This is a genomic window from Micromonospora sp. WMMD980 (assembly GCF_029626035.1).
Taxonomy (GTDB): domain Bacteria; phylum Actinomycetota; class Actinomycetes; order Mycobacteriales; family Micromonosporaceae; genus Micromonospora.
Map to the genome: position 1 here is coordinate 564831 of NZ_JARUBE010000003.1, position 922746 is coordinate 1487576.

General features: G+C 73.2%; 788 protein-coding genes, 2 tRNA genes and 17 pseudogenes (2 of these 807 running past the window's edge). 464 read left to right on the plus strand and 343 right to left on the minus strand.

Annotated features, from left to right (window positions below; translation table 11 throughout):
* Nucleotides 1–1473 carry the 5' portion of a GAF domain-containing sensor histidine kinase gene (locus O7618_RS03175; protein WP_278104439.1) on the minus strand. It extends 222 nt beyond the left edge of the window, so the window shows 1473 of its 1695 coding nt (coding positions 1–1473); it begins with the start codon at nt 1471–1473; its stop codon lies beyond the left edge, outside the window.
* 14 nt (nt 1474–1487) lie between these two features.
* Entirely contained in the window at nt 1488–3296 is a 1809-nt protein-coding gene (locus O7618_RS03180; RefSeq protein ID WP_278104440.1) for a long-chain fatty acid--CoA ligase, read from the minus strand.
* 97 nt (nt 3297–3393) lie between these two features.
* Here O7618_RS03180 and O7618_RS03185 point away from each other — a divergent pair, with 97 nt between their 5' ends.
* The 6 genes from O7618_RS03185 (at nt 3394) to O7618_RS03210 (ending at nt 8996) form a co-directional block, all read left to right on the plus strand.
* Nucleotides 3394–3849 carry an SRPBCC family protein gene (locus O7618_RS03185; protein WP_278104441.1) on the plus strand — a complete coding sequence of 152 codons (456 nt, stop codon included), beginning with the start codon at nt 3394–3396 and terminating at the stop codon, nt 3847–3849.
* Between the two features lie 42 nt (nt 3850–3891).
* Nucleotides 3892–4545, plus strand: coding sequence for a hypothetical protein (locus O7618_RS03190; protein ID WP_278104442.1), 654 nt, complete (start codon nt 3892–3894; stop codon nt 4543–4545).
* 73 nt (nt 4546–4618) lie between these two features.
* A complete protein-coding gene (locus O7618_RS03195; RefSeq protein ID WP_278104443.1) occupies nt 4619–5566 on the plus strand; it encodes an ROK family glucokinase in 948 nt (315 codons plus the stop codon).
* A gap of 1 nt (nt 5567) precedes the next feature.
* Nucleotides 5568–6269 carry an endonuclease/exonuclease/phosphatase family protein gene (locus tag O7618_RS03200; RefSeq protein WP_278104444.1) on the plus strand — a complete coding sequence of 234 codons (702 nt, stop codon included), beginning with the start codon at nt 5568–5570 and terminating at the stop codon, nt 6267–6269.
* A 496-nt stretch (nt 6270–6765) separates the two neighbouring features.
* Nucleotides 6766–8172 (plus strand): NAD(P)-binding domain-containing protein, encoded by a 1407-nt coding sequence (locus O7618_RS03205; protein WP_278104445.1) that lies wholly within the window; start codon nt 6766–6768, stop codon nt 8170–8172.
* The gene (locus O7618_RS03210; RefSeq protein WP_278104446.1) at nt 8169–8996 is read left to right on the plus strand and encodes an alpha/beta fold hydrolase; all 828 of its coding nucleotides are present in this window, start codon (nt 8169–8171) and stop codon (nt 8994–8996) included. The genes O7618_RS03205 and O7618_RS03210 overlap by 4 nt, the downstream gene beginning before the upstream one ends.
* A 14-nt stretch (nt 8997–9010) precedes the next feature.
* On the opposite strand, the gene O7618_RS03215 is transcribed toward O7618_RS03210, so the two are convergent.
* A complete protein-coding gene (locus O7618_RS03215; protein WP_278104447.1) occupies nt 9011–10429 on the minus strand; it encodes a trehalose-6-phosphate synthase in 1419 nt (472 codons plus the stop codon).
* A gap of 173 nt (nt 10430–10602) precedes the next feature.
* Complete coding sequence (locus O7618_RS03220; RefSeq protein ID WP_278104448.1) at nt 10603–11442, minus strand: DUF308 domain-containing protein; 840 nt, start codon at nt 11440–11442, stop codon at nt 10603–10605.
* A 151-nt stretch (nt 11443–11593) separates the two neighbouring features.
* On the opposite strand from O7618_RS03220, the gene O7618_RS03225 reads away from it, so the two are divergent.
* Nucleotides 11594–12289, plus strand: a complete 696-nt coding sequence (locus O7618_RS03225) for a lysophospholipid acyltransferase family protein (RefSeq protein WP_278104449.1) — start codon at nt 11594–11596, stop codon at nt 12287–12289.
* A gap of 2 nt (nt 12290–12291) precedes the next feature.
* Here O7618_RS03225 and O7618_RS03230 read toward each other — a convergent pair whose 3' ends face one another.
* Entirely contained in the window at nt 12292–15759 is a 3468-nt protein-coding gene (locus tag O7618_RS03230; protein WP_278109890.1) for an adenylate/guanylate cyclase domain-containing protein, read from the minus strand.
* A gap of 139 nt (nt 15760–15898) precedes the next feature.
* Between O7618_RS03230 and O7618_RS03235 the strand changes: the two genes are divergently transcribed.
* Nucleotides 15899–16144 carry a hypothetical protein gene (locus O7618_RS03235; protein ID WP_278104450.1) on the plus strand — a complete coding sequence of 82 codons (246 nt, stop codon included), beginning with the start codon at nt 15899–15901 and terminating at the stop codon, nt 16142–16144.
* A 52-nt stretch (nt 16145–16196) separates the two neighbouring features.
* Here O7618_RS03235 and O7618_RS03240 read toward each other — a convergent pair whose 3' ends face one another.
* Together O7618_RS03240 and O7618_RS03245 are read right to left on the minus strand one after the other, a co-directional pair.
* Entirely contained in the window at nt 16197–16778 is a 582-nt protein-coding gene (locus O7618_RS03240; RefSeq protein ID WP_278104451.1) for an MFS transporter, read from the minus strand.
* Nucleotides 16742–17419 carry an MFS transporter gene (locus tag O7618_RS03245; protein ID WP_278104452.1) on the minus strand — a complete coding sequence of 226 codons (678 nt, stop codon included), beginning with the start codon at nt 17417–17419 and terminating at the stop codon, nt 16742–16744. Before O7618_RS03245 ends, O7618_RS03240 begins: the two co-directional genes overlap by 37 nt.
* Before the next feature lie 214 nt (nt 17420–17633).
* Here O7618_RS03245 and O7618_RS03250 point away from each other — a divergent pair, with 214 nt between their 5' ends.
* On the plus strand, nt 17634–17789 hold the full coding sequence (locus O7618_RS03250; RefSeq protein WP_175441244.1) for a hypothetical protein: 156 nt from the start codon (nt 17634–17636) through the stop codon (nt 17787–17789).
* Between the two features lie 114 nt (nt 17790–17903).
* Here O7618_RS03250 and O7618_RS03255 read toward each other — a convergent pair whose 3' ends face one another.
* Nucleotides 17904–18596, minus strand: a complete 693-nt coding sequence (locus O7618_RS03255; protein ID WP_091059444.1) for a Crp/Fnr family transcriptional regulator — start codon at nt 18594–18596, stop codon at nt 17904–17906.
* A 246-nt stretch (nt 18597–18842) separates the two neighbouring features.
* Here O7618_RS03255 and O7618_RS03260 point away from each other — a divergent pair, with 246 nt between their 5' ends.
* From O7618_RS03260 to O7618_RS03280, 5 genes are all read left to right on the plus strand, one after another.
* Nucleotides 18843–19340 carry a polyadenylate-specific 3'-exoribonuclease AS gene (locus O7618_RS03260; RefSeq protein ID WP_278104454.1) on the plus strand — a complete coding sequence of 166 codons (498 nt, stop codon included), beginning with the start codon at nt 18843–18845 and terminating at the stop codon, nt 19338–19340.
* 141 nt (nt 19341–19481) lie between these two features.
* Entirely contained in the window at nt 19482–19985 is a 504-nt protein-coding gene (locus O7618_RS03265; RefSeq protein ID WP_278104455.1) for a pyridoxamine 5'-phosphate oxidase family protein, read from the plus strand.
* 179 nt (nt 19986–20164) lie between these two features.
* Nucleotides 20165–21193, plus strand: coding sequence for a 6-phosphofructokinase (locus tag O7618_RS03270; RefSeq protein ID WP_278109891.1), 1029 nt, complete (start codon nt 20165–20167; stop codon nt 21191–21193).
* An 80-nt stretch (nt 21194–21273) separates the two neighbouring features.
* Nucleotides 21274–22083, plus strand: a complete 810-nt coding sequence (gene proC / locus O7618_RS03275; RefSeq protein WP_278104456.1) for a pyrroline-5-carboxylate reductase — start codon at nt 21274–21276, stop codon at nt 22081–22083.
* Between the two features lie 46 nt (nt 22084–22129).
* Entirely contained in the window at nt 22130–22480 is a 351-nt protein-coding gene (locus tag O7618_RS03280; protein ID WP_278104457.1) for a DUF2203 domain-containing protein, read from the plus strand.
* 99 nt (nt 22481–22579) lie between these two features.
* Here O7618_RS03280 and O7618_RS03285 read toward each other — a convergent pair whose 3' ends face one another.
* The gene (locus O7618_RS03285; protein WP_278104458.1) at nt 22580–23317 is read right to left on the minus strand and encodes an NADPH-dependent F420 reductase; all 738 of its coding nucleotides are present in this window, start codon (nt 23315–23317) and stop codon (nt 22580–22582) included.
* Nucleotides 23318–23452: 135 nt separating this feature from the next.
* Between O7618_RS03285 and O7618_RS03290 the strand changes: the two genes are divergently transcribed.
* Complete coding sequence (locus O7618_RS03290) at nt 23453–24256, plus strand: SGNH/GDSL hydrolase family protein (RefSeq protein WP_278104459.1); 804 nt, start codon at nt 23453–23455, stop codon at nt 24254–24256.
* Nucleotides 24257–24317: 61 nt separating this feature from the next.
* Here O7618_RS03290 and O7618_RS03295 read toward each other — a convergent pair whose 3' ends face one another.
* The gene (locus O7618_RS03295) at nt 24318–24806 is read right to left on the minus strand and encodes a glutathione peroxidase (protein WP_278104460.1); all 489 of its coding nucleotides are present in this window, start codon (nt 24804–24806) and stop codon (nt 24318–24320) included.
* A 143-nt stretch (nt 24807–24949) separates the two neighbouring features.
* On the opposite strand from O7618_RS03295, the gene O7618_RS03300 reads away from it, so the two are divergent.
* Nucleotides 24950–26590 (plus strand): glycosyl hydrolase family 18 protein, encoded by a 1641-nt coding sequence (locus tag O7618_RS03300; protein WP_278104461.1) that lies wholly within the window; start codon nt 24950–24952, stop codon nt 26588–26590.
* Between the two features lie 95 nt (nt 26591–26685).
* Here the strand turns inward: O7618_RS03300 and O7618_RS03305 are convergent, their stop codons facing one another.
* Complete coding sequence (locus O7618_RS03305) at nt 26686–27660, minus strand: helix-turn-helix domain-containing protein (RefSeq protein ID WP_278104462.1); 975 nt, start codon at nt 27658–27660, stop codon at nt 26686–26688.
* 224 nt (nt 27661–27884) lie between these two features.
* On the opposite strand from O7618_RS03305, the gene O7618_RS03310 reads away from it, so the two are divergent.
* The 3 genes from O7618_RS03310 to O7618_RS03320 all read left to right on the plus strand — a co-directional run bounded on the left by O7618_RS03310 (nt 27885) and on the right by O7618_RS03320 (nt 31068).
* Nucleotides 27885–28370 (plus strand): hypothetical protein, encoded by a 486-nt coding sequence (locus tag O7618_RS03310; RefSeq protein ID WP_278104463.1) that lies wholly within the window; start codon nt 27885–27887, stop codon nt 28368–28370.
* Nucleotides 28371–28462: 92 nt separating this feature from the next.
* On the plus strand, nt 28463–29869 hold the full coding sequence (locus O7618_RS03315; protein ID WP_278104464.1) for a 3-deoxy-7-phosphoheptulonate synthase class II: 1407 nt from the start codon (nt 28463–28465) through the stop codon (nt 29867–29869).
* A gap of 179 nt (nt 29870–30048) precedes the next feature.
* Nucleotides 30049–31068, plus strand: coding sequence for a GntG family PLP-dependent aldolase (locus O7618_RS03320; RefSeq protein ID WP_278109892.1), 1020 nt, complete (start codon nt 30049–30051; stop codon nt 31066–31068).
* A gap of 3 nt (nt 31069–31071) precedes the next feature.
* Here the strand turns inward: O7618_RS03320 and O7618_RS03325 are convergent, their stop codons facing one another.
* Nucleotides 31072–31944, minus strand: coding sequence for a deoxyribonuclease IV (locus O7618_RS03325; RefSeq protein WP_278109893.1), 873 nt, complete (start codon nt 31942–31944; stop codon nt 31072–31074).
* Between the two features lie 2 nt (nt 31945–31946).
* The gene (gene pknB / locus O7618_RS03330; protein WP_278104465.1) at nt 31947–33932 is read right to left on the minus strand and encodes a Stk1 family PASTA domain-containing Ser/Thr kinase; all 1986 of its coding nucleotides are present in this window, start codon (nt 33930–33932) and stop codon (nt 31947–31949) included.
* A gap of 144 nt (nt 33933–34076) precedes the next feature.
* Between pknB and O7618_RS03335 the strand changes: the two genes are divergently transcribed.
* A complete protein-coding gene (locus O7618_RS03335; RefSeq protein ID WP_278104466.1) occupies nt 34077–34457 on the plus strand; it encodes an Rv2175c family DNA-binding protein in 381 nt (126 codons plus the stop codon).
* A gap of 91 nt (nt 34458–34548) precedes the next feature.
* On the opposite strand, the gene O7618_RS03340 is transcribed toward O7618_RS03335, so the two are convergent.
* Nucleotides 34549–35631 (minus strand): polyprenyl synthetase family protein, encoded by a 1083-nt coding sequence (locus O7618_RS03340; RefSeq protein WP_278104467.1) that lies wholly within the window; start codon nt 35629–35631, stop codon nt 34549–34551.
* Nucleotides 35632–35640: 9 nt separating this feature from the next.
* Entirely contained in the window at nt 35641–36027 is a 387-nt protein-coding gene (locus O7618_RS03345) for a helix-turn-helix transcriptional regulator (RefSeq protein WP_278104469.1), read from the minus strand.
* A 218-nt stretch (nt 36028–36245) separates the two neighbouring features.
* Here O7618_RS03345 and metF point away from each other — a divergent pair, with 218 nt between their 5' ends.
* Together metF and O7618_RS03355 are read left to right on the plus strand one after the other, a co-directional pair.
* Nucleotides 36246–37163: a methylenetetrahydrofolate reductase [NAD(P)H] gene (gene metF, locus O7618_RS03350; RefSeq protein WP_278104470.1), complete on the plus strand. Its 918-nt coding sequence runs from the start codon at nt 36246–36248 to the stop codon at nt 37161–37163.
* A gap of 44 nt (nt 37164–37207) precedes the next feature.
* Nucleotides 37208–37897: a CDP-alcohol phosphatidyltransferase family protein gene (locus O7618_RS03355; RefSeq protein ID WP_278104471.1), complete on the plus strand. Its 690-nt coding sequence runs from the start codon at nt 37208–37210 to the stop codon at nt 37895–37897.
* A 64-nt stretch (nt 37898–37961) separates the two neighbouring features.
* On the opposite strand, the gene crtI is transcribed toward O7618_RS03355, so the two are convergent.
* The 9 genes from crtI to O7618_RS03405 form a co-directional block, all read right to left on the minus strand.
* A complete protein-coding gene (gene crtI / locus O7618_RS03360) occupies nt 37962–39449 on the minus strand; it encodes a phytoene desaturase family protein (RefSeq protein WP_278104472.1) in 1488 nt (495 codons plus the stop codon).
* A 12-nt stretch (nt 39450–39461) separates the two neighbouring features.
* A complete protein-coding gene (locus tag O7618_RS03365) occupies nt 39462–40589 on the minus strand; it encodes a glycosyltransferase family A protein (protein ID WP_278104473.1) in 1128 nt (375 codons plus the stop codon).
* Nucleotides 40586–41410, minus strand: coding sequence for a carotenoid biosynthesis protein (locus O7618_RS03370; RefSeq protein WP_278109895.1), 825 nt, complete (start codon nt 41408–41410; stop codon nt 40586–40588). The genes O7618_RS03365 and O7618_RS03370 overlap by 4 nt, the downstream gene beginning before the upstream one ends.
* Before the next feature lie 68 nt (nt 41411–41478).
* A complete protein-coding gene (locus O7618_RS03375; protein WP_278104475.1) occupies nt 41479–42042 on the minus strand; it encodes a GNAT family N-acetyltransferase in 564 nt (187 codons plus the stop codon).
* The gene (locus tag O7618_RS03380; RefSeq protein WP_278104476.1) at nt 42039–42770 is read right to left on the minus strand and encodes a monooxygenase; all 732 of its coding nucleotides are present in this window, start codon (nt 42768–42770) and stop codon (nt 42039–42041) included. The genes O7618_RS03375 and O7618_RS03380 overlap by 4 nt, the downstream gene beginning before the upstream one ends.
* Nucleotides 42767–43261: a YbaK/EbsC family protein gene (locus tag O7618_RS03385; RefSeq protein WP_278104477.1), complete on the minus strand. Its 495-nt coding sequence runs from the start codon at nt 43259–43261 to the stop codon at nt 42767–42769. The genes O7618_RS03380 and O7618_RS03385 overlap by 4 nt, the downstream gene beginning before the upstream one ends.
* Nucleotides 43262–43374: 113 nt before the next feature.
* Nucleotides 43375–44142 (minus strand): TetR/AcrR family transcriptional regulator, encoded by a 768-nt coding sequence (locus O7618_RS03390; RefSeq protein ID WP_278104478.1) that lies wholly within the window; start codon nt 44140–44142, stop codon nt 43375–43377.
* Between the two features lie 38 nt (nt 44143–44180).
* Nucleotides 44181–44987 (minus strand): FAD:protein FMN transferase, encoded by an 807-nt coding sequence (locus O7618_RS03395; protein WP_278104480.1) that lies wholly within the window; start codon nt 44985–44987, stop codon nt 44181–44183.
* Nucleotides 44984–45778 carry a ferric reductase-like transmembrane domain-containing protein gene (locus tag O7618_RS03405; protein WP_347405358.1) on the minus strand — a complete coding sequence of 265 codons (795 nt, stop codon included), beginning with the start codon at nt 45776–45778 and terminating at the stop codon, nt 44984–44986. Before O7618_RS03405 ends, O7618_RS03395 begins: the two co-directional genes overlap by 4 nt.
* A gap of 545 nt (nt 45779–46323) precedes the next feature.
* Between O7618_RS03405 and O7618_RS03410 the strand changes: the two genes are divergently transcribed.
* The 9 genes from O7618_RS03410 (at nt 46324) to O7618_RS03450 (ending at nt 57014) form a co-directional block, all read left to right on the plus strand.
* Nucleotides 46324–46830: an SAV_6107 family HEPN domain-containing protein gene (locus O7618_RS03410; protein ID WP_278104481.1), complete on the plus strand. Its 507-nt coding sequence runs from the start codon at nt 46324–46326 to the stop codon at nt 46828–46830.
* Nucleotides 46831–46972: 142 nt separating this feature from the next.
* On the plus strand, nt 46973–47725 hold the full coding sequence (locus O7618_RS03415; RefSeq protein ID WP_278104482.1) for a hypothetical protein: 753 nt from the start codon (nt 46973–46975) through the stop codon (nt 47723–47725).
* On the plus strand, nt 47722–49428 hold the full coding sequence (locus tag O7618_RS03420) for a DNA polymerase Y family protein (RefSeq protein ID WP_278104483.1): 1707 nt from the start codon (nt 47722–47724) through the stop codon (nt 49426–49428). Before O7618_RS03415 ends, O7618_RS03420 begins: the two co-directional genes overlap by 4 nt.
* Before the next feature lie 228 nt (nt 49429–49656).
* Nucleotides 49657–53007 carry an error-prone DNA polymerase gene (locus O7618_RS03425; protein ID WP_278104484.1) on the plus strand — a complete coding sequence of 1117 codons (3351 nt, stop codon included), beginning with the start codon at nt 49657–49659 and terminating at the stop codon, nt 53005–53007.
* A 96-nt stretch (nt 53008–53103) separates the two neighbouring features.
* Nucleotides 53104–53283 (plus strand): hypothetical protein, encoded by a 180-nt coding sequence (locus O7618_RS03430; protein ID WP_089157237.1) that lies wholly within the window; start codon nt 53104–53106, stop codon nt 53281–53283.
* A gap of 20 nt (nt 53284–53303) precedes the next feature.
* Nucleotides 53304–54035: a methyltransferase domain-containing protein gene (locus tag O7618_RS03435; RefSeq protein ID WP_278104485.1), complete on the plus strand. Its 732-nt coding sequence runs from the start codon at nt 53304–53306 to the stop codon at nt 54033–54035.
* Nucleotides 54032–55195 carry a nucleotide pyrophosphatase/phosphodiesterase family protein gene (locus O7618_RS03440; RefSeq protein WP_278104486.1) on the plus strand — a complete coding sequence of 388 codons (1164 nt, stop codon included), beginning with the start codon at nt 54032–54034 and terminating at the stop codon, nt 55193–55195. Before O7618_RS03435 ends, O7618_RS03440 begins: the two co-directional genes overlap by 4 nt.
* A 39-nt stretch (nt 55196–55234) precedes the next feature.
* On the plus strand, nt 55235–56497 hold the full coding sequence (locus tag O7618_RS03445; RefSeq protein ID WP_278104487.1) for a DNA polymerase IV: 1263 nt from the start codon (nt 55235–55237) through the stop codon (nt 56495–56497).
* Nucleotides 56498–56612: 115 nt separating this feature from the next.
* Complete coding sequence (locus O7618_RS03450) at nt 56613–57014, plus strand: DUF3040 domain-containing protein (RefSeq protein ID WP_181569539.1); 402 nt, start codon at nt 56613–56615, stop codon at nt 57012–57014.
* Nucleotides 57015–57253: 239 nt separating this feature from the next.
* Here O7618_RS03450 and O7618_RS03455 read toward each other — a convergent pair whose 3' ends face one another.
* From O7618_RS03455 to O7618_RS03465, 3 genes are read right to left on the minus strand one after another with little or no spacing between them, the layout of a single operon-like run.
* Nucleotides 57254–59716, minus strand: coding sequence for a DUF3488 and transglutaminase-like domain-containing protein (locus O7618_RS03455; RefSeq protein WP_278104488.1), 2463 nt, complete (start codon nt 59714–59716; stop codon nt 57254–57256).
* Nucleotides 59717–59732: 16 nt separating this feature from the next.
* Nucleotides 59733–61031, minus strand: coding sequence for a DUF58 domain-containing protein (locus O7618_RS03460; RefSeq protein WP_278104489.1), 1299 nt, complete (start codon nt 61029–61031; stop codon nt 59733–59735).
* 1 nt (nt 61032) lies between these two features.
* Nucleotides 61033–62085: a MoxR family ATPase gene (locus O7618_RS03465; protein ID WP_278104490.1), complete on the minus strand. Its 1053-nt coding sequence runs from the start codon at nt 62083–62085 to the stop codon at nt 61033–61035.
* A 351-nt stretch (nt 62086–62436) separates the two neighbouring features.
* Here O7618_RS03465 and leuS point away from each other — a divergent pair, with 351 nt between their 5' ends.
* Nucleotides 62437–65277 (plus strand): leucine--tRNA ligase, encoded by a 2841-nt coding sequence (gene leuS, locus O7618_RS03470; protein WP_278104491.1) that lies wholly within the window; start codon nt 62437–62439, stop codon nt 65275–65277.
* Between the two features lie 74 nt (nt 65278–65351).
* On the opposite strand, the pseudogene O7618_RS32165 reads toward leuS, so the two are convergent.
* The 4 genes and pseudogenes from O7618_RS32165 to O7618_RS03490 all read right to left on the minus strand — a co-directional run.
* A pseudogene (locus tag O7618_RS32165) lies at nt 65352–65843 on the minus strand (phosphotransferase); the annotation flags it as partial.
* Nucleotide 65844: 1 nt separating this feature from the next.
* Nucleotides 65845–66561: a VTT domain-containing protein gene (locus O7618_RS03480; protein ID WP_278104492.1), complete on the minus strand. Its 717-nt coding sequence runs from the start codon at nt 66559–66561 to the stop codon at nt 65845–65847.
* Nucleotides 66558–67280 carry a glutamine amidotransferase gene (locus tag O7618_RS03485; RefSeq protein ID WP_278104494.1) on the minus strand — a complete coding sequence of 241 codons (723 nt, stop codon included), beginning with the start codon at nt 67278–67280 and terminating at the stop codon, nt 66558–66560. The genes O7618_RS03480 and O7618_RS03485 overlap by 4 nt, the downstream gene beginning before the upstream one ends.
* Nucleotides 67270–68517, minus strand: coding sequence for a MurT ligase domain-containing protein (locus tag O7618_RS03490; RefSeq protein WP_278109896.1), 1248 nt, complete (start codon nt 68515–68517; stop codon nt 67270–67272). Before O7618_RS03490 ends, O7618_RS03485 begins: the two co-directional genes overlap by 11 nt.
* Before the next feature lie 356 nt (nt 68518–68873).
* Between O7618_RS03490 and mraZ the strand changes: the two genes are divergently transcribed.
* The 25 genes from mraZ to O7618_RS32170 all read left to right on the plus strand — a co-directional run bounded on the left by mraZ (nt 68874) and on the right by O7618_RS32170 (nt 95121).
* The gene (mraZ, locus tag O7618_RS03495) at nt 68874–69305 is read left to right on the plus strand and encodes a division/cell wall cluster transcriptional repressor MraZ (protein ID WP_278104495.1); all 432 of its coding nucleotides are present in this window, start codon (nt 68874–68876) and stop codon (nt 69303–69305) included.
* 205 nt (nt 69306–69510) lie between these two features.
* Entirely contained in the window at nt 69511–70569 is a 1059-nt protein-coding gene (gene rsmH, locus O7618_RS03500; RefSeq protein ID WP_347405359.1) for a 16S rRNA (cytosine(1402)-N(4))-methyltransferase RsmH, read from the plus strand.
* On the plus strand, nt 70566–71150 hold the full coding sequence (locus O7618_RS03505; RefSeq protein ID WP_278104496.1) for a hypothetical protein: 585 nt from the start codon (nt 70566–70568) through the stop codon (nt 71148–71150). Before rsmH ends, O7618_RS03505 begins: the two co-directional genes overlap by 4 nt.
* Nucleotides 71151–71153: 3 nt before the next feature.
* On the plus strand, nt 71154–73349 hold the full coding sequence (locus tag O7618_RS03510; protein WP_278104497.1) for a penicillin-binding protein 2: 2196 nt from the start codon (nt 71154–71156) through the stop codon (nt 73347–73349).
* A 52-nt stretch (nt 73350–73401) separates the two neighbouring features.
* Nucleotides 73402–74964, plus strand: a complete 1563-nt coding sequence (locus tag O7618_RS03515) for a UDP-N-acetylmuramoyl-L-alanyl-D-glutamate--2,6-diaminopimelate ligase (protein ID WP_278104498.1) — start codon at nt 73402–73404, stop codon at nt 74962–74964.
* The gene (gene murF / locus O7618_RS03520) at nt 74961–76370 is read left to right on the plus strand and encodes a UDP-N-acetylmuramoyl-tripeptide--D-alanyl-D-alanine ligase (protein WP_278104499.1); all 1410 of its coding nucleotides are present in this window, start codon (nt 74961–74963) and stop codon (nt 76368–76370) included. The genes O7618_RS03515 and murF overlap by 4 nt, the downstream gene beginning before the upstream one ends.
* Entirely contained in the window at nt 76367–77494 is a 1128-nt protein-coding gene (mraY, locus tag O7618_RS03525; RefSeq protein ID WP_278104500.1) for a phospho-N-acetylmuramoyl-pentapeptide-transferase, read from the plus strand. Before murF ends, mraY begins: the two co-directional genes overlap by 4 nt.
* Nucleotides 77495–77731: 237 nt before the next feature.
* Nucleotides 77732–79147 carry a putative peptidoglycan glycosyltransferase FtsW gene (locus O7618_RS03530; RefSeq protein ID WP_278109897.1) on the plus strand — a complete coding sequence of 472 codons (1416 nt, stop codon included), beginning with the start codon at nt 77732–77734 and terminating at the stop codon, nt 79145–79147.
* On the plus strand, nt 79147–80253 hold the full coding sequence (murG, locus tag O7618_RS03535; protein ID WP_278104501.1) for an undecaprenyldiphospho-muramoylpentapeptide beta-N-acetylglucosaminyltransferase: 1107 nt from the start codon (nt 79147–79149) through the stop codon (nt 80251–80253). The genes O7618_RS03530 and murG overlap by 1 nt, the downstream gene beginning before the upstream one ends.
* Before the next feature lie 31 nt (nt 80254–80284).
* A complete protein-coding gene (gene murC / locus O7618_RS03540; RefSeq protein ID WP_278104502.1) occupies nt 80285–81760 on the plus strand; it encodes a UDP-N-acetylmuramate--L-alanine ligase in 1476 nt (491 codons plus the stop codon).
* Nucleotides 81757–82575 (plus strand): FtsQ-type POTRA domain-containing protein, encoded by an 819-nt coding sequence (locus O7618_RS03545; RefSeq protein WP_278104503.1) that lies wholly within the window; start codon nt 81757–81759, stop codon nt 82573–82575. Before murC ends, O7618_RS03545 begins: the two co-directional genes overlap by 4 nt.
* Before the next feature lie 217 nt (nt 82576–82792).
* On the plus strand, nt 82793–83908 hold the full coding sequence (gene ftsZ, locus O7618_RS03550; protein WP_278104504.1) for a cell division protein FtsZ: 1116 nt from the start codon (nt 82793–82795) through the stop codon (nt 83906–83908).
* A 9-nt stretch (nt 83909–83917) separates the two neighbouring features.
* Nucleotides 83918–84664 carry a YggS family pyridoxal phosphate-dependent enzyme gene (locus O7618_RS03555; protein ID WP_278104505.1) on the plus strand — a complete coding sequence of 249 codons (747 nt, stop codon included), beginning with the start codon at nt 83918–83920 and terminating at the stop codon, nt 84662–84664.
* Between the two features lie 193 nt (nt 84665–84857).
* On the plus strand, nt 84858–85562 hold the full coding sequence (gene sepF, locus O7618_RS03560) for a cell division protein SepF (protein WP_278104506.1): 705 nt from the start codon (nt 84858–84860) through the stop codon (nt 85560–85562).
* Between the two features lie 29 nt (nt 85563–85591).
* Entirely contained in the window at nt 85592–85897 is a 306-nt protein-coding gene (locus O7618_RS03565; RefSeq protein WP_091059628.1) for a YggT family protein, read from the plus strand.
* Nucleotides 85898–85938: 41 nt separating this feature from the next.
* On the plus strand, nt 85939–86745 hold the full coding sequence (locus tag O7618_RS03570) for a DivIVA domain-containing protein (RefSeq protein WP_278104507.1): 807 nt from the start codon (nt 85939–85941) through the stop codon (nt 86743–86745).
* A 77-nt stretch (nt 86746–86822) separates the two neighbouring features.
* Complete coding sequence (locus O7618_RS03575) at nt 86823–87437, plus strand: hypothetical protein (protein ID WP_278104508.1); 615 nt, start codon at nt 86823–86825, stop codon at nt 87435–87437.
* A gap of 2 nt (nt 87438–87439) precedes the next feature.
* Entirely contained in the window at nt 87440–87748 is a 309-nt protein-coding gene (locus O7618_RS03580; protein ID WP_278104509.1) for a DUF167 domain-containing protein, read from the plus strand.
* A gap of 22 nt (nt 87749–87770) precedes the next feature.
* Nucleotides 87771–89276, plus strand: coding sequence for a potassium/proton antiporter (locus O7618_RS03585; protein ID WP_278104510.1), 1506 nt, complete (start codon nt 87771–87773; stop codon nt 89274–89276).
* 219 nt (nt 89277–89495) lie between these two features.
* On the plus strand, nt 89496–89915 hold the full coding sequence (locus tag O7618_RS03590; protein ID WP_091268039.1) for a TraR/DksA C4-type zinc finger protein: 420 nt from the start codon (nt 89496–89498) through the stop codon (nt 89913–89915).
* Between the two features lie 67 nt (nt 89916–89982).
* Nucleotides 89983–90588 carry a signal peptidase II gene (lspA, locus tag O7618_RS03595; RefSeq protein ID WP_278104511.1) on the plus strand — a complete coding sequence of 202 codons (606 nt, stop codon included), beginning with the start codon at nt 89983–89985 and terminating at the stop codon, nt 90586–90588.
* Entirely contained in the window at nt 90585–91529 is a 945-nt protein-coding gene (locus tag O7618_RS03600) for an RluA family pseudouridine synthase (RefSeq protein WP_278104512.1), read from the plus strand. The genes lspA and O7618_RS03600 overlap by 4 nt, the downstream gene beginning before the upstream one ends.
* Before the next feature lie 2 nt (nt 91530–91531).
* Nucleotides 91532–92386 carry a hypothetical protein gene (locus O7618_RS03605; RefSeq protein ID WP_278104513.1) on the plus strand — a complete coding sequence of 285 codons (855 nt, stop codon included), beginning with the start codon at nt 91532–91534 and terminating at the stop codon, nt 92384–92386.
* A 140-nt stretch (nt 92387–92526) separates the two neighbouring features.
* On the plus strand, nt 92527–94092 hold the full coding sequence (locus O7618_RS03610) for an ATPase (RefSeq protein WP_278104514.1): 1566 nt from the start codon (nt 92527–92529) through the stop codon (nt 94090–94092).
* Nucleotides 94093–94140: 48 nt separating this feature from the next.
* Entirely contained in the window at nt 94141–95121 is a 981-nt protein-coding gene (locus O7618_RS32170; protein WP_347405360.1) for a DUF2567 domain-containing protein, read from the plus strand.
* Here O7618_RS32170 and O7618_RS03620 read toward each other — a convergent pair.
* Nucleotides 95087–95797, minus strand: coding sequence for an LON peptidase substrate-binding domain-containing protein (locus O7618_RS03620; RefSeq protein ID WP_278104515.1), 711 nt, complete (start codon nt 95795–95797; stop codon nt 95087–95089). The genes O7618_RS32170 and O7618_RS03620 overlap by 35 nt on opposite strands.
* A gap of 107 nt (nt 95798–95904) precedes the next feature.
* Here O7618_RS03620 and hisD point away from each other — a divergent pair, with 107 nt between their 5' ends.
* The 12 genes from hisD (at nt 95905) to hisF (ending at nt 104170) form a co-directional block, all read left to right on the plus strand.
* Complete coding sequence (gene hisD / locus O7618_RS03625) at nt 95905–97227, plus strand: histidinol dehydrogenase (RefSeq protein ID WP_278104516.1); 1323 nt, start codon at nt 95905–95907, stop codon at nt 97225–97227.
* Nucleotides 97224–98297 (plus strand): histidinol-phosphate transaminase, encoded by a 1074-nt coding sequence (locus O7618_RS03630; protein WP_278104517.1) that lies wholly within the window; start codon nt 97224–97226, stop codon nt 98295–98297. Before hisD ends, O7618_RS03630 begins: the two co-directional genes overlap by 4 nt.
* On the plus strand, nt 98294–98905 hold the full coding sequence (hisB, locus tag O7618_RS03635; RefSeq protein WP_278104518.1) for an imidazoleglycerol-phosphate dehydratase HisB: 612 nt from the start codon (nt 98294–98296) through the stop codon (nt 98903–98905). The genes O7618_RS03630 and hisB overlap by 4 nt, the downstream gene beginning before the upstream one ends.
* A gap of 2 nt (nt 98906–98907) precedes the next feature.
* Nucleotides 98908–99075 (plus strand): hypothetical protein, encoded by a 168-nt coding sequence (locus O7618_RS03640; RefSeq protein ID WP_278104519.1) that lies wholly within the window; start codon nt 98908–98910, stop codon nt 99073–99075.
* Nucleotides 99075–99701 carry an imidazole glycerol phosphate synthase subunit HisH gene (hisH, locus tag O7618_RS03645; RefSeq protein WP_278104520.1) on the plus strand — a complete coding sequence of 209 codons (627 nt, stop codon included), beginning with the start codon at nt 99075–99077 and terminating at the stop codon, nt 99699–99701. Before O7618_RS03640 ends, hisH begins: the two co-directional genes overlap by 1 nt.
* Nucleotides 99694–100014, plus strand: coding sequence for a hypothetical protein (locus tag O7618_RS03650; protein WP_278104521.1), 321 nt, complete (start codon nt 99694–99696; stop codon nt 100012–100014). The genes hisH and O7618_RS03650 overlap by 8 nt, the downstream gene beginning before the upstream one ends.
* 19 nt (nt 100015–100033) lie before the next feature.
* On the plus strand, nt 100034–100762 hold the full coding sequence (priA, locus tag O7618_RS03655; RefSeq protein ID WP_278104522.1) for a bifunctional 1-(5-phosphoribosyl)-5-((5-phosphoribosylamino)methylideneamino)imidazole-4-carboxamide isomerase/phosphoribosylanthranilate isomerase PriA: 729 nt from the start codon (nt 100034–100036) through the stop codon (nt 100760–100762).
* Nucleotides 100759–101226 (plus strand): Rid family hydrolase, encoded by a 468-nt coding sequence (locus tag O7618_RS03660; protein WP_278104523.1) that lies wholly within the window; start codon nt 100759–100761, stop codon nt 101224–101226. The genes priA and O7618_RS03660 overlap by 4 nt, the downstream gene beginning before the upstream one ends.
* 218 nt (nt 101227–101444) lie before the next feature.
* Nucleotides 101445–101891, plus strand: a complete 447-nt coding sequence (locus tag O7618_RS03665) for a MarR family transcriptional regulator (protein ID WP_278104525.1) — start codon at nt 101445–101447, stop codon at nt 101889–101891.
* Between the two features lie 2 nt (nt 101892–101893).
* A complete protein-coding gene (locus O7618_RS03670) occupies nt 101894–102319 on the plus strand; it encodes an organic hydroperoxide resistance protein (protein WP_278104526.1) in 426 nt (141 codons plus the stop codon).
* On the plus strand, nt 102316–103326 hold the full coding sequence (locus O7618_RS03675; RefSeq protein ID WP_278104527.1) for an NADP-dependent oxidoreductase: 1011 nt from the start codon (nt 102316–102318) through the stop codon (nt 103324–103326). Before O7618_RS03670 ends, O7618_RS03675 begins: the two co-directional genes overlap by 4 nt.
* Before the next feature lie 76 nt (nt 103327–103402).
* Nucleotides 103403–104170: an imidazole glycerol phosphate synthase subunit HisF gene (gene hisF, locus O7618_RS03680; protein ID WP_278104528.1), complete on the plus strand. Its 768-nt coding sequence runs from the start codon at nt 103403–103405 to the stop codon at nt 104168–104170.
* A 12-nt stretch (nt 104171–104182) separates the two neighbouring features.
* Here hisF and O7618_RS03685 read toward each other — a convergent pair whose 3' ends face one another.
* Complete coding sequence (locus O7618_RS03685; protein ID WP_091059702.1) at nt 104183–104644, minus strand: hypothetical protein; 462 nt, start codon at nt 104642–104644, stop codon at nt 104183–104185.
* A gap of 116 nt (nt 104645–104760) precedes the next feature.
* Entirely contained in the window at nt 104761–105393 is a 633-nt protein-coding gene (locus O7618_RS03690; RefSeq protein ID WP_278104529.1) for a hypothetical protein, read from the minus strand.
* 59 nt (nt 105394–105452) lie between these two features.
* Here O7618_RS03690 and O7618_RS03695 point away from each other — a divergent pair, with 59 nt between their 5' ends.
* Complete coding sequence (locus O7618_RS03695) at nt 105453–106904, plus strand: PLP-dependent aminotransferase family protein (protein WP_278104530.1); 1452 nt, start codon at nt 105453–105455, stop codon at nt 106902–106904.
* A gap of 104 nt (nt 106905–107008) precedes the next feature.
* Nucleotides 107009–108280 carry a low temperature requirement protein A gene (locus tag O7618_RS03700; protein WP_347405408.1) on the plus strand — a complete coding sequence of 424 codons (1272 nt, stop codon included), beginning with the start codon at nt 107009–107011 and terminating at the stop codon, nt 108278–108280.
* Between the two features lie 82 nt (nt 108281–108362).
* Here O7618_RS03700 and O7618_RS03705 read toward each other — a convergent pair whose 3' ends face one another.
* The 3 genes from O7618_RS03705 to O7618_RS03715 form a co-directional block, all read right to left on the minus strand.
* Complete coding sequence (locus O7618_RS03705) at nt 108363–110189, minus strand: long-chain fatty acid--CoA ligase (RefSeq protein ID WP_278104532.1); 1827 nt, start codon at nt 110187–110189, stop codon at nt 108363–108365.
* Nucleotides 110190–110306: 117 nt separating this feature from the next.
* A complete protein-coding gene (locus O7618_RS03710; RefSeq protein WP_278104533.1) occupies nt 110307–111329 on the minus strand; it encodes a terpene synthase in 1023 nt (340 codons plus the stop codon).
* Nucleotides 111330–111382: 53 nt separating this feature from the next.
* A complete protein-coding gene (locus O7618_RS03715) occupies nt 111383–112012 on the minus strand; it encodes a TIGR03085 family metal-binding protein (protein ID WP_278104534.1) in 630 nt (209 codons plus the stop codon).
* Between the two features lie 197 nt (nt 112013–112209).
* Here O7618_RS03715 and O7618_RS03720 point away from each other — a divergent pair, with 197 nt between their 5' ends.
* Nucleotides 112210–114060, plus strand: a complete 1851-nt coding sequence (locus O7618_RS03720; protein WP_278104535.1) for an ABC transporter ATP-binding protein — start codon at nt 112210–112212, stop codon at nt 114058–114060.
* Nucleotides 114061–114065: 5 nt separating this feature from the next.
* On the plus strand, nt 114066–115829 hold the full coding sequence (locus O7618_RS03725; RefSeq protein ID WP_278109898.1) for an ABC transporter ATP-binding protein: 1764 nt from the start codon (nt 114066–114068) through the stop codon (nt 115827–115829).
* 267 nt (nt 115830–116096) lie between these two features.
* Here O7618_RS03725 and O7618_RS03730 read toward each other — a convergent pair whose 3' ends face one another.
* The 3 genes from O7618_RS03730 to O7618_RS03740 are packed head-to-tail and all read right to left on the minus strand — an operon-like array spanning nt 116097 to nt 118224.
* Nucleotides 116097–116750 carry a TetR family transcriptional regulator gene (locus O7618_RS03730; protein ID WP_278104536.1) on the minus strand — a complete coding sequence of 218 codons (654 nt, stop codon included), beginning with the start codon at nt 116748–116750 and terminating at the stop codon, nt 116097–116099.
* Nucleotides 116747–117502 (minus strand): ABC transporter permease, encoded by a 756-nt coding sequence (locus tag O7618_RS03735; protein WP_278104537.1) that lies wholly within the window; start codon nt 117500–117502, stop codon nt 116747–116749. Before O7618_RS03735 ends, O7618_RS03730 begins: the two co-directional genes overlap by 4 nt.
* Entirely contained in the window at nt 117499–118224 is a 726-nt protein-coding gene (locus O7618_RS03740) for an ABC transporter ATP-binding protein (protein ID WP_278104538.1), read from the minus strand. The genes O7618_RS03735 and O7618_RS03740 overlap by 4 nt, the downstream gene beginning before the upstream one ends.
* Nucleotides 118225–118331: 107 nt before the next feature.
* Between O7618_RS03740 and O7618_RS03745 the strand changes: the two genes are divergently transcribed.
* The 5 genes and pseudogenes from O7618_RS03745 to O7618_RS03765 all read left to right on the plus strand — a co-directional run bounded on the left by O7618_RS03745 (nt 118332) and on the right by O7618_RS03765 (nt 122257).
* Nucleotides 118332–118721, plus strand: a complete 390-nt coding sequence (locus tag O7618_RS03745; RefSeq protein WP_278104540.1) for a MerR family transcriptional regulator — start codon at nt 118332–118334, stop codon at nt 118719–118721.
* A 163-nt stretch (nt 118722–118884) separates the two neighbouring features.
* Nucleotides 118885–119523, plus strand: a pseudogene (locus tag O7618_RS03750) (phosphoribosyl-AMP cyclohydrolase); the annotation flags it as partial.
* A gap of 180 nt (nt 119524–119703) precedes the next feature.
* A complete protein-coding gene (gene hisI / locus O7618_RS03755; protein WP_278109899.1) occupies nt 119704–120138 on the plus strand; it encodes a phosphoribosyl-AMP cyclohydrolase in 435 nt (144 codons plus the stop codon).
* A complete protein-coding gene (locus tag O7618_RS03760; RefSeq protein WP_278104541.1) occupies nt 120135–121688 on the plus strand; it encodes an anthranilate synthase component I in 1554 nt (517 codons plus the stop codon). Before hisI ends, O7618_RS03760 begins: the two co-directional genes overlap by 4 nt.
* The gene (locus O7618_RS03765; RefSeq protein WP_278104542.1) at nt 121685–122257 is read left to right on the plus strand and encodes a Trp biosynthesis-associated membrane protein; all 573 of its coding nucleotides are present in this window, start codon (nt 121685–121687) and stop codon (nt 122255–122257) included. The genes O7618_RS03760 and O7618_RS03765 overlap by 4 nt, the downstream gene beginning before the upstream one ends.
* Here O7618_RS03765 and O7618_RS03770 read toward each other — a convergent pair.
* Nucleotides 122250–122531 carry a hypothetical protein gene (locus tag O7618_RS03770; protein ID WP_278104543.1) on the minus strand — a complete coding sequence of 94 codons (282 nt, stop codon included), beginning with the start codon at nt 122529–122531 and terminating at the stop codon, nt 122250–122252. The two genes, O7618_RS03765 and O7618_RS03770, sit on opposite strands and share 8 nt — an antisense overlap.
* Before the next feature lie 442 nt (nt 122532–122973).
* Between O7618_RS03770 and trpC the strand changes: the two genes are divergently transcribed.
* The 5 genes from trpC to O7618_RS03795 all read left to right on the plus strand — a co-directional run bounded on the left by trpC (nt 122974) and on the right by O7618_RS03795 (nt 128878).
* The gene (gene trpC, locus O7618_RS03775) at nt 122974–123777 is read left to right on the plus strand and encodes an indole-3-glycerol phosphate synthase TrpC (RefSeq protein WP_278109900.1); all 804 of its coding nucleotides are present in this window, start codon (nt 122974–122976) and stop codon (nt 123775–123777) included.
* A 37-nt stretch (nt 123778–123814) separates the two neighbouring features.
* Entirely contained in the window at nt 123815–125041 is a 1227-nt protein-coding gene (gene trpB / locus O7618_RS03780; protein WP_278104544.1) for a tryptophan synthase subunit beta, read from the plus strand.
* Between the two features lie 4 nt (nt 125042–125045).
* Entirely contained in the window at nt 125046–125849 is an 804-nt protein-coding gene (gene trpA, locus O7618_RS03785; protein WP_278104545.1) for a tryptophan synthase subunit alpha, read from the plus strand.
* Between the two features lie 546 nt (nt 125850–126395).
* On the plus strand, nt 126396–127679 hold the full coding sequence (gene lgt / locus O7618_RS03790) for a prolipoprotein diacylglyceryl transferase (protein ID WP_278104546.1): 1284 nt from the start codon (nt 126396–126398) through the stop codon (nt 127677–127679).
* Between the two features lie 11 nt (nt 127680–127690).
* Complete coding sequence (locus O7618_RS03795) at nt 127691–128878, plus strand: NAD(P)/FAD-dependent oxidoreductase (protein WP_278104547.1); 1188 nt, start codon at nt 127691–127693, stop codon at nt 128876–128878.
* Between the two features lie 16 nt (nt 128879–128894).
* Here the strand turns inward: O7618_RS03795 and O7618_RS03800 are convergent, their stop codons facing one another.
* Nucleotides 128895–129737, minus strand: coding sequence for a GNAT family N-acetyltransferase (locus O7618_RS03800; protein WP_278104548.1), 843 nt, complete (start codon nt 129735–129737; stop codon nt 128895–128897).
* A 145-nt stretch (nt 129738–129882) separates the two neighbouring features.
* On the opposite strand from O7618_RS03800, the gene gltB reads away from it, so the two are divergent.
* The 3 genes from gltB to O7618_RS03815 all read left to right on the plus strand — a co-directional run bounded on the left by gltB (nt 129883) and on the right by O7618_RS03815 (nt 136714).
* Nucleotides 129883–134568, plus strand: coding sequence for a glutamate synthase large subunit (gltB, locus tag O7618_RS03805; RefSeq protein ID WP_278104549.1), 4686 nt, complete (start codon nt 129883–129885; stop codon nt 134566–134568).
* Complete coding sequence (locus O7618_RS03810; protein ID WP_278104550.1) at nt 134561–136066, plus strand: glutamate synthase subunit beta; 1506 nt, start codon at nt 134561–134563, stop codon at nt 136064–136066. Before gltB ends, O7618_RS03810 begins: the two co-directional genes overlap by 8 nt.
* A 123-nt stretch (nt 136067–136189) precedes the next feature.
* Nucleotides 136190–136714 (plus strand): hypothetical protein, encoded by a 525-nt coding sequence (locus O7618_RS03815; protein ID WP_278104551.1) that lies wholly within the window; start codon nt 136190–136192, stop codon nt 136712–136714.
* A 61-nt stretch (nt 136715–136775) separates the two neighbouring features.
* Here the strand turns inward: O7618_RS03815 and O7618_RS03820 are convergent, their stop codons facing one another.
* Nucleotides 136776–138311 carry a M1 family metallopeptidase gene (locus O7618_RS03820; RefSeq protein ID WP_278104552.1) on the minus strand — a complete coding sequence of 512 codons (1536 nt, stop codon included), beginning with the start codon at nt 138309–138311 and terminating at the stop codon, nt 136776–136778.
* A gap of 193 nt (nt 138312–138504) precedes the next feature.
* Between O7618_RS03820 and O7618_RS03825 the strand changes: the two genes are divergently transcribed.
* Complete coding sequence (locus tag O7618_RS03825) at nt 138505–139290, plus strand: SGNH/GDSL hydrolase family protein (protein ID WP_278104553.1); 786 nt, start codon at nt 138505–138507, stop codon at nt 139288–139290.
* Between the two features lie 77 nt (nt 139291–139367).
* On the opposite strand, the gene O7618_RS03830 is transcribed toward O7618_RS03825, so the two are convergent.
* Nucleotides 139368–140009, minus strand: a complete 642-nt coding sequence (locus O7618_RS03830; RefSeq protein WP_278109901.1) for an MFS transporter — start codon at nt 140007–140009, stop codon at nt 139368–139370.
* On the minus strand, nt 140010–140882 hold the full coding sequence (locus tag O7618_RS03835) for an MFS transporter (RefSeq protein WP_278104554.1): 873 nt from the start codon (nt 140880–140882) through the stop codon (nt 140010–140012). It abuts the gene before it with no gap.
* 164 nt (nt 140883–141046) lie between these two features.
* Here O7618_RS03835 and O7618_RS03840 point away from each other — a divergent pair, with 164 nt between their 5' ends.
* The 5 genes from O7618_RS03840 to O7618_RS03860 all read left to right on the plus strand — a co-directional run bounded on the left by O7618_RS03840 (nt 141047) and on the right by O7618_RS03860 (nt 146066).
* Nucleotides 141047–141619: a TetR/AcrR family transcriptional regulator gene (locus tag O7618_RS03840; protein WP_278104555.1), complete on the plus strand. Its 573-nt coding sequence runs from the start codon at nt 141047–141049 to the stop codon at nt 141617–141619.
* 115 nt (nt 141620–141734) lie between these two features.
* Entirely contained in the window at nt 141735–144407 is a 2673-nt protein-coding gene (locus O7618_RS03845; RefSeq protein WP_278104557.1) for a hypothetical protein, read from the plus strand.
* A 177-nt stretch (nt 144408–144584) separates the two neighbouring features.
* A complete protein-coding gene (locus tag O7618_RS03850) occupies nt 144585–145019 on the plus strand; it encodes a hypothetical protein (protein ID WP_278110242.1) in 435 nt (144 codons plus the stop codon).
* A 331-nt stretch (nt 145020–145350) separates the two neighbouring features.
* Nucleotides 145351–145557 (plus strand): winged helix-turn-helix domain-containing protein, encoded by a 207-nt coding sequence (locus tag O7618_RS03855; RefSeq protein ID WP_278104559.1) that lies wholly within the window; start codon nt 145351–145353, stop codon nt 145555–145557.
* Between the two features lie 89 nt (nt 145558–145646).
* The gene (locus O7618_RS03860; RefSeq protein ID WP_278104560.1) at nt 145647–146066 is read left to right on the plus strand and encodes a hypothetical protein; all 420 of its coding nucleotides are present in this window, start codon (nt 145647–145649) and stop codon (nt 146064–146066) included.
* A 107-nt stretch (nt 146067–146173) separates the two neighbouring features.
* Here the strand turns inward: O7618_RS03860 and O7618_RS03865 are convergent, their stop codons facing one another.
* Nucleotides 146174–147127 carry a DUF559 domain-containing protein gene (locus O7618_RS03865; protein WP_278104561.1) on the minus strand — a complete coding sequence of 318 codons (954 nt, stop codon included), beginning with the start codon at nt 147125–147127 and terminating at the stop codon, nt 146174–146176.
* A 160-nt stretch (nt 147128–147287) separates the two neighbouring features.
* Nucleotides 147288–148697: an alkaline phosphatase PhoX gene (locus tag O7618_RS03870; RefSeq protein ID WP_278104563.1), complete on the minus strand. Its 1410-nt coding sequence runs from the start codon at nt 148695–148697 to the stop codon at nt 147288–147290.
* 185 nt (nt 148698–148882) lie between these two features.
* Here O7618_RS03870 and O7618_RS03875 point away from each other — a divergent pair, with 185 nt between their 5' ends.
* The 3 genes from O7618_RS03875 to O7618_RS03885 all read left to right on the plus strand — a co-directional run bounded on the left by O7618_RS03875 (nt 148883) and on the right by O7618_RS03885 (nt 152584).
* The gene (locus O7618_RS03875; protein WP_278104565.1) at nt 148883–151429 is read left to right on the plus strand and encodes an FtsK/SpoIIIE domain-containing protein; all 2547 of its coding nucleotides are present in this window, start codon (nt 148883–148885) and stop codon (nt 151427–151429) included.
* A complete protein-coding gene (locus O7618_RS03880; RefSeq protein ID WP_278104567.1) occupies nt 151429–152172 on the plus strand; it encodes a hypothetical protein in 744 nt (247 codons plus the stop codon). The genes O7618_RS03875 and O7618_RS03880 overlap by 1 nt, the downstream gene beginning before the upstream one ends.
* Nucleotides 152173–152320: 148 nt before the next feature.
* Complete coding sequence (locus tag O7618_RS03885) at nt 152321–152584, plus strand: DUF6244 family protein (protein ID WP_089157165.1); 264 nt, start codon at nt 152321–152323, stop codon at nt 152582–152584.
* A 7-nt stretch (nt 152585–152591) separates the two neighbouring features.
* Here the strand turns inward: O7618_RS03885 and O7618_RS03890 are convergent, their stop codons facing one another.
* A complete protein-coding gene (locus O7618_RS03890) occupies nt 152592–153941 on the minus strand; it encodes a pentapeptide repeat-containing protein (RefSeq protein ID WP_278104568.1) in 1350 nt (449 codons plus the stop codon).
* A gap of 215 nt (nt 153942–154156) precedes the next feature.
* On the opposite strand from O7618_RS03890, the gene O7618_RS03895 reads away from it, so the two are divergent.
* The gene (locus O7618_RS03895; protein WP_278104570.1) at nt 154157–154972 is read left to right on the plus strand and encodes an alpha/beta fold hydrolase; all 816 of its coding nucleotides are present in this window, start codon (nt 154157–154159) and stop codon (nt 154970–154972) included.
* A gap of 44 nt (nt 154973–155016) precedes the next feature.
* Here O7618_RS03895 and O7618_RS03900 read toward each other — a convergent pair whose 3' ends face one another.
* The 3 genes and pseudogenes from O7618_RS03900 to O7618_RS03910 all read right to left on the minus strand — a co-directional run bounded on the left by O7618_RS03900 (nt 155017) and on the right by O7618_RS03910 (nt 159863).
* Nucleotides 155017–156609 (minus strand): GMC family oxidoreductase N-terminal domain-containing protein, encoded by a 1593-nt coding sequence (locus O7618_RS03900; protein ID WP_278104572.1) that lies wholly within the window; start codon nt 156607–156609, stop codon nt 155017–155019.
* A gap of 160 nt (nt 156610–156769) precedes the next feature.
* A pseudogene (locus tag O7618_RS03905) lies at nt 156770–157171 on the minus strand (aldo/keto reductase); the annotation flags it as partial.
* Between the two features lie 70 nt (nt 157172–157241).
* On the minus strand, nt 157242–159863 hold the full coding sequence (locus tag O7618_RS03910) for a SpoIIE family protein phosphatase (protein WP_278104573.1): 2622 nt from the start codon (nt 159861–159863) through the stop codon (nt 157242–157244).
* A gap of 213 nt (nt 159864–160076) precedes the next feature.
* Between O7618_RS03910 and O7618_RS03915 the strand changes: the two genes are divergently transcribed.
* The 6 genes from O7618_RS03915 to O7618_RS03940 all read left to right on the plus strand — a co-directional run bounded on the left by O7618_RS03915 (nt 160077) and on the right by O7618_RS03940 (nt 167591).
* Nucleotides 160077–160442 carry a YciI family protein gene (locus O7618_RS03915; protein ID WP_091060178.1) on the plus strand — a complete coding sequence of 122 codons (366 nt, stop codon included), beginning with the start codon at nt 160077–160079 and terminating at the stop codon, nt 160440–160442.
* 305 nt (nt 160443–160747) lie between these two features.
* Nucleotides 160748–162196 carry a pyruvate kinase gene (gene pyk / locus O7618_RS03920; protein WP_091059833.1) on the plus strand — a complete coding sequence of 483 codons (1449 nt, stop codon included), beginning with the start codon at nt 160748–160750 and terminating at the stop codon, nt 162194–162196.
* Nucleotides 162197–162239: 43 nt separating this feature from the next.
* Entirely contained in the window at nt 162240–163124 is an 885-nt protein-coding gene (locus O7618_RS03925; RefSeq protein ID WP_278104575.1) for an acyl-CoA thioesterase II, read from the plus strand.
* A 71-nt stretch (nt 163125–163195) separates the two neighbouring features.
* A complete protein-coding gene (locus O7618_RS03930; RefSeq protein ID WP_278104577.1) occupies nt 163196–163666 on the plus strand; it encodes an Rrf2 family transcriptional regulator in 471 nt (156 codons plus the stop codon).
* A 128-nt stretch (nt 163667–163794) separates the two neighbouring features.
* Complete coding sequence (locus O7618_RS03935) at nt 163795–164877, plus strand: sulfite exporter TauE/SafE family protein (RefSeq protein WP_278104579.1); 1083 nt, start codon at nt 163795–163797, stop codon at nt 164875–164877.
* A gap of 434 nt (nt 164878–165311) precedes the next feature.
* Nucleotides 165312–167591: a cellulose binding domain-containing protein gene (locus O7618_RS03940; RefSeq protein WP_278104581.1), complete on the plus strand. Its 2280-nt coding sequence runs from the start codon at nt 165312–165314 to the stop codon at nt 167589–167591.
* A gap of 166 nt (nt 167592–167757) precedes the next feature.
* Here the strand turns inward: O7618_RS03940 and O7618_RS03945 are convergent, their stop codons facing one another.
* Together O7618_RS03945 and O7618_RS03950 are read right to left on the minus strand one after the other, a co-directional pair.
* Entirely contained in the window at nt 167758–168768 is a 1011-nt protein-coding gene (locus O7618_RS03945) for an LLM class flavin-dependent oxidoreductase (protein WP_278104582.1), read from the minus strand.
* Between the two features lie 47 nt (nt 168769–168815).
* Nucleotides 168816–169295 carry an Lrp/AsnC family transcriptional regulator gene (locus O7618_RS03950; protein ID WP_278104584.1) on the minus strand — a complete coding sequence of 160 codons (480 nt, stop codon included), beginning with the start codon at nt 169293–169295 and terminating at the stop codon, nt 168816–168818.
* Between the two features lie 102 nt (nt 169296–169397).
* Here O7618_RS03950 and O7618_RS03955 point away from each other — a divergent pair, with 102 nt between their 5' ends.
* Nucleotides 169398–170555 (plus strand): PLP-dependent aspartate aminotransferase family protein, encoded by a 1158-nt coding sequence (locus O7618_RS03955; RefSeq protein WP_278104585.1) that lies wholly within the window; start codon nt 169398–169400, stop codon nt 170553–170555.
* A gap of 140 nt (nt 170556–170695) precedes the next feature.
* On the opposite strand, the gene O7618_RS03960 is transcribed toward O7618_RS03955, so the two are convergent.
* Together O7618_RS03960 and O7618_RS03965 are read right to left on the minus strand one after the other, a co-directional pair.
* Nucleotides 170696–171505, minus strand: a complete 810-nt coding sequence (locus O7618_RS03960) for a transcriptional regulator (protein WP_347405361.1) — start codon at nt 171503–171505, stop codon at nt 170696–170698.
* Nucleotides 171478–171555: transfer RNA gene (locus O7618_RS03965), tRNA-Leu, on the minus strand. Before O7618_RS03965 ends, O7618_RS03960 begins: the two co-directional genes overlap by 28 nt.
* A gap of 94 nt (nt 171556–171649) precedes the next feature.
* Between O7618_RS03965 and O7618_RS03970 the strand changes: the two genes are divergently transcribed.
* From O7618_RS03970 to polA, 11 genes are all read left to right on the plus strand, one after another.
* Nucleotides 171650–172273, plus strand: coding sequence for a response regulator (locus tag O7618_RS03970; protein WP_278104587.1), 624 nt, complete (start codon nt 171650–171652; stop codon nt 172271–172273).
* Between the two features lie 42 nt (nt 172274–172315).
* The gene (locus tag O7618_RS03975) at nt 172316–173500 is read left to right on the plus strand and encodes a hypothetical protein (RefSeq protein WP_278104588.1); all 1185 of its coding nucleotides are present in this window, start codon (nt 172316–172318) and stop codon (nt 173498–173500) included.
* A 258-nt stretch (nt 173501–173758) separates the two neighbouring features.
* Complete coding sequence (locus O7618_RS03980) at nt 173759–174919, plus strand: branched-chain amino acid ABC transporter substrate-binding protein (RefSeq protein ID WP_278104589.1); 1161 nt, start codon at nt 173759–173761, stop codon at nt 174917–174919.
* A 106-nt stretch (nt 174920–175025) separates the two neighbouring features.
* A complete protein-coding gene (locus O7618_RS03985; protein WP_278104591.1) occupies nt 175026–175976 on the plus strand; it encodes a branched-chain amino acid ABC transporter permease in 951 nt (316 codons plus the stop codon).
* Entirely contained in the window at nt 175973–177112 is a 1140-nt protein-coding gene (locus tag O7618_RS03990; RefSeq protein ID WP_278104593.1) for a branched-chain amino acid ABC transporter permease, read from the plus strand. The genes O7618_RS03985 and O7618_RS03990 overlap by 4 nt, the downstream gene beginning before the upstream one ends.
* Before the next feature lie 73 nt (nt 177113–177185).
* Nucleotides 177186–177950, plus strand: coding sequence for an ABC transporter ATP-binding protein (locus O7618_RS03995; protein WP_278109903.1), 765 nt, complete (start codon nt 177186–177188; stop codon nt 177948–177950).
* A complete protein-coding gene (locus O7618_RS04000; RefSeq protein ID WP_278104594.1) occupies nt 177940–178650 on the plus strand; it encodes an ABC transporter ATP-binding protein in 711 nt (236 codons plus the stop codon). The genes O7618_RS03995 and O7618_RS04000 overlap by 11 nt, the downstream gene beginning before the upstream one ends.
* A 30-nt stretch (nt 178651–178680) precedes the next feature.
* Complete coding sequence (locus O7618_RS04005) at nt 178681–179586, plus strand: ABC transporter substrate-binding protein (protein WP_278104595.1); 906 nt, start codon at nt 178681–178683, stop codon at nt 179584–179586.
* Between the two features lie 4 nt (nt 179587–179590).
* The gene (locus O7618_RS04010; RefSeq protein ID WP_278104596.1) at nt 179591–180577 is read left to right on the plus strand and encodes an amino acid ABC transporter permease; all 987 of its coding nucleotides are present in this window, start codon (nt 179591–179593) and stop codon (nt 180575–180577) included.
* Nucleotides 180574–181383 carry an amino acid ABC transporter ATP-binding protein gene (locus O7618_RS04015; protein WP_278104597.1) on the plus strand — a complete coding sequence of 270 codons (810 nt, stop codon included), beginning with the start codon at nt 180574–180576 and terminating at the stop codon, nt 181381–181383. Before O7618_RS04010 ends, O7618_RS04015 begins: the two co-directional genes overlap by 4 nt.
* Nucleotides 181384–181455: 72 nt before the next feature.
* A complete protein-coding gene (gene polA / locus O7618_RS04020; protein ID WP_278104598.1) occupies nt 181456–184155 on the plus strand; it encodes a DNA polymerase I in 2700 nt (899 codons plus the stop codon).
* A 131-nt stretch (nt 184156–184286) separates the two neighbouring features.
* On the opposite strand, the gene O7618_RS04025 is transcribed toward polA, so the two are convergent.
* The 5 genes and pseudogenes from O7618_RS04025 to O7618_RS04045 all read right to left on the minus strand — a co-directional run bounded on the left by O7618_RS04025 (nt 184287) and on the right by O7618_RS04045 (nt 186911).
* Complete coding sequence (locus O7618_RS04025) at nt 184287–184586, minus strand: CPBP family glutamic-type intramembrane protease (protein WP_278104599.1); 300 nt, start codon at nt 184584–184586, stop codon at nt 184287–184289.
* 266 nt (nt 184587–184852) lie between these two features.
* Nucleotides 184853–185197, minus strand: a pseudogene (locus O7618_RS04030) (DUF3140 domain-containing protein); the annotation flags it as partial.
* Entirely contained in the window at nt 185184–185402 is a 219-nt protein-coding gene (locus O7618_RS04035) for a DUF2945 domain-containing protein (protein WP_278104600.1), read from the minus strand. The pseudogene O7618_RS04030 and the gene O7618_RS04035, both read right to left, overlap by 14 nt.
* 46 nt (nt 185403–185448) lie before the next feature.
* Nucleotides 185449–186051 carry a Uma2 family endonuclease gene (locus O7618_RS04040; RefSeq protein ID WP_278104601.1) on the minus strand — a complete coding sequence of 201 codons (603 nt, stop codon included), beginning with the start codon at nt 186049–186051 and terminating at the stop codon, nt 185449–185451.
* A 56-nt stretch (nt 186052–186107) separates the two neighbouring features.
* On the minus strand, nt 186108–186911 hold the full coding sequence (locus O7618_RS04045; RefSeq protein ID WP_278104602.1) for a methyltransferase domain-containing protein: 804 nt from the start codon (nt 186909–186911) through the stop codon (nt 186108–186110).
* A gap of 320 nt (nt 186912–187231) precedes the next feature.
* Here O7618_RS04045 and rpsA point away from each other — a divergent pair, with 320 nt between their 5' ends.
* Together rpsA and coaE are read left to right on the plus strand one after the other, a co-directional pair.
* Nucleotides 187232–188770: a 30S ribosomal protein S1 gene (gene rpsA, locus O7618_RS04050; RefSeq protein ID WP_181569427.1), complete on the plus strand. Its 1539-nt coding sequence runs from the start codon at nt 187232–187234 to the stop codon at nt 188768–188770.
* A 162-nt stretch (nt 188771–188932) separates the two neighbouring features.
* Nucleotides 188933–190111 carry a dephospho-CoA kinase gene (gene coaE, locus O7618_RS04055; RefSeq protein WP_278104603.1) on the plus strand — a complete coding sequence of 393 codons (1179 nt, stop codon included), beginning with the start codon at nt 188933–188935 and terminating at the stop codon, nt 190109–190111.
* 8 nt (nt 190112–190119) lie between these two features.
* Here the strand turns inward: coaE and O7618_RS04060 are convergent, their stop codons facing one another.
* Nucleotides 190120–191679: a hypothetical protein gene (locus O7618_RS04060; protein WP_278104604.1), complete on the minus strand. Its 1560-nt coding sequence runs from the start codon at nt 191677–191679 to the stop codon at nt 190120–190122.
* Between the two features lie 301 nt (nt 191680–191980).
* On the opposite strand from O7618_RS04060, the gene uvrB reads away from it, so the two are divergent.
* Nucleotides 191981–194092: an excinuclease ABC subunit UvrB gene (gene uvrB, locus O7618_RS04065; RefSeq protein WP_278104605.1), complete on the plus strand. Its 2112-nt coding sequence runs from the start codon at nt 191981–191983 to the stop codon at nt 194090–194092.
* A 77-nt stretch (nt 194093–194169) separates the two neighbouring features.
* Nucleotides 194170–195069, plus strand: coding sequence for a DUF5753 domain-containing protein (locus tag O7618_RS04070; RefSeq protein WP_278104606.1), 900 nt, complete (start codon nt 194170–194172; stop codon nt 195067–195069).
* Between the two features lie 93 nt (nt 195070–195162).
* On the opposite strand, the gene O7618_RS04075 is transcribed toward O7618_RS04070, so the two are convergent.
* Nucleotides 195163–195456 carry an antibiotic biosynthesis monooxygenase gene (locus O7618_RS04075; RefSeq protein ID WP_278104607.1) on the minus strand — a complete coding sequence of 98 codons (294 nt, stop codon included), beginning with the start codon at nt 195454–195456 and terminating at the stop codon, nt 195163–195165.
* Between the two features lie 61 nt (nt 195457–195517).
* On the opposite strand from O7618_RS04075, the gene pnuC reads away from it, so the two are divergent.
* From pnuC to O7618_RS04090, 3 genes are all read left to right on the plus strand, one after another.
* Nucleotides 195518–196171 (plus strand): nicotinamide riboside transporter PnuC, encoded by a 654-nt coding sequence (gene pnuC, locus O7618_RS04080; protein ID WP_278104608.1) that lies wholly within the window; start codon nt 195518–195520, stop codon nt 196169–196171.
* Nucleotides 196168–197307: an AAA family ATPase gene (locus O7618_RS04085; protein WP_278104609.1), complete on the plus strand. Its 1140-nt coding sequence runs from the start codon at nt 196168–196170 to the stop codon at nt 197305–197307. The genes pnuC and O7618_RS04085 overlap by 4 nt, the downstream gene beginning before the upstream one ends.
* Before the next feature lie 379 nt (nt 197308–197686).
* The gene (locus O7618_RS04090) at nt 197687–198685 is read left to right on the plus strand and encodes a TerC family protein (RefSeq protein WP_278104610.1); all 999 of its coding nucleotides are present in this window, start codon (nt 197687–197689) and stop codon (nt 198683–198685) included.
* Nucleotides 198686–198728: 43 nt separating this feature from the next.
* On the opposite strand, the gene O7618_RS04095 is transcribed toward O7618_RS04090, so the two are convergent.
* Nucleotides 198729–199646 carry a C40 family peptidase gene (locus tag O7618_RS04095; protein ID WP_278104611.1) on the minus strand — a complete coding sequence of 306 codons (918 nt, stop codon included), beginning with the start codon at nt 199644–199646 and terminating at the stop codon, nt 198729–198731.
* A gap of 56 nt (nt 199647–199702) precedes the next feature.
* On the minus strand, nt 199703–200800 hold the full coding sequence (locus O7618_RS04100) for a dipeptide epimerase (RefSeq protein ID WP_278104612.1): 1098 nt from the start codon (nt 200798–200800) through the stop codon (nt 199703–199705).
* A gap of 43 nt (nt 200801–200843) precedes the next feature.
* Here O7618_RS04100 and O7618_RS04105 point away from each other — a divergent pair, with 43 nt between their 5' ends.
* Nucleotides 200844–201641 carry a tyrosine-protein phosphatase gene (locus tag O7618_RS04105; RefSeq protein WP_278104613.1) on the plus strand — a complete coding sequence of 266 codons (798 nt, stop codon included), beginning with the start codon at nt 200844–200846 and terminating at the stop codon, nt 201639–201641.
* A 4-nt stretch (nt 201642–201645) separates the two neighbouring features.
* Here the strand turns inward: O7618_RS04105 and O7618_RS04110 are convergent, their stop codons facing one another.
* Both O7618_RS04110 and typA read right to left on the minus strand, forming a co-directional pair.
* Complete coding sequence (locus tag O7618_RS04110) at nt 201646–202512, minus strand: serine hydrolase (RefSeq protein ID WP_278104614.1); 867 nt, start codon at nt 202510–202512, stop codon at nt 201646–201648.
* 391 nt (nt 202513–202903) lie between these two features.
* Nucleotides 202904–204769 carry a translational GTPase TypA gene (gene typA, locus O7618_RS04115; RefSeq protein WP_278104615.1) on the minus strand — a complete coding sequence of 622 codons (1866 nt, stop codon included), beginning with the start codon at nt 204767–204769 and terminating at the stop codon, nt 202904–202906.
* 132 nt (nt 204770–204901) lie between these two features.
* Here typA and O7618_RS04120 point away from each other — a divergent pair, with 132 nt between their 5' ends.
* Together O7618_RS04120 and O7618_RS04125 are read left to right on the plus strand one after the other, a co-directional pair.
* On the plus strand, nt 204902–206338 hold the full coding sequence (locus O7618_RS04120) for a DedA family protein (RefSeq protein ID WP_278104616.1): 1437 nt from the start codon (nt 204902–204904) through the stop codon (nt 206336–206338).
* Nucleotides 206339–206386: 48 nt separating this feature from the next.
* A complete protein-coding gene (locus O7618_RS04125) occupies nt 206387–207271 on the plus strand; it encodes a transglycosylase SLT domain-containing protein (protein WP_278104617.1) in 885 nt (294 codons plus the stop codon).
* Between the two features lie 18 nt (nt 207272–207289).
* Here O7618_RS04125 and O7618_RS04130 read toward each other — a convergent pair whose 3' ends face one another.
* Nucleotides 207290–209425: an MMPL family transporter gene (locus O7618_RS04130; protein WP_278104618.1), complete on the minus strand. Its 2136-nt coding sequence runs from the start codon at nt 209423–209425 to the stop codon at nt 207290–207292.
* Between the two features lie 133 nt (nt 209426–209558).
* On the opposite strand from O7618_RS04130, the gene O7618_RS04135 reads away from it, so the two are divergent.
* The 5 genes from O7618_RS04135 to O7618_RS04155 all read left to right on the plus strand — a co-directional run bounded on the left by O7618_RS04135 (nt 209559) and on the right by O7618_RS04155 (nt 214761).
* Nucleotides 209559–210074, plus strand: a complete 516-nt coding sequence (locus O7618_RS04135) for a MarR family transcriptional regulator (protein WP_278104620.1) — start codon at nt 209559–209561, stop codon at nt 210072–210074.
* Entirely contained in the window at nt 210071–211729 is a 1659-nt protein-coding gene (locus tag O7618_RS04140; RefSeq protein WP_278104621.1) for a CocE/NonD family hydrolase, read from the plus strand. Before O7618_RS04135 ends, O7618_RS04140 begins: the two co-directional genes overlap by 4 nt.
* Nucleotides 211730–211895: 166 nt before the next feature.
* Complete coding sequence (locus tag O7618_RS04145) at nt 211896–212804, plus strand: hypothetical protein (protein ID WP_278104622.1); 909 nt, start codon at nt 211896–211898, stop codon at nt 212802–212804.
* Between the two features lie 101 nt (nt 212805–212905).
* Nucleotides 212906–213481: a metalloregulator ArsR/SmtB family transcription factor gene (locus tag O7618_RS04150; RefSeq protein WP_278104623.1), complete on the plus strand. Its 576-nt coding sequence runs from the start codon at nt 212906–212908 to the stop codon at nt 213479–213481.
* A complete protein-coding gene (locus tag O7618_RS04155; RefSeq protein WP_278104624.1) occupies nt 213478–214761 on the plus strand; it encodes an MFS transporter in 1284 nt (427 codons plus the stop codon). The genes O7618_RS04150 and O7618_RS04155 overlap by 4 nt, the downstream gene beginning before the upstream one ends.
* 47 nt (nt 214762–214808) lie before the next feature.
* Here the strand turns inward: O7618_RS04155 and O7618_RS04160 are convergent, their stop codons facing one another.
* Nucleotides 214809–215012 (minus strand): cold-shock protein, encoded by a 204-nt coding sequence (locus tag O7618_RS04160; RefSeq protein WP_091059998.1) that lies wholly within the window; start codon nt 215010–215012, stop codon nt 214809–214811.
* Nucleotides 215013–215189: 177 nt separating this feature from the next.
* Between O7618_RS04160 and O7618_RS04165 the strand changes: the two genes are divergently transcribed.
* Both O7618_RS04165 and O7618_RS04170 read left to right on the plus strand, forming a co-directional pair.
* A complete protein-coding gene (locus O7618_RS04165) occupies nt 215190–215864 on the plus strand; it encodes a 50S ribosomal protein L11 methyltransferase (RefSeq protein WP_278104625.1) in 675 nt (224 codons plus the stop codon).
* A 90-nt stretch (nt 215865–215954) separates the two neighbouring features.
* Entirely contained in the window at nt 215955–216563 is a 609-nt protein-coding gene (locus tag O7618_RS04170) for a VTT domain-containing protein (protein WP_278104626.1), read from the plus strand.
* Between the two features lie 45 nt (nt 216564–216608).
* On the opposite strand, the gene O7618_RS04175 is transcribed toward O7618_RS04170, so the two are convergent.
* Both O7618_RS04175 and O7618_RS04180 read right to left on the minus strand, forming a co-directional pair.
* Complete coding sequence (locus O7618_RS04175; RefSeq protein ID WP_278104627.1) at nt 216609–217262, minus strand: MBL fold metallo-hydrolase; 654 nt, start codon at nt 217260–217262, stop codon at nt 216609–216611.
* An 8-nt stretch (nt 217263–217270) separates the two neighbouring features.
* Complete coding sequence (locus O7618_RS04180) at nt 217271–217987, minus strand: maleylpyruvate isomerase family mycothiol-dependent enzyme (protein ID WP_278104628.1); 717 nt, start codon at nt 217985–217987, stop codon at nt 217271–217273.
* Between the two features lie 184 nt (nt 217988–218171).
* Between O7618_RS04180 and rsgA the strand changes: the two genes are divergently transcribed.
* The 5 genes from rsgA to O7618_RS04205 all read left to right on the plus strand — a co-directional run bounded on the left by rsgA (nt 218172) and on the right by O7618_RS04205 (nt 226335).
* Nucleotides 218172–219251 carry a ribosome small subunit-dependent GTPase A gene (gene rsgA, locus O7618_RS04185; protein WP_278104629.1) on the plus strand — a complete coding sequence of 360 codons (1080 nt, stop codon included), beginning with the start codon at nt 218172–218174 and terminating at the stop codon, nt 219249–219251.
* Nucleotides 219252–219400: 149 nt separating this feature from the next.
* Entirely contained in the window at nt 219401–222343 is a 2943-nt protein-coding gene (gene uvrA / locus O7618_RS04190; RefSeq protein ID WP_278104630.1) for an excinuclease ABC subunit UvrA, read from the plus strand.
* A gap of 156 nt (nt 222344–222499) precedes the next feature.
* The gene (locus O7618_RS04195; RefSeq protein ID WP_278104631.1) at nt 222500–222985 is read left to right on the plus strand and encodes a Rieske (2Fe-2S) protein; all 486 of its coding nucleotides are present in this window, start codon (nt 222500–222502) and stop codon (nt 222983–222985) included.
* An 82-nt stretch (nt 222986–223067) separates the two neighbouring features.
* Nucleotides 223068–225005: an excinuclease ABC subunit UvrC gene (gene uvrC, locus O7618_RS04200; protein WP_278104632.1), complete on the plus strand. Its 1938-nt coding sequence runs from the start codon at nt 223068–223070 to the stop codon at nt 225003–225005.
* Between the two features lie 676 nt (nt 225006–225681).
* The gene (locus O7618_RS04205; RefSeq protein WP_278104633.1) at nt 225682–226335 is read left to right on the plus strand and encodes a C39 family peptidase; all 654 of its coding nucleotides are present in this window, start codon (nt 225682–225684) and stop codon (nt 226333–226335) included.
* Between the two features lie 133 nt (nt 226336–226468).
* On the opposite strand, the gene recQ is transcribed toward O7618_RS04205, so the two are convergent.
* A complete protein-coding gene (gene recQ, locus O7618_RS04210; protein ID WP_278104634.1) occupies nt 226469–228310 on the minus strand; it encodes a DNA helicase RecQ in 1842 nt (613 codons plus the stop codon).
* 226 nt (nt 228311–228536) lie between these two features.
* Between recQ and rapZ the strand changes: the two genes are divergently transcribed.
* The 8 genes from rapZ to O7618_RS04250 all read left to right on the plus strand — a co-directional run bounded on the left by rapZ (nt 228537) and on the right by O7618_RS04250 (nt 235629).
* Complete coding sequence (gene rapZ / locus O7618_RS04215) at nt 228537–229445, plus strand: RNase adapter RapZ (RefSeq protein WP_278109905.1); 909 nt, start codon at nt 228537–228539, stop codon at nt 229443–229445.
* Nucleotides 229442–230446 carry a uridine diphosphate-N-acetylglucosamine-binding protein YvcK gene (gene yvcK / locus O7618_RS04220; protein WP_278104635.1) on the plus strand — a complete coding sequence of 335 codons (1005 nt, stop codon included), beginning with the start codon at nt 229442–229444 and terminating at the stop codon, nt 230444–230446. The genes rapZ and yvcK overlap by 4 nt, the downstream gene beginning before the upstream one ends.
* Before the next feature lie 54 nt (nt 230447–230500).
* Nucleotides 230501–231481, plus strand: a complete 981-nt coding sequence (gene whiA / locus O7618_RS04225; RefSeq protein ID WP_018788213.1) for a DNA-binding protein WhiA — start codon at nt 230501–230503, stop codon at nt 231479–231481.
* Nucleotides 231482–231747: 266 nt separating this feature from the next.
* Nucleotides 231748–232752, plus strand: a complete 1005-nt coding sequence (gap, locus tag O7618_RS04230; protein ID WP_107162499.1) for a type I glyceraldehyde-3-phosphate dehydrogenase — start codon at nt 231748–231750, stop codon at nt 232750–232752.
* On the plus strand, nt 232749–234005 hold the full coding sequence (locus O7618_RS04235; protein WP_278104636.1) for a phosphoglycerate kinase: 1257 nt from the start codon (nt 232749–232751) through the stop codon (nt 234003–234005). The genes gap and O7618_RS04235 overlap by 4 nt, the downstream gene beginning before the upstream one ends.
* On the plus strand, nt 234006–234797 hold the full coding sequence (tpiA, locus tag O7618_RS04240) for a triose-phosphate isomerase (RefSeq protein WP_278104637.1): 792 nt from the start codon (nt 234006–234008) through the stop codon (nt 234795–234797). It abuts the gene before it with no gap.
* 95 nt (nt 234798–234892) lie between these two features.
* On the plus strand, nt 234893–235153 hold the full coding sequence (gene secG, locus O7618_RS04245) for a preprotein translocase subunit SecG (protein ID WP_181569394.1): 261 nt from the start codon (nt 234893–234895) through the stop codon (nt 235151–235153).
* A 131-nt stretch (nt 235154–235284) separates the two neighbouring features.
* A complete protein-coding gene (locus O7618_RS04250) occupies nt 235285–235629 on the plus strand; it encodes an RNA polymerase-binding protein RbpA (RefSeq protein WP_278104638.1) in 345 nt (114 codons plus the stop codon).
* 57 nt (nt 235630–235686) lie between these two features.
* On the opposite strand, the gene pgl is transcribed toward O7618_RS04250, so the two are convergent.
* The 6 genes from pgl to tkt form a co-directional block, all read right to left on the minus strand.
* Nucleotides 235687–236457 carry a 6-phosphogluconolactonase gene (gene pgl, locus O7618_RS04255; RefSeq protein WP_278104639.1) on the minus strand — a complete coding sequence of 257 codons (771 nt, stop codon included), beginning with the start codon at nt 236455–236457 and terminating at the stop codon, nt 235687–235689.
* Between the two features lie 45 nt (nt 236458–236502).
* Nucleotides 236503–237519 (minus strand): glucose-6-phosphate dehydrogenase assembly protein OpcA, encoded by a 1017-nt coding sequence (locus O7618_RS04260; protein WP_278104640.1) that lies wholly within the window; start codon nt 237517–237519, stop codon nt 236503–236505.
* The gene (gene zwf / locus O7618_RS04265) at nt 237516–239030 is read right to left on the minus strand and encodes a glucose-6-phosphate dehydrogenase (protein ID WP_278109907.1); all 1515 of its coding nucleotides are present in this window, start codon (nt 239028–239030) and stop codon (nt 237516–237518) included. Before zwf ends, O7618_RS04260 begins: the two co-directional genes overlap by 4 nt.
* Nucleotides 239031–239080: 50 nt before the next feature.
* A complete protein-coding gene (locus tag O7618_RS04270; protein ID WP_278104641.1) occupies nt 239081–240646 on the minus strand; it encodes a glucose-6-phosphate isomerase in 1566 nt (521 codons plus the stop codon).
* Nucleotides 240647–240783: 137 nt separating this feature from the next.
* Entirely contained in the window at nt 240784–241962 is a 1179-nt protein-coding gene (gene tal, locus O7618_RS04275) for a transaldolase (protein WP_278104642.1), read from the minus strand.
* A gap of 16 nt (nt 241963–241978) precedes the next feature.
* The gene (gene tkt / locus O7618_RS04280) at nt 241979–244117 is read right to left on the minus strand and encodes a transketolase (protein WP_278104643.1); all 2139 of its coding nucleotides are present in this window, start codon (nt 244115–244117) and stop codon (nt 241979–241981) included.
* Nucleotides 244118–244378: 261 nt separating this feature from the next.
* Between tkt and O7618_RS04285 the strand changes: the two genes are divergently transcribed.
* From O7618_RS04285 to O7618_RS04295, 3 genes are all read left to right on the plus strand, one after another.
* Nucleotides 244379–245338 carry a heme o synthase gene (locus tag O7618_RS04285; RefSeq protein ID WP_278104644.1) on the plus strand — a complete coding sequence of 320 codons (960 nt, stop codon included), beginning with the start codon at nt 244379–244381 and terminating at the stop codon, nt 245336–245338.
* Nucleotides 245339–245572: 234 nt separating this feature from the next.
* A complete protein-coding gene (locus O7618_RS04290; protein WP_278104645.1) occupies nt 245573–245905 on the plus strand; it encodes a hypothetical protein in 333 nt (110 codons plus the stop codon).
* Nucleotides 245906–245920: 15 nt separating this feature from the next.
* Nucleotides 245921–246838 carry a hypothetical protein gene (locus O7618_RS04295; RefSeq protein ID WP_278104646.1) on the plus strand — a complete coding sequence of 306 codons (918 nt, stop codon included), beginning with the start codon at nt 245921–245923 and terminating at the stop codon, nt 246836–246838.
* 243 nt (nt 246839–247081) lie between these two features.
* Here the strand turns inward: O7618_RS04295 and O7618_RS04300 are convergent.
* From O7618_RS04300 to O7618_RS04310, 3 genes and pseudogenes are all read right to left on the minus strand, one after another.
* Nucleotides 247082–247264 (minus strand): annotated as a pseudogene (locus O7618_RS04300) (TetR family transcriptional regulator C-terminal domain-containing protein); the annotation flags it as partial.
* Between the two features lie 22 nt (nt 247265–247286).
* Nucleotides 247287–248954, minus strand: coding sequence for a right-handed parallel beta-helix repeat-containing protein (locus O7618_RS04305; protein ID WP_278104647.1), 1668 nt, complete (start codon nt 248952–248954; stop codon nt 247287–247289).
* A 73-nt stretch (nt 248955–249027) separates the two neighbouring features.
* The gene (locus tag O7618_RS04310) at nt 249028–249981 is read right to left on the minus strand and encodes a COX15/CtaA family protein (protein ID WP_278104648.1); all 954 of its coding nucleotides are present in this window, start codon (nt 249979–249981) and stop codon (nt 249028–249030) included.
* A gap of 131 nt (nt 249982–250112) precedes the next feature.
* Between O7618_RS04310 and O7618_RS04315 the strand changes: the two genes are divergently transcribed.
* The 11 genes from O7618_RS04315 (at nt 250113) to O7618_RS04365 (ending at nt 259751) form a co-directional block, all read left to right on the plus strand.
* Nucleotides 250113–250817, plus strand: a complete 705-nt coding sequence (locus O7618_RS04315) for an HTH domain-containing protein (protein ID WP_278104649.1) — start codon at nt 250113–250115, stop codon at nt 250815–250817.
* Complete coding sequence (gene sufB / locus O7618_RS04320) at nt 250814–252244, plus strand: Fe-S cluster assembly protein SufB (RefSeq protein ID WP_278104650.1); 1431 nt, start codon at nt 250814–250816, stop codon at nt 252242–252244. Before O7618_RS04315 ends, sufB begins: the two co-directional genes overlap by 4 nt.
* Nucleotides 252245–252332: 88 nt before the next feature.
* Nucleotides 252333–253478, plus strand: coding sequence for a Fe-S cluster assembly protein SufD (sufD, locus tag O7618_RS04325; RefSeq protein WP_278104651.1), 1146 nt, complete (start codon nt 252333–252335; stop codon nt 253476–253478).
* On the plus strand, nt 253478–253804 hold the full coding sequence (locus O7618_RS04330) for a non-heme iron oxygenase ferredoxin subunit (protein ID WP_278104653.1): 327 nt from the start codon (nt 253478–253480) through the stop codon (nt 253802–253804). Before sufD ends, O7618_RS04330 begins: the two co-directional genes overlap by 1 nt.
* Nucleotides 253804–254577, plus strand: a complete 774-nt coding sequence (gene sufC / locus O7618_RS04335; RefSeq protein ID WP_181569378.1) for a Fe-S cluster assembly ATPase SufC — start codon at nt 253804–253806, stop codon at nt 254575–254577. Before O7618_RS04330 ends, sufC begins: the two co-directional genes overlap by 1 nt.
* Before the next feature lie 5 nt (nt 254578–254582).
* Nucleotides 254583–255890 (plus strand): cysteine desulfurase, encoded by a 1308-nt coding sequence (locus O7618_RS04340; RefSeq protein ID WP_278104654.1) that lies wholly within the window; start codon nt 254583–254585, stop codon nt 255888–255890.
* A 42-nt stretch (nt 255891–255932) separates the two neighbouring features.
* Nucleotides 255933–256406 carry a Fe-S cluster assembly sulfur transfer protein SufU gene (sufU, locus tag O7618_RS04345; protein ID WP_278104655.1) on the plus strand — a complete coding sequence of 158 codons (474 nt, stop codon included), beginning with the start codon at nt 255933–255935 and terminating at the stop codon, nt 256404–256406.
* 56 nt (nt 256407–256462) lie between these two features.
* On the plus strand, nt 256463–256864 hold the full coding sequence (locus O7618_RS04350) for a metal-sulfur cluster assembly factor (protein WP_269690857.1): 402 nt from the start codon (nt 256463–256465) through the stop codon (nt 256862–256864).
* 215 nt (nt 256865–257079) lie between these two features.
* A complete protein-coding gene (locus O7618_RS04355) occupies nt 257080–257712 on the plus strand; it encodes a LysE family transporter (protein WP_278104656.1) in 633 nt (210 codons plus the stop codon).
* A 17-nt stretch (nt 257713–257729) separates the two neighbouring features.
* The gene (locus O7618_RS04360) at nt 257730–258368 is read left to right on the plus strand and encodes an acVLRF1 family peptidyl-tRNA hydrolase (RefSeq protein ID WP_278104657.1); all 639 of its coding nucleotides are present in this window, start codon (nt 257730–257732) and stop codon (nt 258366–258368) included.
* A 165-nt stretch (nt 258369–258533) separates the two neighbouring features.
* Nucleotides 258534–259751, plus strand: a complete 1218-nt coding sequence (locus tag O7618_RS04365; RefSeq protein WP_278104658.1) for a hypothetical protein — start codon at nt 258534–258536, stop codon at nt 259749–259751.
* A gap of 73 nt (nt 259752–259824) precedes the next feature.
* On the opposite strand, the gene O7618_RS04370 is transcribed toward O7618_RS04365, so the two are convergent.
* On the minus strand, nt 259825–260748 hold the full coding sequence (locus tag O7618_RS04370; RefSeq protein WP_278109908.1) for a neutral zinc metallopeptidase: 924 nt from the start codon (nt 260746–260748) through the stop codon (nt 259825–259827).
* A 247-nt stretch (nt 260749–260995) separates the two neighbouring features.
* Here O7618_RS04370 and O7618_RS04375 point away from each other — a divergent pair, with 247 nt between their 5' ends.
* The 4 genes from O7618_RS04375 (at nt 260996) to O7618_RS04390 (ending at nt 265920) form a co-directional block, all read left to right on the plus strand.
* Entirely contained in the window at nt 260996–262603 is a 1608-nt protein-coding gene (locus tag O7618_RS04375) for an ABC-F family ATP-binding cassette domain-containing protein (RefSeq protein ID WP_278104660.1), read from the plus strand.
* Between the two features lie 176 nt (nt 262604–262779).
* On the plus strand, nt 262780–263007 hold the full coding sequence (locus O7618_RS04380) for a helix-turn-helix domain-containing protein (RefSeq protein WP_007072022.1): 228 nt from the start codon (nt 262780–262782) through the stop codon (nt 263005–263007).
* Between the two features lie 46 nt (nt 263008–263053).
* A complete protein-coding gene (locus tag O7618_RS04385; RefSeq protein ID WP_278104661.1) occupies nt 263054–263821 on the plus strand; it encodes an enoyl-CoA hydratase/isomerase family protein in 768 nt (255 codons plus the stop codon).
* 116 nt (nt 263822–263937) lie between these two features.
* Nucleotides 263938–265920 (plus strand): ABC transporter ATP-binding protein, encoded by a 1983-nt coding sequence (locus O7618_RS04390; protein WP_278109909.1) that lies wholly within the window; start codon nt 263938–263940, stop codon nt 265918–265920.
* Here O7618_RS04390 and mug read toward each other — a convergent pair.
* The 6 genes from mug to O7618_RS04420 all read right to left on the minus strand — a co-directional run bounded on the left by mug (nt 265917) and on the right by O7618_RS04420 (nt 270195).
* A complete protein-coding gene (gene mug / locus O7618_RS04395) occupies nt 265917–266498 on the minus strand; it encodes a G/U mismatch-specific DNA glycosylase (RefSeq protein WP_278104662.1) in 582 nt (193 codons plus the stop codon). The two genes, O7618_RS04390 and mug, sit on opposite strands and share 4 nt — an antisense overlap.
* 53 nt (nt 266499–266551) lie before the next feature.
* Entirely contained in the window at nt 266552–267313 is a 762-nt protein-coding gene (locus O7618_RS04400; protein WP_278104663.1) for an SDR family oxidoreductase, read from the minus strand.
* Nucleotides 267314–267345: 32 nt separating this feature from the next.
* The gene (locus O7618_RS04405) at nt 267346–267792 is read right to left on the minus strand and encodes a hypothetical protein (RefSeq protein ID WP_278104664.1); all 447 of its coding nucleotides are present in this window, start codon (nt 267790–267792) and stop codon (nt 267346–267348) included.
* The gene (locus O7618_RS04410) at nt 267789–268607 is read right to left on the minus strand and encodes a DUF692 domain-containing protein (RefSeq protein ID WP_278104665.1); all 819 of its coding nucleotides are present in this window, start codon (nt 268605–268607) and stop codon (nt 267789–267791) included. The genes O7618_RS04405 and O7618_RS04410 overlap by 4 nt, the downstream gene beginning before the upstream one ends.
* Nucleotides 268604–269530 carry a TIGR04222 domain-containing membrane protein gene (locus tag O7618_RS04415; protein WP_278104666.1) on the minus strand — a complete coding sequence of 309 codons (927 nt, stop codon included), beginning with the start codon at nt 269528–269530 and terminating at the stop codon, nt 268604–268606. The genes O7618_RS04410 and O7618_RS04415 overlap by 4 nt, the downstream gene beginning before the upstream one ends.
* Nucleotides 269531–269622: 92 nt before the next feature.
* Nucleotides 269623–270195, minus strand: a complete 573-nt coding sequence (locus O7618_RS04420; protein WP_181569362.1) for a TetR/AcrR family transcriptional regulator — start codon at nt 270193–270195, stop codon at nt 269623–269625.
* Between the two features lie 79 nt (nt 270196–270274).
* On the opposite strand from O7618_RS04420, the gene O7618_RS04425 reads away from it, so the two are divergent.
* From O7618_RS04425 to O7618_RS04435, 3 genes are all read left to right on the plus strand, one after another.
* On the plus strand, nt 270275–271117 hold the full coding sequence (locus O7618_RS04425) for a carbon-nitrogen hydrolase family protein (protein ID WP_278104668.1): 843 nt from the start codon (nt 270275–270277) through the stop codon (nt 271115–271117).
* A 55-nt stretch (nt 271118–271172) separates the two neighbouring features.
* Nucleotides 271173–271817, plus strand: a complete 645-nt coding sequence (locus O7618_RS04430; protein ID WP_278104669.1) for an HAD-IA family hydrolase — start codon at nt 271173–271175, stop codon at nt 271815–271817.
* Between the two features lie 163 nt (nt 271818–271980).
* A complete protein-coding gene (locus tag O7618_RS04435) occupies nt 271981–272907 on the plus strand; it encodes an RIO1 family regulatory kinase/ATPase (protein WP_278104670.1) in 927 nt (308 codons plus the stop codon).
* Nucleotides 272908–273040: 133 nt separating this feature from the next.
* Here the strand turns inward: O7618_RS04435 and O7618_RS04440 are convergent, their stop codons facing one another.
* Nucleotides 273041–273289 carry a DUF2630 family protein gene (locus O7618_RS04440; protein WP_278104671.1) on the minus strand — a complete coding sequence of 83 codons (249 nt, stop codon included), beginning with the start codon at nt 273287–273289 and terminating at the stop codon, nt 273041–273043.
* Between the two features lie 342 nt (nt 273290–273631).
* Here O7618_RS04440 and O7618_RS04445 point away from each other — a divergent pair, with 342 nt between their 5' ends.
* The 7 genes from O7618_RS04445 to O7618_RS04475 all read left to right on the plus strand — a co-directional run bounded on the left by O7618_RS04445 (nt 273632) and on the right by O7618_RS04475 (nt 281386).
* Nucleotides 273632–274969, plus strand: a complete 1338-nt coding sequence (locus tag O7618_RS04445; protein ID WP_278109910.1) for a cytochrome P450 — start codon at nt 273632–273634, stop codon at nt 274967–274969.
* Nucleotides 274966–275844 carry a terpene synthase family protein gene (locus O7618_RS04450; protein ID WP_278104672.1) on the plus strand — a complete coding sequence of 293 codons (879 nt, stop codon included), beginning with the start codon at nt 274966–274968 and terminating at the stop codon, nt 275842–275844. Before O7618_RS04445 ends, O7618_RS04450 begins: the two co-directional genes overlap by 4 nt.
* Nucleotides 275841–277391 (plus strand): prenyltransferase/squalene oxidase repeat-containing protein, encoded by a 1551-nt coding sequence (locus O7618_RS04455; RefSeq protein WP_278104673.1) that lies wholly within the window; start codon nt 275841–275843, stop codon nt 277389–277391. Before O7618_RS04450 ends, O7618_RS04455 begins: the two co-directional genes overlap by 4 nt.
* Nucleotides 277392–277471: 80 nt before the next feature.
* Nucleotides 277472–279919 (plus strand): nitrate- and nitrite sensing domain-containing protein, encoded by a 2448-nt coding sequence (locus tag O7618_RS04460; protein ID WP_278104674.1) that lies wholly within the window; start codon nt 277472–277474, stop codon nt 279917–279919.
* A 66-nt stretch (nt 279920–279985) separates the two neighbouring features.
* The gene (locus tag O7618_RS04465) at nt 279986–280411 is read left to right on the plus strand and encodes a roadblock/LC7 domain-containing protein (RefSeq protein WP_278104675.1); all 426 of its coding nucleotides are present in this window, start codon (nt 279986–279988) and stop codon (nt 280409–280411) included.
* On the plus strand, nt 280408–280797 hold the full coding sequence (locus O7618_RS04470; protein WP_278104677.1) for a DUF742 domain-containing protein: 390 nt from the start codon (nt 280408–280410) through the stop codon (nt 280795–280797). The genes O7618_RS04465 and O7618_RS04470 overlap by 4 nt, the downstream gene beginning before the upstream one ends.
* Nucleotides 280778–281386: an ATP/GTP-binding protein gene (locus O7618_RS04475; RefSeq protein ID WP_091071806.1), complete on the plus strand. Its 609-nt coding sequence runs from the start codon at nt 280778–280780 to the stop codon at nt 281384–281386. The genes O7618_RS04470 and O7618_RS04475 overlap by 20 nt, the downstream gene beginning before the upstream one ends.
* Before the next feature lie 218 nt (nt 281387–281604).
* Here the strand turns inward: O7618_RS04475 and O7618_RS04480 are convergent, their stop codons facing one another.
* The gene (locus O7618_RS04480; protein WP_278104678.1) at nt 281605–282456 is read right to left on the minus strand and encodes a LysR family transcriptional regulator; all 852 of its coding nucleotides are present in this window, start codon (nt 282454–282456) and stop codon (nt 281605–281607) included.
* 94 nt (nt 282457–282550) lie between these two features.
* Between O7618_RS04480 and O7618_RS04485 the strand changes: the two are divergent.
* Nucleotides 282551–282838: pseudogene (locus O7618_RS04485) on the plus strand (SDR family NAD(P)-dependent oxidoreductase); the annotation flags it as partial.
* Here the strand turns inward: O7618_RS04485 and O7618_RS04490 are convergent.
* Together O7618_RS04490 and O7618_RS04495 are read right to left on the minus strand one after the other, a co-directional pair.
* A complete protein-coding gene (locus tag O7618_RS04490) occupies nt 282778–283200 on the minus strand; it encodes a hypothetical protein (RefSeq protein WP_278104679.1) in 423 nt (140 codons plus the stop codon). The pseudogene O7618_RS04485 and the gene O7618_RS04490 overlap by 61 nt on opposite strands.
* A gap of 31 nt (nt 283201–283231) precedes the next feature.
* Nucleotides 283232–283702: a YfbM family protein gene (locus tag O7618_RS04495; protein ID WP_278104680.1), complete on the minus strand. Its 471-nt coding sequence runs from the start codon at nt 283700–283702 to the stop codon at nt 283232–283234.
* A 56-nt stretch (nt 283703–283758) separates the two neighbouring features.
* On the opposite strand from O7618_RS04495, the gene O7618_RS04500 reads away from it, so the two are divergent.
* Nucleotides 283759–284211 carry an SRPBCC family protein gene (locus O7618_RS04500; protein ID WP_278104681.1) on the plus strand — a complete coding sequence of 151 codons (453 nt, stop codon included), beginning with the start codon at nt 283759–283761 and terminating at the stop codon, nt 284209–284211.
* Here the strand turns inward: O7618_RS04500 and O7618_RS04505 are convergent.
* On the minus strand, nt 284165–284350 hold the full coding sequence (locus O7618_RS04505) for a DUF397 domain-containing protein (RefSeq protein ID WP_278104682.1): 186 nt from the start codon (nt 284348–284350) through the stop codon (nt 284165–284167). The two genes, O7618_RS04500 and O7618_RS04505, sit on opposite strands and share 47 nt — an antisense overlap.
* Nucleotides 284341–285108, minus strand: coding sequence for a DUF5753 domain-containing protein (locus O7618_RS04510; protein ID WP_278104683.1), 768 nt, complete (start codon nt 285106–285108; stop codon nt 284341–284343). Before O7618_RS04510 ends, O7618_RS04505 begins: the two co-directional genes overlap by 10 nt.
* A gap of 88 nt (nt 285109–285196) precedes the next feature.
* Between O7618_RS04510 and O7618_RS04515 the strand changes: the two genes are divergently transcribed.
* Nucleotides 285197–285511, plus strand: coding sequence for a hypothetical protein (locus tag O7618_RS04515; protein WP_278104684.1), 315 nt, complete (start codon nt 285197–285199; stop codon nt 285509–285511).
* A 62-nt stretch (nt 285512–285573) separates the two neighbouring features.
* Here O7618_RS04515 and O7618_RS04520 read toward each other — a convergent pair whose 3' ends face one another.
* A complete protein-coding gene (locus O7618_RS04520) occupies nt 285574–288429 on the minus strand; it encodes an aconitate hydratase (protein ID WP_278104685.1) in 2856 nt (951 codons plus the stop codon).
* 156 nt (nt 288430–288585) lie between these two features.
* Here O7618_RS04520 and O7618_RS04525 point away from each other — a divergent pair, with 156 nt between their 5' ends.
* Nucleotides 288586–288942 (plus strand): VOC family protein, encoded by a 357-nt coding sequence (locus O7618_RS04525; protein ID WP_278104686.1) that lies wholly within the window; start codon nt 288586–288588, stop codon nt 288940–288942.
* A 24-nt stretch (nt 288943–288966) separates the two neighbouring features.
* The gene (locus O7618_RS04530; protein WP_278104687.1) at nt 288967–289623 is read left to right on the plus strand and encodes a DedA family protein; all 657 of its coding nucleotides are present in this window, start codon (nt 288967–288969) and stop codon (nt 289621–289623) included.
* A 55-nt stretch (nt 289624–289678) separates the two neighbouring features.
* On the opposite strand, the gene O7618_RS04535 is transcribed toward O7618_RS04530, so the two are convergent.
* From O7618_RS04535 to O7618_RS04545, 3 genes are all read right to left on the minus strand, one after another.
* The gene (locus tag O7618_RS04535; protein ID WP_278104688.1) at nt 289679–290332 is read right to left on the minus strand and encodes a C39 family peptidase; all 654 of its coding nucleotides are present in this window, start codon (nt 290330–290332) and stop codon (nt 289679–289681) included.
* A gap of 429 nt (nt 290333–290761) precedes the next feature.
* Complete coding sequence (locus tag O7618_RS04540) at nt 290762–291535, minus strand: hypothetical protein (RefSeq protein ID WP_278104689.1); 774 nt, start codon at nt 291533–291535, stop codon at nt 290762–290764.
* A 53-nt stretch (nt 291536–291588) separates the two neighbouring features.
* Nucleotides 291589–291777, minus strand: a complete 189-nt coding sequence (locus tag O7618_RS04545) for a hypothetical protein (RefSeq protein ID WP_278104690.1) — start codon at nt 291775–291777, stop codon at nt 291589–291591.
* Between O7618_RS04545 and O7618_RS04550 the strand changes: the two genes are divergently transcribed.
* Entirely contained in the window at nt 291776–292522 is a 747-nt protein-coding gene (locus tag O7618_RS04550; protein WP_278104691.1) for a hypothetical protein, read from the plus strand. The two genes, O7618_RS04545 and O7618_RS04550, sit on opposite strands and share 2 nt — an antisense overlap.
* Nucleotides 292523–292561: 39 nt before the next feature.
* Nucleotides 292562–292951 carry a hypothetical protein gene (locus tag O7618_RS04555; RefSeq protein WP_278104692.1) on the plus strand — a complete coding sequence of 130 codons (390 nt, stop codon included), beginning with the start codon at nt 292562–292564 and terminating at the stop codon, nt 292949–292951.
* A 72-nt stretch (nt 292952–293023) separates the two neighbouring features.
* On the opposite strand, the gene O7618_RS04560 is transcribed toward O7618_RS04555, so the two are convergent.
* Entirely contained in the window at nt 293024–294532 is a 1509-nt protein-coding gene (locus O7618_RS04560; RefSeq protein WP_278104693.1) for an APC family permease, read from the minus strand.
* Between the two features lie 195 nt (nt 294533–294727).
* Between O7618_RS04560 and O7618_RS04565 the strand changes: the two genes are divergently transcribed.
* Nucleotides 294728–295381 carry a GPP34 family phosphoprotein gene (locus O7618_RS04565; RefSeq protein WP_278104694.1) on the plus strand — a complete coding sequence of 218 codons (654 nt, stop codon included), beginning with the start codon at nt 294728–294730 and terminating at the stop codon, nt 295379–295381.
* Nucleotides 295382–295430: 49 nt separating this feature from the next.
* Here O7618_RS04565 and O7618_RS04570 read toward each other — a convergent pair whose 3' ends face one another.
* The gene (locus O7618_RS04570; RefSeq protein WP_278104695.1) at nt 295431–296030 is read right to left on the minus strand and encodes a GNAT family N-acetyltransferase; all 600 of its coding nucleotides are present in this window, start codon (nt 296028–296030) and stop codon (nt 295431–295433) included.
* Nucleotides 296031–296220: 190 nt separating this feature from the next.
* Between O7618_RS04570 and O7618_RS04575 the strand changes: the two genes are divergently transcribed.
* Both O7618_RS04575 and pulA read left to right on the plus strand, forming a co-directional pair.
* Entirely contained in the window at nt 296221–296919 is a 699-nt protein-coding gene (locus O7618_RS04575) for a cellulose binding domain-containing protein (protein WP_278104696.1), read from the plus strand.
* Between the two features lie 142 nt (nt 296920–297061).
* Nucleotides 297062–302560, plus strand: a complete 5499-nt coding sequence (gene pulA, locus O7618_RS04580; RefSeq protein ID WP_278104697.1) for a pullulanase-type alpha-1,6-glucosidase — start codon at nt 297062–297064, stop codon at nt 302558–302560.
* A gap of 67 nt (nt 302561–302627) precedes the next feature.
* On the opposite strand, the gene O7618_RS04585 is transcribed toward pulA, so the two are convergent.
* The 3 genes from O7618_RS04585 to O7618_RS04595 form a co-directional block, all read right to left on the minus strand.
* Nucleotides 302628–304661, minus strand: a complete 2034-nt coding sequence (locus tag O7618_RS04585) for a hypothetical protein (protein WP_278104698.1) — start codon at nt 304659–304661, stop codon at nt 302628–302630.
* Nucleotides 304662–304937: 276 nt separating this feature from the next.
* Nucleotides 304938–306614, minus strand: coding sequence for a hypothetical protein (locus O7618_RS04590; protein WP_278104699.1), 1677 nt, complete (start codon nt 306612–306614; stop codon nt 304938–304940).
* A gap of 242 nt (nt 306615–306856) precedes the next feature.
* A complete protein-coding gene (locus tag O7618_RS04595; RefSeq protein WP_278104700.1) occupies nt 306857–308332 on the minus strand; it encodes an aminopeptidase P family protein in 1476 nt (491 codons plus the stop codon).
* Nucleotides 308333–308445: 113 nt separating this feature from the next.
* Here O7618_RS04595 and asnB point away from each other — a divergent pair, with 113 nt between their 5' ends.
* Nucleotides 308446–310407, plus strand: coding sequence for an asparagine synthase (glutamine-hydrolyzing) (asnB, locus tag O7618_RS04600; protein WP_278104701.1), 1962 nt, complete (start codon nt 308446–308448; stop codon nt 310405–310407).
* 56 nt (nt 310408–310463) lie between these two features.
* Here asnB and O7618_RS04605 read toward each other — a convergent pair whose 3' ends face one another.
* Nucleotides 310464–311603: a lytic polysaccharide monooxygenase gene (locus O7618_RS04605; protein WP_278109911.1), complete on the minus strand. Its 1140-nt coding sequence runs from the start codon at nt 311601–311603 to the stop codon at nt 310464–310466.
* A gap of 321 nt (nt 311604–311924) precedes the next feature.
* On the opposite strand from O7618_RS04605, the gene O7618_RS04610 reads away from it, so the two are divergent.
* Entirely contained in the window at nt 311925–312854 is a 930-nt protein-coding gene (locus O7618_RS04610; RefSeq protein ID WP_278104702.1) for a carbohydrate kinase, read from the plus strand.
* 80 nt (nt 312855–312934) lie between these two features.
* Here the strand turns inward: O7618_RS04610 and O7618_RS04615 are convergent, their stop codons facing one another.
* A complete protein-coding gene (locus O7618_RS04615; RefSeq protein ID WP_278109912.1) occupies nt 312935–314107 on the minus strand; it encodes a multidrug effflux MFS transporter in 1173 nt (390 codons plus the stop codon).
* A gap of 106 nt (nt 314108–314213) precedes the next feature.
* On the opposite strand from O7618_RS04615, the gene O7618_RS04620 reads away from it, so the two are divergent.
* A complete protein-coding gene (locus tag O7618_RS04620; RefSeq protein ID WP_278104703.1) occupies nt 314214–314660 on the plus strand; it encodes a MarR family transcriptional regulator in 447 nt (148 codons plus the stop codon).
* Between the two features lie 57 nt (nt 314661–314717).
* Nucleotides 314718–315620 (plus strand): aminoglycoside phosphotransferase family protein, encoded by a 903-nt coding sequence (locus O7618_RS04625; protein ID WP_278104704.1) that lies wholly within the window; start codon nt 314718–314720, stop codon nt 315618–315620.
* Nucleotides 315621–315633: 13 nt separating this feature from the next.
* Here O7618_RS04625 and O7618_RS04630 read toward each other — a convergent pair whose 3' ends face one another.
* Nucleotides 315634–316464, minus strand: a complete 831-nt coding sequence (locus tag O7618_RS04630; RefSeq protein ID WP_278104705.1) for an MBL fold metallo-hydrolase — start codon at nt 316462–316464, stop codon at nt 315634–315636.
* On the minus strand, nt 316461–316862 hold the full coding sequence (locus O7618_RS04635; RefSeq protein WP_278104706.1) for a hotdog domain-containing protein: 402 nt from the start codon (nt 316860–316862) through the stop codon (nt 316461–316463). The genes O7618_RS04630 and O7618_RS04635 overlap by 4 nt, the downstream gene beginning before the upstream one ends.
* Nucleotides 316863–316989: 127 nt before the next feature.
* On the opposite strand from O7618_RS04635, the gene O7618_RS04640 reads away from it, so the two are divergent.
* Nucleotides 316990–318048 (plus strand): phosphatase PAP2 family protein, encoded by a 1059-nt coding sequence (locus O7618_RS04640; protein WP_278104707.1) that lies wholly within the window; start codon nt 316990–316992, stop codon nt 318046–318048.
* 76 nt (nt 318049–318124) lie between these two features.
* On the opposite strand, the gene O7618_RS04645 is transcribed toward O7618_RS04640, so the two are convergent.
* From O7618_RS04645 to O7618_RS04655, 3 genes are all read right to left on the minus strand, one after another.
* On the minus strand, nt 318125–319504 hold the full coding sequence (locus O7618_RS04645; RefSeq protein ID WP_278109913.1) for a PH domain-containing protein: 1380 nt from the start codon (nt 319502–319504) through the stop codon (nt 318125–318127).
* Nucleotides 319505–319919: 415 nt separating this feature from the next.
* Complete coding sequence (locus O7618_RS04650) at nt 319920–320447, minus strand: PH domain-containing protein (RefSeq protein ID WP_278104708.1); 528 nt, start codon at nt 320445–320447, stop codon at nt 319920–319922.
* A 52-nt stretch (nt 320448–320499) separates the two neighbouring features.
* Nucleotides 320500–320727: a hypothetical protein gene (locus tag O7618_RS04655; protein WP_278104709.1), complete on the minus strand. Its 228-nt coding sequence runs from the start codon at nt 320725–320727 to the stop codon at nt 320500–320502.
* A 241-nt stretch (nt 320728–320968) separates the two neighbouring features.
* Here O7618_RS04655 and O7618_RS04660 point away from each other — a divergent pair, with 241 nt between their 5' ends.
* The 7 genes from O7618_RS04660 to O7618_RS04690 all read left to right on the plus strand — a co-directional run bounded on the left by O7618_RS04660 (nt 320969) and on the right by O7618_RS04690 (nt 328028).
* Nucleotides 320969–322072, plus strand: coding sequence for a MoxR family ATPase (locus O7618_RS04660; RefSeq protein WP_278104710.1), 1104 nt, complete (start codon nt 320969–320971; stop codon nt 322070–322072).
* Nucleotides 322051–323010, plus strand: a complete 960-nt coding sequence (locus O7618_RS04665; RefSeq protein ID WP_278104711.1) for a DUF58 domain-containing protein — start codon at nt 322051–322053, stop codon at nt 323008–323010. Before O7618_RS04660 ends, O7618_RS04665 begins: the two co-directional genes overlap by 22 nt.
* Nucleotides 323007–323957: a VWA domain-containing protein gene (locus O7618_RS04670; RefSeq protein ID WP_278104712.1), complete on the plus strand. Its 951-nt coding sequence runs from the start codon at nt 323007–323009 to the stop codon at nt 323955–323957. Before O7618_RS04665 ends, O7618_RS04670 begins: the two co-directional genes overlap by 4 nt.
* Before the next feature lie 578 nt (nt 323958–324535).
* Nucleotides 324536–325240 carry a beta-ketoacyl-ACP reductase gene (locus tag O7618_RS04675; protein ID WP_278104713.1) on the plus strand — a complete coding sequence of 235 codons (705 nt, stop codon included), beginning with the start codon at nt 324536–324538 and terminating at the stop codon, nt 325238–325240.
* Between the two features lie 22 nt (nt 325241–325262).
* Nucleotides 325263–326030, plus strand: coding sequence for an enoyl-ACP reductase FabI (gene fabI, locus O7618_RS04680; RefSeq protein ID WP_269690918.1), 768 nt, complete (start codon nt 325263–325265; stop codon nt 326028–326030).
* 156 nt (nt 326031–326186) lie between these two features.
* Complete coding sequence (locus O7618_RS04685; protein WP_278104714.1) at nt 326187–327212, plus strand: ferrochelatase; 1026 nt, start codon at nt 326187–326189, stop codon at nt 327210–327212.
* 36 nt (nt 327213–327248) lie between these two features.
* On the plus strand, nt 327249–328028 hold the full coding sequence (locus O7618_RS04690; protein WP_278104715.1) for an HAD-IIA family hydrolase: 780 nt from the start codon (nt 327249–327251) through the stop codon (nt 328026–328028).
* Between the two features lie 11 nt (nt 328029–328039).
* On the opposite strand, the gene O7618_RS04695 is transcribed toward O7618_RS04690, so the two are convergent.
* Nucleotides 328040–328834 (minus strand): hypothetical protein, encoded by a 795-nt coding sequence (locus O7618_RS04695; RefSeq protein ID WP_278104716.1) that lies wholly within the window; start codon nt 328832–328834, stop codon nt 328040–328042.
* A gap of 162 nt (nt 328835–328996) precedes the next feature.
* Between O7618_RS04695 and O7618_RS04700 the strand changes: the two genes are divergently transcribed.
* Nucleotides 328997–329809 carry a DUF3097 domain-containing protein gene (locus O7618_RS04700; protein WP_278104717.1) on the plus strand — a complete coding sequence of 271 codons (813 nt, stop codon included), beginning with the start codon at nt 328997–328999 and terminating at the stop codon, nt 329807–329809.
* Between the two features lie 175 nt (nt 329810–329984).
* Here the strand turns inward: O7618_RS04700 and O7618_RS04705 are convergent, their stop codons facing one another.
* A complete protein-coding gene (locus O7618_RS04705) occupies nt 329985–331301 on the minus strand; it encodes a serine hydrolase domain-containing protein (RefSeq protein ID WP_278104718.1) in 1317 nt (438 codons plus the stop codon).
* Between the two features lie 86 nt (nt 331302–331387).
* On the opposite strand from O7618_RS04705, the gene O7618_RS04710 reads away from it, so the two are divergent.
* The 7 genes and pseudogenes from O7618_RS04710 (at nt 331388) to O7618_RS04740 (ending at nt 340636) form a co-directional block, all read left to right on the plus strand.
* A complete protein-coding gene (locus O7618_RS04710) occupies nt 331388–331861 on the plus strand; it encodes an NfeD family protein (protein WP_278104719.1) in 474 nt (157 codons plus the stop codon).
* A 5-nt stretch (nt 331862–331866) separates the two neighbouring features.
* Complete coding sequence (locus O7618_RS04715) at nt 331867–332973, plus strand: SPFH domain-containing protein (protein ID WP_278104720.1); 1107 nt, start codon at nt 331867–331869, stop codon at nt 332971–332973.
* Nucleotides 332974–333103: 130 nt separating this feature from the next.
* On the plus strand, nt 333104–333907 hold the full coding sequence (locus O7618_RS04720) for a hypothetical protein (protein WP_278104721.1): 804 nt from the start codon (nt 333104–333106) through the stop codon (nt 333905–333907).
* A 100-nt stretch (nt 333908–334007) separates the two neighbouring features.
* Nucleotides 334008–336192 (plus strand): annotated as a pseudogene (locus tag O7618_RS04725) (transglycosylase domain-containing protein).
* Between the two features lie 305 nt (nt 336193–336497).
* Entirely contained in the window at nt 336498–337310 is an 813-nt protein-coding gene (locus O7618_RS04730) for an RNA methyltransferase (protein ID WP_278104722.1), read from the plus strand.
* Between the two features lie 27 nt (nt 337311–337337).
* Entirely contained in the window at nt 337338–338789 is a 1452-nt protein-coding gene (gene argG / locus O7618_RS04735; RefSeq protein WP_278104723.1) for an argininosuccinate synthase, read from the plus strand.
* Between the two features lie 53 nt (nt 338790–338842).
* Complete coding sequence (locus O7618_RS04740) at nt 338843–340636, plus strand: PucR family transcriptional regulator (protein ID WP_278104724.1); 1794 nt, start codon at nt 338843–338845, stop codon at nt 340634–340636.
* A gap of 77 nt (nt 340637–340713) precedes the next feature.
* Here the strand turns inward: O7618_RS04740 and O7618_RS04745 are convergent, their stop codons facing one another.
* A complete protein-coding gene (locus O7618_RS04745; RefSeq protein WP_278104725.1) occupies nt 340714–342063 on the minus strand; it encodes a hypothetical protein in 1350 nt (449 codons plus the stop codon).
* 87 nt (nt 342064–342150) lie between these two features.
* Here O7618_RS04745 and murD point away from each other — a divergent pair, with 87 nt between their 5' ends.
* A complete protein-coding gene (murD, locus tag O7618_RS04750) occupies nt 342151–343497 on the plus strand; it encodes a UDP-N-acetylmuramoyl-L-alanine--D-glutamate ligase (RefSeq protein ID WP_278104726.1) in 1347 nt (448 codons plus the stop codon).
* Between the two features lie 37 nt (nt 343498–343534).
* On the plus strand, nt 343535–343900 hold the full coding sequence (locus O7618_RS04755; RefSeq protein WP_278104727.1) for a hypothetical protein: 366 nt from the start codon (nt 343535–343537) through the stop codon (nt 343898–343900).
* Between the two features lies 1 nt (nt 343901).
* Here the strand turns inward: O7618_RS04755 and O7618_RS04760 are convergent, their stop codons facing one another.
* Complete coding sequence (locus O7618_RS04760) at nt 343902–344282, minus strand: DUF6114 domain-containing protein (protein ID WP_278109914.1); 381 nt, start codon at nt 344280–344282, stop codon at nt 343902–343904.
* Between the two features lie 87 nt (nt 344283–344369).
* Nucleotides 344370–344468 (minus strand): hypothetical protein, encoded by a 99-nt coding sequence (locus O7618_RS04765; protein ID WP_278104728.1) that lies wholly within the window; start codon nt 344466–344468, stop codon nt 344370–344372.
* A gap of 356 nt (nt 344469–344824) precedes the next feature.
* Here O7618_RS04765 and O7618_RS04770 point away from each other — a divergent pair, with 356 nt between their 5' ends.
* Together O7618_RS04770 and O7618_RS04775 are read left to right on the plus strand one after the other, a co-directional pair.
* Nucleotides 344825–346126, plus strand: a complete 1302-nt coding sequence (locus O7618_RS04770; protein WP_278104729.1) for an aminotransferase class III-fold pyridoxal phosphate-dependent enzyme — start codon at nt 344825–344827, stop codon at nt 346124–346126.
* Nucleotides 346123–347613, plus strand: a complete 1491-nt coding sequence (locus O7618_RS04775) for a CoA-acylating methylmalonate-semialdehyde dehydrogenase (RefSeq protein WP_278104730.1) — start codon at nt 346123–346125, stop codon at nt 347611–347613. The genes O7618_RS04770 and O7618_RS04775 overlap by 4 nt, the downstream gene beginning before the upstream one ends.
* Here the strand turns inward: O7618_RS04775 and O7618_RS04780 are convergent.
* Nucleotides 347585–348928, minus strand: coding sequence for an acyltransferase (locus O7618_RS04780; protein ID WP_278104731.1), 1344 nt, complete (start codon nt 348926–348928; stop codon nt 347585–347587). The two genes, O7618_RS04775 and O7618_RS04780, sit on opposite strands and share 29 nt — an antisense overlap.
* Nucleotides 348929–349073: 145 nt before the next feature.
* Between O7618_RS04780 and ngcE (O7618_RS04785) the strand changes: the two genes are divergently transcribed.
* The 4 genes from ngcE (O7618_RS04785) to O7618_RS04800 all read left to right on the plus strand — a co-directional run bounded on the left by ngcE (O7618_RS04785) (nt 349074) and on the right by O7618_RS04800 (nt 352922).
* Nucleotides 349074–350489 carry an N-acetylglucosamine/diacetylchitobiose ABC transporter substrate-binding protein gene (gene ngcE / locus O7618_RS04785; RefSeq protein WP_278104732.1) on the plus strand — a complete coding sequence of 472 codons (1416 nt, stop codon included), beginning with the start codon at nt 349074–349076 and terminating at the stop codon, nt 350487–350489.
* A gap of 7 nt (nt 350490–350496) precedes the next feature.
* A complete protein-coding gene (locus O7618_RS04790; RefSeq protein WP_278104733.1) occupies nt 350497–351408 on the plus strand; it encodes a sugar ABC transporter permease in 912 nt (303 codons plus the stop codon).
* Nucleotides 351409–351536: 128 nt separating this feature from the next.
* The gene (locus tag O7618_RS04795; RefSeq protein ID WP_269694820.1) at nt 351537–352310 is read left to right on the plus strand and encodes a carbohydrate ABC transporter permease; all 774 of its coding nucleotides are present in this window, start codon (nt 351537–351539) and stop codon (nt 352308–352310) included.
* A gap of 87 nt (nt 352311–352397) precedes the next feature.
* The gene (locus O7618_RS04800; RefSeq protein WP_278104734.1) at nt 352398–352922 is read left to right on the plus strand and encodes a hypothetical protein; all 525 of its coding nucleotides are present in this window, start codon (nt 352398–352400) and stop codon (nt 352920–352922) included.
* A gap of 575 nt (nt 352923–353497) precedes the next feature.
* Here O7618_RS04800 and O7618_RS04805 read toward each other — a convergent pair.
* Entirely contained in the window at nt 353498–354487 is a 990-nt protein-coding gene (locus O7618_RS04805) for a BadF/BadG/BcrA/BcrD ATPase family protein (RefSeq protein ID WP_278104735.1), read from the minus strand.
* A 158-nt stretch (nt 354488–354645) separates the two neighbouring features.
* Here O7618_RS04805 and O7618_RS04810 point away from each other — a divergent pair, with 158 nt between their 5' ends.
* The 9 genes from O7618_RS04810 (at nt 354646) to O7618_RS04850 (ending at nt 363480) form a co-directional block, all read left to right on the plus strand.
* On the plus strand, nt 354646–355593 hold the full coding sequence (locus O7618_RS04810; protein WP_278104736.1) for a MurR/RpiR family transcriptional regulator: 948 nt from the start codon (nt 354646–354648) through the stop codon (nt 355591–355593).
* Nucleotides 355590–356339, plus strand: a complete 750-nt coding sequence (locus tag O7618_RS04815; RefSeq protein WP_278104737.1) for an SIS domain-containing protein — start codon at nt 355590–355592, stop codon at nt 356337–356339. Before O7618_RS04810 ends, O7618_RS04815 begins: the two co-directional genes overlap by 4 nt.
* Before the next feature lie 24 nt (nt 356340–356363).
* Complete coding sequence (gene ngcE, locus O7618_RS04820; protein ID WP_278104738.1) at nt 356364–357773, plus strand: N-acetylglucosamine/diacetylchitobiose ABC transporter substrate-binding protein; 1410 nt, start codon at nt 356364–356366, stop codon at nt 357771–357773.
* Between the two features lie 22 nt (nt 357774–357795).
* Entirely contained in the window at nt 357796–358737 is a 942-nt protein-coding gene (locus O7618_RS04825) for a sugar ABC transporter permease (RefSeq protein ID WP_278104739.1), read from the plus strand.
* Between the two features lie 166 nt (nt 358738–358903).
* The gene (locus tag O7618_RS04830; protein ID WP_278109916.1) at nt 358904–359707 is read left to right on the plus strand and encodes a carbohydrate ABC transporter permease; all 804 of its coding nucleotides are present in this window, start codon (nt 358904–358906) and stop codon (nt 359705–359707) included.
* A 149-nt stretch (nt 359708–359856) separates the two neighbouring features.
* Nucleotides 359857–361518 (plus strand): bifunctional 3'-5' exonuclease/DNA polymerase, encoded by a 1662-nt coding sequence (locus O7618_RS04835; protein ID WP_278109918.1) that lies wholly within the window; start codon nt 359857–359859, stop codon nt 361516–361518.
* Between the two features lie 141 nt (nt 361519–361659).
* Nucleotides 361660–362253 carry an NTP transferase domain-containing protein gene (locus O7618_RS04840; protein WP_278104740.1) on the plus strand — a complete coding sequence of 198 codons (594 nt, stop codon included), beginning with the start codon at nt 361660–361662 and terminating at the stop codon, nt 362251–362253.
* A gap of 42 nt (nt 362254–362295) precedes the next feature.
* On the plus strand, nt 362296–362628 hold the full coding sequence (locus O7618_RS04845; RefSeq protein ID WP_278104741.1) for a TfoX/Sxy family protein: 333 nt from the start codon (nt 362296–362298) through the stop codon (nt 362626–362628).
* 129 nt (nt 362629–362757) lie between these two features.
* Nucleotides 362758–363480, plus strand: a complete 723-nt coding sequence (locus O7618_RS04850; RefSeq protein WP_278109919.1) for a VOC family protein — start codon at nt 362758–362760, stop codon at nt 363478–363480.
* 323 nt (nt 363481–363803) lie between these two features.
* Here the strand turns inward: O7618_RS04850 and O7618_RS04855 are convergent, their stop codons facing one another.
* From O7618_RS04855 to O7618_RS04870, 4 genes are all read right to left on the minus strand, one after another.
* Nucleotides 363804–364613 carry a metal-dependent hydrolase gene (locus O7618_RS04855; protein WP_278104742.1) on the minus strand — a complete coding sequence of 270 codons (810 nt, stop codon included), beginning with the start codon at nt 364611–364613 and terminating at the stop codon, nt 363804–363806.
* 138 nt (nt 364614–364751) lie between these two features.
* Complete coding sequence (locus tag O7618_RS04860) at nt 364752–367376, minus strand: serine/threonine protein kinase (protein ID WP_278104743.1); 2625 nt, start codon at nt 367374–367376, stop codon at nt 364752–364754.
* 74 nt (nt 367377–367450) lie between these two features.
* Nucleotides 367451–368776 (minus strand): glycosyltransferase family 4 protein, encoded by a 1326-nt coding sequence (locus tag O7618_RS04865; RefSeq protein ID WP_278104744.1) that lies wholly within the window; start codon nt 368774–368776, stop codon nt 367451–367453.
* A 130-nt stretch (nt 368777–368906) separates the two neighbouring features.
* The gene (locus O7618_RS04870; protein ID WP_278104745.1) at nt 368907–370850 is read right to left on the minus strand and encodes an amylo-alpha-1,6-glucosidase; all 1944 of its coding nucleotides are present in this window, start codon (nt 370848–370850) and stop codon (nt 368907–368909) included.
* Between the two features lie 42 nt (nt 370851–370892).
* On the opposite strand from O7618_RS04870, the gene O7618_RS04875 reads away from it, so the two are divergent.
* A complete protein-coding gene (locus O7618_RS04875; RefSeq protein WP_278104746.1) occupies nt 370893–373595 on the plus strand; it encodes a glucosidase in 2703 nt (900 codons plus the stop codon).
* A 51-nt stretch (nt 373596–373646) separates the two neighbouring features.
* Here the strand turns inward: O7618_RS04875 and O7618_RS04880 are convergent, their stop codons facing one another.
* Nucleotides 373647–374963 carry a hypothetical protein gene (locus tag O7618_RS04880; protein ID WP_278104747.1) on the minus strand — a complete coding sequence of 439 codons (1317 nt, stop codon included), beginning with the start codon at nt 374961–374963 and terminating at the stop codon, nt 373647–373649.
* A 119-nt stretch (nt 374964–375082) separates the two neighbouring features.
* Between O7618_RS04880 and O7618_RS04885 the strand changes: the two genes are divergently transcribed.
* The 3 genes from O7618_RS04885 to O7618_RS04895 all read left to right on the plus strand — a co-directional run bounded on the left by O7618_RS04885 (nt 375083) and on the right by O7618_RS04895 (nt 377646).
* A complete protein-coding gene (locus O7618_RS04885; RefSeq protein ID WP_278104748.1) occupies nt 375083–375781 on the plus strand; it encodes an HAD family hydrolase in 699 nt (232 codons plus the stop codon).
* A 22-nt stretch (nt 375782–375803) separates the two neighbouring features.
* On the plus strand, nt 375804–376589 hold the full coding sequence (locus O7618_RS04890; RefSeq protein ID WP_278104749.1) for a DUF4184 family protein: 786 nt from the start codon (nt 375804–375806) through the stop codon (nt 376587–376589).
* Nucleotides 376590–376959: 370 nt separating this feature from the next.
* Nucleotides 376960–377646: a hypothetical protein gene (locus O7618_RS04895; protein WP_278104750.1), complete on the plus strand. Its 687-nt coding sequence runs from the start codon at nt 376960–376962 to the stop codon at nt 377644–377646.
* A 22-nt stretch (nt 377647–377668) separates the two neighbouring features.
* On the opposite strand, the gene O7618_RS04900 is transcribed toward O7618_RS04895, so the two are convergent.
* From O7618_RS04900 to O7618_RS04910, 3 genes are all read right to left on the minus strand, one after another.
* On the minus strand, nt 377669–377944 hold the full coding sequence (locus tag O7618_RS04900) for a hypothetical protein (protein ID WP_278104751.1): 276 nt from the start codon (nt 377942–377944) through the stop codon (nt 377669–377671).
* Between the two features lie 47 nt (nt 377945–377991).
* Nucleotides 377992–378423 (minus strand): hypothetical protein, encoded by a 432-nt coding sequence (locus O7618_RS04905; RefSeq protein ID WP_278104752.1) that lies wholly within the window; start codon nt 378421–378423, stop codon nt 377992–377994.
* 215 nt (nt 378424–378638) lie between these two features.
* Complete coding sequence (locus O7618_RS04910; RefSeq protein WP_278104753.1) at nt 378639–379217, minus strand: DsbA family protein; 579 nt, start codon at nt 379215–379217, stop codon at nt 378639–378641.
* A gap of 203 nt (nt 379218–379420) precedes the next feature.
* Between O7618_RS04910 and O7618_RS04915 the strand changes: the two genes are divergently transcribed.
* Both O7618_RS04915 and O7618_RS04920 read left to right on the plus strand, forming a co-directional pair.
* On the plus strand, nt 379421–379711 hold the full coding sequence (locus O7618_RS04915; protein WP_278104754.1) for a hypothetical protein: 291 nt from the start codon (nt 379421–379423) through the stop codon (nt 379709–379711).
* On the plus strand, nt 379692–380351 hold the full coding sequence (locus O7618_RS04920; RefSeq protein ID WP_278104755.1) for a hypothetical protein: 660 nt from the start codon (nt 379692–379694) through the stop codon (nt 380349–380351). The genes O7618_RS04915 and O7618_RS04920 overlap by 20 nt, the downstream gene beginning before the upstream one ends.
* Nucleotides 380352–380409: 58 nt before the next feature.
* On the opposite strand, the gene O7618_RS04925 is transcribed toward O7618_RS04920, so the two are convergent.
* Together O7618_RS04925 and O7618_RS04930 are read right to left on the minus strand one after the other, a co-directional pair.
* The gene (locus O7618_RS04925) at nt 380410–380598 is read right to left on the minus strand and encodes a DUF397 domain-containing protein (protein WP_278104756.1); all 189 of its coding nucleotides are present in this window, start codon (nt 380596–380598) and stop codon (nt 380410–380412) included.
* The gene (locus O7618_RS04930) at nt 380589–381392 is read right to left on the minus strand and encodes a helix-turn-helix transcriptional regulator (protein WP_278104758.1); all 804 of its coding nucleotides are present in this window, start codon (nt 381390–381392) and stop codon (nt 380589–380591) included. Before O7618_RS04930 ends, O7618_RS04925 begins: the two co-directional genes overlap by 10 nt.
* A 559-nt stretch (nt 381393–381951) precedes the next feature.
* Between O7618_RS04930 and O7618_RS04935 the strand changes: the two genes are divergently transcribed.
* From O7618_RS04935 to O7618_RS04950, 4 genes are all read left to right on the plus strand, one after another.
* On the plus strand, nt 381952–382308 hold the full coding sequence (locus tag O7618_RS04935) for a hypothetical protein (protein WP_278104759.1): 357 nt from the start codon (nt 381952–381954) through the stop codon (nt 382306–382308).
* A 109-nt stretch (nt 382309–382417) separates the two neighbouring features.
* On the plus strand, nt 382418–382663 hold the full coding sequence (locus O7618_RS04940; protein WP_278104760.1) for a DUF397 domain-containing protein: 246 nt from the start codon (nt 382418–382420) through the stop codon (nt 382661–382663).
* 122 nt (nt 382664–382785) lie between these two features.
* A complete protein-coding gene (locus tag O7618_RS04945) occupies nt 382786–383091 on the plus strand; it encodes a hypothetical protein (protein WP_278104761.1) in 306 nt (101 codons plus the stop codon).
* Between the two features lie 320 nt (nt 383092–383411).
* A complete protein-coding gene (locus tag O7618_RS04950) occupies nt 383412–384074 on the plus strand; it encodes a cupin domain-containing protein (RefSeq protein WP_278104762.1) in 663 nt (220 codons plus the stop codon).
* A 40-nt stretch (nt 384075–384114) separates the two neighbouring features.
* On the opposite strand, the gene O7618_RS04955 is transcribed toward O7618_RS04950, so the two are convergent.
* A complete protein-coding gene (locus tag O7618_RS04955; protein WP_278104763.1) occupies nt 384115–384321 on the minus strand; it encodes a hypothetical protein in 207 nt (68 codons plus the stop codon).
* Entirely contained in the window at nt 384276–385352 is a 1077-nt protein-coding gene (locus O7618_RS04960; RefSeq protein ID WP_278104764.1) for a winged helix DNA-binding domain-containing protein, read from the minus strand. The genes O7618_RS04955 and O7618_RS04960 overlap by 46 nt, the downstream gene beginning before the upstream one ends.
* A gap of 299 nt (nt 385353–385651) precedes the next feature.
* Here O7618_RS04960 and wrbA point away from each other — a divergent pair, with 299 nt between their 5' ends.
* Complete coding sequence (gene wrbA / locus O7618_RS04965) at nt 385652–386269, plus strand: NAD(P)H:quinone oxidoreductase (RefSeq protein WP_278104765.1); 618 nt, start codon at nt 385652–385654, stop codon at nt 386267–386269.
* Nucleotides 386270–386342: 73 nt separating this feature from the next.
* On the opposite strand, the gene O7618_RS04970 is transcribed toward wrbA, so the two are convergent.
* Complete coding sequence (locus O7618_RS04970) at nt 386343–388262, minus strand: chorismate-binding protein (RefSeq protein WP_278104766.1); 1920 nt, start codon at nt 388260–388262, stop codon at nt 386343–386345.
* 236 nt (nt 388263–388498) lie between these two features.
* On the opposite strand from O7618_RS04970, the gene O7618_RS04975 reads away from it, so the two are divergent.
* From O7618_RS04975 to O7618_RS04985, 3 genes are all read left to right on the plus strand, one after another.
* On the plus strand, nt 388499–389881 hold the full coding sequence (locus O7618_RS04975) for an FGGY family carbohydrate kinase (protein WP_278104767.1): 1383 nt from the start codon (nt 388499–388501) through the stop codon (nt 389879–389881).
* A gap of 108 nt (nt 389882–389989) precedes the next feature.
* On the plus strand, nt 389990–392554 hold the full coding sequence (locus O7618_RS04980) for an ATP-binding protein (RefSeq protein ID WP_278104768.1): 2565 nt from the start codon (nt 389990–389992) through the stop codon (nt 392552–392554).
* A gap of 5 nt (nt 392555–392559) precedes the next feature.
* A complete protein-coding gene (locus O7618_RS04985) occupies nt 392560–392973 on the plus strand; it encodes a roadblock/LC7 domain-containing protein (protein ID WP_196806755.1) in 414 nt (137 codons plus the stop codon).
* A gap of 48 nt (nt 392974–393021) precedes the next feature.
* Here O7618_RS04985 and O7618_RS04990 read toward each other — a convergent pair whose 3' ends face one another.
* Nucleotides 393022–394548 carry a GH1 family beta-glucosidase gene (locus tag O7618_RS04990; protein ID WP_278104769.1) on the minus strand — a complete coding sequence of 509 codons (1527 nt, stop codon included), beginning with the start codon at nt 394546–394548 and terminating at the stop codon, nt 393022–393024.
* Nucleotides 394549–395393: 845 nt separating this feature from the next.
* Here O7618_RS04990 and O7618_RS04995 point away from each other — a divergent pair.
* A complete protein-coding gene (locus O7618_RS04995; protein WP_278104770.1) occupies nt 395394–398291 on the plus strand; it encodes a glycoside hydrolase family 48 protein in 2898 nt (965 codons plus the stop codon).
* 287 nt (nt 398292–398578) lie between these two features.
* Here the strand turns inward: O7618_RS04995 and O7618_RS05000 are convergent, their stop codons facing one another.
* A complete protein-coding gene (locus O7618_RS05000; protein WP_278104771.1) occupies nt 398579–399277 on the minus strand; it encodes a DUF3159 domain-containing protein in 699 nt (232 codons plus the stop codon).
* A 93-nt stretch (nt 399278–399370) separates the two neighbouring features.
* Here O7618_RS05000 and O7618_RS05005 point away from each other — a divergent pair, with 93 nt between their 5' ends.
* Nucleotides 399371–400252: a phosphatase PAP2 family protein gene (locus tag O7618_RS05005; protein WP_278104772.1), complete on the plus strand. Its 882-nt coding sequence runs from the start codon at nt 399371–399373 to the stop codon at nt 400250–400252.
* An 8-nt stretch (nt 400253–400260) separates the two neighbouring features.
* The gene (locus O7618_RS05010) at nt 400261–400932 is read left to right on the plus strand and encodes a maleylpyruvate isomerase N-terminal domain-containing protein (protein WP_278104773.1); all 672 of its coding nucleotides are present in this window, start codon (nt 400261–400263) and stop codon (nt 400930–400932) included.
* 46 nt (nt 400933–400978) lie between these two features.
* Here the strand turns inward: O7618_RS05010 and O7618_RS05015 are convergent, their stop codons facing one another.
* The 3 genes from O7618_RS05015 to O7618_RS05025 form a co-directional block, all read right to left on the minus strand.
* Nucleotides 400979–401854, minus strand: a complete 876-nt coding sequence (locus O7618_RS05015; protein WP_278104774.1) for a DUF1028 domain-containing protein — start codon at nt 401852–401854, stop codon at nt 400979–400981.
* 63 nt (nt 401855–401917) lie between these two features.
* Nucleotides 401918–402250, minus strand: coding sequence for a low temperature requirement protein A (locus O7618_RS05020; protein ID WP_278104775.1), 333 nt, complete (start codon nt 402248–402250; stop codon nt 401918–401920).
* Nucleotides 402247–403131 (minus strand): low temperature requirement protein A, encoded by an 885-nt coding sequence (locus O7618_RS05025; protein ID WP_278104776.1) that lies wholly within the window; start codon nt 403129–403131, stop codon nt 402247–402249. Before O7618_RS05025 ends, O7618_RS05020 begins: the two co-directional genes overlap by 4 nt.
* Nucleotides 403132–403275: 144 nt before the next feature.
* Here O7618_RS05025 and O7618_RS05030 point away from each other — a divergent pair, with 144 nt between their 5' ends.
* Together O7618_RS05030 and O7618_RS05035 are read left to right on the plus strand one after the other, a co-directional pair.
* Complete coding sequence (locus tag O7618_RS05030) at nt 403276–404256, plus strand: LLM class F420-dependent oxidoreductase (protein ID WP_278109920.1); 981 nt, start codon at nt 403276–403278, stop codon at nt 404254–404256.
* A 1-nt stretch (nt 404257) separates the two neighbouring features.
* Complete coding sequence (locus tag O7618_RS05035) at nt 404258–405058, plus strand: SDR family oxidoreductase (RefSeq protein WP_278104777.1); 801 nt, start codon at nt 404258–404260, stop codon at nt 405056–405058.
* A gap of 90 nt (nt 405059–405148) precedes the next feature.
* Here the strand turns inward: O7618_RS05035 and O7618_RS05040 are convergent, their stop codons facing one another.
* The 6 genes and pseudogenes from O7618_RS05040 to O7618_RS05065 form a co-directional block, all read right to left on the minus strand.
* Nucleotides 405149–407392, minus strand: coding sequence for a transglutaminase domain-containing protein (locus O7618_RS05040; protein WP_278109921.1), 2244 nt, complete (start codon nt 407390–407392; stop codon nt 405149–405151).
* 59 nt (nt 407393–407451) lie between these two features.
* Complete coding sequence (locus tag O7618_RS05045; protein WP_278104778.1) at nt 407452–408606, minus strand: DUF58 domain-containing protein; 1155 nt, start codon at nt 408604–408606, stop codon at nt 407452–407454.
* Between the two features lie 2 nt (nt 408607–408608).
* The gene (locus O7618_RS05050; RefSeq protein ID WP_181569257.1) at nt 408609–409604 is read right to left on the minus strand and encodes a MoxR family ATPase; all 996 of its coding nucleotides are present in this window, start codon (nt 409602–409604) and stop codon (nt 408609–408611) included.
* Between the two features lie 26 nt (nt 409605–409630).
* Complete coding sequence (locus tag O7618_RS05055) at nt 409631–412264, minus strand: fibronectin type III domain-containing protein (RefSeq protein WP_278104779.1); 2634 nt, start codon at nt 412262–412264, stop codon at nt 409631–409633.
* Nucleotides 412265–412408: 144 nt separating this feature from the next.
* Nucleotides 412409–413290, minus strand: coding sequence for a fibronectin type III domain-containing protein (locus tag O7618_RS05060; RefSeq protein ID WP_278109922.1), 882 nt, complete (start codon nt 413288–413290; stop codon nt 412409–412411).
* A gap of 1266 nt (nt 413291–414556) precedes the next feature.
* Nucleotides 414557–414973 (minus strand): annotated as a pseudogene (locus tag O7618_RS05065) (tetratricopeptide repeat protein); the annotation flags it as partial.
* Nucleotides 414974–415173: 200 nt separating this feature from the next.
* Here O7618_RS05065 and O7618_RS05070 point away from each other — a divergent pair.
* Nucleotides 415174–415257, plus strand: a tRNA-Leu gene (locus O7618_RS05070).
* A gap of 49 nt (nt 415258–415306) precedes the next feature.
* Here O7618_RS05070 and O7618_RS05075 read toward each other — a convergent pair.
* Together O7618_RS05075 and O7618_RS05080 are read right to left on the minus strand one after the other, a co-directional pair.
* The gene (locus tag O7618_RS05075) at nt 415307–416671 is read right to left on the minus strand and encodes a recombinase family protein (protein ID WP_278104780.1); all 1365 of its coding nucleotides are present in this window, start codon (nt 416669–416671) and stop codon (nt 415307–415309) included.
* Nucleotides 416672–416829: 158 nt separating this feature from the next.
* On the minus strand, nt 416830–418062 hold the full coding sequence (locus O7618_RS05080; protein WP_278104781.1) for an IS701 family transposase: 1233 nt from the start codon (nt 418060–418062) through the stop codon (nt 416830–416832).
* Nucleotides 418063–418380: 318 nt separating this feature from the next.
* On the opposite strand from O7618_RS05080, the gene O7618_RS05085 reads away from it, so the two are divergent.
* The 9 genes from O7618_RS05085 to O7618_RS05125 all read left to right on the plus strand — a co-directional run bounded on the left by O7618_RS05085 (nt 418381) and on the right by O7618_RS05125 (nt 424416).
* Nucleotides 418381–418890 carry a hypothetical protein gene (locus O7618_RS05085; protein WP_278104782.1) on the plus strand — a complete coding sequence of 170 codons (510 nt, stop codon included), beginning with the start codon at nt 418381–418383 and terminating at the stop codon, nt 418888–418890.
* A 26-nt stretch (nt 418891–418916) separates the two neighbouring features.
* Nucleotides 418917–419825 carry a hypothetical protein gene (locus tag O7618_RS05090; protein ID WP_278104783.1) on the plus strand — a complete coding sequence of 303 codons (909 nt, stop codon included), beginning with the start codon at nt 418917–418919 and terminating at the stop codon, nt 419823–419825.
* A 732-nt stretch (nt 419826–420557) separates the two neighbouring features.
* Entirely contained in the window at nt 420558–420671 is a 114-nt protein-coding gene (locus tag O7618_RS05095; protein ID WP_278104784.1) for a transposase, read from the plus strand.
* Nucleotides 420672–420936: 265 nt separating this feature from the next.
* The gene (locus tag O7618_RS05100; RefSeq protein ID WP_278104785.1) at nt 420937–421161 is read left to right on the plus strand and encodes a hypothetical protein; all 225 of its coding nucleotides are present in this window, start codon (nt 420937–420939) and stop codon (nt 421159–421161) included.
* Between the two features lie 32 nt (nt 421162–421193).
* The gene (locus tag O7618_RS05105) at nt 421194–422183 is read left to right on the plus strand and encodes an IS3 family transposase (protein WP_278109923.1); all 990 of its coding nucleotides are present in this window, start codon (nt 421194–421196) and stop codon (nt 422181–422183) included.
* 28 nt (nt 422184–422211) lie between these two features.
* On the plus strand, nt 422212–422436 hold the full coding sequence (locus O7618_RS05110; RefSeq protein ID WP_278104786.1) for a transposase: 225 nt from the start codon (nt 422212–422214) through the stop codon (nt 422434–422436).
* Nucleotides 422433–423323 carry an IS3 family transposase gene (locus O7618_RS05115; protein WP_278104787.1) on the plus strand — a complete coding sequence of 297 codons (891 nt, stop codon included), beginning with the start codon at nt 422433–422435 and terminating at the stop codon, nt 423321–423323. Before O7618_RS05110 ends, O7618_RS05115 begins: the two co-directional genes overlap by 4 nt.
* Before the next feature lie 78 nt (nt 423324–423401).
* A complete protein-coding gene (locus tag O7618_RS05120) occupies nt 423402–424016 on the plus strand; it encodes a hypothetical protein (RefSeq protein WP_278104788.1) in 615 nt (204 codons plus the stop codon).
* Between the two features lie 145 nt (nt 424017–424161).
* Entirely contained in the window at nt 424162–424416 is a 255-nt protein-coding gene (locus O7618_RS05125) for a hypothetical protein (protein WP_278104789.1), read from the plus strand.
* A gap of 18 nt (nt 424417–424434) precedes the next feature.
* Here the strand turns inward: O7618_RS05125 and O7618_RS05130 are convergent, their stop codons facing one another.
* The 14 genes from O7618_RS05130 to O7618_RS05195 all read right to left on the minus strand — a co-directional run bounded on the left by O7618_RS05130 (nt 424435) and on the right by O7618_RS05195 (nt 438789).
* A complete protein-coding gene (locus tag O7618_RS05130; RefSeq protein WP_278104790.1) occupies nt 424435–425013 on the minus strand; it encodes a methyltransferase domain-containing protein in 579 nt (192 codons plus the stop codon).
* Nucleotides 425014–425279: 266 nt separating this feature from the next.
* Complete coding sequence (locus tag O7618_RS05135) at nt 425280–426329, minus strand: class I SAM-dependent methyltransferase (protein ID WP_278104791.1); 1050 nt, start codon at nt 426327–426329, stop codon at nt 425280–425282.
* Nucleotides 426326–427312, minus strand: a complete 987-nt coding sequence (locus O7618_RS05140) for a hypothetical protein (RefSeq protein ID WP_278104792.1) — start codon at nt 427310–427312, stop codon at nt 426326–426328. The genes O7618_RS05135 and O7618_RS05140 overlap by 4 nt, the downstream gene beginning before the upstream one ends.
* Nucleotides 427309–428415: an endonuclease/exonuclease/phosphatase family protein gene (locus O7618_RS05145; protein WP_278104794.1), complete on the minus strand. Its 1107-nt coding sequence runs from the start codon at nt 428413–428415 to the stop codon at nt 427309–427311. Before O7618_RS05145 ends, O7618_RS05140 begins: the two co-directional genes overlap by 4 nt.
* Nucleotides 428412–429434, minus strand: coding sequence for a glycosyltransferase family 2 protein (locus tag O7618_RS05150; protein WP_278104795.1), 1023 nt, complete (start codon nt 429432–429434; stop codon nt 428412–428414). The genes O7618_RS05145 and O7618_RS05150 overlap by 4 nt, the downstream gene beginning before the upstream one ends.
* Nucleotide 429435: 1 nt before the next feature.
* Nucleotides 429436–430452, minus strand: coding sequence for a glycosyltransferase family 2 protein (locus O7618_RS05155; RefSeq protein WP_278104796.1), 1017 nt, complete (start codon nt 430450–430452; stop codon nt 429436–429438).
* On the minus strand, nt 430449–431699 hold the full coding sequence (locus tag O7618_RS05160; protein ID WP_278104797.1) for an endonuclease/exonuclease/phosphatase family protein: 1251 nt from the start codon (nt 431697–431699) through the stop codon (nt 430449–430451). The genes O7618_RS05155 and O7618_RS05160 overlap by 4 nt, the downstream gene beginning before the upstream one ends.
* Nucleotides 431696–432727 (minus strand): glycosyltransferase, encoded by a 1032-nt coding sequence (locus O7618_RS05165; RefSeq protein ID WP_278104798.1) that lies wholly within the window; start codon nt 432725–432727, stop codon nt 431696–431698. The genes O7618_RS05160 and O7618_RS05165 overlap by 4 nt, the downstream gene beginning before the upstream one ends.
* Nucleotides 432728–432787: 60 nt before the next feature.
* A complete protein-coding gene (locus O7618_RS05170; protein ID WP_278104799.1) occupies nt 432788–433750 on the minus strand; it encodes a UbiA prenyltransferase family protein in 963 nt (320 codons plus the stop codon).
* 11 nt (nt 433751–433761) lie between these two features.
* Nucleotides 433762–434805, minus strand: coding sequence for an NAD-dependent epimerase/dehydratase family protein (locus tag O7618_RS05175; protein WP_278104800.1), 1044 nt, complete (start codon nt 434803–434805; stop codon nt 433762–433764).
* Complete coding sequence (locus tag O7618_RS05180) at nt 434799–436121, minus strand: aminotransferase class III-fold pyridoxal phosphate-dependent enzyme (protein ID WP_278109925.1); 1323 nt, start codon at nt 436119–436121, stop codon at nt 434799–434801. The genes O7618_RS05175 and O7618_RS05180 overlap by 7 nt, the downstream gene beginning before the upstream one ends.
* Before the next feature lie 334 nt (nt 436122–436455).
* Nucleotides 436456–437094, minus strand: a complete 639-nt coding sequence (locus O7618_RS05185; protein WP_278104801.1) for a response regulator transcription factor — start codon at nt 437092–437094, stop codon at nt 436456–436458.
* Complete coding sequence (locus O7618_RS05190) at nt 437082–438230, minus strand: ATP-binding protein (RefSeq protein ID WP_278104802.1); 1149 nt, start codon at nt 438228–438230, stop codon at nt 437082–437084. Before O7618_RS05190 ends, O7618_RS05185 begins: the two co-directional genes overlap by 13 nt.
* Nucleotides 438231–438309: 79 nt before the next feature.
* The gene (locus tag O7618_RS05195; protein ID WP_278104803.1) at nt 438310–438789 is read right to left on the minus strand and encodes a hypothetical protein; all 480 of its coding nucleotides are present in this window, start codon (nt 438787–438789) and stop codon (nt 438310–438312) included.
* Between the two features lie 142 nt (nt 438790–438931).
* On the opposite strand from O7618_RS05195, the gene O7618_RS05200 reads away from it, so the two are divergent.
* The gene (locus tag O7618_RS05200; RefSeq protein WP_278104804.1) at nt 438932–440308 is read left to right on the plus strand and encodes a CoA transferase; all 1377 of its coding nucleotides are present in this window, start codon (nt 438932–438934) and stop codon (nt 440306–440308) included.
* 25 nt (nt 440309–440333) lie between these two features.
* Here the strand turns inward: O7618_RS05200 and O7618_RS05205 are convergent, their stop codons facing one another.
* Nucleotides 440334–440747, minus strand: a complete 414-nt coding sequence (locus O7618_RS05205) for a hypothetical protein (protein ID WP_278104806.1) — start codon at nt 440745–440747, stop codon at nt 440334–440336.
* 437 nt (nt 440748–441184) lie between these two features.
* On the opposite strand from O7618_RS05205, the gene O7618_RS05210 reads away from it, so the two are divergent.
* Nucleotides 441185–441820 carry a ChbG/HpnK family deacetylase gene (locus tag O7618_RS05210; RefSeq protein WP_278104807.1) on the plus strand — a complete coding sequence of 212 codons (636 nt, stop codon included), beginning with the start codon at nt 441185–441187 and terminating at the stop codon, nt 441818–441820.
* Between the two features lie 42 nt (nt 441821–441862).
* Here O7618_RS05210 and O7618_RS05215 read toward each other — a convergent pair whose 3' ends face one another.
* A complete protein-coding gene (locus tag O7618_RS05215; RefSeq protein WP_278104808.1) occupies nt 441863–442852 on the minus strand; it encodes a LacI family DNA-binding transcriptional regulator in 990 nt (329 codons plus the stop codon).
* Nucleotides 442853–443025: 173 nt separating this feature from the next.
* On the opposite strand from O7618_RS05215, the gene O7618_RS05220 reads away from it, so the two are divergent.
* Genes O7618_RS05220 through O7618_RS05240 form a run of 5 tightly spaced genes read left to right on the plus strand, consistent with a single transcriptional unit; the run spans nt 443026 to nt 450420 of the window.
* On the plus strand, nt 443026–443937 hold the full coding sequence (locus tag O7618_RS05220; protein WP_278104809.1) for a sugar ABC transporter permease: 912 nt from the start codon (nt 443026–443028) through the stop codon (nt 443935–443937).
* Nucleotides 443934–444833 (plus strand): carbohydrate ABC transporter permease, encoded by a 900-nt coding sequence (locus tag O7618_RS05225; RefSeq protein WP_278104810.1) that lies wholly within the window; start codon nt 443934–443936, stop codon nt 444831–444833. Before O7618_RS05220 ends, O7618_RS05225 begins: the two co-directional genes overlap by 4 nt.
* Nucleotides 444834–444869: 36 nt before the next feature.
* A complete protein-coding gene (locus tag O7618_RS05230; protein ID WP_278104811.1) occupies nt 444870–446162 on the plus strand; it encodes a sugar ABC transporter substrate-binding protein in 1293 nt (430 codons plus the stop codon).
* A gap of 23 nt (nt 446163–446185) precedes the next feature.
* Nucleotides 446186–447802, plus strand: a complete 1617-nt coding sequence (locus O7618_RS05235) for a hypothetical protein (protein ID WP_278104812.1) — start codon at nt 446186–446188, stop codon at nt 447800–447802.
* A gap of 26 nt (nt 447803–447828) precedes the next feature.
* On the plus strand, nt 447829–450420 hold the full coding sequence (locus tag O7618_RS05240; protein ID WP_278104813.1) for an ADP-ribosylglycohydrolase family protein: 2592 nt from the start codon (nt 447829–447831) through the stop codon (nt 450418–450420).
* Nucleotides 450421–450525: 105 nt separating this feature from the next.
* Here O7618_RS05240 and O7618_RS05245 read toward each other — a convergent pair whose 3' ends face one another.
* Complete coding sequence (locus O7618_RS05245; protein ID WP_278104814.1) at nt 450526–451341, minus strand: glucose 1-dehydrogenase; 816 nt, start codon at nt 451339–451341, stop codon at nt 450526–450528.
* A gap of 102 nt (nt 451342–451443) precedes the next feature.
* Between O7618_RS05245 and O7618_RS05250 the strand changes: the two genes are divergently transcribed.
* A complete protein-coding gene (locus tag O7618_RS05250; protein WP_278104815.1) occupies nt 451444–452505 on the plus strand; it encodes a transposase in 1062 nt (353 codons plus the stop codon).
* A gap of 261 nt (nt 452506–452766) precedes the next feature.
* Here O7618_RS05250 and O7618_RS05255 read toward each other — a convergent pair whose 3' ends face one another.
* Nucleotides 452767–454323 (minus strand): S8 family serine peptidase, encoded by a 1557-nt coding sequence (locus O7618_RS05255; RefSeq protein WP_278104816.1) that lies wholly within the window; start codon nt 454321–454323, stop codon nt 452767–452769.
* Nucleotides 454324–454620: 297 nt separating this feature from the next.
* A complete protein-coding gene (locus O7618_RS05260) occupies nt 454621–454809 on the minus strand; it encodes a hypothetical protein (RefSeq protein WP_278104817.1) in 189 nt (62 codons plus the stop codon).
* 155 nt (nt 454810–454964) lie between these two features.
* Between O7618_RS05260 and O7618_RS05265 the strand changes: the two genes are divergently transcribed.
* Together O7618_RS05265 and O7618_RS05270 are read left to right on the plus strand one after the other, a co-directional pair.
* Complete coding sequence (locus O7618_RS05265) at nt 454965–455609, plus strand: hypothetical protein (protein ID WP_278104818.1); 645 nt, start codon at nt 454965–454967, stop codon at nt 455607–455609.
* A 77-nt stretch (nt 455610–455686) separates the two neighbouring features.
* Entirely contained in the window at nt 455687–458389 is a 2703-nt protein-coding gene (locus O7618_RS05270; RefSeq protein WP_278104819.1) for a penicillin acylase family protein, read from the plus strand.
* A 162-nt stretch (nt 458390–458551) separates the two neighbouring features.
* Here the strand turns inward: O7618_RS05270 and O7618_RS05275 are convergent, their stop codons facing one another.
* The 4 genes from O7618_RS05275 to O7618_RS05290 are packed head-to-tail and all read right to left on the minus strand — an operon-like array spanning nt 458552 to nt 461396.
* Entirely contained in the window at nt 458552–458896 is a 345-nt protein-coding gene (locus O7618_RS05275; protein ID WP_278104820.1) for a metalloregulator ArsR/SmtB family transcription factor, read from the minus strand.
* Nucleotides 458897–458912: 16 nt separating this feature from the next.
* Nucleotides 458913–459809 carry a metal ABC transporter permease gene (locus O7618_RS05280; protein ID WP_278104821.1) on the minus strand — a complete coding sequence of 299 codons (897 nt, stop codon included), beginning with the start codon at nt 459807–459809 and terminating at the stop codon, nt 458913–458915.
* A complete protein-coding gene (locus tag O7618_RS05285) occupies nt 459802–460635 on the minus strand; it encodes an ABC transporter ATP-binding protein (protein ID WP_278104822.1) in 834 nt (277 codons plus the stop codon). The genes O7618_RS05280 and O7618_RS05285 overlap by 8 nt, the downstream gene beginning before the upstream one ends.
* Complete coding sequence (locus tag O7618_RS05290; RefSeq protein ID WP_278104823.1) at nt 460635–461396, minus strand: zinc ABC transporter substrate-binding protein; 762 nt, start codon at nt 461394–461396, stop codon at nt 460635–460637. Before O7618_RS05290 ends, O7618_RS05285 begins: the two co-directional genes overlap by 1 nt.
* A 19-nt stretch (nt 461397–461415) precedes the next feature.
* On the opposite strand from O7618_RS05290, the gene O7618_RS05295 reads away from it, so the two are divergent.
* Nucleotides 461416–461598 (plus strand): hypothetical protein, encoded by a 183-nt coding sequence (locus O7618_RS05295; RefSeq protein ID WP_278104824.1) that lies wholly within the window; start codon nt 461416–461418, stop codon nt 461596–461598.
* A 227-nt stretch (nt 461599–461825) separates the two neighbouring features.
* On the opposite strand, the gene O7618_RS05300 is transcribed toward O7618_RS05295, so the two are convergent.
* The 6 genes from O7618_RS05300 to O7618_RS05325 all read right to left on the minus strand — a co-directional run bounded on the left by O7618_RS05300 (nt 461826) and on the right by O7618_RS05325 (nt 469296).
* Nucleotides 461826–463436 (minus strand): alpha/beta hydrolase, encoded by a 1611-nt coding sequence (locus O7618_RS05300; protein ID WP_347405362.1) that lies wholly within the window; start codon nt 463434–463436, stop codon nt 461826–461828.
* 151 nt (nt 463437–463587) lie between these two features.
* Nucleotides 463588–465021, minus strand: a complete 1434-nt coding sequence (locus O7618_RS05305; RefSeq protein ID WP_278104826.1) for an ATP-binding cassette domain-containing protein — start codon at nt 465019–465021, stop codon at nt 463588–463590.
* The gene (locus O7618_RS05310; RefSeq protein ID WP_278104827.1) at nt 465018–465857 is read right to left on the minus strand and encodes an ABC transporter permease subunit; all 840 of its coding nucleotides are present in this window, start codon (nt 465855–465857) and stop codon (nt 465018–465020) included. Before O7618_RS05310 ends, O7618_RS05305 begins: the two co-directional genes overlap by 4 nt.
* Nucleotides 465854–466816, minus strand: a complete 963-nt coding sequence (locus O7618_RS05315; RefSeq protein WP_278104828.1) for an ABC transporter permease — start codon at nt 466814–466816, stop codon at nt 465854–465856. The genes O7618_RS05310 and O7618_RS05315 overlap by 4 nt, the downstream gene beginning before the upstream one ends.
* Nucleotides 466817–466819: 3 nt before the next feature.
* On the minus strand, nt 466820–468319 hold the full coding sequence (locus O7618_RS05320; protein WP_278104829.1) for an ABC transporter substrate-binding protein: 1500 nt from the start codon (nt 468317–468319) through the stop codon (nt 466820–466822).
* 251 nt (nt 468320–468570) lie between these two features.
* Nucleotides 468571–469296 carry a class I SAM-dependent methyltransferase gene (locus tag O7618_RS05325; protein WP_278104830.1) on the minus strand — a complete coding sequence of 242 codons (726 nt, stop codon included), beginning with the start codon at nt 469294–469296 and terminating at the stop codon, nt 468571–468573.
* 146 nt (nt 469297–469442) lie between these two features.
* Between O7618_RS05325 and O7618_RS05330 the strand changes: the two genes are divergently transcribed.
* On the plus strand, nt 469443–469646 hold the full coding sequence (locus tag O7618_RS05330; protein WP_278104831.1) for a ferredoxin: 204 nt from the start codon (nt 469443–469445) through the stop codon (nt 469644–469646).
* Between the two features lie 138 nt (nt 469647–469784).
* On the opposite strand, the gene O7618_RS05335 is transcribed toward O7618_RS05330, so the two are convergent.
* The 5 genes from O7618_RS05335 to O7618_RS05355 are packed head-to-tail and all read right to left on the minus strand — an operon-like array spanning nt 469785 to nt 481218.
* On the minus strand, nt 469785–471512 hold the full coding sequence (locus O7618_RS05335) for an ABC transporter ATP-binding protein (RefSeq protein WP_278104833.1): 1728 nt from the start codon (nt 471510–471512) through the stop codon (nt 469785–469787).
* A complete protein-coding gene (locus O7618_RS05340; RefSeq protein ID WP_278104834.1) occupies nt 471509–473236 on the minus strand; it encodes an ABC transporter ATP-binding protein in 1728 nt (575 codons plus the stop codon). Before O7618_RS05340 ends, O7618_RS05335 begins: the two co-directional genes overlap by 4 nt.
* The gene (locus O7618_RS05345) at nt 473233–479736 is read right to left on the minus strand and encodes a non-ribosomal peptide synthetase (RefSeq protein WP_278104835.1); all 6504 of its coding nucleotides are present in this window, start codon (nt 479734–479736) and stop codon (nt 473233–473235) included. Before O7618_RS05345 ends, O7618_RS05340 begins: the two co-directional genes overlap by 4 nt.
* On the minus strand, nt 479733–479990 hold the full coding sequence (locus O7618_RS05350; RefSeq protein WP_278104836.1) for a 4-oxalocrotonate tautomerase family protein: 258 nt from the start codon (nt 479988–479990) through the stop codon (nt 479733–479735). Before O7618_RS05350 ends, O7618_RS05345 begins: the two co-directional genes overlap by 4 nt.
* Before the next feature lie 10 nt (nt 479991–480000).
* Nucleotides 480001–481218 carry a DegT/DnrJ/EryC1/StrS family aminotransferase gene (locus O7618_RS05355; protein ID WP_278104837.1) on the minus strand — a complete coding sequence of 406 codons (1218 nt, stop codon included), beginning with the start codon at nt 481216–481218 and terminating at the stop codon, nt 480001–480003.
* 209 nt (nt 481219–481427) lie between these two features.
* On the opposite strand from O7618_RS05355, the gene O7618_RS05360 reads away from it, so the two are divergent.
* Both O7618_RS05360 and solA read left to right on the plus strand, forming a co-directional pair.
* Complete coding sequence (locus O7618_RS05360) at nt 481428–482510, plus strand: LLM class flavin-dependent oxidoreductase (RefSeq protein WP_278104838.1); 1083 nt, start codon at nt 481428–481430, stop codon at nt 482508–482510.
* Nucleotides 482491–483633 (plus strand): N-methyl-L-tryptophan oxidase, encoded by a 1143-nt coding sequence (solA, locus tag O7618_RS05365; protein WP_278104839.1) that lies wholly within the window; start codon nt 482491–482493, stop codon nt 483631–483633. The genes O7618_RS05360 and solA overlap by 20 nt, the downstream gene beginning before the upstream one ends.
* On the opposite strand, the gene O7618_RS05370 is transcribed toward solA, so the two are convergent.
* A complete protein-coding gene (locus tag O7618_RS05370) occupies nt 483611–485260 on the minus strand; it encodes an AMP-binding protein (RefSeq protein WP_278104840.1) in 1650 nt (549 codons plus the stop codon). The two genes, solA and O7618_RS05370, sit on opposite strands and share 23 nt — an antisense overlap.
* A gap of 102 nt (nt 485261–485362) precedes the next feature.
* On the opposite strand from O7618_RS05370, the gene O7618_RS05375 reads away from it, so the two are divergent.
* From O7618_RS05375 to O7618_RS05440, 14 genes are all read left to right on the plus strand, one after another.
* Complete coding sequence (locus O7618_RS05375) at nt 485363–490843, plus strand: non-ribosomal peptide synthetase (RefSeq protein ID WP_278104841.1); 5481 nt, start codon at nt 485363–485365, stop codon at nt 490841–490843.
* On the plus strand, nt 490840–491955 hold the full coding sequence (locus tag O7618_RS05380) for a saccharopine dehydrogenase NADP-binding domain-containing protein (protein ID WP_278104842.1): 1116 nt from the start codon (nt 490840–490842) through the stop codon (nt 491953–491955). Before O7618_RS05375 ends, O7618_RS05380 begins: the two co-directional genes overlap by 4 nt.
* Nucleotides 491952–493928 (plus strand): Gfo/Idh/MocA family oxidoreductase, encoded by a 1977-nt coding sequence (locus O7618_RS05385; RefSeq protein ID WP_278104843.1) that lies wholly within the window; start codon nt 491952–491954, stop codon nt 493926–493928. Before O7618_RS05380 ends, O7618_RS05385 begins: the two co-directional genes overlap by 4 nt.
* Complete coding sequence (locus O7618_RS05390; RefSeq protein WP_278104844.1) at nt 493925–495121, plus strand: cytochrome P450; 1197 nt, start codon at nt 493925–493927, stop codon at nt 495119–495121. The genes O7618_RS05385 and O7618_RS05390 overlap by 4 nt, the downstream gene beginning before the upstream one ends.
* On the plus strand, nt 495118–495906 hold the full coding sequence (locus tag O7618_RS05395; RefSeq protein ID WP_278104845.1) for an alpha/beta fold hydrolase: 789 nt from the start codon (nt 495118–495120) through the stop codon (nt 495904–495906). Before O7618_RS05390 ends, O7618_RS05395 begins: the two co-directional genes overlap by 4 nt.
* 12 nt (nt 495907–495918) lie before the next feature.
* Nucleotides 495919–496650: a class I SAM-dependent methyltransferase gene (locus O7618_RS05400; protein ID WP_278104846.1), complete on the plus strand. Its 732-nt coding sequence runs from the start codon at nt 495919–495921 to the stop codon at nt 496648–496650.
* Complete coding sequence (locus tag O7618_RS05405) at nt 496637–498133, plus strand: MFS transporter (protein WP_278104847.1); 1497 nt, start codon at nt 496637–496639, stop codon at nt 498131–498133. The genes O7618_RS05400 and O7618_RS05405 overlap by 14 nt, the downstream gene beginning before the upstream one ends.
* Nucleotides 498134–498236: 103 nt before the next feature.
* Nucleotides 498237–498764, plus strand: a complete 528-nt coding sequence (locus O7618_RS05410; protein WP_278104848.1) for a flavin reductase family protein — start codon at nt 498237–498239, stop codon at nt 498762–498764.
* A 24-nt stretch (nt 498765–498788) separates the two neighbouring features.
* Entirely contained in the window at nt 498789–499025 is a 237-nt protein-coding gene (locus tag O7618_RS05415) for a hypothetical protein (protein ID WP_278104849.1), read from the plus strand.
* A 129-nt stretch (nt 499026–499154) separates the two neighbouring features.
* Entirely contained in the window at nt 499155–499334 is a 180-nt protein-coding gene (gene rpmF / locus O7618_RS05420; RefSeq protein WP_278104851.1) for a 50S ribosomal protein L32, read from the plus strand.
* Nucleotides 499331–500563 carry a GTP-binding protein gene (locus tag O7618_RS05425; RefSeq protein ID WP_278104852.1) on the plus strand — a complete coding sequence of 411 codons (1233 nt, stop codon included), beginning with the start codon at nt 499331–499333 and terminating at the stop codon, nt 500561–500563. Before rpmF ends, O7618_RS05425 begins: the two co-directional genes overlap by 4 nt.
* Before the next feature lie 11 nt (nt 500564–500574).
* Nucleotides 500575–501300: a class I SAM-dependent methyltransferase gene (locus tag O7618_RS05430; protein ID WP_278104853.1), complete on the plus strand. Its 726-nt coding sequence runs from the start codon at nt 500575–500577 to the stop codon at nt 501298–501300.
* A complete protein-coding gene (locus tag O7618_RS05435; RefSeq protein WP_278104854.1) occupies nt 501297–501617 on the plus strand; it encodes a hypothetical protein in 321 nt (106 codons plus the stop codon). The genes O7618_RS05430 and O7618_RS05435 overlap by 4 nt, the downstream gene beginning before the upstream one ends.
* A gap of 113 nt (nt 501618–501730) precedes the next feature.
* The gene (locus O7618_RS05440) at nt 501731–502135 is read left to right on the plus strand and encodes a Fur family transcriptional regulator (protein WP_278104855.1); all 405 of its coding nucleotides are present in this window, start codon (nt 501731–501733) and stop codon (nt 502133–502135) included.
* Between the two features lie 11 nt (nt 502136–502146).
* Here the strand turns inward: O7618_RS05440 and O7618_RS05445 are convergent, their stop codons facing one another.
* The 4 genes from O7618_RS05445 to O7618_RS05460 are packed head-to-tail and all read right to left on the minus strand — an operon-like array spanning nt 502147 to nt 505021.
* Nucleotides 502147–502584, minus strand: coding sequence for a Fur family transcriptional regulator (locus tag O7618_RS05445; RefSeq protein WP_278104856.1), 438 nt, complete (start codon nt 502582–502584; stop codon nt 502147–502149).
* Nucleotides 502585–502590: 6 nt separating this feature from the next.
* On the minus strand, nt 502591–503457 hold the full coding sequence (locus tag O7618_RS05450) for a class I SAM-dependent methyltransferase (protein ID WP_278104857.1): 867 nt from the start codon (nt 503455–503457) through the stop codon (nt 502591–502593).
* On the minus strand, nt 503454–503714 hold the full coding sequence (locus tag O7618_RS05455) for a type B 50S ribosomal protein L31 (RefSeq protein WP_278104858.1): 261 nt from the start codon (nt 503712–503714) through the stop codon (nt 503454–503456). Before O7618_RS05455 ends, O7618_RS05450 begins: the two co-directional genes overlap by 4 nt.
* A complete protein-coding gene (locus O7618_RS05460) occupies nt 503711–505021 on the minus strand; it encodes a GTP-binding protein (protein WP_278104859.1) in 1311 nt (436 codons plus the stop codon). The genes O7618_RS05455 and O7618_RS05460 overlap by 4 nt, the downstream gene beginning before the upstream one ends.
* A 43-nt stretch (nt 505022–505064) precedes the next feature.
* On the opposite strand from O7618_RS05460, the gene O7618_RS05465 reads away from it, so the two are divergent.
* The 13 genes from O7618_RS05465 (at nt 505065) to O7618_RS05525 (ending at nt 516377) form a co-directional block, all read left to right on the plus strand.
* Nucleotides 505065–505553: a winged helix-turn-helix domain-containing protein gene (locus tag O7618_RS05465; protein ID WP_278104861.1), complete on the plus strand. Its 489-nt coding sequence runs from the start codon at nt 505065–505067 to the stop codon at nt 505551–505553.
* Between the two features lie 75 nt (nt 505554–505628).
* Nucleotides 505629–505865 carry a 50S ribosomal protein L28 gene (rpmB, locus tag O7618_RS05470; protein WP_216935083.1) on the plus strand — a complete coding sequence of 79 codons (237 nt, stop codon included), beginning with the start codon at nt 505629–505631 and terminating at the stop codon, nt 505863–505865.
* Nucleotides 505865–506032 carry a 50S ribosomal protein L33 gene (rpmG, locus tag O7618_RS05475; RefSeq protein ID WP_018783846.1) on the plus strand — a complete coding sequence of 56 codons (168 nt, stop codon included), beginning with the start codon at nt 505865–505867 and terminating at the stop codon, nt 506030–506032. The genes rpmB and rpmG overlap by 1 nt, the downstream gene beginning before the upstream one ends.
* Entirely contained in the window at nt 506032–506337 is a 306-nt protein-coding gene (gene rpsN / locus O7618_RS05480; RefSeq protein ID WP_278104862.1) for a 30S ribosomal protein S14, read from the plus strand. Before rpmG ends, rpsN begins: the two co-directional genes overlap by 1 nt.
* Before the next feature lie 121 nt (nt 506338–506458).
* Nucleotides 506459–507919: a choice-of-anchor M domain-containing protein gene (locus O7618_RS05485; protein WP_278104863.1), complete on the plus strand. Its 1461-nt coding sequence runs from the start codon at nt 506459–506461 to the stop codon at nt 507917–507919.
* Between the two features lie 132 nt (nt 507920–508051).
* Nucleotides 508052–509212, plus strand: a complete 1161-nt coding sequence (locus tag O7618_RS05490; protein ID WP_278104864.1) for a DUF916 domain-containing protein — start codon at nt 508052–508054, stop codon at nt 509210–509212.
* A 41-nt stretch (nt 509213–509253) separates the two neighbouring features.
* Nucleotides 509254–510804 carry a TIGR03773 family transporter-associated surface protein gene (locus O7618_RS05495; protein WP_278104865.1) on the plus strand — a complete coding sequence of 517 codons (1551 nt, stop codon included), beginning with the start codon at nt 509254–509256 and terminating at the stop codon, nt 510802–510804.
* A gap of 71 nt (nt 510805–510875) precedes the next feature.
* A complete protein-coding gene (locus tag O7618_RS05500; protein WP_278109927.1) occupies nt 510876–512396 on the plus strand; it encodes an anchored repeat ABC transporter, substrate-binding protein in 1521 nt (506 codons plus the stop codon).
* A complete protein-coding gene (locus O7618_RS05505) occupies nt 512396–513388 on the plus strand; it encodes a choice-of-anchor M domain-containing protein (RefSeq protein ID WP_278104866.1) in 993 nt (330 codons plus the stop codon). Before O7618_RS05500 ends, O7618_RS05505 begins: the two co-directional genes overlap by 1 nt.
* Nucleotides 513385–514128, plus strand: coding sequence for an anchored repeat-type ABC transporter ATP-binding subunit (locus tag O7618_RS05510; protein ID WP_278104867.1), 744 nt, complete (start codon nt 513385–513387; stop codon nt 514126–514128). Before O7618_RS05505 ends, O7618_RS05510 begins: the two co-directional genes overlap by 4 nt.
* Nucleotides 514128–515033: an anchored repeat-type ABC transporter permease subunit gene (locus O7618_RS05515; RefSeq protein ID WP_278104868.1), complete on the plus strand. Its 906-nt coding sequence runs from the start codon at nt 514128–514130 to the stop codon at nt 515031–515033. Before O7618_RS05510 ends, O7618_RS05515 begins: the two co-directional genes overlap by 1 nt.
* A 49-nt stretch (nt 515034–515082) precedes the next feature.
* Nucleotides 515083–515727 (plus strand): choice-of-anchor M domain-containing protein, encoded by a 645-nt coding sequence (locus tag O7618_RS05520; protein WP_278104869.1) that lies wholly within the window; start codon nt 515083–515085, stop codon nt 515725–515727.
* The gene (locus O7618_RS05525) at nt 515724–516377 is read left to right on the plus strand and encodes a choice-of-anchor M domain-containing protein (protein WP_278104870.1); all 654 of its coding nucleotides are present in this window, start codon (nt 515724–515726) and stop codon (nt 516375–516377) included. Before O7618_RS05520 ends, O7618_RS05525 begins: the two co-directional genes overlap by 4 nt.
* A 171-nt stretch (nt 516378–516548) precedes the next feature.
* On the opposite strand, the gene O7618_RS05530 is transcribed toward O7618_RS05525, so the two are convergent.
* From O7618_RS05530 to O7618_RS05580, 11 genes are all read right to left on the minus strand, one after another.
* Nucleotides 516549–516833 carry a metalloregulator ArsR/SmtB family transcription factor gene (locus O7618_RS05530; RefSeq protein WP_278104872.1) on the minus strand — a complete coding sequence of 95 codons (285 nt, stop codon included), beginning with the start codon at nt 516831–516833 and terminating at the stop codon, nt 516549–516551.
* A gap of 144 nt (nt 516834–516977) precedes the next feature.
* Nucleotides 516978–517700 carry a TIGR03943 family protein gene (locus O7618_RS05535; RefSeq protein ID WP_278104874.1) on the minus strand — a complete coding sequence of 241 codons (723 nt, stop codon included), beginning with the start codon at nt 517698–517700 and terminating at the stop codon, nt 516978–516980.
* Nucleotides 517697–518623, minus strand: coding sequence for a permease (locus tag O7618_RS05540; RefSeq protein ID WP_278104875.1), 927 nt, complete (start codon nt 518621–518623; stop codon nt 517697–517699). Before O7618_RS05540 ends, O7618_RS05535 begins: the two co-directional genes overlap by 4 nt.
* Nucleotides 518536–520206 (minus strand): IucA/IucC family protein, encoded by a 1671-nt coding sequence (locus O7618_RS05545; RefSeq protein ID WP_278104876.1) that lies wholly within the window; start codon nt 520204–520206, stop codon nt 518536–518538. Before O7618_RS05545 ends, O7618_RS05540 begins: the two co-directional genes overlap by 88 nt.
* Nucleotides 520203–521828 (minus strand): IucA/IucC family siderophore biosynthesis protein, encoded by a 1626-nt coding sequence (locus O7618_RS05550; RefSeq protein ID WP_278104877.1) that lies wholly within the window; start codon nt 521826–521828, stop codon nt 520203–520205. Before O7618_RS05550 ends, O7618_RS05545 begins: the two co-directional genes overlap by 4 nt.
* A complete protein-coding gene (locus O7618_RS05555) occupies nt 521828–523000 on the minus strand; it encodes a siderophore biosynthesis protein (protein WP_278104878.1) in 1173 nt (390 codons plus the stop codon). Before O7618_RS05555 ends, O7618_RS05550 begins: the two co-directional genes overlap by 1 nt.
* Before the next feature lie 424 nt (nt 523001–523424).
* The gene (locus O7618_RS05560; RefSeq protein ID WP_278104879.1) at nt 523425–524891 is read right to left on the minus strand and encodes an MATE family efflux transporter; all 1467 of its coding nucleotides are present in this window, start codon (nt 524889–524891) and stop codon (nt 523425–523427) included.
* Complete coding sequence (locus O7618_RS05565; protein WP_278104880.1) at nt 524888–525742, minus strand: siderophore-interacting protein; 855 nt, start codon at nt 525740–525742, stop codon at nt 524888–524890. Before O7618_RS05565 ends, O7618_RS05560 begins: the two co-directional genes overlap by 4 nt.
* A 184-nt stretch (nt 525743–525926) precedes the next feature.
* Nucleotides 525927–526784: a DUF2470 domain-containing protein gene (locus O7618_RS05570; RefSeq protein WP_278104881.1), complete on the minus strand. Its 858-nt coding sequence runs from the start codon at nt 526782–526784 to the stop codon at nt 525927–525929.
* A 105-nt stretch (nt 526785–526889) separates the two neighbouring features.
* Entirely contained in the window at nt 526890–527186 is a 297-nt protein-coding gene (locus O7618_RS05575) for a DUF1540 domain-containing protein (protein ID WP_026268709.1), read from the minus strand.
* A 425-nt stretch (nt 527187–527611) separates the two neighbouring features.
* On the minus strand, nt 527612–527890 hold the full coding sequence (locus tag O7618_RS05580) for an isochorismatase family protein (protein ID WP_278104882.1): 279 nt from the start codon (nt 527888–527890) through the stop codon (nt 527612–527614).
* Nucleotides 527891–527937: 47 nt separating this feature from the next.
* On the opposite strand from O7618_RS05580, the gene O7618_RS05585 reads away from it, so the two are divergent.
* The 3 genes and pseudogenes from O7618_RS05585 (at nt 527938) to O7618_RS05595 (ending at nt 530326) form a co-directional block, all read left to right on the plus strand.
* Nucleotides 527938–528393, plus strand: a complete 456-nt coding sequence (locus tag O7618_RS05585) for a helix-turn-helix domain-containing protein (protein WP_278104883.1) — start codon at nt 527938–527940, stop codon at nt 528391–528393.
* Nucleotides 528394–528598: 205 nt separating this feature from the next.
* Nucleotides 528599–528727 (plus strand): annotated as a pseudogene (locus O7618_RS05590) (sodium:proton antiporter); the annotation flags it as partial.
* A gap of 309 nt (nt 528728–529036) precedes the next feature.
* Entirely contained in the window at nt 529037–530326 is a 1290-nt protein-coding gene (locus O7618_RS05595) for an ArsB/NhaD family transporter (protein ID WP_278104884.1), read from the plus strand.
* A gap of 3 nt (nt 530327–530329) precedes the next feature.
* Here O7618_RS05595 and O7618_RS05600 read toward each other — a convergent pair whose 3' ends face one another.
* The 3 genes from O7618_RS05600 to O7618_RS05610 all read right to left on the minus strand — a co-directional run bounded on the left by O7618_RS05600 (nt 530330) and on the right by O7618_RS05610 (nt 532612).
* Complete coding sequence (locus O7618_RS05600) at nt 530330–530776, minus strand: CBS domain-containing protein (RefSeq protein WP_278104885.1); 447 nt, start codon at nt 530774–530776, stop codon at nt 530330–530332.
* Nucleotides 530777–530848: 72 nt separating this feature from the next.
* Nucleotides 530849–532132 (minus strand): Na+/H+ antiporter NhaA, encoded by a 1284-nt coding sequence (nhaA, locus tag O7618_RS05605; protein WP_278104886.1) that lies wholly within the window; start codon nt 532130–532132, stop codon nt 530849–530851.
* A 108-nt stretch (nt 532133–532240) separates the two neighbouring features.
* A complete protein-coding gene (locus O7618_RS05610) occupies nt 532241–532612 on the minus strand; it encodes a hypothetical protein (RefSeq protein ID WP_278104887.1) in 372 nt (123 codons plus the stop codon).
* A 137-nt stretch (nt 532613–532749) separates the two neighbouring features.
* Here O7618_RS05610 and O7618_RS05615 point away from each other — a divergent pair, with 137 nt between their 5' ends.
* Nucleotides 532750–533580 (plus strand): hypothetical protein, encoded by an 831-nt coding sequence (locus O7618_RS05615; protein WP_278104888.1) that lies wholly within the window; start codon nt 532750–532752, stop codon nt 533578–533580.
* A 49-nt stretch (nt 533581–533629) separates the two neighbouring features.
* On the opposite strand, the gene O7618_RS05620 is transcribed toward O7618_RS05615, so the two are convergent.
* Nucleotides 533630–534718, minus strand: coding sequence for a CapA family protein (locus O7618_RS05620; RefSeq protein WP_278104889.1), 1089 nt, complete (start codon nt 534716–534718; stop codon nt 533630–533632).
* A 53-nt stretch (nt 534719–534771) separates the two neighbouring features.
* Nucleotides 534772–535059: a DUF2277 domain-containing protein gene (locus tag O7618_RS05625; RefSeq protein WP_278104890.1), complete on the minus strand. Its 288-nt coding sequence runs from the start codon at nt 535057–535059 to the stop codon at nt 534772–534774.
* Between the two features lie 368 nt (nt 535060–535427).
* On the opposite strand from O7618_RS05625, the gene O7618_RS05630 reads away from it, so the two are divergent.
* The 6 genes from O7618_RS05630 (at nt 535428) to O7618_RS05655 (ending at nt 541981) form a co-directional block, all read left to right on the plus strand.
* Nucleotides 535428–535631, plus strand: a complete 204-nt coding sequence (locus O7618_RS05630) for a hypothetical protein (protein ID WP_278104891.1) — start codon at nt 535428–535430, stop codon at nt 535629–535631.
* A gap of 383 nt (nt 535632–536014) precedes the next feature.
* Nucleotides 536015–536731 (plus strand): hypothetical protein, encoded by a 717-nt coding sequence (locus O7618_RS05635; protein ID WP_278104892.1) that lies wholly within the window; start codon nt 536015–536017, stop codon nt 536729–536731.
* Between the two features lie 108 nt (nt 536732–536839).
* Nucleotides 536840–536962 carry a hypothetical protein gene (locus tag O7618_RS05640; RefSeq protein WP_278104893.1) on the plus strand — a complete coding sequence of 41 codons (123 nt, stop codon included), beginning with the start codon at nt 536840–536842 and terminating at the stop codon, nt 536960–536962.
* A 380-nt stretch (nt 536963–537342) separates the two neighbouring features.
* Complete coding sequence (locus O7618_RS05645) at nt 537343–538116, plus strand: hypothetical protein (RefSeq protein WP_278104894.1); 774 nt, start codon at nt 537343–537345, stop codon at nt 538114–538116.
* A 163-nt stretch (nt 538117–538279) separates the two neighbouring features.
* Complete coding sequence (locus O7618_RS05650; RefSeq protein WP_278104895.1) at nt 538280–538522, plus strand: hypothetical protein; 243 nt, start codon at nt 538280–538282, stop codon at nt 538520–538522.
* A 195-nt stretch (nt 538523–538717) separates the two neighbouring features.
* Complete coding sequence (locus O7618_RS05655; protein ID WP_278104896.1) at nt 538718–541981, plus strand: putative Ig domain-containing protein; 3264 nt, start codon at nt 538718–538720, stop codon at nt 541979–541981.
* Here the strand turns inward: O7618_RS05655 and O7618_RS05660 are convergent.
* From O7618_RS05660 to O7618_RS05670, 3 genes are all read right to left on the minus strand, one after another.
* Nucleotides 541974–542312 carry a hypothetical protein gene (locus O7618_RS05660; RefSeq protein ID WP_278104897.1) on the minus strand — a complete coding sequence of 113 codons (339 nt, stop codon included), beginning with the start codon at nt 542310–542312 and terminating at the stop codon, nt 541974–541976. The two genes, O7618_RS05655 and O7618_RS05660, sit on opposite strands and share 8 nt — an antisense overlap.
* Before the next feature lie 211 nt (nt 542313–542523).
* A complete protein-coding gene (locus tag O7618_RS05665) occupies nt 542524–543522 on the minus strand; it encodes a hypothetical protein (RefSeq protein WP_278104898.1) in 999 nt (332 codons plus the stop codon).
* 16 nt (nt 543523–543538) lie between these two features.
* On the minus strand, nt 543539–544084 hold the full coding sequence (locus O7618_RS05670) for a hypothetical protein (RefSeq protein ID WP_278104899.1): 546 nt from the start codon (nt 544082–544084) through the stop codon (nt 543539–543541).
* Nucleotides 544085–544391: 307 nt separating this feature from the next.
* On the opposite strand from O7618_RS05670, the gene O7618_RS05675 reads away from it, so the two are divergent.
* A complete protein-coding gene (locus O7618_RS05675; protein WP_278104900.1) occupies nt 544392–544805 on the plus strand; it encodes a hypothetical protein in 414 nt (137 codons plus the stop codon).
* An 81-nt stretch (nt 544806–544886) separates the two neighbouring features.
* On the opposite strand, the gene O7618_RS05680 is transcribed toward O7618_RS05675, so the two are convergent.
* Together O7618_RS05680 and O7618_RS05685 are read right to left on the minus strand one after the other, a co-directional pair.
* A complete protein-coding gene (locus O7618_RS05680; protein ID WP_278104901.1) occupies nt 544887–546230 on the minus strand; it encodes an FAD-dependent oxidoreductase in 1344 nt (447 codons plus the stop codon).
* 158 nt (nt 546231–546388) lie between these two features.
* Entirely contained in the window at nt 546389–547018 is a 630-nt protein-coding gene (locus O7618_RS05685; protein ID WP_216928008.1) for an NAD(P)H-binding protein, read from the minus strand.
* 404 nt (nt 547019–547422) lie between these two features.
* Here O7618_RS05685 and O7618_RS05690 point away from each other — a divergent pair, with 404 nt between their 5' ends.
* The 4 genes and pseudogenes from O7618_RS05690 to O7618_RS05705 all read left to right on the plus strand — a co-directional run bounded on the left by O7618_RS05690 (nt 547423) and on the right by O7618_RS05705 (nt 549129).
* Nucleotides 547423–547842, plus strand: coding sequence for a hypothetical protein (locus O7618_RS05690; protein ID WP_278104902.1), 420 nt, complete (start codon nt 547423–547425; stop codon nt 547840–547842).
* 295 nt (nt 547843–548137) lie between these two features.
* Nucleotides 548138–548254 (plus strand): annotated as a pseudogene (locus O7618_RS05695) (DUF305 domain-containing protein); the annotation flags it as partial.
* A gap of 88 nt (nt 548255–548342) precedes the next feature.
* Nucleotides 548343–548516, plus strand: a pseudogene (locus O7618_RS05700) (DUF305 domain-containing protein); the annotation flags it as partial.
* A 166-nt stretch (nt 548517–548682) separates the two neighbouring features.
* A complete protein-coding gene (locus tag O7618_RS05705) occupies nt 548683–549129 on the plus strand; it encodes a DUF305 domain-containing protein (protein WP_278104903.1) in 447 nt (148 codons plus the stop codon).
* Nucleotides 549130–549218: 89 nt separating this feature from the next.
* Here the strand turns inward: O7618_RS05705 and O7618_RS05710 are convergent, their stop codons facing one another.
* The 6 genes from O7618_RS05710 to O7618_RS05735 form a co-directional block, all read right to left on the minus strand.
* Complete coding sequence (locus O7618_RS05710; protein ID WP_278104904.1) at nt 549219–550883, minus strand: protein kinase; 1665 nt, start codon at nt 550881–550883, stop codon at nt 549219–549221.
* A gap of 87 nt (nt 550884–550970) precedes the next feature.
* A complete protein-coding gene (locus O7618_RS05715) occupies nt 550971–551690 on the minus strand; it encodes an anti-sigma factor (protein ID WP_278104905.1) in 720 nt (239 codons plus the stop codon).
* The gene (gene sigK, locus O7618_RS05720; protein WP_278104906.1) at nt 551687–552304 is read right to left on the minus strand and encodes an ECF RNA polymerase sigma factor SigK; all 618 of its coding nucleotides are present in this window, start codon (nt 552302–552304) and stop codon (nt 551687–551689) included. The genes O7618_RS05715 and sigK overlap by 4 nt, the downstream gene beginning before the upstream one ends.
* A gap of 60 nt (nt 552305–552364) precedes the next feature.
* Nucleotides 552365–553039: a class F sortase gene (locus tag O7618_RS05725; protein ID WP_278104907.1), complete on the minus strand. Its 675-nt coding sequence runs from the start codon at nt 553037–553039 to the stop codon at nt 552365–552367.
* A gap of 17 nt (nt 553040–553056) precedes the next feature.
* Nucleotides 553057–553842: a hypothetical protein gene (locus O7618_RS05730; protein WP_278104909.1), complete on the minus strand. Its 786-nt coding sequence runs from the start codon at nt 553840–553842 to the stop codon at nt 553057–553059.
* 1106 nt (nt 553843–554948) lie between these two features.
* Nucleotides 554949–555752 carry a hypothetical protein gene (locus O7618_RS05735; RefSeq protein WP_278104911.1) on the minus strand — a complete coding sequence of 268 codons (804 nt, stop codon included), beginning with the start codon at nt 555750–555752 and terminating at the stop codon, nt 554949–554951.
* Between the two features lie 271 nt (nt 555753–556023).
* On the opposite strand from O7618_RS05735, the gene O7618_RS05740 reads away from it, so the two are divergent.
* The gene (locus O7618_RS05740; RefSeq protein WP_278104912.1) at nt 556024–556269 is read left to right on the plus strand and encodes a hypothetical protein; all 246 of its coding nucleotides are present in this window, start codon (nt 556024–556026) and stop codon (nt 556267–556269) included.
* Nucleotides 556270–556939: 670 nt separating this feature from the next.
* On the opposite strand, the gene O7618_RS05745 is transcribed toward O7618_RS05740, so the two are convergent.
* The 3 genes from O7618_RS05745 to O7618_RS05755 form a co-directional block, all read right to left on the minus strand.
* Nucleotides 556940–557734, minus strand: coding sequence for an SGNH/GDSL hydrolase family protein (locus O7618_RS05745; RefSeq protein ID WP_278104913.1), 795 nt, complete (start codon nt 557732–557734; stop codon nt 556940–556942).
* 198 nt (nt 557735–557932) lie between these two features.
* A complete protein-coding gene (locus O7618_RS05750) occupies nt 557933–558094 on the minus strand; it encodes a hypothetical protein (protein WP_278104914.1) in 162 nt (53 codons plus the stop codon).
* 84 nt (nt 558095–558178) lie between these two features.
* Nucleotides 558179–558925, minus strand: a complete 747-nt coding sequence (locus O7618_RS05755) for a hypothetical protein (RefSeq protein ID WP_278104915.1) — start codon at nt 558923–558925, stop codon at nt 558179–558181.
* A 177-nt stretch (nt 558926–559102) separates the two neighbouring features.
* On the opposite strand from O7618_RS05755, the gene O7618_RS05760 reads away from it, so the two are divergent.
* A complete protein-coding gene (locus O7618_RS05760; protein WP_278104916.1) occupies nt 559103–559897 on the plus strand; it encodes a hypothetical protein in 795 nt (264 codons plus the stop codon).
* Nucleotides 559898–560048: 151 nt separating this feature from the next.
* The gene (locus O7618_RS05765; RefSeq protein ID WP_278104917.1) at nt 560049–560261 is read left to right on the plus strand and encodes a hypothetical protein; all 213 of its coding nucleotides are present in this window, start codon (nt 560049–560051) and stop codon (nt 560259–560261) included.
* Nucleotides 560262–560281: 20 nt separating this feature from the next.
* Here the strand turns inward: O7618_RS05765 and O7618_RS05770 are convergent, their stop codons facing one another.
* From O7618_RS05770 to O7618_RS05815, 10 genes are all read right to left on the minus strand, one after another.
* Complete coding sequence (locus O7618_RS05770) at nt 560282–561433, minus strand: low temperature requirement protein A (protein WP_278104918.1); 1152 nt, start codon at nt 561431–561433, stop codon at nt 560282–560284.
* A gap of 219 nt (nt 561434–561652) precedes the next feature.
* Entirely contained in the window at nt 561653–562495 is an 843-nt protein-coding gene (locus O7618_RS05775; RefSeq protein WP_278104919.1) for a PIG-L family deacetylase, read from the minus strand.
* The gene (locus tag O7618_RS05780; RefSeq protein ID WP_278104920.1) at nt 562492–563733 is read right to left on the minus strand and encodes a glycosyltransferase family 4 protein; all 1242 of its coding nucleotides are present in this window, start codon (nt 563731–563733) and stop codon (nt 562492–562494) included. The genes O7618_RS05775 and O7618_RS05780 overlap by 4 nt, the downstream gene beginning before the upstream one ends.
* Nucleotides 563730–564611 carry a sugar phosphate isomerase/epimerase family protein gene (locus O7618_RS05785; RefSeq protein WP_278104921.1) on the minus strand — a complete coding sequence of 294 codons (882 nt, stop codon included), beginning with the start codon at nt 564609–564611 and terminating at the stop codon, nt 563730–563732. The genes O7618_RS05780 and O7618_RS05785 overlap by 4 nt, the downstream gene beginning before the upstream one ends.
* Nucleotides 564608–566095 (minus strand): YcaO-like family protein, encoded by a 1488-nt coding sequence (locus tag O7618_RS05790; RefSeq protein ID WP_278104922.1) that lies wholly within the window; start codon nt 566093–566095, stop codon nt 564608–564610. Before O7618_RS05790 ends, O7618_RS05785 begins: the two co-directional genes overlap by 4 nt.
* A complete protein-coding gene (locus O7618_RS05795; protein ID WP_278104923.1) occupies nt 566092–566919 on the minus strand; it encodes an MBL fold metallo-hydrolase in 828 nt (275 codons plus the stop codon). Before O7618_RS05795 ends, O7618_RS05790 begins: the two co-directional genes overlap by 4 nt.
* A 1-nt stretch (nt 566920) precedes the next feature.
* The gene (locus O7618_RS05800; protein ID WP_278104924.1) at nt 566921–567907 is read right to left on the minus strand and encodes a Gfo/Idh/MocA family oxidoreductase; all 987 of its coding nucleotides are present in this window, start codon (nt 567905–567907) and stop codon (nt 566921–566923) included.
* Between the two features lie 2 nt (nt 567908–567909).
* Entirely contained in the window at nt 567910–569058 is a 1149-nt protein-coding gene (locus O7618_RS05805; RefSeq protein WP_278104926.1) for a class I SAM-dependent methyltransferase, read from the minus strand.
* A complete protein-coding gene (locus tag O7618_RS05810) occupies nt 569055–569981 on the minus strand; it encodes a hypothetical protein (RefSeq protein ID WP_278104927.1) in 927 nt (308 codons plus the stop codon). The genes O7618_RS05805 and O7618_RS05810 overlap by 4 nt, the downstream gene beginning before the upstream one ends.
* Complete coding sequence (locus O7618_RS05815) at nt 569978–571156, minus strand: inositol-3-phosphate synthase (RefSeq protein WP_278104929.1); 1179 nt, start codon at nt 571154–571156, stop codon at nt 569978–569980. Before O7618_RS05815 ends, O7618_RS05810 begins: the two co-directional genes overlap by 4 nt.
* A gap of 150 nt (nt 571157–571306) precedes the next feature.
* On the opposite strand from O7618_RS05815, the gene galE reads away from it, so the two are divergent.
* On the plus strand, nt 571307–572383 hold the full coding sequence (gene galE / locus O7618_RS05820) for a UDP-glucose 4-epimerase GalE (protein ID WP_278104930.1): 1077 nt from the start codon (nt 571307–571309) through the stop codon (nt 572381–572383).
* Between the two features lie 48 nt (nt 572384–572431).
* Here galE and O7618_RS05825 read toward each other — a convergent pair whose 3' ends face one another.
* Entirely contained in the window at nt 572432–573010 is a 579-nt protein-coding gene (locus O7618_RS05825; RefSeq protein WP_278104931.1) for a dihydrofolate reductase family protein, read from the minus strand.
* Nucleotides 573011–573251: 241 nt separating this feature from the next.
* Between O7618_RS05825 and O7618_RS05830 the strand changes: the two genes are divergently transcribed.
* Nucleotides 573252–574442, plus strand: coding sequence for an FUSC family protein (locus O7618_RS05830; RefSeq protein WP_278104932.1), 1191 nt, complete (start codon nt 573252–573254; stop codon nt 574440–574442).
* 82 nt (nt 574443–574524) lie between these two features.
* Here O7618_RS05830 and O7618_RS05835 read toward each other — a convergent pair whose 3' ends face one another.
* From O7618_RS05835 to O7618_RS05850, 4 genes are all read right to left on the minus strand, one after another.
* Entirely contained in the window at nt 574525–574881 is a 357-nt protein-coding gene (locus O7618_RS05835) for a hypothetical protein (protein ID WP_278104933.1), read from the minus strand.
* Nucleotides 574882–575976: 1095 nt separating this feature from the next.
* Nucleotides 575977–577221, minus strand: coding sequence for a SpoIIE family protein phosphatase (locus O7618_RS05840; RefSeq protein ID WP_278104934.1), 1245 nt, complete (start codon nt 577219–577221; stop codon nt 575977–575979).
* Between the two features lie 497 nt (nt 577222–577718).
* Nucleotides 577719–578147, minus strand: a complete 429-nt coding sequence (locus O7618_RS05845; RefSeq protein ID WP_278104935.1) for a PRC-barrel domain containing protein — start codon at nt 578145–578147, stop codon at nt 577719–577721.
* Between the two features lie 112 nt (nt 578148–578259).
* On the minus strand, nt 578260–578646 hold the full coding sequence (locus O7618_RS05850; RefSeq protein ID WP_278104936.1) for an ATP-binding protein: 387 nt from the start codon (nt 578644–578646) through the stop codon (nt 578260–578262).
* A 316-nt stretch (nt 578647–578962) separates the two neighbouring features.
* Between O7618_RS05850 and O7618_RS32175 the strand changes: the two genes are divergently transcribed.
* The 4 genes from O7618_RS32175 to O7618_RS05875 all read left to right on the plus strand — a co-directional run bounded on the left by O7618_RS32175 (nt 578963) and on the right by O7618_RS05875 (nt 581396).
* On the plus strand, nt 578963–580552 hold the full coding sequence (locus O7618_RS32175) for a YihY/virulence factor BrkB family protein (RefSeq protein ID WP_347405363.1): 1590 nt from the start codon (nt 578963–578965) through the stop codon (nt 580550–580552).
* Nucleotides 580549–580830 (plus strand): DUF3618 domain-containing protein, encoded by a 282-nt coding sequence (locus O7618_RS05865; protein WP_278104937.1) that lies wholly within the window; start codon nt 580549–580551, stop codon nt 580828–580830. Before O7618_RS32175 ends, O7618_RS05865 begins: the two co-directional genes overlap by 4 nt.
* Complete coding sequence (locus tag O7618_RS05870; protein WP_278104938.1) at nt 580827–581099, plus strand: DUF4235 domain-containing protein; 273 nt, start codon at nt 580827–580829, stop codon at nt 581097–581099. Before O7618_RS05865 ends, O7618_RS05870 begins: the two co-directional genes overlap by 4 nt.
* Nucleotides 581100–581198: 99 nt before the next feature.
* Nucleotides 581199–581396, plus strand: coding sequence for a hypothetical protein (locus O7618_RS05875; RefSeq protein WP_278104939.1), 198 nt, complete (start codon nt 581199–581201; stop codon nt 581394–581396).
* Between the two features lie 77 nt (nt 581397–581473).
* On the opposite strand, the gene O7618_RS05880 is transcribed toward O7618_RS05875, so the two are convergent.
* The 9 genes from O7618_RS05880 to O7618_RS05920 all read right to left on the minus strand — a co-directional run bounded on the left by O7618_RS05880 (nt 581474) and on the right by O7618_RS05920 (nt 588926).
* Entirely contained in the window at nt 581474–581635 is a 162-nt protein-coding gene (locus tag O7618_RS05880; RefSeq protein ID WP_278104940.1) for a hypothetical protein, read from the minus strand.
* A 253-nt stretch (nt 581636–581888) separates the two neighbouring features.
* A complete protein-coding gene (locus O7618_RS05885) occupies nt 581889–582536 on the minus strand; it encodes a TetR family transcriptional regulator (protein ID WP_216935656.1) in 648 nt (215 codons plus the stop codon).
* A 244-nt stretch (nt 582537–582780) separates the two neighbouring features.
* Complete coding sequence (locus tag O7618_RS05890; RefSeq protein ID WP_216935654.1) at nt 582781–583254, minus strand: NlpC/P60 family protein; 474 nt, start codon at nt 583252–583254, stop codon at nt 582781–582783.
* 243 nt (nt 583255–583497) lie between these two features.
* Nucleotides 583498–584046 (minus strand): hypothetical protein, encoded by a 549-nt coding sequence (locus O7618_RS05895; RefSeq protein ID WP_278104941.1) that lies wholly within the window; start codon nt 584044–584046, stop codon nt 583498–583500.
* Complete coding sequence (locus tag O7618_RS05900) at nt 583980–585569, minus strand: glycogen debranching N-terminal domain-containing protein (protein ID WP_278104942.1); 1590 nt, start codon at nt 585567–585569, stop codon at nt 583980–583982. Before O7618_RS05900 ends, O7618_RS05895 begins: the two co-directional genes overlap by 67 nt.
* Nucleotides 585570–585900: 331 nt before the next feature.
* A complete protein-coding gene (locus tag O7618_RS05905; RefSeq protein WP_278104943.1) occupies nt 585901–586866 on the minus strand; it encodes an NADP-dependent oxidoreductase in 966 nt (321 codons plus the stop codon).
* A 147-nt stretch (nt 586867–587013) separates the two neighbouring features.
* On the minus strand, nt 587014–587490 hold the full coding sequence (locus tag O7618_RS05910) for a GNAT family N-acetyltransferase (RefSeq protein WP_278109930.1): 477 nt from the start codon (nt 587488–587490) through the stop codon (nt 587014–587016).
* Nucleotides 587491–587782: 292 nt separating this feature from the next.
* On the minus strand, nt 587783–588187 hold the full coding sequence (locus O7618_RS05915; RefSeq protein ID WP_278104944.1) for a VOC family protein: 405 nt from the start codon (nt 588185–588187) through the stop codon (nt 587783–587785).
* 187 nt (nt 588188–588374) lie between these two features.
* Nucleotides 588375–588926, minus strand: a complete 552-nt coding sequence (locus tag O7618_RS05920) for a hypothetical protein (protein WP_278104945.1) — start codon at nt 588924–588926, stop codon at nt 588375–588377.
* A gap of 309 nt (nt 588927–589235) precedes the next feature.
* Here O7618_RS05920 and O7618_RS05925 point away from each other — a divergent pair, with 309 nt between their 5' ends.
* Nucleotides 589236–589769: a dihydrofolate reductase family protein gene (locus O7618_RS05925; RefSeq protein WP_278104946.1), complete on the plus strand. Its 534-nt coding sequence runs from the start codon at nt 589236–589238 to the stop codon at nt 589767–589769.
* Here O7618_RS05925 and O7618_RS05930 read toward each other — a convergent pair.
* Complete coding sequence (locus O7618_RS05930; protein ID WP_278104947.1) at nt 589754–590344, minus strand: DoxX family protein; 591 nt, start codon at nt 590342–590344, stop codon at nt 589754–589756. The two genes, O7618_RS05925 and O7618_RS05930, sit on opposite strands and share 16 nt — an antisense overlap.
* A gap of 210 nt (nt 590345–590554) precedes the next feature.
* Between O7618_RS05930 and O7618_RS05935 the strand changes: the two genes are divergently transcribed.
* Nucleotides 590555–591025 carry an SRPBCC family protein gene (locus O7618_RS05935; RefSeq protein ID WP_278104948.1) on the plus strand — a complete coding sequence of 157 codons (471 nt, stop codon included), beginning with the start codon at nt 590555–590557 and terminating at the stop codon, nt 591023–591025.
* A 97-nt stretch (nt 591026–591122) separates the two neighbouring features.
* Here O7618_RS05935 and O7618_RS05940 read toward each other — a convergent pair whose 3' ends face one another.
* Together O7618_RS05940 and O7618_RS05945 are read right to left on the minus strand one after the other, a co-directional pair.
* Nucleotides 591123–591539: a hypothetical protein gene (locus O7618_RS05940; protein ID WP_278104949.1), complete on the minus strand. Its 417-nt coding sequence runs from the start codon at nt 591537–591539 to the stop codon at nt 591123–591125.
* Between the two features lie 321 nt (nt 591540–591860).
* A complete protein-coding gene (locus tag O7618_RS05945) occupies nt 591861–592349 on the minus strand; it encodes a hypothetical protein (RefSeq protein WP_278104950.1) in 489 nt (162 codons plus the stop codon).
* Between the two features lie 410 nt (nt 592350–592759).
* Between O7618_RS05945 and O7618_RS05950 the strand changes: the two genes are divergently transcribed.
* Nucleotides 592760–594784 carry a cellulase family glycosylhydrolase gene (locus O7618_RS05950; RefSeq protein ID WP_278104951.1) on the plus strand — a complete coding sequence of 675 codons (2025 nt, stop codon included), beginning with the start codon at nt 592760–592762 and terminating at the stop codon, nt 594782–594784.
* Nucleotides 594785–594863: 79 nt separating this feature from the next.
* Here the strand turns inward: O7618_RS05950 and O7618_RS05955 are convergent, their stop codons facing one another.
* From O7618_RS05955 to O7618_RS05965, 3 genes are all read right to left on the minus strand, one after another.
* Nucleotides 594864–596402 (minus strand): ricin-type beta-trefoil lectin domain protein, encoded by a 1539-nt coding sequence (locus O7618_RS05955; protein WP_278104952.1) that lies wholly within the window; start codon nt 596400–596402, stop codon nt 594864–594866.
* A 166-nt stretch (nt 596403–596568) separates the two neighbouring features.
* Entirely contained in the window at nt 596569–597729 is a 1161-nt protein-coding gene (locus O7618_RS05960) for an RICIN domain-containing protein (RefSeq protein WP_278104953.1), read from the minus strand.
* A gap of 198 nt (nt 597730–597927) precedes the next feature.
* Nucleotides 597928–600282, minus strand: a complete 2355-nt coding sequence (locus O7618_RS05965; RefSeq protein ID WP_278104954.1) for an AbfB domain-containing protein — start codon at nt 600280–600282, stop codon at nt 597928–597930.
* 174 nt (nt 600283–600456) lie between these two features.
* Between O7618_RS05965 and O7618_RS05970 the strand changes: the two genes are divergently transcribed.
* Complete coding sequence (locus O7618_RS05970) at nt 600457–600606, plus strand: substrate-binding domain-containing protein (RefSeq protein WP_278104955.1); 150 nt, start codon at nt 600457–600459, stop codon at nt 600604–600606.
* 42 nt (nt 600607–600648) lie between these two features.
* Here the strand turns inward: O7618_RS05970 and O7618_RS05975 are convergent, their stop codons facing one another.
* Complete coding sequence (locus O7618_RS05975) at nt 600649–602307, minus strand: RICIN domain-containing protein (protein WP_278104956.1); 1659 nt, start codon at nt 602305–602307, stop codon at nt 600649–600651.
* A 185-nt stretch (nt 602308–602492) separates the two neighbouring features.
* On the opposite strand from O7618_RS05975, the gene O7618_RS05980 reads away from it, so the two are divergent.
* Nucleotides 602493–604115, plus strand: a complete 1623-nt coding sequence (locus O7618_RS05980) for an RICIN domain-containing protein (protein ID WP_278104957.1) — start codon at nt 602493–602495, stop codon at nt 604113–604115.
* A 41-nt stretch (nt 604116–604156) separates the two neighbouring features.
* Here the strand turns inward: O7618_RS05980 and O7618_RS05985 are convergent, their stop codons facing one another.
* Complete coding sequence (locus O7618_RS05985; RefSeq protein WP_278104958.1) at nt 604157–605194, minus strand: LacI family DNA-binding transcriptional regulator; 1038 nt, start codon at nt 605192–605194, stop codon at nt 604157–604159.
* 306 nt (nt 605195–605500) lie between these two features.
* Between O7618_RS05985 and O7618_RS05990 the strand changes: the two genes are divergently transcribed.
* The 6 genes from O7618_RS05990 (at nt 605501) to O7618_RS06015 (ending at nt 613982) form a co-directional block, all read left to right on the plus strand.
* Complete coding sequence (locus O7618_RS05990; RefSeq protein WP_278104959.1) at nt 605501–606763, plus strand: extracellular solute-binding protein; 1263 nt, start codon at nt 605501–605503, stop codon at nt 606761–606763.
* Between the two features lie 70 nt (nt 606764–606833).
* A complete protein-coding gene (locus O7618_RS05995; protein WP_278104961.1) occupies nt 606834–607805 on the plus strand; it encodes a sugar ABC transporter permease in 972 nt (323 codons plus the stop codon).
* 136 nt (nt 607806–607941) lie between these two features.
* Nucleotides 607942–608700 carry a carbohydrate ABC transporter permease gene (locus tag O7618_RS06000; RefSeq protein ID WP_254188902.1) on the plus strand — a complete coding sequence of 253 codons (759 nt, stop codon included), beginning with the start codon at nt 607942–607944 and terminating at the stop codon, nt 608698–608700.
* Nucleotides 608697–610334 (plus strand): glycoside hydrolase family 43 protein, encoded by a 1638-nt coding sequence (locus O7618_RS06005; RefSeq protein WP_278104962.1) that lies wholly within the window; start codon nt 608697–608699, stop codon nt 610332–610334. The genes O7618_RS06000 and O7618_RS06005 overlap by 4 nt, the downstream gene beginning before the upstream one ends.
* A gap of 395 nt (nt 610335–610729) precedes the next feature.
* Nucleotides 610730–612736: an AbfB domain-containing protein gene (locus O7618_RS06010; protein ID WP_278104963.1), complete on the plus strand. Its 2007-nt coding sequence runs from the start codon at nt 610730–610732 to the stop codon at nt 612734–612736.
* A 49-nt stretch (nt 612737–612785) separates the two neighbouring features.
* Nucleotides 612786–613982 (plus strand): RICIN domain-containing protein, encoded by a 1197-nt coding sequence (locus tag O7618_RS06015; RefSeq protein ID WP_216935602.1) that lies wholly within the window; start codon nt 612786–612788, stop codon nt 613980–613982.
* 473 nt (nt 613983–614455) lie between these two features.
* On the opposite strand, the gene O7618_RS06020 is transcribed toward O7618_RS06015, so the two are convergent.
* Nucleotides 614456–615940, minus strand: a complete 1485-nt coding sequence (locus O7618_RS06020) for a low temperature requirement protein A (protein ID WP_278104964.1) — start codon at nt 615938–615940, stop codon at nt 614456–614458.
* Between the two features lie 11 nt (nt 615941–615951).
* Between O7618_RS06020 and O7618_RS06025 the strand changes: the two genes are divergently transcribed.
* Nucleotides 615952–617025, plus strand: a complete 1074-nt coding sequence (locus O7618_RS06025; RefSeq protein WP_278104965.1) for an NAD(P)-dependent alcohol dehydrogenase — start codon at nt 615952–615954, stop codon at nt 617023–617025.
* Nucleotides 617026–617091: 66 nt separating this feature from the next.
* Here O7618_RS06025 and O7618_RS06030 read toward each other — a convergent pair whose 3' ends face one another.
* Nucleotides 617092–617967 carry a helix-turn-helix transcriptional regulator gene (locus O7618_RS06030; RefSeq protein WP_278104966.1) on the minus strand — a complete coding sequence of 292 codons (876 nt, stop codon included), beginning with the start codon at nt 617965–617967 and terminating at the stop codon, nt 617092–617094.
* Nucleotides 617968–618314: 347 nt separating this feature from the next.
* On the opposite strand from O7618_RS06030, the gene O7618_RS06035 reads away from it, so the two are divergent.
* Genes O7618_RS06035 through O7618_RS06045 form a run of 3 tightly spaced genes read left to right on the plus strand, consistent with a single transcriptional unit; the run spans nt 618315 to nt 620282 of the window.
* Nucleotides 618315–618722 (plus strand): cupin domain-containing protein, encoded by a 408-nt coding sequence (locus O7618_RS06035; protein WP_216935595.1) that lies wholly within the window; start codon nt 618315–618317, stop codon nt 618720–618722.
* Between the two features lie 23 nt (nt 618723–618745).
* Nucleotides 618746–619393 carry a carboxymuconolactone decarboxylase family protein gene (locus tag O7618_RS06040; protein ID WP_278104967.1) on the plus strand — a complete coding sequence of 216 codons (648 nt, stop codon included), beginning with the start codon at nt 618746–618748 and terminating at the stop codon, nt 619391–619393.
* A gap of 34 nt (nt 619394–619427) precedes the next feature.
* On the plus strand, nt 619428–620282 hold the full coding sequence (locus O7618_RS06045) for an aldo/keto reductase (protein ID WP_216935585.1): 855 nt from the start codon (nt 619428–619430) through the stop codon (nt 620280–620282).
* 327 nt (nt 620283–620609) lie between these two features.
* Here O7618_RS06045 and soxR read toward each other — a convergent pair whose 3' ends face one another.
* The 4 genes from soxR to O7618_RS06065 all read right to left on the minus strand — a co-directional run bounded on the left by soxR (nt 620610) and on the right by O7618_RS06065 (nt 623751).
* On the minus strand, nt 620610–621134 hold the full coding sequence (soxR, locus tag O7618_RS06050; RefSeq protein WP_216935583.1) for a redox-sensitive transcriptional activator SoxR: 525 nt from the start codon (nt 621132–621134) through the stop codon (nt 620610–620612).
* Between the two features lie 61 nt (nt 621135–621195).
* The gene (gene sodN, locus O7618_RS06055; protein WP_216935580.1) at nt 621196–621600 is read right to left on the minus strand and encodes a superoxide dismutase, Ni; all 405 of its coding nucleotides are present in this window, start codon (nt 621598–621600) and stop codon (nt 621196–621198) included.
* Nucleotides 621600–622085, minus strand: coding sequence for a flavin reductase family protein (locus tag O7618_RS06060; RefSeq protein ID WP_216935578.1), 486 nt, complete (start codon nt 622083–622085; stop codon nt 621600–621602). Before O7618_RS06060 ends, sodN begins: the two co-directional genes overlap by 1 nt.
* A gap of 157 nt (nt 622086–622242) precedes the next feature.
* On the minus strand, nt 622243–623751 hold the full coding sequence (locus tag O7618_RS06065) for an MFS transporter (protein ID WP_278104968.1): 1509 nt from the start codon (nt 623749–623751) through the stop codon (nt 622243–622245).
* Between the two features lie 192 nt (nt 623752–623943).
* On the opposite strand from O7618_RS06065, the gene O7618_RS06070 reads away from it, so the two are divergent.
* Nucleotides 623944–624585 (plus strand): TetR family transcriptional regulator, encoded by a 642-nt coding sequence (locus O7618_RS06070; RefSeq protein WP_216935576.1) that lies wholly within the window; start codon nt 623944–623946, stop codon nt 624583–624585.
* A gap of 63 nt (nt 624586–624648) precedes the next feature.
* Nucleotides 624649–625104, plus strand: a complete 456-nt coding sequence (locus O7618_RS06075) for a MarR family transcriptional regulator (RefSeq protein WP_278104969.1) — start codon at nt 624649–624651, stop codon at nt 625102–625104.
* A gap of 128 nt (nt 625105–625232) precedes the next feature.
* On the opposite strand, the gene O7618_RS06080 is transcribed toward O7618_RS06075, so the two are convergent.
* Nucleotides 625233–626564: a radical SAM protein gene (locus tag O7618_RS06080; protein WP_278104970.1), complete on the minus strand. Its 1332-nt coding sequence runs from the start codon at nt 626562–626564 to the stop codon at nt 625233–625235.
* 317 nt (nt 626565–626881) lie between these two features.
* On the opposite strand from O7618_RS06080, the gene O7618_RS06085 reads away from it, so the two are divergent.
* From O7618_RS06085 to O7618_RS06100, 4 genes are all read left to right on the plus strand, one after another.
* A complete protein-coding gene (locus O7618_RS06085; protein WP_278104971.1) occupies nt 626882–628213 on the plus strand; it encodes an FAD-dependent oxidoreductase in 1332 nt (443 codons plus the stop codon).
* 184 nt (nt 628214–628397) lie between these two features.
* A complete protein-coding gene (locus O7618_RS06090; RefSeq protein WP_278104972.1) occupies nt 628398–628640 on the plus strand; it encodes a hypothetical protein in 243 nt (80 codons plus the stop codon).
* Nucleotides 628641–628783: 143 nt separating this feature from the next.
* On the plus strand, nt 628784–629230 hold the full coding sequence (locus tag O7618_RS06095) for an acyl-CoA thioesterase (RefSeq protein WP_278104973.1): 447 nt from the start codon (nt 628784–628786) through the stop codon (nt 629228–629230).
* 3 nt (nt 629231–629233) lie between these two features.
* Nucleotides 629234–629857, plus strand: a complete 624-nt coding sequence (locus O7618_RS06100) for a LysE family translocator (protein WP_278104975.1) — start codon at nt 629234–629236, stop codon at nt 629855–629857.
* 52 nt (nt 629858–629909) lie between these two features.
* Here the strand turns inward: O7618_RS06100 and tsaD are convergent, their stop codons facing one another.
* Nucleotides 629910–630953 carry a tRNA (adenosine(37)-N6)-threonylcarbamoyltransferase complex transferase subunit TsaD gene (gene tsaD / locus O7618_RS06105; RefSeq protein ID WP_278104976.1) on the minus strand — a complete coding sequence of 348 codons (1044 nt, stop codon included), beginning with the start codon at nt 630951–630953 and terminating at the stop codon, nt 629910–629912.
* A gap of 3 nt (nt 630954–630956) precedes the next feature.
* Nucleotides 630957–631472, minus strand: a complete 516-nt coding sequence (def, locus tag O7618_RS06110; protein WP_278109931.1) for a peptide deformylase — start codon at nt 631470–631472, stop codon at nt 630957–630959.
* A gap of 81 nt (nt 631473–631553) precedes the next feature.
* On the opposite strand from def, the gene alaS reads away from it, so the two are divergent.
* Nucleotides 631554–634211, plus strand: a complete 2658-nt coding sequence (gene alaS / locus O7618_RS06115; protein WP_278104977.1) for an alanine--tRNA ligase — start codon at nt 631554–631556, stop codon at nt 634209–634211.
* Between the two features lie 6 nt (nt 634212–634217).
* Here the strand turns inward: alaS and O7618_RS06120 are convergent, their stop codons facing one another.
* Both O7618_RS06120 and O7618_RS06125 read right to left on the minus strand, forming a co-directional pair.
* Nucleotides 634218–634814 (minus strand): CGNR zinc finger domain-containing protein, encoded by a 597-nt coding sequence (locus O7618_RS06120; protein ID WP_278104978.1) that lies wholly within the window; start codon nt 634812–634814, stop codon nt 634218–634220.
* Nucleotides 634793–635251 carry a transcriptional repressor gene (locus O7618_RS06125; RefSeq protein ID WP_278104979.1) on the minus strand — a complete coding sequence of 153 codons (459 nt, stop codon included), beginning with the start codon at nt 635249–635251 and terminating at the stop codon, nt 634793–634795. The genes O7618_RS06120 and O7618_RS06125 overlap by 22 nt, the downstream gene beginning before the upstream one ends.
* A gap of 85 nt (nt 635252–635336) precedes the next feature.
* On the opposite strand from O7618_RS06125, the gene O7618_RS06130 reads away from it, so the two are divergent.
* Nucleotides 635337–635951, plus strand: coding sequence for a superoxide dismutase (locus O7618_RS06130; protein ID WP_278104980.1), 615 nt, complete (start codon nt 635337–635339; stop codon nt 635949–635951).
* A 4-nt stretch (nt 635952–635955) separates the two neighbouring features.
* Nucleotides 635956–636225 carry a superoxide dismutase gene (locus tag O7618_RS06135; RefSeq protein ID WP_278104981.1) on the plus strand — a complete coding sequence of 90 codons (270 nt, stop codon included), beginning with the start codon at nt 635956–635958 and terminating at the stop codon, nt 636223–636225.
* Nucleotides 636226–636756: 531 nt separating this feature from the next.
* Here the strand turns inward: O7618_RS06135 and O7618_RS06140 are convergent.
* Nucleotides 636757–638070, minus strand: a complete 1314-nt coding sequence (locus O7618_RS06140) for a reverse transcriptase family protein (protein ID WP_278104983.1) — start codon at nt 638068–638070, stop codon at nt 636757–636759.
* Nucleotides 638071–638355: 285 nt separating this feature from the next.
* On the opposite strand from O7618_RS06140, the gene O7618_RS06145 reads away from it, so the two are divergent.
* The 7 genes and pseudogenes from O7618_RS06145 (at nt 638356) to O7618_RS06175 (ending at nt 643956) form a co-directional block, all read left to right on the plus strand.
* Nucleotides 638356–638892, plus strand: a complete 537-nt coding sequence (locus O7618_RS06145) for an RNA polymerase sigma factor (protein ID WP_278104984.1) — start codon at nt 638356–638358, stop codon at nt 638890–638892.
* Nucleotides 638889–639674, plus strand: a complete 786-nt coding sequence (locus O7618_RS06150; RefSeq protein ID WP_278104986.1) for a zf-HC2 domain-containing protein — start codon at nt 638889–638891, stop codon at nt 639672–639674. The genes O7618_RS06145 and O7618_RS06150 overlap by 4 nt, the downstream gene beginning before the upstream one ends.
* Entirely contained in the window at nt 639671–640426 is a 756-nt protein-coding gene (locus O7618_RS06155; protein ID WP_278104987.1) for an ABC transporter ATP-binding protein, read from the plus strand. The genes O7618_RS06150 and O7618_RS06155 overlap by 4 nt, the downstream gene beginning before the upstream one ends.
* Nucleotides 640423–641460 (plus strand): annotated as a pseudogene (locus O7618_RS32180) (hypothetical protein); the annotation flags it as partial. The gene O7618_RS06155 and the pseudogene O7618_RS32180, both read left to right, overlap by 4 nt.
* 1083 nt (nt 641461–642543) lie before the next feature.
* Nucleotides 642544–643296 (plus strand): IS701 family transposase, encoded by a 753-nt coding sequence (locus tag O7618_RS06165; RefSeq protein ID WP_278104989.1) that lies wholly within the window; start codon nt 642544–642546, stop codon nt 643294–643296.
* Nucleotides 643251–643676, plus strand: a complete 426-nt coding sequence (locus O7618_RS06170; protein WP_278104990.1) for a hypothetical protein — start codon at nt 643251–643253, stop codon at nt 643674–643676. Before O7618_RS06165 ends, O7618_RS06170 begins: the two co-directional genes overlap by 46 nt.
* Nucleotides 643666–643956, plus strand: coding sequence for a hypothetical protein (locus O7618_RS06175; protein WP_278104991.1), 291 nt, complete (start codon nt 643666–643668; stop codon nt 643954–643956). Before O7618_RS06170 ends, O7618_RS06175 begins: the two co-directional genes overlap by 11 nt.
* Nucleotides 643957–644196: 240 nt before the next feature.
* Here the strand turns inward: O7618_RS06175 and O7618_RS06180 are convergent, their stop codons facing one another.
* From O7618_RS06180 to O7618_RS06195, 4 genes are all read right to left on the minus strand, one after another.
* Nucleotides 644197–644829, minus strand: coding sequence for a DUF3618 domain-containing protein (locus O7618_RS06180; protein ID WP_278104992.1), 633 nt, complete (start codon nt 644827–644829; stop codon nt 644197–644199).
* Nucleotides 644826–645266, minus strand: a complete 441-nt coding sequence (locus tag O7618_RS06185; protein WP_278104993.1) for a phage holin family protein — start codon at nt 645264–645266, stop codon at nt 644826–644828. The genes O7618_RS06180 and O7618_RS06185 overlap by 4 nt, the downstream gene beginning before the upstream one ends.
* Complete coding sequence (locus tag O7618_RS06190; protein WP_278104994.1) at nt 645263–645898, minus strand: hypothetical protein; 636 nt, start codon at nt 645896–645898, stop codon at nt 645263–645265. The genes O7618_RS06185 and O7618_RS06190 overlap by 4 nt, the downstream gene beginning before the upstream one ends.
* A 172-nt stretch (nt 645899–646070) precedes the next feature.
* Nucleotides 646071–647240 carry an ISAs1 family transposase gene (locus tag O7618_RS06195; protein WP_278104995.1) on the minus strand — a complete coding sequence of 390 codons (1170 nt, stop codon included), beginning with the start codon at nt 647238–647240 and terminating at the stop codon, nt 646071–646073.
* Nucleotides 647241–647817: 577 nt separating this feature from the next.
* Here O7618_RS06195 and O7618_RS06200 point away from each other — a divergent pair.
* Both O7618_RS06200 and O7618_RS06205 read left to right on the plus strand, forming a co-directional pair.
* Complete coding sequence (locus tag O7618_RS06200) at nt 647818–649170, plus strand: AI-2E family transporter (RefSeq protein WP_278104996.1); 1353 nt, start codon at nt 647818–647820, stop codon at nt 649168–649170.
* Nucleotides 649171–649351: 181 nt separating this feature from the next.
* Complete coding sequence (locus O7618_RS06205; protein ID WP_278104997.1) at nt 649352–650533, plus strand: PP2C family protein-serine/threonine phosphatase; 1182 nt, start codon at nt 649352–649354, stop codon at nt 650531–650533.
* Nucleotides 650534–650900: 367 nt separating this feature from the next.
* Here O7618_RS06205 and O7618_RS06210 read toward each other — a convergent pair whose 3' ends face one another.
* Both O7618_RS06210 and O7618_RS06215 read right to left on the minus strand, forming a co-directional pair.
* Complete coding sequence (locus O7618_RS06210; protein ID WP_278104998.1) at nt 650901–652382, minus strand: gluconokinase; 1482 nt, start codon at nt 652380–652382, stop codon at nt 650901–650903.
* Nucleotides 652383–652677: 295 nt separating this feature from the next.
* On the minus strand, nt 652678–653253 hold the full coding sequence (locus tag O7618_RS06215) for a DUF6328 family protein (RefSeq protein WP_278104999.1): 576 nt from the start codon (nt 653251–653253) through the stop codon (nt 652678–652680).
* Nucleotides 653254–653477: 224 nt separating this feature from the next.
* On the opposite strand from O7618_RS06215, the gene O7618_RS06220 reads away from it, so the two are divergent.
* Nucleotides 653478–654251, plus strand: coding sequence for a hypothetical protein (locus tag O7618_RS06220; protein ID WP_278105000.1), 774 nt, complete (start codon nt 653478–653480; stop codon nt 654249–654251).
* 873 nt (nt 654252–655124) lie between these two features.
* Here O7618_RS06220 and O7618_RS06225 read toward each other — a convergent pair.
* From O7618_RS06225 to O7618_RS06235, 3 genes are all read right to left on the minus strand, one after another.
* Nucleotides 655125–656771, minus strand: coding sequence for a serine/threonine-protein kinase (locus tag O7618_RS06225; RefSeq protein ID WP_278105001.1), 1647 nt, complete (start codon nt 656769–656771; stop codon nt 655125–655127).
* Nucleotides 656772–657129: 358 nt separating this feature from the next.
* The gene (locus tag O7618_RS06230; RefSeq protein ID WP_278105002.1) at nt 657130–657573 is read right to left on the minus strand and encodes a hypothetical protein; all 444 of its coding nucleotides are present in this window, start codon (nt 657571–657573) and stop codon (nt 657130–657132) included.
* Between the two features lie 274 nt (nt 657574–657847).
* Nucleotides 657848–658579, minus strand: a complete 732-nt coding sequence (locus O7618_RS06235) for a DUF2470 domain-containing protein (protein WP_278105003.1) — start codon at nt 658577–658579, stop codon at nt 657848–657850.
* 71 nt (nt 658580–658650) lie between these two features.
* On the opposite strand from O7618_RS06235, the gene rpsD reads away from it, so the two are divergent.
* Nucleotides 658651–659259: a 30S ribosomal protein S4 gene (gene rpsD / locus O7618_RS06240; RefSeq protein WP_278105004.1), complete on the plus strand. Its 609-nt coding sequence runs from the start codon at nt 658651–658653 to the stop codon at nt 659257–659259.
* A 24-nt stretch (nt 659260–659283) separates the two neighbouring features.
* On the opposite strand, the gene O7618_RS06245 is transcribed toward rpsD, so the two are convergent.
* The 11 genes from O7618_RS06245 to O7618_RS06295 form a co-directional block, all read right to left on the minus strand.
* Nucleotides 659284–660426 carry an alanine racemase gene (locus O7618_RS06245; protein WP_278105005.1) on the minus strand — a complete coding sequence of 381 codons (1143 nt, stop codon included), beginning with the start codon at nt 660424–660426 and terminating at the stop codon, nt 659284–659286.
* The gene (locus O7618_RS06250) at nt 660423–662018 is read right to left on the minus strand and encodes an IucA/IucC family protein (protein WP_278105006.1); all 1596 of its coding nucleotides are present in this window, start codon (nt 662016–662018) and stop codon (nt 660423–660425) included. The genes O7618_RS06245 and O7618_RS06250 overlap by 4 nt, the downstream gene beginning before the upstream one ends.
* Nucleotides 662015–663640: an IucA/IucC family siderophore biosynthesis protein gene (locus O7618_RS06255; RefSeq protein WP_278105007.1), complete on the minus strand. Its 1626-nt coding sequence runs from the start codon at nt 663638–663640 to the stop codon at nt 662015–662017. The genes O7618_RS06250 and O7618_RS06255 overlap by 4 nt, the downstream gene beginning before the upstream one ends.
* Nucleotides 663640–664812, minus strand: a complete 1173-nt coding sequence (locus O7618_RS06260) for a siderophore biosynthesis protein (protein ID WP_278105009.1) — start codon at nt 664810–664812, stop codon at nt 663640–663642. The genes O7618_RS06255 and O7618_RS06260 overlap by 1 nt, the downstream gene beginning before the upstream one ends.
* A gap of 61 nt (nt 664813–664873) precedes the next feature.
* Nucleotides 664874–666379, minus strand: a complete 1506-nt coding sequence (locus O7618_RS06265) for an MFS transporter (RefSeq protein ID WP_278105010.1) — start codon at nt 666377–666379, stop codon at nt 664874–664876.
* Nucleotides 666376–668160: an IucA/IucC family siderophore biosynthesis protein gene (locus tag O7618_RS06270; RefSeq protein WP_278105011.1), complete on the minus strand. Its 1785-nt coding sequence runs from the start codon at nt 668158–668160 to the stop codon at nt 666376–666378. Before O7618_RS06270 ends, O7618_RS06265 begins: the two co-directional genes overlap by 4 nt.
* Entirely contained in the window at nt 668157–668726 is a 570-nt protein-coding gene (locus O7618_RS06275; RefSeq protein WP_278105012.1) for a GNAT family N-acetyltransferase, read from the minus strand. Before O7618_RS06275 ends, O7618_RS06270 begins: the two co-directional genes overlap by 4 nt.
* A gap of 224 nt (nt 668727–668950) precedes the next feature.
* Nucleotides 668951–670219, minus strand: a complete 1269-nt coding sequence (locus tag O7618_RS06280; RefSeq protein WP_278105013.1) for a lysine N(6)-hydroxylase/L-ornithine N(5)-oxygenase family protein — start codon at nt 670217–670219, stop codon at nt 668951–668953.
* A 26-nt stretch (nt 670220–670245) separates the two neighbouring features.
* Entirely contained in the window at nt 670246–671760 is a 1515-nt protein-coding gene (locus O7618_RS06285; protein ID WP_278105014.1) for an aspartate aminotransferase family protein, read from the minus strand.
* A gap of 67 nt (nt 671761–671827) precedes the next feature.
* Entirely contained in the window at nt 671828–673069 is a 1242-nt protein-coding gene (locus O7618_RS06290; protein ID WP_278105015.1) for an MFS transporter, read from the minus strand.
* Entirely contained in the window at nt 673069–673779 is a 711-nt protein-coding gene (locus tag O7618_RS06295; protein WP_278105017.1) for a siderophore-interacting protein, read from the minus strand. Before O7618_RS06295 ends, O7618_RS06290 begins: the two co-directional genes overlap by 1 nt.
* Before the next feature lie 87 nt (nt 673780–673866).
* Between O7618_RS06295 and O7618_RS06300 the strand changes: the two are divergent.
* Together O7618_RS06300 and O7618_RS06305 are read left to right on the plus strand one after the other, a co-directional pair.
* Nucleotides 673867–675882 (plus strand): annotated as a pseudogene (locus O7618_RS06300) (penicillin acylase family protein); the annotation flags it as partial.
* Nucleotides 675883–675939: 57 nt separating this feature from the next.
* Nucleotides 675940–676503, plus strand: a complete 564-nt coding sequence (locus O7618_RS06305; RefSeq protein WP_278109932.1) for a GNAT family N-acetyltransferase — start codon at nt 675940–675942, stop codon at nt 676501–676503.
* A gap of 99 nt (nt 676504–676602) precedes the next feature.
* Here O7618_RS06305 and O7618_RS06310 read toward each other — a convergent pair whose 3' ends face one another.
* The 4 genes and pseudogenes from O7618_RS06310 to O7618_RS06330 all read right to left on the minus strand — a co-directional run bounded on the left by O7618_RS06310 (nt 676603) and on the right by O7618_RS06330 (nt 679641).
* Nucleotides 676603–676818, minus strand: a complete 216-nt coding sequence (locus O7618_RS06310) for a sigma factor-like helix-turn-helix DNA-binding protein (RefSeq protein ID WP_278105018.1) — start codon at nt 676816–676818, stop codon at nt 676603–676605.
* A gap of 96 nt (nt 676819–676914) precedes the next feature.
* Nucleotides 676915–677073 (minus strand): sigma factor, encoded by a 159-nt coding sequence (locus tag O7618_RS06315; RefSeq protein ID WP_278105019.1) that lies wholly within the window; start codon nt 677071–677073, stop codon nt 676915–676917.
* Between the two features lie 320 nt (nt 677074–677393).
* A pseudogene (locus O7618_RS32185) lies at nt 677394–678678 on the minus strand (rhodanese-like domain-containing protein); the annotation flags it as partial.
* A gap of 48 nt (nt 678679–678726) precedes the next feature.
* Entirely contained in the window at nt 678727–679641 is a 915-nt protein-coding gene (locus O7618_RS06330) for an ABC transporter ATP-binding protein (RefSeq protein WP_278105022.1), read from the minus strand.
* 82 nt (nt 679642–679723) lie between these two features.
* Here O7618_RS06330 and O7618_RS06335 point away from each other — a divergent pair, with 82 nt between their 5' ends.
* On the plus strand, nt 679724–680173 hold the full coding sequence (locus tag O7618_RS06335) for a MarR family transcriptional regulator (protein ID WP_278105023.1): 450 nt from the start codon (nt 679724–679726) through the stop codon (nt 680171–680173).
* Between the two features lie 46 nt (nt 680174–680219).
* On the opposite strand, the gene O7618_RS06340 is transcribed toward O7618_RS06335, so the two are convergent.
* From O7618_RS06340 to O7618_RS06360, 5 genes are all read right to left on the minus strand, one after another.
* The gene (locus O7618_RS06340; RefSeq protein WP_278105024.1) at nt 680220–680903 is read right to left on the minus strand and encodes a TrkA family potassium uptake protein; all 684 of its coding nucleotides are present in this window, start codon (nt 680901–680903) and stop codon (nt 680220–680222) included.
* A complete protein-coding gene (locus O7618_RS06345) occupies nt 680896–682254 on the minus strand; it encodes a potassium transporter TrkG (protein WP_278105025.1) in 1359 nt (452 codons plus the stop codon). The genes O7618_RS06340 and O7618_RS06345 overlap by 8 nt, the downstream gene beginning before the upstream one ends.
* Before the next feature lie 240 nt (nt 682255–682494).
* Entirely contained in the window at nt 682495–682881 is a 387-nt protein-coding gene (locus O7618_RS06350) for a MerR family transcriptional regulator (RefSeq protein WP_278105026.1), read from the minus strand.
* Nucleotides 682882–682946: 65 nt separating this feature from the next.
* On the minus strand, nt 682947–684437 hold the full coding sequence (locus O7618_RS06355; RefSeq protein ID WP_278105027.1) for a SulP family inorganic anion transporter: 1491 nt from the start codon (nt 684435–684437) through the stop codon (nt 682947–682949).
* 252 nt (nt 684438–684689) lie between these two features.
* On the minus strand, nt 684690–684971 hold the full coding sequence (locus O7618_RS06360; protein ID WP_278105028.1) for a hypothetical protein: 282 nt from the start codon (nt 684969–684971) through the stop codon (nt 684690–684692).
* Nucleotides 684972–684990: 19 nt separating this feature from the next.
* Here O7618_RS06360 and O7618_RS06365 point away from each other — a divergent pair, with 19 nt between their 5' ends.
* From O7618_RS06365 to O7618_RS06375, 3 genes are all read left to right on the plus strand, one after another.
* Nucleotides 684991–685668, plus strand: a complete 678-nt coding sequence (locus O7618_RS06365; RefSeq protein ID WP_278105029.1) for a hypothetical protein — start codon at nt 684991–684993, stop codon at nt 685666–685668.
* Nucleotides 685669–686064: 396 nt separating this feature from the next.
* On the plus strand, nt 686065–687393 hold the full coding sequence (gene nhaA, locus O7618_RS06370; RefSeq protein WP_278105030.1) for a Na+/H+ antiporter NhaA: 1329 nt from the start codon (nt 686065–686067) through the stop codon (nt 687391–687393).
* A 196-nt stretch (nt 687394–687589) separates the two neighbouring features.
* The gene (locus O7618_RS06375; protein ID WP_278105031.1) at nt 687590–689125 is read left to right on the plus strand and encodes a cellulose binding domain-containing protein; all 1536 of its coding nucleotides are present in this window, start codon (nt 687590–687592) and stop codon (nt 689123–689125) included.
* A 46-nt stretch (nt 689126–689171) separates the two neighbouring features.
* On the opposite strand, the gene O7618_RS06380 is transcribed toward O7618_RS06375, so the two are convergent.
* Nucleotides 689172–690467, minus strand: coding sequence for a beta-1,3-glucanase family protein (locus tag O7618_RS06380; protein ID WP_278109933.1), 1296 nt, complete (start codon nt 690465–690467; stop codon nt 689172–689174).
* A gap of 329 nt (nt 690468–690796) precedes the next feature.
* Here O7618_RS06380 and O7618_RS06385 point away from each other — a divergent pair, with 329 nt between their 5' ends.
* Nucleotides 690797–693886 (plus strand): discoidin domain-containing protein, encoded by a 3090-nt coding sequence (locus O7618_RS06385; RefSeq protein ID WP_278105032.1) that lies wholly within the window; start codon nt 690797–690799, stop codon nt 693884–693886.
* 94 nt (nt 693887–693980) lie between these two features.
* Here the strand turns inward: O7618_RS06385 and O7618_RS06390 are convergent, their stop codons facing one another.
* Nucleotides 693981–695222, minus strand: coding sequence for a DUF1501 domain-containing protein (locus O7618_RS06390; RefSeq protein WP_278105033.1), 1242 nt, complete (start codon nt 695220–695222; stop codon nt 693981–693983).
* A gap of 14 nt (nt 695223–695236) precedes the next feature.
* On the minus strand, nt 695237–696538 hold the full coding sequence (locus O7618_RS06395) for a DUF1800 domain-containing protein (protein ID WP_278105034.1): 1302 nt from the start codon (nt 696536–696538) through the stop codon (nt 695237–695239).
* A 115-nt stretch (nt 696539–696653) separates the two neighbouring features.
* Between O7618_RS06395 and O7618_RS06400 the strand changes: the two genes are divergently transcribed.
* Nucleotides 696654–697466: a M23 family metallopeptidase gene (locus tag O7618_RS06400; protein WP_278105035.1), complete on the plus strand. Its 813-nt coding sequence runs from the start codon at nt 696654–696656 to the stop codon at nt 697464–697466.
* Nucleotides 697467–697540: 74 nt separating this feature from the next.
* On the opposite strand, the gene O7618_RS06405 is transcribed toward O7618_RS06400, so the two are convergent.
* The gene (locus tag O7618_RS06405; RefSeq protein WP_278105036.1) at nt 697541–698587 is read right to left on the minus strand and encodes a hypothetical protein; all 1047 of its coding nucleotides are present in this window, start codon (nt 698585–698587) and stop codon (nt 697541–697543) included.
* 148 nt (nt 698588–698735) lie between these two features.
* Here O7618_RS06405 and O7618_RS06410 point away from each other — a divergent pair, with 148 nt between their 5' ends.
* Nucleotides 698736–699224, plus strand: a complete 489-nt coding sequence (locus O7618_RS06410; RefSeq protein WP_278105037.1) for a hypothetical protein — start codon at nt 698736–698738, stop codon at nt 699222–699224.
* 508 nt (nt 699225–699732) lie between these two features.
* The gene (locus O7618_RS06415) at nt 699733–702738 is read left to right on the plus strand and encodes a BTAD domain-containing putative transcriptional regulator (RefSeq protein WP_278105038.1); all 3006 of its coding nucleotides are present in this window, start codon (nt 699733–699735) and stop codon (nt 702736–702738) included.
* A gap of 29 nt (nt 702739–702767) precedes the next feature.
* Here O7618_RS06415 and O7618_RS06420 read toward each other — a convergent pair whose 3' ends face one another.
* Nucleotides 702768–703034: a hypothetical protein gene (locus tag O7618_RS06420; protein ID WP_278105040.1), complete on the minus strand. Its 267-nt coding sequence runs from the start codon at nt 703032–703034 to the stop codon at nt 702768–702770.
* Here O7618_RS06420 and O7618_RS06425 point away from each other — a divergent pair.
* The gene (locus tag O7618_RS06425; protein ID WP_278105041.1) at nt 703029–704510 is read left to right on the plus strand and encodes a hypothetical protein; all 1482 of its coding nucleotides are present in this window, start codon (nt 703029–703031) and stop codon (nt 704508–704510) included. The genes O7618_RS06420 and O7618_RS06425 overlap by 6 nt on opposite strands.
* Before the next feature lie 63 nt (nt 704511–704573).
* Here O7618_RS06425 and O7618_RS06430 read toward each other — a convergent pair.
* Nucleotides 704574–706994 (minus strand): annotated as a pseudogene (locus O7618_RS06430) (family 10 glycosylhydrolase).
* A 157-nt stretch (nt 706995–707151) separates the two neighbouring features.
* On the opposite strand from O7618_RS06430, the gene O7618_RS06435 reads away from it, so the two are divergent.
* The 9 genes from O7618_RS06435 to O7618_RS06475 all read left to right on the plus strand — a co-directional run bounded on the left by O7618_RS06435 (nt 707152) and on the right by O7618_RS06475 (nt 718338).
* Nucleotides 707152–708462: a sugar ABC transporter substrate-binding protein gene (locus O7618_RS06435; protein WP_278105042.1), complete on the plus strand. Its 1311-nt coding sequence runs from the start codon at nt 707152–707154 to the stop codon at nt 708460–708462.
* 70 nt (nt 708463–708532) lie between these two features.
* Entirely contained in the window at nt 708533–709417 is an 885-nt protein-coding gene (locus tag O7618_RS06440) for a sugar ABC transporter permease (protein ID WP_278105044.1), read from the plus strand.
* A 53-nt stretch (nt 709418–709470) separates the two neighbouring features.
* Entirely contained in the window at nt 709471–710367 is an 897-nt protein-coding gene (locus tag O7618_RS06445) for a carbohydrate ABC transporter permease (protein WP_347405409.1), read from the plus strand.
* Nucleotides 710364–711089 (plus strand): GntR family transcriptional regulator, encoded by a 726-nt coding sequence (locus O7618_RS06450; RefSeq protein ID WP_278105046.1) that lies wholly within the window; start codon nt 710364–710366, stop codon nt 711087–711089. The genes O7618_RS06445 and O7618_RS06450 overlap by 4 nt, the downstream gene beginning before the upstream one ends.
* Nucleotides 711086–712012 carry an ROK family protein gene (locus tag O7618_RS06455; RefSeq protein ID WP_278105047.1) on the plus strand — a complete coding sequence of 309 codons (927 nt, stop codon included), beginning with the start codon at nt 711086–711088 and terminating at the stop codon, nt 712010–712012. Before O7618_RS06450 ends, O7618_RS06455 begins: the two co-directional genes overlap by 4 nt.
* A complete protein-coding gene (locus tag O7618_RS06460; RefSeq protein ID WP_278105049.1) occupies nt 712009–713478 on the plus strand; it encodes a DUF4127 family protein in 1470 nt (489 codons plus the stop codon). Before O7618_RS06455 ends, O7618_RS06460 begins: the two co-directional genes overlap by 4 nt.
* Entirely contained in the window at nt 713475–715145 is a 1671-nt protein-coding gene (locus O7618_RS06465; RefSeq protein ID WP_278105050.1) for an FAD-dependent oxidoreductase, read from the plus strand. The genes O7618_RS06460 and O7618_RS06465 overlap by 4 nt, the downstream gene beginning before the upstream one ends.
* Nucleotides 715142–715831 (plus strand): N-acetylmannosamine-6-phosphate 2-epimerase, encoded by a 690-nt coding sequence (locus O7618_RS06470; protein ID WP_278105051.1) that lies wholly within the window; start codon nt 715142–715144, stop codon nt 715829–715831. Before O7618_RS06465 ends, O7618_RS06470 begins: the two co-directional genes overlap by 4 nt.
* Nucleotides 715828–718338, plus strand: coding sequence for a hypothetical protein (locus O7618_RS06475; RefSeq protein ID WP_278105052.1), 2511 nt, complete (start codon nt 715828–715830; stop codon nt 718336–718338). The genes O7618_RS06470 and O7618_RS06475 overlap by 4 nt, the downstream gene beginning before the upstream one ends.
* Before the next feature lie 9 nt (nt 718339–718347).
* On the opposite strand, the gene O7618_RS06480 is transcribed toward O7618_RS06475, so the two are convergent.
* The 6 genes from O7618_RS06480 to O7618_RS06505 form a co-directional block, all read right to left on the minus strand.
* Complete coding sequence (locus O7618_RS06480) at nt 718348–719010, minus strand: Type 1 glutamine amidotransferase-like domain-containing protein (RefSeq protein ID WP_278105053.1); 663 nt, start codon at nt 719008–719010, stop codon at nt 718348–718350.
* Between the two features lie 62 nt (nt 719011–719072).
* The gene (locus tag O7618_RS06485) at nt 719073–719912 is read right to left on the minus strand and encodes an SMI1/KNR4 family protein (protein WP_278105054.1); all 840 of its coding nucleotides are present in this window, start codon (nt 719910–719912) and stop codon (nt 719073–719075) included.
* A gap of 51 nt (nt 719913–719963) precedes the next feature.
* Complete coding sequence (locus O7618_RS06490; protein WP_278105055.1) at nt 719964–720503, minus strand: GNAT family protein; 540 nt, start codon at nt 720501–720503, stop codon at nt 719964–719966.
* Nucleotides 720504–720752: 249 nt separating this feature from the next.
* Nucleotides 720753–721307, minus strand: coding sequence for a hypothetical protein (locus tag O7618_RS06495; protein ID WP_278105056.1), 555 nt, complete (start codon nt 721305–721307; stop codon nt 720753–720755).
* Nucleotides 721308–721433: 126 nt separating this feature from the next.
* A complete protein-coding gene (locus O7618_RS06500) occupies nt 721434–723266 on the minus strand; it encodes a VWD domain-containing protein (protein WP_278105057.1) in 1833 nt (610 codons plus the stop codon).
* A 242-nt stretch (nt 723267–723508) separates the two neighbouring features.
* The gene (locus tag O7618_RS06505) at nt 723509–724252 is read right to left on the minus strand and encodes an alpha/beta fold hydrolase (protein WP_278105058.1); all 744 of its coding nucleotides are present in this window, start codon (nt 724250–724252) and stop codon (nt 723509–723511) included.
* Nucleotides 724253–724308: 56 nt separating this feature from the next.
* Here O7618_RS06505 and O7618_RS06510 point away from each other — a divergent pair, with 56 nt between their 5' ends.
* A complete protein-coding gene (locus O7618_RS06510; protein WP_278105059.1) occupies nt 724309–725274 on the plus strand; it encodes a YafY family protein in 966 nt (321 codons plus the stop codon).
* Nucleotides 725275–725297: 23 nt separating this feature from the next.
* Here the strand turns inward: O7618_RS06510 and O7618_RS06515 are convergent, their stop codons facing one another.
* Nucleotides 725298–726353 (minus strand): FUSC family protein, encoded by a 1056-nt coding sequence (locus O7618_RS06515; protein ID WP_278105060.1) that lies wholly within the window; start codon nt 726351–726353, stop codon nt 725298–725300.
* 478 nt (nt 726354–726831) lie between these two features.
* On the opposite strand from O7618_RS06515, the gene O7618_RS06520 reads away from it, so the two are divergent.
* Nucleotides 726832–726999, plus strand: coding sequence for a hypothetical protein (locus tag O7618_RS06520; RefSeq protein ID WP_278105061.1), 168 nt, complete (start codon nt 726832–726834; stop codon nt 726997–726999).
* A gap of 57 nt (nt 727000–727056) precedes the next feature.
* Nucleotides 727057–727605, plus strand: a complete 549-nt coding sequence (locus O7618_RS06525; RefSeq protein ID WP_278105062.1) for a hypothetical protein — start codon at nt 727057–727059, stop codon at nt 727603–727605.
* Between the two features lie 12 nt (nt 727606–727617).
* On the opposite strand, the gene O7618_RS06530 is transcribed toward O7618_RS06525, so the two are convergent.
* Together O7618_RS06530 and O7618_RS06535 are read right to left on the minus strand one after the other, a co-directional pair.
* Nucleotides 727618–728559 (minus strand): TIGR01777 family oxidoreductase, encoded by a 942-nt coding sequence (locus O7618_RS06530; protein ID WP_278105063.1) that lies wholly within the window; start codon nt 728557–728559, stop codon nt 727618–727620.
* Nucleotides 728560–728756: 197 nt separating this feature from the next.
* Complete coding sequence (locus O7618_RS06535; RefSeq protein ID WP_278105064.1) at nt 728757–730106, minus strand: right-handed parallel beta-helix repeat-containing protein; 1350 nt, start codon at nt 730104–730106, stop codon at nt 728757–728759.
* Between O7618_RS06535 and O7618_RS06540 the strand changes: the two genes are divergently transcribed.
* The 6 genes from O7618_RS06540 to O7618_RS06565 all read left to right on the plus strand — a co-directional run bounded on the left by O7618_RS06540 (nt 730096) and on the right by O7618_RS06565 (nt 735843).
* Nucleotides 730096–731127 carry a LacI family DNA-binding transcriptional regulator gene (locus tag O7618_RS06540; protein ID WP_278105065.1) on the plus strand — a complete coding sequence of 344 codons (1032 nt, stop codon included), beginning with the start codon at nt 730096–730098 and terminating at the stop codon, nt 731125–731127. The genes O7618_RS06535 and O7618_RS06540 overlap by 11 nt on opposite strands.
* Nucleotides 731128–731318: 191 nt before the next feature.
* The gene (locus tag O7618_RS06545) at nt 731319–732284 is read left to right on the plus strand and encodes a cupin domain-containing protein (RefSeq protein WP_278105066.1); all 966 of its coding nucleotides are present in this window, start codon (nt 731319–731321) and stop codon (nt 732282–732284) included.
* On the plus strand, nt 732281–733552 hold the full coding sequence (locus O7618_RS06550; RefSeq protein WP_278105067.1) for an MFS transporter: 1272 nt from the start codon (nt 732281–732283) through the stop codon (nt 733550–733552). Before O7618_RS06545 ends, O7618_RS06550 begins: the two co-directional genes overlap by 4 nt.
* A gap of 28 nt (nt 733553–733580) precedes the next feature.
* Entirely contained in the window at nt 733581–733733 is a 153-nt protein-coding gene (locus O7618_RS06555; RefSeq protein ID WP_278105068.1) for a hypothetical protein, read from the plus strand.
* Between the two features lies 1 nt (nt 733734).
* Nucleotides 733735–735141, plus strand: coding sequence for a YcaO-like family protein (locus tag O7618_RS06560; RefSeq protein WP_278105069.1), 1407 nt, complete (start codon nt 733735–733737; stop codon nt 735139–735141).
* A 141-nt stretch (nt 735142–735282) separates the two neighbouring features.
* Nucleotides 735283–735843, plus strand: coding sequence for a hypothetical protein (locus tag O7618_RS06565; protein WP_278105070.1), 561 nt, complete (start codon nt 735283–735285; stop codon nt 735841–735843).
* A 222-nt stretch (nt 735844–736065) separates the two neighbouring features.
* Here O7618_RS06565 and O7618_RS06570 read toward each other — a convergent pair whose 3' ends face one another.
* The 3 genes from O7618_RS06570 to O7618_RS06580 form a co-directional block, all read right to left on the minus strand.
* Nucleotides 736066–737583, minus strand: a complete 1518-nt coding sequence (locus O7618_RS06570) for an FAD-binding protein (protein ID WP_278105071.1) — start codon at nt 737581–737583, stop codon at nt 736066–736068.
* 100 nt (nt 737584–737683) lie between these two features.
* Nucleotides 737684–738520, minus strand: coding sequence for a shikimate dehydrogenase (locus tag O7618_RS06575; protein ID WP_278105072.1), 837 nt, complete (start codon nt 738518–738520; stop codon nt 737684–737686).
* Complete coding sequence (locus O7618_RS06580; protein WP_278105073.1) at nt 738517–741285, minus strand: LuxR family transcriptional regulator; 2769 nt, start codon at nt 741283–741285, stop codon at nt 738517–738519. The genes O7618_RS06575 and O7618_RS06580 overlap by 4 nt, the downstream gene beginning before the upstream one ends.
* Before the next feature lie 461 nt (nt 741286–741746).
* On the opposite strand from O7618_RS06580, the gene O7618_RS06585 reads away from it, so the two are divergent.
* On the plus strand, nt 741747–742583 hold the full coding sequence (locus O7618_RS06585) for an ROK family protein (RefSeq protein WP_278105074.1): 837 nt from the start codon (nt 741747–741749) through the stop codon (nt 742581–742583).
* Here the strand turns inward: O7618_RS06585 and O7618_RS06590 are convergent.
* Nucleotides 742539–743621: a 3-dehydroquinate synthase family protein gene (locus O7618_RS06590; protein ID WP_278105075.1), complete on the minus strand. Its 1083-nt coding sequence runs from the start codon at nt 743619–743621 to the stop codon at nt 742539–742541. The two genes, O7618_RS06585 and O7618_RS06590, sit on opposite strands and share 45 nt — an antisense overlap.
* A 238-nt stretch (nt 743622–743859) precedes the next feature.
* Here O7618_RS06590 and O7618_RS06595 point away from each other — a divergent pair, with 238 nt between their 5' ends.
* The 6 genes from O7618_RS06595 (at nt 743860) to O7618_RS06620 (ending at nt 762870) form a co-directional block, all read left to right on the plus strand.
* On the plus strand, nt 743860–758667 hold the full coding sequence (locus tag O7618_RS06595; RefSeq protein ID WP_278105077.1) for a type I polyketide synthase: 14808 nt from the start codon (nt 743860–743862) through the stop codon (nt 758665–758667).
* A 13-nt stretch (nt 758668–758680) separates the two neighbouring features.
* Nucleotides 758681–759604, plus strand: coding sequence for a TIGR03619 family F420-dependent LLM class oxidoreductase (locus O7618_RS06600; protein WP_278105079.1), 924 nt, complete (start codon nt 758681–758683; stop codon nt 759602–759604).
* Between the two features lie 95 nt (nt 759605–759699).
* Nucleotides 759700–760095, plus strand: coding sequence for an SRPBCC family protein (locus O7618_RS06605; protein WP_278105080.1), 396 nt, complete (start codon nt 759700–759702; stop codon nt 760093–760095).
* Nucleotides 760096–760242: 147 nt separating this feature from the next.
* On the plus strand, nt 760243–761382 hold the full coding sequence (locus O7618_RS06610) for an acyltransferase (RefSeq protein WP_347405410.1): 1140 nt from the start codon (nt 760243–760245) through the stop codon (nt 761380–761382).
* 25 nt (nt 761383–761407) lie between these two features.
* The gene (locus O7618_RS06615; protein WP_278105082.1) at nt 761408–762628 is read left to right on the plus strand and encodes a cytochrome P450; all 1221 of its coding nucleotides are present in this window, start codon (nt 761408–761410) and stop codon (nt 762626–762628) included.
* 29 nt (nt 762629–762657) lie between these two features.
* Nucleotides 762658–762870 (plus strand): ferredoxin, encoded by a 213-nt coding sequence (locus O7618_RS06620; protein WP_278105083.1) that lies wholly within the window; start codon nt 762658–762660, stop codon nt 762868–762870.
* A 72-nt stretch (nt 762871–762942) separates the two neighbouring features.
* Here O7618_RS06620 and O7618_RS06625 read toward each other — a convergent pair whose 3' ends face one another.
* Genes O7618_RS06625 through O7618_RS06640 form a run of 4 tightly spaced genes read right to left on the minus strand, consistent with a single transcriptional unit; the run spans nt 762943 to nt 773771 of the window.
* Nucleotides 762943–764529 (minus strand): bifunctional 3-(3-hydroxy-phenyl)propionate/3-hydroxycinnamic acid hydroxylase, encoded by a 1587-nt coding sequence (locus O7618_RS06625; protein ID WP_278105084.1) that lies wholly within the window; start codon nt 764527–764529, stop codon nt 762943–762945.
* On the minus strand, nt 764529–765311 hold the full coding sequence (locus O7618_RS06630; protein ID WP_278105085.1) for an arylamine N-acetyltransferase: 783 nt from the start codon (nt 765309–765311) through the stop codon (nt 764529–764531). The genes O7618_RS06625 and O7618_RS06630 overlap by 1 nt, the downstream gene beginning before the upstream one ends.
* Nucleotides 765311–768418 carry a beta-ketoacyl synthase N-terminal-like domain-containing protein gene (locus O7618_RS06635; protein ID WP_278105086.1) on the minus strand — a complete coding sequence of 1036 codons (3108 nt, stop codon included), beginning with the start codon at nt 768416–768418 and terminating at the stop codon, nt 765311–765313. The genes O7618_RS06630 and O7618_RS06635 overlap by 1 nt, the downstream gene beginning before the upstream one ends.
* Before the next feature lie 25 nt (nt 768419–768443).
* Complete coding sequence (locus tag O7618_RS06640; RefSeq protein ID WP_278105087.1) at nt 768444–773771, minus strand: type I polyketide synthase; 5328 nt, start codon at nt 773769–773771, stop codon at nt 768444–768446.
* Between the two features lie 701 nt (nt 773772–774472).
* Between O7618_RS06640 and O7618_RS06645 the strand changes: the two genes are divergently transcribed.
* Complete coding sequence (locus O7618_RS06645; RefSeq protein ID WP_278105088.1) at nt 774473–777007, plus strand: BTAD domain-containing putative transcriptional regulator; 2535 nt, start codon at nt 774473–774475, stop codon at nt 777005–777007.
* Nucleotides 777008–777057: 50 nt separating this feature from the next.
* On the opposite strand, the gene O7618_RS06650 is transcribed toward O7618_RS06645, so the two are convergent.
* From O7618_RS06650 to O7618_RS06660, 3 genes are all read right to left on the minus strand, one after another.
* Entirely contained in the window at nt 777058–777969 is a 912-nt protein-coding gene (locus tag O7618_RS06650; RefSeq protein WP_278105089.1) for an NADP-dependent oxidoreductase, read from the minus strand.
* Nucleotides 777970–778083: 114 nt separating this feature from the next.
* Entirely contained in the window at nt 778084–779274 is a 1191-nt protein-coding gene (locus O7618_RS06655) for a cytochrome P450 (protein WP_278105090.1), read from the minus strand.
* A 422-nt stretch (nt 779275–779696) separates the two neighbouring features.
* Nucleotides 779697–781166 (minus strand): DHA2 family efflux MFS transporter permease subunit, encoded by a 1470-nt coding sequence (locus tag O7618_RS06660; RefSeq protein WP_278105091.1) that lies wholly within the window; start codon nt 781164–781166, stop codon nt 779697–779699.
* An 80-nt stretch (nt 781167–781246) separates the two neighbouring features.
* On the opposite strand from O7618_RS06660, the gene O7618_RS06665 reads away from it, so the two are divergent.
* On the plus strand, nt 781247–781654 hold the full coding sequence (locus tag O7618_RS06665; protein WP_278105092.1) for a helix-turn-helix domain-containing protein: 408 nt from the start codon (nt 781247–781249) through the stop codon (nt 781652–781654).
* A gap of 128 nt (nt 781655–781782) precedes the next feature.
* On the opposite strand, the gene O7618_RS06670 is transcribed toward O7618_RS06665, so the two are convergent.
* On the minus strand, nt 781783–782217 hold the full coding sequence (locus O7618_RS06670) for a type II 3-dehydroquinate dehydratase (protein ID WP_278105093.1): 435 nt from the start codon (nt 782215–782217) through the stop codon (nt 781783–781785).
* A gap of 270 nt (nt 782218–782487) precedes the next feature.
* On the opposite strand from O7618_RS06670, the gene O7618_RS06675 reads away from it, so the two are divergent.
* The 3 genes from O7618_RS06675 to O7618_RS06685 are packed head-to-tail and all read left to right on the plus strand — an operon-like array spanning nt 782488 to nt 785458.
* On the plus strand, nt 782488–783654 hold the full coding sequence (locus tag O7618_RS06675; protein WP_278105094.1) for a DegT/DnrJ/EryC1/StrS family aminotransferase: 1167 nt from the start codon (nt 782488–782490) through the stop codon (nt 783652–783654).
* Nucleotides 783651–784790, plus strand: coding sequence for a Gfo/Idh/MocA family oxidoreductase (locus O7618_RS06680; protein ID WP_278105095.1), 1140 nt, complete (start codon nt 783651–783653; stop codon nt 784788–784790). Before O7618_RS06675 ends, O7618_RS06680 begins: the two co-directional genes overlap by 4 nt.
* 8 nt (nt 784791–784798) lie before the next feature.
* Nucleotides 784799–785458 (plus strand): HAD-IA family hydrolase, encoded by a 660-nt coding sequence (locus O7618_RS06685; protein ID WP_278105096.1) that lies wholly within the window; start codon nt 784799–784801, stop codon nt 785456–785458.
* Between the two features lie 72 nt (nt 785459–785530).
* Here the strand turns inward: O7618_RS06685 and O7618_RS06690 are convergent, their stop codons facing one another.
* Nucleotides 785531–786940, minus strand: coding sequence for a 3-deoxy-7-phosphoheptulonate synthase class II (locus O7618_RS06690; protein ID WP_278105097.1), 1410 nt, complete (start codon nt 786938–786940; stop codon nt 785531–785533).
* Between the two features lie 176 nt (nt 786941–787116).
* Here O7618_RS06690 and O7618_RS06695 point away from each other — a divergent pair, with 176 nt between their 5' ends.
* Nucleotides 787117–787920, plus strand: coding sequence for an alpha/beta fold hydrolase (locus tag O7618_RS06695; RefSeq protein WP_278109935.1), 804 nt, complete (start codon nt 787117–787119; stop codon nt 787918–787920).
* Here the strand turns inward: O7618_RS06695 and O7618_RS06700 are convergent.
* The gene (locus O7618_RS06700) at nt 787917–788669 is read right to left on the minus strand and encodes a lysophospholipid acyltransferase family protein (protein WP_278109936.1); all 753 of its coding nucleotides are present in this window, start codon (nt 788667–788669) and stop codon (nt 787917–787919) included. The two genes, O7618_RS06695 and O7618_RS06700, sit on opposite strands and share 4 nt — an antisense overlap.
* Nucleotides 788669–789262: a TetR/AcrR family transcriptional regulator gene (locus tag O7618_RS06705; RefSeq protein ID WP_278105098.1), complete on the minus strand. Its 594-nt coding sequence runs from the start codon at nt 789260–789262 to the stop codon at nt 788669–788671. The genes O7618_RS06700 and O7618_RS06705 overlap by 1 nt, the downstream gene beginning before the upstream one ends.
* A gap of 631 nt (nt 789263–789893) precedes the next feature.
* Between O7618_RS06705 and O7618_RS06710 the strand changes: the two genes are divergently transcribed.
* From O7618_RS06710 to O7618_RS06745, 8 genes are all read left to right on the plus strand, one after another.
* Nucleotides 789894–796055 carry a non-ribosomal peptide synthetase gene (locus tag O7618_RS06710; RefSeq protein ID WP_278105099.1) on the plus strand — a complete coding sequence of 2054 codons (6162 nt, stop codon included), beginning with the start codon at nt 789894–789896 and terminating at the stop codon, nt 796053–796055.
* Nucleotides 796052–803941, plus strand: coding sequence for a non-ribosomal peptide synthetase (locus O7618_RS06715; RefSeq protein WP_278105100.1), 7890 nt, complete (start codon nt 796052–796054; stop codon nt 803939–803941). The genes O7618_RS06710 and O7618_RS06715 overlap by 4 nt, the downstream gene beginning before the upstream one ends.
* A complete protein-coding gene (locus O7618_RS06720) occupies nt 803938–811143 on the plus strand; it encodes a non-ribosomal peptide synthetase (RefSeq protein ID WP_278105101.1) in 7206 nt (2401 codons plus the stop codon). The genes O7618_RS06715 and O7618_RS06720 overlap by 4 nt, the downstream gene beginning before the upstream one ends.
* Complete coding sequence (locus tag O7618_RS06725; protein WP_278105102.1) at nt 811140–812534, plus strand: cytochrome P450; 1395 nt, start codon at nt 811140–811142, stop codon at nt 812532–812534. Before O7618_RS06720 ends, O7618_RS06725 begins: the two co-directional genes overlap by 4 nt.
* 98 nt (nt 812535–812632) lie before the next feature.
* A complete protein-coding gene (locus O7618_RS06730; RefSeq protein ID WP_278105103.1) occupies nt 812633–812845 on the plus strand; it encodes an MbtH family NRPS accessory protein in 213 nt (70 codons plus the stop codon).
* Between the two features lie 101 nt (nt 812846–812946).
* Nucleotides 812947–814212, plus strand: a complete 1266-nt coding sequence (locus O7618_RS06735) for a lysine 2,3-aminomutase (protein WP_278105104.1) — start codon at nt 812947–812949, stop codon at nt 814210–814212.
* Nucleotides 814209–815522 carry an MFS transporter gene (locus O7618_RS06740; RefSeq protein ID WP_278105105.1) on the plus strand — a complete coding sequence of 438 codons (1314 nt, stop codon included), beginning with the start codon at nt 814209–814211 and terminating at the stop codon, nt 815520–815522. Before O7618_RS06735 ends, O7618_RS06740 begins: the two co-directional genes overlap by 4 nt.
* A 102-nt stretch (nt 815523–815624) precedes the next feature.
* Nucleotides 815625–816848, plus strand: coding sequence for a multidrug effflux MFS transporter (locus O7618_RS06745; RefSeq protein WP_278105106.1), 1224 nt, complete (start codon nt 815625–815627; stop codon nt 816846–816848).
* A 137-nt stretch (nt 816849–816985) separates the two neighbouring features.
* Here the strand turns inward: O7618_RS06745 and O7618_RS06750 are convergent, their stop codons facing one another.
* A complete protein-coding gene (locus tag O7618_RS06750; protein ID WP_278105107.1) occupies nt 816986–819052 on the minus strand; it encodes a glycogen debranching N-terminal domain-containing protein in 2067 nt (688 codons plus the stop codon).
* Nucleotides 819049–819405, minus strand: a complete 357-nt coding sequence (locus tag O7618_RS06755) for an SCP2 sterol-binding domain-containing protein (RefSeq protein ID WP_278105108.1) — start codon at nt 819403–819405, stop codon at nt 819049–819051. The genes O7618_RS06750 and O7618_RS06755 overlap by 4 nt, the downstream gene beginning before the upstream one ends.
* Before the next feature lie 105 nt (nt 819406–819510).
* On the opposite strand from O7618_RS06755, the gene O7618_RS06760 reads away from it, so the two are divergent.
* The 4 genes from O7618_RS06760 to O7618_RS06775 all read left to right on the plus strand — a co-directional run bounded on the left by O7618_RS06760 (nt 819511) and on the right by O7618_RS06775 (nt 821510).
* Complete coding sequence (locus O7618_RS06760) at nt 819511–819681, plus strand: hypothetical protein (protein WP_278105109.1); 171 nt, start codon at nt 819511–819513, stop codon at nt 819679–819681.
* An 82-nt stretch (nt 819682–819763) separates the two neighbouring features.
* Complete coding sequence (locus tag O7618_RS06765; protein ID WP_278105110.1) at nt 819764–820558, plus strand: acetylxylan esterase; 795 nt, start codon at nt 819764–819766, stop codon at nt 820556–820558.
* A gap of 10 nt (nt 820559–820568) precedes the next feature.
* Nucleotides 820569–821144, plus strand: coding sequence for an acyltransferase domain-containing protein (locus O7618_RS06770; RefSeq protein ID WP_278105111.1), 576 nt, complete (start codon nt 820569–820571; stop codon nt 821142–821144).
* A gap of 9 nt (nt 821145–821153) precedes the next feature.
* Nucleotides 821154–821510: a hypothetical protein gene (locus tag O7618_RS06775; RefSeq protein WP_278105112.1), complete on the plus strand. Its 357-nt coding sequence runs from the start codon at nt 821154–821156 to the stop codon at nt 821508–821510.
* A 199-nt stretch (nt 821511–821709) separates the two neighbouring features.
* Here the strand turns inward: O7618_RS06775 and O7618_RS06780 are convergent, their stop codons facing one another.
* Nucleotides 821710–822249 (minus strand): adenylate kinase, encoded by a 540-nt coding sequence (locus O7618_RS06780; protein WP_278105113.1) that lies wholly within the window; start codon nt 822247–822249, stop codon nt 821710–821712.
* Entirely contained in the window at nt 822249–822590 is a 342-nt protein-coding gene (locus tag O7618_RS06785; RefSeq protein ID WP_278105114.1) for a GlsB/YeaQ/YmgE family stress response membrane protein, read from the minus strand. The genes O7618_RS06780 and O7618_RS06785 overlap by 1 nt, the downstream gene beginning before the upstream one ends.
* A gap of 220 nt (nt 822591–822810) precedes the next feature.
* Between O7618_RS06785 and O7618_RS06790 the strand changes: the two genes are divergently transcribed.
* Nucleotides 822811–823629, plus strand: coding sequence for an endonuclease/exonuclease/phosphatase family protein (locus O7618_RS06790; RefSeq protein WP_278105115.1), 819 nt, complete (start codon nt 822811–822813; stop codon nt 823627–823629).
* A gap of 12 nt (nt 823630–823641) precedes the next feature.
* On the opposite strand, the gene O7618_RS06795 is transcribed toward O7618_RS06790, so the two are convergent.
* Together O7618_RS06795 and O7618_RS06800 are read right to left on the minus strand one after the other, a co-directional pair.
* Complete coding sequence (locus tag O7618_RS06795) at nt 823642–824001, minus strand: MmcQ/YjbR family DNA-binding protein (protein ID WP_278105116.1); 360 nt, start codon at nt 823999–824001, stop codon at nt 823642–823644.
* A gap of 30 nt (nt 824002–824031) precedes the next feature.
* Nucleotides 824032–825015, minus strand: coding sequence for an ABC transporter permease (locus O7618_RS06800; RefSeq protein ID WP_278105117.1), 984 nt, complete (start codon nt 825013–825015; stop codon nt 824032–824034).
* A 157-nt stretch (nt 825016–825172) separates the two neighbouring features.
* Between O7618_RS06800 and O7618_RS06805 the strand changes: the two genes are divergently transcribed.
* The 3 genes from O7618_RS06805 to O7618_RS06815 are packed head-to-tail and all read left to right on the plus strand — an operon-like array spanning nt 825173 to nt 827997.
* Nucleotides 825173–826441, plus strand: a complete 1269-nt coding sequence (locus O7618_RS06805; RefSeq protein ID WP_278105118.1) for a cytochrome P450 — start codon at nt 825173–825175, stop codon at nt 826439–826441.
* A 39-nt stretch (nt 826442–826480) separates the two neighbouring features.
* On the plus strand, nt 826481–826741 hold the full coding sequence (locus O7618_RS06810; protein ID WP_091055209.1) for an acyl carrier protein: 261 nt from the start codon (nt 826481–826483) through the stop codon (nt 826739–826741).
* A gap of 14 nt (nt 826742–826755) precedes the next feature.
* On the plus strand, nt 826756–827997 hold the full coding sequence (locus tag O7618_RS06815) for a beta-ketoacyl-[acyl-carrier-protein] synthase family protein (protein ID WP_278105119.1): 1242 nt from the start codon (nt 826756–826758) through the stop codon (nt 827995–827997).
* 10 nt (nt 827998–828007) lie between these two features.
* On the opposite strand, the gene O7618_RS06820 is transcribed toward O7618_RS06815, so the two are convergent.
* Both O7618_RS06820 and O7618_RS06825 read right to left on the minus strand, forming a co-directional pair.
* A complete protein-coding gene (locus tag O7618_RS06820; RefSeq protein ID WP_278105121.1) occupies nt 828008–829330 on the minus strand; it encodes a glycosyltransferase in 1323 nt (440 codons plus the stop codon).
* A gap of 2 nt (nt 829331–829332) precedes the next feature.
* A complete protein-coding gene (locus O7618_RS06825) occupies nt 829333–830289 on the minus strand; it encodes a 4'-phosphopantetheinyl transferase superfamily protein (protein WP_278105122.1) in 957 nt (318 codons plus the stop codon).
* A 65-nt stretch (nt 830290–830354) separates the two neighbouring features.
* Here O7618_RS06825 and O7618_RS06830 point away from each other — a divergent pair, with 65 nt between their 5' ends.
* Complete coding sequence (locus tag O7618_RS06830) at nt 830355–831764, plus strand: condensation domain-containing protein (RefSeq protein ID WP_278105123.1); 1410 nt, start codon at nt 830355–830357, stop codon at nt 831762–831764.
* A 15-nt stretch (nt 831765–831779) separates the two neighbouring features.
* Here O7618_RS06830 and O7618_RS06835 read toward each other — a convergent pair whose 3' ends face one another.
* Both O7618_RS06835 and O7618_RS06840 read right to left on the minus strand, forming a co-directional pair.
* Entirely contained in the window at nt 831780–832982 is a 1203-nt protein-coding gene (locus O7618_RS06835) for a cytochrome P450 (RefSeq protein WP_278105124.1), read from the minus strand.
* Between the two features lie 21 nt (nt 832983–833003).
* Entirely contained in the window at nt 833004–834203 is a 1200-nt protein-coding gene (locus O7618_RS06840) for a nucleotide disphospho-sugar-binding domain-containing protein (RefSeq protein ID WP_278105125.1), read from the minus strand.
* Between the two features lie 143 nt (nt 834204–834346).
* Between O7618_RS06840 and O7618_RS06845 the strand changes: the two genes are divergently transcribed.
* The gene (locus O7618_RS06845) at nt 834347–835519 is read left to right on the plus strand and encodes a cytochrome P450 (RefSeq protein WP_278105126.1); all 1173 of its coding nucleotides are present in this window, start codon (nt 834347–834349) and stop codon (nt 835517–835519) included.
* A gap of 6 nt (nt 835520–835525) precedes the next feature.
* Here the strand turns inward: O7618_RS06845 and O7618_RS06850 are convergent, their stop codons facing one another.
* A complete protein-coding gene (locus O7618_RS06850; RefSeq protein WP_278105127.1) occupies nt 835526–836389 on the minus strand; it encodes a TauD/TfdA family dioxygenase in 864 nt (287 codons plus the stop codon).
* 159 nt (nt 836390–836548) lie between these two features.
* On the opposite strand from O7618_RS06850, the gene O7618_RS06855 reads away from it, so the two are divergent.
* The 7 genes from O7618_RS06855 (at nt 836549) to O7618_RS06885 (ending at nt 844444) form a co-directional block, all read left to right on the plus strand.
* Nucleotides 836549–837565 carry a methyltransferase gene (locus tag O7618_RS06855; RefSeq protein WP_278105128.1) on the plus strand — a complete coding sequence of 339 codons (1017 nt, stop codon included), beginning with the start codon at nt 836549–836551 and terminating at the stop codon, nt 837563–837565.
* Between the two features lie 194 nt (nt 837566–837759).
* Complete coding sequence (locus O7618_RS06860) at nt 837760–838779, plus strand: polyprenyl synthetase family protein (RefSeq protein WP_278105129.1); 1020 nt, start codon at nt 837760–837762, stop codon at nt 838777–838779.
* Nucleotides 838776–839804 carry a UbiA family prenyltransferase gene (locus tag O7618_RS06865; RefSeq protein WP_278105130.1) on the plus strand — a complete coding sequence of 343 codons (1029 nt, stop codon included), beginning with the start codon at nt 838776–838778 and terminating at the stop codon, nt 839802–839804. Before O7618_RS06860 ends, O7618_RS06865 begins: the two co-directional genes overlap by 4 nt.
* The gene (locus tag O7618_RS06870) at nt 839801–841498 is read left to right on the plus strand and encodes a prenyltransferase/squalene oxidase repeat-containing protein (RefSeq protein ID WP_278105131.1); all 1698 of its coding nucleotides are present in this window, start codon (nt 839801–839803) and stop codon (nt 841496–841498) included. The genes O7618_RS06865 and O7618_RS06870 overlap by 4 nt, the downstream gene beginning before the upstream one ends.
* The gene (locus O7618_RS06875) at nt 841495–842763 is read left to right on the plus strand and encodes an NAD(P)/FAD-dependent oxidoreductase (RefSeq protein WP_278105132.1); all 1269 of its coding nucleotides are present in this window, start codon (nt 841495–841497) and stop codon (nt 842761–842763) included. Before O7618_RS06870 ends, O7618_RS06875 begins: the two co-directional genes overlap by 4 nt.
* Nucleotides 842760–843776 carry an aminotransferase class I/II-fold pyridoxal phosphate-dependent enzyme gene (locus O7618_RS06880; protein WP_278105133.1) on the plus strand — a complete coding sequence of 339 codons (1017 nt, stop codon included), beginning with the start codon at nt 842760–842762 and terminating at the stop codon, nt 843774–843776. The genes O7618_RS06875 and O7618_RS06880 overlap by 4 nt, the downstream gene beginning before the upstream one ends.
* Before the next feature lie 95 nt (nt 843777–843871).
* Nucleotides 843872–844444: a dihydrofolate reductase family protein gene (locus tag O7618_RS06885; RefSeq protein WP_278105134.1), complete on the plus strand. Its 573-nt coding sequence runs from the start codon at nt 843872–843874 to the stop codon at nt 844442–844444.
* Nucleotides 844445–844530: 86 nt separating this feature from the next.
* On the opposite strand, the gene O7618_RS06890 is transcribed toward O7618_RS06885, so the two are convergent.
* Complete coding sequence (locus O7618_RS06890; protein WP_278105135.1) at nt 844531–844845, minus strand: hypothetical protein; 315 nt, start codon at nt 844843–844845, stop codon at nt 844531–844533.
* A gap of 118 nt (nt 844846–844963) precedes the next feature.
* On the opposite strand from O7618_RS06890, the gene O7618_RS06895 reads away from it, so the two are divergent.
* The gene (locus O7618_RS06895; RefSeq protein ID WP_278105136.1) at nt 844964–845407 is read left to right on the plus strand and encodes an NUDIX domain-containing protein; all 444 of its coding nucleotides are present in this window, start codon (nt 844964–844966) and stop codon (nt 845405–845407) included.
* A gap of 78 nt (nt 845408–845485) precedes the next feature.
* Here O7618_RS06895 and O7618_RS06900 read toward each other — a convergent pair whose 3' ends face one another.
* From O7618_RS06900 to O7618_RS06915, 4 genes are all read right to left on the minus strand, one after another.
* Nucleotides 845486–846127, minus strand: a complete 642-nt coding sequence (locus tag O7618_RS06900; protein WP_278105137.1) for a GIY-YIG nuclease family protein — start codon at nt 846125–846127, stop codon at nt 845486–845488.
* Nucleotides 846128–846235: 108 nt separating this feature from the next.
* A complete protein-coding gene (locus O7618_RS06905) occupies nt 846236–846703 on the minus strand; it encodes an NUDIX domain-containing protein (protein WP_278105138.1) in 468 nt (155 codons plus the stop codon).
* 156 nt (nt 846704–846859) lie between these two features.
* Nucleotides 846860–847723, minus strand: a complete 864-nt coding sequence (locus tag O7618_RS06910) for a 2-hydroxy-acid oxidase (RefSeq protein ID WP_278105139.1) — start codon at nt 847721–847723, stop codon at nt 846860–846862.
* Complete coding sequence (locus O7618_RS06915; RefSeq protein WP_278105140.1) at nt 847683–848621, minus strand: 3-oxoacyl-[acyl-carrier-protein] synthase III C-terminal domain-containing protein; 939 nt, start codon at nt 848619–848621, stop codon at nt 847683–847685. The genes O7618_RS06910 and O7618_RS06915 overlap by 41 nt, the downstream gene beginning before the upstream one ends.
* Nucleotides 848622–848691: 70 nt before the next feature.
* Between O7618_RS06915 and O7618_RS06920 the strand changes: the two genes are divergently transcribed.
* The 14 genes and pseudogenes from O7618_RS06920 (at nt 848692) to O7618_RS06985 (ending at nt 863114) form a co-directional block, all read left to right on the plus strand.
* The gene (locus O7618_RS06920) at nt 848692–849867 is read left to right on the plus strand and encodes a nucleotide disphospho-sugar-binding domain-containing protein (RefSeq protein ID WP_278105141.1); all 1176 of its coding nucleotides are present in this window, start codon (nt 848692–848694) and stop codon (nt 849865–849867) included.
* Entirely contained in the window at nt 849864–850841 is a 978-nt protein-coding gene (locus O7618_RS06925; RefSeq protein ID WP_278105142.1) for an ATP-binding cassette domain-containing protein, read from the plus strand. The genes O7618_RS06920 and O7618_RS06925 overlap by 4 nt, the downstream gene beginning before the upstream one ends.
* Nucleotides 850842–850843: 2 nt before the next feature.
* Entirely contained in the window at nt 850844–851608 is a 765-nt protein-coding gene (locus O7618_RS06930) for an ABC transporter permease (RefSeq protein WP_278105143.1), read from the plus strand.
* Nucleotides 851609–851688: 80 nt separating this feature from the next.
* Entirely contained in the window at nt 851689–853332 is a 1644-nt protein-coding gene (locus O7618_RS06935) for a class I adenylate-forming enzyme family protein (RefSeq protein WP_278105144.1), read from the plus strand.
* Between the two features lie 49 nt (nt 853333–853381).
* Complete coding sequence (locus O7618_RS06940; RefSeq protein WP_278105145.1) at nt 853382–853867, plus strand: hypothetical protein; 486 nt, start codon at nt 853382–853384, stop codon at nt 853865–853867.
* Nucleotides 853868–853973: 106 nt separating this feature from the next.
* Nucleotides 853974–855830: a hypothetical protein gene (locus O7618_RS06945; protein ID WP_278105146.1), complete on the plus strand. Its 1857-nt coding sequence runs from the start codon at nt 853974–853976 to the stop codon at nt 855828–855830.
* On the plus strand, nt 855730–857136 hold the full coding sequence (locus tag O7618_RS06950) for a TraM recognition domain-containing protein (RefSeq protein WP_278105147.1): 1407 nt from the start codon (nt 855730–855732) through the stop codon (nt 857134–857136). Before O7618_RS06945 ends, O7618_RS06950 begins: the two co-directional genes overlap by 101 nt.
* Nucleotides 857137–857142: 6 nt before the next feature.
* Nucleotides 857143–858576, plus strand: coding sequence for a glycoside hydrolase family 19 protein (locus tag O7618_RS06955; RefSeq protein WP_278105148.1), 1434 nt, complete (start codon nt 857143–857145; stop codon nt 858574–858576).
* Nucleotides 858570–858872, plus strand: coding sequence for a DUF4913 domain-containing protein (locus O7618_RS06960; RefSeq protein WP_278105149.1), 303 nt, complete (start codon nt 858570–858572; stop codon nt 858870–858872). Before O7618_RS06955 ends, O7618_RS06960 begins: the two co-directional genes overlap by 7 nt.
* Before the next feature lie 95 nt (nt 858873–858967).
* Nucleotides 858968–859846, plus strand: a complete 879-nt coding sequence (locus O7618_RS06965) for an ABC transporter ATP-binding protein (RefSeq protein ID WP_278105150.1) — start codon at nt 858968–858970, stop codon at nt 859844–859846.
* The gene (locus O7618_RS06970) at nt 859843–860859 is read left to right on the plus strand and encodes an ABC transporter permease subunit (protein WP_278105151.1); all 1017 of its coding nucleotides are present in this window, start codon (nt 859843–859845) and stop codon (nt 860857–860859) included. Before O7618_RS06965 ends, O7618_RS06970 begins: the two co-directional genes overlap by 4 nt.
* Nucleotides 860860–860886: 27 nt before the next feature.
* The gene (locus tag O7618_RS06975) at nt 860887–861234 is read left to right on the plus strand and encodes a hypothetical protein (RefSeq protein WP_278105152.1); all 348 of its coding nucleotides are present in this window, start codon (nt 860887–860889) and stop codon (nt 861232–861234) included.
* Nucleotides 861235–861247: 13 nt separating this feature from the next.
* Nucleotides 861248–861892, plus strand: coding sequence for a hypothetical protein (locus tag O7618_RS06980; protein WP_278105153.1), 645 nt, complete (start codon nt 861248–861250; stop codon nt 861890–861892).
* A pseudogene (locus O7618_RS06985) lies at nt 861883–863114 on the plus strand (DUF6357 family protein). Before O7618_RS06980 ends, O7618_RS06985 begins: the two are co-directional and overlap by 10 nt.
* A 19-nt stretch (nt 863115–863133) precedes the next feature.
* On the opposite strand, the gene O7618_RS06990 reads toward O7618_RS06985, so the two are convergent.
* Both O7618_RS06990 and O7618_RS06995 read right to left on the minus strand, forming a co-directional pair.
* Nucleotides 863134–863334, minus strand: a complete 201-nt coding sequence (locus tag O7618_RS06990) for a DUF397 domain-containing protein (RefSeq protein ID WP_278105154.1) — start codon at nt 863332–863334, stop codon at nt 863134–863136.
* Complete coding sequence (locus O7618_RS06995; protein ID WP_278109937.1) at nt 863325–864122, minus strand: helix-turn-helix transcriptional regulator; 798 nt, start codon at nt 864120–864122, stop codon at nt 863325–863327. The genes O7618_RS06990 and O7618_RS06995 overlap by 10 nt, the downstream gene beginning before the upstream one ends.
* A gap of 162 nt (nt 864123–864284) precedes the next feature.
* Here O7618_RS06995 and O7618_RS07000 point away from each other — a divergent pair, with 162 nt between their 5' ends.
* Nucleotides 864285–864620, plus strand: coding sequence for a hypothetical protein (locus O7618_RS07000; protein WP_278105155.1), 336 nt, complete (start codon nt 864285–864287; stop codon nt 864618–864620).
* Between the two features lie 5 nt (nt 864621–864625).
* Here O7618_RS07000 and O7618_RS07005 read toward each other — a convergent pair whose 3' ends face one another.
* A complete protein-coding gene (locus tag O7618_RS07005) occupies nt 864626–865282 on the minus strand; it encodes a response regulator transcription factor (RefSeq protein ID WP_278105156.1) in 657 nt (218 codons plus the stop codon).
* On the minus strand, nt 865279–866421 hold the full coding sequence (locus O7618_RS07010) for a histidine kinase (RefSeq protein WP_278105157.1): 1143 nt from the start codon (nt 866419–866421) through the stop codon (nt 865279–865281). Before O7618_RS07010 ends, O7618_RS07005 begins: the two co-directional genes overlap by 4 nt.
* A gap of 79 nt (nt 866422–866500) precedes the next feature.
* On the opposite strand from O7618_RS07010, the gene O7618_RS07015 reads away from it, so the two are divergent.
* The 5 genes from O7618_RS07015 to katG all read left to right on the plus strand — a co-directional run bounded on the left by O7618_RS07015 (nt 866501) and on the right by katG (nt 872639).
* Nucleotides 866501–867478: an aldo/keto reductase gene (locus O7618_RS07015; RefSeq protein ID WP_278105158.1), complete on the plus strand. Its 978-nt coding sequence runs from the start codon at nt 866501–866503 to the stop codon at nt 867476–867478.
* Nucleotides 867479–867619: 141 nt separating this feature from the next.
* Nucleotides 867620–868408: a nucleotidyltransferase domain-containing protein gene (locus tag O7618_RS07020; protein WP_278105159.1), complete on the plus strand. Its 789-nt coding sequence runs from the start codon at nt 867620–867622 to the stop codon at nt 868406–868408.
* A 355-nt stretch (nt 868409–868763) separates the two neighbouring features.
* On the plus strand, nt 868764–869771 hold the full coding sequence (locus O7618_RS07025) for a glycoside hydrolase family 11 protein (RefSeq protein WP_278105160.1): 1008 nt from the start codon (nt 868764–868766) through the stop codon (nt 869769–869771).
* Nucleotides 869772–869890: 119 nt separating this feature from the next.
* Entirely contained in the window at nt 869891–870319 is a 429-nt protein-coding gene (locus O7618_RS07030) for a Fur family transcriptional regulator (protein WP_278105161.1), read from the plus strand.
* Nucleotides 870320–870362: 43 nt separating this feature from the next.
* Nucleotides 870363–872639 carry a catalase/peroxidase HPI gene (gene katG / locus O7618_RS07035; protein WP_278105162.1) on the plus strand — a complete coding sequence of 759 codons (2277 nt, stop codon included), beginning with the start codon at nt 870363–870365 and terminating at the stop codon, nt 872637–872639.
* 52 nt (nt 872640–872691) lie between these two features.
* On the opposite strand, the gene O7618_RS07040 is transcribed toward katG, so the two are convergent.
* On the minus strand, nt 872692–873660 hold the full coding sequence (locus O7618_RS07040) for an AraC family transcriptional regulator (RefSeq protein ID WP_278105163.1): 969 nt from the start codon (nt 873658–873660) through the stop codon (nt 872692–872694).
* 251 nt (nt 873661–873911) lie between these two features.
* On the opposite strand from O7618_RS07040, the gene O7618_RS07045 reads away from it, so the two are divergent.
* The 3 genes from O7618_RS07045 to O7618_RS07055 all read left to right on the plus strand — a co-directional run bounded on the left by O7618_RS07045 (nt 873912) and on the right by O7618_RS07055 (nt 877800).
* The gene (locus O7618_RS07045; protein ID WP_278105164.1) at nt 873912–874553 is read left to right on the plus strand and encodes a hypothetical protein; all 642 of its coding nucleotides are present in this window, start codon (nt 873912–873914) and stop codon (nt 874551–874553) included.
* Nucleotides 874554–874748: 195 nt separating this feature from the next.
* Nucleotides 874749–875435 (plus strand): hypothetical protein, encoded by a 687-nt coding sequence (locus tag O7618_RS07050; protein WP_278105165.1) that lies wholly within the window; start codon nt 874749–874751, stop codon nt 875433–875435.
* Between the two features lie 172 nt (nt 875436–875607).
* Nucleotides 875608–877800 (plus strand): carbohydrate-binding module family 20 domain-containing protein, encoded by a 2193-nt coding sequence (locus tag O7618_RS07055; RefSeq protein WP_278105166.1) that lies wholly within the window; start codon nt 875608–875610, stop codon nt 877798–877800.
* A 53-nt stretch (nt 877801–877853) separates the two neighbouring features.
* On the opposite strand, the gene O7618_RS07060 is transcribed toward O7618_RS07055, so the two are convergent.
* A complete protein-coding gene (locus O7618_RS07060) occupies nt 877854–878213 on the minus strand; it encodes an RICIN domain-containing protein (protein WP_278105167.1) in 360 nt (119 codons plus the stop codon).
* 43 nt (nt 878214–878256) lie between these two features.
* Here O7618_RS07060 and O7618_RS07065 point away from each other — a divergent pair, with 43 nt between their 5' ends.
* Nucleotides 878257–878451 carry a helix-turn-helix transcriptional regulator gene (locus O7618_RS07065; RefSeq protein WP_278105168.1) on the plus strand — a complete coding sequence of 65 codons (195 nt, stop codon included), beginning with the start codon at nt 878257–878259 and terminating at the stop codon, nt 878449–878451.
* A 330-nt stretch (nt 878452–878781) separates the two neighbouring features.
* On the opposite strand, the gene O7618_RS07070 is transcribed toward O7618_RS07065, so the two are convergent.
* Nucleotides 878782–879081, minus strand: a complete 300-nt coding sequence (locus tag O7618_RS07070; protein ID WP_278105169.1) for an STAS domain-containing protein — start codon at nt 879079–879081, stop codon at nt 878782–878784.
* Nucleotides 879078–883232 carry a SpoIIE family protein phosphatase gene (locus O7618_RS07075; protein ID WP_278105170.1) on the minus strand — a complete coding sequence of 1385 codons (4155 nt, stop codon included), beginning with the start codon at nt 883230–883232 and terminating at the stop codon, nt 879078–879080. The genes O7618_RS07070 and O7618_RS07075 overlap by 4 nt, the downstream gene beginning before the upstream one ends.
* Nucleotides 883233–883563: 331 nt before the next feature.
* Between O7618_RS07075 and rph the strand changes: the two genes are divergently transcribed.
* Nucleotides 883564–886164, plus strand: coding sequence for a rifamycin-inactivating phosphotransferase (gene rph, locus O7618_RS07080; protein ID WP_278105171.1), 2601 nt, complete (start codon nt 883564–883566; stop codon nt 886162–886164).
* 29 nt (nt 886165–886193) lie between these two features.
* On the opposite strand, the pseudogene O7618_RS07085 reads toward rph, so the two are convergent.
* Nucleotides 886194–886950, minus strand: a pseudogene (locus O7618_RS07085) (arabinofuranosidase catalytic domain-containing protein); the annotation flags it as partial.
* Between the two features lie 473 nt (nt 886951–887423).
* On the opposite strand from O7618_RS07085, the gene araB reads away from it, so the two are divergent.
* The 9 genes from araB (at nt 887424) to O7618_RS07130 (ending at nt 899555) form a co-directional block, all read left to right on the plus strand.
* A complete protein-coding gene (araB, locus tag O7618_RS07090) occupies nt 887424–889103 on the plus strand; it encodes a ribulokinase (RefSeq protein ID WP_278105172.1) in 1680 nt (559 codons plus the stop codon).
* Nucleotides 889100–889771, plus strand: a complete 672-nt coding sequence (locus O7618_RS07095) for an L-ribulose-5-phosphate 4-epimerase (protein WP_278105173.1) — start codon at nt 889100–889102, stop codon at nt 889769–889771. The genes araB and O7618_RS07095 overlap by 4 nt, the downstream gene beginning before the upstream one ends.
* Before the next feature lie 93 nt (nt 889772–889864).
* Nucleotides 889865–890863, plus strand: a complete 999-nt coding sequence (locus O7618_RS07100) for an ABC transporter substrate-binding protein (protein ID WP_278105174.1) — start codon at nt 889865–889867, stop codon at nt 890861–890863.
* A gap of 72 nt (nt 890864–890935) precedes the next feature.
* Nucleotides 890936–892477 carry a sugar ABC transporter ATP-binding protein gene (locus O7618_RS07105; protein WP_278105175.1) on the plus strand — a complete coding sequence of 514 codons (1542 nt, stop codon included), beginning with the start codon at nt 890936–890938 and terminating at the stop codon, nt 892475–892477.
* Nucleotides 892474–893544, plus strand: a complete 1071-nt coding sequence (locus O7618_RS07110; protein ID WP_278105176.1) for an ABC transporter permease — start codon at nt 892474–892476, stop codon at nt 893542–893544. Before O7618_RS07105 ends, O7618_RS07110 begins: the two co-directional genes overlap by 4 nt.
* Nucleotides 893541–894533 (plus strand): galactofuranose ABC transporter, permease protein YjfF, encoded by a 993-nt coding sequence (yjfF, locus tag O7618_RS07115; RefSeq protein ID WP_278105177.1) that lies wholly within the window; start codon nt 893541–893543, stop codon nt 894531–894533. Before O7618_RS07110 ends, yjfF begins: the two co-directional genes overlap by 4 nt.
* A gap of 26 nt (nt 894534–894559) precedes the next feature.
* On the plus strand, nt 894560–896062 hold the full coding sequence (gene araA / locus O7618_RS07120; protein WP_278105178.1) for an L-arabinose isomerase: 1503 nt from the start codon (nt 894560–894562) through the stop codon (nt 896060–896062).
* 218 nt (nt 896063–896280) lie between these two features.
* Entirely contained in the window at nt 896281–898257 is a 1977-nt protein-coding gene (locus O7618_RS07125) for an RICIN domain-containing protein (protein WP_278109938.1), read from the plus strand.
* 308 nt (nt 898258–898565) lie between these two features.
* Nucleotides 898566–899555 carry a LacI family DNA-binding transcriptional regulator gene (locus O7618_RS07130; protein ID WP_278105179.1) on the plus strand — a complete coding sequence of 330 codons (990 nt, stop codon included), beginning with the start codon at nt 898566–898568 and terminating at the stop codon, nt 899553–899555.
* Nucleotides 899556–899811: 256 nt separating this feature from the next.
* On the opposite strand, the gene O7618_RS07135 is transcribed toward O7618_RS07130, so the two are convergent.
* Nucleotides 899812–902568 (minus strand): beta-L-arabinofuranosidase domain-containing protein, encoded by a 2757-nt coding sequence (locus tag O7618_RS07135; protein WP_278105181.1) that lies wholly within the window; start codon nt 902566–902568, stop codon nt 899812–899814.
* A 72-nt stretch (nt 902569–902640) separates the two neighbouring features.
* On the minus strand, nt 902641–904119 hold the full coding sequence (locus O7618_RS07140; RefSeq protein ID WP_278105182.1) for an arabinofuranosidase catalytic domain-containing protein: 1479 nt from the start codon (nt 904117–904119) through the stop codon (nt 902641–902643).
* A gap of 203 nt (nt 904120–904322) precedes the next feature.
* Between O7618_RS07140 and O7618_RS07145 the strand changes: the two genes are divergently transcribed.
* The 8 genes from O7618_RS07145 to O7618_RS07180 all read left to right on the plus strand — a co-directional run bounded on the left by O7618_RS07145 (nt 904323) and on the right by O7618_RS07180 (nt 912913).
* Nucleotides 904323–905585 (plus strand): cyanophycinase, encoded by a 1263-nt coding sequence (locus tag O7618_RS07145; RefSeq protein WP_278105183.1) that lies wholly within the window; start codon nt 904323–904325, stop codon nt 905583–905585.
* 133 nt (nt 905586–905718) lie between these two features.
* A complete protein-coding gene (locus O7618_RS07150) occupies nt 905719–907149 on the plus strand; it encodes a pre-peptidase C-terminal domain-containing protein (RefSeq protein ID WP_278105185.1) in 1431 nt (476 codons plus the stop codon).
* Between the two features lie 60 nt (nt 907150–907209).
* Nucleotides 907210–908094, plus strand: a complete 885-nt coding sequence (locus O7618_RS07155) for a MurR/RpiR family transcriptional regulator (protein WP_278105186.1) — start codon at nt 907210–907212, stop codon at nt 908092–908094.
* Nucleotides 908095–908186: 92 nt separating this feature from the next.
* A complete protein-coding gene (locus O7618_RS07160; protein WP_278105188.1) occupies nt 908187–909128 on the plus strand; it encodes a transporter substrate-binding domain-containing protein in 942 nt (313 codons plus the stop codon).
* A 111-nt stretch (nt 909129–909239) separates the two neighbouring features.
* Nucleotides 909240–910097: an amino acid ABC transporter permease gene (locus O7618_RS07165; protein ID WP_278105189.1), complete on the plus strand. Its 858-nt coding sequence runs from the start codon at nt 909240–909242 to the stop codon at nt 910095–910097.
* A complete protein-coding gene (locus tag O7618_RS07170; RefSeq protein WP_278105190.1) occupies nt 910094–910855 on the plus strand; it encodes an amino acid ABC transporter ATP-binding protein in 762 nt (253 codons plus the stop codon). Before O7618_RS07165 ends, O7618_RS07170 begins: the two co-directional genes overlap by 4 nt.
* Nucleotides 910855–912021 carry a M20/M25/M40 family metallo-hydrolase gene (locus O7618_RS07175; protein WP_278105191.1) on the plus strand — a complete coding sequence of 389 codons (1167 nt, stop codon included), beginning with the start codon at nt 910855–910857 and terminating at the stop codon, nt 912019–912021. The genes O7618_RS07170 and O7618_RS07175 overlap by 1 nt, the downstream gene beginning before the upstream one ends.
* 46 nt (nt 912022–912067) lie before the next feature.
* Nucleotides 912068–912913 carry a DUF6671 family protein gene (locus tag O7618_RS07180; RefSeq protein WP_278105192.1) on the plus strand — a complete coding sequence of 282 codons (846 nt, stop codon included), beginning with the start codon at nt 912068–912070 and terminating at the stop codon, nt 912911–912913.
* Between the two features lie 10 nt (nt 912914–912923).
* Here O7618_RS07180 and O7618_RS07185 read toward each other — a convergent pair whose 3' ends face one another.
* Nucleotides 912924–913448 carry a carbonic anhydrase gene (locus O7618_RS07185; RefSeq protein ID WP_278105193.1) on the minus strand — a complete coding sequence of 175 codons (525 nt, stop codon included), beginning with the start codon at nt 913446–913448 and terminating at the stop codon, nt 912924–912926.
* 92 nt (nt 913449–913540) lie between these two features.
* On the opposite strand from O7618_RS07185, the gene O7618_RS07190 reads away from it, so the two are divergent.
* From O7618_RS07190 to O7618_RS07215, 6 genes are all read left to right on the plus strand, one after another.
* Nucleotides 913541–917785 carry a putative inorganic carbon transporter subunit DabA gene (locus O7618_RS07190; protein ID WP_278105194.1) on the plus strand — a complete coding sequence of 1415 codons (4245 nt, stop codon included), beginning with the start codon at nt 913541–913543 and terminating at the stop codon, nt 917783–917785.
* Complete coding sequence (locus tag O7618_RS07195) at nt 917782–918120, plus strand: DUF190 domain-containing protein (RefSeq protein WP_278105195.1); 339 nt, start codon at nt 917782–917784, stop codon at nt 918118–918120. The genes O7618_RS07190 and O7618_RS07195 overlap by 4 nt, the downstream gene beginning before the upstream one ends.
* Nucleotides 918121–918286: 166 nt before the next feature.
* Nucleotides 918287–919468, plus strand: a complete 1182-nt coding sequence (locus tag O7618_RS07200) for a sensor histidine kinase (RefSeq protein WP_278105196.1) — start codon at nt 918287–918289, stop codon at nt 919466–919468.
* Between the two features lie 110 nt (nt 919469–919578).
* A complete protein-coding gene (locus tag O7618_RS07205) occupies nt 919579–920256 on the plus strand; it encodes a response regulator transcription factor (protein WP_278109939.1) in 678 nt (225 codons plus the stop codon).
* 90 nt (nt 920257–920346) lie between these two features.
* Entirely contained in the window at nt 920347–921267 is a 921-nt protein-coding gene (locus O7618_RS07210; RefSeq protein WP_278105197.1) for an ATP-binding cassette domain-containing protein, read from the plus strand.
* Nucleotides 921264–922091, plus strand: a complete 828-nt coding sequence (locus O7618_RS07215) for an ABC transporter permease subunit (protein ID WP_278105198.1) — start codon at nt 921264–921266, stop codon at nt 922089–922091. The genes O7618_RS07210 and O7618_RS07215 overlap by 4 nt, the downstream gene beginning before the upstream one ends.
* A gap of 30 nt (nt 922092–922121) precedes the next feature.
* Here the strand turns inward: O7618_RS07215 and O7618_RS07220 are convergent, their stop codons facing one another.
* Nucleotides 922122–922746 carry the 3' portion of a response regulator transcription factor gene (locus O7618_RS07220; RefSeq protein ID WP_278105199.1) on the minus strand. Its footprint extends 11 nt past the window's final position, so the window shows 625 of its 636 coding nt (coding positions 12–636); the start codon falls outside the window, past its right edge; the stop codon is at nt 922122–922124.

Genomic DNA, 922746 nt, shown 5'->3' on the forward strand with positions numbered 1-922746 from the left:
CGGGGGATCCACCTCACAGGTGACCCAGAGGTTCGACGCGCCGGCGTGCTTACGCGCGTTGGTCACCGCCTCCTGCGCGATGCGCAGCAACTCCGCCTCGGTGGCGGCCGGCAGCCGGGCGGTCGACTCGTCCAGCGACAGGTTCACCCGCAGGCCGCCGGACGCGCCGACGGTGCGGGCGTACTCGGCGATCGCGGCGGCCAGGCCGCCGTGCCGGTCCACCTCGCTGCGCAGCTCGAACAGGCTGAGCCGCAGCTCAGTGATCACCCGGGTGACCTCCTGGCGCAGCGTGCGCAGCGAGTCGGCGGTCTCCTCGGCGTCGTCGTGCACGGTGGCCAGCGCGTTGTCGATGCCGTAACCGACCATGACCAGTTCCTGGGCCACCCCGTCGTGGATCTCCCGGGCCAGCCGCTGCCGCTCCTCGTTGGTGGCCAGCGAGCGCACCTCGTCGAAGAGCAGCGCGGCCTCCAGCCGCAGCGCCGCCGGGCCGGTCAGCGCGGTCACCCGGGACACCACCGGCGGCGGGTACGCGGCGCCGCTGTCCGCCTCGATCACCACCAGGCCGACCGTGCGCACGCCCGCGACGAGCGGCACGATCAGCGCCGACACCTCGCCGGAGTGCTGGGACCGGGCCTGCGAGCGGGCCGAGACGGTCGGCTGCTGGCTGGCCCAGGCGTCGGCGATGGCCGAGTCGGCGTCGAGCGTGGTCTCCCAGTCGACCCGGTCCGCGCCGACCTGGGCGAGCACCACCAGTCGGCCGCCGCCGCTGGCGGAGAGCACCGCGCCGCGGTCGGTCTTCGCCACCACCCGCAGCTCTTCCAGCAGGTGCTCGGAGATGCCGCCCGGGTCCAGGGTGGCGCCGGGCAACTGGCGGGCGACCGTGCGCAACTGGGTCAGCAGCCGGGTCGCCTCGGCGTACGGCTGGGGTTTGCTCTCGCCGCGGACCCGCATCACCCGCTGCAGCGTGCCGGCGGTGTAGAGGCCGAGGCCGGCCAGGATCAGCCACTGCCCGCAGACCGCCAGGTAGCCGACCTGGCCGAGCTGCGGCTCGCCGCCGACCTCGGTGAACGCGGCGCTGGCCAGCAGCGTCGCCGCCGCCACCGCGAGCAGCGCCGCGCCCTCGCGGAACCGGCGGCGGAGCGCGGTCACGGTGACCGGCACCGCGAGGTACGGCAGCACGGCGGAGGCACCCCGCCCGTCGGTGACGCCGGCGAGCTGGGCGGCGGCGGCGACCTGGCTGGCCGCCAGCCCGAGCACCACCACCTCGGCGAGCCGGCTGATCGGGGCAAGCAGTCGGTGCTGCGGGGCGAGCACGGCGGGCAGCCCGGCGAGGCCGAGCAGGGCGATCCACCAGAGCTGGGCGGGGTCGCGGGTGGCGAACAGGGTCAGGGCGGCGACCAGCGCGAGGAGGACCGCGCGGGCGCCGACCGCGAGGAGCTGCGTCTGCGGCTGTCCGGATGTGGAGGCGGGCACCTGACGGATGGTAGTCAGCGCTGGTAGATCTCCGCGATCTCCGTGGCGTACGTCTTGTGCACGACCTGTCGCTTGACCTTCAGCGACGGGGTCAGCTCGCCGGTCGCCTCGGTGAAGTCCTGCGGCAGGATCCGGAACACCTTGATCGCCTCGGCCTTGGAGACGGACAGGTTGGCCTGGTCGACCGCGGCCTGCACCTCGGCCCGCAGCGCCTCGTCGTCGCGCAGCTCGGCGGCGGTGGTGGTCTCCGGGCGGCCCTGCCCGGCGAGCCACTTCGGCAGCGCCTCCTCGTCGAGGGTGACGAGCGCCGCGATGAACGGCTGGCGGTCGCCGACGACGACGCACTGGCTGACCAGCGGGTGCGCCCGGACCTGGTCCTCCAGCACCGCCGGGGCGACGTTCTTGCCGCCGGCGGTCACGATGATCTCCTTCTTCCGGCCGGTGATGCTAAGGTAGCCGTCCTCGTCGAGCTGGCCCAGGTCGCCGGTGCGGAACCAGCCGTCGCTGGTGAGCGCCTCGGCGGTGGCCTCCTCGTTGTGCCAGTAGCCCTGGAAGACGATGTCCCCGGCGATCAGCACCTCGCCGTCGTCCTCGATCCGGACGGTGACGCCGGGAAGCGGACGGCCGACCGTGCCGATCCGGGTGCCGGTGGGCAGGTTCGCGGCGGCGGCCGGCGAGGTCTCGGTGAGGCCGTACCCCTCGCAGATGGTCACCCCGACGCCGCGGAAGAAGTGCCCCAGCCGGGCGCCGAGCGGCGCGCCGCCGGAGATGGCGTCGCGGCACCGGCCGCCCATCGCCGCACGCAGCTTGCCGTAGACCAGCTGGTCGAAGAGGGCGTGCTGGGCGCGCAGCGCCAGGCCCGGGCCGCCGGGGGTCTCCCGGGCCTCGCTCCAGGCGATGGCGACCTTCTCCGCCCGGTCGAAGATCCTGCCCTTGCCGTCCGCCTCGGCCTTCTGCCGAGAGCCGTTGTAGACCTTCTCGAAGACCCGGGGTACGGAGAGCACGAACGTCGGCTTGAAGTCCTGCAGCTCGCCGACCAGGTTGCTGGTGTCCGCGCAGTGCGCCATGGTGGCCCGGGCCTGCACCACACCGACCTGGATGAGCCGGGCGAACGCGTGTGCCAGCGGGAGGAAGAGCAGCGTGGAGGCGCTCTCGCGGAACAGGTTCGGCAGCACCGGCACCGCGTTGGCGATGTCGGCGTAGATGTTGCGGTGGGTCAGCACGCAGCCCTTCGGCCGGCCGGTGGTGCCGCTGGTGTAGATGATTGTGGCGACGTCGTCGGCCGTGAGCATCGAGCGGCGCGCCTCGACCTCGGCCGGGTCCACCGACGTGCCGGCGGCGACCAGCTCGGCCACCGCGTCCAGCTCGATCTGCCAGACCTCGCGCAGCTCGGGCAGCCGGTCCCGGACGCCGGCGACAAGTGTCGCGTGGGCGGTGCTCTCCACCACCACGGCGACCGCGCCGGAGTCGCCGAGGATCCAGGCGGCCTGCTCGGCGCTGGAGGTCTCGTAGATCGGCACGGTGACCGCGCCGGCCGCCCAGATCGCGTAGTCGAACAGGGTCCACTCGTAGCGGGTGCGGCTCATCAGCGCGACCCGGTCGCCGGGGGAGACGCCGGCCGCGACCAGGCCCCGGGCCACCGCTACCACCTCGTCGCGGAACTGCCGGCAGGTCACCTCGACCCGGGACGCCGGCCCGGCGTCGCCGGGGATCCGGACGAACTGCACGGTGTCCGGGGCGACCTCGGCGTTGTCCCAGACCGGGTCGGTCAGGTTTGCCGCGTCGCCGACGGTGACGATCGGCGGAACGGAGAACTCGCGCACCTGCACTCCCTCGTGCTCGCACCGGCGGGGGCCGGCCTGGTCGGCTCAGTCGAAACCTACCCGCCCGCCTGGCCGGGCGGCCGGGTAGCCTCCCCCCATGGCGGACTCATCCACCCAGTCGATCATCATCGGCGCGTCACCGGACCGGGTGGCGGCGGTCATCTGCGACTTCCCCCGCTACCCGGAGTGGACCGAGGCGGTGCGGCGGGCCGAGGTGGTCGAGGAGTACGAGGACGGCTACGCCAGCCAGGTCCGGTTCACGCTCGACGCGGGCGTGCTGGCCGACGAGTACGTGCTCGCCTACGAGTACGCCGAGGACATCTCCCGCATCGAGTGGCACCTGGTCGCGCCCTCGCGGATGCAGCGGTCCCAGCGCGGGTCGTACGACCTGGTGGGTAACCCGGACGGGACCACCACGGTGACCTACACGCTCGAGGTGGAGCTGTCGGTGGGGATGCTCGGCATGTTCCGCCGCAAGGCCGAGAAAATGATCATGGATGCGGCGTTGAAGCAGCTCAAGCGCCGGGTAGAAACACCCGGTGCGGCAGACTGATCCCGATCGCCGTCCCGGTCGTCACGCTTGAGGAGCCGAACCATGGGCACCACCGATCCGGGTTCGGCCCGGGAAGAGGCCGAGCGCCTCGTCGTCACGTTGCTGGCCACCGCGCGGCTCGCCGCCGCCTCGTCCCGGACGGGTGGGGGCCCGCTCGGTGGGATCCTCTCGGGTGTCCTCGGTCACAGCACGGGCGGCGCCGGCACCGGTTTCGCCACCGGCTCGCCGGAATGCTGCGTGTGTCCGCTCTGCCGCGGGATCGCGGCGTTGCGTGATCCGAGTCCGGAATTCGCCGAGCGGCTCGCCACCGGCGCCGGCGACCTCGCAGCCGGTGTGGCCAGCATGTTGCGCGCGTTCGCGCCGCCCGCGCCCGGCGCACCGGCCGGGTCGGCCCGGTCGTCGGAGCCGACCGCGCCGGGAAGTCCGGCGGGTGCCACGTCGGCCGGCTCGTCGGACCACGTGTGGCGCGAGGCGACCCGCACCGGGCATGATTCTCAGCCGGTACCCGAGCAGGACGTGTGGTCCGCCGCCACCCGGGGGGAGGGCGCGGCCGATCCGGGTGCCTCGGAACCGCCCGTCGACGCCGCCGGGCCGGACGCGCCGGCGGCGAGCCGGCCGCCGGCCGGCAGTCCAGTGGTGCCCGCCTCGCGGGCGCCCGGCGAGGCGGGCGCGGACGCACCAGGCGACGGGGCCTGACCACCGGACATCCCGGGATCGCACGGCCGGTTCGGCCGGTGCCGGGGGAGCACAGCAGAGGGGAGTGGCAGCGGTGACGCTGACCATCGGAGTCGACGTCGGTGGCACGAAGGTGGCCGGCGGTGTCGTGGACGACACCGGCGCGGTACTCGTGCAGACGCGCCGAGACACCCCCGCCGACGACGTGGCCAAGACCCGCGACGTCATCATCGAGGTGGTCACCGAGCTGTCCACCGGGCGTACCGTCGAGGCCGTCGGCATCGGCGCGGCCGGCTGGATCGACGCCTCCCGCTCCACCGTGCTCTTCGCCCCCAACCTGGCCTGGCGGGACGAGCCGTTGCGCGAGTACGTGAGCAACGCCACCGGTCTGCCGGTGATCGTGGAGAACGACGGGAACGTGGCCGCCTGGGCGGAGTTCCGTTACGGCGCGGCCCGCGACGCCGACGACTCGATGGTCATGTTCACCATCGGCACCGGCGTCGGCGGCGGCATCGTGCTCGGCGGCGAACTGGTCCGCGGCGCCAACGGCATCGCCGCCGAGCTGGGGCACATGCTCACCGTGCCGGACGGCCACCAATGCGGTTGCGGACGGCTCGGCTGCATCGAGCAGTACGCCAGTGGCAGCGCGCTGGTCCGCTTCGCCCGCGCCGCCGCCCGCCAGGAACCGCACCGGGCCACCGCCCTGCTGGAGTTGGCCGACGGCGAGGCCGAGGCGATCACCGGTCCGATGGTGACCGCCGCGGCCAAGGGCGGCGACCCGGTCTCCACCGAGGCGTTCGCCCAGGTCGGCCGCTGGCTGGGCACCAGCCTCGCCGACATGGCGCAGATCCTCGACCCGCAGGTGCTGGTGGTCGGCGGCGGCGTGATCGACGCCGGCGACCTGCTGCTCGGCCCGACCCGGCGGTCGTTCACCGACGCGCTGGCCCAGCGCAGCCGCCTGCCCGTCGCCGAGGTGCGCCCGGCCGAGCTGGGCAACACCGCCGGCGTGATCGGCGCCGCCGACCTGGCCCGGCGGATCTGACGTGCCGGGCCCGGGGGTGCCGCTGCGGGTGCTGTCGTACAACGTCCACTCGCAGCGCGACGACACGGCCGCGCTGGCCGAGGTGGTCCGGGAGGCCGCGCCGGACGTGGTGATCGTGCAGGAGGGGCCGCGCCGGTTCCGGTGGCGGCAGAAGTGCGCCACGCTCGCCGACTCGTTCGGCCTGGTGATCGCCGCCGGCGGCCTGCCGTCGCTGGGCAACCTGTTGCTGACCAGCCTGCGGGTGCGGGTCACCGACACCCGGTGCGCGCGCTACCCGCTCACCCCGGGGCGGCACCTGCGTGGCGCCGCCTACGCGCGCTGCCGGGTGGGCGGCGTCGACTTCCTGCTCGCCGGTTCGCACCTGTCCACGGACCCGGCGGAGCGGCCGGCCCAGGCGGCGGCGTTCAAGCGGGAGTTGGCCGCGTCCGCGCTGCCGGTGGTGGCCGGCGCGGACCTCAACGAGGGGCCGGACGGGCCGGCCTGGCGGACCGTGGCCGAGGGGCTGACCGACACGGCGGTCGCCGCCGACCGGGCCGACCGGCACACGTTCTCCTGCGCCGACCCGCGACGGCGCATCGACGCGCTCTTCGTCGACCCGCGGATCACCGTGGTCGACTACGACGTGGTCGACACGCCGCGGACCCGCCGGGCCAGCGACCACTTCCCGATCCTGGTCGACCTGCTGCTGCCGGCCGCCGGCTGACCGCACCCCCGGCCACCACGGCTCGCGCCGGCCGGACGGGCGGCGGCGCCGGCCGTCCCCGACGACGCGGCACGGGCGTGCGGCGCCGGCGAGCGTCGCGGGCGGCGCGGGCCACATGCGTGCGAGGCCGGAGGCGACGTCGAACGCCGTTACCCAGCGTGATTAATCGTCGGGCGGAAGGTGCCGCCCGGCGGCGCCTTTGCTCTGCAGCCATTTGCGCAGCAGCCACCCTTCGTGATTACTGCGGCGATGCGCGAACCGCCGGTCCGCACGGGATTGCCCAGCTCGCGGCCGTGCTGCGTCGATGGGTGCAGAGCAAAGGCGCGCACGAGGCACGCCCACCGCGCGGCCTCGCCCTCACGCTGGGTGAAACATCAGCGGTGACCGGGCGTCACGCCGCAGGCGAAGGCCGGTCGGGATGGCTGGACAACGGCGGGCATTCTCGGCAGGATTTCGCACCGACCGGCACGCGTGCCGCACAAAAGGAGACTTCCCGGTGCCCTCCTCCACCGATCTCGGCCGCCCCGATCCGGACGCCACGGCCGCCCCCAGCCGGGACGACCGGCCGGTCTCCGACCGGGGCGACACGGTCTGCGTCATCGGCGCCGGCGCCAGCGGGCTGACCGCGGTGAAGAACCTGCGCGAGGCCGGCTTCGGCGTCGACTGCTACGAGCGGGAGACCGGCGTCGGCGGGGCGTGGAACTGGCGGCACGACCGCAGCCCGGTGTACGCCAGCACCCACCTCATCTCGTCCCGGCCGTTCACCCAGTTCCCGGACTTCCCGATGCCCGACGACTGGTCGGACTACCCGCACCACAGCCAGTTGCTCTCCTACTTCGAGCGCTACGCCGACCACTTCGACCTGCGCCAGCACGTCTGGTTCGGCACCGAGGTGGTCCGGGTCGAGCCGGTCGAGGGCGACCGGTGGGACGTGACCACCCGCAGCACCGGCGGCTACGGCCCGGAACGCACCTCCCGGTACGCGGCCGTGGTGCTGGCCAACGGCCACAACTGGTCGCCGAAGCTGCCCCGGTACGAGGGACTGGCGGAGTTCCGCGGCGAGGTGATGCACGCCTCGTCCTACAAGGACCCGGCCCAGTTGCGTGGCAAGCGGGTGCTGGTGGTCGGCGCCGGCAACACCGGCTGCGACATCGCGGTGGAGGCGGCCCAGCAGGCGTCGCACTGCTGGCACTCCACCCGGCGCGGCTACTGGTACGCCCCGAAGTACGTCCTCGGCCGCCCGGCGGACCAGGTCAACGACACGCTGCTGGCGCTGCGGGTGCCGCTGCGGATGCGGCAGTGGCTCTACCACTGGACGCTGCGGCTGACCGTCGGCGACCTGACCCGGTTCGGCCTGCCCAAGCCCGACCACCGGGTCTACGAGACGCACCCGATCGCCAACAGCCAGCTCGTCTACTACGTCGGGCACGGCGAGATCACCCCGGTACCGGACGTCGCCCGGTTCCACGACCGCGCCGTCGAGCTGACCGACGGCCGTCGGATCGACCCGGAACTGGTCGTCTTCGCCACCGGATACCTGCCGCGCTTCGAGTTCATGCAGGGCCGGGTGCTCGGCGACGAGGACGGCTCCGGCAAGCCCCGGCTGTGGCTTAACGCGTTCAGCGCCGGTCGTCCCACGCTTGCGGTGGTCGGCCTGGTCCAGCCGGACTCCGGCATCTTCACCATCTCGCACTGGCAGAGCGTGCTCTTCACCCGGCTCCTCACGCTGCGCGCCACCGGGCCGGAGCGGGTGGCCGCGTTCGACCGCCGGGTCCGCGCCGGCCTCGGCGAGCGGTACTCGGCCAAGGTCAAGGACAGCACCCGGCACTGGTTCGAGGTCGGGCACGCCGACTACCTGCGCGCGCTGGAGAAGGCGCTGCACGAGCTGGAGGGATCCAAATGAGCACCACCGGGCGGGTGCGGGTGGTCCGGGGCTGGGAGTGGGCCCGGCCGGAGCGGCCGGTGCGCCGCGAGGTGCTGGCCGCGGTGCCCGAGCAGGAGGAGGCCAAGCCGCCGCTGCTGTTCGTGCCCGGCTTCGGGCACGGCGCGTGGGCGTTCGCCGAGCACTGGCTGGGCCACGCCGCCGGTCGCGGTTTCCCGGCGTACGCGGTGAGCCTGCGCGGGCACGGCGGCAGCGAGCCGGCGCCGGAGGCGACGCTGCGGGCGTACACCCATGACGTGGTGCAGGTGGCGGCGAGCCTGCCGCGGCAGGCGGTGCTGGTGGGGCACGGCGCCGGCGCCCGGGTGGTGGCGCACGCGCTGTCCCGCTACCCGGCGCGGGCCGCGGTGCTGGTGGCGCCGGTGCTCGGCGGCTGGGCGACGTTCGGCACGGCGTTGCGTCGCAATCCGGCCGGCACGCTGCCGGCGGTCTTCGGCGCCGGGCTGCGGCTCAACCGGCGGCAACTGTTCAGCCGGGAGCTACCCGAGGCGGACGCCCGCCGGCACGTGGCCCGGCTGGGCCGGGCCGGGCGTCGCGCGCAGTGGCAACTGCTCACCGGCCGGCGGCCGGAGCCGGCGGTGGGCCGGCCCCCGATGCTGGTGCTGGGCAGCCCGGACGACCGCGTCCTGTCGGCGACCGCGCTGACCCGGGCGGCCCGCCGGTACGCCTCGGCCCCGCTGCTCTTCCCCGGAATGGGCCACGACCTGATGCTCGACGCCCGCTGGCGGGAGCCGATCGACGCGATCCTGGACTGGCTGGACAAGGACCCGGCGCCCACCTCGGGGTGAGCGCCGGGGCCGGCTCAGCGGGCGGCGGGCCGGCGGCCGACCAGCGACCCGCTCTCCTCCAACGCGCTCAGGTAGGACGCGGCCCAGGCGTGGATGTCGTTGTGCGCCAGGTGTTCCCGCATCGCGCGCATCCGAGCCGCCACGTCCTCCGGGCCGGCCCGCAGCGCGGCGAGCAGCCCCTGCTTCAGGCCGTCCAGGTCGTGCGGGTTGACCAGGTACGCCTGCTCCATCTCGGCGGCCGCGCCGGCGAACTCGCTGAGCAGCAGCGCGCCGGTGCCGTCGACGCGGGCGGCCACGTATTCCTTGGCGACCAGGTTCATCCCGTCGCGTAGCGGGGTCACCGCCATCACGTCGGCGACCCGGTAGAGCGCGACCAGTTCGGCCCGGTCGAAGGGCTGGGTGAGGTAGTGGATGGCCGGCTCGCCGACCCGGCCGAACTCGCCGTTGATCCGGCCCACCTGGTGCTCCACCCGGTCGCGCAGGATCTGGTATTGCGCCACCCGGTCCCGGCTGGGCACCGCCACCTGCACCAGCACCGTGTCCCGGACCTTGACGTCGCCGCTGGCCAGCAGCTCGCGGTAGGCCTTGAGTCGCTGCTCGATGCCCTTGGTGTAGTCCATCCGGTCGACGCTGACGATCACCTTCTCCGGCTGGCCGAGATCCTGCCGGAGCCGGCGGGCCCGGTCGGCCACCTCGGGCCGGGCCGCGAGCGCGGACATCTCGGCGGTGTCGATGGCGACCGGGAAGGCGCCGATGCGCACCACCCGGTCGTCCACGCCGATCCGCCGGTCGGTGGCGGACAGGCCGAGCACCTTCGCGGCGAGCTGCGCGAAGTTGTGCGCGGCCTGGGCCCGCTGGAAGCCGATCAGGTCGGCGCCGAGCATCCCGCGCAGCAGCTCCGAGCGACGGGGGAGCTGCATGAACAGCTCCGGCGGCGGGAACGGCACGTGCAGGAAGAAGCCGATGCGCAGGTCGGGGCGGAGCGCGCGGAGCAGGCCGGGCACCAGTTGGAGGTGGTAGTCCTGCACCCAGACCAGGCCGCCCGGCTCGGCGGCCTCGGCGGCGGCCTCGGCGAACCGCTGGTTGACCCGCTGGTACGCCTCCCACCAGCGGCGGTGGTATTCCGGCTGCTCGACGGCGTCGTGGTAGAGCGGCCAGAGGGTGGCGTTGGCGAAGCCCTCGTAGTGGTCGCGGAAGTCCTCCGCGCTCAGCGGGACGCTGCGCATCCGGACGCCGTCCACATCGGGCAGCTCCGGCGCGGGGCCGGTGCCGCCGGCCCAGCCCACCCAGGTGGCTGGGGTGTGCCGGAGCAGTGGGTGCAGGGCGCTCACCAGGCCGCCGGGGCTGCGGCGCCACTCGAAGGCGCCGTCCGGCGCCACGCTGTCGTCGATGGGGAGGCGGTTGGCCACCACCACCAGGGGGCTCTGTCGCATCTCGGGCAATCCGCTCAGCAGGGGTACCGGCGACCGGATCATGGCGCAAACCGGACAGCCGGTGCGGGACGTGACGTTCAGCGGTATTCCTACTGACCGTAAGTTACACCCCTGTTACACGAACGACGCGGGGCGGGCGGTGTCCCGCGATCCGGGCAGGCCCCGGCCGGCGCTCAGACGACCGCGCCGTCGTCGGGGTCGTGGTCGTCCCGGTCGCCGGGGCGCAGCCGCCAGATGAGCATCACGAAGCCGGCCAGGATGCCGGTGAAGCCGAGCAGCGTCACCACCTTCGGGTCGACCAGCGACATCACGGTGGGGGACAGGAACAGCAGGAAGCCGAGCACGATGCTGAGCACGCCCAGCACCGCGTATTTCGAGAAGCGTGGCAGCGGGGGCGGCGGGGGCGGGGTGTAGTGCTCCTCGTCCGCCGCGTCGTCCGGCAGGCCGGTGCCGAACGTGTCCAGGCCGTCCAGCAGGGAGGGCTCGTCGTGCCGGTCGCGGCTCACCGAGATGCCGGAGACGTCCGCGGCGTAGGGCAGCCGGCGGACGTCGGTGGCGGTCGGCCCGGCCGGCTCCTCGGCCCGGCCGGTGGCACCGCTGCCCGGCGCGGCCGGGTCGTCGACGTCCTCGGCGGCGGGCCAGGGGTTGCCGCCGGCGGCCGGCGCGGTGTGGAACCCCGCCACGATCTTGGCCCACTCGGCCTCGATGTCCGGCTCGTCGGCGCGCGGCGGCTCGCCGCCGCCCTCGTCGGCGAGCTGGGTGAGGTAGTCGCGGGCGGTCCTCAGGTGGAACCGGTCGACGTAGAGCCGGTCGACCGGGCGGGCCGGGACCGTGGTGGTGCGCGTCACCGGATTCAGGTCGGCGGAGGGCTGGAGGTAGGCGGCGATGCCGCCGGCGGCCAGCACGTCGAGCAGGTGCTCGCCGACGCGCGGATCGACGTCGCCCGCGACCGCGTACTCGGCCGCGTCGAGCCCGTTGTCCCGCCGCCCTCGGCGGGGCCCGCCCCCTGACACCGGACACCCCCTTCACCGCGGCCTGACGTCGTGCCCTGAATCCTGACACGTCGAAGCCCCGTTCCGGGAGTGCGTTGTGGCGCGGCGTACGTGGTTCGTACCCTCATCCCGGACGATCCCCCGCGTCACCACCCGATCCGGAAGGACCTCGGTGCTGTACTGGCTGCTGAAGTACATCATCCTCGGCCCGTTGCTGCGGCTGGTCTTCCGCCCGCAGGTCGAGGGGTTGGCGCACGTGCCGGCGACCGGTCCGGTGATCCTGGCCAGCAACCACCTCTCCTTCTCGGATTCGATCTTCACCCCGCTGATCGTCAAGCGAAAAGTCACCTTCATCGCGAAAGCCGAATACTTCACCGGCAAGGGCGTGAAGGGATGGCTGACCAAACTGTTCTTCGTCGGCTCCGGCACCATCCCGGTCGACCGCTCCGGCGGCCGGGCCGCCCGGGCCGCCCTCGACACCCAGCTCGAGGTGCTGCGCGCCGGTGGCGTCGCGGGCATCTATCCGGAGGGCACCCGGTCGCCGGACGGCCGGCTCTACCGGGGCAAGACCGGGGTGGCCCGGCTCGCGCTGGCCAGCGGCGCCCCGGTGGTCCCGATGGCCATGCTCAACTCCGACGCGATCCAGCCCACCGGGCAGATCATCCCCAACCTGGGCCGGATCCGGATCCGCTTCGGCCCCCCGCTCGACTTCTCCCGCTACGCCGGCCTGGTCGGCGACCGCTTCGTCGAGCGGGCTGTCACCGACGAGATCATGTACGAGCTGATGGAACTCTCCGGCCGGGAGTACGTCGACACGTACGCCCAGAAGGTGAAGAGCGCGCCGCCGCGGCAGCCGCTACCCGCCTGAGGTCAGCCGGCCCCGGCGATCCGGAGCAGGCCGCCCGCGGCATGCCGGGCCGCGAACGCGCGTACCCGGGCCAGCGTCTCCGCCGCGGCCGCCGGATCAGCCCCGGCCAACGGAACCACCGCCAGGGCGGCGGCGATGATCTGGTCGGTCGCGTCGGTCATCCCGGCGTAGTCCGCCGCGGCGGCGGTGAACAACCGGCCGGCCCGGGCCGGGTCACCGTCACGGCGGGCCAGCGCCGCGTCCGCCGACCGGCCGGCCGCCCGCGCCCAGCGGGTGGCGCGCGGGGCGCGGCGCAGCAGGTCGCGCACCAGCACCGCCGCGTCGCCGCCGAGCAGGCCGGCGACGTGCCCGACCGCCGGCACCCACTCGGCGAACGGAATCATCCGGGTCCGCCGCCAGTCCTCGTCCAGCTCGGTCAGGAGCGCGAGCGCCTCGTCCCGGCGGCCCTGCACCGCCCGGCAGAGCGCGGCGTGCGCCACGGTGGACCGCAACACCCGGTGGAAGCCGCTGCGCCGGGCGGCGACGAGCGCCTGGTCCACCAGGTCCGGGCCGCCGGGGCCGACGCGCGGCCCGTCGCCCAGCGCCCGGATCCAGCCGGAGACGGCCACGATGTGCAGGTCCCACTCGTCGGTCGGCCGCCGGATGGACCCCTCGGCCATCCGCAGCGCCGCGGTCCAGTCACCGCTGTAGTAGGACCGGGTCCACTGGTCGCTGAAGCTCACCGTGAGACCGTGCTCGCCGGCCAGGTCCAGTGACCGTTGTTCGTCGACCAGCCGGGCCGAGCCGGCCAGGTCGCCCTCCTCCTGCAACGCCCACGCCAGGTTGTGCACCGCGCGGCGGCGGCTGGTCAGCCGCTCCACCCGGCACTCCTCGGTGACCTCGGTCAGTTCGGCGAACGCCTCCGCCACGCCGGCCTGGTAACGGGCCACCGCCAGGGTGATCCGGGCGTTGGCCCGTGCCTCCCGCAGCTCCAGCCGTTCGGCCAGCTCGGCGGCGCTGCCGGCGGCGGCGCAGGCGGGTTCGGTCTCCGCGTCGAGCATGTACGCCCGGGCCAGCTCGAGCAGCACGCCGACCTTGTCCTCGCTGTCCGGCAGCGCGGCGTGCAGCCGGATCGCCCGGTCCAGGCAGCGCAGCGTCTCCGACCGGTCCGCCCGGGCCCAGGCCGCGGTGGCCAGCAGCCGCCACGCCTTGGCCGCGCCGGGCAGGTCACCGGCGTCGGTGAGCCGCCCGGCCAGGCCGGTGAGCACCGCCGTGCCGTCGGCGACCAGGAACCCGTCCTGGTCGGCATAGAACGCCAGCTCGGCCTGGAACAGCTCGAGCGCCGGATCCGGCCCGCACTCGACGGTGAGCGCGCGTTCCACCAGCGTGGCCGCGGTGTCCAGCGCGTGCAGCTCGTACGCGCGGCGGGCGGCCCGGTGCAGCGCGGACCGGGTGGCCGCGGCGTACGGGGCCTGGTCCAGGCCCACCGTGCGGGCGATCTCGTGCGCCGCCCACCGGTGGTTGGCCACCACCTCGGCCAGGTCGTGCTGCCGGCCGTCGGCGAGCTGCTCCAGCCAGTCGGCGGCGCGCTGGTGCCGGGCCACCCGCTCGGCGCGCGGCAGCCGCTGATAGCAGACGTCGCGCACCAGCACGTGCCGGAACCGGTACTCCGGCTGCCCGGGCATGGTCGAGGTGGGCAGCTCGAAGACCAGGTCGCGCCGCTGGAGCCGGTGCAGCGCCCGTTCCACCCACTCGGCCGGCCGGCCCAGGGCCAGCGCCACCGGCGCCGCCCAGAACTGCACCCCGACCACCGAGGCGGCCTGGAGCACCGCCCGGTCGGCGGGGTCCAGCAGGTCCAGCCGGTTGGCGATGACCGCCTGGACGGTACGCGGCATCCCGGCGCCGCCGGCCGGTTCGAGGCGTACCGGGCCGGCGGCCCGCTCGACCAGGCCGCCGTCGAGCAGCATCCGGGCGTACTCCTGGGCGTAGAGCGGGTTGCCGTCGGCGAACTCGATCAGCGGCGCGCGGGCGGTGCTGGGCAGCGTGGCCTGGCCGAGCAGCAGCGAGTAGAGCGTGTCGATGTCGCCGTCGTGCATCGGCGGCACCGAGATGGACATGGCGCCGCTGATCGTGCCGGTCCACGCCGGGTGCCGCTCGCGCAGCTCCGGCCGGGCGGTGGCGACGACCAGCAGCGGCACGTTGCGGGCCGCCGCGCCGAGCTGCTCGACGAAGGAGAGCATCGCCTCGTCGGCCCAGTGCATGTCCTCGAAGACGAGCACGGTCGGGCCGGTGGCGGCCAGCGCGAGCAGGAACCGCCGCCACGCCGCCTCGGTCTCGGCCGAGGTGAGCCGCTCCCCGGGCACGCCCACCAGCGGGCCCAACGCCTCGGCCAGCCGCACCGCGTGCGGGTCGGCGAGCCGGCCCAGCCGCTCGCGCAGGCGCTCCCGGGCGGCGACCGGGTCGTCGGCGCCGGTCAGCCCGGTCCAGCGCCGCACGATGTCGGCCAGCGCGGCGTAGGTGACGTTCTCGCCGAACGGCGGGCACTGACCGGTCAGCCAGGTGACCCGCGCGCCGGGCAGGTTCGCCGCGTGCCGGGCCAGCTCGCGCAGGAGCCGGCTCTTGCCCACCCCGGCCGGGCCGAAGACGGTCAGCAACTGCGAGGTGCGCTCGGTCACCGTGCGGTGCAGCGCGCTGACCAGCAGGCCCCGCTCGTGGTCCCGGTCGACCATCGGGGTCAGCTCAGCGCCCTGGTCGTCGCGCCGGGGTCGGGCCTGCACGGCCAGCCAGATCCGGCTCACCGCCGACCGGCCGCGTAGCGTCACCGGCGGCTGGTCGGCGTACTCCATCTCGCGTCGGGTCGCCGCCCAGGTGCTCTCGTCGACCACCACGCCGCCGACCGGGGCCAGCGCCTGCAGGCGGCTCGCGGTGTTGACCACGTCGCCGGTGACGAACGCCTGGCCGCCGTCGCGCGCCGCGGCCAGGTCGACGAGCGCCTCCCCGGTGGCGATGCCGACCCGGAAGCCGAGCGGCGGGTGCGGCCCGGCCGGCTGCCGGGCCAGGCTCCGCTGCAGCTCCAGCCCGGCGCGTACGCAGCGCAGCGCGTCGTTGTCGGTGGCCACGGGCGCGCCGAACAACGCCATGACCGCGTCGCCGATGTACTTCTCCACCACACCGCCGTACTGGTGCACCAGCCGGCGCACCGTGGCGAAGTAGACCTGTTGCAGGCCGCGCGCCTGTTCCGGGTCGGCCCGCTCGGCATAGGTGGTGAAGTCGACGATGTCGATGAAGAGCACGCTGACCTGGCGGCGGTCCTCCTGCACGGCAACCGCGTGGTCGCGCAGTGGCTGGCCGCAGTTGGTGCAGAAGTTGGCGCCGGCGTCGTTGGCGTGGCCGCAGCCCGGGCAGGCGGCGGCGAGCGGCCGGCCGCACCCGCCGCAGAAGCGGTCGTCCGGCCCGGCGCTCCGCGAGCAGTGTCCACAGGTGAGGTCGATGTCCGGCTCCGTACGCGTGAGGTCACCAGTGTCCCGCGCGGCCGGGCAGTCGGGTAACCGACCCCTCGGCGGGACGTCACGGCTGTTCGGCCGGGTCTAGTCTCCTCTAGCAGACAGTCCCGTCGACAGGGAGAGTGCCGTGCACGTCCGGCTTTCCGCCCCATGGACCGATCCACGAGGGACGCTGTGGGCCTCGGGCGACACGGTCGACGTGGACGCCGTCACACTCGCCGAACTGGAGGAAAAAGGCATGGTGGAGCAGCCCACGAGCAGCGGATCGTCCGAGACCACGACCCCCACGACGACCACGCCGCCGAAGAAGACCGACCCGTCGAAGATCGGCCCCGGCCCGAGCGCGCCGCCGGCCGACACCAAGGACAACTGAGACCAGATGGAGCCGGTGGCCGCGGCCACCGGCTCCACCGTGCCCGATCGGCTCAGGCCACCGCCGCCACGGCTGTCCGCCGCCTCGTCCGTCCACCGAGGGCCCGGGTCAGCAGCGGCACCACGAGCGCCAGCGTGGCGAGGATCCCGACGCCGGACACGGCCAGCAGCCACCGGGGTCCGATCGCTCCGAGCAGGGACGCCCCGGCGAGGTACGCCAGCACCTCCGCCCCGTAGGGGGACATGTAGACCGTGCCGAAGACGACGCCGAGTCGTTCGGCCGGCACGTGCTGCTGGATGAGCGTGTCCGCCGCCACGTGGTGCCAACCCGCGCCGGCCCCGGCCAGCGCCTGCCCGACGAGCGCCACGCCGATCACCGGACTCATGCCGGTGACGAGCGTGCCGACGCCGAGCGCGAGCACCGCGCCGTAGAGCACGAACTGCATCCTGGTTCGTCCGCCGGCGCGGGCCAGCAGCATCGGGCCGAGCACCATGCCCGCGCCGTAGGCGGTGCCGAGCAGACCGATCATGACCTCGTCGGCCGCGAGCGCGGTGCGTCCGAGCGGCACCAGCGCCAGGTTGTCCAGCGCGGCGAACGTCACCAGCACCAGGAAACCGATCGAGACCGCCCGCACACCACGCCGCTGGTACGCACGACGCGCATTCCCGCGCCGAGCACCTGACGGTACGGCTCACGCGGTGGGGTCGGCGCGCCGGGCGCGGACAGCCCGCGTACGCCGCCGATCAGCAGCGCGGACGCCACGAAGGTGGCGGCGTCGACGATCAGCGTGGACGTCAGGTCGATGGTGGCCAGCATCAGCCCGCCGAGGGCCGGGCCGGCGGCGAACCCGATGTTCATGCCGACGGCCAGTTGGGCGTTGGCCGCGGGCAGCCGCTCCCGGCCTACCAGCCGGGGCAGCAGGCTCCGGCCGGCCGGGGTGAAGGCGGTGGCGGCCAGGGTGGCCGCGGTGACCGCCGCGAGCAGCACCGGCAGCGGCGGGGCCAGCAGCGCCAGGGCGAGGTAGAGCAGGGCCTGGGTCAGGTCGCAGCCGACCATCAGCCGGCGTTGGTCGAACCGGTCGGCGAGCGCACCCAGCAACGGTCCGAGGAGCCTCGGCGCGGTGGTCGCCAGCAGCAGCAGGGCCACCGCCGTGCCTCCGTATCTGTCGTAGGCGGCGATCAGCAGCGCGGTGCGGGCCAGCTGGTCGCCCAGGTAGGAGACGAGGCGGGCGGACCAGTAACGACGAAAGACGACATTGCCGCGGATCAGTGACATGCCCGTCAACTCCTCGCTGCGATCGGTCTGTCCGGCGGGGCACCGGGGCAGGGGCGCGCGGGGCAACCTTGGCAGCGGGGATCGGGGTCGGACAACGGCTCTTCAGGCAGCAATTCATGCACATATGTCTATTTTGTCCGACTCGCTCCGGCCGTAGCGTCTGTCCCGTACCGCCGCACCAGCCGCGGTGGACCGACGATCTCCGGGAGGAACGATGACCACCTCGACCAACGCCACCGCGACCGGCTGGGCCGGCCCCGGCTTCTCCGCCACCACCCCGCAGGGCTGGATCGGCCCCACCCGCGGTTGGGCCGGCCCGACCCGTGGCTGGGTCGGCCCCACGCGTGGCTGGCTCGGCCCGACGCGCTGACGGGACGCACGCAGGCGCCGACCGCCTCGGGCGGTCGGCGCCTGCGTGCGCGTGGGTGGGCCGGGGCGGGCCGGCGCGTGGTGCGCCCGCTCCCGGGTGGCGCCGGTGATGGACCTAGCGGTCGCTCATGCCGGCGCGGCGGCGCAACGCGGCCACGTCGGTGACCACGATCCGGCGACCTTCGGTACGCAGCCAGCCGCGGCTGGCGAACGAGCCGATGGCCTGGTTGACGCTCTGCCGCGACCCGCCCGCCATCTCCGCGAGCTGGCTCTGGTTGAGCTCGATGGTGATCATCGGAGCCTGGCTCTCGCCGGCCAGCCGGACCAGCGTCTTGGCCACCCGGCCGGGCAGGTCGAGGAAGACGTGGTCGGCGTTCTGCTCGGTGAGCCGGCGGATCAGCTGGCCGAGCGAGCGCATCACCGCGTCGAGGATGCGCGGGTTGGAATGCACCAACTCCATGAAGGCGGGACGGGACAGCGCCAGCGCGGCGCAGTCCTCGATGGCCTCGGCGGAGGCCGACCGGGTCGAGGCGTCCAGCAGGGAGACCTCGCCCAGCACGTCGGGCGGTCGGATCACCGACAGCACGGCCCGCTCGCCGGTCGGGGCGGTGCGGAACACCGCCACGGCGCCGCGGCGCAGCACGATCAGGGACTCACCGGGATCGTTCTCGACGAAGAGGAGCTGCCCCTTGCGGTAGGTGCGCGGCACGGCCGCGGCGATGACCCGCTGCCGCACCTCCGGCTCCAGCCCGGCGAACATCTCCACGCCCGTGAGCGCGTCACCTGGCTCCGGCAGGCGAGACTCCACGGCCAACCCCTCCCCGGTCAGAAGTCACCACTCGCACACCGGGTGAAGCTGTCAGTCCCGGTACGAGGCAGCTCAACCGGTTCGGCGCCCGACGGCGGTACACATCAGATCATGACGTCCCGGTAGCGTGCTGTACACCCCTGGAGACACTTCCGTGACCATGCCGGGCCGGCGACCGGCGCCGCGCCGACCTCGGCGGACGCCCCGGCGACGGCCCGGCGGGGGCGATGGGCGAGGATGGGGCCGATGGTCTACCGCTACTTCTACGACTGCGAATTCATCGAGGACGGCCGCACCGTCGACCTGGTGTCGATCGGCGTCGTCGACGAGTACGGCCGTGAGTTCTACGCGGTCTCCACCGAGTTCGACGACACCCGGGCCGTGCCCTGGGTGCGGCGCAACGTGCTGGACAAGCTCCCCTCGCCGGCCGACCGGGGCTGGCGCTCACGCGAGCGGATCCGCGACGACCTGCACGAGTTCCTCCTGGCACCGGTCCGCGACCGGCCGGGCGAGCAGCTCGAACTCTGGGCCTGGTACGCGGCGTACGACCACGTGGTGCTGGCCCAGCTCTGGGGCGCGATGCCGGCGCTGCCCCGGGAGATCCCCCGGTTCACCAAGGAGCTGCGCCAGCTCTGGGACGACCGGGGTCGGCCCCGGCTGCCGGAGGCCGAGTCCGGCCGGCACGACGCGCTCGTCGACGCCCGGCACAATCTGGCCCGGTGGCGAGCCATGACCACGCGCTGAGCCCATGCCCGGCCGGCACAGCATGAGCGAATGCACCGAGCGCAGCGAGGGCCGTGAGCGCATGCCCAGCCCGCACGGCAGGTTTGACCCGTTCTGCCCGGGGCATCGGAGGCGGCATCACGCCGATCCGAGGAGGGGTCCATGAGCAACGAGCCGGCCAGTGCGGCCGACGCCCGCCGCAAGGTCACCGAGCTGATCCGCGACGCCCGGATCTGCCTGCTCACCACCACCGCCGTCGACGGGCGCCTGGTCAGCCGGCCGATGGGCCTGCAGGAGGCGGACTTCGACGGCGACCTGTGGTTCTTCGCCTACGCCGACTCCGCCAAAGTCCGCCAGATCCGGGTGAACCCGCAGGTCAACGTCGGCTTCTCCGACCAGAAGCACAACGCCTGGGTCTCCGTGGCCGGCACCGCCACCGAGGAGTGGGACGCCGCCCGGGCCAAGGAGCTGTGGAACCCGCTGCTGAAGGCATGGTTCCCGGACGGCCTGGAGACGCCGGGGATCACCCTGATCAAGGTGCACGCCGGTTCCGCGGAGTACTGGGACTCCCCGGGCAGCACGGTGGTCAACCTGCTCGGCTTCGCCAAGGCGGCGGTGACCGGGAAGCCGCCGAAGTCGGGGGAGAACCAGGAGGTCGGCTACTGACCGGTAGCCGGCCCGGGGGGCGGGACGGTCCGGGGCGCGGTGCCGGCGCGCACCCGCGCCGACTACAGTTCGCTGTGACGGCCCGCCCCGGGCCGGCAACGGCGCCGATGGTCTGATCCGACACATATCCTGGGGCTTAATCCGGGCTTCACCTGATGCTTCAGGAGGATGAGCAGATCATGCGTATCGGCGTGCTCACCGGCGGCGGCGACTGCCCTGGTCTCAACGCGGTGATTCGGGCGGTGGTCCGCAAGGGCGTCGCCACCTACGGTCACGAGTTCGTGGGCTTCCGGGACGGCTGGAAGGGCCCGCTCGAGGGGCTGACCAAGCCGCTGGGCATCGCGGAGGTGCGCGGCATCCTGCCGCGCGGCGGCACCATCCTCGGTTCGTCCCGGACCAACCCGTTCAAGATCGAGAACGGCGTGCAGCGGATCAAGGAGAACCTGGCCGCGCAGGGCGTGGACGCGCTGGTCGCGATCGGCGGCGAGGACACCCTGGGCGTCGCCACCAAGCTCCACGAGCTGGGCGTCAACGTGGTCGGTGTGCCGAAGACGATCGACAACGACCTGGGCGCCACCGACTACACGTTCGGCTTCGACACCGCGGTCAACATCGCGATGGAGGCGATCGACCGGCTGCACACCACCGCCGAGAGCCACCACCGCACGCTCGTCGTCGAGGTGATGGGCCGGCACGCCGGCTGGATCGCCCTGCACGCCGGGCTCGCCGGCGGCGCCAACGTGATCCTGCTGCCGGAGCGGCAGTTCGACGTCGAGCAGGTCGCCGGCTACGTCGAGAAGCGCTTCCAGCACCAGTACGCGCCGATCGTGGTCGTCGCCGAGGGCGCCCAGCCGTTGGACGGCCAGATGGTGCTGCACAACCAGGAGCTCGACTCCTTCGGCCACGTCCGCCTCGGCGGCATCGGCCAGTGGCTGGCCGAGCAGTTGGAGGCCAAGACCGGCAAGGAGGCCCGCACCGTGGTGCTCGGGCACATCCAGCGCGGCGGCACCCCGACCGCGTTCGACCGGGTGCTCGCCACCCGGCTCGGCCTCCAGGCGATCGACGCGGTGCACGAGGGCGACTGGGGCAAGATGGTCGCCATGCAGAGCACGGACATCGTCCGCGTTCCGCTGGCCGAGGCCACCGCCGAGCTGAAGACGGTGCCGCTGGAGCGCTACGCCGAGGCCGAGGTCTTCTTCGGCAGCTGAGGTGTAAGGAGGGGCCCCTTCTTAACGCTTCGCGCATAGCAGGGGCCCCCGCTTGACAGAAGTCGGACGAGGAGGCGCGGGTGGGCGGGCACACGGTCGCGGTGATCGGCGCGGGCAAGATCGGCGAGCTGATGCTCTCCGGGCTGCTCCGCTCCGGCTGGCCGGTGGAGCGGCTGCTCGCCACCGCGCGCCGACCGGCCCGCGCGCAGGAACTGACCGATCGCTACGGCGTGCGGGTGGTGGACAACCCGACCGCGGTGGCCGAGGCCGACGTGCTGGCCGTCTCGGTGAAGCCGCAGGACGCCGCCGCCCTGCTCGACGAGATCGGCCCGAAGGTCCCGGCCGGCAAGCTGGTCATCTCGCTCTGCGCCGGCCTGCCGACCGCCTTCTTCAACCGCCGGCTGCCCGAGGGCACCCCGGTGGTGCGGGTGATGACCAACACCCCGGCCCTGGTCGACCAGGCGATGAGCGCTATCTCGCCGGGCGCGCACGCCACCGGCGCGCACCTGGCCCTGGCCGAGGAGATGTTCTCCCCGCTCGGCTCGACGGTCCGGGTGCCGGAGTCCCAGCAGGACGCGGTCACCGCGCTCTCCGGCTCCGGCCCGGCCTACTTCTACCTGCTGGTCGAGGCCATGATCGACGCCGGCATCCTGCTCGGCCTGCCGCGCCAGGTGGCGCACGAGCTGATCGTGCAGACCGCGATCGGCTCGGCGGTGATGCTGCGCGACTCCGGCGAGCACCCGGTGAAGCTGCGCGAGGCGGTCACCTCGCCGGCCGGCACCACCATGTCCGCGATCCGCGAGCTGGAGAACCACGGCGTACGCGCGGCCATGCTGGCGGCGCTGGAGGCCGCGCGCGACCGGGCTCGCGAACTCGCCGCCCAGGTGTGAGGCACCGACCCCGCCGAGCGCCGCTTCCGTGCCCCATACTGGCCCGGTGTTCACTCTCGCCCAGGCGCGACACCTGGTGGCCACCCTGCGGCCCCGCGTCGACGAGCTGATCAAGCTGCGGGCCGACCTCGCCGAGCTGCGGGTCGACCTGGCCGACCACGGCGCCAGCGCGCTCGGCGGGCTCGCCGAGGTGAAGGCGCTGGAGGCCCGCCTGCACGCCGTGGTGGAGGAGTTCCACCAGCACGACATCGAGGTCAAGGGGATCGCCCCGGTGCTGCTCGACTTTCCCGGTGAGCGGGACGGTCGGGCGGTGCTCTGGTGCTGGCTGGAGGGGGACACCGACGTCCGCTGGTACCACCGGGTGGAGTGCGGCTTCGCCGGCCGTCGCCCGGTCTGAACCGCCCGGTCCGTGCCGCTGCCGCCGGTCCGAACCGGCGGCCGACGACGAGCCCGGTGCCCGGCGGCCGATCGTGACCGACCGCCGGGCGCGCGTGGGTCAGATGTCGGCGTAGCGGCGGGCGGCGGCGAGGGCGGCGCGCAGCCGTGGCGCGTCGACGGTCGCGGGTCGTGCCCAGTCGCCGTCGGTGGCGTAGATGCCGGCGTACGCGGTGGTGTCGCGCTGGAACCGCCAGCCCTCGGCGAGCGGTCCGGCGTCGACGGCGTCGTAGCCCAGCGAGTCGAGGAACGCGGTGACCGCGGCCTTGGCCGCCGGGTCGTCACCGGCGATCGGCAGGGCGGTGCGGTCCGCCGCGCCAGCCGGGCGGCCCAGGTCGCGCAGGTGTGCGAAGTAGATGTTGTTGAAGCCCTTGACCACGCGCGACTCCGGCAGGTGCCGCTGGAGCAGTTCGCTGGTGGTGGTCGACTCGTCGTCCAGCTCCGGGAGGCTCCCGTCGCGGTCCGGGTAGTAGTTGTTGGTGTCGATAACGATCTTCCCGGCGAGCGGCGCGGCCGGCACCTCGCGGTAGGCCCGCAGCGGGATCGTGACGACCACCAGGTCGCCGGCGGCCGCCGCCTCGGCCGGGGTGGCCGCCCGGGCCCGGGGGCCCAGCTCGGTCACCAGGTCGCGGAGTGTGTCCGGGCCGCGTGAGTTGCTGAGCACCACCTCGTGGCCGGCGTCCACCGCGAGCCGGGCCACCGTGCCGCCGATGTTGCCGCTGCCGATCAGTCCCACAGTCGTCATGTCCGGTGCCAACCCCGGCGGCGCCCGTCGGCATTCCCCGGCGGAAACCTTCATTCGTACGCCATGGAACGGCATCGATTTGTATGGACAAGTCTCAATGAACGGAGACCGCCAATCGGTGATCTTCCATGTTTGGTGATCTCATTGATATCAATCTCTCACCACCACTTCCCACCCCAGGAGTGCGACGTGCGGAGATCCCGTCTTGCCACCATCGCCCTGACCCTGGCCGCCTCGGTCGGGTTCACGCTGTCACTGGCCGCCCCCGCCCAGGCGGCCCCGTCCGACCGTTACGTCGCGCTCGGCGACTCGTACGCCTCCGGCGTCGGCGCCGACAGCTACACCTCCGAGAGCGGCAACTGTCTACGCAGCACCAACGCGTACCCGGCGCTCTACAACGCCAACATCCGGCCGGCCTCGTACCGCTCGGTCGCCTGTTCCGGCGCCACCACCTCGGACGTCATCAACGGGCAGCTCTCCGCGCTCTCCTCGACCACCACGCTGGTCAGCGTCACGATCGGCGGCAACGACGTCGGCTTCGCCAACATCATGAGCACCTGCGTGCTCCAGGGGGAGACCCAGTGCGTGGCGGCCGTCAACTCGGCCATGAACGTGGCCCGCACCCAGATGCCCGGCCGGCTCGCCAACGTCTACAACGGGATCAAGAGCCGCGCCCCCTCGGCCCGTGTCGTGGTGGTCGGCTACCCGGTCTTCTACCAGCTCGGCACCGTCTGCGTCGGGCTCACCGCGACCTCGCGGGCCAAGATCAACGAGGGCATCAACCTGCTCGACGACATCACCCGGACGGCGGCCACCTCCGCCGGCTTCACGTTCGCCGACGTCCGGTCCATCTTCGTCGGTCACCAGCTGTGCAGCTACGGCACCAAGTGGCTGCACGCGTTGAACGTGCTGAATCTGACCATCTCCTACCACCCGACCGCCGCGGGGCAGTCCGGCGGCTACTACCCGGTCTTCCGGTCCGCCGCCGGCTGACCTGAGGCGCCCGGCCCGAGCGGCATGCCCCGACGCGGGGGCATGCCGCTCCGCCGTGCGCTCAGGCCGGCAGGACCTTCTCGATCGCGGCGCGCAGCTCCGGGTCCTCGGGGGTGACCTGCGGGGCGAACCGGGCGGCCACCGTGCCGTCCGGCGCGACGAGGAACTTCTCGAAGTTCCAGCGCACGTCGCCGGTGTGCCCCTCGGCGTCCGGCGTGGGCGCCAGCTCGGCGTAGAGCGGGTGGCGACCCGGCCCGTTGACGTCGACCTTCTCGGTGAGCGGGAACGTGACGCCGTAATTGACCTGGCAGAACTCCTCGATCTCCGCGGCGTCGCCCGGCTCCTGGGCGGCGAACTGGTTGCACGGCACCCCGAGCACGGTGAGCCCGCGCCCGGCGTAGGCGTCCGAGAGCGCCTGCAGGCCCGCGTACTGCGGGGTGAGGCCGCAGCGGGAGGCCACGTTGACCACCAGCAGGGCGCGGCCGCGGTAGCGGTCGAGGTCGGCCGGGCCGCCGGTGAGGGCGTCGATGGGTACGTCGAAAACGGTCATGCGACGAGGCTACGGGCCGTCGGGCGGCTCACCCCGCGCCACCCGTGAAATCGACGCATCTACATCTTGACGAACTGATGACGGCGTGAGTAGCGTCTCAGCAATCAATTTGGAAAGTTTCCTAACTATTGGGGAGACGCCGTATGAAGAGATCGCTCCGCCGGGCCCTCTGGGCCACCGGCGCCGTGGTCGCGCTCGCGGTCGCCGCGGTGCCCGTGACCACCGCGTCGGCCGCCGGCAGCGTCACCGCCACGTTCACCAAGGTGCAGGACTGGGGGACCGGTCATGAGGGACGGGTCACCGTCACCAACGGCACCGGCGCGAGCGTGAACGGCTGGCGCATCGAGTTCGACCTGCCCTCCGGCACCTCGATCAGCAGCTCCTGGGACGCCGACGTCACCCGCAGCGGCAACCACTACGTCGCGGTCAACAAGAGCTGGGCCGGCTCGCTCGCGGCGGGCGCCAGCTTCAGCTGGGGCTACAACGGCACCGGGGCGTACAAGGGGCCGCTGAACTGCACCGTCAACGGCGGCTCCTGCGCCGGCGGCGGCACCCCGCCGACGACCACCCCGCCGACGACGACGCCGCCCACCACCACGCCGCCGACGACCACGCCGCCCACCACCACGCCGCCGACGACCACGCCGCCCACCACCACGCCACCCACCGGGGGCAAGAAGGTGGTCGGCTACTTCGCCGAGTGGGGCGTCTACGGCCGCAACTACCACGTCAAGAACATCCACACCAGTGGCTCGGCCGCGAAGCTGACCCACATCCTGTACGCCTTCGGCAACACCACCGGCGGGCGGTGCAGCATCGGTGACAGCTACGCCGACTACGACAAGGCGTACACCGCGGCGGACAGCGTCGACGGCGTCGCCGACACCTGGGACCAGCCGCTGCGCGGCAGCTTCAACCAGCTGCGCAAGCTGAAGAAGATGTACCCGAACCTGAAGGTGCTCTGGTCCTTCGGCGGTTGGACCTGGTCGGCCGGCTTCACCCAGGCCGCGCAGAACCCGGCCGCGTTCGCCGACTCCTGCTACTCGCTGGTCAAGGACCCGCGGTGGGCGGACGTCTTCGACGGCATCGACATCGACTGGGAGTACCCGAACGCCTGCGGCCTCCAGTGCGACAGCAGCGGCCCGAACGCGTTCAAGAACGTGGTCTCCGCGCTGCGGACCAAGTTCGGCTCCAGCTTCCTGGTCACCGCGGCGATCACCGCCGACGGCAGCAACGGCGGCAAGATCGACGCGACCGACTACGCCGGCGCGGCGACGAACCTCAACTGGCTGATGCCGATGACGTACGACTACTTCGGCGCGTTCGCCGCCCAGGGGCCGACCGCCCCGCACTCGCCGCTCTACTCGTACACCGGCATCCCGCAGCAGGGCTTCTGGTCCGACGCGGCGATCCAGAAACTCAAGTCCAAGGGCGTGCCGGCCAACAAGCTGCTGCTCGGCATCGGCTTCTACGGCCGGGGCTGGACCGGGGTGACCCAGACCGCTCCCGGTGGCAGCGCCACCGGCGCGGCGCCGGGCACCTACGAGGCGGGCATCGAGGACTACAAGGTCCTCAAGAACACCTGCCCGGCCACGGCCACGGTCGGCGGCACGGCGTACGCCAAGTGCGGCAGCAACTGGTGGAGCTACGACACCCCGGCCACCATCGGCGGGAAGATGAGCTACGCCAACACCCAGGGCCTCGGTGGCGCGTTCTTCTGGGAGCTCTCCGGAGACACCAGCAACGGTGAGCTGATCGGCGCCATCAAGGGCGGTCTCGGCTGAGCCGAGGGCGACGCACCAACCCTCGGTGAACCGAGGGCCGACGCACCACCCACCCGGCGGGGAGGGGCCGCACCGGCCCCTCCCCGCCCGCGTGGTCACCCCCGCACGGCCCGTTCCCGGTGCTCCCCCGGGGACAGCCCGTAGGCGGCCCGGAACGCGCGGCTGAAGTGCGCCGGGTGCGCGAAACCGCACCGGGCGGCGATCTGCGCGACGCTCAGCCGCCCCAGCCCCGGATCGGCCAGTTCCCGGGCCGCCCGATCCAGCCGGCCGGTGCGGATCAGCGCGCCGACTGTCGTGCCGGTGCCCTCGAAGAGCCGGTGCAGCGACCGCACCGACAGGTGGTGCGCCGCCGCGACGGCGGCCGGGGAGAGCGCCGGATCGGTCAGGTGCCGCCGGACGAACGCCGCCACCCGGGCCCGCAGCCCGGTGACCCGGGCGTCCACGGAGAGGTCCCGCTCGACGTCCAGCGGCGCGGCGAGGACGCCGCCGATCAGGTCCAGGGCGATCCGGTCCAGGTGCCAGGCGTCGGCCGGCGCGTACTGCTCCGGGTGCGCCGCGATCCGCCGCAGGAACGCGGCGAGCAGCGCGCCCATCCCGGCGTCGGCCGGGACGGGCGCGGCGAGCAGGTCCGTCAGCCGGCGCGGGGCCAGCGGCAACGCCCGGTGCGGCACCAGGACGGTCAACGTCTCCACCGCGCCCGGCGTCGCGGCGTCCGGCCGCAGCCGGGAGCCGTGCGGCCGGACGGTGTCGACGAGGGCGAACGCGGACGGGTCGAGCGGCCCCTCGCGGCGCTGCTGGGTCACCACCCCGCGCCCGGACAGCGGCAGGACGAGCTGGTACAGGTCCGGGTCGCCACTGTCGATCATGTGCGCGGGGCGGGTGAACTCCAGCGACGGGTAACGCCAGACGCCGAGACGGAGCGTGCCGAGTTCGATCACCCGCGCCGAGGCGGTGAAGTCACCCGCGTGCGCGCTGCGGATGGTGGCCGTCGAGGACTGCCGCGCGACGAGGTCCTGCCAGAAGTCGAACCGTTCGGCCGGCGGCAGCCGGGTGGTGTCGACGGACGTCACGGTGAGGATGGCCGGTCACCTCCGCGGAAGGGCGCGGTCGGGTGCCGCCGCGCCATCCGAGACTAGTGATCGCCGAGTCGGGTCGGTGGTCGACGGGCGTGCCGGCTGGCCGGGCGGGGCGATCGCGGCGAGGATGGGGAGGCCGGCGGCCGGCGCGCGGCCAGGTGTGACAGACTCGCCGGCCCGGGCACGTCGCGATGCCCCCGAGCCGATGGGAGGGACCGATGGGTCAGCAGCACCGGAGGGTGGCGACCGCCGCCGTCCTGCTCGCGCTCCTGCCGGCCGGCCTGGCCGGCTGTGGCTCGGACGACGACGCGGGGACCGCCGCCACGCCCACCGGCCGGGCACCCGCCGAGGAGGCCGCCGCCAAGAGCCGGGAACGCGTGCAGGCATACCTGGACGCGCTGGCCGCCCGCGACGCCGCCGCCGGCCGCAGCCAGCTCTGCGCGCCCCTGCAGGCCGCCTTCGACACCACCGCCACCGGCCCGAACGGCGACTTCGCCGACCACTTCACGGTGCCGCAGGCCACCATCACCGACGTCCGCACCGGGCCACGCGGCCAGGAGGTCAGCGCCACGGTCACGGTGGCCGCGGGATCACGCAAGGCCACCCGGTCGCTGCTGTTCACGGTCACCCGCACCGGCGCGGACTGGTGCATCGCCGGCGAGGCGCCGGGCGGCAACTCCGCCCAGCCGGCCGTCACGCCCTGACCGCCGGGTCGGGTGTGGCGCCGGTCTCCCACGCACCGGAACCGTCCCCCTCGGCGTCGGGCGGGCCGGGCGGTCGCCGTACGCTTTCCGGCATGCGCCATGAGTGGCACCAGCTGAGTCACCCCGCCGTGGGCAGCCCGGGTCTGCAGACCAGCCGCCCGACCGCCGACTCCGCCGAGGACGTGGCCCTCGGCCTCGACCGCTGGCGTGAGCTGCCGCGCGCGCAGACCCCGCCCTGGGGCGACCCGGCCCAGGTCGCCCAGGTCTGCACGGTGCTGGACACGGTGCCGTCGGTGGTCGCGCCCTACGAGGTCGACCAGTTGCGGCGGCGGCTCGCCCTGGTCTGCGAGGGCAAGGCGTTCCTGCTCCAGGGCGGCGACTGCGCGGAGACCTTCGCCGACAACACCGAGAGCCACCTGCTGGCCAACGCCCGCACCCTGCTCCAGATGGCGATCGTGCTCACCTACGGCGCGTCGCTACCGGTGGTCAAGGTGGCCCGGGTCGCCGGCCAGTACACCAAGCCCCGGTCCCTGCCCACCGACGCCCGCGGCCTGCCGGCCTACCGCGGCGACATGATCAACTCGCTGGAGGCCACGCCCGAGGCGCGGGTCGCCGACCCGCAGCGCATGATCCGGGCGTACGCCAACTCGGCCGCCGCGATGAACATGCTGCGCGCCTATCTGGCCGGCGGCCTGGCCGACCTGCACGCGGTGCACGACTGGAACAAGGACTTCGTCCGGCGGTCACCGGCCGGCGAGCGCTACGAGGCGATCGCCCGGGAGATCGACCGGGCCATCGCCTTCATCCGGGCCTGCGGGATGACCGACGAGGAGGCCCTGCGGACGGTCACGCTCTACTGCTCGCACGAGGCCCTCGCGCTGGAGTACGACCGGGCGCTCACCCGCATCTCCGACCGGCGGGCGTACGGGCTGTCCGGGCACTTCCTCTGGATCGGCGAGCGGACCCGGCAGCTCGACGGGGCGCACATCGACTTCATCTCCCGGATCGCCAACCCGATCGGCGTCAAGCTCGGCCCCACCACCACGCCGGACGAGGCGATCGAGCTGTGCGAGAAGCTCAACCCGGACAATGTCCCCGGCCGGCTCACGCTGATCAGCCGGATGGGCAACCACCGGGTTCGCGACGCGCTGCCGCCCATCGTCGCCAAGGTCACCGCCGCCGGCGCGAAGGTGGTCTGGCAGTGCGATCCCATGCACGGCAACACCCACGAGTCCTCCAACGGCTACAAGACCCGGCACTTCGACCGGATCGTCGACGAGGTGCTCGGCTACTTCGAGGTGCACCGCGGCCTGGAGACCCACCCGGGCGGCCTGCACGTCGAGCTGACCGGCGAGGACGTCACCGAGTGCCTCGGCGGCGCCCAGGGCATCGAGGACCTCGACCTGCCCGACCGGTACGAGACCGCCTGCGACCCACGACTGAACACCCAGCAGTCGCTGGAGCTGGCCTTCCTGGTTGCGGAGATGCTCCGTGGCTGACGCGAGGAGTGAGCTTGCGAGCCCCGCAGTCGGCAGCCGGAGAGATAACAGTGGCTGACGCGAGGAGTGAGCTTGCGAGCCCCGCAGTCGGCAGCCGGAGAGATAACAGTGGCTGACGCGAGGAGTGAGCTTGCGAGCCCCGCAGTCGGCAGCCGAAAGGAAACACCGTGGATGAGTCGTTGATCGACCTGAGGACCGACACCGTGACCCGGCCGACGCCGGCGATGCGGGAGGCCATGGCCGCCGCCGAGGTGGGCGACGACGTCTACGCCGAGGATCCGACCGTGACCGCGCTCGAGGCCGAGGTGGCCGCCCTGTTCGGGAACGAGGCGGCGCTGTTCGCCCCGAGCGGCTCGATGGCCAACCAGCTCGCCCTGCAACTGCTCGTCCCGCCCGGCGACGAGCTGCTCTGCGACGCCGACGCGCACGTGGTCACGTACGAGGTCGGCGCCGCCGCGGCGTACTCCGGAATCTCGTCGCGGACCTGGCCGGCGGTGGGCGCGGAGCTGGACCCCGACGTGGTCGCCGGGATGATCCGGCCGGACGGCTACTTCGCGGTGCCCACCCGGGCGGTCGCGGTGGAGCAGACCCACAACCGGGGCGGCGGCGGGGTGATCCCGCTGTCCACGCTGCGCCGGCTGCGCGCGGTCACCGACGAGCACGGGCTCGCGCTGCACTGCGACGGGGCCCGGATCTGGCACGCGCACGTGGCCGACGGGGTGCCGTTGGCCGAGTACGGCGTGCTGTTCGACACGCTGTCGGTCTGCCTCTCCAAGGGGTTGGGCGCGCCGGTCGGCTCGCTGGTGGTGGGCAGCGCCGAGAAGATCGCCCGGGCCCGGTTCCTGCGCAAGCGGATGGGCGGCGGCATGCGGCAGGTGGGCATCCTCGCCGCCGCCGGCCGGTACGCGCTGGCGCACCACGTGGAGCGGCTCGCCGACGACCACGCGAAGGCCGCCCGGCTCGCCGAGGCGGTCGCCCCGCACGGCGTGCTCGCGACCGGGGTGCGGACCAACATCGTGCCGCTGGACCTGACCAAGCATCCGCTCGACGCGCACGCCCTCGCCGCCGCCACCCGGGCGGAGGGTCTGCTGATCTCGGTGCTCGGGCCGCGAACCGCCCGGCTGGTCACCCACCTGGACGTCACCGACGCCCAGATCGACCGCGCCGCGGACGTCCTGACCGCGGCGCTGCGAGCCTGACGATCAGGGGCGGAGGCGCCTGAGGGTGGCGATGTCGGCCGCGTGGCCGACGTGCTTCTCGCTGGGCGTCTCCACCAGCACCGGTACGCCCGCCGTCGCCGGGTGGCGCATCAGCTCCGCGAACGCCGGCTCGCCGATGCTGCCCTTGCCGATGTTCTCGTGCCGGTCCCGGGTGGAGCCGCACAGGTCCTTCGAGTCGTTGGCGTGCACCAGTCGTAGCCGGTCGGCGCCCACGGTGTCGACGAGCGTGTCCAGCGTGGTGGTCATGCCACCCTCGGCGGCCAGGTCGTGCCCGGCGGCCCAGGCGTGGCAGGTGTCGAAGCAGACGCCCAGCATCGGGTGCCCGTCGACCGCGTCCAGGTAGGGGCCGAGGTGCTCGACCCGGGAGGCCAACGACCGGCCGCCCCCGGCGCTCGGCTCGACAAGCAGCATCGGCCCACCGGCCGCCGCGGTCGCGTCGAGCAGCGGCAGCAACGACTTCCGCACCTGACGCAGGGCCGCCTCGGCGTGCCCGGCGTCGACCGAGCTGCCGGCGTGGAACACCACGCCCTCGGCGCCGATGGCCCGGCCCCGCCGCAGCGCGTGGGCCAGCGTCTCGGCCGACCGGGTGACCGTGGCCGGGGTGGGGGAGCCGAGGTTGACCAGCAGCGAGGCGTGGATGAAGACGGGCAGGCCCCGCTCGCCGCAGCCGTCGCGGAACAGCGCGTCCTGCGCCGGGTCGCCGGCCGGCAGCGCCCAGCCGCGCGAGTTGGCGACGTAGACCTGCACCACCTCGGAGCCGGCCGCCTCGGCGTACGGCAGCGCCGCCCGGGCGAGCCCACCGGAGGTGGGGGTGTGCGAGCCCACCCGCCTGCGGTCGTCGGCCCGGTTCCGCACGCTCACAGGCAGGTCACCGTGACCGTGGTCCCGGGCGGCACCGGGGTGTTCTCGGCCGGGTTCTGCAGCCGGGCCACACCGTTCGGGTTGAGCTGCACGTTGACCGGGAAGCCCTGGCTCTCCAGCGTCTGCTTGGCCTGCTGGCAGGGCATGTCGACCACCCGGGGGACGGCCACCTGGGGCGGACCCTTGCTGATCTCCAGCTTGACCTTGGCGCCCTTCTCCACGCCGGTGCCGTCGGCCGGGCTCTGGCCGAGGATCTCGTCCTTCGGCTTGTCGGAGTCCTTGTAGTTCTCCTCCGCGGTCAGCTCGAGCTTCGCCAGGATGCCGCGCGCCTCGTTGATGTTCTTGCCGACCAGGTTGGGCACGGTGACCGGGGCGCGACCCTTGCTGAGGATCAGCGTCACCTTCGACCCGGGCTTGACCACCGTGCCCACCTTCGGGTCGGTGGCCAGCACCACGCCGGCCGGCAGCGCGTCGTCGTAGCGGGAGGCGCCCTTGGCGGGCACCAGCTTGGCGCCGCTCAGGTCGGCCTGGGCCAGCTCGTAGTCCTTGCCGACCACGTCCGGCACCGGCAGCCGCTCCGGGCCCAGCGACAGCGTCAGGGTGATCGTGCCGCCCTTGACGATCCGGGCGGCGGACCCGGGGGCCTGCCCGAGGACCGTGTCCTTCGGCACCGTCTCGTTGTAGCGCGGGTCGGCGTAGCGCAGCGTGAAGCCGCCGCGCTGGGCCTGCGCCTCGGCCTCGGCCTTGGTCATGCTGACCAGCTGCGGCGCGACCGTGTAGCGGCCCACCCCGAACCACCAGCCGCCGAGCGCGGCCACCAGGCCCAGCACCACGGCCGCCGCGGCGACGGCCAGTCGGCCGCGCGGTGAGCCCATGACCTGGGTACGCAGGGCGGCCAGCCGGGCGCCCAACCCCTCCGGCTCGTCGGCCCGGCGCCGGTGCGGGCGCTGCCCACCGCCGCCCTCGGGCAGCCGGGCCCAGGCCGGCCGCTCGGCCGGCCGAACCGCGGCGACCACCTGGGTCGGCTGGCTCAGCACCGCCGTGTCGTCGCTGATCTGACGCAGCACGGCGGTGTGCGCGTGCGGGTTGCCCAGCTCCTCGCGGGCCGCCTGCACCTCGGTCAGCAGCGCGCCGGCGTTGGCCGGGCGGGCCGCCGGATCGCGCCGGGTCGCCCGGGCGACGAGCGCGTCGAGGACCGGCGGCAGCGCCGGGACCAGCGTCGACGGCGCCGGCACGTCGCGGTCGACGTGCTGCCAGGCGACCTCGACCGGCCGGTCGCCGTCGTAGGGCACCCGGCCGGTGAGCATCTCGAACAGCACGATGCCGGCGGAGTAGACGTCGGTGCGCGGGTCCGCGTGCCCCTGGGTGACCAGCTCCGGCGCCACGTAGGCCACGGTCGCCATGAGCTGGTTGCCGTTCTCTTCCTCGGCGCTCGCCTCGACCGCCCGGGCCAGGCCGAAGTCGGCCACCTTGACCACGCTGTCGACCAGGTTGCCGCTGCCGCCGGCGGGCGCCTCGGCGACCAGCACGTTCTCCGGCTTGACGTCGCGGTGCACGAGACCGGCGCGGTGCGCGGCGGCGATCGCGGCGAGCATCTGCTCGGCGATCGCGAGCGCCTCGTCCGGGTCGAGCCGGCGTCGTTCGGCGAGCACGTCGCGCAGCGTGCGACCGCGGACGTACTCCATCACCAGGTAGGGCAGGCCGGCGTGGATGCCCTGGTCGTAGACCGCGACCACGTTCGGGTGGGTGAGCCGGGCGATGGTCTTCGCCTCGTCGGTGAAGCGCTCGACGAAGCCGGCCATCCGGGCCCGCGCCTGCGGCGCCTGGCTCGGGTGAATGATCTTGATCGCCACGGTGCGCTCCAGGCGCTCGTCGGTGGCGGTGTAAACAGTCGCCATGCCGCCACGGGCCACGCGACCGCGAATGCGGTAGCGCCCGTCGAGCAGCGAGCCCAGCAACGTGTCGGCGACCTGTGTGTCCATCGGCAGGCAGTCTATGTGTCGGGACGGTGAAGGTTGAACAGGATGCTACCGCCGGGGTCCGACGGGAGTGGACCGGGACGCTCCGGGTACGCGTGCGGGGGGTGCCGTGCACCGTCTGGCGGCGGCACGTGGCAGGGTGGTCGGGTGACCGATTCCGTACCCGCCGAGACCGGTGCCGACCTGCCCGGACCGACCGACCCGGCCGGCTGGCTGGCCCTGCCGGACGTGGCCGAGCGCCTCGAGCTGTCGATCAGCAAGGTGCACCAGATGATCCGGGACCGGGAACTGCTCGCGGTGCGCCGCGACGGCGTCCGCCGGATCCCGGCCGAGCTGGTGGCCAACCGCAACGTGCTCAAGCACCTACCCGGCGTGCTCAACCTGCTCGCCGACGCCGGGTACGACGACGAGGAGGCGCTGCGCTGGCTCTACCGCGAGGACCCGAGCCTCCCCGGCACCCCGGCCGCCGCGCTCGCCGGCGACCTGGCCCGCGAGGTCAAGCGCCGCGCCCAGGCCGTCGCCTTCTGACCACCGAACCTCGTCGGTCATGCGGTCGGCGGCGGAAACGATCCGATCGCGCCGCCAACCTCATGATCGATCAGAGCCGGGGCGGGGTGGGTCAGTCGGCGCGGCGGGTGGCGGCGATGGCCAGGTCGACCAGCGCCTGACGCGCCTCGGTGTCCAGGTCGACGGCGCTCAGCGCGGCCAGGGCGCCCTCGGTCAGCGTGGCGATCCGGCGCTCGGTACGCGCCAACGCGCCGCTCGCGGTGATCAGCTCACGCAGCCGGGCCACCCCGTCGGCGTCCAGGCCCGCCGCGCCCAGCCCGGCCAGGAGCAACTCCCGACCGGCCGGGTCGAGCGCCTCCAGGGCCGCCGCCACCAGGTAGGTCCGCTTGCCCTCGCGCAGGTCGTCGCCGGCCGGCTTGCCGGTGCGCTCCGGGTCGCCGAACACCCCGAGCACGTCGTCGCGCAGCTGGAACGCCTCGCCCAGCGGCAGCCCGTACGCCGAGTAGGCCGCGTGCACCTCGGCGGGCGCGCCGGCCAGCGCGGCGCCCAGCAGCAGCGGACGCTCGACGGTGTACTTCGCCGACTTGTAGCGGGCCACCTTGCCGGCGCGCTCGAGCGACGTGTCGCCGGTGGCCTGGGTCAACACGTCCAGGTACTGCCCGACGGTCACCTCGGTGCGCATCTCGTCGAAGACCGGCCGGGCCCGCGCCACCGTCGCCGGGGCCAGGCCGGCGGAGTGCAGCAGCTCGTCGGACCAGACCAGGCAGAGGTCGCCCAGCAGGATCGCCGACGCGTCGCCGAACGCGTCGGCGTCACCGCCCCAGCCGGCCGCGCGGTGCCGGGCGGCGAACCGCCGGTGCACCGCGGGCTCACCCCGCCGGGTGTCCGACCGGTCCATCAGGTCGTCGTGGATCAGTGCACTGGCCTGCACGAACTCCAACGCCGCAAGGGTGGCGACAACCTGGTCGGAGTCGATCCCGCCGGCGCCGCGGTAACCCCAGTAACCGAAGGCGGGGCGCAGCCGCTTACCGCCGCCCAGCACGAACGCCTCGATCGCCTCCGCCACCGGCAGCAGGCCGTCGTCGACGGCGGCGAGCCAGGCGCGTTGGCCGGCGAGGAACTCGGTGAGCGCCTTGTCGATCCGCTGGCGCAGGCCGGCACGGTCGACGGGGGAGACGGGAGCAGCGTGGGTCACGCCCCGACGCTAGTCGGTCCCCGCCGGACGTGCCCCGTCGCCGCCCCGGCGCGCCGCCCGCACCCGGGGCGCCCGCGCCGGCCCGGAGCGGCCCGGGTGCGCCCGGGACCTGCCGGCCGGGCCCGCCGCCGCGCCGAGCCGGCGACTGCGCGCGGTGGCCTCGGCGATCAGCTCGGCCGGAACCCCGAGGACCGTCGCCAGCCACGCGGACCAGAAGTCACCGGGCAGCCGGAGTTGGCGCTCCCACCGGGACACCTCGTGCCGGGTGAGGGTGGGCACGCCGGAGGCGGCGCACAGCTCGGCGGCGAGTCGCTGCTGGCTCCAGCCACGGGCGGCCCTCAGCTCGGCCAGGAGCGGCCCCAGCAGGCGGGGGCCGGACGGCGGGGACGGGATCATCGGGACCTCCGGGCGACGGCGCGGTGGCGACGCGGACGCCCGGCCGTGGCGCACCGGCGCGTCGCCGTCGTGGCGACCCCCGCGCGGGCCCCCGGCCGGCCGCCGGCCGCCCACCGCGCTGACGTCGTTTCTACCCCCGGGGTACGACGTCGCGCCCGGCCGGCTCGCGGGCTGGGAAGGTCCTCGGCACACCGGCCCCGTCCGGTTACAGTCGGTCCGTGGCGCTCGGTCTTCCCTCGGTCCTCCCCAATCCCCAGCCGGCGATCGGGGAGCTGATCCGTGACGGCCGCCCCACCTTCTCGTTCGAGTTCTTCCCGCCGAAGACCCCGGCCGGCGAGAAACTGCTCTGGCAGGCGATCCGCGAGCTGGAGCCGCTGCTCCCGTCGTTCGTCTCGATCACCTACGGCGCGGGCGGCTCGACCCGGGACACCACGGTCGCGGTGACCGAGCGGATCGCCACCGAGACCACCCTGCTGCCGATGGCGCACCTCACCGCGGTCAACCACTCGGTCGCCGAGCTGCGGCACGTGATCGGCCGGCTGGCCTCGGTCGGGGTCCGCAACGTGCTGGCCGTGCGGGGCGACCCGCCGGGCGACCCGGGCGGCGAGTGGGTCACCCACCCCGAGGGCGTCCGCTACGCCGAGGACCTGGTCCGGCTGGTCCGCGACAGCGGCGACTTCAGCGTCGGGGTGGCCGCCTTCCCGTACAAGCACCCGCGCTCGCCCGACGTGGCCAGCGACACCGCGCACTTCGTCCGCAAGTGCCGGGCCGGGGCCGAGTTCGCGATCACCCAGATGTTCTTCGACGCCGACGACTACCTGCGGCTGCGCGACCGGGTGGCCGCCACCGGCTGCGACACCCCGATCCTGGCCGGGGTGATGCCGGTGACCCAGATCGGCACCATCGCGCGCTCGGTGCAGCTCTCCGGCGCGCCGTTCCCGCCGGCGCTGGCCGAGCGGTTCGACCGGGTCGCCGACGACCCCGCGGCGGTGCACCGGCTCGGCGTCGAGCAGGCCGGCGAGATGTGCGCCAAGCTGCTGGACGAGGGCGTGCCGGGGATCCACTTCATCACGCTCAACCGGTCCACCGCGACCCGCGAGGTCTGGCAGCGCCTGCGCGCCGACGCGCGGGTGTGACCACCCGCCACACGACACCCGGAGCGCTCTTCTACGGTTGATCCGTGGTGGGCACACAGCTGAACTGGGACCAGTACGCGACCGCGTGGGCGCGGCTGCACGGTGGGTTCGATCCCCGGAGCGCCGCGCCGGTGGTGCGCGCCTGGCTACGCTTCGCCTACCACGTGGGCTTCGTGCTGGGTCGGCTCCGGGTCGGTCCGACCGCGGTGACCGTGTTCGGGGTGCTGCTCTGCTTCTGCGTACCCCTGCTGGTGGGCCGGACCGGCGACGGACCGTTCCTGGGTTCGCTCTTCGTGCTGCTCGCCGCCGTGGCGGACAGTGTCGACGGTGCGGTGGCGGTGGCCACCGCCCGCACCACCCGGCTCGGCTACGTCTACGACTCGGTCGCCGACCGGCTCGGCGAGGTGGCCTGGCTGATCGCGTTCTGGCTGCTCGGCGCGCCCGGCGCGCTGGTCGCCGCCGCCGGCGGCCTGTCCTGGCTGCACGAGTACGTGCGCGCCCGCTCCGTGTCGGCCGGGATGCGGGAGATCGGCGCGGTGACCGTGGGGGAGCGGCCCACCCGGGTCTGTGTGGCGCTGGTCGGGCTGCTGGTCGCCGGGCTCACCGGGCTGATCGACGCCGACCTGACCGCCGGCACCGCCACCATGGCCACCACGGTGTGGGTGCTGCTCGCCGGCTTCGGCCTCGGTCAGTTGCTCTCCGCGGTCCGGCGCGCGCTCGTCGACGCCGGCTGACCGCCCGGCGGGGTGGTGAGAAGGGGCCCCTTCTCTACCGGAGGCGTTAACAAGGGGCCTCGCCTTACCAGGCGGGGCCGATGGCGTCGGCGACTATCTCCGCGGAGAGGGTCACCATCGGGAGGCCGCCGCCGGGGTGGGTGGAGCCGCCGACCAGCCAGAGCCCGGCGACCGGGCCCCGGTTGGCCGGGCGCAGCAGGCCGCCCGCGGTGCCGTAGATCGCCCCGCCCGGCGCGCCGGTGGCCGCGTCCAGGTCGGCCGGCGTGCGGATCTCCGAGAACACCAGCCGGTCCCGCACGTCCACCCCGCGCTCGGCCAGCACGTCGAGGATCCGATCCGCGTACGCCTCGGCCAGCCCCGGCCGCCGCCAGTCCACCGCGTCCACGGCGGTGCCGTGTCGCGGCGCGTTGACCAGCACGAACCACGCCTCGTGTCCGTCCGGCCGGACCGCCGGGTCGTCGGCCGCGGTGACGAACACGGTCGGGTCGGCGGCCGGGCGGGCCCGAACGCCGCGACCCGGGTCGCCGAAGACGGCGTCGAACTCGGCGTCGTAGTCGCGGGGGAGGAAGACGGTGTGGTGGGCCAGGCCGGAGTCGCCGCGCACGCCGAGCAGCAGCACGAAGCCGGCCAGGCTGCGGTCGGTCAGCGCGGCCAGCCGGCGCGGGTGCGGCAGCAGGTCCCGGTAGACGGTGAGCGCGTCGGTGTTGGCCACCACCACGTCGGCCGGGACCGGCGCGGCCGCACCGGCGACCCGGACCCCGTGCACCCGGCCGCCGGCCGCGTCGATCCGGGTGACCGCCGCGTCGGTGCGTACCACCACGCCGAGGTCCAGGCAGCGTGACAGCAGCGCGTCGGCGAGCGTGCCCAGCCCGCCGCGCAGGTACCAGCCGCCGTACGCCAGCTCGGCGTAGGGGACGGCGACCAGCGCGGCCGGCGCGCGCCGCGGGTCGGCGCCGGTGTAGGTGGCGTACCGGTCGAGCAGCATCCGCAGCCGCGGGTCGGACAGGTGCGTGCGGCCCAGCCCGCGCAGCGTGCGGCCCGGGCCGATGGCGGCCAGGTCGCCCAGCCGCCAGGCCAGCGCGGCCAGGTCGCGCGGCGAGTCCACGGTGCGGCGCAGGATGTCCCGGTGCGACGCCGCCCACACCCGCTCGGCGCGCCGCCACAGCCGCTGCCAGTCGGCGGCGGAGCGGTCACCGAACGCGGCGCCGATCCGGGCGGCGAACTCCGCCGGGTCGGCGCAGGAGTCGAGCGCGGGCCCGCCGCCGGGGAAGACGTGCCGCACGATCGGGTCCAGCGGGACCAGGTCGAGGTATTCGTCGAGCTTCGCGCCGGTGGCCTCGAACAGGTCGGAGAAGACCTGCGGCAGGGTGATCAGGCTCGGGCCGGTGTCGAAGCGCCAGGTCCCCTCCGGGGTGTGGTGCGCCCACCGGCCCAGCTTGCCGCCGATCGTGCCGGCCCGTTCCAGGACGGTGACCTCGTGCCCGGTGACCGCGAGCCGGGCGGCGGCGGCGAGCCCGCCCACGCCGGCGCCGATGACCACGATGCGCGCCATGGGGTGCTCCTCCTAGGTGACCGGGCGACCCCGCCAGGTGAGCCGGCGTCGCTTCCGCAGATGGTACGACCGGACGGTCAACCAACCGAGGACCACGACCGACACGGGGTGCGCCAGCGCGTCGGGCCAGGCCCGCCCGCCGGTGGCCCGGGCGCTGACCGTGCGGCCCGCGACGCCGGCCAGGTAGGCCAGGAACGCCACGGCGGCCACCGCCGGCGCGCCGGCCAGCAGCGCCCCGAGGGCCAGCAGTGGCGGCGCCACGTAGAGCGCGAACAGCAGCGCCAGCACGGCCGCCGCGGCGGCCGGATGCCCGAACGAGGCCCACAGCGACTTGGTGTAGCCGTCGCGCAGTTGCGGCCAGTCGTCGTACATCCGGCAGGACGCCAGCCGGGAGCCGTCGGCCAGCGCGATCCGGCCGCCGGCCCGCTTCACCGCCCGGGCCAGCTCGATGTCCTCCAGCACCCGGTCGGCCACCGCCGCGTGCCCGCCGGCCCGCAGGTAGCCCGCCCGGTCCACGACCAGGAACTGCCCGCCGGCCGCGGCCAGCGAGGGCCGCCGCGAGCGTTCCATCGCGCGCAGCGGCAGGAACGTCAGCCACAACCACTGCAACAGCGGTTGCACCAACCGGTCGGCCGCCGTCCGCACCACGATCCGGGGGTACGGCGACAGCAGCGTCGCGCCCGCCGCGCGCAGCTCGGTCACCGCCGCCGCGACGGCGTGCGGGGCGAGCACCACGTCGGCGTCGACGAACGCGAGCACGGGCGGCTGCGGATCGGCACGGGTGGCGAGCTGCCAGCACGCGTGCGGCTTGCCCAGCCAGCCGGGCGGCAGGGTGACGCCGGTGAGCAGCGTGACCCGGGGGTCGGCGCCGGCCACGGCGCGCACCACGTCGGCGGTGCCGTCGGTCGACCCGTCGTCGAGGACCACGATCCGCAGCCCGGGCACGCCGCGCTGGGCGAGCAGCGCGCGCAGGCACGGGGTGACCCGGTCGGCCTCGTCGCGCAGCGGCAGCAGCATCGCCACGCCCTCGCCGACCTCGGCCGGTCCGTCGGTGGGGCGGCGCAGCCAGGCGAGGGCGTTGACGAGCGTGTGCCCGGTGAGCGTGGCGACCGCCGCCACCAGCGCGAGCGCGGCGGTCATGCCGGCGCGTCGACCCGGGGTGCGGATTCGGCGGCGACGGTCCGCTCCCGGCGGCCCCGCCACAGCGCCACCGCCAGCGGCACCGCGGCCACCGCCATGCCGGCCGCGCCCCACACCGCGGACGCGGGCAGCCGGAGAAAGACCGCGTGCGCCAGCACGCTGGAGGCGTACGTCCAGAGGTAGAGCGCGAACATCGGGGCGTCGCGGCGGTCGACCCGGTCGACGGCCGGTCCGGCGAGCGGGCGCAGCACGACGGCGAGCAGCACGGCGAAGCCCAACCAGCCCAGGTAGTTGCTGACCGGGATGCCGGGCAGGCCGGGCAGCGCCGGGGTGGCGTCCCGCCAGGTCCAGTAGCCCTCGGCCACCATCTGCGGATCGAGGAACAGGTCCCACGCCGCCAGCCCCACCGCCGCCAGCGCGACCCGTGCAAGGCGGGGCCCCCCGTTAACGCTTCCGGTAGCGGAGGGGCCCCCTTTTGACACCTGGGTGAGTCGCACCGCGGTGAGCCACGCCGGCCAGGCCATCCAGGTCCAGGCCAGCGGGATGATCAGCGGCACGCCGGCCAGCTTCGGGCCCAGCTCGCCGGAGTAGTCGTAGCTGCCGAACGGGAACCCGGTCGCCACGCCGAGCGCCTCGACCGCGAACCCGCCGCCGGTCACCACCGCGACCAGCGCGGCCGCGACCCGGGCGCCCCGGGTGAGCAGCGCGTGGGCGACGGAGAGCAGCCAGCCGAGCACCACCGTGGCCACGGTCAGCCCGGCCCGGGTCGCGCCGCCGGTCAACGGGTAGCAGATCTGGGCGAGGACCAGCACGGTCAACAGCGCCCAGGAAAGCTGGAACGCGCCGGCCCGCGAGCGCGGGGCTCGCGGGCCCGGCTCACCCCCCGAGCTCACGGGGCTTCCGCCGGACCGGCGGCGGGCAGCGGCAGGTCCCGGCCGAGCACGCCGAACGGCCGCTCGTCACCGGGGAAGTGGAAGTGGCGCAGCACGTCGACGAAGCCGAACCGGCGGTAGAGCCGCCAGGCCCGCGACGTCCGCTCGTCCGCCTCCGGCGTGGAGAGCAGCGTGGTGTCGCCCTCGGCCACGGTGAGCAGCGCGCGGAGCTGGCGGGCGCCCACGCCGTGCCCCTGCGCGGGCGGGCGCACGTGCAGCTCGACCACCTCGAACGGGCGGGCCAGCCAGCGCCGCCGGGCCTCCGCGTCCAGCGCCCGGTGCACCTGGTCGTGCCACCACTGCCCGGTGGCGCCGAGATAGCCGTACCCGAAGCCGGCCAGGTGCCCCTCGGTGGTGAGGCTGGCGACGGCGCGGAACCCGGGCCGCCGGACGTGGGTGGCGATGTAGCCGCGCCGGGCCTCCAGCAGGTCGGCGCGGTAGCCCATCGCCTCGCCGTAGACGGCGACCACGTCGTCCAGCCGGCGGACCAGGTCGTCCGGCGTCCAGCGCACCAGCCTCATGCGTTCCCTCTCGCCGAGTCGGGGTCGCCGTCGGCGGCGACCCAGCCGAGCACCGTACGGTCGCCGACCACGTCGCCCACCGCGAACCGCGCGAACAGTTCCTCCGCGTACCAGCCCTCGGTGGGGGTACGGGTGATCGCGGCGCGGTGCTCGGGGGAACGGTACGCGAAGGCGACCAGGTCCGTCGGATCGCGCCACACGCTCACCGTGCCCTGCCAGCCCAGCGGCGCCTCGCCGACGCCGAACCGGGCGAGCAGCCCGGGCGCGGCGTGCAGCTCGGCGGCGACCGGCGGGATCGCCCGCCAGAACGTGGCCGCCCGGCGGGCCCGCAGCCGGGCCCGGGTCAGCGCCAGCACCGGCCCGGTGACCCGCCCGCCGGCCGGCGTGCCGAACGGCTCCCGGCCGGACCACTCGCCGCGGCTGGTCAGCGGTCGCAGCTCCAGCCGGGCGGCGGCGTCGGCGACCCGGGCCCAGGAGCGGGCGACCGGGGAGGAGTCGAAACCGGACGCGGCGGCGGGGGAGTCCCACACCACGAGCGCGGCCCACCGGGTCAGGTCGGCGTCGCCGGGGCCGAAGCCGGTGCCGGTCCCGGTGCCGAGCAGCTTGGCGAAGCGGACGCCGGGGAGCCGACGCAACCGGGCCGGGTGGGTCGCCATCCGGGCCAGCGCGCCGGGAACCGCGCGGCGGGGGACGCGCCACACGTGCAGCGTGACGAGGTCGGGGTTCACGCCACCTCGGCCGGGTCGCCGCCGGTGATCCGCAGCAGCTCCGGGTAGGTGGTGGGGAACACCGCCCGCGGCACGCCGCCGGCCGCCCACACCTCGTCGTACCCGTTGAGCGCGGTGTCGACCAGGGTGCGCAGCGGCCCGGGGTGGCCGAGCGGCGCGACCCCGCCGATCACCTGACCGGTGTGCCGCCTGACGAAGTCGGGGTCGGCCCGGCGCAGGTGGGCCACGCCCAGCGTGGCGGCCAGACCGGCGGTGTCCACCCGGTGCGCGCCGGAGGTGAGCACCAGCAGCGGGGCGTCGTCGGCGTCGAGGACCAGCGAGTTGGCGATGGCGCCGACGTCGACGCCGAGCGCCTCGGCGGCCGCGGCGGCGGTGTGCACCGCCGCCGGCAGCAGACGAACGGCGCTGGCGTGCCCGGAGAAGTCCCGCGCCCCGGCCGCGTCGAGCGCCCGCTGCACCGCCCGCACGTTCGGATGTGGCTCAGACTGCATGCCCGCATTCTCCCCCACCACCCCGACCGCCCCGCACCGGGCGCACCGCCCCCACCGGGCGCGTCGATCATGAAGTTGGCGGTGTCGCCTCCCGGCGTGTCGGACCGCCAATCTCATGATCGGCCGAGGGGTGGTGGGGGTGTGGGGGTGCGGGAGTGGAGCAGGGTCTGGATGCCGTCGAGGATGCGGGTGAGGCCGAAGTCCAGGGTGAGGTCGGGGGACTGGGCGGGGTCGGGGGATGGTGCGGAGGGGGCGGCCAGGGCGGCGGCGAGGGCTGGGAAGCGGGCCTCGCGGCCGTGCACCAGCGCGGCGAACGCCTCCTCCCGACCGGAGTCCGGTGGCAGGCCGGCCAGGTTGCGGGCGTGCCCCACCAGCAGCGTCGCCACGTCGAGCTGCTCGGTCGCGGTGAGCCCGGTCCCGGCGAGCGCGGCCACCACACGGTCCACCCAGGACAGCTCGTTCGGGCCGGGCAGCCGGGCCCCGACGGCCGCCGCCTGCGCCCAGGGATGCCGGCGGAACCGCTCGACCAGCCGCCGGGTCCAGTCGTCGAGCCGCGTCCGCCAGTCCGCGTCGGCCCGGGCCGCGCCCCGGTCGGCGTCCGGGCCGGGCGGCGGTGGCTCGCCCAGCGCCTCGTCCAGCATCAGGGCCACCAGCTCGGCCCGGCCCGGCACATAGCGGTAGAGCGCCATCTTGGTGACGCCCAGCGACTCGGCGACCCGCTGCATGGTCAGCCCGTCCAGCCCGTCCGCGTCGGCGACGACGATGCCGGCGCGGGCCACGGCGGCCGGGGAGAGCGTGGGACGGGGCCCGCGCCGGGGGCCGGCGGGCACGCCCCAGAGCAGCTCGAACAGCCGCTTCTTGTCGACCTCACCGGCCCGCACGGATCGCCCTCCCGCCTCGGCGGGGCCCGCGTCCGCCGTCAGGCAGACGATACGGTCACCCCGGCCCGGTGCCCGGGCCAGCCCGGGGTGACCCGGACCCGGCCGGCGGCGTCCACCAGCAGGGCCGCGTACCCGTCCAGGGTGGCCAGCCACGCCGGTGCGTCCACGCCGCCGGCGACCGCCGCGGTCGCGTACACGTCAGCCCAGAGCAGGTCCGGGCCGACCACGGTGACCGACCGGAGCGCCTCGGCGGGCCGGCCGGCGCGCGGGTCGGTGATGTGCGCGCCGCGCCGCGCGGTGCCGGAGGTGGCGACCGCGCCGCCGGCCCGCTCGACCACGTCGAGCATCCGCGCGGACCGGTCCGGATCCTCGATCCCGATCCGCCAGGGCGGCCGGCCCGGCGTGGTCCGCAGCAGCACGTCCCCGCCCGCGTTGAGGCACAGGTCGTGGTCGGCCAGGTCGGTCAGGTGCCGGGCGGCCCGCTCCACCGCCCAGCCCTTGACCAGGCCGGACGGGTCGAAGCCGGCGCCGCCCAGCGGCAGCGGCAGGCGGCGGGCGTCGAACCACCCGCCGGTCCGCTCACGGGCCGTCTCGCACAGCCCGGCCACCTCGCGCACCAGCGGGTCGGCGGTGGCCGCCGGGCCGGGCGGCGCGCCCCGCAGCCGGCCCACCACACTCTCCGGCCGCCACGTGCTGAACACCGCGTCGGCGGCGCGCAGCTCGGCGAAGACGCGTGCCACCCGGTCCTCGACCCCGGGGGTACGCACCAGCGGACCCCGCAGGTGCACGCTGACCGGCAGCCCCATCACCTGGGCCACCCAGGCCCGGCGCTCCGGCCCGCTCACCGGAGGTGCGCCGCGTCGATGGCGGACTGGAGCGACTCCCGGTAGCCGTCACTGGTGACGGTGGCCCCGGAGACGCTGTCGATCCGCGCGCTCTGCGCGGTCAACGCCTCCTGCCGCAGGATCGGCACCGCGTAGTCGTTCCGAGGTGCCAGCAGGTAGACCGTCCACCAGTAGGCGCGGGCCAGCGGCGAGGCGAGGAAGTCGGCGCCGGTCCAGAGCTGGTGCGGCAGCGCCAGCGCGACGCCCAGGTAGGCGTAGAGGTGCAGCAGGTGCCAGGACTCGTAGCGCAACCGCCGCCGGGCCGCGCGGACCGAGGTCACCACCACCAGCACCAGCAGCGCCAGCGCCGCGGTGGCGAGCAGCATTCCGGGGTACGTGACGACGAGGTCCCAGGTCTCGGCGAGCATCCCCTGGCGGGCGGTGCCGGCGTAGCCCAGGACGGTCAACAGCACGTGCGCCAGGAGCAGGTGGAACGACGTGAAGCCGGTGAGCCGGTGCCAGCGGGCGATCCGGTCCTGGCCGAAGCGGCGTTCCAGCAGCGGCACCCGGGCCATCAGCACCACCTGGATCAGCATCAGGTCGGCGCTGAGCAGGCCGGTGAGCCGGCCGAGCGAGGTGAGCCCGGTGGCCGCGCCGGCCAGCAGCTCCTGCACCCCCCGATCGGCGGTCCACAGGGCGGTGACCACCAGCAGGCTGAGCGCCGCGAGGGTGCCGGCGACGTCGGCCCACCAGGCCGGGGCGGCCGGCGGGGCCGGGCGTACGGCCCGCCGGTCGGCCACGGTGGCGGTCACCGGACGGTCTTCTCGGTACGGCAGACGTTCATGGGGTAAACCGTCTGCCGGTGAGTTCCGGTTCTCCTTTGCCGAGGCTGTGTCCCGGCTGAGAATCCGTACCGCCGGCCGGCGTGTCCCCGGCGCGTCACACATTGCGTTTTCGTCGGTGGGGGGGTGTACTGTCAGGGTAGTTAGAACGAGTGTTCGATTAGATCGCGATCGGTTTCCCCGACCGGCACGATCGGCGCACACCGTTCACCACGCTCCGGAAGCGGTGTTTCGCGGCACCGGCTTCCGGAAGGTGCGGCTCCGCGGGCCGCACCGGGCTTCGGACAGTCGCGAGTCCGAGCCCGTCAGGCAGGTCGTCGCCCGCCGCCCACGACCCCCGGGCGGCGGGCGACGGACCCGCCGGCACGCCGGCCGGGTGTGGGTGTGGGGAAGCGTCCACACCCGGCCGGCCGCCAACACTGGTGCGTCTTCCTCCGCACCGACCGCTCCGGCGACCGGGCGACGGTTCCCCGTCGCGCGAGCGCCCGCCCCGGCCACTCGCGGAGGAGAGACCCATGCCGACCAGTCCGGCCCAGGCGCCCACGGTGCCCGCGCACGTGCTGCCGCACCGCACCCCCGCCCAACTGCTCGTGGTGGCCCGCGACGGGTTGGCCGAGGCCGCCCGCACCCGCCCCGACGGCCTCCGCTACGCCGCCGCCCACCTCGCGGCGCTGCGCGCCGCCGCCGCCGTGCTCGCCGCCCGGGCCCGTCCCGCCCCCACCCGGCGCAACCGGATCACCAGCGTCTGGGTGCTGCTCGCCACCGTCGCGCCCGAGCTGGACGAGTGGGCCGCTCTCTTCGCCGCCGGCGCGAGCAAGCGGGCCGCCGCCGAGGCCGGCATCCCCCGGGTGGTCACCACCCGGGAGGCCGACGACCTGCTGCGCGCCGCCGAGCAGTTCGTGACCGTGGTGGAGACCGCGCTCGGGCTGGCACACCAACCGGCGCTCGACGGCCTGCACCGACCGCTCCGGCTCGGCGGTCCCGACGTCGCGCCGCGCCGTCCCGGGGCGGCCGCCGCCTGAGTCGTGGCGCCCGGCCGCCATCGGCGGGACCCGGGTGGCCGGGCGCCGCTCCCATCCGCACCACACGATCCACAGCAGCACACGATCCACAGCACCACCCACGGGCCGGGCCCGTGGCGGAACACGACGGGGGGTTGGTCCGATGGCGGGCCGCATGGTGGTCGGCTCCGCCGCCCTGGCCGAGCTGGTGCGTCCGGCGAGCGCGCCCGACCCGGCCGGCGGCCATCGGATGCTCCCCGTCCGGGCCGAGCTGACCGGGCTGCTGCCCCACCGGGGGCTGCGCCGCGGCAGCACCGTCGCGGTCGGCCTCGGTCAACCCCGGCACAGCGGCGCCACCTCGCTGATCCTGGCGCTGCTCGCCGAGGCGTCCCGGGCCGGCTCGTGGTGCGCCGTGGTCGGCGTACCCACCTTCGGGGCCGGCGCGGCGGCGGAGGCCGGGATCGCCCTGGACCGGCTCGCCCTGGTGCCCGACCCGGGGCCGGAGTGGCCCACCGTGGTGGCCGCGCTCATCGACGGGGTCGACGTGGTGGTCACCGCCGTGCCGACCACGGTCTCCGCCTCGATCTCCGCACGGCTGGCCGCCCGGGCCCGGCAGCGCGGCAGCGTGCTGGTCCCGTACGGCCGGTGGGACGGCGCGGACGTGACGCTCCAGGTGGTCCGCGGCGTCTGGCAGGGGCTCGGGCCGGGCCGCGGGCGGCTGCGCCGACGCGAGGTGACCGTCTCGGCCCGCGGCCGGGGCGCTGCCGCCCGACCCAAGGAGATCAAGGTATGGCTGCCCGGCGACGAGTCGACCCGGGTGATTCCCCGTGCCGCCGGGTCCGCCGTCCCGTCGCGCCGGCTGCGCGTGGTGACGCCGGTCGCCCGTCCGCTCCCCGTCGCCGGGACCGGGCGGTGAGCGGCGCCCCGCCCCGGGCGCTGCTGCTCTGGTGCCCGGACTGGCCGGTCCTCGCCGCCGAGATCGTCGACGGGGTGCCCGCCACCGACCCGGTCGTGGTGCTGCACGCCAACCGGGTGGTCGCCTGCTCCGAGCGGGCCCGGGCCGAGGGGATCAGGCGCTGGTTGCGCCGGCGGGAGGCGCAGGGCCGATGCCCCGGGCTCACCGTCGTCGAGCACGACCCCGGCCGGGACGCGCGGGCGTTCGAGCCGGTGGTGGCCGCCGTCGAGGAGGTGGTCGCCGGCATCGAGGTGATCCGGCCCGGCGCGTGCGCGACCGCCGCCCGGGGGCCGAGCCGCCACCTCGGCGGCGAGGAGGCCGCGGCCGAGCGGATCGTCGAGCACGTCGCGCAGAGCTGTGCGGTGGAGAGCCAGGTCGGCGTCGCCGACGGTGTCTTCGCGGCCGGGCTGGCCGCCCGGGAGGGACGGATCGTGCCTCCCGGCGGCACCGCGGAGTTCCTGGCCGGCCGCCCGGTCGAGGCGCTCGGCCGGCCCGCCCTGGCCGACCTGCTGCGCCGGCTCGGCATCCGCACCCTCGGCGACTTCGCCGCGCTGTCCGCCGGGGACGTGCTGGCCCGGTTCGGTTCCGACGGGGCGTTGGCGCACCGACTCGCCGCCGGGCGGGACGACCGTCCGCTCGCGGTCCGCCAGCCGCCCGCCGACCTGACCGTCACCGCCGAGCACGACGAGCCGATCGACCGGGTCGACGCCGCCGCGTTCGCCGCCCGGACGCTTGCCGAGCGCCTGCACGAGCGGCTCGCCGGGCACGGACTGGCCTGCACCCGGCTCGGCATCGAGGCGGTCACCGCGCACGGCCAGGAACTGCACCGGGTCTGGCGGCACGACGGCCTGCTCACCGCCGCGGCCATCGCCGACCGGGTCCGCTGGCAGCTCGACGGCTGGCTCTCCGGCAGCAACGGCCGGGGCGGCGCCCGCCCGGCCCGACCGACCGCCGGCATCGTCCGGCTGCGGCTGGTGCCGGACGGGGTGCTCGCCCAGGCCGGCCTGCAACCCGGCCTGTGGGGGGAGACCGGCGCGGAGCGGGACCGGGCGCACCGCGCGCTGAGCCGGGTCCAGGGCATCCTCGGGCCCGAGGCGGTGGTCACCGCCGTGCTCGGCGGCGGGCGCTCCCCGGCCGACCAGGTGCGCCTGGTCCCGTGGGGCGACGAACGGGTGCCCACCCGCCCCGGCCCGCCGCCGCTGCCGGCCCTCCCGCCGCCCGGCGCCGCGCCGCCGGTGGCGTCGGGTTCGGCTGCCGTGTCGGTTGCGCCCGCCGGTCCGGGTGGGGTGGCGAGACGAGCCGATCGCCGGATCGGCCGGGGCCGGGTGGTGGCCGAGCCGCCGTGGCCGGGACGGATCCCGCCACCGTCGCCTGCGGTGGTGCTGCCCACCCCGTTGTCGGCCGAGGTGCACGACGTGGCGGGGGAGCCGGTGGTGGTGAGCGCCCGGCTGGCGGTCAGCGCCGCGCCGGCCCGGCTGACCGTGGGCACCGGCCGACCGGCCGAGATCTCCGGATGGGCCGGTCCGTGGCCGGTGGACGAGCGCTGGTGGGCGCCGGTCGAGGCGCGTCGCCGGGCCCGGTTCCAGGTCTGCCTGGCCGACGGCGCGGCCCTGTTGCTCGCGGTCGAGGGCGGGCAGTGGCTGGTGGAGGCCATCTATGACTGAGCAGAGTGCCTCGGCGCCGCGGCGTGCCGACGTACCGCGCCGGCTTCCACCCGGCGGAGCCTACAAACTTGATGGCGTAAACGGGTCACCGCGCCGAACCGCCGCTGTCGTCGTCGCCGTCACCCTGGCCGTACCCGTGACTCATCCGTGCCATCAAGTTCGTAGGCGACTGCAGACCGGCCTTCGGCCGGTTGGCATCTCGGCGGATGCCGGGTGGGGGAGCGCAGGGTGAGCTTCCACAATCCGAGGATGCCCTGGTCGAAGCTGGAGCAGGTGCTCTCCGGGCGGGCCACGGGCGAGCGGCACCTGCACGTGGTGGACCCGCTCGCGGTCGACGCCGACGGCGGCGACTCCCCGGCCTGGAGCCGCAGGCGCCAGGAATACCAGCCGCCCGAGCTGGACCGCCCGGACGGCACGGTGCCCTACGCGGAGCTGCACGCGCACTCCAACTTCAGTTTCCTCGACGGGGCCAGCCACCCCGAGGAGTTGGCCGAGGAGGCCGCCCGGCTGGGGCTCACCGCGCTCGCCGTCACCGACCACGACGGCTTCTACGGGGTGGTGCGCTTCGCCGAGGCGGCCAGCGCGCTGCGACTGCCGACGATCTTCGGCGCGGAGCTGTCCCTCGGACTGCCCGGCCCGCAGAACGGCGAGCCCGACCCGCTCGGCCGGCACCTGCTGGTGCTCGCGCACGGCCACGAGGGATACGCCCGCCTGGCCGCCACCATCTCCCGGGCCCAGCTGCGCGGCGGGGAGAAGGGCCGCCCGGTCTACGGGGAGCTGGAGGAGATCGCCGCCGAGCTGCGCGACCACGTGCTGGTGCTCACCGGCTGCCGCAAGGGGCACGTGCCGGCCGCGCTGCTGACCGAGGGGGTCGACGTGGCGGCCCGGGAGCTGGACCGGCTCGCCGCGTTGTTCGGCGCGGAGACGGTGGCGGTGGAGCTGACCGACCACGGGCATCCGGTCGACGCCGACCGCAACGACGCGCTCGCCGAGCTGGCCGGCGCCGCCGGGCTGCCCACGGTCGCCACGAACAACGTGCACTACGCCACCCCGGGCCGGCGTCGGCTGGCCACCACGGTGGCCGCGGTCCGGGCCCGGCGCAGCCTGGACGAGATCGACGGCTGGCTGCCCGCCGCGGCCACCGCCCACCTGCGCAGCGGCGCGGAGATGGCGGCGCGGTTCGCCGCGTACCCGGGCGCGGTGGCACGGGCCGCCGAGTTCGGCGCGGAACTCGCGTTCGACCTGCACCTGGTCGCGCCGCAGTTGCCGGCGTACCCGGTGCCGGCCGGGCAGACCGAGATGAGCTGGTTGCGCCGGCTGACCATGGACGGCGCCCGGGAGCGCTACGGCCCGCCCGAGGCGCACCCGGAGGCGTACGCGCAGCTGGAGCACGAGCTGCGGATGATCGACGAGCTGGGCTTCCCCGGCTACTTCCTGGTGGTCTACGACATCGTCACGTTCTGCCGCGAGCAGGACATCTACTGCCAGGGCCGGGGGTCGGCGGCCAACTCGGCGGTCTGCTACGCGCTGCGCGTCACCAACGTGGACGCGGTGCGGCACCGGCTGCTGTTCGAACGCTTCCTCGCCCCGGAACGGGACGGGCCGCCCGACATCGACGTGGACATCGAGTCCGACCGCCGGGAGGAGGTGATCCAACACGTCTACGCCCGCTACGGCCGGGAGCACACCGCCCAGGTCGCCAACGTCATCTCCTACCGGCCGCGCTCGGCGGTGCGGGACGTGGCCAAGGCGTTCGGCTTCCCGCCCGGCCAGCAGGACGCGTGGAGCAAGCAGATCGACAGGTGGGGCTCGGTCGCCACGGTCGACGTGGCGGACATCCCGGAACAGGTGGTCGCGTACGCGAACGAGCTGCAGACGTTCCCCCGGCACCTGGGCATCCACTCCGGCGGCATGGTGATCTGCGACCGGCCGGTGATCGAGGTCTGCCCGGTGGAGTGGGGCCGGATGCCCGGCCGCAGCGTGCTCCAGTGGGACAAGGACGACTGCGCCGCCGTCGGCCTGGTCAAGTTCGACCTGCTCGGCCTGGGCATGCTGTCCGCGTTGCACTACGGCTACGACATGATCGGGATGAGCCTGGACCTGGGTGGGATGACGCTCGACGACCCCGAGGTCTACGACATGCTCTGCCGGGCCGACTCGGTCGGGGTGTTCCAGGTGGAGAGCCGGGCCCAGATGGCCACCCTGCCCCGGCTCAAGCCCCGCGAGTTCTACGACCTGGTGGTGGAGGTGGCGCTGATCCGTCCCGGCCCGATCCAGGGCGGCTCGGTGCACCCCTTCATCCGGCGCAAGAACGGCCAGGAGCCGGTGACGTACGCGCACCCGCTGATGCGCAACGCGCTGGAGAAGACGCTCGGCGTGCCGCTGTTCCAGGAGCAGCTCATGCAGCTCGCCATCGACCTGGCCGGGTTCGACGCGGCCGGCGCCGACCAGCTGCGCCGGGCGATGGGTGCGAAACGGTCGGTGGAGCGGATGGCGCGGATCGCCGACCGGCTCTACGCCGGGATGGCCGAGCGGGGCATCACCGGCGAGCTGGCCGACGACGTCTACCGCAAGCTCACCGCGTTCGCCAGCTACGGCTTCCCGGAGAGCCACGCGATGAGCTTCGCCTACCTGGTCTACGCCAGCTCGTGGCTCAAGCGCTACCACCCGGGCCCGTTCCTGGCCGCGCTGCTCAACGCCCAGCCGATGGGCTTCTACTCGCCGCAGACGCTCGCCGACGACGCCCGCCGGCACGGGGTGGAGGTGCGCCGGCCGGACATCAACGCCAGCGGCGCCAAGGCGGTGCTGGAGTCCACGCCGCAGACCCGGTGGGGCAGCGGGCCGGGGGAGCCGCCGCACGCCTGGGGGCTGGGCGGTCCGGCGGTCCGGCTCGGGCTGGGCAGCGTCCGTACCCTGGGCGAGGAGGTGGCCGAGCGGATCGAGGCGGAGCGGGCGGCGCACGGGCCGTACCGGGACATGCCGGACCTGGCCCGCCGCGTCGGTCTCACCGCCGCGCAGCTGGAGGCGCTGGCCACCGCGGACGCCTTCGCCTGCTTCGGGCTGACCCGGCGGCAGGCGCTCTGGGCCGCCGGCGCGGCGGCCCAGGACCGGCCCGGCCGGCTGCCCGGCACGGTGACCGGCGTGGACCCGCCCACCCTGCCCGGCATGGCGGCGGTGGACCGGCTGGTCGCCGACGTCTGGGCCACCGGCCTGTCCCCGGAGAGCCACCCGGCCCGGTTCATCCGGGACCGGCTCGACGCGCTCGGCGCGGTGCCGATCGCCCGGCTCGGCCAGGTGCCGCCCGGGCAGCGGATCCGGGTCGGCGGGATCGTCACCCACCGGCAGCGGCCGGCGACCGCCAGCGGGGTCACGTTCCTCAACCTGGAGGACGAGACCGGCATGCTCAACGTCACGTGTTCGCCGGGGCTGTGGCAGCGCTACCGTCGAATCGCCCGCACCAGCGGCGCGCTGGTGGTGCGGGGCCGGTTGCAGCGGCACGAGGGCGTCACGAACCTCACCGCGGACCGGTTGGACGCGATCGAGCCGCCCGTCACGCCGGCGTCCCGGGATTTCCGTTGATGGTAGTGATCCACATTACGGTTTCCGGAGGCCGGACACGGGAGACTGCCGGACGCGGGTGGGCAGTGTCGCCCACCCCGGTATGGGGGATGAACGATGACCTTTCACAGCACGTACCCCGGTGGCGTGGCCAACGCCCGACGGACCCGTCTCGGCGCCGGGTGGGCGCCGACCCACGAGATCGAGCCGCGCGAGCACCAGGTGACCGACGGCCCGGTGGCCAACGCGCAGCGGTCCCGCGCCGAGGAGGACCCGGCGGGCGGCGGCGAGTCCTGACCCTGGCTAGGCTCGGCGGCGTGGAGCAGACCCGAACCCTCACCCCCCGCACCGCCGTGATCTGGGCGGTGCTCCGGGCCGAGTTGGACCGGCGGGCCGGCGAACGGCTCTCCGTGCTCGACGTCGGCGGCGGGACCGGCGGCTTCGCCGTCCCGCTCGCCGAGGCCGGCCACCGGGTCACCGTGGTCGACGCCAGCCCCGACGCGCTCGCCGCGCTGACCCGCCGGGCCGCCGAGGCCGGGGTCGCCGATCGGGTACGCGCGACGCAGGGCGACGCCGACGCGCTCACCGGGCTGGTCGAGCCGGCCTCCGTGGACCTGGTGCTCTGCCACTCCGTGCTGGAGGTGGTCGACGCCCCGGAGCCGGTGATCGCGGCGCTGGCCGGCGCGCTGCGCCCGGGTGGCGCGGCCAGCGTGCTGGTGGCCGCGCGGGCCGCCGCCGTGCTCGGCCGGGCGATGAACGGCCAGCTCGACGCCGCCGCCGCGCTCGCCACCGACCCGTCCGGCACCGCGGGCGGCCGGGACACCCTGCGCCGCCGCTACGACGCCGAGAGTGCGACCGCGCTGCTCACCGCCGCCGGGCTCGCCGTCGAGGAGATCCACGGGGTACGCGTGCTCGCCGACCTGCTCCCCGCCGCGGTGGCAGACGGCCAGCCCGCCGCCCTGCTCGACCTGGAGCGTGCTCTGGCGGCGAAGCCCCCGTACCGCGACCTCGCCGCCCAACTGCACCTGTTCGCCCGCCGGCCGGCATGACCGCCCCGGCCCCGGGGCCGCTGGCCCGGGTCGCGCCCCGGTATGACGGCGGCAGCCTGGTCGACGTGCTGCCCAGCGCGCTGTCGCTGATCGGTGTCCCGGGCGCGGTCGACAGGCTCGACCTGACCCCCCGGCTGGCCGGGGTGCGCCGGATCGCCGTGCTGCTCGTCGACGGGCTCGGCTGGTACCAGATCCCCACCGCCGCCCGGTACGCGCCGACGGTGGCCGGGCTGGCCGCCACCACCGGCTCCCCGCTCACCGCGGGTTTCCCCTCCACCACCCCGACCAGCCTGGTCGGCCTCGGCACCGGTGTCCCGCCCGGCGCGCACGGGGTGCTCGGCTTCACCGTCCGGGTGCCCGGCACCGATCGGGTCCTCACCCACGTCGACTGGGCCGGCGACCCCGACCCGTTCCGGTGGCAGCCGGTACCCACCTGGTACGAGCGGGCCCGCGCCGCCGGGGTGGCGGTGACCGTGGTCAGCCGCCCCGAGTTCGCCGGCAGCGGCCTCACCGTGGCCGCCAACCGGGGCGGCGACTACCGGGGCGCGGCCGGGGTCGACGCGCTGGCCACCCGGATGCTGGCCGCGCTGGCCGCCGGCGCCGGGCCGGCCCTGGTCTCCGGCTACCACCCCGACCTGGACCGGCACGGGCACCTCAGCGGCGTCGACTCGGCGCCGTGGCGCTCCGCCGCCGCCGAGGTGGACACGTTGCTGGCCCGGCTGGTCGACGGGCTGCCGCCGGACGCCGCGCTGCTGGTCACCGCCGACCACGGCCAGCTCGACATCCCCGTCGCGCACCGGATCGACCTGGACGCCGATCCCCGGCTGCGGGCCGGGGTGCGGGTGGTGGCCGGCGAGCCCCGGGTCCGTTACCTGCACGTCGAGCCGGGCGCGGAAGCCGACGTGGTGGCCGCCTGGACGGCGGTGCTGGGCGGCGCGGCCGACGTGCTGACCCGGGCGGAGGCGGTGGCGGCCGGCTGGTTCGGGCCGGTGCCCGCGGCGCACCTGGCCCGGATCGGTGACGTGGTGGTGGTCTGCCGCGACACGTACGCGGTGGTCGCCACCCGGTCCGAGCCGCCGATGGTGTCGCGGCTGGTGGCGTACCACGGTGCGGACACCGCCGTGGAGATGACCGTGCCGTTGCTGGTGGTCCGGGGCTGACCGGCACGGGTGTCGGACCGGCGGGCTAGCCTGCGGGTCATGGGGCGCAGCCAGTCGTTGCCCCGGGGCGCCGGTGACCCGCGCTTCGGGCCGGACGCCGACGACACCGGCTGTTCGATCCTGCACGTCGACATGGACGCGTTCTTCGCCTCGGTGGAGGTCCGCCGCCGCCCCGAGCTGCGCGGCCGTCCGGTGGTGGTGGGCGGCGTCGGCCCGCGCGGGGTGGTCAGCTCGGCCAGCTACGAGGCCCGCCGGTTCGGGGTGCGCAGCGCGATGCCCACCGCCCGGGCCCGCGCGCTCTGCCCGGGCGCGGTCTACCTGCCGCCCGACTTCGCCGCCTACTCGGAGGCGTCCCGGGCGGTCATGGCGATCTTCCGCGACGTCACCCCGCTGGTCGAGCCGCTCTCGCTGGACGAGGCGTTCCTCGACGTGGCCGGCGCCCGGCGGCTGTTCGGGCGGCCGGCGGCCATCGCCGCGCTGATCCGCCGCCGGGTGGCCGAGGAGCAGCGGCTGACCTGCTCGGTCGGGGTGGCGTCGAGCAAGTTCGTGGCCAAGCTCGGTTCCACCCGGGCCAAGCCGGACGGCCTGCTCGTGGTGCCGGCCGACCGGGTGCTCGACTTCCTGCACCCGCTGCCGGTGTCGGCGTTGTGGGGCGTCGGGGAGCGGTCGGCGGACGCGTTGCGTCGGCTCGGCCTGCGCACCGTGCGCGACCTGGCCGAGGCGCCGCCCGGCCTGTTGCGCCGGGCGGTGGGCGAGGCGTCCGCCGCACACCTGCACGAGCTGGCCTGGGGGCGGGACCCGCGCGGGGTGTCCCCCGAGCACGTGGAGAAGTCGATCGGCGCGGAAACCACGTTCGAGACCGACGTGACCGACCCGGCTGAGATCCGGCGGGCGCTGCTCGCGCTCGCCGACAAGGCCGGCGCCCGGCTGCGCGCGGCCGGGCAGGTGGGCCGGACGGTGTCGCTGAAGGTACGGTTCGCCGACTTCCGCACGATCAGTCGTGCGCGCACCCTCCCCGTGCCGACCGACACCGCCCGGGAGATGTTCGACACGGCCTGGGCACTCTGGGGTGTTCTCGCCCCGGTCGAGCCGGTCCGCCTGGTCGGCGTCCGGATGGAGGGGCTCGCCCCGGCGCAGGAGACGCCGCGCCAGCTCACCCTGGGTGAGCCGGAGCGGGGCTGGCGGGAGGCGGAGGCCGCGGCGGACGCGGCGGCTGCCCGATTCGGGCGGTCCGTCATAGGTCCGGCCAGTCTTCTCGGCCGGCGCGAGCAGCCGCGAGTCGAAAAACCGACCCGGCCGTAGGTCGTCCCGCTTTCCGACGCGCGAGGGCCCTCGTAGACTTGCGGGTAAGCAGCCGGCTGGCTGCCACGGTCTGTCGGCCCGACCGGGCCGACCAACGTGACCGGGGAGGAGTGCCGTGCCGCTCTCGGAGCACGAGCAGCGGCTGTTCGAGCAGATCGAGCGGTCGCTTGCCGAGGACCCCAAGTTCGCCTCGGCCGTGCGCGCCAGCGACCCGCGTTTCCACGCGCGGCGTCGCGTGCTCGTCGCTGCCGGCGTGGTCGTCGCTGGTCTGGCCCTGTTGATCTACGGGGCCGTGATCAAGATTCCCGCGGTGGCCGTGGCGGGTTTCGTCGTCATGCTGGCCTCGTTGGGCTACGCGGTGCAGTCGCACCGCCGGTCCCAGTCGCCCGACCTGCACGTGGTCGGCGGCACCACAACGAGCCGGCGCCGTCCCCGTGGCCGCAGCGGCGGCCGCCGGGGCTCCTTCCTGGACCGGATGGAGGACCGCTGGCGGCAGCGCCCGGAGGGCCACCGCTGACCACGTCCCGCCCCTGACCGGGGCGGGCGGCGACAGGCTCGCGCTTCGCCGGCACCCGTCGACGAGCGCGCGGGCTCTGTCGCGCCCACCCGACCGGCCCACGCCGACCGGGCCGTCCCGCCCCGGTCCCTCCCCGCCCCCGTGTCGCAACCCGGCTGAGCTCAACCGCGTGATCAAGGCGGTGTGGGATCGGCGGAACGGTCGCTCCGGGGCGTGGACGCCGGGCGGCGGCAGTGGGGTCAGCGGGCCGGGCGGCCGGCCAACAGGCGACGTGGACTCCAGCGCAGCATCCACTGCCGGGCCTGCCCGCTGGTGGTGACCAGCCGGGCCGACCGTTCGGCCAGGGCGGTCCGCCAGCGCATCAGCACCGACGGTGGCAGCACCGCCGCCAGCAGCCGGGTCCGCCGGGTCGCCCGCGCGGCGAGCGCCCCGCGTACCGTCCGCAGCGCCGGCTGAAGCTCGGCGTCGGTGAGCGGATCACGGGCGTAGCGGGCCCGCTCCTCGGCCCGGCCCAGCAGTCGCACCCCGGTCGCCGCGCCGGCGTCCTCGACCAGCGCCTCCCGGGTCAGCCGCTCGGCGGTCGCCCGCGGAGTCTCGGTGCCGTCGACCGGGACGTGGAAGTCGACGAGCGTGTCCAGCAACTCGTCCCAGGCGGCGTGCGCGTCGGCGCGGGCCGCCTCGGCGTCCACCCCGACCACGATCTCGCGGGCCCCGCCCCGCTGACCGGGCACGGCCACCGCGGTGGCCGCCGGTGGGGTCGCCCGGACCCGGCGTCGGCGGCGCAGCGCGGAACGGCGCAGGGCCGGCACGGCGAGCAGCGCCAGCAGGGCGAGCGCCCCGGCCAGCCACCACGGCCAGACCGTGTCCCGCCGGGTCGGCCCGCTGTCGCCGACCGCCAGGCCCTGGTCGGCGTCCTTGTCGAGACGGTCCGGCTCGTTCGGGCCCGCCGACGGGTTCGCCGCGCCGGGCGCCGCGCTGCTGCCCGGCGCCGGGGAGGCGTCCTGCGGGGCGTCGGTGTCCGGGGCCCAGGTGGACCGGACCGCGCCGGGGATGCTGGCCGCCGGGGTGGCGTCGAACGGCACCCAGGACTTGCCGAAGTAGACCTCGGTCCAGGCGTGCAGGTTCTGGTTGGTCAGCACGTAGGCGTCGCCGTCGGTGTTGCTGCCGTTGGTGAACCCGACCGCCACTCGGGCCGGCACGCCGGCCGCCCGGACCAGCCAGGCCATCGCCGCGGCGTACTGCTGGCAGTAGCCGACCTTGGTGGCGAGGAAGTCGGTGATGTCCGCGCCGCTGCTGCCGTTGCGGGTGGAGAGCGCGTAGGTGAAGCCGTTGTCCACCGAGAAGTAGTCGTAGATCGCCCGGACCTTGTCGTAGTTGGTCTTGCGGCCCTCGGTCAGCCGGGCGACCAGCCGGTCGACGTCCGGGTTCGGCGGGGTGAAGGTCTGCTGGCGCATCACGGCGCTCTCCGACGGCGGAGCCGGCGCGGCGCGCAGCGCCTCCGGGCTGAACGTCGACCGCACGTACTCGAAGGAGTAGCTCTTGCCGCGCGCGTTCTCCCGGTTGGAGAAGACGACCTGCTGGTTGGGGTCGTAGCGCCAGTTGCCGTTGAGGTCCTCGATCCGCGCCGGCTCGGCGTAGACCGGCAGCAGCGGCATGTTCAGGTCCTTCGTCACCTCGACGGTGGCCCGGTAGGTGCGCTGCTCGACCCCGCGGGTGGCGCGTTCGGTCGGGTCGGCCAGGTCGCGAGTGACCTGCTGGCCGGTGGGCACCCGGGCCTGGAAGCCGCTCGACTTCAGGTCGTCCACCACGCCCAGGCGCAGGTAGAACGGGTTCGGCTCGTCGGTGGTGACCTTGACCAGGTCGAACCGTTCGCTCTGGTTGAGCTGGCCGCTGAGCGCGGCGAACAGGTCGATCCGGCCGCTGCTGCCGCCCTGGCCGGGCCGGCCGTTGCCGTCGCCGGGGCCGGCGCCGACGTTGTTCAGCAGGCCGCCCGTCATCCCGGGCACGGCCAGCGGCAGCACCACCGCCACCAGCACCCCGGCCGCGGCCAGCCGCCGCCCGGCCGCGGCCAGCGGCGACGCCTCCCAGACGTCGACGTCGCGCCCCTCGCCGGTGAACCGGCGGCCGAACCGGCGCACCCGGTCGACGTTGTCGGTGACCAGCAGCCACAGGTAGCCGGCGGCGCCCACCACGAACGGGGTGGCGGGAACGCTGTCCACGTAGACCGCCACCGGCACCGAGTAGATGGCCAGCATCGGCAGCCCGGCCAGCGCCGGCCGGCGCAGCCCGACCGCGAGCACGTCGACCACCACGGCCACCGCGCCGATGCCGAGCACGGCGAGGAAGAGCAGCGAGTCGACGTCGGGGACCTTGACGCCGTACGCGCGCATGTCCTGCAACGAGGTCTGGAGCAGGTCGCCGAAGTGGGCGAAGGTGGCCGGGGTCGGCACGAACGCGAGCAGCTCGGTGCCACCGGGGAAGACCCAGGTCAGGCCCAGCGTCAGGCCGGCCAGCATGGCCAGCAGCTGACCCCACAGCGGAGCCCGGCCCAACCGGCTCAACGCCGCCGCGCCGGCCACCACGGAGACCACGATGGCCGCCTGGACCAGCCACGTCCAGCGCTCGAAGATCGCCGACAGCGGGGCCGCCGCCAGCAGGGTCGCCGCCGCGGCGACGAAACCGATGTTGCGGTGCGGGGTCACCGAATCGTCCTTCCGGTCATCGCATGCCGCCGGCGACCGTCTCGGCCAGCGCCGCCCGCAGGGCGAAGCCCTGCGAGCCGCGGCCGGCCTGCGGCCACAGTGCCGGCAGCCGGTTGCCGTGCTCCACCCCGATGACCCGCCACCCGCTCTGCAGCAGGGCGAGGGCGGAGCTGCCGTGCGCCCGCTCCGCCTCGACCCGGGCCTTGGGCGGCAGGTTCAACCAGGTGTTGCTGTCGAGCAGGAACGCCACACAGGTGGCGCCGTTGCCACGCAGCCCGGCCAGCAGCTCCGCCTCGGCGTCGCCGAGCGTGCCGAACAACGCGATGATCAGGCCGCCGTCGGCCCGCTGGCGGACCTGCTGCACCAGCGTGGTGATCTCGCCGCGCCGGTCCAGGTGCACCTCGGCGAGATGATCGAGGAGTAGGCCCTCGCCGCCGGCCTCGGTGGCGCCGACGTCCACGCCGTTGCCGGTGACCAGGCGCAACTTGTAGCCGGCCTGGCGCAGGTGCACGGCGATGCTGGCGGCGGCCGAGACGGCCCACTCGAAGCTCGCCGTCGGCCCCTCGCCCCGGTGCCCGGCGGCGCGGGTGTCCAGCACCACCGTGGCGCGGCTCTCCCACGGCTGCTCCTCGCGGCGCACCATCAGCTCACCGGTGCGGGCGGTGGACTTCCAGTGCACCCGGCGCAGGTCGTCGCCCATCCGGTACTCCCGGGTCGCGGCGTCGTCCTCGCCGTGCACCGCGACGGAGCGGGCCCGGCTGTCGCCGCTGCCGGCGTACTCGCCCGGCAGGCGCACCGCGGGCAACGGGGTGACCTGCGGGATCACCGTGAGGTGGTCGGTGCTGGGGAACGACCGGGTCAGCTCGCACAGCCCGAACGGGTCGGTCAGCCGGATCACCAGCGGACCCACGTCGTAGCGGCCGCGCACGTCGGCGCGGACCGTGTACGCCACGGAGCTGGCCTGGTGCGCGCCGAGCCGCTCCAGCACCACCCGGGGGCGGCTGCCCAGCGCGTAGGGCAGCCGGTCCTCCAGCAGCAGGGTGCCGGTGGGCAGCCGGGACAGGTTCTGCAACCGCAGCACCACCCGGGAGCTGGCGCCGACCGGCACCCGGTGCGGCTCGAGCGTGCGGTGACAGGCCAGCTTGTAACGGCTGCGCCCGACGTAGGCGGCGGCGAGCAGCGGCAGGACGGCCAGCAGGACGGCCACCCGGAGCAGGTCCTTCTCGCCGAGGATGCCGGCGGAGATCGCGGCGGCGACCGCGGCCGCCAGGAAGGAGCGGCCGCGGGTGGTCAGCCCGCGCAGGCCGTCACGCACGTCATGGCCTCCGTGGCTCGTACGGCCCGCGGCCGTTGCCGTTGCCGGGCCGGGTGTCGTACGGGGAACGCTGCCGGTCGTGCGGCAACGGCAGGCGGTGCACCAGCTCGGCGACGATCGCGTCGGTGGTGCGCCGGGCCAGTTGCGCGTCCGCCGTCGGGATGATCCGGTGCGCCAGCACCGGCACCGCGAGCGCCTGGAGGTCGTCCGGGAGGACGTAGTCGCGGCCCTCCAGGGCGGCCACCGCGCGGGCGGTGCGCAGCAGTTGCAGGGTGGCCCGCGGGGACGCGCCGAGCCGCAGGTCGGGCGCCTCGCGGGTGGCGGTCACCAGGGCGATCGCGTACTGCTTGACGGCGTCCGCGACGTGCACCTGGCGGACGTGGCCGATCAGCCGGCGCACGGTGGCCGCGTCGGAGACCGGCCGCAGTCCGGACAGCGGGTCGGTGGCCCCGTGCCCGTCGAGCATGGCCAGCTCGGCGTTCGGGTCCGGGTAGCCCATCGCGATCCGGGCGGTGAACCGGTCCCGCTGCGCCTCGGGCAGCGGGTAGGTGCCCTCCATCTCGATCGGGTTCTGCGTCGCGATCACCATGAACGGTGTCTGGAGCTGGTAGGTCACCCCGTCGACCGTGACCTGTCGCTCCTCCATGCACTCGAGCAGCGCCGACTGGGTCTTCGGCGAGGCCCGGTTGATCTCGTCGCCGACGACCAGGTTGGCGAAGACCGCGCCCGGGCGGAACTCGAAGTCGTGGGTCTCCTGGTTGTAGACGCTGACGCCGGTGACGTCGCTGGGCAGGAGGTCGGGGGTGAACTGGATGCGGCGGACCGAGCAGTCGATGGACCGGGCCATCGCCTTGGCGAGCTTGGTCTTGCCGACGCCGGGCACGTCCTCGATGAGCAGGTGACCCTCGGCGAGCAGCACCGCCAGGGCGAGCCGGACGGTGGCCGTCTTACCCGCGATGACCTGCTCGATGTTGGTCACGACAGCCTCGCTGGCGGCGCGGAACTCGTCGTGCGGCAGCAGACCGCCCACCTCGTCCCAGGTCTGTTGTGTCACGGGCCTCCTCCTCGTCGCCGGAACGGCAGCTCTGTATAGAGCACCTGGACCCGCCGTTGGGTTCGCGACGCCGAGCCTCGTCTGCCGCACGCATCTCACTGGCCTCTCAGGCTAACCATGTTTGTCGCTATCGCCGACTCCCGCAGGTGGTCGGTCGGTTACGCCCCGAATATTCGCCGGACGGGGGATCGGGGTACACTGCCGGGCATGGCCGGAGTCTTCCTGCTTCTTACCGAGCCGTGCTGATGCGCTGAACGCGCGACAGCACGGCCGCCCCTCCTGCGCGAGGGGCTTTTTTGTGCCCGAAGCAGACCTCCATCCAACCGACACGACCCGCGCCGAGGAGACGCCATGAGTGAGGCAGCCGCACCGGCCACCGACATTCCCCCGTTCCGGTACACCGCCGCCCTGGCCGACGAGATCGAGAACCGCTGGCAGGACACGTGGGAGCGGGAGGGCACCTTCCACACGCCGAACCCGACCGGCCCACTGGCCGACCCGGGCCACCCCCGCGCCGGCGCGGAGAAGCTGTACGTGCTGGACATGTTCCCCTACCCGTCGGGCGCCGGCCTGCACGTCGGGCACCCGCTGGGCTATATCGGCACCGACTGCTACGCCCGCTACCAGCGGATGACCGGGCGCAACGTGCTGCACGCGATGGGCTTCGACGCGTTCGGCCTGCCGGCCGAGCAGTACGCGGTGCAGACCGGCACCCACCCGCGGACCACCACGGTCGCCAACATCGAGCGGTACAAGGCGCAGCTGCGCCGGCTGGGGCTGGGCCACGACGAGCGGCGCTCGGTGGCGACCATCGACACCGAGTTCTACCGCTGGACGCAGTGGATCTTCCTGCAGGTCTTCAACTCCTGGTACGACGCCGACGCGAAGCGGGCCCGGCCGGTCGCCGAGCTGATCGCCGAGTTCGAGGGTGGCAACCGCCCGACCCCGGACGGCCGACCGTGGGCCGAGCTGACCGTGGCCGAGCGTCGTCGCGTCGTCGACGACCACCGGCTGGCGTACGTCTCGGAGGCGCCGGTGAACTGGTGCCCGGGGCTGGGCACCGTGCTGGCCAACGAGGAGGTCACCGCCGACGGCCGCTCCGAGCGGGGCAACTTCCCGGTCTTCAAGCGCAACCTGAAGCAGTGGATGATGCGCATCACCGCGTACGGTGACCGGCTGCTGGACGACCTGGACACACTGGACTGGCCGGAGCCGATCAAGCTGCAGCAGCGCAACTGGATCGGCCGGTCCACCGGCGCGCACATCGACTTCCCGACCGCCGCCGCCGGGGTGCGGGTGTTCACGACCCGGCCGGACACGATCTTCGGCGCCACCTACCTGGTGCTGGCGCCCGAGCACGAGCTGGTCGACGTGCTGACGCCGGCCGCCTGGCCGGAAGGGACGAAGGACGCCTGGACCGGTGGGCACGGCAGCCCGCGCGAGGCCGTCGAGGCGTACCGCAAGGCCGCCGCGGCCAAGACGGACGTCGAGCGGCAGGCGGACAGCAGGGAGAAGACCGGCGTCTTCGTCGGCGCGTGGGCGACCAACCCGGTGACCGGCGGGCAGATCCCGATCTTCATCGCCGACTACGTGCTGGCCGGGTACGGCACTGGCGCGATCATGGCGGTGCCCGCGCAGGACGAGCGGGACTGGGACTTCGCCGAGGTCTTCGACCTGCCGATCGTGCGCACCGTGGCGCCGCCGGAGGGCTTCGACGGCAAGGCGTTCACCGGCGACGGGCCGGCGATCAACAGCGCCGCGCCGGACCGCGGCGTGGACCTGGACGGCCTGGGGGTGGCCGAGGCCAAGGCCCGGATCGTGGAGTGGCTGGAGGCGAACGGGCACGGCGCGGGCGCGGTCACCTGGCGGCTGCGCGACTGGCTGTTCTCCCGGCAGCGCTACTGGGGCGAGCCGTTCCCGATCGTGTACGACGAGAGCGGGGCGCCGATCGCGCTGCCGGAGTCGATGCTGCCGGTCGAGCTGCCCGAGGTGGACGACTTCTCGCCGAAGACGTTCGACCCGGAGGACGCGCGGAGCAACCCGGAGACCCCGCTGTCGCGGCGGCGTGACTGGGTCGAGGTCGAGCTGGACCTGGGTGACGGGCCGAAGCGCTACACCCGGGAGACGAACGTGATGCCGCAGTGGGCCGGCTCCTGCTGGTACGAGCTGCGCTACCTGGACCCGACCAACTCCGGCCGGTTCGTCGACCCGGCGAACGAGGCGTACTGGATGGGGCCGCGGCGGCCCGGCGACTGCGGTGGCACCGACCTGTACGTCGGCGGCGCCGAGCACGCCGTGCTGCACCTGCTGTACGCCCGTTTCTGGCACAAGGTGCTGTTCGACCTGGGGCACGTATCGTCGTTCGAGCCGTTCCGCAAGCTGTTCAACCAGGGCATGATCCAGGCGTACGCGTTCGTCGACCCCCGGGGCGCCTACGTGCCCGCCGAGGAGGTCGTCGAGGTCGACGGCCGCTGGTTCCACGGCGAGACCGAGGTCCGCCGCGAGTACGGCAAGATGGGCAAGTCGCTGAAGAACGTGGTCACCCCCGACGACATGTGCGCGGCCTACGGCGCCGACACCTTCCGGGTGTACGAGATGTCGATGGGTCCGCTGGAGGTGTCCCGCCCCTGGGAGACCCGGGCGGTGGTCGGCGCGTACCGGTTCCTGCAGCGGGTCTGGCGCACGGTGGTGGACGAGGGGACCGGGGAGTCGCGGGTCACCGACGCGCCGGCCGACGAGGCGACGCGGCGACTGCTGCACAAGGTGATCGACGGGGTCCGCGCCGACATGGACGGGATCCGTTTCAACACCGCGATCGCCAAGCTGATCGAGCTGACCAACGGCCTGACCCGGTTGACCGAGACGCCCCGGGAGGTGGCCGAGCCGCTGGTGCTGATGGTCGCCCCGTTCGCCCCGCACCTGGCCGAGGAGCTGTGGCGCCGGCTGGGCCACGAGACCTCGCTGGCGTACGCCGACTTCCCGGTCGCCGATCCGGCGCTGCTGGTGGCCGAGTCGGTGACCTACCCGGTACAGATCAACGGCAAGGTCCGGGGCCGGATCGAGGTGGCGGCCGACGCGCCCGAGGACGTGGTCCGCGCGGCCGCGCTGGAGGCGGTCGCCGGCTCGCTGGCCGGCAAGGAGCCGCGCAAGGTGATCGTGGTGAAGGGCCGGATGGTCTCGGTCGTCGCCTGACCTCGGGGGTCAGGGATTCGGCGGCGCCGAGGCGGGCCGGCCCGACCGCCCCAGGTCGCTTCGGGCCGGGTGACTCCGCCGCCGAGGTCGGCCCAGTGCCAGCCGGCGAACGCCACGTCCTCGACCCGGCGGCCGGGGGCGGCGAGGTCCCAGTCCAGCAGCGCCACCGGCGCCGGGCCGGCCGGCCCGATCCGGTAGACCGTGTTCTTCGGCGACAGGTCCCGGTGGCAGACCGTCTCCGCGCCGCCGGCCAGGCCGGTGCCGGCGCAGGCGTCGTGCACCGCCCGGACCAGCCCGGCGAGCCGGGTCAGCGCGGCGTCGGCGAAGAAGGCCGGGTCCTCCTGGTCGCGCCAGGGCACCAGCCCGTCGATGTGGGAGAGCACCTGCCGGCCCCGCTCGTCCGTCCCGAGGTACGCGGGCGCGAGCCCGGGCGCGGTCGCCGCCAGGTGACGCAGCAGCGCGGCGGCGAAGTCGGCGTCGGCAGGTGGCGTGCGGCGGACCGTGTCGCCGATCCGGACCACCTCGGTGACGAACCCGCCGGGCAGAATTTCTCCGGTGCCGGTCACGTCAGCTCGGACCGAGCCGACGTTGCCGCTCGGCCCGCCACCAGCGGTGGATGATCAGCACGCTGGCGATCAGGCCGAGGCTGGCCGGCGCGGCCGCGTACCAGTTGATCGAACCGGGGCTGCTCACCGCCGCGCCGATCGCGGCGTAGCCGATGGCGGTGGGGGCGGAGGCGATCACGCTGCCGGCCAGGAACGGCAGCACCCGGGCCGCGGTGGTGCCGTAGCCGTAGCTGACCAGCCCGAAACCGGCGATCGGCAGCAGCCGCACGGTGATCACCCCGAACACGCTCTGCCGGGCGAACCAACCGTCGAGCCGGGCCAACCGGCCGCGGACCCGCTCGGCCACGAAGTCACGGCCCAGCATCCGGCCGACCGCGAAGCCGAGCGCCGCCGCGAGCAGCGCCGCGCCGAGCGCGTACGCGGCGCCCTGCACCGGGCCGAAGATCGCGCCCGAGGCCAGCGTGACGAACGTCCGGGGCACCAGGGCCACCAGCAGCAGCGCGCCGCCGACCACGGCCGCGACCGGGGCGTAACCGCCGAGCGTGTCGGCGAGCCGGGGCAGGTCGGCCGCGTCCGGCCGGGGCGCCACCAGCAGCGTGACCGCGAACGCGGCGAGCAGCAGGAGCAACAGCCCGAACCGGCGCGCCGACGGCTGCCTGAGCAGCCCGACGAGCCGGCGGGTCACCGGTCGCCGCCCCGGCGGGGCGGCGCCGGTCATGCCCGGGCGGCGGCGGCCACCGCGTTGCGGCGCTCGGACCGGAGCCGGTCGGCCCAGGTGTCGTCGAGCGGGGGGAGCTGGTGGATGCCGGTGGCCCAGCGCAGCAGCAGGTCGGCCAGGTCGGGGTTGCGGGCCAGCGCCGGGCCGTGTGAATAGGTGCCGAGCAGCTTGCCCCGCCAGGCGCCCTCGGTGGCGCCGTCGTTGCCGACCCCGGCGGTCACCCGGGCCAGCGGCGACACGCCCGGGCCGAGGTTGGTGCGCCCGCCGTGGTTCTCGAACCCGCTCAGGTGCGGGATGCCCAGTCGCGGGTCGACCTCGCCGGCCAGCTCCCCGACCGCCCGGGTCGGGCCCCGGTCGGAGGAGAGGTCGAGCAGTTCCAGGCCGGCGCAGCGGGTGCCCTTGGCGAAGAACGACGTGCCGAGCAGTTGGTAGCCGGCGCAGACGCCGAACACCACCGAGCCCTGGGCCACCGCCCGGTGCAGGCCGCCGTCGGCGAGCAGGCGCTGGGCGCCCAGCGACTGCGGGCCGTCCTCGCCGCCGCCGATCAGGTAGATGTCGGCGGTGGCGGGCAGCCGCTGGTCGGAGCGGACCTCCAGCATCTCGACCGGCATGCCGCGCAACTGGGCCCGGCGGGCCAGGATCAGCGCGTTGCCCCGGTCGCCGTAGGTGGACAGCAGGTCGGGATAGACCCAGACGATGCGCAGGCTCTCAGTTGACACGGTCCAGCTCCGCTCGGATGTCCTGGAAGGCGGTGTAGTTGGCGATGACCTCCAGCCGGCCCGGCGGCACCGCCCGGACCGCCTCGTCGAACGTGCGCACGTGCCGGAAGGGCACGCCGTTGACGTCGAGCCGCACCGCCAGGTCGTACGCCCGGTCGCCGGTGATCAGCACCTGCCGGCCGGTCAGCGGGGAGAAGTCGACGTCGAACAGCCACGACGTGTCCAGCCCGTCGGGGTCGCGCGCGTTGATCGAGAGCAGGGTCGGCGCGACGTCGGCCATGTCGAACGCCTCCAGCCAGCTCGCCGGGTTCTTGGCCAGCAGCAGCCGGACGTTGCGCCCGTCCCGGTCCACCTGGGCGTAGCGGCCGGCGACCGAGGTGACCGTGCCGAGCCGGGAGACCGCGTCCACCGGCCGTACGCCGAACTCGGCGGCGACCGCCAGCGCGGTGGCCGCGTTGCCGAGGTTGACCGTGCCGGGGAGCTGGAGCTGGATCTTGTGCCAGGCGCCGGTGGGGTCGAGCACGCCGTCGTCCTCGACCGTCCACTGCGGCTCGGGGCGGCGCAGCGGGCAGCCGGTGCACCACCACTGGCCGCCGGAGCGCTGGATGGTGGAGCCGCACTCGGGGCAGACCCACGAGTCGTCGTGCCAGCGCTGGCCGGCGCTGAACCAGGTGACGTGCGGCGGCACGTGCCCCTGGGCCGGGTCGGCCGGCGGGGTGGCGGCCCAGACCACCATCGGGTCGTCGGCGTTGGCGACCACCCGCACCCTGGGGTGCCGGACCAGGGCGGCGCGCCAGAGCTGCGCCATCATGGCGACCTCCTTGGCCCGGTCGAGCTGGTCGCGGGAGAGGTTGAGCAGCGCCACCACGTGCGGCTCGGTCGCCGCCAGCACCTGGGCCAGGTAGTGCTCGTCCACCTCCAGCACGGCGTAGGGCGTGCTGCCGGCCTTGGCCAGCGCCGAGGTGTGCCCGGTGGGCATGTTGGCGCCGAAGGCGTTGGAGGCGACCCGGCCCAGCACGCCGACCGCGGCGGTGGTCAGCCGGGTGGTGGTGGTCTTGCCGTTGGTGCCGGACACCAGGGCGATGGCGCGCCCGGCCGAGAGGTGGGCGAGCAGGTCGGGGTCGATCTTGAGGCCGATCCAGCCGCCGATCACCGAGCCGTCGCCACGACCCGCGGCCCGCGACAGCGCCGCGGCGGTGCGCGACACGGAGCTGGCCACCTTTGCCCGCATGGGCATCTTCGCGTCCGTCACCCGAGCGAGGTTACCGGACCACGACCGCCGCCAGATCGCCGCCGACGGTGAACCGTTCGGCCGGGGACGGCGCGGTGGACGGTTGGCGCGCGCTCGGCCGGACGGCGGCGGTCGATGTCGGGTAGCGGACGCCCCGGCGGGGGCGTCCACCCCCTCCACTCCGCCCCACCCGCATTGACGTGCGGTTTTACGCGCGGACACGCCGCGCCGGGGCGGCGATTCTGGTTGCAGGTGGAGGGAAGTGGAGTAGAGTGGGGCGCGATGGTGAGGCCGGGAGGGCCACACCGGCCCGGGGGGTCAGCGGCGCCGCGAACGCCGCTCAGGGCGAGGGGGTTGGGCCGATGTTCCTCGGCACCCACACTCCGCGTCTGGACGACAAAGGCCGGTTGATCCTGCCGGCCAAGTTCCGGGACGAGCTGGCGGGGGGTGTCGTGATCACCAAAGGGCAGGAGCGCTGCCTCTACGTCTTCCCGATGCCCGAGTTCCAGCGCATCGCCGACCAGTTGCGCGCGCAACCGATGACCAGCAAGGCGGCCCGGGCCTACAGCCGGGTCTTCTTCGCCAGCGCACACGACGAGGTGCCGGACAAGCAGGGTCGGGTCACGATTCCCGGGCACCTGCGGTCCTACGCTGCCCTCGACCGGGAGCTGGTCGTGATCGGGGCGAGCACCCGGGTGGAGATCTGGGACAGGGTGGCCTGGGAGGCCTACCTCGCGGAGAGCGAAGACGACTTCGCCGACATCGAGGAGGGGGTGCTGCCCGGCGGTCTGTAGGGCGTGACGGCGCCCGACGTACTGCGAGATCTCCAGCCGCTTTCGAGTTCCTGGCACCCCTTCCCCGGTGCCAGGCGCACGATCCGACACGGAGGGCCGCGGCCTCCGGCGGGCGGGGAGCGGATGGGGATCTGGCGGTATGGCGAGGCGTCGTGGCGACGACGGACACGTGGACGGAAGCGGTTTTCGAGCAGTGGGGGTCGACATGGGGGAGCTACGCGGCACGCACGTGCCGGTGTTGCTCGAGCGGTGTCTCGAGCTGCTGGCCCCCGCGCTGGGCCGCCCCGGCCGGACGGTGCACGTCGACGCCACGCTCGGCCTGGCCGGGCACGCCGAGGCGGTGCTCACGGCGCACCCGGAGACGGTCCTCGTCGGTCTGGACCGGGACACCGAGGCCCTCGCCCACGCGCGGGTCCGCCTGGCGCGGTTCGCCGACCGGATCCACCTGGAGCACGCCGTCTACGACGAACTGCCCGAGGTGCTCGACCGGCTCGGTTACCCGGCGGTCGACGGCGTGCTGTTCGACCTCGGCGTCTCGTCGCTGCAACTGGACGCGCCCGACCGCGGGTTCGCCTACGCGCAGGACGCGCCGCTGGACATGCGAATGGACCAGACCCGGGGGGTGACCGCCGAGGAGGTGGTCAACACCTACGGCCATCCCGAGCTGGCCCGGCTGTTGCGGGTGTACGGCGAGGAGAAGTTCGCCGGGAAGATCGCCTCGGCGATCATCCGGGAGCGCGAGCGGGCCCGGATCACGTCGTCGGCCCGGTTGGCGGAGCTGGTCCGGGACGCGATTCCGGCGCCGGCCCGACGAACGGGCGGACACCCGGCAAAGAGAACGTTTCAGGCTTTACGGATCGAGGTAAACAGAGAACTGGCGGCGCTGGAGACGGCGCTGCCGGCCGCTCTGGACAAGCTCACCGTGGGCGGCCGCATGGTGGTCCTGTCCTACCACTCGCTGGAGGACCGGCTCACCAAGCAGGCGCTCGCCGACCGGGTCCGCAGCAAGGGCCCGGTCGACCTTCCGGTCGAACTGCCCGGGTCGGGCCCGACGTTCCGGCTGTTGAGCCGGGGTGCCGAGCTGCCCGGGGAGGCGGAGGTGGCCGCGAACCCGCGGGCCGCTTCGGTGCGGCTGCGGGCCGCGGTTCGGCTCGATCCGGAGGAGACCCGGCAGGGCGGTACCGACCGCGAACGGTACCGCCGCCGGGTGAAGGCGATGCACCAACCGGGGAACGGGACGGACGAGGAGGGGGAGGGGACATGAACGTCGAGAAGCGCGACGGCCGGGGGGCCGTCGGGCAGCGCGCACCGCGGTCGGGGGGCCGGACCACGGCGCAGCGCGCCACGCGAGACACGACGACCGCGGCCGACCGCCGGGAGGGGACCCGCGCCCGGGGGACGCGCGAGTACCCGACGGCGGGCAGCGCCGCGCTGCGTCCGGCCGAGCGGGTCCGGGCCACGACGCCCGCGGCGCCGCGGCTGCGGGTCGCTCCGCCGCCGCCGATCCGGGTGCCCCGGGCACCCTTCGTCGGGATGATCCTGGTGCTCGTGGTCGGCGGGGTGCTCGGCATCCTGGCGGTCAACACCAAGATCAACGAGAACGCGTTCCGGCTGGAGCGGCTCCAGCAGCAGCAGGCCAAGCTCGACGTCGACGAGCAGGAGCTGAAGAAGGAGATCGCTGACCAGAAGGCGCCGGGCAACCTCACCGCCAACGCCCGCAAACTGGGCCTGGTGGAGTCCGCGGACCCGGCCTACATCAGGCTGCCGGACGGGCAGACGATCGGCGTGCCGCACCCCGCGGAGGGCGCGGCGGCCGGCGCCGGCCAGCAGGGTAACGGAGGCTGAGCGGTGCCACCGAGGTCGGACGAACCGCGCCGGGACGCCACGGGCTCCCGGCGCGGCTCGTCGCGTGGCACCGACCCCCGGGAGCCGGGTGTCGGCGGGATCTCCGACGCGCGGGCGTACACCCCGCGCGGGCGGACCATCCGCGAGGGTGGCGCCGAGCAGCGGCGTACCCCACGCAGCAGCCGCTCCGGCGATCCGTTCCGGCCCGCGTTGCAGGTGCTCGACGGTGGCCGGGCCGCCCGGACCGGCCGCCGGGAGCCGCCGGCGGCGGGGGAGGGCGCCCGGGCCGGCCGCCGGAGCGCCGGCGTGGTGCGGACCGTGTCCGCGCGCCCGGTACACGAACCGTTCGACGACGAGGACGAGGTCGACCCGCCGCCACGCCGCCGGCCCGGGCCGCGCCGCCCGGCGGCCCGCCGGCCGGTCCGCAAGCCGCGCCGACCGCCCCGGCTGGGCGACCCGCGCCGGCGGCTGCGGCTCGCCACGGTGCTGGCCCTGACGCTGTTCGCCAGCATCGGCGTCCGGCTGGTCTACCTGCAGACCGCGGACAGCCCGGCGTACGCCGACGGCGGCCTGCCCAACCGGGTCAAGGTGATCGAGCTGCCGGCCCCGCGTGGCGCGATCCTCGACCGCACCGGCGAGCCGCTCGCGCACAGCGTGGAGGCACGCTACGTCTTCGCCGACCCGACCCAGGTCAAGGACCGCGACGCCACCGCCCTCGCGCTCTCCCCGCTGCTCGGCGTGCCGGCCTCGGAGCTGGCCGACAAGATGCAGCGGCGCAAGCAGCCCGGAACCACCCGCGACACCGAATTCGTCTACCTCGCCCGGGGCGTGGAGATGGGCACCGCCAAGCAGATAATGGCGCTCGACCTCGCCGGCATCGGCGTGCACCGGGACGAGCGGCGCGAGGTGCCCGGCGGCGACCTGGCCGCCAACATGATCGGCTTTGTCAGCCCGGACATGAACGGCCTGGAGGGCCTGGAGGCGAAGTACGACGACCTGCTGCGCGGCCAGGCCGGCAAGCGGACCTACGAGGCGGGGCTGGGCGACCTCGCCGCGCCCATCCCGGGCGGCTACAGCAGCACCACCCAGCCGAGACCGGGCAGCTCGTTGCAGCTCACCATCGACCGGGACCTGCAGTTCATGACGCAGCGGATCCTGGCCAGGCAGGTGGCCCAGGCCAAGGGCAGCGTCGCCGCGGCGGTGATCCTGGACGTCCCCACCGGGGAGGTGCTGGCCCAGGCCAGCCAGCCCACCTACGACGCGGCCGACCCGAGCAGGGTCAACTCGCCATCCGACCGGGACGACGCGGCCACCAGCTTCGTGGTGGACCCCGGCTCGATCCACAAGGCGATCACCTACGGCGCGGCGCTCCAGGAGGGCGTGATCACGCCGGACACCACGTTCCCGGTGGCCAACACCGTGGTCCTCGGCGGCGTGCCGTTCGAGGACACGCACCACGCGAACGGCCGTGTGATGAGCATCCCGGGCATGCTCGCCTTCTCGTCCAACATCGCGACCATCGAGATCGCCGACAAGTTGGGCAAGGACCGGTTGATCGACTACCAGAAGCGGTTCGGGCTGGGTCAGCCGACCGGCGAGGGCCTGCCCGGCGAGGCGTCCGGGCGGCTGCTCCCGGCCGACGAGTGGAGCGGGTCGTCGTACGGGTCGGTGCCGATCGGGCACAGCGTGGACGCCACGCCGTTGCAGATGGCCGCCGCGTACAACGCGATCGCCAACAACGGGACGTACGTACAGCCGCACCTGATCAAGGACACGATCGGGCCCGACGGCAAGCAGACCCCGGGCGCCGCACCGACCACCCGCTCGGTGCTCAGTCCGGCCAACGCGGCCGCCCTGCGCCGGATGCTGGAGGCGGTCACCACCGTCGACGGCCCGGACGGGCGGGCCACCGGGCTGGCCGCCGCCGTGCCGGGCTACCGGGTGGCCGGCAAGACCGGCACCGGGCTGCGCTACGACAACGGCAAGAAGCAGCCGGGCGAGGTCGGCTCGTTCATCGGGATGGCACCGGCGGAGAAGCCCCGCTACGTGGTGGCGGTGTTCGTCTGGAGCCCTGGCGGCGAGGGCGGCGCGGTCGCCGCGCCGGCGTTCCGCGAGATGATGGGCTTCACGCTGCGCCACTCCCGGGTGCCCCCGTCGCTCACCGACAAGTCCCCGAAGTTCGAGGTCTTTCCGCGCTGAGCGGGCCCGGCGGGACATCATCGGTGAGTGGCGACGAACCACCGGGGCGGCTGTGCGGTCGGAACCGGACGACCGGGTAGGGTCTGACGCCGTGTCCGGCAATCCACGTCCCACCACCGTGCTGCCCGTCCGGCTCGGTGACCTCGCCGTCCGGCTGGCCGTCCCGGCGCCGGAGGGGGCCGACGAACTGGCCGTCACCGGGGTCACCCACGCCAGCCAGGAGGTCCGCCCCGGCGACCTGTACGCGGCCCTGCCCGGCGCCCGCCGGCACGGCGCGGAGTTCGCCGGCGCCGCGGCCGCCGCCGGCGCGGTGGCCCTGCTGACCGATCCGGCCGGTGTGCCGCTGGCCGCCGGCTCGGGCCTGCCCGTGCTGGTCGTCGACGACGCCCGGGGCGTGCTCGGCGAGGTGGCCGCCACGGTCTACGGCGACCCGACCGCCCGGCTCACCGTGATCGGGGTGACCGGCACCGCCGGCAAGACCTCCACCAGCTACCTGATCGAGTCCGGGCTGCGCGCCGCCGGGCACACCACCGGCCTGATCGGCACCGTGGAGACCCGCCTCGGCGACCTGGTGGTGGACAGCGTCCGGACCACCCCGGAGGCCACCGACCTGCACGCCATGCTCGCGGTGGCCCGCGAGCGCGGGGTGGACGCGGTGGTGATGGAGGTGTCCAGCCACGCGCTCGCCATGGGCCGGGTCGGCGGCGTCCGGTTCGACGTCGGCGGCTACACCAACTTCGGCTCCGACCACCTCGACTTCCACACCGACGAGGCGGACTACTTCGCCGCCAAGGCCCGGCTCTTCGACGGGCGCTGCCGGGTCGAGGTGCTCAACCACGACGACGCGGCGCTGCGCCCGCTGCGCAAGCCCGCCACGGTGACCTACTCGGCGGCCGGCGACCCGGCCGCCACCTGGTGGGCCGACGAGATCGACGGCGAGGGCTACGCGCAGCGCTTCACCCTGCACGGCCCGGACACGCCGGCGCTGCCCACCGGGGTGGCGCTGCCCGGCCGGCACAACGTGGCCAACGCGCTGCTGGCCGTCGCCACGCTGGTGGCCGCCGGCGTCGGCCCGGTCACCGCGGCGGCCGGCGTGGCCGACTGCGGCGGCGTGCCCGGCCGGCTGGAGCTGGTCAGCGGCGACGCGCCGGTGCGCGGGGTGGTCGACTACGCGCACAAGGCGAACGCGATCGAGGCGGTGCTGACCGCGCTGCGCGGCCTGACCGACGGCCGGCTGGTCTGCGTGGTGGGCGCCGGCGGCGACCGGGACCGGGGCAAGCGCCCGGTGATGGGCGAGGTGGCCGCCCGGGGCGCGGACGTGGTGCTGGTGACCGACGACAACCCGCGGACCGAGGACCCGGCCACGATCCGGGCCGAGGTGCTGGCCGGCGCGTACGCCGCCGCCGCGCCGGCCCGCATCATCGAGGTGCCCGGCCGGCGGGCGGCGATCGAGGAGGCGGTCCGGGTGGCCGAACCGGGTGACGTGGTGGCGGTGCTGGGCAAGGGGCAGGAGCGCGGCCAGGAGATCGGTGGCGAGGTGCTGCCGTTCGACGACCGGGTGGAGTTGGCGACCGCGCTGCGCGCCCGCTTCGGCGACCTGGTGGGTCAGCGGTGATCCCGCTGACGCTGGCCGAGGTGGCCGAGGCGGTCGGCGGTCGGCTGGCCGGCGCCGACCGGGACGCCCGGGTCACCGGGACCATGGAGTTCGACTCCCGCAAGGTGGCCCCGGGCGCGCTCTTCGTGGCGTTCGCGGGCGAGCGGGTGGACGGCCACGACTACGCCGCCGGCGCGGTGGACGCCGGCGCGGTGGCCGTGCTCGGCACCCGGGAGGTGCCGGGCGTGCCGATGGTGCTCGTCGACGACGCGCTCGACGCGATGGGCCGGCTGGCCCGCGCGGTGGTCGACCGGCTGCCCGGGCTGACCGTGGTCGGCCTGACCGGCTCCTCCGGCAAGACCACCACCAAGGACCTGATCGCCCAGCTCGCGGTGCGGCTCGGCCCGACCGTGGCGCCGCCCGGCTCGTTCAACAACGAGCTGGGGCATCCGTACACCGCGTTGCAGGCCACCCCCGAGACGCGTTTCCTGGTCATGGAGAAGGGCGCCCGCGGGGTCGGGCACGTCCGCTACCTGTGCGACGTGGTGCCGCCGCGGATCTCGGTGGTGCTCAACGTCGGGGTGGCGCACATCGGCGAGTTCGGCTCGGTGGACACCATCGCGTTGGCCAAGGGGGAGTTGGTCGAGGCGCTGCCCGCCGACGGGCTGGCGGTGTTGAACGCCGACGACCCCCGGGTCGACGCGATGGCGACCCGGACCTCGGCCCGGGTGGTCCGGTACGGCGAGTCGGCGCAGGCCGACGTGCGCGCGGTCGACGTGACGCTGGACGGCCGCGGTAGGCCCTCGTACACGCTGGTGACGCCGGAGGGGAGCGCCCCGGTGCGGCTCGGGCTGACCGGGCGGCACCAGGTGTCCAACTCGCTCGCCGCCGCGGCGGTCGCCCGCGAGCTGGGCCTGCCGCTGGCCGACCTGGCGGCGGCGCTGGGCGAGCTGGGCCTGGTCTCCACCCGGCGGATGGACGTCTTCGAGCGTCCCGACGGGGTGACCGTGATCGACGACTCGTACAACGCGAACCCGGCCTCCACCGGCGTGGCGCTGCGGGCGTTGGCCAGCATGCGCGGGGAGGGGCGTACCGTCGCGGTGCTCGGCTACATGGCCGAGCTGGGCGACTTCGAGCGGGAGGGGCATCAGCAGGTCGGCCGGCTCGCGGCCGAGTTGGGAGTGGACCGGCTGCTCGTGGTGGGCGAGCCGGCGGCGTCGATCCACGAGGGCGCGACAGCGGTAGGCAACTGGGGAGGAGAGTCGGTGTTGCTCACCGATCAGGCGGCGGCCGTCGAGGTGCTGCGGAGCGAGCTGCGTCCCGGGGACGTGGTGCTGGTGAAGGGCTCGCGGTATCGGACCTGGGAGGTGGCCGACGCGCTGCGCGCGGACGCCCGGGAGGCGGCGACGGAGGGCGACATCGCATGAGGGCGGTCATCGTCGCCATCGGGGTCGCGTTCCTGATCTCGCTGTTCTGCACCCCGATCGCGATCAAGGTGTTCGCCCGGCTGAAGGCCGGCCAGCCGATCCGATCGAACCTCGGGCTGGCCAGCAACGAGGGCAAGAAGGGCACCCCGACGATGGGCGGCGTGGTCTTCATCCTGGCCACGGTCATCGCGTACGTCGCCGGGCACCTGGCCCTGACCACGCTGCCGGACGCGCAGATCGCCCAGGTCGAGCCGACCATCACGGCGCTGGTGCTGCTGGGGCTGATGGTGTTCTCCGGTGCGGTCGGCTTCATCGACGACTTCCTGAAGGTCCGCAAGCGGCACAGCGGCGGTCTCAACAAGCGGGGCAAGCTGGCCGGGCAGATCCTGGTCGGCGCCGTCTTCGGCGCGGTGGCGGTCTACTTCCCGTCGAGCATGACCGACGTGCGGGGCAACGCGACGAACACCGAGACGGTCGGCAGCACCACGCTGAGCTTCATCCGGGACATCCCGGCGCTGGAGATCGGCAAGATCGGCGCGGTGATCGTCATCATCATGGTAGTGATGGCGGCGACCAACGGCGTCAACCTCACCGACGGCCTGGACGGCCTGGCCACCGGCGCCTCGGTGATGGTCCTCGCCGCGTACGCCCTGATCGCGTTCTGGCAGTACCGGCACTGGTGCGCCGACCCGAACTACACCGAGGCGTACTGCTACACCGTGCGCGACCCGCTGGAGATCGCGCTGATCGCCGGCGCGGCGGCCGGGGCCTGCGTGGGCTTCCTCTGGTGGAACACGTCGCCGGCGCGGATCTTCATGGGCGACACCGGCGCGCTGGGGCTGGGCGGCCTGATCGCCGGCATGGCGATGTCGACCCGCACCATCCTGCTGCTGCCGATCCTGGGCGGCCTCTTCGTGATCATCACGATGTCGGTGGTCATCCAGATCATCTCGTTCCGCACCACCGGCAAGCGGGTGTTCCGGATGTCGCCGCTCCAGCACCACTTCGAGCTGGCCGGCTGGAGCGAGGTCAACATCGTGGTCCGGTTCTGGATCATCGCCGGCATCGGGGTGGCGATCGCGCTGGGGCTGTTCTACAGCGAGTTCCTCGCCGCCGTGAGCTAGGTGTAAGGAGGGGCCCCCTTTTAACAGACGTCTGTTAAAAGGGGGCCCCTCCTTCAGATCCGACACGCCGACCGGACGGTTGCGCCACGGGCGGGCGGGTCGAGCCGCCATGATGAGCGGGTGGGGGAGGGACGAGACATCCAGGTCACCAGCGACCCGCCGGCCCGTCGGGCGCCCGCGGCCACGCCACCGGGTGATCCGCCGGCCGGCGCGGACCGGTGGGACCCGGCCGGCGGGCTGGCCGCGCTGCGCGGCCTGCTGGCCCGACCGCTGGCCTCCTACTACCTGCTGCTCTCCAGCGCCGGCCTGCTGCTGCTGATCGGCCTCACCATGGTCTTCTCCGCGACCAGCGTGCGCGACTACGTGCAGGAGGACGACGCGGCGGCCTCGCTGACCAAGCAGGCCGTGTTCGCGGTGATCGGGGTGGGCGCGTTCTGGGCCTGTCAGCGGCTGCCCGCGCGCACCTTCCGGGCGGTGAGCCGCCCGGTGCTCGGCGTGGCGGTGGTGCTGCTGCTCCTGCTCAACCTGCTGGTCGCGTTGGAATCGCTGTTCGGGGTGGCGTCCATCGGGCCGTTGAAGGGCCAACTCCTCTCGCTCTCCCTCGGCCCGATCTCGCTCCAGCCGGCCGAGGTGGCCAAGTTCGCGCTGGTGCTGTGGGGCGCGCACGTGCTGGCCCGCAAGGGCGCCGCGCTGGGCTGGTGGCGGGAGCTGGCCACGCCGCTGTTCCCGGTGGTCGGCCTGCTCTTCGTGCTGGTCGGCTACAACGACCTGGGCAGCATGCTCTGCCTGCTGGCGCTGGTGGTGGGCCTGCTCTGGGCGGCCGGCGTGCGGGGCCGGGTCTTCGCCTCGCTCTCCGCGATCGGCCTGCTCGGCGTCGGCCTGCTGGTCGCGGTGGCCTCGCTCGGCGCCGGTTCGGGCTCCCGCGACGCCGACAACTACCGGCTGGGCCGGCTGACCATGTGGCTCGACCCGCCGTCGCCGCAGACCTGCTTCGACCAGCAGTTGGCGAACTGCTACCAGCTCATCCAGGCCCGCTACGCGATCGGCAACGGCGGCTGGTTCGGCGTCGGCCTGGGCCAGAGCAGCTTCAAGTACGGCTGGCTGCCCGAGGCGCACAACGACTTCATCTTCGCCATCGTCGCCGAGGAGTTGGGCGTGGTGGGCTGCGCCGTGATCCTGGTGCTCTTCGCCGTGCTCGCCTACACCGGCATGCGGATCGCCCGCCGGGTGGAGGACCCGTTCCGTCGCCTCGCCGCCGCCGGCGTGACCGCCTGGCTGGTCGGTCAGGCCGTCATCAACATCGGTGGCGTCACCGGGTTGCTGCCGCTCACCGGCGTACCGTTGCCGTTCATCTCCGACGGCGGCAGCGCCCTGGTGGTGACGCTGGCCGCGATCGGCATGCTCGCCTCCTTCGCCCGCGCCGAGCCGGACGCGGCCCGGGCCCTGCACGCCCGTCCGCCGGCCCGATGGGTCCGGCTAGTGTGGGCCCCGTTGCCGCCGCTTCCCGGCCGGCGCCGCCGACCGGCGCCGCCCCCGGCGGACCGAGGTTCCGTGCCCCGGTCCCGCCAGCGTCGGCAGGACGATCAGGCCGCGGCCCGCGGCGTCCGGTCCGACCGGACGCGCGCCGGCTCGGCGAGCGAGAGGAGACGCTGATGGGTCCGCTGCGTTCGGTGGTGCTCTGCGGAGGGGGCACGGGCGGGCACATCTACCCGCTGCTCGCCTTCGCCGACTGCCTGCGCCGACACGACCCGAGCGTCCGCATCACCTGCCTGGGCACACCGAAGGGGCTGGAGAACGAGCTGATCCCGCCGGCCGGCTACGACCTGCGGCAGATCCCGGCCTACCAGCTGCCCCGGTCGGTCAACATGAGCCTGGTGCGCACCCCGGACCGGATGTGGAAGGCGGCCCGCGCGGCGGGCAAGGTGATCGACGAGGTCCAGGCCGACGCCGTGGTCGGCTTCGGCGGGTACGTCTCGGTGCCCGGCTACCTTGCCGCGTGGCGTCGCGACCTGCCGATCGTCATCCACGAGGTGAACGTGCCGCCCGGGGTGGCCAACCGGCTCGGGATGAAGTTCACCAAGAACGTCGCGGTGGGCTTCCCGCACCAGCCGGCGCAGGCCGAGGCGCTGCGCGACGCCCGGGTGGTCGGGGTGCCGCTGCGCCGGGGCATCGCCGGCCTGGACCGCGCCGCGCTGCGCGACGCCGCCCGGGCGCACTTCGGGCTCCGTCCCGACCTGCCGGTGCTCTTCGTGGCCGGCGGCTCGCAGGGCGCCCGCTCGATCAACCTGGCCGTCTCCGGCGCCGCCAAGGAGTTGGCCCGCAACGGCGTGCAGGTGCTGCACGTGATCGGCGCCCGCAACGAACCGGTCTCGGTCCCCACCGACCTGCCCGTGCCGTACGTGACGCTGCCCTATCTGTCCGAGATGGAGCTGGGCTACGCGGCGGCCGACCTGATGCTGGGCCGGGGCGGCGCGATGACCTGCGCCGAGGTGGCCGCGATCGGCCTGCCCACGGTCTACGTGCCCTACCCGCACAGCAACCAGGAGCAGAAGCGCAACGCGCTGCCGGTGGTGGAGGCCGGCGGCGGGCTGCTGGTCGACGACGCCGAGGTGACCCCGGCCTGGGTGGAGCACACGGTGATCCCGCTCATCCGCGACCCGCAGCGGCTCTGGGCGATGAGCCACGCCGCCGCCGGCTACGGCCGTCGCGACGGCGACGTGGCCCTGCTGAACTTCGTCTACGAGGCGGTGTCCCGCTGATGCGGGACGTCGCGACGGGAAGGTACTCGGAATGAACACCGCGCAGTTCACGCCCGCCGGCACGACGACCGCGGAGGACCTGGGTCGGATCCACCTGATCGGGGTGGGTGGTGTCGGGATGGCCGGGCTGGCCCGGCTCTTCCTCACCCGTGGCCTGCCGGTCTCCGGCAGCGAGCTGCGGGAGTGGCCGTCCCTGGCCGGCCTGCGGGCGCTGGGCGGGACGATCCACTCCACCCACGAGGCGGCCAACCTGGACGGCGTGGACACGGTCGTCTACTCCAGCGCCATCCCGCAGGACCACCTGGAGCTGGTCGAGGCGCGCCGGCGGGGCCTGCGGGTGCTGCACCGCTCCGAGGCGCTCGCCGCCGCGATGACCGGTCGCCGCACGGTGGCGGTGGCCGGCACGCACGGCAAGACGTCCACCACGTCGATGGTCACCATGGTGCTCCAGCAGGCCGGCGCCGATCCGTCCTTCGTCATCGGCGGCGAGATCTCCGAGGTCGGTTCCGGCGCGCACCACGGCACCGGCGAGCACTTCGTGGTCGAGGCGGACGAGAGCGACCGCTCGTTCCTCATCTACCGGCCGTACCTGTCGATCATCACGAACGTCGAGGCGGACCACCTCAACACCTATGGCGACCTGGCCACCCTGGAGGCGGCGTTCGCCGAGTTCGCCCGGCTCACCGACCCGGCGGGCTTCGTCGTCACCTGCGCCGACGACGCGGGCGGGCGGCGGCTGGCCGAGGCGCTGCGGGCCGAGGGCCGCCGGGTCTGGACGTACGGCGAGTCCGCCGACGCGGACCTGCGGATGAGCGACGTCACCTCGTCGGCGCGGGGCGTGCGCTACCTGGCCGAGATCGAGGGCCGGTCGTTGGGCGAGATCCGGCTGCCGATCCCGGGCCGGCACATGGCGCTCAACAGCGCCGCCGCCGTGCTCGCCGCGTACCTCCTGGAGCTGCCGGTGTCGGCGGCGGAGGCGGCGCTCGGCGCGTTCCCCGGCGTGCGCCGACGGTTCGAGCGCAAGGGCGTCGCGGACGGCGTGCTGGTCTACGACGAGTACGCCTACCACCCGACGTCGATGACGCTGGCGCTGCAGACGCTGCGCGAGGTGGCCGGTGACGGCCGGCTGATCGTGGTCTTCCAGCCCTACCGGCTCTACCGGACCCGGGACCTGCAGGCGGAGATCGCCGCCGCGCTCGGCATCGCCGACGAGCTGGTGCTGCTGGAGGTCTTCGGCCCCGGTGAGCTGCGCAAGCCGGGCGAGGGGTCGGCCGCGCTGATCGAGGAGGTGCCGCTGCCGGCGGAGCGGAAGGTCTTCGTCGACGCGTGGGACGACGTGCCAACCGAGGTGGCCCGCCGGGCCCGCGCCGGCGACGTGGTGGTGACCATGGGCGCGCCGCCGATCTCGCTGATGGGTGACCAACTGTTGGACGCCCTGCTGGCCCGTTCCGGTGGGGCGGCGGCCCTGGGCGTCGGCCCGGACGGCGCGGCGACCACCGCCGGATGAGTCCCGGCCCGGCCCGCGGCCGCACCCCCGGCCAGGACGGCGGGGCGGGGCGGCGCAGTCCGGTCCGGCGCTGGCAGCTGGTGCGGGCCGGCGCGGACGCCGTGCCGCCGTCGACCCGCCGCTTCATGGCCCGGGCCCGGCAGCGGCGGATGCGGGCCGCGTTGCCCTGGGCGGTGGCCGCGGCCGTGGTCGCGGTCGCCGCGTTGGTGGCCTGGACGGTGCTCGGCACCGGCCTGTTCGGCGTCCGCGAGGTGCGGGTGGTCGGCGCGCGGCTGGTCACGCCGGTGGAGATCCGGGACGCCGCGGCGGTGCCGGACGACACGCCGCTGGCCCGGGTGGACCTGGCCGCGACCGCCCGCCGGGTCGGCACGTTGCCGCCGGTGGCCCGCGCCACCGTGGAGCGGGACTGGCCGGGGGCGCTGGTGATCCGGGTGGTCGAGCGGGTGCCGGTCGCGGCGGTGCCGCAGGGTGGGCGCTTCGCCGTCGTCGACGCCGCGGGCGTGGTCTTCCAGCGGGTGGACCGGGTGTCGGAGGGGTTGCCGCTGGTCCGGGTCGCCGCGCCGGGCCCGGACGACCCGGGCACCCGGGCCGGGCTGGCGGTGCTGGCCGCGCTCGGTGACCGGCTGCGCGCCGAGCTGGTCGCGGTGGACGTGGCCGGCCTGGCCCGGATCACGCTGCTGCTGCGCGGCGAGCGGGAGGTCTTCTGGGGCGACGCCTCGCGGAGCGCGGACAAGTCCACGGTGGCCACCGCGCTGCTGCCCCGCAGGGCCGACCGGATCGACGTCAGCGCGCCCGACGTGGTCACGTTCCGGTGACCCGTCGGTCAGCGAGCGGCAGGTGTGTCGCCGGCCGCTCGGACGGCGACACGCCGGTGCGGGTCCTTGGCTCCTGGCGCGGCGGCGCATACGTTGCCCCGAAGAGATCAGTGGTTGACATAACTCTAAGCCTCTAGTAGAGGGTGAGGGTTCTCCTCTGGTCCGGCCAAGCCGTGTGGGGTCGGCCCATGCCAATCTCGAAGGGAAAGGACCGGAGATGACACCTCCGCACAACTACCTGGCGGTCATCAAGGTCGTCGGCATCGGGGGTGGCGGCGTGAACGCCGTCAACCGGATGATCGAGGTTGGGCTCAAGGGCGTCGAGTTCATCGCGATCAACACCGACGCGCAGGCGCTGCTGATGAGCGACGCCGACGTCAAGCTGGACGTGGGCCGGGAGCTGACCCGCGGGCTGGGCGCCGGCGCGAACCCGGACGTCGGCAAGAACGCCGCCGAGGACCACCGCGACGAGATCGAGGAGGTGCTCAAGGGCGCCGACATGGTCTTCGTCACCTGCGGCGAGGGCGGCGGCACCGGCACCGGCGGCGCGCCGGTCGTGGCGAACATCGCCCGCAAGCTCGGCGCGCTCACCATCGGCGTGGTCACCCGGCCGTTCTCGTTCGAGGGCAAGCGCCGGCAGGTGCAGGCCGAGGCGGGCATCGAGGAGCTGCGCAACCAGTGCGACACCCTCATCGTGATCCCCAACGACCGGCTGCTCGCCCTCGGTGACCGCAACATCTCCATGATGGACGCCTTCCGCACCGCGGACCAGGTGCTCCTCTCCGGTGTCCAGGGCATCACCGACCTGATCACCACGCCGGGTCTGATCAACCTGGACTTCGCCGACGTGAAGAGCGTGATGAGCGGTGCCGGCAGCGCGCTGATGGGCATCGGCAGCGCCCGCGGCGAGAACCGCGCGGTCGAGGCGGCCGAGGCGGCCATCTCCAGCCCGCTGCTGGAGCAGAGCATGGACGGCGCGCGCGGCGTGCTGCTCTCCATCGCCGGTGGCTCGGACCTCGGCCTGTTCGAGATCAACGACGCGGCGCAGCTGGTCACCGACGCGGCCCACCCGGACGCCAACATCATCTTCGGTGCGGTCATCGACGACGCGCTCGGCGACGAGGTGCGGGTGACCGTGATCGCGGCCGGCTTCGACGGCGGCACGCCCGCCTACAAGGCGGTCGACCCGCCGCGCAAGAGCAACCAGAACCCGCCGGCCCAGCCGAGCGCGCCGGTGAGCCCGCCGGCCACCATGCCGGCCCCGCAGCAGCCGTCGCGCCGGGTGCTCTTCGACGACGTCGACGTGCCCGACTTCCTCAAGAACGGGTCCTGAGCCGCGCCGATGACGGACTCACCCACGGCGGTGCGACCCGAACGTCGCGCCGAGCTCGCGGCCGGCCTGGCCCGGGTGCGCGCCCGGGTCGCCGACGCCTGCGCGGCCGCCGGCCGGGACCCCGACGAGGTCACCCTGGTCGCGGTGACCAAGACCTATCCGGCCGCCGACGTGGTCGCGCTGGCCGGGCTCGGGGTCACCGACGTGGGCGAGAACCGCGACCAGGAGGCGGCGCCCAAGGCGGCGGCGGTGGCCGGCGCCGGCGCGGCCCCGCGCTGGCACTTCATCGGCCAGTTGCAGCGGAACAAGGCCCGCTCGGTCGTCCGGTACGCCGACGTGGTGCAGTCGGTGGACAGCGTCCGGCTCGCCGCCGCGCTGGACGCCGCCGCGTCCGACGTCCGGGATCGGCCGTTGGACGTGCTGGTGCAGGTCAGCATCGACGGTGACCCGGCGCGGGGTGGGGCGCTGCCGGGCATGGCCGACCCGCAGCGGGGCCTCGACCGGGTGGCCGCGGCGGTCGCCGGCACGACCGGGCTGCGGTTGGCCGGCCTGATGGCGGTGGCCCCGCTGGGCTGGGAACCGGACCGGGCGTTCGCCCGGTTGGCCGAGGTGGCGGCGCGGCTGCGGGCGGATCATCCGGGGGCGACGGCGCTGTCGGCGGGGATGAGTGGCGACCTGGAGAGCGCGATCGCTCACGGCGCGACACATGTCCGCGTCGGCAGCGCGTTGCTCGGAATGCGTCCCACGCTGGGGTAGCCTGGCCGCGACGGAAGCAAATTACATCAGTGTTGTTCAGGACGGCGTTCCCGTAGCCGGGGGCCGTGGCGGGCGGGCCGCGAACCGCGCGCCAGGGGATTGCCGATCCGGTCCGGTGGGCATGATCGTCCACTCGTGATCAAGCGACACGGCACGGGGGCGCGTGCCGCATGGCGGACGGAAGGGCGCGGGGATGGGTGCACTGCGCAAGGCGGGGGTCTGGCTCGGTCTCGTCGAGGAGGACGACGAGCGGGCGTACGAGGACGGTGGCTACGACAAGGGTGGCTACCGTGACTCGCGCTACCGGTCGAGCCGGTACGCCGAGGAGTTCGCCGACGAGGACGACGACGAGTCCGAGGAGCCGCCGGCGCCCCGGACCCGCTCCGGTGACCGGGGCCGGCTGTCCGAGCGCGCCTCGAGTCGCGCGGTCGACAGCGACCGGTCCGAGGTCGAGCGCCTGGACCGCCCGGAGCGCGCCGAGCGTTCCAGCGTGCGGTCGATCACCCGGTCCTCGACCGGCGAGACCTCCGGCGCGTTGACCTACCACACGCGGGACAATCTCGCCCTCGCGCCGCAGGCCCCGCCGCGGGAGCGGGCGGTGGCCCCGGAGGAGGAGCAGCGTTACCAGATCACCACGCTGCACCCGACCACCTACCGGGAGGCGCGGACCATCGGCGAGCACTTCCGGGACGGAGTGCCGGTGATCATCAATCTCACCGAGATGGACGAGGCGGACGCCCGCCGACTTGTCGACTTCGCGGCCGGGCTCGCGTTCGGCCTGCGCGGTACGATCGAGCGCGTGACCAACCGGGTGTTCCTGCTCTCACCGGCCAACGTCCAGGTCACCGCGGAGGACAAGGCCAAGATCGCTGAGGGCGGCTTTTTCAGTCTGAGCTAACCACGCACGACCGAGGGACGTCGCCTGCCGTGTTGTCGATCCTGTTCCAGGTGCTCTACCTGCTGCTCTACTTCTTCCTTCTTGTCCTGTTGGCCCGATTTGTTCTCGGGGCCGTGCTGGCCTACGGTCGCCGGTGGCAACCGGGGCGCGGGGCGTCGGCGGGACTGGAAGTCGTGTGGAGCGTCACTGATCCGCCCCTGCGCGCGTTGAGGCGTGTGATCCCACCACTGCGAATTGGTACCGTGAGCATCGACCTGGCCTCCCTTGTGCTCCTGGTTATCCTGTTCGTGCTGATGGAGTTCGTGTTACAGCGCCTGATCGTGGCGTTCGCCTGACCAGAGCGCTTTCGCGGCCGCAACTGACCCGAGGAGTTTCGATGCCGCTGACCCCGGCCGACGTCCACAACGTCGCCTTCAAAAAGCCGCCGATCGGCAAGCGGGGGTATGACGAGGAGGAGGTTGACGCCTTCCTGGACGAGGTCGAGCGTGAGCTGGCCCGTCTGATCGAGGAGAACAACGAGCTGCGCGCCCAGGTGGAGCGCGGCGGTCGGGGTGGCGCACCCGCCGGCTCCGGCGGCGACGCCCGTCTCGCGGCGGAGCTCAACGACGTCAAGGCCCAGCTCGACCGGGTGCAGCGGGACAAGGCGGCCGCCGAGCAGGCGGCCCGGGCGATGCAGTCCGAGCTGGAGCAGGTTCGCGCCCAGGGCGGCCCGGCAGGGGTTACCGGCGACGGCGAGCAGCAGGCGCTGCGCGTGCTCATGATGGCCCAGCGCACCGCCGACGACCACGTCTCCGACGCCCGGCGCGAGGCCGACAGCCTGCTCTCCGAGGCGCGGTCCAAGGCCGAGGAGGTCACCCGCGAGGCGCGGGCCAAGGCCGACGCCCTCGAGCGGGACGCCCGTCAGCGGCACCAGGAGGCCATGGGCGGCCTGGACGCCAAGCGCACCGCGCTGCAGAAGCACATCGAGGAGCTCAAGCAGTTCGAGCGCGAGTACCGCACCCGCCTCAAGGCATACCTGGAGAGCCAGCTGCGCGACCTCGACGGTCGTGGCCAGGGCCTCGAGGTCGAGATGAACCGCGCCGAGGGCACCCGTGCCGCCGGCGGCAGCAACGGCCTCGCCACCGCCGGCCTCGCCGGCTCCTACGGCGGCGGCCGCGGCGGCTCGCTCGAGTCCGGCCGCTGATCGACCCCGCGTCGGTGGCCGTCCCGGTGACGGCCACCGACCGCACCAGACCGACACGACGCGGCCGGGGGTGAGCTGTGATAGCCGCCAGCGTCCTGCTCATCCTCGTCGCGGTCGTGCTGCTGGTGGTCGGGCTGGCCGGTGGGTCCAGCTCGTTGCTGATCGTCTCGATCGCGGCCAGCCTGCTGTCCGCCGTCGCCTTCATCGCGTTCGCCCGCCAGGCGGCCGCGAACCGGGCCGCGGCGGGTCGGGAAGCCGGACCGCGACCCCGGACCGCACCCGCCGGCCCGTCCCCGGACGAGCCGGTGAGCCCGGTCCCGCACCACACGTCCACGGTCGGCGCCGGTGGACCCGGGTGGCGGCAACCGCCCGGGTCACCGGTGGCCGAGCCGTACGACGCGGCGGCCGCCGCCTACTCGCCGGCGCCGACCTCGCCGGCGCCGGACGGTCCGTTCGAGGGTGACCCGCCGGCCGAGTTCCTCTCCGCCGGGCAGGTGGCCCGGCTGGCCCGTCTTCCCGACGAGGTCCGGGTGGTCGACGGTCACCCGCGCTTCCACCTGGACGACTGCCCACACCTGGAGGGCCGGGTGGACGAGCCGTTGCCGGTGGCCGAGGCGATCGGACTCGGCTTCACCCCGTGTGCCCACTGCGCCGCCGCCACCACCCTGCTCGCCGACGCCCGGCCGCGCTGACCATGACGACCACGGGCCCCCCGCTCGCCGTCGCCGTGCGCGTGAAGCCCGGCGCGGCCCGGGCCCGGGTCGGCGGCCGTTTCGACGGGCCGTACGGTCCCGCGCTCGTGGTCGCCGTGCACGCGCCGGCGGTGGACGGCCGGGCCACCGAGGCGGCCCGGCGGGCGCTCGCCGACGCGCTCGGCGTCCGGCCGGCGGCGGTGTCGCTGCGGTCCGGCGCCGCCAGTCGCGACAAGCTCTTCCTGGTCGAGCGCCCGGCCGACGGGCTGCCCGAGGCGCTGCGCCGGCTGCGCGACGGCAGCGCCGGGTGACCGACCGGCGGGCCGCTCGGCGATGACCCCCGGGCTGAACCTCGCGCTGCTGGTGGGCGCGGCCGTGCTGCTGGTCGCGGTGGGCGCGGTGCGCTTCTCCACCCGGCTCGGCGTGCCCAGCCTGCTGGTCTACCTGGCGCTCGGCGTGCTCATCGGCGAGGCCGGGCTGGGCATCGACTTCGACGACGTCGAGCTGACCCGGGTGCTCGGCTTCTGCGCGCTCATCGTGATCATCGCCGAGGGCGGGCTGAGCGCGCGGTGGAGCCTGCTGCGTCCGGTGCTCGGCCTGTCGGCCGCGCTCTCCACGGTGGGCGTGGTGGTGAGCATCGCGGTCGTCGGTGCGGTGGTGCACCTGGTGCTCGGCCTGGACTGGCGGCTGGCCCTGCTCTACGGCGCGGTGCTCTCGTCCACCGACGCCGCGGCGGTCTTCGCCACCCTGCGTCGGCTGCGCCTGCCGCCGCGCCTGGTGGCCACGCTGGAGGCCGAGTCCGGGATGAACGACGCCCCGGTGGTGCTGCTGGTGCTGCTGCTGTCCCGCGCCGGCGTGGAGGCCGCCCACCCCTGGTGGTACGAGGTGCTGCTGCTCGGCTACGAGCTGGGGGCCGGCGTGGCGGTCGGAGTCGGCGCGGGGCTGGCCGGGCGGTACGCGCTGCGGCGCGCCGCGCTGCCCTCGGCGGGTCTCTACCCGATCGCGGTGGTCGGCTTCACCGTCCTGGCGTACGCGGCCGGCTCGGCGCTGCACGCCTCGGGTTTCCTCGCGGTCTACGTGGCCGGGGTGCTGCTCGGCAACTCCCGTCTCCCGCACCGCCAGGCGATCCTCGGCTTCGCCGACGGGTTGGCCTGGTTGGCCCAGATCGGCCTGTTCGTGCTGCTGGGCCTGCTCGTCTCGCCGAGCCGGCTGGACGCCGCGGTGCTGCCGGCGGTGATCACCGGGCTGGCCCTGCTGCTGCTGGCCCGGCCGCTGTCGGTGGCGGTCTCCGCGTTGCCGTTCCGCGTCCCGCTGCGCGAGCAGCTCTTCCTCTCCTGGGCCGGGCTGCGCGGCGCGGTGCCGATCGTGCTGGCCACCATCCCGCTGTCGCTGCGGGTGCCGGGCGCGGACCGGCTCTTCGACGCGGTCTTCGTGCTGGTGGTGATCTTCACGCTGCTCCAGGCCGGCACGCTCGCCCCGGCGGCCCGCCGGTTGCGGGTGACCGCGCCGGCCGAGCCGAGCGAGATCCTGCTGGAGAACGCCCCGCTGGAGCGGATGCGGGCCGACCTGCTCCAGTTGGAGGTGCCCGCCGGCTCCCGGCTGGCCGGGGTGCACGTGGACGAGCTTCGGCTGCCGGTGGGCGCCGCGGTCACGCTGGTGCTGCGGGACGGGGTCGGTTTCGTGCCCGGCCCGGACGCCCGGCTGAAGGTGGGGGACAGCCTGCTGATCGTCGCGACGGCCGGGGTGCGGGACGAGGCGGAGCGTCGGCTGCGGGCGGTGAGTCGACGGGGTCGCCTGGCCCGGTGGTTTGGGGAGTACGGCGAGGACCGCACCGGCTGATCTGCTAGCGTTCCCTTTGCCCCGATTGCTGGCAGTTCGGGGTGGAAACACGGAGCGACGGTGCGGCACGTTGTCGGACGCCTGTACGTTCCGTATTCTTGCCAACCTCCGGAGTGCGCGGCGAGGTCGCCGCGTGCCCGTTCCGTTCGCGGGGGACGCGCCGCTGCCCCCTGCCCACGTACCGTTGACCGCCGCGCCCCGCGGCTGAGGGAGCTGACGATGGCGAAGCCAGCCGACACCAGGACCGCCGGTCGCAAGCCGGTGGCGAAGGCCACCCGCAGCGCGGCGGAGACCGAGAAGATCCGGGCCGCGCTGGCGGCCCGGCGGGACGAGCTCAACGCCGAGTACGATCAGACGCTGAGCGAGATCACCGAGCTGCAGCGCGACCGGTTGACCGACTCGGCCGGGGACGACCAGGCCGACACCGGCACCAAGACCTTCGAGCGCGAGCAGGAGATCTCACTCGCCAACAGCATCAAGGAGCGGATCACGCAGGTCGAGCGCGCGCTGGAGCGGCTCGACGAGGGTGGCTACGGCTGGTGCGAGCGGTGCGGCAACCCGATCCCGGTGGAGCGGCTCGCCGCGTTCCCGTCGGCCACCCTCTGCGTGAGCTGCAAGCAGCTGGAGGAGCGGCGCTGACGTCCGTTCCCCGGCGGCCGAACGGCAGACGGTGACCGCCACCGTCGCGAGCGTCGATGGGGAGCAGATGACCGCAGCACCACCCGCCGGGTCCGGCACCACGGGGACAGCCGCCGGCGCGCCCCGCCGCAGGGCCGTCGGCCTGCTGCTCGGTGTCTCCCTCGTCTCGCTCCTGGTCGACCTGGGCACGAAGCAGCTCGCGCTCAGCGAGCTGCCCGGCCGGGAGCCGGTGTCGGTGCTCGGTGGGGCCGTCTACTTCACCCTCACCCGCAACAGCGGGGCCGCCTGGAGCATCGGCTCCGACCACACCTGGGTCTTCCCGCTGATCACGTTCGCGGTGATCGGGTGGATCGGGTGGATGGCGCTGCGACTGCGCTCGCTGCCGTGGGCGGTGTCGCTGGGCCTGGTGCTGGGCGGGGCGCTGGGCAACCTCACCGACCGGATCTTCCGGGCCCCGGGGCACTTCGTCGGCCACGTCGTCGACATGATCAGCCTGTTCGGCCCGTACGGCCAGTACTACCCGGTGTTCAACCTGGCCGACAGCTCGCTGGTCTGCGGCGTGGTGCTGGCGGTCTTCCTGGAGCTGACCGGCCGGCAGCGGGACGGCTCCCGCGCCCGCGCCGGGTCCAGCGCGGCCGACGACGCCCCGGCCGACCAGCGGGAGCGGGCATGACCGCCGCGTACGCCACCGGTGGCGACCAGCGCTCCCTGCCGGTTCCGGACGGTCTCGACGGCATGCGGCTGGACCAGGCCGTGTCCCGGCTCTTCGGGCTGTCCCGCACCGCCGCGGCGGCACTCGTGGACGCCGGCGACGCGCTCGTCGACGGGGTGGCCCGGGCCAACTCGCACAAGGTGCGCGCCGGTGCCTGGCTGGAGGTCACGCTGCCCGCGCCGGCCGCCCCGCCGACCGTGGTGCCGCAGGCCGTGCCCGGCCTCACCGTGGTCTACGCCGACGACGACATCGTGGTGGTGGACAAGCCGGTCGGCGTGGCGGCGCACCCGAGCCCCGGCTGGACCGGCCCGACCGTGATCGGCGGGCTGGCCGGCATCGGGCACCGGATCTCCACCAGCGGCGCGGCCGAGCGGCAGGGCGTGGTGCACCGGCTCGACGTGGGCACCACCGGGGTCATGGCGGTGGCCAAGAGCGAGCTGGCCTACACCGCGTTGAAGCGGGCGTTCAAGGAACGCGAGGTGGAGAAGCGCTACCACGCGGTGGTGCAGGGCCACCCGGATCCGCTGCGCGGCACCATCGACGCGCCGATCGACAGGCACCCGCACCACGACTACCGCTGGGCGGTGGTCTCCGGCGGCAAGCCGAGCGTCACCCACTACGACACGCTCGAGGCGTTCCCCTCGGCCAGCCTGCTCGACGTGCGGCTGGAGACCGGGCGGACGCACCAGATCCGGGTGCACTTCTCGACGCTGCGGCACCCCTGCGTGGGTGACCTGACCTACGGCGCCGACCCGACCCTGTCGGCCCGCCTCGGGCTGTCCCGGCAGTGGCTGCACGCCCGGTCGCTGAGCTTCCGGCACCCGCGCACCGGCGAGGAGGTCACGTTCGTCAGCGACTACCCGGACGACCTGGCCCGGGCGCTGGAGATCCTGCGCGACTGAGCGTGGGCGACGACACCGTGCCGCTGCGCCGGTCCCGTTCGGCGCGGCTGAGCTGGCTCGCGCTGGGGTGCGCGCTGCTGGTGCTGGTGGTCGCGGTGGCGCAGCGGCGGGACCGGCCGGTGGGTGACCGCACGGTCGGCGAGGTGACCCGCGTCGGGATCGCCCCCGGCGCGCCCGTGCCGGCGTACCTCGGTGCCGCCGCCGACGAGCTGGCCCGGCTCGACGTCCCGGACGGCTACGCGCTGGTCTCGTTCACGGCCTACCTGACGCCGGGCCGGGTGGCGACCACGCTGGCCGGCACGCCGGTGTCGGCGGTGGTCGCCCGGGTGCCGCTGCCGGGCCGGCAGACCGAGATCGTCCGGATCGCCGCGCTGCGCCTGCCCGACGACGTGGTCGGTGGGATGGCCGAGGTGGCCGGGCGCAAGGACCGGGAGGCCGCGGACTACCGGGCCCGCGCCGCCGCCCCGGCGGCCTCCGCCGATCCCGCGCTCCGGCGACGGTACGACACCGACGCGTCGGTCGCGGCCCGCGAGGCGGCCGGCTACCGGAGCGGGTGCGCCTGCGTCTACGCCGCCGTCGTGCGCGGCGCCCCGCAGGTCCTGCGCGCGCTCGCCGGGCGCGCCGGGGTGCGGGTGGTGGACCCGGCGCCGGAGGTGACCCGGTTGGACCGGACCGTGTTCACCCCGCCGCTGCCCGAGCAGCGTGACGTGGCCCGGCCGCCGGTCGACGGCGGGCCGGGCGCCGTCGGCGGAATGGGCGATTCGTCGGAAGCCGCACCGACAGTGAGCGCGCCTTCACCGGCCGGTCGACCACGTGTCGCCGCGTCCGGCCCGCCCAATCCCGCTCCCACCTCCTGAGACGCCCGGGTGGCCGGCCATCCGCCGGGTGCCACGGTGAGGAGAGCCACCGGGCGATGTGCGGCGCGGGGAGTGGTCCGAATAGGGTTTCGTTCGTAGCCTGTCAGGCGGAGATCGATGGGCTGGGGGAGGGCGAATCCTTGGACGGCAGCGAGACCGGCTGGGGTCGGCAGGGCGAGCCGGCACCGCGGTGGCGGGCGCTGCTCGACCGGGCCCGACTCGGCGGTCGCGGCGCGGAGCACGCCGACGCCGACCGGCGCGTCGAGGAGAGCCCGCTGCCGCCGCCCGATCCGCTGCCGCACCGCGGCGCCGGCACCGGCTGGACCGGGCGCGCCGCCGCGGTCGGCCGGGCCGCCGACGGGTCGTACGGCGCCGAACCCGGGTACCGCGCCGAGGCCACCTTCCGGGTCGATCCGGCGTTCCGCGCGGATCCCCGCTACGACGGCGAGCCGGCCTACCGGGCGGAGCCGGCGTACCGCGTCGACCCGGAGCCGGCGGCCGAGCCGTCCTGGCGCGGCGACCCCGGCTACCCGTCCGAGCCCCGGGCCGAGCCGTCCTGGCGTGCCGACCCCGGCTACCCGGCGGAGCCGGCGGGCGAGCCGTCCTGGCGTGCCGAACCCTCCCCTGTCGCGGAGCCGTCCTGGCGGGCCGAGCCGGAACCGCGCGGGCGGGCCGAGGCGCCCGTCGAGTCGCGTTACTCCCTCCTCGACGGTGGCTACCGCCCGGCGGCCCCGCCGCCGGAGTCCCGCTACGCCCTGCTGGACCGGGGGCGATACCGGCCGGAGATCCCGCCGGCGCCGGAGCAACCGGCGGTGCCCGCCCCGCGCCGTCCGGTGGAGGCCCGACCGGGCCGCATCGACGCGGTGCGGGCGCGGTGGCGTGCCGCCGAACCGGACGCCGAGCTGGAACGGGCGACCGGGGTGCTCCGCCGCGAGCTGGGCGCCCCCCGGGTGCTCGCCTTCGCCAACCCCAAGGGCGGCGTGCACAAGACCACCGCCACCGTGCTCGCCGCGGCCAGCGTGGGCAGCGTACGCGGGCGCGGGGTGCTCGCCTGGGACGACAACGAGCTGCGCGGCACCCTCGGCCTGCGCGCCGGCAGCGCCCGGCACGCGCGGACCATCCGGCACCTGGTGCAGGATCTCGCGCAGATCGAGATCCTCGAGGGCGACACGCTGCTGTCGCACCTCGACGACTACCTCCGGCACGCCTCCGACGGCTCCTACGACGTGCTGGCCGGCGAGGAGAGCCCGCGTTTCGCCCAGCGGCTCGACCAGTTCACCGTCAAGCGGGTGCTGGAGCTGCTGCGCCGCACCCACGAGGTGGTCTGCGTGGACACCGGCAACAACGTGGAGAGCCCCAACTGGCGCACCGTCATGCAGGCCGCCGACCAGCTCGTGGTGACCACCGTGCCGCGCGAGGACGCCGCCTTCAGCGCCGACTGGATGCTCGACCTGCTGCACGAGGTGGGCATGGGCGAGCTGGCCGACAACGCCGTCACGCTGATCTCCTGCCCGACCCCGGGGCGGAGTTCGCTCCAGGACGACCTGGAGCGGCACTTCGCCACCCGCACCCGGGCGGTCGCCGTGGTGCCCTACGACCCGGCGCTGGAGACCGGCTCCTCGATCGAATATCCGCAGCTCCAGGCGGAGACCCGCACCGCCTGGCTCAAGGCGGCGGCGATGATGCTGGAGCCGTTCGCGCGCTGACCGCCGACCACCGCCCCACGCGCCGCCCGGGCCTGAGAGGATCACCGGGTGAGCCCGGACACCCCTGATCCCGAGCGGAGCGCCGACCGCTCCGGCGCGGCCGACCGCCCGCCCGTCGAGGCGCCCCCGGCCGGGCCCGACGGCCCGCCCGCCGCGCCCGCGCCCCCGACGGACGGCATGACCGGCACGGACGCGTCCGCCGGTCGCCAGGGCCTGGCCGAGGGGGCGACCGGCACGGACGCGTCCGCCGGTCGCCAGGGTCCGACGGGACGGGTGTCCGGCGCCGAACCGTGGACGGTTCATCCGCCGGGCCCGCTCGCGCCGTCGCCGGGGACGACCGTCGCGCGACGCGGCTTCGGCCGGGCGGTGGCGACGACCCTCGGCGTGACGGCGCTGCTCACCGTGCTCGGTGCGCCGCTGGGGCTGCTCTGGGCGTGGCTGGCGCCGGGCACTCCGGTGCGGCAGACCCCGGACGGCGCGGTCTACGCCGTTCCGCAGCCGGAGCAGCCGATCGCGGCCGACGGCTGGTTCAGCCTCCTGGCGCTCGGCTTCGGCGTCCTCTCCGCGATCGCGCTGTGGGTGCTGCTGCGCCGCAGGCGGGGCCCGGCGGGGCTGCTCGCGGTCGCCCTGGGCGGCCTCGGTGCGGCCGTGGTGGCCTGGCAGGTGGGTCGCCGGATCGGGCTGGCCACGTTCCAGCGTCTGGTGGACACCGCGCCGCCGGGCACCGACTTCACCAAGCCCGCCGACCTGCGCGCCGGCGGTGTCGACTGGTTCGGCCCGCTGCCCCTGCCGCACGGCAACCTGCTGCTCGCGGCGTTCGGCGCGGCCGTCACGTACACGCTGCTGGCCGGCTGGTCGCGGTGGCCGTCGCTGCGCCCGGAGCCGGAGCCCGGCGGCGACTGGCCGCCCGCTCACGGCCCGGGCGGCTGGCCCGCGCCCGGCGTCGGCGGCTACGGGCCGCCGGCGCCCGAGGGTGGGCGGACGCCGCCGGGCATCAGTTCGGCGCCGGAAGACCCGCCAGCTCGCTGAGCGGCACCGGCACGGCCCGCACCTGGCGCAGCAGCGCCGTCTCCCGGTTGAGCAGGCGCAGCTCGGCGCGGAGCCGGTCGGGGGTGTCGTCGATGGCGAGCAGCCGCTGCCGGTCGGCGACGGTCAGCGCGGCGGTCGCCGCAACCAGGTGCGACAGCACGGTCGGGTCCTCCGGGAGCTGCTCGGAGATGTCCTCCTGCTCCGGCCGGATCAGGCCGAGGTAGTGCCGGAACACCGAGATCACCCGGGCCGCCAGCGTGTCGGCCACCTCGTCCGGGCCGGCGGGCTCGGGCAGCCACTGGACCTCGGCGGTGAGATAGGGCTCGGCGGCGTCGTCGATCTCGGCGATGCGGAACCGGCGCCGACCGACGGTGACGATGTCGAACCCGCCGTCGGTCAGCTCGGTGACCTGCCGCAGCTCGGCGGTGCAGCCCACCTCGTGCAGGGTGACCTCGCCGCCGGCCAGCGGGGTGCCGGGCCGCCCCGGCGGACCGGCCTGCGCCACCTCCCAGCCGGCCGCGATCGCCACCACGCCGAACTCGCGCGGCGCGCCCTCGGGGAGCCCGACCAGGTCACGCACCAGCGCCTGGTAGCGCTCCTCGAAGATGTGCAGGGGGAGGACCAGCCCGGGAAAGAGGACGGTCCCGAGCGGGAACACCGGCAGCCGTGCGCTCACGTGATCGAGCGTATCTCCCTCGCGCCCGGCCGGCGTGTCCCGGCTCACCCTCCCGCCGGGCGGGCGCGCCCGGCCGGGCCGACCGGCGGCGGCCTAGACTCGCAGGCGTGCTGACTCGGATCGACCTGCGCGGCGGGGTGCCCGACCCGCGCCGCCTGCTGCCCCGTGCCCAGCTCGACGTCTCCGTGGCGGTCGAGCGGATCCGTCCCCTCGTCGAGGCGGTCCGCGAGCATGGCTACCCGGCGATCCGCGAGGCCAGCGAGCGGTTCGACGGCGTCTCCCCGGAGCATCTGCGGGTGCCGGTCGAGGTGATCCGCGCCGCCGAGGGCGAGCTGGACCCGCAGGTCCGCGCCGCGCTGCTGGAGTCGATCACCCGGGCCCGCAAGGTGCACGCCGACCAGCGTCGCACCGACCACACCACCCGGGTGGTCGCCGGCGGCACGGTGACCGAGCGGTGGCTGCCGGTCGACCGGGTCGGTCTCTACGTCCCCGGCGGCCTGGCCATGTATCCGTCGACAGTGGTGATGAACGTGGTCCCGGCGCAGGCGGCCGGGGTGCGCTCGCTGGTGGTGGCCAGCCCGCCGCAGAAGGAGAACGGCGGCCTGCCCGACCGCCGGGTCCTGGCGGCCTGCGCGTTGCTCGGCGTCGACGAGGTGTACGCGGTCGGCGGCGCCCAGGCGGTGGCCATGCTGGCCTACGGCGCCACCGTCGACCCGGCCGGCGAGCAGCGCTGCGAGCCGGTCGACATGATCACCGGACCGGGCAACATCTGGGTCACCGCCGCGAAGCGGCTGCTGCGCGGCGTGGTCGGCATCGACGCCGAGGCCGGCCCGACCGAGATCGCGATCCTGGCCGACCACACCGCCGACCCGGCGCACGTCGCCGCCGACCTGATCAGCCAGGCCGAGCACGACCCGCTCGCGGCCAGCGTGCTGGTCACCCCGTCCACCGAGTTGGCCGACGCGGTCGACGCCGAGCTGGCCCGGCAGGCGCCGGCCGCCAAGCACGCCGAGCGGATCGGCACCGCGCTGCGCGGCGAGCAGAGCGGTGTGGTCCTCGTCGACGACCTGGAGGCCGGGCTGCGGGTGGTCGACGCGTACGCGGCCGAGCACCTGGAGATCCAGACCGAGAACCCGCGCGAGTGGGCGTTGCGGGTGCGCAACGCCGGCGCGATCTTCGTGGGCGCCTGGTCGCCGGTGTCGCTCGGCGACTACTGCGCCGGCTCCAACCACGTGCTGCCCACCGGCGGCTGCGCCCGGCACTCCTCCGGCCTGTCCGTGCAGTCCTTCCTGCGCGGCGTGCACCTGGTCGAATACACCGAGCAGGCGCTGCGCGAGGTGGCCCCGCACGTGGTCACGCTGGCCGGCGTGGAGGACCTGCCGGCGCACGGCCAGGCGGTCAGCGTCCGCTTCCCCGGAGGCGTGTCGTGACCTCGCTCGACGACCTGCCGATCCGGGACGACCTGCGGGGGCGTTCCCCGTACGGCGCGCCGCAGCTCGACGTGGCGGTGCGGCTGAACACGAACGAGAACTCCTACCCGGTGCCGGAGTCGGTGGTCGAGGCGATCGGCAAGGCCGTCGCGGCCGAGCTGCGCGACCTCAACCGCTATCCGGACCGGGACGCGGTGGCGCTCCGCGCCGACCTGGCCGGCTACCTGGGGCACGGGCTGACGGTCGACCACGTGTGGGCGGCCAACGGCTCCAACGAGATCCAGCAGCAACTGCTCCAGGCGTTCGGCGGCCCGGCGCGCACCGCGCTCGGGTTCACCCCGGCCTACTCGATGCACCCGCTGCTGGCGCTGGGCACCGGCACCGGCTGGATCCCGGGTGTCCGGGGCGCCGACTTCGGGCTCACCGCCGCCGAAGCGGTCGACCAGGTGCGCGCGCACCGGCCGGACGTGGTCTTCCTCTGCTCGCCGAACAATCCGACCGGCACCGCGCTCGACCCGTCAGTGGTCGCCGCGGTGCTGGCCGAGGCGCCCGGCATGGTGGTGGTGGACGAGGCGTACGCCGAGTTCGCCAGGCCCGGCACGGTCAGCGCGCTGGCGGTGCTGCCCGGCCACCCGCGGCTGGTGGTGACCCGCACCATGAGCAAGGCGTTCGGGTTCGCCGGCGGCCGGCTGGGCTACCTGGCCGCCGATCCGGCGGTGGTGGCGGCGGTGCAACTGGTCCGGCTGCCCTACCACCTCTCCGCGCTGACCCAGGCCGCCGCCCGGGCGGCGCTGGCCCACCGGGACGCGTTGCTCGGCACCGTCACCGCGATCATGGAGCAGCGCGACCGGATCGTCGCCGAGCTGCGCGCGCGGGGTCACCGGGTGGCCGACAGCGACGCCAACTTCGTGCTCTTCGCCGTCGGCGGCGACCAGGGCGCCGCCTGGCGTACCCTGCTCGACGCCGGCGTGCTGGTCCGCGACGTCGGCCTGCCCGGCTGGCTGCGGGTCACCGCCGGAACCCCGGCCGAGACCGACGCCTTCCTGTCCGCGATGGAGAAGCTGCCATGAACCGCACCGCCCGGATCGAGCGGGTCACCAACGAGACCAAGGTGCTTGTCGAGATCGACCTGGACGGCACCGGCGAGGCCGACATCTCCACCGGCGTCGGCTTCTACGACCACATGCTGCACCAGATCGCCCGGCACGGCGGCTTCGACCTGACCGTGCACACGGTCGGCGACCTGGAGATCGACGCGCACCACACGATGGAGGACACCGCGCTCGCGCTGGGCGCGGCGTTCGACCGGGCGCTGGGCGACAAGGCCGGCATCCGGCGGTACGGCTCGGCCACCGTCCCGATGGACGAGGTGCTGGTCCGCGCCGCGGTCGACCTGTCCGGCCGGCCGTACGTGGTGCACGACGAGCCGGCGCTGTCGCCGTACATCGGGCCGGTCTACCCGACCAGCATGACCCGGCACATCTGGGAGTCGTTCGGCCAGGCGGCCCGGGTCACGCTGCACGTCGACGTGCTGCGGGCGGCCCGTCCGGGTGGCCACCCGGACGCGCACCACGTGGTCGAGGCCCAGTTCAAGGCGGTCTCCCGCGCGCTGCGCGAGGCCACGGCGGTCGACCCGCGCAGCGCCGGCGTGGTGCCGTCCACCAAGGGGGCGCTCTAACCATGAGGGTGTTGCCGACGCTGTTGCTGATCCTGGCCGGCGTGCTGGTCGGCGGGGTGTGGTCGCTGCACAAGCAGGGCGCGCCCCGCGCCGCCGTGGTGGTCACCGGCCTGTTGGCGCTGCTGGCCACCGCCGGCGGCGTGCTGTGGCTGCTGCCGGGGGAGGGCTGATGGGCCGGCGGGTGGTGGTGCTCGACTACGGCTCGGGCAACCTGCGTTCGGCCGAGCGCGCGCTGGAGCGGGCCGGTGCCGATGTCACGGTCACCGCTGACCTGGCCGCCGCCGCGGCCGCCGACGGCCTGGTGGTGCCGGGCGTGGGCGCGTTCGCCGCGTGCATGGCCGGGATCGAGGAGTTGGGCGCCGGCCCGGTCATCGCCGAGCGGGTCGCCGCCGGTCGTCCGGTGCTCGGCATCTGCGTCGGCATGCAGGTGCTGTTCGGGCACGGCGAGGAGCACGGCGTGGTCACCAAGGGGCTCGGGCTGCTGCCCGGCGGGGTGACCCGGCTGCCCGCGCCGCGCCTGCCGCACATGGGCTGGAACACGGTGCACGCCCCGGCCGGCTCGACGCTGTTCGCCGGCCTGCCGGTCGACGCCCGGTTCTACTTCGTGCACTCCTACGGGGTCACCGACCCGGCCGCGCTGGGCGCCGCCGGCGCCGCCGTGACCACCGCGCACCACGGCGCCGACTTCGTCGCGGCGGTGGAGCGGGGCGCGTTGTCGGCCGCCCAGTTCCATCCGGAGAAGTCGGCCGACACCGGCGCGGCGTTGCTGCGCAACTGGCTCGGCACGCTTGAGTAAGGAACGGGCCCGGCGCCGCGCGGCCCGCGAGGCCGACCAGCAGCGGGAGCGGGCCGCCCGGGCTCGCCGGGTGGCGCGCCGGGAGCGGCGCCGTTCGGTGGTACGCCGGTTGACGCCGCGGCTGCGCCGGGGCCGCACCGGCCGGCTGCGCCGGCACAGCCGGGGCGAGCGGGCGGCGATCGTGCTGCTCACCGCCGTGGCGGTGGCCGGCATCTGGAACTTCGTCGACGACCTCGCGCTGCGGCTGGCGTTGGTCGTGTTGTTGCTGCTGGTCCTGCCGGCGATCGTGGTGATCGCGCTGGACCGTCGTTGAGGATGCGAGGAGACAACCGTTGAGCCTTGATCTGTTGCCCGCCGTGGACGTCGCCGACGGCCAGGCCGTCCGGCTCGTGCAGGGCACCGCCGGCAGCGAGACCGCCTACGGTGATCCGCTGGAGGCGGCGCTCGTCTGGCAGTCCGACGGCGCGGAGTGGATCCACCTGGTCGACCTGGACGCGGCGTTCGGGCGCGGCTCGAACGCCGCGCTGCTCGCCGAGGTGGTCGGCAAGCTGGACGTCAGGGTGGAGTTGTCCGGCGGGATCCGCGACGACGAGTCGCTGCGGGCGGCGCTGGGCACCGGCGCGGCCCGGGTCAACATCGGCACCGCCGCGCTGGAGGACCCGGAATGGTGCGACCGGATCTGCGCCGAGTACGGCGACCGGGTGGCGATCGGGCTGGACGTGCGCGGCCGTACCCTCTCGGCGCGGGGCTGGACCCGCGACGGCGGTGACCTCTACGACGTGCTGGCCCGCCTGGACCGTGCCGGCGCGGCGCGGTACGTGGTCACGGACATCACCAAGGACGGCACCATGCGCGGGCCCAACCTGGACCTGCTGCGCGAGGTGTGCGCCCGCACCGACGCCCCGGTGATCGCCTCCGGCGGCGTGTCCACGCTGGACGACCTGCGGGCCCTGGCGACGTTGGAGTCGGTCGGGGTGGAGGGCGTGATCGCCGGCAAGGCGCTCTACGCCGGCGCGTTCACCGTCGCGGAGGCGCTCGCCGCGCTGCGGGCCGGCGCGTGACCGCCGCGCCGGGCGCGCCGCCGGTCGGCGGCGTGGGTGAGCCGCCGGTCGGCGGCTTGGCGGGCGCGGCCGGCACGGTGGTGACCCGGCTCGGCTCGGGCGGGCCGTGGGAGGCGGTCTACGGCTACTCCCGGGTGGTCCGGGCCGGCGCGTTGGCGATCACCGCCGGATGTACCTCCACGGTGGACGGTCGGGTGGCGCACGTCGGGGACGCGGCGGCGCAGACCGCGCAGGCGATCCGGATCGGCCTGGACGCGCTCGCCGAGGTGGGCGCGGAGCCGGGCGACGTGGTGCGGACCCGGATGTACGTGACCGACCGGCTCTACGTCGACGAGGTGGGGCGGGCGCACAACGCGGTGTTCGGCCCGGTGCGTCCGGTGGCGACCATGGTGGTGGTGGCCGGTCTGGTGGACCCGGAGCACCTGGTCGAGGTCGAGTTGGAGGCGTACCTCCCGGCCGGTTGAGCCGGCGGCGCGGCCGCCTCTCCGGTGCCTGTCGAGCTGACGTCACGAACGACTCAACCGGCCTCCCGGTCGGCGCCGAGTCGTTGCTGATCTCAGCTCGACAGGCATTCTCGACGACGGGTTGTCCCGCCACACCCCGCCCGGGGAGTGACAGGTCTCTCGTCGGGGTCTGCGCGATTAAGTTGTGCACAACTTGATGGCCCGCTACGGTTCAACGTGTGACCGATGATCTGGTGCTGCGCCGGCAGGTGTGCTTCGCCCTCTACGCGGCGTCGCGCGCCCTGACCGACGTCTACCGGCCCATCCTCGACGAGCACGGCCTGACCTACCCGCAGTACCTGGTGCTGCTGGTGCTCTGGGAGCGCGGCGACGACGCTCCCACCGTCTCCGAGCTCGGCGCGCGGCTCCGGCTCGACTCCGGCACGCTCTCCCCGCTGCTCAAACGGTTGGCGGCGGCCGGGCTGGTGGTGCGTACCCGCTCGGCGGCCGACGAGCGCCGGGTCGAGGTGGGCCTCACCGACCGGGGCCGGGCGCTGCGGGAGCGGATGGACGACGTGCCGCTGCGGGTGGCCCGCGCCACCGGCCTCACCGAGGCCGAGCTGGTCGGGCTGCGCGACACGCTCACCCGGGTCACCGAGACGATCCACCGACAGAAGGAGCAGTGACCATGCAGGTCCTCTACACCGCGTCCGCCAAGGCCACCGGCGACGGCCGGGACGGCCACGTCCGCACCTCCGACGGCACCGTCGAGCTGGACCTCGCGGTGCCGAAGGAGATGGGCGGCGCCGGCGGCGCGGCCAACCCCGAGCAGCTCTTCGCCGCCGGTTACGCGGCCTGCTTCCACTCCGCGCTGCGCATCGTCGCGCGGCAGGCCAAGGCGGACGTCGCCGGCTCGGTCGTCGAGGCCGAGGTGGGTATCGGCCCGAACGGCAGCGGCGGCTACGGCCTGGCCGTGACACTCGTGGTGGACCTGCCCGCGGTCGAGCGGTCGGCCGCCGAGAAGCTGGTCGAGGCCGCCCACCAGGTCTGCCCCTACTCGAACGCGACCCGCGGCAACATCGAGGTCGCGCTGACCGTCCGGGAGGCCCTGTGAGCAGCGACAGCAGCGTGAACCGGGAGATCCATCTGGCGTCCCGCCCCGAGGGCTGGCCGACCGCCGACAACTTCCGGCTGGTCACCACCGAGGTGCCGACGCCGGGCCCGGGCCAGCTCGTGGTCCGCAACCAGTTCATGTCCGTCGACCCGTACATGCGCGGGCGGATGAACGACGTCAAGTCCTACATGCCGCCGTTCGCGCTGGACGCCCCGCTCGACGGCGGCGCGATCGGTGAGGTGGTGGCCGGCGAGGCCGAGGGCGTCAAGCCCGGCGACGTGGTCCTGCACAGCCTCGGCTGGCGCGAGTACGCGCTCGTCGACGCCAAGGCCGTGCGCAAGGTCGACCCGGGCGTCGCCCCGGTCAGCGCCTACCTCGGCGTGCTCGGCATGACCGGGCTGACCGCGTACGCGGGGCTGCTCGACGTGGCCGCGATGAAGCCGGGGGAGACCGTCTTCGTCTCCGGCGCGGCCGGCGCGGTGGGCAGCATGGTCGGGCAGATCGCGAAGCTGCGGGGCGCCGGCCGGGTGGTCGGCAGCGCCGGCTCCCCGGCGAAGGTCGAGCGGCTCCTCGCGCTCGGCTTCGACGCCGCCTTCGACTACCACGAGGGCCCGGTCCACCAGCAGCTCAAGGCCGCCGCTCCGGACGGCGTCGACGTCTACTTCGACAACGTCGGCTCGGACCACCTGGAGGCCGCGATCGGGGCGATGAACCTGCACGGCCGGGCCGCCATCTGCGGCATGATCGCCCAGTACAACTCGGCCGAGCCGCCGGCCGCCCCGCGCAACCTGGCGCTGGTGATCGGCAAGCGGCTGACCCTGCGCGGCTTCCTCGTCGGTGACCACGGCCACCTGCGCGAGCAGTTCGTCCAGGAGATGGCCGGCTGGCTGCGCGAGGGCCGGCTCTCCTACGACGAGACCGTGGTCGACGGCATCGAGGCGGCCCCGGAGGCCTTCCTCGGCCTGATGCGCGGCGAGAACCTCGGCAAGATGCTCGTCCGACTCTGACGGTCCACGCCCGGGCGGCGGTGATCGGCCTCACCGGCCGGTCGCCGCCGCCCGCGCGTTGGCTAGGCTTCCGGTCATGACGGTGGCGGTACGGGTCATCCCGTGTCTGGACGTGGACGCCGGGCGCGTGGTCAAGGGCGTCAACTTCCTCGACCTGCGCGACGCCGGCGACCCGGTGGAGCTGGCGGCGGCGTACGACCGGGCCGGTGCCGACGAGCTGACGTTCCTCGACGTGACCGCCTCGTCCAGCGACCGCGGCACCATGCTCGACGTGGTGCGGCGCACCGCCGAGTCGGTCTTCATCCCGCTCACCGTCGGCGGCGGCATCCGCCGGGTCGAGGACGTGGACACGCTGCTGCGCGCCGGCGCGGACAAGGTCGGGGTGAACACCGCGGCCATCGCCCGGCCGGAGCTGATCGCCGAGATCGCCGACCGGTTCGGCCGGCAGGTGCTGGTGCTCTCGCTGGACGTGCGCCGGGCCCTCGCCGGGGAGACGCCGAGCGGCTTCGAGGTGACCACGCACGGCGGCCGGCGCGGCGCCGGGCTGGACGCGGTCGAGTGGGCGGCTCGCGCCGCCGAGCTGGGCGCGGGCGAGATCCTGCTCAACTCGATGGACGCCGACGGCACCAAGACCGGCTTCGACCTGCCGTTGATCCAGGCGGTCCGCGAGGTGGTGGACGTGCCGGTGATCGCCAGCGGTGGCGCGGGGGCGGTGGCGCACTTCCCGCCGGCCGTCGACGCGGGAGCCGACGCGGTGCTCGCGGCCAGCGTCTTCCACTTCGGCGAGCTGACCGTCGGCGAGGTCAAGGACGCCCTGCGCGGCGCGGGTCACCCCGTGCGCTGAGCGGGCGGGCGCTCACGGCCGGCCGGAGCGACCCTCGGGGGAGCGGCGCGGCATCGGGATAGACCGGACCACGTACTCCTGGACGGCTGCCGCGTGGTCGTCCTCGGCGAGCTGCCACTCGGCCTCGCCCGGCGGGTGCCGGCGGGTGAGCACCCCCTGCACCGTGTCCACGGTGGTGCCCAGCCCGGCGCTGGGCCGGGTGCGCCAGAGCCGTTCGCCGTCCGGGGTGACCCGGAACCAGCCGTCGGAGACGCTGACCAGGCCGGCGCCGGCGAGCCGGCGGACCGCCCCCTCGACCTCGTGCCGTTCCGGAATGGCCTGGTTGAGGTGGTCGGCTGTGGAGAGGACGTCGGCGAGGCGCACCCCTTCGGGGCGGCGTGTGGCCGCCGCCCTGCGGTGCCGGCCGGCGCCGCTCGCGATGACCAATGCCACGAAGATCCAGGCGTCGCTCCAACGCCATCCGTTCTCCCCCATGCACGAATGATGCCCGCTCGCGACGGCGGAGGAAACACCCGGTTTTACCGCCGTACGTCGTCGCAGCTCAGGGCGCTCCGGGCCGGCCCGCACGGTGGCGGTGGGCCCGGCGCTGCTCACCGAGCGTAGGCGTCGGCGGGTCGGACCGGCAGCGCGAAGACCGGGATGAAGAGCTGGGCGAGCGGTCCGATGGCCAGCGCGTAGGCCACCGTGCCCACACCCACCGTGCCGCCGAGCAGCCAGCCGAGGGCGAGCACGGTTACCTCGATGACGGTCCGGACCAGCCGTACCGACCAGCGCGGGTGCCGGGCGGTGAACCCGGTCATCAGCCCGTCGCGCGGCCCGGGGCCGAGCCCCGCGCCCAGATAGAGGCCGGTGGCGGCGCCGTTGGCGACGATCCCGACGACGAGCAGCGCGGCGCGCACCGGCAGGCCCTCACCGGGCGGCAGCACGGCCAGGGTGGCGTCGACGACCAGCCCGATCACCACCACGTTGCTGACCGTGCCGAGGCCGGGGCGTTGCCGCAGCGGGATCCAGAGCAGCAGCACCACGGCGCCGACGGCGATGGTGACGGTGCCGAAGGAGAGGCCGGTCTGCCGGGCGAGCCCCTGGTGGAACACGTCCCAGGGGTCCAGGCCGAGTCCGGAGCGGATCATCAGCGCCATGCTGAGCCCGTAGAGGACCAGGCCGGCGTAGAGCTGGGTGAGGCGCCGCGCGGGCCGGTGCCGGAGATTGCCAAGCTGTGCCATGCATGCCACCCTAGGGTCCAATTGTTGGCCTCGGAGAGGCCAATCGGGGAGGAGTGGCTATGACCAGTCAGGTGCGTGGCGTCCAATTGGCGCGTCTGCTCGGTCAGTGGCACGCGCTGCCCGGCCGTCGTCGCAGTCCCGACTACGTCGCGCTCGCGGGCGCCGTCCGGGGCCTGCTCGCCGACGGCCGCCTTGCCCTCGGGGTACGCCTGCCGGCCGAGCGGGAACTGGCCGAGGCGTTGCGGATCAGCCGCACCACGGTCACCGCCGCCTACCGGGAACTGCGCGAGAGCGGCCACCTGGCCAGCCGGCGCGGCGCCGGGAGCTGGACCATGCTGCCCGGCACCCACCGGGTGGCCAGCACCGGGCTGTGGACCCCGCTCGACGACCGCGACATGATCGACCTCGGGGTCGCCGCGCTCTCCGCCCCGCCGCAGCTCGTCCCGGCCGCCCGGGCCGCCGCCGAGGACCTGCCCCGCTATCTGGGCGGCGCCGGCTACCACCCGACCGGGATCATCGAGCTGCGCGAGGCGGTGGCGCGGGGCTACACCGAGCGCGGGCTGCCCACCAGCCCCGAGCAGATCATGGTCACCAGCGGCACCCAGCACGCGCTGGACCTGGTGCTGCGGCTGGCGTTGTCACCGGGCGGTCCGGTGCTGGTGGAGTCGCCCACCTATCCCAACGCGCTCGCCGCGCTGGCGGCCCGCCGGGCCCGGATCACCACGCACGGGCTCTCCGACACCGGCTGGGACGCCGACCTGCTGCTCGGCAGCCTCCGACAGACCCGGCCCAAGCTCGCCTACGTCATCCCGGAGTTCCACAACCCGACCGGCCACCTGATGGCGGCCGACCTGCGCGAGCGGCTGGTTGGCGCGGCCCACGCGGCCGGCACCGACCTGGTGGTCGACGAGTCCTTCGTCGACCTGCCGCTGGACGGCACGCCGCTGCCGCCGCCGGTCGCGCTCTTCGACCGGCACTCCCGGGTGATCAGCATCGGCGGGATGAGCAAGCCCTACTGGGGCGGCCTGCGGATCGGCTGGGTACGCGCCTCCGCTCCCCAGGTGCAGCGGCTGGCCGCGGCCCGGGTCGGGGTGGACATGGCCAGCCCGGTGCTCGACCAGCTCGTCGCGGTGCACCTGCTCGCCGAGGCGCCGGCCATCGTCGCCGCCCGACGGGCGCAGCTCGCCGCCCAACGCGACGCGCTCGTCGCCGCGCTCGCCGAGCGGCTGCCCGACTGGCGGGTCCGGGTGCCGCGCGGCGGTGTCACGCTCTGGGCCGAGCTGGACGGCCCGATCTCCAGCGCGCTGGCCCGGGCCGCCGAGGAGGTCGGCGTACGGCTGGCGCCCGGGCCCCGGTTCGGCCTGGACGGCACGCTGGAGCGGTTCCTCCGGCTGCCCTTCACGCTGCCGGCCGCCGAGCTGGCGGAGGCGGTGGGCCGGCTCGCCGCGGTCCGCTACGACCTGGACCGGGCCGGCCGCCCGCAGTGGCGGGAGCCGAGCGTCATCGCCTGAGCCGGCCCCCGTTCAGGTGGTGATCCGAGAACCGCGCGCCGGCGGCCGGCCGAGGGCCGCAGACTGCGCAGGTGGGTAGCGGCGGCGTCCGGGGATCCTGGGCCGTGCGGCCCGGCGCGCCGGGCTCCCGGACCACCCGGCTGGAACTCTTCTACGACCTGGTGTTCGTCTTCGCGTTCCTGAGCTTCACCACGCTGGCCGCCACCGAACTCACCCCGGCCAATCTCTACCGCTTCCTGCTGGTGCTGGCGCTGCTCTGGTGGTCGTGGACCGGGTTCGCCCGGATGGGCAACGCACTGCGCGCCGACCAGGGCGTGCTGCCGCTTGTCGGCTTCGTCACCGTGGCCGCGACGTTCCTGCTGGTGCTCAGCGCGCCCGGCGCGTTCCAGGACCGTCCGGGCGGCCTGCCCGGCCCGTTGGTCTTCGCCGGCAGCTACTTCGTGATCCGGGTGGCCCAGCTCACGATCCTCGGCTGGGTGGAACGTGCCGACCCGGTCCGCCGCCGGCGGCTCCTGCTGCGCGCGCTGGTCCCGACCGTGGCCACCGCACTGCTGGTGGTGGCCGGCACCGTACCCACCCGGTTGCCGCCGGGACCGTTCGCGGTCGGGCTGCAACTGGCGCTCTGGACGTTGGCGCTGCTGGTCGAGTACGTCGTCGGACTGACGCTGGCCCGGCACTGGTGGGTGGTGGTGTCGGCGGGACACTGGGCGGAACGGCACGCGCTGATGGTGCTGGTCGCGCTCGGCGAGTCGATCATCGCGCTCGGGCTCGGCCCCAAGACCGGGCTGCCGCTGACCGGCCCGGTCACGATCGCCGCGCTGCTCGGCATCCTGATCGTGGCGGCGCTCTGGTGGGCGTACTTCGACACCCTGGCGTTCGCCCTCGAACAGGCGTTGCACCAGGCTCGGGACCGCGCGGCCCGGCTGCGACTGACGCGCGACGTCTACACCTTCCTGCACTTGCCGATGATCGTCGGGACCATCCTGTTCGCGCTCGGCCTCAAGGACCTGCTGGCCGAGGCAGCCGCCCCGGAGAACCCCAGTTGGGGCCTGCCACTCGGCGGGTTCTGGGTCACCGTCTTCTACGGCGGGATCGGCCTCTATCTGCTCAGCCTCGCCGGCTGCTGGTGGCTGGCGCTGCGGGAGGTGCACCGGCCGTTGTTGGCCACCGTGGTGGCGCTCGCCGCGGTCGCCCCGCTCGTCGCTCCGATTCCGGAGCTGATCGCGCTGGGCGTCCTGGCGGTGCTCACCGTCGCCGGCGTCGCCTGGGAGACCCGCAGCGAGAACGGCCGGCGACGCCGGGTGCGCGAGCTGGCCATCGAGGAGCAACTCGCCGCCGAGGCGGAGCAAAGCCGGTGGCGGCAGCGACACCTGTGACCGGCCGGGCACGACACCCGGCCGTCCCGCGCGGCCGTGCCCCGGGACGGTGGGGCACGGCCGGCGCGGCGGCCGGGGCGGGCTACAGCTCGGCGAGCGTGCCCTCGTACATCTTGTCGATCTCGCCGGCGAAGTTGGTCTCCACGCTGCGGCGCTTGATCTTCAGCGACGGGGTGACCTCGCCGTCGGCGATGGTGAGGTCGCGGGGGAGGATCGTCACCTTCTTGATCGTCTCCCAGCGGTTGAGCTTGGCGTTCAGCTCGGCCACGTAGCCCTCGACCATCTCCTGCGCCTCCGGCGAGGTGACGATCGTGGTGTAGTCGCTGCCCTCCAGCCGGGTGCCGGCGGCCCACGCCTGGATCGCGTCCGGGTCCAGCGTCACCAGCATCGTGCAGTAGTTGCGGGCCTGCCCGATCACCACCGCCTGCGAGGTGTACGGGCAGACCGCCTTGAACACGCCCTCGATGTGCGACGGCGCGACGTACTTGCCGCCGGACGTCTTGACCAGGTCCTTCTTCCGGTCGGTGATGCGCAGGTAGCCGTCGTCGTCGAGCGTGCCGATGTCACCGGTGCGGAAGAACCCGTCGTCGGTGAACGCCTCCGCGGTCTCCTCGGGCAGGTTGTGGTAGCCGCGCATGACCGGACGGCCGCGCACCAGGATCTCGCCGTCGGTGTCGATCCGGCACTCCAGGTCGCCCATGGCGCGACCCACGCTGCCGATCTTGAGCCCCTCGGGCGGGTTGACGAACGCGCCGGCGCTGGTCTCGGTGAGGCCGTACCCCTCGGAGATGGGCAGGTTGGCGGCGGCGAAGAAGGTGGCGATCTCCTGACTCAGCGGCGCCGCGCCGGAGACCAGGACCCGCATCCGGCCCCCGAGGCGGGCCTGGAGCTTGCTGAAGACCAGCTTCTCGGCCAGCCCGTACTTCAGGCGCAGCCCGGCCGGGACCGGCTTGCCGGCCTGCTCCAGCGCGACCCTCTCCTTGCCGACGGCGACCCCCCAGGCGAAGATCTTCGCCTTCGCGCCGCCGGCGGACTGCGCCGTGGTCACCGCCTTGTTGTAGACCTTCTCGAAGACCCGGGGCGCGCCGCACATCAGCGTCGGCCGCACCACGCCGAGCAGCTCGACCAGCTTGTCCACCCGGCCGTCGACGTAGGTGGGCAGCCCGACGTGGGTGGCGCCGCAGAGCAGCGTCTTGCCGAACGAGTGCGACAGCGGCAGCCACAGGTATTGCAGGTCGTCCACGCGCAGCAGGCCCAGCTCGGCCTGGGCCACCCCCTCCCAGCACCAGCCGCCGTGCAACAGCTCCACGCCCTTGGGGCGGCCGGTGGTGCCCGAGGTGTAGATCAGGGTGGCCAGGTGGTCCGGCCCGATGCCGGCGACCAGCCGGTCGACCAGGTCGGGCTCGGCGGCCAGCGCGGCGGCCCCGCTTTCCTCCAGTTCGGCCAGGGTGAGCTGGGGGACGCCGGCAGCCGGGTCGGGCGCGCCGTCGAGCAGCACCACGTGGGTCAGCGCCGGCAGGTCCGCGCCGGCGATCTTCGCCGCCTGGGCCGGGTTCTCCGCGAACAGCACCCGCGAGCCGGAGTCGGCCAGGATGTAGACCGCGTCCTCCGGCTCGGTGGTCGGGTAGACGGTCGTGGTGGCCCCGCCGGCGCACATCACGCCGAAGTCGGCGAGCACCCACTCCAGGCGGGTGTTGGCCAGGATCGCCACCGGATCCTCGAGGCCCACACCGAGCCCGTGCAGCCCGGCCGCGATGGCCCTGGCACGCTGCCCGACCTGCTCCCACGTCAGCCAGACCGGGCCCGAGTCGTCCTGGGCGGGGTGGGCGAACGCGTGCCGGTCGGGGGAGTCCGCCACGCGCTTGAGGAACATGTCCGGTACGGAACGGTACGGTACATCGAGAGCCATCGTGGTAGCCGCCTTCAGGGGTGGAGGGACGTGACGGGGGTCACGCCGGTCTGCGGTTACCGAAGAGTATTGCGTGCACCCGGGCAGCGGCTAGTGCTGAACGGCCGGGGTGCCGGCTCAGGCGTACCGGGCGGCGGCGCGGGACCAGTCGTAGGTGGCCCGGATCCAGTCCCGCCGGGTGGCCAGGAAAGCCCGCACCCCGTCGTCGGCGACGGCGGCCAGCACCGCGTCCCGCTCCGCGTAGGCGGCGAGCGCCGCGTTGAACCGGGCGGCCGCCGCGCGCAGCGCCGCCTCCTCGCCCTGCCCGGTCTCGCCCGCGATCGTGGTGACCAGGTTGTGCGTCGCCGGGGCGAGGCCGCGCTCCTTGTCGTAGGAGAACAGGTCGTTGCACCAGCACACCAGGTCGGTGGCGAGCGCGTCCAGCGCGGCGAGCGCCGGATCGGCCCGCCGGGCCGGACCGGGCCGCGCCGGGCTCGCCAGGTCGGTCACCGTGAAGCTGGGTCGGACGCCGCCGGTGTGCCGGCGCATCTGCACGTACTCGGCCACCCCCGGCACCCGCCGGTGCTCCCGGTTGGCCGCCTCCCAGAGCAGCGCCAGCAGGTATTCGCGGAGCTGGCTGACCAGGCGGAGCAGGAGCGCGGGGCGCTGCACGTCACGGGCCCGTCGGCACAGGTCGTGCAGGCCCACCGCGAGCGGGCCGGCGCCGGTCGGGGTGGTCGCGGCCGGGTCGCCGTGCCGATCCAGCACGGTCAGCAGCCCCGCCACGGTGGGGGCCAGCCGGGTGGGGTCGACGCCCAGGTCGTCGTCGTCGCAGGCGTCGTCCACCACGAACAGCCAGTTGATCAGGTCGGTGAGCAGGCGCAGGCCGGGCAGGGACGCCTCCGGGCAGGCCCGTCCGGCCAGCTCGGCGGCGTGCGCGCCGGCCAGTCGGCGCTGCCCGGCCGGATCGGCGACCAGGCCGAGATCGCTGACCCAGTCGGCGCTCTCCGTGGCGACCCGGTCGACCTCGGGGTGCCGCCGTGCCGGGAAGGGCGGCTCGTGCAACGCCGAGAGCGCGTAGCCGCGCATTCCTGCCCCCTGCCCGTCGTCCGTGGTGTCGACCGCGGGCAGGAGCGTACGGCAGGGTTGATCGGTATCCATCGCTGGGATTTGCGTTTTTCACCATAAGCCGGTCACGGTGTGCGTACGCTCCGTCAGAACCCCAGCTCGGCGGCGCGTAACCGGTCCGCCGCCCCGGCCGGGCCGTCCACCTGCACCCGGGACACCCGCTGCCGCCCGCTCAGGAACAGGATCAGCTCGCCCGGCGCGCCCACCAGCCGCAGCCGCTCGCCACCCCGCCCGACCCGCAGCTCGCCGTGCCCGGGCGCCTGCACCAGCACCTCGGCGGGGAACCGCCGCAGCGCCATCCGGGCCAGCAGGGCGACCCGCTTCCAGAGCATCGCCTGCTGGGCGGCCGGGAGGTCACGCGGATGCCAGCCGGGCCGGGCCCGCCGCACGTCCTCGTGGTGGATGAAGAACTCCACGGCGTTGGCCAACTCGTCGGTGAGCGGATTGCTCACCGGGCTCCACACCGGCGGGCGGCGGACCCGGTCGACCAGGTCCGCGTACGGGCCGGCGGCGACCCGGCGGCGGACCGCCTCGCCGTGACCGCGCAGCGGCGGCAGCAGGATCCCACCGGCGGCATCCGGCCGGCGCTCCCGCACCAGCAGGTGCGCCGCCAGGTCACGGGTGGTCCACCCCTCGTTGACCGTCGGCGCGTCCGGTCCGACTTCCAGCATCAGGTCGGCGAGCGCCTCGCGCTCCGACCGGGCGTACCGCGGCATGGCTTGATCGTAGGCCCGATCGGGCCGTTCGGCGCGGCACGGCCGCCCGCGGGGCGGCCGTCGACCCGCGGTCGAGGGGAACGTGACGGCGGACATATCCCGGCCGGGTCGGCGGACCTGGCGGCGAGCGGTAAGGATGGGGGAGAAAATTGCGGCTTACGGCGGGGGCGAGCGTGGCGAGCGGGACGAGTCGGGACGTGCTCGGCAGGGGGCTGCGGGTGCTCGGTCGGGCGATCCGGGAACAACCCCGGATCTTCGCGGTGGCGGTCACCGGCAGCGTGCTCTTCGGCCTCCTCGTGATCGCCAGCGCGTACGTGATCGGCGGCGTGGTCGGCGAGGTGGTGGTGCCGGCGGTCGAGCGCGGCGCGGTGGCCACCGGCGCGCTCGCGCTCGCCGCGGCGGCGCTGTTCGGGATCAGCGTGCTGCGGGTGGTCGGCATCTTCGGCCGCCGGCTCGGCGCCGGCTACATGCAGTTCCGGCTCCAGGCCGCCTACCGCCGCCGGGTCACCCGCCGGTACCTGGACCTGCCGCTGGCCTGGCACCACCGCAACTCGACCGGCACGTTGCTGTCCAACGCCAACTCCGACGTGGAGGCCGCCTGGTACCCGATCGCGCCGCTGCCGTTCGCGGTCGGCACGCTGGTGATGCTGGTCGGCGCCGTCGCGTCGCTGTTCCTCACCGACTGGGCGCTCGCCCTGGTCGGCCTCGCCGTCTTCCCCGCGCTGTTCGCGCTCAACGTGGTCTACTCCCGCCGGATGGCTCCCCGCCAGGCCCGGGCCCAGCGACTGCGCGCCGAGGTCAGCGGCATCGCGCACGAGAGCTTCGACGGCGCGCTGGTGGTCAAGACCATGGGCCGCGAGTCGCAGGAGACGGCCCGCTTCGCCGCCCGCGCCGGCGAGCTGCGCGACGCGCTGATCTCCGTCGGCCGGCTGCGCGGTGTCTTCGACCCGATGCTGGAGACGTTGCCCAGCCTCGGCACGCTCGCCGTGCTGGTGGTCGGCGCGATCCGGCTCCGCCAGGGCGCGATCAGCGTGACCGAGCTGGTCAGTGTCGCGTTCCTGTTCACCGTGCTGGCGTTCCCGGTGCGGGCCATCGGCTGGGTGCTGGCCGAGCTGCCGCGCAGCGTCGCCGGCTGGGACCGGGTCCGCCGGGTCCTCGACGCCACCGGCGAGATGCCGTACGGCGAGGTGACGTTCGACCCGGCCACCCGGACGCCGGCCCCGCTGTCGTGCCACGACGTCCACTTCTCCTACGAGCCGGCCGAGGCGCACCTGCCCGGCACCCAGGTGCTCGGCGAGGTCACCTTCACGGTGCCGGCGGGGAAGACGGTCGCCCTGGTCGGGCCGACCGGCGCCGGCAAGTCCACCATCACGTCGCTGGCCGTGCGCCTGGTCGACCCGGACCGCGGCCGGGTCACGCTCGACGGCGTCGACGTGCGTGACCTGACCGCCGCCTCGCTCGCCGCCACCGTGGCGCTGGTGGCCCAGGTGCCGTTCGTCTTCGACGACACCGTCCGCGCCAACATCACGCTCGACCGCGCCGGCATCGGCGACGACGAGGTGTGGGCGGCGCTGCGACTGGCCGAGGCGGACGGCTTCGTCGCCGCGCTGCCGGACGGGCTGGACACCATGGTCGGCGAGCGGGGCACCTCGCTCTCCGGCGGCCAACGGCAACGGCTCACGTTGGCCCGGGCGCTCGCCGGCCGGCCCCGGCTGCTGGTGCTCGACGACGCCACCAGCGCCGTCGACCCGCGGGTCGAGGCGGCCATCCTGGCCGGACTGCGGGCCCCCGCCGACGGCGGCGCGCCGGCGTCGATCCTGGTGGTGGCCTACCGCCGGGCCACCATCGCGCTCGCCGACGAGGTGATCTACGTGGAGCGCGGCCGGGTGGTCGCCCGCGGCACCCACCCCGAGCTGCTGGCCACCGTGCCCGGGTACGCCGACCTGGTCACCGCCTACGAGCAGGCCGAGCAGGAACGCGAGCAGAACCGCATGTACGACGAGGTCACCCCGATGACCTCCGGCCTGGAGATCGAGGTGGACCGGTGACTACCGTGGCCGAGGAGCGGACCGAGTCGACCTGGGGGACGCTGCGGCGGGGGCTGGCGCTCTCCCCGGAGCTGAAGACCGGGCTCGCCGGCACGGTGGCGTTGGCGCTCGTCTACATGGTCGGCCGGGTGGCCGTGCCGGTGGCGGTCCAGCGCGGCATCGACCACGGCATCGTCGGCGGTCTCGACCTGGACGTGATCTCGCTGACCGTCGCGCTCACCGCCGCCGTGCTGGTGGTCACCACCACCTGCGGCTACCTGATGATGCGCCGGCTGTTCACGGTCAGCGAGACCGCGCTGGCCGGCGTGCGCACCCGCGCGTTCCGGCACGTGCACGACCTGTCCATGCTGCACCAACAGTCCGAGCGACGGGGGTCGCTGGTCTCCCGGGTCACCAGCGACGTCGACCAGATCACCCAGTTCCTCCAGTGGGGCGGCGTGATCCTCATCGTCAACCTGGGTCAGTTGCTGGTGACCACCGCGGTGATGCTCGCGTACTCCTGGCAGTTGACGCTCGTGGTGCTCGTCGCGTTCGCGCCGGCGGTGCTGGTCATCCGGCAGCTCCAGCGCCGGCTGGCCGGCGCGTACGGGCTCGTCCGGCAGCGGACCGGCACGCTGCTCGGCGCGATCGGCGAGAGCGTGGTGGGCGCCCCGGTGATCCGGGCGTACGGGATCTCCGGGCGCACCGCCCGCCGCCTGGACGCGGCGATCGACGGGCAGCGGGTGGCGCAGCAGCGGGCGATCCGGATCAGCATCCTGGGCAGTTCGGTAGGCGAGCTGGCGGCCGGCCTGGCGCTGGCCGGCGTGGTGGTGGTCGGGGTGAGCCTGGGCGTCGACCGCACCCTGTCAGTCGGCCAGCTCACCGCTTTCCTGTTCCTGGTCACGCTCTTCATCCAGCCGGTGCAGATCGCCACCGAGGTGCTCAACGAGGCGCAGAACGCGATCGCCGGCTGGCGCCGGGTGCTCGACGTGCTGGACGTCGCCCCGGACGTGGCCGACCCCGGCCGGCAGGGCCGGGACCTGCCGGGCGGCCCGCTCGACGTCCGGTTCGCCGGGGTGACGTTCGCCTACCCGGGCGGGCCGCCGGTGCTGCACGGCGTGACCCTGGACATCCCGGCGAAGAGCCGGGTCGCGGTGGTGGGGGAGACCGGCAGCGGCAAGACCACGTTCGCCAAGCTGCTCACCCGGCTGATGGACCCGACCGAGGGCCAGGTGCTGCTCTCCGGCGTCGACCTGCGCCAGGTGCGCTTCGACTCGCTGCGTACCCGGGTGGTGATGGTGCCGCAGGACGGCTTCCTGTTCGACACCACGGTCGGGGAGAACGTCCGTTTCGCCCGTCCGGACCTGACCGACGCGCGGCTCACCGCCGCCTTCACCGAACTGGGACTGGCCGACTGGCTGGACGGGCTGCCGTCCGGGCTGGACACGCCGGTCGGGGAGCGCGGCGAGGCGCTCAGTGTCGGCGAGCGGCAGCTCGTGGCGCTGGCCCGTGCCTACGTGGCCGACCCGGACCTGCTGGTGCTCGACGAGGCGACGAGCGCGGTCGACCCGGCCACCGAGGTGCGCCTGCAACGCACGCTCGACGCGGTCACCCGGGGCCGCACGACGCTCGCCATCGCGCACCGGCTCTCCACCGCGCAGGCGGCCGACGAGGTGATCGTGGTGGACCGGGGTCGGATCGTCCAGCGTGGCCCGCACGAGGATCTGCTGCGCGACACCGACTCGGTCTACGCCCTGCTCTACGCGTCCTGGCTGGAGCAGACCCGCTGACGTGCCTACAAACGTGATGACGTGGGTGACTCACCGGCGGAGATCACCGGGCGATGCATTCGTCATCAAGTTTCTAGGCGCGTGTGCATCATCGGCTTCCGCACGCCGCGCCGCGGCTCTCTCACGCCATGGCTTCCGCGCGCCCTCACACGCCACGGCCCTTCCAGACGCCCAGGGCCCGCGTCGCACGCCCGCCTCGCGCAGCCCCGTCGCACGCCCGCGTCGTACGGCACGTCCCACGGCCGCGCCGCGCGGACCGGGCGTCGCTCATTCGGGCCGGTGCCCGTCCGGGGCGGGCAACGGGCCGGTGAGGTATCGCTGGAGGGTCGGGCCGATCGTGGCGGCCAGCGTGTCCGGTGACGCGGACGCGACCGGTTCCAGGCGGATCACGTAGCGCATCATGGCCAGGCCGGCGACCTGGGTGGCGACCAGCGCGCCCCGCAGCGGCGCCTCGGCCGGGTCCAGGTCGAGCTGGTCGAGGACCCGGCGCAGGATCTGGGTGGTCAGGAACTCACGGAGCAGGCGGGCGGTCCACTGGTTGCTCACCGCGGAGCGGAGCAGGGCCACCGCGGCGACGCCGGCCGGCGAGTCCCAGACCGCCAGGAACGTGCGGACCAGCCGCTCGCCGACCTCGTCCGCGCCGCCCGCCAGCACCCGCGGCAGCAGCTCGGCCGGGTCGACCGGGATCGCCATGGCGGCGCGGAACAGCTCCTCCTTGACGCCGAAGTAGTGGTGCACCAGCGCCGGGTCCACCCCGGCGGCGGCGGCGACCGCCCGGATCGGCGTGGCGTCGTAGCCCCGCTCGGCGAACGCCTCCCGGGCCGCGTTCAGGATCGTCTCCCGGGTGTCCGGGCTGCCGGGCCGCCGCCCGGTGCGACGCGGGCTCGCTGACCGCGCCGCACCGGTGTCGCGGCGGCTCATCCGCTGCGCCGACGCAGCGTCGCGGCGGCCAGCACCAGCGCGACCACCGCCGCCCCGGCCACGATCGCCACGTCGCGCCACATCGTGCCGGTCGCGTCGGCGTGCGCGCCGACCTCCTGGAGCGCCTCGACCGCGTACGACAGGGGCAGCACGTCGCTGATCGCCTGGAGCCAGCCGGCCATCTGGCCGCGCGGCACGAACAGCCCGCAGAGCAGCAGTTGCGGGGCGACCACCACCGGCATGAACTGCACCGCCTGGAACTCGGTGCGGGCGAACGCCGAGCAGAACAGGCCGAGCGCCACGGCCAGCACCGCGTTCACGCCGGCGATCAGCACGACCAGCCAGGGGCTGCCGGCGGTGTCCAGCCCGAACACCTGGTAGGCCACCAGCGAGGCGACCGTGGACTGGAGCACCCCGGCCAGGCCGAACGCGATGCCGTAGCCGAAGAGCAGGTCGAGCTTGCCCAGCGGCGTGGTGAGCAGCCGTTCCAGGGTGCCGGTGGTGCGCTCGCGGAGCATGGCGATGCTGGTCACCAGGAACATGATGATGAACGGGAAGAAACCCAGCATGATCAGGGCGACCCGGTCGAAGGTGCGTGGCGCGCCGGGCGGGGTGGGCTGGTCGACGTACATGAAGTAGACCAGCGTGAGCAGCACGGCCGGCACCACGACGAGCAGCGCGACGGTGCGCTTGTCGTGCCGGAGCTGCCGCAGGATCCGCCCGGTCGTGGCGGCGAGGATGCGCCCGTTCATGCGGTGGCCTCCGGCTCGGCGTCGCGGATCAGGCGCAGGAACGCCTCCTCCAGGTCGTCCACGCCGGTGGCGGCGCGGACCGCGGCCGGGGTGTCGTCGGCGACCAGGCGGCCCTCGCGGATCAGCAGCAGCCGGTCGCAGCGCGCCGCCTCGTCCATGACGTGACTGGAGACCAGCAGCGTGGTGCCGGCGGCGGCCATCGCGTGGAACCGGGCCCACAGGTCGGCCCGCAGCACCGGGTCCTGCCCGACCGTGGGCTCGTCGAGGACGACCAGTTCCGGGTCGCCGACCAGGGCGCAGGCGAGCGAGGCGCGGCTGCGCTGGCCGCCGGAGAGCGTGCCGACGAGTTGGTCGGCCGCGGCGGCCAGGCCGACGTCGGTGACCGCGCGGTCGGCGTCGGCGCGGCTGCGGCCCTGGAGCACGGCGAAGTAGCGGGCGTTCTCCCGGACCGTGAGGTCGGCGTAGACGCTCGGCGCCTGCGTGAGGTAGCCGACCCGGCGGCGCAGCCCGGTCGCGCCGGCGGGCCGGCCGAGCACGTCGACCGTGCCGCCGTCGATCGTCTGCACACCGACCACCGCGCGCATCAGCGTGGTCTTCCCACTGCCGCTGGGGCCCAGCAGACCGGTGACCGTGCCCCGGGGGACGGCGCAGCTGATGCCGTGCAGCACCCGCCGTCCACCCCGGTCGACCACCAGGTCGCGGACCGACACCGCGTCGTCCATGACCACCTCCGACAATTCGTCAACCGATGAAATAAACGCTAGATGAATTCCGGCGGCTGCGCAATGCTGTTGACTTCGAGTGGGCTCGAACTGGAAGTCTGGCCGGCGTGGACATCGGTATCCGGGAGAAGAGTCTCAGCGTGGGCGAGGCGGCGGAGCGGGTCGGCCTGACCACCTACACGCTGCGCTGGTACGAGCAGGAGGGCCTGGTCGCCCCGGTCGGGCGGGACTCCGCCGGTCGCCGGCGCTACACCGAGGCTGACGTCAACTGGCTGTTCCTGCTGACCCGGCTGAGGCGCACCGGGATGCCGGTGCGCGACATGCGCCGCTACGCCGAGCTGGCCCGGCAGGGCGACCACACGCTCGGCGCGCGCCGGGCGCTGTTCGAGGCGCACCGGGTGCGGGTGCTGGCCCGGATGGCCGACCTGGCCGAGGATCTCAAGGTGTTGGACCACAAGATCGACGCGTATCGGCGCGCCGAGGAGGAACTGGGCTGAAGCCCCCCGCAGCGGACACCCGGTCCGCCATCGGTCATTGCGCCGAAGATCGGACTTCCGGCACCATGTCGCCGTGGGTCCCGCTTCGTTGCCCGAGTCCGGATTCCTCGACGACTGGGCCGCCCGCCTCCGGCAGGCCGCGGACCGCCCGGTCGTCGGGATCATGCTGCGTGGCAGCCACGCCCGGCGGGCCGCCAGCGAGCACAGCGACGTCGACGTGGACGTGCTCGTCGCGGCCGACGACGACCGGGCCGCCTCGTCCACCCGCACCCGCCCGGCCGACCCCTTCGCCGCGCGCCGTGCCTACCTGGCCGAGTTCGACGGCCGCTTGGTGCACGTCTCGGTGGCCTCGCGGGACGTCCGCTCCTGGGTGCACCGGCTCGGCCAGCCTGCCGACTGGGCGTTCGGGCTGCCGGTCACCGCGCCGGCCCGACTGCTGTGGGCGGTGCCCGAGTGGCGTCGCCGGATCGACCTACCGGTGCTCTGCCAGCCGGCGGACGAGCCGCGCCTGGAGGAGCTGATCGCCACCCTGGGCAAGGTGGCCGGCGCCCGCTGGGCCGGCGACCCGATCGGGGTCCGGCTCGCCGCCGCCGACCTGGCCCGGCTCTGTCCGTCGGTGCTCCGACTGGCCAACCCCTCGGTCCGGGTGGTGTCCCGGCGGGCGGCCCTGACCGCCGCGCTGGACCTGCCGGTCGCCCCGCCCGGCTACCGCGCCGACATGCTGCTCTGCCTCGGGCTGCGCGCCGGCGACCCGACCCAGGTCGCCGCCGCCGCCGGCCGGCTGGTCACCGGCATCGTCCCGCTGGTCCGCCCGTACGCCGGGGAGGTCGCCGCGGTGGCCGGCGCGGACCTGGCCGAGGCGCTCGCCGACGGTCGGCTGGACCGCTACCTGGGTCAGCTCGCCCGAGCCCTGCACGCGGTGCCGCCCGTCACCCGGGACACGTCTTCGGTGCCGGCGCCGCGTGCGGGAGAATGGTCAACCGTGCCCGCCTCTGACGCGCCGGTGACCGGCGCACCCGACCGCTCCGGCGGCGCCCCGGCCCCCGGCCCGGACCGCCCCTCCCGGCTCGACCCGGCCATCGCGGCCAAGCTGCGCCGCGGCCCCGACGGCCTGGTCGCCGCCGTGGTCCGCGCGCACGACTCGGGTGAGGTGCTGATGGTCGCCTGGATGGACGACGAGGCGCTGCACCGCACGCTCACCACCGGCCGGGCCACCTACTGGTCCCGCAGCCGGGGGGAGTACTGGGTCAAGGGCGCCACCTCCGGGCACCACCAGTACGTCCGCTCGGTCGCGCTGGACTGCGACGGCGACGCGCTGCTGGTCAGCGTGGAGCAGGTCGGTGCGGCCTGCCACACCGGGCACCGCACCTGCTTCTTCACCGACCTCCCGGTCAGCTCGCCGGAGGTGACCCCGTGACCGACGGCGCCGTCACCCCGGACCGGTCCGCCTTCGCCGAGCTGGCCGACCGCTGGCGGGTCGTGCCGGTCACCCGGCGGCTGCTGGCCGACGCCGAGACCCCGGTCGGGGTCTACCGCAAGCTCGCCGGTGGTCCCGGCACGTTCCTGCTGGAGTCCGCCGAGCAGGGCGTCGGCTCGGCCGGCACGGCCTGGTCGCGTTACTCGTTCATCGGCGTCCGCAGCGCCGCCACGCTCACCGAGCGCGGCGGCGAGGCGAGCTGGACCGGCGCACCGCCGGCCGGCGTGCCTACCTCGGGCGACCCGGTCACCGTGCTCCGGGAGACCGTCGCCGCGCTCGCCGGGCCGGCCTGGGACCCGGACGGCGACCTGCCGCCCCTCACCGGCGGCCTGGTCGGCTACCTCGGCTATGACCTGGTCCGCCGCTTCGAGCGGCTGCCGGAGCTGACCGAGGACGAGCTGGACGTGCCCGAGCTGGGCATGATGCTCGCTACCGACCTGGTGGTGCTCGACCACTACGAGGGCTCGGCGATCCTGGTCGCCAACGCGGTGCTGCCGCCGCGGGACGCGCCGGGCCGGCCGGAGCGGGTGGCCGCCGCCTACCACCACGCGGTGGGGCGGCTGGACGCGATGACCACCGCGCTGTCCCGACCGATTCCGCCCATGGTCGCCACGGTCGACCGTCCCGGCGTCGGCGAGGTGACCAGCCGGACGCCCGACGGCGGCTACCCGAAGGCGGTGGAGGCGGCCAAGGAGGCGATCCGGGCCGGCGAGTGCTTCCAGATCGTGCTGAGCCAGCGCTTCGAGCGGGCCACCGACGCCGACCCGATCGACGTCTACCGGGTGCTGCGCACCACCAACCCCAGCCCGTACATGTACCTGCTGCGCTTCGACGGCTTCGACATCGTCGGCTCGTCGCCGGAGGCGCACCTCAAGGTGAGCGCCGGCCCGGACGGGCGGCGTCGCGCGCTGCTGCACCCGATCGCCGGCACCCGGCCACGGGGAGGCTCGCCCGACGCCGACTCCCGGCTCGCCGCCGAGCTGCTCGCCGACCCGAAGGAGCGCGCCGAGCACGTGATGCTCGTCGACCTGGGCCGCAACGACCTGGGCCGGGTCTGCCGGCCGGGCACGGTCACGGTCCCCGAGTTCGCCACCATCGAGCGCTACAGCCACGTCATGCACATCGTCTCGACCGTCGTCGGCGAGCTGCGCGACGACCGCACCGCGTTCGACGCGCTGGCCGCGACGTTCCCCGCCGGCACGCTCAGCGGCGCGCCCAAGGTGCGGGCCATGGAGATCATCGAGGAGCTGGAGCCGGTCCGCCGGGGCGTCTACGGCGGCACGGTCGGTTACTTCGGCTTCGGCGGCGACCTGGACATGGCGATCGCGATCCGCACCGCGCTGATCCGCGAGGGTCGGGCCTACGTGCAGGCCGGAGCCGGTGTGGTGGCCGATTCCAATCCCGCCGCCGAGGACCAGGAGACGCGGAACAAGGCCGCCGCCGTGCTCGCCGCGATCGCCGCCGCCGAGACGCTGCGGCCGGCCCGATGACCGCGCCGGTCACCGCCGCGGGCGGCCGGACCGCCGCCGGCGGCCGGCGCGAGCTGGCGTACGCGGTGCTGCTCTGCCTGGCCGGCGCGGGCCTGGCCGCCTGGGCGGTGACCCGGGCCTGGTCGGTGGAGGTGACCTCCCGCGGCGGGCTACCGCCCGGGCAGCGGTCCCGCACCGGCGCGGACCTGCTGCCGTGGGTGTCGGCGCTGGCCTACGTCGGGCTGGCTGGCGGCGGCGCGGTGCTGGCGACCCGGGGGCGGCTGCGCCGGCTGCTGGGCGTGCTGCTGACCGGCGTCGGGGTGGCCGTCGTGGTCGGCGGCGGCGTCGGGCTGACCGAGCCCGGGGTGAGCCGGCACTGGCCGGCGCTGGTGCTGGTGGGTGGCCTGGCGCTGGTGGCCGGCGGGGCGTTCACCGCGACGCGCGGCGGCGGCTGGCCGGCGATGGGGGCCCGCTACGAACGGCGGTCGGCGCCGGCGTCGGCGCCCGACGCCGACCGGCCGGCGGTCGAGCGGGGCACCCGGGACGCGTGGGACGCGCTGGACCGGGGTGAGGACCCGACGGTCAGCTGACCGGCTGCGCCTCGCGGGCGTTCCGGCGCGCCCGGGCCGCGGCCCGGGCGGCGGTCAGTTCGGCCACCAGCCGCTCCAGTTCGCGGCGCTGGGCGGCGCGGGCCCGGTCGGCGCAGACCGCCTCCCAGGCGTTGCCCCGGGCGGTACGCGTGCGGCCGTCGCCCGCCGCGGCGCGTTCCAGCGTGTGCACCACCCCGACGGCGAGCGAGGCGACGGTCCGGGAGATGGTCGTCAGCCCGAGGTTCTGGTTCTGGTTCGGCCCGTTGGCGCTCATGGTTCACCCCACCCGAGATCGTTGGCGACGGTCGGCGGCAGCCTCGAAAAGTCTGCCCTGCGACGATGCTGCCGGTGGAACGTTTCGCCGCCGTGAAGCACAGGTCAACGGTCCGGCAGCGGGCGCGACCTGGGCAGGGCCGGAGGTCCTTGAGCTTGGTCACAGCGGGGCCGGTGCCGGCCTGCGGAGCGCGCCCGGCCGTGGTGAGATAGGGCATGGGCAGCGGTCGATGCATCAGGTGGCGCTGCGTGACACCGCGTTCACCGGAAGTCGGCCATCATGCCACAGCCCATGTGGTGAGGTGCGCCATACCCCCCGGCACGTGTCGCCAGGTGGCGCCCCCTAGCATCGGCCCATGACGCCCGGAGAGGGGAGTCCGTTGGTGACTGCTGAGCATGCGCACGCGGAGGGGGACGACGCCGGAGCGGCGCCGTCCGCAGGCGTGCTCGACGAGATCCTGGCCGGCGTGCGCGAGGACGTCGCCCGGCGGCAGGAGCAGATTCCGCTGGAGCGGATCCGCGAGCTGGCCGCCGCCGCGCCGCCACCGCTCGACGCGTACGCGGCGCTGCGCCGACCCGGCGTGGCCGTGATCGCCGAGGTGAAGCGCTCGTCGCCGTCCAAGGGGCGGCTGGCCGAGATCGCCGACCCGGCGGATCTGGCCGGCGACTACGCGGCCGGTGGCGCGCGGGCGATCAGTGTGCTGACCGAGGGCCGCTGGTTCGGCGGGTCGCTGGACGACCTGGCCGCCGTGCGGGCCGCGGTGAACGTGCCGGTGCTGCGCAAGGACTTCGTCGTCTCCAGCTACCAGGTGCACGAGGCCCGCGCGCACGGCGCCGACCTGGTGCTGCTGATCGTCGCCGCGCTGGAGCAGAACGCCCTGGTCGGCCTGCTGGAGCGGATCGAGTCGCTGGGCATGACCGCGCTCGTCGAGGTGCACACCGAGGAGGAGGCGGACCGGGCCCTGGAGGCGGGCGCGCAGGTGATCGGCGTCAACGCCCGCGACCTGCGTACCCTTGAGGTCGACCGCTCGGTCTTCGAGCGGATCGCACCCGGCCTGCCGAGCAGCGTCGTCAAGATCGCCGAGTCCGGCGTGCGCGGTCCGCACGACCTGATCCGGTACGCCTCTGCCGGCGCCGACGCCGTGCTGGTGGGCGAGGGCCTGGTCACCCAGAAGAGCCCCCGCGAGGCGGTCGCCGAGCTGGTCAACGCCGGTAACCACCCGGCCACGCCCCGCCCGGTGCGCTGAGCCGCGCCGGGCCACCCGAACCGAGAGGACGCCCGCGATGAGCGCCGCACCCGCAGCCGGCCAGGTCCCCGACGCCGCCGGTCACTTCGGCCGCTTCGGCGGTCGGTTCGTCCCCGAGGCGCTGGTCGCCGCGCTGGACGAGCTGGACGCGGCCTACCGGAAGGCGATGGGCGACGACGAGTTCCTCGCCGAGTTCGAGGCCCTGCTGCGCGACTACGCCGGCACGCCCTCGGAGCTGTACGCGGCCCGCCGGCTCTCCGCCCAGGTGGGGGCGCGGATCCTGCTCAAGCGCGAGGACCTGAACCACACCGGCGCCCACAAGATCCGCAACGTGCTCGGCCAGGCGCTGCTCACCCGCCGGATGGGCAAGCGGCGGGTGATCGCGGAGACCGGTGCCGGCCAGCACGGCGTGGCCACCGCGACCGCCGCCGCCCTGTTCGACCTCGAGTGCGTCGTCTACATGGGCGAGGTGGACACCGAGCGGCAGGCGCTGAACGTGGCCCGGATGCGGATGCTCGGCGCCACCGTGGTCCCGGTGACCGCCGGTTCGCGCACGCTCAAGGACGCGATGAACGAGGCGATGCGCGACTGGGTCGCCAACGTCGAGGACACCCACTACCTGATCGGCACCGCGGCCGGGCCGCACCCGTTCCCCGAGATGGTGCGCGACTTCGTGCGCGGCATCGGCGTGGAGGCCCGCCGGCAGTGCCTGGACCTGACCGGCGCGCTGCCGGACGCGGTGGCGGCCTGTGTCGGCGGCGGCTCCAACGCGCTGGGCATCTTCCACGCCTTCGTGCCCGACGCCGACGTGCGGCTCTACGGCTTCGAGGCGGGCGGCGAGGGCGTGGCGACCGGTCGGCACGCCGCGAGCATCACCGGCGGCTCGTCGGGCGTGCTGCACGGCACCCGCACCTACGTGCTCCAGGACGCCGACGGTCAGACCATCGAGTCGCACTCGATCTCGGCCGGGTTGGACTATCCGGGCGTCGGCCCGGAGCACGCCTGGCTGCACGACGCCGGCCGGGCCACCTACCTGCCGGTCGACGACGCCGAGGCGATGGCCGCGTTCGAGCTGCTCTGCCGCACCGAGGGGATCATCCCGGCGATCGAGAGCGCGCACGCGCTGGCCGGCGCCCGGCGGATCGCCCCGGAACTCGCCGCCGAGCTGGGCCGGGAGCCGGTGATCGTGGTCAACCTCTCCGGCCGGGGCGACAAGGACGTGCACACGGCCGGGGCGTACTTCGGCATCCTCGACAAGGAGTGACAGCGTGAGCCGCATCGGGGTCGCCTTCGACAAGGCCCGGGCCGACGGGCGGGCCGTGCTGGTCGGCTGCATGCCGGCCGGCTTCCCGACCGTCGAGGGCAGCATCGCCGCGATGACCGCCATGGTCGAGGCGGGCGTCGACGTCATCGAGGTGGAGATCCCCTACTCCGACCCGGTGATGGACGGTCCGGTCATCCAGAAGGCGAGCGACATCGCGCTGGCCGGCGGCGTCCGGACCGCCGACGCGCTGCGCGTCGTCGAGGCGGTCGCCGCGACCGGCGCGTCGGTGGTCACGATGACCTACTGGAACCCGATCGAGCAGTACGGCGTCGACACGTTCGCCCGCGACATGGCCGCCGCCGGCGGCACCGGGTTGATCACGCCGGACCTGATCCCCGACGAGGCCGCCGAGTGGCTGGCCGCCTCCGACGCGCACGGGATCGACCGGACGTTCCTGGTGTCGCCGTCCTCCACCGACGCCCGGCTGCGAATGACCGCCGAGCACTGCCGCGGCTTCGTCTACGCCACCGCGATCATGGGGGTGACCGGCGCCCGCGCGCAGACCTCCGAGGCGGCGCCGATCCTGGTCTCCCGGCTGCGCGGGGTCACCGACCTGCCGGTCGGGGTCGGGCTGGGCGTGGGCACCGGAGCCCAGGCCGCCACCGTCGCCGGCTACGCCGACGCGGTGATCGTGGGCAGCGCGCTGGTGCGGTGCGTGCTCGACGCGCCGGACCAGGCCGCCGGCCTGTCGGCGCTGCGCAAGCTCAGCGCCGAACTCGCCGAGGGCGTCCGCAACCCGGCCCGCTGAGGCCGCCCCGACCTCGCGCCCGTCACCGCGCCGCTGGCTCTCCTGTCCCGTCCCGTGCCGTGCCGACGTGTCGTGACGCGGTGCGGCCTGAGTGCCGGGTGCCTACAAACTTGATGTCGCCGATGAATCGCAGCCTGTACAGGGCTCGGCGTGGCCCGGCTCGGGCTCGCCCTTCTGACTCGGGCTTGCGCTTCTGGACTCGATCTTCCCGCCCAGGTCCGCCTCCGGTCCTGGCTGGTCCGCCGACCGGTGCCGGCCGGTTTGCCCGATCCTGGCCGGGACGTCCGGCCTTCTCCTCCGACGCGTCCGCTGAGCCGGCGTTGCTGAGTCGTTCACGTCATCAACGTTGTAGGCACTCGGACGGCAGGGCCGCAGGCGCGTGCTCGGTGACGACCGAACGGCCGATCCCGGATGATCCGGTCGCCGTACGGCGACTCGCGCAGATCGTGCGGACCGACCGCTCCGCTGGACGTCGTCCCGTTCGACGGGCGCGTGAGGCGGCCCGGGGTGCCGCGCGCACGGTCCGCACCGGTACCGTGTGCACCCGTGACCCTCGCCCCGATGACCCCCCTGGCGGCCATGCCCAGCCCCAGCACCGCCGTCTGGCAACTCGGTCCGGTTCCGATCCGGGCGTACGCGCTCTGCATCATCGCCGGCATCGTGGTGGCCTGCGTGGTCACCGAATACCGGCTGCGCCGCCGGGGCGTCGCACCGGGCGCGGTGCTCGACATCGCCGTCTGGGCGGTGCCGGCGGGCATCATCGGCGCCCGGATCTACCACGTGATCACCTCGCCGGAGAAATACTTCGGCGACGGCGGCCAGCCGCTCAAGGCGTTCTTCATCTGGGAGGGCGGCCTGGGCATCTGGGGCGCGGTGGCCGGTGGCGCGGTCGGCGCCTGGATCGCCGCCCGGCAGCTCGGCATCCCGCTCACCGTGGTGGCCGACGCGTTGGCCCCGGGCATGCCCCTGGCGCAGGCCGTGGGCCGGTTGGGCAACTGGTTCAACAACGAGCTGTACGGCGGGCGCACCAGCCTGCCGTGGGGGCTCGAGGTGCACGTGATGGACCCGGACAACCCGGGTCACGCGCTGCGTGACGACGCGGGCAACCCGGTCCTGCAACCGGGGCTCTACCACCCCACGTTCCTCTACGAGTTGATCTGGAACGTCGGCGTCGCCGCGCTGGTGCTGGTCCTCGACCGCAAGCTGCGGCTGGGCCGGGGCCGGGCCTTCGCGCTCTACGTGATGGGCTACACCGCCGGGCGGTTCTGGATCGAGTTGATGCGCACCGACGAGGCCAACCACATCCTCGGCGTCCGGCTCAACGTCTGGACCGCGGCGCTCGTCTTCCTCGGCGCGCTCGCCTACTTCGTCCGGGCCCGCGGCCCGCGGGAATATCTTGTCCCGGTGGGCGAGCCGGGCGTGCCGGTGACGCCGGCCGGCGACGTGTCCCAGGTCGATCTCTCCGCGCGCGAGGGCGGCGCGGCGACCGTGGCGCCGGAGGGCTACCGGGTGGTGACCGAGGAGCAGTTCCGTGCGTACCGGAAGACCGGCGCGCTGCCCCCGGCGGAGTCGGCGGCGACCGACGGGCCCGTCTCCGACGGCACCGCGACCGACGGGCCGGCCCCCGACGGTGCCGCGACCGACGCCGTCGAACCGACCGACCGCGCCGACGCCGACCCGACCGACCGGGGCCCGACCGACCGGGCCGAGGCCGGCGACGGACCCGACCTCGCCGCGGCCGACGACCGGGCCGCGACGGGCGGCACGGACGCGGCCGGGCACGCCGGCCGGGCGGACGCCGACGGGCGCCCGGCGGACCGGGACAGCTGAGCGGGGGAGCCATGCGCAGCGCGGTGGTGGTCGGCGCCGGCCTCGGCGGGATGGCGGTGGCCGGTGCGCTGGCCCGCTCCGGGTGGCAGGTGACGCTGCTGGAGAAGGCCGACCGGGTCCGGCCGGAGGCGACCGCCGTGGTGCTCTGGCCGAACGGGGTACGCGCGCTGCGCGCCCTCGGCCTCGGTGCCGGCCTGGACGCGATCGCCACCCCGCTGCCCGACGGCGGGATCCGCCGCCCGGACGGGCAGTGGCTGGTGCAGCCCCGACCCACGCCTGCCGACCGGATGCCGGTGGTGGTGCACCGGGAGGACCTGCACGACGCGCTCATCGCCGGCCTGGGCGAGCAGGTGGAGCTGCGTACCGGGGTGAGCGTGCGGAGCGTGCGCACGACCGCCGGCGAGCGGCCCGCGGTGGGCGATGGCCGGCACCTGTTCGAGGCGGACCTGGTGGTCGCGGCCGACGGCACGGACAGCGAGATCCGGCGGCAGCTCGCCCCGGAGACCGCTGTGGTGAGTTCCGGTTGCGCCGCCTGGCGGGCGGTCATCCCCTGGTACCGCGCCCCGCAGCTACCCGACGACCAACCGCCGCACGGCGAGACGCTCGGCGCCGGTTACCGGTTCGTGGCCGCGTCGCTCGGTGAGCGGGGCACCGCCGGGGCCTCCCGGCGGGGCGGCATCTACTGGGTGGCCACCGCCGCGGGTGCGCCCCGGCCGGAGCCACCGGAGATCCAGCTCGCCCTGCTCAAGCGCTGGTTCGCGGGCTGGCCCGCGCCGATCGCCACGCTGCTGGAGGCGACCGACCCGGCCGACGTGGTGCAGCAGGAGGTCCGCGAGCTACGGCCGCTGCCCCGGTCGTACGGCTTCGCCGTCGGCTCGGGCGGCGTGGTGCTGCTCGGCGACGCCGCGCACGCCATGCCACCGCACCTCGGGCAGGGCGCCTGCCTCGCGTTCGAGGACGCGGCCACGCTCGCCGGCCTGCTCCGCGAGTCACGGCTGCCGGACGCGGTGACCGCCTACGACCGGCTGCGCCGGCCCCGCGCCGCGACGATGGTCCGGCAGACCCGCCGGATGTCGGCAGTGCTCCAGACCCGAGGGCGGCTGGCGCTGCGCGCCCGCGACGCCGCGCTCGGCACGATCAGCCCGCGGCTTCGTAGCACCGCCGCCGCGGCGGCGGCGGACTGGCAACCGCCGTCCTGACCGGGCGGCCCGGCGCTCAGATGACCGCCGCCGGCTCGGCGATGCAGGCCGTGCCCACCCGACGGAAGCCGACCCGCAGGTAGACCCGGGCGATGTCCTCGCTGCCCGCGCTCAGGAAGATCAGGTCGGTGCCGGCGGCGCGCAGTTCCCGGGCCAGCGTGGCGGTCACCGCGGTGCCGAGCCCGCGCCGCCGGGCGGACGGCAGCGTCGCCACCCCGGCGATCTCCGCCACGTCGCCGACCCGCATCGCCATGCCGCTGGCGAGCGTCCCGTCCCGCGGTGTGGCGGCGAGCACGGAGATCCGCCGCCCGTCGGCGACCCGGGCCGCCTCCTCCTCCAGCGCGTCCACGTCCAGCCGGGCGAGCGCGGCGTCGCGCTCGGCGGGCCCGGCCTCGCCGCGCGCGGTGCCGCCGTGGGCGAAGCCGACCGCGGCGACGGCCCGGCGCAGCGCGATGTCCGCGGCGAAGCCCGGGTCGCCCGGGTCCAGCACCCGCACGGGTACGTCGCTGAGCGTCGCCGGGTCGGGCAGCCGCTCCGGCTCCAACAGCATGAGCGGCGCCTCCAGCACGCTCAGCCCCGCCGAGCGGGCCACCGCCAGCATGCCCGGTTGGTGCTCGTGGACCCACTCGAACGCCTCGGGCAGGCCCAGCTCCCGCTGCCGGGCGCGGACGGCAGCGACCTCGGCCAGCGTGGGCGCGTCGGTGGCGTCGAGCCGGGGTCGGGCGTAGAACGGCCAGCCGGCGCCGTCGCGGACGAACAGCACCAGGGAGTCGAACCCCTCGGTCCGGGCCCCGTCGCGGGGCACCGCGTCGTAGAAGCGCTCCAATTGGTCGAGCGCGTCGGCTCGTACGACATCCACCGCGCGAGACTACACGTCCCAGCATCTGGAAGTGTGATCAATCTGAACTGGCCTTGCGCGGTACGCCCTAACGTAGACTCAATAAACCCCAGCGGGCCGACGTCGTCCCCACCATGTACCAACCTGAGTGACGACAGGAGGCCCGGTGGCCTTTCCGTACCCTCACAGCCCGCAGCCGGCCCCGCGGACGCCGGGTCTCTACGACCCCGCGTACGAGCACGACGCCTGCGGTGTGGCCTTCGTGGCCGACCTGCATGGGCGGCGTTCGCACCAGGTCGTCGCGAACGGCCTCGGGGCGCTGCGCCGGCTGGACCACCGGGGTGCCCGGGGCGCGGAGCACAACACCGGTGACGGCGCCGGGATCATGATCCAGGTGCCGGACGCGTTCCTGCGCGCGACTGTCGACTTCCCGCTGCCCCCGGCCGGCGAGTACGCCACCGGCCTGGTCTTCCTGCCCGACGACGACGCGGCCGAGGCCCGCGCCCGCCAGGTGGTGGACAAGTACGCGCTGGTCGAGGGCGCCGACGTGCTCGGCTGGCGGGCGGTGCCGACCGACCCGTCCGACCTGGGCGAGACCGCGCTCGCGGCGATGCCCCGGGTCCGGCAGCTCTTCGTGGCCGCGCGTCGGCTGACCGATTCCCCGGCCGGCGCGGCCGGGGACCCGCTGACCGGGCTCGACCTGGACCGGGTGGCGTTCTGCCTGCGTAAACAGGTCGAGCGGGAGACCGCCGAGCGGGGCCAGCCGGCCTACTTCCCGTCTTTGTCCGGCCGGACGATGGTGTTCAAGGGCATGCTCACGCCCGACCAGCTTCCGGCGTTCTACCCGGACCTGACCGACGAGCGGGTGGAGAGCGCCATCGCGCTGGTGCACTCGCGCTTCTCCACCAACACGTTCCCGTCCTGGCCGCTGGCGCACCCCTACCGCTTCATCGCCCACAACGGCGAGATCAACACGATCCGCGGCAACCGCAACTGGATGCAGGCCCGCGAGGCCCTCCTCCGGAGCCCGAGCATCCCGGGCAACATCCGCCGGGTCTTCCCGGTCTGCACCCCGGCGGCGTCCGACTCGGCCAACTTCGACGAGGTGCTGGAGCTGCTGCACCTGGCCGGGCGGAGCCTGCCGCACGCGGTGCTCATGATGATCCCCGAGGCGTGGGAGAACGACCCGGACATGCGCGCCGACAAGCGCGCGTTCTACCGCTTCCACGCCAGCCTGATGGAGCCGTGGGACGGTCCGGCCTCGGTCGCGTTCACCGACGGCGAGGTCGTCGGCGCCGTGCTGGACCGCAACGGCCTGCGTCCGGGCCGCTGGTGGCACACCAGCGACGGGCTGGTGGTGCTGGGCAGCGAGGCGGGCGTGCTCGACCTCGACCCGGCGACCGTGGTGGCCAAGGGGCGGCTCCAGCCGGGCCGGATGTTCCTGGTCGACACCGTCAACGGCCGGATCGTCTCCGACGACGAGATCAAGACCGAGCTGTCGGCCGCGCAGCCCTACCAGGAGTGGCTGCACGCCGGCCTGATCGAGATGGACGACCTGCCCGCGCGCGAGCACACCGTGTACACCCACGACTCGGTGCGGCGCCGGCAGCAGACGTTCGGCTACACCGAGGAGGAGCTGAAGATCCTCCTCGGCCCGATGGCCCGCAGCGGCGCGGAGCCGATCGGCTCGATGGGCACCGACACCCCGATCGCCCCGCTGTCCACCCGGCCGCGGCTGCTCTACGACTACTTCCACCAGCTCTTCGCCCAGGTCACCAACCCGCCGCTGGACGCCATCCGGGAGGAGCTGGTGACCAGCCTGGCGACCACGATCGGGCCGGAGGGCAACCTGCTCGACCCGGGCCCGGCGAGCTGCCGGCAGATCGTGCTGCCCTACCCGGTGATCGACAACGACGAGCTGGCGAAGATCCTCTCCATCGACGAGGACGGCGACCTGCCGGGCTTCAAGGCGGTCCGGGTCTCCGGCCTCTACCGGATCCGCGACGGCGGCGCCGGCGTCAAGGCCCGGCTGACCGAGATCTGCCGGCACGTCTCCGAGGCGATCGAGGACGGCGTCCGCATCCTGGTGCTCTCCGACCGGGACTCCAACGCCGATCTGGCCCCGATCCCGTCGCTGCTGCTCACCGCCGCGGTGCACCAGCACCTGGTGCGTGAGCAGACCCGCACCCAGGTGGCGCTGGTCGTGGAGTCCGGCGACTGCCGGGAGGTGCATCACGCGGCGGTGCTGATCGGCTACGGCGCGGCGGCGGTCAACCCCTACCTGGCCTTCGAGTCGGTCGAGGACATGATCGCCACCGGCGCGCTGGCCGGCGTCGATCCGGTGAAGGCGATCCGCAACTACGTCAAGGCGCTCGGCAAGGGCGTCCTGAAGATCATGTCCAAGATGGGCATCTCCACCGTGTCGTCGTACTGCGGGGCGCAGGTGTTCGAGGCGGTCGGTCTGGACACCCGCCTGGTCGACCGCTACTTCCGGGGCACGCCGAGCACGATCGGTGGCATCGGGCTGGCCGAGATCCACGCCGAGGTGGCCGCCCGGCACGCGCTGGCCTGGCCGGCGCCGGGCACCCAGGCCAGTGACCGCCTGGAGGTCGGCGGCGAATACCAGTGGCGGCGCGAGGGCGAGCTGCACCTGTTCAACCCGGAGACCGTCTTCCTGCTCCAGCACGCCACCCGCAGCCGCCAGTACGACGTCTTCCGGCAGTACACCGCCAAGGTCGACGAGCTGGCCGCGAAGGCGGGCTCGCTGCGCGGGCTGTTCACGCTGCGCACCGGCGTTCGCCCGGCCGTGCCGCTGGACGAGGTCGAGCCGGCCACCGAGATCGTCAAGCGGTTCGCCACCGGCGCCATGTCGTACGGGTCTATCTCGGCCGAGGCGCACGAGACGCTCGCGATCGCGATGAACCGCCTCGGCGGCAAGTCCAACACCGGCGAGGGCGGCGAGGACGTCGACCGGCTGCACGACCCGGCGCGTCGCTCGGCGGTCAAGCAGATCGCCAGCGGCCGGTTCGGCGTGACGAGCGAATACCTGGTCAACGCGGACGACCTCCAGATCAAGATGGCGCAGGGCGCGAAGCCCGGTGAGGGCGGCCAGCTACCCGGCAACAAGGTCTGGCCGTGGATCGCCCGGACCCGGCACGCCACCCCGGGCGTCGGCCTGATCTCCCCGCCGCCGCACCACGACATCTACTCCATCGAGGACCTGGCCCAGCTCGTGCACGACCTGAAGTGCGTCAACCCGGCCGCCCGGGTGCACGTCAAGCTGGTCAGCGAGGTGGGCGTGGGCACCGTGGCGGCCGGCGTGGCCAAGCTCAAGGCCGACGTCATCCTCATCTCGGGGCACGACGGCGGCACCGGCGCGTCCCCGCTCAACTCGCTCAAGCACGCCGGCACCCCGTGGGAGCTGGGCCTGGCCGAGGCGCAGCAGACGCTGCTGCTCAACAAGCTGCGCGACCGGGTCACCGTGCAGGTCGACGGTCAGCTCAAGACCGGCCGGGACGTGCTGGTCGCGGCGCTGCTCGGTGCCGAGGAGTTCGGCTTCGCCACCGCCCCGCTGATCGTCGAGGGCTGCGTGATGATGCGGGTCTGTCACCTGGACACCTGTCCGGTCGGCATCGCCACCCAGAACCCGGTGCTGCGCGAGCGGTTCACCGGCCGGCCCGAGTTCGTGGAGAACTTCTTCCTCTTCCTCGCCGAGGAGGTCCGCGGCTACCTGGCCGAGCTGGGCTTCCGCAGCATCGACGAGGCGATCGGGCACACCGAGCTGCTCGACGTGGCCGGCGCGATCGACCACTGGAAGGGCCACGGTCTCGACCTGGGCCGGGTCCTGCACCTGCCCGAGCTGCCCGAGGGCGCGGCCCGGCGGGGCGTCCGCGCCCAGGACCACGGCCTCGACGTCGCCCTGGACAACCGGCTCATCGAGCTGGCCGGCCCGGCCCTGCGCGACGGCGCCCCGGTGCGGGTCGAGGTGGAGGTCCGCAACGAGCACCGCAGCGTCGGCGCGATGCTCGGCGGCGAGGTGACCCGCCGGTTCGGCGGGGCCGGGCTGCCCGACGACACCGTCGAGTTCCTGTTGCACGGCACCGCCGGGCAGTCGTTCGGCGCGTTCCTGCCGCGCGGGGTCACGCTGCGCCTGCACGGTGACGCCAACGACTACGTCGGCAAGGGGCTCTCCGGTGGGCGGATCGTGGTCCGGCCGGACGCCGCCGCGCCGTTCGTCGGTGACGACGCCGAACCGGGCCGCCGCGCCGAGGACCAGATCATCGCCGGCAACACCATCCTCTACGGCGCCACCGGCGGCGAGGTGTTCCTGCGCGGGCGGGTCGGTGAGCGGTTCGCGGTGCGTAACTCCGGCGCGGTGGCCGTGGTCGAGGGGCTCGGCGACCACGGGTGCGAGTACATGACCGGTGGCACGGTGGTGGTGCTCGGCGCGACCGGACGCAACTTCGCCGCCGGCATGTCCGGCGGCACCGCGTTCGTGCACCGGCTCGACCGACGGCTGGTCAACGCGGAGCTGGTCGACCTGGCCCCGCTGCGCGAGGAGGAGCGGGTCCGGCTGCACGCGTTGGTCCAGCGGCACTTCGCGGAAACCGACTCGGCGGTCGCCGAGGCGCTGCTGAAGCGCTGGCCGGAGGCGGTGGAGGAGTTCACCGCCGTGGTACCCCGGGACTACCGCCGGGTCATGGAGATCATGCGGGCCGCCGAAGCCGCCGGCCACGACGTCGACGACGCGGTGATGAGCGCACTGGCGGCGACAGCCGCCCCGGCGGCTCAGCCTGCCGCGTCCCTGCCACCCACGCCGCGGGTGGCCGCCCAGGAGGTGGCTCGTGCCTGACCCGAACGGTTTCCTGCGCTACGACCGGCGGCTGCCCGCCCGCCGCCCGGTCCCGGTGCGGATCACGGACTGGCGGGAGGTCTACCCGCCGGCCGGGGAGGCGCTGATCCGCGAGCAGGCCACCCGGTGCATGGACTGCGGCATTCCGTTCTGCCACGACGGCTGCCCGCTGGGCAACCGCATCCCCGACTGGAACGACCTGGTCCGCACCGGCAACTGGGACGCGGCGGTGGAGTCACTGCACGCCACCAACAACTTCCCCGAGTTCACCGGCCGGCTCTGCCCGGCACCCTGCGAGGCGGCCTGCGTGCTCGGCCTGGGCGGCCAACAGCCGGTCACCATCAAGCAGGTGGAGGTGGAGATCGCCGACGCGGCGGTGGCCCGCAACGGCCTGCGGCCCCGGCCCGCGTCGACGTCGACCGGCCGCTCGGTCGCGGTGGTCGGCTCCGGCCCGGCCGGCCTGGCCGCCGCGCAGCAGCTCGCCCGCGCCGGTCACGCCGTCACCGTCTACGAACGCGACGACGTCCCCGGCGGCCTGCTCCGCTACGGCATCCCCGACTTCAAGCTGGAGAAGCACCACATCGACCGCCGGGTGGCCCAGCTCGCCGCCGAGGGGGTGCGGTTCCGCACCGGCGTGAACGTCGGCGTCGACGTGACCGCCGAGCAACTGCGCGCCGAGCACGACGCGGTGCTGCTCGCCTGCGGCGCGCTGCAGGGCCGGGACACCCACGAGACGCCGGGCCGGGCGCTGCGCGGCGTACACCAGGCGATGGCGCACCTGGTCGCGGCCAACCGGGTCGTCGCGGCGGCCGGGGACGGTCGGCCCGCTCTCGCCGTGCTGCCGGACGGCACGCCCATCGACGCGGCCGGCAAGCACGTGGTGATCATCGGCGGTGGCGACACCGCCGCCGACTGCCTCGGTGTGGCCCACCGGCAGGGCGCGGCCGGCGTGCGCCAGCTCGACCTCTATCCGCAGCCCCCGGCGGACCGGGACGCCGCCCGCGATCCGTGGCCCACCTGGCCGTGGGTGCTGCGCTCCTACCCGGCGCACGAGGAGGGCGGCGAGCGGGTCTTCGCGGTGGCGGTGCAGGAGTTCGTCGACGACGGCACCGGGCAGGTCCGGGCGGTCCGGATCGCCGAGGTGACGGTGGAGAAGGTCGACGGCCGGCGCATCGTCACCGTGCTGCCCGGTTCGGAGCGGGAGATCCCGGCCGACCTGGTGCTGCTCGCGATCGGCTTCGAGGGCACCGAGGAGCAGCCGTTGCTGGCCCAGCTCGGGGTGGCCCGCAACGGCCGCGGCGCGATCGACGCCCGCCCGGACTGGCAGGCGGCCGACGGTGTCTTCGTCGCCGGTGACATGCACCGGGGCGCCTCGCTGATCGTCTGGGCGATCGCCGAGGGGCGGGCCGCCGCCGCAGCCGTGCACACCTACCTGGGCGGCGTGGGCGAACTGCCCGCCCCGGTCGACCCGGCCCGGCAACCCCTCGCCGCGAGGTAAGGAGGGGCCCCCTCTTAACGGATTCGGTATAGGCGGGGGCCCCGCTTGACACCCGCCGGGAGGTGGGCCACGTCTCGTCCCACGGGACCCCGGCACCACGAAGATCGTCGTTACGCTGCGGGCATGGACGTCGAGGTACGCCTGCGGCGGGTGCGCCGCTGGCTCTGGGTCGTGATGGTGGGGCTGTTCCTCAGCGGGGTGACCGCGTTTCCGCTGGAGCTGGAGGTGCGCTGGCTGTCGGCGGCGCTCGATCCGCTCGCCGGCCGGCTGCCGGCGTTGGTGGGCTGGATCGACCGGGTCCACACCGGTCTGGTCACCGCCGACCGTGACTATCCGTTCCTGCTCTACGGCACCGACTGGCTGGCCTTCGCCCACCTGGTGCTCGCGGTGGCGTTCTGGGGGCCGCTGCGTGACCCGGTGCGTAACGTCTGGGTGGTCCAGGTCGGCATGATCGCCTGCGCCGGCATCGTGCCGCTGGCGTTGATCTGCGGCCCGGTTCGGGACATTCCCTGGTTCTGGACGCTCGTCGACCTGTCGTTCGCGGTCGGCGCCTTCCCGCCGCTCTGGCTCGCCTACCGGCACATCCGCGCCATCGAGGCGAGCCGGGCGTCGCCGCCCGCACCGGCGCCCGTGCCGGGATCGGCCTGACCGGCGTCGCCGCTCGGCCCTGGCCGGCCCCGCCCTCGACGGGCGGGACCGACCGGACCGGTCAGCGGTGCAGCAGGTCGTGCGCCGCGCGAATCTTCGCCCAGGAGGCCGGCCGGGCCGGGGCCGCCGAGGTACGCGCGGTGGCGCCCACCTCGGGCCGGCCGGCGGTGAACAGCCAGGTGGTGAAGACCGCGTCCAGGTCCCGGCCGGAGACCTGCTCGGCGAGCGCCTGGAACTGCGCGATGGTGCCGTTGCCGTACTGGTGCTGGGCCGTCCAGGCGCGCAGGATCCGGAAGAACGCCGGGTCGCCGACGGCCAGCCGGATCTGGTGCAGCGCCATCGCGCCCCGGTCGTAGACGGCGTCGTCGAAGACCCGGTCGGTGCCGGGGTCACCGGGGAGCACCTGCCAGAAATCGGAGTCTGCCGGATAGTAGTCGTAGGTGAAGTCGAACTGCTCCTGCGCGGTGCCCTCGTCCTGCTCCTCCGACCAGAGCCACTCGGCGTACGAGGCGAAGCCCTCGTTGAGCCAGATGTTGCGCCAGTCCGCCACCGAGACGGAGTCGCCGAACCACTGGTGGGCGTTCTCGTGCACCACCACGTACGGATTCGAGCCGCGCCGCCAGAAACCGGGCCCGTAGACCGGGCGGGTCTGGGTTTCCAGCGCGAAGCCGATGCCGTCGACCGGGCCGGCCACGCCGCCCTGGGCCTCGAACGGGTAGGGGCCGAACACCCCGCTCTCCCAGTCGACGATCTCGGCGGTGCGTTCGATGCTGGCCCGGGCGGCCGGCAGGCGCTCGCCCAGCGTGGTGCTGTACGCGTTCACCACCGGCTGCCCGTCCGGCGCGGTGTCGGTGACGATGTCGTACTGCCCGATGACGAGGAACGCCTGGTAGGTGGCGCCGGGCTTGACGCTGCGCCAGCTCCACCGGGTGCGGTTGCCCGCCTCGGGCAGCGGGTCGCGCGGCTGCACGCCGTTGCTGACCACCTCGAGGCCGGTCGGCACCGAGACGGAGATGTCCCAGGTGGCCTTGTCCTTCGGGTGGTCGTTGCTCGGATACCACCACCAGGCCGACTCGGGCTCGTTCACGGCGAGCGCGCCGTCGGCGGTGCGGGTCCAGCCGGTGTAGCCGTAGACCTTGGTCCGCGAGGGGATGCCGGCGTACTTCACCACGACGGTGAGCTGCTGGCCCTTGGGCACCGTCCGGGGCGGGGTGACCACCAGTTCGTGGTCACCGGCCCGGGCGAAGCCGGCGACCCAGCCGTTGACCCGGACCGACTCGACGTCGAGCGCGAAGTCGAGGTTGAACCGGGACAGGTCCTGGGTGGCGGCGGCCAGGATCGTCGTGGTGCCGCTGAGTCGGTCGGTGGCCGGCTCGTAGCGCAGCCGGATGTCGTAGTGGTCGACGTCGTAGCCACCGTTGCCGTAGTCGGGGAAGTAGCTGTCGCCCAGCCCGGGGCTGCCCGGCGTGGGGGTGGCCGCCGAGACGTGCGGGCGGCCCCATCCGGTCGGGGTGGCCTGGCCGGGTGCGCCGGTCACGGTGGTGACGGCGGTGGTGAGGGTCAGGGCGGCGATCGCCGCCGAGAGTGCGCGTGGCACGGGTGGGACTCCCTCCGTCGGGTGTACGCACCCGAACCTAATCGACACATGTAAACAGATGAGTCTCGGACGGCCGGGCGGAGCTATTCAATTCTTGCGAATGTTTCGATAGCATTACCCGCTAGTAACAACACCCTTCGGCCACGCGCGCGGTCAACGGGCTCCACCACCCCTGTCCCGTGGAGGTCCTGTCATGTCCCGTCGCGTCCGTACCGCCCTCGCCGCGGTGCTGGCGGCCGTCCTCGGCGCCGTGCTCCTGCCCGGCGCCGCCCGGGCGGCCACCGTCAACTACGTCGCCCTCGGCGACTCCTACTCCTCCGGCGTCGGCGCCGGGCCGTACGACCTCTCCACCTGCCTGCGCAGTCAGAAGTCGTACGCCCCGCTCTGGGCCGCGGCGCACGTGGTCACCAGTTTCCGCTTCCCGGCCTGCGGCGGCGCGGTCACCGCCGACGTGCTGAACAACCAGGTGGGGCAGCTCAGCTCCACCACCACCCTGGTCACCATCACCATCGGCGGCAACGACGCCGGCTTCGCCGACGTGATGACCAGTTGCCGCTTCGGCAGCACGTCGAGCTGCGAGAGCGCGGTGGCCGGGGCGAAGACGTTCGCCACCGCGACGCTGCCCGGCCGGCTGGACGCCACCTACACCGCGATCCGCGAGCGGGCCCCGAACGCCCGGCTCGTGGTGCTCGGCTACCCGCGCCTGTTCGAGACCGGCTTCTGCGGGCTGTTCGCCATGAGCAGCTACAAGCGGACCATCCTCAACCAGGCCGCCGACGTGCTGAACGGGGTCACCGCCGGCCGGGCCGGCGCCGCCGGGGCGACGTTCGTCGACGCGCGGCCGTACTTCACCGGGCACGGCGTGTGCGCGGCGGACCCCTGGATCCGCGACGTCAGCGGGGTGATCGAGGCCTACCACCCGAACGCCAACGGCTACCGCTACGGCTACCTGGCCGCGCTCACCGCCGCCATCGGCTGAGGTGTAAGGAGGGGCCCCCTGTTAACGCATTCTGCATAACAGGGGGCCCCTCCTAACAACCGCCGAGGCGGAGAGGGTCAGCGGCTCGCCGGCACCAGCCCGCCGACCCTCTCCGGCAGAGCGGCCGCGGCGGCGGGCGTACCGGGTGTCACCTGTGACAGCGCGGTCGGCTCGACCTCCGGCGCCGGTCCGGTGCGCCGCCCCGGCCGGGCGCGCCGTCCGGCGGGTACGGCGAGCGCGGCCAGCGCCGCGGCCAGTGAGATGCCGGTGAGCAGCAGGAAGCCGGCGGTGAAACCGGCCTCCCGGGGCAGCCCGCTCGGCTGCGGATCGGCGGTGATCACGGCGCTGGCCAGCGCCGCGCCGATCGCCCCGCCGATGGTGCGGATATTGGCGTTCATGCCGGTCGCCGCGCCGGTCTGCGAGGCCGGCACGTTGCCGACGATCAGGTTGGCCATCGAGGCGAACGCCAGCCCGATGCCGAGCCCGACCAGGCCGCCGGCGAGGCCGACCTGCCACCGGGTGTCGTGCGCCAGGGTGAGCATCGCCGCGGCGGCCACGTTGAACACCGCGCCGGTGCTCAGTTGCGCCTTCGGGCGGAACCGGGATTCCAGCCGCCCGGCCAGCAGGCCGGCGGCGAACATGCCGACGAGCATCGGCAGCATGAGCAGCCCGGCCTGGGTGATGCTGGCGCCGAAGCCGTACCCGGCGCTGGTCGGGATCTACGCGAACTGCGGCAGGAACGCGTAGACGGCGAACATCGAGGCGCCGTAGAGCAGGGCGACCAGGTTGGTGGTCCACACCGCCGGCAGGCGCATCATCCGCAGGTCGATCAGCGGGTTCGCGGTACGGGCCTCGACCGCCAGCCAGCCGGCCACCAGCACGGCGGCCACCGCCAGCAGGCCGAGCACCCGGCCGGAGGACCAGCCCCAGGCGGCGCCCTTGCTGACCGGCAGCAGCAGCGCCACCAGCCAGCCGGAGAGCAGCACGGCGCTGGCCCAGTTGATCCGGCCCGGGGTGCGTACCGGCGAGCGGGGCACGAACCGGTGCGCGGCCAGCGCGGTGAGGCCGACCACGACCAGCGGGATCCAGAACAGCCAGCGGTAGCCCAGGGTGGTCACGATCGGGCCGGCCAGCACGACGCCGAGGCCGCCGCCGACGGCCACCACCGCCGAGATCGAGGCGACCGCGGAGCTGACCCGGGCGGCCGGGAACTCGTCCCGGATGATGCCGAACGACAGCGGGAAGACGGCGCCGCCGATGCCCTGGACCACCCGGGCGGCGATGAGCACGCCGATGTTCGGCGCGACGGCGGCCAGCAGGCAGCCCAGCGCGAGCGCGGCGAGCGAGACGACGAGTGTCCGCTCCTTGCCGACCATGTCGCCGACCCGGCCGAGGATCGGCGTGAAGATCGACGCGGAGAGCAGGTAGGCGGTCAACACCCAGGTCACCGTGTTCGGCGAGGTGTGCAGGTCGTGCTGGATGGTGGGCAGCACCGGCGTGATCAGCGACTGGAGCATCGCGAAGAAGCCGGTGCCGGCCGCGAGGACGAGGAACGTCATCCGGCGCGAGCCGCGCCGGAGGGTGGCGATCATGTGGGAGAACTCCCGTTCGGTACGAGATGGTGGCCGCTCGCGCGTCGGGCGGCGATGGCGGCGCGTCGGGCCGGAACCCCCGGAGTACGCTATCCGGAGGGATGCCTCCACCAACGTAGTGGAGGGGTGCCTCCGGTTGCAAGAGGGAAGGAGTGACGCGCGTCATGCCCAGTGCCGACCAGCCGACCGAGGTCTTCGCGCGGCGCCCCAGGCGCGCCGACGCCCGGCGCAACTACGACGCCCTGGTCGCCGCCGCCCGCGAGGTGTTCGGCGAGTGCGGCGCGAGTGCGTCGCTGGAGCAGATCGCCCGCCGCGCCGGCGTGGGCATCGGCACGCTCTACCGCAACTTCCCGCGCCGGCGCGACCTGTTCGAGGCGGCCTACGTCGAGGAGGTGCGCGCGCTCAGCGCCTCCGCCGCCGACCTGGCCGACCTCGACCCGTGGGACGCGCTGGTCGGCTGGCTGCACCGGTTCGTCGCCTACGTCGCCACCAAGCGGGCGCTGGCCGAGGAGTTGGTGCACGACTCCGAGGTGTTCCGCAGTTGCCGCACCGAGATCTACGCCGCCGGCGAGCCGCTGCTGCGCCGTGCCCAGGCGGCTGGCGCCGCCCGCCCGGACGCCGACTTCGACGACGTGGTGCGCCTGATCAGTGGCCTGGCCGCCTACCAGTTCCCCGATCCGGCCCAGCGCGACCGCGTGCTGACCATCGCGCTCGACGGGCTGCGCCCACCTCGCTGAGAGGTGTTAAGCGGGGCCCCCTCCTATACCTGAGGCGTTAACAGGGGGCCCCTCCTTGCATCCTTGCGTGGGGTGTCGACAATGGTGCGACACCCGGAGTCACCCGGAGGTGACCATGCGCGAACCGGCGACCCGGCCGCGGCCCACCCGGGAGCAGCTTCCGGCCGGTGGCCTGGAACTGCTCACCCTGCTGGCCCGACTGCTGCGGCGACCCCGCCGCGGTGACCGCCGGCTCCCGCTGCTCTGGTTGCTCCGGCCGGCCGACGACGGCGCGGTGGCCGCCCTGCTGCGCCGCTTCACCGCCCGGGGCACCGGGCGTCGGGTGCCGCACGCGGTGCTGGACCTGGCCGAGCGGCCGCCCACCGACGACGTGGCGACGGTGCTGCGCGAGCTGCACCGGCAGCTCTCCCTGGAGGCGTTCGGCGCGCCCCGCCTGCGGTTCCGGCACTATCCGCTCGCCGACTGGCTGATGCACCAGACGCTCGCCGTCGACGTGGACGCCGCGGACAGCGGCCGGGCCTCGCTGGTGCGCCGGCTGCGTGACTGGCGGGGCCGGCGGGCCGGCGACGACCCGCAGGTGGGCGGCGACTCCGGGCTCGGCGCCGCGCTGCAACTGCTGCTCTGGCTGCTGCGCCGGGCGGTGCCCAGCGTTCTGTTCCGGATCGCCGTCTCCGGGCGGGTGCCGGTGGTCGGCCGGCAGTACCGCTGGTTCATGCGCCAGCAGTACCTGGCGCCCCGGCAGTCGGTGACGTTCCTCGGCTTCGCCGAGCGGCTCACCGCCGGCTGGCGCGACGGCGAGCACCCGGCCCAGGTGGAGAAGCTGCTGCTGCACGCGTTCCTGGAGGACCTGCGGCTGGCCTACCGGCGGCGGTTCTGGCGACCGGGGGACTGGCGGCGCACCGCCTATCCGGTGGTGCTGCTCGACGGCGTACGCCCGGACAACGTCGGGCACACCCTGGTCCGGATCGTCGACGAGGTCCGCAACGAGACCGGCCGCAACGACCCGCTGCTGGTGGTCGCGGTCGCCGCGGACCCGCCGCCGGAACCGGCCGCGTCGCGTCTGCTGGCGGAGGCCGAGGAAGCGTACGAGGAGTGGGCCGAGGCGCTGCCGGAACGCCGGCGGCTGCGCCGCTCCGGTGCGTGGCTGATGGTGCTGGCGGCGGAGGACGCCGCCGGCGTACCCGTGGCGGCTGCCCCGCCGGCGCTGGTGGCGCCGGACCCGCCCTGGTGGGCGCGGCGGTTCCTGCCCGCGGCGGTGGCAGTGGTGCTGCTCGCCGGGGTGGGGGTGTGGGCGCACGGGCGGTGGGCGCCGGACTGCCGGCCGTGGCCGACCGACCGGGTCAGCGTGCGCCTGGTCGGTGGCGAGTGTGTCGGCTACAGCGACACCGCCGGGCAGGTCTTCAACAGCGAGCCCGGGCAGGACCGGCTGCGCGCGGTGCAGCGGCGCATCTTCGCCCAGAACCGGGCCACCGAGGAGGTGTGGCGGCGCAGCGACCATCGCCGCCCCTACCTGACCCTGGTCTATCTGGGCAGCCTCACCGGCAACCGGACCCGCGCCGACGAGGAGTCCTACGTCTCCGAGCGGGAGGAGCTGGAGGGCATGGCGACCGCCCAGTACGCCCTGCTGAAGGAGTCGGCGGCGGCGGACGACGCGGCGCTGCTGCACATCGTGGTGGCGAACGCCGGCCGGCAGATGCGCCACGCCGCCGACGCGGTGCGGATGCTGGAGGGGCTGGCCCGCGACGACCCGAGCGTGCTCGGCGTGGTCGGGCTGGTGGACAGCCGGGCCAGCACGGCGGCGGCGTTGCGCGAACTCAACCGGGTCGGCCTGCCGGTGCTCGCGCCCACCCTGTCGGCCGACCGGATGGACGCCAACTCCAGCCTCTACCTGGCCATGTCGGCGCCCAACCGGGAGCAGGTCACCATGGTCGAGGCGTACGCCCGGCAGGTGCTGCGGGTGGGGGAGGCGCACGTCTACTGGACCACCGGCGAGGGCAGCTCGCTGACCCGGGATCTCTACGTCGCCACCCTGGTCGACGGCCTGCGGGAGCGGTTCGGCGCCCGGCTCACCCGGCTCGACGAGTGGCGCAGCGGCCGGCGGCTCACCCAGGAGTGCGGCTACTCCGGGATGCTCTTCTTCGCCGGTCGCTGGTCGGAGTTCGACGGGTTCCTGCGAGCGTTGAAGGAGTGCGGCTCGAACCCGCCCCGGCACCTGGTCGCCGACGACTCGGTGAACCGCTACATGGCCAACCCCGGGCTGCGGGCCAGCGCGCCGGGCAACCTGCCGGTCACGTACGTGTCGAAGGCGTCGCTGGCCACCTGCGCCGCGCTGCGGGCCGCGCAGGCCGCACGCGACGACGCCCGGGGCAGCTTCCTCACCTGGATCGGCGCGGACGACCTGCTCGACCCGCCGCGCTGCCGCGAGGGCGCCGGCCCGCCGGTCGGCGAGCGGGTCAGCCTCGCCTACGACGCCGCGATGATGATGGTGCGCGCGCTGGAGAGCCTGGCCGCCCGGCTGCGGCACGCCGACACCGGCCGCCGCTGGGAGCCGCGCGCGGTCAACCCGGTCGGCGTGCACGCCGAGGTGCTGCGGCAGAACGCCGCCGGCGGCTACCCGGGGGTCAGCGGCCTGATCCGGTACGCCCCGGACTCCGGCGAGCCGGTCGCCAAGCGCCTGGCCCTGCTCACCGTGGCGAAGGTGCCCGACGTGGCGGCCGCCCCGACCGAGGTCTTCCACTGCGGCACAGCGGACGCCGACCCCGACCCCGGCTGCCGCGCGGTGCGGTAGTACGCCGTCGACGCTGACACCGGGGCCTACGGCGGGACTGGTCGGGTGACCGTGGGTAACCTCGCGGGAAAGAGGTATGACTTTTCGACGGTATGCCTCCTGGTCATATTTATGACTCTGAGTCATGTCGGTTTTCGGAAGTACCTTTCGCCGCGACCATGGCGGCGTGAGACGCGTGTGTCGCGGTCGACGTGGTTCGCGGCGTCCGGCGAACAGGTGAACACACACTCGCCTTCCCCCACGGAGGCGCTGGACCGGGCGGTCGACGGCAACGTCGTCTACCTCACCCGCAGGGATCGTCGCGTCGCCGCAGTCGTGCCGGCCGACCGCACCCGGGACGACATCGAGGTGATCGTCAACGGGCTGCTGGCGGTGGTGGAGCCGATCGTCGAGAGCGACCCGGCGAACGGCGAGCGGTTGCTCCAGACCTGGATCGCCAGCGTTGAGGCGGGCGGAGACGACGAGCTGGCTCGAGCCATGATCGAGGCGTTGCAGGACGTGCTCGACGATCTGCGGGATCTGCCGGATGCAGCTGACCGCCTGGCCGCCTATCGCGCCGGCCGGGCGAGCGGCATTCCATGGGGGCAGGCCAGGCGGGAGCTTGATCTGTGACGTGGCAGGTGGAGATCGACCGCTCTCGCTTGGCGACCGCATCGCCCCTGCCGTTCAACTCGTACACCTCGATCCATGCCCAGCCGTCGAACGGCTGGCGGTCGGTGATCTCGCGAATGACGCGCACGGTGATCGGGCGACAGAACTGCACGCTCGCTGCGCGGTCGAGCCGTAGGAGGTCTCCCGTCATGATCGGATGAGCGCTCACCGTTCGTCCGGTCGCGCGCCGACGGCCTTGACCAGGCGCGCGAAGACCACATCCAGGCAGGGGTAGTCCTCGCCGCAGCCGCGCACCCAGCGGACGACCCGGCGTGGCGGGTGCGCGAAGAGGATGTCGTCGGCGTCCTCGATCGCCGAGATTCAGTCCGGTGCGCTCGCGCCGGGCGACAAGCTGCCCTCGACCTCCGAGCTGTGCCGTCAGCACGGCGTGTCGGCCATTGTGGTGCGACAAGCGATCAACGCCCTGAAGATCGAGGGCTTCCTCGAAGGGGTGGGCGGCGTCGGCGTGTTCGTCGCCGAGCGCCCCGGGTCGCGGTGACCCGGAGAATGCGAGATCTTGGAAGCGGAGGGCCCTCCTGGGGGCCGTTTCCTTCCAAGATCTGGAGCTGAGCCGCAAGGGGAGGCGGAATGACCCGTGACGGCGGGGAGTTGGACGGCTTCCACATCGGATATCTGCCACCCGGCATCGGCGATCAGGTGTCGGACTTCGCCACCGAGTGGGCGGACGTCCGCTTCGTCACCCGCGTCTGGGAGCGCCAGGTCGAGGACGGCTACCGGGTCGACCTGCGGGTGCACGTGCTCCGGGGTGAGCGGCTCGCCGACCTGGGCGCTCTCCGCGAGTTCCTGGCCGAGTACCACGAGCGCGACGCCGCCACCTGGCAGCTCGCCGACTTCACCCGTCCTGACGGCGCCGGCCTGATCGGCGACGCCGAGGCGTTCTGGCTCGCCGAGCCCGGGGTCGCGGTCGACGTGCTGGTCGATCCGGAAGCGGTAGACGCCGGTGTGCTCCGCCCGATCGCGGAGAGCGTGGTGCGCCGTCCCCGCTGACAGGGTACACCTTCCGGAGCCATCGGCCTCGGCGGGGCGGGATACGGAGATCTTGAAAGCGGATGGCCCCTATGAGGGCGGTTTGCTTCCAAGATCTTGGCTGTTCGTCATCCCGGCCAGCCGGCGGCCCGGAGGGCGGCTCGTAACTGGTCGATCACCGTTTGCGGGTCGTCGCGCAGGGCCCAGGAGGGGAACCGGAGGACGCGGTCGCCCTCGACCCAGAGTGCGTTCTGGCGGTGCATGTCCGCCCAGGCATGCGCCGGATCGAGATGCTGCCCGCCGTCCACCTCGACGTGCACCCGCCACTGGTCGAAGTAGGCGTCGAGGTAACGTCGCCGGCCCCAGGCGTCGCGCCGGACCACCTGGCGGGTCGGTTCGGGTAGGCCGGCGCGACGCACGAGGTCGAGCAGGTTCAACTCGCCCAGGGAATGCGCACCCCCGGCCGCGTCCGTGGCGGTGGACAGGATCAGTCGCCGGCGGCGGATTCGTGGCATCCGCTCCAGCACCTTGTGCAGGTCGTCGCCGCCCACCAGCCGCTGCTGGAACGCCGCCGCGACGATCGCCCGGGCCTGCGCGTCGGATGGTGCCCGCTGGGCCGCGTCGATCACTGATCGCGCAGCCGTCGTCCGGGGCGGCTGGCCGACCCGCACCACGTCGTCGTCCGGCAGGTGGGTGGTCCGGTGTGCTCGCACGCCGGTCGGCAGCGGAGCACGACGGCAGGTGGCGGGCAGGAGCAGATGGACAACGCGATCCGGAAAGCCGCGCAGGCCGCCTGCCTGGGCGGCAGTGATGCCGCCGAGCAGCGCGGTCGGGCCGGCGGCCAGCACCGCGATCCAACGGAGCTGGGCGGGACCAACAGGGCCGTTGTGTGCGACCAGAACGGCACGGTGCGCTTGGCGCCATCGGCCGGTGGCCACACGGTGCCGGATCGCCTTACGCGTGAGGTGCGCCTGTGCCTGACCGAGGCTGAGCACATCGTCCTGACGGAACAACAACCAGGTCAACTCGTCCGCGTCGTCCGACGGCAGCGCCCGCCGCATCCCCGCCCATGACTCTCCCACCCGTCCGACACTGCCCGCCCCGGTGCCGGCCGCGTGGCCCCTGTGGACAACGCACTCAGATCTTGGAAGCGGAAGGCCCCTCCGGGGGCCATTTCCTTCCAAGATCTGCGACTGAGCCGGTCGGCGGCTCCCTGACGGGAGCCGCCGACCGGTCGCCACCTCAGCGGTGCGCGTTGCTCGGCCGGCCCCACGGGCCGGTGATCGCGAACACGTACCCGGGGGTCTGGATGTTGGCGAACAGGATCTTCCCGTCCGCGCTGAACGTCGGCCCGGTGAACTCGCTGTCGTTCAGCTCGTTGCGGGCCAGCGCGTACGGCTTGCCCTGCGCGGTGACGCCGACCAGGTGCGACACGCCCTCGCCGTCCTCGGCCAGGATCACCCCGCCGTACGGGGAGACGGTGATGTTGTCCGGCCCGTCGTAGTTGCCGGTGTCCGCCTCCGGGTCGGGGTTCACCCCGAAGATGGTCTTCAGCGTGACGGTCTGCCGGCGCGGGTCGTAGAACCAGACCTGCCCGTCGTGCTCGTTGACGCTGCCGTCGGTGTGCCGGGCGTAGCTGGCCACGAAGTAGGCGCCGCCGTCGCCCCACCAGGCGCCCTCCAGCTTGCGACTGCGGGTCACCTCGCCGTCGGCGAACTGCTTGCGCACCGACACGGTCCGGGCGTCCCGGTCCGGCACCTCCACCCACTCCACCCGGTAGCGGGTGCCCGGGGTGGTGGCCTCGGACAGGTCCGCCACGTGCCCGTCGCCGCGCCGGCAGCGCATCGCCTCCAGGGTGCCGGCGGTGCCGCCGTCGGGCCGCTGGGCGAGCGCGCGCAGCGCGCCCTTGCCGGCCCGGAAGCCGGGCGGCGGCGTCCACCGGAAGTACAGGCCGTTCGGCCCGCTCGCGTCCTCGGTCAGGTAGATCGAGTGGGTGTACGGGTCGACCGCCACCGCCTCGTGGGCGTAGCGGCCGAGGAACGTCAGCGGCACCGGGTCGGCGTTGGCCGCCCGGTCGTGCGGGTCGACCTCGAAGACGTACCCGTGGTCCTTGAGGAACTGCCCGCCGGCGCGCTGCTCGGTTTCCTCGCAGGTCAGCCACGTGCCCCACGGGGTGATGCCGCCGGCGCAGTTGTTGTGCGTGCCGGCCACGCTGACGTACTCGCGCAGCCGCCGGCCGTGCTTGTCCACGTCGATGGTGGTGGTGCCGCCGCGCGCGCCCGGGTCGTAGGTGAGGCTGGCCAGCGCCGGCACCGGGTAGGGCTCGTCACCGCCGATCTCGTGGTTGTTGACCAGCACCGACCCGTGCGGGCCGCGGAAGCAGCCGGTGCCGTCGGCGTCGCTCGGGGTCGGCTGCCCCGACTCCAGCAGCGTCGCGCCCGCCTGGGCGACGACGGTGTACGAGAAGCCCGGCGGCAGGGCCAGCAGGCCGGCCGGGTCCGGCACCAGGTCGCCGTAGCCGACCGCGGGACGGCAGGCGGCCCGGGCCGCGGCGGGTCCGGCGATGGCGTCCAGGTTGCCGGCCACCACGATGCCGAGGCCGCCGGCCGCGCCACCCAGCAGCGACCGTCGGGAGAGGGGAGAGGAGGTCACGTCGTCGCCTTCCTGTGCACACGAGGTTGCACCGGTAGGCAAGCCGGATCGCGGGAACGGTGGGCGGCGGGGCCGGCCGCCGCCGGGTGAACAGTGGACGAACCTCGGGTGCCGAGCGGGCCGTGCCCCGGTCGCGCGCGTCCGTTAGGGTTCCCTCGATCGAAGACGGCGTCGGAGGGCGGACGGTGAACAGGCTCGCGGCGGCGTACCGGCAGGCGGTCGACCGGCACCGGCAGGCGCTGCGCCACTGGGAGGCGGCCCGGCGGACGCTCGGCGCCGCCGGCCCGGCCCCCGTCGGCAGCCCCGAGCTGGTCGCCCGGCTGGCCCGCCTGGGCGGCGAGTTGGCCGCCGCGGTGCCCGGCACCGCCCGCGTCGCCACCCACCCCGTTCCGGTACGCCTCGGCGAGGCGACCACCGTCGACGGCGCGTTCCCGGTGCTCGTGCCGGTGGGGGCCGGCGCCCACCTGGCGATCGACGCCGACGCCCGCGACCCGCGCGTCGGTGAGCTGCTGCGCGCGGTGGTGGTGCGGCTGCTCACCGCCGCCCCGGCCGGCGCGGTCCGGGTGGTCGGCATCGACCAGGCCGCGTTCGGCGCGGCGTTCCTGCCGCTGCGCCCGCTGCACGACGCCGGCGTGCTCGGCGCGGCGGCGACCACCGAGGCGGAGACGACCGCGCTGCTGGACGCCGCGGAGCGGCACGCGCGTACCGCCCAGCGGGCCGACCCGGAGGATCGCGAGCTGCTGGTGGTGGTCGTCGCGTCGGCGCCGCCGGCCCGGGAGCTGGCCCGGCTGGCCGCGCTCACCCACGCCGGCCCGGCCGCCGCGGTCTGCGTGCTGCTGGCCGGCTACTCGGCGGCCGGGCCGGGTGGGACGGCCGGGCGGGCCGGCGGGCAGTGGCCGGGCGGGGCGCCGCCGCTGGGGGCGACCACCCAGCTCCGGGTCACCGAGCGCTACACCCTGGTGGGTGACCCGCCCGGTCGCCCGTTCAGCGTCGACGGCAGCGGGTTGGCCGCGCCGGTGGTGCTCGACGGCGACCCGTCGCACGCCGCGGTGACGGCGCTGGCCCGCCGGCTCGCCGAGGCCGCCGACGACAGCTCGGGGGTCACGTTCGCCGACCTGCTGCCGGCGTCCCGCTGGACGGAGTCGGCCGGCGCCGGCCTGCGGACCGTGCTCGGCCGGGCCGGTCGCCGGCCGGTGACCGTCGCGTTCGACGACGCCACGCCGCACTGGCTGGTCGGCGGGCGCACCGGCGCCGGCAAGACGGTCCTGCTGCTCGACGTGCTCTACGGGCTGGCCGCCCGCTACTCCCCGGCCGAGCTGCGGCTGATGCTGCTCGACTTCAAGGAGGGCGTCAGCTTCACCGAGTTCGTGCCCACCCCGCGCGACCCGTCCTGGCTGCCGCACGCCCACGCGGTCGGCATCGAGTCCGACCGCGAGTACGGCGTGGCCGTGCTCCGGGAGCTGCGCGCCGAGCTGGTTCGCCGGGCCGACCTGCTCAAGCGCCACGGCGTCAGCCGGCTCGCCGACCTGCCGCCGAACGCCCGGCCGCCCCGGACCGTCACCGTCGTCGACGAGTTCCACGTGCTGTTCGCCGGCAACGACGCGCTGGCCCGACAGGCGGTCGACCTGATCGAGGAGCTGGCCCGCAAGGGCCGCTCGTACGGCCTGCACCTGGTGCTGGCCAGCCAGAGCACCACCGGCATCGAGGCCCTCTACGGCCGGGCCGAGGCCATCTTCGGCCAGTTCCCGTTGCGGATCGCGCTGCCCGGCGGGGACGCCGTGCTCGACCCCCGCAACGACGCGGCGCGCGGGCTGACCGTCGGCACGGCCGTGGTGAACACCGCCGCCGGCGCGCCCGGCGCCGACGTCGAGGTGCGTTTCCCGGACGCGCACGCCGCCGCGGCCGACCTCGCGGCGCTGCGCCACGAGCTGCACGCGGCCCGGCCGGCAGGAGCCCCGCCGCCCTCGGTCTTCCGGGGGCACGAGCGGCCCCGGCTCGCCGACGACCCGGCCTGGGCCGCGCTGGCGCCCGGCGCCGACCCGCCGTACGCCCTCGTCGGCCGCGTCGTGGACGTCGCCGGCAGCCCGGCCGGGTTCGCCCTCGACGCCAGCCCGGGCCGGCACCTGGCCGTGGTCGGCACCGCCGCCGCCGGGGCGGAGCTGCTCCGCTGCGCCGTGCTGTCACTGGCCCGGCAGCACGCCCCGGGCACCGCCCGGTTCCTGTTCGCGCCGCTGGCCCCGGGCACCACCGACCGTGCCGACGACCTGGCCATGACGCTCGCCGCCGCCGGCCACCCGGTTCGCCGGCTCGACGCCGGCGGGCTGCGCGCGCTCCTCGCCGAGCTGGCCGGCGACGCCGCCGATCCGGGCCGCACCTACCTGGTGGCGTTCGGCATGGACGCCGCCGCCGGCACGCTGGCCGCCACCGACCCGGGCACGTTCCGTTCCGGCCACGACGACCTGCGCGCGGTGCTGCGGCAGGGCCCGGCGCGCGGCGTGCACGTGCTCGGCTGGTGGCGCGGGCTGCGCCGGCTCGCCGACGACCTCGGCGGCAGCGGGCACCGCGACGACGTGACCGGTCTGGTCGCGTTGAACGTGCCGGCCGCCGATCTCGGCCTGCACCTGGGCGTGCACGACCTCGCCTGGACGCCGCGCGAGGGCCGGGCCCTGCTGGTCGACCGGCACGACCACCGCACCGCCCTGATCGTGCCCTTCACCGAGGGCGGGGACTGATGAGTGGCTTCGACGAGTACGCGGCGCTGATCCGGGAGCTGTCCACCCGGCAGCGCGGCGGGGAGCGGGCGATCGCCGCCGAGGCGGAGCGCCGGCGTGGTCTTCAGTCCGGTATGGACACGCTCGGGCGGCGGCTGGCCGCCCAGGGCGGGCACCTCGACCGGCTCGGCGAGGCGATCGGGACGCCGATGGCGTCCGTACCGGAGGCTCAGCCGGCCGCCCCACCCGGGCCCGGAACGGGGGACGGGGCGATCGGCGGCGGAGCCGCCGCGCCGGGGCGGTCGGGTGTCGGGGCGTATCCCGACGGGAGCGTGCCCACCGGGGACCCGGCGGCGGAGCTGGCGGTGGCGGGGCGGTTGGCCGACGAGGCGGACCGGCACGGGCAGGAGACCGAGGCGTTGGCGCGGCGACCGGTGCTGCTGCCGACCTGGTCGGCGCCGGCCCGGGCGGTGGCCGTCTACGCCGGGTGCGCGCTCGTCGGCTCGTTGTTCATGCTGATCGCGCTGGTCGGCTCACCGTTGCCGGTGTCCGGGATGGACCTGGTGGCGGCGCTGTCCTGCGCCGGCGTGCCGCTGATGTCGTTCCTGGCCGGCCAGTTCGTCCTGGCGCGCTGGGGCCGTCCGGTGCTGGCCGACGCCGAGGCCCCGGCCGGGCGCTACGTCCCGCTCGGCTTCGTGATCTGCGCCCTGGTCTCCCCGTCCCTGTTCTGCCTCTATCTGATCCTCTTCCGCCTCCTCCGCTGACGCTGACCCGCCCACCTCGTCGATCTTGCACTTACCGCCCCGGGGATGCGGCCGACGCGGCTTCTGCCGGGGCCGCAAGCGCAAGATCGCGGAGGTGGGGGCGGGGTGGGGCGGGTAGGGTGGCGTGGGTCGGGGTGGGGGAGGGAATGTGAGCGCTGCGGAGGTCATCGCCAGGCTGGCGGCGGCGGCACAGAAGCTGGACGAGGCGAAAGCCCGCACGGCCGCCGCCGCGCAGGACGCCGCCGAGGCGCGGGCGCTGGTCGCGGGCGCGCTGGAGGGGGCCACGGCCGGGCCGTTGATCGGGGTCATCGACGCCTATCGGCAGGCGCTCGCCCAGGCCGCCCAGGGCGGCGAGCCGGCCCGCCAGCACGTGCAGGAGACCATCGCGAAGGTGCAGGCGCTGGGCAACTGACCGTTCCTCACGGGTCGGTGAGGACGAGCCAGTCGTCGTCGCGGCGGGTGACGGTGACGTCCGGCGGCCAGACGTGCGTGGCGGACGCCGCCGCGCGGGCCTGGTCGACCAGCGGCCGGCGGGCCAGCTCCGCCCCGTCGAAGTGGGCCCCGGCGTGGAAGACGGCCCGGCCGAAGTTGGTGCCGCCCTCGAAGCGGGCGCCCTCGAACCAGGCCTCCGCGCCGAACTCGGTCCAGCGGAACAGCGCCAGGTCGGCGAAGCGCACCCGGCGAAAACCCGCGTACCCGGCGAAGCGGGTGTGCTCCATGGACAGTCCACCCAGGAACATTGTCTTGCGGAAGGTGGCGGCGCCGGCGAACGTGGCCCGGTCGAAGGTGCTCGGCTGCCGCAGCACGGCGGCGAACAGGGAGAACGAGCCGAAACTCGCGTCCCGGCAGGACAGCGCGCCACCGAGGTCGGCCCGGTCGAAGCTGGCCCGGCCGGTGACCCGCGCATCGTCCAGCACGATCTCGGCGTCGCCGGTGAGGCCGTCGAACACGACGTCGGCGAAGTCGGCGGTCAGCCGCAGCCGGCCGTGCGCGACCGCGCCGGCGAAGCTGGTGGTGCCGGTGCAGACCGCGCCGGTGAGGTCGAGGTCGACCAGGGTGCAGCCGGCCGCGTCGAAGCCGTCCAGCCGGGCGCCGGTGAGGTCCAGCGCGATGCCGGGCCACCAGGTCTCCTGGCCCGCCCGCAGGTGCCGGGTGAGCATCCGTTGCGCGGTGCGGCGTACCTCGCGCTCGCGCGGGTCGTCGGGGGCCGGCATCCGGAGGTACGCGCAGAGCACCGCCACCGTGGTCGGCCGCTGCCCCGGGTTGTCCTGGCCGAGCCGTTCCAGGGCGTGCAGGCCGCCGAGGCGTACCGCCGGGTTGTCGCTGCCGACCAGTTCGATGGCGCGGACGTACAGCTCGGTGAGCCGGCGCTCGACGGCGTCGTGCTCGGCGGCGGTGGACTGGCGCTCCTGCTGCCGCGCGGCGGTCTCGGCGACCGCCTCGGCGTGCGCCTGCACCCGGTCGCGGTGTGCCTGGTCGCGGGCGGCGACGGCCTCCTGGTGCCGCTGGCCGCGCTCGCTGATCCACTGTCGACGGGCGGCGAAGAGCAGCGCCAGCCCGCCGCCGGTGCCGGCGACCACGGTGAGGCCGGTGCGGATGGCGTCGACGCGCAGCGTGGCACGGGTGTCGGGCTGGACGGCCCGGTCGGCCTCGCCGAGCAGCCAGTCGAGCACCAGCCAGCCGAGCAGGCCGGCGAGCAGCAGCCCGAGCAGCGCCAGCCACCAGGGCATCACCCGGAGCGGCTTCTCCGGCGGCGGTGGGGCGGACACGGCGCCCAGCATGCCATCCGGTGCCGACCGCCGGGGGGCGCCGGCTGCCGCCGCAATTGCCGGTTCGTGCTCCTGGCGGGACAACTGGTTACCGGCGCGTAACTTTTCATTGACGTGTGTGAAATCGGACACGCATCATCGTTCCCACGATCGATCGGATCCCACCCGTCCCTCCCGGTCACCCCGGGTGCCTCCTCCCATCGGAGGTGCAGCCCATGCTGCTCCGAACGATCCTGGCCGCCACCACCATCGCCGCCACCGCCCTGCTCGTCCCGGCCGCCGCCGCGCACGCCGCCGCGCCCGCCCCCCGGCCGGACACCGTCACCACCCCCGCCAGCACCGTCACCGCCGCCGAACGGGCCGCCGCCGCGGCCGCCGACCCGGTGATCGTGGTCGGCGGGCTGATCGGCGTCTCCATCGCCTACGAGCCGATCGCCGCCCGGCTGCGCGCCGACGGCTACCGGGTCTCCATCTACCAACTGCCGAACCTCGGCTTCGGCGACATCCGCGAGTCCGCCCGCGCGCTGTCGTCCTACGTGGACCAGGTCCGCGCCGGCACCGGCGCGAGCCGGGTGGACCTGGTCACCCACTCCGAGGGCGGTCTGGTCAGCCGCTGGTACGTCAAGTTCCTCGGCGGCGCCGACAAGGTCGACCAGTACGTCAGCCTCGGCACCCCGCAGTACGGCACCTACGTCGCCAACATCATCAACTTCGTCGGGCTGGGTAGCTGCGCCGGCATCGTCGCCTGCCAGCAGATGACCATCGGGTCGAGCTTCCTGGCCGACCTGAACGCCGGCGACGACACCCCCGGCCCGGTCCGCTGGACCACGCTGCGCACCTGGCAGGACGAGCTGGTCCGGCCGGTCGACAACGCCGTGCTCGCCGACGGCGCGACGAACGTGCTGGTGCAGGCGTGGTGCCCGCTGCGGGTCGTCGGCCACCTCGGTCTGGTCCTCGACGGCACCACCTACACGGCGGTGCGGCAGACGCTGGCCGGCGCCGCGATCCGGCCGAACTGCTTCGCGGTCTGAGCCGTCCCGGGCCCGCCGTCAGGGCGGGCCCGGAACGACCGCGCTCACCCCTCGGCGCGGCCCCGGATCAGGCCGGCGGCCCGCCACGCCAGCGCCGTCACCGGGGCGCTGGTCCAGCCGGCCACCATCACCGGCAGCACCGAGGCGTCCACCACCCGCAGTGCGTTGACGCCGCGGACCCGCAGCTCCGGGTCGACCACATGGTCGTCGTCAGCGCCCATCGCGCAGGTGCCGACCGCGTGGTAGCCGCAGTAGCCGCGCGCCACCGCCGCCTCGACGATCTCCTCGTCGGTGCGCGTCGCCGCGCCGGGCACCGTCTCCGCGTGGATCCGTTTGGCGATCGGCCCGGTGGCGAAGAACTCCCGCATCCGGCGGAACAGGTCCACCGCCACCCGCCGGTCGTGCTCGGTGGCGAGATAGTTCGCCACGATCGCCGGCGGGACGCGCGGGTCGGCGTCGGTGACGGCGAGGCTGCCCTCGCTGTCCGGCCGGGTCACCGTGCCCAGGCACATCACGCCCGGCTCGCGCTCCAGCTCCAGCGCCCGGCCCGGACGGGGCGGCGCGGCCGAGAACGGGGCCATCAGCAGGTGGCCGTCCGGGCGGTCCAGGTCCGGCCGGGACTTCACGTGGGCGGCCACGTCGAGCACCGGAAGCGCCAGCGGACCGCCGCGGGTGAGCAGCCAGCGCAGCGTCGCGCGGGCCTGCCCGAGCGGGCTGCCGAGCCGGGCGTTGTGGCCGCCCGGCTCGGCGAGCCGGTACTGCAACGCGATCGACCGGTGCTCCCGCAGGCCGGCGCCCACCCGGGGGCGGTCGAGCAGCACCGGCACGCCGGCCGCGCGCAGCACGTCGGCCGGCCCGATGCCGGAGACCTGCAACAACTGCGGAGTGGCCAGCGCGCCGGCGGCGAGGATCACCTCACTGGCGGCCCGGTACTCGACCTCCCGGGCCTGGTGCGCCACCCGTACGCCGACCGCCCGGCCGCCCTCGACCAGCACCCGCAGCGCGAGCGCGCCGACCACGACGGTCAGGTTGGGCCGGCGGCGGGCCGGGTGCAGGAACGCGTCCGCGGCGCTGACCCGGCGCCCACGGTGGATGGTCGCGGTCGGATAGCCGATCCGCTCGTCGTCGTCGGCGTCCAGGTCGTCCACCGGCCGCCAGCCCAGCTCGGCGCCGGTGGCCACCATCTCCTCGGCCAGCGGGTCGGTGGCGGTGGTGACGGAGAGCCGCACCGGCCCGCCGACGCCCCGGTGCGGCCCGGGCCCCAGCGGGTGGTCCTCCAGCCGCTGGAACGCCGGCCGCACCGCCGACCAGCCCCAGCCCAGCGGCGCCAGCGCGTCCCAGTCCCGGGCCGCGCCACGGCTCCAGATCATGCCGTTGACCGAGGTCGAGCCGCCGATCATCCGGCCGCGTTGCCAGGTCTCCCGCCGGTCCGGCCCGATCGTCGCCGGGTAGTGCCAGGCGGTGCGCGGATCGTCCATCAAGCGGGAGAAAGCCTTCGGCACCCGGACGAACGGGCTGCGGTCCCAGCCGCCGGCCTCCAGCAGCAGCACCCGGGTGTCCGGATCCTCGGTCAACCGCTCGGCCAGCACGCACCCCGCCGCCCCGGCGCCGACGATGACGTAGTCGAATTCCACCACTCAGGACCCCCACTCGCGAGAATCCTTCTGACAGTAGTTTCTCGATCACGCCGCGCATAGGGGGCCGGTCAGGCCGCCTTCGACAACGCCTCGAACTCGTCGTCGGTCAGCTCCACCTCGGCCGCCGCCACGTTCTCCTCCAGGTGCCCCACCGACGACGTAGCTGGTAGAGCGGAATCGCCTCCAGGCCCAGGTGACGCAGGCTCAGCTCGCACTGCTGGCGCAGGTATTCCGGGCGCCCCACCGGCCGCCAGTCACCCGGCCCGGAGCGGGTCAACCCGGCCTTCGTGGCGATGACCAGGTCGTCCGCGTACGGGTGCAGCGCCTCCTTGATCAGCATCTCGCTGACGAACGGCCCGTACGAGTCGGCGGTGTCGACGAACGTGACCCCCAGTTCGTACGCCCGGCGCAGCACCCGCACCGCCTCGGCCGGGTCCTTCGGGTCGCCCCAGACACCGGGCCCGGTGAGCTGCATCGCCCCGTAGCCCAGGCGGTCGACCCGCAGGTCACCGCCGATCCGGTAGCTTCCCGACGCCTTGGCCGGCTGGGTGCTGGTGGCCATCACGGTCCTCCTGAGGTGGGTGGTCTTCGCCACCGGAGGACATTCCCCGAAACCCGGTGCCGAAGCCTGCTCAGCCGAGGTGCCGCAGCACCACCAGCGCCTGGTCGTCCTCGGAGCCGGCCAGGTCGTGCAGCAGCGCGTCCGCGATCGTCTCCACCGGCTCGTCGCGCACCGCGGCCAGCGACCGGTGCAGCGCCGCGACGCCCTCGTCGTACGGCCGGCCGCGCCGCTCCACCAGCCCGTCGGTGTAGGCCACCAGCACGTCCCCCGGGGAGAACGCGATCGTGGTGACCGTCATCGGCCGGTCCACCATGCCCAGCGGCAGGGCGTTCGCGGTCTGTACGGTGCGCGGCGGCCCACCGGCCGGCAGCACCACCGGGTGCGGGTGCCCGGCGCGGGCCACGTGTGCCGTGCGGGCCACCGGATCGACCACCACGACCAGGCAGGTGCCCAGGAAACCGACGCCCAGCAGCTCGGTGAGCCGGAGGAACACCTCCTGCAGCGGCACGCCCAACCGGATCAGCGTGTTCAGCATGGTGCGCAGCTGGGCCATGTCGGCGGCGGCCTCGACCTGGTGCCCCACCACGTCGCCGACCACCACCGCCAACCGGTCGCCGTCCTGCCGGACCAAGTCGTACCAGTCGCCGCCCAGGTGCAGGCCGCTCATCGCCGGCCGGTAGCGGGTGGCCACCTCCACTCCGGGCGGCGCGGTCAGCGACGAGCTGCGCAGCCGGCCGGCCAGCCGGGTCACCAGGTTGTGTTCGGCGGCGGCCAGCCGGACCCGCTCCAGCGTCTGCTCGCACAGGTCGGCGACGGTGTCCAGCAGCGCCAGGTCGGTGTCGCGCAACGGGCGCTCCCGGCGCCAGCCGAAGCCCAGCGCGGCGATCGGGCGGTGCCCGGCGCCGAACAGCGGCAGGGCCACGGTGGTCACCAGACCGTGCGCGCCGACCGGGTCGGGCAGGCCGGGAAACCGGGCGGCGAAGTCGGCGCGGTCGCGCAGCACCAGGCGTTCCCCGTCGCGCAAGGCGCGCACGATCGGCCGCGGGTCGTCGACGGCCAGGTCGCGGAACGTGGCGGACAGGGTGCCCGGCACGTCGTCGTGGTGCCAGAGCCGGACCCGGCGACCCTCGGCGCGCATGGCCAGGCCGGGTAGCTCGGCGCCGAGCGCGGTGGTGGCGGCGTCCAGGATCACCTCGATCGCCTCGGCGGTCGAGCGCGTCACGCTCAGCCGGGCCGCGAACCCGGCCATCGCCTGCGCCGAGCCGGTCAGCTCGGCCCGCTGCAACGCCTGGCTGCACAGCGCGGTCACCGCGTCGAGCAGGTTGCGCAGCGCCTCGTCGTCGGCGACCGGGTCGGCCCAGCGCACCTCCAGGGCGCCGAGCGTGCCGCCGTCGCCGTAGCGCAGCGGCAGGCAGAGACCCGTGGTCCGGCCGTCGGCGTCGGCCAGCGGCAGCACCACGTTGTCACGTACCGCCCGGGCCAGCGGGACGTCGGCGTCGACCGGCAGCGGCCCGGCCGCGACGTCCCCGGCCACGTCCAGCACCGTGCGGCCGGGCGACGCGACGGCCACCCGCAGCGCGGTCGCGTCCACCACGGCCGGGACGACAGTGGCCAGCACCTCGACGATGGCGTCCCGGCCCCGCGCCGAGCTGAGCGCCCCGGCCAACCGGGCCAGCGCCTCCGCCCGGCGCAGCGCCCGCTCCGACAGCGCCCGGAACAACCGCAGCTCGGCGCGGTCGGCGGCCCGGCGGTGCTCCGCGCGGGCGACCGCCAGGCCGGCGCCGATCTGCCCGGCCAGCAGCTCGACGAACGCCCGGTGGTCGGCGTCGACCGGACGGTGCGGGTCCAGCGCGGCGACCAGGACCCCGGCCGGCGCGGCGGCGCCGGGGTCGGGCACCGGCAGCACCGCGACCACCGGGGCGGCCGGCCGGTCGTCGGGCGGGGGCACCAGCCGGGGCGCGCCGTCCGCCAGCACCTCGGCCAGCGGCCACCCGTCGGCCGGGCCGGGCAGGGCCTCGACCCCGTCCGCGGCGACCAGCCGTGGCCCGGCCGGCGTGGCGAGGTGGAGCTGGACGAACGGCACCGGGGCGGCGCCGGCCAGCGTCTTGACCGCCCGCCGGGCCACCTCCTCGGGGTCGCCGGGCTCGGCCAGCGCCGCGCCCAGCGCGGCGAGCAGCCGCAACCGGCGTGCGCCGACCACCCGCGCGGTGGTCTCCGCGCCGACCGTGAGCACGCCCGCCGGACAGCCCGACTCGTCGGTCACCGGGCTGTGCGTGAAGGTGAACCAACGGCCCTCGCCCGCCTCCTCGGGCGCGCCCCGCACCGGCACGTCCCGGCTGTCCGTGGCGCCCTGGCCCGCGCGCACCCCGGCCAGCAGGGGGGCCAGTGCGGCCCAGTCGCCCGGCCACACCTCGGCGCCCGGGCGGCCCGGCGCGGCGTACCGGCCGGGGCCGAGCAGCCGACGGTACGCGTCGTTGGGCAGCGCGACCGACCCGTCACCCCACCACAGCACGCTCGGGGCGGGGGAGTGCAGGCAGAGCGCCAGCGCGGTGCGCAGGCTCTGCGGCCAGCCCTCGATCGGACCGAGTGGCGTGCCCGACCAGTCACGTGCGGTGACCAGCGCGCCCGCGTCCCCGCCGGTGGCGGTGACGGTGTCCGGCCACCGGACGCCGTCGGGCGGGAGGGTGCTCACCCGGGACCTCCGCGGGGCGTGGGCTCGGCAGTACCGGAAACGTACCAGCGGCCGGTGACGCCGGACGATCGTCGATCCGGTTCGGACCGGGCGGCGGACGAACGGCCCGGCGCGGCGGCAACCGGGCGGCCGGGCCGGTCACTTCCCGGGAGCGCCCCCGGCGGCCGGGACCACCGTGCGAGGCTGGGTGGGACGCCGTCGCAGGAGGTGCGCATGGGCGCGACGCCCCGGCTCGACTTCGCGCTGGACACCTACGAGTGCATCGTGCTCTATCCCGGGCCGTCCGGCCGGGCCCTGCCCGAGGAGACCGTGCAGCGGTTGCAGTCCGAGCACCTGCGGCACATGCAGGCGTTGCAGCGACGCGGCATCGTGCTGGTCGACGGCTCGGTCGACGGACCGGCCCGCGAACCCGATCCGCCGATCGGGTTCGGTCTGGCCCGGACCGGTTCGGTGGACGACGTGCGCAGCGTCATGGAGGCCGACCCGGCGGTGCAGGCCGGGCTCTACCGGGTCGAGGTGCTGACCTTCCTCTGCCCGGCCGGGTCGCTGGAGTTCCCGCTGGTCAAGACCGAGAGCTGAGGCGCCGTCGGGCGACCGACCGCGGGTGCGTGCCGGCGGTGCCACGGTCCGGCGTCGCAGCCGCCCAGCCCGTCCGGCGCCGCTTCCCCGCGCCGCCCCGGCCCCGCCCGCGGGAGCACCCCGTCGACCGGTGACGGCGGGCGGTACGATTTCCGCCGCGCGGTCGCCGATGCCCGCCACACACGACGTTCCGGTGCGGTACGCCTACCGCCCGCCCGCGCGGGTTCTTCGCGCGTCGTTGGACAACTGTTCCGCAGTCCGCAAGGGGTCGGCCGGCAGGTCGATCCGGAGGAGAGACTAGCCTGATGGGCGTGACACGCCGCGCGAAGATCGTCTGCACTCTCGGCCCCGCCACCTCGTCCCCGGAGCGCATCCGGGGGCTCGTCGAGGCCGGCATGAACGTGGCGAGGCTCAACTTCAGCCACGGCAGTCACGACGACCACGAGTCGGTCTGCCGCATGGTCCGCGAGGCGGCGGAGGCGGCCGGGCAGCCGGTCGCGGTCCTCGCCGACCTCCAGGGCCCCAAGATCCGGCTCGGCCGTTTCGCCGACGGGCCGCACGAGTGGCGCACCGGCGACTCCGTGGTGATCACCAGTGACGAGATCGTCGGCACCAAGGAGCGGGTCTCCTGCACCTACCGCAAGCTGCCGCAGGAGGTGAAGCCGGGCGACCGGCTGCTGATCGACGACGGCCGGGTGGCGGTCGAGGTCAGCGACGTCACCGGCAACGACATCCGCTGCCTGGTCACCGAGGGCGGCCCGGTCTCCAACAACAAGGGCGTCTCGCTGCCGAACGTGGCGGTCAGCGTCCCGGCCATGTCCGACAAGGACGCGGAGGACCTGCGCTTCGCCCTCGGCCTCGGCGTCGACCTGGTCGCGCTCTCCTTCGTCCGCTCGCCGGACGACATCAAGCTGGTCCACTCGATCATGGACGAGGAGGGCGTGCGCCGCCCGGTGCTCGCCAAGGTCGAGAAGCCGGAGGCGGTCGACCACCTGGAGGCGATCGTGCTCGCCTTCGACGGCGTCATGGTCGCCCGCGGCGACCTCGGCGTGGAGCTGCCGCTCGACCAGGTCCCGCTGGTGCAGAAGCGCGCCGTGCAGCTCTGCCGGGAGAACGCCAAGCCGGTCATCGTGGCCACCCAGATGCTCGACTCCATGATCGAGAACTCCCGCCCGACCCGCGCGGAGGCCTCCGACGTGGCCAACGCGGTGCTCGACGGCGCGGACGCGGTGATGCTCTCCGGCGAGACCAGCGTCGGCAAGTACCCGGTGCTCACCGTCAGCACCATGGCCAAGATCGTCACCACCACCGAGGCCGGCTCGATCGCCGTGCCCCGGCTCCAGCACGACCCGCGTACGCACGGCGGCGCGCTCACCGTCGCCGCGTCCTCGATCGCCCGTGCCATCGGCGCCAAGGCCATGGTGGCGTTCTCGCAGACCGGCGACACCGTCAAGCGCCTCAGCCGGCTGCACTGCGACCTGCCGCTGCTGGCCTTCACGCCGGTGCCGGAGGTGCGCAACCAGCTCGCGCTCTGCTGGGGCGTGGAGACGTTCCTGATGCCGTTCGTCCAGCACACCGACGACATGTTCCGCCAGGTCGACCAGGCGCTGCTGGGCCTCAACCGGGCCAACCCGGGCGACTACGTGGTGATCGTGGCCGGCAGCCCGCCCGGCACCCCCGGCTCCACCAACACGCTGCGCGTGCACCAGCTCGGTTCGCTGGTCGACGCGGCGGCGGCCCGGGCGCTTCAGTGAGCCGCTCCGGCGGCCCGGGCGACGTCGACCGGGGGGCAGCACAGTGAGTGACGCTCCGGTGGCGACCGGGCAGGCGGCGGTCGACCAGCTCCTGGAGGTGCTCGACCTCGCGCAGACCGGCGAGATGGCCTTCCGCGGGATGAGCCCGCCGGTCGGTCCGCAGCGGGTCTACGGCGGTCAGGTCGCCGGCCAGGCGTTGGTGGCCGCCGGCCGCACGGTCGACCCGGAGCGCGCGGTGCACTCGCTGCACGGCTACTTCGTGCGGCCCGGCGACCCGGCCGAGCCGATCGCATACCAGGTGGAGAACGTCCGCGACGGCCGCTCCTTCTCGGTGCGCCGCTCGGTGGCGTTGCAGCACGACAAGCCGATCTTCTTCATGTCGGCGTCGTTCCAGCGGCGGGAGGAGGGGCTGGACCACCACGCTCCGCTCCCGCCCGACGTGCCCGGCCCGGACGACGTGCCGACCATGGCGGACCGGCTCGCCCGCTATCCGGAGCGGCTCGGCATCTGGGGGCAGATCCCGCGCCCCATCGACGTCCGCTACGTCGGCGAGCCCGGCTGGGTGCGCCCCGGCGACCGCCCGGCCGAGCCGCACCAGCGGGTCTGGATGCGCATCGACGGCAAGCTGCCCGACGACCCGCTGTTGCACGCCTGCGCGCTGACGTACGCCTCCGACCTGACGCTGCTCGACTCGGTGCTGTCGGTCCACGGCGAGGTGTGGGGGCCGGGCGGCGTGGTCGGCGCGAGCCTCGACCACGCGCTCTGGTTCCACAGGTCCTTCCGGGCCGACGAGTGGTTCCTCTACGACTGCTGGAGCCCGTCCGCGTCGGGTGCCCGGGGCCTGGCCACCGGTCGGATGTTCACCACCGACGGCCGGCACATCGCCAGCGCCGTGCAGGAGGGCCTGCTGCGCCGGGTCGGCGAGTAGGCGGCCAACCGTGACCGTTCGGCCGAGGGGCGGGAGTCCGGGCGGCTGAACAGGCGACTAACCTTGCCGGCATGCGCCTATCCGCCCGGGTCGACTACGCCCTCCGCGCGGCCGCCGAGCTCGCCTCGGTCGCCGAGGGCACGACCTCCGGGCGGAGCCGGCCGGTGACCGCCGAGCAGATCGCCCGCGCGCAGGACATCCCGCCCAAGTTCCTCGAGAGCATCCTGCTCCAGTTGCGCCGGGGCGGCATCGTGCACGCCCAGCGTGGTCCCGAGGGGGGCTACTGGTTGGCCCGTCCGGCCGCCGAGATCTCCCTGGCCGATGTGATCCGGGTGATCGACGGGCCGCTCGCGCACGTGCGCGGCCAGCGGCCCGAGCAGCTCGGCTACCAGGGTGCGGCCCGCGCGTTGCAGGACGTGTGGATCGCGCTGCGGGCCAGTGAGCGGGAGATCCTGGAGCTGGTCACCATCGCCGACGTGGCTGGCGGCACGCTGCCCGGCCGGGTCAACGAGTTGGCCGCCGACCCGCGCGCCTGGACCTGACCGACGTTCCCCGCCCGACCGCCGTCCGGCGTGTCCCACCAACCGGATGGGGGACTTGACCGGGGACGGTCCCGTGCCGCATTGTCGACCAAGTTGATAGGAGATGCCGAAAAGTCTAGGGGGCGCTCGTGCGCAAGCTGCTGGTTCTCGCCCTCGTCGGGCTCCTGGCGCAACTGGTCGACGGCGCGCTCGGCATGGCGTACGGGCTGACCTCGTCGACCCTGCTGCTCGTCGCCGGGGTCGCGCCGGCCGCCGCCTCCGCCTCCGTGCACCTCGCCGAGATCGGCACCACGCTCGCCGCCGGGGTGTCGCACTGGCGCTTCGGCAACGTCGACTGGAAGGTCGTCGGCCGGATCGCGCTGCCGGGCGCGGTCGGCGCGTTCGTGGGCGCCACGTTCCTCAGCTCCATCTCCACCGAGTCGGCCGCGCCCTGGATGGCCGCCATCCTGTTCACCCTCGGCGCGTACCTGCTGATCCGCTTCTCCCGCCCGCTGCGCGCCAACCGGGCCGCCGGCCGGCTACGCAGTCGCTTCCTCGCCCCGCTCGGCCTGGTCGCCGGCTTCGTCGACGCCACCGGCGGCGGTGGCTGGGGCCCGGTCGCCACCCCGGCCCTGCTGGTCTCCGGCCGGATGGAGCCGCGCAAGGTGATCGGCTCGGTGGACACCTCCGAGTTCGTGGTGGCCGGCGCGGCGAGCGTCGGTTTCCTGATCGGTCTCGGCTCGGAGGGCTTCCTGCTGCCCACCGTGGCCGCGCTCCTGGTCGGCGGCCTGATCGCCGCGCCGATCGCGGCCTGGCTGGTCCGCATCGTGCCGGCCCAGGTGCTCGGCGCCGTCATCGGCGGCGTGATCGTGCTGACCAACGCCCGCACCCTGCTGCGCGCCGGCGAGCTGGGCGGCCCGGCGCCGGCCCTGGTCTACGCCGTGCTCGCCGCCGGCTGGGTGGCCGCCGTGACGCTGGCGGTGCGGGCCCTGCTCCGGGCGCGCCGGGCCCGCGCCACGGTCGACGCCGCCCTCGCCTCGTCCGGCGCCGCCGCGTCCGGCGCGACTGCGTCCGGCGCCGCCGTGTCCGGCGCGACTGCGTCCGGTGCCGTTCCGTCCGGCGCGGCTGTTCCGGCCGCCGCCGGCGCCACCGCTCCGGCCGCCGCCGGCGCGGCTGTTCCCTTCGCCGAGGCCGAGGAGCCCCGGCGGTTCGCCGCCGCCGTCGAGGGCTGAACTCCACCGCCGACGGGCCGCCCCGGTCCGGTCACCCGCCGCCCGGTCACGCCGCCGGTACCTACGACACGCCAGCCTGACTGCGTTTCCGTTGCTCGGCGTGTCGCGCCTCGGCGGACAACTCCTTTCGACTGGTATGCCTCACAGGCATATTTATGACTGTGAGGCATACCGCTTCTGAGCGACTTCTTTTCCCGCGTGGTTACCCACGGTGACGTCGGTGCGGCCATCCCGGCGGTCGGCGTGGCGCCCCTCGCGCTGCGCCCCGCCGGCGCTTGTGGGGTGTCCGGTGGTGCCCTACGCTGGCGGGGCGCGGAGCCTAATCATCGACGTCGATGCGTCAATGTCTCGTCGCGTCAACGCGCGTGTCTCTCTCGCCGGTCCGGGCAGGCCGGTGGCGGGCGCGTGCCTGACCTTCGCGAAAGGCAACCCCCGTGCATCCCACCACCTCACGCCGTCGGCTCGCGCTGCTCGCCGCGGCCTCGGCGGCCACCCTGACGGCCGGCGCGCTCACCGCGGTGACCGCCGAGGCGGCGGCCGCCGCCTGCCGGATCGACTACCGGATCACCAACCAGTGGGGCGGCGGCTTCGGCGCCGACGTCACCGTGACCAACCTCGGCGACCCGGTCAACGGCTGGACCCTCGGCTGGAGCTTCGCCGCCGGCCAGCAGGTCGTCCAGGCGTGGAACGCGACGGTCAGCCAGTCCGGCGCGCAGGTGAGCGCCCGCGACGCCGGCTACAACGCGACGCTCGGCACCGGCGGCACCGCCAACTTCGGCTTCAACGGCTCCTGGAACAACGCCGCCAACCCTGTGCCCTCCGCGTTCACGCTCAACGGCACCACCTGCACCGGCGCGCCGCCGACCTCGACGCCACCGACGCCCGGCCCGACCACGCCGCCGCCCACCACGCCACCACCCACCACCCCGCCACCCACCACCCCGCCACCGACCACGCCGCCGGCGGGCGCCAAGCAGATGGAGAAGCTCGACCGGGGGCTGGTCAGCGTCCGCTCCGGCAGCGGGAACCTGGTCTCCTGGCGGCTGCTCGGCACCGAGACCTCGGGCGTGTCGTTCAACCTCTACCGCGGCACCACCAAGGTCAACGGAAGTCCGATCACCGGCGCCACCACGTACCTGGACGGCGGCGCGGCCGCCGGGTCGGCGTACACCGTGCGGGCCGTGGTGAACGGCGCCGAGCAGGCGGCCTCCGCCCCGGCGCTCCAGTTCGCCAACGGCTATCTGGACGTGCCGATCCAGGCCCCGCCCGGGGGCACCACGCCGAGCGGCGAGGGCTACACCTACTCCGCCAACGACGCGAGCGTGGGCGACCTCGACGGCGACGGCCGTTACGAGTTCGTGCTCAAGTGGGACCCGTCCAACAGCAAGGACAACTCCCAGTCCGGCTACACCGGCAACGTCTACGTGGACGCGTACACCCTCACCGGCGCCCGGCTGTGGCGCATCGACCTGGGCCGCAACATCCGCGCCGGCGCCCACTACACCCAGTTCCAGGTGTACGACTACGACGGCGACGGGGACGCCGAGGTGGCCATGAAGACCGCCGACGGCACCCGCTCCGGCACCGGCCAGGTGATCGGCTCGTCCTCGGCCGACCACCGCAACTCCAGCGGTTACGTGCTCGCCGGCCCGGAGTACCTGACCATGTTCGACGGTCGCACCGGCGCGGCGCTGTCCACCGTCGACTACGACCCGCCGCGCGGCACCGTCTCATCCTGGGGCGACTCGTACGGCAACCGGGTCGACCGGTTCCTCGCCGGCACCGCCTACCTGGACGGGCAGCGCCCCTCGCTGGTCATGGCGCGCGGCTACTACACCCGCGCGGTGATCGCGGCCTGGGACTTCCGCGACGGCACGCTGCGCAGGCGCTGGACGTTCGACTCCAACGCCTCCGGCAACGGCGCCGCCGCCGGCCAGGGCAACCACCAGCTCTCCGTCGCCGACGTGGACAACGACGGCCGCCAGGAGATCGTGTACGGGGCCGCCACCATCGACGACAACGGCCGGCTGCTCTACTCCACCGGCAACGGGCACGGCGACGCGCTGCACGTCGGCGACCTCGACCCGTCCCGCGCCGGCCTGGAGGTCTTCAAGGTCGACGAGGACGGCAGCAAGCCCAGCTCGTGGATGTCCGACGCGCGTACCGGTCAGATCCTGTGGCAGACCGCGCCGAACGGCGACAACGGCCGCGGCGTCTCCGAGGACATCTGGGCCGGCAGCCCCGGCGCCGAGTCCTGGTCCTCGGCGGTCGACGGCCTGCTCAACACGCGCGGGCAGAACGTCGGCCGCAAGCCGTCCTCGGCGAACTTCCTGATCTGGTGGGACGGCGACCCGGTCCGCGAGCTGCTCGACGGCACCAAGATCGACAAGTACGGCACCGGCGGCGAGACCCGGCTGCTCACCGGCAGCAACGTCGCCTCCAACAACGGCACCAAGTCCACCCCGGCGCTGTCGGCCGACATCCTCGGCGACTGGCGCGAGGAGGTGGTGTGGCGCACCGCCGACAGCGGCGCGCTGCGCATCTACAGCACGCCCGTCACCACCGGCCTGCGCCTGCCGACCCTGATGCACGACCCGCAGTATCGGGTCGCGGTCGCCTGGCAGAACACCGCCTACAACCAGCCGCCGCACCCGGGCTTCCACCTGGGTGACGGCATGAGCACGCCGGCCGCGCCGAACATCTACCTGCGCTAGAACGCAGGCACCGGGTCGCCGGCCGCGGAATCCGCTCAGCCGGCGACCCGGTGCACCACACCGCAGCATTCCCGACCCGTCCCGACCGGGAATGCCGTACCACCACCGGGGACAAAGTTATGCGTCCCGCGCGACGCTGCGGTGACGCGGCTATGAAGAGCGTGTTTCAGCCTTCCCGGCGCAGCCCACCGGCCACCTTCTCGGCGATCAGCTCGAACGAGCGGACCCGGTCGGCCACGTCGTAGACCATCGAGGTCAGCATCAACTCGTCCGCGCCGGTGCGCTCCAGCAGCGTCCCGAGCTGTCGGGCCACCGTCTCCGGCGAACCCGTCGCCTGACCGTCGCGACGCTGCGCCACGAACTCCCGCTCCTGCTCGGAATACGGATAGGCCGCCGCCTCCTCCGGCGTGACCAGCGGCTCCGGCCGCCCCGACCGCAACTTCAGGAACGACAACCCGGCCGGCCCGGCCAGCCACTGCGCCCGCTCGTCGGTCTCCGCGCACACCGCGTTGACCGCCACCATCGCGTACGGCCGGTCCAGCCACTGCGACGGCCGGAAGTGCTGCCGGTAGAGCTGCAACGCCGGGATCGTGTTCTGCGAGCTGAAATGGTGCGCGAACGAGAACGGCAACCCGAGCAGGCCGGCGAGCTGGGCGCTGAACCCGCTCGACCCGAGCAGCCACACCTGCGGCGACTGCCCGCGCCCCGGCGTCGCGGTGATCGGGCCCGGCTCGGCGCCGCTCAAGTAGTTCATCAGGTCGGCCAGCTCGCGCGGGAAGTGCTCCGCGGACAGGCCCTCCATGGTGCGGCGCAACGCCAACGCGGTCACCTGGTCGGTGCCGGGCGCCCGGCCGATGCCCAGGTCGATCCGCCCCGGGTGCAGCGCCTCCAGGGTGCCGAACTGCTCGGCCACCACCAGCGGCGCGTGGTTGGGCAGCATCACCCCGCCCGAGCCCAACCGGATCGTGGACGTGTTCGCGGCCAGGTGGGCGAGCAGCACCGCCGGCGCCGAACTGGCGATCGCCGGCATGTTGTGGTGCTCGGCCACCCAGAACCGGCGGTAGCCCAGCTCCTCGGTGCGCCGGGCCAGCTCGGTGGTGTGCCGCAGCGCCTCGCCGGCACTGCCGGTCGCGGCCACCGGGGCAAGGTCAAGAACAGACATGGGTACGTCGATCACGCCAGGGTGCAACCGGGGACGTGCCGGAATTGTTCCCCTCGGGTGGCTCAGCCCATGCCCCGGGCCTGCTCGAAGATCAGGCTGGTCTCGGTGTGCCGCACCGCCGGATCCACCGCCAGGTGGTCGAGCACGAAGTCGCGCAGCGCGTCCCCGGACGCGGCCCGCACGTGCAGCACGTAGTCCTCCGCGCCGGCCACGTGGAACACCGACACCACCCCCGGCAGCCGCACCGACCGGGCCCGGAAGGCGTCCACCGCGGCCCGCTCGTGCGCCGTCAACCGCACCGACACCAGCGCCTGCAACGGCAGCCCCACCGCCGCCGGGTCGACGTCCGCGTGGAACCCGCGGATCGCCCCGCACTCGCGCAGCGCCCGGGTGCGCGTCAGGCACGTCGACGGCGCCACGCCCACCCGCTCCGCCAGCGCGTTGTTGGGCAGCCGCCCGTCGGCGGTCAGCTCGGTGAGGATCGCGCGGTCGACGTCGTCGAGGCCGGAGAACGGCCGCACATCGTTCGGTGCGAGAGGCATGCCGCCATCTTCTATCGAAGAAGCGTCGGAAGGAAGCGAGATTCTCAGAATCTTCTTCGCCACTATTGCCTCGTACTGCCGTCATGTTCGACGCTTCCGGGCATGACCGCCGTGGACACCGCAGCCGTGCACGCCGGGCGTGACGACCTCGCCGGCCTCGGCGTGCACGTCCCGCCCATCGACCTCTCCACCACCAACCCGCTGCCCTCGGTGACCGACGGCGGCGACGCCTACGAGACGCTCGCCACCGGCAACCCGCTCCCGGCCGGCGCCAGCGCCGTCTACCAGCGGCTCTGGAACCCCACCGTGGCCCGCTTCGAGACCGCCCTCGCCCAGCTCGAAGGCACCGCCGAGTCGGTCGCGTTCGCCAGCGGCATGGCCGCGCTCACCGCCACCCTGCTCGCCGCCACCCGCGACGGCAAGCGCCACGTCGTCGCCGTCCGTCCGCTCTACGGCGGCACCGACCACGTCCTGGCCAGCGGCCTGCTCGGCACCGAGGTCACCTGGGCCCGCGCGGAGGAGGTCGCCACCGCGATCCGCCCCGACACCGCAGTGGTCGTCGTCGAGACCCCGGCCAACCCCACCCTCGACCTGGTCGACATCGCCGCGCTCGCCACCGCCGCCGGCGACGTCCCGCTGCTGGTCGACAACACCGTCGCCACCCCCGTGCTCCAGCAGCCCGCCCGGCACGGCGCCGCGCTCGTGCTGCACAGCGCCACCAAGAGCATCGGCGGCCACGGCGACGTCCTCGCCGGCGTCGTCGCCTGCGCCCCCGACTGGGCCGCCCGGCTGCGCCAGGTGCGCGCCGTCACCGGCGCCGTCCTGCACCCGCTCGGCGCCTACCTGCTGCACCGCGGCCTGCAGACCCTGCCGCTGCGGGTCCGCGCCCAGCAGGCCGGCGCGGAGAAGCTCGCCGCCTGGCTCGCCGGCCACCCGGCCGTCGAGCGGGTCCACCACCCGTCCCGGCACGACCCGGCCGGCCTGGTCGGTCGCCAGATGTCCGGCGGCGGCAGCCTGCTCGCCTTCGAGGTACGCGGCGGCGCGGCCGCCGCGGCCACTGTCGCCGGCGCCTGCGAACTGATCACCCATGCCGTCTCGCTCGGTGGGGTCGACACGCTGATCCAGCACCCGGCCTCGCTGACGCACCGGCCGGTCGAGGGCGACGCCAAGCCGGGCGGCGCGCTGCTGCGGGTCTCGGTCGGCCTGGAGGACCCGGAGGACCTGCGCGCGGATCTGGCGCGCGCGCTCGCGTCGATCTGACGCGGGCGGTGCGGCGCGGACGCTCGCGGCGATCTGACGCGGGCGGTGCGGCACGGACGCTCCCGTCGATCTAAGGCGCGCCGGGCGTTGGCAGCGGCCGCGCCGACCGGTCGCCGTCGTGCCGCGGCCCGACGGTCCGGTCAGGACTTCGGGCCGACATGTTGATCCAGTGCGGCGACCGCCTCCCGGCGGGCCACCGACAGCGACCACGGCAGGTTCATCCGCCAGGCGATGCCGAGCAGGTCGAGCGCCCACTGGCACAGCGCCATGATGTCGGTGGAGCGGTTGGAGAACATGTAGCGGGGATAGACGTACTCCTTCCCGCGGACCACGACCCGGTTGGCGAAGCGGCAGCCGTCGGAGTGGAACAGGCCCCGCAGGAAGTGGCCCGGGTGCGCCGCGACGATGGTGCGCTGCCAGTCGGCCAGGACGATCGGGCGCTCATGTTTCTTACCCGGCCCGTGCTGGGGAAACAGGCACGGCCAGTGCTTCCCGTAGCTCTGCACATTGACGCAGCCCTGCTGCTGGACCCGCTGCACCTTCTCGGCCAGCACCGCCCGCATGGCGTCGTCGCACGCCTCGATCAGACCGGGCCAGCAGTCGCTGCAGGAGATGCGGAGCACCGGGACCCGGGCCTGGGTGACGAGGTGGCCGTCGCCGAGGTAGAGGCCGAGGAGATAGGCGTAGGCCGCCGGATCTGTCGGACCGCGGGCATCCTCGCGGCAGCGGAAACACCGCAGCGCGGTGCCCTGCTGCTTGGGCTCCGGTCGATCCTTGCACCAGTGGCGAACCGTCGGATAGGAGAGCCCCACGGTCCGCGCCACCTCGGCGACGGTCGCTCCGCCGAGGTAGAGACGTCGCGCCCGAGCGCGAATTTCGGGAGGATGCACAGGCCTATGGTCGAACGCCTGTATGACATTTTTGGTGCCCTCGGTGGGATTCGAACCCACACTGTATGGAGTTTGAATCCATTGCCTGCTGCCAGTTGGGCTACGAGGGCGTTCCGTGATTCGGCCTCGACAGCCTACCCGCTAGGCTGAAGGCGGCGACACCCGGCACGGCGGGTGCCGGGTTCGAACTGGTGGGAGTGGCTCGTGGGCGAGATGCAGACGGATGCCGAGCGCAAGCGCGTTCTGATCGCCGAGGACGAGGCGCTGATCCGGCTGGACCTGGCCGAGATGCTGGTCGAGGAGGGCTACGAGGTGGTCGGCGAGGCCGGCGACGGCGAGACCGCCGTCCGGCTCGCCGAGGAGCTCAAGCCGGATCTGGTCATCCTCGACATCAAGATGCCGATCATGGACGGGCTGGCCGCCGCCGAGCGGATCGCCGGCGCGCGCATCGCCCCCGTGATCATCCTGACCGCGTTCAGCCAGCGCGACCTGGTGGAGCGGGCCCGGGCGGCCGGCGCGATGGCCTACCTGGTGAAGCCGTTCCAGAAGAGCGACCTGGTGCCGGCGGTGGAGATCGCGCTGTCCCGCTACTCGGAGATCTCCGCGCTGGAGGCCGAGGTGGCCGGCCTGACCGACCGGCTGGAGATCCGCAAGACCGTCGAGCGGGCCAAGGGCGCGCTGATGACCACCTATGGCATGACCGAGCCGCAGGCATTCAAGTGGATCCAGCGCACCGCGATGGACCACCGGATGACCATGAAGGAGGTCGCCGAGCGGATCCTCGCCGAGACCGCCGGCGGCGAGGTGGCGGAGCAGCCCGCGTCCTGACGCCGCCCGGCGGGCGAGCGACCGATCGATAGGATCGGATCCATGCCTCTTCCGCGCCTGAGGTCGGTGGTCGCCGTGGTGGCCGGTGTCGCGGTGCTGCTCGCCGCCTGCCGGTCCGCGCCGGAGGAGCCGGCCGCGCCGGCGCCGGTACGCCCGGCCTGGCGGCCCGTCGTGCTGCCCCTGCCGCCGGGCCCCGCGGGTCGTCCGCTGCTGCGTGACGCGGCGCACTGCGCCGGGCGCTGGTACGCCGTCGGCGGGCTGGTCGACCCGGCGGGGGAGACCCGGCCGGCGGCCTGGTCCAGCGTGGACGGCACGACCTGGACGGCGCTGCCGGTGCGGGCGCAGACGTTCTACGGCCGGCAGCACGTGCTCTACGCGGTCGCGTGTCGCGACGACGGGATGGCGGCGCTCGGGGCGAAGACCGGTGGCGTGCACGGCAATCCGCGTACCGGATCCTGGGTGTGGCGTGCGGGCGGGCCGGTGCGGGAGGTGCCGGCGGCGTTCGAGCTGTTCGGCGGGCCGCGCGCGGTGAGCGCGTCGCGGCTGGCGGCCGGGCCGGGCGGCTGGTTGATCGCCGGAGCGCGCACGGACGGCGCGGCGGTGTGGACGTCGCCGGATGCCGGCGGCTTCGTGGTGCGCGAGGGGATGCCGGAGCTGGCCGGCGACGGCCGGGGCCGGACGGCGGCCTACGACGCGGTGGCGGTGGGTCCGGGCTGGCTGGTGGTGGGGTCGTTGCTGCCGGTGGGTGGCACGGCGTTGACGCCGCTGGCCTGGTCGTCGGCGGACGGCCGGTCGTGGCGGCGGGCGGCGCTGCCGGCCGACGGGGGTGGGGCGGCGGAGCGGGTGGTGCTGCGCGACGGCGCGGCGACGACGGTGGGTCCGGTCCGCGACGGCTTCGCGGTGTGGCGGTCCCCGGCCGGTGGTTCGGACGGGTGGCGGCGGGTCGGCGGGTTCGGCGCGGCCGGGCCGGGGGTGTCGTCGGTGACGGGTCTGGTGGCGGCCGGCGGGCGGTTGGTCGCGGTGACCGGGGACGGCGCGGATCGCCGACTGTGGATATCGGGTGACGGCGGCGTGTCGTGGCGGCCGGTGATCGTGCCGGCTCCGGTGCCGGCCCGCGGCGACGCGGCGCTGGCGGTGGCCGCCGATGCCACCGGGATGCTGATGGTCGGGGATGACGGAAAGACCTCCCATGCCTGGTGGGCGGCGTTGCCGGGTGTCGATGAGTAGGGGGTGGTGCTCCATTGACCCGTTACCGATGAAACCTCGGTGAAAGCCCTTCGGCGCCTTCGGTTCTTACGGGAAGCGTCGGGAATCCGCCACGGCGTGTAACGGTTCGGTCAACCCCGCTTTCCGGGTCTTACGTCACCGCTGGCCGGTGGGATAACGTCCCGGCCCAGACCGGCGACGACGGTCTGGTTCGTCCGCCCCCGCAAGGGCCAATCAGCAGCGGGTGGTTCGGACCATGGACGGAGGAGGGTTCGGGCCTTGAGGCAGAAGCTCGCACGCGTGATCGGCGGGGTCGCCATGCTGGCGCTCGTCGCCGGTGGTACCGCTTGTTCCAGCGGCAGCGACGATGAGGGTTCCGGGGGGAGCGCCTGCGGGAGCAAGATCGCTTTCTTCGGCGCGCTGACCGGTAGCTCGGCCGCGCTGGGCATCAACGAGAAGAACGGCGCCAAGCTGGCGGTCGACAAGTACAACAAGGAGAACCCGGACTGCAAAGTCGAGCTCGCCGAGCTCGACTCGCAGGGCAGCCCGGACCAGGCGCCCGGCCTGGCCCAGAAGGCGATCGACGACACCAAGATCCTCGGTGTGGTGGGTCCGGCCTACTCGGGTGAGTCGGAGGCCGCCGGTCCGCTGTTCAACGAGGCCGGTCTGGTCACCATCACCCCCTCCGCGACCAACCCGACCCTCGCCACGAAGGGTTGGAAGACCTTCTTCCGGGCGGTCGGCAACGACCTGAGCCAGGGCCCCGCCGCCGGCGTCTACATCAAGAACGTCATCAAGGCCGACCGGGTCTACGTCATCGACGACCAGTCGGCGTACGGCGCCGGTCTGGCCGACGAGGTCAAGAAGGTGCTCGGCGGCTCGGTCGTGGGCAGCGACAAGGTCCAGGGCGAGGGCAAGCAGACCGAGTTCTCCGCCGTCGTCACCAAGGTCAAGGCCGCCAACGTCAATGCGGTCTTCTACGGTGGCTACTACCAGGAGGCCGGCCTGATCCGCAAGCAGCTCACCGCTGCCGGCGTCACCGCCCCGCTGGTCGCCGGTGACGGCGTGAACGACGGCGCCTACATCACCTCCGCCGGCGCGGCGGCCGCCGAGGGCACCATCCTCACCTGCCCCTGCCAGCCGTCCACCGAGGCCCGTGGCTCCTTCGCCGCCGACTACAAGGCCCTGAACGGCGCCGACCCGGGCACCTACAGCGACACCGCGTACGACGCGGCGAACATCCTGCTGGCGGGCATCAAGGCCGGCAAGACCTCCCGCGCCGACCTGCTCGAGTTCGTCAAGGGCTACAGCGGCGAGGGCGTGGCCGCCAGCTACAAGTTCGTCGAGGGCGGCGAGCTGGACCCGGCGCAGGTCAAGGTCTGGGCGTTCAAGGTGCAGGGCGGCAAGGTCGTCCCGGACCAGGAGATCCCCAAGTCCTGATCGTCGATCGCTGCGACTGGCGATTGAGTTGTGAATCGCGGGTGCGGCCGGGAGCTGGCTCCCGGCCGCACCCCCTTTTTCTCTTCAGCGACGGAGCGTCCCTCCCTTGAACTTCGACGGACTGTTCTCCAACTTCGGGGAACTCACCACGACCGGCCTGACACAGGGTGCGATCTACGCCCTCGTCGCGCTCGGCTACACGCTTGTCTACGGCGTGCTCAGGCTCATCAACTTCGCCCACTCCGAGGTGTTCATCGCGGGCGCGTTCGCCGCGATCTGGACCTGGAACGGTTTCGGTCTCGACCAGAACTCCCAGGTCAGCGGTGTCGGCTCGATCCTGTTCTATCTGCTGGTGGCGATGATCGTGGCGGCCATCGCCTCGGCCGGCACGGCGACCGTGATCGAGCGGGTGGCGTACCGTCCGCTGCGCAAGCGCAACGCGCCGCCGCTGGCGTTCCTGATCACCGCCATCGGCGCCTCGATCGCGATCTCCGAGGCGTTCGGCGTCTACACCCGGCGCCTGCCGGAGGGCGCGCCGTCGCTGGTCAGCTCCAAGCCGCTGTTCCACGTCGCCGGGGTGCCGATCGACAGCATCCAGTTGCTCACCGTCGGCGCCGCGCTGGTGATGATGTTCGCGCTGGACCAGTTCATCAACCGCAGCCGCACCGGCCGCGGCATCCGGGCGGTGGCCCAGGACGCCAACACGGCGGCCCTGATGGGCGTCAACAAGGACCGGATCATCCTGATGGTCTTCATCGCCGGCGGCACCATGGCCGGCGTCGCGGGCCTGCTCTACGACGTCCGGATCCAGACGCTCACCTACAGCGTCGGCTTCCTGCTGGGCCTCAAGGCGTTCACCGCGGCGGTGCTCGGCGGCATCGGCAACCTGCGGGGCGCGCTGGTCGGCGGCCTGCTGCTGGGCGTCGTGGAGAACTACGCCTCGGGCCTGTTCGGCAGTCAGTGGAAGGACTTCGCCGCGTTCGCGGTGCTCGTCGTGCTGCTGATGTTCCGCCCGACCGGCCTGCTGGGCGAATCACTGGGGAGGGCACGCGCATGACGACCACCATCGACCCGCCGGAGCGGCGGGAGAGCGCGGTGGACAAGCTGCGCAACGGCCGGGCGGCGGTCGCGGACCGCTGGCACCACGCGCCGCGCTGGGTGCGCTGGGTGCTGCTGGCCGCGGTCATCGTGTTCTTCTACGCGCTGCCGAACAAGGAGTTCTACCAGTACCTCGGGCCGATCCCGACGCCCGGGGCGAACTTCACCCAGGTGCTCTTCACCGTCTCGATCTACGTGCTGCTGGCGGTCGGGCTGAACATCGTGGTCGGTTTCGCCGGCCTGCTCGACCTCGGCTACTTCGGCTTCTTCGCGGTCGGCGCCTACACCGTCGCGGTGCTCACCTCGCCGAGCAGCAACATCAAGACGCTGTGGCCGTGGCTGCTGGTGGTGCCGATCGCGATCGCGCTGACCATGGTCTCCGGCGTCATGCTGGGCACGCCGACGCTGCGCCTGCGCGGCGACTACCTGGCGCTGGTGACGCTCGGCTTCGCCGAGATGATCCGGATCGCGGCGGTCAGCTCGACGTTCCTCAAGGGGCAACGGGGCTTCAGCGAGATCCCGCACCCGCCCGGCAAGTACGCCGACGGGCGGCCGTTCTTCGGTGTGCTCGACGCCCGCCCCTACTACTGGCTGGTGCTCACGCTGATCATCCTGGTGGTGATCGGGGTGCGGAACCTGACCCACAGCCGGGTCGGCCGGGCCTGGATCTCGATCCGGGAGGACGAGGACGCGGCCCAGCTGATGGGCGTGCCCACGTTCAAGTTCAAGCTGTGGGCGTTCGCCTCCGGCGCGGCGATCGCCGGCCTGGCCGGCGCGTTGTTCGCCGGCAAGCAGAACTTCGTCAACTCGCAGAACTTCGAGCTGCTCAACTCGATCATCATCCTGGCCGCGGTCATCTTCGGCGGCTCCGGCAACATCGTCGGCGCGATCGTCGGCGGCGGCCTGGTGGCGTACATGATCGAGCGGTTCCGCGGCATCGAGCTGTTCGGCATCGAGCTGTACGAGTACCGGTTCCTCTTCTTCGGCCTGGTGCTCGTGATCATGATGATCTTCCGGCCGCAGGGCCTGATCCCGAACCGGCGACGAGCGGCGGAGTTCAAGGACCGTCGCAAGGAGGTGATCGTCGGTGAGTGACACCGAACAGACCCCGGCCGTTCCGGCCCAGGCGGCGGCGCCCGCCGTCGAGACGGTACGCGAGCGCGAGCCGCTGCTGGAGGTCGACCACGTCACGCTGCGCTTCGGCGGCGTGGTGGCCCTCAACGACGTGGACTTCACCCTCTACAAGGGCGAGATCCTCGGGCTGATCGGGCCCAACGGCGCCGGCAAGACCACCTGCTTCAACGCGATGACCGGCATCTACCAGCCCACCGAGGGGCAGATCCGGTTCCGGGGCGAGAAGATCAGCGGCAGGAAGCGCCACCAGATCACCCGGATGGGCATGGCCCGCACCTTCCAGAACATCCGGCTCTTCCCGGAGATGACCGCGCTGGAGAACGTCCAGGTCGGCGCGGACGCGCACCACAAGACCAGCGTGCTCTCCGCGTTGCTGCGCCTGCCGCGGCACTGGAAGGAGGAGCGCGAGGGTCGGGAGAAGGCCGAGCGCCTGCTGGAGTTCGTCGGCATCCTTCCCCGGATGCACGAGTTCGCCCGCAACCTGTCCTACGGCGAGCAGCGGCGCCTGGAGATCGCCCGGGCGCTCGCCACCGACCCGGTGCTGCTCTGCCTGGACGAGCCGGCCGCCGGCTTCAACCCGGCGGAGAAGGAGGAGCTGCTCCAGCTCATCCGGCAGATCCGGGACCAGGGTGTGACAGTGCTGCTGATCGAGCACGACATGCGCCTGGTGATGGGCGTGACCGACCGGATCGTGGTCCTGGAGTTCGGAAAGAAGATCGCCGAAGGGCTGCCCGCCGAGGTGCGGGACAACCCGAAGGTGGTCGCGGCGTACCTGGGGGTGCCGGACGATGCTGCTTGAGATCGAGGACGTGAGCCTGCTCTACGGGCGGATCCAGGCGCTGCACGGCATCAGCCTGACCGTGGACGAGGGCGAGATCGTGGCGCTGATCGGCGCGAACGGCGCCGGCAAGTCCACCACCATGCGGGCGATCTCCGGCATCCGGCCGATCGCCACCGGCAGCATCAGGTTCGCCGGTGAGGACATCTCCAAGCTCCGGGCCGACCTGCGGGTCCGGCGCGGGCTGTGCCAGGCGCCCGAGGGCCGGGGCATCTTCCCCGGCATGTCGGTTCTGGAGAACCTCGACATGGGCGCGTACACCCGGCGGGACAGGGCCGGCATCGCGCAGGACCTGGCGCGGGTGCTGGACCTGTTCCCCCGGCTGGCCGAGCGGCGCAAGCAGCCCGGTGGCACCCTCTCCGGCGGTGAGCAGCAGATGCTCGCGGTCGGCCGGGCGCTGATGAGCCGGCCGAAGCTGCTGCTGCTCGACGAGCCGTCGATGGGTCTCGCGCCGATGCTGATCCAGCAGATCTTCACCATCATCACGGAGATCAACCAGCAGGGCACCACCGTCCTGCTGGTGGAGCAGAACGCCCAGCAGGCCCTGGCCCGCGCGCACCGGGCGTACGTGCTGGAGACCGGCCGGATCGTCAAGAGCGGCACCGGCGCGGAGCTGCTGCACGACCCCTCGGTCAAAGAGGCCTACCTCGGCGTGGCCTGACCGACGCCCCCCTCGCAAAAGGAGTACCCCATGGTCCACCCCACCCCCGGCCGGCGGGCGGCGCTCGGCGTCGCCGGCGCGGCAGTCCTCCTGCTCTCCCTCGCCGCCTGCGGCGAGGAGGAGGGCACCGAGCAGCCCGGCGGCGGCCCCAGCGTCTCGTCGTCGGTCGACGCCGCGCTGGCCGCGAAGGTCCCGGACGCGATCAAGTCGGACGGCAAGATCGTCGTCGGCACCGACTCGACGTACGCCCCGGCGGAGTTCCTCGACTCCGACGGAAAGACCGTCATCGGCTTCGACGTGGAGCTGTTCACCGCCGTGGCGGCCAAGCTCGGCCTGAAGGCGGAGTTCGTCTCGGCGCCGTTCGGCGACATCATCACCGGCGTCAACTCGGGCAAGTACGAGGCGGGCGTCTCGTCGTTCACGATCAACGACGAGCGCAAGGGCCAGGTCAACATGGTCAGCTACTTCCAGGTCGGCACCCAGTGGGTGACCAAGAAGGGCAACCCGGCCGGCGTCTCGCTGGACAACGCCTGTGGCAAGAAGATCGCGGTGCAGAAGGACACGGTCCAGGTCGAGGACATCCAGAAGCGCTCGAAGGCCTGCACCGACGCCGGCAAGCCGGCCATCAGCATCGACCAGTTCCCGGGCCAGGACGCCGCCACCGCCGCGGTCGTCTCCGGCAAGGACGACGCGATGCTCGCCGACTACCCGGTCGGGGTGTACGCGGTGACCCAGTCGAACGACGCGCTGGAGCTGCTGGACAAGCAGTACGAGGCGGCCCCGTACGGCTACGTGGTGGCCAAGGAGCAGGCGCAGTTCGCCGAGGCGGTGCGCGACGCCACCAAGGCGCTGGTCACCGACGGCTCCTACCAGCAGGTGCTGGACAAGTGGAAGGTGGGGGACGGCGCGATCACGGATCCCGCGATCAACCCGTGACGACATGACCACCGAGGAAGCGACAACCGCGCGGGCACGGCCGGAACCGATCAAGGCCGTGCCCGTGCGGCACCCGGGACGATGGGTCGCGGTGGCGGTGCTCGCCGTGCTGACCGCGATGTTCGTCCACCTGTTGGTGACCAACGAGGCCTTCAACTGGTCCTTCATGGTCGACAAGATGTTCCGGCCGCCGATCATCGAGGGGCTGCTGCGCGGCACCGTGGTGATGACGGTCAGCGCGATGCTGATCGGCGTCACGCTCGGCGTGGTGATCGCCGTGATGCGGCTCTCCGACAACCCGATCCTGCGCGGCGTGGCCTGGCTCTACACCTGGTTCTTCCGCGCGGTGCCGCGGCTGGTGCTGCTGGCGGTCTTCGGCAACATCGGCATCCTGTGGAGCCGGGTCGAGTTCGGCGTGCCGTTCGACACCCAGCTCGGCCAGTTGTTCGGCATCGACAATCTGCAACTGCGGTTGTTCGGGTTCTCGTCCCGGGACATCCTGACCGGCTTCATGGCCGGCCTGCTCGGGCTCGCGCTCTCCGAGGCCGCGTACATGGCGGAGATCGTCCGGGCCGGCATCCAGTCGGTGGACGAGGGACAGACCGAGGCGGCCCAGGCGCTCGGGCTGAGCCGGGGCCAGTTGCTGCGCCGGGTGGTGCTGCCGCAGGCCATGCGGGTGATCATTCCGCCGACCGGAAACGAGACCATCGCCATGCTCAAGGACACGTCGTTGCTGCTCTACGTGCCGGTGAGCGTGGAGCTGTTCTTCCAGCTCGACGCCGTCGGCAAGCGGACGTTCCAGATCTTCCCGATGTACGTCGCGGCCTGCCTCTGGTACCTGTTCCTGACCAGCATCCTGCTGGTCGGGCAGTATTTCCTGGAACGCCACTTCGGCAAGGGTTACGGGACCGCGCAACGCGCCCGGGACCGGTTGCGGACGCTGGCCGCGGAGACCGGTGGGGGCGGCGGCGGAGGGGCGGGGATGGCATGACCGAGCTGATTGTTCCCACGCAGGCCGCCGCGCCGAACGCCGAGTCGGGTCTGATGGTGCGGGCCGAGCAGGTGCACAAGTCGTTCGGGCCGCTGGAGGTGCTCAAGGGCATCGACCTGGAGGTCCGCTCCGGCGAGGTGTGCTGCCTGCTCGGGCCGTCGGGCTCCGGCAAGTCGACGTTCCTGCGCTGCATCAACCACCTGGAGAAGATCGACGCCGGCCGGATCTGGGTGGACGGCGACCTGATCGGCTACCGGGAGCGCGGTGGGAAGCTGCACGAGATGCGGGACAAGGAGGTGGCCGCGCAGCGCCGGGCGATCGGCATGGTGTTCCAGCGGTTCAACCTCTTCCCGCACATGACCGTGCTGGGCAATGTCACCGAGGCGCCGGTGCTGCTGCGCCAGTCGAAGAAGGCGCAGGCCCGGGAGCGGGCCGCGGAGCTGCTGGAGCGGGTGGGGCTGGGGGACAAGCTCGGCGCGTACCCGGGTCAGCTCTCCGGCGGCCAGCAGCAGCGGGTGGCGATCGCCCGGGCGCTGGCCATGCAGCCGAAGCTGATGCTCTTCGACGAGCCGACCAGCGCGCTCGACCCGGAGCTGGTGGGCGAGGTGCTGGACACGATGAAGGACCTGGCCCGCGACGGCATGACGATGATCGTGGTGACCCACGAGATCGGCTTCGCCCGGGAGGTCGGTGACCACCTGGTCTTCATGGACGGCGGGGTGGTCGTCGAGCAGGGCGACCCGCGCGAGGTGATCGCCGCGCCGAAGCACGAGCGCACCCAGGCGTTCCTGGCCAAGGTGCTCTGACCTTGGTCTCCGGTGCGGCACGCGCCGCACCGGAGGCTGGGGATGTCGGGCGTACGGACTAGAGTCGCTGCCGTGACAGCTACGACGCCGCGCCTGCTCCTCGTCGACGGACACTCCCTGGCATACCGGGCGTTCTTCGCCCTGCCGGTGGAAAACTTCTCCACCACCACGGGGCAGCCGACCAACGCCGTCTACGGCTTCACCTCGATGCTGATCAACGTGCTGCGCGACGAGCAGCCGACGCACATCGTGGTCGCGTTCGACGTCTCCCGACGCTCCTTCCGCACCGAGAAATACTCCGAGTACAAGGCCGGTCGCAGCGAGACCCCTACCGACTTCAAGGGCCAGGTGAGCCTGGTCAAGGAGGTCCTCGCGGCGCTGCGGGTGCCGGTGGTGGAGAAGGAGGGCTACGAGGCCGACGACGTCATCGCCACGCTCGCCTGCCAGGCCCGCGACCAGGGCATGGACGTGTTGATCACCTCCGGTGACCGGGACGCGTTCCAGCTCGTCGGCGACCAGGTCACCGTGCTCTACCCGCGCAAGGGCGTCTCCGACCTGGCCCGGATGGACCCGGCCGCGGTCGAGGCGAAGTACGGCGTCACCCCCGACCGCTACCGCGACCTGGCCGCTCTGGTCGGCGAGACGAGCGACAACCTGCCCGGCGTTCCGGGGGTGGGCCCGAAGACCGCGGCCAAGTGGATCAATCTCTACGACGGGGTCGAGGGCGTGGTGGCCCGCGCCGACGAGATCAAGGGCAAGGCCGGCGACAGCCTGCGCGAGCGGCTGGCCGATGTGATCCGCAACTACGAGATCAACTGCCTGGTCACCGACCTGGAGCTGCCGCTGCGCCCGGAGGACGCCCGCTGGCAGGGCTGGGACCGGGAGGCCGTGCACCAGGTCTTCGACACGCTCCAGTTCCGCATCCTGCGCGACCGGCTCTACCAGTACCTGGAGGCCGTCGAGCCGGAGGCCGAGGCGGGCTTCGAGCTGGCCGGCGAGGTGCTGACCGAGCCGGGCGCGCTGGCCGGCTGGCTGGACACGCACGCCCCGGCGGGCGCGCCGGTCGGCCTGGCCGCCACGCTCGACACCGGCCCCAACCGCCGGCACACCGCGACCGTCACCGGGATGGCGCTGGCCACCGCCGGCGGCGCGGCCGCCTGGTTCGACCCGGCCCGGCTGGAGGCCGACGACGAGGCCGCCCTGGCCGGCTGGCTGGCCGACGCCGTGCGTCCCAAGGTGCTGCACGACAGCAAGCCGGCGGTGCTGGCGTTCGCCGCGCACGGCTGGGACCTGCAGGGCATCGCCCGCGACACGCAGATCGCCGCCTACCTGGCCCGCCCCGACCAGCGCTCCTACGACCTCACCGACCTGGCCCTGCGTTACCTGCACCGGGAGCTGCGCGTCGACGCCCCGGAGACCGGCCAGCTCACCCTGGACGGGTTCGGCGACGAGGGCGCCGCCGAGCAGAACCTGATGCTCCAGGCCCGGGCCACGCTCGACCTGGCCGACGCGATCGACGCCGAGCTGTCCCGCGACGGCGAGCAGTCCGCTCGGCTGATGGCCGAGGTGGAGCTGCCGTTGATGCGGGTGCTCGCCGCCATGGAGCGCACCGGCATCGCCGCCGACACCGACTACCTCTCCGAGCTGGAGGCGCACTTCGCCGCCGAGGTGAAGGCCGCCGCGCAGGCCGCCTACGAGGTGGTCGGCCGGGAGTTCAACCTGGGCTCGCCCAAGCAGTTGCAGGAGATCCTCTTCACCGAGCTGGGGCTGCCCAAGACCAAGCGGATCAAGACCGGCTACACCACCGACGCCGACGCCCTCCAGTGGCTCTACGCGCAGACCGAGCACCCGCTGCTGCACCACCTACTGCGCCACCGCGACGTGGCCAAGCTCAAGTCGACAGTCGACGGCCTGCTCAAGTCGGTCTCCGACGACGGCCGGATCCACACCACGTTCAACCAGACGGTGGCCGCCACCGGCCGGCTCTCGTCCACCGAGCCCAATCTGCAGAACATCCCGATCCGCACCGAGGAGGGGCGCCGGATCCGGCGCGCGTTCGTCGTCGGCGAGGGCTACGAGTGCCTGCTCACCGCCGACTACAGCCAGATCGAGATGCGCATCATGGCGCACCTCTCCGCCGACGAGGCGTTGGTCGAGGCGTTCAACTCCGGGCACGACTTCCACGCCGCGACCGCCTCCTCGGTCTTCGCCGTCGAGGTCGGCCAGGTGACGGCCGACCAGCGCCGCAAGATCAAGGCGATGAACTACGGCCTGGCCTACGGGCTGAGCGCGTTCGGCCTGTCCCAGCAGCTCGGCATCACCGCCGAGGAGGCGCGCGGGCTGATGGAGAACTACTTCGCCGGTTTCGGCGGGGTCCGCGACTACCTCCACGAGGTGGTGGCCCGGGCCCGCCAGGACGGCTACACCTCGACCATCCTGGGCCGCCGGCGCTACCTGCCCGACCTGGTCAGCGACAACCGGCAGCGCCGGGAGATGGCCGAGCGGATGGCGCTCAACGCCCCGATCCAGGGCTCGGCGGCCGACCTCATCAAGGTCGCCATGTTGCGTGTCGACGCCGCGCTGCGTGACGCGGGGCTGCGGTCCCGGATGCTGCTCCAGGTGCACGACGAGCTGGTCTTCGAGGTCGCCCCGGGGGAGCGGGAGGCGCTGGAGGCGTTGGTGCGCCGGGAGATGGGAGCGGCGCACCCGCTGTCGGTGCCGATGGAGGTGTCGGTGGGCGAGGGCCGCGACTGGAACAGCGCCGACCACTGACCACCCCACCCCGACCCGCGTCGGCGTGTCGCCCTCCGGGAAAAGGAAGCACTTTCGAGCGGTATGCCTCTGAGTCATGATTATGACTCAGAGGCATACCCCTTTCTGGGGCACCTTCCGCGGTCGGCCGACTACAGGCCGAGCAGGCCGGGCAGCGCGTTGAGCGCACCGTGCACCACCAGCGGCGGCCACATCCGGCGGTACCGGGACCACAGATAGCCGAGGAAGAGCCCGATCACGCCCTGGTTGACGGCCAGCATGGCCAAATCGAGCCCGGGCCGGCCGGCTGTGAGCGCCCGCCCCCAGCCACTGCCCGGCACCGCCAGCGGGGTGGCGTAGCTGAGCACCAGCCACACCGCCACCGGCAGCGCCGGACCCAGCGGTGGGCGGCGCCCGTCGGGGCCGGCCCGGCACGGCACCGCGGCGGCCACCGGCGGGCGGCCAGGAACACCCCGGCCGATACGCCGAGCAGCAGCACCAGCTTGAGCGCGCTGTACGCCGGCTCGCCACCGAGCAGCGGCATGAGCGCGGCGAACGCGAGCCGGCGAGCAGCAGTGGCACCGCCTCCCGCCACGGCGCGACCGGGTCCGGCCACCGGGGGTCCGGCGCGGGGATGACGGCGGGCGGTGGATACGGCGGTCGTCATCGCCGGCACGGTACCAACGCGGCGCGACCGGGCCGTCTCCGGCGAGACTCAGCCCTTGAGCGGGTCGTGGCCCCAGTTCATCAGCGACCAGCGCCACTTCGTGTCCCGGACGTCGCCCGACGGGCGCTGGGCGAGGTGCCGGTGCACGTACCCGATCACCTTGCGCATGTGCTTGTAGTCGGCGGCGGTGAGCTGGTCGCGCTTGCGGCGGAGCAGGTCCACGATCTTCCGGCCGGAGTCGTGCCCGACCGACTCGCCGCCGGGGGTGCCCGGCTTGTGCCAGCCGACGTGCTTGGACTCGTCGGTCTCCAGCCAGCGGGTCAACTCGGCCGGCTTCATGTTCACCGCGTCGGTGAACTCGCGGTAGGTCTGCTGCGGGTCCTCACTGCGGTTCATCGCGCAGCACCTCCGGTCGGTGGGCGACGTCACGCCCGGAGTCGTCGTTGGTGATCCGGTACTGCGGCTGCTCGGGCGAGGCGTTCACCGGATGCCCGCGCACGTGGGTGCGCTCGGTCAGCTTCTCCTTGACCACGCCGTGCGCCCGGCCGCTGTGGCTGGCCCAGGAGACGTGGTCGCCGGCGCGGAACTCCTTCTCGGCCATGCCGCACGGTTACCCGGCGTCGCGGCCGAGTAACGGCGACCGGAGGTCAGGGTCGGATCTCGGCGATCGGCAGCTTGAGGGTGAACGGCTCGGTCAGCTCGACCACCTCGCTGCCGTCGGCCGCCAGTTCGTACTGGCGCTCGCCGCCGGGGCCGATCCGGTCACCGAGGCGGTAGGCGTAGAGGTGTACCGGGTCCTGCTCGATCCGCCAGTAGAACGGGATGCCGGCAGCGGCGTACTCACCCGGCTTGGCGAACCGGTCGACCCGTCGGGTGCCGGGGGAGACGATCTCGACGGCCAGCACCACGTCCGCCGGTCGCAGCCGGGACCGGTCGTTCGGCAGGCCGGCGTGGTGGAGCAGCACGTCCGGCTGCCGGCTGGTGTTCGGGCTGAGCCCAACGCCGACCGCCAGGGACGGCTGGAGATGCGTCGGTGCGTGGGATCGAAGCCAGAGCCACAGCAGACTGGCGATGGTCTGGTGGCCCAGGGTGGGGGAGGGTGTCACCTGGATGACTCCGTCGACGAGTTCGACGCGGGGGGCGTCGTCCGGCAGGGTGAGCAGGTCGTCCAGCGTGTAGTCCGCACGCTGCTGCCGCATCGGGTCCGGACACCAGGGGCCAGGTGATGTCGGGACGGGCTCGGCGCTCATGCGGCGAGCGTACCGCCGGCCGACGGCACGAAGGTCGCACCGGGCGTGCGACGCGCTCAGCCGGCCGGCTTCTCCGTCACGAAGATGGCGGTGCCGGGGAAGAGCCGGCCGCGCAGCGGGCTCCACTGGCCCCAGATCCCCTCGTGCCCGGCCGGCCACTCCGGCTCCACCAGGTCGAGCAGGCGGAAGCCGGCGCCGACCAGTTCCCGGATCCGGTCGCCGAGCGTGCGGTGCTGCTCCACGTAGGTGGCCACACCGTGGGTGTCCTGCTCGACGTAGGGGGAGCGGTCGAAGTACGAGTGCACGGCGGTCAGCCCGCCCTCCCCGGGGTCGTCGAGGAAGATCCAGCGCATCGGGTGGGTGACCGAGAAGACCCACCGGCCGCCGGGGCGTAGCACCCGGGCCACCTCGCGCATCGCCGCCGCCGAGTCGTCCACGAACGGGATCGCGCCGAACGCGGTGCAGACGGTGTCGAAGGCGGCGTCGGCGAACGGCAGCGCCAGCGCGTCGGCCTGGACCAGCGGCACGCGTACCCCGGTCCGGTCGGCGGCGTCGGCGGCGTGCCGCAACATGCCGGCGGACAGGTCCAGGGCGACCGGGTGGGCGCCCTCGGCGGCGAGCCAGCGGGCGGCGGCGGCCGCGCCGGCGCCGAGTTCGAGGATCCGCCGGCCGGTGACGTCGCCGAGCAGGCGGGCGTCGGCCTCGCGCAGACCCTCGGGGCACCAGACGAAGTCGACCTCGCCGAGGAACGTGCCGTGCTCGGCCTGGTAGGCGTCGGCGTCGGTGTCCCACCAGCCGCGGTTGGCGCGGCGGATCTCGGCGGCGCCGACCCGCCGGCGGGTCACCCTGTCGTCGTCCACCCGTTCACGCTATGGCCGGCACGTGCGGACGGTGCGATCGGGTCCGGCGTGTTGCCGGTGGGACGGATGTGACGGACGAGACAGCAGTGGCCCCTTACCGCGCGAAATCTCCGCTTTCGCAGCCGATGCGCTCGCACGGACCCGGGAGGGCTTGCACGCTGTGGTAATGCAGCGGGTAGGCTAGACGATGCGCTCGCGGATCGTGTGCCTCGGCAGGGAGCAGGTGCGCGGTCACCGGAGCCACTAATGATCTTCTCGCGTCGATCGTTCGGTGTGCCCGGCGGCGGATCCGTTGGCGCGGAAGAGTCACCGCGACACCCATGCCCGCTGTGACAACCCATCCGACCGGAGCAACCGCCCACATGACGAGCAGCATCGAGGCCACCTCGAGCGCCAACAAGGTCACGCACGACGATCTCGGCTCTGAGGAAGCTTTCCTCGCCGCTATCGACGAGACCATCAAGTACTTCAACGACGGCGACATTGTCGAAGGCACCGTCGTCAAGGTCGATCGGGACGAGGTCCTGCTCGACATCGGCTACAAGACCGAGGGCGTGATCCCCTCTCGGGAGCTGTCGATCAAGCACGACGTGGACCCGGCCGAGGTGGTTTCGGTCGGCGACCACATCGAGGCCCTCGTCCTCCAGAAGGAGGACAAGGAGGGTCGGCTGATCCTCTCCAAGAAGCGGGCGCAGTACGAGCGGGCCTGGGGCACGATCGAGAAGATCAAGGACGAGGACGGCGTCGTCCGCGGCTCGGTCATCGAGGTCGTCAAGGGTGGTCTCATCCTCGACATCGGCCTGCGCGGCTTCCTGCCCGCGTCGCTGGTCGAGATGCGACGGGTGCGTGACCTGCAGCCGTACGTCGGCCGCGAGCTCGAAGCCAAGATCATCGAGCTGGACAAGAACCGCAACAACGTGGTCCTGTCCCGCCGTGCCTGGCTGGAGCAGACGCAGTCCGAGGTGCGCACCGAGTTCCTCAACAAGCTGCAGAAGGGCCAGGTCCGCAAGGGCGTTGTCTCGTCGATCGTCAACTTCGGCGCGTTCGTCGACCTGGGCGGCGTGGACGGCCTGGTGCACGTCTCCGAGCTGTCCTGGAAGCACATCGACCACCCGTCCGAGGTCGTCGAGGTGGGCCAGGAGGTCGAGGTCGAGGTCCTGGACGTCGACCTGGACCGCGAGCGGGTCTCGCTGTCGCTGAAGGCGACCCAGGAGGACCCGTGGCGTCAGTTCGCCCGCACCCACGCGATCCAGCAGATCGTGCCGGGTAAGGTCACCAAGCTGGTGCCGTTCGGCGCGTTCGTCCGGGTGGACGACGGCATCGAGGGCCTGGTCCACATCTCCGAGCTGGCCGAGCGCCACGTGGAGATCCCGGAGCAGGTCGTGCAGGTCGGCTCCGAGGTCATGGTCAAGGTCATCGACATCGACCTGGAGCGTCGCCGGATCTCGCTGTCGCTCAAGCAGGCCAACGAGGGCTTCGTCGAGGGCGAGGAGCACTTCGACCCGACCCTCTACGGCATGGCTGCCACGTACGACAACGAGGGCAACTACATCTACCCGGAGGGCTTCGACCCGGAGACGGGCGAGTGGCTCGAGGGCTACGACAAGCAGCGGGAGACCTGGGAGAACCAGTACGCCGAGGCGCGTCAGCGGTGGGAGGCCCACACCAAGCAGGTGCAGACCTCCCGCGCCGCCGACGCCGAGGCCGCCGCCAACCCGGCCCCGGCCACCAGCGCGTCGACCTCCACCTCCTCCTCGACCTCGTCGGCCCCGAGCCGTCAGGCCGAGGAGCCGGCCGGCACGCTGGCCACCGACGAGGCGCTCGCCGCGCTGCGCGAGAAGCTCGCCGGCGGCAAGTGACCGGTCGCTGACGCCGGTCCGTCCGTAGCGACGAACCAGCTCTGACGACGGGCCCCGTCCCCGCGTTCCGCACCAGCGGAGCGTCGGGGGCGGGGCCCGCGGTCGTTCCCGGGCCGGCGAGCCCGGTTTGGCGCCGGCACGGTGATCGGGTTGACTGTCCGGATGCTGAAGGTGGGGCTGACGGGTGGGATCGGGTCCGGCAAGAGCGCGGTCGCGAGCCGCCTCGCGACGCTCGGCGCGGTGGTCGTCGACTCCGACCGGATCGCCCGCGAGGTCGTCGCCCCGGGCACCGAGGGGCTGGCCGAGGTGGTCGCCGCGTTCCCCGACCGGGTCCTCGGCGCCGACGGCACGCTGGACCGGGCCGCGCTGGGCGCCCTGGTCTTCGGAGACGAGGCGGCGCGTCGCCGGCTGGAGGCGATCACCCACCCCCGGGTACGCGCGCGGGCGGCTGAGCTGGTCGCCGCCGCGCCCGCCGACGCGGTGGTGGTCAACGACGTGCCGCTGCTGGTCGAGGTGGGGCTCGCGCCGACGTACCACCTGGTGCTCGTGGTGCAGACGGCGGTGCCCACCCGGCTGGCGCGGTTGACGCGCGACCGGGGCATGGACCCGGCCGAGGCCGAACGGCGGATCGCCGCGCAGGCCGACGACGCCCGCCGCGCGGCGGTTGCGGACGTGCTGCTCAGCAACGACGGCACGCGGCCCGACCTGCACCGGGCGGTCGACGACCTCTGGCGGGATCGGCTGCTGCCCTACGAGCGCAACGTCCGGGGGCGGCACGCGGTCCGGCCCGACCGGACGACGCTCGCCGAGCCCGACCCGACCTGGCCGGCGCAGTTCGCCCGACTGGCCGCCCGGATCCGCCACGCGGTCGGCGGCGACCCCCGGGTCGACCACGTCGGCTCCACCGCCGTGCCCGGCCTGACCGCGCCGGACGTCATCGACGTCCAGCTCAGCGTGCCGTCGCTGGCGGAGGCGGACGGCCCGCTCGTCGATCGGTTGGCCGAGGCCGGCTTCCCCCGGCTGCCCGGCGAGTGGTGGGACGCGCCGCCCGGCCCGGACCGGGTGCACTGGGTGAAGCGGGTGCACGCCGGCGCCGACCCGGGGCGGCCGGTGCTCCTGCACCTGCGGGTGGCCGGCTCGGCCGGCTGGCGCCACGCGCTGCTGATGCGCGACCACCTCCGCGCCGACCCGGCCCGGCGGGCCGCCTACCTCCAGGTCAAGCGCGACCTGGTGGCCACCGCCCCGGCGAGCGCCGAGCAGGGCACGCTCACCGACCCCTGGTTCGACGAGGAGCAGTTGCGGGCCGAGGAGTGGGCCGCGCAGACCGGCTGGCGGCCCTGACCGGCAGGTCAGCGGTCCGGGCCGGCGAAGAGGTCGAGTCGGATCCACACCCCCGGCCCGGTGTGCAGCTCCAGCCGGCGCGGCAGCCCGCCCCGGTCGAGCCACCAGCGCAGGCCGCCCGGCACCTCGACGACGTCGACCGTGCGGCCGGCCGTCCGGTCCTCGCGAACCCGGACCGCCGGTTCCCCCGGCGGGTGGGCGCCGGCCCGCAGCGCCGTGGCGAGCAGGCGGTCCAACCCGTCGGCGCGCGTCGCGGGTGACGCCGCCCCGGGGTCGTCGGGGGAGGCCTGCGGGTGGGCCACCGGGCCGGTCCGGACCTCTCGCCGGGTGCGCCGGCCGGTGTCCTGGTCGGTCAGCGCGAGCGAGGCCGAGTCCGTCGCCCAGTTCAGGGTGCCGGCGCCGGCCAGGTTGGCCGAGGGGCCGAGCGGGGCGGCCACGGACACCGTCGCGGCACCCGCGGCCCGCAGCCGGGCGGGCAGCCGGGACAGCCGGTCGGCCTCGTCGTCCGTCGGTGCCCGGGGCTGGCCGGAACGGCCCCCGAGCACGTCCACCGGGTGTGGCGTGGGTCGGTCCGCGCGGATCAGATCGACAGTGGTCGCCGTGCCGTCGGGCAGCCGGCCGGCCAGCCGGTGCAGCCGGGCGTCGCGGTCCAGCCAGAGCCTCGGCAGCGGGTCTCCCGACGCGGCGGCCAGTGGGGCCCGGAGCACGTCCACCTCGACGCCCGCCAGGCTCTCCCGGCGCAGCCAGCGGCCGTCCGGAGCGGTCGGATCGACCCGATCCGCGCCGAGGCTCAGCAGCAGGTCGCGGACGGCGGTGAGGCCGCGACCGGCGGTGGGCTCGCGGAGCCGCCACCCGTCGTCCGGCGGCACCAGCGGCGGCCGCGCCGGCGTGGGCAGTGCGGTCGCGTCGGGGCGGACCAGCAGCGCCGACGCGGTGGCCTGGACGAGCCCGCGGTCGGCGCCCGCGCCCGGACCGCCGACGTCCAGGTAGACCAGCGGCCGGGCCCAGTCGACCCAGCCGAGCAGGTCGGTGCGGCTCGGGCCGGCGCCGACGGTGATCCGGACGCCGGCCCGTACGTCACGCAGGTTGGTGACCCTCAGCGCGGCCATCCGGTCCGCCTCGGCCGCGCTCAGCGGACGCGGCGCGTCGGTCGGGGCGGACGGTCGGGGCGAGCCGCCCAGCAGGCCGGTGACCAGGACGGTGGCCGAGGCGGCGGCGGCCACCACGAGCGCGGCGAGAGTGGCCCGCCGCCGGGTCGGGCGCTCCGGCGGGTCGTCCCCGTCGTCCAGCGCGGGGTCGTCGGCCGGCGGCGCGGTGGCGGCGGGCGGGCGGGCGGCGACATCGGTGCGCCGGCGGCGGCCGGTTGCGGGACGTGCCGGTGCGTTGGTGCGGCTGCGCCGATGACCCCGGCCCGGCTCGCGTGGCACCGGCTGGTCGCCGCCGCCGCGCGCGGTGAGCCGGTGCGGGCGGTCCGCGGCGCGCTGCCGACCCGGCTCCGGCGCCGGGTCGGGTGCGCCGGCGCCCGGCGCGCGATCGCGTCGCGGCCGGCGATCGGGAGAGGTCTCCACGAGTGGAGAACGCCACGGTGGGGTCGCGGGTGACGTAGGGGGCGCTCGCGGCGGCCGGTGAGCGCGTCAGCGCGACCACCGTGGGCGCGCACGCCGGTCGTCCCGGGTGCTGCGGCCCCTGGCGCCGGGGGCGGCCGGGCCCCCACGAGGGGGCGGCCACCTGCCCGGTCGGCCGCCGCGAGCGGCCTACGGTACGAGGGTAGTCCGGTGAGATGAGCCACACAATGGGAATATCGAAGCCGGTCAGGGACGGTCCGTGGTCACCGGGGAAGTGTCGGACCGCGGGCGTACCGTTGACGTCATGGCGCTCGACATTCCCCGGCTCGACGGCCGCTTCCAGGTGGTCAGTGAGTTCCAGCCGGCCGGCGACCAGCCGGCAGCCATCGACGACCTTGAGCGTCGCGTGCGGCGTGGCGACCGCAACACGGTGCTGCTCGGCGCGACCGGCACCGGCAAGAGCGCCACCACGGCGTGGCTGGTCGAGCGGTTGCAGCGACCCACCCTGGTGCTCGCGCCCAACAAGACCCTCGCCGCCCAGCTGGCCAAGGAGTTCAGCGAGCTGCTGCCGCACAACGCGGTCGAATACTTCGTCTCCTACTACGACTACTACCAGCCCGAGGCCTACATCCCGCAGACCGACACCTACATCGAGAAGGACTCCTCGATCAACGAGGAGGTCGAGCGGCTCCGGCACTCGGCGACGATGTCGCTGCTCACCCGGCGCGACGTGATCGTGGTGGCCACCGTGTCCGCGATCTACGGCCTGGGCACGCCGGAGGAATACCTCGACCGCGCGGTGCGGGCCCAGGTGGGGCAGGAGCTCGACCGCGACCAGTTGCTGCGCCGCCTGGTCGACATCCAGTACACCCGCAACGACATGGCCTTCCAGCGCGGCACCTTCCGGGTCCGCGGCGACACGCTGGAGATCATCCCGGCCTACGAGGAACTCGCGGTCCGGATCGAGCTGTTCGGCGACGAGATCGAGAAGCTCTACTACCTCAACCCGTTGACCGGTGACGTGGTCCGCGAGGTGGACAGCCTGGTGATCTTCCCGGCCACGCACTACGCGGCCGGCCCCGAACGCATGGAGCGGGCCATCCGCGACATCGAGGCCGAGCTGGCCGAGCGGCTGGCCGAGTTGGAGCGGCAGGGCAAGCTGCTGGAGGCGCAGCGGCTGCGCATGCGCACCACCTACGACATCGAGATGATGCGCCAGGTCGGTTTCTGCTCCGGCATCGAGAACTACTCGATGCACATGGACGGCCGGCTGCCCGGCAGCCCGCCGCACTGCCTGCTCGACTACTTCCCCGACGACTTCCTCACCGTGGTCGACGAGTCGCACGTGACCATCCCGCAGATCGGCGGCATGTACGAGGGCGACGCCTCCCGCAAGCGGATGCTCATCGACCACGGCTTCCGGTTGCCCAGCGCCGCCGACAACCGACCCCTGCGCTTCGACGAATACCTGGAGCGGGTGGGCCAGTCGGTCTTCCTCTCCGCCACTCCCGGCCCGTGGGAGCTGGAGCAGGCCCAGGGTGAGTTCGTCGAGCAGGTGATCCGGCCGACCGGCCTGATCGACCCCGAGGTGGTGGTGAAGCCGACCAAGGGTCAGATCGACGACCTCATGCACGAGATCAAGCTGCGCACCGAGCGCGACGAGCGGGTGCTGGTCACCACGCTGACCAAGAAGATGGCCGAGGATCTCTCCGACTATCTCCTGGAGAACGGCATCCGGGTGCGTTACCTGCACTCCGAGGTGGACACGTTGCGCCGGGTCGAGCTGCTGAGCGAGTTGCGCAAGGGCGACTACGACGTGCTGGTCGGCATCAACCTGCTCCGGGAGGGCCTCGACCTGCCCGAGGTCTCCCTGGTGGCGATCCTCGACGCCGACAAGGAGGGCTTCCTGCGCAGCGGGCGGTCGCTGATCCAGACCATCGGTCGCGCGGCCCGCAACGTCTCCGGCCAGGTCCACATGTACGCCGACAAGATCACCCCGTCGATGGCGTCGGCGATCGACGAGACCAACCGGCGCCGGGCCAAGCAGATCGCGCACAACGAGGCCCACGGGATCAGCCCCGAGCCGCTGCGCAAGAAGATCCACGACATCCTCGACGACATCTACCGCGAGGCGGAGGACACCGAGAACACCACGGTCGGCGGCGCCGCGCGGCAGCTCTCCCGGGGCAAGGCGCCGGTCAAGGAAACCCGCAGCCGGGGCGGCCGGGGCGGCGCGGCCACGCCGTCGCGCGAGGGCATGGCCCGGGCCGACCTGGCCAACCTCATCCAGGAGCTCAACGACCAGATGCTGGCCGCCGCGCGGGAACTCCAGTTCGAGCTGGCGGCGCGGATCCGCGACGAGGTCGCCGACCTCAAGAAGGAGTTGCGGGGGATGGACGCGGCGGGGGTGCGCTGACGAGTGTCTGTCGCTCTGCGCGAGCGAGGTATTGCCGTGTGTGATGGTCATGCGTACGCTCCCACCGGGAGGCGCGCATGCCGTTGTCAGCAAGTCCTGTCGTCCGGAGGGTGCGGCTCGGCGTGGAGCTGCGCCGGCTGCGCCGCCGTGAGTCGCTCACGCTCGAGCAGGTCTGCACGCGGCTCGGTTGGGCGTCCACATCGAAGCTGTCCCGCATCGAGCTGGGCCAGAGCCGGCCCGACCTGGCCGACGTCCTCGATCTGCTCGACGTCTACGAGGTGCCGCCGCACCAGCGCGACGACCTGATCGTCATCGCGCGCGACGCCGCCACCGGGCGCGGCTGGTCCAAGGCGTTGGGCGAGATGGGCGAGCGGCAGCGGGCGTTCGCGGAACTGGAGGCGGGCGCCGAACGCATCGTGGAATACCAGCCGGCGCTCGTGCCCGGCCTGCTACAGACCCCGGCGTACGCCCGGGTGCGGGTGGCGGCCGGCGCGTCGCTCGCCAGCGAGGTGGACGTGGAGGCCGACGTGCGGGCCCGGACGGTGCGCCAGGAGCTGCTGGTCCGGGCGGATCCGCCGCACTACACCGTGCTGCTCGACGAGCGGGCCTGCGAGCCGGCCGGCCTGCCGGGCGAGGTGTGGCGGGAGCAGGTGCGGCACCTGCTGGCGCTGGCCGAACGGTCGCACGTCACGATCCGGGTGCTGCCCCACGGCGCCTCGTCCGGCGACGACCTGCACCCGCTGGCGCCGTTCTCCTACTATGCCTACCGGGACCCGGACGACCCGCGCACGGTGCTGGTGGAGACGCTCACCACCGACCTGCGCCTGGTTGCCGAGGCCGACGTCGCCCGCTACGAGCAGGTGATCGAGCGGCTGCTCACCGCGGCGCTGTCGGAGGACGCCACGGTCGAGTTGCTGACCCGCCGGCTCGGCGCCCCGCCGGTGCCTCGGCAGCGTGACCCGCACGACCCGGAGTGAGGTGACCACGCGGCCACCGGGCCCGGCGCCCCCGATGCCCGCCGGGGCCGGTGACCGCGCGTCGCGCGCAGGGTACGTGCGGGGTACGACAGATCAGGCCGGCACGTCGACGAAGTGCTCGACCAGCGGCGGGCCGGCGAAGTGGGGCCCGATCAGCCCGCGCCACCGCTCGAATCGCTCGGTCTGCCGGAAGTTGGCGTCGTGCGCCTCGACCGAGTCCCACTCGACCAGGAGCACGAACCGGGTGGGCGACTCCACCCCGCGGGTCATCCGCACCGAGCGGCAGCCCTGCGCCTCGGCGAGGATCGGCCGCGCCTGCGCGTAGGCGGCGGCGAAGTCGTCCTCGTGTCCGGGTGTCACATCGATCAGCGCGACCTCAAGAACCATGCCCGAAGCCTGCCATGCCGGGGTCCACGAGTACGCTCCGGGTGCGCTCGGGGAGGACACCATGCTCGACTGGCTCACCGGCACCGCGTTCACCGTGTGGGGCGCCGGCACCACCTGGGCCGAACTGCTCGGCTTCGTCACCGGCGTGGTCAACGTCTGGCTGGTCGCCCGGCAGCACATCGCGAACTGGCCGATCGGCATCGCCAACGTGTTGCTGCTGATGCTGCTGTTCTGGACCGCCGGCCTCTACGCCGACGCCGGGCTGCAGATCGTCTACGTGGTGCTCGGAGCCTACGGGTGGTGGCACTGGCTCTTCGGCGGCGAGCGGCGCGGTCGGCTCACGGTGACCCGCACCGGGCGGCGGGAGTGGTGGGCGCTGGCCGGGGCCGGGGTGCTGCTCACCGCCGGCCTGTGGGTGTTTCTGGACCGGGCCACCGACTCCACCGTGCCGCTGGCCGACGCGGTCACCACCGCGCTGTCGCTGCTGGCCACCTACGGCCAGACCCGCAAGCTGGTGGAGAGCTGGTGGCTGTGGATCGCCGCCGACCTGATCTACATCCCGCTCTACGTGTACAAGGGTCTCTGGCTGACCGGCGGTCTCTATCTGATCTTCCTGGCTCTGTGCGTGCTCGGGCTGCGGGCCTGGCGGGCGGACCTGCGCCGGCGCGCGGCGGCCACTCCGGTGCCGCCCGGGCCGGCGCCGGTGGCGGCGTGAGCGTGACCGGTTCGGGGCGGTTCCGGCACGGCCTGGTGGTCGGCAAGTTCTATCCGCCACACGCCGGGCACCACGCGCTCGTCGAGGCCGCCGCGGCCCGGTGCGCGGCGGTGACCGTGGTGGTGGCGCCGTCCCGACGGGAGTCGATCCCGGTGGAGCTGCGGCTCGACTGGTTGCGTGAGGTCCACGCCGGCACCCCGTGGGTACGGTTCGTCGGCCGGTACGACGACCACCCGGTCGACTACGACGACCCGGCGGTCTGGGACCTGCACTGCGCGGTGTTCGCCGACGCGCTCGGCGGCGCGCCGGTGGACGCCGTGTTCTCCTCCGAGGCGTACGGCGAGGAGTTGGCCCGGCGGTTCGACGCCGTCGCGGTCGACGTGGATCCGCGGCGGCTCGCGGTGCCGGTTTCCGGCACCGCCGTGCGCGCGGACCCGGCGGCGCACTGGCGGTGGCTGAGCCCTCCGGTGCGGGCGTGGTTGGTGCGACGGGTCGTGGTGGTCGGCGCCGAGTCCACCGGCACCACCACCATGGCGCGGGCGCTCGCCGAGCACTACCGCACCGGCTGGGTGCCCGAGTTCGGCCGCGAGCTGACCGCGCGCAAACTCGCCGTGCTGCGCCGGTCCCGGCCGGACGCGACGGTCTTCGACGTCACCTGGGACCGGGACGACTTCGTCGAGGTGGTGCGCGAGCAGCAGGCCGCCGAGGACGCGGCCGCGCGGGTGAGCGGTCCGCTGCTGGTCTGCGACACCGACGCCCGGGCCACCGCGGTCTGGGAGGAGCGCTATCTCGGGTCCTCCGCCGAGGTGGTGCGCGCGTCCGCCAGGCGTCCGGCGCTCTACCTGCTCACCGGCCACGAGGGGGTGCCGTTCGCCGACGACGGCCTGCGTGACGGGGAGCACCTGCGGGCGTGGATGACCGGCCGGTTCCGCGCGGAGTTGGCCGGCAGCGGGGCGCCGGTCGTCGAGTTGCGCGGTACGCACGGGGAGCGGCTGGCCGTCGCGACCGCCGCGTGCGACGCCCTGCTCGCCGCCGGCTGGTCGTTCGCCGATCCGGTGCTCCCCGATCGGGATTCGTCGGGCGTGTCGCAGCCCGGACGGCAGTCGGGTCGGGAGCGGTATACCCCTCAGTCATAAATATGACCGGGAGGTATACCGCTTCCGACCCGACTCTCGCCCAGCCGCGCCCCGACCCAAATGCGGCTAGTCTCCTAGGACGCTCTTGTCGGACGTGACACCGGGCACGTGGCGGGACGGCGGATCGGCGCCCGGAGATGCGCCACCCCGGTGCGATGGTGAACAATGGCGGCCGAGGAGGGGAGTATTCCTTCGCGACGGAGTCGTCAGCACGGAAGAGCGCCGGCACCTCAGGTGGCTCGACCCGGGTCCGTCGGTCGGAGCCCACGGGCCCCGGCGGAAGAGACCTCCGACAGTCACCACAGTCAGCGTCGACGCACCCCGGCCCCACACCCGGCGTACGGTGTGCCCGACGCTGCGTGTCTGCCGGAGGATGGATTTGAACGTGTCCGCATTGGTGTGGGCGGTAACCCTGACCGCGATGATCGCGGTCCTGCTGGCCGACCTGTTCATCATCGGCCGCCGACCGCACGAGCCCAGCGTCCGTGAGTCCAGTCTGTGGGTCGGCTTCTACGTCGGGCTGGCGTTGCTCTTCGGGGTGGTGCTCTGGCTGACCGCCGGGCCGGGCGTGGCCGGCCAGTTCTACACCGGCTGGCTCACCGAGTACAGCCTCTCCGTCGACAACCTCTTCGTCTTCGTGATCATCATGGCCCGCTTCGGGGTGCCCCGGCAGTACCAGCAGAAGGTGCTGCTCATCGGCATTCTGCTGGCGCTCGTCATGCGCGGTGGGTTCATCGCGGCCGGCGCCGCGCTGATCTCCCAGTTCTCCTGGGTGTTCTACATCTTCGGCGCGTTCCTGATCTACACGGCGGTGAACCTGGCCCGGCAGGGCGAGCCGGACGAGGACGAGTTCAGCGAGAACGTGCTGATCCGGTGGAGCCGCAAGGCGCTGCCGCTGTCGCGTGACTTCGACGGGGCGCGGATGACCACCCGCGAGAACGGACGTCGGCTCTTCACCCCGATGTTGATCGTGATGATCGCGATCGGCACCACCGACCTCATCTTCGCGCTCGACTCGATCCCGGCGATCTTCGGCATCACCCAGGAGCCCTACCTGGTCTTCACCGCGAACGTGTTCGCGCTGATGGGGCTGCGGCAGCTCTACTTCCTGCTGGGTGGCCTGTTGGACCGGCTCATCTACCTCAGCTACGGGCTGGCCGTGGTGCTCGGCTTCATCGGGGTCAAGCTGGTGCTGGAGGCGCTCGCCGACAACAACCTGCCGTTCATCAACGGCGGCGAGCACGTGGGCTGGGCCCCGCACATCCCGATCTGGCTCTCGCTGACCATCATCCTCGGCACCCTGGCCGTGGCCACGGCGGCGAGCCTGGTCAAGTCGTCGCGGGACCGGCGTCGGGAACTGGCCGCGGCACGCCGCTGATCCGCACCGGGTGTCCGGGGCCGGGTCGCCCCGGACACCCGGATCAGACCCGGTGCGCGCCGACCAGGGTGTCGACCCGGGCCGGGGGCAGTTCCTCCTCGACCACCCGGCGGGTCAGGTAGCAGGCGTGCAGCATCCGGCGCCGGCCGCCGTGCGGCTCGGCCGAGACGATGCCGACGTGGTGGATGCGGCGGCCCGGGCGGGCGAAGAAGTAGAGGTCGCCGGGGCGCTCGTCGTCGAGCGCCAGCGGCGTCGTCGCCTCGGCCTGGTCGTCGGCGTCGCGGGGCAACGTGACGCCGTACCGCCGCCAGGCCAGGTGGACCAGTCCGGAGCAGTCGATGCCGTCGGTGGACAGGCCGCCCCAGACGTAGACCAGGTCACGCAGCCGCTCGGCGACCGCCAGCACCTCCTTGGCCGCGGGGCGTTCGGCGGGCGACGGCACGAGGTCGCCCGCCGGCGCCCAGAGCGGCTCCGTGCGGCCGGGTGCCCGCGCCGGCCGCCAGCCGTCCGTCGGCCGCCCCGCGGAGGTGAGGCGGGTGCCCAGGACCACGCCCGCCAGCGCCGGCGGACCGCCGGCGGTCCCGTGCAGCGTGGTGCGGCGGACGTCGACCAGGAGCGTGGGCGCGGCCGGCCCGGCGTCGGCGGGCGCGGCCAGGTGGGTGGCCCGCATCCAGCCCGGATAGCCACGCGGGTCCAGTTTGGCGGCGGGCTGCCCGAGCGCGACCACCCGCACCCAGCCGTCCGGCCCGGCCCCGGTGACCAGCACCGGCTCGCCGAGCAGCAACTGGGTCAGCACGCAGTCGCCGACCCGCTGGTCGTGGTCCATCCCGTCGACCCAGGCGGCGATGTCGGGGGAGTCGCGCAGGGCGGGCTCGTCGGTCGGGCGGACCGCGTCGGGGTCTGTCCACAGCGTCGCCACCGGGACCCGCACGAGGGCCCGATGGCCCGGTTGAGGCACCATCCGTACCCCTCCTCCCACGCTCCTGTGGGCGACCCTATGAAAAAAACCAACGACACTCAACCGTTGCGCTGAACCTTAGCTTCACTCACGTCGGCGATCCCGAGCCCCGGGGCGTTCGGCAGCAGCACGGTCGCGCCCTCGTACCGGATGCCCCCGGTGACCGGCGACCAGGCGAGCCACCAGGCGGCGTCCAGGTCCGAGGTGGTCGTGGTGCCGTGGGCGGCGACCAGGCTGGCGGCCGCGCCCACCCCGACCGGTCCCTCCATCATCGAGCCGACGATCGTGCCCATGCCGTGCGCGGCGGCCAGGTCGAGCAGGGTGCGGGCGGCCTGGAGGCCGCCGCACTTGGCCAGCTTCACGTTGACCATGTCGGCCGCCCGGCGGCGGATCACCTCGACCAGGTCACGCACGTCGAACACCGACTCGTCGGCGAGGATCGGCACCTCCACCCGGTCGCTGACCCAGGCCAGCCCGTCCAGGTCGCGGCGGTGCACCGGCTGCTCGACCAGCTCGACGTCGAGCCCGGCGTCGACGATGCCGCCGATCACCCGGACCGCCTCCCGCGGCGTCCAACCCTGGTTGGCGTCCAGCCGGATCCGCACGTCCGGGCCCACCGCGGCGCGCACCGAGCGGACCCGTTCGAGGTCGCTGCTGGCGTCGGTGCCGACCTTGAGCTTGAGCACGGTGAAGCCCTCGGCGCGCCGCCGGCCGGCCGCCGCGGCCAGATCGACAGCGTCGCCCGCGGCCAGCGTGACGTCCGTCGGGACGCGCAGCGCGGTGCCGCCGAGCAGCCGCACCAGCGGTATGCCGAGGCGCCGCGCGGCCAGGTCGTGCAGCGCCACGTCGACGGCCGCCTTGGCGGACTCGTTGCCGACCACCGCGCCGCGCACCTGTGCGCACCGGGCCTGGAGGTCGTCGGCGTCGCGGCCGGTCAGCAGTGGGGCGAGCAGTTCGCGCACGCACGCCTCGGCCCCGCCGATCGACGCGCCGGTGACCTGCCAGACCTGCGGGGCCTCGCCGAAACCCGAGCGTCCGTCGCTGTCGACTACCTCGACGATCAGCGTCTCCACGGTGGTGGTGCTGCGCAGCGCGGTGACGAACGGGGTGTGTAAGGGGGCCGAGAGCCGGTAGGTGCGTACCGCCGCGATCGTCATGTGGGGCACCCTATAGGCACTGACGGCGAGCAGGGGAGGGCCGATGACCGGGCGGGACTGGGAGCTGGTGGGCGCGCCGAACGCCCGTGACCTGGGTGGGTTGCCGACGACGGACGGACGGCGGGTGCGCGCCGGGCGACTCCTCCGGACCGCGGCGCTGGGCCGGCTCACCGACGACGACCTGCCGGTGCTGGGCAAACTCGGCCCGGCCTGCGTGGTGGACCTGCGCGCGGCGCAGGAGCAGGAGGTGGCCCCGCCGGACCGGCTGGTGGGCGAGCCCCGGGTCGTGCACCTGCCGGTCTACGACGCGGCCCACCCGGTGTTCACCTACGTCTCGGCGGTGTTGCAGGGCCACGACCTGGACGCCTACGCGGAGCTGGCCCGCGAGGGCATGCCGGGGGCGATGACGGCGATCTACCGCTGGTTCGTGACCGGCGAGCCGGCGCGGGCCGGGTTCGGCGCCGCGGTGCGGCTGGCCGCGGACGGCGCGAACCTGCCGTTGCTGTTCCACTGCTCGGCCGGCAAGGACCGGACCGGCTGGCTGTCGGTGGTGCTGCTGACCGCGCTGGGGGTGGCGGAGCCCGCGATCCGGGCCGACTACCTGCGGCACAACGAGCTGACGGAGAGCCTGCGCGAGGTGCTGCTGGCGGCGATGACGCGGCGGCGGCCGGACCTCGACCCGGCGGTGGCCCGGCCGCTGCTGGAGGTGCGCCCGCAGTACCTGGACGCCGCCTACGACGAGGTGCGCCGGGCGCACGGGTCGTTCGAGGTGTACCTGCGCGACGGTCTGGGGGTGACCGACGAGGTGCGGGCCGCGCTGCGGGAGCAGTTGCTGGAGTAGCGGCTCACCCGGCCAGCTCGTGCCGGGCGTCCCAGACCCGGGCGGAGACGTGCGCGATGAGCCGGCAGGCGTCGTCCTCCACCTGCTCGCCGTCCGCGCCGCCGTCGGCCAGGTCGGTGGTGGTGCAGACCACGATCTGGTACGGCGGCGCGTCGTCCGGGAACACCACGCCGGCGCCGTGGCGGACGCCGCGGACCCAGCCGTTCTTGTGCGCGACGCGGGTGCGGTCGGGCAGCCCGGCGGCCAGGTCCTCGCGGTGTTCCTGGGCGACGAGCACGTCGAGCATGGCGGCGCACCCGGCCGGCGAGGCCAGCGGGCCGGGCCGGGTGGCGCCCAGCGCCAGCTCACCGAGCAGGTTGGCGAGGTCGGCGGCGGTGACCAGGTTGTCGATGCCGGCGTCGCGGGCGGCGAAGTCCTCGATGCCGCGACCGGTGACGCTGTGCCGCGCGCCGCCCAGCTCCCAGGCCCGCGCCACGGCCGGCAGCCCGACCTGGCCGATGCAGAGGTTCGTGGCGAGGTTGCTGGATCGGATGATCATGCGTTCGGCGAGCCAGCGCAGCGGCGCGACGCCGTCCACGGCGTCCCAGACCGCCTCGTCGTTGTCGTAGTCACGGTTGTTGGTGAAGCGGGGCGCGCCGGTCAGCGCGGAGTCGAAGGAGTTGCGCACCGGCACCGGCGCGTCCAGGTCGAGCCGGCCCTCCTCGGCGGCGCGGTGCAACGCCACCAGCACGGCGACCTTCATGGTGCTCGCCGCGTAGTGGGTGGCGTCGGCCCGCCGGGTCCAGGTGGGGCGGGCGCCGGGACGTCCCACGTACGCGGAGACGGTGCCGGGCACCTGATCCAGGTGCGCGTCGAGTTCGGCCCAGGTCATGCAGGTGACCGTAGCGGATCTTCCCGGCCGGCGCGGGGCTGCGGCGGCTCCGGGCCCGGGGCTAGCGTGCGGTGATGACGACTCCCCTGTAAGACGAGATCGCCGACTGGTACGAGGAGTACGCGACGTTCGGTTCGGCGACCTACATGGACCGGGTCCGGTCGGTGCTGGCGGGCCTGCTGGGCGACGGCCCGGGGCGGTGCCTGGCACCTGCCCCTGGCCGACCTGCTCACCGCCGTCACCGCCGCCGGCCTGGTCCTCGACCGCGTGGTCGAGTCCGGCTCCGGCCCGATTCCCGACGTCCTGGCCTTCGCGGCCACCAAACCCGCGTGACCCACCCCGGAGCCCGGTCCGCCGAGGGCGGGCCGGCTCCGGGGTGGAGCGGGGTGGGTCAGCCGGCGTGCTTGCGGCGGGCGGCCATCCGGCCGCGCTGGGTCTGGTCCAGCACCACCTTGCGGATGCGCACCGCGACCGGGGTGACCTCGACGCACTCGTCCTCGCGGCAGAACTCGAGGGCCTGCTCCAGCGACAGCTTGCGCGGCGGGATCAGCTTCTCGGTCTCGTCGGAGGTCGACGCCCGCATGTTGGTGAGCTTCTTCTCCTTGGTGATGTTGACGTCCATGTCGTCGGAGCGCGAGTTCTCCCCGACGATCATGCCCTCGTACACCTCGGTGGTCGGCTCGACGAAGAGTTGGCCGCGCTCCTGCAGGTTGATCATGGCGAACGAGGTGACCGCGCCGGCCCGGTCGGCGACCAGCGAACCGTTCTGGCGGGTCCGCAGCTCGCCGAACCACGGCTCGTACGACTCGAAGACGTGGTGCAGGATGCCGGTGCCCCGGGTGTCGGTGAGGAACTCGGTGCGGAAGCCGATCAGGCCGCGCGCCGGGACCAGCCACTCCATCCGGATCCAGCCGGTGCCGTGGTTGACCAGCTGCTCCATCCGGCCCTTACGGGTGGCCAGGAGCTGGGTGATCGCCCCCAGGTACTCCTCCGGGGCGTCGATGGTCAGCCGCTCGACCGGCTCGCAGGTCTTGCCGTCGATCTCCCGGGTGACCACCTGCGGCTTGCCGACGGTCAGCTCGTAGGACTCGCGGCGCATCTGCTCGACCAGGATGGCCAGGGCCAGCTCGCCCCGACCCTGCACCTCCCAGGCGTCCGGCCGCTCGGTGGGCAGGACCCGCAGCGAGACGTTGCCGACCAGTTCCTTGTCGAGCCGGTCCTTGACCATCCGGGCGGTGACCTTGGCGCCCTTGACCCGGCCCACGAGCGGCGAGGTGTTGGTGCCGATGGTCATCGAGATGGCCGGCTCGTCCACGGTGATCAGCGGCAGCGGGATCGGGTTCTCGGCGTCGGCGAGCGTCTCACCGATCATGATCTCCGGGATGCCGGCGACGGCGATGATGTCGCCCGGCCCGGCGGACTCGGCCGGCTTGCGCTCCAGGCCCTCGGTCATCAGCAGCTCGGAGATGCGGACCCGCTGGGTGCTGCCGTCGGTGCGGCACCAGGCCACGGTCTGGCCCTTGCTGATCCTGCCCTGGCGGACCCGGCACAGCGCGAGCCGGCCGAGGAACGGCGAGGCGTCGAGGTTGGTGACGTGCGCCTGGAGCGGCGCGTCCTCCTCGAACGCCGGCGCCGGGATGGTGTCCAGCAGGGTGCGGAACAGCGGCTCCAGGTTGGTGCTGTCGTCCGGGACCGCGCCGTCAGCCGGCTGGGTCAGCGAGGCGATGCCGTCGCGGGCGCAGGCGTAGACGATCGGGAAGTCGATCTGCTCCTCGTCGGCGTCCAGGTCGAGGAAGAGCTCGTAGGTGTCGTCCACGACCTCCTTGATCCGGGCGTCCGGCCGGTCCACCTTGTTGATCACCAGGATGATCGGCATCCGGGCGCGCAGCGCCTTGCGGAGCACGAACCGGGTCTGCGGCAGGGGGCCCTCGCTGGCGTCGACCAGCAGCACCACGCCGTCGACCATGGTCAGGCCGCGCTCGACCTCACCACCGAAGTCGGCGTGGCCGGGGGTGTCGATGATGTTGATGGTGACCGGGTCGCCGTCCGCCGGCAGGTATCGCACGCCGGTGTTCTTGGCGAGGATGGTGATGCCCTTCTCCCGCTCGAGGTCCATCGAGTCCATGACCCGCTCGGTGTCCTCGCCGCGGGCGCCGTAGGCGCCGGCCTGCCGCAACATGGCGTCGACCAGGGTCGTCTTGCCGTGGTCGACGTGGGCGATGATGGCGACGTTGCGGAGGTCGGTGCGAAGCTGCATACCCTCCATACTCCTGTCTGCGGTTGCCGGGGCGCGCCTCGGGGTCACCCCCGAGATGGCCCGGATCTGTGTCGAAAGTGCTGGGCCGACCGGTGCAGCGACTGGCATGCTGGCTCCCGTGCGGGGTGCCGAATGCCTGACCTGCTGAACTGGCTGCAGGAGCTGTCGCCCCTGCTGATCTACCTGATCGCCGCGACGATCGTCGCGGGCGAGACCGCGGTGATCGTCGGGCTGCTGGTGCCGGGCGAGGCGACCCTGCTGCTGGTCGGCTTCCTAGCGTACGCGGGGACGCTACGGCTCGCCCCCACGCTGCTGGCCATGATGGCCGCCGCCGTGATCGGAGACACACTCGCCTACCGTGCCGGGCGGCGCCACGGCCCCCGGTTGCGTGCCTCCGGGCTCGGCGCCCGGATCGGGCCGCACCGGTGGCGGCGGGCCGAGGAGTTGCTGGACCGGCTGGGCGGGCGGGCCATGCTGGCGGCCCGCTGGGTCGCCTTCGCCCGCACGCTGGCGCCCCGGCTGGCCGGCGGGGCCGGGATGCCGTACCGGCGGTTCGCGCCGTGGAACCTGGCCGGGGTAGCGAGCTGGGTCGGCGGCTCGGTGCTGGCCGGCTACCTGGCCGGCGAGTCGTACGAGCGGGTGTCGAAGCTGCTGGGCCGGGCCACCGGGGCGGTGCTGGTGCTGCTGCTCTGCCTGCTCGGCGTGGTGCTTGCCGGTCGCTGGCTGGGGCGTAACCCGGATCCGGCCCGGGCGTTGGCGACGCGTGCCGGCGCGCTGCCGCCGCTGCGCTGGCTGCGGTCCCGCTACGGGGTGCTGTTCTTCCTGGTCGGCATGCGGGTCGGCCCGGTCTGGACGTTGCTGATCAACCTGGCGCTCGGGCTGGCGTTGCTGTTCGCCGTGGGGCTGGTGGTGGCCGCGGTGCTGGAGGCGGTGGTCCGGCACAGCGGGCTGGGGGTGCTCGACGGGCTGGTCGCCGACTGGTTCGCCGCCCGGCGTACCCCCGGGGTGGCCGACGCGGCGCTGACCGCGGTGTCGGCGCTGCGCGGCTGGGTGCTGATCGCCGCGGTGACCGTGGTGGCGGCGCTGGTGGCCCGGCGGCAGCGACCCTGGCGCGCGGACCTGCTCGGCGTGGTGGGCACGGTCGGCGCGGCCGTGCCGCTGGTGCTGCTGGTGGTGGTCGCCGACCTGACCGGTCCGGGCGGCCCGGACCGGTTGCGGGAGTTGTTCCCCGGCCAGAACGCGGTGGTGACGGCGAGCCTCGGCACACTGGCGTGGCTGCTGGCGCGCGGAGCGCGCTGGCCGGTCGCGGTGGCCGTCTGGACGGTCGCCGCGGCCGGGGTGGTCGCGGTCGCCGGTGCCCGGCTCTACCTGGGCTGGAGCACGGTCACCGGCACCGCCTCGTCGGTGTTGCTGGGGGTCGCCTGGACCACCGTGTTCGTGGTCGCCTGGGCGACGCGGGAGCGGGTGGCGTCGGCCGGCCCACCGACCCCGGCGGACGCCGGTCCGGACGTCGGGGCGGGGCCGCCGCGTCCCCGGGAGCGCCGGCCGGCGTCGCGGGGACCACGATGACCCGTCGATGCCTGTTAGGGTGCGCCGACGGAACCACGGGGAGGTTCGATGCGGCGAGGAGTCGGCCGGTTGGCCGCGGCTGCGGTGATGGCGCTGCTGGCGGCGGGGGCGGTGACCGGGTGCGGCGACGAGGAGCCACCGGATCGCCCGGCGGCGGCGGAACTGCCCACCGAGGCGCCGGTCGAGGAGCCCGCGGCGGCGGACCCCGTCGACGCGCCGGCCGACGCGCCGAGCGAGGAGCCGCCCGGCGTCGCAGCGATGGGTGGCCGGCCCAGTCCCACCGCGTCGGCGAGCGCGAAGCCGCGGCCGAAGCCGTCGCGCACGTCCACCGCGCCGCTGGCGCGGCCGAAGCCGCCGACCGAGACCCGGGTGCCGCCGGCGCCGAAGCCGCCGGCCAGCGGCTGCAAGCCGAGCTACAAGGGCACCAAGGCGAGTCAGAGTCAGGTGAAGAAGGCGTTGACCGACGCCGCGGCGCGCACCTACTGGCCCACCTCCGCGCCGGACATCCGCATCCCGTCGGCCCTGATGAAGGCCACCGCCTGGCAGGAGAGCGGCTGGCAGTCCAACATCTACGCCTGTGACACCGGCGTCGGGCTGATGCAGGTCATGCCGGCCACCGCGGAGTGGATGAACCAGCGGTTCGAGCGGTCGTACGACATCGACGACTATCAGGACAACGCCTATCTGGGCGGCACCTACCTGGCGTGGCTGACCAAGTACATCGGCGACATGTACTTCGAGTCGGACTACCGGCTCGACGCCTCGCTGTGCACCTCGGAGTTGAACTCGTGCCTGCTCAACGCCGTGATCTCGGCGTACAACTTCGGGCACGCCGCGGTCGCCCGGGAGGGGAAGCCGCTGGCGATCCCCAACCCGCAGTACGTCTACAACGTGCGCGAACTGATGACCGGCTGCGAGTGTCTCGCGTTCTGACCGCCCCCGGCCGACGGGTCAGTCCCGGGCGGTGACCGGCTCGGCCGGCGTGCCGGCCGGCTCGGCGGGGGTGTCCGGCTCGCGGGTGATCTTCCCGGGCCACCAGAACCGATCGCCGAGCAGGAACGCCAGCGCGGGCACCAGCACGGTGCGGACCAGCAGCGTGTCCAGCAGCACGCCGACGCAGACGATGATCCCGATCTGGGTGAGCGTGATCAGCGGCAGCACCCCCAGCACCGCGAAGACCGCCGCCAGCAGCACGCCGGCGCTGGTGATGACGCCGCCGGTGACCCGCAGTGCCGACAGCATGCCGTCGCGGGTGCCGGCCCGGCGGGCGTCCTCCCGGGCCCGGGTGACCAGGAAGATGTTGTAGTCGACGCCGAGCGCGACCAGGAACACGAAGGCCAGCAGCAGCACCCCGCTGTCCAGCGCCGGGAAGTCCAGCACGTGGTCGAAGATCAGCCAGGCCGCGCCGAGGCTGGCGAAGAACGACGCGATCACGGTCAGCACCAGCAGCAGCGGGGCCAGCAGGCCGCGTAGCAGCAGCACCAGCACGGCGCCGACGAGCAGCAGGATGATCGGCAGGATCAGTCGCAGGTCCTTGGTGTTGGCCTGGCCCGAGTCGTAGGTGGCGGCGACCGTGCCACCGACCAGTGCGCCGTCGGGTGCGTCGGCGCCGTCGACGGTGGGCGGCGCGGAGTCCGGCACGGCGGCGACCGCGTCGCGCAACGCCACCACCGCGCGGTCGGAGGCAGCGGTGCCGGGCTCGGCGGTGAGCACCACGTCGATCTGGGCGACCCGGTCGCCGGCGGTGCTCGGTCGGGCCGAGGCGACGCCGTCGACCGCGCCGGCCGCGGCGAGGACCGCGGGGGCGGCCTGCGGGTTGGTGAGCACGGCGACCGGTTGGGTGCTGCCGGCCGGGAACGCCCGCGCCAGGGTCTCGGCGCCGGCGACCGCCTCGGGACGCTCCCGGAACTGCTCGGTCTCGGAGAGTCCGGTGCGGATGCCCAGCCCGCCCAGGGCGAGGCCGGCGAGGAGCAGGGTGGCAAGCACCGCGACCGGCAGCGGCCGGCGGACGACCAGTTCGCCGAGGCGGCCCCAGAGCCGGCCCTCGCGGGCGGCGCTGCCCACCTTCGGCACGAACGGCCAGAACAGGCCCCGGCCGAAGAGCACCAGCGCGGCGGGGAGCACGAACAGCGCGGAGAGCATGGCGAAGACCACGCCGATGGCGCAGGCCACCGCGAGCGCCCGGTTGGTCTCCTGCTCGGACAGCAGCAGCGTCAGGACGCCGAGCACGACCGTGCCGCCGCTGGCCAGGATCGGCTCGGCGGTGCGCCGCAGGGCGGCCCGCATGGCGGTGAACCGGTTGTCCTCGCGGCGCAGCTCCTCGCGGTAGCGGGCGATGAGCAGCAGGGCGTAGTCGGTCGCGGCGCCGAAGACCAGCACACTGGCGATGCCGGTGACCTGGCCGCTGGGCAGATAGATGCCCAGCGCGGGCACCACGGTCTCCACCGTGCGCAGGGTGAGCTGCTCGGCGGCGGCGACCACCAGCAGCGGGACGAGCCACAGGAACGGGCTGCGGTAGGTGACGAGCAGCAGCAGCGCCACGACCGCGGCGGTGACCAGCAGCAGCGTGGTGTCGGCGCCCTGGAACACCTTGCTCAGGTCGGCGGTGAAGGCGGGTCCACCGGTGACCTCGACGGTCAGGTCGTCGGGCAGGCCGGCCACGGCGTCGCGGACCTTGACCACCTCGTCGACGACCGCCTGCTGGTCGCCGGCGGTGGACAGCGGCACGGCGACCAGCGCGACCGTGCCGTCCGGGGAGAGCTGGGCGGGGGAGACCCGCCCGCCGACGGCGAGCGCGCCGAGCCTGCCGGTGACGCCGTCGAGCGCGCTGCGGTCCGAGGCGCTGAGCGGTGCCCGGTCGTCCCGGCTCACCACCACCAGGGCGGCCTGGGTGTCGCGGGACGGGAGCTGGTCCTGGAGGCGTTCGACCTGCGTCGACTGCCACTGGACCGACAGGCCGGTGGCCGAGACCGGTTGGGGGTTGTCCGGCTTGGGTAGACCGAACACGACCGCGCCGACGACGAGGGCGGCGACCACGGTCAGCCAGGCGGCCAACCGGCCCCGGGCGACGCGGGTGAACAGCGACATCGGGAGCCTCACATGCCTTCTGCCGGTTGATTCTCGCTAGCCGAGTATCTTGATGAGCGAGATTATCCGGAGAGGCTCTATGCTGCAACCGGATCGGGCAGGGGGGTGGCGGCGAGCGGTGGCGGGGCACGGCATGTACCGGCGACGGGACGACCCGCGCGGGCGGATGGTCGCCGAGATCACCAACGACCTGCGTCGCTACTCCACGGACGCGCAGCACGTCGGGCACGCGTTCGCCGGGCTGCACGGGCTCAACCCGACCGACCTGCAGGCGCTGATCGCGGTGATGGAGGCCGAGCTGGTGGGCGACCCGATCACCCCCGGCCGCCTCGGCGACGTGCTCAACCTCTCGTCCGGGTCGGTCACCGCCCTGGTCGACCGGCTGGAGCGCGCGGGTCACATCCGGCGCGACCGGGACACCGCCGACCGGCGCAAGATCCTGCTGCACTACGCCGACCGGGGCGCCACGCTGGCGCAGAGCTTCTTCGGCCCGCTGGGCCGGCGCACCGACGAGGTGATGGACCGCTTCACCGACGACGAGCTGGCCGTGGTGCACCGGTTCATGAGGGAGATGGTGCGCAGCATGCGCACGCACCGCGACGAGGTGCGCGCCGCCCGGGGCGGCGCCGACCCGGCCGGCGACCGTTGACCGTGCGGCTGGTCACCCGGCTCGCCGCGGCGGCGCTGCGGCTGCCCGCCGCCCGCACCGGCCGGGTCACCCTCACCCGCGACGTCAAGGTGCGGGTCCGCGACGGCACCACCCTGCGCACCGACCACTACGCGCCGGACCTGCCCTGCGCCCCCTGCGTGCTGATCCGCACCCCGTACGGGCGGGGTGGGCCGATGCGGCTGCTCGGCCGGCTGGTCGCCGAGCGCGGTTTCCACGTGGTGATCCAGTCCTGCCGCGGCACGTACGGCTCCGGCGGCGAGTTCGCCCCGCTGGTGCACGAGCGCGACGACGGCCTGGACACCCTCGACTGGCTGCGCCGCCAGCCCTGGTGGACCGGCGCGTTCGGCATGTTCGGCGCCAGCTACCAGGGCTTCGTGCAGTGGGCGGTGGCCGCCGAGGCGGGCGACGAACTGCGGGCGATGGTCGCGGTGGTGACCGCCTCGGCCACCCGCGACTCGACCTACGCGGGTGAGTCCTTCGCGCTGGACACGGTGCTCACCTGGGCGGAGCTGCTCCAGGCGCAGACCGTGCCGTGGCTGGCCCGGCAGTGGGAGCTCAAGCGCGGCCAGCCCCGGCTGGTCCGCGCGCTGACCCACCTGCCGCTGGCCGAGGCGGACCGGGTCGCCACCGGCGTCACGGTGCCGTTCTTCCAGGAGTGGCTGCGCCACCACACGCCGGACGCCGACTACTGGCGGGCCCGGGTCTTCGGCGACCGGATCGCCGAGGTCCGCGCGCCGGTCGCCATGGTCAGCGGCTGGCAGGACATCTTCCTGCCGGCGCAGCTCGACGACTACGCCCGGCTGCGCGCCGCCGGCGCCCGCTCGAGGCTGACCGTCGGCCCGTGGACGCACGGCAGCCCGGGGCTGCTGGTCGAGGCGCTGCGGGAGGGGCTGGACTGGTTCGCCGAGCACCTGGCCGAGCGTGCGGCGCCGCCCCGAGCCCCGGTCCGGGTGCACGTCGGCGGCGCCGGCGGCGGCTGGCGCGACCTGCCGGACTGGCCGCCGCCGGCCGCGCCGACGCGCTGGCACCTGCAACCCGCCGGCGGCCTCACCACCGGGCCGCCGGGCGGCGGCGGGGCGGACCGGATCCGGTACGACCCGGCCGACCCGACCCCCTCGCTGGGCGGGCCGCTGCTGGTGGCCCAGCGGGCGGGCGCGGTGGACAACCGGCCGGTGGAGGCCCGCCCGGACGTGCTGACCTACACCAGCGACCCGGTACGCGAGGCGCTCGAGGTGGTCGGGCCGGTGCACGCCGAGATCCACCTGCGCAGCGAGCTGTCCTACCTGGACGTGTTCGTGCGGCTGTGCGACGTGGACCGGCGTGGTCGCTCCTGGAACGTCTGCGACGGCCTGGTCCGCGTCGAGCCGGGACGTTTCCCGGACGACGGGTCCGGCGTGCTGCGGGTGCCGGTCGCGCTCTGGCCGACGGCCCACCGGTTCGCGCCCGGGCACCGGCTGCGGCTCCAGGTCTCCGGTGGCGCCCACCCGCGCTGGGCGCGTAACCCCGGCACCGGCGAGCCGCTCGGCACTGCCGTCACGCTCCGTGCCGGATGGCGGGAGGTGCTGCACGACCACGCGCACCCGTCCGCGGTGCTGCTGCCGCTCGTAACGGCGTCGTCCACACCGGGCAGATAACCGTAAATATTGGTCCTGACCTGGGCTTTTTCCCCACCGGGAGATACGCTCCAGGTAAGTGCCCGTTGTCGTGCAGTCATCCGGTAGGGCGCGCCGCAGATCTCAGCCCATCACGTGTCGTGACTGCTGGATCCCTGCCGACTATCGATCGGAAAGGGGATCTGTCATGACGTCGGCCCCGGCAAACCTGCTGGCCGTCCGGACCCTGTTGCTCGCCTACCTCAACGTCGACAAGAACGTCGTCCGGGACGCCGACCTCGAGCCGGCGGAGGTCGGCATCGTCGGCGACCCCAGCCACCGGGGCGGCTACCACTGCGGCTCGGACCGGGTCGTCGCGAACGACTACTCGGTGGTGGAGTCCACCCGGGACCGTTCCGGGTTGACGCTCTACGCCTCCGCGCTCGACGTCGGCACGTTCTCGGTCCGCTCCGGCGGAGCCACGCACACGCTGCGGACGTTCTCCACCTGGATGGTGGCGCAGTGCGCGGCGAACGCGGCCGACACCCGGGACATCCGGGAGGTCATCTACTCCGCGGACGGCCGCACCGTGCGGCGGTGGGACCGGCTGGGCAAGCGCACCAGCGGCGACAGCAGTCACCTTTACCACACCCACATCAGCTTCTTCCGCGACTCGACCAAGGCGGGCCGGGACCAGACCCCGCTGTTCCGCCGCTATCTCACCGCGATCGGCCTGATCGCCCCCGCGAAACCGGAGACCGACATGGAACAGACCGACAAGCTCATCCGCAACACCGGCTCGTCCAGCCGTACGGTCGGTGATGTCCTCGCCGACCTGCAGAACCTGCGCAACTGGCTGATCTCGCCGGCCGGCACCACCGGACTGGTCAACCCGCCGGCGTCGAACTCGCCGTTGCAGCAGATGCTGGCGATGCTCCAGGCCTGGCCGGCGCTCGTGGCGCAGGTCAACGAGTTGTCCGGCAAGGACTTCACCGACGAGCAGCAGATCGTCACCGGCGTCCTCGCCGGGCTGCCGCCGGAGAAGATCGCCGAGGCCATCCCGCCGCAGATCGCCCGGGATGTCGCCGACGAGTTGTCCCGGCGGCTCACCGCCTGATCCCGCCCGCGCCGCGACGACTGCAGCGTCGCGGCGCCGGGTCCTCGAAGTTCAGCAAGAACTGTTGCGCAACATCTCTTGCGGATGCAAGACTCAGCCGCATGGATCAGCCGACGGTCAGACAGGTCACCGACTCGCGGGTGCTCGCCGCGCTCGCCCACCCGCTCCGCCGCCGCCTCATGGACGTGCTCAAGGTCTACGGCCCGTGCACCGTGGGCATGCTCGCCGAACGCACCGACCAGTCGCCGGCCAACGTCAGCCACCACCTGAAGGTGCTGGCCGCCGCCGACCTGCTGATCGAGGCGCCCGAGCTGGCCCGCGACCGCCGGGAGCGCTGGTGGAAGACCCGCAACCGTGGGGTGCGCTGGTCCACCACCGACTTCGACGACGACCCGTCCGCCCGGGTGGTGGCCGACGCGGCCGGCTCGCTCAACCTGGAGCGCCACGCCGAGCTGGTGCGGGCCTGGCACGCCGCACCCGAGGAGGCCCACACCGCCTGGGGTGACGGGCCGTTCAGCACCGACCACTGGTTGCACCTGACGCCGGACGAGCTGACCGAGCTCAGCCGCGAGGTGGTCGCCCTCTTCACCCGATGGGCCGACCGTGGTGCCCCCGACGACGGACGGGCCCGCGAGCCCGTCTTCGTGTTCGCCCACGGCGTTCCGGGGCGCCCGTGACCGCCCCGGCCGGCGCGCCCGCGCCGCCCACGGGCGAGCCGCGCGGCGGGTTGGTCCGGCACCGCGACTTCCGGCTGCTCTGGACCGGGCACACCGTCAGCGCCGTGGGCAGCAACATGACCACCGTGGCGTTGCCGCTGGTCGCGGTGGCGGTTCTCGACGCCGGTACGTTCCAGGTGGCGGTGCTGACCGCCGCGGCCTGGCTGCCCTGGCTGCTCGCCGGCCTGCCGGTCGGGGCCCGGGTCGACCGGGTCCGCCGCCGCCCCGTGATGATCGCCGCCGACCTGTCCGCCGCCGCGTTGTTCGCCAGCGTCCCGGTGGCCGCCCTGCTCGACCTGCTCACCGTCGGGCATCTGCTGGCCGTGGCGCTCGGCGCCGGCCTGGCCCGGGTCTTCTTCGAGACCGCCGACCAGGTCTACCTGCCCACCCTGCTGCCACCCGGGCAGGTGCCGGCGGCCAACTCCCGGCTGCACGCCACCCAGACCGCCAGCTATCTGCTCGGCCCCGGGCTGGCCGGCCTGATCGCCCAGCTCGCCGGCGCGGTGACCGCGGTGGCGCTGGACGCGGTGAGCTTCCTCGCCTCGGCGCTGTGCCTGCGCCGCATCCGGGCCGTCGAGCCCCGCCCGCCCCACCCGTCCGCGACCCCGTCGATGCGCCGGGAGGTGGCCGACGTGCTGCGCTTCGTCAGCCGGGATCCGTACCTGCGGGTGCTGACGGTCTTCGGCGCCGCCAGCAACATCGGGCTCACCGGCTACCAGGCGGTGCTCGTGGTCTTCTTGGTCCGCTCGGCGGACCTGCCGGCCGGCCTGGTCGGCCCCCTGATCGGCCTGGCCAGCCTCGGCGGCGTCATCGGGGCGGCCCTCGCCGCCCGGCTGGCCCGCCGGGTCGGCACCGCCCGCGCGCTGCTGCTCGCCGGCGCGCTCACCGGCCCGCCCGCGCTGCTGATCCCGCTCGCCGGCCCGGGCGCGCGGGCGGCCTGGCTGGTGCTCGGCGGCGTGCTGGTGAGCCTGGGCGTCGCGATCGGCAACGTGGTCAAGGGCAGCTTCCGGCAGACCTACACGCCGCATCGGCTGCTCGGCCGGGTCACCGTCAGCATGCAACTGCTCAACTACGGCACCATCCCGCTCGCCGCCCTGGCGGCCGGGGCGCTGGGCGCCGCCTGGGGACCGGCCGGCGCGATCCGGGTGATGACCGCGTGGCTGGCGTTGACGCCGCTGATCCTGCTGGTCGGACCGCTAAGACGGCGGCGTGACCTGCCGGCGGTGGCGTCTGTCGGATAGCGCGCTGCGGCGGCGGTCGGAACCCGACCGCCGCCACCGGCACATCGTCACATCGGACGAACGTTGTCCGCCTGCGGGCCCTTCTGGCCCTGCGTCACCTCGAACTCGACCTTCTGGCCCTCGTTGAGCTCGCGATACCCACCGCTCTGGATGGCCGAGTAGTGGACGAACACGTCCGGGCCTCCGCCGTCCTGCTCGATGAAGCCGAAGCCCTTTTCCGAGTTGAACCACTTGACCGTGCCGGTTGCCATGCGTCTCTCCCTGTTCAATGCGGGTGATCACCGACCCGCGGCCGGTGATCGCCCTGTACCTCCCCGACAGTAACCGCCCGGACCCGGATCCGCTGGCGGAAGTGCCGGCGTGGCTCGCGAATACTGCCGAGTCGGAAATGCCACCGACGGCCGCCGAGGCACGGCATGCTTGCCCCGATGAGCACAACTGCGGCGTTGACCGACCTGGAACGGGAGATCACGGCGCCCGGGGCAGGCCCGGACCGCCTGCGCCTGATGGCCACGCCGTTCGTGCCCGAGGTGCGGCTGCACCTGGCCGAGGACGCCATCCTGTGGTGGGCGCGGATGGAGGCCGCGGTCGGGCGGTCGCTCCCGCCGCCATACTGGGCCTCCGTCTGGGCCGGTGGGCAGGCGCTCGCCCGGCACCTGCTCGACCACCCCGACCTCGTCGCCGGCCGCCGTGTGCTCGACCTGGCCGCCGGCTCGGGACTGGTGGCCATCGCCGCCGCGCTGGGCGGCGCCGGTGAGGTGGTCGCCAACGACGTCGACCCGTACGCGCTGGCCGCGGTGACCGTCAACGCCCGGGCGAACCGGGTCCGGGTGACCGCCGACGGCGCCGACCTGCTCGACGGCGTGGCGGGCGTCGACCTGCTGGTGGCCGGCGACGCCCTCTACGACGCCGCGCTGGCCGCCCGGGTGCTGCCCTACCTGCGGCGTTGCGCCGATCGGGGCATGGAGGTGCTGGTCGGCGACCCGGACCGGGGTCATCTGCCGCCGGACGGGCTGGAACTGGTGGCCAGCTATCCGGTGCCGACCACCGAGCCCGCCGTCGACTCCCCGGTGCGTCGGGTGCAGGTGCTGCGTCCGCGCTGACTCTCGGGGATCCTCCGGATGCGGCCTGGGGGGCGTGTGGGGGATCACGCCCGATGTCCCCGGTGGCCGATCGGGCATAGCGTGCCAGGCATGACGGATCTCCTCGCCCAGTTCGGGCAGCTGCCCACCACGCTGCTGATGGGGCTGCTGGGCGTGGTGATGCTCGCCGACGCCGTACCCCTGCTCGGGGTGTTGGTGCCCGGCGACGCCGCGGTCCTCGCCGCGGTCGGCACGGGCCGGCCGGTCGGTGGGGTGGCGGCGGTCGCGGCCGTGGTCGCCGGCTGCCTGGCCGGCTGGTCGTTGAGCTTCCTCGCCGGGCGGCTCTGGGGCGGCCGGCTGCGGCGTGGCCGGCTGGGCGGCTGGATCGGCGAATCCCGCTGGGCGGCCGCGGAGACGCTGCTGCGCCGCGGCGGCGGGCGGATCGTCCTGGTGGCGCCGTTCCTGCCGGTGTTCAACGCGCTGCTGCCGCTGGCGGCCGGCGGGCTGCGGATGCCGTACCGGCGGTTCGTCGCCTGCGCGGCGCTCGGCGCCACGGCCTGGGCCGGGCTCTACGTGGCGCTCGGGCTGGCCGCGCGGACGCTGACCGGGCTGCTGCCCGGCGCCCCCGACCCGACGGTGCTCACCATGGCGGTCGGTCTGCTGCTCGCCGGCCCGGTGCTGCTCGGCACCCGGCGCCGGCTGCGCGCGGTGACCGGTTGAGCGGTCCGGGCCCGGCCGCCACGGGGGAGGCCGGGCCCGGCGCGTTCACCAGCCGCGCGCCCGCCACTGCGGCACGGCGGACCGCTCGGCGCCGATGGTGCTGTCCTTGCCGTGGCCGGGATAGAACCAGGTCTCGTCCGGCAGCCGGTCGAAGAGTTTGGCCTCGACGTCGTCGATGAGCGGGCCGAACCGTTCCGGGTCCTGGTCGGTGTTGCCCACGCCACCAGGAAAGAGTGAGTCACCGGTGAACAGGTGCGGGGTGCCGGCCGGGTCGCGGTAGAGCAGCGCGATCGAGCCCGGGGTGTGCCCGCGCAGGTGGATCACCTCCAGCGCGCAGTCGCCGACGGTGACCGTGCCGCCCTCGCGCAGCGTCTCGGTGGCGATCGGCAGGCCCTCGGCGTCGTCGGCGTGCGCCAGCGTGCGGGCGCCGGTCTTGGCGACGACCTCCTCCAGCGCCACCCAGTGGTCCATGTGGCGGTGGGTGGTGACCACGGTGGCCAGCCCGCCGTCGCCGATCAGCTCCAGCAGGCGGGGCGCCTCGTTCGCGGCGTCGATCAGCAACTGCTCGCCGGTGCCGTGGCAGCGCAGCAGGTAGGCGTTGTTGTCCATCGGGCCCACCGACAACTTGGTGACGGTGAGCCGGTCGAGCTCGCGCACGGCCGGCGGGCCGCCGGGCGTGACGTCTCCGGTGTAGGTCATGACGATGTTCAGATCCATTCTGGTGGGTTCGGCAGGGGGCCGTCGGGGTCGACGGTGAGCAACTCGCCCGGGCCCCGGCCGGTCAGCCAGGCGGCGAGTTCCGGCGCGGGGCCGGTGACCGTGGGCGCCCCCTCGGGATCGCCCACGACGATGTCGCGCCCGGCGCCGTCGACCCGCAGCACCATGGCCGGCGCCTGCGGGTTGTCGGCCAGCCCGGCCGTCACCTCGTGCAGCAGCCGGTGGGCGAACGCGGCCGGCCAGTCCGCCGGCCGGTAGCCGGTCGCCAGGTCGACGTGGTGCACCTCGACCTCGCGCAGCCGGCCCCAGACCAGCAGCGCCGCCGGCCACGGGCCGCGCCGGGCCTGCACCGTCGCGCCCCACGCCTCGGCCGGCATCGCCGCCACCGCCGCGTCGAAACGCTGGCCGCCGCGGCGCAGGTCGTCCAGCAGGTCGGCGGGGCCCCGGCCGGCGCCCGCCTCGATGTCGGCGTTACGCGCCTCGACCGAGGCGTACATCGGGATCGGCTCGCCGGTGCGCGCGGCGGTGAGCAGGTTGACGAACCCGTCGGCGTTGCGGGCCAGGTGGGTGAGCACGTGCGCGCGGGTCCAGCCCGGCAGCAGCGACGGCGCCGCGACGTCCGCGGCGGTCAGGCCGGTCACGGTACGCAGCAGCCGGTCGTTGGCCTCGGCCAGCTCGCCGGTCAACAGCAGGGGATCAGTCGTCATCGGGTTCGACAGTAGCGGGCCACGCCCCGGCGCGCCCGGGGTGGAAATCGCTTTCGGCGCGTCGGCGCGCACCCTACCGTCGGTGCCGACGACAGCGGGTCGCGGCGCCGGGAGGGAGGTGGTGGGCATGCCGGTCGCAGCGCGTGTGTTCCGCCCCGATTCCCCACCACACGATGAGGACATCATGACCCTCGACCTGACCGCCCTCGGCTGGGACGCCGACTGGGCGACCCACCTCGATCGACGCGCCGACCACCGACCCGGGCGGGTGGCCCGGGTGGACCGCGGCGTGTGCACCGTGCTGCGGCCCGAGGGTCCGGTGCGGGCTAGCCTCGGCGGCCGTGTGCTCGCCGCCGCGGCCCGCGACCTGACCGCGCTGCCCTGCGCCGGCGACTGGGTGCTGCTGGCGACCTGGCCGGACGGCCCGGTCACCGTGGAGGCGGTGCTGCCCCGGCGTGCCGCGCTGGTGCGGCGCACGGCCGGCAAGGACGCCAGCGGCCAGGTCCTGGCCGCCAACCTCGACGCCGCCGCGGTGGTCGAGCCGGTCCACCCGGCGCCGGACGCCGCCCGCATCGAGCGCCTGCTCTCCCTGGTCCACGAGTCCGGGGCCGAGCCGCTGGTGGTGCTGACCAAGGCCGACCTGGCGGCGGATCCGGCCGCGGTGGCCCGGCAGTTGACCGAGCTGGCCCCGGGGGTGCCGGTGCTGCCGGTCAGCGCCGAACGGGGCACCGGCCTGGCGCCGCTGCGCCGGCAGGTGGCTCCCGGGCGCACGCTCGGCCTGCTCGGGCCGTCCGGCGCCGGCAAGTCGAGCCTGGTCAACGCGCTGGCCGGGGCGGAGGTGATGCCCACCCAGGCGATCCGCCGGGTCGACGGCAAGGGCCGGCACACCACCACCTGGCGGGCGCTGGTGCCGGTGCCGGGCGGGGGAGCGGTGCTGGACACCCCGGGGGTACGCGCGGTCGGCCTGCTCGACGGCGCGGTCGGCCTGGACCGGGCGTTCGCCGACATCGCCGAGCTGGCGGCCGGCTGCCGCTACGCCGACTGCGCGCACGACGCCGAGCCGGGCTGCGCGGTGCGGGACGCGCTGGACCGCGGTGAGCTGCCGGCGCGCCGATGGGAGAGCTGGCGGCGGTTGCAGCGGGAGGTCGCGTACGAGAGCGGGCGGCGGGCGGCCCGGCTGGCCGCCGAGCGGCGGGGCGGCTGGCGCGGTGGGCGGCGGCGCACCGGGCGCCCGGCCACCCCGCCGGCTCCCGGCGCGTTCTGAGCTGGGGGAATGTGCGCGCCACGGAAGTTGTCACACCCCGGGGCTAGAGTTGCCGGGGCGCTTTCCTGCGCATTGCCGCTATGGGAAACCGCTCAGACAACTCGTGAAAAACAGACTTCGCCTCACATTCTTCCGGGAGCACACGCACCGTGGCCGACCGTCTGATCATCCGTGGCGCGCGCGAGCACAACCTGCGTGACGTCAGTCTCGACCTGCCCCGGGACGCCCTGATCGTCTTCACCGGGCTGTCCGGGTCGGGCAAGTCGAGCCTGGCGTTCGACACCATCTTCGCCGAGGGGCAGCGCCGCTACGTCGAGTCGCTGTCGTCGTACGCCCGGCAGTTCCTCGGCCAGATGGACAAGCCCGACGTCGACTTCATCGAGGGCCTCAGCCCCGCGGTCTCCATCGACCAGAAGTCCACCTCGCGCAACCCGCGCTCCACCGTCGGCACCATCACCGAGGTCTACGACTACCTGCGCCTGCTCTTCGCCCGCATCGGCGAGCCGCACTGCCCGATCTGCGGCGAGCGGATCTCCAAGCAGAGCCCGCAGCAGATCGTCGACCGGGTGCTCGCCATGCCCGAGGGCACCAGGTTCATGGTGCTCGCGCCGGTGGTGCGTGGCCGCAAGGGCGAATACGTCGACCTCTTCGCCGAGCTCCAGGCCAAGGGCTACGCGCGGGCCCGGGTCGACGGCGTGGTGCACCCGCTCACCGAGCCGCCGAAGCTCAAGAAGCAGGAGAAACACACCATCGAGGTGGTGATCGACCGGCTCAGCGTCAAGAAGAGCGCCAAGCAGCGGCTCACCGACTCGGTCGAGGCCGCGCTCGGCCTCTCCAGCGGCCTGGTGCTGCTCGACTTCGTCGACCTGCCGGAGGACGACCCGGCCCGGGAGCGCCGCTACTCCGAGCACCTGGCCTGCCCGAACGACCACCCGCTGGCGATCGAGGACCTGGAACCCCGGGTCTTCTCCTTCAACGCGCCCTACGGCGCCTGCCCGGAGTGCACCGGCCTCGGGACCAAGAAGGAGGTCGACCCCGAACTGGTCATCCCCGACCCGGAGCGCACCCTGCGCGAGGGCGCGGTCCAGCCCTGGGCCACCGGGCACAACCTGGAATACTTCCTGCGCCTGCTGGAGGCGCTCGGCGAGGCCGAGCACTTCGACGTCGACACGCCGTGGCGGGCGCTGCCGTCGCGGGCGCAGAAGACGATCCTGCACGGTTCGGACGACCAGGTGCACGTGCGCTACCGCAACAAGTACGGCCGCGAGCGCTCCTACTACACCGGCTTCGAGGGCGTGGTGCAGTGGATCGAGCGCCGGCACACCGACACCGAGTCGGAGTGGTCCCGCGACAAGTACGAGGGCTACATGCGGGACGTGCCCTGCGCGGCGTGCGGCGGCGCGCGGCTCAAGCCGGAGGTGCTCGCGGTCACCCTGGCCGGCAAGAGCATCGCCGAGGTCTGCAACCTCTCCGTCGGCGAGGCGGCCGACCTGCTCGCCGGCATCGAGCTGACCGACCGGCAGAAGATGATCGCCGAGCGCGTGCTCAAGGAGATCAACGCCCGGCTGAAGTTCCTGCTCGACGTCGGCCTGGACTACCTCTCCCTGGACCGGCCGGCCGGCACGCTCTCCGGCGGCGAGGCGCAGCGCATCCGGCTCGCCACCCAGATCGGCTCCGGCCTGGTCGGTGTGCTCTACGTGCTCGACGAGCCGTCGATCGGGCTGCACCAGCGCGACAACCACCGGCTGATCGAGACGCTGCTGCGGCTGCGCGGGCTGGGCAACACGCTGATCGTGGTCGAGCACGACGAGGACACCATCCGGGTGGCCGACTGGATCGTCGACATCGGCCCCGGCGCGGGCGAGCACGGCGGCAAGATCGTGCACAGCGGCTCGGTGCCGGCGCTGCTCGACAACGACGAGTCGGTCACCGGCGCCTACCTGGCCGGGCGCAAGGCCATCCCGACCCCGGCCACCCGCCGGCCGCACACGCCGGGGCGGGAGCTGGTGGTGCACGGCGCGCGCGAGCACAACCTGCGCAACCTCACCGTGAGCTTCCCGCTCGGCCAGCTCATCGCGGTCACCGGGGTCAGCGGCTCGGGCAAGTCGACGCTGGTCAACGACATCCTCTACACGGTGCTCGCCAACCAGATCAACGGCGCCCGGCTGGTGCCCGGCCGGCACACCCGGATCACCGGCCTGGAGCACGTCGACAAGGTCGTCGGCGTCGACCAGTCGCCGATCGGGCGCACCCCGCGCTCCAACCCGGCCACCTACACCGGCGTCTGGGACCACGTCCGCAAGCTCTTCGCCGAGACCACCGAGGCCAAGGTCCGGGGGTACGGTCCGGGCCGCTTCTCGTTCAACGTCAAGGGCGGGCGCTGCGAGGCGTGCTCCGGCGACGGCACCATCAAGATCGAGATGAACTTCCTGCCGGACGTCTACGTCCCGTGCGAGGTGTGCAAGGGCGCGCGCTACAACCGCGAGACGCTCGAGGTGCACTACAAGGGCCGCACCGTGGCCGAGGTGCTGGACATGCCGATCGAGGAGGCGGCCGAGTTCTTCTCCGCCATCCCGGCCATCCACCGGCACCTGAAGACGCTCGTCGACGTCGGGTTGGGCTACGTGCGGCTCGGCCAGCCCGCGCCGACGCTCTCCGGCGGTGAGGCGCAGCGCGTGAAGCTCGCCTCCGAGTTGCAGAAGCGCTCCACCGGCCGGACGGTCTACGTGCTCGACGAGCCCACCACGGGCCTGCACTTCGAGGACATCCGCAAGCTGCTGATGGTGCTGGAGGGTCTGGTCGACAAGGGCAACACGGTGATCACCATCGAGCACAACCTCGACGTGATCAAGACGGCCGACTGGCTGATCGACATGGGGCCCGAGGGTGGTCACCGGGGCGGCACGGTGCTCGCCACCGGCACCCCGGAGGAGGTCGCCGAGGTGCCGGAGAGTCACACCGGCGAGTTCCTGCGGCCGATCCTCAAGCTGGCCGGCGCGGCCAAGGGCGCCAAGGCGGCCACCACCCGGGCGGCCAAGGCCAACGGTGCCACGAAGCCGCGGACCCGCAAGGTGCCGGCCGGGGTGCGCTGACCGACGCGTACCGTCGGGCGGGCCGGTCGTCCGGCCGGCCCGCGCCGGTGCCCGTTTCGTGACGCGTCAGTATGAACCGCGCGCCACGCTGATGCGTGTACCGCAGTGTGGCCACGGATCGTGGATCGGTGGCGACAGCCGAGAGAAAGGCCGGAGATGAGTGATGATCAGGGGCTGACCGGGCCGGTCACCCAGAGCCGGCGGGCCCTGCTCGCGGGCGTCGGCGCGGTCGGCGCGGCCGTGGTGCTCGCCGGCTGCGGCGACGACGACGCGGTCCCGGGAGCGGCGCCGACCAGCGGTGGACCCGCCGGCGCGAGCGCCACCGGCGACGCCGGCGGCGGCAACCGGGACAGCAGCGGTCCGCTGGCCCGCACCACCGACATCCCGGTCGGTGGCGGCGCGGTGTACGCCAGCAAGGGCGTCGTGATCACGCAGCCGGAGGCCGGCCAGTTCAAGGCGTTCGACCCGATCTGCACGCACCAGGGGTGCCCGGTGTCGAACGTCGACGGCGGCACCATCAACTGCACCTGCCACAACAGCCGGTTCTCGATCGCCGACGGCTCGGTGAAGGCGGGCCCGGCCACCAAGCCGTTGGCGGCGAAGGAGATCAAGGTCGAGGGCGACCAGATCGCGCTGGCCTGACCGCACGCGCCGCCGCCGTCCGCCGCCCTCAGGGCGGGTGCGGCGGCGGCCGGGTGTCGGGGGTGCGGACTAGGCTTGACCCGTGGCTGACCCCTCGACCTACCGTCCCGCGACCGGCACCATTCCGGAGTCTCCAGGGGTCTACCGCTTCCGCGACGGCACCGGCCGGGTGATCTATGTCGGCAAGGCGCGCAACCTGCGCAGCCGGCTCAACTCCTACTTCGCCGACCCGGTCAACCTGCACCAGCGCACCCGGCAGATGGTCTTCACCGCCGAGTCGGTCGACTGGATCACCGTGGCCACCGAGGTGGAGGCGCTCCAGCAGGAATACACCTGGATCAAGCAGTACGACCCCCGGTTCAACGTCCGCTACCGCGACGACAAGTCCTACCCCTACCTGGCGGTCACCCTCGACGAGGAATACCCCCGCCTGCAGGTGATGCGTGGCGCGAAGCGCAAGGGCGTGCGCTACTTCGGGCCCTACTCGCACGCCTGGGCCATCCGCGAGACGCTCGACCTGCTGCTGCGCGTCTTCCCGGCGCGCACCTGCTCATCCGGGGTGTTCAAGCGCGCCGGTCAGGTCGGCCGGCCCTGCCTCCTGGGCTACATCGGCAAGTGCTCGGCGCCGTGCGTCGGCACGGTGAGCGCCGAGCGCCACCGGGAGATCGTCGACGGCTTCTGCGACTTCATGGCCGGCCGCACCGACACCATGGTCCGCCGGCTGGACAAGGACATGCGCGAGGCCAGCGAGCAGTTGGAGTTCGAGCGGGCCGCCCGGCTGCGCGACGACGTGGCCGCGCTGCGCCGGGCCATGGAGAAGCAGACCGTGGTGCTCGGCGACGGCACCGACGCCGACGTGGTGGCGTTCGCCGACGACCCGCTCGAAGCCGCGGTGCAGGTCTTCCACGTCCGCGACGGTCGGGTGCGCGGCCAGCGCGGCTGGGTGGTGGAGAAGACCGAGGAGCTGACCACCGGCGACCTCGTGCACCACTTCTGCACCCAGGTCTACGGCGGCGAGCAGGGCGAGGCCGACGTCCCCCGGGAGTTGCTCGTCCCCGAGCTGCCCGCCGACGCCGACGCGCTGGCCGACTGGCTCTCCACCCGGCGGGGCAGCCGGGTGTCGCTGCGGGTGCCGCAGCGGGGCGACAAGCGGTCGCTGCTGGAAACCGTCGAGCGCAACGCCAGGGACGCGCTGACCCGGCACAAGCTCAAGCGCGCCGGTGACCTGACGACCCGCGGCCAGGCCCTCGACGAGATCGCCGACGCGCTCGCCATGCGCACCTCGCCGCTGCGCATCGAGTGCTACGACGTCTCCCAGATCCAGGGCACCGACGTGGTCGCCAGCATGGTCGTCTTCGAGGACGGGTTGCCCCGCAAGAGCGAATACCGGCGATTCATCGTGCGCGGCGCCACCGACGACCTCTCCGCCATGTCCGAGGTGCTGCGTCGGCGGTTCGCCCGCTACCTCGACGCGCGGGCCGAGACCGGCGAGCTGGGCGAGGAGACCGCCGCGGACCCCGACCGCCCCGGCATCGACCCGACGACCGGTCGGCCGCGCCGGTTCGCCTACCCGCCGCAGCTGGTGGTGGTCGACGGTGGCCCGCCCCAGGTGGCCGCCGCCGCGAAGGCGCTGACCGAGCTGGGCATCGACGACGTGGCGCTGTGCGGGCTGGCCAAACGGCTGGAGGAGGTCTGGCTGCCCGACGACGACTACCCGGTCATCCTGCCGCGCACCTCCGAGGCGCTCTACCTGCTGCAACGCGTCCGCGACGAGGCCCACCGCTTCGCCATCACGTTCCACCGCCAGCGGCGCTCCAAGCGGATGACCGAGTCCGCGCTGGACAACGTGCCCGGGCTCGGCGAGGTCCGGCGCAAGGCGCTGCTGCGGCACTTCGGCTCGCTCAAGCGGCTCTCCGCGGCCACCGTGGAGGAGATCACCGAGGTGCCCGGCGTGGGCCGGCGTACGGCCGAGGCCATCCTCGCCGCCCTCGACAGCGATCCGGCGAAGACGCCGTCCTGATCACGGCCGTGGTGGACCCCGGCGCCTACCCTGGCACCTGTCCGTCCTGCTGCTCTGTTGCCTGCTGCCGACCGTCGCGGCCGTAGCCGGCGGGTTCTGGGCGCTCCGCCGCTCCGCCGCTCCCGCAGTCGCCGTTGACCGCAACGGCGCGCCGAGGCGGGCACCGACCGCGTCCCCGGCTCACCCCGCACGGTGCGTAACGGCTCCCGAGTGGTGTGTACTTTTGCGCGGTATACCTCAGGGTCATAAATTTGCCTCTGAGGTATGTCGCTCTCAGGGCTACTTCTTCTCCGGCGGCGACACGCCCGAGAGCCTCGAGGACCCCACCCCGACCGTCGGTGAGGTTTGTCCGGTCGCGGGCGGTTTGGGGCGTGGTCGGCGCCACCGTCAGGATGGAATCGGTGCGGGGGGCGGGGCGTTATACCTGGCAGACCGCGTGGAGCCCGGCCCCGCCGGGCAGCCCGGTTGACCGGGCACCGGCCGGCGTGGGAATGACCGGGCACCGGCCGTCGTTACACCCCCGGAGCCGCCGAGCAGGCCACAGGCCGGCGCCGGCTCCCGGGCCCCCGAGCAGGCCATCCGCCGCCGGGCCCACCCCCCAAACCTTTCCCCCGCACGTCGGCGCCCCCTCGGGCGCCCGCGTGATCCCCCAACCCCCCTTTGGGAGGCAACCATCATGGCTACCACCCTGCTGCGTAAGACCGTGCTGACCGCTGCCGGTATCGCCGCCACCGCCGGTGGCGTCGCCGGACCCGCCATCGCCGCGCACGCCGCCCCCACCGAGCGCGCCGCGGTTGTCGCCGACCGCAAGGGCCACGGCGAACGGGAACTCGACGTGCGCTACGAGGCGCAGCCCAACTTCTACTTCTGCGGCCCCGCCGCGGCCCGCAACGCCCTGTCCGTGCAGGGCAAGAACATCGACGTCGACGCCATGGCCAAGGAGATGGGCATCACCGAGAACGGCACCAACAGCATCAACGACATCACCCCGGTGCTGAACAAGGAGACCGGCCGCAAGGACGCCTACAAGTCGGTCGAGATCCGCAGCCCGAAGGCCGACGACAAGCAGACCGACACCCTGCGCGCCGACATCGTGCGCACGGTCGACAACGGCCGCGCGGTCGTGGCCAACATCGCCGGCACCGCCACCGACACCGACGGCACCACCCACTCCTTCGAGGGCGGGCACTACCTCAGCGTCATCGGCTACCGCGACGACGGCCACACCGTCACCATCGCCGACAGCGCCAACCCGAACATGGCCTCCTACCGGATGAGCGTCGACAACCTCGCCGACTGGATCGCCACCCGCGGCTACAGCACCAGCTGACAACCACACACGAAAGGGCCCGACCCCCAACCACGGGGTCGGGCCCTTTCGTGTGTCCGACCAGGACCTCGGCTCGACGAGGCCCGGCACCGGACCGCCGCGACCGTGGCGAGCCGGAGGGCGAGCCCTCGGCTCAGCCCTCCGCGAGGACGGCGAGGATCCCGTCGCCGTACTTGGCGAGCTTGTTCTCGCCCACGCCGCTGAAGCGGGACAGCTCGGCCAGCGACGTCGGCGGCTCGGCGGCGATCTGGCGCAGCGTCGCGTCGTGGAAGACCACGTACGCCGGTACGCCCTGTTCCTTGGCGGTCGCCGCCCGCCAGGCGCGCAACCGCTCGAAGACGCCGGCGGCGGCCGGGGAGAGGTCCGCGACGACGGTGGCCGACCCGCGCGGCTTCGCCGACCGGCCGGACAGCGGGCGCTCCGGCTCCTTGCGCAGGGTGACCGTGCGCCGCCGGCCGAGCACGTCGGCGCTGTTCTCGGTCAGCGCCAGCGTGCCGTAGTCGCCCTCCACCGCGAGCAGGCCCTCGGCGAGCAGCTGCCGCACCACCCCGCGCCACTCGACGTCGCGGAGGTCGGTGCCGATGCCGAACGTGCTCAACGCGTCGTGGCCGTGCTGGTCGATCTTGTCGGTGTGCTTGCCGAGCAGGATGTCGATGCTGTGCCCGGCACCGAATCGCTGGTTGCGTTCCCGGTCGAGCCGGTAGACGGTGGAGAGCAGCTTCTGCGCGGCCACCGTGCCGTCCCAGGACTCCGGCGGGTCGAGGCAGGTGTCGCAGTTGCCGCAGTTGGCCGCCCCGGTCTCACCGAAGTAGTCGAGAAGCTGGGCGCGGCGGCAGCGGACCGTCTCGCAGAGCGCCAGCATGGCGTCGAGGTGGGCGGCGAGGTTGCGCCGGTGCGCCAGGTCGCCCTCCGACGTGTCGATCATCTTGCGTTGCTGCACCACGTCCTGGAGCCCGTACGCCAGCCAGGCCGTGGACGGCAGCCCGTCCCGCCCGGCGCGGCCGGTCTCCTGGTAGTAGCCCTCGACCGACTTGGGCAGGTCGAGGTGGGCGACGAAGCGCACGTCGGGCTTGTCGATGCCCATGCCGAACGCGATGGTGGCCACCATGACCAGCCCGTCCTCGCGCAGGAAGCGCTGCTGGTTCCGCGCGCGGGTGCCCGCGTCCAGGCCGGCGTGGTAGGGCAGCGCCGGGATGCCGTTGGCGACCAGGAACTCGGCGGTCTTGTCCACCGAGGCCCGGGACAGGCAGTAGACGATGCCGGCGTCGCCCGGGTGCTCGTCGCGCAGCAGGCTCAGCAGTTGCCGGCGCGGCTCCCGCTTGGGCACGATCCGGTATTGGATGTTGGGCCGGTCGAAGCTGGCCACGAAGTGCCGGGCGTCGGTGAGCTGGAGGCGGGTGGCGATCTCGGTGCGGGTGGCCCGGGTCGCGGTGGCGGTCAGCGCGATCCGCGGCACCTGCGGCCAGCGCTCGTGCAGCATCGACAGGTTGAGGTAGTCGGGGCGGAAGTCGTGCCCCCACTGGGAGACGCAGTGCGCCTCGTCGATCGCGAACAGGCCGATCTTTCCGCGTTCCAGCAGGCCCAGGGTGGACCGCACGGCCAGCCCTTCCGGCGCCAGGTAGAGCAGGTCCAGGTCGCCGGCCAGGTAGGCCGCCTCGACCCGGCGCCGCTCGCCCGGGTCCTGGGTCGAGTTGAGGAACCCGGCCCGCACGCCCACCGCGGTGAGCGCGTCGACCTGGTCCTGCATGAGCGCGATCAGCGGCGAGACGACCACCGCCACGCCGTCGCGGACCAGCGCCGGGATCTGGTAGCAGAGCGACTTGCCGCCGCCGGTGGGCATGAGCACCAGCGCGTCGCCGCCGGCCACCACGTGCTCGATGATGTCCTGCTGGACGCCGCGGAAGGCGTCGTAGCCGAAGACCCGGCGCAGCACGCCCAGCGCGTCGGAGGTCCGCTGCTCGGTGGGGGAGACCATCCGCGCAGTCTACGAGCGCCCGCCGACGACGCCGCGCCCCGAGCGGCCGCGTGGCGGGGTCCGGGACCACGACGAATCGGGCAACCGGCTGTTCCGGTGGTCACCCCGTGGAATCCCGGGCCGGGTCGCAGCCGTTAGAGTCGGCGACTGACCATGCGCGGCCGATCGGCTGCGGCGCCACGGCTGGGGGTAGCGGGTGAGCGAGGCGCGAACGGCGGAGGGCCTGGTGCCGACCGACGCGGAGACGGCGGAGGGACGACCGGCGCCGGCGGAGGCGGAAACCTCCCTGGTGGTGGTGACCGGCCTCTCCGGCGGTGGCCGCAGCACGGTGGCCCGGGCGTTGGAGAACGTCGGTTACTACGTGGTCGACAACCTGCCCCAGGCGCTCCTGCTGGACATGGCCGAGCTGGCGTCCAAGGCCGGCGGCGCGGCCCGGCGTACGGCGATGGTGCTCGACGTGCGCTCCCGCGCCTTCTCCACGGACCTGGCCGGCGCGATCCGGGAGCTGCGCGAGCGGGGCTTCTCGCCCCGGGTGGTCTTCGTCGACGCCGACGACGAGGTGCTGATCCGCCGGTTCGAGAGCGTGCGCCGCTCGCACCCGTTGCAGGGCGACGGGCGGCTGGCCGACGGCATCGCGGTCGAGCGGACGCTGCTGGAGGAGGCCCGGGAGCAGGCCGACGTGATCATCGACACCAGCCACCTGAACGTCAACCAGCTCCGCCGCCGGGTGGAGGAGCTGTTCGGCGGGGAGGACGCCCGCCGGCTGCGGATCACCGTGCTGTCGTTCGGTTTCAAGTACGGCCTCCCGCCGGACGCCGACTTCGTGATGGACGCCAGGTTCCTGCCCAACCCGTACTGGGTGCCGGAGCTGCGCGAGCACACCGGGCGCGAGGAGGCGGTCAGCGCGTACGTGCTGGGTCAGGAGGGCGCCGACGCGTTCGTCGCCGGGTACGCCGACCTGGTCAACGCCACCACCGCGGGTTTCGAGCGGGAGGGCAAGCGTTACCTGACGGTGGCGGTCGGCTGCACCGGCGGCAAGCACCGCAGCGTCGCGATCGCCGAGGAGTTGGCCGTCCGGCTGCGCGCCTCCGGCATCGCCGCCAACCCGCAGCACCGGGACCTGGGGCGGGAGTGACCCCGACCAGGGTGGTCGCGTTCGGTGGCGGCCACGGCCTCTCGGCGTCCCTGCGGGCGCTGCGGCACTGCGTACCCGGACTTGACCTGGACATCACCGCGGTGGTCACGGTCGGCGACGACGGCGGCTCCAGCGGCCGGTTGCGCGCCGAGCGCGGTGGCCTGCCCCCGGGCGACCTGCGACAGGCGCTGGTCGCGCTCTCCGGTGACCATCCGGCGACCCGGCGCAGCGCGGCGCTGTTCCAGCACCGCTTCGCCGCCGCCGCGCCGGTGCCGACGCTGGGCGCGCCGGCTCCGGACAGCGGCGCGGGCGATCCGCTGGCCGGCCACGCGGTGGGCAACCTGCTGCTGCACGGGCTGACCGAGCTGCTCGGCGACCCGGTGGCGGCGCTCGACCACGCCGGCGCGATGCTCGGCGCGGTCGGCCGGGTGCTGCCGATGTCCCGCCAGCCGGTGGGGATCGAGGCCCAGGTCCGCGGCGCCGACCCGGCCCGCCCGGACGAGGTGCGCACGCTGCGCGGGCAGCACCAGGTGGCGGTCACCACGGGCATTGTGGAGTCGCTGCGGCTGACCCCGGCCGCGCCGGCCGCTTGCGCCGAGGCGGTGACCGCGGTACGCGCAGCCGACTGGCTCATCTTCGGGCCGGGCAGCTGGTACACCAGTGTGTTGCCGCACCTGCTGGTGCCCGGCCTGGCCGACGCGATCGTCTCCAGCCCGGCGCGCCGGCTGGTGACGCTGAACCTGGTGGCCGAGAAGGAGACGTCCGGGCTGTCCCTGCCCGACCATCTGGACACCCTGCGGCGCTATCTGCCCGAGTTGAAGGTGGACATGGTGCTGGCCGACTCCACGGCGGTGGGTGACCCCGTGGCGGTCGAACGTGCGGCAGAATCGCTGGGTGCCCGGCTGGTCCTCGCCCCCGTCGCCGTCACCGACGGCACACCCCGTCATGATCCGGCCGCACTCGGCGCCGCACTGGTGCCTGTCCTGGGCGCCGATCGTTAGACACGTACGTAATCACCGGCGACACGCCGGAACCGGTCCTGAGGGGGCGCTGGAATGGCGATGACGGCTGCGGTCAAGGACGAGCTGAGTCGGGTCGACGTGCCCAAGCCCTGCTGCCGCCGGGCGGAGATGGCCGCCCTGCTGCGCTTCGCTGGCGGCCTGCACATCGTGTCGGGGCGCGTGGTGGTCGAGGCGGAGCTGGACACCGGCGCGGTGGCCCGCCGGCTGCGGCGGGAGATCGCCGAGGTCTACGGCTATCCGAGCGAGATCCACGTGCTCGCCTCGGGCGGCCTGCGCAAGGGCAGCCACTTCATCGTGCGGGTGGTCAAGGACGGCGAGGCGCTGGCCCGGCAGACCGGCCTGCTGGACGTGCGGGGCCGCCCGGTGCGGGGCCTGCCGCCGCACGTGGTGGCCGCCAACGTCTGCTGCGCGGTCTCGGCCTGGCGGGGCGCGTTCATGGCGCACGGCTCGCTGACCGAGCCGGGCCGCTCCAGCGCCTTGGAGATCACCTGCCCGGGGCCGGAGTCGGCGCTCGCGCTGGTCGGCGCCGCCCGCCGGATCGGCATCACCGCCAAGAACCGTGAGGTGCGCGGCGTGGACCGGGTGGTGGTGAAGGACGGCGACGCGATCGCCGCGCTGCTCACCCGCATCGGCGCGCACTCCAGCGTGCTGGCCTGGGAGGAGCGTCGGGTCCGCCGCGAGGTGCGCGCGACCGCCAACCGGCTGGCCAACTTCGACGACGCGAACCTGCGCCGCTCGGCGCGCGCGGCGGTGGCCGCCGCCGCCCGGGTGACCCGGGCGCTGGAGATCCTCGCCGACGACGCGCCCAACCACCTGACCTCGGCCGGGCGGCTGCGGCTGGAGCACCGCCAGGCGTCGCTGGAGGAGCTGGGCGCGCTCGCCGAGCCGCCGCTGACCAAGGACGCCATCGCCGGCCGGATCCGCCGGCTGCTCGCGCTCGCCGACAAGCGGGCCCGTGACCTCGGCATCCCGGATACCGAAGCGGCAGTCACGCCGGACATGCTCGTGGTCTGATAGGACGCAGGGGCGCCGTCGCGCGACCGGGATCACCACCCGGCGCAGCGCGCCGCCACGCGCTCGGATAGGGTCGCTGCGTACGGCAAGGGGGCCGGCACAGGCACCCCGTACCGTCCTCACCGCCTCGGGCGGTCAGGTCCCCACGGACCGCGCGGCGGGGTGGCCGAGATGAACCGACGACGGCCGGCTCCAACGGTCGGCGAACACATCTCCGCCGGCCGGGCTCTCACGCCGGCGGACCAGAACGCGAGGAGATGGGACCTGTGACCATCCGGGTTGGCATCAACGGCTTCGGCCGGATCGGCCGTAACTTCTTCCGGGCAGTGCTGGCGTCCGGCGCTGACATCGAGATCGTCGCGGTCAACGACCTGACCGACAACGCGACGCTCGCCCACCTTGTCAAGTACGACAGCATCCTGGGCCGCCTCCCGCACGAGGTGAAGGCCAGCGCCGACGAGATCACCGTGGGCGGCAAGGCCATCAAGGTGTTCGAGGAGAAGGACCCCGGCAAGCTGCCGTGGAGCGAGGTCGGCGTCGATGTCGTCATCGAGTCCACCGGGTTCTTCACCGACGCCACCAAGGCGAAGGCGCACATCGACGGCGGGGCCAAGAAGGTCATCATCTCCGCGCCGGCGAAGAACGAGGACGTCACCGTGGTCATGGGCGTCAACCAGGACCAGTACGACCCGGCCAAGCACAACATCATCTCGAACGCGTCCTGCACCACCAACTGCCTCGCTCCGATGGCGAAGGTCCTCCAGGACACGTTCGGCATCACCAAGGGTCTGATGACCACCATCCACGCGTACACGCAGGACCAGAACCTGCAGGACGCGCCGCACAAGGACCTGCGCCGGGCCCGGGCCGCCGCGCTCAACATCGTGCCGACCTCGACCGGCGCGGCGAAGGCGATCGGCCTGGTGCTGCCGGAGCTGAAGGGCAAGCTGGACGGCTACGCGCTGCGGGTGCCGATCCCGACCGGCTCGGCCACCGACCTGACCGTCGAGGTCGGCCGGGAGACCACCGTGGACGAGGTCAACGCCGCGATCAAGGCCGCCGCCGAGGGCCCGCTGAAGGGCGTCCTGGTCTACAACGAGGACCCGATCGTCTCCGCCGACATCGTCACCGACCCGGCGTCGTGCATCTTCGACGCGCCGCTGACCAAGGTGATCGGCAACCAGGTCAAGGTCGTCGGCTGGTACGACAACGAGTGGGGCTACTCCAACCGCCTCGTCGACCTGGTCAAGCTGGTGGGTTCGTCGCTGTGACGATCCGCGACCTCGACGACCTGCTCGCCGAGGGGGTGTCGGGTCGGCGCGTGCTGGTGCGCGCCGACCTGAACGTCCCGCTCGACAAGCAGACCGGTGACATCACCGATCATAATTCCGCCTCCGCGCCGCAAGGCGGCGCTCCGGACGGAATGAGGATCGCCGACGACGGGCGCATCCGGGCCGTGCTGCCGACGCTGAGCGCGCTGGTGCAGGCCGGCGCGAAGGTGGTCGTCTGCTCGCACCTGGGTCGCCCGAAGGGCGCGCCGGACTCGCAGTTCAGCCTCCGCCCGGTCGCCGGGCGGCTCGGTGAGCTGCTCGGCGCCCCGGTGCGCTTCGCCGAGGACACCGTCGGCGACTCGGCCCGGTCCATCGTGGCCGAGCTGGCCGACGGCCAGGTCGCACTGCTGGAGAACCTGCGCTTCAACAAGGGCGAGACCAGCAAGGACGACGCGGAGCGGGGCGCTTTCGCCGACCAGCTCGCGGCGCTCGGCGACGCGTACGTCGACGACGCGTTCGGCGCGGTGCACCGCAAGCACGCCAGCGTGCACGACGTGCCGGCGCGCCTGCCGCACGTCGCCGGCCGGCTGGTGCTGCGCGAGGTCGAGGTGCTCAGCAAGCTGACCGGCGCGCCCGAGCGGCCGTACGTGGTGGTGCTGGGCGGCTCGAAGGTCTCCGACAAGCTGGCCGTGATCGAGGCGCTGCTGCCCACTGTCGACCGGCTGCTCATCGGCGGCGGGATGTGCTTCACCTTCCTCAAGGCCCAGGGCCACGAGGTGGGCACCTCGCTGCTGGAGGAGGAGATGGTCGAGACCTGCCGCAACCTGCTGGAACGCGCGCCGGGCAAGATCATGCTCCCGGTCGACGTGGTGGCCGCGGACGCCTTCGCGCCGGACGCCGCGCACGACACGGTGCCGGCCGACGGCATCCCCAGCCACCGGCTGGGCCTGGACATCGGCCCGGAGACGGTGGCCGGCTTCGCCGCCGTGCTGACCCAGGCGAAGACGATCTTCTGGAACGGCCCGATGGGCGTGTTCGAGATGGCCGCGTTCGCCAACGGTACCCGTGGGGTGGCCGAGGCGATCACCAAGGCCGACGCGTTCAGCGTGGTCGGCGGCGGCGACTCGGCGGCGGCGGTGCGGGCGCTGGGTCTGGACGAGTCCTCGTTCGGGCACATCTCCACCGGTGGTGGCGCCTCCCTGGAATACCTGGAGGGCAAGACCCTCCCCGGCATCGCGGCTCTGGAGAACTGAATGGCGAGCACCACCCGCCGGCCGCTGATGGCCGGCAACTGGAAGATGAACCTGAACCACCTCGAGGCCAACCTGCTGGTGCAGAAGCTGGCCGCGAGCCTCAACGAGAAGCAGCTCACCGACGTCGAGTGCGTGGTGCTGCCGCCCTTCACCGACCTGCGTACCGTGCAGACCGCGGTGGACGGCGACAAGCTGCTGATCGGCTACGGCGCGCAGGACCTGTCGCCGTTCGCCTCGGGCGCCTACACCGGCGACATCGCCGGGCCGATGCTGGCGAAGCTGGGCTGCGGCTACGTGGTGGTCGGCCACTCCGAGCGGCGGCAGTACCACTACGAGGACGACGCGCTGGTCAACGCGAAGGTGGCGGCGGCGCTGGCGAACGGGCTCACCCCGATCCTGTGCATCGGTGAGGGCCTGGAGATCCGCGAGCAGCTCAAGCAGGTTCCGCACTGCTGCGACCAGCTCGACGGCGCGCTGAAGGGCCTCACCGCCGAGCAGGTGACGAAGGTCGTCGTGGCGTACGAGCCGGTCTGGGCGATCGGCACCGGCAAGACGGCGACGCCGGAGGACGCGCAGGAGGTCTGCGGCGAGGTGCGCAAGCGGCTCGTGGAGACCTATGACGAGGCCACCGCCGGGCAGGTCCGGATCCTCTACGGCGGGTCGGTCAAGGCGTCGAACGTCGCCGCGATCATGGCTCAGCCCGACGTGGACGGGGCCCTGGTCGGGGGCGCGAGCCTGGACGCGGAGGAGTTCGCGCAGATCTGTCGGTTCCCGGAGCACACGGCCCGCTGATCGCTCGCTATCCTTGACGCTGCCCGTCCAACGGTCGGTGCCGCCGTGCCCGACAGGTCCGGGCAGTGATCGTAACGAGAGGACTGACCCCCGCCATGCCGATCTGGTTCGCCTACACGATGATCACGCTGTTGGTCATCACCAGCGTGCTGCTCGTCCTGCTGATCCTCCTGCACCGCGGTAAGGGCGGCGGGTTGTCGAGCATGTTCGGCGGCGGCGTCAGCTCCAGCCTGGCCGGTTCCTCGGTGGCCGAGAAGAACCTCGACCGCTACACCGTTCTGGTAGGGATCGTCTGGTTCGCGTGCATCGTCGGGCTGGGGCTCTGGCTCCGGCTCCAGATGAGCAGCGGCACCTGAGCGAGCGCCGAAGAAGCGTACAATCTGCGCGCGGTCCGTCACGGACCGCGCGCAGTTTTGTTTCTCCGCCCGTCGCCCGTCGCCGACCCCTTCCGGCGGCGGTCCCCTCCGACGACAGGGAGCGAGCAACCGTGCCCAGCAACAACGTCATCCGCGGCACCCGCATCGGGTCCGCCCCCGAGCGTTTCGACCAGCGCACCGAGCCGGCGCCACGACGGCCGGTCGTCTACTGGTGCCGCCACGAGCACCGGGTCGAGTTCCTGATCGCCGCCGAGGCCGAGACCCCGGCGACGTGGGACTGCCCCCGCTGCGGGGAGCCGGCCGGCCCCGAACCGGGCAACCCGCCGGGCCGCCAGCGCGCCGAGCCCTTCAAGACCCACCTGGCGTACGTGCAGGAGCGGCGCACACCGGAGGAGGGGGAGGCGCTGCTCGCCGAGGCCCTCGCCGCGCTGCGGCGACGCCGAGGTCGCGCCTGAGGGGCGTTAAGAAGGGGCCCCGCCTATACCGCAGGCGTTAAGAGGGGGCCCCTCCTTTCACCTCAGGCTGCGGGCGCGGGGCGGCACGTCGGCCGCGGCCGCGCGGTCCAGCAGCCAGAGGGTTCGGGAGACGCCCCGCACCCCGGCCGCCGGCAGTTGCACCGGCCCGGCCCCGGCCAGCGCCATGCCCACCGCCCGGGCCTTGTCCGCCCCGGCGGCGACCAGCCACACCTCCTCGGCCGTGTTGATGGCCGGCAGGGTCAGCGTGGTGCGCACCGGCGGCGGCTTCGGGCTGCCCCGCACCGCGCTGACCGGCCGGTTGTCGTGGTGCACCGGGTGCTCCGGGAACACCGACGCCACGTGCCCGTCCTCGCCGACGCCGAGCATCAGCACGTCGAAGTGGGGCAGCGCCGCGGTGCCCGGCCGGGCGGCGGCGGCCAGCTCCCGCGCGTACCCGGCGGCGGCCGCCTCCGGGTCGTCGCCGGCCGGGCCGTCGGAGGCCGGCATCGGGTGCACCCGCGCCGGGTCCAGCGGCAGCGCGTCCAGCAGTGCCGCCCGGGCCTGGGTCTCGTTGCGCTCCGGGTCGCCGGACGGCAGGAACCGCTCGTCCCCCCACCAGATGTCGACCCGGGACCAGTCCACGGCGTCCCGGGCCGGCAACTGGCCGACCGCCCGGTGGACCGCCGCGGCGATCCGCCCGCCGGTCAGCACCACCGACGCCTGACCACGTTCGGCCTGCGCGTCGAGCAGCTTCACCACCAGTCGGGCCGCCACCGCCTGCGCGAGCAGGTCGGGGTCGGCGTGTACGGCGACACTCGCCTCAGTCATCCGTTGTGCCTCGTGTCTTTGTGCTTCCGACCGCCGGTCGGGCGGTCACTCGTTGGCTGTCGCGCCCGCGTGCGCGGTCACCCCGGCCTCGGCCCGCTGGGCGGTCGCCGGATCCTTCCACACGTGCACCCGCTGCGGCGCGCGCTGGTCCAGGCCGGTCAGCCCGGCCGTCGCGCCGAGCGCCTCGGCGTACACCTGGTCGGCGTCGAGGCGGCGCAGCTCCTCGGCCAGCTCGTCGCCGAGCGGCCGGCGGACCAGCGGCAGCGTCCGGTCCTCCTGGCCGGTACGCCGGAACACCGCGACGCTGTCGTCCCGGGTCAGCGTCAGCTCGTCGCCGTTGGCGCAGCGCAACTGCACCTCGCGCATCCGCGGGAACTCGTCGGTGTGCTCCCATACCGGTTCGATGCCCAGCCGGGCGCTCAGCCAGCCGCACATCAACGCCGCCGTCGGGTCGGTGCGCGGCGCCACCACCGTCGCCTCGGTGACCCGGGCCTGGGTGGTGTCGAACGCGCCGGCGACGAGCGTGCGCCACGGGGTGATCCGGGTCCAGGCCAGGTCGGTGTCGCCCGGCGCGTAGTCGCAGGCCCGTTCCCGCAGCGCGGCGATCGGGTCGGTGGCCTGCGCCGAGTCGGTGATCCGTCGGTCGGCGACCACGCCGAGGAAGTCGGTGGCGATCTCGTCCGGCGGCTCACCGTGCCACCAGGTCACCACCGGCACGTCCGGCACCAGCAGCGGCATCACCACGGACTCGGCGTGCAGCGCCAGCCGGCCGTACATCCGGGTGACCACCGCCTCGCACGGGCCGAGCCGGCCGCCCACGACGATCTCCGCGTCCAGCCGGTTGCGGTCCCGCTCGATCTCGGAGCGGACCACCACGAGCAGCCGGCACGGGTGCGCGGCGGCGGCGATGGTGGCCGCCGCCTCGGCCTCCCGGACCCGCTTCTCGTCCACCACGACGATCAACGTGAGCGCCATGCCGCTGGCCACCCCGCCCGCGCTGCGCCGCTCGGCGGCCAGCGCCTTGACCACCTCGTTGCCGGTGGTGTCCCATAGCCCGATCATGCTCTTCTCCAAGCTCTTCCCTCGGCGGCCAGCATCTCGTCGGCGGCCCGGGGGCCCCACTCGCCGGCCCGGTACGGCTCCGGCTTCGTGCCCTCCCAGGCGTGCTCCAGCGGGTCCACCACCTGCCAGCTCTGCTCCACCTCGGCGGCGTCCGGGAACAGCGTCCGGTCGCCGATGAGCACGTCCAGCACCAACCGTTCGTACGCCTCCGGGCTGGACTCGGTGAACGCCTCGCCGTACTGGAAGTCCATCGCGATGTCGCGGACCTCCATGGTGGTGCCCGGCACCTTCGAGCCGAACTTCAGCACCACGCCCTCGTCCGGCTGGACCCGGATGACGAGCTGGTTGGCGCCGAGCGACTCCATGTCGGCCGGGTTGAACGGCAGGTGCGGCGCCTTCTTGAACATGATGGCCACCTCGGTGACCCGCCGGGGCAGCCGCTTGCCGGCCCGGATGTAGAACGGCACCCCGGCCCAGCGCCGGTTCTGGATGGCCAGCTTCACCGCCACGTACGTCTCGGTGGTGGAGTCCGCCGGGACGTCCTCCTCCTCCAGGTAGCCCTTCGCGCGTTCGCCGCCCACCCAGCCGGGCAGGTACTGGCCGCGCACGGTGTCCCGGGCGACGTCCCGGGGCACGGCGATCGCCTTGAGCACCTTGAGCTTCTCGGCCCGGATCTCGTCGGCGTCGAAGCTCGTCGGCTCCTCCATCGCGACCAGGGCGAGCAACTGGAGCAGGTGGTTCTGGAGCACGTCGCGGGCGGTGCCGACCGAGTCGTAGAACGCCGCCCGGGTGCCGATGCCGACGTCCTCGGCCATGGTGATCTGCACCGAGTCGACGTACTTGGAGTTCCACAGCGGCTCGAACAGGTTGTTGGCGAACCGCAGCGCCAGGATGTTCTGGACCGTCTCCTTGCCCAGGTAGTGGTCGATCCGGAAGACGTCCTGACGGGTGAAGACGTCGTCGACCAGGTCGTTGAGCGACTTGGCCGAGGGCAGGTCGTTGCCGAACGGCTTCTCCACCACCACCCGCCGCCAGCCGCCGGACTTCTCGTTGTCCGCCATGCCGGTGCGGGCGAGCTGCTTGAGCACCACCGGGAAGGCCGCCGGGGGGATGGAGAAGTAGAACGCGGCGTTGCCGGCGATGCCGTGCGTCTCGCGCAGCTCGTCGAGCGTGGTGGCGAGGTGGTCGAAGGCGGCGTCGTCGTCGAACGAGCCGCCGACGAACTTGACGTTGCCGACGAGCCGGGCCCAGACCTCCTCCCGCCACGGGGTGCGGGCGTGTTTTTTGGCCGCGTCGTGCGCCAGCGACTCGAAGTCGCCGTCGCCCCAGTCGCGGCGGGCGAAGCCGAGGACCACGAAGCCGGGCGGCAGGAGCCCTCGGTTGGCCAGGTCGTAGACCGCCGGTAGCAGCTTCTTGCGGGCCAGGTCCCCGGTGACCCCGAAGATCACCAAGGCGCACGGCTCGGGGATCCGCGGCAGCCGCCGGTCCTGCGGGTCGCGCAGCGGGTTCACCGGGCCACCTCCTCCTGCATCTCGGTCCACTGATTCCAGGTCATTGATCGTCACGTACGTGTCCGTCCGGCCGTATCCAGCAGTTGGGCGACGCCCGCCGCCCGCTCGGTCAGGTGCAGTCGCAGCACCTGTCGCTCCCGGCCGGCCAGGGCCCGCCGGTCGCCGGCGGCCTGGGCCGCCTGGAGTTCCGCGAAGGTGTACGGGCGGCCGGGCACCGCCAGATCATCGGTGACCGCACCGGTGATCTGCAGGTGCCGGGCGTGCCCGTCGGTGTGGCTCGGGCGGCGGGGCCCCCACCCGAAGGTCACCGGCCGCCCGGTGGCGCGCGCCAGCAGCGGGCGCAGCCCGGCCACCGCCGCGTCGGCGAACCGGTCCAGGTGAGCGGTGACGGCGAGGTGCTCGTCGGGGCCCGTCCCGTCGACGAGCCAGCGCAGCGCGCCGGCCAGGTCGGCGGGGGCGCCGGTCGGCGCGTACACCTCGACCACGCCGTCCACCGACGAGGGCGGCGGGTCCGCCGGCCCGTCCGCCGCGCCGGCCGCCGGCTCCGCGAACGGGTCGACCCGCAGCGCCGCGGCGGCGGTCGCGGCCGCGTAGGACCAGGTGAGGAACTGCGCGCCGAGCGGCCCGTTGACCGCCATGTCGGCGGCCACGCCGGGCATCACACCGGGTGCCAGCGCGCCGCCGATCCCGACCGTCAGCACGTCCGGGCCGGTGGCGCCGCGCGCGTCCGGCGACTCCGCGGCGAGCGGCAGCAGCCGCCCGCCGGTCGCCTCGGCGAGCAGCGCACCGGCCCAGTGCCGCAGCCCGTCGAGGCCGGTGCCGTCGGGCACCAGCGCGACGGTGGACCGCCCGCCAAGGGCCGCCGCGCCCAGGGCCGCGCCGAGTGTGAGGCCGGGATTGTCGCGGTCCCGGTCGAGCGCGCCGGCGAGCGCCGCGGCCTCGTCCAGCAGCTCGGTGACCGGCGCGCCGGCGAGCGCCGCCGGGACCAGGCCGAACGCGCTGAGCGCCGACCAGGGACCGGTCACCTCCGCGTCGGCCGGGATCACCACGGCACCCAGCTCGTCGGCGAGCGCCGCCAGCTCCGAGCCGGGCGGGGCGACCACCACGACGTGCCGGTCCGCCTCCGGGCCGGCGTCCTGCCAGGCCCGCCGCCAGACCCGCAGGTGGGCGTCGGTGGTCGGGTCGAGGCCGGAGCGCCCGGCGAGCACCAGCACGGTACGCGCCGGACGGTCGGCCAGGGCCACCCGGACCGGACCGGGATCGGCCGAGTCGAGCACGGTCAGCGGCCGGCCCAGGCATCCGGCGATCACCTCGGCGGCGAGCGTGACGCCGCCGGCGCCGGCGAGCACCACATGATCGAGGTCGCCCAGTTCGGCGACCAACTCGGCGAGCTGGGGGAGGAGGTCCCGGCTGCGGCAGTGGGTGTCGACCCAGCCCAGCCGGTCGCGGGCGGTCGCCTCGGCCGCGGGCCCCCAGAGGGTCGGGTCCTTGGCGGCCAGCCGGGCGGGGACGTCGTCGGCGACCAGCGCGGCGCGCGCGGCGGCGCCCACCGCGCCCGCGCCGTGCACGGCCAGGCCGGCGGCGACGTCCGCCGGACCGGCCAGCAGGTCACTCACCGCGCCACCGTTGTTCGCGACTGCGGGGCTCGCAGACCCGGCTCACTCCTCGCGCTCACGGCACTCACCTCACCGGTTCCACGGTACGGCGGAACGCGCCCCGGGGCAGGGCCCCGGGACGCGTCGCACGCCGTCGGTCACGCGTTCCCGCCGGCCTGCTGGGCGTCGCGCGCGTTGCCCTCGGCGGCCCGGTGCGGGCTGCCGGCGCCCTTGGCCGCCTCGGCGAGGGACTTCTTGACCCCCTCCAGCAGCTCCAGCCAACTCGCCTCGAACTTCTCCACGCCCTCGCGCTCCAGGGTGGCGATCACGTCGGCCAGGTCCACGCCGACCGACTCGAGGTCCGCGAAGACCTGCCGCGCGTCGTCGTACGCGCCGGTGATCGTGTCGGCCTGCGTCTCGCCGTGCTCGGCGTAGGCGTGGATGACCGGCTCCGGCATGGTGTTGACCGTGCCGGGGGCGATCAGCTCCTCGACGTAGATGACGTCCCGGTAGTCCGGGTTCTTCGTCGAGGTGGAGGCCCACAGCGGGCGCTGCGGGTGGGCGCCCGCGTCGGCCAGCTTCTGCCACCGCGCGGAGGAGAACACCTCGCCGTAGCGCTCGTAGGCCAGCCGGGCGTTGGCGACCGCGGCCTTGCCGCGCAGCGACTTGGCCTGGTCCGAGCCGATCTTCTCCAGCCGCTTGTCGACCTCGCTGTCGACCCGGGAGACGAAGAACGAGGCCACCGAGCCGATCTTGGACAGGTCGTGCCCGTTGGCCTGCGCCTGCTCCAGGCCGGCCAGGAACGCCTCCATCACCTGCGAGTAGCGGTCCAGCCCGAAGATCAGCGTGACGTTCACGCTGATCCCCTCGGCCAGGGTCTTGGTGATCGCCGGCAGGCCCTCCTCGGTCGCCGGGATCTTGATGAAGAGGTTCGGCCGGTCGACCAGCCACCACAGCGCCTTCGCCTCGGCGGCGGTCTTGTCCGCGTCGTGCGCCGACCGCGGGTCCACCTCGATCGAGACCCGGCCGTCCACGCCGTCGCTGGCGTCGTACGACTGACGCATCACGTCGCAGGCCCACCGCACGTCGTACGTGGTGAGCATGCGGACCGCCTCCTCGACGTCCACGTCGCGGGTGGCGAGGTCACGGAGCTGCCAGTCGTACTCGTCGGCGTCGCTCAGCGCCTTGGCGAAGATCGTCGGGTTGGTGGTCACGCCGGCCACGTGGCTCTCCCGGCGCAGCTTGTCCAGTCCGCCGGAGGTCAGTCGTACCCGGGAAAGATCGTCGAGCCAGATCGCCACCCCGGCGTTCTGGAGCTCTTTCAGCCTGTCCGTCATGCCGTCCACGCTCCCCTCAGTTGCCGGTCGTGAAACCGGTGATGTCGCCCACCCGGGTCAGCGCCGCGTGCGCGGCGGCCACGATCCGGTCGGGGGTGAACCCGAACTGCTCGAAGAGCACGGTGTAGGGCGCGCTCGCGCCGTAGTGCTCGATGCTCACGCACTCGCCGCTGTCGCCGACGATCGCCCGCCACGACATCGCGATGCCCGCCTCCACGCTCACCCGTGCCTTTACCCCGCGCGGCAGCACCGACTCCCGGTACGCCTCGTCCTGCGCGAAGAACCATTCCTGGCACGGCATGGACACCACCCGGGTGGGGGTGCCGTCGGCCTCCAGCCGCTCCCGGGCGGTGAGGCAGAGCTGCACCTCGGAGCCGGTGCCGACGATGATCACCTGCGGCTTGCCGTTGGACGCCTCGGCCAGCACGTAGCCGCCCTTGGCGGTGCCCTCGGCGGGGCCGAACTCGGTGCGGTCGATGGTCGGCAGCGCCTGCCGGCTCAGCGCCAGCGCGGTCGGCCGGTCGGTGTGCTCCAGCGCCTGCCGCCACGCCCAGGCCGTCTCGTTGGCGTCGGCCGGGCGGACCACGTCCAGGCCGGGGATGGCCCGCAGCGCGCTCAGGTGCTCGATCGGCTGGTGGGTGGGGCCGTCCTCGCCGAGACCGATCGAGTCGTGCGTCCAGACGTAGGTCACCGGCAGCTTCATCAGCGCGGCGAGCCGCACCGACGGGCGCATGTAGTCGCTGAACACCAGGAACGTGCCGCCGTAGGGGCGGGTGCCGCCGTGCAGCGCGATGCCGTTGAGGATCGCCCCCATGCCGTGCTCGCGGATGCCGAAGTGCAGCGTGCGGCCGTACTCGTCACCCGGGAAGTCCTTGGTGGCGTGCCCGGCCGGGACGAACGACGGCTCGCCCTTCATGGTGGTGTTGTTGCTCTCGGCCAGGTCGGCGGAGCCGCCCCACAGCTCCGGCAGCACCGGGGCGAGCGCCTCCAGGACCTTGCCGGAGGCGGCCCGGGTGGCGACGCCCTTGGCGTCCGCCGGGAAGGTGGGCAGCGCGTCGGTCCAGCCGGTCGGCAGGGTACGGGTGGCCATCCGGTCCCACAGCGCCTTGCGCTCCGGGTTGGCCTTCGCCCAGGCGTCGAACCCCTTGTCCCACTCGGCCTGCGCCTGCGTGCCGCGCTCGACCACCTGGCGGGCGTGCTTGAGCACCTCCTCGTCGACCTCGAAGGTGCGCTGCGGGTCGAAGCCGAGGATCTCCTTGGTGGCCTTGACCTCGTCCGCGCCGAGCGCCGAGCCGTGGATCTTGCCGGTGTTCTGCTTGTTCGGCGCGGGCCAGCCGATGATGGTGCGCAGCGCGATGAACGACGGCTTGCCGGTCTCCGCCCTGGCGGCCAGCAGCGCCTGGTAGAGCGCCTCCACGTCCTCGTGGTAGTCGCCCTGGTCGGCGTCGCCGCTGCGCCAGTCGACGGTCTGCACGTGCCAGCCGTACGCCTCGTAGCGGGCCGCCACGTCCTCGCTCTTGGCGATCCGGGTGTCGTCCTCGATCGAGATCTCGTTGTCGTCGTAGATCACGCAGAGGTTGCCGAGCTGCTGGTGGCCGGCGAGCGCGCTGACCTCGTGGGTGATGCCCTCCTCGATGTCGCCGTCGGAGGCGATGCACCAGATGTCGTGCCGGAACGGGGAGTCGGCGCGGTCCGGCTCGCTGTCGAACAGGCCCCGCTCGCGGCGGGCGGCCATGGCCATGCCGACCGCGTTGCCGAGGCCCTGGCCGAGCGGGCCGGTGGTGGTCTCCACGCCCGGGGTGTGGCCGTGCTCCGGGTGGCCCGGGGTGAGCGAGCCCCACTGGCGCAGCGCCTTGAGGTCGTCCAGGGCCAGCGGGTAGCCGGCGAGGAAGAGCTGGATGTAGAGCGTCAGGCTGGAGTGCCCGGCGGACAGCACGAACCGGTCTCGACCGGGCCAGTTCGGGTCGGTCGGATTGTGCCGCATGACCCGGTTGAAGAGCAGGTAGGCCGCCGGGGCGAGGCTCATCGCCGTGCCCGGGTGGCCGTTGCCGGATTTCTCCACGGCGTCCATGGCCAGCACCCGGACCGTGTCGACGGCCCTGCGGTCGAGGTCGGACCAGTTGAGAGCGGGAAGCTCGGGTCGTTTCGCAGCCACGTTGATGTGCTCCTCGGCAGATGGGCGGAACCCTCACTGATGACCCTATCGAGCGCCGCTAAACGTCCGCCCGGGGATCTCGGCATGCTGACTTGTACGTTTCCGTCCCGGCCGGGCGTTCAACCCCCGGTGTGACGGCCCGCACCGTTGCCGGGTCTGCGGGGCAGCCAAAACGACGACGCGTAGTGTGTGGGGCGGTGTGTGGACCCGGCTCGGGTCCGGGCCGACGACTCCCCTGCCGATGCCGGAAGGTGGCAATCCGTGAGCATGATCACCGAGCGCCCGGTCAGCAACCCTGCCGGGGTGTCACCGGTGGGCACGGTGGCGGAGGCGCCGGCGACCGGCCGGCGGGACGTGCGGGCCGTGGTGGCCGCCTACGTCGCGCTGACCAAGCCGCGGATCGTCGAGCTGCTGCTGGTCACCACCGTGCCGGCGATGATGCTCGCGGACGGCGGCATGCCGTCGCTCTGGCTGGTGGCCGTGGTGCTGGTCGGCGGCTCGCTCGCGGCCGGCGCGGCGAGCGTGCTCAACTGCTACATCGACCGCGACATCGACCAGTTGATGCGGCGCACCAAGCGTCGCCCGCTGCCGGCGCACACCGTGTCGCCGCGCAACGCCCTGGTCTTCGGGCTGGTGCTGGCGACGGTGTCGGTGGCGTTGCTGGCGGCGACCACCAACTGGCTGGCCGCCGGCCTGACGCTGGCCGCGATCGCCTACTACGACCTGGTCTACACGCTCTGGCTGAAGCGGACCACGGCCGCCAACACGTTCTGGGGCGGGGCCTGCGGCGCCGCGCCGGTGCTGATCGGCTGGGCCGCGGTCACCGGTTCGCTCGCGCCGGCCGCCTGGGGGTTGTTCGCGGTGGTCTTCTTCTGGCAGATGCCGCACTTCTACGCGCTGGCCATCAAGTACAAGGACGACTACGCCCGCGCCGGCATCCCGATGCTGCCGGTGGTGGCCTCGGTCCGCCGGGTCAACGCGGAGATCATCGGGTTCTCCTGGTTGACGCTGCTGTCGTCGCTGGCGGTCTGGCCGCTCGGGATGAGCCCGATCTACGGGGTGACCGCGCTGGTCGTCGGTGGGATCTTCGTGGTCGAGGCGCACAAGCTGTGCCGGCGTGCGGCGCGTGGCGAGGCGGTCAAGCCGATGCGGCTGTTCCACTGGTCGACCACCTACCTCACCATCCTGTTCGCCGCCGTCGCCCTCGACGCGCTGGTCTGACCGTCGCGCCGGCGTCGGCGCACGTGAGATGGTTCATCAGAAGTTTTTTCCACGTCCCTCGCCGGGGATCAACCTGGACAGAGTGTGACGATCCAGCCCGCCCGCTTCGCCCGCATTTTTCCGACATGGCCGGACAAATTACCTGTGGTTCTCCTTAAACCAGCGGGTAATTGGCATCACATTCAGTTCATCGTTCTCGCACATCCGGGTGGAAGTCTGCTTAGGCTTCGCGTCATGGCAGATGGTTCCGATACGACGCTGACGGCTGACAAGACCGGCGAGCAGGCCCCCAACGGCCTGGTCGCGGGCATCAAGTCGTTCGCCGCCGGGCACGGCGGCGCGAAGGCGGTCATCGAGTACGTCGGCAAGCGCGGCGCACGGATCGTCCTCGTGGGTTCCGACGGGGCGTGGGCGGACCAGTTCGCCGACGACACCGTCGTCGCGCGGCAGGCCTGCGCCACGGCCGGGGTCGACGTCGAGAACGCCTGGGAGCGTGAGCTGATGGACCAGATGCGTCCGAGCAACGACCTCTGGCGGTCGATGGCCCGGCGCACGATGGCCCGTTGACATACCCATAACCGCATGACCGACCACCACCAGTCGACCCGGGGGAAACCCCGGGTCGCTCTCGTCACCTGTGCCGCCCTGCCCGACCTCGACCCGGACGACCGGCTCGTGCTCGGCCCGCTCGCCGCCCGCGGCGTCGGTGCCGAGGTCGCGGTCTGGGACGACCCGGCCGTGGACTGGTCCGGCTACGACCTGGCCGTGCTCCGCTCACCCTGGGACTATGCCCTGCGTCGGGACGAGTTCGTCGCCTGGGCGCGCACCGTGCCGGCGCTCGTCAACCCAGCCGACGTGGTCGCCTGGAACACCGACAAGCGCTACCTGGCCGAGCTCTCCGCCGCCGGGGTGCCCACCGTGCCGACGGTCTGGATCGCGCCGGGGGAGCGGTGGGCGTCGCCGGCCGGCGGCGAGCACGTGCTCAAGCCGGCGGTCAGCGCCGGCAGCCAGGACACCGGGCGCTACGACCTGGCCGACCCGGAGCACCGGAGGCTGGCATCGGCGCACGTGCGGCGGCTCGGTGACGCCGGGCGGGTCACGATGGTCCAGCCCTACCTGGACGCGGTCGACACCGCCGGCGAGACCGCGCTGCTCTACCTGGCCGGTCCCGACGGCCTGGCGTTCAGCCACGCGATCCGCAAGGGCCCGATGCTGACCGGGCCGGACCGGGGCGAGGCCGCGCTCTACAAGGAGGAGCGGATCGACGCCCGCACCGCCACCGACGAGCAGCGGGCCGTCGCCGAGAAGGTGCTCGCCGCCGTTCCCGGTGGCACCGACCGGCTGCTCTACGCCCGGGTCGACCTCATCCCGGGCGCGGACGGCTCGCCCGTCCTGGTCGAGCTGGAGCTGACCGAGCCGAGCCTGTTCGTCGGCCACGCCGACGGCGCCCCCGACCGGCTCGCCGACGCGATCCTCGCCCACCTGCCCGGCCGCCCCTGACCGCCCCACGCCGCCCACCCGGCGCGACGGGTGAGCCGCCACGGGTGGGCCAGGCCCGCCCAGACGTCCGTAGCGTTCCACTCGTCGTCGGCTGGTGCCGGGGGTGGAACGTCGTGGGTGTCCTTGCGGGCACCGGACCTGCGACTGCGGCTCGGCCCACCTGGCGGTCCGGTGCCAGCCTGGCGGGCGGCCGCTCACCGGCGCGGTGCGTTCCGCGGGGGCGAGTCGGGCGAGGTGCCGGTCGATCTCCTCGGCGGGGTCCAGGCCGGTGCTCAGCACCCGTACGGTGATGCCGTCCAGCAGGGTGGCGAGCGCGGCGGCCTCGGCCCGCGGGTCGACACCGGCATCGAGGTGGCCGCCCGCGCGGCCGAGCGTGAGCAGCCGTTCCAGGTTCGCCCGGAGGTCGGCTTCGCTCTCCGCCCGCAGCGCCGCGGGCGGAGACGCCGGGTCAGTCCCGGTCGGTGTGGTTGCGGTCCCAGCGACCGCCGATCGGCGGGGTGTCCAGTCGCAGCGCGGCCCGCGACCCGGCGAGGTCGTTGTCCTCGACCGCGCACGAGACGCAGCTCCCCGACTCGGTGATCCAGATGCCGTACTCCTGGGTGTCGGCGTCACGCTGCCAGATCCGGTTGGCCCGGACGGTGGCGGAGTCGAACGGGGCCGCCACGGTGATCCCGGCGCAGGCCGTCGGCCCGTCCGGCAGCTCGTACGCCGAGCCGGGCTCCGGGACCGCCTCGTTCCAGCCGGTGCTGCCGTCGGGGCGTACCTCGGCCAGGGAGAGCCGGTCGGCGGTGTTGTCGGCGACCACGGCCGTCCGGGTGCCGACCCGGACGACCTTGCCCCGGTGCCCGCCGGCCGGCCAGCGGGCCGCGCCGTCGGTGACCTCGCGCGTGCCATAGCGCACCGCGTCGCCGGAGCCCCGGTGGGCCGGCGCGGAGCGGCGTCCGTTGTCCCGGATCCGGTTGCCCACGATCGACGCGTCCAGCATCGGCCGGTCGATCCGGATCCCGTCCAGCGCGTTCTCCCGGATGTCGTTGTCCTGGATCACCACGTCGGCGGCCGCGCCCCGGTAGCCGTGGCCGAGGTCGTGCTCGTGGTAGCCGTACCCGCCGTTGCGGCTGATCCGGTTGCCCTGCACCGCGTACGGCCCGGGTGTGTTGCCCATGCTGATCCCGTCGCCGACGTTGCAGTCGATCACGTTGCCGGTGAGCAGCCCGCCACGCCCGGCGACCCCCGCGGTGCCGTTGGCCGACACGTCGAAGCCGGCCTCCAGGTTGTTGGTCATGGTGCAGCCGGAGACGATCAGCCCGTCCGCGCCCCAGTCCGAGATGCCGAACCGGTTGGCCTGGCTGTGGCAGGCGGTGATGCGGATGCCGCGCGGCGGGGCCCAGTAGTCCTTCTGCAACTCCAGGAAGATCCCGTTGGTGCCGTTGCCGACGGTGGTGCAGTTGGCGATGGTGAGGCGCTCCACGTCGCCCCAGCCGCCGATGCCGACCCCGATCCCGGCGCCGCCCATCTGCTGGCCGTTGTCCAGCCGGCCGCAGCCCACCACCACCACGCCGTCGATCAGGGTGTCCTGGAGGAAGTCGCAGCCGAGGCCGGTCGCGCCGGTGTGGTGGATGTAGAGGTTGCGGAACACGCCCCGCACCACGTACTGCAGGCCCAGGCCCTTGGCCAGGTAGTCGTACTCGGCCTGACCCACGCCGGAGCCGTCGATCTCGAAGTCGGCGAACGTGCAGTCGGCGATGTGCCGGTCCCGGTCCGCGCCGTGCTGCACGGTGGTCCAGTAGGCCAGCGGCACCGGGTCGGCGCGGTTGCCCTCGTTGCTGAGCAGGAACCGGGTCGCGGCCGAGCCGGCGCCGATCAGCGAGACGCCGCTGCGCCAGATCGTGCCGGCGTCGCGGATCGAGTAGAGGCCGGGCGGGCAGTAAATCACCCGGGCCCGGCCGTCGGCGTCGTACCCGGCGCCGAGGCGGTCCACCAGCGCGGCCAGCGCCGGCTGGTCGTTGGTCACCCCGTCGCCGGTGAGGCCGAACTCGCGGGCGTCGCACCACAGCGGCGCGCCGGCCACCGGGGTCAGCCGCTGCGGCGTGGACGTGGCAAGGCCCTTGCGCGACACCGGCGGCTCCCCTCGGGCGTACGGTCCGTCGTCCGGCCCGCATTCCCGCTCCGGCCGCGCGGTAACGCCCGGCTCAGGCGGTGGCGCCCACCGGCTCGGCGGCCGGCGCGGCCGGGGCCGCCGGGCGGCGCTCCCGCGTGCTCCAGAGCACGCCGAGCGTGGCCAGCAGCACCAGGCAGGAGCCGAGCATGTGCGCGGCGACCAGCACCGCCGGCAGGTGGGTGAAGTACTGGACGAAGCCGATCAGGCCCTGGCCCAGCTCGACCGCGAGCAGCGCAGCGGCGGCCCGGGCGGCGTCGCGCGCGCCGACCGCGCGGAACGCGAAGAACAACGCCACCGAGAGGCCGAGCAGCAGGAAGACGCCGTCCGCGTGGACCTGGGAGATCGTCTCCGGATCCAGGCCGTTGCGGGCCGCGCCCTGGTCGCCGGCGTGCGGTCCGCTGCCGGTCACCCAGGTGCCGACCACGAGCACGGCCGCGCTGACCACCGTCGTGATCAGGGCGAGGGTACGCAGCGGCGCCGGCACGGTCGGCGTCACCGGCCCGTCCGGCTCGCCGGTGCGCCGCCAGAGCGCGTACGCGACCGCGATCACCACCATCGAGGCGAGGAAGTGCAGCCCGACCACCCACGGGTTGAGGTTGGTCAGCACGGTGATCCCGCCGATGACGGCCTGTGCCGGGATGCCGAGCAGCACGCCCACGGCCAGCGGCGGCAGCCCCCGGCGGCGGGGGCGCTGGGCGAGCACGGCCAGCACCACGGCGAGTGCGATGATCCCCACCGCGAAGGTGAGCAGCCGGTTGCCGAACTCGATCACTCCGTGCACGCCCATCTCGGACGTGGTGGTGTAGGACTCGTCGGTGCACCGGGGCCAGGTGGGGCAGCCGAGGCCGGAGGCGGTGAGCCGGACGGCCCCGCCGGTGACCACGATCGCCACGTTCGCGATGATCGAGGTGAACGCGAGGCGACGCAGCAGCGTGGGGGAGACCGGGAACCGGACGGAACGCTTCACGAAGCGAATCCTACGCACCGTAGTTGATCCCGATCGGGTGACTCGGCCACCCCGGTGGTCGGGATCACCGGACCCCCGGTTTGCGGGCCCCGCGCGAATTACGTAACGTTGCCGTTGTGAAAAACGCGGCAGCGCTGTCCGAAGGGTCGGTGACCAGTAGGGTCGCCGGCGCGACGGCTCCTGCCGACCTGTCGACCCGCGACCGGGTCACCCAGCTCCTGCTGGAGCGGGGCGCGACCACCGCCGCGCAGCTCGGCTCGGCGCTCGGCCTCAGCCCGGCCGCGATCCGCCGGCACCTCGACGCGATGCTCGCCGACGGTGACGTGGTCGCCCGCGAGCAGACCGTCCGGGGCAGCCGGGGGCGGGGCCGGCCGGCCAAGGTCTTCGTGCTGACCGAGGCGGCGCGGGTGCGTTGCGGCACCCACCACTACGACAACATGGCCACCGCCGCGCTGCGGTGGATCGCCCGCACCGGTGGCGCCGAGGCGGTGGCGGAGTTCGCCGCCGACCAGGTCGCCGCGCTGGAGCACCGCTGCCGGGCCGCCATGGAGGACGCCGGCGACGCCCCGCTCGCGCGGGCCGAGGCGCTCGCCGGGGCGCTGACCGCCGAGGGTTACGCTGCCAACGCGTCCACGATCGCCTCCGGCGGCCAGCTCTGCCAGCACCACTGCCCGGTGGCGCACGTGGCCGCCGAGTTTCCCCAGCTGTGCGAGGCCGAGACCGCGGTGATCTCCCGCTTGGTCGGCACCCACGTGCAGCGCCTGGCCACCATCGCGCACGGCGACGGCGTGTGCACCACGCACATTCCCGCCCAGTCCGGTTCCACCGTCACCACTGTGAGGACAGATAGATGACCGAGCAGATCGTCCAGCCCCTGACCCAGGAGGAGCAGCTCGCCGCCCTCGGTCGTTACGAGTACGGCTGGGCCGACCCCGACGTCGCCGGGGCCGCCGCCCAGCGTGGTCTGAACGAGGCGGTGGTGCGGGACATCTCGGCCAAGAAGAACGAGCCGGCCTGGATGCTCGACCTGCGCCTGAAGGGCCTGCGGCTTTTCGACCGCAAGCCGATGCCGGCCTGGGGCGCCGACCTCACCGGGATCGACTTCGACAACATCAAGTACTTCGTCCGGTCCACCGAGAAGCAGGCCACCAGCTGGGAGGACCTGCCGGAGGACATCAAGAACACCTACGACCGGCTGGGCATCCCCGAGGCGGAGAAGCAGCGGCTGGTCGCCGGCGTCGCGGCGCAGTACGAGTCCGAGGTCGTCTACCACAAGATCCGTGAGGACCTCGAGGAGCAGGGCGTCGTCTTCCTCGACACGGACACCGCGCTGCGCGAGCACGAGGACATCTTCAAGGAATACTTCGGCACGGTGATCCCGGTCGGCGACAACAAGTTCGCCGCGCTGAACACCTCCGTGTGGTCCGGCGGCTCGTTCATCTACGTGCCGAAGGGCGTGCACGTGGAGATCCCGCTCCAGGCCTACTTCCGGATCAACACGGAGAACATGGGCCAGTTCGAGCGGACGCTGATCATCGTCGACGAGGGCGCGTACGTGCACTACGTCGAGGGCTGCACCGCGCCGCTCTACTCCTCCGACTCGCTGCACAGCGCGGTCGTGGAGATCGTGGTCAAGAAGAACGCGCGCTGCCGCTACACGACCATCCAGAACTGGTCGAACAACGTCTACAACCTGGTCACCAAGCGCGCCGTGTGCCACGAGGGCGCGACCATGGAGTGGGTCGACGGCAACATCGGCTCCAAGGTCACCATGAAGTACCCGGCGGTCTACATGACCGGCGAGCACGCCAAGGGCGAGGTGCTCTCGGTGGCGATGGCCGGCGAGGGCCAGCACCAGGACGCCGGCGCCAAGATGGTGCACGCGGCGCCGCACACCTCCTCCACCATCGTGTCGAAGTCGATCGCCCGGGGCGGCGGCCGCACCTCCTACCGCGGTCTGGTGCAGGTGCTGGAGGGTTCGCACAGCAGCCGCAGCACGGTCAAGTGCGACGCGCTGCTGGTCGACACCATCTCCCGCTCCGACACCTACCCGTACGTCGACATCCGCGAGGACGACGTGTCGATGGGGCACGAGGCGACCGTCTCGAAGGTCAGCGACGACCAGCTCTTCTACCTGATGAGCCGGGGCCTGAGCGAGGACGAGGCGATGGCGATGATCGTGCGCGGCTTCATCGAGCCGATCGCCAAGGAGCTTCCGATGGAATACGCGCTGGAGCTCAACCGCCTGATCGAGCTGCAGATGGAGGGCGCGGTCGGCTGACGCCGCCGTTCCCGCGCGGCGGGCCGGAACCCTGGCCCGCCGCGTCAGCAAGACCACGTCGTCACGGACCAGACAGACCAAGGAAGAGATGACTACCCAGGCTTCCGCGCCGCCCACGACCAAGTCGCAGGCGCTCCGCTCGTACGACGTCGCCGACTTCCCGGCCCTGACCGGGCTGGAGGAGGAGTGGCGGTTCACCCCGCTCAAGCGCCTCCGTGGCCTGACCGGTGACGGCTCCGGGTCGTCGCGCGGCACGGTCCGGCACGAGTACGGCGACCTGCCCGAGGGCGTCACCGTCGGCCGGATCGGCCGCGACGACCCCCGGGTGGGCGGCGTGCTCACCCCGTTCGACCGGGTCAGCGCGCTGGCCTACGGCGGTGCCGACGGCGCGCTGCTGGTGCAGGTCGCCCGCGACGCCGTGGTGGCGGAGCCGGTGCGCCTGCGGGCGGTCGGCGAGGACGCCGGCGCGCTCGCGTTCGGCCACACCTTCGTCGAGGTGGGCCGGTTCGCCGAGGTGACGGTGGTGCTGGAGCACGTGGGCTCGGCCACGCTCGCCGACAACGTCGAGGTGGCGGTGGCGGACGGCGCGAAGCTGACCCTGGTCACGGTCGCCGACTGGGCCGACGACGCGGTGCAGGCACAGCACCTGAAGGTGAAGCTGGGCCGGGATGCCAAGATCATCCACGTGCAGGTGAGCCTCGGCGGCGACCTGGTCCGGCAGCACACCACTGTGGAATACACCCAGCGCGGCGGCGAGGCCGAGCTGTACGGCCTCTACTTCGCCGACTCCGGGCAGCACCTGGAGCACCGCCAGCTGGTCGACCACACCGTGCCGGACTGCCGCAGCAACGTCGGCTACCGGGGCGCGCTCCAGGGCGACGACGCGCACACGGTCTGGGTCGGCGACGTGCTGATCGGGGCCGAGGCGACCGGCACCGACACCTACGAGATCAACCGGAACCTGCTGCTCAGCGACGGCGCCCGAGCCGACTCGGTGCCCAACCTGGAGATCGAGACCGGCGAGATCGCCGGTGCCGGGCACGCCAGCGCGACCGGCCGGTTCGACGACGAGCAGCTGTTCTACCTGATGGCCCGGGGGATCCCGGAGGGCGAGGCGCGACGCCTGGTGGTGCGGGGCTTCTTCGCCGAGATGATCAACAAGATCCCGGTCGAGGACCTGCGCGAGCGGCTCGGCGACGCGATCGAGGCGCGCCTCACGAAGGCCGGCGCCTGATGATCAGGATCTGTTCGACCGAGGACGTGCCGAAGGGCGCCGCGATCAGCGCCGACGTGGACGGCGTGCAGGTGGCGATCGTGCACGGCGAGGACGACGTGTTCTACGCCGTCCGCGACGAGTGCTCGCACGCCGCCGTGGCGCTCTCCGAGGGCGAGGTCGAGGGGTGCACGCTGGAATGCTGGCTGCACGGATCCCGTTTCGACCTGCGTACCGGTGAGCCGACCGGCCTGCCCGCGACCGAACCCGTACCCGTCTACCCCGTCGAAGTCCGCGACGGCGAGATCTACGTCAGCATGACGCCGAGCAATGGAGTGACGCGATAATGAGCACCCTGGAGATCCGCGACCTGAAGGTGTCGGTCAAGCTGCCCGAGGGTGAGCTCAAGCCGATCCTGCACGGGGTCGACCTGACCGTGCGCTCCGGTGAGACGCACGCGATCATGGGCCCGAACGGCTCCGGCAAGTCGACGCTGGCCTACTCGATCGCCGGCCACCCCAAGTACGAGATCACCGGCGGCGAGGTGACGCTCGACGGCGAGGACGTGCTCGCCATGTCCGTCGACGAGCGGGCCCGCGCCGGTCTCTTCCTGGCCATGCAGTACCCGGTCGAGGTCCCCGGCGTGTCGGTGGCCAACTTCCTGCGGACCGCCAAGACCGCCATCGACGGCGAGGCGCCGAAGCTGCGCACCTGGGCCGGCGAGCTGCGCGGGGCCATGGAGAAGCTCCAGATGGACCCGGCGTTCGCCCAGCGCAACGTCAACGAGGGCTTCTCCGGCGGGGAGAAGAAGCGACACGAGATCGTGCAGCTGGAGCTGCTCAAGCCGAAGATCGCCATCCTCGACGAGACCGACTCCGGCCTCGACGTGGACGCGCTGCGCGTGGTCAGCGAGGGCGTCAACCGGGTCCGCGACACCGGCGACACCGGGATGCTGCTGATCACCCACTACACCCGGATCCTGCGCTACATCAAGCCGGACTTCGTGCACGTCTTCGTGGCCGGGCGGATCGTCGAGCAGGGCGGCCGCGAGCTGGCCGACAAGCTCGAGGAAGAGGGCTACGAGCGGTACGTCGCCGGGGCCGGCGCGGCGCGGGCCTGACCGACATGACCTCCTCCATCGCGATCCCGGCGGGCATGCCGCAGTACGGCGACGTGCCGCGCTTCGACGTGGCGGCCGTGCGGGCCGACTTCCCGATCCTGGGCCGGGAGGTCAACGGTCACCCGCTCGTCTACCTGGACAGCGCGAACACCTCGCACAAGCCGCGGCAGGTGCTCGACGTGCTCACCGAGCACTACGCGAGGCACAACGCCAACGTGTCGCGCTCGGTGCACACGCTCGGCACCGAGGCGACCGAGGCGTACGAGGGGGCACGGGCGAAGATCGCCGCGTTCGTCAACGCGCCGAGCGTGGACGAGGTGGTGTTCACCAAGAACTCCACCGAGGCGATCAACGTGGTGGCGTACGCGTTCTCGAACGCCTCGCCGCGCGCGGACGGTGACGAGCGGTTCCGGCTCGGCCCCGGCGACGAGATCGTGATCTCCGAGATGGAGCACCACTCGAACATCGTCCCGTGGCAACTGCTCGCCGAGCGCACCGGCGCGACGCTGCGCTGGTTCCCGGTCACCGACGGCGGCCGGCTCGACGAGTCGGGGCTGGACGACCTGGTCACCGAGCGCACGAAGATCGTGTCGCTGGTGCACACGTCGAACATCCTCGGCACGGTCAACGCGACCGCACGGATCACCGAGCGGGTCCGCCAGGTCGGCGCGCTGCTGCTGCTCGACTGCTCCCAGTCGGTGCCGCACCAGCCGATCGACGTGGTCGACCTGGACGCCGACTTCATCGTCTTCACCGGGCACAAGATGTGCGGTCCGACTGGCATCGGCGTGCTCTGGGGCCGGGGCGAGCTGCTCGCCGCGATGCCACCGGTGCTGAGCGGCGGCTCGATGATCGAGACGGTGACGATGGCGCGCACCACGTTCGCCGCGCCGCCGGCCCGCTTCGAGGCGGGCACGCCGCCGATCGCCGAGGCGGTCGCGCTCGGCGGGGCGGTGGACTACCTCACCGGCGTCGGGATGCGGGCGATCCAGTGGCACGAGAAGGAGCTGACGGCGTACGCGCTGGACGCCCTCGCCACCGTGCCGGGGCTGCGGATCTTCGGCCCGTCGGTGCCGGTGGGCCGGGGCGGGACGATCTCGTTCGCCCTCGGCGACGTGCATCCGCACGACGTCGGGCAGGTGCTCGACTCGCTCGGCGTGCAGGTGCGGGTGGGGCACCACTGCGCCAAGCCGGTGTGCGCCCGCTTCGGGGTGCCGGCGATGACGCGCGCGTCGTTCTACCTCTACACCACCACCGCGGAGATCGACGCCCTCGTGGCGGGCCTGGAGCAGGTGCGGAAGGTGTTCGCGTGAGCGGCGACGCAGGAGCCCGCGAGTCGACGGGAGGTCAGCGTGATGCAACTTAACTCTCTTTACCAGGAGATCATCCTGGACCACTACAAGCACCCGCACGGCCGCGGCCTGCGGGACGCGACGGACCCGGCGGCCCGGGTCGGCGAGGCGCACCACGTCAACCCGACCTGCGGCGACGAGATCACCGTGCGGGTGGCGACCGACGGCACGGTGTTCACCGACATCTCGTACGACGGGATGGGCTGCTCGATCAGCCAGGCGTCGGCGAGCATCCTGCACGAGCTGCTGCGGGGTCGGGACGCGGGCGACGCCACCGTGGTGCACGAGGCGTTCGTCGAGTTGATGTCCGGGCGTGGCCAGGTCACGCCGGACGAGGACGTACTCGGAGACGGGGTGGCGTTCGCGGGTGTCGCGCGCTACCCGGCCCGGGTCAAGTGCGCGCTGCTGTCGTGGATGGCGTTCAAGGACGCCGCGGCACGCGCCGGGGTGGGCGTGAGCCCGGAGGTGAAGGCATGAGCGAACGCACCGAGCAGAGCGAGGGCCGTGTGGGCATGCCCGGTCGGCAAGGCTTGATGAGCGACGACGAGACCACCACGACGCCGGAGACCGGCGCGGTGGCGACCGACAGCCCGGCCACGCCGGCCGGCGGCAAGGCCGCCGTCGGCGACATCGAGGAGGCGATGAAGGACGTCGTCGACCCCGAGCTGGGCATCAACGTGGTCGACCTCGGCCTGGTGTACGGCGTGCACGTGGACGACGAGAACGTCGCCACGCTGGACATGACGCTGACCTCGGCGGCCTGCCCGCTGACCGACGTGATCGAGGACCAGGCCCGGCAGGCGCTGACCACCGGACCGGGCGGCGGCCTGGTGAACGACATCCGGATCAACTGGGTCTGGCTGCCGCCGTGGGGTCCCGACAAGATCACCGACGAGGGGCGCGACCAGCTCCGCTCGCTCGGCTTCAACGTCTGACCGGCTCCCGGTCGCCGTTGCGGGCGCGTCATCCCTCCCGGGGTGGCGCGCCCGACGCTTTCCTCGCCCGTGCAAATCGGGTGGCGGGGCCAGGGGAGTGGGTCGCACCATGGGCGGGTGATGGAGGCGTACCCGAAGCAGGCTCCTGTCCGTGCGGCCACCGCCGCACGTCGACAGCGTGCCCTGCCGGCCGCCTCGACCCGCCGCCCGCCGTCGTGACCGGCGCGTTCCTCGCCGGCCTGGTCGCCGGCTACGGCGTGGCGATCCCGGTCGGCGCGATCGCGATCCTCATCCTCGGGCTGAGCGCCCGTGCCGGGTTCCGGGTCGGCGCGGCCGGAGCGCTCGCCGTGGCCACCGCCGACGGGCTCTACGCCGCGATCGCCGCGCTCGGTGGCACCGGGCTGGCCACCGTCCTCGCCCCGGTCGCCGGACCGCTGCGGGTGGTCGCCGCGTTGGTCCTGCTCGGCATCGCCGCGCACGGCCTGTGGCGGGCCTGGTCCGGCCGTCGCGGCGGGCGGGTGGCCGAGCCGCCGGCCGGTCGCGGCCTGCGCACCCCGGCCCGGGCTTACCTGGCGCTGCTCGGCCTGACCCTGCTCAACCCGGCGACGGTGCTCTACTTCGCCGCGCTTGTGCTGGGCCGACGGGACGCCGCCGAACCGGACCCGGTCGCCGCCGCGCTCTTCGTCGCTGGCGCGTTCGTGGCCTCGGCGAGCTGGCAACTGCTGGTGGCCGGCGGCGGCTCGGCGGTCGGTCGCGCGCTGGCGGGTCCGCGCGGTCGCCTGCTCACCGGCGTGGTGTCCAGCGTTCTGATCGCCGCGCTCGCGGCGGCCACGCTGTTCTCCGGCTGACCGCGTACCGTCGTGCCATGAGCAGCCGACCCGCAGCCGGGGGCGGCCGGTGGGTCGAGGTCGACCCGACCCGCATCACCCGCTGGGTCGAGGGCTTCGCCGACCGGCACGGCCCGCCCACCACCACCGCCCTCGGGTACGGGTTGCTGCTCACCGCCCCGGACGGCGCCACCGCCGAGCTGCACACGCCGCCCGGCGCACGTCCCGCGCCGGACCTGCCGGCGTTCGCCGGTGCCGTGGCCGCGCCCCGCCGGCTCGGGCTGCTGCTGGCCCGCAAAGGCGCGGTGGCGGTCGGCGTCGCCGACGGCACCGAGCTGGTGACCTCGAAGGTGGACACCCGGTACGTGCAGGGGCGCACCGCCGCGGGTGGCTGGTCCCAGCAGCGGTTCGCCCGGCGGCGCGACAACCAGGCGAGGGCGGCCCTGGGCGATGCCGCCGATCTCGCCGTACGCCTGCTGTTGCCGGCGGCCGGCACGCTCGCGGCGCTGGTCTGCGGCGGTGACCGGCGGGCGGTCGACACGGTGCTCGCCGACCGGCGGCTGGCGCCGCTCGCGGCGTTGCGCGCGGAGCGCCTGCTGGACGTGCCGGAACCTCGGCATGCCGTCCTGGTCGCGGCCGTCGCCGCCGCCCGGGCGGTCCACATCCTGGTCCGCTGAACGGGAAAAGATCACCTCAAGCCGGTCATTCCCCCTCGCCAGAGGTGCATCGAACCGAATCGATGCTTAGAGTCGGTGCGGTGAAGTGGTGGGTCTCCGGGCGACCCATCGGGCAGCTTCGCCTCCGCCATCCAGGCACCGACATCGTTGGGAGAGAACAATTCCATGAGCGGACATCAGGACGGACGGCTGCGGGCCCGGTGGCGCCGTGCGACGAGGCTTCTCGCCGCCGCGGCGGCGATGTGTACCGGCGGCGTCATGCTCACCGCCGCGCTGACGGCGGGCCCGGCCGCCGCGGGTGTCGGCACCGCCGAACGCGCCGCGCTGGCCGCCCCGGCGGTCACCAGCGTGACCACGGGCGGTGCGCACACGTGTGCGATCAGCGCCGACGGGAGACTGTCGTGCTGGGGCTCGAACTACGGCGGCCAGCTCGGTGACGGCACCACCACGAACCGGAGTGCCCCGGAGCGGGTCGGCACCGCCACGTGGACGGCTGTGGACGCCGGCACCGGGCACACCTGCGCGGTGCGGACCGGCGGGACGCTGTGGTGCTGGGGCTCGAACTTCCGGGGTCAGCTCGGTGACGGCACCACCACGAGCCGGAGCGCCCCGGTGCAGGTGGGCACCGCCACCGACTGGGCCACTGTCGACGCCGGGCCGTTGCACACCTGCGGCGTGCGGACCGACGGCACGCTCTGGTGCTGGGGCTTCAACCGGACCACCCAGCTGGGCGTCGGCAGCTCGCCCTACGTGGCGACCACCCCGTTGCAGGTCGGCACCGCGACCAACTGGGCGAGCGTCTCGACCGGCTACGCGCACACCTGCGGCATCCGCACCGACGGCACGCTGTGGTGCTGGGGTCTCAGCTCGGACGGCCAGGTCGGTATCGGCACCCTGGGTGCCCAGGCGACGCCGGCGCAGGTCGGCACCGCGACCGACTGGACCGGCGTCACGGCCGGCTACGTCCACACCTGCGGGACGCGGTCCGGCAGCCTGTGGTGCTGGGGCGAGAACGGGTACGGGCAGCTCGGAGTGAGCGGCAGCTTCCAGACCGCGCCGGTCCAGGTCGGCACGACCGCCACCTGGAGTCGGGTCGCCGCGAGCGGCGACACGTCCTGCGCGTCCCGTACCGACGGGAGCCTGTGGTGCTGGGGCAAGAACTCGATGGGACAGGTGGGCGACGGCACCACCAGTCACCGGTCCGCGCCGACCCGCGTCGGCACCGCCACCACCTGGACCGGCGGCCTCGCCGTCACCGACCACGCCTGTGCGATCCGCACCGACGGCGGCCTGTGGTGCTGGGGTGACAACAGCGGTGGGCAGCTGGGCGACGGCACCACCGTCCAACGGCCCACCCCCGCTCAGGTGACCATGCCGAGCTGACCGGCGGGATCACCGATCGGCCATCGGCCCGCGCCGCTGGATGTCTCAGCGGCGCGGGCCGACGGCCCGGCGGTTACTTGCCGGCGCCGAAGGTGTCACAGGCCTTCGGGTCGCCGGTGGAGAAGCCCTTGGTGAACCACTGCTTGCGCTGCTCGGAACTGCCGTGCGTGAACTCGTCCGGGTTCACCGGCCGGCCGGACCGCTGCTGGATGGCGTCGTCACCGATCTTCTCGGCGGTGTCGATGGCCTGCTGGATGTCCTGGTCGGTGATGCTCTTGAAGATCTTCTGGCCCTTGTCGTCGGCGGTGCCGGTGGCGTTCTTGGCCCAGGCGCCGGCGTAGCAGTCGGCCTGCAGCTCCAGCTTGACCGAGAGCGCGTTGGCGTTCTGCGGGTCGCGCTGCTGCTGACGGCGCATCTCCGCCTCGGTGCCGAGCAGGTCCTGCACGTGGTGGCCGTACTCGTGGGCCAGCACGTACGGCTGGGCGAACTCGCCCTCCGCGCCGAGCTGGTCGGCGAGCAGGCGGTAGAACGTGAGGTCGATGTAGACCAGGTCGTCGGCCGGGCAGTAGAACGGGCCGACCCCGGAGTCGGCCGCACCGCAGCCGGTGTTGACGTTCTGGCTGAAAAACACCGTCTTGGACGGCTGGTACTGCTCGCCGAAGACCTCGGGCATGGCGGTGCGCCAGTATGCCTGGATCGAGTTGACGTAGAGCGTGTTGCGGCAGTCGAGCTGCTTCAGCGCGTCCTCCGCCGAGCACTTCTGCTCCAGCGAGGTGTTGTCGCCCTGCTCCGACCCGCCGCCGCCGTTGGTGGCCGCGTTGAGGCCGAAGCCGCCACCGACCAGGGCGACGAGCACGGCGATGATGATGCTCACGAGCCCGCCCCGGCCACCGCCGCCGCCCGGGATGGGGATGCCCATCCCGCCTCCTCCTCCGCCGGACCCCCGCCGGTCGTCCACCTGGCTGGTGTCGACCCGCGCGTTCTCGTTCAGCTCCATGTTGACCCCGATCACCAATGTGTCCGTGTGTGATGGTTGCGGTACCGGACCGGGTCCGGACGGCGCATTCGGTACCCGATGATCTTGTCTGGTAATCCGGCGGGAGCCGCGCGGCGCGCCCGGTACACTTGACCCGTGCTGCGCTGCGAAGGCTGAACGGCCCCGCGCCGACGGGAGAAGACGACCCGCCGGCGCTTTCGCGTGCCCTGAGTCAGCCCTTCCGGACCCCGAGAGCGAGTACTCCGAGATGATCACTGCCACCGGCCTGGAACTGCGCGCCGGTTCCCGGATCCTGCTGTCCGACACCACCCTGCGGGTGCAGCCGGGCGACCGGATCGGCCTGGTCGGGCGCAACGGCGCCGGCAAGACCACCACCCTGAAGGTGCTCGCCGGGGAGGGCCAGCCGTACGCCGGACAGATCGACCGGCGCAGCGCCATCGGCTACCTGCCCCAGGACCCGCGCACCGGTGACCTGGAGGTCACCGGGCGGGACCGGGTGCTCTCCGCGCGCGGCCTGGACGTGCTCATGGCCCAGATGAAGGAGCTGGAGAACAAGCTCGCCGAGGGGGCCGACGACGAGCGGCTGGTGCGCCGCTACGGCACCCTGGAGGACCAGTTCGCCTCGCTCGGCGGCTATGCGGCGGAGGCCGAGGCGGCCCGGATCTGCGCCAACCTCGGCCTGCCCGACCGCGCCCTGGCGCAGACCATCGGCACGCTCTCCGGCGGTCAGCGCCGGCGCATCGAGCTGGCCCGGATCCTGTTCCGCGACGCCGGCGAGAACGGCGGCGGCATCCTGCTGCTCGACGAGCCCACCAACCACCTCGACGCCGACTCGATCACCTGGCTGCGCGGCTTCCTCGGCAACCACAAGGGCGGCCTGATCGTGATCTCCCACGACGCCTCGCTGCTGGACGCCGTGGTCAACAAGGTCTGGTTCCTGGACGCCACCCGGTCCGTGGTCGACACCTACAACCTCGGGTGGAAGGCGTACCTGGAGGCGCGGGAGACCGACGAGCGCCGCCGCCGCCGGGAGCGGGCCAACGCCGAGAAGAAGGCCGGCGCGCTGATGGCCCAGGCGGACAAGATGCGCGCCAAGGCCACCAAGACCGTCGCCGCGCAGAACATGGCCCGGCGCGCCGAGCGGCTGCTCTCCGGCCTCGACGAGGTCCGGGTCGCCGACCGGGTGGCCAAGGTGCGCTTCCCCAACCCGGCGCCGTGCGGCAAGACGCCGCTGACCGCCGCCGGCCTCTCCAAGTCGTACGGGTCGCTGGAGATCTTCACCGACGTGAACGTCGCGGTGGACCGGGGCTCCCGGGTGGCCATCCTCGGCCTCAACGGCGCCGGCAAGACCACCCTGCTGCGGATGCTCGGCGGCCTGCTGGAGCCGGACACCGGCGAGGTGCGCCCCGGGCACGGCCTGCGGCTCGGCTACTACGCCCAGGAGCACGAGACGCTGGACGTGGACCGGACGATCCTGGAGCACATGCGCAGCGCCGCGTCGGACCAGACGGACACCGACCTGCGCAAGATCCTCGGCGCGTTCCTCTTCTCCGGCGAGGACGTCGACAAGCCGGCCGGCGTGCTCTCCGGCGGCGAGAAGACCCGGCTGGCGCTGGCCACCCTGGTCTGCTCGGGCGCCAACGTGCTGCTGCTGGACGAGCCGACGAACAACCTCGACCCGGTCAGCCGGGAGCAGGTGCTCGACGCGATCGCCCGCTATCCCGGCGCGATCGTGCTGGTCACCCACGACCCGGGCGCGGTCACCGCGCTCAAGCCTGACCGTGCCATCCTGCTGCCCGACGGCGACGAGGACGCCTGGTCCGACGACCTCCTCGAACTTGTCGAGCTGGCCTGACCTCGGCGGGGCGGGGCGGTACGGACCGGACGGTCGGGAGGATCACTCTATCGGGAAGTTGACTTTGCGTAGCGTGTCGGTTGGCGAATAGTTGATATCTGGCGCATGATCGTCCGAGGCGGTCTAATAGGTGGGACCGTATCCGAACCGCACAGTCTGGGACGTGAGGAATCAGCATGGCAGCCACCGGCACAGCCACCAGCACTGAGAAGGGTCGCCGGATCGTCGGGGCCGAGCGTCAGACGCTCGCCAAAGACCTGGTAAAGCGGTACACCGGGGGTGAGAGCATCCGTGCGCTGGCGGCCTCGACCGGCCGTTCCTACGGGTTCATCCACCGGGTGCTCACCGAGTCCGGGGTGCAGCTGCGGCAGCGCGGCGGCGCCCGGCGCCGCAAGAAGGCGTGACCCGCCCCCCAGCGTCGTCCATCAGCGTCGCGCTCCGGGCGGTCCGGTGACCGCCGAGACGACCGGAGTACGACTCGACTGCGACGGGCCGGTCGCGACGGTGACGTTGTGCCGGCCCGACGTGCTCAACGCCCAGACCCCGGCGATGTGGCGCGCCATGAGCGACTTCTCCCGGGATCTACCCGGTGACGTGCGGGTCGTCGTCGTGCGCGGCGAGGGCCGCTCCTTCTCCGCCGGGCTGGACCTGGCGGTCGCCGGCGCCTCCGGGCCGGGCTCCTTCGCCGAGCTGGCCACGTTGCCGGAGGCCGAGTGCGCCGACCGGATCGCCGGCTACCAGGACGGCTTCACCTGGCTGCACCGGCCGGACGTCATCTCCATCGCCGCGGTGCAGGGCCACGCCATCGGCGCCGGCTTCCAGCTCGCCCTCGCCTGCGACATGCGGGTGCTCGCCGCGGACGCCAAGCTCTCGATGGCCGAGGTGACCCTCGGCCTGGTCCCCGACCTGGCCGGCACCCGCCGCCTGGTCGAGCTGGTCGGCTACTCCCGGGCCCTGGAGATCTGCGCTACCGGCCGCCGGATGGACGCCGCCGAGGCCGACCGGATCGGCCTGGCCACGCTGGTGGTGCCGAACGACGAGCTGGACGCCGCCGTCGGTGACCTGTCGGCCGGGCTGCTCGCCAACAACCGCGACGCGATCGTGGAGATCAAGGCGCTGCTCGCCGGCGCGGCCGGCCGCTCGCACGCCGAGCAACAGCGGGCCGAGCGCGAGGCGCAGACGAGGCGGATCCGGGACCTGGCCGGACGGGGCGAATAGCAGTAAGGACCGTTCGGGAAGATCTGGGTTACTCGCGAGGTTGTCACAGGCGTCGGGAGAATCAACCCGACGGTTCATGCTGCCCGACGACCCGGAGGTGACGGATGTCCAACCCCATGGCCGGCGGCGGCATGGGCGGCTGGAGCATGCTCCGGTCCCTGCGCAACCGCGACGAGGTCTCCGCGCACCGGCTCAAGCGCGGCACCGCCCGGCGGATCGTCGCGTTCGCCCAGCCCTACCGGCGCGACATCGTCGTCTTCCTGGTCACCGTGATCGTGGCCGCGGTGATCGGGGTGGCCACCCCGCTGCTCGCCGGCGACGTCATCGACGCGATCGCCGGCGGCGGCCCCGACGCCCGGTCCACGGTCGTCCGGCTCGCCCTGATCATCGCCGCGCTGGCGGTGGCCGACGCGCTCTTCTCGCTGGCCCAGCGGTGGTATTCGGCACGCATCGGCGAGGGCATCATCCTCGACCTGCGCACCCGGGTCTACGACCACGTCCAGCGGATGCCGCTGCAGTTCTTCACCCGCACCCAGACCGGCGCGCTGGTCAGCCGGCTCAACAACGACGTGCTCGGCGCCCAGCGGGCGTTCACCTCGACGCTGTCCGGGGTGGTCAGCAACGTCATCCAGCTCGTGCTCACCGCCGGGGCGATGCTGGTGCTCTCCTGGCAGATCACCGTGCTGGCGCTGGTGCTGCTGCCGATCTTCATCATCCCGGCCCGCCGGGTGGGCAAGCGGCTCGCCGAGATCACCCGCGAGTCCTACAACCTCGACGCCAAGATGAACGCGACCATGACCGAGCGGTTCAACGTCTCGGGCGCGTTGCTGGTCAAGCTCTTCGGCAAGCCGGACGTGGAGGCCACCCGGTTCGCCGCCCGGGCCGAACGGGTCCGCGACATCGGCATCCAGTCCGCCATGTACTCCCGCACCTTCTTCGTGGCGATGCTGCTGGTCGCCTCGCTCGCCCAGGCGCTCACCTACGGGCTGGGCGGCTGGCTCGCCGTCGCCGGCGCCGTCAGCGCGGGCACCGTGGTGAAGCTGGCGCTGCTGCTCACCCGCCTCTACGGTCCGCTCACCGCGCTCTCCAACGTCCGGGTCGACGTGATGAGCGCGCTGGTCTCCTTCGACCGGGTCTTCGAGGTGCTCGACCTGCGCCCCGGCATCGAGGAGAAGCCCGACGCCGTGCCGGTGCCCCGGGGCAACGGCCGGGTCGAGTTCCGCGACGTGCGCTTCCGCTACCCGAGCGCCGCCGAGGTGTCGCTGGCCTCCCTCGAAGAGGTCGCCACACTCGACCGCACGGTCAACGAGCCGGTGCTCAAGGGCGTCTCGTTCGCCGTCGAGCCGGGGCAGATGGTGGCCCTGGTCGGCCCGTCCGGCGCCGGCAAGTCGACGCTGTCCATGCTGATCTCCCGGATCTACGACGTCAGCGACGGCCAGGTGCTGGTCGGCGGCGTCGACGTGCGCGACGCGACGCTCGCCTCGCTGCGCGACGAGATCGGCGTGGTCACCCAGGATTCGCACCTGTTCCACGAGACGATCCGGGAGAACCTCCGCTACGCCAAGCCCGACGCCACCGACGACGAGATCTGGGCGGCGCTGGCCGGCGCGCAGGTCGCCGACCTGGTCCGGGCCACACCCGACGGGCTCGACACCACGGTGGGGGAGCGGGGCTACCGCTTCTCCGGCGGCGAGAAGCAACGCATCGCCATCGCCCGGCTGCTGCTCAAGTCGCCGTCGATCGTGATCCTCGACGAGGCGACCGCGCACCTCGACTCGGAGAGCGAGGCGGCGGTGCAGCGGGCGCTCGCGGTGGCGCTGACCGGCCGCACCGCGCTGGTGATCGCGCACCGGCTCTCCACCGTGCGCGACGCCGACCAGATCCTGGTCCTCGACGAGGGGCGGATCGTCGAGCGGGGCCGGCACGACGAGCTGGTGGCCGTCGGCGGTCTCTACGCCGAGCTCTACCGCACCCAGTTCGCGGTCACCGACTCCCCGGCGCCCTTCGCCGAGCCGGAGCAGCCCGAGCCGATGGTGACCACGGTGCCGATGGGCACCTACGTCGCCCAGGAGGCCATGCCGCCGGCCGCTGCCAACTAGCGAGCGACCGGTGGCCGACCGGTGGTGACGGCGGCGCGTAGTTCACCGAAGGCGGCGCCGAGCGTCTCCGGGGTGAAGTGCGCGTTCAGCCCGCTCGGGTTGGGCAGCACCCACAGCCGGGCCGGCCCGAGCGGCTCCGGCTGCGGGCCGAAGCCGGCCTTCGGTCGGGCGAACCCGATCCGGTAGGCGGTCACCCCGACCACCGCCACCCAGCGCGGTCGGTGCCGCTCCACCTTCGCGGTGAGCACCCGCGCGCCGTCGACCAACTCCTCGGCGGTCAGTTCGTCGGCGCGGGCGCTGGCCCGGGCCACCATGTTGGTGATGCCCAGCCCGAGGGCGGGCAGCTCGTCCTGCTCGCTGGGGTGCAGCAGGCGCGGGGTGAACCCGCCCCGGTGCAGCGCCGGCCAGAACCGGTTGCCCGGGCGGGCGAAGTGCCAGCCGGTGGCCGCCGACCACAGGCCGGGGTTGATGCCGACGAAGAGCACGTCCAGCCCGGGCGCGATCAGGTCGGGCAGCAGGCGGTCGGCCGCGGCGGCGAGCTGCTCCCGGCTGGGCCGGGGATGACGGCGGGCCGGCACGCCCGGACCGGGGGCGGCCCCGGGCCGCCCGCCCGCGGGTCGGCGTCGGTCGTTCACAGCCCGCGCAGGGCGCCGCCGTCGACCGGCACGGTCACCCCGGTGACGTAGCCGGCGGCAGGGGAGAGCAGGAACGCCGCCACCCGGCCGAACTCGGCCGGGTCGCCGATGCGGCCCAGCGGGATGGCCGCCTCCGCCTCGGCGCGGGCCCGGTCGGCGTCACCCGTGGCGGCCAGCAGCTCCCGGTTGCGGTCGGTCATGATCCGCCCGGGCAGCAGGCTCAGCACCCGCACGCCGCGCGGACCGTACTCGTCGGCCAGGTCCTTCGCCACGCCGGCCAGGCCGGGTCGCAGGCCGTTGGAGATGCCGAGGCCGGCCAGCGGGGCGCGTACCGAGGTGGACAGCACCAGGCCGATCGCACCGCCGTCGGTGAGCGCGCCGGCCACCGTGCGGGCGACCCGGACGCTGCCCAGGAAGACCGTCTCGAACGACTCCCGCCACTGCGCGTCGGTGACCTCGGCGGCGGTGCCCCGGGGCGGGCCACCGACCGAGATCAGCGCGCCGTCGAGGCGGCCGAAGTGCTCGCGCGCCGCCGTGACGAGGCGCTCCGGGGTGCCGGGGTCGGCGAGGTCGGCGGTCAGCCCGATGGCGCGCGCCGGGTCGCCGAGCGCCTCGACGGCGGCGGCCACCCGTTCCGGGGCCCGGGCGGAGATCACCACTCGGGCGCCGTCCGCGACGAGCTGCTCGGCGGTGGCGAAGCCGAGGCCGCCGGAGGCGCCGGTCAGCACGTACACCCGATCGGCCAGTCCGAGATCCATCGCCCGATCCTGCCGTACCGGACGGGCGTCTGTCAGCGCGGGGCGGGCCGCAGCAGGCGTACCCGGCCGGCGAGCTGCACCGCGACGGCGCCGCCGGTGCGCGCGAACGCCGGCAGCCGGCGGGGCCGGGGCGCGGCGCGGCCGTCGTAGCGGCTCGCGGCCTCGCGCACCGCCAGCTCCTCGGCGCCCAGCGGCGGCAGCGTGCCCCGCCCGCGCAACTCGCGGGCGAGGTCCCAGCCGTCGCGCAGCGAACCGTTGGTGGGGCGGCCGTCCGCCCACCCGGCGAACGTCGCGGGCCAGTCGGCGCCGAGGCCGGCGGCGAGCAGCGGCCAGTGCCGGGCCACGTCACCGGCCCGCTTGCGCAGCAGGGCCCGGCGGGCCGCGTCCACCGGCGCCGGGGCGAAGCCGGGCGGCAGCGGACCGCCGGCCACCAGCGCGGCGACCAGCTCGGCCTGCCGGGCCGCCAGGTCGCCGCTCACGTGACCGTCGGGTGGCCGGAGGCGGCGGCCAGCGCGTCCAGTTCGCCGCGCAGCTCGGCGGCGGGCGGGTAGTGGCCGTCGCGCTCCAGCAGCAGTGCCGGCGGGCGACGTCGCGCGCAGAGCCGGCGGACCAGGTCGAGCACCTCGGCGGGCACCGGGTCGGTGTGGGTGTCGTGGTAGTAGCCGCCGGCCTCGGCGCCGCCGGCCACGTGGACGTAGGCGATCCGTTCCAGCGGCAGCCGGTCCAGTAGCGCGGCGGCGTCGCCACCCCGGTTGCGGGCGTTGGCGTGCACGTTCGCGACGTCGAGCAGCAGCAGCGCCCCGGTGGCGTCGAGGATCTCGGTGAGGAAGTCGGCCTCGTCCAGCTCGTCGTCGGGCCAGTCGAAGAGCGCCGCGATCGGCTCCAGCGCCAGCGGCACCGGCAGCTCGGCCTGCGCCCGCCGCACGTTGGCCACCACCGCGGCCACCGCCTCCCGGCTGCGCGGCAGCGGCAGCAGGTGACCGGCCTCCAGCCCGCCGGCCCGCACGAACGCGATGTGCTCGCTGACCAGCGGCGCCGCCAGCGCCTCGGCCACCCCGGCCAGGTGCGCCACCCGGTGCGGGTCGACAGGTTCCGCGCCGCCGAGCGAGAGGCGCACCCCGTGGGGTACGACGGTGACGCCGCGCTCGCGCAGCTCGGCCAGGCCGTCGGGTAGCGGTCCGGTCGGGTTCACCCCTTCCGCGACCACCTCGACGAAGCGCAGCCCCGGCAGCCCGGCCACGAAGCCGGCGATCTCGGGGCGCCAGCCGATGCCGACGCCGGACGGGCCGCTCATCCGCCGCACCCGCCGCCACCCCCGCACCCGCCGCCGCCGCAGGAGGAGCTGCCGCCGCCGCAGGAGCTGCCGCCCCCGGAGCAGGAGCTGCCGCCACCGCCGCACGAGGTGCCGGAGCTGCCGGCGGTGCCCATCGCCTGGCGCTGGATCTCGGCCTGCTCCGCGAAACCCGGGTCCATGGTCCAGAGCGTCGCGGTGCCGAACAGCGCCACGCCCAGGGCCGCGTCCGACGGGCCGTAGGTGGCGTACGCGGGGGCGGCGGTGGGGCGCAGCCAGGCGTGCCGGCGGCGCAGGTCGCGCAGCGCGGCGGTGGCCGCCCGGGTGCGCCACGGCACGCGGTTGAGCAGCACGAACGCGACGAAGAGCGGGAACAGGGCGAGGAGCAGGAAGCCGGCGGGCCGGCCGTTGGTCAGGCCGACGAAGGCGCGGACGACGCCGAGCGCCAGCAGCAGGCCGAGCGCCGTGGACCCGCGTCGCAGCGTGCGACGGCGTTCCGGGTGCAGGGCCAGGCCCCGGCGGACCAGCCCGTCGCGCAGCTCGTCCAGCGCCCGCCGGACCCACTCGTCGCGGGCCAGCTCGCGGGTGCGCAGGCCACGGCTGGCGGCGTGGTGGACGGCCTGGTCGAGCGGGGTGACGCCGGCCGGCAGCGGCCCGCCGGGAGCCAGCCGCCGGTCCGGGTGCACGCCGACCGCGCCGGCCCGGCGCAGCCCGCCGAGCGAGGTCCAGACCGCGAGCTGGTCACCCCCGTTGAGGTACGCGACCTGCTGCGGCCCGAGCGCGCCGTGATCGGTCACGGCGGTGCCGGCCAGCGCGCGGAACCGGCGGACGGCCGTGACGACGACCAGGACGACGGCCGCGACGAGGTACCAGCGCAGGAAGACGGGGCCGGGCACGCCCCAGGTGTCGGCCGCGAGGACGGTCATGGGCTGCTCCTGTCGCGAGGGGATCGCGGCCCATTGTGGAGCAGGTGCGCCAACGTTGACCTCCTCGGTGCGGGCAGTTACCGGACCGAGACTCAGTGCCGGCGGACGGCCTCCTCGACCAGGTCGAGCACGCGGGTCAGGTCGCCCGCGGGCCGACCCATCGCCAGGTGCAGCACCAGCCCGTCGTAGGCCAGCTCCAGGAACTGGGCGAGCACGTCGATCGGCACGTCGTCGCGCAGCACGCCGGCTTCGCGCTGGCGGAGCAGGCGTTCCCGGGTCGCCTCGGCGATGGCCGCGGAGCGCTCGGACCAGCGCTTGGCGAACGCCGGGTCGGTGCGCAGCCGGCGGGAGACCTCGAGCTGGCTGCCGAGCCAGCCGGTGGTGTCCGGCGAGACGGCGCGGGCCAGCAGGTCTCGCATCACCTGGACGAGGCCGTTGCGGGCGACGGTCTCCACCATGGCGGCGGCGTCGTCCTCGGCCACGGCGAGGAAGAGCGAGTCCTTGTCGCGGAAGTGGTGGAAGATCGCGCCCCGGGAAAGGCCGGTGGCCTCCTCCAGCCGACGCACGGTGGCGCCCTCGTAGCCGTGCCGGGCGAAACACGCCCGGGCCGCGGTGAGGATCTCCTGCCGGCGCGCGTCGAGCTGGTCCTGACTTACTCTGGGCACGGCACGATCGTCGCAGGTGGGCAGGGTCGATGCAAACCGTACGTACGGATTGCGAGAACCGTTCGCTACGATCCCGGTCGTGCCCCTCCCCACCGCCCCGCTGACCGTCGCCGCCGTCCAGGCCGAACCGGCGCCCGGCGACGTCGCCGGCAACGCCTCCGCCGCCGCCCGTCTGGTCGGCCGCGCCGCCGGCGCCCGCGTGGTGGTGCTGCCCGAGCTGTTCCTGCCGGCGTACCATCCGCCGACGCTGGGTGCCGACCCCGGCGGGACGGACGTCGCCGCCGACTCCGACGGGCGGGTCGACGACCCCAGGCTCGACCCGCTGCGCGCCGCCGCCCGGGACACCGGAGCCGCAGTGGTGATCGGCGCGGCGGTCCGGCACCCCGACCGTCGACGCACCATCTCGTCGCTCGTCGTCGACCCCGCCGGCACGGTCACCGCCGCGTACGACAAGCAGCAGCTCTGGAGCGGCGAGCGTGAGTTGTTCGACGCCGGCCGGCGGGGCGCCACGCTGGTTGTCGACACGTGGCGGTTCGGCCTCGGCATCTGTTACGACGGCTGCTTCCCCGAGCACGGCCGGGCGGCGGCGGCCGACGGCGCGCACGGCTACCTCTGCCCGAGCGGCTACCTGGCCGGCTCGGCGCACCGCCGTGACCTCTACTACGCCGCCCGCGCGCTGGACAACACCATGTTCGTGGTCTTCGCCAACGCGGTGGGCGGCGCGGACCCGTGGCGGTTCAACGGTGGCGCGGCGGTCTACGACCCGGAGGGCCGACCCCTCGCCCGGGGCGCGGACACCGGCGAGGACGTGCTGGTGGCCACGCTGGACCCGACCGTCCTGGCGGACACCCGCGCGGCGCACACCATGCTGCTCGACCGGCTGCCGGACGCCGGGGCGGCCCGCGTCTCGTTCGTCGCCTGAGCGAAGGGGCCCCTCGGCCCTGCCGGCGCTCCGGCCGTTCCCGTAGGGTGCTCAGGTGCCGTTGCTCCTGCTCGATCTGGACAACACCCTGCTGGACCGCGACGGGCCGTTCCGCGCCTGGGGAGCACGCTTCCTGGACAGCGTCGGCGCGCCGCCCGCCGACCTCGACTGGCTGGTGTCCGTCGACGCCGACGGGCTGACCAACCGATGGGACGTGGCGGACGCCATCCGCGACCGCTACGGCCTGCGCATCCCCTCGATCGACCTGGTCGACGAGCTGCACGACGGGGTGGTGGAGCACTCGCGCCTGGACCCGTTGGTGGCGTGCGCGTTGCGGATCGCCGCCGACGCCGGCTGGGTGCCGGTCGTGGTCACCAACGGCGCCGCACGCCAGCAGGACACCAAGATCCGCAAGACCGGTCTGGACCGGTACGTCGCGGACTGGGTGATCTCCGAGGAGGCCGGGGTCAGCAAGCCCAACCCGCGCATCTTCGCGCTCGCCGCCCAGCGGGCCCGGATGCCGCTGCGCGGGTCCTGGGTGGTCGGCGACAGCCCCGAGGCGGACATCGGCGGCGCGACCGCGGTGGGCCTGCCCAGCGTCTGGCTACACCGGGGCCGGCGCTGGTCGGACCCGCGGTTCGCGCCGACCCGGGTGGAGGACGGGGTGATCCCGGCCGTGGCCGCCGTGCTGGCGGGCTGAGCGGGGAAAACCGGTTGACCCGCCCGGTGCGGCCCACGAGCATGGTGCCGCGCGAGGGCGCAGCCGGGTGTCGCCCGGTCGAGGAGAGGAGGTCGGTCATAGCCGTCTTTGCAGGGTCCATCCACCTGCCTCCACCAGCCTCGATCGAAGGACAGACCCACCCGTGCGCGATTACGACTTCCCGGCGCCGCAGCGCCGTGGCCGCGGCAAGAGCCGCTTCGACGACGACGAACCGCAGTTCCTGAAGCGAGGGCGGCCCCAGCCGACCCTCGCCGACCCGGACGCCGAGCCCGACACCGAGGACCGCTGGTCCTCGTGGGACCAGGCCGTCCACGGCCCCGAGCCGCACCCGGCCTGGCTGGTCACCGAGCTGGCCGCCCGCGACACCGAGCTGGGGGTGCTCAAGACCGGCAAGGAGGCGGACGTCCACCTGGTCCGCCGCGCCGTGCCGGACGCCGACCGCGGCTGCCTGCTGGCGGCCAAGCGCTACCGCGACGCGCAGCACCGGCTCTTCCACCGCGACGCCGGTTACCTGGAGGGCCGACGGGTCCGCCGCTCGCGGGAGATGCGGGCGATGACCGGCCGCACCGCGTTCGGCCGGCAGATGATCGCCGGGCAGTGGGCGGCGGCCGAGTTCGCCGCGCTGTCCCGACTCTGGGAGATCGGGGCCGCCTCCGGGCGGATCGCCGTGCCCTACCCGGTGCAGCTGCTCGGCACCGAGCTGATGCTGGAGTTCGTGGGCGACGCCGAGGCGGGCGAGGCCGCGCCCCGGCTGGCCCAGGTCCGGCCCACCGGCGCGGAGCTGCGTGACCTGTGGGCGCAGATGGTCGACGCGCTCGTGGTGCTGGCCCGTGCCGGGTACGCCCACGGCGACCTGTCGCCGTACAACCTCCTGGTGCACGCCGACCGGCTGGTCATGATCGACCTGCCGCAGGTGGTCGACGTGGTGGCCAACCCGCAGGGCGGCGAGTTCCTGGCCCGCGACGTGCGGGTGGTGGCCGCCTGGTTCACCGCCCGGGGGCTGCCGGCCTCCGCCGCCGATCCGGTGGCGCTGACCGGGACGCTGCTGCGGGAGGCGGGCCTCCGCTGACCCGCGGATGTCCCGGGCGGGACCGATCCCGCCCGGGACACCGGGCGCGTCGTACCGGTCCATCGGGAGGCGCGGTCGGGCCGCACCGGTCCCGAGCCGGGCGAGGGCCGGGCCGTGCCGCCCGGCCGCCGGGTCACTGGAGGTAGCGCTCGACCTCCGGCACCGGGCGCTCGCCCTGGGCGTCCGGGTCGCCATGGACCTGCCGGGCCGCCCGGCGGCGGCGGAGCAGGTCCCAGCACTGGTCCAGGGACTCCTCCAGGTGCCGCAGCCGCTCGCGCGCCTCGTCGTCGGTGCCGGCCTCGTGCTCCTGCGCGCCGGCGCGCAGCCGGTGCTCCTCGTCGACGAGTTCCGAGATCCGGCTCAGGATGGTCTTGTCGTCCATGCCCGAAGCTTGGCACAGCGGACGCCCCCGCGCCCGCGTTCCCGCTGCCGGAGACGGGTGTTAACAGGGGGCCCCGCCTATACCGGAAGCGTTAAGCGGGGGCCCCGCCTTGCGCCGGAAGGCTTGCGGCGTGACGCATATCCCACCGGCTCCATTCTCGACAAAGAGATTGTTGTTAAGTGAAATATTCTCCGAGCCGTCTTTTGATTCACCGCTCAGGATGGCATGCTCACCAGCAGCGTTCACGGGTCGACGCGGGGTAGCGACCCTCAGTCAACCCGAGGGAGCGTTCAGGTGGTCGATTCGTCCGGCCCGTCCCGACCCGCCGGGCGGCCGCGCACCGTGCCGTTGCGACATATCCTGCCCGCCGTCCTGCGGGACCCGGCCCGCGCGCTGATCGACATCGGCAACCGCACCGGTGGCGACCTCGTCCGGCTCAACCTCGGCTCGTTCCGTCCGTACCTGGTCACCCACCCCCGGCACGTGCAGTACGTGCTGCGCGACCGGGCGGACAACTACGAGCGGGCCGGCGACGGCCTGTTCTGGCGCCCGGTCAAGCGGCTGTTCGGCGAGGGCATCCTCGGCGAGGGACAGATCTGGTCGGCCAGCCGCCGGATGCTGCAACCGATGTTCACCGCCAAGCGGGTCGACGCGCTCATCGACGGCATGGCCGGGGCCATCAGCGACGCCGTCGACGAGCTGGACGAGCCGTACCGCGCCGGACGGCCCGTCGACATCGGCGTGGAACAGGCCCGCATCGTCAGCCGGGCGATCATGAAGGTGCTCTTCGCCGACCGGATCTCGGTGCCGGACGCGATGCGCGTGATCGAGGCCCAGGACCGCATCGCCACCGCCGTCATCCCGCGGATCGTGGTGCCGTTCGCGCCGCTGTCCCTGCCCATGCCGGGCGACCGCGCGTTCCGCCGCGCGGTACGCGTCGTCGACGACGTGCTGGTGCCGATCGTCCGGCAGACCCGCGACGACGCCGGCCCGGCCGACGACATCATCTCCACGCTCTGGCGGGCCCGCACCGACGACGGCCGGCAGCTCGACGAGCGGCAGGTCCGCAACGACACCGTGGCCATGTTCGCGGCCACCACCGAGACCACCATCAACGTGCTCACCTGGGCCTGGCCCCACCTGCACCAGCACCCCGAGGTCGCCGAGCGGCTCCACGCCGAGATCGACGAGGTGGTCGGCGGCGGGCCGGTACGCCGCGAGCACCTGAGTCGGCTCACCTACACCCGGATGGTGCTCGACGAGTTGCTGCGGCTCTACCCGATCGGCTGGATCATCCCCCGCCGCGCGGTCGCCGAGGACGTCATCGACGGAGTGCCGATCGAGGCCGGGGCGACCATGGCGGTCAGCCCGCTGATCACCCAGCGGATGGGCCAGTTCTGGGACCGCCCGGACGAGTTCGACCCGGAGCGGTTCCGGCCCGAGCGGGTCCGGGCCCGCCACCGGTACGCCCACTTCCCGTTCGGCGGCGGCCCGCACCAGTGCCTCGGCATGAACCTGTTCTATCTGGAGGCTCAGCTCATCCTCGCCACCATGCTCGGCCGCTACCGCTTCCGGCTGCGCCGCACCGACGTGCCGGGGCTGCGCCTGGCCGCGGCGCTGCGACCGCGTGAACGCGTCGAGCTGACGCTGCTCGCCGCCGGCCGGGCGGAGTCGGCGTGACGGGCCTGCCGGCGCCGGACCCGATCGCCGCAGCCGCGGAACAGGGCCGGATCTGCGCGCTCGCGGCGCACGGTCAGCGCGCCCTGGGCAAGGCCGCCGCGGCCCACCCGGAGCTGTTCCCCGGCGAGCCGTTCGACGCGACGCTGTTCAGCAGCATCGCCGCCGCGATGGCGTTCAGCGCCCCCTGGCACACCGCCGCGGAGCTGGCCGTCACCAACCGGGCCGTGCTGTGGGGCTTCGCGGTCGACTGGCTCGTCGACCATCAGGCGACCAGCCGGGCCGAGGTCGACCGGATCGCCGGCACCTGCCTGGACGTGCTCGACGGCGCCGACGCCGACGACCCGCTGGGCCGGTTCCTCGTCGAGCTGCGCGACGACGTCGCGGCCGCGCCCGGCTACGACGCGCTGCGCGGGCGCTGGCGCGCCACGATGGACCGCACCCTCGCCGCGATGGCCCGCGAGTGGACGTGGCGCGGCGACGCCACGCGCCCGACGCTCGCCGACTATCTCGCCAACGCGGACAACCTCGCCGCCACCGCGGTCAACGTGGCGCACTGGATCCACACCGGGTCGGCGCGCGACGTCGCCACCCTGGACCGGCTCGTCGAGGTCGGCGACGAGGTGCAGCGGGCCCTGCGGCTGGTCAACGACCTCGGCACCCACCGCCGCGACGTGGAGTCGGGCGATCTCAACGCGTTGCTGCTGGTGGACGACCCGGCGGAGATCGAGCGGCGGTTCGCCGAGCAGGTCGACAGCTGCCGGGTGCTGCTGGCGGACCTGGCCGGCGAGGTGCCCCGGGAGGCCGACTTCCTGGCCCGGCAGCTCGGCTACACCACCGGGTTCTACCGGCACACCGACTTCTGGGGCGTGCGGTGAGTCTCACCGCCCGGCCCGCGACCCGGCCCGGACCCGCCCGCGAACTGGTCGACGCGCTCGCCCACGACCCGGCCGGGCAGAGTTCGCCGTCGGTCTACGAGACCGGCCGGTTGGTCGCGCTGGCGCCCTGGCTGCCCGGCCACGACGCCCGCCTGGCCTGGCTGCTCGCCCGGCAGCACCCGGACGGCGGCTGGGGTGGCCCCGGCGGCTACGCGCTGGTGCCGACGGTGAGCGCCGTCGAGGCCCTGCTGGCCGTGCTGCACCGCGACGGGTCGGCCGCCGCGCCCGCCGCCGCGCACCGGGGGTTGACGTTCCTGGCCGGCGCGCTGCGCGCCGGCACCCCGCCCGACCTGCCGGCCACCGACCTGATCGTGCCGGCGTTGCTGGCCGCCGTCGACCGGCGTCTCACCGGGCCGGCGGGACCGCCGCCCGGGCTGGCCGAGTGGGCGGACCGGCCCCGCCTGCCGCTGCCGGCCGGTCTCGACCCGGCCCGCCTGACCCGGGTACGCGGCCTGCTGGCCGCCGGCCGCCCCGTCCCGGAGAAGCTGGCGCACGCGCTGGAGGTGGCCGGCGAACTGGCCCACCGGGCGGCGGGTGTGCGTCCCTCGGCGAGCGGGTCGGTGGGCGCGTCACCGGCCGCCACGGCCGCCTGGCTCGGCCGGCCCGAACCCGGCGCCGCCCTGGACTACCTGCGCGCGGTCGCCCGGTCCGGCCCGGTGCCCTGCGCCAGCCCGATCACCGTCTTCGAGCGGGCCTGGGTGCTCGCCGCGCTGACCCGGGCCGGTGTCCCGGTGCGCGTGCCCGAGCCGGTGGTGGCCGAGCTGCGCGCCGCAGTCGGCGCGTCCGGCGCGGCCACCGCGCCCGGCCTGCCGGCCGACGCCGACACCACGGCGGTCACGCTCTACGTGCTGGCCCGGCTGGGCCGGTCGCCCGGCGTCGGCCCGCTCGCCGGGTACGACACCGGGCGGCACTTCTGCACCTGGCCGGGGGAGGACGGGGCGTCGCTGACCACCAACGCGCACGTGCTCGACGCGCTCGGCGAGCACCCCAGCCGCCCGGGCGTCACGGCGGCCCGCCGTCGGGTGACCGAGTGGCTCGTCGCGCGGCAGGAGCCGGACGGTCGGTGGGACGACCGTTGGCACGCCTCCGCCTACTACGCGACCCACGCGGTGCTGCTCGCCCTGGCCGACCACGCGCCTGACGGCGCGGCCCGGGGCGCCGTGGAGCGGGGGGTCGGCTGGTTGCTGGACACGCAGCGTCCGGACGGCTCGTGGGGGCGCTGGCACGGCACCGCCGAGGAGACCGCGTACGCGGTGCTCGCGCTGGCCGGCGCGGGCCGTGCGGGGGACGCGCGGATCGCCGCGGCGCTGACGCGGGGACGCGCCCGCCTGTCCGAGCTGGACGGACGCGACGGCGCTCCGGCACTCTGGCACGACAAGGACCTCTACCGACCGACGCTGATCGTGCGCGCGGCGGTGCTGGCCGCCTCGGGCCGTGCCGGCCGGGCATCGACGCAGCCGGCACCCACCATGATCAGGATCGCTTGAATGGAGTTCACGACGGCTGCTAGCGTGCGCCGGAGTCGATCGGATTTCGAGCCGACCGAAGACCGGGCCAGGACGGTGTGATGGGTTCACGCAGTACGAATCTCCGTACGAAGATCATCGCCCTGCTGGCGTCGCTGATCGCGCTCTGGGGCTTCGCCGCCTGGGTGACCGTGCGCGACGGGTTCAACCTGCTCGGCGTGCAGGCGCTCAACGCGCGGGTCTTCGAGCCGAGCGACCCGCTGCTGCTGGAGCTGCAGAACGAGCGCCGCCTGTCGTTGCGCTACCTGGGCGAGTCCGATCCCGCGCAGTTGCAGGAGTTGCAGGCCCAGCGTGGGCGCACCGACGAGGCGGCCACGACGCTGTGGGACTCGGTGCAGGACTGGCGCACCGAGGTCCCGGCCAGCGACGAGCTGGAGCAGCGGCTCGCCGAGCTGAGGACCGAGATCGGCCAGCTCACCCAGGTTCGTGACGAGGTCGGCCGCAAGACCATCGACCGCACCGCCACGTTGACCGCGTACGACGAGGCGGTCGACGGGATCTTCGCGGTCTTCGACGCGCTCGGCGGCCTCGACGACGACCAGATCGCCCGGGACACCGCCGCGCTGATCGACCTGAACCGCTCCCGTGAGCTGCTGTCCCAACAGGACGCCCTGCTCACCGGCGCGGTCGCGGCCAACCGGCTGACCGTCGCCGAGCAGACCGCGTTCGCCCGGCTGGTGGGCGCGCAGTGGTTCCTCGCCGACCGCACCGCCCGGGAGCTGGCCCCGACCGACCGGGCCCGCTACCAGCAGATGGTCGAGGGAGAGGCATTCGGGCAGCTGCGCACCCTCCAGGACCGGGTGCTCGCGGCCAAGGGCGAGGACGTGCGCCCGCCGGTCACCGCCGACGCCTGGCGGGCCGCCGCCGACCGCGCGATGGCCGACCTGCGCGGGGTGATCCTCGCCGGTGGTGAGGACATCGTCTCCCGGGCCACCCCGGTCGCCGTCGGCGTCATCGTCCGGCTGGTGCTCGCCGCCGGCCTCGGCCTGATCGCCGTCGTCGCGTCCGTGATCGTCTCGATCACCACCGCCCGGGCGCTGGTCCGGCAGCTGGAGCGGCTGCGGGAGGCGGCGTTCCGGCTGGCCAACGAGCGGCTGCCGAGCGTGGTGGAGCGGCTCGGTCGGGGCGAGGAGGTGGACGTCGGACGGGAGGCGCCACCGCTGCAGTTCGGCGACGACGAGATCGGCCAGGTCGGCAGGGCCTTCAACGTGGTGCAGGAAACCGCCGTCCGCACCGCCGTCGAGCAGGCCGAGCTGCGCCGCAGCGTCCGCGACGTGTTCCTCAGCCTGGCCCGGCGCACCCAGGCGCTGGTGCACCGCCAGCTCACCCTCCTCGACGCCATGGAACGCCGCGAACACGACGCCGAGGAGCTGGAGGACCTGTTCCGGGTCGACCACCTCGCGACCCGGATGCGGCGCAACGCGGAGAACCTGATCGTGCTCTCCGGCTCGACGCCCGGGCGCGCCTGGCGACGCAGCGTCCCGATGGTCGACGTGGTGCGCGGCGCGGTCGCCGAGGTGGAGGACTACACCCGGGTGACCGTCCGGCCGCTGGGCGCGGTGTCGCTGACCGGCCGCGCCGTCGGCGACGTGATCCACCTGCTGGCCGAGCTGATCGAGAACGGCCTGTCCTTCTCGCCGCCGCAGACCACCGTGGAGGTGCGCGGCCAACTGGTCGCCAACGGCTTCGCCATCGAGATCGAGGACCGGGGCCTCGGCATGAGCGGCGACGAGCTGGCCGCCGCGAACGCGCGCATCGTCGACCGCTCCGAGCTGAACCTGGCCGACGCGGCCCGGCTCGGCCTGTTCGTGGTCAGCCGGCTCACCGAGCGGCACGGCGTGCGGGTGCAGCTGCGGGAGTCCGCGTACGGCGGCACCACGGCGGTGGTGCTGATTCCGCGCGAGCTGATCACCGAGGACGGTGGGGGCTTCGGCGGCGCCCGTGAGGTGACCGCCGCTCCGGTGCCGTCGCCGGCCGGCGAGCCCGCGTCTCCGCCGGCCCGCTCCGATGACGAGACCGCCGCCGTCGAGCCGGTCGAGGACGGCGACGCCGGCGCGGCCACCCCGGCCGACCCGGGTACGCCCGAGGTCGAGCCGGAGCCGGCGGCTCCCCGGCTGACCCCGTCCGGCCTGCCGGCGCGTATCCGCAAACGGCAACCGGCGGTGGCCGGGCCGACCGCGGAGCTGGCCATGGTCGAGACCCGCGCGGCGCCGGCGCCGGCGGCGGCCGAAGCGCCCGCGCCGGTGACCGACGCGGGGTTGCCGGTTCGGGTGCGTCAGGCCAGTCTGAACCCGGAGCTGCGGCACGAGCAGTCCGATGCGGACGCCGACGGGGTGGAGGACGCGGCGCGCGCGCCGGAGCAGGTACGCCGGATGATGAGCTCCTACCAGAGCGGGACCCGACGCGGCCGCACCGACGCGGCACGGTTGCTCGGCGGGGCGCACGGGGCCGGCGGCGGGCCGGCCGACGACAACGAGCAAGCCACCTGACCGGACGTCGACGCCGACGGTTCCGGGACGAGAACGGCACACCAGCCGGGGAGAAGAGGACGACGAGTGGCGCAGAAGACGGCTTCGAGCGCGGATCTTGCGTGGCTGCTGGATGACCTGGTCGGCCGGGTCAAGCAGGCGGAACACGCCGTGGCGCTCTCCACCGACGGACTGCTGATGGCCTCGTCCCGCGGATTGAGCCGGGACGACGGCGAGCACCTGGCGGCGATGGCGGCGGGCATCCAGAGCCTCGCCCGCGGCGCCGGCAAGCGGTTCGGCGGTGGTCAGGTGCAGCAGACCATCATCGAGATGCAGTCCTCGTTCCTCTTCGTCACCGCGGCCGGCCGGAACGCCTGCCTCGCGGTGTTGGCGTCGGAGGACGCGGACGTCGGCCTGATCGCCTACGAGATGGCCATGCTCGTCACCCGGGTCGGCCGGTTCGTCGCGTCACCGACCCGGGAACAGCCCCTCGGCGAGACCACGGCGCGATGACCGCCCCGGGGGATCCGACGGAGCAGGAGTGGGTGGACGACCACGCGGGCCCGGTGGTCCGCCCGTACGCGGTGACCGGTGGCCGGGCGCGCCCGGTGACCGGCACGTTCGACCTGATCTCCCTGGTGACCGCGACGCGGAACGAGGTGGGGTCGGAGTCCGGGCTCGGCCCGGAGCACGTGGCGATCGTCGGCCTCTGCCAGCGGATCCAGTCCGTGGCCGAGATCGCCGCCCATCTCGACCTGCCCGTGGGCACCGTCCGGGTTCTCCTCGGAGACCTGGCCGCCCGCAGCCTGGTGCAGGTACGCGAGCCGCGCGCCACCCCCGCCGGCCTTCCCGACGAGCACGTTTTCGAGGCGGTAATCAATGGACTACGGGCGCTCTGAGCGGCCGGCGGGAGCGGCGCCGCTGCCCACCGCGATCAAGATCCTGATCGCCGGCGGTTTCGGCGTGGGCAAGACCACCATGGTCGGCGCGGTCAGCGAGACCCGACCGCTCCGCACTGAGGAGGTGCTGACCGAGACCGGGATCGGCATCGACGACCTGTCCGGTGTGGAGGAGAAGTCGACCACCACCGTGGCGATGGACTTCGGCCGGATCACCATCAGCGACGACCTGGTGCTCTACCTGTTCGGCACGCCCGGGCAGGACCGGTTCTGGTTCGTCTGGGACGAGCTGGCGCTCGGTGCGCTCGGCGCGGTGGTGCTCGCCGACACCCGCCGGCTTGCCGACTGCTTCCCGTCGATCGACTACTTCGAGGGGCGGGGCACGCCGTTCGTGGTGGCGGTGAACTGCTTCGAGGGCGCCCGCACGTTCCGGCTGGACGAGGTGCAGGCGGCGCTCGACCTGGACCCGGGCGTGCCGGTGGTGCTCTGCGACGCGCGGCAGCGCGAGTCCGCCAAGGAGGTGCTGATCACGCTGCTGGAGCACGCCATGAAGCTGCGGGAGGCGCGTCGGCGGGCCGCCGGTGACTGACCTGACGGTCCGGGCGATGTCCGCGGCGGAGTTCGGCCGCTGGCAGCAGGAGCTGGCCGTCGAGTACGCGCGGGAACACGTCACGGCGGGCAACTGGACCGCCGAGGAGGGGCCCGACGGCCGCCAGGCTTTACCGGATGTCCGGCTATCGGGTGGTCACTCAGCAGATGCGCAAGGACCTGCTCGCCTAGGCGAGTGGCGACGCCTCGGCGCTCTGGTTACCCAGCGTTACCGGCGTGAAGGACAGTCTGCTTGTGAGCGGTATACCTGTCAGTCATGAATATGACTGACAGGTATACCGCCTCAACCTCATCACTATTCCTGGTCCGACACGCCCGGGACGCGGCGTCCCTCGCCGTCGAGGGCAGGTGACGGACGGCCGCCCGGCCGAGCGCGATGAGCTGGAACAGTTGGGCGTGCTCACGGACCTCCGGGCCCGTGCCGTCCGGGTACGTGCCGTTCCGCAGCGGCCAGCGTGGCAGCGGCAGGTCGGGCAACGACTCGACATCGGCCAGGCGCAGGCTCGCCCGGGCGGCCAGCGGGTGCGCCGTCGGCAGCACCGCGACCTGCTGCTCCGTCACCAGCTCCTCGATGTCGAGCCCGGCCGTCGAGTCGAACGGCAGATGCAGCAGGGCCACGTCGGCCCGGCCGTCGCGCAGCAGCCGTTCCTGTTCCCCGATGCCGCACAGCAGCACCTCCACGGCGACCGCGTCGGGCTCGGCGGCGTACGCGTCGAGCAGTTTCGGCAGCAGCTCGCCGGACGCCCCGGCCTTCGCGGCGAGCACCAGGCCGGGCCCGCCGTCCACGGCGGACGCGGCGCGGCGGGTGCGGCGGTCGGCGGCGGCCACCGCGTCCAGCGCGGCCCGGCCCTCGCGCAGCAGCACCGCACCCGCCGGGGTCAGGCTGACGGCCCGGCTGTCGCGCTCCAGCAGCGTCGCCCCGAGTCGCCGTTCGAGCTGTCGGATCGCCCGCGACAGCGGCGGCTGGGCGATGCCGAGGCGGCGCGCGGCCCGCCCGAAGTGCAGCTCCTCGGCGACCGCGACGAAGTAGCGCAGCTCCCGCGTCTCCATCCGGCCACCGTATCCCGGCCCGATACCCGGCGGGTATCGGTCCTTACCGAGACGGTGTTGGCTGGCCGGTGGCGGCGCGGACAGGATCGACCGCATGAGCGAACGCACGATCGCGCTGGTCACCGGCGCGAACAAGGGAATCGGGTACGAGATCGCGGCCGGGCTGGGCGCCCTGGGCTGGCGGGTGGGCGTCGGCGCCCGGGACGAGCAGCGGCGGGAGGTGGCCTACGCCCCGTCGAAGTCGATGCTCAACGCGGTGACAATCCAGTACGCCCGCGCGCTGGCCGACACGAACGTCCTGGTCAACGCCGGATGCCCCGGCTACACCGCGACCGACCTGAACGGCTTCAGCGGGGTGCGGACGCCGCGGCAGGGCGCGGCGAACGCGTCCAACTCGGCGAGCGCGTCCGCGGCCCGGTCGGCCGGAAGACCGCCGTCGTTACGGTCCGGCAGAGCGGCGGTCAGCGTCGGGAAGCGGTTGGCGCCGGCCGCGCGCAGCGCCTGTTGGAACAGCCGTACACCGGTCCAGTTGGCGACGCCCTCGCTCACCAGCTCCATGTGCGGGTGCGGGCAGGCGTCCCCGGCCCGCCAGGCGTGGAAGGCGTGGTCGGCCGCCGCGTCGTACGCGCCGGTCTGGAGCAGGGCGAGGTGGCCGTCCTCGTCGTGGCCGACCGGCCCGACCGGGCACGGCGTGGCGAGGTCGTCCTGCCAGCACCGGCAGGACACGTACGCGTCCAGTCCCATGGCGGGCCACGCTACCGGTAAGCGGCGTCGGTCAGGTGACGGCCAGCAGCACGCCCTCGCCCTGCGTCGCGGCGGTGCGGTAGAAGCGACGCAGGGCGACGAAGTTCGGCCAGAGGTAGGTGTCGAACTCGTCGTCGCCGTCGTGCCAGATGGCCGGGTAGATCCCCTCGGCCGTCATGGCGGCCGGGTCGAAGCGGGCACGCAGCGTCGCGTCGTCCACCGCGTCGAGCCCGTCGGCCACCGCGCGGACGGCGTCCGGGGTGAGCAGCCGGGGCGGGCCGTAGCCGACGTCGTCGCCGATCGGCTCGCCGCCGAGGATCGCCGCCCCGGCGCCGTCGTCGGTGTCCCACGCGGTCCCGGTCAGCAGGTAGTGCAACCCGTGCCAGGACTTGTCCAGATCGAGGAGGGGGTCGTCGCCGTGCAACAACGGCGCCACCGTCGTCGGGTCGGCCGCCGCCGCCGTCAGTTCCGGGCCGGAGAGCCGGCGTCCGATGAGAACCATGCCCATGGTGCGGCACGCTAGCGCAGCGGTACGACGGTCGTGCCATCATCGGCGGCGTGAGCACCCGATCCCGGCACCTCAGCGTGCACATCGACCGCCCGGTGGCGGCGGTCTACGCGTTCGCGTCCGACCCGGCCAACCTGCCCCGCTGGGCGCCCGGCCTGGGTGGCTCGGTGACCCGCGAGGATGGCCGTTGGTTCGTGGACACCCCCGAGGGGCGGGCGCGGCTGACGTTCGCCCCGGCCAACGACCACGGCGTGCTCGACCACGAGGTGCACACGCCGGCCGGTGAGACGGTGTACGTGCCGCTGCGCGCCATCGCCGACGGCGACGGCACAGAAGTGGTGTTCAGCCTGCGTCGGGGCCCCGGCATGAGCGACGCCGACTTCGAGCGGGACGCCGCGCTGGTCCAGGGCGACCTGGCCCGGCTCAAGGCGGTGCTGGAGGACGCCGACGGGGCCCTCAGCGCGGGGTCAGTGTCACGAACCGGGTCCACGCGGCCGGGGTGAAGGTGAGCACCGGCCCGGTCGGGTCCTTCGAGTCGCGTACGCCGACCACCCCGGGCAGGTTGCCGGCGACCTCGACGCAGTCGCCGCCGTTGCCGCCGCTGCGGGTGCTCTTGCGCCACCGGGCGCCGCTCAGGTCCATGCCGCCGCAACTTCCTCGAGGAGTTCCAGGGTCCGCGCGCGGGGCAGTGCCTCGCCCCGGATGCGTTCCCACCGACGCTCCAGGGTAGCAATCTCCGAGGGCTGCTCGATGATCTGCGCCTGCGCCTGACTGTCCACATGCGCCACCCGGGCGCCATCGCGCAGCTCGGCGATGACGAATGGGCCGTCCAGCCCCGGATAGGTCGGCGTGTCGGCGGGCACCACGTGGAGCTGCACGTTCGGCAGTTCGGCGCAGGCCGCCAGGTGGGCCACCTGTGCGGCCATCAGCGCCCGGTCGCCGGCTGCCGCGCGGCGCAGCACCTGCTCGTCGAGCACCACGACATAGAGTGGCCCGCGCGGGCGGTCCAGGATGCCCTGCCGGTCCAGCCGCGCCGCGACCAGGTCGGTGACCTCGTCGTCGGTGAGCGGCTGGCCGAGGAACGTGGCCCGCGCGTACGCCTCGGTCTGCAACAGGCCCGGCACCCAGGCGAGTTGAAAGGCGCGCAGCGCGACCGCCTCGCGCTCGATGTCCACCCAGGGGCGGAACCAGACCGGCTCACGGCGGCGGCCCACGTCCGGCCAGAGCACGTCCATCGGCTGGCCGAGCAGGTCGGCGACGGTGGCCCGGTGCCGGCTCTGCGGGATGTGCCCGGGGTTCGCCCAGCGAGCCACCGTCTTCGGGTGCAGGCCGAGCCGTTCCGCCAGACTCTCGGCGGTGTGACCCGAGCCGGCCAGCGCCGTGACGAAGGCATGGTTCATGCCGGTTCCTCCCCGGAGCAAAGAAAGCGTCCGAAGGAGTTTACCCAACGCTGTGTGATTGTTCGAACACGGTAGGCACGGTGGAGTCATGACCGACCCGACACCGAGCCTCGCGTACCCCCGGGTGGTGCTGCCGTTGCCCGCGCACCGTGCGTGCGGTCCGGCCTGGCGCTGCGACCGCTGCGGCGAGCCCTGGCCGTGCCCGACGCTGCGGGCCACGCCCACCGACGCGGCCCGCCGCGCCACGCTGATCCCCGAGTTCTCCCGGATCACCCGGCAGGCCATCCGCGACCTGCGCGGGCGGCCCGACGGCCCGGACCCGGTCGCCATCGTGCGGCGGTTCCTGTGGTTCCTGCCGCTCACCGACGCCGAGGCGCGCGCCGTCGCCCTCCGCCTCCGCTGAGATGTAAGGAGGGGCCCCTTGTTAACAGACGTCTGTTAACAAGGGGCCCCTCCTTACACCAATCAGCTGGCGATCATCCGGCGCAGCACGTACTGGAGGATGCCGCCGTGCCGGTAGTAGTCCGCCTCACCGGGGGTGTCGATGCGGACCACGGCGTCGAACTCCACGCCGGTGTCGGTGGTGACCGTCACCGTGCGCGGGGTGTCGCCGTCGTTCAGCGCGGTCACGCCGCTGATCGAGAACGTCTCGGTGCCGGTCAGGCCCAGCGACTCCGCGGTGGTGTCGACCGGGAACTGGAGCGGCAGGACGCCCATGCCGATCAGGTTCGAGCGGTGGATCCGCTCGTACGACTCGGCGATGACCGCCTTCACGCCCAGCAGCATGGTGCCCTTGGCCGCCCAGTCGCGCGACGAGCCCGAGCCGTACTCCTTGCCGGCCAGGATGACCAGCGGGACGCCCGCCTCCTGGTAGGCCATCGAGGCGTCGTAGATCGAGGACTGCTCGCCGGTCAGGTGGTTGACCGTGAATCCACCCTCCACGCCCGGGACGAGCTGGTTGCGCAGCCGGATGTTGGCGAACGTGCCCCGGATCATCACCTCGTGGTTGCCCCGGCGGGAGCCGTACGAGTTGAACTCGTGCCGGGCCACGCCGTGCTCGGCCAGGTAGGTGCCGGCGGGGGAGTCCGCCTTGATCGAACCGGCCGGGGAGATGTGGTCGGTGGTCACCGAGTCACCGAGCTTCGCCAGCACCCGAGCTGGACCGATATCGGAGACAGGCGCCGGCAGGCGCCGCATGCCCTCGAAGTACGGGGGCTTGCGCACGTAGGTGGAGTCGCCGGCCCAGGAGAACGTGTCACCGGTCGGGGTCGGCAGCGACTGCCAGCGCTCGTCGCCGGCGAACACGTCGGCGTACGCGGCGCTGAAGCCGGTGGCGCCGATCGCGGAGGCGATGACGTCCTGGATCTCGGCGGTGTTCGGCCAGATCTCCCGCAGGAACACCGGGTTGCCCTGGGCGTCCTCGCCGATCGGCTCGTTCGCCAGGTCGATGTCCATGGTGCCGGCGAGCGCGTACGCGACCACCAGCGGCGGGGACGCCAGGTAGTTCATCTTGACGTCCGGGTTGATCCGGCCCTCGAAGTTGCGGTTGCCCGACAGCACCGAGACGACCGCCAGGTCGCCGTCGTTCACGGCGGCGGAGACCTCCTCCGGCAGCGGGCCGGAGTTGCCGATGCAGGTGGTGCAGCCGTAGCCGACCAGGTTGAAGCCGAGCTTCTCCAGGTAGGGCGTGAGGCCGGACCGGTCGTAGTAGTCCATGACGACCTTCGAGCCCGGCGCCAGGGTGGTCTTCACCCACGGCTTGCGGGCCAGGCCCTTCTCCACCGCGTTGCGGGCCAGCAGCGCCGCGCCGATCATCACCTGCGGGTTCGAGGTGTTGGTGCAGGAGGTGATCGCGGCGATCACCACCGCGCCGTGGTCCAGCTCGTACTCGACGCCGTCGGCGCCGGTCACCCGTACCGGGTTGGTGGCCCGGCCGCCCGCGCCCACCGCGGCGGTCTCCAGGTCACGCGGCGCGTCCGCCGGGTCGTTCACCCCGTTGGCCGGGGCGTCGCTGGCCGGGAAGGACTCGGCGCTGGCCTCGTCGGCCGGGCCGTCGGTGCCGAACGGCTTCTGCTGCTGCGGCACGCCCGGCTTGCGGCCGGGGTCGCCGCCGGTCTCGTCGGCCGCCACGTAGTCGGTGAGCGCGGAGCGGAACAGCGTCTTGGCGCTACCGAGCGGGACCCGGTCCTGCGGGCGCTTCGGGCCGGCCAGGGACGGCTCGATGGTGCCGAGGTCCAGCTCCAGGCGCTCCGAGTAGTCCGGCTCGTGGTCCGGGTCGTGCCAGAGGCCCTGCTCCTTGGCGTACGCCTCGACCAGCGCGACCTGCTGCGGGTCGCGCCCGGTCAGCTCCAAATAGCGGACGGTCTCGGCGTCGATCGGGAAGATCGCCACGGTGGAGCCGTACTCCGGGGACATGTTGCCGATGGTGGCGCGGTTGGCCAGCGGCACCGCGCTCACACCCGGGCCGTAGAACTCGACGAACTTGCCGACCACGCCGTGCTTGCGCAGCATCTCGGTGATGGTCAGCACCAGGTCGGTGGCGGTGGTGCCGGCCGGCATCTCGCCGGAGAGCTTGAAGCCGACCACGCGCGGGATGAGCATGCTGACCGGCTGGCCGAGCATCGCGGCCTCGGCCTCGATGCCGCCGACGCCCCAGCCCAGCACGCCCAGGCCGTTGACCATGGTGGTGTGCGAGTCGGTGCCGACGACGGTGTCCGGGTACGCCTGGCCGTTGCGCTCCATGATCGTACGGGCCAGGTACTCGATGTTGACCTGGTGCACGATGCCGGTGCCCGGCGGGACGACCTTGAACTCGTTGAACGCACTCTGCCCCCAGCGCAGGAACTGGTAGCGCTCCTTGTTGCGCTCGTACTCCAGCTCGACGTTGCGCTCGAACGCGTCCTCGCGGCCGAACAGGTCGGCGATGACGGAGTGGTCGATGACCAGCTCGGCCGGGGCGAGCGGGTTCACCTTGGTGGCGTCGCCGCCGAGGTCGCGGACGGCCTCGCGCATGGTGGCCAGGTCGACCACGCAGGGCACGCCGGTGAAGTCCTGCATCAGCACCCTTGCCGGGGTGAACTGGATCTCCACGCTCGGGTCGGCACCGGGGTCCCAGCCGCCGAGCTGCGAGATGTGGTCGGCGGTGATGTTCGCGCCGTCCTCGGTCCGCAGCAGGTTCTCCAGCAGGATCTTCAGGCTGTAGGGCAGTCTGTCGTGCCCCGGAACCTGGCCGATCCTGAAAATCTCGTAGCTCGCGTCTCCGACGCGTAGCTGGGTCTTCGCACCGAAGGTGTCGAGGCTCGCCACGTCGTACTCCTTCACACCAGCGACCGTGAGTAGTCCTGAGCAGTTTGTCGCACCGACCGGGGCGCCGCCGTGCTTAGGCGACACTTACCTGCGTCGGTCTCTACAAAACCGTACGTCCGTCTTGCTATTCGCGCAACCTCGTGCCACGCTGCGGGACGAGGAGGTGCCACCATGATCCACCACGTCCTGTTGGCCTGCCCGCGCGGCTCCGAGGACCTCTCCCGCTCCTTCTACGTCGGGCTGCTCGGCCTCACCGAGAAGCCCAAACCCCCGGCCCTCGCCGCCCGCGGTGGTTGCTGGTTCACCGGGTACGACGCCGAGCTGCACCTGGGCGTCGAGGACGACTTCGTGCCGGCCCGCAAGGCCCACCCGGCGCTGGTCCGCACCGACCTGGACGACCTCGCCGCCCGCCTCGACGCCGCCGGCCACGCCGTGACCTGGGGCGACGACGAGATTCCCGGGATGCGGCGCTTCCACACGCACGATCCGCACGGCAACCGGTTGGAGTTCCTGGCACCCGCGCGGTGACTGTCACGCGGGTAGTGTCGGGGCGTGGTCGACGTGCAGCACTGGCTCTCCGCGCTACCCCCGGGCGTGCTCTACCTGATCGTCGCCGGGGTGATCGGCGTCGAGAGCATGGGCGTCCCGCTGCCCGGCGAGATCGTGCTGGTCAGCTCCGCGCTGCTCGCCGCCACCGGGGTGGTCCAGCCCGAGTGGGTGGCCGCCGCCGCCGCGACCGGCGCGATCGTCGGCGACTCCATCGGGTACGCGGTGGGCCGCCGCGGTGGCCGGCCGCTGCTGGAACGACTCGGCCGGCGCTTCCCCAGGCACCTCGGCCCGGCCCACCTGGCCCGCGCCGAGCAGAGCTTCGCCCGCCACGGCGTGTGGGCGGTCTTCTTCGGGCGGTTCGTCGCGCTGCTGCGTATCCTCGCCGGCCCGCTGGCCGGGGCGCTGCACGTGCCGTACCGCCGGTTCCTGGTGGCGAACGCGGCCGGCGGCCTGGTCTGGGCCTTCGGCACCACCTACCTGCTGTTCTACCTCGGGCGGGCCGCCGAGCACTGGCTCAAGGACATCTCCTGGGCCGGGCTGGTGCTCGCCGTGCTGGCCGGCCTGGTCAGCACCTGGTGGCTGCGCCGCCGCGCGAAGCGGCTGGGCCCGGTCGAGACGCCGCCCGAGCAGGTCGAGCCGGTCGGCGCCACGGAACGCTGAGACGCCGAAGGGCCCGACCCCGTGGTTGGGGGTCGGGCCCTTTCGTGTGTGGATGTCAGCTGGTGCTGTAGCCGCGGGTGGCGATCCAGTCGGCGAGGTTGTCGACGCTCATCCGGTAGGAGGCCATGTTCGGGTTGGCGCTGTCGGCGATGGTGACGGTGTGGCCGTCGTCGCGGTAGCCGATGACGCTGATGTAGTGCCCGCCCTCGAAGGAGTGGGTGGTGCCGTCGGTGTCGGTGGCGGTGCCGGCGATGTTGGCCACGACCGCGCGGCCGTTGTCGACCGTGCGCACGATGTCGGCGCGCAGGGTGTCGGTCTGCTTGTCGTCGGCCTTCGGGCTGCGGATCTCGACCGACTTGTAGGCGTCCTTGCGGCCGGTCTCCTTGTTCAGCACCGGGGTGATGTCGTTGATGCTGTTGGTGCCGTTCTCGGTGGTGCCCATCTCCTTGGCCATGGCGTCGACGTCGATGTTCTTGCCCTGCACGGACAGGGCGTTGCGGGCCGCGGCGGGGCCGCAGAAGTAGAAGTTGGGCTGCGCCTCGTAGCGCACGTCGAGTTCCCGCTCGCCGTGGCCCTTGCGGTCGGCGACCACCGCGGCGCGCTCGGTGGGGGCGGCGTGCGCGGCGATGGCGGGTCCGGCGACGCCACCGGCGGTGGCGGCGATACCGGCAGCGGTCAGCACGGTCTTACGCAGCAGGGTGGTAGCCATGATGGTTGCCTCCCAAAGGGGGGTGCGGGGGAAAGTCTTTGAGGGGGTGGGCCAGCGGCGCGGGTGTTCCTGCTCCGGGCCCGTATGGCCCGGCGCGCGGCCTGGGGTGGCCGGCTCGGCGGCTCCCGGGGATGTAACCACGGCCGGTGGCCGGTCATTCCGACCGGGGTTGCCTGCGGCGGGGCCGGGCTCCACGCGGTCTGCCGGGTACAACGCCCCACCCCCAGCGCCGATTCCGTCGAGCCCGTGACCCCCGCCACCCCATACCGGCGCGAACCAGACATCGCGCCCCACCCACCCTGCTCGCCCGGGACGTTCCACTCACCACGCCACGGAGCGCCGCCGGCGCGTCATGGGTGTCTCAATGCCCCGTAGGCACCCATGACGTTCCAGTGACCGCCGACGACGACGTGTGGGCGGAGTCGGATCTCAGGGATCGGTGAGAAGGTCGAGCACGGCGTCACGGGCGGTACGCACGGCGGCGCGCGACTCATCCGTGTGGTCCAGGGCGTCGAACCCGTGCTGCCCCTGCGGCACGTCGACGACCCGGACAGGTGAGCCGTGCCGGGCGGCGGCGGCCAGGAACGTGTCGATGGAGGACGCGACCTCGGGTCGGTCCCGCCCGACCCTGGTCAGCACGAGCGGCACCGACCGGACCGCGTCGGCCGCCGAGGGCTGGTTCGGGCCGACCGGCCGTCGCGCCGCGCCGCCGACGGCGTCGATCGGGTGGAAGCGCGGATCGATCGGCGGCCATTCGGCCAGGGGTGCCAGCAGTGGATAGGTCGCGGCCAGACCGCGCAGCCAGCCGGGCGGCTCGCGGAGCCAGTCGCCGAGCAGCAGGCCGGCGCCGGAGAAGAACCAGAGCGCCAGTCGGTCGGGGTCGACGCGCGGGTCGGCGCGGAGCAGGTCGGCCGTGCCGACGATGCGGCCCGCGACAGTGGTCAGGTCGTCGGGGTGCGCCACGGTGAGCCGGGGGATCGCGGCCACCACGCCGCGTTCGGCGAGCAGGGCGCCGTAGCCGCGGAAGAGGAGCCAGTCCCGCGCGTCGGGTGCGTCCGGCGGCCCGGGTACGCCGTGCACCACCACGACCGCCGGGTGGCGGCCGTCGCCGGGCGGCAGGTGCAGGTCGACGTCGCCGTGCCGCTCCACGGGCGCGGGCGGCGGGTCGAGAACAAACTGTGTCTCCCAGAAACTGTTTCCCATCGGCCCGATGGTAGGGCAGCGCGCCGCCGCGCGCCGCCCCGGAAGGTCGACGATCAGGAGGACGAGGCCCTGGCGTGCCGCTCGCGCAGCCGGTCCCGGATCTCCTCCGGGGTGTACGCCCGGCGCTGTCGTTCCGCCCGGGCCACGACCACGCCCGTCGCCGCCACGCCGGCGAGCCCGGCCAGGCCGAGCAGTTTCCACCACCGCATCCGTTGCCGCATCCGCTTAGGGTAGTCGTCCATGAGCATCAGCCTGGACGAGGCCGTGGAGCTGACCCGCACCGGCGACCTGTGGGTGTTCCGCGGGCGCAGCGTGCCCGACCGCGCCATCCAGTTCACCACCAACAGTCCGGTCAACCACGTGGGCATGGCGGTGGTCCTCGACGACATGCCGCCGCTGATGTGGCACGCCGAGCTGGGGCGCTCGTTGACGGACATGTGGACCGGCACCCGCCAGCGCGGCGTGCAGTTGCACGACCTGCGCGACGCGGTCTGCGTGTGGGCCAACCGGTACGGCCAGCGCGGCTGGCTGCGCCAGCTCGAACCGCCCGCCGACACCGCGATGGAGGAGGCGGTGCTGCGCACCGTGGCGCGCCTGGACGGCACGCCGTTCCCGTCCACCGCGCAACTCGCCTGGCGATGGGCGCGTGGTCGGGTGCCGCACCCGCGCGGGCGCCGGTCCACCTCGGACACCGGTGACCGCCCGGACGACGGCCACCGCCCGGACGCGGGTCGCGGCTCGGACGACGGTCGTGTGCCGGGTCCCGCCGGCAGGCCCGACGGTGGGAGTCAGGTGCGCGACCGGGCGCTGGAGACGGCGTACTGCGCCGAGGTGGTGGCGGTGACCTACGAGGCGATGGGCCTGCTGCCGGCCGGACGCCGACCCAACTGGTACGACCCGGGGCGGTTCTGGAGCGGCGACGACCTGGCGCTGACCGGCGGCGCCCAGCTCGGCGCGGAGATCGAGGTCCGTATCCCGCCCCGCTGACCAGGTTTGCCGAGGTGACGCGCCGGTAATGGAAGCCCCGTGACGGCTTCCACCGACCTCGACACGCTCTCCGACTTCTTCGACCGCTACGGCACGGCGCTGACCAGCACCGACGTGCCGGCGATCGCGGCCTGTTACGCCCTGCCCGGGCTGGTGGTCGCCGACACCTACAGCTTCTCGTTCACCTCGCCGGCGGCGGTGGCGTTGAGCTTCGTCGGCGCCGCGCCGGATTACCAGGAGCGGGAGCTGATCGCCGCGAACGCGCAGCTCGAGGACGTGCAGCAGGTCTCCGCGCTGCTCACCGAGGTCGCCGTGCGGTGGGAGTTCCTCGACAGTCAGGGCCACGCGGTGCCGGGCGAGCGTTACCGCTATCTGTTGCGGACCACCGACGAGGGCCCGGCCATCTGCACCGTCATCCGCACCGCCTGACCCGGCGCCCGGTTGTTGAGAAGGGGCCCCTTCTCTACCACATGCGTTAAGAAGGGGCCCCGCCTTACATGCTCAGCGGTGGCTGGCGGCCCAGCGGTCTGCCTCGGGGGCCGAGTGCAGGCCGGGCTCGTGCAGCCCTTCCTCGTCGAGCTGGCCGATCCGACGGTAGGTGTCCGGCCGGCTGGTCCGCAGCACCCCGCCCCAGATCAGGCCGAGCACACCGGCCACCACCGGGATCGCCGGGAGCAGCCACTTCAGGTAGCCCGCGGTGTCCGGCGCGAGCAGCGCGTCGAAGTTGAACAGCAGCACCAGCAGCACGGCGGTGAGCAGAACGGTGCCGAGCGCCGGGGCGATCACCCGCTGCCAGGCCGACTCCGGGCCGCTCCGGCCGCGGAAGAAGCCGACGACGGCGGCCGAGGTGAGCGTCATGAGCAGCACCACGCCGACCGCGGCCGAGCCGGACAGCCAGGTGAACAGGTCGATGACCGGGTCGCGGCCGGTCATCGCGAACGCCAGGAAGACCACCACGGCCAGGACGCTCTGGATCAGCGAGCCGGCGATCGGGGCGCCGCTGCGGCTGGAGGTCGCGCCGAGGAAGCGGGGCAGGACGTTCTCCCGGCCGAGCGCGAACAGGTAGCGGGCCACCCCGTTGTGGAACGACAGCAGGGCGGCGAGCACGCTGGTGATGAAGAGGACGTTCGCGATGTCCGCGATCACCGTGCCGGTGTACTGGTCGAGCGCGCCGAAGATCACGCCCGGGCCGGCCTCGGTGCTGGCCTGCTGCGCGTTCTCCGGCCCGGTCAGCACGGTGAGCGCCCAGGCGGAGAAGGCGTAGAAGAGGCCGGTGAACGCGACCGCGATGTAGGTGGCCCGGGCCACCGTGCGCCGCGGATCCTTCACCTCCTCGCTGTAGATCGCGCCGCTCTCGAAGCCGGTGAACGAGGCGATGGTGAACGCGAGCACGGCGCCGAACCCGGCGCCGAACAGGTGGCCGGGGCTGATGCCGGCGGTGGTGACGCTGCCGCCGGCCGGGTGGGCGAACGCGACCAGGTCGAAGATCAGCACGGCCACGCACTCGAGGACCAGCAGCACCGCGAGCACGCTGGCGTTCAGGTCGATGCGCAGCACGCCGAGCACGCCGATGAAGACCCAGGCGAGCAGCGCCCAGACCCACCAGTCGAGGGTGAGCCCGGCCTTCGCCGTCATGAAGTCCTTCATGATCGCGCCGAACAGCCCGTAGAGGCCGATCTGGATCGCGTTGTACGCGGCCAGCGCGACCGCCGAGCCGGCCACCCCGCCGGCCCGGCCGAGGCCGTTGGCGATGTACGCGTAGAAGGCGCCGGCGTTCGCGACGTACCGGCTCATCGCGGCGTAGCCGGTGGCGAAGACGGCGAGCACGGCCGCGAGCAGCACGTAGCCCAGCGCCGCTCCGACGTTGCCGCTGACCGCGTACATGGTGGTGACGCCGCCGCCGAGAACGGTCAGCGGAGCCGACGCGGCGACGGTGAAGAAGACGAGGTGGGCGGTGCCGAGACGGCCACGGCGCAGCCCGCCGTCGGAGAAGAACGGATCGGAGGACAAAGCTTCTCCAGGGGAGGGGAAGGGGTTGGGGTGTCTACTTCGGAACAGCCTGAAGCAGGGTATTGGTGATCACGGATCGTCACAACCCCACTTCGATCTCGATTGGGGTGCGCATGATCGACCGGAATTGAGCTGTGCGTGGTCATGCCGTACCGTCCCGTGTCGACGATCACGGCCACCGTTCGAGGATGGACCATGACCTACCCCGGGGCACAAGCCACGTACCGGCTCGCCGACGCGCTGTTCCTCATCGGACACGACGAGTTCACCGGTAAGCCGCACGTCGCCGTCGACCGGCTGGAGTGCGGGCTGGCCGGCGCCGCGCTCGCCGAGCTGATGTTCGAGGGCCGGATCGCCCTCGACGGCGGCGGCCTCGCCGCGGTCGACCCGCGGCTCTGGCAGGAGCCGCTGACCGATCTGCTGATCACCGAGATCCTGCGCCGCGAGGGCGCGCATCCGGCCCGGCTGTGGATCCGTTACCTGCGCACCCAGTTGAACATCAACGAGCGGGTCGGCACCCGGTTGGTCACCGCCGGCGTCCTCCGGCGGGAGCAGGGCAAACTGATCGGCCGCCAGGTGCGTTGGCCGGCCATCGACCCGAACCAGGCGGCCTCGCCCCGGGTTCGGCTGACCGCGATGCTGATGCACTCGTCCCCGGCCGAGCTGGACCCGGGGACGCTGCTGCTGGCGAGTCTCGCCGAGGCGGTCGGGCTCGCCGCGCACATCTTCGACCCGCAGGTCGGCGGCCGGATGCGGGACTGCCGGCGCTTCCTTCCGGCGCAGCTCGACGGCCTGCTCGCCGCGGTGGTGGGCGCGCTCGACGTCAGCACCACCACGGTCCGCCGCTGACGCCCCGTGCCCCGCCCCGGGGATCCGGGACGGGGGCGGGGAGCCCTTGTCAGGCGGGGTCGCGCCACATCGGGTAGAGGCTGGGCCCACCGGGCAGGTCGAGCGTGACCGGGCGGCGCCGGAAGCCGAGCCGCTCGTAGAGCGCGGCGTTGCGCGGTGTGCTGGCCTCCAGGTAGCCGGCCACGCCGGACTGATCCAACTCGGTCAGCTTGTCGCGCAGCAGCGCCGAGCCGACGCCCTTGCCGTGGTGGTCGGGGTGCACCCCGATGAACGGCAGGTACCAGTGCGTCTCGCCGGGGTGGTTCGCGGCCATCATCTCGTCGAGCACCGCGAACCGCTTCATCGCCTCCGGGCCGATCGCGGTCTCTAGGTCGGCGAGCTCCTCGCCGTCGTCGGCGTCGTGGTCGCCGCCCACCGGGAGCCAGAGCGTGGCACCGAGGCCGTCGCCGGCCACGTGGACCTCGCCGGTCCGCAGCGCCAGCGCGACGAACGGCCCGAAGAACGCGGGGTGGACCCGCGCCCGGTGGTCGTCCTCCGGGAAGATCCAGCCGCTCACCGGATCCCGCATGAACGCCTCGGCGAGGATCCCGGTCACGAGCGCGTGGTCCGCGGTGGACGCACGCCTGATGTTGCCCTGCCACTCAGTCATTGGCCAACCGTCCTGCCGCCGTACGAGCCATTGTGGTCATCGATCGGCGTGCAACGTATCAGGTCGCTGAGTAACCGGTCAGCTCCGCACGGACTCACCCGCTCGCCGCGGGCGGGGATGCTGGCTAGGCTGGCGCGGTCCGCCAAGGGGGAGGGTGGCCGGGGGTTCCGGACCCGCCGACAGGAGGAACATGTCCCGCACGCGTCGTGCCGCCCCGTCGCCCGGGTCCGCCGTCACCTCGTCGCCCTGGATCCTCGTCGCCGCCGGCGTGGTCGTGATGGTGGTGCTGCTGGTGGTGGCGCTCGGCTCGGTGCGCGGTCGGCGGGCGCACCCGGCGCAGGGGCCGACGGACCCGGCGATGTCGTTGCCGGGGCTCCCGGTCGCGCCGGCGACCACGACCGCCGTGCCGCCTGCGGCGTCGGGCACCGCGGCGCGTCCGGTGGCGCCCGGACTGTCGCCCCGGTCGACGGTGCTGCCCGCCCGGCCGACGCCGGCCGTCTCGACGGGCAGCCCACGCGGCGACGTCCGGCCCGCTCCGCCCGCGCCGTCGCCCCCGCCGCCGGCTCCGTCGTCGGCGGTGACCGGACGGTACGGCGTGGTGAGCACGTTCGACGGCGGCTTCATCGGCGAGGTCCTGCTGGTCAACACCGGCCGCTCGGCGCAGGGCTGGACGGTGCGGGTGACGTTTCCGCGCGGCCGGCTAGTCACCGCCTGGGTGGAGGGCGCCGAGCAGGGCCCGTTCGGCTTCGACGGCCGGGTCTTCACCCACCGCAGCGGAGTCGACCTGGCCGCGGGCGCGTCGGTGCCGGTGCGGTTCCACGTCGAGGCGACCGGCACCACCCGGCCGGACGCCTGTGCGGTCGACGGCGTGGCCTGCTCCGGTCGCTGAGTCCATCCGCCTGCCGTCGGGGAGGACGGGCATCACGTTTTGCAAGATGACTGCCGTGTTGCGACGTCGTTTGCAAGGTATTGCAGAATGTTTCGGCAAGAGCTAGCGTGCGGGCGAATCAGCGACCAGAGAAAGGCCGTCGATGAAACCGACGCCGATATCCCCCAAGGCGTTGCTCGCCCTGGTCTCCTCCCTCGTGCTCACCCTCGTCGGCGTGCCGGTGGCCCTCCACCAGCTCGGCGCGGACAGCGCCGAGCGGGCCGCCACCCCCGATGTCCTGGCCGCCGGCAACGCCCCCCAGTGGAACCGGGAGCCGTCCGCCGAGGCGCTGCTCAAGGCCGGCACCAACACCGCGAAGGCCGAACAGTTCTACTTCGTGCTGCCGGACCGCTTCGCCAACGGCGACCGGCGAAACGACACCGGTGGGCTTCGTGGCGACCGGCTCGCCACCGGCCTCGACCCCGCGGACAAGGGCTTCTACCACGGCGGTGACCTCAAGGGCGTCATCGACAAGATGGACTACATCCAGGGGATGGGCACCACCGCCATCTGGCTGGCCCCCATCTTCAAGAACCGGCCCGTGCAGGGCACCGGGGCGGACGTCTCGGCCGGTTACCACGGCTACTGGATCACCGACTTCACCCAGGTCGACCCGCACTTCGGCACCAACGCCGAGCTGAAGAAGCTGGTCGACCTCGCGCACCGGCGCGGCATCAAGGTCTATCTCGACATCATCGTCAACCACACGGCCGACATCATCCGCTACGCGGAGGACAAGTACGGCTACGTGGACAAGAAGACCGCGCCCTACTCCGACGCCTCGGGCCGGGCCTTCGAGGACCGCAACTACGCCGACGGCACGCGGAAGTTCCCCGCGGTGAACTCGACGTCGTTCCCGTACACCCCGACGTTCGCCAGCCCGGCCGACGCGAAGGCCAAGGTCCCGGCGTGGCTCAACGACCCGACCATGTACCACAACCGCGGTGACTCCACGTTCGCCGGCGAGAACAGCGAGTACGGCGACTTCTTCGGCCTCGACGACCTGTGGACCGAGCGTCCCGAGGTGGTCCGGGGCATGACCGACATCTACGGCCAGTGGATCGCCCACGCCGGCGTCGACGGCTTCCGGCTCGACACGGTCAAGCACGCCAACCTCGACTTCTGGCCGCAGTTCACCCGGGGCATCGACGCCTACGCGGCGAAGGCCGGCAAGAAGGACTTCTTCATGTTCGGCGAGGTCTACAGCGCCGACCAGGCGATCGAGTCGACCTACGTGCGGCAAGGCGGCCTGCCCGCCACGCTCGACTTCTCGTTCCAGGAGGCGGCCCGCGGCTACACCGCCGCCGACGGCTCGGCCGAGGCGCTCGCCGACGTGTACGCCAAGGACGACCTGTACTCCGCCCGGGACACCGACGCCAACCGGCTCACCACGTTCCTCGGCAACCACGACATGGGCCGGATCGGCTCGTTCATCGCCGCGGCCGGCGGTGACGACGCCACCCAGCTACGCCGCGACCAGCTCGCCCACCAGCTGATGTTCCTCACCCGCGGGCAACCGGTGGTCTACTCCGGCGACGAGCAGGGCTTCACCGGCCCGGGCGGGGACAAGGACGCCCGCCAGGACATGTTCGCCTCCCGCACCGCCGACTATCTCGACGACGACCTGATCGGCACCACCCGCACCCACGCCTCCGACCAGTACGACACCCGCCACCCGCTCTACCGGACCATCGCCGAGCTGGGCAGGCTGCGGGCGGCCCACCCCGCGCTGCGCGACGGCGTACAGGTCACCCGGTACGCGGCCGACGGCCCGGGCGTGTTCGCGTTCTCCCGGATCCTGAAGACCGAGCGGGTGGAACACGTCGCGGCGGTGAACAACGCCTCGACCCCGCAGACTGTCACCGTGGACACCTGGTCGGCCGGCACCCGCTTCACCGGCATCTACGGCAGCGCCGCGACCGCGACGGCCGGCGCCGACGGCAAGCTGAGCGTCACCGTGCCGGCCATGTCGGCGGTGGTGCTCAAGGCCGACCGGGCGATCCCGCAGCCCGGCGCGGCCCCGACCGTCACGCTCACCCAGCCGGGCGCCGACCCGGTCGCCACCACGACCGCGATCACCGCCCAGGTCACCGGCGACCCGCTCGCCACCGTCACGTTCGCCGCGAAGGTGCCCGGCGGGAAGTGGACGCTGCTGGGCAGCGCCGACCGCGCGCCGTACACGGTCCACCACGACCTGACCGGCCTGGCCGGCGGCACGAAGGTCGAGTACAAGGCGGTGGTCCGCGACGGCAAGGGCCGCACCGCCACCGCCCGCACCACCGGCACGGTCGGCACCCCGGCGCAGGGCGCGTCGCGGGACTGGGCGGTCGTGCACTACCAGCGCCCGGCCGGCGGGTACGACGACTGGGGCCTCTACGCCTGGGGCGACATCGACCCGGCGTACGCCACCGAGTGGCCGAAGGGGCAGCCGTTCGCCGGTGAGGACTCCTACGGCCGGTTCGCCTGGGTGAAGCTCAAGCCCGGCGCGAAGTCGGTCGGCTTCCTGGTGGTCGACAAAGACGGCAACAAGGACGTGGCCAACGACCGCACCATCGACGTCACCCAGACCGGCGAGGTCTGGGTGAAGCAGGGCGATCCGACGCTCTACCCGACCCGCCAGGCCGCCACCGGCGAGCCCGACCCGGCCGTCGACCAGGGCACCGCGGTCATCCACTGGCGCAAGGCCGACGGCAACTACGACGGCTGGGGCCTGCACCTGTGGGACGGCGCGGCCAACCCGACCGACTGGGCCGCCCCGCTGAAGCCGGAGAAGATCGACGCTTACGGCGCGGTGTTCCGGGTGCCCCTGGCCGCCGGCGCGACCGGGCTGAGCTACATCGTTCACCACGGCGACGAGAAGGACCAGCCGGACGACCAGCGCCTCGACCTGACCGGCGTCGGGCACGAGGTGTGGCTGCTGGCCGGCGTCAAGGGCCGGCTGCTGCCGGCGACCAGCACCGGCGCCGCCAAGGACGTCGACCTCGCCAAGCAGAAGGCGCAGTGGATCGACAGGTCCACCGTCGCCTGGGCCACCGGGGCGACCGACGGCAAGAAGTACGCGTTGGTCGCCGCGCCGGCCGGTGGCATCGGCGTCGCCGACGGCGAGCTGACCGGCACGTACACCACGCTCCCGCTGCGGGCGCAGCGCAACGGGCTGACCGAGGCGCAACGGCAGGCGTACCCCCAGCTCTGGGCCTATCACGCCTTCTCGCTGGACCGCGCCGACCTGGCCAAGGTGCCGGCGGCGTTGCGCGGGCAGCTCGTGGTGACCGAGCGGGACGCCGAGGGCGCGTTGCTCAGCGCCACCGGGGTGCAGATCCCCGGCGTGCTCGACGACGTCTACCCGGCGGCCACCTCGGCGAAGCTCGGCCCGACGTTCGCCGGCCGGGTGCCCACCCTCGCGGTGTGGGCGCCGACCGCGCGGAAGGTGTCGCTGCAACTGTTCGACTCGCCGACCGCGCAGCCGAGCACGGTGGCGATGAGCCGCAACGACCGCACCGGCGTCTGGTCGGTGCGCGGCACCAGGACGTGGACCGGGCGCTACTACCGCTACCAGGTCGAGGCCTGGCAGCCGGCGGCGCAGAAGGTGGTCACCGCGTCGGTGACCGACCCCTACTCGGTGGCGCTCGCGCCCAACTCCACGCACAGCCAGATCGTCGACCTGACCGACCCGGCGCTGGCACCGGCCGGCTGGGCCAAGCTGCGCAAGCCGGCCCCGGTGCCGGCGTCGAAGGCGCAGATCTCCGAGCTGTCGGTGCGGGACTTCTCGATCGCCGACAGCACCGTCCCGGCCGAGCGGCGGGGCACCTACCTCGCGTTCACCGACCCGAACACGGCCGGCATGAAGCACCTGCGGGCGCTCGGCGACGCCGGGGTCAACTACCTGCACCTGCTGCCGGCGTTCGACTTCGCCACGATCGAAGAGAAGCGGGCCGACCAGGCCCAGCCGGCCTGCGACCTGGCGAAGCTGCCGCCGGACTCGGACCAGCAGCAGAAGTGCGTCGCGGCGGTGGCCGACTCCGACGGCTACAACTGGGGGTACGACCCGCTGCACTACACCGTGCCGGAGGGCGGTTACGCGGTCGACCCGAACGGCGCGAAGCGCACCACCGAGTTCCGGCAGATGGTCGCCGGGGTGAACCAGGCGGGCATGCGGGTGGTCATGGACGTGGTCTACAACCACACGTCGGCGGCGGGGATCGACCCGAAGTCGGTGCTCGACCAGGTGGTGCCCGGCTACTACCACCGGCTGCTCGAAGACGGCACGGTCGCAAACTCGACCTGCTGCGCCAACACCGCCCCCGAGCACGCCATGATGGGCAAGCTCGTGGTGGACTCGCTGGTCACCTGGGCCAAGGCGTACAAGGTGGACGGCTTCCGGTTCGACCTCATGGGCCACCACCCGAAGGCGAACATCCTGGCCGTACGGGCCGCGCTGGACAGGCTCACGCCCGCCCGCGACGGCGTCGACGGCAAGAAGATCATGCTGTACGGCGAGGGCTGGAACTTCGGTGAGGTCGCCGACGACGCCCGGTTCGTCCAGGCCACCCAGGCCAACATGGCCGGTACCGGGATCGGCACGTTCAACGACCGGCTCCGCGACGCGGTGCGTGGCGGCGGTCCGTTCGACGCCAACCCGAGGGTGCAGGGCTTCGCCTCCGGCCTGTTCACCGACCCGAACGGCGACGAGGTCAACGGCTCGGCGGCCGAGCAGAAGGCCCGGCTGCTGCACGCCCACGACCTGATCAAGGTGGGGCTGACCGGCAACCTGCGCGACTACCGGTTCACCGACACCTCCGGCAAGCGGGTCACCGGCGGCCAGGTCGACTACAACGGCTCGCCGGCCGGCTACACCGCCGCGCCGGGCGAGGCGGTCACCTACGTCGACGCGCACGACAACGAGATCCTGTACGACGCGTTGGCGTACAAGCTGCCGCCGGGCACCTCGGCGCAGGACCGGGCCCGGATGCAGGTGCTCGCGTTGGCGACCACGGCGTTCGGGCAGGGCACCGGGTTCGTGACGGCCGGCTCGGAGCGGCTGCGCTCGAAGTCGCTGGACCGCAACTCGTTCAACTCCGGCGACTGGTTCAACCAGATCCGCTGGGACTGCGCCCGGGGCAACGGCTTCGGCGCCGGCCTGCCGCCGGAGCAGGACAACAAGGACAAGTGGCCGTACGCGAAGCCGCTGCTGGCCGATCCGAAGCTGGTTCCGGGCTGCACGGCGATCGACCTGACCGACGCCCGCTACGCGGAGCTGCTGCGCATCCGGCGGTCCTCGCCGGTGTTCGGGCTGCCCACCGCCGAGCAGGTGCAGAAGCGGGTCGCGTTCCCGCTGTCCGGGGAGAAGGAGACCCCGGGCGTGCTCACCATGACCCTGGACGCCCGCGGGCTGGACGGGAAGTGGAAGTCGGTGACCGTGGTCTTCAACGCGACCCCGGAGACGGCGAAGCAGACCGTCACCGGCCTGCGGGGGGCGAACGTGGCGCTGCACCCGGTGCTGCGGAACTCGGCCGACCCGGCGCTGCGGACGGCCTCGTTCGACCGGGCCGCCGGCACCTTCACCGTGCCGGCGCGCAGCGTGGCGGTCTTCGTCCAGAGCTGACCGCACCCGCGGACCGGCCCCCCTGCCACCTGGCAGGGGGGCCGGTCCGTACCCCGGGTCCGTCAGGTCAGTTGAAGCAGTCCTTGACGGTGTTGGCGCAGTTGGTGGGGTCGTTGTCGCTGATGAGGGACTCGTCGTCGAGCTTGACGTGGCCCTCGTTGTTGAGGATGCCGCCGGCGACGCGGTGCAGTTTGCTGGTGTCGGTGGCGGTGTTCTTGGTGACGTGGGTCTTGGTCAGGGTGATGGTGGCCTTGTTGTTGAAGATGCCGCCGCCGTTGCGGGCGGTGTTGCCCTTGACCAGGGTGTCGCGCAGGGTGAGGGCGGCGTTGTCGTCCTCGTCGTGCTCGCGGGTGAGGAAGCCGTCTTCGATCTTGACGAGCCATTCGCCGTTGTAGATGCCGCCGCCGAAGCGGTTTGCGGTGTTGTCGGCGATGACGCTGTCGGCGATGGTGGCGCTGCCCTCGTCCTTGGTGTTGGGGTAGCCCCAGTGCTTGCCGCCGGTGGTGACGACGCCGCCGCCGTCGCCGTCGGCGTGGTTGCCGGCGACGACGACCTTGTCGAGGTCGAGGTCGGTGTTCTCGGCGTAGATGCCGCCGCCGTTCTCGCAGGCGGTGTTGCCGGTGATGTGGGTGAAGGAGACGGTGACGTAGCCGCCGCTGCTGAACAGGCCGCCACCGTTCTTCCCGGCCCGGTTGTTCGACAGCGAGGACTTCCCGCCCTCCTTGCCGCCGTCCTTGCCGTGGTCGGAACCGATGATCTCGACCGTACCGGCCTCGTCGTGCTTGCCCGACGGCACGTAGCTCTGCAGCTCGGTGGCGTCGGCGCCGTGCTTGCCGGAGAGGCCGTTGCCGTTGGCGATACCGCCACCGTTGCCGCCGGCGGTGTTGTCGTCGACCTTGGTCTCCTCGACCTTGAGGATGCCGCGGTTGAAGATGCCGCCGCCGTCGCCCTGGGCGTGGTTGTTGACGACCTTGCTCTCCTCCAGCCACACGCGGCCGAAGTTGGCCACCGCGCCGCCGTTGTGCTCGGCGTTGTTGTCGGTGAGCTTGACGTTGGACAGGTGGGCGCTGCCGCCGCGCTCGACCAGCAGCGCGCCGCCGTCACCCTCGCCCTGCTTCTCGTCCCCGTTCTCCGGGCCGGAGACCGCGACCGTCGTCGCGGTCGTGGCCTGCGCCGCCGTGGTGGCGGCCTGCGCCGCGACCGGAGCCGCCGCGACCGGAGCCGCCGCGACCGGAGCCGCCGCGACCGGAGCCGCCGCGACCGGAGCCGCCGCGACCGGAGCCGCCGCGACCGGAGCCGCCGCGACCGGAGCCGCCGCGACCGGAGCCGCCTGGGCGGCGACCGCCGCCTGGGCCGCGGTGGCGGCCTGCGCTCCCGCGGCCGCCAGCTGGGCCGGGGCGACCGGAGCGGCGGGCTGCGCCGCCGTGCCGTTCGTTGCCGCGGGCGCCATCGGGCCGGGGTACTTGAACTCGGACGCGTTGCCGCCCTTGACCGTCAGGTCCTTGAGGGTGAGGTGGCCGCCGTCGGCGACGCGGAAGATGCGGAAGGTGTCCTCGGCGTCGCGCTCGATGGTGGAGCCGTTGCCCTTGATGGTGACGTCCTGCTTGATCTCGGGCAGGGCGCCGCCGACCTTGCGGTCCTTGACGCCGAGTTCGTAGGTGCAGTTCTCGGCGAGCTTCAGGGTGCCGCCGTGGTCGCGGTTGGCCAGTTCGAGCGCGTCGACGAGGGCGTCGTCGTCGCAGGGGATCTCGCGGGCCTTGTCGTTGTCCTCGTGGCCGCCCCACTCGCCCCGGTAGCGACCCTCCTGGCCCCGGTCCTTGCCGTCCTTGCCGTACTCGTCGCCGCGGTAGTCGTCCTTGCCGTGCTCGTCCTCGGTGCCCTCGTCGCCGTGGTCGTCGCTGAGCTGCTGCGTGGTCGACCACTTGACGTCGGCGAGCCGGTGCGGACCGGTGACCCCGGTGGTCGCGTAGGCCACGCCGGCGAGGCTGACCGCTCCGGTCAGGCCCACGACGCCGGTCGCGAGCCAGAGCCGGCGGCGCCGGAGCGGGGAGACGGTCTCGCGGGTGGTGGCGTCATCGTTATTGCGAAGGTAGTTGGACATCGGAGCTCTCTGCCCTCTCCTTGTACCTGACAAGGTCGCTTCGCCACAGCGAGGCGGCCTTCGCTACAAATCGGTTGTAGCTGCTGAACAACAACGTATGAGAACCTTCTTCGCTCCGTGCCCAAATACGAAAAAAACCCGCATAAGGGTGCAGGTGGGACCGGCGGTCGCAGCGGGGACGGGAGACCCCGGTCGGGGACACCGCGCGCGATCGGAGCGGGTCCCTTCCCGTCGACCTGGCGGCGGGAAGGGCCTCCGGCTCTATGTGGTGGTGCGTTAGTTGAAGCAGTCCTTGACGGTGTTGGCGCAGTTGGTGGGGTCGTTGTCGCTGATGAGGGACTCGTCGTCGAGCTTGACGTGGCCCTCGTTGTTGAGGATGCCGCCGGCGACGCGGTGCAGTTTGCTGGTGTCGGTGGCGGTGTTCTTGGTGACGTGGGTCTTGGTCAGGGTGATGGTGGCCTTGTTGTTGAAGATGCCGCCGCCGTTGCGGGCGGTGTTGCCCTTGACCAGGGTGTCGCGCAGGGTGAGGGCGGCGTTGTCGTCCTCGTCGTGCTCGCGGGTGAGGAAGCCGTCTTCGATCTTGACGAGCCATTCGCCGTTGTAGATGCCGCCGCCGAAGCGGTTGGCGGTGTTGTCGGCGATGACGCTGTCGGCGATGGTGGCGCTGCCCTCGTCCTTGGTGTTGGGGTAGCCCCAGTGCTTGCCGCCGGTGGTGACGACGCCGCCGCCGTCGCCGTCGGCGTGGTTGCCGGCGACGACGACCTTGTCGAGGCCGAGGTCGGTGTTCTCGGCGTAGATGCCGCCGCCGTTCTCGCAGGCGGTGTTGCCGGTGATGTGGGTGAAGGAGACGGTGACGTAGCCGCCGCTGCTGAACAGGCCGCCACCGTTCTTCCCGGCCCGGTTGTTCGACATTGCGCTGGGTGAGGTGTCCTTGCGGTCCCCGGCGCCGGTCATCTCCACCGTGCCGGCGCGGTGCCCGCCGTGGTCGCCCCTGCCGCCGACGTCGACCGGGCCGCCCTCGGCGTGCCGCTCGTCGCTGCCGTTGGCGATGCCGCCGCCACTGCCCACCGCGGTGTTGTCGTCGACCTTGGTCTCCTCGATCTTGAGGACCCCGCGGTTGAAGATGCCACCGCCATCGCCCCGGGCGTGGTTGTCGACGACCGTGCTCTCCGCCAGCCACACGCGGCCGAAGTTGGCCACCGCGCCGCCGTCGTGCTCGGCGTTGTTGCCGGTGAACGTGACCCGCGAGAGGTGGGCCTTGCCGCCGTGCTCCACCAGCAGCGCGCCGCCGTCACCCGCGCCCTCCTTCTCGTGCTCCCGGCCCGACGCCGTCGGGCCGGGGTACGTGAACTCGGACGCGTTGCCGCCCTTGACCGTCAGGTCCTTGAGGGTGAGGTGGCCGCCGTCGGCGACGCGGAAGATGCGGAAGGTGTCCTCGGCGTCGCGCTCGATGGTGGAGCCGTTGCCCTTGATGGTGACGTCCTGCTTGATCTCGGGCAGGGCGCCGCCGACCTTGCGGTCCTTGACGCCGAGTTCGTAGGTGCAGTTCTCGGCGAGCTTCAGGGTGCCGCCGTGGTCGCGGTTGGCCAGTTCGAGCGCGTCGACGAGGGCGTCGTCGTCGCAGGGGATCTCGCGGGCCTTGTCGTTGTCCTCGTGGCCGCCCCACTCGCCCCGGTAGCGACCCTCCTGGCCCCGGTCCTCGCCGACCGGTCCCGTCCCGTCGTCCGCGTGGGACCCGCCGTCGGCGTTCCGCGGCGCCGTGGCGCGATTGTCCGCCACCCGTTCCGGGCCGCCGGCCCTGTCGTCGCGGACGGCGAGGCCGCCCAGCGCCGCCAGGCCGACGACGCCGGTCAGCCCGGCCACGCCGGTGGCGACCCAGAGCGCCCGCCGCCTGCTCGTCGGCGGTGTCGCCGTCGGTGTTGCCCCGTCGGCAGTCGTTACCTCGTTCGACATCAGTGCCTTCCGCCCTTTCGGTACTCCCCAAACGGATCTCTTCCCCCCAGGGGGAGCGAGCGGCTACAAACGGGTTGTAGCCCCTGATCGACACCGTAGGAAAAGGATCCTCGTGAGAAGGTCTTATCCGAAGAAACTACGCATAATGGGACGTAAAACGGCGGGCCCGCGCCGGAGCCGGACGCCGAGGCGTTCCGGAGCCGGTGCGGGCCCGCCGCGGTGGATCGGGCGGCCCGAAAGGCTCAGCCGGGCAGGCGCGGACCCGCCTCGCGCTGCTCGGCCAGCCAGGTCTCCACCTCGTCCGAGCCGCGCGGCAGCCCGGCCGAGAGGTTCACCGGGCCGTCGGCGGTGACCAGGATGTCGTCCTCGATCCGGACGCCGATGCCGCGCAGCTCCTCGGGGACCAGCTCGTCCTCCGGTTGGAAGTAGAGGCCCGGCTCGACGGTCAGCACGTAGCCCTCCCCGAGCGGCCCGTCGCGGTAGGTCTCCTTGCGGGCATTCGCGCAGTCGTGCACGTCGATGCCGAGCATGTGGCTGGTGCCGTGCAGCGTCCAGCGGCGGTAGACCGTGGAGGCCGGATCCATCGCCTCGTCCACGCTCACCGGCAGCAGCCCGAGATCCTTCAGCGCCTCGGCCAGCACCCGCATCGAGGCCAGGTGGACGTCGCGGAACCCCACCCCCGGCTTGCACAAGTCGATGCCGGCCTGCTGGGCGGCGTGAACCGCGTCGTAGACCTGGCGCTGCAACGGGGTGAACCGGCCGTCGACCGGCAGCACCCGGGTGACGTCGGCGGTGTAGAGGTTGCGGTTCTCCACCCCCATGTCCATCAGCAGCAGGTCGCCCGGGCGGGTGGCGCCGTGGTTGTGCACCCAGTGCAGGATCGTGGCGTGCTCGCCGGCCCCGACGATGGAGCCGTAGCCGACATCGTTGCCGTCGTGCCGGGCCCGCAGCGCGAACAACCCCTCCAGCAGGCGCTCGGAGATCGCCCGGTCGGCCGGCAGCGCCCGCGCCACGTCCTCGAAGCCGCGCACCGTGGCGTCGCACGCCTCCTGGAGCTGCGCGATCTCCCACTCGTCCTTGACCAGCTTCAGCTCGGAGATGGCGATGGCCAGCTCACGGTCCCGGCCCGGCTGGCCCTCGGCCCGCGGCCCGTCGTAGCGGCGCACCGCGGCGTCCACCCGGGCGTCGAAGCCGCGCAGCACCCGGGTCCGCCCCGGGGCCAGGTCGGCCAGCGCCGCGTCCAGCTCGCTCAGGTCGGCCGTGGGCAGGCCCAGCTCGGTCGACTTCTCGCGCAACGTCGGCCGGCGGCCCACCCACAGCTCGCCGTGGCGGCTGCGGAAGAACTCGTCGGTCGCCCGCGACGAGCGGGGCCGCATGTAGAGCGTGGCCTCGCCGCCCGGGCGCAGCACCAGGACACTGTCGGGTTCCATGTCACCGGTCAGGTAGGCGAAGTCGCTGCCCGGCCGGAACCGGTGGTCGGTGTCGTTGGCGCGGACCTTCTCGGTGCCGGTGGGGATGACGAGCGTCTCGCCCGGGAACGCCTCGGCCAGCGCGGCCCGCCGCTTGGCGTGGTTGGGCACCTCCGGGCCCGGGGTGACCGACAGCTCGGTGTCCCGCCAGCCCTGCCGCATGAACGACAGGAACGCCTCCGGGAAGTCCGGGTCGTGCGACTCCGTGCCGTCCGCCGGCTTGCCCTGCTGCGCCCGATCCTCGGCCATGATCCGCCCCTCCCTGAGCCTCGTCGCTGGTCCCGACGGTACCGCGCGCACGACAGCGGGGAGTGCCTGCGGTGCCGCGACGGCGGCTTCCGGCGCGTGGAAAGATGGCCGTCATGTGCGGACTCCTGGCCTTCTTCAGCGCGCGCGGCGACGCCGCCGCCCACCGCGACCACATCGCCGGCGCACTGGAGTGCCTGCACCACCGGGGCCCGGACGAGACCGGGGTCGAGGTGGTCGGCGACGCCTCCGGCCGGTACGCGGACGGCGTGTTCGCGCACAAGCGGCTGGCGATCATCGACGTGGCGCTCAGCCACGAGCCCCTGCCCTACGCGGGGGGGCGCTACCTGCTCACCTTCAACGGCGAGATCTACAACTACATCGAGCTGCGCGACGAGCTGATCCGCGACCACGGCGCCCAGTTCGCCACCAACGGCGACGGCGAGGTGATCGTCGCCGGCTACCACTACTGGGGTGAGCAGGTGCTCACCAAGCTGCGCGGCATGTTCGCGTTCGTGATCTGGGACCGGCAGGAGCGGCGGGCGTTCGGCGCCCGCGACTACTTCGGCATCAAGCCGCTGCACTACCTGCAGACCCAGGACGGGCTCTACCTCGCCTCGGAGAAGAAGGCGCTGCTGCCGTTCGCGCACTCCGCCTACCAGGGCGACGCCGGGATCGACGCCGCCAACCTGAGCCACTACCTGACCCTGCAGTACGTCCCGGAGCCCGGCACGCTGCACAAGGGGATCAGCCGGATCGGCTCGGGGGAGTACCTCACCTGGAGCCCGGACGGCCGGATCGACGTGCGCCGCTGGTACCGGCCGGTGTTCCGGCCCGCCCCGGTCCCCGACGAGCAGCGGCTCTACCACGACATCCGGGAGACGCTGCGGGAGAGCGTCCGGATGCACATGCGTTCGGACGTGCCGGTCGGCTCGTTCCTGTCCAGCGGCATCGACTCCACCGCGGTGGTGGCGCTGGCCCGCGAGTTCAACCCGAACATCCTCACCTTCACCGTCGGCTACGACGTGCCCGGCTACTCCGAGATCGACGTGGCCCAGGAGTCGGCCCGGCACCTCGACGTGACCACGATCCCGACCAAGATCGGGCCGCAGGACATGATCGACGCGCTGCCGAAGATCGTCTGGCACCTGGACGACCCGGTCGCCGACCCGGCCCTGGTGCCGCTCTACTTCGTGGCGAAGAAGGCCGCCGAGCACGTCACCGTGGTGCTCTCCGGCGAGGGTGCGGACGAGTTCTTCGGCGGTTACACGATCTATCGCGAGCCGCTGTCGCTGAGCAGCGTCAACGGCCTGCCGGACGGCGTGCAGAAGGGCCTGCGGGCGGTCTCCAAGGCGATCCCGCAGGGGGTCAAGGGCAAGAGCTTCCTGGAGCGCGGCACCACCCCGATCGAACAGCGCTACTACGGCAACGCCCGGATGTTCACCGAGGAGGAGAAGCAGCACCTGCTGCGCCGCTACGACCCCTCGGTGCGCTACACCGACGTGACCGCGCCGATCTACGCCGAGTGCACCGAACTGGACGACGTCACCAAGATGCAGTACGTCGACCTCTACACCTGGCTGCGCGGCGACATCCTGGTCAAGGCGGACCGGATCTCGATGGCGCACTCGCTGGAGGTCCGGGTGCCGTTCCTGGACCGGGAGGTGTTCGACGTCGCGGCCGGCATCCCGGTGGACCTGAAGCTGCCGCCGCGCTCCGAGGCCACCAAGTACGCCATGCGCCAGGCGTTGCAGGGCGTCGTGCCGCCGGCCATCGTCAACCGCAAGAAGCTGGGCTTCCCCACCCCGACCCGGGTCTGGCTGCGCGGCGAGATGTACGAGTGGGCCCGGCACGTGCTGGCCACCTCGGGCGCGGGCGACCTGATCGACCTGTCCTACGCGATGCGGCTGCTGGAGGAGCACAAGCGGGAGGAGGCGGACCACTCCCGCAAGGTGTGGACCGTGCTGATCTTCTGCATCTGGCACGCCATCTTCGTGGCGAAGACGCTCGACCCGGGCATCCAGCGCAACCAGTCCGCACTGCTGACCAAGCCGGTCGTGGGCAGCATGGTCCGCTGACCCGGGCGTGACGAAGGGCCCCCGGCAGCGCGCCGGGGGCTCTTCTCAGTGCCGGGTCACCTGCCGGTGCAGGTGACCGTGGGTAGCGTGTTCTGGCCGGAGTAGTTCGCGGTGAAGCCGAACGTGGTTCTGCCCTCCGGCGGGACGCTGCCGTTGTAGGCGGCGTTGGTGACCGTCACCGACGCCCCGCTGCCGCTCAGCGTGCCGTTCCACACCTGGTTGATGGTCTGGCCGTTGGGCCAGGTCCAGTTCGCGGTCCACCCGGCGAACGTCTGGGTGCTGTGGTTCATGATCTCGACCTCGCCCTGGAAGCCGTTGCCCCAGGCGCTGACCACCTTGTAGACCGCCATGCAGGTACCGCTACCGGGCGGCGGCATGGTCGGCGACGCCGTGGGGGTGGGGGTGGGGGCGGTCGGGCTCGGCGTCGGGCTGGTCGGGCTCGGCGTCGGCGTGGTGGGCGTCGGCGTGGGGTTGCCGTTGCCCGAGCCGATGCCGGTCACCTCGCCGTTGCCGCCGTCGAACGTCACGTCGGAGCAGCCGAAGAAGTTCTCCTGGCTGTCCGAGCGGACCCAGCGCGAGTAGATGATGTGCCGGCCGCTCTTGTTGGTCGGCAGCGTGCCGGTGAAGTAGTAGTGGCCGTCGTTGGTGCCGACCGCGCCGCTCTGCGGCGGGTTGGTCACCTGCAGGAACGGCTGAGCCTCCAGGTCGCTCCAGGCGAGCGGCCGGGTCGGGCTCCAGCTGTCCTTGGTCACGTAGAAGTAGAACGTGCCGGGGTGGTGCGCCCAGTTGCTGTAGCGGAACTCCATCGACCGCCCGGCCGTCAGGTGCGTGACCGGCCAGTCGTTGCGGGCCGCGTCGTAGCCGCTGAAGTTGGGGTTGCCGCCGCTGCACAGCTTGCCGTCGGGGATGAACCCGGTGGTCCGGCCGCCCGCGTCGGAGCGCAGCACGCTGAACCAGTTGTAGAGCGAGTTCGCCCCGTTCTCCGCGACGGCCGACGCGCAGGCGGGGTTGTTGGGACGGATCTCGCCGCTGCCGGTGAGGCCGTCCTTCCAACACAGGTAGGTGCGGGCGCCCGGCGTCATCGCCGCGCCGTGCGCGGCGGCCGGGTCGGGCCCGGAAGCCAGGGCGAACGCGCCCACGGCCAGGGTGAGGGCCGCGGTGACGAGCGCGGCCGTACGGGATCGGTGCACAGGGATCTCCTGACTCGCGGAGCATGGCCCGGTTCGGCCCGCCCCGCTGCGACGAGCGGATGCGATCATCGCGGTGCCCGCGCCCGGCGGTCGGCCTGCGGCCGGGGCCGTCGGGAGGCGCGCACCGCCTGCGGTCCGTGCCACGGACCGGGAATGCCCTCGCGTCGGCTCGACCCGGTGACGCGGCAGCCCCCCGCGCCCTTCCGGTAGCGCCATCCCATCACGTCCGGCGGCCACACGCAATAGCCATCTGTCGATGCCATGGGTCCGGTCGCGTCGCCCCGCGCCATGCGCCAGGATCGAGGGAGGACGACGAGGGGAGCCAGGATGGGCTACGCGGTGGTGCTCGGCGAGGCGTTGGTCGACCTGCTCGACGCCGAGCACGACGGGGAACCCGTCTACCGGCAGGTCGTCGGCGGTGGGCCGCTCAACGTGTCGGTGGCGATCGCCCGCCTCGGCGGCGACGTGCAGTTCGTCGGGTCGCTCGGCGACGACGCGCTGGCCGGCCGGATCCGCGCCGCTCTCACCGCCGCCGGGGTGGGTGTGGCCGGGACGGTGACCGTGCCGGCCCCGACCGCGCTGGCCGTGGCCACCTTCGCCGGCCCGGAGCCGGAGTTCCGGTTCTACGGTGAGCCGCGCTCGTACGCCCTGCTCGGCCCGGACGACCTGGACGTGGCGCTGGTCGAGGGCGCGGACGTGCTCTACTGCGGCTCGATCGTGCTGCTCGACCCGCCGGTGCTGGCCGCCGCGCGCCGGGCCTGGGCGATCGCCGGCGGGCTGCGGGTGTTCGACCCGAACGTGCGCCCCAGCCTGCTCATCGCGCCCGGCGCACTCGACGCGCTGCGGGGCGTGGTGGCCGAGTTCGCCGCCGCGGCACACCTGGTGAAGTTGAGCGCCGCGGACGCCCGGGTGCTCTACCCCGACGAGCCGGTCGAGGGCGTCGCGGCGTACCTGCGGGAGCTGGGCGCGACCACGGTGGTGGTCACGCTCGGCGCGGACGGCGCGCTGGTCGCGACCGCCGACGACGTGGTGCGCGTGCCGGCGCCGAAGGTCGACGCAATGGACGCCACCGGCGCGGGCGACTCGGTGATGGGGGCGTTGGTCGCCGAGCTGCTCGCCGCCGGCGAGCCGGCCGACGCCACCGGCTGGCGGGAGCGGGTGGCGTTCGCGCTGCGGGTCGCCGGCCTGGTCTGCGAGTCACCCGGCGGCGCCGCCGCGATGCCCACCCGCGCCGCCGTCACCGCCCGCTTCGCGTGAAAGGCGGGGCCCCTTGTTAACGCATTCGGTAGAGGCGGGGCCCCCTGTTAACACCGCGCGGCGCGCGCCGCGCCGGGCGGTCAGCGCCGCCGGGCAAGGGTGAGGACGGCGGTCAGCGAGAGCGTGGCGGCGCCGGCCAGCACGGCCGCCATCGGCAGCGCGCTGCCCTCGCCGCCCAGCCCGACCAGCGGCGCGGCCAGCGCGCCGACCACCGACTGGATGCCGCCCATCAGCGCGGCGGCGGTCCCGGCGTGCCGGGCGTGCGCGTCCAGCGCCAGCGCGGTGCTGTTCGGCATCACCATGCCCAGCGAGCCGACGAACGCGAACAGCGCCACCGCCGTGACGGCGAGGCTGGCGGCGAGCGCGCCGGCCAGCACGCCGCCGGCGGTGACCAGGCCGACCACCAGCGTGGTGACCAGCAGCCGGCGCGGGCTGAACCGGTCGAGCAGCCGGGCGTTGACCTGCCCGGTGGCGACCAGGGCGAGCGCGTTCACCCCGAAGAGCACGCTGAACACGGTTGCCGAGACGCCGAAGACGTCCTGGAACACGAACGACGACCCCGAGATGTACGCGAACAGCCCGGCGAACGCGAAGCCCTGCGTCAGCGCGTACCCGAGGTAGACCCGGTCGGCGGCCAGCGACCGCATGGTCCGGGCGGTGCTGGCCAGCCCGCCGGTGCTGCGACGGTCCTCCGGCAGCGTCTCCGGCAGGCGCAGCGCGACCGCGACGGCGAGCACCGCCCCGATGACGGCCAGGGTGAGGAAGACCGCCCGCCAGGAGCCGAACCGGAGCACCAGGCTGCCGACGCTCGGCGCGGCCACCGGCGCGACGCCGAAGACCAGGGTCAGCCGGGAGAAGTACTTCGCCGCGTCCCGGCCGGAGTAGAGGTCGCGGACCACCGCGCGGGCGACCACCACGCCCATGCCGCCGGCCAGGCCCTGGGCGAATCGCGCGGCGGCCAGCAGCGGGGCGGTGGGCGCCGCGGCGCACGCGAGCGCCAGCAGGGCGTACGCGACGACGCCGACCAGCACCGGGCGGCAACGGCCGAAACGGTCGCTGAGCGGGCCGGTGACCAGTTGGCCCAGGGCCAGGCCGATCAGGCAGGTGGTCAGCGAGAGCTGGATGCCGGCCTGGTCGGCGCCGAGCTCGCGGGCCATCGCCGGGAACGCCGGCAGGTACATGTCCAGCGAGAGCGGACCGATCGCGGTGAGCGTGCCGAGCAGCACCAGCAGGGTCACGCCGCCGCCGGGCATGCCGGGTCGGTCGACGGGCGGGCGCGCGGCGGTCCGCGCGGTCTGGCTCACGACGGTTACCTTAACTCTGTAGTCAGAACTACTGCGATGTGAAGTAGGTGACCCGGTGGCGACCGACGAGGAGATCGCCCGGTTCGGCGCGGGGCTGGGTGAGCTGCACCGGCTGCTGCGCCGACGTACCCACGCCCGCGCCGACCGGGAGCCGCTGCCCGAGGCGCAGGTGGAGGTGCTCCTGCTGGTCCGGGCCGCACCGGGGATCAGCGGCAAGGAGGTGGCCGCGCGGCTCGGCACCGCCGCCAACACGGTGAGCACGCTGGTGCGCGACCTCACCGAGGCCGGGCTGCTGGTGCGGGACCGCGACCCGGCCGACCGGCGGGTGGTCCGGCTGCGCCTCACCGAGGCCGCCCACCGGCGGACAGCCGACTACGAGGTCCACCGCGCCGCGCTGCTCACCGAGGCACTCGCCGCCCTCGACCCGCCGGCCCGCGCGGCCATGCTCGCCGCCGCCCCACACCTGGACGCGCTGCTCACCGCGCTGCGCGCCCGCCCCTGACCGGCGCGGTCGCGGAAATCGGTGGCCGTCGGCCGGCCCGGGCACCATGATCCCTCCGTGACGTTGCACCAGAACGAGGTGCCGGTGGACGAGTCGGTGGTCCGCTCGCTCCTGACCGAGCAGTGCCCCCGATGGGCCGCGCTGCCGATCCGGCCCGCCGGCGGCGGCACCGACAACACCATGTACCGGCTCGGCGACGACCTGCTCGTCCGCCTGCCCCGCACCGCCGAGAAGGCCGCCTCACTGCGCAAGGAACAGCGGTGGCTGCCCCGCCTGGCGGCGCGACTGTCGTACCCGGTGCCGGAGCCGCTGCACGCCGGCGAGCCGTCCGCCGCGTTTCCGCTGCCCTGGTCGGTCTACCGCTGGATCGACGGCGCCGAGGTCCGGCCCGACACCGTCTCCGACTGGGCCGCGTTCGGCGCCGACCTGGCCGCCGCGGTCCGGGAGTTGCACGCGCTCGACCTGGGCGGCGCGACCCGCACGGGCGAGTTGAGCGGATATCGCGGCGGTAGCCTGCACCCCTGCGACGAGTGGATCAGCGGGGCGCTCGACGACTGCCGGCGCGCGATCGGCCCGGAGGTCGACGTCGACCTGCTGGAACGGCTGTGGCGGGACGGCCTCGCCCGGCCCGAGCCCACCGGGCCGCACGTCTGGCTGCACAGCGACCTGAAGCCCACCAACCTGCTGGCCCGCGACGGCCGGCTGCACGCGGTCATCGACTTCGGCGGCCTCACCGTCGGGCACCCCGACGCGGAACACGCCCCCACCTGGGACCTGCCGCCCGAGGCCCGGCACGCCTACCGGGAGACGCTCGGCGTGGACGACGTGACCTGGACGCGGGCCCGAGCCTGGGCGATCGCCGCCGCGGCCGGCGGCGTGGCGTACTACTGGCACACCTTCCCGGCGTTCGTCGCCGAGTGCCGCGCCCGGCTGCGGTCGATCGCGGCCGACGCCGGCTGAACCGGCCGGCCGCTCACGCCGTGCCGTCCAGCTCGGCGTAGCCCCGGCGGGCCGCGATCAGGCCGGGCCGGGCCCCGAACGGCGACTCGGCGGCCACCCGCTCCGGCGGGGCGCTGCCGGTGTGACCGGCCCGGATCAACCACGCCTGCCGGGCGAGCCGGTCGTGCTGCTCGCGGACGAACGCCACGTCGACCGGCTCGCCGTGGCCCGGCACCACCACCGTCGCCGGCGTGGTCAACCGCAGCAGGTCGGCCACCGCGTCCGGCCATCGCAACGGGTACGACTCCTCGAACGCCGGCGGTGCGCTCTGCTCCACCAGGTCGCCCGCCACCAGCACGTCCGCGTCCGGGACGTGCACCACCAGGTCGGCGTCGGTGTGCCCGGGCCCCGGGTGGCGCAGCAGCACCCGCCGGCCGCCGACGTCCAGCACCGTCTCGGAGTGCACCTCGTGCGTCGGCGCCCGCAGCTCGGTCCGGGCCAGCTCCTCGGCCAGTGCCGGCTGCTCGCCGCGCATCTCCTCGTACGCCGCCCGGCGCAGCTCGTCAGGGTGGTCGCGTAGCACGGCCACGGCCTGGGCCTGGGCGTACACGGCGGTGTCCGGCCCGGCCAGCGTGGCGTTGCCGAAGCAGTGGTCGAAGTGGTGGTGGGTGTTGACGATCGTCCACGGGTGCGACGTGACCGCCCGGGCCGCCGCCGCCAGCTCGCGGGCCTGCCCGGCGCTGGAGAGCGTGTCGACCAGCAGGGCCGCGCCGTCGCCCACCACCAGCACCACGTTGACGTGCAGCAGCGGCTCGCGCAGCAGGTGCACGCCGGCGGCGATCTCGGAGAAGCCGCCGGCCGTCACGCGCGTGCGGCCCGCTCGACGAAGCGCTGCCGGTCGACGAGCGCCCGCTCGACGCGCCCCTGCGCGGCCACCGCGCTGCCGTCCGTGACGGTCACCTCGAAGACCAGCCGGCGGCCGTCGACCTTCACCAACTCGGCGTGCGCGGACACCGTCCGCCCGACCGGGGTGGCCGCGCGATGCTCCAGCTCGACCCGGACGCCGACGCTGGTGGACCCGGCCGGCATCCCGGGCGCGACGGCCGCCACGGTCGCCGCCTCGGCCAGCGCCACCACCCGGGGGGTGCCGAGCACCGGCACGTCGCCCGAGCCCAGCGCCAGGGCGGTGTCCGCGTCGGTCACGGTCAGCTCCACCCGGGCGGTCATTCCCGGGGCGAGGGGCGACTCCGGCTGCTCCTGCATGCGGCCGAGCCTAGTGCAGCGACCACCGGGCCGTCCGGCGTCCGGCCGGGCGCCGGGCGTCGCGGCGCGCCTGCTTCCCGACGGTCGGCGTCGGCCGTCCCGTAGCCCGCCGTTAACCTTGACCCCGATGGCCGTGCTGACAGATCCCCCGCCCCCCGCCCCCGCCGGACCGACCCCGTCTTCCGACGGCGGGCGCCGTCGCGTGATCGCCATGGCCGTCTGGGGCGTCGCCTTCGTGGCCGCCTGGCTCGCCATCGGCCTGCCCACCGACCCGGCGTACGCGTTCCTGTGGATCTGGGCCGGCACCGTCGCCTGGAACTCGAACCGGCCCTGGCGCAGCCACCTGCGCTTCGCCCGGGACTGGATTCCGGTCGTGCTGCTGCTCGCCGCGTACAACCTCTCCCGCGGGTTCGCCGACAACGGCGCGACCCCGCACGCCATGGAGCTGATCGTCGCCGACCGGTTCCTGACCGGGTGGGCCACCGGCGGCGAGGTGCCGACCGTCTGGCTCCAGCAGCACCTCTACGACCCCGACCAGGTGCGCTGGTGGGACGTGCTGGTGAGCTGGATCTACTTCTCGCACTTCGTGGCGACGCTCGCCGCCGCCGCGGTGCTCTGGATGCGCAACCGGGAACGCTGGCTCGGCTACATGGCCCGCTGGGGGTTCCTGTGCGCCGCCGGCCTGGTCACCTACTTCGTCTACCCGGCCGCCCCGCCGTGGTGGGCGGCGCAGAACGGGCTGCTCACCGAGGTGGCCCGGATCTCCACCCGGGGGTGGAAGGAGATCGGCATGCACGGCGCGGGCAACCTGCTCAACGCCGGCCAGATCGCCTCCAACCCGGTCGCCGCCATGCCGTCGCTGCACACCGCGTTCGCGCTGTTCGTGGTGCTGTTCTTCCTGCGCTCGGTGCGCAAGCGGTGGTGGCCGCTGCTGCTGGCCTACCCGCTGGCCATGACGTTCACGCTGATGTACAGCGGCGAGCACTACCTGATCGACGTGCTGGTCGGCTGGGCGTACGTGGGGATGACGTTCCTGGTGGTCGGCCTGGCCGAGCGTTGGTGGCGGGCCCGCCGCGCCCGCCGGGACGGGACGCCGGCCGCCGTGACCGGCGTCACCGCGCCGGCGGCCGGCCCGGACACCGCGCTCGACTCCGACCGCGACGCGGTCCCCGCCGACCGTCGCTGACCGGCCCGGCCGGACGCGTGGCAGTGGTTAAGAAGGGGCCCCGCCTCTACCGGATGCGTTAGGAAGGGGCCCCTCCTTACGAGGAGCGGTCGGCGCGGCGGGCGGCCCGTGCGCGCGCCGTCAACTCCGCGGCCAGCGCCCACGCGTCGCCCAGGTCCCGGTCGACCGCCGCCGCGCCGGTGCCACCGGCGGTGTCCGCGTGCACGGTGGCCAGCCGCAGCCGCCGCTGGGCCGGCCCCTGGGTGACCCGAACGCTCTGGATCCGGGCGTACGGCACGAGCGTCAACCGGCGGGTCAACAAGCCGGAACGGGCCACGAAGACCCGCTCGTCGAGGCCGGCGCCGACCGCTGCCCGGCTCAGCGGGCGCAGCCAGCGGGCCCGCACCGGCGGTGGCGTGCCGGGCAGCGCGTCCAGCCGGACGCCGGGCAGCACCTCCGCCACCACCAGCTCACCGGTGCGGGCGTCCCCGACCGGCAGCAGCCGGTCCGGGCGGTTCCGGTCGTCCGGCTCACCGGCCGAGTAGCCGGCCACCTCCAGCCGCAGCCGCAGCCAGCCCTTCATCCGCCAGAGCAACGGCCAGGTCACCCCGACCGTCTGCACCCGGCGTAGCGGCACCGTCTGCACCCGCGTCTCCAGCAGCCCGTTGTGCACCCGCAGCGTGTCGACCTCGGCGTCGAGCCGGAAGCTCCAGTCGTCGAGCACCCGACGGACCGGTTGCAGGATCACACCCGCCATCGCGGTGAGCGTGCTGGCCACCGCGATGAACGACCAGGAGCCCTCGGAGAGGAACTGCGCCACCACGAAGGCCAGGCCGAGCGGCAGCAGGAACGCCTGCGGGGTGAGCAACTGGCTGACCAGCAGGTCCTGGTTACGGACCGCGTGCAGCCGGCGGCCGGCCGGCGCGAGGTCGGCCGGCACCCCGGGTGTGGCGGGCGCGGCCGGCGCGCCGTCGGCGGTGGGCGCCGGCGTCGGGGCGCGACCGGCAACGGCGAGCAGCCGCTGTCGCAACGCGCTGGCCTCGTTCACCCCGAGGTACGCCAGCGGCGCTTCGGTCTTGCCCCCGCCGACCACCTCCAGCCGCAGCTCGGCCAGGCCGGTGAGCTGGGCCAGCAGCGGCCGGACCACCTCCACCGCCTGCAACCGCTCCAGCGGGATGGCCCGGGTACGCCGCCACAACAGCCCCTCGTGCACCCGCAACTCGCGCCCGACCACGTGGTAGCCGGTGTTCCACCAACTGACCACCGAGAGTACGGTGGCCCCGAGGACGAAGACCGCGACCAGCACGGCGAACCAGCCGAACCCGACCCGGGACAGAGTCGACCAGGAGAGGCCGGCGATCACCACGACCAGCGACTTCGCGCCGTGCAGCGCGGGGCTCAGCGGGTGCAGCCGTTGTCGGGGCTCCGCGCCGCCCGGCGGCCCCCACGGCGCCGGACCCCACGCGCCCGGTGGCACCGGGCCGGGTGGCACCGCGCCGGGCCACGGCTGGGTCTGCGCGCCGGCCGGCGTTCCGTGGCCGGGCGGCGGAGGGTGGCCGGGCGGAGGACCGTGGCCCGGCGGCGGGGCATCGTCGGGCGCCGGCGTGGCTGGGCCGTACCCCGGCGTCGGCGGCCACGGCTGCCCGTTCGTCGCCGGGCCCGGGGCGGCCGGCGAGCCGGGCCGTTCCGCCGGCGGCGGCGCACTCGAAGCGCTCACCGGAGGACCACCGTCCGCGACTGCCGGGCTCGCGACCCCGGCTCGCTCCTCGCGCTCACCGGGCGGTCGTTCGTTCGCGACTGCGGTGCTCGCGACCCCGGCTCGCTCCTCGCGCTCACCGGGCGGTCGTTCGTTCGCGACTGCGGTGCTCGCGACCCCGGCTCGCTCCTCGCGCTCACAGGCCTTCCGCCCGGTCCTCGCCCAGGGCGGTGAGCCGGTCGCGCAGGCGGGACGCCTCGGCCGGGCGCAGGCCCGGCACGCGGGCGTCACTCGCCGCGGCGGCCGTGTGCAGTTGCACGGTGGCCAGGTCGAAGGCGCGCTCCAGCGGACCGGCGCTCACGTCCACGAACTGCATCCGCGAGTAGGGGACGATGGAGAGCCGCCGCACCAGCAGGCCGTGGCGCACCAGCAGGTCGTCGTCGCGCTCGGCGTACCCCCAGGCGCGGACCGCGCGCACGATGGTGATCGTCCGCCAGGCGGACAGCAGCAGCGCCACGCCGACGACGGCGCCCAGCAGCCAGTGCCCGGAGAACGTCCACGCCGCGCCGAGCACCACCAGCGCCACCGCGAGGCCGATGCCGAGCCGGATCAGTTCCACCCAGATCAGGTCGCGGGAGATCGGCTGCCAGCGGACCGTCTCCGGCCAGGGCTCCAACGGGCCGGGCGGGGTGGTCGGCGGGCCGGTGAGGTCGTCAGCGTTCACCGGGTGGGACCGCCGTGTCCGCCGGCAGGGTGGGGCCTGGTCGTCTGCTCGCTCACGATTCGAGCGTAGGCGATCCGGGCAGCGGCACCACCTCGCGCAGGAAGCCGCGCGCGTCGAGGAAGTCACCGAGCGACGTGCGGTGCGCCGGGCAGGCCAGCCAGATCTTGCGCCGGTCCGGCGTGTGCAGTCGGGGATTCTGCCAGCGCAACTGGAACGTCGCGGGGGCACGACACCCCCGCGCCGAGCAGATCGGCGCGTCGTCCGGGGTGGGAGTGGTCACCGGGGCGAGTCTAGGCCGCACGCCGGAAGTTTTAGCGCCGGGCGGCCACGGGGGGAGCCGCCCGGCGACGGGGTGAATCGTACACGCGCCGGACCCCTGGTTGTCCACCCGTGTTCAGCGTTTTCCGAGCGACCGGTAACGGCGCGGCGAAAATCGTGCCTCTCCCACCTCCGGCTCTCAGCAAGGCATGACAGTCTTGACACGCATCACGCCGCGACGACGACCCAGCTGTGGAGGACCGGTGGCCCAGCCGACCACGCCCGACGTGCCGAACCCGACCGAGGCGCCGCCGGACGCGTCGCCGCCGGCCACCACCACCCCGGCGCAGGACGCCACGCTGCTGGAGCGGGCGCTGTTCGAGATCAAGCGGGTGATCGTCGGTCAGGACCGGATGGTCGAGCGGATGTTCGTCGCGCTGCTGGCCCGGGGGCACTGTCTGCTGGAGGGCGTGCCCGGCGTCGCCAAGACGCTCGCCGTGGAGACGCTCGCCCGGGTCGTCGGCGGTTCCTTCGCCCGGGTCCAGTTCACTCCCGACCTGGTGCCCGCCGACATCATGGGCACCCGGATCTACCGGCAGTCCAGCGAGAAGTTCGACGTCGAGCTGGGCCCGGTGTTCGTCAACTTCCTGCTCGCCGACGAGATCAACCGGGCGCCGGCCAAGGTGCAGTCGGCGTTGCTCGAGGTGATGAGCGAGCGGCAGGTCTCCATCGGCGGGGAGACGCACCGGGTGCCGGACCCGTTCCTGGTGATGGCGACCCAGAACCCGATCGAGCAGGAGGGTGTCTACCCGCTGCCCGAGGCGCAGCGGGACCGGTTCCTGATGAAGATCGTGGTGGGTTACCCGACCGACGCCGAGGAGCGCGAGATCGTCTACCGGATGGGCGTGACGCCGCCCGAGCCGGCCCGGGTGTTCGACACCCCCGACCTGATCGCCCTGCAGCGCAAGGCCGACCAGGTCTTCGTGCACAACGCGCTCGTCGACTACGCGGTCCGGCTGGTGCTCGCCACCCGCGCCCCCGCCGAGCACGGCATGCCCGACGTGGCCCAGCTCATCCAGTACGGCGCCAGCCCGCGCGCCTCGCTCGGCCTGGTCCGGGCCACCCGCGCGCTGGCGCTGCTGCGCGGGCGGGACTACGCGCTGCCGCAGGACGTGCAGGACATCGCGCCGGACATCCTGCGGCACCGGCTGGTGCTCAGCTACGACGCGCTCGCCGACGACGTGCCGGCCGACCACATCGTGCACCGGGTGATGTCGACCATCCCGCTGCCCGCCGTCGCGCCGCGACAGCAGGCCACGCCACCACCGGCCGTCGGACCCAACGGATGGCCCGGGCAGCGGCCGTGACCCCGCCCACCCGCCTGCCGGCCGCCGGCGACCGCTCCGGCGCGGTGCTGGCCCGGCTGCAGCTCATGGTCACCCGGAAGCTGGACGGGCTGTTGCAGGGCGACTACGCCGGCCTGCTGCCCGGGCCGGGCAGCGAGGCGGGAGAGTCCCGGGAATACCGCCCCGGCGACGACGTGCGCCGGATGGACTGGCCGGTGACGGCCCGCACCACCATGCCGCACGTGCGGCGGACGGTGGCCGACCGCGAGTTGGAGACGTGGCTGGCGGTCGACCTGTCGGCCAGCCTCGACTTCGGCACCGGGCGGTGGCTCAAACGCGACGTGGTGGTCGCCGCCGTGGCCGCGCTGGCCCATCTCACCGTGCGCGGCGGCAACCGGATCGGCGCGGTCGTCGGCACCGGCGCGGCCGGCGGCGGGCCGGGGACGCTGCTGCGGCTGCCCGCCCGGGCCGGTCGCAAGGAGGCGCAGGGGCTGCTGCGCGCCGTCGCCGGCACCGAGGTCCGGCCCGGACGCAGCGATCTCGGCGCACTCGTCGACCTGCTCAACCGTCCGCCGCGCCGACGCGGGGTGGCGGTGGTGATCTCCGACTTCCTCTCGCCACCGCAGCAGTGGGGCCGGCCGCTGCGCAAGCTGCGGGTCCGGCACGACGTGCTGGCCGTCGAGGTGGTCGACCCGCGTGAACTGGAACTGCCCGACGTGGGGGTGCTGCCGGTGGTCGACCCGGAGAGCGGCGAACTGCACGAGGTGCAGACCGCCGACCCCGGGCTGCGCCGCCGGTACGCCGAGGCGGCGGCCGCCCAACGCGGGGCGATCGCCGCCGAGCTGCGCGCCGCGGGCGCGGCCCACCTGCGCCTGCGTACCGACCGAGACTGGCTGCTGGACATGGTGCGTTTCGTCGCCGCGCAACGGCACGCCCGTACCCGAGGGACGACCCGATGATCCGTTTTCTGCAACCGTGGTGGCTGCTGGCCGTGCTGCCGGTGCTCGCCCTCGCCGCCGCGTACGTCTGGCGGCAGCTGCACCGCCGGCAGTACGCCCTGCGGTTCAGCAACGTCGACCTGCTGCGCACCGTCGCGCCGAAGGGGCTGGGCTGGCGCCGGCACGCGGCGGCGACGGTGTTCCTGCTCTGCCTGCTGGTGCTGGCCACCGCGCTGGCCCGGCCGGCGATCGACACCCGGGAGCCGCTGGAGCGGGCCACGGTGATGCTCGCCATCGACGTGTCGCTGTCCATGCAGGCCGACGACGTGGCGCCGAACCGGTTGGAGGCGGCGCAGGAGGCGGCGAAGCAGTTCGTCGGCGAGCTGCCGGAGAGCTACAACCTGGGTCTCGTCTCGTTCGCCAAGTCGGCGAACGTGCTGGTGGCGCCGACCAAGGACCGGGGCGCGGTGACCGCCGCCATCGACGGGCTGGTGCTGGCCGAGGCGACGGCCACCGGCGAGGCGGTGTTCACCTGCCTGGAGGCGATCCGGTCGGTGCCGGCCGACGGCGCCGCCGGCATCCCGCCGGCCCGGATCGTGCTGCTCTCCGACGGCTACCGCACGTCGGGCCGGTCGGTGGAGGAGGCCGCCGCGGCGGCGCAGGCGGCGAACGTGCCGGTCTCCACCATCGCGTTCGGCACCGACTCGGGCCAGGTGGACATCGGCGGCCAGCTCCAGCGGGTGCCGGTGGACCGCACCGCGCTGTCCCAGCTCGCGGAGACCACCCAGGGCTTCTTCTACGAGGCCGCCTCGGTGAGCGAGCTGAAGCAGGTCTACCAGGACATGGGCAGCTCGATCGGCTACCGCACGGAGCCGCGGGAGATCACCCAGTGGTACGCGGGGATCGCGCTGCTCCTGGCGCTCTGCGCCAGCGGCCTGAGCCTGCTCTGGACGTCCCGGCTGATCTGAGCCGGACCGGGCCGGCGGGAGTCAGTGACCCCCGCCGGCCAGGACGAACAGGACCGCCACCCAGACGGCGGCGAGGGTGAAGCCAAGCGGTGCGGCGTAACGGCTCATGGTTGTGCTCCGTGGCGAGGCGTCGGCCCGGTGACGTGGGCCGCGAGGGGGACCAGGAAAGACGCACACGAAGTCGTGACCGGGTGCTCCGCCGCGCGGCAGCGCCACCCCCGGCGATGCCGGCCGGGGAGTGGATGCGGTGCGAGGGGCGGGAAGCGGGTCAGCCGCGTCGACCGAGCCGTGGCTCAGCGGGGCTGACGGTGGGCCCGGCCACGACTGGGAGGATCGCTATCTCGCACAGCGATCACCTCCTGCGGTCGGCGGGGCCCGGAACGCGGGCGCAGACCGGCCCGCAGACAGTGATCAGCGTACACCGGCGGCGCGCGGACCGCGCGTCCGGGCAGGGCGCCCGGCGCGGGCGGCGGCGTGCGTGGTCGGTACCCGGCGGTGACCTGGGCGGGTTAGCGCTTACCTGTCGGTAACCCCTAGGCTCCGACCGACCGGGAGATCAGTTGAGCAGAGGGGGACCCGTGGCCCGTACCGTGCTGGTGACCGGCGGAAACCGGGGAATCGGGCTGGCCATCGCGCAGGCCTTCGCCAAGCAGGGCGACCGGGTGGCGGTGACCCACCGCAGCGGCGAGGCGCCCGAGGGCTTGTTCGGGGTGCGCTGCGACGTGACCGACGCCGAGTCGGTCGACGCCGCGTTCGCCGCCGTGGAGGCCGAGCTGGGCCCGGTCGAGGTGCTGGTGGCCAACGCCGGCATCACCGACGACACGCTGATCATGCGGATGTCCGACGAGCAGTTCACCCGGGTGGTCGACACCAACCTGGCCGGCTCGTTCCGGGTCGCCAAGCGCGCCTCCACCAAGATGCTCCGGGCCAAGTGGGGCCGGATGATCTTCATCTCCTCGGTGGTCGGCCTCTACGGCGGCCCCGGCCAGGTCAACTACGCCGCGAGCAAGGCCGGCCTGGTCGGCGTGGCCCGCTCGATCACGCGTGAGCTGGGTGGCCGCAACATCACCGCGAACGTGGTGGCGCCCGGCTTCATCGCCACCGACATGACCGCCGCGCTGCCCGAGGAGCGCCGCACCGAATACCGCAAGGCCATCCCGGCCGGTCGGTTCGCCGAGCCGGAGGAGGTGGCCGGGGTGGTCACCTGGCTCGCCTCGGACGCCGCCGGTTACATCTCCGGCGCCGTCATCCCGGTCGACGGCGGCCTCGGCATGGGTCACTGAGAGAGCACGGAGGAACTGCGCAATGTCCGGACTCCTGGCCGGTAAGCGGCTGCTGGTCACCGGTGTCATCACCGAGGCCTCCATCGCGTTCTCCGTGGCGAAACTCGCCCAGGAGAACGGCGCCCAGGTCGTGCTCACCGGCTACGGCCGCCTCTCCCTGGTGGAGCGGATCGCCAAGCGGCTGCCCGAGCCGGCGCCGGTGATCGAGGTGGACGTCACGAACGACGAGCACCTGGCCGGTCTCGCCGACCGGGTACGCGAGCACGTCGACGGCCTGGACGGGGTGGTGCACTCGATCGGCTTCGCGCCGCAGAGCTGCCTCGGCGGCGGTTTCCTCGACGCGCCGTGGGCGGACGTGGCGACCGCCTTGCAGGTCTCCACGTTCTCCTACAAGTCGCTCGCCATGGCGGCGCTGCCGCTGATGTCGTCGGGCGGCGCCGTGGTGGGCCTCACGTTCGACGCGACCAAGGCGTGGCCGGTCTACGACTGGATGGGCGTGGCGAAGGCCGGGCTGGAGTCCGCCTCCCGTTATCTGGCGCTGCACCTGGGCAAGCAGGGCATCCGCAGCAACCTGGTCGCGGCCGGCCCGCTGCGCACCATCGCGGCCAAGTCCATCCCCGGCTTCGACCAGTTCGAGGACGCCTGGACCGAGCGGGCCCCGCTGGGCTGGAACCTCACCGACTCCGAGCCGGCCGCGCGGGCCTGCCTGGCGCTGCTGTCCGACTGGTTCCCGGCCACCACCGGCGAGATCGTCCACGTCGACGGCGGCTACCACGCCATCGGCGCCTGAGCTGAACGGCGCCCCCACCGCCAGCGGTTAGGAGGGGCCCCTTCTTATGCAGAATGCGATAAGAAGGGGCCCCTCCTAACCGCTGGCGCCGAGGCGTAACCGCGCTGAGCAGGGGGCGTCGCACGAGCGTCACGGTCGGCGGGGAAGAATGGGGCCATGGCGTACGACGCGTTGGTGCTGGTCTCCTTCGGTGGCCCGGAACGGCCCGAGGACGTTCTCCCCTTCCTGCAGAACGTGACCCGGGGGCGCGGGGTGCCGTCGGAGCGGCTGGCCGAGGTCGCGGAGCACTACCTGCACTTCGGCGGCGTGTCCCCGATCAACCAGCAGTGTCGCGACCTGCTCGCCGCGATCCGGGCGGACTTCGCCGCCAACGGCGTCGACCTGCCGGTCTACTGGGGCAACCGCAACTGGGACCCGATGCTCGCCGACACGGTGGCGCGGATGCGCGACGACGGGATCACCCGGGCGCTGGCGTTCGTCACCAGCGCCTACGGCGGCTACTCGTCCTGCCGGCAATACCAGGAGGACATCGCCTCGGCCCGGGCCGCGGTCGGTCCGGACGCCCCGCTGATCGAGAAGCTGCGCCAGTTCTGGGACCATCCCGGTTTCGTCGAGCCGCACGCCGACGCGGTGCGCTCCGCGCTGACCCAGCTCGATCCGGGGAAGCGGGACAGCACCCGGCTGGTCTTCACCGCCCACTCGATCCCGGTCTCGGCCGCGGCCACCGCCGGCCCGCACGGTGGCCGCTACACCGCGCAGCTGGAGGAGACCGCCCGCCTGGTGCACGCCGCGGCCGCGCCCGACCTGCCGTACGAGCTGGTGTGGCAGAGCCGGTCCGGCCCGCCGCAGGTGCCGTGGCTGGAGCCGGACATCAACGACCACCTCACCGGCCTCGCCGAGCAGGGGGTGACGAGCGTGGTGGTCAGCCCGATCGGCTTCGTCTCCGATCACCTGGAGGTGGTCTGGGACCTGGACACCGAGGCCCTGGAGACGGCGAAGCAGCTCGGTCTGGACTTCGTCCGGGCCGGCACCCCGGGCACCGATCCGCGCTTCGTGGCGATGGTCCGGGAGCTGGTGCGGGAGCGCACCGCCGCAGACGAGGAGCGCCGTCGCCTCGGCACGCTGCCGGCCTGGGACACCTGTCCGGCGCTGTGCTGCGTACCCCCGGCCCGCCGGCCCTGACCCCCGACCGCCCATCGACACCCTGGGGACGACACGATGCATGACCGCAAGCCGGTGCAGAGCTGGCTCACCGACATGGACGGCGTGCTGGTGCACGAGGGTCAGCCGGTGCCCGGCGCCCCGGAGTTCGTCAAGAAGCTGCGCGCCTCCGGCAAACCGTTCCTGGTGCTGACGAACAACTCCATCTACACGCCGCGTGACCTCCAGGCCCGGCTGGCCCGGATGGGGCTGGACGTGCCGGAGGAGGCGATCTGGTCGTCCGCGCTGGCCACCGCGCAGTTCCTGGCCGACCAGCGGCCCGGCGGGACCGCGTACGTGATCGGTGAGGCCGGCCTGACCACGGCCCTGCACGCGGTGGGCTACGTGCTCAGCGACTTCGCCCCGGACTACGTGGTGCTGGGGGAGACCCGCACCTACAGCTTCGAGGCGATCACCAAGGCGATCCGCCTGATCGACGACGGCGCCCGGTTCATCTGCACGAACCCGGACGCCACCGGCCCCTCGGTCGAGGGCGCGCTTCCGGCGGCCGGCTCGGTGGCCGCGATGATCTCCAAGGCGACCGGGGTGGACCCCTACTTCGTCGGCAAGCCCAACCCGATGATGATGCGCTCGGCGTTGAACACCATCGACGCGCACTCGGAGTCCACCGCCATGATCGGCGACCGGATGGACACCGACATCCTGTGCGGGCTGGAGGCCGGGCTGGAGACGATCCTGGTGCTCACCGGCATCAGCAGCCGGGCCGAGGCGGAGCGATACCCGTACCGTCCGTCCCGGATCGTCGACTCGGTGGCCGACCTGATCGACGAGGTCTGAGCCGGCGCGGCCTACAGTCGCAACGGGGCGTTGCAGGCGGCCACCAGGGCCTGCCGGCAGGCGGTGGTCAGCGGCCGCAGCGCCGCGTCCCGCTGCTGCGCCTCGTGGTTGTTCACCGCGCCCCCGGGTGCGCTCTCCCCGGCCAGGGCGAGCACCCGGTCGAGCACCGCCGCCCGGGCGAACAGCCGGCGGGAGCGTGGGTCGAAGCCGGGCGGCAGGTCGGTGCCGCCGTCGGGGCGGCGCAGCGCGGCGAGCGCGCCGGCCAGCTCGGGTCGCCACTGGGCGACGTCCAGTCGGGTCAGCGCCGCGGTCGTCTCGGCCAGCGCGGTGGCCAGCTCGGCCTCGGCCTCCGCCGCGCCGGGCGTGATCAGGGACGCCTTCGGTGCGTCCGCGGGCAGCGGGTGGACCCGCCAGAGCACGGTCTCCCAGGTCATCCCCGAGCCGGAGGTGTGCGTGCGGACCTCGGGCACCAACCCGAGCCCGCTGGCCACCACCGCCTCGCCGGCCAGCAGCGCGGCACCGGCGAACGCACCGGGACCGGGCAGGCCGCGTGGGTCGCCGGGGGCGGGCAGCACCAGCCGGATCTCGTCCGGGGAGTGCTTGGCCAGGCTGGGCAGCGCCTCGCGCAGGGACACGTCGGTCCAGGTGCCGGGGGCGTCCGCGACGAGGTGCTCCTCGTCGCCGGCGATGGCGTCGGCGACCTCGTCGAACGGCACGAGCCCGGCGCGCCAGGCGCGCACCCAGGCGACGAACCGGCTCGACCGGCGCGGTGCCAGCGTGGCCGCGCCCGTTGCGGGGGAGGACATGCCGAAAGGGTACGTGGTGGCCGCCGCCGCTGTCTCGGCTGCCGCACCCCTGGCGTGGCCTGCCCCCAACTACCCCCTTCGCGCCGGTTCGTGCCGGAGGCCGCCGGCCCGCCCGGCGCGTCGTCGCGCGACACGCCGCCGGCGGTGGTTAGCGTGCTCGCCATGGCAGGGCGATACGACGGTGACGTGCTGGCCGGCGACTGGCGGCGGCGAAAGGTGACCCCCGAGGTCGACGCCGAACCCGACCTGGTGGTCGAGGACGCCGACTCCGGGTTCTGCGGCGCGGTGGTCGGCTTCGACTCCGGCGCCGTGGTGCTGGAGGACCGGCACGGGCGCCGGCGCAACTTCCCGCTGCTGCCCGCCGCGTTCCTGCTCGACGGCCGCCCGGTCACGCTGCGTCGACCGGTCCGCGCCCCGGTCCCCGCCGCCCGCCGGCGTACCGCGTCCGGCTCGATCGCGGTGGACGACGTGCGGGCGCAGGTCGCCAAGGCCAGCCGGATCTGGGTGGAGGGCGTGCACGACGCCGCGCTGGTGGAGCGGATCTGGGGCGACGACCTGCGGATCGAGGGTGTGGTCGTGGAGCCGCTCGACGGCATCGACGAGCTGGCCGCCGAGGTGCGCGCGTTCGCCCCCGGCCCGGGCCGGCGGCTCGGCGTGCTCGTCGACCATTTGGTGCCCGGCTCCAAGGAGAGCCGGATCGTGGCCCGGGTGACGTCGCCGCACGTGCTGGTCACCGGGCATCCCTACGTCGACGTGTGGCAGGCGGTGCGGCCGGCGGCGCTGGGCATCGCGGCGTGGCCGGTGGTGCCGCCGGGGCAGCCCTGGAAGGAGGGCGTCTGCGCGGCGCTCGGGGTGGCCGAACCGGCGGACATGTGGCGGCACATCCTGTCCCGGGTGGGCAGTTTCGCGGACGTGGAGACGCCGCTGATCAACGCGATGGAGCGGTTGATCGATTTCGTCACCTCGCCTGGGTGAGTGGTTGCGGTCAGGGCCGGGGGCGACCGCGCCCGGCTCCGGGCGGTCAGGCTTGATCCCTGCGCCTGAGGGGCCAGTCGTCTGTCCCCGCGCCGGCGGCGGAATGTGGCGCCGATCCGTGGGCCGGCCGGTCCGCCGGGCGGACGGCGCTCGGTGGCGGGTCGGCGCGTGGGGCTCAGGGGGCCTGGTCGGGGGATCGGGTGAGGACGAAGGTGGCGATGTCCAGCGCGACCGCGGTGCCGGCCTGGTCGCGGACGACGGTGAGGATCTCGCCGTCCTGGGGGCCGGAGCGTCCGCGCCAGCGGTCCGGGCCCTCCGGCGTGAAGCGGAGCAGCGGTTTGCCGACCGACCCGCCCACCAGGTCGCCGGCCGGGTCGACGCGGAACTCGTACTCGACGCCCATCCACCACCAACGACCGGTCAGCCCGACCAGGTCGGCGGCGGGCGGCGCGGCGGCCGGGCGCCACGGTGCGGGCACGGTCGGCTCGGCGTCCAGCACCCGGGTGAGCACGTCGCGGGCGAGCCCGGAGATGTGGTGGCCGCGGCGCATCCCGTACGAGTTCGCGAAGTCCACCACGGCGGTCCGGGTGGGGCGGTGCACCACCAGGCCGGCGACGTACCCGGGCATGGAGCCGCCGTGGCCGACGTACACCCGCTCGCCGACGCGGTAGAACTCCACGCCGAGGCCGTGGCCGCCGGTCCACGAGTCCAGGTCGCTGATCGCCACCGGGACGCACATCTCGGCCAGCGTGGCCGGATCGAGCAGCGCCGGGTCCGGGTCGGCGAGGAACGCCGCCCAGCGGGCCAGGTCCTCGACCGTCGACCAGAGCTGCCCGGCGGGCGCCATCGCGCCGCTGTCGGTCAGCGGCTCCTCCCGCAGCGTCTCGTGCCACGGGTGCACGACGAAACCCCGGGCGTACGGCTCGGCCGGGAGCACGGTGGTGCGACGCATGCCCAGCGGTGCCAGCAGCCGCTCGGTCAGCAACTCGGCCCACGGCGCGCCGGTGATCCGCTCCAGCGCGGCGCCGAGCAGCCCGTAGGCCAGGTTGGAGTAGTGGTAGGTGAGGTGCGGCGGGTAGGCGATCTTGTCCGGGTTCAGCTCGGCGAGCAGCGTGCCGAGGTCCCGGCCCGGGGCGCGTTCCCACCACTCGCCGTCCGGCTCGCGTTGCAGGCCGCTGGCGTGTCCGAGCAGTTGGCGCACGGTGAGCGCGCCGACCGGGGTGCCCGGCAGGTGCGCGTCGAGCGGGTCGTCCAGGGCGAGGTGGCCGGCGTCGCGCTCCCGCATCACCAGCACCGCGGTCATGGTCTTGGTGATCGAGCCGATCCGGTACTGGAGGTCGGCGTCGGGCCGGGGGTGCCCGCCGGCGAGCGCGACGTGCGCGAGTTCGCCGTCGCGGACCACGCCCAGCGCCAGCGACGGGGCGTGTCCCTCCGCCTGGGCGTGGGCCACCAGCAGGTCCACCTGGCGTGCGGTCGCGGGCAGCAGGGCCATCTCGTCCTCCTCGTCGCCGTGGTGGACCGAGCCTAGCGATCATGACAGTTCGATGACACGTGCGGTCACGTGTCACGATTGGTCACGTGGACGCCGTGTTCTGGATCGTTCTGGGTGTGGTATTGGCGGTCGCCGAGATCTTCACGACGACGCTGTTCCTGATCATGTTCGGCGTCGGGGCGTTCGCCGCCGCCGGCGCCGCGGCGCTCGGCGCGCCGGTGGCGCTCCAGGCGGTGATCTTCGCGGTGGTGTCGGCGCTGTCCCTGGCGCTGGCCCGGCCGGTGATCCGCCGTAACGCCCGTTCGGCGCTGGAGACCGGCGACCAGCCGTTCGGCGTGGAGGCGATCGAGGGGGCCACCGCGGTGGTCCTGGAGGCGGTGGACGCCGAGCACGGCATGGTCAAGATCGATGGTGAGCTGTGGACGGCCCGGTCGTTCGACGCGACGCAGCGCTACGCGGCGGGTGAGCGGGTGCAGGTGATAAAGGTCCGGGGCGCTACCGCCCTGGTCTGGCAGGACGACATTTCCGCCCCGGGCGAGCTGCCCGAAGCGAGAGGGTGAACCATATGGAGTTTGCAGCGATCCTGTTGATCGCCGTGGCGGTGATCGTCGTGGTGACCCTGGCCAAGGCGGTGCGGATCGTGCCGCAGCAGCGCCAGGACGTGGTGGAACGGCTCGGCAAGTACAAGCGCACGCTGAATCCGGGTCTCAACCTGCTGGTGCCGTTCGTCGACGCGGTGCGCACCAAGGTCGACCTGCGCGAGCAGGTGGTCAGCTTCCCGCCGCAGCCGGTGATCACTTCCGACAACCTGGTCGTGTCGATCGACACGGTGCTCTACTTCAAGGTCGTCGACTCGGTCCGCGCCACCTACGAGATCTCGAACTTCCTCCAGGCGATCGAGCAGCTCACCGTCACCACGCTGCGTAACGTGATCGGTTCGCTGGACCTGGAGCGCGCGCTGACCAGCCGCGAGGAGATCAACCGGCACCTCTCCGGCGTGCTGGACGAGACCACCGGCCGGTGGGGCATCAAGGTGACCCGGGTCGAGATCAAGGCGATCGAGCCGCCGCCGAGCATCCGCGACTCGATGGAGAAGCAGATGCGCGCCGAGCGGGACCGCCGGGCCGCGATCCTGAACGCCGAGGGGCACAAGCAGTCGCAGATCCTCACCGCCGAGGGTGAGAAGCAGGCCGCGGTGCTGCGCGCCGACGGTGACCGGCAGGCCCGGATCCTCCAGGCCGAGGGCCAGGCCAAGGCGATCCGCACCGTCTTCGACGCGATCCACACCGCCAACCCGAGCCAGAAGGTGCTGGCCTACCAATACCTCCAGGCGCTGCCGCAGATCGCCAACGGCACCGCCAACAAGGTCTGGATCGTGCCCACCGAGCTGACCAAGGCACTGGAGGGCATGGGCGGGGCGCTGGGCGGCCTGGCCAACATGGCGGGCGACGCCCCGGCGCCGGGGGCCAGCCAGACCGCCGGCGAGGTGGAGCGGGAGGCCGCCGAGGCCGCCCAGGCGGCGGCCGTCGCGGCGCAGGAGATCCACGACGAGGTACGCGTAGCGGAGGCGCAGGCCACCGGCGGAAACACGGCCAAGGGGCTGCCGGCCCCGGAGCCGGTGTCCCCGGAGACGCTGCTCACCGACCCGGCCGACCAGCGCGAGCGGGGCTGACCGGCAAATCCGAGAATCACTCATCCGGCGCCCCGGCGCCTGCCACCATCGGTCTGGAAGGACGGTGGTGAGCGGGGTCGGGGCGCCGTCGCGTGTCCCGGGCCGCCCGTAGGCGTGAACGAGGTGGCGCATGAAGGAACCGGCGAGCCGGCTCTTCTCCCGTACCCCGGTCCCCGGCGCGCACGACCCCGGCGGACCGCTCGGCTCCCGGCGGACCGGGGGTGGGTTCGGGGTGCTTCCGTTCATCTCCGAAGCGGGACCGGGCGCGCCGGCCACGGACGCCAGTTGGGCCTGGTCGGTCCGCCGGTTCGCGCGCGCGGCGGTCTGGCTGCTGCCGGCCTACGCGGTCCTCTACGGCGTGGTGGCGATGGCCAGCGACGGCGGGGTGGGCAACGACCCCTACCCGGCCGACGGGCAACCGCTCTACCTGGTCGGCTGGGTGGCGTCGGTCTGGCTGGGCCTGCTCGCCCTGCTCGCGCTCACCGGCCTGCTCGCGGCCACCCGCTGCCGCCGGATCGCGCTGGCCGGGCTGCTGGCCAGCATCGGCGGCATGGTGCTGATGCTGCCGTTCGCCGGGCTGGCCGAGCAGACCCCGGTGTTCGGGCTGACCGCGCGCGGGATCGTGCTCTTCGGGGCGACCTGCTATAGCGTGGGCTGGTTCCTCACCGGCTGGTCGGTCGCCCGGTCCGGCATGTTCTCCTACGGCGACGGGACGATGCTGATGATCGCCGCCCCGCTGCTCGGCCTCGGCGGCGCGCTGATCGGCTCGTTGCAGACCTTCGGGGCGATCTTCGTGCTGGTCGCCGGCATCGGCATCGGCTACCGCAGCGGTCGCCTGGTGCCCGAGACGATCGCCCGGGACGCGGCCGTCGCCAGCGTCGCCGCCGCCCCCGCGCCCCAGGCGTCACCGGACGGTCCGCTTGCCGCCGGTTGACCGGTTCCCGCCGGGCCGAGACTGGGCAGTTGCCGTGAGGTAACTGACAGTTGCCTGGCGAAGTGGTCGGTAGGCGGCTTTCGCGGTAATCCTGGAGTCCATGCCGTCTCCCCGGTCGCCGCTGTCGCGCCTGTTCACCGTGCTGCTCGCGGGCCTGCTCGCCGGGCTCGTCCTCGCGCTCGCCGCGCTGCCGACCGGCCTGCTCGGCGGGTTCGTCGCCAAGGCGAGCCTCGGGGCGTACGAGGAACTGCCCGACGCGCTGCGCACCCCCGTGCAGCCGCAGCGCTCCTACCTCTACGCCAACGACGGCAAGACGCTGATCACCACGTTCTACGACGTGAACCGCACCGACGTGCCGCTCGCCGAGATCGCGCCGGTGATGCGCCAGGCGATCATCTCGGCCGAGGACCGGCGGTTCTACTCGCACGGCGGCGCCGACCTGCGGGGCATCGCCCGCGCGCTGGTCGCCAACGTCAAGGGCGGCGGGACCGAGCAGGGCGGCTCCACGCTGACCATGCAGTACGTCCGGAACGTGCTCAAGACCGACCCGACCCGCACCGCCGAGGAGCGGCAGGCCGCCACCGCGCAGACCGTCGGGCGCAAGCTCCAGGAGATCAGGTACGCGAACGCGTTGGAGCGGTCGCTGTCCAAGGACGAGATCCTCAACCGCTACCTGAACATCGCCTACTTCGGCTCCGGCGCGTACGGGGTCGCCGCCGCGGCCCAGCGCTACTTCGGCAAGGCGCCGGCCGACCTGACCCTCGGCGAGGCCGCGCTGCTCGCCGGCCTGGTCCAGTCGCCCGACGAGTACAGCCCGATCGACGGTGACAAGGAGCAGGCGCTGACCCGCCGGGGGTACGTGCTCGACTCGATGGCCGAGACCGGCGCGATCACCGCCGGGCAGGCCGCCGCCGCCAAGGCCGAGCCGCTCACGGTGCGTCCGACCGCCCAGCCCAACGGCTGCACCGCGACCGCGCAGGGGCACGACGACTGGGGCTTCTTCTGCGACTACCTGCGGCAGTGGTGGCTCACCCAGCCGGCCTTCGGCGACACCGCCGAGGAGCGCGAGCAGGCGCTGCGCCGCGGTGGCTACCGGGTGGTCACCACGCTCGACCCGAAGATCCAGCAGACCGCGCAGGCGCAGGCCACCAAGGTCTACGGGTACGACGACAAGCGTGCGCTGCCGATCGCGGCGGTCGAGCCGGGCACCGGCCGGGTGCTCGCCATGGCGGTCAACCGGCACTACAGCCTGGCCGACAACCCGGACGGTCAGGCCAACCACCCGAACACGGTCAACCCGCTGATCTCCGGCGGCGCCAGCGTCGACGGCTACCAGGGCCGGCTCCACGTTCAAGATGTTCACCATGCTGGCCGCGCTGGAGGCCGGCAAGCCGCTGGCCACCGGCTTCGACGCGCCGGCCAAGCTGCCCACCCGCTACGCCTCGGACGCCGAGGGCAACTGCGACGGCACGTGGTGCCCGGGCAACGCCAACCCGGAGTGGATGGACGGCTACCGGATGATGTGGGACGGTTTCGGCCGCTCCGTGAACACCTACTTCGTCTGGCTGGCCGAGCAGGTCGGCGAGGACAAGGTGGTGGAGATGGCGCAGCGCCTGGGCATCACGTTCCGGGCCGACTCGGACGCCGCGTTCGCCCGCGACAACGCCGCGAACTGGGGCGCGTTCACGCTCGGCGTGGCCGCCACCACCCCGCTCGACCTGGCCAACGCGTACGCGACGGTGGCCGCCGAGGGCACCTACTGCACGCCGCTGCCGGTGGTCTCGGTGACCGCGCCGGACGGCGGGAAGGTCGACGTGGGGGAGCCGAACTGCAAGCGGGTGCTGGAGCCGGACGTGGCCCGGGCGGCCACCGACGCGGCCCGCTGCCCGGTGGGCCAGCAGTCCGCGTACGGGCAGTGCAACGGCGGCACCGCCACCGGCGTGGACGGGATCGTCGACCGGCCGGTGGCCGGCAAGACGGGCAGCTCGGAGCGGAACGCCACCGAGACGTTCGTCGGGTACACCCCGCAGGTGGCCGTCGCCGGCATCGCGGCGAACCCGGACGACTCGACCGACCTGGTCGGCTCCGCGGTGCAGTCCAAGGTGATCGACGCGGTGGCCCGGACGATCCGGACGGCGGTCGCCGGCAAGCCGGTGCGGGACTTCACCGCGCCCAGCCGTGAGCTGGCCGGCGACCCGCAGCGCCCGCAGCCCCAACCCCAGCCGCGTGAGGACAACCGCAGCCTCCCCTCGGACCTGCTCCGCTGGCTCCAGGGCCGCGGCTAGATGTAAGGAGGGGCCCCCGCTTAACGCATTCGGTAGAGGCGGGGCCCCCTTTTAACACTTCTCAGTCGGTCGACGGCTACCGGCCGGCCATGGGCGACGCACGCTCGCCGCGGCGGACCACGGCGCCCGGGTGCTCGGCGGCGGCCGGCAGGTGCTGCCCGACCTCGCCCGCCAGGACCTGCGGCTGGTCGCCACGCGCGGCTTCGACGGCCGGTCGGTGCTGCTGCGCTACCGGCGGGCGTGATCCGCGGCGCCCGGCGCGGGCGTGCGCCCGCGGGGCCCGGGGGACCAGGCAGAATCGGCCGGTGCCCGTACACGAGATCACCGACCCCGACGACGACCGGATCGCCGACTACCGCGCGCTCACCGACGTGGAGCTGCGGACCCGGTGGGAACCCCCGCACGGGTTGTTCATCGCCGAGGGCCAGCTGGTGCTGCGGCGGGCGCTGCGGGCCGGCTACCCGGCCCGGTCCTACCTGGTCGAGTCCAAGCGCGCGGACCAACTCGCCGACCTCGACACCGGCGACGTCCCGGTGTACGCCGCGACCGCCGAGGTGCTCCAGCGGACCACCGGCTTCCACGTGCACCGGGGCGTGCTCGCCTCGTTCCACCGCCGGCCGCTGCCGTCGGCCACCGAGGTGCTGGCCGCCGCCCGGCGGGTGGTGATCCTGGAGGACGTCAACAACCACACCAACCTGGGCGCGATCTTCCGGGCCGTGGCGGCGCTCGGGGTGGACGCGGTCCTGCTGTCGCCGACCTGCGCCGACCCGCTCTACCGGCGCAGCGTCCGGGTCAGCATGGGCGAGGTGTTCGCGGTGCCGTACGCGAAGCTGGAGCGCTGGCCGGCGGGGCTGGACGAGGTGCGGGCGGCGGGCTTCACCGTGCTCGCGCTGACGCCGGCGCCGGACGCCGTGCCGATCCAGCGGCTCACCGACGCGCAGCGGGCGCGGGCCGCGCTGCTGCTGGGCGCGGAGGGCGCCGGGCTGACCCGGGCGGCGATGGCGGCCAGCGACGTGCGGGTGGTGATCCCGATGCGCCGGGGCGTGGACTCGCTGAACGTGGCGGCGGCCACGGCGGTGGCCTGCTGGGAACTGGGACGCGACGATCCGCTTGCATGACCATGCGCCGTGGTGCATAATCTTCCTGTGTCCAAGGTTCTCACCTCCCTGCCCATCGGCGAACGTGTCGGCATCGCCTTCTCCGGCGGCCTCGACACCTCGGTCGCGGTCGCGTGGATGCGCGACAAGGGCGCAGTGCCCTGCGCCTACACCGCCGACATCGGCCAGTACGACGAGCCGGACATCGGCTCCGTGCCGGGCCGCGCGCTCAGCTACGGCGCCGAGGTGGCCCGGCTGGTCGACTGCCGCGCCGCCCTGGTCGAGGAGGGCCTGGCGGCGCTGACCTGCGGCGCCTTCCACATCCGCTCGGGCGGGCGGGCCTACTTCAACACCACACCGCTGGGCCGGGCCGTCACCGGCACGCTGCTGGTGCGGGCGATGGTCGCCGACGACGTCCAGATCTGGGGCGACGGCTCGACCTTCAAGGGCAACGACATCGAGCGGTTCTACCGCTACGGCCTGCTGGCCAACCCGCAGCTGCGCATCTACAAGCCGTGGCTGGACACCGCCTTCGTCACCGAGCTGGGCGGGCGCAAGGAGATGTCGGAGTGGCTGCTCGACCGGGACCTGCCCTATCGGGACAGCACCGAGAAGGCATACTCCACCGACGCCAACATCTGGGGCGCCACCCACGAGGCGAAGACCCTCGAACACCTCGACACCGGCATCGAGACGGTCCAGCCGATCATGGGGGTCCGGTTCTGGGACCCGGCGGTGGAGATCACCACCGAGGACGTCACGATCGGCTTCGACCAGGGTCGCCCGGTGACGATCAACGGCAAGGAGTTCGGCAGCGCGGTCGACCTGGTGCTGGAGGCCAACGCCATCGGCGGGCGCCACGGTCTCGGCATGTCCGACCAGATCGAGAACCGGATCATCGAGGCCAAGAGCCGGGGCATCTACGAGGCGCCCGGCATGGCGCTGCTGCACGCCGCGTACGAGCGGCTGGTCAACGCCATCCACAACGAGGACACCCTGGCGAACTACCACACCGAGGGTCGCCGCCTCGGTCGGCTGATGTACGAGGGCCGCTGGCTCGACCCGCAGGCGCTGATGCTGCGCGAGTCGTTGCAGCGCTGGGTCGGCACCGCGATCACCGGCGAGGTGACGCTGCGGCTGCGCCGGGGCGAGGACTACTCGATCCTGGACACCACCGGGCCGGCGTTCAGCTACCACCCGGACAAGCTGTCCATGGAGCGCACCGAGGACTCGGCGTTCGGCCCGTCCGACCGGATCGGCCAGCTCACCATGCGGAACCTGGACATCGCCGACTCGCGGGCCAAGCTGGAGCAGTACGCCTCGCTCGGCATGGTCGGCGGCACCGCCCCGCAGCGCATGGTCGGCGCCGCGCAGGCCGCCTCGACCGGGCTGATCGGCGCGATGCCCCAGGGCGGCGCGGAGGCCATCGCCTCCCGGGGCGTCCCCTCCGCCGAGGACGAGTGGCTCGACCGGGCCGCGATGGAGTTCGGCGTCGACTGAGCGGAGCATCCGGCCGGGGCGGGCCCTCGGCAGCGGCGGTGACGCAGGGTAGCGTGTCGCCCGTGTTCCCTACCGTGCGTGAGGTGCTCGCCCTGGTGCCGGTGCGCCACGGCGCCCCCCGCCTGGTCGCCGGCGAGGCCGGCCTGGACCGCCCGGTGCGCTGGGTGCACGTGGCCGAGGTGCCCGACATCGCCACCCTGCTCGGCGGCGGGGAACTGGTGCTCACCACCGGCATCGGGCTGCCCGCCGACGACGCCGGGCTGCGCGCGTTCATCGGCGACCTCGCCGACGTCGGCGTCTCCGGGCTGGTCGTCGAACTGGGCCGCCGCTACGTCAGCGGCGTGCCCCGGGTGATGGCGGCGGCCGCCGAACGGCGTGGGCTGCCGCTCGTCGAGCTGCGCCGGGCCACCCCGTTCGTCCGGATCACCGAGGCGGTGCACGCGCTGATCGTGGACGCCCAGCTCACCGAGCTGCGCGCCACCGAGGAGATCCACCAGCGGTTCACCGAGCTGTCCGTGGAGGGTGCCGAACCGGCCGAGGTGCTGCGGCAGGCCGCCGAGCTGGCCGGGTGCCCGGTGGTGCTGGAGAACCTGTCCCGGCAGGTGCTCGCGTACGACCCGGCGGGGGAGAGCGCGGAGCTGCTGCTGGACGGCTGGGAACAGCACTCCCGGCGGATCCGCCCGACCGGCCGGACCGCCTACGACCCGGACAGCGGCTGGCTGGTCACCGCGGTCGGCGCGCGCGGACAGGACTGGGGGCGGCTGCTGCTGCGCTGGCCGGCGGCCGAGGCGGCGCCGCCCACCCGACTCACCATCCTGATCGAGCGGGCCGCCTCCACGCTGGCCCTGGGCCGGCTCATCCGCCGGGACGCCGAGGGCCTGGAACGGCAGATCCACCGGACCCTGCTGACCGCGCTCATCGACCACTCCCGCCCGGTCGACGAGGTGGCGCTGCGCGCCAAGGCGCTCGGCGTCACCCTGGACCGCCGGCACCTGGTCGGCGTGGTGGTCCGGCACCGCAGCGACGACCCGGCCGGCGATGCCGGACCCGACGCCGCCGACGACCCCCGCGCGGTCGCCCGCCGCGAGCCCGCCGGCCCGGAGGCCGGCCCGGCCCGGCTGCGCGACCTAGCCGAGGCGGTCGGCCAGGCCGTCCGCGAGGCCAGGCTCACGGCGTTGACCAGCGCCGTCGACGACCACGCGGTGGGCGCGTTGCTGGCGCTGCCCGACCCGGCCGACGAGGAGAAGGCACTCGCCGCGTTCGCCACGGCGTTGCGTCGGGTACGCCTCGACGCCGCCCCCGTCCGCGCGTTCCCCCCGCGCCCGGCCCGCCCCGCCGACGTCGCCGGTCGCGGCGGCCCTGTCGGCGGCGTGCGTCCGGTCGACGGTCCGGCCCGTCCGGCGGTCGTGGTCGCGGCCGGGTCCGGGGTGGGCAGCCTGCGGGAGGCGCGTCGGTCTCTCGTCGAGGCGCGGCAGATCGCCGAGGCGGCCCGCCGGGACCCGCGGGACCTGCCGTGCTTCCGGCTGCCGCACGTCGGGCTGGCCGGCCTGCTGCACCTGCTGCGCGACGAGCCCCGGTTGCAGACGTTCGTCGAGCGGGAACTCGGGGCGCTGCTCGGCTACGACGCGCAGCACCCCCGCGAGCAGCTACTCGGGACCCTGCGGGCCTACCTGGAGCAGGGGCGGAACAAGTCGGCCGCGGCATCGGCGGCGCACCTGTCCCGCCCGGCCTTCTACGAGCGGCTGGCCCGCATCGGCCGCATCCTCGACGCCGACCTCGACTCGGTCGACCAGTGCCTCTCGCTGCACGTGGCGCTGCTGGCCCTGGACGCCGTCCGCACCCCCTGACGCCGCCCGGCCGCTGCGGTGGGGCGGTGCCGTGGTTACGGTGCGGCACTCAACAGCGACGACACGCGGACTCGGGATCAGGTGAGAGCGGTGAGGGCCTTGGCGTAGGGGGCGGGGACGAAGTTCGGGCCGCCGGGCGCGAAGACGTCGGACGTGGACGCCGCCGGCCAGGCGCTGTCGGGCAGCGCCGCCACCAGGGCCTGGACCACCGGAGCGTCACGCCACTGGTCCTGCTGCGCGAGCAGGCTCAGCGCGACCACCGACTCCTCCACCTCGCCGACGCACTCGAACGGCTTGTGCCCGTCGACGCCGAGCAGCTCCCGGTAGCCGGCGGTCTGCGACTCGTCCGCGAGCAGGTCGCCGCCGAAGATGCCGGTGAGCCGCTCGCGGGGCATGAACGGGGCCATGGCCAGGAAGACGAAGCGGCACTTCGGGCAGTCGCGGCACCAGCGCTCGCTCGCGTCGCGCAGCTTGAACGCGGCGTTGCAGCTGGTCACCACCGCGTCGTAGCGGTCGATCTCGGCGAACAGCCGGGCGATGTGCAGCTCGGACAGCGAGCGCAGGAGCGAGAAGTAGGGCTCGGTGAGCCCGGCGTGCTCGGCCAGCGCCGCGCGCAGCAGCCCCTCCGCCTCGACGCCCTTGGACCACTGGTGGTTGATCTCGTGGCCCTGCCAGACCAGGTTCGGGTCGGACGCGGAGCGCTCGTTGGACATCACCACCGGGCCGAGCCCGTGCAGCACGGCGGTGGCGACCCCGATCAGCGAGTTGATCGCCGTGACCGGGATGTGCCCGTTGCGCGCCCCGGCCGCGTTCAGCTCGAACAGCACCGGGTCGAGCCGCCGCCGGGCGGCCAGCGGCACCAGGTCGGACGCCTCGTTGACCGAGACGATCACGTGGTTCGGGTTGACCGAGAACGGCACCGGGTCGAACCCGGCGCGCCGCAGCGCCTCCAACGTGACGATGGAGTCCTTGCCGCCGCCGACGGCCGACAGCGGGCGCCGGCCGGAGTTGTCCAGCGGGGTGGCCGGGTCGACCGAGCCGGCCGGCACCTCGGGGCGCAGCGCGAGCACGTGCGGCAGGTCGTTGCGGTACGCGTACTCGGCGAGGCCCTTGGTGTAGACGGCGGTGACCAGCTCGACGGCGGCGGCGCCCAGCGGCGCCGGCAGCACCAGCCGGGGCGGCGCGGCGGCCTTGTAGTAGCTGACGCCGGCGACCACGTGCAGCAGCTCCAGCACCCGGCCGAGGGTGGCCGCGGTGGCGTCGGAGACCGGCTCGGCCGGCAACGGGAGCGTGATCACCTCGGTGAACCGCTGCTCGCCGTCGGGTCCGGTGAGGGCGTAGTCGAACAGGACCTCGCCGGTGGCGAAGTCGATCGAGTAGGACGGGAAGGTGAAGGCGTCCATCCGCCGCAGCTGCTCGTTGGGCACACGCCATACTAGGCCCTGGTTCGTCCACCCGTGTCCGGCTGGGTGGGACCCGCCCCGCCGAGCACCGACCGAGCCCGAGGAGAGCCTGTGCGCCTGTCTGATCTGCGCGGACGTCATGTTGCCGTCTGGGGCGCCGGCCGTGAGGGCCGGGCCGCGGTGATCGCGATCGCCGCGCACGGCCCGGCGGGCCTGGTCGCCGTGGACGACAGCGCGAACTTCCTCACCCTGCCCTGGGAGGGCCCCCTCGAGGTGGCGGCACCGCTGGTCACCGGCGAGGAGGGCTTCGAGCGGCTGGCCGCCGCCGACGTGGTGGTCCGTTCGCCGGGGGTGCCGAACACCCACCCGTGGATGGTGGAGCTGCGCCGGCGTGGCGTCCCGGTCACCCAGGGCAGCGCGCTCTGGATGGCCGACCACGCGGACCGGACCGTCGGGGTGACCGGCAGCAAGGGCAAGAGCACCACCTCCAGCCTGATCAGCCACCTGCTCACCGCGATGGACCGGCCGAACGTGTTCGGCGGCAACATCGGCGTGCCGCTGCTCGACCTGCCCGAGGCGGAGCTGTACGTGCTGGAGCTGTCCAGCTACCAGTGCGCCGACCTGACCGATTCGCCCCGGGTGGCGGTGGTGACCGCGCTCTTTCCCGAGCACCTGGACGCGCACGGCGGCGAGCGGGAGTACTACCGGGACAAGCTCAACCTGGTGGCGCACGGCCCGCACACGGTGGTGGTGAACGGCGCCGACCCGCGGCTGGCCGTGGAACTGGGCGACCGGGCCGCGGTGCGGGCCGGCTCGCCGGACACCACCCACGTGGCCGCCGGCCCGGACGGCACGCCGTGGTTCCACCTGCGGGACACGCCGCTCTTCCCGCGGGCGGTGCTGCCGCTGGTCGGCCGGCACAACGAGGGCAACCTCTGCGTCGCGCTGGCCGTGCTGGACGCGCTGGGCGTGGACGTGGTGGCACGGCGGGACTCCCTCGCCGTGGCGGTCGCGGAGTTCCAGGGCCTGGCCCACCGGCTCACCGAGATCGCCGACCCGTCCGGGCTCACCTTCGTCGACGACACGCTGGCCACCAGCCCGTACGCGGCGATGCACGCGATCGACGCCTACGAGGGGCGGCCGTTGACCGTGATCGTCGGCGGCACCGACCGGGGGCTCGACTACGCGCCGCTGCGCGAGCACCTGGCCGAGCGGGAGATCACCGTGATCGGCATCCCGGACAGCGGCCCGCGCATCGTCGAGGCGCTCGCCGGGCTGCCGGCGGTGCGCACCGAGTTGGCCGACGACCTGGTCGCCGCCGTGGGCCTGGCCCGCAAGCTCACCCCGGCCGGCGGGGTGGTGCTGCTGTCCCCGGCCGCGCCGAGCTATGGCCGGTTCCGCAACTTCGAGCACCGCTCCGAGGTGTTCGCGCAGGCGGTCGCCGACACGGCCCGCTGAGTGGTCGGCGCCGGCCGCCCGGGCTAGCCTCGCGGACATGGCGGTGGTGGTGGACGTCGATGCGGAGCGGCTGATCGTGCGGCTGGTCGGTGCCGACCGGCTCTGGGCGCTCTCCGCCGGGGTCGAGGCGCCGACGGCGGCGGTCACCGCAGCGCGGGTGGTCTCCCGGGGCGAGGCGCACGCCCGCTGGCTCGGCCTGCGACTGCCCGGCACCTCGTGGCCCGGCCTGATCACCGCGGGCAGCTACTGGTCGCGGGACACCGGCCGGTCGTTCTGGTGTGTGCACCGGGCCGAGGAGGTGCTGCTGGTCGAGTTGGCCGGGCAGCCGTACGACCGGCTCGTCCTGGAGGTGGAGCGGCCGGCGGACGTCTCCCGGGCGGTGGCTCGGGCCCGGTTCCGGTGAGTCAGCCCTGATGCGGGTGTTCCCCGTGCGCCACCGGGTCGTCGTGGCGGCGCGGCGGTGGCGCGGTGAAGGGCTCCGCCGGGTACGCGGTTACCGGCTTCTCCTGCCCCGCGGTGACCGGCTCCTCCGGTTGCGTGGTGATCGGCTCCGGGCGCGCCGCGCGCTGCTTGTCCGGGGTCCAGGCGAACGCGAGCGCGCCGCCGACCAGCGCCAGCGCGTGGAAGACCCGCTGCTGCGGGGTGGCGACCAGCAGCACCCCGCAGAGCACGAGGATCGTCGGCATCAGATATGCCGCCAGGCCCTGCGGCCCGACGTGCAGCAGCACGCCGAGCGGCGCGCGCAGCGTCACCAGCATCTCGGCGCCGCCGAGCGCGACGAGCAGCCCGGCGGTGAACGGCCGGGCCCGCCGCCAGCGGCGCCAGCGCCCGGGGCCGCGGGCGCTGGCGCCGTGTGCTGTCCGCCGCGCACGTCAGCACCCGTCGGAGCTGAAGCCCATGCGCAGGTTGGGCAGCGTGAAGATCGCGGCGGTGGTGGCGTAGTTGTTCTGCCGCAGGTTGGTGATGGTCACCGTGTCGGCCTGCTGGGCGCGGCGGCGAACGCCACCAACTCGATCGCCTTCACCAACCAGACCCTGACCAAGTTCTCCGGCCCGTCGCTCTGCTTCGGCACCGCCTACTTCACCGCGACGTACTCGCCGGTGAGGGACACCAGCAAGACCGGCAGCCCGGGCGTCTACGTCAACTGACCACCCGGCTCGCGGGCCGGTGCGCGGCGGTTCGCCGGGCACCGGCCCCGCCGTGCGCCGGCCACCGATCGGGTACGTGGTGTCAGGTGCGCGGTGCCCGCGCGCGACACAGTGACAGTTGTCCCTGCCGGTGCCCGGTGGGAGCGTGCGGGGACCAACCGCCGCGAAGGGGTGCGCCGATGACCACCGACGACCTGCTGGCCCGGCACCGGGCCGTGCTCCCGTCCTGGATGCCGCTCTACTACACCGAACCGCTCGAACTGGTCGCCGGCTCCGGCCGCCGGGTCACCGACGCGGCCGGGCGCAGCTACCTGGACTTCTTCGGCGGCGTGCTGACCAACATGATCGGCTACGACATCCCGGAGATCCGCGAGGCGGTGCAGCGGCAACTGGGCACCGGCCTGGTGCACAGCTCCACGCTCTACCTGATCCGCCAGCAGGTCGAGCTGGCCGAGAAGGTCGCCCGGGTCTCCGGCATCCCCGACGCGCGGGTCTTCTTCACCAACTCCGGCACCGAGGCCAACGAGGCCGCGCTGCTGGTCGCCACCAACCACCGGCGCTCGCACCAGATCCTCGCCGTGCGCAACAGCTACCACGGCCGGTCGTACGCGGCGATGGGCGTCACCGGCAACCGCGGCTGGTCGGCCAGCGCGCTCAACCCGCTCCAGGTGGCCTGGCTGCACTCCGGCGAGCGGCTGCGCGGGCTGCTGGCCCGGCTCGACGCCGACGACCGCGTCGAGGCCGCGGTCGAGGACCTGCGCGAGGTGCTCGCCACCCAGACCGCCGGCGACGTGGCCGCCCTGATCGTCGAGCCGATCCAGGGCGTCGGCGGCTTCACCCACGGCCCGGACGGTCTCCTCGCCGCCTGGAAGAAGGTGCTCGACGAGCACGGCATCCTGCTGATCAGCGACGAGGTGCAGACCGGCTGGGGACGCACCGGCGAGCACTTCTGGGGCTACCAGGCGCACGGCGTCACCCCGGACCTGCTCACCTTCGCCAAGGGCATCGGCAACGGCTTCGCCCTGGCCGGGGTCGTCGGCCGGGCCGAGGTGCTGGAGGCGGTGCCGGCGATCAGCTTCTCCACCTTCGGCGGCAACCCGGTCTCCACCGCCGCCGGCAACGCCGTCCTCGACTACCTGCTCGACCACGATCTCCAGGCCAACGCGGCAAGGGTCGGCGCGATCCTCGGCGACGGGCTGCGGGCCGCCACCGCCGGGCTGGACCAGGTCGCCGAGGTACGCGGCAAGGGCCTCATGCTGGCCGTCGAGTTCGTCCGCCCCGGCACCGTCGAGCCGGACCCGGAGCTGACCGGCCGGGTCTTCGAGGCGTGCCGGGCCGGCGGCCTGCTGGTCGGCAAGGGCGGCCTGCACGGCAACGTGGTGCGGATGGGCCCGCCGCTGACCCTGACCGAGGACGAGGCCCGCGAGGGCCTGGCCATCCTGGTCGACGCGATCCGGACCTGCGTGGGAGAGACGGCATGAACGTCATCGGGCACTACGTCGACGGCAAGCGGACCACCGGGGAGTCCGCGCGGCGCGGCGACGTCTTCGACCCCGCCACCGGCCGGCGGACCGGGCAGGTGGCGCTGGCCGACGCCACCGACGTGACCGGCGCGGTGGAGACCGCCGAGCGGGCCGCCCGCGACTGGCGGGACGCCTCGCTGGCCCGGCGCACGGCGGTGCTGTTCGCCGTCCGCGAGCTGGTGCACGCCCGCCGGGACCGGCTCGCCGAGGCGATCACCGCCGAGCACGGCAAGGTGCTCGCGGACGCCGCCGGCGAGGTGCAGCGCGGCCTGGAGGTGATCGAGTACGCCTGCGGCATCGCCTCGGCGCTGCGCGGCGGGTTCAGCGAGAACGTCTCGACCGAGGTCGACTCGTACAGCCTGCGGCAGCCGCTGGGCGTGGTCGCGGTGATCTCCCCGTTCAACTTCCCGGTGATGGTGCCGCTCTGGTTCGTGCCGGTGGCGATCGCCTGCGGCAACGCGGTGGTGCTCAAGCCCAGCGAGAAGGACCCGAGCGCGGCGCTGCTGCTGGCCGAGTGGTTCACCGAGGCCGGCCTGCCCGACGGGGTGCTCAACGTGGTCAACGGCGACAAGGAGGCGGTCGACGCGCTGCTCGACCACCCCGGCGTGAGGGCGGTGTCGTTCGTCGGCTCCACCCCGGTGGCCCGGTACGTGCACCAGCGCGGAGCGCTGGCCGGCAAGCGGGTGCAGGCGCTGGGCGGGGCGAAGAACCACATGGTGGTGCTGCCCGACGCCGACCTGGACCTGGCCGCCGACGCCGTGGTCAACGCCGGGTTCGGCTCGGCGGGGGAGCGGTGCATGGCGATCTCCGCGCTGGTCGCGGTGGAGCCGGTGGCCGACGCGCTGGTCGAGCGGATCGCCGCGCGGATGGCCCGGCTGCGCACCGGCGACGGCCGCCGTGGCTGCGACATGGGGCCGCTGGTCACCGCCGCGCACGCCGAGCGGGTCCGGTCGTATGTCGAGGCCGGGGTGGCGGCCGGCGCGGTTCCGGTGGTGGACGGGCGCGACGTCACGCCGGACGGCGAGCCGGGCGGCTTCTGGCTCGGTCCCACCCTCTTCGACCACGTCCGGCCGGAGATGTCGATCTACACCGACGAGATCTTCGGTCCGGTGCTGAGCGTGCTGCGCGTCGGCTCGTACGACGAGGCGGTGGAGTTGGTCAACGCCAGCCCGTACGGCAACGGGACCGCGATCTTCACCAACGACGGCGGCGCCGCCCGGCGCTACCAGCACGAGGTGGAGGCCGGTATGGTCGGGATCAACGTGCCCATCCCGGTGCCGATGGCCTACTACTCGTTCGGGGGGTGGAAGGCGTCGCTCTTCGGCGACCTGCACGCGCACGGCGCCGACGGGGTCGCGTTCTGCACCCGGGGCAAGGTGGTCACCAGCCGCTGGCTCGACCCGCGCCACGGCGGGGTCAACCTCGGCTTCCCCACCCAGACCTGAGCAGCCGCAGCAGTCCCGCCCCGGCCAGGTACGCCACCAGCGCCGGGGCGGGCAACCCGAGCGGCTCCGGCGCGGTCTTCGGCGCCAGGCTGTTGAGCAGCAGCCCGGCGACCAGCGCGGCGTACCCGGTGACGGCCAGCGCGGTGGCGGCCCGCCCGTGCGGTCCGGGCGGCCCGGAGGGGCGGCGGGTGCGGGCCTCGATCGAGCCGAACACGGCGACCAGCGCGGCCAGCACCACGGCCAGCGCCGCCAGCCACGGGATCCGCCAGGCCCACCAGGTGGCCGAGCCGACCGGGGGAGTGGGCAGCACGCCGAGCGCGTCGAGCAGGCCGACCAGCAGGATCGCGGCGGTCAGGTGCCAGAGGAAGGCGGTGAGCACCACCGCGTTGACCGCGATCACGGCCTGCCACGGGCCGGAGCGGCGCAGCCGACGCCCGGCCGGACCGCCCAGCAGCAGGATCAGCCCGAGCTGGGTGGTGGCCGCGGCGAGCAGGGCCACGCTGGGCGGGGCGGCGTTGTCCAACCTCTCGCCGGCCACGTGCAGCATCGCCACCGGATACGGCCCGACGGTGGTCAGCAGCACCAGCGCGCCCAGGCCGACCAGCAGCAGCGTCGCGCCGGTCCGACGGTCCAGCGGCAGCCGTCGTCGTCGGGGCAGCTCCGGTGACCGGGCGTCGTACCAGGCGAAGCCGAGCTGGTGCACGGCCAGCCAGGCGAACAGGTAGTTGCCGTCGGCCAGCGCGGCCGGACCGAGGAGCCGGCCGAGGTCACCGAGCGCGACGAGCCCGGCCAGCGCCACCGGCACGGCCAGGGAGAACCGGCGGTGCAGCGCGTACATCGGCGGGGTCGACGCCACCACCACGAGGTAGGCGGCCAGGAACCACAGCGGGATGGTGGCGAACCAGACCACGGTGCGCACCTGCGTCGGGTCCGCCCCGCGCAGGGTGGCGACCGCGGCGCCGGCGGCCAGCACCAGCAGCAGCGCGGTGGTCGGGCGGACCAGCCGGGCGCTGCGGTCCACCAGCCAACCGGTCGCGGTCCCGCCCCGGGCCCGGCGGGCGGCCAACGAGGCGGCGTTGGCATAGCCGCCGACCAGGAAGAACACCGGCATCACCTGGGCCACCCAGGTCAGCGGCCAGGCCCACGGCAGGTCGGGCAGCGCCGAGTGGCCGGACGGGCGACCGTGCTCGTGGCCGATCACTGTCACGCCCCAGTGGCCGAGGACGACCATGGCGATGGCCAGCGCCCGGAGCAGGTCGACGTAGCGATCCCGCCCCGGCGGCGTGCGCTCGGCGAGCTGCCGCAGGCGGCGCATGGGCCCAGGCTATGCCAGCGCCCGTCGACCGGTACGGATAACGGTTCGGCAGTGAGGTCTTGTGGTCCGCGTCTCGTCGGCGTAGAAATTCTTCAACGAAAACGTGCTTGATGAAGAGAAGTGACAGAGCCACCGAGGAGATGCGATGAACAGGCGTGAGATCCTTCGGCGCAGCGCCGCCGCCGGTCTGCTGGCCACCCCCGCCGCCGGCCTGCTCAGCGGCTGTGCCACGTCCGGCGGCGACGACAAGGGCGACGCCGGCGCGTACCAGGGCACCAAGAGCGAGCAGAACCCGCTCGGCGTGAAGGAGGACGCCCCGCTCGAGGTGGTGATCTTCAACGGCGGCTTCGGCGAGGACTACGCCAAGGCCCACGAGGCGATGTACAAGGAGAACCACCCGAAGGCGGAGATCAAGCACTCGGCTACCCAGGAGATCAGCAAGACGCTCCAGCCCCGTTTCGTCGACGGCAGCCCGCCGGACGTGGTGAACAACTCCGGCGCCGGCCAGATCGACTTCAACGGCCTGGTCTCGCAGAACGCCCTGGCCGACCTCGGCGACCTGCTCGCCGCGCCGAGCCTCGACGTGCCCGGCAAGACGGTCAAGGACACGCTGCTGCCCGGCACCGTCGAGGTCGGCTCCTACGACGGCAAGTTCCTGGTGCTCAACTACACCTACACGGTGTACGGCATCTGGCACTCCACCAAGCTCTTCGCCGACCGGGGCTGGACCTACGCGAAGACCTGGGACGAGCACATCGCGCTCTGCCGGCAGATCAAGGCCGCCGGCATCGCCCCCTGGACGTACGCCGGCCTGCACCCCCGCTACATGAGCTGGCCGCTGATCTCCACCGCGATCAAGCTGGGCGGCCCCTCGGTCGCGCTGGCCATCGACAACCTGGAGCCCAACGCCTGGAAGTCGGACGCGATGAAGACCGCCGCCGACGCCTGGCACCAGATCGTGAAGGACAAGTTCATCCTCGCCGGCTCCCCGGGCCTGGACCACAAGCAGTCGCAGACCGCCTGGTGCCAGGGCAAGGCCGCGTTCATCTCCTGCGGCTCCTGGCTGGAGAGCGAGCAGAAGGACGTCACCCCGGCCGGCTTCAACATGACCGTCGCGCCCACCCCGAGCCTGGGCAGCGGCGACAAGCTGCCGTTCGAGGCGATCCGGGGCACCGCGGGCGAGCCGTTCATGGTGCCGGCGAAGGCGAAGAACGTGGCCGGCGGCCTCGAATACTTCCGGACCATGCTGTCGCGCAAGGGCGCGCAGGACTTCACGAAGAAGGTCGCCAGCCTGCCCGTGGTCGCCGGCGCCACCGACGGTGTCGAACTGCCGTTCGGGCTGGCCACCGTGGTCAAGGCGCTCGACGCGTCCGGGTCCAACGGGTTCAACTGGGTCTACAACAACTACTACCGCAAGCTGGAGCGCAACCTGGTCGACGCGGCCTGTGGCGAGTTCTTCAGCGGCCGGATCTCCCCGACCGAACTCCTCGACCAGTGCCAGAAGGGCGCCGACTCGATCGCCTCGGACAGCTCGGTCAAGAAGTACAAGCGGGCCGCGTGACGATCGGATGCGACACGGCCGACTTCCGCTGATCCTCAGCTTCCTGCTGCCACCGCTGGCGATCTACGGCATCTTCGTGCTCTCGCCGTACCTCCAGGCGTTCCAGATCTCGACCACCGACTGGCTGGGCTACTCCGCGCAGGCCGACCAGGTCGGCCTGGCGAACTTCCGCACCCTGCTGCACGACGGGTACGTCTGGAACGCGTTGAAGAACAACGCGATCCTGCTCGCGGTGGTGCCGGTGGTGACCATCGCGCTGGGTCTCTTCTTCGCCAGCATGCTGACCATGGGGGGCCGCAAGGGGCGCGCCGGGGTGACCGGGGTACGTGGTACCTCGGTCTACCGGCTGGTCTACTTCTTCCCGCAGGTGCTCTCCGTGGTGATCATCGCGTTGCTGTGGAAGGAGATCTACAGCCCGACCAGCGGCCTGCTCAACGGCGCGCTGCGGGCGGTCGGGCTGGCCGAGCCGCCGGCCTGGCTGGGCGACCCGCGGTTCGCGTTCTGGTGCGTGCTGGCCGTGATGGTGTGGAGCAACGTCGGGTTCTACGTGGTGCTGTTCGGCGCCGCCATGCAGGCCATCCCGCGCGACATCTACGAGGCGGTGCTGCTGGACGGCGCGTCCCGGGCGACCATGCTGCGGAAGATCACCATCCCGCTGCTCTGGGACACCATCCAGGTGGCCTGGATCTACCTGGCCATCGCGGCGCTGGACGGCTTCATCCTGGTGCAGTTGATGACCAACGGCGGGCCGAACTTCTCCTCCGACGTCATCGGCCTGCGCATGTACGACACCTCGTTCGGCAGCGAGAACAAGTTCGGCTACGCCTCCGCGATCGGCGTGGCCATGTTCTTCCTGACCCTCTCGGTGGCGGTGCTGGCGCTGCGGACCGCCCGGCGTGATCGGATCGAGTACTCGTGACCACAGTGGAAGCCGGCGCGCCGACCGCCGCCGTGCCGCGTGACACCGCCCCGGCCGACCGCCCGCCGCGTCGCGAGACGGGCGTGGCGAACGTCTTCTCGCACGGATTCCTGCTGCTCTGGGCGGCGATGACCATCCTGCCCCTGGCCTGGATGCTGCTCAGCTCGCTGAAGAGCAATGGCGAGATCATCGCCGACCCGTGGGGGCTGCCCGAGGCGTTGCGGTTCGACAACTGGGCGCGCGCCTGGACCAACGCCCACATCGGCCGGTTCTTCTTCAACAGCCTGGTGGTGGTGACCGGCTCGCTGAGCCTGACCATGCTGCTCGGTGCCACCGCCGCGTACGTCTTCGCCCGCTACGAGTTCCGCGGCCGTCAGGTGGTCTACTACCTGTTCGTCGGCGGCATGATGTTCCCGGTCTTCCTGGCCCTGGTGCCGCTCTTCTTCGTGGTGCGCAGCGTCGGTCTGCTCGGCACCTGGCCCGGTCTGATCCTGGTCTACACGGCTTACTCGCTGCCGTTCACGGTGTTCTTCCTGACCGCGTTCTTCCGCACGCTGCCGACCTCGGTGGCCGAGGCCGCGATGATCGACGGCTGCGGGCACTTCCGGCTCTTCTTCCGGGTGATGCTGCCGATGGCGCGACCGGGACTGATCAGCGTGGGGATCTTCAACTTCCTCAGCCACTGGAACCAGTTCCTGCTGCCCCAGGTGCTCATCCCCGGCGACGGGCCGAACCGGATGCTCGCCCAGGGACTCAGCTCGCTCGCGGTCAGCCAGGGCTACGCCGGCGACTACGCCCAGCTCTTCGCCGGGCTGACGATCGCGGTGCTGCCGGTACTGGTGGTCTACGTGGCCTTCCAGCGTCAGATCCAGGCCGGCCTGACCGCCGGGCAGCTCAAGTGAGGTCGTTGCCACAGGCAACGGGGCGGTGGAGATGATCGCGCTCCAATAAGGTGAGCCGGCACACTCAACTTATTGACAGGAAACTCCATGTTCTTTCTCATCTACACGTTGCTGTTGCTGCTCGGCGGCATCGCGATGGTCGCCGTCGGCGTCGCCATCAAGGAGCAGGGGACCGGCTCACGCCTCCTCAACGTGGTCGTCGGCCTGGCCTTCTTCGCCTACGGCTTCTACCTGCTGTTCCTCTTCGACGGCGGTGACTACCGGATCTTCTTCTACGTCTTCGTCCTGCCGATCCTGCTGATCGTGCGCGCGGTGAAGGCCCGCAACGAGGCCCGCGAGCGCGCCTCGGCGCACCAGTTCGCCGGCGCGCCCCAGCAGGGCATGTTCCCGCCGTCCGGGCACGGCCAGCCGGCCCCCGGCTTCCCGCCGGCCCAGGGTCAGCCCGTCCCCCAGCAGGGTCAGCCGGCGCCGTACGGTGCGCCCCAGCAGGGTCAGGCCGCGCCCTACGGCGCGCCGCAGCAGGGCGGGGCGTACCCGCCGCACGCCGGGCAGCCGGGCCAGGCGGCTCCGCAGGGGTGGCACCCGGGGCAGCCGGGCAGCCCGAACGCCTGAACCGATCCCGAGGGCCGGCCGATCCTGTCGGCCGGCCCTCGTCGCGTCCGACCGGAGGCATCTCCCAGCGGATGCCGGTGCCGGTGCCGACACCTGCTGACCGATTCTGATCGACCCGGCCGGGCGGCCCCCGCCGCACCGCCCAAGCCCTTGCCGCCGACGGGCCCGTTCCTGACGCGCGGACCGGCAGGAAGCGACGGCCGGTCCGCGCCTACAAACGTGACGACGCGGACGATTCACGGCGGCCGGCCTCCCGCCGCGACCCGGACGACAACTATCGGACGCCTTTGGAGCTGAGAGCAGGAACGACTCGCGCGCCGCTACCGCCCTTCGAGCGTGTTGAGTCGTGCGTGCTCTCAGCTCCAAAGGGAGGTGGCGGGCTACCATCCGTCGGCGCGGGGCGCGGGGCGCGGGGCGCGGGGCGCGGGGCGCGGGGCGCGGGGCGCGGGGCGCGGGGCGCGGGGCGCGGGGCGCGGGGCGCGGGGCGCGGGGCGCGGGGCGCGGGGCGCGGGGCGCGGGGCGCGGGGCGCGGGGCGCGGGGCGCGGGGCGCGGGGCGCGGGGCGCGGGGCGCGGGTCAGGCGGGCGGCGGGACGAGCCGGGCGTGCAGGGCGGTTGGGTCGGTCACCTCGGGCAGGTCGCGGGCGGCGAGCCAGGCCGCGGCGGCGGCGCCGTCCCCGGCGCTGTGTAGCGGCGCGGCCGGCCAGCGGCGGGCCAGTTCGGCGCGGACGGCGGCGGCCAGTGGGGTGTCGCCGGTGAGCAGGCCGCCGCCGAGCACCACCGGGTCGGTCGCGTCGGCCGGACGGATCCGGGAGACGCTCTCGGCCAGCAGCGCGGCAGCCCCGGTGATCAGGGTGGCGGCGGCCGGCTCGCCCGCGCGGGCCGCCGTGATCACCAGGGGCGCGAACCGGGCCAACTCCACCGGCGGGCGGCGGGTCACCGCCTGCACCACGGCGTCGACGGTCGCCCGGGGGCGGGCGGCCACCTCGCTGGTGCCGGTCAGCTCCGCCAGCACCTGGCGGCCCAGTTCGCTCGGCGCGTCGGCGCGGTCCAGGTCGGCCAGGAGCCGGCGGACCGCCTCCCGGCCGAGCCAGAACCCGGAGCCGGCGTCGCCGAGCAGCCAGCCGTGGCCGTCGGCGGTGCGGTCCAGACGCAGGTCGCGTACCTGGGCGGCGATCGCGCCGGTGCCGGCGATGAGCACGGTGCCGTCCGGGGCTGCGGTGCCGGAGGCGTAGGCGACCAGGGCGTCGCCGTGCACCGTGTACGGGCAGCGCAGGCCCGCGTCGGCCCAGGCCCGGTCGAACGCGGCGCGCCCCTGCGGGTCGGCCAGGAGGCGACCCGCGCCGGCGAGGCCGATCACGCCGGCGCGTACCCGGGTCGGGTCGACGCCGACGAGCGCCGCGCGCAGGGCGGCGAGCAGCTCGGCGGCGGCTCGCTCGGCACCGTGGCTGGTCGGGTTGCCACCGCCGGCGCGGCCGGCGCCCAGGCGTGCGCCGTCGAGGCCCAGGGCGGTGGCGCGGGTGGACGTGCCGCCCACATCGAGGCCGACGACGACGGTGTCCGACATGGGTCTCATGCTGTCGGGCCGGGCCCGCCACGCGCAAGATCGCGGCAGTGCGCCAGGTAACAGTTTGAAAACTTCGCCCACGGTCTTGACACGGAGGGCCCTTCAGTAAGAACTTTTACCACTAACAGTTAACACTCTTTTCCGAAAGGCTTCCGCCGATGGCCGAGCACGACGTCGAGATCTCCGCGGCGACCGCGGTGGTCGAAGCCGCGCCGGCCGACCGGCGGGGCGTCGACGGGGTGCTGGCCAGGGTCCGGGCCGGCGTGGGTGAGCTGACCGGGGCGCTGCGCCGGGTCGCCGAGCACGTGCTCAGCGACCCGGAGGCGGCGGCCCGGGCGACGATCGTCGAGCTGGCCGAGCGGAGCGGCACCTCGCCGGCGACGATCACCCGGTTCTGCCGGGCGATGGGCTTCGAGGGCTACGCCGACCTGCGGCTCGGCATCGCCGCCGAGACCGGCCGGGCCCGCTCCGCCGGCTGGACCGTGGACATCGGCCGGGAGATCCAGCCCGGCGACCCGCTGGCCCGGGTGCTCGACCAGATCATGGCCGCCGACACCCGGGCCATGCACGACACCGCCGCGCTGCTCGACCTGGCGGAGGTGGAACGGGCGGCGGTGGCGATCGCCGGGGCCACCCGGGTGAACATCTTCGGCGCCAGCGGCAGCGCCCTGGTCGGCGAGGAGATGCAGTTCAGCCTGCACCGCATCGGGGTGGCGGCCTGGGCCTGGAGCGACGTGCACGAGGGGTTGGCCAGCGCCGCGCTGCTGGGCGCCGGCGACGTCGCGCTCGGGATCTCGCACACCGGCCAGACCCGGGAGACGATCGAGTTGCTCGCCGAGGCGGGCAGCCGCGGCGCGACCACCGTCGCGCTGACCGGCTTCCCGCGCTCGCCGCTGGCCGAACTCGCCGACATCGTCCTGGTCACCGCCAGCCAGGCGACGACCTTCCGGCCGGACGCGCTCTCCGCCCGGCACCCGCAGCTCGTCGTGCTCGACCTGCTCTACATCGCGGTGGCGCAGCGCACCCACGACCGCGCCCACGCGGCCTTCCGGCGTACCGCCCAGGCCGTCGACGGGCACAAGGCCGCGAAGGGGTCCCTCTCATGATCAGTGCCCAGGGGTACGCGGACGCCGTCCGCCCGGTGCTCGACCGGCTGGTGGACAGCCAGGCCGTGGCGGTGGACCGGGCGGCGGACCTGATCGCCGCCGGCCTGCGCGCCGGCGGCGTCCTCCAGGCGTTCGGCGCCGGCCACTCGGAGGCGTTCGCCGCCGAGCTGGTGGCCCGGGCCGGCGGCCTGGTGCCCACCAACCGGCTCTCCCTGCACGACCTCGTGCTGCACGGCGACGCGCCCCGCGACGTGCTCGCCGACCCCAAGCTGGAACGCGACCCGGCGGTGGCGCACCGGCTCTTCGCCCTGGCGGCACCGCAGCCGGAGGACGTGTTCGTGGTCGCCTCGCAGTCCGGCATCAACGGCTCGGTGGTCGAGCTGGCGACGCTCGTCAAGCGCGGCGGGCATCCGTTGATCGCGGTCACCTCGGTCGAGCACACCGCCCGGGTCGCCCCTCGGCACCCCTCCGGGCACCGGCTCGCCGACCTCGCCGACGTCGTGCTGGACAACGGCGCGCCGTACGGCGACGCACTGCTGCCGCTCGAGGGCGGCGGCGCGGTCTGTGCGGTCTCCTCGGTCACCGCGGCGCTGCTGGCGCAACTATTGACCGCCGAGGTCGTACGACGGTTCCACCAGGCCGGAGAGGTACCCCCTGTCTACCTCTCCGCCAACGTCCCCGGTGGGGACGAGCACAACCTCGCCCTCGAGTCGCGGTACGCCGGGCGCCTCCGGCGGACCGCCTGACCCGTCACCACAAGGAGAGACACCATGTCGGTTACCCCCGAGAAGTCCGACCTCAGCCGTCGGACCCTGCTGCAGCGCGCCGGCGCGGCCGGCCTGCTGGCCGTCCCGGCGGCCGGTCTGCTCAGCGCCTGCGCCGGCAGCGAGCCGAGCAAGTCCGACAGCGGCGGCGCGGCCAAGAGCAAGGACAACCCGTTCGGCGTCCAGGACGGCAGCGCCGTCAAGGTGGTGGTCTTCAACGGCGGGCTGGGCGACCAGTGGGCCAAGGAGGACACCGTCGTCTTCAACGCCAGGCACCCCAAGGTCACGGTCAACATGTCTTCCACCCAGAAGATCAAGACCGAAGAGCAGCCGAAGATGGCGACGCAGCCGAGCGACCTGGTGATGAACTCGGGCGCCGACATGATGGACCGCAGCACGCTGATCAACGAGGGTGCCATCGAGCCGCTCGACGACCTGCTCACCGCGCCCGCGTGGGACGGTGAGGGCACGGTCGCCGACTCGCTGCTGCCCGGCACCGTCGGCGACGGCACCCAGAACGGCAAGTTCTACGTGGTGAACGTGGCCTACACGGTCTGGGGCAACTGGTACAACGGCGCCCTGTTCAAGAAGGAGGGCTGGACGGCCCCGACCACCTGGGACGAGTTCTTCGCCCTGGCGCCGAAGATCAAGGCCAAGGGCATGGCGCCGTACGTGCACGACGCCATCCACGGCTACTACCCGCGCTGGGGTCTGTTCGCCAGCATCTGGAAGGCGGTCGGCAAGCAGGCCGTCATCGACATCGACAACCTCAAGGACGGCGCCTGGAAGGCCGACGGCATCGTCGCGGCGCTCCAGCCGTGGGAGAAGCTGGTCAAGGACCGGCTGCTGCTGCCGGGCAAGCTCAACCACACCCAGTCGCAGCAGGCGTGGCTGGACGGCAAGGCCGCGTTCATCCAGGTCGGCACGTGGCTGAAGAACGAGATGGCGGCGACCATCCCGCCGGGCTTCGAGCTGACCATCTCGGACTACTGGAGCAACAGTGGCGACAAGGCCGCCAAGGACGTCTTCGCCGGTTCCGGCGAGGGCTTCGTGGTGCCCAGCAAGGCGCCGAACAAGGCGGCCGCCAAGGAGTTCCTGCGGGCCATCCTGTCCAAGGAGGGCTCGGCGAAGTTCGCCGAGCTGACCAAGTCGCTGGCCTCGACCAAGGGCTCCGGCGACAAGGTCCAGGACACGGCGCTGGCCTCGGCCAACGCGCTGATGAAGAACGCCACCAGCGACCTGATCTCGGTCAAGTTCCCGGACTTCTACGCCGACCTGGACAAGGAGAGCCAGAACCTGTCCGAGGAGCTCTTCGCCGGCCGCCTCACCGCCCAGCAGTTCGTCGACAAGATGCAGGCGGCCGCCGACAAGGTCGCCAAGGACTCGTCGATCAAGAAGCAGACCCGCACCGCCTGATCTCGTCGAGGAAGTGAGTCACATGCGGCACGGAGTCGCGCGTTTCGTCACGGGCTTCCTGGCCCTGCCCGTCGCGCTGTACCTGTTCTATGTGGTGTGGCCGTTCGCGCAGGCGGCCGGGTACTCGTTGACCGACTGGGGTGGGTACTCGGACTCCCAGCGCTTCGTCGGGCTGGACAACTACGTCCGGCTGTTCTCCGACGAACTGATCCGGAAGGCGTTCTGGCACAACGTTTTCTTCCTGGTCACCGTGCCGCTGTTCACCATCGGGCTGGCCCTGTTCCTCGCGTTCCTGCTCAACGTGGGCGGGCGCGAGGACAGGGCCGGCATCCGCGGGGTGTTCGGATCCGGCCTCTACAAGGTCATTTTCTTCTTCCCCCAGGTGCTGTCGCTGGTCGTGGTCGCGGTGATGTGGCAGCAGATCTACCGCAGCGACGAGCAGGGTCTGATCAACGGCCTGTTGATCAAGATCGGGTTGGTGGACGCGGACAACCCGATCGCCTTCACCGCCGACCCGGAGCCGTTCCTCGGCATCCCGGCGGTGCTGTGGTGGTTGCTGCTCATCGCGGTGTGGAGCGGCGCCGGCTTCTACATGGTGCTCTTCTCCGCCGCCATGCAGTCGATCCCGAAGGACATCTACGAGGCCGCCATCCTCGACGGCGCGGGCCGGTTCCACACGTTCTTCAAGGTGACCCTGCCGCTGTTGCGCGACACCATCTCGGTCGCCTGGGTCTACCTCGGCTTCATCGCGCTGGACATGTACGCGTTGGTCTTCGTGATGACGCCCAGCCAGGGCGGGCCGAACCACGCCAGCGAGATCTTCGCGTCGGTGCTCAACTTCACCGCGTTCCAGAAGGGGCAGTTCGGCTACGCCTGCGCGATGGGCGTCGCGCTCGCGATCTTCACGATCCTGCTCGCCGCGCTCCAGCTGAGGATCACCCGTCGTGACCGTATCGAGTACTGAAGGAGGCGCGGCGATGAGCACGGCGACGCACGGTCTCGACCGGGCCGGCAAGGCCGCCACCGGATCCGCCCCCGCCCCCGTACGCCGGGGGGAGCGGCACCACGGCGGTGTCGGCTCCCGGATCTTCAACGGCTTCTCCCACGTGTTCCTCGTGGTGTGGACGCTGATGGTCATCTACCCGCTGCTGTGGGTGGTGATGTCGTCGTTCAAGGACGACTCGGAGGTGATTCGCGAGCCGCTCTCGTTGATCCCCAACAAGCTGCACTGGGAGAACTTCGGTCGGGCCTGGACCGAGGGGCACCTCGGCGCGTTCTTCCTGAACACGGTGCTGGTGCTGGTCGGCAGCGTCACGCTGACCATGCTGCTCGGCTCGATGGCCGCGTACGCGCTGGCGCGGTTCGAGTTCCGGGGCAACCGGCTGATCTACTACATGTTCCTCTCCGGCTTGACCCTGCCGATCTACCTGGCGGCGGTGCCGCTGTTCAAGGGCGTCTACAACACCGGCATCAGCTTCCCGCTGCTCGGACCGAACAAGCACCTCATGCTGATCCTGGTCTACGTGGCCTGGTCGCTGTCGTTCACGATCTTCTTCATGCACTCGTTCTTCCGGACGCTGCCCGACTCGATCGCCGAGGCGGCGCAGGTCGACGGGGCCTCGCACACCCGCACGTTCTTCAGCGTGATGCTGCCGATGGCCAAGCCGGGCCTGATCAGCATCGGCATCTTCAACGTGCTCGGCCAGTGGAACCAGTGGTACCTGCCGACCCTGCTCATGCAGTCGGTCGCCGGTGAGCCGAAGCACCAGGTCATCGCGCAGGGGCTGATCGAGCTGTCGGTCAACCAGGGCTACAAGTCCGACTGGTCCGGGTTGTTCGCCGGCGTCACGATGGCGATGCTGCCGGTGCTGATCGTGTACATCGTCTTCCAGCGTCAGGTGCAGTCCGGCCTCACCGCCGGCGTCGGCAAGTAGCCGCGCGCGGTTGCGTAAGGAGGGGCCCCCTTTTAACACGTCGTGGTGAGAAGGGGCCCCTTCTCTACCGCAGGCGTTAACAGGGGGCCCCTCCTTACCCGCGCAGCGTGTCGGTGGGGCGAGGCAGAATCACGTCCGTGCTGGTGGCGATGGTGGCGGACGAGCGGGGCGGCGGCGTGCTGCAACCGCTGCACGCCGACGGCCGCCCCGCCGGCCCCGCCGAGGAGGCGCCCGACCTGGCCGCCGCCGTCGGCGCGCGCGAGGCCGCCGACCGGCTCCGCTGGGTGTGGGCCGCCGGGGCGGCCGGCTATCCCGCGCTGCTGCGTGCCGGCGTCCGGCTCGACCGCTGCCACGACGTCGAGCTGACCGAGGCGTTGCTGCTGGGGCACGCGGGCCGCTGGGGCGAGCCGCGCGCGCTGCCCGCCGCCTGGGCCCGGCTGACCGGCGCGCCGGTCCCGCCGGACCCGGCGCCCCGGGCGCCGGAGCCGCCCGGCCACGGCCAGGTCGCGCTCTTCGACGCGCCGTCCGGCCCGCCCGGTCCGGGCCTCACGGCGTTGACCCGGGTGTACGCCGACCAGCTCGCCCGGATCGCCGCGACCACCCACCCCGGCCGGTTCCGGCTGCTGGTGGCCGCCGAGTCGGCCGGCGCGCTGATCGCCGCCGAGATGGGGGCGGCCGGCCTGCCCTGGCGGGTCGACGTGCACGACGCGATCCTGGCCGAGCTGCTCGGCGAGCCGTCCCCGGTCGGTGGGCCACCCCGTCGGCTGGCTGATCTCCAGGCCCGGATCGCCGCCGCGTTCGGGGTACGCCGGTTGCACGCCGACTCGCCCGCGGAGCTGTTGCGGGCGTTCGCCCGGGCCGGTGTGGAGCTGCCGAACACCCGGGCCTGGGTGCTGCGCGGGGTGGCGCATCCGGCGGTGCCGCTGGTCCTGGAATACAAGGAGCTCTACCGGATCTGGACGGCGCACGGCTGGGCCTGGCGGGACGCCTGGGTGTCCGGCGGCCGGTTCCACCCGGAGTACGTGCCCGGCGGCGTGGTCTCCGGCCGGTGGGCGACGCGGGGCGGTGGCGCGTTGCAGATTCCGAAGGTCATCCGGCGGGCGGTGGTGGCCGACCCGGGCTGGACGTTGGTGGTGGCCGACGCGGGTCAGCTCGAACCGCGGGTGCTCGCCGCGGTCTCCGGCGACGAGCGGCTGGCCGCCGCCGGTGGCGCCGGGGACCTCTACGCGGCGCTGGCCCGGGACGCCTTCGCCGGCGACCGGGCGCGGGCCAAGGTGGCGCTGCTCGGCGCGATGTACGGGCAGACCGGTGGCGCGGCGGTGCCGGCGCTGGCGGTGCTGCGGAGGAGCTACCCGACCGCGTTCGGCTACGTCGAGGCGGCGGCGCGCACCGGCGAGGCGGGCGGGCTGGTCCGGTCGTGGCTGGGGCGCACCTGTCCGCCGGGCGCGGTGGGTCTCGCCGACGGGGACGAGGCGGCGCCGGACGTCGAGGCGGACCCGCACGGCCCGTTGGTGCGCGCGGCCCGGTCCCGGGGGCGGTTCACCCGCAACTTCGTCATCCAGGCCACCGCCGCCGAGTGGGCCTCGACGTTGCTGGCCACGCTCCGCACGGCGCTTGTCGGCACCGGGGGCGAGTTGGTCTTCTTCCAGCACGACGAGGTGGTGGTGCACTGCCCGGCCGAGGCGGCGCCCGCGGTCGCCGAGGCGGTCACCGCCGCCGGCGCGCGGGCCACCCGGCTGCTGTTCGGCGACACCCCGGTCCGGTTCCCGCTCGATCTGTCCACGGTGAACTGTTACGCGGATGCGGCATAGCCACACAATTTTCCGTTTTGCCCCGCTACCCGCTCCCGAGCGCGCTCGTTGGGCCCGGTGTGCGTACGACGGGACGGACCGGGCGGCTGTGCCCGGTCCGTCCCCCTGGTCGAGGGGGCACCGCTGAACCGGATCGCTGCAATGATCATCGCCGCTGGTGGCGGCCGCCGCATCGGCGGTCCCGAGGCGTTGCTGCACCAGGGCGAGAAGCCGCTGGTCAGCCGGATGGTCGACACCATGGCCGAGGCCGGCTGCGCGCAGGTCGTGGTCGTGCTCGGCGCGGCGGCCGAGCAGGTGCGGCGGACCACCGACCTGACCGGCGCGACGGTCGTCGTCAACCGCGCCTGGGGGACCGGGGTGGGCTCCTCCATCCGGGCCGGGCTCGCCGCGTTGACCGACGACGACATCGAGGCGGTCGTCGTGGTGCCGGTCGACATGCCCGGGCTCACCGCCGCGGCGGTGCGGCGGGTGGCCGCCCTGCCCTACCCGGACGCGCTGGTCTGCGCCACCTACGAGGGGCTGCGCAACTACCCGATGCTCTTCGGCCGCCGGCACTGGCCCGGCATCGCCACGCTGGCCAGCGCCGACGTCGGCGCCCGGCCGTACCTGCTGGCGCACAAGGACCAGATCGTCGACATCGCCTGCGACACGGTGGCCGACGGCAGCCGGATCGACAGCCCGGAGCTGATGGCGCTCTACGGCCTGTCCGTGCCCGAGCAGCGGATCGGCGCGTGACGGTCGCCGCCGCGTGTCGGACCCGGCTGTCAGGATGCCGGTGTGGCCTATGACGAGGACCTGGCGAACCGGGTGCGAGAGCTGGTCGGGCGCGAGCCCGGCATCGCCGAGCGGCGCATGTTCGGCGGTCTGGCGATGATGCTGCGCGGCAACATGGCCGTGGTGGTCAGGGGCGCGGGCGGTCTGATGGTGCGCGTCGACCCGGCGGAGTCCGAGCGGGCGCTCGCCGAGCCCGGCGCCGGTCCGACGGTGATGCGCGGGCGGCCGATGCGCGGCTGGGTGACCGTCGACCCGTCGGCCTGTGAGCGCGACACCGATCTGGCCCGCTGGGTCGACCGGGGCGTCCGGGCGGTCGCCGGCCTGCCGGCGGAGTGACCTGCCCGCCCGGAAATCGGCTGCGCCGCCGGCCGCTCCGCCCTACGCTCGGCGCTCAGCCGGCCGGGTCGCTGCCCGCGTGGCCGGCCGGGCCGCCGGCCGGGCAGCGGATCGGAGATGACCGCCGCGATGACGATCGACCTCTTCGCGATCAGTGTCGACGCGGGGGAGCCGCTGCGGCTCGCGCGCTTCTGGGCCGGGTTGCTGGGTCGGGAGGTGGTCGACGACCCGGGCGAGGGGGTGGCGCTCCGACCCGACGGCGAGGCCGGCCTCCGCATCCGGTTCCTGCCGGCCGAGACGCCCAAGGTCGGGCAGAACCGCATTCACCTCGACCTGACCAGCGCGTCGCCGCAGGGCCAGCGGGAGACGGTGGCGCGGGCGATGGAGTTGGGCGGGCGGCCCGCCGATGTCGGCCAGCGGGGCGACGAGGGGCACTTGGTGCTCGCCGACGGCGAGGGCAACGAGTTCTGCGTCCTGGAGGCGGGCAACACCTTCCTCGCCGGATGCGGGTTCGTCGGCGCGGTCAACTGTGACGGCTCCCGGGCGGTCGGCTACTTCTGGCACGCGGCGCTGGGCTGGCCGCTGGTCTGGGACCAGGACGAGGAAACCGCGATCCAGTCGCCGCGCGGCGGCGCGAAGGTCACCTGGAGCGGCCCGCCGTTGCTGCCCCGGCACGGCCGCGACCGCATCCACCTGGACCTCGCGCCTCCGGTCGGCGGTGACCGGGAGGCGGAGGTCGACCGGCTGCTCGCCCTCGGGGCGACCCGGGTCGGCATCGGCCGGCACACCGCCGACGACGTGGTGCTCGCCGATCCCGACGGCAACGAGTTCTGCGTGCTGACGCCCCGGTAGCGGTCCCGTGCGCCGCCGGACGTCACCCGGATCCGAGCCCGGTCCGAGGGCGTCCCCGGAGCGCCGGCAAGGGCGCCGTCTGAAGCGGGAAGCTGATCCCGATACACGAGAATCTGAGCTTGATCGACTTCATCTCGCCGAAGTGGTGGGATCGAGTGGGCTGGGATGCCGCCACTTCGCGGAAGTGAAGTCGATCGAACATCCAGACGCAGTGGCCCTGGCGCGTACTCAACCGCGATCCGCGCCGGCCCGCGGCGTGGGCCGCGCACGCCGTCGCGGCCTGCTGAGGCTCCGAGCAGCACGCCCGACGGATGCCGGCCGCGTCACACCTGGATGTCGAACCGTTGCAGCACCGAGGGCGCGACCAGGCCCAACGCGGCGAGCACCGCCAGCACGGTCAACACCCCCCGCAGCACGACCGTCTCAGCCTTGCCGCCGGTGCGCAGCGCGATGCTGTCGGGCAGCCCGATCATCGTCCACATCCGCCGTCTGATCGGGATGGGCCAGAGGATCGGCACGCCGGCCCGCGTGATCATGTCGCCGAGGATGTGCACGAAGCAGCCCACGCCGACGGCCAGCCCGATCATCGGATAGCCCCGGTCGCCCGGCAGGTTGGCGAAGGTGAACCAGGCCGCGGCGGCCGAGACCAGCGTGACCACCACCCAGCCGGCCCGTTCGGCCCACTCGTCGAAGAGGCCGCGCAACGCCAGACCGATCATGAAGAACAGGATGCTGACCACCGCCCACTTGCCGTAGTGGGCGCAGAGCGCGGTGGTGCCCCACCCGACCAGCACCGTGAACGGCACGGTGTGGGTGAGCGTGCGGTGGCCGTTGTTGCGGCGCGGGTCCTTGCTGAGTTTCGTCGCGTAGTAGACGCCGAGCGAGATCTTCTCCGTCACCTCGGCCACGAAGAGGCTGAACACGCCGAACGTCCGGGCGACGGTGGCACCGCCCTGGTTGCGAGTGACCTTGCCGGAGAGGTCGAGGTCGGGAAAGAGCGCCCCGCCCGCACAGCCCGCGGTGCCCACCGCCAGCGCCAGCGGCGTCTGGTGATAGTCGGCGAACTGGTCCAGCGCCCAGGAGCCGGTCAACCACACCGCCGCGCCGGACAGCGCGTGGGACGGTCCCATCATCTCGGCTCGCCCTCCCCAGAGATCTTGATCGACAGAAACTACGCCACTGTAGTCAGTCGGTGCGACGGCGGGGCATCAGGAAGTATGTCGGCACAGGTGGGCGGTGGTGCCGACTGTCGGCGATGGGACGCCGGCCGGTCAGCCCGCCGTGCGGGTCGGCCGGATCGGCCGGACACTGTCGCGAATCAACGCGAACTGCTCGTCGGCGGCGGCCCAGTCGGCGTCCGAGGTGGTCAGGCCCAACGTCCACCCGCCCTCCTCGCCGGGCAGCATCCGCAGCGCGTGCATACGTTCGCCGTACGGCGCCGTCCAGCGGCACTCCCACGCCGCGCCCTCGCCGTCGGCGGCGAGCCGGACCTTCTCGTACTTCGGCAGTCGGCCGGCTGCCTTGAGGTCGCGCTCGGCCGAGCGCAGCCGGCCGACCGGGTCACCGCCCGGATAGGGCTCGACGCCCAGGATGCGCCGGGTGGCCGGGTCCTGGAAGCAGGTGGTGTCGCCCGACCGGAGCTGGAGCCATCCGGCGGGCAGCGCGATGTGGAACCCGCCGGTGTCGGCGGGCCAGACCCAACCGGCGGGCACGGTGACCGCCGGGTCGGCCGGCGGCGGACCCTTCTGGACCGGCGTGCCCGCCACGTCGGGCCGGATGCAGGGAAACGGCGGTGGGGGCACGCCACCCTCGCCGCCAGGCGGCCCGGGCGGTCGCGCCCAGGGTTGCCCGACCGGCTCGCCGTGCCGGCCGTCAGTCGGGTGCTCCTCGGCGACGGCGAGCGCCGTGCTCACGCCGGCCACCACGGCGAGGACCACGGCGCCCGCGGCGAAGCCCCACCGTCGGGTCGTCCCCCGGCCGCGCCCACCGTCGCCGGGTGGGTCGTCCGGGGTGTCGCCTCTCTCGCGGTCCGCGTCGTCGTGGTGGGCGCGTACGCCCCGATCCGGGCTGCCGTGCGGAGGGCGTACCCCGCCGAGGACGGCGCCGCTCGGGTCGGGCCCGCCGCGCGTCGCCGCGCCGCGGGCCGGATCGTCGCCGAACGCGCCGCTGTCCGTGGCGGCGCGGAGCCGGCCGCTGTCCGGCAGCCCGCCGGTGGCGACCGGGGGCGGGGTCGGCGGGGGGATGCTGCCCGGTGCGGGGGTGTGCACCGGGCTGACCGCGTCGGCCCGCGCGGCCGGCCCCTCCGGGCCGGCGGGGTTGCCCGGGTCGACGAAGCTGGTCAGCACCGTGGGCCCCAACGCGCCGAGCGGCCGGTCGGGAGTGTCCCGGCCCGACCCGCCGCCGTCCGGCCGGCCCGGCTCGTCGGAGCCGGGATCCTCCGCCGGGTCGGAGGGGGGCGGCTCACCCTCGGTCGGGCGCGCCCACTCGCTGTGCCGGGCCGCCCGGCTCCAGGCGCGGGCGGCGGCGGCCGGCGGCATCAGGTCCGGGTAGCCGACGGCCGGGCGGGCGGCCGCGTCCCCGTCGTCGTCGTCCCTGCCGGTCGTCCGGTCCCAGCCGCCGGTGCCGTCCGCGTCGGCCCAGCCGGTCGTCCGGTCCCAGCCGGCCCAGCCGTCGGGTGCGGCGCGGTCCGCTCCACCGCCGGCCCGGCCCGGTTGCGGGTCGGCGTCGCCGGGGGCCGGGCCGGCCTTCCCGGGGGGGTCCGGAGCCGGGCGCTCGGCCGCGATCCCGCGCGGGCCGGCGTGGCCGGCAGGCCCGTCCGGGCGCTGCCACCTGCCGGCCGCGCCCGCCGGCGGTGCGGCACGTCCGACCGCGCTCCCGGCGCGTCCGGCTCGCTCGGTGGGCGGGACGGCGGATTTGGATCGCGGCACCGGCGGAACGGCGATGCTGGAGCCGCTCAGCGGTGGCACGGCCGGTACGGCCCGGGGCGCCGGTGGAACGCCGACGTGGGAGCCGCTCAGAGGCGGCACGGCCGGACCGGTCCGGCCCGGCTCGGCGGCGCCCGGCGGGTGCGGACCGTCGGCCGGGGGCTCGGCGGCGGCGGCGAGCAACCGGGCGATGTCGTCGTGGCCGAGCCGGTTGCGCGGGTCGCGGCGCAGCAGCCCGACCAGCACCGGCATCAGCGGGCCGGCGTGCGGCGCCGGGTCCGGCGGCTGGCTGGCCAGCGCCGCCAGCGTGGCCATCGCGGTGCTGCGGGCGTACGGGGAGCGGCCCTCCACGGCGGCGTGCAGGGTGGCGCCCAGCGACCACAGGTCGGCCTCCACACTGGACACGCTCTCCGCGGCGCGCTCCGGGGCGACGTACTGGGGGGAGCCGAGGACCAGGCCCGGCCGGGTCATGGCGCCGTCGCCACCCTCGAACACGGCCAGCCCGAAGTCGGTCAGCAGCACCCGCCCGTCCAGGGCCAGCAGCACGTTCGCGGGTTTCACGTCCCGGTGCAGCACCCCGGCCCGGTGGGCGGCGCGGAGCGCGGCGTGGACCGCCACCCCGATCTCGGCGGCCCGTCGGGGCGGCAGCGGGCCGTCGGTCTCGATGATCTCCTGCAACGAACGGGACGGGACGTATTCCATGATCAGCCACGGGTCGCCGTTGACCCGCACCACGTCGTAGACCCGGACCACGTTGGGATGGTTGAGTCGGGCCGCCGTGCGCGCCTCACGCAGGGTGCGGGCGCGCAGCTCGTCGCGGTCGCTCTCGGCGAGCCAGTTCGGCGGCAGCACCTGCTTCACCGCGACCTCGCGCTGAAGCTCCTCGTCACGGGCTCGCCAGACCTGACCCATTCCGCCGCGGCCGACCAGATCGATCAGGCGGTACCGTCCGGCGATCACCACTTCCCGCACCGCACTCCTCACCGCTGGTTGGTCCACAATAGCCAACGGATCGGGTCGGACCTATCCCATCAGGGCGGCGGGCCTCAGCTCACGGCGCCGGCCAGCAGGTTCCCGTCCGGAATGGCGACGGCGGGACGGCCGCCGGCCAGCAACGCGGCGGCCCGGCGGGCCTGGAACGAGTGGTGCTCCCGGCGGGCGGCGGCATAGCTGACGGCGGTGCGGGCCGCGATGGCCGACCAGGCGTAGCGCCGGGTCACCATGGCGCGGGCCTTGCGCGCCACCCGGCGGGCGAAGACCTCGTCGCCGAGCAGCCGGTCGACGGCGCCGGCCAGCGCGTCCGGGTCGCCGTGCGAGAACGTCACCCCGGTCACCCCGGGCTCGACGATCTCGGCCAGCCCGCCGGTGCGCGCCACCGCGAGCGGCGCGCCGGCCGCCGCCGCCTCCAGGGCGATCATGCCGAACGGCTCGTAGAGGCTGGGGATCACGGTGGCGTCGGTGGCGGCGAGCACCGCCGGAAGCTGGGTGGCGTCCAGGAAGCCGGCGAACCGGACCGTGTCGCCCAGGCGCAGCCGGTGCGCCCGGTCGACCAGCTCGTCGCGGTACGGGCCGTCGCCGGCGATCACCACCCGCAGCCCCGGGTGCCGGTCGGCCAGGCGCGGCACGGCGTCCACCAGGTGCTGCACGCCCTTCTCGTAGACCAGCCGGCCGGCGTAGCCGACCAACGGGCCGCGACCGGCGAAGCGGGCGCGGGCGGAGGCGACCGCGTGCGGACGGGCCCGCCAGGCCCGGTCGTCGACGCCGTTGGCCACCACGTCGACGCGCCCGGCCGGCACGTCGAACAGCCGGGACACCTGCTCGCGCATGTAGCCGGAGCAGGCGATCACCCGGGCCGAGGCATTGCTCAGCCAGTGCTCCACGCCGTGGATCGTGCGGTTCATCTCCCCGGGCAGCCAACCCTGGTGCCGGCCGGCCTCGGTGGCGTGGATGGTGGTGACCAGCGGCACGTCCAGGTGCTCGGCCAGGGTGACGGCGGTGTGCGCGACCAGCCAGTCGTGGGCGTGGATCACGTCGTACGCGCCGGCGGAGGCGGCGCGCAGCGCGGTGCGGGTGAGCGTGTGGTTGAACGCCATGGTCCAGGCCAGCAGCGAGTCGGTGGCGAGCGGGAAGCGGACCGGGTCCTCGGCGGCCCGCAGGACGCGGACGCCGTCGGCGTACTGTTCCATGGGCGCGCCCTCGGCGTGCCGGGTGACCACGGTGACCTCGTGCCCGGCGGCCGCCAGGGCGACCGAGAGCGCGTGCACGTGGCGGCCGAGACCGCCGACCAGCACGGGCGGGTACTCCCAGGAGAGCAGCAGCACCCGCAGGCGCCGGGCGGGCTGGATGTCGATCACTTCGGCGTCAGCGGACACGCGGCCCCCTTGGAGTTGTGGTCGTCCCCGCCGGAGACGGCACCGCTGCGGGTGTCCGGCGGGGTCGCGTCCCATCCTGCCGAGGGGTCGATAACCGGCGGCGACGCGCCGGTTGCCGGTCTGTAACGTGTTACCGGCGGGCGCGCCGCGCGCGCAGCAGCTCCGCCACCGACCAGGCCTGGAACGGGCAGCCGGTGGCGGTGTGCGGGGCCGCGCCCTCGGCGGTCTCGCTGACCGAGCCCAGGCCGTCCTCGACCAGGTGGCCCTCCAGACCGACCAGCAGGTCCGCCGTGGACAGGCCCGCCTTCCGGTACGCGTCGAGCAGCGGCCCGGTCAGCCACGGCCAGACCGTGCCCTGGTGGTAGGCGGAGTCCCGCTCGGCGGGGCCGCCCCGGTGCCGGCCGGTGAAGCCGGGGGAGCCGGGGGCGAGGCTGCGCGGCCCCAGCGGGGTGAACAGCGCCTCGGTGAGCCGCTCGAGCGTGGCCTGGTCCGGCTCCAGCGGGGCGTAGGGCAGCGACCAGGCCAGCAGTTGGTTGGGGCGCAGCAGGTCGTCGTCGTGGTGCGGGGCGCCGCCGAGCGGGTAGGCGGGGGCCGGGGCGTCCACCACGTCGTGCAGCCAGCCGGCCGGCGCCGGGAACCGGTCGCGGAACGCGGCCGTGGCGCGGCCGTGCCGGGTCCACAGCTCGGTGGCGTCGCGGCCGGCCAGCTCGGTCAACTCGGCGAGCCCGGCCAGCCCGTTGATCCACAGCGCGTTGACCTCGACCGGCTTGCCGGTGCGCGGGGTCACCGGCACCCCGTACACCCGGGCGTCCATCCAGGTCAGCGCCGTGTCCGGGGGGCCGCCCTGGGCGAGCAGCCCGTCGGTGGGGTCGACGCCGATGCCGTAGCGGGTGCCGGCCACGTGCGCCTCGACCACGCCGTGCAGCGCGGGCAGCAGCTCGTCGCCGAGGTCGGTGTCGCCGGTGACGGTGACGTGTCGGCTCACCGCGTGCAGGAACCAGAGCGTGGCGTCGACCGTGTTGTGCTCGACCCGGCCGGTGTCGGCGGTGTTCGCCAGCATGCCCTCGGACAGCGTGCCGGCGTACGCCCGCAGCAGCTCCCGACCCTCGTCGGCGCGGTTGGCGCAGAGGAACAGGCCCTCGTAGGAGATCATCGTGTCCCGGGACCAGGCGCCGAACCAGGGGTAGCCGGCCACCACGTCCGGGCCGGTCGGGGTGCGCACCACGAACGCGTCGGCGGCCAGCGCCAGCGTCGCGGAGACCGCGTCGTCGGGCTTCGCGGCGGCCACCACCGCCCGGTTGCGCCGCCGGGCCGCCTCCACCACGGCGGTCGCCGGTGGCGGCTCCTCGGCCAGGTCGTCCGCCCAGGCCAGCACCGTCACGGTCGCGCCCGGGGTGTCCAGCGCGCCGGAGAACCGGCCCGCGTACCAGAGGTCCTCGTCCGGGTTCAGGCCGCGGGCGGCCTCGACCCGGTGTCGGACGCCGAGCCACCACTGCCCCTCCGGGGTCCAGTCCGGGCCGGCGAGCCGGAACGCGCCATCGACGACCGCGCCGCCGGCCACCGGCTCCAGCCGGAGCGCGGGTCCGTCGGCCCGCCGCTCGCCGTGCGCGTCGCGCCAGGTGCAGGCCGCGGCCAGGTCCAGCCGGACCGGACCGCCGGAGACCAGCCGGTGGACCACCGCGACGCAGGACCGGCCGTACGCCATGGCGATCTCCCGTTCGATCACCACGTCGCCGATCCGCCACCGCCAGCGCGGCACGCCGTCGGTCAGGTCGAAGCGTTCCAGCAGTTCGAAGCCGCGCGGGTCGACCACCCCGGAGGACCACTCGTGCGCGCCGAGGCGGACCTGCCGGCCGGACGGGAGGGTGACCGCCGGGTCGAGGCTCGCGAGTCCCACCTTGCGGGACGCCGGCGTCTCGCCCGGCACCACGAGCAACCCGTGGTAGCGGCGGGTGCGCAGCCCGGCCACGGTGCCCATGGCGTAGCCGCCGCGCCCGTCCGTAACCAGCCATTCCCGCCCTGCGGCGGTGGGCAGCTCCGCGCAGACCTGCGGGCCGAACCGGATGTCGATCAACTTTCCTCCACCGGCAGCGAGGTGTGACATGCCACGACGACAATGGCCGCTGTGGAGAAGTACCCCGGCGGCGTCGAAGATGTGCGGGTGATCACCGACCGTCCGACCTCCGCCACCCCCGACCCCGAGCGGCACCGGCTCGCCCAGGCCGATGCCGGGGAGCTGGAGTGGCGCGCATGGGGCCCCTATCTGTCCGAGCGGGCGTGGGGGACGGTACGGGAGGACTACAGCGAGCACGGCACGGCGTGGGACTACTTCCCCCACGATCACGCGCGGTCCCGAGCCTACCGGTGGAACGACGACGGCATGGCGGGCGTCTGCGACGACCGGCAGACGTTCTGCTTCGCGCTGGCGCTCTGGAACGGGCGCGACCCGATCCTCAAGGAGCGGATGTTCGGCCTCGGCGGCGACGGCGGCAACCACGGCGAGGACGCCAAGGAGTACTGGTGGTATCTCGACTCCACGCCCACGCACTCGTGGATGCGCTGGCGCTACCACTACCCGCAGGCCGCGTTCCCGTACGACGAACTGGTCTCGGTGAACGCGCTGCGCGGCCGCGACGACACCGAGTACGAGCTGGTGGACACCGGCATCTTCGACGACGACCGGTACTGGGCGGTGACCGTCGACTACGCCAAGGCGTCGCCGACCGACATGTGCCTGCTGGTCACGGTCGCGAACCGGGGCGACGAGAACGCCGCCCTGCACGTGCTGCCCACGCTCTGGTTCCGCAACACCTGGTCCTGGGGGCTGCCCGGCGCCGACCGGGTGCCGAAGCTGGTCGGCGCCGGTTCCCGACTGGTCGGTGAGCACTGGGTGCTGGGCCAGCTCCTGCTGGAGGGCGACGGCGAGCCCACACCGCTGCTGTGCGACAACGAGACCAACGCGGAGCGGCTGTGGGGCCTGCCCGGACGGTCGGCGTACCCGAAGGACGGTATCAACGACCACGTGGTGGCCGGCGCGCCCACCGTCAACCCGGACCGCGTCGGCACCAAGGGCGCGTTGCACTACGTGCTCGACGTGCCGGCCGGCGAACAGCGGCAGATCCGGCTGCGGCTGACCCGCACCGCCCCGCCCCCGGCGGCCGGTCCACCGGCCCCGGCCGACCTCGGCGACGGGTTCGACACCGTGCTCTGGGCCCGCCGCGCCGAGGCGAACCGGTTCTTCGACAGCCTGATCCCGGCCGCGGCCTCCGCCGACGAGGCGCTGGTGGCCCGGCAGGCGATCGCCGGGCTGATGTGGGGCAAGCAGTTCTACCACTTCGACGTCAAGCGCTGGCTGGAGGGCGATCCCGGGTCGGCGCCGCCGCCGCCCGGCCGGCGGCACGGGCGCAACAGCGCCTGGTGGCACATGAACAGCTTCGACGTCTTCTCCATGCCGGACCCGTGGGAATATCCCTGGTACGCGGCCTGGGACCTGGCCTTCCACTGCGTGACCATCGCCCGCGTCGACCCGGGCTTCGCCAAGGAGCAACTGCTGCTCCTGCTGCGCGAGTGGTACCTGCACCCGAACGGGCAGATCCCGGCGTACGAGTGGGCGTTCGGGGACGTGAATCCGCCGGTGCACGCGTGGGCCGCGTTGAAGGTGTTCGAGATCGACGGCTCCTCCGACCACGAGTTCCTCGCCCGGGTGATGCACAAGCTGCTGCTCAACTTCACCTGGTGGGTCAACCGCAAGGACACCGGCGGCAACAACGTCTTCGAGGGCGGTTTCCTCGGCCTGGACAACGTGGGACCGTTCGACCGCTCGGCCGCGCTGCCGGTGGCCGGCACGCTGGAGCAGTCCGACGGCACCGGCTGGATGGCCATGTACGCGCTCAACCTGCTCGACATGGCGATCGTGCTGGCCGAGCACGACCACGCGTACGTGGACACCGCGACGAAGTTCTTCGAGCACTTCGCCTACATCGCCGCGGCGGCGTACGAGCAGGGGTTGTGGGACGCCGAGGACGCGTTCTTCTACGACGTGCTGCGGTTGGCCGACGGCACGAAGGTCCCGCTGAAGGTGCGCTCGGTGGTCGGCCTGCTGCCGTTGGCCGCGGTCACCCGGCTGACCACCCGGACCATGCGTCGCCTGCCCGAGCTGGGCGCCCGGCTGCGCTGGTTCCTCACCAACCGCCCGGAGTACGCCGACGTGATCGGCGGCCGCCGGCTCGGTTCGGACGGCACCCAGCAGCGGCTGCTGTCGATGGTCGGCCCGGAGCAGATGGTCCGGCTGCTGGCCCGGATGCTCGACACCGACGAGTTCCTCTCCGAGTACGGCCTGCGCACGCTCTCCCGCGCCCATCTGGACAAACCGTTCACGGTCACGCTCGGCGGGCAGGGGTTCAGCGTCGGCTACGAGCCGGCCGAGTCGACGAGCGGCCTGTTCGGCGGCAACTCCAACTGGCGTGGCCCGATCTGGATGCCGACGAACTTCCTGCTGATCACCGCGCTCCGGGACCACGCGGCGTTCTTCGGCGACGACCTGCAGGTCGAGTACCCGACCCGCTCCGGAGCGAAGCGGACCCTCGACGAGATCGCCGACGACCTGTCGGCCCGGCTGATCTCGCTGTTCACCCGGGACGGGTGGGGCCGCCGGCCGATCTACGGCGCCGCGCAACTGTTCCAGACCCACCCGGACTGGCGGGACCTGATCTGCTTCCCGGAGTATTTCCACGGCGACAACGGCGCCGGGCTGGGCGCCTGGCACCAGACCGGCTGGACGGCGCTGGTCGCCGACCTGATCCTCACCCTGCGCCGCTGAGCGCCGCGCCGCGCATCCCGCCCCGCGCCGCCGTTGCGGACCTGCCGCCGCTCAGGGCAGCGGGAGGAACGCCACCCGGGCGTGGTACTCGCCGGCCACCGTCACGGTGTCGCTGCCGAGCCACAGGCCGCGCTCGCTGGCGTACAGCTCGGCGGTGCCGACCCCGCGGTCCTTGGTCGGGTTCCACGCCAACGCCCGGCCGGTGGTCGGGTTGATCGCCCCGACGCCGGGCCGGGACACCGCGCCGGGGCCGGCCGCGTTGCGCCCCGACGGGTTGTCGAGCCAGCGTTGGTGGCCGCCGACGTAGACCGCCGCGCCGGTGACGGCCACCGACAACAGGGTGTCGCCGCCGGTGTAGTTCACCCAGGTCGGCTGCCTGCCGGCGGTCTCCGCGCCGAGCTCGAAGCGGGCCGCGGCGTCGCACAGCGTGCCCGGGAACGGCCCGCCGGTGGTCACCGCCGTGAACCAGGTGCCGTCCGGCGCGATGTCGACCCCGCGCAGGTAGGTGGGGATCGACTTGCTGCACCGCGGTTGGTAGCGGACCGTCGACCAGCCGGACAGCGCGGCGCCCGTCGCGGTCAGGTTCGCCACCGCCAGTTGGTGCCGGGCCTGCCCGGCGACGGAGCTGAAGTTGCCCGCGAAGACCAGCCGCCGGCCGTCGGCGGAGACGTCCATCGCCTCGATCTTGACCGGGGCGGTGACCCCCGAGCTGGTGACCCGGGGGCCCTCCAGCCGCAGGTTCACCGCCGGGTCGGCGGCGCCCGTGGTCGCGTTCAGGGCGGCCAGGGCGCGTCGGGTCACGCCGCCCACGGTCTGGAACGCGCCGGCCACGAGCAACCGGGCGCCGACCAGCCGCATGTCGTTGACCTGGTTGTTCAGCGCCGCCGGAGCGAACCCGGCGACCCGGGCGCCGGTGACCGCGTCGACCCGGGCCACCCTTGGCGCGGCCACCCCGCCGACCGTGGTGAACGCCCCACCGAGGTAGATCGAGCGGCCGTCCGCCGAGGCGGCGAGCGCCTTCACCGTGCCGTTGACCACCGGCGTGAACGTCGTGTCGATCCGGCCGGTGGTGGCGTCGAACGCCACCAGCCGGGGCATCGCGAGCTGCGTGCTGGTGTTCGCGTTGCGGACCTTGGTGAACGAGCCGGCGAGGTAGACCCGGTTGCCGACCTGGAGGATCCGGTACACGGTGCCGTCGAGCGCGTGCGGCGTCCAGGCCGCCGGCTTCGCGCCGACCACGACGGCGTGGGCGGCGTTGACCGCGTGGGCCGGGGCCGCCGGGAACGCGACACCGGCGACGGCGAGCGCGGCCGCTCCGGCGAGGACCGCGCGGCGACCGGCCCGGGCCGGAACGGGTGAGGTGGTCATCGCTGAAGCATCCCGCCCGACCAGGATTTCCGCAGTCGGGTACCCGCCTCCACGGAAAACGTTAAGTGGGGGCCCCTCTTTCGAGGAGTACGGTGGCAGGGCCGCGAGGGAGGGGTGGGATGGGACAGCGCCGGGAGGCCGCCGTACTGGTCTTCGATGCCGATGACACGCTCTGGGAGAACAACGTCCTCTTCGAGCGGGTGATCGAGGACTTCCTCAGCTGGCTCGACCACCCGACCCTGGATCGGGCGCAGTTGCGCGCCGTGCTCGACGACGTGGAGCGGGCCAACGCCCGGGCGCACGGCTACGGCAGCAAGATCTTCCTGCGCAGCCTCGCGGACTGCCTGGCGAAGCTGCGCGAGCGCCCGGCCACCGAGGCCGAGCGCGCCGAGATCACGCAGCTCGCGGCCGCGCTGGTCGGGCACCAGGTGGAGCTGATGCCGGGGGTGGCCGAGACACTGGACGACCTGGCCACCCGCCACGAGCTGCTGCTGCTCACCAAGGGCGAGCGCGAGGAGCAGCAGCGCAAGCTGGACGCCTGCGGACTGCTGCACCACTTCCGCGCGGCGCACATCGTGCCGGAGAAGGACGTCGACACCTACCGCCGGCTGGCTCGCGAGCACGCCTTCGACCCGGCCGGGGCGTGGATGATCGGCAACTCGCCGCGTTCGGACATCCTGCCCGCCCGGGCCGCGGGCCTGAACGCGGTGTTCATTCCGAACGAGAACACCTGGGTGTTGGAGCACGAGGAGCTGGACCCGTCCGACCCGGGGGTGATCCGGCTGGCCGCGTTCCCCGAGCTGGTCCGACACTTCTGACAGGGCCGGTAACGTCCGGGACGTGCCGCTGACGTTCCCTTCACACCTGGCGCCGGTGCTGCCGCTGAAGTGGTGGCGGCCGCACTGGTTCGACGGGGTGGCACTGGCCACCGGCGCGGTCGCGCCGGACGTCGGCTACCTGGTCACCGGTACCCACTTCGGCCTCGGGACGCGCACGCACACGCTCGGCGGGCTGCTCTGGTGGTGCCTGCCGGTGGCCCTGACGTACGCCTGGATCGTCCGCCGGGTGGTGGCCGGCATCGCCGCGCACCTGCCCGCGCCACGGCTGTTCGGCTGGCCGCAGTACGCCGCGTTGGCCGGGGTGCGCCATCCCTGGCAGGTCACCGTCTGCTCGGCGCTGATCGGCGCGTTCAGCCACGTCGCCTGGGACCGGATCAGCCACTCCGAGCGCCTGCCGCGGCTGCTCGGCGTCGCCGACTTCCACGCCCAGACCGGGTGGTACTGGTGGCAGTTCGCGGACGTGGTCGCAAGCCTCGGCGGTGGGCTGCTGGTGGCCGCCGCGGCGGTCTACGCGGCCCGCCGCGGGAAGATCTTCGACGGCGACCCGCCACCGGTCCCGGCGACGAACCCGCTCGTCTTCTGGCGGGTTACCCTGGCGGTCACGGCGCTGGGCGCGCTGCTGCTGCCCGGGTTGCCGGCGGCCTCCGTCGCCGCGCCGGCCGGGGTGCGCGTGCTGCATCTCGGTGCGCTGGCGCTGATCGCGGGCGCCGCGGCGGCCCGGTCCGCGCCGTCGGGGGAGGCTGGTCGCAGCCCGCGCCTCGAAGACGAACAGCGCCCGATCGGCTGACCCTGTTACGTCGACATGCCGCTTTTCGGCATTGACATCAATCACAGCCCGTCGGCCCGTCCAGCGCTTGTCCCGCCCGGGCCGGCCTGCCTAACCTGAGCCGGCGTGCACGCCTCGTCGGGGTGAGGCGGGAGCGCACCGGAGTCCGGCGGTAGGAGCACCGTGGAGCTGAGTGCGGGCGAACCGGCTCGCCGTGTGGGCCCGGCGTGGGCGTCGTGCCGCGCCCGCCGTGTCCCGTGGCGCAGACCGATATCACGCCGGACGGCCGGGGTCAGGGCCGGGGAGTTGCGGACCCGGTCCTGACCCGTCCGGCCCGACGCCGGGCAGGATGCCTCTGGCGCGACAGGCGGTCACGGAGCGACACTGGGTCATGACCCTTCGGCGCGTACCGCTGCTCGCCGGCCTGGTCGTGCTGCTCGCCGCGGCCTGCACGGCGGCCGACCCCGACGGCGCGACCCCGACGCCATCGGCGACCACCGCGCCGGTCACGACAGCCGCCCCGCCGGCGCCCGCCACCACGCCCGCGCCCGCCGACGCCGCGACGGTCGGGTCCTGGCGGCGGACCTGGGGCTGGGCCGTGCCCGACGCGCCGGCCCGGGTGACGCACCAGGTGCGGCCGCCGGTCGCCCCGGCCCCCGGCGAACCACTGCCCGTCCTGGTGGCGGTGCAGGTCGGCGACCATCCGGAGGAGGGCTTCAGCCGGATCACCTTCGCCTTCCGCGGACCCACCCCGTCCTACCAGATCGGCTACGTGCCGCAGGTCGTCACGGAGGGGCGTGGCGCGCCTGTCGAGCTGCCGGGCACGGCCTACCTCTCGGTGCGGTTCTCCCCGGCGCAGGCGCACGACGCGCGCGGCGGCGGCACGGCCGACGTGCCGCCGGCGGCGATCGGCTACCCGACGCTGCTGGGCTGGGCGGCGGCCGGCGACTTCGAGGGGCACCTCAGCTTCGGGCTCGGCCTCCAGCCGCCGGACGGCGGCCGGGTGCCGGTGCGACTGGGCGAGTCCACCCGGCCGGACGGCGCCCACCTCGTCTCCGTCGACGTCCGGCGGGGCTGACCGCCCGCCGGCCCGGGCTCGCTCAGTCGACCTCGCCCCGCACGATCGCCACCGCGACCCGGCAGAACTCGTCCATGTCCGGCTGGAAGCCGGCGGCGATGTCGGGGTGCAGCCCGGAGCGCGTCTCGTCGAGCAGCCGCCGGCACACGTCCTCGACCGGCTCGCCCGCGTAGGTGGCCCGGACCCGGTCGGCGGCCGCCTGCAGGGCCGAGGTCAGCTGATCCTCCAGCGGGCCGCGCAGCTTCCGCTGCACAGGGTCGAGCCCGCTCGGATCGAGCGTGACATGTGGCTCCGACATCGGCGCTCCCTTCGTCGGCGTCCGCGGTACCCCACCGCGGGCGTCGGTCAAACCATCGTCGGCACGGCCGCGACCCGGACCAGGTACGAGAACTCCTCCGCCGGCTCCTCGGCGTACGACAACCGGCGGATCTGCCGGTCGTCGGTCCAGAGCGCGACGTCGACGAACACCCCGAGGTGGGCGAGGCCGATGGTGGACACCCGCTTCTTGTCCTGCAGCACCGCGCACACGCCGCCGAGCAGGGTGCTGGCGTCGGAGGTGCGGTGCCCGGGCGGGCACCGCAGGGTCAGGTCCACCTCCACCGGCCCGGCGAGCGGGGTCCACCCGGTGCGCTGGGCCGCCGTGCAGGCAGCCTGGAGCAGCGTGCGGACCCTCGTCGCCTGGCGGTGGCCGGCGGCGAAGATGGACAGGGCCTCGGTCTTGACCGGGGGCAGGCCACTCACCTCGAAGGTCAGGGCGAGAGCGCGGGTGTCCTGCACGACGGCACCTCCTCGGGGGAATCCTGCCCAACCGGTACGCACGCGGGCGGCGGTTCCCGGGAGAACCAACCGATCGAGCGGGCTGTGGGGGACAGCCGGCGGCGGGTCGACGGCGGTGGCGACGCGCGGGCCACGGAGCTAGGGAAACGCTAGTCGAGCCGGCTGACGCTGGGTAGTCTCCCCGCTCACCTGCTGAGACGGCACCCGCTCCCGGGTCAGCGGCGGGCGCGCTTGAGTTCGTGGAACGTGTCCAGCCGCATCAGCGGCAGCATCGAGTCCCAGATCGTCAGCGCGTCGTCGGTGCCCGGGACCTCGGTGAGGATCGGGCCGTGGATGCCCCGGGCGGCGCCGGGCACCATCAGCACCGGCGAGCCGACGTCCGGTCCGGCCGACCCGTACGCCAGGGAGTGCGACTCGCGAACCGCCGCGTCCCAGCGTTCGTCGTCGAGCGCCGCCGCCGCGTCGGTCAACCCGGTCGCCTCGACCGCCGCCGCGACCACCTTCTCGCCGAGCGGGTCGCCGGCGTCGTGGCTACGCGTGCCCACCTCGGTGTAGAGGCGACCCGCGTCGTCGTGCCGGCCCTGAGCGCGCAGCGCCTCCACCAGGCGCAGCACCCGGCCGGAGGCCGCCATCGCCGCGGCGAACTCGGGCGGCACCTGCCCGTCGTTGAGGATGGCCAGGCTGAACGCCCGCCACTCGACGCTCAGTCCGCGCGCGTCGGCGACGGTGACGAGCCAGCGGGAGGTCCGCCAGGTCCAGGGGCAGGCCGGGTCGAAGAAGAAGGTGGCGTCCATCCCACCAATCTACGGGCGGGCACGGCCGGCCGCAGCGCGGCGGCGACCGTCGCGTGACCGTGATGTTTCGCTTCGTCGTAGGTCGGGCACGTTCGACCGCACGAAACGCCCGGGGCGTCGGACGCACGGGCCGGTGCCTCGACCGTCTCGCCGTGCGCCGGGGCACGGGTGACCTCTTCGGTTTCGCCGAAGAGTGGGGCAGGGTGAGGACGACAGTCCCCGACCCGGCCGCACGACGGCCGGCCGGACGCATGGCGGCGGCGGCCGCCGCGCACGCGCTGGTGGCCCCGCTGGCCGCCTGCAGGTCCGGCGGCGACGGCGGCCCGCCGACGATCAACCTGTACGACCCGCCCGAGCAGAACCTGCAGAAGGTGGTCGACGACTGCAACGCGCAGGCCCAGGGGCGCTACCGGATCTCCTACCGGGTGCTGCCGCGGCAGGCCGACGGTCGCCCTCCGCAAGGAGCAGCGCCAGATGAAGGCCCGGGTCCGTGAGGCCGCCCGGCAGTACGCCTTCGAGCTGCGCATCCCCGAGCCGGTGAAGACGACGACCGGCGCGCCGACCGGCACGATCGCCAAGCTGCCCGGCACGACCGAGGGCATCCACCCGAGCTACGCCCGGTTCTTCATCCGCCGAGTCCGTTTCAGCATGACGGACGCCGACCAGCGGGCGAAGGCGGAGGAGTTCCGCGAGCAGGGCTTCACCGTGGAGACCTGCCAGTACGACGCCTCCGGCAACACGGTGGTCGTCGAGTTCCCGACCAAGGACAACCTCCTCGAAGAGGTGGAAGACCTGGGCTACGACAAGTACGACGCGGCCGACCTGGTCAAGAGCGCCGACGAGATCAGCCTCGACGACATGCTGGCCTTCCAGGCGATGTACCAGGCGGACTACGCCGACAACGCCGTCAGCTTCACCGCCAACGTGAAGCCCGGCCTGGACGTGGACGAGGTCGCCGCCACGATCCGCAAGTGGCTGCCCTGCCTGAAGGGCACGACCATCATGGTCGACGGCACGAGGCCGCAGGCCCCGTACGAGCGGATCAGCGAAGGCCAGTACCGCATGGCCAAGGCGTCGCTCGTGGCCGATGGGATCGACGAGGAGTGCGCCACCGGGGCGTGCCCGGTCAGGTAGTACCCGCAACGAAGAGGGCCCCTCAGCATCGCGCTGAGGGGCCCTCTTCTGCGTTGTGTCAGCTCTGCTTGGCGAACCCGACGAACGCCCGCCAGGTCGCCGGCTCGAAGGCCAGCACCGGGCCAGTCGGGTCCTTGCTGTCGCGCACGGCGACCACGCCGGGCAGGTTGTCCGCGACCTCGACGCAGTCGCCGCCGCCGGAGCCGCTGCGGGTGGACTTGCGGAACTTGGCACCGATCAGGTCCATGACTTCACAACTTCCTTCATCAGCTCGGTCGACTGCCTGCGGGATAGGGCCTCGTTGCGAACCGTCTCCCACCTTGACAGCAGGGTAGCCAGAGCCTCGTCCTTATCGACGACGACCCCGCCCAGTTGGTTCTCCAGATTACCTACCCAACCGCCATCTGCGCCGCGCGCCAGGATGAACGGGCCCGTCAGCCCGACGTGCATCCCGATGTCCGCCGGCACGATGTGCACGCTGAGGGTCGGCCGCTCGGCCAGCCCGATCAGGTGGTGGATCTGCTCGGCCATCACGCCCTGGAAGCTCTCGTCGACCCGGCGGAGCACGATCTCGTCGAGCACCACCACGAACTGCGGCGGCTCCTCCCTGTCTAGGATCGACTGCCGATCCATCCGGGCGGAGAGCCGCTTCTCCACCTGGGCGTCGGTGAGCTTGTCGTCGCAGCGGATCACCGCGCGGGCGTACGCCTCGGTCTGGAGCAGGCCCGGGATCAGCGTCGGCTGGTAGCACCTGAGCTGGTCCGCTGCCCGCTCAGCGTCGAGCCACGGCCGGAACCACGAGGGCTGCCCCGCCAGCTCGGCCAGGTTGAGCAGGCTCTCGAACAGGCCGCCGGTTTCCAGCACCTCGTCAGCCCGCTTCACGTAGGGCAGATCCAGCGGGCGAGTGCCCGTCTCCACCGAGGACACCAGCGACCCGGAGTAGGCGGCACGCCGGCCGAATTCCTCCTGGTTGAGGCCCGCCGCTATTCGCATCCTGCGGAGCTGCGCCCGGATGAGATCCGCACCGCGCTCACCTTCCATGCCCCCTCCAGGGATTCGCCAAGATCGCCAAATGATCGCCAGGCCCGCCGCCAGGACGCCAGGATGCCGACGTGACCAGGCTGCATGCCTTCCGACAGTAGCGATGTCCTCACCAGACTGTCATCTATGCGGGCCGGCTCTGGTGGAGGGGTGTCGGGGCCGGTCCCGCTGGGGCCCCCTCTACTTCCCCCGTGGTGGAGGGGCCCCGCCCGAGGATTCGAGGTCCGGGTCGTGGAGGGGGGAATGCGGTTCGCGGCCTGGGCTCCGTGCAGCAGGCAGGAGGGGCACGTGGTGAACGACGACGACGCCGACCTCACCCGGCCAAGGCACCGGCCGTGCAGGTCGAAGCGCTTCCCCGGTGGGCGGAAGTGCGCGTGCCCCTCCTGCCGCACCGCGCGCAAGAAGAAGCGGGCACCCGTCGAGCGACAGCCACCGGCCCTTCGGAGCGAGCCGGCGGCCGACCGCCATCTGCCGCTTTACGACCCGACTTGGAATGCCCCCACCGAGATCAACTGGACGCTGGCCGCCGAGCTGGTGACACGAAGGCAGGAGATAACGCATGAGCCCCCTCAGCACTCAGGCAACCCCACCCTTCGCCGGCCCGAAGCCCAGCCTGCCCCGGGAGTACGGCGAGCAGATGCCCCATACCCCGCTGCGCCCTATGTGGTTCTGCCGGGCGGACGGCCGGCAGTGGCCCTGCGCAGAAGCGCGGCTGCGGCTGAGGGCTGAGTTCGCGGACAACCTGCCCGGCCTGGCGATCTACCTCGCAGGCATGCAGTACGAGGCGACCCGCGACCTCTATCACCTGAACCCGCACGACGGGCCAAGCCCGCGCGAGCTGTTCGATCGCTTCGTGGCGTGGGGCCCGTTCCGCAAGCCTGCCGTCGCACCCCGGGAGGGATTCGGCAGCTCATAGATTCCCGCTGGTCGTTGCCTTGGCCAAGCACCGACTGGCGGGCGCACAGGGCACAACCGGCGCGGGGACCGCATCCCCGCAAGCAGCGCACCTGAAGGGAGACTGTCTCATGACCCCCGAGAACCAGGTCGATCTGTACGCGGTCGACGCCTCCGGCGTGAACCTCCGCAAGCTCTGCGGCCGTGGCATCACGAACACGATGGAGAGCTGCGTCGCCGCCGCCATCCTGCCGGGCAACCCGGACGCCGTCATCATCGGCGACTCGAAGCTCGGTGCCGACTCGCCCACCCTGCGCTTCGAGCGCAAGGAGCTGGACAACTTCTTCGCGGCGTACCAGGCCGGCGAGATCATCTGATCGCACCGAGGGCTGGCCGTGCTCGTCGTGCGGCCAGCCCGCCTTCAGGGGGAATAATGGCTCCGGTGACGCATCACTGGCATGGGTGCGGGCCCTGGCAAGGCGGCCATGAGGTCTTCGAGATGAAGAACGACTATCTCCGCAGGCCCCGCGAGGACTGGGACAAGACAACGGTGCCAGCGATGGAGACAGGCCACTACCTGCTGCGCCGCTCGCAGACCAGCCGTGAGCGGACCTGGACACGCGTTGAGGACGCCCTCGACTGGCTCTCGGCGATGAGCGACCGGCACCCGCACGACCCGGCGCTGAACTACCTCGACACGGCTAGCGGCTGGAGCACACCCGCGATGGCCTGCTCGCGGGAGCTGACACCGTGTGGCACTACACCACCAGCCTCAGCGCCAACCGCGTCGTCGTGTTCGCCGTGATCTGCTGCCCGCACCGACACCACACGCGGACGCCATGCCCCCTCCCGCCGAACTAACCTTCGAGACTGGGAGAGCCCGTGTCGCTCGACATGATCCTGGGACCAGAGACCGCCGCCGCCGTTCGCGGCGAGTGGCCTGAGCGTCCGCACACCCTGAAGCTCCCGAGCCAGAGCCCGATCGGACGGGCGGTCAGCGCGCAGACGATCCGGGGATTCCTCGACGCCGGCTGTGCGCCGAGCAGCTAAGTCAACGTCTTCCATCGCGGCGAAGGGCTGCATCCGGCCCGCTTCACCGCCGACGATCGGGTAGCGCCGGCCTCGGTGCAACTCCTGCTCGACCAGGGCTGCACCATCCAGCTCCGCGAGCTGAACCGGTGGTTCCCGCCGCTCAGCGCCATCTGCGCGAGCATCCAGGCCGAGACCGGCTATTCGGGATACGTCACTGCCTTCGTCACCCCGGCCAGCGCTCAGGGTCTCGACTACCACTGGGACCAGTACCTCGGGATCGTGGTCCAGTTGAAGGGGTCGAAGACCTGGGAGCTGTTCGCCCCCAAGGTCGACGCGCCGTACCGCGACCACGCCATGTCGACGAACCTCTGGCAGGACGAGTGGGTCAAGCAGTGGCAGGACGCCGGCCCGGACCAGACGGTCGAGCTGACGGCCGGGGACGTCCTCATGCTCCCGCGAGGGTGGGTGCACAACCCGCACTCGCGGAACGCGACGGAGACCAGCGTGCACCTGACCTTCGTACTGAAGGAGCGGGTGCCGCTGTGGATCGCCGAGCGGTTGATCGGCGGCGCGATCAGGGATGCCCGCTTCCGTGCCGTCATCCCGCCGTCCCAGCTCGGCCCCGACAAGATGCCGGCCACCGTCGAGCAGGTGCGGTCGCTGATGATCGACTATCTCGCCGAGCTGGACGTGGAGGAGATGTCGGGGGTGCTGTGGCGCGCTGCTCAGCAGGAGACCAGCCACGCCACGTTGTGACCAGAAGCGGGCCAGCCTCGAACAGGCTGGCCCGCTTCGCTCAGGCGGGTACCGGTACCTGGAGCTGAAGCTCCTCGATGATCCGGCGGGCCCGGTCGGGACCGGCACCCAGTACCCCGGCCACCCGCTTCACGCCGAGGGTACCGTCCTTCGTCAGTACCTCCTGCGGGGTCTGCTCGAAGACCGTCCGCAGCTTCGCCTTCAGTACCTCGTCGGTCCACCTGTTCGACCCGGGCAGCGGTCGCAACCTGACCATGCACGAGCGGCGGTCAGCCGGCGCGCTCGCCGACTGAGCGTCGCCCCGAGCGTGCGCTTCCAGGTCCCGACCACCCGGCCGCCGCGCACCACGGTGGCCTGGAAGATTCCGTTGTTGCCGGGCACCACCGCGTCGGCGTGCGCCGGGTCGAGCATCAGCGAACGGTCCTTGAAATTGAGCAGGTATTCGTCGAAGCCGGGCAGCGTGTGCAGGTCGTCGACCGGAGCGCGGGGCGCGTCGAGCAGCGCGGCGTCGACCACTGCCGGCTCGCCGTCCACCTCGACAGCGGCGAGCCGGTCGCCGGCCAGGGTGAGCGCCCGGGCCGCGTCGGTGACGGTCAGGCCGCTCCAGCGGGCCAGCTCGTGCCGGGTCACCGGGCCGTGGCCGCGCACGTACCGGTGGGCCAGCATCGCCAGCGCCTCGTCGCGCTCCGGGCGGTGCGGATCGGGCGCCCACTCGTCGAGCAGCACGAACGACTGCTCGTTGCCCCGGTGCGGGGCGATGCAGGTGATGCCGCGCAGGCTCGCGTACCAGAGCAGGTGGTAGCCGCGCTGGCCGGTGGTGTCCAGCCCGGCGGCGCGCAGTGCGGCCAGGCACTCGGCGCGGCTGAGCCGGCCGCCGCCGGCCAGCGCCGTACCGAGCACGTCGCCGGCGTGGTCGCCGTCGGCGAGGGTGAGCCCGAGCTGCCGCCACCTGCCGGTCAGCCCGGCGAGCGTGCGGACACCGGTCACGGCCAGCATCCAGTGCGCGTCGCGCGTGGGCACCAGGTGCACCGTCCCGCGCATCGGCCAGGTGCGTAGGGCCTCCCGGCGTTCCAGCGCCGCGTCGACCTCCGCCCGGGTGCGCCCGGGCAGGCGCGCGCCGAGCGACCACTGCCCGCTCGCCGCGTCCTGCGCCTGCATGGCGCCGAACCACTCGACCACGTCGGCCACGCCCCTTGGCCGGGTGATCGGGTGCGGACGCAGCAACAGGCCGGTCATCCGCAGCGCGAGCGCCTCGGCGCGGCTGAGGCGAACGGTCACGGCGGCCTCCCGGGAGCAGGTGGACGGCCAGCGCACGGCCCGGGGTTCGACCGGGCCCGGCGGCCGGGGACGGGCCCCTGATCGCGCTACGCCGGCGTCGCCGCCGACGGAGCGCGATCCCCCGTTCAGGTTCCCGGCGCGGGGCGGCGTACGGCCGGCGCCGGTGGAAACAGGATCCCCGGTGCGCCGGGCCGGGCGCGTGGTCGCCCGCCGAACTTGCGCAAATCTTGAGCGGCGTTTGACGCGGCAAGTAACGGGTAGTCGCCGGGGCTTACCCGATTCGAGGAGGAGAACGTCTGATGGATGGCCAGGTCAAGGTCGCGGTGATCTACTACAGCGCGACCGGCATCACCTACCAGATGGCGCGATCGGCGGTCGAGGCGGCGGAGGAGGCCGGCGCTGAGGTCCGCCTGCGCAAGGTACGTGAGCTGGCGCCCGACGAGGCGATCCGCTCCAACTCGGGCTGGCAGGCGCACCGGCTGGAGACCCAGGACGTGATGGAGGCCGAGCCGGACGACCTCTCCTGGGCCGACGTGGTGATCATGGGCTCGCCCACCCGGTACGGCATGGTCGCCGCCCAGCTCAAGCAGTTCATCGACACCACCGGCCCACTCTGGGCCAACGGCGCGCTGGCCGACAAGGTCTACACCGGCTTCACCTCGACCGCGACCTCGCACGGCGGCCAGGAGGCCACGCTGCTGTCGTTGTACACGGTCTTCTACCACTGGGGCGGCATCGTGGTGACGCCCGGTTACACCGACCCCAGCCAGTTCGTCGCCGGCAACCCGTACGGCGCGTCGCACACCAGCAACAACGGCGAGGTCGCCCCGGACCACGTGGCGCTGGCCGCCACCGCGTTGACCGCGAAGCGGGCCGTGCTGACCGGCGCCGCGTTCAAGCGGGGCATGGTCGGCTGACCCGTGCCGAACGGGCGACAGGTGGCCCGGACGAGGGCTCTCGAACCCGTCCGGACCACCTGTCGTCGTAGAGCTACCCCCGATCGGGCGCGCCATGCGCGTTCAGCGCCGGCCGGTCGAGCAGATGCCCGAGCAGGTCGGCCAGGACCGCCGTGCCGTCGCGGCTGAGCACCGACTCCGGGTGGAACTGCACCCCGGCGAAGCCCGCGCCGCGCAGCGCGTGCACCGCGCCGTCCGCCGGGTCCCGGGACACCTCGACCGGCCCGTACGCGCCGGTGATCCGGTCGGTGTCGGCCCGGGCGGTGAAGCTGGCGTAGAAGCCCACCCGGCGGGTCACGCCGAACACCGGCACGTCCCGGGGCAGGCCCTGGTAGGGCGCGTCGCGCCGATGCAGCGGCAGGCCGAGCAGCCCGGCCAGCAACTGGTGGCCGAGACACACCGCCAGGGTCGGGCGACCGGCGGCGAGCAGCTCGGTCAGCACCGCCCGCAACGCCGCCATCTTCGGTGCGGTCGCCTCGCGCGGGTCGCCCGGGCCGGGACCGACCACCACCAGGTCGTAGCCGTCCAGCGGGCCGGGCCGGGACCAGTCCCGCCGGCTGACCGCCAGCCCCAGCGCGCCGAGCTGGTGGGCGAGCATGCCGGTGAACGTGTCCTCGCCGTCGACCACGAGCGCCCGCCGCCCGGCGAGCCCGCGCAACGCGAGCGCCCCCGGCTCCCGCTGCCGCAACCAGAACCGGGCGAGGGGGAGGTTGCGGGCGGCCAGCGCGGCGCGTACCTCGGGGTCGTCGGCGTGGCGGACGGCGGCCCGGTCGTCGGGTCGTGGGGCGTGCGGGCCGAGGCCCAGCGCGGCCAGCACCCCGGCGGCCTTGGCGTGCGTCTCGGCCACCTCGCCGGCGGCGGTCGAGTGCCGGACCAGGGTGGCGCCGACCGGCACCCGCAGCGCGCCGTCGCCGGTGATCTCGGCGGTGCGGATCAGGATCGGCGCGTCGAGCGTCTGCCGGCCCGCCTCGTCGCGGCCGAGCAGGGCGAGCACGCCGGCGTAGTAGCGCCGCCCGGTCCGCTCGTGCCGGGCGATGACCCGGCAGGCGTTCTCCATCGGGCTGCCGGTCACGGTGGGCGCGAACATGCTCTCCCGCAGCACCTCGCGCACGTCCCGGGAGCAGCGTCCGGCCAGCAGGTACTCGGTGTGGGTCAGGTGCGCCATCTCCTTCAGGTAGGGCCCGACCACCTGGCCGCCGTGCTCGGCGACCACGGCCATCATCTTCAGCTCCTCGTCGAGCACCATGTACAGCTCCTCCACCTCCTTCTCGTCGTGCAGGAAGCGCAGCAGCGCGGCCCGGTCGGCCGCGCCGTCCCGGTGCCGGAAGGTGCCGCTGATCGGGTTCATCTCGACCAGCCCGTCGGCCACGCTGACGTGCCGCTCCGGGCTGGCGCCGACCAGGGTCCGGGCACCGGTGTGCACCAGGAACGTCCAGTACGCGCCGCGTTCGCCGGCGAGCAGCTGGCGCAGCGCGGCCAGCGCCGCGGCCAGCGGATCGCCCTGCACCCGGGCCCGCAGGGTGCGGTGGATGACGAAGTTCGCGCCCTCGCCCCGGCCGATCTCGTCGGTCAGCACCCGCTCGACGACCGCCGCGTACTCGTCGTCGGAGATGTCGAAGCCGGCGTCGCGGGTGCGCACCGGCGCGTCCGGCAGCGCGTCCAGCACCCGCGCCAGCGGGATCCGCAGGTGTTGCCGGATCTCCAGGAACTCCAGCGGCAGGCCGTCGTCCACGCAGGCGAAACCGCGCTCGGTGATCTGCCGGTAGGGCACCAGGGCCAACGTGCGCGGGCCGGCCGGCCCGTCGGGCAGCGGCAGGTCGGCGAGGTGCTCCGCGTGGTGCACGGGGCCGGCGTACAGGTCGACGTGGTCGGCGCCCTCGCGGTGGACGAGCGCGAACGGGCCGGGGTCGCGGCCGGCGGCGACGGCGGACAGCGGATCGGACGGAACGGTCATCGGTTCTCCTCAGTGGGCCGGCGGCCACCGGCGAGGGCGACCCGGAATGCCGGGGAAGAGACCGGCGGCCGCCTCGTCGGGCGGCCGCGTGGGGAAAGCTACGCGCGGGGGTGGGCCGCCGGGTCGGCGGGCCACCAGCAGGACAGGTGCGCGGGCATGAGGATCACTGTACGCGACCGGGCGGTGCCGGGGAACCCGATCAGCGTCGCCGTCGGCGCCGGGTAGGTTGACCGGCGATGGACATTCTCGCTCTGGACCTGGGCACCTCCTCGGTGCGTGGACTGGTGCTGGACGCCGACGCGGTGCCGCGCCCGGGCGCGCTCGCCCGCCGCAAGGTGCACCTGGCCACCGGCGACGACGGCACCGGGACGCTCGACGGTCCCGGCTACCTGGCCGGCCTGGTCGAGTGCCTGGACGAGTTGGCCGCGGGCGGGCACCTGGGGCAGGTCGGGTTGGTGGCGACGTCGGCGCAGTGGCACTCGGTGCTGCCGGTGGCCGCCGACGGTGTCCCGTCGGGTCCGGTGCTGACCTGGCTGGACACCCGGCCGGCGTCACCCACCGGAGCGGCCGGCCCGGCCGATCCGGAGGATTACCACAGGCGCACCGGCGCCTGGTGGCACCGCTGCTACTGGTCGGTGCGGCTGCCCTGGCTCGCCGCGCACGGCGGCGACCGCGCCGCCCGGTTCACCGGCCTGGCCGAGTACGTGCTCGGCGCGCTGCTCGACGAGGCGCCGATGTCCATCTCGCTGGCCTCCGGCACCGGGCTGCTCGACCTGCGCCGGCTCGACTGGGACGCGGAGGCGTGCGCGCTGGCCGGGGTGCGTCCGCAGGCCCTGCCGCGGCTGGCCCCGCCGGGGTGGCACGGCCGGCTGAACCCGGAGCACGCGACGCGGTGGCCGCAGTTGGCCGGGGCGCGGTGGGCCGCGCCGGTCGGCGACGGCGCGGCCTCCAACGTGGGTTCCGGCTGCGTCGACGAGTCCCGGGCCGCGGTCACCGTCGGCACCTCCGCCGCGGTGCGCATGATCCAGGCCGTGCCGGCCGGGGCGGAGCTGCCGCCGCTGCCGGAGCAGCTCTGGCGTTACCGGGTCGACCACGACCACGTGGTGACCGGGGCGGCGTACTCCAGCGGCGGGAACCTGTTCGCCTGGGCCGACCGTGAGCTGCGGCTGCCGCAGGGCGCGGAGTTGGAGGCGGCGTTGCGCCGCGCCGGCACCGGAACCGGGGTGCGCGCCAACCCCCGCTTCGGCGGGGACCGCCCCCCGGGTACGGTGCCGGCCGGCTCGGGCGAGCTGCGCGGGTTGAGCTTCGGCAGCACCGCCGTCGACATCCTCGTCGGGCTGATGGGCGGCCTGTGCCGGCTCGTCGCCGACGACCTGGCGCTGCTCGAGGCCGGGGTCGGCGAGCCGATGGAGGTGGTGCTCGGCGGCGGGGCGCTGACCGCCTCGCCGTGGTGGCGCGCGACCTTCGCCGACGCGCTCGTCCCGCGTACGGTGCGGTGGCAGCGCAACCCGGAGATCGGGGCGACCGGCGCCGCGTTGGTGGCGCTGGGGCGGTTCGCGCGGGCGGCCGACATCGGCGGCCTCGCCCGCCCCGAAGCCGACGCCGCGCCGGCGGCGTAACCGCTGACCGTCCTGCTCATGCCGTCCGGGCGGGCGTTGACAGCGCCCGCCCGCCTGGTTGGATGGATCCCGCTCCCCGCCGTGGTGGAGCGGACCGAGGAGGCAAGTGTGCGCGCAGGTCCCGACCCGGTCCGCGGCGCGGCCCCACCGCCGCACCGGCGGCGCTCCGGGTTCCGGCTGCGGGACTGGCGGATGGGCACCAAGCTCGCCACCGTGCTCGTGATCCCCTCGCTGGCGTTCCTGGTCCTGGCCGGCGTGCAGACCCGGGGGCTGGTGGGGCAGACCACCACGCTGAGCGACTTCGCCGAGCAGGTCGGCATCGGCCGGCAGATCACCGCCGTGGTCGACCGGCTCCAGCAGGAGCGGGACCGGTCCGCGGGCGAGCTGGCCGCGCTGCGCCGCGCCGGCGCCGGCGCCGAGCGGGACGCCGCGGTCGCCGCGCTGCGGCCGTTGCAGGAGGCCACCGACCGGGCGGTGGACGAGCTGCGCGCCGCCGCCGAGCCGCTGGCCGACGCCGACGCCGCCTGGCGGGTCTCCTACGCCGAGGCGCTGGAGGCGTACGACCAGGTGGTGAACATCCGGGCCGCGGTGCCGCCGGCGGTGCTCTCCGCCGACACCGTGCTCAGCAACTACCACCGTGCCGTCGCGGCGCTGCTCAACCTGCTGGCCGAACCGTCGCCGGGGGACGGCCAGCGGGCGCTGACCGAGGCGGTGCTGCGCTACGTGCAGCTGGCCCGGGTCAAGGAGCTGTCCTCCCGGATCCGCGCCGAGCTGTACGCGGCCGCCCGCGCCGGCCGGTACGAGCCGGACGACCAGGTGACGCTCACCGACCTGCGGGCCCAGCAGCTCACCGCGCTCGGCGCGTTCCGGGTGGCGGCGACCGCCGACCAGGTACGCCGCTACGACCGCACCTCGGTGGACCCGGCCTTCGTCACGGCCACCCGGCTGGAGGAGCAGACCCTGCCCATCGGCGGAGCGGAGCCGGCGTTGCCGTCCGCGCCGCAGTGGTGGGCGGCCACCGAGCAGCGGCAGGAGCTGTTCCGCCAGCTCGAGGGCGAGATCCTCGACGACGCGGTGCGCCGGTCCGACGACGCGAGCGCCCGGCAGTTGCGCGAGACGTTGCTGGTGGCGGGCGGGATCGTCGCGGTGCTCCTGGTGGCGGTGCTCATCTCGCTGCTGGTCGGCCGGTCGGTGGCCCGCGCCATGCGGCAGTTGCGCGGCCAGGCGTTGCGCATCGCGCAGGTGGAGCTGCCAATGACGCTCCAGCGGCTGCGGGCCGTGGACCGCCCGGTGGGCGCGATCGACGTGCCGCCGGCGGTGGTCGACTCGCAGGACGAGATCGGCGAGCTGGCCGAGGCGTTCGTGGCGGTGCACCGCAGCGCCGTGGACGTGGCGGTCGAGCAGGCGATGATGCGGCGCAACGTCAACGCCATGTTCGTCAACCTGGCCCGGCGCAGCCAGGTGCTGGTCGAGCGGCAGTTGGAGCTGCTCGACGACCTGGAGCGCGAGGAGAGCGACCCGGACCAGTTGGAGAACCTGTTCAAGCTGGACCATCTCGCCGCCCGGATGCGCCGCAACGACGAGAGCCTGCTGGTGCTCGCCGGCACGGAGTCCACCCGGCGGTGGAACCGCCCGGTGGGGCTGGGAGCGGTGCTGCTCGCGGCCAGCGCGGAGATCGAGCAGTACCGGCGGGTGCACCACGAGAACCGCACCGACCTGCACGTGGTCGGGCACGCCGTCGGCGACCTGGTGCACCTGTTCGCGGAGCTGCTGGAGAACGCCACCACGTTCTCCCGGCCGGACACGGCGGTGCGGGTGGTGGTCGAGGCGGACGGCCCGGGCGCACTCGTGGAGATCGTCGACCGGGGTCTCGGCATGGGCCCGGCCGCGTTGGCCGAGGCGAACGCGGTGCTGGCCGAGCCACCGGCCGCCGACGTCGGGGCCTCCGAGCGGATGGGCCTGTTCGTGGTGAGTCACCTGGGTGCCCGCCACGGCGTCCGGGTGCAGTTACGGCCCGGTCGGGAGGGCCTGGTGACCCAGGTCCGGATCCTGGCCGACCTGCTGGCCGAGAGGCCGCCACCGGGGCTGGAACCGCCGGTGCCGGCGCGGATGCTGACCGGTCACGCCGCCGCGGCGTCGCGGGCGCTAGGCGCGGCGACCGCCGAGCTGCCGGTGGCCGGCCGCCATCCGGCGCCGCCGCGGCCGGGCGCGCCGGCGCAACCGGCCCTGCCGGTCTCGCCGCTGACCGGTCGGCCGCTCGGCGACGCGGTCGAGCCGCCGCCCGCGGGCCCGCCGGAGTCGGTGCCGCGCCCCCGGCCGGTGCCCGGCCGGGCCGAGGACGTCCTCACCCCGGCCGCCCCGCCGGCGGCGGGTGGCGGCTGGTTCTCCCGGCAGGGACCGACGTCGTCGGTGCTGGGTGTGACGCCGGCGCCGGTGCGGACGCCGGTGACCGGGGGGACCAATGAGCGGGGCCTGCCGGTGCGGGTGCCGATGGCCCAGCTCGCCGCGGTCTCGTCGGCCGACCGGCCGGACCGCGCGACGGCCCGGCACGAGCCGGACCCGGAGGCGGTCGGCGGTATGCTGTCCCGCTTCTACGGCGGGGTGCGACGGGCCGAGGCCGAGGAGACCACCGAGATGTACCTGCCGCGCGACGAAGGGGGACGACGACAGTGACGACGTTGAGCCAGGAGGCACGCGACCTGAGCTGGCTGGTGAACGCGTTCGCCGAGCGGGTTCCCGGGGTGGCGCACGCCGTGGTGGTGTCCTCCGACGGGTTGCTGGTGGCGATCTCCGCGCACCTGCCGCGCGACCACGCGGACAAGCTCGCCGCGGTCACCTCGGGCCTGATGAGCATCACCGCGGGCGCGGCGCAGATGTTCGACGGCGACGTCGTCAAGCAGACCGTGGTCGAGATGGGCCGGGGCTACTTCCTGGTGATGCAGATCCGCGACGGGTCGATCCTGGCCACCCTGGCCGGCGCGGACGCCGACATCGGCGTGGTCGGATACGAGATGGCCCGGCTGGCCAAGCAGGCCGGCGAGATGCTCACCCCGGCGCTGCGCGCGGAGTTGCAACAAGCGCTGCCGCGCTGACGGGCACCCGGCCGGCGGCGTCGCCGGCCGGGCCACGCCCGACCGGCCCTACAGCCCGTTGCGGCGGATCACGTCGCGGTACCAGTGGGCGCTGCGCTTGAACACCCGGCGCTGGGTCGGGTAGTCCACGTAGATCAGGCCCCAGCGCTGCTCGTACCCCTCGTTCCACTCGAAGTTGTCCAGCAGCGACCAGACGTGGTAGCTCTCCAGCGGCACCCCGTCGCTGATCGCCCGGTGGGCGACGGTGAAGTGGTCGCGCAGGAAGGTGACCCGGCCGGCGTCGTCGACGGTGCCGTCCGGGCCGGGCGCGTCGGGGCAGGGCAGACCGTTCTCGGTGATGGTGATCGGCACCCGGCCGTAGTCACGGGTGACCCGGGTCAGGATGTCGTACATGCCCTGCGGATAGATCTGCTGCCAGTCCGCCTGGGAGGTGGGCCACCTGCGCACCGTGCCGCCGCCGCCGGTGACGTAGATCGGCGTGTAGTACTGCACCGCGAGCAGGTCCACCGGGCTGGAGATGATCTTCAGGTCGCCGTCGCGGATGCCCTTGACCATCCGGCTGCCGGGGCCCAGGTCGGCGAGCACGTCCTGCGGGTACGCGCCCTTGAAGATCGAGTCGAGGTAGAGGCGGTTCTCGTAGCCGTCGTGGAGCGTGGTCGCGGCGGCGGCCTCGGCGCTGTCGTCCGCCGGGTAGCAGGGGTGCAGGTTGAGCGCCGGGCCGATGCGTCCGGGCACGCCGGAGGCGCGCAGCGCCTGCACGGCGAGGCCGTGGGCGAGCTGGAGGTGGTGGGCCACCAGGTAGGCGGCGGCCTCGTCCTGGTGCCCGGGGGCGTGGTGGCCGGTGAGGTAGCCGTTCTGCACCACGGTCTTCGGCTCGTTGACGGTCAGCCAGACCGGCACCTGCTCGCCGAGGGCGCGGAACACGACGTCGGCGTAGTCGGCGAAGCGCTCGGCGGTGTCGCGGTTCTCCCAGCCACCGTCGTCCTGGAGCGCCTGGGGGAGGTCCCAGTGGAAAAGTGTGGCCATCGGCGCGATCTCGCGCTCGTGCAGGCCGTCCACCAGGCGGCGGTAGAAGTCCAGGCCGCGCTGGTTGGGGCGGCCGGAGCCGTCGGCCTGGATGCGCGGCCAGGAGATGGAGAACCGGTAGCTGCGCAGCCCCAGCTCGCGCATCAGGTCGAGGTCCTGGGCGTACCGGTGGTAGTGGTCGGCCGCGACGTCGCCGGTGTCACCGTTGGCGGTGCGGCCCGGGGTGCGGCTGAAGGTGTCCCAGACGGACTCACCCCGGCCGTCCTCCTTGGCGGCCCCCTCGATCTGGTACGCCGAGGTGGCCGCGCCCCAGCCGAATCCGGTCGGGAAGCGCAGCGTGCCGTTCCGCTCCGCGTCGGTGTCGCGCTCGGGCGGGGAGTCGCAGGCGCCGAGGGCGGTGGCGGCGAGCCCGGCCACGGACGCGCCGGCGAGCCCGGTCCGGGCCGCGCCGGCCACGGACGCGCCGGCGAGCCCGGTCCGGGCCGCGCCGGCGGCGGTCGCGGACAGGGCGGCGCGGCGGAGCAGGCGCCGTCGGGTGAGTAACGACATGGAGGTTCTCCTCGAAGTGACGGGCCGCCCGGGGGCCGGGAGCGCTCCCAGCATAGGCCGGAGGCGGCCGGCCTCGATTCCGGCGGTCGCGGCGCGGACGCGGCGCGGCCGGCGGGCGGCCGGAGTGGGGTGGGCGGATGTCGCTCGGGGGGTGGGGGCGAGCGGCGAGGATGGGGCGAATAGCGCGAAAGGCCGTCCGGGTGGCGTGTCACGCCTGTCCCGTCGGCCTCTTTTGCCGTCGACAACGGGGGTTTAGTGTGGGGACGGGGGAGGGCAACCCCCGTCCCCACCGAGATGCACACACACACGACTTGGAATTGGCGTCCGTCGTGCGTGTCGCGCGGGAGCCGGGCCACGCGAGTGGCTCTGGTTCCACCTCCCTCCGTCTGGCGGGTGATGGCCGGCGGCGGCGTCCGGGCTGGTATCGCCGCCGGCCACTGGGCCGTTGCGCCGGGTACGGGTGTCCCCGGCGGTTCAGTAACTTACATCTTCGTCGATGGAAGCGCTCCCATCGGCGATGCTGCGACTGTAACCCGCGTCACGCCTTTGTGAAAGCCCCTAAACGAGATCGAAACATGGACGTGGGTGTCTGCCCTGGCCATTGTGGTGGGAGCGCTTCCATGGCAGACTCTCGACACGCGACGCGGAGCCAGCTCGCGCGAGCACGGGCCGCCGAGGGCACCCGGTGAACAACCGGTGCGGCGCCCCGATCCCCGGCACGGCCGGGACGACCCCCTTTCCGGACGCCTCCGTCCCCCCGCGCACGTCCATCGGTCGCGTGGAGGCGCCCCGCCGGGACCCCGGGTCCCGGCCCGGTCCGAGGAGACACCGCCCACATGAGACTCATGGCCAGACGTCGCCGCACGGCGATGCTCGCCGCCACCGCCCTCGCCATCGGCGGGGTGGCCCTGCCGGCGACCGCCGCGCAGGCCGCACCCGCCTGCGACGTCACCTACGCGACGAACGACTGGAGCGGCGGGTTCACCGCCAGCGTCACCATCAAGAACCTGGGCGACGCGCTGAACAACTGGTCGCTGAAGTTCGCGTTCCCCAACAGCAGCCAGCGCCTGACCCAGGGCTGGTCGGCCAAGTGGAGCCAGTCCGGCAGCGAGGTGACCGCGACCAACGAGTCGTGGAACGGCAGCCTGCCCACCGGCGCGTCCACGAACATCGGCTTCAACGGCACGTTCAGCGGCAGCAACCCGAAGCCGAGCGCGTTCACGCTCAACGGGGTCGCCTGCAACGGCGCCTCCACCAACCAGCCGCCGACGGTCTCACTCGGCGTGCCGGCCGGCCCGTTCACCGCCCCGGCCGACGTGCCGCTGACCGCGACCGCCAGCGACCCCGACGGCACCATCAGCAAGGTCGAGTTCTACCGCAACGGCCTGTTGGTCAACACCGACACCACCGCCCCGTACGGCTACGACCTGCTGGGTCTGCCGGCGGGCAGCTACACCGTGCAGGCCAAGGCGTACGACAACGCCGGCGGCACCGCCACGGCGGAGAAGTCGTTCACGGTGACCGCGGCCACCGGTCCGAAGCTGGTGGCCACGCCGTCGGCGGTGAGCGTCGACGAGGGTGGCGGCGCCACGGTCCGTTACACGCTCAGCGCGGCGCCCAGCGCCAACGTCCCGGTGACCCTCGCCGTCACCGGTGACAGCGACATCACCGTCTCGCCGTCGACGCTGACGCTCACCCCGAGCAACTGGAGCATCGGCGTCACCGCCACCGTCTCCGCGGCCGAGGACGCCGACACCGTCGGCGGCACCGCCACCGTGACGGCGTCGGCCACCGGGTACGCCCCGGTCTCGGTGGTCGCCACCGAGATCGACAACGACACCCCGGGCGGCGACAACGCCTACATCAAGAAGTTCCTCGACCAGTACGGCAAGATCAAGAACTCGGGCTACTTCAGCCCCGAGGGCGTGCCGTACCACTCGATCGAGACGCTGATCGTGGAGGCGCCCGACTACGGGCACGAGACCACGTCCGAGGCGTTCAGCTTCTGGATCTGGCTGGAGGCCCAGTACGGCCGGGTCACCCAGAACTGGGGCCCGTTCAACAACGCGTGGACCGTGACCGAGAAGTACATCATCCCGAGCCACGCCGACCAGCCGACGGCCGGCTCGCCGGGCACCCCGCAGTACGCGGCCGAGCACAACCTGCCCAGCCAGTACCCGTCCGCCCTGGAGGCCAGCGTCCCGGTCGGCCAGGACCCGCTGCGCTCGGAGCTGCAGTCCACCTACGGCACCGGCGACATCTACGGCATGCACTGGCTGCTCGACGTCGACAACACCTACGGCTACGGCCGGTGCGGCGACGGCACCACCAAGCCCGCCTACATCAACACGTTCCAGCGGGGCACCCAGGAGTCGGTGTGGGAGACCGTGCCGCAGCCGTCCTGCGACACGTTCAAGCACGGCGGCCAGTACGGTTACCTCGACCTGTTCGTCAAGGAGTCCAACGCCCCGGCCAAGCAGTGGAAGTACACCAACGCCCCGGACGCCGACGCGCGCGCCGTGCAGGCCGCCTACTGGGCGCTGACCTGGGCCAAGGCGCAGGGCAAGGAGGCCGACGTGGCGGCCACCGTGGCCAAGGCCGCCAAGATGGGCGACTACCTGCGCTACGCGCTGTTCGACAAGTACTTCAAGAAGATCGGCAACTGCGTCGGCGCGTCCGCGTGCCCGGCCGGCAGCGGCCGTGACTCGGCGCACTACCTGCTCTCCTGGTACTACGCCTGGGGTGGCGCGTACGACACGTCGCAGAACTGGTCGTGGCGGATCGGCTCCAGCCACAGCCACTTCGGCTACCAGAACCCGTTCGCGGCCTGGGCGATGACCAACGTCGCGGAGCTGAAGCCGAAGTCGCCGACCGCGGTCTCCGACTGGCAGAAGAGCATGGACCGGCAGTTGGAGTTCTACACCTGGCTCCAGTCCGCCGAGGGCGGCATCGCCGGCGGCGCCACCAACAGCTGGGACGGCAGCTACGCCCAGCCGCCGGCCGGCACCGCCACCTTCTACGGCATGTTCTACGACGTCGACCCGGTCTACAACGACCCGCCGTCGAACCAGTGGTTCGGCATGCAGGCCTGGTCGATGCAGCGCATCGCCGAGCTCTACCTGCAGACCGGCAACGCCAAGGCCAAGGCGCTGCTCGACAAGTGGGTGCCGTGGGCGATCGCCAACACCACCACCGGCACCAACTGGTCGATCCCGTCGGACATGAAGTGGACCGGCCAGCCGGCGAACTGGAACCCGAGCAGCCCGCAGCCGAACACCAACCTGCACGTCGAGGTGACGGTGAAGGGCCAGGACGTCGGCGTCGCCGCCGCCTACGCCCGCACCCTCATCGCGTACGCGGCCAAGTCCGGCAACGTCGCGGCGAAGACCACCGCCAAGGGCCTGCTGGACGCGCTCTCGGCCGCGGCCGACAGCAAGGGCGTCTCGATGCCGGAGAAGCGCGGCGACTACAAGCGCTTCGACGACGTCTACAACGCCGCCGACGGTCAGGGCCTCTACGTGCCGCCGGGCTGGACCGGGAAGATGCCGAACGGCGACACCATCGCCGCCGGCAAGAGCTTCCTGGACATCCGGTCGTTCTACAAGAACGACCCGGAGTGGCCCAAGGTGCAGGCGTACCTGGACGGTGGCGCCGAGCCGGTCTTCAACTACCACCGGTTCTGGGCACAGGCGGACGTCGCCATGGCGTACGCCGACTACGGCACCTACTTCCCGCAGGGGTGAGGTGACGACTCCTCCGTGGGCGGGAGAGGACCCGCCCACGGAGGACGCCCACCCGGCCGATGGGGGAACGGAGCGGCCGGGTCGGCGGACGGCCTGACGCCCACGGTCAGGCCGGGTGGGCCGGCCGTCCGGCCGACGCGGCGGACGGACCGGCCCACCACTCCGCCCGGGGAGGACCCATGGCGCGAAAGGCACGCAAAATTCAACGCTCCACGGGATCACATCCGTGGCGATGACGGAGTAACGTATTTGACGGAGAGGCCGCTCCCCCCGTGGCGGCCTCTCCACTAACTTTCGGGCCCGGCCGCCGCCGGCCCCCCGTCCGGGCCGGAGGCCCCGGCCGGGTGCCGCAGCCCCGGATGCCCGGCCGGCAGCGACCGGCGGATCACCACCCAGCTCACCGCCAGCGTCGCCGCGACCAGCGGCCAGGTCAGCGCCGCCCGGGTCAGCGCCAACGCGACCACCTGCCCGTCGAGCCAGAGCGGGACGAACACCGCCACCCGCAGCACGTAGGTGGCCGTCCACACCCAGCTCGCCCGGCCGTACGCCCGCAGCAGCGCCGGGTCGCGCCGCCACCGCCCCCGCTGCCCGAGCACCAGCCCGACCACCACGCCGAGCAGCGGCCAGCGCACCACGATGCTGACCGCCCAGGCCAACGCGCTGGCCGCGTTGGAGGCGATCTGGAGCAGGAAGAAGTCGCCGGCCCGGCCGGTGCGCAGCGCGATCAACGCGGCCAGGCAGACCGCCAGCAGCCCGACCAGCACCGAACGGGGGCGGTCGCCACGCCGCCAGCGCCAGACGGCCACCGCCGCGCCGGTCACCACCGCGACGAGCACGCCGCCGCCGAGACCGCCGAGCACCCAGCCCAGTCCGAACCCCAGTGGGGGCAGCGTCGCGTCCACCGCGCCGCGCCGTCCACCGAGCAGGTCGGTGAGCGACTCCGGTCGCGCCCCGGTCGACCGCTGCCGCTCCGGCGTACCGGTCACCCGCCACCTCCTCGACGAAGCCCGCCCCAACCTACGCCGGAATGCGGGGCGCTCCGCCGCGCGCCGCGACGGGCCGACCGCTAAGTTGTCCGGGTGCGGGAGACGGCGAGGGGTTGGACGGCGGTCTGGTTGGTCGTGCTGGCCTTGGTCCAGACGGCCGCGTTCCTGGTGTTGTGGCGGTTCGCCGTGCACACCGAGCTGGGCCAGTGGTTGGACACGGTCGCGTTGACCGGCAACCAGATCGGGCAGGACCGGATCGACGGGCCGGTGGACACCATCCTCAACGCCATGTCGGCGGTGTCGCTGCTGGCCGCGACCGCCGTGATCGGCTTCATCGCGCTGATCCGGGGGCGCAAGGCGCTGGCCGTCACCGCGACGCTGCTGATCGCCGGCGCGAACGTGAGCACCCAGGCGCTGAAATACCTCCTCGCCCGCCCGGACTTCGGCATCGACCCGGAGCGGGCCGCCGCCGGCAACAGCCTGCCCAGCGGCCACACCACCGTCGCGGCATCGGTGGCGGTCGCCCTGATCCTGGTGCTGCCCCGCAAGCTGCGGGTGGCCGGCGCGTTCATCGGCGCCGGTTACGCGGCCGCCGCCGGCGTCGCCACGCTCTCCGCCGGCTGGCACCGGCCCAGCGACGCGGTCGCCGCCTACCTGCTGGTCGGCGCCTGGGCCGCGGTCGCCGGGCTGGTGCTGCTGGTCTTCCAGCGGGAACGGGCCGTGGTGGAGCCGGGCGACGCGCACCGCGTCGCCGCCGCCGTGCTCGGCGTCGGCGGCGCGCTGGCCCTGCTGGTCTCCGCGCTGGCGCTGTCCTGGCTGGTCGACCGCTCCACGATCGCCGCCACGGACCTCGGCCGCCGTCCGCTCCTCGTCGGGTACGCCGGCAGCGCGGCCGGCATCGTCGGCACGATCGCCGTGGTGGCCGCGCTGGTGCTCGCCACGGTGCACCGGCTGGTGCCCCGCTGGAAGGGCTGAGGACCGGCATGTCGTCGGTGCGCGTGGCGTTCCGCGACGAGTGCGAACGGCTGGAGCGGGTGCTGCACGGGCTCGACGAGGCGGCCCTGGACCGCCCGACGCCCTGCCCGCCGTGGCGGGTACGGGACCTGCTGGCGCACGTGAGCACCGGGGCCGGTCGGCTGGTCGCGATGCTCGCCGAGCCCGCGCCGCCGAAGCCCGAGGTGAGCGCCGCCGCCTACTTCGGCACGGCCAAGTTCACGCCCGAGGTCGACCGGGACCGGATCGAGGGCGCCCGGGCGGCGGCGCACGCGTGTTCCGGCGTGGTCGAGGCGGCCCGGGAGTTCGGGCGGGCCTGGCGGAGCACCGACGCCGCGGTGGCCGCCGAGCCGCCCGGACGGGTGGTGCGCACCCGACACGGCGACGCGATGGCGGTGACCGAGTTCCTGCGTACCCGGGTGGTGGAGGTCGCGGTGCACGGCCTGGACCTCGCCGACGCGCTGGACCGGCCGCCGTGGACGACCCCGGCCGCGGCGGCCGTGGTGGTCGACGTGCTCACCGCCGGACGGCCGGTGCCGGCCGGGCTCGGCTGGGACCCGGCCACCGTGCTGCGCAAGGCCACCGGCCGGCTGCCGACGATCGGCGCGGAGCGGGCGGCGCTGGCGGCGGCCGGCATCCGCCGGCTCGCGTTCGGCCGCTGAGGGGCCGGCCACCCCGCGACGGCAGGACGGGCCGTCCGCCGGTCGGTCAGCCCGCCGGACCGGCGGAACCGGCAGCGGGCGGGCGACCCGCCGCGCCGCGTCGCAGGTGCTCCAGCACGATCGGGTCGATCCGGCCGGGCACGAAGCGTTCCTCCAGGTTCTCCAGCCCGGACCAGGCGGCGAGCGCGTCGTCGAGGCCGGCCGGCCCGACCGGGTGCCCGGCGGCGGCGAGCAACTCCGCCACCTCGACGGCGAGCGGGCCGGTGAGGTCGCGCAGGGTGGCCGGATCGGGACGGCCGAAGATCATGGTGTGCAGGCCGAGCAGCCGGCGCAGCTCGGCGACCGGGTCGGGATGGTCGTCCACGCGCAGGTCGACCAGTTCGTCTCCGGTGCCCGCGTAGCCGCCGTGGCGCCGCACCACGAACAGCGCGGCGCTCTGCCGGCCGCGCCGGTCGCCGCCGGCCCGGTCGCCGGCCGCCAGCGCGGCCAGCATCCGCTGCGGGAACGGCAGGTCGGTGCCGGTGAGCCAGGCGTCGCGCAGCGCGTCGATCACCTGCGGACCGTCCAGGATGTTGCCCTGCGCGGCCCACCCGTCGCCGGCCTGCCCACCGGCCCAGGGATGGCACCGCGGGCCGGTCCAGGTGGCCCCGGGGCCGGCGGCGCCGACCACCGCGAGCTGCCGGTCGTCGCGCCCGGGGTCGGCGGCGACCAGGCCGGCGACCGCGTCGGCGGCGCTCACGCCGGTGCGCAGCATGGCCAGCGCCTGGGCCCGGTAGGCGAGGTTGGCGTGGGCCTGGGTGGCGACCGCGCCGACCCGCGCCTCGGCGGCCGGCACCAGCGCGCCGGCGGCGAGGAACCGGCTGGCCACGGCCACGCCGTGCAGGTGCCCGTCGGCGGAGCGGGCGACGAGCGAGAACGTCACGGGCGGATCGTAGCCCGGTCGCGGGCACGCCGTCCCCGCACCGGCCGGAGGTGACCCGCGTGGTCAGAACGGCGTCGCGGGATCCTCGGGCGGGCGTCCCCAGGCCCGGCGCACGTCGGCCACCGCCACCGCCGCCAGCACCGGCACCGCCCAGATCGCCCCGACCAGCGGCGCGGCCCGCACCAGCAGCGGCGCCGGCAGCAGCAGCGCGGCGATCGCCACCAGCCGCGACGGGGAGACCCGGCCGAACACCTCGTACTCGAAGCGGACCCGCCCGGCCAGGAACAGCGCCGGACCGCCCAGGACCATGGCGAGCCAGGGCAGTTCGTTGTGCCCGGTGGGGTGTTCGATGGCCAGTTCGTAGCCGATCGCGGCGGCCACCACGCCGATGATCATGACCGGTGGGTGTCGGCGGCGGAGCGGCCGACGGTGGCGGGGTGTCTCGCCCCGGTCACCGCCTCGCCGAGAATCTGCCCGGCCCGCTGCACGTAGATCCGCCACAGCACGACGGAGGTGGCCAGTGCGGCGGCGAACGCGACGATGCTGGCCCAGCCGCCCGGCGTACGGGTGAAGGTCAGGCCGGCGACCAGGATCGTCTCGCCGATCGCCACCAGGTAGATCTGCGGGTAGCGCTCGGCGAGGTGCTTGCCGTGGATGTCCCAGCGGGAGATGGTCGAGCGGCCCAGCCCCGCCACCGGCCAGCCGAACCGGTTGCCGAGATACTCCACCACCAGCGCGATGCTCCAGAGCACGACCCGCGGGTTGGTGGGCAGCACCGCGCCGGCCAGCCAGAGCGCCCCGGCCACGCAGTAGGTGATCAGCATCCGCAGCTTCAGCCGGCGGAACTGGAGCCGGCGCAGCACCAGCAGCAGGATCGCCGAGCGGGCCCCGTGCGCCACCACGTACGCGACGGCGAACGCCAGGCCGGGGCCGTCGAACGCGCGGGGGATGGCCACCCCCATCACCATCGCCGAGAACAGCGCGGTGACCACGATGACCTGGAGCCAGAGGTGGTACGGGTCGTAGCGGCTGGTGGTCCACGCGGTGCCCTGCCAGAGCATCCAGAGCGCGAGCAGCAGCAGCAGCAGCGTCTTGCCGCCGCCGGTCACCGCCGGCCAGTAGGCCCGCCCGTCCTCCAGCGCCAGATCCTCGAACGCGCGCGCCGAGACGCGGGTCAGCGCGAACACGTAGACCAGGTCGAAGAAGAGCTCCAGGAAGGTGGCGCGGTCGCTGTCGCCGTCGTCCGAGCGCAGCACGGCGGGCTCGGCGACCCGCACCGCCGTTCCCCGCCCGCGCCGACGCCCACCCGGCAGTCGTAACCCTCTTTCCGCGCATCGCGGTGCGGATCGCCCGGATCGCCTCCGATCTTGCTCTGGGCGGTGCCGGGAGGCACGATCGACCGGGTGACCAACCGATGGGGCATGACTGTTCCGCTGGGCGGCATCCCGCTCGCCGACCACGCCGCCGTCTACGCCGCGCTGGCGGAGGCCGGCTTCACCGACGTCTGGTCGTCGGAGGTGGCCGGGACCGACGCGTTCACTCCGCTCGCGCTCGCCGCCGCCTGGGCGCCCGGGCTGCGGCTCGGCACCGCGATCACCCCCGTCTTCACCCGGGGGCCGGGGCTGCTGGCGATGAGCGCCGCCGCGCTGGCCGAGGCCGCGCCGGGGCGCTTCGCGCTCGGCCTCGGCGCGTCCTCGCCGGTGCTGGTGCGCGACTGGAACGCGGTGCCGTTCGACGAGCCGTACCGGCGGACCCGCGACGTGCTGCGTTTCCTGCGGTCCGCACTGGCCGGCGAAACCGTCGACGGAGCGTACGAGACGTTCGCGGTGCGGCGGTTCACGCTGGAACGCCCGCCGGCCGTGCCGCCACCGGTGCTGCTCGCCGCGCTGCGCCCCGGCATGCTGCGGCTCGCCGCCGCCGAGGCCGACGGCGTCATCCTCAACTGGCTGGCCGCCACCGACGTGCCGACCGCGCTGGCCGAGCTGGGTGACCGCCGCCCCGGCTTCGCGGTCGCCGCCCGGATCTTCGTCTGCCCCACCGAGGACGCCCGATACGCCCGGGCCCTGGGCCGCCGCCTGATCACCGGCTACCTCACCGTGCCCGCCTACGCCGCCTTCCACCGTTGGCTGGGCCGGCAGGAGAGCCTGGCGGAGATGTGGCGGGCATGGGAGGCGGGGGACCGGCGCGGCGCCGCCGCCGCGGTGCCCGACGAGGTGGTCGACGCGCTGGTGCTGCACGGCTCGCCCGAGGAATGCGCGGCCGAGGCCCGCCGGTACGCGGCGCACGGCGTCGACGTGCCGGTGCTGGCGGTGCTGCCCACCCCGGAGCTCACCGGGGACGGCGCGGCGGCGTGGCTGGACCTGCTGCCCCGGCTCGGGGCCGGCGCCGGGGAGGTGCGCTGAGATGAACCTGACCGATCGGGTGGCCGTGATCACCGGTGGGGCCGGCGGCATCGGCGCGGCGCTGGGTCGGCGGTTCGCCGCCGAGGGCGCCGCCGCCGTGGTGCTGGCCGACCTGGCCGCCGAGGCGGCGGGCGCGGCGGCCGAGGCGATCGGTCCGGTCGCCACGGGCGTCGGGCTGGACGTCACCGACGAGGCGGCGGTCCGCGCGCTCGTCGACGAGACCGAGCGCCGCCACGGCCGGATCGACCTGTTCTGCGCCAACGCCGGGGTGGCCACCGGCGGTGGCCTCGACGCGCCGGACGCCGACTGGGAGCGGGCCTGGCGGGTCAACGTGCTCGGGCACCTGCACAGCGTCCGGGCGGTGCTGCCGGGGATGCTGCGCCGGGGGCAGGGACACCTGCTGCTCACCTGCTCGGCGGCGGGTCTGCTGACCGCGGTCGGCGACGCCCCGTACACCGCCACCAAGCACGCCGCGGTCGGGCTCGCCGAGTGGGTGGCGATCACCTATCGGGACGAAGGCATCCGGGTCAGCGCGCTCTGCCCGCAGGGCGTGGACACCCCGATGCTCGCCGACGGCCTCGCCGAGGGGCACCTCGGCGCGCGGGTGATCGCGGCGTCCGGCGCGGTCCTCACCCCGGACCAGGTCGCCGACGCGGTGGTGGCCGGGCTGGCCGAGGAACGGTTCCTCATCCTGCCCCACCCGGAGGTGGCCGACTACGCCCGACGCCGCGCCGAGGACCCGGACGGCTGGCAGGCCGGCCTGCGCAAGCTCGTCCGCAAACTGCGCGCCGCCGACCGCTGACCGACGGCGGATCGTCAGCGGCGCCGGTGACCGACGACCACTCATGTCGCCGGTCGGAGGACAGACTGCGATGTCCAACGGGCAACGGGGTCAGCGCCGCCAGCGCAGCGGGCCCGGGTGCGCCCGCCACCACAGCCGCCGCCACCGGGGCCGGGCGTCGCGCAGGGCGTCACCATACGAGGTGGCCAGCATCGCCGCCCGTGCCGCCTGCTCAGAGGTGGTGCCGGGGCCGAAGGCGACCTGATTGACGAGCCCGGCCAACTCGCCGACGCCGCCGGGCTCCGCGCCGCCGACCGCAGGGCCACCGGTTGCGGCGCGGGCCTCGGCGAGCGCCACCCGGGCCCGCTCGGCCACCTCCGCCGCCGCCAGGTCGTCACCCACCGGCCGGCCGGCCAGCCGAAGCGCGTCGGTCAGCTCCCGCCAGGCGCCGGCCACCCGCGCACCGGGGTCGCTCCGTTCCAACCGGGAGCGGCTCAACCGGCGGCGCATCGCGGCGAACGCCGCCAGCACCGCCCCGACCACCAGCAGCAGACCACCGACGCCACCGCCCACCAGCACCGGCGTACCCGGGCCGCCCGCGGGCCGGCCCGGCGCGGGCGCGGCGGCCGGCGGCGTGGCGGTGGGCTGCTCGGTCGGCGCCGGCACCTCCGACGGCGGCGGCTCCTCCGGCTGCGGGCGGAAGTCCTCCTCCACCGGCCGGGGCTGCTCGTCCGGGCGCGGCATCGGATCGAACGGCACCCAGCCCACGCCCTCGAACAGCACCTCCGGCCAGGCGTACGCGTCGGCGGCCCGCACCGGCCCGTCCGCCCTCGGCTCGAACCCGACCACCACCCGGGTGGGCAGCCCGGCGAGCCGGCCGAGCACCGCGAACGCGGCGGCGAACTGCTCCGAGGTGCCCCGCTGGCCGCCGCCGTTGCGCGGGCCGAACAGGAAGAACGTCAGGTTCGGGTAGGCGTGCCCGCTCGGCGCGTCGGCGGTCACCCGGTAGTGCTCGGCGAGGAACGTGGCGATCGCGTCCGCCCGCGCGTACGGGGCGCCGTTGGACTCGGCGAGCTGGGTGGCCAGCCGGCGCACCTGCTCCGGCGCGCCGTCGGGCACCCGCAGCACCCGGGACACCGCGTCCCCGGCCGGCACGTTCGCGGTGCTGACCAGGTTGAGGTCGGGCTTCTCCCGAACCGATGACACCGCGTAGCGCAGCCCCGGGGCGAGCCCCTCCGGCCGGATCAGCGTCCCGCTCGCCGGGTCGTACGCCACCCGGGCGCCGCCCACCTCGCGCGGCGTCGGCACAGCCGGCAGCAGCCGCCCGGTCAGGTCCGCCACCGTGATCTCCTGGCGCACCTCCTCGGTCGTCGCGGCCGGCGCCGGATCGACCGCGGGCAGGATCCGCCCCGCGTTGCGGTACGTGGCGCCCACCCGCCAGGTCACCCCGTCGTAGTCGCTGAGCACCGCCAGCCGGATCCGCGGCGGCCCGCCCTCGGTCGAACCGGCGACCGTGCGCACGTCGAGCAGCCGCTGGTCCGGGTTCAACGCCCAGCCGGAGATCCGGATCAGCGGGTTCTCGTCCAGCGACTCCACCTGCGGCGGCTCCACGTAGCGGCGCGGGTCGACCGGACGCTCGTCGACCCGGCCGGCGACCACCGGGGCCAGCAGCGCGGCGAGCGCCACCACCACGACCAGCCCGGCCGCGCTCGCCGCGGCCAGCCGCAACCGCACCGCCGCCCGTACCGCCGGGGCGAGCCCGGACGCCGGATCGACCGCCACCGGACCGGAGCGCCGGCCGGGCGCCGCCAGGCCGACGGCCGCGACGGCCGCGAACAGCACCGTGGGGCCGACCGCCGGTGTCGCGTTCGGCCCCACCACGTAGAGCGCGCCGGCGTAGAGCAGCGCCGGCGGCAGGTAGCCCAGCAGCACCCGGCCGGCGCGCAGTGCCACCTCGGCGGCGGTCATCCCGGCCAGCCAGGCCGCCACCACCGGGACCAGCACGGTGTCCGGCGCCGGCTGCACCGGGATCATCGCGGTGAGCAGCCGGGGGATCGCGTTGCGGGCGGCGTCGCCGGCCACCTCGCCGAGCCCGCCGGGCAGCGCCGCGTGGCTCGCCGCCAACCGCAACGACAGCAGCGTCCAGCCGGCCAGGGCGGCCACCGACACCGGGGCCACCAGCCACGACGGCAACCGCCGGGCGGCCACGCCGACGAGCACCGAACCGGCCGCCGCGCCGACCATCAGCCGGGTCAGCAGCGGGTCCGCGTACACCCGGCCCAGCACCACGCCGGCGAGCGCCACCAGCACGACCAGCGCCGCCGGCACCACTGCCGCGCGCAGCGCCCCGGCCACCCGACCGCGCGCCGGCGCGTCCGGCGGCGCGCCGGTGGCCGGGCGCGGCGGCGTCACGGTCACCACCGGCGGATCCCGTCCCACTCGGCGGCGAACGCCGCACCGTCCGCCGCGTCCAGCACCACCAGGCCCGTCCCGGCAGCCACCGTCGGCGCGCTCGCGCCGAACATCCCCACCACCACCGACGGGTACGCGCCGCGCAGCGCGCCCACGTGCCCCAGCTCCCCGGCGGCGCCCGGCCCGGTCAGGAAGACGAGCGTGTCCCCGAGGCGCTCCTGGCGCAGCCGGCTCGTCGCCGCCGACAGCACCTCCGCCCCGCCGCCGGTCAGCTCCACCGCGGCGAGCCGGTCCAACGGCCCCGCCGCCCCGGCCGGCTCGGCCTCGGCCGGCGCGACCAGCAGCAGGTGCACCGGCAGGTCCTCCCGCACCGCCGCGGTTACCACCGACGCCGCCGCCTCGCACGCCGACTCGAACGACTCCGCCACCCCGGCCAGGCGCGCCGGGTGCGCGGCCCCACGATTGTCCAGGACCACCACCAGACGCGGCAGACTGGTGTCCACGTTCTCCCGCACCATCAGCTCACCCACCCGGGCGCTGGTGCGCCAGTGCACCCGGCGCAGCTCGTCGCCGACCACGTACTCGCGCAGCGAGTCGAACGTGATCGAGCCGTGCGGCACGCTGTCGACGCGCCCGTCCAGGCTGCGCCCGGCGCCGGTGGGCACCGCGGACAGCGGGTGGATGCGCGGGTGCACCCACACTCCGACCGTCCCGCCGTAGCCGCGGGTCAGCGCCATCAGGCCGAGCGGGTCGCGGCGGACCACCCGCAGCGGGCCGACCGGCACCACCCCGCGCCGCCGCGTCGGCACCGGGTAACGCACCCGGGTGTCGCGGCCCGGACGCAGCCGCAGCAGCGGCACCGGCACCGGCTCGCCCGCGCAGCGATCCTCGGCCAGGAGGTTCGCCGCCCGCAGCCGGCCGGTGTTGCGCACGGTCAACTCCATCGCCGCCGGCTCGCCCCGGGCCACCCGGTCCGGGTCGGCGTGCCGCTCGACGCTCAACCGGGGACGCCAGGCGGCGGTCACCACGGCGTAGCCGACGGCCACGGCGGCCGCCGCGCCGAGCACGGTCAGCTCCGGGTACGCGTACCGGAAGCCCACCCCGAGCAGCACCACGGCGGCGACGAGCAACCCGACCCCACGGGCGGTGATCCCCACGCTCAGCCGTGCACCGGCGCGGGCTGACCCGACGGCAGCGGCACCGGCACCGAGGCGACCGCCTGGCGCAGCACCTCGGCCGGCGTCACACCGCGCACCTGCGCGTCCGGGGTGAGCAGCAGCCGGTGCGCGAAGACCGGTTCGACGAGCGCCTTCAGGTCCTCCGGCATGATCCAGCCCCGCCCGTCGATCAGCGCGTACGCGCACGCCGCGCGGGTCAACGCGATCACCCCGCGCGGGCTCACCCCGACCCGCACCTGCGGGTGGGTACGCGTGGCGGCCGCCAGCCGCACCGCGTAGGCGTACAGCGGCTCGGCGATGTGCACCCGCCGGGCCATCTTCACCATCTCGCCGACCGTGGCGGTGTCGGTGACCGCGGTCAGCGAGTCGGGGGAGCGGACCGTGGCGCCGCGCAGCACCTCCACCTCGACCGCCTCGTCCGGGTAGCCGACGGAGAGCTTCACCAGGAACCGGTCGAGCTGCGCCTCGGGCAGCCGGTAGGTGCCGTCCATCTCCACCGGGTTCTGCGTGGCCACCACCAGGAACGGCTGCGGCACCGGGTGGCGGACGCCGTCCACGGTGACCGTCCGCTCCTCCATCACCTCCAGCAGCGCCGACTGGGTCTTCGGCGAGGCCCGGTTGATCTCGTCGGCGATCACGATGTTGGCGAACACCGGCCCCGGGTGGAACTCGAACCCGCGGCTGGCCTGGTTGAAGATGGTCACCCCGGAGACGTCGGAGGGCAGCAGGTCCGGGGTGAACTGGATGCGCCGCCACTCGCCCTTGACGGTCGCCGCGACCGCCCGCGCGAGCGTGGTCTTGCCGACCCCGGGCACGTCCTCCAGCAGCACGTGGCCCTGGGCGAACAGCGCGGTCAACGCCAGCCGCACCACCTGCGGCTTGCCCAGCACGACCGCGTTGACGTTGTCGGCGAGCCGGGCGGCCAGGGCGGCGAAGCCCTGCACCTCCGGCTGGCTCAGCGGTTCGTGCGTGTTCACGGGTGCCCTTCCCACAGATGTCGCGGTCAGCAGGTGGGCAGCAGGTTGATGTTGTCGCCGCCCTCCAGGTTGAGCCAGGCCCACGGGATGTAGTCGCGGCCCTTGCTGTGGTCCACGCGCACCCACCAGGTGCTGCGCTTGTCGTTGTTGTAGATGTAGGCGTAAACCTCTTCACCCGACTTCTTGCAGTAGGCCCTGAGCCGGGCGCCGTTGCGCTCCCAGCCCGCCTGCCTGCTGTTGTCCTGCTGGGTGACCTCGAAGATCTCGTTGCCGTTGCGCTCGCCCGGCACGTCCCGCGAGCAGTAGGTCGCCTCGGCGCCGGAGGAGCCGTTGCGGCAGGTCGCGATCCCGTACAGCGCGTCGGTGGTCTGGCCCCGGGTCGCCGTGTTCTTGCCGGCCGCGTTGCTCGCGGTCAGCGTGACCGTGTAGGCGGTGCCCGGCGTCAGCCCGGTCACCCGCAGGCTGGAGCAGCTCCCGCTGGCGGTCTTGCCGCCGGTGGCGGCCGTGCAGGTGGCCCGCCCACCGCCGGCGTCGACGGTGAACGTCACCGTGACCGAGGTGGCGTCCGCCGACGAGCCGGTCACCGTGATCCGGGGCGCGGCCACCGTGCGGGCGGTGGTGCTGGCCTCCGCGCCGGCGCCGGCCTCGTTGACCGCCTTGACCTTCACCGTGACGTTCTGCCCGTCGCCGAGCCCGCCCACTGTCGCCTGCGCGTCGGTCACCTCGACGGTCTTCCCACCGGCCTCCACCACGTACTTCGTCACCGGGCGGCCGTTCTCCACCGCCGGCGACCACTGCACCGCGACGGTGCCGGGCCGGTCGGCCACGGTGGACGCGCGCAGCTCGGCCGGCGCGTCCGGCGCCGCGAACGGCACCACCGTGTCGCTCACCGGGGACGCCTTCGACCCGGCGCCCTTCTCGCTGACCGCGGTCACCGTGAACGCGTACTGGGTGCCGTACTCCAACTGGCCGGCCGGCACGACCAGCTCGGTCTTGGGCGACTCGCCGGCCGGGGCGCTCGCGCCGGCCGAGGTGGCGGTCACCGCGTACCGGGCGACCTTGTTGCCCTGGCCGTTGGCCTCCGGCCAGCTCACCCGGACCGTGCCGTCGGGCCGTGCCTCGGCGGTCACCGACGTCGGCGGGTCGGGCACCTCGGCGGTCGGCACGACCGGGTTGCTGCGGCGCGCCGGGCCGTCGCCCCTGGCGTTCACCGCGTGCACCGCGAACGTGTACGTCTCACCGTTGGTCAGGCCGGTGATCTCCAGCGCGCGCTGGTTGGCGCCCACCTGGTGGGTCTGGCCGCCGCCCTCCACCACGTAGCGGATGATCTCGGCGCCGTTCGACGCGGCCGGCTGCCAGCTCACCCGGGCCGAGGCGTTGCCGGCGGCGGCGCGGACCGACTTCGGCGCGCCCGGCTCGCTCACCTTCGGCTTCTTCGGCGGAGGCGGCGGCGGGGGAGCCGGCGGCGGGTCGCCACCGAGCACGTCGTTGGCGTACTTGTTGACCTCACGGACCCGGTTCCGGTCGTCGACCACCTGCGCGGTGGACGAGTCCGGCGGGTTGATGAACAGGTGGTTCTCGCGAACCTCCAGCTCCACCGGGCCGGGCCGGCCGGAGCCCTTGATGGTCTCGACGAGCTGCCCGCCGGCGTCGAACGAGTAGACCGTGCCGGTGTCCTCGTCGGCGCAGTAGAACCGCCCCGCCCAGGCCACCGCCGGGCTGAGCCGCACGCCGGCCCCGGGCACCGTGAACCTCTTCACCTCGGCCCCGTCGCGGACCACGTGCACCGACCGGTCGCCCGACACGGTGACCGGCACCTGCGGGCCGCTGGTGCGCGCCGGCAGGTTGCCGGGAGCGACAATGGACAGGCTCGCTCGCCGTGTCTCGCCGCCGGTGACCGTCACCAGCGACGCCGACGTGCGGTCGAGCACCGCCACGCCCTCGTCCAGCGTGGACACCACCAGCTCGTGCGCCGGCTCCGCCACGTCGTACGTCTCGACGCGCTTCGGACTGAGCCCGGCGGGCGGCGCGTCACCCGGCGTGGCCGGCAGGTCGGCGGCGGTGACCGCCGAGACGGTGCCCTCGCTCGGCACCGCGACCCACAGCTTGCCCTCGCCGTCGAACGTCCCGCCCGCGATGCCCGGCGGGTATCGCACCGGCTCGCCCACCGGCGTCAACGCCCGCGGGTCGAGTTGCCGCACGATGCCCTGCACCGCGTCCACCACGAACGCCGCGTCGTCGTGCAGCGCGACGCTGACGCCCAGCCCCGGCGCGGTCGGTGTGGTCGCGGTGATCTGCAACGTCGCCAGGTCCAGCGAGCTGACCTGCCCGGTGTTGAGGTCCCGCAGGATCAGCAGCCGGTCGGTCTGGGCCACCTGCATCTGGTGCCGCCGGCCGCCGGGCACCTCCATCCGGGTGTCCACCCGTGCGGTGATGCCGTTGACCCGGGCCAGCTCGCTGCGGGTGGTGCTGAACAGCCAGGACGAGGAGTCGAAGGTGGCCACCGCGTTGTCGGCGGCACCGAGCCCGAGCACCGTCAACCCCATCGCCGCCAGCAACGCGCCCACGGTGCCGATGGTCACCAGCCCGCCACGCAACCGCTTCCGGGGGCGGGCCGTCTCCGGCCCGGCGGTGCTCGTGACGTCCTCGATGGTGGTCACAGCCGGCTGCCTTCCCGCGTCGGTGGAGGAGGCGCCGCACCTGGCCGACCCTCCCCAGAGCCGGGAGCCATCATAGGTGCCGGCCGGGGCCGGTGAAACCCGCACCGTCCCCCTGTGGACACCGAGCGTGTCCTCGCCGACCGGTCAGTTCGGCGTGCCGCCGCCCTCCCGGTCCGTGCACGCCTGGCCCGAGGTCGCGTACGTGTCGGTCGAGTAGACCGCCAGCACCGTGAAGCAGTAGTCGAGCTTCGCCTTCAACCCGTTCACCGTGTAGCGGGTCTGCCCGGCGTCCACGGTGGCCATCACCCCGAGCTTCTGCCCGGCCCGGCCACCGGCCACCACGAACGGCACGCCACCGTTCGTCGGGTCGGTCCAGGTCACCGTGATCGTCGTGGTGTCGTCGCGCAACCGCAGGTCACCCGGGGGCGGTCCGGTCACCTTCGGCTTCACCGCGGTGGGCGCCGGCGCCGGCGGCGCGGCGTCCCGGTTCAACCACACCGCGCCCCCGACGACCGCGGCCACCACCGCCAGCACCGCGCCGCCGACCACCAGGGCCAGCACCGTCCGGTTGCGGCCGCCCGACTCCCGCTCCGCCGTGTCCGGGTACGCGGCGGGCTGGTGGAACGCCTGCGGCACCGCCGGCCAGGAACCCTGCTCCGGATACGCCGCCGGTTCCGGCCGCGTCGACTCGGGAAAGTCCAGCAACCCGTCGTAGACCGGCAGCGGTCCTCCCTCGACCGGCGGATCCTGCGCGACGCCTCCGTCCCTCCCGACGCCGCCGTCGCCGGCGCTCCCCGGCTCCTCGACCGGACCGGGGGCGTAGGCGTCCGCCGCCGGGTCGGGCCCAGCCCCGGCGGGCCCGTCCACCGGCTGTGGCGGGGCCACGCTGCTCCACGGCGGCGCGGTCAACCCCCACGGAGGTACCGGCGTGCCGCTGACCGGCGCGGCAGGTGGCCCACTGACCGGCGGTGGTGGGTGGCCGCTGACCGGCGCGGCGCTGACCGGATACGCGCCGGGCCCACTCACCGCATACCCCGGGGGCCCGCTGACGGGATACGCGGACGGTGCGCCGCCGGTCCCACCCGTGGGGTGTGCGGGCGGCCCGCTCCCGGGGCGCGCGCCTGTCGGCGCGCCGCTGACGGGGGACGGGCCTGCCGCCGGTCCGACGGCGGAGGGTCCGCTCACGGGAGGTGGGTTCGTGGCCGGTCCGCTCGCGGCGGGCCCGCCGACGGGTGGTGCGCCGACGGGTGGTGCGCCGACGGCGCGCGGATCCGTGCGCGGTTCGCTCGGCGCGGTGGGCGGGGACGCGGCGGCGGCCTGCCGCTCCGCCTCCTCACGCAGCAACGAGCCGATCTGCTGCACCTGGATGGTCGGCTTGTCCCACCCGGGACCGGACGCCGCCGCGTCGGGACCGGGATCGCCCGGTTGGGGGCCGGGCGTGCGCCCGGTCCGGGCTACCGGCGGCGCGGATTCCGGCCCGGGACCCGCCGCCGACGGTGCAGCGGTCGGCGGCGCAGGGACCGGCGGGCCCGAGACCGGCGGGCCCGAGACCGGCGGGCCCGAGACCGGCGGGCCCGAGACCGGCGGCGCGGGGGCCGGCGGCGTGGAGACCGGCGGCGTGGAGACCGGCGGAGCGACCGGGACGCCCGGCGGCGGCAGGACCCCACCTGCCGGCGGCCCGGAGACCGGCGCCGGGTGACGGGGCGCCGGCGGCACGGTGGACGGAGGAGGCGGCACCGGCGCGGCGGGCGCCGGGGTCGTCCCGGCCGAGATTGCTGGATCAGCTCCACGGTCGGCTGACGGAGACGGCCGACGAGGCGGCGGGATCACCGGCGCCGGAGGCAGAGGCGGGGACGCGGTGCCCTGGTCGGGTGGTGCGGACAAGCGAGCGGTGGTCTGCCCGGGTGCCGCGGGTAGCCGCCTGGCCGGGTCTCCGGACGGGCTCGGAGGCGGTGCCCACGGATTCTCCGGCCGCTCCGCCGGGGCGGACCGAGCCGGGGGTGACGAGGCGGGAATCACCGGCGGAGGCGGCAGTGGCGTCCGTGCGCTCCGAGTCGCCGACGCGGACCCCGGCCAGGGCGTCCGCGTCGGCGGGGCCCACTCGGCACCGGGCACGGAGGCCGGCGGTGGCGCGGAGGCCGGCGGTGGCGCGGGCCGGGACGGGTGCCCGGGCGCGACCGTCGGCAGTGACACGGTGGGCTCGGACCACGCCGGATCGGGGGAACCGCCGGCAGCGGCGGCGGAGCCGCCGGGCGGGAGGCCGTGACCACCGGTCGCGGCGGCGGAGCCGCCGAGGTAGTGGCGGGCCGCGCGTACCGCCGGGTGGTCCGGGCCCAGCACGGCGGGCCCGGCGGCGGCCACCCGGCCGTAGTTGCGGCGGGCCTCGTGCCGGTTGCCCAGTTCCTCGGCGACGCCGGCGAGGTCGAAGCTGAGGGCGAGCATCAGGGGGTCGGCGTCGCCGCGGCGGCGCTCGCCCGCCGCGTACGCCTCCTCGAGCACCCGACGGGCGGCGGCCGGGTCGTCGGCCTCCCGGTGCAGCCGGGCCAGCAGGTGGCCGGTGGCCAGGACGTCCTGGTGGTCCTCGCCGTACGCCGGTCGGGCCGCCGCGATCGCGTCGGCGAGCAGGCGGCGGGCGCCGGTCAGGTCGCCCGCGGCACGAAGCGCCAGGGCCTGGTGTTGCGCGGCGGTCAACGGGGAGGGGTGGGACACGTGGGCAATGCTGCCCGGACTCGCCTGTTCCGCGCTACCCGCCCGGATCGGCAGAGGGTTTGAGCTGCTCAAACATGGCCCGTTGGCGGTGATGTGCATGATCGTTCCGGGCCGTGTACAGTAATCCCCCGTGCGGCCCCCCGGGTCGACCGAGGCGGTGAGGCCATCACCACGGTCGATTGGGTAGGCTGAGCGAGCAAGTCCGGGTGGCGGAATGGCAGACGCGCTAGCTTGAGGTGCTAGTGCCCGTATAGGGCGTGGGGGTTCAAGTCCCCCCTCGGACACATCATTACCACATATTGATCATAATCCGCGCAGGTTGACCTGCGCGGATTATTCTGTAGTTGGTGTGCAGTGTTCCTGGTCGCAGACGATGGTGATCTTCTTGCTGCGCAGGAGTGTGACCAGGTCGTGTGGAGCTTGGATCCCGCTGGGGAGGAGGGGATGGTCGGCGAGTCGGGCGATGATGTGGTCTTCCCTGAGGTAGAGGATCTTGCGCCGGGGGTTGGTGGTCTGTTGGGTGCTGGTGCGGCCGTGGCGGCACCGGTAGCCGGGGCGTTGATTGACCCAATGGGATTCCAATCGCCGTCCGCAAGGTCCGCAGCGCAGTAGGCCGGTGAACAGGTAGCGGCGGGTGGTGCCGTCGTGGGCGCTGCGGTGGGAGCGGATGGCCTGGGCGGCGACGAAGTCCTGTTCGCTGACCAGCGCGGTGTGGGCCTGGTGCGTGGAGACCACCCAGTCCTTGGTTGGGTTCCGCCGGAGGGGTTCCCGCTGCGGGCTGCTGGTGTCGGTGTGCGCGGGTTGCCGGTTCCAGACCTGCCTGCCGGTGTAGCGAGGGTTGGCGAGGATCGCCGCGACCGTGCGCAGGGTCCACCAGTTGCCGTTGCGGTGGGGATTGCGGTCGGGATCGACGTTCGATGGGCATGGTGTGCTGGCGTCGTTGAGGGCGCGCGCGATGCTGGCGAGGCTGTGGCCATCCAGGCGTTGCGTGAATATCCACCGCACGTGTGCGGCCGTGGCCGGATCCGGTTCGAGGCTTTGGAGCCGGCGACCCCAGCGGGCGTGGGCGGTGTTCGGATGAGGGCCGGCGTCGACGAGTCGGTAGCCGTAGGGCGGCCGGCCTCCGAGATATCGTCCCTGCTCTCGCGCTTGGGCCCGCATCGCCGTGACGACCCGGAACCGGGCGCGCTGCACCTCACGTTTCGACTGGGCGCCCAGCATCATGATCAGCGCCTGATGGGTCGGGTTTTGGTGATCGACAGGCCCGTGCATCTCGGGCAGCCACAGCTGCACGCCGTGCTGTTCGAGCACGGGCGCCAGGTGCTGCAACTGGTTGGTTGAGAACGCCCGCTCGTACTCGCCGATCACGATCGCGTCGAACCCGCGATCTGGGTCGTCAAGCGCGGCCAGCAGCGCAGCGGCCTGCGGACGCTGCCGCCAACTGCGGCGGCGAGAGCAGCCGATGTCGAAGTACTCGGCGACGATCACACCGTGAGCGGCGACGAGCTCAATAGCGCAGTCCCATTGCCAGTGCCGGGACGTCACTCGGTCCTGGTGCTCGACTGTCGACATCCGGCCGTAGAACGCAAACCGCAGGCCGCGCCGCCGTTGGTGAGGTGGTTGCGGGTCGGCCTGCGGCTGGCTGCTGAGCCATCGAGTCAAGGGAGCGTCCAGATCGTCATGCGGGTTGTCTGACACGCCGATATTCCTACGAAGGATCTTCGCGGTCGGGTCGGACAAGCAGTCCGTGGGCGTTCATCGCGGCAGTCGGGCACCTCGGAGGCGTCGGTCAGTACCACCACCTGCGGCTTCTACGAGGACTCCGCACCGCGACGGCCTTGGTTAGTACTCCAACGTCACTTCGCCTGTCTGCGCTGGTAGTGGGCACGTCGGGCTCGGGCTTGGGATGTTCGTCGCCAGATCGACCAGTGCAGGGTGTGCGCGGGTGGGAGCGTCACGGCGAGAACGAAGGCGTTGAGGAGTCGGCGGATCTCGGCGACGGTCAGCGCGATGATCTCCGGGTCGGTGTCGGGCTGCTGGGCGGCGATGATGGTCAGGACGGCCAGGGCGAGCATGGCCAGGGTGATGAATCGGTGCCACCCGGCCCAGCCGCGGACCTGGTAGTGGTCGAGGCCGACTTGGCCTTTGCCGGTCTGGAACAGCTCTTCGATGCTCCAGCGGGAGCCGGCCATGGTGACGAGGGTGTGCAGCGGGACGGGGCGGGGTGACCAGCACAGGTAGAAGGCCAACTCACCGGTGGTGCGGTTGCGGCGGATCAGCAGCCACCGGTGCTCGACGGGGCTGGTGGCGGTGGTGATCCAGGCCCACAGGTAGTCGCGGGGACCTTTCGCTCCCGGCCCGCAACTATGCAGTTGCCACTCGGCGGTGGGGATCCGGTCGGCGAGGTCGTCGACGCGGATCAGGGTGCGACCGTCGTTGATGTGCACGCGTCGGTCGCAGCCGACGGCCAGAACGTAGCCGATCCCGCGGTGTTCGAGGTCAGCGCGTAGGCCGGGATCGGCGCCGTAGACCTCGTCGCCGGTCACCCACCCGAACGGGACTCCGGCATCCAGCGCGGCGGCGATCATCTGCCGGGCGAGGGCAGGCTTCGTGGCGAACCCGACCTGGTCGGGGACGCCGGCGGCGGCGAGGCGGTCGGGCTGCTGACACCAGGTCGTCTCGGGCAGGTAGAGCCGACGGTCGATCATCGCCCGCCCCTCGGGCGAGACGTAGGCCAGGAACACCCCGACCTGGCTGTTCTCGACACGTCCGGCGGTGCCGGTGTACTGCCGCTGGACCCCGACCGAGCACAGACCCTTCTTCAGGAACCCGGTCTCGTCGCAGGCCAGCACCGCGTCGGGGTGCCCGAGCTGCTCGATCAGCCAGGCCCGAACGTCGTCGCGGACGCCATCGGCGTCCCACACCGCCGTGCGAAGCAGCCGCTGCATCGCCTGTGGATCCTCGTGACCCGCCCGTTCCGCAAGCGACCAGCAGGTCTTGCGTTCCACGCCCGACAACAGCCCTTCCACGAACTGCCCGGCGGTCCGACGGGGCTCCGCCCGCACGAACCGGCCAGCGACACGCGCCACCGCCTCGTCCAGGACGACCCGCCACCCGGCGGGGTCTACGCTGTGGCACGCGGCCACCGCACGATCTTCGATTGTCCTCACAAACCATCGATGATCAACGCGGTGGCCGTCTTCATGCCCGCGCCACGCCCAACGCCAAAGCCAAGTGACGTTGGAGTATTAGGGTGATGACACAAAGGCCTTTGATCGTCTGACATCGATAGTCGAGTTCGATTTGAGGTACGCTGCTGGCTCGGTGGATTCATCTACGCCTCTCGCGCGGCCGGTGAGAGGCGTGGCGTTGCTCATCAGGGGAGGAAGCTCTTGTCTGGTCATCCCATGCGTCGCCGGCTCGCCACGGCGGCGGCTATCGTGCTCGGCTCGGCGGCTTGTCTGGTCGCCACTCCCGCGCAGGCCTCATCCGGGACCCTGTATGTCGGCCCATCGCCGTCGTACGGGTTCTACAACCAGAATGACTCGTCGGATCTACTGCGCGTGCTGGCCAATCCGACCGGGGCAGTGCCCAGCGGCAAGTGCCTGGACATGTGGTACGACTGGAGCCGCGAGGGCGGTCACTTCGACGCGCGTATGGCACGGTCCTGCCGACCGGCCTCTCAGCGCGACAGTGGTAACACGTACGAGTCCACGAACGTGTTCGGCTTCAACAAGCTGTTCAGTTGCTATGGCAACAATAACGCGACCACCAGCGGCACTTGCGAGATAGCGATCGGCGTACCATCTGAGGTCATCGTGAGCATTCCGAACAAGTGCACCCGCTCGTGGTGGCTCACCTCCACTGGCTCGTACCTGTACGACGGGGGCGGCTCGGTCACTTCTTGCACGTCCTGATTTCGTATGAAGGGAGCACACGACCAATGGTTAAGCGCCGCCGGAACGTTGCCGTTGCAACCGCCGTCGCCATCGCCGCGCTGGCCGGCTGTGCCCAGCCCGGGATGCCTGCCGCCGCGCCCGTCGGCGTCGATGCCCCGGCCATGTTGTCCGCTGTGATCGACCAGGTATATGGAACGCCGCAACAGCGTCTGGCCGGCGAGGAGCGGATGTGGCTCACGAGCCAGTCCGCGATCGCCGCCTGCGCCCGGACCAAGGGCGTCGTGTATGGCGTCACCCCCTATCAGCCGATGAGCCCGCCTACCGACCCTGCCCCCGGTGATCTGCTCGGATTTGCGCCCCACCGCGTCGATTTCGGGGTCGCCGCCCGTATCGAGATGCTGGCCAAGCGAGGTGAAACCCCCAACCCGGGTTTGCCTGCCGCCTCGGATGACCAAGCTCGCTGGTTCACTGCTGTCGAGTCCTGCCAGAACGCCGCAACTGAGGGTGAGAAGCTGAGAGTTCCTGACGGGCAGCAGGAACTGGAAGTCGAGCTGGTAGACCTGCTCGGTAGCGTCCAGCAGCAGGTCGCACCGGACCTGACTCGCCAGTACGCCAGCTGCATGAAGTCGGCCGGAATAGACGCCGGTGACCTGTCCGAGGCGTACCTGAAGGTCGAGCAGAAGTTCCCGCCTTTGTCATTTGAGCGTCCGTCGGACCCGACCGCCCTCCCTGAATGGGCCGACGCTGTCGCATTCGAGAAGAAGGTAGCCGCTGCCGACTGGGCCTGCCGTGAATCACGGCTCGATGGAGTCGTCAACGCCGCCGCTAACGACCTGCAGAAGTTCACCGCCACCAACACCGCCCGAATCGCCCAAGTCGCCGACGGCTGGAAGGCGATGCCTAGCCTCGCACAGACGCTACGCGCCACCGTCAAGACCACACCCGCGAAGTGATACTCCAGCCGGGCTTGGTGGGCAACGGACCTGCCAAGCCCGGGCCGGAGTATGGGATGGAACAATCGGAAGTCCGGGAACCTCAGCAGGTGGAAAGATCCTCTACTGTCGCCCTCGGACCAATCGTTGCCGACCCAATCTTCTCGTCGACCGAGTCGGTCTGGGGCCGCTCGCCGGGATCGCCGGCCTTATCTCGAGCCGTGCGCCTCACTGCTGCCCATGCTCACGCACGGTAGTAGGAATGCCAGCTTGAGCCAACCCTGGCCTTACCGTAATCTATGAGCATGTGGACCCAGAAATGGGCCACATGTGACACGAACAAGTGTTCGAATCCCCCCTCGGACACGAACGCGTTTCATTTGTGCACAAGATGACGTAGCGGTGGTCAAGTATGCTTGACCACCGCCGAAGCTCCTACGACACCGGCACCGGCGCTGCCTCTCGGGGCAAGTCCACCGGGGCCAGAGCTGCGACAACCCGTGCCAGCTCCTCTGTCATTCCCGCCGTTGCCCTCCCCGGTCACCAGGCCAGTGCACGTGGTGCTTCTGGTGCACCCGCCGCGGCGATGAGGCGACCCCCGCTTCCGCTTCCCACCCTCGCCGCCACCCGCAGCCGTTTGGCTGTCTACGGGCTGGTCACGCTGAACACGCACGGCCGGATCGCTGATCGGTCGGCGATGAAGGTGTGGTTCCCCTCGTAACGTGGAGGCCAGAGCTTGGGGGATAGAGGTTCATGGCTGAGACGAGACGCCGGTTCGATCCGGAGTTCCGCGCGGGCGCGGTCCGGATTGTGCGGGAGACCGGGAAGTCGATCGCGCAGGTAGCCCTCCCTGTCACGCTGATGTGAGACAGCCCGTCTACCAGGGGATACTCTTCCTGGACGGTCCTGAGGAGAGATCATTAGCATAACGTCGAAGCCCCACGAGAGCCTGGATCCGGACGCCCGGCCCCAGCGGCGGACATTCACCGCAGAGTTCAAGGCGCGGATCCTGGACGAGTACGACGCGGCGCCGGACGCGGCGGCTCGCGGGGCGATTCTGCGCCGGGAACGGTTGTACGGGTCACACATTCTCGACTGGCGCAAGGCCCGAGACGCCGGAGCGTCGGCCGGCTTGACGGACCGGCGGCAATCGGCCGCGCGGGCAGCGAAGAAGGCCGAGAGCGCCGAACTTGCCCGTCTTCAGCGGGAGAACGCCCGCTTGCAGGCCAAGCTGGCCAAGACTGAGACCGCGTTGCAGATCATGGGAAAAGCGCACGCGCTCTTGGAACTGCTCTCCGAGAGCGCGGATTCCGCGCCGATGCCGAACCCGTCCTCGCCGAGGCACAGCAGGCGCTGACCCCGGCGTGGGGCATCGCCGGGGCCTGCCGGCTGACCGGTGTTTCCCGCGCGACGCTCTACCGGCACCGCGTACCACCGCTAATCTCACGGCCGCGGACCGCGCGCAGGCCACCGCCGTCGGCGTTGTCCGAGGCGGAACGTGAGCAGGTGCTGCAACTGCTAAACCGGCCCGAGTACCAAGATCTGGCGCCGGCGCAGGTGTGGGCCCGCGAGCTCGACGAGGGCCGCTGGTGGTGCTCGGAGTCCACGATGTACCGGATCTTGCGGGCTGCCGGGCAGAGCGGCGAACGCCGCAGCCAGGCCAGCCATCCGGCCCGCACCAAACCCGAACTCGTGGCCGACGCGGCGAACCAGGTCTGGTCCTGGGACATCACCAAGCTGCGCGGCCCGCAGAAGGGCGTCTGGTTCCACCTCTACACCGTGATCGACATCTGGTCCCGTTACGTCGTCGGGCACCTGGTCGCCGCGCACGAGGACGGCCAGCTCGCCGAGGCGCTGATCGCTGACGCGGCCGCCCGCGAACGCGTCGATGCCGATCAGTTGACCGTGCACGCCGACCGTGGCGCCGCGATGACCAGCAAGACCGTCACCCAGCTGCTGACCGATCTGAAGATCGGCCGTAGCCACAGCCGTCCGAAGACATCGAACGACAATCCGTACATCGAGGCGAGCTTCAAGACGTTGAAGTACGACCCGACGTTTCCCGAGCGGTTCGGGTCGATCCAGCACGCCCGGCAGCACTGCGAGGCGTTCTACACCTACTACAACCACGAGCACCGGCACTCCGGGGTCGGCCTGCACACCCCGGCATCGGTGCATCACGGCACCGCCGGGCAGATCCGTGAACAGCGGCAACAGACCCTCGACGCGGCCTGGGCAGCGCACCCGCAACGGTTCGGCCGCCGCCGTCCACGCCCGCCCCGCCTCCCGGACCGGGCATGGATCAACAAACCCGACAACAGCGACCCCGAACAGACCACCGCCTCGCCCGTGCCCAACCAACCAGCAGCACAAAGCTAAACAAAATCAAGAAAATGTCTCAGTTGACTTGACAGGCTCCGTAGCGCGTGATCTGGGGATCAACAGCGGCACCCTGGCCAACTGGGTTCAGCAGGATCGTGCCGCTCGTGGCGAAGCCGCTGCCGGGCAGCTGGCCGAGGACGAGCGGGCGGAGCTGGCGCGGTTGCGGCGGGAGAACGCCGAGCTGGCGATGGAGCGTGATGTCCTCAAGCGATCCGTGGTCCTGTGGGTCAAGGAAGCGACGGGCCGGTGAGCGTGGCCGCCTTCATCGTTTCCCAGAGGACCGAGCACGATGTGCCGCACGCGGTGGCCTGCCGGGCGTTGGGGGTGTCCGAGTCGTGGTTCTACAAGTGGCGCGACCGTCGGCCGACGCCTCGCCAGGATCGTCGGACCAGGCTGACGGACGCGGTCCGGCGCGTCTTCGACGCCTCGGGCGGCACCTACGGCAGTCCACGCGTCGGCGACGAGTTACGCGAGCAGGGCTGGCGGGTGTCGGACAACACGATCGCCGAGGTCATGGCTGATCTGGGCCTGGTCGCCAGAGCGAAACGGCGCCGGCGTGGGCTGACTCGGCAGGGCAAGCGGCCAGCCGCCCCGGACCTGGTCAAGCGTCAGTTCACCGCATCCGCGCCGGACGTGGCCTGGTGCGGCGACATGACCGAGATCGTCACGCAGGAGGGCAAGCTCTACCTCGCCACCGTCATCGACCTGTACTCCCGGCGCATCCTCGGCTACGCCATGGGCGACCGGCACGACGCCGGCCTGGTCGTCGCCGCGTTGAACATGGCCGCGGTCACCCGTGGCGACGACGTCGCCGCAGTGATCTTCCACAGCGACAGGGGCAGCGAATACTGCTCGGCCGACTTCGCCCGGGCGTGCGCCCGCTGGAAGGTACGCCAGTCGATGGGCCGGGTCGGCTCGTGCTTCGACAACGCCGTGGCCGAGGCCACCTTCTCCACCATCAAGGTCGAGTACGTCCACCGCCACCAGTTCCGCACCCGTACCGAGGCCCGGCTGAAGATCGCCACCTGGATCACCGACTTCTACAACCGGCGCCGCCGCCACTCCGTCTGCGACGGACGCTCACCGATCGACTACGAACGATCAACCATCCGCGTCCTGGAAAACCAGGCCGCATAACCGAGTCCTCCACGATTCCAGGGGATTGACAGTGGCGCCGCGGTACTCACCGCCCACGGCGTTGATGTTGAGACCAACGTGCTTCCCGACGAGACACTCACCGTCCTCGGTCCTTGGCTCACCGCCACCCGGCGCCGCCGCCCCTACCTGACTTTGGCCTACGCCCTTGACGGCCAGGACAGCTACCCAGCTGACGAGCAGCCTATCGCCGACCTGCGCGGCGGGGCGGACCTTGTACTGAGTGACGGCATCCCCGAGGAGGGCATGCCCGGGGGCCATGCCAACGCGCACTTCGCGCTCGGATGCTGGCCCGTACCCTCGCCGACGGATGCGGGCCGGAGCTGGCCCGCATCCGCAGGATCGTCCCGTTCGCCTGCCCCAACTCCGGGTCCGACCTGGCCCTGCTGCTTCGCCGGAGCGGCCTGTGGCGACACCCCCCAGGAACGCGAACTGCGACCGCTCGACCGGGCCATCCCCGACGCGCACCGGATCGCCGTCAACCAGATCGTCCACGCCACCGCGGTCACGGCTGCCACCTGCCCGATCCCGATCGTCGCGTACGCCGGCGAACGCGACGGAGTCGTGACACCCGGCTCGGCGAGGAGCGTCCTCCCCGACGTGGGCGTGCTGCCCGGCGACCACTTCTCGATCATCAAGCCGGATTCGCACAGGCACCGGTCCTACGTGGCCTGAAACGCCACCTGACGCAAGCCCTCGCGGTGACCGGGGTTCCGGCGCCGCGACCGTCCGGCGACCGGCGTTCCCCGACGGCGCTGTCGGCCCCCGTCACCGCCGACCGGTACCGGGTACTGGTGACCGGTCGCTCAGCGTGCCGCGGATGACCGAGCCGGCCTCTCGCAGACAGCTCTACGATCTCTTGCCGCCGGTGATCGTGCACCAGCTACGGCGCGACACCGCTGCCCGAGTGGAAATGTTTGCCCTGGTGCGGAGTTTCGAGCACTACCGGCACCTGACGCCGGGGAGTTCTCTCACCGCCGCCCTGGAGATGTTCGTCCCCGACCATCCGGCGGTCACCGAGGTGGCCGACGCGCTGACGAGCGCTAATCTCCACGACCTCTCGGAGCACCGATGACCGGCACGGGGCGACCGGTCAGCCCGGGTGGCGTCCCCACGCCGAGATCAGCGGCGCGAGGGTGAGGTCGAGTTCGCCGGCCTCGACGGCGGCCAGGTGGGCGTCGATCTCGACGTCGTCGGCCAGCCCCGCGGCGAGCAGCTCACCACGGACCATGCGCACCGTCGCGGCCTCCAGCCGGTCGCAGGCCACCCCACCGATCGGGAAGCAACCGGTGGCCGTCACCTCGACCAGACCCGCCGCCCGCAACGCCCGGGGCAGCGTACGGCCGAAGCGCAGATCGGCGCCGCGGCGGGTCAGCAGCTCCCGGACGGCCCGGCGCAGCCGATTGACGCGCCGCTGCGCCGGGCCGAGGCAGGCCAGGGACTGCAACTCGGTGTCGGCGTCCTCCACCACCAGCCAACCGCCGGGCCGCAGCGCCGCCGTCATCGTCGCCAACGCCCGGGCCCGGTCGGGCAGGTGGACGAGCACGAGCCGCGTGTGCACCAGGTCGAACGTGCCGGGCTGCGGCGGCGGGTCCGCGACGATGTCGTGCCGGCGTACCTCGTACCGGCCGTGCGGGTCCAACCAGGCCGGATCGAGGTCCGTGGCCAGCACGTGACCGGTCGTCCCGACGGCTGTGGCCGCGCCGCCGGAATGCCGGGGCCGCCGGCGCCGACCTCCCAGCAGCGCCGGCCCGGCCCCACCCCGAGCCGGTCGAAGTGCCCACGCGTGACCCCGTCGAACAGCTAGGCCAGCCAGGTGAACCGCTCACCCGCCTCGACCCGGGCGTTGTCGGGCAGGTAGCGGTGATCGGGGGAACCCATGCCTCCCATCCTCCCGCCGGCCGGGCGCGGTGTCAGCGCGACACGGGGCGAACCCGGCTATCCGGTGGGAGGCGTCGTGGCTACGGGACCGCTGCCGAGGTCCGCCCGCGGACGCAGCCAGAACGACGCGGGCAGGAAGTGTTCGGTCAGCCCGAGACGCCGCCACAGCGGGGCCGCGACCTCGCGCAGTTCCGGGTCGCCGGCCACGAACGCGTTGGGCAGCTCGATCTCCCAGCGCTCCGGCGCAGCCAGCAGGAACGCGGCCAGCAGGTACTGCTCGTTGTAGTGCCGGTGGCGCCACTGCGGCGGGTAGTCGCGGGGCAGCATGATGTCGTGCACCTGCACCAGCACGCCGGGCCGCAGCCGGGGCAGCACCTCGAAGAAGAAGACCGTCACGTCCGAGCCCATGAAACTGCGGTGCGACCCGTCGAAGAAGACCACGTCACCGGCGTCCAACTCGTCGAAGAGGCTCAGGTCGGCCCGCTCCAGCGGCGCCCGGACCACGTCGTCGCAGAGCACGTCGACGCTGGCCCGGGGCGCCGGGTCGATCGAGGTGATCCGGGTACGCAGACCGTGGTCGCGGACCGCCCGGCGGGCGAACTTCGTCGAGTTGCCGGAGCCGATCTCGACGTACCGCGCCGGTTCGTGCTCGACCAGGAAACCGTAGAGCGCCAGCGCGTCCAGCGGCGGCAGCCAGCCGTTGCGCCAGTACGGCTCGCCCGAGTCGAGGTCGCCGTGCAGCGGGACGGCGGCGAGCCGGTCGGCGTGACCGAGGAACCGCCGGAGCGTGTCGGCGTACGCGTCCCGCCGCCGATCGAGCAGCTCGGTGATGCCCGGGTGGTCGGGTCGGCCGTAGCCGAAGCGCGGCTCCGGGCTCACCGGGAAGTCCACGAAGATCGGCCGGCGCAGCCCGAACGCGGAAAGCACCAGCCCGTGCAGCAGGGGACGGCGCTCCAGCCGCGCCAGCGGGCCGGCGAGGAACGGCAGGGCGGAGAGCACCTCCACCCCGGAGGCGGTACGCACGGCGCTGCGCAACCGGCGGAGACCGCCGCGCAGCCCGCCTCCGGTGCCGGGGGACGCGGCGGACGGCAGGTCGGTGGTGGTCATGAGGAGACTCCTTCGAGACGGTCGGCAGGGGCGGGACGGGACGGGGTGGCGGCGTACGGCGGACCGCCCGGGCGACGGCCGGTGACGGCCAGCAGGGCGAGCACGACGACCGTCGAGCCGATGTCGCCGACGGTCAGCAGCACCCGGCTCAACGCGACGAGGGTCACCAGGTCCGGGCCGCCGACCAGGGTGGCGACGGTGAGCGCGAGCGCGACCTCGCGTACGCCGAGCCCGGTCGGCAGGACCACGGCGCAGAGCCCGGCGACCACGGAGAGGGCGAAACCGCCGACGCCCAGCGGCAGCGCCGGGCCCGGCGCGGCGCCGAGGGCGACCGCCAGCACGGTGATGTGCAGGCCGCTCATCAGCCAGCCGAGCACCATCAGCCCGGTGGCGCCCAGCAGCGTCGGGCGTCCGGGCAACAGCGGCCCGGTGTCGCCCCGGCGCAGCAGCCGCGCGACGGCGGCCAGCAGCCGGCCGAGCATGCCTGGGGCGAGCACCGGCGCGGCGGCGGCCACGCAGGCCGGCAGCAGCAGCCACCACCAGCGGCTCTGCCCGACCAGCCAGGGCAGCGCGAGGACGCCGACGAGCACCCCGGACACCGCCGCGAGTCCCTGGCTGGCGAGGAACGCGGCGGCGAGCCGGGCCGGTGGCTGGCGCAGCGGCCGGGCCATCGCGGCGTGCGCCACCGTCGGCCACACCCCGCCCGGCAGGTAGCGGGTCAGCCCGGCGAGGAAGTAGACCCGGGTGGCGTCGCGCAGCGACAGTCTCGTGCCCAGCCCGGCCAGCAGGACCCGCCAACCGACGAAGCCGGGCACGCCGCCGACCGCGGCGAGGACCCCGGCGGTCAGCGCCGCGTCCCAACCGACCGTCCGCAGGCTGTCCGCCATCCCGTGCCGTACCCGCCACACCTGCCAGCCGAGAAAGGCCAGTACGGCGGCGTACCCGAGCACGCGCAGCGTGGCCCACACCCGTGCCCGGCTCACCGGGACCCACCGAGGGAGAGCACGACGTCCTGCACCCGGTGGTCGGACATGCCCCGGGCGTCGTGCAGCCGGTAGCGGTGCACGGTCCATCCGGGGGAGACGAACGTCCAGTCCAGCCGCCACCAGCGCCGGCCGGCGATCGTCCACGACGTCGGGTACGCCGACCCGCTGGCCCGGGCCGCGTCGGTGAGCCGGTCGCGGAGCCGGCCCAGGTCGCCCATGGCCGGGCTGGTGTTGAGGTCGCCGGCGACCAGCACCGGGTTCGGGTTGCGGTCGAGGTCGGCGGCGAGCGCCCGGTACTGCGTCTCCCGCCGCTGGAAGAACTCGTGCCGGCGGTCGTAGAACAGCTCGCGCAGCGGGCTGCTCAGGTCCAGCGGCACCAGGATGTGGGTGTTGTAGACCGACACCGTGCGACCGCCCACCCGCAGGTCGGTGCGGAGCGATTTGACCTCCCAGTAGTCGGTGCGCCAGTCCGCGCCGGGCGGCGGGTCGGCCGGCAACGCGGTCGTCGCGACGACCGGGAACCGGGTCACGGTGACCAGTTCCCCGCGCAGCACCACCTGGTAGCCGGTGAACTCGTGACGCAGCCGGGCCAGGTCGGCGTCGCGGCGGGCCGGGTCGTCGTCGGGCTTGTACTCCTGGAGGAGGTAGACGTCGGCGTGCCGGGCGGTCAGCGAGGCGTAGAACGCGTCGGGGTCGTCGGTGGCGTTCCACACCGTCGTGTTCCAGGAGACTAGGCGCAGCGCGTCCGCCGGCGCGCGCGGCGGGGTGCGCCACACGGCCGGGTTCAGCCCGGCCAGGTCCGCGCCGAGCAGCAGCCCGGCCACCGTGAGCAGCGCCAGCCGGGCCCGGAACCGGCCGGCCAGCGGCACCGCCCCGAGCAGCAGCACCGGTACGGCGACGAACGCCAGCGGCGGGATCAGTTCCGGCGCCAGCCACAGCCACCACCGGCCGCTGAGCAGCCGGTGCGCCACCACCAGGAGCAGCCACGCCGCGCCCAGGCCGGTGAGCACCGCGCCGGCGCGGGCGGCGGGTCGCCGGCCGACCCGGCCCGTCCGGCCGGTCACCGGTTCGGTGCGCGGTGGCGTCCGCACGGCGGTCACGCGATCACCGCCGGCTGCTCGTAGAGGCGGCGGAAGCGGCGGGAGAGCAGCCACTGCACGAGTCCCACCGCCACGCCCACCCCGATGGTGAGGCTGACCAGCAGGTGCAGGCCGGCGAAGCGCAGCGTGTAGCCCAGGCCCCGGACGGCGCGCACGTAGCGGTACATCCGCGCGTCGCTGAGCAGCCAGAGCGCCAGCAGCAGCAGCGGCACCACGGCCCACCCCGGACCGGCCAGCAGCGGCAGCGGCGTGGTGGCGGCGGCCAGCCAGGACGCCAGCCCGGTGCCGGACTCGGCGGAGGTCACCACCCCCACCACCCGCCGTCGGTGCAGGAAGAACGGGATGTGCACGCGGGTCCGGGTGAACACCTTGCCCAGTGCGATCCGCAGCGTCGCGTCGTCGTCGTGCCGGCCGATGACCCGGCTGGTCATCCGCACCTCGTACCGGTCGGTGAGCCGTTCGCTGACGTCCGCCCCCTCGCTCTGGGTCAGCCGGGGGTTGAACGGGCCCACCTGCGCCCAGACCCTGGTCGGCACGGCCAGGATCGCGGTCGACAGGAAACCGGTGATGCTGCCCTCGGCGACGCGGAAGTACCAGTGCCGGTACAGATTGCGGTAGTCCTTGGTGAAGGTGCCGTCGATCAACGGGACGGTGTCGTAGTTGCCGCAGACGGCGCCGACGCCGGGCTCGTCGCGTAGGATCGCCACCGCGACGGCCACCGCGTCCGGGGCCAGCGCCACGTCCGAGTCGACGAACATCAGCACCTTCCCGGTGGCGGCCTCCGCGCCGAGGTTGCGTGCCACCGAGGGCCCGCTGTTGACCGGCGTACGCAGCACCCGCACCTCGGGGAAGGACTCGGCGACCGCCACCGAGTCGTCGGTACTGCCGTCGTCGACCACGATCACCTCCACCGGCCGGTGCGTCTGCCGGCGCAGCGCCGCCAGGCAGAGCCGCAGCGTGCGGGCGTAGTTGTAGTTGGGCACGATGACCGAGACGAGGGGCGCGGAGACGGCCACCACCTCACCAACCTTTCGAGTCGAGGGGACGCAGGGCGGCCCGCGACGACGGGCCGAACGTCGGGTCCACCAGGGACCGGACCAGGCCGACCGCGGCACCGGTGATCAGTGCGACGTTCACCAGCAGGTGGATGCCGAGGGCGCGGACCAGGAACGCCCCGCCGCCCCGGCGTAGCGCCCCCACCAGCGGCGGGTCGGCGGCGGCGAAGACCGCCAGGCAGAGCACCGGCACGCCGGCCCCGTACGGACCGAGCAGCGCCGCCGGCAGGGTGAGCCCGGCCAGCCCGGCCGCCAGCACACCGAGGCTGCGGTTCAGCGCCAGACCGCGCCGACGGTAGCGGTTGCGCAGCGACCAGCGGAGCAGTTGGGCCCGCCGGTACTGCTCGGCCAGCAGCGGCAGCAGCCGGTCCGCCTCATCGTGCCGACCGACGACGGTGTCGGTGAGCCGGATCCGGTACCGGGTCAGCAACCGCTCGCTGTACTCGTCGTCCTCGGCGCTGCGCAGGTTCTCGTCGAACGGACCGAGGTCGCGCAGCACGGCACGGGGCACCGCGGCGAGCGCGAAGACGGCGGTGTCGACCGGGCCGACCGCCCGGGTCAGCGCGGAGTGCAGGTGCAGCACCCGGTACCGCTCGACCGGCCCGTCGTCGATCAGCGGCTCCGGGGCGTAGACGCCGTAGACGCAGCCGCAGTCCGGGTCGGCGGCCAGCACCGCCAGCGCGTTGGCGATCGCGTCCGGGGCCAGCGCGACGTCGGAGTCGACGAAGAAGACCACCTCACCACGACTGGCCGCCACCCCGGCGTTGCGGGCTGCGGAGACCCCGCCGTTGACCGGCTGGACCAGCACCCGCACGCCGGCCGCCGCGGCCACCGCCGCCGACCCGTCGGTGCTGCCGTCGTCGACGACGAGCACCTCCACCGGCGGATGGGTCTGCGCCGCCACCGCGTCCAGGCAGTGGCGCAGCGTCTTCGCGGCGTTCCAGACCGGGATCACGACCGAGACGGTCGGTGTACGGCTCACGACCCCTCCCCGAGCGTCACCACGGCGGTCTGGGCGCGGTGATCGGACAACCCGCGCGGATCGTCCAGCGTGTACCGGTGCACGCGTACCGTCCGGGAGGTCAGCGTCCAGTCCAGCCGCCAGGCCGCCGGCAGCCGACCGGCGGGCCAGCTCGCCGGGTACACGTCGGCGTTGGCGTCCGCGGCGTCGCGCAGCCGGTCCCGCAACGGGCGCAGGTCGCCCATCGCTGCCGTGGTGTTGAAGTCGCCGGCGACCAGCACCGGCCCGGGGTTGGCGGCTAGGTCGGCCCGCAGCCCGGCGAGTTGCGCCCGCCGGGCCCGGTCACGTTCCCGCACGTAGCCCAGGAACCGCCTCGGCGCGAGGTTCACCTGCACCGGCAGGTGCACGTTGTACGTGGACAGCACCCGGCCGCCCACCAGCAGGTCGGCGCGGAGCACCTTGGCGGCGGCGAAGACCCGCCCGAAGTCGGCGCCCGGGTCGGCCGCGAGGCCCGCGCCGGGACCGACCGCCGGCCGGGCCACCACCGGGAACCGGGACAGGGTGAGCAGCTCGCCACGGGCGACGACGGTGTAGCCGGGGAACGCCCGACGCAGCCGCTCCGGGTCGGGGGCGGGCCGGGCGCCGGCCAGCCCGGCCGCGTCGTCCCAGTAGAGGTGCTCCTGCAACAGGTAGACGTCGGCCCGCCGGTCGACCAGGAACCGCAGAAACGCCTCCGGGTCGTCGTGCTGGTCCCAGTAGCCGGTGTTCCAGGCCAGCACCGTCAGCGCGCCCGACGGCGGGGCGGGGCGGGACGCCCACGCGTACCGGTTGAGGCCGGTGTCGGGCAGCCCGATCGTCAGCGCGGTGACCGCCGCCGCCAGCACCACCGCCGCCGCCCGGGTGGGCAGCGGCCGGCGCAGCGCCCGGGCCGCCGGCACGGCCGCCGCCAGCGCCACCGGCACCAGCAGGTACGCGACCGGCGGCAGCAGGTCCGGCAGCAGCCAGAACCACCAGCGCCCGCTCAACGCGCGGTGCAGGCCGGTGAACACCGCCCAGCCGAGCGCCGCCGCCCAGAGCAGCCGGGTGGCCGCACACCACCGCCGCCGGTCGGGCATGCGTTCGCGGCCCTCGCTGCGCTCGGTGCGCTCGCTCATGCGGTGCTGGTTGGGCATGCGTTCGCGGCCCTCGCTGCGCTCGGTGCGCTCGCTCATGCGGTGCCGGTCGGGCATGCGTTCGCGGCCCTCGCTGCGCTCGGTGCGCTCGCTCATGCGGACACCTGCGCGGTGGGGCGTGGGCCGCCCTCGTAGAGGCGCCGGAAGGAGCGGGAGCAGAGCCACTGCGCCGCGCCGGCGCCGGCGCCGGCGGCGATCGCCAGGTTGATCAGCCACTGCACCCCGACGAACGCGACGAGCAACGCCGGTCCGCGGCGGCGGGCGACGAACCGGTACATGCCGGCGTCGCACGCCAGGAAGAGCAGGAGGGCGGCCAGGGACGGCAGTGCCCCGAGCGCGCCGGCCAGCAGCGGTAACGGCAGCGCGAGCGTGCCGAGCAGCGCGCTGGCGGCGGCCCACATCCGGGACGCGGTCTCGAAGCCCTGCGCGGCACGACGCCGGTACGCGTACAGCGGCATCCGCAGCCGGCTGCGGTGGAACACCTTGCGCAGCATCGGTCCGAGCCGGTCGTCGTCGCGGTGCCGGCCGTGCAGCGCGTCGGTGAGCCGGATCGGGTACCGGCCGGTGAGCCGCTCGCCGTACTCGACCTCCTCGGTCTGGCGCAGCCCTTCGTGGAACGGGCCGATCTCGGCGAACACCCGGGCCGGCATGGCGCAGATGGCGGTGAACAGGAAGCTGACGTCGCCCAGCGAGCTGATCCGCCACCAGTGCGCCTGGAGGCACCGGCACTCCTGAACGAGGCTGTCCCGGACCAGCGGGACCTCGTCGAGGATGCCGCAGATCGCGCCGGCCCGCGGGTCGGCGGCGAGCAGCCGCACCGCCCGGGCCACCGTGTCCGGCGGCAGTTCCACGTCGGAGTCGACGAAGAGCAGGACGTCGCCGCGGGCCCGGGCGGCGCCGATGTTGCGGGCCAGGGCGGGGCCGCCGTTGTGCGGCGTGTGGACCACCGGCACGCCGAGCGACTCGGCCACCGCCACCGAGTCGTCGGTGCTCCGGTCGTCCACGAAGATGATCTCGGTGGCGGGATGGGTCTGCGCCAGCAGCGCCGGCAGCGTCAGCGGCAGCGAGCCGGCGTGGTTGTAGTTGGGGACGACGACGGAGACCGTCGGGGTGTGCGCGGTCATGGCTCTCCTTTACGAGGGCACGGGCGAAGGGCGGGGCGCGGGCGAGGGTGGGACGCGGCTTCAGGACAGGGCGGCGACGAGCGCCGGGAACCGGATGGCGGCGTAGAGCGCGCCCAGGCAGGCCGCCCAGAGCAATGCGGCGGCGAGCACCGCCCGGTCCCGCGACAGCAGCCGGACCGGGTCGCCGCCGGCCCGCCGGACCAGCGCCAGTTGCAGGTACCGCGACATCAGGTAGAGGACGAACGGGGTGGACAGCAGCATCGCGGCGTCCCCGTACCGGCCGAACGGCGCTTCGGTGCCCAGCCAGACCAGGCCGGCGGTGACCGCCAGGAGCCCGTTGAGCTGGAGCAGGTGCCCGGCCAGCTCCACCGACCAGCCGCGCAGGGCGGGCCGGTGGGCCACCCCCGCGTCCAGCAGTTCCTGGCGGCGTTTGCCGACGATCAGCAGCAGGCAGCCGGCGAACACGGTGACCAGCAGCCAGGCCGACACGTCCGCACCGACGGCCAGGTAGCCCTGCACGGCGCGCAGCACGAACCCGGTCGCGACCACCCCGGCCTCGACCAGCGGAACGTGCTTCAGGCCCCGGCTGTACCAGACGTTGAGCACCAGATAGGTCAGCACCGGCCAGGCCGGTCCGACCGGGCCGGCGGCCAGCAGCAGCGCGAGGCCGAGCAGGAGCACGACGGCGCAGGCGTACGCCAGCGGCACCGGCACCCGGCCGGACGCCACCGGCCGGTGGCGCTTCATCGGGTGAAGTCCGTCCCGGTGCCGGTCGACCACGTCGTTGCCCACGTACACGGCCGAGGCGGCGAGCACGAACGCGACGACGGACCAGCCCAGTCGGGTCAGCCCGGCCAGGTGCCAGGACAGCGGGTCCAGCAGGGGGAGCGGGACGACCAGCAGGCTCTTCACCCAGTGGCCGGGTCGGACCAGGCGGATCAGGTCGACGACCAGTCGGTGGCGGCGGGTGGCGGGCGGCTCCACGGCCGGCACGGCGGCGGGAGCGGAGTCGAGGAGAGGCATCGGCCGGCGCCCTAGAAGAAGATCTTCGCGAGGGAGAGGGCGCCCTGTCGCCAGGGTTCCCGGCTGGTCCGGCCGGCCCCGGTCGCCGTCGCACCCCGGTTCGCCCGCCACCACCGGTAGGTGGTGAGGATCGCGTCCCGGTTGGCGAGGCGGGGCGTGAAGCCGAGCCGGTCGCGGGCCTTGTCGATGCTCACGTAGGAGTCCGCGCGCAGCTTGTACAGCAGCCGCCCGTACACCGGGGAGAGGCCGCTGCGCTCCAACGCCCGCAGTGCCGCGAGCGTCGGCGCGGCCGGCATCCCGACCACCCGCCGGCCGTGCCCGGCGGCGTCGAGCACCGCCTGGAAGTCCTCGCGCAGCGTGCCGAACTCGGCCGCGCCCAGGTTGTACGTGTCCCCGGCGACGTCTTCCGGGGCGGCCAGCACGGTCAGCACGGCGTCGACGAGATCCTCGACGGCGAACATCTGCACCCGCACGTCGCCGCGACCGAGCACCGGGAAGTTCCGGCCCTCCTCGGCCCATTCGAAGAGCATCGCGAACAGGCCCATCCGGCCCGGTCCGAGGAACGTCTTGGGTCGCAGCACCGGCACGCAGAGCCCGTCCGCGCGGAACCGTTCCACAAGGAGTTCCGCCTCGACCTTCGCCCGCGTGTACGGGTCGACCGGCTCCCGCGGGTGGTCCTCGGGTGTGGGCACCAGCCGGGGCAGGCCGTAGACGGCGGTGGAGGAGATGTGCACGACCCGGGGGACCTGCACCCGGCGGGCGGCGCCGAGCACCGCGTGCGTGCCGTCCACGATGATCGACCGGATCATCTCGGCCGGGTAGCTGGGCAGCGCGGCGGCGCAGTGCACCACGACGGACGCGTCGGCGAACACCCGCGCCAGCAACGCGGCATCGCGGACGTCGCCCTGGCTGTGGGCCAGCTCCGGATGGGTGTGCGCGGCGGGCAGCAGGTCCACCCCGTGCACCCGGTGCCCCTCGGCGAGCAGCCGGCGGACCAGGTGCGAGCCGAGCATCCCGCTGGCTCCGGTCACCACGACGTGGCCGCTGGTCACCATCGCGACGTCACCCGCTCCCGGACGAAGGCGGTCAGCAGCCGGGGCAGCCCTCGGGACAGCGTCGCGTCCAGGGCGGTGAGGAAGTGCTCCACGTCTTCCGGGCCGGCCACCAGGCTCGGCGCGACCATCAGCGGATTGTCGGCGTTGGGGCTGTAGTAGGTCATGATCCCGTGCTCGCGGAACAGGTGCGCGATCACCGACAGGGTGATGAGCTTGGTGCGGAACTGCGGGTCGTGGGTGAAGCCGGGCATCAGCCGGCCGGCCAGGTCGAGCAGGCCGGGACCACCGCCGAGGAAGACGCCCCACAGCGCGCCGGCGCCGTCGACCCGGCCGACCACCTCGGGGTACGCCTTGGCGATCCGGTCGAGGCCGGGTTGCAGCACGGCCCCCAGCATCCGGGCCCGGGCGGGGTAGTCGTCGTCGACCACCACCGCGACGGCCTCCAGGGCGGTGGCGGTCTCCTCGCCGAAGCCGTAGTAGGTGGTGCTGTGCAGGATGACGTCGGTCAGCCGGTCGTACGCCCGGCGGAACACCGGCTCGCGGGCCGTGTAGCCGGCGATCGAGGCCTTGCCGCCGCCGAGCGACTTGGAGTAGGTGAGGATGTCCGGCAGCAGCCCCTCGCAGCGCATGAAGTTGAACAGGCTGCCGGTCTTGCCCCACCCGGTGTAGACCTCGTCGAAGATCATGATGATGTCCCGCTCACGGCAGAGCCGTTGCAGGGCCAGCAGGTCGTCGTCGTCCCACCGGCGCATCGTGGAGGCGCTGAACGGTTCGACCAGGATGGCGTACACGTCGCAGCCGCCGTCCGGGGCGCGTGCCGCGTCGACGGCCGCGCGGACGGCGGCCAGGTCGCCGTACGGGTAGACGACGATGCCGGGCAGGCCGGGGAAGCGGAACGCGTTCTCCGACGAGCCGGTGAGACTGCCCGCGCCGAGGGTCTTGCCGTGGAAGCTGATGTCGGCGCGCAGCACCGTGTTGCGCCGTCCGCCGTGGTACTTGTAGGCCATCTTCACCGCGCCCTCGTTCGCCTCCGCGCCCGAGTTCGGGAAGTACGACACGGAGAGGTCGCCGGGGAGCAGGGCGGCCAGGTTGTGGCTCAGCGCCGCCGTGTACGGCGAGAAGAACGCCTTGTGCACCTCCATCCGCCGGGCCTCGGCGAAGCGCCGCCGGGCAGCCAGGATGCGCGGATGGTTGTGCCCGTGGTTCAGCACGCCGACGCCGCCGGAGAAGTCCAGCACCCGGCGGCCGTCCCGGAGATGGATCCACACCCCCTCGGCGTGGTCCACCAGTTCCCGGCCGAAGCCGAACGTCGTCATCAGGGAGACCTGGCTGCGACTGACATGGTCGCGGTACAGCTGGTGCACCTGCTTCGTGCCGAGCTGTTCCGCCTCGTCGATACCGATCAGGTGGGGCATGCGGTGGCCTTTCCTCGGACGACCGGTGGGGAGTGTCAGCGTCGACGGGACCGGTCCCCCCGAGTCCCCGGGTGATGGCGTGGCGACGCTGTGCGATCTCAAGCTAGCGACGTGTGTCGATCTCGTCATGCCGGATGTTCGGGGGACAGACCGACCCGTCCGCTGTCCCCCGGGCGGGGGACAGCGGACGTCCACGAGGACGGCGGGGGGACGTTCGTGGGGTGCCGGTGCCGTCTCAACCGGCCTGGAGGCGGTCCTCCCGGACCCGGTCGGCAAGGTCGAGCTTCGTGCGGCTGGGCCGACCGAGATCGTGGTACTTGGCCTTGACCCGGTCCAGGTAGGTGCGGGCGGTCTCCGGCTTGATGCCCAGGTGCCGGGCGGTGGCCGTGAGGGTCATGCCGGAGGCGTACGCGAGCAGCACCCCGCGCTCGCGGGGCGACAGCCGGGGACGGGTCGGCCGGGCGTCGCCCAGGCAGGCGAACGCCAGTTCCGACGAGAACGCGGGCCGCCCCGCCGCCACGTCCCGGACCGCGGTGGCCAGGGCCCCCAGGTCGTGGTCCTTCGTCACGTACCCGCTGCACCCGGCGGCGAACGTCGCCACCACCTGGTCGGGGCGGGCCCAGACGCTGAGCACCAGCACCCGGCGGCCGGACGTCACCAGCCGCCGCACGTTCTCCGCCGCGTCGCTGCCGTCGCGCAGCACCAGATCCAGCAGGACCACGTCGATCGGCTCGGTCAATGTCCGCAGCAGGCCCTCCACCGTGGCCGCCGTGCGAACCAGCCGCAGGTCGCCGACGCCCGCCAGCCAGGCGCCCAGACCCTCCAGCAGCATCCGGTCGTCGTCGACGGCCGCCACCCGGATCAGCCCGCCCATGTCAGCTCCACGCACGTCCCGGCCCCCGGCTCGCTGGAGACCCGGGCCCGACCGCCCACCTCGGCCACCCGGTCGACGATCGAGTGCCGGAAGCCGAAACCCGGGGGAGCCTCCTCGGGACAAAAGCCGCGCCCACGGTCGACCACCGTCACCCGCAGCAGTCGGCGGTCCACGGTCACGGTCAGCCAGGCGTGCTCCACGCCGGCGTGCTTGACCACGTTGTTCAGCGCCTCCTGCGCCGCCGCGCGCAACGCGGCCACGACCTGGGGCGGGATGTCCGCGGGCACGGTCGCCCCCTGGTACCGGACCCGCAGGCCGAGCAGGGACGCCTCGCTCACCACGTCCCGCAGCGCTTCGCCGAGCGTGCCGAACTTTACGTCGGAGCCGTCGCCGAGCAGCCCGCGGACCACCTCCGCGTCGCGGGCGCAGCGCCGGCGTACCTCGGGTCGGCCCGGGTCGGCCACGCCGCGGGCAATCAGCGTCAGCGTGGTCAGCACCGTGTCGTGCAGCGTCCGGTGGTGGGCGAGCCGGGTGACGAAGCGGGCGTGGTCGGCGGCGGCGTCCGCCTCGGCCGCCAACCGTTGCGCGTTGGTCCGGTCCAGGTTGCGTCCGGTACGCCGCAGGTAGCGCACGGCGAAGCCGGCGACCAGCGCGAAGCAGGCCACGCCGTTGACCGCGTGGACGAGCGCCGGTACCGAGGGGCCCGTGCCCGGGCCGACGGCGACGATCACCAGCGACTGGATGAGCACCAGCACCAGCAGGTCGCCCGCGACGGCCCAGGGCCGGACCAGCGCCGCCCCCACCAGCGAACCGCTCGCCTGCACCAGCAGGTTGCCCCAGTTCGGGGCCCCGACGTCGGTCGTCAGGTTCGCGGTGACCACCACCAGCACCGTGCCGGCCAGCAGGACGTCGAGGTGCACCAGTGCCGTCGGGAACCAGCCCCGCCGCCGGGCCACCCCGAACAGCACCACGTTCCAGACCGTCGCCGCGACCAGCAGGCCGAGGTTGGCCGAGGCGCTGCGGTACGCGCCGTAGGCGCAGGTGACGACCGCCGGGGCCAGACAGGTGATCCGATGTAGCGCCAGTAGGACCAGCATGAACCGGTTCGCCCGGCCCTCCCCCGTGACACCGGTCATGGTCGCAGAGTGACCGCGCAACGACACGCCGGTCATTCTGGCAGTCGATCTCAGCGATGGTCATCACTGCGGCGGATGGTCAAGTCCGTTCGGCGGCCCGGATCGACCGGCCGGTGCGGGGAGCGACCGCTTCCGCCACTTGACGTCCGTCGCCGCGAGCCGATCCGGCGTCTTCCCGCCGCGCCCGGTCAAGACCGGACAGCACCCGTCCCCGCAACAACTCGTACTGCTGCCGGCATCGTCCGGGCGGTCCCGGCGGACGGTGCTGCACCCGGGCGCCGACGACGGTCTTCCACGGGTGGAACTGGTCGGCGGTGAGGTCGACGACGTCGCCGTCGGGCAGCCGGTTCCAGTAGTGGTGACCGACCTTGACGCTCCCGACGAAGACCTCGCCGAGCACGAGTTCGCCGCCGAGAAGGTCCTGGATGACCAGGGCGCTGGCCCCGCACTGGCCACGGGCCGGGTTACCCGGGTGCCAGTCCCGCACGTCGTGCGGATCGCAGGTGTCCGCACCCCAGCTCGTGCGTAGGACCGGCCGGAGCCGCTCCAGGTCGGTCATCGGGCACTCTCCTCACCTGCCATGTTCTCCGGGCCCCACCCGTGCAGGGTGGGCCCTGCACCGGGTCGAGGGTCAAGGACCCGGGGCGGACCACGGGGGAGATGGTCTGGCACGGTTCGGCGAGCGCCGGGAGGATGTCCGCATGACGACTCTGGTGGACGGCGTCCTGGCCGACCTGGGGCTGGCGGGACTCACCGGACCCCAGCTCGCCGGAGATCCGCAGCCGGCGGCGCTGGCGTCACCCCTTGCCGTCGCCGAGTGCGCGATCGCGTCCGTGGCCGCCTGTCTCACGGCCGCCGCCGATCTGGCGTCCGCCCGCACCGGTCGGCGGCCCGAGGTCGCCCTCGACACGGGCCACGTGGCGGCGGCGGTGCGGAGCGAGGTCTGGCTCCGCGACGCGGACGGGCGGGGGATCGACGGCTTCGCGCCCCTGTCCCGATTGTGGCGGGCGGCGGACGGTTGGGTGCGCACCCACGCCAACTACCCGTGGCATCGGACGGCGCTGCTGGCGTCCCTCGGTGTCGACGATGGCCGGGACGCCGAGGTGCAGACGACGGTGGCGGACGTGATCGCCGCCCGCCCGGCGGGGGAGATCGAGCGTGCGGTGTACGCCGCGGGCGGGTTGGCCGTGGCCGCTCGTACCCGGTCCCGCTGGGAGGCGGACGGCCCGGCCCCGCTGGCGTTGCCGCTGGTCGACATGGCGCCGCTGAGTTGTGCGCCGCTGCCGGTGCCGCCTGTCGCACCGGGCGGGCTGCCGGCGTCCGGGGTGCGGGTGCTCGACCTGACCCGGGTCATCGCCGGTCCGGTCGGCACCAGGATGTTGGGTGCGCTCGGCGCCGACGTGCTGCGGGTCGACGATCCACGCCGTCCGGAGCTGGCGCTGCACGCCGTCGACGGGGTGATCGGCAAGGCCAGCACGACCCTGGACGCCCGCACGGCGGACGGCCGTCGCGCGCTGCACCGCCTGCTCGACCGGGCCGACGTGCTCGTGACCGGCCAACGGCCCGGGGCGCTGCGTCGGCTCGGGCTGGACCCGGACCAGGTCGCCGACCGGCATCCCGGTACCGTCGTCGTCACGCTGTCGGCCTGGGGCACGGCCGGCGTCTGGGGCGCCCGGCGCGGGTTCGACAGCCTGGTGCAGATCGCCACCGGCATCGGCTGGGCCACCAGCACGGACGGCGTTCGGCCCGGCGCGCTGCCCTGCCAACTGCTCGACCACGCCACCGGCTATCTCGTCGCCGCCGGTGCGCTGGCCGCGCTGGGGCGGCGCGTGCGCACCGGCGACGCCACCCACGTCTCGGTGTCCCTGGCCCGGACCGCGCGGTGGCTGCTCGACCAGGGCACCGCCCCGGTCGGGCGGGGCCCGGGCGACGACTCGCCGGCCCGGGCCGACGCCTGGCGGGTCGCGCTGGGCAACGGGTGGAGCGCGATCAGCCCACCGGGTCGTCTGGACGGCCGCGCGCTGGGCTGGCCGCATCTGCCGCCCGCCTACGGGCAGGCGCCGCCCGACTGGTGTTGACCGCCCGACGTGCCGCCAGCGCGGATCAGGGACGGGGGAAGATCGGCACCGACTGGTCCTCCGGGTCCAGGTCGATGGCCTCGGTGTAGTCGTCCCAGCGGTCGAGTGAGGCGAGATCCATCGGCGACAGCTTCCACTGACGCACCGGCTCGACCTTGCGGATAATGAACCGGGTGCGTTGTTCGTTGCGGGACACCGAGAACCAGAACTTGACCAGGCGGATGCCGGAACGGACCAGCATCCGTTCCAGGTCCGGGGCCTGGCGCAGGAACTCCAGGTACTCCTTGCGCGAACAGAAGCCCATCACCCGCTCCACGCCGGCCCGGTTGTACCAGGACCGATCGAACAGCACGATCTCCCCGGCCGCCGGCCGCCGGCCGCCGGCCGCCGGCAGACGGCCGATGCCGCGAGCCCGGTCGGACGAGAGGGGTGCGTCCACGGTTGGTCCTCTCTGATCGCTGGAGATATTTAGTTCAGTTGAATCGTTCAGTAATAAAATATGTCATCCGTGTTACCTGCGCTACCGGGACGCAACGATGACTTTGGATTTCATTTCTCCAGCGCGGATGGCGCTGCGCCATGCGGTCAGGAATCGCGCCGACGGCGAGCGAGTCGCACGTCAACCTGAAAGCTGAACGAGTTGACGTGGTGCGGAAGTGACCTGTGCCTGCCGCAGTGAGCAGAAGGCTGCTCATCGTAACGGTCCTCCTCGGCGGAGGCGTACGGGAGCAGGTGGCGCCCGTACGGTACCCCGGTGGCCGAGCGGCTCTAGATCGACGAGCTTTGTGTGGGTTCCGTCCGTGGCTGGCTGCCGCGCCGGCTCCTGCACCCTGACGGCAGGCTGCATTGCGCGCCTTTGATCGGTCCGCGCACGCCGTGTCGGTGATGGTGCCCGCTCCCGCCTTCGATGACGCGGTGACGCGGTTCGGCCGCATGTCCGTGGTGGATGTCGGCGTGCATCTCACCCTGACCAGTGAGTGGGTGACGCCGCGCTGGAGGCCCGTCCTGCCTCCGCACGAGGTGCCGTCCCTCGTCGACGACGAGGGCTACCTGCTGCCCGACCCCCATGACCTCTTCGCCCGGGGCATCTCGGTGGACGAGGCGGTGGCGGAGGCGCGGGCGCAGGTCGCCGTCGCCCGTCAGGCCGGACTAGAGCCGTCCTACCTGGACGAACACATGGGGGTGGGATGGTTACCGACTTTGCGCGACGCCCTGGAGGCGTTGTGTTGGGCGTCCGATCTCATCCCGGCAGAGAGGTACCCGTACCTGCCGGACGCCGGCGAGCCGTTCGCGACGCGGATCAGCGGTGCGCCGTCCGGTGTCCACGTTCTGGTCACCCACCCCGGTCACGACGAACCGGAGCTGCGACGGGTCCATCTGCGCGACGGCCGGCCCGGGGAGGTGGCCCGCCAGCGTGACGACGAGCGTCGGGAACTGGTCGCGGCGCCGCTGGCGCGGGAACTGGCGCGTCCCGGCATCGAGGTGGTTCGCTTCAGCACCCTGCTGGCGTAGCGGCGCCTGTGTGGTACGCCGGAGCGCACCTACCCGTGGGCGTCAGGCGCGACCTACCGTCGAGGCGCGGACCCGCAGGGCGCAGGGGACGCGGATGAGCTCGTGTCGTTGGGGTGCGCCCTGGACCGCGGCGAGTAGCAGGCGCCCGGCGACGCGACCCATCTCCAGCAACGGCAGCGCGACGGTGGACAGGGGCGGCCGTTGGTGGACGGCGAGCGAGCGGTCGTCGAAGCCGATGACCGCGACGTCCCCGGGGATGGTCAGCCCGCGCTCCTGCACGGCGGCCAGCGCTCCGGTGGCGAGGTCGTCGCTGGCGCAGAAGATCGCATCGGGTGGATCGATGTCGGCGAGCAGGGCGTCGGCGATCTGGAAGCCGTCCTCCGGGGCCCACGACGACGCGTGCTGGACGAGCGCGGGGTGCAGCGGCACGCCGGCGTCGTGCAGGGTGGTGCGGAAGCCGTCGAGACGCTCCCCGGTGGCTTCCCAAGACGCCGGTCCGTTGATGAAGGCGATCCGGCGACGGCCGATGTCGATCAGGTGCTGCGCGGCCATGGCCGCGCCGTCGCGGTCGTGGGGCAGCACGCTGGGTACGGGCTCGGAAACGCCGTACTCGTAGAGGAAGACGTAGGGCGTGCCGGTCAGGGGCAGGGCGGGTCCGGATCGGGGGCGTACCCGGTTACCGGACATGATGATCAGCCCGTCGACCTGACGGTCGACGAGTCGGCGTAGGTGCCGGCGTTCCTTCTCGGCGTCGCCGTAGCTGTTGGCCAGCAGCACCGAGACGTCGTACTCGGAGGCGGCCTCCTCGACACCGCGCATCAGCGCGTTGGTGAAGATGCCCTCGAGATCGTCGGTGAGGATCGCGATGGTGTCGGTGTGTCGGGCGCGCAGGCCGCGGGCGACCGCGTTGGGCCGGTATCCCAGCCGGGCGATGGTGCCCAGGACCCGCTGCCGGACCTCCGCACCGACGTCCGGACGGTCATTGATGACCTTGGAAACGGTGGCGGTGGACACCCCGGCGACGGATGCCACGTCGCGCATCGTCACTCGGGTGGAGCCTGTCTCGATCACCATGCTCCTAAACGATTACGCATCCATGTGTCGCGGTAGCGTAGCAGAAAAGCGCTGTTGAGGGTCTTGACACATAGCCGCATTCGCGTTGTAACGTGACGCCCACGAAATCGATTACGTAAGAGGAGTGCCTGATGACAGCGCGCGCGAGCACGGCCCGCGCCCGGACCGGTCCCCGGGCTCGACGGCAACGGGCCGGCCTGTGGTACGTGGCCCCCGCCGTGCTTCTGGTGCTCGGAATGTTCGTACTGCCGGTCGTCGTCACCGGGGTGATGTCGTTCTACGACTGGTCGCTGCTCGGTGACCGGACGTTCGTGGGCTGGGCGAACTACCGACGCCTCGTCGATGACACGTCCTGGTGGCACAGCCTGGGCTTCACCACGCTCTACACCGTGATCACCACCGTGGTGCTGTTCGTGGTCGGCTTCGCGTTGGCCTCGGCGGTGCGCCACAAGCGCCGTGGGGTCGGGCTGCTGCGCACGGCGTTCGTGATGCCGGTGGTGATCGGGTTCGCCACCGCGAGCTACCTGACGTTGTGGCTGATGGACGACCGGATCGGCGTCGTGCCCGACCTGCTGCGCCGCCTCGGGCTGGTCGACGGTCCGGTCTCGGTCTTCAGCCGCTTCTCCACCGCGCTCGCCGTCGTCGTGGCGTTGGTGGTCTGGAAGACGGTCGGGCTGACCATGTTGCTGCTGATGTCCGGGATGCAGGCCATCTCCAAGGACTTCTACGAGGCCGCGCAGGTCGACGGCGCGAGCCGTCGGCGGACGTTCTTCTCGATCACCATCCCGCTGCTGCGACCGACCATCGCGATGGTCCTGGTGCTCACGGTCATCGGCAGCTACCTGGCCTTCGACCAGTTCTTCATCCTCACCCAGGGCGGGCCGGACAACAGCACGATCCCGGTCGTCTACCTGATCTACCGGGCCGGCTTCATCGACTTCAACCTCGGCTACTCGGCCGCGATGTCGATCGGGCTGATGGTCATCCTGCTCATTCTCACCACGGTTCAACTGGTGATTCTGCGATCCGGGGAGGATCAGTGACCCTGCTCGCCCGAACGCCTGTCGCGCCCCGCACCGCCTCGACCGCGCCGCGCCGGCGGCGGCGTCCCCTTCCCTGGTTGCCGGCGGCCGCCTTCTACACCGTGTGCGGCCTGCTGGCGTTGCTCTTCGTGGCTCCGGTCGCCTGGCTCGTGCTGGCCTCGTTCAAGAGCGGCGCCGAGTTCGCGCAGAGCCCGCCGACCTATCTGCCGGACACCTGGAGTCTGGAGAACTACCGCCGGTTGATCGACGCGGGCCTGTTCCGCAACGTGGCGAACAGCGCGCTGGCCGCTGCCGGCACGGTGGTGACGGCGACCGTCCTGTCCGTGCTTGCCGGCTATGGCTTCGCCCGGTTCCGGTTCCGCTTCCGCGGCGTGTTGTTCCTGGTCGTCCTCTCCACCCTGATGATCCCGTTCCAGTCGATCGTGCCCTCGCTCTACCTCATCCTGGACACCCTGGGCCTGACGAACTCGATCCTCGGCCTGATCCTCGTCTACACCGTCTTCGCGTTGCCGTTCGGCATCTTCACGATGCGGGCCGCCTTCGCCGCCGTACCGGCGGCGATCGAGGAGGCGGCGATCATGGACGGGGCCGGCACGCTCACCGCCCTGTGCCGCGTCCTGCTCCCGGTGGTGACACCGGGCGTGGCGACTGTCGCGCTCTACGCCTTCTTCACCGCGTGGAACGAGTTCCTCGCGGCGCTCATCTTCACCACCCGGCAGGAGCAGTACACCCTGCCGGTCGTCCTCGCCAACCTGCAGACCGGCGCCGGAGGTCTGCTCAACTGGGGCGTCCTGGAGACCGGAGCGGTGTTCGCCGCCGTGCCCTGCGTCCTCATCTTTCTCATCCTCCAGCGGTACTACGTCGCCGGCCTCGCCGGCGGTGCCGTCAAGGGCTGAAACACCTCCCCCACCCCCCTCTACCAGGAGATCACCATGTCCGGAATCTCGCGACGGCGCGTACTCGCGCCGGCACTGGCGGCCGTCCTGGTCGCCGGCCTCGCCGCCTGCGGCAACACCGACTCCACCGACAGCCGGTCCGGGACGGCCGAGCTGACCGGGTCCGGCCCGGCGACCCTCTGGGTCCGGGCGGCCGACGAGCCACTCGACAAGGCGCTGGTCGCCGAGTGGAACGCCAAGAATCCCGACCGCAAGATCACCATGCTGACCGTGCCGGACGCCCAGTACGTGCAGAAGTACGTGCAGGCCGTCCGCAGCGGTGACGCCCCCGATCTCGCCGCCGTCGACATCGCCAACGTCAAGGCGCTGACCAGCCAGAAGCTGTTGACCGACATCACCGCCCAGGTCGACGCGCTGCCGTACAAGGACAAGCTCGCCCCGGCCGGCATCAATGTCAGCACGATCGACAAGAAGATCTACGCCCTGCCGCACCAACTCGACGTCTCGGTCCTGTACTACAACAAGGGCCTGTTCACCCGCGCCGGACTCGACCCGGAGAAGCCACCCGCGTCGCTCGACGAGATGGTCGCGGCGGCCCGGAAGATCACCGCCCTCGGCGGGGGCAACTACGGGTTCGCCTTCGCCGGCAACTGCGCGGGCTGCAACGCCTACACCATGCTGCCCTACATCTGGGCCAGCGGCGGCGACATCATGAACGCCGACGGCACCGAGGCCACCCTCCAGGACCCCGCGGTCGCCGCCGTCCTCAACGCCCACAAGACCATGTGGGACGAGAAGCTCATGCCGGCCGCGGAGAAGGACGACAACGGCGCCACCTGGCTCAGCAGCTTCCAGGGCGGCAAGGTCGGCATGCTCGCGCTCGGCAGCTTCGGGATCAACGTCTTCAAGGCGCAGAAGGGCCTCGAGTTCGGGGTCACCCCGATCCCCGGCACGTCCGGCACCTCGGCGTTCCTCGGCGGTGACGTCATCGGCATCTCGAAGGGCGCCAAGAACGCCAAGACCGCCTGGGACTTCATCGCGTGGAGCATGGACGAGAACGTCCAGAAGACCACGGTGGCCAAGACCGGACAGCTCACCGTGCGCTCGGACGCCGCGGACAACCCCTCGACCCAGGCCGAGCCCCGGCTGCTCGCCGCCAACAAGCTCATCGCCGACGCGAGAGTGCCGGTGACCGCCAAGTACAACTCCCTCTTCATCGACCCCACCGGCCCGTACCTGCAGTTCATCCGCGACTGGGTGTTCACCGGCAATCCGCAGCAGGCGATCGAGAAGGGCAAGAGCGGCTTCACCAGCCGGCTCGCGTCCTGACCGCACCCCCAGAGAGGAACACCATGCAAGACCTGAGCTTCCGGTGGCCGCACCCACGTATCGCCACCTCGCTCGGCCCGGTCACCGTTCGCATCCACACCGGGGAGAATGTCTACGGCCTCGACCCGGCGTCGCTGCGCACCGACGAGGACGGCGTCGTCGTGGCCGACCGGCTCACCTGGGCCGGCGGCGAGCAGACCTGCGACGGCACCGCGCGTGTGCGCGTCGTCGACGGCGAGGACGGTGTACGGATCGAGGTGAGTGCCGAGCACCGCCACGGCGTCCGGAGCGTCGCGCTGGTCCTGCACGACCAGCCCACCGGCGACGTGACCGCCGTGCGTGAGGGCGACCTTCCGGTGCCGCCGGCGGGACGGGTGGTCGGCTATCCCAACGGCTGGTTCGACCTCGCCACGCCGCTGCTGGCGGTACGCCGCCCGGACGGCGACCTGACCGTGGCCCGCAGCCTCGACGACCAGGTCCGCAGCAAGCGCTTCGTCGTCATCCCGCACTTCGACGACCCCGCGACCTGCGACCTCGAACTGATCGCCGACACCGACGCCGCACAGCCCAGTGCCCGCTTCGAGGTGCCGGTCTGGGAGCTGCGCCGCACCGCCGACCTCGCACCGGTCGTCGCCGAGCACACCGCCCATCTCCGCCAGGCCTACGACCTGCCGGACTGGGCGGAGCGGACGGACGTCCCGGCGTGGCTGCGCCGCACCGCGCTGGTGCTCTCCCTCAACGGCATGCACTTCACCGGCAAGGTCTTCCTCACCTACGACGGCATGCTCGACGTCATCCGGCGCCTGTCCGACCAGATCGACCCGGAGCACATCCTGGCCTACCTGCCCGGCTGGGAGGGTCGCTACTACCGCTGGTACGGGCGCTTCGACGTCGACGAACGGCTCGGCGGCCCGGACGGCTTCCGGCGGCTCATCGACGGTGCGCACCAGCTCGGCGCCCGGATCATGCCGATGTTCGGCGCCAACGTGGCCGCCCGCGACCTGCCCGGCTTCGAAACCTGGGCGGCGCCGGGTCAACTGCTCAACCCCAGCGGCCACATGCCGATCGGATCGGTCGACTGGGACGCGTCACGCCACTTCGACCACAGCTGGGGCGCGCTGGTCAACCCGGCCTATGAGCCCTGGCGGCGGCACATCGCCGAGCAGATCGTCCGACTGCACCACGAGTACGGCTTCGACGCGGCCTTCCTCGACATCTCCGCGATGTACAACAACGACCCCCGCGGCAGCACCACCCGCGGGCTCCGCGACCTCGTCGAACTGCTGCGCACCGGCGCACCGGACCTGGCCATCGCCGGTGAGGCGTGGTTCGACGCGCTCGGCGGCATCATCCCGCTGGTGCAGGCGGGCCACCGCGACACGGTGCCGGTCTTCCACGACCTGCCGGACCCGGCGTTGTTCACCGCCAGCAACCGGTCCTTCGGCCACGTCTGCCTCGGTGACCCGGCACACGGATCCTCCGGCGTGCACGAGGCGGGCTACAACGCGCACTGGCGGCTGCCGGTCCGCGAAGGGGTGATCCCCACTCTCACCGTCGTCGACGACACCCTCGACAAGGCCCCGGAGCGCGTTGCCCTGGTGGTGCAGGACGCCCGCGAGTACGCGGCGAAGTATCTCTAGCTGACCCCCTTCCCGGAAGGTCCGTCATGCCCCGAGAAACACGTACGCTGCTGCCCCTGCTGCTGGTCGCCGCGACGGCGATCGTCGTGCCGGTCACGGCGCCGCCGCCCGCGGAGGCGGCGGCGACAGTGACCCTGTCCCGCAGCGACTACCGCGACAAGACGCTCGCGGCCGTCCTCGGCCAGGTCGGCGGCGTGCTGACCGGCTACGAGTACAAGAGCCCCCAGCCGGAACCCACCGACGACTGCTTCCGACCCACCTACGGCCCCTACTCCGGAGACGCCCCGGCGAGCTGCTGGACCCCGAACGACTACCCCGGATACGACCGGCTCGGCGCACCCCACTTCGCCTCCCACGAGACCGGCAGCGACGACGACTACCACGTCGATTTCTTCAACCAGTTGATCCTCTCCGAGCACGGCCCGGACGCCACCTTCCAGGACATCAAGGACGAGTGGGTGGCCCACGACATCGGCGACTGGGGCCCTGGCGACATCGCCAACGCCGCCATGCGCGACGACGGAATGGTGCCACCCCTCACCGGGCGGGCCGAGTTCAACCGGCACTACTGGCTGACCGAGCCCTACATCGAGAACGACACCCTCGGCCTCGTCGCGCCCGGCATGCCGGCCACCGCCCGGGACCTCGCCAACCGCTTCGGCGCGGTCACCGGCGAGTTCGACTCGGTCGTCTGGGCCAGATTCCAGGCCGCCATGTACGCCGAGGCCTACCTCCTCGACGACGGGCGGGAGGCGCTGAGCCGCGCCGCCGCAACCCTGCCCCGCGACTCCTGGCCGTATGAGGTCTACCAGCGGGTGGTGGCGCTACACGACCAGAACCCCGCCGACTGGCGCTGGGCGCAGGCCCAACTCATGTCCTTCGTGCGCAACGTCTACGGCCAGGACAACGAGATGGCCATCCCCGATCGCAACAACGGCTCGGTCCTGATCGCGATCCTCTACGGCGGCAACGACTACCGCACCACCCTGCGGATCGCCTCCCTGATCGGCAACGACGCGGACTGCACCGCCTCGTTCGCCGCCGGTCTGATGGGGATCATCCACGGCATGGCCGGCACCCCACAGGAATTCAAGGACCGCATCTACCAGGGCGGCGCCGGCCGCTACGTCAACGACACCACGACCGGCTTCCCGCCGCACGTCAACAACGACTACCCGGAGCGACAGTCCTGGGATGACCTCGTCACGCTCTACGAGTCCAACACCGCGGCCCAGGTCGTCGCCCGGGGAGGCAGTGTCGACGCGAGCGCGTTCACCGTGGTGCCGCAGACGGTCCTGCCCGAGCGGGTCACCCCGATCGGCAACGCCGACTTCGAGCAGGGCACGCTGGCCGGCTGGACGACCTGGACGCCGGGCCCCGATCCGGGTGCGCCGAACGCCATCGCCGAGAACAACGGGACCGCCCAGTCGGGCGCCTACAAGGCGACGGTCTTCACCGACGCGAGCGTGCCGGAGGTCAAGCTGACCACGACGGTGCGTGGGCTCGAACCCGGCGCGACCTACCGCGCGAGCGCGTTCGTGCAGACCAACGGGACCGCGAGGTTCTTCGTCGGCGGCACGCACACGACCGCGGTCGACACCTATGCCGTCGCCCACCGCCAGTGGGCGCGCCGGAGCATCGAGTTCGTCGCCGGTGCGGACACCGCACAGATCGGCCTGCACCTGCCGCCCGGACCGACCGCCTTCGCGGCCGTCGACAACGTCACCGTCGCGCAGATCACCGCGCCGGCGACGACCCGTTACGAGGCGGAGTCCGCCACCGTCGCCGGCGGCGTGGTGCGAACGTCCGGCTCCGCGTCGGGTGGCTCGTACGTCGGAGGGCTCGACGACACGAACGCCTACGTGCAGTTCACCGTCACCGTGCCGACCGCTGGCCAGTACCGCATGGGGATCGGTTTCGCCAACGGCGGCGCGTCCGTGGGCACATTGGACGTGCTGGTCGCCGGGGTCAAGCAGTACACCGCGCCCTTCCCGCGCACCGGCGCCTGGGGCACCTTCTCCCGTAACGTGCAGGATCTGCCGGTGACCCTGATGGCCGGCGCCAACACGATCCGCCTGCAGCGCGCCGGGGTCGGACACGTGGAGTTCGACCACGTCGACGTGGGCCGCTATCCCGAGCCGGTGTACGCGGCCGAGCAGACCGTGCCGCTCAGCAACGGCGGCTTCGACAGCGGGGGTGCGACGCAGACTCCGGCCGGCTGGGAGACCTGGGCCGGGACGGACGGCACCTCGGCCGACGCCGACTACGTCGAGGAGGGCGGGCTGACCGGTGGGTTCCGTCTCACCCAGCACAAGGCCGGGCCGTACCAGGTCTACACGAGCCGCACCGTGACCGGATTGGCGGACGGCGTCTACACCCTCAGCGCGTACGCGACCGGGGGAGGAGGCCAGTCCGCGGCATACCTGAGCGCCAAGGGTTACGGCGCGGGCGTACCGGAGCTGACCACACCGATTCCGACGACCGGCTGGCCGCACTGGCGCCGGGTCGTCATCCCGGGCATCCGGGTCACCGGTGGAGCGCTGACCCTCGGGATCTACTCGGCCGGTAGCGGCGGCCAGTGGCTCTCCGCGGACGCCTTCACCCTCACCCGACAGTGAACTCGCCGGGGCCGCCCGACCCGGGCGTCCCCGGCGGGCCCGCACAGCACCGACGCGGCGGCGCCGGAACTTTACGGGCTACGTATCTGTCGGGCCACGGCGGTGTCAGCCGTTGCGGCGGAAATCGGGGTACATCGTCATCCCGCCATCGACGTAGACAGTGCTGCCCGTGACATAGTCAGCCTCATCGCTGACCAGCCAGGCGACGGCCGCGGCGACGTCGGCCGGCTCGCCGATCCGGCCGTAGGGCACGGTTTCGAGGAGGGCGGAGAGTCCTTCCGCGCTGCCCCACACCGGCCGGTTGATGGCGGTCCTGATGGCTCCGGGGGCGAACGCGTTCACCCGGATGCCGAACTCGGCCACCTCCTGCGCCACGGTACGCATCAACATGCTCGCACCGCTCTTCGCCGCCGCGTAGTTGGCGTGCCCGGCCCAGGGTATGCGGTCGTGCACCGAGGTCATGGTGACGATGCTGCCGGCCGATCTGAACGGCCTTCCCGCCTTCTCCTGGACCCGGAACTGCCGCACCGCAGCGCGACAGCACAGGAACACCCCGGTGAGGTCGAGGTCGATGACCCGGTGCCAGTCGGCGAGCGTCATGTCGACGAACGGAGCGTCCTTCTGGGTCCCGGCGTTGGCGATCAGGATGTCCACCCGCCCGAAGGTGCCGACCGTCTCTGCGAACAGACGCGTCACGTCGTCCTCGTCGGAGACGTCGGCCGCGACCGTGATCGCCCGACCGCCTCCGGCGGTGATCGCCCCCGCCAGTTCCCGTGCCGCGTCCTCCTGCGCGTAATAGTTGATCACCACCGCTGCCCCGTCGCCCGCCAAGCGCCGCGCCACCTCTCGCCCGATGCCCGAGCTGGCGCCGGTGACGATGGCGGTCGCGCCGAACAACGTCCCGCCGGAGTCCCGAACCATGCCGCATTTCTAGATGATCTATTCCAAGGGGTACGGGGTGGTGAAGGGAGGCGAGGGCGTCCATGATCGACGTTGCGAAGCAACGATGACCATGGAGGCCACGTGCACGTCGATCGGGACACCCTCGCCACCGCACTGTACGTGAAGATCGACGACGTGTTGAAGTCGTCGCCCCAGCTCACCCGGTGGCGACCCGCGGTCGGGATCGCCCCGAAGATCACCGACGCCGAACTGATCACCCTCGCGGTGCTGCAAGCCCTGCTCGGCTACCACAAGGAAGCCCGCTGGATCCGTCACGCCCGCATGAACCTGACCCACCTGTTCCCCTACATCCCGAAACAGCCCGGGTACAACAAGCGGCTACGGACACTCGGCACGCAGATCACCCACCTGATCCGGGTCCTGGCCCTGGACACCGACCTGTGGCAGCACCCGGTGCGCATCGCCGACTCCACCCCGGTGGAATGCGGACGCTCCCGCGAGACCGTCACACGCTCTGACCTGGCCGGGTGGGCCACCTACGGCTACTGCGCCTCGCACTCGCGTCGCTTCTGGGGCCTGCGTCTGCACCTGGTCACCACCGTGCACGGACTGCCCGTGGCATTCGCCCTGACCACCGCCAACACCGACGGAACACCTGAGCACGAAGAAGGACACCCGCGTCGGCGACTGGGCCGCAGCCAACAACGTCGAGTTCGCCTACACACCCACCAACAGCTCCTGGCTCAACCGCATCGAGGCCCAGTTCACCGCCCTGCGCTACTTCACCCGTACGGATCGTTCCAGCGCACCCCCGAGCAGCGCGGACTGCGCAACCTGCTCGACGCTGTGGCCGTCGGTGGGACGCTCCTCGTCGTCGGCCACGACCTGGCCCCGCTTCAGCATCCGTCAGATCCCGGCGAGCAGACCCGCATGTACGACCCTGAGGCGTACGTCGGCATCGACGAGATCGCTGCCGCCCTCGCGGCTTCGGGCGACTGGCGCATCGACGTGAACGAGGCCCGTCCGCGCCCTCCGGAGCGATCAGCACACACTACGTCAAAGACGTCGTGCTGCGCACCGTCCGACTCGACCACCGCAGGAAGTAAGGACACCCGACCATCGCAAGAAGTGAACGGGAGGCGGAGCGGAGGCGCTGACCGATCAGGGCAGGCGTCCGCATGAACGTGAGGGCGCTGGCGATGGTCGGATCATCGGCGGTGAACTCGGTCGCCGCGGGCGTGCGCAGGCTGTTGTTGGTGGTGTGGAAGCCGGCGGCAACACGTCGGCTGGCCACCCCCGGTGAGGCGACCGGAGCTACCTCCCCGCGCTACTGTTTCCGCGTTGGGGCGGACACAGCCAGAAAACGACAGGTGCGGCCGGCTCGCGTGACAGCGAGCCGGCCGCGCCGTCACGGTGTTCGCTCCGTGCGGCGTGAGCGGTTGGTCAGACGGTGAGGGTCCAGGTGTTGAGGTAGCCGGTGTCGGCGGAGTAGACGTCGCGTACCTGAAGTCGCCAGGTGCCGTCGGCCGCCTCGGAGGAGAGGTTGACGGTGTAGGTGGCGTTGACGTTGTCGGCGCTGTCGGAGCCGCTGCTGTTCTTCAGCCGGTAGCTGCTGCCATCCGGGGCGAGCAGGTCGATCACCAGGTCACCCCGGTAGGTGTGGACGATGCTGACCGCGACGGTGGCGGTCGCGGAGGCGGCGCGTCCGCAGCCGGAGATGGTGATGGCGCTGGTCACGGCCGAGCCGGCGTCGGGGATGGCCACGTCGGTGCCGTTGGTGCCGGTGCAGCCGGTCGGCGGGGGCGGCGGGGTGCTGCCGTTGACGATGTAGAGCAGCTTGTTTGGTGAGCCGCTGCCGGGGTTGGTCACCACACTGCTGGTGGCGTTGGTCACCAGGTAGTCGCGGACCTGCTGCGGGGTCCAGGAGGGGTTGGCACTGGCGACCAGTGCGGCCGCGCCGACCACGTGCGGGGTCGCCATCGAGGTGCCGCTGATCGTGTTGGTGGCCGTGTCGCTGCTGTTCCAGGCCGAGGTGATCGACGAGCCGGGCGCGAAGATGTCCAGGCAGGTGCCGATGTTGGAGAACGACGAGCGGGCGTCGCTGCTGGTGGTGGAGCCGACCGTGATCCCTTCGCCTACCCGGGCGGGTGAGGTGTTGCAGGCGTTCGCACCGGAGTCATTGCCGGCGGCCAGGCCGTAGGTGACGCCGGAGGCGATGGAGTTGCGCACGGCGGTGTCCAGGGTGGTGTCGACGCCGCCGCCGAGGCTCATGTTGGCCACCGCAGGCTTGACCGCGTTGGCGGTGACCCAGTCGACGCCGGAGACGACGCCGGCGGTGGTGCCGCTGCCGGAGCAGTTGAGCACCTTCACCGCGACCAGCTGCACCCCCTTGGCCACGCCGTACGCGGAGCCGCCGACGGTGCCGGCGACGTGGGTGCCGTGGCCGTTGCAGTCGGTGTTGTTGCTGTCGACGGTGTTGGTGCCCCAGGCGGCCCGGCCGCCGAAGGTGCTGTGCGTGGTCCGGATGCCGGTGTCGATGATGTAGGCGTGCACGTTGCTCGCCGTGTTCGGGTAGGTGTAGGAGCTGTCCAGCGGCAGGTTGCGCTGGTCGATCCGGTCCAAGCCCCAGGACGGCGGGTTGGTCTGGGTGCCGCTGATCGACACGATGTGGTTCTGCTGCACGTACGCCACGGCCGGGTCGGCGGCGATCCGCGCCGCGGCGCGGGCGTCGACCCGCACCTCGAAGCCCCGCAACGCGGCCCCCCAGGTGCTGGCGACCGCCCCGCCGTGCCGGCCGGCCAACCGCCGGGCGGTGTCACCGACCCGGGCACGGGTGACCGAGGCATCCTTGAACACGACGATGTAGCTGTCGGCCACGGCGGTGGCGCCGCCCGCCTCCCGGACCACGCCGACCCGGTCGGCCGCCATAGCGGGGGTGGCCGCCATCAGCATCGTCAGAGCCGCCGCCCCGACGAGTGCGGACTTGCACGATGGACGCATCGCATTCCTCCTCCAGCCGGGCCGGGTCGTCGCGCTGCGGTAGCAGTGCGATCGACCGGCACCGATTGGTGACGATCATAGGAGTCGTTTTCCCTCCAGGTACATAGCAGATGATGGATATTTCGAGGGTATGGCGGGGCGCCGGCCGCGCCGTCGGGTGCCACGGCGCCGTGACCGGCTCTCGTCGGCTCCGTGTCGCCGCTCGGATGGCATTGCGTCCACTTCCACCGCCGCGAGCGGGCCAACGGCTACAGTAACGCTCATGAAAACGGCAATCACTAGAGTATGCCCGGAGGATCAGCGGTGAAGGTCGCCTTCGTCGGCAAGGGTGGCAGCGGCAAGACGACGCTCGCCGCCATGGTCACCCGTCACCTCGTGGGCCGCGGCCCCGTGCTGGCCATCGATGCCGACATCAACCAGCATCTGGCGGTGGCCCTCGGCGCGCCTGCCTCCGTCGCTGCGCAGCTGCCGCCGCTCGGGGAGCACCTGTCCGAGATCAAGGAGTACCTGCGGGGGACGAACCCGCGGATCGGCTCCGCCGCCGAGATGGTGAAGACGACCCCGCCCGGCGCCGGATCCCGGCTGCTGCGGGTGGCGGAGGACAACCCGTCTACGCCGCGTGCGTCCGGGACGTCGGCGACGTGCGCGTCGCGGCGACCGGGGCCTTCACCGCGGAGGACCTCGGTGTCTCCTGCTACCACTCCAAGGTCGGTGCGGTGGAGTTGCTGCTCAACCACCTGCTCGACGGGCCGGGGGAGTACGTGGTGGTGGACATGACCGCCGGGGCCGACTCGTTCGCCTCCGGCTTGTTCACCCGCTTCGACCGCACCTTCCTGGTCTGCGAGCCGACCCTGCGCAGCGTCGGTGTCTACCTGCAGTACGCCGGCTACGCCCGCGACTACGGTGTCGCCCTGTCCGTGGTCGGCAACAAGGTCGAGGACGCCTCGGACGTGGACTTCCTCCGCGAGCACGTCGGCGCCGATCTCCTCACCTGGGTGAGCCGGTCGGCATACGTGCGGCGGGCCGAGCGCGGCGCGGTCGAGCCGCTGTCACAGCTGGAGCCGGCCAACCGGGCGGTCCTGGCCCAGCTCGCCGACGCGGTGGACGACACCGTGCAGGACTGGGATGGCTTCACCCGCCATGCCCACGAGTTCCACCGCCGCAACGCCGCCGCGTGGGCCAACGACCGCACCGGTGTCGACCTCACCGCCCAGATCGACCCCGACTTCCAGCTCAGCCGGGTCCGGTCGGGCGTCCCCGACGCGGTATCCGCCCGGATCTGCTGATCGGGGCGGTCGCCGCGGGCGACCCGATTCTCGGGCGCAGGGGCTGGGGCTGGGGCTGGGCACTAGCATCTCGCGACATGAGTGCCGTACACCTTCCCTGGGCCCGGGTGCGCAAGGTCGCCCTCTGGGCGGTGGCAGTCCTCCTGGTGCTGAGCCTCGCGCTCGCCGTCGCCGCGGTCTGGGCGGTCCGCCGCGCGTTCCCGCAGCAGGACGGCGCGCTGCGGCTCCCCGGACTGACCTCGCCCGTCACCGTGCACCGCGACGGCCACGGCATTCCCCAGGTGTACGCGAAGACCAGCGACGACCTGTTCCGTGCCCAGGGCTACCTGCACGCGCAGGACAGGTTCTGGGAGATGGACTTCCGCCGCCACGTCACCGGTGGCCGACTGGCCGAGCTGTTCGGGGAGAGCCAGGTCGAGACCGACAGCTACCTGCGCACAATGGGCTGGCGCCGGGTCGCCGAGCAGGAGTGGCAGCTCCTGTCTCCGGACGCCCGGCGGCATCTGCAGGTGTACGCCGACGGCGTGAACGCCTGGCTCGCCGACCACGACGGGGGCCGGGCGAGCCTGGAGTACACGGTGCTCGGGCTGCAGAACTCCGGCTACACGATCGAGCAGTGGAGCCCGGTGGACAGTCTCGCCTGGCTCAAGGCGATGGCGTGGGACCTGCGGGGCAACATGGACACCGAGATCGCCCGCGCGGCGCTGCTCGCCGCCGGACTGACGCGTCCGCAGGTCGAACAGCTCTACCCGGCCTACCCGTACGACCGGAACTCACCCATCGTCGACGGGGGAGCCGTCGTAGGTGGCGTCTTCGACCAGGACGCCGGGCCCGTCCCGTCCGGTGCCCCGACGGCGCCCACCAGCGGCGGCGGTCAGGGCGGCGGCGGCCCGGACGAAGCCGGGACCGGCGGCGGTGGCACCGTCGCCGCGCGGACCGTCACCGAGCTGGCCGAGGGCCTGTCCCGGCTGCCGGTCATGCTTGGCGACGGCGGCTCGGGCATCGGCTCGAACTCGTGGGTCATCGGTGGACGGCTGACCGCCACCGGCAAGCCGATCCTGGCCAACGACCCACACCTGAGCCCGAGCATGCCCGGCATCTGGTATCAGATGGGTCTGCACTGCGAGTGCGCGTTCGACGTCGCCGGGTTCACGTTCGCCGGCGTCCCCGGCGTGGTCATCGGCCACAACGCCCGGATCGCCTGGGGCTTCACCAACCTCGACCCCGACGTGACCGACCTGTATCTCGAGCGGGTGGACGGCGACCGGGTGCAGGTCGACGGCGAATGGCTGCCCCTTCAGACCCGCACCGAGACCATCGAGGTCGCGGGCGGCAAGCCGGTGTCGATCACGGTACGCACGTCCCGGCACGGTCCGCTGCTGTCGGACGCGTCGGCGTCGCTGCGGGACATCGGCCGCCGGCCTCCGGTCGACCCGGCCGGCTCGCCGGCCGGCGTGGCCGCCAGCCCGCAGCTCGTTCCCGGGCGTCCGGCACCGGACAGCGGGACTCGGGGCGACGGCTACGCCATCGCCCTGAGCTGGACGGCGCTGCGGCCGGGTCGGACCGCGGAGGCTCTCTTCGCCCTCAACACCGCGGCGAACTGGACCGAGTTCCGCGCCGCCGCCGCGTTGTTCGAGGTGCCCGCACAGAACATCGTGTACGCCGACGTGGCCGGCAACATCGGCTACCAGTCCCCCGGTCGGATCCCGGTGCGCGGCAAGGGCGACGGGAGGTGGATGAGCCCGGGCTGGGATTCGGCGTACGACTGGAAGGGTTTCATTCCCTTCGCCGAGCTACCGAGCGTCCTCAACCCGCCCGGCGGCTACCTGGTCACCGCCAATCAGGCCGTCGTCGGCCCCGGCTACCCGCGCCTGCTGACCAGCGACTGGTCGTACGGCTACCGCAGCCAGCGCATCCGCGACATGATCACGTCAGCGCCCGGCGCGATCAGCGTGGCGGACGTGCAGCGCACGCAGTTCGACAACCGCAACGGCTTCGCGCCGACCCTCGTACCGGCGGTCGTCGACGCTCTCGGCGCGGCGACCGACCCGTCCGACGACGCCCGCGTCACCGCCACCGGCCTGTGGAAGGACTGGGACTTCCAGCAGCCTGCCGACGGCCCCTCCGGCAGCGCCGACGCGCGCCGGTCCGCCGCGGCCGCGTACTACAACGCGACCTGGCGCCACCTGCTCGCCGGCATCTTCGACGAGCTGCCCGCGAGCTACCGGCCCGACGGCGGCGACCGGTGGTTCGAAGTGGTGCGGGGACTGCTCGCCCAGCCCGGGTCCCCGTGGTGGGATCGCCAGGACACCCCGGCCGTCGAGCGGCGCGACGACATCCTGCGCTCGGCGGCGGCCGAGGCAGCCGCGGAGCTCCGCCGCGATCAGGGCGACCGGCCCGCCGACTGGCGGTGGGGTCGGATGCACATCCTGACCGCACGCAACCAGACCTTCGGCTCGTCGGGTGTCGGGCCCGTCGAGTGGCTGTTCAACGCCGACCCGGTCGGGGTGTCGGGCGGCGACGCGATCGTCAACGCGACGGGCTGGGATGCCGCCGCGGGCTACGAGGTCGACGCCGTGCCGTCCATGCGGATGATCGTCGACCTGGCCGACCTCGACGCCTCCCGGTGGATCCAGCTGACCGGCAACTCCGGGCACGCGTTCCACCGCAACTACGACGATCAGTTGCCGCTGTGGCGCGCCGGCCAGACCCTGCCGATGCGCTGGGACCGGGCCGCCGTCACGGATGCGGCGACCCAGACGCTGACCCTGCGACCGTGACGTCGTCGCCCGACAGGGTCCGATCGGTCACGAGGCGTCCGCCCGACGAGCGCCGCGAACCGGATCGATGCGAGTTCCGGGACAGTCTCTACGGCGGCCCGGCCCCGTCACGGGCGGATTCGACTTCACCGGGGGCCCACCCCCGGTGGGTCGTCGGCGGGATCAGTGCCGTGGCAGGGCTCCGCGGACCTGGTGCCCCGGTTCGCCGCCGGTCCCGGTCGTGACGAGGATGGCGCGCACCAGCAGGACGGCCGACGGGGTCGCGACGTACCGGACGTGGTTTGCGCTCCGGTGACGGCGGACGAGACCGGCGACCCGGAGGTGCCGTAGGTGTTTGGCGACCGTGGTGCATCCGACGCCGAGCCGTCCGGCCAGTTCGCCGGCCGTCGCCTCCCGATCGATGACCTCCAGGACCACCCGCAGGCGGATGGGCGAGGCGAGGGCCTGAAGAACGGCGGCGGCGGTCTCTATCGGCTCCTTCCCGGTGCTGCGGTCGCTCTCTGCCATTCGGCCGGTCCCGACCTCAGCGCGCCCCCGCGGACAGCGGGACCTCGGCGCGCCCGAGGGTGGCCCAACCGCGCCGGTGACGTCGTGCGCCGAGGATCCGGCAGACGATGTAGATCGTGAACGAGATCGTGGTGACGTAGGGGCTGATGGGAATGCTGCTGCCCAGGGCGAGCAGGATGCCGCCGACGACGGAGCCGACGGCGAACAGAACGCTGAGCACAGTGACGAGCGGCGGGGACGCCGTGACCCGCATCGCGGCCGCGGCGGGTGTGACGACGACGCTCAGCACCAGCAGCGCACCGACGATCTGCACCGACATGGCGACGGTCAGACCCAGCAGCAGCATGAACACCGACGACAGCGCCGCGACCGGCACGCCGCGCCCGGCGGCCAGCTCTGGATCGACGCTGGCGAAGGCGAGCGGGCGCCAGATCACCAGCAGGCCGATCAGGACCACGGTCGAGGTCACCAGCATCCAGGACAGCTGTGGGGTGTCCACGGCGACGATCTGACCGGTCAGCAGCCCGAACTTGTTCGCCGAACGGCCCTGGTAGAGCGCGAGGAACAACACGCCGAGACCCAGACCGAAGGGCATGAGAGCGCCGATGATGGAGTTGCGGTCCCGGGCCCGGCTGCCCAGCATCCCGATCACCAGGGCGGCGAGGACGGAGCCGAGCAGGGATCCGAGCACGACGTTCGCGCCGAGCAGCAGCGCTCCGGACGCGCCGGCGAACGACAGCTCACTGATGCCGTGCACGGCGAACGGCATGTCGCGCATCATCACGAACGTGCTGATCAACCCACCGACGAGACCCAGCACCGCGCCGGCGATGATCGAGTTGTGGACGAGACCGAGCAGCTCGCCGTAGTCGGAGAAGTTGAAGACGCGGTCCCACAGCCCGGGGTCAGACATGCTCCGCCCCGACCTCGGCGCCGTCGTGGTGATGGTGCGACTCGTCGGCCGGCGGAATGCCCGCGACGAGGATCCGTCCGTTGACGCGAAGCACCTCGATCGGTACCCCGTACAGGTCGGAGAGCGTCGCCGAGGTGAACACCTCCTGCACCGTTCCGCTGCGGAACCCGCCGTCGGCCAGGTAGAGAACGCGGTCCACGTAGGGCAGCACCGGGTTGATCTCGTGCGTGACGAACACGACGGCGGTTCCCTTCTCCCGGCGTCGCCGGTCGACCAACGCGGTGATGGTCTGCTGGCTGCGCAGGTCCAGTGAGAGCAGCGGTTCGTCGCAGAGCAGCAGGCGCGGGTCGGCCACCAGTGCCTGCGCGACGCGGATCCGCTGTTGTTCGCCGCCGGAGAGCAGTCCGACAGGCATGTCGGCGAACGCGGCGGCGTCGACCGAGCCGAGCGCCGCCGCGATCCGCGCGTCCCGCCCCGGGCGGCGGCCCAGGCCCCAACGGTGTCCGTCGAGGCCCTGCCCGACCACGTCGCGGGCGCGCAGCGGCGTCAGCGGATCGATGCGCCGCTGCTGCGGCACGTATCCGATGTCGTCCGCGCCGCGCCGCGGTGGCCGACCGGACACACGCAGCCGACCCGCGCTGAGACGCTGGAGCCCGAGGATCGCGCGGACCAGACTGGTCTTGCCCGACCCGTTGGCGCCGAGGACGGCGATGAACTCGCCGGCCTCGACGCGCAGGGAGAGCCCCGACCAGAGCCGCCGCGGGCCGAAACCCAGCCCGGCATCCTCGAACTCCAGCACCGGGACCGCGCGGGAGCCGTCCGGCATCAGCCCAGCGCGGTCTTGACGGCGGCGAGGTTCCCGCTCATCCACGAGAGGTAGTCCTTGCCGGCCGGCAGCGTCTCGGTGACCGGGACCACGCCGACGGTGTTGGCCTTGGCCGCCTGGAGCACCTTCTCGGTCTCCGGTCCGGTCGTCTGCTCGTTGTAGGCCAGCAGCTTGACCTGCTTGCCGGTGAACAGGGCGAGGGTCTCCTTCAGGGTGCCGGCGGAGACGTCGGTGCCCTCCTCGATGGCCTCGCTGAACTCTTCCGGAGTCTTGTTGACCAGGCCGCACGCGTCCAGCAGGTAGCCCGGCACCGGCTCGGTGATCGCCACCCCGGCGCCGCCGTGCGCCGCCTTGATCTCGCCTTCGGTGGCTTCCAGATCCTTGAGCTTCTGCTTGAAGGTCGTCGCGTTGGCGGTGAACGTCGCGGCGTCGCCGGGCGCCGCGGTGGAGAGCGCGCCGACGATCTGGTCGGCCAGCTTGCCCATCGACGGCAGGTCGTACCAGACGTGCTCGTTGAGCTCCTCGCCGCCGGTCGCCGCCTTGCCGGAGATCTCGACGGCGTTGAGCACCTTGGCGTCACTGTCGGCGGCCTTGAGCATCGTGTCGACGAAGTCGTCGTAGCCGCCACCGTTCTCGATCACCAGGTCGGCCTTCGACAGCTCGAGCTGGGTGCGGGTGTTCGCCTCGTAGGAGTGCGGATCGGCAGACGGGTCACTGATGATCGACGTGATCGTCGCCTTGTCGCCGGCGATCTGCCGCACGATGTCACCGTAGACGTTGGTGGACGCGACCACCGAGATGCCTGTCGATCCTGACGCCCCGGAGGAGGGCGCCGCCGCGTCGCCGTCGGAGGACGATCCGCAACCCGCACCGAGCATCGTCACCGAGATCAGGGCTGCGCTGAGAAGACCTGCGCGCTTATCGAACACCGGAACCGCCGCCTTTCCACGTCCGGTCAGTTGAAAAAGAGGTTCATTACCAGCAGGACGGTAGTGGCGAGGCGTGCGTGTCACAAGTCTATCGGAAGTGATTTCCATTATTATTGTTGCTTTGTGATATGACGATGTGTGCACCACTGGATGCCCGGCGCCCGGTGCGACGCGTCGGCGCCGGGGCCGGTGGGGCGAGGCGGGTGGTCGGTGGGACGCGATGCCCGAGGCGGTGGGCCGCCGCCTCGGGCATCGCGTGGATCAGCGTGCTCCGATCAGCTTCTGCAGTTCCCGCCGATCGGCGTCGACGCCCGTGTCCGGGCGTGCCGAGCGGGTGGCGATCGCCGCCGGGTCCGGTTGCGGCAGCGGGTCGCACTGCACGTCCGAGCGCCGGCCGCCGAGCCGCCTCGGTAGTTCACCGCTGGCCAGGTACGTGGCGATGGTGTCGTCGACACACGCCACGCCGCTGAGCGAGCCGGAGTGGGTGGTGCCCCCGACGCCCTCGACGAGCACCGCTCCCGGGAAGCGGCTGCGCACCTCCAGCGCTCCTGGATACGGCGTGGCGGCGTCGAGCGTTTCGTTGATCAGCAGGACACCGCCGACCTTGCTGCCGTCGACCGTCACCGGCTTGCCGACCTGGCCGTCCCACCAGATGCAGGGCGCGTTGAACCAGGCGTTGCCCCACGTCTCGAAGGGCGCCTTGGCGAAGGTGCGCCAGTTGTCGGCCCGCCAGCGATTCCAGCTCTTCGGCCACTGCACGTCGGTGCACTGCACGCCCAGGTAGACGGCGAAGCCGTTGTCCGCGCCCGGGCCCTGCGCGTTGGACGCGTCGTACAGCTCCTTGAGGGTGTGCCAGTCTCCGTCGCGCACCCACCCGGCGAACGCCTGGGCGACCTCCTCCCAGCCGAACACGTAGTAGCCGGCCTGCAGGAAGATGTCGGTCCACTCGTCCGGCCCGATGATGCCGCCGGCCGGGTTCTTGAGGAGCTTGAGCTGCTGGGCGTAGAAGAGCCGTTCCACGGCCCGACCAGACGTCCCGAGGTGGTAGACGGCGTCGTTGCGGGCGATCCAGTCGAAATAGATCTTGATGTTGCGGTCGAACGCGACGTCCTGGTCGAGGTTGGCCTGGTACCAGACCTTGCGGGGGTCGACGTTGCCGTCGAGCACCATCCGGCGGACCCGCTGCGGGAACAGGGTGGCGTAGACCTGGCCGAGGTAGGTGCCGTAGGAGAAGCCGTAGTAGTTGATCTGGTTGCGGCCGAGCGCCTTGCGGATGCTCTCCATGTCCCGCACGGTGTCGGTGGTCTTCAGGTGGCCCAGCAGGTCGCCCCCGGCCTTCGCGCACGCCTCCGCGTACCCCTTCGAGCGCTGCAGCCAGGTGCGCTCCAGGTTGGGGGTGGCCGGCACGTAGAACGGCCGGTTGTAGGAGAAGTAGTCGCCGTCGCAGGCCAGCGCCGGCTGCGAGGAGCCGACCCCGCGCGGGTCGAAACCGATCCAGTCGTACGCGTCCCCCGCGCCGTTGGGCACGTACTCGCCCAGCACGGAGAGGGTGAGACCGGACCCGCCGGGGCCGCCCGGGTTGACCAGCATGACGCCCTGGTACTGCGCCTCCGGCGTCTTGTGGCTGATCCGGGAGACAGCCAGCTTGATCTTCTTGCCCCGAGGGCGGGCGTAGTCGAGGGGTACCTCGACGAACCCGCACTGGCCGCCCCGGCGCTGGAGGCCAGGGCTGGCGCACTCGCCCCACGCGATCGGCGGCGGCGTGTACGACGCCTCGGTGGTGCGGGGTGCGGGCGTCGCCTGTGCGGCACCGCCGGGTGCGACGCCGAGGATCAGCCCGGCGATGGCGGTGGCCGCCATGAGTCGTTTCATTCCGTCCCTTTCGGAGCTTCTCGCCGGACGTCGCGGTGGCCGGCGTCGTGGCGAGTCTGCTCTTCACCGGCACCGTTGAGAAGGGGTGGGCGTCGATCCGGTGCGTCGGGTGCGACCGAACGGCTGCGGCCGGGCCCACGCCTCGGTGGAGTCACCGCAGTTGTCCGTCGGCGAGGGTGAGGACGCGGTCGGCGCGGGCCGCGAGGTGGCCGGAATGGGTGACGAGCACGACGGGAGTGCCGTCGCGGCGGCGGAGGTGGTCGATCGTGTCCAGGACGTGGGCCTCGGTGTCGCGGTCGAGGGAGGCGGTGGACTCGTCGCAGACGAGCACGGCGGGCGCGGCGGCGACTGCCCGGGCGAGCGCGACGCGATGGCGTTGACCGCCGCTGAGCCGATCGGGCGTGCGGTCGAGGACCTCGGCCGCGAGCGCGAACCGCTCGACGATCTCCTCCAGCGTCCAACCGGCCGGACGACCCCGCCGGGGGTTCGCGGCAAGCGCCCGGGTGAGCGTGCGACGGACGGTTTCGTGCGGGTTCAGGGCCGCGCGGGCGTCCTGGCCGACGTAGGCGAGGTACGGCTGACCGGTACGCGCGCGGTCGGCCGCGTCCCAGCTCACCGGCGTGCCGTCGACCAACAGTCGTCCGGCGGCCGGAGGGGCGAGCCCGCAGAGCGCCCGCGCCAACGAGGTCTTGCCGCTGCCGGACGTCCCCCGGATGGCGAGGATCTCGCCGACGTCGACCCGTGCGCCGGCGTCGTCGAGAACCCGCAGCGCACCGTGCCGGACCGTCACCCCCTCGAAGGCGAGGGCGGCGCGAACCGTACCGTTTCCGGGTGGCGGGGTCGCCGTCACCGAGGTGGACGCCGCGGCGCGTGCCGGTGCGGGGGCCGGAGCATGACGCCGGGCGGGGGAGAGTCGGCCCCGGTCCATCACGAGCGTCTCGTCGGCGATCCGGTTTACGAGGGCCAGGTCGTGGCTGATCAGCAGGACCGCCGGCCGCCAGGGCAGCCCGGTGAACCGTTGACTAACCCGCAGCGCGGTGTCGGGGTCCAGGCCGCTGGTGGGCTCGTCGAGCAGGATCAGCGCCGGCCGGGTGACAAGCGTCCATGTCAGCACCCCACGCTGGGCCTGTCCTCCGGACAACTGACCCGGATAGCGGTGCAGGAGCGGCGGGTCGAGGGCGGCATCGCGAGCGGCCTGCTCGATCCGCGCGGCCCTGGCCGCCCGGTCGTCCTGCGGCCAGGCGATCCGGGCGGCGGTGCGTAGTTGCGCCCCGAGGCGACGCCGGGGGTCCAACGCGCTGGCCGGATCTTGCGGGACGTAGCCGGTCGTCCGGCCGCGTAGTCGGCGCCGGCCCGCGGGGGAGAAGGGGTCGACGCCGTCCACCTCGACGCTGCCGGCCTCGCGGCGGAGCCCTCGGCCGAGGTGTCCGAGCAGGCCGAGCGCGAGCGTGGTCTTGCCGGACCCGGACGGCCCGACGAGGCCGGTCACCCGGCCCGAGGTCAGCTCCAGGCCGACCGCGTCCAGGATGCGGCTGCCGTCCGGCGCGGTGACGGTGAGCCCGCGTACCCGGGCGACCATGCTCATGCGGTCTGTCCGATCCGGTCGGGGCCGATGCGGCCGCCCCCGGCTTCGCCGAGAACCGGACCGGCGAGGTGGTCGAGGAGGATCGTGACGCCGACGGCGAGCGCGATGAGCAGCACGGCGGGGACCAGCACCGGCAGCGGGTTGGTCGTGAGCCCGGAGCTGTTCTCCTGGACCATGCGCCCCCAGTTCGCGGCCGGAGCGCCGGTACCCAGGCCGAGGAACCCCGCGGTGGCGGCGAGCTGGACCGAGGCGACGAACCGGATCCCGGCCTCGGCGAGTGCGGTGGGGGCCAGGCCGGGCAGCACGTCGTGGCGCAGTCGGGCGACGAAGGCGTCCCCCCTGGCCTGCGCCGCTCGGGCGTAGTCCGTGGCGACCAGGGCGGCGACGCGTTCCCGGAGCACCCGCACCGAGAAGGGGATGCTCACCAGGACACTCGCCGCGACGACTGCGGCCCCGCTGCCGGGGGCGCCGGCGGCGAGCACGAGGAGCAGCAGGATCGCCGGCAGGGCGGCGAGCGCGTCGACGGTGCGCACCGTGAGCCGGGCGGCCCGGCGACGGCGGGTCATTCCCGCCCACGTGCCGAGGCCGAGGCCGATCAGGCTGCCGATCGTCGTGGCGACCGTGGCCTGGACGATCAGCGCCCGGCCCCCGTCGAGGACACGGGCGAGCACGTCCCTGCCGAGCACGTCGGTACCCAGGACGTGCGTGCCGGACCAGGGCTCGTACGGCCCGGCGACCGGCGCGGTCGGGCTGGCGGCGGGTACCCAGGGTCCGATCACGGCGACGGCGAGCACGAGCAGGGGCGGCACCGTGCTCAGCAGGCGTCGTGCGGTCACCGGGCCCCCGCCGGGGAGTGCGACCGGTGACGATCCAGCAGCGCGGCGAGGAGGTCGCCGGCAAGCAGGATCATCAACGTCGCGGCGCCGAGTGCCAGGCTCAGGCCCTGCACCAGTGGCACGTCCCGTTCGGCCACGGCCCGGGTCAGCTCGAAGCCGACGCCGGGCACGTTGAACAGCGTCTCCACCACGACGCTGCCGCCGAGCAGACCGGCGAGCATGATCGCCAGGCCGTGCAGCGCGGGTGCCGCGGCGTTGGAGACCACGGTCCAGAGGTAGCGGGAGCCGCGGACGCCGTTGAGACGGGCGAACTCGGCGAAGCCGGTCGCGGCCGTCTGCGCGACCGATGCGCGCAGTAGCCGCATCGTCGCGCCGAATCCGCCGAGGGCGAGGGCGAGCGCCGGCAGGGCCACCAGGTCCGGGTGTTGCCAGAGCTCGTCACCGGCGGGCACCAGGGCAACCGCCGGCAGCACCGGCCACCACGCGGTGAACACCACGAGCAGGCCGGTGGCCAGCAGGAAGTCCGACGAACCGACGAGCCCGAGCGTGGTCGCGCTCAGCACCCGGTCCAGCCGGCCGCCCACGCGTAGTCCCGCCGCGACGCCCAGCGCTCCGGCGAGCACCAGGATCAGCGCCGCCGCCGGAACCAGCACCGCGAGGCTTGCCGTCAGCCGGTCGGTGATGATCTCACCGATGCCCCGTCCGGTGACGAGCGAAGCGCCCAGATCGCCGCGGGCGGCATCGCCGATCCAGTCGAGGTAGCGCTCGTACGCGGGGCGGTCGAGCCCGAGCGAGACGCGGATCGCGTCCCGCTCGGCGTCGGTGGCGTTCGGGCCCGACGTCGTGCCGACCGCGTCGCCGGGCAGGACCTCGGTCGCCCAGAACACCACGGCGGACAGGACGGTGAGGGTCGCCGCCGCGGCGGCGACCCTCAACGCCAGCCATCCGGCCAGTCGCACCCGTCAGCTCCGCATGGTGGCGCGGGACAGGTCGGGGAACTGCAGGTTCCGCACGCCGCCGACGCGGTCGGAGGCGGCGTTGATCGTGGGGACGAACACCGGTGCGATCTGGTCGCCCTTCTCCCACAGCAGCTTCTGCGCCTGGTGCGACGCGGCCGTCCGCTGCTCCTTGGTTCCGGCGCTGCGCGCCTTGAGCACGAGTGCGTCCACGTCCGGGAACGTGCCCGGCGTGTGGTTGATCTCGAAGAACGCGGGCGGGGTGTACCCGGCCCGGAACGGCCAGGAGAGGTAGGCGGGGTAGTCGGCGAACAGTTGCCCGGCCGGGAGTTCCCGCACGGTGGCCTGGACGCCGATCGCCCGCAGGTCCTCGACGATGAGCGTCGCCGTCTCCATCATCCCGGGCAGCTCCGGCCCGGCGGTGAGCTCGACCTTCACGCCGCTCGCGCCGGCTGCGGCCAGCAGTTCCTTCGCCCGCTGCGGGTCATGGGCGCGCTGGGGGAGCGAGCTGTCGTACGAGGGGAAGCCGAGCGCGGGCAGGTCGTTGCCGACGAACGCCCGGCCGTAGTAGACGGTCTTCACGATCCGCTCACGGTCGACCGCCAAGCGGAACGCCTCGCGTACCCGGGGATCGTCGAACGGCTTGGCCTTGACGTTCATCGTGTACTGGAGGTAGGCGGCGTACGGCAGCTCACTGCTGGTGATCTCGATCCCGTCGACGCTGTCCAGCGTCTGTGCCTGAGCCGGCCCGACCCCACTGACGAAGTCGACCTGGCCCTGTCGAAGCGCGTTCACCCGAGCCGTGCCGTCGGGGATCGAGAGCAACTCGATCCGCTCCAGCGACGGCGCCTCGCCGTAGTACTTGCCGTTGCGCTTGAGCAGCGTCGACCGGCCGGGCTCGAAGGTGGACACCGTGAAGGGACCGGAGGAGGGCATGTCCGGGGTGAACTCGGTCGTCCCGTCGGGGATGGCGAGCATGCTCTGGCAGATCACCTCGCGCCCGTCGGCGATCGGCGACAGCGTCGGCAGGAGCACGGTGGACGCGTCCGGGGCGGAGGCCGCGTCCACGTTGAAGTTCCGCGAGATCAACTTCGTGAAGGGCAGCCCCTTCAACAGCGTCGGCGCGCGCAGCGAGTACAACACGTCCGCGGACGTCAGAGCCTTTCCGTTGCTGAACGTCACTCCGTCGCGCACCCGCAACGTGTACGTCTTGAGGTCGTCGGAGACCGTGATCGACTCGACGACGCCGTACGAGACGCCGTCCGGTGCCTTCGGGTCGAGCTCGCACAGCGGGGCGTGCACCAGCTTCGCCCGGACGTAGTCGAGGGCGGTCGGGCCGACCAGGTAGTTGAGTGTCTCGCTGGAACCGCCGCCGGCGAACGCCGCGCGAAGCGTCCCGCCGGTGGACGCCGCCCCGTCGTCGGTGTCCGCCGAGCATCCCGCCGCCGCAAGGATCGCTGCCGCGGCGACGACCGCGGCCAGTCTGCGTCCCGTGGTCGGAACCATCCCTCACCATCACTCTCGTTGTCGACCACGAAGATCGCGGCCGGATAGGTCCACTAGGTATACCAGTTAGTGAAAATGGTTGTCACCCCCGTTTGTCTGGGAAGTGGGAGCCTCGCGGTCGAACCGGCACGCCGTCGTCGACGTAGCCGAGCGGGCCGTCGCGGCGCGGTTCGACGTCACCGGGAGGGCGACGTCGACGCCGGGAACGAGCCCGGGGCGCGCGCAACGTAATGGGACCTGCCGACCCGGCGTCACCGGACCGCGGCGCGCACCACGTCCATCGGGCCGGGGACCGCGTCGAAGCCGGCCGCGGACAGTTCGACGGCCAGCGCCTCCGGTGACACGACGTACCACCGGTAGGCGGCGGTGACCTCACGTAAGAGCCGGTCGGCCTCGTCGAGCACCCGGTAGCGCATCCGCCACCTGATGGTGCCCGGCCCGTCCGGTTGCGCCGCGCCGCTGCCCACATAGGTGTGGGCACCCACCCGCACCGTCACGAACTCCGCCTCCGCGATCTCCACCGGCTCCGCCGGCGGCTGCGCGTTGACCACCAGCGGCGCGCCGTCCGCGAGCCGGTCGCGCAGCCGCCCCCACAACCGGCGACGGGCGTCGGGGTCCAGGTGCCCGATCATGTTCATCGCGATCGCGCCGCCGATCCGCTCCGGGAGCGGGGCGTCCTGCGCTCCGGCCGCCACCACCGTGACCCGCTCCCGCAGGTCCGGGACGGGACCGAGTCGGCCGAACAGGGCCGCGCGTTGGGCTGCTGACGGCTCGATCGCCAGGATGCGTGCGGCCGGCAACACCTCGGCGATGAGCAGGGTGCCGAGGCCGCTGCCCGCCCCCAGGTCGACGATGGGGCCGGCGTGCGGCGCCGCGCCGGCCAGCGCGGCCAGCACGGGCTCGCGCAGCGTCTGCCACGCGCCGAGACTGAACAGGTCGAGGAACTCGCCCGACTCGTGGTACTCGTCGCCGTTCATCCGTGCCCTTTCGTTGGGTCGTCGTCGAACGATCCGTGCCTCGATCGCCTGCTGAACGACAATCACTTCCGATACGAGATGCTCGCACGCCCTGCACCGCTGACCAAGTTCTGGTTAGTGGAATTCGTTGTCGATAGACTGCCGGCATGACCCGGCGGCTCGTCGTCGACGACACTCGATGCATCGGTGCGGGACAGTGCGTCCGATTCGCGCCGCAGGCCTTCGACCAGGATCAGGAGACGGGCACCGTGCTGCTGGTCAGCGCCGCCTTCGAGATGGACACCGGGGTCGCCGACGCAGTGGCGCTCTGCCCTTCGGGCGCGATCCGGTGGGCGGACGACATGACCTGACACGGCAACCTCGCCGCGTGACGGGGCCGTATTCATTCGCGACTGCGGGGCTCGCAGAACCGACTCGCTCCTCGCGCTCACCGGGGCCGTCTTCCGTTCGCGACTGCGGGGCTCGCAGAACCGACTCGCTCCTCGCGCTCACCGGCCGACGAGGCGCCACCCTTCGGCCGCCGTCCGGTCGCGCCAGAACGACGCGTACGTGCCACCGGCGTCGACCAGGTCGTCGTGCTTCCCGCGCTCGGCGATCATGCCGTCGCGCAGCACCAGGATCTGGTCGGCGGCCCGGACGGTGTGCAACCGGTGGGCGATCACCAGCAGGGTGGCCTGTCGGGACAGGGCGGCGACGGCGGTACGCACCGCCGCGTCGGCCTCCGGGTCCAGGGCTGCCGTCGCCTCGTCGAGCACCACGATCGGCGCGCGCTTGAGCAGGGCGCGGGCGATGGAGACGCGTTGGCGCTGGCCGCCCGACAGGGCCGTGCCGCCCTCGCCCACCGGGGTGTCCAGCCCGGACGGCAGGTCGGCCAGCACGTCGTCGAGGCCGGCGGTCGTGGCGGCGTCCCGGACCTCGTCGTCCGTCGCGTCCGCACGGCCGAGGCGGATGTTGTCGGCGAGAGTGCCGTCGAAGAGGTACACGTCCTGGAACACGAACGCGACGCGGGCCATGAGATCGGCGGGGGCGATGTCGCGTACGTCGACTCCGCCGATGCGCACGGTGCCGGCGTCGGTGTCCCAGAACCGGGCGAGCAGCCGGGCGACCGTGGTCTTGCCCCCACCGGACGGTCCGACCAGGGCTGTCATGCTTCGCTCGGGCAGGCGGAAACTGACGTCGCGCAGCACCGGCCGGTCGCCGTACGCGAAGTGGACGTCGTCGAAGGCCACCTCGGCGGACCCGGGCTGTCGAGGCTGGACGGGTTCGGGCAGGGTCGCGGCGTCCAGTACCTGGTTCACCGCGGCGAGCTGGTTACCCGCGAGGCGGAGCGAGGCACCCGACTCGGCGGCGGTGCCCAACGGCTCGCTCAGCCGGACGGCCAGCACGAGTACCGCGACCAGGGTGGCGGCGTCGAGCCGGCCGCCGAGCGCGAGGTGTACGCCGGCGAGCAGGACGACGCCGAGCAGCGCCCGGACCGCGAAGGCGAAGGCCACGATCCCCGGCACCGCCCGGCGCAGCAGGGCGTGATCGGTGCGGCTCTGCGCCACCAGGGCGTCGTCGAGCAGGCGGTGCTCACCCGCGGACCGGCCGAAGGCCCGCAGGAGCGGCTGTGCCTGTGCGTACTCGACGAGGCGGGCGGCGGCGTCGTCCATGGTCCGGTGTCGGTCGGCGTCGGCGCCGGCCACCGCGCGGTTGCTCGCCCGCAGCACCAGGACGAGCAGCGGCAGGGCGAGCACCACGGCCAGGCCCAGCCGTGGTTCGACGACCAGCAGCGTCACCCCCACCACGGTCGGGGTGACCACGGCGGTCACGACTGGACGCAGCAGGTGGGCCGGCACGTTCATCAGTTGCAGCACACTCTGGCTGGCGAGCCGACTGAGCTCGCCGGTGCGCTCCGGGGTGAACCAGCCCAGCGGCAATTGGATGATCTTTCCGCCCAGGCGCTCGTGCAGCGCCCGGGCGACGTCGCGGCCCAGCCCGAACGCCCGTTTCTGAGCCGTCCACGTCAGCGCCGCGAAGACCGCGACGGCGGCGGCGAATCCGGCCAGCCACGGCAGGGCCGCCGTGGGCCGGTCCCCGAGCACGGCGCGCAGCAGCGGGACGAGCAGGGCGTACGCTATGCCCTGCGCGGTGGCGGCGGCCACGGCCAGGACGACGAGCCGGCGCAGCGGGCCGGCGTGGGTGGGGCCGAGCGCGGCTGCCATGGCGCTGATCATCGAGTCTCCTCGGCGAGGGCGGGGACGGCGGTGGCCTCCTGGGCGTGCCACATGCGGGCGTAGCGGCCGCCGGCGGCGAGCAGGTCCTCGTGCCGGCCGCGTTCGACGACCTGCCCGCCGTCGAGGACGACGATCTGGTCGGCGGCGCGGATGCTGGCGAGACGGTGCGCGATGACCAGCATCGTCCGGCCGGCGGCGAGGGCGGACAGGGCCCGTTGGATCTGCGCCTCGGCGTGCGGGTCGGCGTACGCGGTGGCCTCGTCCAGGACCAGCACGGGCCGGTCGGCCAGCAGCAGCCGGGCGATGGACAGGCGCTGCGCCTCACCGCCGGAGAAGGTGACGTCCGTGCCGACCACCGCGTCGTACCCGCGCGGGTCGGCGACGATCCGGTCGTGGATCTGCGCCGCCGTGGCCGCCGCCTCGATCTCGGCCCGAGTGGCCTGCGGTCGCCCCAGCGCGATGTTCGCCGCCACCGTCGTGCGCAGCAGGGTCACCTCCTGTAGGACGAAGCTGACGGTGCGGTGCAGTGTCGCCGGATCGAGTCCGCGCAGGTCGACGCCGCCCAGGGTGATCCGGCCGGCGGCGGGGTCGTGGAAGCGGCCGATCAGCCGGGCGACCGTGGACTTGCCCGCCCCGGACGGCCCGACCAGCGCGGTGACGGTGCCCGGACGGAGTTCGAGGTCGACGCCGGACAACACGGTGGTGGTGCCGTCGTAGCTGAAGTCGACGGCGTGCAGCCGCATGGTGGTGTCGTGCGGGTCGGCCGCCGCGGCCCCGTTGTCCACCACGGGCGTGTCCAGCAGCGTGGCGACGTCGGCCGCGGCGCTCAGCCCGGTACGCAACGCCTGCAGGTGCCGGCCGATGGTGGCGACGGGGCCGGCCAACGCGGGTGCGAGCAGCACGAAGGCCACCAGTGCCGCCGGTGACAGGAGGCCGGCCGCCGCGGCGGGCACCCCGGCGGCCAGGACCACCACCAGCACGACCGGGGCGGTCACCACCAGTTGCGACGCGGTGGTGATCCCGGTGGTGCCGGCCGCCCAGGCGGTGAAGAAGTCGCTGAACGCGTCCGAGGCGGTGCGGAACCGGCGGTGCGCCACGCCGGCGCGCCCGAAGGTCTTCAACACCGCGATGCCGTCGACGAACTCGACCGCCGCGTTGTTGATCTCCGCTGCGGCGCGGCCGTAGGCGGCCATCTTCGGTCCGGCGCCGGTCATCGCCCGCCGGAACAGCAACGCACCGACGATCGTCGGCGCCAGGGCCAGCAGGGCGAGCCACGGGTTCACCGTGAGCAGGAAGACCAGCGCCACCAGCGGCGTCACCACCGCCGCCGTGACGTCGAGGGCGGTGTGCGCCACCAGGTAGTGCATGGCCTGCACGTCGTCGTGCACCGCCTTCTTCACCTGACCGGAGCCCCGGCCGGCGTACCAGGACAACGGCACCCGGCCGAGCCGATCGGCCAGGACGCGGCGCAGCCGTAGTTGCAAGGCGTTGTCGGCGAGGTGGGTCAGCACCGTGGCCGCGGCGGCGAGCAGAACGCTGAGCAGCGCCGCGACCACGGCGAGCACCGCCAGGCTCCGGACGCCGGCCGGGTCCGGTGCCCTCCGCAGGAGCCGGTCGCCGATCACCGCCATGGCGATGAGCACGCCGGCGCCGGCCGCGCTGGACAGTGCCTGGAGGAGTACGGCGAGGACCAACAGGCCGCGGACGGGGCGCAGGATCGTCATAGTGATCCGAAATCGTAGTCGTTTTCAATCAGGGCAGACAGCTCGATCGCCAGGTCCGTCACCGTCGGCGCGGCCAGGAACCGCGCGATCGGCACGTCGACTCCCCAGCGTTGGCGGATCGCGGCGACGAGCCGCAGCGCGGCAACGCTGTCCCCGCCCAGCGCGAAGAAGTTCGCCGCCCGGTCGTCCACCCGGTCATCGAGCAGGTCGGACCAGATCCCGGCCAGCGCGGTCTCGACCGGACCGGTAGGCGGCGCGGCGGACGCCGCCACCCCGCGCGCCGCGTCGTGCTGCAACGCGGCCCGGTCGACCTTGCCGTTGGCGGTCAACGGCAACGACGGCAGCACCGCGACGGCGGCCGGCACGGCATACGCCGGCAGCCGTTCGGCCAGGAACGCCCGCAGCCCGTCGGCGACCGTCGTCGGGTCGGCGTCGCCGGCCTCGACGAAGGCGTGCAGGCGGCGCCGGGTGCGCTCGCCGACGGCCACCACGGCGGCCCGACCCGATCCCGGGTACGCCTCGCAGGCGGCCTCGATCTCGCCCAGCTCGATCCGGTGCCCACCGACCTTGACCTGGTGGTCGGCCCGGCCCAGGAACTCCAACGTCCCGTCCGGCCAGTAGCGTCCGAGATCCCCGGTCCGGTACCACCGGCCGGCGGCGTCCTCGACGAACTTCTCCGCGGTCCGCTCCGGGTCACCGCGGTAGCCGAGCGCCACGCCGTGACCGCCGATCCACAACTCACCCGGCACCCAGTCCGGTCGGTCCCGGCCCGCGTCGTCCACCACCCGGTAGGTCTGGTTGGCCAGGGGAAAGCCGTAGGGCACCGAACGCCAGTGCGTCGGCACCGCGGCCACCTCGAGGGCGTTCGACCAGATCGACGCCTCGGTGGCCCCGCCGAGCGCGACCAGAGCGGCCGGACCGTCCGGCCGGTGCGCCGTGGCCCGGGTGAACCGCTCCGGCAGGTCGAGGCCGACCCAGTCCCCGGAGACCAGCGCCAGGCGCAGACCCGGAGGCAGCGGCTCCGGCTCGGCCGCCACCAGCAGCATGTCCAGCAGGGTCGGCACGGTGTTCCAGAGGGTGACCCGGTGATCGCGGACGAGGCTCAGCCAGCGTGCCGCGTCGCGACGCTCATCCTCCGCCGGCAACACCAGCGCCCCGCCGGCACCGAGCACGCCGAAGATGTCGTACACCGACAGGTCGAAGTCCAGGGCGGACAGGGCCAGCACACGGTCGTGCGCCCCGACGCCGAAGCGTGCGTTGACGTCGGCGCAGGTGTTGGCCGCGGCGTCGTGGGCGACCTCGACCCCCTTCGGGGCGCCGGTCGACCCGGAGGTGAAGATGACGTACGCCGGCTCGTCCGGCCCCCGCTCCACCGGGGCGGGCAGCGGCTCGGCGGCAGCCACCTGCGCCAGTGCCGGCGCGTCGAGCACGAGCACGGCCCGGCTGTCCCGGTAGCACCGGTCCCGGCGCAGGGCCGGCTGTTCCACGCCCACCGGGACGTAGACCGCTCCGGCGGCGAGCACGCCGAGCACGGCGACAACCTGATCGGGCCCCTTCGGCAGGGTCACCGCGACCGCGTCGCCCGGCCGCACGCCGCGTTCACGCAGACCGGAGGCGACCCGCAGGGCCTGGTCGGCCAGCGCGCCGTGGGTCAGCTCACCGACGCCGTCCGGGCCGTGCCAGATCACCGCGATGCGGTGCGGATGGTCCCGGGCCGAGTCGAAGAAGGCATCGTGCAGCCGGCGCCGCGGGATCGGCGCCGCGGTGTCGTTGACCCGCGACCGGGTCGCCCGCTGCGCCGCCGGTAGCAGGTCGGGCAGCGGAGCCTCCCAGTCGGCGCCGGCGAGCCGATCCAGCAACTCCGTGTACGCCCCGAACATGTCGTCGAGCACCCCGGGGACGAACAGGTCGTCGACCGCGTCCCAGGTGACCTGCAGACCGCCGCGGGACTCCAGGACCTGGTTGTCGAGACTCACCTGCGGCGACTGCGAGACACCCCACACCTCAGGTGGGAAGCCGTCGGAGCGGTCCATCGACACCCCGTCCCCGACCCCGATCGCGCTGGTGAACACCACCGGCATGGCCTCCATGCTGCCGGTGCTGCGGGCCAGCCGGCGCAGGAGCCAGGCCGGACTGATCTCGCGGTGGTCGAGGTCGGCGCCCATCCGGGCGTGCAGGGCGGTGACGTCGGCGAGGAAACCGCCGCCGGCCGGGCGGTAGTCGGCCAACGACAGGGTGGTGAAGTCGCCCAGCACCCGGTAGATGTGCGGGTGCACGTCACGCCGGTTGAACAGGGTGAGCGTGACGGTCAGGTCGCGGCGGGCGCTCCAGGCGCCGAGCACCTCCGCGTACGCCGCCAGCAGCACCGTGGACGGGGTGACCCCGTGCTGGCGGGCCTGCGCCCGCAGCGCGGACCACCGGTGTGCCGGCAGTTGGTGGCGGCGGCGGGTGAACCGGGGCCGGGACACCTCGGACGGGTGGCGCACGGTGGGCAGCTGCGGTGCCGGCGGCAGGTCGACCAGTCGGGCTTCCCAGTAGCGCTGGTCGCGGAGCTCGGCCTCCGGATCGGGACGGACCTGGAGGAGGTAGTCGCGGAACGACACGTCGATCGCCGGCAGCTCGGCGTCGGGATCGCGGTAGAGCCTGTCGAGTTCCGTGTAGAGAGTCATGATCGACAGGGCGTCGAAGACGATGTAGTCGAGCCCGACCGCGAGCCTGGTGCGCTGCCGGCCGTCCCGCCGGTAGCGCACCGCGGCGAGGTCGAACAGCGGCCACCGGGTGAGGTCGGTGAGCTGGTGCGAGCGGGTGGCCCGCATGCTCTCCAGCGCCGCGGTCGGATCGTCGCCGACATCGGCCACGGCGATCTCGACCGGCGGCGCCGTGGCGAGGATGCGCTGGGCATCCGCGCCGTCGAAGACCGCGCGCAGCATCTCGTGCCGTTCGACCAGTCGCTGCCAGGCGGCGCGGAGCCGGTCGAGGTCCAGGTCCGCGCCGTCGAACTCGGTGTACTGCCAGGTACCCACCCCGCCCAGTGGCAGCCGGTCGTCGCGGCCGACGAAGTAGGCCCGCTGCACGTCTGTCGGTGGGAACGGCTCATGCCGGCGCGCCGGGTCACCGGTCACCACCGTCGTCCGGGTGTCGGCGCCGCGCCGCAGGTCGGCGGCGAAGTCGGCGAGAGTCGGCCGGGTGAACAGCGCGGCGAGCCGGGCACCGGACAGGCCCGCGGTCCGCAGCCGCACCAGCAGTCGGGTGGCGAGCAGCGAGTCCCCGCCGAGGGCGAAGAACGAGTCGCCGCGGCCCACCTCCGGCACGTCCAGCAGATCGGACCAGGCGGCGGCCACGAGCGCCTCGATCTCGCCGCGGGGCGGCCCGCCGGTGCGGGTCGCCCGCCGATCGCCGGCCACCGAGTCGAGCAGGAGGCGCAGCCGCGCCCGGTCGACCTTGCCGTTGGCGGTGAGCGGCAGTGCGGGCAACGCCGTGACCGTGTCGCAGCGCATGTGCTCGGGCAGCCGCTCCGCGAGCCAGGCGTCGAGGTCCGCCGGCAGCGGCGCGGCGGTGACGACGGCGGCGGCCAGTCCGGTGGCGGTCACCACCGCGACCGCGTGCTCCACCTCCGGGTGTGCCGCCAGCGCGGCCTCGATCTCGCCGAGCTCGATCCGGTGGCCGCGCACCTTGACCTGGTGGTCGGCTCGCCCGAGGAACTCCAGCAGACCGTCGGGCCGGTAGCGGGCCAGGTCGCCGCTTCGGTACCAGCGGGTGCCGGCGTGCGTGACGAACCGTCCCGCGGTGCGCTGCGGATCGCCCCGGTAACCCTCGGCCACGCCGGCGCCACCCACCCACAGTTCGCCGGTCACCAGGTCCGGTCGGTCGCGGCCGTCGGCGTCGGTGACCCGGCACACGACGTTGTCCAGCGGAGTGCCCCACGGCATCGACGGCCAGGCGGGATCCACCTGGTCCACGTCGAACACGGTGGAGTGGATGGCGGCCTCCGTCATCCCGCCGAGCGCCGCGAAGCGACAGTCCGGCGCCGATCGACGCAGCCGGGCCGGCAGGTCGAGGCCGACCACGTCGCCGCCGAGCAGTACGGCGCGCAGCGTGGGCGCCGGCCGTCCGGCGCCGGCGACGAGGAGCATGTCCAGCAGCGCCGGCACGGTGTTCCACACGGTGACCCCGTACGCGGTGACCAGGTGCCACCACGCGGCCGCGTCCCGCCGCTGGTCCTCGGCGACCAGCACCAGCGCGCCACCGGCGGTGAGCAACCCGAACGTGTCGTAGACGGACAGGTCGAACTCCAGCGCCGACAGCGTCAGCACCCGATCGGCAGGGCCCACGCCGAAGCGCCGGTTCAGGGCGAGCACCGTGTTCATGGCGGCGGCGTGACTCACCTCCACGCCCTTCGGCTCGCCGGTCGAGCCCGACGTGAACAGGACGTAGGCGACCGCACGCGGGTCGGACGGTGCGGGTGCGAGCGGCGCGTAGCCGTCGGCGGCGCTCAGCAGCAGCGGCGTGACGCCCTCCGCGTCGGTGACCGCCTCCTGGTGTGCCGGGTCGGTCAGCGCGACCCGGGCTCCGGCCGCCGCGTGGATCAGCCGCCGTCGGTGCGGCGGCTGGTCGATGCTCACCGGTAGGTACGCGGCACCACAGGCGAGTACGGCCAGCGCGGCGACCACCTGGGCGGCCCCCTTCGGCAGGGTGATCACGACCAGGTCGCCCGGGCGTACCCCTTCGGCGTCCAGCAGCGCGCGGAGGCGCAGCGCCCGATCGGCGAGATCGCCGTAGGTGACCTCCCGCCCGGCGTCGATCAGCGCGGTCCGCTCGGGCGTGGCTTGCGCGTGGGCGAAGAACCCGTCATGCAGGCCGGCCGCCGGCCACGGGGCGACGGTGGCGTTGACCCGTTCCCGGACGGCCAGCTGCCCCGGTGGCACCAGCGCGCCGACCGGCCGCCGCCAGGCCTCGTCGTCGTCGGTCAGCGCGTCGACCAGGCCGCGGTAGACGGAGAACGCGGCCTCGGCGACGCCGTCGGCCAACACGTCCAACCGCACGTCCCAGTTGAGCAGCAGCCCGCCGTCAAGTTCGGTCACCTGGGCGTCGAGCCACACCTGCGGGCCCTGCGAGATGATCCACGACGGAGCGCCGAAGGTCTGCTGCATCGACTCGCCGTAGATCTCGCCCAGACCCAGCGCGCTGGTGTAGACGACCGGCGCCAGCACCGGGCTCCCGGCCCGCCGGGACAGGTCACGCAGCACCTCCACGCCGGCGTACGCGCCGTGACCGATGGCCGCCCGCAGGTCGGCCTGCACCCGGGTGGCCCGTTCGGTGAACGGCGGCCGGCCGGTGGTGTCCACGTCGAGCAGCACCGAGCTGGAGAAGTCACCCACCAGGAGATCGGCGCCGTCGACCAGCGGCTCGCGAGCGAACAGCGGCAGGTTGAGCAGGAACCGCCGGTCGTCGCTGAACGCGCCGATCACCTCCGCGAACGCGGTGGCCAGCGCCGCGGCGGCGGTCACGCCGTGCGCGGCGGCCCGGCGCAGCAGCCGCTCCCGGCGCGCCGGAGCCAGCCAGTGGTGCAGCCGGACGCTGCGCGCGACCGCACCGGGACGGCCGGCGTCGGGGCGGATCGGCAGCTGTGGGCCGGCGGGAAGCTCGTCGAGGCGCCGCGTCCACCAGGCGCGGGCCCGCTCCCGGGCCACCCCCACCGAATCCCGGTGCGCGGCCAGGTACTCCGGGAAACTCGCCGTGATCGTGGGCAGGCCGGCTTCCGGGTCGTGGTACAGCGTGTGCAGGTCGCCGAGCAGGATCCGCATGCTCAGCGCGTCGGCGACGAGCATGTCCAGGTCGACGTGCAGCCGGGTGGCGCCGCCGGGCAGCAGGCTCAGCGCGACCGTGAACACCTCGCCGTTCTCGACGTCCATCCGCCGGTGCGTGTAGTGCGCGCGCAGGCGGTCGAGCTCCCGGTCGACCTGGTGCGCGCCGGTCAGGTCGTGCACGACCAGTGGGGTACGGGCCGCGGCGGCGATGCGCTGGCGGCCCTCCGCGTCGAACCGGGCCCGCAGCATGCCGTGCCGGGCGGTGACCGCGGCGAGCGCGGCACGCAGCCGGTCGGGGTCGACGGCATGACCGTCGAACTCGACGTAGAAGTGGGCGGCGACGCCCCCGAACGGTTGCTCGTCCTGCCGGCCGATCCAGTAGGCGTACTGCATCGTCGCGAGCTCGAACGGCGCGGACGGGTCCACCGGGGCGGGCGGCGGCGACGGCGCGGCCGCCGGGCCGGACAGCGCCCTGTCCCAGCCCGCCAGGGTCGGTTCGGCGACGAGGTCCTCGAAGGTGACGTCGTGCCCCGCCCGTCGTAGCTGCGCGACCAACCGGATCAGGGTCAGCGAGTCCAGACCGGCGCCGAACAGGTCGGTGTCGTCGGCCAGCGAGCCCGGGTCGACCCGGAGCGCGGCGGCGAGTTCGGCGCGGATGGCGGCGGAGTCCACCGGACCGGCAGCGACCGTCATCGCGACGACCCCGGGGCGTCGGCGTCGACGGGGGCCGCGACGACGGGGTCGGCGTCCGCGGCGCCCGGCGGGGTCCCGGGGACGCCGCCCACGCCCCAGCGCTGGGCCGGAGCGCCGGTCAGCACGATCCACGTCTGGTCGCGCACCGCCGGGCCGAGCACCTCGCTCACGGCGTCGGTGAGCCGGGCGATGAGCGCCTCCTGCACCGGCGGGGTGAGGCGCTCCTCGAAGATGCGGACGTCGATGAAGGGCATGGCACTCCATTCAGGAGAGATCGGACAGCGCCTCGTCGAGGGCGCCGGTGAGGTAGTCGACCTGGGAGTCGGTCAGTCCGGGGTGGCACGGCAGGTTGACCTGTTGCTCGAACCAGAGCTGCTCGGCGCGGGGGCACTCGCCGGAGCGGTGACCGCGCTGACGCCATTCCGGGGTCAGGTGCTGCGGGAAGTAGCGCAGCTGGATCTCGACGGCCCGCTGGTCGAGCGTCTTCACCAGGTGTTCTCGGGCGGCGGCGCCCGCCTCGACGAACATCGTGTAGAGGTGGTAGGCGTGCGCCACCCCGGCTGGAGGCCGGTGCAGCCGGATCCCGTCGTGGCGAGCGAGACAGTCGTCGAGCCGTGCCGCGATGTGCCGGCGGCGGGCCGAGAACTCCGGCAGGCGGGCCAGTTGCACCGTGCCGGCGGCGGCGGCGACCTCGGACATGGTGGCGTTCGTTCCCGGGTGCCGAACGTCGGCGTACTCGTGTGTGTAGATCTCCTCGGAGTAGCGCATCCACGGCAACAACGGCGTCGGCGGCACCCGCGAGACAAACGGGCCGACGACGGCGTCGGCCTTGTTCGAACGGATGCGGTCCAACCTTTCGTACCATTCGTCGCGGTCGAACGTCAGCATTCCTCCCTCGCCCAGCGTGGTGAGGTTCTTGGAGCTGTGGAAACTGAAGCAGCCGATATCGGCAAGTGCCCCGGGGCGTCGGCCGTGGTATTCCGCCCCCAGCGCGTGCGCGCAGTCCTCGATGACGATCGCGCCGTGCGCGTGCGCGGCCGCGAGAATGCGCTCCATCGCGACCGGCAGGCCGCCGTAGTGCACCACGATCACCGCGGCGGTGCGATCGGTGACGGCGGCTTCGACGGCAGCCGGGTCGATGTTGAGCGTGTCCGGTTCGACGTCGCAGAACCGGACCCGCACGTCGCGGGCCAGCAGCGGTTGCACCGTGGCGGCGAACGTCTGCGGGGTGGTGACCACCTCGTCCCCGGGTCGCAGTCCGGCCAGGTGAACGGCGAGTTCGAGGGCCACGGTGCCGCTGGTCACCGACAGGGCGTGCCGGCATCCGACGTGTTGGGCGAACCGCTGTTCGAACTCGGCGCGCCACCGCCCGCCGGACAGCGCGCCGTCCGAGTCGACCAGCTCGGCGACGGCGGTCAGCTCGGCGGGGCCTACGACGCTGCCGCGCGCCGGGAATGGGACCCGGTAGTCACGTTCCATCATGGATGTCAGCCTCCTCCAAGCGGCGAAGATACAGGACGGCCCGCGTATTCGATAATGTGAATAGCCCCCCTGGGCGTTTTCTTTCCAGCCTTGACAAGCGCATTGTCCAATGCGCTGCGAGTGTGTTCTAGCCGATATTCCGGCGGTCTCCTCATTGACTTGTCGGGCGTATGGCATTTCACTGGTCAGGTCTGTGAGAGAGGATTTCCATGCAATTCGGTGTTGGCTTCTTCCCGGTGCTGGACCCGGCTGAGAAAAGCGCGAGCCAGTGGTACGACGAGAGCCTCCGGCTGGCCGTGCGCGCGGAGGAGTTGGGCTACGAGCACGTCCAGGTGGTCGAGCACTACTTCACCGCGTACGGCGGCTACAGCCCCGACCCGGTGACCTTCCTGACCGCGGTGGCGGCACGCACGCGGCGGATCCGGGTGACGACCGGGGCGGTGGTCCCGGCCTTCACCCACCCGGTTCAGCTCGCCGGCAAGCTGGCGATGCTCGACAACCTGTCGCACGGCCGGCTCGACGTCGGGTTCGGCCGCGCCTTCCTGCCGGAGGAGTTCGCCGCCTTCGGGGTGCCGATGAGCGAGAGCCGGGCGCGGTTCGCCGAGGGCGTCGAGGCCTGCCGGCGGCTGTGGACGGAGGAGGAGGTCGTCTGGTCGGGGACGTTTGCCCGGTTCGGGCCGCTGACGATGCTGCCGCGGCCGTACCAGCGTCCGCACCCGCCGATCTTCGTGGCCTCCACGACCAGCGCCGAGTCCTGCGCGGCGGCGGGCCGGGCCGGCTACCACCTCCAGGTCGTGCCGACGGTGACCTCGCGGGAAGGGCTCCAGGAGATGCTCGCCGCGTATCGGCACGAGCGCGCCGCGGCCGGTCACGGCCCGGGCCGCATCCAGTTGAAGTACACCTGCTACCTGGCCGAGGACGCCGCCGAGGCGCTGGCGGCGGGGCGGCGCTGGGAACAGAACTACATCGAGAAGATGACCGCTGCGATCGCGTCCTGGGCCACCACGAGCAGCGCCGACTACCCCGGCTACGAGCAACTGGTCGACAAGGTGCGCCGGTACGACTTCGACGCCTCGCTGGCCGGGCACAAGGTCCTCGCCGGCAACCCCGCGCAGGTACGCGAGCAGCTCGCCGTCGTCGCCGACTGGTTCGGCCGCGATGTGACGGTGTGCCTGCAGGTCAATCCGGGTGGCACGACGGAGGTGGAGGCGGAGCGCACGCTGCGCCTGTTCGCCGAGGAGGTCGCGCCGCACGTCGTCACGGGACCGGCCGATGCGCTCACCGGACGCTGAGGTCGCGGTCGTCGGGCTGGGCGCGTTCGGTGCGGCGTCACTCTGGCAACTGGCGGAGGCGGGCGTCAGCGTGATCGGGCTCGACCGGTACGAGCCGGGCCACGGGTACGGCTCCTCGCACGGCGGCACGCGCATGTTCCGGACGGCCTGCCTCGAGCACCCGGGCCTGGTGCCGCTGGCCCGGCGCTCCGGGCAGCTCTGGCAGGAGTTGTCGGCGCGCGCCGGTGAGACGCTGTTCGCGCCGACCGGCGGGGTGCTGATCGGCCCGCGGGACGGGCACGTGGTGGCGGGCACGCTCGCCGCGGCCCGGCAGCACGACATCGCGGTCGAGGTGTGGGACGCGGCCACGCTCGGGGCCCGGCTGCCCCGACACGCCGGCCTGGCCGCGCACCACGTGGCGGTGTGGGAGCCGGCCGCCGGGCTGATCCCGCCGGAGGCGGCGATCCGGGCCGCCGTCCGGGTGGCCGGCGAACTGGGCGCCCAGGTACGGACCGGCACGCGGGTGTCGGCGATCGAGCTGGTCGACGGCGGCGCGTTCGTGCACACCACGACGGACCGGATCGCCGTGCGCCAGGTGGTTGTCGCGGCCGGAGCCTGGCTGCCCGGGCTGGTGCCGGGGCTGACGGTACGGGTGCTGCGGGTGCCGATCACCTGGTTCCGACCCGCCGATCCGAGCGCCTCCGGGTACGACCTGGCCGCTGTGCCGGTGTTCATCCGTGAGCTGGACGACGGCGCCTGCCTGTGGGGACACGGCGCGCACACCGACGGCGAGCTGAAGCTCGGTCTGGAGGATGTGGGAACCGCGATGCGCACGATGGACCCCGACGGTGACGACCGGCGGGTGACTCCGGCCGACTGGCGGGAGCTGGCCGACCGGCTCGCCGTGGCGCTGCCGGGGCTGGCACCGGAGCCGTCGCGGGCGGCGGTCTGCATGTATCCGCTGACTCCGGACCGGCAGTTCCTGCTGGGCCGGCCGGGCCACGACCCTCGGCTGGTGGTGGCGGGCGGCGACAGCGGCCACGGCTTCAAGCACGCGACCGCGATCGGAGAGGTGGTCGCGGACTTGGTCAGACGACGTGCGCCCCGGGTGCCGGTCGCCTTCATGCATCCGGACCGCTGGTGATCCGGGTCGCGAGCGCCTTCTTGTCGATCTTGCCAACCGCGGTGAGCGGCATCGCCGTCTCGAAGCGGATCCGGTCCGGAAGCTTGTACGCGGCGAGCCCGCGCCCCCGCAGGAAGCCGGTCAGGTCGGCCAGGGACGGCCGGTCGTCCGGGCAGACCAGCACCGCGACCGGCGCCTCGCCCCACTGGGCGTCGGGCACGCCGACCAGGGCCGCCTGCCGGACCAGCGGATGGGCGAGCAGATGACCCTCCACCTCAGTCGCGGCGATCTTCTCGCCACCGCGGTTGATCTGGTCCTTGACCCGTCCCACGACGTTGAGGTGTCCGGACGGCAGCCGGCGGACCAGGTCGCCGGTGCGGTAGAAGCCGTCCGGGGTGAACGACGCCTCGGCGGCGGCGTCGGCCCGGTAGTAGCCACGCAGCGTGTACGGCCCGCGGGTGAGCAACTCGCCGACGTCGCCCTCGTCGACGGGGCTGCCGTCGATCGGGTCGACCACGCGCACCTCGTCCGCGGGCGAGCATGGGCGGCCCTGGGTGGTGCAGATCAGGTCGGCCGGGTCGTCGAGGCGGGTGTAGTTGATCAGCCCTTCCGCCATGCCGTAGACCTGCTGCACCGCCACTTGAAGGGTGGGGGTGAACCGGCGGGCCAGGTCGTCGGCCAGTCGGGCGCTGCCGACCTGGACGAAGCGCAGGCTGGACAGGTCGGCTCCGCTGTCGGCGTGCTCGGCGAACCAGTGGGGCACCAGCGGTGGGTTGATCGAGGTGAAGGTGACCCGTTCGCGGGCGATGAGCCGGAACGCGGTGGCCGGGCTGGGATTCGGAGCGATCACCACGGTCCCGCCCGACATCAGCGTGCCGAGCACCCCCGGGCAGGCAAAGGTGAAGTTGAAGGCGATCGGCAGGATCGCGAGATAGACGTCTTCCGGCGTCAGCCCGCACACCTGCGCTCCGGCGCGGGCGTTGTAGGCGTAGTCGTCGTGCGTGCGGGGGATCAGTTTCGGCAGGCCGGTGGTCCCGCCGGAGAGCAGCAGCAGCGCGAGGTCGCCGGCCGCCGGGCCGTCGTCGCTGCCGACTGCGGGCACCGCTCCCGTCAGGTCCCGGTAGGCGGTGAAGCCACTGTCTCCGGGGTCGCCCACCACGACCACGTGTTCGAGTGGCTCGTCGAGGTCACGCCGCTCGGCCCGGATCCGCGCGGCGAGCGCCCGGTAGTCGAACCCGAGGTGGCGGTCGGCGATCACGTAGCCGGCCGCCCCGGAGAGCGCCGCCAGGTGGGCGATCTCGGCGTATCGGTGACCGGGCATGGCGTGCACCGGCACCGCTCCCAGACGCTGCAGGGCGAACCACACCTCGACGAACTCGGCCCGGTTGGGCAGCTGCACGACGACGCGGTCGCCGCGGCGCAGCCCGAGCCGGCGCAGCCCGGCGGACACCCGGTCGACGGCGTCGTCGAGCTGTCGGTAGGTCCAGCGCCGTTCGCCGTCGACAAGTGCGGTGCGCCCGGCGTGCCTGGTGGCCCACTCGTGCAGCAGGTCGCCGAAGGGTGCGCCGGTCCAGTACCCGGCCGATCGGTACCGCTCGGCGTCGGTCTCGGACCATCCGGTCCACTCCGGACGGTGGAGCTGGGTCATCTGTGATCCCTTCTGGTCTGTTCCCGAGCGAAGTGCTTTGATATCTTTACCGCATCTGAAATTCGTTTTCAACAGTGCTCGACCGGGTAGAAGCGGGGCCTGATGGATGTCCACGACCTGATCACCGACCTCGACGCCGCCGGCGTGACCCTCTGGCTGGAGCGCGACGAGTTGCGCTTCCGCGCCCCCAAGGGCGTATTGACGGAGGACCGCCGGGCGGCCGTGCGAGCCCACCGGGCCGCGATCGTCGAGCGGCTACGTCAGGCCGAGGACGTCCGGCTGAGCCCGGACCCGGCGGGGCGGCACGAACCGTTCCCGTTGACCGACCTCCAGGCCGCCTACCTCGTCGGCCGGGGGCCGCACTACGAGTACGGCGGCGTCGCCTGCCACGCCTACGTCGAGTACGAGTACCCCGACCTCGACCCGCGACGGGTGCAGTCCACCTGGGACCGGATGGTCGCCCGGCACGACATGCTGCGCGCCGTCGTGCACCCCGACGGTTACCAGGTGGTCCTGGCCGACCCGCCGGAACACCCGATCCCGGTCACCGACCTACGCGGGCAGGACGCCGCGCTCGACGGACACCTGCGGGCCGTCCGTGACCGGATGTCGCACCGGGTCGCGCGGACCGACCGGTGGCCGCTGTTCGCGCTGCACCTCACCCGCGCGGACCGGGGTGCGGTCCTGCATCTCTCCCTCGACCTGCTCATCGTCGACTACGCCAGCGTGCAACTGTTGATGAGCGAGTTCGACCGCTGCTACGCCGACCCCACGAGCGAGCCGGCCACGCCGGAGATCGGCTTCCGCGACTACGTCATCGGACGACGTCGGGTCACCGAGACGGCCCGGTACGCCCGCGACCGTGACTACTGGCTCGGCCGCCTCGACGACCTGCCGCCGGCGCCCGACCTACCGGTGACCGGCACCGGCGAGGTCACCGGCCCGGTCCGCTTCCGCCGCCTGGAACACGTCCTCGACGCCCCGACGTGGGCCGGGCTGCGCGACCGGGCGGCCCGGCGCCAGGTCACCGCCTCCGCCGCGCTGCTCACCGCGTACGCCGAGGTGATCGGCCGATGGAGCCGGTCGCCGCGGTTCACCCTCACCGTCCCCACCTTCCAGCGACTGCCCCTGCACCCCGACGTGGACCGGCTGGTCGGCGACTTCACCGTGGTCGAACCGCTCGCCGTCGACCTCGCCGAGCCCGAGCCGTTCCAGGCGCGCGCCGCGGGGCTCAGCGCCCGCCTGCTCGAGGACCTGTCGCACGGGCTGTTCACCGGCGGCGAGGTGCTCGGCGAACTGGCCCGGCGCACCGGCACCCGACCGTTGCTGCCGGTCGTGTTCACCAGCACCCTCGACGCCCCGGTCGACGACCCGGACGGCCCCGGCCGCGGCACGGTCGGGTACGCCATCAGTCAGACCCCGCAGGTCTGGATCGACTGTCAGGTGATGCCCCGCGGCGGAGGGCTCGCCCTTTCCTGGGACGTCCGCGAGGACGTGCTCCCGGACGGCCTGGCCGACGATGCGTTCGCGGCCTGGACCGACCTGGTCGGCCGCCTCGCCGCCGGCGACCGTGACTGGGACGTCCCCGGGCCGGTCCAGCTGCCGGCCGCCCAGCTCGAGCGCCGCCGCCGGGCCAATGACACCGCCGGCCCTCTGCCGGACGGCCTGCTGCACGACGAGGTCGTCGCCCAGGCCCGACGCACGCCCGACCGGATCGCGGTGGTCGCCGGAGACGTCCGGCTGACCTACGGCGAGCTGCTCCGCCGCGCCGCCGCGGTCGCCGACCACCTCCGCGCCGGTGGCCTGCGCCCGGCCGAGCCGGTGGCCGTGTTCATGGACAAGGGCTGGGAGCAGGTGGTGGCGGTCCTCGGCGTGCTGTGCGCCGGTGGCGCGTACCTGCCGGTCGACACCGCGCAACCGGCCGCCCGCCGCGACGCCATCCTCACCGACGCGGGCGTCCGGACGGTGCTCACCCAGTCCTGGCTCGCCGGCGGCGTCCGGCGGCTGGTGGGCGTCACCCACCTCACCGTGGACGGCCTCGGGCCGGCCGACGCGCCTGAGGTTCCGGCGTCGGGGGCAGCTCCGGACGACCTCGCCTACATCATCTACACGTCCGGGTCCACCGGATCCCCCAAGGGCGTCATGATCAGTCACCGGGCCGCCCGCAACACCGTCGACGACGTCAACCGCCGCTTCGCCGTCGGTCCCGACGACGCCGTCCTCGGCCTCGCCGGCCTCGGCTTCGACCTCTCGGTCTACGACATCTTCGGCCTGCTCGCCGTCGGCGGCCGGCTGGTGCTGCCGGACGCCGACCGCCGCGGCGACCCGTCGCACTGGGCCGACCTGGTGGACCGGCACGGCGTGACCGTGTGGAACTCGGTGCCCGGCCAGTTGCAGATGCTGCACGACTACCTGCGCGCCGTGCCGGGTGTGCGGCCGGGCACGCTCCGCCTGGCGATGCTCTCCGGCGACTGGATCCCGGTCACCCTGCCCGACGCGATCCGCGCCCTGCTGCCGGCGCTGCGCGTGGTCAGCCTCGGTGGCGCCACCGAAGGAGCCATCTGGTCGATCTGGCATCCAATCGACCGGGTCGACCCGCCCCGGCCCAGCATCCCCTACGGCACCCCGCTGACCAACCAGAGTTTCCACGTGCTCGACGACCGGATGCGCGACCGTCCCGACTGGACCGCCGGTGAGCTGTACATCGGCGGCGCCGGAGTCGCACTCGGCTACCACCGTGACCCGGAGCGCTCCGCCGCCCGCTTCCCCACCCACCCGGTGACCGGTGAGCGCCTGTACCGCACCGGCGACCTCGGTCGGTACCGGCCGGACGGGACGATCGAGTTCCTCGGCCGCGAGGACGACCAGGTGAAGATCCGCGGATACCGGATCGAGTTGGCCGAGGTGGAGAGCGCCGTCCAGACGCATTCCGGGGTGGCGCACGCCGCCGTGCTGGTCGACGCGGACCACCCGGCCGGAAAGCGCCTCGCCGCCTTCGTCGAGCCGGCCGTCGTCGAGACCGACCCGATCGCCGCCGCCGAGGCCGGGGCGGTCGGCGCCGCCGCGGCGGCGGTCTCCCGGGCCGCGCAGGCCGGGGTCGACCGGCCCGCGCTGGCGACGTTCCAGCAGGCCCTGGCCGACGTCGGGTACGCGGTGATGACCCGCACGCTGCGCGACGCCGGGCTGTTCACCGACGACCGCGCGCACCGCGCGCAGGAGGTGGCCGAAGCCCTGTCCGCGACCGCGACCACCCGGCCCGTCGTGCGCCGATGGCTGGTCGCGCTGGCCCGCGCCGGGCACCTCACCGCCGATCCGGGCGCCGGCGGGTACACCGGCCCGCTGTCGCTGCCCGCCGACCGGATCGAGGAGGCGTGGCGACGGCTCGCCGAGGCGGAGGCGCGGGTGGCGTACAGCACCGACCTGATCGAGGCGGTCCGGACCTGCGCCGAACGGCTGCCCGAGCTGATCGCCGGCACGGTCGACGTACGGGCGCTGTTGTTTCCCGGCGCCCGCGCCGACGCGATGGCCGCCGCCTACCGGGACAACCTGGCCGTCGCCCACCTCAACGAGGCCGCGGCGGCGGCCCTGCGTGCCCTGGCCGAGCGGCACGGCGGTGACGCGCCGTTGCGGGTCGTGGAGGTCGGCGGCGGCGTCGCCGGCACCACCGCCGCGCTCGCCCCGGCACTTGCCGAGTTCACCCCGGACTACCTGTTCACCGATCCGTCGGCGTTCTTCCTCGCCGAGGCCCGCGAGCAGTTCGCCCACCATCCGTGGATCCGGTACGCGCGGCTGGACCTGCGCGAGGACCTGACCGCCCAAGGGCTGGCGCCGAACAGCGCAGACGTGGTGATCTGCCCCAACCACCTGCACACCGCGCCGGACGCCGCCGTCGCGCTGGACCGCCTGCGCGGCCTGCTGGCGCCGGGCGGATGGCTGCTGGTCATGGAGCAGACCCGGGACGACGATCCGGCGCTGCTGGTGTCGATGGAGTTCCTGGAGGCCACCGCCGGCCCGTTCGTCGACGCCCGCGCCGACGGTGGCCAGTCGTTCCTCACCGAGGCGCAGTGGCGGGACCTGTTCGGCACCGCGCTGGTGGGTGTCCTGCCCGAGCCCGGCGAGCCGCTGCACCCGACCGGGCAGCAACTGTTCCTCGCCCGGGTCAAGACCGACCGGGCCGTCCTGACCCCGGCCACGTTGGCCCGCCACGCCGGCACCCGGGTGCCCGAGTACATGGTGCCGAGCGTGTGGCAGCTCGTCGACGCGCTGCCGGTGACCGGCAACGGGAAGGTCGACCGCAAGCGGCTGCGCTCCCTGCTGCCGTCGGCCGGGGTCGGGGAGCAGGCCGCCGCGGTCGCCAGCGAGCCCGCCGACGCGCTGGAGCGGCAGATCGCCGCGCTCTGGGCCGAGCTGCTCGACCGGCAGTACGTCGGCCGCCACGACGACTTCTTCGACCTCGGCGGCGACTCCCTGCTGGTGGCCCGCCTGGTGGGCCTGCTCCGCGAGCGGGTGCCCGACGTGGTCGCCCTGGAGTGGGAGGTGGTGCTGCGGCACATGCTGCGCCGGCCCACCGTCGCGGCGCTGGCGGCCTACCTGCGCGGCGCCACCGCGACTGGCGCCGGGCCGGAGGACGACGCGCCGGTGCGCACCTCACCCGTGGTCCGTCTGCACGGCTCCGGCGGCGACCCGGTGACCGTTCTGGTGCACGCCGGCACCGGCACGATCATGCCGTACCGGGCGTTGATCACCGAGATCCGACGCCGTTCCGCCGGCACCGGGACGGTCGTCGGGCTGGAGGTGCCGCACCTGCCGCACTACCTCGACGCGGACCCCGAGGGCCTGATCGAGACCATCGCCGCCGACTACGTACGCGCTCTGCTCGACCTCGGCGCCGGGGAGTTCCACCTGGTCGGCTACTGCCTCGGCGGACTTATCGCCACCGAGGTCGCCCGCGGTCTCGCCGAGGCGGGCGCGAACGTGGCGACGCTGACCGCGATCAGCAGCCACAGCCCTCGCTTCCGGCTGGACGACGAGATCCTGTCGGAGTACTCGTTCAGCGTCATGATGGGCATCGCCCCGGCGGATCTCGGCTTCCCCGCCGACGAGATGGCGGTGGCCCGCGCCGGGGACGCGGTGCTGGCCGCCAGTCCCGGGGTGATGCGCGACGGCGGCTTCGCCGCGCTGACCGGCGAGCACGCCGGCGTCGCGGAGGCGTTCCGGAGGCTCGCCGAGGTGCCCCGGGAGCAGCGGGTGGCCCGGATGTGCGAGGCCGTTCCCGCCTCCGCCGGCATGTACGAACCGGACCACATGATGCGCCTGTTCCGCACGTTCCGGCAGAGCGTCTTCGCGATCACCCGGTACGACCCGGAGCCCTACGCGGGGGACATCACCTTCCTGCGGCACAGCGGCGCGTATCCGTTCCCCGGCAGCCGCGACGCCGTCACCCAGCACTGGTCCGACCTGTGCCTCGGTGACCTGCGCGTCGTCGACGTCCCCGGCGACCACTTCAGCTGCGTCGACGTCGCCCACGCCCCCGGTTTGGTCAAACTGCTCACCGAGATCACCGGCGGGGCGGTGACCCGGTGATCGGGGTGCTCGGCGCCACCGGATCGGTGGGTTCGGCGGCACTGTTCCACCTGCACCGGTTGGGTGCCGGCCCCCTGCGGATCGGCGCCCGCCGCCTCGCGCCCCTGGAGAAGCTGGCCACCGACGTCCCCGCCGAGACCGTGCCGGTGGACGTCCGTGATCCCATCGCCCTGGCGGCCTTCACGGCCGGCTGCACGATCGTGCTCAACTGTGCCGGCCCGACGTACGAACTCAAGGAGACCGTGGCCCGGGCCGCGCTCGCCGCCGGGGCGCACTGTGTCGACGTGGCCGGCGACGACCCGGTCCGGGAGGCGCTGCACGGTCGCGACCTCGGTGACCGCACCGTGCTGCTGTCGGCCGGCACCCTTCCCGGCCTGTCCAGCCTGCTGCCGCGGTGGCTGGCGGGGACGGAGTTCGACCGGGTCGAGGCGCTTTCGGCCTGGGTCGGCGGAGTGGAGCACTGCTCCCCGGTCGTCGCGGTCGACATGCTGTTGTCGCTGCAGACCGGCGGCGCCGGTGGAGAGGCGTACGGGGAGGCGAACGCGGCCTGGCGGGCCGGTGGCCCGCGCGCGCGGGTGCTGCGTCCGGCCGAGGACGTCGTCGTGCCGATGTTCCCCGGCCCGGTCGCGGTGCAGCCCTTCCTCAGCGCCGAGACCCGCCGTCTGGCGGCCACCCTCGGGCTGACCACGCTGGACTGGTTCAACGTGTACCCCGGGCCGGCCGTACGCGCGCTGCTCACGGCGCTGCCGGCCGCGGCCCGGGAAGGCACCGACCGGCAGCAGCTCGCCGACCGGATGATCCGTGCCGCCACCGTCGACCTGGCCGGCCGGCGGCCGTACTACCAGATGGTGTTCACCCTGCGCGGGCCGCGCGCCGGCCAGGCCTCCGAGGTGAGCCTCGTCCTGCGCACGCCCAGCAGCTACCGGCTGACCGGCCTGGTGGGTGCCCTGGCGACCGTCGCCGTGCACCGCGGCGCCGTCCCACCCGGCGTGCACTACGCCGCCGGGGTGCTCGACCCCGCCGCCGTCGTGGACGCGGTCCGCGCCGCCGGCGAGGCATCCGTGCGCGTCGTCACCGCCGACGGCGACGACGAGGAAGAGGGGAGCCTGTGAGCACGCCGGCGCCGCGGCCGCGTACCGAAGAATCCCGGACGCCCCCGCTGCGGGTGCTGGTGTGCGGCACCAACTTCGGGCGGTTCTATCTGCGTGCGATCGCCGACCTGGCGCCCGGCCTGGAGCTGGCCGGGGTGCTCAGCCGTGGGGGGACGGCGTCGCGGGAGCTGGCCCGCCGCTACGGCGTCGCCCATCACGGGAGCCTCGACACGGTGGGTGACGACATCGACCTGGCGTGCGTCGTGGTCGGCTCCACGGTCTCCGGCGGCCCCGGCACCGACCTGGCCCGCGCGTTGATGTCCCGCGGCGTGCATGTGCTCCAGGAGCATCCGGTGCACCACGACGAGATGGTCGCCGGCCTGCAACTGGCCCGCCGGCAGGGTGTGCAGTACCGGGTGAACGCCCACTACCACCACGTCGAGCCGGTGCGCCGGTTCCTTGCGGCCGCCGCCCGGCTACGCGAACGGGAGCGGCCGCTGTTCGTCGACGCGGCCACCCCGGTCCATGTCCTGTACCCGTTCGTGGACATCCTCGGCCGCGCCCTCGGTGGGCTGCGTCCATGGCGGGTGGACGAGCCGGGCGGAGACGGGCCGCTGCGCTCGCTGACCGGTCGGCTCGGCGGGGTGCCGCTGACCGTACGGGTGCACCACCAGCTCGATCCGGCCGACCGCGACAACCACGCGCTGCTGTGGCACCGGATCGCGATCGGCACCGGTGCCGGTGTGCTCACGCTCGCCGACACCCACGGACCGGTGCTCTGGAGTCCGCGCCTGCACGCCGGCCGGGACGACGAGCGCCGGCTGGTGTTCGCCGGCCCCGGCCTCGACGAGTCCAGCACCGCCGTGCTGCCGGGCACCGGACCGGGCAGCGGGCAGGAGATCTTCGATCGGCTGTGGCCGGAGGCGGTGCGCCGGGCCGTCGCCGGTTTCGCCGAGTCCGTCCGGGCCGGCGGCGATCCGCTGCGGGCGGCGCAGTACGACATCACCGCCTGCCGGGTCTGGGCGGAGCTCGCCGCGCGTCTCGGGCCGCCGGAGATCGTCAGACCTGCACGCCCGGCTCTCGTCACGGTCGCGGACCTGGCTGACCCGCCGCAACCGGCAACGGTGGGCCCGACCCGTCCGTGGAGCCCCGCTCCGCCCGTCGACCCGACCGGGCAGCAGGGCCCGGCCCCGGATCGGCCCCGATCCGCGGAGCCGGCCTCGGCACCGTCCGGGTCGCGTGACGACGGGCCCGAGCCCTACTCGCCGACGGCCGAGTTCTTCGATCTGGCCGCCGCGCCGCACGTCACCGCCGGCAGCGCCCCGGCCGTGGTATCCGCGCTGGCCGGTGTCGATCCCGGGGCCGGGCCGGTGGTGGAGATCGGCGCCGGCAGCGGGCTGATCACCGCCGCGGTGGCCCGTGCCTACCCGGCGCTGGAGTTGCTGGCCTGCGAACCGGCGGTCGGCATGCGGGCGGTGCTCACCAGCCGCATCTACCGCGACCCGGACCTGCGCCGGCGGGTGACCGTCTCGGCGCAGGCCGCTCCGGATCTGGACCTGCCCGACACCATCAGCGGCGCCGTCGTCTGCGGCGTCGCCGGCCACCTCGACGCCGGCGACCGGCAACGGTTGTGGCGGCGGCTGGCCGACCGGCTGGCCCCGGGTGGGGTGATCATCGTCGAGCTGATGAGCATGGACCGTCCGCTGATCCTCGCCCCCACCCGGCTGGCCGGGGCGGAGTTGGGCACGCAGCGCTACGAGTGGTGGCTGTCCGGGGAGCCCGACGGTCCCGACCGGATGCGCCTGCACACCACCTGGCGGGTGCTGCGCGGCGAGCGGACCGTCCGCGAGGTGACCGACGCATATCACTGGCACACCATCACGCTGGCCCAGGTGGCCGCCGAGTCCGGGTTGGTGCTGCACGACGTTCCGCACGCGACGGGAGGGCCGCCGATCGGTGTGCTCGCATCCGGCCGAGAGGAGACCCGATCATGACTGACGATCCGCCCGCCTTTCCGATCCCGCGGGAGTGCCCGTTCGCCCCGCCCGCGCGCTACGCCGAGCTGCGCGACAAGGAGCCGGTGTCGCAGGTGACCATCCCCACCGGCAAACGTCCGTGGCTCCTCACCCGGTACGCCGACGTGCGTCGGCTGCTGGCCGACCCGCGGGTCAGCTCCGACATCCGCCGGCCGAGCTTCCCCGCGCTGGGCGTCGGCGAACAGGAGGCGGGCGCGAAGTCGCGGCCGTTCATCCGTACGGACCCGCCCGAGCACACCCGACACCGGCGGATGTTGCAGGCCGAGTTCACGGTGAAGCGGATCCGGGACATGCGCCCGGCGATCCAGGCGACCGCGGACCGGCTGATCGATGAGATGATCGCCGCCGGGCCGCCGGCCGACCTGGTGGCCAGTTACGCGAACGCGATCTCGACCACGACCGTGCTGGGCCTGTTCGGCGCGCCGACCGACGACCTCGCCCTGTTCCGTGACGTCACCCGGATCTCCGGTGGCCGCGGCAGCACCGCCGAGGAGGTGACCGCCGCGCTGGGCAGCATGTTCCGGGTGCTGGACGGGCTGATCACCGCCCGTGAGGAGGAGCCCGGTGAGGACCTGCTGTCCAAGCTCGTGGTCAACCACCTGCGTCAGGGTGCGGTCACCCGGCAGGAACTGCTCTCCACGATCGGCATCACCATCGTCGCCGGGCGTGAGACCACCACCAGCATGATCGCCCTCGGCACGCTGATGTTGCTGGAGAACCCCGACCGGCTGGCCGACCTCCGGGCCGAGCCGGCCCCGATGCCCGCCGCCGTCGAGGAGTTGTTGCGGGTGCTCTCCGTCGCCGACTCCATCCCGCTGCGGGTGGCCACCGAGGACATCGAGGTCGGACCGACCCGGATCCCGGCCGGGGACGGCATCATCGCGTTGCTCGCCGCAGCCAACCACGATCCCGCCGTGTTTCCGGACCCGCACCGCCTCGACTTCACCCGGACCGCCAACCATCATGTCGCGTTCGGGTTCGGGCTGCACCAGTGCATCGGCCAGAACCTCGCCCGGCTGGAGATGGAGATCGCCATCGGGACCCTGATCCGGCGCCTGCCCGGCCTGCGCCCGGCCGTGCCGCTCGGCGAGCTGGACCTCAAGCACGACGCCGCCACGTTCGGCGTCGAATACCTGCCGGTGGCGTGGTGACCGGCGCCGGGTCGCTGGGCCCGTGGCTGCGCCGGTACCAGGTGCGGCCGGCGGCGGCGGTACGGCTGGTCTGTTTCCCGCACGCCGGCGGGGGAGCTGGCAGCTACCGCCCCTGGGACACCCTGTTGCCGTCGTCGGTCGAACTCGTCGCCGTGCAGTACCCGGGGCGGGAGGACCGGTTCGCCGAGCCGCCGGTGGCCGAGATGGACGAACTCGCCGGCCAGGTCGCCGGTGCCCTGCGGCGGGTCCTCGACCGGCCGTACCTGGTGTTCGGGCACAGCATGGGTTCCGCGATCGCCTACGAGACCGTCCAGCGGCTGCGCCGCCTCGGCGTGGCGGAGCCGGACACGTTGATCGTCTCCGGTCGTCCGGCACCCGGCGAGGTGACCGGCGGCGAGGTGCACCTGCGCGACGACGACGGGCTCTGCGACGAACTCACCCGGTTGGGCGGCACTCCCGCGGAGGTGCTCGCCGATCCTGAGCTGCGGCGGGCGGTGCTGCGGTACGTGCGCGGCGACTACCGGCTCATCGAGACCTACCGGCCCGCGCCGGCCCCGCCGCTGAGCTGTCCCGTGTCCGTCCTGCGGGGCGGAGACGACCCGGAGCTGAGCGCCGCCCAGGCAGCGGGCTGGAGCCGGGTCACCACCGGGCCGCTGGACGTGCACACCTTCCCCGGTGACCACTTCTACCTCGTTTCGCAGCGCCGGGCCGTGGTGCGGACCGTGCTCGGCACCCTCGACCCGGCCCTGACCCGCACCGGCGGGTCCTGGGCCGGCATACCGTGATCGGAGCGGCGGGTGCGTGACTTCTACTCCCCGATGGCGGAGTTCTACGAGATCGTCGCCGAGCGGCAGGCGGCCAGCAGCGGTCCGGCGCTGGCCGCCGCGCTCGCCGGCGTCGACGCGACGGCCGGGCCGGTGGTCGAGATCGGCGCCGGCACCGGTCGGGTCACCGAGATCATCGCCGCGGCGGCGCCCGGGGCGGCGATCGTGGCCGCCGAGCCGTCCGCCGTGATGCGGGCCGTGCTGACCAGCCGGGTGGCCGCCGACGACGACCTGCGCCGCCGGGTCACGGTGGTCGACGGTGCGGCACCGGACCTGGACCTGCCGGAGGTGATCTCGGCGGCCGTGCTGTTCGGCGTCGCCGGGCACCTCGACGAGCCGGCCCGCCGGCGGCTGTGGTCCCGGTTGCGGGACCGCCTCGCGCCGGGCGGGGTGATCGTCGTCGAGTTGATGGGTGTGCGGCAGTCGCGGGAGATCCCACCCGCGCTGTCGGTGCGCGACTCCATCGGCCGCCACGACTACGAGTGGTGGGTGTCGGGCACCCCGGGTGTCGGTACGTCGATGCGGTTCACGACCACGTGGCGGGTGTACCGGGCCGGGCGGCTGCTGCGCGAGGTGAGCGACACCTACGACTGGCACACGGTAGACGTCGGACAGCTCTCCCGCGAGTCCGGCCTGAGCTGCCGGTCCGCGGCGGCGCCGACGGGCGCCGGAGCGCCGGAGGTGGTCGTCCTTGCCGCCGCCTGAGCCCGCCGACGCCCGCCGCACCCTGCTCGTGGTGAGCGTCGCCGCCGCGATGACCACCATGGACATCACCATCGTCAACGTGGCGCTGGGCGCGATCGGGGTGGACCTCGACGCCTCGTTCGGGCAGCTCCAGTGGGTCGTCAACGCGTACCCGCTGCTGTTCGCGGCCCTGTTGCTGGCCGGGGGGTCGCTGGCCGACCGGATCGGGCACCGCCGGGTGTTCGTCACCGGTGTCCTGCTGTTCACCTGTGGTTCGCTGCTGTGCGGCGCCGCGCCCGAGGCGGTGAGCCTGATCACCGGCCGGTGCGTGCAGGGTGTCGGCGGTGCCCTGATCATGGCCGCCGCCGTGCCGCTGCTCGTTCTCGCCCATCCGGGCGAGCGGCGCACCGCGGCGATCGGCGTGTTGAGCGCCACCGCCGGCGTCTCCGCCGCCGTCGCGCCGGTCATCGGCGGTGCGCTGGTGTCCGGCCTGGGGTGGCGCTGGGTCTTCCTGGTGAACCTCGTCCCCGGTGTCCTGGTCGTGCTCGGCGCGCGGCGGTGGCTGGCGGCCGACGATCCGGCCGGCCGGCGGCGTCTGGACCTGCCGGGCACCGCTCTGGGTGTGCTCACCCTCGGTGCGACGAACCTGGTGGTGATCTCCGGCACCGAGAACGGCTGGGCGAGTGCCCGGACGGTGGCCGTGGGCCTGGTGGCGCTCGCCGGCCTGGCCGCGTTCCTGGTCGTGGAGGCCCGCACCGACGATCCGATGCTGGACCTCGCCCTGTTCCGGGTGCCGGCCTTCGCCGGTGCGGGTGCGCTCAGCTTCCTGACCCGGGCGGTCGGCTTCGGCGTGATGCCCTACCTGGTGCTGTGGTTGCAGGGTGTGCGCGGGCAGTCGGCGTTCGACGCGGGGCTCCAGGTGGTCGCGCTGCCCGCGGCCATCGTGGTGGGCAGCCTGACCGTGGCCCGGGTGCAGCGGCGGCTCGGGGCACGCGGCACGGTCGTCGTCGGCTTCGCGGCCATGGCTATCGGATACCTCCCGTTGACCCGGATCGACGAGAGCGCCACCTGGCTGACCGCGCTGCCCGGCCTGGTGCTCATCGGTGCCGGCATGGGTCTGCTGTTCGCGCCGCTGATGAACCTGTCCGTGACCGTGGTGCCGCCGCGGCGCGCCGGGATGGCCAGCGGCACGGCCAACTCCTTCTTCCCGCTGGGAACCGCGGTCGGGGTCGCGGTGTTCGGCGCGGTCCTGGCGGCCCGGATCGCGGACCGCTTTCCCGGTTCCGAACCGGCCCGGGACCTGGTCGAGGCGGGGCGGCCCGGCGAGGTGCCCGCCCCGGACGACGTCCTGGGGAGGATCGCGTTCACCGGCGCGTTGTCCATGGTGGCCTGGGTCGCCGCGGCTGCCGCGGTGGTCGGTGTCGTCGTCGCGTTGACCACCGTCCCGTCCCGTCGTTCCGCTGCCGTCGCCCCGCCGGCACCGGTGGACGCCGACCGTGCGTGACCAGCGTCGGGGTTCCGACGTTCGGGAAAGCGCGCCGGACCGGGGGACCTCGGCCCGCCCGCCATCCGGGCGGGCCGCGTGTTCCGACCCGGACCCGGGCACCGTGACCGGTGATGAACTGCGGGCGTCGATGCGGTTGTTCCCCACGGGTGTCGTCGCGGTCACCGCCCTGGCCGGACCGCGCCCGGTGGGTCTGGTGGTCGGCTCGTTCTTCTCCGTGTCGCTGGACCCGGCCCAGGTCGGCTTCTGCGTCGGGAACGGTTCCACCAGCTGGCCGCTCGTGCGTGCCGCGCCGTGTTTCGCGGTCAACGTGCTGGCCGCCGGGCAGCAGGACGTTGCGGCGGCGCTGTCCCGCCCCGGCGCCGCCAAGTTCGCCGGAGTCGACTGGCGGGCGAGCGACGGGGTGCCGGTCATCGACGACGTGCTCGCCTGCCTGGAGTGCACCTTTGTCGCCGAGCATCCGGCCGGCGACCACCGGATCGTGGTGGCCGGCGTGCGCCGGGCACGGGTGCTGCGGCGGGCCGACCCGCTCGTGTTCCACCAGCGCCGGTTCGCCACCGTAGCCGGAGCCGGCCACGGCGCCGGTGACGGCACCGTCGGTGGAGGCGAGGTTCGCCTTTACCGCCGGTGACCAGTGCGTCAGTGTGCCGAGAGCGTGCCGCTGATCTCGTTCGGTGCTGCACTCGTCGTAGTGCCCGTCGTGCGCGTGGTGCAGGTGCCCGTCGTGCAGGAAGTCGACGTGCCCGAGATGCCGCACGCCCACGTGCCCGCACTCGGGCCCGTGCGTGTGCTGGTGCTCGGCGGGACGGGTCGGGTGGATGGTGCCCGTGCTCATGTCGTCCTCCTCGATGTGACTCGCTTCCTGGTTCTATTTATATGCGTAGGTGCGTAGCTGTTCATGTGTTCCACCGAACAGTCCGCCGTGCCGGCAGCGTCGGCGTCAAGCCGACGATCGGAGCCGGTTATGAAAACGAAAACCGATGCCGGTACTCTGGGGTGACACCGAGCAGAAGGAGTTTTCATGGCCGTTCCGAAGCGCAAGATGTCGCGGTCGAACACCCGGCACCGGCGGGCGCAGTGGAAGGCGGCCGTGCCGCAGCTGACCTCCTGCCCCTGTCCGCGCAAGGAGATGGTGGTGCCGCACCGGGCGTGCGCGCACTGCGGCCTGTACAAGGGCCGTCAGGTGGTGGACCAGCCGTGACCGGTCGGCTGCCGGTGACGGTGCTGTCGGGCTTCCTCGGCGCCGGCAAGACCACCCTGCTCAACCATGTCCTGGCCAACCGGGACGGGCTGCGGGTAGCGGTGATTGTCAACGACATGAGCGAGGTCAACATCGACGCCGCGCTGGTCCGCGACGGCGGCGCGATGTCGCGGACCGAGGAGCGACTGGTCGAACTGACCAACGGCTGCATCTGCTGCACGCTGCGCGACGACCTGTTCGACGAGGTGGCCCGGCTGGCGCGACTGGGCCGCTTCGACTACCTGCTGATCGAGTCCAGCGGGATTTCCGAGCCGATGCCCGTGGCCGCCACGTTCGCCTTCGGGGTCGAGGACGGCCAGGTCCTGGACGACCTGGCCCGGCTGGACACCACGGTCACCGTGGTCGACGCGGCGGGGTTGCTGGCCCGGATCGAGGCGGGCGAGACACTCGAGGCGCGCGGCCTGGCCGCGTACGAGGGGGACGACCGGAGCGTCGCCGACCTGCTGGTCGACCAGATCGAGTTCGCCGACGTGCTGGTGGTCAACAAGACCGACCTGGTGTCCCCGGAGGACCTGGCGGTGGTGGAGGCACTGCTGACCCGCCTCAACCCGGCCGCCCGGCAGGTCCGGACGGTCCACGGGCGGGTCGACGCGGCGGAGATCCTGCACACCGGCCGGTTCGACCTGGAGCGGGCGGAGACGGCGCCCGGGTGGGTGGCCGAACTCAACGGTGAGCACGTGCCGGAGACCGAGGAGTACGGCATCTCCAGCATCGTGTTCCGCGACCATCGGCCGTTTCATCCCCGGCGCCTGTGGGAGCTGCTCGCCGGCGGCCTGGACGCCTTCGGTGTGGTGCGGTCGAAGGGGTTCCTCTGGCTGGCGAGCCGCCCGGACGTGGTGGCCCTGTGGTCGCAGGCGGGCCCGTCCGGGCGGTGCGACCCGGCCGGCGTGCCGGTCGCGGTGTCGGGGGAGTGGCCGGAGGATCCCGCCGAGCGGGCGGAGGTGGAGTCCCGGTGGCACCCGGTCTTCGGGGACCGCCAGCAGGAACTGGTCCTCATCGGCGTCGGGCTCGACGGCGACGGGCTGCGGACGGCCCTGACCGGCTGCCTGCTCACCGACGCGGAGGTCGCCCTCGGGGAGTCCGGGTGGCGGCTCCTGCCCGATCCCTTCCCCGAGTGGGACCTCGGCGACCTGCACGAACACGATCACGCCGAGACGGTACGGCTCTGACCATGTCGAGGATGCCCGCTTGCGTCGACGTCGCCCGGTGGCGGCGGGACTGGGAGGCGGCAATGCGGCACTACCAACCGGGCCGGGACGAGATGCTCGCCACCGGCCTCGCCGCGGTCGAGGAGGCACACGGGCGGACGCCGGAGCGGGTCCTCGACATCGGTGGCGGACCGGGAACCACCGCCGAGGCGATGCTGCGGCGGTGGCCCGGCGCCCACGTCACCGTGCTGGACGTCGACCCGGTCCTGCTGGCGTTGACCGACACCGCGTTGCCGCACGTGCGTACCGTCCGGGTCGACATCGCCACCGAGCGGTGGCGGGCGCCGGCCGGTGGCCCGTACGACGTGCTGTTGGCGATGATGACCCTGCACTACCTGCCCGGAGACCGGGTCCGTGCGTGGTACGCCGAGGCCCGGCAGCTGCTGCGACCGGGCGGGTTGTTGCTCGTCGCTGACGCGATGCGGGACGCTCCGTCCGTGGTGCCGGCGCAAGCGGCGACCGGGGGGACCGATCCCTGGGCCGAGTGGTGGACCAGGCTGGCCGGCGAACCGGCGATGGCGTCGCTGCGGCGCGCGCGGGCGGCCGCCCTGGCCAGCTCCACCTGCGTGGAGTTCGTGGCGCCGATCGGCTGGCACCGCGACACCGCGCGGCGAGGCGGGCTCTGCGACGCTAGGGTGCTCCACCAGCGGGCGGACCACGTCCTGATGGCGTTCCGTCGCCCTGAGGAGCACCGGTGAGTGCCACCCCGCCCAGCGGTGTCACCGTCGTCTACTGCGACGGCCATCGCTGCCACGCGCTTCGCGAACGGGGACGGCACGAGGGCCCGGAGGACCCACCGGACCACATCGAGGCCCTCCGTGCAGCCGTACGGTCCAGCCGTAACGCGGTGCTCATCAGGGCGGACTGTCTCGGCGCCTGCCACCGGGCGCCCGCTGTCCTGCTCACCGGCGTGGCAATGGGTGGGCGGCCGGCGCTGATCGGGCCGATCGAGACAGCGCGCCGTTGGCAGGCGGTCGTCGACGCCATCCGAGAGGCCGACGGACCGCCCCGCTGACCTGCCGTCACGCGGATCGCGGGCACGGCGATCCGGCCGGTTACCTTCACCGTCGCGATGCTCCGGGTGGATGGCCCGGCACGGGCGGCGGTGCAGTGAGGAGTTGACAGCCGATGACGACGAATCCGATTCCCGGGGCGGTCCGCAACACTCGGCAGCGGGCGGAGGTGGTCGAACTACTCGCCCGCTCGGACGAGTTCCGCAGCGCGCAACGCCTGCACGCGGAGCTGCGCGCGGGGGGAGCGGGGGTGGGCCTCACCACCGTGTACCGCACCCTGCAGGCTCTGGCGGACGCGGGTGAGGTGGACATCCTGCGCCTGCCCACCGGAGAGCAACTGTTCCGGCGGTGCAGCCGCACCCATCACCACCACCTGGTGTGCCGGCACTGCGGGCGCACCGTCGAGGTCACCGGACCGGCGGTGGAGGACTGGGCCCGCCGCACAGCCGGCGAGCACGGGTTCACCGACGTCAACCACACTCTGGAGATCATGGGCACCTGCGCGGCCTGCGCCCGGTGATCCGGGCGGGCCTACGGCGACTCCGGTGACGTGGGGCAGGCCGCGCAGTGCCCGTGCAGATCGATCCGGTCAGCGTGCGGAGTGAAGCCGGTGGCCTCCCGTAGCTCACGGAGCCACGCCTCCACCAGGTGCGGCGGGCATTCGGTGACCAGGCCGCAGTCGTCGCAGAGCAGGTGTTGGTGCGGCGTGTCCGGGCAGCGCCGGTAGGCGCGTTCCCCGCCCACCTCGAAGGAGTGCAGCAGGCCGACCTCGGTGAGCCGGTGCAGCGCGCGGTACACGGTACTCAGGCCGATCCGGTGACCGGCGCCGGTCAGCGCGGTGTGCACGGCTTGGGCGGTCATCGGGTGGGTCCGACCGGTCAGCGCGGCGAGGATGGCCTGCCGCTGCCGGGTGGTGCGTACGCCGATCGCCCGCAGGGGCGTGACGGCGGGCGGCGTGGTCTCGGACATGGCCGGTCACCCGCGCCGGCCGACGTGGATGCTACGCGCCTCGAGGAGGAACAGGTCCCGACGTCCGCCCAGCCAGCGGGGATCACCCGGGTCGAGTAGCCGCGCCCAGGTGTCCAGGTCGGAGGCTGTGAGCAGACCGGTGTCACGGAGCCGGCCGACACGGTTGGCGAGGCGGTTCACGACGGCGCGCCGCTCGGGCGACGGAAGGGGCGGGGGCAGCTCGGCGAGGGTGGTGGCGGTCGTGACCGGATCCAGGCCGGCACGGCGCAGCGCCTCGTCCCAGCCGTACGGCATGGGCCGGCCGCCGGGGAGCGCGGCGCGCATCCGGGCGAACCAGCGGTCCTCGGCGGTGTGCAGGCGCAGCTCCAGCCCGGGGTCACCGACTCCGAGGTCCCAGGGTAGGTGGCGGGTGGGAAGACCACCCTCGGCGAGTGCCAGCCGCCCGCCCCGAGCCAGCAGAGCCGCCAGGGCATCGATGCCGCGTTGCTGGTCACCGAGGTGGTGCACCACGCCCGAGGCCCACACGAGATCGGCGTGTCCACCGACCGTCTCCGCGAGGCTGTCGACGTCATCGATGTCGACGAGTGCGACGTCGACACGGATGCGCGGGTCCGCCCACTCGTCGTGGATCCGCGCGCGGGCAACGTCCGCGATCGCCGGTTCGGCGTCGACGGCGAGGACCCGGCCACAGGTCATGTGTCGGGCCAGGGCGAGGGCCATGCCGGCGCCACCGCAGCCGACGTCGACCGCGAGCCGGTCGCCGGGGGCGACCAGCTCGCGGGCGACAGCCTGGTACCAGGCCCGATCGGCCGTGGCGGCGTCGACGAGGCGGGTCGTGTGCGCCGCCCAGTCGATACGCGCCTCGGTCGTCATGACTGCTGAGGGCCCCGGCGGGCGTACTTCTGGCGGAACTTCTCGACGCGGCCGGCGGTGTCGAGCAGGCGTTGCTTCCCGGTCCAGAAGGGGTGGCTGGCGGACGAGATCTGAACGTCGATCACCGGATAGGTGTTGCCGTCGCTCCACTCGATCGTCTGGTCGCTGGTGGCGGTGGAGCGGGTGAGGAAGGCAAAGTCGGCGCCCTTGTCGCGGAAGACGACGGGGCGGTACTCGGGGTGGATGCCGGGTTTCATGCGGGCTGCGCTCCTTCGGTGTCGGTGTCGGTGTCGGTGTCGGTCAGCTCCTCCGCCCCGAGGGGGAAGCAGCCGGCGAACGGGTCGGGGTAGGTGCGCCAGGTCTGTTCTCCGTCGGCGAGTTCGGCGTCGGTGAGCAGACATCCGGCGAGAGTGCGGTGCAGGTCGACGGGGTCGATGTCGAGGCCGATGAAGACCAGGTGCTGGTGCCGGTCGCCGTAGTAGGGATCCCAGTCGAGGGCGGCGGCCAGGCGACGCTGGTCCTCGACGTGCTCCCAGTGCTGCTCCGGCAGGCTCACCAGCCAGTACCCGAGAGAACCCATGGCCAGGCCGCCGCCGGCGAACTCCCAGGCCACCACGGTGTCGGGTTGGCTGGCCAGCCAGAAGTACCCGCGCGAGCGGATCATCTCGGCGTTGACCTCTTCGAGGACGTCGTGCAGGCGCTGCGGGTGGAACGGCCGGCGGGCACGGAAGACGGCGGAGACGACTCCGCAGTCGGACTCCGGCTCGTGCGCGCCGAGGGTGTAGCCCTGCAGGCCGCGGTTCAGGATCCCCGGGGTCTCCGGCCGGTGCCGGTGGGTGTGGCGAAGTTGCCGGGTCAGCGTACCGGCGTCGACGAGGTCACCGTTGACGCGGACCTGCGCCGCCCACGGCGCCATCCGTTCCAGCAGCACCGACAGGCGACTGGTGTCGTACGCGCCCTCGCGGGACTCGCCCCACAGGACGAGGGTGTCGGCGAACTCGATCTGCCGCACCACGACGTCGGCCAGCGCCCGGTCGTCGTTGTTCGCCGCCGCGATGCCGAGGGTCTTCAGGTCGTCGGTGCTGGCCAGGCCGTCGAGCAGGTGCTCGGCGTCGACCACGGTGACGTAGGAGTCGACCCGGATCAGATCGGTGATCGGGGCACCGTCGACGAGACAGTGCGCGCAGACGGCGGCGACCGCCTCGGGCTCGACCACCTCGGGAAGCATCAGCAGCAGGTCACGGTGCGGGTGAGCGCGGGCCAGCCGGGCGAGGGTGGGCAGCACGTCCTCCCGCAGCGTGCAGGAGACGCATCCGTGCGCCAGGGTGATCCGCTCGTCCTCGAGCACGCCGGCGGCGTCGCGCACGATCCGGTGCACGGTGCCGGCGGCCAGGTCGGCGAGGTCGTGCCGGACCAGCAGCAGCGCCGGGTCCGCCGCCAGCAGCGTGCGGGCGACGGCGTACGTCGCGGACGGCCAGAAGCCGCTGAGCACGGTCAACGACGGCCCGGTATCGGCCGTCGTAGCGCCGGGATCGGCGGGTGCGAGCGGTGACGTCGACATCACAATCCTCTCGACACGAGTTGAAAACGGTTGTCATTATAGGCACGTGATAGACGAGCGGCGGGTGGGGGTGTCGATGGAGGACGACGGTGGCGTGGTGGTCACCATCCGGCTGGAGGGCTCGGCGGGACCTCCCGATGCCGACGCGACCCGCCTGCTGCGGCTGGTGAGTCGCATCGCCGCCCGCCAGGCCGATGGCGGGACGGAGCCCGCGCCCGCGCGGGACGTGCACCTCCTGCGAGTCGTCCCGCACGCGCGCACGGTCTACTGCGATGGCCGCGAGATTCTCCTCACCCGGCGCGAGTTCGACCTGCTCCGGCACCTCGCCGATCATCCCCGACGGGTGTTCACCCGGGATCAGCTGCTCGATCGGGTGTGGGGGCACCCCTTCACCGGCACCCGGAGCGTCGACGTCCACGTGCGCCGCCTGCGGGTGAAGCTCGGCGCCGACCTGCCAGTGATCGCCACGGTGCGCGGCGTCGGCTACCGGCTCGGTTCCGCCATGTCGGTCGAGGTGGTGAACGACCCCGGCTGAACGGTGCCCGATTGGCTGATGTAAAAACGAAAACCGTTGTCGTTACCGTTTGATCGAACCAGGAGGAGTTGAGTCGTGTCCCGACGCTGTGACGTCACCGGGGCGGAGCCGAGCTTCGGCAACGCCGTTTCCCATTCGCACCGGCGCACCCGTCGCCGGTGGAACCCGAACCTGCAGAGCCACCGCTACTGGTTGCCGTCGGAGGGTCGCTGGGTGCGGTTGACCCTGACCGCCAAGGCGCTGAAGACGGTGGACCGCAAGGGCATCGAGAAGGTCGTCGCCGAGATGCGCGCCCGGGGAGTGAAGCTCTGATGGCCAAGCAGACCGACGTCCGTCCGATCGTGCGGCTGCGCAGCACCGCCGGCACCGGCTACACGTACGTCACCCGCAAGAACCGCCGCAACGACCCGGACCGCCTGGTGCTGCGCAAGTACGACCCGGTCGTGCGCCGGCACGTCGAGTTCCGCGAGGCCCGCTGATGGCGAAGAAGAGCCTGAGCAACCGGCAGGCCCGCCGGGAGGACCTGGTCGCCCGGCATGCCGACCGCCGGGCGGAGCTGAAGCGGCTGATCGCCCACCCGGACACCGGTCCGGTCGTACGCGCTGACGCGGTCCGCTGGCTCAGCCGGCTCCCGCGCGACTCCAGCCCGGTCCGGCTGCGTTCGCGGGATCAGATCGACGGCCGTCCGCGAGGTGTGCTGACCCGCTTCGGGCTCTCTCGGGTCCGGTTCCGGGAGTTGGCCCTGCGCGGTGAGCTGCCGGGTGTCCGCAAGGCGTCCTGGTGACGGTTGCCATCACCGGTCGGGTGTGGGCCACCGCCGCGCGCCGACCGCCGCCCGCACCGGGCGTCGTGTACCACCGCGCGCAGACCCGCGCGGCGTGGAAAGGGGAGGTGTGAATGCGACATTGAGGGCTCGCGGTTTCGCGGCCCTGCTCGCCGGGGCGGTGGTGGTCACCGGCACGGCGCTGGCGCCCACCGCCGCTTCGGCGGCCGAGAAGGTGGTGCTGTCCAAGGGCCACACCGACGCGGTCGATGTGCACTACGAAGGTGGTGTGTTGTCGTTGAAGGTGCACGACGACACGGTCAGTCCGTCGGTGACGCGGGACCCGGCGGACGTCACGTTCCAGGCGTCGCCGGAGTCGGCCATGACCGTGCCGGCCGATTCGAGGTTCGCGTTTCTCGGTCCGGCCGGATCGCAGGTGTGGTTGCTGCCGATGACGCAGGATCCGGATCTGCTCTGGCCGGGCTGGAACACCACGACGCTCGACTCCGGCGTGTTCGAGGGCGACAAGGTGCGCCTGAGCCTGGTCGACGTGGAGGGCCCCGGCAACGTCACGCTGTTCACCCAGGACTCGTTCGGCGGACCGATCATCAAGTTCCGCTCCGACGACGGGCTGCCGGACGCGATCGACGTGCCGGTGCACACCCAGGCGCACTCGAACTGGGCGTTCAGCGCGTTGGGCAACTACACGCTGAAGTTCCAGGCCGAGGCGACGCTGACCAACGGCACCACGGTCAGCACCGGGCCGGTCGACTACTCCTTCGTCGTCGGCGAGCTGTCCGGCGGCGGACCGGAGGTCAGCCTGTCGGTCAGCGGGATGGCCGACGAGTACCAGCCCAACGACACGGTCACGCTCAGCGCGGTGCAGACGCCGCAGACCGAGCTGGACCACTACCACTGGTTCAGCAAGTGCCCGGACGCGGCCGACTGGAGCATCATCCCGGGCGAGGCGGGCGCGAGTTACTCGTTCACCGCGACCCGGGAGCTGAACGCCTGCGAGTACGTGGCCAAGCTCTACGACGACGACCACGAGGTCGTGGCGACCAGTGAGCCGGTGATCCTGTGGGTGGCGTTCCCGCCGCAGGAGCCGGGCGCCTCGCAGACGATCACCGCGTCGATCGCCGAGACGCAGGGCTCGCTGGTGATCAGCGTCAACCCCGACGACCGGGCCGTGGTGCTGCCGCCCGCGCAGCTCAACGCCGCCGGTGACCGGTGGGAGAGCAACGGTGAGCTGCGGCCGGTCACGGTGACCGACACCCGCGCCGGCCAGCCGGGGTGGAGCGCCTCCGGGCAGATCCCGGCGGACTTCGCCGGGCCGGACGGGGCGACGTTCAGCGCCGGCTACCTCGGCTGGACCCCGCGTGTCCTGGCCCAGGCCGACGGGCAGGGCGTGGTGCCCGGCGCGGCGGTGGCGCCGTACGTCGTCGGAGTCGGCGGCGGTCTCGGCAACAGCGCGGTGCTGGGCTCGGCTCCGGACGGCACCGGGCGGGGTACCGCACAGCTCGGCGCGGACCTGCGGCTGAGTCTGCCCACCGAGACGGCGGCAGGGACCTACACCGCGACCCTGACCCTCACCGCCATCTGATCGCACCAACCCGTCCGGTGGCCGGGCCGTGAGCCTGGCCACCGGACGACCGCGCGGGGTGGGTGCGTCGTTGCCGCGACCCGCCCACCCCGCACCTCCCCTCGCACCTCCAGGAATGGACCCGTCCCCGCAATGCGCCTGCTCGCCACCATCGCCGTCGGGATCGGCCTGCTCGGCGTGGTCCCCGCACCACCTGCCTCCGCGCTGGCCGCACCCGCCCCCTCCAGCCCGCCGGCAACGCAACGGACGTCGCCGTCGCCGGCACCGTCGCCCGCCGCCGCGACCTGGGGCGTGGCTCCGTCGACCGCGCGTGGACCGAACGGCCGGACGGCGTTCGGCTACAAGCTCGACCCGGGCGCCACCCTGACCGACTACGTCGGCGTCACGAACCACTCCAGCCGCCCGCTCACCCTCGACCTCTACGCCAGCGACGCGGTCACCACGACCCGGGGCGGGTTCGACCTGCTGGCCGCCGGTCAGAAGCCCACCAACGTGGGCTCCTGGGTCCGCCTCCCGCGCCGCACGGTGACCATCCCCTCGGCGTCCCGCCTGGACGTGCCGTTCACGCTCACCGTGCCGCGCAACGCCACCCCGGGAGACCACGCCGGAGGGATCGTCGCCTCGCTGACCGACGTGGGGAGCGACGCGCGGGGCAACCAGGTCGCCGTCGACCACCGGGTCGGCGCGCGCATCTACCTGCGGGTGACCGGTGAGCTGCAACCGACGCTGACCATCCAGGACCTCCGGGTGCGGCACACCGGGTCGGTCGATCCGCTGACCGGTGGCACGGTCACCGCCACGTTCACCGTCCGCAACACCGGCAACGTACGGCTCGCCGGACAGCCCGTGCTCGGTGTGGCCGGGCCGTTCGGCCTGGCCCGGCGGTCCGTGACGGGTACGGCCCTGCCGGAGATCCTGCCCGGCGGCGAGCTGGCCACCACCGTATGCATGTCGGGTGTCCCGCCGCTGTTCCGGCTCACCGCGGACGCGACCGTCACACCGGTCGCCGTCGGCGACCAGGTCCTCGACCCACCCCCGCGGGCCAGCACGGCCCAGGCCGCGGTCTGGGCCGTGCCCTGGCCGCAGCTGGCCCTGCTCGCCCTGCTCGCCCTCGCCGGGTGGGCGCTGATCGCGACCCGGCGCCGCCGGGCGGCCCAGCACGCCCGGGCGGTGGCCGCCGCCCGGGAGGAGGGCCGCGCGGAGGCCGGCCGGGCCCCGGACGCCGATCGTTCGGGCCCGGGCCACGACAACCGACAACCTGCCATCGACCGCACGGGGAAGGACGACACGTGAATGGGCTACGCCTGGGGGAGCGACCAATGAGGATGAGAAGCATGCGTGCCGGCGCCGCGAGCCTGGCCGCCGTCGTGCTGGCGCTGGCTCCCGCGGCAACGCCGGCCTACGCCGAACCGGTCGCCGTCACCTCGGCCGGCGCCGACCTGGTCTCCGTCGGTCTCGACGGTGACACGATGTCGCTGCGCTTCCGCCGTGACGCGCGGGCGGCCGGGCACGACCCGGCCGAGGTGGTGCTCGGCCCGGACGGCGGGCTGGCCGGCCGGGTGCCGGACGGACCGGCCTTCGCCTTCCTCGGACGGGCGGGCCACCCGGTGTGGGCACTGTCCGCGGGCGACACCGGCTTTCCCGCCCTGGACACCACCGGGGTACGCCCCGGGGCCGTCGCCGACGACCGGGTGACCCTCGCGCTGCGCTCGGTCGACGGACCGGGAACGTTCACCGCCTATACCCTGTGCGGCCTGGGTGCGGCGACCCCGCTGTTCGGCAACGGTCCGGGCGTGCCGGGCTCGACGCGGCTGCCTGCCGGCACGCGTACCGGTGGCGTGGTCTGGGCCTTCGACGCCGCCGGTGACTACCGGCTCACGCTGACCGCCTCGGCCGTCCTGCGCTCGGGCGGGACGGCACGGGCCGAGGCGACGTACCGGGTGAGGGTGCCGACGATCGCCCCGGCCGGCGTGTCGGCGCCCGCGCCGCTGGAGCCGGCCGTGGGGGCGACCGCGCGGGCGCTCGTCGCGCCGAAAGTGGCCGCCGCGCCGAAACCCGCCGCCGCCGCGCCGAAACCCCTAGCAGCGCCGCAGGCGGCGGCCGGCCCCGCGACGGGTCGTCAGGTGATCAGTGACGGGCACGTCGACATGGGCCCGCAGCTCAACGGCGACACCTGGACCATCCGGATCAAGGGCGACCGCAGCAGCCCTCCGGTCTGGCGGGAGACCGCCGACGTGGTCCTGCATGTGAAGGACAAGGCGAGGATCACGGTGCCCGGCGGCGCCGACTTCCTCGGCAAGCAGGGCGACACGGTGTGGCTGCTCCCGCAGACCCAGCAGGCGGGTCTCGTCTGGCCGGGGTGGAACACCCAGCACGAATCCGTCGTCTCGGGTGTCAAGGGCAACGTCACCTGGACGCTGAAGGGGGTCAACGGCCCCGGCCGGTTCGCTCTCTTCCTGACCGGCTCGTTCGGCAGCGAGAACGTGCTGTTCGACTCCACCAAGCCGTTCCCGCAGAAGCTGGACATCCCGCTCAACACCCACACCCACGGCAACTGGGCGTTCGGCAAACCCGGTCTGTACCGCCTCGCGGTGCAGATGAGCGGCACCACCACGGCGGGCAGGGCGGTCAGCGCCACGAAGACGCTCACCATCGCCGTCGGCGACAGCACCGATCCGAACACCGGGTTCGCCGCCGGCGCCGGAACCGGCTCCGGAGCTGGTGGGAACGGCGACGGCGACGCCGACCAGGGCAGCGCCGGTCCGCTTCCGCGCACCGGCGCGGGCTGGGTGCTGCCGGCGCTGGCGGTCGGCGTCGTCCTGGTGGCGGTCGGCGCTCTGCTGATGGTGCTGGCCCGTCGGCGCGCCGCGCTCCGGACCCGGTGACGGCCGTGCCGAACACGGCAAGCCACCGTGCACCGCCGAGGTGGCTTACCGTGCTGCCGCTACTGGCCGCGATGCTCGCCGGAGGCTGCCGGTCGGACGTGACGCTCAGCGCGCACGACCAGCGGATCCAGGTGTTGACGACCACCGGGATCCTGCGGGACCTGGCGCGCAACGTCGGCGGCGACCGGGTGACCGTCACCTCGCTCGTGCCCGACGGCGCCGACCCGTACAGCTACGAGCCGTCGCTGCGGGACATCCGCGACGTCGTCTACGCCGACGTGGCCTTCAGCAACTACCTGCTCCTGGAGGAACAAACCGTCATCAAGGCGCTGGACGCGAACCTGCGCGACGGCGTGCCGAACATCTCGCTGGCCGAGGGAGCGGTGAAGTACGCGGCGGAGATCATCCCGCTGGTCGAGGACGTCTCGCTGGACACCATCTGGCTGGGCATGCGGGTGCGCGGCACCGGTGCGGAGCAGGGAGCGGACCGGTCCTCGGAGGTACTGCTCAGCGCGACCGCCGTGGACGGGCCGGGGCGGATGTTCGCGTACCTCACCGAGTCGTTCGGCAATCCGTCGTTCTCCGTCGACTCGAGCGACGGGTTCGACCCCGCCAACGGCTACCGGGACGACACGGCGACGCTGCCGCCGGACGCGCACACCCACATGAGCTGGGCGTTCACCAAGCCGGGTGTCTACCGGCTGACCATGCGGGCGCGGCTGGCCGTCGACCTGCGGACGGCGCCGGTCCCCATGGGCGAGCAGGTGTTCACCTTCGCCGTCGGGGTGGACCCGCACTCGGTGCCGGGGACGTCGGAGGTGCTGAGCGGAGGGCACGCCGATGTCACCGTCGATCTCGACCAGCGGCGGCTCTACCTGCTCGCCGACCCCGAGGGTGGCGGCGAGGCGACCCAACGGGTGTACGACCCGGCGCACACCGTGATCGAGGTACCGAACAAGGCACTGCTGGAGGTGCCCGGCGACCGGCGGTTCCGGTTCCTCGGCCGGCCCGGCACCCAGGTCCACCAGCTTCCGCAGGCGGTCCTCGGCAAGCACGTGCACGGTGAGATCGACCCGCACCTGTGGCAGAACGTCCGCAACGCGATGGCCTACACGGAGCTCATCCGGGACACGCTGATCAGCGTCGACCCCGAGGGGGCGGCGACCTATCGGGCGAACGCCTCGGCCTACCTCCGGCAACTGGAGGCACTCGACACGTACGTGCGGGACACCATCGCGCAGATCCCGCCGTCCCGGCGCCACCTCGTCACCACGCACGACGCGTTCGCCTACCTGGGCCAGGCGTACGGGATACAGATATCCGGCTTCGTCACACCCAACCCCGCCACCGAGCCGAGCCTCGCCGACCGCCGCAAGCTCACCGAGACGATCCGCAACCTGCGCATACCCGCTGTCTTTCTGGAGCCGAACCTGGCGGCCCGGTCCGCCACGCTGACCGAGGTGGCCCGCGAGGAGAACCTGCGGGTGTGCCCGATCTACGGCGACGCGTTCGACCGCGACGTCACCACCTACGCGGAGATGATGCGGTTCAACGCCGAATCGCTGCGCGACTGCCTGACCACGGAGAAGTGATGGAGGAACCAGTGACGGCAGGACGGGCGCGCCGCCGCACCCGCACGACCACAGTCATCCTGCGCGGCGCCATCGCGGCGCTGCTCGTGCTGGCGACGGCACCGACCCCGGCGCGGGCGGCCGAGCCGACGCCGAACCGCAGCCAGTCGATCGCAGCCGACCAGCCCCTCGCCACCGGGCGGACGACGCTCACCACCGGGCACGTCGACATCGGCCCCCGCTACGTCGACAACCGGTGGACGCTGCTGATCCACGACGGCACGCAGGCGCGACCGGTGTGGCGTGACCCCGACGAGACCCTGTTGCGGGTGTCCGACGCCGCGCTGCAGACCGTTCCGGACGACCCGGCGTACGCCTTTCTCGGCATCGAGGCCGGTGCGCGGGCGTACGTGGTGCCGCAGGTCCAGGACCGGAACGTCGTCTGGCTGGGGTGGAACACCCAGGACCCGCGGGTGTTGCGGACCATCGACCGCGGCGTCACCCTGACCCTGCTCGGGGTGCGCGGTCCGGGGACCCTCACGACGTACCTCCAGTCGGGCAACTTCGCGGCGCCGCAGCCGCTCTGGCGATCCGCCGAGTCGAAGGCCCAACCCTTCTGGGTGGAGGTCAACACCCACACCCACGCCAACTGGGTCTTTTCCGCCCCGGGCGTCTATCTGCTGGCGGTGCAGGTGTCGGCCGACCTTGTCGACGGGAAGAAGGTGTCGGCGACCGGCACGCTGCGTTTCGCGGTGGGCGACGCCACCAGCGCCGACGACGCCTTCGCCGCCAAGGCGGACACGCCCGTACCCGCCGGTCAGGAGCAGCCCGCCGTGGGCCCGGCCGGAGCCGGCGATCGGGCCGGCGGCTCGCCGACGCTGCTGATCGCGGCGTTGGCCGGGACGGCGGTCGCGCTCGCTGTCGGCCTGGTCGTCCTGTTGCTGCGCGGACGTGGCGCCCGACGGCGGGCCGAGCGGGAACGCCCCGTCGCCTCGTCGGAGGGCCGGCGGTGAGAGCACTGGAAATCGAAGGGCTGGACGTGGATCTCGGCGGCCGGCCGGTCCTGCGGGACGTGACGCTGCGGCTGGATCGCGGTGAGCTGGTGGGGCTGCTCGGGCCCAACGGCGCCGGCAAGACCACCTTGTTGCGTGCCGTCCTGGCCCTGATCCGCAAGCGCGGCGGGCGGGTGCTGGTGGTGGGTGAACCGACCCGCCCCGGCCGGTCGGGGATCGGGTACGTCCCCCAGCGTCACGAGTTCAACTGGGACTTCCCGATCTCGGTGGAACAGGCCGTGATGAGTGGTCGCACCGGACGGATCGGTCCGCTCCGCCGTCCCGGCGTGGCCGACTGGCGTGCGGTCGGCGACGCGCTCGACCGGGTGCAGCTCACCGGCCTGCGCCGCCGGCCCGCCGGTGAACTGTCCGGTGGGCAACGCCAACGCGTCCTGGTCGCGCGGGCACTCGCGCTCGCGCCGAGCATCCTGCTGCTCGACGAGCCGTTCACCGGACTCGACATGCCCACCCAGGAACTGTTGGGCGAGTTGTTCACCAGCCTGGCCCGGGAGGATCACGCGGTGCTGATGACCACCCACGATCTGGTCGCCGCGGTGGACTCCTGCACCCGGCTGGTCCTGCTCAACGGGCGGATCGTCGCCGACGGTCGACCTGCGGATCTCGAAGACCCCGCGCTGTGGACGGAGACCTTCGGTGTGAGCGCGACCTCTCCACTGCTGAATCTCGTGCGGGCGGCCTGATGTCGATCACCGATTTCCTCACCGACCTGCTCAACCCGGACCTCGCGTTCCTGCCCAAGGCACTGGCGATCGCGGTGATGTCCAGCATCGTCTGCGGCGTCGTCGGCTGCTATGTGGTGCTGCGCGGGATGGCCTTCATCGGCGACGCCGTGGCCCACGCGGTCTTTCCCGGCATCGCTGTCGCCTTCGTGCTGCAGGGCAGCCTGGTGCTCGGTGGCGCCGTCGCCGGCGTCGCCACCGCGCTGCTGATCGCGATCTTCTCGCAGAACCGGCGCGTCAAGGAGGACTCGTTGATCGGCGTTTTCCTGGTCGCCGCGTTCGCTCTCGGCATCGTGATCATCTCGCGGGCGCCCGGCTACGCCGGGTCGTTGCAGCAGTTCCTGTTCGGCTCGATCACCGGCATCCCGGACCGGGACCTGTACGTCGTCGGCGGCACGGGTCTGGTCATCCTCGGCCTGGTGCTGGCGCTGCACAAGGAGTTCGTCGCGGTCTGCCTGGACCGGGAGATGTCGCGCTCCATAGGGCTTCCGGTCTTCTGGCTCGACATCGCGCTCTACGTCCTGGTGACGCTGGCCGTGGTGATCTCCCTGCAGACCATCGGCAACATCCTCGTCCTGGCGCTGCTGATCACCCCCGCCGCGGCGGCCCGCCTGCTCACCGATCGGCTCGCCGTGATGATGCTGCTCGCTCCGCTGATCGGCGGCACGTCGGCGCTGGTCGGGCTGTACCTGTCCTGGAGCTACGACACGCCGGTCGGCGGCACCATCGTCCTGGTCGCCACCGCGGTCTTCCTCACCGCATGGCTGTTCGCCCCGCGACACGGCCTGGTGACCAGGGGCCGCCGATCAGTAGGGCGCGACACCTTTCCTCACCAAACTAAAACGACTATCATTTTCAATAACTGATGGTCCACCGAGGACTGTCACGAGAAGAGTCTTTACGTGCGTAGCCACCGTGCGTCACCTGCTGGCGTCGGGTGTCCTGGGCGTAGCGCTGGTCGCGACGGCACTGCCCGCGCAGGCCGCCACCGCGTCGGTCGTGACGTTCAAGGCCGGCCACCTCGACGTCGTCGACGTCGCCTACGAGGACGGCTCGCTGGAGATCGGCGTCCACGACGAGGACAACGACGTCGAGTACGGCGCCGACGAGGTCAAGTTGGTCGTCAAGCGCCAGGCCAAGGTCACCGTTCCCGCCGACCCCGCCTTCGCGTTCCTCGGCACGCCGGGCGTCTCCAAGGTCTGGATCCTGCCGGAGATCCAGAACGAGAATCTGATCTGGCCGGGCATCGCCGCCGAGGAGATCGAGGCCGGCGTCTTCACCGGCGATTCGCTGACGCTCTCCGTCCGGTCGGTCACCGGCCCGGGCCAGCTCGCCATCTACACCGAGAACGCCGTGGGCCAGCCGAGCATCCTGGCCGACAGCGGCGACGGCCTCCCCGACGCCCTGCCCCTGGCCGCAGGGGACCACACGCACGCCAACTGGGCGTTCGACAAGGCCGGCACCTACTGTGTGACCGTCCGGGCCACCGGCACCCTGTCCGCCACCGGCCAGCAGGTCACCTCCGCACCCGCCACGCTGCGTTTCGTCGTGAAGGCGTGAGCACGATGCGCATCCGCAACCGTCTTCTCGGCGGTCTGGTCCTGACCGCCGCACTGCTCGCCGGCACCACCACGCCCGTCGCCGCCGCGCCGCTCGTGCTCACCAGCGGCCACGTCGACGTCATCGACGTCGACTACGCCGCCGGCGCGCTAACCGTCAACGTCCTGGACGGCGCCGGCCCCACCGACGTCGAGCGCAGCCCCGCCGACGTGCTCTTCCGCGTGCCGAACACGGCCAAGGTCGGCGTGCCCGGCGGATCGGCCTGGGCCTTCCTCGGCACCGGCGGCCAGGCCTGGGTGCTGCCGCAGTCCAACACGGCCGGGCTGCTCTGGGCCGGCTGGAACACCACCGAGGTGCCCACCGGCGTCTTCCAGAACAACCGCGTCACCTTCAAGCTCACCGGTGTGTCCGGGCCGGCGGGCTTCAGCATCTACACCGTCTCCGGTGGCGCCCCGAGCGTGCTGTTCGACAGCGGCAACGGGCTGCTGGACAGCCTGAACGTCAGCCGCAACGCCCACGCGCACGCCAACTGGGGCTTCGACGCCGCTGGCACCTATGCCGTCACCTTCGAGGTGACCGGCAAGCTCGCCGCCACCGGCAGCACCGTCACCTCGGGACCGAAGACGTTCACGTTCGAGGTGCTGCCCTGATCGACGTGGCTGATGTCTGTCACTGTTCGGCAGTTTCCTGCGGTAGAGGCGCCACCGAACAGTGATCCCGGCCGGCGCGGAGCCCCGCCCACCTGGCTCCGCGCCGGCCGCCGACGGGACTCGGCGCACCGCCGGGAGCGGCGTTCGGCGCGTGCGGGCGCCTCGCCGTCGTCAGGGGCAGAACCTCAGGACCTCCAGCACGAGAGCGACGGCCGGTACGCCGGTGAGTCCGTAGTACATGCGGCCGCCGCCGCGGTATCGGCGCACCAGATGGGCGTTGCGGAGCAGCCGCAACTGGTGTGACACGTTGGGCATGGGAACCTCCAACGTGGCGCTCAGCTCCGTGACGCAGGCATCGCCCTCCGTGAGGCGCCTCAGGATCCGAAGGCGTGTCGGGTGGGCGATGGCGCGCAGGAGGTCACTGATCTCCTCAACGCTGCCGGATCCGGGGGTCACGACACCGCCGGAACGGGGTGGCGCGGGACTCTGCGCATGCTCGACCGCTCCTTGCGCTCCTGGAAGTGAGCGCAACGGTAGTCATGTGCAATAGCGTCGTCTAGCTGTCAGATGTTGATATCAGCACTCGTGCAACCGTCGCGGCTACTCGTACGGCTCGGCGGGCGCGGGGATCTTCTCCCAGGTCTCCACCTGGAAGTAGGGGAGGTCGGCGTCGTTGACGGGGTCCTTGGCGGTGTGCGGGATCCACCGGCCGGTGGAGCGTACCCAGGTGTTCGCCGGGCCTTCGGGAACGTCGCCGCGCAGGCCGACCTTGACGGGGATGCCGTCGGCGGCGCAGCAGGACAGCATGATGCGGGCGAGCATCGGTTCGCCGTCTGGGCCGGGGGCGAGGAAGCCGGTGAGCTGGATGCGTCGGCCCTGCAACGTGCGGCCGTGGTCGTAGACGGCGCGGTAGCCGTACTCGAGGAGGGTCAGTTCGGTCGGGTCGCCGGGTGGCAGGGGTGGGTAGGCGACGTCCCGGTTGTCGGTGAGGGCGGAGCCGGCGCGGGCCGCGGTGTCGGCGCCGAGCGCCGGCGGGACGACGAAGAGCAGGGCGAGCGCGGGGAGCAGCAGCAACCAGCCGACGGCGGGACCGGAACGGCCGTGGTCGTGTCCGTCGTCGTCCGGCTGGTCCTCGGGCCGGTTGAGGTGGCGTAGCTCCTGCACGAGCGCCACCAGCGCGGTGATGACCAGCAGCAGGCCGGCGGCGATGAGGAACGGGCGCAGTCCCTGTTTGACGTAGCGCAGGTAGAGGTCGGTGAGGCTGGCGCGCAGGATCGCGCCGCCGAGGAAGACCAGCACCACCGCCTGTGTTCCGCGACTCACCAGATCACCGTCCCGAGTCCGGCCGCGACGAGCACGGCGAGGGCGAAGGTGGCCGGGGCGAACCGGACGGCGAACCGCCGGCCGAAGATGCCGGCCTGCATGGATATCAGCTTGAGGTCGACCATCGGACCGACCACGAGGAAGGCCAGTCGGGCGGTCAGGGAGAACTGGGACAGCGAGGCGGCGACGAACGCGTCGGCCTCGGAGCAGATGGACAGCAGCACCGCCAAAGTGGCGAGGGCGAGGACCGACAGCACCGGCCGGGCCGCGAGGTCGTGCAGGAACTGTTGAGGTACGACTACGTTGATCGTCGCCGCGGCCATTGCCCCGACGACGAGGAACCCGCCGGCGTGGATGACGTCGTGTCGGCAGGCGGTCCAGAACGCGGCCATCCGGGGCAGCCCGTCGAGGTGGGCGCGGTGCGGCAGGCGGATCCAGTCGGTGCGGCCCAGTCGCAGCCACATCCAGCCCATCAGCAGGGCGACCAGGAGGCTGGCGCCGCCGCGGGCGGCGACCATCTCCGGGTTGCGCGGGAATGCGACGGCGGTGGCGGTGAGCACGATCGGGTTGATCGCCGGCGCGGCGAGCAGGAACGCCAGCGCCGCGGCGGGGGTGACGCCGCGGCGGATCAGCGACCCGGCGATCGGCACCGACCCGCATTCGCAGCCCGGCAGCACCACTCCGGCCATGCCGGCCACCGGCACCGCGAGCGCGGGGTGACGGGGCAGGGCCCGCGCCCAGAAGGAGCGGGGCACGAACACCGCGATGACGGCGGAGAGCACCACGCCGAAGACGAGGAACGGCGCCGCCTGCACCATCACCGACACGAAGACGGTCAGCCAGGTCTGCAAGCGCGGATCGGTGACCAGCGTCCCGATCTGCCGGTGCAGCACGCCGACGAGGATGAGCAGGAAGCACAGCACCTCGGTCGAGCCGACCCACCGCTCGCGGTCGGGCGCCGCCGGTTCGGCAGCCGGCGCGGTGGGAGCAGGTTCGCCTTGGCGACCAGCGGCTCGCCGGCCAGCAGTGCGCGCAGCTCCGGCGGGTCGTCCAGTTCGGCGGCGACCGTCGCGACCACCTCGCGCACCTCCCGCCACAGGGCCGGCTCGATGCCGGGCCGGGCGTCGGCGAGTGCGCCGCAGATCCCGGCGAGGTGGTTGACGAACAGACAGTAGACGACCCGTCGCCGGGCGTCCTTCGGGCCGTATCCCACCTGTCGGGGCAGGCCCTGCGGCCAGTCGGTCCAGCGGCTGGTGTCGAGCTTCACCCCTTCCAGGTCGCGCAGCAGCATCCGCGCCGGACGGCCGTCGGGGTCGCGCACGACGACCACGTTCTGCAGGTGCGGCTCGTGCACCACTCCGTGCCGCAACCAGGCGCGCAGCACGGCCGGCGCCAGCAACGCGACGTAGCGCCGCCACCAGTCGACCGGGTCGGACACCGGCAGCGGTGCGGCGGCCAGCGCCGCCGCCAGCACCGGCGTGTCACCGGGGCGCAGGTGGGCGCGCAGCCCGGTGCGCAGGATCGTCCCGTACGCCTCGTCCGCGCCGGGCAGGTCGACGGTCCGGTAGGCGGGCTCGGCCAGCAGAGCCACGCCGTCGGGCAGCGGCACGTCAGCGAGCAGCCCGGTCAACGCGACCGCGCCGGTCAGCTCGTACCGGGCGTTCTTACGCAGGCAGTTGGTGATGCGCACGTGCAGGCTGGTCTTGACGAACAGGTCGGCGTCGGGGGAGTAGAGCGTGCGGACGCTCGCGGTCGGCCGCACCGGCGCTCCGGCCAGGCCGAGCCGCCGCACCGCGGGATGCGCCGGCGGCATCAGCGTCAGCTGCCACGGGTGCACCGGCAGCGCCCGGTGCCCGACCGGAGGGCGTGGCGGGTCCAGGGCGGCCAGCAGCTCCTCGACCGGACCGGACTCGGCCACCAGGTCGTCCGGCACGGCGAGCCAGTGCAGCCGGAACGCGGCGCGCAATTCCGGCGCGTACGCCCGCCATCCGTCCGGGTCGCCGCTGCGCCACTTCGGGGCGGGGTGGTGCGGATGACCGAGCACGAGCGACTGCTCGGAGGCCACGTACGCGTCGACCGCCGGGTCCCCGGTCGGCGTGGGGTCGGTGTCCGGCTGCCCGGCCAGCAGCTGGGCGGTCACCTCCCGGCTCGCCCGCACCTGCCCGACGAACTCGGAGTTGTTCCGGCCGGTGCGCACGGCCAGCTCCGCCGCCACCAGAACGGCCAGTTGATCCGCGTCCACCTCTGCCCACCGGCCGCCGTCCGGGCGGGCGCGCACCGGCCCGTGGTAGCGGTGCGCGCCGACCGGGGACAGCCGGGTCACCGCGCAGCGCAACGCCATCCCGGTGGCCGGCAGCCGGACCCGCACCTGGTCACCGGCCACGGTGGCCTCGCCGGCGGGAGCGGCGACCTCACGGACCAGGCAGCCGAACACGGCGTGCGCGGCGGCCAGATCCGCCGGGTGGGTGTGCCGCGCCGCCCGGGGGCGCAGACCGGCGCTCGTCATCGCGTCTCCCGCAGGTAGTTCGGGCCGGTGCGCCGGTAGTACTTGTTGACGTCGGCGCAGCCGAGGCGTTGCTTCGGCAGCAGGGTGCCGGCGGTGACCATCGCCTTGACCGGCAGCCGGTCGGCGCACAGCACCCTTTCGACGAACGCCCGCGCGGCCGGCCCGTCGCCCCACCGGTCCCGGGCGGCGACGAGTCGCGGAGTCAGCGCGGCGGCCGGCGTCGGCACCGGCACGCCGCGGGCCGCCAGCGCCAGCAGCGGCGCGGCGGCGGCCAGGTGCAGGGTGATGGTCACGAACACGTCGGCCAGTTCGCCGGGGTCGGCCGCCCACATCCGCGCGTCCCGCAGCGCCACCGCGTCGTGGTGGCGCGGGTCGAGGCGGGCGCCGTCGTCGTCCTTGTAGAGCAGGCCGATCGTCCCGTCCGGCGCGAGGAGCACGTGGATGTTCTGCGGGTGGGCCTCCAGCGCCACGCCGTACCGGAGCCACAGGCAGACGTGCCAGTCGAGCAGCAGGTCCAGATAGGAGTCGAGCACCGCGGCGGCCCGACCGCCGCTGACCCGCTCCAGCACCGTGCCGGCCTCCGGGTCGGGCGCGGCGAGGGCCGCCACCGGCACCACCCGCGATCCGGCCAGGTCTCGGGGGAATCGGCGGACCAGGAACGCCGGACCGTCGTCGCCGGTGTGCCCGAAGGTGCGCTCGTCGGCGTGCCGGATCCGGCCGGCGAAGGCCGGCTCGGCGGCGGCGATCCGGTCGAGCAGCCCGGCCACCGCCGCTCCGTCGGCCAACGAGTCCGGCCGCAGGCCGCGCCGGTTGCGGGCGCCCAGCGTCGCGGTGGGCAGCGGTAGCTTCAGGTGGGTGTACGGGTCGTCGGCGAGCGCCACCGTGCGCATGGACAGCGTCGGTCGCACGATCACCGCCGGTCGTTCGGTCAGCGGCGGCGCGTGCCGAGCCGCGGTGAGCGGATGCACCGGCAGCAGCAGGTCGTCGGCCCGGTCCGCGGCCGGCCACCAGGCGGGCAACGCTCCGGTGAGCCGCACCGCCGCCCGGGGCACGGCCTGCCAGCGCAGCGCGAAACGGGGCGCGTGCTCCGGGGCGTACCGGAGCAGGTCGTCGTCGTCGAGGCCGTGCCGGCACCGGTCGGTCGGGTAGATCGGATGGCCGGCGTGCGCAGCGAGCACGTCGTCGAGCAGCGCCGCCGGCATGCCGACCGGCGTGGTCACCCGTTCGGCGGCCACCGCGCCGAAAACCGCCGGCCGGGCTCGGGCAGCGAGCCGGCGGGCCCGCAGATCGGCGTGGCACTCGGCGGTGAACGTCCGCCAGCCGGCCTCCGCCTCCGGGTCGTCGGCCGGGGCGAGCAGCGCGAGCAGGCCGTCGAGCCTGTCCACCAGGCGGTCCGGGTCCGGGCCGTCCGGGTCGCGCACCCGCACGCTCGGTCGCGCGCAGCGCAGGGCCGCCTGGAACCCGTCGGCGCGGACCGGGATGCGCAACAGCCCACCGGCGTGCGGCACCTCCCACCGGTCGGAGCCGACGAGCCGGCCGCGCCGGAGCAGGCCGAGGTGGTCCTCGCGCAGGAGGGCGTCGAGCACCCGGCGGAAGACCTGCCGTTCGCTGTCGTCGGTCATCAGGTGATCGTCCAGCGCAGCTCGTTCCGGAACGCGGTCAGCGCGGCCCGCACGGCGTCGGGGTCGGGTCCGATGCCGTGCAACACGGCCAGGTAGTCGCGGTTGGTGCCGGTGTGCTCCGCGACCCGGCCCACCTCACGCAGCGGCCGGCAGGACAGTCGGACGCCGTCGCGGATCGTGTCCACCGACCCGGGCGCCGCCGCGAGGCGGCCGGACCGGTCGGCGCAGACGTACTCGACCCGGGCGTGCCGGTCGAGCGCTACCGGGTCGGGCACGTCCATCGCGGCCAGCGGCTCGCCGAGGTGCAACCGGATCACGTGGGCGAACAGCGGCACCCCGAGCAGATCGGCGAGGAACAGGTCCATCCGGTCACCGATCAGCCGGTCGTTCACCTCGATCAGCCGAACCCGGTCGCCGCCCACCACATACTCGGTGTGGCAGGCGCCGAAGCCGACGCCGAGCGCCCCGAGCAGCGCGCGGAGCCGCGTGTCGTGGGCGGGCGACGGAGGTGACCAGCCGAGGCTCGTCTCGGTGAAGGTGGGCGGCGGACCGAGGCCGGTCCGCCACCCGCCGAGCACCGCCAGCGACACGCCGTCGCCCAGGGTGTCGTAGGTGCGCAGCTCGCCGGCCAGGTACTCCTCGACCACCAGGGCCACATCCGCCCGCCGCCGCCGGATCGTGACGACCCGGGCCGCCAGCTCGCGCCGGTCGGCCACCAGGTACACGTCCTCGCTGGCCACGCCGTCGCGCGGCTTGACCACGGCGGGGAAGAGGTCGTCCGGCACAGTGGGTGCGGCATTCGGTTCGACGGTGACCACGCGGACCGGATCGAGGCCGACGGCGGCGAGCGCGCGGCGCATCGCCGCCTTGTCCTTGCAGCGGCGGGCCGCCTCCGGATCCTTACCCGGCAGACCGAGCTTGCCGGCCGCGACGGCGGTCGCCTCCTGGAGGTGGTCGCTGTTGGACAGCAGCGCGGCAGGCGGCTCGGCCGCCGTGGCCGCGACGACCGCCGCCGCGTCGCGGACCGCGCAGTGCCGCACCGGAACGCCGGACGGCCACTCGCCGGGGCGGTCGGTCAGCACCGTGATCGGCAGGCCGAGCGCGTCCGCCGCCGGAAGAAAACCTTCCACGACGGCGTCGGTAGGGTTCAGCGCGGTCAGGTAGAGCCGCATCCCGCCTCCTCGACTCAACATTTAGGGTAGCCTATCCTAAATGCCGGGCTCATCCGGTTCATCGGCAGCGTGTCGCGTCGTCACGCGACGGTCCGATCACGGCACGCGCGAACCGATCGCCGCGCTGCCCCCTCGCAGACGCGCGCTTGCGCGGGGGGACTGCCGTCGTTCCTCGCGACGATGTCGTCGATTGTCCCGCGGCGACGGTTGTGGTGCGTACCGGCGACGGCCATCATTTCGCACCCGAGCCTCCAGTGCCGTGCGGACCGCGGCAGCCACCCGCGCGGCTGCCGCAACCACCGGGCGCGCGAGGCTCAGTGCGGCCGTCCGGTAACCGGTGCTGCCGCCGCTCGGCAGAGGTCGCCCTCCGGCGCGACCCGGTGGGGAACGCCTCCGGCGGACGCGCGAGGCGATTCCGGGTTGGCTACCGCGACGTCTGCCGGGCGGGTCCGGCGCCGGTGGCGTCGCCCGGCGTGTCGTCGACGAGGCGGTGGCGGGTCCAGGCGTGTCGACGCCACCGGTGCGTGAACAGGGCGGCCTTGGTGGCTTCGGCGGCGAGCAGGGCGATCCAGACTCCGGCGACGCCGAGGTCGAGGGTGGGCAGCGGGAGGTTGCCGGGCGGGGGTACGAGGAGCACGGACAGCGGGACCATGATGAGCGCGGTGGTGCCGATGGAGATGGCGACCGGGATGTTGACGTCGCCGGCGGAGCGCAGGGAGCCGAACAGGATGGTGGCGACGGCCTGGCAGGGTTGGGTGAGGATGCCGATGAGCATCAGCAGCCGTACGGTGGTCACGACGTCGGCGTTGGCGTTGAACAGGGCGAGCAGGGGGTCGGTGGCGGCCCAGAGCGCGATGGCGGCGGCGGTGCTCCAGAGGGCGGCCCAGCCGGCGTTGCGCAGGGCGCGTCGGCGGGCGGTGGTGTGGTCGTCGGCGCCCTTGTCGTAGCCGATGAGGATTTCATTGCCCTGGGCGAGGGCGAGCACGACGATGGTGACGAAGCCGGAGAGGGTCAGCGCGTAGGAGCGGCCGAGCACGGCGGACACGCCGAGCAGGGCGACGGTGGCGACGACGCCGAGTTGTGCCAGGTCGTAGGCGATGTTCTCGCCGACGGAGGGGGCCGACAGGCGCAGCAGGGTGCGGACCGGGCGGCGCCACGCGCGGGCGGATAGGCGTAGCACGCTGAACCCGAGTCGGCGGCGGATGACCCAGGTGACCAGCAGGACGCCGAGGACCCGGACGATGACGGTGCTCAGCGCCGCGCCGAGGACGTCCAGCCTCGGCAGCCCGAACGCGCCGAACAGCAGTCCGTACTCGAGGAACAGGTAGGCGATGTTGGCGAGCACGCCGAGGACGAGAATCTCCACGGTGTGCCCGTAGGCGCGCAGGACGGCGGTAGCGGCCACCAGGTAGCTGTTGAAGATCATGGCCGCGCCGACGGTCCAGACGTAGACCACCGTGTCGCGGCGGATCTCGGCGGGGGTGTTGACCGCGTCGACCAGCAGCGGGGCGAGGATCACCAGGGCGAGGGCGATGAGCGCGCCGACGGCGGTGTTGCCGACGACGGCGACGGCGGAGCTGCGTCGGGCGCTGTCCAGATCGCCCTTGCCGAGGTATTGGGCGACCAGGACGAGCGCGCCGATGCTGAGCAGGGTGGACAGGTCGTAGCCGACGCCGAGGATCTGGTTGGCGATGCTGACCGCGGCGTTGAGCTGTTCGGAGTGGGCGCTGAGCAGGATCGTGTCGACGAAGCTGGTGGCCAGGGCGAGGAAGCTGACCAGCAGCAGCGGCCAGCTCAGCCGCAGCAGGCCCTTGCGCCGGTAGGGGGTGGCGGCGGCCGGGTCGTCGCCGGTGGTGGCGGATGGCCGGGTCGCGTCGTCGATGTCGGTCACCGGTGCCGTCCGATCAGGTGGCCGAGGCGGTGCAGCACCTGGCCGGCGAGGGAGGTGGAGTGGTGGCGGGCGGTGCCGCGCCGCCAGTAGCCGGAGATCGTGCTCTGGTCCGGGCCGATGCCGTGGCGGCGGGCCCAGGCCCGCACCGGCTTGAGCGTCTCGGCCTCGCCGGCGGCGAACACGAAGGTGTGGGTGTCGGTCGGGAGCGGGACAGCCTCGGCGAGGTCGGCCAGCAGTCGGGTGGTGCCGGCGGGCGCGCCGTGCCGGTGCAGCCAGGTCAACGTCGACCCGTCCGGCACGCTCACGTCCTGTTCGTCGTCGGGGCCGCCGACCTCGATCGCGGCGACGGCGCGGGCGGACGGGGGCAGGTTCTCCAGCCATCGGGTGATCGCGGGAAGGGCGGTCTCGTCGCCGAGCAGGACGTGGTGACCGAACTCGACCGGGATGATCCGCGCCGGACGGGGCCCGACCAGCCAGATCGTGCTACCCAGCGGCGCCTGCCGCGCCCAGTCCGAGCCGAGACCACTGCCGTGCAACACCACGTCGATGTCCAACTCCCCGCGCACCGGGTCGAAGCGGCGCACGGTGTACTCCCGCCCGGGCGGAAACGGCCGCGGCCACCGCAACCGGCCGCCGTCGAGGACCGGCGGGCGGGTCCGGCCGGTCTCCGGATCCGGAAAGACCAGCTTGACGTGCTCATCGGGCAGATGACTCTCAAAACCGGCGAGCTGCGGACCACCCAGGGTGACCCGCATCATCCTCGGGGTGAGCGGACTTCGCTGCAGGACCACCAGTTCCCGCAATCTCAACGGCCGGTCGACGTCCCTCGCACGGGGTGGTTCGTTCGTCATGCCCATTCCTCACGCAATTCGACCGGCAACGCACCCAGCAAGGAAGGGTAGCCTAAGTTTCTCGGTAATCGGCGGCTGGGCGGCCCGGTGCCGAAGCCGGGATCCCGACCGATGCCCGACCGAAGACGATCGCGGCTGCGCCCCGCCCGGCGCCACCCGCACGATCACCCGGGGACCACCACGATCATCCGGAGAGCAGTTCGCAAACGCAGGTGGAGGTCGTAGATCGCGACGGTTGATCGGGGGACCGGGCGGCTCGGAACGCCTCCGCCAGCAGCGCGCGCAGTCCTTCGGCGAGGCCGGCGCCCTCGACGACGCGGCGGGGGAACGCCAGCCGCACGTCGGTGTGCCACTGCGGCGCTTCGGCGCGAAGGATGACGCCGTCGGCGTCGAGGGCGACCGGTAGGACTCGCGCCGACCTGGCCCGCAACGCCGGGTCGAGCAGCATCGCGAGCTGGTCGACGAGGTCACGGTGCCGTCCGGTGAGGTGATGCAGGTGTGCGGCTTCCTCGCCGGCGATGGGGTCGGCCCGCGCGGCGCGGTAGGCGTCGGTGTCCACGGTCCACTCGTCGTGGTCGCGCGTGAGGCGGACGCGGTTCGGTTCGACGGTCCACAGCGCTACCGGAGGCAGGGCGAGCAGTGACATGACGGTGTCGGCGTCGCACAGGTCCAGGCTCGCCGGATCGAATGGTCGTGCCGTACCCAGGATCCGCAGTCTGGCCCGTACCCGCGACCGCGTCGCCACGGGGATGAGGTGTGTCACGTCGACCTGCACCACTTCTGCTCGACCGCGGGCGGCGACCAAGAGGCCCCCGGTCCTGCTCATCGCGTCCACGGCGAGGACCACCGTGCCGTCGGGCAGGACGGCGTGCGACGCGGTCAGGTCGACAGCGGCATCATCGACTGCGAGGCGCAGCGAAGTGGCGGCGGACAGAGCGGAGCGCGCCACGACGGCGGCGTCGTGCCCGTCCGCCGCCGACGCGTCGGTGTCGTGGGGCGGGTGTGCCAGGTCCGTCGGCCGCCCGGCGGGGTGGAGCGCCATGTCAGTCCCCTCGGCCATGAAGGTGCGGGTTTAGTTCGGCCCAGGGATCTGACAGTAGTAGGTAAGGCTTACCTTGCCAAGTCGTCGACTGTCCGGCCGGCCTGGTCAGGCGGGCTGGTAGGTGAGGCAGTCGCTGGCGGTGGCGCTGGGGCCGACGGTGATGGACTCGGCGGTGCAGGCGAGATTGGTGTTGTAGACGCACTCGGATCGCGCGCAGGCGCCGACGGATCCGGTGACCTCGGCGATGCCGCCCTGCACCGACGACTCGACGAAGGTCGCACAGGAGGCGGCCGAGCCCGCCGCCGCGACGGTGATCGCCGGGGCGTGGCAGCCGTTGTCGTTGAAACTGCATGCGGTCGCGGCACACTGGCGGACGGGCGGTGACTGCAACAGGGTCTTCATGACGCCTCCATGCTCTCGCGGCGGGCAGTCCCGCCGTGTCGATCGGTCGCTTCTTTGTTGTTGCCCGGGCGGGAGGAGATAAACCCCCGCACCCACGGCGTCATACAACGCATTGCCAATGACGCGACGATAGCAATGGGCGGTAAAAGGATCGGCGCGACGCGCACGGGTAACTCTTTCGAGAAGTTTGGATAAGTAAGCCTTACCTTTGTAAGTCTTACCTATCTTTGCAATACGCGACCGGGTGGCAACGTGAATCGCGAGATTGCGGGATTCGAGTGCTCGCAGCGTGGTTCCGCATTGCGGCCGATGGCACGGTGGGGGTGTCACGCGACTCCCGGCGCGGCCGGCCCCACTGCCTTGTCGCCGATTGCGCGTTGGGCTGGGGTGATGCACCGAAGGCGGGGCTACCGGCCGCTACCGGCTCAGCCGAGCGAGGCACGGGCCTGCTCAAGGCTGAGCACCATCCCGCACCGCCGCGCCACGTAGCGCAGCGCGGCGAGGTGGTCGGCGCGCGTGAAGTCGGCCACCGCGTCGCCGACCACGAATGCCTGGATGCCCCGCATGAAGGCGTCGCACGCCGTCGCCGCGACCCCGATGTGCGCGTAGATGCCGGTGATCAGCAGTTGGTCACGGTCGCCGAGCAGGTCGCCGAACGTGCTGTCGACGAAGGCGCTGTAGCGGCGTTTCTCCACCACTGCCACGCCCGCAGACACGAGCGCGCCGCCGCCCCCCGGATAGGGTGTCCGGCATGGGGTACCGGCCGTCGCTGAGCCGTGAGGCGATCGCCGCGGCCGGCCTGCGTCTGGTCGAGACCCGGGGTGCGGAGGCGCTGTCGATGCGCCGGCTCGCGGGGGAGCTCGGCTGTTCACCGATGGCGCTGTACCGTCACGTGTCGGACAAGCGGGAACTGTTGGTGCTCGTGTTGGAGCAGGTGGCGGCCGGCATCGAGCTTCCCGAGCCGGTCGGTTCCCCGCGGCAGCGGCTGGTGGAGCTGTTCGGCGGTCTCTACGACTACCTGCGGGTGCACGCCTGCCTCGATATGCAGGCGTTCACCACCTTCTCGAAGGTCGTCACCGCTACAACGCCGCTTACCAGGAGCAGACGCCGACGATCTTTGCGTGGGTCGCTCACCTCGGCTGCTGCGGCGGACCCGGCGCTGACCCTGTGGCAGCGGAATCCGGCGGGTAGGCGTGGCTCCATCTGAGCTGCCCTGCAAGAGACAGCGAGGGCCGGCACGATCATTGCCGAGCCGGGACGCCGGGCCATGTGGGTTCAGAGCCAGTGAGCACCGAGGATTCGCGCGAGAAGGACGTCGTGCTCCTGGTGGCTCGCGGCCGCTGCGGCAGCGAGCGCGTGGGACTGTTCACCTTCGCGCGGCCCGGGCCGGGGTGCAGCCGGCGGGTGACGTCGAGTCCGGCATCACCGCCGCCGACGACGTGCTCCACCTGGTAGCGCTGACCATCGTCCTCTCCATCTTGGCGCATTCCTCGACCGACGTCCTGGTCGCCAGGGCTTTCGACGGTGCCGGCGAGACACCCGGTTGACATGGCGTGCTGCGCCGGATCCGCTGGGCCCGACGCGCGACGTGAGTTCGGCACGGCGAGCCGGTCCCGTGCCCGGTAAGGGCCGCGTTACGTCCGCTGGCGGCGACGGTGTCGTTCCCGACAGCGATCTCACTGACGCTCCGACATCGGGCAGCGCCGCGCGTCGACCACCGCGAGGGCCCGAAGCCGAGGACCCCGTGCGGAACGGTGGTTGACCGGCATGCCTGATAGGTTGATCTCAGGTGTGCCGGGAAGCCTGGTCGGCGTCGCGGTGACGGCTGACCAGAACCGGAGAGGCGCCTCATGAGCACCCTGGCCTGGATGGCGGTGGTCGTGTTCGCCGCCGCCTACGTCCTCATCGCCACCGAAAAGATCGACCGGGTGACGGTGGCGGTGGGCGGTGCGTCGATCATGCTGGCGATCGGGGCGACCGATGCCGAGCACGCGTTCTTCTCCGAAGAGGCGGGGATCGACTGGAACGTCATCTTCCTGCTGCTGGGCATGATGCTGATCGTCGGCGTGCTGAAACGGACCGGTCTGTTCGAGTACCTGGCGATCTGGAGCGCCAAGAAGGCGCGGGGCCGGCCATTCCCGATCATGGTGATCCTGGTGGTCGTGACCGCCGTGGTGTCGGCGGCGCTGGACAACGTCACCACGGTGCTGCTGGTGGCGCCGGTGACGCTGCTGGTCTGCGAGCGGCTCGACGTGCCGCCGATCCCCTTTCTGATCGCCGAGGTGATGGCGTCCAACATCGGTGGCGCGGCCACCCTGGTGGGCGATCCCCCGAACATCATCATCGCCAGCCGGTCGGGGTTGAGCTTCACCGATTTCCTGAACGTCATGGCCCCGCTGGTGCTGATCGTGCTCGTCGTGTTCGTCGGCCTGTGCCGGATCATGTTCCGCCGGGCGTTCCGGTATGACGCCGAGCGTGCCGCGCGGGTGATGGCGCTGCGCGAGGCGGACGCGATTCGCGACCGCCGCCTCGTGGTGATCAGCCTGGTGGTCCTCGGCGCGGTGCTGCTCGCGTTCAGCCTGCACACCGTGCTGCACCTGGAGCCGTCGGTGGTGGCGCTGCTCGGTGGGCTGCTGCTGCTGGTGTTGTCCCGGCTGGACGCGGGCGAGGTGGCCAAGGACGTCGAGTGGCCGACGCTGGTGTTCTTCGCCGGCCTGTTCGTCATGGTCGGCGCCCTGGTGGCCACCGGGGTGATCGACAGCATCGCCCGGTCGGCGACCGAGGCCGTCGAGGGCAAGCTCTGGCCGGCGACCCTGTTGCTGTTGTGGGCGTCGGCGGGGTTGTCGGCGATCGTGGACAACATTCCGTACGTGGCGACGATGAGCCCGATCGTGAGCGAGTTGGTGAACGCCGAGGGCGGGCTCGACAAGGCTCAGGTGCTGTGGTGGGCGCTCGCCATCGGCGCTGACTTCGGCGGCAACGCCACTGCCGTGGGCGCCTCGGCGAACGTGGTGGTGCTCGGCATCGCGGACCGGGCCGGGCACAAGATCACGTTCTGGGGGTTCACCAAGTACGGCCTGATCGTGACCGTGATATCGGTGGCGATCGCGGTGCCGTACCTGTGGCTGCGGTTCTTCTGACGCTCAGGTGCCGAGGATCCGGTCGAGCAGCCCGTCGAGGGTGATGGCCCCGGTCATCACCCGGTCGCGGTCCACGACCGCGACCAGCGGCACGTTCGTCCGGGCCATCACCGAGGCGACCTCGAGCAGGGTGGCGTCGGCGCTGACCGCCGGCAGACCCGGACGGTTGCGGGGGAGCAGGTCCGCGACGGTGCGGTTACCGATCCCCGCCAGGACCACATCGGCGGCGGCCTCGTCGATCACCCGCGCCAGCGCCGGATCGTCCTGACAGTAGGACGGCAGCGCCATCCGCAGCACCTGCGTGCCGGCCAGCACCGTCGACGGGCGGCCTGCGGTGTCCACCACGATCAGGCCGGGCAGATCCTGCGCGGCCAGGATTCGGGCGGCCTCTCGGGCCGGCATGTCCTCGGTGACGGTGTCCATGGAGATCGCCACATCGCTAGCGCGCATGCCCCGACGATACGCTCGGGGCAACGCGCTGATCGCACCGATGTCGCATGGGCGGCTCCACTCGCGGTGGACCTATCTCTGGTAGACGTCGGGAACGTCGTCATGGTCATGGTCGACCCGCTCGGCCTCGTAGATCTGCCGGTACGCGCGATTCCGTACCCGCAAGATCATCATGGCGAGGGTGGCGGCGATCAGGGAGCCTGCCAGCACGGCGATCTTGACCCGGTCGTCGGCGTCGCTACCGATACCGAAGGCGAGTTCGCCGATCAGCAGCGAGACGGTGAAACCGATGCCGGCCAGCACGGCCAGCCCGGTCACGTCGATCCAGGCCAGCCCTGCGTCCAACCGAGCCCGGGTGAACCGGGCGACGAGCCAGGTCGCCAAGAGGATGCCGATCGGTTTGCCGACGACCAAGCCGAGCACGATGCCCACCGCGATCGGGTCGGTGAGCGCCTGCGCGAGGCCGTCGAGCCCGCCGACGGCCACGCCGGCGGACATCAGCGCGAACACCGGCACCGCGACGCCGGCCGAGATCGGCCGGAATCGGTGCTCGAAGTGCTCGGCCAGACCCACCCCTGGCCCGGTGCCCCTGGAACGCAGCACCGGGACGGCGAAGGCGAGCAGCCCCCCGGCGACGGTGGCGTGCACGCCGGAGGCGTGCACGAGCGCCCAGGTCGCGAACGCCAGTGGCAGGAGCAGCCACCACAAGCGCACTCGCCGCTGCACCAGCAGCGCGAACACGCCCAGCGGCAGTGCCGCGGCCAGCAACGGCAGCACCGACAGGTGGGCGGTGTAGAAGACCGCGATGATGACGATCGCCAGCAGGTCGTCCACCACTGCCAGGGTCAGCAGGAAGGTGCGCAGCGCGGTCGGCAGGTGCCGGCCGATCACCGCCAGTACGGCGAGGGCGAACGCGATGTCGGTGGCGGTCGGTACCGCCCAGCCTTTCAGCGCGCCACCGGAGTTCACTACCGCGTACAGCAGTGCCGGCACGAGTACGCCGCCGATCGCGGCGGCGACCGGTACCGCGGCTCGGCGCGGATCATGCAGGTCGCCGGCGACGAACTCGCGCTTGAGTTCGAGACCGGCGACGAAGAAGAAGATCGCCAACAGCCCGTCGGCCGCCCAGGTGGCCAGCGAGAGGTCAAGGTGCAACGCGTGAGGCCCGACGGTAAGCGCCGTCATCGCCTCGTAGCGGTGCGCCCACGGGGAATTGGCCCAGATCAGCGCCACAGCGGCGGCGATCAGCAGCAGTGCCCCGCCGATCGTCTCCTTGCGCAGCACCTCGGCGATGCGACTCGCCTCGGCCCAGGAACCGCGGCCGAGGACACGAGGGGGTGACTGCGGGCCGGACATCACAGGCGCACCTTTCGCAAAGACTGGTCGGGGTCATCTGCCGACCAGACTTCCCGGCGCACCGGAACCCATCGTACCGGCAGCCACGCCTGAAACGTTCGCTGCGACCTACGGCCGGCGGTGCCCCTCGTCCCTGCGCCTCAGCGCGCGCAGGCACCGGTTGCCTGCACCCAGCATCACGGCCATCACGAAGATCGGTGTGAAGCCCCACGGAGACGGAGCCGGTGGCGCGCTGTCGGCGAGGACACCGACGAACACGCCGACGGCCACGACTGCGACGGCAAGTGACGCACGCCAGTCGCTCAGCGCCGTCGCCAACAGGCCGCAGGCGACCGCCATCACCAACACGCGTCCCACCGGGTCTTCGGGAGGAAAGACCACCGCCGCGGCGAACGAAGCCACCACGACACCGAGCGCGCCGGCCGCCAGATCTCGGATCAGGACGACCCGGTGAATCTCCGCTTCGTCAGCAACGTTCACGGCCTCGGTCTCTCCTCGTGCCCAGCCGGTGCTGCGACGGCCGGGAAGTTGGCTCCAACGATACGGTCTTCCCGCCCAAGAAGTCCGCAGAGGTACCCGTGCCGTCACGGCTGCGGTGATCCGGCGCGTCCGTCGGCGTGATCGTCGACGCCGCCCCGGCCGCGCCGCGGCCCCGCCGCCGACGCGCCCTTCCCTGGCTGCCGGCGGCCGCCATCTACACCGTGTGCGGCCTGCTGGCGTTGCTCTTCGTGGCTCCGGTCGCCTGGCTCGTGCTGGCCTCGTTCAAGAGCGGCGCCGAGTTCGCGCAGAGCCCGCCGACCTATCTGCCGGACACCTGGAGTCTGGAGAACTACCGCCGGTTGATCGACGCGGGCCTGTTCCGCAACGTGGCGAACAGCGCGCTGGCCGCTGCCGGCACGGTGGTGACGGCGACCGTCCTGTCCGTGCTTGCCGGCTATGGCTTCGCCCGCCTCCGGCTCCGCTCTTGCGGCGTGCTGTTCCTGGTCGTCCTCTCCACCCTGATGATCCCGTTCCAGTCGATCGTGCCCTCGCTGCTCTATCTCATCCTGGACAACCGGGCGCGACGGCGACGACGGGTATGCCGCCGAGGTGACGATCTGGAGTTCGAGCTGAGGGCTCGAGCCGATCACCGCGTCGCGGGGCCCGTGCTGCACCGTGCAGGCAGGCGGAGTGATCGCCCGCGGCGGCGGGCCTGGCTTGCGGTACGCGTTCACGGATCTGTTGGCCTCGCGTGGCAACATCGGCGCGGTCGAACAGACCTCATCCGTACGGGTGACCGGACCAGCGGGGCACGCGGCGTGGAGCGGCTGCACAGCGTTAGCGGTCGCGCCGGCGTTTCGGGCTTACCTGCGCGAGCCGGAGATGCTGCCCGCGCTGGTGGCGGGCCCGACGGGCGGCCCGACGACCTGCGAATGACCCTGGCGGAACGGCTTCCCCGGCAGCGGTAGCCGACCTGTGACGCCACCTCGCCGGCGGGCAGTGTGCCGACGGCCGCCGTTATCCAGGGCGCCGGGCCGACAGACCGGTGCACCCCCGCGCGGCGGCGAGCTTGTCGAGGATGCGCCGCTTGCCCGCGCCGGTGGCCGGAACCGGCTGGCCGCTGCCGGAGACCGTCGCCGGGACGAAGCGGCTCTCCACCACCGTCCGCTCGCGGACGACCAGTTTCAGCACGCCGGAGTCGGTGCTGTGCGAGGTGCTGTACCAGAGGAAGTTGCCCAGGCCGTAGTGCACGTAGGTCTGGCCCAGCCAGCCGTTGGCGAGCAGCGTGTGCGCGTGCGCGCCGACGACGATGTCCGCGCCGGCCCCGGACAACCGTTGCGCGAACGTCTTCATCTCACCAGTCGCGCACGAGTTGCCCTCCACGCCCCAGTGCATGAAGACGACGACCAGGTCGGCCTGCTTCCGCGCCGCACGCACCGCGGCGGTGGCCCGGGCGGGATCGAACGCCATGGCCACCCCCGACTGGGTGTCCGTCGCCCGCCACGATTCGGCCAGGTCGTGCACCTGCGACATGCCGAGCACCGCGATCCGCAGCCCGCGTACCGTCGTCAACCAGGGCGCGTAGGCCGCGTCGGCGTCGTGGCCGGCGCCGAACACCGGGTACCGGGCTTCCGCCGCCGAGTCGAGGGTGTCCGAGAGGCCCTGCCGGCCGTAGTCGAGGATGTGGTTGTTGGCGATCGACACCGCGTCGACCCCGGCGGCGCGCAGCGCCGCGAAGGCGGTCCTCGGGGCCCGGAACTGGTAGGTCTTCGGCTGGGGGGTGCCCCGCTCGGTCACCGACGTCTCCAGGTTGAGCAGCGTGACGTCGGCGTCGCGCAACGTCGCGGCGATCGGTCCGAAGGTCGTAGCCGGATCGTCGAGCAGGCCGAGAGTGCGGCCGGTGAAGTGCACGTCACCGGCGAAGGCCAGCCGGACCTCGCGCGGGACGTGCGGCGCGGTCGCGGTGCCGGACGCCACCGCGGTCGGACCCGTCGAGCCCTCGCGCCACTGCGGCGCCGGGCCGGTCGAACCGCAGCCGACCAGGCCGACGCCGACTGCGACCGCCGTCAGCGCCGCCAGCGGTGAACGCGCCGTCCTGCGGATCACGCGCTGAGGGTACGCGCTGCGTGTGACACCATGCGATGCGGGGTCCGCGGCCGTCAGTTCGAGGCGGTCGTCCGGGGCCCGTACCTCTCTGCCGCGCGCGCCTTGGCCTTGGCGGCCTCCACCTCGCGGTCACGCGGAGGCGCCTTGGTCACGAGGCCGTCCAGCAGGGTCCGGGTCGCCGCCGTGACGACCCGGACCGCCTCGTCGAACGCCGCCTCGTTGGCTGCCGACGGTCTCGTGGTGCCGCTGACCTTGCGCACGTACTGCAGTGCGGCGGCCTCGATCTCGTCCTCGGTCGCGGGCGGCTCGAAATTGTTGAGCACGCGGATGTTTCTGCACATCCCCCTACCATGCCAGGCCGGACCGACATCGCGGACCGGCGACCGTCGCGGCCCCATCATCGGCCCCACCGATTGGCCACCTCGCCCCGCGTCGTGAAGGCGACATCGGGCAGCAGCCGTCGCAAGCCACCCAGGACCTCCTCGTCGGCGGTTCACGTCCGCGCGTGGCGGACGAGGTCCTGCCGGTCGACCGAAAGCACGAGATCCTCCAGCAGTTGCTCGCTGTCCGCGCGGTCGGTGCGCACAACCGCCGGGCAACCCGACGGACCGGCCGGTACACCGCGGGCGGTCTCGCGGATTCCGCCGCCCGGACCGACCGAGATTTCGTACCGTGAGAGCGGTCTGTCACCGGTCGGGAGAGGTAGCTGATGACCGTACCGGAGGAAGAGCAGGAGAAGAGCGTCACGACCGACCCGGTGCTGTTCTCGTCCGACGGGGATCCGCACCACACCGTGGCGCAGGCCGGGCAGCCGGACGAGCATCTCACCTCGCGTTACGTCCCCGGCGACGGCGAGTCCGAGCCCGTGGGCACCGACGGGCAGCACCCGGACCCGCCCCGGAAGGACGCCTGATCAACGGTCGGCCCCGGCCGTGGCTGCGGCGACTGGGCCGGAACACCTACGACCGGCTCCGTGGTTACCTGGTCGTCGCCCTCCAAGCGGGGCTGGCCGCAGGGCTGTCGTGGTACGTCGCGCACGACGTGTTGGGGGCCAAGCAGGCGCTGTTCACGCCGGCCGCGCCGTCGGCACCGTGGCGGCCTCCCTGGGCAACCGCGTCCGGCGCACCGCCGAGCTGATCGGCGGGGTGATCGTCGGGGTGCTGGTGGGGCAGGTCATCATCGACCTGATCGGGGTCGGGCCTGTGCAGACCGGCTTCGTGGTGGCCCTCGCCATCTCCACGGCGGTCGCCTTCCGCGGCGGCGGAGCCATCATCGTGCAGGCCGCCGAGCACGGCGGTGCTGCTCGGCACCGTCTCGCCGCTGCACCAGCACCTGGCCGTGCCGCGAACCCTCGACGCGTTGGTCGGTGGCCTGACCGCCGTGGTGGTGGCGTTGCTGCTCCTGCCGCTGAATCCGGTCCGCGTGGTGCGCCGGGCCGCGGGCACGACCCTGGACGCCTTCACCACCCAGTTGACCGCCGCCGCCACGGCCCTCTCCGAGGGGGACGACGTGCGGCTGGCCGAGGCGCTGGGGCGCCTGAGCGCCGTCGAGCAGTCGAAGCAGGAGGGCTTCGGCATCCTCGGGGCCGCTCGAGAGGTCGCCAGGCTGTCACCCTGGCGCCGCCGTCGCCGCTCGGTTGTCCAGCGCTACCAGCACGCGGCCGAGCATCTCGACCGGACGTACGCCGACAGTCGGGAGACGGTGCGGTGGGTGCTGCGCGTCCTGCGCACCGGCGAGCCGGTGCCGGACGGCCTCGCGGCCTCGATCGAGCATCTCGGGCAGGCGGTGCGGCTGCTGCACCGCGACTTCATCACGGACCGGGACCCCGAAGGTGGCCTCGCCTGCGCCGAGCGGGCGGTCCGCGAGGTCGACCGGGCCGCGGCCGGCGACGTGCGGTTCACCGGCCGGGTGGCGATCTATCAGCAGCGGGTGGCGCTCAGCGCGCTGATGCAGGCGGCGGGGGTGCGGGGGCCGGAGGCTAATCGCCGGGCCGGCCTCCCGAGGCAGGACTGACGGTGCCGGCGTCGGGCGCGGCCACTCAGTGACGGCTGAGGTATCGGAGCGGGCTCATCACGATGCGCGGCTGGGCCGCGGGGTCGAGCCACCTCAGCACGGACACCGGTGGTCGTGCGACAGGTCGACGTGGCCGGCGGTGGGACCGGACAGGTCCGGCTGAACTCGTGCAGGAAGATCCCGCTGTCCGCGTTCGGCACCGGCTTCGTGACGTTCGGCGACATGTCGTAGGTGATCATGGGGATCTGCACTTCGGTCTGGGCGATCCGCAGTTCCTGAAGCAGTTCGTCGACGTGCCGGTCGGCGCGCTTCTGCTCCGACTCGTCCCGCCCGTCCGGCGCCGCGTCCCGTCGGTACTGATCGCTCACGTCGAACTCGCTCAATCACGGCTGTCTGCCGAGGGCATCCTCTCACCACGCATCTGGCGTCCTTACGGGCGACGACGGAACGACGAACCAGGCCCGCAAGGCCGCGGTCAGATCGGGTCGCTGCGGGCTGTGTCGCGGGGGGAGCCGGGCCGGTGTTCCGCCGCCCGCGGCGTCGATGGGTGGGCCGGTCCGCCGCGCGTCAGGTGTGGTTGAGCACTGTGCCGGACTGGGTAGGGGCAACATGTGAGAGCGTTTGTCTTCGGCATGGTGGCCTCGAGCGCGCTGCTGCTGGGCGCGGCGGCCGGGGTGTGGATCCGGCTGCCCAAGAGGTGGCTGGCCGTTCTGCTCGCGTTCGCCTCGGGTGCGTTGATCACGGCGCTGGCCTTCGAGTTGTTCGAGGACGCCTACGAGCAGGGTGGCATCTGGCGCGCCGCGATCGGGCTGGTGGTCGGTGCGGGGGTGTTCACCGTGCTGAGCGCCGGACTGGACCGGGTGGCGCAGGGCGGCCGTCGGCAACCACACGGTAGCGAGAAGCTCGATCCGGACGCTGCCGCTCGGGACCGGGCCGCGTCGACCGCGTCGACCACCGGCGCCGCCGGCTTGGCGCTGCTGGCTGCTGTCACCCTCGACGGCGTGCCCGAGAACGTCGCGCTCGGTGTGTCGCTGGGTGAGGGCACCGGTGGGCTGGCGCTGCTGGCGGCGATCTTCGTGTCGAACTTTCCCGAGGCGTTGGTCGGCAGTGCCTCGATGCGGGCACAAGGCCGGTCCATTGCCTTCGTGCTCGGCACGTGGGGAGTGTGCGCCGCGGTACTCGTCGCGGCCGTGGTCCTGGGCGCCGGCCCGCTGTCCCACACCGCGCCGGAGACCATCTCGCTGCCGCTGGCGTTCGCCGCCGGGGCGGTGCTGGCATCTCTCGCGGACACCCTCATGCCGGAAGCGTACGAGAAAGGCGGCCCCCCGGTCGCGTTGAGCACGACCGCTGGATTCGTGCTCTCCTTCGTCCTCGCCACGCTGTGAGCGACGCCGCCGTTCCCTCGGATCCTGCCCGGCGGTGACCGCTCGACATGATCGCCCTGGGGGGATGTGCCGTGCGGCTGGTCGATATGCAACGCCCCGGTCCGTTCGGCCGGTGTGGACGACCTGCGCCCCGAACCGCGCCACGGCGTGCCATGCTGCCGGTATGCAGGGCGCGAACATCGTCGAGTTTCTCGGTGGTCCACTCGATGGACAGAGACGTATCCAGCAGGAATTTCCGGCGGTGCTCACCGTGCCGGTGCCGCCGGACTGGACCGGCGGCCACGCGACCACCCAGGAACACACCCCGGGGGGCAGCACCGTTTCGTACACGCTGCGCACCCAACCCGGAACCGACCGGCCCGCGATCGGTGACGACGGCCAGTACACCTACGAGTACCACGGATGAAGCGCGCCCACCTCGGCTGACCGGTGTCCGCGGAGGCGTCGGGCTCCGCCAGCGAGTGTGCTGGTCACGCAGCGACCGGGGGTGCCCCTCTCGGGTGGCGTGGGGCACTTTCACATACGTCCTTTATGTAACTTTCGATCGGTTGCGCCCCTAGGCTGTCCGGGAACTGAGCGAACACCGGAGCCAGGAGCAGACATGTCACGCCCACGCCGATCGTCATCGATTCTCGCGGTGCTCACCGCCGCCGTCAGTGTGGTCACGCTCGTCGTCACCGCGACTGCCGCCTCCGCCGCCGGCTCCGTCCTGTTCGACCAACCCTTCCGGAACAACGTCGCGAACGGTCTCGGGCCGGTGGCCGTGCCGGGGGTGCCCGCCGGCTCGGCCACCAACGCCGCCTGCCTCAGCGCCGCGGGGAACACCGGCACCGGTCCGTTGCTGAGCTGTCCCAGCGCCACGGACACCCCGGGCAACGGCAAGCTCCGCCTGACGCCGGCCAGCACCCAGCGGCAGGGCGGCGTGTTCGGCGCGGTCAGCGTGCCCACCTCGCAGGGGCTGCACGTCTCGTTCACGTCGTACCAGTACGGCGGCAGCAGCCCGGGCGCGGACGGCTTGGCCTTCGTCCTCGCGGCCGTCGATCCGGCAAACCCGCTAGCCCCTTCCGTGATCGGTCAGCCTGGTGGTTCGCTCGGCTACTCCGCCGCGTTCACCGGTCGCAGTGTGGGTCTGTCGAACGGCTACCTCGGCGTCGGCCTGGACGTCTACGGCAACTTCAGCAACAGCGTCTACCAGGGCACCGGATGCACGAACCCGGCATACATCTCCACCACGGGCGGACGAGTTCCGGGCCAGGTGATCATCCGCGGGCCGGGCCGCAACGGAGCGGGTTACTGCGCCGTCAACAGCACCGCCAGCAGCACCTCCTCGCCCGCCATCGCCCTGCGCGCGGCGACCCGGTCGGCCGCCGCGGTGCCGGTCGACGTGGTGGTCAACACCACCAGGTCCCCGTTCACCACCGACAACGGCATCACCGTGCCCGCCGGGCAGTACGCCGTCCGGTTCACCCCGGTCGGTGGCACGGCCCGAACCCTCACCGGAGCGTTGCCGGTGGTCGCGTCGAGCCTCTATCCGTCGCCGACCTGGCTCAACGCCGACGGCTATCCGCGCCAACTCGCCTTCGGCTGGGTCGGCTCGACGGGCTCGGTGACCGACTTCCACGAGGTCGACTCGACCCGCGTGGTCAGCTTCAACGCGGTGCCGGATCTCAGGGTCGTGCAGACCAGCTCCGTCGGCGCGGCTCCGCAGCCCGGTGACCCGGTCACCTACACCATCAGCAGCGGCGTCGATCCGGGGGTCGCCGAGACCGCCTCGATCTCGGTGACGCAGACCCTGCCCCCGGGTGTGCTGCCGCGCGGCGCCTTCGGGTCGGGCTGGGTCTGCGAACCGCCGGCCGGACAGACCGTGAGATGCACCAACAGCAACGGCCCGTTCCCGGCGGGCAGCTCGCTACCGGGGATCACTGTGGTCGCCACCGTGACCGAGAGCAGTGTGACGCCCGCGCTGGTGCAGAGCGCGACGGTGGTCACCGCCTCGTCGGTCGACGCCAACCCCGGCTACTCCGGCGGCACCACGGCGGTCACGCCGCTGACCGCACCCACCGGCTTGGCCGTCGCGCCGGCGGTGGGTCCCGTCGGTGGCGGCACCGCCGTCACCGTCAGCGGCACCAACCTCGGCGGTGCGACCGCCATCACCATCGGCACGGCCGCTGAGCAGGCCGCCGGCACCTCGGTGGTGCTGCTGCCCTGCCCCGGCGGCGTGTCCGCCGGCTGCTTCACCACCAACGGGGACGGCACCCTCGGCATCCCCTCGATGCCGCCCCGGCCGGCGGCGGCCCCGGTGACCGTCGCCGTCGTGACCCGGGGAACGGCGGGCGCGGCCAACTACGTGTACGCCTCCGCGCCGGACGCGCCACCGGCGCCAACCGCCAGCGCCGGTGTCGCCGCCGCGACGGTCTCCTGGAGTGCCCCGGTGAGCAACGGCAGCGCGATCACCGGATACGTCGTCACACCGGTGCGCAACGGCGTGCCGCAGCCGGCGCTGACATTCGATGCCTCCACCACCAGCCGGACGCTGACCGGGCTCACCGTCGGCGCCTCCTACTCGTTCCGCGTGGCGGCCACGAACGCGTACGGCACCGGGCCGGTCAGCCCCGCGTCGAACGCGGTGGTGCCCTACACCACGCCGGCCGCGCCGACGATCACCTCGGTCGTCGCCGGCACGAACTCCGCCGTGCTGACCTGGACCGCGCCCGCCGATGGTGGCTCCCCCGTCACCGGCTACCGCATCACCCCGTACGTCGATGCAGTGGCGCGGACCGCCGTCACCGTGCCCGCGACGTCGACCTCGTGGAGCGTCACCGGTCTGACGTCCACCGAGACGTACACCTTCCGGATCGCGGCCGTCAACGCCGCCGGCACCGGACCGGACTCCGCGCCCGCCGGGCCGGTCAGACCGAACCCACCGCCGTCGCTCACCTTCGGGCCGCCGCCGGCCGGTGAGGTCGGCGCCGGCTACCGCGTCGCACTGACCGTGTCCGGTGGGACGGCGCCGCTGGCCTGGTCGGTGAGCGCCGGGACGCTACCGCCCGGGCTCACCCTCGATCCGGCCACCGGTGTGCTCTCCGGCAGCCCGCGCGAGGCGGGCAGCTACCCGTTCACGGTGCGGGTCACCGACGCCAGCGGTTTCTCCGACGACCGGCCGGCGACGATCACCGCCGCGGCGGCCCCCCGCCTCAGCTTCGCGCCGCCGCCGACCGCGAAGGAGTACGACCCCTACTCGTATCCGCTGACCGTCGTCGGTGGCACCGGGCCCTTCGGCTGGTCGGTGAGCGCCGGCGCGCTCCCGCCGGGGCTCACCCTCGACCCGGGCAGCGGCCTGCTCGCCGGCACCCCCACCTCCGCGGGCAGCTTCACCTTCACCGTCGAGGTGACCGACTCCTTCGGACAGCGGGACAGCCGCCCGGTCGACCTGGTGGTCGACCCGCTGGCCGGGCTGACCATCAGCGCGCCCGCCAGCGCGTCACTGGGGACGGTCGCCGCGGGCACGCCGGCGGTCACGGGACGCCTCGGACCGGTCACCGTCTCCGACGACCGCGGGCCCCGGTCCGGCGCCTGGACCGCGATCGTGGCGATCACTCCCTTCCGCGCCGGCTCGGGCTCGACGGCCGAGATCATCGCACCGGCTGCCGTCGCGTACGTCTCGGGGCCGGCGGTGTCGACGACCGGCAACGGCAGCTTCACGCCCCAGCTCGGCGCGCCGCTGGACGTCCCACGGACGGCGGCAGCTTGGACCGGCGCGGCCGGCGCCAACTCGGCCACCTGGAATCCCGCCCTCTCGGTAAGTCTGCCGACTGACCTGGTGGTCGGCTCCTACCGCGCGACGGTGACCCACTCGGTCATCTGAGCCGCGTGGGTCGACGCCGGACACCGATGGCGACGAACGCCACGCCGGCGCCGGTGAGCAGCACGCCGGAGGCCAGGGCGAGCAGCGCCTGCCGGCCGGTGCCGGTGACCGGCAGCGGACCGTTCGACGGTGACGGTCTGGCGGTGGGGCCGCGGGTCGGCGACGCCGGCACCACGTCGAACATGACATCGGTCGAGCCGGAGGTGGGCGCCGCGCCCGGCCGCGCCTCCACCGGGCCGTGAGCCGCGATCGGGGCCCGCGCCAGCGGCGGACCGGCACCAGCTGCGGCGGGCGCCGCCCCGGTCGTCGCGAGGGCCGCGCCCAGGGCCACTCCGGCGAGTACGCTCCGACGACGCGAACCGCCTCCGGCCCGCGCACCGTGACGATGGACGACCACGACAAACCCCCGTTCGACGCGTTCCCGGTTAAGACGAAAGTAACTCTAAGTCATCGATCGTGCACCGTCGCGTGATTTCACGCGTGTGACCCGGTCGCCTACGAAAAGGCGACCGGGTCGAGGACTTCGCGTTCGGGGGGCTAACTCAGCCGGAGGGTGCCACCCTAACTCGCGTGCGGCGGCGGAAGAGATACCAGACCCCCGCGGCGACGAGCAGCGCCAGCGCGGTCGCCGTGCCGACGGAGTAGACCAGCCAGGCCGGCCGACCGGCCGTCATCGCGACCGTACCCGGCACCGGCAGCGTGATCCTGCCCTCGGCGGTCCGCTCGACCGTACCGCTGGCCAGCACCAGCCGGACGTCCCAGAGCCCCGCGGGCAGGGACTGGTCGAGTTCGATGCCGACGTCACCGCTGCCGCCGGGTGGGATGGTCGCCCCGCTGCTGACACGGAACGGCCCGGCCCGCACCGCGTCCTTGCTGAGCGTGAGCGTTCCGGTCATGTCCAACGCCCGCTCACCCGTGTTCACCACGTGCGCGGTGACCACCGGGAAGCGCCCGGCGCCGGGCCGGGCCGTCACGGACTCGATGCGGAAGTCGGTCGGTGGCTCGCCGCCCGGACCGACGTCGAGATACAGGCGTACGCCGACGCGGTGGACCTGGGTGACGTTGCCACCGCGGCCGGACGGGCTGGTCACCTGTGCCCAGATCGCGCCGTACCGTTCGCCCTTCGAGGCGCTCTTCGGCACCACGATGTCGACAGTGACCGCCCTCCGGTCGTCCGGCTCGAGGTCGACCGTCTTCCGTCCGAGGTGCACCCAGCCGCTCAACTCATTGCCCTTACGGCCCTCGGGCACGGTGAAGGCGGTCCCCACGATCGACGCGGCCCCGGCGTACAGCTCGACCCGCAGCGGCCGGGCCGAGGTGTTGCGGACCTCGACCCGTCGACTGATCGTCGCTCCCGGCCGCACGTGGTCGACGACGTAGACCTGGGCCCGTGGATCAGCGACCCGTTCGGTGGGTATGTCCAGCAGTCGCAGCCCGATCCCGCCCGTATCCGCGTCACCGGCCGGTTGCTGCGCTCGCCCAGCGGCGGCCGGTGCCGCCGGCGCTCCGAGCGCGATCAGCGCTACGAAGGCCGACAGCACCAGCCCGCCGGGGCGGTCAGACCACCGAATGTGTCACCGTGCCGGTGTAGGTGCCCTGGACGGTCCCGTCCGGGATGTTGACCAGAAGGCTCGGGTTCCAGGTGGCGAAGTTGTTGCCGGATCCGCCGGTGTGGGTGAACGCCGTCCGCGGCACGTTGATGATCACCCGATCGGCGGCCGTGAGCTGCCCGGGCGTGAACGTGCCGCTGCCGGCCGTCGAGGTGGCGCCGCCGGACCAGTACTCCACGTTGATGTTCGGGATCGTCTCGGCCGACGTGCCGCCACCGGTCTTGAAGTCGGTGGAGATGACCGTGGCGGTCCAGTTGGGGGTCAGCGAACCCCGCTGGTCGAGCACGGTCACGGGACCGAGCTGACCGGAGACGGTCGCGCCCTCGGTGCCCTGCCCGAGGTTCGCCGACGCCGGTGCGGTGATCGTGAGACCGCCGCTCGCGTTCACGGTCAGCGTCACCGTCGTGTCGGCGTCGTCCGCCACCGCCGGCGCGGCGAGCGCCACGGAGGTGGCGACGCCGGCGAGCGTGGCCGCCAGAAGTCCTTTACGCATCGAAGCTCCCTTCACTCGTGCGCGCCGGGAAGCGCGCAAATAAACAGTAAACGGATAAAAGGTCCCAAACCTCCTTATAGGCAGTCTTGATTCGGCTGGTCGGTCGTAGTGATCTCACAGCCACGGGTGGGGGACCCGCTCCGTGCCGGACCGCCCCGCGGCGCTGGTCGTGAACGGCTCCGCCATCCGACAGTGAGTCCCATCGGAGGGTGCGGTTTGGGGGCGTGACTCGCCCGGTTGAGCAGCCCGACCACGCCGGGCGGGGGACACCACGTCATCTCCCAGCACTCGAGAGCCGTGGGAGCGGGTGGTCGGCCACCCCTTCATCAACGAGGGACCCGAGCCGATTCGGGACCCCGACGGGCAGTTGCACATCGTCTACTCCGCCAACGGCGGCTGGAGCGACCGGTACTGCCTGGCCGACCTGCGGCTGCGGGCCGGCGGCGACCCGACGTACGTGTGGGGCTGTTACAGGTCCAACGGCTGTCTGTTCGGCTCGAACCGGTCCACCATGATGCCCGGTTGGGATCCGACCCGCTACGTCGACGGTCCCGGCCACCACACCTTCCTGCTGCTACGCGGTGACGTCGCCTCGAGCCTTCCGGCCGGGCCGCGGTTTCCGCCGATGTTCCACGCGGCGCCGAAGGGAACACCTCACGACTGGGCCAACGTCCCCGCCCCGAACACCGACACCGGCTGGAGCCTCACGTTCTTCGAGTAGCGGTCCGCGCGGTCGCACCCGAGCATCTCGGCCGCCCCGCCCGCGGTGCGCTGGGCGCGGGTGGGACGGGCCGTGCGCCCCTCACCGAAGCGACCGGGACGGGGTGATGATGCCGTACGGGTCGATCGCTCGTCGGACGGAGTCGACGCGCGCGCGGATGTCGGGTGCAAGCGCGTCCGGGGCGGAGGGCTGGCCGTCACGGAAGGCCGCGGCGCTGCGGCCGGTGTCGACCGGCCCGGCGGCGGACAGCACGGCCCGCAGCGCGGACGCCACCCGCATCCGCGTGGGTGCGTCCGGAGCGGCTCCGGTGGCGTGCAGCAGGACCTGCCCGGGGCAGGAGGTCTCGGCTCCCGGCACGGGGGAGTGGGCCACCGCCACGTGGCGTAGTTCCACCTCGCCCAGTGGTGAGTCGTCCCCGGCCGCGGTGAGGATCTCGAGGGCGCGTGTGCCGGCTTCGCCGGTGAGCCACCGTCCCTCGCCGAGGGCGGGCACGGGTGTCGGTGGGTCCAGGTGGATCATGGACAGGCGCCCCGCGTCGCAGGGGCCGAGGGTGTCGATCGCGGGCGTGGGGAGCGTGGACAGGATCGCCCGCAGGCTCCGCATCGCGGCTTCGCCGGCGACGGTGGCGGCGGACAGGTGCACCACCGGCTTGCCCCGCAGCGCCTGCGGCACGCTCGGTGCGTCGGGGGCGTGCAGCAGCCCGATCGCGCTGGTGACGGCCGGATCCAGGGCGGACAGCGCCGTACCCCATGCGGGGATGACCGCCGCCGCGTGCTCGACCCCCCACAGGACGTAGCCGGCGTGCAGGTCGTCGGCCGGGAACAGCCGCATCTCCAACTCGGTCGCGATGCCGACCCCGCCGCCGCCGCGGTAGGCCCACAACACGTCGGTGTGCTGCTCACCGTCGGCGTGCAGGCGCCGGCCGGTGCCGTCGACGACGTCCACGGCGGTGAGCGCGGCGCTGGCCAGGCCGTGCGGTCGGGTGAGCCAACCCACCCCACCGTGGACGGTGTAACCGGCCACGGCCACGTCGGGCGCGGTGCCGCCCGGGGCCAGCAGGCCGTGCCGGTACGCGGCGTCGTTGACGGCGCCGAAGGTCGCGCCCGCCTGGGCCCGCACCACGCGCCGGTCGGGATCCACGTCCACGGCGTTCAGCCGCGAGGTGTCGAGCAGCAGCGCCTCGTCGCCGATGTCCGCGCCCGCGCCGTGTCCGGTGGCCTGCACGACGACCCGAAGACCGGCCACGCCGGCGGCCTGGAGGCAGCCGGCGACGTCGTCCGGCGTCTCCGCGACGACCACGGCGGCGGGGCGCTGGCGCGCGGACGTGTTCCGCGGCCTAGTGGCCCGGTCGTAGGCGTCCGCGCCGGGTTCGAACACGCGCCCGGGTAGACGGGTCTTCAGCGGCTGGGTGTCGGCAGCGGCCACGACAGTGCTCCGATTCCGATCGAGGACGGCGGGTGAAGGCACTGAAGCACCGTGTGCGGTGGCCGTGGCGCCAGATCGCCGCATCACCACTCGTCCGAGGCGCGATCCGGCGTCGACGGCCCTTCGGACCGCGTCGCCGGATCGCGGAGTGCCTCCGGTCAGTAGGCCAGCGTCGGAGTCCGGCCGAGCCATCGTGTGTCGGTGAGCTGCTGGAGGAGAAAGGCGGCGAGGTCCGCACGGCTGAGTCGCCATCCGCCGGGCGGATTGCGGCTGTCCTGTACGCGGTATGTGCCTCGGGCGCGGCCATCGGTGAGGTACGCCGACCGGACGAGAGTCCAGTCGAGCGAGCTGTTACGGACGATATCTTCCATGACCGACATGTCACGGTAGAGTTCGCGGAGAAACACCGGGATGGCGAGCCGATACCACAGCGGCAGGCCGGGGTCGTCGGACCGCACTCCGCCGGAGGAGACCGCGATCAACCGGGACACGCCGGCTGTCCGCAGGGCTTCGGTGACGGCACGGGTGCCACCGGAATAGATGCCTGCGGGGTGGCGGGCGCGGCCGCCGAGAGCGGAGATCGCGGCGTCGTGCGCGGAGGCGATCTCCGCGAGGTCGCGGGCCTGCCGAACGTCTGCGGGCCGCAGTGTCAGACCGGGGTGTGCTGGCAGGTCGCCGAGGTGGCGGGCGACCGCCGTGACCCGGTGGCCGGCGGCGAGCGCGCCCTCGACGACCAGCCGGCCGGTGCCGCCGCTGGCCCCGAAGACCAGCAGCCTGACGCCCGTCACGCGGCCCGGCCGGCAAGGACCCCGTGGCGCCGGGCGCCCCGCATTTCGGTCGGCGGAGTCCGCCGCGGAGAGGTCGGGACGAGCCGAGGCAGGAGGACGCGGCCGGTCAACCAGCGACCGACACGGCCCATCCGGGACCTGGCGCCGTCTGCGGTGGTGGCGATCCGCACGGTCGGGCAGGGAAGAGGCACGTCAACTCCTAGGGACACGAACGCCGACGGTAGCCGACCGTCGGGTGGAGACTAACGGACTTTCGGCCGCGGCTGGACGGAGTCACCCGGGCTCAGCCGCGTGCAGCCGGCCGAACGTGTCGGCGACGCGAACCCGCCGGTGCCCGGTAGTGTCGGAGTCGTGACGGGTATCTCGGCGGGGCGGGGCGGGGCGGGTGGACCGTCCGTTTCGTCTTGCTGACCGCCACCCTGATCGGGCTCGCGGCGATGCACAGCCTGGGCCACCAGCCCGCGATGGCCGACGGGCACCACGGACGGGGCTTGCCTGCGATCCCACACTCGGCGATGCAGCCGGCGAAGACGGTTGCCGCGATGAGCGCGGCAGTCTCCGGCGGGTGTGCCGGAGACCGGTGCGCCGGGCTGACCGCCGCGCCGGGCGATGCGCCTGGGCACCTGCCCGGGTGGACCGTGTGCCTGGCGATCGTCGGCTCGTTCGGGGTGGCGCTGGCGCTGACCGCAGCCCTGCTGTTGCGACGGGCGAGCGTCGCGCCCGGCGACGACCGACGCCAACCGTCCTCGGCGGGTTCCCGTGTCCCGCCCCCCTCGCCCGGGATGGGGCAACGCGCCGCCGCGGTGTCGGTGCTGCGCACATAGGAGCGTCTCTGCGGGCGGGCACCACGGCTGCCCGCCCGAGTCGCTCTGCGCACGTTCACCGACTTGGAAAGGCTTGGTCTGTCATGTCCCGTACCTTTCGGCGCTGTGCCCTCGTGGCCGGCGTGCGCCTCACCGCCGGCGCTGCGTTGGTCGCCTGCGACAGCATCGACGACCACCGCGCGGCCACCGCTCGCCCACCACCACCTCGGTCGACAGCACGTGGGCTGGGGCACAGAACGCGGCGGACGTGATGTTCGCGCGGACGATGATCCCGCACCACCAGCAGGTAGTGGCCATGGTGGACCTGGCCGCCACCAGGGCTGCCGACCCTCAGGTCAAGCAGCTCGCCATCCAGACCAAGGACGCCCGGGCACCCGAGATCGCCGCGATGAGCCGCTGGTTGACCAAGTGGGGCACGCCGATGCCGCCGGGCGGCACCACCGCCACGCGGAGCGGCATGCCGGGGATGGACCACGGCGGCCCGGCGGCAGCCGGACGGATTCGACAGGCAGATCCTGTCGATGATGATCGCCCACCACGAAGGGGCGATCGCGATGGCGCGGGACGAGGCCGCGCACGGGACCAACGCAGACGCCAAGGCGCTCGCCGGGCGGATCAGCACCACCCAGCAGACCGAGATCGACACGATGCGGATCCTGCTGAGCCGGATTTGACCAGTACCGCGCGGCGGCCGGACCCGTCCGGCCACCGCGCCGGTCAGGGTGGCGGAGCACGGTCAGCGGCGTGCGCCTCGCCTCAGCTCGCGCCTCCACAGAAAGTGTCACCGATGGAGACAAGACGCCCGTGCATGACGGGCCGTCGAGGACCGACGGAGGAAAGATGACGAAGAATTACATCCGGTTCGGCCTGGTGCTGCTGATCAGCCTCGCGGTCATGTTCGTCCTCACGCTGTCGCAGATCCGCCGATGGTCGGACTTCTACCTGAACCCGAGCAACTTCTACATGGCGGTGCTCATGGTGGCCGTCATGGGTCTGATCATGATGGGCGTCATGCACCAGATGTTCACCGACCGGCGCCTCAACATCGTGCTGTACGCCGTGTTGGGCGCCCTGTTCGTCGGCGGGTTCGCGGCCGTACGCACCGAGCCGTTCGTGGGCAACGAGGGCTTCCTCAAGTCGATGATTCCCCACCACTCCCGGGCGGTCCTGGTCTGTGCGGAGTCGAACATCACCGACCCGGAGATCGTCCGGCTCTGTGACCAGATCGTCACGTCCCAGGAGGAGGAGATCACGCAGATGAAGAGGATCCTCCGCGACCGGTACTGACCCAGTCCTGATCTGGGCGCACGACGCCGAGTCTGCCCGTGATGTCGGGTCGATCCCGACACCGTTCCATGAACCGTCACTCGGCCGCCTCAGACCAGGCGAAAATTTCGGAGGGCCGTCTGTTGGAGCGGGCGGGTCTGGGTCCACCGGCTGTCCTGGGTGATCCAGGACAGGCTGTAGGCGCGGGCTCGGCCGTCGTTGATCAGCAGCCGGCGGGTGTGCAACCGCTCCCCGTCGGGCTGGTCGCAGGTGTACTCCCACTCGGCGGCGCCACCCGGGCGGATGATCGGCCCGATGCTGATTTTCTGATAGCCGGACAGCGCTCCGGTCCTGAGCAGGTCGCGCTCGGCGGCCTCCCATCGCTTCGATGGCATGGTGGAGGCTCTGACGCTGAGGTCGACGGCGAAGGCGTCTGGCCGAGCGGGATCGCGGAAGCAGATCGTCGTGCCCTCGGTGTGCCGGGTCCAGCGCTCGGGCACCGCGATCAGGAAGCCCGCCGGGTCCTGGTGCCACGCCCACCCCTTCGGCGGGGCGTGCGGCAGCGGTTCGGTGGGTTCCCGCAGCGGTTCGGCCTCGCCGGCGGTGTCCTTCAGGCACAGGTGGACGGGGCGGGCCGGTGCGGTCGCCGGCATCGCGCCGGCCGTCGTGTCGTCCCGTCCGGCCGCCGGTGCGCCGTCCTGGCCGCGCAAGCCGCCCGTCACCGCGCCGGCTGCCGTGACGGCGACGGCACCGACTCCGATCAGGCCCAGCACGGCGCCGGCGAACGCCCAGCCGGTCTTCCGGTCGCGGGTGGTCGACGCGGTGACCGCGATGGGCGTGGTGGTGACCGCGTCCGGTGAGATCGGGTCGGTCGCCGCGGCGGCTGGACGCCACCGGGGCCGACCGGCGGCCCGGGGCTGCCGGCGGCCTGCTCGGGGTGTGGGCACGGGGTCGACGGGCGAGGTGGCCGCCGTTACCTGCTCAAGCCGGTCGCGGGCTTCCCGGGTGGACAGGCGCTGACGGGGATTGCGCAGCAGGAGACCGGTGATCGCGGGTTCGAGCGGCAGCGCGGTCATCCGGTCCGGTGCCTCGGTGGCCAGGGCGGCGAGCGTGGCGAGGGTGGTGGGCCGGGTCCACGGCTGCCGGCCCTCGGCGGCCAGGTAGAGGGTTGCGCCGAGGGCCCACAGGTCGGTGGCCGGGGTGGACCTGCCGTCCCGGGTGTGCTCCGGCGCGACGTACTGGAGCCTCGAAAGGGTCGCCGCGGTGACGGCCGCCGGGGCGCGGCTGTCGAGGATCGACAGGCCGAATCCGCCGAGTACCACCCGCCCGTCGTCGGCGAGGAGCACGTTCCGCGGACGGACCTCCCGGTGCAGCACCCCCACCGCGTGGGCGGCGTCGAGGGCGGCGAGCAGGTGCAGGCCCACCCTGGCGACCTCGGCCGGAGCCAGCGGACCGTCGGTGGCGACCACCTCGGACAGGGTGCGGGAGGGTACGTGCTCCATGACGAGCCAGAGGTACCCGTCGGTGCTGAGCGCGTCCCACATCCCGGTCACGCCCGGATGGTCCAGACTCGCCAGGGCGCGTACCTCCCCGAGCGTCGTGTCCCGCAGGCGCGACCGTTCCGCGTTGCTCACCCAACCCGGTAGGGCGATCTGCTTGAGTGCGACGTGCCGGTCGAGTAGCTCGTCGCGTGCCAACCAGACGCGCCTCGGGGTCGCCGGGTCCCCGATCGGCGTGAGCCGGCGGTACCGGCCGGCGAGCAGCTCGTCATCCATGCTGGTGATTCGAAGCGGCTCCCGGCCCGGATGGGAACGGGCGATGAGAAATCTGCGGGCCGCGGCTGCGGCCCGGCGCGCCCGGGCTCAGCCCAGTTCGACGGTGCCGACGATCCGCGTGGGAGCGGCGGAGCCGCCTCGGGGCTCGTTGGACACGCCGAACGTGCCCGCACCGGCGACCGGACCGACGACAGTGGTCGCCGCCCTCGCTTCCTCGCCGAGTTGCCCCACCTTGCGGGGCTCGCCGCCGCGGATGAGCCACAGCTCGTAGATCCGTCCGCGGCCGGGCTCGGGCAGGTCGCGCAGCAGCACCACACCGCGGTCGCGCTCGCGCGAGACCACCACGGTGGCCGCGCCGCCGGGCTGCAGCGACCGCTCGAACACCCGGGCGTCGGGGGCCTCCAGGATGGCGGCGATGCGCCGGGCCTCGTCGGCGCTCGCCCGCTCGTCGCTGATCCGTCCGCTGCTCACGGTCCAGGTGACCGCGCTCGCACCGCCGGCCACCAGAACGGCTGCGGCTGCGGCCACGGTGAGCTGTCGCCACCTTCCTGCGCGCCGTCCGGCGCCCGCGGCGCGGCCCCTCAGCTGCGGGGTGCGCGCCACCTGGGCCAGGGTCCGCTCCCGCAGCCCGGGCGGTGGAGCCACGACGGTCTCGTCGGCGAGCCGCGCCACCGTCTGCCGAAGCTCGGCCACCTCGGTGCGGCACGGCTCGCACTCGGCCACGTGCCGCTCGAACGCCGCCCGCTCGACGTCGTCGACCGCGTCGAGAGCGTACGCACCGGCGAGGGTGTGGATGTCGCCGCTCATGCCCGCCCCTCGATCTCGATGCCGAGGCAGTCGCGCATCCGGATCAGGCCGTCGCGCATCCTCGTCTTCACCGTCGGCAGCGGTGTCCGGAGCTTCTCGGCGACCTCGCGGTAGGTGTGGCCGCCGTAGTAGGCGAGGGTCACCGCTTCCCGCTGGACCGGTGTCAGCCGGCCCAGACACCGGCGGACCTGTTCCCGCTCCAGCCGCGCGGTGACGTCCTCGACCACCTCGTCGTAGGGAACGTGCGCTTCGGCCGCGGCGACCTGTGACGTCCGTCTGGTGTGCGCCTGTTCCGAGCGCACCCGGTCCACGACCCGGCGGTGCGCCATGGTCAGAATCCAGGCCAGGGCCGAGCCACGACCGGCGTCGAAGCGGCCGGCGGTGCGCCACACCTCCACCATGACCTCCTGCGTCACCTCCTCCGCCTGCGCCGCGTCGCGAACGACGCGGCGAGTCAGCCCGAGGACCCGGCCCACCACGATGTCGTACAGCGACGCGAACGCCGCCTCGTCACCACCCGCCACGCGCGCCAGCAACTCCTCGGCGGTCGGCGGCGTCGCGGTGTCGGGCGGCACCGGCCGTAGCCGCCGCGCCTGGTCCGGGTCACCGCTCATTCTCGGCAGGTCCTTCCACTGACGCGACGATGGGTGTGCCGCCGACGCGTACCCGACGTGCTATGCGGGATGGGCATGGGCGAGGCGCGCGTAGACGATGACATTGTCGCGGTAGTGCCGGCGTTTGTCGTCGAACTCGCCGCCGCAGGTGATCAGGCGCAGTGCCGCGTGGTCGACGGCCCCGTACACCTCGTCGGTGGGGAAGCGGTCCTTGGGATACTGCGCCACCTTGGTCACGGTGAACGTCGCGCTGCTGCCGTCCTGCCGCTCGACCGTGATGTCGGCGCCGACGGCCAGCCTGCCCAGGTCGAAGAACGTTCCGCGGTGGCCCTTCCAATCGACGTGGCCGGCGAGCACGGCCGGGCCGAGTGCTCCGGGCGTCGGCGCCCTGGTGAACCACCCTACGTCGGCGGCGCTGTCCGGGACCTGCATCGCCCCGTCCGCCTGTAGGCCGAGGGCGAGGACTGCCGCGGTGGCCCGCAGCGACGGGATCGACACCCGCGTCGGGGGTGACGAGGCCATCAGCGGACCCGAGGTCAACTCGCCCGGCCGGGTTGCCGGGTCGGCGGCCGGTTCCGCGGCCGAGACGTCGGGTCGGGGTGGTTCTCCGCCCGGTTGGGCGACGGCGAACCCGAACGTCACGGCCGCCGTCAGGGTGAGGATGCCGGCCACCGCCAGGAGCCTCGCGCGCTCCCGACGGCGGCCGGTCGGCCTTCGCGCGTCGCCGGTGCTCATCCCGACCGCCTTCCGGTTCAGCACCCGCCGGCGAGCCGGCGGCGGGAGACGACCGCACCGGCGGCGCCGAGCAGCGCGAGAGCCCCCACCGACCACATGACCGGCACGCCGCCGGAGGTGCTGCCGTCGCCGGTGGCGACACCCCCTGCGGGTACGGAGCCGGCGGCCGCGCCGCTGACCATGCCGCACGTCGCGGGGTCGGTGGCCTCGGCGGGGATGCCGTTGACGCCGACGGACTTCGCGAACGTCGACTCCCCGAGCGCCTCCATGTCGTACGTGCCGTTCTTGTTGGCGTCGATGCCGTGCTGCACGAGATGCAGGTCCTTGAGGTGTTCGATGGTGCCGGCGGGCAGCTCGGCGGCGGGGATGGTGCGCTCGTAGTCGAGGTTGCCTCGCGCGTCGGCCTTCGGCATCCGGTCCACCGCCAGTCCACTGGCCCTGGTGGTGTCCCCGGTGGTGGTCAGCGAGATGAAGATGTCGCCGTACATCTTCAGGCCCTCCTCCGTGCTGACGTAGCCGTTGCCGTCGGCGTCGGCGGACTTGTCCGGACAGTGGAAGTCCATGCCGTTGACCGCACCGTGCACGTGCTGGGCGTGCGGCGAGTTCGGCGTCATGCCCGTCGACCGGATCATGACCTTCAGGTCACCTCCGTCCGTCGCGGTCAACGTCGCGGTTCCGGTCGCGCCGGTCTCGTTGAGATCCTGCAACTGGACCTGCACGCTCTCGCCGGCGTGCGCGACGCCCGGAACCGAGAGAGCCAGCGCGGCCACGGGCAGGGCGAGCAGGGCTCGGGAAGATCTCACAACAGGTCTCCGTCTCCGCCTGGTCACGGCGTTGGTGTCGTTGCTGTCGGGAGGGATTCGTCGCCCACCACCCGCCGGACTGGTGCCGAGTCGCACATTTCTCGACCGGCGACCGGGTCACCCGCCTGTCGCGGTGGCACCGTGTCACCTGCTCCTTCGCTTATCGTCGACGCCAGGGCGAGCGCCCGGACATGCCGATCGATCGGAGGAGACGTGGACGATCGGGTGCGATCACTGGCCCTCGGCGGCGCCTGTGCGGCGTTCATCGCCGTACCCGTTCTCGGCCCGTTGCTCGGCAGGGGCGAACAGACCCGCCGGTACGACACGGTGATCACCCCACCCGGCTACGCCTTCGTCATCTGGGCGCCGATCTTCGCCGGATGCGCCCTGTCGACCGTCGGTCAGTGCCTGCCCGATGGTCGAAGCCATCCCGTCAGCCGCCGCAGCGGATGGCCCCTGGCCGGTGCCTACGCGGCGAACACCGCCTGGTCACTCGCCGCGCAGAGTGATCGGTTCACCGCGACGCCGCTCCTGCTGTCCGTGGCCGTCGGCTTCGCCGCCGCAGCTCACGTCCGCCTGCAGCGCGCCACCCCCACGACGGCGTGGACGGCCGTCCCGTCGGCCAGTGCCGGCCTGCTCCTGGGCTGGACAGCTCTGGCCGGCGTGGTCAATGTCGCGGCGGTAAGGGTCGCCTCCGGCGGGAGCAGGACCGCCCCGCGCACGGTGGCCGCATCCGCGGCCGGCCTGTTCGCCGCTGCCGGCGCGCTGGCCGCCGGAGTCGCCCGGAGCCGGCGGGGTGCACTGCCGCTCGCCGCGGCATCCGGCTGGGGTCTGCTGACCACCGCGTTGGCCACATGGGCAGGCCGCGCAGCGTCAGAGTCGCGGCGGGAGCAGGCGTCGTCATGCTCGTGGCCGCCGTCGGAGCGCGGCGACTCGTCGCGGGTAGCGGTCGCGTCGCGCCGTGATGACCCCGTTCCCGGGCGCAGGCGGAGCGTCCGGAGCGAAGGGTCCCTCCGGCGGTACGTGAGGTCGACCCCGCGTCTCCGACCCTCACCCGTGACCTGTCGGTCTCCGACCTTCACGACGACGCGCGCGGACACCGCCGGTCATGCTCGCCGGGTCGACGGATCGACCACTCCGTATCGCCGGAGCGCCCGACGCACCAATCCCAGGCCGGCGAGCCCGGGCAGCCTCTCGATCCGGTCGTCGAGCTGGCGGATCTCCTGCCAACCGGCCTCGTCGGCGAGCAGGTACCGCATCAGGTGTGAGGTCTCGACCCGAGGCATCCTCGCCGCGTCGGCCGGTGCCCAGAAGTGGCGCAGCGCGAAGCGGGTCAGGCGACGGACGCGCGCCGAGTGGGCCAGTCGGTCGTGGGCCTGGCCTGCGTAGTAGGCGGCATGTCGCATCTCCAGACTCGTCACCCGGTGCAGGACGTGGGTCAGGACGGGGTGCTCCTCCCGTAGGACGAGCCGGTGATAGCAGCTGTGGGTCATCCACTCGTTGATCGCGCCCCACGTCATCCGGATGGCGGTGGCGTCGTCACCGCTGACGCCATGGCGTAGAGCCCACCGGGCCGGCCCGCGGCGACCACGTCGACCGATCCTGCACGGCGCCGCTGTCGCAGGCGGCGTGCCGGTCGGGACGTTGTGTGCGGTGAGTACCTTGGCCAGCGCCTCCCGATGCCAGTCCTTCTCATAGATCCATCTGGTCAGGATGGCTGTGTCGGTGGGTTCGGTGTGCGCCGGGGCGACCAGCAGGTCGTGCGGATGGCAGAGGTCACACAGATGGCGCAGGCAGCGTAGCCCCCCGGGCGAGAGAGGCTGGCGTCGGAAGACGTCGTAGTCCACGCCGTCGCCGCGGCGGGCAGTCCCGCGGGTGTACGGACCGTAATCGAAGGCCATGAACTGCATTCGGAGGCGGCTGCCTGACGGATGGGTCTATCGTCGACGGCGACGATCACGGCGCTCGCCCGCGCCCGTACCGTTCGGGAGCGAGCGCGGCTGCCGAGTGGTGGTAGGCGATGAGCCGCCACCCGGGTGACACCTCGGCAGAGCGTGGTGGGATACCGCGCATGGGCGAGTCGCATTCTCCGGTGCTGGAGATGTTGTGGGAGGCGTACGACCCCGCCGCCACGCTGGGTGGAAGGTTCGGCTTCAGCGGCGGTGGATTGTGGAGAACGCGGTGGACCTCGAGCGGATCCGTCGCATCCGCGCGTACTACCACGAGCAGTTCGAGCCGGACGGCCAGTTCTTCGCCGACGCCGTCGCCCCGGGCGGCAACGCACGAGCGGCTTGGGCGGCGACCGGGGTGCCGCCGAGCCGGTTCGCGATGCTCTACACCGCTGCCGCCATGGTGGCAGCGATCAATTCCCTGCTCGCCGGGCTGCCGTGGCGCTGCTGCTGGCTCTGGCCAGAACCGCACTCGTGACGGGCATCGGCGCCGGCGTCGTGATCGCTGTTCTCGCCTTCGTGGCGCAGATCCGCTTCCAGCGGCGGGTCATGTCCCGCCTACCCGAACCGTGAGGCGACACCCACGACGCGTGGGCCAGTGACCGTGGCGACGCGACGGTCGGAGCCGGCGGCATGGCGCTCTGCGTCGTTGCGGCCCCACGTATCCTGCTGCCCCCGCTGGGCTACCGAATCGTGCGGGCTTGCCTGCCGGTGTCCTACCTGCGCTCGCCCGGCGAAGTGGAACGAGCTTCGGCGGACGTGGCGGCTGACTCGTCGTCCGATCGATCCATCGGTCCCGGCCGCTGGTGGGCGTGACGGGCCGGTCCGGAGTCGACCGGTTCAGGAGGCTCCGTCATGGGCGGCTGTCGCGCCGCCTGCGCCCATCCCTGGTCGCTGGGCACGGGCCGTGCCGGGGCACCTGCGGGCGGCACCGAAGCGGCAACGCGGGGCTGTACCCGGCCTGGGTCGCGTCGCGCCAGCCGGGATCGACTTCGGGATGAGTACGGGCAGGGAGGGTCGCGATCCGGCCCGACGCTCCGGCGGGAACGCATTCCGGATCCGGTAGCCGATGACGCTCCAGATCCGGTCGGACGCTGAGGCCCGGAGCGCCTCGGGCCCGACCGGTCGGTCGGGCCGGAGGCGCTCGGTCAGCCGGTGACGGCGGTGAGCGCCGGTAGGTATCCACCGGAGTAGCCGCTGGCCTTCGGGTGGTAGGACTCGACGACGGGCCAGGTTGTGCCGTTGATCCACGGGCTGCTGGCGCACACACCGTGTCCGGCGAAGCGGCCCCGCACGTCGGCGTAGGTGAAGCCGGCCGCCGACGCGCGGCCGGAGATGACGCCGGACATGGTGTCGGCGCCGCCGTTGAGCAGGCCCCGCTTGTACGCATTGATGCTGCCGAAGCCGCAGGAGCCGAGTTCGAACAGGCGCGGGTAGCCGAGCACGACAACCCGCGCGCCGGGCGCGCGGTTGCGGATCGCCCGGTAGGTTTCGTCGAGGCGGCCGGGCAGCGTGTTGGTGATGTAGGACTTGGCGTTGTTGACGGCGGTGAGGCATCCGCTGTCCGAGCCGAGGCGGCAGGTGGTGACGACGTCGGCGAAACCGGCGTCGTTGCCGCCGATCGAGATCGTGACGAGGTCGGTGCCGGTGTTCAGCGCGCCGAGCTGGTTGTTCAGCACCTCGCGCGTGGTGGCGCCGGAGCAGGCGACGAACTGGAAGCTCGCCGGTGCGTGGCTGTTGGCCCACAACCTCGGGTACGCCTGCGGGCTGCGCCGGCACGAGCCGCTGCCGCTGTCGTAGTTATTGGTGCCGACACCGGAGGAGTAGGAGTCGCCGAGGGCGGTGTAGTCCGTGCCGGCGGCGGAGGCGGGGGCGGCGAGACCGAGGCTGAGCAGCAGGCCGGTGGCGAGACTGCCGAGAAGCGCCAGGGGGCGACGGGTCATGCGGGACCTCCAGGGGGATGGGGCCCACTTCGTAACACGTCGTCTACTGGCTAGTAACAATTATTGGAGTCGATTCCATGGCTGGCGCTTTTTGTCGCAGCCGGCCTTGCCGTCGACGAAATCTATCGAGCAAAATGGATGGGTTCATGGTCTGGTGACGGCGAGGGCGGCCGCCCGCTCCGCCTTGACCGACGAACCTCAGGTCAGCGGTTCGCGCCAGCTGCTGCGCTGCCGGACGTCTGCTCCGTGATCCCGGAGCCGCAGTCGCCCGCCGGTTGCCGTCTCGGCGGCGCCACCGCCGCGCGGGCCGGTGACCTCGGTGTCGTCGTGCACCGGCACACCGTTGCACCGCAGGCTCATGCGCGCCTGCCCGGCGGCCGACGGCCCGCTCCGGCCGCCGGGGAGAGACATCGATTACCGGCTACGGCCTCAGCAGCACATGCCTCAGCACGGATAGCCGGTGCGAACCTTGTCGAAGGCGGCCTCGCGGGTCAGGCCGGTCTCGCTGACGCTGGTCGGCCCATTGCGGGCGGACCGGCCGAGCTGCATCGGTTCGATCACGGTGCGGCGGATCTGGTACCTGTCGCCGTCGGTCGTTCTCTCCGCTCGAAGGCCGACCAGTGTCAGGCCGTCGCTCCCGCGTACGCATCCGACGCCGGTGCCGGACCGGGCGAACCCGTTGTCGAACCGGTACTGCTCGCCCTCGGCGTTGCGCGTCACGACCACTCGGCATCCGACGAACGCGAAGAGGTATGCCTGCCGCGAGCCGCCGAGAAGGATGAACGACGAGCCGTCGGCGACGATGAAGCCGTGCGGTTCCAGTTCGCTGGGTTCGGCGACGGAGAAGCGGGTGGAGGTGGTCAGGCCGGTCGCGGTCCGGACCCCGATGCGGTTCTCCCCGTCATCGACCAGGAACAGCGTGTCCCGCCGGCCGTCATGGTCGAGGTCGCCCGTCGATACGCTGCGGGAACCCGGCGGGATCCGATCCTCGTTCGCCGGACAGCCCGGCCCGGTGCCACTGCCCGGGGCGCCGGCGGTCGGCGTGGCGGGGCTCGGCGTGCCCGTGGTCGTGGCGGTGCCCGGCGTCGTGGGTGCCGCCGGGGCGGCGGTCTCCTCCCCGGTGCAGCCGCTCAGCCCGGTTGTCCCGAGGATGACCAGGGCTGTCGCCAGCATGACGGTGGGGCGTCGCATCCTCTTCCTCTCCTCGACGGCACGTGTCCGGCGGACGTGCTCACGTGGGGCTCAGTGCCCCGTCCGGGTGGAGCCCACTCCTACCGTCCGGTGACGCGTCGGGGCGGCGAGAACCTTCCGGGGAGGCGTCGCACGCCGGGGGAGTCGCCCACGCTGCGACGGGGTAGGAACCGGGGCGTGACGCAGACGGTTGGGATGGTGCGGCGGATGATCGAACGCGGGCCGGGTGGAGGAGTCGTGGGGCTTCTCCTGCTAGCGGCGCTGCTTGGCGGCTGCCGGGCCGGCGAGCCACGGGACGCCGGCCGCCCGGGCGCCGGCGGCGACGGCCACGCGCGGACCGACCGCAGTCCCGGTGGCGAGGATCGGCACACCGTGGCGGCGGATCGGGGTGACCTGCGTTCCGCCGTCTTCGTGCTGGTCGACGGCGCGGACGTGGTGCGCGTGCGGACCGCCGATCTCGGGGACGACCTGTACCGGGTGTCGACGCCGACCGGCGCGAAGGTCCGGCCGGCGGTGTCGGTGTCCGACGGCACCGTGACGGCTGGTCTTGCCGCCGCCGGCGGCGCGGGTCCGGCATTGGTCGAGGTGGCGCTGCACGACGACGTGCGGTGGCGTGTCCGGCTCGGCGGCGGCGCCCAGGAGGAGGTGCTCGACCTGCGTGGCGGCCGGATCGAGGAGGTCGAGCTGACGGCCGGCACGAGCCGCGCGGAGGTCACGTTGCCGCCCGCCGAGCGTACGGTGCGGCTGGCGATGACCGGTGGGGCGAGTCGGCTGCTGGTCCACCTGGCCGGCGACGCGCCGGTGCGGGTTCGGGTGGCGGGCGGTGCCGGCCGGATGAGCGTGGACGGTGCCGAGCGAACTGGAGTGGCCGGCGGCACGGTGCTCACGCCCAGCGGTTGGGACACCGCGACCGACCGGTACGACGTCGACGCGGTCGCGGGAGTCTCCGACCTCGTCGTCGACCGCACCTGACCGAGCCTGCCCCACCGACGCGAGCACGCTTGACCGGCAGGGATGACGGCCGCGTCGCCACCGGTTCGGACGGTGTTCACCGTGCGGTGGCCCGCACGGGGAACGAGCGGCGTTGAATGGCGGTGAGCACTCCGCCGTCGGAAGGTTCACCGTGGCGCTGCCGTTGCCCGAGGGTCTGCTGTTCGCCGGGTGGATGATCGCCCTGGCCTGCGCCGCTGCCGGTGGATACGCGATCCTCGCCCATCGCGAGTCCTCCCGGCCGGCGACGATGCTGCGGGCGGGGCGGTATGCGGTCGTGGTGGCGGCGACGGGACTCGTCGGCCAGGCCGCCTGGGCGTTGCTCACCGTGCTCGTCGACCGGTGACGTCGGACGACAGGCGGTGATCAGTGGCGGTGGCGGCGTCGGTGGGAACGGTGTGACACGACGCTGACACTGGCGACGACCGCGGCGGCGGTGACGAGGCCGGCCAGGGGCACGGCGAGTGGGCCGGTGAAGCTTGCCGCCAGGGTGAGCGCGGCCGCGGTCGGTGCGATGAGCTGCTCTGTCCGACCTCGTTTGTAGTGGCGGGTCTGCAGGAGCCAGACGGCGAGCAGGAACATGGCGGTGGGCGCGGTCACCGCGACAGCGACGGCGGTCACGTCGGCCGTGCCGCGTCCGACGGCGTGCTCGAAGGCTGCCTCCAGGCCGGCGCCGACCGCCGCGGCGGAGGCGAAGACCACGTAGTGGCCGTAGCCCCAGTTGAAGCCGGATCGGCGGTCGAGCAGGCGGTCGCGCCCGGGCACGGCGAAGTAGATCGACCAGAACGAGAAGACGATCAACAGGCCACCGGCCGCGATCGGCAACAGTTGGTCGAGCTGGTCGGCGCCGTCCACGGCGGACTGCAGCGCCACCGAGGCGGCGGCGATCGTCTCACCGAGCACGATGATGGTGAACAGGCCGTACCGCTCGGCGATGTGTCGGGGGTTCCACGGGGTGGGCCGCCCGCGTTCGGCGGCCGGAGGCACGCTGAGTTCGGCGGCGGCCATGGTGACGAACAGCCACGGCTTCACCGGCACCGGTACGGCGAGCGGCAGCAGCCAGCCGAACTGGCAGGCGACGATCCCGACGGCGTAGCGACGGGCCGTGCGCCGTGCCCGGTCGGTCTCGTTGCGGGCCGCCCGCAGCCACTGCATGCTCAGGGCGGCACGCATGATGGCGTAGCCGACGAAGACGAGGGTCCAGTTCTGGTCGTCGAAGGCGCGGGCAACACCGGCGGCGAGCACCAGCACCCCGGTCATCTGTGCGAAGGTCAGCAGCCGGTAGCCGATGTCGTCGGTGTCGTAGGCGGAGGCGAACCAGCTGAAGTTCATCCAGGCCCACCAGATGGCGAAGAACACCATCGCGTAGGCCACCACACCGTCGAGTGCGTGCCCGGTGGTGACGGCATGGGCGAGGCGGTCGCCGGCCTGCGCGACCGCCACGACGAACACCAGGTCGAACAGGAGTTCGAGCGGTGTGGCCGAGCGGTGTGGCTCGTCGCGCCGCCGGGGCGTCATGGGCCGGTGGACCCACCCCCCGCGACTGACCTCCAGATTCGACGACGAGGTGCTGCTCACCATGGCCCCTCTCGACGGCTGCGGCGCCGGCGACACCCGAGCGTGCCGGCCGGTGGGACGCGGTCCTTGCCCGGCGCGAGAAGGCCGATCCGGTCGCCGATCGTGGAGGAGTCTTGACCCGGCGGATGGGCAGCGCGAGCCACTGCCGGTCGGAGGACGTCACGGCGGGCCGACCGCCGCGCTGGGCACCGACCTGCCACCAATCGGCAGTCGATCCGCCGTCGGGCCGCGCAGCGCCTCCACCGCGCCGGCGACGTCGAGGCGGGTGGCTTCGGCGACGGCGAGGTCCCGCAGCGAGACCGCCGCCCCGGCGTCGCCGAACTGGAACGCGAGCTGGCTGCGATACCGGCCGGCGGCGTCCACCTTCGTCACCAGGTGATCGGCGATGTCGACAGCCACCTCGACGCCGGCCGGCACGCACCGCCAAGGGGTTGCCGCCCGTCGGCGGGCGACGTACGGCACGTCGCGCCACCAGAACGCGTCGGCGGCGATCCCGGCGACGGTCTCCGCGACGATCCGGTGGTCGACGTGGTCGCCGAGCGCCTGCGGCGCGAGGACGAGGTCGGCGTCCGCGAGGTAGGGCTCCAGCGCCGGCCCGAGCATCTCGACCGCCGGGTCGCCGCGGCGGACACCGGCGAACAGCGCGTCCGCGTCCGCGTACCCCCGGTGGGGTGCCTCGGCCAGCGGGAGGTGCACCGGGCGCACGCCGAGCACCGCGCAGGCGGTCCGGTCCTCGGCGCGGCGCAGGGCCATGTAGTCGACGTCGGCCGGCAGTCCCTTGTCGAGTTGGCAGGCCAGGGCGAACGCCGACGCGTCGGGAACGGTCGCGGTGAAGCAGGTGACGACCCGCACGGCCCACCCGGCCGCCACCAGCGCGGCGAGGGTGCCGCCGGCGGAGAAGACCGCGTCGTCCAGGTGCGGGCTGACCGCCACCGCACGTCCGGCGATCCGGCGCGCGTCGCCGGCGGCCATCGCGGCGGCGCGGCCATCGCGGCCGGTCACAGCAGGTGCGGGGCCGCGCGGAAGCGGCAGGTCGGGTCCACCGGCGGATCGGGGATCTCCGGCACGTCGCGGGACAGCTTGTCGTACCCGCTGACGATCTGGTCGGCGACGACCGGCCAGCTCCACCGCCGCTCGACGTCCCGGCGGGCCTGCGCGGCGAGCCGGCGGCGCAGCGCCGGGTCGTCGAGCAGCCGGCGGACGGCCCCGGCGAGCGCCGCCGGATCCCCGGCCGGCACCAGCACCCCGTTCTCGTCGGGGCGGACGCAGTCGCGGACGCCCACCACGTCGGTCGAGACGACCGGCAGGCCGCTCGCCATCGCCTCCAGGATCGTGTTGGAGAAGCCCTCGGCGTAGGTCGGGCTCACGAAGATTTCACCCCGGGCGTAGACCTCGTGGGCCCGCTCGTAGGGCACCGCACCGAGCAGTTCGGTCACGCCGGTGAGCCCCAGCTCGGTGATGCGCGCGGTGACGGTGTCCAGGTCGGGGCCGATCCCGGAGAGCAGCAGCCGCACCGGCACCGCGTCCGCGCGCAGCTTGGCGACCGCGTCGAGCAGGTCCAGCACGCCCTTGCGGGCGTCGATGCGACCGTGGTAGAGCAGCACCGCCGGATCGGAGACCCGGCCGGGGTCGGTCACCGGTACGAAACGTTCGGCGTCGGTGGCGCCCGGCACCACGGTGAAGCGGGCCGGATCCAGCTCGTGACGCTGGCACACCTCGGCGGCGAACGACGGCGATCCGATCAGCAGGGCCGGGGCGTGCGTGAAGACGGCCCGCACGAGCGTCCGGTGGGTGGTGCAGCAGGTGCCCACCCAGTGTCCGTCGCCGCCCTGCACGGACACCACGGCGGGCAGGTCGGCGGCGCGCGCCGCGCGCAGCACGGCGAGGCCGTTGGGATAGGCGTACTGGGCGTGCAGCACGTCGAAGGGCCGGCGGGCGTGCAGCCGCAGGATCGTCTCGGTCATCTCGTCGACGTCGGCCTCGAAGTCGGCCGGCTCGCCGCGGACCACGGCCTGCTCACCACGCGCCTCCAACGCGTGCACCTCGACGCCGGCGGGCACCCGCTCCGGTGGGGGCGGTCCCCCGCCGTACACGGCACGACCCGCCCGGTCGGCTCGGTACTGGGAGATCAGGGTGGGTTCGTGGCCGGCACGGACCAGGTGCCGCAGCAGGTTCTCGGCGTACGCGCTCATGCCGGACACCGCCGGCCAGTAGCGGCGGGACACGAAGCAGATCCTCACGCGCCCGCCTCCGCGGTGACCGCGGACCGCCCCGCGTGGCTCGCCGCAGCCCGCTCCGCGTCGCGCAGCGCGGCCAGCGCGGCGGGCACCAGCGTGTCGGCCCGGTGCGCGTCGCGGGACAGTTCGAGGCTGACCAGACCGCCGTAGCCGACCTGGGTGAGCGCGCCGAGCACGGCCGGGAAGTCGAGGTCGCCCTCGCCGGGCGCGCGGTGCTCGTGCCGACCGCGCGGCATGTCCTCGACGGCGCAGGCGCCGAGCCGGCCGGCGAACGCGTGCACCGCGGCGGCCGGCTCGTGACGGCCGGACACCAGGCAGTGCCCGGTGTCCAGGGCCAGGGTGAGGCCGGGTACCTCGGCGGCGAGGCGTGCCCAGTCGTCGCAGTCCTCGACCAGCATTCCCGGCTCCGGCTCGAACGCGCAGCGCACCCCGCGCCGCCGCGCGTGCTCCACCACGTCGTCGACTCCGTCGACGAGCCGGCGCCAGCACCGGTCCCGGTCGGCGCCGGGCTCCGGGACGCCCGCCCAGAACGACACCGCCTCGCTGCCGAGGCCGGCCGCCACGTCCACGCAGGTGCGCAGGAAGTCGCGCCGCCGGGCCCGATCCGCTTCGTCCAGCGACACGAGGGTCGGGTGGTGCTTGCGTCGCGGGTCGAGCAGGAACCGCGCGCCGGTCTCGACCACGCTCGCCAGTCCGAGCGCCCGCAACCGGCGGGCCAGCCGGTCGGTCCGTGCGGCCAGGTCCGCCGCGAACGGGTCGTGGTGTGCCACGTCGAGGGTGAGCGCTACCCCGTCGTAGCCGCAGTCGGCGAGCAGGGTGAGCGCGTCGTCGAGGCGGTGCGAGGTCAGGCCGTTGGTGTTGTAGGCGTAGCGCAGGCTCATCGCCCGCTCCGCTGCACGGCGTGCCGGGTGGGCTCCCGGTAGAGCGGATAGAGCGGGCCGATCGTGCGGGCCACCGCCGCCAGGTCGAGCCAGGCGTCGGCGGTGCCGAGCCGTTCCCGGCCGGCCTCGTCGAGGACCACGGGCGCGGCACCCGCGTGCGGCGGCGTCCCGAGACCGACCAGCGGTGAGTCCCGCTCCCGCAGGCGTTCGATCCCGCGCGCCGCGATCCGTCCGTACGACATGGTCTCCGCCTCCAGGCCGGGCACGATCACCTTGGCCACCGTCGCTCCCTCCCCGGGCGCGACGACGACCAGCACGTCGAAGTCGGCGAGCCGGCGCAGCAGCTCGGTCAGCAGCGCGCCCTGGTCGTCGAGGCTGCCCGGCGCGACAGTGGGCAGCGCGCTGAGGGGCACGCTGTCGCGGCGGGCCAGCACCACCGGTTCCAGCAGCGCGAGCAGTTGCGCGCCGTCGAGGTGCGTCCAGCCGCGCATGGCGGTGATCGCCCGGCTCTCCTGCGCCTCGGCCGGCCGGGCGAACTCCCGCCGCCAGTACTCCTCCGGCGCGATCGGCCGCAGCAGGTCCAGCGGCGCGTGCGAGAAGACCTTGCGGGATCGCGACGAGACGTACTCCAGCAGCGCCTTGCGCAGGGCGACCTCCCGGTCCGGGTGCACGGCCTCCCCGCAGGCGGTGACCGCCAGCGCCGGTGTCTCCGGCTGTCGGTCGATGCCGACCACGTGCACGTCGGGCAGGCCGAACGCGGTCGAGGCGAGCTTGGGCAGCACCTCGATGCCGGCTGCCGCCAGGCGGTCCAGCATCAACCGGACGACCGGGTCGTGTATCTCGTCGACGTCGATCACGACGCCGGCGTCCATGGCCCGGAACGCGGTCGTGTTGCCGTCGCGTTGGAGCAGCTCGAGCAGACCGTGCGCGACCGCCCGCTCGACGGTGTCGCCGGCGCCGGAACCGTTCGTGATCACCGGGATCAGCCGCTCGGCCGAGTCCTGCCACGGCAGGTCGGCGCCGTCCGCGGCGCAGAACTCGGCCGGCACCAGCACCGTCTCTCCGGTACGCCAACGAGTGGTGGGCAGCCAGCAGCGGGGCTGGTCGTCGTCGACCACCGTCCCGGCCGGCAGGACCAGAGATCGGGGATCCACCACCCCGTCCGGCCCGACCGCGCCGCGCAGCTCGCGGTAGGAGGCCCGGCGCGGCGTCATCGCCCGCAGGTGTCCGTGCAGCAGCAGGGCCTCCGCCAGTTCCCCGTACGCGCCGGTGCGGGCCTGCTCGACGGTGGCGCCGTAGCCGACGGCGGCGGCCCGGGGCCAGCCGGCGCCCAGGTGGTCGGCGGAGATCACCGGCACACCGAGGCGGTCCAGCCCGGACACGTCGAAGTCGTCCACCTCGCCGGCCGGCAGGGCGTCCGCGAGCCGGTCGGCGACCGACCGGACCGAGGTCGTGGGCGTACGCGGTTCGACCGCTCGGGTCATGTCAGCTCCTCGATCGGAATGGGGCCGGCCAGCGGCTGCCCGCGCAGGTGCCGGTCGAACAGGGCGAGCACCTGCTTGCGGGCGACGGGTGCCGCGTACTCGAAGGGGGTGGCGACCGCGTCGAAGTCCAACTCCTCGACCAGGTCGCGCGCCTGGCGCAGCTCGGCGTGCGAGAGCGGGATCTGGGCGTGGTAGGCCTTGTGGCAGGACAGTGCCACCGGCGTCTCCCCGGCCAGCTCCACCTTGATCAGGTCGCCGACGAACAGGATTCCGCGCCGCTCGTCGTGCAGCACGCTGTGCCCGGGGAAGTGGCCGCCGGTGCGGTACATGGTCAGCCCGGGCGCGAGTGGCTGCCGGTCGTCGGTCGGCCAGGTGACCTGGAACGCCTTGGTCCAGACCAGGTCGTCGACGCCGATGGCGAGCACCGGTGGGGCCAGTTCGTCCTGGAGCTGCCACAGGGCGCCGTACCCGTGCACATGGCTGGCGCCGAGCGCCACCAGGCCGCCGCGGGCGCGCAGGTCGGCGAGGGCCGCGGCCGGATACCAACCGGCAGCCTCCCAGCCGACCAGGCCGACATCGGTCTCGATCACCCAGCCGGTGCTGCCGAGGCCGAGCCGCGGTTCGCTCCAGTAGCCGGTCACCCCTGGCGCGACGACGGCCGAGCGGGCCTGCCGTCCCACCGCCACCTCGTCCGCGCTGAGGAACCGCCAGCCGTCGGAGGGCAGCGCGTTGCGCACGTCGGTGCAGACCGGGCAGGACGGCGGGCGCGCGAACCAGCGCTGCCAGTGGCCGCAGTTGGCGCAGGCGTACGGGAGCAGAGGCACGTCAGTTCCTTCCGGCGGCGGTGTGCAGCAGCTCGTAGAGATGCAGGTCGCGGGTCAGCGGCCACTGCCAGTCGGCACCGCGGACGGCGGCGGCGAAGGCGTGCGCCTGCGCGGTGAACGGGCCCAACCCGGTGTCGAACGGCACCGCCTCGGCGGCGCCGTCACCGGCGTCGAGTCGGGTCAGCGTGCCGCCGGCGGTCTGACCCAGGGTGTCGACGGCGACGAGTTGGGCGCGGGTGCCGACGACCTCCAGCCGGCGGCGGGGCAGCGGGTCGGCGGTGTTGAACGAGACGTGCGCCTGCACCAGCACCCCGCCGCCGGTGACGCCGGCGAGCAGCGCCCCGTCGTCCACCCCGTACGGGTGCACCCGACGTTGGGTACGGACGGTCAGTTCGGCCAGGTCGTCGCCGAGCAGCACGCCGATGAGGTCGACGCCGTGCGGGGCCAGGTCGGCCAGCGCGCCGCCGCCGGAGCGCGTCGGGTCGACCCGCCAGTTGTCGTGCGGCCGCCCGTCCGGGCTCCACTCCGGCGGCAGCCAGCAGCCGTAGACGATCCGCACGGCCGTGACGGTGCCGAGGTCACCGGCGGCGACGAGATCGGCGACGCGCCGGTGAGCGGGGTGGAACCGCTGGTCGAACGCGGCACCGGCGAGCGTGCCCCCGGCCGCGTCGACCAGCCGTCGGGCGTCGGGCAGGTCGGCCGCGAGCGGCTTCTCGCACAGCACCGGCCGGCCCGCCTTGGCCACCGCCGCGACCACGTCGGCGTGCGTGTGGTTCGGCGTCGCCACGTGCACCGCCTCGACCTCGGGGTGGTCGAGAAGTTCGTGCAGTCTGGTTGTGGCGAGCCGGTCGGGGGAGAGCGCGCGGGCGGCGGCGGAGTCGCTGTCGCAGGCGCCGACGAGCCGGTGTCCCGCCGCGCGGATCGCCGGCACGACGTGGTCGCGGGTGACCCACCCGCAGCCGACGACCCCCCATCCGAACGGCCGCATGGTCACCACCGCTCGGGCAGGTCGAGCAGCAGCCGGCGCCGCACCGCGTCCGGGCCCGGCTCCACGGGCCAACGCTCCGGAAGGTAGGTGGCGGCCCGGCCGCCGTACTCCTCGGCCCAGCGTGGATCGGGCCACCGGCGGGTGCCGTCGACATAGAGCGGATTCGGTCGCAGCGGGCTCGTCGGATCAGGTTGCAGCAGCCCTGGCTCGGCTGCCGCGCCGGCGGGGTCCCGGGCCAGGCCGACGGCCTCGGTGCCGGCCAGCGCCGCCGGACCCGCGGGTCCGGGTGGTTGGCCGGCGACCGCGGCGGCCGTCAGCTCCTCCTCGGCATACGCGGTGGCCCCCGGCAGCAGCGCGGTCCAGTCCTCGGCGGGCAGCGGCAGCCCGGCCCGGCCGGCGGGGTGCCGCGCGTTGTGCAGGTGACCCAGCAGCAGCGCCCCGCCGGGCCCGGCGCAGGCCAGGGCGGCGGCCACCGCGGCGGCCTTGTCCGCAAGGAAGTAGAGGGCGTCGTGGCAGGCCACGTGCCGGGCTGCCGCGGGCGGTGGCAGCGGCCAGGCGGCTGTCAGGTCGGCGCAGACCAGGGACACCGGCGCGCCGGGCGGGAGGACGAACCGGCGGGCCAGCCACAGCTTCGCGAAGACCACGTCGACTCCGACGGCGTTCCGGTGCCCGTGCCGCACCAGGTGACGCAGCAGGTGCCCGGCGCCGCAGGCCAGGTCGACCACGGGCCGGCCGGCCGGCGGGTGTGCGGCGGTCAGCGCCAGGGCGGCCAGCCAGCTCGGATCGGACCAGCGATGGAGAAAGTACACCCCGACCCGACCGAGACCGAGTAGCCGGACCGCTTCGCGCAGGGTGCCGGCACGCAGCGCGGCGCGTAGCTGCTCCGGCGGGGGTGGTGCCGCCTCCCACCAGTCGTCGGCATCGCCGAGCAGCAGCACGGCGGCGGCGTCGGGTTCGCCCGCGTCGAGCGCGGCCACCGCCCGCTCCCGCATGTCCTCGCGTCCCGGGCGCAACCACGGGATGCCCTCGACCACCGGCCAGCGGCGGACACCGTCGGTGAGCGTGTGCCGGGTGTCCGGGTGCAGCGTCGTGCCGTCGGGGCCGCGCCACCGCAGAGCGGCGCCGACGGGCGCGGCGGGGGACGCGCTCACAGCCCGGCCGCCAGCAGCACCGACCGGTGGTAGTCCACCACCGGGCCGTCGTGCACCAGCGCCAGGTCCACCAGGGCCTGCTCGGCGGTGAACGCCGCCGCGCGGGCGTGGTGGTGCACCTGGAGCACCCGGTCCAGCACGTCCGCGGCGTGGAAGGCCCGCCCGAGCGGCGTGCCCGCGTCCGCCCGGGCCGGCAACAACGCGGCCACCCGCGCTGCGACACGACCCGGAAGTTCCGTGAGCGCCAGCGCGGTGAGCCGATCGACGACCGGATCGAGGTACGCACCGAGCAACTGCTCACCGGCGAAGCCCGCGTCCGGCATCCGGGCGTTGTGCAGATGGTGCGCGAGGCCGAGCAGGAACGCCTCCGCCGGGTCGGCGCCGACGTCGTCGGCGAGCAGCGCGCCGTACACCCCGACGGCCCAGCAGTGGTCGGCGTGGCTCTCCGGCGGCTCCACCACCAGCCGGGCACGTCCGGGGGCGGTGGCGCCGGCGCGGGGTTGCCGGCACAGCGCGACCGCGAACCCCGGTAGCGGCGGATCGGGGTTGGTCCCGCCGCCCGGGTCGGCCAGCGCGGCCCGGATCCGGCGCCGGGTGGCCGGGTGCAGCGCGCCGTCGAGTTCGGCGGCGGCCCGGGTGAGCACGCTCGCCACCTCGGCCGGGGCCAGGCCACAGTCGCCGAGGGTGGCCGCGTCGAGCCCGCCGAGGCGGGCGCCGGCCAGCGCGGCGGCGCACTCCCGGTCGGCCACGTCCGCCGGATCGGCGCCGGCGGCGAGCGCCGCCCAGGCCCGGCGGAACGCCCGCTCGGCCGCCGAGCCGTCGGCGTGCGCCACCCGGACCCGCTTCAGGTCCCCGACCTGCCGCAGCGTGGGCACCGAGACGGCGAGCCGGTCGACCGGTGGGGCGGCCAGCGCGGTGGTCATGCCGGTGCGTCCAGCCAGTCCAGCAGGGCCCGCTCCTGGGCGTGCAGCGCGTGCTCCGGCGTCCGCCCGTCCCGGGTGACCGGCGCCTTGAAGAAGTAGCCGAGTTGTTCCTGCGCGCCGCGCTCACCCCGGCGGCCGGCCTCGGCCATGAGCCGCACCAGGTCCAGCACGAGCGGCGCGGCGAGAATCGAGTCCCGGCACAGGAAGTCGACCTTCAGTTGCATCCGTTGGCCGAGGAAGCCCACGAGGTCGATGTTGTCCCAGGCCTCCTTCGCGTCGCCTCGCGGTCGGTAGTAGTCGATCCGCACCACGTGGTCCTCGACGTCGTAGCCGAGGATCTGGTTGAGCACGGAACCCTTGGTGTCGAGCTTGCTCGCCAGCGACGACGGGTCGTCCAGGATCTGCCCGTCGCGGTTGCCGAGGATGTTGGTCGAGTACCAGCCCTCCACGGTCAACGCGCGGGATCGGAAGGCCGGTGCGAGCACGGTCTTGACCAGCGTCTGACCGGTCTTGCCGTCCTTGCCCGCGACCGGCACCCCGGCCCGTTCGGCGAGTTCGAGCAGAGCCGGCACGTCGGCGCCGAGACCGGGCGTGAAGTTGACGTAGGGGCAGCCCTCCTGGATCGCCGCGTAGGCGTAGAGCAGTCCTGGAGTGATCACCGGATCGTCGGCGTCCAGCCCGGCCTCGAACGCGGCCGGGCTCCGCAGCGCCGGTGACGCCGGGTCCGGTCGCGCCTCCGTGGAGGCCAGATTGACCACGACGACCTCGTGCGCGGAGATCTCGGCCCGGAACCCGGCGAGATCGGCGCGCAGGTGCGCCACCCGCTCCCGCAACGGCCCGATGGGCACCGCGTTGGCGCCGGTGGCGTTGCGGCAGTATGCCGGGTCCGCCACCGCCGGCCAGGGGCTGATCCGGCCGAGCGGACCGGCGACGGTGTCCAGCTGAGCCGGCTCGACCACGCGGTGCACGTGCGCCGCCTTGGCCAGGTCGTCCGGCGCCAAATCCCAACCGGCGAAGACCATCGACTCGTACGGCACCAGATCCGTGCGGTGTGCCAGCGGCAGCCCGGCCATGTCCCGCATGCCCAGTCGTAGCAATTCCACCCCGGCTATCGCCGTGGTCGCCACGGCGCCACCCAGTCCAACCACCGCGACCCCGATGCGCTGCTGCGTCATGCTGCCTCCCGATTCGGCCGGGTCGTCCGACCCGGGCCGCCGCGTACCCGCGCAACGCCCCGCCAGTCATGCACATCCGTCGAACTCGCCGTGCACGCGCCGATCCGTCGATTCGCCGGCAAGGGGCGGTGGCCTGTGGTCAGGATGCAGGTGGCGGCGTCACCGGTCGTGGTGGCGGTCACCGGGGGAGGTCTGCTGGTGAAGGTGCTGATCGCGGGTGGAGCGGGGTTCATCGGCAGCACGGTCGCCTCGGCGTTGACCGATGCGGGACACACGCCGGTGGTGCTGGACAACCTGGTCACCGGGCGGCGTGAGTTCTGCCGCGGACGGGCGTTCCAGCTCGGCGACATCGGCGACGCCGACGCGGTGGACCGCGTGCTGCGCCGACATCCGGACATCGGGGCGGTGGTGCACTGCGCCGCGCTGATCGCGGTGCCCGACTCGGTGGCCCACCCGGTGGACTACTACCGGGCCAACGTCTCGGCGACGCTGGAGTTCGTCGACCGGCTGCTGGCGCACGGCGTACACCGGTTGATCTTCAGCTCGTCGGCGGCGATCTACGCTCCCGACGCCGAGCTCGGCGTCGACGAGACGTCGCCGCTGGCGGCCGGCAGCCCGTACGCGCAGACCAAGCTGGTGGTGGAGCGGATGCTCGCCGACATCGCGGCCAGCAGCCCGCTGCGGGTGCTGTCCCTGCGCTACTTCAACCCCATCGGCGCGGACCCGGCGATGCGTACCGGGCTGCAGACCTCCGTGCCGTCGCACGCCCTGGGCCGGCTGATGCTCGCGCACCGAGCCGGTGTGCCGTTCGCGGTCAACGGGCTCGACTGGCCCACCCGCGACGGCTCTGGACTTCGCGACTACGTGCACGTCTGGGACCTGGCTGCGGCACACCTGCGGGCACTGGAACGCTTCGATGACATCTTCGCCGTCGGTGCCGCTCCGCACGTGGCTGTGAACCTGGGCAGCGGCACCGGCACCACGGTGCTGGAACTGGTCGCGGCGTTCAACGCGGTGGTCGACCGGCCGGTCCTGGTTCGGGAGGCGCCGCGTCGGCCCGGTGACGCCGCCGGCGCGTACGCCCGGGGTCGCCGGGCCCGTGAGTTGCTGGGCTGGCGCGCACGACGTGACCTCGCCACCGGCATCGCCGACTCACTGGCCTGGCACGACCGGCGCGAGCGGCTTCTCGGGGGTATGGCGCCGCGCCGGCGTCAGCTTGCCGGCTGATCGATCGGTACTTCGGGCACGCCGAGTCCGGCATCGTGGGTCTCCGGATCATCGGAGCGTGGGGCGGTAGACGAGCTCCTGGGTGCGGCCGTCGAGGGTCCGGCTCTCGAGCAGCTCCAGGTCGAAGTCGTCGGCGCCGCGCAGCACGGGGCTCGTTCCGCTCCTTCCGGATATGACGGGGAAGACGGTGACCTGGAGTCGGTCGACCAGTCCGGCGGCCATCAACGCCCGGTTCAGCGACAGACTGGCCTGCGAGCGTAGCGGCACGTCCGACGTCTGCTTGAGCTGGGCGACGATGTCCACGGCCGCGCCGCTGACGATGGTCGCGTCCGGCCAGCCGAGGGTGTCGTGCAACGTGGAGGAGATCACGGTGGCGGGCATGCGCATCAGCCGGACGTTCCACTCGTCCGAGGAGTGAGGGTCGAGGCCCGAGGTCATGATCTGTGCGACCTCGCGGAAAGTGGTGGCGCCGTAGACCATCCGTTGTGGGGTGCCGAAGAGGGCAGCGCGGTGTTCGAGCAACTCGGGGCCCTGCTTGCCCCAGTAGCCGCCCCAGTCGCCGGTCCGGTCGTAGGAGCCGTAGCCGTCGACGGTGGAGAAGACATCCCAGGTATACGTGGCGGTCATGACAACATCCTCGTCTCTGTTGTGAAAGGGCGGCGTGGACGTCCCGCTCTCCGCGTCTGCGTACCCGATCGCGAGCGTGCCACGAGTCGGTCGGAGGCATCCAGCGCTCGGTTCCCCCGCGGTTGAGGCGGCGCCTGCCCCTTTCCGACCAGCTCCGGCGGGCGCAGTACCGGGACCTCGCCGCGCGGTCCGCACGCCCCCGAAGCGGGATTCGGGCACCTGATGACGGGTAAGGACTCGTGTGGCTGACGACCGGCGGATCGGGCGTGCCGCCGACGCGGCGTGGCGCGCGGCGGCCGAACACGGTGAGCGGGACGTCGTGAGCGCGCGGCGGCGCGGTCAGGCCGCCGGCCGAGTCCGCCTCCGTCAGACGGAGGTCATCCTGGTGATCTCGGTCCAAGCCGGTCTGGCGGCTGCCCTCGCCGCCGTTCTCGCCGACCACCTGCTCGGCCCGGGGGCGCACGTGTTCGCGCCGTCTGCGGCCGTCGGCACCATCGCGACGGCCATCGGGCAACGCGCGCGGCGTACCGTCGAGTTGCTGGCCGGCGTCGGGCTCGGGATCGCCGTCGGCGACGGGTTGCGGTTCCTGCTCGGGTCGGGCCCGTGGCAGACCGGGGTGATGGTCGCTCTGGCGATCTCCGCGGCTCTGCTGCTCTCCGGCCGGGGGAGCGCCCTCGTCGGTCAGGCCGGCGGCACGGCAGTGCTGATCGCCACGCTCGCACCGATGGAACGCGGGCTCGAGCTCCCGCGGATCTTGGATGCCCTCGTCGGTGCGGTCGTGGGCATCGCCGTCGTCACCCTGCTGCTGCCGGTCAACCCGCTGCGCATCCTGGACAAGGCCACCAAGCCGATCTTCTACTCGTTGTCCGGTCAGCTGAACCGGGTTGCGCGCGCTCTGGTCGACCGGGACGCCGAAGCCGCCGTACGGGTGCTCGAGGATCTCCGCAACCTCGACGACGACCTCGGTCGGATGCACGAGGCGCTGGCCGGCGCCGACGAGGTGGTAACGCTCGCACCGGTCCGTTGGCGCCGCCGGCAGCAGTTCCACCGGTACGCGGACATCGCCCAGCACCTGGAGCGCCTGGTCGTTGACGCGCGTGGCATGTCCCGCTGGGCGGCGAACGCGCTGCAGTATCGCGAGCTGATGCCCTCGTCGTTGCCCCGGGGGATCGCCCGCCTCGCCGATGCCATCGACCAGCTACGGCGGGAGAGTCACCGCGGAAGCGGCCACGCGCACAGCCGGGACATGGCCCGACAGGCGGTCGAGTTGGCCGCAGCGGCTCGGAGCGGCGGCCTGCGCACGTACGGCGACGGCCTCGTCGCCGACCTGCGGACGGCCGCCAGCGACGTCCTTCGGGCGACCGGTTGTCCACCGCCCGAGGCGAACCGGATCGTCCGTGCGGCGGCCGACGCCGGGACGACGGCTACCTGAGCTCTCGACACGGACGACGGAGCGGGGAGGATGTGGTGGGGCGCCACCGGCGCGCTTCCGGGGCGGGCCTTACCACGCGGGCTCACCATCGCAGCGGCACGCGACCCGCGGCGATGAGGCCGAGTCGGCGGGCTGCGGTCATGAGCGGTGCGATCCTGCGGCCGTCGCCCGTCGGGGGTAGGAGCCCGGCCGGCACACCATAGGCCGCGATCACGCCCGAGACCAGGGCCGTCGTGGTCCAGCCGACCGGCACCTCGATCAGGCCGCCGGCGAAGGGCAGTCCCGTCGGGTCGTGCAGCGCGAGGCCCATGGCGTGCGGGCGCGCGTACCATCCGGGTGCCGGCGGTGGCGACGCCGCGTGCCCCCACCGGGCGAGCCCGAGCACGATCGCGGCCTCGACCTGCGCCTCGTACACGTGTCCGTTCAGGGCCTCGGTCATCGCCGGGCGTCCCGGCGCGAACCACACCACGGCCGGCGACCGATCGACCGGGTCGAACCGGTGCGGTAACAGGAGCACCCGGACCGCGCCCGGTTCGGGGGTCCGCCGTCGAGCGGTCTCAGCCTCCGCGAGCATCCACGCGTCGCTCACGTGGTCCCGCTGACGCGCCCGGGGAACTGCGGTCGGATCGCTCGCGTCGGACACCACGTGACGTAACGTACCGAACACCCGCGGGGTGTCCGAGTTCGATGGGACATCGTCAGGCCCGAACCTCATGGACGCGGTCTCGGGCACCGCACCGTCCTGCCATCGTGACGAATCCAGAATGTCTCCGCGGTGCCCGCGCTCCGGTGCGGTGCCGTGCCCTGCGCACGGATCGCCACGGCGGACCGGCCGGACGAGCCGCCCTCTGTCGTTTTCCGCAGATTGCGTACTGTGACATTCCCATTGCGGTCCTGGCCTGCGGTTCACTCCCGATGCTCAGGCCGGGGCACCGGCCCGTCCGATTCGCCGATCAGCGCTTTCCGTCAGTCCGTCCCGTTGACAGGAGTTACCGTCTCGGATGCGGGGCGCACCCCTCCAGGAGGGACCACGGATGTGAACATGCCGCATCGGGAGTCTGACGCGACACGGGAACTCAGGATCGACTTCTTCGTCGGTGATCGGCTGATGCGCCGCCTGCGCCGAACCGCGGCGCCGATGTCTGCGGGGTGGCGGCATTTTCCGGTCGTGCCCGACTGGTACTGCGGCGACTGCGCCCAACCCTGGCCGTGCCGAGCCGGTCGCGATCGCCTGAGGGACGAGCACCGCCGCGCTCCCGGAGCCGTCTTCCAGTACCTCGGCGCCTGCTACGCGCGGGCCCTGACCGATCTACCCGCGGAACCGACCCGATACCTGCACGCACGGTTTCTGGGCTGGATACCGCGTCGTCGGACGCCCAATTCCGTTCCCGATCGGAGGTACGGAAGAGACGTGCCGTCGAACTGAGCCCAGCGCGAGCACGAGGGGGACCGGCAGGAGGAGGCCTGAGGTGAGCAGCCGCGGCGCCTGTCCTCGCCGCAGGCGGCGGCCGACGCGGCGGAGCAGGCGACACGGTCAGGCCTCATCCTCCGTCGCTTTCGCAGGCCAGGTCAGGTGGAGCAGGGCGGTGTCGTCGTTGTGTCGGCCGTCGTCGCCGCGCCTGATCTCGGTGAGGAGAGCGGTGAGGAAGTCGCCGGGATCGGTGGTGACACTCAACCTGCCGGCGAGGTCGACGAATCGTTGCTCGCCGAGCCGGGTCCCGTCCTCGGCGAACCCTTCGTAGGCTCCGTCGGTGTAGAGCAGCAGTCCCGCGTCTTTCGGAAGAGTGACGACGGACTCCTGCCAGCGGCCCCGTCCGGGGAACATGCCCAACCCGAGGTGGTGACGGATCGGCGCGGGGTGGGCGCCGTCGGGTGTGATCACCAGGGGGGCGGGATGGCCGGCGCTGACGACGACCACCGTCGAGCGGTCCGGGGTGACGCGGATGGTGCACGCGGTGGCGAACATCGCCTCGCGTGGTCGTTCGGCCACCAGCACCTGTTCCAGCAGCCGCATCCGGGAGGTCTTGTCCACTCCGGCCAGGGTCAGGGTGCGCCATCCGACGCGGAGGCCGACGCCGATCGCGGCCTCGTCCGGGCCGTTGCCGCAGACGTCGCCGATGACGGCATGGATCGTGTGGTCCCTGTCCTGCACCAGGTCGAAGAAGTCACCGCCGAGCAGCGATCGTCCTCGCCCCGGTACGTATCTGCTGGTGACCGCCAACGTGGGATCGGTGATCAACGGCGTCGGGAGCAGGCCCCGCTGCAGCCGGAGGTTCTCGCTGGCCTGCATTCGGCTGTCCCGCAACTGCCGCTGGGTCACGACCACCCGGCGGCGCTGAACGGCGTACTCGACGGTGCGCCCGAGAAGCGTCCCGTCGATCTGGCCCTTGATCAGGTAGTCCTGGGCGCCGGCGGCGACGGCCGCCGTGGCCGTGGCGGCGTCGGCCAGGCCAGTGAGCACCACCACGGCCGCGTCCGGCCATCGGTGCAGCACCTGCCTGAGCGCCGCCAACCCGCGGCTGTCGGGCAGGTGCAGGTCAAGCAGTACGCAGTCCGGCGTCGAGGTGGTAGCTGCGGCCTCGGTCAGGCTGCTGGCCTGCGCGAACCGGGTGCCCAGGCCACTGTCCGCCAGCAGTTCCCGGGTGAGCAGCGCATCGCCGGGATCATCCTCGATGAGCAGGACCGCGAGATCTACCGCTGCGGACGATGACGCCGGACGCCCGACCGTCGACGGTGCGGCGGTGGACGGCGCCACCGGCCGGTCGGCGTCACTGAGCACGGCAGATCCCCTTCTCCCCGGCTGCGACATGGATGCTGACGTCAGCGTGATGCGTGATCCGCTCGTCCGGTGGATCCCAGCCATTATCACCTTCGCTCACGCCGTCGGATATGCCGCTGGCGTCGATGTGGCCGCGCCGCCCGACGACGTTCGCCCGGCGCCGGTCGAGGGCCGGTCCGGGAACGAGACGAAGGGAAAGTCAGACGCCCGACGCGGACTCGCAGTCGAGGTCGATGATTGGCGACGGGACTGGCGGGGCATCAGGAAGGTAGATCCGATCGGGTTCGAGTGGCAGCGATCCCCGTGCTCGATCGCGAGGAAGAGAGGTCCCCTGCCGCTTCGGGCGGCAGGGGCTCTCCTTCGCGGCGGATGATCCTCACGGTCGAAGCTCTGGCAGCCGCGTGCGTGGTAGCGGCGCCGAAGTGACAGGCGCGAGGTACGTCTACACGTCGTGAGTCAGCCCTCACCGATTCGCTGTCTGCACCCCGCCGCCGTGGTCAGGGTCGATCGTGCTCGTCATCGTCCAGTGAAGCGGTGTACGTGCGGGCGTAGTAGTCCCCGACACGCTGACGGAACCCTGCGGTGTCGAAGTCCGCCTCGTTGTACCGAGGGGAGTTCTTGACCTGCTCCTTGGTGCGGTCGACGAACAGGGTGCGTGCGTCGTGGTCGGCGTAAGCGACGGTGCCCGCGGGCAGAAGCACTTTGCGACCGAAGATCCACGGACCGGTATCCACGACGAGCAGGGCGTCGCCGACGTCGTAGCTTGCCCGGTCGACCGAGCCGATCTGTCCGTCGGTGGCCTCCACCCAGTAGCCCACCATGTCGGCGTGCGGGCTGCCGGCCGAGCGGCCCGCGTCCGATTCCTCGGTGCCGCGGGCAGCGTCGAGGAAGCTCTCGCGCCACGTCCAGGGGGTGAACGGCTGCACAGCGACCTCCGGTCCTGACGAGCGTCGTTCCTGCTCCTCTAAAGTACCCAGGGTCAGGTGGGCTGAATCCGTCATGGGGGCGTCGCGTAGCACCCCTGCCCGGCCGAGGAGATCAGGCGGGCCGGTCGAGGGGGATTTCCGCCCACACCACTTTGCCGGGCCGGCCCTCGTCGATGGTGTGCGCGCCCCACTCGCGCGCCATGGCCTCCACGATCAGTAGGCCCCGCCCGCCGATCCGATGCGGGTCCGGCCCGAGACGTCGGGGTTGCCGGGTGGAGTTGTCGAATACCTCGACGAGGATCGCGTCCGCCTGACGTGTCAGCTCGAGCTTCCCGCCGTCGTCGGTGTGCCTGATGACGTTGTGCATCAGTTCTGTGATGACGGCGAGCGCGTCGTCGGCGACATGCGCGGCGTCCCAGTCGGCAAGGATCTTCCGGGCAGCCTGGCGGACCGGCGCGCTGTCAGCGCTGCCTCCGAAGGGCATCCGCACCGAGTCCATAGCGAACACCTACCCCGCTCCACCGCATCCGTACCGTAGTCGATCATTCTGGCGTCGGCGAACCGGGCACTGCCCGCGTCCCGACCGCGCCGTCACCGCACGTTCGGGCGCCCCCGGCGTGGATCGAGCAGGCCATGCCACCTGACCCGGGTCAGGTGAGCGCCGCTTCTCAGCCATCGAGCAGGGGAGTGTCTAGGCTGGTCGACGACGTCGCCGGCCGGCGATCCGGTCCGAACGGGCCGCTCCTGTTACCGGATCGTCTCGGCGGGGTACCGGCGAGGACATGTCGCGTCCTGTCCGCGTGAAGGAGGGCAGAGTGGCGAGGAACGGATCAGCGGCCCACAGCGTGACCGCTGGCAGTGGTCAGGTGCCGCAGCGGCTGCGGCAGATGCGCGCGGCGGCGTGGCGCGGAGTGTTCCGGCGCGCGGCGCAGGGGTTCATGAAGAACAGTTGTACGGACCTGGCGGCAGGTCTGACCTACTACGCGGTGCTGGCGGTCTTTCCGTCCGCGATCGTCGTCGTCGCCCTGGTCAATCTGGTCTCCGAGGGTGACCGCACCGTCGACACGATCGTCGATCTGCTCCGCGATCTGGGGGCCGGGGCGGTGGTGGACCAGCAGTTGCGCGACCTGATCCAGGAGGTGGTGTCGAGCCAGGGTGGCGCGGGGGCGCTGCTGGGTTTCGGGTTGCTGGGCGCGCTGTGGTCGGCGTCGGGCTACGTCGGCGGTTACACCCGGGCGTCCAACGTGATCCACGGGGTGCGGGAGGGGCGGCCCTTCTGGAAGTTGCGCCCGCTGCAACTGCTCATCACCGCGGTGTCGCTGCTGCTCATGGCCGTCGTCGTGGTGATCCTCATCGTGAGCGGTCCGGTCACCCGAGCCGTCGGCGACGCCCTGGACATCGGCGAGACCGCCCGCACTCTGTGGTCCGTGCTCAAGTGGCCGGCCCTGGTGCTGACCGCCATGGTGATGCTGGCGATGTTGGGTTGGCTCGCGCCGAACGTACAGCCGCCGCGGTTTCGGTGGCTGACCGTGGGCGGCATCGTCACCCTGCTCGCGGTGGCGATCGTGTCCTTCGGCTTCGGCTTGTACGTGGCCAACTTCAGCTCCTACGACAAGACCTACGGCACGCTCGGCGGGGTGATCGCGTTCCTGGGCTGGCTCTACCTCGTCAACGGGGCTGTCCTGTTCGGTGTCGAGATCAACGCCGAGGTGCAGCGTGGCAGGGCACTGCAGGCCGGTCAGCCCGCCGACGATCCCGTCCTGCCTCCACGGACCGCAGCCGAAGGCGAACGCTCCGACGAGGTGACGACGAGTGCGGCGCGACCGGGTGAGCGGCCACCCTCGCCGCAGCGAGACGCCGCCGACGACGGCGCGCGTCCCGACTCGGGGGCAGCGATCCTGGCGTTTGCACCGCGACCGCTGGGGGCATCACGAGTGCAGCCAGACGAGGAGGCCCCGGTGTCGCCAGACGCAACCACCCGTGCACAGGAGCAGCACTCCGGTACGCCGGAGGCGATGTCGACGTCGGAACTGGTCACCCGGGCCGCCGAGCAGGTGAGCACGCTGATGCGTGACGAACTGGCGCTGGCCAAGGCGGAGATGGTCGCGAAGGGCCGGCGGGCCGGAGCCGGCGGCGGACTGTTCGGTGGCGCCGCGGTCCTGAGCCTGTACGGGTTGGGACTGCTGCTGGCGCTCGCGGTGGTGGTGCTGGACCTGGTCTGGCCGCTGTGGCTTGCGGTCCTGGTCGTCCTGGTGGTCGTGCTCGCCGTGGCCGCGGTGATGGCGCTGCTCGGCCGTCGGCGGTTGCGCGCGGCGACGCCGCTGGTGCCGCAGGAGGCGGCTTCCGGGATTACGGCGGACGTGGACGCGGTGAAGACCGCGGTTCGGGAGGGACGATCGTCATGAGTGAGAGCACACCGACGGATCCGCAGCAGTTGCGGGCAGAGATCGCGCAGACGCGCGCCGCTCTCGGTGACACCGTGGAGGCACTGGCGGCGAAGACCGACGTCAAGGCCCGCGCCAAGGCCGGCGTCGAGGACGCCGCCGCGCAGGCTCGGGAGAAGGTCACGACGGCGGCAGGTCGCATCGAGGGGGCAGCCGGGGCGGTGCCGCTGGCGGTGGTCGGCGCGGCGGCGGTGCTGGCGGTGCTGGTGGCTCTTCTGGTCCGGCGGCGGCGGGCGTGAGTCACCTCGCGGCGAAGGTCGCGTACCGACCGGTCGGCCTCCTGCTCGGCGTCGGGGCCGGACTGGTGTCGGGGCTGTTGTTCAAGCAGGTGTGGAAGCTCATCGAGGGCGAACAGGACGCACCACACGCCACCGACCAAGACCGTGGGTGGGGCGAGATCGTCATCGCCTCCGCGATCCAGGGCGCCATCTTCGCGGCGGTGAAGGCCACCGTCGACCGGGCTGGAGCCGTCGCCGTGCACCGGGTCACCGGATACTGGCCGGGCTGACCGGGCACCCGGGTCGCCGCATCGACGTGCGGTAACGGCAGACGACTTCGCGCCTGCGAGAGCAGCACCATCTTCGGCCAAGGGTCAGAGAGGAACACGATGAAGGTCACGAGGTTCGCCGCCGGCCTGGCGGTCGGCTATGTGCTCGGCGCCCGCGCCGGCCGCGGCAAGTACGATCAGATCACCGGGCAGGCGCAGGCCCTGCGCGCGAACCCGACGGCCGCCCAGGCCGGGGCTGCCATCGTCGAGCTGCTCTCCAAGCCCAAGGTCACCCCTACGCTGCCGACGCCCGAGTAGCGTGTCCGTGCCCCGGCCAGCCGCCGACACCGGCAGGCAGGCCCGCCGGCCCGGCGGTGACGTGCGGAACCGCCACGTCACCTCGCTCGCTCGTCGGTGACGGTCGCCAGCGACACGTCCTGTGCGGCTGCCTCGATCCAGTCCAGAAGCACCTCGATCCACTGGTCCACCTCCGAGACCCGTCGAGCCAGGTCGGCCAGACGCAGCGCCTGCTGCTCCATGACAGCTTCGAAGGTCATGCAACGACCTCGCTCTGGAGGATGGCCTTCGCTCCTCGGCTCTGTGTGGCCATGTCAGTGCCATGCCGACCGTCCGGCCGGCGTGGCCGAGCAGTGGCGGGTGAAACTGCTGAGGAGCGCCGGCGGTGCGGACGATGTCGCGATCACCGTACACGTGTTCGGGAACCGGCGAACGCGGCTCCTCCGGCCGGAGGGATGCTGGTCCCACCTCGGACCGGGCTCCGCTCGACCTGCGGAATGGCGCTGTGGCGCGTCACGTGACCGTTCCCGTTGCGGGGGAGTCGTACTTCGCCGCCGTGACGCTGGTCAGGTCGATGCCGGTCGTGTGGCTGGCGTATCTGAGCAGGTAGGCGCGGGCCTGCTCGGAGGTGACGGAGGTGCGGGCGATGATGTGGTAGCCATAGGCATCCTCCAGTGCGACGAGGTTGCGGGCGGCTTCCGCAGCGGGTAGAGCGAGAGTGAAGGCGCCCTGGTCGCTGCCGGCGTCGAGGAGATCCTCGTACAGTTGGGCCTGCCGGTCGTAGAGACTGCGGCGTAGGGCGGCGTGGTCGGGGCGGCGGCGCGCGCGTGGGGAGAACTCGTAGAGCAGGCAGCACAGTTCGTCGTCGGCACCATGAGGCAAGCCGGCGTCGATCGCGGCCGCCAGCTTCCTGGCGTGGTCGATGTGTTGCTCCACCGCGTGCGCTCGTTGGCGGTGGAACCGGTCGGCGGCGTCTTCGAAGACCTGCTGGAACAGGTCGTCGAGGTGCCGGTAGTAGTAGGTGACGGTGCCGGGAGACATGCCCGCCGCATCGGCGATGTCCCGGATCCGCACGCGGGCCAGGCCATGCTTGACGATCGCGCGGCGGGCCGCCGCGGTGACGTGGGCGCGCTGGTGGTCCTGATCCTTGGGGCGGGCCATCTGTCTCTCCGGTGACGGTGGGCTGCCGGGCCGCCCGCTCACGCTACCAACGCGGTCACCGCCGTGCCGTGGCGCGCCGGCTCGCGTCGCCGCGGTCCTCGGCTTCACGGCGGCCCGGAGGTGATCGGCCGGCCGTTGCGACACCGCCGGCAGCGGCTGACGTCCGGTGGAACTGCCGAGGGACCTGGGTCTGGTGCGGGCCGGCCGGCGGCCCACCGCGCTCGCCGGCCGGCCCTACGTCCGCTCAGTAGCCGTTGGGCGTCAGCACGTCCACGAAGATCGGGTCGGGTTCGGTGCCGCCGAGGGTGATGGTGTCGTACTTGACGTAGCCGTAGTAGGCGTTGGCGTCGATGGCGCGGTTGTTGCCGACGTACACCCCGGTGTGGTCCAAGTCGCCTCCGTAACGGATCCCGTCGTGCGGGTCCGTGTCCCAGAAGATCAGGTCCCCGGGCCTGGGGTTGTTGGTGCGCCGCCCCTGATTGATCTGCCCCTGCAGCCAGTAGTTCAGCTGTAGTCCCCGACCGGTGGCGGCCTTCGTGCCGTCCCAGATGGCGTGGCGGTTGAGGCACTCGCAGTCAACCCTGGCGGTCCCGCACGTCCACCCGTACGCCAGCTTGTAGGGCGTGCCCAGGTATGCCTTGGCGGCGTTCACCACGCTCGTCCGCACGCCGGCCGCCTGAGCCGGACCAGTGGTCACCTGCACCGTGCCGACGGTCATCAGAACGGTTACCGAGGCCACCGCCCCGCCTCGACGAACCGCGCCACGCACTCTGCGTCGAAGATCCATTCCCATTCCCATTTCCACTCCTCACCGTCCCGGCGCCGAGGAGATCCAGCGCCCGAATTCTTCGTTCCGGACAGCAAAGAATAGACGGGTCTCGCTGTCAAGAGGGTGAGGTCGACTGCTCGCCGGGCCACGCCCCCGCGACGTCCATCTCGGCAGCGGGGCTCACCAGATGGTCTAGACATCCTCCAACCGGATGTAACCGGTGCGTCCCACCGCCTCGATCGTCCAGCAGCGCCCGAAGGCTCGGACCCGCTCCGCGGTCATCCGGCCGAACTCCCCCGGTATGTCCGGATCGAGGGTCAGCCTGCCGTCGACCGGGTGGAGATCGAGCATCGCCCGCAGCAGGGCCAGCGGTGCTCCGCTCGCCCACGCCTGTGGGCTGCAAGCGGTGGGATAGGGCACGGGAAACAGCATCAGGTCCCGTGCGTAGCCGCTGAGTGCCTCCGGCAGCCGGTGGCCGAACTGCTCGGCCGCCTCGAACATGGCAAGGCTGATCCGGTTGACCTCGTTCCGGAAGCCGTATCGGGCCATACCGAGCGCGGCGATCGAGTTGTCGTGCGGCCAGACGGTGCCCAGGTGGTAGCCCAGCGCGTTGTAGCGGCGTTCCTCCCGGGACAGGGTGCGGACGCCCCAACCGGAGAACATGTCTGGCGACATCAGCTGCCGCACCACCTGTTCGGCCCGATCCGCCGGGACGATGCCGCTCCACAGCAGGTGACCCATGTTCGAGGTCTTCGAGTTGATCCGGTTCTTGTCCCCGTCGAGGCCCACCGCGTAGTAGCCGCCGCGTTCCTCGATCCAGAAGTCGCGGTTGAACCGTTCGAACAGTGCGGCGGCATCTGCGCGTAGCCGCACGGCGAGGGTCGGATCGTCCAGCGGTCCGTCCGCCAGCTCCGCCAACCGCATCTTGGCGTCGTACGTGTAGCCCTGCAGGTCGCACGTGGCGATCGGCAGGAACGGGATCTTGCCGTCGGAGAAGCACACGCCGTCCGGTGAGTCTCGCCAGCACTGGTTTCCCAAGCCTCCGGGGAGCGGGTGCCGTACTCGACGTATCCGTCGCCGTCCCGGTCGCCGTACGAGTCGATCCATCGCAGCGCGGCCAGTGCGTTGTCGCGCAGGTGCCGCACCGTGTCGTCGTCGCGGGTCCACCGCCAGTACTCGGAGAGCAGGATCAACCACAACTGGGTGGCGTCCGCCGTGCCGTAGTTCGGGTTGTATGGTTTCACGCCGGTCCGCGTCAGCTCGCCGCTGCGAAACTCGTGCAGGATCTTGCCCGGTTCCTCGTCGGTGAATTCGTCACAACGGGTGCCCTGCAGCCGGGCGAGAGCCAGCAGCGCACCGCGCGCGAGCGCCGGCCCGGCCACCAGCGTCTGGTAGGCGGTGATCAGCGTGTCGCGGCCGAAGACGGTGAGGAACCAGGGCAGCCCGGCGCCGGGAAGCATGACCTGCTGACCCTTGATCTCCATGTCCAACCGCAGCGCCCCGAGATCCTCCCGGGACCGGCCGAGCACTCGTTCGAGCATCGGGTTGTCGCTGCGTACCAGCGCCCGGTTGTCCACCCACCGGCGTAGCGGGTCGTCGACCCGGCCGTGAATCACCTCGGCGATGTCGCCGCGAACCGGCTCGACCACGCCGAGACCGGGCGGCAGGGGCACGTGGAGGTCGAGCTGCCAGCGCTGACGGGGCGCCAGGTCGAGCTGCCAGATCAGGTCGTCGCCCTCGACCCGGTCGGGCGGGATCGACGTCAGCACCGACGTCTCGGCGGTGAAATCGCCGTTGGCGTACGCGAACACCAGCGCCGCCCCGCCCACGTTCCGCCGGCGGTCGATCCGGGCCGAACGGTCCCGCACCCCGGACTTGACCTCGAACAGGTCGGCGAAGTCGGCTTCCACCGCCAGCCGGATCTCGATCCCGACCGGCTCGGTACGGAACGAGACCAGCTCGATCCGCTCGTGGAAGCCGTCGCCGATGTAACGCAGGCGACGCAGTCCGATGCTGTCCGTGGGTAGACCGGGCAGGTCGGGGTTAGTCAGGACGAACTGCGCCGAGTAGTGCTGGAGCGTCTGCGAACGCAGCACCAGGAGGCGCCCACCGTTGACGGTCAGCAGCCACCCGCTGAGCAACCGCGTGTCGAGGTGTACCAGGCCGCCGATGCTGCCGGCCGGCACGTCCCCGACCGAGTCGGAGTACATGAACGTCGGCCCGCTGAGCACGGCGATGGAGTCGGGTCCCAGTTCGGGCGGCATGGCCCGTTGGTCACCGCTCTCCTGCGAGGCACGTACACCGGGTGTGGGATCAGCGGGTGTCGGACGCGCGGCAGCTGCCATAACCCTGACCGTAGAGCGACGCCCAGCCTGCCACATCACCCGTTTCGGATGATTCTGGCCCGGGGTGGATCGTCCATCTCGGGGGCGGGCAGGATGGGCCAGGCGACATGGTGACCGGCAACCGCACGAGAGCGGTCAGCTAGCGCTGTCGGCGGTCCGGGGCCAGCCGGCGATCGGCAGGCGATCCCGACCGTCCCGCGCCGATGTCGACCGGTCAAGACGTCGGAGCGCCGAGTCGGGTCCGTGCGGATCAGCGGACCCGTAGCAGAATCTTGCCCAGGTAGGGCGCCTGCAGGCGGCGGTGCGCCTGGGCCGCCTCGGCGAGGGGAAAGGTCTCGGCGACGTGGATCTCGAACGGTCCCGACTCGATCAGATGGTTGAGCCGGCGCAGCTGGTCGGGCCCGGTGGTGCCGTCGTAGGCACGCGCGCCGCGCCCCGCCGGTGCGGTGGGCTCCGGCTGCACCCCGTGCGGGTAGGCGAGCGTGCCGTCGGGCTTCAGCAGGTCAACCAGGCGCGCCAACATCGGGCCATTGGCCATCGCCAACAGCCCGTCGACACCGCCGGGCACGGCCTCACCCGCCCGTGTCGGCGTGGCGGCGTCGTGCCCGTCGAGGACGACATCGGCGCCGAGCCGGGACACCAGGCGAACGCCTTCGTCGCCGGAGGCGATCGCCACGACCCGCAGCCCGAGCCTCTTGGCCAGCTGAACCGCCAGATGCCCCTGACCGCCGCTGGCGCCGAAGACGAGCACCGTGGATCCGGCCGGCAGCTCGAGTGCGTCCAGTCCGGCCAACGCGGTCAGCGCGTCCGTCGGCATCGCCCCCGCATGCTCGATCGGCACGTTCTCCGGCACCCGCGTCACGTAGTCGGCCTTCACCGCGGCGTATTCGGCGTAGCAGCCACCCTTGGGCCGGGAGAACGCGTACGCGTAGACGACGTCGCCCACCGAGAGGTCGTCGACGGTGGCGCCGACGGCGGTGACCGAGCCGGCCGCGTCGGAGCCCGGAACGATGGGGAAGGTGGCGCCCTCGGGCACCAGTTGGCCCTGGCGTTCCATGACGTCCCACACCCCGACTCCGGCGGTCCATACCTTGAGCAGGATCTCGTCGTCGGCGACCTGCGGGATCGGCAGTGTGCGGGCCGTGAGCACCTCGGGCCCGCCGAACTCGTCGAACGCGACCGCCCGCATCGACGTCAACTGCTCATCACGGCTCATCCATCGTCCTTCCAGCTGCTCGCCGCAGCATAAAGCCGGGTCGACCGTCAGGACCGGGGAATCAGCAATCACGGTGGCCGGCCTCGGACCGGCCGGGATCGCCCGGCGACGCGGCACCGACGGGTGGAAGTGACCCGTTGGTCGCTCTCACGCAGGTGCGGAGCCGGTCGTCTCGTGGTGCATGACGTGTCCGGTGGCGGGGAAGGCCTCGTTGCCGGCGAGTCGTCCGGTTCGGGTCTGCGTCACGGTGAAGCCCTCACTCTCGTACAGCGCGAGGGCGGCCGGGTTGCCGTCGAGCACGGTGACCTCCACCCGCGGGCCGGCGGCACTCAGCGCGTGCCGCAGCAACGCTCTCCCGACGCCTCGCCGGTAGCGGCGCGGATCAACGTACAGCCAGGTGATCTCGTCCTCGCCGAGTGCGACGAAGCCGACCACGCTTGCGTCGATCTCGGCTACCCACAGGCAGCCGTCGAAGAGCCCTTCGGCGTCGGCGGTCTGCGCGAGCGTGCGGAACGCGTCGACGCCGGCGGAGCCGCGCAATTCGTCGAGCCGGGCGGCGTCGTGGATTCGCGCGATCGCCGGCCAGTCACGGTCGGAGTAGGGCCGGATGACAATGGCAGACATCGCTCGATGATGGCAGGTGGTGTCGGGCTTGCCCAAGCCGATTCTCGGCGGCGGGGCGGGGCGGGCCGGCGAGGTGCGGTGCTGCCGTGACGACGAACACCACCGGCCACGTCGCCGCGGTTGACGAGTGGCTGCGACACAGACCTCAGTGGGCCGAGGCGACCATCAGGGGACTGTCCCGCCGCGAGCGACCGGAGGCGGTGGCTGGCAGCGGGGCCGGGCTGGCCGATCGGTGCGGAGGTGTGATAGCCCCGCGCGAAACGGGGATCGAGTCGGACCGAACTGGCGCCGGTCAGGCGAAGTCGGCCGCCGTCATCCCGGCTGGATGGTCGGGTGGCCACTGCACGAGCTCGATCCGGTAGCCGTCGGGGTCGGTGAGCCACGATGTCCGCATCCCTGGCGCTGGTTCCGTCGGCGGCTCGGTGGTGACGCCCCTCGTTGCCAGTTCGGCGAGCGTAGCGGTGAGGTCGTCCACCTGGATGACGAGGTGGTTGACGGCGCCGATGTCGATGACCGGCCTCGCGGGATCGTGCACAAGCTCCAGGCTGACAAACGGGTCGTCGCGGAGTTGAAGCATGGTCAGGCTACCGTACCCGGTCTCGGGGACACTGCCGATCCTGGCGTATCCGAGCGCGCTGTAGAAGGCGAGCGAGCGTTCGAGACTGGTTACGCGAAGACCGAGGTGTAACATCCGCATGCCGGGAGAGTATCGCCTGTCTCCGGCCCGTGGTGGGCGATGTCCGACCACGCGACGCCAGTCGCGGCAAGCTGCCCGAGAGCGCAGGTGACGATCGGCCAGGTCCGCCAACAGCGCGATGAGCAGCACCTGCGCCTCCGAGTCGTCGCCCTCCTGCCGTGCCGAGGTAACTCCACAAGGCCGAGGCTCAACGCCGCCTCAACTCGGCCTCCATGCGCTGAAGAAGGGTCTTTCTGGCCTTACCCCGCCGCTCGCGTTGCAACGCGGCGCGGAGTTCCCGGGTGTCGAGCCCTCGCACGACCTTCCCCGCTTCGGCGACCGGCAGATCCGACAGTCGGTTCGGAGTGGTCACGTTCTTTCGCGCGCGTTTGGCCGGGCCGGTGTTGGGGACGAACTGCCGTCCGGTCCTGGAAGCGCGCCGTTTCTTGCTCTCGGTTGCCGCGCGCTCCTGGTCGGAGAGCTGTTGCCAGGCCCGTCTGGGGAGGTAGCGGCGGGTCTCACCGCCCTGGCGGGCCCTGGTCGAGCCGTCCTCGGTCCGCCAATCCTGTTCGCCCCACCGTTGCAGGGAGCGCTGCCGCTCGTCCTTGGGGCCGATGAACCCTCCACCTTGCCGCTTGTACTCCTGGGTGAGTAACTGCGATTTCCGCGCCGACCACTGCCCCTTCCGACCTCCCTTGTCGGAGTCGCGGATCTGCGCCTTGAGCTTTTCCCGCAGTTCGGGCTCGGTGTACTTCGCCATACCGGGACGATTCCCCGTTCGAACGGCCTCATGCCTTCGGTTGGCCTCCCATGCCACCACGTCGGCTCTCGTGGGTGGCCGAGAAGTCACAGCCCACGATAGGAGGTGTGCTGGCGGACCCGCCGGCCGTCGGATCTGGCGACCCGACCTGTTCGCGGTGGGGCGACTTCCGCCGGGCGCACCCCGGGCCTACTGTGCGAAGGTACGCGACTGCCCGGCAGTACGCGGCCTGGGCCAGGTCGGAGTGCGGCGGTTCGGTCCCGCTCGGGCCGGGGCCGGCCACGCCTCCGGCAACGGAGAGGAGTCCTGATGGGCGCACTGATTGTGTCTGTGCAGACGACGATGGACAGCGTCATGGATCAGCTCGAGGGTTGGTTCGAGGAGCAGGGGGACGTCGAGCACCACGGGGTCGAGGAGTTGCGTGCCGCCGACGCGGTCCTGTTGGGCCGCAAGACCTACGAGGAGTTGGCGGAGCTGTGGCCGAAGGGGTCGGGGCCGTACGCTGACCTGATCAACCCGATGCCGAAGTACGTCGCATCGCGGACCCTGAACGAACCGCTGGCCTGGAACGCGAAACTGCTCGGCCGGGACACCGTCGAGGAGGTGGCGGCGGTGAAGGCGAAGCACCCCGGATCACTGATCTCGTACGGCTGCGGCGAGCTGGCCAGCGTGTTGGCGCGCCACGGGCTCGTCGACGAGGTGCGTTTCTGGTTGCACCCGGTGGTCTGGGGTGACGGTGAGAGGCCGTTCCGGCCGGGCAGGTTGCCGATCAGACTGCGACTGGTCACCGCCGCCCCCTACCCCGCGGGTGTCGTGAGACTGAGCTATCAGCCGCTCGTCTGACGGCGGGCGGCCGTACCCTCCGTCACCGGTGTCGGCACCTGGTGCAGACGAAGGAAGGCGTAGTCGCGTACCTCGCCGACGGGCAGGTGAAGGGGAACGTCGTCGGGCACCTGGCCGCAGTCGAAGAGGAGATGGACCGCCGGTCCGGCGCGGTGCCGGTGGGGTGGCAGCCAGTCGATCACCCGGACGACGACCGAGCGGCGGCGGCCCCAGGCGACGAGCACGAACAGCGCGAGCAGCACCACGGGTGTGATCACCAGTGCGCCACCGTGCAGGATGAACGCCTGGGTGATGGCGGCGCCCACCATGAGCAGGGCGAGTCCGGCAGCCGCCAGGCCGGCGAGCCGTGGTACGAGCAGTCCGATGCCGCCGGCCAGTTCGAGCAGGCCGACGAGGACGCGGAACCAGGGCGCCGCGCCCATGTCCTCGAAGGTCTGGACCGCGTACGTCTCGCCGACGAGTTTGGGGCCGGCCGAGGCGACGACGAGGAACACGCCGAGGACGCCCTGTAGTGCCCAGAGCGTGCGGTGCATCCTGCGGGTGACCTGTGCGGGCGCGGCATCGACAGCAGTCATGATGATCGTCCTTCCTGATGGTCGGGCTTTCTGCCTCCGCCGGCAAGCGGATGCACCGGTTTTGACCGGCGAGGGCGCCGGAACTCATCGCCGATCCCGCGCCGCGCCGAGATTTCGCCGGCCTCGTGTCGAAGCTTTTCTGTGGGCTCGGGATTGAATCGGGTACGTGGGGGCACTACGACGTGACGTTCCGTCGTTCGAGGAGGTTCCGTGAGTACCGTGACCGAGTCCGTCGACGTCCGGGTGCCGATCCGGGCGGTGTACGACCAGTGGACGCAGTTCGAGTCGTTTCCGCAGTTCATGGACGGCGTCGAGTCGATCACGCAGATCGACGCGACCCACACGCGTTGGGTCACGAAGGTGGCCGGGGTGACCCGGGAGTTCGACGCGGAGATCACCGAACAGCACCCCGACGAGCGGGTGGCCTGGAAGAGCACCGGCGGCGACACGAAGCACGCCGGTGTGGTCACGTTCCACCGGCTCGCGCAGGACGAGACGCGGGTGACGATCCAGCTCGACTGGGAGCCGGAGGGTCTGGTGGAGAAGGCCGGCAGCGCGGTCGGGGTGGACAGTCACCAGGTGAAGGCCGATGCGAAGCGGTTCAAGGAGTTCATCGAGAGCCGGGGCAACGCCACCGGCGCCTGGCGCGGCGAGGTCGACCGCCCCGACGCCACGTCCTGATCGGCGTTTCGGTGCACCCGCACTGCCGGCACCTCGGCTCCGTTACTTCAGTTCTACGCGGGTGCGCGGCGCAGCAGCGTCCGACGGGCGACGGCCGTCATCGCTGCGTGGCCTGCCGGACCATCCGGTTGGCGTCGGTGCGGGAGATCGCGGTGGCGGGCAGCAGATCTCGGGCGATGGTGCGGATCTGGGCCATGACCACGGTTCCGGAGAGGCCCAGGCCGTCGCGCGCGGCGTGACCGGCCTGGTGGACGGCCCGCAGTGCGTGGTGTCGTGCCGAGGACGGTTCGCGCCCCCGCACGAACTCGGCGTGCAGGCTTCCTACGGTGTGGCCCAGGTCGACGACGGCATGACCGAGGACAGCCGGGATCGGCTCGCCGTCACTGATCGCCGTGTACGCGCGCCGGGCCAGGCCACGGGCACCCAGCACGGCCCGGTCGAGGTGTTCGGCGCCGAGGCGGTACTCCCGCAGCGTGCTGCGCCAGCGGAAGCGCTGCGGTGAGTACCTGATCACTTCGAGCCCACCCTGAACGGCGTCGGAGAGTTGGGTGAGCTGCGCCCCCGCTGGCACCCCCGAGGACAGCGTTGAACCTGCGGCGCGTCGACCCGTTCGCTGGCGGGGGCGACGCTCGTCACCAGGACGGCGGTGCCGCCGGCCTGGGTGATCAGGCTGCCGCGTCCGAGGTGGTCGCCGGTTCGGCCACCGGGTCGCGTGTCGGCGGAAGAGTCACTGCGCCCTCGCATGACGCGAGATACCCGAACTCTCCGTGGACAAGCGGGCGGATCTCACGTGCTCGCGTGAGCGGGTCGAGTGCCTGTTGACTGGATCCGGACGTCAGAGGGGACCGGTTGCCCCCGGGTCGAGACCGAGGTGTTCCAGTGCCGTGCTGCCCACCCACCCGTCGGTGACGGGAAAACCGTGGCACCGGTTGACGACACCACCGAGGGGAATGGCCCACACGTGCTCGACCAGGAGGATCAGGACGCCGCTGCCGGCCGGCATCTGCTGCCGCAGTGAACCGATTCGACCGGCAATGAACAGGCCGTTGTCGTCCGTCGTCGGCTCGCTGGTCAGCGCCGCCTCCGCGCCCGCTTCTGTGATCAACCTGCTCAGCAGCCGTCCGGGCGTCCCCGACCAGGTCCGCGCCAGGTCGGAATCCGTGAGCTCCCGCATGGTACGGTCCGGACGCATCGCGACGGACCACATGTCGAGCACATGGACGCAGGATTCGTCGCGCATGAGAGAGCACACCACGTCGTGCACCTCACGGGGAATTCGATTCCCGCGAAATCCGATCATCATCAGCTGCACCGGTCCGATCACGTCGCCCTCCCAGTCGTCGAGGTCGACCCCGTGCGCCTGTCATGCCGGGGCGGGATCGACGGACTGACGCTTCCGGGCTGCGGCGTGCGGGAATGGTGGGAAGCCGCTGCGCAGACCACGCCGGCGTCAGAGTGACCTGACCGAGAGGTGGAGGCGTCGAGCACGTACCCACCGGCGAGGTCGAGCAGGGTGACATCGCCCGTCGCGTACCCCGGAAGCGGAGGCGCTAACGCGGACAGGGGCCGCCAAGCGTTTTCGAAATCTCTGGCCGGCACCCAACCGCATATCACAAGCTTCGATGGAAGCGCTCCCATTCCGCTCCACCACACCAGCTTTGGGGATTGCGAATGAAGATTTTTTCCATCCGGTGTCATCTGCGCTCTCCCGTCATGCGACGAGGAGTCGCCCGGATGATCGTTGCCGTCGTGGCCGCTGCGACGATGCTCACGCCCAACGGCGCGCAGGCGCAGCCCGTTGCCTCGCTCATGGTCGACGGGTCTGTGGCGGCGCCCGCCGCCGGCGACGACTGGCTGCACGTCCAGGGAAACCAGATCGTCGACGCCGCCGGCAACGCGGTCTGGTTGACCGGGACGAACTGGTTCGGATTCAACGCCACCGAACGGGTCTTCCACGGCCTGTGGTCCGGCAACATCACCGAGATCACCAGGTCGATGGCGAACCGCGGAATCAACATCGTCCGGGTGCCGATCTCCACCCAACTGCTCCTCGAGTGGCGCAACGGCCAGGCCGCGGTGCCGTCCGGAGTGAACACCTGGGCCAATCCCGAACTGGCCGGCATGACCACGCTCCAGGTCTGGGACTACTTCCTCCAGTTGTGTGCTCGCTTCGGCATCAAGGTCCTGCTCGACGTGCACAGCGCCGAGGCGGACAACTCGGGCCACATCTATCCGGTCTGGTGGAAGGGCAGCGTCACCCCGGAGCTGTTCTACCAGGCATGGGAGTGGGTGGCCAACCGCTACAAGAACAACGACACGCTCGTGGCGATGGACATCAAGAACGAGCCGCACGGCAAGCACACCGAGTCGCCCCGGGCGAAGTGGAACGGGTCCACCGACCAGGACAACTTCAAGAACACCTGCCAGGTGGCGGGACGCCGGATCCTCGCGCTCAACCCGAACGTGCTCATCCTCTGCGAGGGCATCGAGATCTACCCGCGAGACGGCGTGAGCTGGAACTCCACCGTCGAGGGCGACTACCACTTCAACTGGTGGGGCGGCAACCTGCGCGGCGTCCGCCAGTATCCGGTCGACCTCGGGTCCCAGCAGGACCAGCTCGTCTACTCGCCGCACGATTACGGACCCCTGGTCTGGGAGCAGCCCTGGTTCCAGAAGCCGTTCGACAGGGCCACGCTCACCGCGGACGTGTGGGACCCGAACTGGCTCTACATCCACAAGCAGAACATCGCACCGCTGCTGATCGGGGAGTGGGGCGGCCGGCTCGGTCAGGACGCCCGACAGGACCGCTGGATGACCGCGCTGCGGGACACCATCGTCGAGCACCGACTGCACCAGACGTTCTGGGTGTTGAACCCGAACTCGGGTGACACCGGTGGACTGCTGCTCGACGATTGGAAGACCTGGGACGAGCAGAAGTACGCGTTGCTCAAGCCGGCCCTCTGGCAGCACGGCGGCAAGTTCGTCAGCCTGGACCACCAGGTGCCACTCGGCGGCGTCGGCTCGACGACCGGCAAGAGCGTCTCCGACGTCTACGGAGGCGGTGGTGGCGGCGGCGACACCAGCCCGCCGAGCGCACCGGCCGGCCTGCGCTCCACCGGCGTGACGGCCTCGTCGGTCGCGCTGGCCTGGACCGTCTCGACCGACAACGTCGGCGTCACCGGCTACGACGTCTACCGCGAGGGCGCGAAGGTCAACGGCTCCCCGGTCGTCGGCACCGCCTACACCGACGTCGGCCTCACCGCCGGCACGGCCTACCGCTACACCGTGCGCGCCCGGGACGCCGCCGGCAACGTGTCCGCGCCGTCCGCCGCGCTCACCGTGACCACCAGCGGGGGAGGCGGTGGCCCGACGACGACGATCATCGGGCAGGCGTCCGGCCGGTGCGTGGACGTGTCCGGTGGGCGCACCGCCGACGGGACGGTGGTCCAACTCTGGGACTGCCTCAACAACCCGGCGCAGCAGTGGCGGCGATCCGGCAACACGTTCGTCAACCCCAACTCCGGCAAGTGCCTGGACGTCTCCGGCGGGCGTACCGCCAACGGCAGCGTGGTGCAGTTGTGGACCTGCCTGAACAACGGCGCCCAGCAGTGGGTGGTCAACAGCGACGGCTCGGTGGTCAACCCGAACTCGGGCAAGTGCCTGGACGCGGTCGAGTACGGGACGACCAACGGCACCCGACTGCAGATCTGGGAATGCGGCCGGCCGCTGGGCGGGAACCAGCGGTGGCGCCTGAGCTGACGCGTTGCTGAGCGGCACGGCGTCCCATCCGCGGCCCACCTCGGACCGGCCCGGACGGGACGCCGTGTCACGCCTCGGATCAGCCGGTGCGCCACTTCTGGTTGGCGGTGCCGGCGCACTCCCAGAGGATCAACCGCGCGCCGTCGTTGCCGTTCCAGTCCTTGATGTCGACGCACTTGTTGGCCTGCGGGTTGACCAGGTCTCCGGCGGCCGAGAGCACGAACTGCTGGGCGGGGTTGCCGCTGCAGTTGGCGATCTGGATGACCGCGCCGTTGTCCCGGGAGCCCCAGGCGACGTCCATGCACTTGTTGTTCTGCGTGCGTAGGCTGCCGCCGGTGAACGTCCACCCCTGGGCCGCCGTGCCGTTGCACGTCCAGGTCTGCAACGGCACTCCGTCGGAGAAGTTCGAGTTGGGCACGTCGATGCACTTGTTGTTCCAGTTGCTGATGATCCGGGTGCCGGAGCCGCCGCCGCCGGTGGTGACCAGGCTCAGTCCGTAGGTGCCGAGGATCTCGTTGACCGGCTGGAACCACATCGTGCCGCCGGTGGAGCAGTTGCCCGATCCGCCGGAGGTGACGCCTTGGGCCTGGTCGCCGGAGAGCCACGCGCCGCCGGAGTCGCCGCCCTCGGCGCAGGCGTTGCTGCGGCTGAGTCCGTAGACCGCGCCCTGCGCGTAGTTGACCGTCTCCTCCCGACCCAGGAGGGTGCCGCAGCGCCAGCCGGTCGTCCGTCCCGACCGGCACACCGAACTGCCGATCACCGCGTCGCGGGAGCCGGCGACGGGAGCGTTACCGCCGGCGTAGTTGTTCACCCAGGGGCGCGACGTCCAGTCGCCGTTGGTGCGCACCCAGGCGTAGTCGTTGCCGGGGAACGACGAGCCGGCGAAGGTGCCCTGGGCGGCGTTGTTGAAGCCACGGGTGGGGCTGCCGGTGGCTCCGCAGTGACCGGCGGTGACGAAACCGCCGACCACGGCGAAGCCGACCGAGCAGAGCACGTTGCCGTTGATGACGAACTGGTCGCCGCCGCGGATGTCGTACATCGGGCGCGGCGCGTCGGGTGTCGGCGCGTAGCGGACGAGCGTGTCGGCGAGGCCGGCGCCGCGCACGAACGCTCGGCCGGCGCGTTGCTGCCCCGGCGCGATCCGCACCACCACCTGGTTTGCGGCGACGTCCACGTACCATCCCCGGACGGCGGCGCCGGGGGGTCGGCCGGTGGCGCTGCGGTCGAGGGCGGTACGCGCCGAGGACAAGGTCGCGAGCGTTCGAGGGACGAGCCGGGGTCGGGCACCCTCGGCCCGGACCGCGGCGGCAGTGGACGCGTCGGCGACGGCGACCGTGAGGAGGCCGTCCGCCTCCAGCCACGAGCCGGCGTACCGGGTGCCGAGGCGCGAGCGTAGCCGCCGGTCGACCACGGCCGCGGCGGCCTCGGCCGTGAGTCGGGCGGTGAGTTGAGCGTCGGTCAGGTGCAGGTCGCGGCGCATCGCGGCGGCCATGCCGGCCGGCAGGCCGGCCACCGCTGGTCGCGCCCCGGGGTCGTGTGCGGTGGGTGCCGCCGTCGGGGCCGCCGGGGCCGACAGCCCGAGCGTCACGGCGGTGAGCAGCGCCATTGTCCTGATCATCGAACTCCTTCCGGTTGTTCGCCGACACGTCGGAGGCGACGCGGGAGAGCGCTCTCAGCGTGAAACCGTAAGGAATCTTTGTCAATAGAAGAATCTCGATTTTGTTTGTGGGCGGGCGCTTTGCCCAGCCGGCTCGACGAGACGAGCGCCGGTCACCGCCCGGACGTCAGCGGAAGCTCCACGTCTGGTTGGACTGGTGGCTGCCGCAGTCCCAGATGATCAAGCGGGTGCCGTTGACGGTGCTCCAGCCATCGGCGTCGAGGCACTTGCCGGACCGCGGGTTGCGCAGGGTGCCGTCGACGGCCAACCACTGCTGCGCTCCGTTGCCGAGGCAGGTCCACAACTGCACCACCGTGCCGCCGGCCGTCCGGCCGCCGGAGACGTCGAGGCACTTGTTCGTGGCGGTGTTGACCAGTGTGTTGCCCCGCCAGCGCCAGCGCACCTCCGGGCCGCCGTGGCAGTCCCAGAGCTGGACCCGGGTGCCGTCGGCGCTACGCCCGCCGGAGACGTCGACGCAGCGGCCGGATCCGGCGCCCGCGATCATCCGGTCCGGCTGGACCGGCAGGCCGGGGACGCCACGCCGGTTGCCGAGCGTCCATGCCTTCGCGCCGAGGCCGAGGTTGCCCGGGATGGTCCCGTTGAGGAAGTCGCGGTACCAGCCGATCCAGTACGGAAGTCCGTACTGGTTCTGGACGTAGCCGTGGTCGGCGGCGGAGTGCAGGTCGACCGCGCCGGGGACGCCACGCTGCTGGAAGTAGTACTGCTCACCGAGCTGGTGCAGCATCTCGTGCACCCAGCCGGCCAGCGCGTCCTGGTGGTAGCCCAGATCGTCCCGGGCGTTGACGCTGCTCCAACCGGTGTTGTACGGCCCGGGCGCGCCGCTGGAGAAGTAGGCGTGTGGTCGGAACGCGTTGTAGACGAAAACGCCGTCCCACTCCTCGGCGTGCACGAACTCGGCGACGTCCTCCGGGATGTTGCCGGGCTCGACCATCAGGCCCGCGTACCCGATCGAGGTGAGCGGCCGGGGCGAGACGACCACCTGCGTGTTCATGTCCACGGTGCCGTTGGTCAGATCCTCGACCATGCGCGGGAACGTGCTGAGGAAGGCGGTGCTGGCCGCGTCGACCTGTGCCGGGCTGAGCGTGGCCGACAGGTTGGGCACCTGCGACACCGGCTTGACGATCATCAGGAAGCGCAGCGACACCTGGGGTGCGGCCGCGACGGCATGGGCCGACGGAGCGCCGGGTCCCGCCCCCAGCAGAGTGGTGGTGCCGAGGGCAACCGTTGCCGCCGAGCGGAACAGCCGTCGGATCAGGGAGCGTGTCATGGAGGGGTCTCCGATCTCCGGCGTGCGGTCAGGTGTGGGACCCGCGACGGCTCGTCCGCCGGTGCGCGCCGGTGCGGGTCCGGCGAGGCTGTGGCAAGTGTCGATCGACGGGTACTGTGCGCCGAGACGTTTCGAAACCTCGACGCCGACGGCGGTCCGGGACGCCGGAGTCCATCCGGCGTCCCGGACCGGTGCGCGTCAGGGCACCCAGGGAGCTGCGATGTTCCAGGTGCTGTCCGCGGCCCACAGCGTGGGGGAGTTCCACGCCTCACCGCCCGTGCCGTTGCTCAGCCAGACCTCAGAGTTGTAGTGCCGCAGATACTTTCCGCGGAAGTTGTAGGACTCCAACGAGACGCCGCTGCCTGTCACGCCGACCCGCGCGCACCAGGTGGCATCGGCGCGCATAAGCGCCGAGCCGTCGTTGGGTGAGTTGCGCACCCGTGATTCCTGGTGCCGCAGGAACTGGCCCGGGAAGTTGACCGACTCGAACGAGTAGCAGGCCGGGTCGGCCAGACCGGTCCGGACGGTGTAGGTGGCGTCGTTCTTGAGCAGCGCGGAGCTGGCCGCATCCACCGCCTCCGTGTAGGCGAGGCTGTCCCGGTGCCGCAGGTACCGGTTGGTGTAGCCGGGCGTCGTGACCTGGAGGGACCGTCTGGTGTTCAGCGGCAGTGCCACCGGCGCCGAGTTGCCGATCGACTTCGACGCGTTGATGAGGGACAGGTTGGCGGCCCGCACGCGGGCCTGGTCCATCTTGACGACCTGCCGGTCGTAGGTGAGGAATCCGTTGAGTTCACCCTCCTGGTCGGCGATCTCGGTGTAGACCGAAGCGCTCAGTCCCTTGCCGAGCATCAGGTTCTGTGTGCCCTGAGCGAGGCCGACATAGCGGTCGGTCAGCGCAGTCGAGTTGGGTTGCCATTCGTAGGCGAAGAAGTTGCCGTTCGGGCTCCACTCGTGGCCGGGCGCGCGCAGGCCCAGGCCGCCGAACTCGCCGAGCACCGCGATCCGGCTGCTCGATGGCACGGGTGAGTCGGGTCCGAGGTAGATATGCCAGTCGTCGATGTCGCCGTTGCCCGGGTTGCCCAGCGACTGGCAGCAGTTGTAGCCGCTGTGCGCGTTTACCAGTCGGGTCGGGTCCTGGTTCTTCACGTTCTGGGCGACCCGGCGGGTGTCGCTGAGTGCGCGCTCTCCCCAACCCTCGTTGTAGACGGTGTAGGTGACCACCGCCGGGGAGCTGCGGTGCTCGTCCACGATCTCGCGGGCTTCGGTCTCGAGCTGCGCCTGCTGCGCGTCCGTGGCATTGATGTCCTGCGCGGTCAACGAGGGGATGTCCTGCCACACCAGCAGACCGAGGCGGTCGGCGTGGTAGAACCAGCGCTGTGGTTCGACCTTGATGTGCTTGCGCACCATGTTGAAGCCCAGATCCTTGTGTTTCTGCAGGTCGAAGGCGAGCGCGGCGTCGGTGGGCGCGGTGTAGAGCCCGTCCGGCCAGAATCCCTGGTCCAGCGTGCCGGTCTGGAAGACGAACTGGCCGTTGAGCTTGGGCCGCAGGACGCCGTTGACCACACCGGTGCTGATCTCGCGCATGCCGAAGTAGTGCGTGGTCCGGTCGACCTGGTCGCCGGCGGCGTTGCGCAGGGTGACCCGCAGGTTGTAGAGGAACGGGTCGTCGGGCGACCACCGCCGGGCGCTCGGTACGGGCACCGTGAACTCGGTGAAGCCGCCGGTGGCCGAGCCGACCACGGTGGAACCGTTGAGCGCCTCGGCCACGACGCTGTGCCCGCTGACGTCCCCACGGGTGAAGACCCGGACGCGGAGCGTGTTGTCGGCAAGGTTCGGATAGAGGTCGACACTGCTGATCGAGGCCGCCGGCACCGGTTCCAGCCACACCGTCTGCCAGATGCCCGAGCTCGGCGTGTAGAAGATGCCGCCGGGCTGCTTGGTCTGCTTGCCGATCGGCGGCAGACTGCCGTTCTGCCGGCTGTCGGTCGGATCCCACACCTTGACCACGATCTCGTTGGCGCCGCCGCGCAGGTGCGGGGTGACGTCGAAGGTGAACGCGTCGTAGCCGCCGGTGTGCCCGCCGACGGCGGTGCCGTTGACCCAGACGGTGGTCTGCCAGTCGACGGCGCCGAAGTGCAGCAGGACGCGACGCCCGCTCCAGTTCGTCGGCACCGTGACGGTACGGCGGTAGAACAGGTAGTTGCGGTTGTCGCCGGCCGCCCGCCGCACCCCGGACAGCGCGCTCTCCACCGGGAACGGCACGTTGATCCGCTCGGGCAGGTCGGTGTCGAACTGGGGGGCGTCGTCGGAGGCGGACTGGCGTAGCTGCCACTCGCCGTTGAGGTTGAGCCAGTCCGGGCGGGTCATCTGTGGTCTCGGATAGTCCGGCAGTGGCGTGCCGTTGAGCGCCTGAGCGGTCCAGGGGGTGGTCAGCGGTGGATTCTTCGCCGGCACGGCGCGCGCCGGTGCGGCCGGCGCGGTGAGCAGGCCGGCGATCAGGGCGAGGACAGCCAGCAGGGGTGCGGCGAGGCGGACGGGATCGGGACGTGTCATGCCGTCTCCATCGGACGGGCCGTCAGGGCCGAGCTGCGCCACTGGCGGCTGGCGGTGGGTGTCGGGGCGGCCGGTCGGTCCGGTCCGGGCCCGGATGTCGGTGGGATTTCCGGGAGCGATCGTCGCGGTGGCCGGCATCGACGACATCGAGGAGGTCGCTTCAGTAACCCCACCTTGACCAGCATTGCCCCGGACAAGCGGGAGACCGGCCGGCTGGCGGTCCGGCGATTGGTGGCCCGGATCGAGGGCGACGGTGGTCCGCCGATGCATGCGCAACCCGCGTTCCATCTGGTCGAGCGGGAGAGCACCGGCCCCGCCCGATAGGAGAGCGGGTCCCTGCCGGGCAGCAGGGACCCGCTCCGCGAATCAGCCCAGTCGCCAGATCTGGTTCGACTGGTTCGCGCCACAGGTCCAAATGATCAGCTCGGTGCCGTTGGCGGTGCCCCAGCCGTCCGCGTCCAGACACTTGCCCGACTGCGGGTTGAGCAGGGTGCCGTTGCTCTGCTGAACCCAGCGCTGGGCGCCGCTGCCGGCGATGCAGGTCCAGAGCCACACCTCGCTGCCGTTGGCGGTGCCGTTGCCGCGCACGTCGAGGCACTTGCCGGACTGGGGATTGACGAACGTGTCGCCGGATCGGCGCCACTGTTGCGGCGCACCGCCCCAGCAGTCCCAGAGGATGACGTTGGTGCCGTCGGCGGTGCCGCCCCCGGCCACGTCGACACAGCGGTTGCTGCCCTGCCCGCGGATCACGGTGCTCGTGGCGGTGGCGCCGCCGACGTAGATCGACTTGCGGATCTCAGTGAGGAACCGGCTGCGGATGGTGGGGTCGGCCTGGATGCGCGAGTCGCCCCAGTAGCCGTTGGCGCAGCCGGGCTGGCCGGCCGGCGCGCCGTTGCACTGCCACTGCGTCTGGGCGTCCCAGTTCGTGTTGATGTATGCGACGGCCCGGATGACGTCGGTGTTGGCGTTGACGTAGCCGAAGAAGTCGGCGTACCAGGTGTCCCAGAGCGCCGTCGCGCTGATCGGCTGCGGATTCTTCGCGAAGATGCAGCTGGAGGTCTTGGCGCCGGTGCTGAAGCCCTGCGGCGCGGCCTCGGCGATCATGACCGGTTTGCCGTGCCCGCGGGCGAAGTTCAGCGCCCGGTCCTGCAACGCCCTCGGCGAGGTGTTCGGGGCGCGGCAGGACCACTGGTAGCGCTGGTAGGTGGCGCCGTAGAACGCGGACAGCCCGACCCAGTCGACGTACTGGTCGCCGGGGTACCAGGCATCGAAGTGGTTGGCGGCGGTGACGACGTAGTTCCACTCCGGGTGGTCGGTGTGCTCGTCGATCGGCCAACCGGCGGACTGCCAGACGGTGGCGACCCGGCTCGCGCCGAGCGCGTCGATGCGACCCTTGACGAAGCGGAACGCCTCCTTGTAGTAGTCGGCGTTGTAGCAGTTCCACGGCCCGTCGTACTCGTAGCCGATGCGCAGGAACACCTCTCGTCCGGTGTTCCTGAGCCAGGTGACCATCTCGTCGACCTTCTGCCGGTAACCGGCGGTCAGGTTGACCACGTCGGCGTCCGGGCGACCGATGATGGCGCGCAGGGGCTGGTTGTTGCACCCCGTGCTGGCGTCGGACAGGTAGAGGCCGACGGCGAGCGCCGCGTCCGGGTACTGCGCGAGCGTGGCCGGGAAGTCGACAGTGCCCGAGCCCCAGTTGACCGGGCCGTAGAAACCGGCGAGCGGCGGTGGGTCCCCGCCCAGCAGCAGGTTGGTGTAAAGGGTCACCCCGCCGGGGCGCGGTGCGGTCGGATCGGTGTCCAGGACGTCGCGCTTGTAGTCGGTCAACGTGCTTGAGTCCTGCCCCATGAACAGGCGGACCTTCCCGTCGGCGGGAAGGTTTCGGCCGCTGACCGCGGCGCTCGCGGGGGGCGCGGGAATCAGACCACCGATGCTCGCGGTCGTCGCGAGGACGAGGGCGAGCGCGGCGCGTATCAGGGTACGGGACCGGCGTGCGCCGCCGGTCGAGCGGATGGTCCGCATCGAAGCTCCCTGGTTCGGAGGTGGTGGGGGGGTGCCGGCCCTTCGCCGGGACGATCCGGCGTGGGGACGACGGCCGGAACGTAACGACGTTTCGATCGAAAGTCCCGTAGTTTCGAAACACGCCGGCAACAATCGATTATCGAAAAACGTCGACGTCGCGGCGGCCGGCTGCCTAGCGTTCGCCCATGTCACGTACCCGTCCCCTGGCGATGCTCGCGGCCCTGCTGATGGTCGTCGGCGTCGTCACCGTGTTATCCACATCCACCCCCGCGTCGGCCGCGACCTTTCTCCCGGCCGACGGCGGCCGACTGTTGTTCGTCGGCCAGTCCACCGCCGCCGCCTGGAACGACTACACCTCGTTCGCCGCACCGCCGTCCGGCGGCTCGGTGTACTACGAGGTGAGGTCCGGCACCTGGGTCAACCCCGGCCACCGCGACCACGCCACCCAACTCGCTCAGCAGGGCCGGATGGTCCAGGTGGGCATCTCCTGGAAGGACAACCCGCCCGGCTACACCGGCGGCGACGAGAACGCCAAGGCGGCCCGCTCGCGCGCGGTGACCCAGGAGATCGCCGACGGGCGTCACGACGCGCAGTTCGGCAACCTGATCGCCTTCGTCAATCAGTATCCCGCGGCGAAGTTCTTCCTCCGCGTCGACTACGAGGTGTCGTCGTTCTACCACTGCACCGACGCCTCGTGCGCGTCCTACCGGAACGCGTTCGCGAAGGTGCGCTCGTTGATCAACGCCGCCAAGCGGCAGGACAATGTCACCTACGTGTTCCACCCGGTGCGGGGCGAGTTCGAGAAGCTCTACCCGGGTGACGCGGTCACCGACTGGATCGGCGTCTCGGTCTTCGCCCACGAGCTGTGCCTGCCGATCTACGACAATGGCTACCTCTACAACGGCACCCCACCGCAGAACTACGACACGGCGGCCTCGCAGTGCCGCAATGCCTACGTCGGTACGGACGCGGCCGGCAATCCGGCAGCGGTGTGGCGCAACTGGGACCACGACGCGAACGTGTTGAAGATGATGAAGTTCGCCAAGGACCACGGCAAGCCGATGATCGTCTCGGAGGCCGGGATGATGAACTTCACCGACAACGGCGCCGACACCGTCGGCCTGGAACCGCAGCGTGGTGACCTGTGGGTTCGGCGGCTGTTCTCGCTGATGGACTACGTGGGTCCGATCCCGAACATGTCAGGCAGCTACGACCTGCGCGGCGTGATCCGCGCCGCGGTCTACATCAACCTCGACTTCCGCTACGGCTGGGACGGCGTCAACGACGGATCCTTCGACTTTCCGGTCAACTCGACCTGGTTCGTCGACGGCCGGCTGTCCCGTTACGCGGAGGCGCGCGCCTCGTTCTGCCGAGGGCTGACCGAGCGCAACTTCGTCACCCGTTGCACCGGCAGCACCGACCGGGCGATCGTCGGCGCCGGCAGCGGGCGCTGCGTCGACGTGGCCGGCGGCGGCACGGCGGACGGTACCGCTGTGCAGTTGTGGGACTGCCTGGGCAACGGCGCCCAGCGCTGGCGCCGGGCCGGTGACACCTTCGTCAACACCGGATCCGGCAAGTGCCTCGACGTCCGCGGAGTCGGTACCGCCGACGGCAGTCAGGTGTGGCTGTGGACCTGCATCGCCGGCAGCGCCGCCCAACGATGGCTGGTCAACTCCGACGGCACCCTGGTCAACCCGAACTCCCGCAAGTGTCTCGACGCGGCCGGGTGGGGTACCGCCAACGGCACCCGGTTGCAGATCTGGGCCTGCGGTACGAACCAGTCCAATCAGCGGTGGCAGGTGATCTGACGGTGTGGACCGGGCCGCCGGGCGCGAGCCGGTGGCCCGGGTCAGGTCGGTGGCGGGGGAGCGGTGCTCTCCCGCTGGACCAGAGTCGTGGCCAGCTCGATGCGATGGGTGTCGAGTCGCTGGCCACCGATGATCCGCAGCAGCGTCCGGGCGGCGGTGACGCCCATCGCCCGCAGTGGCTGGCGCACGGTCGTCAACGGGGGAGCGGTCCACTGGGCGAAGTTCAGGTCGTCGAAGCCCACCACGCTGACGTCGTGCGGGATGCTGCGCCCGATCTGTCGCACCGCCTCGTAGACGCCGGTGGCCTGCTGGTCGCTGCCGGCGAAGATGGCGGTCGGCGGCTCCGGCAGGGCGAGCAGGCGCTGGGCGGCGGCCAAACCACCGGTGTGGTGGAAGTCGCCGTAGCGCACCAGCTCACGGCACACGGGCAGGCCCGACGCCTCCAACGCGGCCCGGTAGCCGGCCACCCGGGCCCGGGTGCACAACATCTGCTCCGGACCGCCGATCACGCCGATCCGGCGATGACCCAGAGCGAGGAGATGCTCGGTGGCGGCGTAGCCGCCGCCGAAGTTGGTGGCGCCGATCGAGGGCACCTCCGGCGGCGGCAGGCTCACCCCGTCGACCACGACGAACGGCAGCGTCCGCCGGGCCAGCTCGGCCCGCTGTTCCTCGGCCAGTTCCGAGAGCACCAGGATCGCACCCTGCGAGCCCCGGGAGATCAGCGAGTCCAGCCAGCGGCGGGTCAGGCTGGCCCGGTTGTGCACGGCCGAGACGACGAGACTCATGTTGACCTCCTCGGCCACCTCCTCCACCCCGGTCAGGATCTCCAGCGCCCATGCGCTGTCCAACTCGTTGATCACCAGATCGAGGAGATCCCCTCGCCGGCTGGTCCGCCGCGGCACCCGGGGTCGCTGGTAGCCGTGCAGGGTGAGCAGCCGCTCCACGTGCGCCCGGGTCGTCGGTGCGACGTCGCTGTGCCCGTTGAGCACCTTGGAGACGGTGGGCACCGAGACGTTCGCCTCGCGCGCGATCGTCGCCAGCGTGCACCGGGATGCCGGAGCAGCCGATGTGCCTCCCACGGTGCCTCCCTCGCGCCGCGGTCCCCGATGGTGCACCGCGCCCGGCCAGTCTGCCCCCGCCGAGGTCACAGTTTCCAACATGTTTCGAAACTTGTTGGTCGATGTTTCGACCCGCCCTACGTTGTGTCGCACCGCATCGGTGCCGTCGCCGCCCGTCTGGCGACGGCACGACCGGACCGATGGCGCTCGCCGCGGGTCGGTGCCGGGCGGACCCCACCAGAAGTGTGTTCCGGGCCGGCTGGCCCGATCATGGAGGAGGCAACGATGGCGCCTTGGCGCACCCCGCCCCGTCGCAGAGCCGCGGGCATGAGATTGGCCGCCGGGCTGACCGCCGCCGCGCTCGCCGTGACCGCGAGCGGCTGCGGTGGCGGCGACGGCGGCTCGGGTGGCAAGACCACCCTCACCGTCGCGGTGTTCAGCGACTTCGGGTACGATCCCCTGGTCAAGGAATACATGACCGCGCACCCCGACATCGAGGTGAAGATCCGCAAGGCGGAGTTCGACCCGCACCACAAGCAACTCGCCACCCGGCTGGCCGCCGGTGCCGGCGCGGCCGACATCGAGGCGGTGGAGGAGGGCTTCCTGCCGCAGTTCCGGCAGTCCAAGGACAAGTTCGTCAACCTCGCCGACCACGGCGCGGCGGACCTGAAGAGCCAGTGGCTGCCGTGGAAGTGGGAGCAGGGCGTCGCCGACGGCGGCGCGTTCGTGATGGGTCTCGGCACCGACATGGGCGGTCTCGCGCTGTGCTACCGCGCGGACCTCTTCAAGGCCGCCGGTCTGCCGACCGCCCGGGACGAGGTGTCCAAGCTCTACACGAGTTGGGACGACTACTTCGCCGTCGGTCAGCGGTTCGTGGCCTCCGGCAGCAAGGCAAAGTGGTTCGACAGCGCCGGCAACGTCTACAGCGCCATGATCAACCAGTTGCCGTACGGCTACTTCGACCCCAGCGACCAGTACGTCGGCGACACAAACCCGCAGATCAGGGACACCTTCGCCAAGGTCGCCACGGCGGCCAGCGGCAAGGGCATGTCGGCTCAGCTCGACCCGTTCAGCCAGCAGTGGAACGTCGGATTCAAGCAGGGCACGTTCGCCACCCTTCCGTGCCCGAGCTGGATGCTCGGCCTGATCAAGGACGGCTCCGGGCCTGCCAACGCCGGCAAGTGGGACATCGCCAAGGTGCCCGGCAGCGGCGGCAACTGGGGCGGATCATTCCTGACCGTACCGAAGCAGGGCAAGCACCCCAAGGAAGCCTACGAGCTGGCGAAGTTCCTCACCTCACCGGAGTCGGAGACCAAGATCTTCCAGAACGTCGGAAGTCTGCCCTCACAGCCCGGCCCGCTGAAAGACCCGGCGGTGCTCGACTTCCGCAACGAGTACTTCAACAACGCCCCGGTGGGCGAGATCTTCGCCCGCTCGGGTGAGACCCTGCGCCCCAACTACCGGGGCACCCGTGACGGCGACGTCCGGCCGGTCTTCGGACGCGCGTTGGCCCGCGTCGAGCAGGGCAAGCAGTCGCCCGACGCGGCCTGGCAGGCCGCGCTCGGTGAGGCCCGGAAGACCCTCGGCTGATCGGCTGTCGACCGCGGGTGGCACGGACATGTCCGTGCCACCCGCCCCGACGCGAACCCTCGGAGTTGACATGACCACCGACGTGAGCCTCCGCCGCGCCGCCCGGCACCGACCCGCGACCCCACCTCCTGCGGCCCGCCGCCGCACGCTGGCTGACATGCTGGACCGCCGGACGACCCCGTACCTGTTCATCGCGCCGTTCTTCGTCCTGTTCGGAGCCTTCGGACTGTTCCCCCTGCTCGCCACGTTCTGGATGTCGCTGCACGACTGGCACCTGATCAACGGCGACGGCGGCTGGACCGGCGTGCAGAACTACCGCACGCTCCTCGCCGACGGCGACTTCTGGAACGCGCTGTTCAACACCCTGAGCCTGTTCGTCATCTCCACCGTGCCGCAACTGCTGCTGGCCCTCGGCCTCGCGGCGGCGCTGAACACCACGCTGCGCGCTCGTACGTTCTGGCGGGCCGGGGTGCTGGTGCCCAACATCGTCTCGGTGGTCGCCGTGGCGCTGGTCTTCGCCCAGGTCTTCGGCAAGGACGCCGGCATCGCGAACTGGCTGCTCGGCTTCGTCGGGGTCGACCCGATCAACTGGCAGGCCGAGAAGTGGTCCGCGCACCTGGGCATCAGCATGATCGTCATCTGGCGCTGGACCGGCTACAACGCGCTGATCTACCTGGCCGCCATGCAGGCCGTGCCGGCCGACCTCTACGAGTCGGCCCGGCTCGACGGCGCCTCGGCCTGGTCGGCGTTCTGGCACGTCACGGTCCCGATGATCCGACCGACGATCCTGTTCACCACAGTGGTGTCGACAATCGGGGGATTGCAGTTGTTCGCCGAACCACTGCTCTTCGACGGCCAGGGTGAGCCCAACGGCGGCTCGGACCGCCAGTTCCAGACCGTGACCATGTACCTCTACGAAAAGGGCTTCACGCTCTTCGACGCCGGCTCCGCCTCCGCGGTCGCCTGGCTGCTGTTCCTACTCATCGCCGTGTTCGCGCTGGTGAACTTCCTCGCGGTCCGGCGCTCGGTGGCGAGCCGGTGAAGGGAAGACGACCATGGTGACCTCCACGCGTGTCGGTGCCGCGCCCCCTCTCGCGGCCCGGCCGGGCCGCTACTCGCGCGGCCGCCGGCCCGGGACATTGATCTACCTGTTCCTCGCCGCCGTGCTGGTGGCCTCGATGTTCCCGCTCTACTGGACCTTCGTGGTCGCCAGCAACGACAACAGCGTCATCGGCAACACGACCCCACCGCTGACACCCGGTGGGCACCTGCTGGACAACATCGCCCGGGTCTTCGACAGCTCCGACTTCGGGGTGGCGCTGACCAACTCGTTCCTGGTCGCCACCTCCGTCGCGGTGGGCAACGTCTTCTTCGCCTCACTCGCCGGCTTCGCGTTCGCCCGCCTGCGCTTCCGGGGCCGCAACGCCCTGCTCGTGCTGGTCATCTCCACCATGATGGTGCCGACCCAACTCGGCATCATCCCGCTCTACCTGCTGATGACCGAGTTGGGCTGGACCGGTCGGCTGCAGGCGCTCATCGTCCCCGCGCTGGTCTCCGCGTTCGGTGTCTTCTGGATGCGACAGGCGGTCGAGGAGACCGTGCCGGCGGAACTCGTCGAGGCGGCCCGAGTCGACGGGTGCAGCCTGATCCGGGTGTTCTGGCACGTCGCGCTTCCGGCGATCCGGCCCGCCGCCGCAGTGCTGGGCCTGTTCACCTTCATGACGGCGTGGAACGACTTCTTCTGGCCGCTGGTGGTGCTCAACCCGGAGAACCCGACCGTCCAGGTGGCGTTGTCGGTGCTGGCCAGCGGCTACTACACCGACTACGCCCTGATGCTCACCGGCGCCACGCTAGGCGTGCTTCCGGTGCTCGTGGTCTTCGTCCTTCTGGCCCGACAGATCGTCGGCGGAATCATGCAGGGAGCGGTCAAGGGATGACGGAACTGCTCGCGCCCGGACGGCCCGGCCCCGCCGGCGAGGACACGGCTCTGATCCGCAACCCGGTGCTGCCCGGCTTCCACCCCGATCCGTCGATCCTGCGGGTCGGCGACGACTACTACCTCGCCACCTCCACCTTCGAGTGGTATCCGGGGGTACGAGTGCACCACTCCCGGGACCTGGTGCACTGGCGCCCGCTCGGTGGTGTGCTGACCGATCGGCGTCTGCTGGACCTGACCGGATGTCCGGACTCGGGCGGGGTGTGGGCACCCTGCCTGTCCCACGTCGACGGCGAGTTCCACCTGGTGTTCACCGACGTCGACTCGTACACCGGCGGGTTCTGGGACACCCCCAACTTCGTCACCACCGCACCGTCGATCGACGGGCCCTGGTCCGACCCGGCGCCGTTGCACGCCCGCGGCTTCGACCCCTCGCTGTTCCACGACGACGACGGCCGCAGTTGGCTGCTGTCCAACGCCTGCGACTGGCGGCCGGGCCGGTCCTGGGCCGGCGGGATCATCGCGCAGGAGTACGACCGACGCCGGCGTGTCCTGGTCGGCGAGCCGATCATCCTCTTCGACGGCACTCCGGCCGGCTTCACCGAGGGGCCGCATCTGTATCGCCGAGGGGACTGGTACTACCTCATCACCGCGGAGGGCGGCACCGGTTGGGAGCACCAGGTGACCGTGGCCCGCTCCCGCACGCTGACCGGCCCATATGTCGCCGATCCCGATGGACCGATGCTCACCTCGACCCACCGCCCGGATCTGCCGCTGCAGAAGGCCGGCCACGGCAGTCTGGTCGCCGCCCCGAACGACCAGTGGTATCTCGCGCACCTCACCGCGCGCCCGCTCGGCCGCCGGGGCGCCTGTGTCCTCGGTCGGGAAACCGCGCTGCAGCGCGTCGACTGGACGGTGCACGGCTGGCCGCGCGTCGAGGGCGGCATACCGCACGAGCGGGTTCCCGGCCCCCGGCTACCAGCAAGGCCGTGGCGGGAGGCGCCGCAGACCGACGACTTCGACGCCGGTCGGCTCGACCCGGCCTGGAGCACCCTGCGCCGGCCGCCGTCGCCGGACTGGCTGTCGCTGACCGCACGCCCCGGTCACCTGCGGCTCGCGGGCGGCCAGTCGCCGTCATCACGGCATCGGGTGAGTCTGGTCGCCCGGCGGATCGAGCACCCACGCGCCACCTTCTCGGCGGTGGTCGACTTCATCCCCCGCTCGTACCAGCACCTGGCCGGGCTGGTCGCCTACTACAACACCCGCAACTGGTACTACGCCCACCTCACCTGCCAGGACGGCGTCGGCGTGGTGGCGGACGTGCTGACCTGCCGACGTGGACGGTTGCGCCGTCTCGGCCGGCCGGTGCCGGTGCACGGGCCGGTCGAGCTGCACGTCGCGCTGGACGGGCCGGCACTGCGCTTCGCCCAGGGCGCGCCGGGGGCGGCGCCGATCTGGTGGCCGGACGTGTTCGACGCGACGATCCTCTCCGACGAGCACGCGACCGAGATCGTCGACGGGGTGCCCGAGGTGTGGGGCTTCACGGGTGCCTTCTTCGGTCTGTGGGTTCAGGACCTGACCGGCGGCGACGCGTACGCCGACTTCGACCGGACGACGTACCGGGCGGCGCGGTAGCGCGTCGGACGCGGTGGGGGTGACCCGTGGCGCCGTGCTGGGTCATGTTTCGAAAACACTGGTTCGGACATCGACGAGCATTGCATCCTGTCGATCGAAGCGTTGCCCTGGCGTTCCAGCCAGAACATCCTCGCGCGGGCTCCGGTCCGCCCGCCACCGGGCGGCGGGCGGACCGGAGCCGGCCGGCGGCTGCGATCCGCCGGGAGCGCGTACCACCACCGGGAGACACCATGACCACACGACGACAAGAGTTGCCCGGCCACACTGGCCCCGCGCCCGCACGAGCCCGGCCCGTCGGTCCCACATCCACGAGCCCGGTCCCGCGACGGCTCACCGGACGACGCCGCCGAGGGTGGGGAGACGGACCGGTCGGTGCCCGCGCATCCCGACTCGTCGTGGTCGCCGTCCTGACCCTCGCCGGCGTCGTCGCCGCGCTCGCCGCACCCGGGGCCGCCCGCCCGGCCGCGGCGGCTGGCGGGACACCCGTCGACGGTCAGGCCGCCCTCTATCCACGCGCGGTACGGCTTGCCAGCTCCGGCGCCGCGAACGGGCGGGTGATCCTCACCGTCACGCAGTTCCCGGCCGGCGGACCGGTCGCGGGCATCTACGAGAGCACCACCGACGGTCCCTTCCGCCGCGTCGGCACGGTCACCGACCCGGAGGCTCGGCGGGGCCTGTGCTGCACCACGCTGTTCGAGCTGCCGCGACCGCTCGGCGGGCTGCCCGCTGGCACCTTGCTCTGGGCGGGCAGCGTCGGTCAGGACGGCGGGTCCGACCGGCGCATGTCGATCCGCGTCTGGGCGAGCAACGACGTGGGCCGCACCTGGCGCTACCTGTCCACCGTCGCCCAGTCGGGCAACGCCGGCGGGCTGTGGGAACCGGAGTTCTTCCTCGACGCGGCCGGCCGCCTTGTCGCGCACCTCGCCGACGAGAGCCAGCCCGGCCGAAGCCAGGTCCTCGTGCAGTCGATCAGCACCGACGGGCTCACCTGGTCAACGCGGTCGCCGATCGTGACCGGACCGCAGCCGGGGCACCGCCCCGGCATGCCCGCCGTCCGCCGGATGCCCAACGGCACCTACCTGCTGGCGTACGAGGTGTGCGGCTTCGGCGGCCAGTACGACTGCGCGGTGCGCTCCCGCACCTCCGTGGACGGAACGACCTGGGGCGACCCGGCCCGGCTCGACCCCGTGGTCCAGACCGCGGACGGGCGCTACCTGACCGCCACCCCCACGCTCGCCACCACCGCGACCGGCCGTGTGCTGCTCGTCGCGCAGCGGGTCCGTAACGCCGACGGCACCGAGGCCGCCCTCAACGGCCGAGCGCTGTTCGTCAACCTGGACAACGGTCGAGGCTCCTGGTATCCGGCACCCGCTCCGGTGGCGGTGCCCGGCGCGCGTCCCGGCGTCTGCCCCAACTACAGCCCCACTCTGGTGCCATCCGCCGACGGCTCCGCACTGTTGCAGGTCAGCACCGATGACGCTGCCGACGGCACCTGTCGCGCCTACTCGGCCTCCGCGCTGCTGCCGCCGAGTTCGGCGCGCCCCGGACGCTTCGTCGGCGGCGCCGGAAGCTGCGTCGACGTCGCGGGCGGCGGCGCGGCCAACGGCGCCGCGGTGCAACTGTGGCAGTGCAACGACGCACCGGTGCAGCGGTGGACCCTGCGACCCGACGGATCGGTCGGCGCCCAGGGACGGTGCCTGGACGTGCCCGGGGCAGCATCCGGGGCCGGCACCAGACTGCAGATCTGGGACTGCAACGGCTCACCGGCCCAGCAGTGGCTGCGCCGCGGCGACGCACTGGTCAACCCGAACTCCGGCCGGTGCCTCGACGCACCCGGCGGCGCGACCGCCAACGGCACCCGCCTGCAACTGTGGGACTGCAACGGTCTCGCGCCACAACGCTTCCCGTTCGTCGCGGCGGTGGATCACCCACCGCAACTGCGTCCCGGAAGCACCGTCTCCCTGCGCGTCACCACACCCGGGTTCACCGACCGCTACCTGCGCCATCGGAACTTCCTCTCGGTGACGTCGGTGCTCGACGCCGGCGCCGCCGAGCCCGACCGACGCGACGCGACGTTCCGCGTCCAGTCAGGGCTGGCGGACCCGACCTGCGTCTCCCTGGCGGCCGTCAACGTCTCCGGCGCCTACCTGCGGCACCGCGACTTCCGGGTACGGCTGGACAGCTTCACCGACACCGCGCTGTTCCGCGCCGACGCCACCTTCTGCCCGGAGAGCACCCCGGGCGGAGTCCGCCTCCGCTCACTCAACCTGACCGACCGCTACCTGCGGCACTACGACGCCACCGGATACATCGCCGAGCCCGCAGGCGGCAACGCCTTCGACAACCCCGCCCACTTCGACGACGACACCGTCTGGCAGCCGACCGCCCCACTCGCTCCCTGAACCACCCGCGTTCCACCGCGACTGTCCACTTCTCACCGAGGAGGATCCATTGAACTGGCGATTCCGCCCACTCGCCGCCGCCGCCGCGCTGGTGGTCACCGCGGCCACCGCGCTGCTGGCGGTCAGCACGGCCCCGGCCAGCGCCGCGCCGCTGCTGTGCGACCAGTACGCCACCGCCCAGGTCCAGGGCGGTCGGTACATCGTGCAGAACAACCGCTGGGGTGCCAGCACCACCCAGTGCATCGACGTGTCGAACGCCGGCTTCACGGTGACCCGCGCCGACCACAACAACTCCACCAGTGGCCCGCCGGCCTCCTACCCGTCCATCTACGCCGGCTGCCACTACGGCGCCTGCACCGCCAACAGCGGCCTGCCGGCCCGGGTGGCCGGGTTGAACAACCCCAGGGCCACGTTCAACATCAGCACCCCCAACGCCGGCGAGTGGGACGCGGCCTTCGACCTGTGGTTCGACGCCAATCCCAACCCGGCCGGGCAGAACTACGGCGCCGAACTGATGATCTGGACCAACCACCGCGGCCGCCCACAACCCATCGGCAGCCGGGTCGCCACCGTCACCATCGAGGGCGGCACCTGGGACGTGTGGTTCGGCAACATCGGGTGGAACGTCATCTCCTACGTGCGGACCACGCCGAGCAACACGTTCGCCAACTTCAGCCTGAAGTCCTTCATCAACGACTCCGTCGGCCGTGGAAAGATCAACACGAACTGGTACATGACGAGCGTTCAGGCCGGCTTCGAGCCCTGGATCGGCGGCGCCGGCCTGGCCGTCAACCTCTTCGACTTCAACATCAACGGCAACGCCGCCGGGGGCGGTGGTGGCGGAGGCGGCGGTACCTCGGTCATCCGGGGGGTGGCCTCCAACCGGTGCGTCGACGTGGCCGGCTGGGGCAAGGCCGACGGGACCCCGGTGCAGCTCTACGACTGCTTCCCGAACAACGGCAACCAGCAGTGGCGTCGCGTCGGCAACACGTTCGTCAGCAACGACTCCGGCAAGTGCCTGGACGTCTCCGGTGGGCGCACCGCCAACGGTAGCGTTGTGCAACTCTGGTCCTGCCTGAACAACGGCGCTCAGCAATGGATACCGAACAGCGACGGGTCGATCGTGAACCCGAACTCGGGTAAGTGCCTCGACGCCACCGAGTTCGGAACGGCCAACGGCACCAGATTGCAGATCTGGGAATGTGGTCGGCCGCTGGGCGGCAACCAGCAGTGGCAGCTGGGCTGATGCCGGAAGCACACGCATCGACGACGAAAAGGGAGTAGGAGATCAGTCTGACGCTCGGGTTCCACGACCGCACCGGTGCTCGATCGGTGCGGTCGTGGCGGGGCCCCGGTCGACCTCCGGTGCAGGTGCCACCCGATAGCCTTGTACCGCCTCAACGGCATCTACCGACCGTTCATCGACGACAGGCCGCTGATCGAGGGCATGGGGGCGCGCGGTCGGACGGCGTAGTCCCGACGATCCGCAGTGGCACATCAGCGACCCGCTTCGACGACCTCGCAGAACGCATGTGGGCTCGCCTGGCATGACCCGAGCCGGCGGAAGCCCGCCGGGACGCGCCAGTTACACCTCGTGAGGTAGGCGAGGGTTTCAGCTACCACGGAGGGCTTCCGGTCTCCGTAGGGCCGGGGTCGGCAGGCTGCTGAGCTGATGTCATCAGCACGGGCTGATCGCCGTCGGCTTACGGCCGACCAGGATCAATGCGGCAACTGGCTGGAACGCGTCAGCTTGGTCGCGGCGATGATGAGAAGCGCTGCGGCTGTGAGCAGCGTCAGGTATGGCGGTGCGAGGGCGCCGGTTATCGCACCGGCCAGCGCCAGTGCGGTGGCGGCGATCAGCCAGGGCCGCGGGTTGCTCGGGGGAACCCTGCGCAGGTACCAGCCTTGGGCGAGGAGGAACAGGATCGAGCCACCGTACAGCAGCACGCTGATCGTGGCGGACGGCCGGCCGCGCGGATGTCGGATGATCATTTCTTGGGCGGCCGCGACGGCGATGAGCCCGGCCACCATGACGGTCAGGACGTTGCCGGCCATCCGGGTGGCCCGGTTCGGGTCGCCGGTCCGTTCGACGTGGTGTTGGACCAGCCGGCCCGGTCCGCCGAAAGCGAGCAACCACAGGGCGACGGTGACGAGCAGGGCGGCTGAGCCGGTGACCACGGTGAGTGGGGTCAGCGGCGTCGCGGTGAGGGCCAGCCCGGTGGACAGGACCGTGCCGCCGAGTGCGAGGAGCAGGAACAGGCGGCAGCGTTCCAGCATGTGTGCGCTCTCGGCCGTGGCGGCGTTTTCCGAGTGCAGGGTGCGCCCGGGGATCGGGTGCCCGAGCCAGGTGCCGAGCAGGTCGACCCCGGCGGCTGCGGCCCACCAGTAGAGGCGATGCGCGGGAGCCGCAACCGCGCCGATTGCCCACAGCGGTGCGCTGACGAGCAGCCACAGCAGCGTCCGCCGATAGTGGTCCCGCCAGATGTCGCCGGGCACGTTCAGCAGGGTCCAGAGGCCACGGCCGAGCTGCACGAGCAGGAACGGCGCGGCGAAGTCCCATCCCGAGCCGGTGAACGCGCGGGACACGGCGGCGGTCAGGAAGAGGCCGAAGAAGGTCACGGTCAGGACCATGGCGGTGGTTCGGGTGCGCTCGGTCCGTACGAGGGTCGCCTCCCAGCTGGTGAAGTACCACACGGTGAAGACCGCCAGCAACAGCACACCGGTCTCGCCCGCACCACGGATCGAAGGGTCTTCCCGCAGCCGAGTGGTGAGCTGGAAGATCGCGAACACGAAGACGAGGTCGAAGAACAACTCGACGGGGTCTACGGCGTACGTCTGCCGTTGCCGCGCGGTGCCGTCGGCGGTCTGGCCGGTTCCGGACAGTGGATCTCTCCTTTCCTGGAATCCGCTGCTCGGCTGGGCGCAGCCCAGGCCCGGTGTGCCGTGCGGGTGCCCTGGCCGGTGCGCTGCCCGCCACCGCTTTCCATCCCACCACATCCGCGATACGTAGCCGTCCTCGGACCGGTTGTTTCCTCCATCGGGTGGGCAACCAGGCGAGTTCCCCCGGTGGTGTGAAGATTTCCCGAGGCAACGACGACGCCGCCCCGTCCGACCACGCTGTTCGGTAGAGCCCGGCCCATCGGGCCGCCGGTAGGTGATGGCGCTCCGCGCTCGGGCGTTCCCCGAATCCGTGACCGTCAGCAAGGAGCATTCTCATGGCGTCGAACATCGGATGGGCCACCGCGGGTGCGGCAGAACCGCTGGCGTCTGTGCCGTTCGATCGTGGCCCGGTGGGCCCCGAGGACGTGCGCATTGCCATCGCCTTCTGCGGGGTCTGTCACTCCGACATCCACCAGGCCCGTGACGAATTCGGAGGCGGCCTCGCCACCAACTTTCCCTGCCTGCCGGGACATGAGATCGCCGGGACGGTGAGCGAGGTCGGCGAACGTGTGCAGCGGCATGCCGTCGGCGACCGGGTGGGCGTGGGCTGCATGGTGTATTGGGGGTCCGAGGACCAGCGCGGCGCCGTGGACGAGCAGTATCAGGTTCCGCCGCCGGTGTACACCTACAACACCAGGGATCCAGACAGCGGGCAGGTGACCTTCGGCGGCTACTCCGACGAGATCGTGGTGAACGAGCACTTCGTGTTGCGGATTCCGGACTCTCTGTCGTTGGAGCGGGCCGCGCCGATGCTGTGCGCCGGCGTCACCACCTGGTCACCACTCAAGCGCTGGAATGTCGGTGACGGCCAGGTGGTCGCGGTCGCCGGCGTCGGCGGGCTGGGTCACATGGCGATCCAGCTCGCGAAGGCGCGTGGCGCGGCGAAGGTCATCGCGTTGACCACCACTGCCGCCAAACGCGACGACGCGGTGCGCCTGGGCGCCGACGAGGTCATCGTCATGCCCGACAGCGACGCCGTCACCGCACGTCAGGCGTCGGTCGACTTCCTGCTGTCGACCATCCCCACACCCTTCGACATGAAGCCGTACCTGTCACTGGTCAAGCACGACGGCGCCTTCGTCACCGTCGGGATGCTCGAACCCAGCCTGCCCCAGGCCATCGACTTCGGGATCGTCTCGATGCTGCGCGTCAGCGTCGCCGGCTCGCTGATCGGCAGCATCGCCGAGACCCAGGAGGTGCTCGACTTCTGCGCGGAGCACCGGATCGCCGCCGACGTGGAGGTCATCACCGCCGACCGTATCAACGAGGCCTTCGACAACGTGGTCGCCAAGAAGGCCCGGTTCCGCTATGTCATCGACAACTCGACCATTCGCTCAGCGGCTACCTAGTCCATTCGGGGGCCGGCCGGGCCGACAGGCCCCGAGCACGCCGGCTCCGTGGCGGAGGGTTGACGCTCATTCGCCGTCGGATCCGCGGAGGGCCGGATCATTGGTCGACGCGGCCCAGCTCGACAGGAGACGTAGGGCGTCGGCGGTCGGGGTGCCGGGTGCGGCGCTGTAGGCGGTGAGGGTGAGTCCCGGGTCGGCGGGCATCGGCATGGCCTCGAAGTTGAGGTCGAGGAGTCCCACCACCGGGTGACGGAACGTCTTGATGCCGGTGTGGTGCAGGCGGACGTTGTGCGCTCCCCAGCGGGTGCGGAATTCCTCGCTGCGGGTGGCGAGTTCGCCGACGAGATTGCTCAGATCCTTGTCGTAGGGATCCCGGCCGGCTTCGGTGCGTAACAGCGCCACGGTGGTGTCGGCGGCCGCCTCCCAGTTCGGGTAGAGCTGTCGGGCCTGCGGGTCGAGGAAGCAGAACCGGGCCAGGTTCACCGGTCGGACCCGCGTCTGGAAGGCCGGCAGGTAGAGCGCCTCGGCGAGGTGGTTGGCCGCGACGATGTCGAGGCGCCCGTTGCGGACGAAAGCGGGCGCGTCGGTCATTGCCTCGAGCAGATGCAGGGTGGCGGGGCGGATCTGTCTGGTGGGGCGCCGGCGTACCCGGGGGTTGGTGCTGGCGGCGCGGGCGAGGTCGTACAGGTGGGAGCGCTCCGCCTCGTCCAGCTGCAGGGCCCGGCACAGGGCGTCCAGCACGCTGTCGGAGACGCCGGACAGGTTCCCGCGTTCGAGGCGGGTGTAGTAGTCGGGGCTGACCCCGGCGAGCATGGCCACCTCGGCGCGACGCAGGCCCGGTACGCGGCGGCTGCCGCCGAAGTCCGGCAGCCCGGCCCGTTCGGGCGTGATCCTGGCGCGGCGGGTCGCGAGAAAATCCCGAACGTCGGCTCTGTTGTCCACCCCTGCGACGGTACGGGCTCGACCACCCGTCAACGAGGCTCTGTCATGACCTGTCCTGCCGGACGCCCCGGACGCCGGCGTCCCGCCGGAGGTCCAGTTCCCATCCCGCCCGAGGGCTGCACCCCTGGTACCCGCAACCGAATGAGTTGAGCGGAGCGGCCGACACACGGCAGGGCGAAGCAGAATCGCTGCGGCCTGATGGGGGCACTGTCATGACCTGTTTCGACAACCCCTCCCACGGGCACCCGGTAGCGGCTTACATGGTGACGTGAACCTGCCCGCTGATCGCTCGTTGGTCACCAAAATGCATAACCTGTTCGCCTTCGTGGCTTCTGAGGAGAACTGACATGGAACTTCAGCCCGTACGGCAGACCGCGAAGGCGCCCGCCCAGTCGTTCATCGGCGACGTGTACCTGACCCCGATCTACAACGGCACCGGGCCGTCGCGGATGACTGTCGCGCTGGTGCGGTTCGTTCCCGGGGCGCGGACCAACTGGCACTCCCACGCCGTCGGCCAGACTCTGCACGTGACCGAGGGGGTCGGCCTGGTCGGCACGCGTGACGGCTCGGTGGTGCGGATCCACGCCGGCGAGACGGTGGTCTGCCCACCCGGTGAGGAGCACTGGCACGGCGCCGCCGCCGACACGTTCATGAGTCACCTGGCCATGCTCGAAATGGCTGCGGAGGGCGGTGACCCGACGACCTGGCTGGAGCCGGTCACCGCAGAGGTCTACGAGCAGGCCAACAAGCAGTGACGTCGCACGGAGAGAGTCGATCGATGGCGAACGGATCCGAGCTGAGCCCGCGGCGGCAGGCGACCGCGGCGATCGCGGCCTTCACCGCCACCGGCCAGCTGCCGCAGCTGCGTGACGCCCTGGCCGACGGTCTGGACACCGGGCTGACGGTCACCGAGATCAACGAAATTCTGGTGCAGATGTACGCCTACGCGGGGTTTCCGCGTGCCCTCAACGGCCTTGGCGCGTTCATGGCGCTGCTTCAGGAGCGCCGCGACAGCGGCATCGACGACCCGGCCGGCGAGCCGCCGACCCCGTTGCCCGCCGGCACCGACATGCTCGCGCTGGGCACCGAGAACCAGACCCGGCTCTCCGGTCGACCGGTGACGGGGCCCCTGTTCGACTTCGCCCCCGCGATCGACGAGTTCCTCAAGGCGCACCTGTTCGGCGACATCTTCGCCCGCGACACCCTCGACTGGCAGAGCCGCGAGGTCGCCACCGTCGCCGCCCTGGCCACCCTCGATGGCGTCGAGAGCCAGTTGAGGTCACACCTCGGCATCGCGCTCAACGCCGGGCTGAGCCCGGCGGACCTGCACGGCCTCGTCGCGACGCTGCGCTCCCGCGTCGGCCAAGCCGCGTCCGACCGGGCCGGTGACCTGCTCGACCAGGTCCTGGCCGGCAGCGACGACTGAGAACCGTCACCGCAACCGAAGGAAGACAGAGATCATGACTTTCCACGAGACGTACACGTTGTCCAACGGCGTGGTCATCCCCAAGCTGGGGCTGGGCACCTGGTTCATCGACGACGACAAGGCGGCCCAAGCCGTCCGCAACGCCATCGAGGTCGGCTACCGCAACATCGACACTGCACAGGCCTACGGCAACGAACGCGGCGTCGGCGAGGGCGTACGCACCAGCGGCACCTCCCGCGACGAGCTGTTCGTGTCCACCAAGCTCGCCGCCGAGATCAAGAACTACGACGACGCGGCAGCGGCCATCGACGGCTCCCTGCAGACGCTGGGCCTGGACCACATCGATCTGATGCTGATCCACGCCCCGCAGCCGTGGAACGACTTCCGCGGCGGCGACTACGCCGAGGGCAACCGCGAAGCCTGGCGTGCCCTGGAGGACGGGCTCCGTGCGGGCAAGCTCCGCTCCATCGGGGTGTCGAACTTCCTGCAACAGGACCTGGATAACATCCTCGCGTCGTGCACCATCGCGCCGCAGGTGAACCAGATGCTCGTCCACGTCGGCAACACCCCGACCGAACTGATGACCTACTGCGAGAGCAGGAACATCCTCGTCGAGGCGTACTCGCCGATCGCCCACGGTGAGATGCTCAAGAACGCCGACGTCGCCGCGGTGGCGGAGAAGTACGGCGTGAGCGTGCCGCAACTGTGCATCCGCTACACCATTCAGTTGGGCACCGTCTCGCTGCCCAAGACCGCCAACCCCGAACACATGCGCAGCAACGCCCAGCTCGACTTCGTCATCTCTGACGACGACATGGACCTGCTGCGAAACATGGTCCAGCGCGACTACGGCGAGCACAGCGTCTTCCCCGTCTACAGCGGCAGGTAACCACCGCCGGCCGGTCCGACCGCGAGCCTCTGGTGCCCCGATCGGCTGCCGCTGGTGCCCAGCGCGCTGGTCGGGGGTCCGTCGCGGCGGGGGCACATCCTGTCGGTGTTGGTGGTGTTCACGACGCGGCTGGCGTCGCTGCCGGCCATTTGCCGCGGTTGTGGGGGCCGGCGCGCACGACGCGACTGCTGTGCTGCATGGATGGAACATCGCGGTGCTGCTCACCAACGCGTTCTCGGTGACCGGCGCCGCTGCCGTGGTGGTCGCCCGCCAGGATGCCGCAACCCGGAATCAGGCGACATCGGCACCGTGATCTCTCTCCCGGAGTCATCTGCGAGAGTCGTCGAGGCGCACCGGACCAGGGCCGCGTGCGCGGAGTCCGTCGCCGGGGTTGAGAAGGTTGCAGGCCTTCATCGAGAGACATCCGCATCCTATGCAGCCGACCAGCTCGTGTTCGAGGTTTTCGAGGTAGCGCCGCCGATTCTCCAGCTGGCGTTTCCACGACCTGGAGACGCGTTGCCAGTCGTCTTGCGTCGGCGGGCGGTCGCAGGGGAGGGAGGCGAATACGTCAGCGACCTCGGTGAGGTGGATCCCGAGGCGTTTGGCGACGAGGATGAGCGAGATCCTGCGGAGCATGTGCCGCCGGTACAGGCGCCGATTGCCGCTACTGCGCTCGGCGGTGATGAGGCCTCTGCTCTCGTAGAACCGCAGAGCGGATGCGGCCACACCGGTACGAGCGATGACCTCCGCCATGGTGAGACGATCGTCGGGGCTGGCGTCGTTACCGGATATGGCGAGTTTGCTGGTAGGCGGCGGCGAGGTGAGTGCTGACGTTAGGGTGTGCGACGGCATCCGGCCTCCTGAACGGGTTGTGCGGAACCGGGTACGCCGACGCGTACCCGGTTCCCGTGGCTCACGCCTGTTTGGTCTGCCAGAAGATCGTGGAGATCTCCTCGACCTTCGCGAGCAGTTGCTCGGCGACGGCGGGGTCCGCGGATCCCTTCGCGCCGCCGGCGCCAGCCAGCTTGGTGGCCTCGTTGAGCAGGGTGTGTAGCTGGGGGTACGTCGCGAAGTGGGGTGCCTTGAAGTAGTCCGTCCACAGCACCCAGAGGTGGTGCTTGACCAGTTCGGCGCGCTGCTCCTTGATGATCAGAGCGCGGGCGCGGAACGCCGGATCCTGGCTGGCCTGGTACTTCTCGCAGATCGCTCTGAGCGACTCGGCTTCGATGCGGGCCTGCGCGGGGTCGTAGATGCCGCACGGCAGGTCGCAGTGGGCGCTGACGGTGGTGCGCGGGCGCAGGAGGCGTGGCAGTCGCATCAGATTCCTTCGCTGGATGGTGAGATGACGAAATTCCTGTGGTGATAGATCAGCCGCCCGTCGGGCGGCCCGTGAAAGACCTCGGCCACGGAGGCGACGACGAGCGTCGCGTCGCCCACGCTTATCCGTTGCAGTGGCATGACGCGAAGCGCGGCGAGGGCACTGGGGAGCATCGGTTCCCCCGACGGCAGAATTCTCCAGCCCTGGTCCGGGGTGAAGTGTCGACCGTCGGCGTGGGAGAAGTCCTGAGCCAGATCGGCATGTTTGGGTCCCAAGAGGTGCACGACGAAGCTGGGCGCTTGCAGCAGAACCCTCGCCGTCCGCGTTGCCATGAGGGAGAAGGACAGCGTTGGTGGTGCCACCGACACGGACGCGACGCTGGAGGCGGTCAGCCCGACCGGCCCGTGGGGACCAGCCGCAGAGATGACGGCGACTCCCGTGGGGTACCGGCGGAAAGCCTCCTTGAACCGCTCGCTCAATGGCACTTCCTTTCTTCCTGCTCCCGGGCGAGACGCTAAAACCTCAACCGCGCTTCATGTCAAACGCACCCCCAAGGCGCCTTTCGAGCTGTTGCCGAGGTGGTGAGCCGCACGTCAGTTCGAGGTGCGGTCCGCGACCGACCGGGGGATCGGGGCGCCACACTCAGCCCATGTGCACAGCCGAAGCCGCCTTGGCGCCGTGCTGTGCCTTGGCGTTCAGGGCTGTCAACGTGATCACCAGAGCGATGATCAGCAGGCCCGACGCGGCGGCGAACGCCACCGTGTAGCCGTGTGTCAACGCGTCGGAAGCCTGCTGGATCAGGCCCCTGTCGCCGGTGGCCACGCCCTGGAAGAACGCGCCGTCGGCGTGGGGCAGTTGATCGTCGGCGGCGCTGGTCGACAACGTCGCCAGCACCGCCAGGCCCACGGCACCACCGATCTGCTGCGTGGTGTTGAGCACCGCCGAGGCGATCCCGGCGTCTGTGCTGGTCACCCCCGAGACCGCGCCGAGGGTCATCGGCAGGAAGCTCGCGCCCAGGCCGACCGCAGTGACGAACATGGCCGGCATCAGGTGGGTGGCGTACGAGGACGACGGCTCCAGCAGGCTGAACCACAGCATGCCGCCCGCCGCCAGGACAAGGCCGGGCGCGGCGATCGCACGCGGCGGGAACCGGCCGACCAGCCGGGAACCCAGACCCGCCGACAGGCCCATGCCGAGACTGAACGGCAGGTACGCAAACCCGGCGCGGACCGGACTGTAGCCGTGCACCTGCTGCAGGTACAGCGACAGGAAATAGAACGTCGCGAACATGGCAGCACCGATGAGCAGCATCGTCGCGTACGATCCGGCCCGGTTGCGGTCGCGCAGCAGCCGTAGCGGCAGGATCGGGTGGCTGTTGCGCCGCTGGGTCCGCAGGAACACCGCCAACAGGACCGCTGCGATGACGAACATCCCGATCGTCACGTTGTCGTTCCAGCCGCGGTCACCACCCTGCGTGATCGCGTACACCAGAGCCACCAGGCCGCCGGTACCGAGCACGGCTCCCCGCACGTCGAGCTCGCCGTGCGACTTCTCGCCGCTGGCCACCACCCTGGTGCCGATCAACACCGCCAGCCCGATCGGCACGTTGACGAACATCACCCAACGCCACGAGAGATAGTCCGTGAGGACCCCGCCCAGCAGCAGACCGACGGTCGAGCCGATACCGGACATGGCGGCGTACACGCCCATCGCACGGTTACGCGGCGCGCCCTCGGCGAACGTGGTCGCGATCAAGGACAGCGCGGTCGGGGCGATCACGGCAGCGCCGAGACCCTGCAGAACCCGGGCGGCGATGAGCAGCTCGGCGTTCGGCGCGAGTCCGCCCAGTAGTGACGCGAAGCTGAAGACGACCAAGCCGACCCGGAACACCCGGCGCCGGCCGTAGAGGTCACCGGCCCGGCCCCCGAGCAGCAGCAGGCCGCCGAAGGCGAGCACGTACGAGTTGACGATCCAGGAAAGACCGGAGGCCGAGACCTCAAGGTCTTCCTGGATGCTCGGTAGCGCGATGTTCGTGATGGTGCCGTCGAGCACGACCATCAGCTGTGCTGCGGCGATCACGACGAGCGCCAGGCCCGGATGTGCGGTCGCGGACCCCGCCGAGACTCGCTCGGTACGCACGGGCACCGTCATTCTCACCCTCCGAAAAGTAGACAGTCGTTGAGAAACTTTGGTCAGCGTAGCCGGGCGGTTGGGGCGGCCCGTAGGCGAGTGCCACACCTCACTCCCGTGGCCGTGACACAGCCCGCCGGGTCGGTGGACGGCACTTTGTCTGGCAAATCAGCCCAGGTACGATCGACGTGCCGAGGTGAGAAGGAGTGCCAGATGAGCCGGGCGCAGGCGGACGGTCCCTCGCCCCCCGGGATCCTCTCGGAAGCGACCGCGCAGCGGCCGGAGCGCAAGGGCGAGCGCACCAAGCGCCGCATCCTCGCCACGGCACGACGAGTGTTCGCCGAAGTCGGTTACGAGCGCGCCACCATTCGGGCGATAGCCGCCGCCGCCGACGTCGACAAGTCCTCGGTCATCCAGTACTTCGGTACCAAACAGCGGCTCTTCCGCGAGGCCGTGCACTGGCGCATCCCGCTGCGCGAGCTCACGACCGGCGACCCTGTGCAGAGCACCGACAACTATCTGAGAGCCATGCTCAGTAGCTGGGCCGCCGACCCGAACAGTCCGATGGCGGTGCTCCTACGGGCCAGCATGACCAGCGACGAAGCCGCCGGGATCCTGCGTGACCACGTCACCGCCGAAGCCGTCGACGTCATGGCCGACACCATCACCGCCGCGGAGCCGCGGCTGCGCGCCGCCCTGGCTGGCGCCATGATGATGGGAATCGCCGCCCAGCGCTACGTGCTCCGCATGCCCGACCTGGCGGACGCGGATCTCGACGATGTCCTGCGCGTGGTCGCGCCGGCCATGCGTGCCATCATCGCGCCGGACTCCTGCATCGGCGCTGACGGCGAATGAACGTCGGTTACCACCGTCGAAAATTTTCTCAACGCCCGTCTACTTCCAGGTAGACTCGGTCCCATGGCTGCTGTACCCGCCGGGGATTCGGAGCACCGTTGCGGGCCGCTGCTCGATCACCTGGCCCGGTGGATCTGGCTGCGTGCCGAGCCGGCGCTGACTCCGTTCCATCTCCGGCCACGGCATCTTGTCGCGCTGACCATGATCCGCGCCGGCGGCGGAATCAGTCAGCAGGCCCTGGCCAGGACGCTGGCGATGGACGGGACGAATATCGTGGGGCTGCTCAACGAGCTGGAAAGCGGTGGCCTCACCAAGCGGATGCGCTCACCGCAGGACCGTCGTCGGCACCTGGTCGAGCTGACCCCACTCGGGGTCGAGCGCCTCCGGGATGCGGAGGGCGCCATGGCCACCGCCGAGGACGAGGTGCTCGTGGCCCTGGCGCCCGTCGAGCGCGAGAGGCTCTACCACCTACTCCGGCGGGCCTCCACCGCGGTCGACGAGGAGTTGACCGCACGCTGATCGGACCGACAGTTGGCGCCAGATGGCCCCGCCAGCGGCCCGCGCAAGTTTTGCCGCGTCTGTCGTCAGACCGACCACCAAACCGATCCGCTCTCTCGTGCGCGACCTGTCGCCGCCGACGTCGGAGGCTATCCGTTCACGGCTGCACCGGCTGCGGAGTCGGCGGGCAGGCTGTCCATGAACGAGCTCACCGAGAAGACCGCCCGCCCGGGACCAGCGGGGCCGTACCCGGGCGGACTGGACAGGCCGTTGGCCTCCATGGTCGCCCGGTAGGTCTCCAACAGCCGGATGTGGTACTCCAAAGGTGCGCCCTGAGGGTTGGTCCGGCCGAGCGGGGTGGTCGGCTCCGGGCACCAGGTGGTGAATCGCGGGGTGATCCCGCGGGACATGAAGTACTGCAGGCCCTCGGTGGTCGATTCGATTGCCTCGTCCACCGTGGTGAAGCCGTGCGGGGCGGCCATCTCGACGCCGGCGACGAAGTTCGGGATGACGTTGCGTGGTCCGAAGACCTCGGCGGAGTCGAGGATGCGGCGGTGCCACTCCTCGCGGCCCACGTACCGCTCCTTGCCGGGGCAGTAGAGTTCGAAGAGTCGCTTGTCCCACACCTCGTAGTTGGGGTGGTAGATCCGGATCCCGTAGTCGTGGAAGCGCTGTACGTCGGCCCGCGGCAGGGCTTGGGCGACCACCTTGCCGACCCACCGGCCCGGGAACCGCTCCTCGATCGCCTGGGCGTAACGGCCGTAGAAGTCGGCCTCGGCCAGCCCGTCGACCTTCGAGGTGATGCTGCCGCCGGTCAGTGTGTACGCCTGTGAGGCGCGTGCCGTGTCGTGCTTGTCGATGATTGCCAGCGCTTCGAGGACCTCGTCGACCGGCTTGACCCCGGTGTACGGGCGGCCGGCCTGCTTGTGCTGACGCCAGTTGTGGTTGATGTCGCAGTACTGGCACTCCTCTTTGGCGCCGAAGTACTGGCAGACCCGGAAGGCGGTCAGGTAGATGAGGTAACCCCACTGGATCGTGGGGGCGACCTCCATCACCGACTTGCCGTTGGCGAGCGTGTGCCGGTAGTAGTCAGGCATCGGGGGCAGGCCCACCTCGGCGATCGCCCGCCCGTCGAGGAGCAGCATGAGCCGTCCGTCGTCGTCGGGCTTGACCCGGTAGGGCGAGTCGGGGTTTGTGCGGACCGACACGACGGTCCGGCGCAGGTCGTACGGCCCCCCGGTGAGCACGATCTCCTCCGGCGGCCGACGCAACGCGGCGGCGCCCAGCTCGGGCAGTGTCCGGTGGTCGAACGAGAAGATGAAGTACGACTTCGGCTTGACCTCACCGTGTTCGTTGTCGGTCAACGCCGAGTCGTCGAAGGCCAGTCCTCCGCGCAGCAGGTCCTCCTTGATCACCGCCTCACGCGGCACATCAGGAAAGCGTCCCATCAGGTCTTCGATGAGGTCCGTACGAGACTGCATGCGTTGCTCCTTCTCGACGGCCGACGAATGTTTGGCGGCGGGTCAGCCGTCCGTCATTCGCTCCATGCAACACCCGCCCGGACCGGTGCGGCAACGAGGGCCGCGCTACCGGCGGCGTAAGTGTGAGCAGAGTCTCCCTTCATTGACCTGAAGTCCGGTTGAGTTCCTAGCTTTGCGGCGAACCGACACTCCCGCCGCCTCCGAGTCTTGATGAAAAGGCGCGAAGAGTGCTGCATATCTGCGTACGACAAGCGGCTCTTCGCAATCCTGAGTATCCGGCTGGTACACGAACAGAGGGAACAGCCATGGACCGATCCGTGCGGGTCGCCATCGTAGGAGCCGGCCCGGCTGGCATCTACACCGCGGACATCCTCACCAGAGCCGTCCCGACGGCGACCGTCGACATCTTCGACCGCCTGCCCACGCCGTACGGCTTGATCCGGTACGGCGTCGCGCCCGACCACCCACGGATCAAGGAGATCATCACCGCACTACACCACGTGCTGGACGACCCGCGGATCCGTTTCATCGGCAACGTCGACTACGGCGTGGACGTCAAGCCGGAGGAGCTTGACCAGTTCTACGACGCGACAGTCATCGCCACCGGCGCCGACAAGGATCGTGAGCTGGCGATCCCGGGTATCGATCTGCCGGGCAGTTTCGGTGCCGCGGACTTCGTCTCCTGGTACGACGGGCACCCCGACGTGCCCCGCGACTGGCCGCTGACCGCGACCAGGGTAGCGGTGATCGGCGCCGGCAACGTGGCGGTGGACGTAGCCCGGGTCCTCGCGAAGACCGCTGACGAGCTACTCGAGACCGAGATCCCGGACAACGTGCACCAGCGCTTGATGACCAGCCCGGTCACCGACGTGCACCTGTTCTCTCGCCGTGGGCCCGGCCAGGTGAAGTTCACGCCGCAGGAACTGCGCGAGCTCGACGAGTCGCCGAATGTCGAGGTGATCGTGCACCCGGAGGGCATGGAGTTCGACGAGGGCAGCCTGGCCAGGATCCGCGCCAAGCGTTCGGTCAAGATGTGCGTCGACATCCTGCAGAACTGGGCCGCGCGTACACCAACCGCACGCACACGCAACCTGCACCTGCACTTCCTCGAGGCGCCGGTGGAGATCCTGGGTCAGGGCCGGGTGACCGGCTTGCGCACCGAGACGCAGGAGCTGACCGGCGACGGCTCGGTGCGCGGCACCGGCGTGTACACCGACTGGGACGTCCAAGCCGTCTACCGGGCGATCGGCTACCTCAGCCGCCCCATCGCCGACCTGCCGTTCGACGCAGCTACCGGGACGGTTCCGCACGACGCCGGTCGCGTTCTCGGCCTCGACGGCGACCGGATCCCCGGTAGGTACGTGAGCGGCTGGATCAAGCGTGGCCCGGTCGGACTGATCGGCCACACGAAGAAAGATGCGAGTGAGACCGTCGCGAGCCTGCTTGCCGATCTGCCCGGCAAGCAGACGGCGAGCACCCACCCGGCCGACATGCTAGCCCACCTCGCCCGACGTGGTATCACCCACACCACGTGGGCGGGCTGGCAGCAGCTGGACCGCCACGAGATCGAGCTCGGCCGCCCGCACGGGCGCACTCGAGTGAAAGTCGTCCCCCGACAGGACATGATCGACATCAGCAGCGTGCGCTGAGAGTCACATCGCCCGCGCAGTCGAACCCGGCGGCACCCCTCAGCTTCCTCGGCCGCTGCCGTCCCGGCTCTCGACGGAGCGGGTGTGCGACGGATACCCGGTGCCACGGACGGCCACGGGCCGGCCGCCGGAGCTGGTGATCGGCGACCAGCGGTGGAAACCACTGAGTCGCACCCTCATAGTCGTGCTGAAAGGCAGTCTCGTGAACGCTCGGCAGCCGATCGACGATCTGATCGTGCAACGGCGCATCGCCACGGCAATACGGGCAATTCGCGCGGCCGAGGAGTGCAGCCTCCAGCGAGCGCTTGACGTGTTCTACGAACGGTACGACTTCCTGCGGCGAACCAGGGCCCATGACTTCACGGTCTCCCACGAGGAGTACTGGCAGGGCGTCTACAGGGCCGGACAGTGGGATGTCCCATCCTGATCGCATGAACTAACATGGTCTTTACCTCTGCGGCATGAGCGAAAATTCGTCGACCACCTATCGCCACTCCTGCGCCAGCCGGCAGCAGGTAACCACCGCTCCATCAAAGCGGGGGGAACTCACACCTGACCCTGTCGCAGATCATGGACCAGCACCACACCAACCTGATGGGTACGGTGCACGGCGGCCGGATCCTCAACCTGATCGACTCGGTCGCCGGGGTCGTCGCCGCCCGCCACTCCGACGGCCCGGCGGTCACCGCAGCCATCGACGAGACCGCCTTCCTACGCGCGGTCCGCGTCGGTGACGTGGTCCACGTCGACGCGCGGATCACCTGGGCCGGCCGCAGCTCGATGGAGGTGGCGGTGAAGGTCAGCGCGGACCGCTGGGACCGCGCGGTGCCCCCGGTCGACGTGGCCACGGCACACCTGGTGATGGTGGCCGTCGACGACCACGGCGACCCCCGCGCGGTCCCACCGCTGCTGCCGCAGACCGACGGGGACCGGCGACGCTACCGGGAGGCGCAGATCCGACGGGAGCACCGGCTGGCGCTGCGCCGGGCCCTGCTCGACGGCGCCGGGGAGGGCTGAACGGTGCTCGGACTGTCCGTTGCGGCGCTCGCCGGCTATCTCGCCGCGATCGTCGTCCTCATGGTCACGCCCGGCCCGGACATGATGTTCGTGCTGGCCAACGCCACCCGCTACGGCGCCCGATCCGGGGTCGTCGCCGCGCTCGGCGTCGCCGCCGGGGAAGCCGTGCACGTCGCCGCGGTGGTCGGGGGACTGGCCACGGTGATCAGCGCGTCACCGGTCCTGTTCACCGCCATCCGATGGGCCGGCGCCGCGTATCTGATCGTCCTGGGGGTCCGGGCCGCGTGTCGGCGCGATCCGGTCACCGCCGACGATCCGGACCGCGGCGCGTCGCCCGGGCGGGCCTTCCTGCGTGGACTGGTGACGAACCTGCTCAATCCGAAGATGATCCTGTTCAGCGTGGCGTTCCTGCCCCAGTTCGTCGATCCCGCCGCCGGTGACGCCACGGCGCAGCTCGTCCTGCTCGGCGCCCTGTTCGTCGCCGTGCAACTCGCCGTCGACGTCACCCTCGGCGCGGGCGCCGGCAGGCTCGCCTACCGGTTGGCCGACCAGCGGTGGTCGCGGCGGATCAACCGGCTCTGCGCGGTCGCGTTCATCGCACTCGGCGTCCGGCTGGCCGTTGGCTGACATGCCGTCACCGGGTGGGGCGGCGCTCACGCCGACTACCTGAGCGTCGTGCTCACCAGTGCCGGCCGGCGCACGGGATCGTGGCGCGGGTCAGGGCGGCGTTCGGGTCGGCGCCGAGGATCAGTGGTGAGGGCGCGACGTCGGCGCGGACGAGGAGGTCGCCGATGGCGGCGATCATGGCGCCGTTGTCGGTGCAGAGTCGGGGTGCGGGCACGCGCAGGGTGATGCCGGCGGCGTGACAGCGCTGTTGGGCGAGGGCGCGCACGCGGCTGTTGGCGGCGACGCCGCCGACGAGCAGCAGGGTGTCGATGTCGTGGTCGCGGCAGGCGGCGACGGCTTTGCGGGTGAGTGTGTCGGCGACGGCTTCCTGGAAGGAGGCGGCGATGTCGGCGACGGGCAGGGGGCCGTGGTGGCGTTCGGTCCAGCGGGCGACGGCGGTTTTCAGGCCGGAGAAGGAGAACCGGTAGGGCGGGTCACCGGGTGCGGTCATGGGGCGGGGGAAGGCGATCGCGGTGGGGTCGCCGTGGCGGGCGGCGGCGTCGATTGCCGGGCCGCCGGGGTACGGCAGGCCGAGCAGGCGGGCGACCTTGTCGAAGGCTTCACCGGCGGCGTCGTCGGCGGTGTCGCCGAGGTGGACGACTGGGTCGCGGGCGAGGTCGCCGAGAAGTAGGAGGCTGGTGTGGCCGCCGGAGACGATCAGGGCGACGCTGCGCGCGGGTAGCGGGCCGTGGTCGAGGATGTCGACGGCGGCGTGGCCGGCGAGGTGGTGCACGCCGTAGAGCGGGACACCGAGGGTGAGGGCGTAGGCCTTGCCGGCGGCGAGGCCCACCTGTACGGCGGTGGCGAGACCGGGGCCGGCGGTGGCGGCGACGGCGTCGATGTCGGCGAAGCCGAGGCCGGCGCGGTCGAGGGCGTGGCGGACCATCGGGGTGATGGCGTGCAGGTGGGCGCGGGCGGCGATCTCGGGGACGACGCCGCCGAAGCGGGCGTGTTCGTCCATGCTGGTGGCGAGGGCGTCGCCGAGCAGGACGCCGTCGGCGACGATGCCGACTCCGGTCTCGTCGCAGGACGTCTCGATGCCGAGGACGACCGGCACCGCTCAGGCCTGCCCGACGCCGGCGCCGACGCCGGGGTGTTCGGCCGCGGCGGCGAGCAGTCGCTTGCGGGTGCGGGCGGGGAGCCGGTCGACGTAGGCGAGGCCGTCGAGGTGGTCGACCTCGTGTTGCAGGCAGCGCGCGAGGGTGCCGGTGCCGTCGATGCGCACGGGCTGCCCGTGCAGGTCGACGCCGGTGACGGCGGCGGTGGCCGGGCGGGTGACCTCGGCGTACTGGCCGGGTACGGAGAGGCAGCCCTCGCTGTCGGTGGCGAGGTCCCGCTGGTCGGGTAGGTGCAGGACCGGGTTGATCACGTGGGCGGTCGTGTGGGCGCCGGTGGCGTCGGGGCAGTCGAGGACGAAGATCCGGGCGTCGACGCCGATCTGGTTGGCGGCCAGCCCGACGCCGTGGGCGGCGTGCATGCTGGCGAACATGTCCGCGACGAGCTGGGCGAGGGCGTCGTCGAAGACGGTCACCTCGGCGCAGCGGCGGTGCAGCACCGGGGTGCCGTATCGGGTGATGGGTCGTGGGGTGCCGGTCGAGGTCTGCACAGTTGCTCATACTATGCAATTGCCAAGACTTTGCAGCAAGGGATGGGTGGCATGCGGACGGCGGAGATCAGGCGGCGGTTCCTCGCCCATTTCGAGGCGAACGGGCACGTCGTGGTGCCGTCGGCTCCGCTGCCCGCCATCAGCGATCCGAATCTGCTGTTCATCAACGCGGGCATGGTGCAGTTCGTGCCCTACTTCCTGGGCCAGCAGTCCCCGCCCTTCCAGCGGGCGACGAGCGTGCAGAAGTGCATCCGGACGCCGGACATCGACGAGGTCGGCAAGACCAGCCGGCACGGCACGTTCTTCCAGATGAACGGCAACTTCTCGTTCGGTGACTACTTCAAGTCCGGGGCGATCCCGCTCGCCTGGGACCTGGCCACCAGGTCGGTGGAGGCGGGCGGGTTCGGGTTGGACCCGGAGCGGGTCTGGGCGACGGTCTACCTGGACGACGACGAGGCGTACGACATGTGGCGCGCCACCGGGGTGCCGGCGGAGCGGATCGTGCGCCGGGGCAAGGCCGACAACTTCTGGTCGATGGGCATCCCCGGCCCGTGCGGCCCGTGCTCGGAGCTCTACTACGACCGTGGCCCGGAGTACGGCCGTGAGGGTGGTCCGGAGGTCGACGAGGACCGTTACCTGGAGTTCTGGAACCTCGTCTTCATGCAGTTCGAGCGCGGTCCGGGCGTTGGCAAGGAGGACTTCCCGATCCTCGGCGACCTGCCGGCGCAGAACATCGACACCGGCATGGGCCTGGAGCGGATGGCCTCGCTGCTGCAGGGTGTGGACAACCTCTACGAGATCGACGAGGTCAAGCCGATCCTGGACCGGGCGGCCGAGCTGACCGGCAAGCGCTACGGCGCGCACTCGGGTCACGCGGCCCACCAGTCGCACCCGGACGACGTGCGGCTGCGGGTGGTCGCCGACCACGTGCGCACCGCGCTGATGCTGATCGGCGACGGCGTGACCCCGTCGAACGAGGGCCGTGGCTACGTGCTGCGGCGGATCATGCGCCGGGCGATCCGGGCGGTGCGGCTGCTGGGCTACCAGGACCGGGCGCTGCCGGAGCTGCTGCCGGTGGCGCGCGACTGCATGGCGCCGTCGTACCCGGAGCTGGCCGAGGAGTTCGGCCGGATCTCCCAGTACGCGTACGCCGAGGAGGACGCGTTCCTGGCGACGTTGCGTGCCGGGACCACGATCCTGGACACCGCGATCGCGGAGACGAAGTCGGCGGGGAAGCCGGCGCTCTCGGGTGACAAGGCGTTCCAGTTGCACGACACGTACGGCTTCCCGATCGACCTGACCCTGGAGATCGCGGCCGAGCAGGGCCTGCAGGTCGACGCGGACGGCTTCCGTCGGCTGATGGCCGACCAGCGCAGCCGGGCCAAGGCCGACGCGCAGGCCCGCAAGACCGGACACACCGACCTGTCTGCCTACCGGCGGATCGTCGACACGACGGGCCCGACGGACTGGCGCGCCTACACCGACCTGACGACCGAGTCGACGATCGTGGCGATCCTGACCGACGGCGAACCGGTGCCCGTCGCGTCCGAGGGACAGATCGTCACCGTGGTGCTCGACGTCACCCCGTTCTACGCCGAGTCCGGCGGGCAGGCCGCCGACGTCGGGCACCTCACCGGCCACGACGGCGCGGGCGAGGTGATCGACGTGCAGCGCCCGGTCAAGGGGCTCGTCGCCCACCAGGTTCGCGTCACCGCCGGGCACCTGACGGTCGGCGCCCGCCTGACCGCGCACGTCGACGCGACCTGGCGCCTCGGTGCCCGACAGGCGCATTCCGGCACCCACGTGCTGCACGCCGCGCTGCGGCAGGTCCTCGGCCCGACCGCGTTGCAGTCCGGCTCCTACAACCGGCCCGGCTACCTGCGGCTCGACTTCGCCTGGCCCGGCGGCCTGTCCGCGGCCACCCGCAGCGAGGTCGAGGACGTCGCGAACCAGGCGCTGCGCGACGACCTCCCGGTCACCGCGCAGGTCATGCCGCTGACGCGAGCCCGCCACCTCGGCGCCCTGGCCCTGTTCGGGGAGACCTACGACGAGCAGGTCCGGGTGGTCGAGATCGGCGGGGCCTGGTCCCGGGAGCTGTGCGGCGGCACCCACGTCGCCCACTCCAGCCAGATCGGCCTGCTCGCGCTGACCGGCGAGTCGTCCGTCGGCGCCGGTCACCGCCGCGTCGAGGCGGTCGTCGGCCTCGACGGGCTGCGCTACCTCGCCCGGGAACGTGACCTCGTCACCCAGCTCGCCGCGCAGCTGCAGGCCCCGCGCGAAGACCTGCCCGAGCGCGTCGGCGCGCTGCTCGACCGCGCCAAGGCCGCGGAACGCCGCGCCGACCAGCTCGCCCGAGAGCTCACCGCGCAGCGCGCCCGACGCCTCGCCGCCGACGCGGTACGCGTCAACGGCACCCGCCACGTCGGCGTCGTCGCCGCCGACGGCGAGGACCCACGGCAGCTCGCCGAGCTGATCCGCGCCGCGCTGCCCCAGGATCAGCCCGGCGTGGTCGCGGTCGCCGCGTCCGCGCCGCGCAACACTCGACTGGTCGTCGCCACCACCGCGGCGACATCGGACCCGCTCAGCGCCGTACACCTGGTCAAGGCCGCCCTCGACGGGCGCGGCGGCGGCACCGCCCGTCTGGCGCAGGGCGGAGCCTCGGGTCGCACCGCCGAGGAGATCCTCACCGCGCTCGCCACGATCATCTGACCGCCGTCAGGTGACACGCCGCCGCGCGCGGTGCGCCCGCACGTGCGTGCGGGTGGCGCAGCGCGGCGAGCAGAACCGGCGACGCCGGTTCGTGCTGCCGTCCAGGAACACCGCGCCGCACCCCGGTTCGGCGCACACCTTCAACCGGTCGACGCCCTGCTCGCACAGGAACACCGCGAGCGCCCACACCGCCGCCGCCACATACTCCACCGCCGCGTCGCTGCCCACCGCGGCGACGTGCAGATGGCGATCCGACGGGCTGGCGCCGGAGATGACCGGCCGCAGCCGGTGCCGGGTGAGCAGCCGGTTGAGCCGGTCGACAGCCTCCCGGTCGCGGCCGGCGGCGGCGTCGACGAAGACCGCGCGAAGCTGCCGGCCCGCCGTCCCCAACACCGCGAGGCCGGTCGACGTGAGCCCGTCGCCCAGGCCCGGCCACCGGGTTACCGCGGCGCGTATCCGGGTGGTGTCGTCGAACCGCGTGTTGGCCAGGCACACCGCCAGCGCCGTCAACTCACCGCGATCGGTGGGGTCCGTCCGGTGCTCGCGGGGGCGGGGCACGGCCGTGCGACCAGCCGTTGCGGTCAGGTGATCCTGCCGCGGCACGGCGCGCACCGCCCGTACACGACCACCCCGCCGTTACCCCCGTCCGGATCCACCTCGATGTCGACCGCCCGGGCCGCCGTGACCGTGCCCGCCACCGCCGAGGCGGCCAGCTGGCGCATGCCGCCGCAGCCCTGACACACCGCGTGATGGTGCGGCAGGTCGGCCAACCCGAACGTCGCCGTCCCACCGACCGGCACCGTGTGGGCCGCACCGACCTTCACCAGGTGGGTGAGCACGCGGTGCACGGTGGACAGCTCCACCGCCAGTCCTCGACCGGTGAGCCGCTGATGCACCTCGGCGGCGCGCAGATGCCGACGCTCGCCGGCGGCCTCGCCGAGCGCGTCGACGACGCCGCGACGCGCGAGTGTCGTACGAAGACCGGCACGGCGCAGCCGATCCAGCACGGCGCTCACCCGGTCGACAGGCGATGTGATCAATCCCCGCTCCTCACGACAACCGCCACCTTGTTGCAAGATAATGGCAACAACCAAACTACGGCAGCATCACCGGAAGGATTCCCTGATGGCGCTCTACACCCTGCCCGACATGCCCTACGACTACGGCGCGTTGGAACCGGCCATGTCCGGCGAGATCCTCCAGCTGCACCACAGCAAGCACCACGCCGCGTACGTCAAAGGCGCCAACGACGGCCTGGAGAAGCTCGCCGAGGCCCGCGAGAAGGGCGACTTCGCCACGCTCGTCGGGTTGGAGAAGACGTTCGCGTTCAACCTGTCCGGGCACGTGCTGCACTCGATCTTCTGGGGCAACCTGTCCCCGGACGGCGGCGACCGCCCCGACGGCGACCTCGCCGCCGCGATCGACGAGCACTTCGGCTCCTTCGACGCGTTCGCCGGCCAACTCTCCGCGGCCACCAAGGGCGTGCAGGGTTCCGGCTGGGGCGTCCTCGCGTGGGAGCCGCTCGGGCGGCGGCTGATCGTCGAGCAGGTCTACGACCACCACGGCAACGTCGGCCAGGGCACCACCCCGCTGCTGGTCTTCGACGCCTGGGAGCACGCCTACTACCTGCAGTACCGCAACGTGCGCCCGGACTACGTCGACCGACTGTGGAACCTGGTCAACTGGTCCGACGTGATCGCCCGATTCGACGCCGCCCGCGCGACGAGCCCGAAGATCTGACCTGGTGGACGACACCACCCCCGCCGCGGCGGAACTACTCCAACGCGCCGCCGGGGTCATCGCCGCTAAGCACCGCGGTGACCTCGCCGGCGCCGAGGAACTGCTCGCCGCGTTCCCCGGCGAGCAGGCCCGTACCCTTGGGTTCTACCTGCTCGCCGACCTGGCCCTCGGGCTGGTCCGGGCCAGCAGCGGCCAGTCCATGGACGACCTGGTCCGGGAGCTGTCCCTGCTCGTCGCCGCCACCTCAGGCCAGCCACCGGCAGAGGGAAGCTGAGCGCAGGGTCCTCGACGCCCGCACCACCGGCGACGAGGACCCTGCCAGCGGCAGGCGCCGCCGGACGGCGGCTCTCATGGGCGATGCGGCAGGGCCGCAGCGGCAGCTAGACCTGCGGCTTGAACAAGACTGAGGTCGTACAGGGAGATCATCAACTGACCCTCCTGTCCTAGGACGCTTTACGCGTTGTGCCGAGCAGAACGATCATCCTGCAATGTGGTCGGGAGGAGGTCATCGCCGCCAACCCTGTTGCTTTTTCACGTCCCCGGCCTGGTCGAGGACTGCGTCGAGGTCCGCGCCGCCACACCACCGGCAGGAACGAGTACAGCGGTGCCTCGGTGGCCAGTTGCCAACCGGGCGCGGTCAGTTCCCGCACCTCGGGGGTGAATCCCGTTGGCGTCGCCCGCGCGGTCGACGGCCAGGTCGGCAGGCTGGTCGACGCCCCAGTCGTGGGGTGCGAGGTCCACCCTCGCACCCCACGACCGAATGTCCTTCCGGCGGCGTATATCGGAGGCGCGAGCCGACTTTCCGTCACGGATGGGAACGTGCTGCGGCCAGCAGCGCGGCGAGTCTTGCCGCGCGAGCGGGGTGGTGTTGGCCGATCCAGAGGACTCGTCCGGTGAGGTATTGAGCGAAGTCGGGGTGGCCGTTCCGGTTCTGCATGGGAAGGCCGGTGCGGGCGGCGTTGTGGAGGATGGCGCGGAGTTGGTCGTATTCGTCGCGTGGTGTGGCGGGGTGGTGGTTGACGACGAGTCCGGCGAGGAGTTGTCGGGCGGCTCGGCTACGGACGCGGGTCTTGGCTGTGTGGACTTGGAAGCCCTCGTCGCGGGCGATGTCGGTGACGGCGGTGATCAGGTCGTGGATGCGGCGGGTGGTGAGGTCGCCGGAGAAGGCGAGGTCGTCGGCGTAGCGGGTGTAGGTGATGTCGAAGGCGTCGGCGAGGCCGGTGAGGCGTCGGTCGAGTCGGTAGGCGCACAGGTTGGCCAGTGCGGGGGAGGTGGGCGCGCCTTGTGGCAGGTGGCCGGTGCGCAGCGGGGCGAGTCGGGTGGCCCGGTGGGGTAGGCCGGTGGGTGCCCGGCGGAGAACGAGGTTCGGGGTGCGGTTGGTGCAAAGGCCGGTGAGGTTGTGGGCGACGGGCTCGGGGTAGCCGGCGGTGCGGAGCAGTCCGTGGACGCGTGTGGCGGGGATGTGGGTGAAGAAGGCGAGCAGGTCGATGCGGACGACGACCGGTTGTGCGGTGTGGGTGGCGGCGAAGGTGTGTGCGGAGCGGCCGGGTACGAAGCCGTGGGCGGCGGGGTGGACCGGGATGGGGCCGAGGACTTCGGTGAGCAGCCGGCGTTGCAGGGCGCGGAGCCGTGATTTGGGTGCCTCGATAAGACGGCCCCGGTCGGTCCAGCGGTAGTGGTAGTGGTGCAGCCGGTGGGCGGTGGCGCGGCGGTTCATGGCCCGTCGGTCGGCGTACCAGTCGAGGTGCTCGGTGCTCAGGTCGAGCATCGCGGCCAGGTCGCCGACGGTGTCGATGACGGGGGTGTGCCAGGGGCGGCGGATGGTGCGGGTCGGCGTCACGGGTCGCGTACGGATGACGATCGGCCGCTGGTGCTGGCGCGCGGTGGCGACTGCCGCACGGAGCGGGTCGAAGGTGCTCAGGAACTCGGCGAGCTCGCGTGGCCGGTCGGTGGGTGGGCGCGGGTAGGCGACCAGCACCGCGTCGGCGACCGGCCATAGCCATCGCCGCCGGATCCCGAGGACGAGCCCACCCTGGTCGACGAGATCGGCGCGGCGCCAGCCGTTGCCGGCGAGGAACGCGTCGGCGAGCGCGGTGGCGAGGGCGTTAATGGTGGTCACGATCGGGCCGGTGGTGGCAGCGTGTCCCGACGATGCCCGGTCGTGCGGGTGCACAGGCTCGCGGAGCGTGCCGACGCACCTGTGGTGTGGTGCCGAGGTGAGTATCGCGTCCCCGGGGTTGCCCCGGAGAGACCGTGACCGGACCCCACGTGGGGGAGCGGCCTGGTCAGCTCGGGACACGCTGCCATGGGAGCAGCGTAGACAACGGAGACCGTCATCGGTGTCCGCGATGCGTGTGGCGCGGCGCAGAGAACCGTTTCGCCGAGTGCTGCGTCCTAACCTTGCGTGATGGACGTGGACGACGAGGAGTTGTTGCGCCTCGTCGGGAAGGGTGACCGCGGGGCGTTCGACGTGCTGTATGCGCGTACCGCGCCGTGGTTGGTGCTGCGTCTGCGCCGCCGGTGCCGGGATCCGGAGTTGGTCCGGGAGGTGCTGCAGGAGACGTTCCTGACGGTGTGGCGGGCCGCGGCCGGCTACCGCCGGGACGGTGCGGCGGTGGGCTGGCTGTGGTCGGTGGCCGCCGGTCGGCTGATCGACGCGCGGCGGCGCGCGTTGGCCCGTCCGCAGAGTGTGGGGGCGCCGGGCGACGAGGTGTTGGCATGGTCGCCGTCGGCGGAGGACGAGGTCTTGGCCGGTGCGTATGACGCCGAGTTGGAGCGTGCGTTGCACCGGTTGGCTCCGGAGTTGCGGGCGGTGTTGCAGGCGACGGTGTTGGACGGCCTGACGGTGCGGGAGGCGGCGGTCTTGCTGGGGGTGCCGGAGGGCACGGTGAAGACCCGGGCGATGCGGGCACGCCGCGAGTTGAGGGAGGCCCTGTCATGACCGGGTTCCACGTCGACGCCGGGGTGCAGGCGGCGTACGCCGATGGCGACCTCGCGGACGTGGACGCGTGGTCGGTGGAGGCGCATCTCGACCGCTGCGCGGCCTGCCGGACGAGCATCGCATCGGACGCGTCCACGACTCTGGTGGTGGAGGCGGTTGCGGTGGCGTTGGGCGGCCGGTTGCCAACGCAGGGGCGGTTGCGGCCGGCGACCCGGTGGCGGCGGCTCAGGGTGTTGGTGGGTGCGGGACCCGCGGCGCGGGCGGCGTGGTTGCTGGCGGTGGCCGTCACCGGGGTCCTCACCGCAGGGTTGGCGGTCAGCCCGACGGTGGTCCCGCCGTGGCTACTTCTGCTGATCGCACCCGCGCTTCCCGTTGTCGGTACGGCCCTGTCGTACGGGCCGCGCACTGATCCGCTGCACGAGCTGATCGCAGGGGCACCACAGGGTGGGCTGCGGATCGTGCTGTGGCGCACGCTGGCGGTCCTCGCGGTCACCGCGCCCGTCGCGGTCCTGGCCGGCGCGGTGACGGGCATCGGTACGCCGGGGCTGTGGCTGCTTCCCTGTATCGCGTTGACGGTCCTGACGCTGGCGCTCGGCTCGCTGGTCGAGCCCGCGCACGCCGCGCTCCTGGTGTCGGGGGTGTGGGCGGTGGTGGTGCTGGCGCCGCCGGTCGGCCGTGCGGCGGTCCTGGTGTCGGGCGTCCCGGGGTGGCTGGGCGTCACCGCAGTCGCCGTAGTGGTGGTTTATGTGCGTCGGGAACGGGTGGGGAGGCAACCGGCATGACGACGGTGAGCGTCGACGGCCTGCGGGTCAGCTACGGCAAGCGAATCGTCTTCGACGACCTGGACCTCAATCTCCGTGTGGGGGTGCATGGGTTGCTCGGCCCGAACGGCGCCGGCAAGACCACCCTGATGCGGGTCCTGGCCACGGTGCTGCGCCCCGACCGGGGGGACATCCGGCTGCTGGGCCACCACATCGGTGATCCCTCGGCGTTGCGGCAGGCACGCCGCCAGTTGGGCTACCTGCCCCAGGCGTTCGGGTTCTACCCGCGCTTCACGGTGCGAGAGTTCGTCGAGTACTTCGCCTGGCTGAGGGAGATGCCGGCGGCGCGGATTGCGCTGGCGGTGGACCGGGCGATCGAGCGGGTCGGCCTGCTGGAGCGCGCCGACGACCGGATGAAGCACCTCTCCGGCGGGATGCTGCGCCGTGCCGGAATCGCCCAAGCGATCGTGAACGACCCGCGGCTGCTGTTGTTGGACGAGCCGACCGCTGGTCTGGACCCGGAGCAGCGGGTGCAGTTCCGGACGCTGCTGCGGGAGCTGGGCCTCGACACGGTCGTGCTGGTCAGCACTCATCTGGTGGAGGACGTCGTGGCGGCGTGCACCCGGGTTAACCTGGTCGACGGCGGGCGGCTGGTCTTCACCGGCCGGCCCGACGAGCTGATCGCCGCGGGTGAGGACGGCGACAGCGGTGACTCCCCGATCGAGCGCGGCTACTCGGCGGTGCTGCGTGGTGCGCGGACGGCATCGCGGTGAGGCGCGCGCTGAGGGTGGAGCTGCGCCGGGGTACGGCACCCTTGGCTGCGGTGGCGATGTTCGGCGCCGGGGTGTGGATGCTGGCCGTGCACCCGGATGACTGGGCCGGCCGGTGGGCATGTCTCGCGAACTACCTGCGGGTGTCGATGCTGATCCTGTGCGCTCTCATGATCGCCGCCGGGGCGTGGCAGTCCGGTCGGGAACGGCGGCGCGATATCGACGAGCTGATCGCCTCGACCCCACGCCCGGGCTGGCAACCACTGGTGGTGGCCTGGCTCGCGGTGACCGTGGCTGGTGCTGCCGGACTGCTGGTCGCGTTCGCCGGGGCGGCGGTGTTGGTCTCCCGGGTTGCGACCTACACCGGTGGAGGCTGGTGGTGGACGCTGGCCGTCGGTGTCCTCGCCCTGGCCGCCGCCGCTGCGGTCGGCGTCCTCGTCGGCCGGCTTGTTCCGCTGCGGGTGGCCGCCCCGATCGCCGGCCTCGCCACCTACCTCGGCCTGGCCATCGTCGTCTACTGGGACGGCACGTCCGCCGCGTGGCTCTCGCCGGTCTACGGCGGCTGGGCGGTGTACTCACTCGTCCCCGGCCGGGTCACCGCGTTGCAGGCCGCCTGGCTGGTGGCCCTGACGGTCCTGCTGCTCGCCGCCGCCGCGCGGCAGCGGCGAGCAGCCCTGCTGGCCGGCGGACTCGCCGTCGCCGCCACCGTGCCGATCATCACCGGCCCGGGCACCCATCGCCTCCAGGCCGACCCGGCCGCCGTGACGTTGGTGTGCACGAGCAGCGGACCGCAGGTGTGCCTGTCCCGGATCAACGCCTTTCTGATCGACGACGTCACCGAGGTTGCGCAGCCGATCCTGGCCCGTCTCGACGGGATACCCGGAGCGCCCCGACGCGCCGTCGACCAGGCTGCCCAGCCGGCCGGCCAGCCCATCGACCGGGACGACGGCACGGTCTGGCTCAACCTCGACTACCAGTCCACCGCGCTGGGCGGCCTGGCCAGCCGGAAGAACCTGCGGGCGGACTTCCGGCAGGTGACCCGCGCCAGATGTGACGACCCCTCCGGGACGCGCGGAGTCGACCGGCGGGTCTACCGGCAGTGTGGGGCTCGGACTGGGCGAGGGTGGCCCGGGGCTCGGGCTCAGCGTGGGGCTCGGCGTCGGCTTACGGCGGGTGTTGGTGTAGGTGCAGGTGACGATGTCGCCTTCGGCGAGGTCGATGGAGATCGCGCCGCTGCCCAGATCGGTGGTGAAGCTGCTGGCCGGCGTACCGCCGCCGGGGCGGGTGGTGTCGCAGTCCAGGCTGGCAAGCGACCAACCTGGGGGTGCGGTTTCGGTGGCGGTGTAGGGGCCGCCGAAGGCATCGCTGTCCGCCCGGACGAAGGTCTGCTCGGCGACGAAGGTGCCGTCGGTGGAAAGCTGGAACTGTCCGCTCGGGTTGTAGGTCAGGTTCGAGTCGTAGGTGAAGTCGACCGCGGCGTCGACGTTCTCGTCGAGTGCCTTCCGGATGACGATGTTGCCCAAGCCTGGCTCCGGTGAGACGTAGTACGCGTAGCAGAAGACGTGGTGGCTGTCGTTTGGGAAGCTGATGAACTCCACGTTGTCGCCGTTGAGGTTGTCGACCGCGCAGCGCAGCGCACCGAAGCCGTACGCGCCTGCGCCGAACTCGCCGGCGAGTAGCGGGTCGTCAGGTGTTCCGCCCTGCACCCACAGGTCGTTGTTCATCGCGAGAGCCACCTGCTCTGGGGTGAGCGTGACGGTGACCGCGCCAGCGACGGTGCCGCCGGTGGGATCACCGGCTGGGTCGAGCCAGGGCACGGAGGCCACCGTGGGGCCAGCGGTGCCGTTGACGCCGGTGACGGTTGATAGCGGCCCGTTCTTCGTGTAGCCGCTGCCGAAGGTGAACTCCCAGCCGAGCAGGGGCCGGCAAGCTGGGTCGTTGGGTTCCTCGATTGCCGGGCTCACGGGCTCGCCCGCCGGGTAGACCGAGTTCTTGCCCAAGTCCTGCAGGCTCTCCTGGATGTCGTTACGGGCGCGGTTGGCCATGATCTGTGAATACGAGTCACAGACACGTGCCGCCAACGTCACCGTGTAGGTCCGGCCCGGCTGGGCCGCCACCGCATGCGGCGTCCACATCCGGAGACGAGTTGGCAGTTGGCCGAGCGGGCCGGGCATGCCCGGCCGGATGCGATGCAGCGGGTGTTGTACCGGGCGGTGTGGGACGCCGACGCCGTCCGTGACGACCTGCGGCAGCTGATCGTCGACCGGTTCGGCGTCCCGGAGGCGGTCCTGGCCGTCGACGAGACCGGCGACCTGAAGAAGGGCACCCACACCGTGGGGGTGCAGCGCCAGTACACCGGCACGGCCGGGCGGATCGAGAACAGTCAGGTCGGGGTGTTCCTGGGCTACGCCGGCGCGGATGGGCACACGCTGATCGACCGGCGGGTGTATCTGCCGGCGTCGTGGACCGACGACCGCGACCGGTGTGCTGCTGCCGGGGTGCCCGAGGACGTCGAGTTCGCCACCAAGCCGGAGTTGGCCGCCGACATGATCACCGAGGCCCTGAGCGCCGGGGTGCCAGCGGCGTGGGTGGCCGCGGACGAGGCTTACGGCAACAGCGCCGCCTTCCGCGCTGGCCTGCGCGAACACCAGCTGGGCTACGTCTTGGCGGTGTCCCGCAGCCACCTGGTGCCGCCCGATGGTGGCAAGACCCGCATCCGCGCCGACCAGATCGCCGCTGACCTGCCCGCCTCCGCATGGCAGCGCCGCTCAGCCGGCGCCGGATCCAAGGGGCCGCGTTTCTACGACGGGGCCTGGCTCGATGACGTGTGCACCGACGCCGACCCGACGACGGCGGCCGGCACAGCCTCCTGATCCGCCGCAATATCACCACCGGTGAGCTGGCCTTCTACCGCTGCTGGACCCCGCAACAGGCCACCCTCGCCCAGCTCGTGCGGGTCGCCGGGATCCGCTGGAGCATCGAGGAGAGCTTCCAGGCCGCGGCACTGCTGACCGGGCAGCAGGCCCTGGGTGCCCGCTTCGGTGGCACCCTCGGTCGATGGATCGCCGCCACCGCGGCCCGCCTCGACATGCACCGGCGTGGGCCTCGCCGCATCGGCTACGACCTCGTCGAGCGCGTCGCGTCCGCCGTTCACCTGACGGTCCGCCGAGATCTGCTGCCCGAGCCGGCGCTCGAGAGCTGGCTCAACGATCACCTCGTCGGCCGCATCCCGGGAGCCTCCGATGGCCAGTGACCAAGCCACGCTCCGAGCCAGCGACCTTCTCGGCCGCAACATCATCGACGGTTCCGGCCGCCCACGTGGACACATAGTTGGCATCGTCGCGGACGGCCATGAGCGCGGCCACCTGGAGGTCACAGCGGTGCTGGCCACGGCCGGTCCGTGGGGACGGCTGCTCGGTTACGAACGGGATGAGGTTCGCGGGCCCTGGATCATCGAGGTCGTCGCCCGACGCGTCCTGCGACGCCACGTGAAACGCGTTCCATGGCCGCAGGTGCGGTTCGCGGAAGACTGATCGGATGCGCCCGAACCTGAGCCAAGGGCCACAGCACAGTGCAGTCGGCGCAGAGCACGGTCATTCGCACACGAAATCGGTGCTGACGCCGTCGAGAGTGCCGCCCTGCTGGTCCGAGGGCGTGGAGCGCCTCAAGTTCCCTTGGCTCGGTTCCACTGCCGCGGGTCGCCGCCGGCTCGCAGCCACCGCGCACAAGCGATCGTGACGCAGGCGGCCGCGAGCCGGGCGACGAGTCGCGCATCATCGGTGCTGAGCGCTGTCCCTGACGTCGTGAGCGGCAGCCTGGACGTCGTCCTTGACCGCCTGGGCGGCCTCCTGCGCGGTGGACCGCACCGACTCGGCGGCGTGCTGCGCCGGCTCGCGCAGTTCCTCCTTGAGTTCCCCGGCGACCTCGCCGAGCTTCTCCTTGACCACGCCGCCGTGCTCGGTCGCCTTCTCCTTGACCTGCGCGGCGAGCTGCTGCTCCCGCCGGGTGGCCGGGATGAGCGAGGAGACCAGCATGCCCACCCCGAAGGCGATCACGCCGGCGGCGATCGGGTTGCCCTCGGACTTCTGCCGCACCACGTGGGGCGCGCGGTGCGCGGCGTCGCTCACCGTGGAGGCGGCGGAGTGGGCCTTGTCGCCCACCGTGGAGGCGGCCGAGGAGGAGTGGTCGGACACCGAGTGGGCGGCGTGGCCGGTGCTGTGGCCGAGGTCGGAAGCGGTTCCCATCACCTTGTCCTTCACGTTGGTCAGCGCGCTGCGCACGCGCTGCTTGCGGTCGTCGACGATGCGGCCCGGGCTGACCTTGTACGCCAGGGCGTCCACGTCCGAGCTGAGGTTGTTGCGGGTGGCTTCGATCTCCCGGCGGATCTGGTCGGGATCGGTGCTCATCGGGTGACTCCCTCCGGGTTCGGCTTGAGCGCGTCCGGGATGCGCTGGACGCTGTCGTTGGTCTGCTTCAGGCCGCGGATCTGCTCGGCGTTCTTCTTCGCCTTCGAGTAGAGGACGGCCGCGACGACGGCCCACACGACGGCCACGATCAGGGCGGCCAGCCCGGAGTCCATGACGTTGTCGAGGAACTGCCACACCGCGACGGAGACGAACAGCGCCACCATGTAGCCGCCGAAGCCGGCGCCGCCGTAGAGGCCGGCGGCCTTGCCCGCCTTCTTGCCCTCCTGGCGGATCTCGGCCTTGGCCAGCTCGACCTCCTGACGCATCAGCGTGGAGAGGTCGCCGGTCACCTGGCTCATCAGCTCACCGATCGAGCTGCCCCGCACCTCGTCGGCGCTGTGGTGGCGCCCGCCGGGATCCTGGATCGACGCGCTCATGAGGTCGGCCCGCTCGGTACGACATTTCCGCCCGCGACAGGGCTCGGCGGGGTCTGCACGGGCATCACCGGAGTCCTCGGTAGGACCGCGGTGCGGTCCTGGTCGTACGCCGGCCGCACGCCACCGTCGTCGTTGCCCACGGCGGCGATGTTCCGGGTGAGCCGGCCCGCGACCACGCCGAGCAGCGCGGCGCCGACCAGGAACGTGCCGGGGTTGCGGCGGGCGTAGCTCTTCACCTCGTGGAGCAGGTCGCCCGGCTCGCGCTGCTCCAGCCAGCCGGCGACGCCGTGCACCCGCTCGGCCGCCTGATGGGCCAGTTCGGTGACCGGGCCGGAGCCGCTGCCCTGCTGCGCCATCGAGCGCATCTCGTCGGCCAGCGACCGCAGGCCGCTGGCGGCGCGCTGCTGCTGCTGACCGGCCTGGCTGGTGACCTGGTGACGGGCCTCGCCGTAGAGGTCGCGGGCCTGCCGCTTGGCCTCGCCCACCACCTCCCGGCCCTGCTGCTTGGCGGTCTGGGCGACCGCGCCACCGGCGCCTGCGGCGTCGGAGCCGACCTGCCGGGCCTGGTCGCGCACGCCGCCGCCGTTCGTCGACTCGTACGTGGCGGACGTGGGGGAAAGATCGTGAGTCATGGTGTCCCTTCCGCTCGTGCGTTCCTCGCGGTTGTCTTCGGGGGGTCACGCGAATTGCTTTCCGCGTGACAACCGTCCTACCCGCGAACTGCGGAAACCATGCTCATCAATGGCGGAACCTCGCAGCCGTTCTCCTCGTTGGCATTGACGAGTCAGGGCCCCGGCAAAGTCGTCAGGTGATGCCGAGCAGTGCCAGCGGGCGGATGCTGTCGCGGGCGTGATGCCGGTTGGCGGCGGCGATGTTGGTGACGCCAGCGGTGCGGAGTGCGCCGATCGCGGCGTTGCGTAGAGCGGCCATGACCTCGGGTCCGGTGCCGGTGCGGATCTGGCTGCGGTCCTCGTCGTAGGTGACGTCGCGGACCCAGTGGACCTTGTTCTCGATCGACCAGTGCTCGCGGGTCCACGCTGCCAGTTGTGCTGGTTTTGCCTGGTGGACGCGGAGGTCGGTGATGGCGTAGACGGTCTCGGTGGTGAAGCGTTTCGGCTGGTCGAGGCGGCGTCTGCGGCGGCGGATCTGGATGGCTTGGGCGGCGTGCGGGAAGTCGATGCCGGTGGAGATCGTCAGGATCTTGCAGCTGCGGATCTCGCGGCGGCCGTGTCCGCGGTCGGTGTCGCGGGTGGCGTCGGGGACTGCCCGCCAGGGCAGTGCGGTGAGCTGGGCGTGCAGGTGGGGTTGGTTGCCTTTGACGGTCAGGATCCAGTGCGCGCCGCGCTCGGCGAGGTAGTCGACATGCTCGCGTTGGCAGTGCAGGGCGTCGGCGGTGATCACCGTGTCGCGCAGGTCGCTGATCTGGTCGAGCAGCGGCGCGAACCGGGTGATCTCGTTGGTCTTGCCGTCGACGTCGATGCTGGCCAGGACCACACCGGTGGCCTGGTCGCAGGCGGTCATCACGTGCCGGGCAGGGGTGTCGGTGGTGCGGGAGCCGCGCAGGGTCTTGCCGTCGACGGCGATCGCCCGGCCGGCCGTTGAGGTGGTGGCGGTGGCCCGGCCGGCGAGCCAGACACTGATCGCCGCGGTCAGTAGCTGCGGGTCCATGGCCTGTAACAGCCGGCGGATCATCGCCTCCGACGGGCGCCGGTCGGCAGGCATGCCCAGGGCGAGAGCCGTCGTGGCCGGCACGTCGGCGACCCATTCGGCGATCGCGGCGTACGAGCGGTAGCCGGCGACCACAGCACACACGGCTGCGGTGACCACGACCGTCAGCCGATGCCGGACACCTCGCCGGGCCCGTGGATCAGGCAGACCAGCGAGCGCTTCGGGCAGCCCACCAGCGGTTTCGGCAACGGTCAGAGCCGGTGCGCAGGACAGGGACGAGATCAGCGATGATGGCAGCGCGGGCATGACTCACTTCGGGCGATCAGCATGGCGTAGAGAACCTTGATGATCTTCTGAGCCGGTCATGCCCGCCTTGCTGCCACCACCAACGGCGCTTCTACCCCAAGCCTCACAAGTCGGACACCGTTACGACTTTGCCGGGGCCCTGATTGACGAGTGCCGCCGCTTCGCAGCGGCCAGCGAGGGGGCTCAGCGCCACCACGACGAGAGGTTGTCCGGCAGCTCCAGCCGTCCCCGTGAGTCGCTACCCCCACTCCAGCCATACGGCGCTCTCGAGCTGAAGACCTGCGCGCAACGCGATAAAGGCGGCAGTCGGACAGGCGGCGGTTCGTCCGGCGGGTCCGCTTGTCGGCCGTCACCCGAGACGAGCGATCATGTCGGCCCCGCTGTCTGATGGCCCCTGGTTCATGTCTACTCCCCGCTCATTGGCCGTGCCACTGGGGCCAGAAGTTCGCCAGCTATCAGCCATCGACCGTCGTGGCCTGCGGCGTTTCCGTCACTGACCGAGGGGTAGGGATGAGGCCGTCAGGACGCTCTGGCCCACCGCCGCCGCGCAGGGCAGACCACAACAGGAGGGCGAGCCATGCGTTGGACGTCGCAGGTGCGGGACCAGGCACGCGCGCGACTGGAAGCTGCCCGGCAGGCCGAGCCTCCACCCTTCGACGAGTCCGGCCTGGGCACCCGAATCGGCCAGGTGCTCGTCGTCGATCCGGATGAGCCGGACGGTGCTCACGCCCTGGGTGTGCCACGCGGGATCAGAGTGGCCGCCGCATGGGCCTGGCGGCTGATCCTGCTGGTTGCCGGCGCCTACGTACTCATCAAGACGGTCAGTGTGCTGCGAGTGGTCGTCATCCCAGTCATCGTGGCGCTGCTGCTGGCAGCGCTCCTGAAGCCCGCCGCAGCGCTGTTGCGCCGGCGCGGTATCGGAGCCGCACCTGCCGCCGCACTGGTCCTGGTCGCGGGACTGGTTGCGGTGTTCGGCACGCTGGCGATGATCGTGCGGACCTTCATCGACCAGTACGACGAACTCGCCGACCAGGTCCGCGGCGGCCTCGACGAGGTGCAGGCGTGGCTCGCCCGCGGCCCGCTGCATCTCAACGACCAACAACTCAGTAGCTTGGTCGACCGGGCCCAGGCGCAGGTCACCCAGAACCAGGGCGCACTGACCTCCGGAGCACTGAGCACCGCGACCACCCTCGGCGAGCTGCTGACCGGGTTCTTCCTCGTACTGTTCACCTTGTTCTTCTTCTTGCGTGACGGCGATCGGATCTGGCGCTTCCTGTGCCGTCTGCTGCCACACGACGCTCGGGTATCCATCGCCCGTGCCGGCCACTACTCGTGGCACACGCTGATCTCCTATGTCCGCGCGACCGTGCTCGTCGCCTTCGTCGACGCGCTCGGCATCGGCATCGGTCTGCTCGTGCTGGACGTGCCGCTTGCCCTTCCGCTTGCCGCGCTGGTCTTCCTCGGCGCCTTCATTCCCGTCGTCGGTGCGACAGTCTCTGGCGCCGTCGCCGTACTCGTGGCCCTGGTCGCCCAAGGTCCAGTGAGTGCGCTGATCATTCTGGGCGTCGTGATCGCCGTGCAACAACTCGAAGGTCACGTCCTTCAACCCTTGATCATGGGCCGTGCCGTGGCGCTGCATCCCTTGGCGGTCATCCTCGCCATTGCCGCTGGCATCGTCGTCGCGGGTATCGTCGGCGGTCTTGTCGCGGTGCCGCTGCTCGCGGTCGTCAACACCGCCACGCGTTACCTGGGTGCGCATCCCGACGGTCAGCCCACCGTCGACCGCACACCGCCGGGCACTCGTCCCACCGACAACGATCAAGCAGACGCCGAAGAAAGCGCGGACGACCGGCGTGCGCGCACAGAGGAACCGGTGCCTGCCGTCGACAGCTCCGTCGACGAGCGGGCCACAGGCCCATCGCCAGCCTAGGGTGGCACCAGACGACGGCCACATCCATCGCAGTGGCGGGAACGCCTCCGACCTGGCCGGTGGTGCGGGGGTCAACGGGTGACGGCGTGGGCGCAGGGAGATGAGGAACGTGAGCGAGGCTCTGTCACTACGACGTATGTTGGTCCGATCCCATCGGGCCCGCCCCGAGGATCTACCGGGGATGATCAGACGGGGCGTCCGCGAGCTGGGGGCGTCAGATGCGGTGATGTTTCTGGTCGATCACCATCAGCGAGTGCTGGCGCCCTTGTCCGACGAGCGGTCACCGCGGCGCGAGGTGATCGCCGTGGACGGCACCCTCCCTGGCCGCGCCTACAGCACGATGAGGGCTGTCGCCGCAGTCGGCGGCGAAGCGAGCGCCTGGTTCCCGCTGGTCGACGGTTTGGAGCGGCTCGGCGTCGTGGAGATCATCGGTCCAGGCGAGCTGCTCAACACGCGGCAGGCGGAGTTCGCCGACGTGGCCGCGTTGCTCGCCGAGTTGGTCATCACGCGCGGCATGTACAGCGACACGGTCGAGCGGATCCGCAGGCGAGAACCGATGAATTTGGCGGCCGAGATGCTGCGCGCCCAATTGCCGCCGTTGACCTTCGCTACCAGCAACATGGTCATCAGCGGGATCCTGGAGCCTGCGTACGACGTGGGTGGCGACGCGTTCGACTTCGCCGTCAACGGCGACGTCGCGCATCTGGCGTTGTTCGACGCCGTCGGACACGGGTCGCAGAGCGACCTGCGGGCCGTCATGTTGGCCTCCATCGCCCTCGCTGCCTACCGCAACGCGCGCCGTGCCGGCTACGACCTGGTGGCGACCTACCATCACATCGACGCGGCGGCACGAGGATTCGACCGATCCGGCCTGATCACCGGCGTGTTTGGCGAATTGGACCAGCGCACCGGCCAGCTTCGGGTGATCTCTGCCGGACACCCGAGCGGCATCGTGCTGCGGCAGGGCAAGATCGCCGCCGTTCTGCCCACCCCGACCGCGCTGCCGGTCACGCTCGGGGAGTACCGCCAACCGGTGGTCACTCGATACAGCCTTGAGCCCGGCGACGATGTGCTGCTCTACACCGATGGCATCACCGAAGCCCGGTCCGCCGACGGCGATTTGTTCGGCCTCGACCGGCTGTCCGATCTCGCTGTCCGTGCCCTGGCCGACGATCTGCCACTGCCGGAAATCGCCCGGCGGCTCGTGCACGCCGTGATCGCACACCAGGACCACCGGCTGCAGGACGACGCGACCGTGCTTTTCGTCCGCTGGATAGGTGCGCCGGACGGCGGCGAGGACGGCCGCAACGAAGCCCCGCGGAACACCGGTGCCGAGGATGACACTGGACACCTCCGCCGATAGGCGGGCGGCTACGTGGTTCGACGCGGCCGAATTGTTCCGGCTGCTCCGTCGGGGCGGAAGGCTCGTGGCAGTCGCCGTGACCTCGGCCGCTGCCCGAGTTTCGACCTCGATACGCTTCGCGCGCAGTCTCCGTCGTGCCGCTCCACGCTTGTCACATGGCCCGTTGAGCATCAGGCTCGCGACGGAACCTCGAACACCGGCGCCTCCGAGCCGTCACCCCTTCGCTGGAGGCGACCCGCTTCGCGCTTGCACTCCTACGGCGCGCCGCCCGGGTCGCGCCGTGATCCGCAGCGGTTCTTTATCCCGAGATCTGGGCCATTCCGCCAACCGACTGGGTGCCCTCGACAGGAAAGCTGCCACCGCATCGTCAGCTGCGTCTGAGCGTTTCGTACGCTTCGGCGAATCGTGCGCGCCGCTGTGCGTAGTGTTCCACGTGTGCGGGCTGGGGCTCGTATGTCGCTCCGGTGGCCCGGCTCGCCCGCGGTGCGTCGGGTGCCAGCGCGTCGAGGGCGAGTAGCGCGGTGCCCCGTTGCGTCGCGCGTCGTCGGGTCACGTGCGTGACGGGTCGCCCGAGCACGTCCGCGAGGATCTGGAGCCATTCCGGGTGGTCGTTGCTGACGCGTCCCGCTGCCGCGACCTCCAGTACGTGCGGGGCGGCTGAGTGTAGTTCGTCGGCGACTCGCGCATAGGTGATGGCGACGCCCTCGACGATTCCGCGGAACAGGGTGTCGGCGTCGCTGGCTGCTGATACTCCGCTGAGCACGGCGCGTGCCCCGCCGACCCAGCCCGGTGCTCGTTCCCCGGTGAGGTACGGCAGCACCAGCGGCGTGGTGTGGCTCGGCGGCTCGGTGAGGGTGCCCGCGAGTGCCGGGCTGAGACGTAGGGTGCTCCGTGCCCAACTCACGGCGCGACCGACGTCGTTGATCGCTCCGCCGAGCAGCGTGCGTCCCGCATCGACCCGGTAGTTCCACAGTCCGTACGGCAGGGGCTCGGCCGGGCCGTCGAGCAGCACCCGCAGCGCGCCGCTGGTGGCTGTCGCCGCGGTGAGCACGGTGGCGTCGGTGGCCCCGGACCCGACGTTGCTGGCGAAGCCGTCGGTGATGACGGGAAACCATGCCGCCTTGGCCAGTGCGGGCCAGCGCGTCGTGCTCGCTGGAGGAGCCGGTTGGTTCGTGTTCCGGGGTGGGGAAAGCTGATCGGGGTCGACGCCCGCGGCGGCGAGCAGTTCGGCGTCGAACTCGCCGCTGCTGCGGTTGAGCAGACCCGTCCACGCCACCGTGGAGGTCCCGGCCAGGGCGTGGCCGATCAGCCGAGCCAGGACGTACTCGCCCAGGGACCACCAGTTCGCGGTGTTGGCGACGAGGTGCGGCTGTGTGGCGGAGAGCCAGCGCAGGCGTGGAGCGTGGTAGCTCGTGTGAAGGCGGGTGCCGGTGCGCTGGTGAACCGCCCGTTCGTCAAGCTCCTCGCGTAGGGCGACGACCGCGTGCGCGCTGCGGGAATCGGCGTAGGTCAGGCACGGCGTGAGGGCGCGGCCGGCCTTGTCGACCGCGATCAGCGAGGCGGCGAAGGTGTCCATCGCGACGCCAGCGATGCGGGTTCCCAACCGCGGGTTGTTGGTTGCCGCGTCGAGGACCTCTTCGACCTCGGCCGTCACCTGATCGGGGTCGATGATCGAGGTGCCGTCAGGCGCGACGGTGAAGGTGTGCGGCACCTTGTGCTGCAGGCCGTGGATCCGCCGGCCGGACGCGTCGTGCACGCCGCCGCGGGTCGCCGTGGATCCGATGTCCATCGCGAGGACCAGCGGATCCAACGCCGAGTCGAGAGCGATGTCGTCGCCGCTCTGGGGCATCGTGGTCCTCGCTGTGTCGGGCGTTCGGGGTCTTCGGCGACCATAGCCCGACTCTGATGTCGGGCGCACTCTTTCGTCCGGCCTGAGGGCGTTCTCCGTGGTGCAGGATTCAGGTATCGAAGCCGGGAGACCGTCCGCCTGGTCGGACCGGCCGCAGCCGGAACCTCACGCAGGGGCTGAGGTCAAGGGGGATCGACGCGGGAAACGCCGAGGACAGTGGCTTTCACCGCTTGCTCACGCGCCGGCGTCGGCGCGCCTTGCGGTCGTGCGCGGAACCGCTGCGCCGATCATGCCCTCAGCCGGCGCTGCGGATCTCGTGTGGTTCGTCGACTGGCTTGCGCGGTCGCGCCATCGACGCAGCCTGTCCTGTGCGTCGCGCGTGTTGTGCCATCGGCAGCAGATACCAGACTGCGACGAATGCCGTGGCGAGCCCGGTGCCGACGGCTACGGCTGCGGGTGTGCCGATAACGACGTCGATGACCAGGTAGACGGCGCCGACGATGGCCAACCAGAGCGACGACAGGCCCGCCAGCGCCAGCCGGCTCGCCGCGGCGACGAAGTCCGACTTGCGATCCCGGTGAAACAGGATCCGGTGGTGGTTGACCGGCGCGATGAGGCACACCGTCGCCACCGCCACAAGGAGAAGCGTGGTCAGGTACGCAGCGCGCTGCCCGTCGCCGAGGATCCCGAACCGCTGCGTGAAGGGCAGGGTCAGGAGGAAGGCGAAAAGGATCTGCACTTCGGTCTGGGCGATCCGCAGTTCCTGAAGCAGTTCGTCGACGTGCCGGTCGGCGCGCTCCTGCTCCGACTCGTCCCGCCCGTCCGGCGCCGCGTCCCGTCGGTACTGATCGCTCACGTCGAACTCGCTCAATCACGGCTGTCTGCCGAGGGCATCCTCTCACCACGCATCTCGCGTCCTTACGGGCGACGGAACGACGAACCAGGCCCGCAAGGCCGCGGTCAGATCGGGTCGCTGCGGGCTGTGTCGCAGGGGAGCCGGGCCGGTGTTCCGCCGCCCGCGGCGTCGATGGGTGGGCCGGTCCGCCGCGCGTCAGGTGTGGTTGAGCACTGTGCCGGACTGGGTAGGGGCAACATGTGAGAGCGTTTGTCTTCGGCATGGTGGCCTCGAGCGCGCTGCTGCTGGGCGCGGCGGCCGGGGTGTGGATCCGGCTGCCCAAGAGGTGGCTGGCCGTTCTGCTCGCGTTCGCCTCGGGTGCGTTGATCACGGCGCTGGCCTTCGAGTTGTTCGAGGACGCCTACGAGCAGGGTGGCATCTGGCGCGCCGCGATCGGGCTGGTGGTCGGTGCGGGGGTGTTCACCGCGCTGAGCGCCGGACTGGACCGGGTGGCGCAGGGCGGCCGTCGGCAACCACACGGTAGCGAGAAGCTCGATCCGGACGCTGCCGCTCGGGACCGGGCCGCGTCGACCGCGTCGACCACCGGCGCCGCCGGCTTGGCGCTGCTGGCTGCTGTCACCCTCGACGGCGTGCCCGAGAACGTCGCGCTCGGTGTGTCGCTGGGTGAGGGCACCGGTGGGCTGGCGCTGCTGGCGGCGATCTTCGTGTCGAACTTTCCCGAGGCGTTGGTCGGCAGTGCCTCGATGCGGGCACAAGGCCGGTCCACCGCCTTCGTGCTCGGCACGTGGGGAGTGTGCGCCGCGGTACTCGTCGCGGCCGTGGTCCTGGGCGCCGGCCCGCTGTCCCACACCGCGCCGGAGACCATCTCGCTGCCGCTGGCGTTCGCCGCCGGGGCGGTGCTGGCATCTCTCGCGGACACCCTCATGCCGGAAGCGTACGAGAAAGGCGGCCCCCCGGTCGCGTTGAGCACGACCGCTGGATTCGTGCTCTCCTTCGTCCTCGCCACGCTGTGAGCGACGCCGCCGTTCCCTCGGATCCTGCCCGGCGGTGACCGCTCGACATGTTGGCCGTGGGCAGGCGTGACCGCACTCGGCTTTGAGGGCTGCATTGAGAGCGCGCCGGGTTCGCCGCCGCGAACTCGCGCACGTGCAGGCATGCCTGCGCTCAGCGTTTGCCGAGACTGACGGCCGCGCGCGGTCGCACGCGAGCATCTCGGCCAATCCCTCCCCGCGGTGCCGCTGGGCGCGGGTGGAACGGGCCGGCCGGCCCTCGCCGCAGCGATCGGGACAGGGTGATGATGCCGCACGGTCGATCGCCCGTCGGACGGAGTCGACGTGCGCGCGGATGTCGGGTGCAAGCGTGTCTGGAGCGGGGCTGGCCGTCACGGAAGGGCCGCCGCGCTGCGGCCGGTGTCGACCGGCCCGGCGGCGGACAGCCCGCAGGTCGGACGCCGCCGGCGCCCGCGTGTCGGCGTCCGAGGCGGCCCCGTTGGCGTGCAGCAGGACCTGTCCGGGACAGGAGGTCTCGGCTCCCGGCGCGGGGGAGGGGCCACCGCGACGTGACGCAGTTTCACCTCGCCCAGTGGTATGTCGGCACCAGCGGTGTCGGTGTCCAAATGGATCATGGACAGGCGCGCCGCGTCGCGAGGGCCGAGGGTGCCGCGGCGTGCTCCCGGTCGGTAGGCCAGCGTCGCGGTCCGGTCGAGGCAGCGTATGTCGACGTCCGGCTCTGTGACCAGATCATCATGTCCCAGGAGGAGACCACTCAGATGAAGGACATCCTTGGGGGACCGGTATCGACCGAAGCTTGATGCTGGACGCTGGAAGCCAAGCCCCGGGTGACGTCGGGTAGATCGTGACGCCAATCCGTCTGCCGTCTCCGCCTCCTCACACGAGGCGAAAGGTCGCGAGAGCCGTCTGTTGGAGTGGGCGGGCGCGGATCCACCGGCTGTCCTGGGTGATCCAGGACAGGCTGTAGGCGCGGGATCGGCCGTCGTTGATCAGCAGTCGGCGGACGTGCAACCGCTCGCCGTCGGGCTGGTCGCAGGTGTACTCCCATTCGGCGGCACCACCTGGGCGGATGATCGGCCCGATGCTGATCCTCTGATATCCGATCAGTGCTCCGGTCTCGAGCAGGTCGCGCTCGGCAACGTCCCATCGCTTCGACGGTACGGCGGAGGCCCTGGCGGTGGGGTCGACGGCGATGGCGTCTGTCTGGGCGGGATCGCGGAAGCAGATCGTCGTGGCCTCGGTGTGGCGGGTCCACCGCTCGGGGACCGCGATCAGGAAACCTGCCGGGTCCTGGTGCCACGCCCACCCACTCGGCGGGGCGTGCGGTGGCGGCGGTTCGGTGGGCTCCCGCAGCGGTTCGGCCTCGCCGGCGGCGTCGTTCAGGCACAGGTGGCCGGGCCGCGCCGGCGCGGTCGTCGCCACCGCGTCGGCGGCCGGGCCGTCGGGTCCGGCCGCCGGTGTGCCGTCCTGGGCGCGCAAGGCGACAACCACCGCGCCGGCTGCCGTGACGACGACAGCCCCGACTCCCAGCAGGCCCAACACGGCACCCGCGAACGCCCAGCCGGTCGTCCGGTCGCGGGTGGTCGACGCCGTGATCGCGAGGGCCGTGGTGTCGATCGCGTCCTGGGAGATCGGGTCGGTCGCGGCGGCGGCTCGGCGCCACCGACGCGGCCGGGCGGACGGACGCGGGGGCACGGGGTGGGCGGGCGAGGTGGTCGTCGCCACCTGCGCGAGCCGGTCGCGGGCTTCCTGCGCGGACAGGCGTTGGCGAGGGTTGCGCAGCAGGAGACCGGTGATCGCGGGTTCGAGCGGCAGCGCGGTCATCCGGTCCGGTGCCTCGGTGGCCAGGGCGGCGAGCGTGGCCAGGGCGGTGGGCCGGGTCCACGGCAGCCGGCCCTCCGCGGCCAGGTAGAGGGTTACGCCGAGGGCCCACAGGTCGGCGGCCGGGGTGGACCTGCCGACCCGGGTGCGCTCCGGCGCGACGTACTGGAGCTTCGACAGGGTCGCCGCGGTGACCGCCCTCGGGGCGCGGCTGTCGAGGATCGACAGGCCGAATCCGCCGAGTATCACCCGCCCGTCGTCGGCGAGGAGCACGTTCCGCGGACAGATCTCCCGGTGCAGCACCCCCGAAGCGTGGGCGGCGCAGAGAGCCGCGAGCAGGTGCAGACCGACCCTGGTGACCTCGGCCGGAGCCAGCGGACCGCCGGCGGCGACCACCTCGGCGAGGGAGCGGGAGGGTACGTGCTCCATGACGAGCCAGAGGCACCCGTCGGCGCTCACCACGTCCCACATCCCGGCCACACCCGGATGGTCCAGACCCGCCAGGGCGCGTACCTCCCCAAGCGTCGCGTCCCGCAGGCGCGACCGCTCCGCGTCGCTCACCCAACCCGGCAGGGCGATCTGCTTGAGTGCGACGTGCCGGTCGAGCACCTCGTCGCGTGCCAACCAGACCCGCCTCGGGGTCGCCGGGTCCCCGATCGGCGTGAGCCGGCGGTACCGGCCGGCGAGCAGCTCGTCATCCATGCTGGTGATTCGAAGCGGCTCCCCGCCCGGATGGGAACGGGCGACGAGAAACCTGCGGGCGGCCGGCCTGCGGCCCGGCGCCCCCGGGATCAGCCCAGTTCGACCGTACCGACGATCTGCGTGGGGGCGTCCGAGCCGCCTCGGGGCTCGTTGGACACGCCGAAGATGCCCGCACCGGCGACCGGACCGATGACCGTGGTCGACGCCCTCGCTCCCTCGGTGAGTCGTCCCACCTTACGGGGCTCGCCACGCTGGCTGGCGGCTGCTGCGGGGCGCCGGCGTGGAGTCCGAGACCGGTCTGGCGTTCGCTGGGTTGCACCAGGTGCTCTACCCGCTGCTGGCCGATGCCGAGCGTCTCCTACCGGCCCAGCGGGAGGTGCTGCACCACGTCTTCGGCATCGCCGCCGGCGCGCCACCGGATCGGCTGGCGGTCTCCGCGGCAGCCCTGGCCCTGCTCACCGCTCCGATCCGGCGGCAAACGCTGCTGATCTTCGATGACCTGCACTGGGTCGACCTGTCCAGTGCCCAAGTGCTGGGCTTCGTCGCACGGCGGCTGGCCGGCAGCGAGGTGAGTTTCCTCGGCGCGGTGCGGACCGGCTGGTCGAGTTCCTTTGACAGTGCCGGCTGCCGGGACGTCACCGTGCACCCGCTGGATCGGCAGGCCGCCGGGCGGCTGCTCGCCCGGCGGTACCCGAGGCTGGCCGTGCCGGCCCGGCGCCGGGTCCTCGCCGAGGCGGCCGGCAACCCGCTCGCTCTGGTGGAGCTGCCGAGCCAGCTCGACCAGCGGCAACGCTCCGGCCACGCCGACCTGCCGCAGGACCTGCCGCTGAGCCGGCGCCTCGAGGAACTCTACGCCGACCGCAGCCGCCGGCTGGCCGTGCGGACCCGGTACCTCCTCGAGCTCGCGGCCCTGGAAAGCACCGGCGACCTGGCCGTGATCGGGCGCGCCGCCGCCGTCGGCCCCGCCGACGCCGAGGCGGAGCTGGCGGCCGCCGTCGCGGCCGGCCTGATCAGCCTCGACACCGACGAGCCACCCCCGAACACCGCGTGGGCCAGCCGGGTGGGGCTGCCGCGTTTCAGGCGGCCAGTCGCTGGCAGAGCATCGGGTGCAGGAGTCGGGACAGCTCGGCGACGTCGGCGACGGGCCGTTCGAAGGCGAGTCGGGTCCGTCGGGTCGCGCCGGGTCGGCCGTGGGCGACAAGTAGTCCGTACCGGTCGATGCGGAGCACCCGTGGCGTGTCGGTGCCGGGCAGCGTCAGCTGTCGGCGTAGGTAGCCGGCGACCTGCTCGGCGTGTTGGTCGGCGAGGTCGGCCAGTAGTCGCGTCTCGACCGGGTGCAGCGGGTCGGGCTCGGCCTCCGCGTACGCCTCGGGGTCGATGCGGCGCACTTTGTCGGCGCGTTCCCAGCGGACCTCGGCCACTTCGAAGCGGTGCAGGTGGTAGCGGGTGCCGACGTCGAGCAGGTCGCCGGTCGGCTGGGTGGCGGCGAACTCGACGGCGGCGTGGCGGGCCTCGTCGCCGTCGAGTCGCTCGGCCCAGCCGGAGACCCAGGCCCGGCCGAGTGAGGGAGCGCCGGCGGCGGGTGGGAGGTCGAGCACGTCGAGGACGGTGGCGACGTCGGTGTCCCCGGCGGGCGGCGCGAGCGCCGCGGCGAGGTCGCTGAACACCGGCACCAGCAGCAGCACCCGGCCGTCCGGGTCGGTGGCGTGTCGGACCTGGTGCGGGCCGGCCTGGCGGGCCAGGTGGACGAGGGCGGGCAGTCGGCCCGCGACGAGGGTACGCACGATCTCTGCCGGGCTGGGCCGCATGGTCCCGACCTCCTCAATATAGGTTAGGCTTACCTAATAAGAGGTTAGACCATGTGATCGGAGACGTCGACGTGAATCACCCCCGCCCCAAGGCCCGGCTCTCCCGCGCCCTCGGCATCCCGCTGACCCGCAAGTGCGTGCGGTACCTCGAGCGGCGCCCGTACCCGCCGGGCGTGCACGGCCGCAACCGGCGTAAGACCTCCGACTACCAGGTGCGACTGCGCGAGAAGCAGCGTCTGCGTCACCAGTACAACGTCAGCGAGACCCAGCTACGCCGCACGTTCGACGAAGCCGCCCGGGGTGCCGGGAAGACCGGCGAGTCGCTGGTCACGCTGCTGGAGCGGCGGCTCGACGCGGTGGTGCTGCGGGCCGGGCTGGCCCGCAGCATCTACCAGGCGCGTCAGCTCGTCGGGCACGGCCACGTCACCGTCGACGGAGGCAAGGTTGACCGGCCCTCCTACCGGTTGCGGCCGGGCCAGGTGGTAGCGGTACGTGAGCGCAGCCGGTCGTTGCCGCCGCTCCAGCTCGCCGCCGCCGGCGCGCACGCCGACGACCAGCCCCGGCCGTACCTGTCGGTGGAGCGGGCCGAGCTGCGCGCCACGCTGCTGCGCGAGCCGGCCCGGCACGAGGTGCCGGTGGTCTGCGACGAGCAGCTCGTGGTGGAGTTCTACTCCCGCTGACGGCGGGCGGCCGTCGATCGGCCGTCACCGCCCGGTCGGTCGGGCCCATGCGGCAGCGATCCGGTGCGGATCCCCGGTGCGAAACTCAGGCGGATCGTGCAGCAGGAAGTCGCGGTGACTGATGTTCCAGGCGTACGCGCCGGCCATGGCGAAGACCAGCACGTCGCCGACGCCCACCGGGCCGGCGTGTGCCGACCGGGACAGCACGTCCTTCGGTGTGCACAGCTGCCCGACGACGGTGACCGGCCCGCCGTCGGTGCGTGGGCCGTCACCACCGTGCCGACGGTGCACGGTGAACGGCTGCGCGTGCCCCTTCGCCGCCGGCGTACGCAGGTGGTGGGTGCCGCCGGCGACCACCGCGAACCACTCGCCGTGTGAGCGCTTCACGTCGATCACCTCGGTCAGGTACGCGCCGCAGTAGACGGTGAGCGATCGGCCTGGCTCGATACGCAGCCGCACCCCCGGATACGTGTCGCGCAGACTGCCCAGCGCCCGGCCGTAGCCGGCCCAGTCGAAGCGGACCGCCGGGTCGGCGTAGTCGACGGCCATGCCGCCGCCGACGTTGACCTCCCGCGCGCCGAGTTCGGCGACCGACCAGCGGACCACGGCCTCGGCCACCGTGGCGGCGAGCGGGGCGTCCATCCCGCTGGCCAGGTGGACGTGCACGCCGTGCACCTCGACCCCGGCCGGTGGGCGGTGGGCGGCCGCCACCGCCTCGGCCGGTGCCATTCCGAACGGGCTGGGTCGCCCGCCCATCACCAGGCTCGCGCCGGGCGCGTCCAGTGGCAGGTTCACCCGCAGCAGCACCCGTGCCGGGGTGCCGACGGCGGTCGCCACGGCGCCGAGGCGGCGCAGCTCGGCCGGCGACTCCACGTGGATCCGCGTCACCCCGGCGGTGAGCGCCGCGGCCAGGTCGGCGTCGGTCTTACCGGGCCCGGCGTACGCCGCGGCCGGCCGCCCGGGCAGCGTCTCGGCGAGGCGCCGCAGTTCGCCCCGGCTGGCGGTCTCGAAACCGTCGACGACCGGGGCGAGTGCGCGCAGCACGTCCGGCTCGGGGTTCGCCTTGACCGCGTAGAGCAGTTCGACCTGCGGTGGCAGCGCGGCGCGGACCGCCCGCGCGTGCGTGGCCAGCGCGTCGAGGTCGTGGACGTAGACCGGCCGGCTCACCGGCGACCGCCGAACGGGTTCGGCACCGGCACGAACGGCGCCGCCCGGTCCGCGTCGCGCCGCCACCGCACCAGCAGGTTCGCCTTGGCCAGCAGCGGCTCACCGGCCAGCAGCGCGCGCAGCTCCGGCGGGTTGTCCAGCTCGGTGGCCACCTCGGCGACCGCCTCGCGCGCTTCGCGCCACAGGGCCTGCTCGATGCCCGGGCGGGCGTCGGCGAGGGCACCGCAGATGCCGGCCAGGTGGTTGACGAACAGGCAGTAGACGACGCGGCGGCGGGCCTCCTCCGGGCCGTACCCGACCTGTCGGGGCAGCCCCGGCGGCCAGCCGGCCCACCGACTGGTGTCGAGCTTCACCCCCTCCAGGTCGCGCAGCAGCATTCCCGCCGGGTAGCCGTCGGGGTCTTGGATCACGACCACGTTCTGCAGGTGTGGTTCGTGCACCACCCCGTGCCGCAGCCAGGCCCGCAGCACGGCCGGCACCAGCAAACCGACGTAGCGCCGCCACCAGCCCACCGGGTCGGGCACCGGCAGCGGCGCGGCGGCCAGCGCGGCCGCCAGCGCCGGCGTCTGCCCGGGCCGCAGGTGGGCCCGCACTCCGGTGCGCAGGATCGTCCCGTACGCCTCGTCCGCGCCGGGCACGTCGACGGTCCGGTACGCCGGCTCGGCCAGCAGCGCCACGCCCCGCGGCAGCGGCACCCGGGCGAGCAACCCGGTCAGCGCGACCGCGCCGGTCAGCTCGTACCGTGCGTTCTTTCGCAGGCAGTTGGTTATCCGCACGTGCAGGCTGGTCTTGACGAACAGGTCGGCCTCGGGGGAGTAGAGCGTGCGGACGCTCGCGGTGGGCCGCACGGGCGTGCCGGCCGGGCCGAGCCGGCGCAGCCGGGGATCCGCCGGTGGTGCCAGCGCCAGCTGCCACGGGTGCACCGGCAGCACCCGGTGCCCGGCCGGCGGGCGTGGCGGGTCCAGGGCGGCCAGCAGCTCCTCGACCGGCCCGGCCTCGGCCACCAGGGCGTCCGGCACGGCGAGCCAGTGCAGGCGGAACGCGGTGCGCAGCTCCGGCGCGTACGCCCGCCAGCTGTCCGGGTCGCCGCTGCGCCACTTCGGTGTGGGGTGGTGCGGATGCCCGTGCACGAGTGACTGCTCGGACGCTATGTACGCGTCGATCGCCGGGTCCCCGGTCGGCGTCGGGTCGACGGCCGGCCGCCCGGCCAGCAGGTGAGCCGTCACCTCCCGGCTCGCCCGTACCTGCCCGACGAACTCGGGGTTGTCGCGGCCGGTGCGGGCGGTCAGCTCCGCGGCCACGAGCGTGGCCAGCCGTTCCGCATCCACCCGGGCCCAGCGGCCGCCGTCGAGCCGGCGTCGCACGGGGCCGTGGTAGCGGTGTGCGCCCACCGGGGACAGCCGGGTCGCCGCGCAGCGCAACGCCACCCCGGTGGCCGACAGCCGGACCCGCACCTCGTCGCCGGTCACGGCGACCTCACCGGCGGGGGAGGCGACCTCGCGGACCAGGCAACCGAACACGGCGTGCGCGGCGGCCAGGTCCGCCGGCCCGGTGTGCCGCGCCGCCCCGGGGCGCGGGCCGATACGCGTCATGATGTCTCCCGCAGGTAGTTCGGTCCGGTGCGGCGGTAGTACTTGTTGACGTCGGCGCAGCCGAGGCGTTGCTTGGGCAGCAGCGTCCCGGCGGTGACCATCGCCTTGACCGGCAGGCGAGCGGCCCGCAGCAACCGGTCGATGAACGCCCGCGCCGCCGGGCCGTCGCCCCACCGGTCCCGAGCCGCGACGAGCCGGGGGGTCAGCGCGGCGGCCGGCGACGGCACCGCGGCGCCCCGGGCGGCCAGGGCCAGCAGCGGCGCGGCGGCGGCGGCGAGGTGCAGCGTGATGGTGACGAACACGTCGGCCAACTCTTCGGGGTCGGCCACCCACATCCGCGCGTCACGCAGCGGCACCGCGCCCCGGTGCCGTGGGTCGAGCCGGGCACCGTCGTCGTCCTTGTAGAGCAGACCGACCGTCCCGTCCGGCGCGAGCAGCAGATGGATGTTCTGCGGGTGGGCCTCCAGCGCGACGCCGTGGCGCAGCCACAGGCAGACGTGCCAGTCGAGCAGCAGGTCCAGGTAGGACGCCAGCACCGCTCCGGGACGGCCGCCACTGATCCGCTCCAGCACCGTGCCGGCCTGTGGGTCGGGCGCGGCCAGCGCGGCCACCGGCACCACACGCGTCGCGGCCAGGTCACGGGGGAACCGGCGGATGAGGAACGCCCGTCGGTCGTCGTCGCCGGCGTGACCGTACGTGTGCTCGTCGGCGTGCCGGATCCGGCCGGTGAAGCTGGGCTCGGTGGCGGCGATCCGGTCGAGCAGCCCGGCCACCGCCGCGCCGTCGGCCAGCGTGTCCGGTCGTAGGCCGCGTCGGTTCCGGACCCCCAGCGTGGCGGTGGGTAGCGGCAACTTCAGATGGGTGTACGGGTCTTCCACGAGCGCCACCGTGCGCATGGACAGCGTGGGCCGCACCGGCACCGCCGGCCGGTCGAGCACCGGCAGCGCGTACCGGGCAGCGGCGAGCGGGTGCACCGGCAGCAGCAGGTCACCGGCCCGGTCCGCCGCCGGCCACCAGGCGGGCAGCGGACCGGTGAGCCGCACCGCCGCCCGGGGCGCGGCGTGCCAGCGCAACGCGAACCGGGGAGCGTGCTCCGGGGCGTACCGGAGCAGGTCGTCGTCGTCGAGGCCGTGCCGGCAGCGGTCGGTGGGATAGACCGGGTGGCCGGCGTGCGCCGCCAGCACGTCGTCCAGCGACGCAGCCGGCATGCCGGCCGGCGCGGTCGACCGTTCGCCGGCCACGGCGGCGAAGACCGCGCGCCGGTTCCGCCGGGCGAGCCGGCGGGCCCTCAGGTCGGCGTGGCACTCGGCGGTGAACGTCCGCCAGCCCTCCTCGGCCTCGGCGTCGCCGGTGGGAGCGAGCAGCGCGAGCAGCCCGTCGAGCGTGTCCACCACGCGGTCGGCGCCGGCGGGGTCGCGGACCCACACGGTCGGCGCCGCGCAGCGCAGGTCCGCCTGGAACCCGTCGGCGCGGACCGGGATGCACAGCAGCCCGCCGGCGTGCGGCACCTCCCACCGGTCCGCGGCGGCGAGCCGGCCGCGCCGGTGCAACCCGAGGTGGTCCTCCCGCAGCAGGGCGTCGAGCACCCGGGCGACGACCTGTCGCTCGCTGTCGTCGGTCATCAGCTGATCGTCCAACGCCGCTCGGCCCGGAACTCGGCGAGGGCCGCCGCCACGACGCCCGGCCCCGGGCCGATGCCGTGCAGCGCGGCCAGGTAGTCGCGGTTGGTGCCGGTGCGCTCGGCGACCCGGCCCACCTGCCGCAGCGGGCGACAGGCCAGCCGCACGCCGTCGCGGACCGTGTCCGCCGGCCCGGGTGCCGCGGTGAGTCGACCGGACCGGTCGGCGCAGACGTACTCGACCCGGGCGTGTCGGTCGAGCGTGGTCGGGTCCGGCAGGTGCAGCGCGCTCAGCGGCTCGCCGAGATGCAGCCGGATCACGTGGGCGAACAGCGGTGCGCCGAGCAGGTCCGCGAGGATCAGATCCATCCGGTCACCGATCAGCCGGTCGTTGACCTCGATCAGCCGGATCCGGTCGTGCCGCACCACGTACTCGGTGTGGCAGGCGCCGAAGCCGACGCCGAGCGCGCCGAGCAGCGCGCGGATTCGGGCGTCGTGGGTCGGCGGCGGGGGCGACCAGTCGAGGCTCACCTCGGTGAAGGTCGGCGGCGGCCCGAGGTCGGTGTGCCAGCCCCCGAGCACCGCCAGCCGTACGCCGTCGCCCAGTGTGTCGTAGGTGCGCAGCTCACCGGCCAGGTACTCCTCGACGACCAGGGCGATCTCCGGTCGCCGCCGCCGGATGCCGGCGACCCGCGCCGCCAACTCCCGCCGGTCGCTCACCAGGTAGGCGTCCTCGCTGGCCACCCCGTCGCGGGGCTTCACCACGGCCGGGAAGAGGTCGTCCGGGACGTCGGGCGCCGCGCCCGGGGCGACGGCGGCCACCCGGACCGGGTCCAGGTCGGCGGCGGCGAGCGCGCGGCGCATCGCCGCCTTGTCCTTGCAGCGGCGGGCGGACTCCGGGTCCTTGCCGGGCAGGCCGAGCTTGCCGGCGGCGAGGGCGGTCGCCTCCTGGAGGTGGTCGCTGTTGGACAGCAGCGCGGCCGGCGGGTCCTCGGCCGTGGCCGCGACGACCGCCGCCGCGTCCCGGACCGCGCAGCGGCGCACCGCTACGCCGGGTGGCCACTCGTCGGGCCGGTCGGTCAGCACCGTGACCGGCAGGTCGAGGGTCTCCGCCGCCGGAAGGAAGCCCTCCAGCACGGCGTCGGTGGGGTTCAGCGCGGTCAGGTAGAGCCGCATGCCACCTCCTCGACCAGCCGTACATTTAGGATAGCCTACCCTAAATGTACGGCTTTCCGTGTTATGCGGAGGTGGACCCGGCCGTCCGCTCGGCGCGGTGCAGCAGCGCCGCGGCGACCAGACCGCCGACCAGGACCGCTACCGCGCCAACGGTCTGGCCGGTCCGCAACGCCTCGGTGAAGGCGGCGGTGACCACCTCCCGGTCCGGGCCGGCGGCGGCCAGCGCGGCCGGGAACGAGCCGGCGCCGGCCAGCGCGGCCGGCAGCAGCGCGCCGAACCGGGCGTTGAGCACCGCGCCCAGCACCGCGACGCCGAGGCTGCTGCCGACCTCGGTCATGGTGCCGTCCACGCCGGCCCCGGCGCCGGCCTTGTCGGTGGGGATCGCGCTCATCACCGCCTCGACGATCGCCGGGTTCGCCAACGCGCACCCGGCGCCCATCACGACCAGCCCGGCCAGCAGCGTGCCGTAGCCGGCCGGCCCGTGGGTGACCAGCGCCAGACCACCGGCCAGCAGCGTCATCCCGACCGCGATGGCGGCCGGCCGCCCGAGCCGACGGATCACCGACGCGGCCACCCCGGCGACGTTGAGCACCACGATGGACAGCGCGAAGGGCGCCATCCGCAGCCCCGCCTCCCAGGCCGGGTAGCCGCGCACGAACTGCAGGTGCTGGGTGAGCAGGAACAATGCCCCGGTGGCGCCGAACGTGATCAGCACGACGCCACTGACCGCGCCGACGAAGCGACGGTCCCGGAAGAAGCGCATGTCCAGCATCGGGTGGGCGACCCGCCGCTCCCAACCGACGAACGACGACAGCAGCAGCACGCCGGCCGCGCCCGCGCCGAGCACCGGCACCGACGCCCAGCCGCGCTCGGGACCGGAGATGATCGCCCAGACGATCGCGGTCAGGCCGGCGGTGGACAGCACCACACCGCCCAGGTCGAGCGGTCCGCCGGCCGGGTCCCGCGACTCCGGCACCAGTGCCCGGGCAGCCAGCAGGCAGACCAGCACGACCGGCACGTTCAGCAGGAAGATCGCGCCCCACGGGAGGTGGGCCAGGACGAACCCGCCGATCGGTGGTCCGGCGGCGAAGCCCAGCGCGCTGGTCGCCGCCCAGACGCCGATCGCACGGGACCGCTCGGCGGCGTCGAAGACCTGCATGGCGACGGCGAGCGTGGCGGTGACCAGCAGCGCGCCGCCCACGCCCATGCCGGCCCGGGCGGCGATCAGCTGCTCGGCGGTGCCGGCCAGCCCGGCCGCCGTCGAGCCGAGCCCGAACAGCACCAGCCCGAGCAGCAGCATCCGCCGCCGCCCGTACCGGTCGGCGGCGCCGCCGGCGCTCAGCAGCAGACCGGACAGCACCAGCGCGTATGCGTTGATCATCCACTGCACGTCGGCGGTGCCGGCGTTCAGCTCGACGGTGAGCACCGGCACCGCCACGGTCAGCACGGTGTTGTCCAGCACCACGACCAACTGGGCCAGACAGAGCACGGCCAGGATCAGCCAGCGGTGCGGCACCGGGGCCGGGGCGGGCCGGCCGGCGTGCACCGTCGCCGGGTCGGCGCTCATCGCGGCGGCGCGAAGCGGGCGAGCGGGTTGACAAGCGTGCCGGCGAACTGGAGCGCGGCGGACGGGTCGGTCAGATCCACCATCTGCTGGTTGTTGCGCAACTGGAGCCGGTTGAGGCAGGACAGCGTGAACTCCGGCGCGAACAGATCGTGCCGGCGCATCCGCTCGGCCAGGTGCGGCACCGTCTCGGCGTATCCGATGGCGCACTCGGCGACGGTGCGCCAGAAGTCGTCCTGGTCGAGCACGCCCTCGGTGTGCAGGGCGGCGCTCAGGTGGCGCAGGAAGCAGTCGAAGACGTCGGTGAAGATGGCCAGGATCTTCTCGTCGTCCGGGACCGCGGCCCGGATCCGGCGGACCCGCTCGGGCAGGTCGGCGTCCGGGTCCATCACCACGATCTCCTCGGCGATGTCCTTGAACACGACCCGCTCCACCACGTCGTCGTCGAGCACCAGGATGACGTTCTCGCCGTGCGGCATGAACGCCAGGTCGTGGGCGTAGAGGCTGTGCAGCAGCGGCACCAGGTAGGCGTCGAGGTAGCGGCGCAGCCAGCGCTGCGGCGGCAGGCCGGAGCGGGCGATCAGCGCCGCCGCCAGCGAGCGGCCGTCCCGGTCGAGGTGCAGCAGCGAGGCCATGGTGGCCAGCCGCCGGCCGGGTTCCAGGCCGGGCACCGGGCTCTCCCGCCAGAGCGCGGCGAGCATCTTCCGGTACGGCGAACCGGGGGCGGTCGCCGTCTCGTACTGCCGGTGCCGGTAGCCGATCGCGGCCCGTTCCCGGATGATCGACAGGCCGGTGCGCTTGAGTACCGGGTCGGCGTCGACGAGCGCGGCCAGCCAGTCGTTGATCGCGGGCGTGGCTTCCATGTACGCGGCGGACAGCCCGCGCAGGAAGCCCATGTTCAGCACCGACAGCGCGGTCTTGACGTAGTGCTTCGTCGGGTCGGTGACGTCGAAGAACGTGCGGATGGACTGCTGGGCCAGGTAGTCGTCCGGTCCCTCGCCGAGGCAGACCAGCCGGCGCTGGGCCACCTCGCCGGCGAAGGTGACCGCGAGCCGGTTCCACCACTGCCAGGGGTGTACCGGGACGAGCAGGTAGTCGGCCGGGTCGAGGCCCAGGCCGGTGAGCGTGGCGGTGAACCGGGCCAGCGTCGCCTCGCCCAGCTCGGCGCGGACGAGGGTGTCGTAGTCCAGGTCGTCGGCGCAGGTGAACGTGGTCCGGTCGCGGTGCGCGGCGAGCCAGAGCAACCGTACCGGGGCGGCGGCCTCCGGGGCGTACCTGTGGTATTCGTCCACGCCGAAGCCGATGCGCCCGTTGTTCGCCACGAAGCAGGGGTGGCCCTCGGTCATCCCGGTCTCGATCGCCTGGAAGTCGGCGGCGGCCAGCTCGACGGCGGTGACCGCCGGCCGGCTCAGCTTGTACGCGGTCCCCGCGAGGGTGGAGGTGATCTCCTCCAGGTAGACGGGCAGGACCGTGTCGGTGAGGCCGAGCGCGCCGCGCAGCTCCAGGCACAGGTCGACCGCGTCGAGCGGTAGGTCGACGCCGTCGCGGCGGCGGGTGATGCTGGCGGCGTCGATGTGCCAGTGGTCGAGCGCGAGGACGTCGGCGGCGAACCGGTACTCGACCGTGGCGTCGTCGCCTTGGACGACCCAGCGGCCGGGGCCGGCCGGCTCGGGGGTGATCAGTCGTTCGTGGGTGAACTCGGCGAGCGCCTTGCGCACCAGCAGCCGGTTGGCGGTGGCCCACGCCTCGGGGGTGAGGTGGTCGACGGATGCGGCGGGGTTCACGGCTGCGTCTCTCCTTCGGTGGCGGCCCGGAACTGCTCGCGGGTGCAGGCGCTCAGCAGGGCGGTCTTCTCCGGCTTGCGGATCTCGCCGAGCACGGTGAAGCCGACGGCGGCGTTGAGCGCGTGCACGGCGGTGTTGCGCACGTCCGGCTCCACCACCACCCGCCGGGTCGACGGGTCGGTGAAGAGCCAGGCCAGCACCGTGGTGATCACCGCGCGGGTGAAGCCGTGCACGGGTGCGTCGGTGGGCGCGCAGAGGAAGTGCATGCCGACGTCGCCGGGCGCCGGGTCGTAGAGCCCGACCAGTTCCACCCGGGCCGGGTCGTAGCGTTCGGCCAGGAACGCGGGCCGGCCGCGCCAGGAGCCGAGGTACGCGTCGTGGTGCGGGTGGGCGGCGATCCGCCGGTACTCCTCGGCGACGCCGGCCACGTCGGCGTCGGCCATCAGCCAGAACGCCGCCTTCGGGTGGGTGACCCAGCGGTGCAGCAGCGGCGCGTCGGCGTCCGGGGCCAGCGGGCGTAGCGTGAACTCACCGAGCCGGTCGTCCACGCGGGTGAACCCGCTCATGCCGGGCTGACCGGGCATGCGCTCACGGCCCTCGCTTCGCTCGGTGCATTCGCTCATGCCGGGCTGACCGGGCATGCGCTCACGGCCCCCGCTTCGCTCGGTGCATTCGCTCATGCCGGGCTGACCGGGCATGCGCTCACGGCCCTCGCTTCGCTCGGTGCATTCGCTCATGCCGGGCTGACCGGGCATGCGCTCACGGCCCTCGCTTCGCTCGGTGCATTCGCTCATGCCGGCGCCCCGAACTCCTGGAAGGCGATGGCCTTCTCGATCGGGTAGTGCTCGCGGCCGGTCAGCTCCCGGATGATCCACGAGTTGCGGTACGGGCCCATGCCCAGGTCGGGCGAGGTGATGCTGTGCGTGTGGGTGCCGCCGTTCTGCAGGAACACGCCCCGGCCGGTGTGGTCGACGCTGTAGTTTCGGGCCACGTCGAGGCGGCCGTGCGCGTCGAAGCGCAGCCGGTCGCGCACCGGCGCGAGGAATTCCGGCAGCCGGTGGCGGTAGCCGGTGGCCAGGATCAGGCCCTCGGTGTCCAGGGTGAACTCGCGGCCCTGCTCGCTGTGGCGCAGCCCGAGCCGGTAGCGGCCGTCGACGTGGTCGGCGTCGACCAGCTCGGTGTTGGTCAGCAGCCGGGTGGGCGTCGGCCCGTGCAGGCTCTTCGCGTAGAGCGTGTCGTAGATGTCGTTGATCAGGTCGGCGTTGATGCCCTTGAACAGCGGCTTCTGCGCGGCCTCCAGCCGGTAGCGGGTGGCCTCGGGCAGCGCGTGGAAGTAGTCCACGTAGTCCGGTGAGGTCATCTCCAGCGTCAACTTGGTGTATTCCAGCGGGAAGAACCGGGGCGAGCGGGTCACCCAGGTGAGTTGGTAGCCGTGGGTGTCGATGTCGCCGAGCAGGTCGTGGTAGATCTCGGCGGCGCTCTGGCCGCTGCCGACGATCGTGATGCTGTGCTTGGCCCGCAGCGCGTCGCGGTGTTCCCGGTACCGGGAGTTGTGGATCAGGTCGCCGCCGAGCCCGTCGCAGGCCGGTGGCAGGTACGGCGGGGTGCCGGTGCCCAGCACCAGGCGCCGGGCCCGGAGGGTGACCGGCCCGTCCGGGGTGTCGGCGTGGACCACGTAGTGCTCGCCGTCGTGCTCGACCCGGGTGACGGTGTGCTGGAAGCGCAGGTTGGGCAGCTTGCCTGCGGCCCAGCGGCAGTAGGCGTTGTACTCGGTGCGCAGCGGGAAGAAGCTCTCCCGGATGTAGAACGGGTAGAGCCGGCCGGTCTCCTTCAGATAGCTGAGGAACGAGTACGGCGAGGTGGGGTCCGCGAGCGTCACCAGGTCGGCGAGGAACGGCGTCTGCAACCGGGTGGATTCGAGCAGCATCCCGGGGTGCCAGTCGAAGCCGTCGCGGGCCTCCAGGAACAGCCCGTCGAGGTCGTCGATCGGCGCGGTGAGACAGGCCAGGCCGAGGTTGTACGGGCCCAGCCCGACGGCGATGAAGTCGTGCGTCGACATGGGGTTCTTTCTTTTTCGGTGGGTCGTCAGCCGACCGGGCAGGACAATCCGGCGGTGGCCGCGGTCCGGGCGTACCAGGTGGCATGGTCGGCGATCAGGTCGCGCACGTGGGCGATGTCGTCCAGTGTGGTCTCGGGGTTGAGTAGGGTGAGCTTGAGCCAGTGCGCGCCGTCGACCTTGGTGCCGGCGACCAGGGCCGCGCCGGAGGCGGCCAGCGCTTCGCGGGCGTGCAGGTTGGCCTCGTCGACGAGGTTGGGGTCGGCGTCGGGCGGCAGGTGGCGGAAGACCACGGTGCTGAGTTGGGAGCGGGCCGCGACCTCGAACCGAGGGTCGGCGTCGAGCAGTTGCCAGGCCTCGGCGGCGAGGTCGACGACCTGGTCGAAGAGCGCGCCGATCGCGTCCGGGCCCATGATCCGTAGGGTGAGCCAGAGCTTGCACGCGTCGAAGCGGCGGGTGGTCTGGATGCTCTTGTCGACCTGGTTGGGGATGCCCTGCTCGGCTGCGCGGGCCGGGTTGAGGTAGTCGGCGTGCCAGGTGGCGTGCCGCAGCGTCCGGCCGTCGCGGACCAGCAGCGCGCTGGAGCTGACCGGCTGGAAGAACGACTTGTGGTAGTCGACGGTCACCGAGGCGGCCCGTTCGATGCCGTCGAGCAGGTGCCGGCGGGTGGGGGAGACCAGCAGCCCGCAGCCGTACGCGGCGTCGACGTGCAGCCAGACGCCGGCGGCGGTGCAGATGTCGGCGATCTCCGGCAGCGGGTCGATGGTGCCGAAGTCGGTGGTGCCGGCGGTGGCGACGATGGCCATCACCACCTGCCCGTCGCGGCGGCAGCGGTCGATGGTGCGGGCCAGCTCGTCGGTGCGCATCCGCCGGCTCGCGTCGGTGGGCACGGTCAGCACCGCGTCGGCGGTCAGGCCGAGCAGCTTGGCCGCCTTCTGCACGCTGAAGTGCCCGGCGGCCGAGGTGACGATCCGCAGCCGGGCCAGCACCTCCGGTCGCGCCGGCCGGGTGGCGGCACCGCCCACCACCCGCCGGTACGCCTCCTCGCGCGCCAGCAGCATCGCCTGGAGGTTGGACTGGGTGCCGCCGCTGGTGAACACGCCGTCGGCGGTGGCGCCCAGCCCGATCCGTCCGGCCGTCCACTCGATCAGCCGGCGCTCCATCAGCGTGGCGCCGGCGCTCTGGTCCCAGGTGTCCAGCGAGGAGTTGACCGCGCTGAGCACCGCCTCGCCGAGCAGCGCCGGGATCACCACCGGACAGTTCAGGTGGGCCAGGTAGCGGGGATGGTGGAAGTACACCGCGTCGCGCAGCCACACGTCGTGCAGTTCGTCGAGGGCGGCGTCGGTGTCGCCGAGTGGCCGGTCGAGGTCGATCGCGCCGACCAGCGGGGCGAGCGCCTCCGGGGTGACGCCGGTGCCCGGGCGGTCCACCTCGCCGACGCGGCGGGCGACCCGGTCGACGCCGCGCGCGAGGACGTCCCGGTACCGCCCGAGCGAGCCGGCGTTGAACAGATGGGCCCGCGCTGGGGTGTCGATCGAACTCATGTGGCTTCCCGGTCGTCGTGCGGACAGGAACGTGGTTGGACCACGTAGAGATCAGATTAGGTTAGGCTTACCTAACAAGCAAGTCTGCCGCAGTCGGCTTCGGACGGGACGCCGGCCTGGGCGGCGAGAACCGCCGCTGGTGCGCCACCCCCACCACGACACCGGCGGCGACCAGCACGAGCGAGGCCAGCGCCACCGCCGGGTAGCCCCAGCGGGCGGCGGCGGCGAGCCCGAGCGAGGCGGCCACGAACGAGCAGACCAGCCCGAACGACGACAGCACGGTGAAGTCGGTGCCCCCGCTGCCCGGCCGGGAGTAGTCCATGTTGACCGTGTAGAGCACCACGTTGGCGATCGTGTACGCGGCCAGGAAGAAGCAGAGCGCGACGACCGTGCCGCCCAGCGGCGCGCGGCCGTTCAGCAGCGGCAGCAACGCCACCGTGGACAGCGCCAGTGCGACCCCACCGGCCACCAGCACGCCGGCCCTACCGAACCGGCCGATGCCGAGGCCCGCGACCAGGCCGGCGGCGATCGCCGGGATGCTCGTCACCACGCCGGTCACCACGCCGATCCGGCCCAGCGACCAGCCGGCGTCGACAAGCGCGGGCGTCACCAGCGCGTACGCCATGCCGGCGCCCACGTAGACCAGCGGCACCACGCCGAACGTCCACCACCGGCAGCCGGGCTGGCCGAACACCGACACCAGCGCCCGGTAGGCGACGCCGATGCGTACCACCCGGTCGGTGCGCTCCGGTTCCCGGAATCGCCACACCACGAGCAGTCCGACCGAGGTCAGCGCGGCCAGCAGACCGACCGCCGCGGCCCAGCCGAAGCGGTCGTAGACCAGCACGCACGCGCCGCCGCCGAGCAGGTTGCCCAGGTAGCTCGCGGCCACCTGGATGCCGTTGCCGGTGCCCCGGTCGGACGCGGCCAGCAGCCGGACCGCTACCGCGTCGGCGGCGATGTCCTGGGTGGCGGAAAAGAAGACGAACGCGGCGCAGATGGCGATGACCGGGCCGAGCTGGTCGGCGGGACGGGAGAACGGCAGCAGCGCCAGCAGGGTCAGCACCAGCGCGGCCTGCAGCACCAGCAGCCAGGACCGGTAGTGGCCGCGGTGCCGGGAGCCGTAGCGGTCCAGGACCGGCGCCCAGAGGAACTTGATCGGCCAGATCAGGCCGACCACCTGGAGCAGCGCCAGCGTGTCCAGCGAGGTGCCGCCGTCGCGCAGGATGGCGGTGAGCCCGACGGTGATGAAGCCGATGCCGAGATACTGCGTGACGTAGAGCGCGGTGAGCGTGCCCAGGCGGCCCATCAGACGGCCCGCCAGTAGCCGAGCGCGGTGAGCTGGTGCTTGCCGACGCCGAGGGTCCGCCGGACGTGCCGGGTGATGCTGCGGGTGCTGGCCGCCTCGCAGGCCACCCAGTAGTGCGCGGACCCGGCGGCCGGCAGCGCCGCGCAGACGGTGTCGACCAGGTGTCGACCGTCGTCGCGGCGGGGCACCCAGATCACCTCGTGGTGCGCCCGGGCGCGCAGGTTGAGCGCCTTCTCACCCTCGTGGGCGTACTCCAGCCAGACCGTCGCCGGGATGTCCGCGCCGGCGTCGAGGAGGCTGTTCACCGCCGGCAGCGAGGCCGCGTCGCCGACCAGGTAGAGGTGCTCGGGCGCGGGGTCGGGCAGCTCGAACGCGCTGCCCTGCACGGTCGCGTCGATGGTGTCGCCGACCTCGGCGGCGGTGGCCCACCGGGCGGCGACACCGTCGTGCACGGCGAACTCCAGCGTGAACCGCCCGTTCTCGGGATCCGGGTCGACGAGCGTGTAGGCCCGCTGGTGTGCCCGCCCGTCGTTGTCGAACCAGAGCCGGATCCACATCGTCGGGTGCGCTCCGCACGCCGCCAGCAGCCCGCCGTCGTCGAGGAGCAGTCGCTGGTAGTGCCCGTCGACCGACTCGGTGCTCCGCACGGTGAGCCGGAAGTCCCGGCCCCCCATGGCCTTGAGCACCAGGCCCTCCCAGTTCCGTTTCACGAACCCCTCCAGGTAAGGTCTGCCTCAGTTAGGGGAGGGTAGCCTAAGTTGAAGATCCGAGGAAACGGCCCTCCCGGGGACCGGACGGTGACCAGCGTCGATCGCGACAGGTGGGGCGTACCCCAGCTCTGGGCCGACGACGTGGACGCGCTCGCCCGTCTCCAGGGCCGGGTCGCCGCCCGGGACCGGGCCTGGCAGATCAGCGTCGAGCGGTGGCGCGCCGAGGGTCGGCTGGCCGCCCGCGTCGGCGCGGCCGAACTGCCCTGGGACCGGTTCGCCCGCCGCGCCCGGCTGGACGACACCGCCCGCCGCTGCCACGAACGGCTCGACCCCGCCACCCGCCGGTGGGTCGAGGCGTACGTCGACGGCGTCAACGCCGGCCTCGCCGAGGGCGCCACCGCCGCGCCCGAGTTCGCCGCGACCGGCGCCACGCCGGAGCCCTGGCAGCCCTGGTCGCCGCTGGGCGTCTTCCTCGTCCAACACGTGCTCTTCTCCACCTTCCCGAACAAGCTCTGGCACGCGCACGTCGCGCGCACCCTCGGCCCCGAGGCGGTCGGGCTGTTCGCGGTCGAGGGGCCCGCGTCGTCCGGCAGCAACGCCTGGGCGCTGCCCGCCGACCCGGTCACCGGGCGCGGCCCGGTGCTCGCCGGCGACCCGCACCGGCTGCTCGAACTACCCGGGATCTACCAGCAGGTGCGGCTGGCCTGCCCCGAGTTCGACGTGGTCGGGCTGGCCTTCCCCGGCGTACCCGGACTGCCGCACTTCGGCCACGCCGGCCACGTCGCCTGGGCCGTCACCAACGCGATGGCCGACTACCAGGACCTCTACCGCGAGCAACTCCGCCGCGACGGCGACCAGGTGCTGGTCCGGGACGCGGACGGCTGGACCCCGGTCCCGCACCACGTCGAGAAGATCGAGGTCCGCGGCGGCACACCGGAGCGGGTCGAGGTGATCGAGACGCCGCGCGGCCCGGTGATCGACCACGACCGGGTCACCGGCGAGGCGATCAGCCTGCGCACACCGAGCCGGGCCGAGGCACGCCTCGGCTTCGAGGCGCTGCTGCCGCTGCTGCGCGCCCGCGACGCCGCGGACGTCGCGGACGCGCTCCGCGACTGGGTGGAGCCGGTCAACAGCGTGCTCACCGCCGACACCGGCGGTGCCGTGCACCGCCTGGTCGCCGGCCTGGTCCCGGTACGCGACGAGCGGTGCCGCCGCGAGCCGGTGCCCGGCTGGGAGGCCCGACACCACTGGACCGGCGACCACCTGCCTATGGTCGACGAGCAGGTCGACGGCGTCGCGGTCTGCGCCAACGACAGACGCGCCGACGTCACCGCGCACGGCGTCGACTTCGCACCGCCGCACCGCGCCCGACGGATCCGGGCGCTGCTCGCCGACGGCGTCGAGGCGTCCGCCGTGCACACCGACGCCCGGCTCCCGTCGACCCCGGTGCGCCGGCTGCTCGATCGGCTCGACCCGGCCCGGCTCGACGCGCCGGCGCGTACCCTCCTCGCCCGGTTGCTGGCCTGGGACGGCGTGATGGCGGCCGACTCGGCCGACGCCGGGGCCTACGCGGCGTGGCGCGCCGCGCTCGCCCGCCGGCTGTGCGCGCATCCGGCGCTGCGCGCGCTGCACGAACCGTCCGGTTACGACGAGCTGTTCGCGCCCTGGACCGACCCGGCGGCGCGGATCGGCCTCGCGCTGGACCACCTGGTCGAGCGGCACGCCGACCTGGGTGTCGACGTCCTGCCACTCGCCGCCGCCGCGCTGGCCGAGGTGGCCGCCGGCCCGCCGCCCGAGCCGTGGGGGCGTCGGCACCTGCTGCACCCGGTGCACCTGGGCGTCGCCGCGGAGACCTCGGCCGCCGTCGCGGCGATGCGCCGGCGGGTGGCGTTCGGCGGCGACACCGACTGCGTGCTGGCCACCTCCAGCCTCCCCGGCGTCTCCGACGCCTGCTGGCGCGGCCCGGTCGCCCGCTACGTGTGGGACCTGACCGACCGGGCCGCCGGCGGCTGGGTTGTTCCGTTCGGCGCCTCGGGCCGGCCCGGCAACCCGCACTTCACCGACCAACTGAGCCACTGGGCCGCCGGCGACCTGATCCCGCTGCCCTCCGGACCGCTGACCCCGGTGTCCACCGGGTCCCCGACGAAGGACGAGACGATGGTGACCTACCAGGAGCAGATCCCCGACCTCGGCGAGCTGACGCTGGAGGCGGTACGCCCGGACCGGCACGCCGAGCTGCTGCACGGCTGGGTCAGCCTGCCCCGCAACGCGTTCTGGGGGATGGGTTCGCACACCGTCGACGACGTCCGCGAGGTCTACGCGTTCCTCGACGGGCTGGACACCCACCACGCGTACCTGATCCTGCTGGACAGCGAGCCGGTCGGGCTGTTCCAGACCTACCGCCCGAAGGCCGATCCAGTGGGTGAGCGGTACCCGGTCCAGCCCGGCGACATCGGCATGCACCTGCTGCTGAACCCGCCGCGGCACCTCGCCCGCGGCCTCACCACGGCCGTTGGTCCCGCCCTGGCCCGGTTCCTGTTACGGGACCCCGCCGCGCGACGCATCGTGGTCGAGCCGGACGTGCGCAACGCGGCCGCCCTGCGCCGGCTGCGGACCGAGGGCTTCACGTTCGCCTCCGAGATCGACATGCCGGACAAGCGGGCGCAGCTGGCGTTCCTGACCCGGGAGCGGTTCGAGGCAGACCACCCGACACAGCTCGCCTAGGATGCTTGCCGAAAGCTGGCCCAGTCGTCCATCAGCCTCCGCCGGGTTTCTGCTGCGGGATCCGGCCGCCCGGCGAGTGGTGGCCGAGCCGGAGGCAGATCAGGTTGAGCAGGCGCGAATCTCCGTACCCCTGGATGTGCCCTCGGAGACGCCGAGCAGTTCGGCCGCCTCGGCCACCGGCACGTCCACCAGATGCCGCAGCACGACCAGCGCCCGTTGCCGGGGAGGCAGGGCGTCCAGTGCGGCCCGCACCCGCAGCGTGGTGGCCAGGTGGGCCTCGTCGCCGGTCACCCGGACCTCGGGGGGCTCCGCCACCAGGTGTTCGCGGCGGTGGGACCGTCGGTGGGAGAGGAAGCCGTTGGCCAGGACGCGGCGGGCGTACGCGTCGAGGGTGCCGGGGTCGAGGCGGCGTCAGTGGCGGTACAGCTGCAGAAACGTCGCCTGCGTCAGGTCCTCGGCGAGATGCCAGTCGCCGCAGAGCCCGTAGGCGAGTCGGCGAAGCGCGCCGGCCCGCGCCGCGAAGTAGGCGGCGTAGTGGGACTCCCAGGTGGGGTCACGTTTCCAGACCACGCGCTCTATACCCCGCACGGGCGTCGTAGGTTGCACGCACCGCCGGAGTCGTTGCTGTCGACCAGCTCGGCTTCGGCGGCCCAGGCGTGGTGGTCACACACGACGGTCGCGTCGAAGCCCCGTGCGGGGTTCACGGCGGCGAGCAGCCGTGGTGCTTGAGGCCGGTCCGATGCTGAGAGTCGACAGTGGGCATCCGGCTGTGGAAAGCACACCGCAACCCGACCGCCGGCCGGGCGAACCGCTGCGGCCTGATCTTGCGGTGCTGGACGGGGGACAGGTGGCGGACGTGTCTCCACATCGCCACCTGTCCTCTCGTCTGGTCAGACGGCGGCGTGCATGGTCTGCCAGGCGCCGTAGCCGCCGAGCAGGTCGGAGACGTCCGCCCGGCCGGCGCTGCGGAGCAGGCTGGCCGCCACCGAGGAGCGGTAGCCGCCCGCGCAGTGCACGACGACCGGCCGGTCCGCCGGCACCTCGTCGAGGCGCCGCGTCAGCTCGGCGAGGGGGATGCGCAGGGAACCCGGGACGGCACCCTGCTCGCGCTCACCGGCGTTGCGGACGTCGAGCACCACCGGCGCCTCGGGGCGGTCCAGCGCGTCGCGCAGCTCGGTGGCGGTCAGCCGGCTCGCGCGGGCCATGTCCCCGGCCATCTCGAGGAACGCGCCTTCGGGCTCGCGGAGGTAGCCGACGACGTGGTCGAAGCCGATCCGGGCGAGGCGTACGACGATCTCCTCCTCCCGGTCCTGCGGGGCAACCATGAGTACCGTGCGGTCCGGGGCGATCACGCTGCCCGCGGTCTCGGCGAACCGTCCGTCGGCCGGGATGTTGACGGCTCCCACGCGGTGGCCCGTGGCGAACTCCTGCGGGTCGCGGGCGTCGATCACGGCGGCGCCGTCGGCGCGGGCCTGGACGAACTCGGCGGCGTCGAGCGGGCGCGGTGCCCTGGTGCGGTCGAACAGTTCACGGGCCTTGCGGTTGAGCACGGCATCGAAGGCGAAGTAGCCGGGCGCGGCCGGCTGGCCGCCGGTGACCAGGGCGAGGAACTGCTCCTGGCTCATCGGCGCGCAGGCGTAGTTGGTGCGGCGCTGCTCGCCGATGGTGGACTGTCGTTCGGTGGACAGGTTTTCCGCAGGCCGAGCCGGCGCCGTGGGCGGGGAAGACCCGGACGTCGTCGGGCAGGCCCATCAGCTTGTGCTGGACGCTGTCGTAGAGCATCGCACCCAGCTCGTCGGCGGTGACGCCGAGCGAGGCGAGCAGGTCGGGGCGGCCCACGTCGCCGATGAACAGGGCATCGCCGGTCATCACCCCGTAAGGCGTGGCGTCGTCGGCGTGTTCGTAGACCAGCACGCTGATCGACTCGGGCGTGTGGCCCGGGGTCTCCATGATTTCCAGGGTGACGTCGCCGAGGCTGATCCGCTCACCGTCGGTGAGCTTGCGGATCGGGTACTCGGTCTCGGCCCGCTGGCCGTAGCCGATCCAGGCGCCGGTCGCCGCGGCCACCTCGAGGTGGCCGGCGAGGAAGTCGGCGTGGAAGTGGGTGTTGATCACTCCCTCGATGGTCAGGCCGTGGGCGCGCGCGTCGGTCAGGTACTCGTCGATGCGGCGGCGAAACCGGCCAGGGCGCGCCGGCCGTCCCACAGGGTCTTGGTCAGGATATCAGGCATGCGTGGTCTCCCGGCTCGCGGCGTCGGTCTGGTAATAGGTGAGAAACAGGTCTTCCAGGTCGGGTTCGGTGGCGCGCAGCGCGGTGATCCGGTGCCGGGCGAGGACCCGGATGAGCCCGTCGGGGCTGCCGGCGAGGCGGAACCTGGCGGTCGGGCCGTCGATGGTCAGGTCGGACACCTCCGGCAGGGCGGCGAGTGCGGCTCGGTCCATCGGGTCGGCGAAGGTGACCTGGAATCGGGGCACGTTGCGGTCGTGGAGACGAGCCACGGTGTCGAGCGCGACGAGGTGGCCGTCGCGGATGATGCCGACCCGGTCGGCGACCGCTTCGACCTCGCTCATGATGTGCGAGGACATGAACACGGTCTGTCCGGCGGCTCGGGCGTCGCGGACCAGGTCGAGGAAGGTCTGTTGCGCCAGGGGGTCCAGCCCCGATGTCGGCTCGTCGAGGATCAGCAGGTCCGGGCGGTGCATGAACGCCTGCACCAGGCCGACCTTCTGCCGGTTGCCCTTGGACAGGGTCTTGATCCGCGCCGTCAGGTCCAGTTCCAGCCGTTCGGCCAGTTCGGCGACGTGCGCCCTCGGCACGCCGCCGCGCAGGTGTGCCAGGAAGGTCAGGCACTCCCCGGCCCGCTGTCGCGGGTCGACGACGAAGTCACCGGCCAGGTAGCCGACGCGGCGGTGCAGCGCGACCGCGTGCCGGCGCGGGTCGCGTCCGAACAGCAGCGCGCGTCCGCTGGTGGGTCGGATCAGGTCCAGCAGGACGCGAATGGTGGTCGACTTGCCGGCTCCGTTCGGGCCCAGGTAGCCGAACACCTCGCCCTCGGCCACCGAGAGGTCCAGGTTCGTCAGCCCTTGGCGGCGGCCGTAGGTCTTGGTCAGCTTCTCGGTCTCGATCACTACGCGCACCTCTCGGAGATTACCGAATCTTCAAAGATTTCTGAAGACTGCGAGATGTTAGGCTCCGGATGATCGAGTAGGGGAGGGCGCGGTGCTGAGTGGTCCGGCGGAGAGGCTGGCGCTGACCCTCACCGAGGGTGGCTTGCAGCGGATGACCGCCCGCGTGTTGGCGGCATTGCTCTTCACCGAGCAGGAGACGATGACCGCCGGCGAGATCGCCGAGGCGCTCGCCATCAGCTCCGGCAGCGTGTCCACCGCCATCAAGTCCCTCGCGAGCGTCGGGCTGATCGAGCGGGTGCCCGCCCCGGGCAGCCGCCGGGAACACTTCCGGCTCCGCGCCGGTGCGTGGGCCACTCTCATGTCGGGCCAGAACGCGATGATCGGCAGCATGCGGGCGGCTGCCGAAGAGGGCATCGCCATGGCCGGCGAGGGCAGCCTCGCCGGTGTCCGCCTGGCCGAGATGCGCGACTTCTACGACTACCTCTGGCGCGAGCTGCCGGCGTTGATCGACCGGTGGCGTGCCGACCGGCGTGATCGCTGAGCCACCCCATGCCGGCGACGGGCAAACCGGGGGACCCGGTGCGGCGTCAGTCGGTGGTGGCGAAGCGTTCGACGTCGTCCACGGTGCCGACGACGAGGATGAGGTCGCCGTAGGCGAGGACGGTCTCCGGGGTGGCATGGGTGAAGGCGCCCGGTTTGCCGCCGGGTGGGCCCGCCTGTGGTTTGACGGCGACGACGGTGACTCCCCACTTGCTGCGGACGCGGGACTCGTGCAGTGGCACGCCGACGATGTCGCGGGGTGGGGTGGTCTTGATGACGGCGAAGTCGGCGTCGACCTCGACGTAGTCGAGGATGCGTCCGGAGAGCAGGTGGGCGACGCGTTCGCCCATGTCGTGCTCGGGTGCGACGACGTGGTGGGCGCCGACGCGGGTGAGGATGTTGCGGTGCTGGCCGCTGATGGCCTTCGCCCAGATGTCTGGGATGCCGAGTTCGGCCAGCAGGCTGGTGGTGAGGATGCTGGCCTGGATGTCGGTGCCGATGGCCACCACGGCCCGGTGGAACTCGGCGACGCCGAGCTGCCGCAGGGCTTCGATGTCGGTGGAGTCGGCGGTGATGACGTGCGGCAACTGTCCGGCGAGGGCTTGGACGACCTTCGGGCGGTGGTCGATGCCGAGGACCTCGCTGCCCCGGTTGACCAGTTCCAGGGCCAGGGCGGAGCCGAAGCGTCCCAGCCCGATGACGACGACGGGTTCGGTGCGCGTCTCAGCCAACGATCGTCCTTTCCTCGGGTAGTTCGAAGCGCCGGTTGCGGTCGCGCAGCGCCAGCGCGGAGGCCAGGGTGAGCGGACCGACGCGGCCGGCGAACATCAGCACCACCAGGAGCAGGTCGGCCTGCGGCGGCAGGGCGGCGGTGATGCCGGTGGACAGGCCGACGGTGGCGAACGCGGACACCGCCTCGAACAGTACGACGTCGAGCCGGTACGGGGTGGTGGCCAGCAGCGCGAAGGTGGCGGTGACGACGGCGCCGACGCTGAGCAGGGCGACGGCGAGGGCTTGGCGCTGGTTGCTGGCGGGGATGCGCCGCCGGCCGACGTTGACGTGGAGTTCGCCGCGCATCTCCGACCACAGGACGAAGGCGAGCAGCCCGAAGGTGGTGACCTTGATGCCGCCGGCGGTGCCGGCGCTGCCGCCGCCGATGAACATGAGCGCGTCGCTGGCGAGCAGGCTTTCCGGCCGCATCGCGCCGATGTCGACGCTGTTGAATCCGGCGGTGCGGGTCATGGTCGAGGCGAAGAACCCGGCCAGCAGCTTGTGCCACCCGTCGAGGGGGCCGAGGGTGCGCGGGTTGGTGAACTCGGCGAAGGTGAGCACGGCGGTGCCGAGCACGAGCAGCACGCCGCTCAGGGCGAGGGTGATGCGGGTCAGCACCGACCACAGCGCGGGTCGGCGCCAGCATCGGAGCAGTTCGAACACGACGGGGAAGCCCAGCCCACCGAGGATGACCGCGGCGGCGATCGGCAGGCAGATCCAGGGATCGGTGACGTAACCGACGAGGCTGTCGGCGTTGGTGGAGAAGCCCGCGTTGTTGAACGCCGACACCGCGTGGAAGACCCCGTCGTACACCGCCACGCCGAACGGTTCGTCGTAGGCGGTGGCGAACCGGGCGGTCAACGCCACCGCGACCACCGCTTCGCTGGCGAGACTGAACAGTACGATCCGGCGGACCACCGCGCGCACGTCGGTGAGATCGAGGCTCTTCGTCTCGGCCTGGGCCAGGAACCGGGCCCGCAGGCCGAGCCGGCGGGACAGCAGCACGGTGAACAGCGTCGCGAGGGTCATGATCCCCAGCCCGCCGGCCTGGATGAGCAGGAGGATCACCGCCTGCCCGAAACCGGACCAGTAGCTGCCGGTGTCGACGGCGACCAGCCCGGTCACGCAGACCGCGGAGGTCGCGGTGAACAGCGCGTCCACCAGGCCGGTCCGCTCGCCGGAGCGCGTGGCCAGGGGCAGTGACAGCAGACCGGTGCCGACCGCCACCGCCGTGCCGAAGCCGACGGCGATCACCTGCGCGGGGTGCCGCAGCCGGCCGCTGCGCCGCTGCCACGCCGGTGCTCGGCCCATCACACGCCACCCGCACCGAGACGGCGACCGTCCGCGGTGCGCGCCGTCGGCGTGGTCCTCCGGCCGGTCCAGATCATGAACCGCATGCTCTCACGGCCCTGAATCGGCGGTGAACGCACCGACCCGGGTGGTGAGGTGGCGGGAGTGAGAAGCCCGCCCCGCCCTCGGCGCGGTCACCGACGCCGAACCACGACCCCGGAGCCGCACGGTCGCGACCTTGGACGTCGGCCGCGGCGGTGATCAGCCCTCCGGGCGGTTGTGCTGGGCGAGTCTGCCGCGGAGGGTGTCGGCGAAGCCCTCGGCCGTGGCGAGCTGGTCGCGCAGGGCTGCGACGCGGGTGGTGGCGGCGGTGTGGAACATGTCGAGTCGGTCGAGCAACTCGGTCCGGTCGGCGCCCGTGGCGGTGTCGAGGGCGTCGAGGACGGTGAGCAGGTCCCGCATCTCGTCGAGGGTGAACCCGAGGGGTTTCATGCGTTTGACCACGGCGAGGCGGTCGAGATCGGGCTCGGTGTAGAGGCGGAAGCCGCCCTCGCTGCGCGCGGAGGGGACGATCAGGCCGGCTTCCTCGTAGTGGCGAATGGTCCGGATGCTGAGCCCGACCCGTTCGGCGGCCTCGCCGATCTGCATGCGGCGGCCGGCTCTCCGACCGCAGGCGTGCTGCGCTGCCCCGGTGTCGCGGCTGGCGGCGGCCATCAGTGGCCGACGCCGAGTTGGCCGGCGAGGGTGTCGTGGATGCGGGCGCTGGGCGTGTTCAGCTCGACGATCTCGACGGTCTTGCCGCGGCTGGCGTACTTGGTGGTGATCGCGTCGAGGGCGGCGACGGAGGAGGCGTCCCAGACGTGGGCGTGGGTCATGTCGATGACCACTCGGTCCGGGTCGCCGGCGTAGTCGAACTGGCCGACGAGTTCGTTGCTGGAGGCGAAGAACAGTTCCCCGTGCACGGAGTAGATCCGGGTGCCGCCGTCGGGGTCCAGGACGCTGGTGACCTCGACCAGGTGGGCGACCCGCCGGGCGAAGACCACCATGGCGGTGAGGACGCCGGCGACGACGCCGATGGCGAGGTTGTGGGTGGCCAGGGTGGTGGCGACGGTGGCGACCATGACGATCGTTTCGCCGTACGGCATCCGCTTGAGGGTGGCCGGGGCGACGGAGTGCCAGTCGAACGTCGACACCGCCACGATGATCATCACGGCGACCAGGGCGGCCATCGGGATGACGGCGACCACGTCGCCGAGCGCCACGACGAGGACCAGCAGGAACACGCCGGCCAGGAACGTCGACAGGCGGGTGCGGGCGCCGGACGCCTTTACGTTGATCATCGTCTGGCCGATCATGGCGCAGCCGCCCATGCCGCCGAAGAACCCGGTGACGATGTTGGCCACCCCCTGCCCCCAGGACTCGCGGGTCTTGCTGGACGGGGTGTCGGTGATGTCGTCGACCAGTTTCGCGGTCATCAGGGACTCCATCAGCCCGACCACCGCGATACCCAGCGCGTAGGGGGCGATCAGGGTGAGGGTGTCCAGGGTCCAGGGGATCTGCGGCAGGCCGAGGGTGGGCAGGCTGTCCGGCAGTGCCCCTTCGTCGCCCACGGTCGGCACCGCCACGCTCGCGGAGACGGTGACCACGGTCAACACCACGATCGCGACCAGCGGCGCCGGGACGGCGCGGGTGAGCCGGGGCAGCCCGACCATGATCGCCAGGGCGACGGCGACGAGCGGGTAGACCAGCCACGGCACGCCGAGCAGGTGCGGAACCTGGGCGGCGAAGATCAAGATCGCGAGGGCGTTGACGAAACCGACCATGACGCTGCGCGGGATGAACCGCATCAGCTTCGCCACCCCGAGCACCGCCATCAGCACCTGGATCGCGCCGCCGAGGATCACGGCCGCGATCAGGTACTCCAGCCCGTGCTCCTTGGCCAGCGGCGCCACCACCAACGCGATCGCGCCGGTCGCGGCGGAGATCATCGCCGGGCGCCCACCACAGATCGCGATCGTCACCGCCATCGTGAACGAGGCGAACAGGCCCACCCGGGGGTCGACCCCCGCCAAGATCGAGAAGGAGATCGCCTCCGGGATCAGGGCCAGGGCGACGACCAGGCCGGCCAGGACCTCGGTACGGAACACCTTCGGCGACAACCACGACGGACGCGGCCGGGAGACCGCGGACAGCACAGAAGACATACAGCCATTTCCACTCAGGCGTCTCGCGGACGCACGGATGTCCGGCCCGGAACCACGGGCCGCGGCTCCACACCGGCAAGCATCAACCGGTCGACGGCCTGAGGAACCTTCGCTCCGGGTCACGGTCACCTCGGGCGTCACCCGGCGCTGCTCGGTCGCCGACGCCGAACTTACCCTTCCGTCAGGGGAGAGTTCCCCGAACGTGGTGATCCTCACCAGTCGTGCCGCGCGCGGGCCGTGCGCGCGACCCGGCTAAGCGCCACCGCCCGGCCACCGGAGAACCGTGGGGTCGGCGATCATCTGTGGCGGTCCGCTGCCGGATTGCCGGCCACCGGCATCCGTCACGGCGGTGACCAGCCAGAACGCTCCGCGTAGCCGGACGCCGTCGGGGCGCTCGTAGGGGCTCAGCGCGGTCTCGAGGGCCTGCCGGGCGCGGGTGACGGCGTGCCGATCTCCGCTCTCGAGCAGGGCACGAGCTGGTCCACTGCCCAGCACGAGCGCGGTGGCGTCCGCGGCGTCGCGCCCATAGGTCATGGTCGGGTCGAGGCCGGTGATGGCGATGTCGTGGAAGCCGGCCCTGCTCAGGCACGGCGTCGATGCGCTCGCGGTCGGACAGGGAGAACATCCCCGGCGCGTACGCCGGCCCGGGGACGGCTCGCGGAACCCGGCCGAGGAGTGCCGTCATGAATACTGTGAACCACTGCTGTTCGCCGATGTCCCGCGCGCAGGTGAATGCCAGGCGCCCGCCGGGTCGCAGCGCGTGCGCGATGGTGGTGAAGGCCGCCACGGGGTCGGCGAAGAAAGTCAGCCCGCCTCGGCTGACGGCGACGTCGAACTCGTCCGCCGGGAACGGGTGCACCTGCACGTCGCCCTGCTCGAACCGGACGTTGGTCAACCGTTCGGCGGCCACCCGGGCGCGCGCCGTCTCCAGCATCGGACCGGACAGGTCGACCCCGAGCGCATACCCGTTCCGGGCGCGACGCGCAGCCTGCCGGGTGATCTCGCCGTTGCCGCAGCCGAGGTCGAGCACCCGGTCGGTCGGGCTGATGCCGGCCGCCGTGAGGAGCGGTTCGTCGAGCTCCGCGCTGACCGCGTCCCACTGGGCGGCATGGTCTGCCCAGTGCCTGCCCTCCGGCCCGTTCCACGCCTCGGCCTGTTCAACGTTGACGATCGACGGCATGTGCCACCTCCGAGGTCGCTGCCGGCCCGGGCCGCCGTCGGCCCGGTTTGAAGACCCCGAGGACGACGCTGGTCCCCAGGAGCAGAAGCGCCACCGCCGGCGCCGTCACCGCCGCGATCCGGTCCTCGCGGGGCACGCCCTGTGACGAGGCCCCGGCCGCCGCTGCGTCGGCCGCGTGCCCGAGCCGCGGCACGAGCAGAACCAGGGCTGCTGCGGCGAGGGCCAGCGCCAGCGCCAGCTTGACCGTGACCCAGCCGTGCCGCAGCGGCCCGGCCGCACGACCGGTCCGAGCGTCTCAACTCGCCCGTGGCCGATCCGGACGCCGCGGGTCGACCGACATGGCTGACTGTATCGATACGTCCCGCGCGACGGCGGATAGGCTGGTCGTGGTGTGCCGGGAAGCCTGGTCGGCGAGGTGATGGCCGCTACCTGCCAACGAGGAGTTCCGTGACTGACACCGACCGCCGCAGCGCCAACCTGTTCGCCCGCCGCTCGTGGGGTGAGACCCGCCGCATCTCGGCCATCCTGCGCAAGGAGACCGTGGGAGGGGCGCTGCTGCTGCTGGGGGCGGTGCTGGCGCTGCTCTGGTCGAACTCGCCGTGGGCGGAGAGCTACCAGTCACTGCGTGACCTGCGGATCGGGCCGGCCGCGCTGCACCTCGACCTGAGTCTCGCCACCTGGGCCGCGGACGGCCTGTTGGCGATCTTCTTCTTCGTCGCCGGGCTGGAACTCAAGCGCGAATTCGTCGCCGGTGACCTGCGCGATCCCCGCCGCGCGGCGATACCGGTGGCCGCCGCGGTCGGCGGAGTGGCGGTGCCCGCGCTGCTGTTCGTCCTGATCGCCGCGGGCGCGGGGGAGGGCGCCGCGCGGGGGTGGGCCGTACCGACCGCCACCGACATCGCCTTCGCGCTCGCCGTGCTCGCCGTGGTCGGCCGGATGCTGCCCTCGGCGTTGCGGACCTTCCTGCTCACCCTGGCCGTCGTCGACGACCTGCTGGCCATCGTCATCATCGCCGTCTTCTACACCTCCGACCTGGCCGTCGGGCCGCTGGCCGGGGCGCTGGTCCCGCTGGCGGTCTTCGGCCTGCTGGTGCAGCGCCGGGTGCGGTCCTGGTGGTTGCTGCTCCCGCTGGCGGTGGCGACCTGGGTGCTGGTGCACGAGTCCGGTGTGCACGCGACCGTCGCCGGGGTGCTGCTCGCGTTCACCGTCCCGGTCGTCCGCAGCGCCGCGGCCGGCGGCCCGGACGCCGGTCCGGGGCTGGCCGAGCATTTCGAGCACCGGATCCGCCCGATCTCGGCCGGGGTGGCGGTGCCGGTCTTCGCCTTCCTCGCCGCCGGGGTGACCGTCGGTGGCCTGGCCGGGCTGACCACCGCGCTCACCGACCGGGTCGCGCTCGGCATCCTGGTCGGCCTGATCGTCGGCAAACCGATCGGGATCATGGCCGCCACCTGGCTGGCGTCGCGCGTCACCCGAGCGGACCCGGACGAGGACCTGAACTGGTACGACGTGCTCGGCCTGGCGCTGCTCGCCGGCATCGGGTTCACCGTCTCCCTGCTCATCGGTGAACTCGCCTACGGTCTCGGCAGCGAGCGCGACGACCACGTCAAGGTCGCGGTGCTCACCGGGTCGCTGCTCTCCGCGCTGCTCGCGACCGTCGTGCTGCGCGCCCGTACCCGGGTCTACCGGCGGGTGCACGAACTGGAGACCGCCGACCACGACCAGGACGGCGTGCCGGACATCTACCAGCCACGGACCGGCCAGGCCACCGAACACTGAGGGACAGGCATCCCTCGACCGGGGAGCAATGCCGATTCGCGTCACCGGCCTCGTGCCGGTGGGGCCCACCCTCGCCGGTGAGCCGCGGGCCCGGGCCTGGGGCGGACGGCCCTCGGCCCTGGACAACTTCAGTTAACAAACCTAATAATTAGCCTCCCGTCGATATCCCTCGCCGGGCACCCCTCGGGAGGACCGGATGGCACGCAGATTCCGAACACCGTTCCTGGCTGGCCTGGCGGCAGTGCTCACCGCCGCCGCGGCGACCCTGGCCCTCGCCGGCCCGGCCCTGGCCGCCGGCCCGACGGCCGCCTTCACCAAGACCTCCGACTGGGGCACCGGCTGGGAGGGGCGCTACACCGTCACCAACGGGGGATCGAGCACGCTCACCGGCTGGCAGGTCGCCTTCACGCTGCCGGCCGGCACCACCCTCGGCTCGTACTGGGACGCCACGGTGACCAGCGTCGGGCAGCGGCACACCTTCACCAACCGCTCCTGGAACGGCACCCTGGCCCCCGGGGCCTCGGCGTCGTTCGGCTTCCTGGTCACCGGCTCCGGCCTGCCCACCGACTGCGCCCTGAACGGCGCGCCGTGCGGCGGTGGCACACCGCCCACCACGGCCCCGCCCACGACCACCCCGCCCACCACGGCGCCACCCACCACGGCGCCGCCCACCATGCCACCCCCCACCAGCCCGCCGAACACCGGGCTGCCGAAGCACGCCCTGATCGGCTACCTGCACACCAGCTTCGCCAACGGCGCCGGATACCTGCGGATGGCCGACGTGCCCGCGGACTGGGACGTCATCAACCTCGCGTTCGGCGAACCCACCTCCGTTACCTCGGGTGACATCCGCTTCCAGCTCTGCCCCGTCGCCGAGTGCCCCACCGTCGAGACCGAGGCCCAGTTCACCGCCGCGATCCGCGCCAAGCAGCAGCAGGGCAAGAAGGTGCTGCTGTCCATCGGAGGCCAGAACGGGCAGGTCCAACTCACCACGACCGCCGCCCGGGACACCTTCGTCCGCTCGGTGTCGGCCATCATCGACCGGTACGGCCTCGACGGCCTGGACATCGACTTCGAGGGCCACTCGCTCTACCTCGACACCGGTGACACCGACTTCCGCAACCCGACCACAGCGGTCGTGGTCAACCTGATCTCGGCGATCCGCACGCTCAAGCAACGCTACGGAGCCGGCTTCGTGCTCACCATGGCCCCGGAGACGTTCTTCGTGCAGCTCGGCTACCAGTTCTACGGCTCCGGCCCGTGGGGCGGCCAGGATCCCCGGGCCGGTTCCTACCTGCCGGTGATCCACGCGCTGCGCGACGTCCTCACCGTCCTGCACGTCCAGGACTACAACTCCGGCCCCATCGTCGGGCTCGACGGGCAGTACCACACGATGGGGGGTGCCGACTTCCACATCGCGATGACCGACATGCTGCTGGCCGGCTTCCCGGTCGCCGGGAACACCAACGCCGTGTTCCCCGCGCTGCGCGAGGACCAGGTCGCGTTCGGTGCGCCCTCCTCCACCAGCGCCGGCAACGGCTACCTCGCCCCGGCCGGCGTGCAACAGGCGGTCAGCTGCCTCGTCCGCGGCCAGAGCTGCGGCGGGTACACGCCCCGCAGCGGCACCAACCCCAACTTCCGGGGGCTGATGACCTGGTCGATCAACTGGGACCGCTTCTACTCCTGGGAGTTCCGGCTCAACCACGGCCCCTTCCTCAGGGCGCTGCCCTGACCGACGGTTCCGGAGCCGCCCGCGCGGCTCCGGAACCGTCACCGGCTCACCAGCCGACGGCGACGAGCAACCACTGCGGGTCGCCGTGCGAGACGAACGACGACTGGTCGGCGACATCGTCGTACGGGAAGCCGTAGGCGCGGCCGTTGATGGCGCGGTCGTGCCAGAACTTCGCGTACCAGTTGGCCGGTGACTGCTGGTAGAAGCGGCTCGGATCCTCCCACTGCGTCCGGGGCAACTGCGCGGTGTGCCGGTTCAGCGCCGCGCAGCCGGTCGGGTCACCGGCGAACCGCCCGGCGCAGCCGAAGATGTCCGACGTGGCCGCCGACAGCCCGACGGAGTTGGCGTACGCGGTGAAGTAGTTCGCGTACTGGCCGCCGGCGCGGAACTGCGGCGAGCTGCCCGGCGCCGGGATGCGGTAGGGCGCCTCGATGCTGGCCAGGTGCCTGAACTCGGCCGGCACCGCGTCGGCGAAACGCTGGAACGTCACCGCGCGGTCCTCGGCGAAGGTCGCCTCGTTCTCGCCGACCGCGACGTCGTAGCCGTCGCGGGCGTGCAGCCGCATCGCCAGTTTGAGCGCGAACGCGTCGACCCTCGTGGTGTTGCCGTTGAACTGGTTCGTGCCCACGGTGAACTCGATGAAGTCGCTGTACTGGCTGGTCGGCGAGCCGAGCCGGAAGTACATCCGGCCGGCCGAGTTGACCGGCATGTCCAGGTAGGGCTGTTCGGCGACGGAGTGGGTCTGGCCGTTGAAGCTCCAGTAGACCTGGCTGTCGGGGTAGCGGCCGTTGGTGCGGTTGAGCACCTTGACGGTGAGCACGTTGCGGGCCGGCGGGATGCTCGTCGTGTCGCCCCAGAACCCGCTGGTCGGCGGCGGGGTGGTCGGCGGTGGCGTCGAGCCGCCGGTGGTGGCGACCCCCACCTCCCAGAGCGAGTATCCGTAGGGCGTGGCCCGGCTGGTGCCGTAGACACGCAGGTAGCGGCCGCTGCCGGTGACGGCGATGGTCTGCGTGCCGCCGGTGCCGGTGGTGGTCGAATGGACGGTGGTCCACGGTCCGTCCGTCGCGGCGGCCACCTGGAGCTGGAAGGCGACCGCGTACGCGGCCTCCCAACGGAGGGAGACCTGGCAGATGTCCTGCGTGGCGCCGAGGTCGATCCGCAGCCACTGCGGGTCGGCGAAGGCGCTCGACCACCGGGTGCCGGTGTTGCCGTCGACCGCGGCCGTCGCCGGGAAGGCGGCGCTCTCGGTGGACGACGCGACCGCCTGCCGGCCGGCTGCCACGTTGCCGCCGCAGGCGGCAGCCGAAGAGGCGGCGCCGGCCGAGGCGCCGGTGGTGAGCATGCCGCCGGCGAGCAGGGTGAGGGCGGTCGCGGCGGCGGCGAGCAACCGACGCCCGGGGCGGCGGTGGCGGACGGGGCGGACCGGCGTGACCCGGTGCGGGACGGGTGGGGTGGGGGACATGAACGCCTCCTTCGGGGGATCCGACGGAGGGCGCTCTCTCGGTCACCGAGGGTGGACCCACCGCGCGGCCTCTGTCAAGTGAGGACCCCGCCCCATGATCTATTCCGGACTTCCCGCGCGTCGTTGACTTCAACGAAGAGTGTCGATGACGCTGGAGCCGAGGGCGCTCTCTCCGCACGGTCCCCACCACCACCATCCGGGAGCCACGCATGCCCGTGACACCACCGCTGCCCGTACCCGTGCGCCGCCGGCACCGCCCGGCCGCCGTGGCGCTGGCGCTGCTCGCCCTCCTCGTCACCTACCTCGTCGTGCCCGGCCCGGCCGCCGGCGCGGCCGGACCGCTCATCTCGCAGGGACGCCCGACCACCGCCTCGTCGACCGAGAGCGCGGGCACGCCGGCCGCCGCCGCCACCGACGGCGACGCCGGGACCCGGTGGTCGAGCGCCTTCGCCGACCCGCAGTGGCTCCAGGTCGACCTCGGCGCGACCGCCACCGTCGACCAGGTGCAACTCGTCTGGGAGGCGGCCTACGCGACCGCGTTCCAGATCCAGGTCGCCGGTTCGCCGTCCGGGCCGTGGACCACCGTCTACTCGACCACCGCCGGGGCCGGCGGCACGCAGACCCTCGCGGTGACCGGCACCGGCCGGTACGTGCGGATGTACGGCACCACCCGGGCCACCGGCTACGGCTACTCGCTCTGGGAGTTCAAGGTCTTCGGCAGCATCGGCACCACCCCGCCGCCCACCGGCCGGCCGATCTCGGAGTTCCGGACGGTCACCGCCTCCTCGTGGGAGGGCGGCAACGCGCCCGCCGCCGCGCTCGACGGCCGGAGCACCACCCGCTGGTCCAGCCAGTTCGGCAGCGACCCGCAGTGGCTCCGCGTCGACTTCGGCGGTGTCGCCACGATCAACCGGGTGGTGCTCGTCTGGGAGGCCGCCTACGCCACCGGCTACCGGCTGGAGACGTCAGCCGACGGCGTCACCTGGACGACGATCCACGCCACCACCACCGGCCGCGGCGGCACCGAGCAGCTCACCGTCACCGGCACCGGCCGCTACCTGCGTCTCTACGGCACCACCCGGGCCACCGGCTACGGCTACTCGCTCTGGGAACTGCAGGCGTACGGCAGCGTCGACGACACCGCCACCACCGCGCCGCTGCTCTCCGGCCCCACCCGGCCGCCGGTGAACCGCGACCAGTTCGCGCTGACCGCGCCGGCCGACGCGGCGATGGTCACCAGCACCCGCCGGCCCACGCTGAGCTGGGCGGCGGTCCCCGGCGCGACCCGCTACCAGGTGTGGATCAACATCAGCCGCACCGACTACGACTTCACTGCCGCCGGCAACCTGCTCGACCTGTACACCAAGGTCGCCGAGCCGACCGGCACGTCGTACACGCCCACCTGGGACCTGCCGGACCGCTGGACCTACCAGTGGTACGTCACCACGGTCGGCGGTACGCCGGTCACCTCGACCATCCGGCGCTTCGGCGTCTACCTGCCCACGCTGGAGAGCGTCGCCGACGGGATCGGCATCGTCGCCGGCGCCCGCGACCTCAACCGCGACGGCACGATCGAACCGTACGAGAACTGGCGCCTGCCGGTCCAGTCCCGGGTGGACGACCTGCTCTCCCGGATGACGTCGGAGGAGAAGGCGTACCAGCTCTTCTACAACGCCCAGGCGTACCCCCGGTCGGGGTGGCACTTCGGTCCGGCGCAGGCGGCGGACCTGCACCAGCAACTGCTGGCGTCGGCCGGCACCCGGCTGGGCATCCCGTTCGTCTCGGCGGGCGACACCATCCACGGCTACCAGACGACCTACCCGATGCAGAGCGCCCTGGCCGCCGCGAAGAACTACCCGCTCGACTACCAGCTCGGCGACATGCAGCGGCGGGAGCAGGTGGAGGTGGGCACGCGCGGGGTCCTCGGCCCGCTGGCCGAGGTCGGCACCAAGGTGATCTACCCGCGTATCCAGGAGGGCAACGGCGAGAACGCACAGGTCGCCGCCGCCCAGGTCCGCGCGCTGGTGGCCGGCCTGCAGGGCGGCCCGGAGCTGAACCCGCACTCGGTGCTGGCGACGGTCAAGCACTGGCCGGGCGAGGGCGCGGGCGGGGAGGCCCTGATCGTCTACGACGACGTGACGGTCAAGTACCACATGATCCCGTTCCGGGCGGCGATGGAGGCGGGCGCGGTCAACATCATGCCCGGCTACGCGGGCAGCTCACTGCTCGATCCGGGCGGCCCCGGCGCCGGCGACAGCGCCAAGATCCTTGCCTACCTGCGCCAGAACCTCGGCTACCAGGGCCTGATCACCACCGACTGGCTGCCGTCGGGGTCCTGGATCGGCGCGGCGAGGGCCGGCTCCGACGTGATGGGCGGCGCAGACCCGGGCGCGGCCGGCTTCTCGATCGCCGACTTCGTGGCGAACGTGCCGGCGTCGCGGATCGACGACGCGGTCCGGCGGGTGCTGCGGGTCAAGTTCCAGCTCGGCATCTTCGAGGCCCCGTACGGCGATCCGGTCAACGGCCCGTACCGCTTCCACCAGCCCGCCTACACGGCGCTGGCCAACCAGGCCGCGCGGGAGGCGATGACGCTGCTGAAGAACGACGCCGGCACGCTGCCGGTGCGGCTGAACGCCGGTGACGACATCGTGGTCGCCGGCCCGCGCGCGGCCGACGGCGGCTCCTGCTGCGTGTGGACGAGCTTCTTCCACGCCGAGTACGGGTCGCAGACCATCCTGGACGCGGTCCGCGCCCGGGCCGCGCAGGCCGGGGTGACCGTCCACCAGGACGACAGCCCGAACCCCAAGCTGGCGGTCGTCGCGGTCGGCGAGGCGTCCTACACGCACGCGACGAACTGGCCGAAGGAACAGCCCTACCTGCCGCCGGACCAGCTCGCGGTGATCCAGAAGTTCCGCGCCCGTGGCGTCCCGGTGGTGGTGGCGCTGGTCCTGCCGCGGCCCTACGTGATCACCGAGTGGCGGGACCTGGCCAGCGCGATCGTGGTCACCTACCGGGGCGGCGAGGAGATGGGTCCGGCCCTGGCCGGCCTGCTCTTCGGTGACTACCAGCCGCGCGGCAAACTGCCCTGGCAGTTGCCCCGCGCCCTCTCCGACGTGCTGCGTCCGGGCGGCACCGACATCCCGGCCGACGCGGTCGAGGCGTGGGACCTGCCGTACGACCTCGGCGCGACCGCGGCCGAGCGGACCCAGATCCGGGCCTCGATCGGCGCCGACCAGCCACCGGCGACCACCTACGGCAACCCGCTCTACCCGTACGGCGCCGGGCTGACCGGCTTCTGAGGCGCGCGGGTGGGGTCGCCGGCGGCGACCCCACCCGGGGCGTCGACCGCGCACGGAGCAGAGGACGGAACCGCGCCGCCTTCCCGCAGGCGGTTCAGAGCACTCCGGTGAGTCGCCCCTTCCAGCCGGCGAGGACCGCACCCGGGTCGGTGTCGAGGACGTCGGTGAGCAGCGTCGCGTAGACGTCGCGGAAGTCGGTGTGGAACTTCAGGTCGCCGTCGTCGAGGTCGGTGAGGCTGGGCGGCTCGCCGTACAGGCCGCCGCGCACCGGCGCGCCGAGCAGCAACATGTTCGAGGCGGTGCCGTGGTCGGTGCCGTCCGAGCCGTTGGCGGCGACCCGTCGGCCGAACTCCGAGTAGACCGCCGTGACCACCTTGCGGCCGGCCTCGGAGCCGGCCATCCGGGTGTGGAACCGGCTCAGTGCCGCGTCCAGCATCCCGAGCAGCACCTGCTGGAGCTGCTTCTCGTCGGCGTGCGTGTCGAACCCGCCGAGGGAGACGGAGAAGACCCGGGTCGACACCCCGGCCTCCACACACTGCGCGACCAGGTCGAGCTGAGCGTCGAGCGAGGCTCGGGCGCCGCCGGTGGCGGTGGCCGGGGCGGCCTCGCCGTCGTCGTCCGGCCCGCCACCGTCCGGCGCCTCGCGGACCGCGCGGATCATCTCGTCGACGGAGCGCAGGTCCGTGAAGCACGCCGCCGCGCGGGCCCGGGCCGAAGACTCACCCGGCGCGGCGGCGCCGAGCGCGGCCAGCGTGGACGCGGGCAGCCCGGCGGCGGCCCGCTGCTCGCCCACCGGCACCGACGCGCCCGCGCCGCGCTCGCCGGCGAGCAGCGGAGGCAGCGCCGACTCGAACGAGACGGCCAGCCGAGGGTCGGCGCCGGCGTGGTCGAGCCAACGGCCGAGCCAGCCGGTGGTGCCGGGCCGGTCCGGCTGCGCGGTGTGCCAGATGTCCATCGACCGGAAGTGGCTGCGGTCCGGCTTCGGGTAGCCCACGCCGCGGACCACCGCGAGCCGGCCGTCGCCGTACGCCCGGTGCAGGCCGGCCAGCGCCGGGTTGAGGCCGAACCGGTCGTCCAGCGTCAACACGTCCTCCGCCGCGTGCGCCAGCTCCGGTCGCGCGTCTTGGTAGGCCGGATCGGCGTACGGGATGACGGTGTTCAGGCCGTCGTTGCCGCCGTAGAGCGTGACCAGGACCAGGGTGCGCGCATCCGGGTCCCGGTCGCCGGCGGTGGCGAACAGGTCGGTGAGGCTGAGGGCGGCGGCGCCGCCGGCCAGGGCGGTCGCGCCGACCACCCCGCTGGCCACCAGGAACCGTCGTCGGGTCAGGACGTCCACGTCGATCGCTCCTCTCAACTGACCGCGTACTCGGGGCTCACCAGGCCGGCCGTCAACAGTTTCCGCGGCTGACCGGTGAGCGGGGTGAGGGCCGCCCGGGTGCGGTCGCTCCACGCGTCGACCACGAGCAGCCGGGCCAGCGCGTCGGCGCGACCGGTGGCCGGCGCGGCGTCCAGCCGGGCCAGCACGGCCGGCGCGGCAGACTGGGCCAGCAGGTCCGCCACCCGCATCTTGGCCTGCAACGACGAGGTGGTGAGCCAGGCGGCGCCGGCCGGCCAGCCGCCGACGCTCGGCGGGCGCAGCGGCACCTGGTCCAGCGCGTTCAGCCCGGCCAGGATCCGCCGCCGGCCCTGCTCGGGCAGCGCCGACGGCCGTACGCCGAGCTGTCGGGCCGCGCCGACGAGCCACTCGACGGGCTGCTTGACCAGCGTGTCGCGGGTCTGCGCGAAGGCCGGGGCGGTGAAGATCCGCCGCAGCGTGCCGACCGTGTCCGGCCCGGCGAGGTCGTCCGGCGGGGGAGTGTGCGTCCCGGCGTAGCGGAACCAGAGCCGGCCCGCGACGAACCGCGCGGCCTCGGGGCGGCCGGCGAGCAGCGTCGCGTACGAGCCGGTGTCGAAGGCGGCCTGCCGGCCGAGGATGGTCTTGGGGCCGGGGTCGTGCCGGCGGGGCTCGAAGCGGGCGGCGCCGGTGGACCGGTCCACCGTCCAGCCGGTCAACGCCCGGGCCCCCTCCTTGACGTCGGCCTCGGTGTAGCCGTTGCCGACGCCGAGGGTGAACAGCTCCATGGACTCCCGTGCCAGGTTCTCGTTCGGCGCCCGGCGGGTGTTCTTCTGGCCGTCGAGCCACAGGATCAGCGCCGGGTCCCGCAGCATCGCGTCGACCAACGGCCCGAGTGGGCCGGGGCCGTAGCGGCGCAGGGTGTCCAGGTGGCGCAGCATCAGCGGGGCGGAACGGACCTTCTGCGCGCTCGTCGCCCAGTGCCCGTGCCAGAAGAAGACCAGTTTCTCCCCGGCCTGGTGCTCGGCGGCGATCATCCGCTCCAGCCACCAGCCGGTGAGCGCGGTGACCTGCTCGCGGCGCTTCCGGTTGGCCTGCTGGCGCTGTTCCCGGCTGGCGCCCTTGCGGACCTGCCCGGCCGGGTCGGCGCCCAGTGCGGGTGGGGGCGTCGCGGTCGCGCCCCGGTCCGCGCCCTCGGGGGCGAGCAACCGGTCGAGCGTCGCGGCGAACCCGGCCCGTTCGGCGGCGTCCACCTCCTGTGCGGTCGGCCCGAAGGTCGCCCGGCGTAGCAGGTGCGCCACCGCTTCCCGTTCCGTCATGCGGGTGACGCTAGCCGCCGACTGTACGGGGAAGGTAAGCGCCGGATGCGGACCGCGTCCGGGTGGCGGCGGTGGATTTCTTGCCCGACACCGGAGATGGTCGTATCTTTCATTGATGATCCTCAGTGGGGAGCCGCGCGCGGGCCACGGCGACCCGGGGCCGGAGGACCTGGGCGGGATCGCCTACCTGCGGGGCCTCTCGCGACGGGGGTTCCTCACGAGCGCCGCGTTGGCGGCCTCCGGTGTGTCGGCCGCGTTCGCGCTGCTGCCCGACACCGCCCGGGCCGCCGGCGGCTATCAGCGGCCGTGCGGGAACGTCCGGATCTCCAGCTCGTGGCAGGACCACCGGAACCGGACGCCGCCCTCGGGCGAGCCGGGCACCGACTACGCGGTCGGGACCGGAACGCCCGTCGTGGCCGCGGCGAACGGCACCATCCGCCTCGTGAAGACCGACACCTCCACCGCGACCGGCCGGGTGGTGGGGATGGCCCACGACGACGGCAACTACACCCGGCACCTGCACCTGTCGCGGATCGCCGTCTCCACCGGCCAGCGCGTGTCGCGGGGCCAGACGATCGCGTACTCCGGCTCCTCGGCGAACGGCAGCGACTCCGGTGTGGGACCGCACGTGCACACCAGCCTGTGGCTGGGCACCGGCGGTCCGACGAACTTCGGCGCGACCGTCGACTTCGAGAACCACGTCGGGGACGCCGCCGACCCGAACCCACCGGACCAGGAGGTTGACGACGTGTTCATCGCGAACGTACGGGGCAACTGGTATCTCGTCGTCCCCCAGGGCACCGCCAAGCCGCGGGCGGTGGTGCTCGGCGGCGACAGCAACGCCGCCGCCTCGGGCATCCCCGTGCTGAACTTCACCTGGGACCCGTCGATCAACGCGCTGCGGGCGGCGGTCGACGGCATCGGTTGACGCGGTGACGTCCCTGCGGGCCGGCTGTCGCTCGGGGCCCGCCACCGGGTGGTGACGGGCCCCGAGCGGTGGGGTCAGTTGAAGGTCGCGTCCAGCGCCGCGGCCAGCTTGTCGTGACCCGACTCGTTGGGGTGCGGAGATCCGCCGAAGGCGGTCTTCTGGAGGTCGGTGACCCCGAGCGCCGGCGCCGGGGCGAACCGTACCTTCGGGTGGTCCGCCGGCAGCCCGGTGCGGATCACCAGGTTGAGCTGGTTCGTCCACTGCGCCACCGTGGCCTTCCACCCCGGATCGTCGATCAGGTCCCGTTCCTGGGAGGGGATCTGGCCCGGCAGGTAGCCGTGCAACTCCTGGGCGAGGTTCACCCGGTACTGCTCGGCGAGCCGGCCGACGTCGAAGCGGGCCGGGCTGATGTCGTAGTAGCCCATCCACACGACCTTGTCGGCGCCGGCGCCGAGCACCTCGTCGACGATCTCCTCGACGTCGGACTTGATCTGCGGGTAGAGGGCCGGGCCGTCCCAGGTCGGCACCTCGACCCGGTGGTGGATGTACTTGATCCCGGTGACGTCACCGACGACCTTGCCGTGACACGCGCCGCCTTCGATGACCCGGGACTTGGCGGTGTAGTTGCCGGCCAGGTCGAACCAGTCCATCTGCGCCTGCAGCGGCAGCTTGTGCTCGGTGAAGTACGTCTGCATCAGCTCGCGGTAGTGATCCATCAGCCCGCAACTGGCGAGGGCCTTGAGCAGACCCGTCCACGTGGTGTTGTTCACCCCGCCGGTGCTGACGAAGTAGGCGGCCTTCCGGTCGGCCTTGGCCTGCTGGATGGCCCGGGTGGCCAGCTCGACGGGGGGCCAGTTCCGGGCCCAGGGGTTCCGGCAGGCGTCCTGGTAGCCGGCGGGCGCGCCGAGGATCTGCTGGGTGCCGTAGCCGGTGCGGGCGAAGTTGTAGTACTCCACCACCCGTCGGTCCCGGTTGACGGCGTACTTGCCGGCGTAGCTGAACAGCATGTCGTTGCCGGGCAGACCGCGGAGGTCGGCTCTCGTGTTGCCCACGCAGGCGCCCATCGGGAACGCGTTCTGGAACTGCAGGTGGGCGGAGGTGATCGAGTCTCCGGTGGCCACCAGCACCACTGGCTGCGACGGGTTGCGGTTCGGCGGGCAGTAGCGGTCCTTGCGCGCCTCGCCCAGCCTCTCGTCGCCGGCGTTGCCCGGGCACGGCGGCCCGGGCGTCGGGCTGGGCGGCGGATCAACCGGACCGGTGGGGGGACCGGTGGGCGGACCGGTGGGGGGTGGGTCCGTCGGCGACCCGCTGGGGCTGGCCGACGGGGAGCCGCTGGGGCTGGTCAATCCGCTGGGGCTGGCCGACGGTGACCCGCTGGGGCTGGTCGATCCGCTGGGGCTGGCCGACGGTGACCCGCTGGGGCTGGTCGATCCGCTGGGGCTGGCCGACGGTGACCCGCTGGGGCTGGTCGATCCGCTGGGGCTGGCCGACGGTGACCCGCTGGGGCTGGTCGATCCGCTCGGGCTGGCCGACGGCGACCCGCTCGGGCTGGCCGACGGTGACCCGCTCGGGCTGGTCGAGGGGGAGCCGCTGGGGCTGCCCGATGCCGACCCGCTCGGTCCGGGCGACGAGCTGGCGCACGGCGAGGGGCTGCCGCTCGGGCTCGCGCTGGTGCTCGCGGTCGCGCTCGGGCTGCCGGGGGAACCGCTCGGGCTGCCGGTGGGGCCGCTCGGGCCGCCGGTGGGGCCGCTCGGGTAGCTCGCCGACGCCGGCTCGGCGGGGGCCGGCTCCGCGGCCACGGTCTGCCGCACCGGGGTCGCCGTAGCGGTCGGGGTCGCCGACGGGCAGTCGTTCTCCTCCTGCCAGTCCTCCTCCAACGCCTGGCGCACGTCGGCGGGCAAGGGTTCCGCGTCCGGGACGCAGGGGTCGAAGGTCCAGCGGGTGAGCACCCCCCGGTAGGTGATGTCGCGGGTGCAGATCCCCGGGTCGGCACCGGGCTGGGCCGCCACCGGACTGATGGTCGGTGGCTCGGGCGGTGCGACGCGGGCGCCGATCCCCACGGTGAGGGTGAGGACGGCCGTCGTCGCCAGGGCGGCGGTGATCGCGCCCGATGCCCTTGCCCTTCGATGCAGCGCGGATCTCATGAGCTGGCGTCTCCTCTCGGCGGGGGCGGCGTGGGCGGGCGCACCACGCCGGTCGGTGCTCCTACGCCTCGCGTGGAACGTATCCACGGGTGATAATTCGTCGATGAATCCGCGGTGAGGCGATGGGACTGGTCGTGCGGATACGAGCGCTGGGACCGGTGCGGATCTGGGACGGCGCGCAGTGGGCGCCGGTAACGGCGCCGCACCACCGCATCGTGCTGGCCGTGTTGCTGGCCGAGGCCGGCCGACCGGTGAGCAGGGATCGACTGGTCGAGGAGATCTGGGGCGGCCGCCCCACCCGGACGGCGGCCGGCGCCGTCAACGGGTACGTCATGCGGCTGCGCCGGCTGCTGCGCGCCGGTGCGGCCGGTGACGTGGTCAGCCGTGCGGCCGGCTACGAGCTGGTGGCCGCCGAGGACACCATCGACACCCAGGTGTTCGAGCGGATGGTGCGCGCCGGGAAACGGGAGGTCGCCGAGGGTCGGGTCGCCGACGCGGTACGGCAGCTCTCCGGCGGTCTGGCGCTGTGGCGTGGCCCGGCGCTGGCCGACGTGCCCGAGACGCTCACCGTGTCGGCGGAGGCGGCCCGCATGGAGCAACTGCGACTGGCGGCGTACGAGGAACGTTTCGCCGCGCAGTTGGAGCTGGGCCAGCACACGGAGATCGTCGAGGAACTGGCCGCGCTCGCGGCCGCGCATCCGACGCGCGAGCGGCTCTGCCAGCACCTGATGGTGTCGCTCTACCGCTGCGGGCGGCGCGCCGAGGCGCTTGAGGCGTACCGCCGGGTCCGTGACGTGCTCGTCGACGAGACCGGGATCGAGCCGGGACCGGAGCTGCGGGAGCTGGAACGCGCCGTCCTCACCGACGACCGGAGCCTGGCCGCGCCCGCCGTCCGGCCGGTGACCCCGGCCCAGCTGCCGGCCGTGGCCACGCACTTCGCCGGTCGCCGTGAGCCGCTGGCCGCGTTGGACGCCGTCGCCGACCAGCAGCCCGCGCCGCCGGTGGTCGTCACGGGTCTGGCCGGGGTCGGCAAGACGGCTCTGGCCGTTCGCTGGGGACACGCGGCGCGGGAGCGGTTTCCCGACGGCCAGCTCTACGTCGACCTGCGCGGCAGCTCACCCCGGCCACCGGTGACGCCGATGGCCGCACTCGTCGGATTTCTACAGGCTCTGGGCGTACCGGTGGACCAGATCCCGGACCAGCCGGACGAAGCGGTCGGGCTCTACCGCAGTGTGACCGCCCTGCGGCGGATCCTCGTCGTGCTCGACAACGCCGGGGAACCCGACCAGGTCCGTCCGCTGCTGCCCGGGGGCGCCGGCTGCATGGTGCTGGTGACCAGCCGCGAGCAACTGCGCGGCCTGACGGCCCGGGAGGGCGCGGTGCGGCTGCGGCTGGACGTGCTCTCCCGGGACGAGGCCGACGACCTGCTGGGCATGCTGCTGCCCGGGGCCGGCGGGCGGGACACGGCGGAACTCGCCCGGCTCTGCGGCTATCTTCCGTTGGCCATGCGTATCGCCGCCGCCAACCTACGCGCCGAGCTGATCCCGATCGGACGGTACAACCAGCGGCTCGCCGCCGGTGACCGGCTGGCCGTGCTCGGTGTTCCCGGCGACACCGGGACGGCCACCGTGGCCGCTTTCGACCTGTCGTACGAGGCGCAGCCACCGGCTGCTCGGCGGCTGTTCCGGCTGCTGGGCGTCGCCCCGGGGGACGTCGTCACCCCGCCGGCCGCCGCGGCCCTGGCCGGCGTGCCGGTGGCCGAGGTGGAGCCACTGCTCGACGCTCTCGCCCGGGCCCATCTGTTGGAGCAGGCGGAGCCCGGTCACTACCGCTGGCACGACCTGGTCCGGCTGTACGCCCGGCGACGCGGCGCGGCGGAGGACACCGACCGGGAGGCAGCGCTCGACCGCCTGTACGACCACTATTTGTCCACCATGGACCTCGCTGCCGGCCTGCTCTATCCGAGTGTCGTCCGGCTGCCGCTGCCGGCGGGCGTGAGCGCACGGCACCGGGTCGGCTTCCCCACCGGCGCCGAGGCGCTGAGCTGGGTGGAAACGGAGCGGGACAACATGATCGCCGCCGTCCTGGCCGCCGGGCCGGAGCACCGAACGGCCGCCTGGCGGCTCACCGACCATCTGCGGTGGCACCTGGACTTCACCTCGCCGTCGGCGGCGTGGCTGCCGATCACCGAGGCCGCGCTGGCGTACGCACGGGCGGACGACGACCCGCTGGGGCAGGCCGCCGCCCACCTGAGCCGGGCCACCGTCCTGCTGGCCACCAGCCGGTACGCCGAGGCGCTCGACGACTTCCGCCGGGCGCTCGCCTTCGCCCGGCGCGGTGGTTGGGCCGAGGGTGAGGGCAGCGCGCTCAACAACCTCGCCCACGTGTCGTTCGAGACCGGCCGGCTGGACCTGGCCGCCCGCCACAGCCTGGAGGCGCTGGAGATCGACACCAGGATCGGCCGGTTCGCCGGCCGGTTGGCGCGGTTGGCCAACCTCGGCAACATCCGACTCCAGCAGGGCCGGCTGGCCGAGGCCGTCACCTACTGCGAGCAGGTCATCGAGCTGGAGAGCCAGGTCGACGAGTGGCACGGGCAGGGCACGGCGCACGGCTGTCTGGGCGAGGCCCACCTGCTGCTCGGCCGCTACGACGAGGCATCGGTCCAGCTCACCCGGGCGTTGGCCACCCACCGGCGGACCCGCGCCCGCAGTTGCGAGGCCGACACCCTGCGACTGCTGGCGGCGGTGCACGGGGCGACCGGCGACCTCGACCGGGCCCGACGTGACGCGGCCGAGGCGCTGCGGATCGCCCGCGAGGTCGGTGACCGGTGGGTCGAAGCGCACGCCCTGCTCGCCCGGGCCGACCTCGACCTGCGGGCCGGCGAGTCCGGCCCGGCGATCGAGCACCTGCGGCAGGTCCTCGCCCTGGCGCGGGGCGACGGGGCCCGGCACGCCGAGGCGCAGGCGTTGATCGGTCTGGCCCGGGCCCACCGGTTGCGCGGGCCGACCGGGGCCGACGAGGCGCGGGCGTACGCGTCGCAGGCGTTGACCATGTCCCGGGAGTACGGCTACGAGCTGGTGGAGAGGGCCGCGCGGGCGGTGCTCGGTGAGGACCCCGCCTCAGGTTGAGGTCCCGGCACCCGCACCTGCCCCGAGCGTCACACCCGGGCGTGGGCGAGGTCGCCGCCGGCGGTGGCCGGAACGGTCCGGGGCCAGGTCCAGGCGGCGCGCAGGATGACGGCCAGGATCAGCAGCTCGAGTTCGATGGACAGGCCGTAGAAGGAGGCGTAGGCCCAGGACTCGCCGTCCGCGTTGTAGACCGAGACGGGGATGTAGAGCGTTGCCACGACGAGGTTGCTAGTCTGCGCGTCGCCGCCGGAGTCGCGCCACGGGGCGTCCCGGGCGAGGGAGGAGTTGGCGTGCACCCGATCTCTCGACCGCGTCGCTGGCTGGCCGCCGCGGTCGGCCTGGTGCTCCTGTCGTCCGGCTGCGGCGGGGGCGGTCCGCGCCGCGCCGACGCCCCCGCCGCCGGATCCACGTCGATCGGTCCCGACGGCCCCGCCGCGACGGCCGCCGCGCCCACGCCGAGCGGACGCGCCGGGCTGGGCGCCGCCGCGGTGACCTGCCCGCAGCCCGCCGGGCCGCCCGGGTCTCCGAGCCGGCTCGGTCCGACTGCCGGTTCCTACCTGGGTCGCGCAGGCGACGCGGCGACCGCGGTGGACGTGACCCCGGCGTGCCAGATCGTGCTCGGCGGCCGGTTCACCGCCGTGCCGGGTGGACCGACGACGACGATCGGCGCGGGTGGCGCCGGGACGCTGCTGCTCCTCGACGGCGCCGGCCGTCGACTGGTGCGCACCGTCCGGCTGGCCGGCGCGGTCGAGGACCTTGAGGTGCGGCACGGCGGCGGTGAGATCGCCGTGGCGACCGACCGCGGGGTCGTGCTGCTCGACGCCGCCGCCCGGCGCGCCCGGTGGCAGCGCGGCACCGCCGCGGGCCGGGTCGCGATCGGGTCCGCCGGCACGGTCGCGGCGCTGCGCGGCTCCGCCGTCACAGTGTACGACCTGGGCGGTGCGACGCTGTCGCGGATCTCGTTGAGCGGCCGGACGGTCAGCGACGTGGCGGTGGACGACCGCAGCGGGTCGATCGTCGTCAGCGGGTTCCGGCAGGCCGGTGGTGCCCGGTGCACACCGGTGCAGATCGCCTTCGTGCACGCCTACGACAGGCGGGGCACGCTGCGCTGGCGGGCCTACGACCATCCGGTGCAGGCGTTGGGTGACCTGTGCGCGGACAGTCGGGCCGACCGGGTGGCGATGGGCCGTGACGGGCGGCTGTACCTGGCGGGGGAGACCGCCGGCGGGAACACGATCTTCTCGCGCTCGGCCGCCGACCCGGGGCGGCCCGCCCCGAACGTGGTCACCGACGACTTCAGCCGGGCGAGCAACACCGGGGACGCGCACTACACCTACCTCGCGCGCTTCGACCCGGCCTCGGGGCGTCAGCTCGCCGGGCAGGTGGTGATCAGCCGCATCGACAGCAAGGGCGACCGGGGCAACACCATCAGGCCGCTCGCGGTCACCGCCGACGAGTCCGGGCGGATCTACGCCGGGGGCGTGTCGGCGTACCAGATCGCCGGTCGGTCGCGGGTGACGCTCGGTGGGCGGCGGCTGGCGCCGTACGCCGGTGGTGACGCCTGGGTGCTGGTGCTCTCGGCCGACCTGCGACGGCGGCTGACCTGGGTGGTGTTCACCGACGGCGGTGCCGGCGTGGTGCGGGGGGTGGCGGTCTCCGGTGGGGTGGCGGCGGCCGCCGCGCAGGTGGACGAGGCCGGCTTCTGGCGCGGGCCGGGCCCGTCCTTCGGCACCGGCGGCGGTTACCTGGCCGCCTGGCCCGGGCTGCGCTGACTGCGAGGAGCCGCAGGACGGGCGGCAGGGCGCGCCGGACCCGGCGCGCCCTGCCGTCGTCGGTCAGGCCAGGTCGGCCCAGCGGGCGTACATGCGTAGGTCCCGGGTGGTGCGCCGGGTCAGCTCGGGGTGCACCGCGTCGCCCCAGCCGGCCGCCGAGGCGGCCGCCTTCGCCAGCTGCTCGGCGGCCGCGTCGACCACCGGGGCGGGCATCCCGTCGGCCAGCAGCCGTTCGGCCACGGCCAGCCGGGCCCGTACCGCGGCGGTGGTCGCCGCCGGGGCACAGGCGGTGGCCCGCTTCAACGTCGTCCGCAGGGCCGCGACGCCGGCCCGCGCGGCGCCGCGGTAGTCGGCGTGCGGCACCACCGAGCGGGTCCGGAACGTCCCCTCGCGCAGCGCCTCCTGCTGGCGGGCGTTGAGCTGGTTGTACGCGAACAGCGCCGCGCCGTCGGAGTCGGCGTCGTTCACCGCCTGCACTTGGTCCAGCATCAGGTCCGGTGAGGTGCCCCGCAGCGGCCCGTAGGTAGCGGTGTAGAGCGGCACGTCACCGACCCGCTCGCGCATCACGGCGGTGTCGTGGCCGACGGAGTCGGCCGAGGTGCCGAACGACATCCCGGTGAGAAAGTCGAGTGTGCCGGCGTCGACCCAGGCGCCCCAGTTCTGGAACTTCTTGGCCAGGCCGTCGGTCGGGTCGGCGAAGACGGCGGCGGAGAGCTGCCGGTCGGCGGCGACCCGTCGCTGCATCGTGCGGACCTGGTCGACGAAGGTGGTGATCTGCTTCTCCCGCCAGGCGTTCCAGGTGGGCCACTGCGGCGAGTCGGGCGTCAGGGTGTACGGGTCGACGCCGTGCTCCGCGGCGAACGTGGTGCGGCTGTACGCGGAGTAGGAGAAGTCCGCGCCGTAGGGCAGCGAGACCGGGTAACGGATGTAGTCCAGGTGCAACCCGTCGACGGCGTAGCCGCGCAGGATCTCCTCGAAGATGGCCAGCACGTGGGTGCGTACCGCGGGCACGGCCGCGTCCATCCAGTAGTAGCCCGGCTCCATGCGGGACGGCTGGGGCCCGGCCTTGCCGACGTCCTCGCGTTCCACCGCCGCCTATTCGGGGTGGGCCGTCAGCACCGGACCGCCGCCGCTCTCCACCCCGACGAAGAAGGTGTGGGTCCAGGCGTGCAGCTCGACGCCCCGGGCGTGCGCCTCGTCGATCCAGACCCTGAGCGGGTCGAAGCCGCGCATCTCGGGCCGCTGTGCCGGCATGCCGGCCCGCTCGGCCACCGCGCTCGGGTAGATCGTGTAGCCACCCCAGACCGTCTCCAGGAACACCATGTTGAAGCCGGCGGCGGAGATCCGGTCCAGCGAGGCGCGGATCTGCTCCGGGCTGGTCTCGATGGGTCGGACCCACAGGCCACGGCCCTCGACCGGCCGGGACTCCCGGCTGCGGTAGCCGGCCACGTCGGCGCGGCGGGTGGCGTCGCGGGCCAGCTCCGCGGACCGCTCCGGCTCGCCGTCGGCCGCGGCCCGGGCCCGGGCCAGCAGCTCGGTGGCCTCGGCGAGGGCGGTGTCCACGGCGGCCGGGTCGATGTCGAGGCAGCTGGCCACCGCGGCGGTCTTCCCGGCGCGGGCGGCGGTCACCGCCCGCTCGGCGCCGAGCAGGTAGCTCTGCGCGTCGACGTCCACCGTGACGGTGGCGCCGCTGACGGTGACCTTCGCGCCGAGCGGCGCGTTGCCCTCCAGCCAGGAGCCTCGTGAGCCGTGCCCGGAGAGCACGAACCCACCGGCCGGGATCGCGCTGTCGCCGCCCTGCCGGGAGACGACCCGCCCGTCGCGGACGGCGACCTCGAACCCGTAGTCGTTGGTGCCGGTGCGGTCCCGGCCGGTTGCCGGCGTGTAGGCGATGAGCTGCTCGGCGCCCCGGCATCCGGGGAAGCATTCGCCCTTGGCCGGGTCCACCCCGGCGGGGTTGGTGGCGGCGGTCGGGTCGGTGGCGTCGAGGGTGGCGGCGGCACGCCGGATCAGCAGGTTGCGCAGGTGTACCCGGTCGCCGGCGTGCAGGTGGTCGCGCAGCCAGCGGCGGTCGTCGGCGCCGCCGGTCTCGGGCGGGGAGGCGGAGAGCACCACCCCGTCGGCCGGGATGGCGTTGTTGCGGGGCTTCGGGCAGGAGTCGAGGACGGTGCAGACGCTCAGCACCTCGAACGCGCCGCCGCCGGCGGCGCGCAGCACCGCCTCGCCGCCGAACGCGTTGGTCTTGGTCTCGGCGCCGGAGTCGGGGGTGTAGAGGGCGAGGACGCCGGCCGCCCGCGAGGACGGGTCGATGGCGTCGATGGTGGCGGTGTCGCCGCCGGCGGCGACGACGGTGGGCAGGCCCGGATCGGCGGTGGGCGCGGTCCGCGCCACGGCCGGCGCGGCCAGCATGCCGAGCAGGACCGTGCCGGTCGCCGCGCAGACGGCCACGCGTCGCGGGGGTGTGGGGGATGGCATACGGCCCATCGTTGGGGGACTGGTACGGACAAGTCAAGACCTCCCTTCGATGCCCGGAACGGATATCAAGTGTAAAACCGGAGCTGAGGCTTGACCCGGCGGTGATCGTGGTCCAAGCTCAGGCGCACTGGTCCGTACCACTTCCCCCCTTCCTGGAGGACCCCTCATGAGGCGTACCCGCGCCTTCGCGGCGGCCGCGCTGGCCGCCGCGCTCTTCCTCAGCGGCTGCGGCCTGTCCAGCGGCGACGACGCCGGCTCGGCCGGCTCCGACGACAAGATCAGCGGCGAGGTGAAGGGCGAGATCACCTTCGCCACCCTCGCGCTCAAGCCCACCTTCGACGACTACATCAACGGCCTGATCGCCGACTTCCAGAAGCAGCACCCCGGCACCACCGTCAACTGGGTCGACCTGCCGTTCCAGGGCGCGCAGGAGAAGATCACCAACGACGCGCAGGCCGGCACGCTGCCCGACGTGGTCAACCTGAACCCCAACTTCGCCCAGAAGCTGGAGAAGCAGGGCGTCTTCGTGGACATGGAGACCAACGCCGGCGACGTGAAGGACACCTTCGTGCCCGGCGCGTGGGACGCCTTCAAGGTCCCCGGCCAGGCCGGCTCGTACGGCCTGCCGTGGTACCTCACCAGCGAGGTCACCATGTACAACAAGGACCTCTTCGCCCAGGCCGGGATGGCCGACGCCGCCCCGCCGAAGACCATCGACGAGCTGCTCACCCAGGCCGAGAAGCTCTCCGCCGCCGGCAAGGGCCGCTTCTACGGCTGGCACCCGGCGCTGGAGAACAGCTTCGTGCCCAACCTGGCGAAGCTCGGCGTGCCGCTGCTCAACGACGACGCCACCAAGTGGACGTTCAACACCCCCGAGGCCGTGCAGTACGTGACCCGGGTCCGCGACCTCTACACCAGCAAGGCCATCGCGCCGGACTGGCTGACCCAGGACCACGCCAAGGAGACCGAGGCGTACTCCGCCGGGCGGGTCGCGCTGTTCCCCTCCGGGCCCAACTTCCTGAAGGTGGTCCGGCAGAACGCCCCCGCCGTCGCCAAGGCCACCGCGGTCGCCCCCCAGATCGCCAGCGCCGACGGCACCACGAACATGTCGGTGATGGGCCTGCTCGTGCCGACGAAAAGCAAGAACCCGGCGACCGCGCTGGAGTTCGCGAAGTTCGTCAGCAACGCGCGGAACCAGCTCGCCTTCGCCAAGATCGTGACGATCCTGCCGTCCACCGCGGACTCGCTGAAGGATCCGTACTTCACCCAGGTGGATCCGGCCGACCCGACCTCGCCGGCCCGCAAGATCTCCGCCGAGCAGATCGCCAAGGCCGAGAACCTGACCCCGGTGCAGTGGGACGACCGCACCAAGGCGGCGGTGATCGGGAAGATCCAGCTCGCGGTCAAGGGTGACCTCGACCCGAAGGCCGCCCTGGACCAGGCCGTGGACGAGGCCAACAAGCTGCTCGCCCGCTGACCGACGCCCGGCGCCGCCCGGCCTGTGCCGGGCGGCGCCACCACCCCTCCCACGACAGGAGTTCACCGACGTGATCGGCCGTCGCTGGTACGTGCCCTGGCTCTTCCTCGCCCCGGCGCTGCTCGTCACCGCGCTGATGACCTGGGGACCGCTCGCCAACACCGGCGTGCTGGCGTTCACCGACGCGCGGGCGCTCGGCGGCGGGCAGTTCACCGGGCTGGACAACTTCGCCCGCCTCGCCGACGACAGCGAGTTCTTCCGGGCGTTGGGCAACACCGTCCTCTACCTGGTCGTCGTCGTGCCGTGCCTGGTGGTGCTCCCCCTGTTGCTGGCCCAGCTGGTGCACGCCAGGCTGCCCGGCATCGGGGCGTTCCGGGCGGTGTTCTACACGCCGGTCATCGCCTCGATGGTCGTGGTCGGGCTGATCTGGAGCTGGCTGCTCTCCTCCGACGGCCTGGTCAACGCCGTGCTGGTCAAGCTGCGGGTGGTCGCCGAGCCGCTGCCCTTCCTCACCGACGCCACCCTGCTGCTGCTCTCCTGCATGCTGGTGACCGTCTGGAAGGGCCTCGGCTACTACATGGTCATCTACCTGGCGGCCCTGTCCAACGTGCCGAACGAGCTCTACGAGGCCGCCCGCGTCGACGGCGCCGGCGCGGTCCGCCGGTTCCGGTCGGTCACCGTGCCCACCGTCCGCCCCACCATGCTGCTGGTCGGGACGCTGGCCGCGATCTCCGCGACGAAGGTGTTCGCCGAGATCTACGTGATGTCCTCCGGCACCGCCGGACCCGGCGGCCGGGCCAAGTCGATCGTCTACTACATCCGCGAGGTCGGCCTCGGCGTCGACGGCGAGATCGGGTACGCCTCGGCGATGAGCCTGACGCTCTTCGTCGGCACCCTCGGCCTCTCCGTCCTGGCGCTCGTGCTGCGCCGCCGTAGCGAGAGGAACGAGGCATGAGCGAGCGCACCGAGCGGAGCGAGGGCCGCGTGCGCATGCCCGGTCGGAACGGCATGAGCGAGCGCACCGAGCGGCTGGCCACGACGGGCTCACCGGCGCGCCGTCCCGCGCGTCGGCACGCCGGCGTCGGCCGGTTAGCCGGGCCGGCCCTGCGCTACCTGCTGCTGCTGGCGATGACGGTGCTGCTGGTCGGCCCGTTCCTCTGGCAGCTGTCCACCGCGCTCAAGGGCACCGGTGAGCCGATCTACGGGCCGAACACCACGCTGCTGCCGGCCGAACCGACACTCGGCAACTTCGGCAAGGTCGCCGACGTCATCCCGGTCTGGCGCTACATCGGCAACTCGGCGATCGTCGCGGTCGCCAGCGTGCTCACCAACTGCCTGCTCGGCGCCATGGCCGGGTACGCGCTGGCGCGGATGCGCTTCCGGGGCCGGGGCGCCGTCTTCGCCGCCGTGCTCGCCTCGCTCGTCGTGCCGTTCGAGGTGATCATGGTGAACGTCTTCCTCACCGTGCGCAGCCTCGGCCTGGTCGACACCCTGCTCGGCGTGCTGCTGCCCGGCGCGGTCTCCGGACTGTCCATCCTGGTCATGCGGACCGCCTTCCTGGCCCTGCCGAAGGAGACCGAGGAGGCCGCGGCCATCGACGGCGCGGGGGAGTGGGCCCGGTTCTGGCGCGTCGCGCTGCCCAGCGTGCGCGGCTCTCTCGCGGTGGTCGGCGTGTTCAGCTTCCTCTTCGCCTGGGACGACTTCCTCTGGCCGCTGATCGTGCTGAAGAACCCGGACAACTTCACCCTCACCGTCGGGCTCCAGTACCTCTCCGGCACGTTCACCAACGACCAACGCGTGGTCGCCGCTGGCACGATGATCGCAGTCATTCCGTTGCTCGCCGTCTTCTTCGCCCTGCAGCGGATGTTCTTCCGCGGCATCGGAGAGGGAGGGGTGAAGGGGTGACCGCCACCAGTCGGACCGCCTTCAAGCACGAGGCGCTGTACACCGCGCTGCGTACCGAGATCGGCTCGTCGCTGCGACCGCACGACCCGTTGCCCAGCGAACGGGAGCTCGTCACCCGGTTCGGGGTCAGCCGGGCCACCGTCCGGCAGGCCGTCGGCCGCCTCGAGGAGGAGGGCCTGGTCTACCGCGCCCAGGGCGCGGGCACGTTCGTGGCCGACCCGGCCACCATCTCCAAGTCGCTCGCGCTCACCTCGTTCAGCGAGGACATGCGCAGCCGCCGGCTCAGTCCGGACTCGCGGCTGCTCGACCTCACCGTCGTCCCGGCCGGTGTGGCGGTGGCCCGCGAGTTGTCGCTGTCCCCCGGCGCCGAGGTCGCCCACGTACGCCGGCTCCGGCTCGCCGACGGACTGCCGATGTGCATCGAGGAGGTGTGGCTGCCCACCGAACGGGTCGGCGACCTCGACGCCGGCCTGGTCGGCGGCTCCCTCTACGACGTGCTCGCCGAGCGCGGCGTCCGGCCGGACCACGCCGATCAGGTGATCTCCGCGACCGTGGTCGACGCCGACCAGGCCGCGCTGCTCGGCGTGGCGCCCTACTCGCCCGCGCTGCGGGTGGACCGGACCACCTTCGACGACGCCGGCGTCGCGGTCGAGCGCGCCGAGAGCATCTACCGCGCCGACCGCTACGACTTCCGCATCACCGTGACCCGAAGGACGCCGTGACCGCCCCGCTCCTGGCCGCCCTCGACATCGGCGGCACCAAGACCGCCGCCGCGCTGGTGCGTGGCGGCGCCGTCCTGGTCCGTACCCAGGCCCCCACGCCGGCCCGCGACGGCGCCGCCGCCGTCCTGGACCGCGCCGCCGAGCTGATCCGCTCGCTCGGCGGGCACCCGGTCGCGGTCGGCGTCGGCGCTCCCGGCCTGGTCGACCCGGCGACCGGGCTGCTCACCGCCGCCACCTCCTCGATCGACGACTGGTCCCGGGTGGACGTGCCGGGCGCGCTGCGGCGCCGCCTCGGCCTGCCCGGCACGGTGCTCAACGACGTCCAGGCCTTCACCCTCGGCGAGGCCGTGCACGGCGCCGGTCGCGGCCTGCCCACCGTGATCGGGGTGGCCGTCGGCACCGGGATCGGCGGCGGTGTGCACGCCGCCGGCACCCTGCTCACCGGCCGGTCCGGCGCCGCCGGGCACCTCGGGCACCTGCCCGTGCCACAGGCGCTCGGGCGGCCCTGCCCGTGCGGCGCGACCGGGCACGTGGAGGCGGTCGCCGCCGGACCCGCCGTCGCCGCCCGCTACGCCGAGCGCACCGGCGACCCGGTCGACCTGCCCGAGGTGGTCCGGCGGGCCCGCGCCGGCGACCACGTCGCGCGGACCGTGCTGGTGGAGGCGGGCGCGGCGCTCGGCACCGCCCTCGCCGGCCTCGCCAACGTCCTCGACCCGGACCGGATCGTCATCGGCGGCGGCGCCGCCGTACCCGAGCTGCTGGCCGCCGCCGGCCCGGCCTGCACCGCCGCCTGCATGCCGGTGCTCGGCGCGGTGCCGCTGGTCCCGGCCGCGCTCGGCGCGGACGCCGCACTGGTCGGCGCCGCCGAGGCCGCCCGGCGCGTGCTCGACCTCCCGACCACCCCCGCGGTGGTTCACCCGTGATCGACATCGCGCTGGTGCCACTGGACGACCGACCGGTCTGCCGCACGCTGCCGGGCCTGGTCGCCGCCGTCGCCGGCGCCCGCGTGCAGACCCCGCCGGCCGACCTGCTGCCCGCCCAGCGGCAGCCCGGTGACCCGGACCGGCTGGCCCACTGGCTGGTCGGCCGCCGCGCCGACGCCGCCGTGGTCGCGCTGGAGACGCTCGGCCTCGGTGGCCTGATCGCCTCCCGGCTGCGCGACGACCCGGTCGCCGCCGTGCTCGGCCGCTGGGCCGCCCTGGCCCAGGGACCCACCCCGGTGTACGCCGCCACCGTCGTGCAACGCACGCCCGACGCCGACGACGCGGGCGAGGAGCCCGACTACTGGGCCCGCCACGGCCGGGCGCTGCACGCGTACTCGGCCGCGTTGCACCACCACATCGGTACGCCGCAGCTGCCGGAGACCGACGTGCCGGCGCCGATCCGCCGCGACTTCCTGCGCCGCCGCCAGCGCAACCACGTGCTCAACCAGGCCGCGCTCGGGCTCGCCGCGGACGGCGTGCTGGACGTCCTCGTGGTCGGCGCCGACGACACCGCCGTCGCCGCGGTCGGCACCGCCGAGTGGCAGTGGCTGTGGACCTGGGCCGGCTGGCTGGAGATCACCGACCGGGTGCTCGCGCACCCCGGCGCCGACGAGATCGGCGCCGTGCTGGTGGCCCGCGCGCTCACCGCCGCCGCCGGCCACGCGCCCCGGATCGCGGTCGCCTGCGCCGACCCGGACGGACTGGACCGGGTGGCCCGCTACGAGCCCGTCCCGGTCCGCGCCGGGATCGCCAGCCAGGCCGCCGCCGCCGGGGCGACAGTGGTGGACGACTCGTCCGCCGACGCGGTGCTCGTGGTCCACCCGCCGCAACCCGGCGAGGCCGACTGGGCGACCGCGCCGCCGCCGGACACCGACCCCGCCCCGGCGGCGCACACGGCCGAGTTGGTCCGCCGGCTGCTCGGGCAGGGGCGGCCGGTGGCCCTGGCCGACTGCGCGCTCGGCAACGGTGCCGATCCCCGTCTCGTCGCCGACCTGGCCACCGACGGCTCGTACGCCCGGCTGGCCGGCTTCGCCGGCTGGAACACCGCCGGCAACACCATCGGCAGCGCGCTCGCCACGCTCGTCGCGTACCAGGTCGGGCGGGCCGGCGGCACGCTCGACGAGAACGCCGCCCGGCGGCTGCTCGCCCACCGGCTGGTCGACGACCACATCTGGATGTCGTACGCCCGGCCGCGGCTGCGCCACGAGCGCGGCACCGACCCGACCCGGCACGACCACGTCACCGACGCGGAGACCGCAGCCGTCACCGGCCGCGTCGAGCACCTGCTCCGCGAGCGGTGGCGACAGCTCGACGCGGTCCCGGGACTCGCGGTCCGGCCCGGCTCGGTGACGCTGCCCTGGCACCGCACCTACGAGATCGACTTCACTCTGGAGGACCACCGGTGAGCAGCCCCGAACCGGACCTGACCGCGGACGTGGCCGTCATCGGCGGCGGCCTCGGCGGGGTGGCCGCCGCGCTGGCCGCCGCCCGGGCCGGCGCCACGGTGGTGCTCGTCGAGGAGCTGTCCCGGGTCGGCGGCCAGGTCACCACGCAGGCGCTGCCGGCGCTCGACGAACATCCGCACATCGAGAGCTTCGGCGCCTCGACCGGCTACCGGGCGTTCCGGGACGCCGTCCGGGCCCACTACGGCGGCGCCGCCAACCCGGGCGGCGGCTGGGTGAGCCGGCTCTGCTTCGAACCGGCCGTCGCCCAGCGGGTGCTCGACACGGCCCTGGCCGAGGCGAAGGTGACGGTGCGGACCGGGCTCACGGTGGTCGCCACCCGGACCGAGGGCGGCCGGGTACGTGACCTCACCCTCGCCGACGGGACCGTGCTGGCCGCCGCCGTGTTCTGCGACGCCACCGAGCGCGGCGACCTGGCCCCGCTCGCCGGGTTCGCCACCGTGACCGGCTCCGAGGGCCGCGAGGCGCACGGCGAGCCGGACGCCGTGCCCGGCGGCCCCGACCCCGCCGCCCAGCAGTCGTTCACCTGGTGCGCCCTGGTGGAACACCGTCCCGGCGCGAACTTCACCGGCCCCGAACCCGCCCGCTACGCCGAGCTGCGGCACCGGCTCTCCTTCGACATCGCCGGCTGGGACGGCGGCACCCACCGGTACCGGATGTTCACCGACGGCCCGGACGGCCGGCCGCCGTTCTGGACCTACCGGCGGCTGCGCGCCACCACGCCGGAGCTGGCGGTGCTCAACTGGGCGTCCAACGACTGCGCCGGGTACGACCCGATCGGCGACCCGGCCGGGGCCGAGCGGGCCGGCCGCGAGCTGACCGCCGCGTTCGTGCACTGGCTGCGGACCGAGGCGCCCCGGGAGGACGGCGGCCGGGGGTTCCCCGGGCTGCGCCTCGCCCCGGAGGCCGCCGGCACCCCCGACGGTTTCGCCGAGGCCCCGTACCTGCGCGAGTCGCGCCGGATCGTGGTGGACCGGCCGGTCACCGGCCACGACCTGGCGCCGGTCGCCGGGCGCGCCCGCGCCCGTCACCTGCCCGGCTCACTCGGCGTCACCTGGTACCACGTCGACCTGCACGAGCGCACCGGCCACCCGGAGCCCGTCTACCGGGAGACCGCGCCGTTCACCGTCCCCGCCACCGCGCTGGTCCCGCGCGGCGCGGTCAACCTGCTCGCCGCCGCCAAGAACCTCGGCGCCACCCAGGTCGCGGCCGCCGCCTACCGGGTGCACCACGGCGAGTGGGCGGTCGGCGAGGCGGCCGGCGCGCTCGCCGCCCGGGCCGCCCTGGACCGCCGGCCGGCGCACGCCGTCCGCGACGACCCGGCGTTCCTGCTGGCGGTGCAGCGCGACCTGGTCGCCGCCGGCGTGCCGCTGGCCTGGGTCGCCGACGTGCCGCCGGACGATCCGCGGTTCGCCGCCGTGCAGCTGGCCGCCGCCCACGGAGCGCTGGCGGGGGAGCGGGCCGCTGACCTGGCGGTCGACCCCGACCGTCCGGCCGGACCGGCGGACCTGGCCGCGCTGCGCCGGGCCGCCCGGGCGCTGGGCGCCGATCCGTCCGACGTGGACCCCGATCGCGCCTTCGGCGCCGTAGTGGAGGACATCACCCGATGACCGTGCTCGACACGATCCGGGGCCGGCTGGTCGTCTCCTGCCAGGCCGACCCCGGAGAACCGCTCGACGACCCGGCGCACATGGTGGCGCTGGCCCGCTCCGCGCTGCGCGGCGGGGCCGCCGCGATCCGCGCCCAGGGCCTGCGCGACCTGCGGTCGCTGCGCGCCGCGCTGCCCGACACCCCGCTGATCGGGCTGGTGAAGGCCGGCAGCGGCGGCGTCTACATCACCCCGACCCTGGCGCACGCCGACGGGGTCGCCTCCACCGGCGTGCAGATCGTCGCGCTCGACGGCACCCGCCGCCCCCGCCCGGACGGGCTCACGCTGGCCGAGACGGTGACCGGGCTGCGGCGGCGCCACCCGCAGGTGCTGGTGATGGCGGACGTGGCCGACGCCGCCGACGGCTACGCCGCGGTCGCCGCCGGCGTGGACCTGGTCGGCACCACGCTCTCCGGCTACACCGGCGGCGCGGTGCCGCACGACCCGGACCTGGAGCTGATCGCCGCGCTCGCGGGCGCGCTGCCGGTGCCGGTCGTAGCCGAGGGCCGGATCAACACCCCCGACGAGGCGGCCGCCGCGCTGCGCCACGGCGCGCACGCCGTGGTGGTCGGCACCGCCATCACCCGACCCGCCGTGGTCACCGCCCGTTTCGCCGCCGCGCTCGTCACCAGCCGGGAGATGTCATGACCGTGCACGTCGTCAGCCACACCCACTGGGACCGCGAGTGGTACCGGCCGATGGAGTCGTTCCGGGCCCGCCTCGCCGAGCTGGTCGCCCGCGTCTGCGACCAGCTGGACTCCGGGGAGCTGGGCCGGTTCCACCTCGACGGTCAGACCGTCACCGCCCTCGACGCGCTCGCCGTACGCCCCGACCTCGCCGGCCGGATCCGCGCCCACGCCGCCGCCGGACGGCTGCACGTCGGGCCGTGGCACGTCCTCGCCGACAACCAGCTCGTCTCCGGCGAGAACCTGGTCCGCAACCTGCTCGCCGCGCGCCGGGTCGCCGCCGACCTCGGTCTGACGCTCGCCCGCGTCGGCTACTGCCCCGACGCGTTCGGCCACCCCGCCGACCTGCCCCGCGTGCTGCGCGGCTTCGGCCTCGACACCGCGCTGGTCTGGCGCGGCGCGCCACCGCACCTGGCGAGGTTCCGCTGGCGCGCACCGGACGGCTCCGAGGTGGTGGCGGTCAACCAGGGCTACTACGAGCCGGAGGTGCTCTGGGAGGCGGCCACCGCGGCGGACCGGCTCACCGCGTTCCGGGACAAGCAGGCCGGCCGGGACGCCGACGGGCCGTACCTGCTGCTCAACGGCGGCGACCACCTCGCGCCGCGCCGGCTGCCCGCGGGGTTGGCCGACGGCGCGGCGGTGGAGAGCACGCTGGCCGACTACTTCGACGCGATCCGCGACACGGTGCCGGCCGGCGAGGTGGTCACCGGTGAGTTGCGGTATCCGGGGGACTGGCTGACCTTCGTGCTCGCCGGCACGCTCTCCGCCCGGCTGTACCTCAAGCAGGCCAACGCCGCCACCGAGACGCTGCTGGAGGCCTGGGCGGAGCCGCTGACCGTACGCGCCGGCCGCACCGACTCGGTCGGGCTGCTCCGGCACGCCTGGGACCAGCTGCTGCAGAACGCGCCGCACGACTCCATCTGCGGCTGCTCGGTCGACGAGGTGCACCGCGAGAACGAGGTGCGCTTCGCCCGCGCCCAGCAGGCCGGCGAGCACCTGGTCGAGCGGGCCCTGCTCGACCTCGGGTTGGACACCCGGCTCGCCGGCGACCCGGTCGCCGACGCGGCCGCGCTGGTGGTGGTCAACCCGCACGCCGCGCCGGTCACCGCGCCGGTCGAGGTGGACGTGTACACCGCGCCCGGGCACACCCTCACCGGCCTGGTCGACGCCGACGGCGAGCCGGTGCCGTACGACCTGGTGGGGACCGAGCCGACGCCGCTGTTCTGCGCCGACCTGGACCTCCTCCCGGACACCCGGGACACGCTGCGGCACCGCATCGCGTTCGTCGCCGACGCGCCCACCGGCGGCTGGACCGGCTACACCGCGACCGTCGCCGCCGGGGAGCCGGACGCCGGGCCGGCCGGCGTCGCGGGCCGCACCGTGACCCGGGGCGACTGGACGCTGACCGTCGCCGACGACGCCTCGTTCACGCTGACCGACGCGGCCACCGGCCGGAGCCTGCCAGGACTGGGCCGCCTCGTCGACTCCGGCGACGCCGGCGACACCTACACCTACGACCCGCCCCGGGCCGACGAGCCGGTCACGCCGGTGCTGCGCGAGGCGTGGGTCCACGACACCGCCGTCGCCTCGCGCATCGTCGTCCGCGCCGACCTCGACGTGCCGGCCGGCCTCACCGCCGACCGCGGCGCCCGCTCCGCCGAGCGGGTGGTGCTGCCGCTGACCGTCACCGCCACCATCTGGTCCGGGGTGCCGGAGCTGGACTGGCGACTGGAGTTCGACAACACCGCCGACGACCACCGCCTCCAGGCCCACTTCCCGACCGACGCGCCGGCGACGAGCTGGACCGCCGACGCCCACTTCAGCCTGCTCACCCGCCCGCTCAAGGCGCCGCTCGGCCCGCTGCCCGACGAGCGCGGCTACGAGGCCGACGCCGGCGTCGCCCCGGTCCGCTCCCTGGCCACCCTGCCCGGCCTGGCGGTCCTCGCGCCCGGGCTGCCCGAGGTCCAGGGCATCACGGGCGAGCGTCCGTCGCTGGCCGTCACGGTGCTGCGCGCGGTCGGCTGGCTGTCCCGACCCGACCTGCGGGCCCGCACCGCCGGCGCCGGCCCGCAACTCCCCACCCCCGAGGCGCAGTGCCGCCGCCGCGTCACCGCCGCCATCGGCGTACGCCTCGACGACGGCGAGGCCGCGGTCACCGCCGCGGCGGCCCGTCGCCGCGCGCCGCTGCGGGCCTGGCAGCTGCGCCCCGGCACGACGGCGCCGGCCCGGACGGCCGGGCTGCGGGTCAAGGGGGCGCACGTGTCGGCGTACAAGCTCGCCGAGGACGGCGACGGCGTGGTGCTACGGCTGGTGAACCCGACCTCCGCCGAGGTGGTGGCCACCGTGTCCGGGCTCGACGGCCGGCTGGCCGAGTGCGACCTCGCCGAGCAGCCGGTGGGCGGGTCGGTGGCCGCCGATCGGATCGCGCTCGGCGCGTTCGCCACCCGGAGCTTCCGCATCACCGGCTGAGCCGGGCGGCTACCGCCCGAACGCCTTCCATCGCCCCTCGGAGACCACCTCGACCGCGCCGTCGACGACCTTGACGGCCGTCTGCTCGTCGATGGCGTAGGCCGGGACGCCGACGTCGGCGGCCCACCGCTCGGCGTCGGCCATGGTGTTCGTGGGGAAGGCGTCCAGGTGCGGGAAGATCGAGAAGTCGACGACGCCCAGGGTGCGGTCGTCCGGCGCGGACGGCCACTCGACGAAGTACATGCCGATCCGGGGCGTCATCACCATGCTTCCGGCACTGACTCCCACCCAGACCGTGTCGGGCAGCGACGGCAGCAGGTCGGCCAGCCCGGACTCGCGCATCCAGTGGTGCAGGTACGTCGCGTCGCCACCGTCGACCAACAGGACGTCGGCCTCCCGGACCCAGGGGACCCATCGCTCCGCGCCGACGGTGGGCAGTGCGGTCAGCTCGAGGACGCCGAGCGACGCCCAACCCAGGCCGGTCAGGTGTCGGTGGACGGGTTCGGCGGCGACGAAGCCCCGTACCGACTGTGGACCGCACATCGGGTGACCCCACTGCGCGGTCGGGACGCAGAGGGCGTGGCACTCGGCGATCGGCTTGCCGAGGAGTTGCACGAGCGCCGCGTGGATGCTCGGGTTCGTGACGCCGCCCGAGGTGAGCAAGAGCTTCACGGTGCCTCCGGATTCGCGTGCGGAAGGTGGACGTGTCTGAAGACCCGCTACCGTGCGAAAAGTCATCGGCGGCCCCGGCCCGTCAGGCGGCGCCTCGCACGGTGTGATGGCGTGCCGCCGGGTGCGTCGCGCCGCGGATCCGGGTCAGCGAGTCGGCCGGCGGACATGTCCGTGTGGGTGGGTCTCGAAGACCATGGGTCCGCGGCGAACACGTCGTCGTTCCACCCGTAGGAGCCGGGCTCACCCCGCTGGTACCAGGCGAGGAGTTGGTCCAGCGGAGCCGGGCTGAACCGGCCGAGGAGACCGGACTCGAAGCCGTCGTCGTGGATCGTCCGATAGAGCGCCCGAACGTCCTCCGGCAGGCGTACGCCGAGCTGCTCCTCGACCGCGAGGATCTCCGCCTCGCGGTAGCCGGGCTCGAACCGCGGTGGCTCGCCGCGCAGCCGGAGGTGGTGCTCCCTGAACTCGGCCACCAGGCCCCGCACCTCGGCGAGCACACCCGGATCCGTCGGACGCCCGTCGTTGCTCGCCGCCGCGGGTCTCCGCCTGCCCGCACGCGGATGGTTCGGGTAGCGGTACGAGTCGTCGAGCACGACCCGGGTCGGCAGCGACGGCAGCTCGCCGGAGCAACTGACCGCGTAGTGCCCCGATCCGTCGCCGGACACCTCGACGACGCACACGCCCGCGGTGCTCCCGTCGCGCGGGATCCGGCGCGTCAGGACGTCCATCTGGGCGTCGAGGTCGCCGCTCCACCGGCCGATCCGCGCCGGGTCGCCCGCTTCGTCGTACGTCTGGCTCTGCGTCCTGTGGTGTGCCAGGACGGCGTGCATCGATCCGGGCTGGGTGAGACCCGCGACGAACGCCCGCCCGACCTCGTGCATGGCAGCTTCGATCTCGTCCACGGCGGCGATCCTGCCACCCGGGCCGCGGAGACCCGGCCGCGCGCCGGCCGGCTACGGCGTCCAGTCCCGCCGGAGCAGGCCGTAGCTCACCAGGTCCGCGAAGGCGTCGCCGTCGTACTCGCGCTCCCGTTGGGTGCCTTCATGGATGAAGCCGCATCGCTCGGCGGTGCGCCGCATCGCCGTGTTGCCGGCCAGCGTCTCGATCTCCAGGCGGCGGAGGTTGCGGTTGCGGAAGCCGTACCGGCAGAGCAGCCGGACCACCTCGGTCCCGTATCCCTGGCCGCGTGCCTCCCGCAGCAGCGAGATGCCGAGGTGGGCGTACCCGTTGAACGTGTTGATGCCCCACAGCGCGCAGCCGCCGAGGAAGGTGCCGCCGTCGACGGTCTCGGCCAGCAGTGAGACCGCCTTGTCGCCGTCGGGCGGATCGGCGACCTGCTTCTCCAGCCCGGCCCGGACCTGGCCGACGTGGCGCGGCAGGAACGGACCGTCGTCGGTGACCAGGTGCAGCTCGGGATCACCGTCGAGGCGGAACATGTTCGGCGCGTCGTCGGGCGTGGGCGGACGCAGCCGGACCCGGTCGGTGGCGAACATCCCGCGACGCTAACAGCCGGCGGGGAACACGACGAGCGGATTACCGCCGGCCTGCCGACGGCCTCCACCGTCCGGTTGCCGGGCGCGGTGGTCGGGCTGTGCGGATGCAGGAGATGTCGCGGGCATCGGTGCCGGCCACCGGCCCAATGTCCTAGGATGCTTGAGGGGGTGTGCGGTGGCGGACGGGGCCAACCGGGCGAAGGTGGTGGAGGTCGGCGCGCGCGCCCGACAGGGGTGAGCCCTCACCGGTTACCGGAGGTCGACGAGCTGCGGCGGGACGGTGCAGCTCAGCCCGACCGAGTTCATCCGGCCGGTGATCGGCTTGCCGTCGGCGGTCGGTATCACGAAGTGCGGGCGGCGGCCGGCGGCGAGGTCGGCGGCATGCCGCTCGCGGGCCTCGACGAGGGTCTCCCAGTCGGCCAGCCACGCGTTGGTCGGGCGGTCGTCCGCCCGCAGGTCGCGATCCAGCTCACGCACCCGCGCGACCATCACGGTCACCGCCGCGTCCTGCTCCCGGATCGCGCGCGCCTGTGCCTCGACCGGCGCGCCGGGCGGTGCGGCCTTCGCCGCCACGGTGGCGCTCATCGTGGCGCACGCGCTCTCGGTCACCTCGCGGATCGGCGAACTCTCGATCTCTTGGTCGTGGTCGTGGGTCGTGTGCGTCCAGACGAAGCCGATGGGCACGACGACCACCACCGCAACCGCGACCAGGATGCCGGCCGTGGCCCACCACACCGGACCGCCCCGCCTCGACGGCGCGGCGCGACCATCGGGGTACGGCGGACGACCGACGGGGAGGCTCACGCCTGCATCGTGTCGCCCCTGTCAAGACACCACCGTCGGGGAGGGTCGTGGCGCGGTCGCGGGTCCGGGAACGGCCCGTCGGGCGTGGGCCGTCCCCGGATCCCGGTCACGTCGCCGTGTCCGGCGTCACCGGTTCCCGTTGACCACCGGCGGCACCAGGCCGACGTACGTCAGGGCGGCCCGGCCGCCGACGACCGCGACGTCGAGCGTGCAGGCGTCGAGCCACTCCTGCCGGACCTTGTACTCCAGGCAGGTGGCCTCCGCCCGCTTGCGAAGGTCCTCACCCAGGTCGCGGGCGAAGAACGGCGCGGACGGGTCGCCGGCGGAGACCGCGCCGCAGGGTGCCAGCAGGGTCCGGATCGGGTTCACCCGCCAACTGGCGCCGAAGCGCTGGTAGAGGTCGGTGAAGGAGAGCGGTACGGCGTACTGTGTGCCGTCCTTGGCGGCGAGCCGCTTGGGGTCGCCGTCGGGATTGCCGAGCAGGCCGACCACCGGTGTCGGATAGGTGCCGAGGCCGACCGACACGTCGATGTAGCCGCTGTTGACCGTGACCCGGATGCTGTTGCCGGTGGCGTCGGTGACCACGTAGACGTTGCCGATCCGGTGGATGTCCACCCCGGAGGGCAGGTGCAGGGCGCCGTCGGACGGGAGGTCCCTGGTCCGGCCGTCCACCACGAGGCTCTTGCCGTCGCACAGGGCCACCTTGGTGCTGCCCATCCGCGTGGCGACGGAGCGGTCGACGGAGGCGTTGGGCCAGGTGGGCGCGCCCGACGCCTTGCGGGTCTGCACCTCGAAGCCGGTGCCGGCCTGCGCCTCGACGAAGTCGCCGGCGGCCTGGAAGTCGTAGAGCAGGCCGGCGAACGTGTGCTGGTGGGTGTCGCCGAGGACGGAGGCCGCCGCGCAGTTGGTCGCCGCGCCACCCGTGGTGTTCTCCACGAAGACGACGGCCGGGCCGGGCGCGGTGGCGGCCGGTGCGGGCGAGCCGAAGTTGAGGTTGTTGGTCTCGCCGGTGAAGCCCTGGGCCGCGCAGATGGGCGCGGCGGTGCCGCCGTAGGTGATTCTCGTCCGGACGTTCAGCGACGCGCCGGCGTTGAAGGTGGCCGCGCCCCCGCCGTCGCTGTTGCCGCCGTAGCCGAACACGTTGAACTCGGACGTGGTCCAGCCGGCCGCCGCGTTGACGGAGTTGGAACCCGTCGCGGTGTAGGCGGTCGCGCCGACGAACAGCGTGGCGCTGTCGCTCGTCGCGCTGACCGTGCCGGTCAGCCGCAGCGCGCCCAGGTTGGTGATCGGCTGGTTGGGGACGGCGGCCGCGGTGGGGCTGTTGCGGTAGCAGTAGATGTCGGGGTCGCCGGTGAACGAGAACTGGGTCCAGCCGCCGGCCGGACACGCCGCGTTGTACTGCAGGAGCCAGTACTGGATGAACACCTGGCCGCTGGAGCCGTTGTTGGCGTAGACGAACTGCTGCCAGCCCCGGCAGCCGGCGTTGGGTGACCCGGCGCAGGCGGTGCTGGCGAAGAAGTCGGTGTTGATCTGGAGGGTGTAGGCGTTGGCGACGGGCGCCCCGGCGTTGGCGATGGGCGAGCTCTCACTCGTCACGTTCACGATGTTCTCGAACGTGCCGGACGACTCGGAGATGAATCCGCTCGGCGCCTGGGCGGAGATGTCGTTGCCGTTGCCCACCACCAGCGGGCGGATGAGGCGCTTGGGGGTCATCGGGATCGCCGGCGCGGAGACACATTCGGACCTCTGCCAGGCCAGTCGGGGATAGTCGGCGGTGAAGCATCCCCTCGCCGCCGGGTGCGCGACGTTCGTGATCTCCGCCTGCCACGCCTTGAGGCTGGTGGCGGAGGGTGCCGCGGACGCCGTCGCGGCGGATCCGCCCACCGCGACCAGCACCGCCAGCGCCGTGACGCCGGTCAGTCTGCGGGTCGCCCCGCGTGTTCGTGCAAACAGCCCCATCGCCCGAATCCCTTCGTCAGCCGGCGGTGGTGTCGCCGGACAGGGGAAGGCAACCACCGGCGGAGGGCCCCGACACTCGTTGTGACGGCGTTGTGACAGTTGGGCGATGGTGGGTGCCGGCTCCGTGAGCTGGTGGGCGACCCGCGGTGTCCGTAAGTGGACGATGCGCGCTGCGCGGCGTCGGGCCCACCCGTCCGGGGAGTGCCGGGCAACCTCGATGCGAGGTCGCCCGGCACCGCGGGCTACGCCGCCGATCCGGCCTGGCGCAGGATCCGGGCCAGCTCGACCGGTCGGCTGAGCATCGGCCAGTGCCACGTCGGCAGTTCCTCGTACCGCCACGGGTCGCCGGCCATGTGCCGGCACAGCGGCGCCGTGTCGGCCATCGCGCGTGCCTGCGCGACGGTGAAACTCGACAGCACGCCGAGGCGGGGCAGCTTCTCCCACGCGCCGGTGAGCCGAACCGGGCTGGTGGCGGTCGCCCACGGTTGGGCCACCGACCGCTCAGCGAGTAGCGCGACGACCGATTCATCCACATCTGCCGCTCCCGCCGCCAGGTCGGCCCACGGCGGGGGCGGCAGCCGCCAGCCGTCGCCGTGTTCGGCGACCGCCGCCGCGTTGCGGTCACGCTCGTGGGGCGGGCTGAAGTCCTCGTTCGCCGCCCCGTCGGGCAGTGGACCGGTGTCGACGAAGACCAGTTGGGCGATGCGATCGGTCATGCGGTCGGCGGCGGCGGTCGTCACGACCGCGCCGGCGTAGCTGTGCCCGACGAGGACCACGTCGTGCAGGTCCTCGTAGCGCAGCAGGTTGACCACGTCGGTGACGTGGACGTCGAGGTCGGTGTCCGGGCGGGCCAGGTGGGCGCGCTCGCCCATGCCGGTCAGGCTCAGCGGGTACACGTCGTGGCCGTGTTCGCGCAGGGCGGCGGTGACCGGGCGCCAGGCCCACGCGCCGAGCCAGAAGCCGGGAACCAGTACGAAGGTCGTCATGCGTGACACGCTACGATCAATACCGGACAGATTCCGCCCGGAATAGGAGTCAGATCTTGGCCCGGCCCACCGCGCGTGTCCTGGCGCTGTTGGAGATACTCCAGGCCGGTGGCGGCTTCACGGTCGCCGACCTGGCCGGTCGGCTGGGCGTCGACGAGCGCACGGTACGCCGCTACGCCACGCACCTCGCCGACCTCGGCATCCCGGTCGAGGCCCGGCGCGGTCGCTACGGCGGGTACCGGCTCGCGCCCGGATACAAGCTGCCGCCCCTCATGCTCACCGACGAGGAGGCGGTCGCCGTCATGCTCGGGCTCGTCGCCGCCGCCCGGGCGGGGCTGGTCACCGCCGAGGGCGCGGCGGCCGAGAGCGCGACCGCGAAGATCCGCCGGGTCCTGCCGGCCGTCCTCGCCCGACGGATCGATTCGCTGCTGGGCGCCGTGGACTTCACCGCACCGGTCCGAGAACCCGCCCCGCCCGGCATCGAGGTGCTGCTGGTGCTCGCCGAGGCGGCCCGACACCAGCAACCGGTGAGCATCACCTACACCACCTGGCGCGGCCGGTCCGGCGAGCGACAGCTCGACCCGTACGGGCTGGTCTTCCACGCCGGCCGGTGGTACGTCACCGGCCACGACCACCACCGCCGGGCCGTACGGACCTTCCGGATGGACCGCATCGGGGCGGCCCGCCCCGCCCCGGGCGGGTTCGACGTCCCGGCCGGTTTCGACCCCACCACGCAGGTGCTTGCCGGCCTGGCGGCCGTGCCGTACGCGCACGACATCTCCGTGGTCCTGCACACCAGCCTCGCGCAGGCGCGGCGACGGCTCCCGCCGTCGGTCGGCACCCTCACCGAGGTGCCGGACGGAGTGCGCCTCACCACCCGAGTCGAGCGGCTCGACGGCGCGGCACAGATGCTCGCCGGGCTCGGCTGGCCGTTCCGGATCGACCGACCGGACGAACTCAGGGGCGAGATACGCGCCCTGGCCGCCCGACTGCTCGCCGACGCCGACAGCGGAGGGAAGTGAGCGGGCGTCAGGCTGACGGTGCGTCAGGCCCGGCTCAGGCCGAGCGCCTCGTCCACCCGGTCCAGCACCGTCACGTCGTCGTGGCCGACGCCGCGTAGCAGGTCGATCGCGGTCGCCCGGATCTGCCCGACGATCATGGTGACCGGTAGCGGCGGATCGGACCGCAACAGGCCGGCGGCGATCCCGACCGCCTCCAGGGCCGCCGCGTCGGCCTGCTGCGCGTGCCGGTCGGCGTCGGCGCCGCCGAGGTCGATGGCCAGCGCCTCCCCGGCCGACCGTACGGGGGTGGTCAGCGCGCCGATCGCGGCGGCCAGCTCCGGCGGCGTCGCGGTGTGCCGGCGGGTCAGGGTCACCCCGGCACGTGCCAGCACCCGGATGTTGCGGGCGGCGTAGTCGAGCTGTCGCAGCGTCGCCTCCACCTCGACGAGCTTGCCCAGGTGCCGGCGGCGCAGTCCCAGCCGCAGCGTCTCACCGGTGGCGAGCACGGCGGCCTGCATCTCGGCGACGCAGTCGTCGACCTTCCGGGCCTGCTCCAGCGCGGCGCGGGCGGCGTCCTCGTCGCAGCTCCGCAGCGCCGCGCTCACCTCATCGAGCAGGTCGGCCAGGTCGGCGTAGCTGCGCCGGGCCTGTGCCACCAGCGGCGCCAGCGGGTCGCGGGCGGCCATCACCTGGGTGGCCGCCAGCGCCACCACGCCGCCGATGAGCGCGTCGACGAAGCGGAACGGCATCAGCGTCCCGTGCGGCGCGGCGACCACGACCAGGTACATGGCCGAGACGGTGGCCTGCACGACCAGGGCGCGGCGGGCCCCGATCACCACGAGCGTCGTGGTGGTCAGCACGAGCACCAGCAGGACCGTGCCGGTGCCGGGGCCCAGCGCGTACACCAGCAGTTCCGCGACGAGCACGGCGGCGGCCACCGCGAGCAGGATCTCGACGGTCTGCCGTAGCCGTCGCCCCCGGGACTCGCCGAGCACGACGAGCGCGGCGGTCGGGGCGTAGAACGGGTCCGGGTGACGGATCACCAGCGCCGCCAGGATCCAGGCGACTGCGGCGGCGGCGGTCAGCTCGACCACGGTCATTCCGTCGCTCCGCAACCGCGCGACGGCGTCGCGTCCCCAGGTCCGCACCGGTGGTACCCCTCGTTGCCGGGGCGGACCGGTACCGGCCGCCGACTGATCTTCGGGGAGGGCCTCTACCCTGGCCGTGACCTGCTCAATCACCCGGGTGGCCGGCGGCGTCCGGGACGGCTGGACGGTACGCCTGACCCTGGCAACCTCTCCCGCGCCAGCCCCTGATCGGCCGGCTCGGGGACCGGTGGGCGCGTCGACGCGGAGTTCGTCGCCGGTCGGGCGGCGCGGCGTCCGGTACGCCGGTGCCGCCGACTAAGATAGATGTTGCTCGATACAGGTTGGTCGTGTTGGAATGGCTCGGGTCGCCGCGGCGCGGGGGTCGACCGAGCCGGTGCGGTGCGACCGTGGGCACCGCCACACCGGCTGGCCGGGACGTCTCGCCGGCCCGGCCCGGGTGGCCGGGAACCAGCCGTCCTGGAGGACGACCATGCGCAGTTTCCTCGCGGCCCTCACCGCCGCCCTGCTCCTGGGCGTCGCGGCCGGTAGCGCCCCGGCCGGCGCTTCGAGCGCCTCCCCGCGCTCGTGCGGCGGGGGCCTGCTGTTCTGCGAGGACTTCGAGCGACTCCCGCTCGGCGGACCCCGCACGCTGGACTGAGGCGTCGACACCCGCCACGGCACGCTCACCGTCGAGCGGTCCCGCCGCGGCAACCAGGTGCTGCACGTCCACACCGTCGACAACGGCCGCGCCTTCCTGCGCGTCGACGACTTCGCCGCCCCGGGCAACCGGTTCTACGGCCGGATGCGGCTGCGCGTCGACGCGTTCCCCACCGCCCCGGACTGGGCGCACTTCACGCTGGTGGAGCTGACCGGCGCCGGCAGCGCGGAGGTCGTCCGCCCGGTCGGCGGCCAGTACGCGCCCACCGTCCCCGGGATTTTCTGGGGTGTCGGCGCCGACGGCGGCCCGACCGGCGACTGGACCGACTGGCGTCCGTCCGCTCCGGTCACCGAGGACGCCTGGCGGTGCGTCGAGTGGCGGATCGACGCGACGGACAACCGCGTCGCGACGTGGATCGACGGTGTGGCGAACCCGGAGCTGACCGCGTCCACGTACGAGCACGGCGGCAACGACGTGCCCTTCGTCCTGCCGACTGTCGACACCATCAAGATCGGCTGGCAGCTCTACCAGGGCGGCACGACGCCCGCCGGGTTCGACCTGTGGATCGACGACATCGCGCTCTCCGGCAGGCGGCTCGGTTGCTGACCGGTCCTCCGTTCAGGCGCGGCGGCGTCGTGCCACCAGGTCCGCGGCCGCGGCCGGCCACCGTGGATGGGCGAACGTGAATCCGGCCGCGGTCAGCCGCCCGGGGGTGACCCGGCGGCTCTTCAGCAGCAGTTCGGTGTCGGACCGCATCACGAACGCGCCGACCTCGGCCATCCATTCGGTGGCCGGCAGACCCACCGGCATTCGCCAGGCGGACCGGAGCGCGCGCATGAGATCGCGCTGGGGCAGCGGCTCCGGTGCGGCGAGGTTCACGGCCCCGGCGAGGTCGTCGCGGGTGATGAGGAACCGGACGGCCTCGACGAAGTCCCGGTCGTGGATCCACGAGACGTACTGCCCGCCGCCGGCGACCGGGCCGCCGAGGCCGAGTCGGGCGAGCCGGCTCAGCACGTCGAACACGCCGCCGCGGTCGGGACTCATCACCATGGCCGAGCGCAGTGCGACCTTGCGGGTGTGCGGCGTCGCCGCGCGCTCCTGCTCGGCCTCCCAGTTCCGGGCGATCTCGACGCTGTAGGCCCAGTAGTCGGGCACGCCGCGCTCGTCGCCGCCGATCAGGCCGCCGTGCTCGTCGTTCGCGGCGTCGAGGCGGTGCGCGTAGATCGTCGCGGTGCTCATCTGCAGCCACACCCGGGGCGGTCGGGCCGCGCGGGCGACGGCCTCGCCGACGACGCGGGTCGACTCGACCCGTGAGCGCATCATGGCGTCGAGGTTCGACGGGGTGTACCGGCAGCTCACGCTGCGGCCGGCCAGATTGACGACCACGTCGCAGCCGTCGATCCGCTCGGCCCAGTCGCCCAGCGTGCGACCGTCCCAGTGGGTCTGGCGCGGGCCCTTCGGCGAGCGGGTCAGCAGCACCACGTCGTGGCCCTCGGCGGTCCACGCCCGATCCAGGAGCATGCCGACCTGCCCGGTGCCACCGGGAATGACGATCTTCATGGCACCCCTCGCCCGACGCCGCCTTGAACACGTTCAACTTCACGATAGGGTCGGACGGTCGGGCGGTCAAGATCGCGGTGGGCCGACCGGGAACGGCTACGACGCCGGTTCGTCCGCGCGCCCGCGCCGGGCCGGAAGGTCCGGGCCCCCCACCGTGCCGTCCAGGTCGGTCCGGGGGCCCGGCCGATCGTGCCGGCTCAGTGCTCCGCGACCGCCAGCGCGCGGGCGCCGACCTGGCCGGGGGGCGCGCCGACCGCCAGGTCCAGGGCGGCCTGCACCGGATGGACCGGGCAGTACACGACAGCCGGCGTCGCCGTGGCACCCGTCTCCCTCGCCTCGAAGTCCGCTCGTGCCCGACCCAGCCCGGCGAGCAGGTCCGAGACCGACGACTCCCCGGCGGGCGTGGCGGCCGGCGGGGCCACGACGGCCGGCTCGTCCGAATCGGACCGGTACGCGACACCGAGGCTGGTCGCGGCGGCGCGCAGGAGGTCGGTCGGCAGGGCGGCGGGGAGCAGCGCCAGGCGGTCGACGGCCGCGCGGGCGAACGTCGGGTCGACCGGCAGGGCCGGGAGGACACCTCGGTTGCCGTCGAGCGATCCGAACGGGGCGTCCTGGACCGCCCGTTCCCAGCCGGTGGGCTCGATCAGGACGGTGCGCCCGTCGACGACGTCGGCGTACCGGTTGGCGGTGACGACGTTGCCGTCGAGCCGGAGGTTCTGCCCGGCGAGGGCGACCCGGACCCCGACCCCGTCGGCGAAGCCGAGCACGTTGGACTCGACCCGCACCAGCGCCCGCCCGCCGACCTCGAGCAGGCATCCGCTCGTCGACTGCCCGGTCGACGCCCGGCCGGTCGGGTCGGCGGCGAACAGGAGCGTGTTGTCCCGCACCACCCAGGGCCCGGCGCCGGTCGTCCGCACCCGGACGGCCGTGCCGCTCGTGTTGACCACCACGTTGTTGTGGAACACGCCGGAGCCGCCGCTGATCTGCACCGCCCCGTAGGCCGCGTTGGTGAACGTGCAGTTGCGCACCTCGATCGTGCCGCTGCCGGCCCGCAGGTCCAGCAGGGCCGCGGAGTGCGAGCCGGCGGGGTCGAGGGCGCCGCTGTCGGTGTAGATGTTGTAGGTGGAGCCGTCGAAGACGAAGCCGTCGAGCACCAGGCCGTCGCAGGAGTCCTCGACGGTCAGCACGGGGTCGCCCGGAACACCCTTGGCTCTCGTCTGCGGATCCAGCACGAACCGCACGGCATGACGCCAGGGGTCTCTCGTCGCGAAGTCGGCCCGGTAGCCGCCGAGCATCGTCAGGTGCGTGACCGGGATGCGCCAGGCGCCGGAGCGCAGGCGGCCGGCGTACTCGCCCTCGGCGACGTGGATGCGGTCACCCGCCGCGGCCTTCTCCAGCGCCTGGAACGGGTCGCGGAAGGGTGCCTCCCGGCCCCCGTCGCCGCCGGACGAGCCGGCGCGCACGTACCAGTCGCGACCTGCTGGTCGAGGGGCGGCGAGGAGCGCCGCGGCGGGCGCCGGCGTGGAGGGAGTCAGGGTGTCACTCACCGAGTCGGACGGGGCGGCGGCCGCGCCGGGCCGGCCGGTGACGATCTCCTACATCGCGCGGACCGCCGGGGTGTCGATCCCGACCGTGTCGAAGGTGATCAACGGCCGCTCCGGTGTGGCCTCGGAGACGCGGGCCCGGGTCGAGGCGTTGATCACCCGGTTCGGATACCGGAGGCCACCGTCGTCCACTCGCACCAACCTGGTGGAACTCGTCTTCGACCGGCTGGAACACATGTGGGGCGTCGAGGTCATCCGCGGTGTGGAGCAGGCCGCCCGGGAGAACCGGGTGGGCGTCGTGCTGACCGAGTTCGGTCCGGAGCGCGGCGCGGTCCGCTACTGGATCGACGACACGCTCGCCCGCCGCCCGGACTGCGTCATCTCGGTGGCCCAGTTGTCGAGCGAGCAGCGCGACCAGTTGCGTGCCCGGGGCATCCCCTTCGTGGTCTTCGACCCCACCGGCGAGCTGCCCGACGACGTCCCCTTCGTCGGGGCGACCAACTGGGCGGGCGGCCGGGCGGCCACCCGGCACCTGATCCGGTTGGGACACCGACGGATCGCGATGATCGTCGGCCGGGACCGGATCCTGTGCTGCCGTGCGCGGCTCGACGGCTACCGCTCCGCGCTGGAGGCGGCCGAGCTGCCGGTGGGCGCCGACCTCGTGGAGCGGGCCGAGCTGACCGCCGAGGGCGGCCGCGCGGCCGCGCTGCGTCTGCTCGGACGCAGCGACCGCCCGACCGCGATCTTCGCCAGCAACGACCTCCAGGCGGTCGGCGTCTATCACGCGGCGCGGGCACTCGGGCTGCGGATCCCCGTCGAGCTGAGCGTGGTCGGCTTCGACGACCTGCCCGTCGCCGCGCTGGTCGACCCGCCGCTGACCACCGTGCACCAGCCGCTGGCCCAGATGGCGGTGGCCGCGACCGAGCTGGCGCTCGCCCTCGGACGCGGTGACCGGACGGCGAGCACCGGCATCGAGCTGGCGACCAGCCTCACGGTGCGGCAGAGCACCGCGGCGCCGGGCTGATCGTTCCTGGCGCGACGCGGTCGGCCCGGCCGACCGGATCGCGGCGGCCACTGTCACCACGCCCCACTGACCGCCCATTACCAGGTCATTGTCGGCGGTTGCTCTTGACGCTCCGGATCGGCGGCGGTCAGTCTCGAACCAGCGCGGCGCCCCGCGACGCCGCGTCAACGGGGAGGACCACCATGCACGTCGTGGCGACCGATGCTGCGCCCTGCCGGCCGGCGGACGGCCTTGCCGGCCTGCTGAAGCCGTTGGACGAGACCGCGTTCCTGCGGGACCGTCTCGGCGTCGAACCGGTGCTCGTCAAGGGCCTCGACGAGCGGTTCACCGCGCTGTTCGGCTGGGACGTGCTCAACGAGGCGCTCGCCGCCCAGCGGGCCGACCCGTCGCGCATGCATCTGGTCCGCGCCTCGCAGGGTGTCTCGCTGGCGTCGTGCGCCGAGGCGGTGCCACAGCTCGCCCCGCGGGGCCGGCCCAGCCGGCTCGTTCCCGACCGCCTCCAAGCCGCCCTCGAAGCCGGCGCCACCCTGGCCGTCGACGGGGCCGAGGAACTGCACGCACCGCTGCGCGAACTCGTCGCGGCCGTCGAGCGCAGCCTCCGCTGTCTCGTCCAGGCCAACCTCTACGTCAACCTCGGCGGCGCCGAGCCGGGGTTCCACACCCACTGGGACGACCACGACGTCATCGTTCTGCAGTGCGAGGGCGCCAAGCACTGGGACGTGTACGCTCCGACGATCGCACACCCGGTCGGTGTCCTGAGCGACCCGCCGCCGCCGTCGAAGTCGGACGTGGCCTGGTCCGGGCTGGTCGAGCGCGGCGACCTCCTCTACCTGCCGCGCGGCTGGTGGCACACGGTGAAGGCGATCCCCGGCAGCCCGTCCGCACACCTGAGCCTGAGCGCGCGGCTGCCGTCCACCGCCGACCTGCTGCGCCGCCTGCTCGCGCGACTCGCCGCCGACGAGCCGGTCCTGCGCCGGGACCTGCCTCGGTTCACCGACGGCGAGCGCTGGTACGCGGAGCTGCGTACCGTTCTCACCCGCGCGGTGTCCGAACCCGGCCTGTTGGAGAAGCTCGCCGCCGACCTCGACTCCGGTGCGCCCGACCGACCCCGCTTCCGGCTGCCCCAGGGTGGCGCCCGGCCCACCCCGCCGACGTGACGCCGCCCGCCGGCCACGGCCTGCGCCTACCCGGCGCGGTCGCCGGGCTGCCCGCTGCCTTCTGGTGGATCTGGTGCAGCATCCTGGTCAACTGGATGGGCGCGTTCGCCGGCCCGTTGCTGATCCTGTCGCTCACCCTCGGCCGTGGCTACTCCGCCGCCTCGGCGGGCCTGGTCGCCGCGTTGCTCGGGCTCGGCGGCATCGTGGGCATCACCACCGGTGGGGTGCTGGCCGATCAGATCGGCCGGCGGCGCACGATGGTCGCCGGGCACCTCTGGACCGCGATCAGCATGGCCCTGCTCGGGCTGTTCGAGGGGCACCTCGCGGTCTCGCTGGCCGCGTTCGCGGTCGGCCTGGGCAGCGCCTCCGTACGCCCGGCGGCGCAGGCGTCCCTGGTCGACCTCGTCCCGGCCGCCGACCGGCAGCGGGCCTTCGCCCTCAACTACTGGGCGCTGAACGCGGGCATCTCGGTCTCCGCCGTGCTCGCCGGTCTGCTGGTCGGGCGGGGCTACACCCTGCTCTTCCTCGCGGACGCCGCCGCGACGCTGCTGTGCGCGCTCGTCGTCCTCGCCAAGGTGCCCGAGACCCACCCCGCCCGCGGCCCGGCCGCCGCAGTCCCGGGCCGCCGCGCGCCCGGCATCGTCCGGGACCGTTCGTTCCTCGTCTTCGTGCTCATGACCCTGGTCTTCGCAGCCGTGTTCGAGCAACACGCGGTCGGGCTGCCGATCGTGATGACCCGCGACGGCCACTCGGCGGCCGCCTACAGCATGCTCAACGTCGTCAACGGGGTCCTGGTCGTCGCGCTGCAGATCCCGCTCAGCACGCTGGCCGCGCGACGCTCCCGGCCGGCGGTGCTCATCGTCGCGGGCGTGCTGGTCGGGTGGGGGCTCGGGTTCACCGCGTTCGCGGACGGCTTTGCCGCGTACGCGGCCGCGACGGTCGTCTGGACGGTCGGTGAGATCCTCCAGGCCCCGATCGGCAGCGCCGTCACCGCCGACCGGGCGCCCCTGCCACAGCGCGGCCGTTACCAGGCGACGTACGGGCTGTCCTGGTCGGTCGCGGCGTTCATCGGCCCGGCGGCCGGCGGGCTGGTCCTGGACCGCTGGGGCTCCGGGGCGCTGTGGAGCGGATGCGCCGTGCTCGGCACCGCGGCCGGGTTGGGCGCGGCCCTGGTCGTCCGCCACCACCAAGTCTCCCGTGCGACCGGGCCACCGGTCGTCGGGGCCGGGACGGACAGCCGTCCCGGCGCGCCCGCACCGCTGGGGTGACGGGTTCGAACGGCAGAGGGAGAGCGACATGGAAGACAAGGTCATCGTGAACAACTGCGTCGCGGCCTACCTGGAGGAGGACGCCGAGCAGTTCGTCGTGAACAACTGCGTGGCGAGCTACCTCGACGTGGACACCGAGCAGTTCGTCGTCAACAACTGCGTGGCCGCGTACACCGACTGACGTGGTGGCGCCGACGGGCGCCGGCCCCGCTCCACGCGACGCCGATCGCGCGGAGCGGGGCTCCGGCCCGCCACCCGGCCCCGCGCTCGACGCGCAGCCGGGCGTCTCCACCCGCACCCGCGTGTTTCGCGGTCCCGGTGGCCTCCCACCCCGCTTGACGCTGGCCGTCACCGACCTGGCCGACCGCGCCCACGACCTGCCCTGGCTCGCCGACCGGCAGTCGTTCGGCACCTCCTGGGACGATCCGGCGCGGGCGGTGCTCGCGGCGCGGGCGGAGGCCGTCGAACGGGTGGCGGGCGCGGCGCCGCCCGCTCCCGGCCGGCTGCGCCACGGCAGCTACCAATCGCTGACCGGCGTGGGGCTGCGGTGCGTGGACCCGCGCGAGCTGGCGCTCTACTCCGACCGGCAGTACGCCACCGAGGGCTTTCCGTTCGAGCCCTTCGGGATCGACTCGCCCGCGCACTGGGTGGTGGGGCACGCGCCCGACACCGGCGAGACCGTCCTGGTGCCGGCGTTCCTCGTGTACGCCGGCTGGCGGCGGATGCCGCGCCCACACCCCGAGCCGCGCTACGCGTTTCCCGCCATCGGCGGCATCGCGGCCGGGACCACCTACCCCGACGCGGTCGAGTCCGGCCTGCGGGAGGTGGTGGAGCGGGACGCGGCGGCCTGCTGGTGGGCACAGGCGGCCGCTCTGCCGGCGTTACCCGTACCCGGCGCGCTGCGGGCGCGGCTCGCGGGTGCCCGCCGGGGTTTCGAGGTCCGGCTGCTGGCCCTGCCGACCGAGTTCGGCATGCCGGTGCTGGCGGCCGGTGTCCGCGACGGGACGGAGGGCTGGCTCACCTACGGGACCGCGGCGCACCCCGACCCGTACACGGCTGCGGCCAAGGCGCTGGCGGAGGCGTACACGTTACAGCTGAGCTGCCAGACGTTGAGCGACCCCCGCACGGTCGTCCCGACGCCCGGGCGTCGGTCACCGCTCAAACCCTGGCGGGCCGACCGCCGATACCTCGACTCCTACCGCGCCGACCACGGCGACGTGGTGGAGCAGATCTGTCATCTGCAGGCGCACCTGGACCCGCGGGCGGCGGACCGGGTCGCGCGGTGGGCCTGGGACCTCCCGGCCGGCAGTTGGTCGGATCTGCCGACCACGCCGCCCGACGGGAGGCTCCTCGACCGCGTGCGCGCGTCCGGTCATCCGGTCGTGTCCGTGGACCTGACCACCCCGGAGGCGGCGGCGGCCGGCCTGCGGGTGGTGCGGCTCGTCGTGCCCGGCACCGTGGGCGCGGCCCCCGCCGCCTACCCGTACCTGGGCGGGGACCGGCTCCGTCGGGCCGGCACCCGGCTGGGATATCGGGACGCGGACCTCGCCGAGGATGATCTCACCACCTTTCCCGTGCCGCACAGCTGAGGTGCCTGGCCGGACCCCACCGGGGGCCCTACCCCCTCCCTATTGTGCGGTCGGCCGGATCGGCGTCCGGTCGGGCGTCGTAGCCTTTCCTCGGCCGGCCGGTACGCCCTGTGCCCCTTCTCTCCGCTAAGGCGTGAAACCGTGAATCGTGAAGAGCTGACCCTTTCGCAGGCCGACGCGTCGTGGGCCCTGTCCGAGCTGGCCGACGCGTTCAGCCACGAACTTCGCGTCACCGGCGCGCTCGGCGCCGCCGACGACCTCGGCACGGCCGGGCTGCTGATGCGCCTGGTGACGGAGCCGATGCCGGCGCCGGTCCGCTCGTCCTTCCTGTTCCTGGGTTGGCAGGAGTGGAGCCGTGACGTCGCCGCCCCGATCCGGGTCGAGGTGGCGCGGCGGGCCGACGCGGAAGCGGCCCAGATCCTCGAGCTGGCCGATCTCGCCGCACTGGATCCCACGGCACGGCCCATCTGGTGCGACTACGCGGCCCGGCTGCGCCGGTTGGTCACCGAGCGGCGGGAGATCGAGGGGCCGCTGATGACCTACTGGCTGTTCGAGCACGCCCGCCGGACCCAGCGACTGCTCGGGGTGCCCCCACTGCGTGCGGCGGCGGCGAGCCGTGCCCTGCGGACGGCGCTCGGCTCGGGTCTGTCGGGCGCCACCGCCCCGCTGGCGCTCGCGGCTTCCGCCGTCGTGCGGGCGTGAGGAGGGCGGGGTGCGGGCGCGTCGGAACGACCCGCGCGCGGCGGTGCCGGGGCGCCGCCGCGCGGTGCGGTGGACGCATGGCCGGCGCGCGAGCGCGGTGACGCGTGACCGGGGCCGGATGTCCCTGCCGCCCGGGCGTGCCCGACGCGGCGCGGAAGGTGTCGTCGTCCCCAGCGCCTTCGGCGGCGGACCGCGGCCCGTCGCCGAAGGGTGGATCGGTCCTCAGCCGGCGGCCGAGCCGATGCTGCGCCCGTGCTGGAAGAAGTTGTCCGGGTCGTAGCGCCGCTTGACCCGCACGAGACGCGGGTAGTTGACGCCGTAGTACTGGCCCGGCCAATCCGGCAGCGTGGCCCCGGGGAAGTTGACGTAGGCGCCGGTGCCGGGCGGGTCCAGGAACGCCGCCGCGTCCGCGGCGAAGCGCTCCACCGCCGCGGGCAGGGACGGATCGGGCTCCATGGCCTCCGACGCCAGCCCGACGATGAACTGCGCGGTCCGGTGCACGTAGGCGGTGGCGTTCGCCGGCACCTGGTTGGCCACGCCGCCGAGGGACATGGCGTGCAGGGCGCGGAGTTGACCGGCCCGCCGGTCGCGGTCGTAGACGGCGAGCAGGGTGTCGACCTCCGCCTCGGTGAACGATCGGTCGAAGTATCGGTACTGCTCGCGGAGGAAGCCGCTGCGCGGCAGCACGGCGTCGGGGTTGAGACCCTCGCGGTGACACTGGCTCGTGGTCAGGTCGGCACAGCCGTAGATGGCCGTCATGCCCTGCTGGTAGGTCCCGTCGGTGACCACCGCCGCCTCCGGCTCGACCCCGACCCGGGCGCGCAGGTCGGCCAGCGCCGCGTCGAGCTCCGACTTCGGGCCGAAGTAGCCGCCACTGACGATCACGGCCGGACTGTTGCCCGGGGCCGAGTCGAGCATGAAGACCTGCAACTGCGACCCCAGGTTCGTCGACGCGGCCACCGACCAGGGCTGCCAGCCACGAATCACCTTCTTCGCCAGCTCCCAGCCCCACGTCAACGAGAAGAAGACCATGCGCGGGGCGTCGATCGGGCGGACCTCGAAGTCGACGACGATGCCGAAGTTTCCACCACCTCCGCCGCGCAGGGCCCAGTAGAGGTCCGGCTCGGTGGTGGCCGAGGCCCGCACCAGCCTGCCGTCGGCGAGCACCACCTGGGCGGAGACGAGGCGGTCACTGCCGATGCCGAACTTGCGGGTCTGCAGGCCGATCCCGCCGCCGGTGAGGAATCCGCCGGGGCACACCGTCGGGCAGGTGCCGGTCACCACCTGCCGGCCCGTCGTGCTGAGCTTGTGCAGGGCGTCGATGGCCTCCAGACCGGGACCGATGTGCACCGTGTCGCCGGTGACGGTCGCGTGCTCGATCCGGGTGACGTCGATGACCAGGCCCGGCCCCGTCGACCAGCCCAGCACCGCGTGACCGCCGCTGCGGACCCGGACCCCGACCCCGTTCTTGCGCGCGAACACCACGCAGTTCTGCACGTCGGCGGCCGTCTCGCAGTAGGCGATGGCGGTGGGGTTGATGGCGTCGAACTCCGCGTACTGCAACTGTTTCGCCGCGGCGTAGCTCTCGTCGGTCGGGAGGACGAGATCGCCCTGCAGGCGCTGGCGCAGGCGCTGCCACGCGCTGCCGCCGTATCCGCCTCCCACAGCCAGCGGGCCGAGGGCGGAGCTGGCGGCGGCGAAACCGGCGCCCGCTCGCAGGATTGCGCGTCTGGTATGCATTCTCCGGGACTCCTTCTCGACAGTGGTGGCAGTGCATGGCCCGGGGGGATCACCGCAAGGTAGAACGCGGAATTCACCCGGAGACACCCGTGACAGTCCCCTACATCTCCGCCGCCGGACCGGCGCCGATCCGGAAGAACCGGCGGTACGAGTCGAGCTGGTGGCGCAGCATGGGCAGGCCCGGCTGGACCGGATGCCCCCGCGTCCTCGCCGCCCGCAGCAGCGCGGTCTCGGGCGGCTGCATCACGATGTCGACGACCACCGTGCCGGCGCGCAACGCGCTCGGATCCAGGGGCAGCGGATCCGTCGCCCGCATCCCGAGCGGGGTCGCGTTGACGGCGACGTCCGCGTCGGCCAGTCGCGGCGCCGGGCTGCCCGCGGTGCGTCCCGGCCATCCGCCGTCGAGCCGGCGCAGCAACCGGTCGAGCCGGACCGGATCCACATCGGACACCCACACACGCGCCGCGCCGGCGTCGAGGACGGCGACGGCGATGGCGCTGCCCGCCCCACCCGCGCCGACGATGCTGACGGTCCGGCCGGAGACCCGGTGCCCGGCCGCCCGCAACCCGGCCACGAAACCGCTGCCGTCGAAGTTGTCCGCCGACCAGGTGCCGTCGGGTTCCCGGCGCAGCGCGTTCGCGGTCCCGGACACCTCGACGGTGGCGCTGAGGTGATCGGCGAACCGGAGGACGTCGGCCTTGTGCGGCACGGTCACCAGGATGCCGTCCAGGTTGCGGATCGCCCGCAGGCCCGCCATGACGGCCGGCAACCCGGCCGCGTCGACGTGCACCGGCACGAGGACGCCCGGATGGCCGTGCGCGTCGAACATCGCGTTGAGCATCCCCGGCGCCTTCACCTGGGTGACCGGGTCGCCGAGCACCGCGTACAGGCGGGTCGCCCCGGTGATGGCCGGCGCGCGTCGCCCCGGCGTGGTCAACTCGCCGAAGCCCGCGGTTTGACGCCCGCGTGCCAGGTCAGCTCGCTGGGCAGCTCTCGCCGGTGCGAGATCTTCAGCTTCCGGTAGACCCGGGTGAGGTGCTGCTCCACGGTGCTGGCCGTCACGAAGAGCTTGCGGGCGATCTCGCGGTTCGTGTAGCCCATGGCCGCGAGGGCGGCGACCCGTCGCTCGGAATCGGTCAACTCGTCGAGCTGGTCGCACCGTTCCGGCGTGCCGGTCGCCTCGCCGAGGCCGTGCCCCACGGCGAGCAGTTCGCGGTGCAACGGGTCGGCCTCACAGACGAGTGCCATGTGGATGGCGCGGCGGAACACCACCCGCGCCCGGCGGTTGCGGTCGAGCAGGTGGTAGGCGGTGGCGAGGTCCGCCAGGGTGAGGGCCTGCTGGTAGCGGTCGTCGCAGCTCTCCGAGAGCTCGAGCGACTCGGACAGCAGCTGCGGACGCCGCTCGGCCGGACCAGCGGCGGCGAGCACCCGCAGCGCGGCGCCCCGGTTGCGCGCCCCGGTGCCGGTCCGGGACAGCTCGTCACCGGCCAGCCGCCGTGCCTGGTCGTGGTTGCCCAGGCGCAGCCACGCCTCCGCCGCGCTGGTACGCCACGGCACGATCCCGGCGGCGTCCAGACCCCAGCCACGCACCATCTCAGCGCAGGACAGGAAGTCGGCCAGGGCGGCGTGGTGGTGCCGCACCGCCATCCGGTACTGCCCGCGGGCGAACAGATAGAGGAGGCCGTAGCGGGTCTGGAACATCGCCTCGGGAACCGGTCGTGCGAGCAGCGCGCCGGCCTCGTCGAACTGGCCGAGGCGGGAGAGGGCGAGCACGAGGGTCGACAGCGGCAGACCTGCCGCCAGGCCCCAGGCCCGCGTGGTGAGCTGGTCGAGTGCGGCCTCGGCGTTGGTGACCGCCGCGGTCAGATCGCCCAGTTCGAGGCAGATGTCCGCGTACGCGGCGGTGAGCACGGCGTTCATCGTGCGGTGCGAGCGCGCGTCGGTTCGGCGGCGGAGCCGGTCGCACCACCGCAACGCGCTCTGGACCCGGTCGGCCCGACAGAGGGCGCGGAGCGCGACGAGCGCGGCCTCGTCCTCCCACCCGGTGAGCCGGCCCAGTTCGAGGTCTTGCAGCGTCTGGGCGGCCCGGTCAGCGGCGTCCGCGGTACGGCCGTTGACCAGCGGTGCGATCGTCGCCGCGGTGGCGTGCAGCCAGGGGTCGGTCATCCGGCGCAGCGGGAACGCGTCGCCGTCCTGCGGGGCCGGGCCGGCGGGGTGCCGGGCCAGGGCCGGCGCCACGTACGCCAGCCACTGCTCCAGGTCGCGCAGTTCCACCACGGCGCCCGGGTCGCGGTGGGCGTCCGAGCGGATCAGGTTCAACGCGTCGGTGGCCTCGGCGACCCGGCCGCTCCACAGCAGACGCTTGACCAGCGTGAACCTTTCCCGATGGTCGAGCTGCGCGTCACGCAGCGCGGTACGCAGCGGGTCGAGGTGCCGCGCCCCGGCGGCGGGATCCGTTTCCCACTCGATCTGTGCCAGCCGGACCCGCAGCGAGGCGGCCTGCGGTGGCGGGGGCGTGCCGCGCAGGGCGCACTCCAGGGCGCTGACGGCGGCCTGCCGGTCGTCGACGGCGACGGCCTGCTCGGCGGCCTCGACGAGGATCGGCGTGGCCCAGGGCGGCGGCGCGGTGCCGGCCGACACCAGGAGGGGAGCCACCGTGGACGCCGGCGCCCCGCCGTCGAAGAGGACGTGCGCGGCGCGCTCCTGGAGCCGGGTGCGCTCGTCGGCGGGTATGTGGTCGAGGAGGGCTTCTCTCGCGCTCTCGTGCCGGAAGGCGCCCTCGCGCATCAGCCCGGCAGCCGTCATGGCGCGCAGCGCGCCGTCCACCGCCCGTGGATCGGCGTCGACGAGGTCGTGGAGGGCTCGGGTCGTCGTGCCGTCACCGAGGACCGCCACGGCGCGTGCCACCGCCCAGAGCGTGGGATCACCGCGGTGCAGGCAGCCGAGCAGCGCGCGGCCGTACCGGTCCAGCCGGTCGTCGGGGTCCTCCGGCCCGTCGAGCAGGGCGCGCAGCAGGAGGGGGTTGCCGCCGGTGAGTTCGTAGACCTCGGTGGCGAGGTGGTCGGCGCGCCGGTCGCCGACGCCGAGCCGTACGGCGGTGGCGACGCCCTCCGGTGACAGGGGCGCCAGGTCGATCCGGTGCACGTGCAACTGCCGGTCGAGCGCCAGGTGGAACACCGACCGGGTGGGCGCCGGTTCGGTGTCGGTCAGGACCAGGAGGACCCGGGCGGTGGGCAGCCGGCGCACCACCTGTTGAAGGAAGTCGAGCGACACGTCGTCGGCGTGGGCGACGTCGTCCACCGTGAGGAGAACCGGTTGCTCCTCGGCCTGCCGGCGCAGGATCAGCCACAGCTGCTGGAAGATCCACAGGATCTCCGGGTGCGGACTGCTCCGGTCGCCACCTTCGTGCGAGGCGGCCTTCGTGAGCAGGGCGGCGATGGTGTCGGCGTGCGCCTCGAGAGCCGGGTGCTGCATGAGCTGGTGCAGCATTCCGCAGGTCAGGGAACGCTCGGAGCGATCGCAGACCGCGCCGAGCACGAGCGCGCCCGCATCGGCCGCCCGCTCGCTGAAGGCGTGGACCAGCGCGCTGCGGCCGGTCGCCGGCGCTCCGGTCACTAGGGTCGCCTGGCCGTGTCCGGCCCAGGCGCGACGTGCCAGTTGATCGAGGAGGAGGATTTGTCTTTCGCGCTCGATCAGATGCATCTACGGCCCCCGGTTGGTCGCCATCTCACGGAGAAGGGTTGCTTCGTCACGCAAAGAAGTCGCGGGAAACGGTAGCAACGTGTGGTGGACCTTGCGCCGGACGTTGCCACTGGGAGGTAACTGCAGGGCAAAGCCCCTGCTCCCGGGGCACGTCGGAGTCCCGTTGACGGTCGCCGGGTCACGTCGGTGTTTCGCCGGCGTTTCCCGGGCCGGTCGAACCGTCACAATCCTCGTCGGCTTGCACGCTTGCGCGTCGATCACGATATTTGTCGTCTATGCAAGGATCGCGAGGGCAATTACTGGGCGCTGGGTGCCGGGTCGCGCCCGGTCACGCCGCCGGTGCCTAGAGTATCCGCGTCCACATCGGAGGGACGTCGCCGGATCTCGGCGGCGGGGCGCCGCGGGGGGTCACCATCTCATACCTGGGCATCGACATCGGAGGCACCAAGGTCGCCCTCCGGATGGAGCGGGACCCGTCGTTCCGCCACGAGACGGTCGTGTCCTGGCCGGCGCCGGGCACCGCCGAAGCGGACCTGGCGGTCCTCGCCCGGCACGTCCGGGACGTGCGCGACCGATGGCCCGAGCCGGTCACGTCGGTGGGCGTGGCGCTGCCGGCCGCCGTCGACGACGCCGGGCGCGTGCTGACCTGGCCCAGCCGTCCGGGCTGGGCCGGCGTCGACGTGCGGTCGGTGATGCGTGACCTGTTCCCGCGGGCCCGGGTGACCTGGGCCGACGACGGCGAGCTGGCGGCCCTGGCCGAGGCGGCCGTGGCCGAGGTGGCCGATCTGCTCTACGTCGGTGTCGGCACCGGCATCGGCGGCGGTCTCGTCTGGCAGGGGCGGCTCGTGCCCGGCCTCGACCGTGGATCCTGCGAACTCGGCCATGTCGTGGTGGACCGCGCCGGCCGCGTCTGCGTCTGCGGCCGGCGCGGGTGCGTGCAGGCGTACGCCTCCGGGCCCGCGGTCCTGCGGGCGGCCGCCACGCTGCGGCGCGCGCCGGTCGACGCGGCGGAGCTCCACGACGGCCTGGGCCGCCGCGCACCCTGGGCGGTGGCGGCGGTCGACGACGGGGCCGCCGCGCTCGCCGTGGCCATCACCTCGGTGAGCGAACTGATGCGTCCGGCGACCGTGGTGATCGGCGGAGGCTTCGCCGCCGCCACCGCCGGGTACGTGCCCACGGTGGCGCGCCACGTCCGGGACCTCAGCCGGCCCGGCGTGCCGGCACCCGAGGTCCGCGCCGCCGCGCTCGGCGGGCTATCGTCCCTGCACGGCGCGGTCCTGCTGGCCCGTCGCGCCTGACTCCGCCGGCAGTTCGGCGCGGGGCATGCCGTCGAGCACGTCGCGTACGGCGCGCTCGTCCACGTCGGGGACGAGTTCGGGCCCGCGCGGGCCGTCCAGGACGAATGCCAGGCCCCCGGTCGTCGCCTTCTTGTCGAGGCGCATCAGGGAGATCAACTGGGCGACGTCCACCCCGGTCGGCAGTGCCTCCGGAAGCCCGTAGTGGCGCACCACCTCGACGTGCTCGCGCACCCGGGGCGGGGCGATGCGGCCGAGCGCGCCGGCCAGCCGGCCCGCGAAGACGGTGCCGACCGCGACCGTCTCACCGTGTCGCCAGGTGTAGCCGGTGGCGCGTTCGATGGCGTGCCCCAGCGTGTGACCGTAGTTGAGGATGTGCCGGAGGCCGGCGTCGCGCTCGTCGGCGGCCACGATCGCCGCCTTGCGGGAGACGCTCGCCGCGATCTGCGCGGTCACGTCGAGGCCGCGTAGGTCGCCGCCGCCGATGAAGTGGCAACGGGCGATCTCACCGTAGCCGTTGGTCCACTCGCGTGGTGGCAGCGTCCGCAGGTAGTCGACGTCGCAGAGGACCGCGAGCGGCTGCCAGTAGGCCCCCACCAGGTTCTTGCCCTCGGGCAGGTTGACCGCGGTCTTGCCACCCACGCTGGCGTCGACCTGGGCCAGGAGCGTCGTCGGCAGGTGGATGACGGGCACCCCGCGGTGGAACATCGCCGCCGCCAACCCGACCATGTCGGTGGTGGTGCCGCCGCCGCAGGAGACCACCACGTCGGACCGGGTCAGCTCGAAGCGGGCGAACTGCCGGCAGAGCTCGCCGACCGTCTCCAGTGTCTTGTGCGCCTCGCCGTCGCGGGCGGGCACCAGGAGCCACGGCACGCCCGGGTCGACGGTCCACTCCGGGGGCCGGGCCGAGACCACCACGGCCCGCCGGGCACCAGTGCCGGCGACCACCTCGGGGAGGAGATGGCGAACGCCACTGCCGATCGAGACCTGGTAGGCCCGCTCACCCAGGGCGACATCTATCTGCCGCACCGTCGAGGTCATGCGCTCCTCCTTCGCCGCCCGGGACCGGGCCGTGTGCGCGGGGCGCCGGTGACGCGCCCGGATCCGCACGCTATCCGCCGGGCGGCGCAACCGGCCCACCACTCGACGTCCGGACGCGGTCCACGTCGAAGTCAGGGAGGCGCTAGGGGGCCGGCTAGGGGGGCGACGGGCAGCGTGCCGCCACGAGACTGGCGTCTGCGTCTACGCCCCTGTCGCTGTCCTCGAGGAAGTGTGCACCGTGCTGCGTACGGACCTGATCCGCCCACTGCCCGAACTGCTCCAGGAACACGCCACCCGGCGCGGTGACAAGATCGCGTACCGGGACGACCGGCGCGCCGTCACCTACGCCGAGCTGTACCGGCGTACCGGGCGCATCGCCGGCCACCTGCCGGACCTACGCCTGCAACCGGGCGACCGGGCGGCCATCTGCCTCGGCAACCAGGTCGAGACGGTGGAGAGCTACCTGGCGATCGTCCGGGCCGGCGCCGTCGGCGTCCCGCTGAACCCCCGGTCCACCGCGGCCGAACTGGCCTACCTGCTGCACGACAGCGACGCGCGGGTGCTCATCACCGACGCCGCCCACGTCGAGCGGCTGCACGACGTGCTCCGGGAACGCCCGCAGACCCGTGTGGTGCTGGTCGGTTCCGCGTCGTCCGCCGACGTTCCCCCCGGAACGGTGTTGTTCGAGAGCCTGGCCGGCGCCGAGCCCGCCAACCCCGCTCGCGACGACCTGGCGCTCGACGACCTGGCCTGGATGCTCTACACCTCCGGCACCACCGGCCGGCCCAAGGGGGTGCTGTCCACCCAACGCAACTGCCTGTGGTCGGTGGCGGCCTGCTACGTGCCGGTGCCGGGGCTCTCGGCCGAGGACCGGGTCGTCTGGCCGCTTCCGCTCTTCCACAGCCTCGCGCACATCTTCTGCCTGCTGGCCGTGACGAGCGTCGGCGCCACCGCCCGACTGGTGGACGGGATGTCGGCCCCGGACGTGCTGCGCGCCCTTCGGGAGGAGTCCGCCACCTTCCTGGCCGGGGTGCCGACGATGTACCACTACCTCATCCAGGCCGCTCGCGAGACCGGCTTCGTCGCCCCGGACCTGCGCATGTGCCTGGTCGGTGGCGCCATCACCACCGCGGAGCTGCGACGCTCGTTCGAGGACGCCTTCGGCGCGCCGTTGCTGGACGCCTACGGCAGCACCGAGACCTGCGGCTCCATCACCATCAACTGGCCCACCGGCGCGCGGGTCGAAGGGTCGTGCGGGCTGCCCGTGCCCGGGCTGAGCGTCCGGCTGGTGCATCCCGACACCGGCCGCGACGTGGCCGTGGGCGAGGAGGGCGAGGTCTGGGTCCGCGGCCCCAGCGTCATGGTGGGCTACCACAACCAGCCCGAGGCCACCGCCGCCGCCTTCAGCGACGGGTGGTACCGCACCGGCGACCTGGCGCGCCGGGACGCGGCGGGCTACTTCTCGATCACCGGGCGGATCAAGGAATTGATCATTCGCGGCGGCGAGAACATCCATCCCGGCGAGGTGGAGGAGGTGCTGCGCCTGGATCCGGGAGTCGCGGACGTGGCGGTCGTCGGCAAGCCGCACGACATCCTCGGCGAGGTGCCGGTGGCCTTCCTGGTCGCCGGTCCCGGTGGGTTCGACCCCGACCGGCTGCTCGCCGCCTGCCGTGAGCGGCTCTCCTACTACAAGGTGCCGGAGGAGCTGTACGAGATCGACCGCATCCCGCGCACCGCGTCCGGAAAGATCACCCGGCACGTCCTGCTCGACCAGTCCGCCCGGCTGCGCGCCACCGGCAGCGGTCGCTTCGACACCCTCCTCACCGTCGACTGGCCGCCGCTTCCCTCGGCCCAACCGAGCACCGCCCCGGGCCGCTGGGTGGTCGCCGGGCCGGACGCCGACACCCTCGCCGGGCACCTGCGGGAGCACGGGCAGGACGCCACCGCCTACGCCGACGTCAGTGACGTGCTGAGCGCGATCACCCGGGGCGGGCCCGTCCCGGCGGTGACGCTGCTGCTGCCCGCCCCCACGTCCGGCGAGACGGTGTCGTCCGCGCGCGCCACCACGAACGACCTGTCGTCCCAACTGCGGTCCTGGCGCAGCGCCGGGCTACCCGCCGAGTCCGCCATCGCGGTCGTCACCCGCGGCGCCGTCGTCACCGGCTCCGGCGAGGACGTGACCGACCCGGGCGCGGCGGGTGTCCCCGGGCTCCTGCGCAGCCTGCGCGCCGACGGCACCGACGTCGTCGGGGTGGATCTCGACACGATCGACGCCGCCTCGTCCGTCGCCCTGATCATCGCCGTGACCTGCGGAGAACCGGAGTCGGCGATCCGCGCCGGCGTGGTGCTCACGCCTCGACTGGTGCGGGCCGCCGCGCCCACGGACGCCTCCGGCACCACCCTGGACCCGCACGGCGCGGTGCTGGTCTGCGGCGCCGGGACCACCCGTGGCGCGGCCGTCGCGCGCCACCTCGTCATCGGGCACGGCGCCCGCCATCTCGTCCTGGCCGCCCCGCGGGGACGGGCGGACCAGCAGCTCACCCAGCTCGCCGGCGACCTCGAGCGGCTCGGCGCCAAGGTGCGGGTGGCCGGGGCCGATCTCACCGACGCCGGCCAGGTCGCGTCGCTGCTGCAGTACGAGAAGCGCCCGTGGAGCGCGGCCGTGGTGATCACGGACGACTCGGATCCGGAGCGGAGCACCGTCACCGCATGGAACGTGCACGAGGCGACCCGGGCGATGCCGGAGACGCCCCTGCTCACCATCACCTCGACCGCCGGTCTCGCCGGTGGAAGCGGTCCCGCCGCGGCGGGCAACGCGCTGCTGGCCGCCGCGACGCATCGGCACCGCGCTCGGGGGCTGCCCGCGGTTCTGCTCGCCCACGACGAGCCGGGCTCGCCGTCCCCGGTGGTCGGTCTCGACGCCCTGCCGACCCGCGAGGCGCTCGCGATGCTCGACGCCGCGCTGGTCGCCGGCGGGTCGGTCTACGTGGCCGCCCGGCCCACGCCGACACAGGTGCGCCGGGACAGGCTGCCGGCGCTGCTGCGTGAGCTGATCGACACCACCCAGAGCACGCTCGGCGACCGAGGGGGCGACCCGGCCGCCCGCGAGCGACTGCGCGCCCGGCTCGCCGGCCTCACCCGCGAGGCCCGGCTGCGCAACCTGGAGACGCTGGTCGCGGGCGAGACCGCCGAGGTCGTGGGGCTGTCCGGCGGCACCGCGGTCGATCCGGGGCGAGCCTTCGCCGACCTGGGTTTCACCTCGCTCGCCGCCGTACAGCTGCGGGGTCGGCTCGCCGCCGCGACCGGCCTCGACCTGCCGACCACGGTGGCCTTCGACCGGCCGACGCCGGCCGCCCTCGCCCGTTACCTGCACGACGAACTGTTCGGCGAGCGCTCCCCGGCGGCGGCGCCGAGGACGGCCCCCCGGCTCGCCGAAGAGCCGGTCGCCATCGTCGCCATGGGCTGCCGGCTGCCCGGTGGGGTGGCGAGCCCGGAGGACCTGTGGCGGCTGGTCGAGGAGGAGACCGACGCGGTCTCGGACTTCCCCGACGACCGTGGATGGGATGTGTCCGCGCTGTACGATCCCGACCCGGACGCTCCCGGCAAGTCGTACGTCCGCGAGGGCGGCTTCCTGCACGACGCGGCCGAGTTCGACGCGGCGCTGTTCGGCATCTCGCCGCGCGAGGCGATGGCCATGGACCCGCAGCAACGCCTGCTGCTGCAGACGGCGTGGGAGGTCTTCGAGCGGGGCGGTCTCTCGCCCACCGCACTGTCCGGGCAGGACGTGGGCGTCTTCACCGGCGTGATGTACCACGACTACGGGAGCCGGACGTCGCGCCCGCCGGAGGGTACGGAGGGCTACCTCGGCATCGGCGTCGCCGGCAGTGTGGTGTCCGGCCGTGTCGCGTACGCCTTCGGGTTGCAGGGGCCGGCCGTGTCGGTGGACACCGCCTGTTCGTCGTCGCTCGTCGCGCTCCACCTCGCCGCCCAGGCGCTACGACTGGGCGAGTGCTCGATGGCGTTGGCCGGCGGTGTCGCGGTGATGTCGCAGCCGAGTGCGTTCGTCGAGTTCTCCCGCCAGCGGGGCCTCGCGCCCGACGGGCGCTGCAAGGCGTTCGCGGACGCCGCCGACGGGACCGGATGGTCCGAAGGCGTCGCCCTGGTCCTGCTTGAGCGGCTCTCCGACGCACGGCGCAACGGGCACCCCGTGCTCGCCGTGCTGCGGGGCAGCGCCATCAACCAGGACGGCGCCTCCAACGGTCTGACGGCGCCGAGCGGCCCGGCCCAACAGAAGGTGATCCGGCAGGCCCTCGCGAACGCCGGGTTGGTCCCCGCCGACGTGGACGCCGTGGAGGCGCACGGCACGGGCACCCGTCTCGGTGACCCGATCGAGGCGCAGGCCGTCCTCGCCACGTACGGGCAGGACCGGCCGGCCGGGCGGCCGGTGTGGCTCGGCTCGTTGAAGTCCAACATCGGCCACGCGCAGGCGGCCGCGGGCGTGGCGGGCGTCATCAAGATGGTCCAGGCCATCCGGGCCGGTGTCCTGCCCAGGACGCTGCACGTGGACCGGCCCACCTCGCACGTGGACTGGTCCGCCGGGCAGGTGGAGCTGCTCACCTCGGCCCGCCCGTGGCCGGAGACCGCGGGGCCCCGGCGCGCGGGTGTCTCCTCCTTCGGCGTCAGCGGCACCAACGCGCACGTCATCGTCGAGCAGGCACCCGCGCAGGAGCAACCACCCGCCGCGCCGCGTCCGGCGGCGCCGGTCATCGTCTGGCCGCTGTCCGGTGGTTCGGCGGCGGCGGTGCGGGCCCAGGCCGGGCGGCTCGCGACGACGGTGGCGCAGCCGGAGGCGGTGCCCGCCGATGTCGGCTTCTCCCTGGCGACGTCCCGCGCGGCGCTGCCGCACCGGGCCGTGGTCGTCGCGGAGAGCCGTCCGGACGCGGTGGCCGGCCTGGCCGCGGTGGCCGACGGGGAGGCGGCGGTGACCGTCGTCTCCGGCGCCACGGTGACCGGAGGGCTCGCGATCCTCTTCACCGGACAGGGCAGCCAGCGGGCCGGCATGGGCCGTGACCTGCACGCCACCTACCCCGCCTACCGCGAGGCGTTCGACGAGGTGTGCGAGGCGCTGGACCCGCACCTGCCCCGCCCGCTGCGGCCACTCGTCCTCGCCGCGCCCGGCTCGCGCGAGGCACGGCTGCTGGACCGTACGGAGTTCGCGCAGCCGGCCCTCTTCGCGGTCGAGGTCGCGACGTACCGCCTCCTGTCGAGCTGGGGCGTGGTCCCGGACCACCTCGCCGGGCACTCGATCGGCGAGCTGACCGCCGCGTACGTCGCCGGCGTCTGGTCGCTGGCCGACGCTGCCACCCTCGTGGCCGCGCGCGGACGCCTGATGCAGGCGCTGCCGGATGGCGGCGGCATGACCGCGATCGAGGCCACGGAGGAAGAGGTCCGCGCCCTGCTGCCCGGGCACGTGAGCGTGGCGGCGGTCAACGGACCCACCTCGGTGGTGATCTCCGGTGCCACGGATGCCGTCGACGAGGTGGCCGCCGAGATGGCCGCGCGCGGCCACCGGACCAGCCGCCTGCGGGTGTCGCACGCGTTCCACTCCGTCCTCATGGAGCCGATGCTGGACGAGTTCCGGGCGATCGCGGCAGGGCTGTCGTACGCCGAGCCGCGGCTTTCGATCGTCTCCAACGTGACCGGTGCGGCGGTGGCGGCCGGCGAACTGGTGGACCCGGAGTACTGGGTCCGGCACGTGCGCGAGACGGTGCGCTTCCACGACGGTGTGCGCGCGCTGCACGAGGCGGGTGCGGTCACCTTCCTCGAGGCCGGGCCGGGTGGCGTGCTGGCCGCGATGGTCCAGGGCTGCCTCACCGGGGAGGGCCCGGACGAGGTGGAGGCCCTGCCGATGCTGCGCAAGGACCAGCCGGAGGTGCTGTCGGTCGCGCGGACGCTGAGCCTGCTGCACGTGCGGGGCGTGGCGGTGTCCTGGTCCGAGTTCTTCGCCGACGCCCGGTGCCGCCGGGTCGAGCTGCCCACCTACCCGTTCCAGACCGAGCGTTACTGGCTGCCCGTCGGGTCGGCGGGCGACCAGGACGTGGCCGCCGCCGGGCTGGCCAGGACCGACCATCCGTTGTTGGCGGCCTTCGCGCAGGTGCCGGGCACCGGCGAGGTGCTGGGCAGCGGCCGGGTGTCGGTGGGCAGCCAGCCGTGGTTCGGTGACCATCGCATCGGCGACGCGGTCGTCGTGCCCGGCACCGCGCTCGCCGAGATGGTCCTGCGGGCGGCGGAGGAGGTGGGCCTCGACCGGATCGAGGAACTGATCCTGGAACAGCCGATGCGCCTGCCGGCGGACGGGGCGCTGCAACTGCGGCTGCACGTGGGCGCGGTCGGGGACGACGGCCGGCGTCGGGTGACCGTGCACTCCCGGCGCGAGGATCGGGACGCCGACCAACCGTGGACCCGGCACGCCGCCGGCACGATCGGCGGGGGCGCGGCGGGCGGGGCGGGCGAGGACCTCAGCTCGTGGCCACCGGCCCAGGCCCAGCCGATCGACATCGACGACCTCTACGCCGACCAGGCCGAGGCCGGATACGGGTACGGCCCCGCCTTCCAGGGCCTGCACGCGGTCTGGAGCCGTGACGGCGAGGTGTTCGCCGAGGTGCGCCTGCCCGAGGACGCCGACCCCGACGCCGCCCGGTACGGCCTGCACCCGGCCCTCTTCGACGCCGCCCTGCACGCCACCAAGCTGCTGCCGCAGCAGGGCGAGGAGCAGGTGCACCTGCCCTTCGCCTTCGACGACGTCTCGCTCGAGGCCACGGGCGCCACCACGCTGCGGGTGCACGCGCGGGCGCTCGCCCCGCACACCGTCGCCCTGTCGCTGGCCGACGGCGTCGGCCGCCCGCTCGCGCGGGTCGGCGCCCTGCGGCTGCGGCCGGCGACGGACCTGACACCGGCCGCGCCGGAACCGCTGAGTGACTCGCTCTTCGAGGTCCGGTGGTCGCCCCTCGGCCGGATCGAGTTCCCCGACGCGGTGACCTGCGCCCTCGTCGGATCCGACACCGACGCGCCGGGCGTGCCCGCCGGATGGTCCCGGCACGCCGACGTCGCGGCCCTGGTCGAGGCCGAGCGGGAGGCCGCATCCGTCGCCGACGTGGTGGTGCTGGTGGTGCCCGCCTCGGCCGACGAGCCGGACGCGCTGTCCGCCACCACGGGCACGGTGCTCACCGCACTGCAGCGGTGGCTGTCGACGCCGAGGTCCGGCGCCGGCCCGCTGGTGGTGTTGACCCGTGGCGGCGCCGCCGTGCACGGCGCCGGTGAGCTGACCGATCCGACCGCCGCCGCCGTCTGGGCGATGGTCCGGTCGGCGCAGTCGGAACACCCCTCCCGCCTGGTGCTGCTCGACGCCGACCCGGGCGCGGATCTCGCCGTCCTCGTGCCGGCGGCGGTCGCGACCGGCGAACCGCAACTGGGCGCCCGCGACGGGAAGCTCTACGTTCCGCGGCTCGTGCGGGCCGATTCGGTGGCGCCGCTGGCCACGCCGGGTTCGGCCGGGCACTGGCGCCTGGCCCAGCGGGCCGGGGGCAGCACCCTCGACGAGCTCGTGCTGGCGCCCGTCGACGACCTGGGCGACCCGGGGCCGGGGCGGGTCCGCGTCGCCGTACGCGCGGCCGGGGTGAACTTCCGGGATGTGCTGGTGTCCCTGGACATGGTGCCGGGGCAGCACGGTCTCGGCGGCGAGGCGGCCGGCGTCGTCGTCGGCACCGGCGCGGGCGTCACCGGGCTGGCGGTCGGTGACCGGGTGATGGGGATGGTCGATGAGTTCGGCGCGTTCGGCACGGTCGTCGACACCGATGCCCGGCTCATGGTGCCCATCCCCGACGGATGGTCCTTCACCGAGGCGGCAGCCGTGCCGATCGTCTTCCTGTCCGCCTGGTACGGCCTGCACGACCTGGCTCGTCTGCGGGCCGGGGAGAGCGTGCTCGTCAACGCCGCCGCTGGTGGCGTCGGACTCGCGGCCGTCCAGCTCGCCCGTCATCTCGGCGCCGAGGTGTACGGCACCGCCTCCACCGGCAAGTGGTCCTACCTGCGCGAGCAGGGGATACCCGCCGACCGCCTGGCGTCCTCGCGCGACACCGGTTTCGGCGAGCGTTTCCGGGCGGTGAGCGGAGGGCGCGGCGTGGATGTGGTCCTCAACTCCCTCACCGGTGAGCTGGTGGACACCTCGCTGGCGTTGCTGCCGCGCGGCGGCCGGTTCCTGGAGCTGGGCAAGACCGACATCCGGGTGGCCGAGGACCTGGCCCGCGCCCACGCCGGTGTCCGCTACCAGGCGTACGACCTCCGGGAGGCCGGCGCCGAGCGGCTCGGTGAGATGCTGCGCGAGCTGGCCGCCCTCTTCGCCTCCGGTCGGCTGCGCCCGTTGCCGGTCACGTGCTGGGACGTGCGGCGTGCCCCCGAGGCGTTCCGTCACCTGAGCCAGGCCCGGCACATCGGCAAGGTGGTGCTCACCGTTCCCCGGGCGCTGGCGGCCGACGGCACCGTGCTGGTCACCGGCGGCACCGGCACACTCGGCTCGCTGGTCGCGCGCCATCTCGTCGCCGAGCGTGGCGTACGCCGGTTGCTCCTGCTCAGCCGGGGCGGGCGCGCCGCCGAGGGAGCGCCGGAACTGGTCGACGAGCTCGCGGCGCTCGGTGCCCACGTCGACGTGGTCGCCGCCGACGTCGCCGATCGCGCGCAGCTCGCCGCGGCCGTCGCCGGTGTCCCGCCGGAGCATCCGCTGACCGCGGTGGTGCACACGGCCGGGGTCATCGAGGACGGCGTCGTGGAGTCCCTGACGCGCGACGGACTCGACCGCGTTCTCGCGCCGAAGGCCCAGGCGGCGTGGCACCTCGACGATTTGACCCGCCACTTGGACCTCGCCGCCCACGTGCTGTTCTCCTCCGCCGCGGGCGTCTTCGGCAACCCCGGTCAGGCCAACTACGCGGCGGCCAACGGTTTCCTCGACGGCCTGGCCCAGAGCCGGCGGGCGCGAGGCCTGCCGGTGGTCTCCGTGGCCTGGGGCATGTGGGCGCGACGCAGCGCCATGACCGCCGGCTTGGACGACGCCACCCTGCGCCGCAACCGTCGGGACGGGATGAGGCCGCTGGACACGTCCGAGGCCCTGGCTGTCCTCGACGCCGCGCTCGACGCCGCCGACCCCGCGTTCGTCGGGGCCCGCCTGGACCTGGCCGGGCTGCGTGGGGCCGAGGCGGAGACGGCCGTGCCGCCGATGCTCCGCGGCCTGGTGCAGCGCCGACGTCGGGCGCAGGCGGCGACCGGTGCCGACGCCGACTCCCTCACCGCACGGCTGCGACCCCTGCCGGCGGCCGAGCAGATCCGGGCCCTGACGGACCTGGTACGGGTGGAGGCGGCCGCGGTCCTCGGCCACCCGAGCGCCGAGGCGGTGGACCCGGAGCGTGCCTTCAAGGACGCCGGCTTCGACTCGTTGACCGCCGTGGAGCTGCGCAATCGCCTCGTCGGCCGTACCGGGCTGCGACTGACACCGACCCTGGTCTTCGACTACCCGGCGCCGGTGTCGCTGGCCGCGCACCTGCGGGCCACGCTGCTGGACGGGCCCGACGACCACGCCGACGCGGAGACCGGGCCGGCCGCCCACGCCGGCGTGCCCGACGAGCCGATCGCCATCGTGTCGCTGAGCTGCCGCCTGCCCGGGGCGGACACGCCGGAGGACTTCTGGCGGTTGCTGGCCGACGGCGTGGACGCCAGCGGTGAGTTCCCCGCCGACCGGGGCTGGGACCTCGACCGGCTCTTCGACCCGGACCCGGACCACCCGGGCACGTCCTACACCGACCGCGGCGCCTTCATCGACGCCGCCGCGTTCGACGCGGACTTCTTCGGCATCTCGCCCCGCGAGGCGCTGGCCATGGACCCGCAACAGCGGCTGCTGCTGGAGACGTCCTGGGAGGCGGTCGAACGTGCCGGTATCGACCCCACCTCCCTGCGGGGCAGTCGGACCGGCGTGTTCACCGGCGTGATCAACCACGACTACGCGATCCGGCTGCAGAACGCGTCCGCGGACCTGGAGGGATACCGGTTGACCGGGGTCTCCGGCAGCGTGGCCTCCGGGCGGGTGGCGTACACCCTGGGCCTGGAGGGGCCGGCGATCACCGTCGACACCGCGTGCTCGTCGTCGCTGGTGGCTCTGCACCTGGCGACGGGTTCGCTGCGCCGGGGCGAGTGCGACATGGCTCTGGTCGGCGGCGTCACGGTGATGGCCACCCCGGACAACTTCGTCGAGTTCTCCCGGCAGCGCGGTCTCGCGGTGGACGGCCGGTGCAAGGCCTTCGCCTCGGCCGCCGACGGCACGGCCTGGTCCGAGGGCGTCGGCCTACTGCTCGTCGAGCGGCTGTCCGACGCCCGACGGCACGGCCACCCGGTCCTCGCGATCGTGCGCGGCACCGCGGTCAACCAGGACGGCGCGTCCAACGGCTTGACCGCCCCCAACGGGCCGTCCCAGCAGCGGGTGATCCGCGCGGCGTTGGCTGACGCCCGGTTGGGCCCGGCGGATGTCGACGTCGTCGAGGCGCACGGCACCGGCACGGCCCTGGGCGACCCCATCGAGGCGCAGGCCCTGCTGGCCACCTACGGCCAGGACCGTCCCGCGGACCGGCCGCTGATGCTCGGGTCGGCCAAGTCCAACATCGGCCACACCCAGGGCGCGGCCGGCGTCGCGGGCGTGATCAAGGTGGTGCTCGGCATGCGCCACGGGATGGTGCCCCGCACGTTGCACGTGGATGCCCCCTCGCCGCACGTCGACTGGACGGCGGGAGCGGTGGCCCTGGTGACGGAGAACATGCCGTGGCCGGCCGACGGCGACGTCCCCCGGCGCGCGGGCGTCTCGTCGTTCGGCGTCAGCGGCACCAACGCCCACGTCGTCCTGGAGGCGGCCCCCGACGAGCCGGCGGCCCCACCGTCACCGGACGCCGCAGCCCCCGGCCCGATTCCCGTGATCCTGTCGGGGCGCGGCGTGCCGGCCCTGCGGGCCCAGGCGGCCCGGCTCGCCGATCACGTGGCGAGCCGTCCCGACCTGACGCCCGCAGAGGTCGTGCACTCCCTGCTGACCGGTCGCGCGCTCTGGGAGCACCGCGCCGCGGTGCCGGCCGCCGACCGGGATGAGCTGCTCGCCGGCCTCCGTGCGCTGGCGGCCGGCGAGCCCGTCGACACCGGTACGGCGGAACCGGGTGACGTGGCGTTCCTCTTCACCGGCCAGGGCAGCCAGCGGGTGGGCATGGGCCGCGAGTTGTACCGGGCGTTCCCGGCCTACGCCGAGGCGTACGACGCGGCCTGCGCGGCGCTCGACGAGCGACTCGCCGGGCACGTCGAGGTCGGACTGCGCGAGGTGATGACCGCCGAGGCGGGCACGCCGACCGCCGAGCTGCTGCACCAGACCGTCTACACCCAGGCGGCGCTGTTCGTCGTCGAGGTCGCGCTGTTCAGACTGCTCGAACAGCTCGGCGTGCGCCCCGACCACGTCGCCGGCCACTCGATCGGGGAGATCGCCGCGGCCCATGCCGCCGGAGTCCTCTCGTTGGCCGACGCGTCCGCCCTGGTCGCCGCGCGGGGCCGGCTCATGCAGGAGCTGCCGGCCGGCGGGGCCATGGTGGCGGTGGAGGCGACCGAGTCCGAGGTCCTGCCGCTGCTCGCCGGCCTTGCGGAGCACGTGTCGGTGGCCGCGGTGAACGGTCCTCGCGCGGTCGTGGTCTCCGGCACGGAGCAGGCCGTCACCGAGGTGGCCGCCGCCGGCGCCGCCGCCGGCTGGCGCACCAAGCGCCTCACCGTGAGCCACGCCTTCCACTCACCGCTGGTCGAGCCGATGCTCGACGAGTTCCGGCACGTCGCGCAGGGCCTCGACTACCGGAGCCCCGGCATCTCGGTCGTCTCCACCCTGACCGGTGACGTCGTCGCGCCGGAGCAGATCACCTCCGCCGACTACTGGGTGGAGCACGTGCGCCGACCGGTGCGGTTCGGCGACGCCGTAGGGGCGATGCGCCGCCTGGGCGTGCGTACCTTCCTGGAGGTCGGTCCGGACGCCGTCCTGACCGCCATGGCGCGCGAGGAACTGGACGCCGACGACCGGGCCCCCGTCTGCCTGGCCCTGCAGCGACGCGGCACGGACGAGAGCGCGACGCTGCTCGCGAGCCTCGGGTCGGCCCAGGTGCGGGGCGTGCCGGTGGACTGGCGACCGCTGCTCGACGGCACCGCTGTCCGCCGTGTCGACCTGCCCACCTATCCGTTCCAGCGGCAGCGGTACTGGCCGCGCAGCCCTTTCCCCGGCGAGGACGGATCGCGCCCGCGCGCGGCCGCTCACCCGGTGCTGCGCAGCACCGTCGAGGTGCCCGGGACGGACGGGCTCATCCTGAGCGGCTCGATCTCCGCCGAGGCGCACCCGTGGGTGAGCGACCACGTGGTCGCGGACGCGGTGGTCGTGCCGGGAGCCGCGTTGGTGGAGCTGGCGGTGCGGGCGGGGGACGAGGCCGGCGCGCCGGTGGTGGAGGAACTCGTCGTCGAGGCGCCGCTGACGCTGCCCGACAAGCACCCGGTCGACGTGCGCGTCGTCGTCGACCCGGGCGACACCGACGGCCGTCACCGGGTGGCGCTGTTCTCCCGACCCCGGGCGGCGGACGACGGGGCGCCCTGGGTGCGACACGCCACGGGGACCCTCGCGCCGCTGCCCACGGACGCGCCCCCGCCCCTCGACGTCGCCGTCTGGCCGCCCGCGGGCGTCGAGGCGGTGGATCTGGCCGACTTCTACGCCGGCATGGCCCGCTCCGGGCTGTCTTACGGACCCGCCTTCCGAGGGCTGCGCGCGGCGTGGACCCGAGGCGAGGACGTCTACGCCGAGGTGGTGCTGCCGGAGCTGGGGGACGGCGAACCCTCCCCGTTCGCGCTGCACCCCGCGTTGTTCGACGCGGCGCTGCACGCGGGCGTGCTGGGTCCGGTGCCGGCGAGTCCGCCCGGCCAGGTGACGCTTCCGTTCGCCTGGTCCGGCGTCCAGGTGCACGCGGCGGGAGCGACCGGCCTGCGGGTGCGGATCACGCGCGCCGGCTCGGCCGCCGTCTCGATCGAGTGCGTCGACCCGTCGGGTACGCCGGTGCTGTCGGTCGGCGGCCTGACGTTCCGTCCGGTGCCCGCGGCCGCCGTCGCAGTCGTCGCGTCCGGCGGACACCTGTGGCACCAGCGTTGGGACGAGCTGACGGTGCCGGATGCCGGCGCGACCGGACCGTGGGCGACGCTCGCCGACGCCGACGACGTGGCCGCCATGGTCGCCGCCGCCGCGCGGGTCGTCCGGATCGACGTGCCCGGCGACCCCGGCGGCGCGGCGATGCCGCAGCGGCTGCGCGCGGTGACCACGGGCACCCTGGCCGGGCTGCGGGCGGTGCTCGACGAGCCGGCGCTCGCCTCGACGGTGGTGCTGGTGACGACACGCCACGCGGTGGCCACTGCGGACGGCGCGGCCTGCGACCCGGCGGCGACGGCCGTCTGGGGCCTGGTCCGCACCGCGCAGACGGAGTACCCCGACCGGATAATCCTGGTCGACCTCGGCGAGGCGGCCGGGGACGAGCAGGCGCTTCGCCGGGTCGTGGCCATGGGTCAGCCGCAGGTCGCACTCCGCTCCGGTGTCGCCCTGGCACCCCGGCTGGTGCGTGTGGACACTGCGGTCGCGCCGCCGTCGCGGACCCTCGACCCCCACGGGACGGTGCTGGTCACCGGCGGGACAGGGGCGCTCGGCGCCGTCGTCGCGCGCCATCTCGTCACTGGTCACAGTGTCCGGCACCTGATCCTGACGAGTCGGCGTGGGGCCACCGCCGACGGTGCCTCGGACCTGGTGACCGAGCTTGCCGGGCTGGGGGCCGAGGCGAGGGTGGTGGCGGCGGACGCCGGTGACCGGCAGGCGTTGGCCGGCGTCCTGGCCGAGGTCGCGCCGGACCATCCACTGACCGCGGTCGTGCACGCCGCGGGCGTGCTCGACGACGGCGTGCTGTCCGCCATGGACCCGGTTCGCCTGGACGCCGTGCTGCGCCCGAAGGCCGACGGCGCATGGCACCTGCACGAGCTGACGCGCGATCACGACCTCGCCGCGTTCGTGCTGTTCTCCTCGGTCGCCGGGGTCCTGGGCAACCCGGGGCAGAGCAACTACGGCGCGGCGAACGCCTTCCTCGACGGGCTGGCCGCGATGCGGCGGGCGCGGGGGGCGCCCGCGGTCTCGGTGGCGTGGGGTCTGTGGGACGTCGCCGGGGCGATGGGTTCCGGTCCGGTCCGCGGGGACCGGCCGGCGCGCGGCGGCGTCGTCCGGCCGTTGGCCGTGGCGGACGCGCTGGCCGCGTTCGACGAGGCTCTGCGCGGTGGAGACCCGGCGCCGGTCGCCGTGCGGCTCGACCTCGCGGCGCTGCGCTCGGGTGAGGGGGTGCCGACGCTACTGCGGGCGCTGGCGCGCCCCGGCCGTCCGGCGGTGTCCGCCGGCGCCGGCCAGGCGGGCGGCGACGATCTGGTCGCCAGGCTCGGCGCGATGCCGGCGGAGGAGCGGCAGAACGAGGTGCTGTCCCTCGTGCGGGCCGCCTCGGCCGCGGCTCTGGGGCGATCCTCGGCGGCGGAGATCCCGCCGGACGCCCCGTTCAAGGACATGGGGTTCGACTCGCTGGCCGCGGTGGACCTGCGCAACCGGCTCACCCGGGCGGCGCGGATCCGGCTCTCGGCGACCGTCGTGTTCGACTTCCCGACCCCGGCCGAGCTCGCCGATCACCTGGGCGAGCTGCTCCTGCCGACGGAGGACGCCGCCGCGCCGGTTCTCGCCGGGGTCGCCGGGCTGGAGCGGGCGATCGACACGGCGACCCTCGACGGCGCGTTGCGGGTCGAGGTGGCCGACCGGCTCCACGCGCTGGCCACCCGGCTCGCCGGCACCGGCGGCGCGCCGGGCGACGACGACCTCAGCGCCGCGTCCGACGAAGAGATCTTCCGGCTCGTCGAGGACGAGCTGGGACGAGGATGAGCGAAGGGGAAACATGGACATCGGTGTCGCACTGCCCTCGGCCGGTCCGCTGGCCAACCGGGAGAACCTCATCCGCTTCGCCCGCGCGGCGGAGAGCCTGGGTTACGCCTCGCTGTGGACGTACGAGCGGTTGTTGCGGCCCGTGGCGGGGTCCGTCCCGCCGGGCGGCACGGCTCCGGAGCAACTTCCGGAGGTCTATCGCACCGTCTACGACCCGCTGGAGACCCTCAGCTTCCTCGCGGCCGTCACCGACCGGATCACCCTGGGCACCAGCGTGCTCGACGCGCTCTTCCACCCGCCGGTCGTGCTCGCACGCCGGATCGCCACGCTGGACCAGCTCAGCGGTGGCCGGGTGCTGGCCGGTCTGGGGCAGGGCTGGATGCGCGAGGAGTTCGAGGCGGCCGGCGTGCCGGTGCGCCGGCGGGGCGCCGGGTTCGACGAGGTGGTGGCGGCGATCCGCGCCTGCTGGGGGCCGGATCCCGTCCGGTACGAGGGGCGGTTCTACCGGATCGCGCCGTCGGAGATCAACCCGAAGCCGGTGCAACCACGCCTGCCGATCGTCGTCGGCGCCATGACACCCAAGGGGGTGGACCGGGCTGCCCGCATCGCCGACGGCCTGAACCCGATCGCCTTCTCGGCGGAGGCGACGATCGGGGCCGGCGCCCGTTTCCGCCACGCGGCGGCGCAGTGGGGCCGCGACCCGGAGTCGCTGTCGGTCATCGCCCGGGCGAACGTGCCGGTGACCAGCGCTCCGATCGACCGCGACCGTCCCTACCTGGGGGGCTCCCCGGAGCAGATCGCCGAGGACCTGGCGAAGCTGCATGGCAACGGCGTCGACCACGTCTTCCTGGCCAACATGGCGGCGACCGACATCGACGAGGAGCTCAGCCTGCTGAGTCGCCTGCGGGAAGCCCTCGTAGGGGTGGGTCTGGGGTAGGCGACGGGGTGACTGTGGGGTAGGCGGCGGCCTGCGGTTCCCACATCATCGGATCTGCGTCGCGTTGGACGGCGCAATTTCGAGCGGAGGATTTCGTGGCGTCCATCATTCACGAGTTCGCGGTCGGTGCTGATGTGGAAAGCGCTTGGGCGGCACTGTCCGATGTCGCTCGCGTCAATCAGCTCATCACCTTCCTCGGGCCGGTGACCGTCGACGGCGACGTGCGAACCGTCGACATGGGGGAGTTCACCATCAAGGAACTCGTCGTCGACGTCGACCCGAAGACGCGCCGCGTCGCCTACAGCATCCAGCAGTCGCCCTACCAGCTGACGCACCACCACTCCATCATGCAGATCCTTGCGCCCGAGAGCGGCGGGAGCGGGTCTCGCATGATGTGGAGCATCGACGTGAAGCCGGACGCGACAGCCGACGTGATGGCGCCCGGCGTCCTCGACGCGATCGAGACGATCAAGAAGTCCCTGGCTGGCTGACAAGCGTCGGCGCCATGCGCTCGACGTGACGCGGCGCCTCGAAGAATCGAATGGAAAGGTGGCTGCGTCGTGACCTCGACCAACCCTCTGCCAGATGTGCCGGTGGATCGTTCAGCATCCAGAACAAGCCTTCCCTCGTTGACCGGCATGCGTTTCCTGGCCGCGCTCATGGTCTTCTTCGCCCACGCATTTCTGCTCAACAATCCGTTGAACCTGACCGTTCCGGTGAATCCCTTCGCCGACGAGGGGATCGCCCACGCGCTCGCGAAGGTCTTCGGGCCGGCGGGCTTCGTCGGGGTGTCGTTCTTCTTCGTCCTGAGCGGCTTCGTGCTCACCTGGTCGATGAAGCCGGACGATCCGGCGTCGTCGTTCTGGCGCCGTCGCGTGCTCAAGATCTTCCCCAACCACCTGGTCATGTGGGCCGTCGTCATGGTGCTGTTCGCCGGGGCCTACACGCCGCTGCACTCCTGGCTGCCGAACCTGTTCCTGGTGCACTCCTGGTTCCCGTGGGACGACACCAACAGCGGCGTCAACCTGCCTGCCTGGTCGCTCTGTTCGGAGCTGCTCTTCTACCTGGTCTTCCCGTTCATCATCCGGCCGATCATGCGGATCGCGGTCGACCGGCTCTGGTACTGGGCCGGCGCGGCCGTCGCCGGTGTGGCGGTCGTGGCGCTGCTCGCGAAGTTCGTCGTCCCGGCGGGGACCCAGTTCGTCCTGGCCCCGCTCCCGCTGACCAAGATGTGGTTCGCGTACCTCTTCCCGCCGGCCCGCATCTTCGAGTTCGTGCTCGGCATCCTGCTGGCGCGCATCGTCGCGGCCGGTCGGTGGCCCCGCATCCCCGCCCCCGCGGTGGCGGCGCTCGTCGTCGCCGGGTACGCCGCGACCGTCGTCACGCCCGCTCCCTACAACTTCGTGCTGGTCATGCTCGTGCCGATCGCCGTCGTCATCGGTGCCGTGGCCTCGGCCGACGTCCGCCGCGCCCGGACCGGGCTCGCCGGTCCCGTCATGGTGTGGCTCGGCACGGTCTCCTTCGGTTTCTACCTCGCCCAGGTGGTGCCGATCCTGTACGGCCGGCTGAAGCTGTTCGGCGGTGAGACCTACGGCGTGCCGGGGGCGGTCGCGCTGCTGGCCGGCATGTTCGCCGCGACCCTGCTTCTCGGCTGGCTGCTGTACCGGTTCGTCGAGGCGCCGGTCATGCGCCGCTGGGCACGCAGCCGGCCGACGACAGCTCGATCGGCCCCGGGGCCGGAGTTCTCACCTGCCACCGAAGCCGGCGCGGCCGGCTGACCACCCGCGAGAAAGGCTAGTCGAGATGACCCTGGAGAAGCCCGAAACCGAGGACGAGCGCGCCGTGGAGTCCTACCCGTTCGGACCCTACGAGCGGCTCGACCTGCACCCCAAGTACGCCGAGTACCGGGCCAAGTGCCCGGTGGCCCGGGTGCAGATGCCCTACGGCGGCGAGGCGTGGCTGGCCACCCGCCACGAGGACACCAAGACGGTGCTGGCGGACCCCCGCTTCAGCCGCGCGGCCACGATCGGCAAGGACGTGCCGCGGGTACGCCAGGCGTTCGAGGACCCGATCATCGTGGCCATGGACCCGCCGGAGCACACCCGACTGCGCAAGCTGGTCGCCAAGGCCTTCACCACCCGCCGGGTGGAGCTGCTCCGGCCGCGGACGCAGGAGATCGTCGACGGCCTCATCGACGGCATGATCGCCTCCGGCTCCCCGGCGGACCTGGCGGAACGCCTGGCCTGGCCGCTGCCGATCACCGTGATCTGCGAGCTGCTCGGCGTCCCGGCCGCCGACCAGGCGACGTTCCGCAGCCTGGTCGACACGTGGTTGTCGGTGGGGGAGGCGCGGCCGTTGGAGGAGGTCACCGGGGCCCTCGTCAAGCTCCAGGGCTACATGTCGGACCTGCTCGAGCAGCGCCGGCAGGAGCCTCAGGACGACATGCTCTCCGCGCTCGTCGAGGCGCGCGACGGTAGCGACCAGTTGGGCCCGGACGAGACCGTCATGCTCGGCATCACGCTGCTCGCCGCCGGCCACAAGACCACGGCGAACCAGTTCGGCAGTCACGTCTTCGCGCTGCTCTCGCGCCGCCAGCACTGGCTCGAGCTGGTCGAGGATCCGACGCTGGTGCCGCGCGCGGTCGAGGAACTGCTGCGCTACTCGCCGCTGTCCCCGGCGTCGGACAACACGCGCATCGCGCTCGAGGACATCGAGTTGAGCGGTCAGCTGATCCGCAAGGGCGACGCCGTCCTGGTGAACTACGCGGCGGGCAACCGCGACGAGGCCGTCTTCCCGCACCCGGACGAACTCGACTTCCGGCGCGAGAAGAATCCGCACGTCTCCTTCGGGCACGGTCTGCACCACTGCCTGGGCGCGCCGCTGGCCCGGATGGAACTGCAACTCGCCCTCGGCACCCTGGTGCGACGCCTGCCGACGCTGGAACTCGCCGTTCCGGCCGAGGAGGTGCCGTGGCGCAAGGACTCGGTGGCCCGCGGCGTGCAGTCGCTGCCGGTGCGTTGGTAGGTCCGATGAGCGCGCCGACGAGGTGGGCAGTGGCCAGTGACGCGGAGGTCTGCATCGGCGCCGGCGTCTGCGCCAGCGTCGTGCCCAGCCGGTTCCGGATCGACGACGGCTTCTCGGTACCGATCGATCCGGTCATCGAGGCGGACGAGGAGGTGCTGGTGGCGGCCAACCTGTGCCCGATGGCCGCCATCCGGGTCACCGACCTGTCCACCGGCGCCGTGCTGGCGCCGGACGAGGACTGAGGCGAACCGCCACACGCGACGACGAAGGGGCGACTCCGGGAAACCGGAATCGCCCCTTCGTGAGCGGTACCGCTAGGACAGTTGGCGCCGCAGGTCGTCGACCAGGCCGCGCACGCCCGTCGGGCCCTGGGCGGCACCGAAGAGGTAGAAGTCGGGGCGGACCAGCGCCGCCTGGGCCCCCATGTCCCCCAGATAGGAAAGGTACCGGCCGTCCGTGTCCACCGTGACCGAGCCCGGGGTGTCCCCGGAACTCTCGGCGTCGCTCGGCACGAGATGGACCAGGCGGGTGCCGAGGCGCTCCAGGTAGGCCAGCCGTCCCTGGTCGAGTAGCCGCGTCGGCGGCGCCGAGGCGATCAGCGCGAAGCCGTATCCGACGACGTCGTCGAAGAGGCCGCTCCGCCCGCCCCGGGAGACGCGGGAGTGGGGGACCAGGTGGCCGACCGGAGCGTCCGCCAGCCGCGTCGTCGGATCCTGCAACACGCCCGTGGTGAGGCTCTCCACCGCGGACGGCGGGCGGCTCAGCGCCAGCCCGCGTGCCCGCGCGGCGAGCATCATGGCGTCACGATCGGCGGCCGCCTCCGGATCCGTCTGACAGATGACCCGACCCAGACCGACCGACATGGTGATCGCGTGCTGCACGTGCCGGCGACGTTCCTCGGTGTAGCTGTCGAGCACGTCGGCCGTGGCGTGACCGGTCAACACCAGGTCCAGCTTCCACGCCAGATTGGCCGCGTCCCGGAAGCCCGACGACATGCCCTGCGCGGCGAACGGGGGCATGAGGTGCGCCGCGTCGCCGGCGATCAGCATGCGTCCGGACCGCCACCGGTCGGCGTAGCGGGCCTCGAAGGTGTAGACGGCGTGCCGCTGCAACGTCGCACCCGCGGGTTCGACGCCGAAGAGCGCGAGCAGCCGCCAGGCGGCCTCCGGGGTGTTCAGCTCCTCGATCGAGTCGCCGGCCACCCGCATGAACTCCCACCGGCGGTGGCCGGGACCGGCCGAGACGGCCGTGCGCGGCCGAGCCGGGTCGCACACCTGCAGGTTGTTGGGCTTGAACTCCCGGGGCGGGTCCAACTCGACGTCGCAGATCAGCCAGTCGTGACGGAAGCCGAGATCGGTGGCCCCGGTGCCGATGCGTTCACGGACGAAGCTGTTGGCGCCGTCGCAGCCCACGACCCAGGAGGCGCGGATCTGCTCGATGCCGTCCGCCGCGCCCCGGACGCCGGCCCGCACCCCGTCATCCTCCTCGGCCAGATCCACCAGCAGTCGACCGCGCAGCACCCGCAGGGTGGGCAGCCCGGCGCCCCGGGCGGTGAGCGCGCGCTCCAGCCCCGGCTGGTACATGGAGGTGGAGTCGGGCCAGCCCGACTCGCCCAGGTTCTGCAGGGCGTCGAAGTGGAGCAGCTCCTGCCCCTGCCCGTTCTCCCAGACGTAGTCACCGGAGGGCTCACCGAACTCGCTGATGTGCTCACCGAGCCCGGCCGCGGTGAGGATCCGCGCGGACTCGCCGTCGAAGGCGACAGCCCGGGGCATGGGGTACGGCTGCGGCCAGCGTTCGACGACCACGACGTCGTGGCCCCGCGCGGCCAGCAGGACGGCCAACAACTGTCCCACCGGCCCGTACCCGACGATGAGGACGTCGGCCCGTTCCGCCGGGGCCATCAATCGTCCCGGCCCAGGATGTCGGCGACGACGGTCTTGTACTCCACCGGGTCGATGAGCACCCGGACGGTCTCCACCCCGTCGTCGACCTTGACCAGGCGCTTGCCGACAAGCACGAGCTGACCGGTGTCGGTGGCGCGGGCCCGGATCACGGTGCTGGCGGCGATGATCTCACCGTCCCAGTTCCAGCCGTCGGCGTCGGTGTCGCCGGCGCCGTCCCAGTCGGCGAGCGTGCGGGGGCGCAGCGTGAAGCGGTAGATGTCCTGCCAGTCTCCGTTGCGGGTCTTGCGCTCGGCCACGTGGTAGCCGTCGCGTCCGGTCACCCGGTAGCGGACGCCGTGCTGCTCCTGCTCCTGCTCGCTGAGCAGGACCGGTTCGACGAACCCCGGTCCGGCGAATCCGACGTCGACCAGCCAGGTCTGCCCGTCGAGCGGGACGGCGAGGAACATGTGCTCCACGTCGGGGCCGAACGCTCCGCTGGGCCCGCGTACGCCCGACGACAGCCGCAGCACCTCGTATCCCAGCTCGATGAGCAGCCGTCGGAACATTCCGCTGAGTTCGAAGCAGACCCCGCCGTTGCGGCGTGCCACCACGCGATCGAACGACCCGTCGATGTCGACGTCGACGTCGTTGAGCACGGCGGTGCCGAGGTCGGCGCGCTGGGAATTGTCGAACGGCACCGTGACCATGTGTCGCTTGTGCAGCTCGCGCAGCGTCTGTGCCGTCGGCTCGACGGGTCCCGAGTAGCCGATGGCCGACAGGTAGGAGGCGACGGTGAACATCAGTTGGGGCTCCTTGTCAGTAGCTGCTCCTGCAGATGCCCGGCGAGCATCCTGGGCGTTGCGTGGTCGAAGAGGAGGGTGACCGGCAGGCGCAGTCCCGTGGCGTTGTTCAGGGTGTTTCGCAGCTCGACAGCGGTGAGCGAGTTGAAGCCCACCTCGAAGAAGGGGTCGTCGGGTCCGATCAGGTCCTCGGACCGGCCGAGCGCGGTGGTGGCCGTGGTCCGGACCAGGTCGAGCAGCGCCTCGGCCTGCTCCTCCGGGGACTGCTGCGCGAGGCGCTCGGACAGTGTCATGCCGTCCTCCGGCTCGTCGGCGGCGACGCCGATGGAGCCGCCGCTGGTCTGTGGGGTGGTGTGGAGCCAGTAGGTGTGGTGTTGGAAGGGGTAGGTGGGTGGGGTGGGGGTGTGGGGTGGGGGTGTGGTGGTGGGCCAGGTGATGGGGGTGCCGTGGGTGTGGAGGTGGGCGGCGGTGGTGAGGATTTGGTGGGGGGTGTCGTGGTCGCGGCGGAGGGTGGGTGTGGTGGTGGTGGGTTGGGGGTGTTGGTCGAGGGTGTTGTGGATGCTGATGGTGAGGACGGGGTGGGTGCTGGTTTCGATGTAGGTGTGGTGGCCGTGGTGGGCGAGGTCGGTGATGGCGTTGTGGAATTGGACGGGTTGGCGGAGGTTTCGGTACCAGTATTCGGCGTTGAGGGTGGTGGTGTCGGTGATGAATTGTTGGTCGACGGTGGAGTAGAAGGGGGTGTGGGCGTGGGTGGGGGTGATGTGGCGCAGGAGTGTGGTGAGGGTGGGGTGGAGTTTTTCGACGTGGCTGGTGTGTGAGGCGTAGTCGACGGGGATGCGGCGGGCGCGGATTCCGTCGTTTTCGCAGTGGTTGAGGAGGTCGTCGATGGCGGTGGGGTCGCCGGCGACGACGTTGAAGGAGGGGCTGTTGGTGGCGGCTATTTCGAGGTGGGGGTGGTAGGGGGCGATTCGTTTGTGGGTTTCGGTGAGGGTGAGGGGGAGGGTGGCCATGGCGCCGTGTCCGGCGAGGGTGTCGGCGATGGCTTGGCTGCGGAGGGCGACGATGGCGGCGGCGTCGTCGAGGGTGAGGGCGCCGGCGATGTGGGCGGCGGCGATTTCGCCTTGGGAGTGGCCGACGACGGCGTCGGGGGTGATGCCGAGGGTGCGCCAGAGTTCGGCGAGGGCGACCATCATGGCGAAGGACGCGGGTTGCACGACGTCGACGCGGTCGAGGGTGGGTGCGTCGGGTTTTTGGCGGAGGACGTCGGTGAGTGACCAGGTGATGTGGGGTGCCAGGGCGGTGGCGCAGTCGTTGATGCGGGCGGCGAAGGTGGGGCAGGTGTCGAGGAGGTGGGCGCCCATGCCGGCCCATTGGGAGCCTTGGCCGGGGAAGACGAGGACGGTTTTTCCGGTGGTGGTGGCGCGGCCGGTGACGAGGTTGGGGTGGGTGTCGCCGGTGTGTAGGGCGGTGAGGGCCTGCAGGGCGGTGGGGTGGTCGGGGGCGATGACGACGGCGCGGTGATGCAGGTGGGCGCGGCCGGTGGTGAGGTGGTGGCTGGTGTGGTGCAGGTCGGTGGTGGGGTTGTCGCGTAGGTGGGTGGCGAGGCGTTGGGCTTGTTCGCGGAGGGCGGGCAGGGTTTTCGCGGAGAGGGGGAGGGTGGCGGGGGCGTGGTGGAACAGCCCGGGTTCGGGTTCGGGTTCGGGTTGGGGTTCGGGGGGTGGGGGTGCTTGTTCGAGGATGAGGTGGGCGTTGGTGCCGCTGACGCCGAAGGAGGACACGGCGGCGCGGCGGGGGCGTTGCCGTTCGGGCCAGGGTTGGTTGGTGGTGAGGAGGCGGACGGTTCCGCTGCTCCAGTCGACCTGGGGGGTGGGTTCGTCGATGTGCAGGCTTTGCGGCAGGGTGCCGTGTTGCATGGCGAGGATCATTTTGATGATGCCGGCGGCGCCGGCGGCGGCTTGGGTGTGACCGATGTTGGATTTGAGGGAGCCGAGCCACAGGGGTTGGTCGTCGGGGCGGTGGTGGCCGTAGGTGGCGATGAGGGCTTGGGCTTCGATGGGGTCGCCGAGGGTGGTGCCGGTGCCGTGGCCTTCGACGGCGTCGATGTCGGTGCTGTTCAGGCGGGCGTTGCGGAGGGCTTGGCGGATGACGCGTTGTTGGGCGGGGCCGTTGGGGGCGGTGAGGCCGTTGCTGGCGCCGTCCTGGTTCACGGCGCTGCCGCGGATCACGGCGTGGATGCGGTGTCCGGCGGCGATGGCGTCGGAGAGGCGTTCCAGCAGGATCAGGGCGACGCCTTCGGACCATCCGGTGCCGTCGGCGGCCGCGGCGTAGGGTTTGCACCGGCCGTCGGGTGACAGACCGCGCTGGCGGGAGAACTCCACGAACGTCGCCGGTGTCGACATCACCGCGACCCCGCCGGCCAACGCCATCGAGCATTCCCCCGACCGCAACGCCTGCACTCCCAGATGCACCGCCACCAACGACGACGAACACGCCGTGTCCACGGTGATCGCCGGGCCGGTGAGCCCGAAGGTGTAGGAGAGTCGGCCGGAGGCGACCGAACCGGTGTTGCCCACCCCGAGCGACGCCTCCAACTCCGGCGGGATCTCGCTCAACCTGCTGGCGTAGTCGTGGTACATGACGCCGGCGAACACGCCCACGTCCCGCCCCCGCAGCGACCCCGGATCCAGACCAGCGTCCTCGAACACCTCCCACGACGTCTCCAACAACAACCGCTGCTGCGGATTCATCGCCAACGCCTCCCGCGGCGAAATCTCGAAGAACTCCGCATCGAAACCCGCCGCATCGTGCAAAAACCCACCCTCACGCACATACGACTTACCCACCCGATCCGGATCCGGATCGAACAACCCCTCTACATCCCAACCCCGATCCACCGGAAACCCCGACACCCCGTCACCACCGGACACCACCAACCGCCACAACTCCCGCGGCGAACCCACCCCACCCGGCAACCGACAACCCATCCCCACCACCGCCACCGGCTCCGACTCCAGATCCCGAAGCCGCTGATTCGCCTGGCGCAGCCGTTCGTTCTCCATCAGGGAGGTACGAAGGGCCTCCACCAGCTTGTCCGTGGGTGTCGTCACGAGCGCATCCTCCAACGCGAGAAGGTCAACGGTTGACGCTGCTGTCGAGTGCCCGTGCCACCAGGCTCTCGACGTCCATGGCGGCGATCCGGGCGAGCGCGTCCGGGTCGGTGTGCTCCGGTTCCGGCGCGGGCGGGCCGGCCGGATCCTGCTCCGGGTCGCCGAGTTCCAGCTCGGTGCGCAGCTGACGGGCGATCTCGGTAGCGGTGGGGTAGTCGAAGACCAACGTGACCGGCAGCCGTATGCCCGTACGCGCGTTGAGCCGGTTGCGCAACTCGACCGCCAGCAGCGAGTCGAACCCGAGTTCCTTGAACGCCTGGTTGGCGTCCACGGACTCCGCGCCGGCGCGTCCCAGCACCTCCGCGGCCTCACCCCGGACCAGGTCGACCAGCACCCGGTCCTGCTCCGCGGGGGTCTTCGAGGCGAGCTGCTGGCGGAATGAGCGTTCCTCCTCGGCGGCGGCCCGGATCACCCGCCGTGCCGGCCGGACGAGGGCCCGAAGGAGCGCGGGAATCCGATCCCCCGACACCTGGCCCTCGCGTAGGGACGCGAGGTCGAGCTTCGCCGGCACGGTCACCGCGGCCGGCGTGGCCAGCGCGGCGTCGAAGAGCGCCGTGCCCTGGTCGGCAGTGAGCGCCGTGGACCCACGCCGGCTCAACCGGCCGTGGTCCAGCGCGGCGAGGTGCTCGGTCATCCCGCTGTCCTGCTCCCACAGGCCCCACGCCATCGAGGCGGCGGCCAGTCCCTGGTCGCGGCGCCGTGCGGCGAGCCCGTCGAGGAAGCCGTTGGCCGCGGCGTAGTTCGCCTGGCCCGGGCTGCCCAGCACGCCGGCGGCCGACGAGTAGAGGACGAAGGCATCGAGCTCGAGGACCTCGGTGAGCTCGTGCAGGTGCCAGGCGGCGTCGACCTTGGGCCGGAACACCCGGTCGAACCGCTCCGGCGTCATCGCGGCGAGGACGCCGTCGTCGAGCACCCCCGCGGTGTGCACGACGGCCGTGAGCGGTCGGTCCGCCGGGATGTCCGCGAGCAGTGCGGCGAGCGCGGCGCGGTCCGAGACGTCGCACGCGACCGCGTGGACCTCCGTGCCGATCTCCGCCAGCTCGGCGGTCAACTCGGCGACGCCCTGGGCCGCCGGGCCGCTACGGCTGGTGAGCAGCAACCGGCGTATGCCGTGGGCCGTGGCGAGATACCGGGCGAGCACCCTGCCGAGACCGCCGGTGCCGCCGGTGATGAGCACCGTGCCGTCGGACCGCCAGCGTGGCGCGTCCGTCGTGGCGGCCGATGCCAGCGGCTTCAGCCGCGGCGCCCAGGCCCGGTCGCCGCGGACGGCGAGCTGCGGTTCGCCGGCGCGGCTGAGCGTGGCCGGCAGGTCCGGCGGCACCACCCCGTCGGCGTCCACGATGGTGATCTCGCCCGGCTGCTCGGCCTGAGCGGCGCGTACCAGGCCCCACACCGCCGCAGCCGCCGGATCGGTGGTTTCCCCGTCGCGAAGCGCCACGCCCTGATGGGTCACGATCACGAGGGGGTGTCGACCGGCCTCCGGATCGGACTCCCAGCGCTGCAACGAGTCCAGCACCTCGGCGGTCAGCCGACGGGCCCGCTCCGGCTCCGGCGCGTCAGTGGTGTCGCGGGCCTCGACGACGGTGACCCGGGGGTGGGCGCCGTCGGTGGCCGGTATCGGAATCGGGGCCCATCCGACCTCGAACAGACTGGTGGAGGCGGGACCACCCGCGTCGATCCGGCCACCCGGCACCGGGCGCAGCAGCAGCGATCCCACGGACGCCACCGGTGTGCCGTCCTGGTCCGTCAGGTGCAGGCTCACCGAGTCGGGGCCGGTCGCGACGACCCGGACCCGCAGCGTGGCGGCGCCCGCGGCGTGCAGGGTCACCCGGTTCCAGGCGAACGGCAGTCGAACGTCCCCGGTGGCGGGATCTCCGGGCAGCGCGAGGCGGGCGGCGTGCAGCGCGGCGTCGAGCAGCGCCGGGTGGACGCCGTACGCGCCGGCCTCCTCGCGCTCGCGGTCGTCGAGGGACACCTCGGCGTAGATCTCGTCGTCGCGCCGCCAGGCGGCGCGAAGTCCCTGGAACGCCGGGCCGTAGCCGTATCCGGACGCCTCGAGCTCGGCGTAGAGGGTGGTGGTGTCCACCGGAACCGCTCCGGCGGGCGGCCAGGCGAGCGACTCCGGCGCGGGGGGCGCGTCCGCCCGGGTGAGCACGCCGGTCGCGTGCCTGATCCAGGCGTCGGCCGCATCGGTGGTCGAGTCGATGGACACCGGCCGCCGGCCACCGTCGTCCGCCGCGCCGACGGTGACGCGGATCCGCAGGCCGTCCTCCTCGGGCAACCGCACGGGAGTGTCGATCACGAGTTCGTCGAGCCTGCTGTCGCCGACCTCGTCACCGGCCCGGATCGCCAACTCCACCAGGCCGCTTCCCGGCACCAGCGCGACACCCGAGACGGCGTGGTCGGTGAGCCAGGGCTGGCGGCGCGCGGACAGCCGCCCGGTGGCCACCACGCCGTTGTCGTCCGGTAGTTCGACCACCGCGCCGAGCAGCGGATGCTCCGGGTTCCGGAGGCCGGCCTCCGCGACGTCACCGGTCTGTGGGGTGGTGTGGAGCCAGTAGGTGTGGTGTTGGAAGGGGTAGGTGGGTGGGGTGGGGGTGTGGGGTGGGGGTGTGGTGGTGGGCCAGGTGATGGGGGTGCCGTGGGTGTGGAGGTGGGCGGCGGTGGTGAGGATTTGGTGGGGGGTGTCGTGGTCGCGGCGGAGGGTGGGTGTGGTGGTGGTGGGTTGGGGGTGTTGGTCGAGGGTGTTGTGGATGCTGATGGTGAGGACGGGGTGGGTGCTGGTTTCGATGTAGGTGTGGTGGCCGTGGTGGGCGAGGTCGGTGATGGCGTTGTGGAATTGGACGGGTTGGCGGAGGTTTCGGTACCAGTATTCGGCGTTGAGGGTGGTGGTGTCGGTGATGAATTGTTGGTCGACGGTGGAGTAGAAGGGGGTGTGGGCGTGGGTGGGGGTGATGTGGCGCAGGAGTGTGGTGAGGGTGGGGTGGAGTTTTTCGACGTGGCTGGTGTGTGAGGCGTAGTCGACGGGGATGCGGCGGGCGCGGATTCCGTCGTTTTCGCAGTGGTTGAGGAGGTCGTCGATGGCGGTGGGGTCGCCGGCGACGACGTTGAAGGAGGGGCTGTTGGTGGCGGCTATTTCGAGGTGGGGGTGGTAGGGGGCGATTCGTTTGTGGGTTTCGGTGAGGGTGAGGGGGAGGGTGGCCATGGCGCCGTGTCCGGCGAGGGTGTCGGCGATGGCTTGGCTGCGGAGGGCGACGATGGCGGCGGCGTCGTCGAGGGTGAGGGCGCCGGCGATGTGGGCGGCGGCGATTTCGCCTTGGGAGTGGCCGACGACGGCGTCGGGGGTGATGCCGAGGGTGCGCCAGAGTTCGGCGAGGGCGACCATCATGGCGAAGGACGCGGGTTGCACGACGTCGACGCGGTCGAGGGTGGGTGCGTCGGGTTTTTGGCGGAGGACGTCGGTGAGTGACCAGGTGATGTGGGGTGCCAGGGCGGTGGCGCAGTCGTTGATGCGGGCGGCGAAGGTGGGGCAGGTGTCGAGGAGGTGGGCGCCCATGCCGGCCCATTGGGAGCCTTGGCCGGGGAAGACGAGGACGGTTTTTCCGGTGGTGGTGGCGCGGCCGGTGACGAGGTTGGGGTGGGTGTCGCCGGTGTGTAGGGCGGTGAGGGCCTGCAGGGCGGTGGGGTGGTCGGGGGCGATGACGACGGCGCGGTGATGCAGGTGGGCGCGGCCGGTGGTGAGGTGGTGGCTGGTGTGGTGCAGGTCGGTGGTGGGGTTGTCGCGTAGGTGGGTGGCGAGGCGTTGGGCTTGTTCGCGGAGGGCGGGCAGGGTTTTCGCGGAGAGGGGGAGGGTGGCGGGGGCGTGGTGGAACAGCCCGGGTTCGGGTTCGGGTTCGGGTTGGGGTTCGGGGGGTGGGGGTGCTTGTTCGAGGATGAGGTGGGCGTTGGTGCCGCTGACGCCGAAGGAGGACACGGCGGCGCGGCGGGGGCGTTGCCGTTCGGGCCAGGGTTGGTTGGTGGTGAGGAGGCGGACGGTTCCGCTGCTCCAGTCGACCTGGGGGGTGGGTTCGTCGATGTGCAGGCTTTGCGGCAGGGTGCCGTGTTGCATGGCGAGGATCATTTTGATGATGCCGGCGGCGCCGGCGGCGGCTTGGGTGTGACCGATGTTGGATTTGAGGGAGCCGAGCCACAGGGGTTGGTCGTCGGGGCGGTGGTGGCCGTAGGTGGCGATGAGGGCTTGGGCTTCGATGGGGTCGCCGAGGGTGGTGCCGGTGCCGTGGCCTTCGACGGCGTCGATGTCGGTGCTGTTCAGGCGGGCGTTGCGGAGGGCTTGGCGGATGACGCGTTGTTGGGCGGGGCCGTTGGGGGCGGTGAGGCCGTTGCTGGCGCCGTCCTGGTTCACGGCGCTGCCGCGGATCACGGCGTGGATGCGGTGTCCGGCGGCGATGGCGTCGGAGAGGCGTTCCAGCAGGATCAGGGCGACGCCTTCGGACCATCCGGTGCCGTCGGCGGCCGCGGCGTAGGGTTTGCACCGGCCGTCGGGTGACAGACCGCGCTGGCGGGAGAACTCCACGAACGTCGCCGGTGTCGACATCACCGCGACCCCGCCGGCCAACGCCATCGAGCATTCCCCCGACCGCAACGCCTGCACTCCCAGATGCACCGCCACCAACGACGACGAACACGCCGTCTCGACCGTCACGGCGGGACCCTGCAGGCCGAACGCGTACGACACCCGGCCGGTCGTGGCGCTGCCCGAGTCACCGATGCCGAGGTAGCCCTCCACGCCCTCGGGCAGACGGTGCGGCAGGTGCGGCGCGTAGTCGTGGTACATGACGCCGGCGAACACGCCCACGTCCCGCCCCCGCAACGACCCCGGATCCAGACCAGCGTCCTCGAACACCTCCCACGACGTCTCCAACAACAACCGCTGCTGCGGATTCATCGCCAACGCCTCCCGCGGCGAAATCTCGAAGAACTCCGCATCGAAACCCGCCGCATCGTGCAAAAACCCACCCTCACGCACATACGACTTACCCACCCGATCCGGATCCGGATCGAACAACCCCTCTACATCCCAACCCCGATCCACCGGAAACCCCGACACCCCGTCACCACCGGACACCACCAACCGCCACAACTCCCGCGGCGAACCCACCCCACCCGGCAACCGACAACCCATCCCCACCACCGCCACCGGCTCCGACTCCAGATCCCGAAGCCGCTGATTCGCCTGGCGCAGGTCCACGAGCGTGCGCCTGAGATAGTCGCGAAGCTTCTCGTCATTCGACATGGGTCTGTCCCTTCGAGACGGACGGCGTGGCGGGGCCGAGGCGCGAGGTCTGGTCGTCGGTGTGGGCGCACCGCCTCGTCGTCGCGGGGCCGGATCCGGCCCGGGGCCGGGCGGGCTCCGACGCCGTGTCTGCCGTGCGGCGCGCACGGTGGGCCTGCTCGACAGTCTTTCGATGCTCGCGACGGCCGGGGCACCCCTGACCCACCCCCTAGCGGCTCCCTCATTGCCGCTTCTCGGGTGGTCCGGCCCTGTCGTGCGGCGTAGCGAGCGTCGCCGTCCGCACCGTCAAGCACACCTGGGCCGGACGGCGGTATCGTCGACGGGACGATTCCGGTCAACCATCGGACGGTCTCTGCCACCCGAGCGCGCATCTATCGGTGTATCTTGATGCGTGTGGTGAATGGTCGAACGCTCTGCGTCACCGATGCCGGTGATCGACGTGCGGTCGCGGCGCCGGCGGAAACTGTCCCGACATGGTGATCACGACCAATGCCTCATGTGGACGAAGTGGAGCTGACACGGTGTGAAAAGGTGTTGGCCGAGGCGGTGTTGAGCGCCGTTGAAAGGGGTCGCCGCGCTCCGCCGGCCGTTCTAGCGTAGAACTCGGCGCGTTGTTGTCCTGCCTCGGTCTGGTGCGATTACGGGGGTATGCCGTGCAGTTCAGGATGTTGGGTGCGCTCGAGGTCACCCAGGACGGACGCGTGGTACCGCTGGTCGGCGTCAAACAGCGTGCCGCCCTGGGTTTCCTCCTGCTCAACGCCAACGAGGTCGTTCCCACCAGTCGACTGCTGCAGGCGCTGTGGGGAGATCGACCGCCGGCCACGGCGCGCAAGATCCTGCAGAACGCCGTCTCCGGCCTGCGCCGGACCCTCGTCGACGTCGAGCTGGTGACCAGGGCGCCCGGCTACGGGCTGTTCGTCGGCCGCGAGCGAGTGGACTGGTTCCTGTTCCAGGACCAGGCGGCACGGGGTCGGGCGGCGTTGGCCACCGGTGACCTGAAGGTGGCGACCGAGATCCTGGGCGGCGCGCTCGACCTCTGGCGCGGGCCGCTGCTGTCCGACCTGGTCGAGGTGGGTATCGACTGGCCGGAGCTCTACCCGATCCGCTATCAGCGGCTCGACGTGCTGGAGGACTACTTCGACGCGCGTCTCGCCCTCGGGCAGCACTTCGAGGTGGTCGGGTCGCTCGGCCGCGAGGTGCAACTGGAGCCCGCCCGGGAGAGGCTGTGCGGGCAGTACATGCTGGCGCTGTACCGCAGCGGGCGCCAGGTGGAGGCCCTCGCCGCCTACCGCAGGACGAGGCACGTCCTGACCGAGGAACTGGGCCTCGATCCCGACCCCCACCTGCAGGAGCTCGAGCGCAGCATCCTCAACCACGACCCGGCGCTGGCCGGTCCGCAGGCCGGCGGCGTGGCCGGCGCCCCCACCCCGGCCACGGCGGCGACCGCCGCCGTCGTGCCGAGGGCGGCGGCGGAGCGCAAGCCGGTGAGCGTGTTGCTGCTGCGCGTCGACCCGGACGCCGGGCGGGAGGGCCGGGACCCCGAGGACGTCGACGAGCTGTCCCGGAGCCTCACCGCTCTGGTGCGACACGAGGTCGAGAGGCGAGGTGGCACGCTCCACCACGTGGTCGGATCGGTGTGGATGGTCCTGTTCGGCATACCGCGGACGCAGGTGGACGATGCCCACATGGCGGTGCAGGCGGCGGTGGCGATCAGGGACCGCATCGCGGCCCGCGCCGTGACCGTGCCGGGCTTCGGCTCGCTGACCACCCAGGTCGCCGTCACCACGGGAGAGGCGCTCGTCACGTACGCCGACGGCGACGCCGACCGGGTCGCCGAGGTGAGTGGCGAGGCGCTCGCCTGGTGTCAGCAGCTGTTGACCTGGGCCCGTCCGGGCGAGGTGCGCGCCTGCGACACCACCCGCCAGGTCGCCGGCTGCGAGTTCGGCTACGAGGCCACCACGCAGCCCGGCAGTTGGTCGGTGGTGACCGTGCCGGCCGCGTGCACCTCGCACACCTCGACGCCGTTCGTCGAACGCGATCGGGAGATGCAGCTCCTGTGCGTCCTCTTCGACGACGCGCGGCGGCGCGGGCGACCGCATCTGGTGACGTTGCTCGGCGAGTCCGGCATCGGCAAGAGCCGGCTCGTCCTCGAACTGGGCCGGGTGGTCGCGGACCCGCAGCATGTGCCTTTCCGCTATCTCGTCGGTCAGACCCGGCACTCCTCCGACGCCCCGCTGGAGCCGATCGCCGAGATCATCCGCCAGTACGCGACGATCCGCCCCCGCGACGAGCGGGATGCCGCGGAACGCAAGCTCGAGGCCGCCGTACGGACGATGCTGCCGCCGGGCGACGGCGGCGCCTCAGCGCTGCGGGACCTGCGCGACCTCCTGTTCACGCCGGAGGCCGCGGTGGCCGATGGTGTCCGGGACCGCGTCGTGGCCACGTGTCGGCAGCTGTTCGAGGAGATCGCCGCCGACGGCGGGCTCGCGATCGTCATCGAGGACATCCATCGGGCCGACGACCTCCTGCTCGACTTCCTCGAAGGCCTCGTCGAGGAGTCCCGGCCGGTTCCGCTGGTGGTTCTCGCCACCGCGCGTCCCGAACTGCAGGACCGCCGGCCGCACTGGGGCGGCGGAAAGCGGAACGCCTCCACGGTCACGCTGGAGCCGCTCTCCTCCGCCGCCGCCAGCGGTCTGCTCACCTCGTTGCTCGACCATCACGGACTGCGTCACCTCATGCGCTCCGATCAGGTGGGCGAATCGCGGATCAGCGGCAACCCGCTGTTCGCCCAGGAATACGTACGGATGTTGCGGGAGGGGGTCTCCCTGCGCCGCCGGCTGGAGACTCCCGCCCGGGCCGGCGCCGACCCGGGGCACGGCGACGACCGGGTGGTGTCGCTTCCGCAGTCCGTCTACACCATCGTCGCGGCGCGCCTGGACCGGCTACCCCGTGCCGAGAAGACGGTGCTGCAGGTTGCGGCGTTGCTGGACGACCCGGTCTCCGCCTCCTCGATCGCGGTCGTCGCCGAGTGCGATCCGGTGGAGGCACAGCGGTGCCTGGAGAACCTGGAACGCAACGGCTTCCTGCGGCGGGCCTCCGGGCCCGGTGCTCTCGCCGGGCAGGAGTACTGCTTCGCGGATGTGCTCGTTCGCGATGTCGCCTACGCCCAGGTGCCCCGGGCGGTGCGAGCCCGCCATGCCGGCCGAGCCGGGTCCGACCTGCTGCGCCGGTCCTGACTACCGCCTCGGGGTCGCCTCTCGCCACGGCTCACCGGAGCGCCACGCCGTCAGATGGTGATGACGACCTTGCCCCTGACCCGGCCCGTGCCGCTGTAGCGGTGCGCCTCCGCCAGTTGCTCAAGGGGATAGACGCGGTCGACGTGCACCCGCAGCAGGCCCTGCTCGACCAGCTTGCCGACCTGTTCGAGCTGCGAGCCGTCGGGTCGGACGCCCACCCAGGCGTAGTGCCGGCCGAGCGCCTCGGCCTGCTCCGCGTTGGTGCCGGGGTTCATCGTCGCGGCCAGCAGGGTGCCACCCGGGCGGAGGCAGCGCAGGGACCGCGGGCCGTACTCGCCGCCGATGAGATCGAAGACCACGTCCACGTCCTGGACCGCCTCGGTGAAGTCGACGGCCTGGTAGTCCACGAGTTCGTCGGCGCCGAGGTCGCGTAGGAAGTCGTGCTTCGCCGCCCGCGCGGTGGCGATGACGTACGCGCCGCGCAGCTTCGCCAGTTGGACGGCGAGGTGACCGACGCCGCCGGCTGCCGCGTGGATGAGGATGCGTCGGCCGGGGGCCGCGCCGGCCGCCTCGACCGCGGTCATGGCGGTCTGCGCGGCGACCGGAAGGGCGGCGGCCGTCACGTGGTCGACGCCGGCGGGCTTGACGGCGAGACTGCTCGCCGGCACCGCGACGTACTCGGCGAACGTGCCGATGAAGAAGATGCCGTACACCTCGTCGCTGGGCTGGAAACGACCCACGTTGACGCCGACCTCGGACGCCACTCCGGAGAGGTCGGAGCCGAGGGTGAAGGGCGGACGGGTGCCGGCCGCCCGACCCTCGCGGACGTGCGCCTCGCCGTAGTTCACCGAGGCCGCCTTCACCTCCACCAGCACCTCGTCCGGGCCGGCCACCGGCCGATCCGTCTCGATGACGGTGAGGACCTCGGGACCGCCGAACCGGTCCTGACTCGAGGCGCGCATGCGGTGAACCATCAGGTGTCTCCTCAGCTGTGGTGAACGGATCACGTGCGGGTGGTGCGCCCGGACCGGGGCGGCGCGGCAGCCCTCCGGGCCGTCGCGCCGCCGGCGAGCGGGTCAGTCCCAGGCGACGGGAAGGCGCTGCACGCCGTACACGGCCATCTCGTTGCGCATGGGGATCTCGTCCGGCGGCACCGCCAGACGCAGGGTGGGAAAGCGCTGGAACAGCGCCTGGTACGCGGTTCGCATCTCGATGCGGGCGAGTGGCTGGCCCATGCACTGGTGCAGACCGTGCCCGAAGGACATGTGCCCGGTGGCGACCCGGGTGATGTCCAACCGGTCCGGGTCGTCGAAGACGTCCGGATCCCGGTTGACGTTGGAGATCCAGACCGTCACGGTCTCGCCGGCCCGCACCAGCTCACCCTCGAGCTCGACGTCCTCCAGCGCGGCCCGGGATATCCCGGTCTGGACGATGGCCAGGTGACGCAGGAGTTCCTCGACCGTCCGGTCGATCAGTGCCGGGTCCTCGCGCAGGGCCCGCAACTGGTCGTCGTGCCGCAGCAGGGCGTACACACCGTGCGCGATCATGTGCGCCGTCGTCTCGTGACCGGTGATGAGCAGCAGCATGGCGATGTTGGTGAGCTCCTCGTCGGTGAGCTCCCCGCTGTGCACCAGCCCGCTGAGCAGGTCGTCGCCGGCCTCGGCGCGTTTGCGGCCGACGAGTTGGTGGACGTAGGCGCCGAGTGCCTGCACCGCCGCCATCATCCCGTCGGTGGTGGTGTTGAGGCGGGTCAGCATGGCGGTGTGGTGCTGGAACTCCTCGCGGTCGGCGTACGGCACGCCCAGCAGCTCGCAGATGACCAGGGACGGGATCGGCAGGGCGTACGCCTCGACGAGGTCCACCGGCGGTCCGAGGCGCTCCATCGCGTCGAGGTGCTCCTCGGCGAGCTTCTCCACCCGCGGGGTCAGCTGGCGCAGCCGCCTGGTGGTGAACTGCCCCTGCAGCAGGCGGCGGTACCGGGTGTGGTCCGGCGGGTCCATCCGGACCAGCCAACCCGGGTCCGCCGGCTCGGTACGTTGGGAGATCGGCAGTGGCACCGGAAAGTGCACCAGTTCCTGCCGGGCGCTGAACCGGGGGTCGCTGAGCACCTGGCGGGCCGTCGAGTGTCGGGTGACCAACCAGCCGAGATGACCGTCCGGGAAGGACAGCCGGGTGATCGGCATCGGTCGGCGCAACCGGTCCGGCGGCTGGAGGGGGTCGTCGCGCCGCGTGGGGATGGTCATCGGCTCGGACAGCTGGTCGGTCATCCTTGCTCCTCGGGTCGGGCATGCCGGGACGGGTGTCGCGGCGATGCTGCGGGGTGGTGTTCCGACGACCTGTGACGATCCGTGCGGGCCGATGACCGACGGCGTGAACAGTGATGGTTCGGGTTCGCAGTGCCCGGTGGACGCTGACCGCCCCGGGTGCGGAGCGAGGATCCGCTCCGCACCCCGTCGACGAGGTGGCCGCCGCTGCGACTCGTGTCGCAGTCGCCGGGACCCGGCACCGGGCACGGTGGAGGGTCCGGAATCGTGCCGAGGGGTCGGCGGCCGGTGGCCTCAGCGTCGCGAACCGCGCGACTCAACCGTGCGGCGCGGCGCCCAGGCCGGACCGTCGTGGGTCGTCTGCGTTCGATGGCGACCGTCGCCGGCCGGCTCGAAGGCGGACCAGGTCGCGCGAGGAGCATACGTCACACACTCGGCTTGACACCATCGTCGACGGTCGCCGGTTCGAGGGTCGGCGCGGCCTGCGGCTGCGGGCGGAGTAGCACCGCGCCGAGGACGGCGGCGACCAGGACGATGCCGGCGGCGGTGGCGAAGCCGATGTCGTACCCGCCGTCCAGCGCCGTGACCTGGTCCTTGCCCTCCCCGAGGAGGTCGGCGGTGCGCGAGGCGGCGATCGTCGCGAGCACCGCGAGGCCGAGGGCGCCGCCCACCTGCTGCACGGTGTTGTTGACGCCGGAGGCGAGACCGGAGTCCTCGGGGTTCGCGCCCGACATCGCGATCGTCACGAGTGCGGGGAAGGCCAGACCGCCGCCGATGCCGAGGCACAGCAGGGCGGGCAGGACGTCCGCCACGTAGTCGCCGCCGACCGGGGCGCGACCGAGCAGCGCGAGGCCGGCGGCGATGAACACCAGGCTCACCACGGCGACCCACCGGGGGGTGAAGCGGGCGTTGAGCGGCGCCGAGGCGCCCACCGAGAGCAGACCGATGCTCACGGAGACCGGCAGGAACGACAGCCCGATCTCGAACGGGGAGTAGCCGAGCACGAGCTGCAGGTAGAGCGAGCCCAGGAAGAGGTGCGAGAACATGCCGGCCAGCATCAGGCCCAGCACGAGGTTGCCGCCGGTGAGGCTGCGGGAGCGGAACACGCGAAGCGGCAGCAGCGGCGTGCGTGCCGTCGTCTGCCGCACGATGAACGCGATGAGGAGCAGCACGGCGAGGGCGCCGAATCCGAGCGTGTGCGCCGAGCCGAGGCCGTACTCGGTGGCCTTGAGGATCGCGTACGACCCGATCATGAGCGAGGCGGTGACGAGCACCGCGCCCACGGCGTCCGCGCCCCGGCGCAGCCCCAGGCCGCTGTCGTTCTGGAGCAGCCGGATGCCGAAGATGCCGATGAGCGCGCCGACCGGGATGTTCACGAAGAAGATCCAGTGCCAGCTCAGCGCCTGGGTGAGCACGCCGCCGAGCAGCAGGCCGCCGGATGCGCCCCCGGCGCCGACGAAGCTGTAGATGCCGATGGCCTTGCCGAGCTCCCGCGGGTCCGGGAAGAGGTTGAAGATCATTCCGAGGATCACGGCGGAGGTGACCGCGCCGCCGGCGCCCTGCACGAAGCGCGCCACGATCAGCATGGTCTGGTCGGTGGCGAGGCCGCACCACAGCGACGCGAGCACGAAGACGACCAGCCCGCTCAGGAAGACCCGCTTGCGACCGATGAGATCGCCGAGCCGGCCGGCGAGCAGCAGCAGGCCGCCGAAGGCGATCAGATAGGCGTTGACCACCCACGTCAGGTCTGCCGCCTCGAACTTGAGGTCCTCCTGGATCGACGGCAGCGCGACATTGACGATCGTCTGATCAAGAATGATCATCAAGAAGCCGGCGCACAGCACGATGAGCGCGGCCCATCGGGACGGCTGTACCGGAGGTGCGGTGGTGGACATGAAGGATCCTCCAAAGGGATACGGCTTGTTACAGCACTCATAATGTGTGACTATTGGGCTTCGCGTAAGGAGGCACATTGATGTCACAGCGGAACGTTTGTGTGTCCGAGCAGGCCGCGCGCGCCAAGGCGTGCACGGTTCGCGAGGTCCTCGACCGGGTCGGCGGCAAGTGGAGCGTCGGAGTGATCATCGAGGCCAGTCAGGCGCCGGTGCGCTTCACCGAGCTCGAGCGCAAGATCGAGGGCATCAGCCGCCGGATGTTGACGCTGACCCTCCGCAACCTGGAACGGGACGGCCTCCTCACCCGCACGGTCTACCCGACCGTTCCGCCGAAGGTGGAGTACGTCGCGACCGACATGGCGCGGGAACTCTACGAGTCCCTGGTCACCCTGACCGACTGGGCGGAGCGGCACCGCGCTGCCATCACGGCCTCGCGGGAGGCCTACGACAGCGGGCGCGAGCTCGTCGAGTCCAAGACGAGCGCCTGATCCGGCGCCGGTCGGCGGCGCCGGTCGCGTGAACACCGTCGCCGGCGGCGCGGGCGGGGCGCGAGTCGACCCGTCGGGCGGTCCCGCCCGGCGCGGAGGTGCCCTGCGCCGGCGAGCTCGGGACCTGGTCAGGCGCCGACCAGCGCGACCAGCGCGCGGGCGGCCACCCGGTAGCCGAGCGCGCCCAGCCCCGCGACGACCCCACTGGCGAGCGGGGCGATCACCGACTCGTGCCGGAAGCTCTCGCGGGCCCACACGTTCGACAGGTGTACCTCCACCCAGGGCCGCGGATAGCTGGCCAGCGCGTCCCGCAGACTCCAGCCGGCGATCATGAGAGCGCCGGGGTTCACGATGGCGCCCACGGTGTCGTAGCCGTCCTGGATGGCGTGGATCAGCTCGGCCTCCGAGTCGCTCTGCACGGCCCGCACCTTCCAGCCCGCACCGGCCAACTCGTCGGTGACCGCCTGCTCGATGTCCGCCAACGTCGCCGTCCCGTAGATCTCCGGCTGCCGGCGGCCGAGGATGCTCAGGTTCGGGCCGTTCAGTAACAGAAGCTCGGCCATGGCGCGATCTTCTCCCTCGACTTTTCTCAATGCAGTGGACATTGCTGACAGCCTGCCCCGGGGTGCATTGCGCAACGAGTCGGAATCGCCAATTTAGGGGATCCTTGCGGGTCACCTAGGGGGCAGACCGATATCTATCGCTCACGCTAGCGTCCTGGCATGCGTTCAGCGCCACTCCGCCGGCTCGAGGACGGGGGAAGGAATTGCGGCGCCGCTATTTCGGCGCCGGCCCGAGCGTGAAAAGAGAAGTCTGCCGAACATGGGGTTCTCATGGTTGAAAACGCACCCGAAAGTCTGAGCTTCCCGGCCTGGCCGCAATTCGGTGACGAGGAGCGGACGGGCCTGATCCGCGCGTTGGAGCAGGGCCAGTGGTGGCGGATCGCGGGCAACGAGGTGGAGGCCTTCGAGCGCGAGTTCGGGGCCCACCACGGCGCCGAGCACGCTCTCGCCGTCACGAACGGCACGCACGCCCTCGAACTGGCCCTCGAGGTGCTGGGGGTCGGTCCCGGAACCGAGGTCATCGTGCCCGCCTTCACCTTCATCTCGTCCTCGCAGGCCGCGCAGCGGCTCGGCGCGGTCGCGGTGCCGGTGGACGTGGACCCGGCCACGTACTGCATCGACGTGGCCGCCGCCGAGCGGGCCGTCACGCCGCGGACGCGGGCCATCATGCCGGTCCACATGGCCGGGCACGTCGCGGACATGGACGCGCTGGCGAAACTCTCCGCGGACACCGACGTCCCGGTGATCCAGGACGCGGCGCACGCCCACGGCGCACGCTGGCAGGGTCGCCGGATGGGCGAGCTGGGGTCGGTGGCCGCCTTCAGCTTCCAGAACGGCAAGCTGATGACCGCGGGCGAGGGCGGGGCGGTGCTCTTCCCCGACGGCGAACTGTGGCAGGAGGCGTTCCTGCGGCACAGTTGCGGCCGTCCCCGGGAGGACCGCAGCTACCTGCACCGCACCTCGGGTTCGAACTTCCGGCTGAACGAGTTCTCGGCGTCGGTGCTGCGGGCCCAGTTGGGTCGGCTCGAGAGCCAGATCGACACCCGCGAGCAGCGGTGGCCGGTGCTCGCCCGCGACCTGGCCGAGATTCCGGGAGTGGTACCGCAGGGTCGTGACGAGCGGGTGGACCGCAATCCGCACTACATGGCGATGTTCCGGGTGCCGGGTCTCGACGAGAAGCGTCGCAACGAGCTGGTGGACGTCCTGATCGGCAAGGGTCTCCCGGCGTTCGCGTCCTTCCGGGCCATCTACCGCTGCGACGCCTTCTGGGAGCGCGCCGCGCCTGACGAGACCGTGGCGGAGATCGCCTCGCGCTGCCCGGTGACCGAGGCGCTTTTCCAGGACAGCATCTGGCTGCACCACCGGGTCCTGCTCGGTGCGGAGGAGCAGATGCACGACGTCGCGTCGATCATCGCCGACCACGTGCCGGCACCGTGACCGGTCCGCGCCCGCCCGTCCGCGTCGCCGTCATCGGCCTCGGCTGGGCGGGGCGGTCGATCTGGTTGCCCCGGCTGGCCGCCCACCCGGACTATCTCGTGACCGCGGTGGTCGACCCGTCGGCGGCCACCCGCGAGGCGGCCGTGGCCTCGCTTCCGTCGGCGACCCCGCTGTGTGAGGTCGACGACCTCGCGGACGCCGCGGCCGACCTGGCGGTGGTCGCCGTGCCCAACCACCTGCACACCTCGGTCGCCACGCGCCTGCTGCGCCGGGGGTTCTCCGTCTTCCTGGAGAAGCCGGTGTGCCTCAGCACCCGGGAGGCCGGCGAGCTGGCGGAGGCGGAGCGGGCCGGCGGGGCGATGCTGCTGGCCGGCAGCGCCGCGCGATACCGCCGGGACGTCGTCGCCCTCTGCGCCACGTCGGGGTCGCTGGGAGCGATCCGCCACGTCGACCTGTCCTGGATCCGCGCCCGGGGCGTGCCCGACGGGGTCGGCTGGTTCACCCGGCGCGCGCTGTCCGGCGGTGGCGCCTCGGTCGACCTGGGCTGGCACCTGCTGGACATGATCGAACCGCTGCTGGGGCCGGTCGGGATCGTCCAGGTCGCCGGCGCGGTGTCCCGCGACTTCGTCAACGACGACGCCAGCCGCGCCGGATGGCGCCGGGACGCCGCGTCCGGCACCACCGGCGACGTCGAGGACACCGTTCGGGCGCTGCTCGTCACCGACACCGGGGTGTCGGTCGGGCTCCGCGCGGCATGGGCGTCGCACGAGCCCCGGGACGTGACCGAGATCCGCGTCCATGGCAGCGCCGGCAACGCGGTCCTGCGGTGCACCTTCGGCTTCAGCCCGAACCGGCTGCCCGCGCCGGTGCTGACGGTGCGCCGGCACGGCGTGACCGAGACCGTCGCCGTCGAACCGGAACCGGTCGGCGCCGAGTACGAACACCAACTTGCCCGCCTGCCCGAACTGCTCGCCGACCCGGCGAACCGGGGGCGGGCGATCAGCGAGGCGCACCGCAGCGTGGACGTGATCGAACGGCTCTATGCCTCGGTGCCCGGGCTCGAACCGAGCTCGGCTCCGGGAACCCCGGGAACGCCGGACCGGCTCCCCGGCGCGCGACCCGTCGTAAGGAGGTAGAGGTGGCCATGGGTGGACAGAATCCGACAGCCGAGTACATCGTCTTCGATCTCGATGGTGTGCTGGTCGACAGCATGCAGGTCATGCGGCAGGCGTTTCACACCGCGTACGCCGAGGTGGTGGGTGGCGGCGAGGCGCCGTTCGAGGAGTACAACCGGCACCTGGGCCGCTACTTCCCGGACATCATGCGGATCATGGGCCTGCCGCTGGCGATGGAGGAGCCGTTCGTCCGCGAGAGCTATCGACTGGCTCATCACATCCGCCCGTACGACGGTGTGGTCGAGATGTTGCACGAGCTGCGTGCCCGGGGGATCCGCACGGCGGTCGCGACCGGCAAGAGCGGCCCCCGGGCGCGCTCGTTGCTGGGCAACCTGAACCTGCTCGACGTCTTCGACCATGTGCTCGGCTCGGACGAGGTCGCCCGTGCGAAGCCGGCGCCGGACATCATCCTGCGGGCGTTGCAGCTGTGGGACGCCCCGCCGGGCGACGCGGTGATGATCGGCGACGCGGTGACCGACCTGACCAGCGCCCGGGCCGCCGGCGTCGGCGCGATCGCGGCGCTCTGGGGCGAGCCCGACACCGAGCGTCTGATCGCCGCCGGGCCCGACATGGTCCTGCACCGGCCCGCCGAGGTGCTGTCGTTGGTGCCGGCGTCGGCGGTGCGATGACCGCGGACCTGCCGTCCGCCGTCGACGACGTCCATCCGCCCGCGGATGGACGTCGTCGCGTGTCCGGGTCGGTCACGGTCGCATGATCTCCGCGAGCCGGAACGCCAGCTCGACCGACTGCTGGGTGTTGAGGCGCGGGTCGCACGCCGTCTCGTAGTAGCCGGCGAGGTCGGCGTCCGTGATGTCGTGCGGACCGCCGAGGCACTCGGTGACCGCGTCGCCGGTGAGTTCGAGGTGGATGCCCCCGGGATGGGTGCCCAGCGCCCGGTGCACCTCGAAGAACCCCTGCGCCTCGGTCAGGATCTCGTCGAAGCGGCGGGTCTTGTAGCCCGTGGGTGACTCGTGGGTGTTGCCGTGCATCGGGTCGCACTGCCAGACCACCCGGTGGCCGGTGGCGGTCACCGCCTCGACGATCGGTGGCAGCGCGGCGCGGATGCGGTCATGCCCCATGCGGGTGATGAACGTGAGGCGTCCGGGCTCGTTGTCGGGGTCGAGCAGTTCGACGTAGCGGACCGCCTCCTCGGGGGTGGTCCGCGGACCGAGCTTCACCCCGACAGGGTTGGAGATCAGCGACGCCAGGGCGATGTGGGCGCCGGCGAGGTCGCGGGTGCGCTCGCCGATCCAGACCAGGTGCCCGGAACCGGCGTAGACCGAGTCGCCGCCGCTGACGCCGGGCCGCAGCAGCGAGGTCTCGAAGTCGAGCAGCAGCGCCTCGTGGCTGGTGAAGATCTCGGTGCGATCCGGCGCTCGGTGGTCCATTCCCCACGCCGTCATGAACCGCAGGGCCCGGTCGATGTCCGTGGCGAGAGCGCGGTACCGCCGGCCGGTCGGCGCGGAGTGCACGAAGGTGTGGTTGAGGTCGTGGATGCGGCTCAGATCGGCCAGCCCGGTCACGCCGGTGCGGCGGACCATCTCCATCGCCCGGCTGGCGTTGGCGTAGGCGTGCAGCATGCGGTGGGGGTCGGGGGTGCGCGCCGAGGGCGTGAGGTCGGGGGAGTTCACGATGTCGCCCCGGTACGCCGGCAGGCCCAGCGTGTCGACCGGGCTGGACCGCGGCTTGGCGTACTGGCCGGCGATCCGGCCGACGCTGACCACCGGCAGGTCCGCCGCGTAGGTCAGCACCACGGCCATCTGCAGCAGCGTCTGCAGGTTGCCCGCCACGTGGGCCGGGGTGTTGCCGGCGAAGGTCTCCGCGCAGTCGCCGCCCTGGAGCAGGAACGCCTCGCCGTTCGCCACGTCGGCGAGGCGGTGGCGCAGCCGACGGACCTCGGCCGGGGTCACCAGGGCCGGCATGCGCGCCAGCACCTGCCGTGCGCTTCGCAGCCGGCCCTCGTCGGGCCACGGTGGCTGCTGCGCCGCCGGCAGCGCCACCGCCGCGGTGATCCGTTCCCGCGTCGAGGTGGGCAGGTCCGCCACCTCGTCCGGCCACAGCGACGCATTTTCGAAAGTGTCGGAATCTTTGTCACGGATTTTCGTCTCCATGCCGTACACGGTAGAAGACCATTCCGTGCGGGCACCTGTTCGACGGTAATTGCGTGGCCGCTGTGAATAGTCTGCGTACTGAACGCCGGGGGTTGTTACGGGTTGACGGTGCGGGCCGGCGCTGCCAGCGTTTCGCGAGAGAGCCGTGCGTTGGCCGGCCGAGCGATGGGGGCGTGATGCGGGCAGTTTCGGCGGACCGTGGCCGGCAGTGGCGGCAACGGGAGAACGACAATTGGTTGCGCAGATATCGTCCGAGTGAGCGGCCGGCGGTCCGGTTGCTGTGCCTGCCGCACGCCGGCGGGTCCGCAACCTCTTTTCTGTCGCTCGCCCGCGCGCTTCCGGCGACCATCGACGTGGTGGCCGTGCAATATCCGGGCCGGCAGGATCGGCGTGCGGAGCCGAGCGAGGACCGGTTGACGACGCTCGCCGACCGGATCGTCGCCGTGCTGGCGGGGCGTCCGGGGCCACCGCTGGCGCTGTTCGGGCACAGCCTGGGCGCGGTCGTCGCGTACGAGGTGGCGTTGCGGCTCGAGGCCACCGGGTCGGGACCGGCGCACCTGTTCGCCTCCGGCCGCCGCGCACCGTCCCGCTACCGCGACGAGCAGGTGCACCGGCGCGACGATGCGGGCGTGCTGGCCGAACTCGCGGTGCTCAACGGCACCGACTTCTCGATCATGGACGACCCCGACGTCATCGCCATGATCATGCCGGCCCTGCGGGCGGACTACCGGGCGATCGAGACGTACCGGCACGATCCGGGTCGGCGCCTGCGGTGTCCCGTCACCGCCCTGGTGGGCGACGACGATCCGAGGACCTCGCGGGACGAGGCGGCGGACTGGGCGCGGCACACCGACGGGCCGTTCACGCTGGAGGTCCTGCCCGGTGGGCACTTCTATCTCGTCGACCGGATCGCCGACGTCGTGGACGTCGTGTCGTCCACGCTCACGGGCGGGGTAGGGGAGCGGCCGGGACCGAGCTAGGGTTCCGCCCGGTCTCCTCGGCGGGACTCGCGTCGTCGCCCGCTGCCGATCGCGGCCCGGTCCGGTGGCGGGTGGCCGTCCCGGCGTCCTCCGGCGGCCGGCGGGTCGTTGTACCGGTCGGCGACCTCCTGGCCGGACAGCTTCTGGATGGCGGTCATGATCTCGTCGGTGACCGCTCGGCGGGCCTGCCCGCCGCTGCCGGCGGCCGGCCGGGTGGAGCGCAGCGGCGCGCCGAACCGCACGGTGATCCGCCCGGGCCGGGGCAGCCGGGCGCCGACGGGTTGGATCCGGTCGGTGCCGAGCAGGGCGACCGGGACGACCGGGGCGCCGGAGGCAAGGGCGAGCCAGGCGACTCCGGTGCGCCCGCGGTAGAGCCGCCCGTCGCGGGATCGGCTGCCCTCCGGGTGGATGCCGAACGCGCGCCCGGCGGCGAGGACGTCGAGCGCCACCCGCAACGACGCCTGGGCCGACCGGTGCCCGCCGCGCGCCACGGGGATGGCGTCGACGCCGGTCAGGCAGGTGCGGGTCAGCCAGCCCTTGACCCCCGGTTGCCGGAAGTAGTCGTCCTTGGCCAGGAAGGCGACCGGGCGGGGCGCCACCAGCGGGATCACCACGCTGTCGAGGAACGAGAGGTGGTTGGCGGCCAGGATCACCGGACCGTGCCGGGGGACGTTCTCCCGACCCTCGACCACCGGCCGGAGGGCGAGCCGGCTCAACGGCGCCAGCACCAGTCGGGCGCCCGTCGACATCAGCACGTGGTCCTCCGATCGAGGTGGGCGTCCAGTGCGGCGCGCAGCAACGGTTCCACGTCGTCCTGGCGCACCATGGTCTGGAGGCTGCCCCACTGCCAGAGCGCGGCGATGCCGTGCAGGTTGGCCCAGAGCGCGCCGGCGACGACCGGGGCGCCGGACGTGCCGGCCAGGTCGGGTCGGGCCCGGGCGACCAGGTCGACGAGGACGCCGAAGAGTTGGTCGCTGGCGTCGCGCAGCCCGATGCCGTTGCCCCGCAGCAGGTCGTGCCGGAACATCAGCGCGAACATGCCCTGGTTGCGGCGTGCGAAGCGCAGGTAGAGCCGGCCCAGGGCGAGCAGTTGGTGGTGCGGGTCCGGGTCGGTGTGGCCGATCGTCTCGGCGACCTCCCGCCCGAGCTGCTGGTAGCCCTCGCGCGCGATGGCGGCCAGCAGGGCGAGATGGGTCGGGAAGTGGCGACGAGGCGCGCCGTGGGAGACGCCGGCCCGACGGGCGATCTCGCGCAGGGTCAGGGCTTCGGGGCCCTCGCGTTCGAGCAGATCGACGCCGGCGCGTACCAGGCGGGCGCGGAGGCTGGTGTCCGGCTGCGGCATAGACAGTGTCTACCATCCGCCCGTAGACACTGTCCACCATGCCGTGGACGGTGCCCGACACGCCGAACGCGAAGAAATTTTCCGGCGCCGGCGGCCCCCCCGAGCGTCCCCGCCGCGGGTGCGCCGAACCTCGTCCCGAACCACGCCGCTCAACTGCTCCAACGTTGGAGGGTTGGCTCCGGATAGGCGTGTGTCATTGACGGTGCGTCACTCCGAATGCTCCCTTGATCATCGGAACTTTCGCGTCGGAGCGTTTGCGAACCGGCTGTCGACCGTTGCAGAATGAGTCGGTCCGCAGATGTCGGGGGATCCACTGCGGCCGACGAACTTAATGATCGTGAAGGTCTTGGGGGAGTGCGCGATGATCTCTGGGTTGTGGCCGTAACGGGATAGAACCCGACACAGTGGAACGCGGTATGGTGCCTGGCCAGGCCCTTCTTGGCTGACTTGGTTGAGTGAACGAGTCGTCCGTGTGGCCATTTCCGCCCGCCATGCGCTCCGCCCGAAACAAAACGGACGTTGTAGGCATTTGTGCTGCTCGCCTGAATGGGGGCAGTGCGCCTCTCCGCGCGTCCAAAGCGCCTGTCGCCTGCCCGTTTTCAGTCGAGGGGAATTCGAATTGCGTCAGCCAGTGAATAGCGCGCAGGATGATTACGCGCTGTCATTCTCCCAGCACCGCATGTGGTTCCTGGACCGACTGGACGGGGGCCGTGGCACCGCGTACGTCACCACACCGATGTGGCGGGTCCACGGCCCGCTCGACCGCGCCCGACTCCAGGCGGCGCTCGACACGGTGGTCACCCGGCACGACGCGCTGCGCGCCGTCTTCGGCGAACGCGACGGCACGCCCCGGGTCGTCCTCGACCCGTCGGCCGACGTTACCGTCGACTGGCGCGCCGCCACCACGACCGAGGAGATCGTCGGACAGGCCGCCGCCGAGGCGGAGCGGCCGTTCGACCTGACCGTCGGACCCCCGCTGCGGGTGGTCGTCTGGCGGCTCACCGACACCGAGCACGTGGTGCTGGCCGCCGTGCACCACATCGTCTCCGACGGCTGGTCGGTCGGCCTGCTCGCCCGCGAGCTGGCCACCGCCTACGCCGGTGGGCCGCTGCCCGACCTGCCCGTCCGCTATGTCGACTTCGCCGAGCGGCAGCGCCGGGAACTCGACGGCGACCGGCTCGGCGACGACCTGGCGTACTGGCGTGAGCAGCTCGCCGGCCTACCCGCGCTGACCCTGCCCACCGACCGGCCGCGTCCGGAGCAGCCCGGCCACGCGGCGGCCACCACCGAGTTCGTCGTCGGCCCGGAGCTGGTGGCCGGGCTGCACCGGCTCGGTCGCGAGAACGGCGCCACCCTCTACATGACGCTGCTGGCCGCCTTCCAGGTCCTGCTGGGGCGGTGGAGCGGGCAGCACGACTTCGGCATCGGCTCCCCGGTCGCCGGCCGCAGCCGGCCGGAGGTGGAGAACCTCATCGGGCTGTTCGTCAACACCGTGGTCGTGCGCGCCCGGCTGGCCGGCGACCCGACCTTCACCGAGCTGCTCGGCCGGGTCCGCGACGACGCGCTCGACGCCCTCGACCACCAGGAGGTGCCGTACGAGCGGGTGGTCCGCGAGTTGCGGCCCGAGCGGCCGGACACCGACTCGCTGATCGACGCCTGGTTCGCCATGCAGAACGTGCCCGACGAGGGCCCGTCCGCCGGCCCGCTGCGCTTCACCGACTTCGAGACCGACCGGCCCAAGGCGCTGTTCGCGGTGTCGCTGTTCGCCCAGCCGCACGGCGACGAGCTGGCGGTGACCGTGGTCTACCGCGCGGACCTGTTCGACGCGGCCACCATCGACCGGCTGCTGCGGCGGTGGCGCGAGCTGCTGGCGGCCGTGGTCGCGGACCCGGGCGTACGGGTCCGCGAACTGGGGCTGCCCGGCGCGGAGACGGCGCTGCTGCGCCGCCTCGGCGCGGCCGAGGCGACCGGCCGGACGGTGGACCCGATCGCCGCCTTCACCGACCGCGTACGCCGTGCCGGCGCCGCCACCGCGGTCCTGGCCGGGGACCGGACGGTCAGTTACGCGGAGCTGGACGCGCGGGCCAACCGGGTGGCGTGGTGGTTGCGGGAGCGGGGCGTGCGCGCGGAGAGCCTGGTCGGGATCCGGCTGCCCCGCGGTGTCGACATGCTCGCCGCCGTCCTGGGCGTGCTCAAGGCCGGCGGGGCCTACCTGCCGCTGGACCCGGCGTGGCCGGCCGAACGCGTCGACTTCGTCCGCGCGGACGCCGGCCTCGACATCCTGCTGGACGGGCCGCTGCCCGACGGTGGGCGGGCCGACGATCCGGGTGTGGCGGTGGATCCGGCGCAGGTGGCGTACGTGATCTACACGTCGGGTTCGACCGGCCGGCCGAAGGGGGTCGGGGTGTCGCGGGCGGCGATGGCGGGGCACGTGTCGCGGATGCGGCGGCGTTTCGGGCTCGGCCCGGACGACCGGGTGCTCCAGTTCGCCGCGTTGGCCTTCGACGCCTCGATCGACCAGATCTTCCCGGCGTTGTCCTGCGGCGCGGCGCTGGTGCTGCCGGAGCACGGCCTCGTCACCCCCGCCACGCTGCTGCCGCTGCTGGAGCGGCACGGTGTCACGCTCGCCAACCTGCCGCCGGCGTACTTCGGCGCGCTCGTCGCCGAGCTGACCGAACGGAACGGGACCGTGCCGCGGGCCCTGCGGACCATGGTGCTCGGCGGCGACGCGGTGCGGCCCGCCGCTGTCGACCGCTTCGCCGCGTGCTGCCCCGACGTGACGGTGCTCAACGCCTACGGACCGACCGAGACCACCGTCACCGCGACGATCGCCGAGGTGTCGAGCGGGCTCACCGGCGTCGCGCCGATCGGCCGGTCCCTCGCCGACCGTGACCTGTACGTGCTCGACGACCGGCTGCGGGACGTGCCGGTGGGCGCGGTGGGCGACCTGTACGTTGGTGGCTCGCAACTGGCCCGGGGCTATCTGGGTCGGCCGGGCCTGACCGCCGGGCGGTTCGTGCCGGACCCGTACGGGCGGGAACCCGGCGGTCGGCTGTACCGCACCGGGGACCTGGTGCGCTGGCGCTCCGACGGGCAGTTGGAGTTCCACGGCCGGGCCGACGGCCAGGTGAAGGTGCGCGGTTTCCGCATCGAGGTGGGCGAGGTCGAGGCCCGGCTGCGGGAGCACCCGGGCGTCCGCGACGCGGTGGTGCTCGCCTGGCGGGACCGGTTGGTGGCGTACCTGGCCGGCGACGGGGTCACCGGCCAGGCGGTACGGGACCGGCTGACCGAACGGCTGCCGGAGTACCTGGTGCCCGCCGTGGTGGTCGTGCTGGACGAGCTGCCGCGCACCGCCGGCGGCAAGGTCGACCGGGACCGGCTGCCCGACCCGGACGGACACCGCCCCGCGGTGACGGACGGTTTCGAGGAGCCCCGCACCCCGACCGAGGAGGCGGTCGCCGAGGTGTGGCGGCAGGTCCTGCGGGTCGACCGGATCGGTGTCCACGACAACTTCTTCGACCTGGGCGGCCACTCGCTGCTGGCCACGCTCGCGGTGGCCCGGCTGGTGAAGACCCTGGACCGGCCGGTCGACGTGCGGACCTTCTTCGCCCACCCGACCATCGCCGAGTTCGCCGCCGCCCTGCCGGCGGCGGCCGCCGAACCCGCGCCCGCCATCACCCGACTGCGCCGCAGCGGCGACTTCCCGCTCTCCTTCGCCCAGGAACGGATGTGGTTCCTCAACCGGCTGGAGCCCGACGCGCCCGACTACATGGCCGCGCTGGCCTGGCGGGTGGACGGGCCGCTCGACCGGGGCCGGCTCGACCGGGCGCTGCGGCAGCTCGTCGACCGGCACGAGGCGCTGCGCACCACGTTCCCGGTGGTCGGCACGGAACCGGTGCAGCGGGTCACCGCAGCCGGCGAGGTGACCGCCGACTGGCACGACGTGCGCTCGGCCGACGACCCGTACGCCCGCGCGGTGGAGCGGGCCGGCGCGGAGCTGCATCGCCCCTTCGACCTCGCCGCCGGCCCGCTGTTCCGGGCCCTGGTCTGGCAGCTCGGCCCGGCGGACCACCTGCTCGTGCTGGCCATGCACCACATCGTCTCCGACGGCTGGTCGATGGGCGTGCTGGTGCGCGACCTGGGCGCCGCTTACGCCGGGGAACCGCTGCCGGAGCTGCCGGTGCAGTACGCCGACTACGCCGGCTGGCAGCGCCGGGAACTCACCGGCGACCGCCTCGACGCCGAACTGGCGCACTGGCGCGAGCGGCTGGCCGACCTGCCCGCACTGGAACTGCCCACCGACCGGCCCCGGCCGCCCCGCTCCTCCTGGGCCGGCGCGACCCGCGAGTTCAGCCTGGACCCCGAGCTGGTGGCCGGGTTGGAGCGGTTCGGTCGCCGGCACGGCGCCACCCTCTACATGACGCTGCTGGCCGCGTTCCAGGCGGTGCTGTCGCGCTGGAGCGGGCAGCACGACTTCGGTGTCGGGGTGCCGGTGGCCGGGCGGACCCGCGCCGAGGTGGAGAACGTCCTCGGCTTCTTCGTGAACACCCTGGTCATGCGCGCCGACACCAGCGGCGACCCGACCTTCACCGAACTGCTCGGCCGGGTGCGCGACCGGGCCCTGGACGCCTACCAGTACCAGGAACTGCCGTTCGAGCGGGTGGTGGAGGAGCTGCGCCCCGACCGGGACCCGGGCCGGTCCCCGCTGTTCCAGGCCATGTTCGACCTGGAGGTCCGCTCGATCGCCGCGCCCCGGCTCGGCACCGCGCGGCTGCGTCCCGCCGAGATCCCGTTCGACGTCGCCAAGTTCGACCTGATGGTCACCTTCACCACCGACCCCGGCTCGGCCGGCGGTTTCGTGCAGTACCGCACGGACCTGTTCGACGCGGCCACCGTCGACCGACTGGTGCGGCGGTGCCAGGACCTGCTCGTCGCGGTGGTCGCCGCGCCGGACGCCCGGCTCGGCGCCCTCGCGCTGCCGGACCCCGAGACGGCCCTGCTGCGCCGGTTCGGGGCCGCCGAGCAGCCGGGCCGGGCGACCGATCCGGTCACCGCGTTCGAGACGCGGGTCCGCCGCGACCCGGGCGCGCTCGCCGCCGTCGGCGCCGACGGCGTCCTGTCGTACGCGGAGCTGAACGCGCGCGCCAACCGGGTGGCCTGGTGGTTGCGCGAGCGGGGCGTGGGCCCGGAGACGCCGGTGGTGGTGCGGCTGCCCCGCGGTGTGGACATGCTCGCCGCGGTGCTCGGCGTGCTCAAGGCGGGCGGTGCGTACGTGCCAGTCGACCCGGCGTGGCCGACCGAGCGGGTCGACCTCGTCGTCGCCGACCTGGGTGCGTCCGTGACGCTGGACGGGCCGCTGCCCGACGGTGGGCGGGCCGACGATCCGGGTGTGGCGGTGGATCCGGCGCAGGTGGCGTACGTGATCTACACGTCGGGTTCGACCGGCCGGCCGAAGGGGGTCGGGGTGTCGCGGGCGGCGATGGCGGGGCACGTGTCGCGGATGCGGCGGCGTTTCGGGCTCGGCCCGGACGACCGGGTGCTCCAGTTCGCCGCGTTGGCCTTCGACGCCTCGATCGAACAGATCTTCCCGGCGTTGTCCTGCGGCGCGGCGCTGGTGCTGCCGGAGCACGGCCTGGTCGCGCCGGCCCAACTGGTCGCCGACGTGGAACGTCACCGGGTGACCGTGATGGAGGTGGTCCCCGGCTACCTCACGGAGCTGATCGCCGAGGTCACCGCCGACGGCACCACCGCGCCCACCTGGAGCCCGGCCGGGCTGCGGCTGCTGGTGCTCGGCGGCGACGCGGTCCGCCCCACCGATCTGGCGTGGTGGCGCCGGTACCTCCCCGACGTCGCGGTGGTGAACACCTACGGCCCCACCGAGACCACGATCAGCGCCACCGTCTACGACGTGCCGTCCGAGGTGGACGGGCTCGTGCCGATCGGCCGCGCGGTGGGGGACCGCCCGCTGTACGTGCTCGACGGCCAGCTCGCCGAGGCCCCGGCGGGCGCGGTCGGCGAGCTGTTCGTCGGTGGCTCGCAACTGGCCCGGGGCTATCTGGGTCGGCCGGGCCTGACCGCCGGGCGGTTCGTGCCGGACCCGTACGGGCGGGAACCCGGCGGTCGGCTGTACCGCACCGGGGACCTGGTGCGCTGGCGCTCCGACGGGCAGTTGGAGTTCCACGGCCGGGCCGACGGCCAGGTGAAGGTGCGCGGTTTCCGCATCGAGGTGGGCGAGGTCGAGGCCCGGCTGCGGGAGCACCCGGGCGTCCGCGACGCGGTGGTGCTCGCCTGGCGGGACCGGTTGGTGGCGTACCTGGCCGGCGACGGAGTGGCCGTCGACGCGCTGCGGGACCGGCTGGCCGAGCGGCTGCCCGGATTCATGGTGCCGGCGGTGCTGATCGTGCTGGACGAGCTGCCGCGCACCGTCGGCGGCAAGGTCGACCGGGACCGGCTGCCCGACCCCGCCGGGCACCGCCCGGCGCCCGGCGCGGACACCGAAGCGCCGCGCACCCCGACCGAGGAGGCGGTCGCCGACGTCTGGCGGCAGGTGCTCCAGGTCGACCGGATCGGAGTCCACGACAACTTCTTCCACCTGGGCGGCCACTCCCTGCTCGCCACCCGGGTCGCCATCCGGCTGCGCGCCGCCTTCGGCTGCGAGGTGGCCGTGCGCACCCTCTTCGAACAGCCCACCGTGGCCCGGCTCGCCGCCGCCGTTGAGGAGCGGCTGATGGCCGAGATCGCCGCGATGAGCAGCGAGGACGTCGAGCAGGCACTGAAGGAGCAGAACCAATGAGCACCATCCACGGCCTGATCGAGGCACAGGTCCGGCGTACCCCGGACGTCGTCGCGCTGGAGTTCGAGGGCGCGGAGCTGACCTACCGGGAGCTGGACCGGCGGGCGAACCGGCTCGCCCATACCCTGCGCCGCGCCGGCGCCGGGCCGGAGACGGTGGTCGCCGTCGGCGCCCAGCGGTCGCTGGACCTGCTGGTCACGCTGCTGGGCGTGCTGAAGAGCGGCGCGGCCTACCTGCCGCTGGACCTGGAGCTGCCGACCGAACGACTGACCTACATGGCCGGCCGGGGCGGCGCGGTGGCAGTGGTCCGCGGCCCCGGCATGCACGTCGACCTGGGCCTGCCCGGCCTGACCGAGCTGACCCTGGCCGACACCGACGGCGAACCCGACGAGCCGGTCGACGTCGCGGTGGACGGGCGCAACGCCTGCTACGTCATGTACACCTCCGGTTCGACCGGCCGGCCGAAGGGCGTGGTGGTCGAGCACCGGGGCGTGGTCAACCGGCTGCGCTGGGGCCAGCACGAGTACGGCATGACCTCCGACGAGCGGGTGCTGCAGAAGACGCCGTACGCCTTCGACGTGTCGGTGCACGAACTCTTCTGGCCGCTCATGGTGGGCGCCCGCCTGGTCGTCGCCCGGCCGGGCGGGCACCGGGACACCCGCTACCTGGTGGAGATCATCCAGCGCCGGCAGATCACCAGCGCGCACTTCATCCCGACCATGTTGGCCCTGTTCGTCGGCGAACCGGGTGTCGCCGACTGCCACAGCCTGCGCCGGATCCTGGCCAGCGGCGAGGCGCTCCCCACCGACCTGCAGAACCGGGTGCTGCGCGCCCTGCCCGACGTCGAGCTGCACAACCTCTACGGTCCGACCGAGGCGTCCATCGAGGTGAGCGCGTGGGCCTGCCGGCCCGAGTGGTCCGGCGCGAGCGTGCCGATCGGCGCGGCGGTCGACAACACCCAGCTGCACATCCTCGACGCCGAGCTGCGGCCGGCGGACGACGCCGGCCCGGGTGAGCTGTACCTGGCCGGGGTGCAACTCGCGCGCGGCTACCTCGGCCAGCCGGGCCTGACCGCCGAGCGTTTCCTGCCCGACCCGTACGGCGAGCCGGGTGGCCGGATGTACCGCAGCGGCGACCTGGCCGGCTGGCACCGCCCCGGCGTGGTCGAGTACCTGGGCCGGGTCGACGAGCAGGTCAAGCTCGCCGGCAACCGGGTGGAGCTGGGCGAGATCCAGGCCGTGCTCGACGACCAGCCGGGGGTGCGCGCCTCGGTGGTGGTGGCCACCGGCGACGCCGCCGAGAAGCGACTCGTCGCGTACGTCGTCGGGGACCGCCCCGACGTCGGCGAGCTGCGGGACCGCCTCGCCGAGCGGCTGCCCGGCTACATGGTGCCGTCGACGTTCGTGCCGCTGACCGAGCTGCCGCTGACCCCGAGCGGGAAGCTGGACCGCAAGGCGCTGCCCGCCCCGGACCGCCCCGAGCTGGCCGTCGCGTACCGGGCCCCGGAGAACCCGGTGCAGGAGCGCGTCGCGAAGGTCTGGACCGACGTCTTCGGGGTGGCCCGGGTCGGCGTCGACGACACCTTCTTCGCCCTCGGCGGGCACTCGCTGCTGGCCGTGCGGCTGATCGCCCGGATGCGCGAGGAGTTCGGCGTGGAGGTCTCCATCCGGGACCTGTTCGAGGGGATGACCGTCGCCGGCCTGGCCGAGGCGGTCACCGCGACGCCCGCCGGGGACGCCCCGCCGGCGCTGGTCGCCGGCGGCGACGACGCGTCGGCGGTCGCCTCGTTCGGCCAGGAGCGACTGCTGTTCCTCCAGCGGATCCACCCGGACAGTCCCAGCTACGTCATCCCGGTCGCCTGGCGGATCGACGGGCATCTGGACGAGGAGACGCTGCGCCGGGCGCTGCGCCGGCTCGCCGCCCGGCACGACGCGCTGCGGACCCGGTTCGCCGGCGACACGCCGGTGGTCGAGCCGGAGCCGGCGGTGACCCTGGACGTGGTCGACGCCGACGCGTGGCACGACGAGCTGGCGGCCGGGCGGATCCGGGAGCCGTTCGACCTGGCGGCCGGACCGCTGTGGCGCGCCACGCTGGTGCGCCTGCCCGAGCACGACGTGCTGCTGCTGGTGCTGCACCACGTGGTCGCCGACGGGTGGTCGCTCGGCGTGATCGCCCGCGAGCTCGGCGAGCTGTACGCCGGTCTGAACCCGCCCGCGCCGCCGGTGCGCTACGTCGACTTCGCCCGCTGGCAGCGGGCCGAGCTCGGTCCGGCCCGGCTCGCCGCGGAACTCGACGGGTGGCGCGACGTGCTCACCGGCGTGCCCGCGTTGGAGCTGCCCACGGACCGGCCCCGGCCGGCGGTGCTCGGCGCGGCCGGCGCCACCCACCGCTTCGCGTTGCCCGCCGACGCCCTGCGCCGGCTCGCCGCGCTCGCCCAGGACCAGCACACCACCCTGCACACGGTGCTGCTGGCGGCGTTCCAGGCGCTGCTCGGCCGGTGGAGCGGGCAGCGCGACTTCGCCGTCGGCACGCCGGTGGCCGGCCGGTCCCGCGCCGAGGTGGAGAACGTCGTCGGCTTCTTCGTCAACACCGTCGCCGTCCGCGCCGACCTGAGCGGCGACCCGACGGTCACCGAACTTCTCCGGCGGGTCCGCGAGGCCACCCTGCGCGCCTACGAGCACCAGGACGTGCCGTTCGAACAGGTCGTCGCGGAGCTGCGCCCGGAGCGGGACCTCAGCCGCACCCCGATCTACCAGACCATGTTCGCCCTGCGGGACACCGCGGTCACCGCGCTGCGGCTGCCCGGCCGCGCCGTCACCGAACTCCCGTTGGGCTGGCGGACCGCCAAGTTCGACCTCACCCTGTTCGTCGACGAGGCGTCCGACGGGACCCGCACCGGCCTGTTCGAGTACGCCACCGACCTGTTCGACGCGGCCACCGTCGGTCGCCTCGCCGACGCGTACGCCCGGCTGCTCGACGCCCTGGCCGCCGACCCCGGCGCCCGGTTCGGCGACTGGCCGGTGCTCGACCCGGCGCGGCGGGACGCCCTGCTGGCGGCGGGCACCGCGGCCACCCCGGACCTGCCCGCCCGGGCGCTGCACCACCTCGTCGCCGACCGGGTCACCGCCGGGCCCGACCGGCCCGCCGTGGTCGACGGCGCGACCGTCTGGACGTACGCCGAGCTGGACCGGCGGGCCAACCGGTTGGCGCACCACCTGATCGACCTCGGGGTGGGCCCAGAGACCGTGGTGGCGGTCAGCCTGCCACGCGGCGTCGACCTGGTCCGCGCGCAGCTCGCCGTGCTCCGGTCCGGCGGCGCCTACCTTCCGCTCGACGCCGACCAGCCGACCGATCGCAGCCGGCACATGGTCACCACCGCCGGCGCCACGCTGCTGCTCACCGCCGCCGGGCACCATGACGGCGCCGGCCTGGGCTGTCCCGTCGTCGACCTGGTCCGGGACGCCGCCGAGCTGGACCGGCGGCCGGCGACCGACCCGGCGGTAGCGGTCGACCCGGAGCAGCTCGCCTACGTGGTGCACACCTCCGGTTCGACCGGCCGTCCCAAGGGCATCGGGATCACTCACCGGAACCTGGTCCGCACCGTCCACGACGGCGGCTACCTGGACCCGGCGCCGGACGACCGGGTGGCGTTCGCGGCCAGCCCGCTCTTCGACGCCGCCGCCTTCGAGGTGTGGGCCACCCTGGTCGCCGGGGCCACCGTGGTGGTCACCCCGCCCGACGTGGCGCTCTCCACCGCCGCCCTGGCCGACCACCTGGCGCGGCACCGGGTCACCACGCTGTTCCTCACCACCGCCCTGTTCCACCAGGTCGCCCGGGAACGCCCGGACGCGCTGCGCGGGCTGCGGCACGTGCTCTTCGGCGGGGAGACGTCCGACCCGGCCACGGTGGACGGGCTGCTCGCGCACGGCGGCCCGGACCGGCTGCTGCACATGTACGGCCCGTCCGAGTCGACCACGTTCAGCACCTGGCACCCGGTCACCGCGCCGACCGGCGACACCGGCCGCGTCCCGATCGGCCGGCCCACGCACCACACCACCACCTACGTGGTGGACCGGCGGCTGCGGCCGGTACCGGTCGGGGTGGTCGGCGAGCTGCTGCTCGGCGGCGCCGGTGTGGCCCGGGGATACGTCGGGGCGCCCGCGCTGACCGCCGAGCGGTTCCTGCCCGACCCGTTCGGCGCGCCCGGCGGCCGGGTCTACCGCACCGGCGACCTGGTCCGGTGGACCGGCGACGGCGTGCTGGAGTTCGTCGGCCGCGCCGACGGCCAGGTGAAGATCCGGGGGTTCCGGGTCGAGCCGGGCGAGATCGAGACGGCGGTACGCCGACACCCGGCGGTCCGGGACGCGGTGGTGCTCGCCCGGCCCGACCGCACCGGCGTGCTCAACCTCGTGGCGTACGTGGCGGGCGATCGGGCCGAGCTGGGTGACCTGCGGGCGTACCTCGGCCGGGAGCTGCCGGCCTACCTGGTGCCGGCCGCCGTGGTGGTGCTCGACGAGCTGCCGCTGACCGGGAACGGCAAGGTCGACCGGGCTGCCCTGCCCGAGCCGACCTATGCGACCGGCGCCGGCCGGCGGGAACCGACGACCGCGCTGGAGCGGCAGCTCGCCGAGATCTTCCGCGACGTGCTCGGCGTCGACGATCCGGGCGTGGACGACGACTTCTTCGCCCTCGGCGGGCACTCGCTGCTGGCCATCAAGGTGGTCGGCGCGGTGGCCGCCCGCACCGGTCGGGAGATCACCTTCCGGGACCTGTTCACCGCCCGCAGCGTGGCCGGACTGGCCCGCCTGCTCGCCGGCGCGGACGCGTCGGTCGCGCCGATCACCCGGGGCGCCGGGGCCGCCGGACTGCCCGTCTCCTTCGGCCAGGAACGGATGGTCTTCCTCGACCGGCTGGAGGGCGCCGGGGCGGCGTACACCATCCCGCTGGCGTGGCGGCTGACCGGGCCGGTGCGGGCCGACCGGCTCGCCGCGGCGCTGGACGCGCTGGTCGAGCGGCACGAGTCGCTGCGGACCCGGTTCACCCTGACCGACGGCGTGGTCCGCCAGGACGTCACGCCCGGCTGGGCGGGCCTGGACCGGCGCGTCGCGACCTCGGCCGCCGAGGCGGAGGCCGACCTGGCCCGGGAGGCCCGCCGGCCGTTCGAGCTGACCACCGGGCCGCTGTTCCGGGCCGTGCTCTGGCGGGCCGGCGACGCCCACCTGCTGCTGCTCGCCATGCACCACGCCGTCTCCGACGGCTGGTCGGCGGCGGTGCTGATCCGCGAGCTGGAGGCCGGCTACGACGGGGCGGACGTGCCGCGTCCGCCGGTGCGCTACGCCGACTTCGCCGCCTGGCAGCGGCACCGGCTGGCCGGCGACCGGCTGGCCGGCGACCTGGACCACTGGCGCCGACGGCTGGCCGACCTGCCCGACCTGGAGCTGCCCACCGACCGGCCCCGGCCGCCGGCGCGCGACGGCGCCGGGGCGCACGTCGGGTTCACCGTCGAACCGGCGCTGGCCGTCGCGCTGGAGCGACTCGGCCGGGCGCACGGCGCGACGCTGTTCATGACGCTGCTCGCCGCCTACCAGGTGCTGCTGGGCCGGTGGAGCGGCCAGACCGACTTCGCCGTCGGCACGCCGGTGGCCGGGCGGGACCGGCCGGAGGTCCGCGACGTGGTCGGCTTCTTCCTGAACACGCTGGTGCTGCGTGCCGACCTGTCCGGCGAGCCGCGCTTCACCGACCTGCTGGACCGGGTGCGCGACGACGCGCTCGCCGCGTACGAGCACCAGGAGCTGCCGTTCGGCCGGCTGGTCGAGGAGCTGAGCCCGGAGCGCGACCTGGGCCGCTCCCCGCTCTTCCAGGCGCTGTTCAGCTACAACGACTGGACCCTCGACACGCTGCGGCTGGGGTCCGCCGAGGGCGTCGCGCAGCCGGTGGACCGGGGCGCGGCCAAGCTGGACCTGACCCTGGAGCTGGTGCACGGCCCGGAGGGGCTGGCCGGCTCGCTGGACTACACCACCGACATCTTCGACGCCGCCACCGTCGCGCGGATGGCTGGGGCGTACGTCGACCTGCTGCGCGCGGTCGCGGCCGAGCCGGCGGCGCGGATCGCCGACCTGCCGCTGGTCGGGACCGAGGCGGCCCCGGCGGCGGCCCGACCGGCAGTGCCGTTCCGCTCCCTGCCCGACCGGATCGCCGACCACGTCCGGGCCACCCCGGACGCCACCGCCCTGCTCGGCCCGGGCGGCCCGCTCACCTACGGGGAGCTGGACCGGCGGTCCAACCGGCTCGCCCACCACCTGCGGGCGCGGGGGATCGGCCCGGAGGACCGGGTCGGACTGCGGCTGCCCCGGTGCGTCGACACCGTGGTCGCGGTGCTCGCCGTCTGGAAGGCCGGCGGGGCGTTCGTCGGGCTCGACCCGGAGCTGCCGCCGCGGCGCCTGGCGCGGCTGGCCGACGGTGCCGGAGTGCGGTTCGTGCTCGATGCGGACGGCGTCGCCGAGGCGGCGTCGTCCGCCCACCCGGTCACCCCGCCGGACGTCGACACCCGCCCCGACCATCTCGCCTACCTGGTCCACACCTCCGGCTCCACCGGGACGCCGAAGGGGGTGCTGGTGGAGCAGGGCGGCATCACCGCCTACCTCGACACCATCGGCGCGCACTACCGGCTCGACGCCGACGACGTGGTGCTGCAACGCGCCTCGCCCAGCTTCGACGCGTTCCTGCGCGACTGCGTGGGCCCGCTCACCGTCGGCGCGACCGTGTTGATGGCCGAACGCGCCGACCTGTCCACGCTCGCCGCCGACCTGACCGGCCGGCCCGCGCCGACCGCGCTGCTGAGCATGGTGCCGTCGCTGCTGCACCAGCTCCTCGACGCCGGCGACGTGTCTGCCGCCAACCTGCCCGCGCTGCGGCTGCTCGTGCTCAGTGGCGAGCCGTGCACCCCGGCGTTGCTGGCCCGGCTGCACGACGCGCTCCCCGGTGCGCGCCGGATCGTCAACCAGTACGGCCCGACCGAGGCGACGGTCACCACCACCGTGGCCGACCTCGACCCGAGCCGGCCGTACGAGTCGGTCGGGATTGGCGTCGCGATGCCGGGGACCACCGTGCACGTGCTCGACACGACACTGCGGCCGGCGCCGGTGGGCGTCTTCGGCGAGGTGTTCATCGGCGGTGCCGGGGTCAGCCGCGGCTACCACGGCCAACCCGGCCGCACCGCCGCCGTGTACCTGCCGGACCCGGCCGGGCCACCCGGCGCGCGGATGTACCGCACCGGCGACGCGGCACGCCTGCTCGCCGACGGGACGTTGGAGCTCCGGGGCCGGCTGGACCGGCAGGTGAAGGTGCGCGGCGTCCGGGTGGAACCGGCCGAGGTGGAGGCCGCGCTCTCCGAGCACCCCGAGGTCGGCGCCGCGGCCGTGGTGGCCCGCCCGGACGGGCCGAACGGCTGGCGGCTCGCCGGCTACGCCCAGCGCGCCCCGGAGGGCCGGCTCGACGAGGCGGACCTGCGCCGGCACCTGGAGGCCCGCCTGCCGTCCGCGATGATCCCGGCCGAGCTGCTCGTCCTCGACGCCCTGCCGCTGCTGGGCAACGGCAAGGTGGACCGGGCGGCGCTGCCCGAGATCCGGACCGAGCTGCCGGCGGCGGACCGGGTGGCCCCACGCACCGACGTCGAGCGGGTCGTCGCCGAGATCTGGGCCGACCTGCTCCAACGGCCCGACATCGGCGTCGAGGACGACTTCTTCGCCCTCGGCGGCCACTCGCTGACCGCGCTGCGGGTGATCTCCCGGCTGCGCGAACGGCTGGACGCCCCGGTCACCCTGCGCGCCTTCTTCGAGGCCCGCACCATCGCCCGGCTCGCCCGGAAACTGGAGGAGACCCGATGACCGCCCTCACCGCCGCCCAGCAGGAGCTGCTTAACAGGCGGCTCGCCGGAGACGCCGGGCGTGCCGCCCCGGCGGGGATCACCCGCGGCAGCGGCACCCGCGACCTGCCGGTCTCCTTCGGCCAGGAACGGCTCGTCTTCCTCGACCGGCTCGACGGCGCCGGCGCGGCGTACACCATCCCGGTGGCGTGGCGGCTCACCGGCCCGCTGGATCGGGACCGGCTCGACGCCGCGTTCGCCGCCCTCGTCGAGCGGCACGAGGCGCTGCGGACCCGGTTCACCGTCGTCGACGGGGTGGTCCGGCAGGAGATCGTGGCCGGCTGGCCGGGCGTCGACTGGCGGGAGGCCGGCGACGCCACCGAGGTCGCCGAGTCGGCCCGGCAGGTCGCGGCCGAGCCGTTCGACCTGGAGACCGGGCCGCTGTTCCGGGTCACCGGGTGGCGCCTCACCCCGACCGACCACGTGGTCCTGCTGGCCCTGCACCACATCGTCGCCGACGGCGCTTCGATCGGCGTGCTGGTGCGCGACCTGGAGGCGTCGTACGCCGGGACGACGTCGCCCGAGCCGCCGGTGCGCTACGCCGACTACGCGGCCTGGCAGCGCGGCCCGGCCGCCGAGCGCGGCCGGGAGCGGGACCTGACGTACTGGCGGGACCGGCTGGCCGGGCTGCCGCCGCTGGAGCTGCCCACCGACGGCGCCCGCCCCGCCGGGGGCTCCACCGCGGGCACGAGCTGCGACTTCACGCTTCCCGCCGAGCTGGTCGGCGCGGTGGAGCGGTTCGCCCGGAACCGCGGCGCGACCCTGCACATGGTCCTGCTCGCCGCGTTCGAGGCGGTGCTGGGCCGGCTCACCGGCCAGGTCGACTTCGGCGTCGGCACGCCGGTCGCCGGCCGCGACCGGCCCGAGGTGGAGCAGGTAGTCGGCTTCTTCGTGAACACCCTGGTGCTGCGCGCCGACCTCACCGGCAACCCGTCCTTCACCCACCTGCTCGACCGGGTCCGCGCCGACGCGCTCGGCGCGTACGACCACCAGGAGACGCCCTTCGAGCGGGTGGTCGACCAGGTCGGCGCCGACCGTACGCTGGACCGCAACCCGCTGTTCCAGGTCATGTTCAGCCTCGACGACGACCCGGACGACCGCCCGGTGCGGCTCGGCCCGGTGGCCGGCACGCGGTTCGAGCTGGATCTCGACGCGGTCAAGTTCGACCTGATCCTGCAGACCGCCCGCCGGGCGGACGGGCTCGCCGCCGCGTTCTTCCACCGGTCGGACCTGTGGCGACCGTCGACGGTGCGACGGTGGGCCGCGCAGTACCGGCGGCTGCTGGAGCAGGCCGTCGCCCACCCGGACACGCCGCTGGCCGACCTGGACCTGCTGCCCGAGCAGGAGCGGCGCCAGCTCGCCGACTGGGCCGTCCCGGCGCGCGGCTACGACTCGCCGGACCTGCTGCACGAGCGGTTCGCCCGGCACGTCGCCGCCGACCCGACCGCCGTCGCCGTCGTGGCGGGCACGCGGCGGGTCGACTACCGCACGCTGAACGCGCGGGCCAACCAGCTCGCCCACCGGCTGCGCGCGGCCGGGGTCGGGCCGGAGACGCCGGTGGCGCTCTGCGTGCGCCGCGACCTCGACCTGGCCGTCGGCGTCCTCGGCATCCTCAAGGCCGGCGGGACGTACGTGCCGCTGGACCCGGAGCACCCGCGCGACCGGCTGGAGTACGTCGTCGGCGACGCAGGGGTGCGGCTGGCCGTGGTGTCGCCGGAGTTCGCCGATCGGGTGCCGGTGGACCGGGCCGGGCTGCTGCGCCTGGACGACCCGGCGATCGCCGCGGCGTCCGTCGAGGACCCGGCGTCGGTCACCGGCGCCGACCACCTCGCCTACGTCATCTACACCTCCGGCTCCACCGGCCGGCCCAAGGGGGTGGGGGTCGCGCACCGGCAGGTGGTACGCCTGCTCGACTCCTGCGCCGACGCCCTGGACCTGCCGCCCGGCGGGGTGTGGAGCCTGTTCCACTCGTACGCGTTCGACTTCTCGGTCTGGGAGCTGTGGGGCGCGCTGACCCGTGGCGGCGCGGTCGTGCTCGTCGACCGGGCCACCGCCCGCGACCCGGAGCGGTTCGCCGCGCTGCTGGCCGCCGAGCGGGTGACCATGCTCAGCCAGACCCCGGGCGCGTTCCGCAACCTGCGGGCCGCCCTCGGTGACCGGCCGCTGGCCGACCTCGGCGTGCGGCACGTGGTGCTCGGCGGCGAGAAGCTCGACGTACCCGAGCTGGAGGGCTGGCTCGACGGGCCCGGCGCCGGGATCCGGCTGGTCAACATGTACGGCATCACCGAGACCACAGTGCACGTCACGCACCGCCTGATCACCGCCGCCGACCTGGCCGGCGACGCCGTCTCCCCGATCGGCCGCCCGCTCGGTGACCTCACCGTGCACGTGCTCGACCGGCACCTGCGGCCCGTCCCGGTCGGCGCCACCGGCGAGATGTACGTGGGCGGCGCCGGCCTGGCCCGCGGCTACCTGGGCCGCCCGGGGCTGACCGCCGAGCGGTTCGTGCCGGACCCGTTCTCCGCCGTCCCCGGCGCCCGGCTCTACCGCACCGGTGACCGGGCCCGGCACCTGGCCGACGGCGAGCTGGAGTACCGTGGTCGCGCCGACGACCAGGTGAAGGTCCGCGGCCACCGGATCGAGCTGGGCGAGGTGGAGGCCGCGCTGCTGCGGCACGCGGCGGTCGGCCAGGCCGCGGTGGTGGCTCGCGGCGACCGCAGCGGTGAGCACCGGCTGCACGCCTACCTGGTCGTCGACGGCGAGCTGACCGGCGAGCGGTTGCGGCACTGGCTGCGCGAGCGGCTGCCCGAGGCGATGGTGCCGGCGACGTTCACCGTGCTCCCGGCGCTGCCGCTGACCGCCAACGGCAAGGTCGACCGGCGGGCGCTGCCCGACACCGACGGCGCGGCGCTGGACACCGCGCGCGACCAGGTCCCGCCCGCCACCCCCACCGAGCGACTGCTGGCCGAGGTGTGGTGCGAGGCGCTGGATACCGACCGGGTCGGCGTCACCGACCGCTTCTTCGACCTGGGCGGCGACTCGATCCTCGCGCTGCGCGTGGTCGGGCTCGCCGAGCGGCGCGGCGTCACCGTTGCGCTGCGCGACGTCTTCGCCCACCAGTCGCTCGGCGAGCTGGCCCGGGCCGTCGACACCGCCGCGGACCGGCGGGCCGACGAGCCCGCCGGGGCGGCGCCGGTCGAGCGGTTCGCCATGGTCGCCCCGGCCGACCGGGACCGGCTGCCCGCCGGCCTCGTGGACGCCTACCCGCTGACCCGGATGCAGCAGGGCATGCTCTACGAGCTGCTGGCCGACGCCGGCAAGGGCGCCTACCACAACGTGACGAGCTTCCGGGTGCAGGAGCCGGCCGGGTTCGACGCCGCCGCCATGCGGGCCGCGGCCGGGACCGTGGTGGCCCGCCACGAGATCCTCCGCACCGGGTTCGACTGGAGTTCTTACGAGGAGCCGCTGCAGTTGGTGCGCGAGCGGGCCGCCCTGCCGGTCGGGGTGGACGACCTGCGCGACCTGCCCGAGCAGGAGCAGGCCAGGCACGTCCGGGAGCACCTGCGCGCCGAGTCGGTGCGCTGGTTCGAGCTGGCCGAGCCGCCGCTGATCCGGTTGCACGTGCACGTGCTCAACGACGTCGAGTACCGGCTCACCATCACCGACTGCCACGCGGTACTGGACGGTTGGAGCCTCACCTCGCTGATCGCCGAGCTGGTCGACCGGCACCGCCGGTCGGTCACCGGCGCGGGTCAGCCGCCGCCCACCGGCCCGGTGCCCCGCTTCGCGGAGTACGTCGCCCTGGAACGCGCCGCGGTGGCCGACCCGGCCGCCCGGGAGTTCTGGGACACCATGGTGGAGCGGTTCCCCCCGGTGCGGGTGCCCCGCTCGGTGGGCGCGGAACCGGCCGACAAGTCCACCTGCGAGGCGCTGCGCGGCTACCGGCACCTGCGGTCGGGCATCGACGCGCTGGCCGCCCGCGCCGGCGTGCCCCGCAAGACGGTCCTGTTCACCGCCTACCACCACCTGATGGGGCAGCTCGCCGACGGCGGGGCGTACGCCACCGGGTTCGCCACCAACGGGCGCCCGGAGCGGGCCGGCGCGGAGGGCATGCGCGGGCTGTTCCTCAACGTGGTGCCGTTCGGGGTGGCGTCGGCGGCGACGAGCTGGGTGGGGCTGCTGCGCGACGTCTTCGCCGCCGAGCAGGACGTCCTGGCGCACCGGCGCTTCCCGCTGGCCGAGCTGCAACGGGGCCGGTGGGCCGGCGAGGTGCTGGTCGACACCGCGTTCAACTACGTGCACTTCCACGCGCTGGGCAGCGAGCACAAGCAGGAGATCGAGGAGATCGCCCGGACCAACTTCGGGCTCATGGTCACCACCGGCCCGGAGGGCGTCTCGTTCGAGGCCGACGCCGGCCGGATGTCGCCCGGCGAGGTGGAACGGCTGGCCGACGCGTACTGCGAGCTGCTGGCGCGGATGGTCGCCGACCCCGACGCGGCGCCCGGCGTGCCCGCGTCGGTCGACGAGACCCGGAGCCGGGCGGCGGGCGTCGCGCACGACCCGCGCAGCCTGGTCGACGTCCTGGCCGCCCAGGTCGCCGCCCGGCCGGAGCAGGTGGCGCTGGCCGGTCCGGACGGCCCGCTCAGTTACGCCGAGCTGGACGCCCGGGCCAACCGGGTGGCCCACCGCCTGCGCCGGCACGGCGCCGGCCCGGACCGTGTCGTCGGGCTCTGCGCCGAGCGCTCCGTCGACCTGGTCGTCGGCATGCTCGGTATCCTCAAGGCGGGCGCGGCGTACCTGCCGATGGATCCCCGGGACCCGCGCCGCCGGCTCGACTTGCTCGCCGCGGACGCCGGCGTCGAGCTGGTGCTGGCGCAGCCGGCCTGGCGGCACCAGGTGCCGGCGCGGATCGGCACCGTGCTCACACTCGCCGAGGAGACGTTCGCCGCCGAGCCGCCGGAGCCACCGACGTCGGGGCCGGACGCCGACGACCTGGCCTGCGTGCTCTACACCTCGGGCTCCACCGGCCGGCCCAAGGGCATCGCGGTGACCCACCGGTCGATCGTGGACTCGCTGCTGCGGCAGGACTTCGTCCATCTCGGCGCGGACGAGACCGTGCTGCACCTGAGCAGCGTCAACTGGGACGCGGCGATCTTCGAGATCTTCGGTCCGTTGCTGCACGGCGGCGCCTGCGCGCTCTATCCGATCGGGCCGATCACCCCGGCCGGCATCGTCGCGGCGATCCGCCGCCACGGCGTGACCACCGCCTTCCTCACCACGACGCTGTTCAACCTGGCCGTCGAGGAGGTGCCGACGGAGCTGGGCGAGCTGCGGCAGCTCGTCTTCGGCGGGGAGGCGGCGTCCGCGCCGCACTGCCGGGACCTGGCCGCCCGCTGGCCGCACCTGCGGCTGGTCAACGGGTACGGTCCGGTCGAGGCGATCTTCCTGGTCACCGCGCACCAGGTCCGCGACCTGCCGGCGGACGCGGTCAGCGTGCCGATCGGCCGGCCGCTGGCGCGGACCACGGTGCTGGTGCTCGACGACGCGCTGCGCCCGGCTCCGGTCGGTGTGGCCGGCGAGATCCACCTGGGCGGTGACGCCCTGGCCCGGGGCTACCTCGGTCAGCCCGGGCTGACGGCGGACCGGTTCGTGCCCGACCCGACCGGTGGCGGCCGGCGGCTGTACCGCACCGGTGACCGGGGGCGGTGGCGCGCCGACGGCAGCCTGGAGTTCGGCGGCCGGATCGACGGGCAGGTCAAGATCCGCGGCCGGCGCATCGAACTCGGCGAGATCGAGTCGGTGCTCGCCGCCCGTGCCGACGTGGCGATGGCCGCGGTGGCCGCCCACGCCGACCGCCCCGGTGACGCCCGGCTCGTCGCCTACCTGGTGCCGGTGGCCGGGTTGGGTGGGCCCGACGTCGCCGAGCTGCGCCGGTGGCTGCGGGACCGGCTGCCCGCCTACCTGGTGCCGGCGGCGTTCGTCACGCTGGCCGCGCTGCCGCTGACCGGGAACGGCAAGCTCGACCGGGCGGCACTGCCGGCGCCCACGGCGGACAGCGAGCCGGAGCGCCCCTACCTGGAGCCGCGCACCGAGGTCGAGGCGACCCTGGCGAAGCTGTGGGCGGAGACGCTGCGGCTCGACCGGGTCGGGGTGCACGACGACTTCTTCGACCTCGGCGGGCACTCGCTGGCCATCGTGCGGCTCGCCGCCCGCGCCTGCGACCTGGGCCTGCCGGTCGGGGTGGCCGACCTGGTCGAGCACCCCACCGTGGCGGCACTGGCCGCGGTGGTCGCCGAGCGCCGGCCCGTTCCGGCCGGCACGGCGGTACGCCACGACGCCGGCGTGGTGGTGAGCCTCCGCGACGGCGACACCGACCGCCGTCCGCTCTGGTGCGTGCACCCCAGCGGCGGCAGCGTAGCCTGGTACCTGCCGCTGGCCCAGGCCCTGCCCGCCGGCCGGCCGGTGCGCGGCCTGCAGGCCCGGGGCATCGACGGCGGCGTCGACGCCGACACCATGACCGGACTGGCCGAGGACTACCTGCGCGAGCTGCGGGCACGTCAGCCGCACGGCCCGTACGCCCTGCTGGGCTGGTCGATGGGGGCCAACATCGCCCAGGAGATGGCGATCCGGCTGACCGGGGCCGGCGAGCGGGTGGACGTCCTGCTGCTGCTCGAACCGGCGGTGCCCGACGAGGCCGGGGCGTTCGCGGTCACCGAGGCGCTGGACCTGCTGGACCGGGCGGTGGCGATGCGCGCGGCGATCCGCGGGCTGACCCCGGGCACCCCGGCCCGGCTCAGCCAGGAACGCGAGCTGGTCGCCACGCTGGTGGCGGCCGGCGTCAACGAGGCCGAGGCGGAGTTGGGCGCCGACTGGCCGGTGACGATGTGGACGGCGCTGCTGCGGGCCGCCGCCGGCTACCGCCCCGAGCCCTACCACGGGCCGGCGCACCTGCTGGTCACCGCCGAGGCGGTCACCGCCGGCCCGGGCCGCCCCTCGGTGGTGGCCGGGGAGGACGGGCCCGCCTACGAGCGGCGCTGCCGGGAGATGTTCCCCGGCGCGCTCACCGTGCACCACCTGCCCGGCACCCACCGGAGCATGGTCACCGAACCGGGCGTGGCGGCCGTCGCCGACCTCGCCGCCGAGCTGCTGGAGGGCACGGCATGAGCGAACGCACCGAGCGCAGCGAGGGCCGTGAGGGCATGCCCGGTCGGCTCGGCATGAGCGAACGCACCGAGCGCAGCGAGGGCCGTGAGGGCATGCCCGGTCGGCTCGGCATGAGCGAACGCACCGAGCGCAGCGAGGGCCGTGAGGGCATGCCCGGCCGGTCCAGCATGACCACCGCGATGCTGACCGACCGTTACCTGCTGGACGACGACCTGGTCGCCGACCCGTACCCGTACCTGGCCCAGCTGCGGGCCGTCGAGCCGGTGCACTGGAGCCCGGTGCACCGGGCCTGGCTGGTCACCGGCTACGAGCCTGCGGTGGCCTGCTACACCGAGCCGGCGATCTCCGCGGACCGGATCGGTCCGATCCTGGCGCAGACCCCGCCGGACCTGCTCAGCCCGGAGGCGGCCCGCGCCTTCTCGATCATGGCGGGGTGGATGGTCTTCGTCGACCCGCCCGAGCACCGGCGGTTGCGCAGCGTCTTCCGGGGTGCCTTCGGGGCCCGTCAGGTGCGGCGCAACCGGCCGATGGTGCAGGAGGCGGTGGCCCGGCTGGCCGCCCGGGCCGGTGCCGGCGGCGGCGTCATCGACCTGGTCGCCGAGTTCGCCAGGCCGTTGCCGGCGACCGTCGCGGCGGCCTGGATGGGTGTGCCGGTCGAGGACACCGCGATGTTCCAGCGGCTGGCGATCCAGGTCGGTGACCTGGCGCTGGGCGCGGTGCAGTCGCCCGAGGAGAACGAGCGCTCGCAGCAGGCGCTGCTGGATCTCTTCGACTACCTGCGCGCGCTGGTCCGGGCCCGCCGGGCCGATCCCCGCGAGGACCTGATCAGCGCCGCGCTCGCGAGCGGCCTGGTGGGGGAGTCGGTGAGCGAGGACGAGTTCGTCGCCATGCTCACCCACGTGGCGTTCGCCGGTGGCGAGACCACCAGCAACCTCATCGCCGTGGGCACCTGGAACCTGTTGCGGCACCCGGACCAGCTCGCCCTGTTGCGGGCCGAACCGGAGCTGGCGCCGGTGGCCGTGGAGGAGCTGTTGCGCTTCGACGGGCCGTCCAAGATGTCCATCCGGCACGTCCGGGACGACTTCGAGCTGGGTGGCCGCAGCCTGCGGGCGGGGCAGCGGGTCTATGTGGTCACCGCCGGGGCGAACCGGGACCCGTCGCGCTTCGCCCGACCCGACGAGCTGGACCTGCGCCGGCACCCTAACCCGCACCTCGGTTTCGGGCAGGGCGGCCACTTCTGCCTGGGCGCCCCGCTGGCCCGGCTGGTGGCCGGGGCGGCGCTGACCGACCTGCTGGCCGCGGCGCCGGGTCTGGCGCCGGCCACGTCCGGGGTGCGCTGGCAACCGTCGCTGCTCAACCGCAGCCTCCGGGCGCTGCCGGTGCGCCTCTGATCCGCGCCGGCGTCCATACCGGACCGCCCGCGCCGCACGCCCCCGGTCGTCCGACCGGGACCCGTCCGAGAACGAACCGAACGAGAAGGAGAACGGCGATGTCCGTCGACGACGATGACCGCACCTACCGCGTCGTGATGAACCACGAGGAGCAGTACTCGATCTGGTTCGCCGACCGTGAGCTGCCGGCGGGCTGGACCGCCACCGGCTTCGAGGGCGCCCGCGCGGCCTGCCTCACCCACATCGACCAGGTGTGGACCGACATGCGTCCGCGCAGCCTGCGCGAGCGGATGGCCGCCGCGCAGGGCTGACCGGTCCCGGGGTCGGGGGTGGTCCACCGCGAACCACCCCGGCCCGGGCCGTCCGCCGACGGCCGTTCCTGTCCCATCCCGCTGACAACGAGGCGACGGTGATGAAGGTCTATTCTCACGAGCGTCTGGCGCGGCTCGCCGGCGAGCGTGGCATGCCCGAGGAGTACCTGCACGACCTGCGGGTCGTCTCCTCGGTGCTGCCGTTCAAGGTCAACCAGTATGTCGTGGACGAGCTCATCGACTGGTCCGCCGTCCCCGACGACCCCATCTTCCGGCTCACCTTCCCGCACCGGGACATGCTGCCGCCGGACATCTACGACCACCTGTCCGGGTTACGGCTGTCCGCGGCCGAGCCCGGGGTGATCCGCAAGGCGGCCCGGGACGCGCACGCCCGGCTCAACCCGAACCCGGGCGACCAGCTCGAGGCGAACGTGCCGGTCCACCGGGGCCGCCGGCTGCTCGGCCTGCAACACAAGTACGCCGAGACCGTGCTGGTCTTCCCGTCGCAGGGACAGACCTGCCACTCCTACTGCGGCTACTGCTTCCGTTGGGCCCAGTTCGTCGGCAATGCCGAGATCCGACAGGCGTCCTCGGACGTCACGGACGTGGTGGCGTATCTCGCCGACAGCCCCGGGGTCACCGACGTCCTGTTCACCGGCGGAGATCCGATGATCATGAGTACCGCGGTGCTGGACCGCTGGGTGTCACCCCTGCTGGACCCGGCGCTCGACCGGATCCGTACCATCCGGTTCGGCACCAAGGCGCTGTCGTACTGGCCGGCCCGGTTCACCACCGACCCGGACGCCGACGACCTGCTGCGCCTCTTCGAGCGGATCGTGGCCGGCGGCCGGCACGTCGCCGTGATGGCCCACTTCTCCCACCCCCGCGAGCTGGCCACCGACGAGGTCCGCCGGGCCATCGCCCGGATCCGGGCCACCGGCGCGGTGATCCGGGCCCAGGCGCCGCTGATCGCCCACGTGAACGACCGGGCCCGGGACTGGGCCACCATGTGGCAACGGCTGGTGGAGCTGGGCGTGGTGCCGTACTACATGTTCGTGGAGCGTGACACCGGTGCCCGCAGCTACTTCAGCGTGCCGCTCACCCGGGCCTGGCAGGTCTACACCGACGCCGTCCGGTCGGTCTCCGGCCTCGCCCGCACCGCGCGCGGTCCGGTGATGTCCGCCGCTCCCGGCAAGGTGCTCGTGGACGGTGTGGTGCGGCTCGGCGGCAGCGACCTGTTCAGCCTGCGCATGCTCCAGGCCCGCGACGCCGCGCAGGTGGGTCGCCAGTTCTTCGCCCGGCACGACCCGACCGCCGAGTGGTTCGACGACCTGCGTCCCGTTCCCGGCTCCTGGTGGCCGGCATGAGCGCCGCCACCGGGCCGACCCTGACCGCCTCCGACGAGGAACAGATGTCCACCGTCACCGACCCGCCGCGAGCGGGATCCGAGCGCCGGGCCAGCCTCTGGCGCAACCGCGACTTCAACCTGCTCTGGATCAGCCAGTGCTTCTCCGATCTCGGCGCCGCCATGTCCAACCTGGCGATGCCGCTGCTCGTGCTCTTCCTCACCGGCTCGGCCGCCCAGGCCGGTCTGGTCGGCAGCGCGGGGCTCGTCACCACGCTGGCCTGCCGGTTGCCGGCCGGCGTGGTGGCCGACCGGTTCTCCCGCCGTACGCTGCTGGTGGCCTGCGACGTGGTCCGGCTGGTGGCCTACCTGGGGCTGTCCGCCGCCGTGTTCGCCGGGGCGGCCAACCTGCCGATGGTCCTCGCCGTCACCGTGGTCGGTGCCGCCGCCAACGCGGTCTTCGGCACCGCTGAGCACGCGGCGGTGCGTAACCTCGTCCCGCCCGGGCAGCTCGCCACCGCGGTCGCCCGCAACGAGGCCCGCTCCTACGGCACTCAGCTCGCCGGGCCTCCGCTCGGCGGTCTGCTCTACGGGCTGGGCCGGTCCCTGCCGTTCGTCGGCAACGCGGTGTCCTACCTGCTCTCGCTGCTGGCGGTGCTGCTCATCCGCCGGCCGATGGAAGAGTCCCGCGCCGAGCGGACCCGCCAGTCCGGCGGCGCCGCGGCGGCCGAGGGCGTCCGGTTCGTGCTGGCCAACCCGTTCCTGCGGGCGCTGCTGGTGATCGCGGCGCCGTTGAACATGGCCTTCACCGGAATGATCTTCGCGATCATCGTCTCCCTGCAACGGACCGGCACCCCGTCGGTCCTGGTCGGCCTGGCCAGCACGATCTTCGGACTCGGCGGCTTCCTCGGCGCGCTCGCCGCACCCGCGGTCCAGCGGTGGTTGCGACTGCCGACCCTGGTGGTCGTGCTGTGCTGGGCCACCACCGGGCTGATGGCCACGAGCGCCCTGGTGTCGTCCAGTCTGCTGGCCGCGGTGCCGCTGGCGGCGGCGGTGTTCCTCGCCCCGACCGCGAACGCGGTCCTCTTCGGCTACCAGGCGGCAGTCACCCCGGACCGGCTCCAGGGACGGGTGGTAAGCGTCATCTACCTGGCCGCGACCTCGGCCGCCGCGCTCGCGCCCGGTCTGGCCGGGCTGCTGCTGGCCCGGTTCCCGGCCGCCGTGACGATGCTGGTCTTCGCCGGCCTGGTCGCCGTCTCGGCGGTCACCGCGACGCTCAGCAACGGCATCCGGTCGATGAACACCGACGGCGGGTCGGCCGATTCGGTGTGAGCCGGGTTACCTCTCGGGCATCCGGGAATCAACGCCGCGGGCGGGGGCCTGAACCCCGGTGTGACTGTTACGCCGGAATCCACCCCGACACCGGGTGACCTGATGAGCCGTGGGCAGCGGGCGCGGCTCGTCCTGGTCCTCGGTTCGCTGATCGCGGTCGGCCCCCTGACCATCGACATGTACCTGCCCGCGCTGCCCGCGATCGTCGCGGACTTCGCGACGACCTCGGCGGCGGTCCAGTTGACCCTCACCGGCACGCTCGCCGGGCTCGCGCTCGGCCAGTTGCTGATCGGGCCGCTCTCGGACGCCGTGGGGCGGCGACGTCCGCTGATCGCCGGGCTCCTGCTGCACGTCCTGGCGTCGTCGCTCTGCGTCGTCGCGCCGAACGTCGCCGTGCTCGGCGCGCTGCGGGTCGTGCAGGGCCTCGGCGTCGCCGCCACCGCGGTGGTCGCGATGGCCGTGGTGCGCGACCTGTTCAGCGGCGCGGCGTTCGCCACCCTGCTCTCCCGGCTGCTGCTGGTGATGGGTGCCGCGCCGGTCCTCGCCCCGACCCTGGGCGGCGGCGTCCTGCGCTGGACGGACTGGCGCGGGGTGTTCGTCGCCCTGGCCGCGTTCGGCGTGCTGCTCGTCGTGGTCGCCTCGACCGGCCTGCCCGAGACGCTCGCGCCCGAGCGCCGCCGGCGCGGCGGCGTGGTCGCGACGATCTCGCTCTACGGATCGCTGCTGCGCGACCGGGTGTTCGTGGGGCTGGTCCTGGTCGCCGGCCTGGCCATGGCGGCGCTGTTCGCCTACGTGGCCGGTTCGTCGTTCGTGCTCCAGCAGACCTACGGGCTCGACGAGCAGCAGTTCGGGCTGGCGTTCGGCGCCGGCGCGGTGGGCCTGATCGGGGCGACGCAGTACAACGTGCGGCTGCTGCGCCGCTACCCCCCGCAGCGGATCCTCGTCCTCTCGCTGGCCGTGGGCACGCTGGCCGGGCTGGCTCTGGTGGCGTTCGCCGCGACCAACGTCGGTGGCCTGCCCGCCCTGCTGGTGTCGCTGTGGACGGTGCTGGCGGCGGCGGGCCTGGCGATGCCGAACGCCCCGGCGTTGGCGCTGTCGCGGCACGGCGAGGCCGCCGGCACCGCGTCCGCGTTGCTCGGCGCCGTGCAGTTCGGCGTGGGTGCGGTGGCCGCCCCGCTGGTCGGCGTGCTGGGCACCGGAGCGGTCGCGATGGCGCTGGTGGTGGCCGGTGGGATGGTGGCGGCGCTGGTCGCGCTGCTGGTCGTGGTGCGGCCGTCGCGCCTCGCGGGTCTGGAGCCGGCGCCGGCGGTCGTGGCCGTGCACTGACCGGCCGGCGGAGCCCATCTCCGCGCTCGGGCGGGCGGGGCGGCCCGCCCGAGCCGGGAACGTCAGGCGGAGTCGTCAAGGCGGGCTCGACGGCGTCGGTCCAGGGCCGGCGGCGGCGCGGCGGGGACCGGCCGGAGTCAGTACGTCGAGGCCGGCGGATTGTTCGGTCGGCGCCGGGCGAACGCGTCCAGGTGTCCCCACCGGCCGGGCACGTCCAGCAGGGCGATGTGGTCGAACGTCGCCGGCAGCGCCGGGATCGCGGCGAGATGGTCCTCGTGCGGGTCGAGGCCGAGCAGCGTGCGCAGGAACAGCAGCGGCGCGCCGCTGGACCACGCCTGCGGGCTGCCGGCGGTGGGATACCGGACCGGGTAGCGGGTGGTCCGCCGGTCGAACCCGCCGAACGCCTCGGGCAGGCGCCCCTCGAAGTAGGCGGCGGCGGAGATGATGCCCTCGGCGATCCGGCCGGCCTCCTCGGTCAGGCCGTAGCGCCGCAGGCCCCAGGCGATGAAGGAGTTGTCGAAGGGCCACACGGTCCCGGTGTGGTAGCCCAACGGGTTGTAGCGACTCTGCCCCTCGGCCAGCGTGCGGACGCCCCAGCCGGAGAAGAGCGCCGGGCTCATCAGGTGGTCCGCCACCCGGGCGGCCCGCTCCGGCGGCACGATCCCGCTCCACAACAGGTGCCCGACGTTGGAGGTCAGGCTGTCCACCGGGGTGCCGTCGGAGTCGAGGGCCACCGCGTACCAGCCGCGGTCCTCCAGCCAGAAGTCGCGGTTGAAGCGGTCGTACAACTGCGCCGCCTCCCGTTCGAGGCGGTCCGCGAGGTCCGCGTCGTGCCAGACCGTGCGCGCCAGCCGGGCCGCGCGGATCTTCGCGTCGTACGCGTACCCCTGGGTCTCGCACGTCGAGCGGGGAAAACCCGGCAGCCGGCCGTCGGCGTAGGAGATGCTGTCCCAGGAGTCCTTCCAGCACTGGTTGTCCAGGCCGGTGTCGACGTTGCGCCGCTGGTACGAGACGTAGCCCGCGCCGGTGAGATCGGCGTGCCGGTCCATCCAGGCCAGCGCCGCACGCGCCTCCTGTTCGAGCTCCCGGACCAGCGCGGTGTCGCCGCTCCACCGCTCGTACTCGTCGAGCAGCACCACGAACAGCGGCGTGGCGTCGACCGTGCCGTAGTAGGGCGAGTGGGGTTGCTCCTCGAACGCCGCGGACTCGCCGTAGCGCAGCTCGTGCAGGATCCGCCCGGGGTCCTCCTCCAGCACGTCGTCGGTGCGCGCGCCCTGCAACGAGGCGAGGATGCACAACGTCGGCGGGGTCAGCGCCGGCGTGAAGGGGAGGGTCTGGAGACAGGTGAGCAGACTGTCGCGGCCGAACAGCGTCATGAACCACGGCAGGCCGGCCGCGGGCACGGTGGCGCCGCCGAGCGAGAGCGGCGCGAAGCGGAGCGCCGCCAGGTCGACCAGGCTGCGCTGGTACACCTGGCGCAGGACAGCGCTGTCGGTGTCCAGGGTCGGCGCCGCGGCCACCCACTCCCGTACGCTCTCGGGCAGGACGGACTCGTCCGCCCGCAGCGCGCGGGGCCCGGCCCTCAGGTCGACCCCGTCGGGCCGCCACGCGTGCATCACCGCCCGCAGCTCGACCGACCACTCCGCGCCCGGCGCCAGGTGGACCACGAAACGGATGTCGTCGGGGCCGAAGGTCGCCGGTCGGTCGGCGGTGAGGGCGACCTCGCGGTGGAAGGTGCCCCGCCGATAGCCCAGCTTCAGGCCGTCCGGGGCGACGTCGGTGTACGTCTCGCCGGTCTTGACGCCGACGTCGAACTTGATCTCGAAGATGTCGGCGAAGTCCGCCGCCACCTCCAGCCGGACGTCCACGGCACGTGGTTGCTCGCCGTAGTTGAAGACGGTGATCGACTCGGTCAGGTCGGTGTCGATGCGCCGGCGCCGGATGGCCGAGACGTCGGCCTGCACGTAGTCCATCTGACCGCCGGGGACCAGGAAGAACGCGGCTTCGAAATAGTGGCTGTCGTCCACCGACAGGGCGGTCATCCGCTCGCCGTCGACGGTGAGCACCCATCGCGACAGGTATCGGGTGTCGGCGGCGAACAGGCCGACCGGGGCGGCCGGCGAGGACTCGATGTCGCCGCAGCTGTCCGACACGACGAACGTGCTGCCGTCGATGCAGGACACCGTGCCGGGCGCGTCCTTCATCCGGCGTCCCCGTCGGGCCCGACCGCCTGTGGCCGGGTCGGGAACAGCCGCCCGATCCGCAGCGCCAGGCCGAGGTCCCCGTCGACCAGGATCTCGCCCCGGGTGATCGCGGCCAATCCGTTCATCCCGCCCGTGGCCATCGCCTCGGCGGTCCGCTCGGAGGTGGTGATGACCGCCGAGGCGGGCCCGCCGTCGCGGGTGACGCGCAGGTGGCCCCGGTCGATGTCGAGGCGCCACTGCCGCAGGCCGCCGTCGGCGCGGATGTCGATCCGGACACTGCCGCTGACCGTGCCGAGCCGGGCGTCGTAGCCCACCGCCGACAACTGGTCGAAGAAGGCGTCGGCCGACGTCATCTGCCCTCCCCCCGTGGTCGCCGGAGCGCTCGGCGCGTACCCCCTGCGCCGGCGCGCTAACCTGCTCGCCGGGCGGAGCCGGCGCGTCCGCCGGATAATGGGTCGATGACGAACCCCGACCTCGATCCCGAGGTGTACCCGCCGCTCGACCCGCGCGAGGACGTGCCGGACGACCCGGGCGAACTCCTCCCGGACACGCCGGACGAGCTGCCGGAGGCGCCGGTCGAGCCGATGCCCGACGACGGCGAGCCGGGCGGCGTGCCCGAACCCGCCTGACCGGCCGGTCAGCCCTATCTATCGACAGGGGTGAATAAATCTGCGGTAATGGTCACGCGTGCCGAGCAGCAGGGGAGACCGGATGAGGATCGTCGACGCCCGGGTGATCGTGACCTGCCCCGGCCGCAACTTCGTGACCCTGAAGATCGTCACGGACGAGGGGGTCACCGGAGTCGGCGACGCCACCCTCAACGGCCGGGAACTGGCCGTCGCGTCCTACCTGCGCGACCATCTCGTGCCGCTGCTGATCGGCCGCGACCCGGCCCGCATCGAGGACACCTGGCAATACCTCTACCAGGGCTCCTACTGGCGGCGCGGGCCGGTCACCATGAGCGCGATCGCCGCCGTGGACACCGCGCTGTGGGACATCAAGGGCAAGGTCGCCGGCCTGCCGGTCTACCAACTGCTCGGCGGCCGGTCCCGCGAGGGTGTCACCGTCTACGGCCACGCCGCGCTGCTGGTCACCGCCCCGTTCCTGTGCGACGTCCAGCGCGGCATCGAACTCACCGACGCGTCCCCGTACGGCGACATCGCCCGCTACCTGGCCGTGCACCGGGAGGCGGAGGAGGCGGTCCGGCGCACCCTGTCCTACGTCGACGGGGTCACCTTCGCCCGCCGGGCCACCGCTCCGGCGCACTTCGGGCTCGGCCTGCGCGACGACGTCTGCCCGCCGAGCACCGGCTTCGCGGCCTACAACCAGTACGGCGGCGGGTCGGCCGCGCCCGCGCGGGAGATGCACACCTACCCGTTCAACGGCCACGACGGCGGCGAGGCCGTGCACGTGCGGCGGCAGCTGCGCTGGCTCGACACGGTGCTGCGGCCCACCGGCCGGCCGCGCGTCGGGAGCGGGCTGCGGGACCGGGCGGGCCGTCGGTAGGGTCGTCCGCGTGGACCTGGCCGACACCGCCGCCCGGCTCGGGGTGCCCGTCGAGGAGGTCGACCGCGTGCACCGGCTCGCCGGCGACCGGCCGTCGGCGCCGCTGCCGGCCCGGGCCGACGCGCCCGCGACCCTCGACCGGCTCGCGGTGCCCCCGCACGACGCCGCCGAGATCCTGGCGGGTTGGCCCGAGCCCGGCTCCCCGTGGTGGACCCCGGAGCTGCGCTGGCTGCTCGACCGTTCGATCGCGCTGGTCCGCGCCGACCTCGGCGGCCACGGCTGGCTGCCGCCCGGCCCGGCGCTGCCCCGCGAGCGCGGCCCCGCCTGGCGGCACCTCTACGCCTACGCCTACCTGGCCCTGGTCGACGTCGCGCGGGGCTACCACCGCGACCACGGCATCGCCGACGACGTGTCCTGGACGACCCTCGCCGACCTGGGCCGCAACCTCGCCGTCGACAGGCGGATGGGCGGCGAGGGCTGGCCGGTCATGCAGAGCTGGCTGACGCTGCACGCCCGCGGCGGCGTCTACGAGCTGGGCCGGTTGCAGCACCAGCGCGGCGAGACCATCGGCCTGCACATCCCCTAGTCGGGGCCGATGACCCCGGCGGCGGTCGACGCCTCGCTCGACGCGGCCCGATCGTTCTTCCCGCGTCACTTCCCCGACGAGCGCCACACGGAGTTCTCCTGCGGCTCCTGGTTGCTCGATCCGCAGCTGCGGGAATACCTCCCGGCGGGCTCCAACATCGTCCGGTTCCAGCGCCGTTTCACGCTCGAGCCCTACCAGGAGCCGGAGGGCATCGACGCCGACGTCGAGGTGCGGCGGTTCGTGTTCCGCACCCTGAGCACGCCGCTGGACCGGCTGCCCCGACGCACCGTGCTCCAGCGCGCCGTCGTCGACCACCTGGCGGCCGGGCGCCACTGGCGCTGGCGCGTCGGCCGCTTCCCGATCTAGCGGGGCGGACCAGCGGCGGGGCCCGCACCCCGGGCCACCCGACGCCCGGCTGCTGCCGCCCGACCGCGACCACCGGCAGCACTGAGGCGTCAGCGGCCCGTGGTGGTGGGCTCGCAGTGGATGCCAAAACCGTTTGGCAGAGCTCTAGGAGCGCACGGGGTGAGGATCAAGTGCCAGATGCGTGACCGGATCGCGACAGTCAGCGGGGCGGCGACGACGGCAGCTCGGCGAACCACCGGTCCAGCTCGGCGGGCGTGCGGAACAGCAGCACCGGCGGCCCGGACGCGTCGGACCGCCAGGCACGCATCCGCCGACGTGCCCGGCCGAACGCGGCGACGTGCCACACCAGGATGGAGTCGCGGGACAGCACGCTGCGCAGCGACTCCCGGTTGCCGTTGCAGACCACCTCGCCGCTGACCAGCCGGCCGAGGGTGCGCCGCAGCAGGCGCCGGAACGAGAGCCCGCGCGGATAGTCCAGGCCGACGACCAGCTCGGCGCGGGCCAGCACGACGTCCCGCCAGCCGTGGTAGGCGCCGTCGAGGATCCAACGGTCCCGCCGGCAGACCGCCTCGATCCGGTTGCGCTGCTCGGCCACCGGCACCTCCACCCAGCCAGGCTGCCACAGCAGGTCGTCGACCGGGATCCACGGCAGCCCGAGCCGGTCGGCCAGCCGTGCCGCCGTCGTGGACTTGCCGGCGCCGTACACCCCGTAGACGAGGATGCGGGCCGGTGCGGCCATCAGCTCCGTGCCTTGCCCCGGGTGGTCCGCCGGCGGTGCTCGTCGTCGCCGCCGGCCAGCCGGGTGAAGGTGAGCATGTTCGCCAGCGCGACGCCGACCACCGCGAATCCGACCTGGAGCGCGAGTACGATCCAGTCCCACCGCAGCACCCACAGCCGCACCGGCGCGTCGTCGGCGATGCCGAGCCGGCGGGCGACCACGGTGCCGAGCACCGCCGCGCCGACGCCGATGAGGAACGTCGCGAAGACACCGATCCGCTGCCGACCGGGCAGCACCAGCCGGCCGAGCGGACCGATGAGGGTGCCGATGAGCACCGCGCCCAGATAACCACTCACGAGCATTGCCGAAACTCCCTCCCCGGGTGCCGGCAATCATGCCCCGTGCGTGCACCTCCGGAAACCCACTGCCGAGGCCGCGGCGCGGTCTTCCGGTCACCGGGCGCGAGCGCGTCCGGCCGGCGCTAGGATCACGGGCACCCCGCCGCCCCACCTCGCCGGAGCCCCGCTGTCCGCGCAGTCGACCACCCGCCCCGCCCGGTGCGCCCGCCGGGCGCTGGCCGTCGTGTTCCTGCTCGTCGTGGCCGGGCTGCCCGCCGGCTCGTCCACGGCCGGTGGCGCCGGGCCGGCGACGTTGCGGGTGCTCCAGATGAATCTCTGCAACAGCGGACGCGCCGGCTGCTGGACCGGCCGCGCGGTGCCGCGGGCCGCGGAGGTGATCGCCGCCGAGCTGCCCGACGTGGTCACGCTCAACGAGGTCTGTCGCGACGACGTGGACACGCTGGAGCGCGCCCTCGCCGCCGCCCACCCCGGCGGACCGGTCGTCTCGGCCTTCCAGGCCGCCGGTGACCGCCCCAGCGGCGCGGCGACCCGGTGCAACAACGGCCAGCCGTACGGCATCGGGCTGCTGGCCCGCCTCGACACCCGCGGCGACCGCGCCGAGGTGCGCCGCGGGACCTATCCGGCGCAGGATCTCGCGGACCCCGAGGAGCGGGTCTGGCTCTGCCTGCACGCCGCCGCCGTGTTGCACGCCTGCACCACCCACCTGGCGAACACCGACGGCGCCGTGGCCCTGGCCCAGTGCGGGCAGTTGGTCGGCGGGGTGGTGCCCGCGATCCGCCGGGCCGACGGCTATGCGCCGACCGTGCTCGGCGGCGACCTCAACCTGCGCGCCGGCGGAGCGCCCGACGTGCGCTCCTGCGTACCACCGGACTACCGGCGGATCGACGACGGCGCCCGGCAGCAGATCATGGCGACGAGCGACGTCACGATCTGCTGTCACCGGGCGGTGGACATGCGCGGCTCGACCGACCATCCGGCGCTGCTGGCCACGCTGACCGTGGGCGGTGACCCACCGGCCGGCTCGTCGACGGTCGCACGCTGAGCGCGGCCGGCCCTACGGAAGCCGCGCCACGAGCGTGGGCGGCGCGATCGTGCGGTACGCGTCCTGGAGCACCTCGGACAGCTCGGCCTCGTCGAGGCCGGCGTCGAGGCGCACACCGACCCAGCCGCGCCCCCCGACGTAGGGCGGGCGGAAGTAGGCGCGTGGGTTCGCCGCGGCCAGCTCGACCGCCGATCCGACCGGCGCGGCGCACCACAGGTGCGGGAACTCGTTCTGGTGGTGGCCGTCGGGCCAGACGGTGGCGAACGACTTCCTGCCCCGGACGAACCAGGTGGGAGTGCCGTGGCTGAGCCGCTCGTCGACCTCGGGCAGCGCCAGGCACACCCGCCGGATGGTCTCCACCATGTCGGTCATCGATCCACCGTACGGCACGGTGGGGCCACGTCAGCGCAGCTTGGGGTCGAGGGCCTCGCGGACCGCCTCGCCGAGCATCACGAAGCTCAGCACGGCGGTGACGAGGAACGCGGCGGGGAAGAACAGCAGGAAGGGCGAGACCCGGATGTAGTTCTGGGCTTCGCTGATCATGATGCCCCAGGAGACCACCGGGCTCTTCAGGCCGATGCCCAGGAACGAGAGCGTGGCCTCGGCGCCGATGAACGAGCCGACCATGATGGTGCCGTAGACCAGCAGCGGCGCCAGGCAGTTGGGCAGCAGGTGCTTGAGGATGATCCGGCCGGTGCCGGCGCCCAGCGCGCGGGCGGCGACGATGTAGTCGGCCTCCTTGGTGGCGAGGACCGAGGAGCGCATCAGCCGCATCACCACCGGCCACATGAGCACCACCATGGAGAGGATGACCAGCCCCATGATCGTCCACTCGCCGTTGTCGGTGCCGGAGCCGTTGAACGTGGTCAGGATGACGATCGCGCCGAGCACGAAGGGCAGGCCGAAGAAGATGTCCGCGACGCGGGACAGCAGCGCGTCGACCCAGCCGCCGCGGTAGCCGGCGACGATGCCCATCGCGCCACCGAGGAACAGGGTGAGCAGGGTGGACACGACGGCCACCACGATCGAGGCGCGGGCGCCGTAGATGACCCGCGAGTAGACGTCGCGGCCCTGCACGTCGTAGCCGAACCAGGCCGACGACGACGGCTCGACGCGGCTGCGCTCCAGCGCGCCGTTGACCGCGTCGCCGGAGGTGAACAGCGACGGGAACGCGGCCATCACCAGGAAGAGCACGATGAACGCCGCGGAGATCCAGAACAGCGGCTTGCGCCGCAGGTCGATCCAGGCGTCGCCGAGCAGGCCACGGGGCTTCTGCTGCTTGGCGTTCTCCGGCAGGCCGGCGTTGGTGGGCGCGCCGGACCCGGCCTCGGTGGGCATGGTCGCGGGCGGCGTCGTGACGATCGACGCGACGGACGGGTCACTCATGCCGGCACCTCGCAGCGGTCGAGGACGTGCACCCACGGTAGCGGCCGGGCGGCCGCCCGGTGACCCGGTGGGAACGAAGCACGCAAAGCGGCCGTGGACACATCGGCGGTGGCGAGTTTATGGTCACCGCACGCCGGCGCACCGGGAGGAGCGGCCCATGGGTTTCTCCATCTCCCTCGACGACCTGCTCGGCGCGCGGGTGCGGCGCGACCCGTACCCGTTCTACGCCCGCCTGCACGCGCTCGGTGAGGCGGTCGCGCTCCGGCCCGACGAGCCGCACGCCCTGGTCGTGCACGGCTGGTCGGCGGTCAACCGGGTGCTGCGCGACCCGGTCTTCCGGGTCCTCGGCGCGGAGCACCTGGACCGGGCCGGGGTGCGCTGGCGGGCGCATCCGGCGATCCGGATCCTCCAGACGTCCATGCTCAATGCCGCGCCCGGCGACCACCTGCGGGTCCGGCAACTGTTCAGCCAGGCGTTGACGCCGCGCCGGGTCACCGCGCTGGAGCCGGCGATCGTACGGATCGCCGACACCCTGCTGGACCGGCTCGCCGCGGCGGGCGCGGACGGCCGTCCGGTCGACTTCATGGACGCGTTCGCGCTCACCCTGCCCAGTGACGTGGTCGGCGAGCTGCTGGGCGTGCCGGAGGGCGACCGGCACCGGTTCCCGGCCCGGGTCCGGGCGTTCGACGCGGTGCTGGAGATCGGTCGTCGCTCGATGCGGGAGGTGCGGGCCGCGAACGTCGCCGCGACGGAGCTGACCGCGTACTTCACGGGGTTGCTGGCCGAGCGGCGGGCGCGCCCGCGCGAGGACCTCGTGTCGGCGCTGGCGGGGATCCGGGACCGCGACCCCGACCAGCTCTCCGCCGACGAGCTGCTGGCCAACCTGATCATCATGTACAACGCCGGGTTCCGCACCACCGCGAACCTGCTCGGCAATGGCCTGGTCCTGCTGCTGGCGCGGCCCGACGCGTCGGCCGCGCTGCTCGCGGACCCGTCACTCGCCGCGTCCTACGTCGAGGAGATCCTTCGGTACGAGCCGCCGGTGCACTTCGCGATCCGGTACGCCGCCGAGGACACCGAGGTCGCCGGCCTGCCGGTGCCCGCCGGCCGGACGGTGGTGGTGCTGACCGGCGCCGCCAACCGCGATCCGCGCCGCTTTCCCGACCCGGACGTCTTCGATCCGTCCCGGGTGGACAACCGGCACCTGGCGTTCAGCGCCGGACCGCACCACTGCTTCGGGGCGGCGCTGGCCCGGGCGGAGGGCCGGCTGGTCCTGCCCCGCGTGCTGGAGCGCTTCCCGGCGGCGGCGCTCGCCGCCGAGCCGGGCGAGCGGCGCGCGCTCATGCTGCGCGGCTACGACAACCTGCCGGTCCGGCTGGGCGCGGCGCACCGGCCGATCCGTGCCTTGCCAAACCATTCCGATTGAGTAAGGTCAATATTACGCTGGGGAAAGGACACACCGGCCATGACCGATGAGATCCGCGCGTTCCTGCTCGCCGCCCTGACCGAGATGAAGTACGACGTCGAGGACGTCGACGACGACACCGTCTTCGGCCCGGCCGGTCTCGACGTGGACTCCCTCGGCCTGGCCGAGCTGGCGGTCCGGGTGGAGGACCGGTTCGGGGTGGCGTTCGACGACGACGAGGCGGAGATGCTCGCCATGATGACCCTCGGCGAGTTCTCCCACACGGTGGCGCAGCGCATCCAACCGGCGTCCGCGCGCTGACCGGCGCGCCGGCCGTGCGGGAAAGCGTGACGGTCACCGGCATCGGGCTGGTCGGCCCGGTCGGCGCGACCGCCGCCGAGGTGTTCGACGCGGTGTGCGACGGCCGCTCCGGGCTCTCCCGGCCACCGGCCGGCCACCCGGTCGACGGCGTGGTCGACGTCGCGGCGTTCGCCCCGGCGATCGACCCGGCCACCGTGCTGCCCGGCCCGGAGTCCCGCGTGGTGGACCGCTCGATCGTGATGGCGCTGCGCGCCGCCGCGGACGCGCTGGCCGACGCCGGACTGCGGATCGGCCAGGACGTCGACCCCTACCGGGTGGCCGTCGTCGTCTCCGGCGTCGGTGGTCTGTCCACCCTGGCCGACCAGGTCCTGCAACGCGCCCGGCGGGGCCGCTTCGGAGTCAGCCCGTACATGCTGCCCGGCACGCTGCCCAACATGGGCGCGGCGCGCATCGCCATCACCCACGGCATCCGCGGCTACACCTCGTCGATCGGCACCGCGTGCGCCGCCGGCGCCCAGTCCGTCGGCGAGGGGCTGCGCATCCTGCGCGCCGGCGAGGCCGACGTCGTGGTCGCCGGCTGCGCCGAGGCGCCGCTCTTCCCGGCGTTCGTCGACGCGTTCGGCAACGCCCGGGCGCTGGCCCGCAACTGGGCCGACCCGACCGCCGCGAGCCGACCGTTCGACCGCCGCCGCAACGGACTCGTCCTCGGCGAGGGCGCCGGCGTCCTGGTGCTGGAACGCGCCGCGCACGCCGACGCGCGCGGCGCCCGCCGGCACGCCGACGTGCTCGGCTGGGGGGCGACCAACGACGCCTACCACCCGACCACCCCGCGGCCCGACGGCGCCGGCGCGGCCCACTGCATGCGGATGGCGGTCCGCGACGCCGGCCTGGGGCTCGACGACATCGGCTACGTCAACGCGCACGGCACCAGCACCCGGGCCGGCGACGCGGCCGAGCTGGCCGCGCTGCGCGACGTCTTCGGCGCGTACCCGCCGCCGCTCAGCTCGACCAAGGGCGTCACCGGGCACATGCTCGGCGTCTCGGGCGTGATCGAGGCGGCCATCGGCGTCGAGGCGCTGCGGCGCGGCCTGCTGCCGCCCACCCACAACCTCGACGACCCGGATCCGGGCGGCGACATCGACCACATCCGCAAGCAGGCCCGCGCGGTGGCGGTGGACGCGGTGCTGTCCAACTCGTTCGGCTTCGGCGGCCACAACGTGAGCCTCGTGCTGGGGCACCCGGCGTCGGCCGGCTGACCCGCCCGGCTCAGCGCACCGTGACGACCGTGGCGGCGTCGTGCGCCGCGACCGTGACGGCGAAGTGCGAGCCCAGCATGTCGACCAGATAGTCCAGGTCGGCGACCAGCGGCACCGGCAGCAGCGTCCGCTGGTCGAGGTCGGTGCGGCTGGCGACCAGCTCGATCCGGTCGGCCTTGAGCAGCCCCCGGGTCAGGAACGCCGGCAGGTCGTCGGGGAGCAGACAGCGCCAGAGGTCGACGTTGACGATCAGATCCAGCGTGCCGGTGCGGAACTGTTGCAGCACGGTGCCGAGCAGGTGCGCGTTCGTCTCGCCCGGCGGGGCCGCGTGGTCGAAGGTGTGCGAGCCGGCGCCCAGGTCCAGCGCGGCCACCCCGTTGCCGACGACCAGGGCCCGGCTGGTGGCCAGCTCCTCGCGCAGCGCCGGGGGCAGCGCGGCCGGACGCCCCAGCCCACCCCGCCGGTACGCGTCGATCGCCTCGCCGTAGAGGCGGATGCGGCCCAGGTGCCGACCGAACGTGTTGATCGCGTACAGCACCTCGACGTCGTAGCGCAGGTGCTTGCGCAGCAGGTACTTCATGTTGTCCATGGAGGCGAGCCCGTTGGTGGTCCGCCGGAAGTGGGGGAGATGGTAGGAGCACGCGTCGACGTCGAGCCGGAACAGCTCGGGCGGCGCCCCGTGCAGGTGGAAGACCCGGTAGAAGAAGTCGAGGTCCTCGAAGCCCCACTTGATCATGGCCTCGTCGAAGCCGCCCACCCGGCGGAACGACTCGTGGTCGACCGAGGCGTTGTGGGTCAGACCGAGCACCCAGGGCGCGTGCGGGAAGTCCCGCATCCGCTGCGGGTGGGCGGTGTCCTCCAGGCGTGGGTCACCGCGTTCGGCGTCGAGCATCGCCGGCCCGAGCGGCTCGCCGCGGCGCAGCGCGTCGGCGCCGGCCCAGTCCAGGTCGTAGCGCTGCCCGAGCAGCACGCCGGGGCGGCCGGCGCGGCCGGCGTGGAAGTCACGGTGCCGCTCCAGCAGCCCGGGATGCGCCACCGTGTCGGCGTCCAGGAACATCAGGGTGTCGGCCCGCGCCCGGGCCGCCGCCGCGTTGCGGTTGGCGCTGCGCCCGCGGTTGCGTTCGCTGCGGACGAAGCTGACGGCCAGCCGGTCGCCGTACTTCTCCGCGACCGGACCCAGTGAGACGGTAGAGCCGTCGTCGCCGACGATCACCTCGAAGTCGTCGCACGGCAGCGTCTGCCGGGTGAGCGAGTGCAGCGTCGCGTCGAGCGCCGCGCCGTTGTCGTGCGCCGGCACCACCACGCTCAGGCTGGGCCGGCCGCCGGTCGGCATGCTCAGCGGGGGGTGGAGTTGGCGGTGATGTGGTCGGCCAGGTCGCCGAGGGTGGCCATCCGATCCTCGTCGAGGTCCTCCACGTCGATCTGGATCTCCAGCTCGTCCTCCAGCTCCAGCAGCAGTTCCAGCGCGAGCGAGGAGCTGAGCCCCAGCTCGTCCATCAGCTGGGTGCCCTCGGTGATCGGAGCGTCCGGCCTGAGCATCCGCTCCAGCAACGCCGTCAGGCTCTTGACGACTTGGTCACGCCCACGCTCCAACATGGAGCCATCAGAGCAAAGGACATCGGCGAGTGTCAACGGTTGGAACTCGACCGGGTACGGGGCGTCACCGGGCCGGGCGACCGCCACCCGGTAGCCGGCCGGTGTCGGCACGTCGACCAGACGATGCGTGCCGGGCGGGTCGACGCACACCACCACGTCGCCCGTGTGCACCGGCACGGCCAGGTTCGGCCAGAGCCGGCCGCCGGCCGACTTGACCGCCGCCTCCTTGCGGACCCACAGCCGGGTGCACCGGTCCGCCTGCTCCCGGAGGTCGGCCCCCTCGACGACGTGCCGCGCCTCCTCGGGGTGGAAGAAGCGCTCCGCGAGGGCCACCGGGTCACCGCCCGGCGGGTGGTGCTGGACGTCCACCCCGACCGGGCGACCCCGACCGAGCGCCACCGCGACGAGGTCCCCCGAGTAGGAGAGGCTGGTGTGCAGTCCGGCGTGCGATCCGGTCAGCTCCGGCCGGCCGCACCGGCCCGGTCGCCAGGTGAGCGTCCGCGGCGGCGCGCCCGCCGCCCGGCCGGCGAGGACGCGCAGCGCGCCGTGCGCGACGGTGAACCGGTCGCGCAGCGAGGCGGTGCCGAGCGCCGCGGCCCGGGCGCGTTCGCCGGCGTCGAGCACCGCGTGGAAGCGGGACAGCGCCGCCGGTGACGCACCGACCGGAAGCACCCAGACCCGTACGGCGTCCCGCATGGACGGCAGCGTAACGGTCCGGGAGGACGTTGACACGCGCCGATGCGCGTTGCTCTGATAGGCCGGTGTTGGCGCAGACGGCCCAGGCGCAGGTTCCCGTTCCGTTCGCCGGGCCGGGCGCCGGCACCGCGCCGCTGACCTGGGGGCAGAAGGCGATCCTGCGGGACATGCGGGAGACCGGGTGGACGCACAACGTCAGCGGCGCGCACCCGATGCCGGCCGGTGTCACCGTCGAGCAGGTGGCCGCGGAACTGGCCGACCTGATGGGCCGCCATCCGGCCCTGCGGATGCGGCTCGGCCGCGACGGGCGCGGCGCCCCCTGCCAGGTCGTCTCGGCCGACGGTGAGACGGCCCTCGACGTGGTGGACGTCCCCGACGACGCCGACCCGGCCGACGTGGCGGCGTTCGCCTACCAGCTCGGCCACGCCCGCCTGCTGACCCACTACGACCTCTACCGGGACTGGGCGGTGCGGATGGCGGTGGTCCGGCACCGGGGCGCGCTGGTGCACCGGGTGCTGACGTTCGACCACCTCGTGGTGGACGGCACCGCCACGTCGCTGGTCCTGGCCGACCTCGGGCTGGCCGCGCCGGCGGTGCGCCCGACCCGCGACCCGCGTACCGTGCAGATCCTCGACCTCGGTCGGCGGGAGGCGACGCCACCGCTGCGCCGGGTCAGCGACCGGGCCGTCCGTCACTGGCAGTCGCACCTGCGGGCGGTCCCGCCGCTGACGTTCGGCGAGCCCACCGCCGGAGGCGGCCGGCAGGGGCACCGGTACTGGCACGGCCGGTTCAGCTCGCCCGCGACGTACCTGGCGGTGCGGGCCGTCGCCCGGCGGACCCGCACCGACACCTCGCGGGTGCTGCTCGCGGTCATCGCGGTCGCGATCGGCCGGGCCACCGGGGTCAGCCCGCTCACCGCGAAGCTCATCGTCGGCAACCGGTTCCGTCCCGGCCTCGCCGAGGCGATCGCCCCGCTCAGCCAGAACGGCGTGTTGACCCTCGACACCGCCGACACCACGGTGGACGAGGTGGTGTCCCGCGCCCGCCGGGCCTCGGTGGCCGCCGGCATGTACGCCTACTACGACCCGGCGCAGCTCCAGGAGTGCGAGGCCCGGTGGGACGCCGAACGCGGCTACCCGGCGCGGGTCACCTGCCGGATCAACGACCGTCGGGTGACCACCCGGGCGGCGGCGGAGCAGGGCCTCCGGGACGAGGAGGTGACACCGGCGGCGATCCGGGGGAGGGCAGCGGAGACGTTCCTGGTCTGGGACGGACCCCTGGGCCACCTTCCCGAGCAGGCGTTCATCACCGTCGAGGACCACCCGGACACGGTGTTCCTCCAGGTCATCTTCGACTTCGCGTGCTTCACCGAGGAGCAGGCCGAGCGCCTGCTGCGGGGCGTGGAGGAGGTCGCCGTGGAGGCGGCCCTCGACGCCGCCGCGCCGACCCGCGTCACACCCGGGTCGACCGGCTGACCGGCCGGGCTCCCCTCACCGGTCGTCCCAGGTCACCGGCAGCGACTCCAGGCTGCGGACGACCAGGCCCGGCCGGAACCGCAGCGCCGACTCGTCGACCGCGAGCCGCAGGCCGGGCAGCCGACGCAGCAGGGCGCCCAGCGCCTCCTGCAACTCCATCCGGGCCAGCGCCGCGCCGAGGCAGTGGTGCGGGCCGGCGCCGAACGCCAGGTGCGGGTTGTGGGTGCGGTCCAGGTCGAGCGCGTCCGCGTCGGGGAACACCGTGGCGTCCCGGTTCGCCGAGGCGATGGCCGGCATCACCGCCGAGCCGGCCGGCAGGCGTACGCCGCCCAGTTCCACCTCCTCGGTGGTGACCCGGGGCAGCAGCACCCCGTTGTCGCCGAGCTGGATGAAGCGGGACAGCTCCTCGACCGCCCGGGCGACCGCGACCGGGTCGTCGGCGCGCAGCCCGGCCAGTTGCTCCGGGTGACGGGCCAGCACCAGCAGGAACAGGTTGAGCTGGTTGGTGGTGGTCTCGTGCCCGCCCACGAAGATGCCGGCGGTGACCGAGACCAGCTCCCGTTCGGTGAGGTCGTCGTGTTCGTCCCAGGCGGTGATGAGCGCGCTCATCAGGTCGTCGCCGGGGCGGCGCCGCCGCTCGTCGATCATCTGCCGGAACGCGTCGAGGGCGGCCTGCGGGGCGGCCGGGTCGGCGTCCCAGTCGCCGACCAGCGCGTCGGACCACTCCCGGACCCGCTCCCGGTCGTGCTCGCCGATGCCGAACAGCTCGCTGATCACGACGAGCGGCAGCGGCGCGGAGAGGTGGGTGATCAGGTCGACGGGGCGGCCGGCGGCCTCCATCCGGTCGATCATCCCGGCCACCAGCGCCGCCACGGTGGGCCGCAGCTCCTCCACCCGGCGCACGGTGAACGCGTGCGACACCGCCCGGCGCATCAGCGTGTGTCGGGGCGGGTCCATGCCGATCAGCGAGTCCTCCGCGAGCGAGCCGAGCTCCCGGGTGGGCCGGTCGGGACCGGCCGCCGCCGCCCGGCTGAACCGCTGGTCGGTGAAGACCCGCCGCACATCGGCGTGTCGGGTGGCGAGGTAGGCCGACGCGCCGTCGGGCAGCTCGACGCGGGCCACCGGGCAGGTCTCGCGCAGCCGGGTGTAGTCCGGCGACGGGTGGTAGATGGTGGGAGCCGGTGCGAGCGGGTACGGGACGGGTTTCGGCTGCGTCATCTGCGACTCCTCGGTGGACGGTCAGGTCGGGGTGCGCCCGGCGAGGGCGACCAGTGCCGGCACCACCTCGGCGGGGCTGGGCAGCGCGTGGATCCGGTCCCGCATCAGCGCGGCGGCGGTCCGTGCCGGTCCGTCACCGATCAGCTCGCCCACGGTGTCCCGCAGCTCGCCGCCGCCGGCCCGCTCCGGCGTCATCCAGGTGCCGGCGCCGGTCGCGGCCAGCCGTTCGCCGTTGAAGTGCTGGTCGCTCACCTGCGGCAGGATCAGCTGCGGCACGCCCTGGGCGAGCGCGGTCATGGTGGTGCCGGCGCCGCCCTGCTGCACGATCGCGGCGCAGGTCGGCAGCACCAGGCGCAGCGCCAGCGGCGCGTCGGCGAGCCGGACGTTCGCCGGCACCGCGCCCAACCCGCGCCGCTGGGCGGGTTCGACCACCACCACGACCTCCACGTCCAGTTCGGCCACCGACCGCACGACCCGGGCCAGGTCGAGGCGGCCGGCCAGCCCGGCGCCGGCCATCATGGTGCCGGCCGTGACGCAGACCCGCGGACGGTCCGCCGGGCGGCGCAGCCACGGCGGCAGCACGGCAGCCCCGTTGTACGGCACGAAGCGCACCGGCCGACCCGGGCGCGCGGTCGGCGCCTGCAGCGGCGGCGGCGCCGGGTCGAGCGTCAGGTCGCCGTGCAACGCCACGTCGGCGGCGCGGAGCCCGAACCGGGCGGCGAGCGGCCCGAGCACCGACTCGGCGTCCAGACGCAGCGTCACCGAGGAGTCCGGGCCCCACAGGTGCAGCACGCCGGGCACGCCCAAGGCGGCGGCGGCGACCGGCGCGGCCAGGTTGAACGGCTCCCAGACCAGCAGGTCGGGCGACCAGGCCCGACCGAACGCGACCAGTTCGTCGAGGAGGGCGTCGGCGAACCGGACCACGCCGCCGTCGGCGGTGATCGCCGGCTCGACGACTCCGGCCGGCTCGACGACTCCGGCCGGGGCGGCGCCGGGCCGGTCCAGGGCGCCCACCGTGCCGATCCGCCCGGCGAACGCCTCGGCGAAGTCGACGTCCGCGCCCAGCGGCACGGCGGCGAGCCCGGCCGAGCTGATCGCGGCGACCATCGACGGATGACTGGCCACCCGCACGTCGTGCCCGGCGGCCTGGAGCGCCCAGCCGAGCGGAACCAGGCCGTAGAAATGCGACCGCCAACCCCACGTCGACATCAGAATGCGCAAGGCCGCAGTCAAATCCCACCAATCCGCGCGCGAAAGGGCAGTCCCGGACCACAGATGTTAGGCGATCGGGTTGTGTGCGCGGAAGGTCGCCGACACCGTCAATAGATATTGACGCCGGGCTACCCGTGGTGGAGTCTTACCCGGTGCCGGTCAATTCCGGGCTGCGACCCTATCCGTTCGAACCGTTCACCGGCGACCTGCCCGCCGAGCTGCTCGACATGGTCGTCGGCGAACCGGTCAGCCGGGCGCGGCTGCCCGACGGGCGGGCGGCCTGGCTGGTGCTCAGCTACGAGCACTGCTGCACCGTCCTGGCCGACCCCCGGTTCTCCCGGCTCCCGCTCGGCGCGACCGCGACGCCCGGAGCGGCCGGTCCACGCGAGTTGAACATGGACGGTCCGGCGCACGCGACGGTGCGCCGGGTGGCCAGCCGCGCGTTCACCGCGCGCCGCATCGAGACGTTCCGGCCGCGGGTCCGGCGGCTGGTGGACGAACTGGTCGACGCCATGCTGGCCCGCCCCCGCCCGGCCGATCTGGTGGCCGGGCTGGTGGCGCCGCTGCCGGTGTTCGTGGTCTGCGACGTGCTGGGCGTCCCGGCCGCCGATCGGCCCCGCTTCTACGACTGGATCTCCGGTCTGAACTCGGTCACCGCGTACGGCTCGGCCGGCGCCGCCCACGCCCAGGCGCAGCTCCGGGCCTATCTGGCCGGGCAGTTGGCGGGCAAGCGGGCCGAGCCCGGCGACGACCTGCTCTCGGCGTGGGTGCTGGGTCAGGACGCACACGAGCTGATCGACGCCGAGCTGGTCGAACTGGCCATGGGGGTGCTGCTCGGCGGGCTGGAGATCAACGCCACGAGCGCGGGCCTGCGCGCGTTGTTCCAGCACCCGGAGCAGTTGGCGAAGCTGCGCGCGGCGCCGGAGAAGCTCCCCGCAGCCACCGACGAGATCCTGCGCTACACGTCGGTGAGCAGCATGTTCCGGGTCCAGGTGGTGCGGGAGGACCTGACCCTCGGCGGCGTCGCGATGCGGGCCGGCGACTGCGTGATGGCGATCCCGTGGGCCGGCAACCGCGACCCCCGGCACTTTCCTGAGCCCAACCGTTTCGACATCGACCGGACGCCCACCGTGCCGCACCTGACGTTCGGCTTCGGGCCGCACTTCTGCCTCGGCACCGCGCTGGGACGGATGCAGGTGGAACTCTCCCTCGGGTCGCTGCTGAGCCGGATGCCGGGCCTGGCGCCGGCCGTGCCGGTCGAGGAGATCCCGTGGCGGCACGACCGGATGAACGGTGGCATCGCGGCCTTCCCGATCACCTGGTGACCGCGGTCAGTAGCTCTCCACCGCGTTGACCCGGTCCGGCCAGTAGCGCTCGCCCGGCGCCGGCACGTAGTGCTCCCACCGGGGCGGGTTCCCGCTCGGGTGGTCGCCGAGCACGGTGATGCGCTGTCCGCGCCGGACGCCGTCGTAGTCGTTGATCGCGTAGTGCTGGGTCACCCGGTTGTCCCACACCGCGACGTCGCCCACCCGCCAGCGGTAGCGGCAGGTGAACTGCGGGCTTTCGGAGAACCGGAACAGGTGCTCCAGCAGCGCGTCGCTCTCGGTGCGGGTCAACTGCGGGATGTGCGAGGTGAAGAGCCGGTTGACGTAGAGCGAGCGGCGTCCGGTCTCCGGGTGCACGCGCACCACCGGGTGCTCCGCCCGGCTGGTGAACTCGGTGCCGATCCGGATGACGTGGATGGCGGTCAGCCCGTCGAGCAGGTCGCGCATCGGCGCGGAGAGCGCCTCGTAGACCCGGCACTGGTTGGTCCACATGGTGTCGCCGCCGACTTCCGGCAGCTCGACGAGGTGCAGGATGGACGCGATCGGCGGGCTCTGATGGAACGTCATGTCGGTGTGCCAGACGTCGACCTTCCCGCCGTCGGTCGAGTCGATGAGGACGATCTCCGGGTGCCCGTCCAGGCGGGGCAGGTAGGGGTGCAGCTCCACCTCGCCGAAGCGGCGGCCGAACGCCACGTGCGCCTCGGGGGTCAGCCCGGTCTGCCCGGCGACGAACACCACCTGGTGCGCGAGCAGCAGGTCGTGGATCAGCGCGAAGCCGGAGTCGGTGAGCGTGTTGAGGTCGATGCCGCTGACCTGCGCGCCCAGGGCGCCCGCGACGAGTCGGACGTCGGCGACGGTGGAAGTGGTCATCGGTGGTCCTCCCGGTCTGCGCGGGGCGCCCGTCGGCGCATTCTTCCACGTTCGTGAATGTGTTCACCAGCGTCGTCGTTGACGCGACCGCCGTCGGCTTGGGATCATTCGCTCCGCCGACGGGCGGCCGTCCCGGCCGGCGCGCGGGGGAGGAAGCCGGTGGCGATCGACGGGGACGACGCGGCCGCGCGCCTGGACCGGCTCACCGACCTGGCGACGCCCTTCGCGGTGCGGACCGCGGTGACGCTGCGGGTGCCGGACCGGATCGCGGCCGGGATCACCGGCCTGGACGGGCTCGCCGCGGCGTGCGACGTCGATCCCGGCGCGCTGGGTCGCCTGCTGCGCTACCTGACCCACCGGGGCGTCTTCGCCGAGGCGTCACCCGGCGTGTTCACCCTGACCGACGTCGGTGAGTTGCTCCGCGACCGCGACGGCGGCGGGCGCGGCGCCGACCTCGACCTGCGTGGTCTCGGCGCGCGGATGGACCTCGCCTGGGCCGGGCTGCCGCACGCGGTGCGCACCGGCGAGCCCGGCTACGGCTCGGTGCACGGGCGCGACTTCTGGGCCGACCTGGACGCCCACCCGGAGCACCGCGCCTACTTCGACGCGTTGATGCTCAGCCAGCAGCGGTTCACCGCGCCGGAGGTGGCCGCGCGCTATCCCTGGCACGAGGTGGCGCACGTGGTCGACGTGGGCGGCGGCGCCGGCGGGCTCCTGCGGGACCTGCTCACCGCGCACCCCCACCTGCGCGGCACGCTCGTCGACCGGGACGAACCGGTGACGACCGCCGCTCGGACGTTCGCCGCGCACGGCCTCACCGCGCGGGTCGAGACCGTGGTCGGCGACTTCTTCGCCCCGCTGCCGGCCGGCGGCGACGTGTACGTGGTGTCCCGCGCGCTGACCGACTGGAGCGACACCCACGCCACGGCGATCCTGCGGCGCTGCGCCGAGGCGGCCGAGGACGACGGCCGGGTGCTGGTCATCGAGGTGCTCCCGACCGTGCCGCACGTGCCGCACCTGTCCGCGTACGACCTGCGGATGCTGGTGCTGGTGGGCGGCCGGGAGCGGAGCGTGGCCGAGCACGCCGAGCTGGCCTCGGCCGCCGGCCTGGCGCCGCGGCGCACCTTCACCGGCCCGGCGGGCCTCACGCTGATGGAGTTCGCGGCCGCGCGCTGACCGTCCCTTACCCACCGGTGCGCCGGATCATCGGGGCATTTGACGGCGCATCGGCCAATTTGCCGAAAAATATCGTCATCACATTGGTCGGCACCCATGAATTGGTGCATTTATCAATGGTTGTTCGCGGGAGTTCCGGCCGGTAACGTCTCGCGTGGCGACTAGCCGAGCCTTCGCGAAAGGGTCGACGCGTCATGACGGTTGCTGGCTTCACGCGATATCCGCACTTCATCGACGACCTCGCCCGCAGCGAATCGGGACGGCTGCTGCGCGCCGAACTCGGCCGCCGCTGGCCGGAAACCACCGACCAGCTCACCGCGATGGCCCGCTACGCGCTGCTGCCGGCCGGCAAGCTGCTCCGCCCGATGATGACGCTGCACGCGGCGGAGGCGGTCGGTGGATCTCCCCGCGACGTGCTGGCCGCCGCGCTCGGCACGGAATACCTGCACGTCGCGACGCTCGTGCACGACGACATCATCGACGCCGACACGCTGCGCCGCGGCCGCCCGGCGGTGCCCGTCGCGTTCGGCATCCCGGGCGCCATCGTTGCCGGTGACCATCTCATCTTCACCGCGTTCCGGGCCATCGTGGAGGGCGGCGCCGCGGTGCCACCGGGTCACGTGGTCGCCGCGGTCACCGCGCTCGCCGAGGCGGGGCAGGACCTGTGCCGGGGCCAGTCGATCGAGGCGGGGCTCGTCGGCGACCTGGACGCGGGGGCCCGCTGGTACCCGGAGATGATCCGACTCAAGACCGGGTCGCTGTTCCGGGCGGTGTGCCACATCGGCGCGCTGCTCGGCGGCGCGGAACCGGCCGTGGCGGAGGCGCTCGCCCGCTACGGCGAGCACCTCGGCGTCGCGTTCCAGATCCGCGACGACCTGCTGTCCTACGTGGCCACCCCGGAGCAGACCGGGAAGCCGGCGAGCAGCGACCTCAACAACGGCCGCCCGACGCTGCCGCTGCTGCTGGCCTACGACGCCGCCACCGACACCGACCGGGTCGAGCTGATGGCGGTGCTGCACCGCCGGGGCGCGGGCCCCGGCGACGTCGAGTGGGTCGCCGCCCTGCTGCGCGACGTCGACGCGGTCGAGGGCGCCCACCGGCGGATGGTCGAGCACGCCGAACGCGCCCGGGCCGAGTTGGGCGTGCTCGCCCCGTCGGCGAGCGCGGGCGTGCTGGCCGGCATCGCGCGCTGGATGACGAGCGAGATGGCGTGAGTGCCGCCCGGGCACTGCGGGCGCACCTGGAGACCTGGCGGCCCTACACCCTCTGGTATGTGGGGCTGGTCGGACTCGGCGGCGCGGCGATGGCCGCCGGACCGCACCACCCGTGGCGACTCCTGTCGGCCTGGGCCGCGCCCACCGCCGGCTGGCTCGGCGGCCACTACCTGGGCGACTGGTTCGACCGGGAACTGGACGCCGGCAGCAAGCCGCACCGGCCGATCCCGTCCGACCGGCTGCGCGCCCGGACGGCCGTGGCGTGCGGCTGCGCCTGCTTCGCCCTGCTCGCCGCCCTGGCGGTGGCCGGTGGCTGGGGGACCACGGGGGCGGCGCTGCTGGCCGGCTTCGGCATCGTCGCCTACAGCCGCTGGCTCAAGGCGCGCGGGATCGCCGGCAACCTGGTCCGCGGCGCGCTCGGCGCGGTCGCGCTGCTCTACGGCGCGCTCGCCGTCGGGCTGGCGCCGGGCCCGTCGCCGGCCTGGCCGGTCCTGCTCGCGCTGGCGGTCGCGTTCTGGGCGCACGACGCGATGTCCAACCTGGTCGGCGCGCTGCGCGACATCGACGGCGACCGGGCGGGCGGGTACGAGACACTGCCGGTCCGCCGGGGCGTACCCTTCGCGGTCCGGACCGTCGTGGCGCTGCACGCCGTCACGATCGGCGCCGCCCTCACCGCCGGTCTGCTGGCCGACCCCGACGCGCGCCCTGCCTACCTGGCCACGCTGCTGGTGGTCGTGGTCGCGGGCGTCGCCGCGCTCGCGCCGCTGGTGACCCGCCGCGCCGGAATGCCGGTCCTGGTGGCGTTGCGCGCCCATTCCGTCCTGGTCGTCGAGCGCGTGGTGCTGGCCTCGGCCGTGGTCGGTCTCGGGCTCGGCGTCGCCGTGCAGCTCGTGCTCGTGTTGCCGATGGTGGCGCTGACCTGGTGGGCGCAGCGCGGAATGCGCGCCCGACACGAACTCGGCCCGGCGACCGCGGGCCTGGCCCTGGCCACCCACCGTCGAGTGCCCCTGGAGGACGCGCCATGACCGCTGTGACCGCCGAGGCCGTCGGGAAGGCGATCACCGCCGGCGCCGAGGCGCTGCTGCGCCGGCGGCGCGCCGACGGCGTCTTCGGCGACGACCCGCCGGCCTCGGTGCTCGGCACGGCCGGCGCGGTGGCCGCGCTGCACGCCGCCGACCCGGCGGGCAGCGCCGACCTGGTCGACGCCGGCGTGGGGTGGCTGCTGCGGCAGCAGCACGACGACGGCGGCTGGGGCGGCGTGGTCGGGGCGCCGAGCGAGGTCGTGCCCACCGCCGTCGCGGTCGCGGCGCTGGCACTGAGCGCGCCGGTCGCCGGCGCCGGGGCGGTCGAGGCCGGGCGGGCCCGGCTGGCCGCGACGGGCGGCGTCGAGACGATCACCGACCGGGCCATCTCGCTGCTGTGCCGGCAGCTCCTGACCATGGCCGGGTTGACCGCCGAGGCCGGCCCGCCGCGCCGGTTGCCGCTGGAGATCGTGCTGTTCGACCGGGTCCGCCGCCGGCGCCTGTCGTTCCGCACCACCCCGTTCGTCGGCCTCGCCCTGATGCAGGCCGACCTGCCCGCCGGCCGCCTGCGCCGGGCCACGCTGCGCCGGGCCCGGCCGGTGGCGGTCGGGCTGCTGCGCGCCGTCTTCGACCACGAGGGGCGCACCGGCGCGCTCAGCGAGGATCCGTGGCCCGCCGCCCTGGTGCTGCTCGGCCTGGCCCGCAGCGGGGAGGCGCCGGACATCGCCGAGGCCGTGGTGGGTTGGCTGCGCCGGGCGGTCCGCCCCGACGGGGCGTGGGACGCGGTGACGAACCTGGACCTGACCCGCTCCGGCTACGCGGTGACCGGCCTGATCGCGGCCGGATACGCCGCCGACCCGCGGCTGCGCGCCACCCGCGACTTCTTCCACGCCACCCAGAAGCCGGCCGCGTTCGAGGTGCTGGGCGTGCCGCCGGGCGGCTGGAGCTACTCCAACCAGGGCGGCTGGCCGGTGACACTGGAATCCGCCGAGATCCTGTCGGCGCTCGCCGGCTACCCGGACGCGGGCGCCGATCCGGTCCTGCGTACCGGCCTCGACTGGCTGGTCGGCCGGCAGGACAGCCGCGGCTCGTGGAGCCTGTGGGTCCGCGACACCCGACTCGCCAACGACGGCCCGTGCCCGGCCATCACCGCCCAGGCGATCCTCGCCCTGCACGACGCCGGCCGCCCCGACGGTCACCCGGCGATCGCGCGTGCGGCGGCCTGGCTGCTCACCCGCGCCGCGCCGGACGGCACGTTCGAGAACCTCTGGTACCGCGACCACACCTCCGGAACGGCCGTGGTGGTGACGGCGCTGTCCCGCGTCGGCCACGCCCGCCACGACGTGGTCCGTCGGGCGGTCCGGTGGCTGCGCGACACCCAACTCCCGGACGGCTCGTGGGGGCCGGGTGACGGCACCGCCGGCACGGTCGAGGAGACCGGCTGGGCGGTGCAGGGGCTGCTCGCCACCGGCGATCCGGACGACTGCCCCGCGGCCGACCGGGGCGTCGCCTGGCTGGTGGCGGCCGCCGGCCCGGACGGCGCGTGGCCGGCGGCCGGGGTGTGCAACTACATCCGCCACCACATGCGCTACCCCAACGCGGTGATCACCCAGGCGCTCGCGCTGCGGGCACTCGGCGAGCACCGCCGGGCCGTCGCCGGCCGGCAGGACGCCGCACCCGGGGCGGTGGCCCGGTGAACGCCGACGTCGTGGTGGTGGGCGCCGGCGCCGGCGGGCTGGCGAGCGCCCGCGCGCTCGGCGCGCTCGGGCTGCGGGTGCTCGTGCTCGACCGGCAGCGCGCCCCCGCGTCGATCGCCAAGGGCGAGATCCTGCAACCCGAGACCGTCCGCATCCTCGACGGCTTCGGCGTGCTCGACGCGCTACGGGCCACCGGCGCGCGCCCGGTCGGGCGGCTGGCCATCCGGGACCCGTCCGGCGAACCGTTGCTCTGCCTGGACTATGCCGGCCTGCCCGGGGCGTACCGGGAGATCCTCTGCGCCGACTACGGCGACCTGCGCGCGGTGCTCGCCGACCGGCTGCCCGGCGCGGTGGACCTGCGGTGGGGCACCCGGGTGACCGGCCTGCGGCGCGACGGCGGCGGGCGGATCGCCGGCGTCCGGGTCGCCGGCGACGCGGGCGAGCGGGATGTCGCGGCGGCACTCGTGGTGGCCGCCGACGGCATGTCCTCGCCGCTGCGCCGCGCGGCCGGCGTCGCGGTCGAGCGCCGCGAGTACCCGCACGGCCTCGTCGCGTTCGACGTGGCCGGCGCCGAGGTCGCCGACGAGGTGACCGCCTACCGCAGCGGCCGTGGGCTGTGCCTGGTCTACCCGCTGCCGGGCGGTCGGTGCCGCCTTTACGTGCAGGTGACCCCGGACGAGTTCCGGGGCCGCGCCGACCTCGGCGGATGGTGCGACCGGCTGCTCGCCGACGTGCCGGCGGTCCGGCCGCTGGCGGCGGCGATCCGAGCCAGCCTGCACCGCCGCCAGCTCCTCGCGGTCTACCGGCTGCGCACCGCCCGGCTGACCGTGCCCGGTCTCGCGCTCGTCGGCGAGGCCGCCCACGCGGTGCACCCGATGGCGGCGCAGGGCGTCAACAGCTCCCTCGGCGACGCCGAGACGCTCGCCGCCACGCTGGCCGCCGAGGGCGGCACCCCCGAGCCCGGCGCGGTGGACCGGGCGCTGCGGGCGTTCGAAGCCGCGCGCCGGCCCCGCCTCGACCACGTCGCCACCGTCAGCCACAACGCCTCCCGCATGATCACCAGCGTCACCGGACTGCCGAGGGTGCTCGGCGGGCGGATGATGCGCCGCACCGCCGCCAACCCCCGGCTGCTCGGGCTCACCGCCGGCAACCTCTCCGGTACGGACGTGCGACCGCTCTCCCTGGTCGATCGGCTGCACCAGCTCGGGCTGCTCGCCGACCGGCACGCCCGCACCTGCCCTGCCAGAGAAGTGAGCGAACCATGACACGTGCCACCGTCGTCGACCCGGCCGACCTGTCGATGAACGAGACGCCGTACCCGCCGCTGCCGGGTATCCGGCGGATCGTCACCGACGGGGCGGCCGCCCTCCAGCGGTATCCGGACCGCACCTCGTCGACGCTGGTGTCCGCGCTGTCCGCCCGGCTCGGGGTGGGGCCGGAGGCGATAGTGGTCGGCCCCGGCTCGGCCGGGCTGTGCCAGCACCTGGTGCAGTCGTTCGGGCCCCGCCCGGAGGTCGTGCACGCGGCCCTGTCGTTCGAGGGCTACCCGCTGATCGTCCGCAACGCGGGCGCCCGCGCGGTCCCGGTGCCGATGGACGGGTACGACCACGACCTGCCCGCGATGGCCGACGCGGTCACCGAGCGGACCCGGTGCGTGCTGCTGTGCAGCCCGAACAACCCGACCGGGGCGGCGCTGCGCCGCGACCGGGTCGAGGCGTTCCTCGACCGGATCCCGGCCGACGTGCCGGTGATCGTGGACGAGGCCTACCGGGAGTTCGTCACCGACCCGGCGGCACCGGACGGGATGGACCTCTACCGGGCGTACGACAACGTCTGCGTGCTGCGTACCTTCTCCAAGGCCTACGGGTTGGCGGCGCTGCGCGTCGGGTACGCCGTGGTGCCGCCCCGGCTGACCGCGGCGGCGGCGCTGACCGGCGCGGTGTTCTTCCCGAACGCGCTCGGTCAGGCGGCGGCCGTGGCGAGCCTGGCCCCGGACGTGACGGCGGAGCTGACCCGCCGGTGCACCGAGCTGGTGGCGTCGCGGACCCGCCTGATCGGCGCGCTGCGCGGCCTCGGGCTCACCGTGGCGCCCAGCGAGGCGAACTTCGTCTGGCTGCCGCTGGGGGAGCGGGCGGCGTCGTTCGCCGACCGGGCCCGGTCGGCCGGAATCCTGGTGATGGCGCTGCCCGGGGCCGGGGTGCGGATCACGGTCGGCTCCGACGAGGCGAACGACCGGCTCCTCGGGTTCGTCCGGTCGGCGCTCGACGACGGGCTCTGAACTTCTTTCCCGGGATGTCGTCGTATCCGAGCCGCGTCGTTCGTGGAACGGTCGGGAGGCGGAGGCTTCCACACGACGCACCGAAAGGCAGAGGCGTGGCAAAACTGATCTATGTGAACAACGTGTCGGTCGACGGCTACATGGAGGACGAGAGCGGGGTCTTCGCCTGGCTCCCGCTCGACGACGAGGTGTTCACGTTCACCACCGACCTCCTGCGGCCGGTGGGCACCTACCTCTACGGGCGGCGCCTCTACGAGGCGATGGCCGTCTGGGAGACCGACCCCGCCCTGGCCGCGCAGTCCGCGCGCATGGCCGAGTTCGCGCGCGTGTGGCAGGCGGCGGACAAGGTCGTCTACTCCACCACCCTGACCGCGACGTCGACGGCCGCCACCCGGATCGAGCGCCGGTTCGACCCCGCCGCCGTGGCGGAGTTGAAGGCCACCGCCGACCGCGACCTCACCATCGGCGGCGCCGACCTGGCGGCCCAGGCCATGCGGGCCGGGCTGGTCGACGAGTGCCACCTGCTCGTCTGGCCCGTCGCTGTGGGAGGCGGCAAACCGGGGCTGCCCGCCGGCGCGCGCACCGACCTCGCGCTCCTCGACGAGCGCCGGTTCGGCAACGGCGTCGTCCACCTCCGTTACCGCACCCGCGGTCCGGACGGAAACTGAGCCTCGGATCCGGCGTCGGACGCACCGGCGCAGGCAGCGAGGCGCAACAGCGGGACGATCGCGCGCGACGGCCGACAGCGGCGCTCTCACCGGCCGACGCATCCCGTCACCCGTAGTTCCAGCGCCGACCGAGGGCGCAGGAACGAGCCGGTGAAGGTCATCGCGTGCGCGGTCAGCGCACCGGTGAGCGCGATTGTCCGATCACCGGTGGCTTCGACGCGGACCGGTTCGCTGCGCAGCCAGTCCATGCGTACCTGGACCGAGTGCGTGCCCGCCTCCGCCTGGACACGTGTGCTGTCGCCACGCCTCAACCTCGCCGCGGGGCGGCCGTCCACGTAGAAGATGAGGCGTCGAGCGACGCCACCGGAATCGAAGGCGCGGGTCAACTGGATCGACGACATGGCTGCTCCTTACCCCGCCCCGCCCGCGACGATCGCATCCGAGGAGGCGCCGCAGGCCGTCGCCTGCGTCGTCTCCTCGGCCGCGGAGCCTGTCGCACGCCCGTGCTGCAATTCCGGCATGCATCTCGTGGTCACCGGCGCACTCGTGGCGGACGGCGCGGTCCTGCTCGTCCACCGCAGCCCGACCCGCCGGGCCTATCCAGATCTCTGGGATCTGCCCGGCGGGCACGTCGAGCCGGGCGAGTCGGAGCTGCGGGCGCTCGCGCGGGAGATGCACGAGGAGCTCGGTGTGCGGATCGTGGCGGAGTCCGCGTCACGGTTGGGCGACCTGCGCGCCGGCCGCGGCGAGAACGCCGTTCGCCTGTGCGTCTGGCACGTCGGAGACTGGGTCGGTTCGCCGACCAACCGTGCGCCCGACGAGCACGACGACATGGCGTGGGTCGGGATCCACGAGATCGGCGGCCTGCCCCTCGTGCACGGCGGCCTGCCGGCACTTGTCCGTTCGCTGGCCGGCCCCGGCCGGCCGCGTCGTCGCGGCGGGGAACCGACGGCGGCGTCGTGAGGCTCGGGCGCGGCAGCCGCCACACCGCTCAGACGGCCAGGACGTGCTCGACGAGCTGCGGGCAGTGGGTCTTCCAGTTCAGCGCCGGGCCCTTGCGCACCAGGTCCAGGTTGAGCTTGCGGGCAGCCCGGACGATCCCCGGACGGGCGAGAGCGTCAGCTCGTCGGTGAACCGCGGATCGGCCGTCAGCCTGGCGAAGCGGTGTCGTCCGCGGTGGTGCAGGACGGTGTCGTTCGGCCGGTCGGCGAGGCGAACCTCGCGCGGCCCGTGGCCGACCAGCCAGCGTTGCTGCTCCGCCGGGGGCAGGAGGACGTCCAGTTCGCTGGCGCCGAGCCGACCCATGGTGTGGACGACGTTGCGTAGCCGCACTCCGGCGGCCTCCCGCCGGCGGATCTGCGCACGCTCGACCTCGTCGAGATGGGTGCGGCTGACCCGCCGGAAGGCGAGCTCGACGATGTCGGACCAGGTCCGGCGGTGGGCGCAGAACCGTGTCACCACGTCCACCGCCTGCCCCACGTAACGCTCGCCGTCGGCGAAGGTCAACTCGTACACCCCGCACCGGCCATGCGCCTTGGGCAGCAGGTGAGCGATCGAGTTCAGCCCGCCGACCCGGAACCGCACGATCCCGTCGCCATCCACAACGGACGACAGTAGGCCATGGAGCTCCGGGTCGCCGGCGATCAGCCCGTCGCGCTCCTCCTTCGGATACCCGAAGCCCATCGTCGTCTCGTCGCGCCCGCCGAGGGCGCCGGGTGACCGCGCGGTTCCGTCCGCGCGTCTTCGCGCGAGCCGGTGCGCGGCGCGGTTGCCGGCCTGCGGGTCGCAACCTCACCCGGCGAGATGGCCGGTGGCCCGCAGCAGCGCCCGGGCGAACCGGTTGAGCCCGACATCGGGGAGTCGCGACGGGGCGAACCAGCCCAGATCGCTGATCTCGTCATCGTCGGGAACCGGCGTCCTCTGCGCGATGCCCGCCTGGTAGACGGCGGGCACATAGGCGACCCGGTCACCGTTCGGATAGGTCACCTCGAAGTCCGTGCCGCCGAGCACGTCCAGCAGCCGCGGCTCACTGATCCGGACGCCGAGCTCCTCGCGGATCTCCCGTACGGCCGCGTCGACCGGGGACTCACCGATGTCGACCGCGCCGCCGGGTACGGCCCACCCGTCGCGATGCCCCGCGTGACGCACCAGCAGGATTCGCCCATGATCGTCGATGACGACCACCGACACCGACGGCACCTGGATCAACTCATGGCCGATCACGGCCCGTAGCCGAGCGAGATGCGGTGACATGACCATCTGGACACGGTAGCGTCCGCGGCCGCGTCGCCACCTCGACCGCTACGACACGTGTCGTAGCGCTCCCGCTGGCGCTGGGACCCCGGCGGGACGGATGACGTCACCGCCGGCGTCGGTCCCGGTCACCCGGCCCGGCGGGGACGGCCCTGGTCACCCTCACCCGTGGGTCAGGGTGACCAGGGACAGATAGCGCAGGTCGGGCTCGTAGTCGGCGACCAGCACCACGCGTGGCCGCCACGGGTCACCGAGCAGGTCCGGCAGCGCCCACCAGACGCCGGTGGACGACTGCCCCGCCGGCACCGCCGTCACCGGGCTCGCGCCGAGCGCGATCCCGGCCGCGGCGAGACCCGCGCCCAGCACCACCGCCACGTCCGGGGACCCGGCGCCGAGCGCGCGCAGCTCGGCCGCCGCCCGGCCGGCGACGTCGTCCGGCCCGACGTCCGCGTGCTGCCGCAACGCGGTCACCCGCGCGCCGCCGTCGGCCGGGCCGCCGCCGAGCAGCAGCGCCACGGCCCGGTGCCGCTCCGGCACGGCGACCCCCTGGTCGTACGCCAGCACGGACTGCTCGACGACGAGCAGCAGGACCCGGCGGTACGCCGAGGCGCGGGCGATCCGCAGGCCGGTGAACGCCGCCGCCGATCCCTGGTCGCAGAGCGCGAACGACATCGGCGTGCCGGGGCAGACGTGACTGAGGTAGGCGGCGGTGGCCCGCCCGGGCAGCGCGTCGTGCACGGCGAACGCCAGCACCAGCAGGTCCACCGGCTCGTCGTCGGGCACGAGCGCCGGGATCAGCGAGGCGGCCATCTCCCCGTAGGACTGGCCCCGCGCGGTTGCGTCGACCCGCAGGCCGTACGGGTGGACCAGGTCGGTCACGTACTCGTCGGCGCGCTCGCGCAGCACGGGGTCGTCGAGCAGCTCCGCCGCGCCGGTGAACTCCCGACGCGCGGTCCGGATCAGGTGCAGCAGGACGCCTCCCCGGTCAGTGCTCGAACACCATGGCGGCGAACGTCGCGCCGTCACCCGCGCCCACCGCCGCGACCAGGTAGCGGTCGCCCGGGCGCAGCAGGTCGCGTTCGCGGGCGGTGCGGTAGTTGACGAACGCGTCCGCGCAGAAGACGTGGCCCGTTCCGGTGATGTTGTCCAGCAGCACCTTGTCGAGCGGAAGACCGATCAGCTTCCCCAGCCGCTTCCAGGTCAACAGGTTGACGTTGTGCGGCAGCACCAGCCGCAGGTCCGCCAGCTCGATCGCGGCGTCCGTCAGGGCCCGGTCGATGACCTCGGCCAGCGCCGGCCGGTACTCGCGCTGGAACCGGGCCGGGGACGCGCCGCCGGCCACGTCGAACTCGCCGCGCTGCGCGCACGCGTAGGAGAGCATCCGGTCCCGGCGGCCGCGCGCGCTCACCAGGCAGGCCGACGCGCCCTCGCTGAACACTGAGGTCTCCGGGATGAACTGGGCGTCGCGGGTGAACGCCTTCTCCCCGGTGAGCACCAGGGCGAGCGGGTCGCCGTCCGGGCCGGGCGGCTCGGCGGCCAGCAGCCTGCCGGCCACGTCGATCGCGGCCAGCGCGCCGGCGCAGGACTGCTGGGTCAGCGTGAACGCCAGCGCGTGCGCCAGCCCCAGGTCGCGGCAGACGTCGTGCAGCGGATTGGCGGGATAGGGTGCTACCACCGGGAACGCCCGGGCGTGGAGCACGAACCGCACCCGGCGCTCCGCGCCGCGTAGCGCGGTGAGGCCACCCACCGCGCGTCGCAGCAGGTCGGGCAGGGTCAGGTCGGGGTCGCGGCGTACCTCGGTCAGGCCGTGGAACCGGCGGAACAGCCGGATCTGCATCTCGGTCAGGCGCAGCGGCGCGGCAAGCGTCTCGATCGACACGCGGCGGCTCGGCAGGAACACCGAGACGGCGTCGAGCGCCGTCATCCGCACACCGTCACGGACGGATCACACCAACGACACCGGTGGATGTCAACGGGCGTGGCATCATATCGACGTGGCTCGGTTCCTCTTCGTGGTGCTGCCGGTGGTGTCGCACCTCTCCGCGCCGCTCGCCGTCGGTCAGGCGTTGGAGGCCGCCGGGCACGAGGTGGCCTGGTGCGGGCCCCGCAGCGACCTGCGGCCGCTGATCGGGCCGGACGCCACGCTCCACCCCACCGGCAAGCGCCACTACCGGCCGGACGCCGCGTCCGGGATGGACTCGGTGCGCAGCCTCTGGGAGGGGCACGTGCTGCCGGCCAACCGGTTCATCCGCGACGCCGCCGGCCGGGCGGTCGCGGAATTCCGCCCCGACGTGGTGGTGGCCGACCAGTACGCGTTGGCCGGCGCGCTGGCCGCGCACCGCCACGGGGTGCCCTGGGCGACGCTCTGCGTGGGCATGCTGGAACTGACCCCGCCGACCGACGAGATGCCCGAGTTCGACGACTACGTGCGTGCCCAGTTGGCCCGGGTGTGGGCGATGACCGACCTGCCTGTCGACCCGGCGCTCGACCTGCGCTTCTCGCCGTACCTCGTGATCGGGCTGACCACCACGGCGCTGACCGGCCCGGCGGCGCTGCCGGCGCGGTGCGTGCTGACCGGGCCGGCCCTGGGCCGGCGGCCGAACGCGCCCGCCTTCGACTGGGCCGCCTGGGACCCGGCCCGCCGGCATGTGCTGGTCACCGTCGGCACGATGGCCGAGCATCTGGCCCACGACTTCTACCACCGGGTCACGGTCGCCACCGCGCCGCTCGCCGACCGGGTCCAGGTGGTCCTCACCGCCCCGCCGGGCCTGGTGCCCGACCCGCCCGCGCACGTGCTCGTCGCGCCCCGGGTGCCGGTGCTGGAGCTGATGCCCCGGCTGGACGCGGTCGTCTCGCACGGCGGCCTGGGCACGGTCTCCGAGGCGCTGGCCCACGGCGTACCGGTGGTGGTCGCGCCGATCCGGCACGACCACCCGACGGTGGCCCGGCAGGTGACGCGGGCCGGCGCCGGCCGCACGGTCCCCTTCCACACCGCCACCCCGGCGGAGCTGACCTCGGCGCTGACGGCGGTCCTCGACGACCCGGCCTACCGCGACGGCGCGCGCCGGGTGCGGGAGTCGTTCGCCGCGGCCGGCGGCGCCCGGGCCGCCGCCGACCACCTCGCCGCGCTGGCCGTCCCGGCGTCGCCGACGCACCAGGAGGTTCGATGATCGAGGCCACCGGCCTGCGCAAGTCGTTCCGGGTGGGCCGTGGTCGCGGCGCGAGCACGGTGGAAGCGGTCCGCGGTGTCGACTTCGCGGTGCGGCGCGGTGAGATCGTCGGTTTCCTCGGCCCCAACGGCGCCGGCAAGTCCACCACCCTGAAGATGCTCGCCACGCTGCTGCGACCCAGCGGGGGAGCGGCCACCATCGCGGGTGTCGACCTGTTGCGCTCACCCGCCGAGGTGCGCCGGCGGATCGGGTTCGTGGCGCAGGCCAGCGGCACCTACGACGACTCCACCGCCCGCCGCGACCTGGTGCTCCAGGCCCGCATGCACGGTCGGCCGAAGAGCGTGGCGCAGGAGCTGGCGGCGGCGGCGATCCGCGCGTTCCAGCTCGACGACTTCGCCGACCGGAAGATCCGGACCTACTCCGGCGGGCAGCGCCGGCGGCTCGACGTCGCGCTCGGCGTCATCCACGCGCCGCGGGTCATGTTCCTGGACGAGCCCACCGCCGGGCTCGACCCGCCCAGCCGGGCCCGGATGTGGCAGGAGGTCCGGCGGCTGCGCGACGAGGGCATGACGATCTTCCTCACCACGCACTACCTGGACGAGGCGGACAGCCTCTGCGACCGGGTGTCGATCATCGACGCCGGCCGGATCGTCGCCGAGGGCACCCCGTCGGACCTCAAGCGGGAGATCTCCGGCGACGTGGTCACCGTCGACTTCGCCGCGCCCGAGCTGCTCGACGCGGCCGGCGGCGACCTGCCGGCCGCGACGAAGCTGCTGGCCGAGGCGCCCTACGTGCGCGCCGCCGAGCCGGTCGACGGCGTCCTGCGGCTCTACGTCGACGGCGCCGCCACCGCCATCCCGCAGATCATGCGGGCGCTCTACGACCGGGGCATCGAGCCCGGCGCGATCGAGGCCCGCCGGCCCAGCCTCGACGACGTGTTCCTGGCCAAGACCGGCCGCTCGCTGGAGGAGTGAACATGAAGCTCGTCCGGGACACCTGGCTGATCTTCCAGCAGGAGGCCGGCCTGATGGTGCGCAACCCGGTGATGGTCGCGTTCAGCCTGGCCCAGCCGATCACCTATCTCATCCTCTTCGCCCCGTTCCTCAAGGTGGTCATGGTCGACCGGGGCGCCTCCAGCTACGCCGACGCCTACCGCATCTACGTGCCGGGCCTGTTCGTGGCGATGGGCCTGTTCGGCGGCCTGTTCGCCGGCTACGGGCTGCTCAGCGCGCTGCGCGCGGGCATCATCGACAGGTGCCGGGTGACCCCGGTCAGCCGCACCGCGCTGCTGCTCGGCCGGGCCCTGATGCACGTGTGCCTCAACGTGGTGCAGGCCGTCGTGGTCACGCTCGTGGCGCTGCCGTTCGGCCTGCGCGTGCACCTGGCCAACCTGCTCGTCTCGTACGCGCTGCTGGGCGTGATGGTGCTGCTCAGCACCTCCCTCTCCTACGACATCGCGTTGCTGGTGCGCAACGAGAACAGCCTCGGCGTGCTGGTGAACACCGTCGGCCAGCCGATCTCCCTGCTCGCCGGCGTGCTCATCCCGCTCGTGCTCGCACCGATGTGGATCCAGCGGGTGGCGTTGTGGAACCCGTTCGCCTGGGCCACCGACGGCATGCGGGCGCTCTTCGCCGGCCAGGTCTTCCAGACCGTGGTCTGGCAGGGCGCGCTCATCATGGTCGGGCTGGCCGCCGCCAGCCTCCTCTGGTCGTCGCACCTGTTCAACCGCGAGGTCTCCTGACCGTCCGTACATCGACCATTGTCTCACCGTGGCCGGCGCTCTAGCCTGATCGTGTCCCGGCGACGTGAGGAGGCGACGCGTTGGGTGCCGACAACTTCCGGGCGACCCTGGCGGCGGATCAGGAACTGGGCGCGGGAAACGTGCTGCCGCGGCTGGCCGCGCACGGGGCTGACATGGGCGTTCCCCGGGTGACCTTCGACGTCGACGTCGACGACATCCCGGCCTGGACCCCGCTGTCGCTGGCCACGCTCACCGAGCGGGTCGCCGCCCGGGCGGCCTGGTTCGCCGCGCGCGGCGTCGGCCGGCGCGATCCGGTCGCGGTCTACGTGACCTCCGCGCCGGACGTCTTCCTCAACTTCCTTGCCCTCACCTGGCTCGGCGCGATCCCGGCGCTGATGAACGGCAACATGCCGATCGAGCTGGCCGCCGAGTTCGTCCGGCGGCTGCGCGGCGTCGGCGTGGTGCTCGACGCCGACCACGCCGCGCTGCGCGGGCACGACCTCGGCGTGCCGGTCCTCGGCGACGCGGCCGAGACCGGCACCGGCGACCCCGCCCAGGCGCCGCCGCACCACCGTCACCAGCCCGAGGACCCGGTCGTCGTCACGCACTCCTCGGGCACCACCCGGGTGCCCGCCGCGATCGTGCACTCGCACCACGGCCTGTTCGCCGCGATCCGCGCGGTCCGGCTCACCGAGTCCCGGCCGTACGGGGAGGTGCGGGAGCTGTCCGCGCTGCCGGCCGCGCACGCCGCCGGGATCATCACGCTCAACCAGGCGCTCTGCAACGGCTACCAGCTGCTCTGCCTCTCGGCGCAGGGCGGCCCGTTCGCCCGCAGCGCCGAGACGATCCTCGACGCCATCGAACGGTGGCGTCCGACCGGGGTGTTCGGCTTCGCCGTCACCTGGTCCGAGCTGGCCCGCGTCGACCTGAGCACCCGCGACCTCAGCTCGGTGCGCAACTGGTTCAACACCGGCGACTGCGCGCACGAGGCGCACGTACGCCGGTTGGTCGCCGTGGGCAGCCACCCCACCTGGACCCGCGAGGGCATGGTCGACGTCCCCGGCTCCAAGTTCGTCGACATGCTCGGCTCCACCGAGATGGGACACGGCGCGTTCCGGATCACCCACCGCCTCGGCAGCGACCGCTACGACCGTTGCGTCGGCAAGCCGTACCCGTTCGCCCGGATCGCCCTGCTCGACGTGGCAACCGGGGAGGAGGTCCCGGACGGCCAGGTCGGCCACGTCGGGCTGAAGTCGCCGACGCTGGCGATCGGCTACTGGAACGACTCGGTCACCACCTGGCGCACCCGCCTCGACGGGTGGTATCTGACCGGCGACCTGATGTATCGCGACGAGGCCGGCGACTACCACCACGTCGACCGGGCCAGCGACGCGGTCGACCTGGGCGACGGCACCTGGCTCTACACCGCGCTGTCCGAGGAGCGCATCCTCGCGCACTGCCCGGACGTGCGGGACTGCACGGTGGTCGCGGCCGCCGGGGAGGACGGCGCGCCGGTCACCGAGGTGCTGCTCCTGCTCGCCGACGACGCCGACGACACGCTCGACCGCACCGAACGGGTGCGCGCGGCGCTGGGTCCGGCCGTGGCGGCGACGCTGCGCCGGGTGGTGACCGTTCCCGACGACGGGGTGGTCATGGGGCCCACCGGCAAGGTCCGCAAGTTTCTGATGCGCCAGCGGCTGCTGGCCGGCGCCGCCGCCCCCTGACCGGCATGCCGATCCGGCGACGTGCGCGGCCGTGCCAGAATCGGCAGCCGTGTCCTACCTTCCCCCGCAGCCGTACCCGCCCATGCCCGGCGGCGTGACGCCACTCGTCGCCTACCCCCACCCGATCACGCCGCCGCCGGGCTACGCGGTGCTGGTCGTCGCGGTGAACCGCGGGCCCTACCTGGTGCCCGTGCCGACCACCAGCCGCTTCAAGATCGATCGGCAGCCGGTGCCGATCCCCGGCGAGGGCGTCTGGCACATCGCGGTCCCGCCCGGTCCGCACGACGTCCGCTACACCGACTTCCTGGGCGTGCCGATCGTCACCACGTCGGTGGTGGTCCAGCCGGGCGCCGCGCACCACCTGTCGTTCCGCTTCGGTGGCTGGCGCAACCGGGTGCACGACGGCCACGGCACCGACGTGACCCGGTTCGGCCTGTGGTCGAACTACAGCATCATGCTCGTCGCGCTGGCCGTCATCGTGCCACTCTGCTGCGGCGGGCTCGCGCTGGTCGGCGCGTTCTCCGCCGCCCCGTGACGCGGGCCCGCGCGATCTGGCCGCGATCACCGTTGAACCGTCGGCGGCCCGGTCCGTAGTGAGCCGGACGGCGGCAGGACGGTGGACGGGGCAGGGAGGGCGACGGGTGCGGATGCGGTGGGCCGTTCAGGCGGTGCTGGTGCTGGTCGGGCTCTGGCTGGCACCGGCCGGTCCGGCGCATGCCGCGCCGGCGGAGACCGGCCGGTACTACGTGGTCGGTCCGCCGGTGGACGGACAGCGGGAATACCTGTACGCCATCGCGCTGCGCACGCTCGGCAACGGCAACCGCTACCGGGAGATCGTCGAGCTGAACACCGGCCGCGCCCAGCCCGACGGGGAGACATTCACCGACGGGCTGTCGCTCAACCCGGGCTGGGTGCTCGTGCTGCCCCGCGACGCCAAGGGCCAGGGGGTACGCGTCGGCCCGCTGCCCCGGATCCGGGCCCGCTCCGCCCCGCCCGCCCCCCGGTCCGTCCCGCCGTCCACCCCGGCCGCTCCGCCACCCAGCTCGGCCGCGCCGCCCCGGAGCTCGGCCGCCCCGAGTCGGGTGCCGCCGTCCGCCCCGGCCCGCCCGCCGGCCACCAGGGGGGTCGCCGCGCCCCCGCGGCGGGAGCCGACCACCCCGGCCGGCCTCGACCCGCTGGTGATCCGGGTCGGCGCGGGCGTCCTGTCGGTGCTGCTCGCGGTGGTGGCGATCGTGCTGCTGCGCCCGGGTCGTTCCGGCCGTGGCGCGGTCGTGTCCGGAGACGACGGCCCGTGGCCACCCGAGTGGCACCACACGCCCGCCCCCGGCGACGCCGCCCGGCGCGAGCCGCCGGGCCCCGCGACCGCCACGGCGGTCTCATCCACTGTGGATCCGTCGACGGCTGCGGGTCGCCCGGCCGTCCCGGACGCGACGTCGAACGCGGCGCCGTCCGGCGGGGAGCGCTCGGTCGAAGGCGGGTCGGCCGAGACCGGGGCCGTCACGCCCGCGCCCGCCGAGGCCGGTTCGGACGAGCGTGAGCCCGGCCCGTCGACGACTTCCGGGGTCTCGGCCAACCGCCCGGCCGGCCCGCCGGCGCCGGCCGCCGACGAGCCCACCACGGCGGGCCCGGTCGAACCGGCGGTGCGGGCCGGACGCCCGACCCGGGCGGCCGGATCGGGTGGCGTGCCGGTGGACGCGGGCACCCTCGTCGACCTGCCCCGGCCGCCGCTGCCGGGCGGGGACGACCTGCCATACCTCACCGCCGACCTGGACACTGACATCGGCCCGGCCCGGGTCCGGCTGGTCGGGGTCGCGGCCGGGCGGGGCGCGCCGCCGTACGCCTGGGTGGGCCCGGGGGAGACGGCGCCGCCGGCGGTGCTGCCGCTGGTGCTGGGACGCCACGGGCCCTGGCGCCTGCACGTCGATCTCGCCCGGGTGCCCGACGTGCTCACGCTCGTCGGTCCGGTGGACGTGTGCCGCCGTGCCGCCGCGACGCTCACCGGCGGGCTCGCCGCCGCCGGTGTCGGCGTCGCCGTGGTCGGCGACGCGCTGGGCGGGACGCCGCCGGACGGGTGCCGCCGGCTGACCGGACTGCCCGAGCCGCCCGGTCCGGACGACGACCTGCCGGCGCCCTGCGTGGTGTTCGTCGCCGGGCCGTCGCCGGCCGGGGCGCGGGGGCTCGCCGCCGCCACCGGCGGGCACTGCGTGCCGGTGGTGCTCGGCCCGGTCCCGGCCGGCCGCTGGTCGCTTCAGCTCGGCGCGGACGCGCCTGGTCTACGCGGGCGCGGTGGCACTGTTGCCGCTGGTCGCCGCGCCGGTTGTCGCCGGGACCCGCACGGTGGTCCGCCGCCTGGGCCCGCGGTCGGCGAACCTGGCCGGCCCGGCCGACCTGCGGGGGATGACCGGCAAGGCGGCCGAGGCCCGGGCCCGGGAGCTGCGTCCCTCCATGCGGGACGTGCCTCGGCTGCGCCCCGACGACACCGGCAACCTGCTCGGTGACCTGCTGCCGTCGGGGCCGGAGCTGCGCTCCTCGTACGAGGACGTGGAGCTGGACCTGATGGCGCCGCGGGCCGGCAAGTCCACCGGCATCGCCGTTCCCCGGGTGCTGCGGGCGCCCGGCGCGGTGCTGCTGACCTCCAACAAGTCCGACGTCTATCTGGTCACCCAGCAGGAGCGGGCCCGGGTCGGCCGGGTGTGGACGTTCGACCCGCGGGGCATCGTCTACTCCGAGCGCGACATGTGGTGGGACATGCTCGGCGGCTGCCGCACGCTGGAGGGCGCGCGTCGGCTCGCCGGGCACTTCGTCAGCTCGGTCAACGACGACGCGTCCAAGAAGGACTTCTGGATCGCCGCCGCGCAGAACACGCTCACCGCGCTGTTCCTGGCCGCCGCGCACGGTGGCGTGACGGTCGGCGAGATACTGGGCTGGCTCGCCGACCCGGGCGACCGGACCCCGATCGACCTGCTCCGCGACGCCGGCCTGGAGGCCATGGCCGACCAGCTCCAGGGCACCGTACGCGGTGCGGTGCAGACCCGCGACGGCATCTACGAGACGTCCCGGCAGTGCGTCGCCTGCCTGCTCGACCCGGCGATCCTGGCCTGGGTCAGCCCCGACCCGGACCGCCCGGAGTTCGTGCCGGAGGAGCACGTGCTCGGCCGGGACACGCTCTACCTGCTCTCCAAGGACGGCGGCGGGTCGGCCGCCGGGGTGATCGCCGGACTGGCGGACGCCGTGGTCCGGGCCGGCGTGGTGGCCGCCGAGCGGATGGGTGGCCGGCTGGACCCTCCGATGACCGCCGTGCTGGACGAGGCGGCGAACGTGTGCCGCATCGCCGACCTGCCCGACCTTTACAGCCATCTCGGCTCGCGCGGCGTCAGCGTGGTGACGTTGTTGCAGAGCTACCGGCAGGGGGTGCGGGTGTGGGGCGAGGCCGGGATGGACGCGTTGTGGAGCGCGGCCACCGTCAAGCTGCTGGGCGCCGGGCTGGACGACGCGGACTTCGTGGACAAGGTGGCCCGCCTGGTGGGGCAGCACGACGTGCGCACCCCGACCTACTCCCGGTCCCGCGACGGCTCCTCCCGGTCGGTGTCGTACCGGCAGGAGCAGGCGCTGCCGGCGGACCGGATCCGGGCGTTGCCGAAGGGGACGGCGCTGCTGCTGGCGACCGGCGTGCGACCGGCGGTGATCCGGCTGCGGCCCTGGTTCAGGGAGCCGGACGCGGCGCCGATCTCGGCGGCGGCGAAGGCCGAGGCGCAGGCCGTGACCGAGCGCGCGGCGGCGGCCTGGCGTCAGCGGGCCGGGTGAGCGCCGGTGTCCAAGCTGGGGGCCGCGCGGGCGGCGCACCAGAGCGCGACGAACCGGTTCGGGGCCACCCAGATCACCTGGCTGATCATCTCGATGGTGGGGATGCTCCCGCTGGCGGCGCTGGCCGCGCTGGCCCTGGTCGTGCTGGTGGTCATCATCCTGCTCAGCGGCTCGCAGATGACCTCCTACTCGCCGGACCCGGAGAGCACGCTCGGGCCGGGCGCCGACGGCAGCGTGCTCACCGAACTCGCCGGCGGCGACGGCCGCGGCGGGTTCCGGGAGGCCGGCGTGCCGGAGAAGGACCTGGTCGCGCCGATCCGGGCCGCCGCGGGGGAGTGCGACCTGCTCACTCCGGTGATCCTCGCGGCGCAGATCGAGTACGCGTCGGACTTCGACGCGGACAAGGAGGGCCAGGAGGGCCGCAAGGGGTTGTCCCAGTTGACCCCCGACGTCTTCGAGCGCTACGGCGAGGACGACGACGACAGCGGCGAGGCGTCGGCGCTGGACCCGGAGGACTCGATCCACGCCCACGCGCGGTGGTTCTGCCACCTGGCCGAGGAGACCCAGCGGCTGCTCGACGACGAGACCGTGGTCGGTGACCACCTCACGCTCACGTTGATGGCCTGGGACCAGGGCGTCGAGGCGGTGAAGGAGCAGGGCGGCATGCCGGTCATCCTGCTGGACAGCTACCCGTTGCGGGTGCGTGGCCTGTTCGCCCGCTACACCGTCGGCGGCACGGACACGTCCACCGCGTCACCGTCAGCGGAGCCGTCCCCGTCGCTGTCCACCGGGTCGAACAAGCGGGTGGTCCCGGACGGCGGGCCGCTGACCGCGTCGACGTTCGACGCCCTGTTCCCGGGCCGCGACTCCTTCTACACGTACGCCGGGCTCACCGACGCGATGGCGACGTTCCCCGCGTTCGCCGCCACCGGCGACGAGCGGACCCGCCGCCGGGAGCTGGCCGCGTTCCTGGCCAACGTCGACCACGAGACCGGCGGCCTGGCGCACGTCGACGAGATCGACCAGGCGGCCTGGGGCACCTACTGCGACGGCGGTCAGCCCTACGGATGTCCGGCCGGTCGGACCGCCTACCACGGGCGGGGTCCGCTGCAACTGAGCTGGAACTACAACTACCGGGCGGCCGGCGACGCGCTCGGGCTGGACCTGCTCGGCAACCCGGATCTGGTGGCGACCGACCCGTCGGTGGCGTGGCGGACGGCGCTCTGGTTCTGGATGACCCAGCCCGGTGCGGGCACGACCACCCCGCACACGGCGATCACCGGGAGCGGTGGCTTCGGCGGGACGATCCGCAGCATCAACGGCGCGCTGGAGTGCGGCGGCGGCAACGGCGGGCTGGTCGGCAAGCGGGTCGACGCGTACCGCCGGATCACCGCCGTGCTCGACGTGGACCCCGGCGAGGAGGGGACGCTGACGTGCTGACCGACGAGCCGGCGCGCAAGCCGTTCTTCATCCTCTACCTGGACGGCCCGGAGTACGCCGAGGAGCTGCGCCGGCTGGGAGGGCCTGCTGCTGCCGGTCGACGGCGGCGAGGTCACCTCCGGCGCGCCGTGGTGCCCCCGAAGGCGGCGCCGTCCGACCCGGCGGCGTGGCACCAGAACCACCTGTGGCCGACGATGGGCGCGCTGCGCGACCCGGCCGGCCCGTTCGCCGGCTGCAAACCGGACGGCCGCCGGCCCAAGGACCGCCCCTACGTCGAGCGGTACGACGACGGCTGACGGTGGCGGAACCGGCCGAAAGGACGGTGCCCGGCGCGGGTCGACCGGTCGTCGGGCCGATGCCGGCGCGGGTCCCGGTCCGCAGGATCGGGGGCATGTCACCTTCCGATCTCGTGCTCCAGGCCCGTGGCCTGACCAAACGGTACGGCCGCCGGCCGGCGCTCACCGACTGCGACCTCGACCTGCCCCGGGGGCGGGTGGTCGGCCTGGTCGGCCCGAACGGCGCCGGCAAGTCCACCCTGCTGAACCTCGCCTGCGGGCTGAGCACCCCGACGGCGGGCACGCTGCGGGTGCTCGGCTCGCCGCCGGCGGCGAGCGCCGCGCACCTGGCCCGGGTGGGATTCGTCGCCCAGGACACCCCGGTGTACGCGAGCTTCTCGGTCGCCGACCACCTGCGGATGGGCGCCGAACTGAACCCGTCGTGGGACCGAGGGCTGGCCGGGCGGCGGATCGCCCGGGTGGGCCTCGACCCGGGGCAGCGGGCGGGCCGGCTCTCCGGCGGCCAGCGGGCGCAGTTGGCCCTGACCGTCGCCGTGGCCAAGCGTCCCGAGCTGCTGATCCTCGACGAGCCGGCCGCCGCGCTGGACCCACTGGCCCGGGACGGGTTCCTGCGGGACCTGGCCGACGTGGTCGCCGAGCTGGGCGCGACCGCGATCCTCTCCTCGCACCTGCTCGGCGACGTGGCGCGGGCCTGCGACCACCTCGTCGTGCTGGACGCGTCCCGGGTGCAGCTCGCCGGGGAAGTCGCCGACCTGCTGGCCCGCCACCACCGGCTGGTCGCCCCGCGCGGCGAGCTGGACCGGCTCCCGGCCGGGGTCGAGGTGGTGCTGCGACGGCACGCCGGGGCGTACGACCACGCGGTGGTGCGGGCCGACCGTCCACTGCCGGGTACGCCGTGGCGGGTGGAGCCGGTCGGCCTGGATGAGCTGGCGCTGAGCTACCTGACGCGGGCGGCGGGGGAGGGCGACCGATGATCTGGACCACCTGGCGGCAGTTCCGCGTCCCGGCCCTGGGGGGCGTGGTCGCGTTGGCGTTGTTCGCCGCCTACGTCGGGCACCTCGGCCTGGACGTCCGGACCGCCCACGACACCTACCGGGCCCGGTGCGCCGGCGCGCCCGACTGCCCCGGGCTGCGCCAACTCGCGGTCGACTACGAGAACACCTCGCTCTATCTGGCCGCGCTGCTCGGGCCGGTCCCCGGCCTGCTCGGCATGTTCTGGGGCGCGCCGCTGGTGGCCCGGGAGCTGGAGGCCGGCACCCAGCGGCTGGTCTGGAACCAGAGCGTCACCCGCCGCCGCTGGCTGGCCGTCAAGCTGGCCGTGGTCGGCCTGACCGCGATGGCCGTGACCGGCGCGGCCGCCGCGCTGGTGACCTGGGCGATGAGCCCGGTGGACCGGATCGCCGACAACCGGTTCAGCACCGTCCTGTTCGGCGCCCGCAACCTCGCCCCGTCGGCGTACGCGGCGCTGGCGGTCGCGCTCGGCGTGCTGATCGGTCTGGTGGTGCGGCGTACCGTGCCGGCCATGGCGCTGACCGCGCTGGCCTTCGTGGTCCTCCAGATCCTGGTGCCGAACCTGGTCCGGCCGCACCTGCTGCCGCCCCGGCACGTCACGCTGGAGATGACCGCGCCGGCCATCAACCAGGCGCGCGGCCTGGGCAGCATCACCGGCGCCCCGGTGGTGCGCGGGCTGGCCGTGCCGGACGCCTGGGTCACCGACGTCAGCGAGCTGCGTACCCGCGCGGGTGAGCCGCTCGACCGGGCGGTCTTCGACAGGTGCTTCACCGACCCGCCGAGGACCGGCGCGGCGGAGGGACCGTTCGGCGACACGGCGACCTGCCTGGCCGACCATGACCTGCACGTGGACGTCGCCTACCAGCCGGTCGGCCGGTACTGGGCGTTCCAGTGGTTGGAGTCGGGCCTGTACCTGCTGCTCGCCGCGCTGCTGGCGGCTGTCGCGTTCCGGCGGGTCCGGCGCCACCCGAGCTGACGCCCGCCGCGTGGTTGGATGGCCGGCATGACCGGAATCGGGGCCGTCCCCTGGCCACCCGCGCCGATCCGCACCGAACGACTGGTGCTCCGGGCGGCCGAGGCCCGGGACCGGGCGACGTTCGTGGAGCTGCTGGCCTCGCCGGAGGCGCACGCGTACCTCGACGGGGCGATGATCGGCCGGGTCCTGCTCCGGCGCGCCACCGAGCATCACTGTCCGGCGGCGGTGGGGAAGGCCGATCTCGGCTACCTGTTCCTGCCGCGGGCGTGGGGTTCCGGGTACGCGACCGTGGGGTTCACCGAGGTGCAGCGGTTCCGGGCCTGGGACGCGGAGCAGTGGCTCGGCGTGCGTACGCTGGGGCATCTTCGCGCCTGACGGAAGGACGCCCATGGCCCGCCCCTACGGTCCCGGACCGAAGCAGTTCGTCTTCGCGGGCGGCGACGGCACCGACCACCACGTCTCGGTGGGTGACGCCCAGGAGGCCTACGAGGCGTTCGCCGCGTTCCTCCGGGACCGGGAGTCCGACACCTACACCATCGTGGACGAGTCGGCCCGGCAGCGTCTGGTGCTCAGGCCCCGGCGGGGGGTGATCTCCCGGGTCCGGGAGGCGGGTCAGGAGCACCTGACGGTCGACCGGGGCAACCGCTACCTGCCGGCCGCGATGCTGTTCTTCGAGAACGGCTGTGCCGGCCTGGACCACTTCGGGCAGTGGTTCGCCGACCTCGCCGACCTGGACGCGTCACCGGAGACCCGGGGCGCCGTCCGCGCCGCCATGTTCACGACCGAGGCGGCGGCGATCGACGAGGTCGGCCGGATCTGGGCCGACTCGGGCATCGTCGACCCGACCGACGCGTACTACGTGTTCTTCGAGTCCGAGGATGTCGACCACGCCCGCGCCGAGCGGGCCGAGCTGCTCCACCTGATCGCGTTCCTCGGTCTGGAGCGCGTCGACGCGCCGGCCGGGGCCGCCGACGGCGAGGTGTGGGTGCGCGCCGACCCGCGCCTGGACGCCGAGTGCGCCCGATGGGCGTGAACACCGTCTTCACGCGCGGCGGCTGGATCCCGAGCGTGACCCGTGAGGGCGACGAGCTGAAGCTGATGCTCGGCGCTGGGGCCGACGCCAACCACGAGCCGCGCACGTTCACGGTCCCGATCGGGGCGGCCCACCTCGGGGTGATCCGGGCGGACCTGGCCCGGCACCTGCTGCTGTGGAGCGCGCTCCTCCCGCTGTGCGACGACGCCGGGACCGGGGGCCGGCTCGACGAGGACGCCGCCGTCGCGCTCCTGGACCCGGTGCTGCTGGCCCCGCCGGAGGACGTCGACGCGCTCTTCCGGCGCATCCGGTGGGACCGGAGCCGGCTCGTCGCCCACGGCGCCCGCCTCGGTCCGCTGGAGCGCGGGCAGGTCTGCGAGGCGATGCGCGCGGCGACGGAGACGCCGGACGAGAGGCATGCCCAGCAGCACCACGCGGACCGCCGACGCGCCGAGCGCGGCGTGGTCCTCGGGCCGCTCGACGCGGCGATCCTCCGGTACACCGGTCAGTATCTGCACGGCGCGACACAGCCCAGGCGGATGCCCGACGCCGTCGGCCCCGCGCTGCTGCCGCAGGTCATGCGGGTGATCGGCACCGCCGAGCGGGCGTGCGCGGGGATGCGGATCGGTCTCGACCCGAGGCGGGGGAACCGGGTCACGGACAAGGGCGCCTGGGAACGGACGGCGGCGACCGTCGAGGCGGCCGTGCGTCGCGCGTACCCCGGCCTCGCCGGCGACGCGGTGCGGACGGTGAGTTTCCTGATGTGCGCGGAGGTCGCGGACCGGTCCCGGAGCGCCCCGGCGGACGACGACGCCGACCCCGGCGCGGGCAAGGCGGCGCTGTCGTTCACCGACGACCGGGGCGGCGAGCTGACGTGGCGACGGGGCGGCCCGCGCGGCGCCGCCGCCGAGTTCTGGGCGTTCGTGGCCGACCGCTCGGCGGCGGAGAACGAGGTGTTCACCATCGAGGACGAGGCGATGGGCGAGGGGATCCAACTGCACTTCTACGCGGACTCCGTCGCCCGGATCACGACGGTGCGGCCCAGGTCGGGCCGGAGCCGCACTACCGGGTGGAGTATCGCCTGGTCGACGGGCTCGACGGCTATCGCGAGGTGGTGCGCGCCTTCGTCCGCGGCGGCTGCGCGGCACTCGACGGGCACGGTCCCTGGACGTCCGACGTCGCCGAGTTCGAGCGCGCGCGTCGCCGGCGCGACGCGCGCTAGCCCGGTTCGGTGGGGACGGTCAGGCGGTGGGGCCGAGCCGCTTGGCCAGGTCCACGAAGGACCGCCAGGACTCGGCGTCGACGCTCAGGGTGCCGCCGTCGCGGTCCTTGGTGTCGCGGACCAGCACGACGCCGGGCAGGTTGTCGGCGACCTCCACGCAGGCTCCGCCGTTGCCGCCGGACCGGGTCGACTTCCGCCACGCGGGGGTGGTCAGTTCCATGACTTCGCCACTTCCTTGATCAGCTTGAGGGACTGCCGGCGGGGGAGCGCCTCGTTGCGCACGACCTCCCACGTCCGGGCGAGTCTAGCAACGTCGGCCGGCGCGTCGACGATCTGCGCGGTGAGCTGGTTGTCCGCGTAGGCGACCCGGCTGCCGTCGGGCAGCTCGGCGATGATGAACTGCCCGGCCAGGCCGAGGTACATGCCGGCGTCGGCCGGCACCACGTGCACCTGGACGTGTTCCAGCGCGGCCAGCTCCACCAGGCGGTCGAACTGCTCGGCCATCAGGCCGGGCGCGTCGAGCACCGGCCGGCGGAGCACCGACTCGTCGACGACGGCGACGAGCTGCGGCGGTTGCTGCCGGTGCAGGACCGCCTGCCGGTCCAGGCGACCCGCCACGATGCGGTCGCACTCCTCCGGGGTGAACCGGCCGCCGGCCAGCGTCGCCCGGGCATAGCGCTCGGTCTGGAGCAGACCGGGCAGGTAGGCCAGCTCGAACCAGCGCAGCGTGGTCGCCTCCCGCTCCACCTCGATCCACTCCCGCAGCCACGCCGGGTCGGCGTCCAGCGACCCCAGCGCGCCCAGCATCCGCTCGAACCGCCCGCCGGTCGCGAACCGCTCGTCCATCGCCCTCGTGTAGTCCCGGGTCGGCGCGCGCCCGCCGGTCTCCACCGAGCTGACGTGCGACCCCGAGTAGCCGATCCGCCGGCCGAAATCCTCCTGGCTCAGCTCCACCGACGCCCGGAACAGGCGCAGCTCGCCGAGCACGTAGTTCGTCGCGCTCCCCATCGTCTCCCCAACCGTCGCCCAGTCACCGTCGCGGTCCGCCCACCGTCGCCCAACCGCCCGGCTGAGCTGCGCGGACCTGCCGAGCATGTGTCGACGGTAGTCGGGTCCTCACCAGACTGTCACCACCGTGGCGTCAGGTCCACGCCCCACGAAGGAGGTTCCGTGATCACGACCAGACTGCCGATGCCCGGCCCCGGCCCGCGACCCGACCGCCCGCGCGCCTACGGCGCGGCCGTGCCGCACACGCCGGTGCGCCCGTCGTGGGCGTGCCGGGCCGACGGCGAGCCGTGGCCCTGCGCCCACGCCCGCCTCGCGCTCAAGGCCGAGTACGACCGCAACCTCGCCGCGCTGACCATCTACCTCGCCGGCCTGCTCTTCGAGGCGATGCGCGACTTCTACCACCTGAACCCGCACGACGGTCCCAGCCCGCAGCAGATGTACCAGCGCTTCCTCGGCTGGAGCCCGTTCCGCCGCCCGATCGTCGAGCCGGCGGACTGAGTGGGTCACCCGCCCTCGACCAGCCGGTTCTCCCACGCCCAGGCAGCGATCTCCACCCGGTTGCGGGCGCCCAGCTTGGTCTGGATGCCGGAGAGGTGGCTCTTCACGGTGCTCAGCGAGATGAACAGCTCGGCGGCGATCTCCTGGTTGGTGCGCCCGCGCGCGATCGCCCGGACCACCTCCATCTCCCGCGCGGAGAGCCGGGGCAGGGACCGTCCCGGCGCCGGCCGGCCCGCCGCGGTCACGTGCCTGAGCAGCCGCAGCGTCACCGACGGCGAGACCAGCGCGTCGCCGTTGTGCGCGGCGCGGACCGCCTCGACCAGCAGCGCCGGGCCGGCGTCCTTGAGCAGGAAACCGACCGCGCCGTTGCGCAGCGCGCCGTAGACGTACTCGTCCAGGTCGAACGTGGTCACCACGATGACCCGCAGCGGGTGGGGCGTGCCCGGGCCGGCCAGCGCGCGGGTCACCTCGATCCCGTCCACCCGGGGCATCCGGATGTCGACCAGGCAGACGTCCGGGCGCAGCCGGCGGGCCTCGGCGACCGCCTCGACGCCGTCGCCCGCCTCGCCCACCACGGTGATGTCGGGCTGGTCCTCCAGGATGAGCCGCAGCCCGCCCCGGATCATCGCCTGGTCGTCGGCGATCAGCACCCGGATGCTCATCGCGGCGTCCGGGCCGGCAGTGGGAGCGTCGCCCGGACCGACCAGCCCCGGCCGGCGCGCGGTCCGGCGCGCAGCGTGCCACCGAGTCCGTGGACCCGCTCGCGCATGCCGACCAGGCCGTACCCGTCGCGGTGCCCCACCCGGGCCGGGGCCGGCGGCGCGTCGTCCTCCACCTCGACCGCGACGGCGTCCGGGGACTGGTCGACGGTGACGGTGACCGAGCCCGCGTGCGGGGCGTGCCGGGACACGTTTGTCAGCGCCTCCTGCACGACCCGGTGCACCGTGGTGGTCACCTCCGGCGGCCACTCCCGGGCGTCCTCCGGCAGCCGCAGCCGCACCGGCGGGCCGTGCCGGCCGAACCGGGCCACCAGGTCGGTGAGCCGTTCCGGCCCGGGCGAGGCGGGCGCGCCGTCGTCGGCGTCGCGGAGCAGCCCGACCACGCGGCGCATCGCGGCCAGCGCGTCGGCGCCGGACAGCTCGATCGCGGCAAGCATCTCCGGCACGTTCCGCGGTTGCCTCGCGGCGACGATCTGCGCGGCCTGGGCCTGCACGACGATGCCGGTGACGTGGTGGGTGACCACGTCGTGCAGCTCGCGGGCCAGGTCCAGCCGCTCGTCGCGGCGTACCCGCTCGGTGGCGGCCCGGGCGCGGGCGTCCGCGCGGCGCAGCGCGACGCCGACCGCGACGGCGGCCAGCCAGCACAGCGTGTCGAGCACCGTCACCGCGGTGACACCGTGCTGGTTGTCCAGCGACGTGAGCAGGCTGCCGGCGATCACCAGCAGGCCCGCGCCGGCGACCGCGGCGGCGGTCCGTCGCGGCCGGGCGCGGACCACGGAGCCGACCAGCACGGCCAGCGCCAGCCCGCTGACCGGGCCGGGTTCCTGCGGCAGGTCCGCGACGAACGAGACTCCGACCGCGACGGCCGCCACGGCGAGGCCGGCCGCCGCAGCCCGGACCCGGCCCCGGCGTCGCGCCAGCGCCAGCGCGCAGACGACCACCCCGACCAGGACGTCGGGTACGGCGTAGCGAGTGCCCCAACTGTCCGCGATCATGACGGCGGTGACCGCCACCCCGAGGGCGAACACCACGGCCAGGCCGAGGTCGAGCAGGAGGCCGGCCGGTCGACGCGTCTCGGTCATGCCACCAGGCTAGGAAAGTCCGGGGCCCGACGAACCGGCCGAAAGTACGGTCACGCCGGCGCTGTGCTATCCACGTGTCATGGCCGACGACCAGCACGTATCCCCGGCGGGTGCCGACATCCGCGACCACCGACTGATCTACGGCTGCATGGGACTGGGCGGCGGGTGGGACGACGAACCGTACGGCGCGCCGGAGATCGCGGCGGCCGAGGCGGCGGTCGAGGCCGCGCTGGAGATCGGCGTCACCGCGTTCGACCACGCCGACATCTACCGCAACGGCAAGTCGGAGGCGGTCTTCGGCGAGGTCCTCGCCCGCGCGCCGGAGCTGCGCTCGCGGGTGGTGCTGCAGAGCAAGTGCGGCATCCACCTGGCCGGCGACGACGGGCCGGGCCGTTACGACCTGCGCGGCGAGCACATCGTGCGCAGCGTCGAGCGGAGCCTGACCCGGCTGCGCACCGACGTGCTCGACGTCCTGCTGCTGCACCGGCCGGACCCGCTCACCGACCCGGACGAGGTGGCCGAGGCGCTGGCCTCGCTGCACCGGCAGGGCCTGGTGCGGCAGTTCGGCGTGTCGAACATGGCGGCGGCGCAGATCGCCCACCTCCAGGCGTCGCTCGACGTGCCGCTGGTGGTCAACCAGTTGGAGATCAGCCTGGCCCGGCGCGACTGGGTCGAGGCCGGCGTGCTGGTCAACACCGCCGAGTCCACGCAGGCCGGGTTCCCGCTCGGCACGCTGGAGCACTGCCGGGCACACCGGATCGGCGTCCAGTCCTGGAGCCCGCTGGCGCGCGGGCGCTTCACCGGCGGCGCGCAGACGCCTGCCGACCGGGAGACGACCGAGCGGGTCGCCGCCCTCGCCGCCGCCAAGGGGACGACGCCGGAGGCGATCGTGCTGTGGTGGATCCAGCGGCACCCGGCGCGGGTGGCGCCGGTGATCGGCACCGCCAACCCCGATCGCATCCGCTCCTGCGGGGACGCGGTCCGGCGCGGGCCGGAGCTGACCCGCGAGGAGTGGTACGACCTGTGGGTGGTCGCCCGGGGCGCCCCGCTGCCGTGACGTTCCCGGGGGCGGCCGGTCGGGTCGCCCCCGGGAACGCGCCGGTCAGGCCAGCGTGCAGGCCGCGCCGTTGAGCGTGAACGACGTGGGCCTGGCCGTGTTGCCGGTGTGGGTGGCCGCGGTGTCGGGCAGGATGGCGCGGTGACCCCACCCGAAGCGGTGCTGGCCGACCTGCGTACCGCCTGGGCGGACGCGCTGCCCGGCCGGCTGATCGGCCTCTACGCGCACGGCTCGCTCGTGGCCGGCGACTTCGCACCCGAACGCAGCGACCTCGACCTGCTCGCGGTGCTCGACCGTGATCCCGACGAGGAACTCCTCGACGTGCTCGCCGGGCTACACGCCGGCCTGGACCGGCGGCATCCGAGGTGGGCGGGCCGGATCGAGGTGGAGTACGTCTCGTCGTCGGCGGTCCGGGACGCCGCCGCCGGCCCCCCGGTTCGCGAACACGCCATCGCCCGGGTCAGCCCCGGCGAACTGCTGCACCTGCTGCCCGCCACCAGCCACCGCGTCGTCACCTGGTCGTCGGTGCGCGACCACGGCCGTACGCTGCTCGGTCCGGCGCCCGACGCGCTGTTGCCGGCGATCGACCCCGCTCTCGTGCGCGCGGCCCTGCTGGACCACGTCCGGGACTGGCCGGAGTGGGTGACCGGGATGACCACCCCGGGGGCCCGGTCCTACGCGGTGCTCACCCTGTGCCGGGCCTACCAGCGTCTCCGGTGCGGCCGGCAACTGTCCAAGCGGCGGGCGGCCGCACCGACCGCCGCCGCGTTCCCACACCGCGCGGACCTCATCGCCTGGGCCCGCGACTGGTGGTACGACTCGGGCCGGGACGACGACCTCGGCCCGGCCGGCGACGTGCCGGCGTTCGTGCGCGAGGTGAGCGCTGCCGTCCTCGCCGCCGAGGCGGACGCGCGCGGCCACGACCGCTGATCGGCGGCGTCGGGCGCGGGCGCTACGCCTGACCCGCGCCGAGCGCGGCGGCCCTCAAAGTGACGGGTCGACGCCACGCACCGGGCCCGAAAAAGATTCCGAAAATTTCGGTGATCGAGCCCTCTCGCTGATCTGCGACGGATGGACCGACAAGGCGACCACCGAGTGTCGAAGCGCTTCGCATGGTACTTGAGCAGCAGGTATGTGGTTTCGGCGGCAGGGTCGGGTCGTCACCGGTTTCCATGATGTTTCCGGAAGTTGTTGACACGGTGAATGGATGCCTCCAATACTGGCCATCGATTCACCTCTATGACAGTCGGCCGCGCGCCAGCCACCACAGGGAGGAAACCCGCCCATGAACGACGCCCCCGTCCGCTCGGGCAGCCGCAGGCGCGGACGCCTCAGGATGCTCCTCGGCGGCGCCTGCGCGGTGGCGCTCGCCGCCGCCGGCACGACCGCGGTCCTGTCGAGTCCGGCCTACGCCGACACGACCGTCACGTCGAACCAGACCGGCACCAACAACGGCTACTTCTTCTCCTTCTGGAAGGACAGTGGCAACGTCTCCATGACCATGGGGAACGGCGGTCAGTACAGCACCCAGTGGAGCGGCATCAACAACTTCGTGGCCGGCAAGGGCTGGAACCCCGGCACCGCGCGTAACGTCACGTACTCCGGTAGTTTCAACCCGTCCGGCAACGCCTACCTCACGTTGTACGGGTGGACCCACAACCCGCTCGTCGAGTACTACATCGTCGACAGCTGGGGCAGTTGGCGCCCGCCGGGCAGCGGCTACATGGGCTCGGTCAGCTCCGACGGCGGCACGTACGACATCTACCGCACCCAGCGGGTCAACGCGCCGTCGATCGAGGGCGACAACAAGACCTTCTACCAGTACTGGAGCGTCCGGCAGTCGAAGCGGGTCGGCGGCACCATCTCCGCCGGCAACCACTTCAGCGCCTGGTCCCGGCTCGGCATGAACCTCGGCAACCACGACTACCAGATCCTGGCCACCGAGGGCTACCAGAGCAGCGGAAACTCCAACATCACGGTGGGCGGCTCCGGCGGCTCCGACCCGACCACCCCGCCGCCCAACAACGGTGGCGGCTGCACGGTGAGCGTCAGTCGGGCCGAGGAGTGGGGTGACCGCTTCAACACGACGTTCTCGGTCAGCGGCAGCAGCAACTGGACGGTCCGGATCCAGACCCAGGGTGGGCAGAGCCTGCAGAACAGCTGGAACGCGTCGGTCAGCGGCACCAGCGGCACGCTCACCGCGCGTCCCAACGGCAACGGCAACAACTTCGGCATCACGCTCTACAAGAACGGCAACAACACCACGCCGACGGCGACCTGTTCGACCAGCTGAGCTGGGCTTCTCCCCGGGTGGGGGCACCGCGGTCGCGGTGCCCCCACCCGCGCGTGTGCCGGCCGACACACCGGAACAGAAACTTGATTCATTCCAGAAGACTGGACTAGGGTCGGGGCATGACGTCCGACTTCGAGACCCAGTTGCGGGCGGTCTCGTTGCGCGTGACCCGGCCCCGCCTGGCGGTGCTCGCCGCCCTGCGGGACCACCCGCACGTCGACACCGACACCGTGATCGCGCTGGTCCGCGCGGACCAGCCGACGGTCTCCCACCAGGCGGTCTACGACGTGCTCCGGGCGCTCACCGACGCCGGCCTGGTGCGCCGCATCCAGCCGGCCGGCGCCGTCGCCCGCTACGAGTCGCGGGTGGGGGACAACCACCACCACATCGTCTGCCGCTCGTGCGGCGCGATCGCCGACGTGGAGTGCGCCGTCGGTCACGCCCCCTGCCTCACCGCCTCCGACGACCACGGCTACGTGGTCGACGAGGCGGAGGTCGTCTACTGGGGCACCTGCCCCGACTGCGCGACCGACCGCACCGCCCACTGATCCGCCAGTTCGGCCAGTGATCCGCCAGTTCGGAAGGAAACAGATGAGCGACACCCAGGACAACGGGCCCGTCAGCGCCCAGGGCGTGGACGCCAAGGAGGCGGCCGGCTGCCCGGTCGCACACGACTCCGTGACCGCGCAGGGCAGCGAGAGCGAGAACCCGGCGATCGACTCGCCGACCCCGAAGACCGGTGGCCGTCCGCGCACCAACCGCGACTGGTGGCCCAACCAGCTCGACCTGTCGGTGCTGCACGCCCACTCGTCCAAGGGCAACCCGCTGGGGGCCGACTTCAGCTACGCCCGGGAGTTCGCCAAGCTCGACGTCGAGGCCCTCAAGCGCGACATCACCGAGGTGCTGACCACCTCGCAGGAGTGGTGGCCGGCCGACTTCGGCCACTACGGCGGCCTGATGATCCGGATGAGCTGGCACGCCGCCGGCACCTACCGGATCGAGGACGGCCGTGGCGGCGCCGGCGACGGCGGCCAGCGCTTCGCCCCGCTGAACAGCTGGCCGGACAACGCCAACCTGGACAAGGCCCGGCGGCTGCTCTGGCCGGTCAAGCAGAAGTACGGCCAGAAGATCTCCTGGGCCGACCTGCTGGTGTTGGCCGGCAACGTCGCGCTCGAGTCGATGGGCTTCAAGACCTTCGGCTTCGGCTTCGGCCGCGAGGACGTCTGGGAGCCCGAGGAGATCTTCTGGGGTCCGGAGGACACCTGGCTCGGCGACGAACGCTACGCCTCCGAGAAGGAGATGGCGGCCGGGGTCGGCGCGACCGAGATGGGCCTCATCTACGTCAACCCGGAGGGCCCGCGCGGCAACGCCGACCCGCTGGCGGCGGCGCACTTCATCCGGGAGACGTTCCGCCGGATGGCGATGAACGACGAGGAGACCGTCGCCCTCATCGCCGGGGGTCACACGTTCGGCAAGACCCACGGCGCGGGCGTCGCCGACGACCACGTCGGCCCGGAGCCCGAGGGCGCCCCGCTGGAGGCGCAGGGCCTCGGCTGGCTGAGCACGCACGGCAGCGGCAAGGGCGGCGACACGATCACCAGCGGTCTCGAGGTGACGTGGACCGACCGGCCGACCGAGTGGAGCAACCGGTTCTTCGAGATCCTCTTCGGCTACGAGTGGGAGCTGACCACCAGCCCGGGTGGGGCCAAGCAGTGGGTGGCCAAGGACGCCGAGGCGATCATCCCGGACGCCCACGACCCGTCGAAGAAGCACCGGCCGACGATGCTGACGACCGACCTGTCGTTGCGCGTCGACCCGGCGTACGAGAAGATCTCGCGCCGCTTCCTGGAGCACCCGGACGAGTTCGCGCTGGCGTTCGCCAAGGCGTGGTACAAGCTACTGCACCGTGACATGGGTCCGGTCAGCCGCTTCCTCGGCCCGTGGGTCCCGGAGGCCCAGCTGTGGCAGGACCCGGTGCCGGCCGCCGACCAGCGGTTGGTCGGTGACGCGGACGTCGCCGCGCTCAAGGCCAAGGTGCTCGACTCCGGCGTCACCACCGCTCAGCTCGTCTCCACCGCCTGGGCCTCCGCCGCGAGCTACCGCTCCACGGACAAGCGCGGTGGCGCCAACGGCGCGCGGATCCGGCTGGAGCCGCAGCGCAACTGGGCGGTCAACCAGCCCGAGCAGTTCGCCGGCGTGCTGGCCACCCTGGAGGGCATCCAGCAGGAGTTCAACGCCGCCGGCGGCGCCCAGATCTCGCTCGCCGACCTGATCGTGCTGGCCGGTTCGGCCGCGGTCGAGAAGGCGGCGCGCGACGCCGGCGTCGAGGTGACCGTGCCGTTCCGGGCGGGCCGCACCGACGCCACCCAGGAGCAGACCGACGTCGAGTCGTTCCGGGTGATGGAGCCGCGCGCCGACGGGTTCCGCAACTACCTGCGGCCGGGCGAGAAGACCGAGCCGGAGGTGCTGCTCGTCGACCGCGCCTACATGCTCGGCCTCACCGCGCCGGAGATGACCGTCCTGGTCGGCGGTCTGCGGGCCCTCGGCAACAACGTCGGCGGCACGTCGCACGGCGTGCTCACCGACCGACCGGGCGTGCTGACCAACGACTTCTTCGCCAACCTGCTCTCCCCGGGCACCCGGTGGAAGGCGTCGGAGTCCGACGAGCACGTCTACGAGATCCGCGACCTGGCCACCGACCAGGTGAAGTGGACCGCCACCGCGGTCGACCTCATCTTCGGCTCGAACTCGCAGCTGCGGGCGCTCGCCGAGGTCTACGCCAGTGCGGACGCGCGGGAGAAGTTCGTGACCGACTTCGTCGCCGCGTGGACCAAGGTGATGGAGCTGGACCGCTTCGACCTGGTCTGATCCGCCGTCTCACCGACGAGCCCCGGTCGATCCGTCACGGATCGGCCGGGGCTCAGTCGTGCAGGGTGCGGCTCGGCGGCACGCCGAAGACGGACCGGTAGTGGGCGGTGAACCGGCTGTGGTTGAGAAAGCCCCACCGGCCGGCGATGCGGCTGACCGTCTCGTTCCGTGGGTCCGACCGCCGGAGGTCCTCATGCGCCCGCGCCAGCCGGATCCGTCGCAGGTGGGCCATGGGTGTGGTGTCCAGGTGCCGCCGGAACGCCAGTTGCAGCGAGCGGACGGACACCGCGGCGGCCGCCGCCACGTCCGCCGGGTTGATGTCCTGGCCCGCGTGCTCCTCCATGAACGAGATCGCCCGGCGTACCGCCGGCGTCACCGCGTCCCGCCGGTCCTGCCAGGTCGGTTCGGTCAGCGCGGTGTTGGGGAAGACGGCGAGGGCGGCCGCGGCGAGCGTGCGCGCCGCCGCGCCGAGGACCAGCGGCTGCCGGCTCGCCTCCGGATTGGTCAGCACGGCGAGGCGGACGTAGTGGGCGGTCGCCCGCCAGTGGTCGGCGAGCGCCGGGGACGCGGGCACCAGGCCGGTGAACCGGACCGGCACGGGCCGCCGCCCGGGGGCCGGGTTCGCGACCTGGGCGCACAGTCGCGGGTCGAGCTGGACCACGAGCAGCTCGCCGGGTCGCCAGCGGATCCGGTACGGGCTTCCCGGCCGGGCGCTCAGGAACACGTCGCCGGGTCGGAACCAGCCCTCCTCGCCGTCACACGTGCGGCTCACCGAGCTGGTCGTGGTCTCGCAGACGACCACGGAGTCCATTCCTTCGACGGTGACCCGCAGATCGGCGGACTGTGTGGTGCGGTCGACGCGGACCGGGCCGGCGTGCAGGCGGCGGTGGCTGAGCCGGTATTCGTGACCGCCGCTGTCGATGGACATTCCCCGGATTCCGTACGCCTCGGTGAGGTACTGGTGGATGAGGTCGGGCTGCCGGCTGTCGAAATCCTGGCTGACGGTCGGTGCGAGTGTCACGTCGTCCCCTGCGAAATTGGGAACTTACTTTCCGGAGTTCACGAGCGTCTTGGTCGTCCGATCCTCTCGATGGTATTTCCTTGGCAGGAATTGCGCTCATCGCTGATCCCGCTCATGGGACTTGCGCCCAGCGGCCAGGTATCGCGATCTCCGTTCGTTCTGCGACGTAGTCCTGGACTCGATGGATCGGGAAGGGTCGTTGTCGGGGACCGTCGCGCCGGGGGGCGGTGTGCGGACAAGGGGGCGCGCGGGTGGACGTGACCGAGGCACGACGGCTGGCCTGGGTGGTGGCGGCCGAGACGATGCGCCGCCTCGACGGCGACTCCGGTGGGGGAGGCCGCTTCGACGGACACGAGGCGGCCCTCGGGGTGGCCCTGCGGGAGACGTTGCACGAGGCCCTGCTCGGTCGGCGCACCAGCGTGGACGGCCGGCCGCTCGGTCAGCTCTGCGGCCGGCTGGAGTGGACGGTCGACGAGTTCGACGCGCTCGGGCACCACCTGCTCACGGTGGTGCTCGCCCACCGGCTCGGGCCGGAGGCGCTGGTCCGCGTCGGCGCGATGCTGACCCGCGCGCGCCTGTGCCTGGCCCAGCCGCCCTCCGCCGCGCGCCCGATCCGCCATGACAGGTACGTCCGCAACGACGCGTCGCACCGCTACCCGATCCCGCCGGCGCACCTGCCGCTCCCGCCGCGCTGGCGGTGCAGCGGCTGTGCCGCCGAGTGGCCCTGCCCCACCAAGCAGAGTCAGCTCCTGGTCGAGTTCGGCGGCACCACGGCCGGGCTCGCCGTCTATCTCGGCACCTGTCTGGTCGCCGCCACCCAGGACCTGCCGGGCATGACCGTGCCGCAGGCCCGGGCGCGTTTCCTGGGCTGGTTGCCCCGGCGGCGGTACTGAGCCGCCCAGGCCCGGCCTGCCGGTGCGACGCGCGGGTCCGGCACGAGCAGGGCGAACAGCGCGGCGGCCATGCCGGCAGCCTAGGCGGTACGGCCCGGAGCGGTAGCTACCCAAAGTAGGGGTGCGTGCGGATCCTCCCCGGTCGTCCGGCCGCCGACGATCCTCGACCGGTCCGGCTCACGACGGGAGGCTCCCATGACGACACACGAGTCGACGATCGCCGGCGCGCTGCGGCGTGCGGCCGGGACCCGGGGTCGTCGGGTCCTGCTGGTGGTGACGGCCGGGGCGGGGGTGCTCGCGGCCGTGGCGCTGCTGGCCGGGCTTCCGCCCGCCGAGCGCACCGTCGTCGCGTTCGGTGAGCCGGTGCACGCGTTCGTCTCGGTGCCGCTGCCGTTCGTCGGCGTGCTGCTCGCCCACGATCTCCGCCGGGCGCCCGACGCCCGGGTGCTGCCCACGCTCGTCGCGGCTACGCTGATCGCGGTGGTCGCGGGGCTCGTCGGCGACGCGATCTGTGTCGTCGCGACGGCCGTGTCCGGGTCCACCGCGCCCGATCCCTGGTCGACGGTCGGCGGAATCGCCGTGGCGGGGGTGCTGGTGCAGGTGCTCGCGCAACTCGTCGGCACCGGGTTGGGACTGCTGGTGGCCCGGCCGGCGTGGGGCTGCCCGGCCACGGTCGTGCTGCCGCTCGGGGCGTACGCGTCGCTCACGCCGTGGGGGACGGCCCGCGACTGGCTCACCCCGTCCGGCGCGCTGCGGGGGGTCCTCGGCGAGGAACCGGGGTGGGCGCGGTGGGTGACCGCGGCGCTGCTCTGGAGCGTCGCCCTCAACGCGGTGGGGCCCACTCGCCGGGAGAGCTGTCCCCCGCTGCGTCAGCCGTCCTGAGTGGATTACCGCTGATCAGTAGCCGTTGGGCGGCACGACTGTTGCACGCCGGTTTCGAAAACCTTGCCGCAAGGTCTTGCAAAGACTTTCATGGATCGCGCATGGTGTTCGCTACCCGGACAGCCGTCCATCCCCGCGCACCCTTTCGAGCACCGGAAGAGGTCCCCCTGCCATGGAATCCGCCAGGCCACACCCCCGACGGCGGGCCGGCCGACTGCTGCTCGCCGCCGCGCTCGTCGCGACCGGCGGCACGGCCGTCGTCACCGTCGCCACCAGCACCGCCACCCCCGCCCGCGCCGCCGTCGCCCTCAACGACAGCGAGGTGACCGCCAACCTCTGGGAATGGAACTGGCCCTCGGTCGCCGCCGCCTGCACCGACCATCTCGGGCCCGCCGGCTACGGTGCGGTGCAGGTGGCCCCGCCGCAGGAGTCGGTCAGCCTGCCCAACAGCCCGGACGGCGTGCACCCCTGGTTCGAGGTCTACCAGCCGGTGTCGTACCGGCTGGACAGCCGGTTCGGCAACCGGCAGCAGTTCGCCGCCATGGTCACCGCCTGCCACGCCGCGGGCGTGCGGGTCTACGTCGACGCGGTGGTCAACCACATGGCCGGCACCAACAACCCGGCCGGCACCCGCGGCTACGCCGGCACCGAGTTCTCCGGCTACAGCTATCCGGCGGTGCCGTACGGCAGCGGGGACTTCCACCGCCCCGGCGACAACTGCCCGACCGGCGGCGGCATCACCGACTGGAACAACGAGGCCCAGGTGACCAGCTGCGAGCTGCTGTCCCTGTCGGACCTCTACACCGAGAAGGAGACGGTCCGCGACAAGATCGCCGGTTACCTGAACGACCTGATCGGCCTCGGCATCGACGGCTTCCGGGTGGACGCGGTCAAGCACATCCGCAAGGACGACTTCGCGGCGATCATCGGCAGGTTGGACAACACCGTCGCCGAGGGCCGGCGCCCCTACGTGGCGCAGGAGATCTTCGACGGCGCCAGCAACCCGGCGCTCCAGGCCCGGGCGTTCACCGGCAACGGCGACGTGCTCGACTTCGGCTACGCCAAGGGCATCCGCTCGGCGTTCCTCGGCTCCATCGCCACGCTGGCCAACGTGCCGAACTGGAACCTCGACGCGCCGAGCGCCAACGTCTTCGCCATGGTCACCAACCACGACCTGGAACGCGACGGCGTGGTGCTGTCATACCAGAACGGCAGCGACTACGTGCTCGCCAACTACTTCGCGCTGGCGTACCCGCACGGCAAGCCGTCGGTCTACGACAGCTTCACCTGGTCGAACCGCAACCAGTCCCCGCCCAGCGACGGCGCCGGGCGCGTCACCGACACGGTCTGCGGCGCGGCCTGGAACTGCCTGAGCCGCAGCGTCGGCATCAAGGGGATGGTCGGCTGGGCCAACACCGCCCGGTCGGTGAAGGCGGTCTCGGACTTCACCGCGGTGAACAGCAACGTGATCGGCTTCCACCGGGGCGACCGGGCCTGGATCGGCATCAACGACTCCGGGTCCGCCACCACGGCGACGTTCGCCACCGGACTGGCCGACGGCCGCTACTGCGACGTCATCTCCGGAGTCGCCACCGCCGCCGGCTGCACCGGCGGCACGGTCACCATCGCCGGCGGCCGGGCCACCGTCACCCTCCCGGCCAACGGCGCCGTCGCGGTGCACGTCAACGCCCGCGCCGGCGCGAACCCCTCGCCGACGGCGTCCCCGACGCCCGCGCCGACCGCGTCCCCGACCACCAACCCCACCGACCGGATCGCCACCACGTTCACCGTGAGCGCCACCCCGGCCGCCGGCCAGGACGTGTACGTCGTCGGCGGCGTCCCCGAGCTGGGCTCGTGGGTGCCGGCCAACGGCGTCAAGCTCACCGCCCAGGGCGGCGGCGCCTACCGCGCCACCGTCGACCTGCCCCGCTCCACGGCGGTCGAGTACAAGTTCGTCAAGGTGACCGCGGCCGGCGCGGTCACCTGGGAGTCCGGCGCGAACCGGAGCCTCACCACGCCGGCCGCCGGCACGTACGCGGTGACCGAGACGTTCCGCGGCGACACCGTCTCGACGGCGGTGGCCACCTCGTTCGCGGTCACCGCGACCACCTCCTACGGCCAGAACGTGTTCGTGGTCGGCAACGTCGCGGCGCTGGGCGGGTGGAACCCGGCCAACGCGGTGGCGCTCTCCGCGGCCACCTACCCGGTGTGGCGGGCCACGGTCGACCTGCCGCCGAACACCGCGGTCGAGTACAAGTACGTGAGGAAGAACCCGGACGGCTCGGTGACCTGGGAGTCCGGCGCGAACCGGACCTTCACCACCCCGGCCGGCGGCACCCGCGCCACCGCCGACACCTGGCGCTGACCGGGCCCGGCGCGGCCCGTCCCCGCAGGAGGGGGACGGGCCGCGCCCACCGGTCAGGCCGGCGAGAACGACCAGACCTGGGCCGAGTTGTCGAACCCGGTGCAGTGATAGATCTGGACGGTCGCGCCGTCGCTGGACGAGCCGGCGCGCACGTCCATGCACCGGCCGCCTACCTGGGACTTGATCTGGTGCACCCCGGTGAACGAGTTGGGGCCCACCGTCCACCTCATGCTCTTCGTGCCGGTGCAGGCCCACTGCTGAAGCGGCGTGCCGTCCCGGTCGACCCCGTCGTGGACGTCCAGGCACTTGCCGCTGCCGTAGTTGACGATGCCGTAGTACGCCGCCCTGCGGCTGTTCGAGGCGGCCGGCGCCCAGGGGTGGGCACGACGCTGCCGGGCCGAGATCGACGCCACCGGGCGGCGGGCCCCGGCCCCCGACGACCGGGGCGTCGACCGGTTGACCAGTCAGGAGCGGCAGATCGCCCTGCACGTCGCGGAGGGGTTGACGAACCGGGAGACCGCCACCCGGCTCTTCCTGTCGCCCAAGACGGTGGAATACCACCTCGGCAACGTCTACCGGAAGTTGCAGCTCCGCTCGCGACCGGAGCTGATCCGCCACCTGTCCCGCCGGCCGGCGTCCGACCCGGGCTGACGGTCGCGCCGGGTCGGGGCGACCGCGACCAGCGCGGCGGCCAGGCACGCCACGGCGGCGGCAGCGAGCGGTGGCCGGCCGCCGGCCTGCACGGCCACCGAACCGAGCGGGACGGCCAGCGTGATCGGCCCGAACATCGCCGTGTTCGCGGTGCAGATGCTCGCCGCACCCGGCCAGCGCCAGCGCGACCACCACCGCCACGCCCATCGCCCGGCGCCGGCCCGACCGCGCCCGCCGCTCGGTCATCAGGTCGCCGTCCACTCGCGACACCGTACCGCCGCGAGGGCGTCCGGTGGGGCCGCGTCGCACCGAGCGCCACGCCGGTGCGGATCAGCCGTCGCGCACCGTGGTGAGGTCGGCCAGCCCGGAGATGGTCAGCAGCGGCCCCAGCAGCGGGTTGACCACCAGCGCGACGTGCTCGGCGTGCGGGAACAGCACGGCCAGGCCGGCGCTGTCCAGGTATTCCACCTTGGTCAGGTCCACCACGAGCGGGTCGCCGTCGGGGCGTACCGCGTCGTCCAGCGCGGCGCCGAAGTCGGCCGCGTTGCTCATGTCGATCTCACCGACCGCGGTCAGCACGCGGCCGCCTTCGGGGCCGTCGCTTGTGGTGAGCGTCAGGGCCGTGCTCATCGGATGATCCTTGCCTGCATGTCGACGGTGGTGCCGGTGGTGCCCGGCGTCACGGTGATGCTGTCCATGAGAGCACGCATCAGCACGAGCCCTCGACCCCGGCTCGGGTCCGGCGGGCGGTTCTGGTCGCGCCAGTGCCCGCTGTCGGTGACGCTCACCCGCAACGCGTCGGCGGTCGCCGCGGCGCGCAGTCGGATCCGCCCGCCGGGCCGGTCCCGGTGGCCGTGCTCGATGGCGTTGGCGCACGCCTCGCCGGCGGCCACCAGGACGTTGTAGGAGTGCGTCGGCGTCAGGCCGCACCGGTCGAGCCACCCGCGCAGCGCGGTGCGGACCTCGGCCAGACGCGACGACTCGGCGGGGAAGTCCAGCTCCAGCGGCCCGGGGTGGCGGTAGAGCAGGAGGGCGACGTCGTCGTCGTACCCGCCGTCCGGGGCGAGCCGGGCCATCACCTCGCTGGCCAGGTCGTCGATCGGGGTGGACCGACCCTCCTGGATGGTCGCGGTGGCCCGGTCGATACCGGCGGTCAACGGCTGCCGTCGGCGCTCGACGAGGCCGTCGGTGTAGAGCATCAGCGTGGCCCGTGCCGGCACGGTGACCTCCGCCTCCGGGCGGTCGCGGCCGGCGCGGACCGCGAGCGGCCGGGACCGGCCCTGGTCGAGCAGCGCGATCGTGCCGTCGGGATGCGCCACGACGGCCGGCGGGTGCCCGGCGCTGGAGTAGACCAGCCGGCCGGTGGCCGGGTCGAGCACCCCGCAGAAGACCGTGGCGCACTGCGCGCCCGGCAGCAGCGCGGCGAACCGGTCCAGCGCCACCAGCGTCCGGGCCGGGCTGGCGTCCTGGAGCAGCAGCGCGCGGCAGGCGCTGCGTAGCTGCCCCATCACGGTGGCGGCCCGTAGTCCGTGCCCCACGCAGTCGCCGACCACGATGCCGATCCGCCCGTCCGGCAGCTCGACCGTGTCGTACCAGTCGCCGCCGACCTTGAGCGGAAGCGTGGCGGGGGCGTAGCGCACCGCGAAGCCGGCGGGCAGTTGGGCCGGGCCGAGGATCGCCCGTTGCAGGGCCAGCGCGGTCTCGCGCTGCTGGTCGATCTGGTGCACCCGGTGCAGCCCCTGGGCGACGTGGCCGGCGAGCAGGGCCAGCAGGGTCTGGTCCTGCTCGGTGAAGGGTCGCTTCTCGCCCAGGTCGATCCAGATCGCCATGGTGCCGTGCGGGTGTTCGACCGTGATCCCGGCGCCGTGCGCCCGCGTCGCCACCGGCGTCAGCAGCGGTGTGTCCCGCAGCGCGACGAGTGCCTGGCGACGCGCGTCCGGCAGCGAGTCCCAGCGCAGCAGCGGGTCGGTCGCGGTGACGTCCGGGGCGGGGGAGTCGCCGAACACGGCGGTGAGCACGCCGGCGGCCCGCCACAGCTTGCGCATCTCGTCCAGCACCCCGCGCAGGGCGTCGGCGAGGTCCTCCGCCTGGGACAGGCGCATGCTGAGGCCGGCCAGCGCGGTCTCCCGCTGCACCGCGTAGTGCTCGGCGGTCACGTCGCGGAACGTCCCCACGATCACCCGGCGCCCGGTGTCCGGGTCGTCGACCTGGTTGAACGCGGCCGCGATCCAGAGCCGGTGGCCGTCGCGGTGGGTCACCGGCACGGTGTAGCTGCCCTGGGTCTGGCCGAGCAGCGCCGAGAACGCCGCGGACACCTGCCGGTGCGCCTCGGGTTCGGCCTCCGGATCCGGCCACCACGGCTGCACCGGCGGATAGGGGAGGTCCTCGGGGCCGTAGCCGAGAATGTCGGTGAACGCCGCGTTGATCTCGACGACAGCTCCGTCGGAATCGCAGACGAAGAACGCCTCCTGCAACGAGTCGATCAGCGCGGTACGCCACCGGGCGTGGTGGTTGCGCAGCCGGGCCAGCTCCACGTTGGCCCGCACCCGGGCCAGCAGCTCGGCGGCCGGGAACGGTTTGACCAGGTAGTCGTCGGCGCCGGCCTCCAACCCCTCGATCGAGGCCTCCTGCCCGGCGCGGGCGGACAGCAGCAGCACCGGCGTGCCGGCCGTGCGCGGGTCGGCGCGCAGCGCGGCCACCAGGCGCAGTCCGTCGAGCCGGGGCATCATCACGTCGCTGACCACCAGGTCGGGCGGGCGCGTACGGGCGGCCTCCAGCGCCTCCTGCCCGTCGGTGACCGCCTGCACCCGGTGCCCGGCGGAGCGCAGCAGGCGGGTGAGGTATTCCCGCATGTCGGCGTTGTCGTCGGCGACCAGGACCCGGGCTGCGACCTGTCCCGGCAGGGCCGGCCTCGGCCCGTCGACGGGCACCGGGTCCTCCGGGACCATCTCGGTGCCCGGATCGGCCGGCAGCCAGCGCAGCGCCTCCTGCACGAACGGCTCGGCGGAGCCCGCGGACCGGCCCGAGCCGGCCGGGGCGACCGCGTCGGCGGGCAGGTGCGCGACGCCGAACGGCAGCCGGACCGTGAACTCGGTGCCCCGGCCGGGCGCGCTGGCGGCGGTGATGGTGCCGCCGTGCAGCCCGATCAGCTCCTTGACCAGCGCCAGGCCGATCCCGCTGCCCTCGTCGGAGCGGGACCTGGCGTTCTCGATCCGGTGGAACCGCTCGAACAGCCGGGGCATCTCGTCCTCGGCCACGCCGATGCCGGTGTCGGCCACCCGCAGGACGGCCTGCCCGTCCTCGACCCGTAGGAGCACCCGGACGGTGCCGTCGAAGGTGAACTTCAACGCGTTGCTGAGCAGGTTGAGCACCACCTTCTCCCACATCGCCGGGTCGATGTGGACCGGCTGGGGCAGCGGCGGGCAGTCGACCTCGAAGGCGAGGCCGGCACGTTCGATCGCGGAGCGGAAGACGCTGGCCAGGTCGGCGGTGACCGCGCCCAGCTCCACCGGCTGGAAGCGGGCCCGCATCCGGCCCGCCTCGAGGCGGGAGAAGTCGAGCAGGCTGTTGACCAGCCTGCCCAGGCGCAGCCCGTTGCGGCGGACGACCTCCAACTCCTCGCGGACCTGGTCGTCGGCGTCCCGCAGCCGGCCCCGCAGCTCGTCCACCGGCCCCATGATCAGGGTCAGCGGGGTGCGGAACTCGTGGCTGATGTTGGAGAAGAACGCGGTCTTGGCCCGGTCCAGCTCGGCGAGTTCCTCGGCCCGCCGCTGCTGGGCCTGGTAGCTGCGGGCGCTCGCGATCCCGGTCGCCACGTGCCCGGCGGTCAGTTCCACGAACCCGCGGTAGCCGTCGTCCAGCGCCCGGTAGCGGTTGAGCCCGGCCACCAGGAACCCGTAGGGCGAGCCGCCCTGCTGACGCAGCGGCACCAGCAGCGCCTCGGTCGGCGGGTCCGGCCAGCCGCCCGTCGGCAGGTCGGCGAGCCCGTCGCCGTCCAGCGGCACCAGGACCGACTCGCCCTCGGTCAGGGCGCGCGCCGGCCACCGGGCCACCGTGTCGTCGGGTGACAGCGTCGCCGGAGCCGCCGGGTGGCCGACGGCGAGGCCCGTCGCCTCCGCCAGTCGCGCGTCACCGTCGTCACCGAACAGGTACGTCAACGTGAACGGCAGATCCCACGGGTTGCGCCCGAGCTGGCGGGCGGCGAAGGCGAGCGTCTCCTGCTCGGTGCGGATCACGCTCGGGTCCGAGCCGAGGTCGCGCAGGGTGGCCATCCGCCGCTCGCCGATGACCCGCTCGGTTTCCTCGCTGACCACGCAGAGCATCCCGACCAGGGCGCCGTCGTCGTCGCGGAGTGGGCTGTAGGAGAAGGTGTGGTAGGTCTCCTCCCGGTAGCCGGAGCGCTCCAGGAACAGCAGCAGCCCCTCGTCCCAGGTCGCCTCGCCGGTGCGCAGCACGGTGTCGATGCGGGGGCCGATGTCGTCCCAGATCTCCGCCCACACCTGGTTGGCCGGCCGGCCCAGCGCCCACGGGTACTTGCGGCCGAGGGTGTCGCGCCGGTAGGCGCCGTTGCAGAAGAAGGTCAGCTCGGGGCCCCAGGCCATCCACATCGGGAAGCGGGAGGAGAGCAGGATGCGCACCGCGGTCCGCAGGCTCTGCGGCCAGCCGTCGGGCGGCCCGAGGGGATGCGTCGACCAGTCGACGCGCGCCAGCTCCGGGCCGATCTCAGCGTCGACGGCGAACACGTCGGCACGTGTCCGCGGGTCGGTGCCTGCGCCGGTCATCGCCAGAGTCTCCCTCACCGCATCGGATCCCGCTCGTCCAGGTGGTGGCGCTACCCGGTGGGCAGAAGCGGACCCGATCGGCGTTCCGCCGCTCGAACGGCCTCCCGCGTAGCTCTCCGCGGTCGTCTTGCCCCGAAGAGGTCCCGGCCATGCGGCTGGTCGACGTCGGGCACGCCACAGTCGCGGGGACCGGTCGGACACAGCGAAGGCAGGGAGTGATCTCCCTGCCACCTCTAACGTATATCGCCCCCGGGGGCTTGTGGCAAGACCCGGGTGGTGCCGCAGAATCGTCGCCCGGACGCGGTTCGAGCTGGGAAAACGGGGGCAGACGATGGTTGGACGGTACGTGGTGGGGTTCGACGAGGTCGACGAGACGCAGCTCGCGCTCGTCGGCGGCAAGGGCGCCCACCTGGGGGCGCTGTCCCGCACCGACGGCGTGGGCGTGCCGGCCGGCTTCTGCGTGACCACCGACGCCTTCGGGCAGGCCGTCGCGGGTGTACCGGAGTGGGGTGAGCGCCTCGACCGGCTCTCCCGCCTGACGCCCGCCGACCGGGAGGCGATCGCCGCGGTCGGCGCGGAGATCCGCCGCGCGGTCGAGGAGACGGCCGTCCCCGACGACGTCGCGGCGGCGATCACCGGCGCGCTGGGCGACCTCGGCGTGGACGGCGCCTACGCGGTCCGCTCCAGCGCCACCGCGGAGGACCTGCCCACCGCCTCGTTCGCCGGCCAGCAGGACAGCTACCTGAACGTGGTCGGCCCGGCCGCCGTCCTCACCCACGTCGGCCGGTGCTGGGCGTCGTTGTTCACCGAGCGGGCGGTGACCTACCGTCTCCGCAACGGCATCGACCACCGGGCCGTGCGGATGGCCGTGGTGGTGCAGCGGATGGTCCTTCCCGAGGCCGCCGGGGTCCTCTTCACCGCCGACCCGGTCACCGGCAACCGGACGGTCGCGTCGGTGGACGCCGGCTTCGGGCTCGGCGAGGCGCTGGTCGCCGGCCACGTGCGCCCGGACGTGTTCACGGTCCGCGACGACACGCTCCGCACCCGGACGATCGCGGCCAAGCGGGTGGCCGTGCTCGCCGTGCCGGGCGGCGGGACACGGGTGGTGCCCGTCGACCCGGCCCGCCAGGAGCAGCCGGCGCTCACCGACGCGCAGGTGCTGCGGCTGGTCCGGCTCGGCCGGCGGATCGAGGCCCGGTTCGGCCGCCCGCAGGACGTCGAGTGGGCCCTCGTCGACGGCGACTTCCAGATCCTGCAGAGCCGGCCGATCACCACGCTGTTCCCGGTGCCGGCGGTCGACGACGGGCAGAGGCACGTCTACCTGTCCGTCGGGCACCAGCAGATGATGACCGACGCGATGCGGCCGCTGGGCCTGTCGATGTGGCGGCGGACCGCCATGGCGCCCATGCACTCCGCCGGCGGTCGGCTCTTCGTCGACGCCACCCCGCGCCTGACCGACCCGGCCGGCCGCGCCGCCTTCCTGGACCTGATGACGCGCTCCGACCCGCTGACCCGCGACGCGCTGGAGACGATCCTGGAGCGCGGCGACGTCGTGCCGACGCTGCCGGACGCCGCTCCCGCCGGCCCGCCGACCGGCCTCCCGCCGGCGACGATCGAGACGGATCCGGCCATCGTCACCGCGCTGATCGAGGGCAGCCAGGACAGCATCGCGGCGCTGCGGCACGACGTCCGGACCCGGTCCGGTCCGGCGCTGTTCGACTTCCTGGTCGAGGCGTTCGAGGAGCACAAGCGGGTCCTCACCGACCCGGTCAGCATCCAGGCGATCATGGCCGGGATGGAGGCCACCTGGTGGCTCAACGACAAGCTGGCCGAGTGGTTGGGTGAGCGGAACGCCGCCGACACGTTGACGCTCTCCGCTCCCGGCAACGTGACCTCGGAGATGGGGCTGGCGCTGCTCGACGTCGCCGACGTGATCCGACCGCACCCGGAGGTGGTGGCGTTCCTGCGCGAGGTCGGCGATCACGACGACTTCCTCGACGAGCTGCCGAAGCTGCCCGGCGGCGCCGAGGCGCGCGCCGCGATCGAGGACTACCTCGGCCGCTACGGCATGCGGTGCGTCGGCGAGATCGACATCACCCGGCCCCGCTGGTGCGAGCAGCCAACCGCCCTCGTCCCGCTGATCCTCGACCACGTCCGCACCTTCGCCCCCGGCGAGGCCCGCCGGCGCTTCGAACAGGGACGGCAGACCGCGCAGCGCACCGCCGAGGAGGTGCTGGCCCGGTTGCGGGCGCTGCCGGACGGCGACCGTAGGGCCGACGAGACCCGACGCGTGATCGACCGGGTGCGCACCTTCATCGGCTACCGGGAGTATCCGAAGTACGACATCGTCAGCCGCTACCTCGTCTACCGGCAGGCATTGACGGCGGAGGCCGACCGGCTCGTCCGGGCCGGCGTGCTCGCCGAGCGGGAGGACGCCTACTTCCTGACCTTCGACGAGTTTCGCGACGCGGCGCGCACGCACCGGGTGGACGCGCGGCTCGTCCACGAGCGCCGCGACGCCTACCGGTGGCACCGGACGCTGACGCCCCCGCGCGTGCTCACCTCCGACGGCGAGGCGCTCGCCGGGGCGTACCGGCGCGACGACGTGCCGAGTGGCGCCCTGGTCGGGCTGCCGGTGTCGCACGGGACCGTGGAGGGGCGGGCCCGGGTCGTGCGGGATCTGGCCGTGGCCGACCTGGCACCGGGCGACATCCTCGTCACCGCTCACACCGATCCCAGCTGGACGCCCCTGTTCGTGGCCGTCGCCGGCCTGGTGACGGAGGTGGGCGGGCAGATGACCCACGGCGCGGTGATCGCCCGGGAGTACGGCCTGCCGGCCGTGGTGAACGTGCCGGACGCCACCCGGCTGATCGCCGACGGCCGGCGGATCCGGGTGCACGGCTCCGCCGGCTACGTCGAGTTGCTGTCCTGACCCCGGGCGGGAGCGGCGGCCGGGCCGGCTCAGCGGTAGCCGGCGGCCACGACGTTGGCCTGCACGGCGTTCTCGGTGGCGTCCGAGGGGTAGCCGGCCACCATCGCGCCCTCGTAGAACGTGCCGACGCTCTGTTCCGGTTGTCGATGCAGCAGTCGCCGCCGCTGCCCAGGATGATCGCGCCCTGCTTCCGCATCGGGCTGTAGCCGCGGGGCAGCGACCCGTCGTAGAGCGTGTAGAGGCCGCCGGACTGCGCGTTTTGCCCTTGATGGCGAAGCGCGAGGTGCCGTTGTCCTTCAGGGTGGCGGTGACGAACTTGCTGGTGAAGGCGCGCTGGTTCGGGTTCCACGCCGAGCTGCCACCGGGGTAGAGACCATATTCGAGGTCGGCCTGCACCCAGGGCCCGGTGCCGGAGCAGCCGCCGAACCAGCAACTGGTGCCGAAGTAGATCGCGTCCATCGCCCCGGCCCCGTCGGCCCGCCGGGTGGTCTCGCTGTTGCCGTAGTCGAAGCAGCAGCCGCTGTTGACGTGGGTGCCGCTGGTCACCATGTGCATGCCCTCGGGCGCGCTGCCGGTGGGCACGCCGGTCAGGTGACCGTCCCGCCAGTAGCTGCTGTTGCCGGGGATGAACAGCGAGTACGCCTTCGCGCCCCCGACCGTGACCGACTCCCGGTTCGCCACCGCCGGCTGCACCGCGCCACCGATGCCGCCGGACCCCTGGTAGCCGAGGTTGTTGCCCCGGGTCGTCTGGTCGTAGATCCAGGTGATGACGCATGTGGTGTTGGCCGCCGCCTCGCCGCGGTGCCGATGGTGTCCGCCCGGCGACGTCCGGTAGGCGCAGCGATGTCGCGGATGTTATCGCTAACATCAAACGGCGTAAATAGCTGCGCGGGTCCTGGGCGGGTCCCGGGTGGCTCCGGAAAGCTGTCGTTCGGCGGAAGAAATGGCCGTTGAGAGCGCTTCTGACGGCCTCGGGGCCGCCGGGGCTGCATCGTCGCCCGGGGTGGGGCGGAAAGATCGAACGTCGGCACCTAGATGCATCGATTGTTGTCGCTAACACGAGGGCGCTCGGTGCCGATCGGCCGAGATCGTGGCACCGCGCGACGATCTTCGACGGAGGGTGGTCGGGCCGGTCCCGGCGCGGGCGTCGGCGGGCGCCCGGATCCGCCGGCCCTCGTTACGCAGCCGTTGCCCGCAGGTGTCTTGACGGATGTATATGTGAGCGCTAACACTAACTCCGTGACACGGGAGAGGTGCAGATGAGCGAGGTGGAGGGACCCGACCGTTACGTGGTCGGGGTCGATTTCGGCACGTTGTCCGGCCGGGCGCTCGTGGTGCGGGTCCGCGACGGCGTCGAGGTCGGCACCGCGGTGCACGAGTACCGGCACGGGGTGATCGAGACGGCCCTGCCCGACGGCGGCCCGTCGCTGCCGCCGGACTGGGCGTTGCAGGACCCCGACGACTACCGCGACGTGCTGCGCGAGGCTGTGCCCGCCGCGCTGGTCGCGGCCGGGGTGGACCCGTCCCGGGTGATCGGGATCGGCACCGACTTCACCGCCTGCACCGTGCTGCCCACGCTCGCCGACGGCACCCCGCTGTGCGAGGTTCCGGAGCTGCGCCGTCGGCCGCACGCCTGGGTCAAGCTGTGGAAGCACCACGCCGCCCAGCCGCAGGCCGACCGGATCAACGCGCTGGCGCACGAGCGCGGCGAACCGTGGATCGGCCGCTACGGCGGCAAGATCTCCGCCGAGTGGCAGTTCGCCAAGGGCCTGCAGATGCTCACCGAGGACCCCGAGGTCTACCGGCGGGCCGAGCGCTTCGTCGAGGCCGCCGACTGGATCGTCCGGGAGCTGTGCGGCGCCGAGACGCGCAACGCCTGCACCGCCGGATACAAGGGCATCTACCAGGACGGCAGCTATCCGTCGGCCGACTACCTGGCGGCGCTCGACCCCGGCTTCACCGACTTCGTCGCCAAGCTGGACGGCCCGCTGCTGCCGTTGGGCGCCCGCGCCGGCACGCTCGGCGCCCGCGCCGCGGCCTGGACCGGGTTGCCCGAGGGGATCGCGGTCGCGGTCGGCAACGTCGACGCGCACGTCACCGCGGCGGCCGCCCAGGCGCTGCGCCCGGGGCGGCTGGTGGCGATCATGGGCACCTCCACCTGCCACGTGCTCAACGGCACCCACCCCGCCGAGGTGCCCGGCATGTGCGGCGTGGTCGACGGCGGCATCAGCCCCGGCGCCTGGGGCTACGAGGCCGGGCAGAGCGGTGTCGGCGACATCTTCGGCTGGTTCGTGCGGCACGCGGCGCCGGCCGGCCTCGACTCGCACGAGCGGCTCACCGAGCTGGCCGCCGCCCAGCCGGTCGGCGCGCACGGCCTGGTGGCGCTGGACTGGTGGAACGGCAACCGCTCCCTGCTGGTCAACCACGACCTCAGCGGGCTGGTCGTCGGGCTGACGCTGGCCACCCGGCCGGCAGACGTCTACCGCGCGCTGCTGGAGGCCACCGCGTACGGCACCCGGATGATCGTCGAGGCGTTCGCCGAAGCGGGCGTGCCGGTCGACGACCTGGTGGTGGCCGGCGGGCTGACCTCCAACCGGCTGCTGATGCAGATCTACGCCGACGTCACCGACCGGCCACTGGGCATCATCGGCTCGGCGCAGGGCCCGGCACTCGGCTCGGCCATCCACGCGGCCGTCGCCGCCGGGGCCTACCCGACGGTGCACGAGGCGTCGGCGGCCATGGGGCGGGTGGACGAGGGCGTCTACCGGCCGATCCCGGAGAACGTGCGGGCGTACGACGCGCTCTACGCCGAGTACCGCGCGCTGCACGACCACTTCGGTCGCGGCGCGAACGACGTCATGCTGCGCCTGCGCGCGATCCGCAACGCGGCGGTGGACGCCACGACGCCGGCGGACCCGGCCCTGGAGGTTGTCGGATGAGCACCGAGATCGCTGCGCTGCGCGCGACCGTCGCCCGCCTGCACCATGAGCTGACCCGCAACAACCTGGTGGCCTGGACCGCCGGCAACGTCTCGGCGCGCGTCCCCGGGCAGGACCTGATGGTGATCAAGCCGAGCGGGGTGGACTACGACGACCTGAACGCCGACACCATGGTGGTCTGCGACCTGAACGGCGCGGTGGTCGACGGCGGCCGTTCGCCGTCCAGCGACACCGCCGCGCACGCCTACGTCTACCGGGCGATGCCCGAGGTCGGCGGCGTCGTGCACACGCACAGCGGCTACGCCACCGCCTGGTCGGCCCGCGGCGAGGCGATCCCGTGCTGGCTGACCGCGCAGGCCGACGAGTTCGGTGGCGAGATCCCGGTCGGGCCGTTCGCGCTGATCGGCGGCGACGACATCGGCAAGGGCATCGTCGGCACGCTGTCCGGGCACCGCTCGCCGGCGGTGCTCATGCGCAACCACGGCGTGTTCACCATCGGCAGGGACGCCCGCGCGGCGGTCAAGGCCGCGGTGATGTGCGAGGACGTCGCGCGCACCGCGCACCTGGCCCGCGCGCTCGGGCAACCGCTGCCGATCGCGCCGGCCGACGTCGACGCGCTGCACGACCGCTACCAGAACGTGTACGGCCAACGCCCGTCGAGCGGCTGACACCGACCAGCACCACCTCATTCCCACCACCACAGCCGGTCGCCCCGGCCCCGCCGGTCGCGCGCCCGGATCACCCCACCCCGAGGAGATTCGATGAGAACCAGGAGTACGGCACGGACGGTCGTCGCGGCCCTGGCCGGCGTGTTGCTCGCCGCCAGCATGGCCGCCTGCGGCAACAGCGACACCGGCGGCGACTCCGGCGGCGGCGGCAACGACAAGCTCGTCCTGGGTTTCTCCCAGGTCGGCGCGGAGAGCGGCTGGCGGACCGCCAACACCACCTCGATCAAGGAGGCGGCGGGCGAGGCCGGCATCGAGCTGAAGTTCGACGACGCCCAGCAGAAGCAGGAGAACCAGATCAAGGCGATCCGGAACTTCATCCAGCAGAAGGTCGACGTGATCGCCTTCTCACCGGTGGTGGAGTCCGGCTGGGACACCGTGCTCAAGGAGGCCAAGGACGCCAAGATCCCGGTCATCCTGACCGACCGCGCGGTCGACTCCGCCGACAAGTCGCTCTACAAGACGTTCCTCGGCTCCGACTTCAAGAAGGAGGGTCGGCTCGCCGGTGAGTGGCTGGTGGAGCAGAAGAAGGCGGCCACCGGCCCGGTCAACATCGTCGAGTTGCAGGGCACGACCGGCTCCGCCCCGGCGAACGACCGCAAGGCGGGCTTCGGCGAGGCGATCGCGGCAAACCCCAACCTGAAGATCATCGCGTCCCAGTCGGGTGACTTCACCCGCGCCGGCGGCAAGCAGGTGATGGAGCAGTTCCTCAAGGCCAACCCCAAGATCGACGTGCTCTTCGCACACAACGACGACATGGGGCTCGGCGCGCTCGAGGCGATCACCGCGGCCGGCAAGGTGCCGGGCAAGGACATCACCATCATCACCGTCGACGCGGTGAAGGACGGCATGCAGGCCCTCGCGGACGGCAAGTTCAACTTCATCGCGGAGTGCAGCCCGCTGCTCGGGCCACAGCTGATGGACTTCGCGAAGAAGGTCAAGGCCGGCGAGGAGGTGCCGGCCCGGATCGAGACCGAGGAGACCACCTTCACGCAGGAGACGGCCAAGGAGGCCCTGCCCAACCGCAAGTACTGACCCGCACCGGGGGTCGCCGTCGCACCGACGGCGGCCCCCGTGCCACCACCGCTCAAGAAGAGGTCCGATGGGATGACGGGTGACCGTCCGGTCCTGACCATGACCGGAATCAGCAAGACCTTCCCCGGGGCCCGCGCGCTGCACGACGTCGACTTCCGGTTGTTCCCGGGCGAGGTCCACGCCCTGATGGGCGAGAACGGCGCCGGCAAGTCCACCCTGATCAAGGTGTTGACCGGTGTCTACGGCACCGACGCCGGCACCGTCACGCTCGACGGCGAGCAGGTGTCCTTCACCGGGCCGATGCAGGCCGCCGAGGCCGGCGTGAGCACCGTCTACCAGGAGGTCAACCTCTGCACCAACCTGTCGGTGGCGGAGAACATCTTCATCGGCCGGGAACCGCGCCGGCTCGGCGCGGTGCGCTGGGGCGAGATGCGCCGGCGGGCGCGCGACCTGCTGGGCCGCCTCGACCTCGACCTCGACGTGAGCGCCCAGCTCGGCACGTACTCGTTGGCGGTGCAGCAGATGGTCGCCATCGCCCGGGCCATCGACGTCCGGGCCCGCGTGCTCATCCTGGACGAGCCGACGTCCAGCCTGGACGCCGGTGAGGTCGCACAGCTGTTCCGGATCATGCGGCAGTTGCGCGACGAGGGGATCGCGATCCTGTTCGTCACCCACTTCCTCGACCAGGTCTACGGCATCGCCGACCGCATCACCGTGCTGCGCAACGGCACGCTCGTGGGGGAGTACCGCACCGAGGAGCTGCCGCAGTTCAGCCTGGTCGAGAAGATGATCGGTCAGGAGCTGGACGTCCTGGAGCGGCTGGACGAGCAGCAGAAGCGGGCCACGGTCGCCGCGGACGGGCGCCCCGCGCTGGTGGATGCCGACCAGCTCGGCCGGCGCGGCGCGGTCGCCCCGTTCAGCATGCGCATCCACGCCGGCGAGGTGGTCGGCCTGGCCGGCCTGCTCGGCTCCGGCCGCACCGAGGTGGCCCGGCTGATCTTCGGCGCGGACCGCGCCGACCACGGCCAGGTCCGCACCGACGGCGGCCGCTCGCCGCTACGCACCCCGATCCAGGCCATCGACCAGGGCATCGGCTTCTGCTCGGAGAACCGTCGCGCGGAGGGCATCGTCGGTGAGCTGTCGGTGCGGGAGAACATGATCCTGGCGATGCAGGCCGCGCGCGGCTGGCTGCGCCCGATCCCGCGCCGACGCCAGGACGAGCTGGTGCAGAAGTACGTCGACGCGCTGAGCATCCGGCCGGCCAACCCGGAGCTGCCGGTGCGCAACCTCTCCGGCGGCAACCAGCAGAAGGTGCTGCTGGCGCGCTGGCTCATCACCGAGCCGCGCCTGCTGATCCTCGACGAGCCCACCCGCGGCATCGACGTCGGCGCCAAGGCCGAGATCCAGAAGCTGGTGGTGCAGCTCTCCGACGGCGGCATGGCGGTGCTGTTCATCTCCGCCGAGCTGGAGGAGGTGCTGCGCCTGAGCCACCGGGTCGCGGTCATGCGCGACCGCGAGATGGTCGCCCAACTCGACAACGACGACACGCTCGACGCGGACCGCGTCATGCGCACCATCGCGAGCGGAACCCCCCGGGAGGAGGTGACCCGATGAACACCGTCGCCGACCGCCTCCGCCCGCTGGCCGGGCACCGGCTGTTCTGGCCGGCCCTGGTGCTCGTGGCGATGCTCGCCGCGAACACCGTCTACCGGCCCGGCTTCCTCGCCGTCGAGGTCAAGAACGGCCACCTGTACGGCACGCCGGTCGACATCCTCCGGCTGAGCGCGCCGCTGATCCTGGTCGCCCTCGGCATGACCCTGGTCATCGCCACCGGCGGCATCGACCTGTCGGTCGGCTCGCTCTGCGCCATCAGCGGCGCGATCGCCTGCCTGCACATCAGCGGCGCGGCCGACCAGAACAGCCCGTCCACCGTGCTCACCGCGCTGGCCCTGGCCTTCGGGGCCGCGCTCGTGCTCGGGGCGTGGAACGGCGTGCTGGTCTCGGTCATCGGCATCCAGCCCATCATCGCCACGCTGATCCTCATGGTGGCCGGCCGGGGGATCGCCCAGCTCGTCACCGAGGGGCAGATCATCACCATCAACTCCGGGCCGTACCGGGCGATCGGGCTGGGGAGCTTCCTGACGCTGCCGCTGGCCATCCTGATCGCGCTGGCCGCCGCGCTGCTGGTGGCCGCGTTCACCCGGCGTACCGCGCTCGGGCTGATCGTCGCGTCGGTCGGCGGCAACGCCGAGGCGAGCCGGCTGGCCGGCATCCGGTCGCGGCGGGTCGTCCTCCTCGTCTACGTGGTCAGCGCCGCGTGCGCCGCGCTGGCCGGCTTCATGGTCACCGCGAACGTGTCGAGCGCCGACGGCAACGCGGCCGGACTGTGGATCGAACTCGACGCGATCCTCGCGGTGGTGATCGGCGGCACGTCACTGGCCGGCGGCCGGTTCTCACTCAGCGGCACGGTCCTCGGCGCGTTGATCATCCAGACCCTGACCACCACGGTCTACGCCATGAACATCTCGCCGCAGACGTCGTTGCTGTTCAAGGCCGTCGTCGTGATCGCCGTCTGCCTGGTGCAGGCGCCGGCGTTCCGGGCCCGGATCCGTCTGCGCCGGCGCGGCGTCGAGCCCGGCCCGGCGGCGCCGCAGCGGGAGAAGGAGCAGGTCCCGGCATGAGCAGCACGTCGTTGTCCGCCGTCCGGTCCTGGCGGCCCAGCCTGCCCCGGCGGCACGTCCCGGTGCTCGCGACGCTGGCGTTGCTGCTGGTCATGTACGGCATCGGCGTCTCGCAGTACCGCGCGTTCTCCAACGTGCAGGTCGTCTTCAACGTCTTCATCGACAACGGCTTCCTGCTGGTGGTCGCGGTCGGCATGACGTTCGTGATCCTCACCGGCGGCATCGACCTGTCCGTCGGCTCGGTGGTCGCGATGACCGCGATGGTGTCGGCCGCCCTGCTCCGCGACGGCCTGCCCGCCGCGCTGGTGCTCGTCATCGCGCTGCTCATCGGCCCGACGCTCGGGTTCCTGATGGGCTGCGCGATCCATTTCTTCGAGATCCAGCCGTTCATCGTCACGCTCGCCGGGATGTTCTTCGCGCGCGGAATGTGCACGTTCATCAGCGACTCCTCCATCTCCATCACGGACGGTTTCTGGACCGGCATGTCCCAGGAGCGCATCGGCAACCCGGCCGGCAACTTCGTGTCGATAAGCGTGCTGATCGCGTTCGCGGTGGTCCTGGTGGCCGCGTACGTGCTGGCGTACACCCGGTTCGGCCGCAACGTGTACGCGGTCGGCGGCAACGCGCAGTCGGCGCTGCTGATGGGCCTGCCGGTCGCGCGGACCCGGATCGCCGTCTACACGATCAGCGGCTTGTGCTCGGCGATCGGCGGCATCCTGCTGTCGTTCTACACGCTCTCCGGCGCGCCGCTGATCGCCGTCGGGATGGAACTGGACGTGATCGCCGCGGTCGTCATCGGTGGCACGGTGCTCACCGGCGGCTCGGGCTACATCTTCGGCACCGTGCTCGGCGTGCTGGTGCTGGGCGTGATCCAGACGCTCATCACGTTCGACGGCAGCCTCAACTCCTGGTGGACCAAGATCGTGATCGGCGGGCTGCTCTTCGCGTTCATCCTCCTCCAGCGCCTCATCGGCATCCGGTTCAAGTGACGGCTCCTAGCGCGGAAGGCAACAACATGGCACCTCATCCCCAGCCCGAGGTCTGGTTCCTCACCGGTAGCCAGGGTCTCTACGGCGAGGACACCCTGCGGCAGGTCGCCGACCAGTCCCGGCAGCTCGCCGCCCGGCTGGACGAGTCGTCGGACATCCCGGTGCGCGTGGTCTGGAAGCCGGTCCTGACCTCCAGCACGGACATCCTCGCGGCCTGCCGGGACGCGGCCGTGCAGGGCGCGGTCGGGGTGATCGCCTGGATGCACACGTTCTCGCCGGCCAAGATGTGGATCGCCGGCCTGGACGCGTTGCAGACGCCGCTGCTGCACCTGCACACCCAGGCGAACGTGGCGCTGCCGTGGGACACCATCGACATGGACTTCATGAACCTGAACCAGGCCGCGCACGGCGACCGCGAGTTCGGGTACATCCAGACCCGCCTGGGGGTGGCCCGCAAGACCGTCGCCGGTCACGTCACCGACCCGCGGGTGGTCTCCCGGGTGGCGGCCTGGGCCCGCGCGGCCATCGGCTGGTCCTCGGTGCGGACGTTGCGGCTGGCCCGCTTCGGCGACAACATGCGCGACGTCGCCGTCACCGAGGGGGACAAGGTCGAGGCGGAGCTGCGCTTCGGCGTCTCGGTCAACACCTACGGCGTGAACGACCTGGTCGAGGTGGTCGACCAGGTCGCCGAGGCGCAGGTGGACGACCTGGTGAAGGAGTACGACGACACCTACCGGCTGGACGCCGCGCTGCGCGCCGGTGGTGACCGGCACGACTCGCTGCGCTACGCCGCCCGCCAGGAGTTGGGGCTGCGCGCGTTCCTGGACGACGGCGGGTTCCGCGCGTTCACCACCAACTTCGAGGACCTGGGCGGGCTGCGCCAGCTCCCCGGCATCGCGGTGCAGCGACTGATGGCCGACGGGTACGGCTTCGGCGGCGAGGGCGACTGGAAGACCTCGGTGCTGGTGCGCACGCTGAAGGCGATGGCGGTCGGCGTCGCGGGCGGCACGTCCTTCATGGAGGACTACACCTACGACCTGACGTTCGGCCACGAGCTGGTCCTCGGCGCGCACATGCTGGAGGTGTGCCCGAGCATCGCCGCCGACGTGCCGACCGCGGAGGTGCACCCGCTGGGCATCGGCGGGCGGGAGGACCCGGTCCGGCTGGTCTTCGACGCGGCGGCCGGCCCGGCGGTGGTGCTCGGCATGTCGGACCTGGGGGAGCGGTTCCGGCTGGTGGCCAACGTCGTCGACGTGGTGCCGCCGCCGCAGCCGTTGCGCCGGCTGCCGGTGGCCCGGGCGGTCTGGCGGCCCCGCCCCGACCTGCCCGCGTCGGCGGAGGCGTGGATCACCGCGGGCGCCCCGCACCACACCGTGCTCTCCCAGGCCGTCGGCGTCGAGGAGCTGCGCGACCTGGCCGCGATGACGCGGACCGAGCTGGCGGTCATCGACGGTGACACCGTGCCGCACCGGTTCGCCGACGAGCTGCGCTGGAACCAGGCGTACCACCGGCTCGCGCGCGGGTTCTGACCGCGCCGGGACGCTCGGCACGGGTGGCGCGCCTCGGTCCGTGCCGGGGCCCGCCGCCCGTCTCGTGTCCTCGCCGTTACGCCTTGACGAACGTCATGTTATCGCGCACAGTCGATGTGTCGGATTGCCGGCAGCTCCTGCGGGCCGTTCCGAACCGGTCCCGGCCGTGGCTGCCATCCGACTCCGGTTCCCGTCGGGCAGGGACGGGGTTGGTGGCGATGGTGGTCGGCGGCGTGCTGGTCGGGTTGGCCCCGGCGCCGGCCTCGGCGGCGACGGTGGACACCAGCGCGTGGTACGTGCTGGTGAACCGCAACAGCGGCAAGGCGTTGGACCTGTACAACCAGGCCACGAACGACGGGGCGCGGATCACCCAGTGGACGCGCAACAACGGGGCGTGGCAGCAGTGGCAGTTCGTCGACTCCGGCGGCGGCTACTACCGGGTGCGCTCGCGGCACTCCGGCAAGGTGCTGGACGTGACCGGCGCGTCCACCGCCAACGGCACCGCCGTGGTGCAGTGGACCGACCACGGTGGCGCCAACCAGCAGTTCCGGCTGGCGGACTCGGACGGCGGCTACGTCCGGCTGATCAACCGCAACTCCAACAAGGTGGTGGAGGTGCAGAACGCCTCGACCGCCGACGGCGGCAACATCGTCCAGTACGACGACTGGAATGGCGCCAACCAGCAGTGGCAACTCGTCCGCGTCGACGGCGGCGGCACCCCGACCGACCCCCCGCCGACCACCCCGCCGCCGAGCGGCACCTTCACCAACCCGGCGATCTGGCAGGACTTCGCCGACGTCGACATCATCCGCGTCGGCGACGTCTACTACATGTCCGCCTCGACCATGCACTACTCGCCCGGCGCGCCGGTGCTGCGCTCCTGGGACCTGGTCAACTGGGAGTTCGCCGGGCACTCGGTGCCCCGGCTGGACTTCGGCACCAAGTACGACCTGCCCCCGGGCAGCCAGGCCTACGTGGACGGCATCTGGGCCTCGACGTTGAACTACCGACCCAGCAACAAGACCTACTACTTGGCCGGGTGCGTCGACTTCGCCCAGACGCACATCTACACCGCCCCGGCCGTGGACGCCACGTGGAGCAGGCTCACCACGATTCCCAACTGCTACTACGACGCCGGCATGCTGATCGACGACAACGACACCATGTACGTCGCGTACGGCAACACCACGATCAGCGTGGCGCAGCTCTCCGCGGACGGGCGTAGCCAGGTGCGGGCCCAGCAGGTCTACCAGACGCCGTCGAGCATCGGCACGCTGGAGGGGGCGCGCTTCTACCTCAAGTCCACCAACGGCCCGTTCGGCCCGTGCGAGCAGCGGCAGGTGCTGCTCAACCTGCCCGGCCCGATCTCCGGCGGCGGCGTGCCGCACCAGGGTGGCCTGGTGCAGACGCAGACCGGCGCCTGGTACTACATGGCGTTCACCGACGCGTACCCGGGCGGGCGGATGCCGACGCTGGCGCCGATCACCTGGACCGCCGATGGCTGGCCGCAGGTGCAGACCGTCAACGGGGCGTGGGGTGCGAGCTATCCCAACCCGCTGCCGCTGCACCCGGTGAAGCCGCTCACCGGCACCGACACGTTCGCCGGCACCACGCTCGGGCCTCAGTACGAGTGGAACCACAACCCGGACAACAGTCGATGGTCGGTGAACAACGGCCTGCGCCTGCAGACCGCGTCCGTCACCAACGACCTCTACCAGGCCCGCAACACGCTGACCCACCGGATCCAGGGTCCGACCTCCACCGCCACCGTCGAGCTGGACTACTCCACCATGCGCGACGGGGACCGGTCGGGGCTGGCCATGCTGCGCGACAGTTCGGCGTGGATCGGCGTGCGGCGGGACAACGGCGCCACCCGGGTGGTCATGACCAACGGGCTGACCATGGCCAGCGGCGCCTGGAACACCACCTCCACCGGCAGCGAGGTGGCCGGCGCGGCGGTTTCCGGCGGGCGGATCTGGCTGCGGGTCAACGCCGACATCCGGCCCGGCTCGGGCCGGCAGGCGCGCTTCTCCTACAGCACCGACGGGGTCACCTTCGTCCCGCTGGGCAACGCGCTGACGCTCAACAACGCGTGGCAGTTCTTCATGGGTTACCGGTTCGGCATCTTCAACTACGCCACCCAATCACTGGGCGGCGCGGTGACGGCGCGCCAGTTCTCGGTGACAACGCCGTGACGCGGGTCACCAATGCCGGTCCTTGACGCGTGCGGAAATTGCCCGGGGCGGGGCTCGACAATCGTCGGAAATGCCCCGCCCCGGGCAGCCGGACCTGCCACTTCGCCTCCTCGGGCGCGGGAAAGGAATGGGTGGTGCCGGCCTTTCTCCGACATTCCGGCGCGACGAACCGATTCGTCGATCGGGCGTGCCGTGACCGGTCGGAGAACTGGCGTAGACTGTCGCCACCCCGGCCGGTCCGGTCGACGTCGACATGGTTCGGCCACGCGGGCGTGTGCGAAAGTGAGGTGGCCGTGCGCGGTCCTGCGATGACGGACGTGGCCCGCCTCGCCGGTGTCTCCCACCAGACGGTCTCCCGGGTCCTCAACGGGCATCCCAACGTGCGCGAGCAGACCCGGCTGCGGGTCCAGGCGGCCATCACCGAACTCGGCTACCGGCCCAACCGCGCGGCCCGCGCGTTGGTCACCGGCCGGTCCCAGGTGATCGGCGTGGTCGCGCAGAACACCACCCTCTACGGCCCGGCGTCCCTGCTGGCCGCGCTGGAGCAGACCGCGGCCGAGGCCGGCTTCGCGGTCAGCGTCGGCAGCGTCAGCGACCTCGACCACCGGTCCATCTCGGCGGCGGTGGAGCGTCACCTGGCGCACCGGGTGGCCGGCATCGTGGTGATCGCGCCGGTCGAGTCGGCCGGCGCGGCGCTCGAACGGCTACCCCACGACGTGCCGCTGGTGACCGTCGACGGCGACCCGCGCCGGCCGATCCCGCTGGTGACCGTCGACCAGGTCGCCGGTGCCCGGGCCGCCACCCAGCACCTGCTCGACGCCGGGCACCGCACGGTCTGGCACGTGTCCGGCCCGTCCGACTGGTTCGACAGCGCCGGCCGCATCGAGGGTTGGCGGGAGGCGCTGCGGCTCGCCGGCACCGAGATCCCGCCGCTGGTCCCGGCGGACTGGTCCGCCGCGGCGGGTTACCGGTGCGGCCAGATGCTGGCCCGGATGCCCGAGGTGACCGCCGTCTTCACCGCCAACGACCACCTGGCGCTGGGCGTGCTGCGCGCGCTGCACGAGCACGGCCGGCGGGTGCCGGACGACATCAGCGTGGTCGGATTCGACGACGTGCCCGAGGCGGCCTACTTCATCCCGCCGCTGACCACGGTCCGGCCCGACTTCGCGGCGGTGGCCCGGGCGAGCCTCGGCATGCTGCTGGCGCAGATCGAGTCCGCCGACGTCGGGCCGCTGCGGCAGACCATCGCGCCGACGCTGGTGCCCCGGCGCAGCGTCGGCCCGCCCCCGCAGCGCTGACCCACCCCCGGCGGCCGCTGTGATGCACGGAGCGTGATGTCGCCGGGCCAGCTATCGCTTTTTGGCGGCATACCTCTCGGTCATAAGTATGACGGAGAGTCATCAGGCTGAAAAGCAAACCTTGCTCCGCCACACCCGTCCGCACATCGAGGTCTCTGGGTGGAACCGCCGTCGCCGGGTCGCCCGGCCCGACGACGGCGGCGTCACCAGGGGTACGCGGGCCGGCGGCGACCGCCGGACCCACGTACCCGAGACCTCAGACGAAGCGCCAGCGCTGGTGCGCGGCGCCGGAGTCGTCGCCGAGCACGGCCTGCGCGCCCTGGCTGCCGGAACTTCCGTTGACGCCCAGCACCCGGCCGCCGTTGGCGCACTGGATGCGGAAGTACCCGTTCCCGCCGTGGCGCAGCCGCCACCGGTGGTCGGCGGTGCCGTTGTCGGCCCACTGCACGATCCGGGCGCCAGCGGCGGTGGAGCCGCCCTCCACGCCGAGCACCTTGCCGCTGTGCGAGGCCCGCAGCCGCAGGTAGCCGCCGGTGTCCACGAGCGCGGTCCAGAGGTGGTCGGCGGTGCCGGTGTCGCCCCACTGGATGACGAGCCCACCGTCGGAGGTGGACATGTTCTGCACGCCGAGCACCAGCCCGCTGCCGAGGTTCTGCAACCGCCGGGCCCCGTTGGGCAGGAACCGCCACTGGTTGTCGAGGCTGCCGTTGTCCGGGTCCTGCACCGCCTGCGTGCCCTGTGCGGTCGAGCCGCCGGAGATGCCGAGCAGCTTGCCGGTGTGCGAGTTGCGCAGCTTGTGCGTGCCGTCGCCGACGTCGACCACGGTCCAGAGGTGGTCGGCGGTGCCGTTGTCGGCCCATTGGAGGATCCGGGCGTTGTCGGCGGTGGACATGTTCTCCACGCCCAGCACCTTGCCGCTGTTGACGTTGCGCAGCTTCAGTGCCGACCCGTCGACCACGAGCTGCCAGTCGTGGTCGGCGGTGCCGGTGTCGCCCCACTGGAGGGCGAGCCCGCCGTCGGTGGTGGACATGTTCTGGATCCCGAGCACCAGGCCGCTGGCCGCGTTCGCCAGCCGGAAGCTCGCCTCGCCGCCACCGCCACCGCCCGTGCCGGCACGCCAGTAGACGGTGTAGTTGAACCCGTGCGCGTCGTAGAAGGGGCCGAGGTTCACGGTCGCGCCGTCGGCCCGGGCGGTGAACGCCAGCGAGCCGCTGCCGAGCCGCGTCACCGATCCGGTCTCCAGCGTCGGCAGCCCGCTCAACGTGGTGTTGCCGTAGTTGCCGGCGAGCACCACCGGCCCGTACATCATCGCCTGGACCGCCGCGTCGTCGTTGGCGGCGACGGTGGTCACCCGCATCGGCAACCGCACCGTGACCACGTCACCGGCCGCCCAGTCTCGGGTCAGCACCGCGTAGCTGCCGGGTGTGGTGGCGATGCCCTGCGCGGCGCCGTTGACGGTGACCGTCGCCCCGGTGGTCCACGCCGGGATCCGGATCCGCATGGTCCACGATCCGCCCGCCGAGCCGGTGACGGTGAGCGTGGTGGTGTCCGAGACCGGGTACGAGGTGCTCTGGGTGACCGTGATGCCGCGCTGGCTCCAGGTGAGCACCGAGGGCACGAACAGGTTCACCGTCAGCGTGGTGCCGTTGTGGAAGTAGATCGAGTCCGCGAGCGTGGTGTTGGTTTCCAGGCCGGTGCCCTGGCAGCACCAGAACGAGTTGTAGTCGGTGCTCCAGGTGCCGCCGCCCCACGCCGGGCCGACGCCGCGTCGCCCGCCCGGGTTGAGTGGGGTGAAGTAGGTGACGTGGCCGTGGGGGTCGGCCGGGTTCTGCTGGCCGATCATGTGGTTGAGCAGCGCCCGCTCGTAGAAGTCGGCATAGGCGACCCGGTCCGGGTCGAGCTGCCACAACTCCCGGGTCAGCTTGAGCATGTTGTAGGTGTTGCACGCCTCGCAGGTGTCGTTGCGCAGGTATCCGGCGATGGCGTTGGGCGCGCGGAAGTGCTCGGCCTGGCTGTTGCCGCCGATGGCGTAGGTGTGCGCGCCGACCGTGATGGACCAGGCGTTGGCGGCGATGTCGCGGTAGCGGGTGGTGCCGGTGGCCTTGTACTCCCGGGCCGCGCCGATCCACTTGGGTACCTGCGTGTTGGCGTGCAGCCCGTTGAGCTGGTCGGAGTTGGACGCGAGCGGGTTGAACACGGCCGCGTGGTCGAAACGCTGGGCGGTGGTCAGCCAGCGGGCGTCGCCGGTCTGCTGGTAGATGTCGGTCAGCACCGCGTTCATGCCGCCGAACTCGGTGCCCAGCATGGCCTGCATCTGCGCCGAGCTGAGCCGGCCGGTGCGCCAGTCGACCCAGCCGGCGAGCGCCAGCAGCACGTCGCGGGCCTGCGTGCTGCCGATCAGGCGCCACACGTCGAGCAGGCCGGCGAGCGTCTTGTGGACGCAGTAGTAGGGCACGTTGCCGTTGCTCAGCGTCCGAGCCTCGAGCGCACTGAAGTCGGATTCCGGGAATCCGGACAGGTAGCCGGTGCTGAAGCCGGCCGCGCCGTTGTTGGCCTGGCACTTCGCCAGCTCGGCGACCATGGTGAGCGCCCTGTCCCGGCAGGTGGTGTCGCCGGCCACCGCCCACGCCTGCGCCCAGGCGGTCAGGACGTGGCCCTGCATGTGGGTGCGGAACGGGAAGGTCGGCGCGTCCCAGCCGCCGTTGGCGGCGGCCCCGGCGGTGGAGAGCCGGTGGTTGGCGCGGAAGTTGCACAAAAGCCGGTTGACGTCGAGGAAGCGCAGGTAGGAGAGCGTGCGGTTCTGGTTGTCCAGCCAGCGGCCGGCGGTCAGCCGCGCCTGGCCGGGGTCGAACGCGTAGGCGGAGACGCCGACGTCCGGGCGGGCCGGGGCCAGCGCCGCGCCGGCCGCGCCGCTGCTGGCGAGGGAACCGACGGCGGCGCCGGCCGCGGTCGCGACGGCGGTCGCGCCGGTGGCGCGCAGGAGCGCCCGGCGGTTCATCAGGGGAGCGGGCATGAGGGGCCTTTCGTGGTGGGGTGCGGGTGGCGCGCGGGGCCGGGCGGATCGTGGTCCGCCCGGCCCGGCCGGTCAGTTGCGCAGGGTCCACTGCTGGTTGGCGCCGCCGTTGCAGGTCCAGAGGATGAGTTTGGTGCCGTTGGCGGTGCCGGCGGCGTTGGCGTCGAGGCAGAGCCCGGACTGCTGGCCGGTGATGGTGCCGTTGGCGTTGACGGTCCACTGCTGGTTGCTCTGGCCGTTGCAGTCCCAGATGATCACCGTGGTGCCGGGGCTGGTGCCCTGGCCGTTGGCGTCCAGGCACTTGGTGCCGTAGATCTGGAGCTGCCGGGCCGCGGTGTACGTCCAGCGCTGCATGGTCCCGCCCCAGCAGTCCCAGAGCTGCGTCTGGGTGCCGTTGGTGGTGGCGCCGTTCGGCACGTCGACGCAACGACCGGACTGGCCGCCGACGATCTCGACGTTCTGCCGGCCGCCGCCGGTGCTGGCCGCGTAGCCGGCGGCGGTGATGTTGGCCTGGACCGTGTTCTCGGTGGCGTCGGTCGGGTATCCGGAGGTCATGACGCCCTCGTAGAAGGTCCCGGCGGAGCCGTGGCTGTTGTCACCGCCGATGCCGAGGATGATCGCGCCTTCCTTCTTCATCGGGTGGTAGCCCGGCGCGTTCGGGCGCGGCCCGTTGTAGTAGGTGGAGAGGCCGCCGGACTGGGCGTTGCCGGCGCGGATCGACCAGTGGTTCGGCTCGCCCTTGACGATCGCGGTCAGGAACCGGTGGCTCACCGACGGGTCGTTGGCGTTGTAGCCGGGGTTGACGCCGGAGAAGAGGCCGTTCTCGAGGTCGGCCATCACCCAGGGGCCGTTGCCGGTGCCGTAGCCCCAGACCTTGATGTTGCCGAAGTAGATGGCTTCCATGGTGCCGTTGCCGTTGTCCCGGCTGTTGGTCTCGGCGTTGCCGTAGTCGAAGCAGCAGCCGCCGTTGTAGTGGGTGCCGTCGAAGATGGCGTACATGCCCTCGGGTTGGTCGCCCTTGGCGATGCCGTTGGTGCTGTTGTTCCGGTAGCCGGTGCCGGGAGCGACGAACACCCCGTACGCCTTGCGGCCGGCCAGCGTGACCGGGGCGAGCGTGGCGTCGGCGAGGTTGTCGTAGCCGCCGGCGGCCGGGCCGGAGAAGCCGCCGGGCGGGGCCTGGGTCAGGTGGTTGCCGCGGCCGGACTGGTCGTAGATCACGCTGATCAGGCAGCTCGTGCCGGCGCAGAACGTGTCCTGGGTGGCGGCGTTGGCGACGTCGCCGGCGGCGAGCGGGGCGACGTCGCGGGTGGCGTTGTCGGAGGCGCGACGCACCTGGTAGAGCGGGCCGGCGTAGGCGCCGTAGAGCGCGCGGGTGGTGCTGTGCGCGGCCACGCAGGGGGTGCCGCCGGCAGCGTAGATGTCGCAGGGGCCGGTGCCGGCGGCGCGCGCCGCCGGCGCGGCGGAGCCGACCACCGTCGCGGTGGCGGCGACCAGCAGGGCCAGGGGTGCGAGCGCGGTCGCCAGCCGGCGACGGGTGGTGGTGGGGTCCATCGATCCTCCTCCAGCGGAGATGACGAACTAGTTAGCGCTAACAATTTGTCTTAGCGTGGCGTTTACATAGGCGACTGTCAACACTTTCAGAAGATCGCCACATTTGTGAATAGCGATGTTAGCGCTCTCAAGATTGTGTCCGGGATGAGGGTGCCGTACGCTCTGGCTCGCGGCCCGCCCTCACGGTCCTGTGAGGAGCAACCATGCCCCTGAACCGCCTGCTGACCCTCGCGGTCGGCGCCTGCGCGGCGGTCGCGCTCAGCGTGCCGATCGCCGCCGTCCCGGCCTCGGCCACCGCGTCCCACCATCGCTCCGGCGGCAGCCTGGTGTTGGTCGGCGGCGCGTTGGCCGACGACAACCGGGAGATCTACGACGAGATCGTCCGGCTCGCCGGCGGCCCCGGCCGGGCCCGGATCGGCATCCTCACCGCCGGCGCCCCGGTGCCGGCCGAGGATCCGGACGCCGGCACGCCGGACTGCAACAACAGCGTCTGCAACGGCGACTACTACGCCGACCTGTTCCGGTCCTACCGGGCGGCCGACGCGCGGTGGATCCCGATCGACCTCGACCACCCGGGCGCGGCCGACGACCCGGCGGTGGTCCGCCAGATCGAGTCGATGACCGGGTTCTTCCTCGGCGGCGGCGACCAGTATCGCTACGTCACCACGATGACCCGGGGCTCGGCCCAGCGGGACAGCGCGGCGCTCGCCGCGATCCGGCGCAAGCTGCGCGGCGGCGCGGTGGTCGCCGGCACCAGCGCGGGGGCGCAGATCATGGCCGGCCGCGACATGATCACCGGCGGTTCCACCGAGCCGGGCCTGCGCGACGGCGCGGAGCCGGGCTACTTCGAGGACCCGGCCGTGCTCGGCTACCTGCCGCGCGGCGGCTTCGGGTTCTTCACCGCCGGGCTGGTGGACACCCACTTCTCCCGGCGGGGGCGCGAGGCGCGCTCGATCCGGCTCGCCTCGGACACCCGGCACACCCGGGTCTTCGGCCTGGACGAGAACACGGCGCTGGAGGTCACCGGCGTCGGCGGGCGCCGTCCGTCGCTGCGGGTGCTCGGGCAGCGCGGGGTCAGCGTGCTCGACCTGCGCCGGGCCCGGGTGACCGGGCGCGACGGCGGGTGGGGGATCGAGGGTGTGCGATGGAGCCGGCTGACCGCCGGCGACGCGTACCTCGCGCCACGGTGGACCGTCGTCCCGGCCGCAGGCAAGCCACGCCTGCGTCCGGAGGCGGGGCCGTGCGTGGCGACGCCGTCCGAGGACGTCTTCTACGACTACGCGATGGTCACTCTGGTGGAGACCGGGCTGGCCGCCCGTACCGGCTGCGTGGCGGTCGGCGGGACGTCCTACGAGAAGGACCCGCGGTGGGCGGCCCGGCTCACCCGGGGCGCCGGGTTCGCCGCGTTCCGGGGCGCGTCGGCGACCACGTTCACCGACGTGGTGGTCGGCATCCGGCCGGCCTGACGTGGTGCGGCGGCGTCGGACCCGACCGGCCCGGCGCCGCCGTCACGAACATGTAACAGAAGTTACGTATTGAGCAGTGAACTTAATGGATGTAACTTCTGTTTCATCGCTTCGTGGCCCCTCGGAGGTGCCCATGTCCCCATCCCGCCACTCCCGCCGACTCGCCGTGACGGCGGCCGCCGCCGCGCTGCTCACCGTCGCCCCGCTCGGCGTCACCGCCGCACACGCCCAGGTCACCCGGGTACGCCAGGGCAGCGCCACCGACGCCTCCCGGGCGAGCTGGTCCGGCCCGGCGTACACCATGAACGGATCCGGCGGCATCGTCACCGCCACCATGACCAGGGCGATCGACGCGATCCGCGGCGGCGCCGGCGCGATCGACGTGGTGGTGGTCGCCGGCTCCGGCTCCGGCACTCCGGAGTGCGACGTGATCACCGGCCTGACCGGCGTCAACTCGTGCACCACGCTCACCCTCACCGCCACCGCCGACGGCAACAACAGTCAGGTCAACACCGACATCCGCAACGCCGAGTTCGTCTACTTCGCCGGTGGCGACCAGTGCCGCTACGTGGCCTGGAAGGGCACCGCGCTGGAGGCGTCGGTCGAGTCGGTGGTGGCCAAGGGCGGCGGTGTCGGCGGTGGCAGCGCCGGGCACCACGTCAACAGCGACGTGGTCTACGACGCCTGCACCGCGAGCGCCACCTCGGCGGGCGCGCTGGCCAACCCGTACGACAGGTCGTTGACGTTCACCACCGGCATGTTCCGGTGGCCGAACTACGCCAACACCATCAACGACTCGCACTTCGTCACCCGCGACCGGATGGGCCGGACCATCGCGTTCGTCGCCCGGGCGGTCAAGGACGGGTTGGTCACCGGCGGCAAGGCGTGGGGAGTCGGGGTCGAGGAGGGCGCCTCGCTGTTCGTCGACCGCGCCGGCCGGGCCACGCTCAGCGGCCCGAGCGCCTACGTCGTGCTCGGCGACCACCAGCCCGAGGTCGCCGCGTCCAGGCAGCCGCTCACCTACCTCAACGTCAAGATCTGGAAGCTGACCAACGGCCAGAGCTACGACTTCGCCAACCGGCCGAGCTGCGGCTACTACCTGCGCAGCGTGCGCGCCGGGGTGCCGGACGGCAACCTCTACGACGGCACGCCGGTGACCGACTGCTCGTCCACCCCGCCGCCGCCGTCCGGCGGATCGTCCTACGCCGAGGTGGAACCGAACGACTCGCGCACGGCCGCGAACGACATCGCCGGGCTGACCTATCCGGCCACCGTCACCGGGGACATGAAGAGCACCACCGACCGCGACTACTTCTCGCTCACGCTCGGCGCCGGGCAGACGCTGACCGTGAACTGCGCCATCCCGTCGGCGTACGACGCGGACCTCTACCTGCTCAGCGCGAGCGGGAGCACGCTGGCCCGCTCGGTGAACGACGGCGCCGGGGCGGACGAGTCGCTCACCCTGACCCGCACCGCGTCCGGCACCGCCACGTACCACCTCGATCTGGAGGCGTACGCCGGCTCCGGGACCGCCGACTACGCGTGCGCGGTCGCGAAGTCCTGACCCGCCGTGGCTCCCGCCCGGGCGTCCGTCGGCCCGGGCGGGGCCCGCTACGCTCGGCCCGTGTCGAACTCCGATGCTGTCGACGAACCGCACGCGGTGGGGGTGGCCGCGCTGATCCGCGGGCGGCTCGGCGAGTGCAGCCCGGCCGAGCGCCGGGTCGCCCGCACCCTGCTCGCCGCCTACCCGTCCGCCGGCCTGGGCACGGTGGCCGCGCTGGCCGAGCGGGCCGAGGTGAGCGCGCCGACGGTGCTGCGACTGCTGTCCCGGCTCGGCTTCGGCGGCTACCCGGAGTTCCAGCGGGCGCTGCGCGACGAGCTGGCGGAGCGGGAGACCTCGCCGCTGACCGCCTACCGGGCGAGCGAGCGGGGCGGGGCGCCGCCGGAGGGGGCGCTGCCCCGGGCCGCGGCGGCGCTCCCGGACGCGGTGGCCGGCACGCTCGCCGACCTGCCGCAGGGCGAGCTGGACGCGGCCGTGCGCCTCCTCGCCGACCAGCAGTTCCGGGTCACCGCGGCCGGTGGGCGGTTCTCCGCGCTGTTCGCCAACTATCTGGTGCTGCACCTGATGCAGGTGCGCGGCAACAGCCGGCTGCTGCCGGCCGGGCCGGTGGAACGCGCCGACATGCTCGTCGACGTCGGCCGGCGCGACTTGGTGGTGCTCTTCGACTTCCGCCGTTACGAGGAGCCGACCCTGGAACTGGCCCGTGAGGTCACCGGCCGGGGCGCCCGGGTGGTGCTGTTCACCGACCGGTGGCTCTCGCCGGTGGCCGGCTTGGCCGAGGTGGTGCTGCCCAGCCGGGTTGACTCGCCGTCGCCGTACGACAGCTTCGTGCCCACGTTGGCGCTGGTGGAGACGCTTGTCGCGGCGCTGATCGACAGGCTCGGTCCGGTGGCCGGCGCCCGGCTCAAGGCGATGGAGGGGGCGCAGCAGGCGTTCGGCGGGCGCTGAAACGTTCGTTACAGAAAACTGTAACCCCACCGAGATCGTAACGTGAGTTACAGTCCGGGGGCTGGCTGATCCGGCCCCCGGAAGGACTCCCCATGCGCATCCGTTCCCTCGCCCTGCTCGCCACCACCACGGCGTTGCTCGCCGTCACCGCGGCCTGCGGCACCTCCTCGGCCGATGGCTCCACCGACGAGGTCAAGGCCGTCTCGGTCACCATCGACGGCGTCGGCGCGGTCGAGACCGACCCGACGCTCGCCGGCAAGGTCCCGTCCGACGTGCGCGGCCGTGGCACCGTCACGGTCGCCACCAACGCCCCCTACCAGCCGTTCATCGACTTCAAGGTGGAGGGCCGCACGGACCAGTTCGTCGGCCTCGACCACGACCTGTTCCAGGCCGCCTCGGCCCGCCTCGGCCTCAAGGCCACCTTCACCCAGCAGCCGTTCGACGGCCTGGTGCCCGGCCTCCAGGCCGCCAAGTACGACGCCATCGCCGGCGGTATCACCGACAAGAAGGAACGCCAGCAGGTCGCCACGTTCGTCGACTACTCCGCCTCCGGCACCGGGTTCCTGGTCGCCGCCGGCAACCCGCTCGGCGTGAAGACCGTCGCCGACCTCTGCGGCCGCACGGTCGCCGTGCAGAAGGCCAGCAACCAGGCGAAGAACCTGGCGACGTACGCCACCCAGAGCTGCGCCGGCCGGCCGCTGGAGGTCAAGGAGTACCCGGAGAACCCGCAGGCGGTGCAGGCGCTGATCGCCGGCAACGTGCAGGTCGTCGCCGCCACCCGGGTCAACCTGGTGGACACCGCCGGCTCGCTCGCCGGCAAGGCCGAGCTGGTCGACGACCCGTCCTCGCCCAACGGCTGGCTGGCCAGCCCGAACGGCTTCGGGTTCCTCAAGGCCGACAAGGAGCTCGCCGAGGCCTACCGGGCGGCCGTGCAGTCCCTGATCGACGACGGCACCTACGGCAAGATCCTCACCCGCTGGAAGCAGACCCCGATCGCGGTCGAGAAGGCCACCATCGACCAGGCCATCGACTGACCCGGCGGACCACCGCCCCCTGATCCGCGGTCGCCGGGCGCCCTCTGATTCCGTGAGGGCGGGCCCGGAGGCGCCCGGCGACCGCCGCACCCTCGTCGGAGGCACCCCACGATGACCACCACCGAACCCCCGGCGGTACGGGTCGTCCCCGTCCGCCACTACGGCCGCTGGCTGACCGCGCTGGTCGTGGCCGGGCTGGCCGCGCTGTTCCTGCGGGCGCTGCTGAGCAGCCCCAACCTCGAACCCGGCACCGTCGCCCACTACCTGTTCCAGGACTACGTGCTCGACGGCGTGGTCACCACGCTCTGGCTCACAGTGCTCGCCATGGTGCTCGGCACCGCCGGCGGCATCCTGCTCGCCGTGCTGCGGCTCTCCGACAACCCGGTGCTGCGCGGCGTCTCCTGGACGTTCATCTGGGTCTTCCGCGGCACCCCGCTGCTGGTGCAGATCATCTTCTTCGGGTTCCTCGGCGCGCTCTTCCCCCGGCTCACGCTCACCGTGCCGTTCACCGGCACCGTCCTGTTCGACCGCCCCACCAGCGTGGTGGTCACCGGCACGGTCGCCGCGGTGCTCGCGCTCTCGCTCAACGAGATGGCGTACGCCGCCGAGGTGATCCGGGGCGGCATCCTCGCCGTCGACCAGGGACAGACGGAGGCCGCCGCCGCGCTCGGCATGGGCCCCACGCTGACCCTGCGCCGGGTGGTGCTGCCGCAGGCCATGCGCGTGATCATCCCGCCGATGGGCAACGAGACCATCACCATGCTCAAGTCCACCGCGCTGGTGTCGATCATCGCCGGCCGGGACCTGATGACCGCCGTGCAGAGCGTCTACCAGAACAACTACAAGGTGATCCCGCTGCTGCTGGTGGCGGCGATCTGGTATCTCGCCCTGGTCAGCCTCCTCTCCGCAGGCCAGTGGCTGGTGGAGCGCCGGTTCGGCCGCGGCTTCGCCCGGGGAGGCGTGCGATGACGGCGATGGTCCACGCCGAGAAGGTGACCAAGCGGTTCGGCTCGGTCGAGGTGCTCAAGGGCATCGACCTGACCGTGGCCGCCGGCGAGGTGGCCTGCCTGCTCGGCCCCTCCGGCTCCGGCAAGTCCACGTTCCTGCGCTGCGTCAACCATCTGGAACGGATCGACGGCGGGCAGCTCTCGGTCGACGGCGAGCTGGTCGGCTACCGCCGCCAGGGCGACAGGCTGCACGAGCTGAAGGCCCGCGAGGTGGCCGTGCGCCGCCGCGACATCGGCATGGTGTTCCAGCGCTTCAACCTCTTCCCGCACCTCACCGCGCTCGGCAACGTGACCGAGGCCCCGGTGCGGGTGCTGCGCACTCCGCGCGAGCGGGCCCGGGAGGAGGCGCTACGGCTGCTCGACCGGGTCGGGCTGGCCGAACGCGCGCACAACTACCCGAGCCAGCTCTCCGGCGGGCAGCAGCAACGCGTCGCCATCGCCCGGGCGCTCGCCATGCGCCCGAAGCTGATGCTCTTCGACGAGCCCACCTCCGCGCTCGACCCGGAACTCGTCGGCGAGGTGCTGGACGTGATGAAGGGCCTGGCCGCCGACGGCATGACCATGGTGGTGGTGACCCACGAGATGGGCTTCGCCCGCGAGGTCGCCGACCAGGTCGCGTTCCTCGACGACGGGGTGGTGGTCGAGGCCGGCCCGCCCGACGAGGTGCTCGGCCGGCCCCGCCACGAGCGCACCCGCGCCTTCCTCGACAAGGTGCTCTGATGGATCCGCTGCTGCGGGCCGCCGGGGACCGGCTGACCGCCTACCACGACCGGCTCGCCCGGCTGGTCGCCGTCGACTCCGGCTCCGGCCATGTCGACGGGCTGCGCGAGGCCGCCGATCTGGTGCAGGGCTGGTGCCTCGGCGCCGGGCTGTCCGTCGAGCGGGCGCCGGTCGCCGACCCGGGCGGTCGGCCGCTCGGGGACGTGCTGATCGCCCGCCGCCGGGGCGCCGGCGCCCGCCGGATCCTGCTCGCCGGTCACCTGGACACCGTGTTCCCGCCGGGCACGGCCGCCGCCCGCCCGTTCCGGGTGCACGAGGGTCGGGCGTACGGGCCGGGGGTCAGCGACGACAAGGGCGGCGTGCTCGCCGGACTGGCCGCCGTCGAGGTGCTCGCCGCGACCGACCGGCACCGGTACGGCGAGCTGGTGCTGGTCTGCACGCCGGACGAGGAGATCGGCTCGGTGGGCAGCCGCGCGCTGCTGCGTACCCTCGGCTCGGAGGCCGACGTGGCGCTCTGCCTGGAGTGCGCCCGCGACAACGGCGACCTGGTCTCGGCCCGCAAGGGCGTGGCGGACCTCGCGGTGACGCTGCGCGGCCGGGCCGCGCACGCCGGCATCGAGCCGGAACGCGGCGCCAACGCGCTGCTCGCCGCCGCCCGGCTGACCGTGGCCCTGGACCAGCTCAACGGGCGCTGGCCCGGGGTGACGGTGAACGTCGGCGCGCTGGAGGCGGGCGGCCGGCCCAACGTGGTCGCCGACCGGGCCCGGATGCTCGTCGACCTGCGCGCCTGGCGCGCCGGCGAGTACGAGGCCGCGCTCGCCGAGATCCGCCGGCTGGTCGCCGCGCCGACCGTGTCCGGGGTGCACGCCGAGCTGGCCGTGCAGGCGCCCACCCCGCCCTGGGAGCCGGATCCGGCCGGACGCCGGCTGGCCGAGCTGGCCGCGAAGGTGGGCGCCGGTCTCGGCGTACCGGTCTCGCACACCGCGACCGGCGGCTGCGCCGACGCCAACCTGCTGGCCGAGGCCGGCGCGACGGTGCTCGACGGGCTCGGCCCGGTCGGCGGCGCCGACCACAGCCCGGGGGAGTGGCTGGACCTCGACTCGGTGGTCCCCCGGGTGGCGCTGCTGGCCGGCCTGATCGACGCGGTCGGCCGGCGGGACCCGTAGCGCGGATCGGGGACCGGGGCCCGCCGTGCCCGCTACGATCGGCGTCGTGGACGGCTCACCGTTCCGTGGCGTGGTCGCCTTCCTGGCGACCATGCACGGGAAGCAGTGGGCGTTGCGCGCGCTGCTTCGCCGCCACCTCGGCATGGGCCTGCGGGTGGCGCAGGTGGACACCGACGCGCTCGGCACGTTCACCGGCGAGGTGGCCCGGGTCGGGTCGGCGCGCGAGACCGTGGTGCGCAAGGCCCGGCTCGGGATGGCCGTCACCGGCTCGCCGGTCGGCCTGGGCAGCGAGGGGGCGTTCGGCCCGCACCCGGTGGCTCCCTGGATGCCCGCCGACGTGGAGTACGTCGCCCTGGTCGACGACCGGTCGGGCCTGACGGTGGTGGAGAGCGCGGTCAGCGCCGAGACCAACCACGCGCACCTCACCACCGACGGCCGGGACCGGCCGGCCGTGCTCGCTTTCCTGCGACGGGTCGGGTTCCCGCACCACGCCGTCGTCGTCCGGCCGGTCGCGGGCCCCGGCCGGCCGGAGAAGGGCCTGCGCCGGCTGGCCGACGTGCTCGCCGCCCTGGGACGGGCGTGCGCCGGTAGCGCCGACGGCCGGGCCGTGCTCGCCGCCGACCTGCGGGCGCACCTCAACCCGACGCGGATGCGGGTGATCGCCGCGGCCGGGCAGCGGTTGGTCCGCCGGCTCGCCACCGCCTGCCCGGCCTGCGCCGCGCCCGGGTTCGGCCGGCTGGGATCGGAGGGCGGCCTGCCCTGCCGGGATTGCGGCACACCCACCCCGCACGACGTGGTGCTGATCCACGGGTGCGCCAGATGTCCGTACCGCCTCCGCCGGCCGGTGGCCGACCTCGCGGATCCCGGCTCCTGCCCGCGGTGCAATCCCTGACCGTCGCCGGTCAGGTCGTCCGGACCTCCGCCCGGTTCGGCGGTCGCCGTCGACCGGTGCGCCGCGCCGCCGGCACGGCGACGACGGGGCGGATCTCGCCGAGGGTCCGGCCGGCGTCGTGCCAGAGCATGCCGTGCAGGACGCAGCGGCCCGACCGCGCCGTCTGATCGAGCAGCGGGGAGTGGCGGCGCAGCGCGTCGACGGTGGCGCGGATCCGCTCGGGCCCGCTGCCGTGCGGAAGCGAGCAGGCGGTGTGGCCGAGCACCACCACCAGCGGCACGCCGAGGTGGCCGACCGCGTACTCCAGGCTGCCCAGCACCGCGGGGCCGACGCGCAGGCCGGCGGCCCGGACCGCGAACACGTCGACGCCGCCGAACACGATCGACGCCTCCGGCTGCGGATCGGCGCAGGACAGGATCGCGGCCACCGGCGCGCCGACCGGGCCGGTCGGCGCCGGCGCGGCGCCGACCCGGAAGCGGTGATGGCCGGCGCGCAGCCGGGCGAGGGCGAAGCTCGGGCTGACGGACATGTCCATCGCTGCTCCTCGTGACGAGCCACTGTCGTGCGTCTCACGATACACGAATTAGAAATCGTGTAATAGAGTGCGCATGTCTGAAGGAGGTGGCGATGGACGTCGCACTGGTCTCAGTAGTCCTGGCCGGGCCCGCGTCGGCGACGATCGGCGCGTTGACGGTGCCCGACCCACGCCGGGCGGCCCGGGTGGCGGGCGCGTTGCTCGGGCTCGGCGCGGTGGCGGCCGCCGCGCTGCTCGTCCGGGTGGCGACCGGCCCGGCCGTGCCGGCCGTGCTGGCCCGCGTCGACACGATCGGGCCGGCGTTCTCCGTCGGCGTCCGCGTCGACCGGTTCACCGCGCTCTTCGTGCTGCTCGTCTGCGGGCTGGCCGCGGTGGTCGCCGGCTACGCCCGCCGCTACCTCGACGGCGAGCCCGGCGCCCGCGCGCTCCAGGCTCGGGTGGCGGCGGCCACCGTCGCCACGCTGGTGATGGCGACCGCCCCCAGCCTGGTGCAACTGGCCGTCGGCTGGATCGCGGCCGGGCACCTGCTGGTCGGCCTCATCGGTCACTACCGGGACCAGCCCCGGGTGCGGGTCGCGGCACGCCGTACCCGCCGGCTGTTCCTGGTCGGCGACGCCGCCCTGGTCGGCGGCTTCGCGCTGCTGGTCACCCCGGACGGCGACGCCGACCTGGCGGCGGTGCGCGCCACGGCCGGCGACCGGCCGGGCTGGCTGCTCGCCGTCGCCGGCGCGCTGCTGCTGGTGGCCGCCGTGGTGCGCTCCGCGCAGGTGCCGGCGCACCGCTGGCTGCCGTCCACCCTGGACGCGCCCACCCCGGTGTCGGCCTTCCTGCACGCCGGGATGGTCAACGTGGCCGGATTCCTCATGATCACACTGGCGCCGGTGGTGACGGCCGCGCCCGGGATGATGCCGGCGACGGTACTCGTCGGCCTCGTCACCGCCGTCTCGGGCCTGCTGTTCGCCGCGGTCCGCACCGACGTCAAGGGCATGCTGGCCCGGTCCACGATCGCGCAGATGGGGTTCATGCTCGCCCAGTGCGGGCTCGGCGCGTTCGGGCTGGCCGCCGTGCACCTGGTCGGGCACGCCGTCTACAAGGCGTACGCGTTCCTCTCCGCCGGCGGCACGCTCCAGGCGCAGACCCGCGCCGCGGCCGCGCCGCGGCCGGCCGGCCCGCCGTCCGCCCGGTCCCGCGCCCTGGCCGCGACCGTCGTGGTCGCCGCCGTGCTGGCCACCGAGCTGTTGCTCGGCCCCACCGCGAGCGGCGCCCTCGGCGCCGTGCTGGTCGCCGCCGCCGCGCTCGCCGCCGTCCGCTCCGCCCTCGCCGACCGGGCGCTGCCGACCCGCGCCGCATTCGCCCTCACCCTCGCCGTGGCGGCGCTGGCGAGCGGATACCTCGTCGCCGGACGGGCCACCACCCGCTGGCTCGCGCTGCCGACCGGAACGAGCCTGCTCGGCGTCGGCGTCCTGGTGGGCGTGCTCGTCGCGGTGGGCGTCGCCGGGGCGGTCCTGCGACGCCGAGGGAACGCCACGCTGTGGTGGTGGGCCTGGCACGACGGCGGGGTACGTCCGCGACGGTGGGCGAACCGGGCCGGCGCGCCGATCCCCGCCGCGCTCACCCCACCCCGGGCCGACCTGCTCGACCGCTCCGACGGGGCCCGGGTCGTCGCCGCGGCCGCCGCCGCCATCGACCACGTCGGCGCGGTCGCGCCGCTGGACGCCTTCGTCGCGGTCAACCCGCTCGCCGGCCGGGAGAGCGTGCCCTTCGCGCGGGCCACCGCCGAACTGCGGGACCTCGCCGGCGCGCGCACCCACCTGCCGGCCGCCGAATACCGGCAGCGGCTGGCCGACGGTGGGATCAGCCGGGCCGACCTCGCCGCCGTGCTTCCCGCGCCGCGCGCCGCCGGGCCGCTCGTGCTCGGCAACCGGCGGGTCGACGCCACCGACCTCCACCTGGCCGCGCTGTGCCATCCGGTGCACGACGGACCGGCGCCGCCGGCCGATCTGGTCGCGGTCGCGCGGCGGCGGCTCGCCGAGCTGCCCGCGCGACCCCGGCCCCGCACCGCGCCCGAGACCGAACCGCTCACCCTCGCCGAGACGCTGGACCGGGCGCTCGGCACCCGCATCGCCGCGGACGTCGACGACCTGGTGGCCGGCTGGTGCGCCGCGCACAGCGGACGCCCGGCGGCGCTCTGGCCGGTCCCCGGCCCGGAGGACGAGGGCTGCTGGGCGCGCTGGCGGCGGACGTCCGGCGCCGACCCGGCAGTGGCCCGGTGGGGCGTCACCGGCCTCGCCGCCCTGGTCGACGCGCTGCCCCCGGCACCCGAGCAGGCCGTCGCGGCGCTCCTGCGCGCGATCGAGGTGCCCCCCGCCGCCTGGTCCGCCTACCTGTCCCGGTCGCTGCTCCGGCTGCCCGGCTGGGCGGGGCACGCCCGCTGGGCGCAGACCCACCCCGGAACGGTGCCGGCGGTGAGCCCGCTGGACCTGCTCGCCGTGCGACTCACCTACGAGTACGCGCTGGCCGGCGCCGCCGCCCGGCGTCACCTCGAACTGCCGCCGGTGCGCGACACGGTCGCTGCCGCGACGCCCACCTCCCTGCCGGCACCGGCCGGGATCGCGCCCGAGGTCCTCGCCCGGCTGGCCGCCGCGCTCGACGTCGACGTCACCACGCTGGCCTGCCTGCCGGGGGACACCGTGGCGGCGCTGCGCGACGTGGCGCTGCACCTGACGCCGTCGCGGCAGTCGGAGGTGTGGCTCGCCGCCGCGGAGCACGCCTACCGGCGCCGGCTGCGGCGCCGGCTGGAGCGGGACGTGGACCGGACGACCACCGCGCCCCCGGCGCACGCCCAGGCGGTGTTCTGCATCGACGTGCGCAGCGAGGGCCTGCGCCGCCACCTGGAGGCGACCGGACCGGTCGACACGTACGGCTTCGCCGGCTTCTTCGGCCTGCCGGTGCGGACCGTGACCGCGGGCGCCCGGCGGGGCCGGGACCGGTGCCCGGTCCTCATGCGACCGGTGGCCACGGTGGAGGAGTCACCGGCCTCGGAGCAGGCCGCCGACGCGGCGCGGCGCCGGCGGTCCGGGCAGGCCTGGCGCCGCGCCCACGCCGCCGCCAAGGCCCACCCGGTGGGCGCGTTCGCCTTCGTCGAGGTGGCCGGCGTGCTCGCCACCGCCGCCCTGCTCCTGCGTGCCGTCGCGCCGGGCCGGTTCGCGCCGGCCGCCGACCACACCGCCCCGGCCGCCGCCGACCTCGCCGCCGCGATGACGCTCGACGAACAGGTCTACTACGCCGAGGCGACCCTGCGCACGATCGGTCTCACCGCCGGCTTCGCGCCGCTGGTGCTGCTCTGCGGGCACGGCGCGACCAGCGCCAACAACCCGTACGCCGCCGCCCTCGACTGCGGCGCCTGCGGCGGCAACCGGGGCGGGGTGAGCGCGCGCCTCGTCGCCGGGTTGCTCAACCGCCCCGAGGTGCGCGCCGCCCTGGCCGACCGCGGCATCCACCTGCCCGACGGCACGCACGTGTTGGCCGGCGAGCACGACACCGTCACCGACGAGGTCCGCCTGTTCGACCTGGAAGCCGTCCCCGCCGGGCGGCGACCGGAGGTTGAGAAGCTGTCCGGCCGGCTCGCCGAGGCGGGCGCGCGGCTGCGCGCGGAACGGGCCGCGCGACTGCCCGGCCGGCCGCGCCCGCGACGCCTGCCCCGCCGGGCCGGCGACTGGGCCCAGGTCCGGCCGGAGTGGGCGCTGGCCGGCAACGCCGCGTTCGTCGCCGCGCCCCGCGCGCTGACCGCCGGCGTCGACCTGGGCTGCCGGACGTTCCTGCACTCCTACGACCACGCCGGCGACCGGGACGCCACGGCGCTGGAGACCGTGCTGACCGGCCCGCTGGTCGTCGCCGCCTGGATCAACCTCCAGTACTACTTCTCCACGGTGGATCCGCAACGGCTCGGGGCGGGCACCAAGACGGTCCACACGGTCCTCGGCGACGCGCTCGGCGTGCTCTCCGGATCCGGCGGCGACCTGCGCCTCGGCCTGCCGCTCCAGTCGGTCGGCGACGGCATCCGGCCGGCGCACGACCCGCTGCGGCTGCTCGCGGTGATCCAGGCCCCGCACCAGCTCGTCGACGCCGTGCTGGGCCGCAACCCCGGCCTGCGTCAGCTCGTCGACGGCGGCTGGCTGTCCCTGACCGTGGTCGACCCCCGCACCGGCGAGTGGACCGAGCCCGCGCCGGGCGGCTCCTGGCTACCCCTGCCCGCCCCGCACCTGAGCACCGACACCGTCACCGAGTTGCCCGCGCGCCGCCCGGCGCCCGCCGCCGAGAAGGAGTACACCGCATGAACGACCTGGGACTGACCCGCATGGTCAAGGTGGAGGTCGTCACCCGCGCCGACGACGCCGACGCCGTCCGCACCCTGCTGCACGCCTCCGGGGTGAGCGGCTGGACCAGCCTCAGCGGCGTCTCCGGCTTCGGTCACCACGGCACCCACGAGGGCCGGCTGCTCTTCAACGACCGGGCCGGGCTCGTCATGGTCATCGCCGTGCTCCCGCACGACCGGGCCGAGCCGGTCGTCACCGGCCTGCGCGACATCCTGGCCCAGCGGCCCGGCGTGATGTTCGTCAGCGACGCCTGGGTCAGCCGGCCCGGGTACTTCGGCGAGGGCGCCTCGGACTAGCCGACGACGCGGGGTGGTCGGGGCCGTGCGCCCGCATGGTCCCGACCGGCCGGCCCCGGGCCGGCGGAGCCCGTCCGGCGACGTGCCGGGCGACCGCGCGCCCGGCCCGGCCGCCCGGTCGTGCGCCGTCGGCCCCACCGCCCGACCGGTGCCGTACGGTGACCGCATGGGACGCCTCGCGCGGTGGCGTCGGGCGGCCCGGGAGCACCCGATCGCGGTGGACGCCCTGCTGGCCGCCCTGCTCTTCGTGGTCAGCCTGCTGCCGGTGAACCCGCCGGGCGGGCCGCCCCGCGATCCGCTGACCGTCGGCGCGGTGCTGCTCGCGCTGGTCGGCTCCGCCGCGCTGGCGCTCCGGCGACGGTTCCCGCTGCCGGTCCTCGCCCTGGTGACCGTCACGGCGGCGACCGCCCTGCTCGTGCAGCAGGCGCGCGGCCCGTTCGTGTTGACCGTGGCGCTGGCCGCCTACACGGTGGCGGCCCGCACGGACCGGCGTACCGCGGTGGCGGCCGGCGCGGTGAGCGGCCTGCTGCTCGGCGGGTGCGCGGTCGTCGCGCTCGGCGTGGGCTGGTGGGATCCGGCGGTGGTGGTGCTGCTGCTCTGGTTCGGCGTCGCGGTGGCGGCCGGCGACGCGGTCCGCAGCCGGCGGGCGTACGTGGCGGTGCTGGAGGAACGGGCGCGCCGGGCCGAGCGGACCCGCGAGGAGGAGGCCCGCCGCCGGGTCGCGGAGGAGCGCCTGCGGATCGCGCGGGAGCTGCACGACGTGGTGGCCCACCACATCGCGTTGATCAACGTGCAGGCCGGGGTGGCCGGCCACCTGCTGCGGGAGCGGCCGGCCGCCGCCGAGGAGGCCCTCGGGCACGTCCGGTCCGCCGCCCGCACCGTGCTCGACGAGCTGACCACGCTGCTCGGCCTGCTGCGCCGGGGCGAGCCGGACGCGCCGACCGAGCCGGCACCCGGTCTGGGCCGCCTCGACGCCCTCGTCGACGGCTTCGCCGCCGGCCAACCGGTGCGCTGGACCCTGACCGGGCGCCCCCGACCGCTGCCGAGCGCGGTCGACGTGGCGGCGTACCGGATCATCCAGGAGTCGCTGACCAACGCCCACCGGCACGCGCCCGGCGCGACCGTCCTCGTCGGCGTGGCCTACACCGCCACCGGCGTGGTGGTGGAGGTCCGGGACGACGGGCCCGGCCCCAGCGGCCCCGCCGAGCCCGGCACCGGCCTCGGCCTGCTCGGCATGCGGGAGCGCGCCGAGGCGGTCGGGGGCGCGTTGCGCACCGGCCGCGGGCCCGGGGGCGGCTTCCTGGTCCGCGCGGAACTGCCGGCCCCGATCCCGCTGGAGGCGGCATGAGCGAACGCACCGAGCGGAGCGAGGGCCGTGAGGGCATGCCCGGTCGGCTCGGCATGAGCGAACGCACCGAGCGGAGCGAGGGCCGTGAGGGCATGCCCGGTCGGCTCGGCATGAGCGTCCGGGTGCTGCTCGCCGACGACCAGACCCTCATCCGGGCCGGTTTCCGCGCGCTCATCGACTCGGCGCCGGATCTGCTCGTGGTGGGCGAGGCCGCCACCGGGCGGGAGGCGGTCGAGCGGGCCCGCGCCACCCGCGCCGACGTGGTGCTGATGGACATCCGGATGCCCGACCTGGACGGCCTGGCCGCCACCCGGGAGATCACCGCCGACGAGGACCTGGCGGGCGTCAAGGTGCTGATCCTGACCACGTTCGAGGTCGACGAGTACGTCTTCGAGGCGCTGCGCGCCGGCGCCAGCGGCTTCCTCGGCAAGGGCGTGGAGCCGGTGGAGCTGCTCGACGCGATCCGCACCGTCGCGGCGGGGGAGGCGTTGCTGTCGCCGAAGGCCACCCGTGGGCTGATCACCCGGTTCCTGGCCCAGCCCGAGCCTCGGCCCGGCGCCACCCCGGAGCGGCTGCGGGTGCTCACCGAGCGGGAACGGGAGGTGGTCGCGCTGGTCGCCGCCGGGTTGAGCAACGAGCAGATCGCCCAGCGGCTGGTGGTCTCCCCGCTGACCGCCAAGACCCACGTCAACCGCGCGATGGCCAAGCTCGACGCCCGGGACCGGGCCCAGCTCGTGGTGATCGCCTACCAGAGCGGACTGGTCCGGGCCGACCCGCCGCCGCGGTAACCGGGCCCCCGCGTACCGCGGACGCGGTACGCGCAGGTGTCCGCGTCCGGCCGACGCGCCGGCCAGGGTACGCGGGCCATCGTTGAGCCCATGATCGAAGCCCACGAGCTGAGTAAGCGCTACGGCGACAGGCTTGCCGTCGACGCCCTGACCTTCACCGTCCGACCCGGCGTGGTGACCGGCTTCCTCGGTCCCAACGGCGCCGGCAAGTCCACCACCATGCGGATGATCCTCGGCCTGGACGCGCCGACGTCCGGGAGCGTCCGGGTCGACGGCCGCCGTTACGCCGAGCATCGAGACCCGCTGCGTCAGGTCGGCGCGCTGCTGGAGGCCAGGGCCGTGCACACCGGTCGGTCCGCCCGCAACCACCTGCTCGCCGTGGCCGCGACCCACGGCATCGGCCGCCGCCGCGTCGACGAGGTGATCGACCTGGTCGGCCTGCGGGAGGTGGCCGGGCGCCGGGCCGGCGGGTTCTCCCTCGGCATGGGCCAGCGCCTGGGCATCGCCGCCGCGCTGCTCGGCGACCCGGCGGTGGTGATGCTCGACGAGCCGGTCAACGGCCTCGACCCGGACGGCATCCGGTGGATCCGTGGCCTGCTCAAGGGCTTGGCCGCCGAGGGCCGCACGGTCTTCGTCTCCTCGCACCTGATGAGCGAGACGGCGCAGACCGCCGAGCACCTCATCGTGGTCGGCCGGGGCCGGCTGATCGCCGACGTGCCGCTCGCCGAGTTCACCCGCCGCGCCTCCCGGCACACCGTGCGGGTGCGCTCACCGCAGGCCACCGCGCTGCGCGACCTGTTGGCCGGGCCGGACGTGACCATCACCGGCGGCGAGCCGGGCGTGCTGGAGGTGGTCGGGCTGCGCGCCGAGACGGTCGGTGACCGGGCCGCCGCCGCCGGCCTCACCCTGCACGAGCTGACCGCCACCGAGGCGTCCCTGGAGGAGGCCTTCATGACCCTGACCCGCGACGCCGTCGAGTACGCCGGCGCCACCGAAGGAGCGGCCCGATGACCACCGCCACCCCGCCCGCCACCGCCGTCGGACCGGACGCGCGGATCACCGCCCCCCGCGTGGTCCGCGCCGAATGGATCAAGTTCCGCTCGCTGCGCTCGTCACTGATCCTGCTGGCCGCCACCGTGGTGGTGTTCGCCGCCCTCGGGCTCGGCTTCTCGGCGTTCCTGGCCGACGCCACGATCGAGCCCGGCACCCCGGCGCCGCCCGGCGGGCCCTCGTCACTCGACCCGCTCGGCGCCAGCCTCGGCGGCGTCAACCTCGCCCAACTGCTCATCGGCACGCTCGGCGTGCCGCTGACCGCCGGCGAGTACGCCACCGGCATGATCCGCACCTCGCTGGCCGCGGTGCCCACCCGCTGGCCGGTGCTCGCCGCGAAGGTCACCGTGTTGGCCGGCGCGTCCCTGGCCGTGCTGGGGCCGGCGGCGCTGCTCACCTTCCTCGGGGGCCAGGCGATCCTGGGCGACGAGGGCATCTCCCTCGGCGACCCCGGCGTGCCGCGCGCGGTGCTCGGCACGGCCGCCTACCTGGCCGTGGTCGGTGTGCTCGGCGCGGCGCTCGGCTCGCTGCTGCGCACCACCGCGGGCGCGTTGACCAGCGTGGTCGCGCTGCTGCTGGTCGTGCCCGGGGTGGTGTCGCTGCTGCCGGAGAGCTGGTCGGACCCGATCTCGCCCTATCTGCCGTCGAACGCCGGGCAGGCCGTCATGAGCGTCGGCACGAACCCCGACCTGCTCTCCCCGGGCGCCGGTGCGGCCGTCCTCGGGGCCTGGCTGCTCGTGTTGCTCGGCGCCGCGCTGTGGCGGCTGTTGCGCCGGGATGCCTGATCTTGGCCGGCGGCCGGGCCGCGCGACCGGTCAGCGGCGGATGACGCCGAGGTCGGTGGCGGCGGCGACCGCCGCGGTCCGGGAGTCGACGCGCAGCTTGGTGTAGATGCGCGACAGGTGCGACTTGACGGTGCCCTCGGTCAGGTGCAGGCGCCGGCCGATGGCCTGGTTGGACAACCCGTCCGCGACCAGGCCGAGCACCTCCGTCTCCCGTCGGGTCAGCGCGGTGTCCGGGGTGCGCAGCCGGCTCATCAACCGGCCGGCGACGGCCGGGGCGAGCGTGGTACGCCCGGCCGCGGCGGTGCGCACGGCGGCGGCCAACTCGTCCGGGGAGGCGTCCTTGAGCAGGTAGCCGGTCGCGCCGGCCTCGATCGCCGGCAGCGTGTCCGCGTCGGTGTCGTAGGTGGTGACGATCAGCACCCGGGGCGCGTGCGGCCGGGCGGTGATCGCGGCGGTGGCCGCCACCCCGGTCATGCCGGCGCCGAAGCGGAGATCCATCAGCACCACGTCCACGTCGCCGGCGGCGGCGCGGGTCACCGCGTCCTCGGCGGTGGCGGCCTCCGCCACCACGATCAGGCCCGGCTCGGTCTCCAGCACGGCGCGCAGCCCGGCCCGGACGACGGGATGGTCGTCGGCGAGCAGCAGCCGGATCGGC

Bases quoted from the DNA above. Each gene is read 5' to 3' on its own strand.
- O7618_RS03185 (WP_278104441.1), top strand. From the start codon at position 3,394: ATGGCGGACTCATCCACCCAGTCGATCATCATCGGCGCGTCACCGGAC.
- O7618_RS03190 (WP_278104442.1), top strand. From the start codon at position 3,892: ATGGGCACCACCGATCCGGGTTCGGCCCGGGAAGAGGCCGAGCGCCTC.
- O7618_RS03210 (WP_278104446.1), top strand. From the start codon at position 8,169: ATGAGCACCACCGGGCGGGTGCGGGTGGTCCGGGGCTGGGAGTGGGCC.
- O7618_RS03215 (WP_278104447.1), bottom strand. From the start codon at position 10,429: ATGCGACAGAGCCCCCTGGTGGTGGTGGCCAACCGCCTCCCCATCGAC.
- O7618_RS03245 (WP_278104452.1), bottom strand. From the start codon at position 17,419: ATGTCACTGATCCGCGGCAATGTCGTCTTTCGTCGTTACTGGTCCGCC.
- O7618_RS03250 (WP_175441244.1), top strand. From the start codon at position 17,634: ATGACCACCTCGACCAACGCCACCGCGACCGGCTGGGCCGGCCCCGGC.
- O7618_RS03260 (WP_278104454.1), top strand. From the start codon at position 18,843: ATGGTCTACCGCTACTTCTACGACTGCGAATTCATCGAGGACGGCCGC.
- O7618_RS03265 (WP_278104455.1), top strand. From the start codon at position 19,482: ATGAGCAACGAGCCGGCCAGTGCGGCCGACGCCCGCCGCAAGGTCACC.
- O7618_RS03270 (WP_278109891.1), top strand. From the start codon at position 20,165: ATGCGTATCGGCGTGCTCACCGGCGGCGGCGACTGCCCTGGTCTCAAC.
- O7618_RS03285 (WP_278104458.1), bottom strand. From the start codon at position 23,317: ATGAAGGTTTCCGCCGGGGAATGCCGACGGGCGCCGCCGGGGTTGGCA.
- O7618_RS03295 (WP_278104460.1), bottom strand. From the start codon at position 24,806: ATGACCGTTTTCGACGTACCCATCGACGCCCTCACCGGCGGCCCGGCC.
- O7618_RS03300 (WP_278104461.1), top strand. From the start codon at position 24,950: ATGAAGAGATCGCTCCGCCGGGCCCTCTGGGCCACCGGCGCCGTGGTC.
- O7618_RS03310 (WP_278104463.1), top strand. From the start codon at position 27,885: ATGGGTCAGCAGCACCGGAGGGTGGCGACCGCCGCCGTCCTGCTCGCG.
- O7618_RS03315 (WP_278104464.1), top strand. From the start codon at position 28,463: ATGCGCCATGAGTGGCACCAGCTGAGTCACCCCGCCGTGGGCAGCCCG.
- pknB (WP_278104465.1), bottom strand. From the start codon at position 33,932: ATGGACACACAGGTCGCCGACACGTTGCTGGGCTCGCTGCTCGACGGG.
- O7618_RS03345 (WP_278104469.1), bottom strand. From the start codon at position 36,027: ATGATCCCGTCCCCGCCGTCCGGCCCCCGCCTGCTGGGGCCGCTCCTG.
- crtI (WP_278104472.1), bottom strand. From the start codon at position 39,449: ATGGCGCGCATCGTGGTCATCGGCGCCGGCGTGGGCGGGCTCGCCGCC.
- O7618_RS03365 (WP_278104473.1), bottom strand. From the start codon at position 40,589: ATGACCGCCGCGCTCGCGCTGGTGGCGGCGGTCGCCACGCTCACCGGG.
- O7618_RS03375 (WP_278104475.1), bottom strand. From the start codon at position 42,042: ATGAGGCTGGTGCGCTGGACGCCGGACGACCTGGTCCGCCGGCTGGAC.
- O7618_RS03385 (WP_278104477.1), bottom strand. From the start codon at position 43,261: ATGCAGTCTGAGCCACATCCGAACGTGCGGGCGGTGCAGCGGGCGCTC.
- O7618_RS03410 (WP_278104481.1), top strand. From the start codon at position 46,324: ATGCCGACCAGTCCGGCCCAGGCGCCCACGGTGCCCGCGCACGTGCTG.
- O7618_RS03415 (WP_278104482.1), top strand. From the start codon at position 46,973: ATGGCGGGCCGCATGGTGGTCGGCTCCGCCGCCCTGGCCGAGCTGGTG.
- O7618_RS03430 (WP_089157237.1), top strand. From the start codon at position 53,104: ATGACCTTTCACAGCACGTACCCCGGTGGCGTGGCCAACGCCCGACGG.
- O7618_RS03440 (WP_278104486.1), top strand. From the start codon at position 54,032: ATGACCGCCCCGGCCCCGGGGCCGCTGGCCCGGGTCGCGCCCCGGTAT.
- O7618_RS03445 (WP_278104487.1), top strand. From the start codon at position 55,235: ATGGGGCGCAGCCAGTCGTTGCCCCGGGGCGCCGGTGACCCGCGCTTC.
- leuS (WP_278104491.1), top strand. From the start codon at position 62,437: ATGAGTGAGGCAGCCGCACCGGCCACCGACATTCCCCCGTTCCGGTAC.
- O7618_RS03480 (WP_278104492.1), bottom strand. From the start codon at position 66,561: ATGACCGGCGCCGCCCCGCCGGGGCGGCGACCGGTGACCCGCCGGCTC.
- O7618_RS03490 (WP_278109896.1), bottom strand. From the start codon at position 68,517: ATGCCCATGCGGGCAAAGGTGGCCAGCTCCGTGTCGCGCACCGCCGCG.
- mraZ (WP_278104495.1), top strand. From the start codon at position 68,874: ATGTTCCTCGGCACCCACACTCCGCGTCTGGACGACAAAGGCCGGTTG.
- rsmH (WP_347405359.1), top strand. From the start codon at position 69,511: ATGGGGGAGCTACGCGGCACGCACGTGCCGGTGTTGCTCGAGCGGTGT.
- O7618_RS03505 (WP_278104496.1), top strand. From the start codon at position 70,566: ATGAACGTCGAGAAGCGCGACGGCCGGGGGGCCGTCGGGCAGCGCGCA.
- mraY (WP_278104500.1), top strand. From the start codon at position 76,367: ATGAGGGCGGTCATCGTCGCCATCGGGGTCGCGTTCCTGATCTCGCTG.
- murG (WP_278104501.1), top strand. From the start codon at position 79,147: ATGGGTCCGCTGCGTTCGGTGGTGCTCTGCGGAGGGGGCACGGGCGGG.
- murC (WP_278104502.1), top strand. From the start codon at position 80,285: ATGAACACCGCGCAGTTCACGCCCGCCGGCACGACGACCGCGGAGGAC.
- O7618_RS03545 (WP_278104503.1), top strand. From the start codon at position 81,757: ATGAGTCCCGGCCCGGCCCGCGGCCGCACCCCCGGCCAGGACGGCGGG.
- ftsZ (WP_278104504.1), top strand. From the start codon at position 82,793: ATGACACCTCCGCACAACTACCTGGCGGTCATCAAGGTCGTCGGCATC.
- O7618_RS03555 (WP_278104505.1), top strand. From the start codon at position 83,918: ATGACGGACTCACCCACGGCGGTGCGACCCGAACGTCGCGCCGAGCTC.
- sepF (WP_278104506.1), top strand. From the start codon at position 84,858: ATGGGTGCACTGCGCAAGGCGGGGGTCTGGCTCGGTCTCGTCGAGGAG.
- O7618_RS03570 (WP_278104507.1), top strand. From the start codon at position 85,939: ATGCCGCTGACCCCGGCCGACGTCCACAACGTCGCCTTCAAAAAGCCG.
- O7618_RS03580 (WP_278104509.1), top strand. From the start codon at position 87,440: ATGACGACCACGGGCCCCCCGCTCGCCGTCGCCGTGCGCGTGAAGCCC.
- O7618_RS03585 (WP_278104510.1), top strand. From the start codon at position 87,771: ATGACCCCCGGGCTGAACCTCGCGCTGCTGGTGGGCGCGGCCGTGCTG.
- O7618_RS03590 (WP_091268039.1), top strand. From the start codon at position 89,496: ATGGCGAAGCCAGCCGACACCAGGACCGCCGGTCGCAAGCCGGTGGCG.
- lspA (WP_278104511.1), top strand. From the start codon at position 89,983: ATGACCGCAGCACCACCCGCCGGGTCCGGCACCACGGGGACAGCCGCC.
- O7618_RS03600 (WP_278104512.1), top strand. From the start codon at position 90,585: ATGACCGCCGCGTACGCCACCGGTGGCGACCAGCGCTCCCTGCCGGTT.
- hisB (WP_278104518.1), top strand. From the start codon at position 98,294: ATGAACCGCACCGCCCGGATCGAGCGGGTCACCAACGAGACCAAGGTG.
- O7618_RS03640 (WP_278104519.1), top strand. From the start codon at position 98,908: ATGAGGGTGTTGCCGACGCTGTTGCTGATCCTGGCCGGCGTGCTGGTC.
- hisH (WP_278104520.1), top strand. From the start codon at position 99,075: ATGGGCCGGCGGGTGGTGGTGCTCGACTACGGCTCGGGCAACCTGCGT.
- O7618_RS03670 (WP_278104526.1), top strand. From the start codon at position 101,894: ATGCAGGTCCTCTACACCGCGTCCGCCAAGGCCACCGGCGACGGCCGG.
- hisF (WP_278104528.1), top strand. From the start codon at position 103,403: ATGACGGTGGCGGTACGGGTCATCCCGTGTCTGGACGTGGACGCCGGG.
- O7618_RS03685 (WP_091059702.1), bottom strand. From the start codon at position 104,644: ATGGGGGAGAACGGATGGCGTTGGAGCGACGCCTGGATCTTCGTGGCA.
- O7618_RS03690 (WP_278104529.1), bottom strand. From the start codon at position 105,393: ATGGCACAGCTTGGCAATCTCCGGCACCGGCCCGCGCGGCGCCTCACC.
- O7618_RS03695 (WP_278104530.1), top strand. From the start codon at position 105,453: ATGACCAGTCAGGTGCGTGGCGTCCAATTGGCGCGTCTGCTCGGTCAG.
- O7618_RS03705 (WP_278104532.1), bottom strand. From the start codon at position 110,189: ATGGCTCTCGATGTACCGTACCGTTCCGTACCGGACATGTTCCTCAAG.
- O7618_RS03710 (WP_278104533.1), bottom strand. From the start codon at position 111,329: ATGGATACCGATCAACCCTGCCGTACGCTCCTGCCCGCGGTCGACACC.
- O7618_RS03715 (WP_278104534.1), bottom strand. From the start codon at position 112,012: ATGCCGCGGTACGCCCGGTCGGAGCGCGAGGCGCTCGCCGACCTGATG.
- O7618_RS03730 (WP_278104536.1), bottom strand. From the start codon at position 116,750: ATGAGCCGCCGCGACACCGGTGCGGCGCGGTCAGCGAGCCCGCGTCGC.
- O7618_RS03735 (WP_278104537.1), bottom strand. From the start codon at position 117,502: ATGAACGGGCGCATCCTCGCCGCCACGACCGGGCGGATCCTGCGGCAG.
- O7618_RS03740 (WP_278104538.1), bottom strand. From the start codon at position 118,224: ATGGACGACGCGGTGTCGGTCCGCGACCTGGTGGTCGACCGGGGTGGA.
- O7618_RS03765 (WP_278104542.1), top strand. From the start codon at position 121,685: ATGACCGCGCCGGTCACCGCCGCGGGCGGCCGGACCGCCGCCGGCGGC.
- O7618_RS03770 (WP_278104543.1), bottom strand. From the start codon at position 122,531: ATGAGCGCCAACGGGCCGAACCAGAACCAGAACCTCGGGCTGACGACC.
- trpB (WP_278104544.1), top strand. From the start codon at position 123,815: ATGAGCGCCGCACCCGCAGCCGGCCAGGTCCCCGACGCCGCCGGTCAC.
- O7618_RS03795 (WP_278104547.1), top strand. From the start codon at position 127,691: ATGCGCAGCGCGGTGGTGGTCGGCGCCGGCCTCGGCGGGATGGCGGTG.
- O7618_RS03815 (WP_278104551.1), top strand. From the start codon at position 136,190: ATGGACGTCGAGGTACGCCTGCGGCGGGTGCGCCGCTGGCTCTGGGTC.
- O7618_RS03825 (WP_278104553.1), top strand. From the start codon at position 138,505: ATGTCCCGTCGCGTCCGTACCGCCCTCGCCGCGGTGCTGGCGGCCGTC.
- O7618_RS03835 (WP_278104554.1), bottom strand. From the start codon at position 140,882: ATGATCGCCACCCTCCGGCGCGGCTCGCGCCGGATGACGTTCCTCGTC.
- O7618_RS03840 (WP_278104555.1), top strand. From the start codon at position 141,047: ATGCCCAGTGCCGACCAGCCGACCGAGGTCTTCGCGCGGCGCCCCAGG.
- O7618_RS03845 (WP_278104557.1), top strand. From the start codon at position 141,735: ATGCGCGAACCGGCGACCCGGCCGCGGCCCACCCGGGAGCAGCTTCCG.
- O7618_RS03855 (WP_278104559.1), top strand. From the start codon at position 145,351: ATGTCGTCGGCGTCCTCGATCGCCGAGATTCAGTCCGGTGCGCTCGCG.
- O7618_RS03860 (WP_278104560.1), top strand. From the start codon at position 145,647: ATGACCCGTGACGGCGGGGAGTTGGACGGCTTCCACATCGGATATCTG.
- O7618_RS03880 (WP_278104567.1), top strand. From the start codon at position 151,429: ATGAGTGGCTTCGACGAGTACGCGGCGCTGATCCGGGAGCTGTCCACC.
- O7618_RS03895 (WP_278104570.1), top strand. From the start codon at position 154,157: ATGCTGCTCCGAACGATCCTGGCCGCCACCACCATCGCCGCCACCGCC.
- O7618_RS03915 (WP_091060178.1), top strand. From the start codon at position 160,077: ATGGGCGCGACGCCCCGGCTCGACTTCGCGCTGGACACCTACGAGTGC.
- pyk (WP_091059833.1), top strand. From the start codon at position 160,748: ATGGGCGTGACACGCCGCGCGAAGATCGTCTGCACTCTCGGCCCCGCC.
- O7618_RS03930 (WP_278104577.1), top strand. From the start codon at position 163,196: ATGCGCCTATCCGCCCGGGTCGACTACGCCCTCCGCGCGGCCGCCGAG.
- O7618_RS03950 (WP_278104584.1), bottom strand. From the start codon at position 169,295: ATGCCTCTCGCACCGAACGATGTGCGGCCGTTCTCCGGCCTCGACGAC.
- O7618_RS03955 (WP_278104585.1), top strand. From the start codon at position 169,398: ATGACCGCCGTGGACACCGCAGCCGTGCACGCCGGGCGTGACGACCTC.
- O7618_RS03975 (WP_278104588.1), top strand. From the start codon at position 172,316: ATGCCTCTTCCGCGCCTGAGGTCGGTGGTCGCCGTGGTGGCCGGTGTC.
- O7618_RS03990 (WP_278104593.1), top strand. From the start codon at position 175,973: ATGACGACCACCATCGACCCGCCGGAGCGGCGGGAGAGCGCGGTGGAC.
- O7618_RS04000 (WP_278104594.1), top strand. From the start codon at position 177,940: ATGCTGCTTGAGATCGAGGACGTGAGCCTGCTCTACGGGCGGATCCAG.
- O7618_RS04005 (WP_278104595.1), top strand. From the start codon at position 178,681: ATGGTCCACCCCACCCCCGGCCGGCGGGCGGCGCTCGGCGTCGCCGGC.
- O7618_RS04010 (WP_278104596.1), top strand. From the start codon at position 179,591: ATGACCACCGAGGAAGCGACAACCGCGCGGGCACGGCCGGAACCGATC.
- O7618_RS04015 (WP_278104597.1), top strand. From the start codon at position 180,574: ATGACCGAGCTGATTGTTCCCACGCAGGCCGCCGCGCCGAACGCCGAG.
- O7618_RS04035 (WP_278104600.1), bottom strand. From the start codon at position 185,402: ATGGCCGAGAAGGAGTTCCGCGCCGGCGACCACGTCTCCTGGGCCAGC.
- O7618_RS04040 (WP_278104601.1), bottom strand. From the start codon at position 186,051: ATGAGCGCCGAGCCCGTCCCGACATCACCTGGCCCCTGGTGTCCGGAC.
- rpsA (WP_181569427.1), top strand. From the start codon at position 187,232: ATGCCCGCTGTGACAACCCATCCGACCGGAGCAACCGCCCACATGACG.
- coaE (WP_278104603.1), top strand. From the start codon at position 188,933: ATGCTGAAGGTGGGGCTGACGGGTGGGATCGGGTCCGGCAAGAGCGCG.
- uvrB (WP_278104605.1), top strand. From the start codon at position 191,981: ATGGCGCTCGACATTCCCCGGCTCGACGGCCGCTTCCAGGTGGTCAGT.
- O7618_RS04070 (WP_278104606.1), top strand. From the start codon at position 194,170: ATGCCGTTGTCAGCAAGTCCTGTCGTCCGGAGGGTGCGGCTCGGCGTG.
- O7618_RS04075 (WP_278104607.1), bottom strand. From the start codon at position 195,456: ATGGTTCTTGAGGTCGCGCTGATCGATGTGACACCCGGACACGAGGAC.
- pnuC (WP_278104608.1), top strand. From the start codon at position 195,518: ATGCTCGACTGGCTCACCGGCACCGCGTTCACCGTGTGGGGCGCCGGC.
- O7618_RS04095 (WP_278104611.1), bottom strand. From the start codon at position 199,646: ATGGTGCCTCAACCGGGCCATCGGGCCCTCGTGCGGGTCCCGGTGGCG.
- O7618_RS04100 (WP_278104612.1), bottom strand. From the start codon at position 200,800: ATGACGATCGCGGCGGTACGCACCTACCGGCTCTCGGCCCCCTTACAC.
- O7618_RS04105 (WP_278104613.1), top strand. From the start codon at position 200,844: ATGACCGGGCGGGACTGGGAGCTGGTGGGCGCGCCGAACGCCCGTGAC.
- O7618_RS04110 (WP_278104614.1), bottom strand. From the start codon at position 202,512: ATGACCTGGGCCGAACTCGACGCGCACCTGGATCAGGTGCCCGGCACC.
- typA (WP_278104615.1), bottom strand. From the start codon at position 204,769: ATGCAGCTTCGCACCGACCTCCGCAACGTCGCCATCATCGCCCACGTC.
- O7618_RS04120 (WP_278104616.1), top strand. From the start codon at position 204,902: ATGCCTGACCTGCTGAACTGGCTGCAGGAGCTGTCGCCCCTGCTGATC.
- O7618_RS04125 (WP_278104617.1), top strand. From the start codon at position 206,387: ATGCGGCGAGGAGTCGGCCGGTTGGCCGCGGCTGCGGTGATGGCGCTG.
- O7618_RS04130 (WP_278104618.1), bottom strand. From the start codon at position 209,425: ATGTCGCTGTTCACCCGCGTCGCCCGGGGCCGGTTGGCCGCCTGGCTG.
- O7618_RS04135 (WP_278104620.1), top strand. From the start codon at position 209,559: ATGTACCGGCGACGGGACGACCCGCGCGGGCGGATGGTCGCCGAGATC.
- O7618_RS04145 (WP_278104622.1), top strand. From the start codon at position 211,896: ATGACGTCGGCCCCGGCAAACCTGCTGGCCGTCCGGACCCTGTTGCTC.
- O7618_RS04150 (WP_278104623.1), top strand. From the start codon at position 212,906: ATGGATCAGCCGACGGTCAGACAGGTCACCGACTCGCGGGTGCTCGCC.
- O7618_RS04160 (WP_091059998.1), bottom strand. From the start codon at position 215,012: ATGGCAACCGGCACGGTCAAGTGGTTCAACTCGGAAAAGGGCTTCGGC.
- O7618_RS04165 (WP_278104625.1), top strand. From the start codon at position 215,190: ATGAGCACAACTGCGGCGTTGACCGACCTGGAACGGGAGATCACGGCG.
- O7618_RS04170 (WP_278104626.1), top strand. From the start codon at position 215,955: ATGACGGATCTCCTCGCCCAGTTCGGGCAGCTGCCCACCACGCTGCTG.
- O7618_RS04175 (WP_278104627.1), bottom strand. From the start codon at position 217,262: ATGACCTACACCGGAGACGTCACGCCCGGCGGCCCGCCGGCCGTGCGC.
- O7618_RS04180 (WP_278104628.1), bottom strand. From the start codon at position 217,987: ATGACGACTGATCCCCTGCTGTTGACCGGCGAGCTGGCCGAGGCCAAC.
- rsgA (WP_278104629.1), top strand. From the start codon at position 218,172: ATGACCCTCGACCTGACCGCCCTCGGCTGGGACGCCGACTGGGCGACC.
- O7618_RS04195 (WP_278104631.1), top strand. From the start codon at position 222,500: ATGAGTGATGATCAGGGGCTGACCGGGCCGGTCACCCAGAGCCGGCGG.
- O7618_RS04205 (WP_278104633.1), top strand. From the start codon at position 225,682: ATGGCTACCACCCTGCTGCGTAAGACCGTGCTGACCGCTGCCGGTATC.
- recQ (WP_278104634.1), bottom strand. From the start codon at position 228,310: ATGGTCTCCCCCACCGAGCAGCGGACCTCCGACGCGCTGGGCGTGCTG.
- whiA (WP_018788213.1), top strand. From the start codon at position 230,501: ATGGCGATGACGGCTGCGGTCAAGGACGAGCTGAGTCGGGTCGACGTG.
- tpiA (WP_278104637.1), top strand. From the start codon at position 234,006: ATGGCGAGCACCACCCGCCGGCCGCTGATGGCCGGCAACTGGAAGATG.
- secG (WP_181569394.1), top strand. From the start codon at position 234,893: ATGCCGATCTGGTTCGCCTACACGATGATCACGCTGTTGGTCATCACC.
- pgl (WP_278104639.1), bottom strand. From the start codon at position 236,457: ATGACTGAGGCGAGTGTCGCCGTACACGCCGACCCCGACCTGCTCGCG.
- O7618_RS04260 (WP_278104640.1), bottom strand. From the start codon at position 237,519: ATGATCGGGCTATGGGACACCACCGGCAACGAGGTGGTCAAGGCGCTG.
- tal (WP_278104642.1), bottom strand. From the start codon at position 241,962: ATGACGGACAGGCTGAAAGAGCTCCAGAACGCCGGGGTGGCGATCTGG.
- O7618_RS04290 (WP_278104645.1), top strand. From the start codon at position 245,573: ATGGCAGATGGTTCCGATACGACGCTGACGGCTGACAAGACCGGCGAG.
- O7618_RS04295 (WP_278104646.1), top strand. From the start codon at position 245,921: ATGACCGACCACCACCAGTCGACCCGGGGGAAACCCCGGGTCGCTCTC.
- sufB (WP_278104650.1), top strand. From the start codon at position 250,814: ATGACCGAGCAGATCGTCCAGCCCCTGACCCAGGAGGAGCAGCTCGCC.
- sufD (WP_278104651.1), top strand. From the start codon at position 252,333: ATGACTACCCAGGCTTCCGCGCCGCCCACGACCAAGTCGCAGGCGCTC.
- O7618_RS04330 (WP_278104653.1), top strand. From the start codon at position 253,478: ATGATCAGGATCTGTTCGACCGAGGACGTGCCGAAGGGCGCCGCGATC.
- sufC (WP_181569378.1), top strand. From the start codon at position 253,804: ATGAGCACCCTGGAGATCCGCGACCTGAAGGTGTCGGTCAAGCTGCCC.
- O7618_RS04340 (WP_278104654.1), top strand. From the start codon at position 254,583: ATGACCTCCTCCATCGCGATCCCGGCGGGCATGCCGCAGTACGGCGAC.
- sufU (WP_278104655.1), top strand. From the start codon at position 255,933: ATGCAACTTAACTCTCTTTACCAGGAGATCATCCTGGACCACTACAAG.
- O7618_RS04350 (WP_269690857.1), top strand. From the start codon at position 256,463: ATGAGCGACGACGAGACCACCACGACGCCGGAGACCGGCGCGGTGGCG.
- O7618_RS04360 (WP_278104657.1), top strand. From the start codon at position 257,730: ATGAGCAGCCGACCCGCAGCCGGGGGCGGCCGGTGGGTCGAGGTCGAC.
- O7618_RS04365 (WP_278104658.1), top strand. From the start codon at position 258,534: ATGAGCGGACATCAGGACGGACGGCTGCGGGCCCGGTGGCGCCGTGCG.
- O7618_RS04370 (WP_278109908.1), bottom strand. From the start codon at position 260,748: ATGGAGCTGAACGAGAACGCGCGGGTCGACACCAGCCAGGTGGACGAC.
- O7618_RS04375 (WP_278104660.1), top strand. From the start codon at position 260,996: ATGATCACTGCCACCGGCCTGGAACTGCGCGCCGGTTCCCGGATCCTG.
- O7618_RS04380 (WP_007072022.1), top strand. From the start codon at position 262,780: ATGGCAGCCACCGGCACAGCCACCAGCACTGAGAAGGGTCGCCGGATC.
- O7618_RS04390 (WP_278109909.1), top strand. From the start codon at position 263,938: ATGGCCGGCGGCGGCATGGGCGGCTGGAGCATGCTCCGGTCCCTGCGC.
- O7618_RS04400 (WP_278104663.1), bottom strand. From the start codon at position 267,313: ATGGATCTCGGACTGGCCGATCGGGTGTACGTGCTGACCGGCGCCTCC.
- O7618_RS04410 (WP_278104665.1), bottom strand. From the start codon at position 268,607: ATGAGCGGCCCGTCCGGCGTCGGCATCGGCTGGCGCCCCGAGATCGCC.
- O7618_RS04415 (WP_278104666.1), bottom strand. From the start codon at position 269,530: ATGACCGTCCTCGCGGCCGACACCTGGGGCGTGCCCGGCCCCGTCTTC.
- O7618_RS04440 (WP_278104671.1), bottom strand. From the start codon at position 273,289: ATGGACGACAAGACCATCCTGAGCCGGATCTCGGAACTCGTCGACGAG.
- O7618_RS04460 (WP_278104674.1), top strand. From the start codon at position 277,472: ATGGGTTCACGCAGTACGAATCTCCGTACGAAGATCATCGCCCTGCTG.
- O7618_RS04470 (WP_278104677.1), top strand. From the start codon at position 280,408: ATGACCGCCCCGGGGGATCCGACGGAGCAGGAGTGGGTGGACGACCAC.
- O7618_RS04475 (WP_091071806.1), top strand. From the start codon at position 280,778: ATGGACTACGGGCGCTCTGAGCGGCCGGCGGGAGCGGCGCCGCTGCCC.
- O7618_RS04480 (WP_278104678.1), bottom strand. From the start codon at position 282,456: ATGGAGACGCGGGAGCTGCGCTACTTCGTCGCGGTCGCCGAGGAGCTG.
- O7618_RS04490 (WP_278104679.1), bottom strand. From the start codon at position 283,200: ATGGGACTGGACGCGTACGTGTCCTGCCGGTGCTGGCAGGACGACCTC.
- O7618_RS04495 (WP_278104680.1), bottom strand. From the start codon at position 283,702: ATGGTTCTCATCGGACGCCGGCTCTCCGGCCCGGAACTGACGGCGGCG.
- O7618_RS04505 (WP_278104682.1), bottom strand. From the start codon at position 284,350: ATGGACCTGAGCGGCGCCCGGTGGCGCAAGAGCACCCGCAGCGGCGGC.
- O7618_RS04510 (WP_278104683.1), bottom strand. From the start codon at position 285,108: ATGAACCATGCCTTCGTCACGGCGCTGGCCGGCTCGGGTCACACCGCC.
- O7618_RS04515 (WP_278104684.1), top strand. From the start codon at position 285,197: ATGACCGACCCGACACCGAGCCTCGCGTACCCCCGGGTGGTGCTGCCG.
- O7618_RS04525 (WP_278104686.1), top strand. From the start codon at position 288,586: ATGATCCACCACGTCCTGTTGGCCTGCCCGCGCGGCTCCGAGGACCTC.
- O7618_RS04535 (WP_278104688.1), bottom strand. From the start codon at position 290,332: ATGGCTACCACCCTGCTGCGTAAGACCGTGCTGACCGCTGCCGGTATC.
- O7618_RS04540 (WP_278104689.1), bottom strand. From the start codon at position 291,535: ATGGGAAACAGTTTCTGGGAGACACAGTTTGTTCTCGACCCGCCGCCC.
- O7618_RS04550 (WP_278104691.1), top strand. From the start codon at position 291,776: ATGAGCATCAGCCTGGACGAGGCCGTGGAGCTGACCCGCACCGGCGAC.
- O7618_RS04545 (WP_278104690.1), bottom strand. From the start codon at position 291,777: ATGGACGACTACCCTAAGCGGATGCGGCAACGGATGCGGTGGTGGAAA.
- O7618_RS04565 (WP_278104694.1), top strand. From the start codon at position 294,728: ATGACCTACCCCGGGGCACAAGCCACGTACCGGCTCGCCGACGCGCTG.
- O7618_RS04570 (WP_278104695.1), bottom strand. From the start codon at position 296,030: ATGACTGAGTGGCAGGGCAACATCAGGCGTGCGTCCACCGCGGACCAC.
- O7618_RS04575 (WP_278104696.1), top strand. From the start codon at position 296,221: ATGTCCCGCACGCGTCGTGCCGCCCCGTCGCCCGGGTCCGCCGTCACC.
- pulA (WP_278104697.1), top strand. From the start codon at position 297,062: ATGAAACCGACGCCGATATCCCCCAAGGCGTTGCTCGCCCTGGTCTCC.
- O7618_RS04585 (WP_278104698.1), bottom strand. From the start codon at position 304,661: ATGTCCAACTACCTTCGCAATAACGATGACGCCACCACCCGCGAGACC.
- O7618_RS04590 (WP_278104699.1), bottom strand. From the start codon at position 306,614: ATGTCGAACGAGGTAACGACTGCCGACGGGGCAACACCGACGGCGACA.
- O7618_RS04595 (WP_278104700.1), bottom strand. From the start codon at position 308,332: ATGGCCGAGGATCGGGCGCAGCAGGGCAAGCCGGCGGACGGCACGGAG.
- asnB (WP_278104701.1), top strand. From the start codon at position 308,446: ATGTGCGGACTCCTGGCCTTCTTCAGCGCGCGCGGCGACGCCGCCGCC.
- O7618_RS04610 (WP_278104702.1), top strand. From the start codon at position 311,925: ATGGGCTACGCGGTGGTGCTCGGCGAGGCGTTGGTCGACCTGCTCGAC.
- O7618_RS04615 (WP_278109912.1), bottom strand. From the start codon at position 314,107: ATGCCCGGCGGCGGCGTGACCCTGCTGGTGCTGCTCGGCACGCTCACC.
- O7618_RS04635 (WP_278104706.1), bottom strand. From the start codon at position 316,862: ATGCAGGAGCAGCCGGAGTCGCCCCTCGCCCCGGGAATGACCGCCCGG.
- O7618_RS04640 (WP_278104707.1), top strand. From the start codon at position 316,990: ATGGCCGTGCTGACAGATCCCCCGCCCCCCGCCCCCGCCGGACCGACC.
- O7618_RS04665 (WP_278104711.1), top strand. From the start codon at position 322,051: ATGGCCCGGGCAGCGGCCGTGACCCCGCCCACCCGCCTGCCGGCCGCC.
- O7618_RS04670 (WP_278104712.1), top strand. From the start codon at position 323,007: ATGATCCGTTTTCTGCAACCGTGGTGGCTGCTGGCCGTGCTGCCGGTG.
- fabI (WP_269690918.1), top strand. From the start codon at position 325,263: ATGTCCGGACTCCTGGCCGGTAAGCGGCTGCTGGTCACCGGTGTCATC.
- O7618_RS04685 (WP_278104714.1), top strand. From the start codon at position 326,187: ATGGCGTACGACGCGTTGGTGCTGGTCTCCTTCGGTGGCCCGGAACGG.
- O7618_RS04690 (WP_278104715.1), top strand. From the start codon at position 327,249: ATGCATGACCGCAAGCCGGTGCAGAGCTGGCTCACCGACATGGACGGC.
- O7618_RS04695 (WP_278104716.1), bottom strand. From the start codon at position 328,834: ATGTCCTCCCCCGCAACGGGCGCGGCCACGCTGGCACCGCGCCGGTCG.
- O7618_RS04700 (WP_278104717.1), top strand. From the start codon at position 328,997: ATGGCAGGGCGATACGACGGTGACGTGCTGGCCGGCGACTGGCGGCGG.
- O7618_RS04705 (WP_278104718.1), bottom strand. From the start codon at position 331,301: ATGGCCCTGCTGCCCGCGACCGCACGCCAGGTGGACCTGCTGGTGGCC.
- O7618_RS04715 (WP_278104720.1), top strand. From the start codon at position 331,867: ATGGAGTTTGCAGCGATCCTGTTGATCGCCGTGGCGGTGATCGTCGTG.
- O7618_RS04720 (WP_278104721.1), top strand. From the start codon at position 333,104: ATGAAGGAACCGGCGAGCCGGCTCTTCTCCCGTACCCCGGTCCCCGGC.
- O7618_RS04755 (WP_278104727.1), top strand. From the start codon at position 343,535: ATGGCGGTGGTGGTGGACGTCGATGCGGAGCGGCTGATCGTGCGGCTG.
- O7618_RS04770 (WP_278104729.1), top strand. From the start codon at position 344,825: ATGACCACCGACGACCTGCTGGCCCGGCACCGGGCCGTGCTCCCGTCC.
- O7618_RS04775 (WP_278104730.1), top strand. From the start codon at position 346,123: ATGAACGTCATCGGGCACTACGTCGACGGCAAGCGGACCACCGGGGAG.
- O7618_RS04780 (WP_278104731.1), bottom strand. From the start codon at position 348,928: ATGCGCCGCCTGCGGCAGCTCGCCGAGCGCACGCCGCCGGGGCGGGAT.
- ngcE (WP_278104732.1), top strand. From the start codon at position 349,074: ATGAACAGGCGTGAGATCCTTCGGCGCAGCGCCGCCGCCGGTCTGCTG.
- O7618_RS04790 (WP_278104733.1), top strand. From the start codon at position 350,497: ATGCGACACGGCCGACTTCCGCTGATCCTCAGCTTCCTGCTGCCACCG.
- O7618_RS04795 (WP_269694820.1), top strand. From the start codon at position 351,537: ATGACCATCCTGCCCCTGGCCTGGATGCTGCTCAGCTCGCTGAAGAGC.
- O7618_RS04800 (WP_278104734.1), top strand. From the start codon at position 352,398: ATGTTCTTTCTCATCTACACGTTGCTGTTGCTGCTCGGCGGCATCGCG.
- O7618_RS04805 (WP_278104735.1), bottom strand. From the start codon at position 354,487: ATGTCGGACACCGTCGTCGTCGGCCTCGATGTGGGCGGCACGTCCACC.
- O7618_RS04810 (WP_278104736.1), top strand. From the start codon at position 354,646: ATGGCCGAGCACGACGTCGAGATCTCCGCGGCGACCGCGGTGGTCGAA.
- O7618_RS04815 (WP_278104737.1), top strand. From the start codon at position 355,590: ATGATCAGTGCCCAGGGGTACGCGGACGCCGTCCGCCCGGTGCTCGAC.
- ngcE (WP_278104738.1), top strand. From the start codon at position 356,364: ATGTCGGTTACCCCCGAGAAGTCCGACCTCAGCCGTCGGACCCTGCTG.
- O7618_RS04825 (WP_278104739.1), top strand. From the start codon at position 357,796: ATGCGGCACGGAGTCGCGCGTTTCGTCACGGGCTTCCTGGCCCTGCCC.
- O7618_RS04830 (WP_278109916.1), top strand. From the start codon at position 358,904: ATGGTCATCTACCCGCTGCTGTGGGTGGTGATGTCGTCGTTCAAGGAC.
- O7618_RS04835 (WP_278109918.1), top strand. From the start codon at position 359,857: ATGGTGGCGGACGAGCGGGGCGGCGGCGTGCTGCAACCGCTGCACGCC.
- O7618_RS04840 (WP_278104740.1), top strand. From the start codon at position 361,660: ATGATCATCGCCGCTGGTGGCGGCCGCCGCATCGGCGGTCCCGAGGCG.
- O7618_RS04850 (WP_278109919.1), top strand. From the start codon at position 362,758: ATGACGATCGACCTCTTCGCGATCAGTGTCGACGCGGGGGAGCCGCTG.
- O7618_RS04855 (WP_278104742.1), bottom strand. From the start codon at position 364,613: ATGATGGGACCGTCCCACGCGCTGTCCGGCGCGGCGGTGTGGTTGACC.
- O7618_RS04875 (WP_278104746.1), top strand. From the start codon at position 370,893: ATGGCCGCTGTGGAGAAGTACCCCGGCGGCGTCGAAGATGTGCGGGTG.
- O7618_RS04880 (WP_278104747.1), bottom strand. From the start codon at position 374,963: ATGACCACCTCACCCGTTCCGGCCCGGGCCGGTCGCCGCGCGGTCCTC.
- O7618_RS04885 (WP_278104748.1), top strand. From the start codon at position 375,083: ATGGGACAGCGCCGGGAGGCCGCCGTACTGGTCTTCGATGCCGATGAC.
- O7618_RS04895 (WP_278104750.1), top strand. From the start codon at position 376,960: ATGACCCTTCGGCGCGTACCGCTGCTCGCCGGCCTGGTCGTGCTGCTC.
- O7618_RS04900 (WP_278104751.1), bottom strand. From the start codon at position 377,944: ATGTCGGAGCCACATGTCACGCTCGATCCGAGCGGGCTCGACCCTGTG.
- O7618_RS04910 (WP_278104753.1), bottom strand. From the start codon at position 379,217: ATGGACGCCACCTTCTTCTTCGACCCGGCCTGCCCCTGGACCTGGCGG.
- O7618_RS04920 (WP_278104755.1), top strand. From the start codon at position 379,692: ATGAAGGCCCGGGTCCGTGAGGCCGCCCGGCAGTACGCCTTCGAGCTG.
- O7618_RS04925 (WP_278104756.1), bottom strand. From the start codon at position 380,598: ATGGACCTGATCGGTGCCAAGTTCCGCAAGTCCACCCGCAGCGGCTCC.
- O7618_RS04930 (WP_278104758.1), bottom strand. From the start codon at position 381,392: ATGGAAGGTGAGCGCGGTGCGGATCTCATCCGGGCGCAGCTCCGCAGG.
- O7618_RS04935 (WP_278104759.1), top strand. From the start codon at position 381,952: ATGAGCCCCCTCAGCACTCAGGCAACCCCACCCTTCGCCGGCCCGAAG.
- O7618_RS04940 (WP_278104760.1), top strand. From the start codon at position 382,418: ATGACCCCCGAGAACCAGGTCGATCTGTACGCGGTCGACGCCTCCGGC.
- O7618_RS04945 (WP_278104761.1), top strand. From the start codon at position 382,786: ATGAAGAACGACTATCTCCGCAGGCCCCGCGAGGACTGGGACAAGACA.
- wrbA (WP_278104765.1), top strand. From the start codon at position 385,652: ATGGATGGCCAGGTCAAGGTCGCGGTGATCTACTACAGCGCGACCGGC.
- O7618_RS04970 (WP_278104766.1), bottom strand. From the start codon at position 388,262: ATGACCGTTCCGTCCGATCCGCTGTCCGCCGTCGCCGCCGGCCGCGAC.
- O7618_RS04975 (WP_278104767.1), top strand. From the start codon at position 388,499: ATGGACATTCTCGCTCTGGACCTGGGCACCTCCTCGGTGCGTGGACTG.
- O7618_RS04990 (WP_278104769.1), bottom strand. From the start codon at position 394,548: ATGTCGTTACTCACCCGACGGCGCCTGCTCCGCCGCGCCGCCCTGTCC.
- O7618_RS04995 (WP_278104770.1), top strand. From the start codon at position 395,394: ATGGCCAGACGTCGCCGCACGGCGATGCTCGCCGCCACCGCCCTCGCC.
- O7618_RS05010 (WP_278104773.1), top strand. From the start codon at position 400,261: ATGTCGTCGGTGCGCGTGGCGTTCCGCGACGAGTGCGAACGGCTGGAG.
- O7618_RS05020 (WP_278104775.1), bottom strand. From the start codon at position 402,250: ATGATCATCGGCGTGGTGGCCGCCGCGATCGGCTACGAACTGGCCATC.
- O7618_RS05030 (WP_278109920.1), top strand. From the start codon at position 403,276: ATGACTGTTCCGCTGGGCGGCATCCCGCTCGCCGACCACGCCGCCGTC.
- O7618_RS05035 (WP_278104777.1), top strand. From the start codon at position 404,258: ATGAACCTGACCGATCGGGTGGCCGTGATCACCGGTGGGGCCGGCGGC.
- O7618_RS05085 (WP_278104782.1), top strand. From the start codon at position 418,381: ATGCGTCGCCGGCTCGCCACGGCGGCGGCTATCGTGCTCGGCTCGGCG.
- O7618_RS05090 (WP_278104783.1), top strand. From the start codon at position 418,917: ATGGTTAAGCGCCGCCGGAACGTTGCCGTTGCAACCGCCGTCGCCATC.
- O7618_RS05095 (WP_278104784.1), top strand. From the start codon at position 420,558: ATGGCTGAGACGAGACGCCGGTTCGATCCGGAGTTCCGCGCGGGCGCG.
- O7618_RS05125 (WP_278104789.1), top strand. From the start codon at position 424,162: ATGACCGAGCCGGCCTCTCGCAGACAGCTCTACGATCTCTTGCCGCCG.
- O7618_RS05135 (WP_278104791.1), bottom strand. From the start codon at position 426,329: ATGACCACCACCGACCTGCCGTCCGCCGCGTCCCCCGGCACCGGAGGC.
- O7618_RS05160 (WP_278104797.1), bottom strand. From the start codon at position 431,699: ATGAGCGAGCGCACCGAGCGCAGCGAGGGCCGCGAACGCATGCCCGAC.
- O7618_RS05165 (WP_278104798.1), bottom strand. From the start codon at position 432,727: ATGACCGCGCACACCCCGACGGTCTCCGTCGTCGTCCCCAACTACAAC.
- O7618_RS05170 (WP_278104799.1), bottom strand. From the start codon at position 433,750: ATGCCTCTCCTCGACTCCGCTCCCGCCGCCGTGCCGGCCGTGGAGCCG.
- O7618_RS05175 (WP_278104800.1), bottom strand. From the start codon at position 434,805: ATGGTGACCAGCGGCCACGTCGTGGTGACCGGAGCCAGCGGGATGCTC.
- O7618_RS05180 (WP_278109925.1), bottom strand. From the start codon at position 436,121: ATGACGACGTTCGGCTTCGGCCGGGAACTGGTGGACCACGCCGAGGGG.
- O7618_RS05185 (WP_278104801.1), bottom strand. From the start codon at position 437,094: ATGGGCGGGCTGATCCGGGTGGCGGCCGTCGACGACGACCGGATGCTG.
- O7618_RS05190 (WP_278104802.1), bottom strand. From the start codon at position 438,230: ATGACCGGTGTCACGGGGGAGGGCCGGGCGAACCGGTTCATGCTGGTC.
- O7618_RS05195 (WP_278104803.1), bottom strand. From the start codon at position 438,789: ATGACCGACCTGGAGCGGCTCCGGCCGGTCCTACGCACGAGCTGGGGT.
- O7618_RS05200 (WP_278104804.1), top strand. From the start codon at position 438,932: ATGACGACTCTGGTGGACGGCGTCCTGGCCGACCTGGGGCTGGCGGGA.
- O7618_RS05220 (WP_278104809.1), top strand. From the start codon at position 443,026: ATGACAGCGCGCGCGAGCACGGCCCGCGCCCGGACCGGTCCCCGGGCT.
- O7618_RS05230 (WP_278104811.1), top strand. From the start codon at position 444,870: ATGTCCGGAATCTCGCGACGGCGCGTACTCGCGCCGGCACTGGCGGCC.
- O7618_RS05235 (WP_278104812.1), top strand. From the start codon at position 446,186: ATGCAAGACCTGAGCTTCCGGTGGCCGCACCCACGTATCGCCACCTCG.
- O7618_RS05240 (WP_278104813.1), top strand. From the start codon at position 447,829: ATGCCCCGAGAAACACGTACGCTGCTGCCCCTGCTGCTGGTCGCCGCG.
- O7618_RS05245 (WP_278104814.1), bottom strand. From the start codon at position 451,341: ATGGTTCGGGACTCCGGCGGGACGTTGTTCGGCGCGACCGCCATCGTC.
- O7618_RS05255 (WP_278104816.1), bottom strand. From the start codon at position 454,323: ATGCGTCCATCGTGCAAGTCCGCACTCGTCGGGGCGGCGGCTCTGACG.
- O7618_RS05270 (WP_278104819.1), top strand. From the start codon at position 455,687: ATGAGTGCCGTACACCTTCCCTGGGCCCGGGTGCGCAAGGTCGCCCTC.
- O7618_RS05275 (WP_278104820.1), bottom strand. From the start codon at position 458,896: ATGGCAGAGAGCGACCGCAGCACCGGGAAGGAGCCGATAGAGACCGCC.
- O7618_RS05280 (WP_278104821.1), bottom strand. From the start codon at position 459,809: ATGTCTGACCCCGGGCTGTGGGACCGCGTCTTCAACTTCTCCGACTAC.
- O7618_RS05285 (WP_278104822.1), bottom strand. From the start codon at position 460,635: ATGCCGGACGGCTCCCGCGCGGTCCCGGTGCTGGAGTTCGAGGATGCC.
- O7618_RS05300 (WP_347405362.1), bottom strand. From the start codon at position 463,436: ATGAAACGACTCATGGCGGCCACCGCCATCGCCGGGCTGATCCTCGGC.
- O7618_RS05305 (WP_278104826.1), bottom strand. From the start codon at position 465,021: ATGAGCATGGTCGCCCGGGTACGCGGGCTCACCGTCACCGCGCCGGAC.
- O7618_RS05320 (WP_278104829.1), bottom strand. From the start codon at position 468,319: ATGGTTCCGACCACGGGACGCAGACTGGCCGCGGTCGTCGCCGCGGCA.
- O7618_RS05325 (WP_278104830.1), bottom strand. From the start codon at position 469,296: ATGAACGGCGACGAGTACCACGAGTCGGGCGAGTTCCTCGACCTGTTC.
- O7618_RS05330 (WP_278104831.1), top strand. From the start codon at position 469,443: ATGACCCGGCGGCTCGTCGTCGACGACACTCGATGCATCGGTGCGGGA.
- O7618_RS05335 (WP_278104833.1), bottom strand. From the start codon at position 471,512: ATGATCAGCGCCATGGCAGCCGCGCTCGGCCCCACCCACGCCGGCCCG.
- O7618_RS05340 (WP_278104834.1), bottom strand. From the start codon at position 473,236: ATGACGATCCTGCGCCCCGTCCGCGGCCTGTTGGTCCTCGCCGTACTC.
- O7618_RS05345 (WP_278104835.1), bottom strand. From the start codon at position 479,736: ATGACGGTCGCTGCCGGTCCGGTGGACTCCGCCGCCATCCGCGCCGAA.
- O7618_RS05350 (WP_278104836.1), bottom strand. From the start codon at position 479,990: ATGCCCTTCATCGACGTCCGCATCTTCGAGGAGCGCCTCACCCCGCCG.
- O7618_RS05355 (WP_278104837.1), bottom strand. From the start codon at position 481,218: ATGATGGAACGTGACTACCGGGTCCCATTCCCGGCGCGCGGCAGCGTC.
- O7618_RS05360 (WP_278104838.1), top strand. From the start codon at position 481,428: ATGCAATTCGGTGTTGGCTTCTTCCCGGTGCTGGACCCGGCTGAGAAA.
- solA (WP_278104839.1), top strand. From the start codon at position 482,491: ATGCGCTCACCGGACGCTGAGGTCGCGGTCGTCGGGCTGGGCGCGTTC.
- O7618_RS05370 (WP_278104840.1), bottom strand. From the start codon at position 485,260: ATGACCCAGCTCCACCGTCCGGAGTGGACCGGATGGTCCGAGACCGAC.
- O7618_RS05375 (WP_278104841.1), top strand. From the start codon at position 485,363: ATGGATGTCCACGACCTGATCACCGACCTCGACGCCGCCGGCGTGACC.
- O7618_RS05390 (WP_278104844.1), top strand. From the start codon at position 493,925: ATGACTGACGATCCGCCCGCCTTTCCGATCCCGCGGGAGTGCCCGTTC.
- rpmF (WP_278104851.1), top strand. From the start codon at position 499,155: ATGGCCGTTCCGAAGCGCAAGATGTCGCGGTCGAACACCCGGCACCGG.
- O7618_RS05430 (WP_278104853.1), top strand. From the start codon at position 500,575: ATGCCCGCTTGCGTCGACGTCGCCCGGTGGCGGCGGGACTGGGAGGCG.
- O7618_RS05440 (WP_278104855.1), top strand. From the start codon at position 501,731: ATGACGACGAATCCGATTCCCGGGGCGGTCCGCAACACTCGGCAGCGG.
- O7618_RS05445 (WP_278104856.1), bottom strand. From the start codon at position 502,584: ATGTCCGAGACCACGCCGCCCGCCGTCACGCCCCTGCGGGCGATCGGC.
- O7618_RS05450 (WP_278104857.1), bottom strand. From the start codon at position 503,457: ATGACGACCGAGGCGCGTATCGACTGGGCGGCGCACACGACCCGCCTC.
- O7618_RS05455 (WP_278104858.1), bottom strand. From the start codon at position 503,714: ATGAAACCCGGCATCCACCCCGAGTACCGCCCCGTCGTCTTCCGCGAC.
- rpmG (WP_018783846.1), top strand. From the start codon at position 505,865: ATGGCCAAGCAGACCGACGTCCGTCCGATCGTGCGGCTGCGCAGCACC.
- rpsN (WP_278104862.1), top strand. From the start codon at position 506,032: ATGGCGAAGAAGAGCCTGAGCAACCGGCAGGCCCGCCGGGAGGACCTG.
- O7618_RS05490 (WP_278104864.1), top strand. From the start codon at position 508,052: ATGCGCCTGCTCGCCACCATCGCCGTCGGGATCGGCCTGCTCGGCGTG.
- O7618_RS05495 (WP_278104865.1), top strand. From the start codon at position 509,254: ATGCGTGCCGGCGCCGCGAGCCTGGCCGCCGTCGTGCTGGCGCTGGCT.
- O7618_RS05500 (WP_278109927.1), top strand. From the start codon at position 510,876: ATGCTCGCCGGAGGCTGCCGGTCGGACGTGACGCTCAGCGCGCACGAC.
- O7618_RS05505 (WP_278104866.1), top strand. From the start codon at position 512,396: ATGGAGGAACCAGTGACGGCAGGACGGGCGCGCCGCCGCACCCGCACG.
- O7618_RS05515 (WP_278104868.1), top strand. From the start codon at position 514,128: ATGTCGATCACCGATTTCCTCACCGACCTGCTCAACCCGGACCTCGCG.
- O7618_RS05545 (WP_278104876.1), bottom strand. From the start codon at position 520,206: ATGACGAGCGCCGGTCTGCGCCCCCGGGCGGCGCGGCACACCCACCCG.
- O7618_RS05550 (WP_278104877.1), bottom strand. From the start codon at position 521,828: ATGACCGACGACAGCGAACGGCAGGTCTTCCGCCGGGTGCTCGACGCC.
- O7618_RS05555 (WP_278104878.1), bottom strand. From the start codon at position 523,000: ATGCGGCTCTACCTGACCGCGCTGAACCCTACCGACGCCGTCGTGGAA.
- O7618_RS05565 (WP_278104880.1), bottom strand. From the start codon at position 525,742: ATGACGAACGAACCACCCCGTGCGAGGGACGTCGACCGGCCGTTGAGA.
- O7618_RS05570 (WP_278104881.1), bottom strand. From the start codon at position 526,784: ATGGCGCTCCACCCCGCCGGGCGGCCGACGGACCTGGCACACCCGCCC.
- O7618_RS05575 (WP_026268709.1), bottom strand. From the start codon at position 527,186: ATGAAGACCCTGTTGCAGTCACCGCCCGTCCGCCAGTGTGCCGCGACC.
- O7618_RS05585 (WP_278104883.1), top strand. From the start codon at position 527,938: ATGGGGTACCGGCCGTCGCTGAGCCGTGAGGCGATCGCCGCGGCCGGC.
- O7618_RS05595 (WP_278104884.1), top strand. From the start codon at position 529,037: ATGAGCACCCTGGCCTGGATGGCGGTGGTCGTGTTCGCCGCCGCCTAC.
- O7618_RS05600 (WP_278104885.1), bottom strand. From the start codon at position 530,776: ATGCGCGCTAGCGATGTGGCGATCTCCATGGACACCGTCACCGAGGAC.
- nhaA (WP_278104886.1), bottom strand. From the start codon at position 532,132: ATGTCCGGCCCGCAGTCACCCCCTCGTGTCCTCGGCCGCGGTTCCTGG.
- O7618_RS05625 (WP_278104890.1), bottom strand. From the start codon at position 535,059: ATGTGCAGAAACATCCGCGTGCTCAACAATTTCGAGCCGCCCGCGACC.
- O7618_RS05630 (WP_278104891.1), top strand. From the start codon at position 535,428: ATGACCGTACCGGAGGAAGAGCAGGAGAAGAGCGTCACGACCGACCCG.
- O7618_RS05650 (WP_278104895.1), top strand. From the start codon at position 538,280: ATGCAGGGCGCGAACATCGTCGAGTTTCTCGGTGGTCCACTCGATGGA.
- O7618_RS05655 (WP_278104896.1), top strand. From the start codon at position 538,718: ATGTCACGCCCACGCCGATCGTCATCGATTCTCGCGGTGCTCACCGCC.
- O7618_RS05670 (WP_278104899.1), bottom strand. From the start codon at position 544,084: ATGCGTAAAGGACTTCTGGCGGCCACGCTCGCCGGCGTCGCCACCTCC.
- O7618_RS05705 (WP_278104903.1), top strand. From the start codon at position 548,683: ATGACGAAGAATTACATCCGGTTCGGCCTGGTGCTGCTGATCAGCCTC.
- O7618_RS05710 (WP_278104904.1), bottom strand. From the start codon at position 550,883: ATGGATGACGAGCTGCTCGCCGGCCGGTACCGCCGGCTCACGCCGATC.
- O7618_RS05715 (WP_278104905.1), bottom strand. From the start codon at position 551,690: ATGAGCGGCGACATCCACACCCTCGCCGGTGCGTACGCTCTCGACGCG.
- sigK (WP_278104906.1), bottom strand. From the start codon at position 552,304: ATGAGCGGTGACCCGGACCAGGCGCGGCGGCTACGGCCGGTGCCGCCC.
- O7618_RS05725 (WP_278104907.1), bottom strand. From the start codon at position 553,039: ATGAGCACCGGCGACGCGCGAAGGCCGACCGGCCGCCGTCGGGAGCGC.
- O7618_RS05735 (WP_278104911.1), bottom strand. From the start codon at position 555,752: ATGCAGTTCATGGCCTTCGATTACGGTCCGTACACCCGCGGGACTGCC.
- O7618_RS05745 (WP_278104913.1), bottom strand. From the start codon at position 557,734: ATGACCCGTCGCCCCCTGGCGCTTCTCGGCAGTCTCGCCACCGGCCTG.
- O7618_RS05750 (WP_278104914.1), bottom strand. From the start codon at position 558,094: ATGAGCCTGCGGTGCAACGGTGTGCCGGTGCACGACGACACCGAGGTC.
- O7618_RS05755 (WP_278104915.1), bottom strand. From the start codon at position 558,925: ATGCGACGCCCCACCGTCATGCTGGCGACAGCCCTGGTCATCCTCGGG.
- O7618_RS05770 (WP_278104918.1), bottom strand. From the start codon at position 561,433: ATGACGCCCCGGCGGCGCGACGAGCCACACCGCTCGGCCACACCGCTC.
- O7618_RS05785 (WP_278104921.1), bottom strand. From the start codon at position 564,611: ATGAGCCTGCGCTACGCCTACAACACCAACGGCCTGACCTCGCACCGC.
- O7618_RS05790 (WP_278104922.1), bottom strand. From the start codon at position 566,095: ATGACCCGAGCGGTCGAACCGCGTACGCCCACGACCTCGGTCCGGTCG.
- O7618_RS05800 (WP_278104924.1), bottom strand. From the start codon at position 567,907: ATGCGGCCGTTCGGATGGGGGGTCGTCGGCTGCGGGTGGGTCACCCGC.
- O7618_RS05810 (WP_278104927.1), bottom strand. From the start codon at position 569,981: ATGACCACCGCGCTGGCCGCCCCACCGGTCGACCGGCTCGCCGTCTCG.
- O7618_RS05815 (WP_278104929.1), bottom strand. From the start codon at position 571,156: ATGACGCAGCAGCGCATCGGGGTCGCGGTGGTTGGACTGGGTGGCGCC.
- O7618_RS05825 (WP_278104931.1), bottom strand. From the start codon at position 573,010: ATGACCGCCACGTATACCTGGGATGTCTTCTCCACCGTCGACGGCTAC.
- O7618_RS05835 (WP_278104933.1), bottom strand. From the start codon at position 574,881: ATGACCGAGGCCCTGAACGGACACGTGTACGAGGCGCAGGTCGAGGCC.
- O7618_RS05850 (WP_278104936.1), bottom strand. From the start codon at position 578,646: ATGGACTCGGTGCGGATGCCCTTCGGAGGCAGCGCTGACAGCGCGCCG.
- O7618_RS05865 (WP_278104937.1), top strand. From the start codon at position 580,549: ATGAGTGAGAGCACACCGACGGATCCGCAGCAGTTGCGGGCAGAGATC.
- O7618_RS05875 (WP_278104939.1), top strand. From the start codon at position 581,199: ATGAAGGTCACGAGGTTCGCCGCCGGCCTGGCGGTCGGCTATGTGCTC.
- O7618_RS05880 (WP_278104940.1), bottom strand. From the start codon at position 581,635: ATGACCTTCGAAGCTGTCATGGAGCAGCAGGCGCTGCGTCTGGCCGAC.
- O7618_RS05885 (WP_216935656.1), bottom strand. From the start codon at position 582,536: ATGGCCCGCCCCAAGGATCAGGACCACCAGCGCGCCCACGTCACCGCG.
- O7618_RS05890 (WP_216935654.1), bottom strand. From the start codon at position 583,254: ATGACCGTCGGCACGGTGCAGGTGACCACTGGTCCGGCTCAGGCGGCC.
- O7618_RS05895 (WP_278104941.1), bottom strand. From the start codon at position 584,046: ATGGGTCACCTGCTGTGGAGCGGCATCGTCCCGGCGGATCGGGCCGAA.
- O7618_RS05900 (WP_278104942.1), bottom strand. From the start codon at position 585,569: ATGCCGCCCGAACTGGGACCCGACTCCATCGCCGTGCTCAGCGGGCCG.
- O7618_RS05905 (WP_278104943.1), bottom strand. From the start codon at position 586,866: ATGAGCCGTGATGAGCAGTTGACGTCGATGCGGGCGGTCGCGTTCGAC.
- O7618_RS05910 (WP_278109930.1), bottom strand. From the start codon at position 587,490: ATGTCTGCCATTGTCATCCGGCCCTACTCCGACCGTGACTGGCCGGCG.
- O7618_RS05915 (WP_278104944.1), bottom strand. From the start codon at position 588,187: ATGCGGATGTTACACCTCGGTCTTCGCGTAACCAGTCTCGAACGCTCG.
- O7618_RS05920 (WP_278104945.1), bottom strand. From the start codon at position 588,926: ATGGCGAAGTACACCGAGCCCGAACTGCGGGAAAAGCTCAAGGCGCAG.
- O7618_RS05925 (WP_278104946.1), top strand. From the start codon at position 589,236: ATGGGCGCACTGATTGTGTCTGTGCAGACGACGATGGACAGCGTCATG.
- O7618_RS05930 (WP_278104947.1), bottom strand. From the start codon at position 590,344: ATGACTGCTGTCGATGCCGCGCCCGCACAGGTCACCCGCAGGATGCAC.
- O7618_RS05950 (WP_278104951.1), top strand. From the start codon at position 592,760: ATGATCGTTGCCGTCGTGGCCGCTGCGACGATGCTCACGCCCAACGGC.
- O7618_RS05955 (WP_278104952.1), bottom strand. From the start codon at position 596,402: ATGATCAGGACAATGGCGCTGCTCACCGCCGTGACGCTCGGGCTGTCG.
- O7618_RS05960 (WP_278104953.1), bottom strand. From the start codon at position 597,729: ATGACACGCTCCCTGATCCGACGGCTGTTCCGCTCGGCGGCAACGGTT.
- O7618_RS05965 (WP_278104954.1), bottom strand. From the start codon at position 600,282: ATGACACGTCCCGATCCCGTCCGCCTCGCCGCACCCCTGCTGGCTGTC.
- O7618_RS05975 (WP_278104956.1), bottom strand. From the start codon at position 602,307: ATGCGGACCATCCGCTCGACCGGCGGCGCACGCCGGTCCCGTACCCTG.
- O7618_RS05980 (WP_278104957.1), top strand. From the start codon at position 602,493: ATGTCACGTACCCGTCCCCTGGCGATGCTCGCGGCCCTGCTGATGGTC.
- O7618_RS05990 (WP_278104959.1), top strand. From the start codon at position 605,501: ATGAGATTGGCCGCCGGGCTGACCGCCGCCGCGCTCGCCGTGACCGCG.
- O7618_RS05995 (WP_278104961.1), top strand. From the start codon at position 606,834: ATGACCACCGACGTGAGCCTCCGCCGCGCCGCCCGGCACCGACCCGCG.
- O7618_RS06000 (WP_254188902.1), top strand. From the start codon at position 607,942: ATGTTCCCGCTCTACTGGACCTTCGTGGTCGCCAGCAACGACAACAGC.
- O7618_RS06005 (WP_278104962.1), top strand. From the start codon at position 608,697: ATGACGGAACTGCTCGCGCCCGGACGGCCCGGCCCCGCCGGCGAGGAC.
- O7618_RS06025 (WP_278104965.1), top strand. From the start codon at position 615,952: ATGGCGTCGAACATCGGATGGGCCACCGCGGGTGCGGCAGAACCGCTG.
- O7618_RS06035 (WP_216935595.1), top strand. From the start codon at position 618,315: ATGGAACTTCAGCCCGTACGGCAGACCGCGAAGGCGCCCGCCCAGTCG.
- O7618_RS06040 (WP_278104967.1), top strand. From the start codon at position 618,746: ATGGCGAACGGATCCGAGCTGAGCCCGCGGCGGCAGGCGACCGCGGCG.
- O7618_RS06045 (WP_216935585.1), top strand. From the start codon at position 619,428: ATGACTTTCCACGAGACGTACACGTTGTCCAACGGCGTGGTCATCCCC.
- soxR (WP_216935583.1), bottom strand. From the start codon at position 621,134: ATGCCGTCGCACACCCTAACGTCAGCACTCACCTCGCCGCCGCCTACC.
- sodN (WP_216935580.1), bottom strand. From the start codon at position 621,600: ATGCGACTGCCACGCCTCCTGCGCCCGCGCACCACCGTCAGCGCCCAC.
- O7618_RS06065 (WP_278104968.1), bottom strand. From the start codon at position 623,751: ATGACGGTGCCCGTGCGTACCGAGCGAGTCTCGGCGGGGTCCGCGACC.
- O7618_RS06070 (WP_216935576.1), top strand. From the start codon at position 623,944: ATGAGCCGGGCGCAGGCGGACGGTCCCTCGCCCCCCGGGATCCTCTCG.
- O7618_RS06075 (WP_278104969.1), top strand. From the start codon at position 624,649: ATGGCTGCTGTACCCGCCGGGGATTCGGAGCACCGTTGCGGGCCGCTG.
- O7618_RS06080 (WP_278104970.1), bottom strand. From the start codon at position 626,564: ATGCAGTCTCGTACGGACCTCATCGAAGACCTGATGGGACGCTTTCCT.
- O7618_RS06095 (WP_278104973.1), top strand. From the start codon at position 628,784: ATGGACCAGCACCACACCAACCTGATGGGTACGGTGCACGGCGGCCGG.
- alaS (WP_278104977.1), top strand. From the start codon at position 631,554: ATGCGGACGGCGGAGATCAGGCGGCGGTTCCTCGCCCATTTCGAGGCG.
- O7618_RS06130 (WP_278104980.1), top strand. From the start codon at position 635,337: ATGGCGCTCTACACCCTGCCCGACATGCCCTACGACTACGGCGCGTTG.
- O7618_RS06150 (WP_278104986.1), top strand. From the start codon at position 638,889: ATGACCGGGTTCCACGTCGACGCCGGGGTGCAGGCGGCGTACGCCGAT.
- O7618_RS06155 (WP_278104987.1), top strand. From the start codon at position 639,671: ATGACGACGGTGAGCGTCGACGGCCTGCGGGTCAGCTACGGCAAGCGA.
- O7618_RS06165 (WP_278104989.1), top strand. From the start codon at position 642,544: ATGCGGCGTCCACATCCGGAGACGAGTTGGCAGTTGGCCGAGCGGGCC.
- O7618_RS06175 (WP_278104991.1), top strand. From the start codon at position 643,666: ATGGCCAGTGACCAAGCCACGCTCCGAGCCAGCGACCTTCTCGGCCGC.
- O7618_RS06180 (WP_278104992.1), bottom strand. From the start codon at position 644,829: ATGAGCACCGATCCCGACCAGATCCGCCGGGAGATCGAAGCCACCCGC.
- O7618_RS06185 (WP_278104993.1), bottom strand. From the start codon at position 645,266: ATGAGCGCGTCGATCCAGGATCCCGGCGGGCGCCACCACAGCGCCGAC.
- O7618_RS06190 (WP_278104994.1), bottom strand. From the start codon at position 645,898: ATGACTCACGATCTTTCCCCCACGTCCGCCACGTACGAGTCGACGAAC.
- O7618_RS06195 (WP_278104995.1), bottom strand. From the start codon at position 647,240: ATGCCCGCGCTGCCATCATCGCTGATCTCGTCCCTGTCCTGCGCACCG.
- O7618_RS06200 (WP_278104996.1), top strand. From the start codon at position 647,818: ATGCGTTGGACGTCGCAGGTGCGGGACCAGGCACGCGCGCGACTGGAA.
- O7618_RS06205 (WP_278104997.1), top strand. From the start codon at position 649,352: ATGATCAGACGGGGCGTCCGCGAGCTGGGGGCGTCAGATGCGGTGATG.
- O7618_RS06210 (WP_278104998.1), bottom strand. From the start codon at position 652,382: ATGCCCCAGAGCGGCGACGACATCGCTCTCGACTCGGCGTTGGATCCG.
- O7618_RS06225 (WP_278105001.1), bottom strand. From the start codon at position 656,771: ATGGATGACGAGCTGCTCGCCGGCCGGTACCGCCGGCTCACGCCGATC.
- O7618_RS06235 (WP_278105003.1), bottom strand. From the start codon at position 658,579: ATGCGGCCCAGCCCGGCAGAGATCGTGCGTACCCTCGTCGCGGGCCGA.
- O7618_RS06250 (WP_278105006.1), bottom strand. From the start codon at position 662,018: ATGACGCGTATCGGCCCGCGCCCCGGGGCGGCGCGGCACACCGGGCCG.
- O7618_RS06255 (WP_278105007.1), bottom strand. From the start codon at position 663,640: ATGACCGACGACAGCGAGCGACAGGTCGTCGCCCGGGTGCTCGACGCC.
- O7618_RS06260 (WP_278105009.1), bottom strand. From the start codon at position 664,812: ATGCGGCTCTACCTGACCGCGCTGAACCCCACCGACGCCGTGCTGGAG.
- O7618_RS06265 (WP_278105010.1), bottom strand. From the start codon at position 666,379: ATGAGCGCCGACCCGGCGACGGTGCACGCCGGCCGGCCCGCCCCGGCC.
- O7618_RS06275 (WP_278105012.1), bottom strand. From the start codon at position 668,726: ATGAGCGGGTTCACCCGCGTGGACGACCGGCTCGGTGAGTTCACGCTA.
- O7618_RS06280 (WP_278105013.1), bottom strand. From the start codon at position 670,219: ATGTCGACGCACGACTTCATCGCCGTCGGGCTGGGCCCGTACAACCTC.
- O7618_RS06285 (WP_278105014.1), bottom strand. From the start codon at position 671,760: ATGAGTTCGATCGACACCCCAGCGCGGGCCCATCTGTTCAACGCCGGC.
- O7618_RS06290 (WP_278105015.1), bottom strand. From the start codon at position 673,069: ATGGGCCGCCTGGGCACGCTCACCGCGCTCTACGTCACGCAGTATCTC.
- O7618_RS06345 (WP_278105025.1), bottom strand. From the start codon at position 682,254: ATGGGCCGAGCACCGGCGTGGCAGCGGCGCAGCGGCCGGCTGCGGCAC.
- O7618_RS06350 (WP_278105026.1), bottom strand. From the start codon at position 682,881: ATGCAGATCGGCGAGGCCGCCGAACGGGTCGGGCTCAGCATCCGGACC.
- O7618_RS06355 (WP_278105027.1), bottom strand. From the start codon at position 684,437: ATGTCTTCTGTGCTGTCCGCGGTCTCCCGGCCGCGTCCGTCGTGGTTG.
- O7618_RS06360 (WP_278105028.1), bottom strand. From the start codon at position 684,971: ATGACCTATGGGCGCGACGCCGCGGACGCCACCGCGCTCGTGCTGGGC.
- O7618_RS06365 (WP_278105029.1), top strand. From the start codon at position 684,991: ATGGCGATGTCGTGGAAGCCGGCCCTGCTCAGGCACGGCGTCGATGCG.
- O7618_RS06375 (WP_278105031.1), top strand. From the start codon at position 687,590: ATGGCACGCAGATTCCGAACACCGTTCCTGGCTGGCCTGGCGGCAGTG.
- O7618_RS06380 (WP_278109933.1), bottom strand. From the start codon at position 690,467: ATGCTCACCACCGGCGCCTCGGCCGGCGCCGCCTCTTCGGCTGCCGCC.
- O7618_RS06385 (WP_278105032.1), top strand. From the start codon at position 690,797: ATGCCCGTGACACCACCGCTGCCCGTACCCGTGCGCCGCCGGCACCGC.
- O7618_RS06395 (WP_278105034.1), bottom strand. From the start codon at position 696,538: ATGACGGAACGGGAAGCGGTGGCGCACCTGCTACGCCGGGCGACCTTC.
- O7618_RS06400 (WP_278105035.1), top strand. From the start codon at position 696,654: ATGATCCTCAGTGGGGAGCCGCGCGCGGGCCACGGCGACCCGGGGCCG.
- O7618_RS06415 (WP_278105038.1), top strand. From the start codon at position 699,733: ATGGGACTGGTCGTGCGGATACGAGCGCTGGGACCGGTGCGGATCTGG.
- O7618_RS06435 (WP_278105042.1), top strand. From the start codon at position 707,152: ATGAGGCGTACCCGCGCCTTCGCGGCGGCCGCGCTGGCCGCCGCGCTC.
- O7618_RS06445 (WP_347405409.1), top strand. From the start codon at position 709,471: ATGAGCGAGCGCACCGAGCGGCTGGCCACGACGGGCTCACCGGCGCGC.
- O7618_RS06470 (WP_278105051.1), top strand. From the start codon at position 715,142: ATGACCGTGCTCGACACGATCCGGGGCCGGCTGGTCGTCTCCTGCCAG.
- O7618_RS06475 (WP_278105052.1), top strand. From the start codon at position 715,828: ATGACCGTGCACGTCGTCAGCCACACCCACTGGGACCGCGAGTGGTAC.
- O7618_RS06490 (WP_278105055.1), bottom strand. From the start codon at position 720,503: ATGTTCGCCACCGACCGGGTCCGGCTGCGTCCGCCCACGCCCGACGAC.
- O7618_RS06500 (WP_278105057.1), bottom strand. From the start codon at position 723,266: ATGGGGCTGTTTGCACGAACACGCGGGGCGACCCGCAGACTGACCGGC.
- O7618_RS06505 (WP_278105058.1), bottom strand. From the start codon at position 724,252: ATGACGACCTTCGTACTGGTTCCCGGCTTCTGGCTCGGCGCGTGGGCC.
- O7618_RS06515 (WP_278105060.1), bottom strand. From the start codon at position 726,353: ATGACCGTGGTCGAGCTGACCGCCGCCGCCGCAGTCGCCTGGATCCTG.
- O7618_RS06520 (WP_278105061.1), top strand. From the start codon at position 726,832: ATGCGCAGTTTCCTCGCGGCCCTCACCGCCGCCCTGCTCCTGGGCGTC.
- O7618_RS06530 (WP_278105063.1), bottom strand. From the start codon at position 728,559: ATGAAGATCGTCATTCCCGGTGGCACCGGGCAGGTCGGCATGCTCCTG.
- O7618_RS06555 (WP_278105068.1), top strand. From the start codon at position 733,581: ATGGAAGACAAGGTCATCGTGAACAACTGCGTCGCGGCCTACCTGGAG.
- O7618_RS06570 (WP_278105071.1), bottom strand. From the start codon at position 737,583: ATGCATACCAGACGCGCAATCCTGCGAGCGGGCGCCGGTTTCGCCGCC.
- O7618_RS06580 (WP_278105073.1), bottom strand. From the start codon at position 741,285: ATGCATCTGATCGAGCGCGAAAGACAAATCCTCCTCCTCGATCAACTG.
- O7618_RS06585 (WP_278105074.1), top strand. From the start codon at position 741,747: ATGGAGCGGGACCCGTCGTTCCGCCACGAGACGGTCGTGTCCTGGCCG.
- O7618_RS06590 (WP_278105075.1), bottom strand. From the start codon at position 743,621: ATGACCTCGACGGTGCGGCAGATAGATGTCGCCCTGGGTGAGCGGGCC.
- O7618_RS06600 (WP_278105079.1), top strand. From the start codon at position 758,681: ATGGACATCGGTGTCGCACTGCCCTCGGCCGGTCCGCTGGCCAACCGG.
- O7618_RS06610 (WP_347405410.1), top strand. From the start codon at position 760,243: ATGCGTTTCCTGGCCGCGCTCATGGTCTTCTTCGCCCACGCATTTCTG.
- O7618_RS06615 (WP_278105082.1), top strand. From the start codon at position 761,408: ATGACCCTGGAGAAGCCCGAAACCGAGGACGAGCGCGCCGTGGAGTCC.
- O7618_RS06625 (WP_278105084.1), bottom strand. From the start codon at position 764,529: ATGGCCCCGGCGGAACGGGCCGACGTCCTCATCGTCGGGTACGGGCCG.
- O7618_RS06630 (WP_278105085.1), bottom strand. From the start codon at position 765,311: ATGTTCACCGTCGCCTCCTACCTGTCGGCCATCGGCTACTCGGGACCC.
- O7618_RS06640 (WP_278105087.1), bottom strand. From the start codon at position 773,771: ATGTCGAATGACGAGAAGCTTCGCGACTATCTCAGGCGCACGCTCGTG.
- O7618_RS06650 (WP_278105089.1), bottom strand. From the start codon at position 777,969: ATGCGCGCCTCGAGTCAGGACCGGTTCGGCGGTCCCGAGGTCCTCACC.
- O7618_RS06655 (WP_278105090.1), bottom strand. From the start codon at position 779,274: ATGACCGACCAGCTGTCCGAGCCGATGACCATCCCCACGCGGCGCGAC.
- O7618_RS06660 (WP_278105091.1), bottom strand. From the start codon at position 781,166: ATGTCCACCACCGCACCTCCGGTACAGCCGTCCCGATGGGCCGCGCTC.
- O7618_RS06665 (WP_278105092.1), top strand. From the start codon at position 781,247: ATGTCACAGCGGAACGTTTGTGTGTCCGAGCAGGCCGCGCGCGCCAAG.
- O7618_RS06670 (WP_278105093.1), bottom strand. From the start codon at position 782,217: ATGGCCGAGCTTCTGTTACTGAACGGCCCGAACCTGAGCATCCTCGGC.
- O7618_RS06675 (WP_278105094.1), top strand. From the start codon at position 782,488: ATGGTTGAAAACGCACCCGAAAGTCTGAGCTTCCCGGCCTGGCCGCAA.
- O7618_RS06685 (WP_278105096.1), top strand. From the start codon at position 784,799: ATGGGTGGACAGAATCCGACAGCCGAGTACATCGTCTTCGATCTCGAT.
- O7618_RS06690 (WP_278105097.1), bottom strand. From the start codon at position 786,940: ATGGAGACGAAAATCCGTGACAAAGATTCCGACACTTTCGAAAATGCG.
- O7618_RS06695 (WP_278109935.1), top strand. From the start codon at position 787,117: ATGCGGGCAGTTTCGGCGGACCGTGGCCGGCAGTGGCGGCAACGGGAG.
- O7618_RS06700 (WP_278109936.1), bottom strand. From the start codon at position 788,669: ATGTCGACGGGCGCCCGACTGGTGCTGGCGCCGTTGAGCCGGCTCGCC.
- O7618_RS06705 (WP_278105098.1), bottom strand. From the start codon at position 789,262: ATGCCGCAGCCGGACACCAGCCTCCGCGCCCGCCTGGTACGCGCCGGC.
- O7618_RS06715 (WP_278105100.1), top strand. From the start codon at position 796,052: ATGAGCACCATCCACGGCCTGATCGAGGCACAGGTCCGGCGTACCCCG.
- O7618_RS06720 (WP_278105101.1), top strand. From the start codon at position 803,938: ATGACCGCCCTCACCGCCGCCCAGCAGGAGCTGCTTAACAGGCGGCTC.
- O7618_RS06725 (WP_278105102.1), top strand. From the start codon at position 811,140: ATGAGCGAACGCACCGAGCGCAGCGAGGGCCGTGAGGGCATGCCCGGT.
- O7618_RS06730 (WP_278105103.1), top strand. From the start codon at position 812,633: ATGTCCGTCGACGACGATGACCGCACCTACCGCGTCGTGATGAACCAC.
- O7618_RS06735 (WP_278105104.1), top strand. From the start codon at position 812,947: ATGAAGGTCTATTCTCACGAGCGTCTGGCGCGGCTCGCCGGCGAGCGT.
- O7618_RS06740 (WP_278105105.1), top strand. From the start codon at position 814,209: ATGAGCGCCGCCACCGGGCCGACCCTGACCGCCTCCGACGAGGAACAG.
- O7618_RS06745 (WP_278105106.1), top strand. From the start codon at position 815,625: ATGAGCCGTGGGCAGCGGGCGCGGCTCGTCCTGGTCCTCGGTTCGCTG.
- O7618_RS06750 (WP_278105107.1), bottom strand. From the start codon at position 819,052: ATGAAGGACGCGCCCGGCACGGTGTCCTGCATCGACGGCAGCACGTTC.
- O7618_RS06755 (WP_278105108.1), bottom strand. From the start codon at position 819,405: ATGACGTCGGCCGACGCCTTCTTCGACCAGTTGTCGGCGGTGGGCTAC.
- O7618_RS06760 (WP_278105109.1), top strand. From the start codon at position 819,511: ATGACGAACCCCGACCTCGATCCCGAGGTGTACCCGCCGCTCGACCCG.
- O7618_RS06765 (WP_278105110.1), top strand. From the start codon at position 819,764: ATGAGGATCGTCGACGCCCGGGTGATCGTGACCTGCCCCGGCCGCAAC.
- O7618_RS06775 (WP_278105112.1), top strand. From the start codon at position 821,154: ATGACCCCGGCGGCGGTCGACGCCTCGCTCGACGCGGCCCGATCGTTC.
- O7618_RS06780 (WP_278105113.1), bottom strand. From the start codon at position 822,249: ATGGCCGCACCGGCCCGCATCCTCGTCTACGGGGTGTACGGCGCCGGC.
- O7618_RS06785 (WP_278105114.1), bottom strand. From the start codon at position 822,590: ATGCTCGTGAGTGGTTATCTGGGCGCGGTGCTCATCGGCACCCTCATC.
- O7618_RS06795 (WP_278105116.1), bottom strand. From the start codon at position 824,001: ATGACCGACATGGTGGAGACCATCCGGCGGGTGTGCCTGGCGCTGCCC.
- O7618_RS06800 (WP_278105117.1), bottom strand. From the start codon at position 825,015: ATGAGTGACCCGTCCGTCGCGTCGATCGTCACGACGCCGCCCGCGACC.
- O7618_RS06805 (WP_278105118.1), top strand. From the start codon at position 825,173: ATGGGTTTCTCCATCTCCCTCGACGACCTGCTCGGCGCGCGGGTGCGG.
- O7618_RS06810 (WP_091055209.1), top strand. From the start codon at position 826,481: ATGACCGATGAGATCCGCGCGTTCCTGCTCGCCGCCCTGACCGAGATG.
- O7618_RS06820 (WP_278105121.1), bottom strand. From the start codon at position 829,330: ATGCCGACCGGCGGCCGGCCCAGCCTGAGCGTGGTGGTGCCGGCGCAC.
- O7618_RS06825 (WP_278105122.1), bottom strand. From the start codon at position 830,289: ATGCGGGACGCCGTACGGGTCTGGGTGCTTCCGGTCGGTGCGTCACCG.
- O7618_RS06835 (WP_278105124.1), bottom strand. From the start codon at position 832,982: ATGACGCAGCCGAAACCCGTCCCGTACCCGCTCGCACCGGCTCCCACC.
- O7618_RS06850 (WP_278105127.1), bottom strand. From the start codon at position 836,389: ATGACCACTTCCACCGTCGCCGACGTCCGACTCGTCGCGGGCGCCCTG.
- O7618_RS06860 (WP_278105129.1), top strand. From the start codon at position 837,760: ATGACGGTTGCTGGCTTCACGCGATATCCGCACTTCATCGACGACCTC.
- O7618_RS06870 (WP_278105131.1), top strand. From the start codon at position 839,801: ATGACCGCTGTGACCGCCGAGGCCGTCGGGAAGGCGATCACCGCCGGC.
- O7618_RS06880 (WP_278105133.1), top strand. From the start codon at position 842,760: ATGACACGTGCCACCGTCGTCGACCCGGCCGACCTGTCGATGAACGAG.
- O7618_RS06890 (WP_278105135.1), bottom strand. From the start codon at position 844,845: ATGTCGTCGATCCAGTTGACCCGCGCCTTCGATTCCGGTGGCGTCGCT.
- O7618_RS06895 (WP_278105136.1), top strand. From the start codon at position 844,964: ATGCATCTCGTGGTCACCGGCGCACTCGTGGCGGACGGCGCGGTCCTG.
- O7618_RS06900 (WP_278105137.1), bottom strand. From the start codon at position 846,127: ATGGGCTTCGGGTATCCGAAGGAGGAGCGCGACGGGCTGATCGCCGGC.
- O7618_RS06905 (WP_278105138.1), bottom strand. From the start codon at position 846,703: ATGGTCATGTCACCGCATCTCGCTCGGCTACGGGCCGTGATCGGCCAT.
- O7618_RS06915 (WP_278105140.1), bottom strand. From the start codon at position 848,621: ATGACGGCGCTCGACGCCGTCTCGGTGTTCCTGCCGAGCCGCCGCGTG.
- O7618_RS06925 (WP_278105142.1), top strand. From the start codon at position 849,864: ATGATCGAGGCCACCGGCCTGCGCAAGTCGTTCCGGGTGGGCCGTGGT.
- O7618_RS06930 (WP_278105143.1), top strand. From the start codon at position 850,844: ATGAAGCTCGTCCGGGACACCTGGCTGATCTTCCAGCAGGAGGCCGGC.
- O7618_RS06950 (WP_278105147.1), top strand. From the start codon at position 855,730: ATGACCGGCAAGGCGGCCGAGGCCCGGGCCCGGGAGCTGCGTCCCTCC.
- O7618_RS06965 (WP_278105150.1), top strand. From the start codon at position 858,968: ATGTCACCTTCCGATCTCGTGCTCCAGGCCCGTGGCCTGACCAAACGG.
- O7618_RS06970 (WP_278105151.1), top strand. From the start codon at position 859,843: ATGATCTGGACCACCTGGCGGCAGTTCCGCGTCCCGGCCCTGGGGGGC.
- O7618_RS06975 (WP_278105152.1), top strand. From the start codon at position 860,887: ATGACCGGAATCGGGGCCGTCCCCTGGCCACCCGCGCCGATCCGCACC.
- O7618_RS06980 (WP_278105153.1), top strand. From the start codon at position 861,248: ATGGCCCGCCCCTACGGTCCCGGACCGAAGCAGTTCGTCTTCGCGGGC.
- O7618_RS06990 (WP_278105154.1), bottom strand. From the start codon at position 863,334: ATGGAACTGACCACCCCCGCGTGGCGGAAGTCGACCCGGTCCGGCGGC.
- O7618_RS06995 (WP_278109937.1), bottom strand. From the start codon at position 864,122: ATGGGGAGCGCGACGAACTACGTGCTCGGCGAGCTGCGCCTGTTCCGG.
- O7618_RS07005 (WP_278105156.1), bottom strand. From the start codon at position 865,282: ATGAGCATCCGGGTGCTGATCGCCGACGACCAGGCGATGATCCGGGGC.
- O7618_RS07010 (WP_278105157.1), bottom strand. From the start codon at position 866,421: ATGACCGAGACGCGTCGACCGGCCGGCCTCCTGCTCGACCTCGGCCTG.
- O7618_RS07015 (WP_278105158.1), top strand. From the start codon at position 866,501: ATGGCCGACGACCAGCACGTATCCCCGGCGGGTGCCGACATCCGCGAC.
- O7618_RS07025 (WP_278105160.1), top strand. From the start codon at position 868,764: ATGAACGACGCCCCCGTCCGCTCGGGCAGCCGCAGGCGCGGACGCCTC.
- O7618_RS07030 (WP_278105161.1), top strand. From the start codon at position 869,891: ATGACGTCCGACTTCGAGACCCAGTTGCGGGCGGTCTCGTTGCGCGTG.
- katG (WP_278105162.1), top strand. From the start codon at position 870,363: ATGAGCGACACCCAGGACAACGGGCCCGTCAGCGCCCAGGGCGTGGAC.
- O7618_RS07050 (WP_278105165.1), top strand. From the start codon at position 874,749: ATGACGACACACGAGTCGACGATCGCCGGCGCGCTGCGGCGTGCGGCC.
- O7618_RS07055 (WP_278105166.1), top strand. From the start codon at position 875,608: ATGGAATCCGCCAGGCCACACCCCCGACGGCGGGCCGGCCGACTGCTG.
- O7618_RS07070 (WP_278105169.1), bottom strand. From the start codon at position 879,081: ATGAGCACGGCCCTGACGCTCACCACAAGCGACGGCCCCGAAGGCGGC.
- O7618_RS07075 (WP_278105170.1), bottom strand. From the start codon at position 883,232: ATGACCGGCGCAGGCACCGACCCGCGGACACGTGCCGACGTGTTCGCC.
- rph (WP_278105171.1), top strand. From the start codon at position 883,564: ATGGTTGGACGGTACGTGGTGGGGTTCGACGAGGTCGACGAGACGCAG.
- araB (WP_278105172.1), top strand. From the start codon at position 887,424: ATGAGCGAGGTGGAGGGACCCGACCGTTACGTGGTCGGGGTCGATTTC.
- O7618_RS07095 (WP_278105173.1), top strand. From the start codon at position 889,100: ATGAGCACCGAGATCGCTGCGCTGCGCGCGACCGTCGCCCGCCTGCAC.
- O7618_RS07100 (WP_278105174.1), top strand. From the start codon at position 889,865: ATGAGAACCAGGAGTACGGCACGGACGGTCGTCGCGGCCCTGGCCGGC.
- O7618_RS07105 (WP_278105175.1), top strand. From the start codon at position 890,936: ATGACGGGTGACCGTCCGGTCCTGACCATGACCGGAATCAGCAAGACC.
- O7618_RS07110 (WP_278105176.1), top strand. From the start codon at position 892,474: ATGAACACCGTCGCCGACCGCCTCCGCCCGCTGGCCGGGCACCGGCTG.
- yjfF (WP_278105177.1), top strand. From the start codon at position 893,541: ATGAGCAGCACGTCGTTGTCCGCCGTCCGGTCCTGGCGGCCCAGCCTG.
- araA (WP_278105178.1), top strand. From the start codon at position 894,560: ATGGCACCTCATCCCCAGCCCGAGGTCTGGTTCCTCACCGGTAGCCAG.
- O7618_RS07125 (WP_278109938.1), top strand. From the start codon at position 896,281: ATGGTGGTCGGCGGCGTGCTGGTCGGGTTGGCCCCGGCGCCGGCCTCG.
- O7618_RS07130 (WP_278105179.1), top strand. From the start codon at position 898,566: ATGACGGACGTGGCCCGCCTCGCCGGTGTCTCCCACCAGACGGTCTCC.
- O7618_RS07135 (WP_278105181.1), bottom strand. From the start codon at position 902,568: ATGCCCGCTCCCCTGATGAACCGCCGGGCGCTCCTGCGCGCCACCGGC.
- O7618_RS07140 (WP_278105182.1), bottom strand. From the start codon at position 904,119: ATGGACCCCACCACCACCCGTCGCCGGCTGGCGACCGCGCTCGCACCC.
- O7618_RS07145 (WP_278105183.1), top strand. From the start codon at position 904,323: ATGCCCCTGAACCGCCTGCTGACCCTCGCGGTCGGCGCCTGCGCGGCG.
- O7618_RS07150 (WP_278105185.1), top strand. From the start codon at position 905,719: ATGTCCCCATCCCGCCACTCCCGCCGACTCGCCGTGACGGCGGCCGCC.
- O7618_RS07160 (WP_278105188.1), top strand. From the start codon at position 908,187: ATGCGCATCCGTTCCCTCGCCCTGCTCGCCACCACCACGGCGTTGCTC.
- O7618_RS07165 (WP_278105189.1), top strand. From the start codon at position 909,240: ATGACCACCACCGAACCCCCGGCGGTACGGGTCGTCCCCGTCCGCCAC.
- O7618_RS07170 (WP_278105190.1), top strand. From the start codon at position 910,094: ATGACGGCGATGGTCCACGCCGAGAAGGTGACCAAGCGGTTCGGCTCG.
- O7618_RS07175 (WP_278105191.1), top strand. From the start codon at position 910,855: ATGGATCCGCTGCTGCGGGCCGCCGGGGACCGGCTGACCGCCTACCAC.
- O7618_RS07185 (WP_278105193.1), bottom strand. From the start codon at position 913,448: ATGGACATGTCCGTCAGCCCGAGCTTCGCCCTCGCCCGGCTGCGCGCC.
- O7618_RS07190 (WP_278105194.1), top strand. From the start codon at position 913,541: ATGGACGTCGCACTGGTCTCAGTAGTCCTGGCCGGGCCCGCGTCGGCG.
- O7618_RS07195 (WP_278105195.1), top strand. From the start codon at position 917,782: ATGAACGACCTGGGACTGACCCGCATGGTCAAGGTGGAGGTCGTCACC.
- O7618_RS07200 (WP_278105196.1), top strand. From the start codon at position 918,287: ATGGGACGCCTCGCGCGGTGGCGTCGGGCGGCCCGGGAGCACCCGATC.
- O7618_RS07205 (WP_278109939.1), top strand. From the start codon at position 919,579: ATGAGCGTCCGGGTGCTGCTCGCCGACGACCAGACCCTCATCCGGGCC.
- O7618_RS07210 (WP_278105197.1), top strand. From the start codon at position 920,347: ATGATCGAAGCCCACGAGCTGAGTAAGCGCTACGGCGACAGGCTTGCC.
- O7618_RS07215 (WP_278105198.1), top strand. From the start codon at position 921,264: ATGACCACCGCCACCCCGCCCGCCACCGCCGTCGGACCGGACGCGCGG.